This window comes from Rhizobium sp. WW22 (assembly GCF_047041135.1).
Taxonomy (GTDB): Bacteria; Pseudomonadota; Alphaproteobacteria; order Rhizobiales; family Rhizobiaceae; genus Rhizobium.
Genome location: NZ_CP178199.1, coordinates 288,358 through 1,211,103, shown reverse-complemented (window position 1 = coordinate 1,211,103; position 922,746 = coordinate 288,358). Strand labels below are relative to the sequence as shown.

Here is a 922,746-nt window from a genome sequence, read left to right as displayed (position 1 = left end):
CACCTATGCGACCGACGCGAAAACGGTTGTCGGCACTGATCCGGATATCGCGCAGTTGCTTGCCGACTCTCTCGGCCTTCAGCTGGAGCTGGTGCCGGTCGCCTGGGAAGACTGGCCGCTCGGCGTCTCCTCCGGAAAGTATGATGCTGTCATTTCCAATGTGACGGTCACGGAAGAGCGCAAGCTGAAGTTCGATTTCTCCACTTATCGCAGGGACGTGCTCGGCTTCTACGTGAAGGCCGACAGCAAGATCACCTCGATCAAGGAGCCGAAGGATGTTGCAGGTCTCAAGGTGATCACCGGCGCTGGCACCAATCAGGAGAAGATCATTCTGGAATGGGACCGGCAGAATGTGGCAGCCGGCCTGAAGCCTATCGAGGTTCAGTATTACGACGATCGCGCCGCCGCCGATCTTGCCTTGCAGTCCGGTCGTGCCGATGTCGAGTTCAATCCGAATGCGACACAGGCCTATAAGGCCGCCATCAACGGCACGAGAAAGCTTGTCGGCACCGTCTCCGGCGGTTGGCCGCTGACGGCCGAAATCGCCGTGACGACGAAGAAGGGCGCTGGCCTTGCTGACGCGATCACCCTCGCACTCAACGATCTGATCAAGAACGGCAAGTATGGCGAAGTGCTGAAGCGCTGGAGCCTGACTGCCGAAGCGGTCGATCAATCCAAGACCAACCCTGCGGGCCTGCCGAAGAGCGGTTCGTAATGTTGGTCGGGCGGACCGGCGTCAGTGGGGCTCACGTCGGTCCGCTCCCATCCATCTCAAATGGAGATACAGGTTCCGTGACTATCCGCATCAACTTCAAGACTATGCTGGCAGGCGCAGTGGCGCTTGCCTTGACCGGTCTCGCGCCGGCAATGGCGACCGAAGATTTCGATCTAAGCCCGGAACAACCAGGACGTGTTCACGCGGCGAAAAACGAAGCGGCGATTGCCGCTATTCCGAAGGATTTCAAGTTCGTTACATCAGGCACATTCACCGTGGCGGTCGCACCAGGCGGTCCGCCGCTTGCGACCTATGCGACTGATGCCAAGACGGTGGTTGGTGCCGATCCCGATTACGCCTATGCGGTTGCCGATGCGCTTGGCCTGAAGCTCGAGCTTGTCCCGGTCGCCTGGATCGACTGGCCGCTGGGGCTGACCTCGGGCAAATACGACGCCGTGATCTCCAATGTCGGCGTCACCGAGCAGCGCAAGGAGAAGTTCGATTTCTCCACCTATCGACAGGGCCTGCACGGCTTCTTCGTCAAGAACGACAGCAAGATCACTGGTATCAAGGAGCCGAAGGACGCGGCTGGCCTTCGCATCATCGTCGGTGCCGGCACGAACCAGGAGCGCATCCTGCTCAAATGGAGCGATGAGGATGTCAAAGCCGGTTTGAAGCCGATAGAGCTGCAATATTACGACGACGAGGCGGCGAGCCTTCTGGCTCTGCGTTCCAACCGCGCCGATGTCATCGTGCAGCCGCACGCCCAGCTTGTCTACATCGCCGCCCGCGACAAGGATATCAAGCGCGTGGGCACGCTGAGCGCCGGTTGGCCGGATCGCTCGGATGTCGCGATCACCACGCGAAAGGGCAGCGGCCTTGCGCCGGCGCTGACGCTCGCGACGAATGGACTGATCAAGGATGGCACCTACGCCAAGATCCTCGACCATTGGCATCTTGCCGAAGAAGCCTTGCCGAAATCGGAAACCAATCCGCCGGGCCTGCCGAAATTTTGAGGAGACAGCCGCATGAGCCACCAAGCCCCATCGATCAACCACATCGGCTTTCTCACACCTGGAAATTATCCGGATGAGGATCCACTCGCCGGTCTGGAACAGACCTTGCAATTGCTTGAATACGGAGAGGATAGGGGTTTCAACAGCGCCTGGGTTCGCCAGCGGCACTTGGAGCCCGGTATTTCCTCGGCGAGTGCCTTTCTGGCGGCTGCGACGCAGCGCACGCGCCACATCGAGCTTGGCACCGCCGTCATTCCTATCGGCTATGAAAGCCCATATCGGCTGGCCGAGGATCTGGCGACGGTGGATGTGCTCTCGCGCGGACGGCTGAACATCGGATTGAGCGCTGGTCGGCCGCTGCATGCGGATCTGATCGGGCCGCTTGCTTTCGATGGCGATTGGGAGAACCACGATTTCTCTCATCAGCGGGTGCTGCGCTTTGCCGACAATCTGAAGGGCGCCTATCTCGGCAATCAGGCTACGCTCATCAAGACGCCGTTCGGCCCGCAGCGTCCGCGCCTCCAGCCCTATGCGAAAGGCTTGATCGATCGCATCTGGTATGGCGGCGGCTCGTTGCGGTCTGCCGAATGGGCCGGCCGCAACGGCTTCAATCTGCTGATCGGCAACGTCACCACGGGCGAGCAGACCGACGATTTCTTCGTTGCTCAATCGCGACAGCTGGAAACCTATCGCGCGTCCGGAGGCGATACGAGGCGGGTGGCGCTTGGCCGGGTCATCGTGCCCTTCGACAGCGCGGATGCGATCACCCGCAAACGCTATACCGACTATGCCGCCGGCCGATACGAGCGCACGCTTTCGCCCCAGGGCGAGCGGCGCACGCTTTTCGCGCGCGATCTTGTGGGATCGTCGGACGAAATCCTCGAACGCCTGCGTAAGGATCCGATCCTTCCTCATATCAGCGAATTCCGCCTGGAACTGCCTTACGAGTTCCACGATGAGGAATACCGGCAGATCATCCACGACTTCGTGACGCTGGTCGCTCCGGAGCTTGGCTGGAAGGAGACCACGCTTCTGCGTCGATCCGCATCCTGAGGGCCGCGACCGTCCCACATCTATGTTGGATCGATGGGCTCTATGCCGGTCAGGTCCGGTTCGCTTATGCCCTGAAGACAGTCGGGCATAGCGTCGGTTAGCAGGCGAGAGAGGTCGCGGCGTCCTTTCCTTTCAGAATCCGCTCAGCAAGAAGCAGCGCTTCCTCCCGAGACGCAACAATTTCCATTCTTATGCCGAATGCCTTCGTTGCAAGGCTCATCTGCAGCTGCATGGCGGCGCGCTTGATTGCGCTTGCCTCAATGCCGATGACTGCCTTGCAAACGGCAGCAAGCGCCGTCTTGTTCTTCTTCAGCCAGATGCCGCGGGCCTTGCGATCCTCGTGCTCTTCGGTGTGTTCGTCACCTTCCATGATCACGACGAAAGGCATCGAGAGGGCGAGCAGGGCGTCCATCTCCCGCTCCCATTGCTTCGAATAGCCCGGATGCACTGAGGCAGCGGAATGGCGCACGATCGGCCATAGAGCGACATCGTGAAAGGCGAAGTCGGTTGTATCGATTGTCATATCGGTCTCCTCAGGCGATCTTATCGGTCATGGCAGCAAACAGCATCTCGGCGCCGTGTTGCGACGACGCGATGGCGTAAGCCGCCCGTTCACGCATATCGGTGTCGTAATCCAGCAGGGCCGTGCAGGTGGTCTTTGTCTCCTTTCCGGCTTCGGCCAGGATCTGCGCCAGCATGCGGGCATCTTCGAGGGCCGTATTGGCGCCGAGGCCGCCGGCAGGGCTCATTGCGTGGATTGCATCGCCCAGAAGCGTGATGGCACCGAACGGCCAAAGGGCGTCGGGGCGCCCGCTTCTGACGGGAAGCGCTGCCACCGCTTCGACCTTGCTCCGGCTGATGATCTGCTTCAGCTCCGGATGCCAGCCGCGCATGGCGGTTCTCAGCAAGACGGGCAGATCTTGCGTATGGTCATATGTTTCCAGTCCCAGCCTTTGGCGGGGGGCGATCAGCGCCCAATAGAGATAATCGGTAACTGACGTCAGCTTGCAAGCGGGCGCGAGACTGGCGGCAAGGTTCGGGAAGTGATCGCCGAACCGCATGAGATCGAAGATTGCCGTGCACCCATCGGCAAAGATCACGGTCGTTCCGTCTCCAAGCAGATCGGCGGCATCGCTCAGTGGTATTTCGCTCTTGCCGTAGACACAGATGGAGCCCGTGTCCACCGGCTCGGCATAGGGCGCCAACTGGCGTCGCACCTGCGAGTTCACACCGTCGGCACCGACGAGCAGGCTGCAGGAAACCGAGGCGGCACCTTCGAAATGCACCTCGACACGCCCGTCATCCATGTAGCGATACCGCGTGAAGGCATGTCCGAAATGAACGTGATCTTCGATCCCAGATAGTAGGATTTCGCGAAGGGTGAGGCGATTGACGCTCAGATCGCCGTCGTCATCATTTTCGCCGGTATCCCAGCTCGTCGGCGTGCCGCCCGTAACGGGCAGAAGTTGAGGCGTCAGGAAGCACGCGGATCGAGGGCTCGTCGAGGCGGTCGCTCGAAAGAGGTCAAAAAGAGCGGTCGGCAGGCATGATGCCAGCGCTTGCTGCCCGTTTGCGTCGATACGGATGCGATAGCCTTGCAGGCGGCTATCGGCAGCCGGATCGCGCTCATACACGTCAAAACGGATGCCGGCGCGCTTCAACCCCTGTGCGAGGCACAAGCCACCGAGGCCAGCGCCGATGATGACGACATGAAAGTCCTGCATGGGTCTTCTATTCCATTCATTGGTCGATTTCGATCTTTCGAGAGAAATATAGCCGAAGGCCGCCGGAGCGTGATAACGACATTCGGTCTTTAAATGTTGCAAAACGGCCAAACGAAACATGAGCATCGAAGATATTGGCGACCGTCTCGACGGGCCGCCGCTCATCGCCTTTTGGGGATCGGACGAACCGGGCAGCGCCTTCCGTCTCGGCACTCAGGAATATGATTGGCACGCGCATAGCCGCGGGCAGCTTTTCTGCATTGAGAGCGGGCTCGTCCGTGTCGATACGCCAGGCGGTTCATGGTTGCTACCGCCGCAGCGTGCGGGCTGGATTCCGCCTGGTGTCATGCACAAGGCGGGGATCAACGGCGTGCTGAGCGGCTGGGGCATCCTGCTGACGCCAAGCGCCAGCGCCGGCTTGCCGGTGACGCCTTGTGTTCTGAGCGTCAGTGACGTGTTGCGAGCATTGGTGCGCCGGGCAACCACATGGCATTGGGAGGAAAAGTTGTCGGCGCAGCAGCGTCGCCTCGCAGCCGTTCTACTCGATGAGGTTCGGGCCGCACCGCGTGAAAGCCTGCATCTGCCGATGCCGACGGACCGGCGTGTTCTGCGCATCACGGACGCCGTACTGCAGGACCCCGCCAGCGAGGAGACCTTTCAATCACTGGCACAGCGGGCGGGCATATCCGAGCGTTCAGCCAGGCGGCTGTTCCATGCAGAAACGGGCATGTCTTTCGCAAATTGGCGCCAGCAGGCTCGGCTGTTGCTGGCACTGGAGCATCTGAGCGCGGGAGCACCGATCGCTGAGGTGGCGGACAGCTTGGGCTATGCGAGCGCGAGCAGCTTCATCGCCATGTTCCGGAAGGCATTCGGCCTGTCGCCGCGCCGTTATCTGTCCGCCAGGAGATCCTGATCTCTTTGCGATCTCGGAATTGATATCAGGGCGCCGGCCTGTTCGTCGGCGCCCGTCAACAATTCAGACTGCGACCCGGCGCGGCTTCAAGGCGAGCAAGCGAAGCGCATTCATGGTCACCAGTACGGTTGCACCGGTATCGGCGAGGATCGCCGGCCAGAGCCCGGTAATACCAACGATCGTGGTCACCAGGAAGACACCCTTGAGGCCGAGCGCGATGGTGATGTTCTGGCCGATATTGCTCATCGTCCGCTTGGAAAGATCGATCATCTCGATGACATCTCCGACGCGGCCATGCAGCACGGCGGCGTCCGCCGTTTCCAGCGCAACGTCGGTACCGCCGCCCATGGCAATCCCAACATCGGCGGCTGCCAGCGCTGGCGCATCGTTGATGCCGTCGCCGACCTTGGCGACCTGAAAGCCTTGCCGCTTCAGCTCACCGACGATCCGCTGCTTGTCTTCGGGCAGTAGTTGCGCGCGAACCTCTATGCCGAGCGTCTTGCCGATCGCCTGCGCCGTGCGCTGATTGTCGCCCGTCAGCATGATGGTCTTGATCCCCGCATCAGCAAGCGCCTTGAGACCCGCGGCCGTATCGGCACGGGGTTCATCGCGCATGGCAAGCAGGCCGGCGGCCGCACCCTTGGCAACCACGACGGAAACCGTTTTCCCTTCATCGTTGAGCGCGGCGATCCGGGCCGATTGCCCCGAAGTCAACGACACTCGGTCAGCAGCCGCCTGCGGCGATCCGAGGAATACATCCACTCCGTCGACCGTACCGCTCACACCCTTTCCGCCGATCGCTTTGGCATCGATGACCTGAGGGATATCCGTTCCGGCTTCAGCTGCGCGGTCGAGGATGGCGCGGGCAAGGGGATGGCTGGAGCCGGTTTCGAGCGCGGCTGCCAGGCGCAACACGTCCGTTTCATTCATGCCGAGACCGACAATATCGGTGACCTTGGGCTTGCCTTCGGTCAAGGTGCCGGTCTTGTCGAAAGCAACGGCGGTGACCTTGCCGATATTTTCCAGCACGGCGCCACCCTTCAGCAGCAGACCGCGGCGGGCGCCTGAAGACAGTGATGCCGCAATTGCCGCCGGCGTCGAGATGACCAGGGCGCACGGGCAGCCGATCAGCAGGATCGCCAGACCCTTATAGACCCACTCGCTCCAACTGCCGCCCAGGAATAAAGGCGGGATCACGGCGACGAGTGCACCGACAACGACGACACCTGGCGTGTAATAACGCGAGAAGCGATCGATGAAACGCTCGGTCGGAGCCTTCGATTCCTGTGCCTCTTCGACCAGCTTGACGACGCGGGCGATGGTATTGTCCGATGCCGCTGCCGTTACCCGAACACGCAGGGCGGCGTCGCCATTGACCGTACCGGCAAAGACGCCTGCATCCACGCCCTTGCGCACCGGCGTGCTTTCGCCTGTCACCGGCGCCTCGTCGATGGCGCTTTCGCCGGAGAGAATCACGCCGTCGGCCGGAACGCGGTCGCCGGGGCGCACCAGGATGATGGCGCCGACAGCAAGGCTTTCAGCCTGCACTTCGCGGGTCTTGCCATTCTCCTCGATGAGCGCGGTCTTAGGCACCAGATCCGTGAGGGACTGGATGCTGGCGCGCGCCTTGCCGGCCGCAACGCCTTCCAGCAGTTCGCCGATCAGGAAGAGGAAGACGACGGCAGCAGCTTCTTCGCTGGCACCGATGACAACGGCGCCGATGGCCGCGATCGTCATCAGCATTTCGATCGAGAACGGCGTGCCCATCCTTGCGGCCATGAAGGCGCGCCTGGCGATCGGTAACAGGCCGACCAACATGACCACGCTGAATATCCAGACGTCCAGTGCCGGAACCAGCTTGCCGATACCCCAGGCGGCGGCGAGCGCCACACCGCTTGCGATCGTCAGGCGGCCCTTGGCGGATTTCCACCATGGCCCGCTGGTCGGTCCATGATCGTGACCGTGGAGGCCGGCAACCGAGGCATCGCGCTCATCCGAAGCGTGGTTGTGACCGGAATGATCATGTCGATGCCCGTCGGCGCCGTGATCGTGGTCGCCGCCGTGATCATGCTCGTGATCGTGCCCCGCATGACCATGGTCGCGGCCATCAGACTCGTGCGCGTGATGGTCGTGCCCGCAGCCGCAGATGTGATCGTCATGATTGGCTTTTTCTGTCGGAACGCTGCTTTGCGACAGTGGAAAAACCTTGTAGCCCAGTCCCGTAACCCGCTTGGTTATGTTGGGTAACAGGTCCGGGGCGCTCTGATGCTTGATCGTCATCGTGCCTGCGGTGACCGAGACGGAAACATCCTCGACACCCTGCAGCCGGCGAACGGCCGTGTCGATTTTCGCGGCGCAGGAGGCGCAATCCATGCCCTCTACGCGATAGCGGCTCTGTTGTGTTGGCGACGTCATGTTTCGGTTCCAGATTTTGTCTTGGAACCATCGCTACATCCTCTAGTAACTAGAGGGACAAGAGCAATTCCGCGAATTTTTGCGTAATCGTTCGCAGGCGCTGCAATCGATCTAGCCGCGTGCCACGAAGCCGCCCCAGCTCCCTGCGGCGGCGGCTACGCCAAGGCCTAGAAAACCTATAGTAGTTTGAGCAGAACCTTGCCGGTCTTGCCGGGCGCCAGCGATGATTTCACAGCTTCCGAGATCTCGGTGATGTCGTAGGCTGCCTCCACGGGCAACTTGACTTCGCCTGAGGCGACGCGTGTGATGAGTTCGCTGATCAGCCGCCGCCGCTCTTCCGCCGGCATGGCGGCGCTGATCTTGATGCCCCAGAAGCCCTTGATCGTGAGCTGCTTGAAGATGACGGCCCTCGAGGCGATCTGCATCGGCTTGCCGGCAGCAGTGCCGAAGGAAACCAGCAGGCCGTTTTCGCCCAGCAGGTCTGCCAGGTCGTTGCTCGCGACACCACCGACGGAATCGACCGCGGCACGGATCGGCGCGTCGCCGATCATGGCGCGCACCTTCGCCTTCCAATCTGGCGCCGCGGTCGAGACGGCATTGCCGATACCGAATGCGGATAGCTCATCGATGCCACCATCTCGCCGAACGAGATTGATCATGTGTATGCCGCGGCTATGTGCCAGCATGGCAAGCGTCTTGCCGACAGCACCATTCGCCGCGTTCTGGATGATCCAGTCGCCGCGCTCGACATTGAGGAATTCCAAAAGTGAGATAGCGCTGAACGGCATGGCGATCAGCTGCGCTGCGGCCTCGTCGGAGATCACGTCAGGCACCGGAACAAGGCTTGCTGCCGGCGCCGTGAATTGCTCTGCCCAAGTGCCATGGACGCCGGCTGCAACGACGCGCTTGCCGATCAGCGCCTTGTCGACGTCAGGCCCGACGGCATCGACAAAGCCGACCGCCTCGCTGCCGCCAATGGCAGGCAAAACCGGCTTGTAGCCATAGGCGCCGCGCACGGTCCAAAGGTCATGATTGTGGATGGGGGAGAGAATGGTGCGAATGCGCACGTCTCCGGCGGCAGGCTCCGGCAGTGGCATGTCGGCCAAATAAAGGACCGAAGCCGGATCGCCAAAGACATCGTGGATGGCACTGCGCATTGTATTTTCCTTGTGTGTTGACATGCTGGTCCTGCTTTGGATCAAAGGCCGCCGGGTGCCAAAAGGGCTTGCTCAGTGGCAAGCATGGCCTGGTCGAGCGGTGTCTTGTCTTTTCCTAGCTTCGCCAGGATTGCCGCCCCGAGCCATAGGCTATAGAGCGAACGAGCCGTCTTTTCCGGGATGCAGGATGGCGAAATCGAACCGTCCTCGCGTCCCTCGGTGATTGTGTTGGTGATGCGGCGAATGAGGTCCTCGACACCGCCGAGCAGGATCACGCGCATATTGTCCGAGAGATCGGAGATCTCGGCGGCAAGCTTCACGACCAGGCACCGATCGGCGAGGCTGGCCGTATTGCCGTCGGAAAGCCAGGCATTCCAATAGAGCATCAACCGCTGGCGGCCATTGCCTTTCCAGCCGAAGAGCGCGTCGAGCCGCTCCGCGTAGTCGGAGCAATATTGCTTCAGCAGGGCGCAGCCGAAGGCCTCTTTGGATGCGAAATAATAATAGAATGAGCCTTTCGGCACGGCACTCTGCTCGAGCAGCTCCTTCAGGCCCACGCCTCCGAAACCCTTGCGCAGCACCAGTTCCCGCCCGATTGCGAGAATATGGCTGCGAGTCAGCTCCGATTTCTTCTTCGTCATCATGAGCGGTCCGTAACAAATAATCGACCGGTCGTCTATAAACTCGATGTTGTTCGCAGTCAGATCAGTGCGAGGGCCGCAAGCGAGAGGATCAAAGCCGGAAACATCACGAGAGCGCCGATCCTCAGAAAGGCCAGCGCTCCCATATGCAGCCCTTCGCGGCGAAGGGCGGAAAGCCAGAGGATCGTGGCAAGCGAGCCGGTAACGGAGAGGTTGGGGCCGAGATCGACGCCGATCAGCACGGCGCCGGCGATGGAATCAGGGACATGGGCTGCCTGTACGGCGCTGCCGGCGAAAAGACCGGCCGGCAAATTGTTGACCAGATTAGAGACGATCGCAACCGAAAGCCCGGCAGCGCCGACCGCCTGTGTCTGCGACTGAGCCGCCAGCAACGCCAGCTTTTCGGACAGGAGGGCGGTGAGCCCGGTGTGGTTGACCGCCTCGACGATCACGAAAAGGCCCGCAACCAGAGGTATTACGCTCCAGCTGATGCCGCGAACCGTCTCCAGCGGATTTTGCCGGGTAAGGGCGAGAACGATGACGGTTGTGAGGAGGCCCGCGACAAATGTCGGGATGCCGAGATCGACATTCATGGCCGACGCCACGATCAGAATGAGGGCGGTGACTATCAGCCCCCATCCTGCCAGCCTGGCGCTATGGGAAAGGGCGGGTTGGCCAACCTCGCGGGCGATCGTGTCTTCCGCCAGTGCATGGCGCTGCGTCCAGTAGAGGCAGGCGAAGGTGACGATGATCGACACGATGGATGGCAGCAGGAAGGTCTGCATCCAGCGCGACAGGGACGGCATCTCGCCGCCGGCGAAGATCACCAGATTGGCCGGATTGGAGATCGGCAGCACGAAGCTCGCGGCATTGGCGATGAAGGCGCAGACCAGCAGATATGGCATGGGGTCCTTCACCCGCGCCGCACGGCAGGCTGCGTAGACGGCCGGCGTGAGCACGACGGCGGTGGCGTCGTTCGACAGAAAGACCGTTACGACTACGCCGACGACATAGACGAGCACGAACAGCCTGCGGGGAGAGCCCTTGGCATGCGACGTGGCGATCGCCGCCACCCAGTCGAAGAGCCCTTCGCGCCGTGCGAGCTCCGACAAAAGCATCATGCCAATCAGGAAGAGATAGACATCGAACCCTTTGGATATGCCTGTCCATACCTCGGCTGGACCGATGAGCCGAAGCGCAACGAGAAGCGCTGCGCCGAGAACCGCCCAGATCGCTTCTGGCCACCGGAACGGACGCGTGACGACACCGAGGGCGGTCAGGCCGGCGATGCTCCAGGTGATTGCAGATTCCGTCATTCAACTCATCTTGGATTTGGGTCGGAGCGGCTATGTAGCATCACCGCGGAGCGGCGCAAACCGTAACCGCGCTATATTCGAAGAGAACCCAGCAAGAAAGGCCACTCCGAGGGAGCGTTATGCCTTCTTCGCCGTATCCGCTTTCCCAACAATATCGTCATGCGATTTGTCGGCTCGCTCGACAAGGACGGAGCATTCCGCATGGCGGATGACGTATTCGACCGTCGAGCCGAATATGCGATCGATGATATCGGACGTATGCGTTGCGAGGATAATCAGATCGGCCTTCTTCTCCTTGGCGATGGTCAGCAGCGTCGTCGATGCCTTGCCCATGCGCACATCGATGGTCGCGGTAATGCCGAGACGCCTGCACAAGGCATTGAGCTTTTCCTCGGCTTCCGTGATCGTTGAGACAGCCCATTCGTCCGGGCTTTCCCGCCCCGAAAGGAAGCGCTCGATAACGTGAGCGACCGTCAATTCGCCGTCCGGAGACAGAAGTGCGTGGGATGTGCGCAACAGGCGCTCGGCGCGTTCGCGTGAGCCGAGCCCAATGGCGCAAATGATATTGTTATACATTGCATTCTCCCAAAACGCCCTGGCCGCAGTCGTTCTTGGCGTCACTGGCATCTGTCCGGTTAAACTTGCGGCGAATACGGGCGAGCATACGAATATTCAGCACATCGATAATGGCGGGATTCGTCAAGTCTCGCCGCTGCCATGATGCAAACCAAACCATGCATATCTGCTCGCTCCGTCGCCGTGTGGCGTCGGTTTATCCCGCCTTGCCCGGAAGCAGCTGCGTCATTCTGACAACTGGACTCGATCATTCCATTCATTATATATGCATTGTATGCATGCAATTTACTAATTGATTGCATTCACTTGATAGACTGAATCAGGAGTAATGTCATGGATATTGACTATCCCCCGCTGAGCCCATCGCAGACTGGTCTCCGGTGCCGCTGCCCGCGCTGCGGTCAGGGGCGCATGTTCGATGGATTTCTGACCCTGCGCAAACGATGCGAGGCGTGTGGGCTTGACTATTCCTTTGCCGATCCGGCCGACGGCCCGGCATTTTTCGTCATCTGTTTCGCCTGTATCCCGAGCGTTCTTCTCGGCGTCTGGCTGGAGGTGGCCTTCTCCGCTCCGGTTTGGGTGCAGTTTCTGTTGACTGGCCCCTTCATGCTGGCGACCTGCATCCCACCTCTACGCCCGCTGAAAGGCTGGCTTGTCGCCAGTCAGTATTTTTATAAGGCCGAGGAAGGCAAGCTCGTCCGCCTGCCGGCAACCGAGGCGCCGCACTCAGCGAGCTAAGTCTGTGGGCCTCATCTCGAATTGATGACCGTTTCGAGGTGGTGCTCCTCATGATAAGTAGTGTCAATTAGCCTGGAAATATCCGAAATGTGGGATTGGTTCCCTATAGTCTTCATCCTGTTCAAGGTTCTCGTGTTAGGCACGGGCATGTTCTTCGCCATCAAGTGGCATCACGATCAAGGGAAGCAGAAATAACGAGCGGACCGCAAGCGCCCGCCGAACGCCCCCTTGACGCCTCGGATCAAAGCGAAATTCTCGGCGCTCGATACCGGATATCGACCCCTCGGCATCGCAGTGCCTATGCCGCACTGCACATTTCGCCAAATAAGTCACTCTTCAAGTCAAAAAAGTATCAGTCGAGCGTACAAGGCGTAGTAGCGGCAGGCGCTTATGAGAGGTAGGTTTACCACATAGAAGACGTGCTGGCCTCTGGGAGGAGGCGCCGCAACCGTTGCAATACGGACGGATGGAAAGGAGGCTTGCCGATGAACCCCGATTTGGAAGTGGTCGCGATCGGGAGCGGAGAATCCTTCAAGGCGTGGGAACACGGTTATCCCTACCGCACGGTTCGCTGGCATTTCCATCCCGAATATGAAATCCATCACGTCGTCGCGACGACGGGCCAATATTTCATCGGCGACTTCATCGGTGAGTTCGAGCCGGGTAACCTGGTGCTGACGGGACCGAACCTGCCGCATAACTGGGTGAGCGACGTTCCAGTTGGCGTCACATTACCGCTGCGCTGCCGCGTGCTGCAATTTTCCGAATCCTTCTTTGCCGATGCCAGTAAAGTCTTTCCGGAGCTGTCGGCCTGCGCAGGTATTCTTGAAACGAGCCGCCGCGGTGCGCTCTTCACGCCTGAGACGGCTGTCATCGTAGGCCCGATCCTTGGCGAACTGGTCGAGGCATCAGGCATCCGCCGCATCGAACTCTTTATGAATATTCTCGACGCCATGAGCCGCGCTGAAGGCACGCGCACGCTTGCCAGCGCCGGCTATCAGCCGGACCCATCCGGCTTCATGTCGGCGGGTGTCAACCAGGCGCTGGCTTACATCAATGCGCATCTGACCGAGCCGTTCAGCGAGTGCGATCTGGCCGAATTGACCGGCCAGAGCCCGAGCGCCTTTTCGCGCAGCTTTCGTCGCCATACCGGCATGGCGCTCGTGCAATATGTCAATCGGCTACGCATCAACTTCGCCTGCCATCTCTTGATGAGCAAAGCTGACATGACGATCACCGACATCTGCTTTGCGGCTGGCTTCAATAATATTTCGAATTTCAATCGGCGTTTTCTGGATCAGAAGGGCATGGCGCCCTCCCGGTTCAGATCGCTCTTGGCACAGCACGCACGCGCGGTGGAGGCCGCCTAACAAAAGGGAGGACAGGGAGGAGAGACAAAATTCAGGGCAAGCGAACGGGCAGGCACCTTTGCCGTCCGAAGGAGAAGGCTTGTCCGAAATTACCGCTGCGTCGGCCCGATGGCCGTTGTTTGCGGACAACCAAACAAGAGCATCGCGTGCGGACAGCCGCGATGATCGAGGGAAACCATTACCATTTGGAACGGAGAAATTCCAATGAACCATTTCGCACTGAAAATCGCCGGCGCAGCCGTGCTTGCCGCCGGTCTTCTGGCCGGCACCGCCGTCTTTGCGCAATCCGCCAAGGTCACGGACGCGACCGTCGCCTTCCTGATGCCCGACCAGAGCTCCACGCGCTATGAAGAGCACGATTTCCCCGGCTTCCAGGCTGAGATGAAGAAGCTCTGCGCCGGCTGCAAGGTCATCTACCAGAATGCCAATGGCGATGCTTCGCGTCAGCAGCAGCAGTTCAATTCGGCAATTTCGCAAGGTGCGAAGGCCATCGTGCTCGATCCGGTCGATTCCACTGCCGCGGCTTCCTTGGTGAAGCTCGCGCAAAGCCAGGGTGTGAAGGTCATCGCCTACGACCGCCCGATCCCGTCGGCCGCTGCCGACTATTATGTCTCCTTCAACAATGAAGAGATCGGCAAGATGATTGCCAAATCGCTGGTCGATCATCTGAAGGCGAAGGGCGTGAAGGCTGGCGATGGCGGCCTTCTCGAGATCAACGGCTCGCCCACCGATGCTGCCGCGGGCCTGATCAAGAAGGGCATCCATGCCGGTCTGGCCGACGGCGGCTATCCGGTGCTTGCGGAGTTCGACACGCCGGAATGGGCGCCGCCGAAAGCACAGCAATGGGCAAGCGGCCAGATCACTCGCTTCGGTAAGAAGATCCTCGGTGTCGTCGCCGCCAATGACGGCACAGGTGGTGCCGCTGTCGCCGCCTTCAAGGCCGCCGGCTTCGATCCTGTTCCGCCGGTCACCGGCAACGACGCGACCATCGCCGGCCTGCAGCTCATCATTTCCGGCGATCAGTATAATACGATCTCCAAGCCGAGCGAGATCGTAGCTGCCGCCGCCGCCAATGTCGCGATCGAACTGCTCTCGGGCGGGACGCCGAAGGCCGACACGAAGCTCTTCGACACGCCGACCAAGCTCTTCACGCCGGCCCTGGTCACGCAAGAAAACCTGAAGGCTGAGATCATCGACAAGACCGTCAACGGCAAACCGATCCAGACACCGGACCAGCTCTGCAACGACCGTTATGCCGATGGCTGCAAGAAGCTCGGTATCGGCAGCTAAGGCTGCTCCTCCCAGTCTCCGGCCGCTTCGACGGCCGGAGGCAAAACGCATCCGATTGCATTTCAACCCGAGAAGGTGGCTGGTCATGAGTGACGCTTCCGATCATAGAGCCCCGTCCGGCGAGCTTGTGCTCAGCCTCAAGGGGGTCTCCAAACATTTCGGCGCCGTCTCGGCACTGACGGATATCAACCTCGATGTGCACGCCGGCGAAGTCGTGGCGCTTGTCGGCGACAATGGCGCAGGCAAATCGACGCTCGTCAAGGTTCTTGCCGGCGTGCATCAACCGAGTGCAGGCACGATCACATTCCGTGGCAAGCAGGTGACCCTCAGCGATCCCGCAACGGCGCTCGATCTCGGTATCGCCACGGTCTTTCAGGACCTGGCGCTTTGCGAGAACCTCGATGTCGTCGCCAACATTTTCCTCGGTCGGGAACTGAGCCCGCTGAAGCTCGATGAAACCGCCATGGAGGTTCGCGCCTGGACACTGCTCAATGAGCTCGCAGCGCGCATTCCGAGCGTGCGCATCCCGATCGCATCGCTTTCCGGCGGCCAGCGGCAAACGGTGGCGATCGCGCGTTCGCTGCTGCTCGAGCCGAAACTCATCATGCTCGACGAGCCGACCGCAGCGCTGGGCGTCGCACAAACCGCCGAAGTGCTGAACCTCATCGAGCGCGTCCGCGACAAGGGCCTCGGCGTCATCATGATCAGCCACAATATGGAGGATGTGCGCGCCGTTGCCGACCGTATCGTCGTGCTGCGCCTCGGCCGCAACAACGGGATTTTCTATCCCGATACGTCAAACCATGAACTCGTCAGCGCCATTACCGGAGCCACGGAAAACGCCGTGTCGCGACGGGCAGGGCGACGTCAGGCCCAACAGGAACTCAGAGAAGGGGGCCAGCCATGAGCGAGAATGGCAAGCAATCCACCCTGCTGCTCGACCGCAGCGACGTCCGCGTCAACCATGATACCGGGCTTGCGGCCACGATCCGCTCCTCCATCGACAAGGTGCGCTCCGGCGATCTCGGATCGTTGCCCGTTGTCGTGGGCCTCGTCATCATCTGGACGGTGTTCGGCACGCTCAACCCGACTTTCCTTTCGAGCAACAACCTTGCCAACCTGCTGTTCGACGCCTCGACGGTCGGCATCATCTCGCTCGGCATCGTCTGCGTGCTGATGGTCGGCGAGATCGATCTTTCGGTGGGGTCGATCAGCGGCTTCGCCTCGGCCATGGTCGGCATGCTCTGGGTGAATGAGGGCTGGCCGGTGGCCTTGGCGATCGCGGCCGCGCTCGTCGTCGGCGGCGTGATCGGCGCCATCTATGCCGTGCTGTTCAACCGGCTGGGCATGCCGAGTTTCGTTGCCACATTGGCAGGCCTTCTCGCTGTACTCGGCATGCAACTCTATCTGCTCGGCGCCACCGGCTCGATCAATCTGCCCTATGGCTCGGCGATCGTGAATTTCGGCCAGCTTCTGGTGATCCCCCGTCCGCTTGCCTATGTCTTCGCGCTCATTCCGGGTGCGGTCCTGCTGTTGACCGGCTTGGGCACTGTGCGGCGGCGCAAGCAGGCGAACCTCTCCGCGCCCTCCGTCGGCGGCCTGTTGGCGAAGGCGGCCGTCATTACCGTGGCCTTGGAATTCGTCGCCTTCTATCTCAATCAGGATCGTGGCATTCCCTGGATGTTTGCCCTGTTCGTGGTGCTCGCCATCGTCATGAATTATGCGCTGACACGCACGCAATGGGGCCGGTCGATGTCCGCCGTCGGCGGCAATCGCGAAGCGGCGCGGCGCGCCGGCATCAATGTACGCAGGATCTATACCAGCGCCTTCGTGCTTTGTGCCATGTTCGCAGCCCTTGGCGGTGTGCTCGCGGCAGCGCGCCTGGCCTCAGCCAGCCAGCAGGCGGGCACCGGCGACGTCAATCTGAATGCGATCGCGGCGGCTGTCATCGGCGGCACCAGCCTCTTCGGCGGCCGCGGCAGCGCCTATTCGGCACTGCTCGGCATCGTCGTCATCCAGTCGATCGCCAGCGGCCTCACCATGCTCGATCTGTCGTCGGCGCTTCGCTACATGATTACAGGCGCAGTTCTTGCCATTGCCGTCATCGTCGACTCGCTCGCCCGTCGTTCCCGCGCCTCGCATGGGCGCGGCTGATTTCTTCAAGAAGGTAAGGATTGTTATGAGACAGGATTTTGCCGGCAAGGTTGCCGCCATCACCGGGGCTGCGTCCGGAATTGGCCTGGAATGCGCCAGATCGCTATTGAACGAGGGCGCCAGCGTCGCCCTCGTCGACCGGGCCGAAGATAGCCTGAAAAGCCTTTGCGCCGAACTGGGGCCGAACGCCTTTCCCGTCGTCGTCGATCTCTTAAACCCCGAGAGCGTGGCGACGATGATGCCGCAGATTCTCGGCAAGTTCGGCAAGCTCGATATCTTCCATGCCAATGCCGGCGCCTATATCGGCGGCGAGGTCGCGGAAGGCGATCCCGATGCCTGGGACCGGATGCTGGATCTGAATATCAACGCGGCCTTCCGTTCGGTCCGCATGGTGCTGCCGCACATGATCGAGCGCAAGACGGGCGATATTATCATGACCAGTTCGATCGCCGGCTTGGTGCCGGTGGTATGGGAGCCGATCTATACGGCATCCAAGCATGCCGTTCAGGCCTTCACGCATACGGTACGGCGTCAGGTCGCCAAGCACGGCATCCGCGTCGGCGCCGTGGCGCCGGGACCGGTGGTGACGGCGCTGATCAGCGACTGGCCACAGGCTAAACTGGACGAAGCGATTGCCGCAGGCGGCCTGATGGAGGCGACCGAAGTGGCGGAGGCGGTGGTCTTCATGCTATCGAGACCGCGTAACATCGTAATCCGGGATCTGGTGATCCTGCCCTTGAGTACGGATCTCTGATGACGGCACCTTATTTCATCGGCATCGATGTGGGCACGGGCAGTGCCCGGGCCGGCGTTTTCAATGCACATGGTCATCTGCTGGCTGCGGCCAAGCGGCCGATCACCATCTGGCACGGGGCCGGCAGCATTGTTGAGCAGTCAAGCGAGCAGATATGGAAGGCTGTTTGCGACAGCGTCAAAGAGGCTGTCGCCATGGCAAAGATAGCGGCCGGTGATGTCTCAGGCATCGGCTTCGATGCAACCTGCTCGCTGGTCGCGGTCAGGGCAGATGGTCGACCCGTGGCTATGGGTCCATCGGGCGACGCCAATCGCAACATCATCGTCTGGATGGATCATCGCGCGGCCGGCGAGGCGGCGGAGATCAATGCCGGAAAACATGCCGTGCTGCGCTACGTCGGCGGCCGCATCTCGCCGGAGATGGAGACGCCGAAGCTGCTTTGGTTGAAGCGCAATCTGCCGCAATCCTTCGCCGCAGCGAATCATTTCTTCGATCTCGCCGATTATCTGACCTGGCGCGCGACGGGTTCGCTGCAGAGATCGGTCTGCACGGTGACGTGCAAGTGGACCTATCTGGCCCACGAAAAGCGCTGGGACGCGCAATATTTCAAGGATATCGGCCTTGGTGAGCTGGCCGATGAAGGCTTTGTGCGGATCGGCACCGAGATCGTCGAGCCGGGTACGGCGCTTGGCGAGGGCTTGAACGAAAGCGCCGCCCGCGATCTTGGCCTTGTCGTTGGTACGCCGGTCGGCGCATCGCTCATCGATGCCCATGCCGGCGGTGTCGGCACGCTTGGCGGGCAGGGACCGGATGGTAGAGCCGATGTCAGGAACAGGCTCGCCTATATCTTCGGCACATCCGCCTGCTCGATGGCATCGAGCGAAGCGGCCATCTTCGTCGATGGCGTTTGGGGACCCTATTATTCGGCCATGGTGCCCGGCCTCTGGCTGACCGAAGGCGGTCAATCCGCTGCCGGTGCCGCGATCGATCATCTCGTTACCATGCATCCGGCATTCGGCGAGGCGCGTCAGAAGGCCGAGGCGGAGGGCTTGTCGCTGGTCGCCTGGCTTGATCGACAGGCTATGCAGACGAGCGGCAACGCGTCCGACGCCGTGAAGCTCGCGCAATCCATTCAGGTCGTCCCCGAATTTCTCGGCAACCGCTCACCCTATGCCGATCCCGATGCGCGCGCCATCATCTCCGGCCTCGGGCTGGAAACCGGCATCGACGATCTCATCGCTCTGTACATCGCCGGCCTCTGCGGTATCGGCTATGGCCTCAAGCAATTGCTCGAAAAGCTGGCGAAGGACGGCATCGCCTGCGATCTGATCATCGCCAGCGGTGGTGCTGCCCAGAGCGGATTGGTGCGTCAGCTTCTCGCGGATACGACCGGCAGACCTGTCGCCGTCGCCGATACGGAGGAGCCGGTGCTTCTCGGTGCGGCCATGCTCGGCGCTACGGCTGACGGGCATTGCGGCTCGCTCTTGGAAGCCATGACAACCATGTCGCGACTGGCGAAGAAGTTCGAGCCGGCGGGCGGTGCCGTCAAGGCGTTGCATGCACGGCGTTACGAAGCTTTCGAACTGCTGCAATCGGCAGATCGGAGCATCCGGGCCTTGATGGCGTCGTAAGTCCGGCGAGAAACGACATTTATTGCTCCAATTCATAAGTCTATACGCGGATGGCCCCCTACCGCTTTGTCAATTGCGGGCTAAATTGCCCTCATGCAGCCGAGCCGTCACGGCTCATCGCAGGAAAGGATGGTCATCATGGATATCACGAGGAACGGTGCGCAGCCCTCCGGCAAAGGCCCTTCGGACTGGTTCACCGGTACAGTCCGCATCGACCCGGTCTTTGCGGCTAATGATGCGCGGCGAGCCGCAGCCAGCAGCGTCACGTTTGAACCCGGCGCAAGAACTGCGTGGCATACCCACCCGCGCGGCCAGACCTTGATTGTCACCGCGGGCCTGGGTCTCGCTCAGCGCGAAGGCGGCTCGGTCGAGGAGATCCGCCCCGGGGATATCGTCTGGTTCGAGCCGGGCGAGAAGCACTGGCACGGCGCTTCGCCGACGACAGCCATGACCCATATCGCCATCCACGAACACCTCGACGGTAAGGTGGTGGATTGGCTGGAGCATGTGACGGACGAGCAATATCACGCAAGGTAAAGGTCCAACCCCGCAGTCGGAGCAACACCGAGCGGATCGCTCGCGAGCACCTAACGCTTGCCATGGCTTGGCCATAAGTCAGCCGCACGAGGTCAGTATAGACGGAACCCCGCCGCTTCCACGGCGTCGGCCTAACGATCGAATGCCCCGCGACGCAACTGACCTCGCGATGGCAGCAACACGGATGGGGAAATATCATGCTTCGGCTTGTGATTGGCGCGGCTCTCGCGCTGGCAATGCTCACATGGTCCAATGCGCAATGCATGCAGATGCCAAAAGGTTTTTCCCTGTTGTCGAGCAGCGTATTTGCGGCCGATTGAACTTATCACCATCCTTCGATGTCGCCATCGCGGCGGTGCTGGCCGTAGGCAGATAAGCGTTCGGTTGCATCGCCGCGTAGTGTCGATGTACAGGCACGAATCGAGGATATCCAATGACCTCTGCTGAACGTCCTATGCCGAGCGAAGCCGGCATCTTGCAGTTCATGGAAATCTGCGATTCCTTCTATCCGCCGGATGCGGTAACGGCCTCCATCGCACAGCAGCGTCAATGGTATGACGCACTCTGCGCTCGTTTCGATCGCCCTTTACCGGAGGGCATGCAGACGACGGATGGCTTCGTATCCGGAACGATACCCGTCAGGCGTTACAAGCCTGCCAATATCCGCACGGCAACGAAGCTCCTCTATCTCCATGGCGGCGGTTTCGTCGTTGGCTCGCTTGAAAGCCATCATGCCATCTGCGCCGAGATTGCCGATCATGCCGGCGCTGAACTGATCTCCGTCGATTATCGGTTGGCGCCGGAATATCGCTGGCCGGCCCAAACGGATGATTGCTTCAGTGTTCTCAAGCAAATGTTGGCCGAGAAGAAGTCGGTCGTGCTGATCGGCGACAGTGCCGGCGGCAATCTCGCGGCAGGGCTGGCGGTGCGGGCGCAAGCCGAGGGGCTTTCGGGCATTGTCGGCCAGATCTTGATCTATCCCGCACTCGGCGGCGATCTCGTCTCCGGCTCCTATGAAGAAATGGCGGAGGCACCGGGCCTGACAACGGCCGATGTCGCCTATTACCGCACTGTTCTGCAGGCGCCGGAAGGCGATCCGGTCGCAGGGCCGCTCGCCCTATCGTCAATGGCTGGCCTTCCTCCCGCTTTCATTACCGTGGCTCATTATGATCCGTTGCGCGACGACGGCCGCAATTATGCGGCGCGTCTGGCGCAGGCGGGCGTCGAGGTGTGGTTCCGCGAGGAGCCGCAGATGGTGCATGCCTGGCTGCGGGCACGGCATATGAGCGAAGGCGCGCAGGCCGGCTTTGCCGCTATATGCGCGGCGGCAAGCCGGTTTGCGGGCTCCCGCTGACCTACATCAGGTCGCGGGCGACGCGCTTCTCTTCGAAGATCTTCCTGAAGATTTCGGTTTCACCCTCATAGGCGACGACCGAGGCGCTGATCACCCAGTCCTTTGCCGTACAGGAAATGGACGATGTCGCGACCGTGCGGACGAACCAACCGGGGCGGCTCATGTCGCACGTCCATGTCGAGATACCCGTCATCGACAGCGGGTCATCCGGTGCGATCGACCAGGTCTCCTCGCGCAATTGCCGCGTCGAAAGGCCGGTGCCGGGATGTTCGGAAAGGCCGGTATCCTCATGGATTTCATAGCGGGTGACGCCGGCTGAGAGATCGTGCACCACCTGCCGCTTCGTCGAACCAGGCACATGTTCGATATACTTCGGCAGCGGATCGGGATTGTCGGGCTGCTTGATGTCGATGATCTCATGCGCACCGAGCTTGGGCAAAGCAAGGCCGATGGAGGCGATGTCGATCGTCAACCCCGGATCTTCCGGTGGCGGCAGCACCATCGGCCAATAGGCTGTCGACAGCGACAGGCGGATACGGTGGCCCTTGCGGAAACGATAGCCGCAGGCATCGAGCGTTACGGTCACCCTGACCTGCTGCCCCTTGTTCAGAGGCTCCGGCGCGGCATTGCCATCGCGATGAGCGAGGTTGAGCACGCCAAAGGAAACGCGCGTTGCCGTGCCGTCCGGATGGATGTCGACGAGCCTCGCGCAGAGGTTGGCGGTTTCGGCGTCGCACCGCAGCGTCAGGGTGACGACCGGGCGGCCAAGATAATCGTGGTCCTCGATCAGTGGCGCTGTCTGTAAGGTCAGCGACCCGGCATCGTCGGCGCGTTGATCGATTGCCAGTTCCGCGTCCGGCTTCAGGGTGAACCATTCGCCCGAAGCCGTGCCAGTATCGAGCGGCGAACGCAGATAGACGGGATGTTCCGGCGCATGCGGGATCGGCATGCCTTCCATCAGCGTACCGAACTGCTCGACATAGAAACACTGCATCTCCGGCTGCTGCCATTCTTGCTTCGCGATCCAGAAACCCGGGTCGAAGTCGCGGCGTTTGGCGGGCTTTATGGCGTCAAGAATATAGGCGCGCACCGATGGCACGGCCTCGACGCCGTCGGGTTCGCCGCGCAGCCAGTGGTTCCACCAGGCGATAGCCTCTCCGTGGAAATCGACCCGCGGCTTTGGCCAGGCGAAATGCGGATACTTGTGAACCCACGGGCCGATCAGCGCCTTCGCCTTATCGCCCAGCCCTTCGACGGCCAGCAGCGGCGTATTGCGATAGCCGTCAGCCCAGCCGGCGATGACGATGGCGGGAATATCGAAGCCGGCGAAGTCTTCGCAGATGGACCCATGCCGCCAGAAATCGTCACGACGCTGATGCTGGAGCCATTCCTCCATGAAGAAGGGTTCCTGCTCGAGGCGCTGCAGCCACATATCGCGCCAGTCGTCACCGACGATAGCCGGATCTGGCGAGCGCGATTGATAGCCGAGCATTGTCGCCGCCCAGGAAAGCTGGGCGGAGAGGTGGCAGCCGTTCTTGTAGTGGATGTCGTCATTATAGCGGTCGACCGTGGAGGCGATCGAAATCACCGCCTTCAGCGCCGGGGGCTTCAAGGCCGCCACCTGCAGGCAGTTGAAGCCGCCCCACGAAATGCCCATCATGCCGACCGAGCCATTCGACCAGGGTTGTGCTGCGATCCACGCGATCAACTCGCAGGCATTGGCGAGCTCCAGCTCGGTATATTCGCCATCGATGACGCCGCTGGACTCTCCGGAGCCTCTGATGTCGACACGCACGCCGGCAATGCCGGCTGCGGCGAAGACAGGGTAGGTGGATTCATCACGCGGGCTCGTTCCATCGCGCTTGCGGTAGGGCAGGAATTCGAAGACCGCCGGCACGGGATCGCTCTCCGCTCCGTCAGGCATCCAGATACGCGCGGCGAGCCGCGTGCCGTCCTTCAAGGTGATCCACTGATTCTCGATGGTGGTGAAGCTGCGCTCAGCCATGATCATATATCCCGAGGAGTTTTAGGCATTAAACCATACACGGCTGCCGATGTAGCCGTTGGACATATCATTGCCGATGTCGTCGACATATCCCTTCAGCGTTTTCGAAGAGGCCATGATGTAGTCGTTGAAGACGGGCAGGATCAGACCGCCATCGTCTCGTACCATCAGCGCCAACTGTCGATAAAGCACCTTGCGTTTGGCTTCATCGAGTTCGGCCCTGGCCTCCAACACCAGCTTGTCGAAGTCCGGACGCTTGAAACGCGTGTCGTTCCATTCCGCGGTCGAGAGATAGGAGGTCGAGTAGCGCGAATCCTGAGTCGGGCGGCCACCCCAGAAGGAGGCGCAGAAAGGCTTGTTGTTCCAGACGTTGGTCCAGTATCCGTCTTCCGGTTCGCGCTTGACGTCGATCGTGATCCCGGCCTTGCGCGCACTTTGCTGGAACAGGATCGCCGCATCGACAGCGCCCGGAAAGGCTGCATCGGAGGTTAGCAGCTGAATGGGGCGATCAAGACCCGATTTCTTGAAGTGGAAGGCGGCCTTGTCTGGATCATATGGCCGCTGCTCGATATCGGTCGGCGCAAGCGCGTAGTTGGAATTGACCGGATAGTCGTTGCCGATCGTACCGTAGCCGCCCAGAACCTTGTCGAGGATCGACTGGCGGTCGATGGCATATTTCAGCGCGAGACGAAGATCGGCGTTGTCGAAGGGCGCCGTGTCGCAATGCATCAGGAAGCAGTAGAAGCCCTTGCCGGCGTTGCGGAGAATGTCGACGGTCGGTGCCCGCTGCAGCATCGGGACGGTCTTCGGGTCGACATTGTTGACGAAATGAACCTGGCTGGAGGCAAGTGCTGCAATGCGGGCGGTGTTGTCGTTGATGACGAGGATTTCAACGCTGTCGACAAAGCCTCGGTCGGAGCGCCAATCTTTCGGGTTCTTCTCGAAGGTGGCGCGAACGCCCGGCTCAAAGCTTTTCAGAATATAAGGGCCGGTGCCGATGGCCGCCGCCGGCTTGTCGACGCCACCCTTCGGCTGGATAATCAGGTGATAGTCGGTGAGAAGGAGAGGTAAGTCCGCATTGCCTTCACTTAGCGTCAGGACAAGGTCGCCCGCTTTTTCTTCGATGCCGGTGATGGAGGCCATGAGCCCGAGAGCGCCCGACTGCGAATTCTTGTCCGCGTGTCGCTTCAGGGTCGCGACGATATCAGCAACGGACATCCTGGTGCCGTCGTGAAATTGCGCATCGTTCCTGATCTTGAAGGTCCAGACGGACGCATCAGCCGATGGTGTCCAGGACGTTGCCAGCGACGGCAGGGGTGCGCCGGTCTTGGGATCGGATTCCACGAGCGTATCGCCCCAGAGGCGGCCAATGACGAACAAGACGGAGGCGCTATAGGTCGCCGGATCGAGCGCATCGCTGGTGGCGCCGCCCTTGAGGCCGAGCTTCAGATGGCCACCACGCTTTGCTTCCTGCGCGCGGGCATCGCGCGGCATCAGGAGGCCGGAGGCAAGGGCAGGCAAAACGCCTAACGCTGCGGCACCCCCAAGGAAATGGCGGCGGCCGATTTTCAGCGGCGAAGATTGATCCTTTTCATGCGTCATGACAGTTCCCTCGTTTTGCATTTTGTAGGTGGGAACGTAGAGGCCGGGCTGGGCCACGCAATTTCGCGACTTGACGCATCTTTAAGCGAGTTTACGCTAGTTCATTCCAAGACGGAGTTACAGATGCCTCACCTGGTCGAGAACCTCAAAATTGCCTGCGCAACGCAACGTTCCATTTCGCATCTGTGCCGTGCAATCGATATCAACCGGCAACAATTCAACCGATATATCAATGGTCAGACGCGGCCGTCTGCCCATAATCTCGCGCGTATAGCCAAGTATTTCGATCTCGACGCAGCCGACTTTGGTCTCGCTCCGAGGCTCTTTCGCGAGCGGCTTCGCAAACCGGCCCTGGACCTCAATCAAAGTTCCGAATTGTTAAAGGCGTTCCCCGGAGATCTGATCGCGCTCCGACGCCATATCGGCTATTTCCAGACCTACCATCGCTCACCGTCCTGGCCTGGAATGGTCGTCTGTTCCTGCAGCCGCATTATCGAGCAGGGCGGGCTGGTGCATGTCAAATCGATGGAGCGCCTGCGTGACCCCGGAAACGGCATCCAGCAGTTTTCCAAATATGTGGGTTTGGCAGCCTTCTATCGAAACCGGATCTTCATTACCGAGCGTGTGGTCGGCCCGAATCCCATACTGTCACAGACGATCCTCCTGCCATTCGACGAGTATCAGCGCGTCTACTTGCGCGGAACGACAATGGGCGTTTCCTGGCGAAAGGAAAACCTTCCCTATGCCTCGCGGATGATCTGGCGTCACGTCGGCACTGAGCCGGATCTTCGTGAACTTCTCTCGCGTTGCGGACCTGTGCCGCTATCCTCGCGCAGATTGCCGCCAACGGTGCGCTCGTTCCTCGCCGATCCATCCGCAGAAGTCTATGCGATACCGGCAGAGTATTGAAAACCTCGATTGTCCGCTTCGCCTGCTCATGGCCGTTAGGTCGGGGACGATGCGGCTGGCCAATGGAGAAAGCTCTCAAATGCAAGAAAAAGTTGTGTCTTTACAGAATATATTAAGGGTCCCTTTATAAGATTGCAGTCTATCTCAACGTTGGTGACGCATGCTTTGACATTCGGGGGCGGTTAGATGCTTTTCTCTGCGAGGACGGATGCAGATCCCAGTGCGTGTACCTATGTCAGCGATCTGCTTCGCCGGGAAGCAAAGATTAATTTGGACCGCGATGCCGACATTCCCGATGCCGTTTCAGTCAACCGGGTCTTGAATTTCATCAAGCATTTGTGGAGCGAAACCGGAGAGGAGTTGGATGTCAATGTCTTCTATCGTCATCGCACTCTTGATGCCCTCGGCCTTGCAATTTCCAATCACGAAGATCTCTCAGTCTCGCCGAAAATCATAGAGCTCCGAGGCGGCGAAGGTAGTGCACCCTTGCTGCTATTTGCCGGCGGAGCAAGCTGTTTCCTGGAAATGCAGCCGCTCATCAAGGAAATCCGCTTTCCCGGGCCAATTCTCGGCGTAGCATTGACGGCCTTCAACCGAGATCGTCACCAACCGGCAAGGGTGGAAGACGAGGTTCAAAGCACGCTGAAAGCGTTGCAGGCAGCCGGGATTGAAGGGCCCTATCGATTGCTCGGCTATTCTTTCGGCGGTGTTTTTGCCTTGGAGCTTGCGCGTGCGTTGAGGGCACAAGGGCAAAAGATCGCGTTCCTCGGCATGCTCGATACCCCCTTGGGTGAGCAAGAATGGCCGCTGATGACCTGGGGCAGCTTCATGTGGCAACGCTGGAGGCGAGCTTATAACCGAAAGAAGAATCTGAGGAAGACCGATCCTCAACCACGTCGTCAAACATCGGCTCAGGGCAGTAGGCCGATGATCGAGCGACGGGAATTCCTCGCGAAGAAACTGAAGCCACTTTCCTTCCGCTACGCCGACCCCCACACGGCCTATTATCCGGAACTGGCGCCGCAATGGATGGGGGATTATCCGCCACTTTATGATGCGGCCGCCAGACAACTTCTGCGCATGAAGGGCGTTTACAGGCCAAGCCGTTACGACGGCGAACTGACCTTCTACCGCAGCATGCAGGGCTCACCCGTCGACTGCGATCCCAAGACCATATGGGGGCGCTTTCTTGCGCACGCGGATTGGGTCGATGTTGCCGGCAACCACCAGAGCATGATCGTCGGCCGCAACGCCGGTACGCTCGCGCGCGAACTCAGCGCGCGCCTTACGCGCTGAGCCCACGGGATCGAAATAGTCCAGCGCTCAATTGCCGGCGCTCTCCATCTTCCGTGTCGTCAGCACGCGCTCCAGCCACCCGATCTCCATTTCCGGCACGGATTTCAGCAGCAAGTCGGTGTAATCGTCGAAGGGCGGCGAGAGCGCTTGCGATTTCGGACCGAAGCGAACGAGCTTGCCGCGATGCATCACTGCGACGCTGTCGGCGATAGCGCGCACGATGGCAATATCGTGGGTGATGAAGACGTAGGAAAGGTGTGCCTCCTCCTGCAGCTTCAAGAGCAGTTTCAGAATGCCTTCGGCAACCAGCGGATCGAGCGCCGAGGTCGGCTCGTCGCAAAGGATGAGTTCGGGCTTGGCCGCAAGCGCTCTGGCGATGGCGACGCGCTGTTTCTGGCCGCCGGAAAGCTCGGCCGGGTAACGGTCGATGAAGCCGTTGCCCATCTCGATCTGATCCAGCAGCTCTTTCACGCGCGCCGTCTTTGCCGAGCCACGCAGGCCGTCATAGAAGGTCAGCGGCCGGCCGATGATATCGCGTACGGTCTGGCGCGGGTTCATGGCGGTATCGGCCATCTGATAGATGAGCTGGATCCGCCGCAACTCCTGCCGCGAGCGGTCTTTCAGAGCAGACGTCAACGGCTTGCCGTCAAAGATAATCCGTCCATCGCTCGGCGGCAGCAGGCCGGTAATCACGCGAGCAAGCGTCGATTTTCCGGAGCCTGACTCGCCGACCACCGCCAATGTCTGGCCTTTAGGAACATGCAGAGAAACATCGTGCAATACTTTGAAACCATTGGAGTATTGCGCGCTGATATTCTCGACTTTCAAAAGCGCGCTCGACTGATCGGCGGCTTCGGCTCGTGCCTCCTGGCGGACGTTGACAAGAGCGCGTGTATAATCCTGCCGCGGTTCTTCGATAATCTGCTGGACGCTGCCATATTCCACCGTCTTGCCGTGTCTCAACACCATGATGTCGTCGGAAATCTGGGCGACGACGGCAAGATCGTGGGTGATATAAAGCGCGGCCGTGTGCGTCTCTTCGATGGCGTGCTTTATCGCCGCCAGCACGTCGATCTGCGTGGTGACGTCGAGCGCTGTCGTCGGCTCATCGAAGACGATCAGTTCCGGATTGGAGCAGAGCGCCATGGCGGTCATGGCGCGTTGCAGCTGGCCGCCGGAGACCTGATGCGGATAGCGGTCCCCGAAGGTTTCGGGATTGGGCAGACCAAGCACGCGGAAGAGATAGAGCGCCCGTTTTCTTGCCTCCTCCTTCGTCATCAGGCCGTGTTTCACAGTCGCTTCAATGACCTGATCACCCAAGCGATGCGCCGGATTGAAGGCCGCCGCCGCCGATTGCGCGACATAGCAGACCCGGGCGCCACGAATTCTGCGGATGCCGGATTTGCCAAGCGGCAGGATGTCGGTGCCATCAAGCAATACCTGGCCGCCGGTAATTTCCGCACCGCCGCGGCCATAGGCGAGGGCGGAGAGGCCGATGGTGGATTTGCCGGCGCCGGACTCGCCGATCAGCCCGAGCACCTTGCCTTTCTGAAGATCAAAGGAGACGCCGTCGACGATGGTGACGCGCTTCGGCGGCTCGCCGGGTGGATAGCTGGTCGCCTCGATCTTGAGACCGCGAACGGAAAGAAGCTCAGGCATCGCCACGCCCTCCCTTGAGGCTGGAGGTACGCCTTAAGAGCCAGTCGACCACCAGATTGACACAGATAGCGAGTGCCGCGATGGCGGAACCCGGCACGAGGGCGGCGGAAATGCCGAAGATGATGCCATCCTTGTTGTCCTTGACCATGCCGCCCCAGTCGGCCGCCGGCGGCTGGATGCCTAGGCCGAGGAAGGACAGGGTGGAGAGGAACAGGATCGAGAAGGCGAAGCGCAGCCCGAACTCGGCCAGCAACGGCGACAGCGTATTCGGCAAGATTTCGCGGAAGATGATCCAGATCCTGCCTTCGCCGCGAAGCTTGGCGGCTTCCACGAATTCCATGACCGCGACATCGAGTGCTACGGCACGGCCGAGACGATAGACGCGGGTGGAATCGAGGATCGCCATGACGAGGATCAGCACGATCAGGTTCTGTGGCAGAACCGCGAGCACGACCAGCGCGAAGATCAGCGTCGGGATCGACATCATCAGGTCGTTGAAGCGCGAAAAGACCGTGTCGATCCATCCGCGCGAGACGGCGGCGGTGAAGCTGAGGATAATGCCGAGCGAGAAGGAAATGATCGTTGCCGTCAACGCGACGAACAGCGTCGTGCGGGTGCCGTAGATCAGACGCGACAGGATATCGCGGCCGAGATTGTCCAGTCCGAAGAAATATTGCGCATCGGCAGGCTGCCAGACATTGCCAACGACTTCGGTCTCGCCGTAAGGCGCGATCCAGGGTGCGAAGATCGCGCAGACGAAGGCAACCAGGATACCGATGATGCCGATCCAGGCGGTGATGGGGATATCTCTTAATCTCATCGCGGATGCCTCAGACGTGGGTTCGCGACGATGGCCAGGATGTCGGCGGTCATGTTGAGGAAGATGTAGACGGCGGCAAAGATCAGGCCGCAAGCCTGGACGACAGGCATGTCGCGCACCGTCACCGCATCGACCATGTACTGGCCCATGCCCGGATAGACGAAGACGACTTCGACGACGACGACGCCGACGATGAGATAGGCAAGGTTCAGCGCGACGACGTTGATGATCGGCGCCAGGGCATTGGGGGCTGCGTGCTTGACGATGGCGCGGAAGGCGGAGAGCCCCTTCAGTTCGGCCGTTTCCATGTAGGCCGAAGACATGACGGAAAGAATGGCCGCCCGTGTCATGCGCATCATATGCGCCAGCACGACGAGAACCAGCGTTGCCGTCGGCAGGGCGATTGCCTTCAGCCGCTCGATGAAGCCCATGCCGTCGAAGACCGTCGCCGGAAAGGTCGCGACGCCGAATTTCACGGAAAAGAACATGATGAGGAGATAGCCGATGAAGAATTCCGGCAGCGAGATCGCCGCCAGTGAAATGACATTGATGATCTTGTCGGGCATCCGGTTGCGGAAATGGACAGCCAACATGCCCAGGCAGACCGCCAGCGGCACCGAGATCACGGCGGCAAAGCCGGCGAGAAACAGGGAATTTCCGAGCCGCTTGCCGATCTGTTCGCCGACGGAATTCTTGCTGGCCCAGGAGGTGCCGAAATCGCCCCTGACGGCATTGCCGAGCCATCCCACATAGCGGGTGACGATAGGCCGGTTGAGGCCGAGCTCCTCGCGGATATTGGCGACGGCCTGCGGCGTTGCCGACTGGCCGAGATAGGTCGTGGCGAAGTCGCCGGGCAGGGCTTCGAGCCCGCCGAAGATCAGGACGGAGACCGCAAACAGCAGGATGATGCTGAGCACGCACCGCTCGATAATGAGGGATAGCAGCGGAAAGCGCTGCTTGAACCTCAACCCGGGCAGAACGGTTCCGGGAGGTGAATTGGACATGGCCGATGCCTCGCACTGAGAGCGGCTCCATGTTTCATGGGAATCGCTAAGCCGCTCAATCTTGTTGTTTTACGCAATTCCGAACGGAAAACAGCTGCGCATTTTCCTAAAATTGCTTGAAACGTCGGGAGGACCGCGAAAGGTTTTCGCGGTCCCGGCTGTGTCAGAGATGAGGGCGTTTTCGCCCAGCTTCGGGCATCAGGCGTCCAGCCAGACGCGGGTCGCCACGTAGCCGTTCGACATGTCGTTGCCGATATCGTGGACGTAGCCCTTCACCTGCTTGGTGGAGGCGTTCACGAAATCGTTGAACATCGGCAGGATGACGCCGCCTTCGTCGCGCACCATCATCGCCATGGCGCGGTAAAGCTCCTTGCGCTTGGCCTCGTCCAGTTCGGAGCGAGCCTGAAGCAGGAGCTTGTCGAAGTCGGGGCGCTTGAAGCGCGTATCGTTCCAATCCGCTGTCGAGAGATAGGCGGTGGAGTACATCTGGTCCTGCGTCGGCCGTCCGCCCCAATAGGAGGTGGAGAAGGGCTGAACGTTCCAGACATTCGTCCAGTAGCCATCGCCCGGCTCGCGCTTGACCTCAATGTTGATGCCGGCCTTCTTGCAGCTTTCCTGATAGAGGACGGCTGCATCGACGGCGCCGGGGAAGGCGACTTCGGAGGTGCGCAGCAAGACCGAGCCGCTGTGGCCGGACTTCTTGTAATGGAAGGCGGCCTTGTCGGGATCGTATTTGCGCTGTTCGATGCCTTCAGGGAAGAGCGCATAGGTGCTGTTGATCGGGAAGTCGTTACCGACCTTGCCGTAGCCGCCGAGGATCTTCTTGACCATGGTCTCGCGATCCATGGCGTATTTCAGCGCCAGACGCAGGTCGTTGTTGTCGAATGGCGCCTTGTCACAATGCATGATGAAGACGTAGTGACCGCGGCCGGCGGTGGCCAGGATCTCGACGTTCGGCGCGCGTTTCAGAAGATCCACGGTCTTCGGGTCGACGCGGTTGATGTAATGGACCTGGCCGGATGAGAGCGCCGCGATGCGGGCTGTGGCATCGTTCATGCAGATGATTTCGATGCTGTCGACGAAACCGCGGTCGGTACGCCAGTCGTCCTTGTTGCGCTCGAACGTGGCGCCACGCCGGGCTCGAAGCTGACCTGCTTGTAGGGACCGGTGCCGATCGAGGCGAGGGGATCGTCATAGCCTCCATTCGGCTGGATGACGAGGTGATAGTCGGTCAAAAGCAACGGCAAGTCGGCGTTGCCCTCGGTCAGCGTCAGGACGAGATTGTCGCCGTCGGCCTTGATCTCCTTGATCGACTTCACGACGCCGAGCGCGCCCGATTCCGATTTCGCATCGGTATGGCGCTTGAGCGTGGCGACCACGTCGTCGATCGTCAGTTCCTTGCCGTTGTGAAACTTGACGCCCTTGCGGATCTTGAAGGTCCAGGTGGCCGCATCTTTCGACGGCTCCCAGGATTCTGCAAGCGAGGGAACGGCGGCACCCGTCAGCGGATGGGATTCCACCAGCATGTCACCCCAGCAGCGGCCGATGCAGAACATGACCTGCGACAGGAATTTTGCCGGGTCTTTTGAATCGGTTGCAGCGCCGCCTTCAAGGCCAAGTTTCAGATGACCGCCGCGCTTCGGTTCGGCCGCCATTGCACTTTCGGTAAAGAGTTTGTCGGCGAGCGTCAAAGTCACGCCCGCTGCCATTGCGCGTCCCATGAATTCGCGGCGGCTGAGACCGCCCGCGGTGACGCGGCTTGCAAGATATTTCGTATGGTCGTTCATTCCCCTGTTCCTTCTTCTTGCCGTGTTGACAAAGCTATCGAGCAAGCCACCTCAGGTCACGGTTCCTCTTCCGCCTGAAGCCTGTCGCCCGCGAGCATGCGGGAAATTCAGCGGTTGCCGCCGCCTCCTACCTTCCTCTCCAGATGGGGGCTCGCTTCTCGGCAAAAGCCCGTGCGCCTTCCAATTGATCCTCGCTTGAATAGAGGAGATCGACGGTTGCAAACTGCCGTTTGGTGATCTTATTCATGGCAGTCTGAAACGTCGAACCCTCCGCTTCGCGAACGATTTCCTTGATCGCTGCGTAGACCAGGGGCGGTCCGCTTGCCAGCAGGCGAGCGAGTTCCCAGGCCCTGTCCATCAGCCTGTCGGCCGTGACAATCTCGTTGACGAAGCCCCAGCGATGCGCCTCTTCGACATTGAGCCACCGGCCGGTCAGGAGCATGTCCATAGCGATATGGTAGGGGATCCGTTTCGGAAGTTTAATCGACGCCGCATCGGCGACGGTGCCCGAGCGGATCTCGGGCAACGCGAAGGTGGCGTGTGCTGCCGCGATTATGAGATCGGTGGACAGCGCGATTTCCAGCCCGCCGCCGCAACAGATACCGTTGACGGCGCAGATGATCGGCTTGTTGAGGTCGCGCAGTTCCTGCATGCCGCCGAAACCGCCAACCCCATAGTCGCCGTCTACGGCGTCGCCATCAGCCGCAGCCTTCAAATCCCAACCGGCGGAAAAGAATTTCTCGCCGGCACCGGTTACGATGGCGACGCGCAGATCCCGGTTGTCGCGAAAGTCGCGAAAGATCAGCCCCATCTCGCGGCTGGTCGCCAGGTCGATGGCATTCGCCTTGGGCCGGTCGATGATGACCTCGAGGATGCCGTCTTCAGAGCGGGTTCGAATGGGGTCTTGCAACTTCCGCTACCTCCTTCGCCGGATGAGAGCATCCGCAGCAACAACGCCCCGGGATTCTGCTAGGACCATCAATGGATTAATGTCTAGTTCTTCAAGATGTGCGGCGTTCGTTACGACATATTCTGCCGCTGATAGGACGGCGTCGGCTACAATCTCCAGGTTGCTTGCCGCGCCACCGCGATAGCCTTCGATCAATTTGCGAACCTTCAGCCGCGAAATCCGCTCAAGAACCTCGGCTTTCGTTACGGGGAGCGGCAAAACGACCGAATCCTCAAGCAATTCCACGAGGATTCCGCCCGCGCCGACTGTCAGGGTCAAGCCGACGACCGGATCGCGGACCGCGCCGATGATAAGCTCGGCGACAGGGCGCTCGACCATCTTTTCGATGAGGAAGCCACGTGCTACGGAAGCCATGCCTTTCGCCGCGTCCGTGACGGCATTCCTATCCCATAGGTTGAGTTTGACCGCACCGACATCGGACTTGTGCTCGACGCCGAGTGCCTTGAGTGCAACGGGGAAACCGAGTTGCTCTGCGCATTTGGCCGCCTCGCTTGGCGTGGGTGCTGTCTCGCCGCGCGGCGTGGCGAGGCCGAAGGCTGCAAGTTCGGCCTTGGCCTCGGCCTCGCTCAAGGTCTCGATTTCGCCTGCCTCCGTCCGTGTGCTGAGAAGCGGCAATGGTTGCGGTTTCTTCCAGGCACTGGCGATGCCGCTGGCAATATCTGCCGCCGCCAGCGCTTCGCTGATGCCGCAGAGCGGCACGATGCCGGCTTGGATCAATTGCTCAGCGATCGCTTCCGGCATGTTTTCCGGCAACGTCGCCAGAATGCCGGCGCGGGCGCCCGTCTGCGTCGCAGCCGCGGCAACCGCCGCAACAGTAATCATCCAGTCGGCGCCATCACAACGATCCTCGCGCGGGAAGTCGAGAACGAGCAGATTGAGGGCATAGCCGCCGGCAAACATGGCGCTGAAGGCCTCCATCTGCCGTGCCAGATCGCCCCAGACGAAGGTGTGGTAATCAAGGGGGTTGGAGAGCGTCACCATCAGACCGAGGCTTGCGCGCAAGGCGGGCAGTTGTTCGGGTTTCAACGCACGGAACTCGATAGTCCGGCCGATGGCGGCATCGGCCATCAGCGATGCCTCGCCGCCTGAACAGCTCATCGAGGAGATCGCATCGCTTTCGAGAGGGCCGGCAACATGCAGGAGTTTCAGCGTTTCGATGAGTTCCGGCAAAGTCGCGACGCGGCCGATGCCGAGACGTTCGAGAACGGCGTCAGCAACTGCGTCGCTGCCGGCAAGCGAGGCTGTATGCGAGACGGCGGCGCGCTGCGCCTGTTCGGATTTTCCAACCTTCAGCGCGACGACGGGCTTCTTCAGTTCACGGGCGCGCATGGCGAGTGCTTCCAGCGCCCTTATATCGCCGAAGCCTTCGATATGCAGGCCGACCGCTGTGACGCGCGGGTCCTCGAGGACTGCTTGGGCAAGGTCCGACAGGCCGGTCTGCGCCTGATTGCCTGCAGTCATCAGGTAGCTGATCGGCAGGCCGCGCCTCTGCATGCTGAGATTGATGGCGATATTGGAAGATTGTGTGAGGATAGCAACGCCGCGCTCGGTTCTGACGATGCCATGCTGATCGGGCCAGAGCAGGGCGCCGTCGAGCCCGTTGATCATGCCGTAGCAGTTCGGCCCGACGATCGGCATGGTGCCTGCCGCCTCGACGAGAGCTTGCTGCAAGTCCGCGCCATCAGCCAGTTCCGCCACAGCCTCGCTGAAGCCGGAAGCGTAGCAGACGGCGCCGCCGGCGCCTCTGGCTGCGAGATCACGAACAATCTCGACGGTGAGCGTCCGGTTGACGCCGACGAAGGCGGCGTCCGGCGCGTCCGGCAGTTCGGCGACCGAGCGATAGCAGCCTCGGCCGAGGACGCTTTCCTGTGTCGGATGCACCGGCCAGATCTCGCCGGCGAACCCCATGCGGTCGCATTGCTCGATGACGCGCCGCGCCTCTCTGCCGCCGAAGACGGCGATCGTTCTGGGGCGAATGAGGCGGTCGAGCGAGCGTTGCGTCATGGGCTCATGCTCCGAACGGCCGAAGCAGGTCGCGGCTGATGATGTGGCGCTGTATTTCAGACGTGCCGTCCCAGATGCGCTCGACGCGGGCGTCACGCCAGAAGCGAGCGAGCGGCAGGTCGTCCATCAATCCCATGCCGCCGAAGATCTGGATCGCCTCGTCGGTGACGCGGGCAAGCATTTCCGAGGCATAAAGCTTGGCGGAGGCGATCTCGCGATTGGCTGGCATGCCGGCGTCGAGCTTCCAGGCGGCCGACAGTGTGAGCAGGTCGGCAGCGTCGATCTCGGTGATCATGTCCGCGAGTTTGAACGATACACCCTGGTTGGAGCCGATCGGCTTGCCGAATTGTTTGCGCTCGGCCGCATAGGGCAGGGCGAGATCGAAGACGCGGCGAGCCCGGCCGACGCAGGTGGCAGCGACCGTCAGGCGCGTCCCGTAGAGCCACTGATTGGCGAGATCGAAGCCGCGATGCACCTCGCCTAGTACCTGCGACTTCGACAGGCGGCAATCGGTGAAGTTCAAAATGGAATTGTGGTAGCCGCGGTGGGAAACGGAATCGTAGCCTTTAAGGATATCGAAGCCAGGTGTGCCGCAATCGACCAGGAAGGCGGTGATTTTCTTCTTGACTCCACGGTGGGTGTCTTCCTCGCCGGTTGCGGCAAAGACGATAACGAAATCGGCGACATCGGCGTGCGAAATGAAGTGCTTCGTGCCGTTCAGCACGAAGTCGCCACCATCCTGCCGTGCTGCGCATTTCATGCCGCGCATGTCCGAGCCGGCATCCGGCTCGGTAATGGCGAGCGCATCGATTTTCTCGCCACGCACCGCCGGCAGGAGATAGCGCTGTCGCTGCTCGCCCTCGCAGGCCATCAGGATGCCGGAAGGGCGTCCGAAGAAGACGGTGAGCCCCATCGAGCCGCGGCCAAGCTCGCGCTCGACGAGCGTGAAGGTGACATGATCGAGCCCGGCGCCACCCATCTCTTCAGGGAAATTGCAGGCATAGAAGCCGAGTTCGATACATTTGCGTCGGATCTCGTCTCCGATTTCAGGCGGCACGATACCGGTGCGCTCGACCTCGTTTTCGTGCGGATAGATCTCCGTCTCGACGAAGTCCCTGACCGTCTTGACGATCATTTCCTGTTCTTCGCTGAGCCCGAAATTCACGATCGCTTCCTCCTAGCGTTTTTGTCCCACATGACGGCCGGCTCCCTCCGGCATGATCAAGGCTGCGTGCGCGGCAGAAAGCGGCCTGAGCTTCACCAGCACCTCCTCCGGTGCGGCCGTGGCTCTGCCTGCTTTCGCGTCGACATGCAGCAGCATTTGTTCTGCGGTGGCGATCACGTCGCCGCTGGCGCTATCGTGCAGCGCATGGAAGACATGCAACCGCTTTTCGTCGGATGCGAGGATCTGCGCCGTCGAATGAATGGCCTGTCCGAGCTTGGCCTCGCCGAGATGGCGGATATGGGTTTCCACCGTGTAGTAGCTATGACCGCGCTCAACATAATCGAGATCGACGCCGATCAGCCGCAGCAGAGCATCCGACGTGTCGCCGAAGACCTGCAGGTAGCGATGCTCGGTCATGTGGCCGTTATAGTCGACCCATGCGGGGCTGACCTTGGTGTCGATCAGGCGCAGCGGCTTTGAGATGTCCAGGCCTTGCTTCTCGCCGCCGCCCGCGGCCCAAAGCTGCTGTTCGAAATCCTTCAGCAGCTTGCCGGCGCCCCAGCCCTTGCCGCCATGGCTTCCCTTCAGGCTTTGAAGGATGCCGACGAGGTTCTCGTCGCGGATACGCTCGAGTTCGCGGATCGACAGGCCATCCGCTTGATCGTCCGACTGCTGACCGATCTTTTCGACAAGGGCATCGTCGAGATCGACGACATCCATCAGCTTCGTCCAGTTCCACTGCAGGGCAGGGCCGAACTGCGCCAGGAAGTGACGCATGCCCGCTTCACCGCCGGCGATACGATAGGTCTGGAACAGGCCCATCTGTGCCCAGCGCAGGCCGAAGGAGTAACGGATGACATCATCAAGCGTCTCGACGGTGCAGATATCGTCCTTGATCAGCCACAGCGCCTCGCGCCAGAGCGCTTCCAGCAGGCGGTCGCCGACGAAAGCCTCGATTTCCTTGGCGATATGAACGCCCTTCATGCCGATAGGCGGCAAGCGCTCCATTGCCGCCTGGATGGTCGCGGCGCTGGTCTTTTCGCCGCCGACGATCTCGACGAGCGGCAGCAGATAGACGGGGTTATACGGGTGGGCGACGAACAAGCGCTCGGGGTGGCGCATGTCGCGCTGCAAATCGGTCGGCAGAAGGCCGGAGGTGGATGAACCGATCAGAGCATCGGGCTTTGCGGCTGCATCGATCTGCGTCAGCACGTTGCGCTTGAGATCCAGCCGCTCGGGCACGCTTTCCTGGATCCAGTCGGCGCCAGCGACGGCGGCTTGCAGCGTGTCCCTGAATGTGAGCTTGCCGCGCGGCGGAAGCGGAGCGCCGGTCAGCATCGCATAGGCTTTTTCCGCATTAGCCAGAACTTCGCCGACGATGCGTTTCGCCTCCGGATGTGGGTCGTAGACATCGACATCGATGCCAGCCAGCAGGAAGCGGGCGATCCATCCGCCGCCGATGACACCGCCGCCGATGCAGGCCGCCTTGTTGATCTTCGTCATCGGGGCCTCAGCGCTTCGTCAGTTTCAGCTTTTTGCGGACATCTTCGGGGCCGATAATGCGGGCGCCCATGCCTTCGACCACCTGCACCGCCTTTTCGACGAGCTGCGCATTGGTCGCCAACATGCCCTTGCCGGCATAGAGATTGTCTTCCAGCCCGACGCGGACATTGCCGCCGGCAAGGATCGCCGCCGCCGGATAGGCCATGGCGTTGCGACCGATGGAAAAGGCCGAGAAGGTCCAGCTTTTGGGAACGTTATTGACCATCGCCATAAAGGTGTTGAGGTCATCGGGCGCCCCCCAGGGGATGCCCATGCAGAGCTGGATGAGAACCGGGTCCTCGATCAAGCCCTCCTCGGCAAGCTGCTTGGCAAACCAGAGATGACCGGTGTCGAAGGCCTCGATCTCCGGCCGGACGCCGAGATCGGTCATCTTCTTCGCCATGGCCCTCAGCATCGAGGGCGTGTTGGTCATGACGTAATCGCCAAGATTGAAATTCATCGTGCCGCAGTCAAGCGTGCAGATTTCGGGCAGGCATTCGGCAACGTGGCTGACGCGCTCCGTGGCGCCTGCCATGTCGGTACCCCTATCATTCAGCGGCAGAGGGCTCTCGACATCGCCGAAAATCAAGTCGCCGCCCATGCCGGCGGTCAGGTTCAGCACGACATCGACGTCGGCCGAACGGATACGGTCGGTGACTTCCCTGTAGAGCTCGTTGCGGCGGCTGGCAGCGCCCGTTTCCGGATCGCGGACGTGGCAATGAACTACTGCCGCCCCAGCCTTGGCGGCATCGATCGCGGAGTCGGCGATCTGCTTGGGAGTGATCGGAACATGGCTGGATTTGGAAACCGTATCGCCGGCGCCGGTCACGGCACAGGTGATGAAAACATCACGATTCATCGCAAGAGGCATTTTTTGTTCTCCCTCGTATTGAGGACATTACGAGCCATGCGACATCTACATGCTTTGCATTATCAGAAGCATTCGATACAGTTTCGGAACTCTCGAAGGATTGCTGAATGCTCACATCGGCCAATGAGACGCTCGACATCGATCTCCTGATCCTTCCGGAGACGAACCTGATCCTGATCGCGTCGGTGATCGAACCGCTACGCGGGGCCAACCGCATTTCCGGAGCCGAGCTTTATCGCTGGCGGCTTTTCACGCCGGACGGCTCTCCCGCTGAGACGACGAGCCTTATCCCAGTGCCTGCCTGCTCCAGCTTTCGCCTGACATCGGATGCGACACCTCTTTTCGTGCTCGCCAGCTACAATTGGCGGCGCAGCGCCACGCAAGCGCTGAAAATGCAATTGTCGCAAACCGCCCGTCACCGCTCGATGGTTGCCGGCATCGAGTCTGGTACCTGGCTGCTTGCCGAGGCGAGCCTGCTCGACAATGTCTCTGCTGCCGTCCACTGGGAGGATTACGACGATTTCGCGCTCGCCTATCCGCAGGTGCGCGCCGTCAAGGACCGCTACGTCATCGACGGCAAGCGGATCACCACGGCCGGCTCCCTGCCGACGGTCGATCTGATGCTGGAGATCATCCGGCGACGGCAAGGCTATTCGCTGGCACTCGAGGTCAGCCGCCTCTTCATCTACGAGCCAGCGAGCATGCCGAGCGCGGCAGAACTTTCACCATCGACGGCCGGCCTGCGTATGCGCGATCCGCGGGTGGCACAGGCGATCCGTCTGATGGAGGACCATATCGAGCAGCCGCTGGTTCTCGCGCGTCTAGCGCGCCGTGTCGGCGTCAGTGCACGCCATCTGCAGGCCCTTTTCCAGGAGAGCATCGGCGCGCCGCCGCATGTGCATTATCTGGCGTTGAGGCTCAATGCGGCACGGCGCAAGGTCATCGAGACGAAGGCTTCGTTCGCCGAGATCGCGGCCGCGACCGGCTTCAATTCGGCATCGGCCTTTTCGCGCAGCTATCGTGCCAGCTTTTCCGAAAGTCCGTCCGGCACACGACGTCGGCTACGGCGCCGCACTACGCCTGCAGGAGAGCCGACATAGGCCGGAAGGCCTCGCGAACCATTTCGGCCAGTTCCCGGATCGCTTCGCTCGAATGATAGGGGTTGCGGCGAAGCACGACGCGGGACGAATCGACCGGCGGGAAACCGTCGTCGCTCGTCAATTCGCGGCAGCCAGGCGGAATGTTGCTGCGCGACAGCGTCGTCACGGCGAGGCCCGCGGAGACAGCATTCTTCAAGCCGGAACTCGTGTCGGCGATGAAGGCGATACGATAACTCCGCCCGATTTGCTCCAATGACTTCAGCGCGAAATCGCGACACCATGTCGAATCCCGATAAACAGCGATGGGTAGAGGTGCAACCTCATGCACGCGATGCACCAACGATGTCACCCAGACCGTTGGATCGATACAGAGAACTTCGCCTTTGCTCTGGTTGTTCCAATCGAAGACTACGGCGAGGTCCAGTTCGTCTTTCTCGAGAGCGGCCAGATTATGCGCCGTGTAATCGCAGGAGACAGTGACTTCGACGGCCGGATGCCTGATAGCGAAGGCGGCCAGTGCCGCGGGCAGAACAGTCTGGCTGTATTCCTCCGGAATTCCAATCCGGACCGGCCCGTCGAGCGGTTTGGTGCGAATATTTGCTGCTGCCTCGTTCAGAAGCTCGATCACGCGCTGTGCATAGGGAAGCAATTGAGTGCCGGCTCGGGTGAGAACGGCCCCGCGGGCGCTTCTTTCGAAGAGCGTTTCGCCGATCGTATCTTCGAGCCGCTTGATCTGGGCGCTGACGGCCGATTGCGTGCGGCCGATCCTTTGAGCGGCCGTGGAAAAATTGGACGTCTCGGTGATGACGAGGAACGTCCGCAGAAGGTCGCTCTCAATGGGGTCGCGCATTGGGGTCACAAATATTTCTGATAGTTACTATCTCTACTATTCGTTTGCCTGATGTCAAATATCGGCGCACACAGAGGCGTTCCTTCTGCTTCGTTCCTCGAGTCCATACATGACATTCCAGCTTCCAACCCGCTCCGCTCTTGCCAGCGATTATGAGAGGGGCGTCGTACTCGTGGCAACGGCAATGCTGGCGTGGAGCTGCAGCGGCATCTACGCCCGCCTGCTAACCACGGACATATGGACGGCGATCGCCTGGCGGTCGCTGTTCGGCGGCCTGTTTCTGCTGATTCCCAGCTTTTTCCTCGAAGGCGGGTTTTCCAGGCGGCAATGGGCATCGATCTTTCATCCTGCCGGGCTGGCGATGCTGGTCTGCCAGACGATCAGCCAGGCCTGCTTCATTGGCGCGCTCTATATGACGACGGTCGCCAATGTGACCATGATCTACGCGACGGCACCGTTCATTGCCGCCTTCCTCAGCTGGACCATGCTGAAGGAACGGGTAGCAAAACGTACGTTGGTGGCCGGGACCGTCTGCCTCATCGGCGTGGCGGTCATCGTTGCCTCATCGATCGGCGGCGGTACGGGCATCGGCGATCTGCTGGCGCTCGGCATGACAGTCACCTTCGCCCTCATCATCGTCATCCCACGCATGGACCCCAGCGTTCCGATCCTGCCGTCGAGTGTCGTCAGCGGGCTTTTGACATTTGTCGTCTTCGTGCCCTTTGCGTCGACGAGCTCAGTGGATGTTCAAAATTGGCTTCTGCTCGCGGCTTTCGGTGCAACGAATTTCGCGCTCGCCTTCGTCCTTTTCCTGTTCGGATCAAGGAAGATGCCCGCCGCCGACGCCGCTCTCATCAGTTCGATGGAAATCGTGCTGACGCCCTTTTGGGTCTGGCTCTTCTTCTCGGAGATGCCACCGGTTGCCACTTTCATCGGCGGAGCGATCATCTTCGCGACGATCGTTTGGCATACTGCGATAGACCTGCGGCATAGCCGCCGCCGTCGAGCACCTATCAATGCGCTATAGCCATAACCTCTCGTCTCAGCAAAGATAGCGGCTCGAGCCTCGACTTCATAAAGTGAAGAAAGCGACATGACTTCCAACGATCCCTTGCTCCAGCCCTATCAGCTCAAGCACTTGACGCTTAGGAACCGCATCATGTCGACGGCGCATGAGCCGGCCTATTCGGAAGGCGGCATGCCGACGGATCGCTACAGGCTCTATCATCGCGAAAAGGCCAAGGGCGGTATCGCGCTGACCATGACGGCGGGCTCGGCGATCGTCTCGGCGGATTCGCCGCCGGCCTTCGGCAATCTCCATGCCTATCGCGATGAGATCGTGCCCTGGCTGAAGAAGCTTGCCGACGACTGTCACGAGTTCGGGGCTGCGGTCATGATCCAGCTGACCCACCTCGGTCGTCGCACCGGCTGGAACAAAGGTGACTGGCTGCCGGTATTGGCGCCGTCGCCGATCCGCGAGCCGGCGCACCGTGCCTTTCCGAAGACGGCGGAAGAGTGGGATATCGAGCGGATCATTGGAGACTTTGCAGCGGCGGCGCAACGCATGCAGGCAGCCGGCCTGGATGGTATCGAGATCGAGGCCTATGGCCATCTGACCGACGGCTTCTGGTCACCGGCAACCAACCGGCGCGAGGACGAATTCGGCGGTTCGCTTGAAAACCGCATGCGGTTCTCGATGATGGTGACAGAAGCCATTCGCAAGGCGGTCGGCCCGGAGTTCATTGTCGGCATGCGCATGGTGGCTGACGAGGATTGGGAGAAAGGGCTTTCACGCGAAGAAGGCGTTGAGATTGCCAGGCGGCTGGTGGCCTCCGGCAATATCGATTTCCTCAATATCATCCGTGGCCATATCGACAGCGACGCGGCGCTCAACAATGTCATTCCGATTCAGGGCATGGCCTCGGCACCGCATCTCGATTTTGCTGGCGAGGTGAGGGCGGCGACGAAATTCCCCGTCTTCCATGCGGCCCGCATCGGCGATGTCGCCACGGCGCGTCATGCGATCGCGGAAGGCAAGCTCGATATGGTCGGCATGACGCGCGCTCATATCGCCGACCCGCATATCGTCAACAAGGTAATGTCCGGGCAGGAGGCCAATATCCGCCCCTGCGTCGGCGCGACCTACTGTCTTGACCGTATTTATGAGGGCGGCGAGGCGCTCTGCATTCACAATGCGGCTACCGGCCGCGAGGCCGAGATGCCGCATCGGATCGAGCGGGCAACAATATCACGCAAGGCCGTCGTCATCGGTGCCGGGCCTGCGGGCCTGGAGGCGGCGCGTGTGCTGGCCGAGCGCGGCCATAAGGTCGACGTGCTGGAGGCGAGCAGCAAGGCTGGCGGGCAGGTGAATCTGCTCACGCGCAATCCGCGCCGCAAGGAGATGATCGGCATCATCGATTGGCGGCTGACAGAGCTGGAGCGGTTGGGCGTTACGATCCACTACGACGTCTATGCCGGAGCGGACGATGTTATGGCGTTCGAGCCCGATCTTGTCGTCGTGGCGACGGGCGGTATTGCGCAATCTCCGGAGCTGGAGAGCGGCGACAGCCTTGTGACCTCCTCCTGGGACATTCTGGCCGGCGCGGTTAAGCCCGAGGGCCAGGTGCTGCTTTACGACGACAATGGCGGACATCCGGGCATGTCGGCGGCAGAAGTCATCGCCAATGGCGGCGCCGAACTGGAACTCGTCTCGCCGGAGCGCTTCTTCGCCCCTGAGATGGGCGGCATGAACCATGTCCCCTATGCGAAGACCTTCGCCGAGAAGAATGTCCGGGTCACCATCAATACGCGCCTGAAATCGGTGCGCCGCGACGGCAATGCATTAGTTGCGGTTCTAGGGTCCGACTTCTCGGAGGAGACGCAATGGGAGCGGCGGGTGTCCCAGGTGGTCGTCGAGCATGGCACGGTGGCGAATGATGAACTTTACCTTGAGCTAAAGGCCTCGTCGCGCAATCTCGGTGCCGTCGATTATCCCGCATTGATCGCCAGGCGATCGCCGCTGCCCGTCAAGAACGAAGCCGGTTCGTTCGATCTGATCCGCATCGGTGATGCGATCGCAAGCCGCAATATACATGCCGCGATTTACGACGCGCTGCGCTATTGCTCGCTTCTGTGAGATCATCGGGATTGTCGACTTTGACCGCGTTATCACGCCAGACATTTTTGCGGTTGCCAATAAAATTCATGACGTCAATGCACTATCTTGGATGTCTTAAGTGATATGTGAGGTTCCGCCGCCGCGACATGGCTGTGGGAACTGCCTTAATTTTGAAACAAAATGTAACAACTTATAACACCCCGTTACCTGCCGAATCATTATATTCGGCATGTGAGTGAACGAGAGGTTGTTTGATGCTGGCTAACCATGCGCCGTCCCCTTCGCAGACCGATGTGCTGATCTGTCTGGATAATCAGCAGATTGCCTCGCGCATCAGTTCGCTTTTGTCGCAACAGGGATTGACGGTTGCAGCTATACCGACGACCGGCCTCCAGGAATGGTTCGATCCAACCGGGTGTCACCTGGTGGTGACGCATACCGCAATGATCGGGGACGTGCGGACGCGATTGAACTTGCCGATCGTCAACATCGAGACGTTCATATTCGATCGCCCTGATCATGTCACCGAGGGAGCTGCGCGGCAGTTCGACGGCGATGCCTTCGTCAAACGCGTTTTTTCGGTCATGAATGGTACCCAAAGGCGCGCAGCTGAGTGATTTAGGTCCGCCAGGCGCTGTCTCCTACAGTCGTTGCTGGCTGGTCTTGTCGAAGAAGTGCAGGTTCGGCGTCTTGAGCGAGATCTGAATTGTCTGACCCGGCACGAGGTCGGCTCTTTCTCTCATCACCCAGGTCAATTCCTTGCCTTGGAGGTCAAGTGCGACATGCGTTTCCGAGCCAGTGGGTTCAACGACGGTCACGGTTGCAGTAACGCCCGCCTCCATGGCAAACGAAATATCTTCCGGACGTATGCCGAGAACAACTTCCCGACCCTCCGATTGAGCCGGAGCGTTGGCGAGTTGGATGCGTGTGCCGGTTGGCAATACCAATTCCGGCAAGGCACCCCCGGTAAGCTTGCCTTCGAGAAAATTCATGGCCGGAGAGCCGAGGAAGCCAGCGACAAAGACATTTCTCGGGCGGTCGTAAAGCTCGAGCGGCGAGCCGACCTGCTCGACCTTTCCGCCCTGTAGCACGACGATCTTGTCGGCCATGGTCATGGCCTCGATCTGATCGTGGGTGACGTAGACGATCGTGGTCTTCAAGCGCTGATGCAGTGCCTTGATTTCGGCGCGCATCTTCACGCGCAGCTTGGCATCGAGATTGGAAAGCGGTTCATCGAAGAGGAAGACCTTGGGGTCGCGCACTATGGCGCGCCCCATGGCGACGCGTTGGCGCTGGCCGCCGGAAAGCTGGGCGGGCTTGCGATCCAATAATGGCTGTAGGCCCAAGATATTGGCGGCTTCGCCGACCTTCTGATCGATTTCGGCGCGCTTCGCCCCGGCAAGCTGCAGCGCAAAGCCCATGTTCTGCGCTACCGTCATTTGCGGATAGAGCGCGTAGTTCTGGAACACCATGGCGATGTCGCGATCTTTCGGTGGCAGATCGTTGACGACCCGTCCGCCGATGGAGATCTCACCGCCGGTGATGTCTTCCAGCCCGGCGATCATGCGCAGCAGTGTGGACTTGCCGCAGCCCGAAGGGCCGACGAGGATGACGAATTCGCCGTCCGAAATCTCCACGTCGATGCCATGGATGATGTTTACCGCGCCGTAGGACTTCCTGACGTTCTTGATGGTCAATCCGGACATGACATTCTTTCCCTGAAGATCGATCAATGCTTCTTGCGGATGCGCAGCGCCTGGTATGGCTTGCCCGGCAGTTCCACGCCGAAGGCGGCATCCGCCTTGCCGCCGCGCACGATCGCGCCATGGCGCGTCGGATGCGGGATGGGCGCTTCCACCTTCTTTGCAGGCGTGATCGTCATCGCCCATGTGTCGATGATGTCGACGTCATAGTCGGTTCCGTCCTTGGGTAGGCCTGTAGACCAGATGACCGGCTGGTGTTCGCCGAGATAGATGTAGCTGACATCACCGTCTCGCGCGCCGGAAACGCGCGTCCACGGCCATTCGCCATAGGAGGACATGGGTTCGAGGCCGTTGACGACATCCTGCTCCAGCAGGTCGCGCAGGAAGCCGATGCGCTTCCAGGCTTCGCCGCGCAGTTCGCCGCCCTTCGCCCACCAGATCAGGTCTTGCGGATGCGAATAGGTTTCGCCGTGGCCGGCATAGCCGCCGCGCGTCACCGTGATCCAGAAGCGATGCACCAGCTCCTGCGCCGTCAAGTTGCCCCAGGACTGGATAATGTTGCCTTCATATTCCGGCTCGTCGTTGACAACAGGCTTGCCATAGGCCTCGCGCCATTCCTGCGTGCGCTTCACGTCCCAGTTCTGGATGCAGGTATGTGTCACCCATGGCTTGCGATGATCGAAGTTCATCGCCGGCTCGCCGTTGTGGATCGACTTCAGATGGCCGTAGGGATCGTTCTCCTCGAGAATGTGGAAATAGCGATCCCATTGCTGCAGCGGTTTGGTGTCGAGAAGGAAGTCGTACTCATTGGCGAGCGCCCACCAGACGTTGCGATAGGCGGCAAGCCGTGCCGCGAGATAGGCGACATAGCGGAAATCCTGCTCGGCCGACATGTCGGCGTATCCCCAGCGATCGTAGGGGTGGAACATGATGATATCGGCCTCGATGCCGAGTTCGCAAAGAGCTGCGACCTGGCGCTCGAAATGGCGAAAGAGAACCGGGTTCGGGCGATCGAAGTCCTCCTTGCCGTCCGCACCCTTTTCAAAGCAGGCGTAGAGCGGCTCGTTGACGTTATAGGGATAGTCCTTGGGGAAGACGCCCATGCGGATCTTGTTGAAGCGCGATTTCTTCAGCGTCGCGAGCGTCTGCGCCTGCATCTCGAGCGGCTGGTGCGTCCAGGCATAGCAGGTTGTTCCGAACGACAGGAAAGGCTTGCCGTCGGCATAGGCGAAGTGGAATTTATTATGGACGTGTATGGGGCCGTGGTTGCCCTCGGACGGCTTGGTCGCAATGAAAGAGCCGGTCTTGCCATCCAGTTCCGATGTCTTCGAGCGCGTGCGGAACGACCAATCGCCTTCATTGTCCGGCATGAAGCGAACGCGATAGACGCCGTCGCCATCGTAGAAGCCGGGTACGCGGATCTCGCGGCTGTTCTGGCTGAAGACGGCATCGAATGCCACATCGAGATAGGGATTGCCGCCCGAAGGGCCGTTGAAAGCCGCTTCGAACACTCCCCATTTTTCGACGGACGCGTTGGACATGATGTTCTCCTCGGAAGACGTATGGATGGTGATCGTTCAGCCCTTGACCGCGCCGGAGGTGAGACCGGAGACGAAGTAGCGCTGGAAGATCAGATAAACGATGGTTGCCGGCAGCACGGTCATGACAATTGCGGCATTCAACTGCCCGTAATCATTGGAAAACTGGCCCTGGAAGGACATGAGCCCCAGCGGCAGTGTCCACATGTGCTGGTCCTGCAGCAGCACCAGCGCCATGGCGAACTCATTCCATGTCGAGACGAAATCCAGGATCAGTAGCGCGGCAAGCACCGGCAGGCAGACGGGCAGGAAAATCCGGCGGAAGATGGTGAAATGGCTTGCGCCGTCGATCAGGGCTGCCTCTGACAGTTCCTTCGGAATGCCTTTGAAGAAGCCGTGGAGAATGAAGACCTGATAGGGCACGCCGAAGGCGATGTAAGGCAGGATCACGCCGGGATAGGTGTCGATCAGTCCGAGCGAATTGACCAGCGTGAACAGCGGCGCCAGCATGACCTGAAAAGGGATCATCGTGCCGAAAACGACGAGGAGCAGCAGCAACTTGCTGAACCTCAGCCTGATCTTGGCGAGCGCATAGGCGGCCATTGCCGAGAGGATAAGCCCGAGCGGCACTTTGATCACCGTGATGATGGTGCTGTTCAGGAATGCATTGGCGAAATTGCCGCGACCCCAGGCGCTCGAATAATTCTCGAAGGCCGGATCGAGCGGCGGCATGAAGGCACCGGTAGACGTGACGTCTGCCTGCGTTTTCAGCGAGGTGAAGACGATGAAGACGAAAGGTGCAAGCCAGATCGCGGCGACGACCAGCAGTGCGATCCATAGGCCGATCAGGACGGGATCGCGCTTGCGCTTTGCCGGTGTGACGGTTTCGAAGTCGTCCGACATGGATGTGGCCGATGCTGCCGTCATTGTTCGGCCTCCTCATGCTTCTGCGTCCAGCGCAGGTAGGGAATGACGATCGCAATGGTGATGAGCAGCAGGACGACGGAGATCGCAGCGCCGCGGCCGAAATCGAAGATCTGCATGGCTTGCGTGAAGGCCCAGAGCGCCAGCATCTGCGTCGATTGCGCAGGACCGCCGCCGGTCAGGCCGTAGACGATATCGAAGGCCTTCAGTGAGGAAATGACCGACAGCACCAGCACGATGGTCAGCGTCGTGCGCAGTGCGGGCAGGGTCACGTAGCGGAAGATGTTCCAGCGCCCGGCGCCGTCGATGCGGGCGGCTTCCACCAGCGTCTGCGAAACATTCTGCAGGCCCGCGAGAAACAGAACCATGGAAAAGCCGACGGATTGCCAGAGATAGGCGATAAAAACGGAATAGAGCGCGATATCCTTGTCGCCAAGCCAGTCCTGAATCCAGTCCTGCAGCCCCATCGACGTCAGGATTTCGGTGAAGAGGCCGAAGAAGGGATCATACATCCATTTCCACATGGTCGCGACAGCGATCGGGGCGATGATAACCGGGAGATAGAAGATGGCGCGGAAGGTATTGCGGGCAAAGAGCTTCTGATTGAGGCTCAGCGCCAGCAGCAGCCCGACCATGGGCGGAAAGATCACACACATGATCGTCCAGATCACCGTGTTGCGGAAGGCAACCCAGAAGACCGGATCCTGCGTGAAGATATATTGATAGTTCGCGAGGCCGACGAAGGGGCGCTGCGGGTCGAGGCCGTTCCATTTCTGGAAGCTCAGCACCACCACGTTCAGCATCGGATAGAGCGCAAAAATCACATAGATCAGCATGGCCGGGGCAAGCAGGATCGCTGCCTGAAAGCGGGGATCATGAGTACGATTGCGGAATGACATTCTGCTTGCTCCCGGCGGCAGCTGGCACGTGGGCATGAAGGTGAGGGAGCCGCGTCGCCTACAACTGGCATTGGCGGCCCCTCGATAGATCAGGTACGACCTGCGATGAAGGTCTGCAGCTGCTTGGCGGCATCGGCCGGCTGGACGTTGCCGGAGGCGACATCGTTGATCACCCGGAAGTATTCGGTTGTCACGTCAAGCGGGAAGGCCTGGTCGCCATTCATGTAGACCTTGCTGTAGGTCTTGAAGATCTCAAGCCATTTCGCTTCGAGTGGCTTCTGGTTGGCGTACTGGACATTCTTGTTGACCGAGATCGAGCTGATCTGGCCGACGAGATCCTGCTGCACCTTCGTCGACAGGAAGTAGTCGAGGAATTTTGCCGCAAGATCCGGATTCTTGCTCTTGGTGCTGACATAATTGTACTCGGCAAAGCCATAGAGGCGATTGGTGTTCGTCGGGAACGGCAGGACGCCGTAGTCGTCGAGATTGACCTTACTACCGCTCAGCTGGCTGACCAGCCAGTCGCCTTCGAGCATCATCGCGGCGCGGCCGGCGACGAACAGCGTATAGGACTGCTGGTTGCTGATCCCCATAAAGGGCTTCAGCGTATAATCCTTCGTCCATTTGGCAAATTCGGTGAAGGCGTCGGTCGCGCAGGGCTCCTTCGTCCAATCGGCCTTCATCGCCATCAGCGCGTCATGCTTGTCGGCGCCGCACTTGGTTTCGAGCAGCACGTCCATCAGGCGCATGACATGCCAGTTGACCGAACCGCCGAAGGTGAAGGCCGGAATGCCTGCCGCCTTGAGCTTGTCGGCTGCCGCCAACAGTTCCTCGTAGGTCTTCGGTTCCCCGGTGATGCCAGCCTTCTGGAAGAGTTTCTTGTTGTAGTAGATCGCTTCACCCTTGAAGGTGAAGGGAACGCCATGCTTGCCGCCCGGATAGAGATCGGCAAAAGCGGCAGCTGAGGGAAGCAGTTCGTCGTTCCACTTGTACTGAGTGTAGTATTTGTCCAGCGGCAGGGAGAGGCCCGCCTTCACATATTCGCCGCCGAGGCCAAGGCCGGCCCAGCTGAAATAGATATCCGGGCCTTTGCTGGAGCCCGCGGCTACGCGAAGTGCGGTCTTGTGTTCATCGACGCCGCGCTGGACGATTTCGACATGGGTGCCGGGATTGGCGGCCTCGAAGTCTTTCGCCACCTTCTTCAGCGCGCCGTTTGCCGCGCCATTATCGAAGTTCAGCGTCCACAGCGTCAGGTCTTCCGCGGCAACATTCGTTGCCGAAAAGGCCGCCGCTGCCATAGCAGCTGCCCCGAACCAACGCGCATATTTGAAGTTGCCAGCCATCTCCCGTCCTCCTCTGAGCAAAGCTGAGGGCGGTTTTGACAAATCGTTGTCAGCATGTCAACTGGTATGATGAGCTTATCAGCAGTATCACATGAAGTGATCGTGAAAGCAGGCGATGACGACGACGGCGGACGCCGCGCCGGGGTCCATGTGCCCCAAGGCTCGATCGCCGAGGCGCGACGACCGGCCTTTTGCCGCGACCATATCTTTGGTGGCTTCCGCACCCGCTTGACCGGCTTTGAGGGCGGCGGCAAAACAATCGGCAAGTGAAAGCCCTTGATCCCGGGCTGTGCGGCAGGCTGCGGCTGCGGGCGCCCAGGCATCGACCATGGTTTTTTCGCCGACCTCTGCTTTGCCCCGATCCTGAATGCCCTTGGCGAGGGCTGCGAATATCTCGACCATATCGTCGTCGTTCAGAGTGCTCTTCCCCTTGGCGACGGCACCCGCACGCATCAGGGCTGTCGCATAGAGCGGCCCGGACGAAGCGCCGACTGCGTTGAGGAAGGATTTTGCCGCCGTATTGAAGACCAGCGTTGGATCGGCTGCTGTCGTGTCCAGCTCCGAAACCGCCTTGGCTGCGGCGGTAAAGCCGAGCTCCATGGCGATGCCGTGATCGGCATCGCCGATGACGCCGTCCAGTTCGCAGAGGCGATCCTTTTCACGTTCCATCGCCTCCGCGATCCGCGCGAAAAGCGCCTTCAGATCTTCCGTTGTAACCGTCGTCATTGCAGAGCCTCGCCGGAGTGGAACATGGCGCAATCGCAGGGATGATCGATCAGCCGCTGCAGTTCGTCGTCCAGATGCATGAGGGTGATCGAGGCGCCAGCCATCTCCAGCGACGTGCAGTAATTGCCGACCAGCGACAGATGGATAACAAGGCCGGCATCGTCGAGCATACTCTTGAGTTTGCGCATCATGATGTAGAGCTCCATCAGCGGCGTCGAGCCAAGGGAATTGACAAGCACGGCGACCCGGTCACCGCGCGCCGGCTTCATCTCATCGAGAATTTTGCCGACGAGCTCACTCGTCACCTCATCCGCCGATCGCATCGGCCCGCGTGCGACGCCGGGCTCGCCATGGATACCCATGCCGATCTCCATCTCGTCGGCGCCGATCTCGAAATTCGGCTTGCGTGTCTGCGGCAGCGAGCAGGGCGAAAGCGCCACCCCCATCGTATAGGTGCGCTCATTCGCCCAGCGTGCCAGCCGTTCCACATCGTCGAAACGGTACATCAGATCGCAGGCGGCACCGGCGGCCTTGAAGATGAAGACATTGCCGGCAACCCCGCGACGGCGCTCCTTCTGATCGACTGGCGCGGAAGCGATGTCGTCCGTCGTCAGTACGGTACGCACCTCGATATCGTCCATGGCCAGCATTTCCGCCGCCATGTCGAAATTCATGACGTCGCCGGCATAGTTGCCGTACATGAACAGCACGCCTGCACCGCCATCGACGGCCTTGGCGCATTCGATGATCGGATCGGGCGGCGGCGAGGCAAAGACATTGCCGACCGCCGCGGCATCGGCCAGCCCCTTGCCGACAAAGCCGAGAAATGTCGGCTCGTGCCCGGAACCTCCACCGATGACCAGACCGACCTTGCCGGCTCGCGGGCCATGGTTTGCCACGATCGAGCGTGGCGATCCTTCAACGGCGTGGAGATGACGCGGATGGGCCGCCAATATCCCGGCCAGCATCTCATCCACGGCGGCCGCGCCTTCGTTGATCAGCTTCTTCGTCTTCACGCAGTCCTCCAAATCATTGCGATTGTTGGGACTAACATGCGCGTCTGCGATTGAAGGTCAATCCATCAACTCAGCCGAAAGAGTGCTGTAGGCATCAAGCATAAGCCTCTTGCTTCCGCTCTGTTCCTTAAGCCGAAACTCCCCCAGCTCCACCAGTTGCGGAATGGGCGTTATGTTGACCAAATGGAGCGAACGCAATCCGTTGGATCGTGCCGTGATGAAGCTGAGTACGGCGCTCGGATCGGTCGACAGGCATTCGTGCCATTGCTGTCCGGCAAGGTGAGACAAGGTCGAGACCGTATTGAAGAGCGGCCGCGTGGTTCCCGCCGCCGACGGCTCGTTCGCTCCGGCGATCAGCCCGAAGGACCCCGTCAGTGCCGAAAGCGTCAGGCACTCCAATCCGGCATCGAGGACGCGGGCGGCATAGCCAAACGCAAAGGCCTCACCGAAGCGGGCGTTGGGCCGTGGATCGATATTGGCCATGGCAATGCGACCGTCGTGAGGATTGTCCATCGTCCGGCTGCCATAGGGATTCTGCCGCATCGGTATGGTTGACGGGCCGATACGATAGGGTTTGTCGCCGTAGATGGCGCGCACGGAGCGCGTGATGAACGGCAGTGCTTCCAGCGTCTGCATGACGCTCAGATCGTCCGCCGCATGGACGATCGGATTGGTGCAATGGCTGATGAAGCCGAGTGTATCGGCAGGCACCCGTTTGCGATTGAGTTCGGTGAAATAGCTCAGCATGCCGCCACCGATACGCATATCGGGAAAGGCCGCATGCGCGGCGGCGTAGACCTCCTCGAGCGGCGGACATTCCGGCCATTTGCTGCCCGGCGGCGTCGATTGCCGGTCGACGGAAGGCGAGATCATGATTGCATCGGGTTTGAAGCCGGCAGCCTGCATCCAGTCTGCTATTTGCTGTGTCTCGACAGGAGGTGCCTGGCGGCAGGGCAATGCGATTTCGAGCGTCGAATTGCCTGGATGGAGTGCGGCAACGGCGGCGAAGCGCCTGAAGGCGCCAGCACCATGGCCGGCATCGGGATCGAAGTGAAACAGCAGCTCCTGCGGTTCGATTTCAGCCAGCCGGTCGCGCGCAGCTAGCGTCGCATCCGCCTCCTCCGGTGTAATGACAAGGCCGATGGACGGCATGATTCCGGACCTTGCTCCAGCGCTAAGCCCGACCGGGGGCGCTTCTTCCGAACCATAGGTGGAGGCGGGAGGCAGGCGGCGCATATCCCCGATGGTCAGAATGATGCGCTGCCGCATCGGCTCTCCAGCCGGAATTCGATAAGGCCAGGGCAGGGCAAGCGGGCGAACGTAGGTCTTGTAGGAAGCATCGGACCAGTTGCGCTGATCTTCCATTTCGAAGGTGTCGCCTTCCATGCGGCATTCGGCTGTTACGTTCGCCACCACGCTATGCGTAATCGCCCGCATATTCTTGAAGGGCTGCCAGGGTTCGATAAGGTCGGGAAAATGCGTGCTCTCGCGGCTGCCGTCGACATGCTCAACCGAGACGGGCATCCCGGCGACGCCGACGATCGGATGCAGGATACAGAAGCCGCAGCGGTTGGTTTCGAAGCTGGTCGTCGAGAGCGCCGTCGCTTCGAAGATCAGGGCCTCATCGACTTGAGCCGTTATCCGAACGTCGACTGTAAGCTCGGTGTTCTCGGGGCCGGCGCAGCGCACTAGATAGCTGACGAAAAAACCATCGTGACGCTGCTCGATTCGTATATCGTCGATATGGGGCGAATAGGTGCCCCAATCGCGATCGCGGATCAGATAGGAAACAGCCCGCAGAACCTCGATGCCATCATAGCGAATGGTCCGGAGATTGCCGTCCTTGAAATCGACATCCAGCCTGCCCGAAGTCAGTCGCATCGGCGTCGTTTCGAGCTCGTGCGTACCGTAAAGCTGAAACGGATCGATCTCGGTCTTCATCGCAGCATTGCTCCGATATCGATAGGATTCCCGTTGGCGGCACTCTCATAGGCGGCTTCGACAAGTGCCAGAGTTTTGAGATTGTCGGCACCTGACGTGGAAGTCTCGCCGCCATAGGCAAGACGGTCGATCCAATGCTGCTGGATCGCCAGAACGCTTTCCTGGATATTGTGCCAGGGACGCGAAGCCCAGGACAGAAGCCGCGGCGATGCGTCCGTAACGCTCGTGCCCTGGGGGCCAGTTACCTCGAGACGATACCCCTGCGACAGTCGAATGCTACCCTTGGTGCCGTCGAGTTCGATCAGCGTCTCCGGGAAGGGCTCGGTCGCAAGCTTGGAGGCGTAGCTGACATCGACGATCGATGTCGCGCCATTCTCATGATCGAGCAGGATGGTTGCGACATCCTCGCCCTTGATCTTCGGGTTGACCCGTTTGGTGCGGGCCGTCAGTGAAGAAACGTCGCCGAGGATGAAGCGGGCGATATCGAGCGTGTGGATACCGAGATCCTCGATAATGAACCGTTCGCCTTCCGCCAGGTAAGGCTGGCCGGAAAAGACGTCATAGCCCGAGCGGAAAGAGAAACGTCCCCAGAAGGGCTCGCCGATTGCGCCGGATTGCAGAGCAGTCTTGACGGCTTGAATAGGTGTCTGCCAGCGAAAATTCTCATGCACCATCAGCTGCACGCCGGCCGCGGCACAGGTCGCGACCATGGCCTTGGCATCGCTCAGCGTTTTTGCGAAAGGCTTCTGGCAGATTGCGGGGATCTTGTGAGAGGCGGCCATCTGCACTAGGGCGCGATGGCTTTGCACCGTCGTTGCTATATCGACGAAATCAAAGCCACCATCGGCGAACATGGCGGCTGCATCCATATAGCGACGCTGGATGCCGAACTGGTCGCCGACGATCTTCAGCCGCTCCGGGTCGCGATCGCAGATCGCAACGATGCTGGCGCCTTTGACGTCTCGCCATGCATGCATCTGATTGATCGCGAAAAAGCCGCAACCGATCAATGCGCCCTTGAGTTCTGCCATTTCAGCCTGCCTTTGCCATTTGCATGAGAGTTACGCGCTGCTGGAGACGCCGCTGCGCCTGATCCACGACCACAGCGATGATAATGACACATCCCTTGATCACCATCTGCCAGAAGGATGATACGCCCATCATCACGAGGCCATCCGAAAGAATGCCGATGACGAAGGCGCCGATGATCGTCCCGCCGATAGTGCCGCGCCCGCCGGACATGGAGGTGCCGCCAAGCACGGCTGCTGCAATGGCGTTCAGCTCGAAGCTCTCGCCGGTTGCCGGATGCGCCGCCATCAGCTCCGACGATATGACGATACCGACGATGGCGGCGCAGAGGCCTGAGAACATATAGACGAAGATCTTGACCACATCGACACGGATGCCGGACATGCGTGCGGCGCGCTCGTTTCCGCCGACGGCGAAGATGTGGCGGCCAATCGGCGTCGAGCGGGCGACGTAAGCGGCGAGTAGCGCCAACACGATCAGGATCCAGATGGAAACCGGAAGACCGAGCATACGGCCGGCGCCGAAGACGTCGAAGCCCGTCGTGTCATATTCCGGCCGCCCGACCAGGTTCGGGAAGGTCTGTCCGTCGGACGACAGGAGTGCGAGGCCGCGGGCGATATAGAGCGTTCCGAGCGTGGCGATGAAGGGCGCGACGTTGAGCTTGGTGATCAGCAGGCCGTTGATGAGTCCGATCCCTAGGCCGACGGCCAGTGTGATGAGGATGATCTCGTAGATGTTGAAGTAGACCGTATATCCGATCGGCAGTTCGACGCCATTCAGGATGAGGGCACCGGCCACCATGCCGCAAAGGCCGACGATCGAGCCGACCGAAAGGTCGATCCCGCCGGTGACGATCACGAAGGTCATGCCCATGGCGAGAAAGGCGTTGAGCGCGACGTGCTTGGACATCAGGATGATGTTGGCGGTCGAGGTGAAGTTCGGTGCAAAGATCGCAAAGAAGATGACGACGGCGAACAGCGCGATGAAGGTCCTGAGCTTCATCAGCGTCAGGAGAACGGAGCCGTTCGAGCGATTGGTCGCAAAGGCGGAGGACGTATCTGCGGTCATGACGCGAGTTTCCCTGTATGTCCGTGTCCCTTGGCGGATGCCGCGATGATGGCCTCTTCCGTCGCTTCGCTTCGGTCGAGAACGGTGACGAGCTTGCCGTTGCTGAGCACGGCGATGCGGTCCGAAAGAGCCATGACCTCTTCGAGGTCCGATGTTGAAAACAAGATTGCCAGACCCTTGCCGGCGAGCCTGCGCATGGTGCGGAAGACGTCAGCCTTGGCGCCGACATCGATGCCGCGGCTCGGCTCGTCCATCAAAAGCACCTTCGGATCGGTCATCAGCGCCTTGCCGATGACGACCTTCTGCTGGTTGCCGCCGGACATGGAGGTAACCTCGAAGTCCGGATTGGGCGCCTTGATGGAGAGATCGCGGATCATGTCGCGAATGGCGTTCTTTTCGGCACCTGGATCGATATGGAAAAACAGCCGGGCGAAGCGGCCGAGGCTCGCAAGCGTCAAATTGCTGGCGATCGACAGCACCTGCACCAATCCTTCGCGCTGACGGTCCTCTGGAATCAAGGCGAGGCCATGCCGGATGCGCCGGGTGGTGTCGCGGGCGCGAACCTCCACGCCATCGATGTAGATCCGCCCGGTCGAATGCAAATGCCGGCCCATCACGCATTCGAAGAATTCGCTGCGCCCGGCACCCATCAGGCCATAGATGCCGAGGATTTCGCCGGCGCGCACCGACAGCGAGACATGATCGACGGCAAGGCCGCCCGTACGTCTCGGCAGGCTGATCTCCTCGGCGCGGAAGGCTTCCTTACCGATGGCATGGCCTCCGTCCCTTGCGAAATCCTTGGCATCCGATCCGATCATCGACCGGACGATCCATTTCGTGTCGATATCACAAACCCTGGCCTGGCCGGTGATCTGCCCATCCCGCAGTACGGTGATATAGTCGCCGATACGCATCAGCTCTTCCAGCCGGTGTGAGATATAGACGATCGCAACACCCTGAGCCTTCAGCTCCGCGATGACCTTGAACAGAATATCGACTTCCGCAGCAGACAGCGCCGATGTCGGCTCGTCCATGATGAGGATGCGGGCATCAAGTGAGATGGCCTTGGCGATCTCGACGAGCTGCTGCTGCCCGATCGGCAGGTCTTCCACCATGGTTTCGGCGCTTATGCCGGCATCGAGCCGATCCAGAAACTCGTTGGCCCTTGCGATCTGTGCCTTGTGATCGATGCCGAAGATGCCGCGGGTGATTTCGCGCGTGGCAAAGATGTTTTCGGCCACCGTCATGTTGGCAAAGAGATTGAGCTCCTGGAAAATCATGCCGATTCCGCGCGCCTGCGCGTCGGCGGGGCTGCTGAAGGAGACTTCCTCGCCCTCGAGCAGGATGCGGCCCGAGGTCGGCCGTTCGACCCCGGCGATGATCTTCATCAGGGTAGACTTGCCGGCACCGTTTTCGCCGACGAGCACGTTGACCGCGCCGCGGTGCAGCTCGAGGCTGGCGTGCTTGACGGCGACGATGCCGGAATAGACCTTGGAAACGTCCTCCAGGCGCAGGATGATATCGTTGCTTGGGGTTTCGCTCATGGTCATTGCCCCAATGTCAGGGCCGAAGGGGTGATCAAAGGCAGCTGGCCGGATGGGGGCAGCGGAAACGCACCCGTCACGGTGACCGTCTTTCCAATCAGCCCGTCGCGAGGCAGAGCTGCCAGAAATGATGAATTGGCCTTCTCATTGAAGGCCTTGCCGAACTGTGCCCATTCGATCTGGTTCCTGAATTCGTTGAAGTCCAGGAAATCCAGCGCGTCGCGCAGCGCCGTGCCGCGGATCGCCGGACCGATCTGCACCTTCGCATCCGCCTTGCCGTCGCCATCCACGTCGACGTCGAGGGTGCCCGCGCGGGAGGCTGTATCGGCAGCCACGATCTTACCGCTCAGCTTGACGGCATAGGTCCAGGGCGAGGAGCTCTGCTTGCGCGAATTTCCGTATTTCGCGCCGGCATCATCGGGATTAGTTGCTACCGCCTGCAACACAGTCTTGAGGTCACTCGCGCGCTTTTCGACGCCGGGCACCACTTTCGATTGCCAAATCGCCTCGACCTTTGCCGCTGGATCGAAGGCGCTCCTTGCCGCCGCCGCTGCCTTCTCCTCGGGCGTTGGTGTCTTGATAATCTTGCAGCCGGGCAATGCCGCGGCCAATACAAAGGCCACGAGCGCGCCTCTGATCCTCAACATGCAATGCACCTCGATCTTGCAGAAAAGCTCCGGAGAGCGCGGTTTTGCCGCGCCCTCCAACGTATCTGGCCCGCCATCAGTTTTTCAGTGCGAAAGTCTCGAGCTTGTCGGCGTTGTCGGCATTGATGAGGACGCAATCCATCAATTGCTTCTCGTCCTTAGGCGCCGTCTTGTTCTTGATATAGGCGTCGGCCTGTTCGACCGCCTTTTGGGCCTGGGCGTAGGCCGGCTGCATGACCGTCGCCTTGATGCCGCCCGCCTTGATTGAGTCGCGCACATCGTTGGAGCCATCGAAGCCGACGACGATCACATCCTTGCGGCCGGCGGCCTGCAGGGCGGCAATCGCGCCCATTGCCATGGTGTCGTTGCCTGAGATCACGCCCTTGATGTCGGGATTTGCCTGAAGAATAGTCTCCATCTTGGCATAGGCCTCAGTCTGGCTCCAGTTCGCCGATTGCTTGGCGACCAGCTTCAGGTCCGGATAGTCGTCGATGACGTCGTGATAGCCTTGCGAACGGATGCCGGCATTGGTATCGGCTTCGCGGCCGACGAGTTCGGCATAATTGCCCTTCTCGCCCATCAGTTTGACGAATTCCTGCGCGCCGAGCTGGGCGCCCTGGTAATTGTTGGAAACGATCTGGGCGACTGCGATGCCGGTGACATTGATTTCGCGGTCGATGAGGAAGGAAGGGATGCCCGCATCCTTGGCCTTCTTCAGGGCAGCGACCGTTGCGTCCGCACCGGCATTGTCGAGGATAATGGCCTTGGCGCCACGCCCGATGGCGGTGTCGATGACTTCCGATTGCTTGTTGGCATCGTCGTCATGCGTCATGACCAGCGTCTCGTAACCCAGCTCTTTTGCCTTGGCTTCGGCGCCGACGGCCTCCGCCTTGAAGAAGGGATTGTCGAAAGCCGGCGTGATGATCGCGATCAGATCGGCCGCGAAGGCCGGCATCGCCGTGCCCAGCGCCAGTGCGCCGGTGAAGGCTGCAAGTGTCAGTCTGCGTCTCAGTTTCATGGTCTCCTCCCAGTTATGAAACAGGCCCTGTTCCCGGCAGGGCGGCAAAGGGAGGGCGACGCCCTCCCGGGGACGTCGATCAGGTGATGCGACGGATGCTTTCTGCGATCTCCTGTGGCTCGAAGACCTTCTTCCAGTCGTCGCGCATGAGGGCAGGGATGCCGAATTCGATCGCCTTGTTGCAGGCATCGGAGAAGACGCCGTCGACTTCCTTGAAGATGACGGCGCCGAGTACGTTCATGTGGCCGAGCAGGAAGTCGCGGGCAGCTTCGGCCGGGACGCCGCGGGCGACGCACTCATCCATGGCCTGGCGCATGATGACGAGCAGCGACGCGCAGACCGTTTCTGAAAGACCCGGCTCCAGCATTGCCATCTGCTCGACGGTGACGCGGTGCGAGCGCATGACGGGCGCCCAGATGACCTTGGCGATTTCCTCGCCGAGAGCATAGGCACTTTCCGGACCCTGCATCAGTGCCGAAACGATATGCTGCTTGGCAAAAAGACCGCCGAAATGATCCTTCTTGGCCTGCATGTCGGTCTCGTCGTTGAAGATCGGCGGATGGCAGGGGTGAGTAACGAAGTAGGTGAGATCTTCACGGTGCGGCAGATGGCCGGCGAAGGGGGCGGCGGCGTCGAGTGCGACGACCATCGTGCCGGGCTTCAGCTCGTCGACGATGCCGGCGGCAACCTTGCCGATAGCGGTATCCGGTACTGCAAGGATCACGACGTCCGCGCCATCCAGCGCGGCATCGACCGGGACGCAATCGACAGAAAGATCATTCTTCAGACGCGCCTTGCCGGCATCGCTGACTTCGACGTGGCGCACATCGAAGCGCGAGCCTTTCAGGTTCTTGGCGAGCCGGTAGCCCATTTTGCCTCCGGCGCCGAAAAGAGCAATTGCAGTCATGTTAGTACCTCGTTCACTTCCAGAATGTGGTATCGCAAGTGGTATAATGAGTCAATGAGCATGCCAACGAATGCAGAAGAATGACGCCGCTACGATCCCCTGCCGTCGCGGATCTGTGTGAAATAATCATCGGTGCCGACCTGGCCGCCCTTCAGCGCGATCTGCAGACCATTGGTGGGCGCATAGCTGCCGTGGGCCGTGCAAAGCGGCGAGCCGGGGGTTTGCGGCAATGGAAGAAGCGTCGTCAGCGCTTCGACACGCAATTCCTTGAGCGCGTGGCTCGACGTGTCGCCGCCGGCAATGACGGCGCGGCCGAGACTTTCCTGTTCGATCAACCGTCGCAGGATCGTGCCGAGAGCCCGCCCCAGGCGATGGCGGGCGCCGGGAATACGGTCTATATCGCCGCCGCGATCCGCCGATGGGCCGAGTGCCGTATGAAGAATGACGCTGCGGCCGGCCTTGAGGCTGGCCATGCCTGCGGCGACCGCTGCATCCAGCGCCTGCTCGGCATTTTCTCCGACAAGCGCCAATGGATCGAGATCGATGCCGTCAAATCCGCCGGCCGCAGCCCGGCGGATTTGACGTTCGGTCGTAGGCGATACGCTGCCGGAGACGACCGCCAGGCGATCGACCCTACCCGGAGGAGCGAAATCCGGCTTCTCTCCGATCAATCCTTCGTTGCGCCAGGCATCGAGAAGGGCATATTCGACACCGGATGAACCTGCGATGAAGGCGTTGCCCTTGCTTGCGAGACGCCATAGCTGGTGACCGGCGGCGGCCTGGGTTTCCGCACTGTCGACGTCAAGCAGCAGGATACCCTCATTGCCTCCCGTCAGCGCATCGATCCGTGCGTCGGCATCGGTTGCCCGGAGTGCGACGAGATCGGCGAGGCTGACGGGAAGGGACGTCTGCCTGCTCAGATGCACGGCCAGATCGGCCTCATCCATCGGGGTGACGGGATGCCGGCTCATGACCGGGTGCCGGTCGATGCGGAAGACCTGGCCCTGATAGGCCGCGAAAAGGTGGCCGAAAGCGGTGTAGCGCTTGAGCTGCGGCGCTCCGACCACAATAGGCACGACGGATTGCTCAAAGAGTGCCTTGCCGATCTCGATTGCCTTGCCGATGTTGCCGATCCTGGGGCTGGAATCGAAGGTCGAGCAGACCTTGTAATGGCATATCGCGGCATTGAGGCTCTTCAGCCATTCGAATGCGGGCGTCAGATGTTCATGCATCCACTGCGGTGTTTCGCTGCGGCTGGTGCCGGCAATGCCAATGGCGCGGCAATCCTTGAACCGCTCCAGTAAGGTTTCACTTGGTATGCCGAGGAAGAGAGCGGTTTGTACGCCGTTCGAGGCGAGGGCCTCCATGACGTCGGTCGAGCCGGTGAAGTCATCGCCGTAGTAGCTGAGAAGAAGATTGGACATCGCTGTCAGGCGTCCTTGCCGTCACTGAATTTTGCGATCGAGGCGGCAAGCTCCGGATGGTCCTTGGCATAGTCGGCAAGCGGTATGTCCGAAACCGCCGCTTGCCAGGCCTGCTGGATTGCACGAACGCCGGCAGCGGGTCCGAAGGGGTGGCTGACGATGCCGCCGCCGCAGAGATAGAGAAGGTCGGTCGTCCGGCCGGTGCGCTGGTAGGTTTCGGGCGCCTGGCCGCCCCATTGACCGGAACCGGCAACGGGAAGCGGACAGTCGGATGGATCGAAAAGCGGTGTGCGGATCGTCTTGAAGGATTCGACGAAGCTGTCGTCTGGTTCCCAATATTTGACCCTTATGCCGTTGATCTGGAACTGGTCGACCCCGAGCAGGCGCCAGAACTGCTGATACACCTTGAAATCCATCCCGGCGCCGGGATGACGGGTCAGGATATCCCAGCCATTGCGATGCGCATGCAGCACCAGTCCGGAACGCTTGCGCAGGAAGCTCATGCCGCCGAATCCGATAGAGTTGATGTTGACAACGGCGCAATTGCCGCCGGCCTTCAGCACGAGATCGTGGTTGCGCATCATCTCGTCGGGATCGGCATGCGAAATGCCGAAGGCGTACATCACCTTCTTGCCGGTCTTCTGCTCATGGTCGAGAATCAGCGGCATGATGGCTTCGACGCGCTCTTTCAGAGGTGAATAGGCCGGGCTCATCAGCTTCTCATCGTCCTTGATGAAATCGACACCGGAGCCGATCAGCTCGCCGACAAGGGCAGCCGTTTCCTTCGGCCGAAGGCCGAGCGCCGGCTTGACGATGGTGCCGATGATCGGGCGACCGCTGACGCCGGCGAGGCGCAAGCTGCCGGCAACGCCGAATTGCGGGCCGGGATGCGCGTTGCGGAAGGCCTCCGGCAGCTTCATATCGACAATGCGGATGCCGGTCATGCCTTTGATGGAGAAGACGCCGCCGATCGCGATCGTCATGAGTGCCGCAAGATCGGTGCCGATCGCATCCAGCGGGAAGGCGATGTCGACATCGGCCCGATGGATCGGGCCATAGCCCTCGGCCACCTCCGGCCAAGTCGGACGCTCCGCGTCAGGAAGAGGGTGGATCGCGACGACACGCGCGGCCACACGCGCCTTGAGTTCTTCCGTCTCGCCCGGCACAGCGACGAAGGTGCCTGTCGACTGATCGCTAGCGATCTTGCGAGCCATCGCCTCGATGCTGCCTGGCGTTTCGATGCGGTAGGTGATGGTAATAGTCATGAGTGGGTGAATGCTCCTCTCGCCGACGATTTTCCGCGTGGCACAAACTGGTGATCTGGTATAATGAGTATTCCAACTTCTGCAAACTATTTTTTGCCCGGTTGTCGGTAGGGTGGGGCTTCCGCCATGGCGGCCAAAAATGCATAAGGGGTAAAAGCTTTGGGAAAGCGGGATTCCATGGGCGAGCCAGTCGAACAAATTGTACGCCGAAAGCTATCCGATGAAGTATTCGACCGGCTGGAACGGTTGATCACGTCGGGAGAGCTCAAGCCGGGTGACGAGATGCCGTCCGAGCGCGTCCTCATGGAACGCTTCGGTGTCGGACGTCCGGCGATCCGGGAGGCCATGCAGGCCCTTGCCAATATGGGACTGGTCAACATTTCCCATGGCGAACGTGCCAAGGTGCTTCAGCTCACAGCGAAGTCGATCTTTCGGCAGGTCGACCTGACCGCAAAGATCATGTTGTCGCAATCACCTGATTCCCTTGAACAGCTGAAGAGCGCCCGCATCTTCTTCGAGCGCGGCATGGCACGCGAGGCCGCACAGCGCGCGAGCAAGAAAGATGTTGCCGATCTCAGTGAAATCATCGACCGGCAGCGCGCATCTCTCGGTCATGCCGAGGACTTCATTTCTGCGGACATGCAGTTCCATACGCGCATCGCCCAGATTTCCGGCAATCCAATCTTTGCTGCCGTCAGCGAAGCGATGCTCGCATGGCTGAAAGCCTATCATACCGACATGCTGATCTGGACCGGTAAGGAAAAGTTCACGCTGGTCGAACATGAGGAAATCCTCGCGCGCCTCGCTGAAAACGATGCAGATGGCGCCGAGCAGGCGATGCTCAAGCATCTGGAAAGATCGCGTGCGCTCTATACGAAATGAACCCGTCGGCATTCGCCCGCCACGGTGCCACGGTTCTGTGCCTTTGTCGTAATTCCTCCCCAATCCTTATGGAATCTGTTGGCACTCAAAAGAGGTGTGCGTGATGATTGATTTCTTTCAGCGAAACATGGCGCTATTCCTGGCCGCTCTCATGACGGCGGTGGCCATAACCCTTTATAATTTGAGCTGCCTTCTGCTCAGGCATCACCATACGATGCTGCACAATCTGCATCATGCGGCAGGCGCGTTGGTCCTCCTCGCCGGCTTCTACACCATGATCCGCTACATGCAGGCGTTGCCGGAGGATGACGGCTAGAAATACGCCAAACTCCAAAATTCGAGCCGGCAATTTCAGATAGAGTTCAGCCTGCGCGGCTATATCCTCAGCTTGTCCCGATGAAATATTGGCGACCCCTTCACTAGGTGTTGCCAAGTTCAATTTGGGAACCAGTTTCACAGCTAGTTCGTCGCACCACTCGGTGCTAAGCCCCCTGAACAACTGAGGATATCAAAACGTGGCTGATGTTTGTACGCAAGGCGTGGATACGGGCTTTGTTGCCCTGGGCTATGCCAAGATCGCAATTCTGGGCATCGTGCAGGGATTGACCAGCTACTGCCGGTCTCGTCCACTGCCCATATGCGCGTGGTGCCCGCCTTGCTGGGCTGGCAGGACCCTGGTTCTGCCTTCTCGGCTACGATGCAGCTTGCAGCACTTGCAGCGATCGTCTCCTATTTCTGGAGCGACGTCCGCTACGTCACCTTTGGATCGCTCGATGCGATCAGGCAAAGGGACTGGAGCTCTCCTTCCATCCGGCTTGCGATCGCCATCGTCATCGCCACCATACCGATCGTGATCGCCGGCCTGCTGCTGTCATCCTCCCTGAACGCTTGCGGCACGTCTTTCCGCAGCCTCTGGGTCATCGGCATCGCCTGCGTGGTCATGGGCTTGCTCTTGGCGGTCGCTGAGCTTTACAGCCGCCATAGGAAGGATATCGGACAGATGACGCTGATGGATGCCCTTTTTGTCGGCATCACGCAGGTCGGTGCTCTTATCCCCGGTGTCTCGCGCTCGGGTTCGACCCTAACCGGCGCACTGTTCCTCGGCTTAAAAAGAGAGGAGGCGGCACGGTTCTCCTTCCTGCTCGGCTTACCGGCCATCGCTCTTGCCGGCTTGAAGGAGCTTTATGAGCTTCACAAGGCGCATATTCCGATGGAAGCCTGGTCGGTGCTGCTCGTTGGCCTGATTGTCGGCAGCATATCGTCCTTCATCACCATCTGGGGGCTGATGCGCTTTCTCGAACGCTTTTCGACCTGGCCTTTCGTCATCTACCGTATCGGTCTCGGCGCCGTCATCCTTTTTGGCGTGTTGACCATGGGCTGGGCCTGAGCCGCCCGTACCATTCGATCGCCAATGAAGAGGCGCCGCCGCCCATCAGGACGGCGCTTTTTGTCTTATGCCCGATCGAGGCCGCGGCCGGCACCAGAAACGGCGACCTGATCCTTGAGTAACAGGCTCGCTACTCCTTATTTGTGGCCCACAGTGCATAGAAATGCTGCACAGGCCCATGGCCGCTTCCGACGGAAAGCTGGCCTGCGGCAGCAACCGCGGCGGCGAGATAGGCCTTGCCGACGGCGATAGCTTCGGGGAGCGGCAGGCCCTTGGCGATCTCTGCCGCGATAGCGCTTGAGAGCGTGCAGCCCGTTCCATGCGTATTCTTGGTCGGCAACCGCTGAGCTTCGAACCAGGCCACATGATCGCCGCTTGCGAGCACATCCGGGCTTTCGTCACCCTCGAGATGACCACCCTTGACGAGGACTGCTGAAGGCCCGAGCGCGGCCAGCGCAAGCGCCTGGCGCGCCATGTCTTGGCGGCTTTTCGCCTCTGCGTCATGCAAGAGCGCAGCCGCCTCGGGTAGGTTCGGGGTAATGACGGTCGCAAGCGGCAGCAGCCGCGTGGTCAGCACGTCAACGGCATCGGCGGCCAGCAGGGCTGCGCCACCCTTGGCGATCATGACCGGGTCGAGGACGACGGGTACATCGCGATGTCGCGACAGAATGTCCGCGACGGCACTGGCGATGGCGGCATTGGCGATCATACCGATCTTCACGGCATCCACACGGATGTCGGCAAAGATCGCATTGATCTGATCTGCCACGAAATGTGGAGGCACGGGATGGACGCCGGAGACGCCCTGCGTGTTCTGCGCCGTCAAAGCAGTCAGAGCCGCCATTCCATAAACGCCGCGAGCGGAGAAAGCCTTCAGGTCGGCCTGAATGCCAGCGCCGCCGGAGGGATCGGAGCCGGCGATAGATAGAACGTTGCGGATCATTGGCGAGCCTCCTTGATGGCTTTCGCGATGATGATTGTCGCCGCTTGCGGGTCCGGTTGTCCGCATATGGCTGAGACGACCGCGAGGCCATCTGCGCCGCACGAAAGGACATCGGCGGTATGAACAGCCTTCAGGCCGCCGATTGCCACTGAAGGAACCGGGCAAAGCCTGACGATGCGGGCAAGCCCGTCAAAGCCGATCGGTTGCTTGTGGTCGGGTTTGGTGGGTGTGGCAAAGACCGGACCGATCCCGGCATAGTCGATGATTCCGGCATCTATGGAGGAGGCGAGAGCCTCCGTTTCCACCGAGAGGCCGAGGATCATGTCCGGGCCGATCAGGCGGCGGGCGTCGGCGGCATTCATATCTTCCTGACCGATGTGAAGGCCATCGGCGCCGATGGCGATGGCAGCCTCGACATTGTCGTTGACGATCAGTCGGACATTCGTTCCGTGCAGGATTTGCTTGAGGGCACGGCCGGTTTCGATCATGGCGGGGGTCGAAGCCTCCTTGTCGCGAAGCTGGATCATGGTGGCGCCGCCCGCCACCGCCGCCCGCGTTGTCTCCACCATGCCGAGATCACGGCATAACAGCGGATCGAGGACGAGATAGAGCGAGAGATCGAAGTCTGTCTTCATGCTGCCGATATCCTTGCGTCGCGATCCAGTGTCTCCGGGCTCAAAGCGGCGAGTGCGTCAAGGAAGCGCCAGGAGAAGGAGCCTGGTCCCCCAGCAGCGGCCCCCGCCTGTTCGCCGGCCACGGCAAAGACGGCAAGCGCCGTTATGGTCGCATGGAACGGATCATCCGGAGCTACCGCCGCAAACGCACCGACGAGGCAGGTTAGCGAGCATCCAAGTGCGGTTACTTGCGGCATCAATGGCGAACCGCCTGCAATGCGCTTCGCCTTCTGCCCATCCGTCACGAAATCCGTAACGCCTGTGACTGCCACTACGCAGCTGTGCTTTTCCGCGAGTTGAAGGGCGGAATCTTCCGCCTGCTCGACGGTATCGCGGCTATCGACGCCTTGGCCGCGGCTCGTCCCGCCGGCAAGCGCGATGATCTCGGATGCGTTGCCGCGAATGATTGTCGGCTTTAGTTCCAGCAAGCGCGTGATGGCATCGCGACGAAACGCGGTCGCATAATGGGCGACGGGATCGAGGACCCAGGGCTTGCCGGCATTGTTTGCCGACTGTGCGGCCTTCAGCATGCCCCTAAGCCAACCCGCGGAAAGCGTGCCGATATTGATCGTCAGCGCGCCGGAGATAGCGGCAAACTCTCCGGCTTCCTCTTCGGCATGTACCATTGCCGGCGATGCGCCGGCGGCAAGCATCATGTTGGCCGCGATGTTCATGGCGACGAAATTGGTGATGCATTGTACCAGGGGAGGGTTCGCCCGCATGGTGCGAAGCAGATTGCCTGCAGTTGTTTGGTCTTGCATATCGCCCCTTTCAGGCGGCGAGACGCGTAGGGACGACGTGGTTCAGCTTCGCGAGGTCCCGAGCGACTTCCTCCGCCAGCATGATCTGGTTCAGGTTCGAAGGGTGCTTCTCAGCCCGCCGGATAGCGGACGCCCCTGTCTCTCATCTCTCTTCTTTTCGCAGACAAAGACGGCGCTGTCATCAGCGAATCGCAAAGGCAGGCGCGACCGACGAATGAAGATCGCCTGCTTTTCGGGCGACGCATGCATTAGACGCATAGGTGCAGTGATTCCTTAGCTCTGCAAAAAGCCAATGGGTTCGACTATATAGTTCTTATCGAAGCGACGGGAGCGCCAAGCACGGCTGCTCAGCTTCGAAAGCCCAAGGAAAGGGGATCATCATGAACGTAGCACGCTCTTTCAACAACTGGCGCAAGTATCGTCAGACGGTCGCCGAACTGGGCCGTATGTCCACGCGCGAACTGCATGATCTGGGTATCGATCGCGGCGAGATCCGCAATGTTGCCCGCGCAGCGATCGCTCGCTAACGGCCGAAACGGCTCCTTATAAAAGCTGCATTATGCCGGCGCCTGTTCCCTTGAGCAGGCGCTTTTGCTTTATGGGCATCACCGTTCATTTCCGCGGCGATTGCTGAAGATTGCATCAATCTAGCTCCTTGCTTTTCGCATGACGCATAACTGCCTTGCAAAGAAATGCCTATGAACTGAGCAAAAGACTGGTATGTTCTTCTCATCGAAGCGATGCATCTCCTCCCGCATCCCTTCGCTTGGCAGACGTCCTTATCCTCCTCCCAGGGACGACTGCAGGAATAGCGGAACTCCTCCTCCCATCCGCTGTTCGGTTCTTGTAAAAAGCCTGCCGCTCCTCCTCCCGCGGCAGGCTTTTTCGTCTTGTTGAACTTCCAAGCGATTGAGAATGGCCCGGATCGGTATAGGGATCCTAGCCCGGCGCAGGCGGCATGCGTGCAAAGCAGCCTCGGCGCATTCAAAGAGTTGGGTATCCTCCTCTCGCAAAAATGAAGAGCGGCCTCTATGTGCGATCTATGTAGCGCGCTACATCGAAGATCGCCCAAATTCGATTCCCGAAAAAGGAGGATGCCCATGACCGGCCCTGCCGAATATACCCCGCCGAAAATCTGGACCTGGAACAAGGCCAATGGCGGCCAGTTCGCCAATATCAATCGCCCGATTGCCGGCCCGACTCACGAGAAGGAACTGCCGGTAGGACGCCATCCCCTTCAGCTCTATTCGCTTGGAACGCCCAACGGCGTGAAGGTCACGATTATGCTCGAAGAGCTGCTGGCGCTTGGTCACAGCGGTGCGGAATATGATGCCTGGCTGATCAAGATCGGTGAGGGCGATCAATTCGGCAGCGGTTTCGTTGACATCAATCCGAATTCGAAGATCCCGGCTTTGCTCGACCGCAGTGGCCCGAAGCCGGTTCGCGTTTTCGAATCGGCCTCGATTTTGATGTATCTCGCCGAAAAATTCGGCGCCTTCCTGCCGACCGAGCAGCCGGCTCGGGCCGAATGCATCTCCTGGCTGTTCTGGCAGATGGGCAGCGCGCCCTATCTCGGCGGCGGTTTCGGTCATTTCTACGCCTATGCGCCGACGAAGATCGAATACGCGATCGACCGTTTTGCCATGGAGGTGAAGCGTCAGCTCGATGTTCTCGATCGTCGCCTGGCCGAAAGCGAATATATCGCCGGCAGCGACTATACGATTGCCGATATCGCCATCTGGCCGTGGTACGGCGGTTTGGCCAAGGGGTGGCAATACGGCGCGGCCGAGTTCCTGCAGGTGCAGGACTATAAGAACGTGCAGCGCTGGGCCGAGCAAATCTACTCGCGTCCTGCCGTCAAGCGCGGCCGCATGGTCAACCGCATGTCGGGCGATCCATCTGAGCAGCTGCGTGAGCGCCATGATGCCAGCGACTTCGAGACGAAGACGCAGGATAAGCTGGAAGCCGCCGGCTGATCCGACCATTCGCTTTGCAGAAATGAGCTCGCGGCCCTCCGGATCGCGAGCTTTTTTATTGCGCGTACTGCTGGCGCTGCCGGCCTTGGCAAGTCAGCCTCGCTCCATCTTGCGAAGCGTAATGTTCGGCTGCCGAGGCTCCCCCGCTCGGCGTAGACCGCAGCGCGATTCTGCAAAGCGTGTCGACATTGGCGAAAGAGGAATGCTTCTCCATGCAGCAAGTTGCTGACGACCGTACCCTGGATAAAAATGCGACTACGGGCGCGTTGTGGAAGCAACAGAGCGAGGCGAGGGATGCGCTGCTGAAACACCTGGTGTCGGGTGGCGATGAACGGCTGGATTGCGATCCGCTCACCGGGCTCAACATGTATGGCTATGGTCCGGCACCCCGGCCCGAAGATCTCGCTTTCGGCTCGTCGACGGCATCGACCATATCCGCCGCCGCCTTTGCCGCGGTCGAATCCTATTACGCGGATCTGAGGCGGGAGATGGAAAAAAGCTCGCCGACGGCTTGCTACGATCGTGAAATCGGGCGCGTGCGGGAGGATCTGCTGCGCTTGCTCGGCCTCAACCAAGCGTCGGGCCCCAGGATCGATGCGATCCTGGCCACATCGGGCACGGACATTCATCTCTTTTCGGCAGCACTGCTGGCGGGCGAGAACGAGCGCGCCCTGATGACCATCACGCTGATGGGGAACGAAACGGGCAGCGGCGTCATGACGGCGTCGGCCGGGCGGCATTTCATGAGCCGCGTCAGCAGCGAGCGCGCCGTCGTCAAGGGTGAGGAACTGCGGGCGGGCGACGCCACGCGCAACGCCACCATTGCCGTGCGCAACAAGGATGGTTCCCTTCGCGCCGATAGCGAGGTGGAAGAGGAGCTGCGCGGCCTCATCGAGCTTGCCCGCGCAGCCGGCCTCAGGTGCCTTCTCGTCGTAACAGACGTATCGAAGACCAGCCTGCTGGCGCCGAGCCTTGAGACCGTCATGCGTCTGAAGGAGCGTTTCGGCACCGTGCTGGATATCATGATCGATGCCTGCCAGTTTCGCCTGTCAGCGGCAACGATCCGCGCCTATCTCGCCCATGGTTTCATGGTCGCGCTCACGGGTTCGAAATTCCTCGCCGGGCCGATTTTCAGCGGGGCGCTTCTCTGCCCGCCACAAATATCGGAGCGCTTTAAATCGCGCACTCTGCCTGCAGCCTTGGCAGATTATTGCGGGAAGGCAGAGTGGCCGGAAGGCTGGGCCGCCGGCAATATCTTGCCGGAGCGCGCCAATCTCGGCCTCCTGCTACGCTGGAAAGCCGCGCTGTTCGAACTCGGATGCTTCCTCGATATTCCTGAAGACCGTGTAGTCAAGGTTTTGTCCGCTTTTGCCGAGGCAGTCTCCGATCGTCTTGCGAACGATCCGGCTTTCGAGCCTTTGCAGAGCCGGCCGTTAGAGCGGCGTGAGCTGTGGGGCACATCATCGGCTCTTCGCTGGGATGAAATTCCCTCCATCTTTTCGTTTTACCTGCGCAATTGCACAGATGGCGCCATGCTGACCGCAGCGGAAATGGCAGCGGTCTACAAGGAGCTGGCCGTCGAAGGCGATGGAGTTGCCCTGGTGCGTCTCGGCCAGCCCGTTCGCTGTGCCGATTTTGGTGATGTACCGGCAAGTGCCCTTAGAATTTGCCTGAGCGCGCCGCTGGTCGTGGCCGCTTCCAAGAGCGATGAAGCGCTTGCGGCGGTGGTCGCGCAAGCGATGCAGGTTCTGGATCGCACAGCCGAGGCGGCGGCCCGGCAAAGGCAAGGCAATGCCAAGGACATGCGCCGCAGCGCCTGAAGTTCACACGACGGCTTCAGCTGGCGCGGTGGCTCATCGGCAGCGGATCATGAACCTCGGCGCTCGTCCCCGTCAAAGCCGGCGAAATCGCCTCTGACGATGCCGTGTCGCTGGAGCTTGTCGTAGAAGGTCTTCCTGGGAATGCCGAGCGCTTCGATGGTACGGCGTACATCGCCATTGTTCTGCGACAGGGTTTCGCGGATGAGCTCGGCTTCGTAGCGCTCTACTCGAGCGGGCAACGGCAAACCTTCATCCGTCGCCGGCGCTTCGTCAGATTTTGCCGTTGTTGCCGATTCGAGACCGAGCACGAAGCGCTCGGCAAAATGCGAGAGTTCGCGAACGTTGCCCGGCCAGTCGTGCTGCTGCAGATGGCGGCGCACCGCTGTAGATAGGGCGGGCACCTCGCGCTTGAAGCGATTGGCGGCGCGATCGGCGAAATGGCCGAAGAGCAGGGGAATGTCATCGCGGCGTTCACGCAATGGCGGAATGGAAAGCGTGACAACGTTGAGGCGATAGTAGAGATCCTCGCGAAAATCGCCGCGCTGGCGGGGATCGCCGAGGTCGACCTTCGCCGCAGCAACGACGCGAAGATCGACGGGGCGGACTTCATTGGTGCCGAGCGGTGTCACCTCGCGCATTTCCAGCACGCGCAGCATCTGCACCTGAATTGCCGGCGGCATGCTTTCGATCTCGTCGAGAAACAGGGTGCCGGCGCTTGAATGTTCGATGCGCCCAACGCGCTTCTTCTGGGCGCCGGTAAAAGCGCCCGGTTCGTGGCCGAAAAGCTCGCTCTCGATCACGGTTTCGGGCAGGGCACCACAATTCAACGCAACGAAATTGCCCTTCGCTCGCCGACTCCACCGATGCAGCAGGCTCGCCACCACCTCCTTGCCGCTGCCAGTCTCTCCCGTGACAAGCACATCGACATCCGTATCGGCGATCTGCCGCAGCGTATGGCGCAGCCGCTCGATGGCAGGAGTCTGTCCGATCAGCGGCAGATCGCCCTGCGCCTGCTCCGCCGCCTGCCGCAAGGTCCTATTTTCCAGCACAAGGCGTCGCTTCTCGGCCGCGCGTCGCACGCTCTGCACCAGCCGATCTGTGGCGAAGGGCTTCGCGATGAAATCATAGGCGCCATCCTGGATCGCCTGAACCGCCATCGGAATATCGCCATGACCCGTCATGAGAATGACCGGCAGATCGGCGTCAAGCATCTTGATGCGGGCAAAGAGCTGCTGTCCATCCATCTGCGGCATGCGGATATCGGAAACGACGACACCGGCAAAATCGGCGTCGAGAACAAGAAGCGCTTCGCCAGCGACAGAGAAGGCGGATACGGCGAAGCCAGCCAATTCCAGCGTCTGTTTCGTCGCCCTCAACAGATCCTTGTCGTCGTCGATCAGGAAAACGGGGGAACTCTCATTCATGGCGTGGCCTTGCGCAAATGGACGGTGAAGCGAGTGCCGCTGCCGTTGCTCTCGACATCAATCCGGCCGCCATAATCGACGACGATATCCTTCGAAATGACGAGACCAAGGCCGAGGCCTTTTTCCTTGGACGTGTTGAAGGGTGTAAACAGCGAGTCGAGGATCGCCACGGGAATGCCGGGGCCGTTGTCAGAAACCACAATCTCGACTTCCTCTGAAGTTTCGCGCACTGACACCTCCACCTTGGCCTCGTCGCGACCTTCCAAGGCCTCTAGAGCATTTTGAAAGAGGTTGATCAGCACTTGCTCCAGCCGAATGCGGGTCCCGACAACGCCGAGCCCCGTTGGTGGCAACTCGATCTTCAGCGCATCCAGGCGGCCGGCAAAGCGGCTCCTCAGCAGGACGACGGCCCCCTCTATCACGCTTCTGAGATCAACCGGCTCCGGTGCGGTCCTTCCCTTGCGGGCGAAGGCTTTCAGTTCTTCGGTGATCGTGCCGATACGCTCCGTCAACGCCGCGATCGCCGAAAGGTTTTCCTTCACCGGCTCCGTCTGCCGCCGGTCGAGGAAGACATTGGCATTCTCAGCATAGGCACGGATTGTCGCCACCGGCTGATTGATTTCATGGGCTACGCCGGCGGCGACCTGACCCAGGATGGCAAGGCGATTGGCCTGTACGAGATCCTGCTGCACACCCTGCAGCTTGGCTTCCGTCGCACGGTGGTCTGCAATTTCCGCCTCCAGCCGGTCGCGGGCCTGGCTTAAGTCCTCCGTGCGCTCAAGAACCCGGCGTTCCAACTCATCACGCGCGATCCTGCTCACGGCGATCTGCATGGCGGAAACATCACGGCGGCGCAGCAGGAAAGCGGCGAATGCGAGGATCGGCAGAAGGACGGTCAAGGCGAGGAAGCGTGTCTCGCGCACGGACGAGGCGATCGCCTGATCGGTCGGGATCAGATAGCCGAGCTGCCAGGGCGTCGATGGAACCGCGACCGCCAGCCGCAAATATTCCGCAGCGCTACTTCCAGGCAGAATGGCACGCACGATGGTTGCATCCGGGCCAATTTCTTCGGGATGGCTGACCGGAAGGGGCGAAAGCGGTGCTGCGCCGAATTGCAGGCTTTTTCGAATCGCGTCGGCTTCCTCGCGCGCAAGCGGAGCGGTCGTCATGAAGCGCCATGAGGGCAGGCTGGTGATGAGCACGACACCGCGTTCGTCGGTCACGTAAGCGGGGCGGCCGGTCTCGCTCCAGTCAGCCTCCAGCTGATCGAACTCCATCTTCACCACAACGACACCAAGCGCAGAGCCGACATCGCCGACACGGCGGGAAATGTAGAGGCCAGGGCGATTGCTGACCGTGCCGAGCGCATAATGCTCGGCGGTTCCCGTCTCCATGGCTTTGCGGAAATAGTCACGAAAGGAATAGTCGTTGCCGACGAAACTCAAGGGCTCCCGCCAATTGCTGGAGGCCATGGCAACGCCGTCCTTGCCGGTGACGTAAAGGACGGATGCGCTGGTGCCCGAGACGAGACTTTCGAGCTTACGGTCCAGGGCGACAACATCGTCGATGTGCTTCTCGGCGAGCGCATCTCGGACCTGCTGATCGTCGGCCAGCAAGAGTGGCAGGGCGCGCGGACGTTCGAGGACTGCGCGCAGCAGGGCAACCTTGAGGTTCGCATCCGTGTGCCCCTGCCTCTGAAGCGTTTCTATTGCCGAGAGCCGACCATAGAAATTCGCGCCATAAAGACCAGCCGTAATGACAGCCGCACTTAGAAACGCAAACACGAGCCAGACCCGGCGTGAGCGCCGGCCCAGTTGCTCGGGCGTTAGAAATCGTTCGTTGGCCGGGCGCTGCAGCATTGCCGTATTGTGCATGATTTCGCGCGCGCCGCAATTCGATCTGTGCGAATAATCGCACAGATCGATGATCCTCGATCCGAGCCGGAAATGAAAACTCAACAAAAGCAATGTGTTAAAATCATGGCGCGCATTTGGCACGGTCATTGCAAAAGATGATGAAACAGTCGGAGGCTGTTGAATTCTAGTCGTCGCCCGGAGGGCCGAGAGATCGGTTGGGCTTAACGGAGGACATCATGATTGCTCCCATCGCTGCCGCGGAAACGCGCGCCAAAGTTCCCTTCTACCGGCATCTCTATGTGCAGGTTCTCACCGCCATCGCTGCCGGCATCCTGCTTGGTCACTATTATCCGCAGCTCGGCACGTCGTTGCAGCCGCTCGGCGATGCCTTCATCAAGCTGGTGCGCATGGTCATCGCGCCCGTCATCTTCCTGACGGTCACGACCGGCATCGCCGGCATGTCGGACTTGAAGAAATTCGGTCGCGTCGTCGGCAAGTCGTTCATCTACTTCCTGACCTTCTCGACTTTGGCGCTGATCGTCGGTCTCATCATTGCCAACGTCGTGCAGCCGGGTGCCGGCATGCACATCAATCCGGCGACGCTGGATACGAAGGCCGTCAACAACTATGCGGCACAGGCCCATGACGCCTCGGTCGTCGGCTTCCTGATGAACATCATTCCGGATACCATCGTCGGCGCCTTCGCCAAGGGCGATATTCTCCAGGTGCTTTTCTTCTCGGTCGTCTTCGGCATTGCGCTTGGCGCTGCCGGCGAACGCGGCCGCCCGGTGACGGACTTCCTGCAGGCACTGACCACGCCGATCTTCCGCATGGTTGCCCTGCTGATGAAGTTCGCTCCCATCGGTGCCTTCGGCGCCATGGCCTTCACTATTGGCAAATATGGTATCGGCACGATCGCCAATCTGGCCTTCCTGATCGGCACCTTCTACGCCACATCGCTACTGTTCGTGCTCGTCGTGCTCGGCGCCGTCGCTCGCTATAACGGCTTCTCGATCCTGGCGCTGATCCGCTACATCAAGGAAGAGCTGCTGCTCGTTCTCGGCACCTCGTCGTCCGAAGCTGCATTGCCGGGCCTGATGAACAAGATGGAGCGTGCCGGCTGCAAACGCTCCGTCGTCGGCCTCGTTATCCCCACGGGTTACTCCTTCAACCTGGACGGCACTAATATCTATATGACGCTGGCGGCGCTGTTCATCGCTCAGGCAACTGATACGCCGCTGACCTTCGGCGACCAGATCCTGCTGCTGCTCGTCGCCATGTTGAGCTCCAAGGGTGCTGCCGGCATCACCGGTGCAGGCTTCATCACGCTTGCCGCGACGCTCGCAGTCGTGCCTTCGGTTCCGATCGCCGGCATGGCGCTGATCCTCGGCATCGACCGCTTCATGTCCGAATGCCGGGCACTGACGAACTTCGTCGGCAATGCGGTTGCTACGATCGTCGTCGCCCGTTGGGAAAACGAGCTCGACCAGACCAAGTTTGCCGCCGCCATGGCGGGGCAATTAGGCGAAGAAATCGAGGTGCCTGCCCTGCAGGCCGCCGAGTAAACTTCGCATTATCCTCCCAAGGATGAAACGGCCCTTTCGAGGGCTGTTTTTCCACTTCCGTTCCGTTCGATCACAGTTTCGTGTAGCACCGCCAGATGGCTGCTGCCCCTGGCATCATCAACAGTCGCCTTCATAAAACTGTCACTGCAACAGCTCACAGCATCATACTGACAGTTGTGAATTTCGACGAAACCCGAGCGGACAGGAGGGCAGCGTGTCACAGACGATTTTTGTGAGCACAAGCCAGCCAGCTTCGAGGAGCATGTGCGTCGATCGACCATGTCGCGAGTAGCGCACATGGCTTCCTCACTCTCAGCGCAGCAAAAAGCCTTGCGACGGCCGGAGAGTTTTCTGTCCGAACTTGCCTCCCATGCGGACGAGTTGCTGCACGGCCAAGTCCATGAGCAATATGCCGCCATCTGCTACAGGAAGGCGCCCGACTGCGATGAAGCCGAGATGCTCGTCGTCACCAGCCGGGAAAGCGGCCGATGGGTCGTGCCCAAGGGCTGGCCGATCAAGGGCAAGAAGCCGCATGAAGTTGCTGCCATCGAGGCTTACGAAGAAGCCGGCGTACGCGGCAAGGTTAAGAAAAAGCCGTTCGGCTATTTCACCTATTTAAAGCAGCTTGCCGACGGCAATCGCGTTCCCTGCATTGTCGGATTACATCTGCTTGAGGTTGATCAGACCTTTCAGGACTTCCCGGAGCGAGGCCAGCGCCGTGTCGAGTGGGTTTCCTTCGTCGAAGCAGCCAACCGTGTGCGTGAACCGGAACTCAAGGGACTTTTGCTTGCGGCTGAGCGAAAGGTGCGCAAGGCAAAAGGCAAGAAATGATCTTCATCGTTACTGAGTGGGTTCGCAGCCGGCCGGCGGCTGTCGTCGCAAGACGGCGCGCTGCAGTGCTCGTTCCTCTGTAACCGTGACGTGTTGTCGCTATCACAGAATATTAAATCGCGAAATTAGCCGAGAGCCAGGCGATTGGCAGCTATGCGCTTCCGTGCTTGCCCTCGCCGCATTGATGCCTATATTGACGCAGCGTTCGGCCGTGTCTGTTTAGGTCGATATGCCTCATGGCTGCAATAGCTGCCTTCACCCGGCAACGATTTGGCCGGCGGACTTTGGAAGGAGAAATTTCATGTCCATTACTCCGAATAATATCGATAGTTCAAAGGTTTCTACGGTTCCTGATGGTGAGATTGCTGCTGCTGTGCGGCAGGCGCGTGAAGCCATCGGCTATACGATTGACGACCTCTCGGAAACCTGCGGCCTCACCAGCGAGGAAATCATTGAAATCGAGGCTGGGGCCGAGGCCGATCCGGCAAAACTTCGCCGTATTGCCACCGCATTACAGGTTCCGCCATCGACTTTCTTCATCGTCTGAGCAGGCGGCGCACTTCGGTGCGCCCCTTCAAAGTTCCGACGGCACTTTTCGTCGCAAAACACCGCAGATCTTGACGCGACATGCACCGGGTCGGCGTGACGACTTCCGAAAAGCGCCGGTCGCGCTCATGCATGTCTATCGGCTTTCTAAGCGAAAACTCCCATAATTATACATCGAAAATAAGCCAATATTCGTGTGATTTTATGAGTATTCGCTCTTTTTCCTGTCGCGATACTGGTCAAAATCGTTTCAAAGCTTTAACCTGTACCAATCAAATACGTTTTATTAGTCGTACTTTTATCGAAGCAGCATGATACGGCACGCCTGCCGTAAGTGAGATGTATTCGATGGCGCTCATTGGGACGTACAGCATGCGGCGGAATGATGAGAATGGCGGCGCCGACCTCGATCACGGTGAGCAGCTCGTTAATTCAATCCCTGTTGAAGTTCCCAGTCCTCAGACGAACGCGGATGACCGCACGCCATTACCCCAGGAGCGAACGCAAGCTGAAGGGAGTAGTTTGGATCGAGCGCCAGCTAAAGAGGACAAACTAGCAGCCTTGGACCAGATCGCTCGGGACATGACGTTGCTCGCCACGCTCGTGACGAGACGGCGATACGCGAAATCCGAAAACGCGGGGGATCGAGATCAGGCGCCGTCATTTGACGCCTCCAGCGATCCAGAAGAACTGGCATTCGCGCCTATCGGCATCGCATCGCGTGATGGTGACGAGCTTCAATTCATCGCTTCAATTGGCCAGGCAATCGAGTATCTTACCACGCAATGGCCGATCCGCAGCGGGGATGCCTTCGAAGAAGCGCTGCAAGCCTGTATCGACGGCGTCAAAGGCAGAGCCTCACCTGAGCAGGTTCGCTCTGCTTTCCTGAAGGCCGCAGATGCGGTGAGTATACGCGTTGTTATCGCCGGCGATTAAAGCCCGGTCTGTTAAACCTTCCCGTCCCCTGGAATCGCAGAGCACCACAGCGTGTGCGTGAAAAGGCGCAACTGCATGGTGCAAACGAGGAGGCCCGACCAGTGCTTGAAGCAAGGCGGCCGGGCCTCCCGTCCATCGCAAATTGGCGGTTGCGATAGCTACAAAGATGTGGCTTTTCACTGTCCTGTCGTCCATACGCAAAGCGACAGCGGAGGTCCGATTGCGCCTGACGTTGGAAAGCCGGTTTCAAAGTAAGCCGATACCTAACACCGACACGCCGCTTGTCTCGTAATGCTGCAGCCCGAGATGCCCAGTTCTTCTCCTGTTTGAATGCAATGGCAAGCACAGCCCATATACGTCTGTTTTCGTGCATGCGCTGCCGGCAGGCTCTTTCCGAAAGGGAGGTTGGGGCAGGGCATTGAGTACAGTTGGGAGGCCAGACGTTCCTTCAAAGGGTCCGCCCCGTCAGGCCTCCCGGCGCAGCAGATTGGTATCTGCGGTAGCGCTCGAAACCTGCAGAACAGCGCGTGGACTGTCTATATCGAAAGCGACAGGTTGCATCCAATTACGTCACCGGAAATTGACGGCGGCCTTTTGCCGACGAAACAAGTTATTCGCATGCAGCGACGCGAAGCCCGCCATCCGACTCTAAACCGTGTTGATCGACAACGGTAGATTCCGGAATATTTGGGTGATCCCAAAGTATAGAATCACCGTTACCTCAATACATATTGCGACAGCGTTATACAAATAATGTATAGTTTATGAAAATATTTATTAGCGATCACGTATTTACAGCTATAATCACGCCGATATTATGGCTTCAACGTGAACTTTCACAAGTTACATGTTGAATCTCGTGAATTCCTTTAAGGAGAATTTTCGAATGCGCAAGTTTTTGGGATCCACCGTTTTTCTGATGGCGGCGGTTGCGGGGAGTACCGTTTATGCAGCGGATCTTGCGGTTTCCACACCGCCTCAAGCTCCTGTTGAAGCGGCGCCGGTATTTTCATGGACCGGCTTCTATGTGGGTGTGAACGCCGGCGGCGGTTTTGGCGGCAACGACACTGTCGGTTTCCATTCGTTCGGAGATTATCTTGGCAGGTTTGGCAAGCTTGAGGGATCCGGTTTTCTCGGTGGTGGTCAAATCGGCTACAACTATCAGTTCGATCCTAACTGGGTAGTCGGCCTTGAAGCTGATTTCCAGGGTGCTGACATCAGCGATTCCTTCAGAAGCGATATCGCAAGCGCATCTTCCAAGATCGATTGGTACGGCACCGTTCGTCCTCGCATCGGTTATGCCTATGACAACACCTTGTTCTACGGAACCGGCGGCTTCGCCTATGGACACGTCAAATACAAGGGCGCGTTGGCCGGCGTAAGCTTCGACGATGACAAGACCGAGGCCGGCTGGACTGTCGGTGCCGGTGTCGAACATGCTTTCACCGACCATGTGACGGCAAAACTCGAATATCAGTATGTTGATTTCGGCAGCAGCAACATGGGTGGGGACGCCCTTAACTCCAAAGCCAGCCTTGATTTCCATGCCATTCGTGTGGGTCTGAACTACAAGTTCTGACAATAGTTTGCCTTGAAGACAATGTGTTAATCTAATGGAGAGGATAATAACATGGCTTTGATTGGCATCAACCTAATCAACAACGGCACGACTACGATCGACAGCAGCAATGCTGGCTCAGCGGGAGATACAATCCAGCTCAATCTGGTTTCCAACGGCACGGTGATCGTTGATGGCGTGGACGTCAATATCAGCAGTCTTGTTGGTACTGGTGCGCTTTCGAGCACAACTATCGAAGCGATCAACGGTGCGAACGTGACGATCGATGCAGGCCTCGCCAACATTGGAGCTGGCTCGACTTATACCTATGCAATCGGTGCTGGATCCAGCATTACCGTCGACTCGAGCTTGCTGACGGTTGGATTGTTGAATGGCGTTACCGTAGACTTTGCCAACGCAAACGGTAGTGGGCTGTTCGCTTACAATCCCGGCGGGATCAATTTGAACCTCTCAACCCCGCCAAATGTGGTGAACGTTCAATCCGGCGACAAGATCGAAGTTGTTGGCTCGAATGTTGTCTCGCAATCCGGGAATACCGTTACCTTCTTCGGCGGTCTGTTGAACGCAGTGCCGCTCGGTTCCTATACGATACCGGCCGGCGTCACGTACAGCTACGATGCCAACACCGACACGCTGACCTTCACGAGCTGCTTCCTGCGCGGTACGCTCATCCGGACGCCCGAGGGAGATACTCCGGTCGAGGATTTGCGGGTCGGGGATCTTGTGGTCACGCACAATGGCGTGGCGGATATCAAATGGGTCGGTCGACGTCGGCTCGATCCGAAGGCAATCGATAAGCCCCGCGATACGCTTCCGATCCGTATCCGGGTGGGGGCATTTGCGGAAAATATTCCATCCCGGGATCTCTACGTCTCTCCGGACCACTGCATGTTCCTCGAGGAGTCCCTGATCCCCGCCAAGTTCCTCATCAACGGCACCACCGTTACCCAGGAGGCGACGCTGGCACCTTTCGAGTATTTCCATATCGAACTGGAGCAGCACTCGATCATTCTCGCCGAAGGCGCTCCGACGGAAACCTATCTCGATCTCGGTGGCCGCATGTCCTTCCTTGAACCGGGCGTCCTGCGGTTCGGCGCGATGTCGGGCACGGCAACACGCAACTGGAACGACTGGTGCTATCCTCCGGTCTATGCCGGCAAGGTGCTGGAGCAAGCCCGCGCGATCCTTGAACAGCGAGCCGAGGAACTGGGTTACATCGTTCAGGATGCGCAAGCATCCTGATACTCGAATGCAAAGCGAACTGCGGGCGGTTAAGACCGCCCGCAGGCGATTGAAGCGGGATGTTGAGGTGTCGGTCCCATCTCGACTTTCGTTTGGCCGAGAAACTCTTAGCCCCAAAGATATCGTTCATTTTTTGTTTTCAGCGCTTGGGAGTACTGAATGCGCCATGACGATGCTGTCTCGCCCTACTTGCTCGATGCAGACCGCATCAATGAGCGATCGCTGATCGAAAAATTTGCCGGCAAGACAGTTTTCTTCGACGGGGTGTTCAAAGGCGATTACAGCCTGGCGATCGTCAATCGCCACCTTGCGCAGGCGCTCATCGATTTGGGCATCAATCTCACTTGTCATACGGCCGAAGACGATTGGCAGAGCGATGTCAACCTGGCGACAGCACCGGATATCATCCGCCGAATGCGCGATGACTACCCGTTCAAAGAGACATTCGACATCCATCTCCGCAATACCTGGCCCCCGGTGACCCATAACATGGTCGGACGGCAGAATGCCTATGTTGCCTTTGCCTGGGAGGAGCTCGAATTTCCGCAATACCTGGTGGATCGCTTCAACCGCGATCTCGACCTTGTAACCGTCATTTCGAATTTCGTTCGCGACAGTTTCGCGCGGTCCGGCGTCACAATACCGGTGGAAGTTACCGGAAATGGCTGTGATCATCTCTCGGCTCTTGCTGAAGACGTGCCATCCCCATTGCCCGAAAGCAGACGCAGACGCATTCTGCATGTCTCTTCCTGCTTTCCGCGCAAGGGTGTCGACGTCCTGATCGATGCGTTCCTGGACAGCTTCCGTGCGGATGATCCGGTCGAACTGGTAATCAAGACTTTTCCGAATCCGAATAATATCTCGGCATCTGTTCTGGCCGACAGGCGTGACAGACTCGCCGATGCTCCCCCCATCACCATCATCGACAAGCATTACAATCCAAGCCAGCTCCGCGCGCTCTATCGATCGGCCGCGATGTTGGTGGCGCCGAGCAGGGGCGAGGGTTTCGGCTTGCCGTTGGCGGAAGCTATGCTGCTCGATGTTCCCGTTGTCACCACGAATTACAGCGGCCAGCTCGATTTCTGCCGTCCCGACACGGCTTGGCTGGTCGATTGCCATATGTCGGCATCTCAGGCTCATGTGGCCGGCTCTCATAGTCTTTGGGCCGAACCCTCCGTGCAGCATCTGGGAACGCAGATGCGCGCTGTGCTCGACCATCCCGACGAGGCTCAAAGCCGAACGCAAAAGGCGAAATCACTGTTGAAAGCGCATTTCAGCTGGAGATCGGTCGCTATCCGTACCCTGAGCGCTCTTGCAAAATCCGTGCGGACAGCGGCCCAACCACGGCAGGATTGGACCATCGATCTCATCTCCTCTTGGCAACAGCAGTGCGGTATCGCCACCTATTCGCAGCACCTCTATAGCACGCCCCCATTCGAGGGCAGGATCGAGCATATCTTTGCCCGGCGGATCATGGACGATGCGCTGCCCGAAGCGCCCGTTGATATGATCGAGGCAACACCGCGCAGCATGTCGAGGCTGTGGGGCTATGATCTTGCTTCGCTGAAACGCCTGGCTGGACGGCTGGAGCAGGCACGCGGCGATGTCTTATGGATGCAACATCATCCGGGGCATTTCTCAACACCGGATATGGAATTACTGGCCCAGCCGATCGCAGCAACCAGTCATCGGCTGCGCGTGCTGACCATGCATAGCGTGAAAGAGGCGCTGCGCGGTGGGTCACTCGACTGGACCCGCGCATTCGACATCGTCTTCTTACATTCGGCAGAGGATGCGGCAGCCGTTTCGGCTGCCGGCCACCCGAACCCGATCGTCATACCGCACGGTGTCCTCTTGGTGCCGGAAGATGCACCTGCGCCGGACCCGTCGCATTTCACCATCGGTTCCTTTGGGTTCCTGATGCCACACAAGAATATCGACCGTCTGGTATTGGCCTTTGCGGAGGCATTGAACTACGAGCCGAGACTGCGCCTCAAGTTGTTCAACTGCACGGTGCCCAACGACGAATCGCGTGCGGCACGCGCCATGATCGAAAATCTGATCGCCTATCTCGGACTATCCGACAAGATCACCGCACGTTTCGACTTCATTCCGGAAAGAGAGCTGCGTCGCGAACTTATGACCTGCGACCTGCTTTCCTTCCTGTATGGCCACTCGACCGAAACGGCGACCGGGGCAGCGCGTATCGCGATGAGCGTTGACCGCCCGCTGCTTTGCTCTCGCTCGCCTGTTCTGCGCGACTTGTGGCCGTTCAGTCACGTCGTGAGGAGTACCGAGATAGAGTGCATCGCGGAAGCGCTTCTCAGCCTTGCTCAAAATCCCTCGCTGCTCTCGATGTTGGATCGAGACCGCAGCCAGGCCGCCCACTGGTATTCCTATCCGCGCACTGCCGCGCGGCATGTCACAGCCATCGAGAAGATGTTGGGGGAAAATATTGACCATCGCCGAGTTGCATAGGCAGCCTTTGAGCTCGCTGCCGAAAGACGTGTTCTCCTTGCCCGCGGAATCCTTCATCGACGCTTGGGCAAAGGCATTGGACCTGACGGAGGTCGATCTGACAGCGGACGATCGTCTTTCGCTTGCAAACGCCATTCGCGGCGGCACTAGTCGGCTGCGTGTGGTGGACGCGCTGAAGGCTCGCCGTCCCGTCCCGCAATCATTGAACGGCCTGTCCGGCCTGCATGCATTGCGTCGGGAACCGGACCAGTTCGCCATGGTGGAGAATTTCGTTCGATTCGCGAAAGACGATGACCCGGCTTTCCTGCGCCATGCATTTTCGCGGATCTGCGGCCGCGATCCGACATCCGCCGAGCGGTTAGGGATGGAGTTCGACCTTAGGCGCGGCGTCCTTAAGCGAAGAGACGTGGTGAAGCGGATTGTCGCCATTGCGCGCCGGGATGGCAAGACAGCGTATTGGGATACGCTGCTGCCTGAAGATGACGATGACACACATGATCTGCCCGATGCCTCCAACGCAAACATCACGCCGTCGGGGCTGCTGGTCAATCCGGATGGTCAGGCGATGCTCGTCCTTGTGCGTGAGCTCGAAAACGTCGGCTGGATGATCGCTCCAGATCTCCTGTGCCAGCCGCTGCAGATCAATGACGGCAACTGGACGGTGCAGTCGGGCTGGCTGTTGACAGGTCCCAAGCGCAGCATGACGGAAGGCGACTGGTTGCTGGATCTCGACATTATCCAACCGCAAACGGCCAGGCTCGATATCGAGATCGTCGCCAATTCAGGTCTCGATTTTCTACAGGTCATGACGCTGGTGGGTTCGTTCTCCGGAACCGTTTGTGTGGCCATCAAGCGGGAGCATCGTTTCATCGAATTGCGTGTTCGCATTCACGAGCGCTCTCCCGAAGACCGCTGGCTGCGTCCTCGAAACATTTCGATGCGGCGCGTATCATGAGACGAGAACTGAGATTTGCATCGACGCTCCTGCGCGTCGGCCAGGCGGAGAAAGAGGCAGCCGAAGCCGATACGCCGGTCAATGCTCTCGCCGCGGCTGATGCCGCGCGCGATCGGCGCGATTGGGCGGCGGCCGCCTTCTATTATCAGCAGGCGCTGAAGCAAAATCCCGCGCGTGTATCGCTATTCGTTCAGCTGGGGCACGCTCACAAGGAGAATGGCGATTTCGATGCCGCTCTTGAGGCATACCAGCACTTCCTCGCGGAAGAGCCCGACGATGTCGATATTCATCTCCAACTCGGGCACCTCTACAATCGGATGAATGAGTGGGAATCCGCACTTCAATGGTACGAGCAAGCCCATGTTCTCGCGCCCGATAATGCTGATATCGCCGCTCATCTGGAGTCGGCACGTCTTCGATTTTCGCGCATCGATATAGAGCGCAAACGCCAGAACGCGATGGAATTGCTTCAATCACGGCGCTGGCATCAGGCGCGGGCGCAATTGTACGATCTGGTGGAGACGGATGGCGAAATCGATCTGATTGCCGTTTACGCCAACGCGACCAAGGAAGCCGGCGATTTCGACGAAGCGCTGAGGCTCTACGATGTCTATCGTGAACACGCACAAAACCTCGATGCAGCCTCAGTGATCGACGTCGAAATCCAGACTGCGCATCTGTACAAGGCCATGCGCGATATCGATGCTGCCTTGCGATATTACATTCGCGCACGCGATGCGGAATTCAGTCTCTATGGCCATGTTACGCCGGATTCGATCGCCAGCCGAGAAATCCGCGCCTGCATGGCGGAGATTTATACCTGCTTCTGGCATCCTGATTGATTTCGGGATCAGCCGCTTTCGTGATCCCTGATGGCGGTGACCATGAGCCAGCCCAACAGGTAGCAAAGGCTCAAGGACAGAAAAACGACTGTAATGTTCTTGAGCTCATAAGGCATCTCTGCCTCGTCGGGCATCTGCGGTGGAACGACGACCTCGAGATACAGCTGCTGGCGGCGCGCATCAGCCCTGGCTGCTTCGAGTGCATCGAGTGAGGCAACGAGCGCCTTGTTGGCAAACTCCCGCATCAGGACGAGACTTTCGTAATCGGCAATTCTGGGCGCGACGGATTTATCCGATCCGACCATTTTGGCTCGTTCACTCTCGATTTGCTGCTCCAGTGCAGCAGCCTGACTCGTCAAAAACGGGATGGAGTTACTGTCCGGCGCAGTCTTGCGTGTTTCTGCAAGGCGTGCCCGCGTGTTGGCGAGAGCCGACGTCAGATTACTGATGAGATCGATCATCGACATGGAGCTGGCATTCGGGTCGATCATCAGCTCCTTGTTTCTGAAGTTCGTTATGTTTCTCTGCGCGTCGATGACCCGCTGCTGCGCCTGTTGCACCTCGCCATCGGCAAAGCGAACCGCATCGCCGCGGGCGCGGTTGTTGAGCCGGTCGAGAAGATCGCCGCCGAGCGCCAGCAATGATGTGTTCATGTCCGCGGCATCCTGCGCGTGAAAGGCCGTCGTCCGCAGGACGGTGATACCCGTGGTGTCGTTGTGAATGACGGACACCCGGTTCGAATAGTAACTATAGAGCTGTTCCTCGCTATTGGTTTCCCAGAAGCGTGGAAAGCGCGTCAGCCAGTCCGCCTGCGGGCTGCCGAAAATAGCACGTACGGGAAGCCGTTCGGCAAGTTCCTTCAGCGCCTGACGCGAGCGAATATATTCCTGCACGGAAAAAGTATCGTCCTGCGAGCGCGTAATCCCGCTGTTCTGCAACAGAGAGCCGAAGACGCTGGATGATGGTGGCGCCGCCATACGAACGACGAAGGAGGATTCCGATACATAGATTGGGGCGGCGATAAACGCGTAATAGGCGCTGACGGCAAGGGTAGGGGCGACAACTGTCAGTAGATAAACGCGCATACGGCCAAGGCGCTTGCGATGCCTGCGGGCTTTTGTCGGTCCGCTGATCGATTTTGCGACCATTTGACGTAAAGGTTGCGAGCGCTGCTCGGTATCCACTTTCTTATTTTCGTTCTCGGAGTTTATCAGAGCCATGGCCATGCCCTTTCTGATGATCGCCTGTCGTTGGATATCCGCAAGCGGATGCTATGGACGGTAATTGTCCAAGTCCGGCGCAATGAAGGTTGAGCGGTCGCACTCCGCCGGTATCGTTGACCGACCGTCTGAGGGAGACGGCGTAGCGACCAGGAGGGCTTCGAGTGCATCAGGTATCGGCAAGCGCGCGTGGGAATTCGCAGTTCATTACCGGATTGAATATTCAGGGCCGCGTCCTTGGTGCGCTGATCATGCGCGAAATGCTCATACGCTACGGGCGGGAAAACATCGGATTTCTCTGGCTTGCGCTGGAACCGATGATCCTGACCACGGGTGTCATGATCATGTGGACGCTGCTCAATCACGAGGCGCACGGATTGACGGTCGCGGCCTTCGTTTTGAGCGGCTACATGCCGCTGACGCTCTGGCGCCACATAAGTGGTCACGCGGTCTCTTGCCTGCGTCAAAATATGCCTCTGATGTATCATCGTCAGATCCGCTTCGCGGATGCGCTGATTGCTCGTGCGCTTCTGGAGATTGCCGGCACGACCGCAGCGCTCATCGTGGTCTACACGGTTGCGCGTTTGGCAGGCATCATACCGCCGTTCCAGGATCTCGGCCTGCTTTTGACGGGCTGGCTGTTCATGGCCTGGTTTTCGTTCGGAGTAGGGCTTATCTTTGCCGCGAGTTCGGAGCGGTTCGAGTTCGTCGAGAAGTTCATACCGCCGTTCCAATATCTGACGCTGCCGATCTGCGGCATGTTCTTCATGGTGGCCTGGCTTCCCAGTGGCGCCCAGAAGCTGGCGCTTTATGTCCCAACCGTCCACTGCTTTGAGCTTTTCCGCGCCGGCGTATTTGGCGACACGGTGCAAACCTTCTACGACGTCAGCTATCTTTTGAAATGCTGCCTGTTCACCACCGCCGTCGGCCTCTTTCTGGTCAACGTGGCACGCAGCCACATCAAGTTCGAATGATGCGCTCATCGTCCGGTTTCCCGCCGCGCTACTGCTGCTTGGCATAGTGAGGCACCTGGCTCTGGAATTCGAAGGAACGCAGCAGCGTTTCACGCAGCTCGCCGCGGTTGTGTAGCGCGTAGTGGTTGAGGAAGGTTTCTGCGGATTCTGGCTCACGGCCAAGAATCCAACGAAAGGCGGCAACGACATCGTGGGAATCGATTGGATCGCCGAAATGGCTGTGAGCGGGACTGCTGATTTTTGCGAAAAGATAGGGTAGTGCCCCATGCAGAATATCGAGGCTGAACCGGTGAAGGTTCTGGTTCGACAACGCGGTCCTGGTGAACGCATCCATAAGGCCGGAATAATTAGTAAGGATCGAGAGCAGGTCGCTGGAGCGAGGCAAGCCTTCGAAACCGCCATCCGCATGGAAGCGCCCCGCCATCTCCTTCCAGACCTCGGCAGAATAATGCATCGGTGCAGGTCCATAGAGGGCGGTGTCGTCGGAATAGAGGTCAGTGCGCGGCGTTAGCACCCGGCTGTTTTCGATATGCTCCAGGCAGAAGTCGACGAGCATGCGCGACATCGGATAGCGCATCTGCCAGCGGCAGAAGTCGATCATATAGGTATTGCTGTCGATGAGCGTGCCGCGATAATCGGCGGTGGGCGGAACGTCGAGCAGAATCAGCCTCGTATCGGGAATTTCTGTGTTCACGAAATCGCAAAATGCTTTCATTGCCGCGATCACGTGCGTCCAAAATTCACGACAGCCGAAGGGGATGATCTTGAAGATACCGAAAGCTTCCCGCTGCAAATCCGGTCCCGCCTCCAGTAGCTCATAGGGTACTGTCAGCAAGGTGTTCCTGTAGCGCATGAGCGAGGCGCGCGTGATGCGGCTGAAATCGACGACAAGCATTTTCGGGGCTGCCTGCCTCAGTCGCTCCCGGAAGCCCTTACGTGCTTCGAAGTGCAGCCTTTTCTTGATCCGCTCCGGCCATGCCTCGATCGCTCTGAGGTTTGTTTTCCGCTCGTCCATGAAGCTGGCGACATTGATGCCGTAGCAGAAAAACGGGATTCTGCTATTCGGAAAGGCGTGGCGAACGAACTCCTCGCTCGGGCACGAGCCGTAGTAGGCGACCTCAGCTATGTCATTGATCTGCTTGCGCAATCATGTCTCCGTATAAGATGCGGACATGCCGGTGTCTCGCACCGACATCGCACAATCGGGCACTGATGGGGCTAAAGCGCCGGTTCTCGCTGACGCTGTTTCTTTGCCTTCGTCGACCCAAGCGTCAGCCCAAGCCGCTGAAGACTTTCGCTGACGTTATCGGCGCGATCGTCATGGACGGCCAGGATGTTCGCGACCGTGCCGACCTGAAAATTCAAGTCGAGTTCCTCAGGTGAGGTCATCCGGGTCAACTTATTTTGTGCACTGTTCCAGATGCGGTAACCGCGTTCGGTAAATTGCTGGTGGATCGCACCGGGCGTCGTTTTCGACAGGACGGAGAGCATGTCGCGGTTGATCTCCATCAAGAGCGAGGGCTTATGTGCCGAGAGCGTTTTTTTCGCGCCTTTCAGGAACAAGCCTTCCGCACCCTCGATATCGACCTTCATAACATCGGGCCGCAGGTCACCGACGACGCGGTCGAGTGTCTCGACCTTGGTCATGCGCCCGACCTTGGTGTCGGTCGAATTCGTAACTAGCCGCGTCGCCCCGGCGTTGACGGTATCCTCGGCATTATTGAGTTGTAGCTCGCCTGGCACATCGGCAAGCGCGAGCTGGCGAACGCTAACGCGATCTTCAAAGCCGTTCTCCAGGATTGACCGGTTGAACAGATCCCAGAGCTTCGGTAGCGGCTCGAAGGCAAGGACCGTTCCTTTGAATGTCGGATGGGCAGCAATGGAGAGTGAGTAGTATCCGACATTGCCACCGACATCGATGAACTGCCCGGTCTCGGGCAGAATGGCCTTGACGAGATCGACATCGAATTTCTCATATTCGCCGCTCATGATGCCAAAAGATATGTGATACTGGCGCAGATCGAGATACAATTTAAAATTGTATTTGGTCTCGAACAAAACGAAAATCGATTTCGGCACGAAATTGTTGAAAAGAAGCTCGCTATGGCGGTGATGGAATTCGTATGAGCTGAGGAAACGCCGACGATGCTCCTCAAGAGAAACGTCCGTCAGCTGCAATAGATTCTGTCCGATGACGTTACGTTCATCCTCGTTCATTGCGCGGCCGAGGATGAATTTGTAGCAGTTCTCGATGTCGTAAAAGCTTGTCACTTTGCTGCTCCCAGATCTTTGATCAACCGTATTTATGTAGTTACCGTCTTTTGCCTGCACTGTTGCCCCTCACTGAAAAACCGGCGAGGTCGATATTCTCTCGATGCGCCGCGGAGCCCGTTGGGCAGCGTGGCGTCGCGCCGAAAAATCGGCTTCGATCAGTGTCTCCAAATCATCGAAATGCGTGTCCCACCCGCTCGATGGGCCGGGTTTCATTCGGCGTTGTGGCGAGGCGGTGATCATGTCGAGCGCGGCTCTCCAACTCAGCCCATCAAGCGGGTCGAGGAAGATGGCGGGCTGTCCGGCGGCGGCTTCACGATGCGCACTGATGTTGGAGGCGATGACCGGTGTGCCGAGCGCGATCGCCTCGGCGACGGGCATGCCGTAACCCTCGGTAAAGGATGGAGCCAAAAGACCAGCTGCGCCGGCGACCAACCGCGCCAAAGCCGCATCCTCTAGCCCCGGCACCTCGATGACGAGCCCGGGCAGGGCAGGGCATCGTTCCAGCATTGCTAAGATGTGACTGTTTTCCCATCCTCTCTTGCCGACAATTACGAGCCGCGGGGCCATCGCCCCATCACGTTCGGCCAGATATTGCCACAGATGCAGCAATAGCATGTGGTTCTTGCGCGGTTCGATCGTTCCGAGCGTCACGAAGTAAGGCATCCGGGGGCGCGGCATGTCGTTTGGCGGAGAGAGGAAGCAACGCTCGATGCCTGGAGGCAGGACTGCGATCGAGGGGGGTGTCCTGTCGCTCAGCTGAGCAAACGTGCGCAGGGCACGTGCGGTTACCTGCGAATTGCAAAGCACCAGCGATGCGTGTTTCAGCACCGTCTCCATCCTGCGGCGATGCCGCTCAGGCTCCTCCGGTCGGACGAATTCCGGATGCGATAGCGGGATAAGGTCGTGGACGTAAAAGACGCCGTTGCGACCGGTTTCTCCAAGCCAGGAGAAGGCGGATGTTCGATCCAGCCGGCTGTGCGACACGTGGACAAAGGAAGCCCTGGGCGGCAGCAGCAGGCCATGCGTGAAATGGCTGGCGACAGCATGCGCGATCTTGCGCAGCTTTTGCGTATGGGCTTCGCCTGCCCTTACTTCCGCTGCGGCCTGCCACCTGATCTTGCCGTCGATAGCGGCGAAAATCCGTTCGAGAAGAGCGGCCTGCGTTGGCGATATATCTGTCGCCGACCAGCGGCTGTTGAGCATGGAGACCAGCCTGTCCGCCCGTTCGGACGGAATGGCAACGGCGCTGTTGCGACCGGTCTCGACAAACCAGGACGGCTGCGAAATCGCATCGAAATCTGTCAAGGCAGTCCGTTTGCGGCGTTCGTTCAGCCAGTTGGCGTAATGAAGCTCATAGCGATCGATACCGGTGGGCGTCGGGCAATGCGCCCGTTCCATCAATCGAGAAATATCCATGACGACGGGCTTGGTCATAATTTTCTGGCCTCAAGCATATGGATAGCCTGCGCCAGCCAGCGCCGCCGCGATGGATTTGGAGCAATGCCCTGGCGGGAGCGATAGAGTTCGGCGACGACGTCTTCCGCCTCGCATGGAAGATTGGTGATATTCGACCAGTATCGGGGATAGAGGATGAGCGTGCCTGCAACCAGCGCATCAAGCGTTAGCACCCGCTTTCGCCGCAAGGAGACGACCGCATCATGCGTCAGACCCCAGCCCGCGTAAAAGGGGAGGCCATGGCACCATACCGGTCTTTCGCGCAGCAGCGCCTCGAATCCGATCTGCGAGGTTGCGACGTGAACTTCGTCGACCACACTCAGAAGGTTGCCCAGATCGACATTGCCGATCACCAGATCGGCGGCCTCCGCTGGCGGGGATGGAGTTGGGTGACGGCCGGTCGCCTTTGCTAGAAGATCCGGATGCTGCTTATAGACGATGAACGCCTTGGGCCTGGCGCGTCGGACGGCCCTCAGCAGTTCGATATCGGAGGAATGGCTTGCCATGCCGAAGCGCAATGAGGCGTCGTTCGGAACTTGGCCGGCCACCAAAACGATGGTGCGGCCTTCGGCCAGTGCACGATAATCCGGTGCAGGCTGCGGCGGCAGATTGTATTTGGTGATGCCCATGGAAACGATGGCTTGCCGCAAGCGTTGCGCCCGCTCGAGAAGTGCATCATCGAAATTCGTCCTGTTCAGGATTGTTTCGAGCTGGCTCGGCGCGGAGGCATCAAAATAGATGCCTTCCTCATCGAAGCAGAGCGAGGATGGCGGCACGAGCGAGCTGCCAAGGCCGGAAGAGCGGATGAACCCGTCTTCAACCCGCATGACCGGCAATCTCTTGCCATGCTTCCATAGAACTCCTTCCTCGGGAGCGGGAGCATTGCCCCAAAGAACGATCGTGTCGGCACTTTGGATTTCCGAAGCGCTCGGATTGTTGGCGAAATGAACTTGCGACCGGGGACTGCTCAGATATCGGCGCATGACCGCGCGTTTATGAAGCGAGAAATTGACGCAAAGGTAACGGCCCGTGAGCGAGCGGGCGCGAGCGCGCCATTCAAGGAGCCGTTCCACCGCCTGCTCGGCCGTGATCGGACTGCGTGAGACGGGATCAACATAGCGCGAATATTGAAAAAATGAAGCCGCGGCAAACTCGTCTATGCTGACATGGCGCCCTCGACGGGAGCGTGCCGTAGCCGCTACCGTGCCTTCGGCACGGTCTGCGGTCAGTCCCCAGCCGGCATAGGCGGGCATGCCGAAGGTAACGACGGGTATTTCCCGCAGGAGAGCTTCGAGGCCGAGCTGGCTTGATACCGTCCAGACCTCATCCACCATATCCAGAAGGGAGTGCGTTGAAATCGCCTTGTCCACGAATTGCACATCCACGGTTCGCGCAAGAGGCTGAAGAAAACCTCGTGCGCGGCCAGCGAGGACGTCGGGATGGCATTTTACGATGATGTCGGCATTTGCCTCCGCCAGAGCCGCCGTCCACATTCTCGCGAAGGTCTCTGCATTGGCGCCGGCGCTTTCGACGGCGCTATTTCCGACCACTTCGTCGACGAGCAGGATGCGCCTGCGATGGCTTCGGCGAAGACGAAACGTTCCTTCGGGGACGTGGCCATCTTGGGAAAGTCTCTCGCGGTTGATCCAGCGCCGCAGGTCCCGCGCTCGCCGAACATCCGCATCGGAGGACGCGCCTTGAAGCAGTGCCTCGAGCCGTGAAGGTTGGCGTGCGGAAAAATGAATGCCGAGGTCGTCGGCGATAACGGAGATCGGTGAAGCAGCGTCCGGGCCGGTCGATTGCAGGAAGCCACCTTCCACCGTCCAGAAAGGCAGGCGCAGCACCTGCGCATAGAGGCGTGCCAGGCGGGAAAGCGGACCGTTTCCCCAGCTGACGACGCCATCTGCAGCACCCATCGTCAATTCGATCGGCCTGAGGGACGCGGAAAAAGCGGGACCAATAAGGGGAAAGCGCTGACGCGTCGGAAGGAAAGCAAGCAGCCGCGCGTTGATTGGCGGTAACCAGGACGGCTGCTCACTTGGTTTTACGACCGAAGATTGCGCTCCGTCAGGAAAGACCGTCGAATCCTTGTACATATAAATCCCCCCGAGATGCCGCTAGGAGCAATCACCCGTGCCTGAGCGGCGGGGCCTGCGATATCCGACCACGGCCAGCTGCATGAGCGGAACCGCTTTCGGGGGCACGAAAAGCAGTTGCAGCCGGATGACATCCTCAAATATTCCACTTGCTGATTTGCGCCGGCGGCGGGCGAGAAATTTCAGGAGGCTTCGCTGAAGCCGGCCGAACAGCAGGTCGTCATGACCATGCGTCGCAACGTTACTGCCGACTTGCCTCAAGGTGCCTCCGAGCTTTCCCATTCCGAATTCCTTGAACCAGCAATGAGGGAAAAACAGCTAATCGAATGGCAGTTATTGCCGTCGCAATCTCGCCTCGCCATACGGATCGCGTCGCTAAAGTATTAATTGCGACAGAAGGGAAATTATTCTTGCATACCTATGTAAAAATTTCCAAACGTCGGAATTATATTTGACTTTTGAAGGATATATGGGAATCTCTTGCGAGTAAATTTCCGCCTAAATCGTCCCCGCGCATTGTCGCAGAAGGCGATGCTGAGCGGTGCAAGCCGCGAGATTCACTAGAGCCGATGGAATTTCGGAGAGGCAGCCAGTGGAATGGTCTTGGCAATTCCGAGAAAAATTTGATGGTCCCAGATGAGCCGCATCGAGAATAATAAGGAATTTACCGACTTCATTACACTGGTGGATGCTCGTTCGTCCGGCGTCATCATAGGCCGACCGGTTTCTTGGCCCTATTCCGTTGTGCGGTGGGTTCGATCGCAGCTGCTGCTATTGCTGATCGTCGTCGTCCCAGGCGTGTTCGGGGCGATCTATTATGGCTTCATCTGCGCCGATCAATATGCCTCGGAAACGCAATTTGTCGTGCGCAGCCCCAATAGAAATGCTGCCGGCCTGCTCAGCGGGTTCCTTCAGAGCACCGGCTTCGTTCGCGCGCAGGACGATAGCTACATCGTCACCGAGTTCATCAAGTCGCGCGCAGCCATCGACGCGCTGGTGAGCAGGGACGATCTGAAAGCGATTCTTTCCCGACCGGAAGGCGACTTCCTCAGCCGCTATCCGCTACCCTGGGCTGAGGCCAATAATGAGGAGCTGTATCAGCATTATCTTCGTTTCATCAATGTGCACACCGACAGCGGCAGCGGCGTGACCACGCTGGATGTGCGTGCATTTCGCGCTGACGATGCTTATCGCCTGGCCAATGCCCTGGTGCAGCATGCAGAAGAGCTCATCAACCGGCTCAACGATCGCGCCCGTGAGGATGCCATTCGCTATGCTCAGATCGAGGTAAATGACAGCCAAACGAGACTGTCCAAGATGCAGACAAGTCTGACCGATTTTCGCAATCGCGAGGCGCTCGTCGACCCGAACAAGCAATCAGCGGCCGCTCTGGATATGATCGCCAGGCTCTCGGACGGTCTCGCCGACAACAAGGCGCGGCTTTCAGCGCTAGAAGAGCAAGCGCCGCAAAGCCCGCAGGGTGAGGCGCTGAGGGCGCGGGTGGCGGCGATGGAACGGCAGATCAGCGATGAACGGACAAGGATCGTCGGCAGCGACGGATCAATGGCGCCGCGCATCGCACAATATGAACAATTGCTGCTAGAGCGGGAAATGGCTGCGAAGATGCTGACATCGGCGACCACCTCCCTGGAAAACGCCAGGATCGATGCGCAACGCCAGCAACTGTATCTCGAACGAATCGCCGACCCGAATTTGCCCGACCATGCATTGTACCCAAAACGGCTGATTTCGTTTCTGATTCTGGTTGCAGTTTGCTTTGCAACCTTCTGGATCGTGCGCTTTTTCGTGATCCAGGTTTACGAGCATGCGGCCCAGCAATGACTATTCTTCCTTCCAGTCTTGCGCGAATCGCGCCGTCAGAGGCGCCGGGGTCAAAGGCAGAAATTCCCTGGCATGAAGATGGCATCGTCGGGGTATTCGATCTCGTCAAAGAATATGAAGTAAACGGCCGGATGCGCCGCGTAGTTGACGGCGTGTCATTCAAGATCGGCCGCGGCGAGAAGATCGCCGTGCTCGGGCACAATGGCGCCGGCAAATCGACCCTGGTGCGCATGATTGCGGGGATAGAGGAGCCGACCTCGGGTAAGGTCGTGCGCAACATGTCGATGTCGTGGCCAATCGCCCTGAGCGGTGGCTTCGGTGGTTCGATGACCGGATTCGACTGCATGCGCTTCCTCTCACGCATCTATGATAAGCCGTTCAACGAAATTCGTGATCTGGTAGAGGATTTCAGCGAACTTGGCCGCTATCTGCGCATGCCTCTCAGAACCTATTCCTCGGGCATGCGGGCCCGGCTGGCGTTTGGAATGTCGCTTGCCATCGATTTTGATTGCTATCTCATCGATGAGGTGCTGGCCGTCGGGGACAAACGCTTCCAAACGCGTAGCTTCGAGGAGCTTTTCGTCAAGCGCAAGGATCGCTCGATGATCATTGTGGGACATAATCTCAACGTGATCGGTGATTTATGCACGTCGGCGCTCGTGTTGAAGAATGGCCGGGGTCGCGTGTTCAACGATATTGAGGCGGCGTTTCGCATCTACTCCACATTGTAGGCCGGATCGACGTCTTGGTTGTGTTGATCGGCAACAATAGTGCACGCGACCATTGCAAATTGACACAATAACGGACGGCAGCCGGCGACATTTCGCTACCTTTGCGCGCTCCGCCAAAGGAGAGGCGAGAGCTTCGCGTGTCGTCAGAGGCTTGCACATCTAAACCTCTAGATAAATTAGGATAATTGAAAATACCGTGGTGAAGCAATCGACCATCGGCCACGGCACCATCAAGTTCCATCGCCCGCTGCAACCTAAAGGACCGGGCCGAGTTAACTGTCTTACGATAAGTCTATTCGCAGAAACAACTGGCTACCTCTGCAACCCAAACCCGTAGGGCTCCGATTATATTGTCCGGTAGGGCTGTATTTTGTCCGATCTCGTCGCTTTGGGAATTCAACGTTCAGTCGAGCTGTGAACTGGTAGGATTCTGTATAACATTGTCACTATCTGTACTGTTGCGCTAAAATTCGTCGTGCTAATTTAAAGACAGGTAATGCAACTTACGCTAAATGATCCCGCAACTTCGTAGCCGCGGGAACGGGATGATGGAGTCGTCATAACGAACGCTGGAAAAAGTGTAGCCTAGATAGAAATCACGTGTTAGCAATTGCTAATATACAACTTGAGATTTTGAGTAGGAATAGCGGATGGCGATGTTGGAAAGAGTTGTCGAGCAATGCGTGGGTACTTTCGAGGTGTATTCCCGTGATGCAATCATTCGTAATCTCGACATGCTTGAGCCAAACTGGAAATGGTCTGTTCCCTCAGAAACTTCTGGCGACTATTCCTTCAAATTCAGCAAGCAACCCCTTCAGTCAGCATCGATCATAAGCGCCGAGCATTCGGCGGGCCTGGAAGGTATCGCCAAACAGGATTTGCCGCGCGTCAGCATCGTCTTCGTTCTCGCCGGAGAAATAGAGATCAATCATCGGCGAATGCAGAAATCCCTCCGGATTCCGCCAACTATGTCGCGAGCATCAGTGATCGTGCCGGCAAGCGCATCGAAATCAAGCCGCGCAGCTCCTGGCTGCTGTTTCAGATCCCAGAAGCGGTTATTCGGCAGCACTTTGAAGAGTTGACCGGCAAGCCCTACGTGCAGGAATTTGCGCTGGCACCGGTAAGCTTCCGCCAAGGTGGTGCACAGGGGCTCTATCAGACATTGCGCCAGGCCGAAAAGGATCTGACGACTGCGCGCCAGACGGAGCGAATGATGCTCGCCAAGGCCTACGGCGAGCTCCTGCTGGTGAAGCTGTTTGCCAAGCTGCCGCACAATCTGTCCGATGCCTTCAATCGCGGCACCTTGGATAACGCGCCGCGACAGCTCCTGAGGGCAGAGGCGTTCATGCGCGACAATCTGCATAATGCCATCATGCTGGAGGATCTCGCGCACGCCGCGAGCTGCAGCCCGCGCGCGCTGCAACGCATGTTCAAGACCTATCGCGGCGATACGCCGATGGGAATCCTTTGCAATTACCGGTTGGCCGCAGCGCATGGCGCTATCAAGGGTGGTCAGGCCGAAAGCATCACCGATCTTGCCATGAGCCTGCAATTCTCCAATCCCGGGCGATTCTCCGTGCTCTACAAACACGCCTACGGCTCCAGCCCATCGTCGATCCTTCGTTTTTCCCGGGAGCGTAGCGACAATGCCGGAACGGCCTAGCCTGCTTGGCACGATGTTGCCTCGTCAAAACTGCCTCCATGCCAATCAGGATCATCGATGCCGTTGAAGTTCGGATTATTGTGCGTTCTTGCCTGCGTTCTTACGGGCTGTGGATTACCGGAGGCCGGCCCCAAGGCCTCCCGCATATTGGAGGAGGCAGCTGCGCGCGCCATGCCGCCATTCGCGGTGGTCGATGTGGCATCGACGGCGATGGTCAAGAGCGTTGCGCGACCTGAAGCCAGCTTTGCCGCCTATTTCGGCCAGGGCGCACGTGATCCTGGCTTAAGGATCGCGGTGGGGGACGTTGTCTCGGTCAGCCTCTGGGAAGCACCACCCGGAAGTTTGTTCGGGATGGCCTCGAGCGCTTCGGGTCAGCAACAGGCGACCGGCAGTTCGGTGACGATCCCGCCGCAAACCATCAACAGCGATGGCACGATCAGTATTCCCTATGTGGGCCGGATCACGGCTGCCGGCCGCACGCCAGCTTCGGTGGAAAAGGCGGTGGTTTCCGGCCTAACGGGCAAGGCGGTGCAGCCACAGGCATTGGTGACCGTCCAGCAAAGCTCATCGAACACCGTCACGGTTACGGGCGAGGTGGCCGGCGGTGCACGCGTCGCGCTTTCGCCCGCCGGCAGCCGGGTGCTCGATGCTATTGCCGCGGCGGGAGGATTGCGCGCCGGCGTCAACGACAGCGTCGTCTACCTGACGCGCGGCGGACGAACCATGCATCTGCCTTTTACCGCGATTGTTCAAAATCCGCGCGAAAACGTGAGATTGCGGCCCGAAGACGTCGTTACGGTGGTGCGCGAGCCGGTTACCTACACGATTCTTGGCGCATCAGGTCAGAGTGGCGAAGTCCCCTTCAGCGTTCAGCATTTGACCATGGCGAACGCCGTTGCACGTGCGGGAGGCTTGCAGGATAGCCGCGCCGATGCTTCTGGCGTCTTCCTTTTCCGCTACGAGCCGATTGAGGTTGCCCGCCGCATCGTTGCGCCGAGCAATCCGTTGCTGCGCCGTGGTGGACCTGTCCCGATCGTCTACCGGTTCAACCTGAAGAACGGCTCGACGCTGCTTGCAATGCAGAACTTCGAGGTTCAGCCGCGAGATATAATTTATATCTCCAATGCCTCGTCGGTCGATATTCAGAAATTCATGGGCCTCTTCCAGGGGGTTACCGGGACGGCTCTGTCGGCGGCATCGGTCGGCATCTCCGCGTCGGCAGCAAACTGAAGACGACGGAGCAAGTGCCTGGAACGGCCGGAGGCGGATGATCTCGCTGCGATCGAGGGAGTTTCCTGATGCTGCCCGGCTTGCGGAATGCATTACGGGCATGCTGGAACGAGAGAGGTACGATGAGTTCTTCGGCACTGCTACATCTTCATGAATTGATGGCGTTCGATCGGCATCAGGCCGAAACGGCCATCTTGCAGCGCGTGAACAGCGCCTACCTTGGAAACCACACCGCTTTGGTGCGTGTACTCGGTCGCTACAAGCTCTATGTGGACACCCGAGACAGAGGTTTCGGATCCCATGTTCTTCTGGACGGCTTTTGGGAAATCTGGCTGACGCTGTTCTGCGCGCGCAACGTCAAGCGCGGCATGACCGCGATCGATGTCGGTGCGAATTTTGGCTATTACTCCCTTCTGCTTGCCGAACTCGTCGGCACAAGGGGCGAATTGATCGCCGTCGAGCCCAATCCCCATGCCGCCGATTTCCTGCGTCGCAGCGTCGAGCTCAACGGGCTGCTCGGACGGACGAGGATCGAAACATCGGCGCTCGGTGCAACGATATCGGGAGACGCCTCTTTATATGTTCCCCATAGCGAACCGAAGAATGCGCAGATCGTTTCGGAAATGTTTCAACCTCGCCCACAGGACGGCGTTGTCATCAAGGTCCCCGTGACAACCCTCGATGGGATGAGCGCCGCTTGCTCGCGCGTCGATTTCATCAAGATCGACGCGGAGGGAGCGGAGGAGATGATACTCGAAGGAATGGCCAAGACCATTGCCCGCCATAAGCCAATGCTCGTGGTCGAATTCAATCCTGCCCGCTATGCCGACGCATCCGGTTTTCTCGAACGGCTTGCCAGCATCTACGGATCGATGCGGCGTCTCGATTTCAGTGGCGAGGCAGTTCCCATCACCAGCGAAGACCTGCTTTCGAAATACGGGGCCGACGATTCGCTGCTCGTTCTTTCGCGCGACAAGCCGGCTTGATCGAGAGTGGTGAGAGTTCCCAAATGCTGAGGGAGAGATAGGAATGAGCCAGACGATCCTTTACGACGGTCTCAATCTTTCTCTCAAGAAGGGCACCGGGGTTGCGACCTATACCCGTGGCCTGATGGCGACGGCCCAGTCCCTCGGCTATCGGACGGGCGTGGTCCATGGAATTCCCGGAAACGTTCCGACGGACCCAGTTTTGCGGGAAGTGCTCCTCTTCGATGACGCCAGCGCTCAAGTCCCCGGAACGATTTCGGTCGCAAAGCGCTGGCTGCGGCGCCGCATCGCCGCCCCGTTCGGCATCACTCCGGTTCCGATCCCTTTGAGCGGCACCGTCATTGTGAAATCGCTTCAATCGCAACTTGGTGCGGCCGACACCATTTATGCCGCCAACGATTTGTTCCAGCTCGCGCGCCATCATTTCAAGCGTTACGGCAACAATCTGATCATGAAGTTCGAGACGCAGCCCGATCTTCTTCATTGCACCTATCCGATGCCGATCGCGGCAAAACGGGCGTTGAATGTCTACACGATCCACGATTTGGTTCCCTTGCGGCTGCCTTATCTGACTGAGGACAACAAGCGCTATCACTACAAGATGCTGCGCTCTCTGGTCCGGCGAGCGGATCACATCGTGACGGTATCGGAAACGTCGCGGGCCGATATCATCAAGGTTCTCGGCGTCGACGAGGCGCGGGTCAGCAATACCTACCAGGCCGTTCAGGTGCCGGAGCGGCTTCGCGAGAAGCCGGACGACGTTGTGGCGGACGAGGTCGCCGGCATCTTCCATCTCGATTGGAAGGGCTATTTCCTTTTCTTCGGCGCTTTCGAGCCGAAAAAGAACATCTCTCGGCTGATCGAAGCCTATCTTGCCGCAAAGACGGACAAGCCGCTCATCATTGTCGGTGCCCCCGGCTGGAAGGGTGCCGAGACGCAGCAGCTGATCGATGACGACCGCTTCCGCTTCTATCTTCGCGCGGAGGACCGCATCCTGCCTCAACGACAGATCCAGCGTTTCGACTTCGTGTCCTATCCCTTGCTGATCAGCCTGATCAGGGGAGCGCGTGCGGTGCTATTTCCTTCGCTTTATGAAGGCTTCGGGCTGCCCGTACTTGAATCCATGCAGCTTGGAACGCCTGTTCTGAGCTCCACGGAGGGATCAATTCCCGAGATAGCCGGGAATGCGGCGCTGCTGGTCGATCCCTATGATACGGAAGAGATGCGCAAGGCGATCGTCAGCCTGGATCAGGACGACGGGTTGTGCGCCTCTTTTGCCAAATCCGGCCCTAGGCAGGCAGCGCGCTTTTCGCCGGATCGATATCAACAGAGGGTTGGCTCGCTTTATGACAGCCTCTTCAACGGATAATCAAACGAGGAGCGCGTCGTGACCATCCTCTTTGCTTTCGGAATGCCGGGGGTCATGTCTTCCTGGGGCGTTGCAGCGGTTCACGCCCTGGCTCGCGAAGCCTTCGGCGATTATGCGGTCATTGCCACCGATACTGTGGAGGATCTCAAGCAGCATGTCCTCGCGCGATCGGGCGCGCATGCCGTTCTCGTCTCGCAGTTTCCCGAAGCACGGCTATCGGAACTGATCCTCAGGGTCAACGTGCCGTTTCTGTTATTTCTCGAAGATCCCCTCGACGCTGTTTCCTACCTCGCTCGTGCGACCGGGCAGCGAGATATCGGTTTGGTCAGGGCTGTTTCGGCAAGCCTTGCCTGCCTTGAGCCGCTTGCGGGCGCTTCCGGGGCGTTGGTCTTACGTCGCGGCGATGTCGATCAAAAGGGCAGCATAGATCTATTGCTGAAGACCATAGACCGGCATTTCAGCACCGATCTTAAACTGGAGCAGATAGCCAACGCGCTGCTGCATGTCGGCATGGCGCCTGCCGGACAACCACCGCATAAAGCACCGAAACTGGAGGAAGCCGCCGCGGCTGTCATTGCGGGCTATCTGACACCGCAGGAGGCGGTTCCGGAGGTCAGCGAGGGACTGCGCGAGACGGCAAGGAAGGTTCTCCGTCCCCTCGAATTCGACCGCCGTAAAGCCCCGAGCACCGTCTTCTGGCCGCAAGAGGCGTTCCTATCAGGCGATAGTTTGGGGCAGGCTCTGGACGATCTTGTCGATCTCACCGGCGGAGCCCGCTGCCTCATCTATGGCCCCTATCTTCACCTGCCGACGGGGCGCTGGAATGCGAAATTCATCTTCGATGTCGACGAAGACTGCCAGGGGCAGATCTTCACCCTAGAGGTACATGCTGCCGAATTGCTCGGCCGCCTGCGCGTGTGCCCGCAAGGCACCGGCTCATTCGAAGCGGCAGTGCCGATCGATGTTGTCGATCCGCGTGCCCCGATCGAAATCCGATTGATGATGGATAGCGGCGCCATCGAGGGGCGTCTTTCCGCTTGGAGCGTCGAGTGGCTGCGAGCGGCCTGACAATCGGCTCATGTCGTGGAGAGCTGCATGCGAGCAGGGCTGCTGCGCCGCCCGCGGGCCAATGGATTCACTTTTTCACCCGTTATTTTGTTGCTCAGCGTTTCTGGCGCCCGAAATTTTGTAAACCAATGTTTCGCGGCGGAAATTTCCGTATTGGTGCCGCAAAGTCCTTCTTTTCTGGGAAGTCATAGTTTGTATAAGGATTGAGAAAACGGAATGAAGCCTATGAACGCGAGCGCCGCACCGGATATTCTGATAGTCGATGACGATCATGAAATACGCTCGCTCCTGAGCCGATATCTCGAGGAACAGGGCTTTCGCGTATCGACGGCGAGCGATCTTCGCGGGTGCAACGACGCGCTCAACCGGCGGAACCCCGATCTTCTCGTTCTTGACGTTATGCTGCCGGATGGGTCGGGTCTCGATCTTTGCCGCGATCTGCGAAACCGGCGCCCCCGCGTGCCCGTCATTCTGCTGACCGCCTTGAAAGAGGACATCGATCGCATTCTTGGCCTGGAGATCGGTGCTGACGACTACCTCGGCAAGCCTTTCAATCCACGCGAATTGGCAGCGCGCATCCGCGCCGTCCTGCGTCGGACGAATGAGGATTCGTCCTCGGAGCCCGAACAGAGGCGCTATCGATTTGCGAACATGATGCTCGATCCGCAGCTTCGCAGGGTTAGTAGAGACAGCGGTGAGGCGATTTCGCTGACTGGCGCCGAATTCGATCTTCTCAAGGCGTTTCTGGAGCGTGCAGGCCGGCTCCTGTCGCGCGATCAATTGCTTGATCTCACGCAAGGGCGTGATCGCGACCCCGCCGACCGTTCCATCGATGTCCTGATGAGCCGACTGCGCCGCAAGCTCGGCGAGACAGCCGAAGATCCGATCTTCAGAACGATCCGCAACGGTGGTTATCAACTGGTTGTCCCGGTGATGGCCATTAAAGGCGATTCATGAGGTCGCTTGGTGCGCGGCTGGCGCTGCTTTTAATGACGGCAATTGTGCTGGTTGTCATTTCCTCGTCCTTCGTGGCAAGCCTTGTCATGCGCGGGCCACGTCCGGATATGACCGTCGAACGGATGGCGCGGCAGCTTTCCATTCTCGCTACCTTTGCCGAGAAGGACAGAACCACAGCGGCATCGGCGGGGTTGGTCGTTGCTCACAAGCCGGCTGAAGGCCAGCGCGATGAAGAGCTGTCGCGCTTTCTGATGGAGGCGCTGCTTCGAATAGCGGGCATGCGCGAAGCCATCATAGTGCGCCAATCGACAGGCGAGATGATTGCGTCCCTGAAGCTCTCCGACGGTAATTGGCTGATCATGCCGCTGCCGGAGCATGGACCCCCGCCGGGCGGATGGAAGATCCTGGTAGGCTGGCTCGGTCTCATCATAGTCGGCAGCGTGCTGGTTTCCATCTTTGCCGCATCGAAAATCATGAAGCCGCTACGTCTGCTGGAGGAGGCCATTGCGGCGGTCAATCCCGACGGCACCCTGCCTCATATAGCGGAAAGCGGGCCAGGTGAAATTCGCGCGACGGCCCAGGCGCTCAACAGCCTGTCGGCCCGGGTGAAGGCGGCAACGGAAAGTCGCATGCGCCTTGTTGCTGCCGCCGGACACGATCTGCGGACGCCAATGACCCGCATGCGCCTGCGGGCGGAATTCATCCGGGACGACGAAGAGCGTCGTAAATGGCTTGCCGATCTCGCGGAGCTCGACAGGATCGCCGACAGCGCAATCGGGCTGGTCCGGGAAGAGATCTCCAGGGACAGCCTGGAGCAGGTCAGGCTTGACCAGATCGTCGACGATATCGTTACCGAGCTGAAGGCGATCGATATGAATATCGCGAGCGGCGAACTGGAGCAGGTAACGATCTGCGCCGGCCCGCTCGCCATCACAAGAGCCCTGCGAAACTTGCTCATCAACGCCGCGACCCACGGCCAGTCGGCCATGGTGACGGTGACGCATCTTGGCGATAGAGCCGTTGTGCGCATTGTCGATACCGGCCCCGGCATTCCGGAGGACCGGCTGAACCAGGTGTTCGAACCCTTCTTCAGGATCGATATCGCAAGACAAAGGTCTTTTCCGGGGGCCGGTCTCGGGATGGCTATTGCGCGCGAAATCATCAACCGGTTCGGAGGCGAGATCAAGGTACGCAACCGCCAGCCACGCGGCTTGGAGCAGGTCGTATCGTTCAAAAACGCCGAGGCCAAGGTCGTCAGCTAGCGCGCGGCTCGAGCCGATTCATTGTTGCAGCGTCATCTTTCGCGAAGCCGTGAGCAGCTGGCGGTACATTCGCGCTATCATAAGGTTTTACTTGGGTAAAACACCCGGGAACTTTACTTGAAGCAATATTGAAAATAAGATTGCAGAACTTATCAAGTAATTCGCCGCAGTGGAAAAGCCAAGACATTAAATTTCGTAGAAATGCCTCATTTCAGCAATCTTCCGAAATGCTCTGACCGGCAACTGATGTAAAATTGCAGCCGATCAGCAGCTTGACTCGAGCAAGCTTTGGTCGCCCCGCATACCCGGCTTCGCCATTACGCCCCCAACACGAATGGCGAAGCCGGATTCGCTCTCGGCCACGGTCATCAATTTTTCTCGAAAATATCAGTTTCTTGATAATGTCGCTGCGAAGTCCAGCAAGACGCGTTGTGGACCCGCAGATGCGGGAACATTGAGATGCCATAGTGTTCGGCATCCTGTTCTCAGGAAGCGGGCGATCCCAGCCTTATTGAGCGTGGAGGCACATTCCGGCCCGTTGATGGGGATCTATCGAAGCCATCGTTTCTTCCCTCGAAGAACGACCACAGTGCTCACATGCCATTGGTCCGGGAGCGCCGGGCGGGGCGTTCCCGGACCGTTCGGCCCATTGTCGGGCCGCTCCTTCCAGCCAGCTGAGGCGTCCGGGGGGATCTCAATTGGATGGAAGCGGAGAGGACATAGTCCGCCGTAGCAAGGCGAGGGGGCTTTTCGCCCCATCTCCTCATCGATCAATGGAATGGATGCGGACCTGCGACGAGTGATCGTTCAGCATCTTCCAGCTTGGCGAGCTGATCGGCATTCAGCACGTTGCGCAGGGCAGCAGCCTTGTCCTTCAGAGCCTTGGCCTTGGTAGCGCGATCCAGCATGTGATCGGCTAGGCGCTCTCCGAAAAGCAGAACTTGGCCGTCGCCGCCATCGGCCGTCGGGGGAGCCGCAGCCCCATCCGCAGCCCGCTGCTCGGGCGGCTCATGCTTCGGAGGGGTGAGAAGATCGATCAGAGCACCGGTATAATCCCTCCATGCGTCGAGCTGGTTGCCGCGGACACCGATGAGCGTTTCGAGCGCTGATAACTTACCGGCAATCATCACGGCGGGATTCGGCCCATGCGGGAAACCGGGCGGCATTGGCATGCCGCCGCCGAAGCCGATCATTGGCCCTTCGGGATGACCGCCCCAGAAATCCCGGCCGTCCGGTGGCGGGCCAGCTGGATCCGGCTGAGCGATCTGGACGTCCACAGGCTTTTGCTGGTCGCATGCGATGTCCGGACCTGCGGCATAAGCCGAAGCGGCAGTAGCGCCAATTGCCGTTGCAACCAATGCAGCAGCGATAAGTCGTTTCCTCATGATCAATGCCTTCGCTATGAACAACTGCTGCGAAAGCTAGAGCGCTCGTATGAATGCAATACGTCGCTATATTTCTGAGTTTTTCCCGCGAAGGGAATGTTGCGAATGAATTTTGCTGATGGGTCAACAGCAATACTTTATTACAATTTCCTCTATTCTCGCCCTAATTTCACGTCCCGATGTCATGACGAACAGGCGCAGCCATTTGCAGCTTGCGGATGGGGAGGGCCTCCTTTTGATTAGAAGCTCTCCCCTGGTGTCTTATTCCTTGGCTCCGGAAGTTGCCGACGTCGCTTGATCTGCCTCTTTTAAGGCAGCCGCACATTCCTCGCAGCATGCCTCGACCGATTTGCCGCCAAGGTTGACCTTGATCGTATCTGCGCCGAGTTCACAATCACAGGCAGCACATGTTGTTTTCTTCATATCGTGATCCTTTCCTGATCGATCCCCTTGCCGGGGTAGGATCATAAGGGCACCGATCATCATGTCGGCGCTGTCGGAATCTTTAGCGAACCGCGTAGCGCTTCGGCTTCAGCTGCGCCGAACGCTGAAATTCGGCCGGTGTCTGCCCGTAAGTCTGTTTAAACGCAGCACTGAAATGGCTGTGGCTGGAAAAGCCGAGATCGAGCCCGAGCATGGTCAGGTCGTCATAGGCGCCGAGGAGATCGAGCGCGCGTGCCAGCCGCAGGCGCAGCTGATAGCGATAAAGCGGAATGGCTTCTACCTGTTGGAAGACTTGCGTCAGATAGACGGGCGAGACGCCGACTTCTTTTGCGATCTCTGCAAGCGTCCAGCGGCGGGCAAGATCGGAGGACAGAACGAGCTTTGCCCGGTCGACAAGCTTCTGCCGGCCGGAACTTGCGCCGGCCGCATGCGACGTACGTTCGCCGAGAGAGCGGCGTACTAGGGTCAATGCCAGCGTTTCGCCCTCCAGGCTCTCGGCTATATTGCGGCTGAGCCCATGGCGAAGCATCGCCACGAGTGCCTGCGCACGTGGATCTATGCGTCGACGCTGTCGACGAAAGATGACGCTTTCGCCGGACTGAACCTGCTCTTTCGGCGCGAGCTCGTGAAGGACGCTCTCATCTATACTGAAATCGAGACATGAATCGCCACCATCAACGGGATGACTGATCCGATATCCCTGTCCCTTATTGAAGAATAATACCTGGTTTGCTTCCGCAACGGTATCACTCTGGTCGACGTGGCGCTTGAAAACGCCACGATAGGGATAGACGAGGCTTGTCTTGTGGGCGCACTCTTCATCGCTCTTATGTCGGCATTCGCCATTGCAGACGATATCGCGGATGAGGACGGTTTTCGTCTTCAGCAGCAAGGCAGTCGTAATTTCTGACATGCCGAACCTCCCCATCCCGGCGTTGACGCCCGCCACACCAGTGAAGCCTAACACATCCTGCGCCATCTTTTTAGTAGCGGCTATAAATATGGACATCGCTTCCATTCTGGCCGCGGGAAAGGCCAATGTCTTTCAATTGATCGTCCGACAGCCCGAGAAGCGCATTGCGGTTCCTGCGCTCGACCATTTTGCGTACGAGCATACGTACAAGCTCTAGCAAGGTCGAGAAAGACGCGGGTCGAGTCTTGCGGAAGGTGCTGGCCTGTTCGGAAGAAGTGATGATGCTTGTGGCTTGCATGGTGATACTCCATCGGTTGCTTCGATGAGAGCAGTGAACCACCGGAGCCGTACTCGCGCTGTCAAATAATTTAGCTATCGAACTTGGCAGCGACCTTCGAGAAAGCGGCACATTTGTATTTTTTTTGTCGACATACGTCTTGCAGGAGCGATAGTGTCGGCACCGCTCCGCATGGCGTGACGATAAGCTATGCAGAGCGAAGAGTATTGAGGAGAGTAGGAATGTCGTGGCAACGCCCAGTACCCCGGATTTCAGCGGAGGAAAGACAACAGCGCCTTTCGAGCCTTCAAAAGCTGCTCGATGCGAATGGATGGGCCGGTATGTTGCTCGGGCCGACCGAAAGCCTCCGCTATTTCACCGGCCTAGTCTGGCATGCAAGCGAGCGGTTTCTCGGCGCGCTAGTAACGCCGACAGAGCTCTATTACATCGTTCCGGGCTTCGAGCGCAGCAGGGTGGAAACCCTGCCGCATCTGCCGGCCGAAATTCTTGAATGGCAGGAGGAAGAGAGCAGCGCGGCACTCATAGCCCGTGCGCTGGGAGATAAGGGCATCTTGGCGCTCGACGACAACATGCCGCTTTACTTCTACAACGCGCTGGCCGTCGAGCTTGGAGCTGAAAGGCTTGTGAATGGCGGGCCGATCATCAATGGCCTGCGCCGGATCAAGTCCCCAGCCGAAATCGCGCTCATTCAATACGCCATGAACCTGACGCTGGACGTGCACAAACAGGCCCATGCCATGCTCAAGCCGGGAATTCGCGCATCGGAAGTCGTCAAATTCATTGACCGGTGGCATCGCGAGGCGGGCGCCGATGGCGGCTCGACCTTCTGCATCGTATCCTTCGGCGAAGCCACGTCCCTGCCACACGGCGCCGATGGCGACCAGACGCTTGGCGAAGACGACGTCATCTTAGTGGATACGGGCGCCCGCATCGACGGCTATCATTCCGACCTCACCCGCACATACAAGTTGGAGAGCGGCGACAGCGCCTTCGAAGATGCCTGGGCGATCGAACGCGAGGCGCAGCAGGCCGTTTTCGACGCGGCAAAGCTGGGCGCTGCCTGCTCCAGCCTGGACGATGCGGCCCGCGCGGTGCTTGCCAGACACTCGCTTGGCCCCGACTACAAGCTGCCGGGACTGCCGCATCGTGCCGGTCACGGCCTTGGTCTGGAAATTCATGAGGAGCCTTACATTGTGCGCGGCAACGCGACGGTGCTTGAGGCCGGAATGTGCTTCTCAAACGAGCCGATGATCGTCTTTCCGAAGAAATTCGGCATTCGACTCGAGGATCACATCTATATGGCCTCGGATGGGCCGCACTGGTTCACGCAGCCGTCCAGCGGGCCGACCGAACCGTTCGCGAGCTGAGAATTTTAATCGGGGCGGCCGTCAAGCCGCCCTCTTTCCATCTCCATCGAAGACATGCAGATGCTGCGCCGGGAAGGCGACGTGTACCTGCGTGCCCGCGCTCAAAGCGGTGCGATCCAAGGTGAACACCTTGAACGGCAGGCCGTGCAGCGAAAGATGCAGGATGATGCCGAAGCCGGTGGGTTCGATGAGTTCGACGATGGCGGCCATGTCGGACGGGTTGGACGACAGCACGACATGCTCCGGCCGAATGCCGAGCGTGACCTTCGCAGCGGTTGCCAATTTTAGCGGCTCCGGAAGCGAAACGAGCGTGCCATCCTTGAGCTTGACGGCATTGCCCTCATAAGTTGCATCAAGAAAGTTCATGCCGGGCGATCCAATGAAGCCGGCGACGAAGAGGTTAGCGGGACGATCGTAGAGTTCGAGCGGGCTGCCGACCTGCTGAACGACCCCGCCATGCATAGCGACGATGCGATCCGCCAGCGTCATCGCCTCGATCTGATCGTGAGTGACATAGATCGACGTCGCTTTAAGATCGCCATGCAACTTCTTGATTTCAGCGCGCATCTGCTCGCGCAGTCGAGCATCGAGATTCGATAGCGGCTCATCGAAGAGAAAGGCCTTCGGCTGGCGAACGATGGCGCGGCCCATGGCGACGCGCTGGCGTTGGCCACCGGAAAGCGCTTTTGGGCGGCGCTCCAGTAGCGGATCGAGACCGAGCTTTGATGCCGCGCCGGCGACAGCCTTGGCAATGCCATCCTTGGCCACCTTCCGCAGCCGCAGGCTGTAGCTCATATTGCCGGCCACATTCATATGCGGATAGAGCGCATAGGACTGGAAGACCATGGCAATGTCGCGGTCTTTCGGATGCAGCTCGTTGACACGATTGTCGGCAATGCGGATTTCGCCGCCGCTGATGTCCTCAAGGCCGGCAATCATCCTGAGAAGCGTAGATTTGCCACATCCGGAAGGACCGACGAGGACGACAAACTCGCCGTCCTTGATCCTGAGATCGATGTCATGCAGCACCTGCACGTGGCCGTAGGCTTTCTTGACGTTCTGAATATCGATCGATGCCATATGACTAACCCTTGACCGCGCCGGCCGTCAGGCCCTGCACGAGATAGCGTTGGATGAGCAGGAAGAAGAGGGCCGCCGGAATGAGTGCCATGACGCCCGCCGCCATCATCTGTCCGAAATCCACCGAGAATTTCGAGACGAAGGTGAGAAGCCCGACCGGGAAGGTCGCAGCCTGATTGCCGTTGATGAGCATCAGCGCAAAGAGAAGCTCGCTCCATGCCGCCGTGAAGACGAAGCCGAGGGTGGCTGCGATACCGGGCAGCGTCAGCGGCAGGATGATCTGCCGGAAAGCCGTGAACTGCGTTGCGCCGTCGATCATGGCTGCCTCTTCCAGATCCTTCGGAATGCCGTCGAAGAAGGACTGCATCAGGAAGGTGGCGAAGGGCACGTTGAAGGCTGTGTAGACGACAACAAGGCCGGTCAGGCTGTTGGTCAGATGCAGCGGCGTCAGGATCTTGAAGATCGGTGCCACAAGCATGACCAGCGGAAACATCTGCGTCAGCAGCATCAGCGCCACGATCCAGTATTTGGCGCGGAAATTGAAGCGCGAGAGAGCATAGCCGGAGAGCGACGCACAGAAGGTCACGGCAATTGCCGTCGAGGCGGAGACGATCAGGCTGTTCTTGAAGAAGGTCGGGAAGTCGCTGTGCTGCAGCACGAAGGCATAGTGTTCCCAGGTCGTGCGCGACGGCCACATGCGCACGCCCTCGGTATAGAGCAGATCGTTCGGCGTCACCGACACTTTCAGCAGCCAGAAGAGCGGGAAGAGCGCGAAGACGACGTAGCAAAGAATTGCCAGGCGATGCGCGACGGTTGGGAGGACGGATCGTCTCATGGCTCAATCCTTGTTCAGCAGGGTCTGCCGCAGCAGGATGATCAGCATGGAATAGGCAAGCAGGAGGACCAGCAACACCAGCGCAATGGCCGAGGCATAGCCGAAATCCAACCGTTTGAAGGCCTGCGTGAAGATGTAGCTGGCAACGATCTGCGTGCGGTCAGCCGGCCCGCCGCCCGTCATGACGACGATCAGATCGGCGAAGTTGGACACCCAGACAGTGCGCAGGAGGACCGTGATGGCGATGGTCGGTGCGAGGAAGGGAAGCGTGATTGAGCGGAAGCGCTCGAGCCAGCCGGCGCCGTCGATCGAAGCCGCCTCATAGAGATCGCGCGGTATCGCCTGCAGTGCCGCCAGAAGCGTGATCGCGAAGAAGGGAATACCCCACCAGACATTGGCGATGATCGGCCCCCACATTGCATAATTCGGGTCCGAGAGGATGTTGTTCGGCTCGTTCATCAGGCCCATGGCATAAAGCCAATGCGGGATCGGGCCGATGACCGGATTGAACAGCCAGGACCAGTTGAGACCGGCGAGGAAAGAGGGAACGGCCCAGGGCAGGAACACGAGCGCCTGAACGATCGATCTGCCGAAGAAGGGTTTGTCCAAAAGAAGTGCCAGGATCAGCCCAAAGATGAACTGCAGCATCACGGAAGCGCCCGTCCACCAAAGCGTATTCTTCAGTGCCCAGTAGAAGGCCTTATCCTTGGAGAGATCGCGAAAATGCTCCAGGCCGATGAAGCCGCCGGAAAACGGATTGAGCAGCTGAATATCGCGGAAGGCGTAGGATATGCCGATTGCCAGCGGCACCAGCATCACGGCGATGATGAGGGTCAGGGCAGGGGCGCTGTAAAGATACGGTTCCGATGCTTCGGCGAGGCGCTTCAGCCACGGCCTGCGGTCGTGACGCCTGTCGAGCGTGTCGGTGATCGAAGTCATCTGCTAGGGTTCCCATTCGCGGCGTTCGAACGCCGTCTGTTTCAAGTGGGCAGAGATGGCGGCGGATCGCTCCGCCGCCGCATGTAGTTCTATTTCTTCGCGAGGAATTTCTGCTGGGCCTTGGTCAGGTAATCGGCCCATTGATCGGCCAGATCCTTAGCCGAGATATCGCCGAGCAGTGCCTGCTGCGACGTCTTGATTGCCAGCGAATCCTTGAAGAAGGCGAATTCCTCAAGATAGGTCGGCATCACCGTGGGAACGGTGTCCTTGTCGGCCAGTTCCTGGAACCAGCCCTTGAATTGATCGCCGGCGTAGAAGGGGTCCTTTTCCGCGGCCGTATAGGCTGGCAGGGCACCAATCTTCTTGTTCCACTCGAGATTGCCTTCCTTGCCTTCAAGGGTTGCAATCAGCTTCCAGGACAGATCCTTGTTCTGGCTCGTCGAGAACATCGACCAGCCGGCATAGCCAATGGTCGGGAAGGACTTGCCATCCGGACCCTTCGGCAGCGGTGCAACGCCGAAATCATCCTTTTTCATGCGTTCCGCAACGGCGATCAGAGCATCCGGATCCTGGTCGAGAAAGGCACAGGTGCCGGAATAGAAGCCGGCGACGACTTCGTTGAAGCCCCAGTTGACGCTATCCTTCGGCGCATAGCCCTTCTTGTAGAGATCGACCATCCACTCGATGCCCTTCGCCCAGCCCGGGCTGTTCATCGTCGACGTGCCGTCATCCTTGAAGTATTTGTTGTCGCCGGCCATGGAGGCAGCAAAGATCATCCAGCCGTTGAGACCGCCCGGACCGCCGCGCATGCAGTAGCCGTATTTGCCGGGCAATTTCGAGATGGCCTCGGATGCCTTGACGAATTCGTCCAACGTCTTCGGCGGTTCGGCGACGCCGGCATCCTTCAGGATCTTCTTGTTGTAGAACATGGCGCGCAGATAGAAGCCGTAAGGCAACATATAGGCGGTGTTCTTGACATCGCGTCCGAGTTGAAGCGCGCGCGGCGTCAGTTCACTCGTATGTTCCCACTTGGCGAGGTAGGGCTCGAGGCTTTCGAGCATGCCGTTATTGCCGTAGAGTGACAGCCAGGTATCAGGCATTTCCATCACGTCGGGCGTATCGCCGGCCGAAACCATGGTGGCGAACTTTTGGAAGGCTTCGTTCCAGGGCAGGGAGATGATGTCGACCTTGGTACCGGGATTCGCGGCCTCGAATTTGGCAACGATCGACTTCAGCGTCTCGGTACGCTCCGGGCTCGTGATGACTTCCACGAGCTTCAAAGTCGTATCGGCAAAGGCGGTGCCGCCCATCAAGGCGGTAAAGAGTGCTGCTGTTATCAGTCTTTTCATGTTGGTTCCCCTTTTTTAGGTTTTCCTCTCAGATTGACGATCTCACGAGGCGGCGGCGATTGCCTCCTCGAGTTCCTTCCACAAAGCCTCGGTTCCTTCGAGACCGACATGCAGACGTACGGAGCGCGGGTTGATGCCGAAGGTATGCGCAGAATTCGGCTGCGCCTTCTGCTGCAGCACGACTTCGCCTGGCACGATCAAGCTCTCATGCCCGCCCCAGCTCACCCCCAGCTTGAAGAGCTTGAGGTGATCCGCGAACGCACGCACGTCCACGCCTTCGCGGAAGATGAATGAAAACAGGCCCGAAGTGCCGTTCAGGCCGGCAGGCAGCCGGTTGGCTAGGCCCGGATGACAGACCTGCTCGACGACATCGAGCTCCTGCAGCCGCTTGGCGATCGTCATCGCCGCCGCCTCATGCGCCTTCATGCGGATCGGCAGCGTGCGAAGTCCGCGGATCAGGAGCCACGCGTCGAAGGGGGAGAGCTTACCGCCGAGATAGGGATAGGCTTCGGCTTTCAGCCGCGCGATCATCTCCTTCGAACCGGCGACGACACCAGCGACCACGTCGCTGTGCCCACCGAGATATTTCGAGGCGGAATGGATGACGAGATCGACACCGAGTTTCAAAGGCTGCTGGAAAAAGGGGGTTGCCCAGCTGTTGTCGATCATCGAGACGACGCCGTGCTGTTTGGCGAGTGCGGTAAGTGCACCCACATCATGCGCTTCCATGACCCAGCTCGTCGGGCTTTCCATGTAGAAAACCTTGGCGCCGGGAAGCGCCTTGGCGACAGCCTCCTCATCGCGGCCATCGACATAGGTCACCTCTACCTTCATGCGTTTCAGAACCGTGCCGAAGAGGCGGAAGGCATCGGGATAGACGTGCTTGACTGAAACGATACGGTCGCCTGGCTCGACAAAGCTTAAAACGGCCGACGATATCGCGGCCATGCCGCTGGCAAAACCGAGCGCATCCTCGGCACCCTCGAGCTTTGCCAGCATTTCCTCGAACAGACGCACCGTCGGGTTGAGGCCACGCGTATAGGTCGGCCGCACCTTTTCGCCGCGATAGGAGGCGATCATCTCGTCATAGCTGGAGAAGGTGAAAAGCGAGGTCTGGAAGATCGGCGGCACTACGGCATCGGCGAAGTTGCCGTCGTCATGGGCGGTGATGAGGGAGGCAAGTTCGAACGGCTCTAACCCGTCAGTCATTTGGACATTTCCTTGATGTCTTCCTCGACCACGTCGAGAATTTTCAATGTTTCGGCGCGCGCAGCCTCGGGATCCTGGTCGGCGATCGCGTTGAACAGCGTGCGATGATAGGGGAAGGACCGGCGGGCAAAATCCTGCCGATCGAAAGGATGCTCCCAGAAGCGCTCGAAGGTTTCGCGCATCTGTTCGAGAAGTTGTCGGAACAACGGATTGTGGGTGGCGTCATAGACGGCAAGATGGAAGGCTAGGTCCTCAGGCCCGGATGTGCCCTTGGCCATGTGCACGCGCTCCATCTCGTTGAGCTTCTCTTCGATGATGACGAGGTCTTCGTCGGTTCGCTTTCTCGCAGCCACCATGCCGGCTTCACATTCGATGCCGCGGCGGACCTCCAGCGTCTGCAACAGCGCATCGCGCAGGTGTGACGGGTTGAAGGAAAGCGGCATATGGATCGTCGCCTTCGAAACCGGCTTCAGCAGGTAGGTGCCGCTGCCTTTGCGCGTTTCCATGACGCCGAGCGCCTGGAAGTAGGTGATTACCTCGCGAATGGTGGAGCGTCCTACCGAAAGGGCGGCCATCAGCTCGCGCTCGGTCGGAAGCCGGTCGCCGGCCTGTAGCTTGGACGATTCGATGAAGGTCGACAGCGCCTCGATGACTTGCTGAGTCCGGTCGATGGAAGGAAGAGGGCTAAGCATGGGTTTCGTCATGGATAGTAAATTGGTCTGACATCTGCCATCAGGTCAATCCCTTTTTCTCGGCCCGGTCATTTTTCCGGCCCTTAAATTTTTAAGGGCGCAAAGCGAGCAGCAGCGAAGGTTGTTTGCGGCCTTCAAGACTGCTGACAGCGCTGATAGAAGGAACATGTTGTGAGTCCCGGGCTGGAAGAGAATGGCCGCAAGAGATCGATATTCACGGAAGCTGGAATGCGCGAAATGCGACCATACCGGCTTTGCCGAAGTCTCCGAAACTGACGATCGTCGGGCGATGAGCCGCGATTTCAAGATAGACGAGATGCCGCGCGGCTTTTCCACGGAACGGCCGTCGACCGATCCGCGCAAGCATATGGTCCGCTGCCGATGCGGCTCGGTGTTTCCTTTCGAGCAAGATACGGTTTATGCACCGGGCGGCGAGCCGCGGCGCTGAGTAAGCGTATCCAGAAAAGAAAAAAGCCCCGCACAGGCGAGGCTAAGCTTGTGCCGCTCCGGGGAAATCGGAAGCGACGCGGCATTGTCTAATGGTCGCCTTCTCTCCCGACTAGGTCAGTTTTGGCGATAGCGGTACGCTCAAGGAAAAAAGCATTTATTTGTAAAGCGCGGTCAGTTTGCAGACTTCCCTCACTGGCTGCAAAGCCATGGCCCAGCCATCGTGCCGTGCAATCTGTTCAGCTGGCATTCATTTTCACGCGGGCAAAAAGCAATGACCGCAACGCCTTGCGGTCGTCGAGGCCCGGTTTCTATGGCTCGGGCCATGTCGCCGGGCCTCGCAGACACTGAGAACCTTGGATACCCACATGCGCCTGCTTCGTGCCTTCATCGATTGGATTTGCCGGAAGCGGCAGCCGGAACAGGAAACGCTCCAGCACTCCGCCGATGATCCGTGGGTCCTGCAGCAGATCGAAAAATTCGAACGTGAGTTGAAGCGCTAGCAGCGCTTGCCGATTCGTAGCCGTAGTGCTCGATCAACGCCGCAAGACGGTCCCGTCTCTGGCGACGAGCTTGCCCGCCTTGTAGACAGCGCGTCCTTTCGGTACTGCAACGACCGCCTCGGGAACATGCTCCGCCTTCAAGGTAACGAAATCGGCTTTGGCACCGATCTTCAAGCCGTAATCAGCCAGGCGCAGAGCTTTGGCGCCGCTCTCGGTCACGACATCGAAGGCGGTCCTCAATTCGTCGTCAGTATAGAAGCCCGACCGATAGCCGATCATCATTGCGCGGCCCAACATGTCGCCATCACCATAGGGCCACCATGAATCGCGGATATTGTCGCTGCCGCTGAAAACGGTGACACCGGCAGCCCGAAGCAGGGCGACGGGCGGGAAGGTGTGGGCGCCGGGTGCGTTGGTCATGATGGAGACACCGCTCTCGGCGATGAGAGCCGCGGCACGCTTGGCTGCCTCGATCGAGAGATCGCCAAGCCCATAGGCATGGCTGATCGCGACATGTCCGCCCATGGAGAGCGCGCGGGTGCGAGCGCAGATCTGCTCGATGGTGAAGAGCCCGAGCGTGCCGCCGTCATGAAGATGGATGTCGACATCGACGCCATGCTTCTCGGCGACGCCGAAAACGACATCGAGATGTTTTTCGACATCACGATCGAAGCTTGCAGGATCGAGCCCACCGACGAGATCGGCACCCATGGCGATCGCCTGATCCAGAAGCTCGGGCGTGCCGGGGCTTTTCAGAATGCCGCTTTGCGGAAAGGCAACGAGCTGGATGTCGATCAAGTCGCGGTATTCTTCGCGCACTGCAAGCACGGTCTCCAGCGATTTCAATCCAACGGAACCGTCCACCATGACATGACTGCGCATATGCGTACTGCCGTTGGCGATGCAGAGCTCCAGCTGGTTTCTGGCTCTCGCATCCATCGGCGCGGCCTGCGCCATGTTTTGCGCCTGGAAGGCGACGCGCTCGTGGACATCGAAGCCGTTGGTGCAGGGCTTGTGCGGTATCCAGGCGTCACCGTAGAAGCTGGTGTCAAGATGAATGTGCCCTTCGACGAAGCCCGGCACCACGAGGGCGCCTTCGAGGTCGATGAGCTCGGAGGCAGAGATCGGCGCTCCGGTTTCCGTGATCGACACGATCCGTCCGTCCGTGACGCCGATATCCTTGATAGTGCCATCGGCAAGCTTGGCTCGGGTGAAGAGCGTTTCGATCGTGCTCAATTTTTTCTCCTTGAATCCATGGCTACCGGTCGCGCGCGAACCGTCTGGATGACAGATGTCTTACCGCTCGAACGCTTCTTTCAGGCCGAAGCTCTTGCGCTCACGTAGGTCGAGATCGGCCTCGATATGGGCGATATGATGAAGCATTAGGTCACAGGCTGTGTCGACATCCTTGCGCTCCAGTGCGGTGATGATATCGCCATGCTCGGCATGGCCGCAACTGGAGGCGCTTGATTGTCCGTAGAGCGCGATTACCAGCGAGGAGCGGGCGACAAGCTCTTCCATGAAGCGCTGCATGATGAGATTGCCCGATATCGACGCGAGCATGAGATGAAAGTCGCCCGAGGCCTTGATCTCGGCCCGGCGCGCGGGTTGACCGCGCTCTCCCATCAAGCGGCCTTCTTCCACGAGGAGCTGCCGGAGCTGTGCGAGCTGAGGCGCGGTGATACGTTCGGCTGCCGATCTCAGTATCCCAGGCTCGACCAGGCGACGCGCAGCGAATATCTGTCGCGCTTCCTCGGGCGATGGATAAGCGACGAAAGCGCCTCGGTTCTTTTCGACGCTGACGAGTCCTTCATAGGAAAGAGCCTGCAGGGCTGCACGTGCCAGAGTCCGGCTGACGCTGAAGAGAGCGCCGACATCGCTTTCGGACAGTTTCGTTCCGGGTGCGAGCCGGCGTTCGACGATCGCGTCGCGAATGGCCTCGCGGATCTGTTGCGCGCCACTGTCGGTAGCGTCGCCGGGCGTCAAAAGCGCATCTGCTGAAGAATTCATGATCGGTAGCCTGAGTAACTGGCTGCAATGATAGACAGGTTTCGCGCGGAAGTTAAACGAAATCTGATGCAAACGGAGCCAAAAGTGTATACGATATTTTGCATAAATCGCGCACAATAGCCTAATTCCTGTGCAGATTCATGATTGCCTATTGAGAAGCATAATTTCTCTCCCGGGCTAAAATTAAGTAAATTCAGTCTGTTAGTCAGTCTCCGCAAAACTGGCACGATTGATGCAGTGTCTTTCCCAAACCACAGGGGAAGATGATGTCGAAAGCGGCAGAGATCGATATAGTGTCCGTTTCGAAGGTCTACGGCACGACCACGGCAGTCCATGCGATCAGTCTGAAGATACCGGCGGGCTCCTATTGCTGTTTCCTCGGCCCATCCGGTTGCGGCAAGACATCGACCTTGCGCATGATTGCGGGTCACGAGGGGATTTCCTCGGGCGACATCAGGCTTGGCAATACCGTCGTCACCGACTTCCCGCCCGCCAGACGCGGCACGGCGATGATGTTCCAGTCCTATGCGCTGTTTCCCCATCTGGACCTTATCGACAATGTCGCCTTCAGCCTGAAGATGAAGGGTGTCGACAAGGAAGAGCGCCGCGCGAAGGCGCTCGACATGCTGAAGCTCATGCAGATGGAAGCCTATGCGACCCGCCGTCCGGCTCAGCTTTCAGGCGGACAGCAACAGCGTGTCGCGCTGGCCCGCGCCCTGATCACCGATCCGGAAGCTCTGCTGTTGGACGAGCCGCTGTCAGCGCTCGATCCCTTCCTGAAGATCCGCATGCGAGCAGAGCTGAAGAAGCTGCAGAAGTCGCTCGGCATCACTTTCGTTCATGTCACGCACAGCCAGGAAGAGGCGATGGCGCTTGCCGATATCATGGTCATCATGAATGACGGCCGGATCGAGCAGGCGGGATCGCCGCGGGAGGTTTTCGAACATCCCGCGACGGCCTTCGTTGCCCGCTTCATGGGTGACCATAACGTCTTGTCCGGTCGCATAACGTCGAGCGACGATGGCGTGATCACCATGACCGCGCCGGAAGGGCAGGGCTTCTCCGTAAAAGGGTCAGGTCGCGCCGTCGGCGAAGCCGTCGACATCGCCGTGCGCACCGACCGCGTTCGGCTTTCGCAGCCATCGGAAAAAGGGCTGGGCTTCAACGGCGTCGTCTCCAATGTCGAATATCGCGGCGCAACGCTGAAAATCACCGTCATCGGCGCCGGTAGCGACGATTTCACCGTCATCGCAAGCAACGACGATGCTGCCGCCAGATCGATCGCCGTCGGCGACGCCGTCTCACTGAGTTGGGCTCAGGAGGATGCAATCCTTCTCGGCCGTGTATCCGCATGAATCCAAACTATCAAAAAAGGGGAACTGACATGACGACTGAAACCAAGACTACCAAGACGACGAAAGGCATTTCCCGCCGCTCGCTGCTGAAGACCGGCGCTGCCGCTCTCGGCGCCATGGCCGGCTCCGGCGCCATCACCGGCTTTCCGACCATCTGGGCGCAATCGAACATTACGCTGCGCCAGTTCGGTACCGGCGTTTCGAACATCAATGCCATTGCGGAGAAGTGCAAGGCCGATCTCGGCATTACGCTCGAGATGACGGCCACCGATTCGGATGCCGCGGCACAGCGAGCCGTGACGCAGCCGAACAGCTACGATATCGCCGACATCGAATACTGGATCGCCAAGAAGGTTTTCCCGACCGGCGTCATGCAGCCGATGGACGTCAAGAAGCTCAAATATTACGACAAGATCGTGCCGCTCTTCATCAACGGCAAGCTGAAGCCCGACAGCGTCATCGCGCAGGGCACGGCGCCGCACACGGTGGGCTTTGTTGAAGGGCAGGGCTCGAAGAAATTCGCCAAGGAGCCGACGCAGTGGATGACGATGGTTCCGACCATCTACAATGCCGACACGCTCGGTATCCGTCCCGATCTCACCGGTCGTCCGATCAACAGCTGGGCCGATATTCTCGATCCGGCCTTCAAGGGCAAGACCGCGATCCTCAATATCCCGTCCATCGGCATCATGGACGCCGCGATGATCATGGAAGCTGCCGGCAAGATCAAATATGCCGACAAGGGCAACATGACGAAGGCGGAAATCGACAAGACCATCGACTTCCTGATCAAGACCAAGGGCGATGGCCAGTTCCGCGCTTTCTGGAAGTCCTTCGACGAGAGCGTCAATCTGATGGCATCGGGCGAAGTGGTCATCCAGTCCATGTGGTCGCCGGCAGTTGCCGCAGTCCGCTCCAAGGGTATTGCATGCACCTTCCAGCCGCTTAAGGAAGGCTATCGTGCCTGGGGCGGCGGCCTCGGCCTCGCCTCGCATCTCAAGGGCGCACAGCTCGACGCGGCTTATGAATATATCAATTGGTACACCTCCGGCTGGGTCGGCGGCTACCTCAACCGTCAGGGCTATTACTCCGCCTGCATGGAAACGGCCAAGAACTTCATGTCGGCCGACGAATGGGGCTACTGGATCGAAGGCAAGCCGGCGCAGGGCGATATCCTCTCTCCGGAAGGCAAGGTGATGGAGAAGGCGGGTGCCGTTCGCGATGGCGGCTCCTTCGAAACCCGCATGGGTGCCGTCGCCTGCTGGAACTCGGTCATGGACGAGGACCGCTACATGGTTCGTCGCTGGAACGAATTCATCGCTGCCTAAGCTGCGATCGATCATTTCCTCTCCCCTTCAAAAACGGGGAGAGGATCCTTGCAATGGAGAGGCCGGACTATGGCGACAATCGCTTCCTCGGATGCGGAGCAGGAAACTCAGAAGCCCGGGCGTGGATTTGCCGTGCCCGGCTGGGCCGTCGCCTATCTGCAGGCAACGCCGCTGTTTCTCATTCTCGGCTTCTTCTTCCTGTTGCCGATCGCCATGATCGGCATCGTCAGTTTCTGGGATTATGATTTCGCTGGCCTCTATCCGGCATTCCTGACCGCGAATTACACCGATACGCTCGGTTCGTGGGTTACATGGAAAACCTACCTCAACACATTGAAATTCACAGCAATTGTCTGGGCGCTGACGCTCTTCATCGGCTTCTGGGTCGCCTATTTTCTGGCTTTCCATATTCGGCGCACCTCGACGCAGATGATCCTTTTCCTCGTCTGCACCGTGCCTTTCATGACCTCCAACATCATTCGCATGATCTCGTGGATACCCGTCCTCGGGCGCAACGGACTTGTCAATTCGACGCTGATCGAAATGGGCCTGATCCCGAAGCCGATAGAATGGCTGCTTTATTCCGATTTCGCTGTCGTACTTGCCATGGTGCATCTCTACACGCTGTTTATGGTGACACCGATCTTCAACACGCTGATGCGTATCGACCGTTCTCTGTTTGAAGCCGCGCGGGATGCCGGCGCCAGCGGATGGCAGGTGCTGTGGAATGTCGTCATCCCGCTTGCCAAGCCGGGCATGGCGATCGGCAGCATCTTCGTCGTCACGCTCGTCATGGCGGATTTCTCCACCGTGCAGGTGATGTCGGGTGGCCAGAGCGCATCCATTGCCCTGATGATGAAGAACCAGATGTCGCTGCTGCAATATCCCGCCGCCGCCGCCAATGCGGTCGTGCTTCTGATTGTCGTATTGCTGATGGTCGCTGCCATCCTGCGCATCGTCGACATCCGCAAGGAACTCTAAGATGAACAGTGAAAAGCGCGGCCTGGAATTCTATCTTCTCGCAATCTTCTTCACGATTTTCGTGCTGTTTCTCTATGGTCCGCTCTCGGCGGTCATCATTCTGTCTTTCCAGGGGCCTGACGGCGGCCTGACCTTCCCGTTGAATGGCGTCTCGCTGCATTGGTTCGCCAACCTCTTCGAGAAGCAGGCGGTCGGAGACTTTGGTGCATCGTTCCAGCGCTCCTTGATCCTCGGCGTGATGGTCATGATCGTGACCGTCGTCGTCTCGCTGCTTGCCGGGCTTGCCTTCCGTCGCCGTTTTCGCGGCTCGACATTCCTGTTCTATGCGACCGTCGCCAGCCTCGTCGTCCCATCCATCATCATTTCGCTGGGGATCGGCGTCGTCTTTCAGCAGGGTGGCATCGCGCCGGCGTGGTATTCCTCCGCCTTCGGCGCGCATCTCACCTGGACCTTGCCGTTCGGCGTGCTGATCATGTTTGCCGTCTTCAACCGGTTTTCGCCGGCCTATGAGGAGGCAGCCCGCGATCTTGGCGCCAGTTCCTGGCAAACCTTCCGCCATGTAGTGCTGCCGATGATAGCGCCGAGCCTGATCGGCGTCGGCCTATTCGGCTTCACGCTGTCCTATGACGAGTTCGCCCGCACCCTGATGACGTCGGGCACATACAATACCCTGCCGCTTGAAATCTACGGCATGACGACCAACGTCACGACGCCGGTGCTCTATGCGCTTGGAACAGTGACCACGCTCTTTTCCTTCACTATCATTCTGCTGGCGCTTGCGGTCATGACCATGCTCGGCCGCCGCCAAGCCAAGAAAAGTTGAGATCATGCGCCTGCTGCTTATCAATCCGAATACGACCGTTTCCATGACGGAGAAGGCGGCAATCGCTGCGCGTGCCGTAGCAGGCCCCGGCACGGAGATCATCGCTGCCACCTCGCAGATGGGGCCGGCTTCGATCGAGGGCTATTATGACGGCGCTATCGCCGTGCCCGGCATGCTGCGCGAGCTGAAGGAGAGGCAGGCCGAAGGCTATGACGCCGCGATCATCTGCTGTTTCGACGACACCGGTCTGGAAGCCGCCCGCATGTTCTGCGACGTACCTGTCGTCGGTCTCTGCGAAGCGGCCGTAGCCACGGCCGGCTTTCTGGCACAGCGCTTCAGCGTGGTGACGACGCTCGAACGCTCGCGCATCCTCATCGACAATCTCGTCCATCGTTATGGCATGGGCGCGCGGGCGAAAGTTCGCGCCTCCGATATCCCCGTGCTCGAGCTTGAAGATTCGTCTTCGGGAGCAATCGGAAAGCTGCGGGCGGAAATCGAACGCGCGCTTGCCGAAGATGGCGCGGAAGCCATCGTCCTCGGCTGTGCCGGCATGGCGGATCTCGCAAAGCAGCTGCAGTCGATCTACGGCGTCCCGGTCGTGGATGGTGTCGCCGCAGCGGTCAAGCAGGCCGAAGCTTTGGTGTCGCTGGGCCTATCCACCAGCAAGCGCAGTTCCTACGCCTCCCCATTGCCCAAGTCTTTTTCAGGTGCGATGCAGGATTTTGCGCCGGCTGCGGCGTCGGCTTAACCTCATCACAATTCATATTTCGTGCCTCTGCTGATCGCTGCACCTTGCGGATGGCATATCTCGGCTACCGGGACTATAATGCCGCGGTAAAGTACGAGAGTTGTGGATTTGGCACAGAGAGCCGGCAAAGCTGATCTTCCCCTGCATGGCGGTCGCGTGCCGCGCTGGCTTGGGGACCGCATGACGCGCCTGGGCGCCGTCATCACCGAGGCGATCGTGCAGCATTACGGTCGCGACGAGCTCTTTCGCCGCCTCGCCAATCCCTTCTGGTTCCAGTCTTTCGGCGCCGTCATGGGCATGGATTGGCATTCCTCGGGGATCACGACGAGTGTCCTTGGCGCCCTGAAGCGCGGCCTGACGCCGCTATCCGGCGAGCTCGGCATTCATGTCTGCGGCGGCCGCGGCGCGCAATCGCGCAAGACGCCGGGCGAACTGCTTGATATCGGCGATCGCGTCGGTATCGACGGCGCGTCCCTTGCTATGAAGAGCCGGCTGATTGCGAAGGTGGACAGCGCAGCCGTGCAAGATGGCTTCGACCTCTACCTGCATGGCTTCATCGTCGCCGACGACGGCAAGTGGGTCGTCATCCAGCAGGGCATGAACGACGAACGCCGGCAAGCACGCCGATATCACTGGCTATCGGAGGGTTTGACGAGCTTCCTGGATTCGCCGCACGCGGCTATCGAAGGGCGCGAGCAGGGCGAGATCGTCAATCTTGCCGATCGGCGCGCCGAGCGTTCCCGCGACGGTCAGCTGGATCTGCTTGCCTCATTAGGACCAGATAAAATAATTCGTGAATTCAATGCACTGGAGGGGAAATCTCCAGTGATTGACAAACAAGAAGCACAGCCGATGCTGCCATACCTCGTCATGCCGGCACATCATGATGTGCGCCAGGAAGACGTGAACATGCGGCGCCTGCATGGAAATCTTGCCGCCGCGGCCGAGCGTGGCCCAGTCGATTTCCAGGAATTGCTGCTGACACCCGGCGTCGGCGCCAGAACGGTAAAGGCTTTGGCGATGGTCGCCGAAGTCGTTCACGGCGCACCCTGCCGTTTTTCCGATCCAGCGCGCTTTTCCCTCGCGCATGGCGGCAAGGACCGGCATCCCTTTCCAGTACCTCTGAAAGTCTATGACGAGACGATCAACGTGATGAAATCCGCCGTCAGGAAGGGCCGCCTCGGTCGTGACGAAGAATTGTCGGCGCTGAAGCGGCTGGATGATCAATCGCGGATGCTGGAGCGCTACGTCACCGGCCCCGATCTCAAGGAAATCGTTGCCGGCGAGTTCGACCGCTCCTTCTCCTATGGCGGCTGCAGCGTGTTTGGTTGGGAACCTGCAACGGATGCCGAAAGCAACGTCGTCGAAGGTAACCGCCGCTCTTCAAAGAGCTAGACTGCGTACGGCAGAAGGGAGCGGCTTGGCGCCGCTCCGTCATCGACTCATGGCAGGGTGTAACCGATCACATAGTCGCCCGGTTTCGTTCCAACGGAACCGTGACCGCCGGCGACCATGACGACATACTGCTTGTTGTCGCTGGCGGTATAGGTCATCGGCGTTGCCTGACCGCCAGCCGGCAGGCGTGTCTGCCAAAGCTGCCTGCCTGTGGTGACATCATAGGCCCTGAGATAATCGTCCACGGCTGCCCCCAGGAACGCCACTCCGCCCTTGGTCACGATCGGGCCACCAATGCCGGGAACGCCGACCTTGAAGGGAAGGGGCAGGGGCGTCATATCGTGGACGGTACCGTTCTTGTGCTTGTAGGCGATCTTGCCGGTCTTCAGATCGACACCGGCGACATATCCCCAAGGCGGTGCCTGGCAGGGAATGCCGAGCGGGCTGACGAACGGACCCATGTAGACGCCATAGGGCGAGCCTTCATTTCGGTTGAGCCCCTGTTCGCTGCCCTTGTCGCCGGCTCCCTTCGGCGGAATCTCGGCGCGTGGCACCAGTCGGGAGGTAAAGGCGAGATAGGTCGGCATGCCGAACATGATCTGCCGCTCAGGGTCGACGGCGACGCTGCCCCAGTTGAAAGTGCCGAAATTGCCGGGAAAGATGATGGAGCCGCGCAGCGATGGTGGCGTGTAGCGGCCTTCATATTGATGCTGATGGAAGGCGATACGGCAGGCGAGCTGATCGAACAGCGAGACGCCCCACATGTCCTTTTCCTGCAAGGGCGGCGGCGAGAAGGTTAGATCGGAGATCGGCTGGGCCGGCGAGGCATGATCCTCCGGAATGGTGCCGCCCGGCGCCGGTATTTCCCTGAAGGGAATGATCGGCGCGCCGGTGCGGCGATCGAGCACGTATATGTCGCCCTGCTTGGTGGAAGCGACCAATGCGGGAACCGTGCTGCCGTCGGCCTTTGTCAGATCGACCAGCACGGGTTGGGCCGGCACGTCCATATCCCAGAGATCGTGATGGACAAATTGCTGCACCCATTTGAGCTGGCCGGTATTGATGTCGAGCGCGACCACAGACGAGGAGAAGCGTTCGACATTGGCGCTGCGGCCCATGCCAAGCTGGTCTGGCGTCTGGTTGCCAAGCGGAACATAGACCATGCCGAGCTTTTCGTCGGCGCTGGAAACCGACCAGCTGTTCGGTGAGTTGGTCGTATAGGTCTGGCCGGCGGGCAGCGGCGCTGTCTGATCCGGATTGCCCGAATCCCAGTTCCAGAGCAGCGCGCCGGTCCGGGCGTCGAACGCGCGGATGACGCCGGATTGCTCCTGGGTGGAATAATTGTCGTTCACCGCGCCGCCGATGATGATCTTATCGGCGACGATGACGGGCGGCGAGGTCGAATAATAATAGCCAGCCGGATTGTATTTCATCCCGGTTTCAAGATGCAGGATGCCCTGATCGGCAAAGCTCGGACAAACCTTGCCGTTGGCAGCATCGAGCGCGATCAGCCGGGCATCCGAGGTCGGCAGATAGACGCGATCACCACACAGTGCCCCGGCGGCAGCGGTTGTGTCGCGATAATAGGAGACACCGCGGCAGGTCTGATGCTGTCGGTTGGGGTTCATGCCGGCATTGGCATCGTAACGCCATTTTTCCTTGCCGTCCGTCGCACCGATGGCGATCGCCAGGCTATGGGGCGTGCAGATATAAAGCGTGTCGCCGATCTTGAGCGGCGTAACCTGATAAGTCGTCTCGCCGATGTCATCGGGGCGCTTCACATCGCCGGTCTGATACCGCCAGACCTCCTTCAGGTTCGCCACGTTCTGCGCATTGATCTGGTCGAGAGGCGAGTAACGCTGACCAAACGAGGTTCGACCATATTGATGCCACTCACCATCGGGCACATCGCCGCCCATAGGGGCATTCGCAGCCATTGTCGTCGGCAAGTCGCCGGAAAGATCGTGCGGATCGGTCGTCATCGAATAGACGGCAACGAGAATGGCGATGATCAATGGGATCGCGAGCGGCCATGGATTGGCTCCATAGTGAACACCGTCGAGGCTTCGAAAGCCCAGCGGCCGCCGGACCCACGGCGTCAATAGCCAGAGACCGATCAGAATGATCAACCCGCCGCGCGGACCGAGCTGCCACCAGTCGAAACCGACCTCCCATATCGCCCATCCAAGCGCTGCCAGCACGAAGATCGCGTAGAGCCAGAGCGCGGCCTCTTTGCGCATATAAAGCAGGATCGCCGTTAGGAGGAAGGCGATGCCAGCCAAAAGATAGAAAGGGCTTCCGGCAAGTAGCACAAGCCAAAGGCCACCGCCGCCAAGCGCCAGACCGATGAGTGCAAGGATGATCGATGTGATGATGACGGCCATGATCTGCTCCAGTCTATCCGCTGATTGGACAGTGATTGATCGAAGGCATGCGAACCCGGCCAAGATCCCTTCGGACCTCAACGTCGAAGTTAAAGTCTAGACCGATATCAGTTGCTTCGCCGGCAACGAGAAGAACCGCGCCCTGGGCGATTTAGATCGATACATCAAGCCCCCCAATCAAATCAGAGACTGAACGTCATGATTGCAAGAATGTTCCAATCCCGCCAGCCCTTCAAGTTCGATGCCGTGGCGCCCGATTTGATTAACGGACGTAGTTAATTTTTTAACAATTTCCGGAATACTAATGGAACAGATATTGGAATCAAGGGTTTCCGTGCAGAGCCGGAGGACTAGAGATGAATATGAAGATCGTTACCGCCCAGTCGGAAGTCGAAACGAACGACACCGGAACCTATCCGGATGGCATGATGGAGCGTATTCTGGTCGAGTTTTCGGCAAGCTCCGAGCGGCAGCATCGCAAATCCCACGAGCGTGACTACGGCACGCACAAGGTGCTCCGACCCATACCAGCCGGACTTGCCTGAACGACTCGAAACTTACTGCCTTCGTCAGATGTACAGCGGCGCCATTCGCCGCCATGCACCTGCCTGATGGGCGCGCCCATCCCACACATGCAGCCGATGATCGATCCGCTTGTCGGCGAGCAGTCGGCTCAGATGATGATTATTGTCGAAGAAGGGATCGGCGTCTCCGATCGCCATCACGATGTCGATCTGGCGCAGGCTCTCCAAACGTAGCTCGCAGACAAGTCCCGGCAGAAAATGCGTCGGGGTGTGAAAATAGACCTCGTCGTCGTAATAGCCGTCGAACAGATCCGTGAAGGATTCGACCTTCATCGTCAGGTCGTAGCGGCCGGAAAAGACGACCAGCTTGCGGAAGAGGTGAGGGTGGCGGAAAACCAGGCTCGCCGCCTGGAAGGCGCCGAGGCTGCAGCCGTGGACGATTGTGCATTCATGCCCGTTCTTTTGCGCCATCAGAGGCAGGACTTCGTTGAGGATATATTCCTCGAAAGCGTTGTGTCTGCGAATGCGCTCGGATGGGTGGCAATGAAAGGCGTAAAAGGTTTCTGCCGCCAGACCTTCGATACAATAGAGCTGAAGCTGCCCGGCATCCAGCTTATCTGCGAGAGACGACACGATGCCAATCTGCTCATATTCCCAGAAGCGACCGTCGCGGGTGGGAAATACCAGTACCTTGGCGCCGGCATAGCCGAACACCAGCAATTCCATGTCTCGATGCAGCCGAGGACTGTACCAGCATAGATATTCGCGGTTCATAGCACCTTGAAGAATTGCCCGACCTTGTCTCGCAGAATCGCGTTCTGCTGCTCGCTGCCAGCATAATCGAAGTGACCGGCATCCAGAATGAAGATTTCGTTAAATTTCTGCAGCGCATTTGCGACAGCGAACTGGCAGGGTGGTGCGACGGCGGGATCAAAAAGCGCGGGTGCGACGAGCATCGGCACAGTGATGCGCTGCGCGGCGATCGCAGCATCAAAGAACCGCAGTGTTTCGAGAACGCTGCCGTGCTTTTCCTGATAAGCCTGCACCGATTGGGCGCTGCCGACGGTTGGCAGTGTCAGCCAAAGCTGCCGGTGGCCAAAAGTCGGGACGATGAGATGACCGCGCCTGATCCGCGCATCGAAAGGAATTGCCAAGGCGCCGATGCCGCCGCCGAAACTGATGCCGCTATAGCCGATATGGCCAGCAAGCCACGGATAGAGGGTCTCCAATGTCGAGACGGCAAGCCAGATGTCTTCCACACAGCCGCCGATGACATAGGTATCGCGGCTTTCGATACCGCAAAGGACATGGCCCGATGCGTCCGAAGGGATTTTGGGGCTGGCGCTGAGGGAAAGCCCGCGGCAGCAGGGAAAAAGGATAGCCGTTTCTTCTACCGGCCAATCGAATTCCGGTTGGTCTCTTCCGCCATATCCGTGTCCGACAACGAGGCCGCGCCGCACCTGTCCGCTGCGGGGGATAAGCAGCCAGCCATTGATCTGAAACGACCCTGTCGACATGTAGCTGATATCGAAGGCGTGCCAGTTGTCGTGAGGCTGCTTGCTGTGGCGAAGCTTGGGTTGCGGATCGATGGCCAGGGCTGTCTTGTAGCGCTGCCGCCAGAAGTCGTCGAAGCCCGCCGGAGCTTCCGGTGTCTCTATCGCCTGCAACTGCGCGAGCTGCATGCCATAGGTCGGATCGAAGTCGAAGGGGTGGGATGTCGGTATGCTCATGGCAAGTTTTTCGCGTGAAAGCACGCCTAAGGCAAGAAGCAAGATTACCGATCCGCGGGGCTCTCGTCGCGGCTTACTGCCTGTTCATTCATGAATTTCTTGTTTGGGGCGATCGATGCGATAGAGTACGTGCGGCCGCAGAATATTGCCTGGCGGCACGGTGATATCATCGAAATCGCCACCGTCGACGTGGATCATGCCGATCTTCTCCATCGCGCGGCGGGAAGGAGTGTTGATCGCTGAGGTATAACCGATCACGCAATCAGCCCGCAGCTCCTGCCACGCGAAATACAGGCAGTGTCGGCTGATTTCCGTCGCATAGCCCTGCCGCCAATAGGCACGCCCCAGAATCCAACCGATTTCCAATGGAAAATCACCCGGAACTTCCGGCCCTGGTCGTGAAAGGCCCGCGCCGCCAATCAGCGCGCCATCAGCTTTCCGCTCCCGGCCAGGAAGCCGAAACCTTCCTTGGCGAACTGCTCGTTGGCTTCATCGATCAGTTCGTTCGTCTCGCCCGCCGTGAGCAGGCTCGGATAGTAATATTTGCGAACCTGCGCATCTGCATTTACGGCGGCAAACGGAACACGGTCGCTATCCTGCCAAGGCCTGAGAACGAGCCGGGAGGTTTCGAGAATAGGCATCCTACTCCTTGGGGCAAACGGCTTGATCTCGATGGCACGCAATCTCTGGCGGGGCGGCAGGCCATGCCGGATCTCCCTCCATGAATTCGCCAAGAAAGTCCACGGTTACCGGCCGATATTAGCCTCTGTGATTTCTGCCGCACAGCAGAAAAGATGAGGCGCATAGACTTGGTTTGTTGCGAACCGCCGTCGCCTCTTTGCCTTCATTGAGGTATGATAAAGGCATGATCAGGATCCTAACGATACCCTGCGGAAATTTCGATTGCAGGCTCCGCAATTGCAGGGCAAAGTTAAATCGCACAAGGTGCCCACAACGTTCAGGATTGTGGGACCGCGGTGGATCAGGTTTTCTATCCGCGACGAAGGGCATTCCTATCCGTCAGGCCACGCGAGAATCGCTGTATCGTGACCGTGATCGTTCCACATGGCGAACAACGGCCGGAAAAGGTCGCCGTTCGCGTTGACTATACCAATGCCGACAACAGCCAGGAAATGGCCAATAACTGCAGGCGTTGAAAGGGACCGCGTAAAATGGGCAACGTCATCCAGTTTCGACCCGCAACGAGATACGGCAAGCGCTTTAATGCTCAGGCGCGCATGGAAAGGGAGTTGCAGCTTCCCTTAACGACGGATCAATCCGCCCCAAAAGTCATTCATGCAAGTCCGTCGGATACATCGAACGACGCCACGTCAAAAATAGGGCTTCCAATCAACGGTATCGTCATCGCAGTCGGCGCCATTCTTGTCTATGCGCTTGTTATATTCCATGTCGTCGGTCAGCCGCATTATTCTGCTCGCGCCAATTTGGTGCCCTCGTTTTTCCTTCAAAATTAGATTTGCCCCGGCGAGACCCGCGGGTCGAAACAGGCAGCGGTCAGACGCGCCGTCAGTCAGCCAGGGCATCACGCGGCAGCTTGAAATTCGAAGTCAGTAGGTGAGCGTCACAACGACCGTATCCACGTAAGTGCCTGGAGAGGGCGTCGTCTGTGGCGGGACGCGGCCATAGACCGTCAAAAGCTGCGCCGTGCCCGTTCCCGTTCCAGCAACCGTGCTGCCCGGTGTGTTGACATCGCCCCAGGGCTGCGACCGGTTGATATCCTTGTAGAGACCGTAGGTCACCGTCTCCGATCCCTTCGTCATCTTTCGCGCCGTCGGTGCTGCGTTCGTTGTGCCGCCATTCAACGAGATCGTGTAGGTCGTACCCGGCGTACAGGTTGCCGTCACCGATCCGGCGGCATCGGTATTCGGACTCAGAACACCCCGCGTTCCGAAATTGATGTTTTGGACGCTCACCAGGCAATTTGCGGCAACGCTCGCGTTGACGGTAAACGGCGCGGTTCCTGTCGTTCCGGTGGGTGCATTGCAGTTCGTTGCGCTGCTGTAGCTGTAATAGAATGAGGTGCCGGATGCGAAGCTGGACGTGTACGACCCCGGCAGCGCCGTCGACGGCGTTCCAAGCGCCGTGCCATAGACCATCAGGCTACCGGTTGCGCCCACCAGCGAGCCATTCAATAGGGACATTGTCAGCGCATAGACCGGTGCCCGCGATGGATAGGGCCAGCTGCTCGATCCCCACACCACACTCCGGCCATTATCGGAATAAAGCTGATAGTTCAAAGAACTGGCACCGTTCAGCATCTGACGTGCCGCAGCCGAAGATGCGCCACCGCTGCCGGCGCCCATATCCGGGCAAATGAGAAGCCGCTTGCCCAGGTCCAGGAGTCCTCCGGAACAACTTACACTTATCGTGGATGTCGAAGTGACCGGGGTAGCCGACAAGATATCAACTGCCCCGAAGTTCATATTGGTGGCACTGAAGCTGCAGCTTTGCGCCAGGCATAGCGAAGGTAGCAGCAATACAAGCAAGACAATGATCGAACGCAGCATCCTTTCACCTCTCTTCAGAAGCACCTGACGTCGTCGATGACAACCTGCTCACCCCGCTGCGGCCTATAGGCGAATTCGGCATGGCATTTCGTTCCATCCTCCAGCGAGACATCGATCGCATTCCTCGCATGCAACCCGCGAATATAAGTCTGACCGTCATAGCCGATGACGAAATCCTCGCTCGATCCTTGTAAGGTGCCGCCGAGCCCAGCACGCAATGGCATCCCGTTCTTGTCCTTGATCGTAACCAGGGCTGCTTGCGGTGCTTCGGACACGCCGAACTTGACGACCACGCCGCTGCGGTCTGCCGGCACGACGATTTCCTTCGTCGCGGGCACGTCGGCATCGACGGGCAGGTTCTTGGGATCGATGGACACGGTGTTCGGTTCATAGGAGTTGAGATTGGGCACCAGAATGCGGCCGCTCGAATTGGTCTTGCCGGCGGGCCGGTTCTGCTGCTGAACCTCGACATCGGGAGCGCCGACATCGACGACGGCAAATGCATCGTCGATGCGATTGGTGGCAAAGACGCCGCCGCCTGCGACGGCAATGGCACCATCGAGCCGAGCGGTGGCGCTGGTCTGATGATCCTGCTGCTGGAGGCCAGCTTCGACCTGGGCAAAGGGCGCCCGATAGCTGACTGCCGCCTCGCGATTGGTGTCTTCGCCTTCGGAGGTGCGCAGCCGCCAGCCGAAACTGCCATCCTCCTGCTGCATCGACTTGGAAACGTCGGCGACGACGCCGACGCCGTTAGGCCCGCCCTGTACGCCGGTATTGGCCGTGATATTGCCACCGAAGGGAATGGAAAGGCCGGCAAAGAACCCGAAATTGTTTCGGTTGTCGAGGTCGGTGAAGGCGCTCGCATAGACTGTCGCATGCTTGAACGTCTGACTGTAGGAAAGACCCGCGATCTTGCTCCTGGTGCCGTCCGCGCTTTCGAGGTTCGTGTAAGACAGGTTGAGACTGGAAAGATCGAGCGGCGTCGGTACGCTGAGCGTAACCTGATCGATGGCGCGCGGCACACCGGCGCTGAGAATGCTTACATCTCCGGCAATGCTGGTTGTGGGCCGCGCGGAAACCGAGGCTATGTCGTCATAATCGCCAAAGGTCCGTTGCACCCGGGCATAGAGGGCCCATCTGTCATAGCTGAGCTCGAATGCGGCGTTCATCAGCGCGCCGGAACGTGACCCGCTCTTGCTTGCTGCGCCCGCTATGGAAGCAACGCCGAACGAGCCGACCGGAAAAGCGGTCCCAGCGCCGCCATTCAAAAGATCGGCGCCGCCCTCGACGTGGCCCTCCAGTGTCAGCCAATCGGTCAGGCCGTACCTAGCGGTGGCGGCGCCCATGATACGACCGTCGTAGTCATTGGAATCAGTTCCGAAATTGAGACGCGGAGTGCCGAGTTCGGCGGAAAAGTCCAAGAGGCCCTGACGCAGAAGCCAATTGGAGGAATAGAACGGCAAGGTCTCCGAGGTTTCGCGCCCGAGGCTGTCGCGCAGCACGACGGTCGCTTGCCCACCCCCGGAAAAGACAGGAAGGTTGGTCACCTGGAAAGGCCCGGCGGGCACGTCGCTGGAATAGGTGCGCACGTTCTGCGTATAGATATCGAGCGTCGAAGGAACGGCGGCCGTCCCGGTAAATGAGGGCAACGGTTCGGTCACTAGGTCCGAACGCAGTGCAAAATTGCGCTGAAACTGAATACCGCCGAAATAGACTGGCCGAGTCCATGACAGGCCGCCGGTGGTCAGGTCACCGGCGCGATAGGTAACAAGGTTCTTCGGATCGGAGTAGCTCCAGGTCGTGTTGAGGCGGGTTATGCCGTCAAGACTGCCTTCGGAATATCCGGCGAGGAAGGACTGGCTGAGCGTGCCATAGGGGCTGAAGATACGTGCATCGAAAGATCCGGATATTCCCTGGAACATGTTCGAATTGCCTTGAAAGAGACCGTTGGAACTTGCGTAGAGGGAATAGTTGAGGACGGCGCCGTAGCCGGACTGGGGTGCAGGGACTGCGTTGTCCTGCTGCTGCCTGACATTGATGACGCGAGCTGCGCGCCCTTCGTCGGTCGTCTGCACGTAAAGACGCTGCGTCTCTATGTCGACCTGATATGACAGGCCGGGCAAGGTGCTGAGCTCGATCAGCTTATCGTCAGCGCCGGCCGGCGGCTTGATGCCCACCTCGCGCAGCTCTTCTGCGGTTGCAGCGAGCGAGCCATTCGGACGCTGTTTGAAATTGCCGATCATCTTCATCGACGCGTTGTTGATGAATACTTCGAGGTAGACGTCCAGCGTGGCCGCCGGTTGGCCTGCCATGGCTGTGCTTGCCGGCAAATCGGGCACTTCCTGAGCACGCAGCGCCGAAACTGAGAAAAGCATGCATATGAAAACGGCGCCGGCACTACCGTTGATTGACGGCGACTGTGGCATCGAACGGCCCAAGATCACTCTGGCCATGGAGTGTCACGACGCCACCCGAGAGGGGTTTTGCGGTTCCGACAGGCCACTGCATCGTCGCGCCGGCAAGTACGTATCCGACCAGGCCGTTGCGGCTGCCGACCTTCGCTGCACCCTGCGCGAGGGTCACGTTCGACAGACGGAAGCGGCTGCCGCCATTGTTCTTGCCTATAAGAGCAAGGCTGTTGCCCTGCTGCTTGAGGCTCCAGACGATATCGGCGGGCTTTATGTCCGGCCGCTTGAAAAAGACAGGAATGGACTGGCGCATGATGAGCGTGACCGTGCCGGCGCGCGCACGGGCAGGGTCGGGGAGTTCATCAACGATGACACGATAGGTCTCCTCCGCCTTAACGGGCGCCTTACTCGTACGAACCACTCTGACCACATACTGTGCGTTCGGATTCATCCGCGTCGCGGGAGGACTGGCAACGACATCCCTGGTCGGTTCCAAGGTCTCTATCCCGCCCGCCTGGCTCCACTTGAAGACACGTATCTGGACGTTGATTGGATGGTCTCCGTCATTGGCCAGATTCAAGACGGTGGCAGCAGCCGGCGCTACAAGCTCCAGACTTGTGGGCGCTACCCGCAGCGAAGCTGCGTTTATTTCGTAAGCACTGAACAGCAAAAGCATAGTCGCGGCAATGCATGGCAACATGCGTTGCATGACGGCCTCCCGGATCTGTGAGTTTTCAGTAGGTGACGGTAACCGCTACGGTATCTGTGTAGACGCCCGCAGCCGGTGTGGTTTGCGGAGGTACACGGCCATAGACATTTATGTTCTGGACAGCGCCGTTTCCTGTCCCCGAGACGGTGTCCGTGCCTATGGTCGTGCCCCAGGTCTGCGTTCGATTGGAGTCGGTATAGATCGCATAATTGATCGTCGCACTTGCTGGTCCTGTCATGACCCGGACGGCCGTTGTCGCGCCAGCTCCAGCGCCGGCGCTCAGGCCGACATTATAGGTCTGCCCGGATGTGCATTGCACACCGATGGTGGTTGCTTGATCGATATTGCTGGTGATGACGCCGTTGGTGCCGAAGTTGAGATTATTGGCACTCTGGATCGTGCATTGCGCCTGGATAGTAATGGTAACTGTCATGTTGGCGCTTGTGGTGGCGGCCATTGCGGATGGCGCTGCTACGGTCATTGCGATACCGATAAGGCTGGCGCCGCGGAGCATTCTCAGCATTCACATTCCCCTTCGCATAAGCCCCAAAAATATCAGAATATAATAAAATAAGCACATATATGATTCGCTGGCAATGCAGGTCGGAACCGCGGCGGCGGCGGCGATAGTCTCGCCAGAATACCTCCCAAGTAGAATTTCAATTTATTTAGTTAATACTCATGGATGAGCGGGACTTTTGAGAAACATGGTTAATATTGTCTTTCAGTGGCAACGCTCCGATCTGATCGACCGTGTTAGCCACGACCCGATGTGCGAACGCATTCATCAACATTTCTTTACGAAAAGCCTGCAATTGGCCACGTTTCGGTAAAAGCCGCGCCACAGTTTTCATGAGAATGGCTATTCGAGATTTTCCCAAAGGAGCGGTCGATGGATATGCAGCCCGTGAAATGGTGGAATGGTCAAAGCGAAACGACTCGCAGGCTGGGGTGCGGGCTCGCGGTTTGCGGCACTGTTGTCGGCGCCCTCTATCTGATCGTCCAAACCGGCCCTGCCGACCGCTCGATCCGGCTCATCGACGAGGGCGGCCGCATCGCGATCAATGGCCCGGCATCCGCACACCAATTCGCGACGAACAGATTACAGTTGGCAGTCGACGCAAGCCCTACAAGATCACTGATGTCGGTGCCAGTTCCGCAGCCTTCGCCACTTGCAGCCATGATCAAGAGCAGCGCGCCTGCAAAGCGTGTTGTTCGCACCGATGCGGGGAATACGAAGGTCGCGTCATCCGCGGAGGTAGAGCATTTTGACCGCTGCCTGCCGCAATGTGAAACGCGGGATCCGCTGATAACAAGCAATCCGGACTATGCAGAGGCTGCTCTGCCTGTTGCAGACGATGCTCCGTCTCCCGTCGTAGAAGAAAGGGCCGGATTTCATCCCCTTGCAGACGCACGAAACCTTTTGAGCAAAGCGGTGGATGCGCCAGGCATGATGCTGCGCCGCAGCCGGCAGGTGATCGACAATGTGGCCCGCGCGGATTGGTAGGCTGGACAGGCGTCCGCGCCCATTGGCGATATAGCAGCCAGGGCGCGGACCTTAGAACCGAAGCGAAAGAGGGACATCAAGCCCCCTTGACGCCGGCCACCTACAGGCCGCCGGCGCTAGCTGTGCTGCGCAGCAGCCGGCAAAGGCTGACAAGGCCTGCATCGAAATTGCCGGATGCCGTCACCTGACGACAGGCAATCAGCATACGTTTCTGCTCGGCACTCGACATGGTACGGAAGGCGGCGAGTGTGCGGGTGCTCGATCCTGTACCGGAACGTCCCGACCCAAGTCCTGTACCGCCCGTACCGCCCAGGCCGCCGATTGTCGTGCCAATGCCGCCCGTGCCTCCGGACCCGCTGCCGGTGCCACTGCCGCCGGAACCTGTGCCTCCAGATCCGCCAATGCCGACACCAACGCCGACACCCGCTCCGGATCCTCCGAGGGAAACGCCCCCACCGGCATTAATGCCGCCCGAGCCGCCAACCGAAGCGCCAAGGCCAGCATTGACCCCGGAACCGTTAACCGACGCTCCCAAGCCGGCATTGACGCCATTTGAGCCGCCAACAGAGGCGCCAGCACCGGCATTAATGCCACTTGTTCCGGATACCGAAGTACCCGCGCCGGCATTAACGCCGTTCTTTCCGCCTATGGAAGCGCCGAGGCCGGCACCAAGCCCATTCGAACCCAGCCCGGCACCCAAGCCGGCATTGATGCCTCCGACCGATATGCCGACGCCAGCGCCCAGTCCGCCGCTTCCGGACTGGCTGCCGCCGTGATCCGTCCCGCCACCGGGTTCCGCATAGCTCGTCGAGGCCAATAAAAGAAGTGCGGACGCAGCAATTGCCATCCGTGAAGATTGTATTCTCATGACTAAACTCCGTTTCAGCTTAGACTTTGTGACAGTCTGTTTCTGATTGCCGGAGCGCGCGCACCGTAGAGTTGGAATGAAGGGGCTTACCTATTCTCCTTTCCTCCCAAGACTATATTGTAGAATAATCTAATTTAGTAATGCTTCAATATAAAAATTCACGGATGACTTGCATAATGACAACGAGATTAATTTCGTGCGGGAGAAAATGCGCTATTTCACGACGGAGTTGCTGATTTCCATGGAGGAAGCGAGGCCTATTCCGGCAAGGATTCAGGAACGTTCTTCCCAGACCTTCGCCAACTCCACGAGCGTCTTGACGGCCTTTTCCATGTCCTGTCGGCTCACCCATTCCAGCGGTGAATGAAAGGCATGACCGCCGGCAAAGATATTGGCGCAAGGCAGGCCTATGAAAGAGAGCCTGGAGCCATCCGTGCCGCCGCGAATACTGCCTCGCACCGGTGCCATGCCGGCACGACGGATAGCCTCCACAGCGTTTTCAACGATTTCCGGATGGCGATCGAGGATCACCTTCATGTTGCGGTACTGATGTCTGACGGTAAACTTATGCGAGGAGCCGGGATAGGCGGCCATGACGTCCTTGACGATCGCTTCCAGCATAGCCTCCTTGTCAGCAAGGCCGGCTTCCTCGAAATCGCGGATGATGAAACCGAGCGAAGCCTTTTCCATCAAGCCGCTGATCCCGGTGGGATGGATAAAGCCGTCGCGTCCGTCCGTCGTTTCCGGCGCCATGTCCTTCGGCAGCCTGTCGATGATCGCGCCGGCTATCTTGATGGCGTTTTCCATTTTGCCTTTGGCGAAGCCCGGATGAATGGCGACGCCCTGGATGACGATCTCGACGCTATCGGCGGAGAAAGTCTCGTCTTCTATATGACCCGCCGTTTCGCCATCGACCGTATAGGCAAATTGTGCTCCCAACTTCTTCAGATCGACCTTGTCGACCCCACGCCCGATCTCTTCGTCCGTCGTGAACAGCAGCTTGATGGTGCCGTGGCGGATATCGGGATTGTCGACGAGATATTGGGCGGCTGCGACAATTTCGGCGAGACCGGCCTTGTCGTCGGCGCCAAGGAGTGTCGTGCCATCCGACGTGATGATGTCGTTGCCGATCTGATCTTGCAGGGCAGGGTGTTCGTCAACCCGAATGACCTGCTGCGCATCGGCGCTAAGGCGAATATCGCCGCCGGCGTAGTTCCGCAGGATTTGCGGCTTGACGTTCGTTCCGGTGAAATCAGGCGCTGTGTCCATATGCGAGCAGAAGCAGATGACGGGGACCGGCTTGTCGACATTCGATGGAATGGTGGCATAGACATAGCCGTGTTCGTCCAGATGGGCATCGGCAAGCCCGATCGCCAGCAATTCCTCAACCAGCATGCGCCCGAGATTCTTCTGCTTCGCAGTGGAAGGCTGCGTAACCGAAGACGGGTCCGATTGCGTATCGACAACAACATAACGAAGAAAACGATCGGTGACGGTATCGGTCATGATTCTGGCTCCGAAGAATCGCTAGGGTTTACATAGCTATAGCGCTGCGAGGGTGCATGGATAAACCGATTTCGCGCTGAAGACGCTGGTGTGCAAAGCTGGCTGTCGCCGCCACGACGGAAAAGGCCGCTCCAGCGCCAGGCAGGAGCGGCCATATCATATTGGTCAGGACTTTAACCGAATACTCAATCGGCAGACGTCAGCGTCACCGATGTACCGGTAGCCGCAACATTCAAGCCGAGCTGACCCGTAACGCTCACGGTCTGCAGCTGGATGGAGCCGGAGGTGCCACCAACGAGAATATTCGTGCCGACGCCGGCACCGACAGTGGCTTCAACGGTAGCGCCCTGATAAAGGCCGCCCAGAGAACCACGATGATAGCCGGCTGTCGGCGCGAAAACCAGCCAGACAAGCCGGCTGCGGGTCGTAAACCCGAGGTCGACACCCATCTTTCTGATCGCGCCGGTATAGTGATCAACGCGAGCGCGCCCGACCGTTGAATGGAAAGTGCAATCCATTTCCTTGGCCGAACCGAGCACATAACCAACGCCGCCGCCGATATCGCACTCGAGATAGCCGATCTTTACGCCATTGCGCTCATCGGGCTCCTCGCTATAGGTCGCCGGCATGTCGGCTGCACGTGCCGCAGCGGTGCCCGCAACGATCAACGATGCCGCTGAAAACGCCAGGGTCAGGATTTTTCTCATCTGTTTTCTCCTTGTCAGAGTATTATGGGTGACTGGCACCCTCGTGGTCGAGCCGATAGAATCAACCCTTAGTTAATGTTCGTACGCGCAGAACGATCCCAAAATTAAGGCAGCTACCGTCATGATCCACCTCACAATATAGGAAGATCTATATACCGGGACACCCCTTTGCCATTTCACGTTTTACTACCGACTGAATCGCGCCGTACCGAATTTACGCCCCGTCGGACCCAATCTTCACCCGGCGGTTGGCTCCGCTTTCTGCGGCAGTTTGTCTTTTGCAGCGAAAGCAAAGACGTCGACGGGTTCGCCGAGACCTTTTAGAGGAAAGGAGCCCAGGCTTTCCATATCGCGTCGGCAACCAGCCATGTCGACAAAAGCCTTGGAAAGAAGCACAGGCCGCTTTACTTCTTTTGTTAGCGATTCAAGCCGTGAGGCGATATTGACAGCCGGGCCGATGACCGTGAAGTCAAGGCGCGTCCGCGAGCCAATGTTACCATACATCACGTCGCCGACATGCACCCCGACGCCATAGCGCAGCACTTCGCGTCCCTGCGCGCGGTTTTCCTCATTGAGCGTTGCAACGGCCGCCTGCGCCTCGGTGATGGCAACGAGAAGATTGTGGCAGGCATTCGGATCACTCAACGGGAAAATGGCCAACAGTCCGTCGCCCATGAATTTGAGGATCTCACCGCCGTGTTTTTCGATGGGTTCGACCATCGCGTCGAAATAACTGTTCAGCAATTCGATGACATCGTCGCGCGGCCACATGTCCGAGATGGTGGTGAAATCACGCAGGTCGCAGATGAGGATTGCGGCCCCGACGGTGGTGCCGCTGCCGCGCGTCGTGGCGCCGGCCAGGATCTTCTCGCTGGCATGCGGCCCGACATAGGTCCGCAGCAGCGTGCGGGCCATGATGTTCTTCAAACGGATTTCGGTCACCATCGTCAAAGCGGGCAGCAGGTCTTTCAGGAAAGTGATATGCTCATCGGTGAAGCCGCCAGGCGCGTCCGAGGCAAAGGTCACGATGTGGCGCTTGCCGAGCGTGTGATAAATTGGCCAGGCGATATAGTCGGTCAGTCCTTCCGCATACATTTCCTTATAAAGCGGATAGTTCAGTTCCGCCTTCTCGCAGACCTCAAGATTTTTCCGGACTTCGGTCGCGCCGTTGAATATCTCATTGATGGGGCTTGCCAGAAATTGAGGCGTATTCTCGACCCCATAGCTGAAGGTCGCAATATCTGCCTCCTTCATGCCGGTGCGCCAAAGAATTCTCGCCCCTAGCCATTGCGGATGCAGCGTTCGGAAGTGCATCGTCGCTCTTGCGACCGGAACTCCGATTGCCTGCATTTTCTCACAAAGTTCCACGAGTATATTGTCGATGAACCGCTGGTCGCGGACATCATTCATAAGCCAATCGAGGATCTTGCTTTGTTTTGTCGGCCAGTTGCCCTGGTCGTCCTGGGTCGAGGCGGCAACGGCCTCAATGGAAGATTGCATTTTCTATACCCCACAGGTTCCGTCATCCGTCCTGGATCGTGAGCGCTATTCGATCCGAATAGAACTATACGCGTCTCGCCAGTGACCTGGAACGGCAATCACTTTTAATTCGCGACTTCGTAAATTATGTGCCGGGTATGGCAGAAGAGCCCTGAATCGGCCATAGGCTTCATATGGTTCCGCGACTCCCGCGTTGCAATATTCGGTCAAAGAGGTAAAGCATTGAGAGCATATCTGGCAGGGCCGGAAGTTTTCCTTCCGAACGCAAGGGAAATCCTCGATCGCAAGATCGCAATGGCACGCAGCTACGGCTTCACGCCCGTTTCACCGGGTGATTTGGTGGTGCCGGAAACCGAGACACGTCGCCAGCGTGGCCTTGCCATCAGCGCCATCAATGAAAAGCTGATGACGAGCGCCGACCTCATCATCGCCAATCTCACGCCGTTTCGCGGCATAGCGGCCGATATCGGCACAGCCTTCGAACTAGGCTTCATGTGCGCCCGCGGCTGCCCGGCATTCGCTTTTTCCAACTGCCTCGATAATCACTTCGAGCGCGTGAGCAGGCTCTATGGCGGCGAGGTACTTCTCGGTGAAGACGGACGCCACCGTGGTCCCGACGGAATGGCGCTGGAAAACTTCGACATGGCTGACAATCTGATGCTCGACGGCGGCATTACGGCACGCGGCGGTGTCATCGTCACGCGCCAGGTCGCGCCGGAGCAGCTCTTTCTCGATCTGACGGCCTTCGAAGAATGCCTGAGCTTCGCGGCGGAGCAATTGTTGAAACAGACCGCCAGCGCACAATAGGCTCGGCTATTGTGCGCGTTCGAGCGTCACCACGCTCCGAGAGCCGCATCGATCGCCCGCGCTCGTATGGGAAGCTGGTCATAGGCGGCAACATCCGGTTTGGCAAAGGCGCTAAGGCCAAGCGATGCGAGGATATCGCTCCCCTCCGGATCCTGGTGCGCGCCGAGAAGAGCGGCGCGTAACGCATCGACGATATCCGCCGACTGCTGCCGCGCGGCCACCAGCAAAGGGAAGGGGGCCGGTTTTGTCGTAGCAACAATGCGCAGTGGCGCGATCATGTCCGGCTCGTGCATTGCCATCAGCTGAAACGCGTAGGCGTCGATGGCGCCGACATCTATGGTGTCTGAACGAATGGCGTCGACTACGCCACGCGGATTGAGGAGCGAGCCGACGGTTTGAGCTGTTGAAGGCCTATTCGCAAGCATGGCAAAGAGTTCACGCGGTGCATTATAGCCGGACTGCGAGTCCCGCACTGTCCAGCCCCAGCGCGCGCCTGCAAGATCAGCTTCCGTAAGCTGTTTATCGCGCGCGGCGACGATGTGGCTCGCATAGACTGGCTGCCCGTTTGCCCAGTCGGCCAGCGAAACCGGTGCGGCCAACGGTTGCGGGCGCTCCGCCGGCGATAGCTGGGAGAAGGGAAAGCCGCACATGAAAACGGCGCCCATGTCAGGACGTGCCCAAAGCTCGGACAAAGGTGCCGGAGCGGCATGGGCAATGATTTGGAGCTCGACGCCCGATCGGTCGGCAAGCCAATGAAAGAGCTGATCCCAGAGAGCAGATATTCTGGGGCTGAGATTATACATTCGCGAGCAGGCGATAGCACTCGAAGTCGTCATGGCGCGTCACGCAAACCGAAGTCGTTGGCCGATATTCATGCGCTTTGCCTTTTCGACCATTGCTGCGCCGAGCGCGACGTCGGTGGTGCTCAGGCCGCGATGCCAGAAGAGAATGGTCTCGTCATCGCTTTCGCGGCCCGGCTTGGCGCCGCAGACGATCTGGCCGATTTCGGCATGCAGCGTCTCGGCCGTCACCTTGCCCTCATCGACATGACGGCGAAGGGCACCGAAGGGGCGGCCGGGGCCGCATTGCCCCCAGTCATCGACGACGACCTTGTCCATGATGTCGGTCAGGTCGAATTCGAGCGCGCTCATGGTGCCGTAAGGCACGACAAAAGCGCCCTTCTTGACCCAGGCGGTCTTGAAGAGTGGCGTCGGCTCCGGCAGCCGGCTTGCCTCGATCATGATATCGGCGCCCTTCAGGCAATCCTCCCAATTGTCCGTTACGATGATCTTCTTGCCCAAATCCCTTTCCAGCCGCGCGGCGAAGGCGTCGCGGCTTTCGGGGCGGCGCGAATGCACGCGGATTTCGTCGAAATCGAAGATGTGGTCGAGCAATCGCACATTCCAGTAGGAAGTGCCCCGTGCGCCGATATGGCCGAGGATCTTGCTGTCCTTGCGGGCGAGATGGCGCGCGCCGATAGCGGTGACGGCACCGGTGCGCATGTCGGTGATGGCAGTCGCATCGATGATCGCCTTCGGTACACCGGTGCGCGGATCGAAGAGATTGAGAACCGCCAGTTCCGAGGGCAAGCCCTGCTTGTAGTTATCGACGAAATCGCCGACGACCTTGACGCCGGCATAGTCGAGAGGCTTCACATAACCGCGCAGCACGTTGAAATGACCCTTGTCGGAACTCTCGGGGACGAGATGAACGCGAGGCTCGATGACGGTTTCGCCGCGCCCCTGTGCATCGAGCGCCTTGGTCACTGCGTCGAGGATTTCGTCGTTGGAAAGCGCCAGCGCCTTGGCGTCGATGGCATTGAGATAGTCGATCCAGATTTCCTGCATTACCGTTCTCCAGGCATGTCACCGGCTTTCGCCGCGGTCTCTGCGATAAATTCCGACACTCTTTGAAAATCAGGGCCTTGCGCACGGTCTTCCTCGAGCGGTGCCACCAGCTGGCGCACCTGTCGATAGGCGCCCAGCGTCCCGCTGCCGAGCTCGCCCGCCACACCGCGCAGCTCAACGGCTTGGGCGGACGCGACAAGCTCGATCGCCACGAGATAACGCATTCGCTCGATCATTGCTTCGATCTTGCTCAGGACGCTCGGTGCCATCGACGCCTGATCTTCGACACCATCGGCGACCGGGATCGGCGTGAGCGACACGGGATTAGCTAGATGGCGTATCTCAGATTCAAGCGCCGAGACCGTTTTCTGCACGGTGGCAAAACCCGTTCTGCTCTGCCCGAGCGGAGTTAGGAAGCGTGGTAGCTCCGACATGCCCGGAGACATGATTTTCATCGTTCTATAGGCGGTCGCCGCCGCACAATGGGCGATTGCCTGGCCGAGCCGTTCCCATGCGAGAACGAAGGCCGTCATGTCGAAATTGCCGTGCGACAAAATAAGCCCTTCGTCGGCCAGTACGACGGGATTGTCGCCGGAACTCGCAAGTTCGATCTCGGTTGCTGCGCGGGCTTCGCCGATCGCGTGGAGCAAGGCGCCCCAGACCTGCGGGGCACAGCGATAGCTCAAAGGATCTTGCAAGCGCCGGGCGGCACCATCAATAAAAAGAGAACTTCCGGAAAGCAGCTCGCGAAGCCTTGCCGCCGTTTCACGCTGGCCGAAGGCCGGTCTTGCCGCTAGTACCCGGTCATCGAAAGCCGAGACGTTGGCCCGGAATGCCTCGAAGTTCAGCGCGACGGCCGCAAGCGACCAATCGAACAGCCGCGCGATATCCTCGATACAGAGGCAGGCCTTGCCGACCGACAGGCTGTTGGCGACCACGAGGACATGGCCGTCCCTCGGCGCGATCGGCAACGGTTTCAGACCGACTTTCGAGAGGGCATCCTGCGCCGGCATGATCGCGCCATCGAGTTCCACTTCGCCATCGCCTAGCAAAGCGCGTCCCATGTGCGCCAAAGGCGCGAGATCGGCAGCGCCGATCGAACCGAGCGATGGCACGACCGGATGAAAGCCCGCATTAAGCGCCTCAACGAGGCCGACGAAAACCGGTAGCGACACGCCAGAGCCGCCGGCCGCCATGCCGGCGATGCGAGCCGCCATCATCGCCCTGACGGCTTCGCGGGGAAGGGCAGGCCCAACTCCGACTGCGCGGGCTTGTGGTACACGTAACTGAAAGGCGATAAGGTCGTCCGTGGCAAGGCGAGTATCGACGCCCGCGCCTAACGCTGTCGTCAAACCATAAACTGGCTGGTCGGCCGCCAGGTAGCGTTCAACCACGGCGCGCGCAGCGTTGATTCTGTCTTTGACGTCTGGCGAAATCACTATTGTGGCGTTGCGCCGTGCGATTGCGGCGATATCGCTCACCGTCGGAGGCGCATCGGTAAAGGACACGATATTGTCCGCTTTGCTCATTCCTGCTTGCCTCAAAGACGTGCGTTCGGCTTTCCGCGATCTCCGGATAAATGCTCTTCCAGGCGACACTGGAGACGCTGGAATAGATCGATATCCCCCATAGCACGGCACGTGGCCAGCCACGGTCATATCGATTGAAGAACACCGCTATCTCATTGTGCGGCAATAAGCGATGCTGAGGAAAGCTCAATCAGCACCAGATGGTCATCCGAGATCTTGAAGCAAACAAACAATGCGATCGCGATGACACCTATCGCGATCGCCCTTGTTAAAAAGTTGTAGCGGGTGAGGGATCAGCCGCCGATCATGAGCTTGACGACTTCCTCGTGATTGGTGTCGGCGATGTTGCGCTCGCCTGCCACAATCCCGCGCCGCAGGACGACGATGCGGTCGGAGACCGCGAAGATGTCCTGCAGATTGTGCGAAATGAAGATAACACCGCGTCCCTGCGCCTTCAGCGATTTGATGAGGGCCACGACCTTGCGCTGTTCGGGCACGCCGAGCGCAGCGGTCGGCTCGTCCATGACCAGAATGCGGGCATTCCAGTAAACCGCACGCCCGATCGCGACCGCCTGACGCTGGCCGCCGGAGAAGTTGCTGACCGGCGCATCGAGCCGCTTCACATGGAAATCCAGCTCCGCCATCGTCTTGCGCGCTGCTTCGGCCATTGCCTTCCGGTCGAGCACCGGCAGGAAGCCGAAAAGCTTCTTCATCGGTTCGCGCCCGAGGAAGATGTTGGAGCCGATCGTCAGATTGTCGGCAAGCGCCAGATCCTGGTAAATCGTCTCGATGCCTTTCTCCCGCGCATCCTGCGGCGAGGAGAAGGTGACAGGCTTGCCTTCGATCAGGATTTCGCCCGCAGTCGGTGGATAGACGCCGGAGATCGCCTTGATCATCGTCGTCTTGCCCGCACCGTTATCGCCCGCAAGTGCTACGACTTCACCGGGCCGGACGACCATGGAGCAATTGTCGAGGGCACGCACCGCGCCGAAATAACGCGAGAGATTGCGGACCTCGAGGAGGGGAGTTGCACTATTCATCCTGTTTTGCTCCGCTGAACCGGCGCTGCGCCTGGTCGATGAGCACCGAAATGATGATGACGATGCCGACCGCGATGAACTGCCAGAACGGTTCCACGTTCATGAAAACGAGACCGTATTGGATGACGGCGATAACGAGAGCGCCGGCAACGGTGCCGATGATCGTGCCGGAGCCGCCGAACAGGCTGGCGCCGCCGATGACGACGGCAGCCACGCTATCTAGCAGAAGGGGCTCGCCCGCCTGGGCCGCGCCTGCTGTGAAGCGGGCTGCATAAAGTGCGCCGCCCAAGCCTGCGCAGACGGCTGAGAGAATATAGAGCCGCAAGAGATGGGACTTGATGTCGATGCCGGCGCGGCGGGCGGCCTGGGCATTGGCGCCTATGGCGTAGTTGTGCTGGCCGAAGCGTGTCTGGCTCAACAGATAATGCATGATGACCACGAAGACGAGCGTGACGATGACCAGATAGGGGATACCGTAGAACCGGCCGTTGCCAAGCTCGGCGAAATAGGAATTCTTGACCGGAACGGTGGTGCCGCCGGCAATCAGGAAGGCCGTGCCGCGGGCGACGCCGAACATGCCAAGCGTGCCGATGAATGGCGGAACCTTGAGACGGGAGATCAGGAGACCGTTGATGAAGCCAGGCACCGCGGCAGCCAGCATGGCAACGAGAATGCCGAATACCATCGCGACCGGCAGCGGCATGTAGAGCCCGGCAATATTGGCAATGTGTGCGGCGACGACGGCCGCAAGGCCCATGATGAAGCCGGTCGACAGATCGATGCCGCCGGAAATGATGACGAAGGTCTGCCCGATCGCCAGCAGCAGCGGCGCCACCGCGAAGATCGCGACGGACTGCCAGTTGAAGCTTGAGCCGACGAACGTGCCACCGAAATCGATCCGCGCCCAGATCTCGAAACTCACGATAAGTGCGGCAAGAAAGAGCCATGCACGCAATTGCGCGATGCGGTTTAGGATGGTTTTTGCTTGGTCGCCATGGTCCGCCTGCGGCGCCACGTGCTGATCCGCCTTGCGGACCTCTGCATTGTCGATTGTCATGGACTGGTCCAAACTGAAGCGTTGAAGGCGCGAAAATCACGGCGCCGTTCGCTCTATCATCGTTGGATGATGTGCCTCGCCGATCGGCGAGGCACACACTATCTCCGCATCAATCGGAGTAGATGAACTTCGCGACGTTCTTGTCCGTCACGTTCGATTTATCGATGACCGTGAAGCCGGTGCCGATCGCCGTCGGGATCGAATTGCCGGTCAGATGCGCATAGGCTGCCATCACGCCGAAATAGCCGATTTCTGCCGGGTGCTGTGCGATCGCCAGATCGACGAGACCGGAGTTGATATTGTCAACGATCGATGTCGGCGCATCGAAGGCAACCACGCGGATCTTCCCGGTCTGGCCGGCCTGCTGCACGCCGTTGGCGGCACCGAGAGCGGAGAACAGATTGGCTCCGAAAACGCCATCGAGATCGGAGTTGCGGGCAAAAACCGCCTGCAGCTGCGATGCCGCCTTGTTGGCGTCGTCGTCGTTATATTGCGTCTCCAGAACAGTGATGTTTGGATACTTCTTCATCTCCTCCTTGAAGCCCTGCTCGCGCTGATCGGTGGTCGAGATGCCGGGCTTGACGTTGGAAACGTAAACCTTGCCCTTTTCTCCGACAGCCTTTGCCAGTGCGCGCGCGGCAATCGCACCGCCGAGCAGGTTGTCGGAAGCGATGTAGGCCAGCGGAAAATCGGCATCGCCCTTGCCGGTCTGGTAGACACCGGTGCCGATGAATGTATCGACAGTGATGATCGGGATGCCGGCATCATTTGCCTTTTTCAGCGGCTGGATCAGCTGATCCTTGTCGGTCGGTGCGATGAGGATCGCATCGGGCTTCTTGGCGATCACCGCATCAAGAACCGGAACTTGCGTTACCGGGTTGAAATCGGGGCCGCCCTGGAACACCAGCGTCGCACCGACGGCCTTGGCCGCTGCCTCGGCGCCTTTGCGCATGGTGATGTAAAAGGCATCGGTCGTCAGGCCCGGAATAAGGGCAATCGTAAATTTCTTATCCGCAGCTTTGGTGGTGCCGGCAATAGCGGCAACACCGGTCGCGATCGATGCCACGGCCGAAGCCTTCAGAAATGAGCGGCGCTCCATGATTTTCCTCCTCTTGAAACCGAACCTCCCCTGTCCGGCAACGCGATAATCAGTGGGTTACTGCGGCACGTCAAGTAATTTTTTTCTGCAAAGAATTTCTTATATCCAATTGATATAATTGAGCAATTTGACTACAATCGCAATATCGCAATCCGCCGAAGACATAGCGTCGCACGGCGCTCGGCACTATTGCGAATTTGTTCCGACCATTCGGACGGCGACTGATATTATTGGCGGTCGAATACCTGCCAAACCCAAGCGAGAATTACCTCCATGTCCGGTTCTTTGGTCTGGTCGACGGTCATGACTGCACCGCAGCCAATAGGCTCGGCCCGATCCGCCAGCGTTATCAGTTCCGGCACATATTCGGCGCCCGGATGCCCAGGCAACCGCTCCTTCAGTCGGCTGGCATAACGCTCGCCCGCGACCGCTCCAGGCACCTTGCACCACAGCTCCGCGACATCCCCGACTTTCGCAGCCTCGATATAGTTTTCGAGCTGCGCTTTCGGCTGGAAGCCGAACCAGGCGTCGATGATGAAGGTCGAGCCGGCCGGAGCGTCCGCGATAATGGACCAGATCGCCTGATAACTCGCCTTTCCCAACGTCCGGTTGAAGTCGCGATCGACTGGTCCGATATGCTGCAGGAACGGATTCTTGATGCCATCGAGGGACAGGACCGGCCAACCGGTTCGATCGGACAAAGCCTTGGCAAGTCGGCTTTTACCGGAAGCCGGCACGCCGTTGACCAAGACGACGCGCTTTCCCTGTGCCCGCTTTTCCTGTGACGGCGCGTCGGCCGCAAAAATCGACAGCCCGGCGCCGATGACGCCGGCGTCATCGGCGAGTTTGGCCGGTAATATTGCGGGGCAGAACCAAGGCGCTGCCGCCGGCAGATCTGCAAGCGCACGCGCCGCGTCGCAGCCGAGCCCGCCGCCAAGCAGGATGACTTCGGGATCCATCGTCGCCGCGATATTATCGAGTGCCGCTCGTAAAGGAACTGCCCATTGGCGCAAGACGCGCACGGCCGCATCATCTCCCTCGGCAGCCATGTCGAACACCTCCTTGATTGTTACGACCGACAATCCCGCTTCAGCGATGTGTCGGCGCAAAGCGGTTCCAGAACTGAAGGTTTCGACACAGCCGCGCCTGCCGCAGGGGCAGGGCGGGCCATCCTGCGATACACAAATATGGCCGAGTTGTCCGGCCGCCTTGTGTCCGCGATAGATGCGCCCGGCATGGGCGACCGCGCCGCCAATGCCCGTTCCGATCGTCAGCATCGCAACATTTTGATAGCCCTTGGCGCCGCCGATCCGCATTTCGGCGATGAGTGCCATGCTGCAATCATTCTCGATGGCGACAGGCTTTCCAAGTGCCGCCTCAATCCGCCGCGCGAAATCGAGGCCAGAGAGATTAAGAATGCCGCCAGACAGGATTTCGCGACTGTCGACATCGACACGCCCTGGTATGCCGACACCGATCCCCAGAGCTTCAGGAGTGTCGAGCGCGCGCGCCATCGCGATGACGCGCTCCAATGCCAACAGCGGATCGGTCGGGGTTCTTTCCGACAGCTTGGCAAGTATCTCGCCCTGAACGGAGACGAGGGCGGCACGAATATTCGTGCCGCCAATATCGACGCCGATGGCGATGTCAGCCATGGGCGCGCTGCCTTTGATCAGCGCCGTGCGAGCCAGTGCCCTTGAAGTGCGTCGCGATGACGGCCTGGATTTCGCGAAGCCTCGGCACTGCGACCGTCTCCAGCCGATCCTTCGTTACCGAACGATCGAGCGAGATGCAGTCTTTCCAGAGCGAGCGGCCGGCGATGACACCCGAAGCGCCGTTGCGCATGGCATCCTCAACCTGGGTAAGGAAGGTCGCATGGTCGACACCGGCCGACAGCACCGCCCACGGCACGTCGCCCGAAAGACGCGTGACTTCGGCGCAGGCTTCCGACGAGCCCGGATAGGGGATCTTCAAAACCTTCGCGCCGAGATCGAGGCAGATCCTGCTGCCGCCGACGATCAGAGACGGCAGCTTCGCCTTGTAGTCGGCCTCATCCTCGTCTTCGAACTTGTAAGTCAGGAATTCAACGACCAGCAGAAGATCCTCATGCGCGAAATCGTCGATGCATTGCTTCAGGATCAGAATATTGTGGGCATTCGCCGCATCCCGATCCGAGCGCAGATAGACCATGATCTTGCCGCCCGTTGCCCCCAGCTGACGCACGCGGCGCGCGGAGATACCGGGAACCAGCTTCGACAGACGATAGCCTTCCGGCGATGTATCCCAGCCGGAAGCATCGAGGCCGATCAGCAGTGCGGTATCGCGCTGAAGAACCCGATCATCGACCAGCGCCGGCACGGCGCAGATGGGATCGACGAGAACACAGGACGCCTTGCTCGCGAGGAAGCGGGCGATATCGGCCTTCGTATCCCCCAGCACCTTGTCGGAGATCGCCGCCTGCTCGGCCGGGTCCTTGGCCAGAAGGCTGCGCATGCCGCCGCGCTGGTCGCAGGCAATCACCATCATGGCACCGTCGCTGCCGCAAATCTGCTGGTAGCCGCGCATCTCCGCTGTCGTCAATTTCGTCATGTGATCCTTCCTCCAACCGTTGCGAAACGGCACCCATACGAGCACGCCTTCCCCACTCCTCGAAGAGGGTAATGCTCCTGAAATTGAGGACTCTCATGCGCGGTATAAACGTTGCGAAACCGGGTTTTTTAAGCGATAACTCCTCAAGTGCCATACGTGTAACACATTGCAGAAAGGAATTTCAACCTGAATTCGTCTCAATCGCAGGAGGCTGCGGCAAATCGCGCGTTGCTGCACACGGTCGCCAAATTGCACTACCAATCCGATATGGCGCAGGTGGATATTGCCAGGAAGCTTGGCCTGTCGACGGCGACTGTTTCACGGTTGCTGCAGCGAGCCCGGGCAGTCGGGATCGTCCGGATCGAAGTCATCGATCTCTCACCTGCCGAGGATCTGAGTGCTGCACTGATCGACGGCCTGAAGCTGCGCACCGCTGCGGTGATCGATACGCCGTCATCAAACGTGCTGAGCGCGCTTGCCGCGCCTGTCGGCTCGCTTCTGCAACAGGCGGGCCTGCGGTCCGGATCCACGCTCGGCATCGGCTGGGGACGAGCAGTGCGCGAGGTAACGATGGCCGGTCTACCGCAATTGCCCGGCATCGTCACGGTCGCGCTGAACGGCGGCATGCAGCATGCGGCGCCTCACTTTCAGATCAATGAATTCGTGCGTCAGGCGGCAGTCCAGATGGGCGGCGTGCCGCATTTCCTGCACGCGCCTTATATTTCCTCGACCGAACTCCGGGATGCATTTCTCGGAGATCCTACGGTCCAGCAGGTGACGTCTCTCTGGGACAGGCTGGACGCGGCAATCGTCGGTGTCGGACTGGCACATGCGGCAAACCCCTCGGAAACGGCGTTGCCCGGCGAAAAGGCGCTGAGCCACGCAGCCGGCGATGTGCTGCGCCACTACGTCACCGAGGAGGGCGAAATCCTCCACTGGGATGGAGAGGAAGGGATGATTGCAGCCTCTCCCCAACAGTTGCGCAAGGTGTCGCTCTGCATCGCCGTTGCCGCTACTCCCGGCAAGGCAAGCGGCATTATCGGCGCAGCACGATCGGGAATGATCAATGCGCTGGTCACGGACGCCAATACCGCGCAGGCCATTCTCGATCGCCTGTCGTCCCATCAGAAAGCCGAGGATCGATCCTGATACCCTTTGTCTGCGCGATTAGCGCTTAGAAACGGCAAGCACTTGTGTGTCTGCTCATGAGTTGACTAGGCAGCAATCTCTTACGCTGCCTTTGGCAAGAGCGATTTTAGGTTCACGCCATCCGTCAAAGCTTCGATCGGAGGCATGATGCGCTTGGCAATCAGCATCTCGCTCAGTTTGATGTCCTTGGCGATCTTGTTGCCAGGCCCCACACCGCTCGCAGCGACCAGCCTTTGTTCTGCGTCGAGATGGAACAGGATGACGGCGCCGTCATCCAGATCGCGTCTGATGACCGTGCGCCCCTCGTCGACGAGGCCGGCGATTTGCAGCGTATGATCAAACTGGTCGGACCAGAAATAGGGGACGGCCTGATAGCAGCGAGCCGCACCCATCAAATTGGCCGCCGCGAGAATGCCCTGATCCTGCGCATTGCGCCAGGCTTCAAGACGCAGCCGACGTCCGCCGTAGAGCGGATGCGGAAACGAACAGCAATCGCCGGCGGCAAAGATGTCGGCGATCGAAGTTTCCAGGTGCTCGTTGACGGCAATGCCATTATCGATCGCAATGCCTGCTTTTGCAGCAAGTTCGGTGCGTGGCTGCGCGCCGATCCCGACAACAAGCACATCGGCAGCGATCACCTTTCCGTCGGAAAGGGAAATGTCGACATGTCGTTCATCCGCTTCGATACCGAGAACCGCCATGCCGCATTTTACGGTGACGCCGTTGCGCTGGTGCAGGGCTGTGATCGTTTCCGCGATCAGCTCGGGTACGCCGCGTTTGAGAATACGTTCCTGAGACTCGATGACAGTTACTTTCGCGCCGCGGCTGCGCGCCGATGCGGCAACCTCCAGCCCGATAAAGCCGCCGCCAAGCACGGCTACATGCATATTTGCCCGGATATGGGAACGAAGCGCAATCGCATCGTCCATCGTCCGCAGATAGAGGATCCGGGAACTGGCGGGCGTGTTCGCCAGCCGCCGGGGTGCAGCCCCCGTCGTCAGCAGTAACTTGTCGTAAGACAAGGCCCGATCATCCGAGAGGATGAGCCGTTTTCCAGCTGCGTCGATGGCGTCAGCCGATACGCCGCCGATATGCCGGATAGCCTTTTCAGCCAGTGCGACATCATTGAGAACGGCGGGCAGCCGAGGCTCCGCGTGATCGAGCAGGACCTGCTTGGAAAGAGGCGGTCGCTCGTAGGGAAGATGAACCTCATCGCCGATAAGGGTGATCTCCCGCCGATAGCCGTTCTCCCGCAGGCTCAATGCGGCGCGTGCGCCACATTCGCCGGCACCGACGATGATGATGCCCGCATCGGCACTCATGCGCCGATCCCGATCATAACGCGATCGCCTTCCACTTTGACCGGATAGGTCTTTAGATTGATGCAGACGGGCGCGCCCCGTGCTTCTCCGGTCTTGTAGCTGAAGCGGCCATTGTGCTTCGGACACTCGATTGTGTCGTCCATCACGAGCCCGTCGGCCAGATGGATTTTCTCATGGGTGCAAAGCCCATCTGTAGCAAAATACTCGTCGTCGGGGCTGCGATAGATCGCGAAGGTTCGCCCGGCGTGATCGAAACGAACAACATCTTCCTGATCGATTTCGTCGGCAGCACAGGCATCAACCCAGTTCGTCATTTCTTCCTCCTCATTGCAATCGCCAAGGCGTGAAAGGCGTTATCGAGTCTTGGGAGCAGGTCGACATTACGCTTTGAGCGCGCATCGTTTTTCCTCCCGAGTGGTTCCCAGCATGCGCGAAATAACCCCTCGCATTCCACGTCGATTGTGATCATTTTTCATCATGGAAGAGCTGCATGGAGAAGACACGTCGCTGGGGCGGCTAGGCTATAGGGCCGAAAACGTCGGCTTCACATCCACATATCGATAGACAATAAAGCCGGAGCCTGCGGAAGGAGGGCCGCAGGCTCCGGCATTTGCCGTCATCGCCGGTCGTGAGATGACGGTCCCGGCAGCCCAGCCGAGCCTTCGATCCGTTTAGCTCGGTGTGCCGGAGCGGCGCGCCTGCTTTTCGGCATATTTCTTGGCGCGCTCCATAAAGCGCTTGTTCATGCGGTCCTCGGCCTCCTTCGAGCCGTCATGGAAAGTGCCGAACCACTGGTCGAGCGGGATGACGCCATCGGCATAATTGCATTCGAAGAACTTGTGGTGGAGATAATGGTCATAGGCGTGGGTATCGATCCCGGCTTCCTCGCCGATCACGATCTTGTCGAAGCCGGCATGGCCTGGCGCCGGCGCAAGAGCGGCGTGCGTCAGATGGAACAGGGCGTGGATGGGATTGGAGGGCAAGATCCAATGGATGAGAACGCCCGAGAAATACAAAAGATGTTCGACCGGATGCATGGCGAGGCCTGACCAGGGGCCGGGATTGACGTTGTTGTGATGCAGCTTGTGGACCGCATGATAGAGCGGCGGCCAGTGGATCAGACGATGCACCAGATAGAAGTGCAGATCACGGAATGCCGGGATCAGCAGCATGATGATGATGCAATAGATGGGGTGCTCGGCAAAGTCGACATAGGGAATGATGCCGTTCGCAAAGGCCCATAGCGTCAGAACTTCGAATGCCGTCCAGAGCGGTACGGCGCTCGCAAAGGTCCAGATCACGTTGTCGACGGTCTGGTTTTTGAAAAGGAAGGCCGAGTTATCCTTCGACGGCCACTTGCTATTATATTTGAAGCGCGTGCCCTGCTTCTTCTGCATGTAGAGGCGGAGATGAAAGGCGCCGAAGAACAGGAAAACCAGCGCGGCATTGCGCAGGAGGAGATAGGCAATCCAGCCCGGCGCCAGTGTCTTCATCGTTTCCATGGAAGGTGTCGCGTAGAGCCACAGCAACGTTGCAACGGCGGCATAGACGGCATTCCAGGGCATCAGATAGCCGGGATATCCAAAGAACCATTTCAGGAAAGCGATCGGTTTAGCCGGCCAGATGAAGACGGGCGGATAGTGCAGAAGCTTGTTGGGTTTCCAGTCGCCGCGTTTGTCGCGGGTGCCATAGAGCGTGTCGTCCATAATGTGCCTCCCGGTGGATGAACTATGCGGTCAGTGTCAGCGACGTCGGCTGGAAACGACAGCATTGATTTGATGAAATTTGCTCACGGAGACGGGAACTTTTCTGAGTCGCGATCGGGGAGGGAAAGGTGGCGATTTGGCATCCAGAGCGTCTTGATGAAAAACCCTCACGACACCGGCGCCCGGCTCGCGAATACATCCGCTTTGCAATGAAACGCCGCGATGATCAAAAGCCATCATCGCGCCGGCTGGCGAAGATCTCGGATTCATGATCTGAGCTGCGCACTGGCAGGGGAGGAACCATGCAGAACTTGCTCATATTCCAGTCGCTCTGGTCCATGGAGCGGCGCAGCGCGCAATATCCGGAGCTTTCTCTGGAAGAAAACATCGACAAGATCGCGTCTGCGGGCTTCGATGGCATCAGTACCCATTGGTACGACCGCAAGGTCGTTTCCCGCGTCGCAGCGCTGCTCAAGCAGCATGGCTTGCAGGCGGAAGGTCAGTGCTTTCCCAAGACTGTCGACGATCTGAAGCCGGTGCTGGAAATCGCGGCCGAATACAATGTTCATCATATCTGTCTGCAGCCGGACGTGCGGCTACGTCGGCTGGAGGACTGTATTCCATTGGTGGAGGGTTGGCAGCGGCTGGCGGAAGAAGCCGGCATCGACGTCTGGATCGAGACGCATCGCGACCGTATGACGACGGATCTATTTTTCACGCTCGATCTCCTCGATCGACTGCCGGATCTGCGGCTGTTGGGGGATGTCTCCCATTTCCTCGTCGGGCGCGAATTTGCCTGGCCGGTATCCGACGAAAACCATGCGCTTATTCATCGGATACTGGATAGCTCCTGGGCTTTCCATGGCCGCGTTGCCTCGCGCGAACAGGTCCAGATCGAGATTTCCTTCCCACATCACAGGCCCTGGGTCGACCTTTTCCTCGGCTGGTGGGAATATGGCTTCAAAAGCTGGAAGAAGCGCGCCAACGAGGACGCAACGCTCGCCTTCACCTGCGAGCTCGGACCCAAGCCTTATGCGATCACCGGCAGGGACGGTGAAGATACCACCGACCGCTGGGAAGAATCGCTGCTTATGCGGCAGGAAATACTCGATTTATGGGCAAAGGTAGCCGGCTGATAAGTCGAATTAGATATCGATCATAGACTATTGATTTTGGAGGATTTTCGATGGACGTAAGAGCAGCGGTCGCGGTTGCGGCAGGCAAGCCGCTTGAGGTGATGACGGTTCAGCTTGAGGGGCCGAGAGCCGGCGAAGTGCTGATCGAGGTCAAGGCGACCGGCATCTGCCATACCGATGATTTCACGCTGTCGGGTGCCGATCCGGAAGGCCTGTTTCCGGCGATCCTCGGCCATGAGGGTGCCGGCATCGTCGTCGATGTCGGACCTGGCGTCACCTCGGTCAGGAAGGGCGATCACGTCATTCCGCTCTACACCCCCGAATGCCGCGAATGCCCGTCCTGCCTTTCCCGCAAGACCAATCTGTGCACCGCGATCCGCTCGACCCAGGGCCAGGGTCTGATGCCGGACGGCACCTCGCGCTTCTCGATCGGCAAGGACAAGATCCATCACTATATGGGCTGCTCGACCTTCGCCAATTATACCGTGCTGCCGGAGATTGCCGTCGCCAAGGTCAATCCGGACGCCCCCTTCGACAAGATCTGCTATATCGGCTGCGGCGTGACCACAGGCATCGGTGCGGTCATCAACACTGCCAAGGTGGAGATGGGCGCAACCGCCATCGTCTTCGGTCTTGGCGGCATCGGCCTCAATGTCATCCAGGGCTTGAGGCTTGCCGGTGCCGACATGATCATCGGTGTCGATCTCAACAATGACAAGAAGGCCTGGGGCGAGCGCTTCGGCATGACGCATTTCGTCAATCCGAAGGAAGTCGGCGACGACATCGTGCCTTATCTCGTCAACATGACGAAGCGCGGGGCCGACCAGATCGGCGGTGCCGACTATACCTTCGACTGCACCGGCAACACCAAGGTGATGCGCCAGGCGCTGGAAGCCAGCCATCGCGGCTGGGGCAAGTCGGTGGTCATCGGCGTTGCCGGCGCCGGCCAGGAGATCTCGACGCGTCCGTTCCAGCTGGTGACGGGCCGCTCGTGGATGGGGACGGCCTTCGGCGGCGCGCGTGGCCGCACCGATGTCCCGAAGATCGTCGACTGGTATATGGAAGGCAAGATCCAGATCGATCCGATGATCACCCACACCATGCCGCTCGAAGACATCAACAAGGGTTTTGAACTCATGCATTCGGGAAAGAGTGTTCGCGGCGTCGTCATCTACTGACGGCACAGGCGTCCTCGCCGGAAGTTTCTGGCGATCCAAGCGACGGATAAGCCGATCGCCATCGTTCAAGAAGAACGCCGGCCTCGTGATGGGGTCGGCGGTTTGAACATGAATGACCTTCAGGCAAAAGGATATGCCCATGACCAGCAAGTTGCTAGGTGCGACCGCCGCCGCTCTCTTCGCTCTATCTTCCGCAACCGTCGTCTTCGCCCAAACGGCACCTGCGACGCCAGCTCCCGCCACGACGTCTTCCACATCGGCGCCATCGTCCACCATGCCCTCGAAGGATGAGATCAAGACGGCGCGGCAAGCCTGCCGGCAGGATGCGACAGGGCAGGGCCTCAAGGGTCAGGCACGCAAGGACGCAGTCAAAAGCTGCCTGCAGCAAAAGTATCCAGTCCTGGCAAAACGCAAGACCTGCCATGACGAAGGTACGGGTAAAGGTTTGCAGAAGAAGGCGCTGCACGATTACGTCAAGCAGTGCATTACCGCGAGCTGAACAGCGACCTGCAATCGCGGCCTCTCGCCGGAGCTGCTCATCGTAACAGTCCGCTTCACGGGGCGGACCACTACCTCGCACAATCACCGCGCACGTCACGTCGGCCCTTTTTCCCGCAGGCAAGTCGCCTTATCTCCTTAAGCAAGGACATAAACTTCAGGGCGTGGCGTGCTTTTCAATCCAGACCGACTTTCATTCGGCATAGTACTGCCGGCGCAGCCGCGAACTGCGGCCGACATTCAGTTCGATACTCAGCTCGGCATTGCAACCCATGCCGACAAATTGGGTTTCGATGCGCTGTGGGTGAGGGATGTTCCCCTCAATAGCGAAAGCTACCCCGACCCGATCGGACATGCCGATCCCTGGGTTTTCCTGGGAGCTTTGGCGGCTGTCACCTCCAATATCCATCTGGCGACCGGCGCAATCGTCCTGCCTTTGCGGCATCCGCTCCATATCGCCAAGGCCGCGCTGTTCGTCGCCTCCCTTTCGAAAGGCCGGCTCGTCCTCGGTCTCGGTTCGGGAGACCGACCGAGCGAATATGACGTTTTCGGAGAGGATATCGAGAACCGTAAAGTGCTCTTTCAATCGCATTGGGACCGGCTCGCCGTTGCACTTAGCCCGGATCAGAAGGTCGTCGATGAAGGCGGTCGCGTGCGAAACGAGTTCGCCATCAGGCCCGCGCTGCAACAACCCTCCATTCCCCTGGTCGCGGTCGGTTCATCGTCGCAATCGCTCGAATGGATTGCCCGCCACGCAACAGCCTGGATGACTTATTACCGGCCGCTACCCGTTCAGAAAGACCGGTTGGCGCTTTGGCATAATGCCCAAGCCAAGGTAACCACGGATTTTCGCGGCTTCGGCCAGTCCATGGTGCTGGAACTGCTCGACAACCCGCAGGCCTCCTATGAGGAGATCAATCTTGGCGGCAGAACCGGTAGGCGAGGGCTTATCGACGCCTTGTCGGCAATGCGTGAAGCCGGCATTCATCACGTCGCCTTCAATCTCGTTGTCCAAGGCAGACCGGTCGGCGACGTCTTGGAAGAGATCGCAGCGGATATTTTGCCGGCTTTGCAGTAGCTTCGCCAATTGCCCTCGATGGTAGCGTCGTGGAAATCCTATCCCTGTGACCCTGGCTTTTGCAGCCCTTGCCACCTATCTTTCCGCTGCAACCAAAAAGGGCCGATTTTGCTTCTCGAAATTTCTATCGTCATCGTCCTCACCCTCCTGAACGGCGTGCTTGCCATGTCGGAATTGGCGATCGTCTCATCCCGCCCTGCCCGTCTGAAAGTGTTATCGGATCAAGGCGGCAGAGGCGCGACCATGGCGATAAGGTTGGCCGAGGAGCCGGGCCGCTTTCTCTCAACGGTACAGATCGGCATCACGCTCGTCGGCGTCCTGTCCGGCGCCTTCTCGGGCGCCACACTTGGCGCTCGACTGTCGGGTTGGCTTGCCGCGCAAGGTCTTTCGGTCGCAGCCGCCGATGCCATCGGCGTTGGTTCCGTTGTAATGGCCATCACCTATCTATCGTTGATTATCGGCGAACTCGTACCGAAGCAGGTTGCTCTCCGGGCGCCGGAATTGGTCGCCAGCAAAGTCGCGCCGGCCATGGTGTTCCTTTCCCGAGCTGCAGCCCCGCTCGTCTGGTTGCTCGACCTCTCGGGACGGCTGGTTCTGAGGGCGCTTGGTCAATCCGGCAAGGTTGCCGATGGCGTTAGCGACGAGGAAATCAAGACGGTTCTGGCGGAGGCACAGAGCGCCGGCATCATCGCAACGGAAGAGCAGGCGATGATCTCGGGCGTCATGCGATTGGCCGACCGAACCGCAAGGGCATTGATGACGCCGCGTCGCGACGTGGAGGTTATCGATATCGAAGATAGCTTCGGCAAGGTTCGCGAGCAGATTCGCCGCACCGAAAAAGCGCGGCTGCCGTTACGCAAGGACAGCTCCGACGAGATCGTTGGGGTGCTGACAACAAGGGATTTCTTCGACGCACTGGCTTCCGGCGGTCAGCCTGACATTCTGAAGCTCGGCAAGCAGGTGCCGATCGTTTCGGATCTTTCAAGCGCCCTTGACGTCGTCAAGGCTCTGCGTCGCTCCTCTTCGCACATGGTGCTCGTCTATGACGAATACGGGCATTTCGAAGGCGTCATCACGTCGGGTGACATCCTGGAAGCCATTTTGGGAGCCGTTCAGGAAGAAGAAGACGCCGGCGGCGAACAGGCAATCGTCCGTCGCCACGACGGCAGCTATCTCGTGTCCGGCTGGATGCCTATCGACGAATTCGCCGATTTCATGAACCTCCAGATCGAAGACGATCGCGACTACCAGACGGTTGCAGGCTTCGTGCTGCAGGAGCTGCGCCATCTTCCGGATGTGGGCGAAAGCTTCACGAAAAACGGCTGGCGCTTCGAGGTCGTGGATCTCGACGGCCGCAGGATCGACAAGCTGCTGGTGAGCTCGGAAAACGGCGGCAGCGATAGTAGCCTTTGACAGCTGGATTGAGATGCGTGACACGCCCCTGATCATCTAAGCACGTCTCTTTACAAAACGAACTAGTTCGTACATTATTTCCTCAGAGGAGGAGTACCTGCTGCCCGAAGCAGCACGGTGACTGCCAAGATCGGCTTGAATGCCATGCGAAGGGGGCGCGGAAGGTAGATTCGGCGTTGCCGCTCGCTGCATTTCCTTGAAATTGGAATTGTCTGGGGAGGAACAACGATGACGATATCAACTGATCATAAGACGCCTAGGCGCGCCGCTTTTGCCAGCTGGCTGGGAAGTGCCGTCGAATATTACGATTTCTTTGTCTATGGGACGGCCGCGGCGCTGATCTTTCCGAAAATATTCTTTTCAGCGGAAGATCCGCAGACAGCGGCAATCGCTTCTTTTGCGACCTTCGGCGTGGCCTACATCATGCGGCCATTGGGTGCGGTGATCCTGGGTCACATCGGCGACAAGTTCGGTCGCAAAAAAGTGCTGACCTTCACGCTGCTTCTCATGGGATTCTCGACCTTTATTATCGGTTGCCTGCCGACCTATGGCCAGGCTGGCATCCTGGCTCCGATCCTCCTGGTTTTCGCGCGATTGCTGCAGGGTATTTCGGCTGCGGGAGAGCAGGCCGGAGCAAGCTCGATGACCCTCGAGCATGCTCCCGAGAACCGCCGGGCCTTCTTTACAAGCTTTACGCTGAGCGGGACACAAGCGGGCCTGATCCTCGCGACCCTCGTCTTCATTCCGTTGGGAACGCTGGACGAAGCCGCTTTGCTCTCATGGGGCTGGCGCATCCCATTTTTCCTGAGTTTCGCTGTCGTTATCGTCGGCTTCTGGGTTCGTCGAACGCTCGCGGAAACGCCCGCTTTCCTTGAAGAGACGAAGAAAGGCGATGTGGTCAGGCTGCCGCTGGTCTCGCTGTTTGCCAACTATTGGGCCGATGTGCTGCGTATCATCTTTGCCGCCTTGATTTCCGTGGTCAGCACGATTTTCAGCGTCTTCACGCTCTCCTATGCTGTCAACACCATGCATATCGATCGCTCGACGATGCTGACCGTTCTGGTGCTCGCCAACATCGTGGCGCTTGGCGCCATTCCGGCTTGGGCCATTCTGGCGGACCGAATCGGCCGCAAACCGGTCTTCATCTTCGGCGCCATCGGCTGCGCGCTTCTGATATGGCCCTATATCTGGGCAATCAGCCAGAATGACCTCACACTCGTCTTCATCCTCGGCATTCTGCTCTCGGGCGTTGTTTACAGCGCATCCAACGGCATCTGGCCGGCGCTCTATGCGGAAATGTTCGACACCCGCGTGCGTCTGTCCGGCATGGCCGTCGGCACCCAGATCGGTTTTGCGCTTGGCGGCTTTGCTCCGACGATCAGCGCCGCCCTTATGGGCAGCGGTCCCATGGGATGGGTGCCGGTTGCCTTGTTTACCTCGATCACAGCCTTGATTGCCGCCATTTCCGCCGCAACCGCGACGGAGACTTATAAAATGCCGATCGATCAACTCGGCAAGGATGCGCGGCGCTTCGCAGGCTCGATGAACCACGCCGATCGGACGGTCTAGACGTCAGGATCCGATCTGGACGATGACGTGTCGCGATCGCGGACAAGCTTGTTGAAAACCACCACGTGAATGGGATGAAACAATGAAAACCTCGATTGCGACCGTTTCGATCAGCGGAGACTTGAAGGAAAAGCTTCACGCCATCGCCAAAGCTGGTTTCGACGGTGTCGAGATCTTCGAGAACGATTTTCTCGCTTTCGATGAATCGCCACGCCAGGTCGGTCAAATGGTCCGCGACCATGGGCTGGAGATCACGCTCTTTCAGCCCTTCAGAGATTTTGAAGGCATGCCGGAGCCCTTGCGCAGCCGGACCTTCGACCGCGCCGAACGCAAGTTCGATCTGATGCAGGAGATGGGCACGGATCTTGTGCTTGTCTGCTCGAATGTTTCGTCGGTCGCGATGGGGGGTATCGATCGAGCAGCGGCCGACTTCTACGAACTCGGGGAGAGGGCGCCAAGCGCGGCTTGCGCGTTGGCTATGAAGCACTTGCCTGGGGCCGGCACATTCACGACCATCGCGACGCCTGGGAAATCGTCCGTCGGGCCGCTCATCCGAATATCGGCCTCATTCTCGACAGCTTCCATACCCTCTCGCGCAAGATCGATATCAATTCGATCCGGTCAATACCGAAAGAGAAGATCTTCATCATCCAGCTTGCCGATGCGCCGTTGATCGACATGGATCTCCTCTATTGGAGCCGTCATTTCCGCAATATGCCGGGCGAGGGCGACCTTCCCGTGCTTGACTTCATGAAAGCCGTCGCGGCGACAGGCTATGACGGCTATCTCTCTCTCGAAATTTTCAACGACCAGTTTCGTGGCGGCTCGCCGACCGCCATTGCCGTCGATGGCCGGCGTTCGCTCATTTATCTCGGCGACCAGGTGCGCCGCGCGGAAAGCAGCGGCCTTACCCTGCCGCCGATGCCGGCGCGTGCCGAGGTGGAGGGCGTTGCCTTTATCGAATTTACCGTCGATGAAGCGGAGACATCCGCCCTCTCGGATCGGTTGCGTGCCCTGGGCTTTCGCCATGTCGGGCACCACAAGAGCAAGCGCGTCGACGTCTTCCGGCAAGGCAATATCAATCTCGTCGTCAATACCGATCCGGATGGGTTTGCCGGCGTGTCCTATGCCCTGCATGGGCAGTCGGCCTATGCGATGGGATTGTGGGTGGATGATGCTGAGGCTGCGGTCGCACGGGCTGTCGCCCTCGGCGCCGAACGCTTTGAGCAGGCCCTGACGCCTGGTGAAATAAAAATGCCGGCCATAAGAGGCGTCGGCGGCGGCATCCTTTATTTCCTGGATCGGGGGAGCGTGCTCGCTCGCATATGGGAGAGCGAATTCGATCCGATCGATGACGATACTGATCTCCGACCGGTCGGACTGACGGGAATAGATCATGTTGCGCAAACGATGAAATACGAGGAGTTGCTGACCTGGCTGCTCTTTTACACCGCGATCTTGAAGGCGCATAAGACGCCAATGGTCGACATTATCGATCCCGCCGGTGTCGTCCGCAGCCAGGTGGTCGAAAACGAGCCGGGAACTTTGCGTATTACTTTGAACGGTGCGGAAAATCGCAATACCTTGGCGGGACATTTCATTGCCGAGACTTTCGGCTCCGGGATTCAACACCTGGCCTTTTCTACCGACGATATTTTCGCGACAGCGGTAGCTTTGTCGAAAAATGGTTTTGCGACGTTGATGATCTCGCCCAATTATTACGACGATCTCGAGGCGAGATTCGGCCTGGAGCCGACCTTCACCGATCGTCTGAAGGCACATAATATTCTCTACGATCGAGACGATTACGGCGAATATTTCCAGCTCTATAGCCCGACCTATGGCGAAGGTTTCTTCTTCGAAATCGTTCAGCGCAGCGGCTATCGCGGCTATGGTGCGGCAAACGCCATCTTTCGCATTGCGGCGCTCCGGCGGCATCTGCGGCCAATTGGTGTACCGAAACTTTAGGCTCTCCCCATCAGCGCGAAGCCTATGTTAAAGCTTTGATCTTCAATGATGGGCCGGAGCGCCCAGGAAGACGGGCAGAGGGCATGACCAAATCGCAAGCGGCGAAGATAGAGCGTATTGCGCGAAAGAACGATCCAGACGCGACCAAAGAAAATATCCTCAAGATCGCAACCGAGGAATTCGTCGCGGCCGGCTTTTCCGGGGCGCGCGTCGACGAGATTGCCGAGCGCACCAAGACGTCCAAGCGCATGATTTACTACTATTTCGGTAGCAAGGAAGGGCTCTATCTCGCTGTCCTGGAGCAGGCTTACACGAAGATCCGCACGCTCGAGAGCGAACTCGATCTCGAAAACATGCCGCCCGTTCAGGCCATGGCGCAATTGATTGCAAGCACCTTTGATCACGATGATCAAAATCCGGATTTCGTCCGCCTGGTCAGCATCGAGAACATTCATCGCGCGGAGCATATGAAACGTTCGGTCGTCCTGTCGCAAATGAATATCGCAGTCATCGACATCATCTCACAAATTCTCGAAAGGGGTTATGCCGATGGCAGCTTCGTGCGCCGCGTCGATCCCGTCGATTTACACATGATGATCAGCGCGCAGTGCTTTTTTCGCGTTTCCAATCGGCATACTTTCGGAGCGATCTTCGAGCGCGACCTTTCATCAGAAGAATTGAAGAAACGGCACAAATCTTTGATAATAGATGCCATTCTTGCCTTTCTGAAAAATCCGTCTCCCGACTTGATCTGAATTCGCGTCAAACTGTTTGAGTTCCGTCGGCGGCTCCAGCCGGCATGCAAAACTGCGCCTTACGTTGACTTTACGTACTAGTTCGTACATTTTTGTCGCAAAGCCACGTGGCATAACCTTATTTCGCTGCTCGGGAGGAAGAATTGAACACCCAAACCGCAATCGTTCCGCGTCAGCTTCGCGTCGGATTAATCGGCGCCGGCATTGGCCGGTCGCTCACGCCGGCCATGCATATGCGCGAAGGCGAGCATTGCGGACTGTCCTATCGCTACGATCTCATCGACCTGGATGCCCGCGGTCTATCGGTCTCGGATTTGCCTGCACTTATTGATGAAGCCGAAGCGCTGGGTTTTGCCGGTCTTAATATCACGCATCCTTGCAAACAGGCGGCTGTTGCACTCGTGGATGAGCTATCGCCTGATGCCCAGACGCTGGGATCCATCAATACGATCACCTTTCATGGAAAGAGCAGGATCGGCCATAACACCGATTGGTGGGGCTTTGCTGAAAGCTTCCGCCGCGGGCTGGCCGGCGTTGCGCTTGGTCATGTCGTACAGCTAGGAGCAGGTGGCGCAGGTGTTGCCGTCGCGCATGCAACGGCCGCGATGGGCGCGCGCTCCATAGAGATATTCGATCTGGATCCCAAGCGTGCACAGGCTCTCGTGGAGCAGCTTCAGCCGGCACACGATGCCTGTCGTTTCTCGATCGGTCATGATCTTGTCGCCGCGCTTGATGCCGCGGACGGCCTAGTCCACGCAACCCCAACCGGCATGGATGCGCATCCGGGTCTGCCGCTCGACGGACGGCTTTTAACGGAGCGCCTTTGGGTTGCCGAAATCGTTTACTTCCCGATAGAAACCGAATTGGTGAAGCGCGCCAAGCAGGCAGGATGCCGCGTACTCGACGGCGGTGGCATGGCGGTATTTCAGGCCGTAAAGGCTTTCGAACTATTCACGGGCATGCGTCCGGATGCGAACCGTATGATGCAGCACTTCAATTCATTGCGCTCCTGAGAAAAGCCCGTTTATCCGCATCAAGCTGCTTTTCGCACCGATGGATCATCATTTGCATTTCCATGCAAATGACTGCGGCTTTAAGTTCCATAAGATAGATTATCTGATATTTACCTGTAGCGGCATTTTAGAGATGCGACACATAGGCCAGTTAGAGATGCGACACTCGTCGCCTCTCGGGATGCTGGTCGAACGTCAGGATTGGGGAGCAAGATTAGCGACGTGCAACGTGGCTGAGGCCATCTGTGTTCGGAGTCGTCATGTCTTGTTTGATTGTCATGTCGCAGAAGGAATTGCATCGCCTAGAACGTATTTGCGAAGTTCGCCGAGGCAGCCTGACGGTGGTTCGGGCTGCTGAGTTGTTGGGGCTCAGCCGCGGCCAGGTGCATCGGCTTCTGCAAGCCTATGACCAGGACGGAGCCGACGGTCTGAGGTCGAAGAAGCGCGGTCGTCCGAGCAACCGGCGCCACAGCGAGGATTTCCGCAACCTGGCTCTCGACCTGGTGCGTGAGCATTACGCGGACTTCGGGCCGACCTTGGCGGCGGAGAAGCTACTTGAGCGCCATCGGATATCGGTCAGCAAGGAGACGCTGCGTCAATGGATGATCGAAGCCGGCATCTGGGTGTCACGCCGCGAGCGCAAGAAGCGGGTCTTTCAGCCGCGTGGCCGGCGTGATTGTTTTGGTGAGCTTGTCCAGATCGATGGTTCGCATCACTGGTGGTTTGAAGAGCGTGGCCGCAAATGCGCCCTGCTCGTCTACATTGATGACGCCACTGGCAAGCTCTTGCATCTGCGCTTTGCGGCGTCTGAGAATACCTTTGATTATCTGCATGCGACGAAGGCCTATTTGCAGCAATGGGGCAAGCCGATTGCATTCTATAGCGACAAGCACGGTGTTTTCCGTAGCGCGCATGCCTCACTGAAGGACCGCACGAGCGGCCTGACGCAATTCGGTCGGGCGCTTTACGAGCTGAACATCGACATTATTTGTGCGAACACTCCACAAGCCAAAGGCCGTGTGGAACGCGCCAATCAGACGCTGCAGGATCGGTTGGTGAAGGAGTTGCGGCTGCGCGGTATCGATACGATCGAGGCGGCTAACGCCTATGCGCCAGAGTTCATGGCGGACTTTAATGCTCGGTTTGGCAAGCCCGCACGCAATCCGAAGGACATGCATCGGCCGCTGGCCGATCACGAGAACCTCGATGGTGCCATGTGCCGCAAGGAAGTTCGCAAGCTGTCGCATTCCTTGACGTTGCGCTACGACAAGGTGATGTTCATTCTCGATCCGACAGAGCGCGCGACGGCGCTAGCGGGCAAGAAGATGGTCGTTTGCGACTATCCTGACGGACGCCTCGAGATCACGCACGATGGGGTCTCCCTGCCCTACAAAACCTTCGACACGTTGCGGTCGGTGCACCGAGCGGACGTGGTTGAGAACAAACGGCTGGATGACATGCTGTCGATCGTCGCTGAGCTGCAGGCTGGGCGCCAGCAGCAGCGCAGCAAGAGCGGCCCTCGTCGCACTGGCCAGACGGATCATATGTTTGGCATTCCCGATGGCAGCAAGAGCAACGGCTATCAGACACGTGGTGCCAAGCCTGGACGGAAGACGGATTTTACGAAGGATCCCATCGTCATCGCCCGACGGCGACAAGCATTGGCGACCCGGGACGCGGCAGAGTGATGGAAGCGATCCGGTTGAGAAAGCTAAAGTATATGATTGCGCCAGAGCCATCCGCCGCCGACCGGGCTACGCAACCCCAGCCAGCTTCACCCGGCCGGCGGCTCACAGCTGCGCATCCATATCTATAGAATCTTGCAAATGAAGTAATAACAGATATTATTGTGTCGCGTTTCTAAATTGATTACTTTGTCTCATCTCTAAATAGCCGTGACATTACCTGTGCCGCAAAGTTAGAGTATCCTGATCCCGCAAAGCAGCAATACCACTCTCCCCGCGTCAATGCCCGTCCCGGGCAACGTCGTCTTTCGGGACCGTATCCACCAGGTTCTTCCGATGGAAAATGAAGAGTCCAGCAAGGACGATGATAGCGGAGCCGATGATAATCTGGGTGTCCGGAATATCGCCGAAGAAAACGAAGCCCAGGACGATTGCCCAGACAAGCAGGCTATATTGGAGCGGAGCCAGGAGCGAAGCTGGCGCGAGCTTCAAGGATCTGGTTATCAGCATATGAGCGCTACCGGCGACAATGCCGAGGGCGAGCATCGCACCGAGATCGAGCGCTGATGCGGAACGCCAGTTGCCGATGCTGAGCGCCAACCCGGCAATAAGCGCACCGAGCGTCTGCCACGCGACGAGCGTCGCATCGCGTGTCTGCCGCAGCCGCCGTCCAAGCACCAGGGTCAATGAGAATGCGAGGCTGCCGCTGAGGCCGAAAAGCGATGGCCAGGAAAACATTGCGGCCGAAGGTCTGAGCGCGATCAATACGCCGATAAAGCCGACGAAAACCGCAAGCCAGCGCCGCCAGCCGATCCTCTCGTCAAGGAAGAAATGCGAGATCGCCGCCACGTAGATCGGGCCGGCCATGTAGAAGGTCATGACATCGGCAAGCGGCAGATAGGCGACAGCGGCGTAAAAGAGAGCGACGTCGAGCGTCGCCATGACGACACGCAGAAGCTGCAGCGGCGGCCTTTCGAGGCGAAAAAGCGCGTCACTGCCCTGTCGCGCGATCATAGGTGTCAGAATAATGAACGAACCGAAAGAGCGGATCACCAGAATCTGACCGACGGAGAAACTCGCGACCAGCCACTTGCCCATGGCATCGTTCAGCGAAAACAGGAAGTCGCCGAGAAGCATCAGCAGCATGCCGGCAAGTACAAGATTGCCGCTTGTTACGGCTTTGCCCATGCGCATGCTGACTATCCTTGCGAATCCTGCATTTTACCACCTGCGCTTTAGCCGGTTTTGCCCCCTACCCGCAATGGATTTCCTCGTGGGCAGTTATTCCCAACATCTATCGGTTTTCAGCCACAGAAGCATCGGAGCGCTCGCCCTCGGCAGACGCGATCTTCCTCTAAAACTTGAGCGGATGTTTATAAATTCGTTTATATGATAACGTTTATGGAAGCGACGAGCCGAACCTCGCCAAAGGGAGACGCTCGATATTCCTACATGCTTTTCATTGTTGCATAACAGCCTGCCGATATTGTCCGCTTGCCGGGTGAGAGAAGATACATGATGCAGCCGCCGGATGGAGCGCCAGATCCTACGCACCGGGACCAAGACGTCGAAGACGAGCAGGTCCTTAAGCCATTTGAATTGCTCCAGGCCCGGTACCTGTCTCTCGCCGAGCGCTACGAATGGCTCGAAGCCATGATCAACTACGTACCGGACTATATCTATGCCAAGGACAGGAATGGCCGCTTCCTTTTTGCTAACCTGGCGATCGTCCTCAACAATGGCTTCAGGCATGTCGACGAGTTGATTGGACTTACCGACGCCGAAATTCACCCCATGGCCGATGCCTACAAGATCGAAGAAGTCGAACGGCAGGTAATGGAGAGCGGCAAGGCCGATCTCGGCGTCGAGGAACGGCGACTGAAGGGTGAAGGCTGGCTCATGATGTCGCGGGTGCCGCTACGCGACAGAAACGGCAACATCATCGGCGTCGTCGGCGCATCGCGCGACATTTCCGCTCGAAAACGGGCAGAAAAACTGATGAGTGCCCAGACGAAGCTTCTACAGGATGTGGCGCGCGGCGTTGATCTCGACGTATTTCTTAGGGAGTCCCAGGTCCTTCTTGAGGAGTTGCTCAACGGCAGACGCGTGAGCTTCGTCCTCAATGGCGAGCAAACTGAACAGCTCGCCGGCGATATCCTGGAATTTCCCATTTTTTCGCGAGACGGCGGCCGGCATGGAGCCCTGGTGACGGTGCAAACCGATGGTGACGAGGCCGGGCTTATGGAATTCTTCGCCGGCATAGCGCAGACCGTGGGCATTGCCATCGATCGCCATCGCGACATCGCCCATATCGCCTATCTGGCTGAACATGACGCGCTCACCGGCCTGCCGAACCGCATGCTGCTCGACCGCAAGCTCAGCGCCCTCTTGGAAAAAGCGTCCCGACAACAAAGGTCATTGGCCGTGGCCTTTGTCGACCTCGATAATTTCAAGCTGGTGAACGACACCCTTGGCCACGCAGCCGGCGATGAATTACTGACCGTTGTTGCGCGGCGCATATCGACCCAAGTCGGCGAAGGCGGCGTTGTTGCGAGGATTGGCGGTGATGAATTCATCATCGTTCTGGAAGATCCGGCTGAGCCAATATATGAGAGGCTCGCGGCCGTACTGGCAGACATTTCCCAGCCCATGATTGTGCAAGGCGTCGAAATCCGGGTAGGCTGCAGCATCGGTGTCGCGTGCGCCATGGAGCATGGCACGACGGCTTCGGAACTCTTCGCAAATGCCGATATGGCGCTCTATCGTGCCAAGGAAGCGGGGCGCAATGCCATTCGCCTGTTCACGCCGGCGATGGCGGAGGACGCCCGCAACAAGCTGATCCGTATCGAAGAATTGCGACGCGCTGTGGAGCGGGACGAATTCGTGCTCCATTATCAACCGCAAAAGGAAGTTCGCAGTGGCAAGATCATTGGGGTCGAGGCCCTCGTGCGGTGGCAGCATCCTGTCGAGGGCTTGTTGTTGCCCGGTGTCTTCATTCCGCTCGCGGAAGAAACAGGGCTCATCGTCCCGCTCGGCGAAATCGTTCTGCGAAAGGCCTGCCAGCAAGCCCGTCTGTGGCAAGATCGTGGCCTGCCCGCACTGCGCATGGGCGTCAACGTATCTGCGCGGCAATTCCTGGAGAGTTCACTGACAAGCCATGTGGCATCCGCACTGCAATCGGCTGATCTCGATCCGCAATGGCTTGAGCTCGAACTGACGGAAAGCTTGATCATGCGTGACGTCGAGGGCGCCATCGAGCGGATGCATGAGCTGAAAGAGCTGGGTGTTAGCCTCGCGATGGATGATTTCGGCACCGGATATTCAAGCCTGAGCACCCTCAGGCGCTTTCCGCTTTCCCGGCTGAAGATCGATAGATCCTTCATTGCCGATATTCCCGAAAAGCCGGGCGATATGGCAATCACCTCCGCGATCGTATCGCTCGGCAGAACACTCGATCTGGAAGTCGTGGCGGAAGGCGTCGAGACCGAGGAGCAGGCCCGTTTTCTCGAGGGCGCCGGATGCGAATTGCTTCAGGGCTATCTGTTTGCCCGGCCCCTTCCCTCCCTTGAGGTCGAAGGCCTGATTGCCGGGACCGTTACGAAAGCTGGGTAGATATTCGCACGGGGCAGCTCGCCGCACGCGGATGCCTCTCAAGGAAATGTCACCATCTCGATCCAGTTCGCACCCGCATTGACCGGGTATCGCCCCACCAATGCGAGACCGCCATCGGATTGGTCGATGGCGTAGACGGACAGCCGGTCGGATTTCTCTCCCGATGCGACGAGGAACCGGCCTGATGGGTCGATGCGGATGCCGCGCGGCTGCTGCTCGGTCGGATAATTCGTGACGTAAGTCAGCCTTCCGTTATCCACATCGATTTTCAATAGCGCAAGCCGGCTGGTGGTCCTTTCCGTCGTATAAAGAAATCTGCCGTCCGGTGTGATGCCGATATCTGCGGCCCAGATTTTCGGCTCGCCGTTGTCTGGTGAGACTGCATCCGGTGCTAGGCCAGGCGACAGGCCCGCATCCTCGGGAATGGATGCGACGCTCTCGACCTCTCTCAATGTGCCCCTATCGGCATCGAGCGCATAGTGGACGACATGGCCGGTCAGCTCCGTCAGAACGTAGACGGCCTTATTATCCGGCGACACGACGATATGCCGCGGGCCAAAGCCCTTGCCGGTCAGGACCTGAGCCGGATCGTTCGGCTTCAGTATCCCGGTCCCAGGGTGTAGGATGAATTGCTGCACGGCATCGGAGCCGAGATTGGTGACAAAGACATATTTGCCTGTCCGATCAGTGACGATCGAATGGGCGTTGCGGCCGGTTGCGATCACTTGCTGGGCTTGCGCGGTGACGAGCCCATTCTTGTCGATGAGCAGCACGGCGATCTTGTTGCCGCCATAAGAGGCAGCCAATAGAAGCCCGCCTGTCGGGTCGAGGGCAACATAGGCCATGCTGTCGGGCAGCGCTGCGGCCGCCTCCTGCCTTAATCTGCCGCTTTCGGGATCGATCGCCAGCGTCAGCACCCGGTAAGGCTGCGCGCGGATAACGGCGTAAAGATGCCGCCTGTCGGAGCTGACAGCCATCGGCATGACCATCGCGCCGACATCCATGCTGGATATCGCCATGAGCGCACCTGTCGCTCCATCCATTCGATAGGCATCGATCGTTCCGGCAATTGCCGCAGAGACATATACGAACGTGCGATGCACACTGGAAGAAGGCTGAATCACGGATCACCTCGTCCGAGCATCAGGGCCGGTTCCATCGGCGGCGATGCGGATCATCTGGAAAATAGATACTGCTATCCATCGAATGCGCGAAAACCGGATGGTCGCAATCCCCTCGATCCGGCTGGCCAAAATCGACAGCTATCATATGACATAATATGACAACAGCACCCTGTCGAGCATTATTGCTCCTGCAGCTCGGCGAGATGGCGATAGCGACGCTGGCTCGCCATCATATGCGCCCGCATCGCTTGTCGCGCGCGTTCTGGATCTTGATCGGCGATCGCCGCTAAAATCTCCGCATGCTCTGCAAGAACCTTCTGCAGATAGGCGCGGTCATTCGCCTCGGGCAATGTCGGAAACTGCCGGCGCGGAATGGTTCGTGTACCGAAATGCCGGAGCACATCGACATAGAACCGGTTATTCGTCGCGGCCGCGATCGCCATATGAAACTCATAGTCCGCTTCGACGGTCGACAGCCCCTGCTCTATCAGCTGCGCCATCTTACGGTTGGCCGTTGCAATCGCGGCCTCCTGTTCGGCCGTCCTGCGATAGGCGGCGATGGCTGCCGCCTCGCCTTCCGCCGCCATGCGGAATTCCAGCAGTTCCAGCGTTTCGGGGATACTCTTGACCTCGACCGGCGTCAGCAGCAGCCCAGACCGCGTCGGTGTGTCGGAAACGAATACGCCCTTGCCCTGAACCGGCGTGACGAGGCCTGCCGCACGAAGATCTGCAATCGCCTCGCGCACGACGGTCCGGCTGACGTCGAATGCAGCCTCAAGCTGCGGCTCGGTCGGAAGCTGGTCGCCGGCCCGAAGCTTGCCGCTCTCGATCTGCAAGCGCAATTCGTCGATGACCCTTTGCGCCAGCCTTTGCCGTGTCCGGGCATTTGTCGTCATTCCCAATCCCCGACCCTTTTGTTGGCCTTCAACCGCAGTCGCTTCTCATCGTCAGCAAGTCATCATACGAATAGTCTTAACATCAGGCGCGTCGAATGCAATTGGGCCAGGCAGGCCCATCAGATTTCCCAGTCAGAACTATATGCCCTGGATCTCAATTTCGACGACAATTCCAGCTGTACCTCGATCGTCTTCTGCAGCCTTGCCTGTAGACTGTCGGACGAGATGGTACCGTCTAACCAATCCCGCTCGGTGGCGTAAACGACATAGGGATTGATCACGCATTTGAAATCGAGCATCAGCGACATGGCCAGACTTCCATAGGCCATATAGCTGTGCGGAAGCCCACCGGAGCAGATGAAAGTGACGATCTGATCGAACCAGGCCGATTTTCGTCCGCCGGCGCCTGTCGCACCGGTAAGTTCGATCAGACTCTTGGCAGCGCTGCCGCCCCTACCGGGCTTGCCTGACAGTCTCGGAGGGCATTTCTCCGAAGGATTGATAATATAGCGCTGCGAACCGCCCCATATGGGAAAATCCCCAATCGCGCGCGATGTCGGCCACCACCCGGGAACGGTTCGATTGTATCAAGGCCTTACGCGCGCCTTGCAGGCGTATCTCGCGCAGATAGCCGAGGGGCGTCATGTTCTTGAACCGCTGAAATGCGGTCTGTAAAGATCGCACGCTTGTTCCGCTCTCGCGCGCAATATCGGCGATCTTGATGTCCGCACCTGCATTTACGTGCATATATTCCATTGCGCGCTTCAACTGCTTCGGGATTGCCGGCGATGCCGGCCCTTGCAACTGCGGCGTATAATTGTGCGGCACAGTCTCAAGCAGAGCAATCATCATTGCCTGCAAAAGGCATTCGGTGAATGAAGCGGAGGATTTTTGTTGGCCGGCCGCTGTGAGGTCCTGCCAGATCAAGTTTCCAAGAGCGGCAATCTGCATCCCTCGCCCCGATGTCAAATCGACCGGGCCGGCGAATTCCAGATCAGAGCGCACCGGTGCGTCCAGCAACGTGCTGAGCTGCCGTATCATGGCCGCCTTTTCGAATGCGATGCCCATATGGCTCCGCTGCTCGAAAAACGTGAGCCGGCTGAAAGAAGACATATCGGCCACAAGTCCCCTGCCCGGCTCCGATTCCAATTGCCGCCCAGCAGCGTCGACAAGCATCTTGCCGGCGGTCGGCAGATAGAGGCCGTAGGCTTCGGGGCCACCGGGCAGCATAACGCTCATGCCAGAATGACATTTGCCCCGCCAGACGCTGCAGGAGCCGATCGTATAGTGGCGGTCTTCCACCGAAATCGCACCGCGGCGATGGAGAGGTTCGACAATCGCGGGAAACAGGGTTCTCGCGTAGTGTGCGGTCATCTCCTCGGCATCGGCTTTCTCGATTTGGGACACCGAGCACGTCGCGTAAGTCAAATGTTCCCCTCATTGCGCTACGTCTGCAGATTACCTTTTTAGCCTTCGGTCATCTGCCTCGAAAATACATCCTCGCTTACGCCCCTGGAGAAAATAACGCCATAAAACTAGAAAAATCAATGGCTCATCGAATAAGTATGATAATTACAACCATGCGGATGCATCGCAACGGCAGTATATATTTTCTTCCTGCTTATATTATTTCATAATATGATCGGACGCATTGAGATATATTTCATATTTAAAGAATGCCTCTCGTTAATACGTTAATTTTTCAGCCGGGGCCGCACAGGATGCCTGAATATACAGGTAGACATCCCGGCCTCTTGACGGAATGTTATCGATAACATAGCCTCCTCCTATCGAAGCTTTGGGAGGAGCAGGATGGACGACGAAAAGCTGCTCGCATTTTCCGACATCACCAAGGAATTTGGCGGAACGCGAGCCCTGTCGAACGTGTCGCTCGACTTGCAGCGCGGCGAAATCCTCGCGCTTCTCGGGGAAAACGGCGCGGGTAAATCGACGCTCATCAAGACATTGGCTGGCATCTACAAGCCGGATGGCGGGCAGATCCTGTTTCGCGGCAAACCCTATCATCACCGCCCGCCACAACCCAATCAACGCCAACCGGTCGCCTTCATCCATCAGGATCTCGGACTGATCGAATGGATGACGGTGGGCGAGAATGTCGGGCTCGCGCAGGGCTATTCCCTGCGCGGTAAATTGATCGACTGGCGCGCCACGGAGCGACGTACCGCCGAGGCACTGAAGCTCGTCGGCTGCGATTTCGATCCGTCGACCCGCGTACAGGAGCTGACCCGCACCGAGAAGTCGCTGGTCGCAATCGCTCGGGCGCTTGCCGTCGAAGCCGACGTGCTGGTGCTTGACGAACCTACGGCCAGCCTGCCCGCCGACGAGGTCGAGAAACTCTTTGCCGCCATCCGCCCGCTGAAAGAGCGCGGCGTGGCTATGATCTATGTGTCTCATCGCCTCGACGAGATCTTCCGTATCGCCGACCGCGTTGCCGTCTTACGTGACGGTCAGCTGGTCGGCCAGAAGCCAGTCTCCGAGACAACACCGGATGAACTCATCCGCATGATCGTCGGGCGCAAGGCGGACCAGCTTTTCGTCAAGGCAGAAAGAAGCGCTGGCCCCGCCATCGTTTCCGTAAAAGAGCTTTCCTGCCGCGGCGCGGGACCCGTGTCCTTCGATATCCGAAAGGGCGAATTGCTTGGTCTCGTCGGCTTGCGCGGCGCCGGCCAAGAACTGATCGGACGCACCCTCTTCGGCTGCGAGCCGTCGCAGGGCAGCGTTCGCTTGAATGGGGCAATACCCGATCTTTCCAGCACAGTCGCAGCGATGGCTTCAGGCATCGGGCTGATCGCCCGCGATCGGACCGAAGAGTCCGTCGCCATGTCGCTCAGCCTGCGTGAAAATACGTTCCTCAATCCGGGCGCCTCCGGACGAAGCCTGTTTTCGTTCCTGTCGCCACGCCGCGAAGCCGAAGCCGCCTATTCTCTCGGCAGCCGCGTCGGCCTCAGACCCAATGACCAGAGCCTTACTATCGAAGCCCTATCCGGCGGTAATCAGCAGAAGGTCGTCGTCGGACGATGGCTGGCGACGGGCCGCAAATTGCTGATCGCCGAAGATCCGACCGCCGGCGTCGATGTCGGCGCCAAGGCCGACATCTATCGGCTGATCGCCGAGGCGGTCGAGGCAGGCCTTGCCGTGCTCGTCGTCTCCACGGATTTCGAGGAAATCGCTCACATCTGCCATCGTGCCCTGGTGTTTTCGCGCGGGAGGATCGTGCGCGAACTCAGCGGTGCCGACCTGACAACACCGGCGGTCATCGCCGCCGCATCAGCATCCGAAGCGGCCTGAACCGGAGGAGAACACCATGCAATCGATCGAATCCAACGCGCTCGAGCCAACCCGCGCCGAGCTTTCGGCCATGAGCTTCGGCCAGAAGATCCAGCGCCTGCTGCCTGTCTATGGCCTCGTCATCCTGACGGTCTTCCTGATCCTGCTCTTCTCCATTCTGCTGCCGCAGACGTTCCCGACGATGCTCAACCTGCGTTCGATCGTTTCCGACAAGACGATCATCGCCATCCTGTCGCTGGCGGCCATGATCCCGATGGCGGCTGGCCGCATCGACCTGACGATCGGCTATGGCATCGTCCTCTGGCACGTGCTGGCGATCAGCCTTCAGACGATGTTCGGGCTGCCTTGGCCGGTTGCCGTCCTGATCGTCATCGCGCTTGGCGCGCTGACTGGCTTTCTCAACGGCCTGCTGGTAGAAATCGCCAAGATCGACAGCTTCATAGCAACGCTCGGCACGGGCACGGTCCTCTACGCCATCGCGCTCTGGCATACAGGCGGACGGCAGGTGGTGGGCATGCTGCCGCAAGGGTTTTATGCGCTGAACGGCACCATGGTCTTCGGCCTGCCGATCACCGGCATCTATGTTCTGGCACTTGCCTTCGTCATGTGGATCGTCCTCGAATATCTGCCGATCGGCCGCTACATCTATGCGATCGGCGCCAATCCGAAGGCTGCCGCGCTCAACGGCATTCCCGTCCGCCGCTTCGTCATTGGCGCCTTCGTCACATCGGGCACGCTTGCCGCCATCGCCGGCGTCCTGCTTGCCTCCAAGCTGCGTATCGGCCAGGCAAGCGTCGGGCTCGAATATCTGCTGCCCGCGCTGGTCGGTGCGTTCCTTGGCTCGACAACGATCAAACCCGGCCGCGTCAATGTCTGGGGCACGATGATCGGCGTCATCATCCTGGCGGTCGGTATCGCCGGCATCCAGCAGTTCGGCGGCTCCTTCTATGTCGAGCCTCTGTTCAACGGCGTCACATTGCTGGTTGCCATCGGCATTGCCGGCTACGCGCAGCGCCGCCGCAGCCATGCCGGACGCATGGCGCCGGCCCAGGCACCGCAACTTTCCGCCAAGACGGCGGAGAAATGAAAATCATCCGAAGTTCGAATGTCCAAAGGGAGGAGAAGACATGAACCGTAGACAATTCCTGCAGGCCACGACGGCGATCCTGGTGCTATGCGCCGGCCAGGCCTATGCCGACCCGTTGGCGGATGCGAAGGCCGTCGTCGAGAAATATGCGACACCGGTGACCAAATGGGACGGACCGACCACCGGCCCGAAGGCACAGGCCGGCAAGACCATCGTCGTGCTAGCGGGCGACCTGAAGAATGGCGGCATTCTCGGCGTCAGCAACGGTGTCGAGGAAGCAGCAAAGGCGATCGGCTGGGAGGTGAAGGTTCTTGATGGCGCCGGTTCCATCGGCGGACGCACGGCAGCTTTCGGTCAGGCCATAGCCCTGCAGCCTGCCGGCATCATCATCGATGGCTTCGATGCCGTCGAACAGGCGCCGGCACTGGAACAGGCAAAGGCCGCCAAGATCCCGTTGGTCGCCTGGCATGCCGGCCCGACCATCGGCCCGGACGACAAGAACGGTCTTTTTGCCAATGTCAGCACCGACGCCATGGAAGTCTCGAAAGCCGCTGCCGATTGGGCCTTCGTCGATGCCAAAGGCAAGCCGGGCGTCATTATCTTCACCGATTCCACCTATGCGATCGCCATCGCCAAGGCGGACAAGATGAAGCAGGAGATCGAGCGGCTGGGTGGCAAGGTGCTCGAATATGTCGATACGCCGATTGCCGAGACATCGCAGCGCATGCCGCAGCTGACCACCTCGCTGCTGCAGAAATACGGTGACAGCTGGACGCATTCGCTTGCGATCAACGACCTCTATTTCGATTTCATGGGTCCTTCGCTTGCGTCGGCCGGCAAGGGCGGCACCGATGCGCCCATCAACGTCGCAGCCGGCGACGGCTCGCAATCGGCCTATGAACGCATCCGCGCCGGCCAGTTCCAGAAGGTTACGGTGGCCGAACCCCTTAATCTCCAGGGCTGGCAACTGGTCGATGAACTCAATCGCGCTTTCGCCGGCGAAAAATGGTCTGGGTACCTGTCACCGCTGCATGTCGTGACGGCAGATAATATCCAATCCGACGGTGGTCCGAAGAACACCTTCGATCCGGACAACGGTTACAAGGACGAGTATAAGAAGATCTGGGGTAAGTGATCTCAGTCAAAAGAGGTGGCGCGGCGGCGAGCCGCGCTGCTTTCGCCAGACAGGTTAAACTTGGCGGCTGCTGTCCCGCGCAATCAGTTGCGGTAAAATCCTGACATCGGAAACCGGCTGCGTGCCTTCGATAATATCCAAAATCAATTGCGCGGTCCGCTCGCCAATTTCACGCGCGAAGGCGTTGATCGTCGTCAAGGTCGGCACGCAGACCTCGCCAATCTCATAATTGCCAAAACCGCCGATGGAAAAGCGCTCAGGCACGGGAATTCCTAGCCGACGACATTCGGTAAGCGCACCATAGGCGGCAAGATCCGAGACGCAGACGACGGCTTCCGTATCGGGATAGAGCTCGATCAGCTTCGCCATGGCATTGGCGCCTTCCCGCATCGAGATCGGCGGCGATCCGGCTGCGATCAATCTGGATGCATCAAGGCCATGTGCCTGCATGGCAGCGACGAAGCCGAGCCGGCGTTCGCTGCCGCGCGAATCTCGCTGGACATCGCCGCCAATGAAGGCGATGCGGCGACAGCCGAGTGCGACGAAATGATCGACCATATCGCGCATGACGGCTCGGTTGGAAAAGCCGACATAGTGGCCGATCGGATCGGTCGGGATATCCCAGGTTTCGATCACCGGGATTGCCACGGTCTGAAGGAGTTTCCGCGCACGCTCCGTGTGAGTGCCGCCGGTTACGACGATCGCCTGCGGCTTGCGGCGAAGCAGCTGCTCGATCAGCCGCTCCTCCTCCTCGACATTGTAGTTCGTGTAGCCAAGCAGGATTTGCATGTCCCGCTTGGACAAAGTATCCGAGAGGCCGCCGACCGTATCGGCGAAGTTGGCATTGTTGATGGAGGGAATGGTAACGGCGACGAAGCCTGACTTTTGCGAACGAAGGTTGGACGCTGTGCTGTCGAAGACATAGCCCAGCTCTTCCGCCGTTCGCAGGATCGCTTCGCGCGTCTCCGGACTGACCAGGCTATCGGCCTTGAAGGCACGCGACACGGTCATGGGAGAAACTCCCATGACGCGGGCTATGTCGGCCATGGTCGGCGTTTTGCGATCGTTACTCATCAATGGCCCATGTTATCGTTACCATCAGAGTAATATGCCTCTTCCCAGGATGGCAAGAGACCATCCAAGATGTCCCGCCAAACGAGCACGGAGCCTTGCTGCCCGCGCCGGAAACGTCGTGCGAAAGCGGTCTACAGCTGGAACTCATGTGCCAGCGTCACATGATGATGGATGCGTCCTTCGAAAAAGCGTGAGAGAACCGCTTCCGTCGCTGCACGCGCCTCGGTGCGCACCGGGCTCGCAAGAGCCTTCTCCACGGCGGCCATGTCCGGATAGTTCACGGCTAAAATCATCGGAAACTCCGGGGCGCCTTCATCGCGTGCCTCGGCAAAGGTAACCCGCACGTCGAGGGCACCTGGAAACTGCTTCCACTTCGGCAGGATGGTTTCCATGACGGCCGTCCGAAACGCCTCTGCCTCCCCTTCCTTGACCTTGCCTTCGAATAATGCGTATCGGGTAATCATCCAGCGATCTCCTTGTTCGGCCCCTTGAAGAATTCCATCAATGCCGCCTGATCTTCACCGCCAAGACCGGAAGCCGTCAGCATGCGGTGTATCTCGGTACAGACCGCCGTCAGCGGCATGGCGGTATTGGTCCGGCGGGCCAGATCCTGAGCGCCGTTTAGATCCTTGACCATATTGTCAATCCGTCCGGTGCGGCGGTAATCCTTGGCGACGTAGCGCGGCATATATTCCTGCAGGATGGCGCTGTCGGCCCGCCCGCCCTTCAGCGCCTGCGGGATTTTCGCGGCATCGACGCCGGCGTCGAGCGCCAGTTGCGTCGCTTCCGCGACCGCAAGGAAATTCAAGGCGCAAAGAACCTGATTGATGAGCTTCGTGGTCTGACCCGCCCCGACGGGACCCATATGCGTATAGTTCGAGGCCACATGGCGCAGGACTTGATGCGCATCCGCGACATCCTGCTCGCTGCCGCCAGCCATCAGCGTCAATTGTCCGATCAGGGCCTTTGGCGCTCCACCGGACAGCGGACTGTCCACCCAGCGCAGCCCCTTTTCCGCAGCCGCTGCGGCAAGAGCCTTTGTCGCATCGGGGTCGATCGACGACATGTCGATAATCAGCGTTCCCGGCTTGGCACCGACGGCAACACCTTCGGGTCCGAATACCGCGGCATGGACGATCTTCGGCGAATTGAGGCTGAGGACGACGAAATCGGAAACGGCAGCGGCTGCCGCTGCACTCGGGGCTGCCGTGGCGCCTTTTGCGGTCAACACCGCAACCTTCTCCTTGTCGAGATCGAAAACAGTCAGCTGATTGCCGGTTTCCGCCAGGCGGGCGCCGATCGCTCCGCCCATAGCGCCGGCGCCGATCAGCGCCACCTTGTTGCTCATGATTGCGTCTCCTCCAATGCAATTAAGATGGCCGCCACGACTTGATCCAGCGGCTGATCGATATCGACGGTGATCGCCTGCTCGTCGGCGCCCGGCAGCTCGAGGGTTGCAAATTGACTGTCGAGCAATGCCGGCGGCATGAAATGATCCCGTCTTGCCTGCATGCGTCGAAGAATGGTCTGCCTCGTTCCGGCAAGGTGAACGAAGCAAACCGGCGCGTCGACAACCTCGCGAATCCGGTCGCGATAGATGCGCTTCAGCGCCGAACATCCGATCAGCGTCGTATCCTGCGCCAAAGCCAGGTATTGACCGACTTTGTCGAGCCAAGGCCAGCGATCGGCGTCGGTCAACGGTATGCCGGCACTCATCTTGGCGACATTGGCGGACGGATGAAGATCATCACCATCGGCATAGATGCCTCCAAGGCGAGCGGCCAGCGCCGACCCGACCGACGACTTGCCGCAGCCGCTGACGCCCATGATGACGAAGCGGCGCGGCAGAGCGCCATCAGAGCGATGCCGTGATGCCGCCGTCGACATAGAGCACATGACCGTTGACGAAGGAGGAGGCATCGGAAGCAAGGAAGATGCAGGCACCGACCAGTTCTTCGACACGGCCCCAGCGGCCGGCCGGCGTGCGCTTTTCGAGCCATGCGGAAAAGTCTGCATCGGCAACGAGGGCCGCATTCAATGGCGTATCGAAATAGCCTGGGGCAATGGCGTTGCATTGCAGCCCATACTTCGCCCAATCCGTTGCCATGCCCTTGGTGAGATTGCCGACGGCACCCTTGGTTGCCGTGTATGGCGCAATCGAGGGCCGCGCCAGCGCCGTTTGTACGCTGGCGATATTGATGATCTTTCCAGCGCCGCGCTTGATCATGTGCCGGGCGACAGCCTGGCCGACATTGAAGACGCTCGATATATTCGTCCGGAGCAGCCGCTCGAAGGCATCGGCAGGAAAATCCTCGAGCGGCGTGCGAAACTGCATGCCGGCATTGTTGACGAGAATGTCGATCGCGCCGATCTCCGCCTCGAAGGCATCGACGGCCTGACGCGTAGCCTCATGGTCAGTGGCGTCGAAGGCCAGCTGATACGCCTTGCTGTCGAAGCTTTCAGCCGCCGTGGCGAGCTTGTCCTTGTCACGCCCATTGAGCACCAACTCGGCGCCGGCGGCCGCTAAACCTTTCGCGAGTGCAAGCCCGATACCTTGGGAAGAACCCGTCACCAGGGCGCGCCGTCCCTTCAGATCAAAAAGACCAGCAGACATTGTTTCCTCCGTTTTTATCTCGACAATGGCCGTCTCCCCTGTTTATGTTATCGATAACATTTGATGTCAAGGGAGGACATACAAGATGAGCAAGCCACCAATCCTGCAGATTGGCCCCTACCCACAATGGGATCAAGAGCCGCTCGACGCAGCCTTTCAGGTTCATCGCTATTTCGACGCCGCTGACAAGGACAGATTACTCGCCGAGGTCGGACCATCGATCAGAGGCATTGCGACACGCGGCGAACTCGGCGCCAACCGTGCCATGATCGAAGCCTGCCCCAAACTGGAAGTCATTTCGGTCTATGGCGTCGGCTTCGATGCCGTCGACCTGCAAGCCTGCCGCGAGCGCGGCATTCGCGTCACCAACACCCCTGACGTCCTGACCAATGATGTCGCGGATCTGGGAATTGCGATGATGCTCTGCCTTTCGCGCGGCATGATCGGGGCAGAGACATGGGTGCGTGACGGCAGCTGGGCGCAAAAAGGGCTTTATCCCCTCAAGCGCCGCGTCTGGGGACGGCGTGCCGGCGTGCTCGGTCTTGGCCGCATCGGCTTTGAGGTCTCCAAGCGCCTGAAGGGCTTCGACATGCAAATTGCCTATTCGGACGTCGAGGCGAAATCTTACGCGTCCGACGTGACCTTTGTCGCCGATCCGGTCGAGCTCGCGACACAATCGGATTTCCTGTTCGTCACGCTCGCCGCGTCGGCGGCGACGCGGCATATTGTCGGTCATAAGGTGATCGAGGCGCTCGGCCCGGAAGGCATGTTGATCAACATCTCCCGCGCGTCCAATATAGACGAAGACGCCCTACTTGATGCGTTGGAGACCGGCAAGCTCGGATCGGCAGCGCTCGACGTCTTTGAAGGCGAGCCAAAGCTCAATCCGCGCTTCCTGGCACTCGACAATGTGCTGCTGCAGCCCCACCATGCCTCCGGCACGGTCGAGACGCGCAAGGCCATGGGTCAACTGGTGCGCGACAATCTCGCCGCTCATTTCGCCGGCCAGGCGCTGCCCACACCCGTTCTTTGAGGAGGAAGATATGAAGGCCATCATCGCCCACGCCGCTAAGGATGTGCGGATCGAGGATTATCCTGAGGAAGAACCGGGTGCAGGAGAAGTGAAGCTGAGGCTTGCAACCGGCGGCGTCTGCGGCAGCGACCTGCATTATTATCATCACGGCGGTTTCGGCACTGTTCGCCTGAAGGAACCGATGATCCTCGGGCATGAAGTCAGCGCGACCGTGACCGCGCTCGGCCCGGGCGTGCAGGGGCTCGAGACCGGTCAGCTCGTTGCCGTCTCCCCCTCCCGCCCCTGCCGGACTTGCCGCTACTGCCTGCAGGGATTGCCCAATCAATGCCTCAACATGCGCTTCTATGGCAGCGCCATGCCCTTCCCGCACATACAGGGTGCCTTCCGCGAGACGCTCGTCGCCGATGCCATCCAATGCGTGCCGGCCGATGGCCTGACGCCGGGTGAAGCGGCCATGGCGGAACCTTTGGCCGTGACCTTGCATGCCACGCGGCGCGCCGGCGAACTTCTCGGCAAACGCGTTCTCGTGACCGGCTGCGGTCCGATCGGCGTCCTCTCGATCCTGGCCGCACGCCGCGCCGGTGCCGTCGAGATCGTCGCGACCGATCTTTCGGATTTCACCTTGTCGCTTGCCAGGCAAGCAGGTGCCGACCGGGTCATTAACACGAAGGACGAACCTGAAGCGCTTGCCCCCTATTCCTCCGAAAAGGGCACGTTCGATGTGCTCTATGAATGCTCGGGCGCGGCAGCAGCCCTCGCCGGTGGCATTGCGGCACTGAGACCGCGAGGAATCATCGTACAGCTTGGGATCGGCGGCGACATGAGCCTGCCGATGCTGGCGATTACGGCCAAGGAGTTGGAACTGCGTGGCTCTTTCCGCTTTCATGAAGAGTTTGCGGTTGGCGTCGATCTGATGCGCAAGCGCCTTATCGATGTGCGGCCGCTCATCACCCACACAGTACCGCTTGCCGATGCGATCAGTGCTTTCGAGATCGCGTCGGATCGAAGCCAGGCCATGAAGGCGCAGATCGCCTTCAACTGAGCGAAAGCGGTGCGAAATCCACTCGGTTGAAGCTGATGAGGGGGTTCGCGCCCGTTCAGTCTAGGTCGGCGCCGATCGCTTTGAGCGCGGCGCGGGCAACCTGTTCGTCCTGCTCGCCGGAACCCGAACCGACGCCGATGCCGCCGAGAAGCGCGCCGCCGACGCGGATCGGCAAACCGCCGCGCAACCCCGTCATCCCGCCGTCGGTGGCGATTGCCAGCGGCACTCGTGCATGGTCCGGCAGCGAATGGCTGGGAGCGCCGATGGAGGCAGCCGTCTGTGCTTTAGCACCGGCGCTTTTCAGCGACTGAAAGCGCGAACCGCGCATGCGGAAGCAGCCGAGCGTCACGCCGGATTGATCGACGATGACGATGCATTGCGGCTGGCCCATCGCGGTCGCAGCTGAAATGGCGGCATTCAACAAGGTCATCACACCTTCGTCACTCAAGACGCTCGACGTCAGAACGTGGCTCATGCACTATCCTCCTCATTGCGGACTCATCGAGATATGTTATCGATAACAGATCAACGCACGATCTAGCATTACGGGAGGTATTGTCACAATGTCGTTCTTCGAAATCATCGACCCGGCCTTTGGGAAGTTTGTTCTTGGCAATGCTCCTGTCAAGCAGATCGCCACCGGTTTCGACTGGGTGGAAGGCCCTGTCTGGTTCGGAGATCTGAATTGCCTGCTGTTTTCGGATATTCCCAACAACCGCATCATGCGCTGGATACCAGGACTCGGCACCAGCATCTTTCGCGAACCTTCGAATTTTTCGAACGGCCATACGCGTGACCGGCAGGGCCGGCTCGTCAGCTGTGAGCATGGCGCCAGGCGTGTCACGCGCACCGAATATGACGGCTCCATCACGGTGATCGCAGATCGCTACCAGGGCAAGCATCTGAATTCACCCAATGATGTGATCGTCGCCTCGGACGGTGCGATCTGGTTTACCGATCCGCATTACGGCATCGCGACGGATTACGAGGGATATAAGAGCGATCAGGAGCTGCCGTGCAATGTCTACCGGGTCGATTCAACGGGGTCGATGCAGGCCGTGCTGACGGATTTCAATTGCCCGAACGGGCTTGCCTTCAATCCTGACGAGACGAAGCTTTATGTCGCTGATACCGGTCGCATGCATAGCAACGATCCGCAACATATCCGGGTCTTCAACGTCGGCCAAAACTGGCAGCTCTCCGGCGGCGAGGTATTTCATGCGATTTCGCCGGGCTGTGCTGACGGTATGCGCTTCGACAGCGACGGCAATCTCTGGTCTTCGGCAGCCGACGGCGTGCATTGCATCGCGCCCGACGGCCATCTCATGGGCAAGATCCTGGTACCGGAAACAGTGTCCAATCTCTGCTTCGGCGGTCGCGGCAAGCACAAGCTTTTCATGACGGCAACGACAAGCGTCTACGCGATCTCCTTGAACCGAAGCGGCGCACTGTGACAGCGGCGCAAAGGCGTCGGGTGAAATAGGGCGGCCCTAAATCATGCCTAGGACCATCCTGCCCTGAAATCTGAGGTGACGGCAAAGCACTCGTCACGGAGCGATTGCCGTGTCGGCCCGCAACAGACTATCTCAGCGTAAATCGGCCTGCGGCCTGGAGCACGAAGCGGCATGCGTGATCGGCGCCATATTGGCGGACAAGGCACGCTCCTGCCGGCGCGCGGCATCCTGCAGCAGGCTTGCCATTCCAGTCACGGAAATGCGATCCGCGCGCATGACCTGGCGGATCAGCGGATCTTTGAGAACTTCGGCGATCGTCAAGTCCCTTTGGGTCATGGTTACCTCCTGTTCGTTGGAGCAGAAGATAAGCCGCTTTGTTAGCAGTGCGATGTCAGAACCCGGACAAAAACAAGGCATTTCGTTCGATTTTGTTACAGAATAATTGCAAAACCCAAAGCGGTACATATTCCAAAATTACAATAGGACCCTAGTTGACCGCTGGGAGAGGTTGATTTCCTTGAAATCGGCCGAACTGGGAGGGGCCGCCTGCTCCGCGAGGATGCAACGTTTTGGAATATCCAAGCCATAATTTTGCAACTTTTGCGCTTATCATCACGCGCTGCAGGGGGATTTTAAGATTAACTATCGACGATTGGCCGTGCTATGTATTCCTCAGATCAGACCACAGAAGATGAGCGTCTCATCTACCATGCAGATCTTCTGAGCCAGCTTTCAAATCCCAAACGCCTTGAGGTCTGTATTCATCTGTCCGGCCGTGAGGAGGATGTAAATAGCCTGGCCAAGAAGCTTGGAATATCGCAATCAGCGCTCAGCCAGCACCTGACCCGCTTGCATCATTCCGGCATCGTCAAAGTGCGTCGTCAGGCGCAGTATAGATACTATACCTGCGATCATCCGGCCGTGTTGCAGATCCTCAAGACACTTGCGGGAATTTTCGATGCTGAACTCAAAGAGCATGGCAGTCGCGAGGAGAAATCGTAACGCAGCACCGATACGGCTCTGCTGGTTGCCCTTCAAAAATGTAAATTGCGAACGGGCTAGGCAGAATGTGGCCCGTTCGCAATCGATCAAACACCGCGCCTGTTTCCCCAGATGATCACGTGCAGTTGCGGCAGCACCCTCGCCTCGAACCATCGATCATTGCTGACCTTTTCCACGAGCCACCGCATCCGCTCGACGATGCCGTCAATATCGACAATGGCATCTTCTGCATCGGCTGGCGGCGGCGTGTGATTGCCGGGTTGCAGATAGACGGGCAATTGAGGATAGCGAGCAGCCGCGTCTCGCGCATATTCATAGTCGAGATCATCGAATATGACGATCTTCAAGGCGATCTGCGGTCCGTCGCCTGCCATGCGCAGACAGTCGTCGAAGGCGATCCAGTCCGTCACCATGCCGCTCGATGGAGGCTTCGGGCTCAGCACGAGCACATCGAGTTCGGCGAACCATTCCCTGGCCAAGCTCCCTTGAGTCTCCAGGGCGAAGCGATATCCCTCCGCATGGCCCCACGCAATCAGCGGGCCGAGCGGTTGGATCGCAGGATTGCCGCCGGAGAGCGAGATGGTCAGCGGTTTGCCACCTGAAAGTCGCGTTACCTCCTGCCAGATCTCATCGACCGACATCGGCCGCCATTGATCGCGATAATCACTATCGACGGCATGCAGCGTATCGCACCAGGAGCAGCGATAGTCGCAGCCGCCGGTGCGCACGAAGATCGTCGGAAGGCCGATCAGGATGCCCTCGCCTTGGATCGTCGGCCCGAAGATCTCGCTGACGCGAATGGGCGCTTCGCTCATGGCCGGTATTCCGCCCAGGTCTTCGGCGTTTCGCTGACTCGCACGGCAGATGTCTGCGGCAAGCGCTCCTTGCACCAGTCATAGAAATGCTTGGCGAGATACTCCGAGGTCACCCGTTCATGTCCAAAGACATCATTGAGATGGCGATGATCGAACGCTTCGTCGATATAGCGCTTCAGCGGCTGCAGCTCATGATAGTCTCGCACGAACCCGTGCTCGTCCAGTTCGCCGGCGGAAAGCTCCACAACGACGATATAATTGTGCCCGTGCAGGCGCGCACACTGGTGATTGGCGGGAAGATGCGAGAGCTGGTGCGAGGCGGAGAAATGAAACTCCTTGGTGATGCGATACATCACTTCACCTCCTCAGCCGAAAAGCCCGATGTCGCGGCAACCCAGAAATCGGCATCGTCATATTCCGTGGGATCTGCGATACCAGCGAGATGGAAGGCTTCGCGCCGCTCCACACAGGTGCCGCAGCGGCCGCAATGGCGCTCTCCGCCCTTGTAGCAGGACCAAGTCTCGGCAAAGGGAGTTTCATGCCGGGCACCGTCGGCAACGATATCCGCCTTGGAGATCGTGACATAAGGCGCGTAGAGCGAAACGCTGGCATAGCCCTCAAGTGCGTGGTTTTGCATCTGCTGGAAAGCGTGGATGAAACCCGGGCGACAGTCGGGATATATGAAATGATCCCCGCCATGGACCGCAACGGCGACCGCATCCGCCTTCTGCGCTGCCGCAAGCCCGAAGGCGATAGCCAGCATGATCGCGTTACGGTTCGGCACGACCGTCGCCTTCATGGTTTCCTCGGCATAGTGCCCGTCCGGCACCTCGACATCATCTGTCAGAGCCGATCCGGTCAGATGCCGGCCGATGGCGGTGATGTCGATGATCTCATGCGGCACGCCGAGACGCTTGGCGCAGGCGCCCGCAAATTCCAGCTCCTTGCGGTGCCTTTGGCCGTAATCAAAGGAGACGAGGCCGATAAGCTGATGTTCGGCTGCGACCTTATGGGCGAGCGAAACGGAGTCCAATCCGCCGGAGCAGATCACGATAGTTTTCATAATTCAGGATCCCTTGTTTTGACCGGGTGGGCTGCGACCGGATTTCATGGCTTTTCAAAGCCACGGCGGGGTCTCTAGCAGCAGAAACCGGAGGAAACAAGGCAATCGTTCATTTCATCGCAACGCGCTGTCAGCTGCCCTGCGCGTTGCGATGGCTGTGATGTCTTTAGCTGACGCCTGCAAACTTTCCCGAGATGTTGAGATCCGGATAGTAACCTACAGGCTTGCCGCCGACAGTCTGGCCGCCGGTCAGGCTGCCCTGGATCTCCGGCCCGAAGAAGGAATAAGGGAAGGTCGACGGCAAGGCACTCACATCATCGAGGCGTTGGCGCAGTTCGTGCGGTATCGTGAATTCCAGCGCGCCGAGATTATCCTTTAGCTGCTCCAGTTTCGTCGCGCCGACGATGATCGAGGCAATGCCAGGCTGCGTCATCGCCCAGTTGACCGCTACCTGTGCCATGCTGCGGCCAAGCTCGCCCGCCACCTTTTCCAACTCGGCGACGATTGCCCAGTTGCGCTCGTTGAATTTCTGAAAACCGGGATTGCTCGTGCCCCGCACGGTTTCGAGCCGTCCGGCTGTCTCTCCCTGGCTGCTGGGGCGATATTTGCCGCTGAGCAGACCGCTCGCAAGCGGGCTCCAGGCCATGATGCCGGCGCCGTAACGCGTCGCGAACGGTACGAATTCATTCTCGATATTGCGCTCGGCTAGGGAATATTCGAGTTGAAGCGCTGAGATCGGCTCATAACCGCGATATTCGGCAATGGCCTGGGCGCGGCTCGCATACCAGGCGGGAACATCGGACAGGCCGACATGCCGGACCTTGCCCGAGCGCACCAGGTCGTCAAAGGTACGCATTACCTCTTCCGGTGGCGTCAGGCGGTCCCAGCAATGCATGAGGTAGAGGTCGATATAATCCGTGTTGAGCCGCTTCAACGACCCTTCGACCGCCCGCAGGATATTCTTGCGGCCATTGCCGGCCGCATTCGGCGTCTGGGCCGCAAGGTTCATGGTGAATTTGGTTGCGATGACGGCATCGTCGCGCAAGCCGCGCTCAGCGACGAACTCACCCAGCCAAGTCTCCGACGTACCACCGGTATAGGCATCGGCAGTATCGAAAAAATTGCCGCCGGCATCGACATAGGCATTGAAGATGGCCCGCGCCGCTTCCTTGTCGGCACCCCATCCCCATTCCGTGCCGAAGGTCATGGTTCCAAGCGCAAGCCGCGTCACCTTCAGTCCGCTATTGCCCAGCGTGAAAAATTCCATGCTCATCGTTATTCTCCTCTGTGGCGCACCAAACCAGCTCGATGATCGAAAGCGGTCGGCCGCAATTCAGTGCTTATAGCTTCGCTGCTTTTCGTCCGTTCGATAAGGTCATTTAATTTGCATTCATTATGCGATATGGCTCAGTAATGGATCGCGATCTGCTCACACATTTGCCTATCGTCGCCGCCGTCGCGCGCCGCGGAGGATTTGCCGCCGCTGCCAGCGAACTGGGCATGAGCCCATCGGCCGTCAGCCATGCCGTTCGGCTGGTGGAAGAAAGACTTGGACAGCCGCTCTTCGCGCGGACGACCCGCAGTGTTGCGCTAACGGAAGCCGGAAAAAGCCTGATCGGAACGATTAATCCTGCGCTGCAGGACATTCACGAGCGTATGGAGCGCATCAAGGCGGCCAAGGGAAAGCCGAGTGGCCTGCTGCGCATCAATGCCTCCCGCATCAGCCTGCCGCTTGCGATAACCCGCGTCATCAGGGCCATGGCGGAACGCTATCCGGAGGTCGAGATCGAGATATTCTCCGATGAGCGGTTGACCGATATCATTTCCGAGGGTTTCGATGCCGGCATCCGCGTCGGCGAGATGATCGCTCAGGATATGGTGGCGGTCCGCCTGACCCCGCCTTTCCGCGCAATCGTGATCGCATCCCCCGATTATATCGGACGGTTCGGGCGGCCTAAGACGCTGGCGGATCTCGCAGATCACATATGCATCGGTTATCGCCTTATCCGCTCCGGCGGCCTTTACCAGTGGGAATTCGTCGAAGACGGGCGCGATGTCGCCGTGACCGTCAGCGGCCAGGCGATCGTCACAGAATCGCATTCAGCCGTCGAACTCGCCCTGGCCGGCGTGGGATTGGCTTATGTCTTCGAGCCGCTCGTGCAGGCAGAGATCGCATCCGGCAAACTTATTCAGGTCCTAGGCGACTATGCGGTGACGGAAGCAGGCCTTTTCCTCTACTTTCCGCGCCGCGCCGAACTGGCGCCGAAGCTCAGGGCGTTCATCGACACGGTCCGACAAGTCTATCGCGAAGCAGCCACCTAGGCGAAAGTACGTTGACCCTGAGCGGTACGCTCACGAATGGTCAAATTGCGCGGGGCCGGTCCCAAATGCGCAGGAAACGGAAAGCTCGTCGCGATCCGCAATGAATCGTGATTGCCGTCTGCCGTCACTCTCGGCAGTCATAGCGCAAAGGCGTCGCCAATGAGGCATTCAGGAGAGCTGCGGCATCCGCCATCAGCCTTCGGACCAAATGATCGGTAAGTGCCAGGAGGAGGAACCAGTGCAAGATATCGCAACAAAGAAGGGGCCGAGCCCGATCGATGTTGAGGTCGGCAAACGTATCCGCGCGCAACGGCGTCTGCTGGGCATGAGCCAATCGGCCCTCGCCGAGAAGCTGGACCTTACCTTCCAGCAGGTCCAGAAATATGAAAAAGGCGTCAACCGCGTCGGCGCAAGTCGTCTGCAACGTGTTGCTGATAGCCTCGGCGTCCCGATATCGCACTTCTTCGATAATGCAGCCTTTGACAATCCTGTTCCAACCGACGCGCCGCGCAACGACCTCGTCGGCTTTCTTTCGTCCGAAGAGGGCGTGGAGCTCAATCGGGCCTTCACGAAAATCAAGGATGCCAGGACGCGCCAGAAGATCGTGGGCCTTCTCAAATCCCTGGCCTTCGCCTAGCCTTCCCCGCCGAGCCGGCGCCTGCTCGGCCTCGGCGTCAACTTGTAATGCGCGGCGTGCGAATGACCTTGAGGAACAGAGCGTTCATCGCGTCTGAGATGCCTTGTGTCGGGCTCACCTCGAAATAGAGGCCAGGTGAGGCGCACGTCTGCAAGTTGGTGCCGATTTGGGATTGGAACGGCGCGATCCACTGGTTGTACCAGCCGTTTGTCGGCAAGGGAAAATAGGTCGTATAGAGGATAGCGATCTTGATGTTCTGGTTCTTCAACGGCTGACAGAAGGCGGTGGCGAGCGGCTCCTGGCAACGCCCGCCGGTGGTCGGCTTGGTGCAGGTGTTGGGCTTATAGCTGTCGCCGACGCCGTCAGTGACAAGGAAGAGGACCTTCTGACGATCGGAAGTGGTTTTTCCGCTGCCGCCCGTACCGATGATCGGCGCGAGCTGCGTCAACATCGTATCGAAGCTCGTGTCCTGGTCGTTGTTATCACTCTGTCCTCGAACACTCATGAGGTCCACTGCGCCAGTCGCATTTTTAACCTGCGCCATATCGGATGACAGCGCCGATACGTTGGTCAAGCCAATTGTCGAGGTATCTTTACCGAATGTATAGACGGCCATTCTGTACTGATCGGGTGTCACCCTGTTCGTCTTGGCAGTATCCGTAAGCGACTGTGTTGCCAGCCCGACGACGGCGATGCGGGTCTGGACGTGAAGGCGGCTTGCAAGATTATAGTAATTGTTGTCCGTAGTGCTGTCGTGGCACGCAAAGGCACATTTGTCCGACGTGTTTGCCACCATTTTATTAATATCGGTTATGGTAGCACCGATCCCCATGGATGGCGTGTTGTCCAGCAGCATGTAGAAATCCATGAAGGTCGCCGTCTGATACTGTGCAGATGCCGAGCCGCTGACGGGAATGGATGTTTTTCCGATAATCTGACTCAACGTCGTCGGTACGTTCGCCGAAAAATTGACCGTCGATGAGACGACATTTCCCGTGCGCGTTACCCCGGCACTGACGTTGACCGGTATGTTCTGAATATCGCTGGACGCCTGGCCGTAGAAGAGCTTGTTGGCATCGCTTTGACCGATCGTGACGGTGCCGTCGCTTGTCATGGCCATGGCAGCCGCAACCGCCGGCGACGAATCCGCGATTGCGCCGACCGCGGCCGCATCGGCAGCATTCTGCAACTCCGTCCGCACGAGCATCGCATTGGTAATATCGAGCGCCAGTCCCCCAGCCGCGATCAACGGAACGGCGACCAATGCCGTTGTGATCCCGAAATTGCCCGACCGATCCAGAAACAGCCGTCCCGAGAGCTTGCGCACGGCATAAAGGGACTTCAGATAAATCGTAAATCTCTTCACAAGCAAACCTTCTACATTATAAGTTGCGGCGTCGAAACATTCGCTAAAATGAAAGTATTATTACTTTCAAATATACTTATGTATATTATATTCGAGAGATATTTAGATTCTCATAAGGGAGAGTTTCTCAATTATACTTCCAATATTCAGGGGAAATTTACCAAGAATCCGTAATATAGCTGCGCATAGCGCAAATGGCGGATGGAAATCGAACGCGATGAAATCCCCGTCCGAAACGAAAAATATGCGCAAAATCCAATACTTCGTAAAGAAGATATACAGCGGGCATAAAGCCGGAGGTTGCAGAAATTTCAATTTCACGCAAAGTATCTTTACTTGATTTTCAGTGTTTACCCGTGAAAGCAGCAGTGTCGATATCAGGCGCAGCTGACCGCATTGGAAACTGCCACTCACCCTGATGGCTATTGTTGGGATCTTTGCGTGCGCGTTCTTTCCTGCATCTTCACGGAGCACAATCTGTGGCTCGTTCTCCTGGCGGCGCTCGTCTGTGTCAGCGGCGGATGGATCACACTCAACCTGCTCCAACGAGCCGAAAAGACGCGCGAACTTCAACGTGGCGGTTGGATTTTTCTGACCGCCGTGGCTGCCGGGTCGTCGATCTGGTGCACGCATTTCATAGCCATGCTGGCCTATGAAGTCGGAGCGCCGGTCACCTTCGATCCCATCCTGACGATGGCCTCGTTTCTTTTGGCCGTTATCGGCTGTGCCGGCGGGTTTACGATCGCCCTATCGCGCCTGCCGCACATCGCACCGGAATTCGGCGGAGCCGTCGTCGGCCTTGCCATCACCAGCATGCACTATACCGGTATGCTGGCCTACCACGTCGATGGCATCGTTGAGTGGAACCAGGGTTATGTTGCCGCTTCTGTTGCCCTTTCGGTGATTTTTGCAGCCCTTGCACTCAATCAAGCCGTGCGCCGACCTTGGCAGCCCTCCCCCATCGCCGGCCTCGCTCTCTTCGTCATCGCCGTGGTCTTGCTTCACTTTACCGCAATGACGGCGGTATCGGTCACGCCGCTTACAACTGGCGCTGCGATCGCGGACACTTACGCCCTGAAAGCCATGGCGGTTGCCGTAGCCGGCGGCGGATTGCTGATCATCGGTACAGGCGTGGCAAGCTACATGATCGACGAGCGGGCCTCGCGCGAATCCATCGAGAAGCTTCAGCATATGGCACTCAACGACCTGCTGACGGGCCTACCCAACCGCAGCAGCTTCGCCGACCATCTGCAGCGCGAGATCGGTCATGCCAAGGAAGACGGCGTAAAACTCGCGGTCATCGGCATCGACCTCGATCGCTTCAAGGAAATCAACGACCTGCGAGGACACAAGGCTGGCGACCAGGCACTGAAGGCAATCGGACGCCGCCTGCTGCGCCTCGTCCGGGACGGCGAGTTCGTTGCCCGTGTCGGCGGTGACGAGTTTGCCGCTGCCAAGCGCTTCCGCGAGCAGAGCGAGCTTCTGGATTTCGTGGCTCGGCTCGAGAAGGTCCTGTTCGAGCCCATCCGGATCGACGATTTCGAGACGGCGACAGGGGCCAGCATCGGTGTTGCCATCTATCCCGACGATGACGTCGACCAGGAGCGCCTCGTCAGCAACGCCGATCTCGCCATGTATCGTGCCAAGGCAGACATCGGCCGCGCCGTCTGCTTCTATGAATCCAAGATGGATGAAGCTGCCCGCGCCCGTCATACGCTGGCGCAAGATCTGCGCCGCGCTGTCGAATTGGACCAGCTCGACCTGCACTATCAGGTACAGACGTCAGTTCGCACAGGGCAGATTTGCGGCTACGAGGTCCTCCTCCGCTGGCATCATCCCGAGCATGGCGCCGTGCCGCCTTCGGAATTCATTCCGATCGCAGAAGAAAGCGGCACGATCCTCGTCATTGGCGAATGGGTTTTGCGCACGGCCTGCAAGGAGGCGGCATCATGGGAACAGCCCTACAAGATCGCCGTCAACCTCTCGCCCGTACAGTTTGCTCATGCGGATCTCGCAAAGCTCGTTCATACGATCCTTCTCGAAACCGGCCTTGCGCCATCGCGGCTGGAACTTGAAATTACCGAATCCACAATCATTGCCGATAAAACTCGGACCTTGCATGTCCTGCGGCAGATCCGGGCTCTCGGCGTGACCGTCGCCATCGATGATTTCGGCACCGGATATTCTTCGCTCGATACGTTGCGATCTTCCCCTTTGACAAGATCAAGCTCGATCGTTCCTTCATGAACGAGGTGGATCACAGCATTCAGGCAAAAGCGATCGTTCGCGCGGTACTGACGCTCGGCAAGAGCCTGGATATCCCTGTTCTGGCGGAAGGCGTCGAGACCAACCATCAGCTCGAAATCCTGCGCGTTGAAGGCTGCGACGAGGCACAAGGCTTCTTCCTCGGCCGGCCAAAGCCCGTCGGGCAGATCTTCCAGATGGAAGCATCGGCAGAGGACGACGAGGCGTCGGCATTTTCCGGCCGGTTGCCGCCGCATCGCATGCGGCGTCGCTAGCAGATCCAGACGCGGTAACGAGATAGCCGCGGCAATTCCGAGCTGCTGACCTGCCCGCTCCTTCGTCCCGCGCAAATTCGCCGGCCGCAATTGGCAGGGATATCAGATCGAACGGTCGGACACTTCCCCGATCCATTCCGTTGCAAGCTCGATCGCAACGGCGGAGCGGATATCGAGAGCGTTGGCGGCCACGAGAAGCTCATAGCGACCGGCGATGGCTCGAAATGCTCCGATCCGCTCGTCGAAATAGCTCAAATCGCGCGGACGAACGACAAGCGAGGCTGTGCGCTTTTCACCCGGCATGAGCCGAAGCTTGGCAAAGGCGCGTAACTCCTTGTCCGGCCGCTCGAGCGCCGAAACAGGGGGCCGCACATAAAGCTGCACGAGTTCGGAACCCGTTCTGTCGCCGGTATTGGTGACATCGACTGTTACGGTGACACCCTCAGCGCCCATTCTTGTTGCCGAAGCCTGCGCCTCGCCCCAGGAAAATCGCGTATAGCCAAGACCGAAGCCGAAGGGGAACAAGGGCTCGATATTGCGCGTATCGTGATGGCGATATCCGACGAAGACGCCCTCGGCGTAACGCACATGCCCATCCTTGCCAGGATAGACGGATGCGTCGCCAACCATGGCGGAGTTATCCGATAGGCGCTTCGGGAAGGTTTGCGGCAGACGTCCGCCGGGCTCGACATCGCCGAAGAGTACATCGGCAACGGCATGTCCGAGCTCCTGGCCAGGATACCACATCTGCAGCACGGCCCGAACCTTGCCGAGCCAGGGCATCTCGATGGGGCCGCCGGTCTGCAGCACGACAATGGTATTGGCGTTGGCGGCCGCCACCCGGTCTATGAGTTCCTCCTGACGACCCGGCAGACGCATATCTGGCAGATCGAGGCCCTCCGTATCCCACTCGCCGTCGCGGCCGACAAAGAGCAGAACGACGTCTGCATCACTTGCCTTTTGGACGGCATCCAGCATCGCCTCTTCGCCGAGCGGCTTCTCCACGCCGAAGCGTACCGCCGTCAGATTGATCCCCTCCTCGGTCGTCGCGGACGAGCAATATTCGACCACTACCTTGTAGCTCTGTCCGGCTTCCAGATGGATGCCCTGTCGCTGCTCGACATTGGCAGTGCCGAAGTAATTGTCACCGCGAGCCCAGCCATCATAGCCGTTGACGACGAGCTTGCCGTCGACAAAGAGCCTGGCGAGACCCGCATTCGTCATGCCGAATACATGCTCGCCGCTCTCCGTTGGCACATAGGAGGCTGTCATGCGGACGGAGAACTCATTGGGATCGAGTTCCGAAGATGGCAGATCGAACCAGAAGAACTCGCCCTTGCGTGCCGTTTCGGTGGCGATCACCGGCTCTGTAAGGTCGCGGCCTTTAAAATAGTCCACCCGCATCTCACCGGAGAAGACATTGATGAGGCGATTGTTGCGACAGCCGGTAGCATGGTGAATGCTGTTGGCATTCGACAGTGCCTGCCGGATGCCTTCCAAGGGGCTGACCCTGTAGTGGGCTGCGATCTGGGCGCTGCCGCCACCCATGACCCGGGCTTCGGCGGCATTCGGCCCGATAACAGCCACATGCCCAAGGCCTGCCTTCTGCAGCGGCAGAATGCCGTCGTTCTTCAAGAGCACGGCACCCTCGGCTCCGAGCTTGCGGATCAGCGCGCGATCCTCAGGCAGATCAAGCGCGTGTTCGCTCAAATCGGGCACCTTCTCGAAGGCGCCGACCCGCTCAAGCAATGTGAGAATGCGGCGAGCAGCCTCGCGCACGGTTTCCGGCTTGACCTCGCCGTTAGCCACCGCCGCCACGAGCTTTTCGCCACGGTCGCGCGTCGGACCGGGCATTTCCAGATCGAGCCCGGCGTTGACGGTCGCCGCTGTCGAATGGGAGCCGAACCAGTCCGACATGACGATGCCGTCGAACCCCCATTCCTCCCGCAGGACTTTGGTCAAAAGCCAGGGATGCTCGCTCGTATAGGTGCCGTTCAGCCTGTTATAGGAGGACATGACGGCCATAACGCCGGCCTTCTTCACGGCCTGCTCGAACGGCGGCAGATAGATTTCGCGAAGAGCACGCTCGTCGATATCCGACGACATCGTCTGGCGCTCGATCTCGGATTCATTGCCGGCAAAATGCTTGATCGTGGCGGCAATACCCTGGCTCTGCACACCCTGGATATAGGCAACGGCAAGAGCGGCCGTCAGCATCGGATCTTCCGAATAGCATTCGAAATTGCGGCCATTGAGGCCGGAGCGGTGAATATTGACCGTCGGCGCCAACAACACCGAGGCGCCCTTGCTCTTGGCCTGGCCGGCGAGCGCCACGCCCATACGTTCGACAAGGGCGGGGTCCCATGTGGCGCCAAGCGCGATCGCAACGGGAAAGCAGGCCGCATTGACGCCGGCAACCAGCGAGCCGGCGCCGCGGGCTCCGTTCGGCCCGTCCGTGACCTTGATCTTCGGGACACCAAGGCGCTCAACCGGCACCGTGGTCCAGAAATCGGCGCCCGACAGCAGCGAAACCTGCTCTTCAAGCGTCATCCGGTCGAGAATATCGTCGATCATTAGGCCTCCCGAGCAATTCCCTGGCTGTTCCACCGTCCATCCGCGGTGAGGATTCGCATTTAAGACCAACAAATCATAAACACGCCAGATGCTCTTTGGATAAATCGGTAAATCAATGAAATAACATATATTTTTCCGTAATATTCAGCCTTTTCCGCATCGGGACATGCGTGACAACCAGTCGGAAATCATAAATTTGATGCTTGCACGGGTAGCGCCGATGGCAGCGCCGGGCAAAAGCGCCGGTTCGATAAAATGCGAATAATCTTTTTCCGAATAAATTTGACCGTGTCGGATTTCATGAGCCCAACTCATGGAGCCGAGTATGCGTTCACTTCTCGTCGCTGCAAGCTTTCTCTTCGTTGCCGGCCTATTGTTTTCGACGGCAACGACGGCAAAACCCGTCGCCAATACCGCCGCGGCGCACACACATCAATTTGCGCGCGAGGTGACGGATGCGAGCGTACCCGTCGGCTGGACCAACTTCTGCAAAGCGCAACCAACCGAATGCGTGGCTGGCCAAAAGAGCACGGAATTCGTCAATCTCGATCGCGATCATCGGCTGCAACTGCAGCAGATCAACAGCCTGGTCAATCACGAGATCCAGGGCATTGGCGACAATGATCATTACGGCATCTACAAGCTCGGCATCGTCAATTGGTGGACCTATCCCGACGATGGTGCCGGCAACTGCAACGACTATGTCCTCTTGAAGAAGAAATTGCTCATCGAAGCAGGCTGGCCACGGTCTGCCCTGCTGCTGACGGTGGTCCTCGACACCCATAACGAGGGACATCTTGTCCTGATGGCGCGCACGAACGACGGCGATCTCATCCTCGACAATCTCACCGATGCAGTCAAAAACTGGAACGGAACGGGCTATACCTTCATCAAGCGCCAGACGGCCGACGATCCGAACAACTGGGTTCGGCTGGAATCCGGTCGCACACCTGATGAGCTTGCCATGATCAGCAAGGCCTTGGCGTCTCATTCACAGTGATTGGCAGCCCAATAGCTATCGACCAGACCTTTGCCGTCTTGGTCCAGGATGGCAAAATTGCCGGGAATGACGACGAAGAAGCGTTCTCCGCTTTCCGCACCGGCGCTGCCATTTGCACTTGCCGCGTCGACACGACCACAGACGACGAAGCCTGGCATTCGTTCGCTCGGCTTGGCCGCCAGAATATGGATGGCAGAGGGCGGCACCTCTATGCGCCGCGCGACCGCTGCCTTGGCAAGCGCCGGGACATCCGCCATGGTCGGCAAGGCTTCGCCGGGGGCGGCTGCAAGCAAGATGCTCCCTGCGATCACGAGATGTTGCATCGACATCCTTTCGAAAGCCTGGACCACGGGAACGCAACTCTGGACGGCTATATCCCGTATGCCTCTGCAGCCGAAAGCTGCTTTGATCGAAGTTTATTGTGATTCGCGGGGCGGAAGAAGCTTGCGCTCTTGCCTTCGGATAACGATCGCGTATCAAGATCGTCCCCGCGCCGGGGTACATTTTGGAAAGTCAGCTTGCGAATGCGAACACGCCTGTCGATACTCCCGGCACTCGGTCTCCTTTTTATCCTTGCATTGACGAATGCCGCTTCCGCGCATGAGCTCGTGCGCGTGCCGCCGGGCAATCGCAACAGCGTCCAGCCGCCCATACCGAACACCTCGGTACTGCGGGCCAAGGCCTTCAACACGACCTACGACGAAAAATACCAGAAGATCGTCGGCGTGCTTCGCGACGACAAGGACTTGATGGCCTCGATCAGGAAGGCCGGACAGGCCTACCAGATCGATCCCATCCACATCGTTGGCGCCCTTGTCGGCGAACACACCTACAACATCACGATCGTCAACAGGGTGAAGTCCTACTACGTCAAGGCGCTCGCCTATTCGCAGTCCGATTTCAAGTTTGCCTATAAGGACGTGACCGTCCAAACCTTCCTGAAAAAGCCGGAATTCGCCCCTTGCAACGCCTTCACCGGCAGCGCCGAATTGTGGGAATGCCGTGACGAGACCTGGGACAAGAGTTTCCGAGGCAAGGTCATCGACGGCGTCACTTACGAAAACATGACGTTCCAGCGCGCCTTCTTCCAGCCTTTCTTTGCCGGCCAGACCTTCGGCCTTGGGCAGATCAGCCCTTTGACCGCCCTTGAAGTCACCGATCTCGTGCATGCGACGAGCGGCCTGCCGAAGCTTTCCGTCGATGATCCGCAGGCGATCTACCGCGACATCATGGATCCCGATCGCAGCGTGATCTATATCGCCGCTATCGTAAAGGATGCCATCGACGCCTATCGTGCGGAGGGTTTCGACATCACCGACAATCCCGGCCTGACGGCAACGCTTTACAATGTCGGCCAGCCGCGCCGCCGTGCGGCCGCCCTGCGGCAAGCGGCGGACGCTACGAGCGGGAAGAAACTGCCGGAAGAAAATTATTATGGCTGGCTGGTGAACGATAAACTGCCGGAGCTGCGCGGGTTGCTCGGCAGCGACAATAGCCAATAGGCCGGCAGAACTTCACCCATGATGACCATCGGCCTAATCAGGTGATCAGGCTGACGCGATCATTGGCAATCTTGTTTTCGACCCAGGCTCGTTCATTCTGCCAATCATGCCGCTTCCACCCTTCCCAGCCAAAGCCGCATAGCTTGACGTCCCATTCGGACGCGGGGAACCTTACGAGCGCATAACGGATGCCAAGGAAGCCGGTGCTGGGAAAGACCTTGTGCATGTGACGCTCAGAAATACCGAGCTCACCGCAGCCTGCAATATAGGTCTGCGGCGGCATGATGCGGATCTCCTTGCCGGCCCTGCCCAGCAACTCGATTGCCTGCATCGTCCAGTCAGCCCGTCGGCCCTGCAAACGCTGGAAAATGTTGGGTCTTGGATGATATTTGCGAATGATATCGGGGTGGTAGGCCAGCATGAAGACCTTTGCGGCCTTAAGCGCAGCGTTATCCATGAAGCCAGGATCGAGAAGCCGCCGATACAGGATCTTGCTCGAGGCAGCCAGCATGATCATGTCGGTGCGCTCGCCGCTCATGCCGCCGGAAAGGACCGGCTCATTGAAACGCATGACGAATTGCGCCTCGTCGACGATACCGGCGATATCGCGTTCCAGCTTGCCATTGCCGACAATGATTGCAGTCTTACGCACCAATACGGTCGTCCAGAAAATACGGGCCGTGGATTAGCAAGTTGTTCTGACAGCACACTGAAACATTGATGAGGCGGAAATAAAGTGCGCCCCTCCCGGATCGGCTGCGCGCTGAGGGAAGAATGGGCTCAACCCATAGCGCACGAGCCCATTCCCATTCCGCAAGGACCGTTGCGACTAATCACGCTGCCTGTTCGAGCACAGAACGTATCAGCGTTTCGGCTTTGGCAATGGCCGCATTTGTCGCCTCTGGGCCGTGGGCCGTCCCTTCGACGCGGATAGTTTCGATGTCGGTTATGCCCATGAAGCCGAGCAGATGCTCCAGATAGTTCGTCTGAAAATCGAAGGCCGCATGAACACCCTCCGAGAAGACACCGCCACCGGCCGTCACCACATAGGCTTTTTTGCCGCTCAGAAGGCCGTTAACGCCGCTCGCATCATAGCTGAAGGTGACGCCGGGCCAGATGATATGATCCATCCAGGCCTTGAGTTGCGAAGACAGACTGAAGTTGATCATTCCGGAGCCGATGACAATCACCTCGGCGGCCTTGACCTCGTTCACCAATGTCTCTGCAAGTGCTACGGCTTCAGTCTGTTCCGGCGTCCGCGCTATCGAGGGCGCTATGCGGCCTTCGATATAGGCCAGCGTGATATGCGGCAGCGGCTGAGCTGCCAAGTCGCGTATCACGAGCGTTCCGCCGAGGTGATCTCTGAGCCCTTCCGCGACCTCGGTTGCGAATCGCGTGGACAGGCCTTCGGCCCCGCGCGGGCTCGAGGTTACGACGAGAATGTTGGTCATTTGCTGACTCCTTGTATGAGTGGTAAATAATTGTGACCAACGCTATTAATGTAACTAATTCATTCTCCGCAAGAAGGCACATTCATGACACTGAATGACATTGATTTTCCCATCCCCCATCTCGACGATTGCCGGATGGTGCGGGAAATTCTCGATCGCATCGGCGATAAATGGAGCCTGTACGTCATTGCCATTCTCAAAGATGGCCCCCTACGGTTCAACGAATTGCGGCGGCGGATCGACGGCATTTCTCAGCGAATGCTGACGTTGACGCTGCGCGGGCTGGAGCGCGACGGGCTGGTGACGCGTACGCTATTCCCCACCATTCCACCCCGAGTGGACTATGAACTCACCAAATCCGGTCGGGAACTGCTTGGCCCGGTGATGGCGCTTGTGGGATGGGCGACCGCCAATCAGGATGTCATCCAGGAGGCACGCGCTCAATACGACAAACGGTAGGTAGGCGTTTCGGTAAGTAATTCATTCAAGTGCCTACAAGAAATACCGGAACTTCAGTGGAAGCAGCGCCGCGCCGATCGCGCTGGCATCACCTTTGGTTTCGCTGAGAACCAGCCGAGGTCCGGGCGGTGCGGCACCATAGCGGTGCGGACGCTGCGACGGCAGGCGGGCGCGCGCGATCATCATTCGTCCAAGCTCGGGCGGTAGCTGGCCACCGAAGACGATGGCTTGCGGATCGATCACCCCGGCAAGCGTGGCGATCAGGCGGTCGAGCATCGGCATGGTCTCGGAGAGCCAGCTCTCGACGCCGGGCCAGGAAGGGTCGAAATTCTGCCGCAGCTCCTCGACGGAACCTATGTCGACACCACTCTCCCGCAACGTGGCGATGAGATATTGCAAAGCCGGCCGGCGTAGCATTTCGTCGGGATTGTAGATGACGCTGAATTCCCCGGCATTCCCATGGAAGCCCAGATAAGGCCTGCCCTCCAGGATGAGGCCGCCGCCAAATCCATAATTGAAGGAGAGGTATGCAAAGGTCTTACACCAGCGCCCGACACCGCGCAGACTCTCGCCTATGGCGCCCGTCGTTGCGTTGTTGTCCAACCAGACCGGAACTCCGAACACATGCTCGAGTTCCGGCTGCAGATCGACCAGAGACCAGTCGCGCAGCGGCTCCGGAGCGTTAAAGCGACGATCATCGCCGACGAAGAAACCCGACATGGCAAAGCCGAGCCCGATGAGGTTCTCGCGCGATATTTCGTGGCGCACCAGCATCGAACCCAGTTTCTTATCAAGGATTGCCAGCGTTGCCTTGCGGTCGACCGGCACGCCCCTCAGCACCTCCTGATCGACGATGTCGCAGCCGAAATCAGCAAGCGACAGTGTCACAGCATCGGTATTGACGGAAATACCAACCGAATAAACCGCCTGCCGCTCCAGTTCGATCGTCGGGCTCGGCTGCCCGCGCGCGCCCTTAAATGGCGCACCGGCGCGAAGCAAGCCGCGAGCCACTAGCGCCTCGACGAGACGATGTACCGATTGCTGCGTCAAATTGGTGTGCGCTGTAATAGTCGCGCGCGGAATCGGTTCGTGATTGCGGACAATATCGAGGATGAGGCGCTCATTCTCGCTTGCCAGTGGGAATTTTTCCAACGCTGCCATGACTGCAATCCTGATCCTGTCGTACCGACCTAGCCGTTCGCCTATCCGGGCACAATCCGGACCTATATATTCGCTGCCGCTCGTCATAAATATTACACTTTATGTGTATTAATAACCATAACAGCGATCGGTGCCAATGCCACCGCGTCGGCCATAGCCATTGGTGCTCCCATTCGACATCGAACCCCGCATCCGCTCATTCCGCCTCCAGCTCACGAAAGCTCTTCCCATGCATAGCCAGACCGCCACCTCGCCCTTATCTCGCAATGCCGATATCTACGACCTCCTTTCCCGGACCAATCCAAACATTCTGACGATTGCCCATCGTGGGCTTTGGTCGGCAGCTCCCGAAAATTCATTGGCGGCAATCCGTGCGGCAGCCGAGCTTGGTGTGGAATTCGTCGAAATCGACACACAGGCGACTGCCGACGGCCATCTCGTCGTCATTCACGACAAGACGCTGGACCGCACCACGTCGGCTAAAGGTGTGGTCGGAGCGAGCAGCTTTGCCACAATCCGCGAGGCCCGACTGCGTGCCGGCGCTGGCGGAGAGATGACGGCGCTGACGGACGAGCGTATTCCCACGCTCGAAGAGGCGCTGGAGGAGGCGCGCGGGCGCGTCTTCGTCAATATCGACACGAAATTTCCGCGTGAATTGCCGCAGGTCATTGCCGCGGTGCGCCGTCTGGGTGCCGAGGATCACGTCATCATCAAGTCGGATGTCGAGCCGCAAAGCGGCTCCTTTCCTGTACTCGATGCCGATTGGTTCGGCTCGATCCCGCATATGCCGATGTTTCGCGTCCGGCCCGGAAAAATTACCGAGGATCTTCGAATGATCGAGCCGCTCAACGCGCCGATGATCGAGGTGAAATTTACCGACATTGCCGATCTCGCAGCCGGGCGCGAGGAACTGGAACGCCAAAATATCCGGCTCTGGATCAATACGCTTGATGTCTCCTACAATCTCGACTTCAGCGATAGCCGGGCGCTTAGCGACCCGGAAGGCGTATGGGGAACACTCGTTGATGCCGGCGTCGGCGCCATCCAGACCGATACGAACGTCGAATTCAAGCAGTGGCTCGTGACCAGAAGCGGCAAATAAAGGCCCTTCGGTTTAACGCACAGACAAGAAAGCCCGGGCGACCTCCCGTTGCCCGGGCTTTTGCGTCCTCCCGCGCTGGTAGCAATCTAAAGCGAAGCCTTCGCGCTCGCGAAGAGGGGCGTTTCTCAAGAGCAGCCTTACCAATTTTGGTCATCTGAAAGGCAAATGCTGCATCGCAAAGGAAATGATGCGAAAATGAATTAAAACTGATGTGAAAATGAATTTTGAATGTTGACTTAAGGAATCGCTGAACTAGTTCCCGCTCATACGCCGGGGTCCGCCCCATCCATAGCGACCATATAATCCTGCATAATCCTGTGCAGCCGTTCCAGCAGCTAAGACGCTGTTACGGCAAGGAATATTCGTGCGGTTATGAGGTCGCGTCATAGCGCAGTGGGACTTCAGTATCGCATGAGCAGCATCACTGGACGGCTCGTCAAAGGAAGCATGTGGCTAAGCCTGTCGCGGACCATCGTGAACGGACTTGCAACGCTCAGCACCTTCGTATTGGCCCGCTATCTCGCGCCCGCCGATTTTGGCGTCGTCGCCCTTGGCATGACGATATTGATGATCGTCACGACCATTACCGAACTTTCCCTTTCGGAGGCGCTGATCCGTCATGCTGCACCGGACGAATCCCATTTCAGTGCCGCCTGGACCCTGAATGCCGCGCGCGGGCTGGCGATCTGCATCCTGTTTGCGATCTTTGCCTATCCGGCGGCGGCCCTTTTCAATGAGCCTAGACTGGCGGGCGTCATGTTCGCTCTCGGCATCAGCATGCTGCTTGGTGGTCTCACGAATCCGCGCCGCATCATGCTGCAGCGCGATCTGATCTTCTGGCAGGAGTTCGTGCTTGCGGTCTCGCAGAAATTCGCCGGCTTCGTCGCCTCCGTTGCAATCGCCATCATCTATCAAAGCTATTGGGCGCTGATCGTCGGCACGCTGATCAGCCAGGCGACGAATGTCATCGTCTCCTATCTCGTGCTGCCCTTCCGCCCCAGGATCACCTTCCAGCACATGCGGGAGTTCTTCTCCTTCTCCGCCTGGCTGACCGCCGGCCAGATCGTCAGCACGCTCAATTGGCGCTTCGACTATCTGCTTGTCGGCAAGATGCTCGGCGGCATCCAGCTCGGCTATTATTCGGTCGGCAGCAACCTCGCCATGATGCCGACGCGGGAGGCGACCGCTCCACTCACGCAGACGATCTATCCGGCTTTTGCCGGTATTCACAACGATCCAGGCAGGCTCGCCGCCGCCTATCAACGCGTGCAGGCACTGGTTGCCGCTGTCGCCCTTCCAGCCGGCATCGGCGTTGCCGTGACCGCCGATCCGTTGGTGAGGCTCGCGCTCGGCGACAAATGGGCGCCTGTCATTTTCATCATCCAGTCGCTGGCCTCTGTCTTTGCGCTGCAGACGCTGGGCTCGCTCGTACAGCCGCTCGGCATGGCAAAGGGCGAGACGCGCGTGCTCTTCGTCCGGGACACGCAGATGTTCTGCCTGCGTGTCCCGATCATGATTGGCGGCCTGATGCTCTATGGCCTTCCGGGGGTCATTGCCGGCCGCGTCTTCACCGGCCTCTTCAGCACGGCCGTCAACATGATGCTCGTGCGACGCTTCACCGGCATCACCGTTGCAAAGCAATTGTCGGTGAACCTTCGGGCACTCGCGAGCGTCGCCATCATGGCGGCGGGCGTCTCTTTTGCCTCGAGCCATCTTGCCTACACGGACGACAAGTTCGTGCTCGTAACGCATCTCGCAATCCTGATCCTGCTCGGCGGCCTGCTCTATTGCGGTTCGACGCTCCTGCTGTGGACGCTGATGAAGCGGCCGGCCGGCCCGGAAACGGAGGTTCGAAACATACTCGGCAAGGTGCTGCCGAGACTTCGGCCTGCCTGAAACGCGCGGCCGACACCGGCCGGATTGATCGTCATCTGAATGGGGGAATGGGGAAATGACATTACCAGCAAATCAACAGCTGATCGCCAAACTGGACAACATGATCCACGATTGCCTGAAGGATTATATCAGCAATGATGAACCTCTGGCGATCCTCGACTTTCCCGACATCCGCAACTGCGGCGACTCCGCCATTTGGCTCGGTGAAATGGCTTATCTCAACAGGCGATACGGCAAGCGCCCGGCCTATGTCTCGCGCATCGACGATTTCTCGCCCGAGCAACTCGAGCGCACCATGCCGACCGGCCCGATCTTCATTCATGGCGGCGGCAATTTCGGCGACATATGGGATGCGCATCAGGACTTCCGTGAACGGGTTCTGGAGCGATTTCCCAATCGGCAGGTAATCCAGTTCCCGCAATCCATCCATTACAAATCGCAGGCACGCATAGAGGAAAGCGCCCGCGTCATCGGACGTCACAAGCATTTCGTATTGCTGGTGCGCGACGAGGAATCGAAAGAGTTTGCCCATAAGCACTTCGATTGCGAGGTGCGTCTTTGCCCGGACATGGCCTTCAGCATCGGTCCAATCCGGCCGGAGGCCCCGGAATTTCCCGTGCTTGCCATGTTGAGATCCGATCTTGAGAAGGTGGGCGACGCCAATCTCTCCGCCTATCCCGATATCCCGAAAGAGGACTGGACGACCGAATCCGCCAAGCGTGTGCGCATCTCCAAGGCGATCGGCGCGGCAACGGCTCTCATGGCTCTCAAACCGGCTGAAATAAGACTGCGCAAGCTCGACGCAGCGGCACATAATCGTCTTAGACGCGGCATACGCCAGATTTCCCGCGGCCAGGCTATCGTCACGGACCGTCTGCATGTCCATATCTGCTCGATCCTGCTTGGACGGCCGCATGCGGTGCTGGACAATAGCTATGGCAAGATACGCCGGTTCATGGCGGCATTTTCCGGCGGTACCGATCTTGCATATCGAGCAACCTCGCTCGATGACGGTATCGCCTGGGCGCGCCATCAGGCGACACAGCCATTGGCCGCTGCCTGACAGGCCGTGTCGTAGGCTTACAAAAATAATAAGGCGAAAGCGCTTCAAGTCCCTTCGCCTGATATTGGCTCGATCCAGCCTGGGAGGCAGCCATCCGAGCAGCGCAGACAAACCGCCTGCCCTTTCCCAAAATCGCTCTTAACGGGCGTTGTACTTCGCATCGACCTCGTTGATGGCCTTGACGTTGCCGGCCGAGCGGCCATTCTCGTCAAACGTCTGCGCCAGGAAGGCGTCGGCAATCGCCTTGGCGAGCTCAGTGCCGATGACGCGGGCACCCATGGTGATGATCTGGGCATTGTTCGAGAGCGCCGCGCGTTCCGCCGAATAGGTGTCATGGGTCAGAGCAGCGCGAATACCCGGCACCTTGTTGGCCGAGATGCAGACGCCAATGCCGGTGCCGCAGACGAGGATTGCCTTGTCATAGGTGCCGTCGATGACGCCGGAGGCGACGCGGTCGGCGAGGTTGGCGTAAAACGCATCAGGCCCTTCGTCAGTGCGCGACACTTCGCTCACCTCGAAACGCTCCTTCAGATGATCGGCGAGAACCTTGGCGAGGCCTTCGCCGGCGCTGTCTCCAGCAATAGCAAGCTTCATGATATGTCTCCTCAGAGTTTGGCGGCGCACTTGGCCAAGATGTCGAGATAGCCCTCGACGTTCCAGGCCGAGCGGCCGATGAAGAGCCCGTCTACGTGCGGGCAGGATATGAGTTCTTCGCAGTTTTGCGGATTGACGGATCCCCCGTAGAGACAGGGGATCTTTCGACCGAGTACCTTTTGCGCGACCGCGACGATTTCAGCCTGGCGCGCATCAGCATAGGAAGGCTCTGCAGGGATTCCCTTCTCGCCGATCGCCCAGACCGGCTCATAGGCGAGCAGGATCTCAGCCTGCTTCTGCGCGTCCGGGAGCTTCGACAGAGCGCCAATGACCTGCTCGCTCAGGATCTCCGTTGCACGACCGCTCTCACGATCGGCCAGCGTTTCGCCGATACAAATCAACGGGATCAAGCCATGACGAACGGCCGCCTCTGTTTTGAGGCCGACGGTTTCGTTGGTCTCGCCAAAATACTCGCGACGCTCCGAATGGCCGAGCTCGACGATATCGAGATTGCAATCCTTCAACATCAACGGCGAGATTTCCCCCGTCCACGCACCCTGGTCGGCCCAATGCATGTTCTGGGCGCCCACCTTGACGGAGCTTTCCGAGAGGATCGATTTGACTTCCCGCACGGCCGTGAAGGGTGGAATGACAAAGCGCTGGATGCGAGGATCCCGAAAAGCATCGGCGGCACGCAAGGCCTCAGCGAAGGCGCGGGCCTCGGCAAGCGTCTTGTTCATCTTCCAGCTCGTGCCGATCCAATAGCGAGGCTTCTCTGTCATGTCATATCCTGGTTCGAGGCGATGGTAAGTGTGATGCCGTCGCGGCGAAATTGCTCGACAATGGCAGCGTCAGGCGCGTGATCGGTAATCACGGCGTCGAAATCGGTAAGATCGGCCATCACATGCAGGGCCGTATGGCCGATGCGCTGATGGCTGACGAGCAGGCAGCTTTTGGCAGCCGATGCGATCATTGCCCGCTTGGTGCGCACGACGTTGTCGTCCATATGATAGGCAAGTCTACCGGAAACGGCCGGCGTCGACAGGAAGGCGATGTCGGCTCTCAACCGTAACAATGCCTCCTCGGTAACGACGCCCAAAAACGCGTTGAACTTTGCGGAATAGATGCCGCCGAGCGCTATCAAGGTGATGCCGCTTTCGTTCTTCATCCGATCGATGATTGCGGCATTGTTGGTGATCAGCGTCAACGGCCGCTTCTGCAGCAGCATCTCACCCAAAACGGCTGCCATCGACCCATCGTTGATCATGACGGTCATGCCGGGCTCGACCAGTTCCAGCGCCGTGCGCGCCATGGCGAGCTTCTCGTCATGACCCTGGCGCTCGCGGAACCGGAAATCACTTTCGAACTGGGTGCCGGCATCGATCGTCGCGCCGCCTCGGACCTTGCGCAACACGCCAGCCTGTTCGAGATCATCGAGATCGCGGTGGATCGTCATCTTGGACACGACAAAGCGGTCAGCGAGATCGTCGAGATCGACGGTCTTGTGCTCGACGAGCAGATTGATGATCGATTGCTGGCGCTCTTCGCGTTTCACTTTGCACTCCGGCCTTTGGCCCGAAATGGATCTTAAAGGAGATATAACATCAAAATCTCACAAATCAACATTTCTGCTGTTATGTTGAGATGAATTCCTGTTTTATGGCGCAGCATCACACCTCATCCGTCAGGAGCGCCCGCGCCGTTTTCTCATCCGTTATCAGACCATAGAGACAGCGGCTCTTGAGGACGGCAAGGATGGCTTCGACCTTCGGCAATCCGCCCGAAAGCGCGACCAGCCGTTCGCCTTTGATGCGCGGCAGGGAGGCAGACAATGTGCGCGAGGTCAGCGTCGTCTCAAGAATATTGCCGTCGGCATCGAAGAAATGGCCGAGAATTTCGCCGACGCCGCCGGCCGCCGTGATCTCCTTGATCTCCTTCGGCTCGACCATGCCCGACAAGACGAGCTGCGCATCGGTATCGACCGTGCCGAGACCGACGAGCTTGAGATCGGCACCGTTTGCAAGATCGAAGACTTCCTTCACGCCGCGCTGCGCAAGCAGCACATCGCGGTCTTCCCGCGTATTGGCGAAGAAGGGCACTGGCATGACATGCGACTGCATGCCCGTCTTTTCGGCTATGCGGTGCATCACGTCATAGGGGTTGGCTGCATAGTTTCGCGTCAGGCCACCGAGCAGCGAGACGAAGCGTAAATCCTTGGCGCTGACGCGCGACAGGTGATGGACGGCGGAAGAGAGCGTTCGGCCATGGCCGAGGCCGATCACCTTATTGTGGCCGCTCTCGATCTCGCGCCGCAGGAAGCCGGCTCCCGCCTGACCGAGTGCGCGAAACTCGAAACCCTCCTCGCCCAGATCGGGTGCGACTTCGCAATATTGCAGCCCAAAGCGAGCCGAAAGTTTGGATTCCAACTCGACGCATTCGACGATATCGCCGTCGATCGTCACCTTGACGACGCCTTCGGCAACCGCGCGCGCAATCAGCCTGTGCGCCTTCACCGAGGGAACGCCGAGACGTTTCGCCACTTCGGACTGCGTCAGCCCGCCGGCATAGTGCAACCAGGCCGCCCGCACGGCGAGCGAAGCATCCGCATCCGTCATCGTCCGTTCCCTTTCATTTCTATACGCATAGTCCTCCGCCTGTTCTCTCCGGCCATAGTGTCCGATCCGGCCACCTCCTCGGTACCTGTTGAATCGGGACTCGGCCGCTCCACCGGTTAGATATGCAAGTCGCTGACGCCCGTGTCGATATGAGGCGCCCAGAAGGCAATGCTTTCGGCAATCTGCGGGATGACCTGGCGATCATTGGGCTCGCGCTCCTTGAACGACAATTCCAGGCAGATTTCATTGTCCTTGGCACCACCTTCAGCAAATGCCTTCAACAGCGGTTCCGGCTGGATGCGGCCCTTGGCATTGAATTCCGCTGTGAAGGGACGATGCCCTCCCTTGTCCATCAGGCTCTGCTTGATATGGATGATCGGCGAAACCTTCGGCACGGCGCGCGCCCAGGCGTAAGGGTCATAGTCATCGGTATTGGCCGAGGTGACATCGCCATGATCGATATCGGCCATCATCCACATGGGGATGGCGAACGGCGCCTTGGTCAGCCTGTCCTGCAGGGAAAGGCAGGCCTCGATCGTCTCGCCGAATTCGCGGCCGATGCTCATCGGCTCCCAAAAGATATAGGAGAGGCCGGCAGCCCGGGCATGTTCGGCCACCTCGCCCCAGCAGTCGATCGCGATCTCGATCAATTCCTCGCGGCGGACCGGATCGTCATAATCCTTGTAGGTGAAGATCGCGAACTGCGTGCCGACCGAATGACCGCCGAGATCGGCGGTGATATCGGCAAAAGTCTTGAACCAGTCGATATAGTAGCGGCGAACATCCCTGTCCGGATGACCGAAATGGTTAAGGCGGCCATACGGGCCGGTCATGCCTGAGGTCACGCGAACGCCGGTGCGCTTCAGTGCCGCCTGCATATCCCGCGTCAGCCGGCGAATGACCGGTGCCTGCCAGCTCGGATTGATGAATTCGTGCGTCAGCTGCAGATCGCGGATGCGCAGGTCACGCGCGACCGTTTCGATCAAATCGGCCGGCTCGGCAAAGCGATTGACAAGCGGGTTGGTGTTGAGTGAAAGCGTCAAGGGCATGCGTATTCTCCGGCAAGATCTGGTGGTTCAGGCGGCCAGCGCCAGTTCGGCATCGAACCAGGCGGCAAAGGCCGCCTTTTCCTCAGCTGTCATGTGCAGACCTTCCTTGGTACGCCGCATCAGCACGTCGTCGGCCGCCTGCGCCCATTCGCAAGCCACGAGATAGCGGACTTCGGCCTCGTAGAGATCGCCGCCGAAATGCCGGCCGAGGTCCGCCAGCGACGTGGCATTGCCGACGATCTGCTTCGTGCGGGCGCCATAAAGATGGCCGTAGTGATTGACGAGCGCACGCGGCATCCAGGGATAGGCCGCCCGCAGCGTATCGGCAAAGGCGACATAATCGGCATCGGGGATTTCGCCACCCGGCAAAACAGCCCCCCGCGTCCAGTCGCCACCCATCTTCGGGAAGAATTTCGCAAGCCGCTGCATCGCATGCTCGGAGAGCTTGCGGAAGGTGGTGATCTTGCCGCCGAAGACGCTCAGGAGCGGCGCGCCACCGGTCTCGTCGAGATCGAAGACATAGTCGCGCGTGACAGCCGACGGATTGCCCTTGCCATCGTCGAACAGCGGCCGCACACCGGAGAAGCTTTCAAGCACATCAGAGCGGCGCAGCTTCTCCTTGAAGTAGCGATTGACCGCCGTGATCAGGTAATCGATTTCCTTCTCGTCGGCCTTTACCTCTTCCGGCTTGCCTTCGTAGGGAATGTCGGTCGTGCCGATCAGCGCCTTGTCGCCTTCGTAAGGGTTGATGAAGATGACGCGCTTATCGTGGTTCTGCACGAGATAGGCCTGCTGGCCGGCCCAGAATTTCGGAACGATGATGTGGCTGCCCTTGACCAGCCGGACGCTACGCTGGCTGTTCGAGCCGACGACGCGGCCGATAATGTCGTTGACCCAGGGACCGGCGGCATTGACCAACACGCGAGCGCGCACCGTCCGCACCTCGCCGGAGCGCTCGCTGCGCATTTGAATGAGCCAGTTACCCTGCTCGCGACGCGCGCTGACGCAAGCCGTGCGCGTCAGGATCCGCGCGCCCTTGGCGGAAGCATCGAGAGCGTTGAGAACGACGAGCCGGGCGTCATCAACCCAACAGTCGGAATATTCAAAACCCTTGGAATATTGATCCAGGATCGGCGCCCCTTCCGGATCGCGGTGCAGATCGAGCGAGCGGGTGCCCGGCAGCTTCTTGCGGCCACCGAGATGATCGTAGAGAAACAGACCGAGACGAACCAGCCAGGCCGGACGATCCGTCGGACTATGGGGAAGAACGAAGCGCATCGGCCAGATGATGTGGCTGGCCGAGTTCAACAGCACCTCACGTTCGATCAGTGCCTCGCGCACCAGGCGGAATTCATAATATTCAAGGTAGCGCAGGCCGCCATGCACGAGCTTGCCGGAGCGCGAAGACGTCCCCTCGGCGAGATCGCCTTTCTCGCACATGATAACCGAAAGGCCGCGGCCGGCCGCATCGCGGGCAATGCCGGCACCATTGATGCCTCCGCCAATCACGAAAAGATCAAAGATTTCCGGTTCCATCATGTCATGCTCCTAAGGATGCCTATGGCATCATCAATTCAATCTTTTAAGCCGCGCTCGCTCGCCGGCCTGATAACGGCTAGTGCTGGGCCAGTTTGTCCCAAGCCGGCGCAATCGCCTGGCGCACGTCCTTGTAGGCGTCGAACAAGCGGTCATAGCGCTCGACGTTTTCCTGATCCGGCGCTTCGGCTTCGCCGAGCAGCGGCGTCACCCAGTCAGCAATGCAGCTGTCCATGTCGCGATAGGCGCCGATCGCGACGGCGGCCATCATCGCGACGCCTGCGGCCCCCGCCTCCTCGCGATCGGAAATCCGCACCGGTGCCTTGACGGCGGCCGACAGCGAACCCCGCAGTGCGCGCGACCGGGCAGCTCCTCCCGTGATGCGCAGCTCCGAAGGCATGTCGCCCATGGCGGCATAGCAATCGCGCGTTGCCATGCCGAGCCCTTCGACGACAGCCCTCAGAATGTCGGCAAATCCATGCCGCGTCGAAAGCCCGGTAAAGCCGGCACGCGCATGGGCATTGACGAAGGGACCGCGCTCGCCGGCCTCGGAAATATAGGGATGATAGATAAGATTTGTCGGCCGCGCTTCGGCAAACCAGGCGTCGATGCGCGGAATGAGGTCGGAATAGGAAATCTCGCTCCCGCTTGCGGACATCAGATCTGCCGCGATCTTTAGAATCCAGTCGATATTGATGGTCGCACCCATGTTGGTCTGGACCTGCGTGACGATGCCAGGGATCGGCAGGGCGATCACATAGCCGGTCCCTTCGTCATTGAGCTGGACATCCGGCACGGCCTTTGCGCGCATATGCACGCCCGTCGATCCGATCGTTGAGCAGGCCGCGTTCTGGCCGCCGGTGCGAACTCCGGCGCCAAGTGCGGTCATCACCATGTCGACATAGCCGAGACATACCGGCGTTCCGGCCAGCAGACCGGCTGCCTTTGCCGCCGTTTCCGTCAAGGGATGGCTGATCTCCGTTCCATCGACGATCTCGGGAAGAAGCGAGCGCCGGCGGGCAAGGCCGAGCGCATCGATGACAACAGCATCATACTGACGATTGCGGAAATTACCGAAGGTGAAGCTCGCCTCGGATGGATCGGTCGCGCGAACGCCTGTCAGATTGAGATAGAGCCAGTCCTTGCAATGCAGCGCCGTCTCGGCCCGATCGAGAAGCTCAGGCATGAAGCGATCCATATGGGCGAGCTGCGCGCCCTGCTGGCAGGTATTGAGACCGGTTCCGGTCGCCTCGAAACGGGCGCGATTACCTTCCAGGGCGCCCAACCGTGTGACCGTCGATGCGGCTCGGGCATCAAGCCAAATCCAGGCATCATCGACGGGCGCATTGCCAGGACCAACAAGCCAAGTGCCGTCGCCCTGCCCCGTAACCGCGATCGCAGCCGTCCGGCTGGCAAGATTTTCCACCTTCTCTCCAAGCCCGCGCAACGCGCTGACACAGTCCGCCCAGGTCTGGCCGAGCGACTGCGTGACCGATCCGTCTTCACCCGTCCGGTAGCGATTTCGCGCCGAAGCGGAAGCGATCTGCTTTCCGGTTAGGTCGAAGGCAACTGCCTTCAAAACAGAGGTCCCCGCATCGATCCCGATGATGATCCCGTTACCCTTAGGCATTGGACGCCGACCCCACCGTCCCGCGTCTTGCAACACGAGCGCAAGCAAACATCACAAACATTTTCATTCCTCCCCTTACGACCAAGGGCATAAGCTATGCTCGTCCGCATTCGTCGTCGCTATATTTGCCACTCCACAGACAGAATGACGAATGAAGCACCACTTAACAGACAATGGATCCACGATTCATCCGAATGCCGCCCTCATAACACAAAGATATCGCGGCCGCAGTAATAATTTTCTGGTGTTGTAATTTTTTTCATATAAAATAGATGGAAATAAACGTCACGTCACCGCAAGCAGGAGCGGCGACTGCAATCGAAGAAAATTGACGTAACGGACGGAGCTCCTCAGAAGGGGTTGGTAAGACGTTGCAAAATATGTGTGCAGCGCTTCCATATTCACGAATTATTTTAATTACTTAAGCAGTTTACCTGCAGTTAAGGCGGCTAAAGCGTCACCGATCGCAGGACGTCCGTACAGCACCAATAGAGCCGCAAGCTTAAGCGCGAAAAAACAGGAAACACTGAAACTCATAGAGGCCCACCGAATACAAAGCGCACTAAATCACGGTTGACAGCCTTAAAGATTTATAACATATGAAGCGCAGTTATTAACATACTTATATCACAAATATCGCATAGATGCGGAAAATGTGAAGAGGGCGATTGGAGGAGACAGTCGCCTGTATGCTGAGGAGGCTCCTGATGTTGAATTTCCCTTTCGGTGACGGCGTAGCCCGAAGCCAAGCGGAACGCGCCGCGCGCCAAATGCGCAGGCCCGACTGCCACTAAGCCGGATCGCGGCACTTTTCTCTCTTTCTCCATCAGGCAATCCGGCTGACATGCCCAAGGTCGTTTGAACATGAATACGCAAGCTCAATACGCAACTACCAAGCCGACCGGCTCCAAGGTGAAGATCGTCATCGGCATCGCCGCATTTGTGATCGTGATCGGCGCCATCACCGCCGATACCAAGGTGGTCAAAATTGGCTCCGAACACGACGTGCGCCAACAGGGTTTCCAACCGGATACCTATGGCACTGCCGAATTCCCGAAAGTGCAGACCGATGTCGAAAAGCGCGCCGTCGATGCGGTGACGCTCGCCAGTGCGGTTCTCGCCGACAAGAAGGCGGCCGGCGAGAAATATGGCGTCGCGACTACAACCGGTCCCGTTCTTCCCGTCTCCTTGACGGGCACCTTTGGCGAGCGCAAGGCCAACCTCAACGAATTCAAGGTGGACGGCATGCCCGACGGCATCACCGTTCGCATCCAGACGGGTCCTGCCATCAACGGCACCGATCTTCGCGATGCGACTGGCAAGATTGAATTCGGGCAATTCACCAACCAGATCGAATATCAGGACGCGGGCTCCGCCATCAACAATGAGATGAAGAAGGCGACCCTTGGCAGCCTGGATCCTGAAAAGCTGACCGGCAAGACGGCAACGGTCGTCGGGGTCTTCAAGCTCATCAATCCGAAGAACTGGCTCGTCACCCCGGTAAAGGTCGACGTGAAATGAGCCAGGTCCAGTACAATGGCACCACCACGGGTGAAGTCGTTCTCGCCGCCCGCAACGTTGCCAAATCCTATGGCAGCGTCCATGCGTTGAAGGGTGTCAATTTCGATATTCGCCGCGGCGAAGTCACCACCCTCTTCGGTGAAAACGGCGCCGGCAAATCCACCCTGATGAAGATCCTCTCCGGCGTCATCCAGCCGACATCGGGCGAGATCATCCTCGATGGCGCGCCCATTTCCTTCGCCTCCTCCACGCATGCGCGCGCCTGCGGCATTTCCATCATCCACCAGGAATTGAGCCTGGCGCCGAACCTCAGCGTCCGTGACAACATCTTCATGGGTCGTGAGATCATGAAGGGAGGCGTGGTCGATTTCGCCGAGGAAGAACGCCAGACCCGGGCGCTGATGGAGGAGCTCGAAGAAAATATCGATCCGATGACACCGGTCGAGGATCTGCGTCTCGGCCAGCAGCAGATCGTCGAGATCGCGCGCGCTCTATCGGTCAATTCCCGCATCCTGATCATGGACGAGCCGACTTCGGCGCTCAGCGCCAGTGAGGTCGAAGTTCTCTTCAAGGTCATTCGCGACCTGACGAACCGCGGGGTGTCGATCGTCTATATCTCGCACCACCTGGAAGAGGCGCTGCAGATCACCCATCACGCCGTCGTTCTGCGCGATGGCAACATGACCGCCTATGCCGAGCGCAAGGACATCGATCTCGAATGGATCGTGCGCAACATGGTCGGCGACAATTTCGACCTCGGCAGCCCGCCGACCGGCCACAGAATGGGCGACGTGGCGCTGACGATAGACAATCTCACGGTTCCAGGCCCTTCGGGCGCCGCCTATAACGCTGTCGATCGCCTATCGCTTAAAGTCCGCGCCGGCGAAATCGTCTGCATCTATGGTCTGATGGGCGCCGGCCGTACCGAACTGCTCGAATGCGTGGCAGGACGGCTGCGCTCGAGTGGGGGCCGCGTCCTCCTCGGCAACACGGATGTCGGTGGTCTCAGCATCGCCGGACGCATCGCGCAAGGGCTTGTACTGGTACCGGAAGATCGCCAGCGCGATGGTCTCGTTCAAACGATGACGGTCGGCTCGAACCTGTCGCTTGCCAGCATCGGCGCCTTCACCAAGGGTCTTTTCACCTCGGGCGGCCGCGAGCGGACGCTGGTCAGCGACTCAATCCGCAAGGTTCATATCAAGACCGACGGCGGCGATGCGGCGATCGGCTCGCTATCGGGCGGCAACCAGCAGAAAGTCGTCATCGGCAAGATGTTGGCGACGGCACCTCGCGTGATCCTGCTCGACGAGCCGAGCCGCGGCATCGACATCGGCGCGAAGGCTGAGGTCTTCAAGCTGCTGGCCGAGCGCGCCAAGGAGGGGCTGGCGGTGATCTATTCGACATCGGAAGTCGCCGAGTGCCTGAGCATCGCCCATCGCATCATCGTCATGCACCGCGGCAGGATTTCTGCCGAATTCGGTCCTGACGTCACCAAAGAAAAGATCATGGCCGCCTCCGGCGAAGCAGTGGTCGCGCACTAGCCGCATTCATGGAGCACTGATTATGTCAGTCACGAACATCACAGATAAAAAGCCAGTTTCCAACGGACAGCGGCGGAATTTCAGTCTCGTGCGGCTGATCCTGGAAGGACGCGCCTTCTTTGCGCTGATCGTCATCATCGCGGTCTTCTCCTTCCTGTCGCCCTATTACTTCTCGCTCAGCAATTTCCTGACCATGGCCTCGCATGTGGCGATCTTCGGCATCCTTGCTATCGGCATGCTGCTGGTCATCCTCAATGGCGGCATCGATCTTTCCGTCGGCTCGACACTCGGCCTTGCCGGCTGTATCGCCGGCTTCCTGATGCAGGGCGTCACGCTTTCGAGCTTCGGCGTCATCCTCTATCCGCCGGTCTGGGCCGTCGTGGTGCTGACCTGCATTCTCGGTGGCATCGTCGGTGCGGTGAACGGCGTGCTTATCGCCTATCTGCGCGTCCCGGCTTTCGTCGCTTCGCTGGGCGTCCTCTATGTCGCGCGCGGTATCGCGTTGCTGATGACGAACGGGCTTACCTACAACAATCTCGGCGGCCGCCCCGAACTCGGCAATACCGGCTTCAACTGGCTGGGCTTCAATCGCCTCGCCGGCGTTCCGATCGGCGTCATCGTCCTTGCTGTGCTTGCGATCATTTGCGGTATCGTTCTCAGCCGCACCGCCTTTGGCCGCTGGCTTTATGCCTCAGGCGGCAACGAGCGCGCTGCCGATCTTTCCGGCGTTCCGGTCAAGCAGGTCAAGATCGCTGTCTATGTCCTGTCGGGCATTTGTGCCGCCATTGCCGGCCTCGTCCTGTCCTCGCAGCTGACCTCGGCCGGCCCGAACGCTGGCACCAGCTACGAGCTGACCGCAATTGCCGCCGTCGTCATTGGCGGCGCCGCATTGACCGGCGGCCGCGGCACGGTGCGCGGCACCATGCTTGGCGCATTCGTCATCGGCTTTCTGGCGGATGGCCTCGTCATCATCGGCGTCTCGGCCTACTGGCAGACGGTCTTTACCGGCGCAGTCATCGTGCTCGCCGTGCTCATGAACAGCATCCAGTACGGTCGCAGGACCAAGTCCGGCTGACGTTGCACCGAAACTTGTCACTGGTCGGTGAAAACACCGGCCGGAGAAAGGACCGCCGGTTCGCCGGCATCACCAGAGCTCATCAAAGGGAGAGAGACTAATGTTCAAAAAAGGCTTGCGCATCGTCATGGCAGCAGTTGCTGTGGCACCGCTTCTGACCGGGGCCGCCTGGGCCGCCGGCCAGATCACCGTCATCGTCAACGATCCGTCCAACCCCTATTGGCTGACGGAAGGCAATATCGCCAAGGCAACCGCTGAAAAGCTCGGCTACACGGCAACAGTCGGCGCACACAAGGGCGATACCAACACCGAAAGCAACCTGATCGATACGGCCATTACCAACAAGTCGGTCGCAATCATCCTCGATCCGGCCAATGCTGACGGCTCGGTCGGTGCAGTCAAGAAGGCTGTTGCGGCCGGTATCCCGGTCTTCCTCGTCAATGCCGAAATCAACCAGGAAGGCCTTGCGAAGGCTCAGCTCGTCTCCAACAACGCTCAGGGTGCGGCGATCGGCGCTCAGCAGTGGGTCGAAGCCGTTGGCGACAAGGGCAATTATGCCGAACTCTTCGGCTCGCCCTCCGACAACAATGCCGCCACCCGCTCAAACGGCTATGAAACCGTTCTGACGCAATATCCCGACTTGAAGAAGGTTGCCAAGGAAGTTGCCAACTGGGACCGCACCCAGGGCCACAACAAGATGCAGTCCATGCTGCAGGCGCACCCCGACATCACCGGCGTGATTTCCGGCAATGACGAAATGGCGCTTGGTGCAATTGCTGCATTGAAAGAAGCCGGCAAGCTCGCCAACGTCAAAGTCGGCGGCTTCGACGGTTCGCCGGACGCTGTCGCCGCCATCAAGGCCGGTGAGCTTCAGTACACCGTCCTGCAGCCGGTCGCTATCTTCTCCGAAGAAGCCGTCAAGCAGGCCGACAGCTTCATCAAGACCGGCAAGACCGGTGCCAAGAGCGAAAAGCAGCTTTTCGATTGCATCCTGATCACCAAGGACAATGTCGACAAGTACACGGCACCCTTCGTTCTCGCCCAGTAATGACATTGGGGACGCCGCACACCGGCGTCCCCATCCCTTGGCCGCGACGAGCGGCATCCTGGCTGAACATCAGACAGAACTTGCAGAAATCCTGATAGCGAATTGTTCTTTCATATTTTTTCACGATATTCGCTGCAGTAAGCTGATCTTCGCAAGGCTCAGCGTCAGAGGCCAAAGTGACAGACAAGACAAGCCCCGTAGCATTCCTGCAGGACGAGCTGCCAAGCGACAGCCGCCATTCCCGTCAGATCGCCAGGCGCCAGATGATAGCCGAGGCCGTGATGGCGGAGGGTTCCATGCGCATCGAGGATCTGACCGAGCGTTTCGGCATCAGCCTGATGACGGCGCATCGCGATGTCGACGAACTGGTCAGCCGCGGCTTGTTCCGCAAGACACGTGGCATCGTATCGGCCGCTGCCACCAGCCTGATCGAATCGAGCGACGTCTATCGCGCCAACCGGCAGGCTGCCGAAAAGAAGACGATCGCCGCAGCTGCCATGCAATTCATCGAACCTGGCCAGGCAATCTTCCTCGACGATTCCACCACCGTCCTGCAGATGGCCTCGCAGCTGCCGGCCAAGGTTCCGCTGACGGCGATCACCAATTCGCTGACGCTGATGAATGCGCTGAAGGATATGCATGACGTGACGCTTCTGGCGCTCGGCGGGCAGTACTATAATTGGTGCAACGCCTTCATGGGGCGGATGACGATCAACGAGATCAACCGCTTGCGGGCCGATGCCGCCTTTATCTCGATGTCGGCCATCATCGACGACGTGGTTTTCCATCAGTCGCCCGAGATCGTCGATATCAAGCGCGCCATGTTCGAAAGCGCCGCCAAGCGCGTCCTGCTGATGGATCACACGAAGTTCGAACGCCGGGCTCTGCATAGTTTTGCGCATTTGAGCGAATTCGATGTCGTCATCGTCGACGGCAAGACGCCTGCCGACCATCTGGAGCGCATGCGCAGCAAGAATATCAATGTCGTCGTCGCCGGCGGCGACTGGAAATGATCCGGAGACTGAAGCCGTCAGGGCTTACCCTCTTCGTTTGCGATCAGGAGCAATGAGAATGCCGAGTCTGCTCGGAATTGACAGCGGCTTGACTGTCACCAAGGCCGTCATCTTCGACATCGACGGAACGCCGCTTGCCGTTGCCCGCCGTCGCGTGACGCAGTTCATGCCGAAGGCCCGCCATGTCGAGCGCGACATGAACGAACTCTGGAGCCAGACGGCCGACGCCATTGCCGAGGCAATCAAGCTCAGCAACCGCCCGACAAGCGACATCCAGGCGATTGCCGCAACCGCTCACGGTGATGGCATCTATCTGCTCGACAAGGCAAAGAAGCCGCTCGGACGCGCCATTCTCTCGCTCGACAGCCGCGCCGGCTCGATCGTCGAACAATGGCTGAAGAGCCCTATTGCCGATGAATCCTTGAAGCTGACCGGGCAATTGCCGCATGTTTCCGCGCCATCGGCCTTGCTTGCCTGGATCAAAGCCAACGAAGCGGAGCGCTTTGCTGAGATCGGCCATGTCCTGAGTTGCAAGGACTGGCTGCGCTTCTGCCTGACCGGCGTTGTCGGCACTGACCGCACCGAGGCGAGTACGTCCTTCACCAATGTCACGACGCAGGATTATGCGCCGGATGCACTGAGGCTTTTTGGTGTCGATGAAATCACCGACGCCTTACCGCCTGCCTCGCGATCGGATGAGATCGTCGGATATGTGACCGAGGCCGTCGCAAAGCGCACCGGCCTTGCTGAAGGCACGCCCGTCGTTGCCGGCCTGCATGACGTCACCGCATCGGCCCTCGGCGCCGGCGGCTATGCCCCCGGCGTCGTTGCCGTCATCGCCGGTACCTATTCGATCAACGAGACGCTGTCATCGAAACCGAGCGTTGATCGCCGCTGGTTCTGCCGCAACGCCATTGCGCCTGGCCAATGGAATAACATGTCGATCTCGCCGGCATCGTCAGCCAATTACGAATGGTTCCTGGATAAGCTCTGCGCCAGCGACATCGTCGGCGCCGAAACTGCCGGCACGTCCATTCATACCATGCTCGGTCCCGAGATCGAGGCAGCGTTCAATCGACCGTCGAGCACGCTGTTCCATCCCTATCTGTTCGGTTCGCCCTATGGTGCCGAGGCCACTGCCAGCTTCTTCGGGCTTGGCGGCTGGCATGATCGCGGCGACATGCTGCGCGCGGTTCTGGAAGGCATCGCCTTCAACCACAAGATTCACGTCGATGCCCTAAGTGCCGGTTTTTCCTTCGATCAGGCAAGGTTGGCAGGCGGTGTCTCGCGCAATCCGATTGTCGTGCAGATGTTTGCAGACGTACTCGCCATGCCCGTTACCGTAACGGAAACCGATGAAGCCGCTGCCTGGGGGGCCGCCCTTTGCGCCGGTGCCGGCATTGGCGTCTATTCAAGCCCGCAGAGCGACCCGCGCGATGTCGGCAAGATCGCCAGAACCTATCATCCGGATTCCGCCCGCAGCGCAGACTACCGTATCCGCTATCAGCTCTTTCGCGACATTGCCGAAGCAATGACGCCGCTCTGGCCGCGGATCGGCAATCTCGCAACCCAGCACTCCCAAGGCTAGACCGCCACTTGCGTCGCGAAGACTGGGTCTATCGCGACAATACACCAGGATGATGAGGTTATGACCGATATGGCCGCCGATCTGAAACAACGCTTCTCGCAACTTCAAGACGGAGATGTCGATGTCGTCATTCTCGGCGCCGGCGTTAATGGTGCCGGCCTCTTCCGCGATCTCTCGCTGCAGGGCGTCAATTGCCTGATCATCGATAAATCCGATTTCGGCTCGGGAACGAGTGCTGCGCCATCGCGGCTGATCCATGGCGGGCTCAAATATCTCGAAACCGGCGAGTTCCGGCTCGTCGCGCAGTCGGCGCTCGAGCGGAATCTGCTGCTCAAGAACGCGCCGCATTGCGTCGAAGCTCTACCGACCTTCGTGCCGATCTTCTCCTGGACACGCGGGATTTGGGCCGCCCTTCGCACGCTGACGGGCTCGACCACCGCCCCACGCAGCCGCGGCGCTTTGCTTATCAAGATCGGGCTCGCGCTTTACGATTTCTTCGGCTCGCGCAACCGTGTCATGCCGCGCCACCGGTTCCTTTTGAAGCGCCGGGCGCTGAAGGAAATGCCGCATGTGACGCCGGAGATCGTCGCCGGCGGCATCTATTACGATGCCAAGATCAGCCGGCCGGAACGGTTGGTCTATGAACTGGTCAAGGACGGGCTGGAGACGAACAAGGCTTCATTGGCGGCAAATTCGACCCGGCTGGTTTCGTCAGCCGACGGCCTGCTGACCTTCCAGCGCGCGGATGGCTATGCCTTTTCGGTCAAGCCGAAGCTCGTCATCAATGCCGCCGGCCCATGGATCGATCATGTCAACGCCGCTCTTGGAGCACCCGCCCATCTGATCGGCGGTACCAAGGGATCGCATATCCTGCTCGATCATCCGGAACTGGTGCGCAGCCTGAATGGCCATATGATCTATTTCGAAGCCGATGACGGCCGCATCTGCCTTGTCTATGGCTATCTCGGCCAGGCACTCGTCGGATCAACCGATATCCCTTGCGACGATCCGGACAATGTTCGCTGCGAAGAACCGGAGATCGACTATTTCCTCGACAGCGTCAGGTCGCTACTGCCGAGCCTGCGCTTCGACCGCGATCAGGTAACCTATAGCTATAGCGGCATTCGGCCTCTGCCCGCCTCGGATGCCTCCTCGCCCGGCCTGATCAGCCGCGATCACTCCGCACCCGCCTTTGAACCCCAGGCCGGACGGCCGTTCCCGATCATCTCGCTCGTTGGCGGCAAGTGGACCACGTTCCGCGGCTTTGCCGAGGAAGTCTCCGATACCGTGCTCGCACGCCTCCAACGCAGACGCAGAACATCGACCGAGCGCCTTGCGATCGGCGGCGGACGGGATTTCCCGATCACCTCCAATGAGCGGGCGAATTGGATTAGATCCGTTGCCGCAAAGACTGGTGTCGAGGCAGATAGAGTGGATGAACTGCTTGGCCGATACGGCACGACCGCCGCGGAAATTCTTGCCCACCGTTGCGACTATAGTGACAGTCGACGCATAAGCGGCGCCCCACGTCATAGCGCGCTGGAGATTGACTGGATCGCACGCCAGGAGATGGTCGTGCATCTCTCCGACATCGTCTTCCGCCGCACGACCATGGCGATCGAAGGCCTGCTGACGATCCAAGGCCTGCGCGAAATCGGCGCCATCGCCGCAGCGGCCCTGCAATGGGACGCCCAGCGGCTTAACCAAGAAATCGATGACGTCGTCATGGCGCTGTCGAAATTCCACGGCCAGACGCTGACCGAAGAAAACATGCGTCGGGCGGCAGGTCCTGCGGCGCGCTGATCAACCTCGGCCCTAAGAAAATAACGGATCAGGCAAACCGGCCTTGTGGCGCGCGAGTTCTATAGCTGAATGCGTGAAACACAGCCCGCCACGCGAACCGCCCGAGCATTCTTTCAGAGCTCCGAGTGCAGCCACACTGGCCTCGATCAGGCCGCTACAGCAAATCCGCTGAGGGAAATGCTCTGTTATTGCCATAGAAAACATTTGACGGCCGGCGGCTTCAATGTTTTCTATAGATAAAAAACAATCACTGATAAATACGTGGATCTCCACATCCCCACACATGGTCTACCAACAGCATTCATATATATGAGGATATCGGCTTGAGCTCACGGATCATCCAATTTGGCACCAGCCGGTTCCTGCAGGCGCACGCGGCGTTGTTTGTGCACGAAGCACAGCAATCCGGCCAGGATGTCGGTCCGATCGCCGTCGTTCAGGTCTCAGGCGCCAGCAGCCGCAGCGGACGTGTCGCCGCCTTCGGCAATCCGCAGGGCTATCCGGTCATCATCCGCGGCATGTCGGATGGCCAGCCACTCAATCGCACCATTCAGGTCACCAGCGTCGATCGCGGCCTTTCCGCAACGGAGCATTGGAGGGAGCTGTCTAAACTCTTTGTCGAGGAGGCCGAATTCGTCGTCTCCAACACCGGCGACACCGGTTACCAGACCTGGCCGGAGGATGATCGTTTCGGTTCAGATGGCGATGTTCCTCGATCTTTCCCCGCAAAACTTGCCGCCCTCCTCGTCCAACGCTGGCAGGCCTCCGCCCGCCCCCTGATCATCCTTCCCTGCGAACTGATAACGGGCAATGGCCATGTTCTGAAGCAGGCGGTCGTCGATTGTGCCAGGCTCAACAATGTGGCGGCTGGTTTTTATGACTGGCTCGACGGCCACGTCGCCTTCGCCGAAACCTTGGTCGATCGTATTGTTTCCGAGCCGATTGAACCGATCGGCGCTGTTGCCGAACCTTATGCCCTATGGGCGATCAAGCGCGCGCCCGGCGTGCGAGCGCCATGCCAACATCCAAGCATCGTATTGACGGACGATCTCGAACCCTATGAACGCCTGAAACTGCATATCCTCAATCTCGGCCACACGTTTCTTGCCGAAATCTGGCAGCGCGAAGGCCGGCCGGCGGATGAAACCGTGCGTGCCATCCTGGCCGACAAAGATATACGGACCAGGCTAGACACCCTCTATGAAAGCGAAGTGCTGCCCGGCTTTGCCGCAAACGGTATGGGCGACGAGGCAAAAGCCTATGTCGCAACGACACTCGATCGCTTCCTCAATCCCTTCCTCGATCACCGAATCGCGGACATCAGCCAGCATCACCCCGAAAAGGTCGCCCGCCGCATCCGCGCCTTTCTGGATTGGGCGGACAAGGCGCGCAGCACCTCGGACATGGCCACGCTGCAACAGATTGCGGCGCGCTATATTTGAACCGAATGTGAGGCCTGCCGCCTTGCTGGCCGAATAGGGGGCGTTCAGTTCATAGCGATTGAGCTCATTGAACGGCGCATCATCCCTCGACAACGTGCTGTAGATTGCCATCACGCCTGGTAAAAACCGGAGGTGGCGGCTAAAAGATCTTAGCTCAAGGGCGATTTGAGCCCTGAGAAATCGCATCCATGCCTGGCCTTATAGCTGATAGGCTTCTATCTCCTAAAATCAAATCACGCAACCTGAGGTCACAGATAATGCGTAAGATTCGCAAGGTGACGAAAGAGGTGCGATATCCAAATTACGAAATACTCAAATTCAATCTCGATTGTCACTGCAGTCGATTATCGACAAAATACCATTGCTCCGGATGCAAGCGCACTACCGGTTCTATCACGACATTCAATTGCGCGACGTCCTGAACAAGGTGTTCCTCAACGCCGAATTTTTCGGGCAGCATGAAAGGCTTCAAGGCCGTCAGCGCAAATCGCGCCCCCTCTTCCCGAACAATATAAATCGGATAGATCAGCGCATTTGTCTTCCTCGCCATTCGCGCAATGAGCGCATAATTGCCCTCAAGGTGCACAGGCCTGCCCAGGAATGGCGCTCGGATACGTCCGTTAAATCCCTCATCACAGAACATCAGCAGATTGCCGCCGTTTTCCAGGATTCTCAGAGCCGGGCGGACGAAGCTTCGGCCAGGTTTCAAGATTCCAAGCCCAGCTCCCTTGCGCAGCCGGTTGACGATATAATGGCGTGAGCGGCGTTTGGGCGGGTCGTAATTCATAGTAACGTCCAGCCCCATGTCGAGAAGACAATGCCAGAGCACTTCCCAGTTGCTGATATGCGGCGCAATGAAGATCACCGGGCCCTGGCTGCAACGCTCAACCAACCCTTCGGTACCAATCATGCGGACGTGCCGCCGTGCCAGTCTCGGCGCGACAGAATATTCCGCCATCTGCCGCCCTTGAGAATCGGCATAGGCATCGAGAAGCCGCTGGAGCTCGATATCCGTAAGTTCGGGCCTTATCGTCTTGAGATTGGCTGCCGCTCGCGCGTAAGCCGCTTTATGAAAGCGGGGAGCAAGCAGACGCCCAAGCCAGCCGCCGAGATCCGAGCAGACGCTGGCCGGCAAGAGCATGAAGGAAAAATAGAAGAAGAGATCGACGGCATTGTCGATGTTCTCGAAGATCCAGTAGCGCAGAAATGCCTTGCGACGGTTACCGCCAGCTGCGAAATCGGCCAAGGGCGGGGCCTTGGCAGGCTCATAGGTCCACGCCTTGCGCTTTGACGCGACAACTCTTTCGTCGCCCTCGTCCCCAGCCGTCATCCCTGACGCCGATGCAATGTCACGGGCATGCCCTCGCGCGGACGCAGCGTCAGACGGCATTGTGGCTGAACCTTGTGTCCATCCCTGATCCGGACACGAAAACGCTGGGCCAGGATCGCCAGGCAAAGGATCGCCTCGGTAAGGCCGAATTGCAGACCGGGGCATACGCGCGGGCCGGCGGCGAAGGGAATATAGCTGTAGGGCGTCGGCCGTGTCTCGCCGAGGAAGCGCTCGGGGTGAAAGCGATGCGGCTCGGGAAAGAGCGAATCCGTGCGATGCAAGATCCAGGGCACGATCAGCACCAATGCGGCCTTGCGTACCTTCACGTCGCCGATCTGGTCGGCCTCAGCCGCCTGGCGTGCCAGGATCGGCACGGGAGGATAGAGGCGCAGCGTCTCTTCGATGACCGCACGGCACCAGTCTAGCTTCGCAACATCATCGATCGAGGGAACCCATCGCCGCAGACGGCGTCGATTTCCGCATGAACTGCCTCTTCCACCCAGGGCGCGCCTGCGAGCAGATACCAAGCCCAGGTCAGCGTTGCCGCGGTCGTTTCGTGGCCGGCCATGAAGATGGTGGCAGCCTCGTTGCGAAGCGCCACCACATCGAGTTTCAGCTCGGGGTTGCGCTGCTGACGACGGATCAGCAGTTCGACCATGGAACTGTTATCACCCTTGCCGCCCAGATGATCTTCGATCACCTGATCGATAATCCGGTGAATGCGCCTCACCGACCGGCTCAAGCTTGGCGTCTTGATGATGGGCAAACCTTCATCGAAGCCGAGAAAATAGCCGAAATTGACGGAATCGACCAGCGACTGGTAGCTCGCAAACCCTTCGGTCACCGCATTGGCGCTTTCTTCGCCGAGGTCATTGCCGAAGACACTGCGGGAAATGATCTCCGCCGTCAGTCCAGCCATCTCGAACAGGGCGTTGACTTCCGCCCCTTCACCGAGGCTCTGCCAGCGGTCGGCAAGCTCGCTTGCCGTGCTCTGCATGATCGCGCCGAAGGCCGGCACGCGGTTTTTATGCACGATATCGGAGACCAGCGGCCGGCGCTGTTTCCAGGTTTCCTTATCGGATATGAATAAACCATCGCCCAAAAGATATTCCAGCGCGCGACGCATCTGCGGTGTCTTGCGCTCGAAATTCTCATGGCGTTTGGCCACCACATAGCGGATGGCTTCAGGCGAATTGACAATGATGAGCTGGCGGCCCAGAAGCTTGAACTCCGCCACATGCTCTCGATAATCGGCGCGGCGCCAGATCGACAGGAAATCGCTGCGCGCCTGCAGCATCAGCTTCAACGGCTGGCCGGGCTTCCCGCTATAATAAGCTGCGTGAGCCGGCTCGAAATATCGCGAGGATTGGTCGGCGTGTTCGACGATTTCGGTTTTCTGATCAAGCCAGGCCAGCATAGCGGTGCAGAACTTTCACGCCTTGCGGCCAGAGATGATAAGAGAGCAGTCGGACACGACACACGGACGTGGCCACTATATTCATTTCGCAACCGCGGAAAAGCCCCTGCTTGGCCGAAGTTAGGGCCTGTCTTTCGCCTGGAAATCGGCGGCGCTTAAATGCCTTCCAGCATAAGCAATTCATCCAGCGTTTGCCGCCTGCGGATCAATCGAGGCGTCTCGCCGTCGATCAGCACTTCTGGCGCATAGAGACGGCTATTGTAGTTCGATGACATCGTCGCGCCGTAAGCGCCGGCACCATGAAACACGAGATAGTCGCCGACATGGGCTTCGGGCAGATCGCGGGTTTCCACCGTGCCGTTGTCGGTCTGCGTGAAGACATCGCCCGATTCGCAGAGCGGACCTGCGACAACGGTGGGGAAGATCGTTCCGGCAGCACTGCGAGGCGCCGTGCCCGGAATGACCGTGATGTGATGGTAGCTGCCATACATCGCCGGCCGGGCGAGATCGCTGAAGCCGGCATCGACAAGCACGAAGCGGTTGCGGCCCATCATCTTGACCGCCCTCACTTCTGCCAGCAATACGCCGGCATCCGCTGTCAGGAAGCGGCCCGGCTCGATCTCGAGCCGGATCGGATGGCCGACATGCGTCTCGATCTCGCGCCGGGCCTTGTCCCAGAGCGAAAAGTAATGGGAAGGATCGATCTCCTCCTCACCTTCCCTGTACGGCACAGACAGGCCGCCGCCGGCGGAGATGGCCTCGATATCGACATCCAGCGTGCGGCAGAATCCGATCATTGCACCGCAGACACGCTGCAGATGTCCATAATCGACACCGGAGCCGATATGCATGTGCAACCCGACGAGCTTCAGCGAATATTGCCGCGTCAGCGCCACCGCCTCCTGCAATTGCTCGAACCAGATGCCGTGCTTGCTGGTTTCGCCGCCGGTGTTGGTCTTCTTGCTATGGCCGTGCCCGAAGCCGGGATTGATGCGCAGCCAAACCCTATGGCCCGGTGAGCGCTCACCCAGTTGATGCAGCATGTCGATGGAGCCGATATTTACCTCGATCTTGTCGGCAATGACGCGTTCCAGCGTCGGCCGATCGAAGACGTCGGCGGTGAAGACGACCTCCGCTTCTCCCGACGCATTGCCGGCGGAAAAACTCGCCCGCATCGCCCGCTCGATCTCGCCGAGCGAGACAGCATCGACCCGCACGCCCGCTTTGCGCATTTCTTTCAGAATATGAATGTTCGAACAGGCCTTCTGCGCATAGCGGATAACGTCGAAGGCGGAGAGTTGGGCGATGCGGCGGCGGATCGCGGCAGCATCATAGATCCAGAGCGGCGCTCCATATTCGGCGGCAAGCGCGCTCAGCGTTTCGTTGGAATGGAGGGTCATTTTGTCTCGATCGGGTCGGGGCGGGAATGGATCAACAATGAATAATAATATGGGCGGAGCGACCGTGTCACTCCACCCCTTTCTGAATACAAGAGTGCTGCAGCTGGCTAGCGCCTCGCGGCGACAAGGGCCTGCTCGAGATCGGCAATGATCTCCTTGGCCGAGTGCAGTCCGACGTTCAGGCGGATCGTTCGGTCGCTGACACCGAAGCGCGCGAAGACATTTGTCTCCGGCGAAATGCTGAGAGCTGCCTTTGCCGGCACCACGAGGCTTTCCGGTCCACCCCAGCTGACGCCAATACGAATGAGGCGCACCGCATCGACGAAATCGGCCACATCGATGCGGTCCGAAACCTCGAAGGAAAACAGCCCACCGAAGCCGCTGAAAGTACGTTTTCCCGGATGATCGCCGAGTGCCGGATGCATGACATTGGTCACGTCCGCATGGGCATCGAGCCAGGACGCCACTTCGAGCCCGGCTTCATGATGATGCCGCACGCGGAATGGCAGTGTCTCGAGATTACGCAGTACGAGCCATGCCTCGAATGGCGCCAGCTTCGCTCCGGTGTATGGGTAGATTTCGCTGTTGATCCGGTCGATATGCGCCTTCGAGCCAGTGACCAGACCTGCCACCGTGTCGCTCTGTCCGCCGAGATATTTCGAGGCGGCGTGGATGACGATATCGATACCGACGGAGAGAGGCCTCTGAAAGAGCGGTGTTGCCCAGGAATTGTCGACCATTGTCACGACGCCGTGGCGGCGAGCGGCCTCGGCGATCGCAGTCAGATCCTGCAATTCGAAGACCATCGAGGTCGGGTTTTCGAGATAGGCGAGCTTGGCACCCGGAAGTGCAGCAAGCATAGCCCCCGTATCGGTGCCATCGATATAGTCGACGACGACGCCGAAGCGCTTCAGGACTTTTTCGAAGAAGCGGAAGGCATCGCTATAGACGTGCCGCACGGTGACGATACGGTCGCCGGGTCCGACGAAGGCGAGAACCGCAGCAGCAATCGCGCCCATGCCGCTCGAAAAGGCGCGTGCCTCTTCCGCGCCTTCCATCTCGGCGATCTTGCGCTCCAGAAGCCGCACGGTCGGATTGTCGCCGCGCGAATAGATCGGCTTCTTCGAACGGCCGGCGAAGACGTCCTCCAGCTCCTTGTAGCTATCGAACAGGAAGAGGGATGTCTGATAGATCGGCGGCACGGCTGCATCGAACGGATCGTCGCGCGGCGTCATCAGCGTATCGGGAATGGCGTGGCGGTAGGCATCGAATCTCGGCGTCTCGTTCATGGCGTTCCTCTTGGGTCAGGAGTGAAGTGTCGATTGGCCGACAAACGGCCCGGTGCGCCGGTCGGCAGAATGGCGAGCCATTCCCGCCACCCGACAAAGCCGCCGAGGATGGCAGCAAGAATGGCAGCGACAACGGCAGCAGCAGAGATCCCGGCAAAGCCCATCCAAAGCGGTAGCACGAGCAGAAGCGGGATCAGCAAATAGCCCTGCGGCGCAAGCCCGACGACGGCGGACAGACCCGCCCTGCCCCGCGATTGCAGCATGACGAGCAGCACGGATTGAAAAGCCGCAAGCGGAAAGATCGGAAAGAGGGACCGCAGCCAGGCGACTGCCTCATCCACGACGTCCTGGCTATCCGTGAACAGGCGTGCGATCGGCTCGGCAGCCAAGAACAGCAAGATGGAATAGAGTAATGCGACCGGTATCGTCACAGCCAGCATGAACCGGATGACGGCTTTGAGCCGCTCAGCATCGCCCGCGCCAAAGGCGTGACTGACGACACTCTGGGCACCGAGGCAAAAGCCGAACAGCGGAAGCTGTCCCAGAGTCATCAGCCGGATCGCAATCGCCGTTGCCGCGACACCTTTATCGCCGCCATGGACAGCGGCCTCCCGTATCAGGACCAGAAAGCCGAGGCCCGTGACGATGCTTGTTGCGGCAGCGGGAAGGCCGATCCGCGCGATCGGCCAAAGCAGTTGCCAGCAAATCGCCCCGCCGGTCACGCTCACCGTTCCCCATCGGCGCAGGAAGTAGACGGCATAGCATGCAAGGGCCGCAATGGATGAAACAATGGTCGCCAGTGCCGCGCCGGACGCGCCGAGCTTGAAGACAAAGATGAAGACGGGGTCGAGAACCGCGTTCAAGGCGAAGCTCGCGATCAGCACGATCATCGAGAAGCGTGAATTGCCCTCGGCGATCGCTATGAAATCGCAGATAGCCTGCAAAAGCCCGAGTGTCATACCGAAAGCAAGCAGCCGCCCATAATCGAGCCCAGGAGCGAGGAGATTGTCGCTGGCGCCGAGTGCGCCGACAAAATCCGGCAGGCCGAGATAGATCAGGATCGACAAGAAAATACCGAGCGGGATCGTCGCCGCGAGCGCTGTCGTGGCGACCGACGCCGCGGCTTTGAGATCCCCTTCGCCAAGGTGGCGCGCAAGCAGCGTCGCAAGCCCGATACCCAGCCCCTGACCGGCGGCCGCGACGAGCAGAAACAGCGGCATGACCAGACTGATGCCTGCCAGCACGTCCGGGCCGAGCGCTCCAAGGAAGATCGCGTTGATCGCATGATGGCCGGCACTGGCGGCAAGTCCTGCCACGGCCGGAAGCGCGACAGCCAGAACGAGCCGCTTGACGCGCGGATCGTTCATATCGACGGCTGTCGTCATCAGGCGCTCCGCGCCAGCGAGCCAAGGACAGGCTGCCCATCCTCTGTGGACAAGCCGGTGAGATCCGGCAACAGCAGCCGATCCATGAAGAAGCGCTCACGCAGGAGCATGACCAGCAGCGCCTTCTTGTGCGGGAACTGAATATGCTTGACCTTGGCGAAGCCGGAACGGTCGAGATTGCGGATCTGCTGGGTGTGATGATGGATCGGCTCACCGACGATACGTCGCGTGCGCGGATCGGCCAGGAACATGTAGTGCATAAGCGACGGCAGCCAGGCGCTGACGAAGGCTTTCCCGCGGAAATCATCCTCGCCGATCGCCACATGCCAACCTCGGTCATAGCCGTCGGCCTCGTAATGCGGTCCGATCCTGTCTTCCTTCGCCCAATAGAGTTCGAAGTAACCGAAGGGCACGCCGCCAAAGGTGCCGATCAGCGGCAATGTGCGCGGATCGGCAAGGCGGCCTGCGATGAAATCGCGGTGATAGGAAAGATCGCCGCTATCTTCCCATATGGCGGCAACCCTCGGATCGTTCATCCAGCGATGGAAATGGGGAAGATCGGCCTCGATATCGGCGACATGGAAGCCAAGCTGGGTATTCAGCCAGGGAATGAAGCGGCTGTAGACACGGCCGGCGGGCTTCGGCGGCCGCTGCGGGTGAACGGCGCCATTCGTCAGTGTCGACACTTCCGGATAGCTGCTTGGCACGCTTCCAAGCCAGGATCTTGGCTGCTGGAAGAAGGATTCCGGGCGCACGATCAGGCGATTGCCGCGCTGCTCGATGGCACCCGCTTCCATCAGGCGCCTTATGAGGTCGCCATCTGCGAGCTCGATCTGGAAGCAGTCCAGCTGTGGATTGCATGCCAGAACGGCTTCCGACACGGCGTTGACGATATCCTCGCCAGAAAGCGGAGGGACCGCGGTGGAAATTGTATCGAAGACCACGAGATTGGTGGCCGGCCCCGATAGATGGCCTGAGGCCACCTTCACTCCGTGATGCTCGACGCGAAAACTCCCCGGTGCATGCCCTGCCGATATGATGAGCGGTTGGCCGCAGGCAAGCGCGCTGCTCTCAAAGCCCGACGCCGGCAGGCGCAGATCAAAGGATTTCTCCGCCGTCCTATCGCTCCTGATCGCCAGCGAAGCATCCATCTTTCATCTCCATATCTTCAGAACCACGCCGGTTGATATCTGCAGGCTAAACACAGCGCTAATTCTGCGGTGACGAACGACGTCAGCAAAAATTCAAAATATTTTCCAAAAAATATTTTTCGAAAATCATCTGAATTTTCCAAAACCTCATTCGTTATGGAGCTACGTCGACGTAATTTTCGGAACCTCCGATTTTATCGGCGCCATAAGACATAGATATCGATCGATTTAACTTAATATCTTTCACAGATATTGAGATGTATACATTATTGTATTTCGATCTATTTGATATGTATTTCAATACAATTAAGGAGAGCGGCGAAGAAATGACTGTCCACGATCGCAACGCCAATGCAGCAAACGATACGGATTATCTCGCCAAATGCTCCCTATCGCCGACACAGTCACGTATCTGGCTCCTGTCTGAGACTGGTAACGAAGTCGTCTACGGGCGACAAATACTCGCGATCGTCTTCCCCCCGATCTCTTCTGACCTTGCGCGCGAGGGCCTATCAAAACTTTCTCGGCAACATCCCCTCATCACCTCGGAATTCGAGGCGAGGGCGGGCGGCGCCGTCCAGCAGATCCTGGGGAACGACCGCTTCGTCGAGATCATCGAGACGAAGTTGACTGCAAGCGAAAACCTGGAAAACGCGCTGACTACGGCTGCCGCGGCGGAACAGGCCCGCCAGATCGACCTTACCGATGGCAATCCGGCCCGCTTCATCCTCCTGACGCAAGAAGCGCGGGCGGTGGGCGTCCTATTCTCCCTCCACGCCATCCTTGCCGACGCTGCGGCGCTCGATCTGCTTGCGGCGGATTTCCTTCATAACATCGACGGTCATGACCCGGCGGATATCGCAGAGACCGTACTGCCCGACGCCGCTTCGTGGATGATTGCCAATGGCGCACCGCGCCATGCGGCGCCGGAACTGGTCGACTTCTGGTTCCAGCGGCTGACGGCTCAGGAGAACATTGCGTCACTCCCGCCGCAAACATCGGCGGGAAAAAACATGGTCGACGAGGTCTGGTTCGAGCATATGCTTGAAGTGCCGGTACAATCGTCCGCCGACACCTCCGGCGACATGCTTGCCGCCGTCGGGATCGCCCTGCGACGCCATACCGGATACGGCACTCAAAGGATCGGCCTGGTCACGCGTCCGGAAAGGCACAAAGTCGCCGCCCGCTGCGAGGACGTGTTGATCCTGACGCCGGAACTCGATGGCACCATGATGCTCAAAGACGTCCGCAATGCGTTCGTCAAGGAAATCGACATGGCTATCAGGCAATCCCTGCCCTTCGAGGCCCTTGCCGATGCGTTGATAAGACGGGACGAATCCTTCGACACCACCGGCCTCGTCAAGACGCTCCTCGATGTGCGTCCACCCCTGCGTCTCCTGCAAGCAACCTCGAACGAAGTCGCGCTGCGCAGCCCCATCGAACCGCCGGCACGTCGCGATACCGATCTGGTCGTTACCGTTTCCCGGGCATCCGTCGGCAAATTGCGTATCGGCATCGGCTTCGACCCGCAGAAGCATGATCGAAAACAAATCATACGCTTCGCCGACGATCTTACCTTGGCACTTGCGCAGTTACAGGCCAGCCCCGGCCTTCAGGTCAAACATATTCCCTTCGTGTCACCGGAAGAGCTGGACAGGCTTTCGGCACCGTATCCGGACGCACCGGAGCCGGACGACGGCACGCCGATCCACGAGGTCATCTCCGCACAGGCGAAACGGCGACCGAATGCGTTTGCCGTCGCACAGGGTGAGAAATCCGTGACACATGGCGAACTCGAAGCTGCCGCCAACCGGCTGGCTCATCGGTTGAACGCGATGGGGATCGGCCCGGAAAAGCGCGTTGCCATCGCCCTTGAAAAATCGATCGACGCGATCATCGCCATTCTTGCCGTGCTGAAGGCCGGCGGCGCATTCACGCCGGTAGAGCCGGATCACCCTGAGGCCCGCAATCGTCACATCCTGACCGCCCCGGGCCTCTCGCTCGTCATCTCCCGCGCAAAGCACATCGCCAACCTGCCGAGCAATATCGCGACACCCTATCTCAATCTCGATGCCATCGACCTGTCCGCCGAGAGCGTCGGCGCGCCGGCAACGACCATTGCCCCGCAGCACCTTGCCTATGTGATCTACACGTCAGGCTCGACAGGCGTCCCGAAGGGAGTGGCGGTCGAGCACGGACCACTCGCGCACCATTGCAAGGCTACTTTGCGTATCTATGAGATGAGCGAGGAATCCTGCGAATATCCTGTGCTTCCCTTCACCTCGGACGGCGGCCATGAGCGCTGGATGGTGCCGCTGATGGCAGGCGGCGGCGTGGTGCTGACGCAGGACAAGCTGGCCACACCGGAAGATGCCTTCGCGGCCATGAAGCGACACGGCGTCAACAATGCCAGCCTGCCCACCAGCTATGTCCGGGGGCTGGCCGAATATGCCGGGGAGAACAGCGAAATTCCGCGGCTGCGGCTCTATTCCTTCGGCGGCGAGGCACTGTCGCAGGCGGTGTTCGACATGATTACCGAGAACCTGAAGGCGCAGCTGCTGATCAACGGCTACGGCCCGACCGAAACGATCATGACGCCGATGATCTGGAAGATTTCGGCTGGCACCCGCTTCGAGGGAACGGTCGCGCCGATCGGGCGCGGCGTGGGCGATCGGCGCATCTATGTGCTTGATGCCGACCTTGCGCCGGTTCCGGTCGGCGTGATTGGCGAAATCTATATCGGCGGCAGCGGCCTGGCACGCGGCTATCTCGGCCAGCCGGAGCTGACGGCGGATCGTTTCATTCCGGATCCCTTCACACCTGGCGGACGACTGTACAAGTCCGGCGATCTCGGCCGGTGGCGCGAAGACGGCATCGTCGAATTCGCCGGTCGCGTCGATCACCAGATCAAATTACGCGGCTTCCGCATCGAGCCGGGCGAAATCGAAGCCGTGCTGCGCTCTGATCAGCGTGTCGCCGAGGCTGTCATCCTGCTGCACAATGACGGCGGCCGCAGTTCTCTGGTCGCCTATGTTGTGCCGCGCGAGGGCGAGAGCTTAAGCGTGACAGGACTGCGCCGGACCGCCATGACCGCCCTGCCCGATTACATGGTGCCGCAGACCATCATGCTGATCGACAAGTTGCCGATGGGGCCGAACAGCAAGCTTGATCGCACGGCCCTGCCCGCACCGCGCATCGAACGCGAAATGGCGTTACCTGCCAACGACAAGGAAAAAGCGATCCTGGATGTCTGGAAGGATATCCTCGACATCGGCGATATCGGTGTCACGGAGAATTTTTTCGATATTGGCGGACAGTCTCTAATGGCCGTGCGCATCGTCTCGCGCCTGAAGATGCGCCATCCCGAATGGCCGCTGACGATTGCCGATATGTTCAATCACCCTACCGTGCGCGATCTGGCACTAGCGGTCGACGGCAGCCGCGATGAAACTGGCGTCGACGTCGTCTACCTTCGCCGCAATGGTGATCGGCCGGTGCTCTATTGCTTCCCGGGCCTGCTCGTCAGCACGCGCGAATATATGCGGCTTGTCGACTATCTCGGCCCGGAACAGCCAGCAACCGGCTTCATCTGCTATTCGCTGACGGAAACCAAGACGCTGAGTACCCGCGTCGAAGACATTACCGCGCGTTACGCCGAAGCCGTGCGCAGACAAGCCAAGGGTCGGCCCTGCGCCTTCCTCGGCTGGTCGTGGGGCGGACTGCTCGCCTATGAGGCCGCCCGGCAGCTCGGCAACGACATCGATCTGCGTATGATCGGCATGGTCGATGTCTGCGATATGGACGAGGAGTTCACCGTCGGCATCATGCCGCGCTTCGAAGCAGGCGTCCGCGATCGCACCCATGCTGCCGTGCAGAGCTGGCTTGCGACCACACCGATGCGCGAGGACTGGAAGAGACTTTTCGCCGCCATGAACGAGGAGGTTTACGAACAGTTCCTCCACCATGTCGTCAAGCATAATGTCAAACTGCCGACGGATGGTCCCGATATCGGCTCGGAAGAGCATACGTTCTGGATCCTCATCGACAATGCGATGATCTTCCGCAACTACCGCCTGGAGCAATCTGATTTCCGCATCCATGCCTTCGCGGCCGAGGATTCTCTCACGCGTGCCCTCAACGTCATCGACTGGCGGCGCTATTCGGCGAATGCCACGGCATCGGAGATCGTCACCGGCACCAACCATCTGACGATCATCGGCAAGACGCCATTCCATCAGCGTTTCGCCCGGCGGCTCGACCATGCTTTTGCGCCGGCGCCGCTGTCCAAAGACGCCGTCAAGTAACCCCCTCTTCGACATCATTCTGGAGCTGCATCATGACATCGCACGTGCTCGACCTCGCCGGGGCCGGAATCGGTCCCTTCAACCTCAGCCTTGCCGCTCAGCTCGATTCTATACCGCAACTTTCCGTCCGCTTCTTCGAACGGCGTCCATCCTTCGCATGGCATCCGGGAATGATGCTGCCGGGTGCGGAAATGCAGACATCCATCCTCAAGGATCTGGTGACGGCCACCAACCCGACAAGTCCGTGGAGCTTCCTCTCATATCTCGTTGCGCATAAACGTTTTTATCAGTTTCTCAATGCGGAATATGAAGCCGTTCCGCGCAAGGAATTCGCCGATTATCTCGGATGGGTCGCACGCGGGCTAACGTCGCTCCGCTTCGGCGCGAGCGTCCGGGAGGTCCATGCCAATGACGGCTTTTTCTCCATCGCCACAGACGATGGTGCGATCAGCGCTCGCAATCTCTCCGTCGGCGTCGGCAAGATAGCGTCTCGTCCGGCTTGGGCCGAACAGCTGCCGAAGTCCATGACCTTCCATAGCAGCGAAGCGACGCAACGTATCGGTGATGTCAAAGCGCCCCGCGTTGCCGTCATCGGCGGCGGCCAGAGCGGCGCCGAGATCGTCGATGCGCTCCTGGATCTGAACAGGGTTTCATCTATCCACTGGATTAGCCGCCGACCGAATTTCGAGCCGCTCGATGCGACGCCATTCACCAATGAGCTCTTCACACCAAGCTACATGGAGCGCTTCCACGGACTTCCCGAAGAGCTGCGGCTCACTCACACACGCAGGCAAGTGCTGGCGAGCGACGGCGTTTCCGCCTCCACCTTGAAGAAGCTCTATCGCCGGCTCTACGAGCGAAAGCTCGATGCTGCCAAGCACCCCGACCACAGCATATCGCTGCGCCCCTTCCGCAACGTCATCGCAGCCGAGCAGGATGGTCCCGAAATCACGCTGACCATGCGCAACGGCTTCGATGACAGCATCGAAACACTGACGGTCGACATGGTCGTTTTTGCAACCGGCTATCGCTTTGTGCTTCCGGAATTCCTGCATTCGCTCGAAAACCGCATCGAGCTCAGCTCCATCGGCGAACCGGTGCTGGAAAGCGACTTCTCGCTGACATGGGACGGGCCACGGGAGAACCGTATCTTCGTTCTCAATGCCGGACGCCATAGCCATGGCATTGCCGAGCCGCAGCTCAGCCTTGCCGCATGGCGCAGCGCGGTCATCGCCAACGCGTTGCTCGGCCGCCAGCATTTTGATCTCGATCAGCTCGATCCCATCGTACAGTGGGAAACGCACGGACAGCCGTCGAACCTTCCCTCTCACATGGGACAGGCAGCGGAATAGGTGAAGACGGGCCAACCGGGGGAAGAGACGGTGCAGGTGGAACTTCATAGCCTGCACCTATCTGACGGGCTTCCCGTACCGGACTCGATTTTGAGCGAGGCAGAAAAAAGCCGTGCCGCAGCGTTCAGATCATGCTCGGCGCGGCGCCTTTTCGTTGCCGGCCGGGTCCTGTGTCGAAGCGTCATCGCCAATCTGCTTGGCTGCGCCCCGCAAGCACTTTGTCTTGCGATTACCCCTTCCGGCAGACCCTATCTGCGCGATTACCCCGACATCGACTTCAATCTGTCGCACACGAAAGACCGCATAGCGCTTGCGATCTGCCGCGGCGCCCGCATCGGCATCGATATCGAGCGTCTCGATGCATTTTCGGAGAAGGAAGCCTCCGAGATCATGCCGATGATCCTTTCCGAACAAGAGCTCAATCAGGTGCATCAATTGGATGAACGACATCGCCGCGATGTTTTTCTCACCCGCTGGGTTCAGAAAGAGGCTGCGTTGAAATGCTTCGGCCGGGGTTTTCTGGTCGACCCGCACAGCGTGATGCTGACGCCGGGAAATACAACTTTAGAAGGCAGATGCCAGGTATCCGGCGAAGCGATATTCACCCATTCCGGCCGTATCAGCGACGAAGAAAGCGGGGATTTTCAGTGGGCTATCGCAACATCAAGGGCTGCGGCAAGGCCGCAATGGCGGCATCACAAAAGCGGGATTTTCTTCTAGATCTCATGAAAAATTGAAATAAAATCAGGTGGATAAACCTTGATTTAGGAGATGCTTCACTTTTCGACACCGCTATCTTGACTATCATTGTCATGTTTTATAGGTTCCTCTCAAAAAGAGGGGCACACAGAAATGCAACTTTGGATTTCAGCGAGAACCCGACATGATTGCCAACCGTTCGCAGTCGACTTCCAATGCGCAACTCCAAACAGCACTTCACGCCTATCCGAAGCTCCTCTCCGTCGCACGCAGGATCACAGGCTGCATGAGCTTGGCCGAGGATGTCGTGCAGGAAGTTCTCCTGCAGCTGGTCTCCAAGCCGCTGAACGAGGATATAGCGGCTCCAACGCCCTATGTGATGCGGATGGTGCGCAATCTGGCGACCGATCATGTGCGACGCCGGCAATATGAGCGGGGCCTGTTCGTCGAAGAGGAAGTGGGCGGCAATACCTCGGCCTATGGAAGCCCGGAGGAGCGCCTTCACGAGGCCGAGGCCTACAAGGCCTTCCGCTGCACGGTCGAATCCATGCCTGCCAGAACCCGGAAGTTCTACGAGGAGCACTATTTCGACGATATTCCCCAGAACATCATTGCCAGGGAGGCGGGCGTATCCTGCGCCCTTGTTTGCGGCCTTCTGCGAGAAGCACATTCGCGGTGCCTCGCCGCTATCTCGCTTGAGGCCGACCATTCTTGCGCTGCCGGCAGCGGCCACAGACGAAACCGAACAGCACGGGTGCGGGAGATGCGGGCCTGATGGCGGTTCACCGCCATCAGGCCCGCAAACTGCACTCCGTCGCCAGGAAAGGGAAAAGTAGATGCAGGAAGCCATCGAGATAACCGAATCCAAAGGCGCCATCTGTCGTGACATCATGACGGAATTGACCGATTGGTTTACCGACCCCGATGTCATCGATGCCTGCGCGGGAGCCGTGGAGGCCTTGCCGATGTTCGGCTGCGTCGAGGCGGATACTGTTGCCGGCTTCGTTGCCCTGCGCGCCCATCCGCCGGCCGCCATGGAGATTCTCGTGATAGCAACCAGGCGCCAACACCATCGCAGCGGTGTCGGCAAGCGATTGCTGGCCGCAGCCGAGACCTTCGCCCGCTCTTCCGATTGCAAGCTTCTGACGGTCAAGACGCTTGCGCCGCGCGGCAGGGAAGAACCGCAATATGAAAAGACCCGTGCCTTCTACGACAGAAACGGTTTCATACGCGCCGAGATATTCCCAACCCTCTGGCGCGAAAGCGATCCGTGTCTCTTCTTCGTCAAGCCACTGACCTCGATCAACTAACGCATCGCTTACCGGCGACCGGAATTTTAGGGGGCCGGTGGGCTTCAGCAGGAATGATAATGAAAAACGATAGGATCACCGGAAAAGATCAAAGTCACGCAACGGTCTTCGCGACGGAAGGCCTGCGTTTCGAGGTCGACGGCAAAACCATTCTTCATCCGCTCGATATCAGCTTCAAGGCGGGCGAGATTTCCGGTCTGATCGGCCATAACGGCTCCGGCAAATCCACGCTGATCAAGATGCTTGCCAGACAGATTCAGCCGACCGGCGGCCGTATCCTGTTCGATGGCGTTGCCGCCGGCTCCTACGATATGCGCGCCTTTGCCCGCGCCGTCGCCTATCTGCCGCAGGACACCTCATCGGCGGCCGGCATGACCGTCGAGGAACTCGTCGCCTGCGGGCGCTATCCCTGGCACGGTGCGCTCGGGCGCTTCACCGATGTCGACCGGGAAAAGGTGGAAACAGCCATGAAGCTGACGCATGTCGATACATTGGCAGGCCGCGTGGTGGATACGCTCTCCGGCGGCGAGCGCCAGCGTGTCTGGATCGCCATGCTGGTCGCGCAGGACAGCCGCTGTCTGCTGCTCGACGAGCCGACATCGGCGCTCGACATCGCCCACCAGATGGAAATCCTCGGGCTCGTGCGCGAGCTTTGCCGGACGAAGGATCTGAGCGTCATTCTCGTCCTGCACGATATCAATGTCGCGGCACATTTCTGCGATCATCTGCACGCGCTGAAGCAGGGGCGCCTCATTGCAGCGGGGCCGTCGCCGAGCCTCATGAAGGCCGAAACGCTCAATACGATCTACGGCACCAATATGGGCGTCACCGCCCATCCCGTGCATGGAACGCCGCTTGCCTATGTCATCTGAAAGCAGCCTCGAGAACCTGATGCTTTCGCGACGCACGCTGCTTGCCGCCGCGGCGTTTTTTGCCGTTCCGCAAGCGGGAGTGGCTTCAGGAACCATATCCGGCCCGATCGTCTCCCTCGATTATGGCCTGGCATCAACACTGCTGGCGCTCGGCGTCACGCCCGCCGCCATCGCCTCGCTTGCCGATTGGGACACATGGGTCGTCGAACCGAAAATGCCCAATGGCGTCGTCGATCTCGGTACCACCAGCGAGATCAATCTCGAGGTCTTGGCAAGCGTCAAGCCGGCACTGATCCTGACGACGCCCTATCTTGCGCCTTTGAAACCGCAACTGGAGGCAATTTCGCCGGTCCTGGAACTGACGATCTATGCCGAAGGCGGGGAAGCTTTGCCACGCTCCATCGAGGCGACGCGCCGACTGGCCGACGCCATCGGCCGGCGGCAACAGGCGGAAGAATTCCTTGCCCGGTCGGAACAATTCTTCGACGACTGCGCAAACCGCGTCAAAAAGCTCAACCCTCCGCCGTTGGCGCTCATTAATTTTGTCGATCCGCGCCATGCTCGCATTTATTGCGGCGCAGGCCTCTACCAGAACGTCATGACCAGGATCGGCCTCAAAAACGCCTGGACCAGGCCGGGCGACTACTGGGGCTTCGAGACGATCGGGCTGGAGCAATTGGCGACGCTCGATCAAAGCCTGCGCCTCATCGCATTCGAACCGCTGCTCCCGCCGAATGTCCTCGACAATCTGCAGGATAGTCCCCTGTGGACCAGCCTGCCTTTCGTTAGGGACGGGCGCGTCTCCGTGCTGCCAGGCACCTTGATGTTCGGCATGGTGCAGGAAGCGGAGCGCTTCGCGCGCATATTGCTTGACCATCTGGAAACATTCGCATGATCCGCACCGAAGCAAATAACGGCCTCGGTGCTCCAGCCGTGGCGCTGACGCTGTTCGCGCTCGCCAGCCTGCTTGCCTGGCATCAACTGGCGCCGGACCTTTCACACTTGTTCGAGCAGAAAGCAGGCTACGACCCGCAACGCCTGCTATTCATCTATTCGACGCTGCCGAGGATCGTCACCGCCTTGCTGGCGGGTGCCGCGCTCTCGCTGTCGGGAAGCCTGCTGCAGCAGGTACTGCGCAATCCGCTCGCCTCGCCCTCCACGCTCGGCATTTCGGCCGGCGCCAATCTTGCGCTTGTTGCCGTCATGCTTGCCTTTCCCGCTCTTCAGGGTCTCAGCCGCGATGCCGTTGCCCTGTTCGGCAGCGCCGCCGCGGCGGCAGTCGTTTTCCTGATCGGCGCAAGACGGGGTTTCTCGCCCTTGTCGCTGGTGCTTGCCGGCTTGATCGTCGGCGTCTGGAGTGGAGCGCTTGCCGCCGTTCTCGTTCTGATGAACGATCGCTATCTCTCCGGCCTCTTCATCTGGGGCGCCGGATCGCTGGCGCAGCAAAGCTGGACCATTCCGCTTTCCCTTCTCCCGAAAATCGCCACACTTTCCATCGCGGCCTTGCTGATGGCGCGGCCTTTGGGGCTCATGGACCTAGGCGATAGCGGCGCGAGCGGACTTGGCCTGTCGGTCAAGCGCACGCGCATTGTTGCCGTTTGCATCGCAATTGCGCTTGCCGCGATCGTCACCAGCGCCGTCGGCGTTATCGGCTTCATCGGTCTCATCGCGCCGCGCATCGCCCAGCTTGCCGGCGCTAGACAGATGAAGAGCCAGCTCATCTGGTCACCCCTCATCGGCGCGGGCTTATTGCTACTGACCGATGAATCCCTCGTGCTGCTCTCCGGGGCTTCTTCGACCTTCCTGCCGACAGGCGCTATTACTGCACTGCTAGGCGCACCGTTACTGCTCCTGATGCTGCCGCGTTTGAAGGCCGTGCAGCGCAGCGCGCCCTCTCCCTCTCAGAATGCGAGCCGCGCCTTACATACGCCGCGCGTACTCTTGCTTGCATCAGTTCCGGCGCTCATCCTTCTCCTGGCCGGTGCGATCCTCTTCGGGCGCGCACCGGATGGCACATGGACGCTGCTCGCCTATCCCCATTGGCCCGACGTGCTGCCCTATCGTCTGCCGCGTATCGCCGGTGCCTTTGCTGCGGGCGCGATGTTGGGCGTCGTCGGCGCCGTCCTGCAACGGCTCAGCGGCAATGAGATGGCAAGTCCGGAAGTTCTGGGTATTTCGGCAGGCGCTACCCTCGGCGTCACCGCCGCTCTCTTCCTTCTGCCTGCTCCCGGCATGGCCGCCCAACTGGGCTTCGGCGGTATCGGTGCCTTCGCCGTGCTCATCGCCATCTTCCTATTCGGCATCCGATCCGGTTTTGCGCCGGAACGAGTACTTCTGACGGGCATCGCGCTGGGCGCCATGCTGGATGCCTTCATCAGCGTGCTGGCCGCGAGCGGCGATCCGCGCGCTATGATCGTCATGCAATGGATGAGCGGATCGACCTATCTCGTTGGTACATCAAAGGCAATCTCTGCGATGATGGCAGCAATAGCAGGCCTTGCGCTTGCCTTTCTGGCTCATCGCTGGCTCGATCTGCTGCCGCTTGGGGCTCAGGCGGCCCAGGCAATCGGCATTCGCGTCAACCTTGCCCGCGCCTGCCTCTTTGCCCTTGCCGCAGCCATGACCGCGGCCGCCACCCTTGTCGTCGGGCCTTTAAGCTTCATCGGCCTCATGGGGCCGCATCTGGCGCGAGAGCTTGGCTTGCGACGCGCGGCTCCCCAGCTTATGGGTGCAGCACTCGCCGGCGGCAGTCTCATGGTGCTTGCGGATTGGTTCGGCCGCATGATCGCCTTTCCCTACCAGATGCCAGCCGGCTTGGTTTCCGCGCTCGTCGGCGCCCCGCTGCTGCTGATATTGCTGATGAAGCGGCGACGGGCGGCATAGTCTCACGTAGCGGGCGATCCCGAGCGTGGCATATATGCAAACGGGATGTTTGCCGGCCGAAGGCGGGCAGATTGCTTGCGTCGCTGCACGACCACTTTTGGGAACCAAGTTCAAACCAAAACACTGGCTTCGATCAGACGCGATCCAGGAACTCAAGTACTCGGCTCGTCAGCAGCGCAGTTGCACCCGCATCATAAGACGGAAGCGAACTGTCGGCGAAATAGTGCTGATCGCCGGGATAAAGGAAAAGCTTCGCGTCCTCGACCTTCGCCACAATCTCCCGGGCGGCATCGATATCACCCTCGCCTACGAAGATCGGGTCGTTTTCCATCCCGTGAATCTGGACAGGCACGCCATCTGGCCAAGGTCCGAAGGCCCATTCGCCACTGATCGGCAGGCAGGAATGGAAGAAGAGAGCTCCTCGCGCTCCGGGCCGTGTCTGGGCCAGCTTCTGCGCAGGCAGCACGCCGAACGAGAACCCGGCATAGACGAGCGCAGGAGGCAGATCGTCAGCGACGCGAGCACCGCGCTCCCGCATATCGTCGAATCCAACACCGCCGATATAGGCGAGCCCCTCTTCGATGCTTTGAAAAGTGCGTCCATCGAATAGGTCAGGCGTGTGCACGATGTGACCGGCACCCCGCAACTCATCAGCGAATGCTCGCACACCCGGGGTCAATCCCTGTGCGTGGTGGAACAAAAGAACCTCAGCCATACGGAACCTCGCGATGGGATGGTCGGGTACATTTTCTGCTAGCTACAGCCTCATCGCCGCATCGGCAAGAATGCGGGTATCTTGCAACAGGCTTAGGCTGCAAATTAGCCTTGCTGACAGTAAGGTCGGGTTCAGCCGACGAAAGGAAGCTATCGGGGTGGAGCGGGCGCCGCACAGAATACGGCGCCCCGATAAGCTTACCAGCGATACTTCAACGAGGCCGTGATGTTACGGCCCTGCCCGAGGTAGCAATAGCCTTCGTTGCAGACCGTCAGGCGGCGATTGGCGATGTTGCGGACATCGACGCTTGCAACCAGGCCCTTATATTTCTGATCGACCGCGCCGAAGTCGTAAGATACGGCCGCATCGAGATAGACGCTTGCATCATTCTTGTCGGTGTTGGCCGTGCTGGTGTAGGTCTCGCCGGTATAGCGGATGCCGGCGCCGACGGTCAGGCCCTTTGCGGCAGAATCATCCTGGAACGTGTAGTTCGACCACAGGCTGGCAATGTTTTGGGGCGTTACGGCCGGTGCGTTTCCAGCATTGTCACCACGCGTGATTTCGGAGTGGTTATAGGCATAGGCGGCAACCACATCCCAGCCATCGGTGATGTTTGCCCTGGCTTCCAGTTCGATCCCCTTATTGGTCACTTCACCGAGCGAGGCATAAATGCCCATCAGCGGATCGACGAGAACCGGCTTGTTCTTCTCCACCAGATGATAGGCAACGGCCGAAAGCAGAATGTCGGTGCCTGGCGGCTGGTATTTTACGCCGAGCTCGTACTGTTCGCCCTTGGTTGGATCGAGAATACTGCCGGATGCAGACCGCTGTGTGACCGGATTAAACGAGGTGGAATAGCTGGTGAAGGGTGCAATGCCGTTGTCGAAGAGATAGAGCGCACCAGCCTGGTAGGAAAATGCATTCTTGTTGAAGCTGTCTTTGGTTGTCGTATCAGTGGAGACAATGGTGGTGTCGGTCGACTGCTTCACCCAGGTCTGGCGCCCGCCGAGTGTGAAGCGCCACTTGTCGAGTTCGATCTGATCCATGGCATAGGCGCCGAACTGCTGCAGGCTGGCGTCAACCCGGCTGAAATTATAGGCCGGCGTCGGACCCGATACTCCGTACGTCGGATTGTTGATATCGAAGTCATAGGCGGGGCTGGTCGTCGCATCCATCCCATAGGCGAAGGAATCGCTCATGCGGGTATAATCGAGACCGAACAAGACGGTATGAGCAGCCGGACCGGTTTCGAATTTGGATTCGAGCTGGTTGTCGACCTGGAAGACGTTCATTCTGTCGCCGATCGCCGTCGCGCCGCGCTGGGCGACGTCTCCGACCCAGCCGAGGGTACTGAGATAGCGTGACTTCAAATCCAGATGAGAGAAACGAAGATTCTGGCGGAAGGTGAAGCCGCCGTCGAATTCGTGTTCGAACTGATAGCCGACCTGCTGCTGCTTGGTTCTCTGATAATCGTAATCCGGGTCGCTGTCGCGATAGTCGAGAACATTGCCATCAGGGCCGATCATGGCGCCGACATTGGCATCCGTTTCCGTCGATTGCGCCGAGCCATAGATGGTGATTTTCGTCGTGTCGTCCGGCTTCCAGGTGAAGGACGGCTGGATCAGATAACGATCGTCGGCGATATCGAAATTGGTATCGCCCTTTCGCGCCAGGCCGACGATGCGATACAGCATACTGTCATCGTCCTGATTAACCCTGCCCCCAAAATCGAACATCGTCTGGGCACGATCCGATGTTCCATAGAGAACGCCGACTTCCCTGATCGTCTCATCCGTCGGCAGTTTCGATATTTTGTTGACAATGCCACCCGGTGATCCCGCGCCATAGAGCACGGATACCGGTCCCTTGATGATCTCGACGCGGTCGAGCGCATAGGGATCCGTCCGGAACATCGCATAATTCATGTAGGGCTGACGCAGCCCGTCGCGATAGTCGCCGTCGGTCGTAACATCATTGCCGCGAATATAGACCTGATCGAAGCGCGGATCGAAGCCATAGGAGCCGGTCTGGACGCCAGCCGAATAACGCACCGCCTCGACGATATCCTGAGCGCCGCGCTGCTCGAGCTCCTCTTTGGTCACCACCGATAGGGAACGAGGCGTCTCGAGGATCGGCGTATTGATCTTGGTGGCGCCCCTGCTCTTCTTTGCCGCCACGGTCGTGTTATCGCTTGCGTCACTCGACTGGCCGCTGACGATGATCGGCGCGAGCTGGGTGGCATTTCCATTGTTCGCATCGGCCGCAGCATCTTGCGCGAAGGCATTTCCACTTAAAGCAAACACTGTCGCAAGTGCGGTGACGCCGCTTGCAAGATGGAATCTCTTTCGTGTCAAATTACTGATATAATTATGGGATTTCTGCTTCATAAGCCCTTTGCGCCTGCCCGTTTCGGAAATAGATGGCGCAAATTAGTTCGCAGGCGCAGCCGGCGTCAAGAATACATGAGTACAAGAGTCATATTTTTTATTCGTTTCCACTCTAATGTTGCAGAATGGCCCCGATGGCCGAACACCGAATTGCGGAGGGCACCTGAAAATTACGCTTAGCAAAGCATTCGGCCCGCTTGCCAGATCGCGCCACCAATAATATGAGACTTTTCATCATCTTTCTGCAAATATCGGCGCTGTTATTCCGGCGCCCCACATGATCGGTCAGCCGGAGAGGCCATGTCTCATACATCATCACACAATGCCGCTTCCATTCTGGCGCAGGCCACCCTTCCCAGCTGCACATTCATTGACCTGAAGTTTGACAATGCCGATCATCCGCACAGGATCTTTCTCTATCGCCCGGACAAACCGGCACCGCCGGAGGGTTGGCCGATCCTATACCTGACCGACGGCAACGCCTGCTTTGCGACCGCCGTCGACGCGCTGAAGGTGCAGGCGAGCTATCCGAACGGAACCAATGTCGCGGAAGGCGTCATCGTTGCCATCGGCTATCCCACGGACGAGCCATATGACCCGCTCCGCCGCTCCTGGGATTTGAGCCCGCCGCCCGGACGCGTCTATCCGCCGTTCTTTCCCGATACGCCGGATGTAAAGACCGGGGGTGCTGAACGCTTTCTGGCGCTCATCGAGGACGAGCTCAAGCCTTGGATAGAGCGGCAAGCTCGGATCGACCGCTCGCGCCAGACGCTTTTCGGCCATTCGTTTGGTGGCCTTTTCACGCTCTACGCGCTGTTTTGCAAACCCGATGCCTTCAGCCGCTGGATTTCCGCAAGCCCGGCGATCTACTGGGAAGATTCAGCAATTCTTTCGATGGAGAGAGAATTCCTCGACAGTTACAAAGAGCCGCTCGATACGGAACTGCATCTTTCCGCCGGTCAGTATGAAGGCGAAATCCTCGCGCCCTTCCATAAAGGTACCGCCGACGAGCAAAAACGTCAGGAGCGTGCGAAGGAAACGCGCACGATAGAACTTGCCCGCGAGATGGCTGAGAGATGGGGCAAACTGGTGTCATCCACAGGAACGATCACCTTTGAAGTATATGCCGAAGAGAACCACATGTCGGTCCTTCCGGTCGCGCTGAACCGGGCCGTCCAGATCGCATTTCGAAGAAAAAAATCATTCTGAACTTCATAGGCTTGCCGCCTAAAGTTCTAGCCTCTTCTTAGGAAAAATATCGTGCTCCGTGCATTCGGCACGATGGAGCGCGTTGGCTGCGCATTTCTGGCTTCTTCCGGCACTCCAATGGGCGAAATTAACCGTCGGTTAACCATAATCACGTTTATTTGCTATAGTGAATACAAGGACTTGATTCCAACGATCGTCGCGCAATTTGCCGATGAATGTGACGACACAGAATTGCCGCGATCTAAGAGATGCATTTTTCAAAGACGATAGCATTGATGATACTGGCCTGCATCGGCGCTGGTTGCTCCACAACCGGCCAGGTTCACCAATCGATCGGCGTGGAAACGGTCACAAGCGACAAGGCGCTGGCATTTCCGCCACCCGGTGGACCAGCGATTATAAACGTGGTCGAGCGCCGGCATGGCAAGGATGTCGAGCAGACGATCGCACTTTCCACCTCGTCTTCCGTCTCAGGCCAGAACTTCCTCAAGGTCCAATTTCAAGGCATAACAGGCCCCAATCCGGGATTTGGGAGCCGGCCGTTCGATACGATCAGTGACCGGGTGATTTTTCGCGAAATGGCGGCCGCAATACCTGGCGTTCGGCTCGCGCGCTCGGCAACCTTCGTCCAGAACAGCTACGGGCCGTTCGGCTATGCTTCCGGCCAGAGCCGGGCCGGCGATACCTGTCTTTATGCCTGGCAGCAGGTGAAGGCCGGCTTTGCGCCACAGCAGGAGCAGCGCAATTTCGGCATGGTGCAGGTCCGCATCCGGCTCTGCGACGCCCATGCGAGCGAACGCGAGCTATTGAGCACGGTCTACGGTTATACGATCGCTGGCCATTTTGCCGGCGCCGCGCTCAATCCTTTCGGTGCACCGCGCGGTGCTGATGCTGCTCTCGGCAAGCCCGGCGAACCGGTCTATCCCGACGCGGCACCCTACCGCACTGCGCCGATCAGCATCGGCTACCAGCCCGCCCCCGTCACAATGCGCCCGACAATCAGGCGCCGGCCGGTCGTGATCCAGCCTCAGCCGCAGGCGGGACCAGCGCTGCCGCCGATGATCGGACCGCGCGTACCGCTGCCGGATGGTGGAAACGAGCCCTCCCAAATCAATGGCGGAAGCGGCGCGAGTTCGTCGGCCGCACCACTGCCGGCAAATACTGCAAGCAATATCGTCGTGCCTTTACCGGACTGTAACGGGGCAACTGGCATATCTCAGGGGTGCCGCTAGCAGCGGTTCCGCTTGGGGACGCCAGGATGGCGTCTGGCAATACCTTTGAAGGAACACCAATGCAGACTGCACGCAGCATCTTGATATGGGCCGTGATAGCGCTCTGCGGGATCATTCTGATCACGTTGCCGGTCAACCTTCAAACGCAGCTGATTGCCAGCACCGTCGTGGTCACTCTGATGGCGATCATCAAGATCCTCAAGCGGCAGGGAACCTGGCGGCTGGTGGCCCTCGCCTTCGGCACCGCCATCGTGCTGCGTTATGTCTATTGGCGCACATCCTATACGCTGCCGCCCGTCAATCAGCCGGAAAACTTCATTCCCGGCCTGCTGCTCTACCTCGCCGAAATGTACAACGTGGCGATGCTGATGCTCAGCCTCTTCATCGTCGCCACGCCGCTACCACCGCGCACCAACCGCGCTTCCGAAACCAAGAACTTCCCGAGCGTCGATGTCTTCGTGCCGTCCTACAATGAAGACACCAATCTTCTGGCCAACACGCTTGCCTCCGCCAAGGCGATGGACTATCCGGCCGACAAGCTGAGGGTGTGGCTGCTTGACGATGGCGGCACCTTACAGAAGCGCAATTCGACGAAGATTTTGGAATCGCAAGCGGCAATCGCCCGCCATGACGAACTCAAGCGGCTCTGCGTCGATCTCGATGTCGAATATCTGACGCGCGACCGCAACGAACATGCCAAGGCGGGCAACCTCAATAACGGCTTGGAGCATTCGAACGGCGACCTGATCGCCGTTTTCGATGCGGACCATGCGCCCGCGCGTGATTTCCTGCGCGAGACCGTCGGCTACTTCGAGGATGACCCGAAGCTCTTTCTGGTTCAGACCCCGCATTTCTTCATCAATCCGGATCCGCTGGAGCGCAATCTGCGTACGTTCGACAGCATGCCGAGCGAGAACGAAATGTTCTACGGCATCATCCAGCGCGGTCTCGACAAGTGGAATGCCGCCTTCTTCTGCGGTTCGGCCGCCGTGCTCAGCCGCAAGGCGCTGCAATCGCAAAATGGCTTTAGCGGCGTCAGCATCACGGAAGACTGCGAAACCGCCCTTGCGCTGCATGGCGCTGGCTGGAACAGCATCTATGTCGACAAGCCGCTGATTGCCGGCCTGCAGCCGGCGACTTTCGCAAGCTTCATCGGCCAGCGCAGCCGCTGGGCGCAAGGCATGATGCAGATCCTGCGCTTCCGCTTCCCGCTCTTGAAGCGCGGTCTGACGCTGCCGCAGCGGCTCTGCTACATGTCCTCGACGCTGTTCTGGCTCTTTCCGTTTCCGCGCGCCATCTTCCTGTTTGCACCACTCTGCTATCTCTTCTTCGATCTCGAGATCTTCACGGCATCGGGCAGCGAGTTTCTCGCCTATACGCTTGCCTATATGCTCGTGAACTTGATGATGCAGAACTATCTCTATGGATCGTTCCGCTGGCCCTGGATTTCCGAGCTCTACGAATATGTTCAGACGGTACATCTGTTGCCGGCGGTGATCTCGGTCATGCTCAATCCCCGCAAGCCAACCTTCAAGGTCACCGCCAAGGATGAGTCCATCGCCGTCAGCCGACTTTCGGAAATCAGCCGTCCGTTCTTCGTCATCTTCGCCGTTCAGGTCATCGCGCTGGCGGTCACCATATACCGCATCTATGCTGAGCCCTATAAAGCGGACGTCACGCTCGTCGTCGGCGGCTGGAACATCATCAACCTAATCCTTTCCGGCTGTGCGCTCGGCGTTGTCTCCGAACGCGGGGAGCGCGCCTCTTCACGGCGCGTGCGGGTCGATCGTCGCAGCGAATTCGGGATCGACGGACGGTGGAACTCTGCTTCCATCGAGGACGTCTCCGTCCACGGCGCCAGGCTGAACGTCTTCAACAAGGATCTGGAGCCGGTCAAGGTCGGCTCGGAAGCGACCATACGCTTTCAGCCCTATAGCGGCGCCGAAATGGTGACCTTGTCGATTGTCGTCCGCAATATCGAACAGATGGGAGATATCACGGCCATCGGCTGCCAATATATTCCGAAGGGTGCTGCCGACCACCGCCTGATTGCCGATCTCGTCTTTGCCAATTCCGATCAATGGACGAAGTTCCAGCAGGCGCGGCGGCGCAATCCCGGCATCATCCGCGGGACCTTCTGGTTCCTCAGCATGTCGCTTTATCAGACCAGCCGCGGCCTGCTCTATCTGTTCAAAGGCGTGGGCTCCGATCGCACGCAGCAACGGCAGGATGCGAAGGCGAGAAGCTGATGAACCGCACCTTCCCCATCCTCCTGCTTCTCCTCGGCGCCGTTACGGCACAGGCGCAGACAGCGCCGTTTGACATGTCCGGCGAGCGGCCAAAGGGCGAAGCGCCGACAGTACCTCAGATCATTATCCCGCAAACTGCCGCGCCGCAGATGGAGTCCCCGAAAACAGTAGCGCCTCCGGCTACCGCTCCTCAAGCCGTCGCACCACAGGTCGCGCCGCCTCTGGTCATGACGCCGCCGGCCACTACGCCGCAAACACCGGCGCCAAAGGCCGTCCCGCCTGTTGCTCCCATGCAGACAACGCCACAAGCGGCATCGAAGACGAAGCAGGCGACCGCTGGCAACGACGTATCGGCCTTCCGGCGCTATGTCGTTCCCTTCGCAAAGCTGCGATTGGAGGGCGAGGCCGATCGCAAGTCCTGGTCGATCTATCTGACGCCTGAGCAGGCGGCAGCCCCGGCAAAACTCACATTTGCCTATCAGAATGCAGTTGTCGTCGCCCCGGAGGCATCCCAGATCACCGTTCTGGTGAACGACCGCGCCGTTCATCAGCAGCAGATCGGCTCCTCGGACAACGAGTCCGATATCAGCTTCGACATTCCGCGCGGGCTCCTGCAGCCCGGCGCCAATCTCCTGACCTTCGAGGCGACGCAGCGCCACCGCGTCGACTGTGATATTGCGTCGACCTACGAGCTATGGTCCGACATCGATCCCGCTAGAACCTATCTCAGCTTCGCCGGCCGCGACGCAGAAAAACTGTCGACGACCGATGCCATCCGTGCAATCGGTGTCGACGGCACCGGCAAGACGCAATTCAATCTCGTCGTACCGGCCCTGGCTCAACCAGAGACGACCAAGCCGATCCTGCATCTGGCACAGGGACTGGCACTTCTGAGCGGAATGCCGAACCAGGCCTTTTCATTCGGCGCAGATGCCCTCCCCGCGCCCGGCCCGGGCAAAATGACCGTGGTCGTCGGCACGCCGACAGAGCTGCAGCCTATCTTTGCTGTTCCGGCCGCAGCACAAAGTGGCGCGCTCGCGACCTTTGCAACGGACCCTCGCAGCGGTCAGCAGCTTCTCCTTATCAGTGGTCCATCCTGGCAGGCAATCGCGTCTGCGGTCGACATGGTCGTGTCGCCGACCGAACGCGCGCCGGGCACCCGTCGAGATCTGCTGGTAACACAACGATGGTCCGCACCCGACGCGCCGCTGATCTATTCGGGCACCAGCCTTTCCTTCGAACAGCTGGGCGTCAAGACCACAGAATTCTCCGGCCGGCGTTTCCATACCAGCTTCAACGTGGCGATCCCCTCCGATTTCTATGCGAATGCCTATGGCGAGGCGACCATCCTGCTGGATGCGGCCTATGCCAAGGATGTGCGGCCGGGCAGCCACATCGACATCTATGTCAATGGCAGCATCGCCACGACCAAGCCGATCACGGCGACCGGAGGCGGCATCTTCAGGCAATTGCCCATCCGCATCACGATGCAGCATTTCAAGCCGGGACTGAACAACATCACGCTTGAAGCCATGTTACTGGCCGATGAGGATACCGCCTGCGCGCCTGCCGCGACATCGAGCATGACGCCGCGATTTGCACTCTTCGACACGAGCCAGTTTACGGTGCCGGATTTCGCGAGGATCGCACAGCGCCCGAATCTGGCGGCTCTCACCGGCACAGGCTACCCCTACAGCCGCGAGACCGAGCCCGCCGCGCTCTTCATCGACCGCCCGGATGCTGACACCTTGTCCGCGACCGCAACGCTCCTAGGCCAGATGGCACTCACCGCCGGTCACCCTATCCCTTTCGAACCGACCGCCTCGCCGAATACCGTCGGCACCCGTAGTGCGCTGTTCATAGGATCCGTTTCGCAGCTGCCGTCGACAATCCTTGCGCAAATGAACATCTCCGCTGCGAGCCAGGTCGCCTGGCGTCCGCCCGCCCCTGGCCAGGGCAATATACCGGAGGCTTCGGTGACGATTGCCGATTGGCGCACGCGCATCAATGGCGGGATATTGCAGGGGCAGATGCAGAACTTCCAGCAATGGATGCATCGCAATTTTGACATTACTCTGAGCTCGCTGCGCTTCATTCCCAGCTCCGAACAGATGTTCACACCATCGAACGCAAATAGCTTCCTGATCGCCCAGGAGGCAAATCCGACCAATGACGCAACCTGGACCGTCGTCACCGCGCCCAGCGCCGGAGACCTGCGGGCAGGCGCCGAGGCGATGAGCGCGCAACATGCCTGGTCGCAGATCGGCGGTCGCATAACGGTCTATTCCGGCAAGACGGGGAAAATCGATACGGTGCCCGTAAGCCGATTCAGCTTTGTCGTCTCCCAGCCCTGGTCGCTGACAAACTATCGGCTGATCGCCGCAAACTGGCTTTCCAGCAACATTTTGTCCTACGCCTTGCTGTTCGTGATCGGCTCCTTCCTGCTCGGCGTAAGCACGGCAAGTGTTCTTTCCAAGATCGGCAGGCGCGAATGAAGCTTCGGCGCCTTGTTCTTGCTATCTGCAGCGCGGCCATTATGACGGCAGCGCAACCGGCTGCCGCTCAACGAGCGGCAATCGATCCGCAGGCCTGGGCTGCCTACAAGGCGAAATTCCTCGATGTGAATGGTCGCATCATCGACAACGGCAATGGCGGCATTAGCCATAGCGAGGGGCAAGGATACGGCATGCTGCTTGCCTACCTGGCCAACAATCCGGCCGATTTCGAACAGATCTGGTATTTTACCCGCACGGAGCTGTTGCTGCGCGATGACGGTCTTGCCGTCTGGAAATGGGATCCGGCCGTCATCCCGCATGTAGCGGACACGAACAATGCTTCGGATGGCGATCTGCTGATTGCTTACGCACTAGCCCTGGCGGGATCGGCCTGGAACAATAGAGATTATCTAAAGACGGCCGCAAGCATGGCGAGATCCATCCTTGCTCATCTTGTCATCACGTCCGCAGGGACGACGCTGCTTATTCCAGGCGCCGAAGGTTACCGGCAACCGGGGCGTAAGGATGGGCCGGTCATCAATCCATCTTATTGGGTCTTCGAAGCGATCCCCGTCATGGCGCTGCTGGTGCCTTCCGATCGCTGGCAGAAGCTCAGCAACGACGGCCTTGCCCTGCTGCGCTCCCTGCAATTTGGCCCGCGCAAGCTTCCCGCCGACTGGGTAAGCCTCAAGTCGAAACCGGAACCCGCGGACGGCTTCGAAGCGGAATTCGGCTATAATAGCGTCAGGATCCCGCTTTACCTGGCTCGCGCCGGGATCGACGACAAGGCGCTGCTTTCACGCCTCCAGCAGGGAATGACCGTCGCGGAGGATGAGCCTGCCACGATCGATCTGGCGACCGGCAAGCCGAAGGACCTGCTTCCCGACGTGGGTTATAGAATTGTTAACGATGTTGTGGCGTGTGTGGTGAGGGGTACGAAACTGCCTGCTTCGGTCCGGCAGTTCACCCCATCGCTTTACTATCCGGCCACCTTGCAGCTGTTAAGCCTGGCTTTCGTCACGGAGAAGCATCCGGAGTGTTTATAAAGTCCACCTTGATCATGGCTTTCATGGCCGTCGCCGTGGCGGGGTTCACGCTCGTGACGAAGGATCACGATTCGCCGGAAGACAAGATCAAGCTGGCAAAGTCGGCACGTCTCGAGCCGCAGGCGATGCTTGCCGCCGATAGCTCGGCCGGCGGCAGCTCCGGACAGCCCGCCGACTTGCAGGCGCTCGCCGATCATATACAGGCGGCTGCGCCCTCGGCGGTTCTCTCCGACACTCCCGCGAAGTCGGCAAATACGACCGCCGCGGATTCTGTGGCGCAAACCTCGCCGGAACAGTCACAGCCGCAAACTACGCAGCCAACATCACCTCAGCAGTCCAACCCGGCACAAGCTGGCGATAATCAACCGAAGGTCGATGAAAGCGCATTGCGCTATTTTGCAAGCCGGGGCGACAAGGCGCGACTGCAGGCCGAAATCTCCCGGCTGCAGGCGCTCTACCCGAATTGGAGGCCACCTGCAGATCCGCTGGCCATACCGCAAAATAGCGACAAGCAGCTCGAGGCCATGTGGCAGCTCTATTCGGAGGGCCGCTACGCCGAAGTGCGCAAGGCCGTCGCCGACCGACAGACTAGCGAACCCGGCTGGCAGCCGCCTGCCGATCTGCTGGAGCGGCTCGATATCGCGGAAGCCCGCACCCGGCTCGTCAACGCGTCCGATCTGAAGCAATATCAGACCGTGATCGACATCGGCGCGAGAACGCCGAGCCTGCTGACCTGCAGCGATATCGATGTTCTCTGGCGGGTCGCCGAAGCCTTTATCAGCACCGATCGTGCCGCTCGCGGCCAGGACGCCTATAAATATATCCTGAGAACCTGCACGAATCCGCAGGAAAGGCTTGCGACCATCCAAAAGGCGGCGGCTCTGCTGCCCTATCAGCCGATGCAAGACCTTTTGGCTCTCGAAAGGCCTGACGGCAATGGCGGGCGGGAATTCGACGGCATCAGGATTGATCTGGCCCGCCGTTTCGTCGCCCAGGGCAATGACGATCCGAAACTGGTGGTATCGCGGGATTATCTCTCCCAGGTCGAGCGTGTTGCCCGAAGCCAGGGCCTTGCATCCGATGACGCACTCCTCGGCTGGTATTATTTGCGTCGCGGCAACTACCCCGATGCCGAGCAATGGTTCAAAGCAGCGCACGAGAAGGAAGATTCGGCAACGATCTCACAGGGTTTAGCACTGGTACTGATCGCCGATCGCAAGCCGCAGGAAGCCGAAGACGCCATGTATAAGTGGCGCAATGAATCCAAGGATGCGATGGCAACCTACCTTGCGGCGACCGCCAATCTGATCGCGCTGCAACCGCCGGCCAACCTCAGTGAAGATGTCCTAGGCCGCATCGCCGCGGAGGTCGTGAAGCAGAAATACGTCCCGACAGCCCAGCAGTTCGGGTGGTTTGCGCGCTCGATGAACCAGCAGCAGGCAGCTGCTCGCTGGTTCGAGACCGCTTTGCGCTGGAAGCCGGACGACGAACCCTCCGCCTATGGCCTTGCCATTACCCGCAATCAGCTGAACGACCGGCAGGGTGTTGCCGAAGTTCAAAGACTATGGGCCGGTCGCTCCCAACGCATCGCCGTGCTCGGCGAGCCGGCGCCTCGAACGCCGACGTCAGAACCGCTGCCGTCGCCCAACCAAGCCGGACAGTCCGCACCACAGGCTCCGCCTCAAACATCGATGCAGCAAGGCGCAGCGCAGAATGTGCTCCCCCCAATCTCCCAGGCAGCACCTCAGCCTTCGATGACACGGCCCTATGTCAATGCGCAGATGCCCGACCAGCCGATCGCGCCCGCCCGCAGTGCACCATCCCAGATTTATGCTGAACCACAGGCCCGCGCCCGGGTCGCCACCCGCTCGCCACGCAAAACGGCAGGATGCAAAACCACCGTGAACGCGCAAGTGCTGACGCCTAGTAACGCTCTTTCCCGAGGCTGGTGCCTGATGAACCTGAATCGGCCCATGGAAGCAGTGGAAGCCTTTGGCGTCGCCTTGAACAGTGCGGATCCGAAGTCGCGCGAAGAGGCAGCCTATGGGCAGAGCTTGGCCTATTTGAGAGCTGGCCTTGCCAACGATGCGTCCGTTGCCGCCACCAAGGCGCCGATGAACCACCAGCGCGCGGCCGAATTACAGGTCGCCATCCTGGCCGACCGTGCTCTCTCGGCCTTTGAGGGCAAGCGCTATCACGAGGCTTTGCTCTATCTCGATCAGCGAGCCCAACTGCAGCAGGAACGCGTCGACCTGATGGTCCTGCGCGGATACTGCTATCTCAATCTGAAAATGTACGACGACGCCGAACGCATCTTCACTGCCGTCGCCGCAACCGGCAGCCGCGACGGCAGCCGTGGCTTGCGGGATCTGCAGCTTACTCTACATCCGCCGCGAGGGGAGTATTGAGTTCGTCAAAAGGCTGAGCGGCCGTCAGCCAAACTTCTGTTACTGGCTGCCAATCGTAGAAATTGCTTTCTTGATGTCGTAAAGGTCGACGGATCGGCCGACACCAAGTTGTCATTATTGCTGAGGCTGACCCAGGAAAGGCATCTTGCGATTTCCGTTCAGAATGGATGGAAAAGATTACCTAGAGCACGTCCATTTTACTCGGGGTCATATCCGCATGCCATGAAGTAGTTGGCGCATTCTTGGGGTTTGAAGAGCGCAACGATCTCGCCGACTGTGTCCCATAGTGCTTCGACGGTGCGCTTTGCTCTGGCTCGCAGGAGCGCTTTGAGCTTGGAGAAGGCCTTCTCGATGGGGTTGAAGTCCGGGCTATAGGGTGGGAGGTAGAGTAGCTGGCAACCGGCCACTTCAATAGCTTGCCGCACGCCTTCGGCTTTATGCGCAGGCAGGTTGTCCATTACAATAATGTCGCCGGGTATCAGTGTTGGTACGAGAACCTGTTCGACATAGGCTCGGAACGCTATTCCATTCATTGCGCCGTCGAGCACCATAGGCGCAGTCATCCCCGACAGCCTCAACGCACCGGTAAAGGTCGTCGTCTTCCAATGGCCGTGCGGGATCGCAGCACGACAACGTTCTCCGCAAAGAGACCGTCCGCGAATCCGGGACATTTTGGTGCTCAAGCCGGTCTCATCGATGAAGACAAGCCGGTTGGGATCGAGATCGAGTTGACCCTCGAACCAGTCCCGACGGCGCCTCAGGAGATCTGGGCGTTCTTGCTCCAGTGCATGTGCGGTCTTTTTTTGAACGTCCAGCCGCGCTTGCGCAGCCAGACATCGAGACCGCTGCGACCGATGGAAACTGTCCTCTCTTCGGCCAACCTCAGAACCATCTCGTTGAGGGTGATGTCTTTTTCCTCTTCGATCATACCCACGATAAAATCCTCGTGGACATCCAGGCGTGAGCCGCCGCGCCGTCCTTGCTTCGCCGGCGTCATTTGGCCCTGCCGCGCGCTGGCAATCCAGGCGATGGCCGTTGACACACCGATCCCAAACCGGGCCGCCGCCGATCGCACCGACATTCCATCATGTGACGCCGCCAGAACGCGGCTGCGAAGATCATCGCTGAAAGCGCGGGTCATATTGCCTCCGACCAAATCACCAGTCGGACAATGGAATCAGAAATCAACGGACAACGGAATCCTCAATCCGATTCCGCGTTCAATGGACGCGCTCTAGTGTGGAGAATCCGTCGAGCCGAGCTGTGAACGTGCCCCGTCAAATTAGAGCGTTTCATGTTTTGTTTGAAGCGTATCCGGCGTTGACAAGATAGTTGTTGCACTCGTCTGGACCGATTGTCTGGACGAGCGAGCCGAGATATTGCCAGGTTTCATCGATGGTACGCATTTGCCTTTTCGCATCCAATGCTTGATCTTGGCGAAGGCCTGCTCGATAGGATTGAGGTCCGGTGAATAGGGCGGCAGAAACCAGAGCCTCGCACCGGCTGCCTTGATCAACTGGCGTATCTGCGCGGATTTGTGGCTGCCCAGATTGTCCATGACGACGATGTCGCCTGGTCGCAGCGTCGGGACGAGTTGTTGCTCGACATAGGCCTTGAAGCATTGGCCATTGATCGGGCCGTCGAAGACGCAGGGTGCGGTGAGACAGTCGGCCCGGAGCGCGCCGACGAAGGTCAATGTGCGCCAATGACCATGCGGAGCAAAGCCACGCAGGCGCCTACCCTTGACACCCCAGCCGCAGAGCGGCGCCATATTGGTCTTGATCCAGGTTTTGTCGATGAACACGAGCCTTCGGGGATCAAGTCGCGTCTGCCATGACTGCCAGCGCTTGCGCCGACGGACAATGTCAGTGCGCGCCTGCTCAAGGGCAAACATCGTTTTTTTTGAAGCGCAGCCCCTCGCGGCGCAGGAAACGCCAAACGGCGTCATGCGAGACAATGACGCCTCTGACCGCCAGTTCGTCCTTGAGACCATGCAGGCTGATTTGCGGGCTCTGCGCAATCCGCTCGGCTATGAAAGCGCGATGTGGTTCCAAAAGACGTTTGCGATGCCCTCCCATCTGACCGGGCGCGACCGAACCGCTGCGGCGATACCGCTGCGACCACTTCACCACAGATGAGACCGAGACACCAAACCGAACCGCCACCGAGCGGCAGCTCTCTCCCGCCGCTACAGCGCCCACGACACGTTCACGCAGATCATTCGAAAGAGGTGCGACCATCGATGCTGACCTCCTCTCAGCCAGCATCTTGAATCACATTCGACAGCAAAAGGGAATCTGCGATTCTAACAAAATCAGAAGCGCTCTAGAGCGGTTTAGTTTTTCACGGAATCTCTAAGCCGCTCTATCTCTTTGTTTTAATGCAATTCCGGACGGAAAACCGCTGCGCACTTTTCCTGGAAACGCTCTAGGCTGTGGTGACGATTTAACTATGTGAGCCAGATTGTAATTGCAGCGATGATGACGAAACCTCTGAAGTTGACGAGGAGTTTGTCGTATCGGGTAGCCACGCGACGGAATTGCTTGAGCTTTGCAAAGAAGCGCTCCACGAGGTTGCGTTCCTTGTAGAGGCGCCAATTGCAGGCATGCGGGCGTCGTCGCTGGGGTCGTGGTGGAATGACCGGAACAGCGCCAGCGTCCAGAATGGTGTCGTGGAAGTGTTCGGCATCATAGGCTCTGTCGGCGATGACGTGGCCGGGATTGAGGCCATGGAGCAATTCCTTGCCATAAATCACATCGCCACGGTGTCCCGGTGCAAGTACGAAGCGCACCGGTAGCCCCAAAGCATCGACGACGGCGTGGATCTTGGTGCCTAGCCCGCCGCGTGAGCGGCCAAGGCCCTGGGCGTCCGCTCCCCCCTTTTTCGCCGGGCGCCAGCGGCTTGAGGCTGGGCACGGATGGAGGTGGAATCGATCGAGACCCAGTCAAGGTCCGCTTCTCGCGCTAACGCCTCGAACAAACTTTCGAGGACACCCATCTCGATCCAGCGGTAATAGCGGCGCTTGACGGTCTGGTAGTCGCCATAGCGTTCGGGTAAATCACGCCAACGTCCACCAGAGCGGGCCATCCAGACCAGTGCCTCGACGAACCGCCTGTTGTTGGAGCGCGGACCACGACGCCCCTTGCGCCCTCCTGGCACAAACGGCTCGATCCGAGACCACTGCTCCGCACTGAGCCTATCGATATCCATGACCGACCTCCAAAAGTCAGTCTTGAATCTGATTTGCTCCCAATGGGGAATCCCAAACCCTTAAATCGTCACCACAGCCTAGGCCATTCGGACCTGGAATTTTCCACTTATGATCCCTGTTGGGAAGAAGAGGAGAATTCGATGAAGGCCTCGAAGTTTTCGGAAGCACAGATCGCATTCGTATTGAAGCAGGCAGAGGACGGTACGCCGATCGGTGAGGTCTGCCGCAAGGCGGGAATTTCGGACGCGACCTTCTACAATTGGCGCAAAAAGTATGCCGGCCTGATGCCGTCAGAGATGAAGCGTCTGCGGCAGCTCGAGGAGGAGAATGCCAAGTTGAAGCGGATCGTGGCGGACCTGTCATTGGACAAGGCCATGCTCCAGGACGTGCTGTCAAAAAAACTCTGAGGCCTGCCCGCAAGCGCAAGCTTGTCGACACGGTCAAAGCGGACTGGAAGGTCTCGGTACGGCGCACATGCGCGGTTCTGAAGATCGACCGGTCGCTTTATGTCTACAAGTCCAGGCGCGGCGAGCAGGCCGAACTGAAGCTGAAGATCAAGGAGATCTGCCAGACACGGGTGCGCTATGGCTATCGCCGTGTCCATATACTGATCAGGCGTGATGGATGGACGGTCAATCCGAAGCGGATCTATCGTCTTTACAAGGAGATGGACCTGCAAATGCGCAATAAGGTCCCCAAGCGGCGGGTCAAGGCGAAGCTACGGGCCGATCGCACGGAGGCGACCCATTCCAACCATGTTTGGGCCATGGACTTTGTCCACGACCAGTTGGCCACGGGTCGCAAGATCAGAGTCCTGACGGTGGTCGATACCTTCTCGCGCTTCTCGCCAGCAGTCGATGCACGCTTCAACTATCGAGGCGAAGACGTGGTCCAGACGCTTGAGCGGGTATGTCGGCAGGTCGGTTATCCCGCCACCATTCGGGTCGACAACGGCAGCGAATTCATCTCCCGAGACCTTGATCTATGGGCCTATCACAAGGGCGTCGTGCTCGACTTCTCGCGGCCAGGCAAGCCGACCGACAACAGCTACATCGAAAGTTTCAATGGCAAGTTCCGCGCCGAGTGCCTGAACGCTCACTGGTTCATGAGCTCACGCCATTGCGCCGCAATGGCGGATGACGACGCGCGGGCAAAGATGGAGGATTGGCGTAGAGACTATAACGAATTCCGGCCACACAGCGCGATCGGCAACAAGGTGCCGATTTCGCTGATAAACGGCTCATCGGCACCCCCGCCGAACTGAGCCTTAACCCGGAAAATTCCAGCTCCCGCTGCCCCAAAATCGGGGTGCACTTCAAAACTTGAACAGAGCTAACTTATAATCGCGGACATCAAGGGGAGCAGGCCACTTTTAGCCTCTACGCCCGCGCCCGCGTTCCTCATACAATGAGCAACCTTAGACATTGCGGCAGTTGAATGAGAATAGTACAACCCCAGAGTATTTTCACTGCCGCGTTCGTGCGGCATCAGATGCTAATTTGGTTGTAAATGTTGGTGGGCGTGTGAGAATTTGTTTGATAACTGACGCCTACGATGGTGCAAGCGCGCTTGGTGATCTTGGTTCGGGCTTTCGAGGATTGGCGACGTTGCTTGCCGCCCAATCGCACGATGTAACCGTGCTCGTAACGGATCTCTCTCAGAACGGGGACGCAATGACGCACCCGACCCATATTGCGGCAAATCTTAGATTGGTTTTTCTTTCTGACGTGGCTCGAGCTGACGCAGCGATGATTCAACCGATGCTCGCACCATCCAAGGCCTATGCGGTATATCGGTATCTATCAATGATGGATTTCGACGTTGCGCATTTTTTGGACCGCGGCGGCCTCGGCTTTTATGCTGCCGTTGGGAAAGTGCAAGGACGCATTAGAACGCTTATCGTTACACATGTTACGGGGCCGACACGTTGGAGGCGCCGTTTGACACTTGATTTGCCAGACATCGAGACTCTAGAAACTGAAACTTTGGAAAAAGTCCAATTTGAGAATTCGGATCTTGCGATTACTTCAACCGAAAGTGCAGTCGGATGTGTGACAGAGCTTGGTTGGAAATTACCGCGGCTCCTGCGTTTAGATCGGGTGCCGTCCTTTCGGCGATATATAAATCTTAATGGGAAACTCGTTACAAAGGCTATTGAGCCAGGGCAAATGAAGGAACTCGTTTTTTTCGGATCGCAGGACCGAAGTAACGGCTTCGAACTATTCATTGATATCGTGCGTCAAATTAGATGCTGTAAGTCGCTTGATTTAACGCTTATAGGACGTCATAGGCGGACCTCCGGCGAACTGAGTGCATCTCGGCTATTGCGAAAGCTCACGGAGCATCGCGGTCATATTCGTTTTTTAAATGATATAGGATATGAGGATTCAGTACGATGGCTTGCTAACCGGACTGGAGTTCTCTGCATATTTCCTTCGTCGGAGAGAATTAACTCAGCTGGCATTGATGAATGTTTTTCACTCGGTATACCCTTCATCGCCGGTGACATGGCCGCGGCACGTGAGTTAGTTGATGCAGCAAGCTTCGAGGCTTGTCTCGTTCCACTAACTGCGAAAGATTTTTCCAAGGCAATAGAGAGCGCGATCGAAAATGGGATGCCGGCGCTACAATCGACACTTCAGCCGAAGAAAATATGCGAGCACTGGAGCAGCCTTTATTCGGATGAATTGATAGAGACCGTCTGCGACCAAATTACTGATGAGCCTCTGGTTTCCATATGCATAACACACTATGATAGGCCCGCTCTGCTACAGCGTGCGATTGACCACCTGGCGGTGCAGACATATAAAAACATCGAAATTATCATCGTTGATGACGGCAGTAGTAAAGCGGAGTCAATTGAAAAACTTGGTGAGCTCAAGAGAGCAACCTATCGTTTCCCTCTTACCATTATCTATTCGGATAACAGATATCTTGGCGCTGCTCGCAATCTTGCCGCACGCCACGCCAAAGGGGAATTTTTATTATTTCACGACGATGACAACTACGCGGAACCTAATGAGATTGAAGTCTTTGTTCAATCAGCTCTTCGTACGGGATGCGAAATACTGACTAGCCAATGCTGGATTGTACACGAGGAGGACGGCAGCGACGGGGAGCCAAGAATTGAAAGATTTTTCCTTGGTGTGGGAGGCGCCTATTCCCATTTGCAAAATAGATTTGGTGATGCGAACGCTCTAGTTCGTCGCGATACGTTCGAACGGCTTGGCGGGTTTAGCGAAATTGTCAACGTTGGTCTCGAGGACTGGGAGTTTTTTTTACGCGCGCATTTGCGTGGAGTGAAAATCACGGTTGTTCCAGATCCACTATTTTACTACCGCGTTAACCGCCAGAGTATGGTGCATACAGGAGACATATTGCGCAACAGGGAGCGCATATTTTCCGTGTTGGAAGCAGATCACCTGGGTTTCGATTCCGACCTCTCTCGTTTGGCAGCGAAACCAATCATCGAAGCGGAAATTCGCAACCAACTCCTTAGTTTGTTCGAGCACCTTCCAAATGGTGACATTCATACAGAATTGCTCGATCTCGATCCGGCATCAGACCTCATACATGAAAAACTCGCTCTATTGGGACGAGATACCAAATGTCGCACCGGTTCAGAGCCTTCTATTGCCGCGTTGCCAAGCAAAGGCGCGCCAGATGACGTTCCCGTCCTTCTGCTCTCGGGCTGGGCTTTCCTTGTGACTGGTGACTCGTATGTTCCAAAATTATGGTTATTAGACGGAAGATTTTACGAGACTATTAACCTCACGTTCGTAAGACGGTTTGATGTCAATGCTCAGTTTCGGCTTCCGGAACACCTTAAAGTAGGCTTTCACGCCTTTATCCGACCGACTTCAAGCTTAACTTGGTTCCGGCGGCGGCGATCTATTCGGACCTCACTCCGACACCAGATCGCGACATTGGACCGAATTCCAGCGCGTATCCAAGCTCATATCGACGCCGTGGAGGCCTATCGAATGTCTCGATTAGAGCTTCCCACTCAGGATTGGTTCGGATCCGTAAGTATAGAAACAGATAGCAAATCATTCTGCATATTGAGAAATGCGGAAGAATTCATTGCGCCTTCGGTTATTCAACTGGCTTTCCGACATCGATTTGTGCCCCAGGCACCTATTAAGGGATCGCTCTCGGCAATAGTACCATTGCGTGCGGAAACAAGAGTGTGGTTTGACTAGCGGTGTCGTTACCATGATGAGTTTTCGCTTGCAATTTGAATAGGACATTGGCAATGACAGTTCGTCATGGTTGCAATCTGCAAGCTAAATATCGCTCGGCAATCTCCTCTAAAAAACCGGGCTAGGTCAGGTGAGGCAATCGAAGCGTGCGCTCAGTTGTAACTTTTTTATACTGGAATTAGACATGAATCGCAGTATTAGAAGTGCTAGGAAAATTGTTCCTGTTCTTGAGAAGAGCGGTTTTTTTGACGGATCTTGGTATCTAGATACTTATCCAGATGTGCGCGCAGCCGGTATGGATCCCGCATTGCACTATCTCTTGCACGGCGCCGACGAAGATAGGGACCCTTGCAGATGGTTCTCAACTGCCGGCTACAAGCGTGATTTCCCTGAGCTTCAACGCTCTGCAGAAAATCCTCTAATACATTACTTACGCTGCAATCAAGCTTCGAAAAAAGCGGCTTCATCAATTGAGCGTGGAAAGACTATATTGGCCCATAATGGAGACGGTATCCCCAAAGTATTTCATAGCGTTTGGTTGAGCGGAGAAGAGGCGCCTGGCCCGTTGCGCTTAGGCGTGGAGAGTTTTTCCAAGTTGCACCCCGATTTTGAAATTCGGAGGTGGTCGCTCGGCGATCTTGACGATGATTCCACTCAATTTCTTCGTGAAGCAATCCAACAGAAGAAATGGGCCTTTGCCACCGACTATATTCGATTGAAGATTCTCTATGAATATGGGGGCGTCTATGCGGATGGCGATGTTTCTTTCTACAGTCGGCTCGATAAATACCTAGGTTACAGTAGCGTCTTATGCTGGGAGACGAATTTTGCTATTGGGCCTCATTTCCTCATGTCAAGACCAAAGAATAAGATAATAGGGCGCCTTTTAGATGTTTACAGGATGCGAAGTCTCTACTTAGGAGACATGCTAGATTTAACGCCGATGCCGGTAATCGTAACGTGGATTTTAACAACTGAATTCGGCCTTCGATTGGACGGAAGTAAACAAGATTTGGGCGATAGTAACATTGTGGAGAGCGAGAACGTATTTACGACGAATTTTAACAACAATAATACGTGCATAGCGGAGCATTTATATTACGGTGGCTGGACGCTGGAGCATGGCGGTTCGTACAAAGATGCGTTGGTTGATATAGCCGCACGCTGGACTAGCGAGAATGCGTCCCCAAACGCGCGCTGGCGTAAGCTTATCTCAACTACCGGGATGGAATGGAGCTACTATTTCCTGAAGAGCGCCGAAGTTGCCTTCCCGGCAATTGCCGAGCTTCCAGAATTGGAGCGGTTCCGCGCTCTTAAAACAAAATTCCTCGGCGGTAGCTTTGTCCGACACCGTGCGATCCTGAAAGCGGTTGAGGCAGCAAATCCACTACGTACAGTATCGCAGTGGCATAGGAAACCTCAAACCAAGACCGAAAGTCACATCCCGGAACGCAAAAGTTCCTCCGATTTAGATGCTGCAACTGAGCTGATACTAAAACGAGATGGATACAAGGTTAATGTCGTCGTACCCATTTATAATGTCAAGGACTATTTGGTCAGATGTCTTAAGTCAATCCAAGCTCAAACGTATGTAAACTTTGAGGCCCTGCTGATTGATGATGGTTCTACAGACGGCAGCTCTGCGATCGCACGAGCTATGTGTGAAACAGATCCGCGATTTAAATACTTTTACAAGCCTAATGGCGGTCTGGGGGATGCGCGCAATTTCTCTATCCAACACTTGAATTCCGATGCTGTTACCTTCGTCGATAGTGATGATTTCCTTTCGTCAGACCATCTGGAAAAACTTGAGGCGAAATTTCACCAGGGCCACGATCTTGCGATCTGTGGTTTTCATCAGACTACGCCCGATGGGCGCATTGTCGAGAGCCGAGAGTTGGCAAAATACTGGGGCGAGGATGATCCAATCATTCACGCGCTCGTGTCTCAATATGAGTGCTACGCCTGGAACAAGATGTATCTAACGGAAACTTTTACCAAGAATGAAAAGGCGCGGTATTCACTTGGTTGGTTTGAAGATCTGGCGTTGACGCCGGCTTTGATTTCCTGCTCCCGCAATCTCGCATTTGTTGACAGTAAGACATACAATTACGTGCAGCGACCAGGATCGATTTTGGCGAATGCGCGGAAGAATATTCAGCGAAATATCGAAATTTTTGATTCTTTGGAAATGCTTCGGCGACATCAGGATCGAATTCCGGAGCAGTATTGGAAAGTTTACATGGATTGGATGGCGCCGCGGCATTATTTTTATTGGCGTGTTGTTGCAATACTTAATGAAAAGTCTCATGGAGTTCGTGTGGCTGCCGCATCCGAGTTTGCACAGAAACTTAATTCCACGGTCCCCAATTGGTTCAGTTCGCCTTATATCGATAAATTCATCCGTGAGCCTGCGGATATGCAACAGCGATTGCGCCGAGAGATGTTGGTAAATGCGTTCAAGGCCAACGACTTAGCCTTCTATGCGTATATTCGCGACCTTCGCGAGTTTGGATTTTAAGGATCGAAACGAATTTGGGTAAGATCTTAAATTTGCATCGGTTGAATTCAAGGAATATAGGCGATCTGAAGTCGTCTCCTTTCGAATACTTTGATATACCTGGTTGGACAGTAGAGTATCGCGATATTCTTGATGCCGTCGATCCTACTTCTCGTGACGGATGGGAGGTAGACTTTGATACCGCGGACTGCGTGGTGATAGGTGGTGGAGGATTATTGGATATTGATTACTTCGCTCCAGCTCTTACTGAAATATACCGTCGACGCAGAAACCAAAAGTTCGTTGTTTGGGGGGCGGGGCACAACCACTACACGGTTGGAGCATGGAATCAGTTGCATCGGAGCGTTGATCTAATTCCTTATAATTATGATCTGATTGGCCTACGTGATGCAGATCAAATTTATCATTGGGCACCTTGCCCATCATGTATGGATCCCGCTTTTGACCGAAGTTATGATATAACCAAAAAATACGTTCTATATAAACACGTAGAAATGGAGCTCAACGAATACATACTTGGGATCCTTCCTGAAAATATTTATATTATTGATAACTATACACCTTTTGATGAAGCGATTTTTTCTCTTGGAAGCGCGGAACTGGTACTAACTAGTAGTTTCCATGGCGCTTATTGGGCAACGTTGTTACGGAAGCGGGTAGTAGCTTTTCCGTTTTCGTCGAAGTTTTATAGCTTTCGACATCAGATTCCACTTTGTGACGTTCGTGATTGGGCGAGATTTGTGGGACTTGCGCGTGCTTATTCAAATGCACTTGCCGAATGCAGGGAGGCAAATATTGTGTTCAGGGATCGTTTTCTCGAGCTATTATCGCGCTGATATCTCGGAATTGCTCGTGACCTTGCCCACAAGTTTTATCCGATTTTGAGTTCGCTCCAGCGTTTTTTTGAGGTGCTCCCCGATTTTGGGCCAGCGGGAGCTGGAATTTTCCGGGGTTAAGGCTCAGCTCGGCGGGGGTGCCGATGAGCCATTCATGAGCGAAATCGGCACCTTGTTGCCGATCGCGCTGTGTGGCCGGAACTCGTTATACTCTCTACGCCAATCCTCCATCTTCAAGCGTGCGTCGTCAAGAGACATGAACCAATGAGCGTTCAGGCACTCGGCGCGGAACTTGCCATTGAAACTTTCGATGTAGCTGTTGTCGGTCGGCTTGCCTGGCCGCGAGAAGTCGAGCACGACGCCCTTGTGATAGGCCCATAGATCAAGGTCTCGGGAGATGAATTCGCTGCCGTTGTCGACCCGAATGGTGGCGGGATAACCGACCTGCCGACATACCCGCTCAAGCGTCTGGACCACGTCTTCGCCTCGATAGTTGAAGCGTGCATCGACTGCTGGCGAGAAGCGCGAGAAGGTATCGACCACCGTCAGGACTCTGATCTTGCGACCCGTGGCCAACTGGTCGTGGACAAAGTCCATGGCCCAAACATGGTTGGAATGGGTCGCCTCCGTGCGATCGGCCCGTAGCTTCGCCTTGACCCGCCGCTTGGGGACCTTATTGCGCATTTGCAGGTCCATCTCCTTGTAAAGACGATAGATCCGCTTCGGATTGACCGTCCATCCATCACGCCTGATCAGTATATGGACACGGCGATAGCCATAGCGCACCCGTGTCTGGCAGATCTCCTTGATCTTCAGCTTCAGTTCGGCCTGCTCGCCGCGCCTGGACTTGTAGACATAAAGCGACCGGTCGATCTTCAGAACCGCGCATGTGCGCCGTACCGAGACCTTCCAGTCCGCTTTGACCGTGTCGACAAGCTTGCGCTTGCGGGCAGGCCTCAGAGTTTTTTTGACAGCACGTCCTGGAGCATGGCCTTGTCCAATGACAGGTCCGCCACGATCCGCTTCAACTTGGCATTCTCCTCCTCGAGCTGCCGCAGACGCTTCATCTCTGACGGCATCAGGCCGGCATACTTTTTGCGCCAATTGTAGAAGGTCGCGTCCGAAATTCCCGCCTTGCGGCAGACCTCACCGATCGGCGTACCGTCCTCTGCCTGCTTCAATACGAATGCGATCTGTGCTTCCGAAAACTTCGAGGCCTTCATCGAATTCTCCTCTTCTTCCCAACAGGGATCATAAGTGGAAAATTCCAGGTCCGAATGGCCTAATTTATTGGGGGCACGTCAACGGGGGCAAGGTCTATCCGCCGGCCAAGAGGAACGGAGGCAGACACTATTGTGGCTACCTTTCCGTTTTCGACCCTACGGTTTATATGGTAGTCCTTTAATTAAGCAATCTAGCGGGATAGAAGGCTAATGAGTGATAAGTATAGATCTGGGAAGCACCCGTTTCTCGAAGCGCTAAAGGCAAAAAGAAATGTTATGGGAGCCGTGATACTTCGCGATATGCGTACCCGTTTCTTCAACCATGGTCTAGGCTTTATCCTGCAGTGCCTTTGGCCTCTTGCTCATATACTTGCGGTCATGGGAATAAATATCGCATCGGGCCGCGCCGCGCCTTACGGAACCCCAATGCTCTTCTTCGCAACCGGGCTGCTTCCCACCCTCACGTTCATCTACATTTCGCGGTTCATGGGACTTTCGGTCGTTATGAACCAACCTATGCTCTCTTTTCCGATCGTGAAAGTTTCCGATATCTTATTCGGGAGAGCAGTGCTTGAAGTAATTGCAGGTTGCGTAACTTTAGTAATAATGTGGGCGCTATTTATCGTGGTTGGAGATTACCCGTATCCTGATCACCCCGCAGATGCGGTTTTAGCTTACTTATCGACAATCTTATTAGCGCTAGGGGTTGGAACAATTGTTGGCGTGGTCACTCAATTTCAGCCAATGTTCGCCACTGTCTACGCGCTAATGACGATCATAATCTACATCTCTTCTGGTGCACTTTTCGTTACGTCAGCATTTCCCGACCAGATTGCTATCCCATTGTCCTATCTCCCTATCGTTCAATGTGTTGAGTGGATGAGAGTGGCTTATTTCGAGAACTACAGCGATAGGATATTGAGCCGAGAGTATTTAGTATGGTTCGGCGTTGCATCACTGATGATCGGCCTACTTCTTGAACGTGGCTTACGGAGAGTTATTGGAGACAGCTAGAGCAGATCCTGCGATCGATGAATCGATTGTGATGTGACGTGGCGCGGCGAAGCTGCTTCAACATCCACAGCGAAGAGGTGGATGATGGCACGAGCACTGAGCGATGATCTTCGGTTACGCGTATTGAAGGCGTCTGCGGCAGGCATGTCCGCACGGCAGGCTGCCGCCCGGTTTTGGGTTGGGATTTCGACGGCAATCCGCTGGATCGCAAGGGCCAGCGATGGTGAACCGACATCAAGGCAGCAAGGTTGGCGAGGGTCCTCGAGCTTGGATGCACACGAGGCGTTCATTGTCGAAATGATCGATGATCGCAAGGACGTGACGCTCGACGAAATGGTGGAGCGTCTGTCTGTGGAGCAGCCAGGTGAGCATTAGCCGGAGTGCGCTTAGTGCCTGGCTGCGAGGCCGCGGAGGGACCTTTAAAACGTATGGCCCGCCTATCTGCAAGAGGATTTTACGGTGTTCTGATCAGTCTGCGTCAACGTATACGGTCTTATGGGTCACACCCATGGCCAAGATGTGCTGACCTGCTCCCCTTGATGTCCGCGATTATAAGTTAGAGCACGTCCATTTTACTCGGGGTCATATCCGCATGCCATGAAGTAGTTGGCGCATTCTTGGGGTTTGAAGAGCGCAACGATCTCGCCGACTGTGTCCCATAGTGCTTCGACGGTGCGCTTTGCTCTGGCTCGCAGGAGCGCTTTGAGCTTGGAGAAGGCCTTCTCGATGGGGTTGAAGTCCGGGCTATAGGGTGGGAGGTAGAGTAGCTGGCAACCGGCCACTTCAATAGCTTGCCGCACGCCTTCGGCTTTATGCGCAGGCAGGTTGTCCATTACAATAATGTCGCCGGGTATCAGTGTTGGTACGAGAACCTGTTCGACATAGGCTCGGAACGCTATTCCATTCATTGCGCCGTCGAGCACCATAGGCGCAGTCATCCCCGACAGCCTCAACGCACCGGTAAAGGTCGTCGTCTTCCAATGGCCGTGCGGGATCGCAGCACGACAACGTTCTCCGCAAAGAGACCGTCCGCGAATCCGGGACATTTTGGTGCTCAAGCCGGTCTCATCGATGAAGACAAGCCGGTTGGGATCGAGATCGAGTTGACCCTCGAACCAGTCCCGACGGCGCCTCAGGAGATCTGGGCGTTCTTGCTCCAGTGCATGTGCGGTCTTTTTTTGAACGTCCAGCCGCGCTTGCGCAGCCAGACATCGAGACCGCTGCGACCGATGGAAACTGTCCTCTCTTCGGCCAACCTCAGAACCATCTCGTTGAGGGTGATGTCTTTTTCCTCTTCGATCATACCCACGATAAAATCCTCGTGGACATCCAGGCGTGAGCCGCCGCGCCGTCCTTGCTTCGCCGGCGTCATTTGGCCCTGCCGCGCGCTGGCAATCCAGGCGATGGCCGTTGACACACCGATCCCAAACCGGGCCGCCGCCGATCGCACCGACATTCCATCATGTGACGCCGCCAGAACGCGGCTGCGAAGATCATCGCTGAAAGCGCGGGTCATATTGCCTCCGACCAAATCACCAGTCGGACAATGGAATCAGAAATCAACGGACAACGGAATCCTCAATCCGATTCCGCGTTCAATGGACGCGCTCTAGTTCTGTTCAGGTTTTGGTCCTTCATGGACTGGGTTGTAAACTCATAAGGGGTCAATGTTGGTTTTCACGCGGAACAGAGCCGGTTTTTCCACCGAGAAGTGAGCCACGTTTAAATATGGTTTTCTGATCAGGCTTTGGTCAAGGGATTGGTTTTTTCTCCTCTCTTTTGGGCTGCTGCGGCCGAGCTGGCCTTGAAGCGGAAGCTGTCGTTTCCTGTTTCCAGGATATGGCAACGGTGGGTCAGGCGGTCGAGCAGAGCGGTCGTCATCTTGGCGTCTCCGAAGACCGTGGCCCATTCGCTGAAGCTGAGGTTGGTGGTGATGATGACGCTGGTGCGCTCATAGAGCTTGCTCAGCAGGTGGAAGAGCAGCGCTCCGCCTGACGCGCTGAATGGGAGGTATCCCAACTCGTCCAGGACCAGCAGATCGAGGCGAACCAGTGTCTCAGCGATCTGGCCGGCCTTGCCTTTGGCCTTCTCCTGCTCGAGCGCATTGACCAATTCGATCGTCGAGAAGAAGCGGACCTTTCGGCGATGATGCTCGATCGCCTGGACACCGAGGGCGGTCGCGATATGTGTTTTTCCTGTGCCAGGGCCGCCGACGAGCACGATATTCTGCGCTCCGTCCATGAACTCGCATCGGTGCAGTTGGCGCACCGTCGCCTCGTTGATCTCGCTGGCGGCGAAGTCGAACTCGGAGATGTCCTTGTAGGCCGGGAAGCGAGCAGCCTTCATGTGATAGGCTATCGAGCGAACTTCGCGCTCGGCCATTTCAGCCTTCAGCAACTGGGACAAGATCGGCACGGCCGCATCGAAGGCTGGAGCGCCTTGCTCGATCAGGTCGATGACGGCTTGAGCCATGCCGTACATCTTCAGACTACGAAGCATGATGACGACGGCGGCGCTGGCAGGATCATGACGCATGGCGACCTCCCGCGATCCGGACACGCAAGCCATCGTAGCGTTCTACATTGGCCTTGGGTTCGCGAAGCAAGGTCAGCGCTTGTGGCGTATCGATATCGGGACCATCAGTGGTTTTGCCGTCGATCAATCGATGCAGCAGGTTCAGCACATGCGTTTTGGTTGCCACGCCCGCCTCCAGGGCCAGTTCCACAGCGCGAAGGACGACCTGTTCATCATGATGGAGCACGAGAGCAAGGATATCGGCCATCTCACGATCACCGCCGGGGCGGCGAAGCATCTGATCCTGCAATTGCCGGAAGGCCAACGGCAATTCCAGGAAAGGCGCTCCATTGCGCAGGGCACCAGGCTTGCGCTGGATGACGGCAAGATAATGCCGCCAGTCGTAAATCGTCCGCGGCGGCTTGTCGTGGCTGCGTTCAATGACCCGCAGATGCTCACATAGGATATTGCCTTCTGCCGCAACAACCAGTCGCTCGGGATAGATCCGCAGGCTGACTGGCCGGTTCGCAAAAGACGCAGGCACGCTGTAGCGATTACGCTCGAAGGTAACCAGGCATGTTGGAGAGACGCGCTTGCTCTGCTCGACGAAGCCGTCAAACGCAGCGGGGAGCGCCATCAATGCCGGTCGCTCTGCCGACCAGACGTGCGCGATCGTACCGGGCAAGGTGCCGTGCGCTGTGTCGCGCCACAGATCCTGACAATGCTGCTCCAGCCAGGCGTTCAACGCCGGCAGATCGGGAAAGTCCGGCATCTGTTGCCACAACCGCGGTCGAGCATCCTGGACGTTCTTCTCTACCTGACCCTTCTCCCATCCTGCCGCTGGATTGCAGAACTCAGGCGCAAAGACGTAGTGGTTCGTCATCGCCAGGAAACGGATATTGACCTGCCGCTCCTTGCCGCGGCCGACGCGATCGACCGCCGTCTTCATGTTATCGTAGATGCCGCGACCAGGTACGCCACCGAACACGCGGAAACCGTGCCAGTGGGCGTCGAAGAGCATCTCGTGCGTCTGCAGCAGGTAAGCCCTGATCAGAAACGCTCGGCTGTGCGATAGCTTAATATGGGCGACCTGCAGCTTTGTGCGTTCGCCGCCGATCACGGCATAATCTTCACTCCAATCGAATTGGAATGCTTCGCCAGGCCGGAAAGACAGCGGAACGAATATGCCGCGGCCAGCCGTCTGCTGCTCAACCCGCCAGTCACGGGCGAACGCGGCGACCCGACCATAGGAGCCGGTAAAGCCGAGAGCTGTCAGATCAGCATGAAGCTGCTTCAGCGTTCGGCGCTGCTTGCGCGACTTCCCGGCCTCAGTCTTCAGCCAGCCCGCCAGTTTGTCGGCAAAAGGATCGAGCTTGCTCGGTCGTTCCGGTACCGCAAACTTCGGCTCGATCGTGCCGGCGCTCAAATACTTCGCGATCGTATTGCGTGACAATCCGGTTCGTCGGCTGATCTCGCGCACCGACAACTTCTCGCGCAGTGCCATCCGACGGATGATGTTTAAAAGTCCCATGTGGATCACTCCGTTGCCCCTGTCGCTCACCGCGTTGGGGGAAGGTTCACATGGCTCAATTCTCAATGGAAATTATGCGCCTGACCGGCTCAGTTCCGCGTGAAAACCAACAGCCCAGGTCGAGAACATCGACTTCCGAGCCGCCCGCGGTCTCGATCGCAATCTGTTCCTAAAGCTCGCCGCTTGCGACTGGATCAGGCAGCGTCACAGTCTACTGTTGATCGGGCCTGCTGGCGTCGGCAAGAGCTGGCTGGCCTGCGCGCTCGGGCACAAGGCATGCCGCGAGGACTTCTCCGTCGCTTATCATCGCCTGCCCAGGCTGTTCGCCACCCTCGCGCTCGCGCGCGGCGACGGCCGCTACCCGAAGGTCCTCAAGGCGCTCGCCAGAACCGACCTGCTCATCCTCGACGACTGGGGGCCAGAGAAGCTCAACGACGAGCAGCGGCGCGATCTCATGGAAATCATCGAGGACCGCTACGAGAAGCGGTCGCCCATCGTCACCAGCCAGGTGCCCGTCGATCACTGGTATGACATGATCGGCAATCCGACGCTGGCCGACGCCATCCTCGATCGCCTCGTTCACAACGCCTACCGCATTGAGCTCAGCGGCGAGAGTTTGCGGAAACAGAAAGCCATGAACACAGAACCAACAACCCTGGCTTGACCGCGAAACGCGGTTCAGGTCAAAGACATAGACGACCGACAGGTACGCAACTGTCCGGCTTCAAATCGGAACCGTGTCCGGCATGAAATCGGAATGACTATCCGGCTTCAGATTGGAATAGCCGTCCGGCTTCGTCGGAATGCGCAAAATTGCGAGGACATTTCAGGGGAGCAGGTCACAGGAACTGCTCTAATTGTTGATTTGGTGTCGGGCGCCAAACTGTTCTTGAAGCGGAAGCTATCGTTTCCGGTTTCGAGGATGTAGCAACGAAGCCCAAGCCGATCGAGCAGTACCGCGGCAATCTTGGCATCGCAGAAGCCGCAAAATTCCAACTTCCGCCGGTCCAGAACCTACGGTGGTTCAAAACCGCGGGAGCCCTGGTCGCCGCCGATAAACGTTTAATGGCAGTTTAACAGTAAAAATTAAAATCAAACTTTCACAGGACCAGTATATCGGCCTGCAAATTGATAACCTGACAGTTATATTTTCCGGCCTGATTCTCGAACAAGCGGCGGAGCGGGACGTCCTTTATGCAGTGGCTAGGGCATGTTGTTTTAGGCGCTGATTAACTCCATCACATTTAAGGTATCCCACGCTTGAAAGACATTATTTGTGAATTTGTTCACCCCGGCATCAGCGTAATACTTATAAGAACTTTCTATGAATTCATCTAAGCTAAAAATATACCTTGCTCCATCTGCCGGAACATTTCCCTTAAAAAGATAATTTCCACCAAATCCAAAAGAACGTCCGATTTGTGGATAGAGCGGCCAGCCAGCGAAATTCATCAAAGGATCAATCACTAGATCGTCGATATTCGGCACCGCACGGTAAGTTATTTTTGCTCTGTCCAATGCCGTTCCAAGAATATCGTATACAATAGAAATTCGCGGGTGATTGATGGAATGCATAAATGGCTTTCGTGCCATCCATTTCGCAAGATATGCGTTAACCGAAAATCCGCACCGTTTGAACTCCGCGTCAAGAGCGCTTACAGCTGTTTCCCAATTCGATAGATAGCCGACCGTTCGGAATATATCTTCACGAAATGCGTTTTTACAAACCTCCGCCGGAATTTCTTTCATATAGCTGTATGCAACTATTGCCGAATTATAGTCACCAAGTGCGCTGCGGACGATTCTTTTGCTAATGTCGTCCACCAGATAGACGCAATCTGGATGAAATGCGAGGAAATTGACTACTGGAAACTCTATAAATTGAGATAGTGATTTAAGCTCATCAAATGCAATATGAGCAATATTGTAAAAGCGATGCGCGAGAACAAGATCAAATTGTCCTAGATGTTGCTTAAATAACTCGGCGTCGTCGTAGGACGCTCCGATGTTCCAGCTATGATACAATGTCACTTCGGCATGAGGTAACATCGCCAGCAGACACGCCTGCATGCTCTCAATTTGGCAGTTGCCTATAAGACAAATTCTCACACCAGCACCTAAACCAAATTCTTTTCTATTGACTCTTCATCGCAAACAATTCGAAAGGCACTTTCGTTTTGAGCTCGGACTGCCGCATTTAAGATCTCACCACTATATTCACGATAATCATTCGACGGCGAATCGGAATCGTTTACATAGTGTTTAAAAAATGAACGCATAACATGCGCCACACCTTCTTCTTTAATATTCCGTAAATCGTCGTCGAAATACTTGTTGCCTGCTGCAGGGCTTGTAATGATCTCATAGGAAGGGAAATAATCCACCCCTTTGCGTTTTCGTGAAAACTCCTCCGCCACAACTCGAAGGACCGCCTTGCTATAACTCGTCGCAGCAAGCACACTGTTTGGGGAATAAGTTGCGATCAACGGCACGGGCGACACGGTTAGAAGCATTTTAGCAGATGCGTTGATCGATTTGAGGATCGTGAAAAAATCCTCTAGATCCTTCAAAGTTTCTGCAGTCGTATAGTTGGCAAAACGGTAAGTAGCTGCGTCCCACTCCCCCGCAGCAACACCGGGGGCTAGCGGCAAAGTTGCACCGGACGCAATATGCTCCCAGCCCTCTGTTAGGCCCATCGTAAACACAAGCACGTTAAGCGACGAGAACATTTCTCGGACAGCGCGTAGGTGCCGCTCACGATCACTATATAATTCTTCTCTTGTCACAAATCCAGTCGGCTCGATTTGGGGGCGAAAGGGGTCGGCAAATCGACCATCGCTGCGGATCCATGGCTCTACTTCGTATTCGGCTATTCCGTAGGCACGCTCAATCAGCTGACGTAATTGGCGCACCGTATAAAGATTGCCAAATCTAGCACTAAAAACGCCGTAGTTGCGGCTGTGCCGCTCAGCCAGGGGGATATCATCCCCTGCTTCCGTTATCAAATATCGAAAACCGCGAGACTGAATTGCTCGAGAGAGATGTTGAGCGAAGCAACTGCCAGCTGTTGCGACCAGGTCGGATTTACCAATCCTGAAAGTGGCCTCCGCGACGGGATCAATCAGAAATTCAGGAATAGAGGAAACGGATTTACGCCAGAAGGCAGAGGCGGGAAGATTTTCATAAGGGGTGTTCATTCAGCCGTTCCTAACATATGATCGACTAGTATGCTATTTCCTATAGATGCCGATCGATGTCTGCAACGTAAAACACTGAGTGACGAAGTTGGTAGCAGCAATTTACAAAAACGCTCGGCGCAGAACACGCGCCAATGCCGCTCAAATTTGATGCCCTTGACGCTACCTTGCAAAAAATTGACCACCGGATGGTTGAGTCAATGTTGCAGGAAATGCCCAACGGTGCGATCTCCTTGCTGACCGCACCCGCGATACCAATGCCTTGCGAACCTGGGCCAAGGAAAAGCACGCCCGGGTAGATGTTCCATCAAAGATATGGCGGCATTCCCCACTATGTCTACAACACCTCATCCTTTCAAAGCATCTCCACCCCGCTCGCCGTCGTGAAGACCCGATACAGCGAGCGCGTTGCAGCAACGAAAAGCTGGTTCCGCTTCGGGCCACCGAATGTAAGATTAGCGACCGTCTGCGGGATCTTGATCTTGCCGATCAAAGCCCCATCAGCCGCAAAACAATGAATGCCGTCGCCGGCGCTTGTCCATATGTTGCCGTCGATGTCGGCACGGAAGCCGTCCGGAATGCCGGTATCGATGTTGCAGAAGACCCGGGCGTTTGCGAGTTTCTTGCCATCCACGACATCGAAGACGCGAATGTGGCGGGGGGCGCTGACGTCGTGGCTTGCGGCGGAGTCGGCGACATAGAGTTTCGTCTCGTCCGGGGAAAAGGCCAAGCCGTTCGGCTGGCGGAAATCGTCCGTCATGACATCCAGTTCGCAGGTGGCCGGATCGAGGCGGTAGACGTTGCGGGTCGGCTGCTCCGGCTCCGCCTTGTAACCCTCGTAATTGGAGAGAATGCCGTAGGTTGGGTCGGTAAACCAGATCGTTCCGTCCGAGCGGACGATCACGTCGTTGGGTGAATTCAGGCGTTTGCCCTTGTAACTGTCGGCAAGAACAGTGATGGAGCCGTCGATCTCCGTGCGCGTTACACGGCGGCCGCCATGTTCGCAGGATATCAACCGCCCTTGGCGATCGCGCGTATTGCCGTTGGCAAAGTTCGAGGGCGCGCGAAAGATCGAGACATTCCCGCCCGGCACCCAGCGCAGCATGCGCTCGTTGGGAATGTCGCTCCAGATCAGGCATCCGGCATCGGCAAACCAGACCGGCCCCTCAGCCCAACGGCAATCCGAGTAAAGCTCCTCCAGGTCGGCGCTCGGGACGATCAGATTGCGGAAGCGCGTGTCGTAGATTTCGTAAATGGAGGCGTCGGTCGGCATCGCAGTTTTCCTGTAGGGATCTTGGGAGAAAAGTGTCAGCGCCCACCAGCGGGGCGACCGCCGGCAACGAGAATGACGGCAATAATGATCAGGCCGGTCAGAACAAGCCTTGGGCCCGCGCCGAAGCCATAAGTGTTCAGCATGGAGACGACCAGAAACATGAACAGCGAGGCGCCCCAGATGCCCGGCACGTTGGAATCGCCGCCGGCAACAGCCGTCCCACCGATGATGACGACGGCAATCGACATCAACAGATATTCCGCACCCATGTTGAGGGCCGCACCGCCGGAGAAGCTCGCCAGCAGATAGCCGCAGATCGAGGCGAGGATGGCGCAGAGCACATAGGTCGCAAGACGCGTTCCGTCGACGGGAATGCCGGCCATTCGCGCCGCGAACATGCTCTGGCCAATCGCCGAGATCCAGCGGCCATAGATCGTCTTTTCCAGGAGAATCCAGGCAAGCGCCGATAGCAGCAGGGCGACGATGGCGACATTCGGTATGCCGAACATCCCCGATGTCGTAAATTCGGCCAGATATTCGGGCGGCTTGATGCGAAGGCCGCGGTTGCTCCAGATGGCAGTCGACTGAATGATGAAGCTCATGGAGAGTGTTGCAATGATCGGCGGAATGCGCAGCAGCTTGATCAGGGCATAATTGCCGATCCCGATGCCAAGGCCGATAACGACCGAGACCAGCAGGCCCGGCACGATCATGCCGTCTTCGACATTCATGAGTTTCAGCGCGAGCGTACCGGCAAGCGTCATCGTCGCCGGCACGGAAAGATCGATATTGCCCGGCCCGAGCGTGATGACGAACATCTGGCCAATGCCGACGATCACAGAGAATGCCGCAAAGGTGAGTGCAGCCTGCGACAGGCCGATGGAACTGGCGCCGCCGGTAAAGAGAACGGTGACGATCCACACCGCGATTGCGGCGACAAAGGACCATATCCAGGGTTTGCGGCCGAGCACGGCAAGCGCGATCATGATTGTTTCTCCCGCTTTTCGACGCGATTGAGCAAGAGCCTGAGGGCGAGCACAATAATCAGAATTGCGCCCTGCGCGCCGATCTGCCAGTCGGGCGATATCCGCAGAAACGATAGGAAGGAGCCCGCCAGGGTCAATGTCAGCGCGCCGATGACGGCCCCGACCGGCGAGACGCGGCCGCCGGTAAACTCCCCGCCGCCGAGGATGACGCCGGCGATCGACAGCAACGTGTAACGCAGCGCGATATTCGCATCCGCCGAGGTGGTCAGCCCGACCAGCGCAATGCCGGCCAATACGGCAAAGAAGCCCGCCAGCGCATAGGCCGCGGCACGCAGGCTGACGACGGACCAGCCGGCACGCTGCAGCGATCGCTGATTGCCGCCCACACCGCGGATCAGCACCCCGAAGGAGGAGCGCATGACGATCAGATGGGCGAACAGCGCGATAAGGAGGCTGGCTATGATCGCAATGGGGATAAGCGGCGGCTTAGAAGTCATCAGCCAGCGCGCCCAATCGGGTGCGGTGCCGCCCGGGGCCGGCAGGAGTAAGACCGCCAGGCCGCCCCAGACGAAGCTCATGCCGAGCGTCACCACGATCGATGGCAGATCTCTGATATAGATGACGATGCCGATTGCGGCATAGACTGCAATTGCGACCGCCAGAATGAGGATACCGACGAGCGGAGCAGATTGCAGATAGGTTGCCGCCACACAGGCCGTGAAGCTGACGAAGGTCCCCATCGAGAGATCGAGATCGTTGACCGACATGATCATCATCTGCGCGATCGTCGCGAGCGCAATCGGCACGGCGAGATTGAAGAGCAGGTTGAGGCCGATATAGCTCATGGCGCGCGGCTGCAGATAAAAGACCGCGGCGAGCAGGACGGCGAGCGATAGCGCCGGAATGAGGAGGCGCAGGGTAGCGGAGGACGGACGGCTCATGCGCCCTCCCCGGCAAAGGAAGCCGCCAGCACATTTTCCTCCGTAATTTCGTCTCCAACCAGCTCGGCGACGATGGCGCCGTCGCGAAAGACATAGGCGCGGTCGCAGAGCCGGATCTCGTCCATTTCCGTCGAATACCAGATAAATGTCCGGCCGGACGAAGCCTCGTCACTCAAGATCCTGTAGACCTCCTGCTTGGTACCGATATCGACACCGCGCATGGGATCGTCCATCAGCACGATCGGCGCAGTCGTTGCCAAGGCGCGGGCGAACAACACTTTCTGCTGATTGCCACCGGACAGGGACAAGATGCCATTTGCCATCGTCGGCGTACGGATTTCGATGCGGCCCTTCCAGTCGGCACCGAGGCGATCCTCGCGCCCGCGATCGACGACCGACAGGCGCGAAAAATCGCTGAGCGAGGCAATGCTGAGGTTTTTCAGGATGCTCCAAAGGGGAAAGGTGCCGTTCAAGCTGCGGTCGCCCGCGACGAAGGCGATATTGCCTTGCCTGCCCGGCAGCCAGTTGTGCGAAAGCGAGCGATGAAGATCGAGCAGCATGTCAGTCTGGCCATGACCAGCAAGCCCGGCAAGTCCTATCACTTCACCCTTGCGAGCATTGAAGCCAAGGCCTCGGCCTCCTCGCGCCGGCAGTGCAAGCAAAGGAGACGATGCGGCGCCTTCCCCGCTGCTGCGCTTGCGATCTTGTTCCTTGATGACACTGCCCATTGCCTGGACAAGGCTATGAACGGTGAAGTCCTGAGCGGTGCGATCGGCGACAACGCGGCCGTCCTTCATGACCAGAATTCGGCTTGCGGTCGAAAGGATCTCGCCAAGAATATGCGAGATCAGCATGACTGCACCGCCCGCCTGCACGAAGCTGCGCACATAGGTCATCAACTGGGCAGCAAGGCCGGCATCGAGGGATGAGGTCGGCTCATCGAGGATAACCAGCTTAGGTTTCTCGCCGACGGCACAAAAGGTGATTGCGATCTCTACCATCTGCCGCTCGGCGATCGAGAGTTCGCCGACGGTCCGCATGACGTCGATCCTGTGACCGGCGAAAATTTCGTCGAGCTTGGCGCGAACGATTGTGGCCGCCTGCCGCCGCCAGCTCCAGCCGGCAAGGCCGCGATGGACCACCCGCATGTTCTCGACGACGGTGAGATTCGGCGCGAGTGACAATTCCTGAAAGACGCAGCGTATGCCGTGGGCGCGCGCCGCATTGATGCCGTGCACGCTGTCGTCTCCCTCATAGGTGACGCTGCCCTCGTGCGGGCTGAGGCCGCCGTTGATGACGTTGACGATCGTCGATTTTCCGGCGCCATTATGGCCAACAAGCCCGATGCACTCGCCGGCAAGAACCGTCAGATCGGCGCCATCGAGCGCCTTTACGGCACCGAAATGCACCTTGATGCCACGGGCGGAGACGACGGCCTGCGGGCCGGCATCCTGTCTCTTCAAAGCATTGTCTTTGGCTGCAATCATGGATCGTCCGGGTCGGGCGTTTGATCGGCAGGCGCCGCCTTTTCATCGGCGGCGCCCGTCTCTACGGCTCGCAGATATCGGTTACTTCGCCGCGGCTATGACCTTCTTGGCGTCGTCGAGCGTATATTCGACATTCGCGACACCGCCGGCCTGCGTGTTGGCAAGGTTGGTTTCGAGATTGTCCTGATCGATGCGCAGGAATGGAACGACCAGGTCCTTCTTCACCTCTTTGCCGTCCAGAATCTGCTGGGCGACCCAGAAGGCGAGCGTGGAGACGCCTGGCGCGATCGAGACCGACATCGTCTCGTAGCCGCTGGCATCCCTCTCTTTCTTCCACCAGGCAAGTTCATCCTGGCGGTTGCCCATGACGATCGTCGGCATGGGGCGCTTGGCGGCGGCAAAAGCCTGGGCGGCACCATAGCCGTCACCGCCCTGGGTCACGACCGCGGCAATATCGGGAAGGCTCGGCAGAATGCCGGCAACGGCGCGCTGGGCGACATCCTGAGCCCAGTCGCCGTGAACCGAACCGACAATCTTAAACTGCGGATATTTGGCGGCAGCCGCATGGATACCGGCTGAGATCTCGTCATCGACGGAGACGCCGGCAAGCCCGCGAATTTCGAGCACATTGCCGCCCTTCGGCATCTTCTTGGCGAGATATTCGATCTGGCTGGCACCCATGCCCTTGAAATCGACGGCAATGCGCCAGGCGCAGGGCTCGGTCACGATGCCATCGAAGGAAACAACGACGATCTTGGCATCGCAGGCTTCCTTGATCGCGCCGTTCAGCGCCGTCGGCGAGGCAGCATCGATGACGATCGCATCATAGCCCTGCAGGATCATGTTCTGGATCTGTGCGGCCTGCTCGGTTGCCTGGTTTTCAGCCGTCGTGAACGGATCGGCCGCGGCAACGACACCGGTCTTGACCGCTTCGCCCGTTACCTTCTGCCAGCTCGTCAACATGGCCTGGCGCCAGGAGTTGCCGGCATAATTGTTCGACAAGGCAATTTTCTTGGATGACGTGTCGGCAAAGGCAGCACCCGGCGCGGCAACGCAAGCGATGACGGCGGATGCCATAAGCATCTTGGCAATATTCATTCTTTCCTCCCAAAGCGCCTGTACTTCATCTTCCAGGCCAAGATTTCCGAGCGCGCTCCTCAACGAACGATCGAAAATAATATTTGCACTGAAGGTTACCCTGTCAGTAGAAACAGGATGTCCGAGATTGTGACGCTTGTACAGGCGCTTAAAGGGTGGGACCTTGCGGGATCCCGCAGAAAAGATGCGCAAGTCCGCAAGACGGATGGCTCGGATCGGCGCTTAATAGCGTCGAAAATTTGCATGCTGCGCGGCCGGAGGAGCAGAGGCCGGCGCTTTGCCTGGGAGGGCGTATCTTGCGCGATCTGGCGCCGCAATCGGTCTTCGACCATTATCTCAACATATCGAGGCTTCTTGCAGGTCAGCTCGACTTTCACTCGGTCATCCAGGCCGTCGCCGCCGAAATCAGCCATGTTATCCCGCATGACCATCTCGACGTCTGCATCATCCTGATGGACGAGCAATTTCATACTGCCTACGAGAGCGGACTGGAAACGGATTGGGGTCGACGTTTTCCCGCACCCGTAAGCAACAGCCCCATCCGCACGCTTCTCTGGGGCGAGACCGATTACCTCTTAACCGATGATGCCTGGAGCGATCCCCAATTCCATTTTCAGGGCTCTTTCTCGCACCCGATCTTTCATCAATCGCTGCATAGCCGTCTGCACGTGCCCCTTAAAGTTCAGGGTCATATCATCGGCGCCCTGTCCTGCTCCAGTCACCAGACCGGCCTCTACACCATGCGAGATATCGAAAGTGCCCGCGTGATTGCCGATCTCCTCGCACCCCACTTCTTTGCAATTCGCGCCGCCGACCAGGCCAAACGGTCGGCGATCGTGGAGGCCGAGGCTCGGGCCCGCGAAGAGGGTTTGCGTCTCGGTGCCCTGAAGCTGACCGAGGCGCTGGAAGCGGAACGCCAGCGCATTGGCATGGACCTGCACGACCAGATTCTCGCCGATCTGACCCGCCTCTCCCGGCGGCTGGAACGGCTTGCCCGCCAGCCCGATGTCACCGGTGAAGCGCTTGAGCCGCTCTTTCGCGGGTTGCAACACAGCATGCACGATCTTCGCCAGATCATTGAAGAGGCCAAGCCCTCTGTCCTTCAACTGTTCGGTTTTGCGCAGGCGATCGAGAACCATCTCGAACGGTCGATCCAGGAGAGCGGCGCGACTTTAACCTGGACACTGAACGACGAGACCGGCGGCGCGATCGACTGCCTTGAACAATCGGTGTCGATTGCCCTGTTCCGCATCGCTCAGGAGGCCATCAACAACGCCATTCGCCATGCACAGGCTGAGAGCATCGCGGTTCATCTGAAAACGGCCGAGGGCGCGGTCACCATTGATGTCGTCGATGACGGTGTGGGGCTTGCAAATACCCGCAGATTATCGGGCGGCGGCATCGAAAACATGCGCACGCGTGCGCGGCTGATTTCAGCGCGCTTCACGATCAAGGCGGCTGCGGCGTCCGGTGGAACGATAGTCAGTGTCAGCCTGCCTGCCATCGCGCAAACGGCTGGAGGAGCTGCCGCATGAAGGTTCTGATCATCGAGGACGATCCGCTCCATCGCTCCTATCTCAATGAAGCGATCCGCGCTGCACTTCCTGAATGTGATGGCGTGCTCGAGGCGGAAAATGGCAATACGGGCGAACGGTTGGCGCGGGATTTGAGGTCCTCTCATATCGTCATGGATCTGCAGATGAGCCAGCGCAATGGCATCGAGGCGGCCCGCACGATCTGGAAGGAGCGACCGGAGACGCGTATCCTCTTCTGGTCGAACTATTCGGACGAGGCCTATGTTCGCGGCGTTTCGCGCATCGTGCCCGCCGGCGCGGTCTATGGCTATGTCCTGAAATCGGCCTCGGACGACCGCCTGAAGCTGGCGCTTCGCAGCATCTTCATCGAGAGCCAGTGCGTGATCGACCGCGAAGTGCGCGGCATGCAGCAAAAGAGCCTCGGCAACGTCAATGGTTTCACCGAGGCCGAATATGAGATCCTGATCGATATCGCTCTTGGATTGACCGATCGCGCGATCGCCCAGAGGCGCAATCTCTCGGTCCGCAGCGTCCAGAACCGATTGCAGCAGCTTTATGTGAAACTCGGCGTCTATCAGCCGCTCGGCGGTCAGGATGATGATGGTCGTTTCAATCTGAGAGCGCGCGCGGTGGCCGTGGCCTTCTTAAGAAAACTCCTCAACCACAGCGCGCTCGAACGTGCGGAAGCCGATCTTTCCGCTTGGCTGGCGCGCCAACCCCGCGACTGAAAGCAAGCCCTGCCCACTACGTCGATCTTGCTTGACGTCTTCCCTTGAATAATTGTCTATTGCTAGCAATAGACATTAATCCAACATACGGAACTTCCCATGCCCGCCGTTTCGCCTGTCATCCTGCTCAACCCCATTGACGATGTTGCGGTCGCTCGCGTGATGATCCGCGCCGGCAGCCCGACCGGCATCGACGGCTTGATTACCGCAGACCAGATCCCGCGGGGTCACAAGGTGGCCGTTCGCGACATCCAGGCAGGCCAGGAGATCCGCAAATTCGGCCAGCCGATCGGCGTCGCAACGCAGTTCATTCCGGCCGGTGGCCACGTCCATCTGCAGAACCTGGCCGTGATCGAGTCCGACCATCCCTATCAGTTCAGTGTCGATATCGAAGAGACAGACATGCTGCCGCGCGAGGATTGTCGGACCTTCATGGGCTTTGACCGCGGCGCCGGCGGCGTCGGTACGCGTAATTTCATCGGCATCATCACGACGGTCAATTGCTCGGCAACCGTCTCGAAATATATCGCCGAACATTTCAATCGCACCGGCGGGCTCGAGGGCTTCGACAATGTCGACGGCGTCGTGGCGCTGACCCATGGCGGCGGCTGTGCCGTCAGCACGCAGTCGGAGGGCTACCGCTATCTGGCCCGTACCCTCCAGGGCTATGCGCGGCATCCGAATTTCGGCGGTATCCTGATGATCGGGCTTGGCTGCGAAACCAATCAGATCGCGCCCATCCTGGAGCATTACAAGCTGGAAGAAGGAAACCGACTGCGCACCATGACGATCCAGGATCTCGGCGGCACCCGCAAGACGATCGCCGCCGCATCCGAAATGATCAAGGACATGCTGCCGGAGGTCAATTCCGCCACCCGCACCGTCCAGCCGCTTTCCGGCATCAAGCTCGCCCTGGAATGCGGCGGCTCCGATGGATATTCAGGCATTTCGGCCAATCCAGCGCTCGGCTATGCCTCCGATCTCCTCGTGCGCAATGGCGGCACCTCGGTTCTGGCGGAAACGCCGGAGATCTATGGTGCGGAACACCTGCTGACGCGCAGAGCGGTTACGCCTGCCGTGGCCGAAAAGCTGCTCTCCAGAATCGACTGGTGGCGCGATTATACCCGACGCAACGGAGCGGAACTCAACAACAATCCGTCCTATGGCAACAAGCTCGGCGGATTGACGACGATCCTCGAGAAGTCGCTCGGCGCGGTCGCCAAGGGTGGCTCCATGCCGCTCAAAGCCGTCTATGAATATTCTGAGATCGTCGACGAACCTGGTTTCGTCTTCATGGACACGCCCGGCTACGATCCTGTCGCCGTCACCGGCCAGGTTGCCGGCGGCTGCAATGTGATCTGCTTCACGACGGGCCGAGGCTCCGTTTCCGGTTTCAAGCCAGCACCCTGCGTCAAGATCGCCACCAATACAGAAATGTACAACCATATGCGCGAGGATATGGACATCAATTGCGGTGACATCGTCAGCGGCGACGATACGATCGAGGCGGCCGGCGAGCGGATTTTCGAGGAAATCATCGCTGTCGCCTCCGGCAAGAAGACCCTGAGCGAGACCTTCGACTACGGCGACAATGAATTCGTTCCCTGGCAGGTCGGCGCCATCACCTGATGGTGCCGCGCATCAGACGATGAATGGGTATTCGTCCGGCTGGTATTGCTCGCGGATATAGGCAGCGCGTGCCTGTACGCTCGGTTGCGAGTTGCGAATATGGTCTCGCATGGCTTTGCGCAGCCCCTCCTCGTCTCGGTTTTGCACCATTTTAAAGACACCGATGTGCTCCGACAGGAAGGGCTCGTATTCCGGCCTCTTGATGCGACTGCCGACGATATGCTTGCTGAGCGTAAGGATGCAGTGCGTCCGCTTTAGGATGCTCAGGAACTCCTTGTTTGGGCAAGCCTGAAGGCTGCGCAGATGAAGATCGAGCTCCAGCTCGTACATGGTCGAGGCCGAGACATCGGGATAATCCGCAAGCGCCTGCGACAGCCGCGCGAGCATTGTGTCGACGTGGTCTCTTGAAAGCCCGCCCAAGGCGCTTGCGAGCGCCACAGGCTCGATCTGTTCGCGCACCTCATAGAGGTCACGGATACGCTGGCTGTCGAGCGGGACGATCGACCAGCGAAAATTCTCGTCCTTTTCGGTGATGCCAAGCGTCTCGAGCCTTAACAGCACGTCACGCGCTACGGCGCGCCCCACGCCGAAATGCCGTGCCAACTCGTTTTCATTGATGCGATAACGGCCGAAAAAGGAGCGATGGACGACGATGCGTTCGACATCCTCGTAAAGCGCCTGCCATGCGAATACCGGCCTATCGCCATCTTCGTCGAACAATTTGCCGAGAAAATCGCCGAGCTTGATCCGCTTCGGTGGTGTCCCTGTCTTACCGACAATGAAGCCGCGGCCATTGAGACGTGCGATCAGGCCGCCATCGAACAACATCTGCAATGCCTGACGAACCGGCGCCCGGCTGCTGCCGACCAGATCGGCAAGGGCGGCCTCGGTCAAGACAACACCTTCAGGCACCGCTCCGGCGAGAATCTCTGCCCTCAATCGCTCGTGAAGCTGCTCATAGAGCCTAATCTTTCGCAGGCCGCTGCTTTCGACTTGGGATGGGCTCATCTCGTTCCATACTTCATCAGAGGGTCAGCATCTTCGCCGTCCTCATTACCACATACAGTTCAAAACCTCCCCCATGTCCTACCGCAAGGCCTTTTCGCAGGAAATCGACGTGAGCCGACAATTCGCACCATCGAAATCGTTGATCAAGACAAGCGATCGTCCCACTTCTGCGGCGCAATGGCGGTTCGCGCCACGCCCTGGCGACAGCCCTAGCCGCTAATCGGGCGATTTCAGTTAGGGTTTTGGCGGTCCTTTTTCCGCGCCGCCTTAGGCAAGACAATTGCTGTCGCTGTTCATTTCAAAATTGTCGATGTGTTGTCTAACGCAGCTTGCCGGTTACAGAACCACGCCGTCACCGCGGACAAGGGTCAAGAGCATAGTTTCAAGCCCCGCAATCTCTTGGGGCGAGACCTCGTGCGCGCGGTCGGGCAGAACGTCGCAACGCAAACTCGCCCGTGCCCGCGCAAGACTTTCCGCAGCGTCAGCAAAAGCATCGACAGGGATCCAAGGGTCCTTGTCGGATCCGGTCAGATAAACCGGCATGCGATCAAGGTCCGCAAAGGGTCTGTCGCACTCCGAAGTGCCAACGCGGCAACCAGTAAGATTGACCATGGCACCCCGCCATGGCCCGTATTTCATCGCATATTCCAAGGCTAGGCACGCGCCCTGGCTGAAGCCGCCGATCAACAGAGGCGTGGCGTGACGGCGACGGGTCAATTCGTCGGTAATACCGCGAATATAAGCCAGTGAGGATTCCAGTTCCTCTCGCGTTGCCGGCGTCAACCGTTCCGCAGCTCGCGCGCCGTACCAGCTTCTACCGGCAGCGCGCGGCAGTACAAAAGCCACGCCCAACGTCTTAAGCTGACCGATCACCTGCTCGTCCATGTCTTCAGGCGACTGGGTACGCCCATGGATGAAGATGCAGTGGACTTGGGCCTCCTCGGGTGCAGCACCGAGCAGGAGAGGTTCATGATGCATCGCCATCTCCCAGCTTAGAAGTTCGCCGGTTCCAGGCCAGCGATCAGCTCTTCGCGACGATTCTCGAACCACGGCGGGAAGACCAGGGTGGTGCCGATCTGGTCGGCCGGCTCATCAAGCGCCCAGCCGCCCTCGACCGACCAGGCGATCTCGAACAGCGCGCCGCCCGGCGAACGGACGTAGCAGGACTTGAAATAGTTGCGGTCCTTCTGGTCGGAAACGTCGGTGAATCCCAACCCCTCCAGATGCGCCTTCAGCTGCAGCTGGTTCTGCTCGTCGCCGGTGTTGAGCGCCAGATGATGAATAGTGCCGCCGGCAAGCGTCCACGTGCCCTGCGGGCTATTTGCTTCATGCAGGATTTCTACCATGCTGTTGGGACCGTTTGCATTTGGGACGGAGAACATCAGTCCCTCGTTGCTGTCGGCTTCCTTCGTCATCGACAGGCCGACAGTCAGGAAGTCATCCATGGCGGTGCGGTCAAACACGGCAATCGCCGCGCCGTAGATACCCTTGATACCATGCTCGGCCGTAACCCCTTGCGCCTCATTGACGATGGGCGGCCGGTTGTCGGAAGGGCTTTCCACCAGTTCATGGGGAATGCCGCACGGATGTTTGAAGGCTACGCGCGCGATGCCGAAGCGCGATATCTTCGCAGCCTCGATGCCGCGGGCATTGAGCCGCTCGACCCAGTAGCCGCACGCACCGGCGGGGATCGCCTGCTGGATAATCTTCGACTGGTTCGTACCACGCCTGCCGAAAACGGCGGGTTTGCGGAACGGAAAGGTGGTAATGATCGTCGAAGCCTCGCCGCTGCGAGACCCGTAATAGAGATGATAGACAGGGATGGTGCCATCGAACAGCACGGTACGTTTGACCGAATAAAGGCCCAACGCTTTGGTGTAAAAATCATAGTCCTCTTGCACACCGTCGGTGCAAAGGGTCAAGTGATGATAGCCGCTGACAAGTGCCATCGTTCTCCTCCTCCTATAAAACAAACGATCGTCCCAGGGGAGCGGCTCCTCCTCCGCATTCCTCCCCATTGGTTCGCAATCAGCTCTCAGCCCCTCGCCAACCACTGCCAATATAGCTGATCTAAAACGGCGGTTGATGAGATTGTTCATAAATACTATAGCATTTTGCTATGAAGATCGTGGAACATCACCTTGTTCAGCTCGCCGCCGTCATCGAGACTGGAGGCGTAACGGAAGCCGCCGCCATGCTCGGCATGACGCAGTCGGCCGTATCGCGAACCATCTCCATCCTGGAGAAGCGGGTGGGTGAACCGCTATTCGTCTCGGGGCGACGGCCAATGCAGCCGACACCGCTCGGCGAACAGCTCGGCCTGCAGGGCAAAGCAATCCTCGCGTCATCGCGCAAGGCGATGGAAATCATCCGCAGTTTCAAGTCGGGTTCGTTCGGCCGCGTGCGGATTGGCGGCGTGCCTTTCTTCATGGATGCGGTTGTCTCGCCCATGATCGCCTCGTTCCAACGCGACGAGCCGGGGATCATGGTGCACCAGTCCTACGGCAACTATTCCGACCTGGTAAGCGAGCTCGAATCCGGTGAAATCGATGTCGCGGTCACACCGACGGGCTCCGCCGATCTTCGGGCCGACCAGCAGTTCGAACCATTGCTGCCTGCCCGAAACGTCCTGGCCTGTGGCGCTGGCCATCCGCTGATGCGCAAGCGCAATCTGGCAACCGAGGACATCCTCAACTACCCTTGGGTCGCTCCCCTGCCCGGCTCGCCGCTGGTACTGGACTTGCACAATATTCTGCTAACGCTCGGCATAGAGGAGGTTTCGATCCGTTATGCCGGAGGCTCTCTGATGAGCGTCTTGAATTATCTGATCGGAACGGACGCTCTGGCAATCCTGCCGCTTTCCGTCGCTTACGCGTTGCGCCGGGAAAACAGGATAAGCGTCATTCCGCTTGATATCCCGCAGCCGGAACGGGCACTGGGGATCATGACGAGAACGAAGCCCTATTCAAATCCGGCCGGACGCAAGCTTGTTGGACATCTGCGGCGCGAATTCTCCGAGCTGCGTCGATCAGTCGAAAAGCACGAGCGCGAAATCCATTGGGCTCACGGGCCTTTCATGGCCGAGCGCGAACGAAAGGGCCCGGACTGAGCCGGGCATGAGCACACAGACGGCTCAAGATATAAGAGAGTCAAACGCAAGTTGTCGCGTCCCGCTCCTTGGCATCGTCCGCAGAGTTTAGCTCTTCTTCGAAGGTGCCAACACGAAATCGTATTCACCTCCCAGAACCAACCTGGAAACTCAAGCTCGCGTGCCCGCACCGCATCGTCGACCCGCTTGAATTCGGCCAGCAGGCTTTCCTTGACGCCGAAGACGGCGTCTGAGTTGATATAGGGATCGTGAGGATCGAAGATGTGTGTCGTTAGCGTCTCGAACCCGTCGGCCTTGAGGATGAAATGCAGGTGGGCTGGGCGGTACGGATGGCGGCCGAGCCCCGCCAGTAGCTTGCCGACCGTGCCGTCGTCGGGGATCGGATAGAACTTCGGCTTGACCGCTCGGAACCAGTAGCGACCGTCCTCGCCGGTGCGGAACACGCCGCGCAGATTGAAGTCGGGCTGAATGCCCTTCTGCTGGACGTCATAGAATCCTTCGTCATTAGCCTGCCAGACGTCGAGCACGGCATTGGCAACCGGCCGGCCATCAATATCGAGAATGCGGCCATGGATGACCATATCCTCGCCTTTCTGATCGAGGCAGATGTTTGCCCCCATCGGCAATTCGGGCGCGTCCGCGACATGGAACGGTCCGAGCACGGTCGATTCCGACGCACCCGACGGCTTGCGGTTGTTGATCGCATCGACAAGCATCGACACGCCGAGCACGTCTGAAAGCAGGATGAACTCCTGCCGCCACTCGTTGCAGAGATGGCCGGTCTGGGTCAGGTACATGATCGCTTTGAACCATTCATCCTGCGTCGGCTCGATTTCCTTGACCGCCTCATGCAGCTTGCGCGTGATGACCTCGATCACCTGCTTCAGCCGCGGATCACGCGCATTGGCGTTGCGCCCGGTGACGACCTCGACGGAGTTCTCCTCCGTGAAAAATCCCTTTTCATGCGTTTCCATAGCGAAATCTCACAGAGCTAGAACAAAGGATAGCGCGCGACGAAGCTCCGCCACCGGGTCTTCCGCGATGGTTTCGCGACGCCAGCAGACATGTTGGTCGGGTCGCACGAGAATGATGCCGCTGTCGCGGACCTCACGCAGATTGGCCCAGTCGCCGGTCAGATCCTGCCAATGCTGGCGCGGCCCGATGACATGGGCTTCGATGTCGAGACCAAGTTCACGGCCGAGCTGCTTTGCTGCCTCGACCCAGCTGCGGCCGCCAATGCCGGTGAGCACCGTAAAGCGGCCCTTGCCGCAAAGATCGAGCGTCGAGACCTTGGTTCCGTTGTCGGCAAAGATCCAGGCATGCGGCAGCCGCGCACCCGGCCAGGTGGTCGGCTGGTAGTGCAGCTCCGCATCCTTCTCGAAGGCCGGCTCCGGCTGACCGTCGGCGAGAACGGCCTCCGACCGATAACGCTGGTTCATCTCGACGCCGTGGGCATCGAATTCATAGACCTTGGCTGCGATCGCCTGACGGATGGCAGCGCGCTGCGTTTCGGCCGCCGGCGTATCGTCGCAGCGCGCATCCATGTTCTGCTGCATTTTCACGGGGTCGATGGAATCGAGCAGGCCAAGCGCCTTGAAGATCGGCCCGAATTCCTCGATCGACTTATTGGCTCGGGTCACGATCTGCTTGGCGATCGGCGCGCGCTCGCGCTGGTAGCTGTCGAGCAAGGCGGGACCAGCCTTGCCTTTCAACACGTAACTGAGTTTCCACGCGAGATTGAAAGCATCCTGGATCGACGTATTGGAGCCCAGTCCGTTCGACGGCGGATGCCGATGGGTGGCATCCCCCATGCAAAAGACACGGCCGTTCTGCATTGTGGTTGCATAGAGGTTATTGACGGTCCAGGTCGAAACCGACTGAATTTCCACCGCCAGCTCGCGATCGCCGACAAGGTCACGTACCACCTTGGTGGCGAAGGCCGTGTCTACGTCCGGCGCCGGCTGATTGATGTCGTATCCCCAGACGATCAGCCATTCATTCCACGGCCGAACCATGCGCACCAGGCCCATGCCAATGCCGCCGACGTCGGCGCCTGGCTGGACGACCCAGTAGAGCACAGAGGGGCGATGGGCGACGTATTTCGAAAGGTCGGCCTTGAAGAGGATGTTCATTGATCCGCCGACGCCCATACGGCCCTCGAAGGTGAGCCCCGCATCTTCAGCCACCTTGGAATTGCCGCCGTCTGCGCCAATCAGGTACTTGGACCGGACCGTGAGCTCCGCGCCGGTGAGCCTGTCGCGGCAGGTCGTCGTTACGCCGTCGGCGTCCTGCTCGTGGCGAATATATTCGGTCGACATGCGCGCCTGCGCGCCGCGCGAGCATGCTGTCTTGAAGAGCAACGGCTCCATGAAGGTCTGGGGCAGGTCGTTCATGTGCGAGGGCGACGACAGCTGGTGCTCGGCCCGGCTCACTGGATGCGTGCCCCAGCTGCGCATCCGGCCGATCTCTTCGCCGGCAAGCGAGGTGCAAAAGACGTTCTGCCCCATCAAATCTTGCCCAGTGGCAAAGAGATAGGCCTCGTCCTCGACATCCTTTCCCAGATCGCGCAAAACCTCCATCGTACGTTGGTTGGTGATGTGCGCACGCGGCGTGTTGGCCAACCAACGGTAGCGGTTGATGACCATGGTCTCGACGCCGTAGCTGGCAAGCAGCGCCGCTGAGGCCGAGCCGGCAGGGCCGGTCCCTATGATCAAAACGTCGGTGTTGATGTCAGCCATGCGGCCCTCCCTTGATAGTCTTGGTCAATGGTCCGCCGGCAAGGATGCGGCGAACGGGGAAAAGTTGAAGTCCGGTGCGCTCGGTAAAGAGGCCCCACAGTCCGCGCGGGGCAAATAGCATGACGGCAATGCCGAGAAGGCCGAGAACGAGCAGATACCAAGAGCCATAATCGGCAAAAAGCTTCTGTAGAATGAAGAAGACGATGACGCCGACGATCGGTCCCTCGATCGTACCGATGCCGCCGATGACGACGATGAAGATCACATAAGCGGTCCAGTCGGTGACCGAGAAGGCGGCGTCTGGCGAGATGCGCGCTTTTTGTAGGTAAATGAGCGCGCCGGTCAGGCCCGTGACGAAGGCGGCGGCGAGATAAACGGCAAATTTAATGCGGTTTGGATCGATGCCGACCGATCTTGCCGCCTCGCGATTGTCACGCACGGCGGCAAGCCCCAGTCCCTGCTTGGAACGCAACAGCCGATAGGCAAAGCCAATGGCGGCAAACGCTAAAAAAAGCGCCAGCCAATAGCACACCATATCCGCGGCCTGGGCAGGCCGCACGCTGAACCAATCGGCGGCGAGGCGGGCGCCCGGCAGATCGCGCGTGATGCCGGAAGGCAACGATGTTCCCGTGCCGCCGCCGAGCGCCTTCCATTGCGCCAGAGACAGCCGCAAGACCTCGGCGATCACCCAGGTCCCGATCGCGAAATAGGCACCGTGTAACCGGAAGACGAAAAAGGCCGTCGGCACGGAAAGCATCATGGCGGCAAGCCCGCCGAGCATGATCGCGACAATAGGATTGAGCCCGCTGAGGATGACGGCGGCGGACATAATATAAGCCCCGAAGCCGACGAAGGCCTGCTGGCCAACCGAAACGAGCCCGGCATAGCCGGCAAGCAGGTTCCAACATTGCGCGAGCGTCAGCATCGTCAGGATGAAAAAGAGATTCTGAAGCGCCGCGCGTGGCACGAAAAAGGGAGCGGCAACGCCTGCTGCAATCATCGCAACGGCGAGAAGCACTGCAAACGACGAGGCGCGATCGCGAGTCGATACGGTCCAGCTAGACGGCGGCGCAGGCGAAGCGGAGTCGGGGGAAAGCGTATCGTGCACCATGTCAATCGACCGCCCTTGGAAAAAGCCCGCGCGGGCGGACCAACAGCACGAGAAGAAACGCCACATGCCCCGCGAGGATCTGCCACTCGGGGTTGACGGCTGCGCCGATCGTTTGTGCGACGCCGATGATCACGCCGCCTGCGAGCGTACCCCAGAAGGAGCCGAGCCCACCAATGATGACCGCCTCGAAGGCGTAGATCAGCCGCGCCGGCCCCATCGTCGGGTCGAAATTGGCGCGCGTGCCGAGAAAGAGGGCCGCGATCGTTACCACAACCATCGCGAGGCCCGTCGCGGTCGCGAAGATGCGGTCGGAGCGGATGCCCATCAGACCCGCCGTGGCGCGATCGTCCGAGGTGGCGCGGAAGGCGCGGCCGAGGCTTGTCTTGTAGAAGACGAGGTTGAGGCCGACGATGACGGCAATCGCCGCCAGGAAAGTCAGCAGCGGCATGGTGCCGACACTGATCGGCCCGATCTTGAGAGACGCAGTTTCCAGCGCGCCCACCGAAACGCGGCGGCTATCGGCAGAAAAGCCTTCCAACAGCGCGTTCTGGATAACGACCGAAAGGCCGAAGGTGACAAGCAGGGGCGGCAGTATGTCGTCTCCGATGGTGCGATTGAGCAAGAGGAACTGCAGGCCCCAGCCGACCGCATACATCACCGGAACGGCGACCAGTGCCGCGACGAAGGGATTGAGCCCGAGCGCGCTGACCAGCACCAGAAGCAAGAAGGCGGCCAGAACGATGAGATCGCCATGCGCGAGATTGACCAGCCGCATGATGCCGAAAACGAGGCTCAAGCCGGCCGCGAACAGAGCGTAGAGGCCACCAAGCAGAATTCCCTGTATAATCGTGTCGAGCCAGTTCATCCCGCATGCACTCCGAAATAGGCAGAATGGATGTCGGCGCGGCTAATTGCGTCCGGCTTTCCATTCAGCGTCACCCGTCCCTCCATCATGCAGTAGAGGCGGTCTGCTACCTTGAGCGCCTGGCCGATATCCTGCTCGACGATCACGATGGCGGCACCCTCGGCGCGGATTTTGGGAAAGGCCGCGTAAATATCGCGGATCACCACTGGTGCCAGGCCGAGGCTGATTTCGTCGCAGAGCAACACCCTTGGATTGGACATCAGCGCCCGGCCGATCGCCACCATCTGCTGCTGACCGCCCGATAGCGCCGTGCCGGGATTGTTGCGCCTTTCCCTCAAGACCGGAAAGAGCTCGTATATTGTCTCAAGTGTCCATGTCCCTTTGACGCTGCGCCCATATTTGCCAATCAGCAGATTTTCCTCCACCGTCAGAGACGGGAAGAGCTTGCGACCTTCCGGCACCATGGCGACGCCGAGCGCCATGACCTCGGGGGCTGGCAGCGCGCCGATGGGCCTTCCATCGAAGCTGATCTGGTCGGGCTCATTGGCGAGCATGCCCGAAATCGAGCGCATCAGCGTGGATTTGCCGGCGCCGTTCGCGCCGATGATCGCCAAAGTCTCACCGGCATCAAGCATGATGTCGACCCCGAAGAGCGCCTGGAAGTCGCCGTAGAAAGCCGTTAAGCCCTGTGTTTCAAGAAGTGCCATCAGACGTCAATCCCAAGATAGATCTGGCGGACCGCCTTCGATTCCATGATCTCGGTCGGCCTGCCGAGGCCGACCACCTTGCCGAAATTCAGCACGAGAAGACGGCTCACCACGGAGTTGAGGGCATGAAGCACGTGTTCGACCCAGATGATGGCGACACCGGCTGCGTGGATCGTCCGGATTGTCTCCACCAGCTCGCCACACTCGCCCTCCGTGAGGCCGCCGGCGATCTCATCCAGCAGCAGCACCTTGGGCTCGGTCGCCAACGCCCGCGCGAGTTCGAGGCGTTTGCGTTGAAGTAGGCCGAGACTACCGGCCGCCTGATTGGCGCGTGCGATCAGGCCGGTGTTCACCAGAATATCCGCACAGCGCTCCGACACCTCCCGCTCGGTCTTTCGCGAACCGTAGGCCGCGGCGACCAGAAGGTTTTCGAAAACGGTCAGCTGCTGGAAGGGCTGCGGGATCTGGAATGTGCGGCCGATCCCCGCCAGGCATCGCGCCATCGGCGGCTGGCGCGTCACGTCTTCGTTGCGATAGATAATCCGCCCCTCATCGACGCGCAGATTGCCGCTGATCAGATTGAACAGGGAAGATTTTCCGGCACCGTTCGGCCCGATGATGCCGAGCGCCTCTCCGCTCTCCAGCGCAAATGACACGTCATCCGCGACCTTTAGGGCGCCGAAGCTCTTCGAAACATTTTCGAGGGCAAGTATGACCATCTTCTTCCTGATTGGTGTCTGTTTCGTCCGTTCGCCGAATCCGACGCATGACCGCCTCCGGGGCAGCCCCCGGCAGCGCATCACGCTGAGGCGATCGGCTCCATCTTGCCGCCCGCAGGAATATTGGGAGCGGTCCTGTTGTCGGTGATGACGAGATCGTAGCCACCGCCGTCCTTCAATCTCCACTGACCGCCAACGAGCGGTGTCTTGGCCACGTTCTTCGCGGCAAAAGGCGGAACATTGGCACCGTCCCAGGCGACCGGACCGACGATCGTGTCCAGCTTGGTCGCCGCGATCGTCTTAATTACAGCCGCGCTGTCCGTCGGGTCCGCCCGCTTCATGACATCCGCAGCCACCTCGAAGAGCGCGTGAACGAAGCCGATCGGCTGCGTCCAGGGCCGGCCTGTGGCTTTGGTAAAGCCTGCGGCGAGTTCCGCGGCGCTTTCTCCCGTCAGCGAGGACTTGAAAGGATGACTGGCCGACCACCAGACCTCGCAGGACAGATTGTGACCGCTTTTGCCCAGAGCCTCGACCGCCTGGGGGAACAGGATGGCCTTGCCGATGGAGGCGATTTTCGGATGGAAGCCCTGTTGTTTTGCCTGGTTCCAGAAGGTGGTGAAGTCCGGCGGGATCATGACGCCAGTGATGACCTCGCAGTTGCCCGACTTGAAGGCATTGATCTGTGCGGAAAAATCATCGGTCATGTTCTGGTAGCGGCCGGGATCGGTGAGGGTGTAACCGCCTTTTTCGAGAACCGGCGGGAAACCGACCACTTTATCGCCCCAGGCATTGCCATCCCCGTCGTTCGGGAAGAGGCCGCCCACCTTCTTGTTGGTTTCCAGCTGTTGCCACATGTTTGTGTAGACAGCGATCACATCCTCCAGGCCCCAGAAGAAGTGGAAGGCGCTGTTGAAGGGCTTCCACGATGACGGGTCACCTGGGTTGGCCTGCTGACCAATGAACCAGGGCTGCCAGGGCGCGGCCGTCGAGATGCAGGGCATCTCTTCCGCCTCGCAGGTGGTGGCGACCGGATTGGTGGTTTCCGGCGTCGATGCGACGAGCACGAGATTGACCTCGTCCTTGACGATCAGCTCCTTGGCGACTTCGGCGGCGCGGTTCGGGTTGGACTGGCTATCCTTGACTATAATTTCATAATCGAGCCCGGCAGCCTTGGTCTTGGCCAGGAAGCCATCGAGGATGAACTTGTCGGCCTCGGCGAAGGCGGCAAGCGGCCCGGTCTGCGGGCTGACATAGCCGAGCTTGATCGCCTTGCCCTTGGCGATCGCGGGCATGGCCAGGCTGGATGTCGCGGCAAGCGCGCTGGTCGCTGCTGCGGTTTTCAGCAGGTTACGTCTCGTAAACATTTTTGGTTTCCTCCTCCCAAAGTAAACACAAGCGTTTTAGAGTGGCGGGCGTTCTCCCGCCCATGCGTCCTGAAGCAGCGTTCGGATCGAGGCCCGCTCGATCGGCCGAGGATTGGCGTAAGGGTTGCGCGTGGCGATTTCGGCGGCGCGGTCGAGATCGCTCTCGGTGAGGCCGAAATCCTTCAGCGCCAGCGGCGAGCCAACGGATTTGGCGAAATCGTAGAGCCCCTGGCCCGGCGTGCCACCGAAAATGTCCCCGATCGGTGCAAGCAGCTCCGGCACCGCCGCAGCATTGAAGCCGATCGTATGCGGCAGCATGATCGCGTGTGTCTCTGCATGCGGCGTGTCGAAACTGCCACCCAGCGTGTGGCAGATCTTGTGATGCAGCGACATGGAAATCTGCCCAAGCACGGTGCCGCAGAGCCAGGCGCCATAGAGTGCCTTTTCCCGCGCCTCGGCATCCCGCGGCGCCTTGACGATCACCGGCAGCGCCTCGGCAAAGGCGCGCATACCCTCGATCGCCATCATGGTGGTGATGGGGTTGCGATCATCGGCATAGAGACCTTCGGCGGCGTGCGCGATGGCATTGAGCCCACTCGTGACGCTCATAGCGACCGGCAGGCCAAGCGTCAGTTCGGGATCGTAGATGACCACCTCCGGCACGATCCTCGGGCTGCGAACCGTCGTCTTGATGCCGCTTTCCGTCTGACCGAGGATCGGCGTTACTTCCGAACCGGCGTAGGTGGTCGGCACGACAAGCTGGTGAATGTCGGTACGGTAGGCCATTGCCTTGCCAAGACCGGTGGTCGAGCCGCCGCCGAGCGACACGACGCAATCGGCCTGAAGTGCGGCCGCGCGCGCCAGGGCCTGCTCGGTGACATCGACCGGAGTGTGCATCGTCGCACCCGCGAACGTGCCCACGGCAAGCGCGCCAAGACGAGCGGCCAGCGCCTCGCCGTCAGCGGCCTGCTGCGGCGTCGTCAGCACTAGCGCGCGGCGGCAGCCCAGCGTCTCGATCCATTGGGCAACGCCGGCGCTCGCTCCGGAAGCAAAGACGACGCGTGTCGAATGCGGCTGATAGGAAAAATCGAGTGTCATGCCGACCTGCGCTCCTCTCGCGCCCGCACCATTACGAAGGTGAAATCGAGCGACCAGCCATTGTCCCTGACCGGCGCTGGCCCATCGAGGCTGCCAACGGGCAGGAAGGTGCCAACCAACTCCTGCTTGACGCCAAACAGTGCGTCCTGCGACAGATGCGGATCGTGCCCGTCATAAACGTGGGTGCTGATCGTCTGGAAGCCGGGCGCGGTGATAGTAAAATGGAGATGCGCGGGGCGGCGCAGCGGATAGCCAATCGCATGCAGCATCCGTCCGACCGGTCCGTCGCAGGGCACGGCATAACCGCCCGGTCGAACCGTCCTATAGGAAAAGCCGCCATCTGCGTCGGTGCTGAAAACGCCACGCAGATTGAACTCCGGCTGGAGATCCGGCTGCTGGTTCTCGTAAAATCCCTGCGCATTCGCCTGCCACGTCTCAACCTTCGCGCCGGCGACGGGATTTCCGTCGAGGTCGGTGACGCGGGCATTGACAGCCAGCGGCTCGCCGATGCCGTCGAGCGATATATCCGCACCCGACATAAGCCGCGGCGCATCGGCGCGGTAGAACGGGCCGCGCACGGTGTTGGGCGTAGCACCCTTCGGTCGGCGGGTGTTGATCTCCTCCACCAGCGCCGTCACACCCAGAAGATCGGAGAGCAGTACCCATTCTTGCCGCTTATGATCACTTGCGTGACCAACTTCGGTCAGAAATTCGATGGCGTGTCGCCAGTCCGCATGGGTCGGCCGTGTTTCCTTGATGGCCTGGTGGATATGTCCGACCAACGCTGTAAGGAAGGCCGGTAGCGGTCCGGCGCACTGCGCCAGTCGCTCTGCCACAAGGGCAGCCGAATCCGCTTCTGTAAAAGACGTGATCCCCATACTTCCTCCTCAACTGCACGTTATCAGTTCGAAACGTAGCAGTTGATGATTTTTCTCCTATTTAATATAGCTGATTGCTATGAAGCTCGATGAACGACACCTGATTCAGCTTGCCGCCGTCGTACAGGCCGGCGGTGTGACGGAGGGCGCGGCCCTGCTCGGGCTCACCCAGCCGGCGGTGTCGCGTACCCTTGCCATGCTGGAAAAGCGGCTCGGAGAACCGCTGTTCGTCAAGGGCCGGCGGCCGTTGCAGCCGACCCCCCTCGGCAGGGCGCTCGCCGACCACGGTCAGGCCATGCTGGTGGCAGCGCGAAAGGCCTCGTCGCTTGTCGACGGCTTCCGACACGGACGGACGGGCGTGGTTCGCGTCGGCGGCACGCCCTTCTTCATGGATGCGCTGATCTCCGGCATGATCGCTGAGTTCCAGAATGCCACACCGGACGTGCGCATCGAGCAGAGCTACGGCTACCTTCCGGATCTGCGGGCGGCGATCGACGCCGATCGAATCGACCTTGCCATTTGCCCGATCGACGTGCTGGATGAGGGCTCCGGCATGCGCTTCCAGGAGTTGCTTCCCGGCCGCAATGTCGTCGCCTGCCGTATAACGCATCCCCTTCTCCTGAGACGCAAGCTCGCGCCTGCGGAACTCCTCGATTATCCCTGGATCGCTCCGCCCTCCGGCAGCCCGCTGTTTGCCGATCTGCACAGTCTCGTCCTCTCGCTCGGCGCCACCGAGGCGAAAATCCGCTATTCCGGCGGCTCGCTGGTGAGCGCAATCAACTATCTGAAGGCGAGCGATGCGCTCACCATCCTGCCGCACAGCGTCGTCTTCGCCTATCGCAACGACAAGTCGATCACGGCGCTGCCGGTCAACATTCCTCATCCCGAGCGCGCGCTCGGTCTCCTGCGGCGCACCGAGGAAATCCGCGTGCCGGCAGTCGAGGCCTTCTGCGCGCATATTCGCAAGAGCTTCGAAGACCTCAGACACCTGATCAAGCGCCACGAACAGACGGTGATCTGGAGCCTCTGACAGCTCACGGCGCTCCTCAAAAGGTTGCCGAATCGTCAGGCCACAGGAACAACGGTGCCAAGCCGGCGTCGGCGATCGGGCGCAGTCCATGCCAGGCGCGATTGGCATAGACCAGCGCGTCATCCGCCAGCCCCTCTTCTGTCCCGGGTGAAGCCTCAAGGAGTTCGGCTGAGACAAGGCAGGCTCCGGGGACCGGAAACAGTCCGCGAACCGCCGCCCGGAACCAGAGGCCGACATCCGGATAATACGGCTCGCCGCTATCAAGCCGCGCCCAACGGATGTCAGGCCCGAAGCGATCCCTGCCACGGGTGGCGCAGAGCCGGGCAAGCTCCATGTCGCTGCGGCGCACGAAATGCACGACCACCGTCTCAGCCCGGCGCACGGCGTGCGCACTGGAGGAATTATCCGACAGGGAGAAAGCAACCATTGGCGGCGAGGCGCTGATCGAGATCAGCGAGCTTACCGTCAGAGCCACTGGCCCGTCTCCCGGATCGGCGGTGATGATGGCGACACCCGCCGGATGGTGGCGGAAGGCCATCATGAAAGCCTCTGCCACGCCAGCGCCGGCCGTCGGTTGAGCTGCCCGCTCCTGCTTTTCGGACCGCGCCGTCATTTCTTCTCGACCAGATCGTAGAACTGCCAGACGCGATCGCTCCATAGCCCGCCGATCTCGCGGCCGGCGGCGCCGACAATGTTAGTGTTAATCGTAAAGTGGTTGGCCGCCACCAGCATCTCGCGGTAGGTGCGCTGCATGACGCCATCGCGCAACGACGCACCACCGGCAGCGCGATAGACGAAGTGGCATGCATCCACGCCCGCCTCGTGCACTTCCGACTTGGCGAGATGCACGAAGGTGATCTGGCGCGTCGAGACGCGCTTGCCCGCCTCGATCGAGGCCTCCACGTCGCGCCAGACCTCAAACAAAAAGGCGCGGGCGGCGCGCACGCGGGCTTCCGCCCGGCCGTAATCGAACCAAAATTTATCACTCTCACCGAGCATGCCGGCGCGGCCGGTTTTGGTCACGGCAAACTTAGCCATTTCATCGAGCATACGGCGGGATGCGCCGATCGCCCAGCCTGAATGGCCGATGGCAGCCAGCCCGACGACGCCGAGGCTGAAGAATTCCTTCTGGCGCTGCGGCTCGGCGGTCATGATCGGAAAAACCATGTCGTCGGCGATGAAGACGTCCTTGGCGTCGTAGTCGATGCTGCCGGTTCCCTGCAGGCCGAGCACGCTCCAATTGCCGAGCAGTCCGTGCTCGCCGACCGGTGCGTGGGCGCAGAGCACCACGACGTTGCCATTCTCATCCTTGGCCGGATGACCTTTGCCGTCGTCGAGCAGGGCGGCGGTATGGGTGAATGTCGCGTGGTGAATGCCGCTCGCATAGGACCATTTGCCATTCAACAGATAGCCGCCATCGACCTTCTTCAGCATGCCGGTCGGCGTGCCCTGCCCCGAAAAACGGTTGTCGGTGCCGCCGCCGAAGAGCCGCGAGATCGCGGTGTCGGGCAGGAAGGCGGCAGACATCGCCCCGATGCAAGCATGCACCATCGACACCCAGCCGGCAGCGCCACTGTGGTAGGTAATGGCTTCGATCAACTGCAGGCCTTGCGTCGGCGAAAGCTGTGCGCCGCCGAGTTCCTCGGTCGCGAAGATATGCGACATACGCAGCGGCTTCAGCGCCTCGAAAGTGGGCTCATTCAGCTTGCCGAGCTTTTCGGTGGCCACCGCGTTTTCTTCAAGAACCGGCCCGATCTTGCTGATATGCTCGAGAAGGCTGGCGAAGTTTGTCTTGGTGCCCCAATATCCGGCACTATGTTTCAAAGGTGCGTTCATCTGTTCCTCCTGACAATCTGGTGTGTTCTCGCGGCAAGCTGTCTCAGCCGGCAAGGAAATCGCCGATGGCGGTCACCACGCGCGGGTCCTCCTGCATGGCGAAATGGCCGACCTCCGGCACCATGAGGGTGCGGGCGTTCGGGATTCGTCTCTCCCAGATCGGCGCCTGCGAAGCGGGCAGCATTCGGTCCTTCTCGCCCCAGACGATCAGCGTCTCGTTCGGGATGCGGGAAAGCCAGCGGCCGAGATTGGGATGGCCCATGCCGTGGGCCTTGACGATGTTGCCGAGCGCCCGCGCCTCCTTCTCGCGGGCGGCAAGGAAGGTGTCGAGCGGTGGGCATTCGGCTCCCCCCGGAAAATAACGCAGGGCAACGTCGACATTATGCGAGAGATAGCCGGGTAGCGCCTCGGGCCTGATCGCCGACAGGTCGGCGCCGGGGTGATCTGGATCGTTGAGGCCAGCCGGCGCATTCAGCACCAGCTTGCCAAAACGCTCGCCGGCGACGACGGCCATTTCGGCGGCCATCCAGCCGCCCATGGAATGGCCGAGGAGATGCGGTCGATCAAGATCGAGGGCGGCGACCAGATGCAGGTTGTGGACAATGATGTCCTGCATGCCTGTGACATGCGGCGCCTCGTCACTGTCGCCAAAGCCGGGATGGTGGGGCAAATAGACGCGGAAGCGATCGGCGAGGCCCCGCGCCCATTCCGTGCCTTCGATGGTGGCGGCGCCATGCAGCGCGAGCACGGCCGGGCCTTTGCCGATGACTCGTACAGCGGTCGCAACGCCCTCGATGTCGTAATGCACCGTTTCGAAATTCATTCCAATCCTCCTCCAATGCCGTTTCAGCCGACTGCGGGCGTAATCAGCACCTTGCATTGCGTTGTGCGCCGCCTGAGCGCTTCGAATGCGTCTGGTACAGCGGCAAGACCGATCCGGCCGGTCACCAGTGCCTGCGGCCGATGGCGGCCGGGGCCGAGCGCCTGCAGCGCCATGTCGAACTCCGCCATGGTAAAGAACACGGCGAAGATCACCTGTATTTCCTTGGAAATCGCGGCAAATGGATCCCATGTGTCGCCGCCGACGCAGAGGCCCACCGCGACCACCGTGCCATGCACGCGTACCAGCCGACAGGCAGCATCGATCAACCCGCGTTTGCCGACGCATTCAAAGACGATGTCCGGTGCGCCTCCGGTCAATGCGCGAAACTCCTCCGCCAGGCCTTCACCCGAGAGAGCAAAGGCGGTAGCGCCTATTTCTGCCGCGCGCTCTGCCTGATGGCGATTCAGATCGGCAACGACGACATGGGCGGCGCCGAGCCGTCTGGCCCAAAAGGCGACGAGCAGGCCGATCGGGCCTGCACCGAGGACCAGTAAACGGTTGCCCGGCTTCAGCCCCGAACGCGTGACCGCATGCAGGCCGACTGCAACCGGCTCGGCCAGAGCCCCCTCCTCGGTCGGCAAATCGTCCGGCAGCCGACGGCACTGACGGGCAGCGACGGTGATGAATTCAGCATAGCCGCCGCCGATCAGTCGCATCTCGGCACACCACGCGGGTTCGCCGCTCGAGCAGCTGTCGCAATGACCGCAGCCGCGCATCGGCGCGACGGCAACCCGGTCGCCGGACTTGAAATTCGCGACCTTAGTGCCACAGGCCACCACTTCGCCGGAAATTTCATGGCCGAGGACGCCGCCTCTTTTGAGTGCGAAGGTTTCGGGATCTTCCGTCATGTGCAGGTCGGAGCCGCAAATGCCGCAGGCGGCAACGCGCAGCAATACCTCGTCGGCGCCGGGTTGCGGCGTTTCGATCGTTTTGACATCGAGCGGTCGTCCGACTGCCTCGAATAATGCCGCCCTCATCGCGGGTCCTCCAGAAGCGTGCGCCTCGTCGGGAACCAGGAGGCGTTTGTGGCCTTCTGGATCAATCCCCAGAGGCCACCGCGGGCAAAAAGGGCCATGATGAGGGTGAGCAGCCCGAGGACGACGAGATAGGTGGCGCCGTACTGTGCGAATAGACGGTCGGTGACAAAATAGACAAGCGCGCCAATCAGCACCCCTTCGAGCGAGCCGAGCCCACCGACCATGACGATGAAGATCGACACGTTCGCCCAGGTCGGGCTGTAGGCAGCCGGCGGCGTGATGCGTAGCTGCGCCATGAAGTAGATGGCACCGGCAAGGCCGGTACCGACGGCGGCGGCCACCCAGATCAGGAATTTCAGGAGGCCGACGTTGACGCCCTGGCTTGCCGCGGCAATCGGATTGTCGCGGACGGCGACCAGCGCCAAGCCATAGCGCGAACGCAACAGCAGATAGCTGCCACCAACGGCGACAAGCAGCATCAGTGCCGCCAGTATCGAAATGCCGATTGCGCGTTCGCCAGGCGTATAGCTCGACATGACACGCAAGCTCATGCCAGCGCCGGCATTGACATAGCTGAAGACGGACGTGGCAAGGCGCATGACTTCCGCCACCACCCAGGTACCGATAGCGAAATATGGACCGTCGAGGCGATGGAGCAGGCCATAAGTGAGCGCCGCCAATATCGCCGGTGCAATGACCGACAAAGGCACGGCGAGGAAGGGGCTCAAGCCCCAAAGCTGCGCCATGATGAACATCGCATAGGCGGCCGCACCGACGAAGGCCTGCTGGCCCACGGAGACAAGGCCACCATAACCGGCGAGCAGGTTCCACATCTGCGCGACGGTGATGTAACAGCACAGTTCGACGACGTCGCGGATGAGGCCTTGGCTTGCCCAGAGCGGCATCGAAGCGACGGCCGCGAGCAGCGCGACGCTGATAACGAGTGCAATCAGGCTCGAGCGCGTCTGGCGCTGTACGCGCACGGCGGGCCGCGGGATGGCATCGGTCAAACGGGCGGCGAACGCATTGGTCACGGCTTCAACCCCTTCCTAGGAAGCCCTGGGGACGCAGGGCGAGGATGATCAGAAAAACGAGGTGGCCGGCGAGGATCCCGAACCCGGGATCGATGCGGAAACCGACGGACTGACTGACCCCGAGCGCCATGGCTCCGAAAAAGGCGCCCCAGATCGAGCCCATACCGCCGATAATGACAGCCTCGAAGGCGTAGATCAGCTGGAACGCCCCGTCGGCAGGCGCCACGGTCGAACGCAACGACTGGAAGACCGCGGCAAAGCCGAGGATCGCGACAGCGATTGCCGTTGCCCCGGTGTAGACCGTCTTCGGGTTGACACCGGTCAGCGCCGCGGCTTCTACATCGGCCGAAGCTGCGCGCAGGGCACGGCCAAAGCGTGTCGAGCGCAACGCCACGTCGAGGCCGCCGGTCAGCACGGTCGCCGTCAGAAGCACGATCACTGGCAAGACGCCGACAAAGAGAGGCCCGAGTTGGAAGGAGGCATGGACGATGTCGCCGCCGCCTAGCGAGCGAGTGTCGGCTGACCATATCTGCAGCATGGCGTTCTGCAGGGCGATGGAGAGCCCGAAAGTGGCAATCAGCGAGGGAAGCGGATCGGCACCGACGACACGGTTGAGGATGAGCCGCTGCAGGATGACGCCGATGACGGCCCCAAGCACCACGAGGATCACCAGTACCGACCACGGGCCGAGCGAGAAAGTGGTGGCCAGGCTGATGCCGATCAGCGCCAGGAGGATCACCAGGTCGCCATGGGTGATGTTGACGACGCGCATGACGCCGAACATCAGCGCCATGCCGAGCGCGTATTGGGCATAGAGGCCGCCGAGAAGAATGCCCTGGATGAGCCCGTCAAGCCACTGCATGAGCCCCTCCGAAATAAGCTTCGCCAATCGCTTCGCGCGAGACGTCAGCCGATCGGCCGGTGAGGCTGACGTGTCCCTCAAGCATGCAGTAGAGCCGGTTCGACGAGGAGCGAGCGAGCCCGACGTCCTGCTCCACCAGTACGATCGCCGTACCGGTTTCACAGATCGACGGCAGCGCCTGGTAGATTTCCTTCACCACCTTCGGTGCCAGGCCGAGGCTGATTTCGTCACACAGAAGTACGCGCGGCTGGCTGAGCAACGCCCTGCCGATCGCCACCATCTGCTGCTGCCCGCCAGACAGGGATTCCACAGGCACGGCCTGCTTTTCCTTCAGGAGCGGAAAGAGCGCGAACAAGCGCTCCAGCGTCCAGCCATCAGCAGCGGATTTACCGGCGTGGTCGATGGCGACGCGCAGATTGTCGATCACCGACATGCCGATAAAGAGGCGACGGCCTTCGGGCACGATCGCTACGCCGTCGGCCACCATCCGATGCGGCTTGGCGCCTCCGACCGGCCGGCCATCGAGCTGTACCATGCCTGGCGCAACGCTCAGAAGGCCCATGATCGATTTCAGAAGCGTCGACTTGCCGGCACCATTGGCCCCGATCAGGGCGACGACCTCGCCCGCGGCAATCTCGAAGTCGATACCGTAAAGAGCCTGAAAATCGCCGTAGTGAGCGACCAGTCCGTGTGTGGAAAGCAGTGCTGCACTCATGCCTCGACCCCCATATAGACCCTTCGCACCTCCGGACTTTGGATGACTTCGGCCGGCACACCTTCCGCGATCTTCTCCCCGAAATTCAGCACCAGCATGCGGTCGGCAACGGCGAGCAGCGCGTGCAGCACATGTTCGATCCAGACGATGGTGACGCCACTGTCGCGGATGCGGCGAATAAGCGAGACGAGCGCCCTTCCCTCCTCGTCGGTAAGCCCACCAGCAATCTCGTCGAGCAACAGGAGCTTCGGCGACGAGGCGAGCGCACGCGCGAGTTCCAGCCGCTTACGGTCGAGCAGCGTCAGCGAGCCGGCTGAACGGTTCGCCTTGTCGGACAGCTCGCAAGCCCTGAGGATCTCAGCGCAACGCCGATAGCTCTCGGCATCCTTGGCGCCGCTGCCGAAAAAGGCGGCGACGAGCAGGTTCTCGAAGGTCGTCATACCGACATAGGGACGCGGGATCTGGTAGGTCCGGCCGATGCCGATTTTGCAACGGCGATAGGGCGGCTGGCCAACGAGTTTCTGCCCGTCAAAGATCAACTCGCCGCCATCGACGCGCATGTCGCCGCTGATCAGGTTGAATAGGGTTGTCTTGCCGGCTCCATTCGGCCCGACGATGCCCAGAACCTCGCCAGAGCTGACCGTAAAACTCACCTCGTGCAAGACCTTGAGGGCCCCGAACGATTTGCTGAGGTCGCGTGCCTCGAGTAGTACGCCGTTTTCCATGCTCCTCCACCCCGGCTTTTTTGCCGCCGGCGGCGCGTTTAGGCGCGCCCTTCCGATCCTCCGTCCAATCCGCTCCGGCCCGATCGCATCGAGCAGGAGCGGCATTTCGCTTTGTCTTGGCTTCACGCCTTGCTTAGGCAGTCCGCCAGGGCAGCGGCACGATCTTGCGTTCCGGCTGGAAGAGCTTGTTGACGGTATTGTCGACGATCTTCAGGTCGTAGGGCCACTTGTCGCCCTTGACCCATTGCCCGCCGAAAATCGGTGAGGTCGCCACATTTTGGTGCGGTCCCTTGGCAAAATTGACCGGGCCGATCAGTGTCTGCATGTTGGTGGCAACAACCGCCTCGAGGTTGGCGGCGCGGTCGAGCGGGTTCTTGGAACGCTTGAGAACGTCGATCGCCACTTCGAGGATAGCGTGGCTGTAGCCGAGCGGCTGCGTCCACTGCTTCTTCTTTTCCGCTTCCCACTGGTCTGTGAGATCCCGGCTCACCTGACCGGTCAGCGTCGACTTGAATGGAAAGGCCGGTGTCCACCAGACTTCCGAAGACATACCCTCACCGAGCGAGCCCATGGCTTCCACGCCCGAGGCGAAGAGCAACGCGGCCGCGACCGTAATCGCCTTCGGCTTATAGCCCTGCTGGGCACACTGGTTGACGAAGGTCTTCAAATCGGCCGGATAGGCGATACCGCCGATGATATCGCAGTTCGCTTGCTTGAAAGCCGATATTTGCGCCGAAAAATCGTTGGTGCGCGGCTGGAAGAAGCCGGGAACGACAATTTCGAAGCCAGCTTTCTTGGTAGGGGCAGGCAGGCCGTAATCCATGTTGCCCCATGTTTCACCATCCGCGTTCTGCGGAAACAGCATGCCGACCTTGCGGTTGCTTTCCAGCGTGTTCCAGAGGCCGACATAGGTGTTCAGTGCTTCGTCCAGGCCCCAGAAGAAGTGGTAGGTCCATTTGAACGGCTTGTCCTTGCCTCCACGCGGGAAGATGATCGCCTGCCAGGGCGCGCCCGTCGAGATGCATGGGCATTCATTGAGTTCAGCCTGATCGGCAGCAGGACTTACCGTATCGGTCGTCGAGGCCGGCAGCAGCAGGTGAACGCCCTCATTGAGAATGAGATCGCCGGCAACTTCCGCGGACTTGTTGGGGTCCGACTGGCTGTCGCGGATCAGGAATTCGACATTGAAGTGGCCGGCCGCCGTATCCAGCCCGCCCTTGAGTTGCTCCTTGATCTTTTCCAGCGCCCAGCCGTCGGTCTCACCGAAGAGGGCGAGAGGCCCGGTCGCTGGCGTGATGAAGCCGACCTTGATGGTGCCGGCCGATTGCGCGCGGGCAATCATCGGCGCACCGAGCGCCGAGGCAGCAAGGCCAGCGCCTATTCCCTTCAGCACCGTGCGGCGTGAAGGCATCGACAAACTGCTTTTCGATTCCATTATTTTATCCTCCCTCTGAATCTCACTCGCCGGCTGCGATTTCCTCCTCCCGCATCCGGCAAAGTTCATTTATTTGATGCGGTGCATCGAACCTCCGTCGATGACAATCTGGCTGCCTGTGACGTAGGACGAGCAGGGCGACGCTAGATAGAGAGCAAGCCCCTTGATATCCTCGGGATCGCCGATCCGCCCGATCAGCGACTGCTGTTCGAACGCCTTGCGGTCCGCCGGTATTCGCAGCCTGCCGCCGGCAATGTTGGTCATGAAGGGACCAGGCGAGATACAGTTGACGAGAATACCGAACTGCCCCAATTCCATCGCCATCTGGCGTACGAAATGGTCGACGCCTGCCTTGGCTGGCATATAGGGCGTACCGACGATTGCCTCATTGATCTGAGCAGCGATGGACGAGGTGACGATGATACGACCGCCTCCCGTCGCCTTCATATGGCGGGCCGCATGCTTGACGGTTGTATAGACCGAGGAGAGATTGACCTCGATCACTCGATCCCAGTGATGATCGTCGAGAACATCGATGGCTCCGTCCTTAAGCCGCTCACCTGTCGTAGACAGAAAACCAGGCCCGGCATCGATTCCGGCATTTGCAAAGACGACGTCGATCCGTCCATGACGCTCGGCCACGGCATCGAAAGCAGCCGCCATGGTCGCCCGATCCGAGACATCGATCTCCAGACCGCAGACTTCAGCTCCATCTCGGGCGATTTCCGCCACCACACGGTCGAGATTGTCCGCATCCATATCGAAAATGCAGACACGCGCTCCATTGTCCGCCATTACCTCCGCATAGGCCCGTCCTATGCCGCTCGCACCGCCGGTCACAATGACCGACTTACCGCGAACGTCGAACATATCCTGCAAGCTCGTCATTTTTCCTCCCGTGCCGCCAGGGGCGGCATGCCCGAGCCTTGGCTCGAACTCCTCCATTCCGCCTTGCCCTCCCCGACGCAGCAGAATTGGTTCATTAGGACGAGAAATCTGAGCGGCCTGTCAAATAACACTGACAACGAATGCGGAGAAGTTCTCCGGGTAAACTCCAATAACTTGAAACAGAACGATATTCTTTAAAAGAACTCACCTTCCTACGCGGACTTGTCAAGGCGACCACCTGCTGAAAAGATGAAGTGACTTCATCAAATCATAAAGCGGCCATCCTAAAAAGGATCGCCGAACCGCTCGCTACGCAGAAGAGGTATTGATGCAGGGATTGGTCGAATCTTCGAGAATGCTGGATCGAGGCGGCAATCCGACCGTCCGGCAGCTTCTCTCCGGCCTGGTCTTCAATCCGAATGACGGAACGATCCAGCTGAATGGCGCGCGCATCGTTATGCAGCGCGCGTCCGCCCTTTCCGATCTGAGGCGGGAACTCGTGCGCTTGCTCGGCGAGAAGGAGGCGCGCGTCTTCCTTTTGCGCCTGGGCTTCATGTCCGGCCGGTCGGATGCACGCTTCGTGCGCGCCGGCTGGCCAAATCTGGACATAGGCGACGCCTTCACCGCCGGAACGCGGCTGCATACCTTCAGCGGCGTGGTGCGTGTCGAGACCGTCTTCAACACCTACGACTTTCGCAAAAAGCGATTTTCTGCCGAGTTCCTTTGGCGCGACAGCGTCGAAGCCGCCGAATTCAGTAAGACGCGACTGGCATCTGAACCCGTTTGCTGGACGCAGCTTGGCTACGCTTCAGGTTATGCCAGCGAGTTCTTTGATACGCTGATCGTGTACAAGGAGATCGAATGCGCGGCGCAGGGCCACAGCCATTGCCGGGTAGTCGGAAAGCCAGCCGATGGCTGGGGCCTCAACGATCCAGAGGTGATGCTTTTCCGCGAGCGTATCGATGTTGCCGACGACATCAGCACCGTCCCTGCTTCGCGCAGCAGCGCCGCGCGCGCTGCCAGCACCTCCCTCTCCAGCCTCGACCGCCTGATACTTATGCCGGTGCGCGACCGACTCGATCGCCTCGCGGCCACAACCCTGCCCGTGCTGATAACCGGTGCGCCGGGGACTGGACGCGGCATTGCCGCGCGCTATCTGCATCGCGGATCTGCTGCCACTGCCACCAATCTACGGCGGGTAGTTGGGATGCAAGTCGATCTTGCGCTTTGCGCCGAGGTCGCACGACCGGTTAAGGCAACCCGCCGCGCGCCTCAGCGCGAGACGATCGTGATCGACGCTGTCGAAACCATACCCGCCGACATTCAACCGCATTTTGCCCGGGCCGTCGAGGAGGGCATGACGGAAGGAGGCCCGCGCATTCTTGCGATAGCGGACGAATACCAGGAATCGGAGATGCCGGCCTTTTCAACCGAGCTTCACTCGGTCTTATCGCCGCTGCACGTCCGTATGCCACCGTTGGCCAAGCGGGAAGGCGAGCGGCTAGCACTCGCCCACGCCATGTTACAGGAACTCGCAGTTCGTATGGGACTAGAGCCTCCAAGCTTTGAGGCAGGCGCCAAAAAGCTGATCGAGACGCAACTTTGGCCGGGCAATCTGCGCCAGATGCGTGGTGTCCTTATCGCCGTGCTCAATTCACTGACCACCGGGGCGACGATTTCCGCCGCTCAGATCGAAATCGCATTGGCGCGTCTTGCTCCCAATCCACGCAATAGCGCCACCGGATCCGGAAAAAGCGCAATCGATCCGAACCAGCTATTGGGATCCGACGGATTTTCGCTCAACGCTCTCGAGCGCTCCTTGTATGAGATCGCGATGGTGCAGGCACAAGGGAACCTTTCGGCGGCCGCTCGCATGCTTGGCCTGACACGAGCGCAGCTTGCCTATCGTATCGACAACGCGCGGCGCAGCAAGTAAGGGCTAAGCCGTAGCCCATGATGGCTCGGTTCCAGGCTACGCCGATTTCGAAACTGCTCTTGCGTTGGATGACGCGGAAGTCCGGGGCGTCTTCGCTCGCCGCTTGGCCGCAGACACTGTGTGGATCTGATTAATCGCCGCCGTGGGGAGAAGCATATCCACCAGCGCCTCTGGGGCATCCACCATAGGGTCGTGGCGACTTCTATCCAAGACGACTGCGCGCCCGCTTGCATCCTTCCGGCAACGTCGCGGCACTTTCGATCAAGCCGGCAAGTTCATAATCAACTTTTCCATCGAGAAGTCCCGCGTCAAACTCACCCATGGTAGGCGCGTCATTGTCGATAGCCAGCCGGCGATGCGCTGGCCGGTCGCTTGTCCAGTGCGTGCTGTTCAGATAGATCGCTGCGACCTGCCAGATATTCAAACAACCGAGCGACCGCTTCCGCGCCGGGATCGATGTGGCCCTCAAGTTGCTTGGCATTGATGTAGGCGGCGCGTCCGGCCTTGGCATGGACGAGCGTGGCGGTCATGTCTGCGCCGGCGCGAGCTGCATGCGCCGCTGCTGCCAAACCGCCGTTGAGCGCATCCAGGGCCGGCAAGAGAGCATCGACCATGGTTCGGTCTCCCAGACGAGCACCGCCGATCTCCTGCATGCGGTAAAGCCCGGCCTGCAGCGCCTCGCGAATGGCGAGCCCACTCGACGCTCCATCGCCGGCAGCGGCAAAGAAGATCGCTAGAAGCACCCCCGACGATCCGCCCATAGTCTGACTGAGTTCCTGCCCCATAGCCCGGAAGAGTTGCGTATAGTCTGAAAGAGGAAGGCGGTCGAGCGCGTCGATAAGCGCGCGTGCCGCGCCGGCCAAGGTCGACCCCGTATCACCGTCTCCCGACTTCGCGTCAAGCGCGTTCAGATCCATCTCTGAGAGAATGAGAAGATTGCAGCAATCCGTCAAAAACTGGCGGGTAGGCTCGTGCTTCGATGCGAGAGGAGCAATCGGCGTCAGCCCATCCGGGAGTGCAAGCGCCGCGGCCGGTTTGATCGCTGCCAAGCCTGGCCAAGCCGGTAGCGCGACCGGCTTGGCCAACAGCGCCAGTTCTTTCTTGTCGGCAGGAAAGACCGAGATAGAGAAGCCGTGCATGTCAAGCGACGTCATCATCGCAGCAGGTCCGATCACATGCGAGATCTTTCCTGAAATAGCCGATCGGGCAATTTCGTGGACAATGACCGACATTTCCAGCATCGATGCGCCGCCCAGATTATTCACGAGCACGACATGGGGCCTATCATCCATGGTTGCCGCGAGACGCTCAACCATGGCGGCAACCGCAGCTCGGACACCGGTATACCCTACCAGCTCGACACCGGCCTCGCCGTGGATCCCGAGCCCGAGTTCGGCGCGGCCTTCCGGAATCCTGTGTTCCTTCGGCGAACCAGGCACGGTGCATGTGTCGAGCGACATTCCGATCGACCGCGTACCCGCAATGACATGGCGCGCGGCTTCAGTGATAGTCTCCAGATCAGCATCGTTCTCCGACAAGGCTCCCGCGATCTTGTGAACAAAGAGCGTGCCCGCCACGCCGCGAGATTGCGGGAGATGCGGTAACGCGATGTCATCATCCACAATGACCATGCCGACATTCAAGCCAAAGGCGCGAGCACGCTCCGCCGCCAAACCGAAGTTGAGGCGGTCGCCCGTATAGTTCTTGACGATCAGGAGGCAGCCGGCCGGCCCTGTGACGGACAGGATACCGGCGAGGATTGCATCGACGCTGGGAGACGCAAAAATATCTCCGCAGACGGCTGCGGTGAGCATCCCCTTGCCGACGAAGCCCGCGTGAGCCGGCTCATGGCCCGATCCGCCTCCAGAGACGATCGCGACCTTGCTCTTATCCCAATCCGAACGCACGACGACACGGATATGCGGAAAACCATCGAGGCGGCTCAGGGCGCCCCCCGATGCAACGAGAAGGCCCTCGATTGCTTCGGTGACCGCCTTTTCCCTGCTGTTGAGGAACTGTGACATTCTCGCCTCCCTTAAACCAAGCGCATGCCGGCCGCGTCGAAATAGAGCGGCTTGTTCGGCTGGATCTTAACGATCTCGCCACTTCTGAGGGCCGTATGAGCCTCGGTGACGGTGATCAAATTGTGTTTCTTGAACGAAAGATGCAGGCGCGTCTGATCGCCCAGATGCTCGACGCGGGTAACAGTCGCCTCCTGGCCATCGCCTTGAGCGATATGCTCGGGACGCAGGCCTATCGATTTGGCGTTTGCCGGGGCACCGGGGAAAAGCTCGGCAGGCAGCACGTTGATGCGCGGCTGTCCGAGGCGAGTGGCGGCGTAGACGCTCACCGGCTGTTCATAAATTTCGCGCGGAGAACCGAACTGGGCGAGCCTGCCCTCGTGAAGGACGCCGACATGTGTTGCCATCGTCATCGCCTCGACCTGATCGTGGGTCACGTAAAGCAAGGTTGCACCGGATTTGGCTTGAATGCTCTTGAGCTCGATACGCAGATCGGCGCGCAGCTTGGCGTCAAGCGAGCTCAGCGGTTCATCCATGAGATAGATCTGCGGATTTCTGACCAATGCGCGCCCGATGGACACGCGTTGCATTTCACCGCCGGAAAGAGCCGTCGCCTTATTATCGAGCTTATGGGAAATCTGGAGAATTTCGGCGACCGTGTTCACCTTCTCGTCAATTGTGCGTTGCGGCGTCTTCAGCAAGGGCGACTTCAGCGGAAATTCAAGGTTCTGGCGTACCGAAAGGTGCGGATAGAGCGAATATTGCTGAAATACCATCGCGACGTTGCGCTGCGCCGGTGTCAGCCCGCGCATGGATCGTCCACCGATCATGATCTCGCCGACATCAGGGTTATCGAGGCCCGACACCATCCGCAAAGTCGTCGTCTTGCCCGCACCCGTCGGCCCCAGAAGAACGACGAACGAACCGTCGGGAACGATCATGGACAGCTCATCGAGTGCCCGGTGACCGGCGAAAGATTTCGTAATATTCTTCAAGATGACCTCAGCCACGGCGCAACACTCCCTCGTTGGCTTCGGAAACAAGCGCGGCCCCGGTCGCAGAGTTGAAGACCGTCAGGTTCCTGGAATCGAAGTCCAGTCCGATCAGTTCTTCGACATGTGCGACCTGGTGGGATGGTGTACGAACCTTGATCTCGCCATGCGGCGTGTCGATCGTGACGATCTGCGTCGTACCCAGATATTCCACGGCTATGACCCGCCCTCTATAAGCGGAATCGTCGTTGAAGCGTATGTGTTCGGGCCTGACGCCCAGCGCCAGCTTGCCGGCATGTTCTTCGCGAGACATTGGCACCCTCACCATGTGTCCGGCAAGGCTGACATGAGTTCCGCCGGTTCCGACCGAACCATCGAACTCCAGGAAATTCATGGGCGGCGAGCCGATGAACTTGGCCACGAATTTCGTCGCCGGCCAGTCATAGATCTCCTGCGGCTTGCCGAACTGCTCGACGACCCCGTGCTTCATCACCACGATCTTGTCGCCCATCTGCATGGCTTCCAACTGATCATGGGTGACATAGACGGTGGTGGCGCCCATGCGGTCGTGCAGTGCCCGCAGCTCTTGCGCCATGTGTTCGCGGAATTCGGCGTCAAGGGCGCCTAGCGGCTCATCCATGAAGAAGGCTTTCGGGTTGCGGACAATGGCGCGACCTACCGCCACACGCTGCCGGTCGCCGCCGGAAAGCCCGCCGATCGGCTTGTCGAGGATATTTTCGATCCGCAGGATCTTGGCTACTTCTGCGACCCGCTTTGCGACCTCAGCCTTTCTCATGCCCTGGCTGACCAACGGATAGGAAATATTTCTTCGGACATTCATATGCGGATAAAGAGCAAACATCTGGAAAACGAATGCGATATCGCGCTCGCTTGCCCTCTTCATCCCAACCTCTTCGCCACCGATATAGATTTCACCGCTGGTTGGGAGCTCGAGGCCGGCCATCATCCGCAGGGTGGTCGTCTTCCCGCAGCCGGAAGGCCCGAGCAGCATAAAGAACTCCCCATCTTCCACGGTGAAGGTGGAAGACTTCACCGCGTTGAAAGCTCCAAAGTCCTTGCGCACATTGTGAATTCTGATTTGCGCCATGATTCACTCCGGGAAATGGCTGACGATGATGAACATGACTGTTCCTGCCAGCGTCACGAGGAAGGAATAGGAGTAAAGCGACAGCCACAGCGGCTGCATCAGCATGACGACGCCGAGTGCGATCAGGACCGAAGCGAGAATTTCCCACGCGTCGCGGCGCAGGCGTACCAAGCGATTGAGAAACGTCGTCATTTGCGTACCGCTCCGAAGGTGATGCCGCGCAGCAGATGTTTGCGAAGCAGGATCGTGAAGACCATCACGGGAACCAGGAAGATCGTTGCGCCGGCGGCAACCGCTGGCCAGTCCTGGCCGCTGACGCCGATGATGGTCGGGATGAAGGGCGGCGCCGTCTGGGCATTGCCTGATGTAAGCAATACGGCAAACGCATATTCATTCCAGGCGAAGATCAGACAGAAGATCGCCGTTGACGCGATGCCGGTAACGGCCTGCGGCAGCACGACCTTGTAGAAGGCCTGGAACCGCGTATAGCCGTCGATCAGCGCGGCCTCCTCGTACTCAATCGGGATTTCGTCGATAAAGCCCTTGAGAAGCCATACCGACAACGACAGGTTGACGGCAGTGTAGAGCAGGATCATGCCCGCATGCGTGTCGCTGAGGCCAAGCGATCGGAACATCAGGAAGATCGGAATTGCGACGGCGATCGGCGGCATCATGCGGGTCGAAAGAATGAAGAAGAGCAGATCATCCTTCAGCGGAATCTTGAAGCGGGAAAAGGCATACGCCGCTGTCGTGCCAAGCACGATGCAAAGGACCGTCGAACCAAACCCGATGATGACGGAATTATAGAAGCGCTCGGCGAAGCGCGAGGCACCGGTGATGATCAGCCCATCCTTGCGAACCAGCTTGTCGTACCACGTCGTAGGTTCACCAAGCGCTCTGAGTTGATCCTCAGGCACGCGAGTCCGGGTGGTAAAAAGATTGACATATCCCTCCATCGTCGGCTGGAAGACCAGTTTGGGCGGATAGGAAATCGCATCGGCTGGTGATTTGAAGCCGGTCGCGATGATCCACAGCAGCGGGAGGAGGGTTATGACGGAATAGAGGACGACCAGAATACCGGCAAACCATTTCTGACGCGCGGATGGCTCGGTTACGGAATAGCTGCTCATCGTTGTTTGACCCTATTTAGAGCTTTGACATAGATCGATGCCAAACCGAATACGGTGACGAAAAGAATGACGGCGTAGGCGGATGCGTACCCGGTTCGCCATTGTTCGAAAGCGGCGCGCTTCAAGTTGATGGATGTCAGCTCTGTGATCGATCCCGGCCCGCCGCCGGTCAACTGTACGACGAGATCGAACATCTTAAAGTTCTCGATGCCACGGAAGAGGACCGCCAGCATCAGGAACGGCAGTACCATCGGGATGGTAATGGTCCAGAACTGACGCCATTTACTGGCACGGTCGCATTCGGCAGCCTCGTAAATGCTGCTGGGAATGGAACGCAATCCCGCCAGGCAGATCAGCATTACGAAGGGCGTCCACATCCAGGTATCCACGATGACGATGGCCCATGGTGCCAACGTGGTGCTCGCAATCATCGAGAAGCTGGAGGGATCGTTCCCGGTCAGGAAAGCGACCACATAGTTGAAGAGGCCGATTTGCGGCTGGTACAGGAAGGTCCAGAAGTTGCCGACAACCGCCGGACTAAGCATCATCGGAAGCACGATGATCGTCGTCCACAGATCGTTGCCGCGAAACTTCTTGTTGATCAGATAGGCAAGCAAGAAGCCGATCAGAACCTGCAGGATGATGGTCCAGATCAAGAAATGGGCGGTTGCCTGCATGCTCCGCCATACGTCGCCATCCGTCAGGATATTGATGTAATTTCTCAGGCCGACAAACCGTATCGGCTCGTTGGGTCGGTTCACGCGGAAGTTCGTGAAGCTGAGGCGGATCGTCCAAATCAATGGAAAGATGTTGATGGCAAGCAGCAACACGATCGAGGGCGCGACGAAAAGCCAGGCTATGGCGCGATCAGAAAGACCTTTGACGCGCGCTGCGATCGCGGGCGGCGTCGCACCGGCAATCCGATCGATCGGTGAGTGGAGCATGTCCGTCTCCTTGGCATGAAATTGGTGGTGGGCAGAGCCAGCCCAGTCGGCACGGCTGACCCTGCGTGACGCCACTATCGGGGAATACCCCTATGCCGGCGTCAATATTTTCCGTCGTCCTGGAAGACACCCTTCCAGTCCTTGACGAGCCCGTCGAGCGCGTCCTTTGCGGTACCTTGGTTTGCGACCACATAGTCATGAAACCGCTTCTGCGATGCCTGCAGGAGGGAGGCGTAGGAAGGCTCGGCCCAGAAATCTTCGACGATTGCCATCGAATCGAGGAACGGCTTTGCATAGGGCTGGCTTGACGCAAAGCCCGGATCGTCCACGACAGCCTTCAGTGCCGAATAGCCGCCAAGCGCCCACCACTTTCGCTGGATCTCAGGTTGCGCGAACCATTTGATGTAATCGAGGGCCTCGGTCTTTTTATCGGAGTTGGCAACCACGGAGATGCCCTGCCCTCCGAGCTGGGCGAACTGTGTACCCTTCGGGCCGGCGGGGTTTGGGAAATAGCCGGTCTTTTTGCCACCGACATTGGCATCGGCATTGATGCCCGGCCAGGTGAAGGTGAAGTTCATCTGCAAGGCGACCTGCCCTGACTTATAGGCATCGACGTCTTCGGTCATATAGGCATCGGAATGACCGGGAGGCGTGCAGCACTCATAGAGTTTCTTGTACTTCTCAAGGCCCGCGACTGCTTCCGCCGAGTTTACGAAGCCTTCCAGATCATAGGGTTTGTTCGGATTCTGATATTGGAAGCCGTAGCTATAAAGGGCATTCATTGCCCCCATGGTGATGCCTTCAGAGCCACGCTCGGTGTAGATTGCCGCGCCATAGACTTTCTTGCCGTCGATTTCGCGCCCCTGGAAGAAGGCAGCGATGTCCGTCAGCTCGTCCCAGGTCTTCGGAACGGCAAGGTCGCGGCCGTACTTCTTCTTGAACTCCGCCTGAAGCTCTGGGCGGGAGAACCAGTCCGCGCGATAGGTCCACCCAACGACATCGGCGAATGCCGGCAGCGCCCAGTAATTCGGTGTATTCTTTGGCCACTCGGCGTATCCGACCACGGTCGCGGGGATGAAATCGTCCATCTTGATTCCTTCCTTATCGAAGAAATCGTTGAGCTTGACGTATTGACCGTTTTCCGCCGCGCCGCCGATCCACTGGCTGTCGCCGATCATCAGGTCGCAAAGCTTGCCGCTGGAATTCAGTTCATTGAGCATACGGTCTGCGAAATTCGGCCAAGGCACAAATTCATAGTGCATCTTATTGCCGCTCTTCTTCTCAAAATCTTTGCTCAGCTCCACCAAAGCATTGGCGGGATCCCACGCCGCCCAGCATAGAGTCAGATCGGCGGCTTGAGCGTGCGACGCCGCGGCCGCGGATACGGCAACATATATCCCTGCAGCAACTGCCGGGCTCAGCAAAAGAGACCTCATGGCTTCAATCCTCCCGTTGAACCTCTCGACCTCCATCGAGAAGATAAGTGAAAGCGTGACGGCCGGAATGTTGCGAAACGCACTCCAGACCCGGCCTATCTTCCTTCGATCCGACCCGATGGCCGGACAATAAAGAAATAACTGAGGTGCGCACCTCAATGCAAGCGGTTTTTGAGGTCCGCACATCAATTCTTGCTTTTCTCTCGTTTTTGAGGGAAATGTTTGCTGTCTGTAATTCAAGTGGAGCTATCATGCGGCCAACAGCAAAGGACCTTGCGGAAGCCGCCGGCGTAAGCCTTGCCACAGTCGACCGGGTTTTGAACAATCGCCCCAATGTGAGCAAGAAAGCGGCCCGCAGCGTTCAAGAAGCCATTGAACGCATTGGCTTTATCCGAAACCCTGCCGCCGTCAGCCTCGCACGCAACAAGAGCTATAAGTTTCGGTTCATCCTGCCAAAGTCGGGAGATCTCTATCTTGGCGAGCTGTTGCGTCGGGTGGAGAATCTAGGAGCGGCACTCAAAAGCGACCTGACCGATATAGACTGCGTTCAGATCTCCACCGAAGACGCCCACGGTGTTGCGAAATATCTCACCGGCATCAGCGAGGACACCGTCGACGGCATAGCCGTGATGGCGCCGGAATCGCCCCAGGTACGCGATGCCTTGATACGGCTTTTGGAAAGGGACATCAAGGTCGTCCAATTTCTGTCCGGTCAGGAAAAGCTTCCCGCCGCGGATTTCGTGGGCGTTGACAACTTCGCGGCAGGTGCAACGGCAGGACGATTGATCGGCACGTTTGTCCGTCAGACACGGGGGAAGGTGATGATCGTCGCAGAGACCATGCAATCATTGGACAGTATTCAGCGGCGTCACGGCTTCGATACCATAATCAATGAGCAGTTTGCGAACCTCACCTGCCTTCCATCGATCGAGACACACGCTGACGAGAAGCGAGCAAGCCAGATTATCGGCCGCGTACTTGAGAGCAACAAAGATGTTGTTGCCGCCTACATACTGAGCTCAGAGGCGCGCATTCCCCTCTTGGCAGCTGCGGCGACAAGCGATCTGCGCAATCTATCGGTCGTGGTCCACGAGCGCACCCCTTTTACTGAAGAAGGATTGCGCGACGGCAGCATCAATGCGGTCATCGCGCTGGATCCGGGTCATGCCGTGCGCAGCGCGGTTCGCATCATGCGCGCTCGTGCCGACGCACGTGAGCTATTGGCCGAACAAGAGCGGTTACGCATTGAGATCCTCCTGAAAGAAAATCTGTAGACGCTCCTCTCCTTTAGAACGCCCGCACGCCGAGTTTCTGATGTGCGCAGCTCATATGGCATCGCATAAAAAACCGTTAGAGACATGCCATTCTACGATGCCTAGAAGAATGAGGCGGACATTTCCGGTGGGCCTTCGAGCGCATGCGCCATGAAGTCGAGCGCGCCTTTCAGTCGGTCGCGGCCGATCGGCCCGCCAAGGCAGATGCGCACGGCCTCGCTGACCGCACCATCGACAGTAAAGGCGTCGCTCGCCACGACGCCGATTCCGGAGGAACGCATGTGACTGCTGAAGGTCGACCGGGTCCAGCCGTTGGTTAGCGGCATCCAGATGTTGAAGCTGATCGGATCGGCCTTGTAGCTGCCCTCGGGCAGAATATCGGCCACCATCTGCTGGCGGGCAGCGGCCTCGGCGCGGATGAAGCGCAGGATCGAATCCGCCGTGCCATCCTCGATCCAGCGCGTGGCGAGCGCAACGGTCATCGGCGAGGCCATGACATTGTTTGTACGCATGGCGCTGACGAAGGGCCAGATCGCCTTTGTGTCCGGAGCAACCACATAGGCAAGGCGAAGGCCGGCGCCGATGCATTTTGCAAGACCTCCAATATGCCATGTCAAGTCTGGCGCGATGGCGCCAAACGGCGGCGGCCCGTGCAAAGGAATGAAGCCGTAGGCATCATCCTCAATGATGGGCACATGATATTTGCGGGCGATGATGGCGATCTCCCCGCGACGCTTCTCGGGAATGGTCAGCGTCAAAGGGTTCTGCAGCGTCGGATTGAGATAGAGCGCTTTCGGCTGCAGCCGCTCGCAAGCCTCGGCAAAAGCATCGGGCAATATACCCTCATCATCCATCTGCAAGCCTGAGAGATTGAGGCGCAACTGGGCAGCGATCGAGCGCATACCCGGATAGGTAATGATTTCCGACAGGACTGTCTCGCCAGGCTTTGCCAGAAGACCGAAGATCGCCAGCAGCGCCGGATGCGCGCCTGGCGTTACGAAGATACGCTCCTGCGAAGGCACCAGGCCGCGACGGCTGAGCCAGGCGGCAGCGGCATCCTTATCCATGCCTGATCCGCCGAAGCCCTGGTATCGCAGCAGCGGAACCAGATTGCTTGCCACGGCTGACAGGCCTTCGCGCATGCGGGCAATCAAATCCGCATCGTCAGGCTCCGGTGGAAGGTTCATCGACAAGTCCACCAACGAAGTTCGACGTGGATCGGGCATGGCATCGGACACGAAACCATGCCTTTCGCGATCTTGCCCGCCTGTGACGAAGGTGCCCCTGCCGACGTGCGAATCCACCAGACCGCGCTTCTGCGCCTCGACATAACCGCGAGCCACCGTGGTGAAATCGATGTTCAGCCGCTTGGCCATCTCCCTTTGCGGCGGCAAACGGTCTCCCACCGCGAGCACGCCGCTTCTCAAATCCATTTCGATCAGGTCGGCGATAGCCATATAGCGAGGGCTGGAGGAGCGACTAAGGTCAGGATGCCAGTCTTTCATGTCGTGATCCGCAATGTGTGATGGGCGCATGGGCGAGTCACCATTGACCATATATTGTTGCAAAATTCCCTGTCACGGGAAAACGCCTGCGCATAAGTGCGATGCTTCGCCAACAGTTGCCGGTGGTCATCATCACAATGGCAAATTGCCTCCAAAATTGATCTCTTAATCGAATGTCTTTTTGAAGAAATTGGATGCAAATTGTGCAGCATCAATTTGGCGCGGCGCTTGTTATTTCATGGCACACCGCCACAAGAGCTCTTCTTGGGGGCGACATAATCCGATGCACTCTCGCCTGATTGGCTGTGGCCATCGCCGAAGCCACGCTCGCCAGGACGGACTATCCGGTGATAGGGGTCAATCGAACGGGTTATCGAGATATACCCGATCTACGAGCTTCAGGCTGCGGTCAGGCTGCAGGATGTAGGTCTCGCGCACTCGTTCACCCCACTGATCCGTGAATGTGTGAGGGACAATGCTGCCGACCGGTGACTTTTGTAACCGTTGGCTCGGCTGCCCGCCGTAGGTGATGCTTCCGGGAATAGGCTTCAGCCCCTCTTGGCTGGCTTGGCAGGCCGCAAGCATTCCCGCCAGAATTCCCGCTGCGACTATTCTCTTCATCGCCTGCTCCAATCTTGCTTCGATACACCAAACCAAATGTTAGTATGGAGGTCACCAAGTGGATCATAGATCAGCGAAGAGCATCAAGCCCGAATATTCGCCCTGCCACCGGAGATTCCTCCAATGACAGGGCGGACCGCCGACGGGTGATAGTGGTGTCGGCGACCGGGGGCGGTCATCCACTATCCGAATAGACCCGCGTTGAACACGGACCTTAGTCTGATGACGAGTGACACTCTTGCCAAGATGAACCGGAATTCGGTGGGTATCGAAACGCCGCAAAGGCCGGATGCCAATCACTGGCCGCGTCTGACCGCTTTCGCTCCATTATTCTTCCAGCTAAGCAGATAGGATCGTACAAGTGATTATTTGCGCTGAGGCTTAAAGTTGACGAGCAATGATTTAAGCTCGATTTCACGCACGCGGCGTGCCGCCTCGTCGGGGCTGACCCAATCAATCCGGCGCTGTCCTCGCTCCTTGAACTCCGCCCCGACCTCCTTCACTTCGATTTGGAACATGTCGACGACGCAGGGCGCGACTTTTCCGTCAGGGAGTTCTTTAAGATAGGTGTACCGGCCAAACGGCACCTTCCTTACCTTGCCACGAACGCCCGCCTCCTCCCAGGCTTCGATCGCAGCCGCTTCGTGAGGCTCCTTGCCTTTCATTGGCCAACCTTTCGGTACAATCCAACGGCCGCTCTCGCGTGACGTAATCACCAATATCTCGATTTCGCCTTCATCACCCTTGTAGCGGAAACAAAGAGCGCCATACTGATTGCGGAAAGCACTTGAAAACAGCTTCTCCGGCGTCCGCGCAAGCTGCTGCAGTAAGTGTTTCGGTTTGGGTGATGCAGGCTTTCCGCCTTGCTTTTTCGACTTCATGCCGTCCAGCTTGTCAGATTTTCACCCGTGCCTCAATTACGCTAGCGGCGTTTTGAACCCGAAGATACTGCTGGCGCCTACCTGATATGACGGGCAGGCGGCGCAAGTCGTTCCACCTGCCACGCTCAAACATTGCGCGATCCATCAACCAAGATCCCAAACCGTCGGCAATCGCCATCGCAGAAACCGGCGCAGCAGCGACATCGCGGACGCAAGTTAATAATAATTGCGTTTTGCAAGTAAATAGTTGACATTACGCTCCGAGCCCTGTGCACCTTGTGCTGAACTCGCCGCTTGCCTGGATTACCGTCTGGCCACAAAGGATGTGAGATGACCGCAGCCCTGTTTCTTGCGACTGTGCTTTTTTGGGGGTCGGGCGCCATTGTGACGTCCCTTCAGGCAAGTGCTTCCGCACCTGAGCTATCGGTCGCCATTCGCATGTTTCTTGTTGGGTCAGGCATGCTCGGCTTTTCGATCGCAACCGGCAAACCGATCACAATTATGCGCGGCGACCGCTCTTGGGTGGCAATGCAGGGCATATTGTTTTTCGGGCTTGCTTTCATCGCCTTTTACAAGGCGACGCAAGGTATACCGAGCGGGATCGCAGCTCTGGTGCTGTCGAGTTCCTCGCTTTTCGCCGCGGTAGCCAGCCGGTTTCTGCTGGATCTACGAATAAGCCGCCGCGCCGCGATCGGCATAATTTTTGGTCTACTGGGCCTCGGCATCGTAGCCGCCCCACAGATCTTTGCCTTGCATCTCAACCCGCAAACCCTGAAAGGCTTCGTATGGGCCGCCATTGCCGCGATAGCGACCGGCGCAGGGACGGCGATCGCTGCGCGCAACCAGCGGCGGGGCGTGCCCATCCCAGTCCTCATGGGTTGGGGCGCATTGTGCGGATGCGGCTTCGGGTTCGCCTGGGCTGTGGTTGTCGGCACGTCCCTGACAATACCTGTAACAACCAGCTATCTGGCACAGCTTGCCTATCTCGCAATTGTCGCCTCCTGCGTCACCTTTCTCATGTATTTCACGCTGATTGAAAAGGTCGGCCCAGCCCGCGCGGCTTATGCGCTAACCGTTGTTCCCATTGTTGCTATGACAATTTCCGTCATATTCGAAGGGCTGCGCGTCGATACACGTCTCGCCCTCGGTGGCGCAACGATCATTCTGGGCAATATCCTGATCCTTAATGCCTGAAGCCGGACCGTTAACAATCATTTGAGATCAGGATCGTACCCGGCTGTGCGTTGGCAAGCATTGGGATCATGACCGGCTATAGCTTAGCGGCCCCTGCGAAATCCGGGATAGGGCTATTCCAGTCGGGGAGAATATCCTCTTCAGACAGCAATTGTCTCGGGCAAAACTGCCTCCAAATAGATCGATTGCACAAAGCTTATGCATGTCTAAATTACTTGCAAATAGCAATTGATTTCCTAGCAAATCTATGTTGTAGTTTTAATCATAAGAGGTAAATCGCATCGCGATTACCCGCATAACTAGAATCTAGGGAGATGTCCGAACCGCAACAATTTTGGAAGGCATATGTTCATGTATATGTCCTCGACACCGATTGAATCTGAGGTCGTCTTTTCAGGCCGCCGCTCGGCGACCTACCGCGATGCACTCCACCTCTTTCCCGATGCCTGGCTTGACGATATTGCCGCCATGCGCCGCTTCCTGCAGCCGGTCGACGGCCGACGCGTCTTGGAAATCGGCGCCGGCAACGGTCATTTCAGCCGAGCGATCGCCGAAGATGTAGGCCCTACAGGCTTACTGGTCGCAACCGATCCGTCCACCGAACAACTTGAGGATCTCGAAATCGAAAGTGGCGGCCGGATCAGAGTCTTCGGTCAGGCAGCGCACATGCTCGACCTGCCGATCCGCGATTTTGACATGGCCTGGTCGCGCGGCGCCGTCCACCATATTTCCGACAAGACAGCGGCTTGGACGGCTATCGCAGCCCATATGCGCCCCGGCGGCAAGCTGGTAGTTGCCGACATCTTCGCCGGAACGCGGCTTGCCGCCTATTTCGACGATTTTATCGCCCTGAGTTGCTGCACCGGCCACGAGGTCTCTTTCCTCTCGCGGGAATTTGCCACCAGCCTGTGCGCTCTGACCGGATGGGATAAGCCCCAATTTACCGATGTCACCACCCGCTGGCGCTTCGACACCAAGGCAGATCTCGGACATTTTCTGCGATTGCTGTTCTCGGCAACCGAGATCTTCACCGACGACGACTGCCTTGTTGCAGCAGAACGCCATCTTGACATCGTTTCCGACGGCAACGGCATCGCCCTGCTGTGGCCGATGACAGTGATGGAAACGACAAGGCTGCCGACCGCAAATTAATCATGGATGAGCGATCACAGGCGCTCGACGCGGGACGGGACAATCCTGCCCGCGGCGTGACCTGGCATGCGCAAATTTCCTTCGGAGTTCGCCTATGACATCGACCGCCGCAAACCGTGGATCCACGGCCCCTCGCCCCGCGATCCCTTTCGATCCGCATACAAGTACATTGCCTCCGGTTGCCACGAAACTTGGCTCGGAGCTTGCGGTCCATAAGGTCGGCTATAATGGTCGGCCCGGTGCATTTGCGGATGTTGCCTGCAGGATGGCGTTCCCATCCGCCGACCGCATCGCCCTGCCGAGCCTGGAGACCACGATTGCCAGCACCGTCCGCGGTGAAGTCGACCGGATCCTCCTGCCATGCGAAAACAGCTTGGTCGGGCGGGTGCCGGATGTGCACAGGATCGTGCCCGACAGTGGTTTGCACATCGTCGGCGAGCATTTTCAGCGCGTCGAACATTGCCTCATGGCGCCGCCAGGCGCATCGCTTGCAAGCATCAGGCGCGTGCGTTCGCACCCCGTCGCACTTGGTCAGGTCAGCCGGCTAATTGCGGCGCTCGACCTAGAGGCCATTGCCGCTCCGACGACATCGCACGCCGCCGAGCTGGTGGCATCTTGCAAGGATCCGAGCGAGGCCGCAATTGCCTCGGATGTCGCAGCCGACCTTTATGGATTGGATATCCTCAAACGCAATGTCGAAGACGATCCGCATAACACGACACGGTTCTACGTGCTGTCTGCCGAACCTCAAGCGGTCGAGCAAAAAACACAGCTTCTGACGACGATCGTCTTCCGCACCCAGAACCGGCCGGGCTGCCTCTACCATGCCATTGCCGGATTTGCCGAAAACGGCATCAACATGACCAAGATCGAAAGCTATCTTGTCGGCGGACAGTTCGTGCCATCCCGCTTCCTTTGCGAGTTCGAGGGCGATCCAGCCGCACCGGAGGTGGCCGATGCACTCGATATTCTCGCCCATCATGCTCGCGAGCTGGTCGTGCTTGGGACATTCCCGATGGCAAGCCGCCACCTGCGCAACCGCAGTGAGGAAAATCTCTCGTCATGGGGGACCAAGCCTCCAGCCGCCTTTCGATGGTCTGATGGCCAGCAGGAGGCCGAGCGATGACGTCTGCGGTAAACCACTACGGACGCCATGGCGATCTTGTCGATGCGGCAATCGCGAAATTGAAGCTGCATTTTGGCGAGCGGCTGACAACGGCGACGGCCGTGCGTGATCAGCATGGCCATGATGTGAGCTGGCATCCCTCCTATCCGCCGGATGCGGTCGTCTTCCCGGATACGGCGGATGAGGTATCACGCATCGTCGCGACCTGCCACGCCTTCGATGTGCCGGTAATCCCGTTTGGAACCGGCACCTCCTGTGAGGGTCATGTTGCCGCCCTTATGGGTGGAATATGCATCGATCTCTCGCGGCTGGATCGAATTTTGACGATTCAACCGGACGATATGACGGCGACGGTCGAGGCAGGCGTCACCCGCAAGCGCCTGAACGCCGAACTGCGCGATACCGGACTGTTCTTTCCCGTCGATCCCGGCGCGGATGCCTCACTTGGCGGAATGGCTTCGACGCGCGCCTCCGGTACGAATGCCATGCGGTATGGCACGATGAAGGACAATGTCGTTTCACTCGGTGTCGTTCTGCCCAATGGCGATCGGATCCGCACCGCAAGCCATGCCCGCAAATCGGCCGCGGGCTATGATCTGACACGTCTATGGGTGGGATCGGAAGGCACGCTCGGCATCGTGACCGACGTAACTGTTAAATTGCACCCAATTCCGGACCACGTCGTTGCGATTTCGGCGAGTTTCTCCACACTGGAACAAGCGGTCGGCTTCGTGCTTGTTGCAACCAGGCTCACCGACACTTTGGCACGTATCGAACTGCTCGATGAACTGCAGATCGAGGCCGTCAACAGCTATTCAAAACTCTCCTTGCCGGTCGAGCCGACGCTTTTTATCGAACTGCACGGTAGTCGCGCAGCGGTCGAGGCCGGGTTGCTGTTCATAGAAGCGGAGGCACATGCCGCTGGCGCCAGCCGGTTTGATACCGCAGTATCGGCGGAGGCCCGAGGCAGGCTCTGGCAGGCACGTCATGATATTTGGTGGGCCAACCTTGCGCTGCGCCCGGGCGCAAGCGCCCTGCCGACAGATAGCTGCGTGCCGGTATCCCGGCTGGTCGAGGCAATTCTTGCTGCCAAGGCCGATGTGCGAGACCTCGGTCTTCTCGCACCGATCTGCGGCCATGTGGGGGACGGAAATTTCCATCTTTGCGTCCTATTCGATCCCGCCGATCCCGATGAGCGTCAGCGCGTCGAAACCCTGACCAAACGTCTTGCGGCCCGCGCAATCGCGCTGCAGGGGACATCGACCGGCGAGCATGGGATCGGCCACGGCAAGATGGCCGCGCTCGTCGCAGAGCATGGTCCCGCCATTCGAGTGATGGCCGCGATCAAACGTGCCGTCGACCCTCACAACATCATGAATCCAGGCAAGATTTTCAATCTCGCCGAGGCACCGCCGTTCAATTGAGCAAGATCCATAAACCAGGGAGGGAATAGAATATTCATGTCCAGCCAGCATGGTCCGGCCTCCATCGCCGACTTCAGAATCGCCGCGCAACGCGCATTGCCGAAAATGGTCTTTGATTTTTTCGACGGCGGCGCCGGCTCGGAACTCACATTGCGCGAAAACAGGGCTGCACTGGATCGGATCCGTCTCGTCGGCTCTGCGCCGGTCGATGTTGGCCACCGCTCGGCGGCCATCTCGCTCTTCGGCAAACCGCTCTCAATGCCGATCATCATCGGACCGACCGGGCTGGCGGGTGCTGCATGGCCCGCGGGCGACCAGGCATTGGCCCGGGCAGCCGCACAAGCGGGAATCCCCTTTGTCATGAGTTCGGCGGCCAGCGCGTCCATGGAAGCCGTGGCAGCCGCCGGTGAGGGAAGGAAGTGGTTTCAGCTCTACCTGTTCCGGGACCGCGAGGTGAGCCTTAGACTGTTGCAGCACGCCCAGGCCTTGGGCTTCGAAGCAATCGAGATCACCGTCGACAACGCCATTCCCGGCAGGCGGCTGCGCGATGCCCGCAATGGCTTTTCACTGCCGTTCCGCTGGACGCCAAAGAAGCTCCTGAGCCTTGCCACCCATCCCGGCTGGGCATTGCGGATGGCGCGTGCCGGTGCACCGAGGCTGGAGGTCATGGCGGCCGAGTTCGACCTCAGGTCCGCCGCCACCATCGCCGAGGTGATGGAACAGCAGCTCGATCCGACCGTATCCTGGGACGATATCGCCTTCATACGCGATCGCTGGAAAGGCCCTTTGATCCTTAAGGGGTTACTCGATCCAGTGCAGGGGGCAAGGGCAGCCGAATTGGGACTGGACGGTATCGTGGTCAGCAATCATGGCGGCCGGCAGCTCGATGGAGCCGTTGCAAGTATCGATATGCTGCCGGAATTCGCTGCCGCGGTGGCCGGTCGGCTGGCCATTCTCGTCGATAGCGGATTTCGCAGCGGCACCGACGTCATCAAGGCCCTTGCCCTCGGCGCCACGGCTGTGCAGCTCGGCCGTGCAACGCTCTACGCGCTTGCGAGCGGTGGAGAGGAAGCGGTCTCCCGCGCTTTGAGCATCCTCGCTGCAGAACTCGATGTCGCCCAGGCGATGACGGGTTCACCGACCATCGCCGATATCGGCCCTGCAAAGCTCCGGCTGCCGCCGCCCTTGATCCGGACCGAAAGGGTGGCGACACCTGGCGAGCTCGCCTCATCCCGCCCGCAAACCTTCGCAGCCGCTTGAACGAATTTTCCGAAAACCCTTCCGAGGAGATCATTCCCATGCGCCGTAGAACTGCTCTGTTTCACGCCCTCGCCCTCTCAGCATTGCTGATGCCGCTGCCCACAGCGACCGCATTTGCGGCCGACAAGACGGTTGCCCTGACCTATATCGTCGAACACCCGGCCATCGATGCGGCCCGCAAAGGGATCGTCGATGCGCTGGCGGATGCCGGCTTCGTTGACGGCAAAACCATCACGCTCGATGTCGCCAGCGCTCAAGGCAGCATGCCGACACAAACGCAGATCGCCAAAACTTTTGCCGGCAAGGCACCGGACCTGATCGTTGCCATCTCGACGCCGTCGGCTCAGGCCTGTCAGGCGGCGGCGAAAGGGGCAATCCCGATCGTGTTTTCCGCAGTGACGGATCCTGTTGCAGCAAAACTGGTCAAGAGCTTTTCGCAGCCAGACGGTACGCTCACCGGCACCAGCGACAAGCAACCCCTAAATCTGACCTTTGAACTGATCCACAAACTGACGCCAACGGCAACGAAGGTCGGCGTTCTCTACAATGCCGGCGAGGCCAACTCCGTCGCACAGGTGGCGGACATGAAGGCGGCAGCAGCGAAATTCGGCATGAGTATCGTCGAGGCGACGGCAGCGCAGTCGGCCGCCGTGCCGGATGCTGCCCGTAGCCTAGTCGGCAAGGCCGACGTCATCCTGCTGCCGACCGACAGTACGGTGGTTTCGGCCGTCGAAAGCGTGGTCAAGGTCGGCGTCGATGCAAAGATTCCGGTCTATGCCAGTGACACCAACTCCGTCGAACGCGGCGCAATGGCTGCGCTTGGCTTCAATTACTATAAGCTCGGGCGGCTGACGGGCGAGATCGCCGCCAAAGTTCTGAACGGCGCAAAGCCCGCCGACATCCCGGTTGGAACTCTGGACAGCGAGGATCTCTACCTCAATCTCGTCTCGGCCAAGAAGATGGGCGTTACTCTGTCCGAGGCCACGACGCAAAGCGCAGCAAAGGTGATCGCACAATGAGCCTGATTGCCCTTTCCGGCGCCTGCGAGGCAGGCCTGCTGTTTGCCCTCGTGGCCCTTGGCGTCTATCTTTCGTTTCGGGTGCTCGATTTTCCGGATCTGACTGTCGATGGCAGCTTTCCGCTAGGCGCTGCAGTCGCAGCATCCGCGATTATGGCCGGCGTGCCGCCTATGGTCGCAACACTCCTCGGATTTGCGGCGGGCGCGGTCGCCGGCTTCGTAACGGCATTTCTGTCGGTTCGATTGAAGATCATGAACCTGCTGGCGGGTATCCTGACCATGGTCGCGCTGTTTTCGATCAACCTGCGCATCATGGGCAAACCGAATATATCGCTCTACGGCACCGACACCATATTTTCCTGGATCGGCACGATTGCCGCACTCGGTGTCTGGGGCAATACAATATTGCTCCTCTGCATCGTGGTGACCGCAAAGGTTCTGGTTGACTGGTTCCTCGCGACGCACATGGGACTTGCCTTGCGTGCAACCGGCGCCAACCCGAAGATGGCCGAGGCGCAGGCCGTCGACAACGGCCGCATGGTCATGCTTGGCATGGCTCTCGCCAACGGCCTCGTTGGCCTTGCCGGAGCGCTGTATGCCGAAAGCCAGGGTGTTGCCGATGTCTCCATGGGTATCGGCACCATCGTCACCGGTCTTGCCGCCGTCATTATCGGCGAGACAATCGTCGGCGCCGGGTCGGTTGCGCGCGCCACTCTCGGCTGCATCCTCGGCGCATTGATCTACCGTCTGGTCATCGCCCTGGCACTTGATGGGGGCGTGATCGGGATCCAGGCGCAGGATCTCAATCTGGTAACCGCACTGGTGGTCGCCGTTGCCGTGATGATTTCAAAAACGCGGCTGAAGAAGCTGCCCGGCATCAGGCGTACCCGGCTGTCGGAGCCGTCGAAAGCAGAAGGAGCAGCCTCATGATGCTGAGACTCGATACGATCTCGGTCACGTTCAATCCCGGCACTGCTCTCGAAGTAGCGGCGCTGCGTGGCGCTTCGCTGGCCATTCCCCATGGCCAGTTCGTAACCGTGATCGGCAGCAATGGCGCAGGAAAATCCACACTGCTTTCGGCCATTGCCGGCGCAATTTCGCCCGACAAGGGCCGGATCGTGATTGATGGCGTAGACGTCACGCGACTGTCTGCCCAGGCGCGGGCGCGATTCATCGGCCGCGTATTTCAGGACCCACGGATCGGAACCTGTGAGGCTCTGACCGTCGAGGAAAATCTTGCGCTCGCCTCCGCACGCGCCGGGCGACGAGGGCTGTCCCTTGCGCTTGGCGGGAGACGTGGCCGCTCGCGATTTGAGGAACAGCTCGCCGGCCTCGGGCTCGGACTTGAAACGAAGCTTAGAGCGCGAATTGGCACACTTTCCGGCGGTCAGCGGCAGGCGGTAAGCCTGTTGATGGCAACGTTGCTGCCAATGAAGATACTTCTTCTCGACGAACATACAGCCGCGCTTGACCCCAAGGCGGCAGCGCGCATCCTGGCACTTTCGGCGGAGATCAGCGAGCGTCAGCATCTCACCACGCTGATGGTCACGCACAGCATGCGCCATGCTCTCGACTATGGCCAGCGCACCATCATGATGAGTGGCGGGCGCATCGTGCTTGATGTTGCAGGTGATGAACGGGCAGGTTACGACGTCCCCGACCTGATCGCCCTGTTCGGGGCAGTAAGCGGCGGCGAGGTCGCCGAGGACAGGTTGCTGCTCGCTTGATTGTCGCCCGGCGTGGCGGCTTGTTTTCACAATTGTGCTGGAATATATCTGCAATATGCAATTAAAAAACGATCAAGCTGACAATGGGCTGGCGGAGGAACGCGAGGATGGGACGGCATTAAAGCCGGCCTTCCGGCTCGATCGCTGGATACCCTATCGAATGTTTCTGGTCGCAAGCAGCACCGCTGAGCTGCTCGCCTCCTATTACGGACCAAGATACGGTCTGTCGCAAGCCTCGTGGCGAATTCTCGCCATCGCCGGTGGCCGTCCCGGGCTTTCGAGCAAGGAAATCTGCCACGCAGGCGCGCTCGATCAATTTGCCGTCAGCCGCGGTATCGCGCAACTGGTTTCGCTGGGCTTCGCCAGGCGCAACGCCGGGGCGGGCGACCGGCGGTTTTCGGCCGTCGAACTCACATCCGAGGGCTACAAGGTGCTCGACGAGATCGTGTCGATCGGTCAGGCGATGGAGGCACGCATCCTCGAAAGCCTGTCTGAACACGAGCGCGAGATGCTCCATGCCATGCTTGATCGCATCGAGGATGCTTGCGCTGGAGCTGTCGCTCGCGGGTGGCAGGCCGTGGTTGGCGACGTCAGATCTGGAGGCTGATCCAATTCGGCATGCAAGCGGCCCGGCACATGGCTGAAACCAGCCGCTTGTTCTTCCCGACGTTTGCGGCATGTGCCGATGGCGAGTTCAGCCTTAGTTCGAGACTCGATCGGCTCTTTTTTCCACGTCCTCTACAGCCAACCTAGCGAGAGCAAGTATAGCCTCTCGCGTTTTGGCGGCGGCAATAAAACGGCCGTTATGGCAGAAGCTGGCTCCCTCGACCGCCGTCGCCACTTCCAAATCGCGCCCGCTCAACCCCGCCCAAGCCTCCGGCAGGTCGGCGCGCAACTCGAACCCTTCCTCCGCGCGGCGAATTCCCGTCAGGCACCAATCGGCCTCGCGAGGATGAACCACGAACAGGAGGTGATCGGCACCTGCCTTCATGATGGCCGGACGAAACGGCATGCCCATCGGCAGCTCGAGAACACGGCCATCCCCGGCGGACGCAATCGCCTTCAGAACCAGGGTTTCAGCGCGTAGTTTCGCGTGGATCCCGGTAATCTTTGCTTCGACAAAACTGCGGGCGATCGCAACCGCAGCATGGAAGGCTCGATCGGTCGCCTCCGGATCCGGATCGTCGAAGACAGGTTTCAATGTTTCGAGCAGGGACGGCAGGGTCAATCCCGCCAGCAGACCGGCGCTATCCGGGCTGAGTGCGCCATTGTCGACCAGGTCGATCGGCAACACGAAGCTTGCATCGAAGGCGGCATGCACCGTCTCGACGAAGGCGCCCGGAACAGAGAGCGCGGCCAGATAGTCACGACCGAAATGTTTCCAGATCAAGCCGAACGAGCTGAAGGGCTGGCCATCGTTGCGCTGCGGGGCGCCGCGCTGATGATGGTCGAAAATCCCGGCAGCGGCATCATAGGCGCCGCCGACATCATAGACGATGCGATCGGCGCCGGGGGTGATCCATTCCGGCGCCCTGCTGCGAACAAGCCGTGCTTCAGGGAAAATCTGCGTGAGAATGACGCTGGACAACACTTCGTCGGCGTGAAAGCCGCCGGAATGCGTGACGAGGAAATTTGGAGCCATACGGCTATAGCCTTACTGTTCGCGAATTGGACAGCCCGGCAGATAACCAGTTCCGGCCGTTATCTCAACTGCTTATCGCGAAAGTAAAGGGATACTGACAGGTGCGCCATGTGGAACCGTGGAACGATGTGCAAGCGTGGATCGACACTTCAGGCAGCGCGAACCCGGTCGCGGCCGCTGAGCTTGGCAGCGTAGAGAGCCTGATCGGCGCGCCGATACAAATCTGGCGCACTGTCGGTTTCCAGGCAGGCAGCAATGCCGGCCGAGCAAGTGTAACCGAAATCCGGCGAAGCTGTGAGCGGTCGGGAAAACCGGATCGTCGTCAACATCCGTTCAATAAGTTCGATTGCATCTTGCTGCGTTGTTCCCGGCATGACGAGAACGAACTCCTCGCCGCCGACGCGCCCGAAACAGTCGGTACGCCGCACATATTGATGGAGCCTATGTGCAAAATCCCGCAGGACGAGATCTCCGGCGTCGTGACCGTGCTTATCGTTGATCAGTTTGAAATTGTCGATATCGAATACGGCAAGGCATCCGATATCGCCACTCCTGACGCCGGCCAGCATATCGTCTATTCGCGCCATGACGAAACGGCGATTGGCGATCCCTGTGAGCTCGTCGGTTTGAGAAGCCTTGATGGCCTGGTCGCGATCTTGCCGGACGCTTCGGCCTTCGGCACGCAATGTCGTTATATCGCTCGCAATGCACAGCATCCAGCCATTCTTCTGCATGGTTTCGGTCATCCAAAGCCAGCGACCGTCTACCAAATCCGTCTCGAAGGCTCGATAGCCGATCTTCCCGCGACGTGACTGCGTCGACCGTAGCCATCCGTCGAAGTCGACCGTGCGAATGACCGTACCGCGCCCAAGTGTGAAGTTGCGCCGCATCAGATCCGGCCATAGCGGTGCTTCATCGGGATCGATAAAATAGGCTGATCGAAAGGCAGGGTTCGCATATCGCAACCGATCCTCGGCGTCATAAACCGCCATAAGCGTCGAACTGGTTGTACAAAGGTGCAGAAGCTGTTCGATTATTTCGTCCATGTCGGCTCCTGCTAATTCAGCCGCACAATACTTACCGCAGAATCGCTGCGAGAAAAGGGGCTAGCCAGCTGGACGGAATCGGCTTGCCCTTCAATTTGCTTTAGCCCCGCCTGCGATCGATTGGTTGCTCGAAATCGCCGAATCATTGGAAGTACTTATGCGATTTCCGCACCAAGCATCTTTAAACCTATAGGCGCAATCCCTACGTGGTCTACCGTTATGTCTATCAAGGCAACACCGATGTGAGATTACTCACGACCACGCAGTTCCCCAGTGGGGACTGGAGACGCGCGGTCATTTTTCCAGACAATGAGCAGCCCAAACTTTCGACACGCCCTTGGTGCGTCGAGTGCTTAGGCGCGCAATCTCCCCGTCTTATCAACCAATGCCAACCGGGCGGCTGTCGGGTGGATGAACCCGTGCGCCCACAGGAGAGAAGAGATGGAAGCCCTCACCAATCTCAGTCCGATGGAATGGCTGGCGATCGAGATCGCCGGTGCCGCAATCGTGCTCGCGATAGTTTTCCGATGGAGCGGCGTGATCCGCTATATTCCCAACGACAGGCTCGGCATCCTCGAAAAGCTGTGGAGCTTTCGCGGTTCCGTGAAGAACGGTTTCATTGCGCTGAACGGCGAGGCCGGTTTCCAGCCTGACGTCGTGCGCGGCGGCCTGCATTTTTTCATGCCGTTTCAGTATTCCCTGCATCGCGCCAATCTCGTGACCATTCCACAGGGTCAGATCGGTTACGTCTTTGCCCGTGACGGCAAGCCGCTGCCGCCCACCCAGACGCTTGCCTCGAACATGGAAGCCGATGACTTCCAGGACGTGCGCGACTTTCTCCTCAAAGGCGGACAGAAAGGCCCGCAGCGTAAAATCCTGCGCGAAGGCACCTATGCCATCAATCTTGCGCAGTTCATCGTGCTGACGGCGCAATCGATCTATGCCGTCAATCTCAGTTCGTCGGAACAGAAACTGTTTGCCGACATGTCGACGCAGATCACCGAGCGGGAGGGCTTCGAGCCCGTCGTCATTCATGACGCAGAGGACATGATCGGCATCGTAACCATCCATGACGGTCCGGCCCTGCCCGACGGCGAGATCATCGCACCGACGGTTGCCAACGATCCGACGGATGCAAACTTCCATAACAATTTCCAGGATCCGGAGAAATTTCTCAATGCCGGCGGCTATCGCGGCCGTCAATTGCAGGTGCTTGCCGACGGCAGCTACTTCCTTAATCGCATTTTTGCGACCGTCGAACTGGTCGACAAGACGATTATAGATGTCGGCACGGTCGGTGTTGTTGTCTCTTATACCGGCCGCCGCGGCGCAGACATTTCCGGCAAGTCCTATCGCCATGGCGAACTGGTGGAGACCGGCGCGCGCGGCGTCTGGTCGGCACCGCTTCTGCCCGGCAAGTATGCGTTCAACACCTATGCCGGTAGTATCGTCATCGTACCGACCACCAACTTCGTACTCAAATGGACGAAGGAACAGTTCGGCGAGCACAGGCTGGATGAGAATCTGTCCGAAGTATCGCTGATCACCAAGGACGCGTTCGAACCCGTGCTGCCGCTCTCGGTCGTCGTACATATCGACTATATGAAGGCACCGCTCGTCGTCCAGCGCTTCGGCGATATCAAGCGCCTGGTGGAACAGACGCTCGATCCAATGGTCTCGGCCTATTTCAAGAATATTGCCCAGACCAAGACCTTGATAGAGCTCCTGCAGGAACGCAGCGAAATCCAGCGCAAATCCGGCGAGGAAATGCGCGAGAAGTTCGCCTCCTACAGCCTTGAGCTGCAGGAAGTTCTGATCGGTACCCCGCGCGCCAGCAACGGCCAGAATAGCATAGAGCAAATCCTGATCCAGCTGCGCGAACGCCAGATCGCCGTTGAAAAGGTCGAGACCTATAAGCTGCAGGAAGTCGCGGCCGTCCAGGAGCGCACATTGCGCGAGAAGGAAGCGCTTGCCGAACAACAGGCCAAGATCACCACTTCTGCACTTACCATCGAGATCAGCGAGAACGAAGGTAAGGCGCAGCTGGCCCGCACCCGCCAGCAGGCGGAAACCATCCAGGTCACCGCCAAGGCGGAGGCCGAGAAGGTACGCCTTGCGGGCCTCGGCGAGGCCGACCGTATCAAGGCGATTGCGCTTGCCGATGCCGAGCGCATCAAGGCCACAGGTCTCGCCGATGCCGAAAAGGTGCGCGCAGTCGGTCTGGCGGAAGCAGAAGCCACCGAGAAGAAGGTCGCAGCCTTCGGCGGGCCGGATTATCAGCTGAATTCGCAGGTTCTGATGCGCTTCGCTGAAGCGATCGAGAACGGCAGGCTGCCTCTCGTGCCGCAGATCCAGGTCGGCGGTGGTGCCGGGGAAAAGGGTGCCGCCAACGGTCTTGTCGAAATGATGTTGTCGATGCTGGTCGCCGACCGGCTTGGGCGGCAGGAAGCGCCGGCTGCTGCCCCCACAGCGATCGCCCATGATTGATTGCGGATGGGCCGGCTATGCCGGCCCATCTTGTCCAGTGGCTCGCTTCCAGCCGCAACTCACTGCGGCTCGACATCGCGCTAACCGATTTCCCGGAAGGTAATCGAATAGCGAAGCCGATCAACCGGCGGGATGGAATGCTCCCATTCGCTTCGCGCAGGACCTGACAGCACGTAAGCGGAACCGGGTTCGCAGATTAGCGTGGCGCGCTGCCATTTATCCCCGGCACGGCGCCTCAGCCTGAACGTACAAGGCGATAGCAGGGAAATGCCGACAACCCGCCCGAACACCTTCTTGTCCCTATGCCAGCCGATCGGCGCACCCGGCGCGTATTCAGTGACGAGGACTTGCTGCAGATCATCAGGCGCTATTCCCGCAAACTCAGCCGCGATGCTACGCATGGGCAGAAGGAACGACGGAATTTCGCCAGTGCGCCTCGGACGCTGCGCCTCGTAATCGTATTTCCAACCATAGGAGACGACGCGTCGCCTACCTTCGAAGCCATGAAAGTCGAACGGCTTCAGCGGCAATTGCGGTATCTCGCGAAGCAGATCCAACTGGATGGACTCCGGAACGATATCGGCTTGGTAGCGGAAACCCTCCGGCAACGGCGGTTCTACTGCCGCAAACAGGTTTCCTTGCGCTGAAATGCCCATGGCCGCTCCTTCTGTTTAATGGACACTTGGAACTTTCGCGACCGCGGCGAAATCCTCCGCGACAAGTTCGCTGATCGCAATCAGGACCTCTTCGGCCGAGAAACCGGAGACAATCGTGCTCCGGATCAGCTCCTGCAGATCGAACTCAATAGCATCGCGGCAGTCTTCCAGCCGCTGCTCCGAAACCGTAATGCTGTGCAGTTCTTCCATTATGTTATCCTTTCGTAGGTGCCCATGATTTATCGAGCCGCCGCCCGGCGCCTGGAGGAAGGAAGAAGCCCTTCACGCTGCATCTTCTTGCGAGTAGCCTTGCGCTGGCGGGCAATCGCTTGCGCCCTTTCGCGCACACGCCGCTCGGACGGCTTTTCATAGGCCCGATGTTCCTTCATCTCGCGGAACAGACCTTCACGCTGCATCTTCTTTTTCAGTGCCCGAATGGCCTGTTCGACATTGTTGTCTCTAACGATGACTTGCATTCTCGTTCTCCTTGTTTCGTTGATAGTTCCGCTCAACCGAGCTGCTCGGCTATGATCGCCTTCAATTCGGCGCGCGTGAGCAGGCAGGGATATGGCTTCTGGTTTTTGTCCGGTCGTTCGATGCGTTCACCGCGGTCGCGCGGCTCCATCGCCGCCGGAGCGGCGGGGATATTTGCTTTGTTCAATTGAAATTCCTTACCGGCCATTCGGCGAAATGGCGGTCCGGCGCTGTTGCGCACGGGAGCGCCGACGACTTCAGCCGTCCGCTGTGGCCAATTATGTGAGTGATGTCGGAAATATAAGGAGTGGCATATCGCATTACAAGGCGATATCCAGGCTTTGAAAGGCTTGGATCCAACACCATTGGAGCCGGAACATCGCACGTCGGGTCGAAGGGTGGATTAATCAGCTATTGACGTGCTTGATCGAGCCCGGTGTGAGAGGCCCGAATCTCGCCGGCTCGGCAACGAGGACGCAAACCTAGAGCAGTTCCAGCAAAAGTGCGAAGCGGTTTTGCGTCCGGAACTGTGTAAAAGCAAGAAGGCATGACGAAGTTCTGAAGACCGCCCTTCTATCGCTCACCAAGTGAAACGAGGACCGAAAGAGCCGTAGTAGCCCGGTGTCGAGCCGCCTGGAGCAAGCTCATTATCTCGTTGGACTCTCTCCGCCCATCGCCGCCGCTCGGCCGCTTTTTTGGCGGCGGCAGGATCTGTCGATTTGCTTGCCGCTACGGAACCCGATTGACCGCCACTTCGATCTCCCGTCGAGCAGGACGCACAGACAACAGCCGGAAAAACAATCAGAATGCCCAGGGCTATTGCCCTTTTGAGCCTGTAGTAGATCAGCTGCATAGACATTCTCAATACTCTCTGACCATTCGCGATGAGAAGAGACATTATTCGATTCCACATAGCATGGGAACTAAAGGCTATTCGCGTTTCCGCTACGACGATAACGGCCGTTCCTCCATCCGCGCATGGGAAAACGCCGGGTAACCTCAACTGTATCGGCGGATTTTCAGTCTTGCCATGCTGGTGCCGGATTCTTCTGATGTTTGGCTGCGCCGACATTGGAAGGGCGCACTATGGAATTGCTCAATCGCTACATCGATCTTCCGCTGCTTCGTGGCGGATCGGCAGCCATGCGGCTGTGGCACAAACAAACCGGTCTTTCTCCGCAGACGCTAAGCCCGTCATGGAGCCTTATCGTTGTTCTTGCCCTTATGGCGGCAAGCGGCCTGTTGCTGAATGGCCCGATTTACGCTTTCGCCATCGGCACGCTCTTCATGCTTTCCGTTCCGTCATTGCGATTTTTGATGCCGGGTCGAATGGGGCGCAATTACGATATACGATCCTATCAGGCACTGGCAGCTACAGCCACGCGTAAGCGTGAGAGCGAATGGGCGACCCGACTGACAGTTTTGCTTACCGCCGTCATTTTCCCCTTCTGTGTCTACGCCGGCGACGAGGCGGCAGGCACCTTCCTGCTTGGCGCCAGCCTGTGGTTTGTGCTCACGGCTCCGGTAAAGATGTATCTGGATGCCGCCGAACCGCCGCCGCCGGACGCCGGCGGAAAGCAAGTTTGGTTGAAACAAGCCGTAACCACGGCGTAACGCCAGCCCCATTCAAGGAACAAAGTGCACTTTACTCCGTTCTCCATCCAGCAACCAATGGAGAGCGAAATGCTTTATTATGCACTGGTATTTCTCGTCGTGGCCTTGATTGCAGGAGCCCTCGGCTTCGGCGGCATAGCAGGCGCCTCTGCGTCGATCGCCCAGGTCCTGTTCTTTATCTTTCTTATCTTCTTCGTCGTTTCGCTCGTCATGAATGTGATGAGACGCTGAAGGCGATGAGACCATGATCCGAATGCCAGCCCACCCGATCAACCATGACGGTGGGCTGGCCGGCGCCCTTCCTTAATTGATTACGACAAATATTCTCCGGGACGGCCCCTTCCCGTCACATTTCATAGCTGCGGCGAGAACTCGGCAGAGGTTCATTGGTAAGAGCGGCCTCAGCCCTTTAGCACCCCTATTTCTCAGATCGCTGCAGAAGAATTCGCATCTCCTCAAAATGTCGCTTGCGATCCGCATCCCCGTCATTAGGCACATAGCATGTGCTGGAGACGCAAAATTTGACGAGGTTGTGAGGCTTGTCCGCCTTTTCGAACTCGCATTCGAAAGTGTCGCTCATCTCGGCTGCCGCAGTGCCGGGCCGGGTGGAGTAGGTCATACGAACGCCAGGCGGCTTGAGTTCCGGAAAGGACTGCACCGTTCCAATCGCAAGCCCGTCCGATAAAAAGAAATTCTTGGCGACGGTCTTGCATGTTGCTTCTAGATCAGGGGACTGGGCAAGAACGGCGGTTGGAAAGAGGATGATGCTGAATAAAACAGGAAATTTAAACACGATAGCCTCCTGTAAAGATCTCCAGGATCGAAGAGATCGCGATCAGCAAACGTCGGTCGAAACATAGAGTTCCATGAACCTATGCCAAGCAATTCCCGCTACTCGCATCAACGCTATTAAGTTCGAAAGCCTTTCGCTTCAACAGCACGGACTACCGCGAGTGTGCTGTTTTCCGTCGCTATATATCTACTCTGCGAACCGGATCTTCTGCCCATCAAGGTAGCCATGCTCGTAGGCTTTCGCCTGTTCGCTATCCTCGGAATAGGGGTTCTTTCTATTTTCGGCGTCGCATTTTCCATCCTTCACCCCCTTCTCGTAAGCCTCCTTTTCGCTCTCCGAAGCCGGAAGGCGAGGCGATGGCTCGGGGAAATATTGTATGGGGTTCGGCAGTCCAAGCGCAGGTGCGAAGTCTGAGGCCGTAATCGGCATTTGCGGGCACATGGTGAATTCCTCCTCTCATTGAAACGCCCTTTGCGGTCGACGGTTCCCTCAAGTCTTTTAACCCTCGCGCTGCTTCCGCGCAGCATGTCCTCCAAGCCACTGGATGCATGCTCATGATCAAGGGTGAAACTTTTTGAATTTTGGGCCGTTGTCGTGCTTATGACCGACGCAAAATCCATTCCGAAATCGGTCGATGATGCCAAGCCGGCTGATGCCGAAAGGTTGCATCGGGGGAAGAGTTCGACTATCGAGGCCGAGCGGCCACCCGATTTAATAGAACCTGACCCGGATTTGACCCCCGAGCAAACAGAGCAGGCACGCAAACGATATTTGCTCAGCCGTTTCTGGATCAGCGCCCGCGGTTATTGGAGCCGTCGTGGAGACCGTTTTGCCTGGCCATGCTCGATTGGCCTCCTTGCCCTAATCGGCCTGAATGTCTGTTTCCAGTATGGGATCAATATCTGGAACCGGGCGATTTTTGACGCGATCGAGCAACGCAACGCTCATGCCGTCTACGTCCTGAGCGCGGTGTTTCCCCCACTCGTGCTCGGCAGCGTCGCCCTCGTCACCATACAAGTCTATGTTCGTATGATGATGCAAAGACGCTGGCGCTTCTGGCTCACAACCGCTTTGATCGCCCGGTGGCTCGCCAACGGCCGCTATTATCAACTGAATCTGATCGGCGGCGACGATCACAAGAACCCCGAGGCCCGTCTCTCGGAGGATTTGCGGATCGCCACGGAATCCCCGGTCGATTTCATTGCTGGCGTCATTTCAGCATTTCTCTCGGCCTCGACCTTCATCGTGGTCCTCTGGACGATCGGCGGCGCCCTGACTTTCGAGGTCGCCGGTTCAATCATTACGATTCCCGGCTTCCTCGTCGTCACGGCGGTCCTTTACGCCGTGATCACGTCTACCTCTATGGCGGTCATCGGCCGCCACTTCGTGCGGGTTTCCGAGGTCAAAAACCAGGTGGAAGCGGAGTTTCGCTACACGCTGACGCATGTCCGCGAAAACGGTGAGAGCATCGCATTGCTCGGCGGTGAAGAGGAAGAGCGCAACGACCTCGAGCGGACATTCGGAAACGTGTTGAAACAGTGGGCGCTGCTTGCCCATCAATATATGCGCACGACCCTCGTGTCGCAGGTCTCCATGTTGATTGCGCCTGTCGTGCCGGTCCTGCTTTGTGCGCCGAAATTTCTGGAAGGCAGCATGACGCTCGGTCAAGTCATGCAGGCTGCCTCTGCCTTCGCCATCGTTCAGAGCGCATTCGGATGGCTGGTCGACAATTATCCGCGCCTTGCCGACTGGAACGCCTCGGCGCATCGTGTCGCCTCGCTTATGACCTCGCTTGATGGGCTCGAGCGCGCCGAAAAGAACGATACGCTCGGACGGATCAAGCATGGAGAAACCGAAGACGAGACGATGTTGTCGCTCAACGATCTCTCCGTGACGCTCGACGACGGCACGTCCGTAGTCAAGGAAACGGAGGTGGAAATCGATCCGGGGGAACGCGTCTTGGTCGCCGGCGAATCCGGTTCGGGCAAAAGCACGCTGATACGGGCAATTTCCGGTCTGTGGCCTTGGGGTCATGGCGGCGTCAATGTCCACCCCGATAGCCGGTTGTTCATGTTGCCGCAGCGGCCTTACATACCGTCGGGCACACTTCGCCGCGCCGTCGCCTATCCCCGCGCGGCCGACGACTGGACGCCGGACGAGATCAAGGCCACCCTTGAAAAGGTTGGTCTCGACTATCTCAACGAAAAGATCGAGGAGGACGCACCGTGGGATCAGACGTTGTCAGGCGGCGAAAAGCAGAGGCTCGCCTTCGCGCGTCTTCTGCTGCACGATCCCGATATCATCGTGCTGGACGAGGCAACCTCAGCCCTTGATGAAAAGAGCCAGGATAGGATGATGGAGATGATCATCCGCGAATTGCCGAAGGTCACCATTATCAGCGTCGCGCACAGGGCTGAACTGGAAGCCTTCCACAGCCGCAAGATTACCCTGGAACGCCGCCAAGGTGGCGCAAGGCTGGTCAGCGACATCGAACTCACTCACCGCCACAGAAAAGGGAACCTGATTTTGCGCCTCTTGGACGATCGAAGACCCATATTCAAAGATAATTCGACCTCGGATCAGGGCGCACGATCCCCACGCCGATAGCGGTTAGTGCAATCGCCGCGCACGCTTCGAACCCGCGCAAAGTGAAGCAAAAGCAAATGCACCACGTCTGCGCCATTCGACATTGAGATGTATTCCCTTATGCTGGAACGTGACATACTCAACGATTAGATGCAGTTGGAGCATGTTCGATGCAACGAGAAGCGATCTGGTCGCTGGTCTTGCTTGTTCTTCTTGTCCTAGGCGCTTTCGTCGGCTCGATACTGCGCACCAAATTGCCTGCGCCGCATCGCGGCAACGAGACAATGGACTTTCTTCGGCTGGTAACCGCACTGCTCGTGACTTTTGCAGCCCTTGTCATGAGTTTGTTGCTGGCATCGGAACTCAATGCCTTCACCGCCGCCTCCCACGATCGTAATCGTTATGCCGCGGGGCTCGCCGAGATGGACGGTTGCCTGAAAAATTACGGCTCGGCCCTCGACAATGAGAGGCAGCTGTTGCGCAGCTATACCGCTGCCGTCATTGCCAGCACCTGGCCCGATGAAGCGCCTCCGCAGGGCGAGAAATATCCCGACATCTCGGACTTGCCTTTGACCGGCGAGGCGCCGGCCCTTGGATCGATGTTGAATAATGTTGGGCTTAACATTGACCGTCTGCAGCCCGCCGACCCCTTGCATCAGGCCCTAGCGACCCGTTGCAGCCAGCTTTTCAGCAATGTCATGGCCGCGCGATGGACCGTCATCGAAGATGCACATGGCTCGCTTTCCGCGCCCTTTCTTGGCGTTCTCATCTTCTGGCTTATGCTGGTATTTTTGAGTTTCGGGCTTCAGGCTCCCAAAAACCCGCTCGCCGGCGCGATTGTCCTTGTGGCCATCGTCTCCGTCGCAAGCGTCATGTTCGTAATCCTGGATCTCGACCTTCCCTATGGCGGCTTTTTCGGCATTTCGAGCACATCGATGCGACACGCGCTGACCGACATGCAGCGCAACTAAAAATCGCAGTCTTGCATATATGTGGATCGTAGCGCTCCTGCGATGACCTCCCCTGGAGCAACACCCGCAGTCGCTTCACCTTCTGCTCATTTGCTGACATGATGGAAGGAGCTGTTTGCTGTCGTGGGCTTATCATGAACGGATCAACACCGGAAGAAAGCAGGATGCGCTCGCCGGCAGGTTCGGTTACCGGGCTTTGCTCGGCATCGGCAACCATGTTCGCAGTTGGGATGGCGTTCCTTGGCTACTGGGGCGTTTATGAGCAAGGGCGCTGGCATGTCTCGGATTATTTTGTGGTGGCCCTGGCACTCATAGGCTTTGCGGCGCTGGGTTCCGTTCCCTGGATCGTGACGACGCCGGTGGCGCGCGAGGATGAAGAAAAGGTGGTCGGTGCGCGGCGAGCGCTGGCGCTTGGAATTGCCTTGCTCTGGCTGTCGGTCTGTATCGCAGTATTTGCCTGAAAGCCCTAAATGCCCTTGTGGCAGCCACGGTTGAACGCCCGGCGCGCGCTCAGGCGTTCTACACATTCCACCCCCTGACGTTTTCATTGGAGAAGCATCATGAATCTCGAACTCGACGGCAAATTAGCTCTGGTCACCGGCAGCACCGCCGGCATCGGTCACGCAATCGCGGCAACTCTCTTGCGCGAGGGTGCCCACGTTATTGTCAATGGGCGGACCCAAGAAGCGGTCGATCGTGCGGTTGCCGAACTTGCTGCGATTGGAAGCGGCCGCGTGGAGGGATTTGCCGGCGATCTCGCAACCGAGCAGGCCGCAGATGAAATCGTAAGGCGCTTTCCGAATGTCGAGATCCTCGTCAACAACCTTGGGATATTCGAGCCCAAGCCGTTCGAAGAGATCCCGGACGCTGACTGGCGTCGGTTCTTCGATGTCAACGTGATTTCCGGCGTTCGTCTCGCCCGCCTTTATCTGCCCTCGATGCGCCAGCGTAACTGGGGTCGTATCATCTTCATTTCGAGCGAAAGCGGCGTCCATATTCCGGCCGAGATGGTGCATTACGGCGTGACCAAGACGGCCCAGATTGCAGTGGCGCGCGGTATTGCGGAATCCGTTGCGGGCACCGGAATCACGGTCAACAGCGTCTTGCCAGGTCCAACGAAATCGCGCGGCGTCGTCGATTTCGTCGCCGCGCTGCCCGGCTCGGAAGGAAAGACTTTCGCGCAATTCGAGACCGAATTCTTCGAGAAAATCCGGCCAACTTCCCTGATCAAGCGCTTCACGCAGCCTGAGGAAATCGCGACCATGGTCGCCTATGTAGCAAGCCCCCTGTCTTCGGCTACCAATGGTGCAGCGCTTCGGGTCGATGGCGGAGTGGTGAAGAGCGCGTTCTGACCATCGCGACCAAACGAACGAACTCCGGCGGCAAGATGCGCCAAGCGCAACCTATAAATGTCGCCGGACGCCACCAGATTACTCTTTTCCCACGGCGATGAGATGGGCCAGATTAAAATCATCGCCGACTCGCGGATTGAGCTCATGAACACAGAAGCATTCTTCACCAAAATCCGGACCTACACCCCTCTGTCAGAAAAAGCCGAGCTCGCCTGGTCATCACTCCTGCGGCCGAGACAGTATCGTAAGGAGGAGCCCTTCATTCGGGCGGGCGACGTACCGACGACCTATGCCTTCGTCGTCAAAGGCCTGCTGTGTCAGCGCTATGTCGGCCGCGACGGCAACATGATTATCAAATGCTTCTTTCCTGAGAACCGCATTGCTTCTTCGGTCAGCGCGACCCTGCTCGGCGAGCCCAGCCCTTTCGCGATTACGGCGATCGAGAACACCACCGTCCTCGAATATGACTTTGCGGCTTTTAGGTTGCTCGTCAGCGACTTTGCCGACATTGCCGCCTTTTATATCCGGTACATGGAGCGCCATTGGATTATCGACAAAGAACCGGGCGAGATTGCGTTCAGGCATGACGATGCGATGCAGCGCTATATCGATTTTATCCGCAAGGAGCCGGAACTGCATAAGCGTTTGAAGCAGCATCACATCGCCGCCTGGTTGGGCATCACTCCGGAAAGCCTCAGCCGGCTGCGAAAGACAATCGCTATCACAAGGCCAGACAGAGGCTGACGCGATTTCTTACCAAACATCAATTCTTTCACGGTCGGATTGCGGCATTTCTGCCGGGCAAGCAACCACCGTAACGGTCACGGCGGGCATTAACCAGCGGATATCGACCGCGGGTGCGGCCCTGTCCCGCCGTGAAGAAAGGAAACCAAAAATGACCAAGATGATTTTCGTGAACCTGCCGGTGACCGACCTGGCCCGGTCCAAGGCCTTCTATGCAGCCCTGGGATTTGCCAATAACGCCCAGTTCAGTGACGATAGCTCGGCCTGCATGGTGGTGAGCGAGACGATCAACGTCATGCTCCTCACTCACGAAAAGTGGCGCGGTTTCACCAGCCGCCCGATCCCGCCGGCAACCTCAAGCGAAGTGATGCTGGCTATATCCTGCGAGAGCCGTAAGGCCGTCGACCAGATGAATGATGCCGCCGCAGGACATGGTGGGCAAGCGGACATCAATCCGAAGCAGGACCTCGGCTTTCTGTATAATCGCAATCTCGCCGATCCGGACGGTCACGTATGGGAAGCAGTATGGATGGATCCGAGCGCAATGTCCGCCGGTAACTGAAGCTCGTCAGGTCGCGCGGTAAAGCGTGGGGCTCCGAGCGTACCGTTTGAACGACGAGAGCCAAATTGGGGCGCAATGCTGTCCTTCAGCGATTGCGTCCCAAATATCTGAAAAACCGGGCGAGACCTGGAAAGGACGTGCCGTCGAAGCCGACCACGCGGTTCAGATACCAGCGTACCACTTATATCCGCAGTGGGGAAATGGTGATGAATGCTCGCCTTCCTTCAATTAATACGCTATGCGTAGCATATGATAAATAAAGTCGATCAAGAAGCCCTCTCTCTCCTGCGCGCCGTCCTGGCGCTCGGACGGCGGCTGCGCGGCGAGCGCCCGCAAGGCGCGCAGACGCTCGCTGCTATCAGTCTTCTGGGAACGCTCGGTCGCCTTGGACCGATGCCCGCTGTGCAACTGGCGACCGAGGAACGCCTTCAGCCTCAATCTCTGTCACGGATCGTAGCCGGTCTTGAAGGCGATGGACTGATCGAACGCCGGCGAGATCCGGCCGACCAGCGAGCGTTGATCATCGCTCTGACAGAGAAGGGCAAGACGGTGCTCGCAAATGATCTGCGCGCGCGACAGGCGTGGTTGCGCGAGGCGATGTTGCGCGTGCTTTCAGAAAGCGAGCGGACGACTTTGATCGCGGCCACCGACATTATGCTCAAGCTCGCCTTTGATGATCGAGGCAGATTGGAGATCGATGCTCATGACGCATTGGATCGATAACGCCATCTTCTGGCACATTTATCCCCTCGGTTTCGTCGGCGCCGAGCAGAGGGCCCATGCGGGCATTCGTCATCGCCTGAACCATATCGTCGATTGGCTCGACTATGCCGTCGCGCTGGGGGCATCGGGTCTGCTGTTGGGGCCGATTTTTACCTCATCGACACACGGCTACGACACGATCGATCATTTTCGCATCGATCCCCGCCTTGGTGACGATTACGATTTCGACCAGCTCATCATGGAGGCGCGACGACGTGGATTGAAAGTCATCCTTGATGGCGTCTTTAACCATGTCGGAAGGGATTTTCCGCTTTTCCGTGCCGCCATTGAGAATGGAACGGCCTCTCAGGAGGCGAGCTGGTTCCGCTTGCTCGGCGGCAAGGACGAAACGGGCGGCCCTGCCTATGCGACGTTCGAGGGACATCATGCGCTGGTGGCGTTGAACCACGATTCTTCGGATGTTACCAGCTATGTGACGAATGTCATGAACCACTGGCTGGACCGTGGCGCTTCAGGGTGGCGGCTTGACGCAGCCTATGCAGTATCTCGCCCATTCTGGAAAACGGTGTTGACGGATGTCCGCCAGCGCCATCCCCACGCTTACATATTCGGCGAGGTCATCCACGGCGACTACAATGGCTTCGTAACGGCGACCCGCGTCGACGCAGTGACGCAGTACGAATTGTGGAAGGCGATCTGGAGCGCGATCAATGACTGCAACCTGTTCGAACTTCAGTGGGCGCTGGAGCGGCACAATGGGTTCCTGGAGCGTTTCGTGCCACTCACCTTTGTCGGCAATCATGATGTCACGCGGCTGGCAAGCCGGTTGACTGATGAACAGCACATCGCTCACGCTCTTGCCATTCTTATGACAGTCGGCGGCACGCCGGCCATCTATGCCGGTGACGAACAAGCTTTCCGAGGCGTCAAGGAAAACCGGGTCGGCGGCGATGATGCAATCCGGCCTGCCTTTCCCGCAAGGCCCGAGGAGCTCGCTCCGTTTGGCTGGCCGATTTACCGGCTTCATCAGCAGCTTATTGGGGTTCGCCGCCGTCATCCCTGGCTCGTCAGAGCCAAAAGTCGAAAAATTCACCTCACCGCTCGGCAGGCCGTCTGGGCCATGGAGGCAAACAACCAGACGATCCTCGTCGCCCTTAATCTCCGTGATGGCGACGCCATTCTCCCTGCGCCGGGTGCCAAAAACGTGCTTGCTGGAACCGCTGCAGCAATAACGATTGAGCTGGATCGATCGACTTCGATCCGGTTGCCCGGATACGGCTGGGCCGTGCTTTCGACGGAGGAACAATAATCATATCGTGACGGAGCAGGTTCCGACCCTTTCGCCGAACTCGGAGAAGTCGCTTTTGTGTCTCATCCACCAGCTGATCATTGTCTTGACATTGATCACTCCATTGCTCGGGCACTCCCTTCCAAGCAATTTCTCGCAGAGCGCTGGAGTTCTCTTCCGGCACTGAGCCATCATTTCAGAACTCGGACAACCACGCGCTGTCCAATCGCCAAAGGAGCGTCACGTGGAACGGTGATGATGCAGTTTGCCGTGCGTATATCGCTGCGTTCTCCGGGGTTTTCCGTGGATTTCGCGTGTGTCAATACTTTGGAAACTCGGCCGACACGGCCTGAAACGGTTTGTGTGGAGCGCCCTTCGGGAATGATTTCGACAGTCATGCCGGGACCGACAAGGTTGAGATATTCTTCCGGGATGTCCGCGCGCACGATTTTCGGGCCATCCGGCAAGAGGACGAACATCTCACTCATCGCCTGTGACGAAACGGCTTCGCCGGCCTTTATCGCCTGGCGTATGACAATGCCGTCGGCCGGCGCCTTGATCTCGCGCAGACTCACCTCCCGTTTGGCCATTTCGAGACGTTCCCGCGCGATATTCAGAGCCGTCGCAGCGGAGTTGGTCTCGATAGCCTGCGTCTCATAGGCGTTGCGCGCATCTTCGAGTGCCTGATCGGAAACGGCTTTGCCGGCAGCGGCGCGGCGCATTCTTTCATAGGTCTTGGAAAGGTTCCTTTCCTTGATTTCGAGGAGTTTATGATGATCTTCGGCTTGGGAAACCTCCTGCTCAGCGATGCGAACCCCAGCTTCCTCCTGCCTTCTGTCGAGAAGGGCAAGCACATCCCCCTTACGCACATACGCTCCTTCACTTGCCGGCACGTCGGCAACGGTCCCGTCGCGCACAGCCGTTATTCGATAAAGCCCTCCCTCGACGTCGACGGTTCCGCGCGCAGCGGCGGTGATGGCCGGCACGATGGCAGCGTCTGAGTTTTCGTCCGCCTTCGGGACTCCGACCGCTGTCCAGAATAGGCCCAATGTCAGGGACGAACCCAATAGGCCGGCCGCCCAAAGACGGCGCGAACGTTTAGTGTGATCCATGCCAGTACTCTCGTGTATCGGTGTTTCGCCCGGAGGCGGGCCGTTCCTCAGGCAACAGGCGCCCGTCCTCCATCCTGAGGAGGCGATCTGCTTTCGAAAACAGACGGCTATCGTGCGAGACGCACAGAACCGCCGTTCCCAACTGTCTGGCCGTATCACGCAGGATCTCGACGATCCTCGACCCATTGCTGCTGTCGAGCGCACTCGTCGGCTCGTCTGCAAACAGGATCGCGGGCTCTTTGACGATGGCTCTCGCAATGGCAACGCGCTGCTTCTCGCCGCCGGACAGATGCGAAGGCCGTAAATGCTGGCGGTGCAGCAGGCCGACACGCTCCAGCGCCGCAAGCGCCCGAGCTCGTGCCTCGGCTTCCGGAACCTTGAGGTAATCCAGCGGCACTTGAACCTGCTCGAGCGCGGAAAGTGCCGGAAAGAGATTGAAGCCCTGAAAGATAAAACCGCAGCTTCTCAGGCGAAACGCATCTCTCTGCGCGTCCGTCGAGGAAGAGAGATCGGTTTCGCCGGCGCGAAGCTGTCCGCTGTCGGGTTTGGTCATACCGCCGAGCGTCGCCAGAAGCGTGCTCTTGCCGCAGCCGGAAGGGCCGCTCAGGACAGCGAATTCACCGCGATACATCTCGACGGAAATATCGACGAGCGCGTTTGTACGAACGCCCTGGACGGTGAAGGACTTGTGGAGATTGAGAGCAGTGATAGCAGATCGCATCATATCATCTCAATAAGGAAGCCGGGTCTGCCTGACGCAGGCGATGAATCGAAAGAAGACAGGCAAGTACCGCCACGACGAGAACAACGAGCGAGGCGAGAAGGATGACGATGCCGTCGAGCACGAAAGGAACCTTGTAGACCTGCGCAATGAGGGCGATGATAAGGCTTAATACGCCGCTGATGATCAGGCCGGAACCCCCCACCCAGGCCGCCTGCTCGGCGACAATGGTTCTCAACTCGCCAAAGGGCACGCCGAGCGCGCGAAGCGTGGCATATTGCGGAAGCGCGCCTGCGACTGCCGCCATGAGGGTCTGGCTGGTTATGAGCGCTCCAATGGTTGCGGCTATCAGCGTCGCAAAGATGAACGCAATACCGGCGCCGGAATCGAACAGCATATAGCTGGTCGACATGCTCGCAAGCCTGCCGGAAGGCCAGATCTCGAACCGGTCGGCAGAGGCTCGTTGATTAAGACGCCTGATCACGCCCGCGGACTTATCGCCAGTATTGATATCGAACAGGAAATATGTGGCGGCGCCATCGGTGGGCAGCGTCTGATCAAGCACGCGCGCGGTATCGAGCGAACCGACGACATTCACACCACCCAGACCGCGAAGCCCGTCAATGAGGCCGACCACGCGTACGGCATGACCGTTGACCTCCGCCAGATCCCCGGGTTTGCTGGAAAGCTTGTCACCGTCGGACGCGTCAACGACCACGGCACCGGGCTCGCGCAGCTGGCTGCGCAATCCTGCCGGAACGACCTTAGCCAGCCCGGCACTGCCGGTCTCGGTATCGATACCTATGATCGTGACGCTGACGCCACCATTGCCTCCGGCGGCGCGCCAGTCGCCGGATCCGAGCAACAACGGCTCGATATGGGACACAAGAGGCTCGGAATAGAGGCTCGTCAACACGCGCGCTTTCACCGTTCGCCCAAGTTCGACGCTTTGCGTGCCGGGATAGCCGGCCCAGTAATCGGCAGTCGATTGCGATACATAAAGCGAATTCGCACTCACAATCCCAAGCAGCAACGCTCCTTGGGCTGTCATGAGAAGCCCGGAAAAGGCAACGGCTGCAACAGCCGGCAAAAAGCGCCGCCATTCGTAGATAAGGGTTTTGCGCGCGATCGGAACTGGCATGACTACATCCGCCTTTCCGGCACAGGAGATGACGAAGCCTGCTGCGCGGTACCTGTTGCCTTGTAGAAAGCGATGAGGGCGCGGGCTTCGTCTTCGAGACTGTCTGTCAGCGAAGCCCGCAGTTCCAATATGTCGAGCGCGCCCCTGATGGACTTCGATTTATCTTCCAGACCTTCTTGAACGAGCTTATCAGCGCTGTTGCGCACCATCGTCGCTCGCTTCAATCTCGATCTTAGCAGCGTCGTCTTTTGTCGGGCGGCATTGAACTCACGCAGCGCTCTGGACGCTTCCTCATAGGCAACGAGAACGGCCTGCCGGTATGCCAGGCCCGCTTCCCGAAATTTGGCTTCGCTCGCCGCGACGACGTCTTTGCGCCGGCCCAGATCGAACAGCGGGATTTGCAGCGATGGCCCTCCGGAAGCGCCAAACAAAGAACTTCCAATCGGAGCGCCAATCCCTATCGTGCCGGAGAGGCGTAGTTTCGGATAGAGGTCGCTTTTCGCAATGCCGACCTGCGCGCCCGCTTGGGCTACCGCGAATTCGGCTCGCCGCACGTCGGGTCGCAAACGCAGCAGATCGGCGGGACGGCCTCCCAGCAGGCTGGCTCGGACGGTTGGCTGCGGCTGAGGTTTAGAGAGGTCCGCGGTCGGCGTCGACGTTCCTTCGAGGGTCGCGATTTGCTGGACTGACGTAGCGATCTCGCTTTCCAACTCAACGAGCCTCGATCTGGCAGTGTCGATGACCGATTTCTGCAGTTCCGTGTCGGACGCCGTCGCCAGACCTACCTGCTCCCTGACGTTTGCCAGTCTGGAATTCCTCTCCAACAGACCGATCATGTCGGCAGTGTCGGCACGACGTCTTTGGAGCGCCCGAAGGTGAACGTAATTGGCGGCGATTTCCGCTGTCACCGCCAGTTTTGCCGCCGCCAGATCCTCATAAGCGATCTGCGCGGTCAGATCGGCCGATTTCTGGACCTGCCTGTCTTGTCCAAACAGAGCGACCTCCCAGCCTGCCTCGAGATTCAATTGCAGCGGACGCCGCGTGAAATCGTTATTCACCCGGGGTCCGGTTGCAGCATTTGCAATCCCGGTTGCCCCCAGCTCCGGCCGATAGCCGGAAAGCGCCGAATGCGCCATCGCTCTTGCCGCTGCAAGGTTCTGCTGGGCCTGCGCAACGGTGAGGTTGCTGTTTGCGGCACGAGAAACGAGCGACGACAACATCTGGTCGTGAAAGCCTTCCCACCATGCCAGATCCTTGGCGCCAGCCTGAGAGCTGCCGGGCGATGCCCCTGCATAGGCAGAAGGCAAGGGCGGAGGCGCTGCGGGTGGAGATAGATCCATCGTTTGACAGGCCGGCAGAGCGAATGTCAACATCATCATCGACAGGATGATTTGCAGGCACCGGTGTACGCGCTTCGGTATATCGGAACTGTCATTTTGACCCATGCCGTGCGGTCGGCACACAATACTATAAGATCTGCCGATCATGATCCCGTCACTAAGCGATCCATTTCGTAACCGTTGCAGTCGCACTTTGTGGCTGATCGCATAACGAAAAGCTCGGCAACACTGCCCGGTGAAATAGCCTGGTTCTGTGCAGATTTCATGGAGATTGCATACAGATTGAGTGAACGGCGGCGCATGGCGGGCAGCCAGTGTTTCACTCGTGAATTACTCTGCGGACCCTCACAATTGCCGATGATAGCGCTGCGGCGACAGAGGCAAGCATCAAGCGCTGCAACATGGCCGAGAGATTCTAAGGACGCTCTCGAAGAGTTTTGACATCAATCATTGCTGTGTTTAAGCGCAAACTATCTGAATATACTGCCCGCCCCATCAATATAAACAGCGATCGATTGCAGGATTTTATCTTAAGCCGGGGGAAAATATTACTTCATTTCTGAGGACGCCTGAGTATGCTAAGAGAGGTACTTTGGGGATGCTGCAGCAACTTAACCAATTCAAGAAGCAAGTTTGCACATTTCTTTTGGAGGAGGCCCGGAGTGTTGGATCCTTTGATACCGACAATATTTCACGAGCACTGGTGGCTCGATGCTGCAACGAAGGGACGAGCCGAGATATCCGAAGTGACCGAAGGCGGGCGGACAGTGGGCCGGCTGCCCTATCTCAAGGAAACGAGACTTGGTCTGCACAGCATCAATATGCCGACCCTCACCCACTTTCTCGGCCCGGGCATCAACGACGGTTCGGGCAGCGAGCCGAACCGCTTCGTGAAGCGTCAGGCGATCACGCGTGAGCTCATCCGCAAGCTGCCACAGTTCTCCTCGTTCCGTCAGAAGCTGCACCACAACGTCAGAGACGTGCTTGCTTTTCAGGCCGAGGATTTCGAGGTGACGGCTCAGTTCACATTCGAAGTCGGCCCGGCCCCTCTGGAAGTTATGTGGAAAGCCATGCGGGACAAGACACGAAATGTCATCCGTCGGGCAGAGGAGCGTTACGGCGTCTCGAACATCATGGACCCGCAGGCATTCTTCCGCTTTTCCATCGCCAATCTTAGGGCCAAAGGTGAGGAACCCAATATCGACTTTGTCACCTGCATAGATGTCGCCACCAGGGCACTTGACCGCGGACGTGGTCATTTCTACGTCGCAGTGGACGACAAAGGGGATGTCAGGGCAGCTATATTTTGTGTCTGGGATGCCAGATCGTATTACTACATGTTATCAACCCGCACGGCCGACAGCGGCAACGGCGCGATCCCTCTGTTGATCTGGAGTGCCATCAAAAATGCCGCTTCGATGGGGCTGGTCTTCGACTTTGACGGTGTGGCGAATGCCGGTTCCATCCTGCTCTATTCCGGCTTCGGCGGCACCGTTTCTCCGCGCTACATTGTGATGAAGTCGAACACCCTCTACCAGACTTTGCGCAGGATCCGCCGCATCAACCCAAGAGTTTCGAACCATTTTCTTTGAGGACAGGCACAAGCACGCACCATTCACGCTGCGTCGACCGAAAAGCACGGCATTAGATAGCTCGGAACTGCATTATGTCGCCGCGTCAGCTCGGCCGGTTCGTGCTGTGAGGCGGCTGCCAGGATGCCGGTGCGCACCAGCACGGAGGCCAGATCCATATCGCCCGCACCCTTGATGTCGTGTTCGTACTGTCGCCGATGCAGACGAACCTGCCGGCTTCGGCATTCGTCCAACGGGATATCGCCAGCATGTAGATCTCGCGATATGGCATGCCGATCCAGTGCATCTTACCGCCAAGCTCCTCGTAGATTCTGGCGATCGCACCAAGGTCGCCGACAAGGCAAAGGCTTCCGGCGGCACCCTCAACCTCGAGGTCGTCAATCGGTTCGAGAGCAATATGCTGAACACTGCCGCCCAGGGCATGGCTTACATTCGCGATACCGGCGCCTCCAACGTTTTCCTGCATCTCGACACGTTCCATATGAACATCGAGGAGGCCGATGTCGGGCTCGCTATCCGCCATGCTGGCGACAAGATCGGCTACGTCCATATCGGCGAAAGCCATCGCGACTATCTCGGAACCGGCAATATCGATTTCGCCGCCATTTTCGATGCATTGGTCGCAATCGGCTGGAATGACTACGTAACCTTCGAATCCTTCTCGACCGCCATCGTCGACAAGGACCTATCGCTGAAGACTGCGATCTGGCGCAATCTCTGGGACGACAATGTTGCCCTTGCCAAGCATGCACGGCAATTCATCGAACTCGGACTGGAAACCACCAGCCGCAAGGCGGAACTGGTGAAGCTGGCCCACCTTTCCGGTTGAGCCATTTCCGCAATAGTGGATCAAAGGTCACCCGACGGTCAGCAAACACCGGCGTAGAATTGCTCATCTCGCACGGCAAAGCACATACAGATCTACTTTGTCGCTCCAGCCGTGAGGCCTGTGATGAGTTTGCGCTGGAATAGCATGTAAGCGAGAATGAGCGGGCCGATAACGATGACAGCGCCCGCCGTCAGCACAGGCGTATTAACCGTATAACGTCCCTGGAAAAACAGCATGCCGATCGGCAGGGTGCGATAGTTGTCGTCATTGACCAGAACAAGTGGAATAAGAAATTCGTTCCATGTCCAGATAAAAAGGAACAATGCCAGCGTCGACATCGACGGCAGCATCAAAGGCACGATAACTTTCGACAGAATGTATCGTCTGGATGCTCCATCGAGGACAGCTGCCTCTATGATCTCCGATGGCAACTGCTGCATCGCACTTGCCATGAACATCGTCGCAAAGGGCAGCGACATGGCAATTTGCGGCAGGATCAATGCCGCATAGGTGTTGATGAGGCCGACATAGCGCATCTCATAGTAGAGCGGAATGATGAAGGCCTCAGTCGGCACCATCATGCCTATAGTCAAGAGAACGAAAATGGTACGTCTGAAAGGAAAGCTCAGGAATGCGAAACTGAATCCCGCCAATGTCCCGAGTATGATACTGACAATGACTACAGGGAAAACGATCAGAACCGAATTCAGGAAATAGACGTTAAAATGGCCTTCGATCCAAGCATTCGCATAATTCTCGAAATGCGGATAGGCGGGCAATACGAATGCGCCCTGGATAAGATCGGCACGGCTCTTCAGAGACGTCAGTATCAGAAGCGCGAAGGGGATAACCGTCAGGACCGCAAAGACCCAAAGAATGATACGCGACGGCAGAACCGCGCCTATTCCATGAAAATTTCTGCTCACGATGCACTCCCCTCATTCACTGGCCGCACCAGACGATGAACGGCATAATTGATTGTGAAGACGAGAATCGCACCGATGATGGCCACGGCCGATGCATAGCCATATCGATTCAATTGGAAGCCAAGCTCGTACATGTAAATATTGGGAACGAGGGTTGCATTGGCTGGGCCGCCCCTGGTCATCGTAAAGATCAGGTCAAAGCTCTTGATGGAAGCAATGATGGTGAGAAGCAACGCGATGCGTATTTCCGGCAGCAGGAGCGGCAGCGTTATGAAAAAGAAAATCCTGCTTCCTGAAGCACCGTCCACCCTCGCCGCTTCAAACAGCGAAGGATCAATCCGCTGAATACCGGAAAGAAACAGGACCATACAGAAACCGAAGAAATACCAGCTGGCGACGATGCCTACGGCCGGTAGGACAAAGGTGAAATCGCCAAGCCAGGGTAAAGCGATCGAACCCAGGCCAGCCAGCTTCAACGCTTGATTGATGGGACCGAAGGCGGGATTGTAGAGCCAGTGCCAGATGATGCCGAGAACGGCGGTCGGCATGATATAGGGCAAAAACAGCAATGTGCGCAGTGCGAACTGCTCTCGCTGCCTGAGCGACCAGACCAATGCGGCAAGCAAGAGGCCGACGACGATCGGGATGACACAGTAGAACACCATAAAGAGCGCATTGTTTTTCAATGCGACATAGAAAGTCTCATCCGAAAGCAATTTTGCATAATTGCCGAAGCCAATCCAATTGGGCGAACCGATCCCGTTCCACTCGGTGAAGCTGATACCGATTGCTGCGATAATGGGGCCGAGTACGAGAGCAAAATAAACCAGCAAACCAGGCAGAATATAAATGAGATTTCTGCTGGCGTTGGCATCAAGTGGCGAACGTTTCATGCACCATCTCATGAATATGCCAGGGGCCGACTAGCGCCTCTCTGGCCGTGATCAGGATTGACGTAGCGAAGTTTCCCGCCGCTGCTTCTCATCAAATGGAGCAGCGGCAGGATTGCTGTGTCTGGCAATCACTTGCTCTTCATGTAGGCGGCATAATCCGCATCGAGCTTGCCGATCAGCTCTTCAGGCGTTTGTTTGTTCGCAAGCAGCAAGGGCGTATTTTCATCAAACGTCTTGAGCATGGTGGGGCTCGCCCAATCGGGATAATGCCCCAGTGCGTTATCATCGTTCAGCGATTTCCAGATCGCGATGCCCTCCTTCAGAAGCGGGGAAGCGTTAACCCCGGCATCTTCCGAAACGGGAGTTGCTGGCAGATAGCCGGCTCGGGCCCAGGTCACGGATGCGTCCTTGGAGACCATGTAATTGATGTATTCGCCGGCGAGATCCTTCATTTTGTCGCTCTTCGCCAGGCTGGTGATCGCCCAGGCAAGGTCGACCCCGCCGACCGAAAGCGGATGCTTGATACCGGCAGGCGCCGGGATCGGCATGAAATGGATATCCGGATTGTTCTGCATATCGCCGAAGTACCAGGTACCAGAAATCAAAAAGGCCCCTTGGCCGGCGACAAAAAGCTGAACCGCATCGTCACCCGAGATGCCCTGGTAACCATCGGAGAAATAGCCGTTTGTTGCCCATTTCTGAGCAAGTCTCACCGATTCCAGATTGCCTGGCGTATTCCAGGTTCCACCGCGGCCATAGATCAGGTCATCGAGCGCCTTTCGATCGGACGCATCGATATGCGCCTGACTGATCCCGGCCAGCATATGGAGCGCCAGGTGGCCCTTCGCAGTGCCTATGGTAAGCGGTGGGGTGCCTGCCGCCTTGACCTTATCGAGGGCTGCAAGGAAATCGTCGAAGTTCTTGATCGGCAGTTCGACTCCGGCGGCTTTCAAGACCTTTTCGTTGTAATAAAGACCGACGATTTCGGCGAGCGACGAGATACCGTAGGTCTCCCCGACACCGAACTCGCCCTTGCTCGACCATCGGTCACGCGCAAGCAGACTATCGGACTGGTTTTTATCCCAGCCATATTTCTTGAGATAGGTATCGACAGGAACGAGAAGGTTTTCCTTCACCATCGCGCCCATGTCGCCGGCGCCCTGGTTAACTTTGGTCACTACTGGACCATCGCCGGATGAAACCGCAAGCTTTAGCGTAAGATTGAGATCCTGGAAGTCGCGCACGGTATGGTCGAGCTTAACCTCAGGATGCGCCTTCTGGAAATTGGCGTTGAGCTCGGTCATCACGGCAGCCCGCGACTCCGAGTCATGGTCGTCCCAGACGGTAAGCGTCTCGGCAAAGACGGCCGTCGACATGCCGAGCCCGACGAACGTGACGCCCGCCAAAATTCCTGCCTTCTTCAGAATTGATGCCATGTTGATGGAGATGAAATCGCTAAACATTGATTGGTTCCCTCTAGCTGCGTTTTGGCAGTTCCTATCGTTTCCAACCGGCCGGTCCTGCTGAGACAAGCCGAATGTCTTGCATCGTCAGGCCTTTACTGACCTGATGAATTTCCTTATCCTTTTCAAAAGATCCGCGGGCTTTCATCCCGCAGATGCAGTGCCTCAACCTTCCCAGTTTTACCGCTGCCTGATGTCAGCTCGCGCCGTGCAGCGGCCAGCAAATCGATGGTGCGATGCCTCCTAAGATCGACAATTATTTCATCCGTCCGGCGACCGAGAACGACGTTGACGCCCTCTTCCATATTTGTCTGGTGACGGCTGACGCGGGAGCCGATGCGAGTGCGCTTTACAGCAATCCGCGCCTTCCCGGTTACGTATGGGCGGTGCCCTACCTCAAATTCGCTCCGGAATTCGCGTTCGTTCTTGCCAGCTATGACCGGGTCGTCGGCTATATTGTCGGTACGCCGGATACCGCCGGCTTTGACAAAGCGCTCGGCAGAGATTGGTGGCCGGTTGTTCGCCGCGAGATCGCTAGTCTGGTACCCAGCACCGAAAAAGACGCCGATGTTCTGGAGCGAATAGCCAGTCCTCACAGCGGCACGCCGGGCCTTGAAGAAACCTACCCCGCGCATCTCCACATCAATATTCTGCCCGAAGCGCAATCGGGCGGATGGGGACGCCTGATGATCAAGACCATGCTCAATAAGCTTTCGAGCAACGGCGTGCCCGCGGTCCATCTTGGCGTCAGTCCCGCAAACGAACGTGCCAAGGGTTTCTACAGGCATCTCGGCTTCGAAGAACTCAGCCATGACGGGCACCTTGCCTTCGTTATGAAATTGGACATGCCGGCAATCTGAACAGAAATCTTGCCGGCCTTCCTTCATTACCTATTCTCCGCGTTCGCCGCTTCCAGGCCATATTTGAGCACGACAGCCGCCGGCATCGCGCTCCACCCCTGCAGCAGGGAACCGCGTCCATAGGGTGGCGAGAAATATTCGACAGCGCCGGCCCAACCATTTGCCAGGCAGGTTTCCCACCAGCGTATAAGGGCATAGCGTGCGCCACCGAGACCGTGGCGTATTCTCTCTTCCGCATAGACACCGTCCCAATAGGGCCAATCGGATCCATTGTGATAGCGAAAGGGGAAAGCGGTTTTCGATCTCACGTCACTTGCCCGCTTGAACGGCGGATAGGCGCACAACATACCCCAATCGCCATAGGGCTGTCTGGTATTGTTTCGAGCCTCCAGGACCTCTTCCATGGCCTTGAGGAGGCCAGTGGCGCGTGTCTGCGAAATCGCCCCATAACGGGAGAGCGTCAGACTGTCGAGGACAAGATGATCCTCGACAAATCCATCAGGAGTGACGAAATCGGCGTAACCATTTCTGCTGGGGACGAAAAGCCTGTCCTCGATTTCGGCACGAGCGGAGGCCGCTACCTCGCGTGCCTTCTGTGCCAATGCGGGGTCATGTCCGGCTCCCAGCTTGGCCACGCCATCCAATGCACCGACGAAAAGGCCGAGATTGTAGGAGACGAGGCCCTCCCGGTAGACATTGTCCGCCCAATCCCTGTCGTTTCGCGGCTTCAGCGGCAATACGCTGCCGGGGCCTGCAAGAGCCAGATATCGTTCAATAATGGCCGTCACAAGCGGCCAGTGCCGCACCGCCTCCGTCATATCCCCCGTCGTTTCCACATAGTCGGCGAGAAAGAGGATGAAGAAAAGCGGGCTGTCAAAATGATCGCTCCACCAATCATCGGGACGATTGTGATGCTCCGGAGCAGCCTTCCCGCGATATTTCTCGGGATTTCGTGTGGCATCGAGAACGAAGTTCTGCCAGGCGCGCGATTGCGCCGGTCCGGTCAAAATCACACCGCTCGGCGCCTCCCCGTCGGGCTGGACTCCCTTGGCCAAAAGTCGAATTTCATCGCGTACCGCTTCCGGCGCAAGCTTCAGCAGCATTTGCATCGTCCAGTAGCCATCGCGATAATAGGTACGTGCAGGCGCACTGTAAGCCTGCCCCGCGGCCAGACCGGCAAACCTGCCATTCTCATCCAGGCGGATGCTGGAAAGTGCGGCGTGTGCTCCCTGCATCACCATGCTCCGCATTACGGGATCGGCCTTCGGCGTGAGGTCGCAGCGAGCTATATAACTCGCGGCTTCTGCGACGATAGCGTCGTTTGCAAGACCGAATGCAGCTTCTGCTTCCTCTTTTGAGGCTCCGGCAGCAATACGGATATCGCCATCATCGACCTCGATGATCGTCGCACCCCAACCGGTCACGACGATACGGCGATTATTGCGTTTGGTGAGCTTGGGCTTCGGACTATCCTTGTCACTCTCATGCCACCAAGCGCAGCGACGCGCCGGATAAACGCCCTCCAGGCGGGCATTGCGGATCAGAAGGATGGGCCTTGATTGGGCGACAAAGATGCCACCCGCTCCGGCAATAATCCTGTTTGGCCCGTAAATGTAAGGTCCAGCAAGCCTAGAAAAACGTATGCGCCCCAGACGACCGCTTCCCCAAAGAGCGAGATCAAGATAGCCGTCGGGATGCGCATCCGCCTGCAGTCGAGGCGCCATGATCGGCAGGATGACCGGGTGGCTGGTTGTGATTTCGCCGTGGGACGTGGGAGTCATCATGGCAAATCAAGCACCTTTCACCGCACGGTGTCGGACATGGGATGACGTATGAAAATCAGGCGGCAATACCAAGCAATCTTGCCGAAATGGAGCGCTATAAAGTCCGCGGCATAGGCGAAAGGAGCTCTCTCATCCGTTGGCCTCGCTTTCATGACCCCTCCGCAATTTGCTTAGTCACTGGGGAAGTCTACAAATCACGCGCCGAATTTGTCAATGATATGGACAAATTAAATGATTTCGCCCAGCCAACCGACTGAGATTTACTTGCTTTTTGTCCATTTTCCCTGGAATTTGACATTGCCGCAGCACGACATGGATGAATTAGGAAAAGGTCCCGAACTAATTAGAGGTAGAATGCGAGACCGCCATCATGCCTAACGCGCCACAGACACCGATCGCGCGAAAAATCTCGACGAACTCTGTCATTCGGACCATCCTTGCCAAAGGCCCTATTTCCCGCGCGGATATTGCCAAGCAAACCGGCTTATCAAAGCAAACCATTTCCGACGTCGTTCGCAGTTTGGAGAGCAACGGGTGGCTGAAGCCGACCGGATATACCGATGGGCGTTTGGGGCGAACGGCAATAACCTATGAGCTCGATGCGAGCGCGGGCTTTGCCGCCTCCATTGATCTTGGCGGAACCAAGATTGCCGCCATCATCTGCGATCTCGTCGGAAATGTCGTCGCCGAAACGAAGGTGCCGACGAACGCACGCGGCGGGCTCCACCTGGTCGATCAATTCCAGGCCATTATTGAGGATCTTGCCCACAGCGCCGGTATTGATCTTTCCAAATTGCGCATCATCGTGCTGGCGACGCCAGGCATACTTGACCCGGCCACCGGACATATCAACGTTGCACCGAACATCCCGGGTGTGGAAACGATCGACTTGCGCCGGCTCCTGAGTGACAGGATGGCAACCCCGGTTATCATCGAAAATGACGTCAATCTTGCTGTGCAAGGAGAACGATGGCGAGGGCACGGCTCCACGTCGGATAATTTTGCCTTCGTGGCACTCGGAACCGGTATCGGGATGGGCATCATTGCAAATGGTCGCCTCATGCGCGGCGCGCGGGGCGGCGCCGGCGAGATAGCCTATCTACCTCTCGGCGGGGAGCCATTTGATCCAGACGGCTTTACACTTGGAACGCTGGAAAGCGCCGTGGGCAGCGCGGCAATGGTGCGGCGCTATTGCGGATATGGTGGGCAAGGCAAGGCAACGGTGGCGGATCTTTTTTCGGCGCTGGTGGCTGGTGAGCCCGCTGCTGTTGCCGTCATCGAAGAAACGTCGCGATTGATTGCGCTTGCCATTGCCGCAATCGGCGCAACGCTCGACCCCGAATTGGTGATCATGGGCGGCAGTATCGGCGCTCGGCCCGAACTTGTCGAAGCTATCAGCAGATATCTACCACGTTGCACACCCTACCCGCCGCGCATCGAAATCAGTCAGTTTGGCAATCGGGCGGCACTCATCGGTGGCATCAGCATTGCCGTCGAGCACATGCACCACGAGCTGTTCGGTGTCGATTTGCAAGATCCGTGAAATAGACATCTATCGCTCGGATGACGCGGAAAAGCTGTCGATTGCAACCGTGTCTACGGATCGCTGACGACCCTCAGGCCTCGGCAGCGTGATACCCTCCGGAGATAGTCACCGGTTTGCCGCTTTGCAATCTCGATTTCCCTATGCCACCGGGCTATCTTCCAAGGCCAGAAAGCCTCCCGATTGCCGTCGCCACAATCTTGCATAAAGGCCATCTTTGGCGATCAGCTCCTCATGCCTCCCCTCCTCGACGATCCGGCCCTCGTCGAGCACGATGAGCCGGTCGAGTTCCGCGATCGTTGAAAGACGATGCGCGATGGCAAGCACTGTCTTGTCGCGCATCAGGCGATGAAGTTGGCCCTGGATCACCGCCTCCACCTCTGAATCGAGGGCGGAAGTCGCTTCGTCGAGCACGAGGATAGGAGCATCCTTGAGCAACACGCGAGCAATGGTGATGCGCTGGCGCTGGCCGCCGGAGAGCTTGACGCCGCGCTCGCCTACGCGCGAGTCATAGCCGGCACGCCCTTCCTGGTCAGAAAGTCCTATGATGAAATCATGGGCGGCCGCCTGCTGGGCCGCGGTCTCGATTTCTTCTCGTCCGACCCCCGTGCGACCATAGGCGATGTTTTCATGAATTGAGCGATGAAGCAGCGAATTATCCTGCGTTACCACGCCGACATGCCGCCGCAGGCTGTCCTGGGTAACGCCTGCGATGTCCTGACCATCGATGAGGATTCGGCCGGACTGGATCGGATAGAGACGCAGCAAAAGATTGACCAGCGTCGATTTGCCGGCGCCGGAGGGACCGACAATGCCGATCTTTTCACCGGGACGAATGACGAGCGACAGATCGGTAAAGACGGGCCTGGCGCCGCCATAGCGGAAATGAACGTGATCGAAGACGATCTCGCCTCTGGGAACCGCCAATGTGCCGGCGTCGGGCGCATCAAGGAGATCATGCGGCTTTGCAATGGTCAGCATGCTCTCCTGCACGGTACCGATATTGTCGAAAACATCGCGGATCAGGTACATCAGCCAGCCCGACATCTGGACAAGCCGCAACACCAAGGTGATGGCTGCCGCCCCAGCGCCGGCGGTCATGGCCCCGTGGGTCCACAAATATAGTGTCAAACCGGCAGTGATGACGATCAGAACGCTATTGAGGATCTGAAGCACGAGGCTGGCACCGAGGATCAACCGCATCAGGTCGAGGAAACTATCGTTCCAGCGTTTCAGAGAGTCCCGAACGGCGGTACGCTCGAGATCGCCGCGGGCAAAGAGCTTCACGGTGAGAATATTCGTATAGGAATCGACGATGCGGCCGGTGGTCGATGAGCGGCCGAGGGAATTGGCCTCCGAACGTTTCAGAGCCCGCGGGACGAAATATCTGAGAAGCACCGCATAGGCTACCAGCCAGATGATAACCGGCAACATCAACCAAACATTGACGGAGCCGAAGAAGCCGATCGTGACCGAGGCGAAGATCAGAGCGTACCAAAGGTCGCCGATCACGGCGATGACAGCCGAGCGGATGGATTGTCCCGCCTGGATGACGCGTGCCGAGAGCCTGCCGGCAAAATCATTCTGGAAATAGCTCAACGAATGGCCGAGCGTATAGATGTGATTGCGCCAGCGGATCTGATTGGTAAGCGGCGGCACCACGATCTGGTTGGTAACCACCTGCGTCACGAAAAACAGGATCGGCCGCAGCACCAGAATGACGAAGGCAGCGCCCGCAAGCGGCCAGCCATAATCCTGAAACACCGTCTGTGGCGAGTGCTTGTTGAGCAGGTCGACAAACCAGCCGACCATCAAATAAATAGCCGCTTCTATACCGCTGAAGGCGAGCTCGATCAGCATGATGGCGACGAGCCATCCTTTGACCACCTTGAGATGATGCCACATGAAACGCCATACGCCCGTTGGCGGCGTCTCGTCCTCGTTGAACGGGGCGAAAATATCGATGCGGCTTTCCAGGAAGTGAAACAGGCGAGCAAACATCAAAATAAGACCTTGGCTGAAGACATCATCGGCTGAAAGCCGGCGAATTTGGGGAGAAGGTCTGGCACGGGCCGATTTATGGCACGCCAACCGACAGGAACATCCCGTTCGTTGTCCGCGTTGAGTGTCCGCATGTAGGCATCGACCACCTCATTCGGTGACGTTTTCTCAAATCGGCGACAAGACGCCGCGTGTTCACGGCATTCGCAGGCACCGTGAAATTTCTGCCAACAGGCGCAAACCGCCGGCCAGAACTCTCTACGATATCTAATAATTCAGGCAAAACGACAACGGAGCGAAAGACGGTTAGCGCTATTTATACGCTGATGCCGTACCGCGATTCGCGCTTCACTTGTGATAAAGACCTAGCCGGACGATCGGCCAGAAGCAAGTTACAAATCCCATAGCCGAGCAGTAACGGCCGAAGCCCCATCGTGTTTGGGCTTGCGTTGCACACGCGGAGACGCGCATACAGCTGACAGCGAATAGGACAGGCTCTACATAGCGCCAATTCAGCACGAAGACATAGGCAAACAACCGAGCGGCTGCGGAGCAGGCCTCAGCCAGCTTGCCACTTAGCATGCAAGCAGAGGCGCTCCCATCACCCATTCGCTTCCGGCCTAGTCAGCCACGGCGTTGACGACGCGGCAGAGATTGTCGCTCATGTTGGGGGCAACCTGCCCCTGCGGCACCATGAAAACCGCGTCGACGCGACTGCCCTTGCCGGTTTTGCGGACGACGACGCGCAGTGTCTGCGGGCGACCTGAGCCGGACGTCTCCTGCTGTGCGGTCAGCGTGCCGAGTTGCTTCTCGACATTCACATCCACAAAGCCTTCCGCAAGAACGGCCCTCGATACCTTGTCGAAGGCCGCGGCAGGGCTGATGGAAGGAAACTCCATCCAGGTCTTGTAGGTCACACCGGTGACGAGGGGAACGCCGCTGCTTTGATAATGCTGCGAACATACGCTGGCAGCTGCGGGCGTGAATGAAAGGGCGACGAAGGCAGAAGCACAGATGACCTTACGCAAGGTGAGTTTCCTCTTTTGACGAATATACTGATAGATACTTTCTTGATGACTTATGCCGCGGCAACGACCGAGCCTTGCGACTGCGCAGCGATCTGTCAGTCGATTCCGGATAGCGTTGGAAGACTTGAGCCTTTGACGTTCGGGATCGAATGGCGTGTCGCGTCGTGATCGCCGCGGCTTGGATAAATAGGAGGCAAGCTCAATGGTATGCCACTCGTTCACGCATTGCTACAGATGGACGCCGCTATCGGGGCTTGTGAGGTTGATCGCGGCTCCTGACTGATTTCCATTCCAGTTCGGGAACATAACAGCAAAGCCCGATCGAGCAACAATAACGACCCGATCATCGGGTGCAAGATCGTCCATAACAGGTGCACATGAGTTTGGAATTGCATAAATCCCCCGGCGTCGGCCGTGATATCGGCTAGTGAACCATGGCTGGAAAGCCGAGCGGTCGAGAAGTCCGAATTGCAAAAGTTCAGTGTGTCACCGGCCCAACATCCTTCAAGGCATGCTGGCCTGCGGCCGGTTTGCTCAGGTCCATTTCGAGTGCATCTTGGTACATCTCATGCTCGCGCAAACGCAATTAACGGCCCGGCACGCCAAAGGGCAATGTCCAGCCAGAAGGACCGTTCGCCGGCTTTTCGCGGGTATGGAAACCAATCGTTTCTGAAGCGACGGTCGAGTGGGAAATGTTTTCCAGTGTCTCGCTCGGCGTATGGCCGAATTCGGCCTTGAACAGCCGGTAGAAGTACTTCTCGTTCGAGAAACCATGTCTCCACGCGAGCTCAGCTATGTGGAGCTTTGGTCCGCTTGGATTTGCCAGCATCTGATAGGCCCTGAGCAAGCGCTTGCGCTGTATCTGCCGCATGATGCCGCCATTGCCCTCGAACAAATGGTAAAGCTTCGCACGCGAAACCCCGACATCGCGGCAAATCCGATCGGGCGTCAGGTCGGGTTCGAGCAGATGCGCATCAAGATACCGCAAGATACGCCCCAGTAATAGTTCGCGAAGCGGTCCGGCTGCTTCCTGCATCGCCTCGGATGCCGACGACACCGCGGCAGTCAAAAGCTGCAGCGTCGATTGCACCACATAGGGGATCTCCCCTGGTCGCAACCTATTGAAATTGTTCAGCAGCGAAACGAGATGATCGGTCAGAAGCCGGGCAACGCCCGTTGAGAGGGTATGGCCGTGCAGGAGCGCTGTTCGGTTCGGCAATAAATCCCTTGGAACGGCGATGGAAATCGTGTTGTCTGCCTCGACCAGGCAGTCGTTAACCTGAGCGGCATCCAATATGAACAAGTCGCCCGCCCTCTTGACCGACGACGCATCCGCCGATCGAAAGGCAAAACGGCCGCTCAGAATTGAGGTAAATCGGTAAAAATCATAGCCGTCAGTTCGGATGCGTCGCTCGGATCTCAGAACCTCGTAAGCCGGGAGCGGGCCTTGGCGAAGCAGCCGTCTGCCGGAGAGGATGAGCGGACCGAGCGCCGCGCCGGTGGCCTCCGCATCGAACGGGCCGGACTCAGGTTCCTGCAGCCTGCAGTCGCAATGATTATCCTTAACCCAAGTGTGAAATCGGTCTTTCTCGGGGAAGTTAAGTGTCGAGAAATTATAGATTAAATCGGATAACGTCTGTGCCATAACTACAACCCCGGCCCCTCCGGCCCGAGGCATACATAGGTGAACCATAGCTTGTGGCAATAGGCGGCTAGACGTATTAAGTGTTTATTTGAGTGACGCTCTCAGGGATTCGATAGGTCGCCGTCGGTATCTGGATCAATCGAAAATATGACGGGCGATGATGAGCCTCATGATCTCGTTGGTGCCTTCGAGGATCTGGTGCACTCGCAGGTCGCGGACGATCTTCTCGACGCCGTAATCTTCCAGGTAGCCGTAGCCCCCGTGCAATTGCAGCGCCGCATTGGCCACATCGAAGCTGGTGTCCGTCACGAACCGTTTGGCCATGGCACAGAATTTGGATGCATCCGGGGAGCTGGCGTCGAGCTTCCAGGCAGCCTGATATAACAAGGTCCTCGCGGCCTGAAGCTCGGTTTCCATGTCCGCCACTTTGAACTGAAGGGCTTGAAAACTGCTCAATGCGGCACCGAATGCGCGGCGTTCACGCATGTGGAGAACCGCCTTATCAAGGGCAAACTGAGCGCCGCCGAGTGCGCAGGCGGCGATGTTCAACCGTCCGCCATCCAGAGCCTTCATAGCATAGCGGAACCCCGCTCCGATCTCACCAAGCCGATTTTCGAGCGGAACTTGGCAAGCGTCGAAATGAACCTGCGCCGTCGGTTGGGCGCGCCAGCCCATCTTTCGCTCGAAGGCGCCGAAACTCATACCCTCGCTGCCACTCGGCACCACGAGTGTTGAAATACCCTTTGCCCCCTCACCGCCTGTCCTGCACATGACGATATAAAGATCGGAATAGTTGCCGCCGGAAATGAACGCCTTTGTCCCGTCAAGGACATAATGATCGTCCACGACGCGTGCGGTCGTGCGCAATGCTGCGGCATCGGAACCGGAACCGGGCTCCGTGAGGCAGTAGGATGCCACCTTGCGGAAGGCGCAGAGATCGGGAAGCCATGTCGATTTCATCGTATCCGATCCGAACGTATCGATCATCCAGGCGCACATGTTGTGGATCGAAACGAAGGCCGCCACGGACGGGCAGGCATGCGACAGCGCTTCGAAGATCAGCACCGCATCCTGCCGAGACAGGCCAGAGCCGCCGAACTCCTCCGAAACGTAAATTCCGCCGAATCCCAAGGCGCCGATCTCTTCCAGCATACCCCTTGGAATAGTGCCCTTATGTTCCCAGGCCGCGGCGTGAGGCGCGATGCGTTCCGCGGCAAAAGAAGCGGCCAAGTCGAAGATCGCCTGTTGTTCGGCAGTTAGAGAGAAATCCACGATACGCTCCGCAATTCGGCAGGAATGAAATCGTGCCGAGCATGCATCGCTTCTTGAGCTCTGACAACGGTGAGATCGATGAGCGCTCAATACGAGGCGGAGAGCACGCGGATCGCCCTTGCCTCGCCCGAGTGCGGCACATCGATCGTGCCGGGCATCGCGGCCGGGCAGAATGTCGAAAGCCGCGTCCGTGTCGTGTTGCTTCATAATCCCAACGCCCGGCGGGCTCGCGGGACCATTACAAGCCTGGGCTATATGCTGCAGCAGCGATATGCCGAACAGCTTATCGCCCTCATCCGAACCAATCTGCGCGGTAAAGGTTGAGTTTTATTCCGTCTGTATCCAAACGGCCTTGGTTTCGAGATATTCGTGCAGGTGCTCAATGCCCCCTTCGCGCCCGTAGCCCGACATCTTCATGCCGCCGAAGGGCACGGCCGGGTCGAGCGCATGATACATGTTCACCCAGATCGATCCGGCCTTGATGCGACGCACCAGCTTGTGCGCCATTCCGAGATTTTGGGTGAAGACGCCAGCCGCAAGTCCATAGGGCGATGCATTGGCGCGCTCGACGGCTTCCTCGATCGTATCGAAGGGCATCGCTGAAATGACCGGCCCGAAGATCTCCTCGCGGGCGATCCTCATCTCGTCCTTGACGTTACCGAATACAGTCGGGGCGATGAAGTTTCCCTTGTCGTAGAGCGCGCCCGAAAGGCGCATGCCGCCCGCGACCAACGCGGCGCCTTCGCTCTGCCCGGATGCGATGAAGCTCTCGACGACCTGCGCCTGGCGAGCCGAGATCAGCGGTCCGATATCGGTATCGGCTTCGATCCCGTGGCCGATCCGCAGCGAGCGGGCAAATTCGCCGACCTTGGCGACGAATTCTTCGTGGATCTCGCGCGCCACGAACAAGCGCGAGCCGGCGATGCAGATCTGCCCCGAATGCGCAAAGACCGCCATTGCGGCGACGGGCACGGCCCGGTCTATGTCGGCATCACGGCAGACGATCACCGGCGACTTACCGCCGAGCTCGAGCGAAACCCGTTTTAAGTTGCCGACCGCGGCACGAGCGATCGATTGCCCGGTGGCGGTGGACCCCGTGAAGACGATCTTGTTGACATCGGGATGTTCGGCCAGCCGGGCGCCGGCGACCGATCCCTTGCCGGTGACGATATTGACCACGCCGTCCGGCACGCCCGCCTCTTGCATGAGTTTGGCAATCAACAACGGAGTGAGCGGCGCATCCTCCGAGGGTTTCAATACCACCGTGCAGCCCGTCGCCAGCGCTGGGGCGATCTTCCAGATCGATGCGGCGGTGGGCGCGTTCCAGGGGATGATCGCACCGACAACCCCGATCGGCTCCCGACGGGTGAAGGTGACGATCTCGCCGGGTATCGAATTGTCGATCACCTCGCCATGAAGGGCGGTCGCCATGCCGGCATAAAACCGCAGCATGCCCATGACCCGTCGTTTGTTGGCGAGCGTGCGCATAATTGGCATGCCCATGTTCAACGTGTCGGAAACCGAAAGGCTTTCCCAGTTTGCTTCGAATAAATCGGCGATTTTCAGGAGCAGCGTCTGGCGCTCATAGGGCGAGAACCTGGACCACGGCCCTTCGAGAGCCCGTCGCGCCGCAGTAACGGCGAGATCAATATCAGCGGGCGCGGCCAGCGGAACTGTCGCAAGGACCGCGCCGGTAGCCGGATTGTAGGTCTCGCTGACTTCGCCGGATTGGGCGGCAACCCATTGGCCGCCGATGAACATTGGCCGAAAGCCGCCGTCGTAAAGCTCGGCCGCCATTTGCTTGGCGTCGAAAGTCAATGTCATGGCGCGGCCTCCCAGCTTCATTCTGTCGTCGATATTCGCTATCAGACGGTCACAATACAAATAAAGAAAGCTAAAAAAGCGTTCAGATAATCGGACTGTGAAATCACTCCGAGTTATCCGATGCTGGAGCAAATGGAGGAGTTTGATATGCGTCTTGTGGGAAAAGTGGCGATCGTCACGGGTGGCGGGTCGGGTTTCGGCGAAGGGATCGTCCGGAAATTCGTCGAGGAAGGCGCGCGGGTCGTGCTCGTCGATCGTGACCTTGCGGCAGCAGAGCGGGTGGCGGCGCAGCACGAAGGATCGGTCGCACCGCTTGCCGGTGATGTCGCCACGCTCGACAGCCTCGCCGCCGCAAGGGATCTTGCGCTGTCGCAGTTCGGCGGTCTGCACATCCTCGTCAACAATGCCGGTGTCGGACAGCCGCCGATGCCGATGGAGGATATGGATGAAGGCCTGTTCGAGCGTATCTTCAATGTCAACATCCGCTCGATCTACAACGGTGCGCGCGCGGTGCTGCCGCATTTCAAGGCCGAGCGGCACGGCGCCATTTTGAACATTGCCTCGACCGGTGGGGTCTCCCCTCGCCCCAACCTCACCTGGTACAATGCCTCGAAAGGATGGGGCATCGCCGCCACCCGCGCGATGGCCGTGGAGCTTGCTCCCTTCGGAATTCGCGTCAACGCCATCAATCCCGTCGCCGGCGATACGCCACTGCTCTCAACCTTCATCGGCTCCGACAGCGACGAAAGCCGGGCGCGGATCGTCGCCACCATTCCGATCGGGCGGCTTTCGACACCGGCGGACATGGGCAACGCCGCCGCTTTCCTCTGCTCGGACGAAGCGAGCATGATTACCGGCGTCGATCTCAATGTCGATGGCGGCAAGTGCATCTGAAGAGGCGGGCAAGCCCATCAGCACGGCGACTTGCTGTAAACAAGGGTCCTTCCGCTGAGCGAATTGAGTTTGTTCTTGCGCTGTCCCTTGGATGGTCTAAGTCATGTGGTCGTGGCAGCGAGCGACGTCGGCCTAATCGAATTCGACTATCGAAGGTAATTCAATGAGCGGACAACTTTCTCTTCCCCGTGATCGGATTTCAGTCCTTCTGCTGGAAGGGATCAGTCAGAGCGCGGTGGACTATTTTACTTCATCTGGCTACGTCAATCTCACGCATTTGCCGAAGGCCCTCGACGACAAGGATCTCAAGAACCATATCGCCGAAGCACACATCATCGGCATTCGTTCACGCACACAGCTGACAGAAGAGATTTTCAGCTCCGCCAAGAAGCTCATGGCGGTCGGCTGCTTTTCCGTGGGGACGAATCAGGTCGATCTGGATGCGGCTCGTCGGCGCGGGATCCCGGTGTTCAACGCTCCTTATTCGAATACCCGCTCGGTCGCCGAACTCGTCATCGGTGAAATCATCATGCTGACGAGGCGGATCTTCCCGCGTTCGACTTCCGCTCATGCGGGCGGATGGGACAAATCCGCCGAAGGCAGTCGCGAGACACGTGGGAAAACGCTTGGCATCGTCGGCTACGGCAATATCGGCTCGCAGCTGAGCGTCCTTGCCGAAAGCATGGGTATGAACGTTCGCTACTTCGATCCGTCGGACAAGCTTCGCCACGGCAATTCAGAATCCATGGCTTCGCTCGGCGAGCTGCTGGAAATCTCGGATTTCGTGACGATGCACGTCCCCGAAACCAGCTCGACCCAGAACATGATCACCGAAGCAGAGCTGCGCAGAATGAAGAAGGGCGCCTTCTTCATCAACAATTCCCGCGGCACCGTGGTCGATCTTGAGGCTCTTGCAAAGGTCTTGAAAGAGGGGCATCTCGCAGGCGCAGCAGTCGACGTGTTCCCGAAGGAGCCGGCATCGAACAAGGAGCGCTTCGAAACGCCGCTGCAGGGGTTGGATAATGTGATCCTGACGCCGCATATCGGCGGATCGACCGAAGAAGCCCAGGAGCGGATCGGAAGGGAAGTTTCCAGGAAGCTTGTGGAATATTCCGATATCGGCTCGACGCTGGGTGCGGTCAATTTCCCCCAGGTTCAATTGCCGCCACGTCCAAACGGCACGCGCTTCATACATGTTCACGAAAATCGCCCGGGGATCCTGAACAGCCTGAATACGATCTTTTCATCGCGTGGGTTGAATATCGTCGGCGAGTTCCTGCAGACCCACGGCGACACAGGCTACGTGGTTATCGAAGTGGAAGGCGTCGGCCAAACGGCGAATGAAATACTCGACACGCTCCGCCAGATCCCCGGAACGATAAGAGCTCGATTGGTTTACTGACGCCTTTTATTGACACCCATGGGCGATCGGCATTCTCCAGCTATCCCTCGCTTGATCGCCAGATGACGCCGCTAACTACCTTAACCCACACGCTGCGCGTGCATAGGCAGGCGACGCCATGAGACTTGAACAGCTCGTCTTGACAAAGCTGCACTTTGAAATACTTCCATTGCGTTCATCCGTATAGGCTATACAACGTAAGCGAGGAATTTTAATGAAAAGTGCAGCTTTGTTCGCCACCGCATTCATCGGTGCCCTCATCACAGGCGCTGCCTCACATGCAGGCGAACCTTCCGGTAAGGGATCTTTCGAGATACTGGTCGCGCCGGAGCAGGTTTTCAATTTGAAAGCAAAGGCTTGGAAACCGGTCCCAAACGAAGATAGTTTTGCGCTGACGCACGATGGCGAATTCTTTCTCACCGTCGCAAAACGCAAAGACGGCATGCTGATGTTGCTTGTACGCCAGCCCAGCACCGAAAAGCAGGGGCAGCCCTTCTACGCGGGATATTATCTTAAATGCGGTGTGATGGCTGATGTGCCGGTCTTCCCGCAAAATGCGGCTGAGCTGAAGAGCGAGCTCGCCAATCCGCAAGCAGATAGTGAGGAGGCTCGAATCGGGTTTGGCCCGGGCAGCGGCATGCATGACCTTTACACTCTCGTTTGCCGGTCTTGAGAGCATTTGCAGGGCTGCCGCGACATCGGCAGTCCTGGCCTCCGCCATCTAGCGCAGCAGACCTTGGCCCCCGTCCACCCAGATGGGCGAGCCGGTTATGTGACGGGCCTTATCGGACGCCAGGAAAGCGATCACCTCGGCCACATCTTCGCTTCGTCCCGGCCGACCACCGGTAATCGGCACCTGGCCTTCGGGCCAGATGGCGGGGATCGATGTTTCGTCGCGTTTGCGCAGGCTGGTATTCGCATCGATATTGGTTTCGATTTCACCGGGACAGACCGCATTGATGCGTATGTGATGCCGGGCCAGTTCGAGAGCCAGCTGCTGCACCATGGCGACCTGCCCTGCTTTGGTGGCGGTATAGGCCGTAGCACCGGGAGTCGTGAAGGTCCTGGTTCCATTGATGGAGGAGACGACGATGATCGAGCCGCCGCCCGAGCGCTTCAGCTCCGGCACCGTCGCGCGGATGGTCAGAAAAGTTCCGGTCAGATTAATCGAAATGGTGTCATTCCATTCCGATAGGCTCAGATCGTCGATCGGCGCCCAGACTCCGTTGATACCGGCATTGGCAACTACGACATCCACCCGGCCGAAGCGCGCGACAAGCTCTTTCACGGCTGCCGATATCTGACGTTCATCCGAAATGTCGGCGAGGAGGACGGCCGCCTCCCCGCCCCTGGCAGAAATCTCATCGGATGTGGAGGCAATCTCTTCCTGCGTGCGTCCCAGCACGCCAATTGCAAAACCATCCTCCGCAAGCGCCAACGCGGTCGCTCTTCCAATCCCCGAGCCAGCTCCGGTGACGAGGGCGACGGCAGAACTCATTGACGAACCTCCAGCTGGCTTAGCATTGACGACGAGGAACGGGAGCACCGGAGAGTGAACCTTTGCGCTCGCATCGGCTCTCACCATTGAGCTATTCGAAACTCGCGGATATGGGAAATGTTCCGGAATAAATGCATCCCCACGCCAGCAGCCGCGCCTGCAACTTCCGACGCCCGCACTTTCCTTTAGGCATCTTGGGGGATGTCGACTTCAGAACACCTGACACTGTGGCAAAGCTCGACGAGTGTTTTTGACATGCAAAGTGCATCTGGAATTTAGTTCGGCATTCCATCTCGCAATTTTCCAATCGAGAGCCGCAAGAAACAAAGCAGAGACACAACTACAGAGTAATTTAGAATTATATATTCTATATCTATGGCGGTAATTTCGTTCAACTGAACCAATATCGACCAGGATTAACCGTTTTGTCTGCTTGGTTATAGATTTTGAAAGAACAGCGCCAAGATGCGACGAGCAGGATGCTCCCTCTCTGTAATGCCCCCATTATCCAGAGCAGGTCATCGCTGGCACTTGCCCCTCTTCAATCGTCCTAGCGGTTGCCGTCCCCTTCCGAGAGCGAAACAAGCCATGTCATTTCTCCAGAACGCCAAGATCAAGACGAAAGTCCTCACGATCTTAATCCCGATCTGCCTGATCGGGATCGCCGGTGTCCTCGTCGTCTCGAACCAGTTCAGGGACACGGTTGGCACCTACTCGAATTTTATCGCCAAGGATGAAACCGCGGCGGTAGAGATGTCGAGAGCCAGCCAGCGCATGACCGCCATGAGTTACAACGCCTACCAGATTCTGCAATATCCAGCGGGGGATCCGCAGATGGCGTCGTTCTCCAGGGATTATCAGGAGAACAAGCAAGTTCTTCTGCAGCGTTTTGCAAATGCGAAGCAGTTTATTCCGGCGGAAGCGGATACAATCGACAAGCTCGTCGCAAGGGCAAATGACATCATCGCTCTTACAGACCAAGCCGTGAAAGCCGGCCTGATTGATGATAACAATACTGCCGCCACGCTCCTGAAGCAGGCGGATCCGATGATCAATGACGAGGTCGTTTCCATTCGTCAGTGGCTCGACGCGTTCAACAAGTCCCTGAACAACAAGAGCGACATGTTGGCAGAACAAGCAAACAGCACCATCGACGACGCTTTGATCGCGCTCGGCCTTCTCTTTGCCGCCGCCATTGCAATCGCTATTCTCGTTTCAGCACGCGGCATCGCCGCCCCCATCGAACGTCTGCGGGCGCGCATGGCTTCGCTTGCGGATGGCAATACCGACGAGCCTGTTTCAGGGATCGAGCGCAAGGACGAAGTCGGCCAGATGGCCGCGGCCGTCGCAGTCTTCCGCGACAGTGCCATTGAGCGTCTGCGCTTGGAGCAGGAAGCCGCCGATGGCCGCAGCCTCTCCGAAAAGGAAAGGCTGGAACGCGAAGCGCAGAAAGCCAAGGATGCGGCAGACGCGCAGTTTGCAGTCGACAGTCTGGCACAGGGCTTGGGAGAGCTCTCGAATGGCAATCTGACCTATCGCCTGGAGAAGCCCTTCGTCGCCCATCTCGATCGTCTAAGGATGGATTTCAACGCCTCGATGGAGAAGGTCGAGGAGACCCTTGTCGCGGTCGGCCAAGGTGGCCAGGCCATTGCCGCCGGCGCCAATCAGATCCGGGCGGCAGCCGACGACCTCTCCAAACGCACCGAGCAGCAGGCGGCCTCGATCGAGGAGACGGCGGCAGCACTCGAGGAGATCACCACGACCGTCAGGGATTCCACGCGGCGTGCCGAAGAGGCAAGTTCGCTGGTCGGGCGCGCTCGCGTCGGCGCCGAAAAATCCGGCGAAGTCATGCAGGAAGCGATTTCAGCAATGGAAGCAATCTCGAAATCCTCGGGTGAAATCTCCAACATCATCGGCGTCATCGACGATATCGCCTTCCAGACGAACCTGCTGGCGCTCAATGCCGGCGTCGAGGCGGCGCGTGCCGGTGACGCCGGCAAGGGCTTTGCCGTCGTTGCGCAGGAAGTCCGCGAACTCGCCCAGCGCTCCGCCACAGCGGCGAAGGAGATCAAAGCGCTCATTTCCACATCCGGCCAGCAGGTCGGCAGCGGTGTCGATCTCGTCACGAGAACGGGGCAATCGCTGCAGCAGATTGTCAAGGAGGTGGAGGAAATCGACCGCAATGTACGGGCGATCGTCGAAGCCGCCCGCGAACAGGCGACCGGCCTGCAGGAGATCAATACGGCCGTCAACAGCATCGACCAGGGAACGCAGCAGAATGCGGCCATGGTCGAGGAATCGACGGCTGCCAGCTACAGCCTCGCCAAGGAGGTGACGGCGCTGAACGAGATTCTCGGTCAGTTCAATCTGCAGAAGGGGCGCTCGCATGCAAGACCGGTTGCAGCCACCGAACGCTCCAGCCCTGCCGCATCGCCGGCACGCTCGCTGCGAGCCAAGATTGCTGGCGCATTCGGAGGCTCCGGCGCTGCCACTGCGGCGTCGCCGTCCTGGGAAGAGTTTTGACCTGGCGCGCTTCGGCCCATCCTTGAAATATTGCCGGATTTAAAATTGAAGGTCGCGGGAAGGTGCGAGTTTCCTTCCCGCCGCCATGACTGGTCGCCGATCAGGCAACCTCTTCCGATAGCTTTTCAAAGATCGGCTTCAGCCGTCGATGGCGTCCGAGCGGCGGATGCTCGATTTCGACCAGGCGTCCCGATTTTTTCTGCCGTTTTAGCCACTCACGCAGTGTTTCGGCGCTCGTGTGGTCAAGATAATGCAGGCGAGCGCCGGCAATCCTGATCTTGCGACCCTCTGGAAGCGTTTCCAGCGTGTTCAGCAGGGCGGGAACATCCTTGCATGTCGCCACACCGACGAGGTCGAGATGGATGGTTTCATCATCCTCCAATCTGTCGATGGCGAGCTTGCGCCGCAGATAGGGAAGGATTTCCAATATGGACAGTGCAAGGCCGAGCGCCACGCCGACGAGCAGGTCCTGAAGCACCACCATGGCCACCGTCGCGGTCCATATCCCGACGGGAATCCAGCCGTGATGATCGAAGAGGTGGCGGACATGATGGAGACTGATCAGCCGCCATCCCGTCACCAGCAGCACTGCGGCAAGCGCCGTCAGCGGCACCATTGCAAGGAGCTGCGGCAGAAATGCCACCAGCCCAAGGATCCAAACACCATGCAGCACGGCAGATGCCCGGCTACGCGCGCCTGCCTGAATATTGGCGGACGACCTGACGATGACACCCGTGATCGGCAGTGCACCAAGCAGACCACAAAGCCCATTGCCGATACCTTGCGCAAACAGCTCCTTGTTGAAGCGCGTTCGCACGCCATCATGCATGCGATCGACGGCGGCGGAAGACAATAGCGTTTCCGCGCTGGCGATCACGGCGATGACCAACGTCGCCAAGATGATACCGGGCTCGGCCATTCTAGCAAAACCCCCAAGCGTCGGCAGCGAAATGCTGTCGATGAGAGAAGACGGCACTTCCACCCTGGCGATCGGCAGCTTCATCCCGGCCGTCAATATCGTGCCGGCAGCAACCCCCACCAGAGCACCGGGCACCAGCATCAATGGCTTCGGCCTGAACTTCTCCCAGGCGACCATGGCGAGCAAGGAGATCAAGCCTACAAGGAGAGCAACCGATTCCTGGGTCAGTCCCGCGCCCCATACGCGGCCAAGGGTCTGCTCCATGGCAGTCACGTTTTCGATGCCGCCGGCAGCGGGTCTTGCCCCCATCAACACATGGACCTGGCCAAGGATGATGAGGATGCCGATCCCGGCGAGCATGCCGTGGACCACCGCAGGCGAAATTGCCCGAAACCACGATCCGATCTTCAGGAATCCGGCAATAACCTGCAGCAATCCCGCCACGATGAGGACCGGCCCGAGCATGGCAACGCCATGTTGCTCGACGAAGCCGAAGACGATCACGGCCAGTCCCGCCGCCGGCCCTGACACCTGAAGTGGAGATCCGGCCAAAAGGCCGACGACGATGCCCCCGACAATGCCTGAAATAAGACCCATGGCCACCGGAACGCCTGACGCCACGGCAATCCCGAGGCAAAGCGGTATCGCGACGAGAAACACGACGACCGACGATGCGAAGTCTCGCGAAAGAACAGAGCTTGACATCATCGGGCCTACTCCGCAGCTTGCGGCATCACATGCGGACGACCACGACCGGTGACGGCGACGGGCAAGGGCCTGTCCTCGTTGATATCCGTGAACCGAGCGGCGGCACCGTCGTAAACGAGCACCTCCCCGGTCTCGATGTCGAAAAACCAGCCATGTAGGGTAATGTCGTTGGTCGCCAGCTTGGCCGCGACCGAAGGATGCGTGCGCAGATGGTCAAGCTGGACAACAACGTTTTCCATGGCTATGGCGCGGACCCTTTGGCGCTCGGGCAGATCGCCAGGATAGGCTTCGCAAACGATCGAATGGGCAGCATGGCTGTGTTGCAGCCACGCAGCAACATTCGGCATCGGCTTCAGGAGATCGGGATAGCAAAGCCCCTTCATAGCGCCGCAATCGGAATGCCCGCACACGATGATATCGCGAACGCCCAGCGCGACGACGGCATATTCTATCGCCGATGATACGCCGCCGTTAGCGGTGGAAAACGGAGGAACGATATTTCCGGCATTGCGGCAAACGAAAAGTTCGCCGGGGCCGGATTGCGTTATCGTTTCAGGCATCACCCGGCTGTCGGCGCAGGAAATCATCAGCGCTTGTGGTTGCTGTCCCTCCTCCGCCAGCCTGCGATAAAGTGCCTGATGGTCGGGAAATACGGCTCCGCGAAAGCTGGAGATACCCTTGAGCAAATCACCCATTGTCGAGTCCTTGTGATGGGCCGGACGGCAGGCAGGGGGCGTACCCATGCCCGGCGGGTTGGAATGCGCGATCATTTCGCAAGTGCGAGATAGGAACGGGTGGCCGGAAGAGAATAGCGGAAATGAATTTAGTCGAATCTAATTTATAAAATTCTTGTGAGTGAACTGTGAGATGGTTTGAATCGACCTGGGATCCATATTGTGCGCCCGCGCCGGAATGAAGCGATCTCGTTCCAACAGCGTCAATCGGCGCGGCAGTCACGCTCCTTACCGATGCGGAATGCTTCGGTTGCCGCATCGCTTCTGCCCTATTCCAAGTTTGCCCATCGGTCAGCGCACGCAAAAAGGCAGCGGCACGGCCGCAAATTGATGCTTTCCACCGTTACCATCCTTGCCGTATCCGTTGAGCAACCAGGCGCTGACGAGAGGACATGGCAATGACGAAGCCCTTCTATTGGAACGAACTCAATACCCATGATTTCGCCGAGCTTTCGCCAGACACCACGATCGCGATCCTGCCAATCGCCTCGACGGAACAGCACGGTCCGCATCTGCCGATCGCGACGGATGTCGCGATCGCTGAAGGCATGCTGACGGAATTGAAAGTGCAGCGTCCGGACGATCTCGATTTTCTCGTGCTACCGCTACAGGAGATCGGCAAGGCCAACGAACATGTCTACGGCCCCGGCACGCTGTCGCTCTCCGCGGAGCTGCTGATCCCGGTCTGGACCGCCATCGGCGCGAAAGTGGCCGAGGCCGGCATCCGCAAGATGGTGATCGTCAATTCCCACGGCGGAAACGTGGATATTATGAGCATCGTCGCGCGCGAACTGCGCGTGCGCTACCAGATGGCCGTCGTCGCCACGCAATGGACACGCTTCGGCACGCCCGACGGCATGATCGACGAACATGAGCAACGCTTCGGCATTCACGGCGGCGATGTCGAAACGTCGCTTATGCTGCACTTCCGGCCTGAACTCGTGCGCATGGACAAGGCTCAGAATTTCGCCTCCAAGGCCGAATGGATGAAGGAGCGCTCCAAATATCTGCAGCCATTGCCGCCCCATTCGCTCGCCTGGATCGCCCACGATCTCAATCCGAACGGCGTCGTCGGCAATGCTGCCAACGGCACGGCGGAAAAGGGCGCGCTCATCTGCCGGCATGAGATCGCGGGCTTCATCGAGATGCTGCGTGATCTGCGCGACTATCCGCTTGCCAACCTCTATTCGAAATAGGCGTCCGAGCGGCGGCGTTCGGAGGGTAGCATGATATGCCCCTTCGCCTGCAGCTCCTCGACCATCCCCGCAAGCTCGGCAAGCAGGTATTCGACGAAGAGGCTGGTCGCAGCGTCGAGTGGCGCTCGTGCACGGGCGACGAGCTTCATCGGTTGATGCCGCGAATGAGGCTCGGCGATCGGCCGGAAGACCAGCTCTCCCCGGCGACATTCGGTCAGCACATCAAGAGGGTTGAGCAGTGTCAGCCCTGCCCCGCATTTTACCAGCTGCTTCAGCATTTCCGACGCATTGCTCTCCAGCACAGGTTCGACCTGTACGGAAAGACGCGAAAGCATCAGATTGATGACCTCTCGCAGGCTCGTCCCGGGCTGCGCAAGCAATAGCCGCTCCTCCACGACATCGGCGAGATTGATGGGACCAGGCCCGATCAGCGGATGACCGGGCGGCAGGACGACGCCGATCGGTATATCGAAATTGGCAAGGGAGCGAATGCCAGGCATTGCCGGAATGTTGAAGCCAAGCCCGAGATCCACTTCTCCTGAGACGACCGGCGCCATCGTCGTCGATCCGGCATCGTTGCGCAGTTGGACGAAGACCCTTGGATGCTCGGAAAGAAAACGCGCGATGATCTCGGGTAGCGGACCTGAGGCCAGACCGACAGTGGCGACGATGCGAACCTTGCCCGCCTGCTGCATCTTGAGACTGCGAATGCGGCCCTCAAGCCGCTCGTAGTTCTTCAGAACCTCGCGGATATGCTCGATACAGAGCTCGCCGGCCGCCGTCAGTCTGAGCCCGCGAGGCAGCCGTTCGAAAAGCGGTGCCCCCATTTCCTCTTCCAGCGCCAGGATCTGCCGGTTGATGGCCGACGAGGCCACATTGAGCCGTGCCGCCGCCTTGCGGATCGAGCCACAGCGGGCGATTTCATTGATATAGAGAAGCCGTCGCGAGTGCAGCATATTTGTCCCCATTGCTTAATTTTTGCCCAGACCGCACAATTTAGGCACAGACCCGGGAACAGATGCCGAAAAGGCATCAATGCGCACGAATTTTGATGCTTTTCAAAGAGCAACGCAACCGCTCAAATGCAGGAAATGGGCGCCAACCACGACGTCCCATGGCAGATAAGGGGAACAGTCAGCCATGTATAAAGCCTTGAACACAAAAACATTCTTTGCCGCCATGGGGCTTGCCGCCGCCATTATGGCCGCCGAGCCTGCAAATGCGCTCGACAAAGTCAGCTACGGCACGAACTGGCTTGCGCAAGCCGAGCACGGCGGTTTCTACCAGGCGGTTGCCGACGGCACCTACAAGAAATACGGCCTTGATGTCACGATCGTCCAGGGCGGCCCCAACGCGGCCAATTCGGCCCTACTGATCTCCGGCAAGCTGGATTTCTACATGGGCGGCCCGCAGCAGGAGATCGATGCGGTCAAACAGGGCATTCCGATCGTTGACGTCGCCGCCATCTTCCAGAAGGATCCGCAGGTGCTGATCGCCCATCCGGATGCCGGCGTGGAAAAATTCGAGGATCTGGCCAAGCTGCCGACGTTGTTTCTGAGCAAGGATGGCTACATCACCTATTTCGAGTGGATGAAGGCGAACTTCTCGGGCTTCAAGGACGAACAATTCAAGCCCTACAATTTCAGCCCGGCACCCTTCCTCGCAGACAAGCAGTCCGCGCAACAGGGTTACGTCACCTCAGAGCCCTATGAGATCGAGAAGCAGGCCGGCTGGAAGCCGAAGGTCTTCCTGATCGCGGATGCCGGCTACTCGCCCTATTCGACGATGATCACCGCGCAGAAGGCGCTGGTCGACAAGAACCCGGATCTCGTGCAACGTTTCGTCAATGCCTCGATCGAGGGCTGGTACAATTATCTCTACGGCGACAACAAGGCGGCCAACGAACTGATCAAGAAAGACAATCCCGATATGACGGATGGTCAGATCGCCTATTCCATCGCCAAGATGAAGGAATATGGCATCGTCGAATCCGGCGAGGCCCTCGAAAAGGGCATCGGCTGCATCACTGAGGCCCACTACAAGAAGTTCTTCGACGAGATGGTCCAGATCAAGCTCTTCGATGCCGACATCGACTACAAGAAGGCCTTCGATACGCAGTTCGTCTGCAAGGGCATCGGGATGTCGCTGAAGAAGTAACATTGGCGCGGGGCAGCCCCCTCACCCCGCTTGCGGGGAGAGGGAGCGACCGAGCAAGAAGCGCCACCACTGAACCGCGAAAGCAGCAACTGCCGTCACAGGCTGTTGTGATTGTAATGAGTGCCACGAACACGATCGTCCCCTCTCCCCGCAAGCAGGGAGCGGGCTAGGGTGAGGGGAACTTCTTGCTCCAAACCCAATTGCTGATTTCGACAGAGAACCGGATATGAGCTTATCCAAAGCAACCACTGTCCCCTCCGCGGAAATGCGCAAGCGGCCGCTCGTCGTCATGGAACAGGTCTCCAAGGTCTTCTCCAATGGCACGCTGGCGCTATCGGGCATGTCGCTCAACGTGGAAAGCGGCGAGTTCATCAGCCTGCTCGGCCCTTCCGGTTGCGGCAAGTCGACGGCCTTGCGCATCATCGCAGGCCTTGGTGGTGCCTCCAGTGGCAGGATCGATTGGCCGAGTTCACGTATCAACGCCAAGGGCCTGCCGGAGGGCGATATCAGCTTTGTCTTCCAAGAGCCGACGCTGCTTCCTTGGAAGACGGTGCTCGGCAACGTCCATCTGCCCTTGAAGCTCAGGGGTATTTCGAAAGCGGCCGCTCACGACCAGATCATGGAAACGCTGGCAACGGTCGGCCTCCAGGATTTTGCGCAAGCCTATCCGCGCGAATTGTCCGGCGGCATGAAGATGCGCGTTTCGATCGCCCGCGCCTTGGTGACGAAGCCGAAGCTGCTGTTGATGGACGAGCCCTTTGCGGCACTCGACGAAATTACCCGACAGAAACTGAACGACGATGTTCTCAACCTTTGGCAGAAGACCGGCATTACAGTCATCTTCGTCACGCATTCGGTCTATGAGTCTGCCTATCTCTCCAATCGTATCGTCGTCATGAAGGCACGACCGGGCCGCGTTCATAGCGATTTTCCGCTGAAAACCAGCGGCGAGCGCGATCCGCTTTATCGTTCGTCGGAAGAATATCGGCAGGTGTGCGAAAAAGTGTCCCGTTCCCTGATCGAGGCCATCGGCTGGCCGGAGGCCCATTGATGAGCGACAGCACCAGCCTGCCCGCCACTCTTTCCGTTGAATCGGCCGATGCGCCGGCGGCAGATGCAGCCAGAAAGCGCAGTATCGAACGCACGCTTGGCATCTTCGTGCCCATCCTGACCGTCCTTGCGCTTCTTGTCCTCTGGCAGCTTCTGGTCGTCGGCACCGGCATTCCGCAATATATTCTGCCAAGCCCCATCGCCGTCGCCAAGGCGCTCGTTTCCGACTGGGGTATCCTTTGGCCGGCTCTGTGGGTGACGACTGAGATTACCTTCATATCCCTCGTGCTGGCGCTGATCGGCGGCGTCGGCTTTGCGATCTTCCTCGTGCAGTCCCGCTGGATCGAACTTGCCTTCTATCCGCTGGCCGTCATCCTTCAGGTAACGCCGATCGTCGCGATTGCGCCGCTGATCCTGATCTATGCACCGACGCGCGAGGCCGCACTTCTGATCTGCGGCTTCCTCGTCGCCTTCTTTCCGATCCTCTCCAACATGGTGCAGGGATTGAAGAGCGTCGACCATAACCTGCTCAACCTCTTCGATCTCTATGGCGCTTCGCGCTGGCAGGCCTTGCTGCATCTGAAGCTGCCTGCCGCCCAGCCCTATTTCATGACGGGCCTGAGGATCGGCGGCGGCCTCTCGCTGATCGCATCGGTCGTTGCCGAATTCGCTGCTGGTTCGGGCGGCCCCAACTCCGGCCTCGCCTTTCGACTGCTGGAGGCGCAATACCGCCAAAACATGCCGCGTCTCTTTGCAGCACTCCTGCTGCTATCGGCGCTTGGCGTTGCAATCTTCGCCTTTACCTCTTTCATCTCATGGCTGAGCCTGCATCGCTGGCATGAAAGCAGCCTCAAGCGGGAGAACTGATGTCACACGCCTTCATGTCGCCGCCGAACGCCGCCCGCTTCGTGCTGAGCAATGCCACCGTCCCAGCCGTGACGCTTTCCGGTTCCAAGACGCCTGCCAACGAGGGTCTCGCCAAGGCCGATATCGTCGTCACCGACGGTCTCGTCAGCGGTATTCTGGCGCCTGGCACCGCGCCAGTCGAATATGCCAAAGTCGATATGAAGGAAGGTATGGTCTGGCCGACTTTCGCCGACATGCACACCCATCTCGATAAGGGCCATATATGGGAGCGGCGCTCTAACCCGGACGGCAGTTTCATGGGTGCGCTCGATGCCGTGCGTGCCGACCGCGAGGCCAACTGGTCGGCCGAGGATGTGAGCAAGCGCATGGAATTCTCGCTGCGCTCGGCTTACGCGCATGGCACCGGCCTGATCCGCACCCATCTGGATTCGCTGACGCCGCAGCACCGCATTTCCTTCGAGGTTTTCACCTCGGTCCGCGAGTCCTGGAAGAGCAAGATCGCGCTGCAGGCTGTCGCTCTCTTTCCGCTCGACAACATGGTCGATGATGCCTTTTTCGCCGACCTGCTTCGCGTCGTGCGCGAGGCAGGCGGGTTAATGGGCGGTGTCACCCAGATGAACCCCGATCTGGATGCTCAGCTTGACAAGTTGTTGCGCGCCGCTGCCGACAACGGCCTCGATGTCGACCTGCATGTCGATGAAACCGAAGACAAGCAGGTGCTGACGCTTCAGGCGATTGCCGAAGCCGTATTGCGAAATGGCTACCAGGGCAAGGTCACCGCCGGCCATTGCTGCTCGCTTGCCCGGCAGGATGAAGATGTCGCGCGCGCCACCATCGATCTCGTTGCCAAGGCCGGGATCTCCGTCGTTTCGCTGCCAATGTGCAACATGTACCTGCAGGACCGCCATGTCGGCCGCACACCACGCTGGCGCGGCGTCACGCTTCTGCATGAACTTGCTGCCGCCGGTGTTCCCACGGCCGTCGCCTCCGACAACACCCGCGATCCCTTCTATGCCTATGGCGATCTCGATCCGGTGGAAGTGTTCCGGGAAGCGGTGCGCATCCTGCATCTCGACCATCCGCTGGATATGGCTGCAAGGGTCATCACCACCTCGCCCGCAGAGATACTTGGCCGCCCGGATATCGGGCGGATCGCCGTCGGCAGCCCGGCCGACCTCGTGCTTTTCAGCGCGCGGCGCTGGAGCGAATTCCTCTCTCGTCCGCAGTCCGATCGCGTCGTCCTTCGCAAGGGCAAGGTGATCGATCGCAGCCTGCCGGATTATCGTGAACTCGACAGCGTCATTGGAGCCTGACATGCCGGACTATCAGCGCATCAAGAAAGAACTCGAAGGCATCGCCGTCGAAGACAATCCGGCGCTCGTGCGCCAGAAGAGCCGTGACTTCTACTGGTATTCGCCCATCCTGAAGGCGCAGCTCGACAATGTCACGGCCGATCTCGTCGTCACCCCGAAAACCGAGGAAGAGGTGATCCGGACGCTCAAGGTCGCCTATGCGCATGACGTCCCCGTCACGCCGCGCGGCGCCGGCACCGGCAATTACGGCCAAGCCATGCCGCTTTCCGGCGGCATCGTGCTCAACCTTGCCGCCATGAACAGGATCAAGGAGATCCATCCCGGTCGCGTCATCTGCGAGCCCGGCATCGTCATTGCCGAGCTCGACCGGCAGACTAAGGCCCATTCGGGCCAGGAACTGCGCTTTCACCCCTCGACCGCGCAGATGGCGACCATTGGCGGCTTCATCGCCGGTGGTTCGGGCGGCGTCGGCTCGATCACCTGGGGCGGCCTGCGCGATCTCGGCAACATCCTGCGGCTGCGCGTCGTGACGATGGAAGCCGAACCCCGCACGCTCGATCTCACCGGCTGGGATCTGACCAAGGTCAGCCATGCCTACGGCACCAACGGCATCATCACCGAAATCGAAATGCCGCTGGCGCCGGCCTATGATTGGATCGACGTGCTGGTCGGCTATGACGACTTCATGGATGCCGTGCGTTTTTCCGACGCGCTTGCCAAGTGCAACGGCATTCTGGTCAAGGAGATCGCTCCGATTGCCGCTCCCATCCCGCAAGATTATTTTACCCGCCATAAGCCCTACATCCGTCAAGGGCAATCGATCGTGGCGCTGATGATTGCGCCGCATTCGATGGATCCTTTCGTCGCCTTCACCATGCAGCAGAAGGGTGAAATCACCTTCCGCTCCGACAAGGTCGAGAGCATGAAAGGCATTCCGCATGCCTATGAGCTCGCCTGGAACCACACCACACTGCGCGCCCTTAAAGTCGATCCGTCGATCACCTATCTGCAGGTGCAGTATCCCGGGCCGGATCATGTCGCCAAGGTCCGGAAGATGGTGGAAATCTTCGGCGACGAGGTGCCCGGCCATCTCGAATTCATCAGGTTCGACGGTCAGATCCAATGCTCGGGCCTGCCGCTGGTTCGCTATACGTCTGAGGCTCGGCTTGAAGAGATCATTAGGATTCACCAGGATCACGGCTGCCCGATCTTCAATCCGCATCGCTATACGCTGGAGGAAGGCGGCATGAAGCAGACGGATGCGGTCCAACTTGCCTTCAAGAAAGAAACAGATCCAAAGGGCCTGCTCAATCCCGGCAAGATGATCGCCTGGGACGACCCGAATTTCGACTTCGAATCCGGCAAGAACTATCTCTTCCCCGGCCTTGCGGCGCTGATGGAGGCTTCATGAAGGTTCTGGTCCTTCATTCCCATCCGGTCGAGGAAAGCTACGGTGCAGCCCTGCACCGTAAAACCATTGAAAGCCTGAAGAGCGCCGGCCACGAGGTGGACGATTGCAATCTTTACGCGGAAGGTTTCGATCCCGTGCTGTCGCGTCGCGACCGCATGATCTACCATGATTATCCGGACAATACCGAGGCGGTCAAATCCTATGTGAGCGGCTGGCGCGCGCCGAGGCTTTGGTGATCGTCACCCCGGTCTGGAATTTCGGCTTTCCGGCCATTCTCAAGGGCTATTTCGATAGGGTCTGGCTTCCGGGCGTCTCCTTCGAACTCGTCGACGGCAAGGTGCGCTCAAAGCTGCAGCATATCCGCAAGCTCGGCGCTGTCTTGACCTATGGCGCCGATCCGTTTCGCGCCTTCATCGCCGGCAATCCGCCGAAGAAGATCGTCAAGCGCGTGCTGCGCGCTCAGATCAAACCCTTCGCCCCGGTCGTCTTCCTTGCTCACTACGACATGAACCGCTCGACCGACATATCCCGTAGCCGATTTCTGACGAAGGTCGGTCAAGAGATGGAACGGTTCTAGAGCATTTCCGTTTTTCGTCGGATCGCGAACGCGCAAGCACTTCTGTCGGGACTAGCGGTCAGGTTCGCGGACACCCAGGACCAGGAAATGCGGCGTTCGATTTCAGATTCCCAAGCCATCGGGATTCGTATTCAATCCCGGACGGGAGGCAGATAGCGATTTCAACCGACGCCGCTTTAGCTGCTGACTGAGCGGCAACCTGCCGCAAATCTTCGCCAAACGGCCAGATGCCACGACGAATTGGGTCGATCGAAGACCTGCGTCGGCCAAGCGAAGGAACATTTCCCCATTGCTGCTGTTAGATCATTCCAGATGATAGGTGGCTGTAAGGAGGTCAATATGGCACCGCCACGTAAACCAAACCCGTTGTCTCGCGAAGAAGACTATCGCGATTACGAGGATCGGGAAATTCGAGAGGGCTGGCCCTATTCGGATGTCCATGGCAATCCGTTGGAAAGCCATCCCGACAATACTCCCTACGGCGACACACCGGCCAATTTCGACGAAGATCCGAGTACAGGATTCACCGTAGATACCGCCGACGCGTCAGGTCGCGAGGAGAGGGTGGATACGGCCGTTCCCTTGCCAGCCAGCAGAATTGACGACGATGAGTTAGAGGCACAGATCACCGAGCGGCTCGAAGAGAGCGGCAAAGTCGTTACCGACAACATCGAAGTGCATTCCGTCGACGGGATTATCACGCTGGAGGGGCGCGTCGAGACGATTTCGCTGGCACGCAATCTCGAGGAGATCGTTCTGACGGTTCCGGGTGTCGTGGGCGTACATAACAACCTCGAAACGCTCGGCGTCGATTCTCATATGCCCGATGAGGAATAGCGAGGTGGAGCCGGACGGCAACGATGGCGGGGCGGCCGACGTCCGTTCGTCGGATGTCATGCCAGATTCATCGTTGCCAGCGCCACGATGACGTAACGTCCGAGCTTGGCAATCGTCACCAGCAGCAGGAAGGTTGGCAACGGCTCGCGCAGAACGCCGGCGACCACCGTTATCGGATCTCCGACGATGGGCACCCAGCTCGCAAGCAGAGACCATTTTCCATATTTTCGATACCATGCCTGCGCACGATCGAGGGTATCCTCACCAACAGGGAACCAACGGCACTGTCGAAATCGTTCGATCCCCCTTCCCAGCATCCAATTGACGAGCGAACCCAGAATATTGCCGACGCCGGCGGTAACCACCAGCCAGACCGCGGAGTATCTTCCGGTCAGAAGCAGGCCAGCAAGCACCGCCTCCGATTGCATCGGCAGGATCGTTGCGGCACCGAAGGCTGCCATGAACAATCCGAAATAAGCCAATAGGCCGGTCATGCCGCCGGAGGTATTTCGCATTGGTGTTGAGTTCGTCGGTCGGCCACCGATAATTGCCGAGCGATGTCAAGACACGGCCTGCCGCCCCCGATCATGCTGGTGACGCTATTCACATAGTCTTCAGAGCGCTTGAGCCGCTTGACCGCCTTTGGATGGGTAGCGCGAGTGTGTTCCGTCATGACGCTCTGTATCCCCGCAAGAAAGCATGATTGTCAACGTCGGTCTGGTCGCGTACTTGACTGCGCGCGAAGGGGTTTGAATTTGGGTTTGGTAGGCCGAGAATGGCGGGCCGCCCGTTCAACCACCGCAAGAGCCCAAAGGATTTGGACCGCACCTCGAACGCATGACGGCACAAGAGTTGAGAGGTTTGATCGACCGTTTCTGGGATCCTGCGGGCCTGCGGATCAATTTGGGAATTCCGCTCCCTAGCTCTCAAGGGTTAGACTGTAGTATCGCCTTCTCAACACCTCGCTTCAGATGAATGAACCTGCGACGGTTGCTCAAACGGTCAGATGCCTGCGGGCGTCGGCTGTATCCAGCGTTTCAGCCAGACCTTCATGCACGATCTCGCCGCGATCCATGATGTAAACGTAGTCGGCAAGCTCCCGGCAGAAATCGAGATATTGCTCGACCAGCAGGATCGCCATGCCGGTGGAATCCCGGAGATAGCGGATCGCCCGGCCGATATCCTTGATGATCGACGGCTGGATGCCCTCGGTCGGCTCGTCCAGGACGAGAATCTTCGGCCGTGTCACCATCGCCCGGCCGATCGCCAGTTGCTGCTGCTGTCCGCCCGAGAGGTCGCCGCCACGGCGCGACAGCATGGATTTAAGCACCGGAAACAGGCTATAAATGTCATCCGGAATATTGCGGTCACGACGGGAAAGCGGCGCATAACCGGTCTCGAGATTTTCCTTCACGGTCAAAAGCGGAAAGATCTCGCGTCCCTGCGGCACATAGCCAATCCCCTGCTTGGCGCGCGCGAACGGCGCCATGCCGTTCAGCGTCACGCCGTTGAAGGCAACGGTGCCGGCCGACAAGGCATGCTGCCCGGTGACGGCGCGCAGGAGCGAGCTTTTGCCGACGCCGTTACGTCCGAGAACACAGGTGATCTTGCCCATCTCGGCCTTGATGGAGATGCCACGTAGCGCCTGTGCAGCGCCATAATGCAGATTTGCGTTTTCGACTGTCAGCATCTTACCGCCCCAGATAATTCTCGATCACCTTCGGATCGCTGCTGACGAAATCGATGGAGCCTTCCGCCAGAACCGACCCTTCCGCGAGGCATGTCACCTTGACGCCGAGATCGCGGATGAAGCCCATGTCATGCTCGACCACCACGACCGAACGCGTCTTGGCGATTTCCTTCAATAGCACGGCGGTTTCCGCCGTCTCGGCATCCGTCATGCCCGCCACCGGTTCATCGACCAGAAGCAGCTTTGGTTCCTGCGCGAGCAGCATGCCGATCTCCAGCCACTGCTTCTGGCCGTGGGAAAGATTGGCCGCCAGCTCGTCGCGACGATGCGAAAGCCGCACCGTCTCGAGGATTTCTTCGATACGATCGCGATCGATAGGCGTCAGGCGGTAGAAGAGCGTCGAAAAGACACCGCGATTGCGGTTGAGCGCCAGTTCGAGATTGTCCCAGACGGTATGGCTTTCAAACACGGTCGGCTTCTGAAACTTGCGACCGATGCCGAGCTGGGCGATGTCAGCCTCGTCCTTCTTCGTCAGGTCGATCTGGCCGTTGAAGAATACCTCGCCCTCGTCAGGCCGGGTCTTGCCGGTGATGATATCCATCATCGTCGTCTTGCCGGCGCCGTTCGGGCCGATGATTGCGCGAAGCTCCCCTGGCTCGATGACGATCGACAGCGAGTTCAAAGCCTTGAAGCCATCGAAGGAGACGGAGACGTTGTTGAGGTAGAGCATGCTGTTGGGTTTGATATCCGGGATCATGGTCCTACTCCGCAGCCTGCACGGACTTTTGGGCTTCATCCTTCGCGGCCTTCGGCGGCGGGCTTGCCGGTCGGCGTGTCTTGCCGAAATAGTGCGCGATGGTGCCAACGATGCCCCTCGGCAGGAACAACGTCACGGCCACGAACAGGCCGCCAAGCGCAAATAGCCAGAAGTCGGGGAACAGGCCGGTGAAAACAGTCTTGCCGCCATTGACGAGGATGGCGCCGATAATCGGTCCGATCAGCGTCGCTCTGCCGCCGACTGCGGTCCAGATGACCACTTCGATCGAATTGGCAGGCGCAAATTCTCCTGGATTGATGATGCCGATCTGCGGCACGTAGAGCGCGCCGGCAATACCGGCCATCATCGCCGATACGACGAAGACGAAGAGCTTCATATGCTCGACACGATAGCCGAGAAAGCGCGTACGGCTTTCGGCGTCGCGCACGCCCACAAGCACCTTGCCGAACTTCGAACGCACGATCGCCGAAGACAGCATCAATGCCAGTGCCAGGAACACGGCCGTGACGGCAAAAAGCACGGCGCGGGTGCCATCGGCCTGGATGTTGAAACCGAGAATATCCTTGAAATCGGTCAGGCCGTTATTGCCGCCGAAACCCATGTCGTTGCGGAAAAAGGCGAGCAGCAGCGCATAGGTCATCGCCTGCGTGATGATCGACAGATAGACGCCGTTGACGCGCGAACGGAAGGCAAACCAGCCGAAGACGAAGGCAAGCAGGCCGGGTGCTGCGAGAACCATCAGCATGGCGAACCAGAAATGATCGAAGCCGTACCAGAACCAGGGCAGGTCCTTCCAATTCAGGAAGACCATGAAGTCGGGCAGGATCGGATTGCCGTAGGTGCCGCGCGAACCGATCTGCCGCATCAGATACATGCCCATCGCATAGCCGCCGAGCGCAAAGAAGGCGCCGTGGCCGAGCGAGAGAATGCCGCAATAGCCCCAGACGAGATCGAGCGCCAAGGCGAGCAGCGCATAGGTCAGGTACTTGCCGAAGAGCGACATGAGATAGGTCGGCACATGCAGTGCGCTCGTTTCCGGCAGAGCCAGGTTCGACAGCGGCACGAGCACCGCGACGGCAAGCAGGATCGCGATGGCGATGCTGATCCGGCGGTCGAGCGAGCGAAGGATAAAGGCCGTGATCATGCTTCCACCGCCCTTCCTTTGAGCGCGAAGAGGCCGCGGGGACGTTTCTGGATGAAGAGGATGATGAGGACGAGAACGAGGATTTTGCCGAGCACCGCCCCCGCATAGGGCTCGAGGAACTTGTTGAGAATGCCGAGCGAAAAGGCACCGACGAGCGTTCCCCAGAGATTGCCGACACCGCCGAACACCACGACCATGAAGCTGTCGATAATATAGCCCTGGCCGAGGTTCGGAGAGACGTTGTCGATCTGCGAGAGCGCCACACCCGCCATGCCGGCGATGCCGGACCCCAGCGCAAAGGTGAAGGCATCGACCCATGAGGTGCGTATCCCCATCGAAGACGCCATGCGCCGGTTCTGCGTCACCGCCCGCATCTGCAGCCCGAAGGCCGAACGCTTAAGGAGAAGCAGCAGCGCCACGAAAACGCCGAGTGAAAAGACGATGATCCAGAGCCGGTTCCAGGTGACCGAGAGATAGCCGAGGTCGAACGAACCGGACATCCAGGAGGGGTTGCCGACTTCCTGATTGGTCGGCCCAAAGATCGAGCGCACTGCCTGCTGCAAGATCAGCGAAATGCCCCAGGTAGCGAGCAGCGTTTCGAGCGGCCGGCCATAGAGGAAGCGGATGACGCCGCGCTCGATGACGAGACCGACTGCGCCGGTGACGACGAAGGCGACCGGAAGAGCGATCGCGAGCGACCAATCGAAGAGTTCGGGATAGGAGGTGCGGATGATGCTTTGAACCACGAAGGTCGAATAAGCGCCGAGCATCACCATCTCGCCATGCGCCATGTTGATGATGCCCATGACACCGAAGGTAATCGCAAGGCCGATGGCGGCCAGCAGCAGCACGGAGCCGAGCGACAAGCCGTACCAGACGTTCTGCACAGCGTCCCAGAACTTCAGTTGATCCTGGATGCTGGCAATGGCGGCAGCCACATCGGGCTTCAGGCTATCGTCGACGGAAACCGACGAGAGAATGCCGACGGCATCGCGGCCGCCTTCGTTCTTGATCGTCTCGATCGCCGCCTTTTTGTCTTCGATCGGACGGTCCGAGCCAAGCACGGCAACCGCTTTTGCGCGTTCAAGCACATCACGAATGTCCGCGTCCTTCTCGCTCTGCAGTGCCGTCTCCACGGCGTCAAGCGAATCCGCACTCGGTGCCTTCAGAATGGATTGCGCCGCCTCTAGCCGCGTCGCGCGATCCGGGCTCATCAGCGTCAGACCGCCGAGAGCCGCGCGAACCGCACGGCGCAGATTGTTGTTGATCTTGATCTTGCCGAGATTGTCCTTGGCTTCCTGACCGGCCGCCTGCCCGGTCAAAGGATCCACCAGATCCATCACGTCGCCGGAGGATTTGGCGATAAACACCTGATTGTCGGATTTTCTTATATAGAGATCACCGTCGGAAAAGGCCTGCAATGCCGGCACGACCTTGGGATCGCCTGACTTCGCAAGGCTTTGGACGATATCGCCGGCCTTCTGGAAATTGGCTTGGCCGAGGGAATTGATGAGGCCGTGGGCGTCTTCCTGGGCGCGCAGGCTTGTCGCTGTCAGCGCCAGCATCAGGCAGAACCCGGCGATCAACGCCAGGGCGATACGGTAAACGAATTTGTCGAACATTGCGCTAGTCCCCTCAAGCTGCCGCGGCCAGAAAATCCTGCCCGCGGCGGTCTTGCGTCGGCTGAAATCAGGAGCCCTTGCCGCCGCACTTGCCGGTGGTGACGTTGAAGTTGCCGCAGTTCATCGGCATACGCCAATCCGAGATCAGGTCCTTGCTGTCAGGCAGGTAGTCGGACCATTCCTTGCCGACCACGGCGGGGGTCTGTGAAACGACGTCGAACTGACCGTTTTCCTGCACTTCGCCGATCAGGACCGGCTTAGTGATGTAGTGGTTCGGCATCATGGTGGCGGTACCGCCGGTGAGGTTCGGCACCGAGACGCCGACGAGCGCGTCGATCACCTTGTCCGGATCGGTCGTGCCGGCCTTCTCGACAGCCTTCACCCACATGTTGAAGCCGATATAGGCGGCTTCCATCGGGTCGTTGGTCACACGCTTGTCGTTCTTGGTATAGGCATGCCATTCCTTGATGAAGGCGGCGTTGGCGGGCGTGTCGACGGACTGGAAGTAGTTCCAGGCGGCAAGATGGCCGACAAGCGGCTTGGTGTCGACGCCGGCAAGCTCTTCTTCGCCGACCGAGAAGGCGACGACCGGAATATCTTCAGCCTTGACGCCCTGGTTGCCCAGTTCCTTGTAGAAGGGAACGTTGGCATCGCCGTTGATGGTGGAGACGACGGCGGTCTTCTTGCCGGCCGCGCCGAAAGCCTTGATCTTGGAGACTTCCGTCTGCCAGTCCGAGAAGCCGAACGGCGTGTAGTTGATGATGATGTCTTCGTCCTTGACGCCCTTGGACTTCAGATAGGCTTCGAGGATCTTGTTGGTCGTGCGCGGATAGACATAGTCGGTGCCTTCAAGCACCCAGCGCTGTACGCCTTCGTTCTTCATCAAGTAGTCGACAGCCGGGATCGCCTGCTGGTTGGGAGCGGCGCCGGTGTAGAAGACGTTACGCTCGGACTCCTCACCTTCGAACTGCACCGGATAGAACAGGATCGAATTCAGTTCCTTGAAGACCGGCAGCACCGACTTGCGCGACACGGAGGTCCAGCAGCCGAATACGGCCGAGACCTTGTCCTTCTGGATCAGCTCGCGAGCCTTTTCGGCAAAGAGCGGCCAGTCGGAGGCCGGGTCGACGACGACGGGCTCGAGCTTCTTGCCGAGAACGCCGCCCTTCTTGTTCTGCTCATCGATGAGCATCAGCATGGCATCCTTCAGCGTCGTTTCCGAAATCGCCATGGTGCCGGATAGCGAATGCAGGACGCCGACCTTGATGGTGTCGTCGGCTGCGAAAGCGCCGTGGAATGCTGTGGTGGACATGATGGCGCCGAGCAGCGCGCCGGAGACGAGAGTCTTGAATTTCATCCGTGGTTCCCCTCTTTTTGTCTGCCGCAACGGCCGGTAAACAAGGATTAGCCGCTGCCTTCCGCGACTATCCGGCGCGCCCTCAGGAAACCACATACGTAAAATGACGTAGACGCCGGGGCGAAATGTGCAGCTTTGGGCACTCCGACGCCCTTAAGCACGGCATCGATCCATGTTACGACGTCTTCGGACCGCCGAGGTGACGATGGCGGGACTGCTGAAGGGTAAGCATGGCTGCGCGGCAACGCATCATTCCGGTAAGACGCGAATACAATCGCTGGGTCGCAAACCAGACGCTGGAAGACTACGCCTTGCGTTTCACCGCCAAGAGCGCCCGCCAGTTTTCTTCGCAACGCATCTCGCAAACCGCGATCGGCGCCATTTCCTTCCTGGCGCTGGAGGCGATCGGCGGCACGATCACGCTCTCCTACGGCACCACCAACGCCTTCTATGCCATCATCGTCGCAAGCCTCGCCATGCTCGCAGTCGGCCTGCCGATCAGCCGATATGCGATCCGTCATGGCGTCGATATCGATCTTCTGACGCGCGGCGCGAGCTTCGGCTATATCGGCTCGACCATCACCTCGCTGATCTATGCCAGCTTCACCTTCATGCTGTTTGCGATCGAAGCCTCGATCATGTCCGGCGCGCTGGAGCTGACGCTCGGCATACCCGTTTGGATCGGCTACATCATCAGCGCCGTCATGGTGATCCCGCTCGTCACCCATGGTGTCCGTCTTATCAGCCGGTTTCAGCTGCTGACGCAGCCCTTCTGGATCGTTCTCAACATCCTGCCCTTCGTCTTCATCGCCTTTGCCGACTGGGAAAAATTCGACCTCTGGCGGGCCTTTGCCGGCATTCACCATCCCGCAAGCGCGCCGGGCAGCGCCGCTCCTTTCGATCTGGTGGAGTTCGGCGCCGCTTCCGCCGTCATCCTGGCGCTGATGTCGCAGATCGGCGAACAGGCCGACTTCCTGCGCTTCCTGCCGCCGGAAGGTCACCGCAAATGGCGCCATCGCCTGGCCATCTTCCTCGCTGGACCCGGATGGGTCATTATCGGGGCGCCGAAGCTGCTCGCCGGCTCCTTCCTTGTCGTCCTGACGCTGACGTCAGGCGTGCCGGCCGACCGCGCTGCCGATCCGGCACAGATGTATCTGACCGCCTTCGGCTACATGATCCCCTGGCACAACGCGGCATTGCTGTTGATGGCCGCCTTCGTGATGATCTCGCAGCTGAAGATCAACGTCATGAACGCCTATGCCGGCTCGCTCGCCTGGTCGAACTTCTTTTCGCGGCTGACGCACAGCCATCCAGGCCGCGTTATCTGGCTGGTCTTCAATGTCGCCATCGCGCTCTTATTGATGGAGCTCGGCATCTACCGGCTGCTGGAGGAGACGCTTGGCATCTTCTCGATCATCGCCATGGCCTGGCTCTGCACCGTCTCCGCCGATCTCTTCATCAACAAGCCGCTCGGGCTTGCACCTCCCGGCATCGAGTTCAAACGCGCGCATCTCTACGACATCAATCCGGTCGGCCTCGGCGCCATGGCGCTTTCGGCAACCATCGCTCTCATCGCGCATTTCGGCGCCTTCGGTTCGATTGCCGCCTCGCTTGCGCCCTATATCACCCTGATCGTCGCGCTTATCGCGTCACCTGCTATCGCCTGGATCACCAAGGGCAAATATTATCTCGCCCGCAAGCCGCGGCAGAGCTGGAAGAACCTGACCACCATCACCTGCTCCGTCTGCGAGCACCCGTTCGAGCCGGAGGACATGGCCTGGTGTCCGGCCTATGCCGCGCCGATCTGCTCGCTCTGCTGTTCGCTCGACAGCCGCTGCCACGACATGTGCAAGCCGAAGGCTCGGCTCAATACGCAGGTCGCCACCGTCGCAAAAACCTTGCTGCCGGAAAGCATCGTCGCAAGGCTCGCGACGCGCCTCGGCCGCTATGGAATTGCCGTTGTCTTGGCGCTGACCGCCATGGGCGCTATTCTTGCAATGATCGCGCATCAGGTCGGCGCAGCCTCTCCCGAGACCGCTGCCGTGGTCGACCGCACCATCCTCATCGTCTTCTTCGTCTTTGCCGTCATCGCCGGCGTCGCGTGCTGGTTCTATGTGCTTGCCCATGACAGCCGCGTGGTCGCCGAAGAGGAATCCTCGCGCCAGAACACGCTGCTTTTGAAGGAAATTGCCGCGCACAAGAAAACGGACGCTGCCCTGCAGGGTGCCAAGGAGGCGGCAGAAGCGGCAAACCGCGCCAAGAGCCGCTATGTCGTGGGCCTCAGCCACGAATTGCGCACGCCGCTCAATGCCGTGCTCGGCTACGCGCAAATCCTGGAGCGCGACGAGACCATTCCGGCACCCAGGCAATCCTCGCTGAAGGTCATCCGCCGCAGCGCCGAACATCTTTCCGGCCTGATCGATGGGCTGCTGGACATTTCGAAGATCGAGGCCGGCCGCTTGCAGGTCTATTCCAACGAGATCAATATCCACGATTTCCTCGATCAGATCGTCGACATGTTCCATCCGCAGGCGCAGGCCAAGGGGCTGACTTTCGTCCACGAGCGCGCCGCAGCCCTGCCCGATTATGTCCGCACCGACGAGAAGCGATTGCGCCAGATCCTCGTCAACCTGCTCTCCAACGCCATCAAGTTCACCGATGCCGGAACCGTTCGCTTCGAGGTGGGCTACAGAAACCAGGTCGCAACCTTCACCGTGTCCGACACCGGCCGCGGCATCGCGGCAAAGGACATCGCACGTATCTATGAACCCTTCCAGCGCGGCGAGGCGGACAGCGTACGGCCGATGCCCGGCCTTGGCCTGGGGCTGACGATCACGCAGCTGCTGACGAATACGCTCGGCGGCGAGATTTCCGTCACCAGTGAGAAGGACGTGGGCTCGACCTTCAGGGTACGCCTGATGCTGTCGGCCGTAATCCGTCCGATGAAGCCGCCGCCGCAGGAGCAGCGTATCGTCGGCTACGAAGGTCCACGCCGCACCATTGTCGTCGTCGACGACAATGAGGATCATCGCGAACTGATGCGCGAGATACTGTCGCCACTCGATTTCATCGTGCTCACCGCCGCCGGCGGGCCGGACTGCCTGACGCTGATAGAGGGGATCAAGCCGGATCTGTTCCTGGTCGATATTTCCATGCCCGGCATGAACGGATGGCAGCTCGTCTCACGACTCAGGGAGAACGGACAGACGGCGCCGATCCTGATGCTGTCGGCCAATATCGGTGACGCTGCTGCGGCGACCGACAGCGACGACAGCCATAACGACGCCATCTCCAAACCGGTCGACATCCGCCAGCTTCGCGACAAGCTCGCGCTGCATCTCGGGCTGAAATGGATCTATGCCGATGCTTCTATCTCGACCGCGCCGAAGCCGCCACCGCCCCTGAAGAGCCCTGGGGTCGAGCATGTCCGCGAATTGCTGCGGCTCGGCGAGATCGGTTATGTCAGGGGAATCGAAGCAAAGCTTGCGGATCTTGCGAAACTTGAAGAAAACAGACCCTTCATCGATGCCCTGCGCGCCCATGTCCAGGCTTTCGATCTCGACGGTTTCCTGAAAGTGCTGCGCAGCTTCGACACTGAAAAGGTAGAACAGATTGGCTGAGCCTGCCCTTCCCCGCGATATAGTCCTGCTGGTGGACGATTCACCGGAGGCGCTCGGTTTTCTGACTGACGCGCTCGAGCAATCCGGCTTTTCTGTGCTGATCGCCACCTCGGGACCGGCGGCGCTCAACATCGTCGAGCGCATCACACCCGATCTCATCCTGCTCGATGCCGTCATGCCTGTCATGGATGGTTTCGAAACTTGCCGCCGGCTGAAAGCCAATGCCGGCATCGCCCAGATTCCGGTCGTCTTCATGACCGGGCTCACCGAAACCGAGCATGTGGTGCACGCACTGGAATCCGGCGGCGTCGATTATCTCACCAAGCCGATCAATATCGACGAACTGCGCGCCCGCATCCGGGTCCACCTGCGCAATGCCCGCTCGGCTCAAAGCGCCAGGGTGGCGCTCGATGCCGCCGGCCGCCATCTCCTGGCGGTCAAGGGCAATGGCGCCATCCATTGGTCGACGCCCCAGGCAACCCGCCTGATCAATGCCGCCACGGGTAGCGACGACGGCCTTGAGCTCGCCTCGAAACATATCGCCGCCTTCATGCTGGAACGCGAGCGGCTCGGCCCTGCTCGCGACAATCTTCTTTCGATGAACAATGGCGGCCAGGCGGCGCTGCAATTCACCTTTCTCGGTGCCATCGGCGCCGACGAATACCTCTTTCGCCTGACAGCCACCAGCCAGCGTGCCGACGACGAAGCCCTGCGCCGGCATTTTGCGCTGACCCAGCGCGAATCCGAAGTATTGCTGTGGCTCGCCAAGGGCAAATCCAACCGCGATATTGGCGAAATCCTCGGCCTTTCAGCCCGCACCGTGAACAAGCATCTTGAGCAGATCTATGTAAAGCTCGGCGTCGAAAACCGGGCATCAGCAGCTGTCAGGGCCGCCCACGTCCTGCATGAAGCTTAAGCCGCGGCCAGTTTTTCATTCCTCGCTCAAAAAACGCTGGAGCGAGTTTGCAAGGTCGACCGGATTTTCTTCCGCGACATGGTGACCGCTTTCGATACCGTGGCCGGTGACATTCACCGCCCATAAGCGCCAGATTTCCCTCGGATCGCCGAAGAAGTATTCCAGATCGTCTTTCGTCGACCAAAGGCAAAGCAACGGGCATGCGATCCGTTTACCGGCAAGGCGGTCCTGCAGTTCATCTTCCCGATCAACGGTCAATCCTGCCCGATAATCCTCAATCATCCCATGGACGACCGCGGGATCGTGGATCGCCGTCAGCAGATCGTCATAGGCCTCTTTCCCCATGAAATCAGGGTGAATGCGGCTGTACCAAGCCCGAGGGTCGGCATTGATGGCCTGCTCGGGCTTTTCCGGCTGCGCGAAGAAGAACCAATGATACCAGTCACGCGCAAAGCGCCAATCCATCCGTTCGAGATGCTCGATGATCGGAATGCTGTCGATCACGGCGACCTTGGTGACGATCTCGGGATGATCGAGGGCAAGGCGGAATGCCACGTAGCTGCCGCGGTCATGACCCGCCACGGCAAAAGTCCGATGACCTAAAGCCTGCATCAGCGCTACACAGTCCAGCGCCTTCGCCCGTTTCGAAGAATAACGGCTATCCTCGCTGTCAACGGGCTGGAAAGACTTCCCAAATCCCCTGAGGTCAGGGCAAACAATCGTGAAGTGAGGAGACAAGAGGTCTGCGACATGGCCCCAAGTCATATGCGTTCGCGGATGGCCGTGCAGCAACAGCAATGGCGGCCCGTTGCCGCCGTAGCGGACGCGTAAAAGGCCGGGGCCGACGTCGATATAATCCAGTGTCATTCCGCTGAACAAATCCCGCCTCCCTCGAATATTCGCTCCTTGCTCCTTACGTTTGCGGCATCGGATTGTTCCAACTTTACCCGTTACGCCGATTTTCCGCGGAAAACTCCGATTCGGTCGAACGGCGACCTTTCATATCAAGGCGAGGCTCGCACAATTAATTCTACTTTAATTTGTCAATAGAAGTAGACACATCACGACCTCAGCTTTCTGCTTACCTTTTGAAAATTGGGCGATGGTCGCAGACCGCGTGCATAGACGATAACCATGCACGACGTGAAGCTGCACGTTTCGACAACGCCGGCCAGGCTTCCAGCCACGCTAAAGTTCAGTGCGCACGCGCCACAATTCCGGGAAGAGTTCCACCTCCAGCATCCGCTTCAGATACGAGGTCCCGGCTGTTCCGCCTGTCCCGCGCTTAAAACCGATCACGCGCTCGACCGTGGTAACATGGTTGAAGCGCCAGCGCCGGAAATAGTCTTCGAAGTCGACCAGCTTCTCGCCGACTTCGTAGGCTTCCCAGTATCGCGACGGGTCGCGATAGACCGTCACCCAAACGGCCATAACACCCTCGTCGAATTGCCATGCCTGACGCAAGTCCCGCTTCAGCACCTCCTGCGGCATGGGCAGGCCGGTACGCGCCAGCCGGCGCAACACTTCATCATAGAGCGAGGGACGCGCAAGTTCGGCTTCCAGCATCTCCAGAATATCAGGCCGATGTTCGTGCGGCTTCAGCATTGCGAGATTCCGGTTTCCGGCCGCATATTCGATCAACCGGTATTGCCATGACTGGAAGCCGGACGACTGGCCGAGATCGTCGCGGAAGCGCGTATATTCCGATGGCGTCATGGTCCTCAAGACATCCCATGCGGAATTCAACTGCTCGAAAATCCGAGCCACACGGGATAGCATTTTCAACGCTTCCTGCGTTTGATCGGCTGCGATCATCTTCCTGGCTGCCTGGATCTCGTATAGTGCAAGTTTCATCCACAATTCGGACGTCTGATGCTGGATGATGAAGAGCATTTCATCATGCGCCGATGAGAGCGGGAGCTGTGCCGTCAGAATCCGATCGATCTGCAAATAGTCGCCGTAGGACATGCGCTGCCGGAAATCCATCTCGGCGCCATCTTTCGAAGGATCATAGGTCATTCTGGCTTTCCTCCTCCCGGACATGAAATTCGGGAGGACCTCCCGATATGAAGCGAAGCGTCGTCGCCGGTGCCATTGTACAATTTTGTTCGTGAATCGGCAGGCGCGACGTTGCTTTTAGCATATGCGCGGCGAACACCGCGCAGCTTTTGCGAGGTGTTTGAGGTTACCCTTGCCCGCAGTCTGAACTCCGGCTTGTACCCGCCCGGCAGCCAACCATCAGACTTTGCAAATCCATACGACAAGGGCGCCTGCTGTCGCAGACGCCGTCATGCCTTCGAACTGCAGTGCCTTTCAGAGCCGGTTCAGGCGATATCGCCGGTGCTCGGCTTTAGGTTGCGCGACGGTTTGGTCATGAGGCTACCACTCCCGTCGAGCTGCAATCACCAGCGATAGTAGCGGTGATGGCGATGGTGGTGACGATGCTTGTACCAACCGTGATGATGGCCGCGCCAGTAGTGGCTCCGGTAGCTGCGGTGCGATTTCCAGTGGTGATGCCGGTGATGTCGCGGCCCGTGCCAGTGGCGACGATGATGATAACGGACCGTTTGAACAGATGATTGGACCTCTGGCTTCGTCATGTTCATCATCGGTGCAGCCGACGCAGCACCGGCACCGATCATCAGGCCGACAGCCAGAAATGCAGCAAGCAGATTGTTAAAGATTTTCATAGCGAACCTCCATCAGTGCCATCATCCTGAAGCCAGGCGGCTGAACGGAGCATGAATGCCTGCAGCTCCCGCGTTCATCAGAAGGAACAGGTAACGCGGCTGGATTACGGAGAGAGTTCTTCGAGCGTCCGGCCTTTGGTTTCCAGGGCGAATACGGCGGTGACAAGTGCGCCGAGCAGCAAAATTGCAGCGAATACCATGAATACGTACTGGATGCCCATCGACGAGAGCAGGAAACCCGTCACGATCGGGCCTGCCGAGGATCCCAGGCGAAGCCACGCACTTCCGGCACCCGTCCCGATTGCCCGCAGGCGCGTCGGATAGATCTCTGCGGAGTAAAGATACAGTGAGAAGGTAACCGTTTGGACGATGGCATAGGCAAGACCTGCCAGCACCAATACTTGCATGGCGGATGTCGCTCCAAGCCATGCGAGGATGGCAAGCGGAATGGGAGCGATGAGCAATGCTCCCGCATACCAGCGCTTGCGGCCTACCCTATCGATGAGCAGCGCGCAGATAACCGCTGCAACAACGCCACCCACCGATGTCGCGAACCCATAGAATATGCTGGTTTCAAGCGGCAGGTTGAAGGTCTGACGATAAAGGGTGGGCAACCAGGTAATTGTGCCGTTGGCGACCAGATAGGCGCTGAACCACATGGCCCAGATGGATAGCGTGCGCTTGAGATAGATGCCTTGGAAAAGTTCCCGCCAGTCGGATGGCTTGCGCACAGGCACTGCGGCATGTTTCGGCTCGGGAAGCGTCTTGCCTGCGGCACGGGCGCTGTCTTCGAGCTTGGTGACGATGCGATTGGCTTCCTCGTAACGCCCGTTGGCAACGAGCCAGCGGGGTGACTCGGTGAGGAGCCAGCGCAGCGGGATCATCAACACAGCCGGGATCAGGCCGACGACGAACATGGCCTTCCAACCATAGAGCGGCACCATGAAATAGCCGATCAGGCCCGCACCGACGAGGCCGAGCAGGAACATCACTTCGTAGAGAAGAAAGAAACGCCCGCGGCCTTTCGAGCCGATCAGCTCATTGATGTAGGCGCTGGCGACCGGAACTTCGCCGCCGGTGCCAACACCCTGAACGAAGCGAAACGCCATCATCGTTGCCGCGCCGGCTGCAAAGAGACAGGCGATGTCCATGCTGACGAAAAGCAGGATAGTGAAGAGAAGAACCTTCAATCGACCGATCTTTTCGGCTAGCCAGCCGAACAGGACGGCGCCAATCAGTTGCCCCAGATATCCCATCGACAGGATCATGCCCGTCTGGCCGGGTGTCAGGCCCCATTCGTGCACGAGTACCGGCATGGCGTAGGCAATGGCGATAACGGTGTAACCGTCGAAGAATGTCGCGGCGCCGACGATATTGCGAGCCCAGAACACTTCTCGGGTGACGGGCAACCGCTCCAACCGCGCACTTATGTCGGCTTGCGGATCGATGACATGCGCAACCGGCGCCGTCATTCGCTGTTCGATATTCATTTCATCCTCCCTCTGCCCGGTCTCCGGCTCCCCGACCTGGCATTGACCTACGTATTGAACATCTTGCCTCGGCTGCCGCTCAGCCTGCAGGCGGTGATCCGAAGCTGCGGTCCTCTATGGGCGAAGCAACTTTCCGGCGCATCACAACCGCCGCCTTTAAAGAGCGTCGCTACCCGACGCATCTGCAGTCTCCCCATTGAATACGCCTCCGCCGATTGGCGGCGGAGGCGTGTTTTTTATTCGGCCGCCAAAAGCTGCCCGACACGGCCGATGCCCGCCGCGTCGAAAGCGGCGAAGATTTCAGCCTCGGCTTTTTCACCGAGGCTCTTCAGCGGCTCGCGGATCGTGGCATGATCGAGCACGCCGCGATGGACGAGGCCAAGCTTGAGGGCGACGGTGCCTTCCATATGCGAACCCCGGTGATAAACGGCGCGGGTAACCGGCAGCAGGCGCTCGAAGATCTTGCGGGCTTCCGGATAATCCTGCGCCTTGCCCGCCCGAATGAGATCTATGAGCAGCTCCGGTGCGATGTTGCCGTAGCCGACGAGCAGGCCGTCGACGTCGAACATGGTCGGCAAGAGCCATTCGTCGTGGCAGCTCAGGATCTGCAAGTTCGGATTGGCCTTCTTCAATTCTGGAATTTCCACATACCAGCGCTTCATGTTGCGAACGCCGTTCTTGGTCGCAACGACCCCCTCCTGGGTCGCAATTGCGAGCTGCGTATCCAGATCGTAGGAGGCCTTGGTGGCATCCGGATATTGGAACAGGATGCACTGCAGACCGGACTCTTGCCAGATCGCCTTATAGCGATCCTGCGGCGCGCCCTTCTGGAAGCCAAAACGCAGCCAGCCATGGTTTGGATAGACAAGAGCCCCCGTGGCGCCCGCGGCCTTGCATTTCTTTGCCTCTTCGGCGGCAACCTTGGTGCCCTCGCCCGTAATGCCGGCGATGATCGGAATTTCGCCGTTCACGGCCTCGACGTAGGTACGGATCAGCTTGAGGCGTTCCTCTTCGGTCAGGAATGTGCCTTCGCCGGCGTGGCCGAGGATGACGAGGCTCTTTATGCCGTCCATCGATGCAAGCCACTTCGCAATCCGAGCGTTCGCCGCATAGTCGACTTCACCGTCGCGGGTGAATGCGGTCACCGGTGCGGGGCTCAAGCCCCTGAGGTCCATTGGGTGCATGGGTAGTCTCCTCCTTGTCGTCGCTGTCCGGTTCACAATCAGCAACGGGATCGTTAATGGGAACGTTCCCACTATCGTTTCCGATTTCTCTGGAGTCAACAGGATTTTTCAGGCATCATCAGATCCATACGTAGATCACACTCGCCGGCACGGAAATTCCGAATGAATTCAATAGTGGAAGACAACGCTCGCCAGTCGCGCATAACGATTCTCGACGTCGCGGCGGCGGCCGGCGTTTCGAAGTCGACAGTGTCGCGAATTTTGGATGAACGCCTGCCGCGCTCGGACAGCGAAACAGCCAGGCGCGTCAGAAAGATTGCCGAGGAACTCGGTTACGTCAGAGATGTTTCTGCAGCCAGTCTTCGTCGCGGCAACACCATGACGGTCGGTATTATCGTACCGAGGCTCACGGACACCGTTATGGCGATGCTCTACGAATCCCTTGCAAAAGCCTGCAGCAGGACCGGGCGGTTCGCCATCGTCGCGACTACGGACGACAGAGCGAAAGCAGATCGCCTCGCTGCGGAGTCACTTCTGAAGCGAGGCGTCGATGGACTCATTTTATCGACGGCGCGCGACGACGATGACTTTCCCGACATATTAGCCGCAAGGGGGGTGCCGACGGTTTTGGCACTTAGAACCGATGGCCATAGTCTTTCGTCGATCGGCGACGACCGGCTTGGGGGATATCTCGCCACGCGGCACCTGCTCGATCTTGGTCATCGGAGGATCGGAGTCATTGCGGGTCCCTCCTATGCCTCCAGCGCGCGGACCCGTGTGGAAGGCTATCGCCAGGCCATGACTGAAATGGGACTGGCGATCGATCCACCCCTGATCGTCCCGTCGACCTTCGGAATTGAATCCGGAGCGGAAGCCGCCGAGAAAATCATGCACCTGCCGCAGGCGCCGACGGCAATATTTGCGGTAAACGACAACACAGCCATCGGTGCATTATCGGGCCTGATGCGTATGGGTCTGTCGGTCCCGGGCGACGTCTCGCTGGTCGGCTACAACGATATTCCGATCGTCAGCCACCTTTCTACGCCGCTGACCACCTTGCGAGTGCCCTTCGAGCAGATTGCTGCAAATGCGCTCGATTTGTTGGGAGGCGAGGCTATACCGCCGGATGATCGCATTCGGGTGTCGGCCCCGACACTCATCCCCAGGAAGTCGACGCGATCCATCGTTCTCTAGCAGTTGATAGGGTTAGAACCAACGCCCATGAAGCAGCAAGGATGAACTCGCAATGGCTGTCGGACATACCCCGCCCGCCTCTTCGCAAGAACTTGCACCCGTCCAGCGCGGGCAGCCATCATCAGTCAGGGCGCCTTGCCGCCGCTGACCGAGGTGCTGCATTCGGCGCTTTTCCTTGCTATCGTCGTCACCGCCTGGACCTTCGACGTTAGCTTTCCGATCATCGTGGCCTTCGTCGTCTTGCTATACAGGCTGCAGCCACATGTGCGCGCCTTGCAGCAGGCACGGAGCCAGATGCAAGGCTGGAGCGGGTCGCTCGAGCAAGTCCGCTGGCTGCTTGACGCCTCCGACAAACCGCAGCCACCGGCCGGGGATCTGCCGGCTCCCAGACTGAACCGCGAAATAAAATTCGATAAGGTAAGCTTTCGCTATCCTGGCTCCAACGCGCGGCCTGTGGTGCTGCGATCCGCCAGTTTCGAGATTGGCCATGGCCGCTCCACTGCCCTGATCGGCCGATCGGGAGCGGGAAAGACGACGATCGTGAACCTCCTTTGCCGTTTTGTCGAACCTGACGAAGGCGAGATCCTGATCGATGGATTGCCGCTCAGCCGCATCGATCCCAGCGGCGACCATTTCTGGTCTGGGGGAAATAGCACGTGGCTTGGATGCGCACCGTCGATTTCCGCATTATCCATTGTAAAATCAAAAATTGAGCGTATATATAGGGCATCGACCATTGCTTGTGACGTCGTTCAAGAGCCCCGCGCTCCCGTCGGATCTCCTCTCAAATAATCGATCTTAGCCCGCAAAGCATCGCGGGCGCCACAACGATTGCTTTGAAAGGACATCGTTATGAATACTGGTACTGTGAAGTGGTTTAATTCCGTCAAGGGCTTCGGCTTCATTCAGCCTGATAACGGCAGCACGGACGTGTTTGTCCATATCTCTGCTGTCGAGCGTGCGGGAATGCGCTCGCTTTCGGACGGCCAGAAGATCAGCTACGACATCGTGCAGGACCGCAAGTCCGGCAAGAGCTCCGCTGACAACCTTCAGGCGGCATGAATTCGTCATTCGCTCCGCTGACCACGGATGTACTGGCAGCTGAGCCGAATGACTGTGAAAGGTCGGGTCCATGCCCGGCCTTTTGTTTTTCTGGGAATTGAGCTTGGAATGGTATTTGCCATAGCTCCGATGACAAGATCGTTTTCGAGATCTTGTAATGCGATAACGCGATAACATCGAACTGCAAGATACGAGGTTCCGCCTTAGCGCTGGAAGCTCGCGGCACCGCATCCTACAGTTTGCGCTTATACAGTGCGAATTTCTACACGTCAGTGAAGACAATATCGATGTCACGACTTCGACTGCGCCTAGATCCGGCGCAATGAGCATTGCAGCCGGTGCGATCGGTTCGCACCGCGCAGTAGAAGGGCAGCAGCCTGTCCAAGCGGCGAGACAGGCGCGTCCTAGACGTGAACAGCCGTGTCATAGGAATCGCCGCCCCGGTGGGCGGCCTTGCCCAAACAAAAGGAGGACGCGATGTCTTCCAACGAATATTCCGCATGCGTTTCACGAAACCTGGTTCGAACGAGTGCGTTCGGATATCGTGATCACGCGGATCTTTGCATGCTCCTGGAAACTGCCGTCGGCCGAGGCGCCGAGCGAAAGCTGCCTTTAGCAAGCATGACGGTGTTTCCCAATTTCGGCACCGTTTGGAAAATCTGCACGCCAACGGCCCGGCAGGACGTTATCTCCTCCCGCGTGAGTTAAGCGGTATCAGAAGAAACGCCAATCCAAATTTAAGCAGTTAAGCAGCGCCGATACTTATTCGAGCGCCGAGGAGAAAACGATGGCTAAGGGCCAAATGCGCAGCAACCGCGAGATCCGCAAGCCCAAGAAAGACAAAACACCAGAAGTGGCACCCGCCCCATCTGGCGCACAAGTTAAACTTGCAAGCCGCGCCCCAGCAAATCTGAACAAGAAATAGCACGCTGGCGCGCCATTAAGCGGGCGCGCTGTCGTACACAATATTTGAGGAACCAATGATAAATCATACCCCCAGACAATCTGCGGAAAAGCTTTTTCGCGTGCCCCGCGCCGAAGCAGGATCAAACGCCGAAAAGCTAATGAACCTTCGAGAGAGATTGCAGCGCCGCAGACGCGAGCTCAGAGAGACCGAGCGCGACATCAGAGACGCTGCGCGGGTAGAAGGTCAGCCCCCTTACCGAACCCGGAGGACAACGACGTGATCAGTTTCGATTACACGGACGGAGCGGGGGTTTATGCGGGCAAAGCGACACGCGGACGCAGCGGACTTCGTTACAGACGTTTCGAAACGGCAGCCGAAGCGCTCCGCTTCGCGGTCGAAGACATGCCTGGCGCGCAGCAGCGAGGATCTCTGTTGGAAGTAAATGAGGCGCGTTTCGACCACAATCAAATCCGGGCGCTCTACGACGCGCCAGATTACCCGCTTTCCCGGCGAAGCAAATGAAAAAGGCAGCATCCTAACTTTTCGGCTGGTGAAGTCAGGCCTTCCGAATGGATCTACCGGAGCCTGGAAAGGCCCGTAGCCTACTGATTTTCAATGAGAGACGGGCCACCCCCGTCGCGCTTGGCGGCGGCTAAGCGAGCCTGAGCCAGCTCCGTCACGAATACACGCACCAGTTCGGTCTACCATCATACGCTAGAAGCCGACTTTTGCGCGCGCTATCGTGCATGCTTCATCACCCGGAACACAAGCTCGACAAACGTCTGGCCGCACCTCGTACACGAGACAGGATGTGTTGATCCCGACCTCACCCGACAGTGCCGAACATCGCGAGCCCTCGCAACGCATGCCGCGCTGATCAGCTTCAACATAGTGGGGGGGTATCAAAGCCAGGTCATCGTCAGCTTCCGTCGTGAACCTTGGCCATTCAGATGAAAAGGAGCAGCATGCTCCGCAGGTTTGGCAATCAATCTCAGCGGTGGATGGTACGCCTGCCGTCAGGTCGCAGGGCGAATTTACCTGGGTCACTTGTGCTTGAGAAGCCAGAGCTTTCCCGCCATGGTGATCGCGCGTGGCGAATGTGCCTCTCCATCCGTTCCGTCGAGATTCCTGAGCAGGTCGAGTTCCGTAAGCCGCTCCACCGTTGTCGTGGTGGCCGACTTCACTTTGATCGGACGCTCTTCAAATCGATCCGACCTTGCGTAGGTAACGACGGCGTTAAGATGAGTCCAAGACCTGCCATCCGTAGAATGCAGGTCTCCACTTCTCGCGAGCTTCAGGGCTTGCACCTGAGACGGCGTCAGCGATGCCACAATGGCTCGTGAATTGGCCTCGACTTTATCTTTAGGACTCAGAAGCGATCTCCTTTGGTCGGCCGACATGATTTTCTCCTTCAATATCACAAAAACGAAGCCCTTTTCGCCGCCTGATCAAGCCCGGTCGTAGGTGAAGGAGGTCAGAAGGGTCGTCACAAAGTTGCTGGCTCGTTCCTTGACCAGCACTTCCGTCCATTCATCAGTGCCGCGGAGCCTTAGATCCGTATAGATGCTATCGACGGCCGCTTCTTCGATGCGCTTGATGTGCGTGTTGAACGCTGCTTCACCCTCGGTGCGATACATGTCACGGATGACCATGCGCAGGATTTCCTGGATCGCGATTTGCCAGGCCGTGTTGATCGCCTGCAGCTCTTTTGTATCAGTGGTCACAGTCGCTCCTAAAGCATAAGTGATTTCGACGCGGATGCATCAGTCCTACGTAGGCGATAAAGACCGTTGATCGGACGGAAGGCGCCTGAGGGCCTATGCTTGCCTGGCTTTACGATTGGCATAGCGCCTGTCTCGCTCGGCCTTGCGAGCGGCGTCGGCGACCGCCTGCTCGTTTGCTGCCTCGGCCTCTAGCTGACTACGCTCCACAAGTTTTAGACGGTCCCGTTCAATACGGCGGCCTTCACGAGCTTTGACAAGCAAGACCCGCTCGGCCTGCCTTGCAAGTCGAGAAGGCTCGGCTGCCGTTTTCGCGGCCCGGTAAGCTTGGAGAAGGGATGCTTTGGCGCCGGCGGCAGCTGACCGTCGGTCGGCGAGTTCGTTGTTTCTGTGGTATGTCAAATCCGTATCCTAAGGGCAGCAGGCGGTGATGATCAGCCTGCCTTTGCTCGTTTGGCGACCAGGGTGGATGTTGCCGACGCCTGCTCGGCTTGTTCCTTCGCGAGGCGCGCTTCTCGAAGCCGCAAGGTCTTGGCATTGCGTGCTTGCGCAGCCGACTCGAGCTCCTCCAGCGCGCTATTCTTGGCAAAAAACTCCCCCTGGACATTGCCGAAGGCGATCTCGGCCTGCTGGCGAGATTTACTGTATGTCTCTGTCATTGGGTTCCTCGATGTCGGCAACGGGCCGAAATGAAAAGGCCAGGCGAACTGCCTGGCCTCAGATGATAGCGTGCTTCCGGCAATGCCAGTACATCCGTGGTCAAAGAGAAGCCGATATCACTTAAGCAGCCTGAAGATTGGTGGCCGACATCTTGCCCGACTTCATGTCGCGCTCAAGCTCGAAGCCGATCTTCTGGCCTTCGACGAGTTCGCGCATTCCGGCGCGCTCGACTGCCGAGATGTGAACGAAGGCGTCAGCGCCGCCGTTGTCAGGCTGAATGAAGCCGAAGCCCTTGGTGGAGTTGAACCATTTTACTGTGCCAGTGGTCATGATGAACCCTTTCAAAGCATAGAGTAAGGAACTGCGGAGCGGATGCCACGCAGTCAAAGACCGACTATTTTTGAAAGAAAAGTTCGCTTAGAGCACGGGGGCGATCGTGCGGTAGACAAAGCTCGGCAAGCAAAAGATCGATAATCATTCTATACGGGCTTAGGGGTACGACGTCAACGTTTAGTTTTTTCCGGATGAACATTACCTGCTTTGGTTGTATTGTATCAGGCATAGCCACTCGGCACCAAACGATCGCTCCCTTGTTATAGGCATGCCCTCGCCCTTAGAGCGTCGTGGTGTCCTGGGTGATGTCGACGTGCCGGTTGTAGACGCCGATCGACCAGTCGAGCACGCCCGGCACCTTCCAGCGAGGATAGCCTGAGGCAGGCGATGTTCATGTTGACAACATGGGATCTGGAACGACTGGCCGAGGCAGTCCGACCGGAAGCGGTCGACGCCATGCTCATGACGCATATTCACGCCGAACAGACCGGCCATCAGAGAAATTACCGATCTCGAAAAATGGTCGGAATCTTAGCGTTAAGTCCCAAGCGACAGAATTTGTGTGGCGCGCCGTTTAGTCTGCACTTATGACTGCGATATCGGCCGCTTTTCCGGGCGGCAGCGGATAAAGGCGAGCGGGGCATGCGTACTGCGACGGTCGAAAATCAGGTGCGGCAAATCGTGGCTGATTTCAATGCAGGTCGTTTCAGCCAAGCGAAGTCCTTGTGTGAGACAGGCTTGCAGAAGGATCGGAGCGACCCGACCCTTAACCACCTTTTCGCGGCGATTTTGTTCGCCACCGGCGATGCTGCAAGGGCGAACATCCACGTTGAAATTAGTTTGGCGGGCATGCCTGATAACGCACCCGGCCAACTGCTTGCCGGCCGTATCGCGCGATCGTTGGGAGATTTCAACCGAGCTATATTTCACCTTGGTCGCGCCGCCATATTATCTGCGAATGTCGAAATCCTTCTTGAGCAGGCTCGCACCTTCGATGCCGCAGGAGATCGAAGCCGGGCAGTCGGCGCTTGGAGGGCATTAAATCGTGCCAACCCTGCTTCTCCGGAGGCTGCCGCACGCCTCGGTCGGATACTTTTTGAAGACGGATCGCCCGATGACGCGGCTGCAGTCTTGGAGGGTGTAGCGGCAATCGACAGGTCTCCCTCGATGTGGTTTGACTTGGGCTTGGTGCGGCAAGACTTGCACGACTTGGCGGGCGCCGCTGAAGCTTATCGCAAAGCGCTGGAACAGCGGCCTGACGACGCCGAGGCAGCCGTCAATCTAGGCATCGTGTTGCAGGACATGGGCGATATGGACGACGCGATCGCGGCTTATCGGACGGCCTACAGCCTGAGGCCCGATACATTGGGCGCAATCGCCATGTCGCTAACTTCGGCACCGCGAGGCCAGCTATGGTTGGATCGACAGGCGTTGCAGCGAACGCTCAAATCTTAGATGCAGCTCACATTCAAGCCGATTCTGGCGCTACGCGCGGGCGCTTTACGCGAAAGCGCTTTCGGTAGACTCCGGGATTGGCGAGAACCTCGGCGACGGTATTCTCGTAGGCAGTCTTATGCGTCCCATCGAAATATTCAAAGATCAGATCGGGAGCTGCGCGCGGGACCGGAAAGCATTGTGCAATCGGGGTGCCCTTTGGCAGGACGCCTGAAAAATGAGGATCGGTCCAGATTGCCGGGAAGTTGATTCCCGCATCATAAAAGCGATCCGAATCCACGACACCCGTCAACAAACGGAAGGGAAGCTCGTTGCGATTGGCCGGGTGCATGGCAAAAAGTGACCAGCCCTCCTCCAGTTCGATCGTCCAAAAGCTGTTGAATTTCACCGCTGCCAACCCGTTGGAAAACGGCGCGCCAGCAAGCTGCTCAGCAACATGAAAGCTGAGTGGTGATCGCGGATGACCTTCCGTCGAGGGTTCTGGGATACCCCAATCCCATGCGAACACACCGCTTCGAACGGTTACGTCGCACGGGAGCAGAATCATAAAACCATGGGACATGGCGTCAACAAACGGAGGGCACTGCTTTACGGTTCGAATTTCCCGGCCATGAATCTCGGAATGCGCCTTCCCGGGCATGGCACGGAGCCAGTCCGGCAGAATGCTGCGAGCTGGAACGGGGCGAGGCAGATGGTCGACAAGCGCAGGATCACAGCGAAACACGACACGCATTGGATTGCCTCGAGACGTTAACGAAGAAGTTCTGCTCAAATGTCGAAAAACTCAACGATAACAGAACCTAGAACTGCCTGTCATGCAAGTGGGTTTGGAAGGAGAACTCGCAGTCCTCGCAACCGATCGAAACGGCATCGTAACGTTAACCTGTCGGCGATTGGCCGGTACGATTTTGCGGCATGCGCCAACGCTCTCGTGATCTCCCTTATCGCCGCCACCGTTTCCCAGCTGAAGTGATTGGCCACGCCGTCAGGCTCTATTTTCGGTTCTCGCTCAGTCTGCGCATGGTCGAGGATTTGCTGGCGGCACGTAGGATCATTGTCTCGCATCAGACTGTGCGCCTGTGGACGGAGAAATTCGGTCGGCACCTTGCCGACGAAATCCGCAGGCGATCCGCCAGTCGGCTTGGCGAAAATGATACCTCGATGAAGTTGTGATTGCGATCGGCGGAAAGAAAAGCTGGCGTTGCCGGGCTGTCGATCAGGATGGTTTCGTTCTCGACGTGCTGATGCAGAGCCGCTGCAATACCAAGGCCAACAAGCGGCTGATGCGAAAGCTTCTTAACCATCAATCGGGTACGTGAGGATCGTGTTTGGGTTCGAGGATATATGATACGCGGAACGATAGGCTTGTATCGGGTGCCCCCTCGGCGGGGGACATACAAATTACCCAAAGTCAAAGCCATTCGCTTGCGCAAGGCGTACCTTGCTCAATCGGCATGTCGGTCAAAATTCAGGAAGATTCACCACAGGGTGGCGTAGCCGATCATGGGCCTGATCCGCTCAATAGCAGATTTCTAAAAAAGTACAGCAAAAAGTAGCAAGAATATGGGCGACCCACACGCTCGTTTTCAGATATGCGTGTAAAATCTGCAACACCAACGTTAAGCAATTGAATAAAATTGTTTCGCCTTGAAGGGATTCGAACCCGTGGCCTGCTGACGTAGCTGCCTAATTATGGAATGAGGATGAGTGTGAGGAAGCGATTTTCGCGCACAGCCGCATTTTGACGATCAGTTGCCAAAGGAGGTAGTCCTCCACCTGGTATTCAGGTTCAGAAACCGATTGGCGATATAGGCTATCTGCCTAATGCTCAAGTTCGTTAGTGATGTCGACGCAGAAATCGACAAATGCGCGCACCTTTGCTGGTGGATGCTTGCGCGCTGGATGGAAAGCGAAAAGCGGGAAGCGCTCACCATGCCAGTCAGGAAAGAGATCAATCAGCGATCCTCTCGCCAACGCCTGCCTAATGCCCCAGCCGATCACCTGAGCAATACCGGTTCCCGCGAGGCATTCATCGAGCATCGTCTTCGGGTCGGTGAACGTCAGCGGTCCTGTCGTCGAAACATCGATGGTCTCGCTTCTCCGGATGAATTCCCATTCGAACGGCTTCCTGGTATAGGGGTCAAGAAACTGCAGGCATCGATGAGTGATAAGGTCCCGGGGATGCTCTGGATGGCCGTAGCGCTCCAGGTAGCCAGGCGAGGCCACAGTCAGGATCGGCGCTTCTATCAGTTTGCGCGCAATCAGAGTGGCAAAACGCGGCTGCCCGAACCGGATTGCAAGGTCGATCCCCTCGGCAACAAGATCGCCGACATGCTCTCTGGTTACGAACTCGATCGAAAGGTCCGGGTGACGTTCGCAAAAGGTACCAAGGCGGCCTGCAAGAACGAGTGGCAGAAAGAAGGGATCGATGTCCACTTTAAGCCGACCGCGTACCGCTGATGCCGAGCCGGAGGCGATCAGTGCGGCATCTTCAATCGCATTGAGGTGCGGCTTGACCTCTTCGTAAAACCGCCGGCCCTCGTCGGTTAACGTCACCGAGCGCGTCATTCGATCGAGCAGCCTTACCCCAAGGCGCCCTTCCAGGCGACTGATTGCCCGACTGACGCCGGAATCGGTGATGCCGATCAGTTCGGCAGCTCTCACGAAGCTGCCGCCCTCGACGACGGCGGCCAGTACGCTAACCCCCGACAGGATGCGCGTATCGAACGGCATATCATCACTCCTGATTATTTGTCAGGAAGTATCTGACATAAGCGCACTTCATTCAAGGATGCCTCGGGGCGATAACGGTCCTGCCAGATTAGAATCTTGAAAGGACCAAATCATGCGTAACCCTAAACACCGCACCCTCTTCAAAGGGGGCACCATCCTGACGATGGACAAGAAGGCTCCCCATTTTGGAATCGGCGATTTGCTTGTCGACGGCGACAGAATAGCAGCCATCGGAGCGAACATCGCCGTGGATGATGCGGCTGTCATAGACGCTTCGAACAGTATCGTCATGCCCGGTTTGGTCGACGCCCATCACCACATGTGGCTCGGCGTCATGCGCCGCATGATGCCCAATGTGGACGACCTGTTTGCCTATATTGATTTCATCGCGGAAGGGCTGGGCGCCCATCATCGTCCGCTCGATATGTATCTCAGCACCAGGCTCACGGCGCTTGCCTGCCTCGACGCTGGCATCACGACCGTCATCGACGCGTGCCATTCCTCGCGTAGCCCGGAGCACACCGACGCAGCCCTCGATGCCCTCAGGGACAGCGGCATCCGCGCCTTGCACATGGTGGGTGCTGCTATGGACAAGAAGGCCTCGTCTGCGCACTTGCCGGAGGATCTGAAACGGCTGGCAGGCAAGTGGAACCAAGGCGGCAGCCTTGTGCATGTCGGGCTATTCGGCCAACTCAATCTCGACTGGTGGAAAGTGGCCCATAGCCTCGACATGCGCATCCTGACCGAGTTCATCGGCGATTTGGCCAAGCTCGGACCGGAATTCGCGGAGAAGGGCGTGCTTGGTCCACACAACATCTTCAATCATTGCACACGAATCCCGCAAGAAACGTGGCGTCTGTTTGCTGACGCGGGCGTCAACGTCACCATCAATCCGCGCTCGGATGCGCTGTTCGGCTTCGATGACGATAGTTTTGCCTATCAACAAGCCATCGATCATGGACTAACCCCGGCCATCGGCATCGACCTCGACACTGCATTCGGCAGCGACATGTTCGGTGAGATGCACGCCCTCTTCACGCAGCAGCGATCGGCCATGCGCTATCGCAAGTTCCGCGGTGAAGACAATGTGCCGTCGCCGATCACTGTCGAACGCGTCCTTGAGGCGGCAACCGTCAACGGCGCCGGCGCCGCCGGGCTCGACGGTGTGGTCGGTTCACTGGCACCCGGAAAGCAAGCCGACATCATCATGGTGCGCGCCGACAGTGTCGCCGTCCTACCGGTCAACAATGTCGTCGGTACGGTGGTCCAGGCGGTGGAGCGGTCGGATATCGACACGGTCATGGTCGCAGGCGAGATCCGCAAACGAAGCGGAAAGCTTATCGGCACCGATCTCATCAAACTGGCGGCGGACGTCACTGCCTCGCGCGACTACCTGCTGGAAAAGAGCGGCCATCGCCTGGACCAGATCGGCGCATCCATCCCGACAAAAGTGGCTTGAGCCGAGCCGCCGCTTCAGGGCCGCGGCCTTCACCCACACATTATCCAGAATGGAGGCTGTCATGCCAGCATCTCTCTTCAACGGTGCGGCCGAACCCAAGGCTGACACCCATACCTTTCCCGCCCCGCCCCCGGCATTATCGGTGCGCTCTTCTGTGGCTATCTCGCAGTTGGGCTACCGCTTCCGGTTATCCACGACAAGATCGACTTCAACAGTCTCGTCGTTGGCGTGGTCATCGGCATTCAATTCCTGGCGACTGTACTTAGCCGCGGCTACGCGGGACACCTGACCGACCTCCACGGCGGCAAGCATTCGGCATTGCGGGGTGCTGCGATCAGCGCAACCGCGGGCGCGCTCTATCTGGCAGCCGCTATGCCTGTGCTTTCGGCTAATATCAGCCTTGCACTTATCTTTGTCGGCCGGCTGATCGCAGGTCTGGGGGAGAGCCTCTTTGTCACCGGCTGTGTCTCATGGTCAATTGCTTCAGTAGGGCCGCAGCGTGCAGGCATGTCGATGTCCTGGACCGGCATCGCAATGTTTGCGGCTCTGGCTATCGGCGCGCCGATCGGTATGGGGCTTTATCGGGCCTGGGGTCTGGAGACCGCGATGATGGCGTGCGTTCTGGCGCCAGCGGTCGCCGGTGTCATCGCCCTCCGCGAGCATCCTTATGCTACCCCTCCCGGCCCTCGCCTGCCCTTCCACAAGGTGATCAGTCAAATCTGGCGCGAAGGAGCCGGGCTGATGCTGCAGGGTGTGGGTCTCTCCGGGCTGACCGCTTTCGCATCACTCTATTTCGCTGCCCGCCACTGGGACAATGCGGGATTCGTGATGACTGCATTCGGTGTCGGCTTCATCTTCGTACGGGTTGTCTTCGGCTCACTGCCCGACAAGGTGAGTGGGTATCGCGTCGCACTCTGGTCTTTGGTGATCGAGGCAACCGGCCAATTGATCATATGGACAGCGTCAAGTGAGACAGCGGCGCTTGCCGGCGCGCTGATTACGGGTCTCGGTTGCGCCCTGATCTTTCCGGCTCTTGGTGTGGAAGCCTTGAAGCGGGTGCCTCCTGCTAACAGAGGCAGTGCCATGGGCGCTTTCGTGGCTTTTCTCGACATCGCCTATGGCGTCTCAGGCCCTGTCAGCGGTGCCATTGCAGCAGAATTTGGTTATGCATCTGTCTACTTGTTCGGCGCAACCTGCGCTGTCATTGGCGCTGTGCTCGTTCGCACCGCCCGCTTTTCGAAAGCCTAACCATCGTTCAATATTTCCGGCGAGAGAAATTCGCCGTTCACATAAAGGAGGCTGGTCATGTCCCGCATCTTTGTTACCGGTTCGTCCACCGGCCTTGGCCTCATGGCGGCTGGGCTTTTAGCCGAGCAAGGTCATCAAGTTGTGCTGCATGCCCGAAACACCGCACGTGCCGAAGATGCCCGCCGCGCCCTGCCCCAGGCTGAAACTGTCGTCATCGGCGATCTCGAGACTGTCGCGGGCGCAAAGGAAGTCGCGGCGAGCGTCAACGCGCTTGGCCGGTTCGACGCGGTCATCCACAACGCCGCTGTCGGATACCGGGAGGCCCACCATCTCACCACCGAGGGCCTGCCGCATGTCTTCGCCATCAATACGCTGTCAGCCTATATTTTTACTGCACTGATCGACCGCCCCAAGCGGCTCGTCTACCTGTCTTCCGGCATGCACCATCATGCAGACGCCAACCTCAACGACATTCTCTGGAAAAAGCGTCGGTGGAATGGATCTGAGGCCTACGCGGAAAGCAAGCTGCATGACGCGATGCTTGCCTTTGCTGTCGCGCGCCGCTGGAAGGACGTGTTCTCGAATGCGCTGGAGCCGGGGTGGGTGCCAACCAAGATGGGAGGCGCTGGCGCGCCCGACGACATGGCGCAGGCGCATCTGACCCAGGCTTGGTTGGCAGCCGGTGAGGACCCAAGAGCGGATGTCACGGGAGAATACTTCTATCATCTGAAGCGTCGAACCGCGAACCCGCAGGCTCATGATCCAGCGCTTCAAGACCGCCTCATCGCAATCTGCGAGGAGATCTCAGGCGTGACTCTGCCGAAATAATTCATCGTCGGTCTTTTAGATCTTCTAAAATCTATCGGAACTCGCATGCCGCGCCTCACTGCGGGAGGGACCACCGCATCTTCCTCGCTCCCAACTGCGCCGCCGAGATGAGCCGCATAATCGATATTCATGCCACCGGCGGTCTGGCCGGCGCGGCAGGATGGAAGTACGAGATCCGTATCGCGCCTATCCGCAAGGCCTCAGGCAGCGGCCCCGACGGAAAATGAAAGTTTGCCACGATGACGGCCGCAAACAGGCCGATAATCCCGCCCGATGCCCCGACGCCGAGCATGTTGTCTGGGTTGATCAGAAGCGATGCCGCCGAGCCGCCAATCGCGCTCACGCAAAATAGAACGGCAAACCGGCGCCAGCCGATCAGGCGCTCAAGCAGAATCCCGGCCCGCCATAAGGCGAGCATTTGATGCCCTGTTTCAGGGATGGCTGGATGGTGCCAGAGCTTACGGACCAGGCCCCAAAAAGGCAAGTCGGGTGAGGACCGTGTAGTGCGATTCCGACACCATCAAAGCAGTGAAGACAAGCACGAAGACCGGGGGAAGCAAGATGGCGTAGATCAATGCCAGCCGCTCCCAAGCCATATGCATGAAAATGGCAACGATCAAACCCGCTTTCAGGATCATGAACAAAAGGATCAGGAACCATCTGAGATAGCTCTGAATGCCGAGATAATCGACGAGATAGGAGAAGGTACTGAGGACGAAAAGCAGTCCCCAGACGACCATGTAAAGCTTTATTGGATGCTGCTGTCCGGAATGTGCTTGTCCCTGCGCCATGATGCCATCCTCACCACAGATAGAAGAATGCAAAGATGAATACCCAGACCAGATCGACGAAGTGCCAGTATAGTCCCATGATCTCGACGATCTCGTAATTGCCTTTGCGGCTGGTGAAGAACCCGCGCCTTTCTTGGTCGAAGTCTCCTCGCCACACCTTGCGTGCGATGATCAGAAGGAAAAGCACCCCGATCGAGACGTGGGTGCCGTGAAAGCCCGTGATCATGAAAAAGGATGAGCCGAACTGCGCCGCACCCCACGGGTTTCCCCAGGGCCGCACCCCTTCCGTGATCAGTTTGGTCCATTCGAATGCCTGCATTCCGACGAATGTCGTTCCGAAGGCCGCCGTCGCCAACATCAGCGCGGCGGTTTTGCGACGATCGTGGCGGTAACCGAAGTTGACGGCCATGGCCATCGTGCCGCTGCTGCTGATGAGGACGAACGTCATGATGGCGATCAGGATCAGTGGAATTTGCGTGCCTCCGATCGTCAGGGCGAAAACCTCGCTGGGATTAGGCCAGGGGACGATGGTCGACATGCGCGCCGTCATATAGGCCAGCAGAAAGCAGCCAAAGATGAAGGTGTCGCTCAGGAGGAAGATCCACATCATCGCCTTGCCCCAGGAGACGTTTTTGAACGCCCGCTGGTCCGACGACAGATCAGCCGCCCGCCGCGCAGTCCCATGGGCTGCAGAAGTGGATCGTTTGCCGGTCGTTCTATGGATTCGGTCATCATCGAAGCTCCTCAAGTGACCAATTGACGGCAGAGATCGACAAAACTATTTGCCCAGCCCGCGAAGAGCGCAAAAAGGATCAGCCAGACAACGAGCATGAAATGCCAATAGATGGCGCAGAGATCCACGCTCAGGCTGACTTTTGCCCGCACACGGCTGGTCCGGGCGCGGATTGTCGTCCGTCCGAGCACGAAAAGTCCGCCCAGAATGTGGAGGCCATGCAATCCTGTAATCATATAGAAGAAGCTGTTTGATGGGTTGTCCGCGAGCACATAGCCTGCCGACACCAGTTGCCGCCACGCCAGAACCTGTCCGCCGAGAAAGAGGACAGCCAACACGAACGCCACGGCAAGCGCCGTGTTCAGCACGTCGCCGCGGTCAAGACGGGCTTCGGTTTTTGCGCATTGCAGCGCGACGCTACTGGCGGCAAGGGTGGCGGTATTGACCCAAAGCACGCGCGGGATTGGAATACTCCACCAGTCGGAGCCGCTGAGACGGATAAGATAGGCGCTGACAAGGAGCGTGAACAAGGCGCCGACGACAGCAAGAAAGATGCCGAGACCGACTTTCGCCGCAGTCGCCGGTGATCCGCGCATCTCCGGCGCATCGCCCGCCGGCCCTGCTTCCAACCAGGGTTTCGAGGTCAACCGCTGCCCTGCCATCCACCAGATGATGATGCCGGCGATGCCGGCCATGAAGATGAGAATGGCGCTCATGACGACGCCCCTTCGGACAATCCGCCCGAAGCCGGCTGGTTCTGCGGCAGGAAGTCCTGACTTGCACCGGGGACACTGTAATCATACGGCCAGCGGTAGACGATCGGCAACTCCTTACCCCAATTGCCATGAACGGGCGGCGTTTGCGGTGTCTGCCATTCCAACGTCGTCGCGCGCCATGGATTGCCGCCCGCTTGCCTGCCCCAGCGAAGGCTCCAGGCGAGATTAAACAGGAACACAAGCTGCGCAGCCCCCACGATCAACGCAGCAACGGTGATGAACATGTTCAGCGTGTGCGCCGACGGCGGAATGAAAGCCGTTTCGCCAAGCTCGTAATAGCGGCGCGGAACGCCCATCAGGCCGAGATAGTGCATCGGGAAGAAGATTGCATAGGCGCCGAGAAAGGTTATCCAGAAGTGGATATGCCCCATCGTCACGTTAAGCATGCGCCCCGTGATTTTCGGATACCAATGGTGGATTGCACCGAAGATCACCAGGATCGGCGCTACCCCCATCACCATGTGGAAATGGGCAACGACGAACATGGTATCGGACAGCGGTACGTCGACGACGACATTGCCAAGAAAGAGACCTGTCAGCCCACCATTGATGAATGTGACGATGAAGGCGAGGGCAAACAGCATCGGCAATGTCAGATGGATATTGCCGCGCCAAAGCGTCAATACCCAGTTATAGACCTTGATGGCGGTCGGGATGGCGATAATCAACGTCGTGGTCGCGAAAAAGAACCCGAAGTTCGGGTTCATGCCGCTGACATACATATGATGTGCCCATACGGCAAAGCTTAGCGCTGCGATGATGACGATCGCCCAGACCATCATCCGGTAGCCGAAAATGTTCTTGCGCGCATGCGTGCTGATCAGGTCCGAGACGATACCGAAGGCCGGAAGCGCGACGATATAGACTTCGGGGTGACCGAAGAACCAGAATAGATGCTGGAAAAGGATAGGGCTGCCACCCCCTTGCTTCAACTGTTCGCCCATCTCGACGATAGCGGGCATGAAGAAACTCGTGCCGAGCAAGCGGTCAAACAGCATCATGACGGCGGCGACGAAGAGCGCAGGGAAGGCGAGCAGCGCCATGACGGTGGCGGTGAATATACCCCATACCGTCAAGGGCATTCGCATCAGCGTCATGCCACGGGCGCGACCCTGCAGCACCGTGACGACATAGTTGAGCCCACCCATCGTAAAGCCGATGATGAACAGGATCAACGATGACAACATCAAGATGATGCCCCAATCGCGCCCTCCTGGCGTCCCAGATAGAAGTGCCTGCGGCGGATATAGCGTCCAGCCGGCACCCGTTGGTCCGCCGGGCGCGAAAAAGCCGATGACCAGCACGATGACCGCGAGCAGATAAAGCCAGTAGCTCAGCATGTTCGCATAGGGGAATACCATGTCACGCGCACCGAGCATCAAGGGGATCAGATAGTTTCCGAAGCCGCCGAGGAACAGAGCCGTCAGCAGATAGATCACCATGATCATGCCGTGCATGGTGATGAACTGATAATAATGCTCTGAGTCGATGAAAGAAAAATAGCCAGGAAACCCGAGCTGCAGCCGCATCAACCAGGACAGCACCAGCGCCACCATGCCGATCGAGATGGCGGTTAGCCCGTACTGAATGGCGATGATCTTGGCATCCTGACTGAAGACGTATCTCGTCCACCAGCTTTTCGGGTGATAAAGCTCCACATCCTCGACTTCAGCGGGCCGGATGACCTGCTCGGTGCCGGATCCAATATCGACCATATCACATCCTCCCTATTCCCTCCGAAACAGCTTTTCCCTTCAAGCATGCGCGGCATTACTTGACCGCCGGCTTTTCCATCGACGCCAGCGATTGCGAGAAAGTCTGCTGTTGCTGCAGCCAGGCTTGATAGGCGACCTCGGTTTCGACGACGACCGTGCCGCGCATCTGCGGATGGCCGACGCCGCAAAGTTCCGAGCAGAGAACTTCAAATGTTCCAGTCCGTGTGGGCGTGAACCAGTAGTAGGTGACCGTGCCCGGGATCATGTCCATCTTGCCTCGGAACTGCGGCACGTAGAAATCGTGAATGACGTCGATCGAGCGCAGGAGCAATTTGACCGGCTTTCCGACGGGCAGGTGCAACTCGCCACCCTGGATGATGACATCGTCCATTCCCGCGGGATCGTTCTTGTCCAAACCGAGCGGGTTGTCCGCAGTAACGTTGCGCGTATCAGCTCGCCCGAGGTGGCCGTTCGCGCCCGGCAGCCGGAAACTCCATTGCCATTGCTGCCCGACGACTTCGACTGCGCTGGCATCGGCTGGGACCGTCACGAACTGTTTCCAAACGATCAGGCCCGGCGCGAGCATCGCAGCCACGCCAATTGCGGTTCCCCCGGCAAGCCACCATTCCAACCGCTTGTTTTCCGGTTGATATGCCGCTTGGTTTCCGGGGCGATGTCTGAAACGGAGGATGCAATAAGCAATAAACAACACCACCGCCGCGAAAACGAAGCCGGTGATCCAGAAGGTGATGACCATCGTATTGTCGATGTAGCTCCAGTTCGACGCTATCGGCGTCCACCACCAAGGGCTCAGCAGATGGAACGTGATCGATCCCACCACCAGCAGAACGAGAACCACGACGACAGCCATTGTCGCCTCCCTGACCCGGCCGCGAATATTTCAATAATCCCATCGCGAGACGTTTTAGTATTATCTCATGAAGAGGTCAGGCGGGCAATTGTGGCGACGACAGCGGTTAATCTTGGCAAACCATGTCGGGCCCAAAGACGCCGCGCGAACAGATCGGCTGTGTCAAATCGCGGAACCGAATTTCGCCGATCCAACCCGGCGACGCAGAAGACAACTCGTCCACACTTGGCATCTGGCTATTTGGAATATTGCTTCAGATAGGCGATCAGATTAGTAATCTCGGTATCGTCCTTAAGCCCGATGAAGGTCATTTTCGTGCCTTTGACCTTCACTTTGGGATCGTGCAAATAGTCGCGGAGCGATGTCTCGCTCCAAACGAGGCCGTCTTTACCTGCCTGCTGCATTGCCGGCGAATACGCGAAATTCGGATGTGTTCCGGCCGTTCTGCCGAACAGGCCATTCAGCGAAGGTCCGATCTTGTTCTGGTCCGTTTCAACTATATGGCAAATGGCGCATTTCTTGAAAACAATAGCTCCTGCCGTCGCATCGCCCTCCTGCGCGAGAGCGCCAAGCGGGGCGGCAATGGCAAGAAGCAGACAGATCGGAAGAAAACGCCAAGACATGGTAGTCCTCACTCTCTTCATCGCTATTCCAAACGACGCGACTCCCATCGGATAGGTCGTAATGGCTTGGAAGATGATCCGGGGGAAGTTTCCTTTGTGAATTCAAGACATGCGGTTCGGATAGGCGGTAATCAATTTCCGATACAGGTGCCAAGTTGAATGCCCGAGGATGGGCATGACGACCGCAAGGCCGACAAAAATCGGGATCGTGCCGACGACGAGCAGCGCCGCGACGATCAATCCCCAAAGCGCAACAGGTCCTGGATTGGCAAGCGTGGCGCGTATGCTCGCATTTATGGCTGCGGTTGCGCCGACATCCCGGTCGAGCAGCAGCGGAAAGGTCACCACAGTCGTCGCTAACGCAATTATTGCGAAAACGAAACCGGCCAAGTTTCCCCAAAATATAAGGGAGAGACCTCGAGACGTGGTCAACACATCTAGCAGGAAGCCGGAGACCGAGGTCAGACCGGCGTTGCCGAAGGTCAGGGTGTAGATGTGCTGCGCGACAAATAACCAAGCGATGAAAAGCGCGAACAGCATAAAGCCCACGGCAATGATCGATGGCAGTGCCGGAGAGCGGCCGACCTCCAGCGCGTGATACCATGAGCTATCCAGTCCCTGTTCACGGCGTCGACTGATTTCATAAAGGCCAAGGGCCGCAATCGGGCCAACCAGCGCAAAGCCGGACATCAAGGGATAAAGCAACGGCATCAGGTTAGCGCCGGAGCTCCACATGATCAGGAAAACGCCTGTGATCGGATATATAAGACAGAGAAAAACGTAATGTGAGGGCTTTTCTCTGAAATCATTAAACCCCAATCTCAGCGCATCGATAAGATCCCCGATCCTTATCTTCCGCACTTCCGGACGCGCAAATTCGCCGCTCGCACCGGCCATGACGTGAAATGCCACCATAACATCTCTCCTCCTGCACCACATACCGGCTGGCGCTGCAAAGACGTCCGGCGAATTTTATCTACAATCAAACCGCAACCGGCTAACGTAAGTTTATCAAATCTTATCGCTTTTGTCGCCTATTCTTTAAATTATGAAATTAGATACTATTCATTCATGATGCCAAATGATCGACGATTTTGAACTTCAGTACATGGAAGACAATATTCGCCTGCGGCTGTCAGATATCGCCCTTTGTCCGTCCGGTAATCGGCTCCTCCTATTCACCGACGTAACCGGGTAAGCAACCTGTTGAGCAAAGCAGGCGTCTCACCGCACGCCTTGGCCAACGCGCGGTGAGCCAGGTTAAATCCGCGAGATAGTCCCTTTGCGAAATACCTGGATCAGGCTGCAGCGCCGGTAACGGCCTTCCAATGTGCAATAGCCCTGAGGCGATGCAGATGGCTGGCGAGGGCTGAGTGTTTCGAGTGAGGCGGGCCGAAGAGATTTCGGACCGCCGAAAAGACGGACAGGAATCTTTGCAACTCGCCCGGCGACCGAAATCCCTGCATGACCGCTCTCGTTTTCGCAAAGGTAGATGCGAGTTCTCGGCGCGATCGTTCAGGCCCTTATGCGATCGATGCTCGACTGTCGGCATGACTTGGCGTCGTGCTGCACCATGGGAGCGCAGCTTGTCAGTGACCATGCGCTTTGGAGGGCATCCCTGCTTTTTCATCAACCGGACAAGAAGACGCTTGGCAGCCTTGGTGTTATGTCGGCTCTGGACGATCTCGTCGAGATCGTAGCCATCCTGATCGACGGCGCGCCACAGCCAGTGTTTTCTCCCGCCAATCGTCACGACGACTTCGTCGAGACACCACACATCGCTGGCGCTTGGCGATTTCCGCCGGAAACGGCCGGCATAGTCCGGGCTGAACTTTCTCGCCCAGCATCAAACCGTCTCATAAAAAACGACGATGCCGCGCTCCAGCAGCGTCTCTTCCACCAGCCGCAGGCTCAGCGGAAATCGCGCGTATAGCCAGACTGCATGGCCAATCACAGCGGGCGGAAAACGATGACGCTTATAACTGACACTGGCTTGGATCATGGCTGCCGATTATCAGCCAAGGGCTTCAGCTACCGTTAACCTCGCATCACCGATGAATATCTTGACGCCGGTGGGAACGATGCGAAGACCGAAGCCGGAAAGCTCGCTATCCCAAACGTGGTAGCGTTCATGATCGGGTCGAGCCGCGTCAACGATGCGCTTGGTCAAAAGCACGGCGCTGCGCTTGCCCATTTAGCGCCCTCCAAGACTTTGAACAGGATACCACCGTGGCCGAAAACCGCAGGATATTGGTAGCGGCCAATCGGCGAACGTATCAAGCTAACCAATTGATATAGTAGCGCTATTTAGTGGAATTTGATATAGTGGAGTTACCCGTCTTTATCCTCCGAGCGGATATAAACCTGCAGCGTATAGCCGATATGCTCGGTCATCAGAGCGCGTGCACGCTCGATATCGCGGTCGAGGGCGGCGTCCATCAGGGCCGTATGATGCTCGATCGCCATGGCGTCCTGCAGGGCGGCGGCAGCTTGTTCGTAGCCGATGGAGAGGCCGGCGGCCGCGCGCTGCGTCGGTGCCAGACCGAGAAAACGATGGTGGCGGCGAAGCTGATCCGCGATGGTGGACCGGAAGCGCTGAAGCCAGTTCGATGTCGCAGCACTGACAAGTGCTGCATGAAAGGCATTGTGCTTCTCGTCCCATTCGTCCGCCATTTCGTCGGAGGGCGACCCGAGCACGATCTTGCAGCGTGACAGGCGGTAATGCGCCGTCACAACAGCCGATTCCCAATCCGGCCCGCCCTTCTCGATCGATTCCATGAAAAGCGGCAGCTCCACGATCATACGTGCCCGCGTCAGATCCTCCAGTTCGGCGCGCGATACGGGGGCGACCGCAAAGCCGCGATTGCTGACGGCGGTAACCAGCTTTTCAGCTTCCAACCGCGACAGCGCCTCGCGCAGCGGCGTCCAGCCGACGCCGTAGGTGTCCCGAAGCATGCTCAACCTTAGCGAGGCACCCGGCCTTAACCTGGTATTGAGGATGTCGCGCCGCAACAGCCAGTAAGCCGCCTCCGTCTTGCTTAGGGCATCCGTGTCTTGCATGATCCTCGTCCCAGTCCCCTCAGGCTCGGATTATATATAAAATCATCTGCTGCCAAAATTATATATAAAACCTCTCTATCGTGAATATCATATATCGTAAATTGACAGTCTTGCGGCAGTCGCTATGATCCCTCGTCAAGAGAGCCGATGGAACACGGCTCCTTGTCTATCCGGGAGGAAAATATGCTGAGATCTACATCTAAATGGCTCTCCGGCCTCGTCGTTGCCGGCGCGTTCGTTGCCAGTGTTGCGACGGCATCGGCCGAACCGATCAAGATCGCAATCGCCAATTTCGGCGAACATCCGCAGCTCAATGCTTCGATCGCCGGCTTCAAGAAGGCACTCGCCGACAACGGCTTCGTCGAAGGCAAGGATGTCGTCTACTCCGAGAGCAATACGAGCTTCGACGCCTCGCTCGTTCCGCAGATGATCGCCAAGCTGCAGTCCGAACATCCGAAGCTGATATACACGGTCACCACGCCCGTGTCGCAGATCGCCAAGAAGGCGCTCGCCGGCTCCGGCATTCCGATCGTCTTTACTGCGGTCACCGATCCCGTCGCCGCCAAGCTCGTGCCGTCCTGGGATGCAGGCGACGTCGGCATCACCGGCTCAAGCGATCTGCAGGACATCTCCGCGATCCTGACCTTTACCAAGAAGCTGCTTCCGAATGCCAAGCGTATCGGCATTCCCTACAATCCGGGCGAAGCCAACGACGTGGCGCTGCTCGACAAGGTCAAGGCGGCCGCTCCGGCAGCCGGCTTCGAAGTGGTTCCCGTCGGCGTCGACAATGTCAATGACATCCAACAGCGCATCGCATCGCTCGCGGGCAAGGCGGATGTCATCTACACGCCCGCTTCCAACCTGTTGCAGCCGGCAATCCCCGCCGTTGCCGCCGCCGCCCGCCAGGCACAGATCCCGATCGTCAACTCCGACGACGCGGCTGTTCGCAACGGCGTCGTTCCGGCAAGCTTTGCCGTCAACTACGAGCAGGTTGGCGAAAACGCCGGCAAGATCGCCGCGCAAATCTTGAAGGGTGCCGATCCGAAGACGATCAAGCCCTCCGTCCCAGCTTATAAGGACCACGCGCCGCTGATAAACAAGAGCGTGTTGAAAGCCTTCGGTGCCGAGGTTCCGGCTTCGCTTGCCGATTGCAATTGCTTCACGAAGTAATAGGCGGCATCCTCTACTGCATAATTCCTTTCCATGGCGGCGTCAGGGATGCCGCCATTTCATAACCCTATACCGCAGGGGAGGCACGGATGCTGGATATCAAATCCGCGCGCAAGGTTTTCTATAAAGGCCAGCCCGACGAGAAGGTCGCGCTCAATGGCCTGACGCTCTCCCTCAAGACAGGCGAATTCGGCGTCGTGATCGGCTCGAACGGCGCCGGCAAGAGCAGCATGCTGAATGCGATTTCGGGCGCTCTCAGCCTCGATTCCGGTCAGATCCTCATCAACGGCAACGACGTCACCGGCATGCCGGTCCACAAGCGCGCCGCGCGGCTTGCGCGCGTGTTCCAGGACCCGATGAAGGGCACCGCCGCCAGCATGACGGTCGGCGAGAACATGCTTCTCGCGGAACTGCGCGGCAAGAGCAGAGGATTTCGTCCCGGCCTGAATGCCGCCCGCCTCGCCGCCTACAAGGAGCGCCTGGCCGTGCTTGGTCTCGGCCTCGAAAACCGGCTGGACACCAAGGTCGAGCTGCTTTCGGGCGGCCAGCGCCAATCGCTATCCCTCATCATGGCAGTCGGCGGTTCGCCCGACGTGCTTTTGCTGGATGAACATACGGCAGCACTCGATCCGCGCACCGCCGATATCGTCATGCAGGCAACGGTGCGCACGGTCGAGGCGCTCAAGCTGACGACATTGATGGTGACGCACAACATGCAGCACGCCGTCGATTTCGGCGACAGCATCATCATGCTCGATGCCGGCCGCGTCCATCTCGAAATTACCGGGGATGGCAAGCGACGCATCACAGTACCCGAGCTGATCGGCCACTTTGCCGTCAAGACCGACCGCATGCTGCTGGTGAGCTGAGATCATGATGGACTTCATTCAGACAACCGTTTCGAGCTTCGTCTCGCTCATCCCGGTCACACTAGCCCAGAGCTTCATCCTGAGCTTCGTCGTCCTCGGCATCATGATCCCGTTCCGGATGCTGAGCTTTCCGGATCTGACCAGTGAAGGCGCGTTTCCGCTCGGCGGCTGTGTCTGCGGTATTCTGCTTGCTGCGGGCGTCACACCGCCGCTGGCGATCGCCGTTGCTTTCGTCGTCGGCCTTGCCGCCGGCTGCTGCACGGCCTTCATTCACCTGCGCTTCCGCATTCATACGCTGCTCGCCGGCATCCTGATGTCGACGATGCTTTATAGCGTCAATCTCGGGATCATGGGCAAATCGAACCTCTCCGTCTTCGGCTCGCCGACTGTGTTCGACTGGGTACCTTTCACGACGCCGGGCTTTCCCGCAAGCAAGATCGTCATCGCCGGCCTGCTGGCCATTATCGTGTTGATCGCCCTCAATCTCTATTTCAAGACGGAAAAGGGCACAGCCATGCGTGCCGTTGGCTCCAATCCCGACATGGCCGAGGCGCAGGGCATCAATGTCTGGGCGGCCACCATCGGCGGCGTCGGCATCGCCAGCGCCTTTTCAGCCGCAAGCGGTGCACTGATGGTCCAGTCGCAGGGCTTTGCCGATGTCAACATGGGTATCGGCATCCTGATCAACGGTCTTGCCGCGCTCATGATCGGCGAAGCCTTTACCGGCAAGCAGACCGTGTTGCGTCAGCTACTGGCGCCGTTCGTCGGCTCCATCATCTACTATCAGCTGGTGTCGCTGTGCCTTGCCGCCGGCATGCCGCCGCCGAACCTGAAGCTCGCAACCGGCCTGTTCGTGCTGATCATGCTGGCGCTGCCGAGCATCCGCCGCAGCCGCGGCGGAGCTGCCGCCCGAGAAACCATTCGCGAATAGATTACGAGGCAACGACATCATGGATAGCCTTCCCGATCTCGCCGCCGTCGAGGCCATGGACGAGGCCGACCCGCTGCGCGTCTTCCGCAGCCGCTTTGCCCTGCCCGCCGGCGTCATCTATCTCGACGGCAATTCGCTCGGTGCAGCCTCGCACGAGGTCTTTGCCGAAGTGCGCCAGGCCGCCATGGAAGAATGGGGCAACGGCCTGATCCGTAGCTGGAACAGCGCCGGATGGTTTCATCTGCCGCTGGAGCTCGGCGACCGCGTCGGCCGGCTGATCGGCGCCGCCGAAGGCCAGACCGTGGTCACCGACTCCACCTCGATCAATATCTACAAAACGCTTCATGCGGCGCTCGCAATGCGACCAGGCCGCAACGTGATCGTGGCAGAGGGCGACAGTTTCCCGACCGATATCTACATGGCCGAAGGCGTCCTTTCGACGCGCCCCGGCATCACGCTCCGCCTTGAGGGCCGTGATGCCAGCACCATCGAGGAGCTGATCGACGACAGCGTCGCCGTCGTGCTCGTCAATCACGTCAACTACAAGAGCGGCGAGCTGCGCGACATGGTGGCGCTGACGAAGCGCATCCAGGCGGCGGGTGCGCTCGTCATCTGGGATCTGTGCCACAGCGCCGGCGCTCTGCCGGTCGATCTCGACGGTGCGAATGCCGATTTTGCCGTCGGCTGCACTTACAAATATCTGAATGGCGGCCCGGGGGCGCCGGCCTTCATCTATGCGGCGAAGCGTCATCACGCATCGATCGTTCAGCCGCTCAGCGGCTGGTGGAGCCACGCTCGCCCCTTTGCCTTCGAACAGAACTTCGACGGCGATGCCGGCATCAAGCGTTTCCTCTGCGGCACCCAGCCAATCCTGTCGCTTCGGGCTCTGAAAGGGGCGCTCTCCATCTGGGACGAGGTGGACATGGAAGTCTTGCGCCGGAAGAGCATAGCGCTGACCGATCTCTTCATCCGCTTGGTCGAAACCAAATGCGGCCAATATGGTGTCGAGCTCGAGACGACGCGCGACAGCGAAAAGCGCGGCAGTCAGGTGTCCTTCATCCATAGCAACGCCTATGAAGTCATGCAGGCGCTGATCGAGCGCGGCGTTATCGGCGACTTCCGCGCCCCGTCGACATTGCGCTTCGGCTTCACGCCGCTCTATGTCTCATATCGCGACGTATGGCGTGCTGTGACGGTGCTCGAGGAAATCCTGAGCAGCGGATCATGGAAGGACGCACGCTTTGCGGTGCGCGCGGCCGTAACCTGATCTATAGGCGTCGTTAGCTGGAGAGAGGAAGCTGAACATGAGCTATTTCCGGGTCACCGATTGGGACGCCGCCTATACCAACGGCGCTTATATCGTCGACGGCGATCAATGGCCGGCCGCCTGGGTCGAACCGGCTAAGTCTTTCCGCGACAGGCTAACAACCGCGGGACGCGCAAAACTCGATCTGGCCTATGGTCCTGCGGAGCGCAATCGCTTCGATCTCTTTCTGCCCGAAGGCCAGCCGCAGGGATTGGTGGTTTTCGTCCATGGCGGTTACTGGCTGCAACTGGACAAAAGCTACTGGTCGCACCTGGCGGCCGGCTCGATTGCCAGAGGATACGCGGTCGCGATCCCGTCTTACACGCTTTGCCCGGAAAATCGCATCGCCGGGATCGGCAAGGAGATTGCCGCCGCGATCACGAAAGCAGCCGAGCTCGTCGGTGGCCCTATCGTTTTGACTGGCCACTCGGCCGGCGGTCAGCTCGTTGCCCGCATGATGACGACGACATCGCCGCTCGGTGAGACAATCCGCAAACGCATTCGCCACATCCTTGCCATTTCCGGCCTTCACGACCTGCGGCCGATCATGAGGCGCAGCATGAACGAGCAGCTTCGCATCGATGATGCGGAGGCAAAGGCCGAAAGCCCGGCGCTTCTGGAGCCGGTCGAAACCGTCCGCCTCACCTGCTGGGTTGGAGGTGCCGAACGCGCCGAATTCGTCCGCCAGAATGCGCTGCTTGCCAATATCTGGACAGGACTTGGCGCTGCCGCTGAGGTGGTGGTGGAGCCCGACAAGCATCACTATTCAATTCTGGATGGCCTGATGGAGGCCGAACATCCGCTGACGCGGGCCTTGCTCGCCGAATAACGTCTTCGCAGCCGGACAAAAGAGGTGCCCTCGGCGCCACAAACACCGAGGGCATCATGTCGTCAGCCGTTGACCGGTGCATTCATCGCCCAGGCGACGCCGAAGGGATCACGGAGCTGGCCCCAGCGATCGCCCCAGAACATCACCTGCGGTTCGACGACCACTTCGGCGCCGGCATCGACGGCACGCTGCCACCAGAAATCGAGGTCATCGACGACGAGCTGCATCGTGAAGGACTGCGGCTTTTCCAGCGCATGGCCATATTCCGGAAAAGCGTCGCCGAGCATGACCGAACTGCCGTTGATATAGAGATGGATGTGCATGGTCCGGCCCTTTTCATCGACCGGATACATGAAGGCCTGTTCGGCACCGAAAGCGCGCTTGTAGAATTCGGCGGCCTTCACAGCGCCGTCGACAGTCAGATAGGCTACGACGCCGCCGCGAACCGGCACGCGTGGCTGCTGGGACTGCGTCTGATCTGCTGCATCGGTCATGTTCGTCTCCTTGGGAACGGTTCTAGGTGTCATGCCCTTTCGATGGGCTGTTCCAAGGACGTTGGCCGATCATCCTTCCCGACAACCGGCGCCGAATTTTTTCGATTATTCTCGCGCGCCCGTCCCAGACTTCCGCGACCATCCATACGCTGGCATTCAGGCGCGCATAAGCCGGGCGGGACGGGCTTCGTTTAAAATTCGCGCCAAGGCATCCTCGCGTGACATTGGTCGCCCGAGCAGGAAACCCTGCACTTCGTGATAGCCTTCGGCCCGCAATTTCGCCAATTGCGCCTCCGTCTCGATGCCTTCGGCCAAGGTCACCGCATTGAAGCCGGAGGCAATACCGACAACAGCCCGCACGATGGCAAGATTGCCGGGATCGGCATCCATGCCGGCGACGAAACTGCGGTCGAGCTTGATCTTGTCGAAAGAGAAGGAGCGCAGATAGCTGAGCGAGGAATAGCCCGTGCCGAAATCGTCGATCGCGATGCGAATGCCAAGCTCTTTGAGGGCACGCAGCAGCGACAGGCTTTGCTCGACCTCGGAAAGCAGGATGGATTCCGTGACCTCGATCTCCAGGCGTCCGGGGCAGAGACCTGTTTCGCTCAACGCCGAGACGACCGTGGCCAGCAGGCTCGCATGCCGGAACTGATAGACGGACAGGTTGATGGCCGCTTTCAGATGTTCCGGCCACTCCATGGCGGTCCGGCAAGCTTCCCGCAGCACCCAGTCTCCGATCGGAACGATCATCCCCGTTTCCTCGGCGACGGGGATGAATTCCGCCGGCGCGATGAGCCCCCGCTTGGGATGGCGCCAGCGGATCAGAGCTTCGAAGCCGGAAAGAGCGTCTCCGTCCAGCCGGATGATCGGCTGGTAATGGAGCTCGAATTCGTCGTTCTGCAACGCCTCACGAAGCTCCAGCGTGAGCTGATGGCGCCGTTCAGCTTCAAGCCGCATCTCCGTCTGGTAGAAGCGATAGGTTGAGCGGCCACTTGCCTTGGCGGCATAGAGCGCCAGATCTGCGTCCCGCATCAGCACATCAGCATCGTTGCCGTGCTCCGGCGCCATGGCAATACCGATGCTGCAGGTCACATGTTCCCGGACGCCATCGAGATCGAAGGGTGCCGAGAGCGATTGCAACAGCAGATCGGCGAAGCGCCGGGCTCGCCCGGCATCCGTCATCCGCAAAACCAGCGCGAACTCGTCGCCGCCCAGGCGCGCGACCAGATCGCTCCTCTCGGCAAGCTGCTGGAGGCGTTCGGCAACCTGGCGCAGGAGCATGTCACCGGCGGCATGGCCCTTGCTGTCGTTGATATGCTTGAAATGATCGACATCGATGTAGAGCAGCGCGATTGGCTTTTCCGGCCTCGCAGCCGCCACCTGCCGCACGATGCTCTCGGAAAAGAATGCTCTGTTCGGAAGGCCGGTCAGGGAATCATGCATGGCAAGATGCGCAAGCCGCGCCTCGACGCTGCGCTCCTCGGTCACATCCTGGGAAATGCCGAGAACATAGCGCGGCGCTTGCCCTGACGGGGCGGGAAGCGCCCGCTTCGCTGTCTTCAGAATACGCAACATGCCATCCACAGTGTGAATGGTTTCCTCGAAGTAGACGGTTTCGGCGGTTTCGAAGGCAAGCTTGTCCTGCTCCCGGAAAAGCGCCGTCTGTTCATCGGAGAATATCGCCCGATCCGACTTGCCGATCACATCTTGTGCTGCGTGCCCAGCGATAGCGCCGCACGCCTCATTGAAGAGAATATAACGGCCGTCCCGCTCCATATCCTTGACGAAGACGCCGACGGGGAGATTGTCGACGATGCTGTCGAGCAGCGACTGGGTGGCATCGACCTGCCGCCGTGCCGCATTAACCTCGGTACGGTCCTGCACGATCGCCAGGATTGCTATCTTGCCGTCGAAGCGGATCTCCCGCCCATAGGTAAGAACCTCGAATGTATCGCCATCCGCCTTCAGATGCGTCCAGCGCTGCGCCGTCTCGATGTCGGTGCGGTGGTGCACGGCATCCAGCATCCGCTCGCGCTCCATAGATGGCCTGATGTCGAGCACGGTCATGACCGCGAAATCCGCGTCGCCATAGCCATAGAGGTCGCGGGCCGCATCGTTGACGATCAGAAACTTCAACGTCTGCGGATCATAGACCCACATCGGCGACGGATGTGTCTTGAAAAGCGACCGAAAATCGTCGTTCGGGGCGTCGGGCCAAACGGAATTCATAAGAAGGTCGACCTTGCCAATTCGAGTTTGAAGATTAGCGAATTGGATATTGATAGACGAAAAAACTAAATAAAATCAAAATAGTAACGAGATTAAACTTTAGGCAAAAGCCTATCGAATATGCAACGACAGGCTTTATTCCCTTCGTCCCGTTTCATCGATATGGGACCGCAAATGCCGTGAGGTTCAAAGCCCCGCCTTGTCGATCGCATGGATGACGCCGTGCAGCTCGCCAAGACCTTTCAGGCGGCCGATGAGGGAATAGCCGGGATTGGTCGGCTTATCGATATCATCGCCGATCAGATGTCCGTGGTCCGGCCGCATCGGGATCACATGATCCTCCCGGCCTTCTTTGCGGCGCCGCGCCTCCTCCGTGAGCAATGTGCGCAAAATGGCATACATATCGCTGCGCCCCTCCAGATGCGAAGCCTCCACGAAGGAGCCATCCTCTTCGATCGCAACGTCGCGCAGATGCGCGAAATTGATGCGGGAGGCAAATTCGCGGGCGATCGCCAGCACATCATTGTCGGCACGACAGCCGAGAGAACCGACGCAGAGCGTCAAACCATTGGCGGCATGATCGACATTGCCGAGGATGCGGCGCAGATCCGCTGCCGTTGAGACGACGCGCGGCAGGCCGAAGAGCGAAATCGGCGGATCGTCGGGATGAATGGCGAGACGGGCGCCGAGTTCCGCGGCGACCGGCACGACTTCCTGTAAGAAGGCTTCTAGATTGGCCTGGAGATCCTCGGCCGTCATGCCGTCGAAGAGGGCGATGGCCGAGCGGATGGCGTCACGGCCATAGCTGTCCTCGCCGCCGGGAAGGCCCGCGATGATGTTATTCTCCAGCCGTTGCACGGCCTCCGGCGAGAGCCCCTTCAGCCGCTCCTCGGCGCGCCGCAGCAGGTCCGGGGCATAGGTTCCTTCCGCATCCTTCCTGCGCAGGACGAAGACGTCATAGGCAACGAACTCCACCATGTCGAAACGCAATGCGAGCGCGGTGGTCGGCATCTCGAAGCGCAGATCCGTACGCGTCCAGTCGACAACCGGCATGAAATTGTAGCAGATGGTTTTGATGCCGGAGCGGGCGAGATTAACGAGGCTGTCCTTCCAGACACCGATCGCAGTTTTCGCCCCTGCCCCGCCGAGCTTGATCGCGCTCGGAACGGGGATCGATTCACACACGCTCCAGCGCAGCCCCGCCGCCTCGACCAGCGCCTTTCGCGCTTCGATTTCGGTCGGCATCCAGACGCGCGAATGCGAGACTTCATGCAGCGCCGTGACGATGCCCGTCGCGCCTGCCTGGCGCGCATGCAAGAGCGGAACGAGATCCTTCGGGCCGAACCAACGCCAGCAGCTTTCCATATGAAGTCTCCTCCATTTGTCGGTCAAAATATCCTTGAAAAGCAAAATGTCTACTGTCGTACGACGGTTGACACCTCTTATTGACCAACAATATGGTCCGATAGCGGAGGAGAGATGGTGGCAGATATCGCTGATATCGAGGATAGGGGTTCGGCGGTCGATCAGGTGGTCGACGCGCTGCGACGGCTGATGCGCGAGCGCAATCTCGGTCTCGGAGACGCTCTGCCCTCAGAAGCCGAGCTCGCTTCCATGTTCAATGCCAGCCGCAATACGGTGCGCGAAGCGATCCGCATCCTGAAGGCCTATGGCATTGTCGAAAGCCGCCAGAAGGTCGGCGCGGTGATTACGGATCGCCGCCAGCAGGCGCTGATGGAGCTTTTCTCTTTCGCCATCGACATCTCGGCAGAAAGCTTTCTCGATATCCAGGGATTTCGTCGCCTTATCGAGGTCAATCTCAGCGATCTCCTATTCGACGCGCTCGATGAAACCGCAATCAAAAGGCTGCGCTCCATCAACGACGCGATGAAGGCTGCATCGACATTGGCCGAGGGTGCGGAACTTGACTATAAGTTTCATGCCGCCCTTGTCGGCTTCGCCGGCAATCAGACCTTGTCACAAGTCTATGGCATTCTACAGCCATTGTTGCAGCGGCTCATGGAAGCGGGCAAACGCTCACGCGAGGCTGTCGACAGCGCCTATCACGAGCATCGCGCCATCATCGAAGCGTTGGAACAACGGGATCGAATCGCCTACGCCTATCACATGAACCGCCACCTGCAGGCGGGCCTGCAATTCATCGCGCCAAAGGCTGTTTGAGGCATCCCTTGCATCACGGACATATGACATGAAAAGACAGACGCTCGACACCGGCTGGACCATCTCGCGCCTTCGCGCGCCATCAAGTGCACCGGCCCTGCCCAATTCGATCCCCGCGACGGTGCCGGGCAACGTGCATCTCGACTTGATGGCAGCGCAGCTGATCACCGATCCCTATCTCGACGTCAACGAGATCTCGCAGGACTGGATCGGTCGCGCCGCCTGGCGTTACCGCCTGGCTTTCGATTGGGATGGCGAGGATGCCGAGCGCATCGATCTCTCATGCCTCGGCCTCGACACGGCGGCGCGCGTGGAGCTGAACGGCAGCTTGCTCGGCGAAACCCGCAACATGCATCGCAGCTACCGCTTCGACATCGGCGATCACCTGAAAAGCGGCCGTAACGAGCTGATCGTCGACTTCCAATCCGCCTATGAACATGGCGAGGAGGTCCGCAAGCAGCTCGGCAGCGCCGCCGATATTCCCCAGAATTATCCCGGTCCGAGCAATCTCATCCGCAAGATGGCCTGCAATTTCGGCTGGGACTGGGGTCCGACCGTTGTCACCTCGGGCATCTGGAAACCGATCGTTATCGAGAGCTGGTCCAAGGCTCGTCTCGGCAGCATTCGCCCGGAAATCACCCTGCAAGGCAACCAGGGCGTCGCGCGCCTGCATGTCGAGGTCGAATGGGCCGACAAGGGCACGGACAGCGTGGCGCTCGTGCTCTCCATCGGCGGCAAGCGCGCGGAAGTGCGCGTCGCGCAGGGCGAGACCCACGCGCTCATCGAATGCCGCATCGACAATCCGCAGGTCTGGTGGCCGCATGGCATGGGCGGCCAGCCGCTTTACGATCTTGATCTGCGGCTGCTCGGCTCGGACGGTGCGGCCCTCGACGGCTGGAAGCGGCGCGTCGGCTTCCGCTCCGTGCGGCTGGATACGACACCGGACGAGATCGGCTCTGCCTTCACGCTCGTCGTCAACGACGTGCCGGTCTTTGCGCGCGGCGCCAACTGGATCCCCGATGATTGCTTCCTGCCGCGCGTGACGCGCGAGCGCTATCGCGAGCGGATCGCCCAGGCCCGCGATGCCAATATGAACATGTTGCGCGTCTGGGGCGGCGGCATCTATGAGACCGATACGTTCTACGAGGAATGCGATGCCGCCGGCATCATGGTCTGGCAGGATTTCCTCTTTGCCTGCGCCACCTATCCCGAAGAGGAGCCCGTCTACAGCGAGATCGAGGCGGAAGCGCGCGAGGCGATCGCAAGGCTCATGCCCTACGCCTCTCTGGTGATCTGGAACGGCAATAATGAGAATATCTGGGGCTATTTCGACTGGGGCTGGCAGGATGTGCTCGGCAACCGTCCCTGGGGCGCCGGCTACTATCTCGACCTCCTGCCGAAGCTGGTGGCCGAGATCGATCCCACCCGGCCCTACTGGCCGGGCAGCCCCTATTCCGGCTCCATGGAGATCGCGCCGAATGCCGATGAGCACGGCTGCAGGCACATCTGGGATGTCTGGAACGAGGTGGGTTATGAGACCTACCGCAGCTATATCCCCCGCTTCTGCTCCGAATTCGGCTGGCAGGCACCGCCGACCTTCGCAACGCTTGCCCAGTCCGTGCGCGAGAAGGATCGCGCACCGGCTTCTCCTGCCGTCCTGCATCACCAGAAGGCAACCGGCGGCAACGACAAGCTTCTGCAGGGGTTGGAAGGCTGGTTTCCCCACCCGCAAAATTTCGACGATTGGCTCTTCGTCACGCAGCTGAACCAGGCGCGCGCGATCAGCTTCGGCATCGACCATATGCGCTCGCATCGGCCAACCTGTATGGGCACCATCGTCTGGCAGCTTAACGATTGCTGGCCGGTCACCTCCTGGGCGGCAATCGATGGCGCTGGCCGGAAGAAACCGCTCTGGTATGCCTTGAAGCATAGCTATGCGCCGCATCTGCTCACCATCCAGCCGCGCGGTGATGGCTTGGCTGCGGTCGCCGTCAATGACGCAACGCTGTTCTGGCGCGTGCCCTTCACAGTCGAGCGCTTCGATTTCACCGGCAAGCTGCTCGCCCGTCATCACGTCTGGCGCATCCTGTGCGATCGTTTCGAAAATACGGATATCGAGATCCCGGCCGAGGTCGCGACCCCAAACGATCCACGCCGCGAATATCTGCGCGCCCGCCTCGGCGATGCCGAAGCGTGGTGGTTCTTCGAGAAGGATATGAAGCTGCAATATCCGCAGCCGCGCTTTGACGTCGAGAGCGTCCAGACGGTGGACGGTGTTGCAGTCAGCATCACGGCGCAGTCGTTCCTGCGGGATGTCTGCCTGTTCGTCGATCGCATCAATCCGAATGCCGAGGTCGACGACATGCTGGTCAATCTCGCGCCCGGGGAAAGCAGGACGTTCCAGACCAAAGGCATTTCCAAGGAAGCCTTCGACGATGCCGATCTTTCGGCAATCCTTCGCACGGCCAACCAGGTTGCGGAGCTTCCAAATCAATGAAACCGCGCCTCCGTATGCGAAAAGATTCGGCGCGTTGCGCCGGATCTAGGCCTATATTTTCCGTACGCCGTCACAAAAGATTGCGCTGGTGAATGGCAAATTGCCTCCTATGATCGGACGGCGCCTTGTGATCTAGTGCCCCTCATCCGATCCATGAATCAGCGAGATCACGCTTATGTCCTCGGACACCAATCGCAGCTTTCAGACGCCCCGCCGCGAAGAACTTGGCCTCATCACCCTCAACAATACCGCCGGTCTTTCGGCTTCGGCCCTGCCGAACGGCACGCTGTTTTCGATCGACTTTGCCGACCAGCAGGGCGGCGTCATGATCAATCAGGTCCTCGGTTCGCCCGTCTATGGCGGTATCGGACGGCTCTATCTGCGCATCGGCGGTGCGAAGCCGGCGACTGCGGAAATCGTCGGGCCAAAGGCTGCCGTGCAGTTCGGCCATGGCAGAAACGGTTTTTCCTGGAGCGGCGAGACGGCCGGTGTGAAGCATACGGTCAGCCTGCGGCTGCACCCGAATAAGACCGCATGGTTCTGGCAGGTTTCGCTGGAAAACAGCACCAATGCGACGCTTTTGGCCGACCTCGTTCTCGTTCAGGATGTCGGCCTCGGCGATCGCGGCTTCCTGATGAACAGCGAAGCCTATGCCTCGCAATATATCGATCACCACATTGCCGATCATAGCGCCTTCGGCCCTGTCATCATGGTCAGGCAGAACCTCAAGCAGGGTGGCGGGCGAAATCCGTGGCTGGCGCAGGGCTGCCTCGAAGGTGCGGCGGCCTACGCGACCGATGCAATCCAGCTCCTCGTGCCGTCCAAGGGCAATGATGGCGTCATGGTGCCGGACTTTGGCACCAGCCTGCCCAGCGCGCGCCGCCAGCACGAGGTCGCCTGCCCGACAATACAGTCGAAGCCGCTTGCGCTCGCCGCCGGTGCTAAGGCGACCACGACCTTCTTCGGCCTCTTCGTTGCCGATCATCCGGCCGCTTCCAGTGACGCTGATCTTGCCAATCTCGATAGCCTGCCGGCGCTTCAAAGTGAGCTGGCAGCGGAGACGATATCAGTTGGACAACCAGTGCGCAGCCTCGTGCAGGACGCGCCGCTTGCCGAAAGCGACGATCTGGATCAAGCCGCGATCAATACGCTCTACCCCCAGCGTATGCTGGAAGAACACGCCGACGGGAAGCTGCTTTCCTTCTTCGTGCCCGACGGGCCGCATAACAGGCACATCGTGCTGCGCGAAAAGGAGCGGCAGGTAGCGCGCCGCCATGGCGCCATCGTCCGCAGCGGCCAGAACATGCTGCTCGATGACCAGACACTGGCCGCCACCTGCTGGATGCAGGGCATCTTCGCCGCGCAGCTGACCATCGGCAACACGTCTTTCCACAAGCTGTTTTCGGTCTCGCGCGATCCCTACAATCTGACCCGGTCGAGCGGCCTGCGCATGCTCGTTGATCTCGGCGATGGCTGGCGCCTGCTTGGCGTGCCCGCCGCCTTCGAGATGGGCTTGAGCGATACGCGTTGGATCTACCGCCTTCCCGGCCGAACCATCACTGTATCGGCAATCGCCTCCGGCGACGACCCGGCGATGCAATGGAGCGTTTCCGTAGAGGGCGCCGCCTGCCGCTTCCTCGTATTTGGCCATATCGTGCTTGGCGAACGTGATTACGAAGCCGTGGCGAACATCGCAGTCGATGCGGCCGCCAAGCGCATCTCTTTCCGGCCGCAGCCGTCCTGGCTGTGGGACCGGTATCCGAAGGCTGGATACCATCTCGTCACCTCGACCCCGGATGCGTTCGAAGCCGTTGGCGGCGATGAGCTGCTCTATAGCGACGGCGCCACCCGCAACGGCCCGTTCATCGCCCTTAAATCGCATCCGACGAAGGAGTTGCGCTTTGCCGTCACCGGCTCGATGACCGATGCGCAGGCGGCCGAGGCGCTTGCTACGCGCTATGCCACCGGTGTGGAAAGCGAAGAGATGCTGGCGCCGGCGCGCCGCTTCTGGAGCCATGTGACGCGGGGCGCGCGCATCGAGGGTGATGGCCGAGATGTGGCGGCGCAGGCCGTGATGCTGCCCTGGATCGCGCATGACGCCATTATCCATCTGAGCGTGCCGCATGGGCTCGAGCAATATACGGGGGCTGCCTGGGGCACGCGCGACGTCTGCCAGGGGCCAATCGAATTTCTGCTTGCCTACGAGCATGACGAAGAAGTCCGGAAGATCCTTACCACACTCTTTTCCGAGCAATACCGCGATCGCGGCGACTGGCCGCAATGGTTCATGCTGGAGCCCTACGCCAATATCCGCGCCGGCGAGGCGCATGGCGATATCGTCGTCTGGCCGCTGAAGGCGCTCTGCGATTACATCGAGGCGACCGGCGACATCGCCTTTCTTGCCAAAACTGTGCCGTGGCGCGCCGACGACACCATGCAGCTGACTTCCGAACATGCAACGATATCCGATCACATCGAAAAGCTGCTGGACACCGTGCGCGGCCGCTTCGTGCCGGGCACGAGCCTCATCCGCTACGGCGAGGGCGACTGGAACGACAGTTTGCAGCCGGCCGATCCGCACCTGCGCGACTGGATGGTTAGCAGCTGGACCGTATCACTTCTGTACGAACAGCTGGTGCGCTACGCCAACATCCTGACGCTCGCCAGCCGCAATGAGGAAGCGCAGTCGCTACAGGCGACCGCCGCCGCCATGCGCGCCGATTTCAACCGTCTCCTGATGCGTGACGGCATCGTTGCAGGCTACGGCGTCTTCGATCCGAGCCATGACGGCGTCGAGTTGCTGCTGCATCCGGAGGACACGCGAACTGGCCTGCATTATTCGCTGATCGCGATGACGCAGCCGATGATCGGCGGCCTGTTCACGCCCGATCAGCGCCACGCCCATATGAAGCTCATCCGTGAGAACCTGCTGTTCCCGGATGGCGTGCGGCTGATGGAAAAGCCGGCAACATACTCCGGTGGTCCGGAGAAGCTCTTCCGGCGGGCCGAATCCTCCTCCTTCTTCGGCCGCGAAATCGGGCTCATGTATGTGCATGCGCATCTGCGCTACTGCGAGGCCTTGGCGCTCGAAGACGATGCGGAAGCGGTATGGGCGGCACTCGCGCTCGCCAATCCGATTGCCGTCAGCGGCAGGGTGGAACATGCGTCTCTGCGCCAGCGCAACACCTATTTCAGCAGCAGCGATGCGGCCTTCGACGACCGCTATCAAGCATCTGCGGAATGGGCGCGCGTCAAGGCGGGCGATATCGCCGTCGATGGCGGCTGGCGCATCTATTCGAGCGGCCCCGGCCTTTACACTAAGAGCCTGATCGGCAACGTCTTCGGCTTCAAGCGGCAATTCGGCGAGCGCATCCACAAGCCGTTGTTGCCGGCCTCCATCGGCGCCTGCGAGGTGAAGCTGGATTTCACGGCCTGAGCCGGTCGTGAAAAGAAAAGGGGTCGCATCAGCGGCCCTTTTTCAACCGGTGATAGTTGGTTGGCTTCGCCGCGGGAGCTGCCCCCGCACCTCTATCGACCTTCTGGTTAACCGAATCGGCTAATCTCGTGCGGATGTGCAAAGCCCGGAGGCGGATTTGGAAACGGCGCTCTATCTCCCGATCAAGTCATTTCTCGAAGCGGCCGGCTATGCGGTAAAAGGCGAGATCGGCGGCTGCGACCTTGTCGGCCTGACTGATGGCGAGCCGCCCGTCGTCGTCATCTGCGAACTGAAGATGACCTTCAACCTCGAACTCGTCCTGCAGGCGGTGGATCGCGCTGCTGCCAGCGACGAGGTCTGGATCGCCGCCCGCGTCTCGGCAAAGGGCAAGGGCCGGGAAGGCGATCGTCGGTTCCGCGACCTTTGCCGAAGGCTGGGCTTCGGCATGCTGACCGTCTCGGACAGCGATGTCGTCGACATCGTCGTCAGCCCCGTCGCGCCGATGCCGCGCAAGAATGCGCGGCGCAGGTCACGCCTTGTGGAAGAGCATCGCCGGCGCAAGGGGGATCCGGCCCTAGGCGGCAGCACGCGCAAGCCGATCATGACCGCCTATCGCCAACAGGCCCTTGCCTGCGCCGCTGCCATCGAAAACGGAGCGCAACGCCCGAAAGACATGCGCGAAGCAGCACCGAAGGCCCCGCAAATTCTGAGGGACAACGTTTACGGCTGGTTCGAGCGCATTGACCGAGGAATCTACGCTTTGACAGAGCTTGGAATAGAGGCCCTCAAGCGTTGGCCGGCAGCGCAGCTTTAAATATGGAGAATTTCCGGTCGCCCAACATTAAATTCATGTAATATCTTAACATTCCGCAATACAAACATGATCAATATTTAATTTGTAAAACACAATTGGCGGATCATATTAACACCAAGCGCCAATTCAAATCTATACTTTGCTTCCCGTAGTAAAAACGGGAAACAAAGTCGCTCGCAAAATTGACGCGGACCAATCGACGCCCGTCCCCGGTATGGACGAGCCGCCAAACCGCCAACGATCTCGCAAGGGACTTTCGCCATGCCTTCTCTTCTCCGCAAACATCGCACAGCCGCCATCGTCGGCGCCGCTATCATCGTCGGCGCCGGCGCATTGCCTTTTGCCTTCAGCACATCCGCAACCGTCGCCTCGGCCGCCGAACCGGCCGGCATCATCGCACCCGGCGGCTCCTTCGCTCCGATCGTCGATGCCGACAAGCCGGCCGTCGTCACCGTCACCACCACCATGAAGGCGACCGATACCAGCGCCGACGGCAGCAACTCGCCGATGGACGAGCAGTTCCGGCAATTCTTCGAAAACCAGGGTATCCCCTTCCCGAAGCAGATGCCGCGTCAGCAGCAGAGCCAGCGCGCCATGGCGCTCGGTTCCGGCTTCATCATCAGCCCGGATGGAGTCATTGTCACCAACAACCACGTCATTCAAAACGCCGTCGACATCAAGGTGACGCTTGATGATGGCACGGAGCTGCCGGCCAAATTGCTGGGCGCAGATGCCAAATCCGACCTTGCCGTTCTGAAGATCAACGCGCCGAAGCCGCTCGCCACCATCGCCTGGGGTGACTCCGACAAGCTGAAGCTTGGTGACCAGATTCTCGCCATAGGCAATCCCTTCGGCATCGGCACGACCGTCACAGCCGGCATCGTCTCGGCTCGCGGCCGCGACCTGCACAGCGGCCCCTATGACGACTTCATCCAGATCGATGCCCCCATCAACCACGGCAATTCCGGCGGGCCGCTGGTCGACCGCGAAGGCAATGTCGTCGGCATCAACACCGCCATCTACTCGCCGAACGGCGGCAGCGTCGGTGTGGGCTTTGCCATTCCCTCTGCCGAGGCCAAGGCGATCGTCGCGAAGCTCGAGAAGAACGGCTCAATCGATCACGGTTATCTCGGCGTCGCCATCCAGCCGGTGACCTCGGATATCGCCAATGCCATGGGCCTCTCGCAGACCCAGGGTGCGCTCGTTGCCAGCGTCAATGACGATACGCCAGCCGCACGCGCCGGCATCAAGAGCGGCGACATCGTCACCGCCGTCGGCAATGAGAGCGTGAAGACGCCAAAGGATCTGTCGCGGCTGGTCGCCGATCTCTCTCCCGGCGACAAGCGTTCCCTCACCCTGTGGCGCGACGGCAAGAGCATGGACGTCAATGTCACCATCGGCGGCAATGACGACAGCAAGCAGGCCGCCAACGACGCTAGCGACGGCAAGGTCCAGCCCTCCAACCAGCCGAGCATTGGCGTCGGCCTTGCCAACCTCACACCGGATGTGCGTGAGCAGTTGAACCTGCCGCATGGCGTCGAGGGCGCCGTCGTTGCCAGCGTCAATCCCGAGAAGCCCGCCGCCGCTGCCGGCATCCAGACCGGCGATATTATCGTCTCGGTCAACGATCAGCCGGTCCACAACGCCCATGAGGTGCAGACGGCCGTTGCCAAAGCCGGCAAGGATGGCCGCAAGTCCGTCCTGCTCCTGATCGAGCGCGACGGCAACAAGACCTTCGTCGCCGTGCCGTTCTCGGCCGCTTAGAAGATCTGAGGCATTGAATGATCGGTCCGCTTCCAGCAACGGAGCGGGCCGAATTTGTCTTGTTTCGCCGTCTCCACGTGGCCTATGTCCTGAACGCCGCCTTTCCACAACGGAAACCTTCCGTTTTTGACACCTGACTCTTTTTGTCCAAACTCTGCCTTTGTGATGGTACAAATAGCGCCGAAGCCGATTGAAACGATCGGGCGGGAAGTTTAAACCGCTCCGGCGATATCAGCGGCTAGGCCTTAAAACAGGAATAAGCGGCGGCAGGAGTTGGAGTGACTGATCCCTACGATATTCTCGGCGTTGCGCGCGATGCGGGCGAGGAGCAGATCAAGGCAGCTTATCGCAAGCGCGCGAAGGCAGCCCATCCGGATTCCGGCGGCGATACCGAGGCTTTCGCGCGGCTGCAAAAGGCCTACGAGCTTCTTCTCGACCCCGTACGCCGCAAGGTGTTCGACGATACCGGCTATGATGTCGAACTGACCGATGCCGTCGACCTGCAGGCGCTGGTCGCGATCGAGAAGCTGATTACAGAGGTCGTGCTTGACGAACGGGAACCTGGTACCTTCGATCCGGTCGCCAAAATGCGCGCGAGCCTTCTGGAAGAAATTCGCAAGGCGAATTTCAGCAAGAGCGAGCTCGAGCGACACTCCAATCGCATCGGCCTTCATTTAGAGCGGCTGGGCAAGCGTCCGGGCAAAGACGTAGTCGGCCACATGCTGCGCGCCCGCATCAAAGCGATCGCCACCGCCATCAGCGAAACGGAAGCAAAGATCGGTGCCACCGAACGCGCCTGCGACATGCTCGAAGGCTATCTTTACGAGATGAACGAGCCTCAGGAAGAAGCGGAAACGGCTGCCGAGATCGAATGGGACGAGCCAAGGGTCCGCTCGGCCGCGCAGTAGAAGCTCACTTTTTCACTGCTCGGAAGAGGCAAATTTCGCGTTTGCCTTGATCGCCACATCACTTTCAGCAACGCAATGTTGCAATGCAACAATTTTCCCTGGACAAATCGAGGGGCTGGCCTAGATCATGCATCCAGCACGCCGTCCTGCTTCATCGGGCGACGGCGAAGCGGCAATGGCGGGCGCCGTGTTTCCGGCATTCGCCGAAGGTCTAAAAACGGCGAGGTATGCGTTTGCTGGCTTCCGAAGCGGATGAAGTCGTCTTTGAACATCTGAGCGAGAACCGATCGCGGGCGGCATTGAGAGGCGCCTTCTGGTCGGCGCTGGACACACTTATCCCGACGGCGCTCAACAGCCTGGTCTTCGTCGTCACCTCGCGTTTTCTTCTGCCCCAGGATTTCGGCCTGGTCGCACTCGCCTTCGCCATCGTCAGTTTCGCTTCCGGTTTCGGTCCGACGGCCTTCGGCGAGGCCTTGATCCAGCAGAAATCCATTCGGCGCAGCCACCTCGATACGGTCTTCTGGCTATCCTTCGCCTCCGCGGCAATCCTCTATGCCGCGCTGTTTCTGCTTTCCCCGTTTCTCGCCCATTGGGTCGGACATGACGACATCGTCAAGCTGCTGCTGATCATCGGCCTGAAAATCTTCTTCGACATGATGATCATCGTGCCAAACGCCCTGATCGGCCGCACGATGTCCTTCCATCTCGCAGCTGCCCGCACGGCGATCGCCACCACCGTTTCGGCGACGATCTGTCTTGCGCTGATCTTCGCCGGTTTCGGGCTATGGGCGCTTGCAATTGCCCAGATCGCAGCTCCCGCTGCTGCCTGCGTTGCCGCATTCTGGGGCGCAAGATGGCTGCCGGGTTTCCGTATCAAGCTCTCGAGCCTGCGCGAATTGCTGCATTACGGCATCTTCGCCTCGGGCAACCGCTTCCTCCAGACCATGAATCTCGACCAGCTGATCATCGGCACGCTGGTGAGCCCGGCCGCTCTCGGTATCTATAATTTCGCTCGGCGGCTCTACGAGATGCTCAACAATGTCGTTGCGGGCGGACTGAATTCGGTCAGCCACGTGCTGCTCTCCTCGCTGCAGCACGATAAGGACAAGGTGCGCGAAGCCTTCCTCATGGCGACCTTCGGCTGCTCGCTGGTGTCTTTCCCGGCCTTCATGGGGCTTGCGGCGGTCGCCGACGATGCCATTCCGCTGATCTTCGGACCGCACTGGGCCGCCGCCATCTGGCCGGTTCGTTTCTTCTGCGTCATCGGCCTGATGGCCGGTATCGGCATCATCCAGGCCTCCCTGATCACCAGCCAGGGCAGATCCGACTGGTGGTTCTACTATCAGCTGGTGCGCAACGTCGTCTCGATCCTCACCGTGCTCATTCTTCACCAATACGGGGTGACAACGGTCGTATTTGGTCTCATGCTCGGAGTAGTGATGCTCTGGCCGGTGACGCTGTGGATGGTGTCGCGATTGATCGGTCTCAGCATCGCGGAATATTTCGGTCAGTTCCTGAGACCCATCGCCGCTTATCTCGGCATGCTTGTCGCCGTGCTGGCAATCTCGTCGGCCCTAGTCAACCAACCGCTGGCAGAACGCCTTATCTGTGAAGTCCTAGTCGGTGGCCTCGCCTATTCGGCCCTCATCCTTCTCCTATGCAGAGAAAGGGTCCTCTTCCTCGTGCGAACGACGCTGCAAGGCCGTCGCGCGAAGGCACAGTAGCAGTCGTCGCGAACAAGGACGGAAAAGGCTCATTCCATCTCGCGATAGAATACCAAGTCGGAAAGGCGGCTCATGACACTGGTTACGTTCATCATTCCCGTTCGCCATCAGGCCAATTCCAATGATTGGCCGGCGCTGAAACGGCGGCTGTCGCAAACGATCGCATCGATCGCCGGGCAGTCCAACAAAAACTGGCGCGGCGTTGTCGTCGCCAATGAAGGCGCCGATCTGCCGGATCTGCCGCCGAATTTTACGGCAGAACGCGTGACCTTCCCGCCAAACCAGCTGCATGACATCAACGGCGCCGATCGCGAGAAGGTCTATGATGCATTCCGGCTGGACAAGGGCCGCCGCGTCCTGAGCGGCATGCTATCCGCGCGGGATACCCGTTTCTTCATGATCGTCGACGACGATGATTTCGTCAGCGCCAACATCGTGGATTTCGCGGCTGGAAATAGCGATGCCAACGGCTGGAAAATCAACCGAGGCTATCTTTGGAACGAAGGCGGCAGACTGCTTATGCATCACAACGACTTCGCCAATTATTGCGGTACGTCGCTGATCATTCGCTCCGATCTCTATCGCTTGCCGGCGACCTTCGAGGATGCGGAGATCGATTATATCAAATCCATGCTCGGCAGCCACGTGCGCATCGGCAAGCTGCTGGCCGACGCCGGCTCTCCGCTCGGCTCGCTGCCCTTCCGCGGCGCGATCTATCGGGTCGGCCATGCCGGCGCCCACAGCAAATCCTCCAATCTCATCAGGACCCATTTCCTCAACCGGTCGGTGCTGACAAGTCCGCGCCAGTTCCTGGGCAACCTTTCGCGGGTGCGCCCGCTCGATCGCAACCTTAGAAACGAGTTCTTCGGCGCGCGGGCCGCCGGATAGCTTAGGCGTAACCTTTCCCCTCACGAGGTTTCGATCAATGCCGGCTGATGCAACGAGACACAGATATGCCGCCCTGGATGCGATGCGCGGTCTGGCGGCATTCGCCGTCGTCGTCTATCACCTCGACAGGCCCTATGCGCCTTCGGCCTATATCGCGGTCGATTTTTTCTTCGTGCTCAGCGGCTTCGTGATTGCCAGGGCCTATGGTGAAAAACTCGCGAGCGGCATGACCGTGCTGGCCTTCATGAAGGCTCGCTACGCGCGTCTCTATCCGCTCTTCCTCATCGGCAGCGTCTACGGCCTTGTGCAATTGCTGCTGCACTGGCAGGCATCCGGTGTCGGACGGGCCGATCTTGCCGCGAGCATCCTTACGACCATATTCATGCTGCCTTCGCCGAGTTTTCTGACGCGGTCGGCGGGCGACATCTTGGCGCTTTATCCGCTGAATGGCCCCGCCTGGTCGCTATTTTGGGAGCTGCTGGCCAATCTCATATTCGCGCTCGTGCTGTTCAGATTGAAAACGCGGAGCCTGATCCTCACAGCCGCCGCATCTCTGGCGCTGCTGATCGGCTCCGTCTTCCTGCACAAATCGCTCGATCTCGGCTGGGAATGGCACTCGGTGGACGGCGGCCTTGCCCGCGTCTTCTTTTCCTTCACGCTCGGAATGATCATCTACCGGCTTCGAAACAGCACCGCGATTGGCTGGACCATGAACAGCTATGCCGCCCTGCTGCCCATTGCGGTGATCTTAATCTTGCTGTTTCTCCCCACCTATTCGCTGAAATATGCGCTTGTTTTCTGCATCCTGATCTCGCCGCTCATCGTCCTTGCCGGTACGATGCTGGAACTGCCAGAGAGGCTGCAACGGCTCGGTATCTTTCTCGGCTATCTCTCCTATCCCATCTATATGTGCCATCGCGGCTTCACTGAGATTTACGGGCATCTGATGCGCGATACCCACTTACCGCAGGCCGTCTACATCGCGATCTATCTCGTCGCGATTTCCATCATCGCGTTCGTCTCTGCCAAGCTTGCTGAAATCCTGGTTCGCTATATCGGCGCCTCGAAAGGCGCTCACAAAGGCATCGAAGCCAGCCAACGCGGCTGACTGTCTCCGGAGATCACGTGTGGACGGCGGCAAGTGCGATGGCATCGGCGACCTCGTCACACCGCTCCGAAAGATTGGCCGTCGCAACGCGCAAGTGGCTGCTGGGCAGGATCGAGAATTTTGCACCGGGATGCACCGCGATGCCTCGGGCAGCAAGCGTCACCATCGCGAAAGGCTCCGACGAGACCGGCACCCAGGCACATAATCCCTCTCCGTGCCACGCATCGACGCCGCGCTCGCAAAGCGCATCGATGAGCCCTGCGCGGCGTTCCCGATAGGTCCTGCGGGCATGATCCAGGCACGATGCCGTCGCCGGATCGCGCAGCAGCCAGGCAGCCGCCGCCTGCAGGATACGGCTGGTCCAGCCGGAACTAAAGCTGCGATAGGACTGGATCTGGTCGATGATCGCCCGTGAGCTCGACAATACGGCGAGGCGCAGGTCCGGCCCGTGCGTCTTCGAGTAAGACAGAATATGGATGACCCGATCCGGAAAGAGATGTCCCATCGAATGACGTGGTGCCGTCGAGATATCGGCAATGCCATCGTCCTCGACGATCAGCGTATCCTTGTCGCGAAGGATCTCCGTGAGGCTTGCCATGCGTGCCGGGCTCACGCTCTGGCCGGTGACGGAATGGATGCGCGGCTGGAAGATGAAAGCGACCGGGCGATATTTTAGCGCTTCTTCCAGCGAGGCCGGCAGCGGCCCCTCCCCGTCGCATTTCACCGGAATGATGCGGGCGCCCCGATCCTCGAGAATATCGAGAAGCCGCATGCCCGTCGGATCTTCGATCGCAACGGCAGCACCCGGCATGACGAGGGCGTTGATCAGGGTGTAGACGGCATTGTAGCCGCCATTGGTCGCCAGGAACGCCTCCGGCTCATAGGGCCATGTCTTCCTGACCTCGCGCTCAAGCTCCGGCAGGATGCGGCTGCGCTCGTAGCTGTTGAGATTTTCGGCCGAGGCGCCATAGGCCATCGCCGCCTCCAGCTTTGGCAGCAGGCGAACATCGGGAACGGCTGCTGTCAGATTGAGGGCGTCGGAACCGTAATCGCCGACACTTGCTAACCGCGCCGGCTTCGCGACGAAGCGGTCGCCGCTGACCCATGTGCCATTCCTGCCGCGTCCGCTGATGATCTTCTGACGTCTGAGTTCGCTCCAGGCTTCCGACAGGGTCGCCGGGCTCACGCCAAGGACAAAGGCGAGGTCGCGGATCGGCGGCAGCTTGGTTCCAACAGGCAACACACCGGCTCGGATGAGCGCGCTCGTTTCAAGCGCGATGCCACGGATGGTCCGATCGCTCAATTGTGAGGCAAACCATTTCGCATCCCGCTCTTCGCTCATTTTGACACCATTTTTAATGTTCAATAACGTAATAACATTTGATCGACTTATATTGAACATTTACTCGTTGAGAAAACAAGTTTTCCCGCGAGTGAATTTCATGCCCCTTACTCTCCGCCTTGCCCTCCGCGACTGGGACTATATGACGCCTTTAGTCCTGGGCGATGTCTCCTCCCCGAAACTCGACATCAAGGTGGATCGCGTCGGCACGCTGGTCTCGCATGTTGGGAAGAGCGACGCCTATGACGCGGCGGAAACATCCTTCAGCCGCTACACGCAGATGCGCATCGACGGCGACGAGAGCGTGGTCGGCATACCGAACTTCATCATGCGCGGCTTCCGCCATCGCTGCGTCATCACGACCAAGGAAAGCCCGATCACGAGCTTCGCCCAATTGGCCGGCAAGCGTATCGGCGTCACCGGCTGGCGCGACTCCGGCAATACCTGGACGCGGGCAGCGCTACGCCGCGAAGGCGTCGGCGTCGAAGATGCCATATGGTATGCCGGCCGCCTCACTGAAGCCCATCCGATCACCGACCGCCTTGATGGCTTTGGCCGTCCCGGCCGCATAGAGGCGGCACCCGGCGAAAGGCCGATGGTGGACCTGCTGAAGGAAGGGCTGCTTGACGCGATCTTCACGCCCTTCATGCCGGACGGCTATTTTGCCGGCAACTCCGGCTTCCGCCAGCTCCTGCCCGATTTCCGCGCGGCCGAGCATCGCTATTTTGCCGATGTGGGCTATGTACCGGGGATGCACCTGATCGGCCTGAAGGCTGAGATCGTCGCCGAGCATCCCTGGGTCATTGCCGAATTGAGCAGGTTGATCGACGAATCGCAGCGCATGTGGCTCAGCAAGCGTCGCAAATATGCCGAAACCACGCCCTTCATGCTCGACGAACTGTTGAAATCGGCAACCGAGCTGCCCGAAGGGTGGGATGCGAGCGGCTTTGCCGCCAACCGCAAGATGATCGCCGATTTCGCCGAGGAGCTGCATGTGCAGGGCATCCTGCCGCGGCTGATGACGCCGGAGGAACTCTTCCCGTTCGACGTTGATGGCAGCCGGACAAGCGCTGCCTGACGACCACATCGTATCAGAGACACAAAGCAAAAAGGGGAATGAACATGTCGCTGAAGAAAATGATCTACATCGCCCTGGCAACCTGACGATGTCGGGTGCTGCCTTCGCCGAGGATGCGAGCCTGCCGAAACTTTCGGTCAACAAAGATCTGCAAGCCAAGCTGCCGGAAGCGATCCGCACATCGGGCAAGATGATCTCCGTCAACAACGGCTCCTTCCCTCCCTATGAGATCGTCACGGGCACCAAGCTGACCGGCGCCAGCGCCGATCTGACCGACGCGATCGGCGAGGTGCTTGGCGTGAAGATCGAGCATGAAAGCGTCAGCGGCCTGCCCGCCATCCTCGCGGGCATCAATTCCGGCCGCTATCAGTTTGCCTTCGGGCCGATCGGCGATTTCAAGAGCCGCGAGGAAGCCAACGACTTCGTCGACTGGGTGCAGGAATTCGTCGTCTTCGCCGTCCAGAAGAGCAATCCGAAGGGGATTACCTCGCTCGACAGCGCCTGCGGCCAGCGCATCGCCGTCATGGCCGGCGGATCGGCCGAAAAGGTGATCCAGGTTCAGGCCGAGAAGTGCAAAACCGACGGCAAGGGTGCAATTGAAGTCCAATCCTTCACCGACCAGCCAAGCTCTATTCTCGCGGTCCGCTCCAAGCGCTCCGACGCCTTCTTCTCCTCGCAAGCCCCGCTCACCTATTTCGTCTCTCAGGCGAACGGCCAGCTCGAATTAACGGGCGTCGGCCAAAAAAACGGTTTCGAGGATCTCTATCAAGGTGCCGTCGTGCCGAAAGGCTCGCCGCTCGGTCCGATCCTCAAGGAGGCCGTCAAGGTTCTTATGGACAACGGCACCTATGCCGCCATTATGAAAAAATGGGGCCTTGAGAACAACATGATCAAGGAACCCGGTATCAATCTTGGCGGGACGTTGCCGAAATGAGCTCGAACTCCAGAAACAACGCATCGCCTTCCGGCGATGCGGGGGAGCGGGATGTGGCGAATGCCCACACACCGTTCCCGAAGGGTCGTGTGGCAGCCTGGATCGTTACCCTTGCGATCGCGGCCTATTGGGCCTGGTCGGTCGCGCGCAATGAAAACTTCGGCTGGCATGTCGTCGCCCAGTACTTCTTCGACCCCGTCGTCATCAGCGGCCTCTATGTCTCGCTCGGGCTGACCGTCGTCGCCATGGTGCTCGGCATCGTCTTCGGCCTGTTGCTGGCGATTGCCCGCATGTCGAAAGACACCCTGGCAAGCACGCTCGCCTCCCTGTTCATCTGGTTCTTCCGCGGCACGCCGCTGCTCGTGCAGCTGATCTTCTGGTACAATCTTTCGACGCTCTTCCCGACGCTATCGATCGGCATTCCCTTCGGCCCGACCTTCGTCAGCTGGGACACGAATTCCGTCATCAGCCCGATGACGGCTGCCATCGCCGGCCTTGCTCTGAACGAAGCCGCCTACATGGCCGAAATCATCCGCGGCGGCCTGCTTTCGGTCGACAGAGGCCAGTTCGAGACCGCTGAAGCCTTCGGCATGACACGTATTCGGGCGCTGCGCCGCATCATCATCCCCCAGGCTATGCGCTCCATCGTGCCGCCAACCGGCAATCAGTTGATCAGCATGATCAAGGCGACCTCGCTCGTCAGCGTCATCGCCATGGCCGATCTGCTTTATTCAGTGCAGTCGATCTATAACCGCACCTTTGAGGTCGTCCCGATGCTGCTCGTCGCCGTCATCTGGTATCTGCTGATTACGTCGGTGCTGAATATCGGCCAGAGCTATATCGAGCGCTACTATAGCCGCGCCGACCGCCGCACCAGCGGGACGAAGGTGGCAGCAGACGGCACGCCCGCGCTTGTGCCGGCACAGGAGGCAGGCCAATGAACGCTTCCGTGAACTCAATCGTCAACGCCAGTCCCCTGGTACAGGCGCGCAACGTCCACAAGTCCTTCGAACATCTTGAAGTCCTGAAAGGCATCGACCTCGATGTGACGCCCGGTGAAGTCGTCGTCATTCTCGGGCCGTCCGGTTCCGGCAAGTCGACTTTCCTACGCTGCATCAATCATCTGGAATCGATCAATCGCGGTTCGATCGAAGTCGATGGCGAGCAGATCGGCTATCGGCTGAACAAGGGTCGGCTGGTCAAGCTCTCCAACCATGCGATCGCGCTGCAGCGGCGCAAGATCGGCATGGTGTTCCAGCAGTTCAATCTCTATCCGCATATGACAGCGCTGCAGAATGTCATCGAGGCGCCAATCGGCATTCATGGCGAAAGCCGCAAGCAGGCAACCGAGAATGCGCTGGCATTGCTCGACCGCGTTGGCTTGTCGGCCAAGGCTCACAACTACCCCCGGCAACTCTCCGGCGGCCAGCAGCAGCGCGTGGCGATTGCAAGAGCGCTGGCGATCAAGCCGAAGCTGATGCTCTTCGACGAACCGACCTCGGCGCTCGATCCGGAACTCGTCGGCGAAGTGCTCGCCACCATGCGCGACCTTGCCAGCCAAGGCCTGACGATGATCGTCGTCACCCACGAGATCGGCTTCGCCCGCGAAGCGGCCGACCGAGTCGTCTTCATGGATGGCGGCAAGATCGTTGAGCAGGGCAAGCCGGAGGATGTGATCGGCAATCCGCAGCATCCCCGCACCAGAAGCTTCCTGTCGCGCTTCATCTAGCGCGACAGCTCCATCATCAGTGCAGCCTGCACGCTTTCTGGCGGAAAGCGGCTCAAGCGAACCATTGGAACAGCCATGACCCTCGACAACGATTTCGCCCGCCTCTCGGATTTCGAGCCGATGAAGGCCGAACTGGCCGGCATCCGCCAGCATCTGCACGCCAATCCCGAGCTATCCTTCGAAGAGGCGGAAACCGCGCGCTTCGTCGCCGAGAAGCTGGAAGCTTGGGGCTATGAGGTGACGCGCAATGTCGGCGGTCATGGCGTCGTCGCGCGCATGACGGTTGGAGCCGGCAAGAAGAGCATTGCGATCCGCGCCGACATGGACGCCCTGCCGATCACCGAGCAGACCGGCGCCGCCTATGCCAGCAAGACGCCGGGCAAGATGCATGCCTGCGGCCACGACGGCCACACCACCATATTGCTCGGAGCGGCCGAATATCTCGCCCGCACCCGCCGCTTCAACGGCACCGTGAACCTGATCTTCCAACCGGCTGAGGAGGCGGGCGCTGTCAGCGGCGCTCCCGCGATGATCAAGGATGGCCTGTTCGAACGCTTTCCCTTCGACGTCATTTACGGGCTGCACAATCATCCGGGTGCTGCGGAGGGCACCTGGCTATTGCGCTCCGGCCCGCTGATGGCGGCCGCCGACACAGTTGAGATTACCATCATAGGCAAAGGCGGCCATGCCTCGCGCCCGCATCTGACTATCGACCCGGTGGTTGTCGCCTGCAACCTCGTCGTCAGTCTGCAGACAATCGTCGCCCGCAGCGTCGACCCGACCCAGACAGCAGTCGTGACCGTTGGCGCCATCCATGCCGGCGAAGTATCGAACGTCATTCCCGAAAGTGCGAAGATGCTGCTCACGGTTCGCTCCTTCGATCCGAAGGTGCGCGAGCTGCTTGAGGCACGCATCCGCAAGCTGACAGCGTCCATTGCAGAGGGTTATGGCGCAAGTGTCGAGATCGACTACGTCCATGGCCATCCGGTCGTCGTCAACTCGGAGAAGGAAACGGAATTCGCGCGAATGGTCGCCGAGGAACTTGTCGGCGCTGAGAAGGTCACCACCTGCGGCCTTATCCCCGGCAGCGAGGATTTCTCGCATTACCTAGAGCATAAGCCCGGCAGCTTCCTGCGCCTCGGCAACGGCGTGAACTCGGCCATCCTCCACAGCGCCAAGTATGATTTCGCCGATGAAAGCCTCACCGTCGGTGCCGCTATGTGGGCGCGTCTGACCGAGCGTTATCTCGACGCCTGAACCGGTTCCTGTCTGGATCGCAAGGCGGAGCTGGCGACGCCACGATAAACAGCAGCCCTGGCAACAAGCCGGGGCTGATCCGTTTTCTGGATGTCATGGAAAAAAGCGGAACTGCTCTAGACCCGCGAGCGCAGTACGATTCCTGCCTTTATAAATACTACTTATCGAATGATCCGAGACTATCGCCCGTTGCAGGCGCTGTATTTGCAGGCGTTTCAGTCCCCAGCCCGGCCTCCAGCTGCCCATTCCGAGTCTGCATTACCCGCCATTCATTTTCGAGGCGATCAATCACATACGTAGGAATTTCATTTCTTACGTTTTCAAACTCTTGCATCACGACCTCCATTGCCATGCGTTACTGGCATGACATGGAGGAGTTTCTTTGTAAATCAAGGCATTAAACTATTTAAACGATTAAAATATTTTCAATCGTTTGAAATATTGCCTTCTGTGGAAAAGATTCCAACAGCGTTAATGCGCGATGGGAGCCTACCGCTGCGAAGCGGGGTCATTGACGGCAGCAAAGCCGGGGTGGCGAGCAGCCGACGGTTGCAATCGGCCATCAAACTCCAGATCCTGCGCGCGTCCGATCGAATCATGTTGTTCGCGCATGGCGTCGGCCGCCTCGCGCACCACTTCGGAAATCTGCAGGAGCTGTTTGGCGAGAGGGCTCGTCCTGCGCCAGATCATGCCGATGGTGCGCGAGGGCTGCGGGCTTTGGAAGCGCACGGTCGACACCGAGGCCGAGCGGGTTTCCACCGCCACGGCCATCTCCGGTATCAAAGTGACGCCGATGCCGGCGCTGACCATCTGCACCAGCGTCGACAGCGAGCTGCCATCCATCAGTTCCCGCGGCAAAGCTGAATGGATGTTACAGAAGGAAAGCGCCTGGTCGCGAAAGCAGTGCCCCTCTTCCAAAAGCAGCAGCCGCATTTCGCGAAGCGCCTCGCGGTTGGGAACCGGCTTGCCTTCGTCCTCGCTCGGTCGCACCAACACGAAGTTTTCCGCAAACAGCGGCACTTCCGTCAGAGATGTCTCAGAGACGGGCAGAGCGACGATCGCCGTATCCAGCCTCCCCTCCTCCAACTCTTCGACCAGCTTCGACGTCAAAGTCTCGCGCACATGGATATCCAACCCGTCATAGATGCGGGAGAGATTGCCGATGATGCTCGGCAGCAGATAGGGCGCGACCGTGGGGATGATGCCGATGCGCAACCGGCCCACCGGCTGATCGCGCGACGCACGGGCAAGATCTCCCAGCTCATCGACAGAGCGCAGGATGTCGCGGACGCGGATCGCGAAGGCCTCGCCGAAATTGGTCAGCCGGACCTGTCTTGCGCCTCTTTCGAAGAGGTTCGTGCCGAGCTGCTCCTCCAGCTCCTTGATCTGCATCGACAAGGCGGGCTGAGAGATCGAGCATAGATCGGCGGCACGTCCGAAGTGGCCGAGCCGAGCCAGCGCTTCGAAATAGCGAAGCTGTTTGAGCGTGAAGTTTGCCATAAGTCTATCTTATCGCGCCAATCAGGAAATCCAACTTAAATTAATGGAAAGCCTTGGCTATAGTGCCGCAGCAAAGATGAGATGCGGCCGCCTGTCATACGAAGCTCATAATGAGAGCATTGACTGCGTTCAGTTCATCGATGCACGGACCGGTCGGAAGGCAGGGGATCCAAGCTTTGCCTGCTTCCACGTCTCCGTTTCACGCGAGGCCAGAATGACGAGAGATTCATGCGTCTGACATGTCGCTGCCATACCAGTTTTGGAACCGGGCCATTTCCCGGCGGGCTGGCAAAGCTCCTTCTCCGGTCGTCACAAATCAAATCATCGTAAGGGAGAGTATCATGGATACAAAAGTCGAGACTGCCGGCAAATGTCCGTTTCCGCATGGGAACACGAGCGTTTCCGCACGTTCGAACCGGGACTGGTGGCCGAATCAGCTGAACCTCAAGATCCTTCATCAGAACTCCGCGCTGTCCAGCCCGATGGGCAAGGCATTCAACTATGCCGAAGAGTTCAAGAAGCTCGATCTGGAGGCCCTGAAGAAGGACCTCACCGCCCTGATGACGGATTCGCAGGAGTGGTGGCCGGCCGACTTCGGTCACTACGGTCCGCTCTTCATCCGCATGGCCTGGCATAGCGCCGGCACCTACCGCACGGGCGACGGCCGCGGCGGCGCCTCCTCCGGCACGCAGCGTTTCGCTCCGCTCAACAGCTGGCCGGATAACGTCAACCTCGACAAGGCTCGCCGTCTCCTTTGGCCGATCAAGCAGAAATACGGCAACAGCATCTCCTGGGCCGACCTGCTGGTCCTGACCGGTAACGTCGCGCTGGAATCCATGGGCTTCAAGACCTTCGGCTTCGGCGGTGGTCGCGAAGATGTCTGGGAGCCGGAAGAGGACATTTACTGGGGCGCGGAAGATACCTGGCTCGGCGACAAGCGCTACAGCGGCGATCGCGATCTGGAAAACCCGCTCGCAGCCGTGCAGATGGGTCTCATCTACGTCAATCCTGAGGGACCGAACGGCAATCCGGACCCGCTTGCAGCCGCTCGCGACATCCGCGAAACCTTCGCCCGCATGGCAATGAACGACGAAGAAACTGTCGCCCTCATTGCCGGCGGTCACACCTTCGGCAAGACCCATGGTGCCGGTGACGCAGCCCATGTCGGCCCCGAGCCGGAAGCAGCCGGCATCGAAGAACAGGGCCTCGGCTGGAAGAACAGCTTCGGCACTGGCAAGGGCGGCGACACGATCGGCAGCGGTCTCGAAGTCACCTGGACCTCGACGCCGACCAAGTGGAGCAACAACTTCTTCTGGAACCTGTTTGGCTATGAATGGGAACTGACGAAGAGCCCGGCGGGCGCGCATCAGTGGGTGCCGAAGCATGGCGCCGGCGCCGGCTCGATCCCGGACGCGCATGACAAGTCCAAGCGTCACGCTCCTGCCATGCTGACCACCGACCTCGCCCTGCGCTTCGATCCGGCTTATGAGAAGATTTCCCGCCGCTTCTTCGAAAATCCAGATGAGTTCGCTGATGCCTTCGCCCGCGCATGGTTCAAGCTGACCCATCGCGATATGGGCCCGCGCGTGCGCTATCTCGGCCCGGAAGTGCCGAGCGAAGAGCTCATCTGGCAGGATCCGATCCCGGCTGCCGGTCCCGTATCGATCGAGCCCAGCGATGTCGCCGCCCTCAAGGCGGAGATTGCTGCATCGGGTCTCACCATCCCGCAGCTGGTTTCGACCGCCTGGGCTTCGGCTTCGACCTTCCGCGGCTCAGACAAGCGCGGCGGTGCAAACGGCGCTCGCATCCGTCTTGCTCCACAGAAGGACTGGGAGGCTAACCAGCCGGCACAGCTCGCTTCCGTGCTGGCAACGCTCGAAGGCATCCAGAAGAAGTTCAACGATGCCCAGACCGGCGGCAAGACTGTATCGATTGCCGATCTGATCGTTCTCGGCGGCTCGGTCGCTATCGAACAGGCTGCGAAGAAGGCCGGCCATGACGTGGTCGTACCCTTCGCTCCGGGCCGCACCGATGCGACGCAGGAACAAACCGATGTCGAGGCCTTCGCCGTTCTCGAGCCGATCGTCGACGGCTTCCGCAACTATCAGCGGCAGGCCTACACCGTCTCTTCCGAAGAGCTGCTGATCGACAAGGCACAGCTTCTGACGCTGACGGCGCCGGAAATGACCGCCCTCATCGGCGGCCTGCGTGTGCTGAATGCCAATGTCGGCCAGAGCCAGCACGGCGTCTTCACCAAGCGTCCGGAAACCCTGACCAACGACTTCTTCGTGAATCTGCTCGACATGGGCACGGAGTGGAAGGCCGTTTCGGATGCCAAGGACGTCTTCGAAGGCCGCGACCGGGCAACCGGCGACGTGAAGTGGACCGCGACACGCGCCGATCTCGTTTTCGGCTCCAACTCGCAACTGCGCGCGATCGCCGAAGTCTACGGCCAGTCCGATGCCGAGAAGAAGTTCGTCCAGGACTTCGTTGCGGCATGGACCAAGGTCATGAACGCCGACCGCTTCGACATCGCTTGATGCTGAAAATATCGGGCGCGATCAAAGGTGATCGCGCCCTTTTTCAACCGCCTTCAGAAACGGCATTTGGCCGTTTGCTTCTTTCGAACCACGCATTCAATCCCGTGCGTGCGGGCTGCTCGATCAGATAGTAGCTAAGCAACCCAAGGCATATGGCTATGACCAGCGCAGGCAGTTCGGCTAAGAGACCTTGCCGAGCCAGCACGTAAAACGGCTGCTGCCATAGATAGATTGAGAACGACATCCGCCCAAGTCGCCGAATAATGGAGCCTTCAAATAAAATCCTGGAAAAGCGAGTGGCGCTCTCGATCGAACACACGCTGATCGCCAGCAATAGGGTTTTAACGCCGAAAAATAGCCAGGCGACATCGGCGAACAAGCGCGCAGCCAAGCCGCAGAAAAATATCAAAGGTACCAACCATTCCAGGGGTAATCCGCGGCTTCGCTGCCCGATCAGCAGGAACAACCCAGCTGAAATCAAAATTGGCGCTGCCGCCCACCTGGCTCGACCAAAAAACGATAAATGGATTTTGCCCGTAAACGTCATATTGCAAAATGCCGGTGGCAAGTGCGGTAAGACCAAGCAACAAGAGGGAAAACCCCACGAACCTGTTACCGGCACCACGCAATGAAAAGGCTAGCAGCCCAAGCAGGAGGTAGCTGTGCTCTTCGACGCATAATGACCAAATGTGATCGAATATCGAGACGAAGGTGTGACTGGTAATTATGAAGTAGTTTAACGTGAAAGAAAGGGCGGCGAGGACAGCCGCAAGGTCGGGCGCAAGCGACGTTGACGAGAAGATCGCCGTATTCACCAAAACAAATATAAACAAAGTTGGATAGACGCGGCTGAAACGCCGAAGGAAGAAAGTGCCCAAAGGCATCTCCCTGACGAAAAGGATCTCGGCCATAAGGCGTCCGGAGAGCACGAAAAATAGATCCACACCGGCGGATCCAAGACCGGGCATGTACTTGTCGCCGCCGAAATGGCCCATCAATACCAGAAAGACGGCGAGTCCACGCCATCCATCAAGGGCCGGAATATAGGTCGGTCTTCCTGCTTCTGACATCGGTAACCGTCGGCTGCGCTATCGAACCGCTACCGTAAGGCGTCAATATTAATGAAATTACTTTAAGTACTATCGAAAGTAAGCACAGCGCCAACATTTGAAGTAATGCGATTTCACTACGAATACGTCTCAAACATGCACTCGTGAGATTGAATAATGATCGTGTGACAATCGGCAACGCTTCTAGCGGCCATTCCTCCGCACATCGAATCGTCCTCTTGCTCCGGCGCCATGCTTCCGGACGCAATTGGAAGCATCGAACACCGGCTGCAATGCATCGCTTGCAGGCTGCAGCTCAATCGACGCAGCACAGGGGCGCGGCGTTGTGCAACGGCAGCGGCAGGGTCATGACGGGATTGGGAATCGTAAGCGCATCCAGTGTCGCCGTCTGCTCGGGCGAGAGCTGGACATCGAGTGCGCCGATATCCTCATTGAGTTGTTCCAGCGTATGAACGCCGATAATCGTCGAAGATACGCCAAGGCGTCCCATTGCCCAGGCAAGAGCGACGCGTGCGGTCGTCGTACCGAGCTCGTCGGCGACGCGGAATAAGGCGTCCACGATTTCAAGATCCTGCTCATCGGGCCTTTGCGCCAATTGCGCCGCATGCCCCCGTCTCATGCCCGCATTATTGGCAGGCTTATATTTGCCGCTGATGAGACCGCCACTCAAGGGCGAATGCGAGACGACGCCAAGCCCCAATCCTGTTGCCAGCGGAATGAGCTCGTTTTCAAACAGCCTTGCTGCAAGCGAATATTCGATCTGCAGACCGATGAACCGAGCCCAGCCGTTGGATTGCGCCAGGAGGTGCGCATGCGCCACCTTCCAGGCAGGGGCATCGGAAATGCCGAAGTAACGCAATTTTCCGGACTGAACGAGATCGTGGAGCGCTGCCAGTATGTCTTCCAGGGGCGCCTGGATATCCCAATTATCAAGCCAATAAAGGTCGAGATAATCGGTGCGCAGCCGTCGAAGGGCCTGCTCGAAACCGGCTATCACGGCCTTGCGGCCAGGTGTTTCACCATCCCATTCGACATTGAATTTGCCAGCAATGACAAGATCGCCACGTCTGATCGAATTCTGGGCGATATAGGTGCCGACAACCGTCTGGCCGCCCGCTTTGACCGCTCCATTGCCAGTATCGAGGTAGTTGCCACCGAGTTCGAGATAGCGCGCCAGAACTGCAGCAGGCTGGTTTTCACGGGATGGCCAGACGCCCCCCGTATCAAAAGTCATGGTTCCGAGTGCAAGCGGACTGACGCGCAACTCCGAGCGGCCGAGTGCGGCATAGTCTTCGAGATGCATGCATAATCCCCCAGCCGGTCTGCAGCCGCTACATAACTTTCCACATCATGTAAGTGCATCAAGCAAGGGAGATAAGCACCAATTTACAATTTTACAATTCGGAAATCCGGATAATCGGCGCGACACCGTTCAATTTTGCAACCGCACATCACGAAAGGAACAATTCCTCCGCCGCCACGGTCTAGCGCTTGCGTATGAACTCGGTGCGGAGAACCAAACCCTTGATCCCGTCGTAACGGCAATCGACCTCTTCAGGATTGTCGGTCAGTCGAATGGACTTGATAACCGTACCCTGCTTCAAGGTCTGGTTGGCGCCTTTCACTTTCAGATCCTTGATGAGGGTAACCGAGTCGCCATCGGCAAGCACGTTACCGCTTGCATCAAGTACGATGAGGCCTGTTGCAGCAGCTGCCGCAGCCATCTCTGCGGCGGGCCGCCACTCGCCGGTCACTTCGTCATAGACATATTCGTCATTTTGGCCGGTCATTCCAAACTCCACTTCACGGTTTTTTCAAATATTCCGGAGCCGACAAATGCCTAGCTTCCATCTCAATCATGATCCGAAAACGGCGTCTATCCGAGACGATCAGCCTATGCAATACAGGCAGCCGCGCAAAGCGACAGCCCTGAGGCGAGCCTAACCTTCCAGTTTCACGCCGAGACCGACCAGGGATTGCGGCCCTCGCGAAGCCACGACAGCGTGTCGACCCAGAAACTCTCCTTGTAGCTATCGTGAAACAGGCCAAAATGACCGGTCCTGTCGCGGCCAAGGTCAATAGGATGCAGATGCACCAGGATGGATTGCGCACCCGTATAATAGTTCAGCGTGCGGCGAACCGCCGGCACCGTGCCAAGTTCATCGTCCGAAACCGCAATCGCGAGGATCGGCGCCCGGACCGCGGCCATTCGCCGAAGAGCATCCTGCCTCTCTGCCGCTGGATGGCTGCGCTCGAACCGAGGACCACGAAAGCTCCACTCATTTGCTACCCCCTTCGGCAGATCCTCCAGCCAGCCAAGCCGGCGACCGGGAAAATAGCCGCAGAGCGCAGTGATTGCGGGCATGGCGACATGCCATTTGAAAAAGAGGGCAGCACGGCAGTGCGGCAGGTAATCGCCCCACCAGGCATATTGGGCGCCGACTGTCAGCATCCTGTCTATCATAGGAGCATGTTCGGCCAGTCCCGGCAGGAAACCGCCGACGCTATGGCCGACCACCATCAATGGGCCGCTGCGACGATAGCCAGCCAGCCATTGAAGTGCGGCATCGAAATCCCGCTCACCCCAATCCCGCCAGCGATAGCGGGATCCACGCAGCCGTTGCGGCCGCGATAGCCCGATACCGCGATAATCATAGGTCAGGACATCGAACCCATGCCCAGCCAGAAATTGCGCGTAGCGGTGATAGTAGCGCGCAAGCACGCCCGTGGCCGGGTTGATGATCACGCTGCCTTCCGGCTTAGCCGTCTCCGCCAGCCAGAGATGACCGCCGAGAACGACGCCGTCGGCACATGAAATGGAAATCGGCGTGCTGCGCGGCCCCGAGGATGATGGAATGTGTTGCTCGTTCATGGGACGGAGGATGAGGCCACCGCCGCATTGTGTATATTCACTACCCGGTATACATTGAGTCATGAAAGACAGCTCGCAGCCGACACGCGAACGCATACTTGAGGCCGCAGGAAAACTTTTCCATCGCGATGGCATCCGCGCGATCAGCGTCGATACCATTGCCGAAAAGGCAGGCATCACCAAGCGTACCCTCTACTATCACTTCCGCAGCAAGGACGATCTGATCGCCGCCCATCTGCAGGCGCGAGACGAGCCAAACCTCGTCCTCTTCAAACGCTGGTTCGAGGAAACGAAAGGCGATACAGCCGGGAAGGTTGCCGGCATTTTTCGCCATCTGGCACAATCGGCGCGTAGCGCCAAATGGAAGGGCTGCGGGTTCCTGCGCACCTCGGTCGAGCTCATCAACCTTCCCGGCCATCCGGCTCTGGCGGCTGCTCGTGCCCACAAGAAACGCGTCGAGGATTGGCTTGCTTCAACCTTTATGGAAGCCGGAGCCGGCAATGATGCCCGGCCGCTCGCGCGGCAGATAATGCTGCTCCTCGACGGTTCATTTGCCGTGGTCCTGCTCCATCGCGATCCGAGCTATATGGAAACTGCAGCGGATGCGGCAGCCGAGCTCATCAAAAGTCGTCTGACGGCACCGCCAGAACTCGATTCCGCGACTGCCAAACCATGTCAGTTGAACGAAAGCAGGCCGTAGAGATTGGCAGCAGCCGCATCGATCTGGATAGCCTGATCCGATCCGGTTCTGCTCGCCTCGTCCTTTTCTTTCTTCGCCCGCCTTTCGAGGGCTTTCGTGACCTTGTCGTTGCTGTCGCCATCTTGAGCGCTCTCGATAACGTCTTCGATCGACAGGCCAAGCTTATCGAGGCCGAGCTGCCTTTCAAGCGCATGAAACACCGCCATGCCCCCAGCCTGCACCTTTATCTCGCCATAGACCTTTTTCATCGCTGCAACAAACTCGTCCATGGAGGAATAGTCGCTTCGTTCGACCCCCAGAGCCCTGCCTGTCCGCTCGATAAGATCAAGCTTCTGCTTCGCGATGCTGTCCTTGCTCATGCCGAACATGGCTTCCGAAACTTTCGATTGAGCTTGAGTGGGCTGCTTGGAAACGGCCACCTTATTCGTCAGGCCGGTCGCCACCGCAATGAGGCCATCGGCGGCGGATGGAGGCTGCTCCGATATTGTCGAGCCCTTATTCAATTGCTGGAGAATGGCCAAAGCCGCGGAAGGCACATTTGAAATCGATGTCATCGCTTATCCTCAAGCGCCACAGCCTCTCCCTCATGGAAGCCTGACGCAAAGCTCTATGCCTCATGCGATAGTCGATGATTCAATTACTACCGGAAGTTAGTTAAGGTTTGAATAACCCAGGATACGCCTCGCCACGAAACATTCCCTATAAGTTGTATGCCGCCATAAGAGTTATTGTCGACGCGACGGCCACCACGAAACCGGCCGTGCGACGATTTCCGGATGCCGCGCTGCCGCATCGATAGGATCAATGATACTTCAGACGCTCGCGGCCAAGAATGGCGGGCGCGTCGGCGCCAGCGATCGGCTGGGAGAGATCGCTCGAAATGTCGCCGGCCAATTGCAGGTCGAGATAGCGTGCGCAGCAGACCCGCAGGAACGAGGTGAAATTGCCGAGATCGTGGCCGGCATCGATCGATTCATGGTGCAGCTTGGTAATCAGCTGCACCACGTTCATGCCGTCACGCCGGGCGATTTCCTCCAGCTTCGACCAGAAGAAGTTTTCCAGTCTGACGCTGGTCACCATACCGTCGATGCGTAGGGAGCGCGTGGTGCTTTCCCAGAGCCTGGCATCGGCCTTGATGAACAATTCGCACATGCGCGTCCCCCCCTTAAATTCAGGCGGCGTTTGCTGCGGACAAGGCATTGGCATCGAGCACAGCCATGAATTGCCGCAACCATGCCGGATGCGCCGGCCATGCCGGGGCGGTGACGAGACTACCGTCGGCAACCGCGTCATTGATGGCAATATCGGCATAGGTGCCGCCGGCAAGCTCCACCTCGGGACGGCAGGCGGGATAGGCCGAGCAGGTGCGTCCCTTGAGGACACCGGCCGCTGCCAACAGTTGCGCACCGTGGCAGATGGCGGCAACCGGCTTGTCTGCCACGAAGAAATGCTGAACGGCCTTAATGACCTCTGGATTCAGGCGCAGATATTCCGGCGCGCGACCGCCCGGAATAACGAGCGCGTCGTAATCCTCAGCCCGGATACTGGCGAAGGTCGCGTTCAATGCGAAATTGTGGCCGCGCTTCTCGGAATAGGTCTGATCACCTTCGAAATCATGAATGGCCGTTGCCACGGTCTCGCCGGCATTCTTGCCGGGGCAGACGGCATGAACCGTATAGCCGCAGGCAAGCAGCGTCTGGAACGGCACCATGGTCTCGTAGTCCTCGGTGAAATCACCGGTGATCATCAAAATCTTTGCTGCTGGCATCGTCGTCCTCCCTCAAAAACCAACGGACGGCAGTCTAGCAAAGCGCCTGCGGTTGCGGGTATTAGGCCAATACTACACGCCGTTTATGACCCTGCCTATTGCGCCGGCGCACGGCTGATGTCCGGGACTGAGCAGGCTTCGCTACCGCCGAACAGGCGCGAGCGGGTCAGAAATCGCTTCTCCCGCCCGTTGTCGAGCGAGAACATGCCGCCGCGCCCCGGCACGACGTCGATGATGAGCTGCGTATGCTTCCACGCCTCGAACTGGCTGCCGCTGATGTAGACCGGCACGCCGCCGATCTCGCCGAGTTTGACATCGCTGTCGCCGATCATGAATTCGCCTGCCGGATAGCACATCGGCGAAGAGCCGTCGCAGCAGCCACCCGACTGATGAAACAGGATATCGGGGTGGTCCTGCTGTATCTCGCGGATAAGCTCGAGCGCCTTATCGGTCGCCAGCACCCGCGGCTCCGATCCACTGTCGTCCATGATGATCCTCCATCACCCCCTGAAAATGCTGGAAGGCTCCCGGCCGCAGCCGGGAGCCTTGCTCGCTTGGTTGGGAGAACTCAGAAGAAGCCAAGCGCCTTCGGGCTGTAGCTGACCAGCATGTTCTTGGTCTGCTGGTAGTGATCGAGCATCATCTTGTGCGTCTCGCGCCCGATGCCCGATTGTTTATAGCCGCCGAAGGCAGCGTGCGCCGGATAGGCATGGTAGCAATTCGTCCAGACGCGGCCAGCCTGGATCTCCCGGCCGAAGCGATAAGCGCGATTGCCGTCGCGGGTCCATACGCCGGCGCCGAGGCCATAGAGCGTATCGTTGGCGATTTCGAGCGCTTCCTTCTCATCCTTGAAGGTCGTGACCGATACGACCGGGCCGAAGATCTCCTCCTGGAAGACCCGCATCTTGTTATGCCCCTTGAAGATGGTCGGCTTGATGTAATAGCCGCTCGACAGCTCGCCGCCGAGATCGGCGCGACCACCGCCCGTCAGCACTTCGGCGCCTTCCTGTTTGCCGATATCGAGATAGGAGAGGATTTTCTCCATCTGCTCGCTCGATGCTTGCGCGCCGATCATGGTTGCGACATCAAGTGGATTGCCCTGCTTGATGGCTTCCACGCGCTTGACGGCACGCTCCATGAAGCGGTCGTAGACCGATTCCTGGATCAGCGCTCGGCTCGGGCATGTGCAGACCTCGCCTTGGTTAAGCGCGAACATTGCAAAGCCTTCGAGCGCCTTGTCGAAGAAATCGTCGTCTTCGGCCGCGACATCGGCAAAGAAGATGTTCGGCGACTTGCCGCCGAGTTCGAGCGTGACGGGGATCAGGTTCTGGCTGGCATATTGCATGATCAGCCGGCCTGTCGTCGTCTCGCCGGTAAAGGCGATCTTGGCGATGCGCGGGCTGGTCGCCAGCGGCTTGCCGGCTTCGAGGCCGAAACCGTTGACGATGTTGAGCACGCCGGGCGGCAGAAGATCGCCGACGAGTTCGGCCCAGACCAGAAGCGAAGCCGGCGTCTGTTCTGCCGGCTTGATGACGACGCAATTGCCGGCGGCAAGCGCCGGCGCAAGCTTCCAGGCGGCCATCAGGATCGGGAAGTTCCAGGGAATGATCTGGCCGACGACGCCGAGCGGCTCATGGAAATGATAGGCGACGGTATCGTGGTCGATCTCGCCGATCGAGCCTTCCTGGGCGCGAATGCAGGAAGCGAAGTAGCGGAAGTGATCGATGGCGAGCGGAATGTCGGCCGCCATAGTCTCGCGGATCGGCTTGCCATTGTCCCAGCTTTCCGCCTGCGCCAGCACTTCCAGCTTGTCTTCCATGCGCTGGGCGATTTTCATCAGAATATTGGAGCGCTCGGTCGTGGAGGTCCGGCCCCATTTGTCTTTCGCCGCGTGAGCGGCGTCGAGGGCCGCGTTGATGTCCTTTTCGTCGGAGCGCGGTATCTCGCAGATCTTGCCGCCGGTGATCGGCGTCAAGTTGTCGAAGTACCTTCCGGCAATCGGCTCGCGCCACTCGCCGCCAATATAGTTGCCATATTTCAGCTTGAACGGAGATTCCACGATCTTTTGATGCAGCATGCCATCCTCCCTTGGTCGGCAGGTTCGATGAGCGAACCGATGGGAGAAGTCTGCGGCCACATCGCGGCCGGCGATAGAGGTGGCTTGCCGTGCTGCAGCGCACAGTGTCGCAACTCTGCGACATCCGCCGGATCGAATGCGCGTTGACGGCACTTCAGTGCAGATTGAGCCGGTTCATCTTCCGATGCAGCGTCGAGCGGCTCATGCCGAGCGCCGTGGCCGCCTGGGAGACATTGCCGTTGGCGCGTGAAAGAGCCCTGAGCAAGGCGGCGCGCTCTGCCTCAATCAGATCCTCGCGCGCGCCCCCTTGCTGCTCGCGAAGAACATCGGAGGCCGGAATGCCCGCGGCAATGCGATGATCGTCGAGCTTCAATGCAAGGCGGGCCGCGCGGGTCGCACCGAGCACGAGGTCGTTGCGGTCAACCGCCAGCAGTGCCGAAGTGGATGCGATATCCGTCGGCACCATGACGAAGCGAGCACCGGCAAAGGCGCTGCGGAAAAGATTGAGCTCGATGCGCACTGCCGCGTCGCGCACCGTCTGCGACAGGATCGCCAGTGTCCCGTCGCTCACATCGTCGCGGCAGCTCGAAATGTCGAGTGCCCCGGCAAGCTGGCCGCGATGATCGCGGATCGGCGCCGTGGTGCAGCTGAGATTGATGTTGGAGCAGAAAAAGTGCTGGTCTCGGAAGATCGCAACGGCCCGCTCGTCGGCAAGCGCAGTCCCGATGCCGTTGGTACCGATACTCGCTTCCGTCCAGACAGAACCGGTCCATAGGCCGAGATCATGGAACTCCTTATCGTCGCCGACGGCGCCGCGGCGTTCCAGCGCGATACCGTTGCGATCGGTCAGAAGCAGGCAGCAGCCGGCCTTGCCGACCGCGAGAAAGAGGCGATCCAACTCATTGGCAGCTTCGGCAACCAACCGGTCCGATCGCTCCAGCGCCGTTTGAAATTCCTGGCTAGTCAAGCGCATCGGCAGACGCTTCTCCTCCGGCGCAAGACGATGCATGACCATGCACCGTCGCCAGGAGGCAACAACCGAAGAACTCGCCGCCGCCGATTGCGCCGACGCGTAAACCTGATCCGCATGTGCGGAATAGTCGTGCATTTGGCTCCTCCCACCGAACGCTAACCCAATTGTCGCTAAAAATGGCCAATGAAGCAATCCTCCCGGCGACTTTCGTTCAAGGTAGCCGGAAGTAGCGACCATCTCATTGATAAAAGTTCTTTTTGGGCACTGCTCATCCCTTCAGCCACGACTTTGCAATTCGGGTCGTCGAAATCGGCTGGTCGATGCCCGGCTTTCGCTTTGTCGTCCCGACAACCGGGATCCGGCCTGCCCATCGAGATCTTTCAGGCGGCTGTCAGTGTGTTGCGGTAGCAGCTTTCCAAGGGAAAAGGAGCGAAAGGCGATTGGTGGCCCGGCTCCACAAGAGGCTGTTTCGACAGCAACGGAAAGTCGGCTTTATGCGGGCATGGCAACGACGCCGAGAGGCTGTAAAAGATGCGCTGGCGAGCTCCGCCGACACCGGTCGCAGACGAATGGCCGGCGGCCTTCGCTGCTTCTTCAACACACCGACCATTGAGCCTCCTGCGAATCGTGCATTTCTGGAGCGCCCGATCGTCATCATCGCCATTTTCCTCGCGCTGTCATTGCTCGTCATGTGGACGGCCGATTATCCCTTGGGCATCTGGATGAAATCGTTTCCCGCGCAATTGCGTGGGACGGCGAAGTGGATCAGCAGCCTCGGCACCGGGCTTCTGGTGCTCTCATTCAGCGGAGCGCTGCTGATTTTTGCGATCCTCGCGCCCGCGCACAAACTGCGGAAATCCATGCGAACGGGGGCAGATCTCATTGCGACTGCGGCTGCCTTCGTGTTCCTGGCGGTCGCCGGCGGCGGCATTGTCGATTCGCTCGCCAAGAACATCATCGGTCGCGCCAGGCCGGAACTCCTGGATATGAACGGCGCCTTTTTCTTTCGCCCCTTCGCCTTCCATGCCGACTTCGCCTCCTTTCCTTCCGGACATTCGGCAACGGCCGGCGCCATGGCGATGTCGCTGGCGCTCGTCTTCCCCCGCCTTCGCCCCGTCTTCATGCCACTCGGTATCCTGATCTGCCTGTCGCGCCAATGGGTTGGCGCGCATTGGGCAAGCGACACGCTGATGGGCTGGGGTGTCGGCGTGGCTTTTGCCTTGGGGCTGGCGCACGCATTCGCGCGACGGCGCCTCCTCTTCGCCTATGATGCCAATGGCCGCTTGTGTCCTGGGGAACAATACAAGGCAGTTCTCGCCGTTCTGCGCGCTTTGATCCGGCGCATGCCCTTCATCGGCAAGAAAACCCTGCCTGCGGCAAAATCGTGCCCGGCTCAGGCTCCCCTTGAATCTCGAGCCTTTGAAATTCGATCCTGATCCCACAGCGGGTGCAGCTCTCCTGCATCGCCTGTCCACTTCGGCGCCGCCGAAGCCACCAGCCTTTCGCATCCGAATGCAAAATCATCGCTATGCAGCGACGGATTTGCCACTCGCCGCCGTTTAAGCGCTGAAGGGATAACAGCTTGAAGCTCTTCAAGGACGAATGAGGACATCATGAAAAAGATCATTTTGCTGACTTTCGCCGCAATCGCCTGCCTTGCCGCCATTTCACCGGCTGAGGCTCGCGACGGGTGCGGTATCGGCTGGCATCGCGGGCCGTACGGTTATTGCCGCCCGAATGGACGGCCTGTGGTCGTCGTGCCGGCGGTTCCGGCCTATGGCATCTTCTATCCTGGCCGTGGCTATTGGGATGGACATCGCTATTGGGTGCATCGCGAGTGGTGGCATGGTGGCTGGCGTTATCGCTAAGCTACTCTTCCGCGATGCGCGCGGCCCGGTCTAGCAGATCGGGCCGCATGCCAACCGACAGATCGATCGGCCTGCTTTTTTCGATCCTTCCGCAGCCTAGCCCTGCGATATAAACTTCACGGTCGTTTGCCGGTTTGACATGGCAGCCCACAGAAACGTGCAATTGACGGCCGCGATGCAACTGGTCAAAGCTGTGGCGAGACCGGTTTACGGAAAAAGACGCCGCGAGCATGAACAAAAGCACCATCAGCGACCATCAAGGGCCGATCATCGTCTTCGACGCCATGTGCGTCCTGTGTACCGCCAACGCCCAGTTCGTGCTTCGTCACGACCATCTTGGTCGTTTCCGTCTTGCCTCCATGCAGAATGAAACCGGCGTTGCGCTCTATCGTCGCTGCGGCATGGATCCCGCCGATCCCGACAGCCTCATCATCGTCGACGGCGCAAAGGTATTACGCGACAGCGACGCGGTGCTGGCCATTTATGCCGGCCTCGGCTGGCCCTGGAAGGCGATTTCTGTGCTGCGCATCATACCTCGCATGCTGCGCGATCCGATCTACCTCTGGCTTGCGCGCAATCGCTACCGCATCTTCGGCAAACGGGAGACATGCTGGCTTCCGACACCCGAGCAGGCGAGCCGCATCCTTTGAAAAGAATCCTTGTTCTCGGCGGCTATGGCGGATTCGGCGCGCGGCTGTCGCGGCGCCTTGCCAGCGACGGCTTCGAGGTTCTGGTCGCCGGACGCAATCTCGAAGCCGCGAAAGCGCTCGCCGCTCGATTGCCCCATGCGATTGGTCTGCAAGCCGATCGAAAGGGCGATATCTCTGCGATACTCGGCGAGCACGGGCCCTTTCTGTTGATCGATGCGGCAGGTCCCTTCCAGCAAAGTGATGACAGAGTTCCGCGAGCCTGCATGGAGGCCGGCATCCACTACTTCGATCTTGCCGACGCGCGCGATTTCGTCGGCGCGATTAGATGCCTCGATGAACGGGCGAAGGCTGCCGGCGTAACCGTCATCTCGGGCGCGTCGAGCGTGCCGGCGCTCTCCGGTGCCGCGGTCGCGGACCTTGCCAAGGACATGGAGGAAGTTCATTCGATAGAAATGTCGATCAGCGCCTCCAACCGCGCGACCGCAGGCGCCTCGGTCGCATCGGCGATGCTGAGTTATGTCGGCAGGCCGGTGCGGCTCTGGCGCGGCCGGCGCTGGCAAGACGCGATGGGCTGGCACATGCTGAAGCGCGAAACCTATGCCACTGCCGGCCGCCGCCCCCTGCACCGGTTGGTGGCGCTGGCCGACGTACCGGATCACGACCTGCTGATCGAAAGCTTTGCCGAGCGGCCCAGTGTCATCTTCCGGGCGGGGCCGGAATTCGCCTTTCAGACTTTGGCACTCTGGCTGCTGTCCTGGCCGGTTGCCTGGGGTTGGTTGACATCGCTCAGGAAGATCAGTCGCTTTCTGCTGCCGCTGCAACGCCTGACAGCGAGACTTGGCACGGCGCGCTCGGCTATGACGATCGAGATCAAGGGCATTGAGCAAGGCGCCATGAAGGCTCGCCGCTGGACCCTGATTGCCGAAAACGGCGACGGCGTGGAAATTCCCACGCTTCCGACGCAGTTGCTGGCGCGGGCCTTGCGCGACGGCCGTCTTCCACCCGGCGCCCGTCACGCCGGCGGGCTTCTGTCGCTTGAGGATTTCCGGACCTTGTTTCGCGATCTGGCAATCACCGAGGAAATGACGGAAGCACCCTATACGCCGCTCTATCAGCGTGTCATGGGTCCTGCTTTCGCGCATCTTTCCGAGCCGGTACGTGCGATGCACCATGTCTTCGGCGATGGCGGCGCCAAAGGAGAGGCAGTCGTCACCCGCGGGCGTTCTCCTCTTGCCCGGCTGGTCGCGAAAATATTCGGCTTTCCCGCAGCCGGAAAGCACGCGCTGCATGTCTCCTTCGAGGAAAACAACGGCATCGAAGAATGGACGCGGGATTTTTCCGGCCGGCGTTTCCGCAGCCATTTGAGCGAAGAGAATGGCCACCTCGTCGAACGCTTCGGCCCCTTCCGCTTTGCATTCGATCTTCCCATCCGTGGCAACGGACTCAGCATGGCGATGCGACACTGGTCGTTCCTGCGCATTCCGCTGCCGCTCTTTCTGGCACCCCAAAGCGTCGCTCATGAATGGGCAGAAGACGGCCGCTTCCACTTCGATGTACCGATTGCCCTGCCGCTCATCGGCCCCGTCGTTCATTATCGAGGCTGGCTGAAGCGGATTGATTGATAATGCAAGACCGACTGGCGAAATCGGCCGGGGACCGACTAGAGGCTAGTTTACCGGTCGCCGGCCAGACAGCCGAACATGCGGAAATCGTGGAAGGCCTCTTTGAATCGCGCCTTCTGCCGCAGCGTGCCCTCATATTGAAAGCCCGCTTTTTCCAGAACCCGGTCGGACGCGGTGTTTCCCGGCAATGTCCAGGCTTCGATGCGATTGAGCGAGAAGACATCAAAGCCACATTGAACGATGGCACGCGCGGCTTCGCTCATCAGCCCCTTGCCCCAGGCGGAGGGATCCAGCTCATAACCCAATTCTGCGCATCTGGCATGCTTATCGAAGCTGTTGAAGCGAATGGCTCCGAGCAATTGGCCGGAAACCCGATCCTCGATGATCCATGAGCAACCCGTTCCCTTGGGAAAGATTTTGATCATCCATCGCAGAGAGCGCTCGATCTGCGCCATTTTCGGCGCATCAACCCAGTTCGAGAACCGTGTGACCTCCGGAATTGAAATCAGCGCATGGAAATCGTCGCGGTCGTCCATGCTTGCTTCTCGAAGCCGCAGCCGCTCGGTGACGAGTGTGGGAAACTCGGCTTTTGAAGGCGCCATCTTCATGCTTTCAGCAGATTGGCAAGGATGATCTCGCGCCAGACGCGGGTGGGCGTAATCCAGGCATCCCAGGAATTATACTTGCCGGAATAGATGACAGCGGCGATACCCGCATCGGGCATCAGCCAGAGCCTTTGCCCGCCATTGCCGAAGCCCGCATACCACGACCGCTGACCGTCAAACGCCGGCACCGGCGCATCACCTGAGAACCACAATCTGCCATAGCTCAAACCGTCCCCGGTCGAAATCGCCGGCGCAAGGGATTGCGCGATCCACTCTTCCGAGACGATCCTTTGGCCGGCCCACACGCCCTTCTGAAGGAAAAGCGTGCCGATCTTCAGCAAATCGGGGGCAGTCAGGCGTAACCCGGATGCAGGCGATGCCACGCCATCACGCCCGGCGTTCCAATGGAATTTGGCAATCCCCAGCGGTTCGAAGAGAACCTCTCGCGCGAAATCGGGCAGACGCTTGCCCGTGCCGCGCTCGATGATCGCGCCTACAAGCGCGACGCTGCCGCCGGAATAAATCCAGCGCGTTCCCGGCTCTGCGATCACCGGACGCTCCAGGACGAAACGATATCGGTCCGGAGCATTCTCCATCGCAATTTCGCTGTTCAGCGGATCGGTATAGGGACGATCCTCGTCCCACTCCATCCCCAGCGTCATCGTCAGCGCGTGGGCAATGGCGATCTTGGCGCGCGCAGGATCTTGGGCGAGATCGCCGTATTCCGGGAACTGTTCATAAAGCGATGCATTCGGCGGCGGCACCAATCCTCTATCGAGTGCAATGCCATAAAGAAGGCCGGCAATGCTCTTGGTGACCGAACGAAGATCGTGCAGCGTATCCGCGTCGAAGGCGACATCCCCGAGCGGATCTCCCCAATTTTCGTCGGAGCCGATGGCGTAATATTCCAGGCATACACGCCCGGAACGAGCGGCAAGCACGACATGCAGATCGCGCAGCAAGCCGGATTCGATGCCGGCTTCAAACTTGCGGCGGAGCTCGGGATCAAAACCCATGGCCTGCAGGGTTTCGCGATCAGGTGACGAGGATGAATTGCCCTGCGTGATGACCATGCAATCTCCACCCTTCGCTCAACGACCGTCAGGGAAAACTACAATCAAAGCGCGCATGCGGCAAGGCGACGATGCAGCAATTTGGCATCCATATTGGCCGGTCTTTCGATCAGCCCTGCCCCATCTTCAGGTCCGTTTGCGTCTCATCGCAAATGTGGTGCCTTCCTTTTTCTGACGAGAATCCCGGTCGCGGCTGAAGGCCGCTTCCGAGATTCCCGGCTGTCGTCAGGGGTGAGTACGACAGCCGGGTCAAGAAATCGATTTTCACACCGGCAATCCATAGGCGGACTGGAAGCTGGGAAACACAGGATTAAACTCCACAAGGGACTGCCCCATTTTGAGACATATTTCACGCAACGCTAAATTTGCCTCGTCCAGCATGGCCTCGTCGGCGGCAACTCTTTTCAGATCTCATACAAGCGCGATGATCTGAACGTTCCGACTTGCCCAATTTTCCTGAAGAGCTCCTCAGCTTCTGCACAAATTCTGCAAAGGCGGACGCCATCGTCACGCCATGAACAACACGCCCGAGACAATCGCAATTCCACCCGCCCGCCTGCCACGCAGTCTTCTCAAGGAAGGCTGGTGGCTGGAGGACGATCGTCAGCCGCCAGCCGATCCGCCGGTTCAGGAAGCCAGGATCATACCCTTCGCCTTGGCCGAACATCCCTCACGGAGCCGATACCGATGAGCCTATCCGATACACTTGCCCTTCCCGCAAACGCCACAAGCAGTCCCTATCGCAAACTCCTCACATTCATTTCCCTTATCGCCCTGGCCGACATTCTTCTCTTCGACGAGGCGCCGGGTGTTAATCTCTTTCTCTTTGCCAATTCCGTCGCCGCCGGTCTGATGATTTCCTCCAGAAGAAGGCAATCGATTCCAAAGATCGCAGCCTTTGCGATCCTTTGCCTTGTTGCGTCAGCGCCGCTTGTCGAGACCGCATCCTGGATAGGCATCACCATCAGCCTGCTTGGGCTTTGCCTGATATCGCTGGGTGTTGGCGGATTGCTCCCAGGGCAATCGACGCGCTTACCATTGGCGCTGCTCCGTTTCCTGCTGGATCTGCCGGTTCGGCCCTTCCGCCAGGCGAGCTATCGCTGGCTGCGGCGGCTGCAGAAGCCAGCGCCGGACGGTGTTCGACATCATCTGCGCGGCTGGATCATGCCGCTCGCGTTTGCCGCCGGCTTTCTTGCTCTTTTCGCGATGGCCAATCCGCTGATCGACAAGACGCTGCGCAGCATCGACCTCACTTTCCTGCTGCAACTTCTGAGCATGTGGCGCATCGGTTTCTGGCTCGTCGTTGCAGCCCTTTTATCGGTGTTGCTTCATCCACGCCTGAGGCGCCGCCGTCACCATCGCGAAGGGGTCGCAGCGGTCACCACCAGGATTGAAGATGGACTGTTCGGCCATGCCGCATTGCTGCGCTCGCTTCTGGTCTTCAACGCGCTGTTTGCCGTGCAGACACTACTCGATCTCACCTATCTCTGGGGTGGCGCCAGCCTGCCCGATGGCATGAGCCATGCCGAATACGCCCATCGCGGCGCCTATCCGTTGATACTCACCACAATCCTTGCCGCCGTCTTCGTGCTTGCCGCCATGCGGCGCGGCAGACCGGGCGACGGAAGTCCCCTACTTCGCGGCCTGGTACTTCTCTGGATCGCGCAGAACATCCTGCTTTGCCTTTCCTCCATTCTGCGGCTCGATCTCTATGTCGAAGTCTATTCGCTGACGGAGCTGCGCGTTGCGGCCGGCATCTGGATGGGCTTGGTCGCAGTCGGCCTCTTCCTCATCCTCCTGCGCATCCTGCTTCGTCGCTCCAACGAGTGGCTGATCGCCTTAAGCTCCGCAACGCTGGTTCTCATACTCTATGCCGCCGCATTCGCCGACATTCCCGCCTTCATCGCCCGCTTCAACGTTGCCCATAGCCGCGAAATATCGGGCGAAGGCGTCGTTCTCGATCTCGATTATCTCTCGACGCTTGGCCCTGCCGCCATTCCGGCACTCGACACCTATCTGGCATCGCTGCCTGCCGACGTGAATGCTCGCGAGGTGCGCGAAGCACTATTATGGCAACATGTCAGACGCTCGCGCGATTGGCGAAGCTGGACCTATCGCGATGCTCGTCTTGGTGCTTACCTCAAAAATGATGCGACCCTTGTCAGATGAGGCCGAAACGAAGACAAAGAGCAGAATAACCAGAACAGGCACTACATGGCACCGCGCATCCTCGTCGCCGACGACGAACCGAATATTCGCGACGTGATCTGCTTCGCGCTCGACCGCGCCGGCATGAAGACGACGACCGCGCGCAACGGCACAGAGGCCATGATGGCCTTTCACAAAGGCGGTCTCGATCTGATCGTCCTCGATGTTGGCATGCCCGACATGGATGGGCTGGAAGTCTGCCGCCGCATTCGCAAGGCATCGAACCTTCCGATCCTCTTCCTCTCGGCGCGCGACGAAGAAATCGACAGGATTCTGGGTCTGGAGATCGGCGGCGACGATTATGTCACCAAACCCTTCAGTCCGCGCGAGCTGGTTGCCAGGGTCCGCACCATCTTGAAGCGAAGCGGCCATGGCTCGGAGCCGGATGCGACCAATGGCTCCGTGTCCGCGGGATCTCTGCGGCTTAATCGCGGTAGCCGCACCGCCAGTTTCGCCGATGTGCCGCTCACCTTGACGGCGCTCGAATTCTCGATCCTCGAGACGCTGCTCTCGCGCCCCGAGATCGTCTTCAGCCGCGATCAACTGATGGAAGCGGCCTATGGCGCTGACATGCAGGTCGCCGACCGCACCATAGACAGCCATATCCGCAATCTCCGTGCCAAGCTTTCGGCCGTTGGCGGCAAGGGCATCATCGCCACGGTGCACGGCGTCGGCTTTAAACTGACATCGGCTACAGAAGGAAACGCTTGATGCGTACGCCGCGGGTGAAGTCGAAATGGCGGCCGCCGCTCGCCCTCATCGTCTACGCGGTGCTTCTGACCGTGATGATGCTGCCGATGCTCACGATCATCTGGTTTCGGGTCGTGCGCGCCGCCTCGGGCGCCATGGCGCCGGCGGAGATCGCCACCCTCGCCGCCGTTCTGATCCTTACCCTCATCGTCGCCTATGTGTTGACGCGCACGCTGACTACGCCGATCAATGCCCTGATTGCCCGAACCGAGGAGATCGCCCGCGGCGGACGCTCCGCGATCCGGCCGCTCGAAATCTACGGCACGCGCGAAGTCGCGACCCTTTCACAGAGCTTTCTCGATCTCGCCGGCAAGCTGGTCGATCATTCCGATTATGTGCGCTCCTTTGCCACCCATGTTTCGCACGAACTGAAATCGCCCTTGACCTCGATCAAGGGAGCGGCGGAACTGCTGCGTGATGATGACGACCAAAATCCGATGAGCCACGAGCAGCGCAGCCGCTTCCTCGGAAACATCATCGCCGACACCGAGCGGCTGGATAGGCTGTTGTCGCGCCTGCGGGAACTGGCAAAGGCCGAGCTTCCATCCCAACAGGGCTCCAGCAGCCTTCGCGATATCATTGCCCAGTTGGAGATGCAATTTCGCCAATTGACGATCATCTATGAAGGCAGCGCCGACGAGACGCTGGCTTTGCCCGGCGAGGCAGCCGGCATTATTTTCGCCAATCTGGCGGAAAATGCCGTTCAGAACGGCGCGACAGACCTTGCAATCAAGGCAAGCGGCGAAGGGCGGGGGATATCGATCCAAATTCGCGACAATGGTCGCGGCATTGCCGATGGCAATCGGGAGCGCATTTTCGAACCCTTCTTCTCGACGCGACGGGACGATGGCGGCACGGGCATGGGGCTCGGCATCGTCAGAGCCATGCTCGCTTCCCACGGAGGCAGCATCGAATTGCTTGAGAGCAGCAAGGATGGCACAGCATTTCAGATCATCCTTCCCATTGCCGCCTAAAACGGCGCACTCCGCCATGAGCCGCCGGCAAAAAAAAGGCGGCCGAAGGCTGAAACCATCGGCCGCACCACTATTTCGAGATGGGAGCCTACGCTGCCTCTGACTGCGCTTGAGCTTCCAAAGCCATCGCACGCGCGGTGACAAAATCGACCTTGCCGGAACCGAGGACAGGCACCTTGCCGACGGTCACTTCGGCGGGAACCATCATTTCCGTGGCACCCTTCGATTTGGCGAAGGCCAGGAAATCGCTTCTAGTCGCACCCGGCGCGTCGGTCAGGAGCACGAGGCGCTCGCCCTTCTTGGCATCGGGTACAGACGAGACGACGCTGAGGGCGCCCGGCCAGAGCTGTGCTGCAAGTGTTTCTACAGCAGCAAGCGAGATCATCTCGCCGCCGATCTTGGCGAAGCGCTTGGCTCGGCCGCGGATCTTGACGAAACCTTCCTCATCGATGGTGACGATGTCGCCGGTATCGTGCCAACCCTCCGGCAGCGGTTCGAGAACGCCGGGATTACCGGCGCGCAGGTAGCCGGCCATGACGTTGGCGCCACGGATGAGAAGGCGGCCGCCCTCATCGATGCCGGGAACCGGCTCGAGCCTCCACTCCATACCCGGCATGATCTTGCCGACCGTTCCGGTGCGGTTGTACATCGGCGTGTTCAGCGAGATCACAGGGGAGGCTTCGGTGACGCCATAGCCTTCCAGGATGCGCAGGCCGAATTTCTCCATATAGACCTCGCGGGTCGATGCCTTCACCGGCTCGGCACCCGAGAAGATGTAGCGGATCGATCTCAGGTCATAGGGATGAGCGGTGCGGGCGTAGCCGTTCAGGAATGTATCCGTGCCGAAGACGATGGTGGCGTTGGAGACGTAGATCAGCTCCGGCACGATGCGATAGTGCAGTGGCGAGGGATAGAAAAACACCGGCACGCCCGAGACCAGCGGCAGGATGGTGCCTGCCGTCAGGCCGAAGGAGTGGAACATCGGCAGGACGTTGAACACCTTGTCGCCGGGGTGGAAATCGATGCGCGAGGCGGCCTGGGCGGCATTCGAGAGTACATTGCGGTGCGTCAGCACCACGCCCTTCGGCGCCCCTTCCGAACCGGACGTGAAGAGGATGACGGCCGGATCGTCGGCATTGCGCCTCACCAACGGCCGATACTTGCGCATGAGGCCGACAATCTTGTCGAAGAAGGTGATCTGCGTGCGCAGTTCATCCAGCCAGACAAAGGCCACATGCTTTTCGAGCTCCTCGACCACCGGGCCGAGTTTGGCCTGTGTGATGAAAGCGCGCGAGCAGAGCACATGCTTGACCTCAGCCGTCCGGCAGGCGGAGAGGATATTGGCAGCACCCGCCGTGAAGTTCAGCATGGCCGGAACCTTGCCCGCCGATATGACACCGAGCACGGTTGCAGCCGTACCGTTGGCGTTCGGCAGCATCACGCCGAGCGTCTTCTCGTTCGGGAACATCTTCTTGAACTTCGCACCCAGCACCGCGGCACCGGTCAGCAGCTTGGCATAGGAGAGCTTGCCGGCGATCGGGTCCTCGACGGCGAGCTTCTTGCCGCCATATTCATGGGCGCTGTCAATGACGCGACCGAGGACTGTATTGTTGGTGTCGGCGGTGCGGAACATCAGCGTCGACATGATCTGGTAGAGCGCAGCGCCGGCGGCGATACGGCGCTTTCTGCCCTTGAGCTCGGCGGGAACATCGAGCTTGACCGGCTCGAGGATCGTCACCTTGACCTTGGGGAAGAGACGGCGGCGAACATGGCTCGAGGTCAGATAGGAGGCGTAGCTCTTTTCCAGTCCGTCGATGCGGACGGGAACGATCATCGTGCCGGTCTTGTCGGCGACCATGGCAGCACCGTCATAGACCTTCATCAGCGTGCCGGTGACGGTCAGGCGCCCCTCGGGGAAGATGCCGACCGGGCTGCCGTCCTGAATGACCTTGATCAGCGAGCGCGTTGCCATCGGCTTGGTCGGGTCGAGCGGCAGGAACTTGCACATCTTCAAAAGCGGCCGCATCCACCATTTCCTCGCGAAGGCATAGTCGATGGCGAAGATAGGCTCTTCCTCGGTGATGGCAAGCGCGAGTGCGCCGTCCAGCAGGCTCACATGGTTGAGCGCGATGATCGGCGCGGGGCCTGCCTTGCGTATGTTTTCCAGACCTTCGACTTCAAGCCGCATGAAGGCGCGGAAGATGATGGAGATTAGATCGCGGAAGGCGTTGGTCGGCAGCATTTTCAGCATCAACCAGGCAATCGCGATATTGAGCACTGAGATGCTGAGAATGATGACCGGGATCGACAGACCCACGGCTTGAAGCACGGCGACAAGCGCCAAGCCCACAGCGATAAAGAGCGCGGAGAGCACATTCGATGCGCCAATGACGCGGGCGCGGCGATCCTCATTCGCCCAGCTCTGCATGGCCGAGAAGGTCGGAACGGCCAGGAAAGCACCGCCGATCGCCATGCCGGCCAGATCGATGGCGACACGGATCGTTTTCGGTCCAGCGAAGAAGGCAAGAATGGTTTCAGCATGGCTGGTCGACTGCAAACCCCATAGGTTCCAGCCGAGATCGAGGCCGAAGAGAGCGACGATCAGCATGCCGATGGGCGCCGGCAAAAGCACGATGCGGCCGGCGGCCATCCATCCGGCAATGGCAGAGCCGATGGCAACCGATATGGCGAAGATCGCGAGATAAGCGGGAACGACGATTTCCGAGCCGCCGAGAATATCGGTGACCATGACCGGCAGCATCGACATGATGAAGGCGCCCACGAACCAGAACCAGCAGTTCATCAGCGACGCCCGCCAGATGCGGCCATCGGCGCGAAGCTCGTTGACCAGCCTGTAGCTGGAGCGCATGACATTGGTGTCGACGACGAGATCGGGTGCCTTGGAGCCGGTCGCAGGAATCATGCGGGCGGCAAACCAGCAGAGGATCGAAAGCCCCATCATCATCGGCCCGAAGATCCAGACATTCTCGCCCTCGCGGAAGGCGACGGCCGCGACCATCGTACCGGTGAGAATGGCGATGAAGGTGCCGCCCTCGATCCAGGCATTGGCCTTGGGAAGATCTCGGTTTGCCAGATGATCGGGCAGGATGCCGTATTTGATCGGCCCGAAGAGCGAGGAAATGACGCCGAAGCTGAAGAGGGCGAGCATCAGGATCCAGATCGAGGAGAAGGCGATGCCGACGACCGAGATCGCCGCCACCAGGAGTTCGCAGCGCTTCAAAAGCTCCGCCATCCTGGCCTTGTCGTATTTGTCGGCAAGCTCACCGGCAATCGCCGACAGGAGCAGGAACGGCACGATGAAGATGCCGCCGGCAAGTGTGACCAGCGCCGCGCCCTCCGTCGCCATCTGCGCGAGAATGACGAAAACCAGAGTCTGCTTTAAGAAATTATCGTTGAAGGCAGTCAGGAATTGCGTCCAGAACAGCGGCGCGAACTTCCTCGATCTCATCAGGTGCGTTTGCATGGCGTATCCCTCATTCGGCCAACAGGACGCCACAGAGTTGTTACGCAAAGGTTGAGCGCGGATACAACTCTATGGCGTCGTTAATAAAGATTAGTCCTGACCGTCACGATTGAACTTAACCAGAAGCTTTTCCGTACGGGCATCTTCTACCTTGCGGATCAGCTTGTCAGCCTCGCTGTTGTCACGAACGGTCTTAGTGACGTTGACCGCCGTCTGCACCAGCATCAGAATGCCCATGGCGAGATAGCCTTTGCCCCAGAGATCGATCGGCATCATGTAAAGGCCGACGAGGAGCATGAAAGCCGCTGCGGCAAAAGAGATGTAGGAGAAGCTGACCCAAGCCTGGGAATGTTTCTGGAAGCTGTCGTTCATGATCGTATCCTCTCAATTATCTGATGTGTTTGATGTCTTCGTTTCAGGCTGCTGAATTCAAGCGTTGGCGCAGGCGGGCAAGTACGTCGTCGGCAGAAGGGCCGAGCGGTGCGCCGCAGCCGGCATTGGCGAGTTTTTCGATGATATGGGCCTGCCGGCTCGTGGCATCCATTTCCTTCATAGTCGAGGCTGCGATCTCGCAGCGGCTCTGGTAGGCTTGAAGACGGGCGAGCGTCTCCTCGGCGTCATCGAGCGTCGCCAGGCCGCAATTGTCGTCGCAGGCGGCATTGAGCTTCTGTGTCTGCTCGGTAGCCCGCGCCAGGCGCTCGCCGCGCTGCAATTCCTGCAGCCGTGCTTCCGATGTGCGAACGGTTGCCTTGAGTTTGCCGATCGTCTGAGTGAATTGCGTCTGGGCCTTCTCGGAAGCATCCCGGTCGGCTTCGAGCTGGGCGATCGCCTCGGCCGCCTCCCGCGCAAGTTCGTCACTTCCCTTCTGGAGGGCGGCAACGGCGCGCGTTTCCAGGTCCGCAATGCGGCCGATGATCGCTGCGTGCCGGTTCTTTTCCTGCTCATTCTGCGCGACGGCAATTGCCACGGCCCGCCGTGCCGACTGGATGGCACTGGCCGCCTCGCGGATCTGCTGCGCCAGCAAGGGTACCGCATTGCGATCGATGAACGCCTGTTCCGCATCATAGGCCCGACCGCGAATGAGCGTCAGAATTGAATTGAACATTTGTCGTCTCCCGTTTATGAACGATGTTCATGAAACGATGTATGCCAGAATCGTGAACGTTGTTCAAGGATAATTTTGAACAACGTTCAAAAAATCGAATTGGAATAGTTAATGGCGAGAAAAACCCTGGAAAAGCGCGAGGATCTGAAGCAGCGGCTGATCGAGGCGGCGCGCAATCGCATCGCTGCCGACGGGCTCTCAAACCTGAGGGCGCGCGATGTCACGCAGGATGTAGGCTGCGCTCTCGGAGGTCTCTATACGGTCTTCGCCGACCTCGACGATCTCGTCATTCACGTCAATTCGGCGACGCTGAAGGCGCTTGAGGCATCGCTGGCGCTGACGGAGGTTCGGGATCACACACCGACAGACCGGCTGCGCAATCTCGCACGCGGTTATCTGCGCTTTGCAGTTACCCATCGCAATCTATGGAAGGCGCTCTTCGACCATCGGCCTCCGGATGACCGCCCCAGCCCCGAATGGCATCTCGAAGAGCACATGTTCCTGATGGGCGTCATTGCCGAGCCGCTCGCAGAATTGCAGCCGAACATGTCGGAGACGGCGCGCGCGATCAGGGCGAGAACGCTTTTCGGCGCTGTGCATGGCGTCGTCAGCATCAGCCTGGAGGGGCGTTTCGTCGGCTTGCCGATCGAAAGCCTGGAACAGGAGCTCGACGATTTCATCCTGACGGTCGCAGCCGGGGCCGCCGCACGACAAGGCTAGCCGGATTTATGGTTTTTACTGTTTCGAGGGCGCGTAATTCCGGATATCGCCGAAAGCGTAGCCGCGATTCCTCAGCTTGCGGATCAGCGACTGCAGGTTTTCGCGCCCGTTGAACTGATCCTGAAACATCTCGTCATGCATGAGAAGGATCATCTTGCCGCGCTGCGTGAAACGACCGTACTGGAAAAGATGATCGATCTCATTGACGAGATGATCCACCGATTGAACCGGCTTGCCGTCGTCGCTGTGTACCCACTCGAAATCCCAGCCGTAGAGATAGAATCCCGCTTCGGCGACGAGCTCGTAATCCAGCCATTCGCGCTCCCATTGGGCAACGTTGATGGATAGATCCTCCCTCGATCGGTCGGAAGCCGAAAGACGTCCCTGCCCGGCAATCGCGCATTGACGATCGGCGTCAGACCGAGCACTTCATTGGCATGAAGCATGTCGGCGACGACGGCCTGGGTGTTGGAATAGTATCGTCTGTAGCGATTATTGGCGTGGCTGTAGCTGTGATTGCCGACGGTTACCAGCGGCATAGCTTTGGCTTCTGCCAAGAGATCGCGCCCGGCAGGAATGGTTTCGACATGCTGGCCGACCATGAACATGGCTGCGGGGACATTTTCCTGGCTCAGCACGGAAAGAATGTTCTTCGTTCCAGGCAAGGGGCCATCATCGAATGTCAGAAAGATCGTCCCGTCCGCCGCGCGAGCGGAGACGGCGCAGGCCGCAGCCAGGATGCCGGCGAGCAGCCATCTCAAGACCGCGTTCCTTCGATGATTCAATGCGCCCAAGCCAGCCGCCCCCCGTATCGTCGCCGCAAACTGGCACATCGCATGGAACAAGAAAAGCGCCGCGAGCACGACAAAAGCAAAGGGCGCTCTACCCATTTCTGGGGAGCGCCCTTGCTTTTTAACCCGGACAGCGAACGCCGGCTCGACACAGAAATGTCAGCGCGACAGGCCATCGATACAGGTGATGACGCGCAGATAATCGCGAATCGCACCCTTTGCAAGAGCCGGCTGCGAAAATTTTAGCTTTTCTGCCACACGAGAGTTCCATGTGACAGAATTCGCACATTTGACGGGCGCGATCCTTCGTCAAGCGGCCTTCAAGGTCGCATCGCGCGGGATCTCGACGTCGATCTCCAGCATGGAGACGTCCTTATCGCGATCCATCTTCACCTGTACCTTGTCGCGATCGACCTGCACATGCTTGGCGATGACGGCGAGGATTTCCTCTCTCAGCACGGATACGAGATCCGAGCCCACGGAGGCGCGTTCGTGGGCAAGAAGGATCTGCAGACGCTCGCGCGCCATCGGTGCAGATCTCTGCTTGCGGAACAGTCCGAAAATGCTCATGCGGCCCTCCTTGCGAAGATTTTGCCGAAGATACCCCGCTTCTCGCCGGGGATGGTGATCGGCACCTGCTCGCCGGCAAGGCGGCGTGCGGCGTCGAAATAGGCAAGCGACGGTGCACAGCGCGCATCGGCAAGCGTGACCGGCGAGCCGAGGTTGGAGGCGCGCAGAACGTCGGTGCTTTCCGGAATGATGCCGAGCAGCGGAATGGAGAGGATCTCCAGCACGTCGTCGACCTTCAGCATGTCGCCGCGTTCGGCGCGGCCGGCGTCGAAGCGGGTCAGCAGCAGATGCTTTTCCATGCGCTCGCCGCGCTCGGCCTTCAGCGTCTTGGAGTCCAGCAGGCCGATGATGCGGTCGGAATCGCGCACCGAGGAAACTTCCGGATTGGTGACGACGACGGCGACGTCGGCATGACGCATGGCAAGGGTGGCGCCGCGCTCGATACCGGCCGGGCTGTCGCAGATGACCCAATCGAAATAGTTCTTGAGCTCGTTGATGACGCGCTCGACACCCTCGGGCGTCAGATTGTCCTTGTCGCGCGTCTGCGAGGCCGGCAGGAGGAAGAGCGTCTCCAGCCGCTTATCGCGAATCAGCGCCTGCGGCAGCTTGGCGTCGCCATGAATGACGTTGACGAGGTCATAGACCACGCGGCGTTCCGCCCCCATGACCAGATCGAGATTGCGCAGACCGACATCGAAATCGACGACGACGACCTTTTCGTTTCTCTGTGCCAGAGCCGCCCCCAATGCGGCCGTCGAAGTCGTCTTTCCAACTCCGCCCTTGCCTGATGTGACGACGATTACCTTGCCCATCTTGCTCTCCTGTTTTGGCCGGCTTCGGCTCAGATTAGTTTTTCGGCCATGATCGTTTCACCATCCAGCCAGAGCTGGACGGCTTGTCCCCTGAGGCCGGGTGATATGTCTTCGGCCATCTTGTAGATGCCATCGATCGCCAAAAGCTCGGCCTCGAGCTTGCGGCAGAAGATTCGCGCCGAGGCGTTGCCGATCGAGCCCGCCATGGCGCGGCCGCGCAAGGCGCCGTAGATGTGGACCGATCCACCCGCGATGACTTCCGCGCCGGACGCCACGGAACCGATGACCGTGACATCGCCTTCTGGAAAAATCACCGACTGCCCCGAACGCACCGGCTCGCGGATGATCAGCGACTGCGTGACCGGCCGGACTTCCGGCGGCGCCTTGGGCTCGCTGTTGCGGCGCTCCACGACCGGCTCGGCCTCGGAGACTTCGAAATCGGCAGCCGGACGCCCGCCCTTCAGGATCGGCGGCATGCCAGGCCCGGCGATCGACGGGCGACCGCCCTCGATGCCCATGATGCTGACATTGCGGGCCGAAAGCTCAGCGATCAGCTCCTTGAGCTGCGCCTTGTCGATCGGCAGGTCGGTGATATCGAGCACGACCGGCCGCCCCAGAAAGAAGCCGGCCGAACGGGCTGCGAGGTCGTCAAGCCTGATCAACCACTGGTCCAGCGGAAGATCCGGCGAAAGCATGACCGCAAGAAAGGAGCGGCCCTTGATACGGATCGAACGAGCGTCTGTTAGCACTTTGGTCATCTATGTGAATAAATCGTTGATCCTGTGTACCGCTCATATGGTTAACAAGTGGTTAACGCGAGGTTCCATTCGAGCCCGAACCGCCCCATAAAACAGCGATGCTCGCGAGTGCCGAAGGCTCGTTGGAGCTGGGGTCGTAGACGCATGGAGCGGCGAAAATCGCAGCTCCTGCAAGGAGAAGAATGATTGGTCTCATGAGATTCTCCAGGCGCAAAGCAGAAACTGCCTTGCTGATTATTCGACGCGGAAAAATTAACGATTCGGCGCGCTGCACCTTCCGGAGCAGCGCGCAATATCGATGCGTGGGCGATTCTCAGGCGAGCTTCAGCTCGACATTGATGTTGCCGCGAGTGGCCTTCGAATAGGGGCAGGTCTGGTGTGCTTCCTCGACCAGCGCGCGTGCCAGCTCCGGCTCGATGCCGGGCATGCTGACGGTCAGCCGTGCCTGCAGGAAGTAAGCGCCTTCGGTCATGCCCAGATCCACTTCGGCATCGACGGCGAGATCGGCCGGCAGCTTGATCTTTCGCTTGCCGGCGGCAAGGCCCATGGCACCGATGAAGCAGGCCGACCAGCCGGCCGCAAAGAGCTGCTCGGGATTGGTACCGGCATGGGCGCTGCCGGGAGGCGAAAGCTTGACATCAAGCTGGTTGTCATCGCTGCGGGCCGAGCCGTCACGGCCACCGATGGTGTGGGTCTTGGCGGTGTAGAGAACCTTGTCGATCTTGGTCATGGAACACTCCTTTGTTGCGTTGCCCGCTATGTTGTGGCGTTGGGCAACGTGTGTTGACGGAGTTGTTTTTGATGGATCGACGTATCCGGCATGTTTCCGGAAAAGCCGGAAGTGTCACAAAACGTAGGCCTTAACGGGCCGGATACAAATGCTTACAAATTGCCGGAAAGTCTTTCGAAGGAACAATCAGGAAATAACGACTTCCGCCGCCAGACCACCGCCTTCGCGGTTATAGAGCCTGACGGAGCCGCCGAGCGTCTGGGCAAGCTGCTGGGCAATCGCCAGGCCAAGGCCGGTGCCGCCGGTGTTGCGGTTGCGCGATTGCTCCAGCCGGAAGAAGGGCTGCATGGCCGCCTCTATCTGGTCTTGCGGAATGCCGGGACCTCGATCCAGAACGGTGATCGCAATCTGGCCCGTGTCCCGCCGCTCCACGGCGATTTCCGCCGTTCCGGCAAATTTCAGGGCGTTGTCGATGAAATTGGTGAGGATACGTCGTAGCGCATGCGGCTTCGTCGTCGCCGTGCCCTGGATGAGGCCGAGAATCTCGACGGATTTGCCGGTGTCCTGATAATCGTAACTGATGCTTTCGATGAAGGAGGCAAGGTCGATGCGCGCGCTTTTCTCGCCGTTGCCATGGGCGCTGCGCGCATAGGCGATCCCGTCCTGCACCAGACGCTCGATCTCGCCGAGATCCTGCAGCAGCTTGGTCTTCTCGGGCGAATCATCGGCGATATCGGCGCGCAGGCGCATGCGGGTGATCGGCGTCTGCAGGTCGTGGGAGATCGCCGCAAGGATCTGCACGCGCTCTTCGAGATAATGCGCAATTCGATCCCGCATGGCATTGAAGGCTCTTGCGGCATGCGCCACTTCGCTCGGCCCCCGGTCGCTCAAGGCCGGGCTCTTCTTGTTGGGATCGAGCGCATCGGCCGCGGCGGCAAGCTCGGCGAGCGGACGCGTGGCCTGTCGCACCGCAAACCAGATACAAAGGATGATCAACAGCATCTGGACGACGAAGACATAAGGCAGCCAGGCCGCGATCGGCATGACACCCTTTGGCGTAACATCGATCGTCAGCGGGCTGCCATCACTCAGATTGAGATGTGCCTGCAGCCGCGAGATGGGTCCCGGTATCGATTCCATATGGATAGGAAACCGATGGCCGACTGCATCCTCTATCTTGGCGGCGATCTCCGCGCCATGGGCGGAGGTATCGGGCACGCCGGGCTGGCCCGTCCCCAACTCGAAACTGTAATTGCCGCGGCTCAGCCAATCGACGAAATTCGCCCTCTCATCGGCCGGCAGGCGGTCGAGCACGGCGATCGAAGTCGCGACGTCGTTTTCCAGCGTGCCGAGCATGACGGCTTTTGCCGACATGTAGCGCTCGATATAGAGCACGCTGAAAGACAGGCCGTAAGCGATCGCGAGCCCCGCCAGGAGGATCAGCGAAATGCGTGCACGCAGGGTGCTAGGCCACCATGACCGGCGGCCTGAAAGGTCGATCACAGTCATGGGCGAAGCTCCGCAATTTCCACCGGCACGGAGAAGACATAGCCTTCGCTGCGCACCGTCTTGATGTAGATCGGCTCACGCGCATCGTCGCCCAGACGCTGGCGGAGACGGCTGACGAGCAGGTCGATGGAGCGGTCGAAGAGGTCGGCATCGCGGCCTTGTGTCAGATTCAGAAGCTGATCACGATTGAGCACCCGCTGCGGGTGATCGATGAAAACGCGCAGCAGGCGGTATTCCGCGCCGCTGAGTGTGATCTCCGTGCCGTCCTTGTCCAGCAGATGACGCCCGACCGTGTCGAGCCGCCAGTCCCCAAAGACCAGCAATTGGCCGGCCTCGCTGATCTGCAGATTGGGCGGCAGCATACGGGTGCGGCGCAGAACCGCCTTGATGCGGGCAAGCAGCTCGCGGGCGGCGAAAGGCTTCGCCAGATAATCGTCTGCGCCCATTTCGAGGCCGAGAATGCGGTCCATCTCGTCGCTACGCGCCGTCAGCATGAGGATAGGCGTCGCCTTGTGCTTTCCGGCGCGAAGCTCGCGACACAGCACCAGGCCGTCGTCGCCCGGCATCATCACGTCGAGCACGATCAGATCGACCGAATTGGCCTCGAGAAAACTGCGCATCTGGCGGCCATCGGCAGCCGTCGTCGCTCTTAGCCCATTCTTCTTCAGGTAGCTCGACACCAGCTCACGGATTTCCCGATCGTCATCAACGATCAGGATATGGTCGACATGATCCATCTTGATTTCCCACTCATCATCGTAAGCATCAAGCTACGAATATTCATCCCTTATGGCGCCAACGGCTGAGGGCGACAGCTTACGCCGGCGCCCTCCCGCACGCTACCGCCGAACTAGAAACGATCAACATCTATCACAGCCTGGGCGAAGGCTTGCGGTGCTTCCTGGGGAAGATTGTGGCCGATGCCGCCGGTGATCGTGCGATGCTCATACTTGCCCGAGAACTTGCCGCGATAGGCCGCGGGTTCCGGATGCGGCGCGCCGTTGGCGTCACCTTCCATGGTGATGGTCGGGATCGAAATCACCGGGCCAACGGCGAGCTTCTTTTCATAAGCATCGAACTTCGCCTCGCCTTCGACGAGACCAAGCCGCCAGCGATAATTGTGAATGACGATATCGACATGGTCCGGATTGTCGAAAGCGGCAGCCGACCGATCGAAAGTAGTGTCATCAAAGGCCCATTGCGGCGAGGCGGTTTGCCAGATCAGCTTTGCGAAATCATGGCGGTTTTCCTGGTAGCCGAGGCGGCCGCGCTCGGTGGCGAAATAGAACTGGTACCACCAGGCAAGCTCTGCCTTTGGCGGCAGCGGCTTGCGGTTGACTTCCTGGCTGCCGATGAGATAGCCGCTGACCGAAACCAGCGCCTTGCAGCGTTCCGGCCAGAGAGCCGCCATGATATCGGCGGTGCGGCCACCCCAGTCGTAACCGGCAACGACGACCTTTTCGATCTTCAGCGCATCAAGAAGCGCAATCATATCGACGGCAAGTGCTGCCTGCTGACCGTTGCGCGGCGTGTCCTTCGAAAGGAAACGAGTGGTTCCGTAGCCGCGAAGATAGGGAATGATGACGCGATAGCCGGCATCTGCCAAAAGCGGCGCGACATCGACGAAGCTGTAAATGTCATAGGGCCAGCCGTGCAGCAGCAGCACGACGGGACCGTTGGCCGGACCGGCTTCGGCGTAACCGACATTGAGCACACCGGCTTTGATCTGCTTCAGCGCGTCGAAAGACGTGTGTGTGCCGGCCTTAACGACGGGCAGGGTCAATGTGGAAGCCTTTGTTTCCTGCGCACCGGCGATTGCAGGCAGACCGAATTCAGCGGCGGCAACAGCGATGGCCGCCATGCCAAAAAAGCGGCGGCGGGTGTGGTTGATTTCCTCGGACATCTGTCTCTCCTGTAGATTGGATCGTGAGCCCAAGAAAGCCAGCCACATGTATCTCCGATGTGTCGCAGGCAGCAGCCTTTTGAATATCTGTGTAGCTTCAGGCCGCACAGATACAGTCTGATACAATCCAGGCCCCTTTCTCCGGTCGCATAGGCAAGCAGCTGCGCCACATGCGAAATCGCACCCAAATCGGCCAGTTTGTATCGCAATGTATCGAAACGGGGAACGTTGACGTTTCGGTACATTCTCCCATCCACTCAGACACATTCGAGATACGTCGCTACCGACAGATAGCGTCACTGCTGAGCACGGCACGTCGCCGTTCGCAGCCGGTCAATCGCTTCTAAAGGAACAAGACGATGACGCTTCTCATCATTGCCTATCTCGGCGGTGCGCTGACGATTCTCAGTCCGTGCATCCTGCCCATCCTCCCCTTCGTCTTTGCCCGCGCCGGACAGCCCTTCGTCCGAAGCACGCTGCCCATGCTGGCTGGCATGGCGCTCACCTTTGCAGTTGTCGCGACCCTTGCCGCGGTCGGCGGCGCCTGGGCGATCCGTGCCAATGAATATGGTCGCCTCGCGGCAATCGTGCTGCTCGGCCTCTTCGGCCTGAGCCTGATTTCACCCCGCATAGCGACAGCGCTTTCGCGGCCAGCCGTCAATCTCGGCAACAACCTGCTGAACGCCGCCGACGCTCAACGCGCTACGTCGAGCGTCCGAAGCTCCTTCGTACTCGGCATTGCGACTGGACTGCTCTGGGCGCCCTGCGCCGGCCCGATCCTCGGGCTGGTCCTGACAGGCGCGGCCTTGAAGGGCGCCAATCTGCAGACGACCTTCCTGCTGCTTGCCTATGGCGCCGGTGCCGCGACCTCGCTTGCTCTTGCTCTCTTTGCCGGCGGCAAGATCTTTGCCCGCATGAAGCAGTCCCTCGGCGTCAGCGAACGCATTCGCCAGGTCGCAGGCGCGGCTGTTCTGGCCGGCGTTGCCGCCATCGCGCTCGGCCTCGATACCGGCCTGCTCGCCCGCCTCTCCTATGCAAGCACCGGCTCCTTCGAACAGGCTTTGCTCGAGAAGCTGCACCCCAAGACCTCAGCCCCGGAGACCGAGGTTGCCAGCAACAGTGCCATGAAGGTTGCCACAGACGCGGCACGTCCATTCCACAGCGATCTTCCGATCGAAGGCCCCGCCCCCTCGCTCGACGGCGCCGTCACCTGGCTGAACTCTGAGCCGCTGACGACGGCCGGACTTCGCGGCAAGGTCGTCCTCGTCGACTTCTGGACCTATTCCTGCATCAACTGCATCCGCACCATCCCCTATGTTCGTGCCTGGGCGGAAAAGTACAAGGATCAGGGTCTCGTCGTGATCGGCGTCCACGCTCCGGAATTCGCTTTCGAAAAGAACGTCGACAACGTCAAGAAGGCGATCGCCGACTTCAAGATCGGCTACCCGGTCGCGATCGACAACGACTATCGCATCTGGCGCGCCTTCGAGAACAATTACTGGCCGGCCCATTACCTGATCGATGCCAAGGGGCAGGTCCGCTACCAGCACTTCGGCGAAGGCAACTACCGCCAGACCGAACAGGCAATCCAGGACCTGCTGCGCGAAGCCGGCAGCGAGATCGCCCAAAGCGGCCCGGTCGTTCCGGATGCGAAGGGTGCGGAAGCGAGCCCCGACCTTGGCCATATCCGCTCCGGCGAAACCTATGTCGGCTACAGCCAGGCAACAGGTTTCGTCTCCCCTGAAGGCCTGAAGGCCGACACCGCCGCCGACTATTCCGTTGCCAGTCCCGGCCTCAACCAATGGGGACTGGCCGGAACCTGGACAGTCGGGTCCGAGCAGGCGACGCTCAACAAGGCAGGCGGCGGCATCAGCTATCGCTTCAGCGCCCGCGACCTGCATCTCGTCCTTGGTCCCTCGGCGGACGGAAAACCGATCCGTTTCCAGGTGACTGTGGATGGGACGGCGCCCGACGCCGACCACGGCTCCGATATCGATGCCGACGGCAACGGCACCGTGACTGCCACCAAGCTCTACCAACTCGTCCGCCAGTCCGGTGACGTCACCGCACACAACTTCGAGATCCGTTTCCTCGATCCCGGGGTGCAGGCCTACGCCTTCACCTTCGGCTGAAACTTCCCCTTTACCCCAAGCATGAACCTCAACACACAGGAGTTACGTCATGAAGATCCGTTTTCTTTCCATCGCCGCGCTCGGGCTTGCCGCAAGCACTTTCGCCTTTGCGGCGCGGTCGGCCGAGATCAAGAATATTGTCATCGTCCACGGCGCTCTTGCCGACGGCTCCGGATGGCGCAAGACCGCCGATATCCTTGAAAAGGACGGCTTTAACGTCACGGTCGTGCAGGAACCGATCACCTCGCTTGCCGACGATGTCGCCGCCACCAATCGCTTGCTCGACCTTCAGAACGGCCCGAGCCTGCTCGTCGGTCACAGCTATGGCGGCATGGTCATCACCGAAGCGGGCAATCGCCCGGATGTCGCGGGCCTCGTCTATGTCGCCGCATTTCAGCCGGACAAGGGCGAAAGCCTGATCAGCCTTGCGAGCTCGAAGCCTGCAGGCAGCATGAACATCCGCGAAACCAAGGACGGCCAATATCTTTATCTCGATCCCGCGACATTCGCCGCCGACTTCGCCGCCGACCTGCCGAAGGATGAAGCCAGCTTCCTGGCGAAATCGCAGGTCTTTGCATCAAAGGCCGCCTTCACCGCCAAGGTTGGCGATCCTGCCTGGAAGGCGAAGAAGAACTGGGCCATCGTCGCAACCAATGACCGCTCCATCAATCCCGAGCTCGAGCGCGACATGGCAAAGCGTGCCGGCAGCGACGTGACCGAAATCGAGGCAAGTCATGCCGTCTTCGCCTCGCAGCCGGAAAAGGTGGCCGCCGTGATCGAGAAGGCGGCCAAGGACGCCGGCAAGTAAGCCAATCCGAGCGGGCGGTCTCTTGAATGAGACCGCCGCCTATCCTTATGCGGGATCGCAGCGGCTGGCTTCGATGCCCGAGCCTGGAAGCAATGAAAGAGATCGAACCCCGGCTTTATGTCAACAGGTAATGAAACTTCATTGCGGGAGGCACGTTCAGGTTCCCGTTAGAATCATGTCCTACCTTTAGAATAATTCCAATCTAAGGAGGCACGATGTCTGCAAGATCCGCCTATTCCGTTCCGCAACGCGTCCTTCATTGGCTCATGGCGCTGCTGATCTTCTTCAATCTCTTGTTTCCGGATGGGATGAATGCATGGCGGCGTCTTATTCGTCATGGCCAGGTGCCGACGCCAGCCGACATCTCCAGCGCCAATATTCACGCCTATGCCGGCATTGCCATACTGCTGCTCGCCATCGTGCGTCTCGTACTCAAATTTTCATCGGAAGCTCCCGCAATGCCGGACGGCCAGCCCGTGATTGTGCATTACGTCGCCAGCGTGACGCATGTCCTGCTTTACGCATTGATTTTCGCGATGCCGCTCTCGGGAATGGCGGCCTATTATCTCGGCGTCGACACGGCCGCTTTCCTGCATGGCGGCCCGATCAAGGCGGTCCTGTGGACAGTCGTCGTCCTTCATATATTCGGCGCGCTCGTTCAGCACTTCTATTTCAGATCGAACGTGCTGCGCCGCATGACGGTCGGCTAGAATGCCGAACCCGCGGCGATCTATGCCGCTTTACCGCCAAAGTGCCTTTTGAAAGAGAAGAGGTCAGTCGGCAACGCACTGCCCCCTTCAAGCGCGAGATCCGCCAGGATCTCGCCGATCACGCTCGTAAACTTGAAGCCATGGCCGGAACAGGCCGACGAGACAACCACATTCGGCTGTCCGGGCACCCTATCGATGAGAAAATCCTCGCTCGGCAGCATGGTATAGCGGCAGGTGGTCGCGCGCCCGCGAAATGAGGCTGCATTCGGTAGCCGCTTGCGAGCAAAATTGTCGAGCAGATCGGTGTCGGTATCGTTCACCGGCGGATTGGGAAGGGTCGGGTCAATCGGCTCACGGAAATGCGCATGGCGGCCGATCTTCACACCATCGACCCCGATGGCCGGGAAGCCGAAATAGGAACCTTCCGCTCCTTCATCGCGCAGGAAGCATGGCATGCGTTGCGGTTCGGCAACGAAGCCATCCCTCGGCTGATACCAGGCAACCACCTGCCGGATAGGCTGGGCATGCGCCTTCAGCTGTGGCACAAGCTCGGCAATCCACGCGCCGGTTGCGACGATCACCTTGCGGGCGCGATATCGCCCAGTTGAGGAAACGACGGTCACGCCCGTATCGTCTGGCTCGATCGCGATGACGCGCTCGCCGAAATGCAGGACGGCACCGTCTTCAGCCGCAAGCTTCAAATAGCCCATGATCGCCGCTTCCGGGCGCACATAGCCACCCTGCGGGTCAAGCACGCCGATCTCGCCTTTCTCCAGCTCAAACGCCGGAAAGCGGCGTTTCATGGCGTCGCGATCGAGTATTTCATGCGGCAGGTTGTGCATGTCGCAGGAAGCGCGCGTGCCGCTGACGATCTTGCTGTCGGGCGTGCCGATCTGCAGGACACCTGTCACCGTCAGGATTTCGGCCCGCAGCCTTGCCTCCAGCGAGCGCCAGTTTTGATAGGCACGCTTCAGCAAGGGAACATAGGACGGATCTTCGAAGTAGCCGAGGCGGATCAGGCGGCTGTCGCCATGCGAGGAGCTGAGGGAATGAGCGGGGAAATGCGCCTCGATCCCGATCGCCTTTGCACCGCGCGCCGCGGCGAAAGACAAGGCGGCACTTCCCATCGCGCCGAGGCCGACGACGGCAACGTCAAATTCCGCAGTCATCTCATGCTCCAGTTTGGTTTTCCGCAGGCGGCGCGGTCTTGGCGATCATGGCCCGCAAGGCTTCCATATCCGCATTCAAGGGACGATCGTCGCCATAAACGGGCACGCATGAACGGACAGCTGCGTGGATACGCTCCGTTCCTGGCGCTCTGGTACCCTTCGAAACGAGGAAATCATGTGCCTGCGCCGCCGCCATCAGCTCGATCGCCAGGATATATTCGGCATTGTCGAGGATGGCGAGGAGCTTGTTGGCCGCCGCAGTCGGATGGGCGAGAAAGTCTTCCTGGAGACCGGAGGTCAGGCCGCCATCGAGCGATGCCGGTGCGGCGAGCCGCCGGTTGTCGTTGCTCAGCGCCGCTGCAGTGTATTGCGCGATCATGAAACCGGAATGGCTGCCAGCGTCGCTCGCAAGAAACGGCGGCAGGCCGCTGACCAGCGGATTGACGAGGCGATCCGTCCGGCGTTCGCTCATCGCGGCGATCTGTGCAACCGCGATTGCCAGACTATCGGCTGCCTGCCCAAGAGCGGGCGCCACAGCATGCGCCTCGGAAGAGACAACCGGCTGCTCCGGCGTGCCTGAAACAGCCGGATTATCCGTGACCGAGGCGAGTTCCTGATCGACGATATCAGCCGCCTGCTCGAAGACATCCCAGGCCGCGCCGTGGGCGTGGGGGACCGACCTCAGGCTCAGCGCATCTTGCGTCCGCCGGCCGACGGCGGCCGCAACGAGACCGCTGCCATGCAGGCGATTGCGCAAGCTGCGCCCGACCTTGGCGATGCCAGCCGATGGGCGCAGCGCCAGTACCTTATCATCAAAAGCCGCCATCTGGCAGCCAACGGCTTCCAAGGTCAGCGCGGCGATGGCATCGGCCCAATCGAGCAGGTGCTCAGCACGGGAGACGGCAAGCGCCGACAATCCCGTGGCGCAGGCCGTGCCATTGACGAGGCTCAAGCCCTCTTTGGCGCCAAGCACCAAGGGACTCAAGCCGATTGCCGCGAGCGCCTCGGCACCGCTCATCGACTTGCCTTTCACGACAGCCCTGCCCTCGCCGATCAGGACGAGCGCGGTATGGGCATTGTGCGTGAGATAGCCGGCTGAACCTTTGGACGGGACTTCCGGAATGCAGTCATGTTCGAGAAACGCGGCCAGATGCCTGACGATCTCTGGCCGCACACCGGAATGGCCGTGGGCGAAATTGGCGATCTGCGCCGCGATGATCGAGCGCACCTCGCGGGCTGGCAGAAGCGGACCGACGCCGCAGGCGTGGCTGAGGATGATATTGCGCGACAGCCGGCTCTGTGAATCGCGATCGACCACCGTATCGGAAAGCGCGCCGACGCCGGTATTGACGCCATAGGCGCGCACGCCCGTTTCCACGATACGCTCGACGATGCGGCTTGCATGAGCAACGCGCTCCCAGGCAGCATCGGAAAGAGACAAGGGTTCACCGGCACCGACGCGGGCGACGTCGCGCCAGGATAGCGGCCTATCGATCGTAACGGTCATTGTCCGTTTCCGAAATGACCGATGAACTGGCGAAAGGCCGGCGAGGCGCCGCCGCCGAACATCTCATCCGGCGTGCCGGTGCTTTCGACAAGCCCTTCCTTCATGAAGACGACGCGGTTGGAGACATTGCGGGCGAAGCTCATCTCGTGGGTGACGACCAGCATGGTCATGCCTTCCTCGGCAAGGGCGCGCATGACGCGCAGCACTTCGCCGACGAGTTCCGGATCGAGCGCCGAGGTCGGCTCGTCGAACAGCATAACCTTCGGCTTCATGGCCAACGCACGGGCAATTGCCGCGCGCTGCTGCTGGCCGCCGGAGAGATGCGCGGGATAGGCATGACGCTTGTCGGCAATGCCGACCTTCTCCAGAAGCGCTTCGGCCTCGGCAATGCATTCCGAGCGTGAGCGCTTCAGAACATGCACTGGCCCTTCGATGACATTCTGCAGGATCGTCATGTGGGACCAGAGATTGAAGCTCTGGAAGACCATGCCGAGTTCGGAGCGGATATGATCCACCTGCTTGTGGCTCGCTGGGTAGCTCTTGCCATTCTTATGGATCATGCGAATCTGCTCGCCATCCACCCAGATCTCGCCATCCGTGGCGATTTCGAGGAGGTTGATACAGCGAAGGAAAGTCGATTTGCCCGAGCCGGAAGCGCCGAGCAGCGAAATCACATCGCCATCCTGAGCATCGAGGGAAATGCCGCGCAAGACTTCATGAGTACCGAAGCTCTTGCGGATGTTGCGGACGGAAAGTCGGGTGACACCTGGCATGATTTGCCTGCTCCAGTAAGCTTTAGGCCTTCAGCGCCGGCGGTATCGCGCGGCGATGGCGGGACAGAGAATATTCCAGCAGGGCCATGGCCTGCAGAATGATGAAATTCAGCACGAGATAGATGATCGCGGCACAGATGAAGACTTCCATCGTGCGGTAGGTCTGCGAAATCAGCCGCTGAGCGACGCCCGTAACCTCCCAGACCGTGACGAGGCTCGCGAGCGCCGTCGACTTCATCATCAGCACGATCTCGGTCGAATAGGCCGGCAGCGCATGCCTAAAGGCGATCGGCGCTATGATACGGCGCACGAGCAGCAAGCCGGACATGCCGATCGAACGCGCGGCTTCGATCTCCTTCGGCGAAACGGCGCGGATGCCGCCGCGAAAGATCTCGGCCGAATAGCCGGCAGTGCAAAGCGCCAGCGACAGGATCGCGCAAACGACGGGCTCGCGCAGGAACGGCCAGAGGAACGAATAGCGGATGATGGAGAATTGCGCCAAGCCATAGAAGACCAGGAACATCTGGATCAACAGCGGCGAGCCGCGAAACACGAAAATGTAGCCCTTGGCGAACCCGGAGAGGATCGGATTGCCGCTGACGCGCATGGCAACGATGACGAGAGCGAGAAGGCCGCCACAGAGGATCGACAGGGAGAAGAGCAGCAGCGTCATCGGCACCGCCTTCAGCAGCGTGACCATCGTGCTCGAAAGAAAAACGAAATCCATGCCGTCCTCCTCAAGCCTGGCCAATCGTCGCAGCCGGCATGCTGCGATTGGCGTGACGTTCGGCCTTGTTGAAGATGCGGTCCGACAGACTGGTCAGGACCAGATAGAGAATGCCGCCGGCGATGAAGAAGAGGAAATATTGACGGGTAGAGCCGGCTGCAACCTGGCTGGTGCGCATCAGCTCCGCAAGGCCGGTCACCGAAATCAAAGCGGAATCCTTGAGGCTGAGCTGCCAGACATTGCCGAGCCCGGGAATGGCAAAGCGGAAGACTTGCGGAATGATGATGCGGCGCAGGCGCAGGCCGCGATGCATGCCTATGGCAGACGCGGCCTCAAGCTCGCCCTTGGAAATGGCAAGATAGGCGCCGCGGAACACCTCGGCCTGATAGGCGCCGGAAATGATGCCGACGGCAAGAGCACCCGCGGCAAAGGACGGCAGACCGAGAAAGCCTTCATAGCCCAGCCATTTGCCGATCGACGTTACCGCCGACGAGCCGCCGAAATAGATCAGATAGATGATCAGAAGCTCAGGAACGCCGCGAAAGACTGTCGTGTAGATATTGCCGAGCGTCTTCAGCACCAGGCTTCCGGAGAGTTTCGCGAAGGCTATAACCGCGCCCAGAACGGCGCCGATGGCCAAGGCGGTTGCCGTGACGGCAAGCGTCATCAAGGCGGCAACAAGCAGCAGCGCGCCCCATCCGTTCGAGCCGAAGCCCAGCAATTGCAAGCTTGCCATAGATCCAATCCCCGTCCGTGGCAGTTTCAGGCGTCAGGATATCATATGGTCTCCGGCCGCAAAGCCGGAGACCGATGAAAACGACCCAAGGCCGCGCTCATCAATTCGGGCTGACGTCGACCTTGAACCACTTCATCGACAGGGTCTTGATTGTACCGTCGGCAAGCGCGGACTTGATTGCCTCATTGAACTTGTCGCGCAGATCAGTATCGGCTTGGCGGATGCCGAGGCCTTCGCCCTCACCCCAGATGGAGCCGGCGATTTCCGGGCCGGTGAAGGCGAGCGAATCATTGGCGCTGGCAAAGGCGTTCGCGAAGTAGACGGCGTCATCGAAGCCGAGATCGATACGGCCGTTCTGCAGATCGAGATCGCGGTCGGCGCCGGTCTTGTATTCGCGGATCGTGGCGATCGAACCGAAATTGTCATAGACGAACTTGGCATAGACGGTTGCAGCCTGGATGCCGATCGTCTTGCCCTTGAAGGCTTCCTTCAACACGTCGATTTCTTTGACGCCGGTCTGACCGGGGGTCATCTTGATCGTGGTGCCGGTGCCGGCGGCATTGGCAAGCGGGCTGTCCTTGGCGGTCGCAAAAGCAGCGGGCGTCGCGGCGTAAGGAATGGTGAAGCCGATGACCTGCTTGCGCTCGTCGGTGATCGACAGAGCATCCATGATGACGTCGAACTTGCCGGCGTTCAGCGCCGGGATCATGCCGTCCCAGTCGGAAGCAACGAGCTTGCAATCGATCTTGGCTCGTTCGCACAGAACCTTGGCAAGCTCCGGCTCGAACCCGCCGAGCGTGCCGTCGGCGTTCGTCATGTTCCACGGCGCGTAGGCACCTTCCAGGGTGATCGTTGCCGTCTTCCAGTCCTTGGCGAATGCAGGCGCGGCGAAAACGGCGGCAGCTACGACGCCTGACAAGAGAAATGCACTGAATTTCATTGTGTTGAGCTCCTCTGAGGTTGAAACAGGCTTTGCAGCACTTCCTACCGATCTTCGCCGGCTTGCCCGCTTTCCCAATTAATTTTTAGGATTGATTGCGAGGTTGTATAGGGTACCATATGAGATAATTTATGATATGCAAGTAGGAAAGTTGTTTTCGAGGCAGATTCACGCGGTGCAAAGGGAATAGGCAATGAAGCGTTCCGGCGAGATGAAACGCGAACTGGCGGAAAATGATACCGCACCTCTCTATGCCGGCGTCAAGCAGATGATACTCGATCGCATTCATAGCGGTGAGTGGCCGCCGAAATATCGCGTTCCCTCCGAAAACGAATTGGTGGTCGAGCTTGGCGTCAGTAAGATGACGGCCAATCGTGCGCTGCGAGAACTAGCCAATGAAGGCGAGCTCGTCCGCATCCAGGGCGTCGGCTCCTTCGTCGCCGAGCGCAAGGGAGCCTCCGCCCTCTTCGAGGTCCGCAACATCGCCGAGGAGATCGCCGAACGCGGTCATTCCCATCAAGCAAGCGTAATCGTACTAGCCCAGGAGGCTGCCTCGCCCGACGTAGCCGATGCGCTGGAACTCGACATCGGATCGCCGGCTTTTCATTCGCTGATCGTGCATAGCGAGAACGGCGTGCCGGTACAAATCGAGGACCGGCATGTCCATCCGGACGCCGCGCCCGATTACCTGCAGCAGGATTTTACCGACATGACACCGAATGCCTACCTTTCGGCCGTTGCCCCACTCAGCGGCTCGGAACATGTCGTCGAAGCCGTCATGCCGCAAGCCTGGGAGTGCAAGCTGCTGACGATCCTGAAGACCGAACCCTGCCTGACGATCTGGAGGCGCACATGGTCGGCGCGCGGCATCGTGTCCACGGCGCGGCTGGTTTATCCGGGACATCGCTATCGGCTGGAGAGCCAAAGCGGCAAACCATCCGAGCGTTAGTTGTATATGGAACATAGACATTCGCGGGCTTTGAAATAGCGCTGAAGGGTGTACGAGGTTCGCTAAGTCCCGATGGAGCCGGGCAAGTTATGATGCCTGGAATAAGCACTCCACAAATGAGCCCACCTAGACCGTTCCCCGCGATCAGTGGCTTTGAACGCGAGCTATCATAGACTGCTCAGCAATAGGCTAGTCTCGCTGTTTGCGACGCCGTCGATCATCCGCACTTCGCGCAAGACCCGGTCGAAGTCCGACAGGCTTGTCGCGCGGATATTGGCGACGAGATCCCAATTGCCGTTCGTTGTATGCAGCGAATAGATTTCGGGAAGCCCTCGCAGCTTGCGGATGACCTGTGTCGTCGATTTCCCCACGACTTCGATCATCATGACGGCATGCACGGTCTGCTCCTCATAGTCTTCCCGGACCCTTACGGTGAAGCCGAGCAGCGTGCCGGTTTCTATCAGTCGATCCAGCCTGTTCTGCACCGTGCCGCGCGCGACGCCCAGAACATCAGACAGTTTGGAGAGCGAAGCCCGCCCGTCGGCACGCAGATGAGCGATGATACGCCGGTCGAGATCATCGGGAATATACTTGGCAAGCGTCATCGCAGATCCTGATCTTGTATAATCTGTCAAAAATCCTGGGCAATTTGTATAAACTCATACCAGAACTGACACAGTTTTGCGATTTCAGTCAATCGATCCGCTTGATACCCTAGGGAAATGATTTTTATCGAGGATACGAGAATGTCCGCACCGCTCCCATCGGAAAGAGCTTTCATTCCCTTCGTCAGCGTCGAGAACATGATGCGGCTCGTCCATCACATCGGCATCGAAACCGTGCTCATCGAACTCACGGACGCTATCGAAGCGGATTTCCGCCGCTGGGACCTCTTCGACAAGACGCCCCGCGTCGCTTCCCATTCGCATGACGGCGTCATCGAGTTGATGCCCACCTCGGATGGCGCCGTCTACAGCTTCAAATATGTCAACGGCCATCCGAAGAACATGGCGCAGGGACTGCAGACGGTGACCGCCTTCGGCCTGCTTGCAGAAGTCTCGACCGGATATCCGGTGCTTCTGACGGAAATGACGCTGCTGACGGCGCTGCGCACGGCGGCCACCTCGGCGATGGCGGCCAAACATCTGGCGCCGGCCAATTCGCGCCGCCTCACCCTGATCGGCAATGGCGCACAGGCGGAATTCCAGGCGCTGGCGATGAAGGCGGTCCTCGGCATCGAGGAAGTCCGCCTCTACGACATTGATCCGAGAGCAACCGAAAAGACCGTCCGCAATCTCGCCAGAACAGGCCTGCGTCTGGTGCCCTGCACCTCGGCTCAGGCTGCCATCGAAGGCGCCGATATCATCACGACGTGCACGGCCGACAAGCAATTCGCGACCATTCTGACAGACAATATGGTCGGCGCCGGCGTCCACATCAACGCCATTGGTGGCGATTGCCCGGGCAAGACGGAGCTCCACCGCGACATCCTGCTGCGCTCCGACACCTTTGTCGAATATCCGCCGCAGACCCGCATCGAAGGCGAAATCCAGCAGATGGGCGCGGACTATCCGGTCACCGAACTCTGGCAGGTCGTCAGCGGCCGGGCACCGGGCCGGAGCAGCGGCGGGCAAATCACGCTCTTCGACAGCGTCGGCTTCGCGATCGAGGATTTTTCCGCTCTGCGCTATGTCCGCGAAAAGCTGGCCGGCACGGACTATTTCCAGAAGCTCGATATCATCGCCGATCCAGACGATCCGCGCGACCTCTTCGGCATGCTGCTACGGGCAGCTTGAGGCAACTCAAAGAAAGAGCGCGAAAATGATCTGATCTCCCGCACTGAAAGGGAAGCTCATCCCGGGACATCAGATCAATACAATCCGCTCCCGCCATTGACTGCGCTTAGAGGTGGCGGAACAGCTGGCAAGCGACTTCGCCCACGACAGGCGAGCGACCGCGCCCTGGAGCGGCTGGCTGGCCGTAACCGTGTGTGCTCTGATAACCGCCACATATCCCCAACAAACTGTGCGCCTTGGCTCGTGAAAAAATGTGCCGAAACGCGTGCACTCCCGAATTTCTGGTAGCCTACTCGAAGCAAGCGTCAAATTGACGCCCAGCCAAGACGAGAGCTTATGGCGCCCCCTTTTGAATGCCCCAGATATTCGTAGCGGACATTCACTTATCTCACTTAAAATACATCGAAATCAGCAATTTTCTCCCTGCACTTTGTGAGGGAGAATATGCTATGAATTCGCAAGCATCGGGGAGACCCGGCAATTCTTGCGAACTGCAGTCGCTAACGAGAGGATGCATTCTGAACATCGTGCCCGAACTGGCTAGACAACCGAACGAAATGGCTGACCTTATCTCCGGCTTCGATTGGGCAGCCACTAGTCTTGGGCCTAGGTCGGAATGGCCCGCATGCCTTAAAGCTGCCGTCGATATCATGCTCCCCGCCCAAGCTCAGATCGTCATGTTCTGGGGCGAGGACTTTATTGCACTTTACAACGACGCCTATGCGCCGACGATAGGCGACAAGCATCCTCGCGCACTCGGCCGGCCTGCGCGGGAAAACTGGGCCGAACTCTGGAGCGACCTCGAACCGCTTCTTCGCTCGGTTCTTCATGACGGCATGGCAGTCGTCGCCAAGGACCGGCCCTTCTATATCGAGCGCTACGGATATCCCGAAACGGTTTATTTCGACATTTCCTATTCGCCCGTCCGTGATGCGGACGGCCGGGCGCTCGGTGTCTTCTGCATCGTCAACGAAACGACGGAACGGGTTCGCACGGAGCAGGCGCTGCGTGAAAGTGAAGAGCTGTTTCGCGCCGTCATCTCGCAATCGACGACAGGGTTTGCCCAGTACGAACTTGATGGCCGTTTCGTCCGGGTGAATGAGCGTTTCTGCGAAATTGTGGGCTACTCCGAGAACGAGCTTCTCGGCATGCGGACCTATGACATCACCTATGCTGACGATTTGCACGAGACTACCCGCCTGTTCGAAACGATGATGGCGACGGGAGAAAGCTTCGAGATTGAAAAGCGCTATGTTCGCAAGGATGGTAGCCTCGTCTGGGTTGCAAACTCCGTTTCCGGCTTGAAAGACAGTTCGGGACGCATCCAGCGGGCCGCCGCGATCGTCACCGATATCAGTGAACGCAAGCGTGCACAGGAGGTAGAGCGGCAGCTGGCGGCTATTGTCGCCTCATCGGACGACGCTATCCTCAGCATCGATCTCAATATGATCATCACGAGCTGGAATAGCGGTGCGGAAAGGCTTTATGGACAATCGGCCGAAGAGGCCATCGGTCAGTCCGTGATGATGCTCGTTCCGGAGGACCGCAGTGACGAAGAGCCGGCAATTCTGGCGCGGATCCGTTCGGGCCAAAAGGTAGAGCCTTACGAAACCAAGCGACGCAACAAGAACGGCGAGCTTGTCGATGTTCTCCTCAGCGTTTCGCCGATCTATGACGTCTATGGCAGGATCGTGGGGGCTTCGAAGACTGCTCATGACATCAGCGCCAAGAAGGAGGCCGAGCGCCTGCAGACGGTGCTGGTGGGCGAGCTCAATCATCGTGTCAAGAATGTGCTCGCAACCGTCATGGCCATTGCACGCCAGACATTGGGAAGAGATGACGTCGACAAGGCATCCGTCGAGACCTTCGAGGCAAGGCTCTCCTCAATGGCGCGTGCTCACGATTTGCTGATCCATGGCAAATGGGAGCAGGCCGAATTGACTGAAATCATAGCCCAGGCATTGTCGCCCTATCCGAAGGACCGGTTCGAAATTTCCGGCCCTGCCATCAAGCTTGCGCCGCGGGCTGTTGTTTCGATATCGCTCGCGCTGCATGAGCTCGCAACGAATGCGGCCAAGTATGGCGCGCTTTCGGTGCCTGATGGACGCATTGCCATTACTTGGTCGCTGGAAAGCGGCGGGGCCGAACGCCTCAAGTTGCGGTGGCAGGAAGCGGGAGGACCAACCGTAACACCTCCGACCCGGAGGGGTTTCGGCTCCCGCTTGATAGAAAGTCTGCTGGCGGCAGAATTGAACGGCAAGGTCCGAATGAGTTACGAACCGAGCGGCTTGATTTGCGAAGTGGATGCTGCAGCCGGCATCGGCTGGGATCAGGATCGCGGAACGGCGGAATAAGGTCCTTCCGCGCCGAGCCGACATCGGCTCAACGCAGCCCCTTCGGCCGCGTCGCAAGCACGTTGCGGATCGAGAAGCTCGAATGGATTCGCAGCACTCCCGGCATGGTCGACAGGATATCCTTATGGATACGTTCGAAGTCGCCGGGATTGGCGACTTCGACACGCAGCAGATAGTCGGAGCCGCCCGTCATCAAAAAGCATTCCTTGATCTCGGGATGTTTGCGCACCGCCGCCTCGAAACGATCGAGATGCTCCTCCGTTTGCCGCTCGAGTGTGATGTTGATGATGACGGCGATCGATGCCTCCGCCTGCGACGTGTCCACCAGCGCCGTGTAACCGCGGATTACCCCGGCCTGCTCCATCAATTTGATGCGCCGCAGGCAGGCCGATGGCGATAGTCCCACTTCGCTTGCCAGCTTCGCATTGCTGACACGGGCATCAAGTCGAAGCAGGCGGAGAATATTGCGGTCGATGGCGTCGAGAGCGGCCATGTGGATTCTTTCAAAAAATCGCAGATCATTTCAATATCTTTGCAATTACACAATAATCAATCACTGTTTGGCGAACAATTTCACGATCCTTTCAATAATCTGCCTTTGAAGAAGTGAGGGGCGGACATGGACGGCGGTATTGTGGATTCTCGGACGCCAAAGTTGGCGATGGATAGTGGAGCATGTGGCTATCTGACGATCGATCTGGCCGCGCTATGCCGAAATTACGACAAGCTATCCGCCATCGTCGCGCCAGCGAAGACAGCTGCCGTCGTCAAGGCCGATTCTTATGGACTCGGTGCCAATCAAGTCTCGAAAGTGCTCTACGGGCGGGGGTGCCGGCATTTCTTCGTCGCCCATTTCATCGAGGCACTGCGGCTGCGCCCGCAACTCCCTGGCGATGCGACGATTTTTGTACTGAACGGCCTGTTGCCCGGCAACGAGGCTACCTGCGCCGATGGCGGCATCGTGCCTGTCATCAATTCGCTCGATCAGTTGCAGCAATGGTCGCAGACGGCACGCTCTCTTCAGCGCAGGCTCCCGGCGGTTCTGCAATTCGATACCGGCATGTCGCGGCTTGGCATACCGCCGGAAGACAGAAGCGCCGTCGCAACTCACCTGCAGGCGCCCGACGACATCGACATTCTCTTCATCATGAGTCACCTCGCCTCTGCGGATGAGGCGAGCAGCGGACAGAACGCCGATCAGCTTGCCGAAATGCGTCGCGTCGCAGCGGAGTTTCCGCAGTACGATGTTTCGTTCGCAAACTCGGGCGGCATCTTTCTTGGCGGAGATTTCCATGGCTTACTGGCGCGCCCGGGGATTGCCCTTTATGGCGGCGCTCCGACCGGTGGCGTTGCCAACCCCATGGAGGCCGTCGTTCGACTCGATGTCGCAGTCGTACAGATGCGAACCGTTCCGGAGGGCGCGCGGGTCGGCTATGGCGGCGTGCATGTGACGAAGGGCCGGACCCGGCTCGCGACGATCGCCGCCGGCTATGCCGATGGCCTGCCTCGCAGCCTCAGCGATCGCGGCGCGGTCTATTACAACGGCGTTCGCCTGCCGATCGTCGGCCGCATCTCAATGGACAGCACGACAATCGATATCAGCGCCCTGCCCGAGGGTGCACTCTCTTTCGGCAGCACGGTGGAAGTTCTTGGAGATCATCAGACCGTGGATGATCTTGCGCGCGACGCCAGCTTGATTTCCTATGAAATCCTGACCAGTCTCGGCCATCGCTTCCACCGTCAATATCGCTGACCTCCCCATCTCTCAAGTCTCTGAGGACATCATGAAAGTCGTCGTTCTGGGTGCCGGCATCATCGGCGTGACGTCAGCCTATCAGCTCGCCAAGGCGGGTCACGAAGTCACGGTCATCGACCGGCAGCAGGGGCCAGCGTTGGAAACTAGCTTCGCCAATGCCGGCGAAGTCTCTTTCGGCTACTGCTCGCCCTGGGCGGCACCCGGCATCCCCATGAAGGCGATCAAGTGGCTGTTCATGCACCACGCGCCGCTGATCTTGCGCCCGAAGGTCGATGGCGCCATGCTTTCATGGCTCGTCAAGATGCTATCGAACTGCACCTCGGAACGCTATGCGATCAATAAGAGCCGGATGCTGCGCCTTGCTGATTACAGCCGCATTTCGCTCGCTCAGCTTCGCGAAGAAACGGGCATTGCCTATGACGAACGCATGCAGGGCACGCTGCAGCTCTTCCGCACGCAAGCGCAGCTCGATGCATCGGCCAAGGACGTCAAGGCCCTAGCAGCCGATGGCATCCCCTATAAAGTGCTCGATCCCGACGGCTGCGTCAGCGTTGAACCGGCTCTCCGGCATGTCCGCGGTAAGATCGTCGGTGGCCTACTGACGCCGAAGGACGAAACCGGCGACTGCTTCAAATTCACCAATGCCCTCGCTGCAAAGGCAATCGAGCTCGGCGTAAAGTTCCAGTACGGCACGACGATCAAGAGCCTCGACGTCGAAGGCAGCCAGGTACGTGGCGTGATGACGAATCTTGGACGCGTGGATGCCGATGCGATCGTTGTCGCGCTCGGCAGCTATTCGCCGCTTTTGCTGAAGCCGCTCGGCATCAGCCTCTCCGTCTATCCCGTCAAGGGCTATTCGCTGACGATCCCGATCACCGATGCGTCGCGCGCGCCGGAATCGACTGTCATGGACGAAACCTACAAGATCGCCATTACCCGCCTCGGCGATCGCATCCGCGTCGGCGGCATGGCAGAGATATCCGGCTATACGAACGATCTCGGCCTTGCCCGGCGCCAGACGCTCGAGCATTCCGTCACCGACCTCTTCCCCGGTGGCGATGTTGCCAAGGCTTCCTTCTGGTCTGGCCTACGGCCGATGACGCCGGATGGCACGCCGGTCATCGGACCGACGAAAATCAAGGGACTATTCCTCAATACCGGCCACGGCACGCTCGGATGGACCATGAGCTCCGGCTCGGCGCGCGTCATCAGCGATCTCGTCAGCGGCCGCAAGCCTGATATCGACGCGACGGACCTCGCCGTCAGCCGCTACGCCTAATTAGACACGTCTCATCCGCAAACTCTTGGAGCATGACGGTCATCTTGCAGACGAATTAAAGTGACCTTGCGGAAATTTGCGCAGAAGACTTCGAGGTTTGGAACCGCATGGGCATTAAGCCGGGGATGTGAGTTGCGTCCCTGGTTCTTGAGTACGGCAGCTGTGAGACAATCCCCTCTCCCCGCCTGCGGGGAGAGGGTTAGGGTGAGGGGCTGTTAGCCAAGGCGGCAACTGCCCGATCATGTCGCTGTTCTAAAAGCGATGCTGTCAGTTCTGGAAACCGTTGTTCTGCATGCAATAGGTCGGTTTGCCAAGACCGTGGAGAAACACTCGGCTGGAGTTCCTTCGATGCGCCACACATCATAACTCGCCACCAAGTCGATAGTCTGCGGCCCCTCACCCCAGCCCTCTCCCCGCATGCGGGGAGAGGGAGTCTATAATGCCTGCGCTCGCCGCTACATTATCGATTAGTGCCGGGGGATTCGTGGCAGGAAGATCGTGAACAGGCCGAGCAAGGGCAGATACGAGCAGAGCGTGTAGACGAAGGGAATGCCATGCGTGTCGGCAAAATCTCCGAGCGCCGCAGCCCCCAATCCACCCGCGCCGAAGGCGAAGCCGAAGAAGATGCCGCCGATCAGCCCGACGCGGCCGGGGATCAGCTCCTGAGCAAAGACCACGATCGCGGGGAAGGCCGAGGCCAGCACGAGGCCGATGACGACTGTCAGGACGCAGGTCCAGAACAGGTTCGCATAGGGCATCAGCAGCGCAAACGGAATGACACCGAGGATCGAGAACCAGATCACGAAACGCGCGCCAAAGCGATCGCCCACCGGGCCGCCCATGATCGTTCCGGCGGCGACGGAACCGAGGAAGAGGAACAGCATCAGCTGCGCGTCGCGGACATCGAGATGAAACTTGTCGATGACGTAGAAGGTGAAATAGCTGGATATGCTCGCCATGTAGACATTCTTCGTCGCCGTCAACAGGATGAGAATGGCAAGCGCCCACATCGCCTTGCTACGCGCGATCGGCAAGGCGCGGCTCGGCGCTGGACGGGCAGACTGCTGGCGGCGGTGATTGATGAACCAATTGCCGACCCAGCTCAGAACGATGAACCCGATCACCGCGAGCACCGAAAGCCAGGCGACGCTCTTCTGGCCGTGTTGCAGGACGAAGAAAGCGGCAATCAGCGGCCCGATTGCCGAGCCGGCATTGCCGCCGAGCTGGAACAGCGACTGCGCCAGGCCATGACGACCGCCCGACGCCAGCCGGGCAACGCGCGATGCCTCCGGATGGAAGACGGCCGAACCGAAGCCGATCAGGCTTGCAGCGATCAGGAGCACGCCGAAACTGCCGGCATAGCCAAGCAGCAGCAGGCCTGCAAAGGTGCTGACCATGCCCACCGGCAGCGAATAGGGCATCGGCCATTTGTCAGTGACGATACCGACTACCGGCTGCAGCAGCGATGCGGTGATCTGGAACATCATCGTCAGCAGGCCGATCTGCACGAAATCGAGCGCGTAATTCTCTCTGAACATCGGGTAGAGCGATGTCAAAAGCGACTGCATCGTATCGTTCAGCATATGACACGTGCTGACGGCCATGACGACCGACATCGTCGTCTTCTGATATCGGGCCTGCGTGCCCAAGACTTCCGCAACCATCGGGGTAATCCTTCCTGTGCCGGCAGATTTGCCAAGCATATGACTTGATCCGCCTTTAGCACGGCTTGCGTGTGTCCTTCTTTCGTGTTCTGGTCCAATAGTTTCTCGATTGGGCCAAAATGGAAAAGCTTTCGAAACAGTTGCTGGCAACCCTCGCCGACGATCATGTGCAGAACATGCGCTGGATGGAGGATTCGCCCGCGGATATCCTCGTCCATAGTGCCGAGCCGCCGCAGGGCTATACCGTTCCGTGGCACCGCCACCGCCGCACGCAGCTGCTGTGCATCTTCGCCGGCGTCGCCCTGATCATGACGGCGCGCGGCCGCTGGATGGTGCCGCCCGGCCATGCCCTTTTCATCCCCGTTGGACTGGAACATTCGATCGAAATCCTGAGCGATGTCAGCATGAAATCCGTCTACGTGACGCCGCGCAGCCAGCCGCCAAAGGATGAGGCCCCGCGCGTCGTGGAAGTGACGGACCTCGCCCGCAGCCTGCTGTTGGAGGCCATTAGGCTGCGAGAGGCACCCCTCAGTCATCGAAAGGCAAGGCTGGTCCTGTCGCTTCTCGTCGAGGAGATCGCGACGCTACCGGAACGGCCCCTCGGTCTCCCCTTTCCGTCCGACCGTCGGATGGCCGCGCTCTGCCGCGACTATCTGTCCACTCCATCGCCCAACGCCAGATTGGACGATTGGGCGGAGAAGCTTTCTGTGAGCCGCCGGACGTTCACACGGCAGTTCCGCAAGGAAACCGGCATCAGCTTCACCACATGGAGACAACAAGCGAGCGTTTTCGCCTGCCTGCCACAGCTTGCCGAGGGCCAACCGGTTACCAATGTCGCACTCGAAGCAGGCTACGAAAGCGTGGCGGCATTCACCACCATGTTCCGCCGCATGCTCGGCACCTCGCCGCGCAGCTATATGGCCGGCCGCTGGACCTTTGAGCGGCAATCGGCGTGAAGCTCCTCTTGAAATGACCGGACGCTTCCGGCAAACAGCGCCAGAGCGGCTCAGCCTTTCACGGAATCTCTGAGCCGCTCTATCTCTTTGTTTCCTTGCAATTCCGGACGGAAAACCGCTGCGCACTTTTCCTGGAATTGCACCAAGAGCGAGGGCAGGCATATGCGGCATATTTACATCGTCGGTATCGGCACGGGAAATCCGGAGCATCTGACCGTGCAGGCGATCAATGCGCTGAACGCAGCCGATGTCATCCTCATTCCCAGCAAGGGCGCGGCCAAGACGGAACTCGCCGATGTCAGGCGTGACATCTGCCAGCGCTATGTCACCAATCCGGCCACGCGTTTCGTTGGTTATGACGTGCCCTCGCGCCAGATGGCGGACCGCAGCTATGTGCAGAGCGTCGACGAATGGCATGACGCAATTTCCGCGACTTATGAGCGGTTGTTTCTGGAACATCTGACGAAAAGAGAGAGTGCTGCCTTTCTCGTCTGGGGCGATCCGGGCCTTTACGACAGCACATTGCGCATTCTCGAGCGTGTCGTCGCTCGCGGTAAGATCGCTCTCGACTACAGCGTTGTTCCCGGCATCACCAGCATCCAGGCGCTGACGGCAAGCCATCGCATCCCACTTAACCTCGTCGGCAAGCCGGTGCAGATCACCACCGGTCGGCGGCTGGCCGAGAGCTTTCCGGGCACTGCCGAAACGGCCGTCGTCATGCTCGACGGCGAGCAGGCCTTCAGCAAGATCGATGATCCCGATGCCTATATCTATTGGGGCGCCTATCTCGGCACTCGGGAAGAGATCACGATTGCCGGCAGGCTGGCTGACGTTTCCGAGCGCATTCTCGCGACCCGCGCCGAAGCCCGCGCCAGGCACGGATGGATCATGGATATCTACCTCATGCGCAAGGGGCAGGATTTCGACGATCTCGAATAAGAGCCGAATACCAAATCGTTTGCCCGCCGATCCGGTTTGTGCAAGGAAATGTCCCTTATGAAGGGCAGTTTTATGGTTGCGGCCGACACGCAGACAATGGAGGACCAGGCGTGCATCCCTCAGGGGGGAGCCGCCGAGGATGACATTGCGTCGCCCCTGCCCTCCATGGTTCGCGGTGCCTGCCCCTCACTGAGCGCGCCGATGCAGACCGGCGACGGTCTTCTTGTTCGCTTGCGGCCATCAACGCCAGGTTTGACGGTTGCGCAACTTCGCGCCTTGGCTGAGGCTACAGAAAAGCATGGCAATGGCCTGATCGAGATCACCGCGCGGGGCAATTTTCAGCTGCGTGGCATGACGCCGCAAAGCATGCCGGGACTGGCCGCCGATATCGACCGCGCCGGCATCGTGCCGGAGAGCGGCGTCGCGATCGAAGTCCCGCCGCTCGGCGATGTCGATCCGTCGGAGATCGCCGATGCGCGTGGGGTCGCTCAACGGCTACGAAACGCCATCGATTCCCTACATCCCAAGCCAGTGCTCGCTGCCAAGCTCGCCATCATCGTCGACGGCGGCGGCCGGGTGATCCTCGATGAAATTTCGGCGGATATCCGTTTGAAGGCGATCAACGCTGTAGATGGCAGGCAACTGTGGGAGCTTGCGATTGCCGGAACACAGGCGACGGCCACGCCGCTTGCCAACTTGACCGACGAACAAGCGATTCCTGGCGTCATCACCCTGGTCAAAGCATTGACCGAAATAGGTCCTCGCGCTCGCGGCCGCGATCTGGACATTTCCTCTTTGCAAGCGCAACTTCCGGCCGCTCCCCATTCCTCACCCGTCGAAAGCGCTACCCCGGCCTCGCCTGTCGGCCTCATCCCGCTCGGCAAGCAGCATGCGGCCCTCGGCCTGCGACCGGCCTTCGGTCGGATCCACGCCCGAGATCTCATCCGCTTTCTCGACGCGGCTGAGGTGGCGGGAGTGCATGATATTCGGACGGGGCCGACGCACAGCCTGCTATTGCTCGGGCTTCCTCGCGATCGCATTGAAGACATCCTAGCCACGGCAACTGAATGCGGCTTTCAAACACGCACTGACGATCCGGCCAATTATGCAATCCCATGCTCCGGCGCCGGCGCATGTGCCTCTGCGCATTATTCAACGAGGCAGGCAGCCGCAGATCTCGTCAACTTAGCCTCCGACCTGCTTGACGGCTCGCTCCAAGTGCACCTATCCGGCTGCGCCAAAGGCTGCGCCCATCCGTCTCCGGCAATGCTGACCATTGTCGGTGCTGCAACGGGCTATGCTATTGTCGTAAATGGGTCATCATCATCAGAGCCGGTGGCTTACATCCACAAGGAAGACCTGAAATCAGCTCTGACTGCGCTCGGGAAACTGGTACGGAACAACAAAGCTGCTGGCGAATCGGCACAGCAGTGTCTTAAACGGCTCGGCCGGGACGCAATCGCGACGGCTTTACGACAGGGATAGAAATGCCTGACTATGACTATATCCGTGAGGGGGATGCGATCTATGAACGCTCCTTCGCGATCATCCGCAGCGAAGCCGATCTCCAGCGTTTTCCCGAAGCCGAGGCCGATGTCGCAGTCCGCATGATCCATGCCTGCGGATTGGTGGAAGCAGCAGAGCATTTTCTCTTCTCCCCCGATTTCGTCGCATCCGCCCGCAAGGCGCTCTCTGCCGGCGCACCGATCTTCTGCGACGCGGAGATGGTCGCCCGCGGTGTCACCCGCGCACGCCTGCCGGCCGCCAACGATGTCATCTGCACCTTGCAGGATCCGCGCACGGCGGAGATCGCCAAGTCAATCGGCAACACGCGTTCGGCTGCGGCCATGCATCTTTGGACCGATCGCCTTGCCGGCTCCGTCGTTGCCATCGGCAATGCACCGACCGCCCTCTTCCACCTTCTGGAAATGCTGCGTGACGGCGCTCCGAAGCCTGCCGCTATCATCGGCATGCCCGTCGGCTTCGTCGGCGCGGCAGAATCGAAGGATGCGCTTGCTGAGAACTCCTACGGCGTTCCTTTTGCCATTGTGCGCGGCCGGCTGGGCGGCAGTGCCATGACGGCAGCCGCCCTCAATGCGCTTGCGAGGCCGGGCCTATGAGCGCGCCGTCCAATGGAAGCCTGATCGGCGTCGGCACAGGCCCCGGCGATCCCGAACTGCTGACGGTCAAGGCCGTCAAGGCCTTGGAGCGCGCCGACGTGGTTGCCTACTTCGCCAAGCAGGGCAGAGGCGGCAACGGCAAGGCCATCGTCAGCGAGTTTCTGAGAACAGACGTAAAGCTGCTGCCGCTTTACTATCCGGTCACGACCGAGATCGACAAGGACGCGCCGGAATATCTCCATCAGATCACCGCTTTCTACGACGCTTCGGCCGAGATGGTGGCGGCGCATCTTCGCGAGGGGAAGACGGTTGCCGTGCTTAGCGAAGGCGATCCGCTGTTTTACGGTTCCTACATGCACCTGCATGTGCGCCTTGCCGATCGCTTTCCTACAGAGGTCATCCCTGGCGTGACGGCCATGTCCGGCTGCTGGTCGCTCGCCGGCTTGCCGATGGTGCAGGGAGACGACGTTCTCTCCGTGCTGCCGGGAACGATGGCAGAGGCTGAGCTTACCCGCCGCCTGGGCGATACACAGGCCGCCGTCATCATGAAAGTCGGCCGCAACCTGCCAAAAATCCGCCGCGCGCTCGATGCCGCGGGCCGGCTGGGGGAAGCGATTTACGTCGAGCGCGGCACGATGGCAAACGGTGCCATGACGCCGCTTGCCAGCCGCGACGATGCCGAAGCGCCCTATTTCTCTCTTGTGCTGGTTCCTGGCTGGGAAAGCAGGCCATGAGCGGGCGTCTTTATGTGATTGGGACCGGCCCCGGCAATCCTGAGCAGACGACGCCGGAGGCGCTGGCTGCGGTCGCGGACGCTCATGAATTCTACGGTTACGGTCCTTATCTCGACCGCCTGACACTGCGCGACGACCAGATCCGTCAGGCATCGGACAATCGCGAGGAATTGGACCGCGCCAAAGTGGCGCTGCAGCGTGCCTCAGCCGGCATCAATGTCTGCGTCGTCTCCGGCGGCGATCCCGGTGTTTTTGCCATGGCGGCCGCCGTTTGCGAGGCGATCGATCACGGCCCGGTTGAATGGCGGACGGTAGACCTTATCGTCGTGCCGGGTATCACGGCCATGCTTGCCGTTGCGGCCCGCATCGGCGCGCCGCTCGGACATGATTTCTGTGCGATCTCGCTATCGGACAATCTGAAACCCTGGCCGCTGATCGAGAGTCGTCTCCGCGCCGTCGCCGAAGCGGGCTTCGTGATCGCGCTCTACAATCCGATCAGCAAGGCTCGCCCCTGGCAGCTCGGCAAGGCCTTCGAAATCCTGCGCGCCATACTGCCCGGTGAAACACCCGTCATCTTCGGCCGAGCCGCCGGTCGTCCAGACGAGCGGATGACGATCGCTGGGCTCGCGAATGCCGAGGCCTCGCAGGCAGATATGGCGACCTGCGTTATCATCGGCTCGGTCGAAACGCGCGTCATCGCCCGCGAAGGCCGTCCAGATTTGGTCTATACGCCGCGTTTCATCAGGGAAGAGGTGAAATGATCGATCCTACCGAGCGCAGCGTCTACCGTTTCGACCACCGGCAGACCGGCGGCCTCAGCGCGCTCGACCATGATCACCTTGATGCCAAGCTGCCTTGCGGCCTCGATCTTCCCATAGGTCGCGTCACCGCCGCTGTTTTTGGCGACGACGACCTCGATCTGATGCTGTCGCAGCATGTCGAGTTCGTCGGCCAACCGGAACGGACCGCGACCATGGATGTAATTGACATACGGAACCGCCAGCGGCGGTTCGACGGGATCGACGCTGCGGACCCAATAATGGTGCTGCGGCGCGGCGTTCGCCGGATGCGCCTCCTGCCGGCCGGTCGCGAGGAAAACGCGCAGGGGCGCATCGCCGAGGGCGGCGATAGCCTGCGAGACGCTGTGCACGGAAAGCCAATCATCGCCTTCGACCGGCACCCACGCCGGACGGCGCAGCGCGAAAGCGGACACATGGCATTCAGCAGCCGCGGCTGCGGCATTGGCCGAGATGCGGGCTGCAAAGGGATGCGTGGCATCGATCAACAGGTCGATCTCTTCGTCACTGACATAGCGGGCAAGCCCCTCTGCGCCGCCGAAACCACCGCTGCGAACCGGAACGGGCTGCGGGGCGGGATCGGTGGTTCTGCCGGCAAGCGACAGGACGACCTCGAGATCGGCTCGCGAGGAAAGAGCTGCCGCCAGCGCTCGGGCCTCCGTCGTGCCGCCGAGGATCAGAATACGGGCCTTGCCCATGGCTGAGACACCTTCAATTCAACGCTGGCTCACTCTTATCGGCATCGGCGAAGACGGTCCAGCCGGTCTCGGCGACGAAGCCAAGTGGCTGATCGCCTCATCGCCGGTCGTCTTCGGCGGGACGCGCCATATCGAGTTGATGAGCTCGCTGATATCAGGCGAAACGCAAGCATGGCTTTCGCCATTCGAAAAATCCGTCGAGGCGGTGCTTGCCAGGCGCGGCAAGCCGACGGTGGTTCTCGCGTCAGGTGATCCCTTTTTCTACGGCGTCGGCGCGACACTTTCGCGGAGCATTCCGGCCGCTGAAATGACTGTTATCCCGGCGCCCTCCTCCTTCAGCCTCGCCGCTTCGCGCCTCGGCTGGCCTTTGCAGGAGACGACGGTTCTCTCGCTGCACGGACGGCCGATCGATCTCATCCGGCCGCATCTGCATGCTGGCCGCAAAATCCTGGTGCTGACGTCTGACGGCAAAGGTCCTGCCGAATTGGCGGCCCTGCTGCAAACTCCGGCTTCGGCCCATCCGAGCTTATGGTTCTAGAAGCGCTGGGCGGCCCGCATGAAAAGACCTTTCGCCAGAGTGCGGCCGATTTTTCCCTATCCGGCATCAACGATCTGAACATCTGCGGCGTCGAGGTCAAGGCGGACGCGGGCGCACGAATCCTGCCGCTGAGCGCGGGTCTCCCCGACGAGCTTTTCGAACATGACGGCCAGATCACCAAGCGGGAGATTCGCGCGATGACGCTATCGGCGCTCGCCCCGCGCCATGGCGAACTGCTCTGGGATATCGGCGCCGGCTCCGGTTCGATCGGCATCGAATGGATGCTGGCCGATCCCTCTCTGCGCGCCATTGCCATCGAAGCATCGCCCGAGCGTACGGCGCGTATCCGCCGTAATGCCGGCAATTTCGGCGTACCTGGCCTGGTGATTGTCGAAGGCGAGGCACCGGCTGCTCTTTCTGGCCTCGCCGCGCCCGATGCGATCTTTATTGGCGGCGGCGGCAGCGATGTCGGCGTGCTGGAGGCCGCCATCAATGGATTGAAAAGCGGCGGCAGGCTGGTCGCCAATGCCGTCACGACGGAAATGGAAGCGCTTCTGCTGGCCGAGCAGGCACGCCGCGGCGGCTCCTTGATCCGTATCGATATTGCGCGCGCCGCCGCCGTCGGCCGGATGACCGGCTGGCGGCCGGCCATGCCGGTAACGCAATGGTCTTGGATCAAGCCATAATGATGAATGAGGTAGAGCGATGACAGTGCATTTCATTGGCGCAGGCCCAGGAGCCGCCGACCTGATCACGGTGCGCGGCCGGGACCTGATCGGCAAATGCCCGGTCTGCCTCTATGCCGGCTCGATCGTTTCGCCGGAACTGCTGCAATATTGCCCACCCGGCGCCCGCATCATCGACACGGCGCCGATGTCGCTCGACGAGATCGAGGCGGAATATCTGAAAGCAGCCGAAGCAGGCGAGGATGTTGCGCGTCTGCATTCCGGCGACCTCTCGGTCTGGAGCGCGGTCGCCGAACAGATCCGCCGGTTGGAAAAGCATGGCATCGACTATACGCTGACCCCCGGCGTCCCGGCCTTTGCGGCTGCGGCTTCCGCGCTCGGCCGCGAGCTGACCATCCCGGCTATCGCTCAAAGTCTCGTCCTGACTCGTGTTTCAGGCCGTGCCTCGCCCATGCCGAACAACGAGACGCTGGAAAAATTTGGCGCGACCGGCGCCACCCTCGCGATCCATCTGGCAATCCATGCGCTCAAAGAAGTCGTCGAAGATCTGACGCCGCTATACGGCGAAGATTGCCCGGTTGCGATCGTCGTCAAGGCTTCCTGGCCCGACGAGCGGATCATTCGGGGCACGCTTGCGACGATTGAAGCGAAAGTGGCCGCCGATCCGATCGAGCGCACGGCCCTGATCTTCGTCGGTCCGGCACTTGGCGCCAGCGATTTCCGCGAAAGCTCGCTCTACGATCCTACCTATCAGCGTCGCTTCCGTGGCCGTCAATAACGCCGGGCACCGTTGCAAATCCGCTCGAAATTTCCTCTAGTCGATCGCGGCAAGCCACGGGGCAAAAGAGGATCGGGATATGCAGCGGATTACCATTACCATCGACGACGATCTTCTGGAGACGATTGACCAGATCAGCGCACAGCGCGGTTATGGCAGCCGTTCGGAAACCTTGCGCGATCTCGTTCGCGACGCCGTTACGCGCGCGCAGCCGACCGTGGATGGCGAAGCCAGATGCTACGCCGCCCTCGCCTATGTCTATGAACATGAAACCCGCGATCTGTCGCGCCGCCTGACGACAGCGCAGCACGATCACCATGATCTTTCGATCTCGACACTTCATGTTCACATCGATGGGCATGATTGCCTCGAAGTCTCCGTGCTGAAGGGCAAGACGGATGACATCAGGGCATTTGCTGACAGCGTGGTGACGCAGCGCGGCGTGCGCTTCGGAAACCTGCACATCATCCCTTCGGATCATAACGCAGGACATCGCGAAACGCATTCCCACGATTGACAAGGCAAGTTGCCTGCGGACTACTCGGTCAGAGCCGATCGGCGATATAAGCCATGCTCTCCTTGAGAGCCGTAACCGGCTCCTTCAACGCATGCACCCTCGGGGCAAAGGGCTCGAAGGATGCCGGACCGGCATAGCCGGCAGAGAGCAGCGCTCGGAGCTGACCGACATTATCGAGACGATCCCTCGCATCGACAAGAACACGATGCGGATCGCGCATGTCCCCAACGGAAACATCGGGATCGCTGACGCCGGAAATATGCACGAGACCCGTCAGTTCGGGGAAGGTTGCCGCCTCACCAGCGAGATGGTGATGGAATGTATCGTGCACGAGAAGGAAGGTGGATCTCGCACCGAGTTCCTCGATCGCCGCTGCCGCCTCGCTCTTTAGGCGCAGCGAGCAGATCTCGAAGCCGAGCGGCTCTACCAGGCCGATGATGCCGGCCGCTTCCAGCATCGGCTTCAGGGCTGACAGCGCCTTGCGGAGATTGGCATGCCGCGCCTCCGGCTCGCGGCCGCTGCCGTCGTTGACCGGAACGAGGACGAGCGCCCTGGCGCCGCAATCGCGCGCATAGTCGATCAGCTCCGCTGCCTCCCGGGCACGCTCGTCGTTCCACTCATTGAAACGCTGCAGAGCGTTGATCGAGATGATCGTCAGCCCATGTCGCGCCGCGAGCTCCTTGACGGCCGCTGCCGGCGTACCATCCAGGATCGCGTTCCCGGCAAGGTCATTGCGGATCTCGACGCTATCGATGCCGAGCTCTTTTGCGGCGACAAAGAACGATTCGAGCCTCAATGACGGCGCACACATATGATTGAGCGCGAAACGAATGGAACTCATAATGGGCACTCCTCCTCAAGGCGTCCGGCAGCAAGAGACATTCCAGATCCGCTGCGCCTGCTTTGCGAAGAACTAGCGACATTCCTGTCCTTCTTCCATCGGCATCGGCCATCATTCCTGATAGAATTCTAGAGATAATGATAGAATTACATCACCCTTGTCAGATGTTTTCCGAGACGAAAATTTCAAAGGGCAGGAAGCTTTGGCCGGGAACGGCAGCCTCATCGCTCTCGACGGACTTGATCATCAGATTCATCAGTTCCTTGCAAAGCGCCGGCAGCGGCGTGCCGATCGCCATGGCGACGACATCGTCGGCAAGCGCCGCCCTCGATTCCGTCGTCAACTCGTTGACGACGGCGATCAGCTTGCCGGATAAACGCTCCTCGCGTATGGCGGAAATCGCGCCCTCCATGCCGCCGCCACAGACGTAGAAACCGATGAGATCGGGATGCTTCTGCAGGAGATCGAGCGTCGCCTCATGGGTAATCTCGGGCGTGTCGAGATTGATGAGCGTATCGAGCACCTCGAATTCCGGGGCATTTTCGCGGAAATAGGAGCGAAAGCCGATTTCGCGCAGCTCATGGCCGAGGAAGCGGTGGCTGCCAACAAAACAGGCGACCTTTCCCGGACGCCGTGCGGAGCGTGCGATGATCCAGGCGGCCGTGCGCCCGACCTTGCGGTTATCGACACCGATATAGCCCTGGCGTGCGGTGGTGGAAAAATCTGACAGGAGGGAAAAGACCGGAATGCCTTTTTCCTTCAACTCCTCGATTGCTGCGGTGACCGCCGGATAATCCGGTGCGACGAGCGCGACGGCCTGACTGCGTGATGCCACCGTCTTCAGCTTCTCGACGATCGCTGTCGGGGTCGAGGCTGCGACGAAATCGATCTGCGCGTTGATGCGCGCTGTCGTGACTGCCTGCGCTGCCGCCGCAATCTCCCTGGCAAATGCCTGGTAGAAAGCCTGCACCGGTTTCTGCAGGACGAAGCCCAACCGATATTGCGGCAAGTCCTCGAAGACGCGCTGACGCAGGAGGCCCACGGCATGATAGCCGATTTCCTGCGCCGCCTCATAGACGCGGCGTGCCGTTTCTTCCCGTACGCGATGGCGCCCATTCAGCACGCGATCGATCGTTGCGACGCTGACGCCGGACGCCTTGGCAAGATCCGCTATAGTGGGGCGACGCATGGCTACTCCTGAAATATGTCATCATTTATGACGTCAGAGTTTGATATGTTTTGATAGATTCCATCATTCATGCATTGAGGCAAGCGAAAAGTAGATCTATCGTTTTGGGCATCGAGGGCGGTGCGCTGTTGCACATCGCGGGAGGCGGGAATGACGACGATAATCAAGCGTGACTATGATCTGCTCGGCGAAAGCGGCAGGCTGGCGGTGGAAACCGGACTTGCGGCCGCCGAATGGTATCATACAGATGTGCCGCGCAAGGACATGAAGGCGCTGATGCAGCGCTCGGATGCGCCGGCGATCCGCGACACCATCATCTGGCTTGGCAGCATGGTGGTCTTCGCAGCACTTGGTGTCTACTTCTGGGGCTCCTGGATCTGTGTCCCCTTCTTCCTGGCCTATGGTGTGCTCTACGGTTCGGCCTCCGACAGCCGCTGGCATGAATGCGGCCATGGCACGGCGTTCAAGACACGCTGGATGAACGACGCGGTCTATCAGCTCGCCTGCTTCATGATCATGCGCAATCCGGTCACCTGGCGCTGGAGCCATGCACGCCACCACACCGATACCGTCATTGTCGGCCGCGATCCGGAGATCGCCGTCATGCGGCCGCCGGATCTTCTTCGCCTCGTCCTGAATTTCTTCGGCATCCTCGATGCCTGGCATGCGATCGCCGACATGCTGCGCAATGCTTGCGGCGTCGTCAGTGCGGCAGAAAAAACCTTCATTCCCGAGATGGAGCAGCCGAAGGCCATTCGCATCGCCCGCATCTGGCTGGCCATCTATATCGCCACCATTGCGAGCGCGATCGCCATGGGCTCGATCCTACCGCTGATGTTGGTCGGCCTTCCCCGGCTCTATGGCGCCTGGCATCATGTTCTGACCGGCCTGCTGCAGCATGGCGGCCTTGCCGACAATGTCGTCGACCACCGGCTGAACAGCCGCACCGTCATGATGAACCCGATCAGCCGCTTCATCTATTGGAACATGAACTACCATGTCGAACATCATATGTTCCCGATGGTGCCCTACCACGCCCTGCCGAAGCTGCATGCGATGATCAAGCATGATCTGCCGGCGCCGAATTCGTCCATCTGGTCCGGCTATCGCGAGATGATCCCGGCATTCCTGCGGCAATTGCGCAACGAGGATTATTTCTTGAAGCGCGAGCTGCCGCCGACGGCGCGGCCTTACCGCGAGGAATTTCACGGCGAGTTACCGGCCGCCGCAGCTCAATAAATCGGACATAAAAAGGGAGGAAACGATGAGCAATTGGATTGAAGTTTGCGCCGCTGATGCGATCAATGAAGAAGATGTCATTCGCTTCGACCATGATGGGCGGACCTTCGCTGTCTATCGCAGCCCTGAGGATGATTATTTCGCGACCGACGGCCTGTGCACCCATGAGAAGATCCATCTCGCCGACGGGCTGGTCATGGACAACATCATCGAATGTCCGAAGCATAATGGCCGCTTCGACTACCGCACTGGCGAAGCCAAGGGCGCGCCGGTCTGCGTCAACTTGCAGACCTATCCGGTTAAGGTCGAAAACGGCACCGTCTTCATCGGGCTTTGAGGAGGCAAGCTTGGTTCATTTCGTCATTATCGGAGCCGGAGAATGTGGCGCCCGCGCAGCCTTCGCACTTCGCGAAAAGGGATTTGAGGGTGAGATCACCCTCATCGGCGCCGAGCCGCTGGCGCCTTACGAACGGCCGCCACTGTCAAAAGCAGGGACGGATCAACCGCCGGAGCCGAAATTCATCGCCACATTGGAGCGCTATGGGGAGCAATCGATCGATCTGAAGCTCGGCACCACGGTGACCGCGATCGATCCCGCGACGAAGACCATCAGGCTCTCGGCTGGGCAGACTCTCGCGTATGACAAGCTTCTGCTTGCAACCGGAGCCGCGGCGCGAGGGTTTCCAGGCGTTGACAGCACATCGCACCGCATCCGCGTGCTGCGCACCCACGCCGATGCGGTGGCTTTGCATGCAGCCCTTCATCCCGGACGGCACATTGCCATCATCGGTGGCGGTTTCATCGGCCTTGAGCTGGCGGCAACGGCGCGTATCCGCGGTGCCGACGTCACCGTCATCGAAGGCCTGCCGCGCGTCCTGAAGCGCGGCGTGCCCGAAGAGATCGCTGAAGCGATTACCGAACGCCATCGCCAGGAAGGCGTGGATATTCGTTGCGGCCGGACCATCGAAGCCTTGCAGGAAGAAACCGATAAGGTGGTCGTTCGTCTGGTGAGCGGCGAAGTCATCTCCGCGGACCTGTTGCTCGTCGGCATCGGGGCGCTGCCGAATGTCACGCTGGCCGCAGAAGCGGGACTCGCGATCGACAATGGTATTGCCGTCAACGAGCGGCTGGAGAGCTCCCATGCGGATATCTTTGCGGCAGGCGATTGCTGCTCGTTTCCGCTGTCACTTTATGGCGGAAGACGCGTTCGCCTCGAATCCTGGCGCAATGCGCAGGAGCAGGCCAATCTGGCCGCCGCCAACATGCTGGGCGAAAGTGCGGAAATATCCGCCGTCCCATGGTTCTGGTCCGATCAATATGATTTTACGCTGCAGATCGCAGGGCTGCCGGATGAAGCGGTCACTCATGTGCGGCGCGACCTCGATGACGGGGCATTCATTCTCTTCCATCTCGGCGCGGACGGAAGAGTGCTTGCCGCCAGCGGCATCGGGCGTGGCAATGCCATCGCGCGCGACATCCGCCTTGCCGAAATGCTGATCGCCGCCCGCGCACATCCGGATCACGCCGCTCTGGCGGCAAGCTCCGTCAAGCTGAAGTCGTTGCTTGCCGCATAATATCCGCCGTCGGGCCTTGACCCAGGAGGCCAAAGCATAAATGTCTTCCCCTGACGGCAAATGGAGGAAGCAATGAAAATACTCGGCATATCGGGCAGCCTGCGCAAAGGCTCCTTCAACACGGCTCTGCTCCATGCCGCCGTCGAACTCGCACCAAACGGTATCGAACTGATCGCGCGCACCATCCATGGCGTGCCGCTCTATGACGCCGATCTCGAGGTAGCGGACGGCATTCCGGAAAAGGTGCGAGAGCTCAAGGATCTGGCCATCTCGGCCGACGCGCTGATTCTGTTCACACCGGAATACAACAATTCGCTTCCTGGCGTCTTCAAGAACGCCATCGACTGGATGAGCCGCCCCTCCACTGACATCGCGCAGGTCTTCGGCGGCAAACCGATCGCAGTTCTCGGCGCGTCGCCGGGCAATTTCGGCACCATTCTCAGCCAGAATGCCTGGCTGGCGGTCTTGCGTACGCTCGGTGCCGAAGCATGGTTTGGCGGCCGGTTGATGGTGTCGCGCGCCGGCAGCGTCTTCGATGCAGACGGGGCGATCGTCGATGAGAAGGTGAAGCACAATCTCTCGGCTTTCCTCGAAGGCTTCACCGCTTTCGTCGCAGATCGCAGGAAAGGCTGATTAACGGCTTTCCGGTTGAACCGAAGGTAAGCCGTAAGTCTATGATTGGGTCAAGGAATAGCCTAATGTGAATCGAGGCGCCGGACCCGGCGTCGCCGGGGCCCTGCACATTCTCTTCCTTCGAAAATCATGAAATCCAATAGTACCGGTTACGTCTTCACGCTGTTGGCAATCAGCATATTCGCCATACAGGACGGCATATCCAAACATCTTGTCAGCGCCTATCCGCCGCTTCTGGTGGCGATGATCCGCTATTGGGCCTTCATGCTCTTCGCCGTCGCGATGGCCTCGCGCGCGCCAGGCGGATTGCAGCGCAACGCCCGGACCAAGCAGCCTATCCTGCAGATTGCCCGCGGCCTGCTGCTTGCCGCACAGATCGTCGTCGCGATCTCGTCCTTCGTCATCGTCGGCCTCGCCCATACGCAGGCGATCTTTTCATCCGGACCGCTGATGGTGGCCCTACTGTCCATACCGATCCTCGGCGAGAAGGTCGGCTGGCGGCGATGGCTGGCAATTTGCTTTGGCTTCGTCGGCGTGCTGCTGATCCTGAAGCCGGAGAGCGGTGTCTTCGATGCGCGCTTCCTGGTGCCGCTTTTCGGTGCGCTGCTATTTTCGCTCTATGTTGTGCTGACGCGTTATGTCAGCCGCGAGGATGGCGCCATGACCAGCTTTTTCTATACGGGTGTGGTGGGTGCCGTCGCCATGACCTGCATCGGGCCGTTCTTCTGGACACCGCTTGCGCCGCATGACTGGGTCTTCATGGGCATTCTCTGCCTGACAGGCGTTTCGAGCCATTATTTCCTCATCCGCGCCTACGATATGCTCGACGCGGTGGTGATTCAGCCCCTGACCTATCTACAGCTCGTCTTCTCCGCCCTTATCGGCGTCACCATCTTCGGGGAAAAATTGAGCGCGCCCATGATTGTGGGCGCGCTCATCGTCGTTGCGGCAGGCATATTCACGATCTGGCGAGAACATACCCTGGCGAGAACCCGGCTCAGGGCCGGCAAGACACAGACGAGATAGAGCGGTTCGGTTTTTCACGGAATCTCCGAACCGCTCTATCTCTTTGCTGTCTCGCAATTCCGGACGGAAAACCGCTGCGCACTTTTCCCGGAGTTGCTCTAAGCGTCCACCTCGGCACGCGGCTGCGCCTCGGTGTAGTAGCTTACATATTTCTGCCGGTAACGCTCCGTTCCGCCGAAATCGCTGTAGCGCGGCAGTTCTGACATATCGGTCTTATTGAGGATGACGCCCAGAATGCGCGAGTTGATCTGCGGCTCCTGTTCCAGGACATGACGCACCAGATTGGTCGGGGTCGCACCCCATTCGGTCACCAGCAGGAAGGCATCCACCTGCGGTGCAAAAGCCTTCGCGTCGATGACGGGACCGAGCGGAGCAAGGTCGACGATGATATAGTCGAACATCTTGCGCGCATTCTCCATCAGATGCTGCATGCCCTGAGAGGATAGAAGCTCGCTGGTGTGCAGCAATTGATCGCGCACCACGACCGGCAGGATCGCAAGTTTAGTGCGCGGGTCAACCTTCACGGCATTCGTCCAAGGCACTTCGCCAAGCACGGCTTCGATCAGGCCGGCATGCGGCTGCGACTTCAGCGTCCGGCTGAGGCCCGGATTGCGCAAGTCGGCGTCGATCAACAGCGTACGTTTGCCGCTGCTGGCAAGCAGCGCCGCGAAATTGGCTGCCGTCGTCGACTTGCCCTCACCGGGGAGTGCTGAGATGACGCCGATGACGCGGTCGGCGCGGCCCTGCAGCATCACGTCGCTTGCGAGTTTCGCGTTTCTCAGGGTCTCGGCAAAGATCGAGCGCGGCGCTTCGACGGATATGCGCATCATGCGCTCGAAAGCAACGCCGTTTTCTCCCTCTTCCGCCGTCGCCGGCTCCGGTCCTGCACCGGCCCTGCGTGACTTCTTCTTGTTCTTGCCCTGCTGGCCGAGCAGCGGCAGATAGCCGAGGAACTTCAATCCGAGAGCAGCCCGCACATCGGCTTCGACGCGGAAGAAGCGATCGCGGAACTCCTGGAACGCGGCGACACCGCAGCCGACCATCAGTCCGAGAATGATCGACAGCGCCATGACGAGCGTCTTCTTCGGACTGGACGGCGCAGTCGGCACGCCGGCGAGTGATATGACGCGGGCCTTGGCGATGGGGAACGAGCGCTGTTGCGTCGCCTGCTCAAACCGGCCGAGATAGGATTCGTAAAGTGTCTTCAGCGCTGATGCTTTCTGGTTCAGCTCATTCAGGTGAACCAACGACTTGTTAGCCTCGGAATTCTTGCCGACGACCTTATCGATGCTTTCGCGCAGCGATTCCGCCCGCGACTGTGCGACATCAAGCTCGTTCTTGTAGCTGGCAGTCAGCTGCTGAAGAACCTGATAGATCTGCCGGGTAATGTCCTTCCGCTCGGCCTTGAGCGCGACGGCTTGCGGGTGATCTGCGCCAAAATTCTGCGTGACATCCTGTTCGCGCTTTTCGACAGCGAGATAGCGTGTTTTCAAATCCTGCAGCACCGAGTTGTCGGTGGAGCTCGACGAGATGGTCGCGTTCTTAACGGCGTTGTCAGGGCCTTGGTCGACGATCGACTTATACTGATTGTAGCGGGCGGATGCGCTGGCCGTATCGGCTTGCGCGATGATCAACTGCTTGTTCAGGTCGGAAATCTGCTGTTCCGACATCAGCTCGCCGCCGGTCGAGGTCAGACCATTGTCGGCCTTGTATTTCTCGACTTCGAGCGAAGCCTCCTGCGCGCGCTGGCGCAGATCGTTCAGGCGTTCCTGCAACCAGACGGAGGCACGTTCCGTCGCGTCGAAATTGGCGTTCAGCTGGTCGGTAAGATAAGCGTCGGCATAGGCGCGCGTGATCTTGGCGGCGAGAAGCTTGTCCGTCGAGCTGAAGGAGACGGCAACGACCGAGCTTCGTGTGACGCGCTCGACCTTCAGATTGTCCTGAAGAACGGCAGCAACCTTCTGACGCTGGGCCTCGCGCTGCTGCTCAGGCGTCATCGGCGGCCGGCCGGGCGTGAAGACGCTGACGATCAGGCCGACGCCGGATTTGAGCAACGCCGCCGGAGACGCGGGCGGGTTGAGCAATGTGTTATTGTCCGCAAGGCCGGCAGTATCGACCACGCGCAGCGCCATCTCATTTGATTTGAGGATTTCGACCGCACTGGCAATCTCCATGTCCGCCTGCTGGCTGCTTGCTGCCGGCGGCTGATCCTCGGCATATTTCGTCATGCTTTCGTCGAGCAATATCTGCGTCATCGAGGTATAGCTCGCAGTGGCCGTCAACAAATAGACGACGGCCAGGATGACAAAGGCGGCCATGGCGAAAATGATGGTGCGGATGCGCCGGACCACGACGGCCATCAGCCGATCGAGATCGATAAAGCTATCCTGCGACTCCGCTTGCGGGAGAGCGCTGTGGAAAGTGAAGTTCTTCTGATGCATGGCGACCACCTTGTCGGAGAAGCCCGAATGAACAATTGCCATGGCCTGCGGCGTTCCCGGCCGCAGGCCACAATGTGACAGGCTTAAGCGGCGGTCATCTGCGCTTCGTGCGAGACGACCAGGTTGCGGATCGAGTCATAGACCAAACCGCCGATATCGGCGCGAGCGAGCGCGAAGGCAACGTTCGCTTCGATGAAGCCGTGCTTCGACCCGCAATCGAACGTACGCCCATTATAGACCTGGGCATGGAAGTATTGCGTCTCGGACAGGCGTAGCATGCCGTCGGTCAGCTGGATCTCGTTACCGGCACCGCGCTCCTGGCGGGCCAGAATATCGAATATTTCGGGCTGCAGAATATAACGGCCATTGAGGTAAAAGTTTGAAGGCGCCTCGGACGGATGAGGCTTCTCGACCATTTTGGTCACGGCAAAGCCATGGCGCACGGACTCGCCCTTGCCGATAATGCCGTATTTCGACGTCTCTTCCGGGGCGCATTCCTCGACGGCGACGATGTTACCGCCGGTCTCGTTATAGAGATCCATCAGGCCGGCCATGCAGCCACGCATACCGTAGCAGAGCATATCGGGCAAAAGCAGCGCAAAGGGCTCGTCTCCGATCAGGTCGCGAGCACACCAGACGGCGTGGCCAAGGCCAAGCGGCGCCTGCTGCCGGGTGAAGCTTACCGAGCCCGGACGCGGCAGAAGACGCTCCAACTCGCTGACTTGCTGGCTCTTGCCGGCCCGCTGCAGCGAGGAGATCAGCTCCGGCGTATCATCGAAATGATCTTCGATCGCCGACTTGTTGCGGCTGGTGACGAAGACGATGTGCTCGATACCGGCCTCGATGGCTTCGTCAACGGCATATTGCACGACGGGACGATCGACGATCGTCAGCATTTCCTTCGGCATCGCCTTGGTGGCGGGCAGGAAGCGCGTTCCGTTGCCGGCAACTGGGATCACTGCTTTTCTCACACGACGTTTGGGGTCCATGGCTCTATCCTTTGTTAGAGTGAGGGCCTGCGCCCATATTGGGCAGAGGGGAGGAAAGTTGAGAGGGCGTCGGCTGGCGTCGGCTCCGCAGCGACGCGGCCAACCGGCGAAAACGGGCAAAGACCGGCATGCTGAGATGACGTACGGCCCGCGGGTTGAGGCACGCGATCTTGAGCATCTCCTGCAATTCGCGCTGCTTGATGCTGTCGACCAATTTAAGAAAAGCGATGACTTCCTTCAGATTGCGCGTGCGCCGCCGTTGTGCGGCAAGGGCAGCGGCGCCGAAGTGATGTTCGGCGAAGAACTTGGCGTCGGCAGCAAGCATGGCCTCGACATGGTCCTGCCGGAGAACACGCGAGATCGACCCATCGCGGATGTAGTAGAGATAACCGACGCTCGGCTCGACGACGCAGACGCCGCCGCGAGCGAGAGCCGAAGCGAGGAAAATATAATCCTCGCCGATCCGCAGGGTCTCCTCGAAGCGCAGGCGATGTTTCTCGATGAAGGCACGCTCGAAGACCGGCTTCACATAGCCGAAATTGTGCTCCGACTGGAAAATCATGTTCGAGGCGATGAACTTAGCCAACGTCAGTATCGGCATGCGCGCGAGCATCGGCTCGGGAAACATCGGCAGTATCGTGCCGACGTCCTCACGGATCACGTCGAGATTGTCGACCACGATCTGTGCCTCGGCTTTTTCCGCTCTGGCGATCAGGCGGGCCATCCGATCCGGACGTAGGGCATCATCGGAATCGAGCACGGCCACCCAGCGGCCCCGGGCCGCATCGAGCCCGGCATTGCGGGCAGCGCCCGGACCACCATTGCGGGCCATGGCGACGAGCCGTACACGCGGATCGGGATGGTTGCCGGCAATCTCACGCGTATTGTCCGTCGAGCAATCGTCGACCACGATCACTTCCATACTGACGGCGCCTTGCGCCAGCGCGCTGTCGATGGCGCGCTCGAGCGTTTCCTCGGCGTTATAGGCAGCAATGACGAAGCTGACATCGGGGATGAAATCCGTCATTGCGGTGCCTTCTCCAGATTTCCGTATTGTTCGATTTCGCGGACTCCGAAGAGGCCACTGACCACGCCGGCATGCATGATGCCGCGCAGGCCATAGCGATGCCGCTTGATGGGCGATGCAAAGAGCAGCGCTGCGGTAACGAAGCAATAAGCGGATTTCGAGGCCGCCAGTGCAATCGCGCGCCAGCGCCCGAGGCCGCCTGCGGTCTCCAACAGCATGCGGCCATGGGTCTGGCCCATGCGATACCGGCGCTTCGAGAGCCAGGAGACGGTCGCCCTCCCTTCCGGGACGGGTTCGTAGACCAGCGCATCTGCCGCATAGGCGATCCTGCCGCCGGCCTTATGCATATGAGCGAAGAATTCGGTGTCCTCGCCGCCGCTGCGTCCGAGCGCGATATTGAAGCGCCGGCCAGCAAGCGAGGGTGCGCCGCGGCGCAGCAATACATTGCAGGTGTAGCCGGTCAGGATTTCCCCGGCGACCCAGACAGGCAAAGTCGAATGAAAATCACCGCGCCACATCCACCCCGGAGCTATATTCCCGTAGACGGCCTGAACGGGGCCAAGAACGGCGTCGGCGCCCGTCGTGTCGGCCATGATGAGCAATTCGCTCAGCCAGTCTTCCGAAGCAGTCTCGTCGTCATCGATGAACGCGAGAAAATCGCCGCTTGCATGATCCAGGCAGGCGTTGCGTGCAATCGAGATGTTCGATGCGGGGCAATGGACATAGACAATCTCGAACGGAACGGCCGAGCGTAGGGCGTCGACGCGGTCCCGGGCACTCGGGGTCAGATCGTTGTCGGCAACGATGATCCGGACGACGGCACCTGTGGGGATACTCAGGACGGCAAGCGACAGCAGCGTCTGATCGAGTTCGGCCCGCCTATAGGTGCAGACCGCAATGTCAATCTTTATCGGGCGCCGATGAGCCTGTGTCATGACGCCACCCTGCGATTGCGGAAGCTCAGGACTTCCATCCAAAACCCCATCGACCAGGCGAAATGCATGACCATCGCGGAAATGGCTGCCAGCGGCCCATAGGGGTTCTTATGTCCGAGAGCGATCCAGAAGCCATAGGCGATGCAGGCGACGGCCCAGAGGCCGACCGGGATAACCGCGATCCAGTTGAGGACGGCAAGGAAAGCGCCGATGAAGATCGGCACGACCGCAAGCGGCAGCATCTGCCGCAGGCTCGGCATGCTGCGATGCTTGAGTATATTGCGCGCGCGGCCACGGCCATACCCCAGATATTGCCTGAAGAGCGTCGGAATGCTGGCGCGCGGAAAATAAGTCATCGCCGTCTTGTCGGTCAGCCAGATACGATACCCAGCCTTGTTCAGCCGATAATCCAGCTCCGCATCCTCGTTATGGCTGAAGCTTTCGTCATAGCCGCCAACGGCACGGAAGGCGGCAACGCGCATGAGCGCATGATGCCCATGCTCGGCCCAATGGCCCTTGGCGCCTTCGCGATGTTTGGAGCCGCCATTGCCGAGCTTGGAATTCTGGGCGACGGCCGTCGCCTTCTGAAAGGCACTGAAGCCCATGGTGCGCATGGCGACGACAACGGAATCGGCACCGGTCGCGCCAGCCTCCTGAACCAGTGTCTGGCAGTAATCATCCGGATAGTCGCCATGGGCGTCGATGCGGATGAAATACTCGTGATCGTCACCGAAAGTCTCGATGGCGAGATTGATCGCCGCGCTTTGCAGCCGCTTCGGATTGTCGAGCAGAAGAACGCGCGGATCTCTCTCGGCTATATGGCTCACGATCTCACGCGTGCGATCGGTGCTGCCGCCATCAGCCACCACGATCTTCGCATCGAGTTCGTCAAGAGCCCGCCCGAGCTTGTCGATCAGCGGCTCGATATGCTTTTCCTCGTTGAGGCAAGGAATAACGATTACGCAACGCATATCCCCTGAACTTCCGGTCATCATTGCAATCCACCTCTATTGCGATGCAGTTGTGGGAGGGCCTGTATCTCGGCCATCTGCTCATTGGCGCGCGTCAGCGATGCCAGCCGCTGCACCAGCAGCTGACAGTCGGCGCGATCCATCGTCCATTGCTTATGATCCTGGGATGCCACGGCCTCGAAAGCGGCGAGATAGCGCTTTACGTCCATCTCACCCAAAAGCGCCGTCAGATGTTCGGCGTCGGCCCGGTCAAGCGTGAGCCCGATCTTTCGGCTGGCAAGAAATCTTGCCGTTTCCGTATCCTTGATCGAGATCGGCACGGCACCGTAAAGACCGCCTTCATAGAGGCGGTTCGGCAACAGCCAGCTGGAGTTCAGTCCCTCTTCGAAAAAGTCGATCGCCCAGGAAAACTGGACCTCGCCATAAATCGCCGCGAGATCCTCAGGGTTCTTGTAGGCGCCGGCAAAATGCATGAAGGGTGCATCGCGGACGGTGCGGTCGAAGTCGTCGAATTCGGAATAGGCCGGACGACCGCGCAGAACGATCTGGAAACGGCCTTCCATCCGGCGCGAGAATTGGTCGAGCAGCGCCAAGGATTTGCGGCAGCGAAGGGCGCCGAACCAGCCAATCTTCCAAGGCTTGCCCGCAGCCGGCGGCCTTGCGGCCGATGCGATGATGCGCGCCGCGGGCTCAAGCGCCAGTACCTTGTTTTCAAGCAGCATGACCGGCAGTTGCAGCCCGGAACGCGGACGGAAATAGCGCTCGATGAAGGCGGGCGAACTGGTCACCAGCAATGATGCCTGCGAGCCGAAATGACGCTCGGCACTGCGAAGCGCACTGCCCACCACATCATCGCGCAACAGCAGCCTATGAATATCGAGACATTCGTAGACAATAGGCACATCGCCGCCGAAGATGGATTTGGCGCGGTTGGCGAGCGCCAGCATTTCGAGATTGCGGCCGATGATGATGTCCGGTCTTGCGATGGAGCGCAGCGCGCTGCGCAGTTTCGCCGCCGATCTGGCCACTGCCGCGATCCGCTGTGCAAACTGGGCATCCCGCGTCTTGCCGAGCTCGATCGGCTCGACGCCGCTAATGGCAGCCAGCGCATTGTCATCGCGCCGGAAACCCGCAAGCGTTACGAGCGCCCCGCCAGCCTGCAGCATCAGCACCCGCCTGCGCACAGCCGGATCGGCAAGATCATGTACGAAGTATAGTATATGCAGCATCAAAATTTCCGCTTTTGCGCCCGGCCGAAGCCAAGCACTTGGTGTGGTTGGTGTTGCATGATGGCGTTGCCACTGGCCGCGCGCGATGGCGCGGCCAGCCGTGTTCAATCGAGCTTGCAGGTGATCGATTCCGGAAAGAGGCACTTCTCTCCCGGAGCGGTGAAGGCGACGCGCTTGATCTCCATGGTCGCCGGCTCGCCGCTATAGGCGAACTTGCCCATCCAGCCACTGAGCGTATCGGTGCCCCAGAGGCTGAAGAAGATCTTTTGCGGGTTCGTCGGTATTTTCGAAGGATCGGTAACCTCCTGGACGAGCTTGCCGTTCACATAGTAGCGCAGGCGATCCTTTTCCCAGACAAAGGCATAATCGTTGAAACCCTTGTCGGCACCGCCTGGAACCGGCGCCAGCTTTTCGTTGCCGCCCTTGGCGGAAATATACTGATTGACCTGAACCTGACCGGAATTCTTGCCGAGCACCTCGAAATCGATCTCGTCATGCGGCTTCTTGTCGGTCGGGCCGATATAGGTGAAGAAGGCAGAGTTCAGACCAGGCCCGGTAGCGGTGCGGTAGCGCGCTTCATAGGTGCCGTAGCCATAGCGTTTCGTCGTCTGGATTTCGCCGCAGGCATAGTTACGTTCACCGATCTTGGACTGGACGAACTGCAGTTGCAGCGTTCCATCCTTGATACCCACCTGCTTGCGCGACCAAGTGCAATTCTGATGTGGCCCGTTGTTCCAGCCGTCGGAAATATACCAACGACTGGTGTCCAGATGCTCGAAATTGTCGACGAAGGAACCGCCCGTCGGCTGATCATCCTGCGCGGATGCGCCCTGCGGCATCAGGAAGGCGCTCATGAGAGCGATTGAAACAAGACCAAGTCTGTACATGCAGTTTTTCGATGTCGTCATGGTATCACTCTTGCTTACGCAGGACACACCTACAGGGAACAAAGTGTCGCGCAGCAATCCCCGCAAACAATCGAAAAAACCATGGGCGCGGTTGAACGGCCAGGTATGGGGCTCGAATGATGTGGGGACAGAAACTGTGCCCGGGAGCATTATGCTACGCATGAGGTTTATCCGCGAAGACACGTTGGCAGTCACATTCACGATGTCTGTCACCCCTTCTTCGGGCTGCATCCCCCCTCGCAGCCATTTCCAACACAGCAGAACTCGCAAGGATAACCTAGGGCACTCTTCGGAAAGGGAATATGGCAGCGCAGCAAAAATGAGCAAAAAACGATATGTCGCCTCGCACAGAAAACATGGTTTTGTCCTGCGTAAAGGGGTGAAAAATCGATTTAGATGCAAGAAAACGCAGTTACGAAAGGCACTTAGCCCCTCACCCGAGGCCTCGCTTTGCGCTCCGATCGAACGTTCCCGACCCTTCCATATTTTCCGCTGAAGGTGAAGATTTTTTGCAGCGCAGCATGAGTTGGCATGCAAAGCGTGACCAAAATGCGACAAAGCTTCAATCAGAATGAGAAAACCGATTCATATCGCTCTGCCAATGGCTGCATTAGCGTACGATCCTGGCGCGCCATGTGTTATAATAGCTCATCGGCGGATAGCCTTGACCGCTGGCGCGCTGGGATGAAAGTTTCAGAAAATCTCGCCTCTCATCATTGCTCGACATCGATTGGACGCTACCTGTTGGCGTCACAACGACCTCCGCTATGGCTCATCTGCCGGAAAATTGCGGCGAATGTCGTTGGAAAAGCCAATAATCATGCCCTAAGACATGAACCGCAAGCCCTTGAACTAAAACCGTAAAGGCGGGAAAATGGCGTCTATCACGATTGTTATTCCGTTCTATCAGAAGCAAGCCGGCGTTCTGCAGCGCGCTTTGAAATCGATCTCCCGGCAGACATTTCAGGATTTCGATATCATCGTCGTTGACGATCAATCGCCGCTTTCGGCGGAAAGCGAGCTACAATCGCTGAGCAGCGAGGAAAGAAAACGTATCCGTGTCATCCGTCAGGCCAATGCCGGTCCTGGCGGGGCGCGCAATACCGGCCTTAACAGCGTACCGGCCGAGAGCCGGTTTGTAGCCTTTTTGGATTCCGATGACGAATGGGCGCCCGAACATCTTAGCAATGCCTTCGGAACGCTGACCCATTACAACGCCGACTGCTACTGGGACTCCATCGATGGGGGCAAGGAGTTCTATTACCATTTCAGCATCGCCGAGCTTGGGAAATCGACCGATACAGTGCGTTTGTCGGATAGGCCGGCCGTCGTCGAAATCCCCAATATCGCCAGTGTCATGCTGCAGGATTGGAGTTTCCTGCACATGTCCTGCATGGTGATCGGGCGGCCGCTTTTCGAAAAGATCCGCTTCGAGCCGTCCCTGCGACTGGCGGCAGAGGACGTTCTGTTTTTCTGCGACTGCGTTCTCGCCGCCAAGCGGGTCCTGCTTTGTGAGAATGCCGGAGCGCTGCGCGGCGAAGGCGTGAACATATTTCACAGCATCGACAATGATTCCCCGCAATTCCTGCGCCAGCAATTCAACACATGGACGGCGCTCAACACGCTGGAGCAGAGATTTTCGCGCCGGCCGCAGGATGTCGAATCCATCCGTCTCTATAAGAACCGCGCCCGCCAGCAGGCGCTTTGGAGCCAGGCGCGGCAGGTGCGGCAGCGGCGCCTACCGCAATTTGGATTGCTGGCAAAATGGGCCTTCCGCGATCCTGGAATTTTACAAAGCGCCATGCAGCTTGCCGTGGGCAAACTAGCGCCCTAGATTTTGCGGTGCAGCATGGGCTGCACATGCCGCATCGAAGAGCCACGGCATGACCCGCTATAGTCTGGATCAGCAAGGAGTCCTGCATGAAGCCGTTCCACTGGGAATCCACCCATGGCAATTTCGGTGACGATCTCAATCTCTGGCTCTGGGATTTCCTACTTCCCGGCCTTCGCGATGTTCGAGAGGAAACATTGCTGGTCGGCGTCGGAACCGTCCTCAACACGGAGATCCTGCCCGACAAGGGGCACAAGCTCGTTATCGGCAGTGGTTTCGGCTACGGTTCTCTTCCGGACATGCGCGATACCTCGCAATGGGATGTCCGCAGCGTGCGTGGGCCGCTGACGGCGCAAAAGGCTGGTCTGCCCACCGAAATGGGCATCGTCGATCCTGCCGTGCTGGTGACGGAAATGCCGGAATTCCAGGCCATTTCGAAAAACGGCAAGCGCACCTTCATTCCGCATTGGGAATCGGCTGCCGCAGGCCTCTGGCCTGAAATCTGCAAGACCGTCGGTCTTTCCTATCTCGATCCGCGCGGCGAGGCGAAGGCCGTCATCCGCGAGATTGCCGCCTCCGAGTTGATCGTGGCGGAATCGATGCATGGCGCCATCCTTGCCGATGCCTTCCGTGTTCCGTGGATTGCGGTCAGCTCCTCGCGTTCCATCAACAGTTTCAAATGGAGCGACTGGGCTCTCTCACTCGGCGTCACCTACCAGCCGAAGCACATCCCCGTTTCCACCCGCGCCGAGGCGATCGCCAAAGGGGCCAAATTCTGGGGTGTCGGCTTCGAGCGCAACAAGCAGGCGGCAGCCGAGCTCGAAAAGCAACGCTATGGCGAAAACGTCATGCTTGCCGATCCCGAGCAGACCACGCTGCGCGTCATGGCAAAGCAGGCGCTGGCCGTACCTTCGGCTCTGGCTCTGTGGCAGGCGAGCAAGGCAAAGCCGCAGCTGAGCAAGGATAGCGCGCTGGCAGCCTGCAAGGAGCGCCTCCTGAACGTAATCGAAGGCGTGCGCCGCGATTATCTCTAAGCCGCAATACCCTATTCCGGAGCGGCCTGCAGCAGATAGCGCAGGCCGTTTGCGCCGGGATGGGCAATGGTGGTGGTGCTCCGCTTGCGGAAACGCTCCGTCTTATCCGCCAGAATGCCGCCGGCAATAGCCGGGACGGCGAAGGGGTGCGATAGCGCATAGGCGGCCGCCGACAATAGCCCGGACTGTGCTTTGATATCGAGGAAATGCCGCAACTCGTAACGATCGCGAATATGCTGTTCGTGACGACGGATCACGGCTGCGTCCGCTGAAGAAAGCCCGCCCTTGGCAAGAATGGTCCGGTCAGCCTCGTAAAGGCGGCGCAAATCCTCGGTCCTGTGCCGGCCGCTCAGGGAATCGCTGCGCACGACCGCGCCATAACCGCAGCTATGAATGATCTTGTAGCGGGCCTGGTGAGCCAGCGCACGGACATACAGATCGTAGTCTTCGCCGAGACGCAGCGCCTCGTTGTAGCGCAGGTCATGCGCATCCAGAAAGGAGCGCCGCATCAAGGGCTTCAGAAAGCCGATCTCGCCGCGACGCACGCCGCGCTTGGAAATATTTCCTTCGACGAAAGCAGCAAGATCGAGAAAACGCGGTTTCGCGTCGAAATGATCGAGCCTTGCATGCGCATCAGGCACGGTATCGGCGCTGACGAAAGCGATGTTGTCGGCAACGAAATCCCAGTCGTCAGCGGCAAGCAGCGCTGCGAAACGACCTGGAAAGAAAAAATCATCGGCATCGAGGATACCGATCAACGGCGCCTTGGATATCTCGATTGCGTGATTGCGTGCTGCGGCAGGGCCGCGGTTCTTTTCGAATTCCCGGACAATCAGTCGGCCGCTGCCGTCATCGGCTTTGGCGGCGGCGATGGCCGTTCCATCCGTCGAGCCGTCATCGATGACGACGACTTCCGCGACCTCGGCCTCCCGAAGAGCCGAGGCAATGGCAAGCCCAATGGTTTCGCTGGCATTCTTCGCGGCAATGATTACGCAGACGCTTTTTTCTGCAGGGTCGGTCACATCGGCCTCCAAGGGTTCAGACGGAGACTTAGGACATGGCTACGATCCGGCAACCGCCGAGCTCCAAAAGATCTGATCGTTTCCCCGAAGTTCAGGGGTTGAAGGGCTCGGACCGCTTTAAACTGGATGCGGACAGACCGGCGACCTTGCTGTCTTCCTGTATCGATGCCGGGCCCTTATTTTCGTTCAACAGGGCCTCATGCGCTTTGCGCTCTTTCCAAACGAGGTAAAGCACGCCCAGGAAATAACCTATCTGCAGAAGGACGGCACAGATAGCCGTTTCGATCAGGGTGGTCGAAAGCGAGTTCGTCAGGAAATATGTTGCGATGGCAAATACGATCAGCGTGCCTAGCATGCTGAAGAAAACGCGGGGCGCGTACATAATCTCACCCCGCCCGTTCGGACGTTAAATAAAAAGCGTTCAAGGTCTTTCCTCCCTTATCAGACCTAAGTCTTAAATATATTTTATGATTCATTGAGATTCAACCAAGTTACCAAGATCCGTTGCGATTTGAGACGATCCTAGCGCCAAGCCTGTTAAAACTACGCATCGATTATAATTACAATTGAATTTGTTCATCTTTCTCATTGCAATTAGATGGTGGCATATCGAAATAATACAATCTGAAAGAAGCATCCGGGCCATCCAGCCGATAGGGTGTTCTCGTCCATTCAATCAACTTTTATTACAAAGTCCTGAGGAATCTGCTTTCAGTATGTGCGCTGCAAAATATTGCTGCACTGCAATATATCTTCAGAAGAAAGCAGGATGGCATGAAGCTGAAAGGAAACCGAGCAGAGGCTAGCGAAGCTAATGATAATGAACAGCTTAGCGTTCCATGCCTATAATATCCTTAGAAAGGGTCGACTGCGACACGACAGAGCTGTCGAGATCGACATTATACACAAGATGATACAGTACAATTCATCAACTACTGATCACTGCACTAAACCAAGTCACCGTTGATGCGGTAAATTTATACCACCATGCCATATCGCTACAAAAATTTGGCTTAAAAAGTCTCAATCCCAACCTACACTCCGGCCATCGCGGCTCTAGTTACGCGTCCGAGAATTTCCGACCAATCGTCAACATGAATGGAGTTTTCTCTATGAAATCTGCGACGAGATCGGCCACATCGGCTTTTTTCAGCGCTGCGGAAAGCGACGTCTTTCCGCCCACTGGTGGAGTATTGAAACGCATTTTTGACGTTTCTACCGCTCTGACCGCCTTGGTTCTCATCAGCCCGCTCTTTCTGCTGCTGATGCTGCTGGTAAAACTTTCAGACCCCGGTCCCGTCTTCTACGGCCACCGCCGTATCGGCCATAATGGCAAGACCTTCCGTTGCCTGAAGTTTCGCACCATGGTCGTCAATGGTGACAAGGTGCTGCATTCTTACCTGCAGGCCAATCCGAAAGCGATGGAAGAGTGGCGCGCCACGCGCAAGCTGCAGAACGATCCTCGCGTCACCACCGTTGGCTCTGTCCTGCGCAAGCTCAGCCTTGACGAGCTGCCGCAGTTGATCAACATCATCCGCGGCGAGATGAGCGTCGTCGGGCCACGCCCGGTGGTGGAAGACGAGCTCGAGCGCTACGAGACCGCAGCGATCTATTATCTGCAGTCCCGTCCGGGCTTGACCGGTCTTTGGCAGGTGAGCGGCCGAAACGACGTTTCCTACGAAAGCCGCGTCGCCTTCGACACGCATTATGTGAAGAACTGGTCGCTCAGCAGCGACATGGTGATCATCGCCAAAACCATTCCTGCAGTCTGCCTTTCACGCGGCAGCTATTGATGATGACTGGCAGATACCGCGGGATGCGTCCTGCGGTTTTCCCGCGTCCTGCGGGATTGCCTACCGGTAACAGGGAAGATCCTGCATGATTGAATTCCGGCCTTCGACGAGGCTTCTACGTGTCAATTCATCGCTGCGCTGCGCAGCTATTATTGCTCTCAGCCTTGGCGCAGCTGCTACTCCGGCGCTAGCCGAAAACCTTGCCGGATATCATCTAGGCGTCATGGACAAGCTGCATGTGCGCGTTGCCGAGTGGCAAACGGCCGAAGGCACCATTCGCGACTGGTCGATGGTATCGGGCGACTACACCGTCGGCCCTTCGGGCTCGATCTCGGTTCCCTTCATCGGGGATATGCCGGCCGTCGGCAAGACGACGGATCAGATCGCCGAGGCTATCGGTCTCGGCCTGCAGAAGCAATTCGGCCTGCGTGACCGTCCTTCGGCTTCGGTCGAAATGTCACAGTTCCGGCCGATCTACCTTTCCGGAGAGGTCCAGAATCCCGGTGAATATCCGTTCGCGCCCAACCTGACCGTGCTCAAGGCTATAAGCCTCGGCGGCGGCATGCGCCGAGCCGATGCCGGACAGCGTTTTGCGCGCGATTTCATAAATGCCAAGGGTGACGCGGTCGTCTATATGGCGGAACGCAGCCGCCTGTTGATGCGCAAAGCGCGCCTGATGGCCGAATTGGCCGGCAAGGACGATATCGACGTCCCCACCGAGCTCAAGCAGCTGCCGCACATGGCGGATCTGCTCGCGAGCGAGAAGGCGCTGATGGATACGCGTGCCAAGCGCATGACGACGCAGCTGCAGTCCCTGGAAGATCTGAAGACGCTTCTGCAAAACGAAGTCGAGGCGCTTTCGAAGAAGAACGACACGCAGAGCCGTCAGCTTGATCTGGCCAAGGCCGATCGCGACAAGGTCGAAAGTCTGGCCGAGCGCGGGCTGGAGCTTGCCTCCCGCCGAATCTCCGCCGAACAGCGCGCCTCCGATCTGGAAGCTACACTCCTCGATACGGAAACCGCCGCGCTGAAAGCCAAGCAGGATATCAACAAGGCCAATCAGGACGAGATTACCTTGCGCAACGACTGGCAGAGTTCGCTGGCCCGGGACATGCAGGATACCGACACGCAGCTGGAGACGCTGCAGCTCAAACTGTCGACCAGCCAGTCCCTCATGCAGGAAGCCGTCGCTCAATCGGCCGATGCCGGCAATCTCGACCCAAGCGGCCCCGGGGTGAGCATCTCCTACACCATCATTCGTGACGACAACGGGCAATCGAAGGAAATCCAGGCCCAGGAAAACACGCAGGTATTGCCCGGCGATCTGATCAAGATCAGCACCGGGCTTGCCATTCGATAGGAAAATCGATGCGGATAGCCAAATCGATCTTTATCCGTCCGGGCAGCAACGCCACCTACGGCACGGTGGCGATTACCCTGTCCTTCTTCGTTTTTGCCTACTCCTCCCGCTTCGGTCAGCCCTCGATCCTGCTCTACTACGCGCTGTGGTTTCCGCTTGTCATGATGGACTACCGGGCCGTACTTGGCAGCTATCACAGGCAGCTCTGGCTTTTTGCCTTCGGTTTCTTCACCTTTCTGTCGATCTTCTGGTCGGTCGTCCCCCCGACGACGGCACGGGCATCCATCCAGTATATGACGCATATCTTCTGCGCCCTGGTCGCCATGCGCACGCTCGATATCCGCACGCTGACACGCGGCGCGATCGTCGGCACCGGCATCGTGCTGCTCTATTCCATGTTGTTCGGCTACTATGCCTATGATCCCATAGACGGAACCTACAGTTTCGTCGGCGCCTTCGATTCCAAGAACCAGCTCGGCTTCTATGCTTCGCTCGGCATCTATTTCGCCTTTGCCGCCGTCTTCGTTCTGGGCGAGCGGCGGATTTGGATGATCGGTGCTGGAATTGCCGGTCTGTTATCGGCCTATTGCCTGCATGCCTCGGCATCGGCAACATCGGTTCTGACGACGATGTTGGTCGTGCTCTTGTGCGTGAGCCTGCGTATTATCCTATATCTGTCGCCCAAACAGCGGAAAAGGCTGTTTGTGACGGTAGCCGTGGTCGGGGTCATCCTTGCGGTCGCGGGCGTCTACCTCGGTGCGGTCGATCTCGTCCTCGGCGCCTTCGGCAAGGATTCCACGCTCACCGGGCGCACTTATCTCTGGCAACAGGGCATCGCGACTGCGCAGCAGAATCTCCTCTTCGGCGTCGGCTACCAGGCGTACTGGGTACAGGGCTTTTCTGAGCCCGAACGGCTGTGGGAGGAATTTTATATTGCCTCGCGCGCGGGCTTCCATTTCCACAACACCTATATCGAGACGATGGTCGAGACCGGGCTCATTGGTGTGTGCCTGCTCGCCTCCATCCTGCTGACGGCTGTGATCGGCCATATCAGCCGCTTTCTGAGCGATGTCAGAAACGACGAATCCTATCTGCTTCTGGGAATTGCGACGCTTTTGCTGATCCGGTCTTTCGTGGAGATCGATATTCTGAATCCGTACCATGTCGGTTCCTTCCTGTTCTATTTCATGGCAGGTAAGCTTTCCATGCGAACACGCATGCCTGCGGAGGTGCCCCCGCACATGGGCGAGCAGATGCCATTCGCGCCGCCGGTCAATTGGGAGCCGCGAGCGGGCCAATGAAGACGCTTTACGGCATCCAGTATCTACGCGCCCTTGCTGCTCTTGCGGTCGTGCTGTTTCACGCAGCCGAGCGCAGCGGCGGCCATTTCCGCATCGGCGCCGCCGGCGTCGATGTCTTCTTCGTCATCAGCGGCTTCATCATGTGGACCATGAGCGAGCGCCGTCCCGTGACGCCGCTGCGTTTCGTGCTCGACCGGCTGCAGCGCATCGCGCCATCCTACTGGATCGTGACCATCATCATGATTGCCGGCGCCGTGATGGGACTGTTTCCGAACATGAAGCTGACGGCGAGCCATATATTCGGTTCGCTGTTGTTCATTCCCGTCAGGTCGCCCAGCAGCGGCGAGATATGGCCTGTGCTGGTGCAGGGATGGACGCTGAATTTCGAGATGTTCTTCTATGTGATCTTCGCGGCCTGCCTGCTCCTGCCGCAGCGCCTGCGGCTCGGCAGCTTGATCGGCATCTTTGCCGCTTTCGTCGCGATCGGCGCTCTCATCCATCCGCAATCGCCGATGCTTGCCACCTATGTCAGACCGATTATTCTGGAATTCGTGGCAGGCGCAGTGCTTGCCCGGTTCTGGTTGAAAGGACATGTTCCTAGCATTGGCGTTGGCCTCGCGTTGGTGATCGTATCGATCGCCGGTTTTGCCGCCATCGAGCTGCTTGCCCTCGACTTCAACGAGATGACGTGCGGTCCGCTTGCCGTCGCCCTGGTCCTCGGCACGGTCTCCATTGAGCGCAGCGGCAAGCTGCCATCCGTCCCTCCCCTCACCTATCTCGGCAACGCGTCCTATTCGATCTATCTCTGGCATACGCTCGCGATCTCGGTGATCGTCAAGCTGCTGTCGTCGCTGCAGATACCGTCAGACGCCGTTACCTTCGTCAGCGTCATCTCCGGCACGCTCCTCGGCGTTGTCGCCTATGAAGCCGTCGAAAAGCCGTTGCGCAATCTGCTGAAGGGCCTGAGCTGGCGGAGATCCCGGCCCTCACCGGCCTGAGACCTGACGGGCTGCGCTTCTCGCTCTCATACCTGCTGGAGATCATCATCCATCGCCCCTACGTGCCACTTGCATTCGGGACTATATGGGCTCCGGTCGGCACCACGTTTTGGGCGATCGTCCAACCCGATCGTGAGGCCCTTGTTTCGAACAGCAATCGGGCGGGGTAGCCCGCCCGATTTGGCTGCATCGCGTATCAATTACACTGCTAAGCGCGGCGGCGGCGCAGCTGATCGAAATAGACGATGACGATGATCAGGACGCCCGTGATGATGCGCTGCCAGAAGGAGTTGAGGTTCAGCAGGTTGGCGCCATTGTTGATGGTCGCCAGGATGAAGGCGCCGATCAAAGGGCCGTAGACCGTACCTACGGCGCCGAACAGGCTGGTGCCACCGATCACCGAGGAGGCGATCGCCTGCAGCTCCCAGCCGTCGGCCTGGGTGGCATTGCCGATGGCGATGCGCGAGGCAAGCAGAATGCCGACGAATGCGGCACAGGTTCCCGACAGGATGTAAGCGAGATAGATCATCCAGTTGACGTTGACGCCGGACAGGCGTGCCGCCTCGCGGTTTGAGCCGACGGCGAAGAGATAACGGCCCCAGCGGCTCAGATGCAGGAAGATGACAGCCGGAATCGCTACCAGGATCACCATCCAGAACAGGCTCGGGATGCCCAGGAAATCGGACACTGCGAAATTGCTGAAATCGTCATTGACGATGTTGATCGTCGAGCCGTTGGTAATCAGCAGCCCTATGCCGCGAAGCGAGGTCAATGTCGCCAGCGTGATGATGAAGGGCGGCAGACCCATGCGCACGATGCCGAACCCATGAAATGCGCCGATCAGAACCCCGAACAACAAGGTAATGAGGATGGCGGACCACACCGGGAAACCCGCCTGCAACAGCCAGGCGATGATGACGGTACAGAAGCCGACGATCGCGCCGACGGAAAGATCGATGCCCGCCGTGATGATGACAAAGGTCTGGCCAAGCGCAAGAATGGCCGTCATCGAGCCCTGACGCATCAGATTGGTTATGTTGAGCGGCGTCCAGAACTTGTCGGTCCAGAATCCGAGAACAATCCAGAGCGCCAGAAGCAGCAGAATCAGCGTCAGGCTGAAGAGGATGTTCATCTTGCGCCGCGGCGCTACGGTCGGGCCTTCTGTCGTATTCGCGGCCATTTTTTTCTCCCTCTCTAGACTTGTTTATCGTTTAGACGCCAATCGCTTCGCCAAGAACTTCCTCATGCGTTGCCGCGTGGAAATCATGGCTGGCAACCAGCTGGCCGCTACGGAAGACGTGCAGGCGATCGGCCAGCTCATAGACTTCCGGCAGATAAGACGAGATCACGATGATGCCGGCGCCATCACGAAGCAGCTTGGCAAACAGACGATAGATCTCGGCCTTGGTTCCGACATCGACGCCGACCGTCGGCTCATCGAAGATGAAGAGCTTGGCGCCGTGGCTCAGCCATTTGCCGATGACGACCTTCTGCTGGTTACCACCGGACATGGCGGAGACCAGAACCCGTCGACTCGGCGTCTTGATGCTGAGATCGCGGATCTGCTTGTCCGCATTGGCCGCTTCGCTCTTGTTATTGATGATCGGGCCATGGCTCAGCCGCTCGAACACGGGCAGATTGATGTTGAGGCCGATCGGCAGGTTGAGACAAAGCCCCTGATCGCGCCGGCTTTCGGGCGCCAGTGCGATGCCGAGCTCCATCGCGTCGCGCTCGTTGCGGATATTGACCTTGCGCCCCTGCCAGTAGATTTCGCCTGCAGAAAGCGGTTGGCGTCCATAAAGACCGAGCGCGAATTCGCTGCGGCCGGCTCCGATCAGCCCGTAGAGGCCGACGATCTCGCCGGCACGGACGCTCAGCGAAACATTCTCGAAACCGGGACCGGAAAGGCCGCGCGTTTCTAGGATGGTGTCGCCGATCGGGATTTCTTCCTTGTGATAGATCTGATCGATGGAACGATTGATCATCAGCTTGATCAGCTCGTCGTCGTTGGTTTCTGCGATCGTGCGGGTGCCGACATGCGTGCCGTCGCGCAAGACGGAGACCCGGTCAGCGAGCTCGAACACCTCTTCCATGCGGTGGCTGATATAGACGATCGTTACGCCCTCGCCCTGAAGCCGACGGATCAGCTTGAACAGCTGCGCCGATTCCTGACGGGTGAGATAGGCGGTAGGTTCGTCGAAAATCAGAAACTGCGTACCGCGCATCGCGGCTCTTGCCGTTGCCACCAGCTGCTGCTGGCCGATCGTGAGCGAGCTCAAGAGTTCGCCGGCTGGCAATCCGAAACCGAGATCGTCGAGCACGGTCTGCGCCATCGCCACCATCTGCTTCTTGCGCATAAGGCCGAAACGATTGACCTCATCCCCAAGGAAGAGATTGGCCGCGACCGTCAGGTGCGGGCAGAGCACCACTTCCTGATGAACCGCGTTGATGCCGCGGGCGATCGCCTCGTTCGGCGTTGCGAGCGCAACCGGGTGACCACACCAGAAAATCTCACCCGCCGTTCTCGTAATGACGCCGGTCAGCAGCTTGATGAGCGTCGACTTGCCGGCACCGTTTTCACCGACAATCGCGTGAATTTCTCCTGCGAGAAACGTTATCGTTGCCGGCTTCAGCGCCTCGACGAAACCATAGCGTTTCTGCAGGCCCTTAAGCTCAAGGATGGGTGAACCGGCCCGAATGCGGTTTGCTTCTGTTTTGACGGTGTCGTCGTGCCGATGGCTGATTTCTTCCAGGCTCGTCATGGGGTCTCCTCGCTCTCTCATCGCCGCGCGGCCACCTTGGGAAAGCGACCAGACGAAAAAGCCGCGCCCGATTTCGCGGGCGCGGCCCTTAGACTTACTTGACCTTCGGGTTCAACAGAGCGTCGATCTTCGGATCGCTCATATTCGCCTTGGTGACGAGATTGGCGCCAGTGTCGACGTTGGCGGCAACCTTTTCCTTCTTGGAAGCGGCAAGCGCCGTCTTGATGCCATCGTAACCCATGCGGTAGGGATCCTGCACCACCAGGCCGGCAAGAACGCCCGACTTCAGGAAGCCGACGGTCTTGTCGTCACTATCGAAGCCGATGACCTTGATCTTGTCACCGAGCTTGTTTTCGGCGATCGCCTGGCCGACACCCTGTGCCATGATCAGGTTGGAGGCGAAGACGCCGACCAGTTTCGGATTGGCAGTGATCAGGTCGGTCATGATGTTCAGGCCGGTGGTTGCCTGGCCGTCCGCATACTTATCGGCAACGACCTTGAGGCCCGGATACTTGCTCTTGACCTCTTCCAGGAAGCCCTGGCGACGCTGGTCGAGAGAGCCGACACCCGGAAGGCTGGTGATGATGGCGATTTCACCCTCTTCCTTGCCGATAACTCCCTTGACAGCGGCGGCAAGACCGTCAGCGGCAATACGTCCGCCCTGAACGTTGTCGGTGGTCAGGAACGAGATGAAGGATTTGGAATCGGCGGCAGAGTCGATACCGACGACCGGCACGGACTTGGCGGCTTCATCCACAGGCTTGCCGAGCGCCTTGAACTCGGTCGGCGAAATGACGACCGCAGCCGGCTTGCCGGCGACGGCGTTTTCGAGAATGCTGATCTGGCCGTTGATGTCGGATTCCGATTGAGCACCGAGTTCCGGCACCTTCACGCCGAGATCCTTGCCTGCCTGGCGGGCGCCGGCAAGAACGATCTGCCAGTAGAAGGATGTCGTATCCTTGACAATGATCGGGATGGTCACGTCGGCCGCGAAGGACTGCATGGGCATCGCCATGGCGATGACAGCAGCGCCGGCAAGGCCGGCAAAGCTGCGGCGGGACAGAAGTGACTTGGCAATTTTCATCTGCTTCTCCTCTCAAAGCGCTCTATTCTCCTGCACACCCGCCGTTGAACGCTTACGGCTCGGTATCGTAACGCCCTGAGGCATCACGCTTGGCTCGGTGGAACTGCCACTGACGCCAAAACAGGCTTTCCTCCTCTACGAAGCCGCCTCTCCGGCCGGCTCGATAGCTCTCAATTTACTAGACTCTCACAGCCTCGTCTCCCAAAGGAGGCGCGACCACAGTCAACCCTTCGAATTCCTCATACAGGCGGTCGGGAAGCCTTGGCTCCATCAGCTGCATATTGCGAACAAGACTTTCGGGCTTCGCCGTACCGATCAGAACCGAGGCCACGCTGGGACTGCGCAGCGGGAACTGAAGCGCCGGCTGGGCAAGCGGCAGACCGTGCTTGCGGGCAATCTCCTCCATCGCTCCGACCTTGGCCAAAATATCCGGCGTCGCCGGCAGGTAGTCGAAATGCGCGCCGGGCACGGGTCCTGTCGCCAGAATACCGGAATTGAAGACGCCGCCCACGACCAGCGATGTTCCCTTCTTCTCGCAAAGCGGCAGCAGCTCGGCAACAGCTGAACGATCCAGCAGCGTGTAACGTCCGGCAATCAGGATGCAATCGATATCGGCAGCATGCATTACATCCAGGCAGACCGGTATCTCATTGACTCCGAGACCATAAGCCTTGATCGCGCCCGACGACTTCAACTCCTCAAGAGCTTTCAGCCCGGAGCCTAGAAGCTGGCCGAGATAGTGCTCATTGAGCGCTTTGCCGTGGGTATAGCCGCCGATATCGTGGACATAGAGAATATCGATGCGGTTAAGGCCGAGACGGGCATAACTGAACTCTACCGAGCGCATGATGCCGTCATAGGAATAATCATAATCGGCATCGAAAGGCAGGGGATCGACATAACCGTAGTTCGGCACCTTGTCGGTCGGCACCGGGCGCATGAGGCGGCCGACTTTCGTTGACAAAACATAGCTGTCTTCAGGCTGATCACGCAGGAAATCGCCGACGCGACGCTCGCCGAGGCCGAAGCCATACCAGGGAGCAACGTCGAAATAGCGGATGCCGCTGTTCCATGCGGCCTGCAGGGTCGCCATTGCCTGGTCGCGGGGGCAGGCGCGATAGAGGCCGCCCAGCGCCGCAGCGCCAAAGCTAATCTCTGTGACCTCAAGGCCCGTCCTGCCGATTGTTCTCGTCTGCATCACCTCTCCCTTGTGATGGCCGCCATTTCAATTTCGGTGGCGTTAACGGAGGCTCTCGACATCCATCGCCATTGATTTTGTTTTTTATCTACAATAAACATTTTGGTGTCAACGAGGAAATCATGGGGACCGTCGCGGGAGACGACGGAAACTGCGGTTTCGACAGAACTCCTGCAATTGACTGCCATCGGGACATGGTTCAGACAGCGCCACCGGCAAAGAGCGGCGACGAGACGTGAGGGGGAAATGGCAAGGCAAAACACGCTCTTCAAGGAAGCCTATAATCGCTATGCGGCTCGCTTGAAGCTCGATACCGAGCTGCCGAGCGAGCCTGAAATCGCAGCCGAACTTGGCGTCAGCCGCAGCACGGCGCGAGCGATCCTCATGCGTCTAAGCGACGCTGGCATCATTCTGTGGAACAAGCGGCAGAAGACAGTGCTTCGCCTGCCGACCCAGGCCGATTTCTTCCCTAAGGAAGAAACCGATTCCCTGCACAATATCATCGAGCGCAGCTTCATGACGCGCATCATGTCCGACGAAGCCCAGCCGGGCATGCAGATCAACGAGCTGGAACTGGCGCGCGAAATCGGCACGGGCACCTCCGTCGTTCGTGAATTCCTTATCCGTTTCAGCCGCTTCGGCCTGATCGAGAAGCGGCCGAACAGCCACTGGATTCTCAAGGGCTTCACCAGCGAATTCGCACTCGAGCTTGCCGACGTGCGCGAAATGTTCGAGCTGCACTCGGCGGCCGAGTTCGGCCGCCTGCCGGCCAATCATCACGCCTGGGAGGATCTCAAGGCGATCGAGCAGGAACACCATGAACTGCTTAAAGATTTCGACGCGCACTACCGCGATTTCTCGCGCCTTGACGAAAAATTCCATCTCCTCATCCATCGCGCCTCGAAGAACCGCTTCATCACCGAGTTCTACGACGTCATTGCCATCATTTTTCACTATCACTATCAGTGGAACAAGGCGTTTGCCCGCGAGCGGAATGCCCGCGCCGTGGCGGAGCATCTCGACTATATCGAAGCGCTGCAATCGCGCGACCAGCAAAGGATCGATGCCGCCTGCCGCCTGCACCTTGCCTCGGCGCGACAGACGCTGTTGCAGTCGATCCCGCAAGCCGCAGGCGAAATTGCCGGCTCCGCCGCCTGACCGCAGGCCGGCAGCGCGTTATTTTGCGGTAAAGCTCACGCTTTGACGGGCAAAGCGCGGAGATGAGACTTCGAGCTTGATCGCACCGGCTTCTCCTGTTGCCTGCAGCCAGAAACCCGTGGTCCCGCTCTGGAATGCCACCGTTTCCGGCCCGATGACCTTCGCCGGGCCATCAACCTTGATCGTGATGGCTTCATTGAGAAAGGAAGACGCGAGCCGGCCTGATCGAGCGCGCTAACGATAACGCGCACCGTATCGCGCTCGCCTGCACGCAGGGTATCAGAATCGGCTTCTACCTGCAGCGAGGTCGGCAGCGGATTGGCGACCATGTGTTGCTCCACGGCCGGCTTGCCGCCGATATAGCCGGTGAAATGCACGTCCTCCCACTCCATGCCCCATACGCCGAGTTCGTCCGGCGTGAAGGAGCGGTGATCGAAAACGACGGGCGGGTGCGGTAGATGCGGGAACGTTTCCCGGTCCGGACCGAGACGCTTGGTCAGAGAACCGTAGCGCAGCTCGACCTCGTCGCAATTGGTGAGCACGATCAGCGGCAGGGCGCCGCCGATATTGCGCTCGCCGCGTGCCCAGATCGTGACCGGCTTCATGACGACCTCTTCGGAGGGCTCGCACTGGCTGGCATAGACATAGGCGGCGAATTTCGGCTCGCGGAACATGTCCATGACGCCGTGATAGCAGATTCGGTCGCCCGAGCCGAAATCGCTGTGGGTGTTGTAGTCGAACATGCACCAGCCGATCGCGCCTGAGATCGATGGATCACCATAGGCGGCATTCAGAACTTCCAGATGCCGGCGCACATGCTCGGCCTGGCGCTGCTCCTGATCGTAGATCTTCGTCGGATACATATGGCCGCCGAATTCGGTGATCAGATAGGGCACATCCTTGGAAAGGCCGGTATTTTCCTGCTGCGGCCTCAGCGGCGTGCGCGGCCGGTTGGCGCCGGGCAGTTCCTCATTGCCGAGGATGAAATCGTTCATCGTATAGACATCCTCGAGCATTTCGCTCTCGGTGATGTAACGCACGCCGCCGGTCTGGCGGGTCGGATCGAGCTCGCGCGCCAGCCGGTTCGTCTCTGTGTAGAAATCATGCGAATCCTGGGATTCGTTGATACGCACGCCCCAGATGACGATGGACGGATGGTTCCAGTCTCGCTCAATCATCCGGCGTACATTGCGGATCGATTCCTGCTGCCATTCCTTATCGCCGATATGCTGCCAGCCGGGGATTTCCTCGAAAACCAGCAGGCCGATACGGTCGCAATGATCGAGGAACCATTTCGACTGCGGGTAATGCGAGGTGCGCACGATATTGCATTTCAGCGTGCGCTTCATGATTTCGGCATCGCGCTCCTGGGCGGAACGGCCCATGGCATAGCCCACATAGGGGAAGGCCTGATGGCGGTTGAGGCCGCGCAGCTTCAGCTTCTTGCCATTCAGCAGGAAACCTTCCGCGGTGAAGTTCGCCGTGCGGAAGCCGAAAGTCGCGGCAAGACGGTCCATCCCGTGCTCGCTCGCAAGCTCCACGTCGGCGGAATAGAGGACGGGATTGTCGAGCTCCCACAGCGAAAGGCCGGAAAGGTCGGCGAAGCGGAGCGTCACGCTTTCACCCGAGGTGTCAGCCTGGCCGGAAGCGATGGCTACGCCGTCGGCAGATCGCAAAGTAACCGTCACCGTACCTTTAAAAGCAAGATTTTGCGGATTGGAGATGTCGCAGCGCACCGTCGCGGATTTGCGGTCGGAAAGGACATCCGTCGTCTCGACCTTGATGTTGGCGACGGAGACGGGCGCGGCAACCTTCAGCCAGACATCGCGATAGATGCCTGCATAGGTGAGATAATCGATCCGACCGCCGAAAGGCGGGATCTGCGGGTTCTCGCTGCCGTCGATCTTGACCGTGATCAAATTCTCACCCTTGCGCAGGCGGCCGGTCAGGCGGGCCTCGAACGGCGTGTAGCCATCCTTGTGGGCGACGATTTCCTCACCGTTCAGATAGACGACGGCATCGGCCATGGCCGCATCGAAGATCAGCGATACTTCGCGGCCTGCGAAGGCCTCGTCCCAGTTGATGATCTTCTGATAGGTGAAGGCGCGTTGATAGGATTTCTCGTCGAAATAATTGAAGGGCAGTTCGACGGCCGTATGCGGCAGCGTAACACTCTGTCCTTCCTGCTGGCGACCGGCATCCTCGGGCGAAAACCCTTCATGAAACGTCCAGGATTCATTGAAGGCGACAACAGAACGCATATTCAATCCTATCGATTAAGCCCGTCGCATCGGATGACGAACAGATGTTGCTGGGAAGTCAGGCATGCGGCGAGGCAGGCGGGACGCCGCGGGGCGATATCTATACAGGCCCGCCGCCGTTGCGCAATGCGACCAGTTGGCGGATTTCGATTTTCAAGGCATACAAGCGATAGCAAGGATGCCGACCTATCATGGATCTATCGGCTCCGCGCGTTCTTCGTCTCCTCGACCGGACTGCGCACGGCGGCATACATGCCTGTCGTGCGGAACTCCGTCGGATTGATGCCGTAGATGCGGCGAAATACCTTGGAGAAATAATTGGCATCGTCGAAGCCCGACATGATCGCGACTTCCTTGACGGGAATGAAGGCAGCCTTCGTCAGCAGCTTCGCCGCGCGCTGCATCCGTTGTTGCAGCACGAATTCCGCCGGCGGCACGCCTTCGCTCTCGGCGAAGACGCGCGAAAAATGCGCGCGGCTGAGACCGCCCACCTTTGCAAGCTCTTCGACCGGCAGCGGCTTATCGAGATTGGCATTGATGTGGTCGATGACAATCTGCATGACGGAGCGGTCGGCAGCAAAGGCATGCGAGCCGAAGACGTCGTCATAGAGCGCCATGGCGGCTTCATAGGCGATCGCCGAAGCCGAAGCCGGCGTCGTGGCGCCCTTGACGAGCCGAAGGCTGCAATCGGCAAGATGATCGATGGTCGCCTGCTGCAGCTTCAACACCGGACCGGCTGCGGCGAGGATCAGCCGATGGATGCGCAGCGCTTCCTCGCCGTTCATGGAAATCCAGAAATATTCCCAGCGCTCCCCCTTCTCCAGCCAATAGCGATGATTATGCGGCACGAGAACGAGCAGCGTATCACCGGCATTGACGCGATAATTACGGCTTTCATAGCGCAGGCGACCCGTGCCGCTGATCGTGTGCTGTAGGACGGTGAACGGTGTGAGGCCGCGCCGTCGTCCATCCCAATCATAGGGTTCGTCGTCGCGGATTTCATATCCCGCACTGGTCGGCATGGCGTGCAAGCGGTGGCGTCCACGCGGCAGGGAAACCGTCCGCATGACCTGTCCGTTATCGATCAATTCTTGCAGCACAAAATTACCCTCAAAAGCATAATAGTTCTCTGTTCGCCTCCGTGATTATAGGCATAATCCCGCCAGAAAACAGCGCATGCTCGCCGGCGAGGAACGGCGATCGGAGGAAAAATCACGATTTCGGCCAGTTTCGCAATCGCTGCGATCATGGACCAAAATGCTGTCGATTTCCCTGCCGCTGCTTATTCGATCGACTTGAAGGTGAGGATCATGAGTTTCAAAATCGCTATTATCGGCGCCGGCAGCGTCGGCTTCACGAAAAAGCTGTTCACCGACATTCTCTGCGTGCCGGAATTCCGCGACGTCGAATTCGCGCTGACCGACGTAAGTGAGCACAATCTGACGATGATCAAGGCGATCCTCGATCGCATCGTCGAAGCTAACAAGCTGCCGACACGTGTCACGGCCACGACGGATCGCCGCGCGGCACTGTCAGGCGCACGCTATGTCATCAGCTGCGTGCGCGTCGGCGGCCTCGAAGCCTATGCCGAAGATATCCGCATCCCGCTGAAATACGGCATAGATCAATGTGTCGGCGATACGATCTGCGCCGGCGGCATTCTCTACGGCCAGCGCAACATTCCGGTCATTCTCGATTTCTGCAAGGATATCCGCGAAGTCGCAGAGACGGGTGCCAAGTTCCTGAACTATGCCAATCCGATGGCGATGAACACCTGGGCGGCGATCGAATACGGCAAGGTCGACACGATCGGCCTTTGCCACGGCGTCCAGCATGGAGCCGAACAGATCGCCGAAGTGCTCGGCGCGAAGGACAAGAACGAACTCGATTATATCTGCTCGGGCATCAACCATCAGACCTGGTTCGTCGATCTGCGCCTTAACGGCCGTAAGATCGGCAAGGATGAACTGATCGCAGCCTTCGAGGCGCATCCGGTCTATTCAAAGCAGGAAAAGCTGCGTATCGACGTTCTCAAGCGTTTCGGCGTCTATTCGACGGAGAGTAACGGACACCTATCGGAATACCTGCCCTGGTATCGCAAGCGCCCCGACGAGATCAACAAGTGGATCGACATGTCGGACTGGATCCATGGCGAGACTGGCGGCTATCTGCGTCACTCCACCGAAACACGCAACTGGTTCGAGACGGAATTCCAGCAGATTCTCGATAGCGCCTCGCAACCGATCGACCCGGCACGCCGCTCCAATGAGCATGCCAGCCATATTCTCGAGGCGTTGGAAACCAATCGCGTCTATCGTGGCCATTTCAACGTCAAGAACAATGGCGTCATCACCAATCTGCCCGCCGATGCCATCATCGAGTCACCCGGCTTCGTCGATCGCTTCGGCATCAACATGGTGGCGGGAATTACTCTGCCGGAGGCATGTGCAGCGACCTGCATATCCTCGATCAACGTTCAGCGCATGTCGGTCCATGCCGCTATCAGCGGCGATATCGACCTCTTGAAGCTTGCCGTCCTGCATGATCCGCTGGTCGGTGCCGTCGCCACACCGGAGGAGGTTTGGCAGATGGTCGACGAAATGGTCGTCGCGGAAGCGCGCTGGCTGCCGCAATATGCCCATGCGGTCGATGGCGCAAAGGAGCGTCTGTCGCAGGGCAAGGTCAAGACGCGTGACTGGAAGGGTGCGGCAAGCCGCAACGTACGCTCGATCGAGGAATTGCGGGCAGAAAAGGCCGCGTTGAAGCAGGCCGGCTAACGAACAGCAGATCGGAAGACAATGGCTGCGGCGGCAGAGGGGTGATAGCCCGCCGCAGCCGGCCGTCTTCCGTTTTACGGGAGGAACGCGACGCCTCGAACGGAAAGCTCGCGATATTGGGAGAGAGAACAAGATGAGACATTTTCGACCGATCGGCCTTCTCGCCGCGTTGACGATTGCCACATCCGCGATCGCTATCAGCGCCTATGCAGCCGAGCCGACAGTGCCGCCCGTTCCGCCGGTTTTCCCGGCTGAGGGCAAGATCAAATATGTCGAGCGCAACTCCATCCTGGAGTTCAAGGCGCTGCCGGAATATCACGAGCCCGCCTGGGTCACGGACAAGTTCGTCAAGACCGGCAAGCTGCCGCCCGTCAAGGATCGCCTGCCGAAAGAGCCGCTCGTCTTCAAGACCGGCAACATGCCCGACGGCATCGGCGTCTACGGCGATACCATGCGCCATGTTATCGGCGGCAGGCCGGAAGGCTGGAACTACGGCGCCGGGCAAACCCAAGGCTGGGGCGGCATCGACATCGCCCTTTCGGAGTGCCTGACGCGCACGGCTCCCCTGTTCCAGGTAGAGGCCAAGGATACCGAACCGCTACCGAACCTTGCCAAGGGCTGGGAATGGTCGTCCGACGGCCATAAGCTCACCATGCATCTGATCGAAGGCGCGAAATGGTCCGACGGCGTGCCCTTCAATGCCGATGACATCATGTTCTACTGGGAAGACGAGGTCATCGACCCGAACGTCTCGCCGCTTGGCGGCGGCGCATCGCCGGAAGCTTTCGGCGAAGGAACGACGCTGAAGAAGATCGACGATTACACCGTCGAATGGACGTTCAAGGATGCCTTCCCGAAGCAATATCTCTATACGATGGCCTATCCGAATTTCTGCCCAGGCCCGTCGCATATCCTGAAGCCGCAGCACCCGAAATATTCCAAGAACACCTACGATCAGTTCAAGAATGCTTTCCCGCCGGAATATATGAACATTCCGGTCATGGGTGCCTGGGTTCCAGTCGAATACCGGCCGGATGATATCATCGTTCTGCGTCGCAATCCCTACTACTGGAAGGTCGACGAGAAGGGTAATCAGTTGCCCTACCTCAATGAGCTGCACTACAAGCTCTCGACCTGGGCGGACCGTGACGTGCAGGCTGTTGCCGGTTCTGGTGACATTTCAAACCTGGAGCAACCGGAAAATTTCGTCGCTTCGCTAAAGCGCGCCGCACAGCCCGATGCACCGGCTCGTCTTGCCTTCGGCCCTCGCCTCATCGGCTATAACCTGCAGATGAATTTCTCCGCCAATGGCTGGGGCAGCCCCGATCCCCGCGCTCAGGCCGTTCGCGACCTGAACCGCAATGAGGATTTCCGCAAGGCCGTTACGATGGCACTGGACCGCAAGGCCCTCGGCGAGTCACTGGTCAAGGGCCCGTTCACGGCGATCTATCCGGGCGGTCTTTCCTCCGGCAGCAGCTTCTACGATCGTAATTCCACCGTCTATTATCCGTTCGATCTTACTGCGGCTAAGGCCGAGCTTGCAAAGGCTGGTCTGAAGGATACCGACGGCGACGGCATCGTAAACTTCCCGGCGGGCGTCAACGGCGGCAAAGATGTCGAGATCACCCTGCTGGTCAGCAACGACTACACCACCGACAAGAGCCTGGCCGAAGGCGTCGTTGGCCAGATGGAGAAGCTCGGGCTGCGCGTCATCATCAATGCGCTCGACGGACCCAAGCGTGACGATGCCAATTACGGCGGCCGTTTCGATTGGATGGTTCGGCGTAATACTACGGAGCTCGCCTCGGTCGTCCAGAATACGGAGCAGCTCGCACCTGTCGGTCCCCGCACGAGCTGGAACCATCGCGCGGGTGCGGATGGTACGGTTGATCTCATGCCCTTCGAAAAGGACATGGTGGATGTCGTCAGCAAATTCACGACATCGAAGGACAACGACGAACGCGTGGCTTTGATGAAGCAGTTCCAGAAGATCTCGACGGGACACCTCTACAATATCGGTCTGACCGAATATCCAGGTGCACTGATCATCAACAAGCGCTTCTCCAACGTTCCTCCGGGCACGCCGATCTTCCTGTTCAACTGGGCAGAGGACTCGATCATCCGCGAACGCCTTTGGGTCGCGGCCGACAAGCAGGGCAAGTACGAACTCTTCCCAGAAGAGCTTCCGGGCGCTCCTGGCAGCCCCGGTCCGATCAAGTAAGGTCGCATGAAATACCCATGGCAGCCCGTATGATGCCGGTTGCCATGGGGCTTGAAACATCCAGCGATCAGCTGTCGCCGGGATAGAATTGAACCGCTGGCGTATATCATCCCGATGGGACGAGACCGCCGACAGCATCAAGAGAAGCGAACCGTTCTATGTTACGATTCCTGCTCGTGCGAATAGCCTCCGCCATTCCCGTGCTCTTCATCCTGAGCGTGGTGACCTTTGCGATCATTCAGGCACCACCCGGCGACTACGCTGATTACATACGCTCGCAATTGATGAACCAGGGCGGTGCATCCTTCGCGCAAGCCGATGAGCAAGCACAAATTTACCGCCGCGAACATGGGCTCGACAAGCCGCTGGCCGTTCAATACGTCAACTGGATCGGCGGTATCGTCACCAGGGGCGATTTCGGCTACAGCATGTTCTACAACAAGCCCGTCGCCGATGTCGTTGGAGAGCGCCTGCCGCGAACCTTGGCTCTCGCGCTGGTCTGCCACATCTTCGCATCCGTTCTCGGCATCGGTTTCGGCATATGGGCAGCGACACGGCAATATAGCTGGATCGACAGCCTCCTGTCGGGCATTTCCTTTTTGGGCATGACAGTACCGCGCTTCCTGATGGCGCTGATCATCGTCTATCTTCTCGTCTTCCAGCTCAACGTCTCGGAGATCGGTAGCTTCTTCTCGCCGCAATATGGCGGCGCGCCCTGGTCCTGGGCCAAGTTCGTCGACTTGGTCAGGCATGTCTGGCCTGTCGTTGCGATCGCGACCTTCGGCGGCCTCGCCTACAATATGCGCGTCATGCGCGGCAATCTTCTCGACACGCTGAATGCTCAATATGTGGAGACCGCGCGGGCGAAAGGCCTTTCGGGCGGCGCCGTCGTCATGCGCCATGCGGTGCCGAACGCGCTGCATCCGCTCGTCATGTATCAGGGCGTCGTCCTGCCTTACATGCTGACCGGCGAGATCGAGACTGCCATCATCTTCACGCTGCCGACCGTCGGCCCGGCCATCGTCGGCTCGATGGCGATCGGCGACGTCTATGTGACGGCAACCTTCATGATGGTGCTTTCGGCCACCCTCATCATCGGCAATATCATCGCCGATATGCTGCTTGCGCTGCTCGATCCGCGTGTCCGTCAACAGGGAGGAATACACTGATGCTCGCCTTCAGCAACTCCCCGCCATCGCCGGAAGAAAAGATCCAGCACAAAAGCGGCAATGAAAGCTATATCGCACTGGTCTGGCGGCGCCTGAAGCGCTCCTGGACGGGCATGAGCGGTCTCGTTCTCGTCATCCTGCTGCTGATGATGGCGATCTTTGCCGAATTCGTCGCGCCTCTCGATCCGAAGGCGACCGATACCGGATTCGCGCCGCCGCAGGTCATCAGTTTCCATGACAAGGACGGCAACTTCGTCTTTCTGCCCCGCGTCTATGCGCTTGCCGAGACGACGGATCTCGACCCGGTCACCTTCCAGCCGATCGTCGGGCCGGACTATGACCACCCGCGCCTACTTGGCTTCTTCGTCAAGGGTGATCCCTACTATCTGTTTGGTCTGATCCCCGGCAACCGCCATCTCTTCGGCGCGATCGACGGCGGTCCGGTGCATTTCCTCGGCACAGACAAGTTCGGACGCGATGTGTTGTCGCGCGCCATCTATGGCTCGCGCATCTCGCTGATGATCGCCTTGACCGTGGTTTCCATCGTCACCATCGTCGGCACGACGATCGGCATGATCTCCGGTTATTTCGGTGGTGCGGTGGACGCCTGGATCCAGCGCTTCGTCGAAGTTGTACTGGCTTTCCCGCAAGTGCCGCTCTATCTGGCGCTGACCTCCCTGATCCCGGTGACTGCGCCTACGAACGTCTTCCTCGCCTTTGTCATTATCGTGATGTCGGCGCTCGGCTGGGCGCAGATGTCCCGCGAGGTTCGCGGCAAGACGCTAGCGCTGGCGCGGATCGAGTATGTCCGCGCCGCGATGGCGGTCGGAGCAACCGACTGGCGCATTATCCTGCAGCACATCCTGCCGAACGTCATGAGCCACGTCATCGTCGCGGTGACGCTTGCAATTCCAAGCGTCGTACTCCTGGAATCCTTCCTCGGCTTCCTGGGTTTTGCCGTCAAGCCGCCACTGATCTCATGGGGCCTAATGCTGCAGGATACGTCGACCTATTCGGTCATCGGCTCCTATCCCTGGATCCTCTCGCCCGTCGCCTTCGTTCTCGTTACCGTCTTCGCCTTCAATGCGCTCGGCGACGGCCTGCGCGACGCAATCGACCCCTATTGAGGAGAACGGATATGGCTCTCGCACTCGTCAATCCCTATGCTCCCGACACTAGGCACGATGCCGGCGAAAAGACCACCTCGCCCGTCATCGACGCCCGCAATATTGCCGTCAAGTTCAAGGTCGAGGACGGCATGGTCGATGCCGTCAAGGACATCACCTTCCAGCTTTATCGCGGAGAAACCATCGCGATCGTCGGCGAATCCGGCTCCGGAAAATCGGTAACGGCCCGCACTGTCATGGGCCTCCTGACCAAGCGTGCCGTGGTTTCAGACAAAGCCGCCGTTCATTACGACGGCAAGAACGTGCTGAAATTTTCGGAGAAAGCACGGAGGCAGCTGCGCGGCGACCGCATCTCGATGATTTTCCAGGAGCCGATGAGCTCGCTCAACCCGATCTACACGATCGGCAGCCAGATCGTCGAAGCGATACGGGTGCACCGCAAGGTCAGCCGCCGCGATGCCGAAAAGCGCGCGCTCGACCTTCTGAAGCAGGTGCAGATCCCCGAGCCGGAAGCGCGGCTGAAACAATATCCACACCAGCTCTCGGGTGGACAGCGGCAACGCGTGATGATCGCCATGGCGCTCGCGAACGATCCGGACGTGCTGATTGCCGACGAGCCGACGACGGCGCTCGATGTAACCGTGCAGGCGCAGATCCTGAACCTGATACGCGACCTGCAAAAGCAGCTCGGCATGGCGGTCATCCTGATCACCCACGACCTGACGGTCGTGCGCCAGTTCTCCGATTACGTCTATGTGATGCAGCATGGCGAGATGCGCGAGCACAATACGACCGAAGCACTCTTTGCCAATCCGCAGCATCCCTACACGCGGCATCTCCTGACGTCGGAGCCGCGCGGGCATGCAAAGCCGCTGCCGCCGAATTGCGACACGGTGCTCGAAGGCAAGTCCGTCAAGGTAGCCTTCATGCTGCGTCACGGCAGCTTCTTCAAACCCGACATGCGCGAGCTCGTCGCCGTCGGCGGACTGAATCTTGAGCTACGCCGCCACGAGACGCTCGGCCTTGTCGGTGAATCCGGCTCGGGCAAGACCACCTTCGGCCAGGCGCTGCTGCGCTTGATCGATACCGATGGCGGCGAGATTTTCTTCGATGGGCAGCCGATCCACGGCCGGTCGCGCGCCCAAATGCGCCCCTTGCGCTCGCGCATGCAGATCGTCTTTCAGGATCCTTTCTCGTCGCTCAATCCGCGCATGACCATCGGACAGATCATCGGCGAAGGGCTGGTGGTCAACAATATCGGCGCGAACAAGGGCGAACGGCTGGAGCGGGTGAAGGACGCACTTGTCAGCGCCGGCATGCCGGCCAATATTCTCTCGCGCTTCCCGCACGAGTTTTCCGGCGGCCAGCGCCAGCGCATCGCGATTGCCCGCGCCATCGCGCTCGAGCCGGAATTCATTCTGCTCGACGAGCCGACTTCGGCCCTCGACCTTTCCGTCCAAGCCCAGATCATCGACCTCCTGCGCAAGCTACAGGACGAGCGGGGTCTGAGCTATCTCTTCATTTCCCACGACCTCAAGGTCGTCCGCGCCCTTTGCCATCGTGTGATCGTCATGCAGCACGGCAAGATCATGGAGGAAGGGCCGGTCGAAGAAGTCCTATCGCATCCCAAGACGGCTTACACCGAACGCCTTGTCAGAGCGGCGTTCGAGGTGGCTTCATAGCATTCAGGAGAATTTGACATGACAGGCACTCCCAAGATCACATTTATCGGAGCCGGTTCGACCGTCTTCATGAAGAATATCATCGGCGACGTCTTGCAGCGCCCGGCCCTGGCAGGAGCCAGGATCGCGCTGATGGACATCAATCCGCAGCGGCTGGATGAAAGCGCCATCGTTGCCCGCAAGCTCGCCTCGACGCTTGGCGCTCCGGCCACGGTCGAGACCTTTACCGATCAGCGCAAGGCGCTTGACGGCGCACATTTCGTCGTCGTCGCCTTCCAGATTGGCGGCTACGAGCCCTGCACGGTCACCGATTTCGAGGTTCCGAAGAAATATGGCCTGCGCCAGACGATCGCCGACACGCTCGGCGTCGGCGGCATCATGCGCGGCCTGCGCACGGTTCCGCATCTGTGGAAGATCTGCGAGGATATGCTTGCGGTCTGCCCGAATGCCATCATGCTGCAATATGTGAACCCGATGGCGATCAACACCTGGGCGATCGGCGAGAAGTACCCAACGATCAAGCAGGTCGGCCTTTGCCACTCCGTGCAGGGCACGGCGATGGAGCTGGCTCACGATCTCGACATTCCCTATGACGAGATCCGCTATCGTTCCGCCGGCATCAACCACATGGCCTTCTATCTCGAATTCGAGCACCGCCAGGCGGATGGTTCCTACCGCAATCTCTATCCGGATCTCGTGCGTGCCTATCGCGAAGGACGCGCACCGAAGCCCGGCTGGAACCCGCGCTGCCCGAACAAGGTGCGCTACGAGATGTTGACCCGGCTCGGCTACTTCGTCACCGAAAGTTCCGAGCATTTCGCCGAGTATACGCCCTACTTCATTAAGGAGGGCCGCGAAGACCTGATCGAGAAATTCGGTATTCCGCTCGACGAATATCCGAAGCGCTGCATCGAGCAGGTAGCGCGCTGGAAAAGCCAGGCGGAGGAATATCGCACGGCGGAAAAGATCGAGGTCAAGCAGTCGAAGGAATATGCCTCTTCGATCATCAATTCGGTCTGGACCGGCGAACCCTCTGTCATCTACGGCAACGTCCGCAATAACGGCTGCATCACCTCACTGCCGTTCAATTGCGCAGCCGAAGTCGCCTGCCTCGTCGACGCCTCCGGCATCCAGCCGACCTATGTCGGCGACCTGCCACCGCAGCTGACGGCCTTGATCCGCACCAACATCAACGTGCAGGAACTGACGGTAAAGGCTCTGATGACCGAGAACCGCGAGCACATCTATCACGCCGCTATGATGGACCCGCATACTGCAGCGGAACTCGATCTCGATCAGATCTGGTCCCTCGTCGACGAATTGCTGTCAGCCCATGGCGACTGGCTGCCGGAATGGGCACGCGGCAATCGCAAGGTTCAGGCCGCCTGAAGCCACTCTCCCGGCTTGCGGCGCAAAGGCCTCGCGGTGCTGCCGCGGGGCCTTCCATTTTTACCGCACCGGAGAAAATGAAAATCCAAAACGCAGGCGAATATTGCCCCCGATAACGGATGGCAAAGCACATTCGCCTGGGTTAGAAAACACACGCAGTTTGGAGGAGACGAACGACATGGCGAGCTCAGATACATTCACCACCGGAACCTTTGTCGGCCGCATCTGGCGCCCGGATGTGGAAGGTCCTGCCCTCGTCACCCTTCGCGATGGCACGCTCTATGACATCACCTCGAAGGACGCGCCGACCATGCGCGACCTGCTGGAGAAGGATGATCCGGTCGCTTTCGTGCGCGCGCAAAAAGGCGAGGCCGTCGCAAAGCTTGATGATTTGCTGACTGCCAGGGCTGATGCCGCATCCGTCCATCTTCTCGCCCCTATCGATCTGCAGGCGATCAAGGCCTGCGGCGTGACCTTTGCCCGCTCGATGCTGGAGCGCGTCATCGAAGAGCGCGCAGCCGGCAATCCGGACCTTGCCGAAGCGATCCGCGGCAAGGTGACGGCGCTGATCGGCGACAGCCTGCGCAACTTGAAGGCGGGTTCGCCGGAAGCCGCCAAGGTCAAGGCGGCGCTGATCGAGGAAGGTGTCTGGTCGCAATATCTCGAAGTCGGCATTGGACCAGATGCGGAAGTCTTTTCCAAATCGCAGGTCATGTCCTCCGTCGGGCAAGGTGCGGATGTCGGCCTGCATCCGATCTCCAAATGGAACAATCCCGAGCCGGAAATCGTGCTTGCCGTCGATAGCCAGGGCCAGGTCAAGGGCGCCACCCTCGGCAACGACGTCAACCTGCGCGATGTCGAAGGCCGGTCTGCTTTGCTGCTCGGCAAGGCCAAGGACAACAATGCCTCCTGCTCGATCGGCCCTTTCATCCGTCTGTTCGACGAGACTTACTCTCTCGATGACGTTCGCAACGCCGATCTCGACCTCAAGGTCGAAGGTGAGGACGGCTATGTGCTGCATGGCCGATCGTCGATGAAGGAGATCAGCCGTGATCCGCTAGATCTCGTCTCCCAGACCATCGGCCGTCATCATCAGTATCCCGATGGCTTCGTGCTGTTCATGGGAACGCTTTTCGCCCCTGTCGAGGATCGCGACACGCCCGGTCAGGGCTTTACCCACAAGGTCGGAGACATCGTTACTATCTCCAACGACAAGCTCGGAGCGCTGCGCAACCGCGTGCTGCTGTCGACTGAATGCGCGCCATGGACGTTCGGCGCCTCGCATCTGATGCGCAATCTCGCGCGGCGCGCATTGATTTGAAACGCCAGCCACCGAACGCGAGACTGGAAATATGCAGTTTCGCGTTCAACTCTGCGGCACCGATGGGTTCGCGATATTAAAATGAGGCGCCCACTGTTCGAAAGCAAGAGCACCTGGCCCCTCAATCTCAATGGGTGGACATCGACTGCGGCTGGTCGAGGCGGCTGCGCACGGCGGTCAGTTCGGAGGTCGTGTGGTTGAGGCGGTCTGCGAGCACGCGCATGATCTCGACGGCCATTTCCGGGAAATCGCTGAGCAGCTTCAGGAAATGTTCCTTGCTGATTTTCAGCGCTTCAAGCCTTGAGGTCGCCTTCACAGTAGCAGTACGGGAGACATCGCAAAGGATTGCGATTTCCCCGACGATGGAGTTGATGTCGACTTCGGCAACCTTGATCTCGCCGGCTGGGCTATCGACGAGAATATCAGCAGTCCCTGAAAGAACAACATAGGCCGCGTCACCTTGATCTCCCTGATGAAACAGAGTTTGGCCAGCATTGTAGCTGACGCGATCGGACGTGAACGCCAAAAGTTTCAATTTCGCGGGCGCGATGCGCGAAAAAATCGGCACCCGCTTCAGCATTTCAACTTCATCCTTCAGAAGCATGAGCTTCAATACCCCCAGTGTTCGGCCCCAGACGCCACTGTCGAGATAGGATATTACGATAACAGTTCTTTGAACATACCGTTTTTCTCTAAAAGATCAGTGGTAGAGCCGTTTTCAACGAGACTGCCGTGATCGAAAACCAGCACACGGTCGAACAATTCGGCAAAACTAGGGTTGGAGAGAACCCAGATGATCGCCGGCGCATAGTCGCCGCTATGGAGTTCGCCCAGAATGGCCCTCGCGATCTGATCCTGAACACGATGGTCGAGCGCCGGCAGCGGGCGATTGCAGATGATGTAATCGGCACGTTTCAAAAGGGCGCGACCCAGATTGAGTTTCTGGCGCTGCACGTTTGTCAGGCGCTTGCCGCCCGAGCCGACGTCGAAATCCAGCCCGATCGACAGAACGCCGTCATGCATGCCGAGACGCCCGAACACATCATACATGATCTGGTGGATCCGCTCCGGCGCATTCGCCTGCTGATGCGCGATGCGACCGAACAGCACGTTGTCCATGAGGGTCGCCGACGCAGTGAAGCGATCCGGATCGTAGCGCTCGATGACCTTGGCAAGATCGGCTGGAATATTCTCGTAGAACTTCGCGCGCGCCTGCACGATCTTTTCCATGAGCACCTGCGTCAGAAGACCGAAGCGGTGACGCGGTTCGATATAGGAGAAGCTCAGGCGGATGATGGCCGCACGCTCGTCGTCGGTAGCCGCCTCATAGCCCTTGCCGTTCAGCTTCTGCAGCAGCGCCTCATAGGTCGGGATGTCCTCCGCCGTCATGAAGGTCAGCTGCTGGAAGAACGGATGGTCCGGCGGCAGGTCCGTGAAGAGTTCGACTGCGTTTTCGGCAATCTCCAGGCCCATATCGTACAAATCGGATACCAGACCGGTTTCGGCGAATATCTGCCGGAAATAGGGATGAGCCGCCAGCTTGCGATTGGTCATCTGCGGCCGTTTCAACGTACCGAAAAGCAGATTTTCACCGACCGTCGCCTGCGGATTGTAAGCATCGAACTCGAAGGGAACCACGAGATCCTCGAGCTTTTCCTCCTCAAGCCGGGACCGCAATGCCTGCCGCAGTTCGACGATGCGCGACGTCAGATCCTGGTGTGTGGCCGCATCGACATTCGAGCGCAAGGCCATGTCGAAAATATCCTGCGACATGGCGACGGCATCGAGAACCGGACGGATTGCGGAATAGATATCATCCGGCCCCGTTGCACCGGCAGCGGCATAATCCACCCAGTCGCTATTGAGATCGAATTCCGGATTGGCCGCACGACGCGCCTCGGCCATGCTCCATTTGACCTTTGCCGCCTCATCCTCGCTGTAGACGGGGGCAGCGAGCGGCGCATGCTTGAGACCATAGAGCAGATTGCTGCGCAAGGTACCGTGAAAGAAGAACGTTTCGGAGGAAGCGTAGGCGATGCGTCGCCCGATGAGGGATTCCGGCAGTTCCAGAATATCGTGGCCGTCGATCGAGATGCGGCCGCTATCCGGCCAGGTCAGGCGACCGAATGCCTCTGCAAGATATTCGCCGCCCGCACCGCTGTCGCCAACGATCGCCACCCTTTCGCCGGGATGAATTTCAACCGAAACGTGATCCAGCACGCGCGCACCGCTGTCATCGACGATGGTGACGTTGGTTGCGACGAGAGAATGGGTTATGCGGGCCGCGGGTGCGGGCGAAACCGCCTGGATTTTCGGATCGATCAGATGGTCGACGCTGAACTGTTCGACCACCTGATTGTATTTTACCTGAACGTCCTGACGCGACTGATCCCAGTCGATCAGCTCCTTCAGCGGCCCTGGCAGATCCTTATAGGCATTGATGACGGCGACGAGCTGACCGATGTCCAGGCGACCCTGCAGTGCCAGGAAACCGCCGATCAGATAGAACAAAAACGGCGTCACCTGAGCGAGGAAGTTATTGATGAATTTGACCAGGAACTTCCACTGGTAGAGATCGTAGCGGATCGAGAAGATCAATCCGAGCCGGTGCGCAATATCGGCGCGCTCCAGGTTTGTCGTATCGTTGGCATGGATGGTGCCGATGCCATCGACGATTTCGCCGACACGGCCGGAAAGCTCGCGTGCCGTCAGCTGCCGCTGGCGCCCGAGTTCCAGAAGCCGCTTGCGCATGCGCGGAATGACGATCGCCTGTACGGCGACAATTGCCGCGGCGATCATGCCGAGCCAGAAATTCTGCATGATGATGAAGACGAGCGCCGTCACCGCCTGGCCGCCGAGAAGCGCCGGCTGCACGAAGGCATCGCCGGTGAAGCCGCCCATCGGCTCCACCTCATCCTTGATCATGGTGGCGATTTCGGCGGGCTTGACCCGCTTGAAATGGGACGGCGGAAACCGCAACACCCGGTCGATCAGCTCGAATCGGATACGGCGGAGCATGCGCTCGCCGAGCCGCCCCTTGTAGGTATTGATATAGAGCTTGAAGAGGCCGTTGAGCACGACGAGTGCCAGAAATACCATGCTCAGTGCGACGAGCATCGACATGCGCGTCAGCTGTACGCCCTGAAAAATTTCGACATGGCCGACGAGCGGCACATTGAAGGCGATGTGCATGAAGGTCTGCGTGTCGCCGGGATGTTCGAAACCCTTGCCCTGGATAGGCCCGTTGACGATCTGCTTCGGCAAGTCGAAGGACAGGAAGTACGGGATCATCGAGGCCGCGACGACGAGCAGTATCCAGATCTGCTCCAGCCGGGTATTCGACCAAATGTAGCGTGCTAGGCTTTTTTCCATTGCTTACTGCAGGCTTTCAAATTCAACGCCCAGCACCGGCGTGATGCCGGCACCAATGTTGCAGAGATGCGGGAAGGTTTCGTTACGGATACGTGGCCCCATATGTGAAAAGGGACGCCGCCCGGTCCTTCGTCCACGCTCCTCCCGATTCATCGATTTTTCGATTTATATCACAAGATTGCGGGAATCCAGGAAGATAAAACGACGGGATGTCTCCAATATCAGCCGCACAGGTGTCTACCTGCCCTCACGCAGAATAGCAGATATTCTGGCGGCACCGCCGAGATCTATATCCGGGTTGCCTGGCTTGGGGCACGATAGCGCCGTCTTCACGGCGTCGACCAGCATATCCGTCGTCAATCCTGCCTCCGGCAGAGCCAAGGCCAGCCCCAATCTCTCCAGCCGTTCGGCCCTGACGGACTGCTCCGTCTCGCCGCCGGCGGTGAAAGGAACCAGAATGGCGCGGCAGCCGGCCACCAGAAGATCACCGACCGTATTATAGCCGGCCTGCGAAATCGAAAGCTCGGCGCCACGCAAAAGGGAGGGAAAATCCTTGCGGAAGCGAACGAGCTCGACATTGCCCGGCGCATCCATGGCGAGATCGGCGTAATCCTGCTCCGGCAGGTTCGGCCCGGCGATCAAGAGCCAGCGGCGATCTCGCGCCACGCGGCTTGCCGCTTCCAACGAGGCGCGGATGAGATCACGCCCGACAGCACCGCCGCCGGCCGAAACGACGATGTCGAAGGTTTCGACCGGTTCCGGCGGCAAAGCGGGTGCGACAAGACCTGTATAGATGATCTTGTCGGCGATTGCCTCGGTCAGGGGAAAGGTCTCCTCCAGCCGGACAAAATGCGGATCGCCGTGAACGAGCACGCCATCGAAGTGATCCCGCAGGAGGCCGACCGTCTCTTCGTCGCGCCCCGGTTTCTTCTGCTGCTGCAGAATATCGCGCACCGAGGTGTAGAGCCTCGGCTTCGGATCGGCTTCAGAAATGGCATCGAGCAGCGGCAGGAGCTCGAAACGCATCTGCCTGCGGCCGAAGGGAAAGGCCTCGATAACAACGACATCTGGCGCAGCCTTCCGGAAGGCCTCGAGAAGAAGATCCCGCCGGCGGGACAGAAACTCTTCGCCGACCGGGTTGCCTGACTGATCGGCGAGGCCGGAAAAACCGGCACTGCTGGCAACCACCGCCGGCAATGTCACCGAGGTGACATCCGCGCCGGGAAATCCGTTGACCGGCACGCCACCAGTGACCACCGTCACCTGGCAGCCGTCTTTCGCCAGCGCGCTGGCAATGCGGCTGGCCCGCGCCAGATGGCCAATACCGAGCAGATGCTGAACGTAGAAAAAGACCCGCAAGGGTTGGCTATGCGAGGCCGTCACGCGGATTTCCGCCATTGATCTTCTTTCTGCCATTGCGCCTCGAACAGCCCGGTCAGCTGCCGGATGCTGGCGTGATAGTCGAAATGCTCGCGCACCCGCCTTTCGGCCGCCTCACCCAGCCTGTGGCGCTGCGCCGGGTTGCGAATGGCGGATTCCAGCGCCACGGCAAGTGCCTGCGGGTCCTCCGGGGGAACAACGAGACCGTTCGTGCCATCTTCGAGTAGTTCGGGGACGCCGGAAATATTAGTGGAGACGCAGACAAGACGCTGGCTCGAGGCCTCGACGAGCACGTTCGGCAGCCCGTCGCGATCGCCGTCGGCGGCCACTCGACAGGCGAGCGCGAAGATATCGGCCTGACGATAATGGGCGAGCACCTCTTCCTGTGCCAGCGCGCCCTTCCAGGTGATGCGATCGGCAATCCCGAGCGTATCGGCCAAGGCTTTCAATTTCGTCAGACCGTCACCGCCGCCAATATGAGAGAAACGCCAGTTGAGGTCGCCGGGAAGCAGCGCCAGCGCCTTCAACAGCACGTCGTATCCCTTCTTCTCGACCGCCCGACCGACACTGAGAAGGAAAGCGGGATCGGAAGCGTCGCTGCCATCGCGGCCAGAATGTTCGCCGGCGAAAGGATCAAAGCGATCGAGATCTAGACCGTGATAGCTCAGATAAACCTTGTCGCCCGCCCCGATCAGATCGCGCATATGCTCGAAACCGGTCCGTGTGCAGGTCACAGTCCAGCGGGCGCGGCCGAGTTTTTCCGAAAGCTCCCAGTCGGGCGACGTCCAGATGTCCTTGGCATGCGCCGAACACGTCCAGGGGATACCGGTCATGATGCTGGCATAGGATGTTACCGAGGCCGGCGTGTGGATAAAGTGCGCATGCAGCCATTCACCGCCGTCAGGCCATTCATGTGCCAGCACCAAGGCCTGACCGAAACGCCGCACTCGGTTCGGTGTGATATCCCGTTTGAGATCGGCCCAGAACTGCTTCAGGAGCGGCTTGAACCCAGGCTTGCCGATGCCGGCAAAGAAGGCGCGAAGCACTCTCAGCGGTTCGTCGTGCAGATATTCCGGCAGATAGACGACGCGCGCCTTGATCTCGTCATGAACAGGATGGCGCTTCTTATCAGTGGGTTTGCGCATCGAGATCAGCGTCAGGTCGAAGCCAGCCTTCTCCAGGCCGAGCAACTCCTGCGCGATGAAGGTTTCCGACAGGCGGGGATAGCCTTTCAGGACCACCAGTATTTTCTTCCGCATCGACAGGTTCCGGTGATCTACTCGGCAACGATCGATAGCGGCGTGTAGCGCTCGCGGTCATCGAACCATTCGCCGATGGTGTGCGAGATGTGCACGAGCCCCTCGAGGCGCATATTGCTGTTGCTCGCCGAGGGCGGCGCCCGGTTCGGCAGGCGCTTCAAAGCAGCTGCAAGCTGCTTCGGGTCGGCCGATTCTTCCGGCAGCAGCATGTCGACGAGGCCGAGCTCGCTTGCCCGCTGCGCGCGGATGAGCTGCTCCTCGCGTGGCCGCGTGCGCGGAATGATCAGCGCCGGCTTGTCGAAGGATAGAATTTCGCAGTAGGTGTTGTAACCACCCATAGCCACGACCGCCTTGGCACCGGCAATCAGCTCTTCCATCTTGTTGTCGAACTCGATGACCTGCAGACAGTTGATCTTGCTGGCGCGCTCCAAAAGCTGGCTGCGCTCCTTGGCCGGCATATAGGGGCCAAGCACGATCAACGTCTTCTGCGTGAGAGAGCTGTCCTCCTCGAAAGCGGCGATGACGTCGCTCACGAGATCGGCGCCGTCGCCGCCGCCGCCTGTTGTCACCAGGATATAATCCTCGTCAGGCACATGTTCCGACTTCGTGCCCAGCGTGGAAACGCTGCGCTGCAGGAAGCCGACGAATTCCATCTTCCGGCGCACGCCGGAGGGAACATCGAGGCCGACGAGCGGATCGTGAAAATCCGGCGGACCATAGACCCAGACGCGATCGTAGAATTGATCGATCTTCTGCAGGACGTTGTTCTTCTTCCATTCGGCTTCCAGCAGGTGTGGCGCATCCATCACATCGCGCATGCCGAGAACAAGCGTGGTGCCCCGCGCCTTCAGATAGGTCAGCGTCTCCTCGACCTCGCCTTTCAGCCCCAACGGCTCCTTGTCGACAATGAAAACGTCGGGCTGGAAGGTTTCGGCCGTATGGCGAATGATCGATTGCCGCATCTTCAGCGTTTCCTGCAGCGCGACATGGCTCGCCATAGACGTGTATTCACCGTCGCGCAGCTTGATGACGCTCGGCACTTTGACGAAATCGACACGGGCGCGATAATCGAATGCCCCGGCGATCGTTGCGCCGGATATGATCAGCACGTTCAGGCCGCGATAGTCCTCAACAAGCGCATGGGCAATCGTTCTGCACCGCCTCAGATGGCCGAGACCGAACGTGTCATGGCTATACATGAGGATTCGAGCATCTTCTAAGCGCCGCTTCATAGGCAAAACCTCTGGGGGTGAAAGTTATACGCGGTATGTCGACAAAGGACATCCGCGGGCCGCTTCTCGAATTGCAATCCTGTCTTCGCCGTTCACCCTGCTATTTGTAGGGATCGGCGGCATCGCGCAAGCCGTCTCCTAAAAAGTTGAACGCCAGAATGATCAAAATCACCGGGATCATAGGAAAAAGGAGCCATGGATAGAAGGCGATGACGCTGACGCTCCTTGCCTCGGTCAGCAAAATACCCCAGCTCGTGATTGGCGGGCGAAGCCCCAACCCAAGGAAGCTAAGTGCGGTTTCGCCGAGAATCATGCTCGGAACGGAGATCGTTGCCGAAGCAATGAGATGCGACATGAAGCCGGGAACGAGATGCCGGCCGATGATGCGCGGCGTGCTGGCGCCCATCAATTGCGCAGCGAGAACATAATCCTCCTCGCGCAAGGACAAAAGCTTAGAGCGCACGGCGCGCGCAAGACCGGTCCAGTCGAGAATGCCGAGAATGATGGTGATACCGAAATAGACAATGATCGGGCTCCAGCTCACGGGCATGATCGCCGCCAGCGCCATCCACAACGGCAGGCTCGGTAGCGATTGCAGCACCTCGATCACGCGCTGGACGAGGAGATCGAAGAGGCCGCCGTGATAGCCCGCCAGACCGCCGATGACGATGCCGAGCACGAAGCTGACCGCAATGCCGATCAGCCCGATGGTCAGGGATATGCGTGCGCCATAGATGATGCGCGACAGCACGTCGCGGCCCAAACGGTCCGTCCCAAGCAGGTACATTTGTCCGCCGACCGCAGGACAGACCAGATGGACGTTCGAATCCACCAGGCCCCAGAAGCGATAGGCGTCGCCCCGACAGAAGAAGCGGATCGGCTGTACATCCGAGGGATTATCGGTATAGACCCGGCGGAGCGTATCAATATCGAGCGTCATCTTGCGGCCGTACACAAACGGTCCGACAAACTCTCCCTTGTTGAAGAAGTGCACCGCCTGCGGCGGCGAATGGATGTAATCGACGTTGCGGGTATGCAGCCCGTAGGGGGCGAGGAACTCGGCAATGACGATCATGCCGTAGGCCAGCAACAGAAAAATGCCTGATGCAAGCGCAAGCTTGTGCTTCTTGAACTTCCACCACATCAGCTTCTTTTGCGAAGCCATATAATAGCGCTGCTGGCCAGCCGACATGGCCTCGAACTGATCCGGATCGAAATCCGCGCTCGAGACATAATGCTCCAGGGGGGCGCCGGGTTTTGGCAGGGATACGCTCACTTTGTGCTCCTGCCTTGCAAGCGGATGCGGGGGTCGAGAAAGCCAAGAGCGATGTCCGAGATCAGCACGCCGATGACGTTGAGGAAGGCGAGGAACATCAAGAACGAGCCGGCGAGATACATGTCCTGGCTCTGCAGTGCGCGGATCAACATCGGACCGGTCGTCTCCAACGACAGTACGATTGCCGTGATCTCGGCGCCCGAAATGATCGACGGCAGGATGGAGCCAATATCGGCAACGAAAAAGTTCAGCGCCATGCGCAGCGGATATTTCACCAGCGCCTTCAGGGGATGCAGCCCCTTGGCCCGCGCAGTGACGACATATTGCTTCTGCATCTCGTCGAGCAGATTGGCGCGGAGGCGGCGGATCATGCCGGCCGTTCCGGCTGTGCCGACGATGATGACCGGGATCCAAAGGTGCGACAGGATCGAACGCGCCTTTTCCCAGCTCATCGGTTGCGAAAGATACTTTTGATCCATCAGATGCCCGATCGACACGCCGAACCAGACATTGGCGAAATACATCAGGATCAGTGCCAGCATGAAATTCGGAATGGCAATACCGAGCAGACCGAGGAAAGTCAGGCCGTAATCGCCCCAGCTATATTGATGGGTTGCCGAATAGATGCCGATCGGAAAAGCGATCAGCCAGGTCAAAAGGATTGTTGTCATCGACACGAGGATTGTCAGCCAGAGCCGGTCGCCGACGACATCCGATACCGGGAGCTGATATTCGAAGGAATAACCGAAATCGCCATGCAGCATGCCGCCGGCCCAGTGCAGGTATTGAAGCGGCAATGGCTGGTCGAGCCCGTATTCGTGGCGAAGATTCTCCATATCCTGGAGATTGGCAGTGTCTCCCTGAGCGCGCAGTTCGGCGATCTGGCTGTCGAAGAAGTCTCCCGGCGGCAGCTGGATGATGGTGAAGACCAACATGGAGATGATGACCAGGGTCGGGATCATCACGGCGGTGCGCCAGAGGATATATTTAAGCATTCCGGCGATCCTCCTTCATCCAGAAGGTGTCCGGCATGTACACGCCGAGCAGGCAGGTCGGGTCGAAGCCGTACAACGCCTTTTCCGGTACATTCTGCATGCTGGCCGAATGCGCGATCGGCTGCAAAGTCGCGTTGACCAGACCGATGGAGAAGACTTGATCCGTATAGACCTTCAGCATCTTGTGCCAGATTTCGGCACGCTCGAAGGAGGAGGCGGCCTCTTCCCATTCGCCCAGCAGCTTGATCAGCTCGACGGCTTCCGGCACATCGGGAGCCACCCCCTGCGTCTGGCGCGACAGATAATACATGCCCCAAAGCGGCCATTGCATCTGGTCGCTGGTCGTCGGCGCCAATTCGCCCGGATTCATGTCGGCCGTCGCCACGCCATTATCGAGGCCGTACCATAACGACATCAAAATGCGGCCGCCCATGGCGCGACTGCGGAAAACATCACGTTGGGATACGCGGATGAAAAGCGCGATGCCAATCTTGCGCCAGTGATCGGTCACCAACTCGAGCACGTCGGAATCGAGCGTACTTTCGCCAGGGGTCTCAACGGTAATCTCCATTCGCCGACCATCCGACAGCAAACGGACACCGTCTTCGTCCCGCTTGTCCAGGCCGACAGCATCCAACAGAGCGTTGGCCTGATCCGGATCGTGCTCGATCCAGGCGGAGGCATATTCAGGTTTGAAAAGCGGGCTGTCGGGCAACACCGTGTTGGCGCTTGCCGTGCCGAGACCGTAGAACACGGCCATGTTGATCTCGTGACGATCGATCGCAAGCGACAGCGCTCTGCGCACCCGAACATCGCGCAAGAGATCGCGCCAGACTGCATCGGCGCTATTCAGATTGGGGTATAGGGCAACGCGCGATCCGCGCGCCGCCTTCCAGAGATCGACCTTGATCTTGCTCGGATCGCGCCTTTCCGCCTCCTTCAGGAACGTATAATCGTTGAAGTCTATGCCGGTCGCTTGAAGATCGCTTTCCCCCGCGCCGGTTTTGGCAGCGATAATCGCCGAAGAACTGATGTTCAGGATCATGCGGTCGATATAGGGCAGCTGCCGCCCGTTCTCGTCAACGCGATGGAAATAGGGGTTGCGTTCGAATACGAACTGCTCGGCCGGCGGCGCTGTCGTGTTTTTCCATGGGTCGAGTACCGGCAATTTGGGATTTTCAGGCCTGTAGGAGCGGCCCATCTTGATATGCAGATCCTGCCATTTCTTCACGCGGCTTTCCTTCATCAGCGAGGAAAGGCGAATGCTGTCCTGGTATTTCTTATGGAACTGCTTGAGATAATGTGCCGGCCCGGCGATGACGAGCGGCTGCGGGGCAGCCAGGATCGGCAAGAAATTCGGGTTGGGATCATCCCAGGAATAGCGCACCGTCAGGTCGTCGAGTAACTCGAAACGCGGCAGGCTACCATGCGGGCGCAGCTCCAACGCACCTCCGCCGGGCGTTAGCTCTTTGTTGAGGATAACGTCTTCCCACCAATACCGGAAGTCATGGGCCGTAAACGGCTCTCCGTCGGACCATTTATGGCCCTCGCGCAGCTTGAAGGTGAACACCATATCGTTGACGGTGGAAAAGGATTCGAGAATATCCGGCTGAAGCGTCAACGTGCTGTCATAGCCAACCAGGCGGGCATAGCCATAGATGGTCATGAGGCGGATGTCGTTCTGGCTGCCGATGAGCGTGCGCACGGAGCCGCCGTAACGGCCCGCCACGCGGCCCATGGCCGCGACGTTGATGACACGGGGGAACTTCGGCAGGCGTTTGGCGAGGTGCGGCATCTGGCCGGCCCTCAGCCAATCGGCGAGGTATTCCGGCTCATTGTCGACATCAGCCGCCAGAAGAGGCTGCGGCAAAACTGCGGAAGCCATCAGGCCAAGGAACGTACGCCGGCCGATCATTTGCGCAACTCCTGGGCATCGACACCCCGACGCACGCGCACGAAATGTCCGCCGCCCAAATCCGCATAGGTAAGCTCCCCGTCGGCACCGTCCGAAAATTGCGGCCCCCATTTCTGCCGGGCAGCAGGGCCTTCGCTGTTCAGGGCGGAAAAATCCAGCGGTCGGTCGAGATCGGGAAACGGAACGGCGGCGAGCAGAGAACGCGTATACGGATGGACGGGGGCGCGCAGAATGACCTCCCGCGGAGCGATTTCGACGATGCGTCCTCGCGCCATGACGGCTATGCGGTCAGCCATGTAATCCACCACTGCGAGATTATGCGAAATGAAGAGATAGGTCAGACCGAGCTCTTTCTGCAGATCCTTGAGAAGGTTCAGGATCTGCGCCTGAACCGACACATCGAGCGCCGAGACGGGCTCATCGAGGATCAGAAGCTTTGGTCCAAGCGCCAATGCGCGCGCAATTCCGATACGCTGCCGCTGGCCACCTGAAAAGCTGTGCGGATAGCGGCTCAGATAGTGCTTGTCGAGCCCGACCGCCTGCATCAGCGCCTTGACCTTCTCCTTGCGCTCGTCGCTGTCGCCACGCCCATGGATTTCCAAGGGTTCGCTGAGGATGTTGCGGATGGTCATGCGCGGAGAAAGCGAAGAGACCGGATCCTGGAAAACCATCTGAATCTTCGTGCGCAGATCCATCAACTCGTCGCCCTTGACGGCAAGCACATCGATCTTGCCGCTGCCGTCGTCGAAGCTTACGGAACCGCTATCGGCAGTGACACCCCGCATCAGTATCTTGCTGACGGTGGTCTTACCGCAGCCGCTTTCCCCGACCAGGCCGAGACATTCGCCGCGGCGAATGTCGAAACTGACATCATCGACCGCACGGAACTTCGTGCCATCGCGCCGCCCAAACAGTCCGCCGGCCTTCGACGTATAGGTCTTGGTCAGATTGCGCACGCTGAGCAGGACATCGGGCGCGGCGCCCGCAGCCGGCACGCCGCTGCCGATAAGCTTCTTCTTGCCGGAAAAGGTGCCGAGATTGACCGGAACGTCCCGCAGGGACTTCAATCGCTCTCCCGGCTTCATATCGAAATGCGGCACCGCCGACATCAGCGCCTTCAGATAGCGATGCTGCGGCTGGCGAAAGATCGTCTCGACCGGGCCTGCTTCCATGATCTCGCCGTGATAGATGACCACGACTTCGTCGGCCATATTCGCGACAACGCCGAGATCATGGGTGATCAGCAGCATTGCCATGTTGAACGTCTGCTGGAGATTGCGAAGCAGTCCGAGGATCTGCGCCTGAATGGTGACATCCAACGCGGTCGTCGGCTCGTCGGCAATCAGGAGCGCCGGGTTGCAGATCAGCGCCATGGCGATCATTGCACGCTGGCGCATGCCCCCGGAAAGCTCGAAAGGATACATGTCGAAAGTTCGAACCGGGTCCTGAAAGCCGACGAGATGCAGCATCTCTTCCGTCTTTTCACGCTGCTCGGCTCTGCTGGTACCTGCGCTATGAATGCGCAGCGCTTCGCTGATCTGGTTGCCGACCGTATGCAACGGCGACAGCGAGGTCATCGGCTCCTGGAAGATCTTTGCCATGCGTGCGCCGCGCAGCGCGCGGATAGCGACCCCGTCACGCGGCAGCTGGAGAATATCGGTGGTCTTGCCGTCGAGCGGATCGGTGAAGAGAATCCGTCCGGTCGCCTTCGCCGCCGCCGGAAGAATGCCCATGATCGACTGGCTGATGATCGATTTGCCGGAGCCGGATTCGCCGACGAGCGCCGTAACCTTGCCTGGAAGCACTCTCAAGCCGGCATTTTTGACGACGCGCAGACTATCCCCGTAGAGGGAAAACGAGACGTCTAGGTTCTCGATACGCAGTAGATCAGTCCCTGACGCCATACATATTACTTCCCGCTCACATGACCTTTGTGGCCTTATGCGGCACACTAACGTAGGCCATAACGGGTGTCTAGCTGGTCAAAGCAATGCGGAGACTGTAAAAAAACTGTCGCCTTTCCAGTGATATATCGGCTTATGCTGAAGCGTAAGGCATGTGCCGTCACGGAGCGAGGTTTTCGACTTGAAGACGGCCCTCGAACTTCTTGGCATCCCTGTGCAAGAGAATAACCTGTTCGGCCTCGGAGAGGCCGTCGGCCGCCGTCTCCTGAAAGATCTCCAGCGCGCTGCTGGCTGCTGCCGCGGCCTTCGGAGAGACAACTGTGAAGCGCTGGCGCACGCCGCGAAGCTTTTCTTCTCCCAGCGTCCCCCATTCGCAATCGGTGTAACTTGAGAAAGCCTGGCTCGCGACGACCTCCGTCGAATATTTCTTGGTCAGCGACTGCAGCCTCTCGACCTCGTTGACCGCCGCGCCAAAGGCCGAAAAGGTCAGCCGGTCCTTCAATCCGACATTGCCGAACATGACGTTGCCGACATGCAGGCCGATCCCGTAGCGCACCTCGCTCAGATTACGCGACTGGCGATCGCTGTTGAGCGCGGCAACGCGGCGCTGCGCCTCGAAAACAGCCGACAGCGCGGCTTCGCACGCGACCTTGGACGGGTCCTTGTGCCGGCCGCACGGATAGACCGCCAGAAAACCGTCGCCGAGAAAGCTCAAGATCTCGCCGCCATTGCGATTGAAAGGCGCAGCAATCGCATCGAAGAATTCGTTCAGCGTATCGATATAGGCTTGGCGCCCTTCCTTTTCGGCAAAAACTGTGGATTGCCGCATGTCGCCCATGACGAGCGCTGCTCGGATCGTCTCTCCATCGCCGCGGCGGATTTGGCCGTTCAGCACGCGCTTCCCGGCATCGCCGCCGAGATAGGTGGTCAGCATATTGTTGGCGAGCTTGCCGAGAACCGCCATCTTGGCGGCCATGGCGAGATGGTTCTGCATGCGCATCAACGCGCCGATCATATCTTCGCTGAAACCACCGATGTTGTCGGTGGACCAGGAGCCCATCATGCCCTGCATCGAACCGGCCCCGAAGGTCTGCACGAAGGCCATGTAGTCGGTCACCTTCTCCTTGCGCAGGTCCTCGAAGATCGGAAACTCGACCGCGCCGTCACTGTCGATCCGGCGACGCAGGTGCTGAAGATTGTTGGAGAGAAGATAATAATAGGGGCTGCGCATGAAGCGTTCCGGCTGTTCGTTCCCGTGCCGGTAGCCCTCGATCGTCAGACCGCCACCCCGACGCCAGGTAAAACCGAGCGCGTCATAGAGCGGATGAAGCATGGAGAAGGTCAGATGCACGCGCTTGAGCGGCATCCCGGTGGCGGCCATGCGTTCGCAGAAACCGCGAACGACGGTTTCCAGGTTCTCGCCCGTTAGGGCGGCCTGCGTCAGCCATTCCGCAACTTTATCGATAAGAATATCAGAGACACCCGAACTGATTGCCATTATTCCCGCGGCCTATCCTGCAATGCTGGATGCCTCCACCCGCCTATGGCGTACCGTCGATTTCGCCGGCATCCGTATCCGGGACTTCCAGCCCATCGTTAAAGACTGAAAGAAGCATCATGCGATGGCACCGACACGTTCCATTGCCACCTTGGATCGTGCAGGCACCCAAAATATTGACTGTATTTCCTCACACCCCGCACATGAAATGCGGCAAAGGGACAGCCGCCGCAACCGGCGACTCTCGTTTTGTTCTCATTGAGATAAGGCGCATATTCAACTGACACAATGGGCAAAAAGCAAATGGATCGATAAAATTGCGACTGCAGCCCTGCGCGTTGCAGATGAAATCATTCGCCCGCGGCAAGCGCGGGCGGCCGCTTTCCCCGCAACGCCATGGCTGCCATCGCATACCCCCCGCTCGCCCCATCGATGAAGTGCATATGGTCGCGCATGAGAGGCGTCGGAACGAAACAGGTCATCAGCGCACTGTCCTGTCGATGCAGACCGAAGCGACACACGCCTTCTGCCTCTGCCTGGCGTAAGCGTGCCTCGATACGTTCGAGATGTTCGGTATCGACATCGATGGTCATTTTCAGACCGTCATCGAACTTGCGGAAATCGGAATTCGCAGCGAGATCGCGCCGATAGGCCTTAGCGTCGAAGAATGCTGCCCTCACGCGGAACTTGTCGAGGCTCCAGAGCAGGATGACCTGGGCGTCGATAAGAAGCTTGCGCCACCAGCGGTTGGCCGGAGCGGCAAGAGCCCGGGCTTCGATATCGACACCATCGAACTTCAATGCTGGCGTCGGGCCTTCCACCGGTACGGGGTGGCTGTCGCGGCTCTGCTCTGCAGAGATGGCGATGATATCGGCGACCAATTGCTGAAACTGCGGACCGTTTCCAGCCTCGCCGGGGATGGCGATGATGGAGATGATCTCGCCATTTTGCGCCTTTATCGGATTCCAGCGGCAGGAAAGCCCTGTTAGATCGGGCTCCGCCTTTTCCGGCGGCGCTTCGACGATGAAGCGTCCTTCCTTCATCTGCCGTTCTGCCCAGCTCGTGCCGCCGCCCGAAAACATGGCGTAGGAAACATGGTCGTTTGGGTTGAAACGCGCGACCTGCACGTCGAACCCCTCGTCGCGGATGGCGGTCATCGGCACCAAGGCGGTGCGGAGATCGAGCTGCAGCTCTTCCATCACCCAGCCCCGCACCGCTGAAAGCGCCTGCCGCGCCCGCTCCTCGCCGGAGGGCGGGACTGCCACCAATGCGCCATCCCCGCCGAAGGCGAAGGGATAATCACCTCGATCCAAAGCGTTCAGCACGGCGGAAATCACGCTGGCGCCGGCCATGTTGACCGACTTGTAATGACCCGCGGCAATCGCCTTTGTCGAGCTGACGATGTCGGCGATCGCAATCAACCAGTCACTCGGCAGGGGCTGGTAGTTGGCGCTGTCGGTCACTCCCTCGAAACGAGTGAAGCCCGAAAGCTTGTGGAAGAAATCATCGTTGGACGGCTCGGCCATGATATCCTCCTTTGGTGCGCGCCGCGACAATCTATCCCTACAGCAAATGCCTCGAAAAGCCAGCGGGTGGTCGACGCCAGGATGCCCGCCGTGCTAGGCCCACGGCGGGAGAAGCATAGAACGCCAAGGGTATTTCAAATACGATGAGCCGCCTGGATAGTTTCATTCGCCGCCTCAGCGCGCAACGCGACATTCTCAATGCCGTTGCCGATGAGGTGAGGACGCTCCACGGCCCGGTGCTGGAGCTTGGCCTCGGCAACGGCCGCACCTTCGATCATCTGCGCGAACTCTTCCCCGATTATCGCATCGTCGCATTCGACCGGACGGTCAACGCCTATGGTCCTTCCATGCCGTCGGCCGAAAACCTTGTTCTCGGTGAGATCAAGGACACGGCGAGAACTTTCATTGGCGCCAACGCCTCGCTCGCCCATGCCGATATCGGCACCGGCTATGAAGACAAGGACGCGATAACATTGACCTGGTTGCCGGAAATCATGGCTGGCGTGCTGGCACCGGGCGGGCTTGCGATCAGCGGCCTCCCCCTCGAACATCCGGATCTCGCTGTGCTGCCGCTGCCCTCGAGCGTCAAGGGCGGGCGCTATTTCATCTATCGGCGCAGATAGGGTCAGCGCAGAAACAGAACGTCGAACTGTTCGCCCGCCACCGGCAGTTCGACTACCTTCATGATCCGCTCGCCGCTTTCGAAGAAGGCGAGACATTCGCCATAGTGTCCGGCGAGATCGGCGATGAAGTCTCTGGTCTGATCCTTGCCGTAGAAGGCCGGCGTGAACTCCATGTAGAGCGGCACTTTTCGAGCCATCAGCGCGCCCATCGAACGGCAGGCAACCGGCTCGTAGCCCTCGATGTCCATCCAGATCAGCCCGATATCGGCGGGATCGACGCCTGCCTGCAGGAGAATATCGCCAACCGGTCGGACGGGGACCGAGATCTTCTCGTCGGTCGGGCTTTGCCGCAGCGCGCTGCTTTTGCCATGGTTCTTGTGATTGAGATAGAAATCGAGCTGCCCCTCGCGATCGCCGGCGGCGCAATTGACCGCACTCACCATTTCCTGCAGGCCATTATCAGCAATATTGACTGCCAGCAGGCGAAAATTGCGCGGGTCCGGCTCGACGCTGACAATGCGGTCATAGGCACCGCTGAGGGCAAAATAGCAGGTCTGCGTGCCGATATTGCCGCCAAGTTCCAGGAGCGCCGATCCCTTGCGCAACAGGCCGTGCTCGCGCAGGACGCTCAGCAGGCGATCGACATGGTCGCGCTCGAAATGCCCTTTGCGAAAAACCTTGCGGCCGATGTAGTCGGACGGCGAGAAACTGAGGACGTGATCGCCGCAATCGACCGTCATCGCCTTCACGCGGGGACCTATGGCACTGATAAGAATATCCCGGCCGAGCCTGGTGTCGAACAGGCGCGTGGCGATCGCGTCCCGCTTGCGGCGAAAAGCTCGCTTCCAGTATTTTCTTGTGAGAATCTTGGCGTCAAACATGAGCGCCATCTCTACACCGGCGCCATTCCGTTGCAAACGGACAAGGGCGACGCCGCCGCCACTCTCCGAAAATCAGGCAAAATGGGCGCTCGCCTCTTTCGAAACGATATAGACCCGCAAGGGCTCGCCCCGACCTCTGACGGCAATCTCGCGGCTTTCGGTGTCGGCGATATCGGCTTCCGAAAGCTGCGCCACCGGCTCCGAAAAGACCAACGCGGCGTTGAATTCCTTGGCGACGCTTTCCAGACGGCTGGCAACATTGACGGTATCGCCAATTGCCGTCACATTCTTGACGCTGCCATAGCCCATCGATCCCACGACGGCGAGGCCGGTGTGGATGCCGATGGCGATTTCGAGCGGGGCAGCCAAGTCATCAGCCAGCTCGGCACTGAGCTTGTCGATCTCCCGGATGATTGCGGCGGCCGCCTTCAGGGCCTGACGATTGGCCTCCTTCGGGGTTGCGCGAAGGCCAAAGAGCGCCATGGCGCCATCGCCGATGAACTTATCCATCCGGCCACCATTTTCTTCGATGATGCGGCCAACGATGGCGAAATAGCGGTTGAGCAGGAAAACGATGTCGAAGGGTAGCCGCGATTCCGTCAGCGAGGTGAAATGGCGTAGATCGCAGAAGAAGACGACGATCTCCCGCTCGCGGCCGGGACTTGCGGCCTGCGTGTAGACCGGGATCGTCGCCTCGGCCATCGGCGTCAGCAATGGCACCACGCTGACATTGCCGATCGGGCGCAGCTGGCAGGCAAGCCTGACATCCGGCGTGGCGCCGATACGGTTCAAGGTTTTCTGTTCCAGCGGCTCGGGCGACGGCAGATTTTCGGCTCCCTCGATGATCTGCACGCGGCAGGTGGAGCATTGCCCCTTGCCTCCACAGACCGAATAATGCGGGATGCCGCCGAGACGGCTTGCCTCAAGCACGGTAAAGCCGCGCGGTGCATGCACGACTTCCCCGCCTGCATAACGAATGGCAATCTGATATTGCCGTTCTCGCAGTCTGCGATGCGCTCGGAAGGCAAAAAGAACGGCGATCGACAGACTGAAGGCGCCATAGAATCCGGCGCGGTACGGCCACAAGTCTTCCGCCATCCTACCGCCGGGCGCCGAGCCTGTTTCGCCAAAGCTTCGTACGTCGCTGTAATGCCGCCTGGATAGCCGCGCTCATCCTCCTGGGCGACCTCATGCGCCACCGTCTTGCCCATTGCGGCAAAGCCGAGCAAAGCGAGAATCGGCAGGACGATGGCAAGCGACAGCATGACGGGCGCGATCGCCATATACCAGGGGCGGTAGCGCAGCCAGAAATGAACGCCGATGCATCCGTGAAGCCAAACGATCAGGAGGACGAACGACTGGCGCATCCCATTGAACGGCGAATTCACCCACAAGGTGCGTACGACCGCCTTATAGGTGTCGTGATAGCCGTAGACCTCATGAACGATGCGTGTCGCAACGATATGGTCGATCAGCAGGAGGGGCACCAGCAGACCGGTAACGATCTGAAAAGCCTCGCCGGCGGGCATGACGAGCGTCCTGCGCTTGTAGAGCATTCGCAGCACGAGCAGGATATGCAGGATCAGCGCCCCATAGAGCAGCACGGTTCCGAGCGGATTGCGCCAAACCACCATGAACCAATGTTGCGCATGTTCGGCCATGCCGAGTGAGATCAGGCCGAGGGAATGGTTGGCCAAATGCATGATGACGAAAGCAAAAACGATCAGACCCGAGCCGAGACGCAGCTTTCGCACAAGGCGATCGGTCATGAATGGCTTTCTTGCCTCTATGGTCATCAAACCCAATGTATATTGCCCGTTCACAACTGATCCGAAAACGGTTATCGCCTATTCATCTGCAGCGCCGCGCGTCAAATATGACGCGCAAAGGTCGCTGTAGCACTTTTAACCTGCTGCATAATTTTATCCTCAAATCGATCCCGATTTAAGGAATTATGCAGTAGCCGCAACGCCGCATGCTGTCGAGGATGCGGCTTTTTGAAGCAGGGATCTTATTGTCACGCAACCGGTCGGAATTCGGGCAATCCTTTCACGATTCGGGCTCCTGCCATCACTTAATCGTCAACCGTGTGACGACATCATGAAAATCGCCTTTTACGCTCCCTTGAAGTCGCCTGCCCATCCGGTCCCATCCGGTGACCGGCTGATGGCGCGCCAGATCACCGCAGCATTGAAGATGGCGGGCCATCAGGTTGACGTCGCTTCCGAATTGCGCAGCTTCACGCCCACTCCGGACGCCGGCCCACGCGTGGAGATCGCCCGGCAGGCGAAAAGTGAGGCGGAGCAATTGCTGGAGCAGTGGCAGCATACGGCACCGCCGGATCTATGGTTCACCTATCATCCCTATTACAAGACACCCGATCTCATCGGCCCGTTCGTCGTCAGGAGGCTTAATATCCCTTATGTCACGGCCGAGGCTTCCTACTCCCGTCGTCATGACGAGACCGGCTGGCACGAGAACCAGCGCCTTATTGCCGATGCGGTAAGGCTTGCCGCCGTCAATCTGTGCTTCACCGAGCGCGACCGGATCGGTTTGCTCGATGCAATTCCCGAGGGCCGTTACGAGCGCTTCCCGCCCTTCATCGATACCGCGCCCTTTGCACGCTCCTTCGCCGATCCGCGACGGCTGATTACGGTGGCGATGCTGCGCAGGGGCGACAAGTTCGACAGCTACGCCATGCTGGCAAGTGCGCTCGATCTCATCCGCGATCAGGATTGGACCCTGACCGTCATCGGTGACGGGCCGATGCGCGGCGAGGTAACGTCGCTGTTCTCCGCATTTGGCGAAGACCGCATCGTCTGGCGCGGAGAACGTTCCACCGCAGAGATCGCGCAAGAGCTGGCGACAGCCGGTCTCTACGTCTGGCCAGGATGCAACGAAGCCTATGGCCTCGCCTATCTCGAGGCACAGGCCGCCGGCCTACCCGTCGTCGCGCAGGCAACGGCCGGTGTGCCGGAAGTGGTGATGGCGGGCATGACAGGACTTCTAACACAGGAAAGCGATGTCGAGGCCTATGCCGGGGCTATCGCCGAGCTTTTGAACGACGCGAGCCGGCATCGGGCCATGGCAGACGCAGCCTATGACTTCGTGCATCAGAAGCGTTCACTGCCCGCCGCATCGAAGCGGCTGGAAACCATTCTTCGAAAATATCTGGGAGACACCTATTATGAGCGATAGAGCCGACTGGCAGCCCCTGCGCGACGAGCTGCAGCGATGGAGCGCGGCCGGGCGAAAGGCGAAGCTATGGTTCCGCGACGACGACGCCATAGAGCCGACCCCTCCCCTCGACCGGCTTCTATCGCTTGCCAATCGTTTCGACGTGCCTATCGCGCTTGCGATCATTCCGCAACCGACGGGCAAGGCACTCGCCGAACGGCTGGCGGGCGAAAGCCGCGTCACCGCCACCGTGCATGGCTGGACCCACCAGAACTATGCGCCTGACGATACCAAGAAGCAGGAACTCGGCCTGCACCGGCCGCAGGCGGTCGTGCTCGACGAGCTGCATCGCGGTTTCGATAAGCTCGAAGCTCTTTATGGCAAGCAGTTCGTACCGCTGCTGGTGCCGCCGTGGAACAGGATCGACGATGCGCTGCTGCCGCATCTCGCCCCCTTCGGCTATCGCGCCGTCTCCGTCTTCGGATTGGCAAAACAGGCCCCCATCGGCTTGATCAATACGCATATCGATATCATGAGATGGCACGGGGTGCGTGGCGGTTTATCACATGCCGAAGTGATCGGACGTCTCGTGGAAGAGCTCCGGATCCGTTTCGACGGTCACGACGAACCGATCGGGGTGATGACGCACCATCTCGTCCATGACGATCTCGCCTGGGATTTCGTCGAGACACTGTTCGAGGAAACGGCCGACCATGCCGCCATCGAATGGCGGCCAGTCGGCAACTTCGTATACTAAAGCGCATCGCGCTTAGCTAAGTTCCTGAGCAAGCCCGATGAGGAGCCCTTCAGGCCCGCGGATATAGCAGAGGCGATATGCGTTGCCATACTGGACGACTTCGCCGACGAGCTGCGCACCGCGCTTGCGGAGCCTTTCAAGCGTCTCGTCGATGTCGTCGACGGCGAACATAACCCGGAGGTAGCCCAAGGCATTGACCGGATCGTTCCGGTGATCCGCGACGACAGCCGGCGCGAGAAAGCGGGAAAGCTCGAGCCGGCTGTGCCCATCCGGTGTGCGCATCATGGCAATCTCGACGCGCTGATCGCCGAGCCCGGTGATACGCCCGGCCCACTCTCCCTCAATCGTCGCCTGCCCTTCGAGCTCAAGGCCAAGCTCGCCAAAGAAATCGATCGCGCCGGAGAGGTCTTCGACGACGATTCCGACATTGTCCATCCGTTTGACGGCCATGCTTGCAACCTCCCGAAAGTCGTTCCAGTCTAAGGGGTGCTGCTCGGTCTAACAATGGGTGCTTGCGGCCAAACGTACGTCAGAGCTGCAGCGATTGTCCGTCAAAGGCGAAGAACGCTTCGGGGAAGCTCTTCTGCGCATCGTGCTGCATATCATCCAGTTCGCGGTCCGTGCGGCCAGGCGCATGATGGAACATGGCAAGCCGCTTGGCACCGGCCTTCTTGGCGAGCTTGATGCCCTCCTGCCATGTAGAATGGCCAAAACCGAGATATTTCTGCATCTCCGCTTCGAGATAGGTCGCATCGTAGATGGCAAGATCTGCATCCGCCATCAGTTCAAGCGCCGCCTCATCGAGTTTGCCTGCCACGTGCTCGGTGTCATAGACCATGGCGATCACCCGACCCGCCCATTCGATGCGATAGCCGATACAGCCGCCGGGATGGTTCAGCCTCGTCGTATGGATGACGATGCCCGGATGCGGCTTCAACGTATCGCCGGCGGCGAAATCGCGGAAATTCATCGTCGCACGACAGATGTCGGGTTCAACAGGAAACCATGGCGGCCGCATGAACTGGCCGATCAGCTGCCGCGTCGTCGTCTTGCCGGCCAGATGGCCCGACCAGAGATCGACGCTGACGCGCGGATCGTAGATCGCGTTGAAGAAAGGCAGCCCGATGATGTGGTCGTAGTGGGAGTGAGTGAAGAAGAGATCGATATCGCGGACCCCCTCCTTGGCAAGCGAACCGGCCGCTTCGCGCAAACCCGTTCCGGCGTCGAATAAGATATGCCTGCCCGCATGCCGTAACTCTATGCACGACGTATTACCGCCGTACCGCTCAAATTCCGGTCCCGATACAGGGATGCTTCCCCGCACGCCCCAAAATTTCAGCTCAAAACTATCGTTGTTCATGGAAGTTTTTACACCATTCCCCTTTCGGTCAAAAAAAGCACACTTTTGCTATCGTGCGAAGCCAGCAATTTCCAAAAGTTGCGCGGTGGTAAAAACTGGATCTCATCGGTCTGCCGACACAGATCGTTGAACGGATTGCCGCCAACGGATCGCACAGATCTAATATAGGTATGAAATGGCAGAATAGATAAGAGGCGGGAATTAGCGTGTGACGCCAGCGACCCAAATTATATTAGCGCTCGATGAAAAGCGAATCTTGGGAAGAGCCAAAAAGATTTGGGAGAAACTTGCGCGCCTTTATCTTACAGCGTCGCGGCCGACCGTGCGGCCTGTTCGTAATAGCCGGACAATGCCCTGAGATGCGAGGCGATATCGGAGAGGTCATCTTGCGAGAGACCCGATACTTTCGTCGCCTCGACAAGCAGCCGCTCGCGAATTTCGGTATAGCGCTTCAGCGCGTCCAGGCCCTTGTCGGTGACCCGGATAGTCTTTTCCTTGCCGGCCTTGCCGCTTTTGACAAGGCCTGCCGCCTCGAGCTTCTTGATGGCGTAATTGGCGACATGCGTGTCCTCGATGTCGAGGACGAGGCAGAGATCGGCAAGCGTTTTCGGCCGGTCGCGATGCCGCACGGAATGGATGATCAGGATCTCGATCGGCGAAAGGCCAGGTACGCCGGCCGCCGCCATGCAGCGCACCAGCCATCGATTGAAGGCATGCGAAAAGAGGATCGACCCATATTCCAGCTCCGACAGGGCCGGCGAGCTACCACCGGCCAGATGGGCCGACGATACGATCAATTCACGCCGTTCGCTCTTTTCTTCGGACGTCACCTGAAACTCCTTCGAACCCGGATCAAGGCCCTGCAGACCAAAAGGCCGAGTGGGCGATTGCCGCTCGGCTCCAACATTAGATTCCTATTCGTCCCGCTTCCCGTAGCCGCCGCCGGTGGGAGTGACGACCGTGAAGGCCTCGCCCGCTTCGAGCACGGTATGGGCCGAGCCGATCAGTTCCTCGATCTTGCCATCGTTGCGACGGACATAGTTGCGGCCGGTCTGGCCGGCTTCGCCGCCCTTGACGCCGAAGGGCGCTACGCGCCGATGTCCCGACAGGATCGCGAATTCCAGCCTTTCGCGCGTGCGGATGGTGCGCTGCGTGCCGTTGCCGGCATTCCACTTGCCACGGCCGCCTGAATTCGGACGAATGTGGAAATCCTCCAGCACGACCGGGAACCGCGTCTCGAGAATTTCAGGGTCGGTCAGGCGCGAATTGGTCATGTGCGTATGCACGGCATCGGCGCCGTTGAAGCCCGGTCCTGCCGGCGCGCCGGAGCAGATCGTCTCGTAATATTGATAGGCATCGTTGCCGAAGGTCAGGTTGTTCATCGTTCCTTGGGCTGCAGCGAGCGCCTCGACCGCGCCGAACAGGCAGTTGGTCACGGCCTGGCTGACTTCGACATTGCCGGCAACGACGGCGGCCGGATATTCCGGCGTCAGCATCGTACCTTCGGGGATGATGATGCGGATCGGCCTCAGGCATCCGGCATTCATCGGAATATCGGCCTCGACAAGCACACGGAAGACATAGAGCACGGCCGCCCGCGTCACCGGCTGTGGCGCGTTGAAATTATCCGGGCGTTGCGCCGAGGTGCCGGTGAAATCGACCGTTGCCTCGCGCTTGTCCTTGTCGATCGAAATCTTGACGACGATCTTGCAGCCCTGATCCATCTCATAGCTGAATTCGCCATCCGACAGACGGTCGAGGACGCGGCGCACGCTTTCGGCGGCGTTGTCCTGAACGTGACCCATATAGGCGTCGACGACATCTTCGCCGAAGTGAAAAATCATCTTCTTCAGCTCGGCGACACCCTTTTCATTGGCGGCAACCTGGGCCTTGAGATCGTTGATGTTCTGCGCCAGCGTGCGCACCGGATAACGCGCACCTGTCAGCAGTTTGGTAAGTTCTGCCTCACAGAATCGGCCGCGATCGAGCAGCTTGAAATTGTCGATATAGACGCCTTCTTCCTTGATATGGGTGGCAAGCGGCGACATCGATCCCGGCGAAATGCCGCCGATATCGGCATGGTGGCCGCGGCTGGCGACCCAGAAGCGTATCTTCTCACCGGCATCATCGAAGACTGGGGTGCAAACCGTCAAGTCGGGCAGATGCGTGCCCCCATTATACGGCGCGTTGATGAGGAAGACGTCGCCCGGATGAATGACGGCGTTCTCGCGGATCGCGGTTGCGACGGATGCATCCATCGAGCCCAGATGAACCGGCATATGCGGCGCGTTGGCAACCAGATTGCCCTCCGCATCGAAGACGGCGCAGGAGAAATCCAGCCGCTCCTTTATGTTGACCGAATAGGCCGTGTTCTGCAGCGTCATGCCCATCTGCTCGGCGATCGACATGAAGAGATTGTTGAAGATCTCCAGCATGACGGGATCGGCCTTGGTGCCGATGGCACTGCGCTCCGGCAGCGCCTTGATGCGCGTGAGGACGATATGATCCCTTGCGGTCAGTTGCGCCTGCCAGCCGTCTTCGATGACGATCGTCTGGTTCGGTTCGATGACGATGGCCGGGCCGGTCACGGTCTGGCCGGGCTTGATCGCCTGGCGCAGAACGACGGCCGCATCGTGACTTTCACCGTTCGAATAGAAGGCGGTGCGCCTTGCCGCCTCAGCTTCACCTTCGGCTATCGTCTCCAGCTCGACTGCGATATCGGCGGCAGCACCGCCGATCGTTTCGATCTCGACGGCTTCCACCACTAAAGGCTTATCCTCGGCAACGAAGCCGAAGCGGCGCTTGTGCAGCGTCTCGAACTGACTGCGCAGCCGCGCGGGAGCGTCAATCTTAGGAAAGGTCGTCTCGACCGCCAGCAGCGTATCGGTGCCGGCGTAGCGGATATGTGCGCGCTGGACAGTCTTGATCTTGGCCGTTGCGACGCCTTGGGCTTCCAACTCGGGCACGCATTCGCCGCGCAATTCGCTACCAAGTGCTGCGATAGCTGCTGGTGCAGCGTCATCGAGGGAAACACCGAGCGCCTTCTGGCGCGTTGCGCAGATATCGGCAAGCCCCATGCCATAGGCGGAGAGAAGACCGGACATCGGATGCAGAAGGATGCTCTTCATCCCAAGCGCATCTGCGACCAGGCAGGCATGTTGGCCGCCGGCGCCACCAAAGCAGTTGAGCGCATAGCGCGTCACGTCATAGCCGCGCTGAACGGAAATCTTCTTGATCGCCTCGACCATGTTGGCAACCGCGATGCGGATGAAACCGTCGGCGACATCTTCCGGGCTGCGACCATCGCCGATCTCAGCTGCGAGTGCTGCGAACTTGGCGCGCACCGTCTCGACATCGAGCGGCTGATCCTGGTTCGGTCCGAAGATGGAGGGGAAGAATTCCGGCAGCAGCTTACCGGCCATGACATTGGCGTCGGTGACGGCCAGCGGGCCGCCGTTGCGGTAGCAGGCAGGCCCAGGAAAGGCGCCGGCCGAATCCGGGCCGACACGGAAACGATCGCCATCGAAATGCAGGATCGAGCCGCCGCCGGCCGCAACGGTATGGATCAACATCATCGGCGCCCGCACGCGCACGCCGGCGACTTCCGTTTCAAAGGCGCGCTCATATTCGCCGTCGAAATGGGCCACATCCGTCGAGGTGCCGCCCATGTCGAAGCCGATGACATTGGCAAAGCCCGCCTCTTCGCCGGTCTTGGCAAGGCCGACCACGCCGCCGGCCGGACCTGAAAGGATCGCATCCTTGCCCTGGAACATGTCTGCGGCCGTCAATCCGCCCGACGACATCATGAACATGACGCGCGCGCCGGTGCGCTCGACATCAAGCTCATCGCAGACCTGACGGATATAGCGACCGAGCACCGGCGAGAGATAGGCGTCGATGACAGCCGTATCGCCGCGGCCGACGAGCTTGATCAGCGGTGAGACCTCATGGCTTACTGAGACCTGTTCGAAGCCGATCGATCGTGCGATCCGGGCGACTGCCGCCTCATGCGCCGGAAATTTATAGGCATGCATGAAAACAATGGCGACGGAGCGATAACCCCTAGCAAGAAGGTCGCGCAGCGCAGCTTCTGCAGCCTTTTCATCCAGAGCCAGTTCGACGGTGCCGTCGGCAAGCACGCGCTCCTCGATCTCGACAACATCTTCGTAAAGCGCTTCCGGCTTGACGATCTCGGTCGCGAAGATCTTCTTGCGTTCCTGGTAGCCGATGCGCAGCGCGTCGCGGAAACCCTTCGTCGTCACCAGCGCAAGGCGCTCACCCTTGCGCTCGAGCAGCGCATTGGTGGCGACCGTCGTGCCCATGCGGACCTCGCCGATCGCACCTTCAGGAACCGGCTCGCTCTTGCCGAGACCGAGATGCAGGCGGATGCCGTGGACGGCTGCGTCGCGATAGGCCTCGGGATTTTCCGAGAGGACCTTGCGGGCGTGGAGAGCGCCGGACGGATCACGCCCGACGACATCGGTAAAGGTACCGCCGCGATCGATCCAGAAATCCCAACGATCCGAAATCTTCTCCGACAAATCCGCCTCCAGCAGCATTACACCAACAACGATGACAATATATCGATAAATCGTCAACGTTTTGTCGTCAACATGAATCGATGCTCATCGCCGTTAACAATTTTTGCCATCATAACGCTTGCAGCGAACCCGACCTAATCCTCGAAGCGGCTCGTTCCCTCGCGATCGTAATCATATCGCCTTGCTAGCGGAAACGGCGGCAGCCAGGATTCGCGGCGGACGGTCCAGAGTTCGTAGGTCGGCCTTAGCTGATCAGGGGCATCGAGAGACCCGAGATTCACTTCGATTTCGTCCGCGCTTCGCGAGAAAACGGACGAGCCGCAGTGAGGGCAGAAAAAGCGGCCGGCATAGTCGCGTGTTTCACCTTCGATCGTCACCGCATCCTCGGGAAAGATCGCGGAGGCATGGAAAAGCGCGCCGTGATGCTTGCGGCAGTCGAGACAATGGCAAATGCCGACCCGATAGGGGCGCCCCGAGGCCACGATCCGCACCTTGCCGCACAGGCAGCCACCGGTAAGTCGATCCATCTTGCACCTCCTCAAAAACAGGCAGGCGGACTGTCTACGATAAACGGAACAGTCGCCGCGATCGTAGCGGCGAGAAGGATAAGGTTTCATCATAAGGCCGCGCTCCGTTAAAGCACAGCCGGAGTGGATGCGCTAATGTAGTCCACCGACGCCGAGCAGACGCTCGACCGCACCATGATCCGCAGCTAGCGCCTCGGGCGTCCCCTTCCAGGCAAGCCGCCCGCGCTCCAGAATGACGACATCGCTGGCAAAATCCAGTGCGCTCTGGATGCGCTGCTCGACGAGTAGGATCGTCATGTCGCCCGACTTGGCGAGCTTGGCGAAGGCCGTCATCAACTCCTCGCAGATGACGGGCGCCAGCCCCTCCAGCGGCTCGTCGAGAAGCAGGACGGAGGGGCGACCGAGGATCGTGCGGGCGGTCGACAGCATCTGCTGCTCGCCGCCGGAAAGCTGGCTGCCTAAATTTTTGCGACGCTCCTTCAGGCGCGGGAACATGTCATAGGCTTCCTGCAAAGCGCTCTTCGGCCGTTCCTTCAGCCCAACGGAGAGATTTTCCTCCACCGTCAGCGTCGGAAAAACGTCGCGCGTCTGCGGCACGTAGCCGAGGCCCTGATGGGCGCGGCGGGCGCTCGGCAGGCTGGCGATGTCGGCCGAACCCAGCCGGATGCGGCCATCATAGCGCCGGGTCTGGCCGGCGAGCGTGGCAAGCAGCGTGCTCTTGCCCATGCCGTTGCGGCCGAGCACGGCAAGCCGGCCGCCGGCCGGCACGGAAAAGGAAACCCCTTCCAGCACCCGCGTCGGACCATAGCCGGCCGACAGGTTTTCGACTTCAAGCGGCGTGGCCGGCATTGGCGTAGCTCCCAAGATAGGCTTCGCGCACCCGCGCGTCCTGCGTCACGTCTTTCGGCGAACCATCGAATATGATCGTGCCGGCGGCGAGCACGACCACGCGCTTGGCAAAACGGAAAACGAGGTCCATGTCATGCTCGATCATCAGCACGGCAAGATCAGCGGGGAGATCGGCCAGCGCCTGTTCGATGCGGCCCGTATCGCTTTGCGGCACGCCGGCGGCAGGCTCGTCGAGCAGAAGCACCTTCGGCTTCAGGGCCATCGCAACGGCAATTTCCAGGAGCCGCTGTTGGCCGTAAGCAATCTCGCTGACCTTGCGATGCGCGAGAGAAGCGAGACCAAGTGTGCCGAGCAGCTCCTCCGTCTCGGCCATGACATCGTGCATGGCGAGGAAATTGCCGAACATGCGACCGGCTCTACCCGTCCGCTGCAGCACGACCATGCCGACATGCTCAGCCGGCGTCATGTCCTGAAACAGCCGCGTCACCTGGAACGAGCGCACCAGCCCACGCCTGACCCGGCCGATGGCATCGACCTTGTTGACGCTCTGACCGCCGATGCGGACCTCGCCGGAATCCGCTTGCAGATTGCCCGTGACGAGATTGACGAAACTGGTCTTGCCGGCGCCGTTTGGACCAATGAGGGCCACGCGATCTCCGCGCGCCATCGATAGGCTGATATTGTTCGTCACCGTCAGGCCGCCGAACGCCTTCTTCAGATTGCTGACCTCGAAAATCGCACTCATGCCCGCGCCTCCCGGCGACGGGCCACATAGGCCGCGGCCGTGCCGTAAATACCCTTGGGCGCGAAGAGAACGACGAGGATCAGCAAAGCGCCAACGATCGTCAGCCAGTGGAAGGGATTGGCGGCGGAGACATAATCTTCGAACAGCATGAAGATCAGCGTGCCGACAAGAGCGCCGAACAGAGAACCTGTCCCGCCGAGCACGAGCATGACAAGCGCCTCGGCCGATTGCGTGAAGGAGAGACTGTCAAGACCGACGACCTGCGTCGAGATCGCGGTCAGGGCGCCACCGATGCCGGCAACGGCACCGGAAATGACATACATCTTGATGAGAGCCACCTTGGGCGAGGCTCCCATGGCGCGGATGCGCAAGGGATCCTGGCGGATACCGCGGCAGAGCATGCCGAAGGGCGAACGAACGAGAAAGCGCAAAAGCACGAGCACGATCAGAAGCAGTGCCACGCCGTAGAGGTAGGCCGTGTGCCCATAGAGATCGAACTCGAAAACACTAAACAAAGGATCGGCTGAAATGCCCGACAGGCCGTCGCTTCCGCCCGTCCAGCTCGATGCCTTGTTGGCGAATTCGTGGAAGAGATAGACCAGCGCGATTGACAGCACGAGTTGCGGCAGGCCATGAGCTCTCAGAATGACGATGGAGCAGACCAATCCGGCAAGTGCGCCGCCTGCAATGCCAGCAAGCGTCATCAGCAGCGGGTCGTTGATGCCGTAATGGGCGGATGCGATGCCGGCAGCGTAGGCGCCGGCACCGAACAGCGCTGCATGGCCGAGGGTCGCCACGCCGCAATAGCCGGTGACAAGATCGAGCGACAGCACGAGAAGCGCGATCGCGATCAGCCGCGTGAGAAGAGCGAGGTTGTCCGGAAACAACACGTAGCCGGCGGCAGCCAACAGGACGATGACCGCTAGCGCGATCAGATCCTGCCCGAATGTACGATGTCTGGTCACGATCGGTGCGGCCTCTCTTTCAAGGGTCAAAGCCATGTTACTTCATTCTCCCTGCAAAGCCGCGCGGGAAGACGCAGATGATGGCGATGACGGCCAGATAGAAGAAGAATTCCCCGTATTCCGGCATAAGGTAACGGCCAGTCGTATCGATGCAGCCAAGGATGAGACAGGCAAGCAGCGCGCCGGAAATCGAGCCCGCGCCGCCGACGGAGACGACAACCAAGAAGGTCACCATGTAGCGCAGAGCATAGTAGGGTTCGACCGGCAGCAGTTCGGCACCCACCACGCCGCCGAAGGCGGCAAGCCCAACGGCAACGGCGAAACTGACGGCGTAGACCACTTCCGTTCTGACACCGAGAGCCGCCGCCATTGCGGCGTTATCGACGGAAGCGCGCAACTTCACGCCGAAGGAGGTCTTCTCGATCGTGTACCACAATGCCAAAGCAACGATGAGGCCGCAGACGATCGCGAAGATGCGATGGGTGCCAATGGTACGGAAGCCAAGGTCGACGGAGCCTTGCAGGCTGCCTGGCAAGGGAATGGTCTTCAAGGTCGGACCGAAGACGTAGTTGGCGATACCGATGATGCAGAAGGTGATGCCGATCGTCATCAGAACCTGCGTCAACTCAGGCGCACCATAGATGCGCCGATAAAGCAGCCGTTCGATCGGGATGGAGATGATGACCGTGCCGACCACGGCCAGCAATACTGCGGCGGCATAGCCAAGACCAAGATCATGTGCGGCATAAGAGGCGATATAGCCGCCGATCATGGCAAAGGCGCCATGGGCCAGATTGACGACGCGCATCAATCCCATAGTGACGGAAAGCCCGATGGAAATGACGAACAGCACCATGCCGTAAGCGAGGGCATCGACTGCTATGCTGAGCACGGTTTGCATTGAAATTGCTGGTCCGGTTGTTGTTGCGCGGCCGCTGTCGTCACACCCCTGACCGGAGGCTTCCGATCAGGGGTTGGAGCTTCAGGAGCGCTTACTTCGCGGCAGCAAGGCCTGGATCGCCCTGCTTCTCGAAGGTCTGGATTTCCTTGTTGTAGTACTTGCCGTCACCGCCCTTGGCGACTTCGCGCAGATAGATATTCTGCGTGATATGCCGGCTTTCCGCATCGATGGTCACCGGGCCGCGCGGGCTAACCCAGGACAGACCCTTTACGGCGTCGACGGCCTTTTGCGCATCCTGCTTGCCGCCGGTCGCCTCGATCATCTTGTAGATGACATGCATGCCGTCGAAAGCACCGACGGCCGGGAAGGTCAGCTCGGCCGGATTGCCGATCGCCTTGTCGGCAGCGGCAACGAAAGCCTTGTTTTCGGGCGAGTCATGCGAGATCGCATAGTGGAAGGTCGTTTGCATACCGAGTGCCGCGTCACCAAGAGCCGGCAGATCGGATTCCTGCGTGAGGTCGCCGGGTGCAAACAGCTTGATGCCGGCGGATTTCAGGCCGTTTTCGTTATAGGCCTTGACGAAGCCGAGCGTCGTCGGGCCTGACGGCAGGAAAGCGAAGACGCCTTGGGCGCCGGAATCCTTGATGCGCTGCATGATGGGGCTGAAGTCGTTTGTCGACAGCGGCATGCGGATCGCCTGGACCACTTCGCCGCCCTGCTTCTCGAAACCGGCCTTGAAGGCATTTTCGGCATCGACACCCGGACCGTAATCGCTGACGACGGAGATGACCTTCTTGACGCCGGCATCATAGGCAACCTTGGCGATCGGCGTCGAGGTTTGCCAGGTGGTGAAGGAGGTCCGCACGACGAGCGGGCTCTTGGTAACGATGGCCGAAGTCGCGGCGTTGAAGATCACCATCGGCACATTGGCCTGCTTGAGGATCGGCGTCACGGCCATCGCATCCGGGGTAAAGTAGAAGCCGGCGAGATACTGGACCTTCTCCTTGACGACGAGTTCCTGGGCCAGCGCCTTCGACTGGGCGGGATCGGCCTGCGGCACGTCGCGGTAGATCACTTCCACCTCGTCATTGCCAACCTTCTTGCCATTCACGGCCATATAGGCGTCGATGCCTGCCTTGAAATTCTTGCCTTGCAGCGCGAACGGGCCAGAAAACGGACCGATGACGCCGACCTTGATAGTATCGGCATAGGCAGCGCTGCCAAGAGCAACGGCCGCAAGGGCGGCCAAGACAAACCGTTTCATTTTTCTCCTCCCGGCAGCCGTTTCTGATGCCGCCCTTGATCGTTCAAATTTCGATCATCACCAACTTCTCACGGGAATTGGTAATGTAAAATGAAATAAAACCTTGCTTCCATATCAATCCAGTTATGAATAGCGACAAATATCTTACTCGACTGTCGTTCCCAAGCGCTTGACCGAACCAGCCAGTTGTAACGCGTGGCGCAACGATGCGGCTGTTGCCACCACCATGGGCGGCAGCAGTAGCCATTCCAACGTCCAGGCAGTCCCCGAGCGCTCCTGCTCGTGTACCAGCGATTGATGAATGCCCGAAAGCTGGACGGCATTGAAGCGGGCCAGCGTGACCAGCGTTTCGGCGGCGACCGGGTTTTGCTTATGCGGCATAGCCGAGGAGCCGCCGCCGCCGGCAAGCTCGATCTCATCGCCGACTTGGGCCAGAAGCGCAACGTCCTGTCCGATCTTGCCGAGGCTGCCCGAAATCATGGACAGGAGCCCCGCCAGTTCGGCAATGCGCCCTCTCTGGCTTTGCCATTGCGGCTCGTCCGTCAGGCCGAGCGCCTGCGCCAGCGAGCTCCTGATTTCGGCCGCCCGCGGGCCGAATTTTTCCAGCGTGCCGGCGGCCCCACCGAACTGCAGCGGAAAACTCTCCTGCGTCAGCCGGTCGCGATATTGATCGAGCGGATGCCGCCACGCCCGCAGCCGATCGGACACGGTGATTGCGATCGCCGCCTGCATCCGGGTGCGGCCCATGAGCCGGTTCGATCCGAAACGTTCATCCAGTTTTGTGAGTGCGGAGGATACCGCAAAGAGACGGTTGCTCAGAATAAATGCCGCTGCCTTCAGCCGCAGCATCAGGCTGGTATCGATGACATCCTGGCTGGTTGCGCCGAAATGGACATGTTTGCCTGCATCCTCGCCGACCGCCTTGCGCAGTTGCCTGATAAGCTCAGGAACGACGACTCCATCCGACGCCGTTGCCGTCTTCAGGCTTGGCAGGTCAGGCTCGAAATCCGTGCAGACCTCCGCGATCCGCCCAGCCGCCGCTTGCGGGATCAGCCCATGCCGCCCCTCGACCTGGGCAAGCGCCGCTTCGAAAGAGAGCATGGCGCGGATATCGGCCTTGGCCGAGAAATACGCCGCAATCTCCTCGTCGCCGAGGAGGCCGGACAGGAATGGATGATCGAAGGGAGAAACGCTCATGGCCTATATATCGAGGAAAACCGTTTCCTTGTCGCCCTGCAAATGGATATCGAAGGTGTAGACGGAGCCTTCCTTCGCCGCAATCAGCGTTGCGAGGCGATCCCCATGTTCGATGCGTGCGAGCAAGGGGTCCTCGACGTTGGCCGCAGTCTCTTCCGGAAAATACATGCGTGTATGCAGGCCGATGTTGATGCCGCGTGCGACGATCCAGACGGTGATGTGCGGCGCCATCTTGCGGCCGTCCTTGAAGGGAACACGGCCAGGCTTGATGGTCTCGAAGCGGAAGACGCCGTCGGTGGAATTGGTCGGGCAACGCCCCCAGCCGGTAAAGTTCGGATCGGCCGTGCCGCGCAGCTCCGACGGGCTGTTGTAAAGCCCGGCGCTATCGGCTTGCCAGATTTCGAGAACAGCATCCTTGACCGGCGTTCCCGCGCCATCGATCACTCTTCCCGTCACCGTGATGCGCTCGCCGAGCGTCTTGTCGTTGACCATGACGGAGCCGAGATCGGTCTCGTAGACGCCGCCGATTTCGCTGTAATTCGGTGTCAGGCCGATGTGGACGTAAGGGCCTGCCGTCTGCGACGGCGTTTCCTTCAGATAGCCGAGATCCTGTACCATCAATTGCCCTCCAGCCGGTTTTCGAACAGGGTCGAACGGCGACCGCGCAGCACGATATCGAATTTATAGGCACGGGCATCCATCGGGATCGTATTACCCCAGTCAAGCGGCGCGATCAGCTGTTCGATCGCCTGTTTGTCGGGGATCGTTCCGACGATCGGACATTTCCAGATCATCGGGTCGCCCTCGAAATACATTTGCGTGATCAGCCGCTGCGCAAAACCATGGCCGAAAACGGAGAAGTGGATATGTGCCGGCCGCCAGTCATTGACGCCGTTCGGCCAGGGATAGGCGCCGGGACGGATTGTGCGGAAGGCATAATGCCCTTCCCCATCGGTAATGGCGCGGCCGCAGCCGCCAAAATTCGGGTCGATCGCGGCGAGATAGGTTTCCTTCTTGTGGCGATAGCGCCCGCCGGCATTGGCTTGCCAGAATTCAAGCAGGACGCCCGGAACTGGCCGGCCGCGCTCGTCGAGCACGCGACCATGAACAATGATCCGCTCGCCGATCGCGCTCTCGCCAGGCTTGGCGAAATTATGGATCAGGTCGTTGTCGAGCTCGTTCAGTATGGAATGGCCAAAGACCGGTCCGGTGATCTCCGAGATCGTCCCGTCGAGCGAGAGCAAGGCGCGCTGTGGAGAGCGCAAAACGGAGGTCTTGTATCCCGGCGCGAAGGCCGGCGGATGCCAGGCGCGATCCCGCGCAAAAAATGCGCCCGTTTCGGGCTTGCTGTTGCTTCTATCGGACATGTCTGCCTCGTTTTATGCCGCCTGTTCGGCGTCCATCTGTTCGAAAACCTGCTTGGCTATCTTGATCGCGTGGTTTGCGGCCGGTACGCCCGCATAGATCGCCACATGCAGGAGCGCCTCGCAAATATCGTCGCGCGTCGCGCCGGTGTTGCGCGTGGCGCGCACATGCATGGCGACCTCATCATCCTGACCGAGCGCTGCCAGAAGCGCGATCGTCACGATCGAGCGTTCCCGCCGACTGAGAGTCGGGCGCGACCAGACATGACCCCAAGCCGCTTCGGTGATCAGCTCCTGAAAAGGCTGGTCGAACTCCGTTACGGCCTGCTGGGCGCGATCGACATGCGCGTCGCCAAGCACGGCGCGGCGTGTCGCCATGCCCTGCAGATAGCGCTCGGACGGCGCGGTGAGGTTATTCATCAGGCTTGTTCTCCACGCAGGACGACGTCGATGAAGGCACGGATGACTTCGGTCAACGCCTCGGGTTGTTCGACGCAGGGAATATGGCCGGCGTCCTTGATCACTTCATAACGCGCATTCGGAATGAGCTTTGCCGTCGACAGCACCAGTTCCGGCGGGGTCGAGCCATCCTGATCACCGACGATGCAGATGGTGGGCACGGCGATCTTGGCCGCGGCTTCAGTCAAATCGGCATCGCGAAGGGCAACGCAGGTCGCGACGTAACCTGCGACCGGCTGGCGGATCAGCATGTTGCAATAGCCATCATAGGCAATGTTTTCCGGGCGGCGGAAGGCGGGAGTGAACCAGCGCTCCATGATGGAATCGACGATGGATTCGATACCATCAGCCTCGACCTTGGCGATGCGCGCATTCCAACTCTCGGCCGTGCCGATCTTGTGAGCGGTATCGCAGAGGATCAGCGCTCTCACCAGATCCGGGCGCCGCTGATAGAGCGACTGCGCGACCAGCCCGCCGACCGACAGCCCGCAGATAATGGCATTCTTGACCGAGAGGAAATCGAGCAGGCCGGCAAGGTCGGTGGCGTGATCCTCGATGGAATAGGGCATCTGGCCGAGATCGGAGAGCCCATGGCCGCGCTTGTCGTAGAGCACGATGGCGAAATCGCCGGCGAGCCGCACGATCACATCCCGCCAGATCCGGAAATCGGTGCCGAGCGAATTGGCAAAGACAAGAACCGGCTTGTCGGACGGACCGCCGATGATCTGATAGTGGATCGTGACGTCGTTAATGCGGGTAAACTGCACTGGAAATCTCCTCGGACGCGAGATTGGATGTATAATCCGGTTAGGTAAAATGATATTTCTTTGCTCTACGATAACTCCAGGGTTATGAGTGAGCATGCTCGACGCACGCATCAAGTTCCGCCATCTGCAGACCTTTGTCGAGGTTGCGCGCCAGAAAAGCGTGATCAAGGCGGCTGGCCTGTTGAATATCAGCCAGCCGGCGGTGACGAAGACCATCCGCGAACTCGAAGAAGCGCTCGGCGTTGCTGTCTTCGAGCGCGACGGGCGTGGCATCCGCATCACCCGCTACGGCGATGTTTTTCTCCGCCATGCCGGCGCCGCTCTGACGGCACTTCGCCAAGGCCTCGATTCCGTCTCACAGGAGCGTTCCGGTGAAGCGCCGCCGATCCGCGTCGGTGCGTTGCCGACGGTCTCGACACGCATCATGCCGCGAGCGATGGACCTGTTTCTCAAGGAGGAGACCTGGAGCCGCATCAAGATCGTGACAGGCGAAAACGCGGTGCTTCTGGAGCAGTTGCGGATCGGCGATCTCGACCTCGTCGTCGGCCGATTGGCAAGCCCCGACAAGATGACCGGCTTTTCCTTCGAGCATCTCTACTCCGAACAGGTCGTCTTCGCCGTCCGGGCCGGCCATCAGCTGCTTTCCGCCCAGCAATCGCTGTTTTCCGATCTCAACCGCTACACGATCCTGATGCCGACGCGCGGCTCGATCATCCGCCCTTTTGTCGAGAGCTTTCTGATCACCAACGGCGCCGGCGGACTGCCCAACCAGATCGAAACCGTCTCCGATTCCTTCGGTCGCGCCTTCGTGCGATCGAGCGACGCCATCTGGATCATCTCAGCCGGCGTCGTTGCCGGGGATGTCGATGATGGCCTGCTGGCGCTTCTGCCGATCAATACCAGCGAGACGAAAGGACCGGTCGGCTTGACCATGCGCACCGACGCCATTCCAAGCCTGCCCCTGTCGATCCTGATGCAGACAATCCGGGAAGCGGCAAGCGAGGTCGCCAAGAAGTTTTAAATCTCGCCTAGAACGGCAGGCCAACATAATTCTCAGCGAGCGCGGTCGATGCGGCGCGCGAATGGGTGAGATAATCGAGCTCGGCTTCCTGGATCTTCTGGTCGAAATCGCTGGTATCGGGAAAGCGATGCATCATCGTCGTCATCCACCAGGAGAAGCGCACCGCCTTCCAGACGCGAGCGAGCGCGCGGGCGGAATAGGCTTCCAATCCGGCATTCGAGCGATCCTGATAATGCTCGGCAAGGCCCGAAAACAGATAATACACATCGCTTGCCGCCAGATTGAGCCCCTTGGCACCGGTCGGTGGCACGATATGGGCGGCATCACCGACCAAGAAGAGACGACCGAACCGCATGGGCTCGGCCACGAAGGAGCGCAGCGGCGCGATCGATTTCTCGAAGGATGGTGCGGTGATCAGAGCCTCGGCATGATGGGCCGGCAGGCGGCAGCGCAGCTCGTCCCAGAAGCGATCGTCGCTCCAGTCCTCGACCTTCTCGTCGAGCGGACACTGAATGTAATAGCGGCTGCGTGTCATCGATCGCATGGAGCATAGAGCGAAACCACGGGGATGGTTGGCATAGATCAGCTCGTGATTGACGGGTGCCACCTCCGCCAGCACGCCAAGCCAGCCGAAGGGATAGACCTTCTCGAAATTGCGGATCGCCTTTTGCGGAACCGATTTGCGGCTGACGCCGTGAAAGCCGTCGCAGCCGGCGATAAAATCGCAATCGATGCGATGCGAAATGCCGTCCTTCTCGTAAGTCAGATAGGGCGTATCGCCATCGAAGCCATGCGGTTGGACGTTGGCGGTGCTGTAGATGGTTGGAGCACCGCTTTCCTTGCGGCGGGCCATCAGATCGCGGGTCATCTCCGTCTGACCGTAAATGACGACCCGCTTGCCGCCGGTGAGACCATGAAGGTCGATGCGATGATCGCGGCCGTCGAAGGCAAGCGAGAAGCCATCATGTGGCAAGCCCTCGGCATGCAAACGTTCGCTTGCCTTCGCCTGATCCAGCAACCGGACGGTGCCTTCTTCAAGAACGCCAGCGCGCACGCGGCCGAGAATGTAATCCTTGCCGACGCGATCGAGAATGACGTTGTCGATACCTGCCTCCGTCAGCAGCTGGCCGAGCAGCAGGCCGGACGGCCCCGAACCGATAATGGCGACTTGAGTGCGCATCGTCTCCTCCCATGCGTATTTCTTGCTTCAAGTCTCTTCGGCGCGAGGCAAGTCCGCAATGGACATTTCGGTCATGAAATTGCACAAATCGAGCATGGCAAGGGAGGAGAGCCGCGATGAAGACCGTGCCGACCTATGAGCTTTATGGCGAAAATACCGGCCGGAAGCCGGATTTCTGGCTGCATTGCGAGACAATTCCCTCTCGCAGCAGTCTTCATCACTGGGAAATCCGTGCGCACCGGCACGAGAGCTTCTTTCAAATCTTGTACATCGATGCCGGTTCCGGTGACGCCATCTTTGACGGAACTCCCCATACCATCACGCCACCCGCCGTCATTACCGTTCCGCCACGGCTCAATCACGGATTCCGCTTTTCGCGAGATATAGACGGCTTCGTCATCACGGTGTTGCTCTCGCATCTGAAGGCATCCCCGGGCGATCGCAGCCGGCTCGGAACATGGCTTGCCGAGCCGCATCTGACTTTGCTCGACACTCAAAACGAAGACGCGGCGTATGTCGCCAAGACGCTAAAACGCCTGGGCGAAGAATTTGCCAGCCATCGTAACGGCCGCAACGATCTACTCGATGCCTATCTGACCTCGGCCTTGCTGCTGACGGCGCGCATAGCTCAAAAGGCCGATGAAGGATCGACGCTCAGCGACGAGAACGAGCGCCGCATGGAGATGCTGCAGGGTCTCATCCAGCGCCACTTCCGTTCGCACAAGCCGGCCGCCTTCTATGCCGAGAGCCTCGGCATCTCGCCGGCCCATCTCAGCCGCATCGTCCGCAGCAAAACCGGGCGCGGCGCGCATGAGTTCATTACACGCAAGCTGCTGGATGAGGCCAAGCGCGAACTGGTCTTCACCTTCGCGACCGTCCAGGAAATCAGCTATCGCCTCGGCTTTGCCGACCCCGCCTATTTCTCCCGCTTCTTCGTCAAGCAGACGGGACAGACCCCGCGCGCCTGGCGGATGGGAGAACGGGTGAGGCTGGGAATGTGATGGTTACGGCAGCACCAGCCGCAAAGCCCTCTGCGTTTCCTTCAGCAGCGGCAGAAACCGCTCCGCCATATCGGACGCAGGGACATAAGCGGCCGGCGCGCCAATATTGATCGCCGCTACCGTCTGACCGCGATCGTTTTCCACCGGCACGGCAATCGAGCAAAGGCCGATTTCCAGTTCCTGGTCTATAACCGCATAGCCCTGCTCTCTGACCCGACGAAACTCGGCCATCAGCTCCTGAGGATCGGTTTTTGTATTCGGAGTATTCGCCTTGAGGTCGCTCCGCTCGAGCACCGAACGGGCCTCGCTTTCCGGCAAGGCGGCAAGCAGGACGCGGCCCATTGAGGCGCAGAAGGCCGGAAGCCGGCTGCCGGGCGTCAGGTTGATCGACATCACCCGGCGCTGCGAGGCACGGGCAATGTAGACGACCTCCGTGCCGTCGAGAACCGAGGCTGAAGCATTCTGCCCGGCGCGCTCGGCAAGCTGATCGAGATGCGGCTGGATGATGGTCGGCAGCGGCGTCGCGGCCAGATAGGCATGACCGAGCCTGAGGATCTTCGGCGTCAGCGTGAAGAACTTGCCGTCATAGACGGCATAACCGAGTTCGGAGAGCGTCAGCAACGAACGGCGCACCGTGGCGCGATCGAGGCCGGTCAGCTTCGATGCCTCGGCAATCGTCAGACGCTGCCGCGTCTCGCCGAAGGCTTCGATGACTTTCAATCCCTTGGCAAAGCCGCTGACGAAATCCGTTTCGCGCATATCAGCCTCCGATCTCTCACTCATTTTGTGCGATATATGAACAAAAATCAAATAACGCACAAAATGATTGCCGTCCAGACCATGCTGATCTATTCGAAAGGAAGAGGACGGGTCGTCTCAATCCGCCCGCATGGCAAGTGGGAGTTTCGGCATGGACAAGACAATTGCGAGCACGGCAGCCGCCGTCTCCGACATCGGCGATGGCGCGACCGTCATGATCGGCGGCTTTGGCGGCTCCGGCGCGCCGATCGAACTCATTCACGCACTGATCGACAAAGGCCCGAAGAACCTGACCGTCATCAACAACAATGCCGGCAACGGGCGTATCGGCATCGCTGCGATGATCGACGCGGGCATGGTCAGGAAGATGATCTGCTCCTTCCCGCGTTCATCCGATCCACGCGCATTCACGGACCGTTACCTGGCCGGAGAAATCGAGCTGGAGCTGGTGCCTCAGGGGACTCTTGCCGAACGCATCCGCGCCGGCGGTGCCGGCATTCCAGCGTTCTACACGCCGACCGCCTACGGCACCGAACTCGCCAACGGCAAGGTCATCGCCGAATTCGACGGCCGCCACTATGTTCAGGAGCGCTGGCTCAAGGCCGATTTCGCCATCGTCAAAGCTGAAGTCGGCGATGTGCAGGGCAATCTCATCTACAACAAGGCCGGCCGCAACTTCAATCCGCTGATGTGCATGGCCGCGGCCAAGACGATCGCGCAGGTCTCGAAAATCGTTGCCGCCGGCGAGCTCGATCCGGAGCACATCGTTACCCCCGGCATCTTCGTCAACGGCGTCGTTGAGGTCGCCGATCCGCAGCAGGAAGAAAATCTCATTCGAGCCGGAGTGGCCTACGTATGACCATCGACACACGCGAAGACATCAAGCTCTCCAACGCCCAGATCGCCTGGCGCGCAGCTCAGGATATCGAAGATGGCGCCTATGTTAATCTCGGTATCGGTTTTCCGGAAATGGTCGCCCGCTACCAGCCCCCAGGCCGTCAGGCGATCTTCCACACTGAAAACGGCATCCTGAATTTCGGCGAGCCGCCGGCGGAAGGCGAAGAAGATTGGGATCTGATCAACGCTGGCAAGAAAGCCGTCACGCTGAAGCCCGGCGCCTCTTTCTTCCATCACGCCGATAGTTTCGCCATGGTGCGCGGCGGACATCTGGATGTGGCGATCCTCGGCGCCTATCAGGTGGCACAGAATGGCGATCTCGCCAATTGGCGCGTCGGCTCCAAGGGTGTGCCTGCCGTCGGCGGAGCCATGGATCTGGTCCATGGCGCCAAGCAGGTTTTCGTCATCACCGAACATGTAACGAAGGACGGCAAGCCGAAACTGGTGGAGGCCTGCACCTTTCCTCTGACCGGCGTCGGCTGCATCACCCGCATCTATACGAGCCATGCGGTCATCGACATAGGCAGGCAGGGCTTCGTCGTGCGTGAAAAGCTCGCCGCAATGACGATGGACGAGCTGCAGGCGATGACCGGCGCGCCGCTCCATATCGATCGCCCCGTTGCCGACCTCATCGTGCCGACGCTCTGAAGCCGGTTGCCATCTTTCAGACTCGCGCGCGATGCTTTAAGCTTATAATATTTCGCAGGCCGCTTTTGCGCAACATGCCGTTGGGAGAAGACCATGACCGAAGCCTTCATCTGTGACTATATCCGCACGCCGATCGGCCGCTTTGGCGGGTCGCTCTCCTCGGTTCGTGCCGATGATCTCGGTGCCGCGCCGCTGAAGGCGTTGATCGAGCGCAACGGCTCGGTCGATTGGGAAGCCATCGACGACGTGATCTATGGATGCGCCAACCAGGCGGGCGAGGACAATCGCAACGTCGCGCGCATGGCAAGCCTGCTGGCCGGCCTGCCGATTTCGGTGCCTGGCACGACGATCAACCGGCTTTGCGGCTCGGGCATGGATGCCGTCATCGCAGCTGCCCGCGCCATCCGCGCCGGCGAGGCTGATTTGATGATCGCCGGCGGCGTTGAGAGCATGTCGCGCGCGCCATTCGTCATTCCCAAGGCCGAAAGCGCCTTTTCGCGCAATGCCGAGATCTACGACACTACCATCGGCTGGCGCTTCATCAATCCTGTCATGAAGAAGCAGTATGGCGTCGACTCCATGCCGGAAACCGGCGAGAACGTCGCGGAAGATTACAAGGTCAGCCGCGAAGATCAGGACGCCTTTGCCGTTCGCTCGCAGGCAAAGGCTGCCGCAGCGCAGGATAACGGCCGGCTTGCCAAGGAAATCGCACCGGTGACGATCCCGCAGCGCAAGGGCGAGCCCGTGATCGTCGGCAAGGACGAACATCCGCGCGCAACCACCATGGAAGCGCTTGCCAAGCTCGGCACCCCCTTCAAGAAGGAAGGCGGCACGGTGACGGCCGGCAACGCCTCTGGCGTCAATGACGGCGCGGCCGCGCTCATCATTGCGTCTGAAGCAGCTACCAGAAAATATGGCCTGACGCCGATAGCGCGCATCCTTGGCGGCGCGGCCGCCGGTGTCCCCCCGCGCATCATGGGGATCGGCCCGGTTCCAGCTTCGCGCAAACTGATGGCTCGGCTCGGCATGCGCCAAGAGCAGTTCGACGTCATCGAATTGAACGAAGCCTTCGCCTCGCAAGGGCTTGCTGTGCTGCGCGAACTCGGCATCGCCGATGACGACGCGCGCGTCAACCGCAATGGCGGCGCCATTGCGCTTGGCCATCCGCTTGGTATGTCGGGCGCGCGCATCGCCGGCACGGCTGCCCTGGAGCTCAAGGAAACCGGCGGGCGCTATTCGCTTTCCACTATGTGCATCGGCGTCGGCCAGGGCATTGCCATAGCGCTGGAACGGGTCTGATCGTTCCGATCAGCCCATGGTCCGCAGCCCGATGTGCGGCGGACCTGCCCGCTGCTGAGTGCGCGATATTAGCCTGCGACGGCGGCGATCAGCGATGATCTGGAACGGTAAAGGCTTTGGCGCGTTTTCCCGCTGCTCAGTGGGATCAGTCCATGCCGTCACGCCAGAACGTCTTAAAAGCATTTCCGCCAAGCGCCGTTATCATTCTCATTGCCATCACCCTGTTGCTGTCGATTGCGCAATCCGCCTTCGCAGCCGAGGGGCAGAAAGCCAGCCACCCTTCGGAAGGGCTGTTTCTGGTCCAGATTATTCTGCTTGTCGTATCGGGCAGGCTGCTCGGCGAATTGATGGTGCGCATCGGCCAGCCATCGATCATGGGCCAGATCATCGCCGGCATCATTCTCGGCCCCTCCCTTTTCGGCCTGATCTTCCCGCATGCGCGAGCGAGCCTTTTTCCTTCAGACGGCGCACAAAAGAGCATGACCGACGCGATCGGCCAGCTCGGCATTCTCTTTCTCCTGCTGCTTGCCGGCATGGAAACCGATCTGGGTCTTGCAAAACGCTTGCGCAAATCTGCGGCCGGCGTCTCGCTAACCGGTATCGTCATCCCGTTTGCTGCGGGATTTGCCTTGGGCGAACTCATTCCCGACGCCTTGCTTCCCGATCCTCAAAAGCGGCTGGTAACCTCCCTCTTCCTGGGCACTGCGCTTTCCATTTCCTCCGTGAAGATCGTCGCTTCCGTGGTTCGCGAGATGGACTTCATGCGCCGGAACATCGGCCAACTCATCGTCGCCTCCGCCATCATCGATGACACGATCGGATGGGTCATCATTGCCATAACGTTCGGCTTGGCCGAAAAAGGCACAGTCGATCTGACGACGCTCGCGACCAGCGTTATTGGCACATTGGCCTTCATGGCCGTCAGCTTCACCGTCGGCAGACGGGCGGTCTTCGAAATCATCCGCTGGACCAACGACAATTTCCGTAGCGACCTGCCCGTGCTCAGCGCCATCATCGCAATCATGGGCACGATGGCGATCATCACCAATTTCATCGGGGTCCATACCGTGCTCGGCGCGTTCGTCGCCGGCATTCTGGTCGGTGAATCGCCCATTCTCACACGTCAGATCGATGTGCAGCTTCGGGCTTTGACGACGGCTCTGTTCATGCCGGTCTTTTTTGGACTGACCGGTCTGCAAACCGATCTCACCGTGCTGGCCGATCCTTCCATCCTGCTGCTGACGGCTGCTGTCGTGGTCATAGCGAGCGTCGGCAAGTTCGGAGGCGCTTTTGCCGCCGCCAGGTTCGGCGGCTATTCGGCATCGGAGGCTCTGGCGCTCGGCTGCGGCATGAATGCACGGGGATCGACGGAGGTGATCGTCGCGACCATAGGCCTCTCGGTTGGCGTGCTGGACGAAAAACTCTTTTCCGTCATCGTCGCCATGGCCGTCATCACCACCATGGCGATGCCGCCGACGCTTCGGTGGGCGCTTGCCCGCCTGCCACTGCGTGAGGAGGAGCGCAATCGTCTGGAGCGCGAACAGTTCGAACGCGAGAGCTTCCTCGGAAATTTTGAGCGCATCCTGCTGGCTGTCGACGGTTCGCAAAGCAGCCGCCTGGCAACCTGGATAGCCGCTTTCTTCGCGGTGACACGCAAGATGCCCGTCACGGTGATGGATGCGCGCGGAGCCGATGAAACTCCAGACACGCCCGGTGCTATGGGAGCCTTGCATCCAGCGTCGCACGCCAAGGCAATCGCCGAAGATCTGCGCCAATACGCCACTGATCTGCTTGCGTCGGCGCCACCGGAGCAGAACCTGGCCGGCGAAGGCGATATCCATGTGACAATCCGAGAAAAGAGCGACAAGCTCGAAACCGTACTCGAAGACGTCTCCGATACAGGCCACGATCTTCTCCTGGCGGGCATCGAACCCTCCTTGGGAGACGATGGTCGCTTCGGCCCGTCGCTACAGGTCATGACATCGGCGTTCCAGGGAACTCCGGCGATCATCACGGCACGCGGCCCGCTTCCAAAGCATCCGGGAGATCTGCGGATACTGCTTCCCGTCAGTGGCACCGAGCGCTCCATCCGCGCCGCCGAATTCGGGCTCGCGATCGCAAAGGCGGCAAACGCCCATTGCGCGCTGTTATTAATCGTCGAGCCGCCCCGCGCCAGCGCTATTCCGCGTATCAGCGACCGAGGCAACGACCATCAGGATATTTTGAATAAGGTCGGCGCCATTGCAGATTATTATGGCGTGCAGATCGAAAAGGTCGTTCAGCAAGGACCTTCGCCGGAGCTCTCGATCCTGCGGCATGCGCGCAGCGGCGGATATAATCTGATCGTGCTCGGCGTAAGCAAAAGAGCCAGTGGCAGCCTTTCCTACGGAAGCGTCGCCGACACGGTGCTGCAGACCGCCGACAGATCCTGCATTTTCATCGAAACAGATCTGGCCTCCTCCTCGCAGGCAATTCGCGAATAGGCCGACCATCAGCCGTGAGATGGATCAGGAGAATCAATAAAACACATCAACGCTATTCATTTTTCCTATGCTACCTCCTAGTCCATATTGGCCGGCAATATGATTTGACCGAGCGCACCGATGTCCGACCTTGCCCTTTCGCGTGACCACGAAGAAGCCGATACGCGGGAGGGATGGAAGGTCGTCGCCGCGACCCATGTGCTGACGGCCGTGACCTTCGGAGCCGCCTATTCCTTCTCCGCCACCTTGCCGGGGCTTGCCGCGGAGTTTAGCGCCTCTCGCGGCGAGATTGCCCTCGTCTTCTCCATCTCCGCATTCCTCTTCTATTCTCTGGGCGCGATTGCCGGGCCGCTCGCCGACAGATGGTCGCCTCGCAGCTTGGTTCTTCTGGGGCTTGCTGCCATGATCCTCGGCTATATCGGCGCCAGCCGCGCGGGATCGCTCGTGTCACTCTATATCTGGTACGGCTTCGGCGTTGGCCTGGGGATCGGCCTCTCCTACGTTCCAGCCCTTGGCGCCGTGCAATCCTGGTTTATCCGCAGACGCAGCCAGGCCTCGGGCATCGCGACCGCTGGAATTGGCCTTGGCACCCTGGTGCTGCCCTTTGCGATCGGCCAGGCGCTTCCCTTCATCGGCTGGCGAGGCTGCTTCACCGCGCTTGCGTGTCTATTTGCCGTGTTCGGATTGCCGGCCGCAATGCTCATCCGCAAAAGGCGTGACAATCCGGATCCATCCTGGAGTCGAGCGGACAAGCATGCAAATGCTGCCATATGGCGGGACGGACGGTTCTATCTTTTCTATGCCGTGCTTGTTCTGTCGTCGTTTTGCACTTTCATTCCCTATGTCCATATCGTTGCAGCAGCCCAGGACATGGGTCTCTCGCTGCAAGACGGAACCACTCTTGTTGGCCTTATTGGCGTCGGCAACGTGGTCGGGCGCTTTTTCCTGGCCGGGCTCGGCGATCGCTTCGGCCGGCGCCGGCTATTGGCGTCTCTGACATTTGCCGTCGCCGCGTCCTTTGCTCTCTGGGCATTGGCATCAGGCATGATCCAGCTGGCGTTGTTCGCACTGACGTTCGGCATGAGCTATGGCGGCTGCGTCGGCCTTTATCCCGCTGTGGCGGCCGATCTGTTCGGGACGCGCAATATCGGCGCCGTCATCGGATATCTCTATACGGCGGTCGGTATCGCAGCCTTGATCGGGCCGACGGCAGCCGGTTTTATTTTCGACCATACCGGCAGCTATTCCGGCCCGATTATCGCAAGCGGCCTCGCCGCTTTTGCGGCTGGGTTCATGGCACTGCGCCTTGGGCACGAATAGCATCATTGGTGGCGGTGATTGTCAGAGTTGGGCTGCGATGGCGGCCTTGTCGATGATTGACCAGACGTGCCGAATCCGTCCATCCAGAAACTCATAAAAGACATTCTCAGCGAATTGGACCCTTCTGCCGTTCACCGCCATGCCGAACAACAGCCCCGTCGGTCTGCAATCAAATTGCAGGCGACATGCGACACGCGGCGGCTCGCAGATGAGCAGAGCGATATCGAAATGAAGATCGGGGATGGCGCGAAAATCACCTTCGAGCATTTGCCGATAGCCCGACAACCCCACATGGGCGCCATTATAGCACACGTCTTCATGGACGAATTTGCGCAGGCTCGGCCAATCCTGCCCGTTGAGACAGGCAATGTACCCTCGATAGATCTCGGAAAGGTCGGTGCTTGCCATTCTCATCACCCTCGGCTGGGTGACAGCCGGTTTCTCAGGCAGTCGCCTGCAGACGGCGGTGGCCGGCATTCATCATTGCAATCGGATGCTTGAGCGCCGGTGCCGGTCGGCCGATATGGTATCCCTGAACGGCGTCGATGCCAAAGGATTTGACAAGATTGAGCTGCTCTTCGTCTTCCACGCCTTCGACCAGGATGCGGTGACCGCGATTACGCACCAGGCCGATAATATCCTCAAGCAGAATCTTGGCGCCGTCGTTGTTTGCCGCATCATGCAGGAAGGATTTGTCGATCTTGACGGTTTCAAACTCCATCAGGCGAAGCCATGACAACCCGGCAAAGCCTGTGCCGAAATCATCCAGCCAGAATTTGATGCCGAGCTTCTTCAGATCCTGGATGCTGTCGAGCACATCCGGGCGTATCTCCATGTCGACGCCCTCAGTGATTTCGAACGCAACCCTGTGGCCGGAGACGCCCGTTTCCGCCAGAATGGCTGCGACCTGCGCAGCGAAGCCTGGGGCCCGCAGCTGGATCGGGGAAACATTGATGCTGACGGTGTCGACAATGTCGCGTGTGAGCAAATCGCAGCATGCTCTTCTGATTGCCCAGTAACCGAGCTCGATGATGGCACCCGTACGCTCGGCGACAGGAATAAAGACAGCCGGCGAAGAATTCGACCCATCGAGCAGCTGCAGACGCATCAGAGCCTCATAAGCGCCGATCTCTCCGGTCCTGAGATATTGAATCGGTTGATAGACCAGCGAAACGAGATTTTGCTGAATGGCGATCTTCAGGATGGCCGCGATGTTTTCGCTTGCGTCGCCGCCGGGCAGCTCGTTCGGGTCGAAGATCCGTGCGCAATTGCGGCCGCTCGCCTTTGCGGAATAGAGCGCGCGGTCGGCCTCATTGATCACATTCTCCAGCTTTGCACCAGCGAGATCTCTGGTAATGGTCGCGCCGACACTGACAGTGACATGCCGGAAACCGTCCAGGCGCTGGGCGTGAACGATATCGAGAGCTTCGATCCCCTGGCAGATCGCCTCCGCCAGCGCCAGTGCATCCGAGCTGCTCTCCAGATCGAGAATAACGATGAATTCCTCGCCGCCATAACGCCCGACCGTCGCCCCTAGTGGCGCGACGATATTCGACAGCGCGTTGGCAACCGTGACGAGACAGTGATCGCCCTCCTGATGGCCATAATAGTCATTGTACTTCTTGAAGAAGTCGACATCGACCAGAAGAATGGCAAAAGGAGCGCGCTTTTCGCGCCAACGATCCCAAAACTGTTTCAGCCTTATATCAGCGGCTCTCCTATTTTCCATTCCAGTCAGGGAATCGGTAATGGAAAGCCGCAGAAGCGCCTCGCCGCGCTCCGTTGCCTGCTGCTGCTGCAATTCCGCTTCTCGCGCATTGAGGAAGACGTTGAAACGTTCCTTGTTCAATTTCCAGTTCACATAGGAGGTGAACACGAAGCAGCAGAGATAGAAGGTCGTAAAAGCCAGGCAATAGGCGGCGCTGTAGTGAAATTCCGTCAGCGATAGCAGGAAGAAGGCAAAGATCAGCCCCGACGAGGCAAGTGCAAGACCGAACTCGAGACTGAAGAACAAGTTAACGCCCATCATGAAGATGGCACCGAACGCGGCGTAATAAGAGAATGCCTCCGCATTCGTCGTCTGCAATGCCGGCAGCAGCCACACGACATATCCGAGAACGACAGCGGCCGCACAGGTCGCCTCCAGCTCGCCGGCACGACGCAGGCGTGAAAACTGGATTTCCAGCACCAGAAGCGAAAACCCGCCGATCAGAAACCGTGCAGGGATCGTCACATGCGAGACATCCGGAATGAAGACCAGATCCGTGATGAGGAAAAGGACATAGACGGGCACGGCAAGCCACAGACCGCTGCGAGCCAGGGCGCGCCGCGCATCATTGCTATAGGCTTTGTAGAGCACACGCAGCTCATCGGGATGATCCGTGCCCAGAGCAGCGCTCCGGCCAAGTTCGCTTCCTCCCGACAATTGACGCATGCTCATCATCACCCGAGTTAGCCGAGACTTCATGTCCACCGCGTTACCTTTGCGTCGCTCGAATGAACCAATCGCTCGCTTCACCACGGCGGCCAATTTGATCCGTTTGATAACGACAGCGTTGACGCAGCGACATTAACAAAACCATAGCGCTCAATTTTTATCTGAGATATGGTTTGCGGAGTGTTCACGGAATGATTTAAAATTGAAACAATTTCAAACCGCTCTAGATGGCTTCAGCCTCGTTACCTCCCAGTCCATCTCGGAACATACGAGATCGTCCGGTAACAGCATTGCAACCGACCAAATAAAGGAGGGCGAGGCCGAACTCGCCCTCATTCTCTCCCTCACGCAACAGGCGTTCGAAGCAAACGCGCCCGTTCCAGGCACCATGAAAGCCTTGACGGAGCGTCTGCAGGCGCTGAAAAATAAGACGACACCCCTGACCTGGGCGCATCTGGCCTCGGTGGCGCAGGGGCACCCCGTATCGTCCTACCTGCTGCAGGACCCTCTGACGCGATGGTCTTTCGAAAAGCCGCGCGGCTATAGCGGGGACGCCTATCTGCTGGATTTCATCTATGAACATCCAGCCGTTGCCGCACAGGTGGCGGAAGCTTCGGCGCTGGGCGCAGAAGTTTACGATTTCACCCGGCGTGCAGCATCCGCCGTCGCCGTGCGCGAAAGGCGTGAGATCCTGGCAGCCCATGTCGATGCGGTGGCGGAGGCGACGGATGGCGCCGAAGTCCTGGCAATCGCGGCCGGCCATCTTCGCGAAGCCGAGCTCTCCCAAGCTCTGCAGAGCGGCAGGCTCAAGCGCTGGGTCGCACTTGATCAGGATCCGGTCAGCGTCGGGACGGTGGCCTCGGCCTTCCATGGCAGCTGCATCGAAGCGATCAACGGCTCCGTTCGCACCATTTTGGGACGCGCGCAGAAGCTCGGCACGTTCGACTTCATCTATGCAGCCGGCCTTTACGATTATCTGGCCGAAAGCGTAGCCGTGCGTCTGACGGAGCGCTGCCTGCAGATGCTGAAGCCCGGCGGCAAGTTCCTGCTTGCAAACTTCGCCAAGGATATCGGTGTCGAAGGTTACATGGAAACCTTCATGAACTGGCCGCTGATCTGGCGAACGGATGAGGATGTCCAGTCGATCATCGACAAGGTCAAGCACCCGATCGCCGATGTTTCTCTGACACGCGGCGAAAACGGCGGCGTCATATACGCCGTTCTGACCGTATAGCCGACCGCAATCGTGATAACCGGCTAAGCCGCGCTGCGGCTTGGCCGGCAAAGTCGCAGCAGCGCAAGCACCAGAAGATTGACCAAGATGATTGCTGCGATAGCGGCAGGCGCTGCTGTATCTGGCGCCAATATCTGTTGGCGCAACAAATAACCCGATACCAGAAACGGCGTATTCCAGATCAATGCGCCGCAGAATGTCGCGATGGCAAAGCCTGGCGCCGGTATGGCAAGCACGCCTGCCGGCAAAGCCATATAGGCGCGAACGACAGGCACAAGCTGACCGAAGAACGTGGCCCGCACGGGATGACCATGATAATTGCGCTTCAGGCGCAGATACCACTCTTCTTTAATCTCCAGACGCCGGACCATCTTCAGCACGAAGAGGTCGCCACGCTTAGGTCCCAACCAACGGCCTATTCCATACCAGAACAGCGAACCTGCCATTGAACCGGCAGCGGTAACGGCGATCACTGCGGGCAGATCAACCGGGTGGGCGATGCCCAGCATGCCCAGCATCAAAAACAAGCCGATCGAAGGCAGGATGGGGACAAGCTTCTCGATTGCGGAACACAATGCAAGGCCGAACAGCCCCCACGCCGCCAGATCGGGCAGAGCATCCAATAGATAGGAGGAGCCGCTCATGTGGCGGCAGCCGGAGAATTTATCGGCCTGCGGCGGACGATCTTATAGACCCTGGCAGGCGGAAAATTGCGCAGCACCTGGCCCTGCAGCGTTGCCTTGAAACCAAACCGGTCAGCAGGCGATGCGGTATCGGACAGCGCAGGCCATAGGTGAACTGATAGAGCGCGCCGCCCTCGCGCAGTCTCGCCGAGACCGCGGTCAAAATGCCAATGACCGTCTTCGGCGACATGTTGAGCAGCGGCAATCCGCTGATGGCACAGCCAAATTGCTCTCCTTCCGGCAAGCCGTAAGCATCAAGCCGCGCGGCATCGGCGCAGATGACACGGGCATCAGGAAACCGCTGGCGAAGCAGGCTGGCAAAACTATCAGCGGATTCAATCAGCGTAATGTCGCTTTCGCATATGCCGCGTGCGAGAAGGGCTCGTGTGAACACTCCCGTGCCCGGGCCAAGCTCGAGAACCGGTCCCGCCGAAGGACCGATTTCGCTTGTGATCAGATCGGCCAGTACCGGGCCGGAGGGGGCGATCGCTCCCACCATGCGCGGATTGGTCAATAGAGTTCGCAGAAATAGTGATGTGTTTGACATGTGTTCCCGCCAATAGGGCCTCAGGAGATTCGCCTGCACGACAGGCTTTTCCTAGGAGGAGCCGATTGCGAGAACATTGCATCGGGAGCCGATAGGCTATCCGGCCATCGGAAAGCTCAGTCTGAAGGCCGCGCCACCCGTCGATCCGTCGAGGACACAAACCTTTCCACCATGGAGCCTGGCAATTTCCTGGACGAGGTTCAGCCCGAGGCCGAATCCCTTAGTGCGTCCCTGGAGACGATGAAACGGCTCGAAGATACGGTCCCGTTCTTCCTCCGGGATACCGCTTCCTTCGTCGCTTACGGTGATACCGGTGGCGCGGCTGACATGGACGGTGATCCTGCCACGGCGACCGCCATGGTGGATCGCGTTCTGTACGAGGTTGGTAACGGCCCGCTCGATGGCCATGCGATCGCCAAGGACTTCCACGGCCTCCTCGTCCTTGATGAAGCAGGGTTCATAATTGGCGGCGATCGCGAGCGGCGCTAGTTCTGAAACGACGTGTTCAGCGACCTCCACGAGATCGACCGAAACCGGCTCGAAGCGGTGATTGAGGCGCTGAAGATCGAGGAACTGCTCGGCAAGCGTCGCAAGGCGGACGGTATCTTCGAAGAGCCGCTCCTTCAAAGGGCCTGCCGGCAGGCCATCGAGACGTGCCTGCAGGATCGCAACCGGGGTCCGCCATTCATGGGCAAGATGGGAGAAAAGACGCTTCTGCCGCTCATAGCCTTCGTCCAGCCGCCTTAATGCATCATTGACGGCTTCGACAAGCGGCAGGATTTCACGCGGGACATCGTCGGCCGGCAGCCGCGTCCCCTGGCGATTGATATCGATCTGCCCGGCGCGGGCAACGGCGGAATCCAGCGACGAAAAAGCGCGGCGAACCACCAGCGGTGCTGCAATCATCGTTGCGATCGCCGTAACGATCAACAGCGGCAGAAGGGCGCTGATGAAGACGATGCCGACCGCACCAAGGATGCGGACCGTCGACACGGTACCGTCCACGCCCGTCAGGACCTGGATCTCGCCGGCCGGAGACGACACCCATTGCAGCCGTGCGGCGGGCACGGTGCTGCCACCGAGATTGCTGCCGAAACGAGCCTGTCCGATGCCGTCGAGCGCAGCGCCGAACGCTGCATAGGCCGGCGGCACATTTCCGTCCTTGATTGTGGCACCGCTGCGATCGCGCACGACGAACCAGAGACCTGGCAGGTTCTCGCGCCGCGCCAAAAGCGCCGGTGTTTCCTTCAGTTCAAGGGCGCCATTCTGATCGCGGCCAATCGACTGGGAGATGGCATCGATGGTCTCGTCTTCCGGCTGAAGCGAGATAAAGCTGCCGGTCGCCCACAAGGCGGCGACGATCAGCACCGCAAGCAACGACAAGAAGATCGCCTGCAGGAATGACAGGCGCGATACGAGACGCCATCGCAGGGAAGGCTGGCTCGCGCTCATGATTTCAGTCTCATCAGATAGCCGATGCCGCGGACGGGATGAATCTCCAGGCCGGACTCCACCAAGGCAAGTTTGCGACGAAGACGGGAGATATGCGCATCCAGCGTATTCGATTGGATATCTTCGCTGAACCCGTAAACGGCCTCTTCCAGAGCATGGCGCGGTACCGTGCGGCCAAGACGGCGCGCAAGCGCCTCGAAGACCAGAACTTCCCGGCGCGGCAATTCGAGTCGCTCGCCTCCAATCAGGATATCGTGGCAGCCGAAGTCATAGGACAGCTTGCCGAAATTCACCACCTCGGTCCGCAACTCGCCGGGGCGTCTCAGAATGGCGCGCAATCGCGCCAGCAGTTCTTCAATGGCAAATGGTTTGACGATGTAATCGTCGGCGCCGGTATCGAGACCACCGATGCGATCGCCGAGATCGCCGCGCGCCGTCAACACGATGACGGGCGTATCGATGCCGGCAGCCCTCAGCTTTGGAATGATCGACAAGCCGTCTCCGTCCGTAACCTGCCGGTCGAGAAGAATGGCATCATAGGGAAGATTTATCGCAGCCTCTTCGGCATCGGCCAGCATCGACACGTGATCGACGATGGCATCGCGAGCCTGCAACGCAGCGCTCAGCGCTGCAGCCATTTCCGGCTCGTCCTCTAGCAACAAGATCCGCAATGAACCATCCCCAAAAATGGAACGACTGCATTGCATAAGCGGATTGCGGGAAGATTGCGACCCTATCCGGGCTACACTTTATTATTCATTGGAGAATTTGAACCGATATGCTGCCGGTATCCGAAGATCTCGGCCAGTTCGGCTTTCGACGCCAGCCGAGTCGCAGGGGAAGGCATCGCCTCCCCCTGCGATATCCGCCGTGCGGTGGCCGATAGGTAAGCTACAGCGAACGGAGGAGTGAACCCACCGTGCAAATGGTTTCTCGCCCGTCCTGATTTTGCTGCCGCGCCGCCATTCTCGAAGCAACAGAGATCGAGAAGTAAAAGCCGTGAAGCGTTTACCTGCATCAAGCCCACCTCATTTGAGGCGGCTCACATGCAATGCCAGCAAGCTGCGATAGTCCAGACCTTCCTCACGCTCGGGAAGGCCGATATCACGAAGCTGATAATTCGATAGTTCGGATACCTGCTGATAGATCTGCCGCCGTTTCCAGGCGACAAACAACAGGGCACGTACAGTCCTCCAGGCACCGAATTTCTGGTACAGTTCATCGACCGTTGCCGTCAAACTTTTGACAACTATAAATTGTGAATGAGTCATCGTTTTTCCTGGCGCAATCACGCGACCAGGTCCTCTTGAAGCTTGACCGACTTCAGGAGTGGATGCGTCAACGACGCACCAAGTCATTCCCTGGGCAGGTCATATAGGTTTAACGGGAAAACGCCTAAACGGCGACAGATAAAGCTATTTAAAGCTTTAATTATAGAGTCGTCGTGCAGTTGGTGCAGCACACACCAAGGCCATTGACATCATTCCGCCGGAGACGTATGTAAACATATGTAGATTATGCATATCACGCCTCCCTGTTCGATTTGCGGATGCGTCTATCATACGCAAGATTCGGAAATCGGCAACCCCACAATTTCGAATTGCAAATATCCGGCACAACATGTTGCATCAAAGCAACGGTGATGACGGTGTCAAATCAGCTGCAAGGCAGGTCCGACGACGAGCAGAACTTTCAGAGCTCACTAGAACGAATTGACGATGCCCCCTCCGGTGCGCATCTGCTGCACCATGATATGGGCATGGTAGTGCATGGCGCATTTGATCGCGTAGATTTGCAGGACGACGGGCGAGCGCCGATGCCGCAGGAGATTGAAAAGCCGTGCACGGTAAGTGGCGCGCAGATCCGCTTCCTTCACCCGGCGCATCAACCGGAGGAAAATCCCGACAGCCTCGAATGCCCATGTCGCGTTGAGCGCCAGCAAACGCAGCGGATGGCGGCGCAGGTGACGTAAGCGGGTACTTTCCGGTTTGATACGTGCGTCGATGTAAAGCGCATCCAGCCGATCGAAATAGGCGGCCGGCTCATGCAGATCGCTCAAGACCGAAAGATATCCGTCCCGCAAGGTTTCGCGCGAGAGCTTGAGCGGGATGACATTGGTGCCGTAGGCGGGCGGATCGTCATGATCGAGACGGCCTTCCTTGGCGAGACGTGTATAGAGCGGCGTCTTCGGGATCGCCGCCAGCATGCCGATCATGGCGTTGACGATGCGCGCATCCCTGATGAAGACCCGCTGCGCATCGAAAATGGTCGCATCGTCGCTATCGAAGCCCAGGATCATGCCGCACCAGACTTCCATGCCGGTCTGCTGGATCGCGTGGATTTTCTCCAGCATCGTCCCGCCCTTGCGCAGGTTCTGCAGCTTCTTGGTTTCGCGCAGAGCCTCTTCGTTCGGCGTCTCAATGCCGATGAAGACGGTGCGGATATTGGCATCGACCATCAGCTGCATCAGTTCGGCATCGTCAGCCAGATCGATCGATGCCTCCGTCAGGAACGTCATCGGATAATGATAGCGCTCCTGCCAGGCGACGACATCGCGCAGCACTTCCTTGATCGCCTTCTTATTGCCGATGAGATTGTCGTCGACGATAAAAGCCGTATCCATTCCGGAGGCGAGCAGGGCTTCCATCTCGGCGATGATCTGCGTGCTGGTCTTGATGCGCGGCTTGCGGCCGAAAACCACGATGATATCGCAGAAATCGCAGGTAAACGGACAGCCGCGCGAGAACTGGATGCTACCAACAGCATATTCGTCCATCTTCAGGAGATCGAAGCGCGGCACGGGCACCTTGCTCATATCCGTCTTGTCGGCCTGTTCATAGCGCCGGGCATGATGGCCTTCCTGCCATTCAGCCAGGAATTTGGGCCAGGTCTCCTCCGCCTCGCCGATAAAGGAGACGTCGACGAGGTTGCCGAAATAATCCTCCTTGACCGTAACCCAAGGTCCGCCGACGACGGTGAAACAGTTGCGCCGTTTGAGCTCGGTCAGGATTTCCGTCATACGAAAGCGCTGGACGATCATCCCCGTCAGCGCAACGATATCGGCCCTCTCGCAAAGGCCGTAGTCTATCGGCTCGATATTCTCGTCCACCAGAGTGACGGTATGTTCCGCAGGCGTCAGCGCCGCCAGCAAAGGCAGGCACGCCACCGGAAGGTTAGCTTTGACGTCGAACAGCGGCAGAGCGTGCTCCATGCCCCAATAAGAGGTTTCGAAACGCGGATTGATGATGACGATATGAGCCATTGAATGGTCCGCTCCATGATATGAAGATCTGGTTCGGTATTGCTTTGAGCCTGTATGTCATTTGCAGCTGCATGCGCCGGCCTTCCGGCTGCGAAGCAGGGTCTTCCAGCATCGAGGCGGCTGTCTTAGCAGCCCTATATGAGCTCAGGATTAAATTCGGGATGCTGACGACGCCATTGCCTCCTGGCGATCTCGTCGGCAGGTACTCATAAACATGGTTTGCAATGCCGCTAAAAATTTTTTCGGCAGCAATGTCGAAATCGTCCCGATGCAATCGTCTTTATTCCAGACATGGCGCGAAAGCATATTATCGGATCTTTCGCGCCTTGAGCTGAACCGGATGAAGGGAGCTGCAAATGAGTTCGTCCTATCGTTGGGTGATCGTTGGCGCCGGCGCGCTGATGACCTGTGTTGCGCTCGGCGCGATGTTTTCCCTGGCAATCTTCCAGGTGCCGATCGCCGCCGATACAGGTTGGTCGCATGCCGGCATCGCCGCCGCCATGACGCTGAATTTCCTGACCATGGGCCTCGGTGCCTTTGCCTGGGGTGCTGCAAGCGATCGCTTTGGCATCCGCATCGTGGTTGTGATAGGCGCGCTGCTGCTCGGGCTGGCGCTTGTCCTGGCAAGCCGGGCGGGCTCGCTTCTGCAATTCCAGCTGACCTACGGCATTCTCGTGGGCCTTGCCGCCAGTGCCTTCTTCGCACCGATGATCGCGGCAACGACCGCCTGGTTCGACAAGGGCAGAGGCCTGGCGGTGTCGCTGGTCTCAGCCGGCATGGGCGTAGCGCCGATGACGGTGTCGCCTTTCGCCCGCTACCTGATTTCGGCTTACGATTGGCGTTTTGCCATGCTTGTCATCGGCATCATGGCCTGGGTTCTGCTGATACCGGCGGCGCTGCTGGTGCGGCGAGCACCGGTCTTAGCCGAGACGACCGGCGCAGACAGGCAAAGGGAAGAGCAGCGCCTGCCCCTTGGCCGGATCTTCCGCTCGCCGCAGTTCCTCGTGCTCGGCGCGACCTTCTTTGCCTGCTGTGCGGCCCATTCCGGACCGATCTTCCACATGGTCAGTTACGCCACCATCTGTGGTGTGGGGCCGATGGCGGCGGTCAGCATCTATAGTGTCGAGGGCCTTGCGGGTCTTGGCGGCCGCCTCCTTTACGGGACGCTGGCGGACAGGCTCGGTGTGAAACCGGTGCTGGTCGCCGGCCTCCTGGTGCAGGCGGCGGCACTTGCCACCTATCTGCTGGTCAGCGAACTCGGCGAGTTCTATGCGCTGGCGGTCGTCTTCGGCAGCGCCTATGGCGGCGTGATGCCGCTTTATGCCGTGCTGGCGCGCGAATATTTCGGGCCGCGCGTCATCGGCACCGTCTTTGGAGCGGCATCGATGCTCTCGAGCATCGGCATGGCAGCCGGACCTCTGATCGGCGGCTGGATCTTCGATACGTTCGCCAACTACTCCTGGCTCTTCATCGGCTCGTCGATGGTGGGGTTGGGGGCGGCCGCCATCGCACTTGCCTTTCCGCCAATGCGACGCCTGCAGCTGCAGCCGGCTTGAAACAAGCCGAAAACGGCCCGAATCCGCTTCTGTGAACCGTGCCGGGTGCCTCATATTTCGCCGCGCCCGGCAGCGCTTTTCTCGGCGACAAGCCCTTGCCGCCACGCTGGGGAGGACACATTCGTATTTCTTGATGCTTACACACAGATTTTCATAAGCGGCAGCGGTTGCAGCCATTGCAATTTTCAATTTTTGGCCAACACTCACATATGCATCAGGTGCGTGATCTTCTGGGGGAGGAAATCAGGAGAGCACCCACTGGCGCGACTTTCTGCGCCCGTCGGCAGGAAAGTCCTGCGTAATGTCATTATGGGGGACATGACACGGGTCTTTTGACCATGTCCCTGGTGCAATTGGGAGGATTGATTCATGGCATCCACGTCCGTGGCCGAGACGACGAGTCGAGGCATGACCAGGGAGGAGAAGAAGGTCATCTTCGCGTCCTCCCTTGGAACCGTGTTCGAATGGTACGATTTTTATCTTTATGGTTCTCTGGCCGCCTTCATCGGAACGGCCTTCTTCAGCGACTATCCGGAAGCAACCCGCAATATCTTCGCCCTGCTCGCCTTTGCCGCAGGCTTCCTCGTGCGGCCGTTCGGCGCCCTCGTCTTCGGGCGCATCGGCGATCTTGTCGGACGTAAATACACCTTCCTCGTTACGATCCTGATCATGGGTCTTTCGACCTTTCTGGTCGGCGTCCTTCCCGGATCGGCGAGCTGGGGTTTTGCCGCGCCTGTCATCCTGATCATCCTTCGCATGCTGCAAGGTCTGGCGCTTGGCGGCGAATATGGCGGTGCTGCAACTTATGTCGCCGAACATGCGCCCGACAACAAACGCGGCTATTACACCTCCTGGATCCAGACGACTGCGACGCTCGGCCTGTTCCTGTCACTGATCGTCATCCTGATCGTCCAGAATGCGCTGGGCAAGGAGGCTTTCGCGGCATGGGGCTGGCGTATTCCCTTCCTTCTCTCCTGCCTTCTGCTCGCCATCTCCGTCTGGATCCGGCTGTCGCTCAGCGAATCGCCGGCCTTCAAGAAGATGAAGGAGGAGGGCAAGGGCTCCAAAGCTCCGCTTTCCGAAGCCTTCGGCCAGTGGAAGAATGCCAAGATCGCCTTGATCGCGCTGCTCGGCCTCACCGCCGGCCAAGCGGTCGTCTGGTATGCCGGCCAGTTCTACTCGCTGTTCTTCCTGCAGAACGTACTTAAGGTCGACGGTCAGTCCGTCAACATCATGATCGCGATCGCGCTTCTGATCGGCAGCGGCTTCTTCGTGTTCTTCGGCTGGCTTTCCGACAGGATCGGCCGCAAACCGATCATCATGGCGGGCCTGGCGCTGGCAATCCTCACCTATTTCCCGCTGTTCAAGGCATTGACCCACGCCGCCAACCCCGCCCTCGCCCAAGCGGAGCAAACCATCCGGGCGACGGTGACAGCCGCTCCTGGCGATTGCACCTTCCAGTTCAATCCTGTGGGAACCGCCAAGTTCAACAATTCGTGCGATATCGCCACCTCCTTCCTGGCGAAGTCTTCCGTGCCCTATACGATTGTCGACGGCCCAGCCGGGCAGCCGGCGACAGTCAAGGTCGGCGACGCGACCATAACCTCTTACGATGCAACGGCGGCAGGGGCCGGTGCAGCGGCAAAGAATGCGGCATTCACGCACGACATGAACCTTGCCCTGCAGAAGGCCGGCTTCCCGCTGGCGCGCGATCCCGCCAAGGTGCCGGACGCCAAGCTTGATGCCTTCATCGCCGCCAATCCCGAACTGGGGCTTAACGCGGCGACCGTACGGGCGGGCGACAAGACAGTCACGCCGGTTACGGATCTCGTCAAGGCGAAGCTTCTGACCGCGGATCAGGCTGGCGGCGCCACCGACATGCCGGTCTACACCATCGCCAATGGCGGTACCTTCAAGATGGTTGCCGATCCCAAAGCCATCAATTGGCCACTGACCATCCTCATCCTGACGATCCTGGTGATCTACGTGACGATGGTCTACGGCCCAATTGCCGCGATCCTGGTCGAGATGTTCCCGACCCGCATCCGCTATACCGGCATGTCGCTGCCCTATCATATCGGCAACGGCTGGTTCGGCGGCCTGCTGCCGGCAACGGTTTTCGCCATGAGTGCCGCCACCGGCGATATCTATTATGGCCTTTGGTACCCGATCGCGATCGCTGCGATGACCCTTGTCATCGGCCTAATTTTCGTTCGCGAAACCAAGGGCGTCGATCTGAACAGCATCAAGTAACCGCATAAAAGCCCGGCGTTCACATACGGCACGCCGGGCTTTTTTCTTCGTCTCATCCATTTCTGATCGAAGCTCGAATCTCAGCTTCCGCAAAATGCATGCAGCAGCACCAGAAGCGAAAAGAGGACCATCAGGCCCGCCAGAAAATGCTGCAGGATCGACCAGACGCGTTTGGTCGCAGCAAGACTTGGCCGCGTTGCGAGAGAAGCGAGATAGAGTACTGTATCCATGAAAAACCCCTGCCGAACGTTTCCGCAAGCGCGACGTGAATACTCACCATCGCGGAAATTGCTGACATTTATTGGTTTTATATTGTCTACAAAAATAGTAGATTAAAGGAAGGGTTTTGCGGTTCCCCTGCAATTTCAGACAAATTAAACTCCCCGGAGACAGGCGTGAGCGAGGCTTACTTAGTCCCGCCGCCCACCTGTAGAGACCGGAACGGGAGCGAACAGAAGCGCAGAAAAAATTTATTCTATAGATTAAATAAACAAAGCAAGGCTTGTCCTTTTAATTGAATGCCAGTGGCTTACGAGTACCGCTGACAATCGGTGACCCCTTGCCCATGACCTTGCTGGATGCCCAAAATCTTTCGCTTGCTTTCGGCTCGACACAGGCTCTGGCTGGAGCGTCTCTGACCGTCGATCGCGGCGAGGTCGTCGCGCTGATGGGGGCCAACGGCGCGGGCAAGTCGACGCTGGTTAAAATCCTGTCGGGCATTCATCGCGCCGATTCAGGCAGTATTCTATGGAATGGCGCGGATTATCGCCCCGAAAGCCCCGCCGAGGCGACGGCGCGAGGCATCGTTACCGTGCATCAATCGACCGACGTCGTCGGGATCGCCGGCCTTTCGGTCGCGGATGCCCTGCTGCTCAACCAGTATGTTGACGGACGCCAGCCCTTCTTTCTGTCGAAGCGTTCAGTCCGGCGGAAGGCGGAAGCAATCCTATCGGAAGCCGGGTTCGACCTGCCGCTCGACCGCGATTTTGGCGATCTGGGCACAGCCGACCGGCAGATGGTCGCCATAGCCCGCGCCCTTTCCAACAAGGCACAGCTGCTGATCCTGGATGAGCCGACCGCAAGCCTCTCTGCGCGCGAAACGGCCCGGCTTTACGATATCGTCCGCCGGCTGAAGGCCCGTGGCCTGGGCATTCTCTATATCTCGCACCGTACGGCCGATCTCGATGCGCTCGCCGATCGCGTTGATGTCCTGCGGGGTGGCCGCAATGTCGGTGCCTTCTCGCAGCCGATCGACTTCGATGCCGCCATTGAAACCATGATCGGCCGCCCCATGAAGGCGGCTCGCCCACATCGCCGTGAACAATTCGACCGGACCATACTGGAACTTCAGGCTGTCCGGCTGCTTGCCGACAGCCCACCGATCGATCTGAGGCTCCATGCCGGCGAGGTCGTCGCCATCACCGGCGTTCTCGGCGCCGGCAAGAGCCGGCTTCTGTCGACACTTTTCGGCCTTGAGCGCTTTGCCTCAGGCACTGCACTCCTGGACGGCATTGCATTTCAGCCGGGCTCACCCGCGGATGCAATCGCCCGCGGCGTCGTCATGGCCGCCGCTGACCGCCATCGCTCTTCTCTCATGCCATCGGACTGGCCGGGAGAGAGTATTGCGGCAACGATCAGCCTGCCGCATCTAAAACATTGGTACCCGTCGGGCTTCCTGTTTTCCGGGCGGGAAAGCCGCGAGGGCGAAAAGGCCATCCGGCGCCTCGGCATCAGGGCCTCCGGTCCTGAGGCATCCGTCAGGTCGCTTTCCGGCGGCAATCAGCAAAAGGTCGTGCTCGCCCGCTGGGAGGCGGAGCCAAGCCGGCTCATGCTTCTCGACGAGCCCTTCCAAGGGGTCGACGTCGGCGCCCGCCAGGACATTATCGCGGCCATACGCGCCTACACCGACCGCGCCACCCTGATCGCGACATCCGATCCGGAAGAGGCGCTCGAAGTCGCTGATCGGGTGCTGTTGATGGAACATCATGGTCTCACAGACGTCGCTGACGCGGCCGCAGGCGGCCGACAGAGCAAGGAATATGCCTGATGAGTGAAGGTACCGCAGAAATCCCCGAACAGGTCAGGCCAGCAAGCAATACGGTTTCACCGCAGGAATTCGTGCGGCGGGGGGCGGTATTTCTCCTCCTTCTTGCCCTCGTCATCATCTTCAGTTTCGCCCAGCCGGCCTTCATCAACATCAACAATCTGATGAGCATCCTGCAGGCGGTTTCGGTTGTTGCCATCATCGGTGCCGGGGTCACGGTGACGCTCGCCATCGGCGGCTTCGATCTTTCCGTCGGCGCGGTAGCTGCCTCCAGTGTCATGGCCGCAAGCTATGCGATGATCGTATGGGGTCTCAACGCCTATGAAACCGTGCCGCTGGTGCTTACCTTCGGCGCGATCGTCGGGCTTACCAATGCTCTGCTGATCGTCAGACTCAAGGTACCGGATCTGCTGGCGACGTTGGCCACCATGTTTCTCCTGACGGGGCTACAGCTGATTCCGACGGCGGGGCGCTCGATCTCGGTCGGCTTGATCCTTCCCGACGGGACGACGGCGTCAGGCAGGGTCGACTCCGCCTTTTTAACGATCGGACGTTCAAGCCTGTTCGGCATCATTCCCTTTCCCGTCATCCTGATGCTGATCGTCGCGCTCGCGCTCTATGTGCTGACCGAGCGTACGCGTCTTGGTCGCCTTCTCTACGCCACCGGCGGCAATGAAGCGGCGACACGGTTGGCCGGCGCCAATGTCGCCCGCCTGAAGACCTTTGCCTATGTACTTTCGGGTACTCTCGCCTCGCTTGGCGGCATCATCGTCGCTGCCCGTGTCGGTCGAGGAGACGTTTCCTCCGGTGCCTCGCTGCTGATGGATTCCGTCGCAGCCTCGCTCATCGGCTTTGCCGTGCTGGGACTGCGCCGTCCGAACGTTCTCGGCACGACAATCGGCGCCGTCTTCGTCGGCGTGCTTCTGAACGGCCTGACGATGCTGAACGCGCCCTATTACACGCAGGATTTCATCAAAGGCACCGTTCTCGTCGGTGCGCTCGCACTTACCTATGGGATCAGCCGCGGCAGAGCGTGACCCCGCCATCCTATCCGCAGACTTTTCCGCCCGTCGGAAATGAGCCACGGCTGTCGGGGCAGCACATATCGATATCGCTGCCATATTCCCGGCGTCCTAACGCAGCTTAGGCCAAAATGCATTCGGACAATCCCAAAGGCACTCCTGATAGACGTTAGAGCAGCTTTTCCAATGTGATCGGCAAGTCGCGAACGCGCTTGCCGGTGGCATGGAATACGGCGTTGGCAATCGCCGGCGCCACGCCGACGATACCGACCTCGCCGACCCCCTTGCCGCCAAGTACCGAGGCATTGAAATCCGGCACGCCGACGGAGATTACCTGGATATCCGGAATGTCGGAATTCGTCGGCACCAGATAATCGCCGACATTGTTGTTGACGGTTCGCCCGTTACGTTGATCGATCAGGCCCTCCTCCAGAAGCGCTTGGCCGATACCCATGATGATGCCGCCACGCCACTGGCTTTCGACCAATCTCGGATTGTAGAGACGGCCGCAATCGAAGGCGGAGACCATGCGGGAGACGCGTACCGTACCGAAATCCTCGTCGACCCGCACTTCAGCGAAATGGGCGCACCAGCTGTGCATGGAATAATCGCCCATGGTCGGCCCCTGAACCTTAGCCATAGTGGTCCAGGCCTGAAGCTGTTCCTGTGCGTTCGCACCGTCGGGCAGGGTATTCCGCCGGACTTCGATCTCCTCACGTTTCAGCGCGGACATCAGCTCGGCCAGAGTCAGCGATGGGGTTTCGCCGCGCGGTGCCACGATGCGCCCCTCGGCGAAATTCAGCGTGTTCGCGCCCGTCTCGCGGAAGGGTGAGTTGGCATCGCTGAGGGCAAGGCCGATGAGTTCGTCGCGGGCCGCGACCGCTGCCTTATGGACGGCGCCCATGATCGATCCGGCCAGCATCGAGCCCCCAGCGATCGCCGAGCCCGGCAGGCGTGAATCGCCGAGATGGACTTCGACCTGATCGACCGGAATACCGAAGACTTCCGCGGCACTCTGGGCAAGGATCGTATAGGTCCCCTGCCCCATGTCGATCGCGCCGCTGACGACCTCGACCCGGCCGTTCCCGAGGATGCGGATCATCGCTTCGCTCGGTGCCCGGATGACCGGGAAAGTGCCGCAACCGATGCCCCAGCCGATCAGCGTCTTGCCGTCACGCATCGAGCGCGGCGCGTGGCTGCGCCGCGACCAGCCGAAGGCTTCAGCGCCCTCAATGAGCGCTTCTCGCAGCCGGCGTGTCGACCATGGCTTCCCGGACTGATAGTCGTGATCGGCATAGTTCTTCAGCCGAAGCTCGAGCGGATCCATGCCGAGCTTGTAGGCCAGTTCCTCGATCGCGCATTCGATGCCATAGGCGCTGGGATTCTTACCCGGCCCCCGCAAGGCGCCAGGCGTGACGCTATTGACCGGCACGACGCGGTGCTGCGAGGAGAAGTTCTCGACCTTGTAGAGGATTGACGTTGCCGCCCCCGTCTGTTCGGGCCAGTCCGCATCAAGCGAGGTTTCGCTGGCGCCGCGGTGGACGATCGCCTGCAGGATGCCATCCTCCGTCGCGCCAAGCGCGATCTTCTGTCTGGTCGCGGCGCGTCCGCCGTAGCTGGTGAAATTCTGTGGGCGGGTGACCGCGAGTTTCACTGGTCGGCCGAGCTTTCTGGCGGCCGCGATGGCGACTGCGCCATAGGCGAGCGGCTGCCCCTTGGAGCCGAAACCACCGCCGATAAAGGGCGAGATGATCCGGACATTCTCATAGGGCATGTCGAACCATTCGGAATACATGCGCGCCATGCCATGCGACCATTGGCTGGGTTCCCAGACGGTCAACTGGTCGCCATCCCATTTCGCCGTCAGCCCGTGCGGCTCCATCGCCACGTGATATTCGCGCGGAGTGGAATATTCGGCTTCGATCCGCACCGGGGAAGCGGCGAGTGCAGCCTCGGCATTCCCCCAGGCAACCGAGAGCGGCTCCATGAGCTTGCCCTCGCCGGCATTCGGATCGTTGAGATCGGCGACGTGCTTGCTCTCTTCATAGCTGATGCGCACCAGCCTGGCGGCTTCCGTCGCCAATTCCCGGCTTTCGGCGATCACGGCGGCAATCGACTGGCCGTTAAACTGCACCTCCCGCGGCAGCGGATAATACGGGCCGTCGGCAGGTTTGTTGCCGCCCCAATCAGCCGAAAGCTTGAGACCGAGATCGTCTTCCGGCGTCAGCACCAGCAGCACGCCCGGCATCGCAAGTGCTGCCGAAGCATCGACCTTGACAACGCGGCCAGCCGGAATCGTGCTCTGGATGAGGACGGCATAAGCGAGGTTTTCGACCGGATATTCCAGGGCATAGGTCGCCGTACCCGTCACCTTCATCCTGCCTTCGAAGCGCGACTGACGACCGCCGACCGTGCCGTCGGAAGCATCGCCATGTTTACGGGGTTCCATCATGGTCATGCGAGACCTCCCACTTTGAAAATGGCGCGGGCAATGACGCGCGGCGCAAGTTCGATCTTGTGACGATTGCCGCCATGATCGACGGCCCCCTCCATGGCCAACCGGCTGGCTTTTTCGACGGCTTCCGAGGTGAGAGCCTTACCGATCAGCGCTTGCTCCACATTGCGCGCCCGCCAGGGCTTGGTGGCGACCCCGCCGATGGCCACGCGAATATCGCGGACCGTCCTGCCGTCGGCTTCAAGCTCCAGGCCGACTGCGGCACTCGCGGCAGCAAATTCATAGGACTGCCGATCGCGAACCTTGAGGTAGGTGGAGTTCCGGGCGGCGGCGGAGGCAGGAATAGTAATGGCGGTGATGATCTCGCCACGCTGCAGGACGGTTTCCTTGTTCGGCGTCTCATCGGGAACGAGGAAGAAATCGTCGATGCCAACTTTGCGGCTATCCGTCTCGATTACGGCGTCAAATGCAACAAGGGCTACCGCCAGGTCGCCCGGATAGGAGGCGATACAGGCCTCGCTCGTTCCAAGTACGGCGTGATTGCGCGTGATACCGCCGATCGCCGAACAGCCGGAACCGGGATTGCGCTTGTTGCAGGCAGGAAAGGCGCCGGGATCACGGAAATAGGAACAGCGCGTGCGTTGCAGGAGATTGCCGCCGATCGTCGCCATGTTGCGGAGCTGGGCGGAGGCGGCCAGGGACAGCGATTCGGAAACTGCCGGGAAGGCAGCGTGGATATCCTTGTGGTCGGCGACTTCGCTCATCCTGGCAAGCGCGCCGATCGTTGCACCATCGGCGTTAATAGTGATGCCGCTCATGCCGGAGAGATGAGTAATGTCTATGACGGTATCGGGCTCGCCGACACCGCACTTGGCGAGATCGAGCAGCGTCGTTCCGCCGGCAAGCAGCAGGGCGCCGGCCTGTTGCGCCGCCTGGGCAGCCTCCGCTGTCGATGTGGCGCGCAGATAGGAGAAGTTTCGCATCATGCCACCTCCGCGGCCTGGCGCACCGCCGCAACGATGCTGTTATAGGCCCCGCACCGACAGAGGTTGCCGGACATATATTCGCGGATTTCCGCATCCGATCCGGCATGCCCTTCGCGAATGCAGGCGACCGCTGACATGATCTGGCCCGGGGTGCAATAACCGCACTGGAAGGCATCCTGCTCGATGAAAGCCGCCTGCACCGGATGCAGATCGCCGGCTTCGTCGGTGAGCCCCTCGATCGTCGTGATCTCGCGACCTTCGACCTGCGCGGCGAGCGTCAGACAGGATAGCACGCGCTTACCGTCGACATGGCAGGTGCAGGCGCCGCACTGTCCCTGATCGCAGCCCTTCTTGGTGCCGGTGAGGGAAAGATGCTCACGCAGCGCATCGAGCAGCGTCACACGTGGCTCGATATCGAGCTCGTGGCGCTGCCCGTTAATGTCGAGCGCGATATGGATGATTCGTGTCATGATAAGCTCCTGCCATCGTCACGAAGATGAGACCTACGAAATCTAGTAGAAACTCTTCGTCGGTCTACCGGTTGCTGTGGGTTTCTTTCAGGAAGACGGAGCCGATGGAATTGTGGTGTCACGGTCGGTTCTCATCTGAATAAGGAAGCAAAGGGCGCCATCAATAAACGGAGGCGCCTCCGTTTAAATTAATGCCTGGCTTGTTTTCGTCAAGCCCCCGGCAGGCGGGCAAATCTTGAACCGAGATGAGAAAGAGCCCCTGCTGTTTGTCCTACGTCGCCCACCACTGCACGCCGGCGGAATCAGGGAACTGATCAATGCCCATTCTCGGTCCGTAAAATCACTTGAAAAATGAAGCCCACGTCAGTTATGCTCAAACCGAGCAATAGTAGAGCACATCATCGAAAACGCCGTTTTGTTTCAGCACTACAAGGAATCACAACCCACTGTTATCGCTCAACTATTTTTAAATCTGGCTCGCGGGAACATGCTCGGCCTGTTCTGAATTCACCCAAGGAGGATTTTTCATGATCCATGAAATGCGCATCTATACTTGCTTGCCCGGCAAGCTGCCAGCGCTGCAGGAGCGCTTCGAAACGGCGACACTGGCGATCTGGAGCCGGCTCGGCATCCGCCCCCTCGGTTTCTGGACGACGATGGTCGGGCCCTCCAGCAACGACCTCATCTATTTCCTTGAATGGCAATCGCTGGAGGAGCGCCAGCGGAAATGGGCGGAATTCGTGGCTGATCCGGCCTGGAGGGAGGCTCTGGCTAGGAGCGAGACGGCAGGCCCGATCATTGCCAATATCGCCAGTTCGATCCTGCAGCCGACTGGATTCTTTCGCCCCTTTATCTCCGTCGAGGCCGATGGCTGAAAACCGATGGAAGATTGATAAACCTGAGGTAAAAGCCGGGACATGCCCGGCTTTCAAAATCTTTTCGACGCGCGCGCCTGCTGCTTTCCAGTCAACCGTTCTGATCGCTGCTATTGTCGGCAGCCGGCTCCTGCTCTTTTTCCTTCAGCACGTCCGTCAGCTTGTTGACGCCTTCAAAGCCGGCGACGGCGGCGGCGGCCTTCGTCAGGAAACCGGCATTCGGGTCGACAGCCTCAACGGCCTCGTCGGCGGCCACGGCACCTGCAACTTCTTCAATCAGCTTTCCGATACCCATTTCAAGCTCCTGATCGTTTTTTGTCTGCCGCAAATTGCGGCGATCGAGCGTTGCGAACGCCTCGCAGTGGATGTTTGGAAGGTCACTGCAGGTGACCTTTTCCTCCCTGGGGCGAGGCATGGTTTTCCCCGGCTCCTGCCATTTAGGCAACCAAACTGAAAGCGGCCTTAGCCCATGATGAATCGAAGCTGATATCACGCAATCTCTACGGCACGCACCTGCCCGCATTTGACACTTGCCGCCGTCAAGCCGTCACATCAGCCTAATAGGCCTATGCTAAGCCCTCCGAAATCTCGAACAATGCCAAACCGTTTGAACCTGGGAAATTTCCTGCCATGACATTCTCGCGTCGCGTCACGGCTCTTGCCGCATCCTTCCTCCCCTTCCTTTTCGCGCCGGCCTTCGCCGACTCCGACGTGCTCTGGAAGATCGTTCATGACAAATGCGTGGTGCAGACCGCACCTTGCCTATCGGTAAATGCGGCCGAGCACTATGCGATGCTGAAGGATCTTCGCGGCGTGGCGCAGGTTCTGCTGATTCCGACCGATAAGATCACGGGCATGGAGAGCGCGGCACTTCTCGATCCCGCAACACATAACTATTTTGCCGATGCGTGGGCGGAGCGGAGCGACGTCGAGGCCCGCTTGCCACACGCGCTCCCGCGCGACGGCCTCAGCCTGGCCGTCAACGCGCAGCAGGCACGGTCGCAGAACCAGCTGCATATCCACGTCGATTGCTTGAGCGCCGATGCACGGGCTGCCCTCAAGGCCGATGCCGACAAGATCGGCACCGACTGGGCACCCCTTCCCGAAACTATCGCCGGGCATACGTTCACGGCGCTCCGTGTCAAGGGCGAGACACTGGGCGACTTCAATCCGTTCCTGGCGCTTGCCAGGACATTGAAGGACCCGGCGAAGGAAATGGGCGATCACAATCTCGTGGTCGTCGGGGCCGATTTTGCCGATGGTCCCGGTTTCATCGTCCTCACCGATGTCGCAACGCCCGGCATGGGCGGCGAGGACGTGCAGGATCATAGCTGCTCAATAACGCATTGAGATCAGTAAGTTACGGCATAGATCGACGACCATATCGTCTCCCCATCGGCCCAGCGAGAACCTTGCTTCAGCAGTCAAGATGGGCTTGGAAGCCAATTTATGAATCTGGCTTCTAACGTCTATCGCGATTCACCTACTAATCTTTTTGATGCAGGCGGTTCAGTGTTATAGTCCGGGTTGTGAGCCTGAGCTATACGCCCGTTCGTTGAGCATCCAGATCATCGAACAGCACCGGCATTGAAGGTTCGCGATCGAAAGCCTCAGGAGGCGCCTCATGAATCTTCAAATCAATAACCAATCCTACCAAGTCGATTCGGAGGGAGATACGCCGCTCCTCTGGATCATCCGCGACGAGCTGGGCATGACCGGCACGAAATATGGCTGCGGATTGGCACAATGCGGTGCCTGTTCCGTTCTTGTCGATGGCGAAGTGGTGCGCTCCTGCGTAACGCCGCTCGACAGCGTCGCCGGCCGCCAGATTACGACGATCGAAGCGATCGAGGCGGACCCGGTTGGAAAGCGTGTTGTCGCCGCCTGGGTCAAGCATCAGGTCCCGCAATGCGGCTACTGCCAATCGGGACAAGTCGTGGCCGCGACCGCACTTCTCAAGCAGATACCTAATCCTTCCGATGATGAGATCGCTGCGGCGATGATCAATCTCTGTCGATGCGGCACCTACAACGCGATCAAGACGGCAGTCAAAGATCTCTCTTCCAAGGAAGGAGAAACGCTATGACCGAAACCAGCCGCAATCTCGTTCCCGAAGATGAGTTTCCCACGGGAGCTCCGGTCAACATCTCACGCCGGCACTTTCTCCTGACATCAGCCGGTGCCGCCGCGGGTGCATTCGTGCTTGGTTTCGGCGTTCCGGTTGGCCGCGCGCGAGCCCAGCAGGCGGCAAGCCCAATGCCTCCAGGCACACGCGTTCCCGCCTTTCTCGAAATCCGCCCGGACAGCACCATCCGCTTCATGAGCCCCTTCGTCGAAGGCGGCCAAGGCGTCTTCACTGCCATGGCCCAGATCGTCGGCGAGGAACTCGATGCCGACCCGAAAACCTTCGTCGTCGAAAACGCGCCCACGGGCAGCGACTATCTGGTCGTACATGGCCAGATGCGCATCACCGGCGGCAGCATGTCGGTGCGCACCAGCTATGAGACCATGCGCCGGCTCGGCGCGCTCGCCCGCAATATGATCCTGCAAGCCGCCGCCAAGCGCCTGGATGCGCCGATTACCGAACTGACGACGGAACCCGGCCGGGTCATTCATGCCGCATCGGGCCGCAGCCTCGCCTATGGCGACGTTGCGAGCGAAGCACTGGATCTGCCGGTTCCCGCTCCTGAGAGCGTGACGCTTAGGGACCCAAGCAAATTCCGCTGGATCGGCAAACCGGTTGAGCGGCTGGATATGCATGACAAGTCAACGGGCAAGGCAATCTACGCAATAGATTGCAAGGTTGACGGCATGCTGCATGCCGCCGTCCAGCACGCACCGCGCCTCGGCCTGACCATCGGCAAGATCCGCAACGAAGAGCAGCTCAAGGCAATGCCGGGTGTTCATTCCGTCCACAGCCTGCCCGGCGCTGTTGCAGTCGTCGCCGAGCGCTGGTGGAATGCCAAGCGGGCAGCCGAGGCCGCCCAGGTCGATTGGCGCGAGCCCGGCCCGGACGCCGATCCCGCCTTCCGTTACATGCCCGCCGATTTCTCGACCGCAGCCTTTAACGACAGGCTCGCCAACGAGCCGGGCAATGGCAAGGAAGCGGAGAATGTCGGCGATATCGCCAAGGCGTTCGACGGCGCCAAGACAGTCGTTTCCGCCACCTACAGGAGCCAGTATCTGCATCATGCGCAGCTGGAGCCTCCGTCCACGCTGGCCCGCTTCAACCCGGACGGCAGTCTCGAACTCTGGATGCCCAACCAGGCGCCCGAGCAATTCCAGGCCGACATAGCCAAGCTGACCGGCCTCGATCCATCGAAGGTGATAATCCACAGCCCCATCCTGGGCGGCTTCTTCGGACGGCATTTCCTGTATCCATCGGCCAATCCCTATCCGCAGGCCATCCAGCTCGCAAAAGAGGTCGGGCGGCCGGTCAAGCTCATCTGGAGCCGCGAGGAGGAATTCCTGCGCGATCCGATGCGTCCCATGGCCGCCGTACGCTTTCGCGGCGCACTCGACGCCAGCGGCATGCCGGTGGCACTCGAGGCCATCAGCGCTTGCGAGGGCCCGACGGAAGGCGTCTACGGTCATAAGGAGGATTCACTCGATCCGACGGCCCTGGAGGGCCTTGCCGGAAAATCCTATGCAATCCCGAACTACCGCATCGCACAGATCTACGTCAAAAACCCGACGACGCTCGCCTATTGGCGCTCTGTCGGCAATTCCATGAACGACTTCTTCTATGAGACCTTCCTCGACGAGCTCGCCGACAAGGGCGGGCAGGACCCCTATGAGCTGCGGCTCAAGCTGCTGCAAAAGAACGAGCGGCTGAGTAATCTCCTGAAAGCGGCTGGTGATCTCTCAGGCGGCTGGAAACGGGGGCCTTTCACGGCAGGCGACGGTTCGCGGCGCGCGCGCGGCGTGGCAATGGCCTCTCCGTTCGGTAGCCACACTGCTGCCATCGCCGAAGTGTCGATCCGCAACGGCCAGGTCGTCGTCCATGACGTCTGGGAAGCGATCGACCCCGGCAGCATCGTCAATCCGGCGATTATCGAAGCGCAGGTCAATTCGGCGACGGCGCTCGGAATGTCACAGGTTCTGATGGAGGAGGCCGTCTACAAGAACGGCGAGCCGGTGGCGCGCAATTACGACCTCTATCCGATCCTGCCGCCGGATCGCATGGCGCGCGTTCACGTCCGCATCGTCGAAAGCGGGGCGGAAATGGGCGGCATCGGCGAGCCGGGCCTGCCAGCCATCCCGCCGGCGGTCGCCAATGCGGTTTCCACGCTGACAGGCAAGCGGATACGCAGCATGCCTCTCTCCAACTACACCTTTGAAAGCTGAGGCGCAGCACTCGCTGCGCCAAGCACACATCCGGCTCTCGGCTCATTTCTGGTCCGAGAGCCGGCTCGGTTGGCTCTAGCCGCGTAAAAAATCCCGAAGCAAAGACATGAGGGCACACCTTTGAAGAAACTTCTTCTGGTTCTTCTCCTGATTATCGTGCTTGTGGCCGGCGGCGTCGCATGGTTCGTAACCCGCACGCCGGCATCTCCCTTCGACAATGTCGCCGCGATACAGGCGCCCTCGGAGGACCTGCTCCAGCACGGCGAATATGTCGCGCGCCTCGGCGACTGCGTCGCCTGCCATAGCACGCCGAAGAGCGCTCCCTTTGCCGGCGGGCTGGAGATGGGGACGCCGCTCGGCTCCATCTTCACGACCAACATCACTCCGGACAAGGAAACCGGGATCGGCAACTATACGCTCGCCGATTTCGACCGCACTGTGCGCCAGGGTGTTGCCCGCGATGGGCATCGCCTCTATCCGGCCATGCCTTATCCTTCCTATGTGAAGATGAGCGACGACGACATTCGTGCGCTCTATGCCTATTTCATGAATAGGGTCGAGCCTGTGAAACAGGCGGACAAACCTTCCGACATCAAATGGCCGATGAACATGCGCTGGCCGCTGGCGCTCTGGAACGCGGTCTTCACCGAAGGCGGCACCTATCAGCCGAAAACGGCCGGCGATGACCAGTGGAACCGTGGCGCCTATCTCGTTCAAGGGCCAGGCCATTGCGGCAGCTGCCATACGCCCCGCGCCATCACCATGGCGGAAAAGGCGCTGGATGAGAGCAGCCCGCTCTATCTTTCCGGCGCTCTTCTCGACGGCTGGTATGCGCCGAGCCTGCGTGGTGACGCCAATACCGGACTTGGGCGCTGGAGCGAGGACGATATCTATGCCTTCCTAAAGACCGGCAGGAACGGTCATGCCGTCGTCTTCGGCTCGATGGCGGATGCCTTCAACAATTCGACACAGTTCATGAGTGATGACGATCTGAAGGCAATAAGCCATTATCTGAAATCCCTGCCCGGCGATCCCGCCCGCGACGGCACCCCCTGGCAATACGACGAAGGTACCGCCCAGACCGTATCGCTTTCCAACCGCGAGAAGATCCCGGGTGCCCAGACATTCGTCGCCAAATGTAGCTTCTGCCACGGCGTCGACGGACGCGGAAAGCAGCAATGGATTCCGCCGCTCGCCGGCTCTGCCGCTTCGCTTGCGAAGGAAAACGCTTCCCAGATCAATGTAACGCTGAACGGCTCCAGCCGGGTCGTGGCGAGCGGCATTCCGGATGCCTATCGCATGCCGCCGTTCCGCCAGCAGCTTTCGGACCAACAGATCGCCGATGTCCTGACATTCGTGCGCTCATCTTGGGGAAATCATGGCGGAGCGGTTGCGGCAAACGATGTGAAGGCGTTGCGGGAGCATACGGATCCGGCCAGCAGCAGCCCGATCATATTGCAGATGCGGTAGCCTTCTACCGCATCTGGCTATTGCCGGCGCAAAGCAGTTGTCGCGAAGTGCTTTATGCGGCCCCCGCCGGGCAGCAGGGACCGTGTATCGTTCAATTGAATGCGACGGTTCGTATTCTACGGAGCGAGAACGCAATCAACAGGCCAGCCATCGCAGCGATAGCGCCCGCCAGGAAGACGCTGCCATAGCCGGCCCGGTCGGCCAAAAGGCCGGCGAATGGCCCGGTCAGCCCGTAGGCGAGGTCCTGAAAGGCCGAGAAGCCGCCAAGCGCCGTGCCGCGCAGATGCGGCTCCACCCGCCGGACGACCTCGCGGCCCATGGAAGGATAGATCAGCGAGCATCCGAGACCGGTCAAAAAGGCACCGGCGAGCGCGAGCACGGGATCGGTGGCACTCCAGATCAACAATTGGCCTACCGCTTCGACGGCCAGTGACCCGAGGGCGACCGGCAAGCCACCGATACGATCAGGCAGATGGCCGAAGAACACGCGCACCAGAACGAAGCCGACGCCGAAGGCGGTCAAGCCCAGCCCAGCGTAGTTCCAGCCCTGGTCGAGGAAATAGAGCGTGAAGAAGGCGCCAATGACGGCAAAGCCTATGCCCTGAAGGCACACGATCGCCCCATACAGCCAGATCCTGCTGACGACATTCCAAAATGGCGGGCGCTGCTCACCGGGATGCGGCGCAACGCCGGGAACTCTCCAGATCGCCACCAGCCCGAGGAACGGCAGGACGGCGCTGATCGCCATCGTCCCGGCAAAGCCGAACCGGCTGAACAACATCAACCCGATCGGCCCGCCCACCGCAAGCGCTCCATAGATGGCAGCGCCGACCAGTGCCAGGACCCGACCCGAACGCGCCGGGCCGACGAAACCAATGCCCCAGGCGATGACGCCAACGGCGACCAGACTTTCACCCAGCCCCAGAGCCAAGCGTCCCAGAAGGAGGAGCAGGAAGGATGACAATGGCATGTGCGCCAGCAGGCCGGCGACCAGCGCCGTCAAAGCGCCGGCGACATAGAATGCAAGTCCTTGTGCCACCGCGACCTTGGCGCCGCGATGGTCCGAGAGCCCACCGGCATAGCCGCGCGTGAGGATCGTCGCCAGAAAGGCGATGCCGACGCCGAGCCCCGCCCAGACATTGCCGAGCTGCAGTTGTCCGCTCACGTAAAGCGGTACGATCGGAAACGAAATGCCGACGCAAAGATAGGAAATGAAGAGAATGGCGCTGAGCAGCATCAGCCGGCTCCGCGCCGGATCAGGTGTCGATTGAAAAGCCATGATAATCTCCAGGCTTTTCCTCGGTCGGCGAAGGCATAAAAAAACGCACTCCGACCGACGAGGATCGTTGAGTGCGTTGCTTGACGTCAAACGCTTACGGCCAGCAAGGCTGGCTGCATCTGCAATATGCGCTTGCTGAATCAGAGTCAATCCGAGCTCGCCAAGCTGAGCGGTCGGCCAACGAAGCTTCAGGCTTGCGAGATCGGTTCAGACTTATTCGGCGACCGGACCGCACCAGCCGGGCAGGTAATCGGCATCCTTGTGCTTGGCAAGATCGTGCGCCTTTTCCAGCGCGGCCTTGAAATTCTTCTCTAGATCTTTGCGCTTGATGCGGCGGCGCAAGAAATCAGCCCAGAGAAATTCGCTGAACGGCGTCGTGTCCTTGGCATAGCCGCCGACATGCCGCAGTTCGCCAGCCAAAGAGCGATAGGGATCGTCGATCAGATCCTTGATGCTCTTCGGGATGTCTTCATAGCCACGGCGTTTCCCCTCTTCGTCAAAGGGATGCATCCAGTCATGACAGTCCATGACGAACCAGAAGGATTCCCGGTCAAGTCGCGAAAGATCGGCAACCGTCGTGACGAGAACATTCTTCACCCCTTCCTCATAAAGCGCGAGCGAAAGATGGTGATGATCGATGACATAGTATTGGCCGCGCGGTCCCCGAATGGTCGGCACCATGTGATTTCCGAGGAACTCACCGGCCTTATCGCCCGCGGCTTCCGCCTTGAGGCGCCAAGCCTTGCGCTTGGCCTTGACCTCCCGCATGCCGACGGTGATCTGGGTGGGTCTCAATTCTTCGATGGGAACTGGATGCAGGATCGGTTCGCGCAGCGTAACCATTTGAAAGCTCTCCGCAAAGGCAGGACCATCTGAGCCTAGCATAACCGGCCGATCCGGCAAGATCGGCACTATATGCTCGTCGGCAAGCTGTATCGACTGAAGGCGAACCTGCCGTGAGAAGCACAGCTCATGTTCGGAGATCAACTGCCTGTCATGCGGCTTTCTTGATCACCGTAAACTGCGAACGCCTGTAGAAGGCCAGCATTTCCCGCTCGAAACTCTCGACGGCAAGTAGGACCCACGGCTCGTAATGGTCTTTGCGGGACCGCATCCTGCGTCGGCCATCCATCTCGAGCATTCCCCGCAGCGCCCAATCTACCAACCCCATCCCATCACTCTCACCCTGACCAGGTCCTTTCGCCGTCCGCCTTACCGGCCTTGATCGCGTCCGGCGGCATGGCGAACGCTAAATAGGTAAACGCTGATCGAAGGAAAGGTGAAGAAACGTTGTGTTAAGGTTTGTAACATCCGTTTGCTTGGAACTGTCGCATTGCGGAGACACCCTAGGATAGGGTCATCTGAACATAAGGCGCGTGACGTAGCGATCGATCGCCCGCGAATTCGCGCCGATCCAGCGCCAGATCATGGCCATGGCGAACATGGTCAAAAGCCACCCGAGCATGACATCCGACAGGAAATGAGCACCGAAGATCACGCGGTTGAATGCCACGAACAGCGAGCATGGCACCATGATCGCCGCGGCAATCCATCTGCGCCGTGCAGGCACGAGAATCAACAGAGACAACGCAGCGGCAGCCGCGGCGGCTTCGCCGGAGGGAAAGGAACAATTGCGGCTGCACGCCCCAGAAAACTGCCATACCGGCGTAAAGTCCGCCGTGCCCCCGAATTCGATCAAGTCACGGGGGCGTACACGTCCGATTGCGACCTTCAGCGTCTGCACGATCAATAGCGGCCCGGCGGCAAAGCTCAGAAGCACGAACAATGGCTTGTGGGGAGGGCAGAACCGCAGTCGCCGCGGCAGGAAGACATGCAGAACCACGGTGACAGCCATGGCGCCGACAATATAGGGCTGGCTTTGGCGAGCGATGTCCCTCACCGCTTTCAGCCAGGGATTCTCCACCAGCCAGAAAGCATGCCCATGGGCAAACAGGCGCGCGACCGCCAGATCGAGCTTCGGAAAAACCACAAAGACGAAGCTGGTCCAGACGATCAGCATGCCGATAACAGCCAATTCGCTATCCGCAGTTGCCTGCAGCTGACGCGGCCGCATTTGACCGGAGCCGGCGCTCCAAGAATTTGATGCGAATTTCCACATGCCATGTCTCCAAAGGCGGAACGGCGCCAAGCTGAAGCCCGATTGTCAAGAAATGGCGAAGATCGCATGAAGGCTCTGTTCAGAATCGGCCATCGGACGATCGGAAAACTGTTTGGAAATTGCGGAAGCGGGCTTAGTCCGCAATAGTAAGGTTCGGGCGACAAAGTCGAACGGAAAACGGAAGAAGCACAGGGCGCTAGGGGTGGATAACAGTCTCGTTCTTATTGTCGAGGATGAACCGGCGATCGCGCAGATACTCGAGGGCTATCTGACGCGGGACGGCTTTCGCACGGTTCGCGCCGGCGACGGCGAAACCGCGCTGCAGCACCATGCGCTTTTGAAGCCGGATCTCGTGCTGCTGGATGTTCGCCTGCCGAAACTGGACGGCTTCGGCGTGCTCGGCCGCCTGCGCCAGGCCAGCTCGACGCCGGTCATCATGGTCACGGCCGTTGCTGATGACATCGACCGCCTGAGCGGGTTGCGCCTTGGTGCCGACGACTACATCGTCAAGCCGTTCAACCCGCAGGAAGTCGTCGCCCGCGTCAGAGCGGTCTTGCGCCGGACGCAGGGCGAGCGAGCAGAAGCCATCAAGCGCTTCGGCGCGCTGGAGGTCGACTTCGGCAGCTATACCGTCTTCATCAACAAGGACGAGCGCCGTATTGCATTGCCGCTGACGCTCAGCGAATTCCGCATCCTCGCCTATATGATCCGCCATCCGACTCAGGCTTTCGCGCGTGCCGATATTCTCGATGCCTGCCTGCCGGAAAGCGATGCTCTGGTGCGGACCGTCGACACGCACATTTCCAATCTCAGGCGCAAACTGGAGGAAATGGGGCAGATCGGCTTCTTTCCTGCCGTGCGCGGCATCGGCTATCGCTTTTCGGACCCGAGATGAAGAAACCGAGATTTCCCAGCGCGCCGCTTGCCACGCTCACGGCCGTCGTCATCACGATCATGCTGCTGCTCAGCGTCGGCCTGACCTATCTGGGGGTCAACTGGTACGCGACCTATCTGGAGCAGGGTATCAGCGATGCCCTGCCGCCGCGAGCCGCAACAGCCTACAAGATGCTGAGTGAAAACAAGATCCCCGATGGGGATTCGCTCAAGCTGCTTGTCGAACATCTTAATTCGCTGACGGAGCCGACAGATCTCAAGGTGCAGCTTTCCGTGCTCGTCTTCGGCCTCATGTCAGCGCTCCTCTGCGCCGTGATCGGCGTCTTCCTGGCGCGTCGGCTCACACATCCGCTCGAAGAGCTCACCTCTGCCGCCGAGGGCCTTAAATCAGGCGACTTCTCCGTCCGCGTCCCCGCCTCCTATCGAAGCGCCCGCGAAGTCGCGAGCCTTGTCGAAACCTTCAACGCTCTTGCGACCAGCCTGGAGACGATGGAGGAACGATTGCGTTTCAACAACATGGCGGTTGCACACGAGCTGCGCACGCCATTGACCATCCTGCAAGGATCACTGCAAAGTATGCTCGACGGCGTATTTCCGATGGACCGGAAAATCATTTCCGATCTCCTCCTGCAGGTCGAAAGCCTGGGGCGGGTTGTCGAAGACCTGCGCACCCTGTCGCTCGCCATCGGCCAGAAGCTGGTGATGGAGCGCCAGCGCATCGACGCATCGCGATTGGTCGAGACTGTCATCGCCGTGGCAAAGCCCATGCTGGAAGCCAGCAGGCTGCAGGTCGAGACGGAGCTGAAACCCGCCTGGATTTCAGCCGACTCCCCGCGTATCCGTCAGGCTGTATTGGCGCTTTTCGAAAATGCATGCCGCTACGCTGCAGAGGGCGGCTCGCTGCGATGCGAAACCGAGCAGGTGGCGGACGATAGCGTCATCATCCGCGTTCTCGATCGCGGCCCCGGATTTCCGGTGGATATGGATGCCGTCGCCGTTAACCCGTTCTGGCGTGGCGACCCCTCGCGTTCGCGCGCGACCGGCGGCACCGGACTGGGGCTATCCGTGGTGCAGGCAATCGCGCTTGCCCATGGCGGGCACCTGGAATTCGCGAACCGGCCGGAAGGCGGCGCAATGGTGTCAATCCATTTGACGGACAGTACGCCAGGAGAAACACATGGTTTCGATGGACAGGAAACAGCCTCCCAATGCGGGCTTTGTTGAGCAAAACCGCTTCGCACTTTTGCTGGAACTGCTCTGGCGCAACATCGGTCTCACGCCGGGTCTTCCCGGTGGAGATCGTGGATGGCGACCGCATCATCCGTGAAGGGCGGCAACAGCCAGTCGGTATGGCGCAGCGTCCGCTTCGTATCCTCGAGGCCCATATCCCAGTGCTCTCGCATCGAGGTGCCAGAGAACTCGTAATCCTTGGCGTGACCTTCGTAGTTCTTGTGCTGATAGATCAGGTGCACAATGTTGACGACACCGGCATCGGAATAATCGGCGATCAGTTCTTCCTCTTCCGCGGTCAGCTGATCCCTAGGGACACGCTTCAGCGCACCCAGGAGCTTCATCTTCAGTCCATGGATGCGCTTGAAATTATCGGTGTTCTGCCGCGTGCGGCTCGAATACATGATGTCCTTATGGCGCGAAAGGACATCCGGCATGCTGCGCGGCAGGACGCCGCGGGCGCTGAACAGGTCGACCTGGAAGACGAGCGAACTGCGGTCTTCTTCCTGATCGAGCAGATATTGCAGCGGCGTGTTGGAGACGATGCCGCCGTCCCAGTAATATTCACCCTCGATGCGGATGGACGGGAGCGCCGGCGGCAGGGCGCCGCTCGCCATGATGTGCTCGGGGCCGATGCGGATATTGTCGGTGTCGAAGTAGACGAAGTTGCCGGTGCGGACATTCACCGCGCCGACGCTGAAGCGCTTCTTGCCATCGTTCAGCACGTCGAAATCGATCAGCATTTCCAGCGTCTTCTTAAGCTCTGCCGAGTCATAGAAGCTGGTGGCACCTTCTGCGCCCGGCAGCTCCAGCCAGGGATTGGGAAAGCGCGGCTTGAAGAAGCCGGGCTGGCCCATGGTCATCGTCATCCACGAGCTGGTGCGGTTGCGGATATCGCGAAAGAAATCGCCTTCGGGCGTATAGGCCCAGATCTTGCGGCCGGAGATGATCTGCCAGAATTGCTCCAGACGTTGCAGCCGCCGACCAGGCTCGTTGCCGGCGATGATCGCGGCATTGACCGCGCCGATCGAGACGCCGGAAAGCCAGGTCGGCTCGCATCCCGCTTCGGCAAGCGCCTCGTAGACGCCGGCCTGATAGGCGCCGAGCGCGCCGCCCCCCTGGAAAACCAGGGCGACGCGATCATATTGAGCGGCAATTTCGGGGATAGTCGGGGCTGCGGCCTTGGTGTTTCGTTCAAGCACGGTCCGTCTCCAGCATGGAATAGCAATGAGGTTTGGTTATCTGCGCTCTGCGAGATAGTCGTGAACGACTTCGCCGAGGCCGAGCGTCAGATCGGCGGTGAAATGAACCGCGGAAACCACTTCCAGCACAGGCAGCCGCGCAACGTCCGCCATGACATGCGGCCTGAGATCGAGGGCGGCTGGCGAGGTCCAGGCTTCCTTGATGGTGATATCGGTTAAGTAGTAGCGCACAAGCTCGCAGATGCGCGGGGTGGCATCGACATGCGGCACGATCTTGATCAGGAAGTTGGGTTCCGAGAGAGCGGACAGAAGCGGTCCCTGGTCGATCGGCTTGTGCTTGTAACCCATCGTTCCCGTGGCGCAAAGGACACTGCCATAATGCAGCGTGCCGACGATGACCTCGCCCTCGTTGACGATCTTCGGACTGGCTAGTTTTTTCGGGAAGCCCCAGATCTCGCGGCCGCCGGTGATCGGCGCATCGTCATCCAGATACATGGAGTGGACATAGCCGCCCTTTTGCCCGCGATAGGTCACCGGGATGACCTGTCCGGTCTCGGTATAATCGCCGAAGCCGGTGGAATCGGGCATGCGGATGAATTCGTATTTCACCAGCGGCTCGTCGATTTCGAGCGGCGCGGGCACGACGGCCTCAAGCGCCTCGCGCGAGGTCCGGTAGGTGATGATGATATATTCGCGGTCGAAGAACCGATAAGGCCCCGGAGGATAGGAGGGGTTAGTCAGCGGCATTGCATAGGCATGCTTGAGAATGTCTTCGACCTTCATCGTATTTTCCGTCGTTGGAGGAAACAGCGAGGCGCCGGCGGCAAATTTGCACGGTTGCATGACAGTGAAGTGTCAGGTGCCGAAGGGTTGCGGCGAGAGGCGAAACCGCACTGTTATCAAAGCGACATATCCGGCTGGCAGTGTGCACCCATCTTGAGCATTTCCCTTTACCCAACCACGTCATTACGATTGCAGGAGTTGCATCATGGGTTCGTTGACTTCGAAGAATGCGCTGGTCACCGGTTCGACGAGCGGTATCGGGCTTGCGATTGCACGCGCCTTTGCCGCTGAAGGCGCGAATGTCACGATCAACGGCCTTGGCGATGCCGATGCGATCGAAAAGGAACGCGCTGCCATCGAGGCCGATTTCGGCGTGAAGTGCCGCTACTCCGGCGCCAACATGATGAATGGCGAGGAAGTGACATCCATGGTGCGTGAAGCCGAGGAAGCCTTCGGCAGCCTCGATATCCTCGTCAATAATGCCGGTATCCAGTTCGTGGCACCGATCGAGGAGTTTCCGGACGACAAGTGGGAAGCGATCATCCGCATCAACCTGCTTGCTGCCTTCTACGCCATCAAGGCCGCCATTCCCGGCATGAAGGCGCGCAAATGGGGGCGCATCATCAATACGTCCTCGGCGCATGCGCTTGTCGCCTCACCTTTCAAGTCTGCCTATGTCTCGGCCAAGCACGGCATTACCGGTCTCACCAAGACCATCGCTCTCGAAGCCGCCCAGAATGGCGTGACCGTCAACTCCATCGCGCCCGGCTATGTCTGGACGCCGCTCGTCGAGAAGCAGATCCCCGAGACGATGAAGGCGCGCAACATGACGGAAGAGCAGGTCAAGCATGATGTGCTGCTCGCCGCCCAGCCGACGAAGGAATTCGTGACTGTGGATGAAGTCGCAGCCATCGCCGTCTTCCTCTGCGGCGATGCCGCCAAGCAGATTACCGGCACGACGCTTTCCGTCGACGGCGGCTGGACCGCTGAGTAATGCTGAAACCATAGCCGGCATTTGTTCGAGGACCATACCGGCTTTCCGCGGCCGCAGGCCGCGGCACCAACATGAAAACGGAGCAGGAAGCGCACAATGACTCAAGAAAACCAGGACCCGCTCAGCCGTATCAAGGATGAGATCGTCGACAGTTTCGACGAAGAGCTGGAGATGCAGCTCGAAGAGGACCGTATCGACGAGTTGGTTGCCGAAGGCCTTGTCAGCGAAGGCGAGGCAACCCTCGACCGCAGGGTCTATTTCCGCGAACTGTTCCGTCTTCAGCATGAGCTCGTGCGCCTGCAGGACTGGGTGCAGTACAAGAAGCTCAAGGTCGTTGTGCTGTTCGAGGGCCGAGATTCCGCCGGCAAGGGCGGCGCCATCAAGCGTGTCACCCAGCGCCTCAATCCGCGCGTCTGCCGCGTGGTCGCACTGCCGGCTCCGACCGAGCGCGAGCGGCACCAGTGGTATTTCCAGCGCTATGCCGCTCATCTGCCGACGGCGGGCGAAATGGTCCTGTTCGACCGTAGCTGGTATAATCGTGCGGGCGTGGAACGCGTCATGGGGTTCTGCACACCGGAGGAGCTGGAGGAATTCTTCCGTTCCGTGCCGGATTTCGAACGCATGCTGGTACGCTCCGGCATCATTCTTCTCAAATACTGGTTCTCGATCACCGACGAAGAGCAGGAATTCCGCTTCAGCATGCGCATTCAGGACCCGCTGAAGCAGTGGAAGCTCTCGCCGATGGATCTGCAGAGCCGCGTGCATTGGGAAGAGTACACCAAGGCCAAGGAAGAGATGCTGGAGCGCACCCATATTCCGGAAGCGCCGTGGTGGGTCGTCCACGCCGTCGACAAGAAGAAGGCGCGCCTCAACTGCATCGCCCATCTTCTGGGCCAGATCCCCTACGAAAGCGTACCGAAGCCGGAGATCGTGCTGCCGGAACGCATGCGCAATGCAGACTATCACCGTACGCCGGTACCGCCGGAAATGTACGTGCCCGAAATCTACTGATCACGCCGACGAGGGGCCTGCCCGAGGCAGGCCCCTCTGAGGATTGCTTGAAAAACGAAATCACTAACTCCGCCACCGGCAAGCAAGGCCGGTTCAAGATCAGGCCGAGCGATAGGCCCATTCGGATATGGCGCCCAAGCCCAGCCGCCGCAAGAGCTCATAGGCGACCCTCCGGTTGATGGGATCATGCAGCCTGAGGACTTTCGAGCCAAGAAAATCCATCTCGGCATGCTCGAACGGCAGAAGATGTCGTGCCCTGCCAAGTGCGGCCCGATAGAACTCATGAAAATCCCGGCGGCAGACGTAGGTCTTATACTTCGTCATGCAGAAGGCGGCAAAGGTATCGCTGTTCCTGCGCAGAAAATCGGAGACGCCGACCGTCACCTCCGGCCAAGCCGGATTGAACGTGTCGTCGAAGGCGATGATGCCGTGATCGGCCAGTACGCTCTTCGCCAACCGGCTGTCGGCAACGATGTGGCGAAGCAAATGTCCTCCATCGATGCTGAAAAAACGAACCTGCCCAACCCTGTCGATGATGGCCTGCGGATCGAGCCCGGTGCTATCACCTGTTATGACGAGATCCCATCAACGGGAATGCCCAGTGATCTTCCGTTGTCGAGAAAGCGTTGATATTGCGCACCGTCCGCTTCTATGTCGAAAAGATCGATCGCAAGCACATTGTCGTCGGGGGCACTGATCTTGCGCAGCAAAAAATAGGACCGCCCGTAATAAACGCCGATTTCGGCGAGGCCGCCGTAAAGTTTCTCCTGTCTTTGCTTTTCGATCAACGACAGGAAGACAAGCGCATCCGGTGGGTCGATGTAACCATCGATTTTCTGAAGATCGCGAAATACAAATTTTCGAACGCCCGATTTCAAATGTAAACCTCATTGGTTCTCTTCATGCATTTCACCTCCGAGCCTGCTCATCGGTTAGGACCGGTCGATCAAGAAACGCCCCATTTCTGCGGGACCGCGACAGCGAAGCCGGAAGCTCTCGAAAATTGGGGTGGTACGGCGTCAAGGCGAGCGCCACTCATGGATATAGCGACCTTTCTGTCGTATTCCGGATAGTCATGCGCTGATTGGATAGTTCCGCCTCATATCGGGTTCAGAGCCAAAGCAGCATCGTAGATGATGACGAATAGCGAGCCGGCACTCTAAGTGATGTATAATGTGAGTCTAAAATTCACATCATCGGCCGAGGAGACCGTCATGACTGCGCCGCATCCGTCCAAAACGCATATCGGCAACCACCCCCTCCATCCCGAAACACAGATGCTGAATTACGGCTATGACCCTGAGCTCTCCGAGGGCGCGGTCAAGCCGCCTGTTTTCCTGACCTCCACCTTCGTCTTCAAATCGGCGGAGGACGGGCGTGATTTCTTCAACTATATCTCCGGCCGCACCGAGCCGCCGGCGGGCACGGGCGTCGGCCTCGTCTATTCGCGCTTCAATCACCCCAATAGCGAAATCGTCGAGGATCGTCTTGCCGTCTATGAAAAGGCGGAAAGCGGCGCGCTGTTTTCCTCCGGCATGTCGGCGATCGCGACGGCCCTTCTCACCTTTACACGCCCGGGCGATGCGATCCTGCATTCGCAGCCGCTCTATGGCGGCACGGAAACGCTGGTCGCCAAGACATTCCTCAATCTCGGGGTCGCCGCCGTCGGCTTCGCCGACGGTGTCAACGAAGGCTCGGTGACGGCAGCTGCCGAGGAGGCCATGGCCAAAGGTCGTGTCTCGGTCATTCTCGTGGAAACGCCTGCTAACCCCACAAACAGCCTCGTCGATATCGCGATGATCCGCCGCGTTGCCGATGCGATCGGCAAGAAGCAGGGACACACGCCGATCATCGCCTGCGACAATACCCTGCTCGGCCCTGTCTTCCAGCGGCCGATCGAGCATGGCGCGGATATTTCCCTCTACTCGCTGACCAAATATGTCGGCGGCCATTCCGATCTGATCGCCGGCGCCGCACTCGGCTCCAGAGCCATCATCAAACAGGTGAAGGCATTGCGGGGAGCGATCGGCACTCAGCTCGATCCGCACTCCTGCTGGATGCTCGGCCGATCGCTGGAAACGCTGCAGATCCGCATGGAGCGGGCAAACAGCAACGCACGGGCGGTTGCCGATTTCCTGCGCGACCATCCGAAGGTCGAGCAGATCCACTATCTGCCCTACATCGATCCCTCTTCGGCGACCGGCCGCACATTCGCCGCCCAGTGCACCGGCGCGGGCTCCACCTTCTCCTTCGACATCAAGGGCGGCCAGCCGGCATCGTTCAAATTCCTGAACGCACTGCAGATCTTCAAGCTCGCCGTCAGCCTCGGCGGCACGGAATCGCTGGCCTCCCATCCTGCCACAACGACACATTCGGGCGTACCTGTGGATGTGCGCCACCGCATCGGCGTGCTGGAATCGACGATCCGCCTGTCGATCGGGATTGAGCATCCCGATGATCTGATTGCCGATCTTGCGGCTGCTCTCGACGCCGCTTGACGAGACACGCAGATCAGCTGCGGGCGATCAGAAGATCGCCCGCAAGCGAGGCGACGAAACTCTTGCGCCGGAGCGCCTGGAACGCGCTATCGCGATTTGAGCTGGGCAATCGAGAGCATGAGGTCCGCGCTCATGCCGATCCCGGCACCCCGTGTGAGAATGGCTGACGCGGCTGAGGCGGTGCTTCCGCCATTTGCCGCATCGAAAACGGCCGAGAAGCGCTTGAGCAGCTTGTCCACCTTCCCAGCATCGTGCAGATCCTTGACGGGGAATAGTTTTTCCAGCATCGCCGCCTGGCGGGTCACATCCATGTTCGACATGGATGCGGGCAGCGAATAGGTCGTCTTGATCACATTGTAGAGCGCAGGATCCGACATGATATCGTAGACGGAATTGACCTGCGGCGCTTTGCGCTGGAAATAGAGGGCGAGGCGGACGCCCTCGTTGGAGTCTCCCTGCTGCGATTCCAAGGTCTGATGAAGATAGAGATCGTTGGTTGCCAGACGCGCGCCCTTGTTCTGTCCCGCCTCGATCTTGGCCGTCGTCAGATTTCCCTTGGCATCGAAGTTGAAGACGTTCACCATCGCCTTGAAGCGCTGGCCTGCCTGCGTATTCAAAAAGCCTTTGGGATCTTCGGCGTCTGCCGTGAAGGCCTTCTTCAAGGTAGCCTTGTCGACCGACTTGGGATCGATATTGTTCGCAACGAGGATAAATTCCGTCAGCTTCTTGTCGGCCAGGAGATCATCGACGGTCTTGATCTTGACGATCGACTTGTTGAATTCAGTCGCCGCGTCCTTGGCATCCTTGACCGCCTTGTCCCGCATCTCACCGGTCAGTCCGAAGGTCTTCGACTTGGAATAGGCTGAGATCAAGCTGTTGATCGAAGTCTGCGACAGCGCCGTAACAGGTGCCCGCAGATTGCCTTTGCTGTCAAAATTGTATGCCTTGGCAAGCTCGACGAACCTGCTGTCTTTCAGCGAGTTGACGTAGCTCTTGCTGTCATAGGGATCGCTTTCCAGGATATTGCGCAGCTGATCTCTGGAGACCTCATTCTTGCCGATGCCAAAGGCGCGAAGCGCCATATCTTCCACGGTGGGAAGATCCTTGCTCTTTATGTCGTTGGCGGCAAAGAAGTCCGCGATCGTCTTTATCTCACCAACCGCGGTCTTGTAGTGTTTCTCGGCATCGGTAAACAGAGCCTGTTTCGCGCCCTTGGCCTGCTTCAAATATTTGATCGAGATATCGTCGATGGCCTGCGGCGTCTGTGCCGGCTGACCGGCTGGCAACGTTCCGTCGGATGCAAACTGGAAATGCGCGACCATATCGGCCATTCCGGTCAATGCGGCATAGTCGGAATTCGTGAAGACTAGGTTGAACTGGACCGGGGTGAGCTTGGGATCGAGGTTGAATGCCGTCTTGATATAGGAAAACAGCCTGTTGTCGCCAGTAATCTCGCTGAGCGACTGAACTTTCGTGATTGCCTGGCGATAATAGTCGTCATTGCTGGTGGCCGCAGACGGTGTCAGCAGATTCGGGACCATGCTGTCATAGCGCGAGATCATGTCTTGCTTTTGCTGCGCTGTCTGGGCAGTCGCGCCGGAAAGCGTTCCATCCGCATTGAAGCCGAACTGCGACGCAATCAGCTTATATGTCGCCTGAACCGATGCGGAGGACTGGGCTGATGCGGAGGAGAAGTTGCTCGCCGTGTTAACGAAGCTGTTGGGGTCGTTGACATCGCTGGTCAGAACCGACTTCAGGAACGTTTTCGATATATTGTCGGGGCTCAAGCCGTGCGCCCGCAGAATATAGTCCGTCATCCTGCTGCTGTTGACGATGTCGTCGACATTCGACACCTTGTCGATCCAGGTGTCGTAGAACTTACTTTCCTTCTTGGCCAAGGTGGTTTCATTGGCGAAGGATTGCTCATAGAGCCCGATCGTATCGGTTTTCTGAGAATCGCTTTGGGCGGATTGATTTTTCGACGCGCCGCCAAAATTGAAAGCGGCAGCAAATTGCCGATAGCGGCTGTCCGTCAGCTTGTTTGCAAAGCTGCTCGCGTTGCTGAGATCGCTCGTCAGAACCTTTTTCATGAAGGCTTTGGCGTAGGCCATATCCTCCAGGCCATAGGCTTTCATCGCATAGCTGTACAGCTTGTAGTCGTTCAGAAATTCGTCGACATTCTTAACCTTGCCGATATGCGTATCATAATACTGCTGATCGCTTTTGACCGTCGCCTGTTTGGCGATGCCCGCCAGCGTCGATGCCATGTCCTTTGTCGCGGACACATAGCCGAGATACGTCGAAATCATAGATCGCCCCCACAGCGCAGTTCACCAGTAGTCAACCCCGCATCGATTATCGCAACCAGACCTTGCGCGAAGCTATATCGGCAATCAAAACGTCACATAAGCCTACGGGAAAAGAGGGGCCAACCGACGCCCTTTTGACCGCTGCCGTCAGGCGCGCAGCGCCGTAGCGGGACTGGAGCGCAAGGCACTGACCGCCGGGACGACGGAGATGATCGCCGCAACGGCCGCGAAACCTCCGACAAGCCATAGATCGTCGAAGACGAAGCCAACCGGCAAATGCACCGCCGTCGCAGCCGCGAGTCTCGCGGAGATCGTCAGCGCTGCGAGATAACCAAACGCGATGCCGAGCGCGATGCCGGCGGCAAACAGAATGAAGAGCTCGCCCCAGACAAGCATGACGATCGAGCGGAGCGGCGTTCCGAGCGCCCGCAAGGCACCGATCTGCCGCCGCCTGGATCCGACATGCATGATGGTGACAAGCACGATGGCGGCAATGACGATCGCTTGCGTCCCAAGCGCGATCGCCAGAAGCAGACTGCGGGCATCGCCGAGCGTCGCATAGAGCCGGGTCAACACCTCCGCTGGAAAGACGCCAAGGGTCGTGCCGGTGCGGTATTCCTGCCTGAGGCGATAGGCATCGGCAATCGTCTTCGGCTTGACGAGAACGGCGGGCACGCCCGGTGTCTGCGCGTCGAAATGCTCATCCAGCGGCGCATCAGCGTCGATATGCCCGTGTTCGTGGCCTTCATGACGATCTTGTTCAGGATTGGCCGCGCCGTGCGCATCTGCTTCATCGCCATCATGGTCGTGATATTCCCCGCCATGCATGCCGTGCAACTGCCAGACCGCCCGGATCGGCACGAGGATCGCGCGGTCCCAAGCGGTTCCCGTCGGCGCCATGCGGCCCGTGATCTTGTAGGCGATGGCCGTATGGGTTTCGCCACCGGCCTCGGGCGTGCCGTGCATTGGCTTGACTTCCGCACCGGTCGACAGGGCGACATCGGAGCCGACAACCGCTTCGCCGAGGTGTGCAAACATCGCACCTTGCGAGAGCGTTGGCGAAAGGGACGAGATCAGGCCTGTGGTTGTGCCGACGATCGGATGCCCGTAGGCAGAATCGCCGAAGCCGACGGGTGCGGCCAATTCGACACGCGGATCGTTGGCAAGGCGGGAAAGGACGGCGCCGTCCATCAGCGGCAGCGGCGCGGGCTGCAGAAAGACGGCGGAAAGCGCCAGCTGCGTCTCGCTACCCGCGGCTCCGACAAGCAGATCGAATTTCTCGGCGGCGCGAGCGCTACCGAGACGGACGGCCCGCTCCTGCAGCGTCACCGTCACGCTCAGCGCGACCGACAGGGCAATCAGCACGACAACAGCCAGCGCCCCACTCCAGAAACGCCTGAGGTCGGCAAGGATGAAGGTGATCATTGCGCGGCCACCTCTTGGCTGTCTTCCTCGATGCGCCCGCTTGCCAGATTGATGCGGCGACCAAGACGCGCGGCGAGCGCTGTGTCATGCGTGACCACGATGAGCGTCGTCCCTTCTTCTGCCGACAATTGCAGCAGCAGCTCTGCAACCTCGTTGCCTGCCTGGCGATCCAGGCTGGCGGTCGGCTCGTCGGCGACGATGACGCCCGGACGCGACAGCAGTGCGCGGGCAACGGCAACGCGCTGCATCTCGCCGCGCGACAGGGTTTCGATCTTTTGCTGCGGTCGGGCGATACCGGTCACCGCCAGCAGATAAAGCGCTCGTTCCCGTTCGCTGGCCGCAAGGCGCCGTGTCAGCTTGATCGGTAACACGACGTTCTCGAAGGCGGACAGGCCGGGAAACAGATGAAAATCCTGCATGACAAGGCCGATATTGCGGGCGCGAAAGGCGTCGCGCCGGCCTGCAGAGAGGCGCGTGATTTCCGTTCCGCTCCAGGACACGCTGCCATCCCTGACGTCTTCCAGCCCGGTAATCGCATTGACGAAGGTACTCTTGCCTGAGCCGGACGCACCCGTGATCGCAAGCCGACCGCCCGGTGGCAGATGGAAGCGGTCGATGGAGAGAACCGGTGCGGCAAGGCCGGGGAACTGCATCCTCAGGCCGGAAACATCGAGAGCGAGCATGAGGATCAAACAGTCCTGAACGAGGCGTCCCTGAGACGCAGCTGGCTGATAAAGCCGGTTTCGGGATCGGTCCACGAGCCGAACTCCAGCACGCCGCGCGCCATGATCGGCGCGTTGTACTGCACGAATGTCTGCTTGGACGAGAGATAGACGACCACGATATTATCTGGCCAGTCGGCATCGGAAGAGCAGAAGGGGCAAAGCGACATCGGGATTTCCGTGAGCACGAAGAAGGCCGCCTCCGCCTTCAAGGGCGGCGCCATGAAGCCGTTGATGGCGACGTCCTTGCCGCTCGACTGCTTGACCTTGTCGGAAAATTCGAGCCCGAGCGGACCGAAACTCTTGTAGAGCTCGCCGAAGCCTAGTTTCTCGGAGGCATTGGCACGTACCGCAATGCCCATGACAGGCAAGGCTGCGGCGGCGGCCAGAAAGTCTCGACGATTGATGGTGGCGATCTGATGCTTCGACATCGCGTACCCTCATAAAAATGGAGAAAACAGGCGGTTTCGACACCGCCTGCCCTATTCACATGGCCTGTCAGGACTTACATCTTTTCGGTGCCGAGCGCGAAAGTATCGGCCAGCACCCGGTAGACATCGCTCTGTTCCATGTAACCACGGAAGCCTTCGGCACCTGGACCTGCCGCCTGGAGCACGACATCATCGACGGCGTGGACACCGCTGTCCTCGTCCTTCGGAAGGTTGCCTTGCACGAAGACGGCGCCGGGCACATCCTTGTAGGCTTCATTTGCGACATATTCCTTCTTCTCGTTCTGGATCGCCGGAACGAAAGGACCATCGAGCTTCGGACGGAAGGTCTCGTAGTGATCAGGGCCGTTGTTGGCGGCGATAAACAGGCGGCGCGAAACGTCGACGCGGTCCGGATAGCCGTCGCCATCCTTGTCCTCATAGTTCGGGAAGCCGGCAGCCGCATAGGTGCCGACCTTCTCACGCATTTCTGTGCCCGGCTTGTTATCGTCGACAGTGCCGATGATCGAGACGCCATGCGTGTGGTCGCCGGTGACGACAACAAGCGTATCCGGGTTCTTGGCTTGGAACTCGCGGGCGACGGCAACGGCCTTGTCGAACTCGATCGTATCGACCAGAGCGCGCTCCCAATCGAGCGGATGGCTCATCTTGTCGATGGACGCACCCTCGACCATCAGGAAGAAGCCATCCGGATTCTTGGAAAGCTTGTCGAGCGCGATCTTGGTCATATCTACGAGGCCAGGCTGGTTCGGGAACTTGTCGACAGTGCCCTTCTTGAGGAATTCGCGGTCGAGCGTGACGTCGAGATTGCCGGTATGGAAAAGGCCGAGCAGCCTGTCCTGGTTCGAGCCGGCGGCAGCCGCCAGTTCGTTCTTGTCGGTCGCAACGGCATAGCCGGCATCCTTGAAGAGCGCGATATAATCCTTATCGTCCTTGCGCTTGGAACCGGGCACGCTTTTCGCCAGGAAATAGGCCGAGCCGCCGCCGAGCAGGACATCCGGCTTGACGTCATACATCATGCCGACGATATCGGCCTTGTCGCCACGCTTGCGGGTATGGGAAACGAGCGCTGCCGGCGTCGCATCCTCGACTTCGGCCGTGGTGACGATGCCAAGCGACTTCTTGCCGGTGCGGCGCAGGGCCTCGCCGATGGTTTCGACCTTGGGATCATCGAGGCTTGCTGGCGTGCGGTCGGCATAGACGCCGAGGGCGTTCACGGCCGACTTGTGGCCGGTCATGTAAGCCGACATGGTATTGGCACTGTCGGTGGCAATCGCCGAGGTCGAGGACGTGCCGATGAAGGCAACCGGCGGGATGTCGTCCATGGCGAGGCGGCCATTGGCCTTGCCTTCGGTCATGCCCTTGGACATGAGGCGGGCGCCGGTGCGATGCGCAACCGAGAGACCATCGCCGAGCAGGAAGATGATGTTCTTGGCTTTCGGCGTCGCCGAAGTGCCATAAACATCCCAGTTGACGGATTTCTTCTCGTCGCCGGCCGAAACCTCGACCTTGTACTGGCCGGGCTTTGCGAGCTTGACGCCACGCAGGATCAGGGCAGATCCGAGAACTTTGTCCTCAGCACCCTTTTCTTCGCCGACGAAATCAGCCGCCTTGCCGAAAACCGCGTCGTAGCTTTCGCCGTTAACCGTGACCTTCACGTCTTCCGGCTTCACGACCTGGCTGAATTCCACCTTGAAATCGAACGGAGAGCCGGCGAGTACCGTTGCCCGGTCCAACGGATAGACTGTCGCTGCATGGGCTGCGCCGGACATTATGGTCGCAGACATCATGGCGAGAAGAAGTTTACGCATTTACACCCCCTGCGTTTGGTTGCTTCCCGCTCCCCACATATAAAAGCCAGATGACAATCATGTAAAAATGGGTCAACTTTCCACAACCACTAATTCCAAAACAGAAACCGATAAGCAATCCTGATTGTATGTGCCGCATCTAAAATGCTGCGTACACATGCAAACGGTCCCGTCAATTCGTCGTCATCCGCAATCCATTATCATGCAAGCTATACCGATCACCGTGAGTGAAAACTTGCTATCTTAACCGAAGGGGAAAATATTACGCACGTTTCGTGAGGACTTTGAGGATTTTTCGCAATGGAAGAACAGCTCGATAAACTGGATCTACGCCTGCTGGAGGAGCTTCAGAAAGACGGCAGACTGACGAACAACGAGCTGGGTGAACGCATCGCGCTATCGCCTTCGCAATGCTCGCGCCGCCGCACGCGACTGGAGGCGGAGGGCTATATTCGCAGCTACCAGGCCAATCTCGACCGGCAGAGGCTGGGGCTGGACATGCTCGTGGTCATTTCTGTGACGCTTGCCACTCACAACAGGGACAACGCCCGCCGGTTTTCGCAGCTCATCAACGGTCTGCCCGAGGTGCTGGAAGCCTATGCGTTGACGGGCGAAATGGACTATCACCTGAAGGTCGCCACCCGCGGGCTCACCGATCTCTCCCGCTTCGTCAACGACGTGCTGCTTCCGCATGAATCGGTCCAGCATGTGAAGACGGCGATCGTCCTCGATACCCTCAAGACCTTCGAGGGATTTCCGGTTCATTTGCCGCACGGCTGATATGGCGAAGGCGCTTGGCGGTCACCGCCACGCGGCCGTGCCCTGTTGAGCGTCAAGGGCAAGTTTTGAGGGGTTGCTTTCTGCGCATACAGCCCTTCCAATCATACCAAAGACAATCTCCTTGGCGAGGATCGGCTTGCATGACCACGGATGTACAGACGCGGCATTTCGAAGAATTTGCCGAAGTCCTGCTCAGATGCAATCATCTGTATCATCCCAGCAACGATTCCATCGCCTTGCGCAATGCCGTCGAAAGCAGGCGCCAGATAGAGATATTCGACTATAGCCGCGCCGCCGATGCCTTTATGCGTGCATTCGGGATGCGGAACTCACTAAAATGCCTGCAGGCGCTCACCAGCCTTCGTGCAACTGTTCACAAGTATAGAAGAGTATGTGACCTCGGCTGCGGCTCCGGCGCTTTCAGCCTTGCCTTTGCCTATCTCGCCGGCAATCCCGAGCTTCAGCTTCACGGTCTAGACATATCCGAACATCAGCTTTCTCTCGCCCGGGAACTGATATCGGCTGCCGGACTGCCTGGGCGTTTCCAGTTCGAGCAACGAAACCTGCCGGCACCGATCGGCTATCTTCCCGACCTGACGATCTCCTCCTACTGGTTTTGCGAAAATGAGCACGTTATCGCCGACGCGGAGCTTTTCAGCCTCATGGCGGGACGGGAGATGCTTGTTGTCGATTATGAAAAGATAATCGACCGCATCGCGACCTGTCTTCCAAAAGGATTCCACATCCTCGGGCGGCACAGCGGTCACGTCGAAATTCCCCCTGCCCTGGCGGATTTCGTCGCACAGGAGAGGGCAAGCGTTTACGGCGTTCACATCGGTCGGGCGACGGGTGAGACGGGCAAATGATGTTGCTGCTCTGCTGCAAAATGCGCGCAAGCCTCTTGAAAGGCTAACAGTCGCTTCCCAGCTATTGGGCAACCCGCTGGTCCGGGCCCCTCTGGTGAGAGCCGTCGGCGCTCTTGCGATGTCGGACCGTTTCCGACATTGCGCCGACAGGGGTTTTCTCTCATGGAAACGTCTTTTCTCTTCGTCGAGTGGCTGGGAAAGCCGCTCTGGATGTGGATGAGCTTCCTGGCGCTCGTCATCGCCATCCTCTCTTTCGATCTTGGCGTCCTGCATAAGGAAAACAAGGAGATCGGCGTCGGCGAGAGCATCAAGCTCTCTGTCCTCTATATCACCCTTGGCCTCGCCTTCGGCGGCTGGGTATGGTGGTATCTCGGCGCCGATTCCGGCCTTGCCTATATGACGGGCTTCGTCGTCGAAAAAACGCTGGCTCTCGACAACGTCTTCGTCATTGCCCTCATCTTCGCCTTCTTCGCCGTGCCCCGTCTCTATCAGCACCGCGTGCTCTTCTGGGGCATTCTCGGCGTCATCGTGCTGCGCGCCATCATGATCGGCGTCGGCGCGACATTGGTGGCCGAGTTCTCATGGCTGCTCTATGTTTTCGCCGCCTTCCTCATCATCACCGGCATCAAGATGCTGGTCGTGAAGGATACCGAGCCGGATGTGTCGAAGAACCCGCTCGTGCGCTTCATGCGCAGCCGCTTCAACGTCACCGACCATCATCATGGCGAGCGCTTCTTCATCAAGCAGCCGAATCCGCAGACCGGTAAGATGGTCTGGTTCATCACGCCGCTTTTCATGGCGCTCGTGCTGATCGAAGTGGCAGACGTGATCTTCGCCGTGGATTCGGTTCCCGCAATCTTCGCGATCACCACCGATCCGTTCATCGTCTATACGTCGAATATCTTCGCGATCCTCGGCCTGCGTGCCCTCTATTTTGCGCTCGCCGCCATGATCCACCGCTTCCAATATCTGAAGCCGGCGCTGGCCATCGTGCTCGTCTTCATCGGTTCGAAGATCTTCGTCGCCGACATGCTGGATCTGGAAAAATTCCCCGCCGCCCTCTCGCTCGGCATCACCTTCGCCATCATTGCAAGCGGCGTCGGCTGGAGCCTGCTGAAGACACGCAACAAAACCGAAACCGAAAGCGCCTGATGCCGTGAGGTGCCCCCCTCCGGGGCACGTCCCTCTCCGCTTCAAACAGACCTCCGACAAGGTACAGACATGATCTCCAATCTCCTCGCAGCCCTTTTTGCAACTTTCGCCCTCGGTCCTCTGCAAGCCGAGATCGAGCGGCATGCCGTTGCCGCCGGTCAGCCGGCCGAGACCGTCAGGCAATCGCAAGCATGTCTTTCGTCCGAGGTCCCGGCGCTGGCGCGGCGCGCCTCCGAAGACACCTTCTGGACGATTTCCACCGTCATCGGCCTCTCGACCGGCTGGAGCAGCCCTGCCAATCTGCTCGACAAAAGCAATCCGGACTGTGCGCCCATCATCAAGCTTATACCAGGAAGCGGCGAAGGTGCCGATGAAGCTTGATGCTTTGTGTAAGCAAGAAATTCCGGTGACCTCATCTGGTGATGTCCGATGACAGAACAGGCTGCCGGCACGACTGAGCATGATGACCGGGCATCCACTCGCCTGCACCAGCTCGCCAGGTTCGCCCATGAACAGGGCGGCATCTCTATCGGCGAGGCGCTCTGTGGCCTCGGGCACCCGAGCTTGGCCTTTATCATTCTCTTTCTCTCGCTGCCGGCACTGATCCCGATACCGGGACCGTTCGGCGTCGTATTCGGCAGTGCGCTTGCCCTGGTGGCGGCGCAGATTGCAATCGGTCGCCGGACCATATGGCTGCCGGCCTTCCTGAGCCGGCGCAGGCTTTCGCCGTCAATCGTGGAACTCACCGTGCGTTACAGCGCGCCGATCCTCGCCAGGATCGAGACGGTCGTTCGTCCCGGACGGCTGGCTCTTTTTACGGGCGCAACCATGCAATGGCTGCTCTCGTTCCCGATCTTCCTGTTGGCGATCACCATTGCCCTGCCGATCCCGCTCGGCAACTACATGCCGGTCTTTGCCCTCGTGGCGATCGCGGTCGCCCTGATGGCACGGGACGGATTGCTGATCCTGGCGGCGCTGTTCGTCTCCGCTCTGGCTTTCGTCGCCACGGCAGGTCTTATTCGGATGGCCGTCACAGGTCTGAACGCAATCGGATCATAGACGCGCATCCCCAATATTTCGGGTCTTGCCAATGGCGGCGGGCCTGCCATTTATGCCAGCGATATATTAGTCAGCCATAAGGCCTCGGCCGTAAAATCAAATCCGCCGGAGGATTTCAGCGCATGCCATCAAAGCCCCCGTCATTCGTCCGTATGGTCACTCTCGGCAGTTCCCTCGCTGTTGCCCTTGGCGCGCAGACGGCGATCGCGCAGGAAATGGCAGCTATTTCTCCGTGGCCCGACACGCCGACCTCGCGTCTGGAAGCGCTGGCAATCCTGCAGACACTGAATGCCGATCTCCTCAGCAATGCCAGCGCCACGCTGACGCTCGATCGCTGGTGCGCTGCGCATAAGCTTGCCCCGGAAGGCTCGAAAATCGTTGCGCAGCGCGTGCGCGGTCAGGACAAGACTGCCGACACTGAAATCCGGAAACTGCTGGCGGTCGGAGCTGACGAGCCTATCGCCTATCGCCGCGTGCGCCTCGCATGCGGCGATCGCGTGCTGTCGGAGGCGGATAACTGGTATGTGCCGGCAAAGCTTACGGCAGATATGAACAAGGCCCTTGAAACGAGCGACGTCGCCTTCGGTCGGGCCGTTCAGGCCCTTAATTTCTCCCGCACGAATCTGTCGGCAAAGTTGCTTTGGTCGCCTCTCCCGCAAGGTTGGGACACCGGTGCCGATCTCCCACCATCCGCCGGCGCGCCGCTCGCCCTACCTCCGTTTCTTCTCGAACATCACGCCGTATTGAAGCTGCCGGACGGCACGCCGTTCAGTGCGCTGATCGAAAGCTATACCAGCCGCGTGCTGGACTTTCCTGTCCCGCATCTGCCAGCGCAATAGGCACGCCCTGCACCCTAACAGCCCCGGAATTCAATGCTCCGCCGCAAGCTGATTATCGAAGCGGAAAACTTTTCTCGACTTTGCAACACAGGAAAAAGCCAGTTTCACACAAGTCACCCTCGCTATCGTGGCGGCATCAGCAACGTGCGAGGAACCAATGAGCATCTTTGGTAGCATGAAAACGTCCGTTTCAGGCATGAACGCGCAAGCAAATAAGCTTAGCACCGTGTCGGACAACATCGCGAACGTCAACACGACGGCCTACAAGTCGGCAACGGCCAGCTTTTCGTCGTTGATTCTGCCATCGGGCGGCGGCAATTACAATTCCGGTAGCGTCGAGACGAATGTCAGCTATTCGGTCTCGCAGCAGGGCGATGCCATATCCACCTCGTCGGGCACCGACCTGTCGATCCGCGGCGCCGGCTTCTTTGTCGTGCAGGGCGCCGACGGCAAGACGGTTCTGACGCGCGCGGGTGACTTCACTCCGGATGCCAACGGCAATCTGGTCAATTCCGCCGGTTATACGTTGATGGGTTATTCCTATGCATCGGGAGCGCCCGCCGTCGTCGTCAACGGCTTCGATGGCCTCGTCCCGATCAACGTCAACCAAAGCGGCCTTGCCAACTCTCCCTCGACCTCCGGCAGCTTTACAGGCAACCTGAATTCGGGTGCCACAGTTGCGACCGGCGCATTGCCAAGCACCGCCTACACGGGAACGGGTGGTACGGGTGCGGCGGCTACGACTGATACCCAGAAAAGCTCGGTGGTCGGCTATGACAAGCTCGGCAACACCGTCATGTATGACATCTATTATACCAAGACGGCGGATGCCAAGCCTGCCGATCCCACCACTACTCCGCCGACCCCAGCGACATCAGGCACATGGGAAGTCGCCGTCTACCGCAATGCCGATGCGAACACGTCGGGCAGCGGATCATCCTTCCCCTACTCATCTGCCCCTGTTGCGACAAGCACGCTGACTTTCGATACAAGCGGCAACATGCTAAGTGGTGGCAGCTTTACGATCAACGATCCGAAGACTGCCGGCTCGATCGCGATGGACCTGAGCAAGATGACCCAGAAAGCCTCGGCTTTCGCTTCCACCGGGTCCACCAACGGGCAAGCAGCGGCGCCCGTCACCGGCGTGACGATCGACAAAAACGGCGTCGTCTACGCCAACTATGCGAAAGGCGATCCGAAGGCGATCTATCAGATCCCGCTGGCAACCGTTGCAAGCCCGGACAAGCTGACGCTCATGAGCGGCAACGTCTATCAGGCCAATGCCGACTCCGGTGTCACCGTCACCAGCTTCGCCAACAGCAACGGCCTCGGCTACATCCAGTCGAACTCGCTGGAAGCGTCGAATGTCGACCTAGCCGGCCAGCTCACCGACATGATCCAGGCACAGAAGAGCTACACAGCCAATTCCAAGGTGTTCCAGACGGGCGCCGACCTGCTGGACGTGCTGGTCAACCTCCAGCGCTAAGCTTCGCGCCGATCGATCACAAAAGGGCCTCCTGCGGGGCCCTTTTCTATTTCACCTTGATACGGCGGCCATGAGCTGGTGCGCCCCCAGCAATATGCATGGTTTTCTCCGCATCACAGGTTGAGCAGTTTAATCTTCATTCCGTTGGATAATGATCCAAACTCCACGGAGTTGAGAAGTAAGAGTTCCTTTGGGCATGCGTAATAGTCTCCTACGCAGCACGGGGGGTGTGATGGTAGTCCTGGACGATGGTTTCTTCTCAAGCTTCGACTGTAGCCATCGCATGGCTGCGATATTCCTCAGCAGTTTTCTGTTGCAGACAGCTATCGTCTCCAGTTTTGCCGCATTAGTTCGCAGGCCGAATCGTTATGGACCTGCGATCGAAATGCTCGACCAGGGTCCATTCTTCACGCGCAGGCGTTTGATCATATGGGCAGTCTGGGGTGTGATCTTCGCGATAGTTTCGGGGATATCAGCCTCTCTGCGAACGGTGACTGCGGTTCTGCTGGATTCGACGACGATTGTCGAAACAAGCTGTATCGGACCGTTTGCAAGTGCATACCGGCTCGATCGCGCGCAGCTGAACATAACATTCGGTCATGATTCCGAGTGGCTCACGAAGCGGCCATTAGAAAGCGCCTATCTAACGCTTAATCAAACCAGCAAGCCGCGACCGATATTTATCCACCTCAAGGGGCGGCCGGCCTCGAAGGAGCTGCAGGATTTGGCACCGGAGGCAATGGCCGATTATGGCCGATATCGATCGAGCCATGGTGCCCGCTAGTATCTTCCACTATCAATTTGACACGGCGGCTTCGAAAGAAGAAGTAGGATCCCGCACTTGGGATATTCAACGCAAGGGCTGCATGACGCCTGCCATATTTGCGCCGCGATCGCTGAGGAATGCTGACGCAAACCGGCAGAAAAATGAATCGCAGGCACAGAATTTTCCTAGTCAGCAGAGATTCCCGCGCCTGTTAGGGTCTCGTTCAGCAAAGCAGCGCACAAATATGATTTCTGGATTCGAGCGCATGACAGCCGGGCTTGTGGGGCAGGCTCGCTGTCAAAATCGCTTTAGCCGGCAGCGCCGGGTGTGGATCCAGGATATTTGATAGGAGAACCATTTCCGTGCGGTTGAGATATGCCCTTCGAAGCGTCGCCCTGATGCTCAGCCTTTGCTCCCTCGCCCTCGTCATCCCCCCCACATCGCAATCACTGGCAGCAACCCGGCAGCCGGATATTCCGGCATGGCTCGGCGTCTATGTCGGCGCCGGTGACGGGCAGATTGCCCTGCCGGTCCTGCAGAGAGCCCGTGCGCTCTACATGCGGAAAGTGAGCGAAGGCACGGTCAAAAATCCCTGCTACTTCGCCATGGACGCCACCCGTCCGAACACGCCGAATGACGGCAAGTCGGCGGGCCGCTTCTATATCGTCTGCGAGGCGACTCAGACCTTTCGTGTCGTCTCATCGGGCCACGGCAGCGGTCGCGATCTCAAAGGCGTTGCCGATTTCGGTAATGACCGCATGTGTGCGAAGAACTTCGGCAACGCGATGGATTCCAACCTGACGACGGGTGGCTCCTATCTGACGGAAGAGACGAAGACGACCTTCAAGGGTTACTACAAGCTCTCGCAGGCGAAGGAGGTCGCCTACCTTCGCACCTTCCTCCAGTTTGACGGCGAGGGCGAAACCGCCAATGCGCGGCAGCGGGCCATCGGCGGACATGCGGCGGCTAAGGTCGCCGGCATTTGCATGAAGAAAGACCCACAGAGCCCCTATGCCAACCGGGACGGATATGTTCCGCTCGGGAAGCTGGTCGAATATGCCGGCGGCCGCAGCGACGGCTGCACAAGCTGGTCAGCCTCGGATGCCAATCAGATCATCTCCATGGTGAAGGACAATCCCACGACGCTTTACATCTATCCCGAATCCTCGGACATCAAGGCGGTTGCCAAGGCCGTTGCGGCCGGACATTCCCCTGCCCAATCCGGATTGTACTGGAACGAATCCTGCCTGAAGGAAATCGGCACGCCCAAGTTCTGGCCCAAGGAGACCCTCGAGCCGATCATCGTCCAGTATAAGAAGGACCATCCCGCACCGCCTGCCCGGCCGATCCCGATCTGCGATCAGCAGTGAGTCTCGTGAAGGCTAGGTCCGGAAATTCGACAAGCTCTGGTCGCACTGATCGGCATCGCTCAGAATGACATATTCAAGGTTCTTACCATCGTGTCGATCGCAGGCATTCCCCCAACCCTTATTGCCGGCATCTATGGCATGAACTTCAAGAACATACCCGAATATGATTGGGCTTGGGGATATTAATATGGCTGGGCGGTCATCATACTCAGCACCGTCATTCCATTGGTCTGGTTCAAGGTGAAGGGCTGGTTTTGACGCAACATGTCTCGAGCAAGGTGGTCTTTCTGCATAAGGGCGTGATAGAAGAAGGCAAGCTGGCCGAGATGTTCACATTACCTAGATCGCTTCGGTTCCGCCAGTTTCTCGCTCAAGAACGCTGACTAAGTGCAGTAAAAAGTCGCGACGGTATATCCGAAATACCTTTCAATAGAATATCGACGGCTTGTTCGGCATCGGTGGTCCAAGGCGGATACGCCTTAATGGGTCATTGCCAATAGAGCGATGACGGAGGATGTCCATCACTCTCGGACTGTTGTGAACTGCCTTACCAGCCATAGCTGAAGGTGGCGCCAATACCGTTATCCCCATCCTGTACCACGTTGGTTTCCGTATTTCGCCCGTATTGGAAAATGCCATAGGCATTGTTATTGCCATTCTGCTGCAAGGTCGCGGAATGGCCATTGCCCCGTTGCTGGATGAAACCGATGTTACCGCGGCCAGCCTGAGCGATGCCGGCCGCATTCCCCCGTCCCAGCTGCCGGATGTCGGCACCCTTCAGATCGCGGTAGAGCGAATAGACTCGCAATCCGGTGGAGAAAATATTGGCATCCTCGGCATTATCCGGCGCGAGGTTGAACGAGATCCGGCCGCCAGCATAGGCTGGCGCGTCCAATGCCACCTGCCCCAGGGTCCCGGCAAGAAGGGTGACGGTAAGGATCTTAAACACGCTGCGGGTCATCCTGATCTCCATGTGTCGGCTGCCTTGGCCGATGATCAACTCTCGCATTTCGCGGCTGAACCAATTCGGAATTACCCGTTCAGTTCTCGTTCAGTCATTTCAGGCTGATGAAAGACAAAAGGGCGCCGGAAGTCGGCGCCCTTTTAGGGAATTTGCGGGGTCTTGTAGGCCGATCAGTCGTCGCCGCTTCGCTTTATGCAGCTGAAACTCTTGTTTCCGATCACGACATCCAGCGTCGCCTTGTATTCCGTTCCTTTGGAGTCGAGCGAAACGGAGCTGAGGATTGCTGCCTGTCCCGCCTTGGCGTCGAAATCGCCACTTTGGTTGATTGCGGAACTTCCACCGTTTCCGGCTTTTTCGACATGGAAAGTGTAGGTCCCGCCGACATGCTTGTCGGCGTGGACGAGCGCATCCAGTCTCACCATACCTGCTCCAGGCGTTGCCTTGATTTCGCAAAGCCGTGCCCCATCGGATTGATTGGCCGCAGTCATGGCCGCTACCGCGCCGACGGGAAGCAGGACCAGCGCTAGAATCGCCATCAGGTGGCGCGGATATTTGACGTTATTTGCCATGGATCATCCTCCTAACGGCCTGCAGTTGGTATCCTGGTGTCTTTGTCGTTGCGCAGTCGTGTCCGTGCCTTAAGGGCATGCCTGGACGAAGGCCGCGACATTGCCGTTACCGCCCTGGCTGACATTGGCGCTGCAACCATGACCGACCTGTACGCCGGCCGCGATATTGCCATTCCCGTCCTGGGTAAGGATGGTTGTATGGTTGGAGCCGAACTGACCGATGCCGGCTACGTTGCGGTCGCCGTTCTGATAGGTGGCGCCATAGTTGTCATGGCCCTCCTGGCCGACCGCCGAAAGATTGTGACGACCATATTGATGGCCGATGATCCGGTTATAACCGCCGTTCTGATAGGTTCTGATCCGATTTCCGTATCCTTCCTGAGCGCCGCCTGCGGAGTTCGACCAGCCATATTGTTCGATACGCACATCATTGGCCATGGCGGGGGCTGCGGCGGTGATGCCGACGAGTGCGACGAGTGCGGTTGCAATGATAGACGTGCGGATCATGACTAAGTCTCCTCAGGCGGATAGGACCGCGGTTGAACGTCTCCCTTCTATAATTTGCCCTTGGAACGGAAGCTGAAGGCACTATTCAGACAGCGTTCATTCGCAGAGATCCGCACCCGCGCCGTCGAGGAGCGAGCGCCCCATGCTATGGCGACGCCGCTCCAACGCTCGCATTCGGGCACGTAAAACCTCTTCAATGAGCCGGAGGCAGATCAGGCACCGTTGCGATGCCTGATCTGGTCGTTCTCTTTGCGATCGTGCCTTAGATCTGGGCGTGACCGCCGTCGACGAAGAGTTCGATGCCGTTTATGAAGGAAGCGTCGTCGGAGGCCAGGAATAGGACGGCCTTGGCGATCTCTTCCGGTTGCCCGACGCGGCCGGCAGGGATGAGGCTCGCGAGGTAATTCTTCGTGTTCTCCGCGCTCTCACCATTGCCGAAGAGTTCGTTGAGGCCGGCTGTCTCCGTCACGCCAGGACTAATTGCATTGACGCGAATATGGCGATCCTTGAGATCGAGGATCCAGTTGCGGGCGAAGTTGCGCACGGCGGCCTTGGTTGCAGAGTAGACGCTGAAGGCAGGTGTGCCGGAAATGCTCGTCGTCGACGAGGTGAGGACAATCGAACCGCCGTCGCGCAGGAGCGGCAACGCCTTCTGCACGGTGAAGAGTGTGCCCTTCACGTTGGTGTCGAATGTCTTCTGATAATGTTCTTCGGTAATCGCGCCGAGAGGCACCATCTCGCCGCCGCCGGCATTCGCAAAAACCACATCGATGTGCGAATGCTCCTGCTGAACAGCATCATACAGGCGGTCGATATCGACAAGCTTGCTCATATCGGCCTGCACACCTTTGACACGGCCGCCGATCTGCCGAATGGCAGCATCGAGCGCTTCCCTGCGCCGGCCCGTGATGAAGACCGCAGCTCCTTCCTGGGAGAAAGCTTTTGCGGTGGCAAGGCCAATGCCGCTCGTGCCGCCGGTTACAATCACGACCTTGTTTTCGAATTTCCTGCTCACTGTCATGCTCCTTTGTTGCGGCTGGTTGCCGTTGAGAAGAACATGCCAGCAGAACGATGCTGCAAATAGCAGGCAAATTTGATACTCATCGTTCCAAATGGAGAACGATGATGCGATCTGACCTCAACGATCTATTCTACTTCGCCGAGGTCGTCGCCCACGGCGGGTTCGCCGCCGCGGGACGAGCTCTGCGCGAGCCGAAGTCGAAGCTGAGCCGGAGAGTTGCGGGGCTGGAAGAACGGCTCGGAGTGCGACTGATCGAAAGATCGAGCCGCCGCTTTCGGGTGACCGATATCGGCCAATCCTTCTATGAGCGCTGCAAGGCGATGCTGGCGGAAGCCGAGCGCGCCGAAGCCCTGGTGGCCGAAGCTCAATCGGAGCCACATGGCCTGATCCGTATGAGCTGTCCGACAGGATTGGTCGAACCGATCTCAGCGCTTGTGATGCAATTCCTGACACGGCATCCGAAGGTGCGCCTGCAACTCGTCGCGATCGATCGCCCGGTCAACCTCATCGAGGAACGGATCGATGTCGCGCTCCGGGTCCGAACATCGCTCGATGGCGATGCGTCGCTGACCATGCGGTCGCTCGGAAATTCGGTCCGGATTCTCGTCGCAAACCCACAGGTCGCCGCCCGCATCCACAGCCTCAATGACCTGTCGACCCAACCGACGCTTTCGACGACGGATGACCAGAGTGAGGTCAATTGGTTTCTCGAGTCGGAGGAGGGCAAGACGCATATATTCCGCCATGAGCCGAGAATGGGCTGCGCCGACTTTACTGCCGTGAGGGCAGCCGCGCTTGCAGGGCTGGGCGTCGCATTGTTGCCCGATCACACTTGCCGGCAAGCGCTCGATCAGGGCGAACTCGTGCGCGTATTGCCAACCTGGCGCGGGGTGAAGGGATTGGTCCATATTGTGTTCACGACGCGCCGCGGTCTTCCGCCAGCGGTCCGCAGTTTCATCGATAGCCTCGCCGCCGGTTTCCCCAAGGATGCACTGGTGCGCTAAGGCAATTCTCAGCCTTGTGCCAAGTCGAACGCACCCTTAAATTTGCACACTGTTTGTGCAAATTTTTCTATTGCTTAATTTTACACCAGAATCGTGACGCCCTCTTGGCAACAAAATCAATAGGTTACGATCTGGCACACCGCTTGCTTCGTATTTTGCTGAGTTGGTGGCTAGGGTTCCGGCGCTCCGTTGAGAGCGTGGCTGGTCCGAGAGCCACCACCGGCTGGGGGAGAAATCCCACCGGATGCACGGCGGGATAAAAGCCCGGGAGACCTCGTAAGCCAAGGGATTGGCGGCGCGATGGTCTTTGCCGATCCCTTTTTGACAAAAGCAAAAGGGGAATTTCAATGCAGACTTTTTCGAAAATCCTTTCCGTTACAGCCCTGTCCGTTTCGCTGGCCCTCGGGCTCGGTTCCGCCGCCAGTGCTGCGCCGAAGACCAGCTTCAAGGTCGCCTGGTCGATCTATGTCGGCTGGATGCCCTGGGGCTATGCAAGCGACCACGGCATCGTCAAGAAATGGGCCGACAAATATGGAATCAATATCGAGGTCACCCAGTTTAACGACTACGTCGAGTCGATGAACCAGTATACGGCCGGCGCCTTCGACGCGGTGACGCTGACCAACATGGACGGCCTGTCGATTCCCGCTGCCGGCGGCGTCGACACGACGGCCGTCATCGTCGGCGACTTCTCGAACGGCAATGACGCCGTCATCCTCAAGGACAAGACGAGCCTTGCCGACATCAAGGGCCAGAACGTCAACCTCGTCGAATATTCCGTTTCGCACTATCTGCTTGCCCGCGCCCTCGACAGCGTCAAGCTCAACGAACGCGACGTGAAGGTGGTCAACACCTCGGATGCCGATATGGTCGCGGCCTACAAGACGCCTGACGTCTCGGCTGTTGTCACCTGGAACCCGCTGGTTTCGACCATTCTCGAGGACCCGACGGCCAAGAAAGTCTTCGACAGTTCGCAGGTGCCAGGCGAAATCATCGACCTGATGGTCGCCAACAGCAATGTGCTCAAGGACAACCCGAATTTCGGCAAGGCACTCGCCGGTATCTGGTATGAAACGGCCGCGCTTATGAAGGCCGACACGCCGGAGGGCAAGGCCGCCCGCGAGGCCATGGGTAAGGCATCGGGCACCGACCTCAAGGGCTTCGAGGCGCAGCTCGCCGCAACCCGGCTTTTCGACAAGCCCGCCGACGCGCTTTCCTTCACCACCTCGCCGAACCTGCCGAAGACCATGGATCTGGTGCGCAACTTCCTCTTCCAGAAGGGGCTTCTGGGCAATGGCGCGCCTTCCGCCGATGTCATCGGCATCGAAATGCCCGACGGCAAGGTCCTCGGCGACGGCAACAACGTCAAGCTTCGCTTCACCGAAGCCTACATGAAGTCGGCCACCGACGGGTCGCTCTAAGCCTCCTTGAACGGCGGCGCGCCAGCGCCGCCAGCCTTTCCGCGGAGCCTTTCATGCGCTGGATCAATACCAAGCCAAGTCCCGGTGCGCAGCTTGCCTTGACGCTTTTGCCGTTTGCGCTGCTCATCATTGCCTATGCGATCGGCTCTGCCTCAAGGCTTGCCGAAAACGCCAATGACAAGCTGCTTCCGAATTTCGCCGGCTTTGCCGACGCCATCAACCGCATGGCCTTCATCGCCGATCCGCGCACGGGAGATTACCTTCTGTGGTCCGATACCGGGGCAAGCCTCGTCCGGCTGCTCTCCGGCCTTGGCATTTCCACGGCGATCGCGCTTTGCCTGGGCATGCTGATCGGCATGCTGCCCTATTTGAGAGCGCTTCTTTCGCCTTTCGTCGCCGTCATTTCCATGGTCCCGCCGCTGGCATTGCTACCCATCCTCTTCATCGTCATGGGCCTTGGGGAAACCTCCAAAATCGCCCTGATCGTCATCGGCGTCGCACCGACGATGGTCCGGGATCTGGCCCTGAAGGCGCTGGAACTGCCGCGCGAACAGATCGTCAAGGCCGAGACGCTTGGCGGCTCATCCTGGCAGATCGCCCTTCGTGTCGTGCTGCCGCAGATCCTGCCGCGGCTGATAACCTGCCTCAGGCTGCAGCTCGGCCCGGCCTGGCTGTTCCTGATCGCCGCCGAAGCGATCTCGTCCGATTCCGGCCTCGGCTACCGCATCTTCCTCGTTCGCCGCTACCTCTCGATGGACGTGATCTTTCCCTATGTTGTCTGGATCACACTGCTCGCCGTGCTCATGAACTACCTGCTCGATCGCATCCGCATCGCCGTCTTCCCCTGGTCCGAACTGGAGAAGCAGGCATGAGCGAACTCAAAATCGAAAAGGTCTGGAAGGAATATGGCGACCAGATCGTGCTTGAGGATGTCTCGCTGACGGTCGACTCGCGTGCCTTCGTCGCGCTCGTCGGGCCCTCCGGCTGCGGCAAGTCCACCTTCCTGCGCATGCTTTTGGGGCAGGAGCAGCCGACACGCGGGACGATCCTGCTCGATGGCGCGGCGCTGCCTGCGGAACCCGGCGCCGATCGCGGCGTGGTCTTCCAGCGCTATTCGGTCTTTCCGCATCTGACAGCACTCGGCAACGTGCTGCTCGGCAAGGAGCTCGCCGCCTCGCGCTACAAGGCTAGGTTGTTCGGCTCGGCGCGCCGGAACGCCATAGAGGAGGCACGCCAGCTTCTTGCGGAAGTCGGTCTTGCCGGCGCCGAGATCAAATATCCGGCCCAGCTTTCCGGCGGCATGCAGCAGCGCCTGGCTCTTGCCCAGGCGCTCATCATGCGGCCGAAAGTGCTGCTGCTCGACGAACCCTTCGGTGCGCTCGATCCGGGCATCCGCGCCGAAATCCATACGCTGATGAAACGCCTCTGGCACGAGACGCAGATGACCGTGGTCATGGTGACCCATGACATGCGCGAGGCCTTCACGCTTGCGACCCGCGTCGTCGCCTTCGAGCGCCGCCGCGACCGGCCGGAGGAGAAGGAGCGCTACGGCGCGACCATTACCAAGGACATTTCCATCTGGCCGCCGCGCATTGCCGGCACAGCCTCGATCTTTGGCCCCGACCGGGACGGCCCGGTCTCTTCCCTGGGGCACCGCCGGGACGACCTGGCACCATCGGGAGACATTTAGCCATGCAGCACGTCAGACGTTCGCCGGAAGAAATCGCCGCCAATCGCGCGCGGTATGAAGACCATCAAAGGAAGGGGCTGGAATTCGCGCCCAAAGCATTGCCGGCGCCAAGCCCGCGTCCCGCTCAGCCGATCGACCCCGCCCTTATTCTCCACCGGGAGACTGTCCCCGGCGGCTGGTACTGGTCGACATGTGTCAAGACGGGTGAGACGCTGCGCATCGCGCAGGAGCATGCCTTTTCCACCGTATCGCTGATCGCCTGGAACGCGGCGGATCCGAGCGAGCGGCTGAACCTTGTCGATACGGTCAAGATGCAATGGACGACGGCGCTGTCGAAGGGCCGCGTGATCTTTTCCGACATGGGCCGCGTCATGTTCTCGGTGACGGAAGATTCGTCCGGCGCCCATGATTGCCTGATGGGAGGCTCCACCGCCGCCTCCAACGAGGCAAAATATAGCCAACGCCTGCGCAACAGCCGCGACAACTTCATCCTGCTCGCAACGAAAGCAGGCTTGGATCGGCGCGATATTCCCGCCGCCCTCACGCTTTTCGCGCCCGTCCGGGTCGATGCGGACGGCAAGTTCGTGTGGAAGCCGGAACTACTGCACGATGGCGACTATATCCATCTTCGCGCCGAAATGGACATGATCGTCGGCTTTTCCAACTGCCCTCACCCGCTCGATCCAAACCCGCATTACGCACCGAAACCGGTGACCGTGACCCGCATTGCCGCTCAGCCTATCGCTGAAGACGATCTGTGTCGCACGGCCACCGCCGAAGCCGTGCGTGGCTTTGAAAACAACGCCTTCGCCAATCTTTGAGCCGGGAGAACGATCATGAGCGATTTCATTCAGACCGCGCCGTCCCGCACGCTCGACAAGGCGGTGCAGGATCATTTCATCGCCGCCGAGGCTCCCTTCTCGACCATCGTGCGCAAGGGCCAGACGCTGCGCATCGAGGATAGCTACGGCCAGCAGGCAATCGACACGCTGTTCTACAATGCCGAGGATTATTCCGAGCGCTATTCCAACCAGGATACGATGCGCGAACAGGGTGCCGCCTATATCACCACAGGCACCCGGATCATCTCCAACGAGGGGCGCGTCATGCTGACGATGACCGCCGACAGCTGCGGCCGTCATGACACATCGGCGGGCGCCTGCTCCTGCGAGAGCAACACGGTGCGTTTCGGCCATGGCACGAAATATCTTCACGCCTGCCGGGACAATTTCGTGCTGGAAGTCTCAAAGCACGGCATGGGCAAGCGCGACGTTGTGCCCAACATCAATTTCTTCATGAACGTGCCGATCGAACCATCAGGTGAGATGACGATCGTCGACGGCATCTCCGCTCCTGGCGACTATGTCGAGCTCAAGGCCGAAATGGACGTGCTCCTCGTCATCTCTAATTGCCCGCAGATCAACAATCCCTGCAACGGCTTCGACCCGACGCCGATCCGTGTCCTCGTATGGGACGGTGAGGCCTGAGATGTTCAAGAAAATATTGATCGCCAATCGCGGCGAGATCGCCGTCCGGATCATCGGGACGCTGCGGCGCATGGGCATTGCCTCCGTCGCCGTCTATTCCGATGCAGACCGTTTCTCAAAGGCATCCCTGATGGCCGACGAAGCCGTCAGGCTCGGCCCGGCGCCGGCTTTGGAAAGCTATCTCAATAGCGACGCCGTCATTGCCGCCTGCAAGGCAACCGGCGCCGAGGCGGTGCATCCCGGCTATGGCTTCTTGTCGGAAAACATCGGCTTTGCCGAACGGCTGGCAAAGGAAGGCATCGTCTTCATCGGGCCGACGCCGGACAATATCGCCGCCTTCGGGCTCAAGCACACGGCGCGCGAATTGGCGCGCACAAGCGGGGTGCCGCTGCTTCCGGGTAGCGACCTCGTCGAAACCCGCGAAGCGGCGCTCGTTGCCGCGGCGGAGATTGGCTATCCTGTTATGCTGAAGTCTACGGCCGGCGGCGGCGGCATCGGCATGCAACTCTGCGAGGACGCTGCCAGCCTGAAGGCCGCCTTCGACAGCGTGCAACGCACGGCAAAAGCAAGCTTTGGCGATGCCCGTGTCTATCTGGAGCGCTTCGTTTCCAAGGCTCGGCATGTCGAGGTACAGATCTTCGGCGACGGCAAAGGCGGTGTGATCGCGCTTGGCGAACGCGATTGCTCGTTGCAACGCCGGAACCAGAAGGTGATCGAAGAGACGCCCGCGCCCGATCTTTCGCCTTCGGTGCGCAAACGTCTCCATGCAGCGGCGGTGGCACTCGGCACCTCCGCCCACTATCAGTCCGCCGGCACGGTCGAATTCATTTATGACCCCGCACGCGAGGAATTCTACTTCCTCGAGGTCAATACGAGGCTTCAGGTCGAACATCCGGTCACCGAGGCCGTCTATGGTATCGATCTCGTCGAGTGGATGATCCGCCAGGCGGCCGGCGAAGAGGTGATCACAGGCAACGATCGACTTGTTCCGAAGGGTGCGGCGATCGAGGCGCGCATCTATGCCGAGATGCCGCATGCGGGCTTCAGGCCAAGCGCCGGCCTTTTGACCGAAGTCACTTTTCCGGAAGGCACGCGCGTCGACGGCTGGATCGAGACGGGTACGGAGGTCACTCCCTATTACGATCCCATGCTTGCCAAGGTGATCGTTGCGGCCGAAGACCGGCCGGCCGCGATCGAGAAACTCAAAACCGCACTTTCGCAAAGCTCCATCTCCGGCATCGAAACCAACCTCGACTATCTGAAGGCAATTGCCGGATCGGAACTGCTCGCCAGCGGCAAGGTGGCAACGACGGCGCTGAAGGATTTTCCCTTCGTGCCCGACGTGATCGAGGTGGTGGCGCCCGGCGCGCAGTCGAGCATTCAGGAGCTTCCCGGCAGGCTGGGGCTCTGGCATGTCGGCGTGCCACCGAGCGGGCCGATGGACGAGCGCTCGTTCCGCCAGGCAAACAGACTGGTCGGCAATGCCGATGAGACCGCAGCTCTGGAGCTGACCGTCTCGGGCCCGGTGCTCAAGATCTTCTCCGACGTCATGATCGCGCTTGCGGGCGCCCATATGCCGATGAGCCTTGATGGCGTTCCATTACCGCATGGTGAGGCCGTCATCGCAAAAACAGGGCAGACGCTTGCCATCGGCGCCATAGAAGGGCCGGGCCAGCGCTCCTACCTGGCCGTTTCAGGTGGTTTTGCCGCGCCGCTCATGCTCGGCTCTAGGGCAACCTTCGGCCTCGGCCGCTTCGGAGGCCACGCGACCGGTACACTCCAGACCGGCCATGTGCTGCGACTGGCACGGACACGGCAGCCTCAGGCCAAGCCTGCGGACATGCCGGCAGCCCTCACGCGCACCTGGGAGGTCGGCGTTGTCTATGGGCCGCACGGCGCGCCGGACTTCTTTCTGGACGAAGACATCGAGACGCTGTTTTCGACCGAATATGAAGTGCATTTCAACAGTGCCCGCACCGGCGTCCGTCTGATCGGCCCTGCTCCCAAATGGGCGCGTAGCGACGGCGGTGAGGCTGGTCTTCACCCCTCCAACCTTCACGACAATGCCTATGCGATCGGCGCGATCGACTTCACCGGCGACATGCCAATCATTCTTGGTCCCGATGGACCGAGCCTTGGCGGCTTCGTCTGCCCGGCCGTCATTGCGCGCGACGAGCAATGGAAGATGGGCCAGTTCAAGCCGGGCGACAAAATCCGTTTTCACCCGGTGGCGCGCAGTCAGGACGCTATCGCCGGTCCGACAGTTCGCCGTGCACCCGAGGAGACCGGATCGGCGATCGTCGGCCAAAGCCAGGATGGGCCAGTGCCTGTCGTCTATCGCCGGCAGGGTGATGACAACCTGCTTATCGAATACGGGCCGATGACACTTGATATCGCCCTGCGTTTGCGCGTGCATCTGCTGATGCAGGCAGTCGTCGAGGCACGCCTGCCTGGGATCATCGACCTGACGCCCGGCATCCGTTCGCTGCAGATCCATTATGACGGTACGACGCTGACGCGGAAACGCCTCGTTGGCCTTTTGACCGAGATCGAAGCAAAACTGCCGCCGGCGCAAGACGTCAAAGTCCAAAGCCGGATCGTGCATCTGCCGCTTTCCTGGAACGATCCGCAGGCCGAGCTTGCTATGCGTAAGTATCAGGAGCTCGTGCGCCCGAATGCGCCATGGTGCCCCTCCAACATCGAGTTCATCCGCCGCATCAACGGCCTGCCCGACGAGCAGGCGGTGCGCGATATCGTCTTCGATGCCAGCTACCTCGTGCTCGGTCTTGGCGATGTCTATCTCGGTGCACCGGTCGCCACACCGATCGATCCACGCCATCGGCTCGTGACGACGAAATACAATCCGGCGCGCACATGGACACCGGAAAACGCCGTCGGCATCGGCGGTGCCTATATGTGCATCTATGGCATGGAGGGACCGGGCGGCTACCAGCTCTTCGGCCGCACGATCCAGGTCTGGAACAGCTGGCGGCAGACGCCGGTTTTTGCCAAGGACAAGCCATGGCTTCTCAACTTCTTCGACCAGATCCGCTTCTTCCCCGTCACGCATGACGAACTGAACGAAGCGCGTGCGGCCTTCCCGCACGGTGGCTATCCGATCAGGATCGAGGAGACGGAATTCTCCTACGCTGCCTATGAGGCGGACCTCGCACGCGAGGCTGCGGCGATCGGTGCTTTCAAGTCCAGGCAGCAGGCAGCCTTCGAGGCGGAACGGCAACGCTGGAAGGAGCTGGGACTCGACAGCTTCTCGGTCGACGAAGGTGCAGGCCCTGCCCTTGCCGGAGATATACCGGAAGGTTGCTTCGGCATCGAAAGCGCGGTGCCCGGCAATGTTTGGAAGATACTTGTCGAGGAAGGCCAGCCGGTCGCAGCCGGCGATACTTTGGCCATCATCGAGTCGATGAAAATGGAAATCAACGTCACCGCCCACGCTGCGGGACGCGTCCGCGATCTGCGCGCAGCACCTGGGCGCAACGTCAAGGCCGGCGACGTGCTTGTCATTCTGGAGGAAATCTGATGCTGCCTACTATCCTCGACCTAACCTCGTTGAAAGAGGCTTATGGAGCAGGTCTATCGCCCCTCGACCTCGTGGAGGAGATCATTGCGAGATGCAAAGCATCGGACGATCCAGCAATCTTCATCACGCCGACATCTCCTGAGGCGTTGCGAGCTGCGGCGACGGAATTGCTGGCGACGGCACCGGAGCCAAACAGCCTGCCGCTCTGGGGCATACCTTTTGCAGTCAAGGACAATATCGATGTCGCAGGCCTGCCAACGACGGCCGCCTGCCCGGCCTTTGCCTATCATCCCGAAGCGGATGCGACAGTGGTTGCGCGTCTGCGGGCTGCCGGCGCAATCGTCATCGGCAAGACCAACCTCGACCAGTTCGCAACCGGCCTCAACGGCACGCGCTCGCCCCATGGTGCGCCCCGCTCAGTTTTCGATCGCGCCTATGTTTCCGGCGGCTCCAGTTCCGGCTCCGCTGTAGCGGTCGCTGCTGGTCTTGCGAGCTTCTCGCTGGGAACTGATACTGCAGGCTCCGGCCGGGTGCCGGCCGCCTTCAACAATCTCGTCGGCATCAAGCCGACGCCGGGGCTTGCTCCCAATGTTGGCGTCGTACCGGCTTGCCGCAGCGTCGATGTCGTCACGGTGTTCGCCGCGACGGTTGGTGACGGGGTCGCCATTCGCCGGATCATGGAAGGCTACGACGCCCGTGATCCGTTCTCGCGAGAAGCGGCTCCAGCGAGCCTACCGTCGGCGCGCCCGCGCGTCGGTGTGCTGGACGGAGCCGAGCGCGAATTTTATGGCAACAGGCATGTCGAGGCCCTCTACGATGCCGCCATCGACAGGGCGAGATCGCTCGGGGCGGAGATCGTACCTTTCGACTATGCGCCTTTCCGCCTGGCTGCCGAACTGCTCTACAACGGCCCCTGGGTTGCCGAGCGCCTCGCGGCGGTAAAGGACTTCCTCGCAAGCAATGCCGGCGATTTCGATCCGACCGTCAGAACCATCATCGAGGCGGCGCGAGGCTATGATGCCGTTGCGGCCTTCGAAGGCAAGTACAGGCTGGAGGCATTGCGGCAAAAGACGAAGGCGGAGTGGGAGAAGGTCGATTTCCTGATGCTGCCGACATCGCCCACGACCTATACGGTCGAGGAAATGCAGGCCGATCCGATCGTCAGAAACAGCCATTTCGGCCGTTATACCAATTTCGCCAACCTGCTTGATTGCGCGGCGATCGCCATACCCGCAGGCTTCGATGCCGACGGCCATCTGCCAGCCGGTGTAATGCTCGTCGGGCCGGCCTTTACCGACGACGCTTTGGCCCCTTTCGCCGATGCCATGCATCGAGCGGTAAATAGCGGAATGGGTAGGGATCGCATGGCGGCACTGCCGGACGGAAGCCGTGTAACACCCGAAGCCGCTGACGTCGTTCCGATCGTCGTTGTCGGCGCGCATCTGACCGGCATGCCGCTCAACCACGAGCTCACCGGAAAAGGCGGATACAGAATGATGACGGGTCGAACGGACGGCAGTTACCGACTTTTCGCCCTGCCGGGGACGATACCACCCAAGCCGGGTTTGGTGCGCGATCCGAACTTTGCCGGCAACGGTATCGAAATCGAGGTATGGGCGTTACCGCCGACCGCATTTGCCCACTTCGTCCAGAATATTCCCGCCCCGCTGGGGATCGGCAAGATCCAGCTTGAGGACGGCAGCCATGTTTCCGGATTCCTCTGTGAAGCCCATGCCACAGCCGGTGCCAAGGATATCACCGGGTTTGGCGGCTGGCGAAATTTCATTCGCGCCGCGAATGCCACGGTTTAAAGGAGATACGAGATGAGAAAGATTCTCCTACAGGCATTGCAAATCGTCCTTCATGGCCTGATCGCGAGAACCCAGGCAATTGGCAGCCCTGAGCTGCCTCGCTCGCAGCAAAGCAGCCTCGGAGACCAATAAAATATTTTGTACGGGGCGGGTTCACCGATGCCGAAGAGAAAACGCCGACGAGTGAGTGCCGTCATACGAGATGATTGCACTCACTCCGGTCACCACATCAGCATCAGAGCAACATCGATGCACCACGGTCGAGATAGGTATCGAGGAATTGCTCAAGACGAGGATTTCTCGGCTTCTTGAACACTTCTTGGGGCGGCCCGCTAAACAGCACCTTGCCGTGATCGAGAAAGATGATCTGCTGGCCGACGGTCGCAGCGAAACCGATTTCGTGCGAAACGACAACCATCGTCATGCCTTCGGCTGCCAGGTCGCGCATGACGTTCAAGACCTCGCCGGTCAGTTCCGGATCGAGCGATGATGTCGGTTCATCGAACAGCATGATCTTCGGCTTCAAAGCGAGGGCGCGGGCGATCGCCACGCGTTGCTGTTGTCCGCCGGAAAGCTGTGACGGATAATGCCCTGCTCTCGCCTCAAGCCCAACCTTGACGAGTTGCACCATGGCCGCATCCTCGGCTTGCTTTCGGCTCATCTTGTGAACCGTCTTCAATGCCTCGCTGACATTGCCGAGCGCCGTCATATGCGGCCAAAGATTGAACTGCTGGAACACCATGCCGATCTGGGCGCGGATCGAGCGATTGGTGGCTGCCGAGATCCGTTCACGGCGCCCTTGAGAATCCTCGGCAAAGCCAAGAACCTCGCCATTGATGGAGATCGTCCCGCGCGTTGCCTCTTCAAGAAAAGCCATGCATCGCAAGAGCGTGCTCTTGCCGGAACCGGATGGACCGATGAGGCAGGAGACCTGCCCCGGCTCGATGGCGAGATCGATGCCATGAAGGACGGTGGTCTCTCCGAACGTCTTGACGAGATTCCTGACTTCTATAGCGGGGACGCTCATGCGTTGAAAAACCTGAATCTGGAAAGTTTCGTTTCGGCAAGGTTGCCAAGCCAGCCGGTGACTTCGACCAGCACCCAGTAGAAGAGCGCCAGGGCCGAAAGCGCCTCGACGAAGGCATATTGCTGCGATCCGATCGCGCTGAGCGTCGCCGTCAATTCCGGCACCGTAATGATGGAGAGGACCGCCGTCTCCTTCATCAAAATGACGGTCATGTTCACACAGGGCGGCAGCACCAGCATCGTCATCTCCGGCAGGAGAATGCGCCTGATGATCTGCCCCCGCGTCAAGCCGACGCATTCGCCAGCCTCGATATGACCTTTCGGCACGGCCCGAAATCCGGAACGGAAGATTTCGCTGAAATAAGCCGCTCCATAGATCGAAATGCCGATCAGTCCGGCAGGCACTGGATCGAGCTCGAGACCGACGAAAGGGCCGCCATAATAGACGAGGAAGATCTGGATAAGAAACGGCGTGCCGCGCAGCACCGCCACGATGGCACCCAGCACCTTATCGACCACCACGCCGCCATATTGCCGGGCAACCGCCATCAGGAAACCGATAACGGCCGCGGCAATGGTGCCTATAATCCATATCATGATCGTTACGCCGGCGCCGCTGAGGATGGCGGGCCACTGCCCGATCAGGACGTTGATGTCGAAGGTCATCGCGGTACTCCGGGCAATCTGCTTTCGATCAAGCCGCCGGCAAGCGCCACCACCCAGTTGATCACGAGATAGATAAGGCCGGCCGAGGCGAAGATCTGCAGCGGCAAAAGGTGCTGCCGGCAAGATCCTGGGCCATACGGGTCAGTTCTACGATGCCGACAACAGAGACCAGCGACGATGCCTTCAGAATGAGGATCGCCTCGTTAACAAGAGCCGGAAAGGTTAGCCGCAGCGCGATCGGAACCTTGATGCGGCGAAAGATCTGGCGCGGCGTCAGGCCAACCATCTCCGCCGACTCCACAAGGCCCAACGGCACGCTGGCAAAGCCGCCGCGCAGATTCTCTGCCTGGTAGGCAGCTGTGCAGAGCGACAGGCCGATGACGGCGGCCACGATGCTTGGCACGTTGAGGCCGACAGCCGGGAGCAGATTGTAAATCAGCAGCAACTGCACCAGCAGCGGCACGCCGCGAAAAAAGCTGATGAAAAACTGGGCAGGTCGCACGAAAAGGCTACGCCCCGTCAGCAACATTCCCGAAATCAGGATCGCAATTGCAAAACCGATAAAGATCGACACAAAGCTGATCGTCACCGTGTAGATGGATGCCTGTACAAGCAATCCAAAGAGCTCGATGGACATTGTTGAGTGTTCGCCCGCGTGGTGACCAGGAAGCTGGGATCTCGGTCGTCAGCCGTACCCGACAAAAAGCGGGCACGGCCGGTTTCCGAGGACTGATCAGAATGCCGGGTCCTTGACAGCGTCAGGCGTGTCGAAGCTTGCGCCGAACCATTTCTTCTGCAGCGTCGCCATGCGGCCGTCGGCCTTGATCTTCAGCATGGCGGCATCGATGGCGTCCATCAGCGGCGCGTGATCGGCATCCTTCAAGCCGATGAAGCCGAAATAGGACTTCTTGCCGAAGGGCGGCAGCACGACTTCGAACGTGCCTTCACGCTGTTTGGCGACGAACGCAATATTCGGCAGCGAATTGGCAACGCCGGCGATACGGCCGGCTGCCAGGTCGGCGTAGGATTCCGTAAAGGCCGGATATTCGCGGATATCGGCTTTCGTCGGCAGGGTGTCAGAAAATTCCTTGAGCTGATCGAGCTGCGCCGTCGCCTTACCGACGCCGATCTTCTTGCCGGCGATGTCTTCCGGTTTGCTGATCGTCTTGTCACCCGCCTTCTTCAGGATCGCAATGGTCGCTTCGGCCAACGGCGGCGTGAAGCGATAGCGCTCCATGCGCTTCTTGGTGATCGTTGCCGGACCGGCAACGACGTCGAACTTTCCAGCTTCAAGCGCCGGGAACACGCCGTCCCATGGGAGCGTGACCCATTCGATCTTCACGCCCAACTCCTTGCCGATCTCGTCGAAGAGGTCAACGTTCAAGCCAACGTGCTTGCCTGCATCGATGAAATCGAACGGGGCGAAGGCCGTCTCGGTGCCGACCTTCAGGGTGCCGGCGGCCTTGACCGCGGCAAGCGTGTCAGCCGCATGGGCCGAAATCGTTGCGCCAAATAAAAGTGCGGCGCCAACCAACCCCTTCAGAAGCGAATTCTTCGTCATGTCTTTCTCTCCAGTTTTGTACCCTTCCCTTGGAAGGTTCAGGTTCCCCAAGCATTGTCCCGTCAGGCCGATTTCTATGACCTTTTTTGTCTATACAAATAGATACAGCCTCGCCTACACTGTCAAATACAAAACATAACGAACGCAAGAATTATGCCGCATGATGCCCGATGGATCTGGCAGAAGCGGTTTTCACGGACATTGAGTTCATTGCCGGAGCAAGGCGAGCGTTGGTCCCAATTCATCAGAAAATTCTGAAGGATATCGAAAGCAGGATCGTGAGCGGCATCTGGCCGCCGGGGTACCGAATACCTGTCGAACACGAGCTGCTGAAAGAATATCAATGCTCTCGGATGACCGTGAACAAGGCGCTCTCGACCCTGGCTGAGCGTGGCATGATCATACGTCGTCGCAAGCTCGGCTCCTTTGTCGCTTCGCGGCAAATCGATCGCACGGTCATGGACATCCAGGATATTTCCACAGAAGCGGAGTTGGCGGGACACGAACATAGCCACACGATGCTGATGCGGAAAGTCGAAAGGCTCGATTCTGCCACCGCGATGCGGCTTGGCGAAACCATGGGGGCGGAAATCCTGCGGCTCCATTGCCTGCATGCGGTCGATGGCAAAGCGAATGCGCTGGAGCGGCGCATCATCATGCTGGACTTGGTGCCTTCAGCAAGAACCGAGAGTTTCGCTTCGGTACCACCAGGCAAATGGTTGCTGGACAGGGTGCCCTGGTCGAAGGCCCGGCATGTCATTCGAGCCGTCTCGGCCGATGCTGCGACGGCTCGCTTGCTTGAGACCGAACGCGGTGAAGCCTGCCTGACGCTCATCCGTCAGACATGGCAGAGCAGTCGCACGGTCACCTATGTCGAATTCATCCATCCCGGCGATCGTTTCCAGTTCGCCGGCGACTTTCATCCCAATGAAAGAGGCGTCATCGATCAACCACCGCAAGGAAGCACTTCTTGAACGACAAACGGATTAACAGGGCAGTTCCGCTTAAGGGCTTGCAAGCCTTTGAAGCCGTCGGCCGTTGCGGCAGCGTGAGCGCCGCAGCCTTGGAGCTGAAGGTTTCGCCCGGGGCGGTCAGTCAGCAGATTCGGAAGATCGAAAGCTTTCTCGGCGTCACCTTGCTTGAGCGCAATGGTCGAACGGTGGAGCTCACCCAATGGGGGCGACTCTATCATCAGGAAATATCGAAAGGTTTCGAACAATTCGCAGCCGCGGAGCAGATCCTGGAACGGGCTCGCAACGAGAATGCCCTGGTTCTCAGCGCGCTATCTTCCGTCGTCAACAAATGGATCGGGCGCCGGATCTTCGACTGGCAGGCCCTCCATCCAAATGCGCATGTCAGGATCGTCGGTCGCGACAAGGAACCACGCATGGGCTTCGACGACATTGATTTCCGCATCAGCTACGGATCGGACGTACTGCAGCACGAACACTATACCGAGCTGTTCCGCGATTGGGTGGTTCCCGCCTGCTCGCCGGCCCTGATCAAGGGCAAAGCGCCTTCTGCGACGCAACTTCTTCAATATCCGCTCCTGCATGTCGAATGGGAGCGGCATTTCACGCCCTATCCAAGCTGGCTGGAATTCGCCGCGAAGACGGGAGCGGCACTCGAGGAAACCGCCGCCGACCTTTCCTTCACCTTATCGAGCAGCGCAATCGACGCTGCCGTCAACAAGCGCGGCGTCGTCCTCGCGCAGATGTCGATGATTGCAGATGAGCTGGAGGCGCAAACGCTCATCATTCCCCTCGACATACGCATTCCCCTGCGCGAAAGCTACTTTCTCGCCTGGGACCGGGCTGCCTTGGAAAAACCGCACGGGCGCCAGTTTCGCGATTGGCTCGTCGCCATTTCCCGCCAGCAGGGTCTGGTATCGGCGCCCGCACCAACATTTTAGAAAAACTAAAACGGAACTCAGGTGCACGATATTGATGAAATTTTGCGCCTGGCGATAATTTGCGCATTCGCCTTCAACGGGACTGCGTGGCCGATATAAAGGGAGAATTCGATGGCACGGACCGACAAGATGAAACTCGGAACTTTCGTCTATACGTTCGGCTTTCATCCAGCCTCCTGGCTGCATCCGGCAAGCGATGTCAACGGCGCCAACGACTTCGCGCATCTGCTCGATGTCGCCAAACGATCCGAGGCGGCGAAATTCGATTTCATGTTCATGGCCGATTCTCCGGCAGCGGCCGTCGGCGATCCGAATGCGCTCGCCCGGATTCCAACCAAGATGAACCGCTTCGAGCCCCTGTCGCTGCTCTCGGCACTCGCGGTCACGACCAACGATCTCGGTCTCGTGGCGACAGTCTCGACGAGTTACTATGAGCCCTACAATGTAGCCCGTCTGTTTGCCTCGATCGACCATCTGAGCAAGGGCCGCGCCTGCTGGAATGTCGTCACGTCAGACCATGACGAAACCGGCTACAACTTCAATCGCGAGGGGCTCGATCCGCACGCGCTGCGCTATGAGCGCGGCAACGAATTCGTCGATGTCGTCTTCGGCCTTTGGGACAGTTTCGAGGAAGGCGCACTCCTTCTTGATCGCGAATCCGGCGTCTACTATGACAAGGACAAGCACCACACGCTCAACCACAAGGGCAAGCACTTTCAGGTTCGCGGCCCCCTTAATATCGCGCGCACGCCGCAGGGCCGTCCTGTCATCGCCCAGGCGGGTGGTTCCGAACCCGGAATGGATATGGCGGCACGCACGGCCGAGATCGTCTTCAGCCTCGCATCGAACATCGAGCGGAACCGGTCCTTCTACGACAATGTCAAAGGCCGGATGGCCGCCTACGGCCGCGATCGGGATGATCTGAAAATCATGCCGGGCATCGTTGTCAATGTCGGTGAAACCGAGGCCGAGGCAAAGGCGAAGGTGGACTATCTGATCGACAAGATGCATCCCGATGTCGGGCGGTTGATGCTCTCCGAATTCCTGGAGGCGGACCTGCGGGGCGTGGCTCTCGATGCGCCTTTCCCGATGGAGCGGCTGCCGGCCGCTCCGAAAGGGTCGCGTGCCCTGTTCGACGAACTGGTCGATTTCGTCAAGAGCGGCCACACGGTCGGCGAACTGATCCGGCACTATGCCGAGAAACACACCGGCAATGGCATAACGGGCACGCCGGCCCAGATCGCCGACTACATGGAAGAGTGGTTCGAGACGCGTGCCGCCGACGGCTTTATCCTGATGTTTCCGACCTTGCCATCCAGCCTCGACGACTTCGTGCGGCTCGTCCTGCCGGAGCTTCGCCGCCGCGGACTGTTCCGCGAGGAATATGAAGGCAGGACCCTTCGCGAAAACCTCGGCATTTCCATGCCGGCAAACCGCTTTGCCAAGAGCTGAGGGCCTGTCCAATGGGTGACGAGGCTCTGATCAGCGATGCGGAATTCAGACTATCGATGCGTCATCTGGCCGGTGCGGTCAGCGTGATAACGGTCGGTGACGGCCAAGACCGCACCGGCTTCACCGCAACATCGGTTTCCTCATTTTCAGCCGATCGGCCTTCCGTCATCGTCAGCATCAACAGGACCTCTTCCTCCTGGCCGGCGCTGCAGCGGTATGGCTGTTTCTGTGTCAACGTGCTTGCGGCCGACCAACAGCACGTCGCGCAATCCTTTTCCGGCATTGGCGGACGCAAGGGCGCCGACCGCTACGAGGGTGCCGGGTGGTATCGCCTCAAGACAGGTGCCGCCGCACTTGAAAATGCCCTGACGGTCCTCGACTGCAAGCTCGAAACCGCATTCCATCACCATTCCCATGCCATTCTGATCGGGCATATCTGTGCGATGGAAATCCGGCAGGACATCGGACCGTTGCTCTACTGGCGAGGTGGCTATCATGACCTCCCGGCGGCGGTTGATGAGCCTGTCTAGCGTAGACGATCCGGCAATAACCTGATCGAGGCAACATCGACATTGGCAAAGGCAAATCTGAGGTAGCGCTCCTGCCCCTCGCCGAAATATGCCCCGGGAATGCAGACCACGCCGCGTTCCCTCGCAAGTTCTTCGGCCACCTCGGACGACGATCGGCCCTCGAAAGGATGGCGAACAAAGGCGAAATAGGCGCCGATCGCTGCAATCTCCCAGCCAGCCAGCTCGGAAAACGCTCCCCTCAAGGCATCGGTACGGCGAGCAATTTCCAGCCGGTTGCCGGCCCGCCAGTCGGCAAGGATAGGCAGAGCCGCCGCGACTGCGATCTGAGCCGAACGCGGGGCGCAGATCTGCATATTGTCCATGACCTTCGCGATCTCCAAGATGAGCCTGGGGCCTGTCGTGATGGCACCGAGGCGATGACCGGGGATGCAGAAGGATTTCGAAAAACTGTAGGGAAGAACGAGCGTATCCTCCCAACCCGGCTCCGACAGCAGGGCATGCGGCCGACCGTAATCTTCGGCCAGGAAATCGCGGTAGGTTTCGTCAACGACCAGCCAGGCGCCATATTTTCGGCAGAGCCTGAAAAGCGCGTGAAGCAGCTCGGGCGGATAGACTGCTCCGGTAGGATTGTTGGGCGTCACGACGGCAAGCATCTTCGCGCCGGCGGAAAGCGCGGCCTCTGCTGAACCGAGATCCGGAAGAAAGCCGGTTGCGGGATCGCACTCGACCAGCCCCCGCCCGATTCCCAGCATCGACAGCGTCGTGTCATGATTGAAATAGAAAGGATTGGTGAGCGCGACCGTATCGCCGGCGCCAGCAAGAGCAATCGCCGTGCACATGAACGCCTGATTGCAGCCGGCCGTGATATGGATATTGCCGGCAGATATGTCCGCGCCGTAAACTTCTGCGACATGTGCGGCATAGGCCTGCCGCAGCAAAGGCTCGCCCTCGATCGGGCCGTATCCCGTCATCGCCTGTTGTGCAGCCGTCTCGCCAAGCAGACGCAGCATTTCAGGATGCGCAGGATAACCGGGCACGGCCTGCGACAGATCAATAAGTGGACCCCTCAATCCCTTGTATTCGCGGCCCCAGGCAACAACGGAAGGGATGGGTGGAGGGGAGAGGCGGGCAACAAGCGAATTGGATTTTGCAGCGGTCATATCGATTTCTCTTTGATACCGATTGCTACAACGATACCAATTGCTTTCTCAACCTCTTTGTTGAGTGATACGGATCTCAAGTGGAGACGCATGCGAATGGTGTGGGACAAGATGCGGCTCGAACAGCTGCGTGCGGAATTTGCAGACAGCAAAGGCGGCGAGATATTCGACGAGAAGTTTCGCAAAGTCGCAGAGAAGATCATCTCCAAGAGCGGCACAAGACTGGCACCATATGCCGGTGTGCCGACTTTCCTCAGCGCGCCCTACATGCAGGTCGCAGCCGACGAGCCTGATTTCGGCAATCTCCAGGTCGCGATCACGGGAATTCCGATGGATCTCGGCGTCACCAACCGCCCCGGCTCCCGCTTCGGACCACGCGCCCTTCGCGCCATCGAAAGGATCGGTCCTTATAACCACGTTCTGGGAACGGCGCCGGTCTTCGATCTTCGCGTCGCCGACATTGGCGACGTGCCGTTCCAGAGCCGCTATAGGCTGGAGCTCAGTCACGAGGACATCGAAAAGCGTATCGGCCAGATCGTCGATGCCGGCGTCGTGCCTCTCTCGGTCGGAGGTGACCACTCCATTACCCATCCCATTTTGAAGGCGGTCGGCCGGAAGGAGCCGGTGGGTCTCATTCATATCGATGCGCACTGCGACACCAGCGGCGCCTTCGATCAGACGAAGTTTCATCACGGCGGACCGTTTCGCAACGCCGTGCTGGATGGCGTGGTCGATCCGACAAGGACGATCCAGATCGGCATCCGCGGTTCGGCGGAATATCTATGGGAGTTCTCCTATAAGTCAGGAATGACCGTGATCCACGCAGAAGACATCAGCGCAATGGGGATGGAAGCCATCATCGCCAAGGCCAAATCCATCGTCGGTGACGGCCCGACCTATCTCTCCTTCGACATCGACAGCCTCGATCCGAGTTTTGCCCCCGGTACAGGCACGCCCGAGATCGGCGGATTGACAACGCGCGAAGTGCTTGAGCTGATACGCGGGCTGAAGGGCATAAATCTCGTAGGCGGCGACGTCGTCGAAGTCGCTCCCCAATATGACGCGACGCCAACACCGCACATGCCGGAGCTCAGGTGCTCTTCGAGATACTCAGCCTCATGGTGTTCAGTCCGTCGATCGGCAACCGCTGAGCATTGTGTTCAGCGAAAGGCAATTTCGCCGCATAGGCTGGGTTTTCATGGCGATACGGAACAGACAATAGTGTGTCGCCATCGGTCCTCTTGGAACGCATGTCGACACACTGTTGTCGCGACGTCTTTGAGCCAGTGGACATTGGGGTGACGCAATGAGTGATACGTTGGTCTGCACCTCATGCGGACTAGACAAGACCGAATCGATCGTCCACGGAGGCTCATACATACTCCGATGCGCCGCTTGCGGCGAAGCAATCGTCGCAACGTCGTTCATGGCGATGCTCGATTCCGAACACGACTGGGCCGCCTTTATCGATGCGGGTCCTGGAAATGTCCCTCAGCCGGAGGCGCTCGTCGCGCGTGGACCGCTTCGTGAGATATCGACGGCGATCAAGGTCTCGGCACGTCATGGAACTCAGATACGCCTGATCCCCGAAAGAGGGGATTGACCGCTATTGACCTGATGCTGCCGTGACGGAAATCCGCCCGAACTCGACATTACTGTGGCTGTTGTCCCCCAGGCGTCGCTTGACGCTCATTTCATTTCGTCGGCTGAGACCGCGCGGACAATTTATTTCCGTCAGGATCGCGAAGATATGCGACGAATGCTCCGTTCGGGCGCTCGGAGGGCGGACTTTCGATCGCCATGCCACCATGCGCGACACCGGCGGCATGCCACGCCAGAACATGGCCGGGGCTCGCGGCGGCTATACCGATAGTCCCGCCGTTAGCCGCGGTCGCAGGCTTGCCATCAATCGGTTTCGTGATCATCAACCGGCCACCCTCGTGGATATAGACCAGTCTGCCTCGCTCATCCATCTCGCCCGGATTACCACCCAATGCACCGAATGTGGCGTCGTAGAAGCTTCTGGCTCGTTCCAAATCGTTGCTGCCGATCATGACGTGAGTGAACATGCTTCATCTCCGGTAAAATACCCAATGGCTCCCATTCAATGCTAGCCTAACCTTGCCGTAGGCCAGCCGCAAAGCTCTTGATGGAGAGCGATCTCCTACTCATTCTGCTCATCTCGGCGATGAAGTCGAGGCCTTATCCGCAAATCGGGGATGCGTTTGGATGTAGTGCCAGAGTCGGCTGGCGATGGGTCCGTGCGGGCGGTCGCGGCGGCGTGCCGCCACAAGGTCGATATCCATGCCCGGGAAATGCTGTCCCGTGATGGAGAGCAGACGTCCGTCACGCAACTCCTCCTCGATCATGAAGCGGGGCAGATGCCCCCATGCCATGCCGCGAAGGACGATCTCCTTCTTCATCGCGTGATCGGCAACCGTGCATTGCGGTGCCCCCTCGACCACGTAGAAACTGGGTTTTGCAATATCGCGCGCCGTGTCTCGGATGATGCATTGGGTCAACCCACGCATTTGTTCGGGAGTGATCGATCGCGAGGGTGCGAATGGCAGGAATTCGGGAGCAACCACCGGCACGAAGGAGATCGCGCCGAGATCGATCCATTCGAGCCGCGGATCGGATTTATCGATCCAATGGAGGATCAGGTCGGCTTCGTCTTCGAAAAGCCGCTCGGATGGTCCGCCGATCGTCTCGAAATGCAGGTCGAGCCGCGTGTTCGCACAGCCGGCGAAGAAGCCGCCGAGCAATTGCAGGCCATCATGCAACGGGCAGGTGTCGCCAAGGATCACGCGCAGATGCGTCTCCTCTCCCATTGTGAGCTGACGGGCATGCACCCGTAGCGCTTCCATTTCGCCGAGCAGGGCCTGCGCCTTGCGATGAAAGGAGCGACCAGCTTCGGTGAGATCTACGCGATAGCCGGTACGATCGAGGAGGGCGACGCCGAGATTGGCCTCGAGCTTGGCGATCGCCGCAAACACGGCCGTATGCGACCGGTTCAACACGGAGGCTGCCGCTTGAAAGCCGCCTTCGCGGACCACCGCATCGAAACATTGGATTTCCTGGAGCGTGAATGGCTGCATTGTAGATTCTATTTACAATGATTTTCCAATCTTTTCAATTTTTTTGGAAGGAAGAGAGAATTAGCGTCGGACTGTTCTCGACCCCGCCCCGCTTTCCGGAACCAGATTCTGCGGCAATGCGGCAGGTGCCAACAACAAGAGAAGGACCATATCGATGACGAATAATTCCGCAGAACTCGCCACACTCAATCCCGAAGAGCCGGCCGCCCTGTCGTTCTTCACCACCGGCGATGGCGTCCGGATCGCCTACAGGATCGATGGGCGGGACGACCGCCCGGCACTAATCCTTGCCAATTCCATTGCGACCACCCTGCAGATGTGGGATCTCCAGATTCCTCAATTCGCCGAGCACTTTCGGGTCATCCGCTATGATTACCGCGGTCATGGCGGCTCGGACGTGCCGGCTGGCGCCTATTCCGACGGAAGGCTCGGCCGCGACGTGCTGGAGCTGATGGACTGGCTCGGGATTGAGAGAGCGCATTTTCTTGGCCTGTCCCTCGGCGGCTGGGTCGGCCAATGGCTTGCCATCCACGCACCGGAACGGATCGACCGTCTGATCCTCAGCAATACCTCTTCCTACCTCGGGCCCGCCGAAACCTTCGACAGGTCGATAGCCGCAACGCTCGCTGCGCCGGACATGAGCGAAGCCGCGGAGACCTTCCTCGGCAACTGGTTTCCGAAAGCGATGATCGCGGCGAACGGACCGGTTGTTCGCCAGTTTCGAGAGATGTTGCTGAACATATCGCGCAAGGGACTCGCTGGCCTGTTTGCCGCCGTACGCGATGCCGACATGCGCCGTACCAGCGCCCTCATCCAGAGCCCGACGCTCGTGATCGCCGGCGAGTTCGACACCGTGACGTCACACGCCATGGGTGAAGCAATCGCCAATACGATCCCCGGAGCGAGGTTGAAAACCTTCCCGACCGTACACTTCTCCAATGTCGAGTTTGCGCAAGCCTTCAGCGAAGAGGTTGTGGCGTTTCTCAACCAAAAATCCGCTTGAAATCCTGGTCGAGTCCGGACGAGCACCGCCTGCGAAACCTGGGCAGGCGGCGCTTGTCCAGGCCGAAAACTGCAGGCGAAGGGCAAGACGTCGCGGGTCGACGCTCGCTCGATAGTGGCCTTCTTGTTCCGACTTTCGGTTGAGTATAAGGATGGTGAAGCTTGGGATTGTCTTTACCGCGGGGCTCGCTGAATGACTTGGACGTCGCTATGAGGCAGGTGCCACATGTCACTTCCGCTGAGCGGATCGGCGTACTCGATGAGCTCAGGTTCCTGGCCGCACTTGCGGTGGCGCTCTTTCATTTCGGGTTCCGAGGCAAAACGCTTGGTTTTACCGAGATGAATCTTCCAGACTGGATATCCGTGTTGAAATACGGATATCTGGGCGTGCAGATGTTCTTCGTGATAAGCGGTTTCGTCATCGCCTACTCGGCGGAAGGGCGAACACCGGGGCAATTTGCTATCGCGCGCTTTGCGCGAATTTATCCAATGTTCGTATTATGCATGACATTGACGTCCCTGATCGTCGCCATCTATGGCGCGCCGCAGATCAACGCGACCGTTGCGCAATGGGCCGCTAATCTGCTCCTCCAGCCCGGACTGCTGGGGCAAGAGATCATGGACGGCTCCTATTGGTCGATCTCTTACGAGGTCGTGTTTTACGGTTGGGTTTTCGTTCTGATAAAACTGGGCGGTTTCAAGCCGCGGCTGTATCCAGCCATTGTTGTCGGCTGGCTGGTTGTTTCAACTGTAGATCGTGCTTTCTTTGCCAATCCTTTGATGCGTCATCTCGCGCTGACCGACGAAAGCGGCTTTTTCTGTATCGGCTTGGTTTTTTATGCCGCGTTTCGCGAAGGCTACACGCTTCGCAATTTCGTTTTGCTTGTCTTATCCGTTGCGGTTGCCCTGTACCAATCCTTGGAAATGACCCAATGGAATCGCGAAAATTACGGTGTGGACTATAGCGATCTGGTTGTTGTCTGTTCCTGCCTTGCCATTGTGGCAATTGTCGCCTTGGCAATAAAGCGACAGCGTTCGCTTTTGCCTGGAGGCATGATGCTCGCGCTTGGCGGCATCAGCTATCCCTTTTATCTACTGCATCAGCACATCGGTTACGTAATCTTCAATAAGGTCGGAGCGACGGCTTCGCCGGAAGCCGTTGTGACGATGACCGTACTGCTTCTGATAGGCATTTCATACCTGCTTTGGCGCTTCTTCGATGAGCCGTCCCGACGGCTGACCAGGTCAGTTTTGACGCGGCTATTTGAGAATGGGTTTTATCTACCTCGGCCGAAGAAAGGTATTTCCGAAGCGGAATGAAGATTCGCCGTGCGACGAGACGGTCATGGCAGTCTCCTTCAAAGGGAACTTTCCGCGCTCGTCGGTTCCGCTGGGCGCCCACTCAGAGCGCACAAAGCAATGACCATCGACCTTCCGGGAAGGCTTCAAAGCGATCGAACGACCCCACAAGACACTTCATATCGGTGGGTTTCCCGAGATTGGGCACCTTAGCGAAAACATCATCCCGGGCAAGAACCGCTTCCGCTGCGAGACCTGCGATATCAAGGATACGAACCGGCACGTCAACCGGCTCCGCCGCCAGATGGCGAAGGACGAGCCTTTGGGAACATGTAATACCGACGATCCGCCTCTCGGCATATGTATGGACCGATCTACAGGCCGGCCAACGCTCGATCGATCGCCGCCATCACATCTGCTCGCAAGGGTCCCTTTGCCAGGGCACCGGCGTTTTCCTCGACTTGGGCAACTGTACGGAAGCCGGGAATTGGCAGCGTGCGGGGCGAACGCGCCCATAACCAGGCAAGCGCACCCTGCGTAAGCGTGCGTCCGTCCTCGGTCAGCAGATTACGGACCGCCTCCAGGCGAGCAGCAAATTCAGGCGCGATCCTGCCGTCTTTGAAGTAGACCATCCAGTCAAGGCTCGCACCGCGCACATCCTTCTCGCCGATAGCCTTGTCAGGCGTGAACTTGCCGCTAAGAAGCCCCATGGCAAGCGGACCGCGATTGATGGAAATCAAGCCGTTGCGCTCGATGACATCGATCATCGCCGGAACCGGCTCGAAGACGTTCATCGTATGTTGAACCGAGACGAACCCTGCGCGATGCACATGACGTGCCGCACGATCGGGGTGGTCAGTGCTCCAGCCGAAGGCGTCAATCTTGCCTTCAGCCTTGAGCGTTTCGAGTGTCTCAAATACCTCGTCAGACGCTTCAAGCGGAAAATCGTTGAGATGGAACTGCAGCAGATCCAGACGATCGCGGCGCAGACGGCGCAAGGATGTCTCGGCGGACCGCCGGATAAAGGCGGGATCGGAGAAAGCGCCTGTCGCTTGCTTGGTCTTCTCGTCCGTCGCGAAGCCGAATTTGGTGGCGATGATGATATCGTCGCGATTGCCGAGCGCTCTGCCGACCACCTCTTCAGAATGCCCAGCCCCGTAATTCGAGGCAGTGTCGAAGAAGCGAATGCCGAGATCCACCGCCCGGTCGATAGCACGGATCGATTCATCGTCGTCGACTTCGCCCCAGCCGAGCGGCACATCACCAGCGTAAAACGGTCCGCCTATTGCCCAGCATCCCATGCCAAGGCGTGGAATTTCCAGGTCATTCCAGAGCGTTATTGTGGTCGCACTATCGGCTTTGGTCAGCATGTCATCCTCCACGATCATCCACCGTTACAGGCAGACATAGGCAGAGACGCCGGAGTGATAAACAGCCAAATCTGCAGGGTGTTTTTCATTCATGAAAAGCGGTGGTTCAACCGTTGCGAGGGGCGAGACGCAACCAAGACAGAGTTGAATGCCAGAAAGCCCCGAGGAAAGCGGACCGCTGCACCAGCGATCCGCTGTCGCGGCATTCATCATTCTTTCACAGCACCTGTCATCGACGAAACGTAGTAGTCGACGAAGAAGGAGTAGAGAATGACGACCGGCAGTGAACCGAATAATGCGCCGGCCATGAGCGACCCCCACTCGAAAACATCGCCGCGAACCAATTCCGTCAGAACACCGACCGGGATCGTTTTGTTTTCCGACGATTGAATGAAAGTGAGCGCATAGATGAATTCGTTCCAGGACAGCGTAAAGGCGAAGATGCCGGCCGAGATCAGCCCGGGTACCGCCAGGGGCAGAATAATTTTGACAAGGATCTGCCAGCGGCTAGCGCCATCGACCAGCGCACTTTCTTCCAGCTCGAAGGGTATCGACCTGAAATAGCCCATCAATAGCCAAGTGCAGAATGGAATGAGGAAGGTTGGATAGGTGAAGATGAGCGCAAGTCTGGAATCGTAAATTCCCAGCTTGAAGACGATGAAAGCCAAGGGAATGAACAGGATCGAAGGCGGAACGAGGTAGGCCAGAAAAATCAGCAGCCCGATCGAACGAGAGCCGGTAAAGCGCACGCGCTCGATTGCGTAGGCGCCAAAAATCGACGCCAGCAGCGACAGCGCCGTCGATCCCACCGCCACCAGTATCGTGTTCCAGAGCCAGCCTGGATAGGAGGTCTCGAAGAACAGGTACTTGATGTGATCGAGCGTCGGCTCCACGACCCAGAAGGGGCTGTAGTTATTGTAGTCGGTCAGCTGTGCGTTCGGCTTGATCGCCGTTATGGCCATCCAGTAGAAGGGAAACAGAAGAACGAAGACAAAGACCGCCATCGGCAGATAGAGCATGACGATACGGCGAGGCAGGCGGTTCAAGTAGCCCATGCCTTGGATGTCGTCGGTAAGAATGGGATTGGCCGTTTCGGTTTTTATGGTCATGGCGTTCTCCCGATCTCAGTCCTGTCCGCCCTGCTGCCATTTGCGGCGCTGCAGACCGAAGAAGCTGAACATGATGGCGGCAAGCAGGAAGGGGATCATTGCCACAGCGATTGCCGCACCCTCGCCGAGCTGACCGCCCGGGATGCCGCGCTGAAAAGAAAGCGTCGCCATCAGATGCGTCGCGTTGACCGGCCCGCCCTTGGTCAGCACATAGATCAACTGGAAATCCGTGAATGTGAACAGCACGGAGAACGTCATCACGACGGCGATGATCGGCGTCAACATCGGCAGCGTTACATACCGGAAACGCTGCCAACTCGTGGCGCCATCAAGGGACGCCGCCTCCTGAAGCGAAGCGGGAATCGTCTGCAGGCCGGCAAGCAGCGAGATCGCGACGAAGGGAATGCCGCGCCAGACATTGGCGATGATCACCGAGATCCGTGCATTGGTCGGATCGCCGAGGAAATTGATCGGACTATGGATCAGGCCAATTTTCATCAGGGACCACGAGATAATGGAAAACTGGGAGTCGTAGATCCACCAGAATGCCAATCCCGAAAGCACCGTCGGCACGACCCAGGGCAGGAGCACGATTGCCCGGAAGAAGGATTTGAATGGCAGGTGCTGATTGAGAAGCAGCGCCAGCCAGAGGCCTAGCACGAATTTCAAGACAGAAGCTACGAAAGTGTAGAGCAGGGTATTGAAGACCGACAGCCAGAAGACCGAATCATTGGCCAGGTATTGATAATTCTCCAAGCCGATAAAACTGCCGGCGCGCCCGATCCGCGTGTCAGTGAAACCGAGCCAGACCCCAAGTCCCAGTGGGTAGGTGAGAAAGCAAACCAGAAAGATGGCTGCCGGCAACATGAAGAGGAAGCCGAGCATATTGTTGTTCTGCATGAGCGATCTGATCGGGCCGCGCGTCGTATCGCCGGATGTCACGGTCGACATGGCATTATCTCCTGATGAACGGTCGCAGCATGCCGGCGCCGGCATGCTGCAGATCTTCTGGGGATCAAACCTTGTAATAACGGTTTGCGCGCCGCTCAGCCTCTTTCATCGCATCCTCCGGCGTCATCTGGCCGGTTACGGCGGCCGCGAACATGTCGACGAGCACGTAATCGGCCATCACACCTGCCGAAGCATAGCCGAGTGGGCCGGCATAGCCGTTCGGGCGCAGCGTTTCCGAGGCGCGTGCATAGGGTGCGTGGACGGGATCGGCGGTCCAGATAGGATTGTTGGCAAAGGCCTTCAACGGTTGGCAGCAATAGGCGCTTGATCCTTGGATCCAGGCGTTCATCTGGTCGCCTTCCATCATGAACTTGATATAGGCCTTGGCTGCTTCCGGATATTTGGTATGGCTGAATAGAACCAGCGAGCTCGTCTGGTGCAGTTCGACACTCTTGCCGACCGGGCCGATCGGGAAGTTTGTGGTTCTGATATCGGCCGCGATTTCGGCAAGCTTCGGATCTTTTTTAGCTGCGTAATAAACCGAAACGCCGTTTGCGATCAGCGATACCTGCCCGGCAAGGAAGGCCCGGTTGTTGTTGATGTCCTGCCAGCTTTCCGTGCCGGGGATGAAGGTTGCATAGAGGGCTTGCGCATAGTGGATGGCCGCCAGCGTTTCAGGGCTGTTGATGGTCACCTTGCCGCTTTCGTCCACCATCTTGCCGCCATGGCTCCAAAGCAGCCAATGGGCGTAATTGTTGCCGTCACCGACCGCCTTGCCATGCGGGAAGCCGGCGGGCGTACCTTTCGCCTTCATGGCCTTGCAAAGCTCAAGGAATCCCGCGGTATCCTTGGGGAATTCGCTGAAACCGGCGGCCTTGACATGGCTATCGCGATAAACGACGGCGTTGCCGATCGCCGTCAGCGGCATGGCGATGAACTTGTCGCCGCGGGTTGCATACCCGCGCACGCCGTCATACCAGCCGCCGTATTTATTGCCGAGATAGGTGGCGAGCTCCGTCAGGTCGACGAGTTTGTCAGGGTATTGATGAGCATCGTCGAACCAACACATCACCATGTCAGGCCCTGAACCGACATTGGCCGCGACGGCAGCCTTCGGTCGGATGTCCTCCCAGCTTTCCTTGTCAACACGAACCTCGACGCCCGTCGCCTCGGTGAATTTCTTGGTATTGGCAAGCCAGGCATCCTCGTCTCCCTTGACGAAGGGTGTCCAGCGAAGCAGCCGGAGACTTGCGCCCTTTTCGGGCGTGTAGCCCGGTTCGGCTTGGGCGAAAGATGGGCGTATACCGAGTGGCCCAAGGCCGGCGATGCCGGCGGCGGCGGCCGATGCGGCAAGAAAGTCACGTCTCTTGAATGGCATGATACTCCTCCTTTGAAAAACGGGAGCAAATTCCCCCGGCGCCCACCTTCCCGTTTGGTGAACGACGACTATCGCATTCGAACCGGCCGAATGCTTCCGCATCGATGGGTGAGCAGGAAGACTCCTCTTCTTCCGGCTCCGCACCGAAGCGGCATCAAATCGTCAATCTCTGACCGCTTTCGGCGTCGAAGAGATGGACATGCGGCACATCGATGGAAATGCGCAGCGTATCGCCGGGTTTGGCATTGATCCTCTCCCGGAAGATGCAGTTGACATCGCTGCCGCCGAACCGGACCGTCATCTGCGTTTCATAGCCCGTCGGTTCGATCACGATGATTTCCGCAGGCAGCCCCTCGGCATCGAGCGTGATGTATTCCGGACGCAGCCCATAGACGAGGTCGCGCGCCCTGGCGCCAGCGGGCGGGTTTGCGATGGGTAGGACAGTTCCGTCCGACGCGATGAACCGACCATCGCTCTCCGTATCGAGGCGGCCTTTGATCATGTTCATCGCCGGCGAACCGATGAAGCCCGCGACGAAAAGATTGGCAGGCGTGTCGTAGAGATCCAGCGGCTTTCCCACCTGCTCCACGACGCCATCATGCATGACGACGATCTTGTCGGCCATCGTCATGGCCTCGATCTGATCATGCGTGACGTAGACGGTCGTGGTGCCGAGACGTTGGTGAAGCTCCTTGATTTCGGCGCGCATGGCAACCCGGAGCTTGGCGTCAAGATTGGAAAGCGGTTCGTCGAAGAGGAAGACCTGGGGATCGCGCACGATCGCGCGGCCCATGGCGACACGCTGGCGCTGACCGCCGGAAAGCTGGCGGGGATAGCGGTCGAGAAGTTTGGTCAGCCCCAGGATTTCCGCCGCCTTCTTGACGCGCTGGTCCATGTCCGCTTTCGGCGCGCGTTTGAGCATCAGCGAGAAAGCCATGTTCTGGGCCACCGACATATGCGGATAGAGCGCATAATTCTGAAACACCATGGCTATGTCGCGGTCGCCCGGCGCCATTCCATTGACCACGCGATTGCCGATACGGATCTCGCCGGCGGAAATATTCTCGAGCCCGGCAAGCATTCTGAGAAGCGTGGACTTTCCGCATCCGGACGGTCCGACCAGGATCACGAATTCCCCGTCCGCAATATCGATATTCACACCCTTGATAACCGGGAACGCCCCGAATGATTTCCTGACATCGACAAACTCGACACCTGCCATAAAAGCTCCTCCCAGAACCTTTCATCTGTCTGACTTGCGGTCAGCCCTCCTCCGAGGCACGAACCGCCAGAATGCATTAATCCGACTTCGACGTCCTATCCCCCGCCGCCGACCGGCATCTTTATGTCTCTCACGTGCATCTCAGCCATATCTCCTCATACTGGCCAGATCAGACAGGATTGCCGCTCGCCAGTTGAACCTTGGTCGTGTCGTAAATACGCGTCAGATGATGCTCGAACGCCGCAACGACGGCATCTTGGTCATGGCGAGCGAGCGCCTCAAAGATCGCCAGATGATCGCTGTAGCTCGCCTCGACGGCACCCGGCTTGGCCATGGCGTGGCGGCGGTAATTCATCATGTAAGTGTATAAATCGGTGACGAAGGCAGCGAGGAGCGGGTTTCCGCAGGCCCGATAGATGGCCACGTGGAATTCGCGGTCGCAGATCAGGAAACGCATCGCATCGTCGCCCCCGAGACGCTGGGCCTCCAGCAGCGCCTGCAGCTTTGCCAGGGTGACGTCATCGATGCGCGCGGCGGCGTCGCGGACAACCTTGAGTTCGATGTGAAGACGGGCAGCGTGGACGGATTCCAGATCATAGCCGTCGATTGCGTTGGGAGAGGCGATCGTCACCGTAATATGGCTGAGATCGACCTCACAGACGCGGCTGCGGCTGCCATGCGAAACTTCGATAATGCCCTGCGCGGCGAGCGCCTGAATAGCGCCACGCACCGTTTCGCGGCTGACATGAAGAACGTTGGCCAATTCACGCTCGCCCGGCAGCTCGTCACCCGGTCGCAACATGTTGGTGGCGATCAGGACCATCAGCTTCTCGGCGATGACATCACGCGCCGTTCGGCGGGCGAGACTCCGCGCGATATTCGGCACCTCGGTCAAGATCGGACTTTCGTCCATAGCGCCCCCCGGTCCACTGGTTGGTCCAGCAGATCAGTTAATTAAAGATCGTTGAGGAAATCCGTCAAGACAATTTCGTTGCCGCAACCGACGGTGCGACGAGCTAGGTCTTGATTCCACAATTAACCCGATCAAAAAAGCGCTGCCGCCTTGGTCTTACGTTAAGCCAATCGGAGGCGGTTTTGCGGAACTGCGTCGAGGTCAGCGTCGCATATGCGATTTCGTCCCGCAGCTTTCGCCAGATACAGTGCTCGGTCAGCCTCCCGACAAAGGCTCGCAAGTTCAGTCCCGTGGAAAGCTCTTGCAACCCCGCCACTTATCGTCACCGTAATCTCGGGACCAAGTGTAGGAAAGCGGAGTTCGGCCACGGTCTTGCGGATCCGCTCCGCATAGAATAACGCGTCCCCCACCTTTGCCGGAAGGAAGACGATAAACTCTTCTCCCCCTTGGCGCGCTAGCAACGCCCCTTTCGGTAAGGTTGACTGCACCGCCTGCGCCATCGTTGAAAGAACCTCGTCGCCCGCTGCATGCCCCCAGCGATCGTTCAATTGCTTGAAATGATCTATGTCCAGAAAAAGAACCGCGTCTCCGGGATGTGGCTGGCTAGGCGCGTTTGCATTAAAAAAGCGACGATTATAGAGGCCTGTGAGGTGATCGCGGTCAGCAAGATTTTTAATCTTGGCATGTTGACGCTCGCTGATGAAGATCACGATTGCAATCGCAAGCACGAACTTGGAAATGATCATCAGGAGGAAGCCGTTAGCCACAGCGAGCACAGGAAAGGACCTGGTGGAGAATTCCAGTGCCATAATTAACGAAAGCAGACTGGCGGCGGCAAGCAGTCCTACAATCAACCTGCGGATCGGCAGCGGCTCACGATATGCATCCCGAAACACGACAACAGCGGTAGCAGCCATCGTCAAACAACCGAGAACCGTGAAAGTTGTCGCCCGGTAGGTGTTAGTCAGATGGAATGCTGTGATCAATCCAGCAGCCAAAGTTCCGATTGCTGGCAGGAATACAAGCCATGGGTTGATTTTACGATCGGGATCGCTGATCAGGACAAAGGCCAAGGCAAGAAGGCAATACCCCAGAACCCCAAGCGCGATATTGAAAAGACTTAGCAGGCCATAAAGCGCGGGATAAAGCTCTGCATACCCCGCCAGTGTCGATCCCGCAGCAAGGACCACAAAGCTCGCTGCGAGAAGCCCAACCCCACGGCTTTCCGCCGAGGTGAGCCGCAAATAGCCCAAAGTCAAAGCGCCAGCAATATAGGACGTTTTCTGCAAGAAGAGGACAGTCGGAAGATCAAGTTCGCTGGTCATTCAACACCAAGGGGTCATTCGTCATCACCGCAATATCCAGTATTCTTGAATTTTTTGCGAATATCCCAAGAGGAGTGGAATTTTGTTCTAATTCTGATGGCTTTCTAGAATTACAATTGATGTGAAGGGCGATCTCGTATCGCCCCTCGTCGGTTAGGCAGGGCGATCGCATATGAACTGAGGTAGGTTCACTGGCCGGGAATTTTCCGCCCTGCTGCCGTCGGTTGCCAATCGGCGCTTCGACATTGCTGTGGCGGTGATCGGAGCGACCGAGGCAGGCAGGAGAAGGTCGCTTTCTCTGATGCCTATCTCACTTACATGCCTTTTGCGGCGAGGAGCTATTATGGAACAGCTATGCGTTTTCTCGCCGCTTGCCTTCACTGCTGTCTAGAGGACGATGCGTCCTCCCATCGCGGCCGAGCGCTTGATGGCCTCAATGACTTTCAATGTCTCCAAGCCTTCCCGGCCGCTGACTAGAGGAGCTTCCTCGCCCCGGATAACGCTGCAGAACTGACGAATCTGCATGACAAGCGGATCCTCGTTTTCGAATGCGGCTCTGTCGCGCTCAAATGCCTCGGTCCAGCTTCGCTTCTCGGCATTGCTCCATATTTCCAGCGACGGCACGGCCAGAGATCCGTGTGTTCCGCCGATCATGTAGCAAATCTCCTGAGTTTTCGGATAGGCGGGATTTTCTCCCGTCGTCATCTCCCAACTCCATGGCGCGACAACGGAATCGGACACGGAAGCAGTACCGAGAACACCGCTTTTGAACTCGATGAGGATAACAGCAGTTTCCTCGACGGCATTGCCTCGCACAGCGTTGGATTCACGCGCCTGGACCGCGTTTATATCGCCGCAAAGGAAACGGAGGTTATCGATGTCGTGAATTAGGTTGAGGAAGACCGGCCCCGCTCCACGCTCTCGCCGCCAGGGGATGTCAAAGTATTCGTCCGGCTTGAACAGCCAGAACATCGCATTCACGATCAGGATCCGACCGAGCGTCCCGCTGTCGATAATCTCCTTCGCTTTCTGCATCATCGGATTATGCCGGCGGTGATGTCCCGTCAGCAGCGCCACGCCTTTGGCCTCAGCCATTTGCACAAGCTTCTCGCCGGCAGCGATATCGTCCGCGATCGGCTTTTCGATCAGCGCCGGGACGCCCGCTTCCACGGCTTCCAACCCATTTTGAACATGCACCTGGTTCGGCGTTGCGATGATGACTCCGTCGGGGCGCTCGGAAATCATCATGTCGGCAAAACTGGGGAACCATCTGACACCAGCCTCACTCGCGATCGCCTGGCCGGCTGGCGTGGGATCCACAACTGCCATCAGCTCTGCGGCGGGCTCTTCCATCACGTGCTTGATATGACGCGTGCCGATCAGCCCCGCCCCAAGGACTGCCAGCTTGACCCGGCTCGCCATCGCTATCAGTCCTTCTTCGCAGTCTTGAGCATGGTCGCAACTCTGCGGATGCCGAGTTGATAGCCTTCGGTGCCGAGACCAGCGATGACGCCATCGGCCCGGTGGGACACGAAGGAATGGTGGCGAAAGCTCTCGCGCTTGTGGACGTTGGAGATGTGGATCTCGATGACGGGGCCTTCGAAGGTATTCAGTGCGTCGAGGATAGCGAGCGAAGTGTGCGTGAACGCGGCCGGGTTGATGACAATGCCGGCGCCGTCCTCGCGTGCCTGGTGGATCCAGTCGATGATCTCGTATTCGCGGTTGCTTTGATGGAAACGGATCTCGTGCCCCAGCTCCGATGCCAACTTTCGGCAGTCCGCCTCTACGTCAGCCAACGTCTCGTGCCCGTAGATATGTGGTTGGCGCTTGCCGAGGAGGTTTAGGTTTGGTCCGTTGAGAACGTAGATGATGCTCATTGCATTTATCCTTGTTGGGCGTTGCAGGGATCAGGCGAAGGCTATGTCCTGAAACGCGAAGTTTGGGTCGGATTCGTAGAGATCTGCGCGGAGCCCGAGCCGGCCGGTTTCCAGTGCGGAAGCCGCGACGTCACGCGCAGCTTCGAGCACCGATTTCAGCAGCTCTCGTTTGACCTCCGCAGGACGGCCCGGGGCCATGCGTACAATTATCTGCACGAAGTGGTTGTCGGGATGTTCGTCCCCGACGCAGGAGACGGTGGCTTCTCTAGCGAAGGTGCGCACCACGGTTGGCTTGACCAGCCCTCCGTCGCGGACCCGGCGATGAACAGCGCGGGTCAGCTCTTCGATGGCGACGCGTTCCGCTGCGCCTCGGCTGTAGTCGATGATAATATGCGGCATGGAGTAGTCCCCCGATCAGGCTGTCACCCTGCATAGCTCGTCGAAATGGCGCGACATTCGTTCCGTATCGGGCGACAGGCCTGTGAAAAGCTCGAAGGCTGCGGCCGCCTGAAACACGGTCATTCCTCCGCCTGGGAGCGTTCGGCACCCCTTCTGCTTTGCCAACGCAAGGAGCTCGGTCACCAACGGCATATAGACAATATCCGCCACCCAGTGATGATGCTGTATCCAATCGGGATCTATCGGAAGCCCCGGATGGCTTGGCATACCAGTCGGCGTGGCGTGGATCAGGCCATCTGCGCCGGCGAGCGCAGCACCGACGTCCCGGACCGACCTTGCAACCTCTCCTGAAAATCTCTCGTTGAGCTGGTCGGCGAGCGTGGAGGCGCGGCGCTCGTCCTGATCAAAGATCGAGAGCTTTTCTATGCCGAGTTTCACGGCAGCGTGCGCAACGGCCACCCCAGCGCCGCCAGCGCCAAGCAGAACAGCATGAGCCTTCGCGACGTCGGGCAAGCCGCGCTCGAAATTCTTGTAGAAGCCATACCAGTCGGTGTTGTGTCCGATCCGCTCGCCGTTCTGAAGCACGACCGTGTTTACGGCCCCAAGCATCTTAGCGTCCTCGGACAGGCGGGTCAGATGAGGCAGCACGGTCTGTTTGCATGGATGGGTGATGTTGGTTCCGGCAAAGCCGCGGCTTTCCAGTTCGTTCAAAAGATCTGGCAGCGCGGAAGAAGGCAATCCGCGCTCCGCCAGGTCCACGAGCTCGTACTCGTAATCAAGCCCCAGGTGGCGCCCTTCCGTTTCATGGAGCGCCGGCGACTTTGACATCTGGATGTCGGCGCCAATGAGGCCGACCAGGAATTTGTTGTTGTCCATATCTCTGCCCGATCAGTGATGCGCAAGGATTTCGCCGAGAAATGCCTTCGTCCGTTCATGCGTGGGGTTCTTGAAGAAGGTTTCGGGCTCCGCCTCCTCGATGATCTCTCCGGAAGCCATGAAGATGACCCTGTCAGCAACTTGCCGGGCGAAGCCCATTTCATGGGTCACGCAGATCATGGTCATGCCGTCTCTTGCGAGGCCGATCATGGTGTCGAGAACCTCTTTGACCATTTCGGGATCCAAGGCGGATGTAGGCTCGTCGAAAAGCATCGCTTTCGGCTCCATGCACAGGGCGCGCGCGATGGCGACGCGCTGCTGCTGCCCGCCGCTGAGTTGTGCCGGATACTTTTCCGCCTGATCGAGGATGCGAACGCGCTCGAGATATTTTCGTGCCAACTTCTCCGCGTCGGCGCGGCTTGCGCCCCGCACTCTCATGGGTGCAAGCGCGCAGTTTTGTAGGACGGTCATGTGCGGGAACAGATTGAAGTTCTGGAAAACCATTCCGACTTCACGTCGAATGGCGTCGACCGCCTTGGCGGTGCCGTCCAGCAGTTGACCTTCCACCACGATCTTGCCGCCCTGAATCAGTTCAAGAGCGTTGATACAGCGGATCAGAGTGGACTTGCCGGAACCGGACGGTCCGCAAAGGACGATCTTCTCTCCCTTACGAACCGACAGATTGATGTTCTTCAGGGCATGGAAGGCGCCGTACCATTTCTCCACTTTATCAAGGGATATCAAGGTCGACTGATCATTGGGAGAATTGAGCACGGCGCCCTCCATTTATGCTTTACTTGACCGTAAATGGGATGTTGGGGATGGATTCAGGGAACTTGGGAAGATCGATTGCCATCCACTTCTTGGTGATGGCTGCGAGTTCCCCGTTGCCCTTTATCTTATCGAGGAAGGCGTTGACGGTCTCGTTCCAGTCCTTCTCGCCGAGTCGCGTTCCCACGCCGTTGTAAGTCGTCAGGAAGTCGATCTTGCGTTCATAGGTGCCGGCGCTGGCTGCATCGAGCCTCTGCCCGTAGAACTGATTGCCGCCCACTGCCTTTACCTGTCCGGAGATCAGGGCCTGGATAGTGGCCGCGTCATCGTCGAAGCGGCGGATGGTGGCCTTCGATCCGACCGCGTCGGTTACGGCCTTGTCCTGCGAGCTGGACTTCGGCACGCCTATTTCCCAACCAGCCACATCGGCCGGCGATTTCACGGCGTCGGCTTTGGCGGCATAAAGCGAAATCGTGTTGGCCGCATAAGGTTTGCTATACTGGATCGCCTTGGCGCGCTCTTCCGTCATTGCCATCGTGGCGAAGAGAATATCGACCTTGCCGGTCGTCAGCGCGGGAATACGGTTCGCTACCGCGAGCGGTTGGAACTGGACTTTCACGCCGAGCTCCTTGGCGAACAGCGTGGCCACGTCGGCGTCGAAGCCGTCCTGTTTACCGCTCGAGTTCACAAAGCCCCAAGGCGCGTTGTCGCCCTGAATGCCCACGACGAGCGTTCCCTTCGACTTGATCTCCTCAACAGATGCCGCGTTGGCTGCCGCAGCGCCAATGGCGGCGAAGGTAGCGGTTGCCAGCGCTAGACCGAGAAATTTCCGACGATTGGTATTCATTGCACTTTCCTCCTCTTGTGCTGTTTACTTCTCCCGAAGCAGGTTTAGCGGGCGGCTTTTGCCATCCGTTTCTCAAGGCCGCTTCCGACGTGGGAAAGAGGCCAGCAAATCATGAAGTAGATTATTCCGACGATCCCGAAGACGAGCAGCGGGCGGTAGGTCTGGTTCGATATGATCTGGCCAGCCCGGGTCAGCTCGATGAAGCCCACGATCGCAGCAAGCGACGTCCCCTTAATGAGCTGCACGAGAAAGCCGATGGTCGCAGGCATCGAAATCTTCAAAGCCTGTGGCAAAACCACGTCCTTCATTCGGGAGACGTAATGCAGGCCAAGAGCGTTCGCGGCTTCGGTCTGCCCTTTGGGAACGGCTTCAATCGAACCGCGCCATATCTCGCCGAGGAAGGCGCTTGCGTGGAGAGTGAACGCGATCGCGACAGCGACCCAGGCGTTGACGTCGATGCCAAGCAAGGCAACGCCGTAGTAGACGACAAAGAGCTGCATCAGGAGCGGCGTGCCCTGGAAGAGCGCGATATAGCCGGATGATGCAAGCCGGGCGAACCGATGCTTCGACGTGCGCGCAAGCGCGATCAAAATGCCGAACACGCCCCCGCCGATAAAACCGATAACCGCCAGCAATACGGTCCATTTCAGACCCTGAAGGATGAAGAACAGCTCGTTTTCGCCGATGGGACCCATGAGCGCCTCCTATCGAGTCGGATAGTTGAAGTAGGAACGGGAGATCAGGGCGAAGATTCCCATCATCAGGCTTGAGATGACCAGATAGATTGCGGTCACCGTGAAGTAGACTTCGAAGCTTCGGAACGTATCCGACTCGATGCGTTGCGCCGCGGAAGTCAGTTCATATGCGGCGATCGAGGTGCACACCGACGTGGTCAAGGTCAGCATCACGAACTGGCTCGTCAACGAGGGGTAGATCGCTCGCAGTGCCGGCTTCAGAACGATGAGCCGGAAGACGTCGGCCTTATGCAGCCCGAGCGCAAAACCGGCTTCGATCTGTCCCTTGCTGATGCTCTCAACGCCCCCGCGGATGATCTCGATAGCGTAGGCGCCTCCGTTGATCCCCAGCGCGATGATTGCGGTTACCGTCGGGTTCAGGCGGATACCCATAAGCGGAAGGGCGAAGTAGATGAAGAAGATCTGCACCAGGAACGGCGTGTTGCGGACGACTTCGACGAACGCGATCACCGGAGCGCGAACCCACGCGGTCTTCGAGGTTCTTGCTGCAACGCCCAGGATTCCGATCACGAGAGCGAGCAGCATCCCGGCGAAGGCGAGACCCAAAGTTCCGAGCGAACCCCAAAACAATTCCGGGGCGCGGTCGAAGACCGCGCCAAAATCAAACCTGTAACCCATCTGCTGGCTTCCTCCCTTCGGCGCAGCTCTCGCCTCGCCGCCGCCGCGATCACTGACCCGGCTTAAATATTCGTAAGGCCCCTTCGAACAGGCGTTTCAAATGCTCCCCCGCGTCTGCCGAGCCTGAAAGAGGTACTTCGACCGAGACCGATGCTGCCCCGTTGGCTATCGCGACCAGTTCGCCCAAGGGCAATTCGCCCTCGCCAGGGGCAAGACGCTTGCCTCGGGCCTCAGCGATCATGGCCTCCGCCGTGCTCGGAGCGGGTCCGATGACGTCGCACAACTGAACATGCTTGACCCTATCGATCTCGTCGCGCAGCGACGTCAACGTTCCGCCGTTCCTGAAGAAATGAACTCCGTCAACGAGTGCGCCGGCATTGGATGCGCCGCTCGATTTCAGAAGATTGACGCTGTCAGCGAAGGTTCTGACCGTCCGCCAACCCATGTTCTCGATATCGACTGCCAATCCGTAGCCGCTTGCAAGGCTGCAGAATTCGGTGAAGTTCGACTGCAGCCTGCTCCGCTCCGGATCGTCGCCGCACACGCTTAGACGCCTGGCACCGATGTTCGCAGCCGCGGCCACTACGGGCTCCAGAGACAAGGCATTGAACGATGGGTCGATGACAAAGAACTCAATATCGAAAACCTCGAGCGCTTCGCCGCGCAGTACGGCTTTAAATTCTTCCGCTGCGCGGCCGCCTACAGGCAGCTCGTAGTATGGCGCTCCAGGAAATGCCGGATTCAGCCTCAGCCCAATTCTGGAAAAGCCCGCCCCCGCTGCAGCCTTCGCAAAATCGCTCGGCGCTAGGGAGATGGCGGAGAAGTGCGCTACGCCAATCTGTTGCTCTGATTTCGATCCAGGCGTCACCATCACACGATCCCTTTCGTCGCGAGATGATTTCGAAGGTTCGTTCCCGTGCGGTGGATGTGCTGTCGCAGTTTCTCGGTGGCGTATTCAATGTCCCGCGCGACCGCTCCTTGCGCAATCTCGCTGTGCTCCTGCCCGACGTTCCGGTCGCCGGAAGTCCTGATGAGGAAGACCCGGCGGTATCGGTCATTCAAGTTCAGCAAGAGGCCGCAGAAATGCAGCAGAAGCGGTTTGCCGCAACCGGAAATGAGTGTGAGATGGAATTCCCGGTGAAGGGTCTCCCATTGCTCGAGCGTCTCAGGTCGTGAGGCATCTCGTTCCGTGCGGTTCAGGCGATGGAGCGAGCGCATTATATTGCCCTCCCACTCGACATCGCCGATACGCATGGATTCCCGCAGCGCGAAGACTTCGAGCTCTTCGCGGAGCGTCGTGATTTCCTCCAGATTCGCCAGCGAGATCGGAGCTACGCGATAGCCGCGGTTGTCCTGAAACTCCACCAGGCCGTCGGAGATCAAGCGCGCAAGCCCCTCCCTCAGAGGGCTTAAGCTGACGTTGAACGTGCGGCGCGCCTTGTCGAGATTGATCTTGCTGCCGGCCTCCAGCTCACCAGAGATGATCGCCTCGCGCAGACGCGACGCCAACTGGCTTCCGATCGTGTTCTTGCCATCATCGGAAAAACCCGCGGACGCTATTTCCTCGTCTGTCATTGGCGCAGAGGCGCTGTCGTCGGTCGAGCTCATCCCTACCCCCTAACAATTCTGATCAACTGTCGATGATCGATATGATAAACGATTATTTATGTCAACGAGAAAGCGAGGAAGAGCCCGTTTTGTAGCTAAAACACGATCGCCTTCCCGATTCAATATAATGAATTCAGTAAGTTAATGTAATGCAGAGCCAATTTTCCTCCCACCAATGGAAAAAGTCGTCGTAACATTCATTGACAGATAATCGATTATTTTTAATAGTCAGCGCCAGTGGAGGTGCCCTTATGACCATAAAAACTGAAAGCGAGTTGACGCCTGCCGTCCTCGCGGTGATGAACAAAACCGAGGATCCACGTCTGCGAGAAATCCTCGTGGCAATGGTGAAGCATCTCCATGCATTCGTGCGGGAGGTGAGATTGTCCGAAGTCGAGTTCCGCGAAGCCACGGCGATACTCAACGAGATCGGACAACTGCAGACGGACAGCCACAACGAGTTTGTTCTCATGGCCGGATCTCTCGGCGTGTCCTCGCTGGTTTGCCTTTTGAACAACGGCGACGGTGGCCAGACGGAGACGTCGCAGTCTCTTCTCGGCCCGTTCTGGCGCCTGAACTCTCCCCGTGTCGAAAACGGCGGCACGATCATCCGCTCCGACACGCCAGGCACGCCGCTTTATGTCCGCGCCAGGGTCGTAGACCGGGACGGCAGGCCGATCGCGGGTGCCGAGGTCGATGTTTGGCATGCTTCTCCTGTTGGGCTCTATGAAAATCAGGACCCCGATCAGGCTGAGATGAACCTTCGGGGCAAGTTCACCACGGACGCCGACGGCCGCTTCTGGTTCAGTACCGTGAAGATGGTCGGATACCCGATCCCGGTCGATGGCGTCGTCGGCCGACTGCTAAAAGCGCAGGGACGTCATCCGTACCGACCAGCGCATCTTCACGCCCTGATCTTCAAGCAGGGATACAAAACACTGATTTCCCAAGTCTTCGATCCGAGCGATCCCAACATCGATTCCGACGTTCAGTTCGGAGTGACGGCAGCCCTGACCGGCGACTTCGTCCGCCATGACGAATCGCATCCGTCCGAACCCGGCATCGAGGGGCCCTGGTTCTCGCTCGACTACACCTACGTCATGGAGCCCGGCGAAGCCGTGCTGCCGCGCCCGCCAATCAAATAACCAACGACAGAGCCAAACCGATGATCACAGAACAGGAACGCCGAGAGGCGGCCAACGCCCTTCTGAAGGCAGAAATTGACCGCAAGCCAATCGTTCAACCGAGCAAGACCTACCCCGGTCTTGAGCTCGAAGACGCCTACAAAATTCAAGCGCTCTGGGCGGAGGCTCGGACTGCTAGGGGTGCTCGGGTCGTCGGCCACAAGATCGGCCTGACGTCGCGCGCGATGCAGATGGCATCCAAGATGACCGAGCCCGACTATGGTGTCATCCTCGACGACGCCCTCTACAACGACGGAGCGCAGATCAAGGCGGAGCTCTTTATCAAGCCCCGCCTCGAAGTCGAGCTCGCCTTTGTGATGGGCGAGGATCTCGAGGGGCCTGGAACGCGGATCTACGACGTGATGAGGGCGACTGAATTCGTAGTCCCGGCTCTCGAGATCATCGACTATCGCACCGAGGTTCCAAGGGCGATCACCGACACGATTGCCGACAATGCCGCTTTCGGAGCGATCGTTGTTGGCGGGCGCATCATTCGCCCAATGGACGTCGACATCCGCTGGGTAGGCGCCACCCTCTCGAAGAACGGCATTATCGAGGAATCCGGTGTTTCTGCAGCGATCATGGGCCATCCGGCAGCCGGGATCGCCTGGTTGGTAAACAAGCTCCATGCTGTGGGCGGCGGTTTGAAAAAGGGGCAGATCGTGCTGGCCGGCTCTTTCACCCGCCCTGTGGACATAGCCCAGGGCGACGTGATCCAGGCCGACTACGGTCCCGTCGGCTCAATTGGCGTCTCATTCGTGTGAGGATGTAATGGAACTCCCCGTCAACAGCTTCAAGCGAAAACTCCAGGCCGGTCAAAGTCAGATCGGATTGTGGTGCGGCCTTCCGGGCAGCTATACAGCGGAAATCGTCGCACCGTCCGGTTTCGACTGGCTGCTTTTCGATACCGAACATTCTCCCAGCGACGTTCTTACTGTGCTTCCACAGTTGCAGGCGGTCGCGCCGTACGACGTCGCCCCCGTGGTTCGCCCAGCCTTTAACGACCCCGTATTGATCAAACGTTTTCTGGATATCGGCGTCCAGACGCTTCTCATTCCATATGTGCAGAATGAACAGGAGGCGAAGGCGGCCGTGGCGGCGGCGCGTTACGCACCGCGAGGTATCCGCGGCGTATCCGCCCTCACCCGCGCCACCCGTTTCGGGCGCGTGCCGAGCTACGCGCAGACCGCCGAACAGGAAATCTGCCTCTTGCTGCAGATCGAGACGCGAGAGGCGCTCGATCGGCTTGAAGCCATTGCAGGGGTCGACGGAGTCGACGGGATCTTCATCGGTCCGGCAGACCTTGCAGCCAGCCTCGGTTATCCCGGCCAACCGGGACATTCCGAGGTAGTTTCGGCAATCGAGAATGCGATCGAGCGCTTGAAAGCCGTCGGTAAGCCCTCGGGCATCTTGACGCCTGACGAGAAGTTTGCGGCTCGCTGCATTGCGCAGGGAACGCTGTTCACCGCTGTTGGCGTCGATGTTGCTCTCCTTGCCAGAGGATCGGAAGCACTTGCGTCCAGGTTTTACCACTAGAGCCGGATGATTTTAGGTCTGTTCGACCTAAAATCTGAATCCGCTCTAGACTCAAAGAAGTAGAGCCGGGTTTCGTCCGAAAACCGCCTACACTTTTCGGTATCACGCTCTGGGGGAGACGTAGCATGTTCAGTCTGGAGCAGGTCCGGTCGGAAATAGCGTCGGCTGGATCCATTAGGGCCGCCGTCAATATGTCGAACGCAGCATTGATCCGCTGGGACGAAAACGCGGGCGCCTTAGTAGGCCCGAGCGCGGAAATTGCGGATAGGATCGCCCGCGAACTTGATCGGGGGCTTTCCCTCATACGATACGGATCCGCGGCGGATATCCTTTCCGCTGCGGACGGCGGCGAGTGGGACATCGCCTTCATTGCGTCAGACCCATCAAGAACCGATCGCTTCAGCTTCTCGCCCCCCTACATCTCGGTCGAGGCCACCTACCTGGTTCCGGTAACTTCATCCTACCGGACGGCGGACGAGCTGGATACCACTGGAATTCGCATCGCTTCCGCGCGTAGCGCAGCCTATACGAAGCAGCTTGAGCGAACACTCAAGCGAGCGACGGTGCTGCATGTCGACAGCCCCACGGCGGCCCTCGACTTTCTCTCAAACCGAGAATGCGACGCGGCGGCTGGACTGACCGAATTCCTCTTCAACGCCTCGGAGCGGATGGAAGGCTTCCGGGTGGTAGATGGAGTGTTTTCGCAAATTCCTCAGACCATCGCGGTGCATAAACGGGCCACTAACGCCTCGCTCTTCCTCGCGGACTTCGTGCGGCGGCTCGGCGGTGCGGATGCTGGGGAAGAAAAAAACGGAGTTCCGTGAACCCTGCCTCTACGCATAAACCCTGCGCGGGCACAGTTTACCTCTAGATCAGCCGAACGCGCCGTGCCGCCACAACCCGATAAAGCGGATCACCCCAGACCAGTTGTTCCTGTAATGCCGAAAAGACCAAGCTAATGTCGTGTTCGTCGTTGGAGGCCACGGCCGTGGCCCTTATCTCTGGCCAGTCCGGTACCCGCATTTCACGCATCGCCTGAAGCGCTTCGGCGGTCGGAAGCGCCGGGAAGCCGATTTTCGGAACGAGTGTGGCAATCACCTGCCAGAAGGCACGGTAGAGCGGCAGGGGATCATCCAGATGCGGCGCGACCAGCCGAGCCCAATGCAAGCCGGTAACGGCGTGGAGCGCCGAGAAATCCATAGTCGAGGCGAATAGGGCGAGCGCCGTCTCCGCCATGCGCTTTGGCGTCGCTTCATCAATGCGCAAACGATCGATCACCGGCGGAAAGTCCGGTAAGGCGGCGACTTCGCGTATATTATGCCAGAGAAGATCGGTCTCAGGCACATAGTCATGTGCGCCGGCAACATCATTCATCGCAGCGAGAATTGCTGCCGGATCGTCCGTGTCGGGCTCTATTCCAGTCGGACCCGGCAAGGGCAGATAACAGGTCGCCCAGTATCCGAGCGCCGTTCCCACTTCCTTCGTGTCGCTGTTGGGTACCGCGTAGGCCAGCCGCATCAGCGGGTGCAGCGCACTACCAGCGACGCCCTGGATCAACCGAGGCAAATAATGGCGGATCGCGGCATCGGTTCCGAGCCGTTCGACTTCGGCGATGAAATAGGCACGATAATCGGATTCCCGCGTCCGGTCACCCAGCGCCGCATCCCAACGCGCACGCTCGATCGGAGCCACGGCCGGCGGCGCGGGTACAAGCTGGTTCGCCACGCGGTAAATCTCATACCATTCGTCGAGACGCTCAGGGGATGCGCCCATGCGATCGAGTGCCACGAGGACCATCGGAGCGTGATTGGCTAACAGATAGGGAAATTCCACACTCTCACACCGGGTCTTCTCCAGAACTCGGCCGAGCGGAAACGCTGGTATGATTGTCATGATGACACTTCCTTTATGCCTTCAAGGTCTCCACCGTGGCCGCGCGGATCGAAATGATGCTCCTGATAGGCCGCAAGGTCACGGAGAAAATCGTCGGCCGCCTCATGAAAGAGACCGCCCGCCACCGCATCGACGATACGCGGTAGACCGTATTTCATGCCAGTCACACCGTTACTGATCGGGCCGAGGCTGGCAAGGGCCGAGCAGTTGAACAAATGGTATGCGACAGCCAGCCATGGGTCGCGGCATTCTTCGGTGTGAGTTCGAAGCCGCGCCCGAGATAAGGATGGGCCGCGATCTCGGCCGATGCCTCGCCATCCGGCGGCGTGAAGCGATCGGACCAGAAAGCCACATGCGACGCGATGCTCTTCAATTCGGCGCGCCGGGTGAAATCGATCGTATAACCGGTACCAAGCAGAAGATGATCGGCGCTGAATGTACCGCTGTCGCTTTCGATCACAACCCGCCCGGCATCCAATGTCACGGACCGCACCTTGTGGCCTAGCGCCATCGTGAAACGCGGATTGGACACGACGCGGTCGAACTGATCCTGTGTCGGCGGGATCTTGAAGCCATTGTAGAGCCGGATATAGCGCCATTTCTGTAGGTCCGACAGGTCACCGAAATGACCAAGGAAGCCCGGAAAATTGGTCCAGGCCAAGACTTCCGTCCGGCCGAAATTGCGTGAGCGGCCGATCATAACAACGCTTTTTGCGCCCTTTTCCAAAGCCGTTGCCGCCCAGTCGAAGCTGGAAGTCGCCGAACCCAGAATGGCGACATCTCGATCCTTGAGATGGCCATCGTCTGCGATCTCGGCACTATGGGTCCAATATGGCTTGGGCAAGGTACGAACGACATCGGGAATCATCGGCGCGCCGCCGCCATCAATACCGGTCGCCAGCACAAGCCGACGGCATTCGATCTCTTGCGTTTCACCGTCCGCTTCAAGCACAAGCCGCAGCCAGCCGTCGACTTGCGAGATACCGGCAAGGCTCTTGCCGTTGGCCACATCCGGCTTCGTCACCGCACGATACCAGCCGAGATAGGCCATCCAGTCTTGCCGTGACATCTTGTCGAGGCTTTCGTAGGCGTCTGTGCCATAGACCGCTTCGTACCAGGCGTGCGGCGTCAGCGACGGCAGGCCGAAATCCGGCCCCGCGAGATATTTCGGCGAGCGCAGCGTCTTCATGCGCGCGCAGCCGATCCAAGGCCCTTCCCGCCCCGTCTCGGCCTTGTCGATCACCCGAACGCCCACAATGCCGCGCCGTTTCAGGCCGAAGGCGATAGCGAGCCCCGACATGCCGGCCCCGCAGATCACGACATTATAGCGTGCGACGCGAGCAGGTCCTGGCTCTGGTGCTGAAACCCAGACCCGCCCGAGCGCTTCCGTCGCCTCCATTTCGCCGACAAGCCGTTTTTCGAGCGTTTCAAGTCGCGATATGCTGAGAGCGCCATTCATGTTCGATCCTGACACTTCTTTCTTCAACACGGCCTCGCGCTAGCCCGCCATGACCGCAAGTCTTTTAAGCAACCCGACGGATGCGCAAAAACGAGGCATACTGCACAATCGTCAAGCAAAAAATGAGCGATATTGTTCAATTTTGTTATATTCGGGCCGTTATTGCTTTTTTGTCAAGTGTACTTGAGTGCGTTTTTGTTTGATGTATAGTGGCAACCAATCATGAAAAGGAGAACACTAATGACATTCATGAAGGGGAATTTTCAGAAATTTGCTACCGTTTGCATCGTTGCCCTGACAGCGGGCATGGCGCAGGCCGCCGACAAGCCGCTGGCCGGCATCACACTCAATCTTGCATCCATGAATGACCAATTTTCGGCCGTGCTGGCGCAGATCGCGCCCGAGTTCAAGGAAGCGACGGGCGCGGAACTCAAGGTCGACATCATGGACTACGGCTCCCTGCTGACGAAAACGACCGCCGACTTCGTCGGGCACACCGCGGGTTATGATCTGATCACCATGGACATTGTCTGGGCAGGGCAGTTCGCCGCCAATGGTTATACGATCGATCTCAACGACCTGATGAAACGCGACGCCAAGGAGCTCGATGCCGCCGACATCTATCCCAAGCTCACGGAAGCACTCGGCAACTACAAGGGCAAGCAGGTCGCCTATCCCTTTGCTGGCTATGCCAACGTCCTCGCCTATCGCAAGGATCTCTTCGATGCCGCCGGCCTGAAGGCTCCGGAAACGATGGAAGACCTCGTTGCCGCCGCCTACAAGCTGACCGACCCGGCCAAGAAGCAGTACGGCTTTGTCGCCAACGGCCAGAAAGGCCCGGCGGTCGCTCAGGACTGGATGCAATATAACGCTGAGATGGGCGGCGCCATCCTCGACAAGGACGGCAAGCCGGCGCTCAATTCCGAAGCCAATATCAAGAGCCTGACTGTTTATCGCGATCTCTTCAAGAAGGCAGCCCCTCCCGGTGCCGCCGATTATGACTGGGGCGGCCGCGAGGAAAGCTTCCGACAGGGCATCGCCGCCACGATGCAGACTTGGTCCGTCGGCGCGCCCGGCTATTACGATCCGAAGACGTCCAAGGTGGTCGGTAAGGTCGATATCGCGCTTGCCCCGCGCGGCAAGGGTTTGCCGAAGATCTACGGAATTGGCGGCTGGGGCATGGCCATCAATGCCGATGCGAAGGACAAGCAGAAAGAAGCCGCCTGGACCTTCATCAAGTGGGTCACCAGTCCGAAGATCCAGAAGGAGATGAACATGCTCGGCGCGGGCAGCTATATCCGCAAGAGCACGATTGCCGACAAGGAGCTCAACGCCAAGTATCCGTTCCTGCCTGTCCTCAACGAGGTCTTCGAGAACGGCGACGGCGACTATCGCCCGCGCATTCCGGAATATCCGGAAATCCAGGACATCCTGGGCACGGCGGTCAACTCCGTCCTCGTTGGTACGGTCGAGCCCAAGGCCGCGCTTGATGCGGCGCAGGAAACAGCCGCTAAGCTGTTCTAAGAACAGGCCCGCTTCACGAAAGACCGTGAAGCGGGCCTTTCATTTGGAGGGCGATGGTCGGGCCGGCCTTAGCGGCACGCTGAAGGCAAGATTCCGTTTGCGCACCGGCCCGTTTTCCTCTCAGATCGAAACGCGAAGCAATTGGCCATTCGGTGATGACGAATTACGCGATGAACCTGACCAGTTCCGTTGACAGCAAGGCGGCCACGCGCTTCCCCTCGGTCTCTTTTGCCACGCGACGAAAATTCTTCCTGTTTGCCATGGCGCTCCCCGCCGTCGCCTACGTGATCGCGCTCGGCGTCTTCCCGCTCGTAAAGGGCATCTGGTACAGCCTCTACGAATACAATCTCCTGAAGCCGGCGCGAACGCATTTCGTCGGCATCGACAATTACATCAACCTGCTGGCAGATGCCGATTTTCGCGGCGCCATCGCCAATACGGTGATCTTCACCGTCTTTTCTGTCGCCATCGAACTCGTCTTCGGCTTTGTCATTGCGCTGGCGCTCTGGCGCGACGACCGGTTCAATCGCGTCTGCCTGACGTTGATCCTTGTTCCCGTCACCATTACGCCGCTGGTCGTCGGCCTCATCTTCAAAGGCTTGCTGCTCGCCGACTACGGGATGGTCGGCTATTATCTTGCGCAGTGGGGTATCACCGATCCGCGCGGCCTCTTCGCCACGCCGTCGACTGCGTTGGCCACGCTCATCTTCATCGACGTCTGGGAATGGACGCCGCTCGTCGCGCTTATTCTACTGGCCGGCCTAAAGGCACTCCCAGGAGATCTCCTGGAAGCCGCCGCCGTCGACGGAGCAACCGCCTGGCGCACTTTCCGCTCCATTACATTGCCACTCATGCTCCCCGCCGTCATGCTGGCGCTGACGCTACGCACCATCGACGCCTTCCGCGTCTTTGACAGCGTGTTCGTGACCACAGGCGGCGGACCGGGCAATTCCACCAACACGCTCATGGTCTATGCGGTGAAGGAGGGCCTAAGCTTCTTCAATATCGGCAAGGCATCGGCGATTTCCAACATCGCGCTTCTGTGCGTAGCGATCATCGCCGCCTGCTTCATCTTCATGATCCGCCATTTCGACAAGAAGGCCAACGGCCGATGACGACACGCTCCATGGTCTTTGATACGGCGCGCCGCGGCTTCCTGCTGCTTACTCTCGCCTTCTTCCTGCTGCCCTTCCTGTGGCTCGCAATGACCGCCTACAAACCGTCGAACGAGATCTTCTCCATTCCGCCCCATCTCTTCTTCGCACCGACGCTGGACCAGTTCCGCAACGCGTTGCGTATCTTCGATGTCGGCAGCCTCATCACTTCCAGTCTCCTGATTGCAGGCGGCTCGATGCTGCTTTCGCTGATACTCGGCGTTCCGGCCGGCTATGCGCTCGCTCGCTCGACACATCCTGCCGCCATGGGCGTTGCCTATTTCTTCATGACGATCCGCATGGTCCCCGCTGTCGCGGCGCTTATCCCTTTCTATCTGCTCATGCGCGATATCGGCCTCATCGGCAGTTGGTTCAGCGTCGTCCTGATCAATTGCGTGCTCAATACCGCCTTCGTGAGCTGGATGATGTTTTCCTACTTCCGCGGGCTGCCGAAGGAGCTGGAAGAAGCGGCGTTGACGGATGGCTGCGGGCAGTTCGGCGCGTTCTGGAAAGTATCCTTGCCTGCGGTGCGTTCCGGCATCATCGCCTCTGCGCTTTTCTGCGTGCTCTTCTCGTGGAACGATTTCCTCTTCGCCATGTTCCTGACGCGGCTCGATTCCAAGCCGATCTCGGTGGCGTTGCTTTCGGCCTACGGCACAAAGGACATCACCTGGGGGACGCTCGGGGCGTTGGCGCATTTCTCGACTGTGCCAATCGTGCTCATCGTGCTCGTCCTCAACCGCTATTTCGTGCAGGGACTGACCAAAGGTATCAACTGAGCGAACAAACATTGGCGATTAAAAAGGCGTCACCTCGCGGAGCCGTCTTTCGTCATTTCGAACAAGTCAAACAAAAACGTAAAGAGCGCTTCAGGCGATTTCGTTTTTACCGGAAACCCTCCCCCAAGAACCTTTCTCAGGCCGCTTTCGAAGCCAGGTAATTCTTCCAGCCGGCATGCGCCGTAATGTCGATCGCGCCGTCCAACGCTACGGTCTCGCAGAGAAAGCCGGATACCTGGCGACCGTTCTCAAGCGCGACCTTACCGATCCCCAGCGGCTGCGGAATGCGCTCGACGAAATCGGCAAAGCCTGCAAGCGGCAGTGACCAGATCTCGACCTCGATGCCCGGCCCCTTGGCGCTTGGATCGCGAACGAGACCCGGCTTGGCCGGTGTCGTGCCGGTGAGCGCATAAAGCCGATAATCGCCTGTCGTGCGGGTCTGGCCACGGAATACGCCGCCGCGCTCCATCAGTTCATGATTGAGCGGCATGCCGGACAGATGTGCGCCGACAACGGCAATCTCGCGGTGACCGGCCGGAATTTCCGTTGGTGTGCCATAGGCCGGATAGGGATGGAGGTTCATGCCGAGCCCGATGCCGACGCGACGGTGGAATTCGGCCGCGATCGCCGCCGCTTTCGCTTCAGCCATGCCGGGGGCGAGGAAGGTGACACCCGAGGGCAGCCCATCGGCGCGGAAACCATTCGGTACGGCGATCCCGCAAAGGCCCATCAGATTGACGAAATTGGTATAGATGCCGAGCCGCGCATTGAGCGCGATCGGATCGGCGAGAATCTCGCTTTTGCGATAGATCGTCGGCGTCGTCGGCACCAGAAGCACTTCGATGTCGTCCCAGATCGGGCGTGTCGCGCATTTCAATTCGGCGATGCGGTGAATGGCGCGGAACGTATCGAGGGATGAATATTGCCCGCTGTTTTCGAGGATCTTCTTTGTCACCGGATGGATCGCGTCGCCATGCTGGGCCAGCACCTTGTCGAGACTGAGCGCGCGCTCCGAAATCCATGGGCCTTCATAGAGAATGCGCTGGGTTTCCTCAAACGCGGCGAAATCGACCTCGACCGCCGTGCCGCCCATGGCATACAGTCGTTTGATGGCTTCCTGGAACAGCCGCTCCGCCTCGCTGTCGCCGAAGAAGCGAAGCGAAGCGCCAGCTGGAACGCCGAAGCGGAACTTCGGCGGGGCCGACCGCATGTCGAGCGCGACATGATCGGCCTCGGGCTTGGAAAAGGGATAGGTCGGATCGTATCCGGTGATGATGCGCATGACCGCCATGCCATCCTCCACCGTCAGCGCGAAGACGGATACGGTCTCGATCGTCTTCACGCAGCCGCCGCCCGATACGCAGGCATTACTGACAATGCCCGGCGTCGGCTTGATCCCGACGATATTGTTGAAGCCCGCTGGCACGCGGCCGGAGCCGGCAGCGTCGTTGGCGATGGAGAAGCTGGAAAGCCCGGCCGCCACCGAAACGCCAGAACCGGAACTGGAACCGCCGGAAATATAGTCATCGTTGAACACCGACGAGCATGCACCATACGGCGTGCGCATGCCGACAAGGCCGATGCCGAACTGGTCCATGTTGGTCTTGCCGATCAGGATCGCACCATTGTCGAAAAGGCGCGTCACCACCTGCCCGGTACTTTCGGCGATATAGGCCCCCTCTTTCAGCGCGTTGGTCGTCGGCAGGCCGATAACGTCGTTGCAATCCTTGATCGAAAAAGGAATGCCCCAGAGAGGACGGCCGTCATAGCCGGAATTCTCCAGCTTCTCGGCCGCTCTCAGCGCATCGGCGCGGGAGACGAGATAGATCCAAACATGGTCCTCCCCCCGCGCCTCGATCCGATCATAGATCGCATTGACGACCGTGGAAGGCTTGAGCTGACCTGAAGCATAGGCAGCAGTCAGCTTATGGAAGTCGAGGCTGCCGGTCTCGGCCGGCCAGTGAAAATCAGACATGTCGATCCTCTTCAGGTCGGGATGGGCGCCCTCAGCGCCGAAAACAGTTGATCCGAGCGCGCCACGGTGCCGAAAAGCCCGTTGCCGAAGACGGTTATGCGCAATTGCCCGGCATGACGGGCATCCGTCGTTCCCTTGCAAGCATCGGAAACGGCGATGCATTCGAAACCCATGTCGTTGGCAGCACGCTGGGTCGCGTGCAGCAGGCCCTCGGTCGGAATACCGGCCAGCACCAGATTGCGGATGCCGCGCCGTCGCAACCAGGCATCGAGCCCGGTCGAATAGAAGGCGTTGTCGCCCGGATGATCGAAGATCGAAGCCTCCACCCGCAGGCCGAGCGTGTCTGAAAGCTCCCATTCCTGCGTCCCCGGCGCAAAGACCGGATCGCCCAGGACGGCGCGGCGCGCGGCAACCGGGGAAAGCGCCTCGCTGCGGCCGCGCCGGCTCGCAATCACCGGCAGGCCGGCCTCCTGGGCGCATGCGATCAACCTTGCCGCGACAGCGGCCTCCGGCTCCGCTCCCAGTGCGGCGATCGTACCGTTCTGGAACCCTAGAATAAGAAGCGCGCTGTCGGCGGCGCTCCATCGCCCATCGAAGGGCCAGGAATAGGGAGTGGCGGCAATGCCGGCGAAGCTGTCAGCCATGAAGCGCCTCCATGGCGGCGCGAAAGCCCGCGAGATCGGACACAGTCCCCCAGCGCCCGCCGAAGGCTTTCAAGATATCCATCGTCGCTTCGTGATTGGTCGTTTCGACCGCGGCCGTGCAGTCTTCGAGAATGACGCATTCATAGCCGCGCTCGAATCCATCGCGGAAAGTCGATTGCACGCAGCAATCGGAGGTGACGCCGATGACGATGAGATGGGTGATGCCTTGAGCCTTCAGCTGCGCATCGAAATCGGTCGCATGGAAACTCGACTTACCCGGCTTGTCGATCACCGTTTCGCCCGCAAGCGGCGCAAGTTCCAGAACGATTTCGAAGCCAGGTTCGCCGCGCACGAGGATGCGCCCCGAAGCACCTTCATCGCCGATGCCCAGCCCATGGACGCGGGTACGCCATTGCTTGTTAGCGGGCAGATCCGATAGGTCCGGCTTGTGGCCCTCCCGGGTATGGAAGACGGCGAGGCCCGCGTCCCGTGCGATTGCCAGAGCCTCCGCAACGGCCGGAATGACGGAGCGCGTATTGTTAATATCTTCGCCCAATTGATCGACCCACCCGCCCGGCGCACAGAAATCGACCTGCATGTCAATCACGACGAGCGCCGCTTTTGCTGCGCGTTCAGGCAGGCTGCATGGCCAGAAATTCGTCATGCGCGAAGTCTCCGCTCCTCGACGAGGTCGAGGATCGCCGAGAAATCGGTGAAATCCGCGCCATAGCGCAGCACCGGCATGCCCGCCGCCCGCGCCGACGCCGCGCCCACGACGCTATCCTCGACGGCCAGCATTTGCGAAGCATCAAGGCCAAGACGCTCGCAGGCAAGCCGATAGGGCTCGGGATCAGGCTTGCCATGCATCACATCCTCGCGCCCGATCGCAAAGGCCATCGCGCGGTCGAGCCCCATGGCCTTGAGATTGGCCTCGACAATGCGGCGAGACGAGTTGGAAACCGCGCATTGAGCAAGCCCCGCCGCAGCAAGCACAAGCACCGTCTCCGGCGCACCCGCCATCGGCTGCAACTCCGCGGTCCGCTCAATATAGGCCTCGACAATCTCGGAGTTCCAGGTCTCGGGGCGAAGTCCGGGCGGATAGAGCGGTGCGAGCACCGTCCAGACATCACTCATTGCCACCCCGATGAAACGCGTATCATCGGCCGCGATGTTGACGCCATGGCGCTCCGAGACGGCCATCAGCGCCTTATGGTGAACCGGTTCGCTGTCGATCAGCGTCCCGTCGACATCCCAGGCAATTGCCTTGATCATGGCTGGCCTTCACGCTCGAAGAAGGGTTTCAGCGACCGGTAGAGATCGCGGTAGTCGGCATAGATCCGGTCACCGGCGGTAACACCTTCGGGCGAAGGCTGCAGCACCGCGCCAAAACGCACGGAGGCCGCGATATCCTCCCACGCCGCCACGCCTGATCCGGCCGCCGCCACCCAAGCCGCACCAATCGACGAGCCGAATGCGTCTGATAAGACGTGGATCGGCTGGCCGCAGATATCTGCGACGATCTGCATCCAGACACGGCTTCGGCTTCCCCCATCGGATGCAATCAGCCGCGTTGCGGGGCGCCCCGTTTCCGAAAGCACATCGAGATGATGGCGGAAGCCGCAGGCAATCGCCTCCAGCACCGCGCGCCACATATGGCCACGCGTGTGACCGAGACTGAGGCCCGTGATCGTACCGCGCGCCAGCGGGTCATGAATCGGTGTCTTCTCGCCCAGAAAATAGGGCAGTGCGCGCACGCCGTCCGCGCCAGCTGGGACGGTCGCCGCTTCTTGGTCGAGCTGCTTTAAAACATCGTCACTTTCCGAACCACCGATGAGGGCGGCAAGCCATCTGAGAAGCGAGCCGGACGAAGCCATGCAGCCGTTCGGCGCATAAAGACCGGGAACGAGATGGTAGTCGAGGAAAAGCCGACGGTCGGGCTCCGGCCTGCCGGCAATGGCTATGATATCGCCTGCCCCACCAAATTTGAGAAGGACATCGCCGGCCTGCGTCAGGCCAGCCGCCAGCGCGGAGGCGATATGGTCCGCGGCTCCACCGAAGACGGGCAGGCCTTCCGGCAGGCCGGTCAGTTCCGCCGCTTCCGCCGTCACCGCGCCGACGACCTCATGCGATGCGACCAGCTCCGGCAGGACGCCGGGACGAAGCCCCGACAACGCCACAAGGTCATCCGCAATCCGGTGATCGTCAAGATCGATGAAGCCCGCTTCAAGCGCCCAGTTGCGCTCGACCATCAGACGGCCGGTCAGGTGCATGTTGATGAAATCATAGGAGCCGAGGACATGGGCGATCCGGCCATAGACATCCGGCTCATGCGCCCTCAGCCATTGCAGTTTCGGGGCGACCAATTGTTGGGTCAGGCCCTGGCCGGTGCGGCTAAGGAAGCGCGTCTCGTCCAACGCCGCTTTCATGGCTTCGACTTCCGCCCCACAACGCGCGTCACTCTGCTGGATGCTCGGGCGCAGTACGCGGCGTGCGCGATCGAGCAGCACCACAGCCGGCAGCATTCCGGTGACGCAGACACCGGCAAGTTCGCATCCTTCAGGCAGGCGCGTGATCATCTCCCGCACCACGACCTGCGTGTTCGCCCACCATTGCCCAGGATCGGCCTCGGCAAAGCCGGGATGCGGCGAGGACAAGCGCGAGGGGCGCGAGGCCGAGGCCAGCGGCTCGCCGGCCTCCGACATCGCTACCGCGATCGTCGAGGTCGTGCCGATATCGATGCCGATGAACACTGGCATGGCGGAAGAACCTTTCAGTCGCGGATCGCGTTTTCGGTCTCGGCGTCGAAGAAATGCAGTTCTGCGGGATTGACCGACAGGGATAGCGTCTCGCCGAGGCGAAGCGCATACGTGGCTGGAACAGAGGCACGCAATCGAGGGCCGGAAAGCGAAACCTCGTCGGCTTCCGCCGTCACCTCCTCCAGCTTGCCGGCCCCGCCGATATCGAGATGAACAAGTTTCGTGGCACCGAAATCCTCAATGAAGGCGATCGTTCCTTCAATGCGCCCGAAATCGGGATCAACGGCGTCTGTGGCGCTCAACGCCTCAGCACGCACGCCGACAATGATCTCCTTGCCGACATGACGCACAAGTGCCGGACGCGTGACAACGACGGGCTCGGGTACCGGCAGGGTGAACCCGCCAGCGGCAGCAGCCAGACCGCCCTCGCCGACCACCAGCGTCGCTTTCAGGAAGTTCATCGACGGCGTGCCGATGAAGCCGGCAACGAAGAGATTGGCGGGCGTGTCGTAAAGCGCGCGCGGCGTGCCGAGCTGCTGCAAAGCGCCAGCGCGCATCACGGCGACGCGATCACCCATGGTCATAGCCTCGATCTGATCATGCGTGACGTAGACGGTGGTAATACCGCTCAACTTCTGCAGCCGGGCGATTTCGGCCCGCATCTGGCCTCGCAGCCGCGCGTCGAGATTGCTCAAAGGTTCGTCCATCAGAAACGCCTTGGGCGCGCGCACCAGCGCCCGGCCCATCGCCACGCGCTGTCGCTGACCGCCTGAAAGCTGCCCTGGCTTGCGGCCGAGATAGGCATCGAGTTCGAGAAGCTTGGCCGTGTCCCTGACCTTGCGCTCGATCTCCGTCTTGTCAATGCCGCGCACGGATAGGCCGAAGCCGATATTCTCGGCGACCGTCATATGCGGATAAAGCGCGTAGGACTGGAAGACCATCGCTATATCGCGATCGCGGGGTGCAAGGCCGTTGGCAACGGTATCGCCAACCAACAGGCGACCGCCGGTGATATCCTCAAGACCCGCAATCATTCGGAGAGCGGTCGACTTACCGCAGCCGCTCGGGCCGACTAGAACCAGAAACTCACCATCCTCGATGGTGAGATCGAGGTGCTGGATTGCCGCATATCCGTCCGGATAACGTTTTTCCACTCCCTCAAAGACGATGGATGCCATGATCTCTCCGACATGATGCAGTTTGGCCGGCCGGCTTGCCCGTCAGGTCATATAGACGCCGCCAGTGACATTGACGCCCTGGCCGGTCATGAAACGGGCGGAATCCGAGCAGAGGAAAACGACGACATCGGCGACGTCCTCGGGCGTCTCCAGTCGTCCGAGCGGCGTCTGGGCGATGTAGTCTTCAACGACACGTTCAGGACTGACGCTGCGCAGTTTGGCTTCCCAATCGATCTCGCGCTCCTGCATGCCGGTCTTGACGAAACCCGGGCAGACGGCATTGACGCGGATGCCTTTCGAGGCCAATTCGCGGGCAAGCGCCTGTGTCCAGCCGAGAACGGCGAACTTGCTGGCAGAGTAATGCGCCAGCAGCGGCGCGCCGACCTTTGCCGCAAGCGAGGCCGTGTTGACAATCACCCCCTGGCCCTGCGCCACGAAGCGGCGCGCAGCGATCTGGTTCGTCAGAAAGATGCCGCGTGTATTGACGTCGAAGTTGAAATCCCACTCCTCGTCCGTGATCTCCAGCGCATGCTGCATGGTGGAGACACCGGCATTGGCAATCAGTATATCGTAGCCGCCCATGATATCGGCTGCTTGTTCGAACGTCTTTTCCACGGAGGAACGTGAACGGACATCGATCTCCAGAGCGTGGCCGGAAATCGACTGTGCGACTGTGTTCGCCGCGTCCAGATTGATGTCGCAAATGGTGATCTTGACGCCTTGTTTCGCCAGCGCCCGCGCGATTGCGCGGCCTATTCCACTGCCCCCGCCGGTGACGATGGCCTTTAAACCCTCGAGTTCCGCAAATTTCGGATGTCCCACGAACCATGTCTCCGACCAAAAGAACACGTCGATCATATAGCAACAAAAACGTACAAATCAATCGAAATTTATGTTTGAATTTGTTCGCTTTCTGAGTTAAGCACTGATCATGTAATGGGAGGACTGGACTTCGGGTGTATGCGGCCGCAATCACCCAGCCGCCTTTTCTAAATGAAAGACAGACCAATGACCGCAGGCCATGACGCTGAAACGCAGACAATCGAAAGGACGAAAGTTCTTGCGCGCACGCGCCGCGCCTTCATTTTAGATGCGGTGGCCGAAACGGGCGCCGTATCCGTCACGGAAATTGCTGCGCAGCTCGGCGTGTCCGAAATGACTGTGCGGCGCGACCTGACCGAACTGGAAAAGGAAGGACGGCTTGCCCGCACCCATGGCGGAGCAGTAAGCACCGACCTTACCACAATTGTCGAACCCGGCCTTTCAGCAACCACCTCGCGCCTCAACGAGCCGACCTTTCAGGCCCGTCTTGCCAAGAACGCATTGCCGAAGCGGTTGATCGCGGAAGCGGCAGCGCAGGTCGCTTCCGGACTTCGCACCATCGCGCTGGATGTCGGCACGACAACGTTCCTGCTTGCCCGGTTGCTCGCCGGCCAGCAGCATGTAAAGTTCTTCACCAACAGCGTGCGCAACGCTACCCAGCTTGGCGAAGGCCTGGCGGAAGTCTACCTGCCGGGTGGGCGCATGAGAAACGATGAATTGTCGATTTCCAATGCGACGGCGATTTCCCAGTTCGAAGCACTTTGGTTCGACATCGCCTTTGTCGGCGTTTCCGGACTGACGTCGGATGGTATTTATGACTATTCCTTCGATGATACGGAGATGAAGCGCGTCTATCTCCGCCGCTCGACAAAGAAGGTCGTTCTCTGCGACGCATCGAAATTCGATTGCATGTCGCTCGTCCACATCGCGCCGCTTTCACAATTCGATATGCTGATCACCAATGCATCGCCGCCGCCCGAACTGGCCGAAGCGCTTGAGGCTGCCAAGGTCGAAGTGATGGTCGCCGGCTCGCCCTCCTGAAACATCCGGTTTGTGAAAACACGCTTTCTCTAACGCTCAATTTCGGAGCTTTCGATGGTTTTTGAATTTTTTGGTGACAAGAAGAAGGTCGTCATCGCCATGGCGCATATCGGCGCCCTGCCCGGTTCGCCGAATTATGATCCGAAAGCCGGCGTCTCGAAGCTCATCGACGACGTGATGGAAGATATTCGCGCGCTGCAGGAAGGCGGTGTCGATGCCATCATGTTTGGCAACGAGAATGACCGGCCTTACGAGTTGAAGGCGCCTCCGGAAGGTATTGCTGCGATGACGGCGATCGTCCAGGCTGCGAAGGCGGAGCTCAAGATTCCCTTCGGCGTCAACTATCTCTGGGATCCGACAGCCAGCGTTGCCATCGGTGCCGCCACCGGCGCAAGCTTCGTGCGTGAGATCTTCACCGGCGTCTTCGCCTCCGACATGGGTATCTGGGCGCCGGATTGCGCGACGCCGGCACGGCTGCGCGCCAGGCTCGGCCGCACCGACATGAAGATGCTGTTCAACATCAATGCGGAATTCGCCCATTCGCTCGACCAGCGCCCGATCGAACTCCGCGCAAAGAGCGCCGTGTTTTCCTCGCTGGCCGATGCCATCCTTGTATCCGGCCCGCTGACCGGCCAGCCGGTCGATCAGTCCGGCCTGCGCAAGGTCTGTGAAGCCGTGACGGATGTTCCCGTTTTCGCCAATACGGGCGTCAACAAGGATAATGTCACCGGCATCCTCTCCTGCGCCAGCGGCGTCGTCATCGGTACTCATTTCAAATATGAGGGCAATACCTGGAACAAGGTCGAGCCCGCCCGCGTCAAGCGCTTCATGGACGTCGTCAGCACTATTCGCTGACGACGCTCTGGCTCAAAAGTCTCCGTCTTACAAAGTCATGAGTGGAGTGACGATGTGGACGCCTCCACACCAGCGACGGAGCCCACATACGGAAGTACCCGAGGAGGAAGCTTGGAAAATCATCATAGTTCCAATCTCTTCGCGAGCTCGGCGGTTTCTGAGAGGGGCGTCCGCGCGGATACACGGCCGACCCTATTTATCATCATGAAGCAATCCTGATTTCCATCAGAGTCTGCCTCTTATTCGCCATGACCTGCTCAATCGCCGCTTCCAGCGAACAGGCCGACAATCTTTCAAGCTGGCAGCCGTGCGGTCGCTGGCTGCAGCGGGTATCGAACGTCATTTTCTCCTGCCGAAATACAAGCACGCGTGATCACGGGTATCATCTTTGAAACTCAGGAAAATCGGCGCTGCGGGTCACATCGCTCCACTCGTCGAAATTCTTCCGAAGTGTTTCAAGGCGCTTGTAGGCCAGATCCAGAGCAGAGCCTCCCAAGAGGAGCCGCAGGGGAGGCGCTTTCGATTCAACTGCCATCTGGATAGCCGCTGCGGCGCGGGCGGGATCGCCCGGCTGATTGCCGGAAACCGCCTTCGTCGATATCCGACGCTTTCCTGCCGTCTCGGCATAATCATCAATGACGATGGGAGATTCCGCCATCGAGCTTCCAGCCCAGTTGGTGCGAAATGCGCCGGGTTCTACAATGGTTACCTTGATGCCGAGCGGAGCGACCTCCTGGGCGAGAGACTCTGAAACGGCCTCGACTGCAAATTTTGTGGCGTGGTAGTAACCGGTCGCCGCGAATGCCATGAGCCCGCCAAGCGAAGAGACGTTTACAATATGACCGCTTCTGCGCGCCCGCATGGCAGGCAGGGCTTCTTTCGTAACATCGATGAGCCCGAAGAGGTTGGTGCCGAACTGGCTGCGAACACCTTCCTCGTCTCCCTCTTCGATCGCTGCGAGATAGCCGTAGCCGGCATTGTTGACGAGAACGTCGATCTGACCGAACGTCGAGAGCGTTTCGGCAATAGCGCTCCTGATCGTCGAGCGGTCGGTGACATCGACTTTCAACGCGAGCGCTTGCTTCTTGAACTGGTTGGCGAGCCCGGCCAGTTGCGCGGGATTCCTTGCCGTCAGGACCACCCGGTAACCGAGACCAAGCACGTGTTTTGCGATCTCGAAGCCGAGGCCATTCGAGGCGCCGGTAATGAACCATACGGGTTTATTCGTCATTTTCGATCATCCTTCTGATTTGCTAACGCACATGGCTGCAGAGCCGATGTCAGGACCGGTTGCCTTTGACGAAAGATACAAACCGGAGAACGGGCGCGTTATGGCGAAACACCCAATCTTTCGTACGATCCTACCAAATCTCCTGCCACAGCCTATATTGGAGGCTCTGCCGGGAGATCGTGGAGGAACGGGTTGAGTATCAAGGAAGAGCTTGTCGCGATCATTGATCGACACGCTGCCGCGCCGAAACAAAAAACCCCAATCGCTGGTCTTTCGATCTTCAGGGTCGAAGCACCGACCCTTCCTGTTGAGAGCATTTACACTCCCCGCCTCTGCGTTGTGATCCAGGGCCGAAAGGAAATTTTGCTGGGCGGTCGCGCGTTCGAAGTTGATGACACGCAATACTTCGTCGCTTCAGTGAATTTGCCGGTTTCGGCCCGGATAACCGCCGCTTCCAGCGACCACCCGCATTATGCACTCTCATTTGAACTTAACCGGCAGGACCTGGCCGAACTGCTTCCGAATGTCGCGGTCCGCCCCGCTGCAGCGCACAGAGAGGGTCTGTCGCTAGGGCGGCAGACAGAAGACATCTTGGGCGCACTTCATCGCCTCATACTGCTTCTCAACCACCCGGAGGATCTGCCCGCGCTTCTCAAGCCAGCAACGACTGAACTCTATTACCGGCTTCTCCGGAGTGAGCATGGTGCAACATTAAGAGACTACGCCACAATGGACACGAGGATCGCCCAGATTGGGAGGGTCACCTCGTGGATAAAGGAGCATTACAATAAGCCTATGACGATCGGCCTGCTTGCCGACCTCGCAGGCATGAGTGCGACATCACTTCATCGCCATTTCAAGGCGACAACACTGATGACGCCGCTTGAATATAGGACGCATGTCAGGCTTCAGGAGGCGCGCAAACGCTTGCTGACCGGCGGATCGAGTGCCCGAACAGTCGGCTTCGAGGTCGGCTATGACAGCCAGACGCAGTTCACGCGTGAGTACAGACGCTTGTTCGGCCGGCCACCCGTCCGGGACGCCGCCTATCTGAGGGGCATCGGACCGTCTAAACCTGCCCGACAAATTGGCGTGACGGAAGCGCCAGTGGAGCGCCCGTTAAAGATCTGAGCGAGTGGTGTCTTTCAACGATGAGATCTAAGCTTCAATTGACCCGTTCTGCAGCTGGATGGCTGGTACGCCGAGAACCATCTCATGGCGCTACCGGCAGCGCTTGAGCACGGCGCCTTCGTCGGCGCTGCGAAAGACGGACGCTTTTCGTCCGCGGCGCGGCAGGACTATGCCGAGGCCGCGGCTGTGGTGTTGGCGACTGATGAGCGTGCCGGGAAGACCTATGAGCTTGCAGCCAACCAGGCCTTTACCCTTGCCGAGCTTGCCGCGGAGGTCTCGCGGCAGTCGGGCAAGGCGATCGTCTACAACGATCTTTCCGAGGCCGCCTATCGCGATGTGCTGACGCGCGCCGGCCTGCCGGCCGATCTCGCTGCGCTTCTGGCCGATGCCGACACGCAGCCTCGCATGGAGCGTTGTTCGACGACGGAGGCGCTCTTGGTCGGCTGATCGGTCGTCCAACCACATCGATGCAGAGCCTCGTCGCGACGGCTTTACGCGGCGAACGACATCGGGACGTTGCTCGGTCACCTTGATTGGCCGCGGACCGATTGAGCCGCAGGTTGCCAAGGTGATCGAGTCGGCCGCCGAGTCACCACGAGCTCCAGGCTTCCGATCAAGCTGGTCCGTATCCCCGGCTCAAGAGAACCTTTGAAAGTGACGATGAAGCAGCCTTCGCGGAGAAGACAAGCCAATCCCAGGTCAGTTCTCAGCGCAAATCAACAGCGCCTGCCGATGATCGTGAAATCATGCATCACTTCGACCCGATGGCAGCGGCGGTTCGACAAGCATCGCGACCTGCCGAAAACCTTCTCTTCCGCAGCCTCTGTTGCCAATATTTCAATTTAACCTATATAAGGTCTATCGACCATTGCTTGCGACATCGTCGAGGAGCCTCTGTGCCCTCGCCGGATTTCCTCTCAAATAATCGATCTAATCCCGCAAGGTATCGCGGGGCAAACAACGATTGCTATGAAAGGAAATCGTTATGAACACTGGTACAGTAAAGTGGTTTAACTCCACCAAGGGCTTCGGCTTCATTCAGCCTGATGATGGCAGCACGGACGTTTTCGTCCATATCTCCGCGGTAGAGCGCGCCGGCATGCGTTCGCTCAACGATGGTCAGAAGATCACTTACGACATCGTGCAGGATCGTAGATCCGGCAAGAGTTCGGCTGACAATCTTCGGGCCGCATAAGTTTGTCACGGCTTTGTGCGACCACGGATGTACTGGCGCGCTGAAACCATGACCGAGGAAGGTCGGGATACGTCCCGGCCTTTTGTTTTTCATTTCGAACGGAGAACGACATGGCAAATGGTCGTTACCGGCCGGGCGACAGCATCGTCCTGAAGCCTGGAATTTTCGGAAACGCCCAGCCGGCTGGCCGCATCGTGTCTGTGCTGCCTGTGTCACAGGGCGTTGTCCATTATCGCGTCCGCTTCCAAAGTGAGAATTTCGAGCGGAGCGTCCGTCAGGACGATATCGATGCCGGGGCGTCACCATCGTCGCTTTCACCGGCGCAAGCCGAGATATCGCAAACATCGAAATCGAGCTGGATCAACTCGAATTCAATCCGCACCAAGAAATAAACCCAGCGCGAGCTGAGAAGGAGAAGTTTTGCAGGTTCTGGTCAGAGACAACAACGTCGATCAAGCACTCCGCGTTCTGAAAAAGAAATTGCAGCGCGAAGGCGTATTTCGGGAAATGAAAGCCCGCAGCGCCTATGAAAAGCCGTCCGAAAAGCGCGCTCGCGAAAAGGGCGAGGCGGTCCGCCGCGCGCGGAAGCTTGCCCGTAAGCAGGCACAACGCGAAGGCTTGCTGCCGGCGCCGAAGAAGAAAGTCATGGCGCGAGCTCACTGACGTCCAGCGTCTTTTGGAACGCGCCTGCTGAAACGGAGGAAGCATGACAAAGACGAAAGACAATCTGTTCAAGCCTGAAAAATTGTCAGCGCAAACCAAGTCCGAACAGACGACGTCGATTGCCAAGGATATCCTGGCCGATGAGGCCTCCGCTCGACAGAAGAAGACGGACAGGCTTCGCGCGCTTCGTTTGGCGCAGGAGCCTGCGCCAGCGCCGAAAGCAAAAAAGAAAGACAGGAAGGGATAGCGGTTGTCTGGCGGTTCTTCGCCAGACAACCGCTCGCTTTCCCGCGGCGGAGCACTATGTGAGGATTGGGAGGCAATGTCGTCGTCCGGCGGCACGAGGCCCAACAGTTGGGCCGGCCTCATCAGGTCTAGTCAATCGTCGCGCTCGTACCAACCGCGCGACAACACCTAAGTAATGTCTCCATTTCCTCCAAGCATCATCACCTTTTAGACGGCGCATTTCGCTCGCACTAAAGAGGCTGCGGCCATGAGCGCCCCGCCGGCCTGCTTCGATGTCGACGCCAGGTCCATCGTGCTTTTGTCGTAAAAGGCAAGATGCACAGTCCTGCCTTTCGACATTAAGATTTGGACCCGGTCTTACAAACGCCTCGACAGCCCGAACAGCCATGTTCGATTCCCGGGAATGGGCCCGTGCCTGGGCTGAAGCGCCGGATTTCGTGAAGTCTTTGCTAACCTGCGGCATTGCCTCAACTATCGCCGTGCAAAATTCTTCTCTCCATCTCTTCAATATTTTCATCATTGCATCGTGCCCGGGAACAAAGCAGCGTATTATTCCCTGGTGCAGCAGACCAATAGATTTTGTATTTCTTCGAACCATTACTTATTGCCGGAGATGCAGGGCAAAGGGGCTGACACCATAATGGTGACGCGTGCGCAGCAAATTGGCGTCGTTATCGGCCTGGCCTTCGTCACGGCATTGACGACCCTGCGGGCAAGCGATCCTCCGTTGCTAAGGCTCGCCCGCGATTTGACATTCGACCAGTATCAGCGCCTGGTGCCCCGGACGTTCGAAAACCAGCCTGTCCGGGTCGTCGACATAGACGAGGCGTCGCTGCGGGAGTTCGGTCAATGGCCCTGGCCAAGAAACCGGATTGCCGCGCTTGTCGACAGGCTTTCGGATCTGGGCGCGGCCGCCATCGCTTTCGATATCCTCTTCGCCGAGCCGGACCGTCTGTCGCCACGCAACGTCGTTCGCGATGTCATGGGCGTCGATCCGGCACTGCTCGGCAAACTACCGGATAATGATGAGATTTTTTCCCAATCGCTGTCGGGAAGGCCGGTGGTTCTGGGCTTCGGCCTCTCCAACGAGGGAAACTATCTGCCGCCGGTCAAGGCAGGATTTGCCTATACCGGCGAAGATCCTTCCGGTGCGCCGCCGGCGATCAAGGCCGCCACGCCGTTGCAGCCGCAATTGGAAACCAATGCTGCTGGGCTCGGCCATATCAGCCTCAATCCGGGCGCCTCATCGGCGGTGGTGCGCGCGGTTCCGCTTTTTCTCAGCGACGGCAAGCAGCTTTATCCCAGTCTCGCGCTTGAGGCGCTTCGCGTCGCTCAGGGAGCCTCCACCTACGTGCTTGACGCTGCGCCGCACACACCCAATACGCTCACCCGGGTCAAGATCGGCAATTTCGTCGTGCCGGTAACGGCCGCGGGCGAGCTGTGGCTCTATGTCAGCCGCGATACCGCGGAGCGCTATATTTCGGCAAGCAAGATACTCGCGACCGAAGGCGCCTCCGCCGATATGAGAGCCGCCATCGAAGGCAGTATCGTTTTCGTCGGAACCTCCGCTTCTGGCCTCCAAGATGTCCGCACGACGGCCCTTGACGAGAATGTGCCGGGTGTCTCCATTCACGCGCAGATCGTCGAGCAGATCCTGTCAGGCCGCTTCCTTTCCCGACCGGATTGGGCAGACGGACTGGAAATCCTGTCCATCGCCGTCCTGGGCAGCCTTTTGGTGATCGTCACCACCTTCGTCAATCCGGCCACGGCCCTCGCCTGCGGCCTGCTGATTACCTTTTTTGCCCTTGTGGCCTCCTGGGCTGCCTTTCTTTATGGGGGGCTTCTCTTCGACCCGCTGGCACCGATCGTCTCGGGATCGATCACGCACTTCGCTGCAACGGCATTCCGCTTTCTCGTGACGGATCGGGAGCGGCGCGACGTGCGGCGGGCTTTCGGCCATTATCTTTCGCCATCGCTGCTCCATCGCATCGAGCATACGCGCAATGCCCTGCGCCTCGGGGGAGATGAACGCGAGCTGACGGTCATGTTCGTCGACGTGCGAAACTTTACCCAGATTAGCGAGGAGATGAGCCCGAGCGCCGTCGTCGCGTTTTTGAACACGCTGCTCGATGCGCTCAGCCACCATGTCATCGCTAATGAAGGCACGCTCGACAAGTTTATCGGAGACTCGATCATGGCCTTCTGGAATGCCCCCGTCGATGTCTCCAATCATGCCGGCAAGGCCGTGCGGGCGGCTCTCGGCATGCGCGAAACACTCGCACGCCTCAATGGCGACGATGCCTTCGGTTTCGGAGACGCGCGACGGGTCGGGATAGGGATCGGCATCCATACGGGGCTCGCCTGCGTCGGCAATATGGGGGCCGAGACCCGTTTCAATTACACGGCAGTTGGCGATGCCGTCAACATTGCCGCGCGTATCGAATCTGCTTGCAAGGACATCAATTTCGACATTCTGGTATCCGAACCGACGGCGGGCTTGCTGCCCGACTGCGCCCTGCTCGAAGCGGGAGCGCTGACGCTGAAGGGTAAGAGTATGCGAACCAAGCTCTTTGCGGTGGTCGGCGACGAACGCGTGGCGAGATCCGCCGGATTTGTCGAATTGCAGGCTACGCACAGGCAGCTTGTTAATGCCCTGCGAACTCGGTCAGCGAGCAGCCGCAAACTCGTCAGCGCCGCCAAACTTAAGGCGCAAGCCGCGGCAACAGGACTGTTGCAGGGCTTTTACAGCCACATTTCGCGACGAGGCGGACACTTCGCCGACGAGACTGCGGAGGACAAGGCAGCCGACATCTAAAGTAGTTCCAGCAAAAGTGCCGAGCGGTTTTGCGTCCGGAACTGCGTAAAAACAAGAAGATAGAGCGTTTTCGCGATTCGAAGAAAAGCGGAAATGCTCTATCTAATTTGAAAGCCATCCTGCGCAACTCACGGCGCTATCGCTGGTGATGCCCACCACCGTGATCGCCATGGTTGCCGCCATCGCCCTGGCTGTCCTGGTCGTCTCCTTGATGATCACCCCGTCCGTGATCGCCTCTGCCATGATGGTCGTGATGCTCGCCTTCGTCGCCATCATGCTCGTGCGGTTTGCCTGACTTGTCGGGCGCACTTGGCGGATTCGAGACATCCGGCGTGCTGGGAGTTTCGTGTGGTGCGGCAGGCGCCTCGGCGTGTGGCGATTCCTGGGGGCTGGGTGCGCTCGGCGTATCGTGCGGTGCCGGTGCAGGATTATTCTCCGGAGCGTTGCGCGGAGAGATCCCGTTAGGCTGGCCCCTCATCGCCGTCGACAGACCGCAACCACCGCCCCCGACAAAACCCATTCGCCCTGAAAGTTGCTGGCTCCCAGACAGAAACGGCAGAGCCCGCTGATTGCCCAGCGTTTTGAGGACGTCGCGATTGACCCGGCGAGGTTCGCTGATCTGACCGTTGCGCTTTGCAACGACACAATCACATTGCTGTTTCAGTTGCCTGCAGCCGCCAGTGCCGCAGAATTGCGCAGCGCCGTTCAACAGCACAACCGCCGTCGTGCCGTTCGCCCCGACATAAAAATCAAACGCGGTTCCACGCACGCCGATCGTTCCGGCGGGCGTCACGATCTGATAGGCTGAGTGGTTCGAATTTCCGCTCATCCAGCGAAAGCTGCCCTTTGCTGCATTTATGGTCAGCTTTTTCACTGCGCCCGAGTCATCGAACACGAACTTGTCGATGGTAACGGACGATCCGGCTCCGACAGCCAGTCTCGTGCCGTCCCGAAATGTGAACTGGCCGAGGCCCGAAATCGAGGTGCGAATTTGCTCGTCCCGATGAACGGGATCGTCGACTGCGAGCGGACCACCAGCACCCGTAACTTCGGTTTTAATCAGCACCGCCTGGCCGACCTTCTCGGCGGCTTGCGAAGACAATGGTGCGAGCAGCATGGCGCTCAACACAACGGTCACGGCGTGACGCAAACAAAACACCGCACCCTCCCAATATTATTTATATATTATCATAATATTTTAATAAATACAAATCGTAATTCATAATCAAAAATATGTATATCTTTAGACGGTCGAATTAAAATTCGCCAAAATATGCGTGTATTCCGCTGAATATGTTTTCATATATATTCTGGAATGAAATTTATACAGTAATTACAATAATATGCCCGGCGGCATCTCTTGCGGATAGCAAAAAAGAGGTGCCTATTCAAGGCTGCTGAGCTCGAAGAGTTTGAGGCAGGCTCCTTGAACAACGTGTATGAATATCGGCTGGCAGAGGCCCTCGAAAGAGTTGGCTTTGGTCGCGCGCAATGTAGACTGGCGAACTGTTCCGGATGTTGTCATACAAGTATAGGCCGATACGGAGTTCACATCATGGCGATCAGCGATGCTCGGTGGGAGCAAGCATACCCAACGCTTTCAGCTCTTCAAATCGGTGCGGCGCGACGCTTCGCGAGCGGTGAGCCGCATCATTTCGGCCCAGGCGATGTACTCTACGAGATCGGCACTCGCAACGTCCCTGCCTGGCTAGTTCTAGAAGGCTCTGCTGATGCAATTCAGCGTGGCGCGACTGGGAGATCATCTGTGATCGGCACCTACGGTCCCGGCCAGTTCACCGGCGAGACCAATCAATTGTCTGGTCACGCAACCCTCGCATCGGTCGTCGCGGGCGATAAGGGCGTATTGGCTATACCTTTCGATGCGCCGCATCTGCGTGCACTGGTGATCGGGTCGGCGGACGTGGGTGAAGCAATCATGCGCGCCTTTATACTCCGTCGCGTTGCGCTGATCGAAGAAGGGCGGATCGGAGGTGCGGGGTCGGTTCTGGTTGGACGCCGGGATGCTCCCGATATTGTGAGATTATCGGGATTTCTCACCCGGAACGGCTATCCCCACGCCCTTATCGCAGCATGCGAGGTCGAGGGGCGCGAGCTGGTGGAGCGGCTCGGCATCGCACCGGAAGATCTGCCATTGATGATCTGCCCAAACGGAACGCTGCTCAGAAATCCGAGCGACGCGGATGCGGCGTCTTGTCTCGGCATTATGCCGGATCTCGATCCGAAGAATGTCTATGACGTCGCAGTTGTCGGAGCCGGACCGGCTGGGCTGGCCACTGCCGTTTATGGGGCATCTGAGGGATTGTCTGTTCTCGTTGTCGATTCGCGGGCCTTCGGCGGCCAGGCGGGCGCATCCGCCCGGATCGAAAATTATCTTGGCTTTCCGACCGGTATCTCGGGACAGGCTCTTGCAGGTCGGGCCTTTAATCAGGCGACGAAATTCGGTGCCGAGCTTGCGATCCCGCTGACCGTCGGAAAGCTTTGCTGTCATGGAACCGATTCGGCGGCTCCATTCTCCCTTGAACTTAGCAACGGATATACTGCACAGGCGCGTTCCATCGTGATCGCGTCAGGAGCGCGCTACCGGCGGCCCGATATTGCCAATGTCGAAGAACTGGAGGGGGCCGGCGTCTCCTACTGGGCATCCCCGATTGAGGCTCGCCTTTGCGCCGGAGAGGAAATCACTCTGGTCGGCGGCGGAAACTCAGCCGGCCAAGCCGTTGCTTACCTCGCACCGCAGGTAAGCCGCCTGCACCTCGTGGTCCGGCGGCCGCTCGAGCAAACCATGTCCCAATATCTGATCGACCGGATAGCGGCATTGCCTAATGTCGAACTCCATGTGGGTATCGAGATTACGGACTTGCATGGTAATCGAGAGACAGGTCTGACCGGTGCCACCTTCCGTAATGTTCGAACCGGAGAGACAGAGGAATGTGCCTCGCGCCACCTCTTTCTGTTTATCGGCGCCGATCCCTATACCGGCTGGCTCGATGGCTGTGTCGCGACTGATGGAAAGGGCTTCGTTCTCACAGGAGAGCTCATCAGTGATGGCGAGCGACTGCCGCTGGAGACGAGTTGCCCTGGCATTTTTGCCGTCGGAGACGTACGCGCCGGCTCCACCAAGCGGGTCGCCGCCGCCGTCGGTGAGGGTGCGGCCGTCATCGCTCAGATCCATTCCTTTCTGGCGCGCAATGTCGGAGGTCAAAATAGCCACTAGCCGACCACGGGTCATCACCGGCTGGCTATTGTCGGCATCTCTACCTTTTTCACGCTTGACTGCATGCCTGGAGTTCCAGGAAAAGTGCGTAGCAGTTTTCCGTCCGGAATTGCGCGAAAGGAGATAGAGCGGTTCAGGGATTCCGCGAAAAGCTGAACCGTTCTAAGTATTTCCCGACACGGCTTGGAACCTTTCTGGTCTCGCCAACCCAAGGGGACGCGCAACTTTCTGCAAGCTCCGCAGATGGGATCTACCAAATGATGGATACGGCTTAGGCGTTGCGCCTGATACGGTCGGCACCGGTGTCGTCGACGGTAATCAAGGGCGCCGAAACCAGTCCGGCGTCCACAACAGTGGGCTTCGATACCTCTCACGTATGGACATCTCGGTTAGAAGCGGGAGCCCGTCGCACATGCGAAAGCTCCTTTCTAGTGCCTAATCGCGATGTTCGGGCATTGCCTTCAGCTGGTCCTTTGTCCAGGAAGTCACCCCATGGACCTCGCCGCTTTCGTCGCGCATGAAATCGAGATCGGTCACTCGAACGGACACCGGCTTTGCGCCGATACCAAGGAAACCGCCAACATCGATCACGACGCTGCTGCTGATGCCGGCTCCATGCACGTGGTCAACCGTGCCAACCTTGTGATCATCAGTACCATAGATCGATGCGCCTTCCAGATTAGCCTGCGTGAGTTCCTCTTCGGTCAGTCGTATGTGGTTGCTATGATCCATGAGTTATTCCTCCTTTAGCTTCGGGTGTAGCGTCGATTAGCGATGTGATTGGCCTTGCATTCCCTTATGTCCGTCTACCTGGATTGATTGCCACTGGGGCTTGGCCTTTCCTTTTCCGTTCATCAAAAGAACGAACGGCCATGCGAAAGCTTTGTTCCGGAGGGCGCGGTTCGGAAGTCAATCCCTATGATCGACGTCTGCCAGCGTGTCGGCCAAACTCCCCTGGAAACACTTGGCGTCTGCCATTTAATCGGGGCCTTGCTCACTTTGCGTGGTTAAGAGATCACTAGTAGTGACGCCGCTATGGGCTGGCATGCGACCAAAATCGAAATGTCGCCCGGTCCGGGCATCAAGATGCAGAGCGTGGTATTCGGCGAGGAAGGCTGTTGGCTGCGTCTGCTTGCGGACCATCCTAGGGCATATGCCCGGATTGCCGATATTGCGCCCGGGCGAAGCCGATTGCGCCAAGGCGTTTCAGACGCCTGCTCATGCGACACCAGGTGCCTGCGCCGTTCCTTTTCCCAACGGCGGATGTATCGGGCAGCTCCTAACTCTCGAATGATCATAGCGGCCGTGCATGAAGGATATCCAAAACGTTTTGACTTGACTACCAAAACGTTTTGGAGAATCCTTCGTGCCATTCGGGAGGACGATCTTGGCAAATCTCAAGCAACTCGCGCAGTCGCTCGGACTGTCGATCACAACGGTTTCCCGTGCACTCGACGGTTACGACGACGTCTCTGCAGCAACCCGGAAGCGTGTGAGAGAGGCTGCAGACATAGTCGGCTATCGCCCCAACGCATCGGCGCGCAGACTGAGAAAGCAACGTGCCGAACTGGTTGCCATCACGCTGCCGAGCGACCCCGGCCATATCGGTCCGCCGCATTTCCTCGACATGCTCTCCAGCTGTGCTGAGCATCTTGCGAGTGCCGGCCTCAATCTGGTCATCGCGCCTGTGCCACGCGGTGAAAGCGAACTCGACATCTGCCGTCGTTTCGTCGATGGTCGCCGCGTCGACGCCATGCTTCTCGTGCGCACTAGGCGGCAGGACGAACGCGTCGAATTTCTCCAGTCGCGCGGCATCCCCTTCGTCACCAACGGACGCACCGAAAGCCTCGTGCCGCATCCCTATATCGACGGCGACGGTTTTGCCGGCTTCCACGCGGCAACGGCCCGTTTTCAGGCCGCCGGCCACCGCCGCATCGGCCATATTGCCGGGCCGCAGGACTATTACTTCGCGCATGTGCGCTGCACGGGCTGGAAGGCCGCGATGGACGAGGCAGGTCTGGATGCCGATCTCTGCGCCGAAGGCGCGCCGACGGAACAGGGCGGTTATCTCGCCGCACTGGAATTGCTCCGGCAGCCTTCGCGTCCCACCGCGCTCGTCTGCTCCACGGACGAAATGGCGATCGGAGCGCTCAGAGCGCTACGCGAGATCGACGGCGGCGAAGCGATCAGCATTGTCGGTCACGACGACCTGCCGACGGGCGCTTTCACCAGCCCTTCCCTCTCGACCATGCGCATGACCGGCGAAAACCTCGGCGCGAGCTTCGCCTCGCTGCTGTTGCGGGCAATCGCCGGCGAGCCTGCGGAGGAACTGCAGGAGCTTCACGCGATCGAATTCATCGATCGCGACAGCCATCGCCGTCCGATGAAGGCGGCATTATCCGACACAGTGCATCACAGATAAAAACAATGAAGGAGGAGAGAATATGAAACGCATCACGTCATTCGGAATTCTGGCTTCCACTGTGCTGGCCTTTGCTTCGCCGGTGCTTGCCCAGACGGTTTTCGTATCCACCCAGCTTCGCCCGATCGAAGAGGCGACCGTCGTGCGGCAGGATCTGCTGAAGGATGCCGGCAAGGTGGATTATGTGGTCGAAGAACCGCCGCAGTTCGCCGTACGCATGGAAGCAGAGGCCAAGGCCGGTAAGCACACCGTCAGCCTGGTCGGCGCGCTGCACGGTGAGCTTTCGCCACTTGCCGACAAGGATCAGCTCGAACCGCTTGATGACCTCGCTAAGAAGCTCGCCGGCGGCGGCATGCCGCAATCGCTCCTCGATCTCGGCAAGCTCGGCAAATCCACCCAGCAATACATTCCGTGGATGCAGGCAACCTATGTCATGGCCGCCAAGAAGGAAGCCCTGCAATACCTGCCGAAGGGCGCCGATATCAACGCCATCACCTACGATCAGCTGATCGAGTGGGGCAAGAACATGCAGCAGGCGACGGGCCAGCCGCAGATCGGCTTCCCGGCCGGTCCCAAGGGCCTGATGGCACGTTACTTCCAGGGTTATTTCTACCCGTCCTTCACCGGCGGCGTAGTGCGCACCTTCAAGAACGCCGATGCCGCTGCAGGCTGGGAGAAACTCAAAGCCCTCTGGGCCTATGTAAATCCCAACTCGACCAATTACGACTTCATGCAGGAGCCGCTGGCCGCGGGTGAAGTCATGGTCGCCTGGGACCATGTCGCCCGACTGAAGAATGCCATTTCCGCCTCGCCGGACGACTATGTCGTATTCCCGTCTCCGGCCGGCCCCAAGGGCCGCGGATACATGCCCGTTCTCGCGGGCCTTTCGATCCCGAAGGGTGCCCCGGATGCGGCGGGCGCGATGAAGATCATCGAGACACTGACGACCCAGAAGATCCAGCTGCTCACCGCGTCCAAGGTCGGCTTCTTCCCGACGCTGAACGTCCAGCTGCCGCCGGATCTCGACAAGGGCGTCGCACTTCTCGCCGGTGCCGTCACCAAGACCCAGGCGGCCAAGGATGCCGTGATCTCGCTTCTTCCAGTCGGCCTCGGCGACAAAGGCGGCGAGTTCAACAAGGTCTATATGGACAGCTTCCAGCTGATCGTGCTGCAAAACCAACCCGTCGGCGACGTGCTGGCCAAGCAGGGCGCCGTTATGGCCAAGCTGATGACCGATACCAAGGCTCCCTGCTGGGCACCGGATGCCAAGAGCGACGGCGCCTGCCCGGTTCAATAATCCTCCCTGGAGTGCCTGGGCGCGAATGCCCGGACATTCTTTCTGCAACCCTGCTTTTCGAGGCGGGAGCCCATGACCCAAAACCGACCCTGGATCCCCTATCTGCTGATCCTGCCATCCGTCGTTTTCCTCGGCCTGCTTTTCATCGTGCCGCTGGTGCAGACGATCTGGCTGGCGGTCTCGGATGATGGCGCACCGTCGCTTGCAAACATGCAGCGCATGGCGACGGACATCAATTTCATGCAATCGGTGCGCAACACGTTCCTGCTGACGATCGTGGTCGTACCTGTCCAGATCGCCATCGCGCTCGCCATGGGCACGATGGTCGCCAAGATCGGCCGCGGGCGGGAGACGATTCTGTGGATTTGGACGATCCCGCTCGGCATTTCGGATCTTGCCGCCGGCCTCGTCTGGCTGTCGATCCTTCAGAATACCGGTTATTTCAACTCGCTGCTCTTCAGCCTCGGCGTGATCAGCCGCCAGGCGAGTTGGCTCTCCTACCAGACGCCGGTTGCGCTTTTCATCGCCATCGCGGTGGCGGAGATCTGGCGCGGCACGGCGATCGTCATGGTCATCATCGTCGCCGGCCTCAACCAGGTGCCGAAGGAGTTCAAGGAAGCCGCCGAAATCTTCGGGGCCGGTCCCTGGACGCGCTTCTGGAAAATAACGCTGCCGCTGATCCGCCCGGCGCTGCAATCGGCCCTCATCCTGCGCACCGTGCTCGCCTTCGAGGTCTTCGCGGTCGTATATGCGCTGGGCGGCCGTAATTTTCCGGTTCTCGTGGGCGAAGCCTACAACTGGCAGAACCAGAACCAGAATTACAGCGTCGCGGCCGCCTATGCGGTTCTGATCATGGTTATCTCGCTCGCCGCAACCCTCGTCTATCTCAAGGCCTTCAAGGTCGATCCGGAGCGTCTGCCATGAACATGCAAGCCATTAGTTCCGAAGCAGCCGCCACCGCCAATCCCGCAAGCTTCGTTTCATCGCGCCGCTGGTTGCTCTGGAGCGGTATCACCGCGCTTTGCGCCTGGGTTCTGGTGCCGATCTATCTCGTGGCGCTAGGCGCACTCGGCGGGCGACAGGGCGTCTACATCTGGCCGAAGACCGGCCTGCCGACCGGCATCTCGCTCGAACCCTTCATCCTCTTCCTGCAGACGGAAGGGGTCGTCCGCTCCTTCCTCAATTCGCTGGGCGCCGCAGGCATCACGGTAGCCCTCTCCATCCTGCTCGGGGCGCCCGCGGGCTACGCGCTCGCCCGCTACAATTTTCCGGGCAAGGACAGCTACCGGCTGCTGGTCCTGCTGACGCGTGCCTTCCCGCTGGCGATCCTGGCGCTGCCGCTCACCGTCTCCTTCATCCGGCTCGGCCTTTACGATACGATTGTCGGCGTCGGCCTGATCCATACGGTCCTGGCGCTCCCCTTCGCGGCTCTAGTGACCCAGGGCATTTTCCTTGGCGTCCCGAAAGAGCTGGAAGAAGCCGCATGGGTTTTCGGCTGCACCCGCATCCAGGCCTTTTTCAAGGTCGTTGCGCCGCTCGCCTTGCCGGGCATCGTCGCGACGGCCGTCTTTGCGTTCGTCATCTCGTGGAACGAAGTCTTCGCCGCCTCGGTGCTGACGGTGCGCAACCGCACGCTGACGGCCTATCTGCTGACGGTGCTTTCCGAAAGCCCGATGCATTATCGCTTCGCCGGCGGCCTGATGCTCATCCTTCCCTCGGTTGTCTTCATCTTCGCGGTCAGGCGCTACCTTTTCGCGATCTGGGGCATTTCCTCCAAATAACGGGACCAATTCCATGGCCAATATTGTCATCGACCGTGTCCGCAAGAGTTTCGGGGCATTCCAGGCCCTGAAAGAGGTCTCGCTGACGATCAACGACGGTGAATTCGTCTCGCTTCTCGGCCCATCCGGCTGCGGCAAGACCACGCTCCTGCGCATCATCGCCGGTCTCGAAACCGCATCCGGCGGCGATGTCCGCATCGGCGACAAGTCGGTCCTCGGGCTCGCTCCCAAGGATCGCGGGCTCGCGATGGTCTTCCAAAACTACGCGATCTTCCCGCATATGACGGTCTACGAAAACGTTGCCTTCGGGCTGCGCATGCAGAAGGCAGATGAGGCGCGCATCAAGGCGCAGGTCGAAAAGGCCGCCGGCCTGCTGCATATCGAACAGTATCTCGATCGTTATCCGAACAAGCTTTCGGGCGGCCAGCGCCAGCGCGTCGCTGTTGCCCGCGCGCTTGCCGTCGAGCCCAAGGTACTCCTCATGGACGAACCGCTGTCCAACCTCGATGCGCTGCTTCGCCTCGAAATGCGTACCGAACTCAAGACGGTGCTGCAATCCGCCGGCACGACGACGATCTACGTCACGCATGACCAGACGGAGGCGATGGGCCTTTCCGACCGCATCGCCGTCATGCACGGAGGGATCGTCGAGCAGGTCGGCTCGCCGGTCGATGTCTACAATCATCCCGCAACGCGCTTCGTCGGCGGGTTCATCGGCAATCCGCCGATGAACTTCATCAAGGTACCCGTCCTGAACGGCCAGGTCTCTGCCGGTATCGAGCAACTGAATGCACCGCAGGAAGCCGGCAAGGAGATCATCCTCGGCCTGCGCGGCGAGGCGGTCGAGCTTGCGGGCCTGCCCGAGGGCCTCGAAATGAAAGTGCGGGTCGCCGAACCGATGGGCTCGCACCTGCTCCTGACCGGCTCGATCCACGATCAGCCCGTCCGCGTCATTCTGCCTGCCTCCGAAACCGTTGGGAGCGGCGATACGATCGGCCTGAAGCTCGATCGCAAGCGCATCACCTGGCTTTCGCCCGAAAGCGGCAAATCCTTTCCGGCCGTGATGGCCTAGGGGCGTCCCTCCCCGATACCGGAGTACCTACATGAACCTGCATATCGATCAAGCCAAGCGTATTCTCGTCGCCAACGACCGCGGCGGCTATACGGTTCCGACGGACCGGCTCTATCCCTTCCAATGGAACTGGGATTCCGCCTTCGTCGCCATGGGCTTCGCGCTCTATGATACGGACCGCGCCTATCGCGAACTGGAGCGGCTGATCGAGGGCCAGTGGGCGGACGGCATGATCCCGCATATCGTCTTCCACCAGCCGAGTGATACCTATTTTCCAGGCCCGAGCGTCTGGCGCACTCGCCATACGATCCCGACCTCCGGCATCACCCAGCCACCCGTTTTTGCCATCGCGCTCCGCAAGCTGCACGAAGCCACCGGCGACAAGACCCGCACCCTGCCGCTCTATGAGGCGGCCCTGAAATGGCATCGCTGGTGGTATGCGGCTCGCGACCCTGAGGGGACCGGCCTCGTTGCCCTGCTTCATCCCTGGGAAAGCGGCAGCGACAATTCTCCCGCATGGGACCTCGCGCTCGCGCGCGTTCCCACCACTACCGACACGCCGGTCGTGCGCAAGGATACCGGCCATGTGAACGCTTTGATGCGCCCCCGCAACGAGGACTATCAGCGCTTCATCCACCTGGTTGATACCTATGCCGCCTGCGACTGGGAGCCGGCCAGACAGTGGGCGAAGGCCCCCTTCAAGGTCGCCGAGATCCAGACCACCGCGATCCTGCTCAAGGCCGGCGAAGACCTCGAAGCGCTCGCCCACGAATTCGGCCGCATGGAAGACGCGTCCGAAATCGCCGCGCTCAATGAAAAAACTCGTAACGCGATCGTCGCCCAGTGGCGACCCGATCTGTCACGTTTCGTATCCCGCGATCTCGTTTCGGGCTGGGATATCGAGGCTCCGACACAGGCGGGCTTCATCCCGCTTCTGTCGCTCGATCTCGACCAGGCGGTCGTCGGCGCTCTCGTCGATGAAATGAAGGCATGGTCCAAGGGGATGAAAGTCGCCTTCCCGACAGTAAAGCCCGGCGTCGCCAGCTGGGAGCCGAAACGCTACTGGCGCGGCCCGGCCTGGGCGATCATCAACTGGCTGCTGATCGACGGCCTGAAGCGCAACGGCCGGGTCGACGATGCCGAGAAGCTTCGCAAGTCGACCATCACGGCGATCGAGGCGGAGGGTTTTGCCGAATATTTCGACCCGGTCACCGGAGAGGGCTGCGGCGGCCTTGGCTTCTCCTGGACGGCTGCAGCTTATATGTGGCTCGTCGCATCATAAATTTAGGTGCCGGTCGCGCTACGCATAAATCTTAGATTGTGCAAGCAAATCAAGGCAGTAGAAGCAGAGACACTCGCCGGTAAGCTGAAGTCAAGCTACCACAGGCAGACTTGGCGAAGCCCGCAAGCGGGCTATGTCGCGCGCCGGCGGTTCTCCAAAGTGGCGGCGATATTCGCGAGTGAACTGCGACGGGCTTTCGTAACCCACGCGGAAGGCGGCGGTCGTGGCGTCGAGGTCCTGGACCAGCATCAGGCTACGCGCGTCCTGGAGCCTTAGCTGCTTCTGGAATTGCAACGGCGTCATCGCCGTCACGGCGCGAAAATGCTCGTGCAGGCTCGACGGGCTCATGCCGACTTCCGCAGCAAGCTGCTCGATGCTGAACCGTTCCCGGAAGTTCTGCCCGATCCACGCGATGGCGCGGCGACCTGTGCAACCCGCCCCTGGCTGGAGGTGATCTGGCGCATCCTGGCGCCATCCGCGCCGGCGAGCAGCCGATAGAGAATTTCCTGCTCGGTCAACGGCCCGAGTACGGGCAACGCTGCCGGATCGTCGAGCAGAAGCAGCAGGCGCAGCACCGCATCGAGCAGATTGGCGCCGGCGTCGGACACCGTCTTGCCTATGGGCCGAGCGGGCGCTCCCGGTGGCGGCGACACGTGCAACGCCAGCTGTCCCAGCATGACTGGATCGAAATCGAGGAACAGGCAGAGATAGGGCTTGTCAGGTGTCGCCTCGACCACCTGGCCCGTCACCGGCAGATCGTAGGTCACGATCCCATAGCGGCCCGGAGCATATCTGAACACGCGGTCGCCCAGGGTGACCTCCTTTTGCCCTTGTGCGACAAGGCACAGTTGCGGCCGGTATACGTTCGGCATCGGCATCGTCACCGTGGAGGATCGAGCAAGCGTCACCCGTTCGATGGGGGTCGCGTGGAAGCCATCCTTCGAGACGTGCCGGGCAATCACCGCAGCGATTTCAGACAATGTTTCCATGAAGCGGACCATCGCATGCGAGCAGGAGGGCGGCAAGGCGGATCGGCGCGGTTTCTGGAGGATTGGGCAGTAATCCCGGCGCATCGGGCTAACGGTTCAGCGTCGCCACCCATCATAGTGTCTGCAGCGCCTGAGTCACTGCGAACCTGGCTGCAGAACAAGTATGGAGCAAACATGACAATCGATAATCTGAAGACCCCCAAGGTCGTACTAGGCACCTGGGCCTGGGGCGACAGCGGCGAGGCTGGCGACGGCTACTTTGGCAGCCGCCTCACTCAGGTTGGCCTCGAAGAGGTCGCGGAAAAGGCGCATGCGGCCGGCTTTACCCTGTGGGATACCGCCATGGTATACGGCATGGGCCGTTCAGAGACCACGCTCGGGAAGATACTGGAGCGCTACGCTCGCAGCGACTACCAGCTCTCCACGAAGTTCACCCCGCAAGCGGCAGGGACCAGTGATGATCCGGTGGCGGACATGCTGGAACAAAGCCTGGTGCGCCTCGGCACCGACTACATCGACGTCTACTGGATTCACAATCCAGCCGATGTGGCGCGGTGGACCCCGCGCCTGATACCGTTGCTGAAGAGTGGAAAGGTCAAACATGTCGGTGTTTCGAATCACAACCTGAGCGAAATCGAGCTCGCCAACCAGATCCTCGGGGAAGCCGGATTCCAGGTCGATGCCATTCAGAACCACTATAGTCTCCTCTACCGCAGCTCCGAGCAAGCTGGCATTCTGGATTACTGCCGCAACCGAGGTATTCCGTTCTTCGCCTACATGGTGCTTGAGCAGGGCGCCCTGACCGGCAAGTACAGTCCGGAGAACCTGCTGCCTAAAGGAAGCAGACGGGGGGAGGCTTACAATGGCATGCTGCCTCAGCTGAAGGCGCTGACGGACAAGCTCGCATCGATCGGAGAGAAGCACGATGCGGCAGCGCCCGATGTCGCGACGGCATGGGCCATCGCCAAGGGCACGACGCCGATCATCGGCGTCACCAAGCCCCATCATGTCGATGGTCTGGTCCGAGCCGGCAGCATCACCCTTACCGACGCCGACATTGCGGAGCTGGAGGCTCTTGCAGGTGCCACTGACGTGGACACCCGCGGCTGGTGGGAAAAAGAGATGTAGGCTCGTAGTTCCGCGATCCTAAGATCTCGGAGCCGTTCCGAAGGCGCACTTCGCTCGCGCTGAAGAAGCCTTGGTGCGAGCGGCCTACATAGGCCGCTGCAATCGATGGCAGCAAGATCTATTCAGCTGCCACCACATGCCTGCTCTTCAGCACTGCGATCGAAAGGAGAAGCACGATGGCCGAGCAGATAGCGATGACGACCACCATCGGTCTCGCCGTACCGTCCATAAACATACCGCCGATGCCAACCACCAGCGCCGATGTCATGAACTGGACCGTCCCCATCATCGCCGAGGCCGTGCCAGCGATGCGGCCATGGTGTTCAAGCGCCAGTACCGCAGCATTCGGCACGATCATTCCAAGGAAAGCGTAACCCGCAAACAGGAAGGCCGCCATAATGTCGAGGCGGTCGACGCCACCGGCCATCACGACAGCCAGCGCCAACATCGTCAGCGCATAACCAGAAACCGCACCGCGGATCACCTTGCGCAGACCGATCCGGCGGGCAAGCCAGCCGTTCATCTGCGACATGCCGATGAAGCCAACGGCATTCACCGAAAACACCATGCTGTAAAAGCTCGGAGAGAGCCCATAATGGCCGATGAGTACGAAGGAGGAGTTGGCGACATAGATCATGTAGCTCGACATGCCGAAGGAGGCCATCAGCACCAGACCGAGATAGTACGGGTCCTTAAGGAGTGTTCCATAGGCCTTCAATGCCCCGCCGAGGCTGCTTTCACTGCGAGCCGCAACCGGCCGGGTTTCCTCGAGGAAAAAGCGGCCCGCGACGAAGCCGACAACGCCGGCGAAGACCATGACCCAAAAGATCAGTCGCCAGTTTCCGAACATTGTCACGATGCTGCCCGCGAGCGGAGCCAGAATCGGTGAGATACTGAAGACCAGCATAAGCCGCGACATCAGTTGCGCGGCGGCCGCCCCCGTATGCAGGTCGCGCACGATGGCGCGGGCAATCACGACGCCGGCACAGGCGCCTGTGCCCTGAATGAAACGGAAGGCGACCAGCCAGCCAATATCGGTCGAAAGCGCGCAACCGATCGCGCCGATGATATAGAGCACCAGACCGACATACAGAGGCCGCTTGCGGCCAAACATGTCCGACAATGGACCATAGACGATCTGCGACACGGCCATGGCGGCGAAGAAGGAGATCAGGCTTGCCTGAACTGCATGGGTGTCGGCGCGAAGATCCAGGCTGATCGTCGGCAACGCAGGTAAATACATGTCGAGGGCAAAGAGGCCCACGGCTGAAAGAATGCCAAGGACGATGGCATGGTGGGAGCCGGCGGCCCCGAGGGATGAAACGGAATCCTTGCTCTGCACGGAAGAAACCTTTCCCGCACACCATTCCCCGGACGAAACAAAGTCTCATACAAAAAGCATGTGACGGGGATTGAGTGGACGATTATAGATGGGACAGCGGAAAGATGGAGATGGTTCCAACGCATGGCCCGTCATTCCTGTAAAATATTTTGGACAGTATTGTCCAATTGGTCAAGTCCTATATGGTGATGTCATGAAAACTTCGCCCACAGCGGTTTCTTTTGAGACAGAGAGTCCGCCCGCCACCAGCAAACGGCAGGCAATCCTCAACGCGGCCGCAGACGTTTTTGCCGAGGACGGGTTTGCAGCGGCGAGCATCGATGCCATCGCAGCACGAGCCGGCGTGTCCCGTCAGACGGTGTACAATCAACTCGGCGATAAGGATAATCTGTTCAAGGTTGTGGTTGCGGAGATCACCGAGAAGTCGAGCGCCGACTTCTTTCGGGTGTTGGACACATTTCCCGTGGCACCTATCGATCTGGAAACGGAGCTGACGGAATTCTCAGCGCGGCTCCTGCGCAAGGCGGTCTGCGATCCGAATGGCCGCTGGCTACGCAAGCTCGTCGAGACCGAGGGCGGCAGATTTCCCGAATTGTTCGAGACCTGGAAGGAATACGGACCGGGCAAGAAATACCCCGCCATCGCGGCTCGCCTGGCGCAGCTCGCGCTCGCTGGTCATCTCGACATAGAGGATCCGGCACTTGCCGCGCGCCAGTATATGGCGCTGCTCGCAACAGATCTGCGGATCAACCAACAGATCGGCCGTCAAACTCCAGAGGAAGAAGTCGACCGTATGGCAAGAGAGGCAACGAAGACCTTTTTGCGCGCATTCGCCAAGCGCCAAGCACCGGGTGTTGGCTCCGCTCCTGTGACTAACGCCGAGTAGTTTTCGAAGGCTCTTGAAGGGAATAGACCGGCGACGCTGTTGTTGCAAAAGCCGTCCGCTCGAGTTTCCTCAATATCGGCGCATTGATACCGCCGACGGTTAACATGGTAACGTCGGCTTTTGGGAAAGAGCCATTGCGGGCTTTTCGGCCGAATGGGGACGCATTGCTGCCCTCGGATACCGATCTAATTTAAGTCATTCCCTTCTTGCCATCATCGCCAGGCCGACTTGTCAGGATGGCGCTTGTAATAAGGTGGACGAGATGGTCCGCCCGTGGCGCGAATGAGGGTTGGTCGGCCGCCCAGCCGAGAGCCGTTATCAGAGCGAACAGGTCGTCCCCATTCATATCGGCGCGCGCTGTTCCCTCGTCCTGAGCACGAAGCAATAGTCGCGCGCCTGCCGAGTGCACCGCTGCGCACGAAGCATAAAGAGCGGAGTCGGGGTTTGTGTGGGCGGCCGCCATCATGGCGACAACGCCCCTAGAGCTTTGGGTGAATTCCACCAATTTTCGAAACCAGGAGAGAAGTGCTTCGTCGGCCGAAGTCGACCGTTCGAGTTCGGCTACGCTCCGCGTCAGTGCGTCCAGATGAGTACACAGCAGCGCTTCGAACAACGCCTCTCGCGTCGGGAAATGACGGAGCAGCGTGGCCAACCCGACGCCGGCCCGGCGGGCAATGTCACGCATCGACGCGTCCACACCATGCTCGGCGACAACGTCACGCGCGACGGCGAGAATTTGGCTGCGATTTTTTTCTGCGTCGGCTCGCATGGACTACCTTGCTAAACGGATCAGTGATCCATATATGTGGATCGGCGATCCGTTTTACGAAGCGGATCAATGATCCATTGAGGTAGCGTCCGTCTGCGCAGATGGCAACAGGCGCTCTCCGACGCGACAAAGGAAAAGTCATGGGAAAGCTTGAGGGTAAGACTGCCGTGATCACTGGCGGCGCCACCGGTATCGGCCTTGCCGCCGCAAGGCGCTTTATCGAAGAGGGTGCCTTCGTCTTCATTTATGGCCGTCGGCAGCAAGCACTCGATGCGGCTGTGGCCGAGCTTGGGCCCAACGCCCGCGCGGTGAAGGGCTCGGTTTCCGATGAAGCCGATCTCGACCGGCTCTATGCGGCGGTGAAGGCCGAGCGCGGAACCCTCGACATCGTGTTCGCCAATGCTGGAACAGGAAGCCCGCTTCCTCTCGGCCAGATCACCGCCGAGCATATCGACGAAACCTTCGACACCAATGTGAAGGGCACGATCTTCACGGTCCAGAAGGCGCTACCGCTGATGAGCGACGGCGGTTCGATCATCCTGACCGGATCGAGCGCCGGCACCACGGGCGCCCCCGCATTCAGCGCCTACAGCGCGAGCAAGGCAGCGGTGCGCAATCTCGCGCGGACCTGGGCCGAGGACCTGAAGGGCACCGGTATCCGCATAAACGTGCTGTCGCCCGGCGCGACGGCGACCGAACTTGCCAAGGAAGCGCTTGGGGAGGAGGGCCAGAAGGCCTACGGCGCGATGACACCACTCCAGCGCATGGCCGATCCGGCTGAGATCGGAGCGGTGGCTGCCTTTCTCGCTTCCTCGGACAGCAGCTTCATGACCGCCAGCGAGGTCGCCGCCGACGGCGGCCTCGCTCAACTCTGACCCCGGCGCGGTTCCGTGCCTAACTTACACACAACGAAGGACAAAAGATTATGAAAGCACTCGAAGGTAAAATCGCAGTCATCACAGGCGGAAGCAGCGGGATCGGCTTGGCCACAGCCAAGCGTTTCGTGGAGGAAGGTGCGCAGGTCGTGATTATCGGGCGACGCGAGAAAGCCTTACAAGAGGCCGCCGCCCTTATCGGGAAAAACGTGACGACGGTCGTGGGCGACGTCTCGCGCTTGGAAGATCTGGACCGGCTCTACGCCACCGTGAAAGAGAAACATGGTCATATCGATATTCTCTTCGCAAACGCGGGCGCAGGCACTGTCGCACCACTCGCGGCAGCTACTGAGGCTCATTTTGACCAGACCTTTGATGTGAATGTTAAGGGGCTGTTTTTTACGGTGCAGAAGGCCCTTCCTCTCTTCAAGGACGGCGGATCGATTATCCTGAACTCTTCGGTCTCGAACGTGATGGGGCTGCCAGCGTTCAGCGCCTACGCAGCAAGTAAGGCGGCTGTTCGCAGCTTCTCGCGGTCCTGGACCCTGGAGCTGAAGGATCGCAATATCCGCGTCAATACGATGAGCCCTGGCGCGATCGAGACTCCCGCCTTGGCGACAACGACCGGCCTCACCGCAGAGCAAGCCGAGGAGGCAGTCGCCCAGTTTGCGTCGCAGATCCCAATGGGTCGCAGGGGCAAGCCAGAGGAAATCGCAGCCGCCCTCACCTTCCTCGCCTCCGATGAAAGCTCCTACATCACCGGTATAGATCTCGCCGTCGATGGCGGTTGGGCGCAGGTCTGAGCCAACGTCAACACAGGATAGGAAAAGCATTATGAGCTACGCAATCATCGGCTTCGGCAATATCGGCCGAGCGCTGGCCAAGGCCTTTGCTCGCAAGGGCATCGAAGTATCTGTTGCAACCACGCGGGACCCGGAGAGCTTTGCAGCTGATGCGGCCGCGATCGGGCCTAAGGTCATTGCAAAAACATTAGCGGAAGCCGTCAAGGCGGACATCATCTTCTTGGCAGTCCGCTTCGAACAGCATCCAGATGTCGCGAAGGCGCTCCCCACCTGGCAGGGGAAGACGATCGTCGATGTGACCAATGCCTACGGCGTGTCCCCTGAGCAACTGGGAGGACAGCCTTCTTCCAAGGTCGTCGGGCAGGCTTTCTCTGGCGCAAGGTTGGTCAAGGGCTTCAACCACCTGGTTGCCGCCGTTCTTGACCAGGATCCGGCGGTCCATGGCGGCAGGAGGGTCGTGTTCCTGGCGAGCGACGACGTCGCTGCGGCAGACGAGATTGGCGCGCTTGCGGAAAGGCTCGGTTTCGCGCCCATCCAGCTCGGCGGACTTTCGGAGGGTGGACTGCTTGTGCACGCGCGCGGAAAGAGCTGGGGGCAACTGATCTTTAAGGACTTAGTCAAGTTCGAGTGATGCGGCCACGAGACGCCGAATTGGCTTAACGAAAATGGCCCGCGCAAAGTGTCCGGGCCAATCTTCGCTTCATGAGCCGCGGTAGAATTGCGGCATCCGTCTTCACATCAGACCAATCAGAACTCCGACCACTCTTGCTGGAGATGTTTAAGCGCAGCATTGCCCTGCGTAGCGGGAGCGGCGCGCGCAGCAAGCCGGCCTGTTGTCGGGGCGGAGGCAGGCCGGGCCACGGGCCTCGCCTGTGGCTCCATGCGCTCGGCTTCGCCTGTGCGGAATGCGCTCAGAAGCTCGCCAAGACGCTTGCTCTCTTCGGCCAAACCTGCGCCGGCCGCGTTCATCTCTTCGACCATGGCGGCATTCTGCTGTGTCGCCTGGTCCATATGATTGACGGCACTGTTGATCTCGGAAAGACCCATGGACTGCTCCTGAGCGGCGGTTGCAATCGCATCCATGTGCTGATTGATCTGCAGGACCAGGTCGGCGATAGCTGAGAGACCCTCGCCGGTGTCGTTGACGAGCTTCACGCCTTCGCTGACTGCGACTTCGGAGTTGCCGATCAGGGCCTTGATCTCTTTGGCGGCATTGGCCGAACGCTGGGCCAGCTCCCGGACTTCCTGGGCGACAACGGCAAAGCCTTTACCGGCTTCGCCCGCACGCGCCGCCTCGACGCCGGCGTTAAGCGCAAGCAGGTTGGTCTGGAAGGCGATCTCGTCGATCACGCTGATGATCTGGCTGATCTGCTTGGACGAATGTTCAATTCTTCCCATGGCGCTGACGGCATTGCCGACGACCTGGCTGGAGTTTTCTGCCCGTGATCGGGCACCACGTACCAGGTCACGTGCATCGCCAGCTCGTTTGGAGGTTGACTGAACGTTGGCCGTTACCTCTTCGAGCGCTGCTGCGGTCTCTTCCAGCGAGGCGGCCTGCTGCTCCGTTCGCTTGGAAAGATTGTCGGAAGCCTGCGAGATCTCGTAGCTGCCGCTGTTTACCAGCGACGCGGCCTGGCCGACCTGGGACATGGCAGCGCGCAGCTGGCTGACCGATGAATTGAAGTCGTGACGCAGAGCTTCGAACTGCGCAGCCAGCGGCGTTTCGATCTCACAGCGCAGGTTGCCTGATGCCAAATGACGAAGTCCCGTCGCAAGCGAACCCGTTGCCTGCAGCAGCCTCTCTTCTGCCTCTGCCTCGGCACGGCGCTGGACTTCGACGCGTTCATTCTCCGATGTAATGCGTGCCTCGGCAGCTTCGGCTTCCAGCGCCTTGTTGCGCAAGGCTGCCTGTTGGAAAATCTGTACGGAACGGGCCATGGCGCCGATCTCATCGCGCCGTTCGACGCCACCGATTGAGACCGAGAGGTTGCCTTGGGCGAGTTCGGTCATGGAATGCGTTAGCACCCCGACGGGCTTGGTGACGCGATAGATGATGACGCAGATGCCCGTAATGCTCAGAGCGACGGCAACAAGGAAAGTGAGCCCGTAGGCGATGAAACTGACGAATGCATCGCTCTGCCTGACGGCTGCATTGGCGACCATGCCATCTGCTGCTGCCGCGGCGGTGTTCGTGATCGTCAGAAGGGCGGCATTGCCGACCGGACGCCAGTCGTCGAGAGACATGGCTTTCTTCTCACCGGCTGCGAACTTCGCAAGCAATGCATTGTGTTTTGCTGCAAAGTCACCGCTGAAAAAGGTCGTGCTGCTGATTTTATAGGCGTCTTTGACGACCTGTGGTGTCGACGGATGATTGACCAGAGTGCCGATCTGCCCCCAGGTGAAGTTGGCGGCGTAATCGAATTGTTGGATCTTGCTGACGTCCTCAGGCTTCATCGCCTCTCCAGAGGCGAGTGTATTGACGTACAACAAGTTTGCAGCACCAGCAGTCGCGCGCGTGTACCATGTCAGCGCACGGATCTGAATGAGGGCCGTCACTGAAGGATCGCTCGCGCGAATCCGGTTTTCAATGGCGGTCGAACCTGTCTCCAACGCGGTCAAGAACTGCTGACCGAGGTCCAGCGTCGTGGCCTGCAATGTCGGGTCACGATCAGCAAGCTTCTTAGAGACTTCGTTGTCGAGCTTTGAGCGGAATGCGACCACGCGGTCATAGGCATTCATGACATCGGCAATCGGAGCTTTGAGCGTCGTGTCGTCGATGTTTGCAAAGACCGATTTTGCATCAGCCATATATTTATCGACGATGCCCCTGTCCGTTTTCAACAAGGTAAGCGTTGCATCTTGCGCGCCAAGCTCAAGTTTGGCGAGCGACGACCCGTCACCTCGCTCGTTGCGAAAATTCGCAAGTGTTTGGAAGAGCGCGCGATCCAGCATCGTGAACTTCGAGACGTCGGCATACTTGCCTGCATCGCGATAGGCATCAAGCGTCGAAGATCCCGTTAGCACGCATAGGGCGATGCTGAGAAAAAGGAAAATCCCAAGAAGTATATTGCGAAGAGAAAAAATCATAATTGCTCACCTACGTTCGGGGTGCCGTAACGCTAACCCGCTTCGCCAAAACACGTACTTCTGGAGCTCTTGAGGTGAAATTTTCTAAAAGAAAAGCAGTCCGTGAGCCATCGAGGCGCCGCCCGATCACAGGCGCATCATGCCCTGCCCAATCAAAGGAATAATTAGCCCAGCTTTGTTGAAACAGGATTAATGCCCCTAAAAATATATGGGCTGTTTCGCATCAACCAATCCGGCGGCGAGAATGAATCGTGAAACGCTTCAAGGCAAAGCGACATTTGCAACGCTTCGGCTCCATGCAGGACCGTGCCACGACGTCACCTCAAGCCGGTATCGCGAACTGCGTACTGCAGCCATGAGCCTGCGGACGAAAATCGCTGAGGCGCAAACCGCGTAGTCTATCGGCAAGAGCTTTGGGCTGAACTTACTTGGCGAATAGACATATGTCTGTCGCCCGGATCCGGGGACGAAATCATGGTCTGCGCTTCCTCCGGACCGAGGGACCAGAAATTTCCGCGTCACACACGAGCGCGAACATGCCGTCTTCGCTTAAGACGTTTCCCTCGATCTACAATCGCAGCCGCGCTGCAAGCCACGAGCCAGAAATCAGAGCCAGTTCAACGACAGGCAGATGGTGCAGGCAATCGTAAGCCACGCAACAATAATCGCTGCAAGCAGAACGAATTCGACCCTCATATTTCCATGAGGGTCCTTAAATTCCAGAACAATGTCCCCTGTATCAGCGGAGCTTACTTTTTTCGCGGACCGGCTCACCCTGGCTGGTATTCTTCCAAGCAAACTAGACCTCTTGAAGTTTCCAAGTACCAAGCAGGCATCGGTTAATGTATTGATCGGTAATTTCTGCAAGACGAGAGCCTGCTAGCAGTGACCATGCGTGTCACTGACAAGCCCGCCCAGATGCGCATTTGAGAGCGCTGCTCTTTCGGTCTTCAAGACGGAAAGAAGAGCATCTTGTGCCTCCTTTATCAGGAACACGGCCTGCGGTGTATCGAGCCCGCTGGCGATCTGACCGGCATACTGCATCATTTTGACAAGCGCCAAGATCTCGCAATGACGCTCATGACTTTCAAAATCAATCACTCTTAAAGCCCCCAACAAAATTTCCTGAGGCGAGATTGGCATATTTCAAGTGGTGAGGTGCGTTGCAAAAGCGTTGCACACGCAAAGCCTGCATTAGAGAATCGGCTACATGCGGCAAAATTGTGGGAAGAGTTCGCGCCACAGCGGAGTTGCATTGAAGGACCAGCCCGCCTTAGGTGCCGATGATGGTATCTCCGCTATTGCGCGCATCAGCTCTATCGCATCCTGGCGCTTCTGGTCACTCCACGCAGTTGCGACGAGAGCCCTAACCTGCCCTGTGTCCATACTGCTGGTTTCGGCAACACGCCTCCAGGTCCGGTCCTTGAAAAATACACGACGGGCTGCTTGGGAGAGCTGTAGAGCGACTTCTCCACCGATAACGCCTTGGTCAATTGCAGCTTCGATCGTCGCATCAACATTGACCAGCGGGACTGACAAGGCCGGATAACCCAGTTCCGCCGGGCCATGAAGGAGGGCGACATCCGCATCATCCACCCGGCGCCCGGAAGCATAGTCATCGAAGATCCCGCCAACGCCGACCATGCCGTAAGCCTGGCACTCCACTGCGCGGAGCGCTCCCATACTGGCTGCCCCGAACACCGGGACACCTCTGGATAAGGCAAAGAGCAACTCCTTATGCCACACCGGCGCGACAAACTCGAACTGGCCGTCGACAAGGCCGATGGCCGTCGCCCCATCCTCAAGGGCTCTGACGACGTCGCCCTGACGCGCCGGGGGCCGTATAATCATCGTGTCGTCTGCGAAAGCGTCGGCATCGGGCAGGCTCGGGCCTACAAAGATCACTTTCATAAGAGGCTCGCCGAGAATGCGCGACTGCCAAAACGAGTTCGGCGGTTCCCATCCGGATGTTCGAGTTGGGGCGCGAAAACCTTTGCGACCGATGCCGGCAGCCATTCAGGTGCGAGCTCGATTGCATAAAGCTGGTCGATCCCGCGCTCCGACAGAGCCTCGACAAGATGGTCGAGCGCATCCTGCGCAGGCCCGATAGGCATCGATGGCAGTTCATCGAGGTTCGTCGTATATCGCGCCCGGAACGACAGCTGGTGGGCTGGATCAGCGCGGCGTGAGAACAACTCCGGGACAAGATCATCTCTGGCACCGGCGATGAAGGTCATCCGCGACTGCACGGCCTCGGAAATTGCCCGGGCTGCGGCCACATAGGGGGACAAGGATGCGCCTGCCCCCATGGTCAAGTCGACATATCTGAGCGAACCGTCATCGCCTTTCGGCCGTAGCAACGCGACGACGGCGGCAACGGCCAAATCGCTCGTCACATCGAAAAGGGCGACATCGAAATCGGCGGAGAAAATCTTCTCCAACATCTCGCGAATATCGTTATCTTCGATGCTTTGTGGATCTATCCGGCGTGCATACCGATACTCCGGCTCGTCGACGTTCCAAAGGACGCAAGCATCCCGCTCTACCCGCTCCAACAGCCCGTGCAGGACTGCCTCATGCCAGGTATTCCCCGACGCCAATCCGTCCGATGATACCCAAAAGCGTGGGCTGACATGCGTCCTGTCAAGATGAACGGCCTCGAAAGGTACGAATATCGAGGCGTTCCTTGCCAGATCGTGGGCTTGAGACCATCTGATCTGTTCACCGGCTTCTACCGGTTGCGCGCCGATCGCCAGCAGATCCTCCAGGCAATCCGTGGCATGGTCGCTTGCGGCAAGATCATCCTGGCTTGCCATCAATGCTGAACAGAAAGGTTGGGTCGCGACCGATCGCTCGATCGCTTCCATCACGGCGGATGTCTTCGCGGAGACGTCGTCCAGACCTTTTCCCTGAGCGATGACGATCGCCCTGGAATTCGGGGCGTAGGCACACCAAACGGGAATGCCTATGCGATCGAGTTCGGTCTGGCGGCCGACACGGGTTATGCCAAGCCGCTCCAGATAGGGCGAAACCCTCGACAAGGTTTCCCGAGGGGGGCATGCTCTAAAATTGTTCGACACGGATGAACGAGCGCCTAGCCCTCATAAAGGCCTGAGGCCGCGGAGCTTGCCGACCTTAACGCCACAGCGAAATCGACATCTTTCTCCACTCTAACCCCTTTGGCCCGCCAGGAGGCCGCCTTCGCCAGATCACCCGACAGCCGCCGCGTGTATCGGACGACAGTCCCCTTTTCGAGGTCAACCAGCCAAAGCCCTTCTTGGCCCTTGATTCCAAGCAACACTGCGCCTGCCATAATATCTTCCTTTCAAAACCCGGCCTTCAGCAGGCCTTCCCTGTAATGCTCAGTCTGCCACTTTTCCTTGTTTGGAATCATGGACAGCCATGCCTCAAGATCGAAATTCGGATTATCGCGTAAGGCGCGCAGCCTATATGTCTTGGCCTTGGCAGCATCGCCAAGCATTGCCCAGCTTGCCGCCGCAAGCCTGCTTGCCGGTCCCGGCTCTCTCATCCTGTCAAGATAAGCCAATGCTTCCGTATACTCCCCAAGGAAATAGCTGGCTCCCGCTGCGGTCCAGTAATAATAGTCCGGAGCAAGCGGATTGAGATCGAGAGCCATTGCGACCTTTGCCAATGCCGCTTTCGGATTGGCGCCATGGGTGAGACTGTCGGCATGACTACAAATGACATCCGCGTAGTGGGGGCTAAGATCCTCGGCATTCGACAAGGCCTCTAGGCTACCGTCGATATTTCCGCGATAAAGCCGAGCAACCCCAATTTCCTTGAAACCTCCGGCAAACCGACTGTCATCGCGGATCGCATCCGCCGCCATTTTTTCCGCCTGGCTCAACAGATCGCTGTCGCCCCGGGCCGTCAAAACCCATTCCATGGTCAAGGTTCGGGCGATGCCCGCAAGGGCAGCCGCGAAACCGCGCTCGTGCTCAAGAGCCTCCCTGAAGTGCTTGCGCGCGCGGCGGACATTCTGAAGGCCCAGACGGGACAGGCATTGCACGCCCTCAAGATAAGCAAAATAGGCCTGAGGCTTGCAGCTGAAATCAGAAACTATGTGGTGGAAGGCGCCCACACGCTCGATGATGGAGTGCTGAATCGCAGTGGCGATCTCGTTGCGATGCTCCGTTATGGCCGCGTTATCCAATTGAACGCGCGTTGCCCAGACAATTTCGTCGCGCGGCATGAAAATCAGCTGCGCAAAAAGACTGTCGCCAGTCCTTTTCGTATCGAGCGCGTAGACCACGTTATGTTGCCTGAGAAGCCCCGCCTTGTCGTTGGAAGACCGAATCTGCTCAGCCGTGTAGGGAGCGACCACGGAGACGCTTCGATCGACGCAAAGGCTGATCGTGAGGTCTTCGATGACCGCATTGGCAACCGAGCCGGCTCGCTCTGCTGCCTCCAGCGTCTCGGGAGGAAGCAGGGCGATACGGGGCACCCTGCCATCGGCGGAGAGCGGAATCGTGTCTTCAGCCGGGTGGCTTGAAGTCGGATCTTTCGTTTCGCCGATCACCTGAATGTAAGAGGTGATTTTCTCGCCAAGCGCTATCCTGACCTCATCATCGGAGTGATCCCTGTCCAACAGAAGCGTGGCTGCACGCTTCAATTCACCGCGATATTGAGGCGACGAGGGTTCATTCAGCGCCTTGAAGAATTCGGTTCTCAGCTCTCCCGCGAGCCGTGCGCGCACGTCGCGTACCCAGACGGCCACAGCTGTAGAGCCGCTGCCGTAAATGGGTAGAAAATTCTTGGCAACCGCATCGCTAAGGGCGCTAAGCTTGGCAACGCCGGACGCATTTTCGATGGTATCCAGATCGCAGCGCAGCGCGTCGAAATTCAAAGCGATGTTCGCAGCGACGCCGCTGATCAGCGGCTGGGGGGATTTGGACGTCGCAGTCGCCAAACGCAGCAGGGTCGATCTCAAGTTGACGCCGGCCGCTTGAAGATTGCCGGACCAGAGAAATGCTGCCAACTCCTTGCGTGGTATCGATTGCCGGCAATCACAGAGATAGGCAAGCATGAGCAGCGCCTGTTTGGGCACATTCACACGATCGCCCTTCTCATCGTAAAGGGCACAGCTTCCGAGGGTCGTTAAATGAAATGTCATTTTACCAGATCAGCGCTCACTGTCAGATTCGCTTGATTGCACAACGGCGAGGATCTTCGCCCGCAACCGCTTGTCCACGATCCCCGATAAGGCTGTTCGCAGAACGGCTTTATGATGCTTCGCAAATCGAAAACCAGCTAGCGCCTCCTTCGAGGGAAGCGCCTCGTCCGATCCGCTTTTGAAGAAAAACATGATTGGGACATCGAGAATTTCGGAAACATGCAGAAGGCGACTGGCGCTGATTTTCTCGAAGCCGCATTCGTATTTCTCGAGCTCTTGGGGCCTTATGCGAAGCTTCTCGGCCAATACATCCTGCGTAATTGACAATTCCTCGCGACGCAGTCGGATGCGCAATCCAAGCTCAACGTCGATTACATCCGGTTTTTTGTTCATAAAGAAACCATCAGGAGAAAAACTGCCTTCATGTTCGCAGGTTTCCCTCGAATTCACAATCTTCCAGCAAGGCACCCAAGATCAATTTTACACAACGCCAGGAGTTTCCAATCCGCTATATTATGCGGCTGCAAATTCGGAGAGCCGCCGCGGCATCGCGCAGACGACATTCTTCTCGACGAGAACGAGATATTTCTCCGGGAGCGCCCGTTTCCCAATGTCGTTTTGCATTTAACCGGGCTCATCCTCACTCCGTGCGGTTCAGCGGCAGCATTCTCGTGGGTGATGTCAGGTTAATTCTGCGGAGAGTATTTTGGACAGATGCGCTTGGATCAGCTGGCCATGCCAGCAACGGCCTTCCAATGCGATATGGCGCTTAGGCGATGTAAATGGACGGCGATAGCTGAGCGTTTTGAGTGAGGCGGAACGAAGAGATTTCCGACCGCCGAGAAGACGGACACGAAGCGCTGCAATCCGCCAATCGTCACGGCCACTTCGTCGAGATACCATACATCGCTGGCGCTCGGCGATTTCCGCCGGAAACGGCCGGCATAGTCCGGGCCGAACTTTCTCGCCCAGCATCAAACCGTCTCATAAGAAACGACGATGCCGCGCTCCGGCAGCATCTCTTCCACCAGCCGCAGGCTCAGCGGAAATCGCGCATATAGCCAGACTGCATGGCCAATCACAGCGGGCGGAAAACGATGCCGCTTATAACTGACAGGGCCTGGATCATGAATGCGATTATCAACCAAGACCTTGAGCTATCGCTAACCTGACATCACCGGGGAAACAGCTTCAGCTTCCACCGGCAGGGCTATTGATAACTGAGGGAACTTCCTTGCAATTATCCGAAAGACTGCGACGCAAGAGCAAATACGATCGGAGAACCTGTGTTCGGGGCTCCATAGGAGGCCCTCTCAGAGGAAACCATAGTGGTCACGGTGTCAAAGACGGACATTCCGCTTTGCTGGATAAAACTGGCGAACAGTCCGGCACCAAAATGGGTGTCGAGGCGCAAAAAACTGCCGACATGCGCTACGACATGCGGATGAACGACAGCAATCGCGTCTTCCTCGCAATAAGCGACGACAGGACCGACGACGTGACCGCGGCCAAACCGGCGCCGCATGGAATAAGCCATTAGCCTGCCACCATCATAAAGACCGTAGCAGATGGAGCTTTCAAACAATCGCTTGAGATGTTGATAGCGCAGCGTACCGAAAGCCGGCTCATCCAGGGCCGCAACCGCATCCAGATCGCTGCGTTCGAGCCGCCTAACATCAAGCCCCGGCCTGATATCGCCCACGTGAGGCACGGATAGAATTTCCCCCTGACACTGGAAGACTGTCTGTTTCGGCATAAATCCAAAAGTTGCACACATCCGGCGCGCCGCTCTTGTCGCATTCAATCGTATCCGTTCATGGTGGCATTCCTCCAGCATCCGCTTAACCAGCCACTCTGCCGTACCGTTCGTCTGCAGGCGCGGTGCGGTGATCAGCATTCCGAATGTGGCGAAGCTCTCCTCGTGCGGGAACCACATGGTGGAACCGGAAACCCTGCCGATTTCGTCAAGCGCCACGAAGCCGCGGCCGACATCCCGCAGGTGCTGCCAGTCCTGCGATCGATGCGGCCACCCGACCGACATCGAGAGAGCCTGAAGCTGCGACAAAGAGACCTCTGAGATGTCAGCAAAGCGCAGTTCGAATGCATCGACATGCAGCTTTTCGGGTATTTTTGTGTCCATTGGTGATCCAGACGCCATCCGATCCTCCCGGCTGCATATTCGCTCACGCCGGCATCATGCTTTGGCGAGCTTAGCCGAGACTCAACGAAACATTTCACTGCCTATGCAAACGGCGGCGCAAGAATTCACCGTATGATCCATACTTTCGGCAGGTATTCTACTGATTGAGGCTTAACCTTCCTTTGATCAAGACGTCGCTTGTACAGACGAGGACGGCAATCGGAGATTGGCAACACCAATGCAGGCATCGGACATTCTGGCAAAACTGGTCGGCTTCGATTCCGTCGTTGGAACGCCCAATGCCGAGATTGTCGAGTGGATCTCCGCCTACCTGAAGTCCTTCGGCGCCACGGTTGATATCCTTGCTGGCCCCGAGGGAGACCGGTCGAACCTTTTTGCCACGATCGGTCCCCGTGATATACGCGGTTATGTCCTCTCCGGTCACATGGATGTCGTGCCGGCCAACGAAACGGGATGGACGAGCAACCCCTTCGCGCTGCGGGCCGATGGAGATAGACTCTATGGCCGCGGCACCAGCGATATGAAGGGCTTTCTGGCTGCGTCTCTGGCGGCCGTACCAATGCTCGCCGCAAGCCCTCTGATGCGGCCGATCCATCTAGCCTTCTCCTATGACGAGGAAGCAGGCTGCCGCGGCGTACCGCATCTCATTGCGCGCCTGCCGGAGCTTTGCGAGACGCCGCTTGGCATCATTGTCGGAGAACCCAGCAACATGCGGGCCATCCTCGCACATAAGGGGAAATCAGCCGCGCGCATCATCTTGAAAGGACGCTCCGGTCATTCGTCGCGGCCCGATCTTGGTCTCAACGCAATCCATGCCGCCGCCGAGGTTTTGCAGGCCGCCGTTTCGACCGCGCATTCTCTGGCCCAGGGGCCATTCGAAGCGGAGTTCGAGCCGCCTTATTCATCGATCTCTGTCGGCACCATTCACGGCGGGCAGGCCCTCAATATCATTCCAGATCTCTGCACGCTCGAAGTCGAAGCGCGGGCAATTTCCGGTGCGGACCCGGCGGCACTGCTCCTACCGGTGCACGAGGCCGCTGCAGCACTTGAGCGTCGGGGCTTTCAGGTGCAATGGGAGGAGCTGAGTTCTTACCCCGCCCTCTCCCTTCCGCGGACAGTGCATCTTGCCGGTCTGCTGGCCGAGCTGACTGGCATCGAACCGCTGGCAGCCGTCAGCTATGGCACTGAAGCCGGGCTCTACCAGCGTGCCGGCCTTGAGGCGATCATTTGCGGCCCGGGCGATATCGCTCGCGCACACAAGCCGAACGAATTCATCCTCACGCACGAACTCGACGCCTGCCAGGCCATGATCGAGGCTCTCGGCCGTCGTTGCCTGGCGTGATGCCGTAAGACCGAAGGATAGAAGCCCATGACGTTCCTCTTCAATTCGGATGCCCGCCGCGGCCATATCTTTCAGCAAGCCTTCACCCGCGAGCTGCCGGATCTCCCCTTCTCCATGGATCCGACGTCCGTCGACCCGGATGCCGTACGCTATCTGATCACCTGGACGGTTCCGGATGACTTGCCGCGCTACCGCAATCTCCAAGTTCTGTTTTCAATCGGTGCCGGCATCGATCAGTTCGATACGACAAATGTCCCCGATCACGTAAAAGTCGTGCGCATGGTCGAAGACGGCATTACGCGCATGATGCAGGAATATGTGACGCTTGGCGTCCTCGCACTCCACCGCAATCTGCCCTCCTATCTCAGCCAGCAGCACCGTCAGGTCTGGAGTGCCTTGCCGCAGGTTCAGGCTCACGAGCGTCGCATCGGCGTGCTGGGGCTCGGGAACCTTGGTCAGGCTGTGCTCGAAAGACTGAAGCCGTTCGGTTTTGTGCTTTCCGGCTGGAGCCGCAATCAACGCGAACTGGAGGGCGTTACCTGTTTTGTCGGCGAAGCTGGACTCCACGCTATGCTTCCCACGACCGATATCGTGATCTGCCTCCTGCCGCTGACCGACGAAACTCGCGGTTTTCTCAACATCGATCTCTTCGAAAAACTGCCGCAGGGTGCAAGCCTTGTGCATGTCGGCCGCGGACCGCAGCTTGTGTCAGAAGATCTCCTGGCAGCGCTCGACAGTGGCCGGCTTGCCGGCGCCGTGATCGATGTCACCGATCCCGAACCGCTGCCGACCGGACATCCGTTCTGGAACCACGACCGCATCCTGCTGACGCCGCATATCGCAAGCGTCACCCAGCCCCATAGTGCCGCGCGCGCCGTCATCGACAATATCAAGCGGATCCGGGCGGGCCTGGACCCGTTCGGCCTCGTCGACCGCCGCCGCGGCTACTGATCGCCAACCCGAAAGGAACTCCATGTCCCTCCTCAAGACGATTGACCCCAACCCTTCCTTCGCAGCGCGCGAAAACGTCGTCGCTCCGGAGCGACTGATCTCGGGCGATCCGAAGCTTAAGACCTGGGCACAGGACGTTGCGCGCAACGAGACTGTGCACACCGGCGTATGGGAAGCCACACCCGGTGTCAGCCGTTCGATCAAGGGCGAAACCTTCGAATTCTGCCATATTCTCTCCGGCGTCGTCGAATTGACACCGGAAGGCGGCGAGTCCGTCGTCTATAAGGCGGGCGACAGCTTCGTCATGAAACCGGGCTTCGTCGGAATCTGGAAGACGATCGAAACGGTCCGGAAGATCTACGTGACCGTCACCCCTTGAGCTTTGCTACCTCGGCGCGGCCTCTGAGCCCGCGCCGCATCTGGCCTGACCAAAGAATACACTGCGGGACCTTCTCAAAACGGCTTTTTCCGCCGCGACAGCCGACGCGATCGGATCAAGCTACTTCGCCGATCCTATAGCATCTCTGTAAATTGACCGGAGGTATCATTATGGACCTGAGCTTCGATCCCGATAGTCTTTCGCTCCCCGTCGGGCATTTCATCGGCGAGCATTTCATTGCCGCGAATGGCGTCGTTCCGATGCACCGCCCTTCCGATGGCAAGGCCTATGCCGAATGCCCTGTCGCGGATGCCTCCATTGTCGACCAGGCCGTTCAGACGGCCAAGGCCGCGCTGAAGCAAAGCAATTGGGGCGGGGTGCGCCCACGCGAGCGCCTGAATATCCTGCACCGTTGGGCCAACCTCATCGAGGAGGAAGCCGAAACGCTGGCAAGGCTAGAGGCCGTCGCTTCGACGCGCCCCGTCGGCCAGCTTGTCGAGGGCGATATCGCGATCTCGGCAGAGCAGATCCGCTTCTTCGCCGAATTCGCCGACAAGGAAGGCAGCGACCTCGTGCCGACCGACGACGGCAATATCGGCATGATCATGACCGAGCCCTACGGGGTGGTGGGTGCCATCACGCCCTGGAACTTTCCGATCAACATGGCCGCCTGGAAACTTGGCCCGGCGCTGGCTGCCGGAAATGCCGTCATCCTGAAGCCATCCGAAATGACGCCGTTTTCATCCATCTATCTGGCAGAGCTCGCCGTGCGTGCCGGCCTTCCCGCCGGCCTGATCAACGTGGTACTGGGTGACGGCGCGACGACCGGCCAGGCGATCACCGGCCATCCCGACATCGCCAAGATCAGCTTTACCGGCTCGGGCCGGGCTGGATCGGCGATCATGGAAAACATCGCCCGTACGGGAATAAAGCCAATGACGCTGGAGCTCGGCGGCAAGAGCCCGCAGATCGTCTTTGCCGACGCGGACCTAGACAAGGCGGCCGCGGCCGTTACGGCCAGTATCGTCGGCAATGCCGGTCAGGCCTGCGTCGCCGGATCGAGGCTCATCGTCGAGAAAAAGATAGCGGCCGAACTGATCGACGCCATCCGAAATCGGATGAAGGGCGTTGCTCCCGGTCCCACCTGGGATGCCGCAAGCCGCTACTCCCCCATCATATCGGAGAAGCAGAGACAGCGTATCGATGCGATCGTCTCCGCCACCGTCGCGGCCGGCGGAGAATGTCTTGCCGGCGGCGCAATCATGGACGCACCGGGCTATTTCTACGCCCCGACACTGATGGCCGGAGTCGATCAGACTTCTCCAGCCATCATCGAGGAGATCTTCGGTCCGGTGCTGACGCTCCAGACATTCGAGGACGAAGAGGAAGCCCTGCAGCTTGCCGACCATCCAAGCTACGGGCTCGCGGCAGGCCTCTTCACCCGCGACCTCTCCCGCGCCATCCGGCTGACCCGCCGTCTCCAAGCCGGTACCATCTGGGTCAACCGCTATAGCCGCTCACTTGACCACATCCTGCCGACCGGCGGCTATAAGCAGTCCGGTATCGGCAAGGATCTAGGCCGCGAGGCATTCCAGGCCAATCGCAAGAGCAAGAGCGTTTTGATTAGTCTTTAAGGACAGTGAACATGAAAACCTACAAGATCGCATTGATCCCGGGTGATGGCATCGGTCGCGACATGACCGCCGCCGCCTGGTCGGTTCTGCAAAAGGCAGCTGGCAACCGCGGCTTTATACTCCACGGCACCGAATTTCCCTGGTCCTGCGCCTTCTACAAGGAAACCGGCACCATGATGCCCGCCGACGGCATTGCAACGCTACGCGGTTTCGATGCCATCCTGCTCGGAGCCGTCGGCTGGCCGGCCGAAGTGCCGGATGCGGTATCCCTGCACGGGCTACTGCTGCCGATCCGCAAGAACTTCGTACAATATGCCAATATTCGCCCGCACAGGCTGCTGCCGGGTGTCCAGGGACCACTCAAGGCTACCGCCTTCGACATTCTCTGCATCCGCGAAAACACCGAGGGCGAATATTCCGGTGCAGGCGGCCGCATCCATCAAGGCACGCTCGACGAGGTCGCGGTCGAGACCTCGATCTTCACCCGCAAAGGCGTCGAGCGCATCCTGCGTTTCGCCTTCGAGCAAGCAAGGACCCGCCGCGGCAAGCTCGCCTCGGTGACGAAATCCAACGCCCAGAAGCATTCGATGGTCTTCTGGGACGACATTACCCGGCAGCTCGCGCAGGATTATCCGGATGTCGAAGTCACCAGCTATCACATCGATGCCATGGCGGCCCGCATGGTGATGGCGCCGGAAACCCTCGACGTGGTCGTCGCATCCAACCTCTTCGGCGACATCCTCACGGATCTCGGCGCGGCAATCCAGGGCGGCCTCGGTTTTGCGGCATCGGCCAATATCAACCCGGAACGGAGCGCTCCCTCGATGTTCGAACCCGTGCATGGGTCCGCGCCCGATATTGCCCATCTCGGCATCGCCAACCCGATCGCAACGGTGTGGTCCGGCGCCATGATGCTCGAACATCTGGGCGAGCAGGACGCGGCAAATGCCGTCATGGCGGCGATCGAGGCGACAACCGCAAGCGGCATCGGCACGGTTCCGGGCAAAGACCCGACCGACGCGATCACCGCAGCACTGCTCGCCGCAATCTGAAGTCTTATCGAGGTTTGAACATGCAAAATCTGAAAATGCCATCCCTGTTCCGTGAGCAGGCGCTGATCGGCAGCGACTGGCTTCCCGCCCGTTCGGGCAAGACCGTGGCCGTCGTCGATCCGGCAACGCAGGCCGTCATCGGAACGGTGCCGGATATGGGCGGCGACGAGACCCGGGCGGCAATCGAGGCCGCCGAGGCGGCTTATGGCTCCTGGAAGAAGCGGACCCATGCCGAGCGTGCGGCGCGGCTGGAAGCCTGGCACGATCTGATGCTCGAGCATATCGACGACCTCGCGCTGATCCTGACGATCGAGCAGGGCAAGCCGCTTGACGAAGCACGTGGCGAAATCCGCTACGGCGCCTCCTTCGTCAAATGGTTCGCCGAAGAAGCCCGCCGCATCGGTGGCCAGACCATTCCGTCGCCGACGCCCGACCGCCGCATTCTTGTGCTGAAAGAGCCGGTCGGCGTTTGCGGCATCATCACGCCCTGGAATTTTCCGAATGCGATGATCACGCGCAAGCTTGCGCCGGCGCTCGCGGCCGGCTGCACCGTCGTGGTGAAGCCTTCCGAATTCACCCCCTACTCGGCCCTGGCGCTCGGCGTGCTCGCAGAAATGGCCGGCATTCCGGCCGGCGTCATCAATATCGTCACCGGCATGCCGTCCGAGATCGGCGCAGAGATCCTTGCCAATCCGACCGTGCGCAAGATTTCCTTCACCGGCTCCACCCCGATCGGCTCGCTACTGATGCGCGGGGCAGCCAACAGCATCAAGCGGCTTTCGCTCGAGCTCGGCGGCAACGCCCCCTTCATCGTCTTCGATGACGCGGATCTCGACCTTGCCGTAGAGGGAGCGATCGTCTCCAAGTTCCGCAACGGCGGACAGACCTGCGTCTGCGCCAACCGCATCCTGGTCCAGGCCGGCGTCTATGATGCTTTCGCCAAGAAGCTCGCCGCTCGCGTCGATGCCATGAAGGTTGGTCCGGGCACCGAAGCCGGCGTTGCGATCGGTCCGATGATCAACGAAGCGGCGATTGCCAAGATCAATCGTCATGTCGAAGACGCGCTCTCGAAGGGCGCGACAATCGTGACAGCCGAGCGAGATCTGCCGGCCGGCCCGCAATACACCGCGCCGATCGTCCTGACCGGGGCCACCACCGCCATGCAGCTCGCCGCCGAGGAGACCTTCGGCCCGGTCGCACCGCTCTTCCGCTTCGAGACGGAAGAAGAGGCGATCACTATTGCCAATGGTACGCCCTACGGGCTTGCGGCCTATTTCTATACAGAGAGTCTGAAGCGCGCGTGGCGGGTGGGCGAGGCGCTCGAATTCGGCATGGTTGGCCTCAATACCGGCCTGATTTCCACGGAGGTCGCACCGTTCGGCGGCGTCAAGCAATCCGGCCTCGGGCGCGAAGGCTCGCAGCTCGGAATCGAAGAATACCTGGAAACAAAGGCCTTCCATATCGGTGGTCTTAACTGAGTTGTCGCGTCTCAGACTGGAAAAGGGGCCGCAAGCGCGACCCCTCTTTTTATGCTGCTGATTTCGCCAAAACCCACCGCCGGCTGATATCACTGAAATCTGTCGAGCGTTTTGTAATACAGGCCGACCAAAGGCAGGAACCATGGCTTGCCGAAATGGCCGGGAACGGCCGGCCAATCGAGCCCCTTGAGCGGGTTGCGGTCAGGCCTTCCGAGGATCGCATCCGCAATGGCCATGCCGAGATGCGTGGAAAGCTGCGCGCCGTGACCTGAATAGCCCATGGCGTACCAGATGCCGTCATGATAGCCGGCACGCGGATAGCGATCCTTGGTGATATCGACGAGACCGCCCCAGCAATAGTCGATCTCGACCTCGGCGAGCTGGGGAAATATGCGGGCGAGGCTTTCGCGAAGTATCGCGCCGCTCCGGGCGTCGGAACGCTGGTCCGAGGTCGCCAAAAAGCGGGCGCGCCCTCCGAAGATCAGCCTGTTATCCGGTGACAGGCGCCAGTAGTTGCCGATGTTCATCGTGTTCACGCAGGTGCGATTGCCGGGCATTGCCGAGGCAACTTCCGTATCCGTCAAGGGCCGTGTCGCGACGATGAAACTGCCGACCGCCATGATGCGGCGACGGAAGTAGCTGAAATTGGCTGTCGTGTAGGCGCCGGTCGCGATCATGACCTGGTCTGCCGTGACGGTGCCCTTGGTGGTCTTTAGGACGTGCCTACCGCCCGCCTGGCTGCGCTCCGTCACGGCAGCGCCTTCCACGATGACCGCTCCGCGTCGCCTGGCCGCCTCGGCCAATCCGGCGACATAGCGGCCCATATGCATCATGGCGCTCTTCTTCGACAGCATCGCGCCATGAAACGGCGAGCCGATCTCATCCTTGAGATCGGTGGCGGAAAGCAGCGCGGTGTCGGGATCGACCTCGGCATGCACCGCCTCGAAATTCCTGGCCAGACCTTCGAAATGCTGTGGCTTGGAGGCAAGCTTCAGCTTGCCCGCGCGGCGGAAATTGCAGTCGATCCCCTCTTCGGCGATAATCGCTTCGAGCGTGTCGATCGAAGCGTCCAGCGCGTGATAGAGGGCGATCGCCCGCTCCTTGCCCAATTCCGCCTTTGCCGCAATGTAACTATGCGCCAGGCCATTGTTCAGATGGCCGCCATTGCGCCCGGACGCACCAAAGCCGACGGTCTCAGCCTCCAGAACAAGGACCTTCGCCCCCGCCATGGCAAGCTGCCGGGCGGCGCCAAGCCCGGTGAAGCCGCCGCCCACGACGACGACGTCATAATGCCCTTCGACGGGGCCGGCAGCGGCACCCGCAAAGCGTGGCGCCGTATCATGCCAATAAGAGGAATATTTCATCTGGCTGCCCTTTCTCAGAGCCCCACAACACCGGGCAGACCGGAAATATCGGCGATTTCGACATAGCCATAATAAGGATTGGCCGGCTCGTGACCACGGTTGACCCAGACCTTGTTCTTGATGCCGAGATCATGGGCCGACATGAGGTCGTAGCGGAAGGAGGACGAGCAGTGCAGAATGTCTTCCGGGCCGCAGCCGAGCATATCGAACATGTATTCGAAGGCCTGGAAGCGCGGCTTATAGGCATTGGCCTGCTCGGCCGTATAGACGGCATGGAAGGGCGCGCCGAGCTTTGCGACATTCGACATGATCTGGCTATTCATCGCATTCGACAGGATGACGAGCGGAATTTCCTTGGCGACCTTGGCAAGACCTGCCGGAACGTCAGCATGCGGCCCCCAGGTGGGGACGCGTTCATAAACAATCTTGGCATCTTCCTCCTTGAAGGCAACGCCGTTGCGCTTGCACGTCCGCTCGAGCGAATTGTGCACCACGTCGGTATAGGGCTTCCAGGCGCCCATGATCTCGTCGAGCCGATAAGCAGCGAAATTGTTGATGAACTGCAGCATGGCCGCCTCGTCGAGACGATCGCCATAGAGGTCACGGGCGGCTTCCGCCATCTGGAAATTGATCAGCGTGCCGTGGCAATCGAAGGTGATATATTTCGGGCGGAAGGTGGTCATGCGCTTCGTCCTTACGTGTTGCCCCTCGAGGCGTTTGGTGGAGAACACGATAATAGGATTGCTTTCGGCGCGTGAGCCCACTGATTTTGCGAGGTTCAGAGCAGAAAGTTTCGTATAGCGGCGTTCGTTTGGCATTTGCTTGCAGGGACAGCCGACGAAGACGCCTTTCGCTTACACTTTCGCGACTGCTGTCTGTGGCGTGACGGCATAAGATGCGGCAAGAGCGACCAGCTACGGCGAAAGATACCGTCAAGGACATCGCCTTCAGATAATCTTCCGGCACCGACGCTCCGACACTTGGGCAAAAGAAATATGAGGAGCACCATGCAGGAGCGACAGATAGAAATCAGGCCTTTCGGTCCCGACCATTTGGACGCTGCGGTCCGCCTGTCGCAGGAGGCCGGCTGGCCTCATCGCCTGGAGGACTGGGAAGTCGCCCTGGACCTCAGCACAGGTGTCATTGCAATCGGAGCCGATGGTGAGGTGGTCGGCACCACGCTACTGACGCCTTACGAAACGGACTGCGCTACGATCAACATGGTGATCGTCGCTGCAAGCATGCGCGGACGCGGACTGGGACGCCGCCTCATGGAGGCAGCCTTGGCTCTCGCGGATGACCGTCCCCTGCGCCTCACCGCGACCACCGATGGCCTGCCGCTCTATGAAAAGTTGGGCTTTCGCCAGACCGGCGCCGTCGTTCAACACCAAGGCCTTGTGGCGGCGGTTGCGAAACCGGCAAACACCGAAGCGGCGACCAGGGCCGATATCTCGGCAATTACAGCTCTCGACCGCGAGGCCTTTGGCGCCGACCGTTCCGCCCTGGTTGAACGATTAGCGGATCTGGGTGAATTTGCGATCATCCGCCGCAACGGCAAGGTCGCCGCCTTCGCCTGCCTTCGTCCCTTTGGCCGAGGCGAGGTCGTGGGGCCGGTCGTCGCCCCAGACATAGAAGATGCAAAATCGCTGCTGTCCCACTTCATGAGCCGGAAAACCGGCGCGTTCCTGCGTGTCGACACCGGCGCGGAAACCGATCTCGGACCTTGGCTCGCCAGCCATTCGCTTGTCCATGTCGGCGGCGGCATTACCATGGCGAACCCCGTTATCAAGCGCAGCAATTCCTCGACAGTCACTACTTTCGCCCTCGCCAACCAGGCGCTCGGCTGATCCGGAGAAGACCATGTACAGCAATTCCCTCATCGAGCTTGATCGCGCCCATCTGGTGCATCCGGTCGCCTCCTATCGCGGCCATGAGCAGCAAGGCGTGCGAGTGCTTTCATCCGCCAAGGGAGCGACGGTCACCGATGCTCAGGGCCGCCAGTTGATCGATGGCTTCGCAGGGCTTTGGTGTGTCAACGCCGGCTACGGTCACGAAACGATCGTGGAGGCGGCGGCCCGCCAGATGCGCGAGCTCCCCTATGCGACAGCCTATTTCGGCCTCGGCAGTGAATCGGCCATCCGCCTTGCCGCCGAGCTCGCCGAACGTGCCCCCGGCGACCTCAACCACATCTATTTCACGCTGGGCGGCTCGGATGCCATCGACAGTACCGTCCGCTTCATCCGATACTACTGGTTTGCCCGCGGCCAACCGCAGCGCGATCAGTTCATCTCGATCGAGCAGGGTTATCACGGCTCTTCCACGGTCGGCGCGGGACTGACCGCCCTGCCCGGCTTCCATGCCGGCTTCGGCGTTCCGCTCGACTGGCAGCACAAGATTCCGTCGCCCTATCCTTATCGCAATCCCGTCGGACAGGATGCGAATGCCATCATCCAAGCGTCTCTCGCGGCACTCAGGGCAAAGGTCGACGCGATTGGAGCAAACCGGGTTGCTGCCTTCTATGCCGAACCGATCCAGGGCTCGGGCGGGGTGATCGTCCCTCCGAAGGGATGGATGAAGGCCATGCGGGACCTCTGCAAGGAACTCGACATTCTCTTCGTCGCAGACGAAGTGATTACCGGCTTCGGCCGGACAGGCCCGCTTTTTGCCTGTTCCGAAGACGAGATCGTTCCCGATTTTATCACCACGGCGAAGGGGCTCACCTCCGGCTACGTTCCGATGGGCGCGGTGTTCATGGCCGATCATGTCTATCAGGTCATTGCCGACGGGGCGGGAGCCTCTGCCGTAGGTCACGGTTACACCTATTCCGCCCATCCCGTCAGCGCGGCCGTCGGGCTGGAAGTCTTGAAACTCTATGAAGGCGGACTGCTCGAAAACGGCATAAAAGCCGGCGCGAGGCTGATGGCCGGCCTCGAGAGCCTGAGAGATCATCCCCTGGTGGGCGATGTCCGCGGCCGCGGCATGCTGGCTGCGATCGAGCTGGTCGTGGACAAGGCCGCAAAAACGCCGCTGCCGGCGGAGGCCCAGCCGTCACGCCGGATTTTCGACCGCGCTTGGCAAAACGGTCTCGTGGTCCGCGCCTTCGCCAATGGCGTGCTGGGGTATGCTCCGCCGCTTTGCTGCACGGACACCGATATCGACGCGATCATCGAACGAACGGAAAGGACGCTTGATCAGACGCTCGAAGATCCCGACATCCGCCGGGCGCTGAAGGACTGAACCGGCCGGGGGCTAGGATCGATATACCGCGCGCAGGCGTTTTTCAGAATTTTGTGCCGCATCGCTAGTCCGATTCGGCGCAAACGGCGCGGTCGAAGTGCCAAACTTATCCTTAATGAAGGTCCATCCCGGCAAATTCGGGAGCGTCAGAAAACAAGTGGACCTGGGAACAGCATAATCTTCCGCAAGGCGGCCGCCCGGCGCCGCCAGCAAGCAGACTGGGGTAAGATATGACTAAGTCATTGGCAGAATTCAAATATATGAGCTTCGACGTTGTCGGAACGCTGATCGACTTCGAAGGCGGCCTGAAAACCTGCCTCAACGAAATTGCAGCTGAAGCGAAGGTGACGGTCGACGGCGAGGAGGCGCTCGCGCTCTATCGAGCCGCGCGCTACGCCGATGATGCGGATCTGTTTCCCGACGATCTCGCACGTGTCTATCTCGCCATCGCCCCAAAACTCGGTTTGCCGGCCGAAGAGGCCTATGGTCGGCGCCTGCGCGATTCCGCCAGACTATGGAAAGCCTTTCCCGACAGTGCCGAAGCCCTGGCGCAACTTGCCCGCAAATATCGGCTGATCGCCATGACGAACGCCCGACGCTGGGCCTTCGAACATTTCTCGGCGGAATTGGGGCATCCGTTCCATGCTGCCTTCACCGCCGACGACACCGGCACCGAGAAGCCCGATCCGGCGTTCTTTCATAAGGTCTTCGACTTCGTCGCCGGCGAGAATGCCAGCAAGGACGATATTCTCCACGTAGCGCAGAGCCAGTACCACGATATCGGGGTATCCCGGCAATTGGGGATGACGAATTGCTGGATCCAGCGCCGTCACGCGCAGGCCGGTTATGGCGGCACGATCGAACCGGCCGAATTCACCACGCCGGACTACCACTTCAAATCCATGGCCGAGCTTGCCGAAGCCGTGAGGGCGCTGGAGGCGGCCTGACCAGCCGTCATCATCGTCGCATCCAATAAAAAGCAGACTGCCAACCAGAAAAAAGGGGAATGACATGAACGACAAGATCATGAACTGGACTGCCTCGGATGACACGATGGTCGAGAACGCCATTCGTCGAGGCGCCACCCGCCGCGAACTTCTCACCATGCTTCTGGCAGGCGGTGTCGCGATGTCGGCGGGCGGCCTGGTGCTCGGCCGGGCATCGAATGCCGTCGCGGCCACTCCCAAATCCGGCGGCAATCTGAAAGCAGCCGGCTGGTCGTCCTCGACCGCCGATACGCTGGATCCCGCCAAGGCATCGCTGTCGACGGACTATGTGCGCTGTTGCTCGCTCTACAATCGCCTGACCTTCATCGACAAGGCCGGCGTGACGCAGATGGAACTCGCCGAAAGCATCGAAAGCAAGGACGCCAAGACCTGGACGGTCAAGCTGCGCAAGGGCGTGACATTCCATGACGGCAAGGAGCTGACGGCCGATGATGTCGTCTTCTCGCTCAAACGCCATCTCGATCCTGGCGTCGGCTCGAAAGTCGCCAAGATCGCCGCGCAGATGACCGGCTTCAAGGCTGTCGACAAGTCTACGGTCGAAATCGCCCTGGCCGATCCGAATGCCGACCTGCCGACCATTCTAGCCCTGCATCACTTCATGATCGTCGCCAACGGCACGACGGACTTCTCGAAGGGCAATGGCACCGGAGCCTTCGTTCTGGAAACCTTCGATCCGGGCAATCGCTCGGTCGTGGTGAAGAACAAGAACTACTGGAAGTCCGGCCAGCCCTACCTCGAGTCGTTTGAGTTCTTTGCGATCAGCGATGACAATGCCAGGGTCAATGCTCTGCTTTCGGGCGACATTCACTACGCCGCTTCGATCAATCCCCGCGCCATGAAGCTGATCGACGGACAGTCAGGCTTTACGCTGTCGAAAACGACGAGCGGCAATTATACCAATCTGAACATGCGCCTCGACATGACGCCGGGCAACAAGAAGGATTTCATCGATGGCATGAAGTCGCTGGTCAATCGCGAGCAGATCGTCAAGTCGGCCCTGCGCGGGCTTGGCGAAGTTGCCAATGACCAGCCCGTTTCCCCCGCCAATATCTATCACAACAGCGATCTGAAGCCGAAGGCCTTCGATCCGGACAAGGCGAAGTTCCATTTCCAGAAGGCCGGCGTGCTCGGACAATCCATTCCGGTGATAGCCTCCGACGCTGCAACTTCGTCGATCGACATGGCGATGATCATCCAGGCGGCCGGCGCAAACATCGGCATGAAGCTCGATGTCCAACGCGTTCCTTCCGATGGTTATTGGGATAATTACTGGCTCAAGGCACCGATCCATTTCGGCAACATTAATCCGCGCCCGACGCCGGACATCCTGTTTTCACTTCTCTATGCTTCGAATGCACCGTGGAACGAAAGCCAGTACAAGTCGGAAAAGTTCGACAAGATGCTGATCGAAGCCCGCGGCTTGCTCGATCAGGCCAAACGCAAGCAGATCTACGCCGAAATGCAGGTGATGGTCGCTGAAGAAGCCGGCACCATCATCCCGGCTTACATCTCGAATGTGGATGCGCTTTCGGGCAAGGTGCACGGATTGGAAGCCAACCCGCTCGGTGGCATGATGGGTTATGCAATGGCGGAGTATCTGTGGCTCGATGCCTAACGGCAGCTGAGCCCCCCGGACGGCGCAAACCCGTCCGGGAACCTCCGTCTCGCGAACGCCGTTCGTGTCGTAGATCGCCGCAGGAGCATCGCCATTGAGATCCGAGGTCTCCAATCTCATCCTAAACCGGCTCTTCATCGCGCTCATCACCTTGCTGATCGTGTCATTCGCCGTCTTCTTCGCAACGAGTATGCTGCCGGGAGACACGGCGTCCATTCTGCTCGGCCAGGCAGCTACGCCAGAAGCGGTTGCCGGCTTGCGCAAGGCAATGCATCTCGACGAGCCGGCGACCCTGCGGTTCCTGGAATGGCTTCTGGGCCTGATCAGGGGTGACCTCGGCACGTCCTATGCAAACAACATGCCCGTTGCGGAACTGATCGGCCGCCGCTTGGTTGCGACGTTGGAGCTTGCCGCCATCACGACGCTCGTCTCGGTCCCGCTTGCGCTCCTGCTTGGCATTACCTCGGCCATGCTTCGAGGCTCCTATTACGATCGGATTGTCACGATCATTTCCATCGGCGTCATATCGGTGCCCGAATTCATGGTCGCAACGCTTGCGGTGCTGCTGTTCGCCGTCTATCTGCGCTGGCTGCCGGCACTGTCCTCCATCAGCCAGGTGCATACGGTCTTCGACCTTCTGAAGATCTACGCCATGCCCGTCATCACGCTCACCTTTGTCATCTCAGCCCAGATGATCCGCATGACCCGGGCGGCCCTAATCGAGACGTTGAAGACGCCTTATGTGGAAATGGCCCTGCTCAAGGGCGCCTCGCGCGGCCGCATGGTGTTCAGGCACGCATTGCCCAATGCGCTGGGGCCGATCGTCAATGCGATCGCGCTATCGCTCTCCTATCTCGTCGGAGGTGTGATCATCGTCGAGACCATCTTCAACTATCCGGGTATCGCCAAATTGATGGTTGACGCCGTCGCGACCCGCGATCTCCCGCTCATCCAGAGCTGCGCGATGATCTTCTGCGTCGGTTATCTCCTGCTGATCACCATGGCCGATATCGTTGCAATCCTGTCAAATCCGAGGCTGCGATGACCACGAACAGCTTGGCTTCCCGCACCCCTTCCCTTCTTGGCTATAATGTCAGCCTTGTTGGCGTTGTGGCCTTTGCCATAATCCTTGGCTGGACGATCGTCGCATTGTTCGCACCCTACATGCTCCCCTATTCCGTCGGCGATATCGTCGATACGGACTATTTCGGCCCTATAAGCCGGCAATTGTGGCTCGGCTCGGACTATCTCGGCCGTGATATGTTCTCGCGCGTTTTGATGGGCGCGCGCTATACGGTCGGCATTTCACTGGCTGCGGTCACGCTGTGCTGCTTTTGCGGCGTGACGCTCGGCATGACCGCCGCAGTTGTCGGTGGATGGTTCGACGCGATCCTGAGCCGGTTTCTCGATGCTTTGAACTCCATTCCAAGCAAGCTTTTCGGCCTGGTCGTCGTTGCCGCCGTCGGCTCGTCCATTCCGGTGCTGATTATCACGCTTGCCGTCATCTATACGCCCGGCGCCTATCGCTTTGCTCGCGCGCTCGCGGTCAATATCAACACGATGGACTTCATCACGGTTGCCCGCACCCGCGGCGAGCGGGTCGGCTACATTATCGGTTCGGAAATTCTGCCGAACATCATCCGCCCGGTTCTGGCGGATTTCGGCTTGCGCTTCGTCTTTGTCGTTCTCCTGCTGTCCGGTCTATCCTTTCTCGGCCTCGGCCTGCAGCCGCCCTATGCCGACTGGGGAGCCTTGGTCCGCGAAAATATCGGCGGGCTGCCCTTTGCCGCCCCGGCCGTACTCGTGCCCTCTTTTGCCATTGCCAGCCTCACCATCAGCGTCAACCTGCTGATCGACAACCTGCCGCGCAGGATCAGAGACAGGAGCGCATGACGATGACAAGCCTCGTTGAAATCAAGAATCTGAAAGTCGAGGCGACGACCGATTCGGGCGTACCGTCGAGATCATCAAGGGCGTCAGTTTCAATATCGCCAAGGGCGAGATTGTCGCGCTCATCGGCGAAAGCGGCTCGGGCAAGACGACGATCGCGCTGACGCTCATGGGGCATGCGCGCGAGGGCTGTCGCATCTCCGGCGGGGAGATCCAAGTCGATGGGCAGGACATGGCCGCCCTTTCCGAAAGCGAGCGTTCAAAGGTCCGCGGCACCACGGTTGCCTATATTCCGCAAAGTGCAGCGGCCGCCTTCAACCCCGCTACGAAGATCATGGAGCAAGTGATCGAGGTCACTCGCATTCACCGGCTGATGCCGCCTGAACAGGCTCGCCAGCGCGCGATCGAGCTCTTCCGGGCGCTGTCGCTGCCGAACCCCGAAACAATCGGCGAACGATATCCGCATCAGGTCTCGGGAGGTCAGTTGCAGCGGCTGGCGGCGGCCATGGCTCTGATCGGCGAACCCAAGCTTGTCATTTTTGACGAACCGACGACCGCACTTGATGTGACGACGCAGATCGATGTGCTGAAGGCATACAAATCCGTCATCCGTGCCGGCGACATCGCCGGCGTCTATGTGTCACACGATCTGGCCGTCGTCGCACAGATTGCCGATCGGATTGCCGTGCTCAAGGGTGGCGAAATTCAGGAAATCGCGCAGACGGAAACTATCCTAAGACGGCCGAGCCATCCCTATACGCGCGAGCTGCTGGCGGCGTTCGAGCCGAAGCAAGCCATCCGCGACGGCAAAACAGGTGGGACGACTGCATCCGTGCTGAGGATCGATAATCTGGTGGCGGGCTATGGCGATATCCAGACTAATGGCCTACCCGCGGTCTGTGCGGTTCAATCCGTAAGCCTGGAGGTGGAAAAGGGGAGGAATCTCGGCATTATCGGTGAATCCGGATGCGGAAAGTCGACGCTGGCGCGCGCAATTGCCGGCATATTGCCGGCCGTATCAGGCACTATCGGCTTCAATGGCAGCGACATGAATCGTGCTGCCAAATTGCGCTCGCGCGATCAATTGCGGGAGATGCAGATCGTCTTTCAATATGCCGACACGGCACTCAATCCGGCAAAATCGATCGCCGATATTCTCGAGCGGCCCCTGGCCTTCTATCATGGGATGGACCGCAGGGCTCGAGCGGCCAGAGTCGACGAGTTGCTTGACATGGTGCGATTGCCGCGCGCGCTTCGCTATCGCTATCCGTCGGAATTGTCAGGCGGACAGAAGCAGCGCGTGAATTTCGCGCGTGCGCTTGCGGCAGAGCCACGGCTGATCATTTGCGATGAAATCACATCCGCGCTCGACACGGTGGTTGCGGCGGCGATTATCGACCTGCTTAAGGAACTGCAGCGGGAGCTGCATCTGTCCTACATCTTCATCAGCCACGATCTGTCGGTGGTCGAAGCGATCTGCGACGAGATCGTCGTGATGTATGGCGGCAAGAAAGTCGAACAGATCACGCGCGAGGCCGCAGATGCGCCGCGCCACCCCTATTCCCAGCTGCTGTTCGGGTCCGTTCCCAAGCTCGATCCGACTTGGCTCGACAATCTCGTCCAGGACCCGGAACTCAAGCGCGAGTATGGCCACGGCTAGCCGGACACAGTCCGGAAATGCCACTGGGCGCTACATGGGAAACAGGCTGGTCAAGGGCATATGCGCCTTGACGATCGGCGACTTGAGCACCACGAAGCTGAAATACTTGTCGATGCCGATATCCAGGTCGGTCAGGCGTTCCATGATCGTCTGATATTCTCCGATCCCAGCCGTCACGAACTTCAGCATATAGTCGTAGCCACCCGAAACGAGGTGGCATTCGATGACCTGATCGACCTTTTCGACTGCCGAAAGGAAACGGGCGAAATCGATTTGCCGATGGTTCTTGAGCGTGACTTCCGTAAAGACTGTCAGCGTCTGGCCAAGTTTACCGATATTGATCTGGGCCGAGTATCCCTCGATATAGCCTTCCTGCTGTAGTTTCTTGACCCGCATAAGGCAGGGGCTCGGCGACAGGTTGACCAGTTCCGCCAGTTCGACATTGGTGATGCGACCGTTCTTCTGAAGTTCGTACAGGATCTTGATGTCGATACGGTCGAGCTTCATCGGCAGATCTTTCCCATTTAAGGCGGCATTTTATGCTGCGAATTCTTGAAGATCGAGCATAACACCATGGTCCATCTTGTCTATTTCATTCTGCAGGAATCGAACCGGCACAATCGACCGCTTGGTTCCCCATGAGCAGAATCTTATGCCGCATGGCGTGGTTGTGCGGCAGCTTCATGTCCGATCATTTGGCTATGCTGTCGGCTCGATAGGAGACCCGCATCCATGCCCGCACCGCTTACCCTTGTCGAAAACTCGCCGGAATTGCCGGCCTCTGCCGATGTCGTCGTCATCGGGGCTGGGATTATCGGCGTCTTTACCGCCTACTATCTGGCAAAGCGGGGCCTCAAAGTCGTTCTCCTCGAAAAAGGTCGCGTCGGCGCCGAGCAGTCCAGCCGCAACTGGGGCTGGTGCAGGCAGCAGAACCGCGATGCCCGCGAGCTGCCGATGGCGACGAAAAGCCTGGAGCTTTGGGACCGATTCGCCGCGGAGAGTGGAGAGAGCACCGGCTTTCGCCGCTGCGGCCTCTTCTATCTGAGCAATAGTGACGAAGAGCTTGCCGGATGGGCCCGTTGGCGCGACTTTGCGCGCGGCGTCGGTGTAACCACGCATATGCTCGATAGCGTTGAAGCCAGCGAACGCGGCAAGGCGACCGGCCGCATCTGGAAGGGCGGCGTCTTTTCTCCGACAGACGGCATTGCCGATCCCGCCAACGCCGCCCCGGCGGTCGCTCGCGCCCTTATGAAGCTGGGGGGCTGCCTACGCCAGAATTGCGCGGCGCGCGGCATAGAAACCGAGGGTGGGAAGCTCTCCGCCGTCGTGACCGAGGAAGGCACGGTCAAGACCAAGGTTGCCGTCCTGTCGGGCGGCGCCTGGGCTTCGTCCTTCTGCCGTCAGCTTGGCGTTCGCTTTCCGCAGGCGTCGATCCGCTCATCAATCCTTTCCGTCAGCCCCGGCGACGACGAACTCCCGGATGCTCTTCATACCGCGTATGTTTCGGTGACGCGCAGAGGCGATGGCGGCCATACGCTCGCGATCAGCGGACGGGGCCGCGTCGATCCCACGCCGCAGAACATTCGGTTTGGCGCCCAGTTTCTGCCGATGTTCGTTCGCCGCTGGCGCGCGCTTTCGCTGGGCGGCGTCGAGGGCTTTCGCAGTGGCCACGAAAGCCTGGCGCGCTGGCGCCTGGATCGGCCGACGCCGATGGAGCGGATGCGTATCCTCGATCCGGCCGTCGATAGAGGCACGATCCAGCTTACCTATGACCGTGCGCGCGAATTGCTTCCTGCCATCGCAAACCGCCGCATCACCGCAAGTTGGGCCGGCTACATCGATTCCACCCCCGACGGCGTGCCCGGCATAGGCGAAATCGCATCCATACCGGGCTTCGTGCTGGCGGCCGGTTTCAGCGGCCACGGCTTCGGCATCGGACCGGGTGCCGGCCACCTGATCGCCGATATCGTCACCGCTGTCACGCCGATGGTCGACCCGAAACCCTATCACCCAGACCGTTTCCTGCAATCCGCATGGGGCAAGGTAGCCGACTTCTGAAATGGGTCACCCATGCTAGACTTCGCCGGCAACCGAACCAGACAATACGGAATTTCCTGATGCAGGCCCGTCAGCTCGAAGTCTTCTGCATGCTGATGCGATCCGGAACGGTGACCGGCGCTGCCGCCATGCTCAACATCACGCAGCCGGCGCTAAGCCAAATCCTGCTGCATGCCGAAGACCAGCTGGGGTTCAAACTCTTCAACCGCGTGCGCGGCAAGCTGGTCCCGACGAGAGAGGCTGAAGAACTATATCCGGAAGCCGAGCGCATCTTTTCCGAGCTCGGAGCGCTTCGGCGCCGAACGACCGATATGCGCTTCGGGCGGACCGGCTTGATCAGGATCGCGGCCACGACACCGCCGGCCATGTCGATCGTCCCCAAGGCGCTTCTCGCCTTCAGAACGACCTATCCGGATATCGTCGTCCGCTCGCTGATCGCACCGCTGATCAATGTCGTCGATATGATCCGCAATGGTGATGCCCCGCTCGGCATCGTCATGAACAACATCGCGCGGCCCGGCATCGATGTCGAAACGCTCGGATATGCCGAACTCATCTGCATCGTGCCGGAAGGGCACCATCTTGCCGCGCGCGACTGCATCACCTTCGCCGATCTTCAGAACGAGACGCTGATCTCCTACCGCGCCGATACCTTCCCCGGCCAGCTGCTTGCCAACGCCGCAGCTTTAGAAAATCAGTCGTTCAATCCCGCGATCGAAATCGATATTTCCATTACCGCCTTGCCCTTCGTCCGCAATGGCTTCGGTGTCGCGATCGTCGATGGTCTGCTGCCGTGGGAACAGTTTCCCGGCCTTGTGCGCCGGCCGCTGTTGCCACGAAAGACAGTTCCGATCGCGCTGCTGACCAGCCGGGACCGCCCCTTGACGGGTAGCCACCTTATGATGCGCGACTATTTGCGCCAGGCCTGTGCCGGCGTGCTGAAGAATGGCGAAGCCCCGCCGGAGTAAATCGCGTCGGCATAGCCAAACGAACTTGGTCAGGTCTCGTTTATCCAGGATCCGATCGGCAGCGGACGAACAGGCGCCTGCTCACGCAGGCGACCGACCTCGCAAACCGGGATTCCCGCACGCTCCGCAATCAGTTCGGCGCCGGCGAGCTGACAAAACCGTCCCTGGCATCGTCCCATACCCACCCGCACCATTGACTTCACCCGGTTTGCCTCACCCCCGGCATGGTCGACGCTTTCACGCAGATCGCCGGCGCTGATGCCCTCGCAGCGGCAGACCATCGTTTCATCGGGAACGGATCGGACCATGTCGGCAGGCCAGGGAAAGGCGCGGGCGATTGCGCGAGCAAAGCGTTCGTAGCGGGCGAGCCGCCGGAGATCCCGTGCCGGATTGGGATAAGGCAATCCCATATCGGCAAGGCAGGCGCTCGCGGCTAGCCGTCCCGCAACCTCCGCGCCATCGGCGCCAAGGATCCTCAGGCCATCGCCGGCAAGATAGACACCATCGGCAGCTCGGCCCATTCGATCCGCCCGTGGGAGCCATTGGGCCCAGCCCGGATCGTAGTCGAACCTGCATTGAGCGAGGCCGGCAAGCTGCGTTTCGGCTCTCAGATGCCAGCCAATGCCGACCATATCGCATTCGGTATGATGGTCGCGCCCGCCGGCATCCCGCCAGCGAACGGCCGTCGGTCCGGTCTCGTCGCTGACGATATCGGTCAGCGTCACGCCTGCGCGATATATCAGGCCGAGTTTCAGTCGCATCGCCAGGCCCCGCAGGACCACAGCCGGCCTTGCCATCATGTGCGGAAGTGCAAGGATCTGGTTTCGAAGCGAGGCGGTATCGAGAACGGCCGCAACATTCGCTCCGGCCATCAGAAGCTGGGCCGCAACGAGGGTCAGCAGGGGGCCGGAACCCGCGAGAACGATCCTTCGCCCCAAGGCGACACCCTGCGCCTTCAGGGCGATCTGCGCAGCTCCGAGGCTATAGACGCCGGGCGCCTGCCAGCCGGGTATCGGCACCAGCCGATCGGTCGCACCGGTTGCCAGTATCAGCCTGTTATAGGCGAACTCCCGTCGACCGGCTGATGTCAGCACCTGCAGCATATTGTCCGCGAGCGCCATCGCTGAACTTTGAGGATGGTATTCGACCTCGCCGCGAGCGACCATACGATCGAAGAGGGAATGAAGGGCAAGGGCTTTGCCGGCCTCCGAACCATAGAGCTGCTGGGCTGACCGCATGAACCCCGCCGGTGGCCGGCGATATATCTGGCCGCCCGCCCTCATCCCCTCGTCAATCACGACGGGCCGGATACCGGCGGCCACCAGAAGCTCGGCTGCGCGGATGCCCGCCGGACCAGCGCCGACAATCACCGTTGCCTTCCGATCATTCGTCGTCATAGCCAATCTCCCGGCGCCCGGGTTAACAGGGACATGCCGTTGCCGACGAGGGTCGAACAGGCGCGCAGGCGGATTCCATTCTGCTGCCAGACCCAGCAATCCTGGCAGGCGCCCATCAGGCAGAAGCCGGCCCTCGCCTCCGGCCCGAATTCGGATTGCCGAAGAACCGACGAGAATGTCAGCATGGCCGTCAGCACCGTGTCACCGGCCAAGGCTTCCCGTTCTATGCCGTCAAGCAGGAAGCGGACGGATGGCCGGTCCTGTTCGGCGAGACGGACGATGCGCCCTGTTTCTCCAGTCGGACGCGGCCCCTTGCTCATTCGGCCGCCTCCACCTCTTTGATTTGAAGACGAACCTCCGGCATTTCCGGGAACCGGGCGCGGACATCGGCAAAAGCCGCGGCAACGCCCTCAGGTCCCGCACGTCCCTTCATTCGGCGGAAAATCTCCGTCTTGGTGAAGAAGCGCCAATGGATCGGAAGACAGGCGAGAATATCCGTGAGCAGGTTATAGGCCGCGGGCGTCCATTGTGCCTCGTAGCCTTCACGCTCCGCGCCGTAATGGAAGTGGGCCGACGGAACCGCGGGCGACGCTCTGAGACGAGAGGTTTCGGCTTCGTCCACCTTGCCGTTACGAATGACTACGCCATAATCGCGCTCGGCCACTTCCAAGGAAACATAGCCGCGCTCCACATCCTGCAGCACGCGCCAGACCTCGCGCTCAAGCGGATTTCCGCGACCGCCGCCTCCAGCCGAGCGGATCTCGAGCACATCTCCCGGCTGCAAGACGGCGGTATCGATATTGCCGAGCCGGCGATAATCCTCACGCCCGGGGTTCAATGCCATGTCGGAAAGCCCTGCCGCCTTGCCGCCGAGCACACCCCAGGGGCGGAAGAAGCTGCGGTCGCGGTTGCGGGCCGTGATACGGCTTCCGGGCGAGAACACGCGGAACGCCATCTCGGTCGCAAGACCCCCACGCCAACGGCCGGCCCCACCGCTGTCTTTGGCAAGCCCGTATTTGACGAACTCGATCGGCACTTCGGTTTCGGTGATTTCGATCGGCGTATTCTTCAGATAACCTGCATCGGCACCCGAACCGTTGGTCCCGTCGCGATGCGGCATCCCCCCGCCGCCACCGACCACCGGGTTGACGGCAGCAATGACGCTGCGGCCCGTGCGTTCGTCCGTGGTCATGACGTTGATGATGCAATTATTGCCGGCCGGCGCGGCAGGCAGCAATCCGGGAACCGCCTGGCTGAAGGCGCCAAAGATCACGGACCGCAAGCGCGCGCAGGTAAGCGAACGCATGCCGACGGCGGCCGGCGATACCGGATTGAGAACACTTCCCTGCGGCGCAATGCAGGTGAAAGGACGGGTCAGCCCGGTGTTGAGCAGGATCTTGGGGTTCAGCGTATAGAGAATGTAATAGACGCCGACCAGCAGCATGGTGTGGCGCGGATCGCCGCCCGAGGGAACGTTGAGCGACGAGCCAAGCTGCGGATCGGATCCGGTAAAATCGAGGATCGCCGCATCGCCGCTGATCGTCAGCGTCAGCTTCAGGCGGCATGGATTGGCCTCGACGGAATCCTCATCCGCATAATCGACGAATTCCCACGTGCCATCCGGCATTGTCCGCAGGAGATCGCGCGCCTGCGCTTCAGCGTGATCCAGAAGCACGTCGGCGCCTTCGAGAAATGCCTGCTTGCCGAATTTTTCGACCATCGCCAGGATCTTGCGCTCGCCGGTGTTGAGCGCTCCGACCAGCGCCTTGATGTCGCCGATGTTGAGGTCGGGTTTGCGCACATTCGTGGTCATGATTTTCAGGATATTTTCATCGAAGATGCCTTCGTTGACCAGCTTCATCGGCGGAAAGCGAATGCCTTCCTGATGAATTTCCGTCAGCGCGCGCGACAGGGAAGCCGGCACGGCGCCGCCCATGTCGGTGTTATGGATATGCCCGCCGGTCCAGGCGATGATCTCGCCGCCATAAAAAACCGGCTTCCAGAGATGCGTGTCCGGTGCGTGCGTCGCCACGAAACAGGAATAGGGATCATTGGTAAAGGCAACGTCGCCCGGCTTGTAATCCCCGACCATTTCGATGGCCCGGGTATAGGTAAGCCCCGGATACCATGTCGCGCCAAGGCTCATCGGGACGCCGAAGGTTTCCCCTTTGCGATTGATCAGCATGACGGTGAAATCCTCCGTCTCCTTGACGAAGGCCGAATGTGCCGTCCGCTGCAGCGTATAGGCCATGTTTTCGGCGGCGGCCCGGGTATGGTTGGCAAACACTTGAAGGTTCGAACGGTCGAACATGGGCCGTTACTCCGAGAAGGTGAGATGAAGGTTCAGGTGGCGGTCGATCGTCACCTGCGTGCCGGCAGGAATGGCAAAAGTCGTATCGTCCTGGGCTACGACGGCGGGGCCGCTGAAGCGGCCGCCCGGATGCAATTGGTCCCGCCGGTATAGCCCGATCCATTCGAATGCCTTGCCGGTATAAACCGGTATTTCGCGTTCCGGCTCGGCCATGCCGGCAATCTCGTCGAGGCCGACGGTCGTTTGCAGCATCGGTCCGGCGCCGATCGCGGACAGACGGAGATTGACGATCTCGATCCCGCCGTCCGGGTCGGCAAAATCATAGAGGCGGGCGTGCATGGCATGGAACGCCTCTTCCATCGCGGCGAGATTGCCTTCCGCTACCCAAGCCGCCTGCAGCGGAACCTCGATTTCAAAGCTTTGACCGACATAGCGCATGTCGGCGGAAATCCGCAATTCGGCAGGTCCTGCATGGCCCTGCTTGATGAGCCAGCTCCGTCCTTCGTCCGACAGCGCCTCCAAGGAACCGCGCAGCAATGGCACGGCTGCCGGCGATAGATGCGTGAAGACCGTCTTGATGAAGTCGCCGCGCAGATCCGCAACCAGCCCGCCGAGAGCCGACACCACCCCCGGACGTGGCGGTCCGATGACCTTAGCCATGCGGAATTCGCGAGCAAGGAACGCGCCCAGCATCGGGCCGCCACCGCCGAACGGCATGAGGGTAAACTCCCGCAGGTCGACCCCGGCCCGCGATGCCAGCTTCTCCACCTCGACGAACATCTCCGAGATAGCGATATCGAGAATAGCCTGAGACACCTCTTCAACCGAGCGACCGATACGCTCGGCAAGCGTCGAGACGGCTGCGCGCGCGAGCCCGACATCGACCTGCAACTGACCGTAGGCCATTTCGCTGTGCCCCAGCCAGCCGCAGACGGCCATGGCATCGGTCACGGTCGCTTGCGTGCCGCCGCGGCCATAACAGGCGGGACCGGGTGTAGAGCCGGCCGATTCAGGCCCCACCCGCAAGACGCCGTGGGCGTCGATGCTGGCAATGGAACCGCCGCCGACGCCTATGGAGCTGACGGAGACCGAGGGAATGTGAAGCGGAAACTCGCCGATCAATTCGCCTGTCCCGAATTGCGGCTCGCCGTCGATGATCAACGCGAAGTCTGCCGAGGTGCCGCCGATGTCAAGGGTGAGGACATGTTTCTCACCGGCGAGACGCGCTAGCCAGGCGGCGCCGATCACGCCCGAGGCCGTACCGGACAGCAGCATCTGGACGCAGGAACGCTTTCCTTCCGCCGCGTTCATGACGCCGCCGTTCGATTTCGTCAGCAGGGCCGGCGCCTTCACTCCGCGCGATGCGAGCTTGTCTTCGAGAGCCGTCAGGTAACCCGAAACCCTCGGATGGACGTAGCCGTTGAGGATCGCGGTCGTCGTGCGCTCGTATTCGCGAATGACCGGCCACACTTCCGAGGAGGTGAAAACGAAGAGATCGGGTGCGAGTTTTTCGATTTCGTTCTTGATGGCGGTTTCCTGGGCATCGTCGCGCCAGGAATGCAGAAAGGATATGATAATGCCCGCCGCGCCCTTGGCTCTTGCGGCAGCCACCGCCGCGGCAACCGCTTTCATGTCGGGCGCCCGCGCTTCGCTGCCATCGGCCCGCAAGCGCGCGGGGATGCCGAAGATCATGTCGCGTGCGATCAGCTGTTCCGGCCGCGAGCAGAAAAGAGAATAGACGTCAGGCATTTTCAGCCGTGCGAGCTCGATGACATCTTCGAACCCGGCATTCGTCAGGAGCGCGAGCGACACGCCGCGTCTCTGAATGACGGTGTTGATGCCGACCGTGGTACCGTGAACGAAGCGACTGATTGCCTCCGGCTGCAACCCCTCGCGCTCGGCAAGCAGGGAAAGCCCGGTCATCAACTCCGCACCCGGATCATCGGGCGTTGTCAGCACCTTTAATGAAGCAATGCGACCGGAGCGGCTTTCCAGCGCGCAGAAATCGATGAAGGTGCCGCCAATATCGACGCCGATCTTCCAATCCTGCTGCGAAGCCTCTACTGCTTGTCTTGCCGCATCCGCCATATCCGTTCCTTTCCTTTGCCTGTCCCGAATCTGGCACGGACGGGTCGGCAAGGTCCAAGAGCGAAAACGCCAAATGTCATAAGCCGGACTTATGCTCTGACGACCGGCAAAACCCATAGGCCGGACTTATGGGCATTGCGTAATCCCGACTTTGACAGCGCCGAGCCGGGTCGGACAGGATGGGGACTGTTTTCAGCCCCTGGAGAGCCTCAATGGATGCTATCGTGTTGGGCGGCGGGCTCATGGGAGCTGCCTCCGCCTTTTTTCTCGCCCGGCGCGGCATCCGCGTGACACTTATCGAACGCAATCGGGTCGGGAGCGGCGCTACGATAGCGTCATTCGGCAACGTCAGACGAAGCGGCCGGTATATTCCGCAATTGCCGCTTGCTCACCGCTCGCTTGCCCTGTGGCGAGACGCCGAGGCCATGCTAGGACGAGACGTGGAATTCCGCGCAACCGGCCATCTACGGCTGGTGTTCAGCCAGGAAGGGCTTGCCGCGATGCGGTCCTTCGTCAAGGAGGCCCGGCCGTGGGGACTGGAGCTGGAGGAGTTGACCGCGGGGGAGGTGCGGTCTCGCTTTCCAGGTCTTGGCCCCGATGCGATCGCGGCATCCTTTTCCCCGAAGGATGGAAGCGGCAATCCGCGTCTTATCGCACCGGCTTTCGCTCATGCCGCCCGAAAATTGGGCGCCGACATCGTCGAAAATGTCGGCATCGGCGCCATCAGAAAAAGTGCCTATGGATTTCAGGTCGAAACGTCGAAGGGTTCGCATGAAGCCTCGATGTTGCTGAACACCACGGGTGCCTGGGGTGCGCGCATCGCAAGCCTGTTCGGGGAGGCGGTTCCGATCGTTGCCAAAGGTCCGCAAATGGGCGTGACGGAACCTCTCCCCTATCGCATTCTCCCGGTCCTCGGCGTCTGGGCACATGATCACGGAGGCGGTTATCTGCGGCAGGTGGAACGGGGCAACATCGTCTTCGGTGGCGGCGCCGAGCGCACCGACGTTTCACTCGATACCGGATACGCCAAGGCAGACCCGGCTCGCTTGCCGGGACAGCTTCGTTCGCTGCTGCCGATTTTGCCGGCGCTGAAAAACGTTGCGGTGATACGCACTTGGTCGGGTTGCGAGGGCTATGTCGAGGATGGCCTTCCGGTGATGGGACGGTCATCGACGACACCGGGGCTCTTCCACGCATTCGGCTTTTCCGGCCATGGTTTCCAACTCGGACCCGGCGTTGGCGACGTCATGGCGGAAATCATGGCGACAGGGAAAACGGATATTCCGCTGCAGGATTTCCGCATCGAGCGCTTCGCAAAGCCGAATTGACTTTCAGGCCGATTTGCCTCGCCGGCTTCTGCTAAGCTGGTTTCGTCAACAATCGACGACGGAGCCGCATAAGCACTTGGGATCGCTCTCCGAGATCCGCTTTCATCTGGATGCCAGGGCGAGAGGGATCGTGCGCAGCGAATAGCGCCGTAACAAGCGCCGAAGGTGCCTGTCGCCGCTTGACGCCCCCGGTGAGCGATGAACAATTCGCGCTCAAGCACCATGCAATTCCCGCCTACCTCAAGGAACGAACATGACAGTCACTTTGACGAAAAGGGCAGATATCAATCTCCAGTCCGTTCTTCGCGTCGCCTGGCAGGGGGAGAATGTGAAGATCTCCGACGCGGCCATCGCCGAGATTGCCCGTTGCCGTGAAGCATTCCTGCTGCTGATCGACAATGATCCGACGGTCATGATCTACGGTGTCACGACGGCGATGGGAGAGCTGGCGAGCACGCGTCTTTCCCGGGAAGAGCGCGAGCGCCACGCCCGGATCAAGGCCTTTGCCGCCGCGACATCCTTCGGCGATCCCTATCCCGAACGTGTCGTCAGGGCGATGGTGTTTGCCCGTCTTGCGAATTTCATCGAGGGCAACGCTGCGACCACCCCACGCATCACGCTGGCGGTCGCCGACATGCTGGATGGCGCTCCATTGCCGACGGTCGCATCGTCGGGGCAAGGCGGCGCCGGGGAAATTCTTGCACTCTATCCACTATTTGCCGAGCTGACGGCTCGCTTCGACCTCGAAGTCAAGGAAAGAGGATCCCTCATCAACGGCTCGCCCTGCGCGGCGGCCCTTCTGGCGGATGCTGCCCTTGCAGCGCGGCGGCGTCTTCATCTTGTGGAACAGGTCTTCGCCCTGTCGATCGAGGCGTTCCGCGCGCCTATGGAGCATTATGACGCAGCGCTAGAGCAGCTCTGGGGCGACGAACATGAAGCAGCCGCCCTTCGCGCATTGCGCACGCTTCTCGCGGGCGCCGGCAGCGATCGCCGCAACTATCAGGCTCCGGTGAGCTATCGCATCGTGCCTCGCGTGCTGGGCCATGCCCATCGCGCCGTCTCCGCCGCCGAGCGCGCGGCAAATCTGTCGCTTGCCTCGGCCTCGGACAACCCAGTCTACATTCCGCCCGACGAGGAGCATCCGCTCGGCCGGTGCATCAGCACGGGCGGTTATCATAACGCGATGGCCGCGCCGGCGCTGGATGATCTTGCCGCCATCTGGGCCGACATCTGCCTCCTGTGTGACCGCCATGGCTCCAAGCTCCTGAACGGCGCGGTATCGCATCTGCCCGACATGCTGATGGTCGGCCGTCATCCGAGCGACAGCGATGGCCACGGCAGCCTCGGCTACGTGCCGATGGCGACAACCGGATATCTCGAACAGGCGAAACTCGCCGCACAGCGGACCTTCATACCCGGCACGGAATCGGCAGGATCAGGTCAGGACGATGTCGCCGCTACCGCCTTCCTGGCCTGGGCCAAGGAAGAACGAGCGGGCCGCTGCCTGGACGCCTGCCTGGCGAGCCTTGCCGTGATCGCTTCGCAGGCACTTCACGTTACCGGCCGTCAGGCGCCGGCTGCATTGCGTGATTTCGTTTCGGAGGTGCGCGGCATCGTGCCTCCGGTCGATGACGATCGCGTTCTTGGGCCGGAGTTGTCGCGCCTGGCAACACTGTTCACCTCGAAGGCATTCACACCCTGACGCCCCCTGCGTCTTCGCACAGTCATCACCAGGATCTTGTTCTCATGAATGGTCGCCTGGCTGATCACGAGAGCTTCGATGTCATCGCCAGGGGAAGGCCAGTCCGCAGCCGCCTGCGTGACCCAGGAGTAGACAAAGCACGCTAATGTCGAACATCTTGTAGAACTGCGCTTCGGTGACCGTTTCCGGCGGACCAAACTCATAGACACCCGAGTTATTGACCAGGATATCGATGCGTCCATATTGGCGACGTAAGCTGCTGGCTAAGGGAGCAATCATGCCCTTTCGTGGATGGTGCCGACCTCAACATGCGTTCAGCGTTTGCTCGTGCCCGATCTGGCTGATCATGGACGGCGAAAGGATGCCCCTATATGGCGATCCGGCAATCTGTCACCTTCACCAAAAAGCTTTCTGCGAAGCGAGCCCTGTTCATAAGCGGTTTTGTAGAGGTCGCGCTCCTGAAGCGCCGGCACCACAATGTCGATAAAGTCCTCAAAGCTCTCCGGCACGACGGTGCGGGTAAGATTGAACCCATCGATTTCGCCTTCATCCATCCATGACGAAAGCTCATCGGCAACCTCCGTGGCATCGCCGACGACGACCGGGTAACGCCCACCCATGGCGAGCTCCTGCAGCAACTGTCGCTTTGTCCAGCCGCGTTGTTGAGCAATCTGCGTTGCCGATTGGCTCGCATTGGATTTGCCGTAGATGATGGTCTCATCGAGATCGTACCTGGAAAAATCGATGCCCGTGCTGGCCGAAAAATGTGCGAGACCTGCCTCGGGATTGGCGTAGCGCAGATACTCTGCGTGCTTGTCTCGTGCCGCCGAGACGGAGCGATCGGTTATGACGGTGATACCGAGGAAGATCTTTATGTCCTCTGGCTTTCTGCCCGCCGCCACCACTGCCTCGCGCAACGAACGGGAGGCCGCGCGAGCGGAGTTCTTGTCAGGGGCTGCGATGAAGACGCATTCAGCATGTCGCGCTGCAAACTGCTTCCCACGGCCGGACGTTCCGGCCTGATAAAGAACCGGCGTGCGCTGGGGCGACGGTTCGGCCAGGTGATAGGCCTGCGAGCGGTAAAACGGCCCTTGATGGTCGATCACGTGTACCTTTGATGGATCGGCATAGATACGCCTTTCCTTGTCGGTCAGGACCGCATCATCCTCCCAGCTTCCCTCCCACAGCTTGTAGAGCAGGTCGAGATAGTCATCGGCGCGATCATAGCGGGTGTCATGCTCGATCTGGTTGTCAAGACCCAGGCCGCGCGCCGCGCTGTCGAGATAGCCCGTCACGATGTTCCAGCCGACGCGGCCATCGGTCAGATGATCCAGGGTCGAGATCCGTCTGGCGAAAATATACGGCGCGTCAGCACTGGCATTGACGGTGATACCAAATCCAAGGTTCCGGGTCACGGCCGCCATCGCGGAGACGAGCAGGAGAGGATCGTTGACCGGCAACTGAATGGATTCACGAAGCGTCAAATCGGCGGAGCCCTGGTAGACGTCGTAGACGCCCAAGATGTCGGCAAGAAAGATACCGTCGAACAGCCCGCGTTCCAGCGTGGCGGCAAGCGAGGTCCAGTAGTCGAGTGTCTTGTAGCGATGCGACTGATCCCTCGGATGCGCCCATAGCCCATGATTGATGTGCCCGACGCTGTTCATGTTGAACGCATTGAGCAATATCTGTTTTTTCATGGTCGCCATCTTCAGCTATTCCGATTTCAGATCGCGCCGTGGCGCGGTGGCCGTTTGCCATTGAGATAATAGTTGCCGATGGCCTGATATTTCCAGCGCACCGGGTCATGCAGCGTATGGGTGCGGGCATTACGCCAATAGCGATCGAAGTTGTCATCCGAAAGCGTCGATGAGGTGCCAGACAGCTCGAACAGCTTGTTGGCGGCAAGCAGGCTTGCCTTGGTCGTCAATATCTTCGCTTCCGCAACGGCGATCGAGGCGTGGGCAACGCTGTCCTCGGTCATATCAGCACGAGCCGCATCCGTTGCGTCTGCGGCTCGCTTCAGCAAGCCTTCCGCAGCCCGCAGCCGCAGCCAGACATTCCCGACGTTTTGCAGCGTCAAGGGATCTTCCGAGGCACGTTCGACCTTTGAATCCAGCCAGGGCCGGGCCCGTTCGCGGATGAACTGCAACATTTCCCGATAGGCACCCTGCCCTATGCCAAGATCGATGGCCGCATGCATGATTTGAGCGACCGGACCGATCGTCGTCGGGCGTTCGAAGGAAGACTGAAAGGGGACGATCCATTCCGGATCGATCTCCACCTGATCGAATCCGACCGAGCCACTTCCGGTAACCCGCTGCCCGAAGCCGTCCCAATCGTCGACGATCGTCACACCGGGTGCATTTCGTGGGATGAAGGCGAGATAAGCGACGTCCCTTGCGTCCTCCTCAGCAACGACAAGGGTCGGAATCCAGTGCGCGTAAATGGCGCCTGTGCAGTAAAATTTTTGCCCGTGAACTATCCACTTTCCCCGCTCGCGAAAAAGCCGGGTACGTCGCTTGAAATCGCGCTGGCCGATTTCCGCCAGCGCATTGCCAAAACGTTCGCCCGCCAGTGCGCGCTCGAAAAAGAAGCGTTGTTGCTTGACCGAGGCTCCGACACGCAAGACTTCAAGCGCGTAAAAGTGGTTTTGAGGAATCTGCGACAGCGATCCATCCGCGGCACCGATGATGGCGATCACCTGAGCCAGCGTGTGCGTCGACACGCCTGCACCGCCGAATTCGCGCGGCACGGTAATGCCCCACAAACCAGTTTCGCTGAAACGCTCCAGTTCACGCCATGGCAGGATGCGACCCCTGTCCCGTTCCGCGCTACCGACGGCAAATTCTGCCGCCAGGACGGTTGCCACCGCGATCGCCTCCTCGTCGTCGGAGATGAGATCGGGTCGCCGCAGCGGCGGCGGTGCGGGTTCGACGTGGATGCGAAAGTCGGTATCAGTCACGGTTTTCCTCGCTAGTTCCATTGATGGCGGGCCGGGAATATGCCGTTGAGCTGATAATTACCGAGCAAATGATATTTCCAGCGTACTGGGTCGTGAAGCGTATGCACGCGCGCATTTCGCCAATGCCGATCCAGATTGTGGGCAGCCCGCGTCGCCGCGGATCCCGCGACATCGAAGAGCTTTTCAGCCGCCTTCAGCGCGACTTCCGTCGTCAATATCTTGGCTTCGGCAACGGCGGCAGAGGCTCTGGCGCTCTCCGCTTCGCCGACAGGCGCCTTTGCCACCTCGTCGATAACGGCCGCCGCTTCGTAAAGAAGTGCTTGCGCTGCGTGCAAATCCGCGTGGAGATCGCCGATCTCATGCAGGATCGTCGGATCCTCGCAGGCCGACTGCAGGCCGGAATCCATCCAAGGTCTTGCGTGATCGCGGACAAAGGTCACGGCATCGGCAATCGCAGCCGCCGCTATACCGGAATCGATCGCCGCCTGAATGAGCTGCGAGATGGGACCGGAGACACCGGGCCTGTCCCCATAGGACCAGACTGGGAAAACCAAAGCTTCATCTATCGGTACGTCTGTAAATTCCACCGAGCCGCTGGCCGTCGTACGCTGGCCGAAAGAAGACCAGTCGTCGATAACGCGCACGCCCGGCGCGTCATAGGCAGCCCAAACCTGGACCGCACGCCCGTCATCGTCGACGGCGCGCGTCGGAATCCAATGAGCGAAGATGGCGCCAGTGGAATAGAAGCGCCGCCCGGTCAATCTTAATCCATCTGCCCCGCGCGCCAGGCGAGTTGAGCTGTGGTTGACCGCCTTCTGGCCACGCTCGGGCCCTGCATTGCCGATGCGATAACCGGCAAGTATATCGCCGTAGATACGGGCTTTCTGCTGTGGCGACCCCACATCGCGCAGCAGCGCCAGCACGCCGAACTGGTTCTGCGGAATCTGACCGAGTGCAGGGTCGGCTGCGCAAAGGATTTCGAAGACCTTGGCAAGCGTTACGCAGGAGACGTCGGCGCCTCCGTATTCCTTCGGCACAGTGATGCCGCCGAGGCCGCTTGCGGTATATTCCTCCACCTCATCCCAAGGAAGGCGACGAACGCGGTCCCGTTCTGCCGCACCCGCCGCGAAACGAGCCGCGAGGCCGTGGGCAATCTCCAACGCCTCTGCATCCGAGCGGATCAGATGTGGAGTACGCGGTCGCAACGGGCGCCTGATGGCGCTTTCTTCTTTCGAGCCGGACGCAGCCGGCACGGCATCAGGTTCAGTCATGGAGCTACTCCGGATATTGTTGCTGATATTAGCGCGCTCGCAGGCGCCGCACGGCATGGTCGCCTGCGAACTGCACCAAACAGACCATGGCAATGAGCACAGCAATGACAACCGCCATGACGGTGGTATCGAAGCGCTGATAACCATAGCGGATCGCCATATCTCCGAGACCGCCGGCGCCCACCGCGCCTGCCATGGCCGAGGCGCCGATCATGCTGACGATAGTGATGGTAAAGCCGCCGACGATGCCCGGAAGTGCTTCAGGCAGGAGCACATGGCGCACGATGTGCCAGCGTCGGCAGCCGATCGCCTGGGCAGCTTCGATCAACCCGCCGTCGACCTCGCGGAGGCTGACTTCGGCAATGCGCGCAAAAAACGGCGTAGCGCTGATCGAAAGCGGCACGACGGCGGCCCACACACCGATCGTCGTTCCGGTGAGCCATCGCGTCAATGGCAACAACGCCACCAGGAGAACGATGAACGGCGTGGCCCGAAAGCCGTTGATGATTGCGGCGAGAATGCCATGCAACCGCGGCGCATGGATGAGGCCGCCAGACGCCGAAAGCACCAGGAAGACAGCAAGAGGAATGCCGGCGATAAACGCGATGAGAGCAGAAGCACCGACCATCGCAATCGTATCAAGAAACGCCTGCCACAGGCGTTCATACATCATGGTCGACATAACCCAATACCCTGACTTGATGAGCAAGATCGGCAAATTGCGAGGGGACCGTCGGATTGCTCCCCGTCCGGCGTACTGCAATCAACAGCCGGCCGTGAACGCGACCCTCAATGCGGTCGAGCGAGCTCTGCAGCAACCGCACGGAAGCGCCGGTCGCGCTGGCTATTCTAGAAAGGTCGGGTTCCAAGCCACCCTCACCAGTATAGACCAGTTCCCAGATAGCCTGCGAATACTCGTTGCGCGGCGAAGATCGCAGATGCCTGGCTATATCCTCCGGGATTTCGCGGTTGAGGGGTCGCAAGAGCGCCTGCGTGGCAGAATGCTGCGGATTGCCGAAAATGCGCCAGACCGGCCCGGCTTCGGCAATCTCACCTTGATCGAGAACAAGCACGTGGTCGCAGATCTCACGGATGACGCTCATTTCATGGGTGATGAGAATGATGGTCAGCTTGAGACGGCGATTGATATCCTTGAGTAGGCCCAGGATGGAAAGCGTCGTCTCCGGGTCGAGCGCCGATGTCGCCTCATCGCAAAGGAGGATCTCCGGCCTATGAACAAGTGCGCGCGCAATGCCCACGCGTTGCTTCTGACCACCAGAGAGACGCGAGGGATAGGTGCTCTCCTTGCCCTCCAAACCCACCAGCGACAGGACTTCGGCCACTCTTTCTTCGATCTGCCGGCGCGGCACGCCTGCAACGATCAATGGCAAAGCGACATTGCCCCAGACAGTCTTGGCTGAGAGAAGATTGAAGTGCTGGAAAATCATGCCGATGCGTCGTCGCAATGCGACCAGCGCATCCTCATCGAGCACCGCAATGTCTTGTCCGTCGACCAGGACCTTTCCGCCGGTCGGCTTTTCCAGGCGGTTTATGGTCCGCAGCAAGCTGGATTTTCCGGCCCCGCTTCGCCCGATGATACCGTAGATCGCACCCGCCGGCACATGGAGGCTGATGTGCTTGAGGGCATGGACCGGACCAGCTGCCGACGAATAAATCTTCTCGACACCGTCAAAAGCTACCGACCCTATCGGAGAGCCTGACAGCGGCTGACCGACAACGGCGGCGTGCTGCAAGGTGCCGCCGCTCGCCGCCGTCTTGTGTTCCGGATCCTGCCTTATCCGCTCGATCAATTCAGCCATGGGAGCGTATAAAGCTTCTGATCATTGGCGAATGCTTTGCTGATTGCTGCCCGTACGGCCGGCGAATTCTGATAAAGCGCCACGAGCTCCTTAATCCCGGCATCATCTACCTTTTGCTTTTGTACTGCAAAAATGATGGCAAATTGCTTGTCGTCCACACCGGAATAGATAAGGCCCGAGCTCGGATCGAAGGCCTTGGATGCGACGATGAAGTGCGGATAGCCCTGGGCCAGGTCGACATCACCGGTCACGCGCGCAAGCTGCGGACCCTCGACCTCGTTGAAGGTCAGCTTCTTAGGGTTGTCGACGATATCGTCGAGCGTGCCCTTGAAGCCCACGCCATCCCTGAGCTTGATAAGCCCAGCCTTTTGCAGCAGGAGCAGCCCACGACCTTGATTGACGGGATCATTGGCGATCGCAACCTTTCCGTTTTGCGGCACATCGGCAAAATTCTTGTACTTCAAAGAATAGATACCGATATTGGCGAGAACGCCGATGCCTGCGCTGACAAACTCATAGCCCCGTTCTTTGATCGCATTGTTCAGGAACGGCTGATGCTGGAAATAGTTGACATCGATATCGCCGGATTGAAGCGCGATGTTTGGCGTCGTCCAATCACTGAATTCGACAACCTGGATATCCAAGCCCTTGGCCTTAGCCTCAGGGATCACTGCCTCGATGGAGTCGGCATAAACGCCCGGCACAACGCCCACCTTGATTGTCTCGGCCTGTGCAACCCCCGTCGCTGCAAGTAGAATTGCTGAAAAAAGACCTGCAATATGAATTCTCATGGCATCCTCTCGGGTTCAATGACACGAAAGATAAAGACCACAAATTTTATAGGCAAAGACGGAAATACCCACCAACGAGCCTATATGGAATATTTTTTCTCCAGTCCGTCCGATTTGCCATGATGTCTCTCAAAACTGCATAGGTAAAAGCCGCAATCCTTCTTCTGCGCCCTATTGCATCGGGAGCGGGAAAAAGGTGGGCTAGCCTGTCGGCTTCGGCAAGCCGGACGATATCACGTCCCGGCTTCGCGATCGCTTCTGACCATGATGGATGAGGCGTTTCCGCATCGATAATGACGCACTCGCCGTTATGTCCTGTGACCCCTATGGGCTGGCGGTCACCTAGACTTCAAATCGCTAACGATGTTCGACAAAAGCAACGCTGGCATCGCTGACAATGGCGACATGCGAATAGGCCGCCTGTCTGGCCGCCTGGGCGTCTGCGCGCATGATTGCGGTGACGATGATATCGTGCTCATCGAAGGACTTGGCAAGGCGTCCGGGAAGGCGGAATTGTGCGCGACGGAAGGGGGCAAGCCGGGCGCGCGTTTGCGTCACAAGCTCGAGGATATGGTCGTTATGCGCGCCACGATAGAGCTGATTGTGAAACTCGACATTGTATGTGGCATAATCTTCCTCGGCGCCGGCACGCACCAGCCGGGCGGAAGCGTGATGTTGGCGCTCAAGGGTGCGACGTTCATCGACGGTCATTCGTTCCGCCGATAGGCGCGCGCAAATGGCTTCAAGCTCCGCCATTGCCTCAAACATCGAATGCAGATAGGCACCACTAACATTCGTCACAACAGCACTGCGGTTCGGTTCACGGCCGACAAGCCCCATCGCGCCAAGTTCGCGTAAGGCTTCGCGAACCGGGGTCCGTGATACCTCGAAGCGGGCCGCCAGCGTTATTTCGTCAAGCTTCTCGCCCGGCAGGAGCGCTCCCGTTACAATCATATCGGCCATAGCCCGCACCATCTGTTCGACGGTCGTTCCCGGCCTCACAACTTCCCTACGCTTGATCTGCTTCACAGAAATAGGCGAATCCTCAACATCTTGCATACAGATGTATGCACGAACGAACCAAAGTCAATTGTCAATTTAATTGGTTGTTTTTCAATGATATTTTTTAACAGAAAATCTCTGTCGAATCGGTCGCTGCGGCGTTCATCGCAAAATGAAGATTAAAAAAAGTGCATTGCTTATTTCAGGGCATTATTTCAACAGAATCTGCATACACTTTTTGCTATCAAGACTTCCATGAGACTTTAGTATAATAATATCAAAATCTTAATATCTGGCATGATGATTGCATACACTTTCATGTGATCCTTCTTACGAACCGGGCTCCAGCCCCAAGGAGCATTCCCATGACCAGACTCCTTCACATGACTCGCCGCAACTTTCTCCAGGCTTCGGCTGCAGGTGCAGTCACCAGTGTGGCGCCGGGCCTTCTGTCATCTCGCGCCTACGCCCAAACCGCCCTCACCGTCGGTTTCATCTATGTCGGCCCAAAAGATGATTATGGCTACAACCAAGCCCATGCCGAAGGCGCTGCCGTCGTCAAGGCGCTTCCTGGTGTCACCGTAGTCGAAGAGGAAAACGTCCCTGAAACCGTCGACGTTCAAAAGACGATGGAATCGATGATCAATCTTGACGGTGCCACGCTGATCTTCCCGACGTCATTCGGTTATTTCGATCCGCATATGCTGGCCATGGCCGCCAAATATCCCAACATCCAGTTCCGCCACTGCGGCGGTCTCTGGCAGGCCGACAAGAACCCGGTCAATACCGGCTCCTATTTCGGTTACATTTTTCAGGGTCAATATCTGAACGGCGTGACCGCCGGTTATGCCACGAAGAGCAAGAAGATCGGCTTTGTTGCAGCCAAGCCGATCCCGCAGGTTTTGCAAAACATCAACGCCTTTCTGCTCGGCGCGCGCTCCGTCGATCCGGCCATCACCTGCCAGGTGATCTTCACGGGCGAATGGTCACTGGCTGTCAAGGAGGCCGAAGCGACCAACGCGCTGATCGACCAGGGGGCGGATGTCATCACCTGCCATGTCGACAGCCCAAAGGTCGTCGTCGAAACCGCCGCCGGCCGCGGTGCCTTCGTCTGTGGCTATCACGCCAACCAGAGCCCCCTTGCACCGGCGAAGTATCTGACTGGCGCGGAGTGGGCCTGGGGGAATGTGTACTCCGATTTCGTCAAAAAGGCGCAGGCCGGCGGAAAGCTCGGCAATTTCGTTCGCGGCGGCCTGAAGGACGGCTTCGTCAAGATGAGCCCGCTCGGCCCCGGCGTTTCGGATGAATCCCGCAAGAAATTCGAGGCGACGCTTGCCGAGATGATGGCGGGAAAATTCTCGGTCTTCAAAGGCCCGATCAAGGACAACAAGGGCAATGTCGTCATCACCGAGGACAAGAGCTTCGCCGAGGACGCAATCGAACTCGAAAGCATGAACTATCTCGTCGAAGGCGTTGTCGGCTCCACGGCCTGATTATCGAGGGAGAACCGTCATGACGGTTGAAGTCAACGAGCCTGCATTGTCCATCGTCCAGCAGAGGCGGGCGCAGCTGCGCCCGGCCCTCGAATGGCTCGCGCGACGGGCCGAGCCTGTGGTGATCACGCTTGGCGCAATCCTGGTCGGCCTCGCACTGTTCTCCCTCTTCATCCTGGCCGTCGGCAAATCGCCGGCCGACCTCTTTCGCTTCATGTATGCCGGCGGCTTCGGCAGCTGGTTTTCCATCCAGAACAGCTTGAGCCGCGCCTCCCCCCTGCTACTCACTGCGCTTTGCGTTGCGCTGCCGGCAAGACTCGGTCTCGTCATCATCGGTGGCGAAGGCGCCGTCGTCCTCGGCGGTGTGGCGGCTGCGGCGATCGCATTGCCGGTCATCGGCCTGTTGTCGCCGATCATCGTTCTTGTCCTCATGGCGCTTGCCGCCATGACGATCGGCGGCATTTGGATCGGTCTTGCCGGCTTCCTTCGCCATTATCGCGGCGTCAACGAAACCATCTCCTCACTGCTGCTCGCCTATATAGCCATCGCCTTGATGAACCAGTTCGTCGAAGGACCGCTGCGCGATCCGGCAAGCCTGAACAAGCCCTCCACCAAGCCACTGCCACACGACTATATGCTCGGCAATATTCCAGGCATGGACGTGCATTGGGGCCTCGTCATCGGCATTATCGCCTGTGTTTTCTCGTGGATATTGCTCGAGATGACCAGTTACGGCTTCGCCGCTCGCATCGCGGGCGGCAATGCTCGAGCCGCGCAGATTCAGGGCTTGCCCGTGGGGCGGCTAATTGCCGGTTTCACGGCAATTGCCGGCAGCTTCGCCGGCCTTGCCGGCATGATCGAGGTCGTCGCGGTCCAGGGCAGTGCCAATGCTTCGCTTGCCGCCGGGTATGGTTATACCGGCATCCTTGTCGCTTTCCTGGCGCGTCACAATCCGCTTGCGATCATCCCGGTCGCCATCCTTCTCGGCGGCATCGACGCATCCGGCGGCCTGATCCAGCGCCGCATGGGCCTGCCCGACGCGACCGTGCTCGTGCTGCAGGGCACGCTCTTCATCGTCATCCTTTTTGGCGAAACCTTCTATGGCCGCTTCAAGATCTTCAATCCCGACCTCTGGAAAAGGAGCGCATGATGGACGATACCGCAATCGGTCTCTGGGGCGTGCCCCTTGCCATCCTCGCCGGCGCGATCCGCGTCTCGACGCCCTTCATCTTCGTCAGCCTCGGCGAGACGATCACCGAGCGTTCCGGCCGCATCAATCTCGGCCTTGAAGGCACGCTCGTATTCGGCGCCATGACGGCCTATGCGGTCGCCGTGATGAGCGGTTCGGCCTGGCTCGGCGTGCTCGGCGCGATGGCAACCGGGGCGATCTTCGGCGCTGTACACGGCTGGATCTGCAAATGGCCGAAGGTCAACGACATCGCCATCGGCATCGCCATGATGCAATTCGGCCTCGGCCTCGCTTTCTTTCTCGGCAAGACCTTCATCCAGCCTGTCGCGCCGCACCTGCCGGCGATCCCCTTCGGTTTCTGGTCAAACCTGCAGCCGGTACAGGCAGCGTTGAACATCAACATCCTTTTTATTCTCGGTGCAGCTCTCGCCCTTGTCCTCTGGTGGGCATTCAGGAACACCAGGATCGGCCTCATGCTGCGCGTCGTGGGCGACAGTACGGACGCGGCGCGCGCCATGGGCATCGACCCCGATCGTGTCCGGCTACTGGCAACCGCTGTCGGCGGTTCGCTGGCTGCGATCGGCGGCGCCTATCTATCGCTCTACTATCCAGGCTCCTGGAACGAGCGCATCTCCTCTGGACAGGGCCTGATGGCCGTGGCGCTGGTGATCTTTGCGCGCTGGAACCCGATCGGCTGCTTCGTTGCCGCACTTCTCTTCGGCGGTGCCGGCGCGCTTGGCCCAGCTTTGCAATCCGTCGGCGTGACGCAGGGATATTATCTCTTCTACGCCGCTCCGTACGTGCTGACGCTCGTCATCATGATCATCACCTCCTCGCCCACCCGCGCGCTTAGCGGCGCTCCCGGCGCGCTTTCGCTCACCAAATAGGAAGATCAGCCATGAACAGTCTCGCAGCCGCAGCCATCGTTCAGAAACTGACTTACATCAACGCCGATCCCTATAAATGGCCCTATAATGGCGCCCTCAGACGGGACAACACAGCGCTCATCATTATCGACATGCAGACGGATTTCTGCGGGCCTGGCGGCTATGTCGATCACATGGGCTATGATCTTTCGCTGGTACGCGCGCCGATCGAGCCGATCAAACGGGTTTTGGCCGCCATGCGCGCCAAGGGCTATCATATCGTTCATACCCGCGAGGGTCATCGCCCCGATCTTGCCGACCTGCCTGCCAATAAGCGCTGGCGCTCGCAGCGCATCAATGCCGGCATCGGCGACCCCGGCCCCTGTGGCCGCATCCTCGTGCGCGGCGAGCCCGGCTGGGACATCATCGAGGAACTGAAACCGATAGACGGCGAGACGATCATCGACAAACCCGGCAAGGGTTCCTTCTATGCCACAGATCTGGAGCTGATCCTGAACCAGAAGCGCATCGAGAACATCATTCTCACCGGCATCACGACCGACGTCTGCGTTCACACCACCATGCGCGAGGCGAATGATCGCGGCTTTGAGTGCCTGTTGCTCGAAGATTGCTGTGGCGCGACCGATTACGGAAATCACCTTACCGCCATCAAGATGGTGAAGATGCAGGGCGGCGTCTTCGGCTCGGTTTCTAATTCCAAGGCCTTGATCGAGGCATTGCCCTGATGCCTTCACTACGTGCCCATGTCTATCGTGTTTCTGCGCAAGGACCGGACGATACCTCCGGGGTCGAAGCGCTTTTTGCCGACGGCCTGGCGGCCAAGAATGTCGTAGCTATACTCGGCAAGACCGGGGGCAATGGCTGCGTTAACGATTTCAGCCGCGGCTATGCTACCCGCAGCTTCGAAACACTCTTTCGACAGCACGGCGCCGATGACGTCTCGCTCGTCATGTCCGGGGGGACGGAGGGGGCACTCTCGCCGCACTGGACGGTGTTCGCGCGAGAAGTGGTCGATGCGCCGGCCGAACGCGCGCTGGCGATCGGGGTTGCGCGTACGCCTTCGCTACCAGCCCAACATCTCGGACGGCGCGAACAGGTTCTGCTTGTGGCTGAAGCTGTGCGTATAGCGATGCGTGACGCCGGCATCGACGACCCAAGCGATGTCCATTTCGTCCAGATCAAATGCCCGCTCCTCACGCTCAGCCGCATCAGCGCGGCCGAAGCCGAGGGAAACACACTCGCCACCCGCGACACGTTGAAATCGATGGGCCTGTCGCGCGGCGCATCGGCGCTCGGCGTGGCGGTCGCGCTCGGCGAGGTTGACGAAAGAGCGCTCCGCGACACCGACATCTGTTACAGCCATGAACTCTTCTCGCGCCGCGCCTCCGCCTCGGCCGGCGTTGAATTGACGGATCACGAAATCATTGTGCTCGGCATGAGCGATCGATGGTCGGGGCCACTGGCGATCGACCATGCGGTAATGCGTGATGCCGTCGATGTAGCCGCGGTGCGCGAGGCATACGAACGCCTGCCGGCCAACAGCCGCCTCGCTGCCGTTCTCGCCAAGGCCGAACCGGATCCGACCGGAAAGATTCGTGGCAAGCGCCATACGATGCTGGACGATTCCGATATCTCAGGCACGCGCCATGCGCGCGCCTTCGTTGGCGGCGTGCTCGCTGGCCTCTTCGGCATCACGGATCTCTACGTCTCCGGCGGCGCCGAACATCAAGGGCCTCCCGGCGGGGGTCCCGTCGCCATCATTGTCGAAAAGGAGCATTGAGGTGAGCATAATTCGCGATACCCCTCTTCCACAGGCCGGCAAGGCGGTCGGCATCGAAACGCTCGACATGACCATGCGTTTTGGCAGCTTCACAGCACTCGACCACGTATCCGTAAGTATTCCTGCAGGTACCTTCCACGCGCTGCTCGGTGAAAACGGCGCGGGGAAATCGACGCTCGTCAAGTGCATCATGGGCTTCTATCACCAGACCTCAGGTTCCCTGTCTGTCGACGGTCGCGAGGTGGCGGTCGCCTCCCCGAAGGACGCAGCTACTTATGGTCTTGGTATGGTTTACCAGCATTTTACGTTGGTGCCGTCGCTCACAGGTGCGGAAAATCTCGTCATCAGCCGCACCGAAGTACCCGCCATCGTCAACTGGGCCAAAGAGCGTAAGGCGCTTGCGGCCTTCATGGAGCGGATGCCCTTCAAGATCCCGCTCGACCGGCGGGTCAGCGAGCTTGCCGCCGGCGAAAAGCAGAAGCTCGAAATCGTCAAGCAGCTTTATCTTGGCCGCAACTTCCTCGTACTTGACGAACCAACCTCGGTGCTGACGCCGGCGGAGGCAGATGAGATGCTCGGCCTGGTGAGGGGCATGACCGAACGCGGCGAGTTGACCGTTTTGATGATCAGCCACAAATTCCATGAGGTGACGAAATTCGCCGACGCGGTCTCGATCCTGCGACGTGGCAAGCTTGTCGGCGGCGGCAAGGTCGGCGAACTCTCAACGGCGGATATGGCGGCGATGATGATCGGCGACATCAAACTCGCTGAACTCGATACTCGCATTCGCGTCGCAGATACAGCAAAACCGGTGTTGCAAGTCGAACGGGTCAAGGCTCCGGACCGTTCCGGCCTGAAGACGATCGAGATCGACAAGCTGACGGTGCGTTCCGGCGAGATTGTCGGCATCGCTGGTATTTCCGGCAATGGCCAGAAAGAACTCACGGAAATTCTCGCCGGGCAGCGGCCGACCGAGACTGGAGCGATCAGCGTCAACGGCGAGATCTACGGTGCAACGCGGCCCGAAACACGAAAGAACAACGTCCGCTTCATTCCGGAAGAGCCCCTGCAAAATGCCTGTGCGCCGCGCATGACCGTCAGCGAAAATCTCGCCTTCCGCACCTTCGACCTGACGGAGACCGGCACTGACGCGATCTGGCTAAACAGGGGCCGGATGAAGAAGCGGGCGACATCGCTGATTTCCGACTTCAAGGTGAAGACAGCATCATCCTCTTCGCCGATCGCGGCCCTTTCTGGCGGCAATGTTCAGCGTGCCGTGTTGGCGCGGGAGCTGACGGGCGACGTTGATCTGTTGATCGTCTCCAATCCCTGCTTCGGCCTCGATTTTTCTGCCGTCGCCGAAATCCGCGCCCGTATCATGCGTGCCCGCAACGCCGGGGCGGCCGTGCTGCTTTTGTCGGAGGATCTCGACGAACTTCTGGAAATGTCGGATCGCATCATGGTGATCTCCGAAGGCAAGCTCGTCTACGAAACACCGGCGCAGACCGCCGATGTCTCGGTGATTGGCGCTCACATGGCGGGACATCACTGATGACCGACGTCAAGGCTCAACCGTTCCCTTTCCCGCTGCGACGCGAGACCGTGGCATTGATCGTCATCGACATGCAGCGTGATTTTGCCGAGCCCGGCGGCTTCGGCGCCAGCCTCGGCAATGATGTCAGCCGCATCACGAGGATCATCCCCGATGTGAAGCGGCTGATCGCGGGTTTCCGTTCAGCCGGCCTGCCGGTGATCCATACGATGGAATGCCACAGACCTGACCTTTCCGACCTGCCGCCCGCCAAGCGCGACCGCGGCAATCCTTCGCTCAGGATCGGTGACAAGGGACCGATGGGCCGCATCCTGATTGCCGGCGAGCCTGGCACGGCAATTCTTCCCGAGCTCGCACCCATCGATGGCGAGATCGTCATCGAAAAACCCGGCAAGGGCGCCTTCTACGCCACCGGACTCGGCGACATCCTGAAGCGTAAGGGTATCAAGCAGCTTGTCTTTGCCGGTGTCACCACTGAAGTCTGCGTCCAGACCACCATGCGCGAGGCCAACGACCGCGGCTATGAATGCCTCCTCGCCGAAGAGGCAACCGAAAGCTATTTCCCCGAATTCAAGTCTGCCGCCATCGCAATGATCCAAGCGCAGGGCGCTATCGTCGGCTGGACGGCGCATATCGATGACATTCTGGAGGCCATCAACCATGCCTGAAACGACTCGCGAACTGTTGACGGCGGGTGGCTGGAAAGAACTGGAATTCGGTCCCTTCCGACCTGACGTGACGATCCACTGGATCCGTCCCTTCGAAGGCGACCAGCCCGGCGTGGCACTGCTGAAATACGAGGCCGGAGCCTCGGTGCCGCGCCATCGCCACGAAGGGCTCGAAACCATCCTGGTGCTTGAGGGCACCCAATCCGACGAGGCTGGCGACTACGGCAGGGGCAGCTATGTGGTGAATGCTGCCGGCACCGAACATTCGGTCTGGAGTGATACCGGTTGCGTCGTGCTCATCCAATGGGACCGACCCGTCAAAATACTCGAAGAGAAAACAACATGAGAGCGGGACCAGCTTTCGACATCGCCTCCCTACACGCAGCCTACCAGAACGGTCTGACGGCCGCCGACATGATCGGCACGGTGTTTGCGCGCATTGCCGAGGTGAACGATCCCGGCATCTTCATCCATCTTGTCGACATAGGGGATCTGCTCGTCGAAGCTGAAGCGCTAGGCGCCTTCGACCCGGCGACAAAACCGCTTTGGGGCATTCCCTTTGCCGTAAAGGACAATATCGACGTCGCCGGCATGCCGACGACCGCTTCGTGCCCCGACTACGCCTATATGCCCGACACAGATGCCACCGTTGTTCGCCTGCTGAAAGAAGCCGGTGCTCTGGTAATCGGTAAGACGAATCTCGATCAATTCGCAACTGGCCTCGTCGGCGTCCGCACTCCGTATCCCGTTCCGCGCAACGCCATGGATGCCGATTTGGTGCCAGGCGGATCGAGCTCGGGTTCAGCCGTGGCGACGGCGCAGGGTATCGTCAGCTTCGCGCTCGGCACCGATACTGCCGGATCGGGTCGCATTCCAGCCGGCCTCAACAATATCGTCGGCATGAAACCCAGCCTCGGCGCATTGTCGACAAGCGGCGTTATTCCCGCCTGCCGCACGCTGGATTGTGTTTCAATCTTCGCGCTGACGGTCGACGACGCCTGGCGGGTATTCGAGGTTGCCGCATGTCACGATGCCAAGGACGCCTATTCGAAAACCATTCCGGCCAATGGGTTTAGGCAAGCACCGCCGGCCCTGACCATCGGCGTGCCGGCGAAGGCCGACCGGTTGTTCTTCGGTGACGCCGTCATGGAGGCTGCCTATGACGAGGCCTTGCTTATGTTGACGAAACTGGGCCATCGCCTGGTGGAAGTATCATTTGGCGATTTCTACAGGGTGGCAAACCTGCTTTATGAAGGCGCCTGGGTGGCGGAGCGCTATGCGGCGGTCAAGGATTTCTTCGACGCCAAGGAGGCGAGCTTCCATCCCGTCACCCGCGGGATCTATGGCGGCGCCAAGCAGCTTTCGGCCGCGGACGCCTTCAAGGGTCTCTATGCGCTGCAGGCCTTGAAACAGAAGGTTGCTCAGCTGATCGCATCGGTCGATCTCTTTTGTGTACCGACGGCGCCGACACATTACACACATGCCGACCTCGAGGCCGAGCCGATCCGCGAAAATTCTCGTCTCGGCACTTACACCAACTTCGTCAATCTGCTCGACATGTGCGGCATCGCCGTGCCAGCGGGCATACGCAGCGACGGTCGTCCAGCCAGCGTGACCCTGCTGACATCGTCGGGACGCGACGGCCTCACGGCTTCGCTTGCTCGTGACATTCACGCAAGCAGCGGCTTGACGCTCGGCGCAACCGGATGGCTGCAGCCGAAGCCGAACGATACGATCAGCGTTGACGAAGCCGGGCTGATCGATATCGCGGTGGTCGGCGCCCATCTCTCCGGCATGCCGCTGAACGCACAACTCCTTGCCCTCGACAGCCGCTTTCTGCGGAAAGCACGAACATCGGATTGCTATCGGCTTTACGTCTTGCCGGGGCAGAAGCCGGCAAAGCCGGGACTTATTCGTGTTCCACAGGCGACCGGCGGTCAAATCGATGTCGAAATCTGGCAAATGACGCCGGCCGCGTTCGGCCAATTCGTTGCGACCATCCCCTCACCCCTCAGCATCGGCACCCTTTTTTTATCGGATGGCACGTCGACCAAGGGATTTCTGGTCGAAGCCACCGCCATCGCCGACGCGACGGATATCACGCATTATGGCGGATGGCGCACCTATATCGCTGCGACGGCGTAAGGCTTCAAAGAAGCGCCGATAATGCGCCACCGCACATCTAAAGAAGTTCCTGCAAATCCATTTTTCAGATGAAGATTAGGAAACGGATTGGAACCCGCGACCTCGGTCATTCGACGCCTTCAGTGACGGTTCACGGTCGCTCCAAAAACGGTCTCTCTTAAAAATGCAAATGCTACCTATTGACGATAGGAGTATATGCTCTTATTTTCGCCTTTATAGGAGCATATGCCCCTATATAAAGAACAGGAGCGAGATTATGAGTGAAGCTGAGGTACTTGTAAGCGGAGCAACCGGACGGACCGGCGGTGCCGCAATCGATGAATTACTTAAGATGGGCAAGTCGGTGCGCGCCTATGTGCGTTCGGACGATGAGCGAGCAACCGCCCTCAGGCAGCGGGGAGTGGATATCGCTGTCGGAGATTTCACCGACATCGATGACATCCGCGCTGCCATGGAAGGCGTCCGATCGGCCTATTTCCTGCATCCGATTGCGCCAGGCATCATCGGCGCCGCGGCCTATTTCGCACAGGCCGCAAAGGAAGCGGGCGTCACAGCAATCGTCAACATGTCGCAGATATCGGCGCGCCGCGAATCGGCGAGCCACGCGGCGCAGGACCATTGGATTTCCGAGCGGGTCTTCGACTGGTCCGGCGTGCCAACGACCCATCTTCGTCCCACCTTCTTCGCCGATTGGCTCGTTTATCCGCATTTCGCAAAGGAGATATGGGCGACGAAAAAGATCGAGTTTCCCTTTGCCAACGGTCGTCACGCACCGATCGCGACCGATGATCAGGGGCGGGTGATTGCGCATCTTTTGGCAAATCCGCGGGGGCATGAGGGCAAGATTTATCCCCTCCATGGACCGATCGAGATGAACCATACCGAGATCGCCGCCGCCATGAGCGAAGTGCTCGGCGCACAGATCGACTATGCGCCGACTTCGATCGACGTGTTCAAGGACAAGATGGAAAATCTCTACAAGTTTCCGCCTTTCCTCGTGCAGCACCTGGTCGCAGTCGCCCAGAACTATCGTGATGGCATCTTTGCGGGCACGAACGATGCTGTTGAGAAAATCACCGGAACGCCAGCACTCTCGGTCCAGCAATTCATCACCAACAATCGTGCCGCCTTTGCGTGAGCACCGTCGAGGCAAGGAGCTTGAACAATGTCGAATATTCAAGGCGAGCGTCACCCGTTTCTGGACGACCTGACTGCGGACGCGGAGCTGACCAGCTCCGTGCTGCGAGGTCCCGTCATCGGACGCGACGAGATCAAGCTGGCCGTCAACACAGTCGGGGCCTTCTACGCTTCGCAGGATCCCACGTTTCTCGAGACTGTCGGCGCGCGCCTCTTTCTTGAATACGAGGCGGTTCTGACAAGCGGGGAAAGGCTGAACGCCACCGTCGTCGTCGATCGCAACTCTGATGGTTCGGTACCACGCGTCAGCGTGCGGATGAGCCCGCTTGGTGCTGTGTTATCTCTTGCCGCCAATCTTCGCGAGGCACTGTCCGGCCGGTTGCCGGAAGACCTTTTTCTTTAAACCGAACGCCCACGGGCAGGTATCGATATCGGATGCCCTGATCTGTGGCTTTAGAGAGGTAATTTGTCATGGATGTCACCAACGCCACCGTCTTCATTACCGGAGCTAATCGCGGCCTGGGCCTCGCCTTCGCACGCGAAGCCCGTCGTCGCGGAGCAAAGAAGGTCTATGCAGGCATGCGCAATACGAACGGCTTCGACGAACGGACATCATTCCCGTCCGGATCGATGTCACGGATAAAGCATCAATCGCTGCGGCAGCAGAATTGGCGACGGATACCGATCTGCTGATCAACAACGCGGGCATCGCTGCTCTTATCGACGGGCCTCTGGCAAACGATGTCGAAGAGCAGTCGCGACGTCTGTTCGATACCAACTATTATGGCGTCGTCCGCGTCACGCAGGCCTTCGAGCCGATCCTGTCGGCCAAGCCGCGTGCTGCCATCATCAACGTGCTATCCGATATCGTGTGGCTTCCGCGGCCTATTTTGACACCCTATGCTGCATCAAAGGCGGCGGCATGGAGCTTCACGAACCAGCTTCGCTTTCACCTTCAGGATCGTAGCATCCAAGTTCTCGGTCTGCATGTGGGTTTCGTGGATACCGACCTGACCAATGGCATCGATGTGCCAAAAGCCAGCCCGGAAGATGTGGTGCGCCAAACCTATGAAGCGCTCGCCGCCGGCAAGAGCGAGATCATGGCCGACCAGGGAACGGCACTGCTGAAGAGCACGCTCGCTGCCGAGGTACCCGGTTATATCACGCCGCCGGCAGGATTGTTCTAAGCGCCAAAATGGTGGAGAAACCGCCAAGCCGCAGGCTATGTGATGCGGAGGCCTTGGCCTTTGCGCCATATAGCCTGCGGACAATAAGCAGGATTCGAAAGGAAAGCGACATGTTGTCGGCGAACCAACCGCTTGGAATCGATCAATGCAATTGCTCCGCCATGAGAAAGGCGAGCCGACAGATCACGCGGTTCTACGATGCCCATCTTGAGCCCGTCGGGCTGCGTATCACGCAGTTCCTGACCCTGGCGGCTCTCGACGAAGCTGACGGTGCCACCGTCAACGCTCTCGCGGAACGGCTCGATATCGAGCGGACGGCGATGGGAAAGATGGTTGGCTTTCTGGAACGCGACGGTTTCGTCACGATCAAGCCATCACCCACGGACGGTCGAGTTCGTATCATTGAACTCACGGACGAAGGCCGACGCTTGCATGAGAGAGCGGCTCCTCTCTGGCGGGATGCGCAGCAAGAATTCGAACGACTGAACGGTGGGACCAATGTGGCAACGCTCCGGCAAAGCCTGAGAGAGATTGTCGTTGGCGACTTGCCGGCCGTCTCGTCCGGAGACTGAGCCTTCGGAAGAGGCCCGCCGATCACGGACCAATCAAATGGACGAACGTCAACGGGAGCGGGAAAAGGCTGGGGGTAGGCTGTGAGGTCGAGCTTTGCCTGTTTGAGACGACCGTATGGCACTACACGCCATCCACCGAGATGTCGATGAGGTGTGCACCATGGGCGTAGAACTCGACGTGTGCGGCGTTGTCGAGGGCCATCTGATCGCCGCAGACGGGACTCCAGTTGGCGGGATAGAAGGCCAGGATCACAGGAGCACCACGAAGGTCTTCCAGAGCTACGGTCTGGTCTCGATAGTCTCACAGTCGTGGCGCTAACACGCAGTTGACCAAATCGAGGAAGATCCCAATTAAGCGCAAAGCGACGAAATTACCGGTCTCCCTCAGATTGCAGTAACGAGAGATGCTGGTGGAGCATATTTGTCGAAAGCGTTGGTGATACGACATTGCGGCATCTCAGCCCTCGCCCGGTTCATCTTCCGTGATCTTTTTCAACAGGAACAGTAGCGCGACCCGTTCGGCAGGGTTAAGCCGTCCCATCGTCTTTTCGCTGATGATATGCGCGTTCGGATACATGGAGCGCAGGACTGCTTCACCCTTCGCCAGCAGCGAGATGATAACCTTGCGGCCATCGGCAGCGTCCTTGGAGAGATTGATGAGACCACGCGCCTTGAGGCGCTCCACGATGCCGCGAATAGTTGCCTGATCGACCGAGGTTGCCTTCACCAACTCGGCCTGCGAACTTGGGCCACGGTCGTGGAGCGTACAAAGGGTGACAAACTGCACGGAGGTCAGGTCGGGATCGCTAGCATTTTCCTGGAAAATCGCAAGATGCCGCTGATAGGCCTTGCGCAACAGATGTCCAACCTGCTCGGTCACCTGATAGCCCGCCCGCGGGTCCGCTTCTCCGATGTCGCTATTTTCTGCCATGCTCGCGTCGTCCGCTCCTATTGACGCTTCTAATCCTCCAAAATCCAACAAATCGCAAGCGGGCCGAAGCGCAGCGTGACATGGAGGAGAGGCGGACGAGCAATCGCTTCTTGAGAAAATCCCCGTGAACGGCATCGGGCCGACCACGGGGGCTGCTATTCTATTCGAGAGCCATGTTTCTGGATTCAGCATTGATGAAGGCTACGCTGGCTGCCGCAAGCAACAGAAGACCGGAGATGACACCGAGCGCCAGACCAAAATTCGAGGTCATGACCGGCGCGACAATCGACGGCGCCAGAAGCCCCCCGAAACGCGCGACGGACCCGGACAAGCCCATGCCGCTGGCGCGAAGCGTGGTCGGATAGATTTCCGGCGTGAAGGCGTAGATCGCGCCCCAGGTGCCGAGCAGCGCAAAGCTAAGCAGCAGCGTTGCGGAGATGACGATCTCGACCGACTGGCCCAGCCCATAACCCAATGTGCCGATGGCGCTCAGGATCAGGAAACCGATCAGGGTCGGCTTGCGGCCCCATTTCTCGACGCCGTAGGCCGCCAGCGCATAGCCCGGAAGCTGGGCGATCGCCAGCACGAGGAGGAACAACTGACCGCGCATGAAGCCGAAGCCTTCTCCTGCCAGCCGCACCGGCAGGTAGACAAACACGCCATAGTAGGAAACCGAGATCAGCATCCACGCCAGCATCAGAAAGATGGTCCGACGCCGAAGCTCCGGCGACAGCAGCGCGGCAATCGACTTGCGCTGTGGCGCCTGTGGCGTCAGCGGTGCGATCTCGACGACGTTGCCGTTGGTGGCGGCGACGCGCTGAAGAACCTTGCGTGCCTCTTCCGATTTTCCCTGTTGGCTGAGATAGAGTGGTGACTCCGGCACATAAAAGCGCAGGAAAACACCGACAAGCGCCGGCAGACCGGTCACGAAGAAGATCGTGCGCCAGGGCTCTCCGCCTTGCGAACCGGCGACCAGTGCGAGAAGCGCCAGTGCCACAGTTCCCACAGCCCAGAAGCCTTCGAGCAGCACGAGCCAGCGACCGCGTCGGTCTGACGGAAGAAACTCGGCCATCATGGCGTAGTCAACCGGAAGCGTTCCACCCACACCGAGACCTGTCAGGAAGCGCGCGACGAGCAACCAGTGCAGATCAGGAGCAAAGGCCGATGCCACACCACAGATCGCATCGAGAATGATTGCGATGAACAACACCGGCCGACGGCCGATCCGGTCGGCAAGGCGACCAAAAGTGAACGCGCCGACGAGCATGCCGAGAAAGAAAAACGTACCGGTCTGGAGCGCCTGTGGAACGGTGATGCCGAAGCTTGCGGCGATTGAAGGTGCGGTGAAGCCGATTGCCAACACCTGCATGGCATCGGCGGCCCAGACAAGCCCGAAAATGATGAACAGACGCTTCTGGAAGCTGCCGACGCCGGCCGCCCTAAGACCCTGTTCCACGGTGATTGGAGTTTGCATGTTACCCCTCGTTCCTTTTTATTTGAGATTACAGTCGAAGCGGTGATCTTCGCCACCTTGGCGCCAGTGAATTGACGCACGAACTCATCCGTTCCGGTCGCGCGACGGGAACGTTGGGATTGACCGAATATGCCGGAAACCCGGCGCTTCTATCAGTCGAACTTTGCCTGCATTTCCTTCACGGCGATTTTGCCATTGAGCACCATCGGCTCATCATCCAGGAACAGTGAACAACCGCGCATCGGAATATCCAAATGGCAGGCAGTGTCGTTCGGGCCGCCGAGCTCGTTGTTCGGACCGGTGGAGAACATAACGTTGCCGTAGAAGGAGCGAGCTTCCATGCCCATGCCGCCCGGGAATTCTCCCGGCACCATGCGATGCCACTTGGCGTTCTGGTTCAGACCCCAGCCGACATGGCTCATGCCCATACCGCGCGGATCGTTGAAGCCTTCCATGTAGGACTTGACCAGATCGGCATCGAGCCCGCCTCTGATGTCGGTGATCCAGCCCTTTTCGATCGTGTAGGTGATCGGATCGCGAACGTAGATGTTCTGCGGCAGCAGGATATCGCCCGGTGCAACGACGATTGTGCCGTCGACGCCATCATCGTCACCGCCGGTGAAGACGAAGCCGGACGGCCAGTGGTCCCAGCGGCCGGGTTCGTCGGTGCATGCATATTCGGTGATGGCAGGATAGGTGTTGAGCTTATAGGTGACGTCGGTGCCGTGTGGCGAGGTGATCCGCATGACCTTCGCCTTGGAGAGCAGGTCGCCGGCGAACTCGACGCGCTCGCGCAGTTCCTTCGTCGGCAGCATGCGGGCGAGAACTTCCGGCGGTTCGACAGCGGTCAGGATGCGCGTCCCGGCTGCCTGGATCGCCATCTGCTCCGGACTGAAGAGCAGGAAGATGCAGTCGATCAGCATGTCGGCGGCCTTGAGGGCCTCAACCGCTTCCGGCATGGAGGCGAGGCCCGTTTGGCCGACCGCCCATGCACCTGCCGGCGGCACTGGCGGCAAACGCATGTGATACATTTTGGCGCCGAGACGCATGCCTGCCGCCATGAAGGCGTCAGCATAGTCCAGACGCTCGTTACCCTGTGTCAGGACGATAAGTTTTTCGCCCTCGTGGACGCCCGACATCTTCAGCTGATGCAGGCAGATTTCCGTGAAGCTGAATTGATCCATGCTCGTTCCCCTTGTTGGTTTAAGGCTCAGGTGCTCTTGCGGTTACGGACTATTGGGCTTGACCTTGCCGATTTCGGTAATCGCCTCCTCCCGTGAAACGACGTCGCCATACTTGCTATCGATATCGAAGAGATTGGCATTGTGCGGGTCCGGATGGCGGTCGCCGACGCAATCACGCACGACAATGGCCCGAAACCCGTGCTGCACGGCATCGACCGCGCTGGCGCGGATGCAGCCGCTCGTCGAGCATCCTGCCATGATGACGGTATCAATGCCCTGCGCATGCAGGTGGGAAGCAAGGCTGGTGCCGAAAAAGGCGCTGGCATATTGCTTGACGATGACAAGCTCGCCGGCCGCCGGCTCCACGCCCTCGCAGAATTCGGCCAGCACATTGCCTTCGACCATGGCCTTCATGACTGGCGACTTCTTGACCCACATGCCGCCATCGGCGCAGTTTTCCGCAAGATAGAGAATGCGTGTGTGGATCACGGGGATACCTGAAGCCCGGGCGGAGGCGATCAGCGCCGGTGTTTGTGCCACCGCTTCGACGACGCCGGGTGCATAGAGCGGCGCTCCTTCGATCGTGTATGCCTTGAGAAAATCGATAACGACGAGCGCTGGCCGCTGGCCGAAGCCGATGCGGTTGCCCCAGACACCCTGATAATTGGCTTCGGCAGTTTGCATTGTCGTCTCCCTTAGTAGGCGCCGGACAGAAGCGCGCCGGCGCCCGGCACAACGGCTTCCAGCCCGAGCGATTTCAGCATGCAATAGGTCGTGGCGACGGCGGCGGTCAGCACCGGCTTGCCGGTCATGGCTTCGACCTTCGCGATAACGGGCAGCGAAGGCATCTGGACGCAGGCCGAAAGGACGATCACATCGACATCCGTTAGATCTAGCGTCTGGACGATGGCCGGAAGATTTTCCGGGTCGTGCCGGGCGACATCGAGATTGTCCGGGATTTCCAGCGCGCGCCAGTCCATGACCTCGAAGCCCTCTTCGCGGATATACTCGACCACGAGCTCCGTGAGCGGCTTCATATAGGGCGCAACGACGGCAATCTTCCGTGCATTCATTACCTTTAGGCCCTCGATCAGAGCACCGGCGCTGGTAACGACTGGAATGTTCGCGCCGTTTTCCTGCGTGCGCCCCGTCAGGCGCTTTTCCGACTGGCGGTGGTAGCCGAGACCCATGGCCATGATGGCAACAAGGCAGGCATAACCCAGCACATCGACGCGGGCATCCGAAAGCTCGACGGCGCAGCGGTCCGATTCCGCATCCATCGCCGCCAGCTCTTCCTTGACGACCTTCTTCATCCGCATGCGGCTTGAATGGAACGTGAAGCGCTCGGGCCGGATGGACTGGCGGGCGGTCAGCATGGCCGGAATTTCGGTTTCCATCGTGGTGTTGGAACTCGGAACGATCTGGCCGATACGGTAATATTTCTGCACGGATGAAATCCTCTGCTGCATGGAAGGCGAAAAACAGGCAAGCGGCGAAGCAAAACGCTCCGCCACCACAATCAGCGGGACAGGAAGTCGCCGAGCGCCAGGAAGAAGCCGTCGAAGTCATCCCACGGGATCATGTGACCGGCGTCTGGCACGCGGGTGATCTGCAGCGAGGGATTGAGACCCTTGATCTCTTCTTCGTCGACCGCCTGGATCACGCCGCCGCGGCCCGCGACCATCAGCATCGCGGGAACGGTCAGGGTGGCGAAATCAGGCAAGATGTCGATGTCGTGGAAATCGTTGAACGCCTTGACGATCCCAGGCGCATAGCAGGTATGGAGCCATTCGGCGCGCAGCTGTAGCTGTTCTCCGGTCCAGGTCGGGCAGAACGCCTTCATCGCCTCGGCATCCATTCCCTTCTCGGCAAGTGCGATCGAATCCGTATACCACGGCAGCTTGCTCGGATATGGGCGACGACCGGGACCGGAAACCGGCGGATCGATCAGCGCCAGACGGCTGAAGGAACCGGGCGCACGGTTGGACGCCCGCATCGCGATGCGCGCGCCCATGGAATGGCCGAGAATGGCGGGCTGTCTCAGTTCAAGCTCGCTGGCGAAGGCGATCACATCATCGGCCATCGCATCGAGGCCGTAGTCGAGGTGCGGGCCCGTCGACGAAAGACCACGGCCGCGGACGTCAAGAACATAAACGTCATGGTGCAGCGACAGGCTTTCGGCAACGAAACCCCAGGTGATTGCCGGCGATGTTATGCCGGGAACCAGAATGACCACCGGCCCCTTGCCGCCATAGCGCAGATAGTGCTGGCGGATGCCGTTGGCGAAGACATTCGCACCATGGAGGAACCGGCTGCTCATGCTGCATTCTCCGTGCGCAGCGGTTCGGCATAGACGTCATAGCCGTATACCCAGGACGGATCCTCCTGCGTCAGCAGGAAGGTATTGGCATTGGAGACGCTCTGCACGCGGGTTGCGCGATCACGGCGGTTGGCTTCGTAAAGGCCGAACGCGGTGGCGAAATCGTTGACGCCGGTCTCCTGGAGGCAGCGCGTCAACATGGCGGCATCCTCGATGGCCATGGCCGCACCCTGCGCCATGTGCGGCTTCATCGGATGGCAGGCATCGCCCAGCAGGACAAGTCGACCGCTGCTCCAAAGAGGCAGCGGGTTGCGGTTGAACAGCGGCCACTTGGTGACCTCGTCCGTGCTTTCGATCAACGCCTGGATGATGGGGTGATAACCCTCGAACTCGGACGCCATTTCCTCGCGACTGCTGGGTACGAAGGCAGTATCGAATTCCCAGGCCGGATGAGGCACGCCGGTGACGTAGTAATATTCATCACGACGAGCCTTCGTGTAGTAAACCATCATGTGGCGGTCCGGACCCCACCACTTGACGCAATCTTCGAAGGTCAGGTTGTATTTCCGCAGCTTGTCGGAGGAAATTAGCGCACGATGGCCGACCCAGCCGCTGTAGTTTGGCTTCTCCGCACCCAGCAGCGTTTCGCGGACGCGTGAATTGATGCCGTCGGCGCCGATCACGATGTCCGCCCTTACAGACGTGCCGTCTTCGAACTCGATGAGAACATCCGTGCCATTATCGTCGATATGGGTCAGCTTCTTGCCGAAATGCAGCGTTCCTGGCCGCAGGGCGTCGCACTGGATGCCCTGAAGATCACCACGATGCACAGTGCAGTAGGTCGCGCCGTAACCTTCAAGCGGAATACGCGACAGATAGTCGCCACTGATGCCATCACGGCTGAACCAATGACTAGGCGTGCTGCTGATGCTGACGACCTTTTCGGCAACGCCGATGCGCTCGAAGATCTTGAGGACATTCGGCCCCATGTGGATGCCGGCGCCCAGCCGCGAAAAGCTCGGCGCCTGTTCATAGACGTTCACGTCGAAGCCGGCATGCTGGAGCAGCGCTCCCGCCACGGCGCCGCCGAGGCCGGCGCCAATAATCGCGATTCTTTCCTTGCTGCTGGACATGGCCGACCCTTCTCGCCGTCACCTGGACGCGTAAACTGGAATTGGAAGTATGACAAATTTTGTAGCGCATACGCTGTAAATAGCAAGTACAGCATCTGCACTTTTGCAAAAATTCCTTCTGGCTTTTCCGCAAAATATGATTATCGTCCCTGTTGTCGGCACATGCATACGCATGGAGAAACGGCCATATAAAGTGCATACGCTTTATAAATGAGCAAGGAACAGCAAATGCGTGACGTGATCTGCAATCGCGTCATTATGAATTGCAGGCACCACGAAGAGGCCTTCAGCATAATGGCGTATTTGAGTAACGGCGGCCTCACTTTGGCCGGTGACTGCGCAGTGGAGCGGGGCTTTTGAAAGAGGCCGCCTCATTCAGCCTGAACGTCAACGGCACTGTCAGTGACATCGAAGCCGACGGCGCAACGCCGCTCCTTTACATCCTCAGAAACGATCTCTGCCTCAACGGCCCCAAATACGGGTGCGGCCTCGGCGAATGCGGAGCCTGCGCGGTCCTCGTCGACGGCCGGCCCGTGCGCTCGTGCACCGTGCCGCTGAAGGCGATCGGCGACCGCAAGGTCACGACGCTTGAAGGGCTGGGAAAGCCCGGCCATCTGCATATCGTCCAGCGCGCCTTTATCGAAGAGGCCGCGGCGCAGTGCGGCTACTGTCTGAATGGCATGATCATTGCCATCGTTGGCCTGCTGGAAGCGAAGGCGGAGCCCGACGAGAGCGATATTCGCGCGGCGCTCCGGCATCATCTCTGCCGCTGTGGCACGCATATGGAAATACTTGCCGCAGCACGCCGCGCCGTCGCCTATGCGAAGGCCGAAAAGCCCGCGGGCTCGGGAACGGAAGACAGGATCGAGGTTTCGCCATGAGCATCCACCGCGAAACGCCGAGAGCTACCTACCTCGCCACATCAGACATCCTACTGATCGTCTCCGATGCATCCCTGGGCGATGCAGCCGAGCTCTACATCGCCATCGATAGCAACGGTCGCGTCAAGGCATTCAACGGGCATGTCGATCTTGGAACCGGCATCCGTACATCGCTGGCGCAGATCGTCGCTGAGGAACTGCATGTTCCCTTCGAGCATGTGGAAATGGTGCTGGGCGCGACTTCCGCCGCCCCCAACCAAGGCGCCACCATCGCCAGCGAGACGATCCAGATCACCGCCGTGCCGCTTCGGCAGGCCGCGGCAACGGCGCGTCATCACCTCATGGCGGAGGCTGCTGCCCTGAAGGGCACCGCGGTCGAGCACCTTGTCCTTGAAGACGGCGTCATCCGCGCCGGCAACGGAGCGAACTGGAGCGTCACCCTCGGCGAACTCGTCGCGGGAGAGCATGTGCGCCTGTCGATCGACGCCAGTGCGGAGCTGAAGCCCGCGTCTGCCTACCGCATCGTCGGCTCCTCGCGACCGCGCGTGGACATCCCGGCCAAGGCAACCGGTCAATGGACGTATGTGCATGACGTGCGCGTGCCCGGCATGCTGCATGGCCGGGTCATCCGGCCGCTCTATGCCGGCTTTGATCACGGCGAGCATGTCGGCAACAGCCTCATATCCATCGACGAAGGCTCGATTGCCCATATCCATGGTGTTGTCGGCGTCGTAGCCATCGGCGATTTCGTTGGCGTCGTCGCAACGCGCGAGGAGATCGCCATCGAAGCTGCGAAGACGCTGAAGGTCTTGTGGCGGGAGCCGCCGCAGCGGCCGGATCTGAATACGCCGGAGATGGCGCTGCGTGCTAATCCCGCCACGCCCCGCAAACTCATCGATCGCGGCAATGTCGAAATGGCGCTCGCCGGCAGCGCCGAACCCATGAACCGCACCTATATCTGGCCCTATCAGATGCATGGCTCGATCGGGCCGTCCTGCGCCGTGGCCGATTACAGCGACACAGGGCTGACCGTCTGGTCGGGCACGCAGAACCCCTTCCCCATGCGTCGCGATCTGGCACTCCTCCTCGACATGCCCGAGGACATGATCCTCGTGGAGCGCCTGGAAGCCGCCGGCTGCTATGGCCGCAACTGCGCCGACGATGTGACTGCCGATGCGGCGCTTCTGTCCCGCGCCGTGCGCGCGCCAGTGCGCGTGCAGCTCACGCGCGAGCAGGAGCATGTCTGGGAGCCAAAGGGCGCTGCCCAGATCATCGACGTGCGCGGCGGCCTCGATCTCGAGGGCGGTCCTTCGGCCTATGATTTCGAGACGCGCTATCCGTCCAATCTCGCACCGACATTATCGTTGATCCTGACCGGCAAGGTCCCGCCGGTGTCCGACGTGGTGCAGATGGGTGACCGCACGGCGATCCCACCCTATGCCTATGGCAATCTCCGGGTCACCGTCCACGATATGCCGCCGATTGCCCGAGCCTCGTGGTTCCGCGGCGTTTCCGCGATGCCGAACACCTTCGCGCATGAATGCTATATTGATGAACTTGCGGCCGCGGCCGGCGTCGATCCGATCGAATACCGGCTGCGATACCTTCACGATCCCCGTGCCGTGGACCTCGTGCACGCCCTGGCAGAGCGGGCGAACTGGGTGCCCCACACGAAATGGGGCACGCTTGGCGGCGAAGGCGACCTGCTTTACGGCCGCGGCTTCGCCTATGCTGTCTATATCCACGGGCCGTTTCCGGGCAAGGCTGCCGCCTGGGCGGCCTGGGTGGCCGATGTCGCCGTCAACACCAAGACCGGCGAGATCGCCGTAACCAAGGTGATCTGCGCACAGGATTCCGGGATGATGATCAATCCCGACGGCGTCCGGCATCAGATCCACGGCAACGTCATCCAGTCAACCAGTCGTGTGCTGAAGGAGCGCGTCGAGTTTTCCTCCACCGCCGTCACCTCGAAGGAATGGGGCGGTTATCCGCTGATCACCTTCCCCGAATTGCCCGATATCGACGTGCTGATGGTTCCAAGACAGGACGAGCCGCCGCTCGGCGTCGGTGAATCCGCTTCCGTCCCGAGCGCATCGGCCATCGCCAACGCGGTCTATGATGCCATCGGCATACGTTTCCGCGAACTGCCGCTGACACCGGAAATGGTGCTGGCGGCGCTGAAGGGCGATACGTCCACGCCGCCTCCGGCAGCGCCCGCGAAAAGGAAGCGGTGGTGGAATATCGGCATCTCGACTGCCGGAGCCGCGGCGGCAATTTCAGGGCTTGTGGCGATGGCATCCCCATGGCGGCCGGCGATCGCCACGATCGAGCGGCCGGACGTGAATGTCTACAGCGCAGCGACGATCGAGCGCGGCCGCCTGGCCACCGCGGCAGGCGCCTGCAATGTCTGCCATGTCGGCAACGACGGCACGCCCTTCGCCGGCGGTCGACGCTTCGACACGGCATTCGGCACGGTCTATGCCACCAACATCACGCCGGACGTGAAAAACGGCATCGGCGCCTGGTCCTACACCGCCTTCGAGCGGGCCATGCGTGAAGGCATCAGCCGCGATGGCCACCACCTCTATCCGGCCCATCCCTACACATCCTTCGCTGGCGCTGAGGATGCGGACCTGCAGGCGCTCTACGCCTACATGATGACGCAGACGGCAGTGGCAGGAAAGGCGCCGGAGACAAAGCTGAAGTTTCCCTACAGCATCCGCATGATGATGGCAGGGTGGAATGCGCTGTTCCTGAGGTCGACGCCCATGACCTACGACCAGACGCGCAATGCCACCTGGAACAGGGGCGCCTATCTCGTCGAGACGCTCGGCCACTGTTCCGCCTGTCACACCGAACGCAATGCGCTGGGTGCTGAAAAGACCGGAAGTGCCCATCTCTCGGGCGGCTTTGCCGATGGCTGGGAGGCGCCCGCGCTCAACGCCATGGCCAAGGGTCCGGTTGGCTGGACGGAAGATGCCTTCTACGACTACCTGCGCACGGGCCATTCGCGCGACCACGGCAGCGCCGCCGGTCCGATGGCCCATGTGGTGGAGGTCATGCAGCCATTGCCGGACTCGGACATCCGCGCCATGGCAAATTATCTGGCCGGCCTGAATAAGGACAGCGACCCTTCGAAGGCCGTGGCCCAGAGCCAAGCAGCGATTGCAGCCAGCGAGGCGGCAAAGGTTAGTGCGGGACTGGTTTCGCCCAAGGGCGAGCGCATCTTCAATGGCGCCTGCGCCACCTGCCATACCGGCAACACTGTCCTCTCATCGCTGGCGCTGAACAGCAATCTGCATGCCGATACGCCCGACAATCTCATCCAGGCGATCCTCGGCGGTGTCGAAGCGCCGGCGATCCTTGCGGAAACCACCGGCCGCGAAGCGCCGGAAGTCATGTCCATGCCGGCATTCCGCGATACGCTGAACGAGACGCAGCTGAAGGATCTCACCGACTACCTGCGCGCCCGTTTCGCGCCGGACAAGCCGGCCTGGAGCGACACATCGGCGGCACTGCAACGCATTGCCGCCACCGCACACTGAGGAACACACATTGCCTGAAACAGCGGCCATTGCGGATATCGAAAGTCGGGCCCTCTTTGAGCGCCCGACTGCCGCATTTCGTCCTTCAGCCTACTGGTTCTGGCATAGCATTCCCGATGAGGCGACCTGCCGGACACAGCTTGCCGATTTCCAGGCGAAGGGCATCGGCACCATCCTGATCCAGGCGCGACTCGCCCTGCCGCGCGAGCAGTACCTGTCACCGCACTATCTGTCGGCCTACAGGCAGGCAGCCGACATCGCGGCTCAACTCGGGCTCAAGCTTGGCATTTATGACGACTATAACTGGATCAGCGGCCATGCCGGTGGCAGGACGGTAGAAAGGCGTGACGAACTGCGCGAGCGTCACCTGTTCTGGTCGTCTTCGGCAGATAGGCAGGGCACGATAAGCAGGATCCATCCGGCATTCACACTGAAGATGGGCGCCGACATCATTGCCTGGCAATATGAAGGCGGGCGCATCGAATGGTGCGAATGGACTGTCGAGACAGCAGTGCTGCATCCCTCCGGCCCAATTGAGGCATGTGATCGGATCGTCGACGTGACATCGCAGGTCAGCATCACAGGTTCCGATCGTGCGTCCTGCAGCTATTCCTATGATGGTGCGGTCGCATTCGGCTGGACGCTGACGGTCTTCATAAGCGCGCGTTCCGCGACATCACGGATCATCAACTATCTGCTGCCGGAGGCAGCCCAGCGTTTCATCGACGTTGGCCTCGAACCCATCGTCACAGCCCTTGGCAAGCGCGTGCCCGATCCCGTTGGATCTGTATTCTACGATCAGCCGGCCCCCGGCTTCTATCGCTGGGACCAGATGGCGGGAAATCTCGGCAACAGCCTGCTGTTTGCGCCTGCGCTGAAAGACTGTGTCCTGTCCAAGACGGGCGTGTCGTTCGCCGTCGCCCTTCTCGCGGTGGTGCGCAACGTTGGGCCGGAAACCTTGCGGCTGCGTGCGTTGTTTCACGCAGCCTATTCCACCTTTATGAACGAGGCATTCTTCGGCACGCTCAGGGGCTGGGCGGAAGGGAAAGGGATCGTCCTCACGGGGCATGAGATCCTCGCTCATGTCAGCTCATGGGCGCCCAATGGCGGCTTCACAAACATCGATCCGCGCGTCGCGCCGGCGGTGGACTTCTTCGGCATCGACGCCATCAGGCACGAAACGGCCGTGGACGCAAACAATTTCACGCCACAGTTGGCTCCCAAGATGGGTGATTCCGTCGCCCGCTCGAACGGGCGCAGCCGCTGCGTCGTCGAGATCTATTTCAGCGCCGAACGCACTGAAGTGCGCGCTGCCGGCCAATGGGAGGTGACGCTGGAGGCATCGCGCGCCCAGGCGATCCGGCTTGCCTGCCTTGGCACACGGCAGTTCCTCTGGCACGGCGTCTACCAGACCGATGGACTCGACAACGACCCGACGCCCTTCACCAATCCGCGCTTCGACTTCGCGCCCGGCATCAACTTCGAGCCGTGGTGGCCCTATCACGACCTCTTCGCCGAAGAGATCGCACGCGTTTCCGCCTTCATAGAGGCTGCAAAACCGCGAGCGCCGGTTGCTATTCTCTATCCTCTATACACTGCCTTTGCCGAAGGGCCTCACCACGGCCATGCCACCCATATCGGCGCCTGGTGCGAGCAACTGTTGGCGCAGGGCTGCGATTTCATGTTCGTGAGCGAGGCGGATATCGCAAACGCGGCTATAGAAGATAGACGGCTGCTTGCATCCGGTCTCGCGTTCGACGCGGTGGTGCTGCCTTCGGTGACGGTACTGGAAACGGCTGTTACGATTCAAAAGCTCGATGCCTTCACGAAGGCCGGCGGTCGGATCTGGTCTTCGGGCGAAACCGTCTCCACGGTTTGCACGGGCGAGAGAGTCTCCGACTCGGTTGGCGTCACGTCGCACACCACAGCGATACCCAATGCCGAAACGGTGTCCGCCCTCCTGTCGACCCTGACGCTCGACGGTCCGCAGATTTCGGGCCAAAGGCCGTGGCAATGGATCGGTCGTGATGTTGACGGCTGGTGGAGGATGGTCGTTTTCAACGATGGCGCAGAAGATATCAGCTTTGACATCCTGCTCGGAGATGGCTTCGATTATGCGATATGGGACGCGGAACATGGGTCTGTCGAAGCCTTCGCCGCCGTTCACAAGCTGACCGTAGAGTTGGAACCGCACGAAGTTCGCTGCATCCGTCTCCGTCAAAACGGACAGGCGGCTGGCCCCATCGGCCATCTATCGAGCCGACCGACGCTTGAGCGAAACCGGCTCATTGCTCTGGCAGACGGCTGGACATTCGCGCCCGGCCAAGATCAGGCCTTCGTGCCTATTTCCGTTGACAGCGGCTGGGAAGAGCAAGGCTTTCCGACCTTCAGCGGCACGGGCATCTACCGACTTTCCTTCGCAACGGAAACCGAGGCCGACTGGATGCTGGAACTGCCGACCGTTTATACGGCGGTCACCGCTTATATCGATGGAACCGAAGCGGGACGCCGTGGCTGGCGGCCCTATCGCTTAGGGCTCGGCCGCCTTGCCGCCGGCACCCATGAACTCGAGCTTCACGTCGCCAACACGGCAGCAAACCGCTATTACGACAACACACCCTATCTCGGCAGCGGCCCGGACAAGAGCGGGCTGACAGCCACACCCCTGCTCATACCGCTGCAAAACAGACCGGAATAAGAACCATGCTGAAACATTCTACCGTTCCCTTGATGCGCGCCTGGAACAGCTGGTCCGACAGACCGGCGGAAATGGTGTTTCTGCCCCTCGGTGTGCGCATCACGCCCGTTCTCTATTCCACGCGCAGCCGGACGACGTCAGCCATCGAGCCGCGTCGCGACACGGTGCGGCTCGGCCGCCATGCCATCGACGGATCGCTGATCGAGCTGGAAACGGAGCATAGCGGGACCACCGTCGCCTTCAGAACCGAGAAGTCCGATCCCTTCGCGATTCGCGGAAATTGGGAGGGCAAGGCTGGCGGCGAGTGGGGACTGCGCTTCTGGCTGACCCTGGCGATTTCGGCTGACAGCGGAGAAGTGGTCACGCACGAAGCCGGCCGCAACGTCACACTCGTCAAGATCGGCACGCGCTTCGTGGCGGTCGCAACGGCGGAAGCTCCAGTGCATGTGACTGGCCATGATACGATCGACGACCTGCGCGCCGATTTCGAGACGAACGGATATTTCTACACTGCGAGTCGGAAAAACGAGGCGTCAGTGATCGCCCTGCGCTTCAATCTGGAAATGATGCGCCAGGGAGCCTATGCCGCCGCCGTGGCCGACAGCGCCGAACTTGCGATCGTCAAGGCACAGACCTGCCTCGCGGCCGGCAACCCGAGCACCGCTCCCACCGCCCATAATGGCACCTACGAAGGATCCCTGGACGCGATCCGCGACGTCGTCGCCTGGAACACGATCTGGGATGAGACCAACTCCCGGCCCTATACGGCTGTGACGCGCATCTGGAATCTCGGCAAATTCGCCGTCTGGTACAACGACCAGCTGTTTGCCGCTCTGCTGGCCGGTGTCTTCGACGCTGATCTCGCTCGCGAGAATATGGCAACGGCGATGGCAAGCGCCACCCCCCAGGGCAATATCGCCTGCATCGTCACCTCGAATGATGCCTGGGTGGACCGCAGCCAGCATCCAAACGGCGCACTCGTTGCCTGGCAGCTTTACCAGCGCACCGGCGAGCGTTCGCTTCTGGCGGCAAGCTATGATGCGCTGGCCCGCAATCAGCGTTGGTGGCGCGAACACCGCGATCCCGACGACTTCGGCCTGCTGTCCTGCGGCACATCGGACGTCGGCGAAGGTCTCTATAAGGGCACGCACTTTGCCGCGCGCAACGAAACAGGCATGGACAATTCGGCCACTCATGACGAGGCCCTCTACGATCCCATCACGCGTACCCTGTCGACATTCGATCTCGGGCTGAATTGCGCTGCGGCGCTTGATGCTGAAATGCTGTCGAAGATGGCCAAGGTTCTCGGCAAGGAGGATGATGCCCGCGAATTCGCGGCCATCGCCGAACGCTGCCGCAAGCTGATCTCGGAAAACCTGTGGGATGAAAGCCGCAACATCTTCGCCAACCGGCAGCGCCACGGCGGCTTTGTGCGGTCGCTTTCGCCGACCAGCTTCTATCCCCTGCTATGTGGCGCAGCCACGCCCGAGCAGGCCGATAAGTTGCTCCAGTACCTCAGCGACGAAACCACCTTTGGCGGTGACTACGTCCTGCCGAACGCGACGCGTGACGATCCCGCCTTTGCCGACAATGTCTACTGGCGTGGTCGCATCTGGCCGAACGTCAACTACATGGTCTGGCTCGGGCTGCGCCGCTATGGCTTTGCAGCAGGGGCAAGCAAGCTCGCGCGGCAGAGCTACGAGCTCTTCATGAAGTCCTGGAGCAAGGACCGGATCGCGGCGGAGAACTACAACGCCACGACTGGCGAGGCGATGGACCAGGGCGATACGGATCCCTTCTACATCTGGGCCGCAATGCTGCCGCTGATGGCTGTCGGCGAGATCATCGACTTCGATCCGTGGAGCGGCTGGACCCTTCACAATGCCGGCGCTGACCTTTCTGTCGGTCCGATGCTGTCGCCTTCAGGAATGCTTTCGGTCTCGATCGCCGACGGCCTGCTGGAAATGAGCCTGGACGGCCGCGCATCGCTGAAGACTAACCTGCAAACATCGTTCACACAAATCGCTGTCAGTGATGCACGCTTCTCCTGCATTCTCGCTCCGACGGGCAGCGACGGGTTTATTGCCCTTCCGAATGTCGAGCGAGACCGCATCGTCGTAGCACGTCTCGATGGCCAGGAAGTTCGGTTCGAGGCGAGTACCGATGGCGCGCGTCTCGAAATCGCAAGGGCCGCGCACGGCCGGAAACTGGATGTCTATTTTTTGACAGTGTGAATGGTATTGACGCCCGATGGAACTTGACAGGCGCCGATCAGCCATATTACTTTGCATACAAATAAAAAGAATGCCGGAAGAGCATGAGGGTTGAACGGAATTGCCTATCGGGAGCGACACGCTCACGATAGCAACTTTATAACGGCAATGCCTGATAGAATGGCTGGGATTTAACGCTGCACCGAAAGGCGCTGGGACAACCCGTACGTTCCAATTGGGTATGACCAGTCGTCAGCCTCACGTCAATTTAGTTTGCATACAAATCATATGGCCGCTTTTTGATAGGCGGACTGCCGATGATTTGCGTGAAGCCTGAGGTCGTCGGCTGTCGCCGCGGCCGTTGACAAGAGTAGATTTTCAAGAGGGGTTCCAAATGACTGCAATCACAAGACGCAACACGCTGAAGCTGATGTCCGGAGCGGTGATTGCCGGCGCTGCCTTCTCGGCCATGCCGCGCATGGCCTTTTCCGCCGGTAAGATCACGGTTCTAAACTGGCAGGGCTACGGCACTGACGAAGCCTGGTCGATCAAGGCCTTTGCCGAGAAGACCGGCATCGAGGTCGTCCACGACTACTACAGCTCCGAGTCGGAAATGCTGACCAAACTGCGCACCAACCCGGGCGCCTATGATCTCGTCGTTCTCAACGCTGCGCGCTGCGCGCAGGCAACCGCGGAAGACCTCCTGCAGCCGATCGATTTCAGCAAGGTTCCGAACGCTGCCACGATCGACGCAAATCTGCGCTCCAACGCCAACTTCCTGAAGGATGGCAAGGGCTTTGCGGTGCCATGGGTCTGGGGCATGACTTCGCTCGCCATCCGCGACGGCATGCCTGTTCCAGACAGCTACAAGGTTCTGGCGGATCCCGCCTACAAGGGCCGTGTTGCCATGGACGACGATGCGATTATCTGCGTTGCCGCCGGTGCCCTGATGACCGGTCAGGACATGAATAACCCGAAGGATCTCGGTGCCATCCGCGACGCGTTGAAGTCCATCAAGCCGAACGTCAAGCTGCTGTGGTCAACGGAAGACCAATGGAACAAGTCCTTTGCAGCCAAGGAATTCGACCTTTCGCTCTTCTGGTCGGGCGGCTCTGTCCGTTCAAAGCGCAATTCGAAGCTGCCTGTCAATTTCGTCGTTCCCAAGGAAGGCGGCATCGGCTGGGTCGATGGTCTCGGTATTCCGGCGTCGGCTCCCAACGCCGAAGGCGCACTGGTCTTCGCGAACTGGCTGATCGACCCAACCTTCTATCTCGAATGGGCCACCAAGGTCGGTGCACCGGCATCGTCCAACTCCGCAGCACTTGCAACCCTTCCGGCCGACGACCTGAGCCGCCAGGTTCACAAGCCGGAATACCTGAAGACCATGGGCATCATGTCGGCTCTGCCGGATGACCGTCGTGAAGCCTTCAACAACCTGTGGCAGGAAGTGAAAGCCTTCTATGCAGAATGACAATCTGACATCGGCGTCAGAGCGCGGACCTTCGGGTCCGCGCGTGCGGCGTCCCCTGCCGTCCTGGGTGTCAACGACGGCGCTGCTGATGCCAACCTACGGCTGGCTGACGCTTGCCGTCTTTCTCCCGCTGCTGACCATGTTGGTCTTCAGCTTCATGGCGGCAACCCCAATGGGCAAGGCGCCGATCGTCTTTACCCTGAAGCAGTATCGTGCCTTCATCGACCAGCCTTATCTGATCGGTATTGCTTTCACGTCGCTGCTTATCGGCTTCTGGACGACGTTTGCCTGCGCCGTGCTCGGCTTCCTGGCAGCCGTTGCGCTTGCTCGTTCCACCTTCGGAAAGACGCGCGAGATGCTGCTCATCCTCATTCTGCTGCCATTCTGGACGAATGGCCTTGTCCGTATCTTCTCATGGACAATGGTGCTGCGCGAAAACGGCTTCCTCGACACCATCTTCCACATGGTCTTACCGGATGCTGGATCGATCGGATTCCTCTATACGCGCTATGCAGTCGTTGTTGGCCTGGTACATGGTTATCTGCCTTACATGATCCTCACCTGTTATATCGCGCTGGTTACGATCGATGACGCGATCATCGAAGCGGCCGCCAGCCTTGGTGCGCGCTGGTGGACCATTCTCTTCAAGATTCTCGTGCCTATGGCTGCTCCAGGCTTGATCTCGGGTGCCGTATTGACCTTCGTCCCGGTCATAGGGTCCTTCATGGAGCCCCGAATCCTGGGCGGCCGCGTGGGCGTCACCATGGGCACCGTCATCGAGGACCAGTTCACGCAGGCCTTCAACTGGCCGCTCGGCGCCTCGCTGTCCTTCACGCTGCTTGCCGTCGTACTTGCAATCTTCGGCACGTTCTCCGGCGTCCTGCGCCGCGGCACGGCAGCTTAAAGGAGGGAACACCGAATGAGATCGCTTGGTCGTTTCTATCTGATCGTCGTACTGGTCTTCCTCTACACGCCGATCCTCGTGATGATGGCGATGGGCTTTAACGCCTCGCCTCTCTACGAACTGCCGTTCAGCTTCTCGACCCGCTGGTACGAGGCGCTCTGGAACAACAGCATCCTGCTCACTGCTGGCATGAACAGCATCATCATCGCCATCATTACGGCGGTTGTCGCAACCACGCTTGGCACCATGGCATCTGTTGCCCTGTCGCGCAGCACGTTTCGTGGCAAGAGCTTCCTGCAGATCATGCTGCTGCCGCCGATCGCCATTCCATGGCTGATCACCGGCACGGCGATGCTGATCTTCTTCTACTGGACCGGTATCGGCCGCGGCATGCACGCGATTATCATCGGTCACGTTGCCCTTGCCATCCCTTATGTGGTCCTGGTGGTGGGAACCGGCTTCCAGACAATCCGGGCCGATCTCGAAGAGGCAGCCATGAGCCTGGGGTCCACCCCCGTTCATGCGTTCTTCTCCGTCACCCTGCCGCTGCTTTACCCCAGCATCCTGGGCGCCGCCTTGTTTGCCTTCGCGGTCTCGCTCGACCAGTTCGTGATTTCCTATTTTCTCGCAACGCCCGGCTTCACCACGCTGCCGGTTCAGATCTACTCCTCGATCCGCAAGGGCTTCACCCCTGAAATCAACGCCATATCGACCGTACTTCTGCTCGGCTCGATGACCGTGATCCTGATTTTCGCGCGCTTCGCCAAGCCCGGAGACACCCGTGACAAACGTTAACGTCAATTCCGTCGCCAAGACCTACGGTACCACGCCGGTTCTGGCCGATATCACCACCGAATTCCCAGAGGGCTCGTTCACCAGCCTTCTTGGGCCTTCAGGCTCTGGCAAGACGACGCTCCTGCGCATCATCGCCGGCTTCATCAAGCCCAACCAGGGTGTGGTGACCATCGGCAGTAGGGATGTCACGAACGTACCCGTATGGGGTCGCAACATCGGCATGATGTTCCAGTCCTACGCGCTGTTCCCGCACATGACGATCGCCCAGAACGTGGCCTTCGGTCTCGAGCGGCGCGGCATCAAGGGTGCCGCCGCGCGCAAAGAAGTCGATCGCGCTCTCGAAATGGTTCGCCTGCCGGGCTTTGGCAACCGGATGCCAAAGCAGCTTTCGGGCGGCCAGCAACAGCGTGTAGCGCTGGCACGCGCCATTGTCATCAAGCCGAGCGTGCTGCTGCTTGACGAGCCGCTGTCCGCGCTCGACCGTAGGTTGCGGCAGGAGATGCAGGTCGAACTGCTGCGGATCCAGCGCGAGAGCGGCCTGACGACGATCTTCGTCACCCATGACCAGGAAGAAGCTCTGACGCTGTCCGACAAGGTAGCCATTCTCGACAAGGGTCGCATCGTTCAGATCGGCGCGCCCGAGACTGTCTACGAGAAACCTCTGACGCGTTTCGCCGCGGAGTTTTTGGGTGATTCCAACTTCCTTGTCGGCACCGTCGAGAACGGTGCGGTGCGGCTTTCCGACGGCACGACGGTGCGCAGCGCAAGCTCCCTGCCCGGCAATGGGACCAAGGTCACGCTCGCAGTGCGCCCGGAGAAGATGTCGATCTTGGCGGGGAATGCCGAAGGCAACAGCCTCACGGCGCGGATTACCACGGTCATCTACGCTGGACCGGTGCTCTCCTATCTCCTGGAGACCAAAGACGGTCTGCCACTAAAACTCTTCGTTCAGAACCGAGACGGCACCGTCCTCAAGGAAGGTGACAGCGTGACGCTGAACTGGTCGCCGGAACACACCGTCTGCGTTGTGGATTGACAATGACGAGGGCACCGTTGTCTCATAACACGTTGCATGTCGTCATCGACATGCAACGGCTCTTCGCCGAGGAAACGCCCTGGTTTACGCCAGCCCTCGCAGGCATCATGCCGAATGTGCAGCGGCTTGCCGAGGCCAGGCCTGAAAGGACGGTCTTTGCCCGCTTCATCGTCGCGCAACGTCCCGAGGAGGCGAAAGGCCGATGGCAAGCCTATTATGAGCGCTGGAAAACGGTAACTCTGGACGAACTCGATCCGGTGATGCTGGATCTCGTTGCACCGCTGGCTGCGCTCGCGCAGCTGGGGTCAATCGTCGACAAGGAAACCTTTTCGATCTTCGGAGCGCCCGGCTTTATCGATCGTCTTGATAGCGAAGGCGTCGATACGCTTGTGTTCACCGGTGTCGAGACTGATGTCTGCGTGTATGCGAGCGCATTGGACGCGATCGATCTCGGCTACAGGGTGGTCCTCGCCAGCGACGCTCTGGCGAGCGGCGACATGATGGCACATGAGATGGTACTGACGCGTCTGGCACCGAGGTTTTCGGAGCAGATTGAAATTTTGACAACTGAAGCCATTCTGGGTTTGTGGACTGTATGACGTTGATTTGGATTGCCCGATTCGGCGGCAGCAAGCCCGGCTGAGAGACAAGATGGATATTCCACTCAAGGACAAGGCCCGGGGAGCGAAGGGTGCAGATATGGCAGCGAAACCGAACCACACCCAATACGCACTGGGCGAGCAGATCGGCTTCTTCCTGCGCCAGGCGAACCAACGCCACGTCTCGATCTTCGCCAGCCTGATCTCCGAGAAGCTGACGACCACCCAATGGGCGGCGCTCGTCAAGCTCAAGGATCTGCAGCCCTGCTCGCAAGGTAATCTCGGTCGCGAAACCGCAATGGACATGGCGACCATCAAGGGGGTCGTCGACCGCCTCGTGAAGCGTGGCCTGGTGCACACCGCGCCCGACCCCGCAGATGCACGACGCCTGGTCTTGACACTGACCGACGAAGGCGAGGCCACTGTAGAGCGTAATCTCTCCATTGCGCTGGAGATTTCGCAAGAGACCCTGGGGCCGCTGACAGCTGCCGAGCGCATGATGCTGATGGAACTGCTCCAGAAGATCTGTTGACGGCATCACACGCGGTCCGCGCCCATTCACTCAGACGGAGGAAGACACACCATGCCCGGAGCGGACGATGGGGAAATCAGAGCGCTAGTCACCTCCATGACCACGAATGAGAAAGTCGCTCTCGTCAGTGGCCAAGGCCTCTGGAGAACAGCCGCAATCGAAAGGCTGGGGATCGACTCGATTCTGATGACGGATGGCACCTACGGCGTGCGCTACTCGACAACCCAGATAGATGCCGGCACCGGCGATGAAGAAAGTCTCGCCGCATTCCTCGACCTGATTAACCAACAGGCCGACGATAAAGGCGGCATGTTCGGCACGACGCGACCGGCCACCTGCTTTCCGAACGGCAATCTCGTCGGCTGTTCCTGGGATGTGGACCTGCTGTATCGCATGGGCGAAGCGCTTGCCCTCGAATGCCGCAGCCTGGGAATTCATCTCCTGCTCGGACCGGGTATCAACACACGAAGGACGCCGCTCGCCGGCCGCGCCTATGAATACTACTCGGAGGATCCGGTCATCAACGGCGATCTTGCCGGCGCTCTGATTTCCGGCCTGCAGGACAACGGTATCGGTGCCTCGCTGAAGCATTTTGCCTGCAACAACTCGGAAATCGATCGGACAACGACAAGTTCCGATGTGGATGAACGGGCTCTGCGGGAGATCTATCTCGTAGGCTTCGAGCGGGCGATCCTGAAGAGCCCGCCCTGGACCGTGATGAGCGCCTATAATCCGGTGAACGGCGTTCAATCGGCGGAAAGCCACTGGTTGCTGAAACACATCCTGAGGGATGAATGGGGATATGACGGGCTTATCCTGTCTGATTGGCACGCGATCAAGGATCGGCCCGCATCGCTTAAAGCCGGTACGGACCTCGACATGCCGGAAAGCAAACCTCGCAAGGCACGGCTTCTGTCGGCTATCGAAGATGGCAAAGTCGCCGACGACATACTCGATCGGGCTTGTGAACGGGTTATCGGCCTCGTCCGCCGCTGTCAGGCCGAGAGGCTGCCCGCAGCCCCTGTCGATCTGGACCGCCATCACGCCCTCGCCCAACAGATCGCAGCTGAGTCGATCGTGCTGCTGCGCAACGAACAGCAGACACTGCCGCTCGATGCGGCCGCTACCGGCGAGTTACTCGTGGTTGGCGATGGCGCGGTGGTCCCGACGATCCAGGGATCGGGGTCGGCGACGACCAATCCTTATCGCGTCGACAGCCCGTTGGAACGGATCGCAGCGCGTGCGGGAGAACATCTGAAGGTACGTCATGTGCCTTTCCCGACAGCGCAAGGTATTCCGACGGAGAGTGAAACACAAGCCGTTCTAGATGCTGCGACGACAGCGGACGCAGTCATCATCTTCACCGAGAACGAGAAGTCGCGCAACGGCGAAGGCAATGATCGCGACACCTTGAAACTGGCGGCCGGCCACGACAGCCTGATCCGCTCGCTCACTGAGGCCGGCCGGAAAGTAATCGTCGTTCTAACGACACCGGATGCGGTCGAAATGCCGTGGCTGGCTGCCACGCAGGCCGTGCTGGCCTGCTTTTATCCTGGCCAGGGCGGCGGCGACGCGATTGCCCGCATTCTGTTCGGCGAACAGAACCCTTGCGGAAAACTGACGACGACGATGCCCATCCGCATCGAGGACATTCCCGGTTGGCACACCTATCCCGGTGAGAACAGCCGGCATGTCTACAGCGAAGGAATTTTCGTCGGCTATCGCTTCTATGACCTCAAGGCAGTGACGCCCCTGTTCCCCTTCGGTCATGGCCTAAGCTACACGCGTTTTTCTTACGAGAGCATGGCACTCGACAGGCAGGAAATCGGCCCGTCGATGGACTGCAGGGTGAGCGTCACCATCTGCAACATCGGCGAAGTGGCTGGCAAGGAAATCGTCCAACTCTACGTCCGTCCGGTAAAGCCCGGCCTCCGGCGGCCGATCCGGGAACTCAAGGCGTTTACCAAGGTCGAGCTTCAACCGGGCGAAGCCAAGGTCGTGACCCTGGCGCTTTCCGCTCGGGATTTCCAATATTTCGATACCGCGCGCGGTGCATGGGTGCTCGATGCAGAAGCTTTCATCATCGAGGCGGCGGCTTCCTCGCGCGATATCCGCCTCCAAAACCGACTCGCTTGCCGTTCCGAGCGCTTCCCTCCGGCAGCCCTTTCCGCGCTTTCGCCGCCAGCGCTAGTATTCGCGAATGAACGGGCGATACCTGCGTTGAGAGAATTGCTGGCGAGGAAGCTCCGCATCTCCGGCGATGAAGCGATGGCCATCCTCGAAAAGCTCAACGGCTCTTTCCTGGGCTTCTACGATACCTTGAGCTGGTATGTCGGTGACGCAATCAACGAAGCTGACATCACAGCGCTCTTTGACACCCTGAATCGAGCGCCTTGACGGAAGCTGTAGCTTTACTCACCCAGACCTTGAGGGTCAGCCCACGTGACGGCGGATTAAGCTAGTTTTCTTCAGTCATCTGGAATATTTGCAACAGAGCCCGTTCAAAAACGGTGCATGGCGCCAATGATCTGAATGCACCAACAGTGATCACCACCGGCCTCAGACATCGAAGAAGTTAAAGTGGAACGCGCTGACACCCATCAAAGCATGTTGCGCGCCGGAGACATCCGCGCCGTTGTAGGTAGCACCATCCAAATACAGATTTCGGTCGGTGGTGGGTGTCCCGCCCCACGCGTCGTTCAGGAACGTCACGCTCGCGTCATGGACACCTTTGTCACAATCACCCTGCACCACCAAGTGATCTGACTGGCCAGAGCCGTGAAGAAAGTGCGCCGTCTGTATATCACCGATTTGCTTTCCGTCGACGGTAACCCTGTACTGGGCGTCGCCAAGATAGGCATCCTCGCTGATCAACAAAACGAGTTTGTCGGCTCCGGTACCGATCGTGGTCCCGCCGCTCGCTGGCGGAGGAACGGTTACCGGAGGCGGCGGGGTGGTAGCGGGAGGGTCAGAAACTATATTGAAGTGGAATGCACTGACACCCATCAAAGCATGCTGCGCGCCGGAGACATCCGTGCCGTTGTAGGTAGCACCATCCAAATACAGATTTCGGTCGGTGGTGGGTGTCCCGCCCCACGCGTCGTTCAGGAACGTCACGCTCACGTCATGGACACCTTGGTCCCAATCACCCTGCACCACCAAGTGATCTGACTGGCCAGAGCCGTGAGGAGAGTGCGCCGTTTGTATATCACCGATTTGTATTCCGTCGACGGTAACCCTGTACTGGGCGTCGCCAAGATAGGCATCCTCGCTGATCAACAAAACGAGTTTGTCGGCTCCGGTACCGATCGTGGTCCCGTCGCTCGCTGGCGGAGGAACGGTTACCGGAGGCGGCGGAGTGGTAGCGGGAAGGTGAGAATACACGCGGATATAATCGATCTGCTCTGAAATCGGCGCTTTGGTAACATCCGCATTGTTATTGGGATCGTCCTGCGTGGCCAGATCGGCCAAGAGATACATTGGCCCATGCATATCACTGGGTGTGGCCTTCGTTCCCATAAGCTGACCATCGACGTAGAAGCCTAGGGTATCGGCATTCCAATCCAATCCATATGTATGAAAACCGGATGGCTGAGCGAGCTCGCTATAGACCTGCAAATTTTGTTGCCAGTTAAGATTCGGCGCGGCGTCGGTTGTGTGAATACCGCTATATATGCCCTTCTCGAAACTTCCATAGTTTTCGACGACATCAAGTTCCTGCCAGTGCCCGGCATTATTGGGATCGGCTATCATATGGTCCGGTAGAAGCCAGAATGCGGCCCATGCTCCCGGAAGGTTCGAGAAATCAGCCCGCATCTCGAAGTAGCCATATGTTTGCGAAAAATGCCCTTGCGTCGTGATCAGGCCGGACTCCCAGCTGCCGGGGAAGCCGGATGCGGTGCGGTCGGGCACGGCCGTAATCGTCAACACACCGTTGTTCACCTCGAAAGGATCGTAACCCGACGAAGGGTCAACGAATGAAGAATGACCAAAGCCGATATCGGAATTGGCGTCATAGCGCCATTGCGGACGGATATCGGCCCAAGTCGTGCCGTTACCAGTCTGAGAAATGCTGCGTGTGTTGAACTCGTCGTCAAACGTCAGTTGGTATTGGGTAAGATCGATCGTAGACATCTCTACCTCCACGACAAATTGGTCCGCTCCGGTTTTCGCCATTGCGTGGACCGCCAACATGCAATGCCAACAAAATGCAAATACGCGACAATACAGGGGGGTACTATATCCCGCTGTCCGATGGCACCCTCGTCAAATTGACGCTGCTGCCTCTCGGCTCATCCCCAAAGGGCCTTCACTCCGCTGCTTATGCAAACAGAAAGTCATGCGCCAGCAGCGCATGCTGACTGTGCACGACCACACCACCCGTACCGAATGCAATCGTGGTGTCGTGCGTAACTGGATCGAACGCTGAGATAATATTAAGCTGACTGAAGTCTTTGATTCCCAGTGCCGAGACGTCGATATGGTCGACTCCCCAATTCGATCCTGGGCCGCAAGCGCCTTGACCAAAATCCTCGATTTTGTCACTGCCGTTACTGGGCTTGAATATAAACGTATCATTTCCACCTTCGGCGTGGCCGACCATTACCTGTGCATCACCCCACATGTCCTCGTTGCCGTTGCCGCTGATCAGGGTGTCGTTGCCGCCATGGGAATTACCGGACATCTTCACCGCGTCGCCAATCAGAGTAATAGGCCCGTCCGTGTGACGAACCGCAGAGACGTTCAGCACGTCGTCGCCTCCATGTGCATGGCCCGACATCGTTTGCGCATCGCCTATGAGTATATCATTCGCGGTTTGTTGCGCCTTAACAATAAGACTGTCATCGCCACCACGGGCATTATCCGACATGCTATTCGCATCGCCATAGGCCAGAACGGCCCCGACGGAAGCAACGTTCATTGTATCGTTGCCGCCGATGGCATGATCGCGGAGATCACCACCAGCATCGCCGTAAAACGTTACGCTGTCTTCGAGGCCTGTACTAAGAACATCATTGCCGCCATGCGCATGGCCGGACATGTTCTTGCCCGCATCGCCGTAGAACGTAACGAAGCCCTCGGAGCTACCGTCCGTGACTGTGTCGTTGCCGCCGACAGCATGATCCTTCATGTTGCCGCCAGCGTCGCCATAGATTGTGAAAGTGTTCTGAAACGCAGAAAGCTGAAACGTATCGTTGCCTCCCGCTGCGTGCCCTGACATATCCTTTCCGGCGTCACCATACATGGCGACCGTGATGTTGGTTGGGCTTGGAGCTACGCTGAAAACGTCGTTGCCGCCTTTAGCACCGTCAGAGAGGCTTCCTCCCGCGTCCCCATACAAATTGGTCGTAGTACTGCTTGATCCGGTTATCTGGACGAACAGAAAATCGTCGCCACCGATCGCGTGATCAGCGATGTTTCTAACGGCATCGCCATAAAAGCTGCCCGAGCCATGTATGGTCAGATTATCGTTGCCGCCCGTGGAGTGATCCAACAGGCTGCCTCCGGCATCCCCGTAAAGGATGTTCGTCGAATCCGGCGCTATCAATATATCGTCCGAGCCGATTTGATGATCGGTTAAATTCGCCGTTGTTATGGGAATTACTTTAACCATCGCGACCCCTCCAAGCTTAAATGAAATTTCACCTTGCGACCGAACCCCCCTGAAATCAAGGGTCAAATCAAGCTCGCCCCCTATCCTATTGATCCTGCAGACTAGGTTTTTTAGCTGCAGCGAACTAAGCGAAGCGAAATAGGAGAGCGCAGCGCTATTCTTCGCGAAAGGCTCGCGCCATCTGATCTGCCATCGGCTTCGTTAGATAGGTCAATACTGTTCTTTCGCCGGTCTGCAAGAAGGCCTCGACCGGCATCCCGGAGACGGGCGTCAACTTCCCGAGCCGACCCCACTCTTCCTTCGATATGCTAGCGCGAAGGACGTAATAAGTTGCACTGGAATGCTGGTCAGTAGTCGGCTCGGCCGAGATCTTGGTGATTTGCGCGTTCAGTTGAGGCGTATCCCGCTGATTGAACGCTGAAAACCTGAGCATGACCGGCTGCCCGACGGTCACCTGGTCGATATCCTGCGGCGACAGTTTAAGCTCGGCGACAAGCGCATCCCGATCCGGCACAATCTGCATAATGGTTTCTCCGGGCGATATCACGGCACCCGCCGCATGCACGCTCAGATGATCGATGATACCGGCCTGTGGTGCTCTTATGTCGATCCGCTTCAGATCATCCTTTGCGGCGACCAGTCGCTCCATGAATTGCCCGGTGTCGCTCTGCGTTTGACGCAGTTGCTCCGAAACCTCGGCGCTGTGATCGTCGTCAACTTGCGTGATTTGCAGCTCCGTCTCGGTCATCTTGCCTTTCGCCTGTGCGATGCTTGAAACGAGATTACCGAGTTCTCCGGTCAAGCTGGCACTTTCGCGCTGTAGCGCATAGACCTTCGCCGCAGGGATGATGCCCTTATCGAACAGCCCTTGAAGGCTGGAAAGCTCCTTGGCGATCAGATCGATCTCCCTGCGCTTGCCATTCTCTTGCGCAACCAGACCCTCCACCTCCTGGCTCAGTTGCTGGATACGCTCGCTCAGCTGTGATTTGCGGCTTTGCCTGGATGCCAATCGATCTTCGAACAGACGCGTCTCGCCGGCGATCGTGCGCGAGACTTCGTCTTCGTCGGCCCGCGAAAGCAGTTCCGCCGAAAAGGCGATCGCTGGCGCGCCGTCGCGCTCCGCTACCAGCCGCGCCGTTCTCGCGGACAGTTCATCCAATCGTTTTCGTATGATCGCGAGATTGGCGTTCGTTTGCGTATCGTCGAGATGGATCAAAAGCTGCCCAGCATCGACACGATCACCGTTTTTGACTTGAATGTCGCCGACAACTCCCCCTTTGAGATGCTGAACTGATTTTACATAGCTGTCGACCGCAAGCGTTCCGGGGGCAATGACCGCACCCGAGATCTCGGTGGTCGCAGCAAGGCCACCTATCACGCCGACGAGCAGGACGATCGTCCCAAACGCCGCAACGGAAAGCCGGCGTATCGAACGCTCGCTGGGTGACGGCTTTTCTGTACTCATGACCCGGCGTCCTCGCCGGCGACCATCAGGCGGACTGCACTCTGTTTGATTGGTTGCTTCACCGGCTTTCCGAGGACCATGTCCTTAGGTCCAAACGCCTGCAGCCGTCCCGCGGCGATGACCATCAACATGTCGGCCGCCACCAAAGCGCTCGGCCGGTGGGCGATGACCATTGCGATGCCGCCCCGCGCACCAACGCCGAGGAGAGCTTGGGTCAGAGCCGCATCGCCTTCTGCATCGAGATTGGAATTGGGTTCATCCAGCACCACCAAAAACGGATCGCCATAGAGCGCTCGCGCAAGCGCAATGCGCTGCCGCTGCCCAGCGGAAAGCCGGGAGCCGCCCTCCCCGATCATCGTATCGAAGCCCTGCGGCAACTCCACGATCATGTCATAGACGCCGGCAGACTTTGCAGCAGCGACAACCAATTTCGATGAAGGCTGCTTTTCAAAGCGGGCGATGTTCTCGGCAATCGAACCATCGAAGAGGCTGACATCCTGTGGAAGATAGCCGATGTGGCGCCCAAGTTCCGAGGGATCCCATTGCGCGAGAGCGGCGCGATCAAGGCGTACCGCGCCGATCGTCGTCGGCCAGAGGCCGGTGACCGCGCGCGCAAGGGACGACTTTCCCGAGGCGCTGGGACCAATGACCCCCAATATGGTCCCGGCCGATATGTCAAACGAGATGTTACGAAGGATGAGTTCACGGCTTCCCGGGGAGGCGAGGCTCAGACCGTCCACCGTCAATTTTGATCTGGGTGCCGGCAAGCTGATGCTCCGCTCTCCAGCAGGCAGGATTTCAAGCAGTTTGACAAGGCGCAACCAGCTTTGTCGGGCGGCAACGAATGCCTTCCATTGGCCGATAGCAAGCTCCACCGGTGCGAGCGCCCGGCTAACCAGGATCGAGCTTGCGATCATGATGCCACCCGTCGCTTCCTGCCGGATGACGAGGATTGCGCCGACCGCAAGCACGGCAGACTGAAGCATCATGCGAAGGATGCGGGAGGTGGTCGTCAGGATTCCGGTTACGTTGGCGGCGGCAAGTTGATTTTCGAGATAGGCGCCGTTCAGATCGGCCCATCGCTCCGCCATCCGACCGACGAAACCCATTGCGACAACCGCTTCCCAGTTTCGTCGTGCACCTTCAGCAAAAGCAAGGCGCGCTGCCGACTGTTTGGCCGCCTCGGCTGCCGGACGTTGCGACAAGATCTCGGCAAGAACGGTCAGAACGATGAGGACGATGGCACCGCAGGTCGCGGTCAGCCCGATCCAGAAGTGGAAAAGAAAGCACAATCCGAGATAAAGCGGTATCCATGGCAGGTCGAACAGGGCGATCGGACCGGTGCTGGAGAGAAAAGATCGAACTCTGTCCAGATCGCGAACCGACTGCATTCCATCGCCTGCCGCCGGCATTACTTGTGGTTGAAGCACCAGCGAGGCAAAGACCTTACCGTTCATCCGCTCGTCCAGCGCCACGCCAACGTGCGCCAGAAGCATCGAACGCAGCAGCTCAAGAGCGCCGTGAAACACGAAAAGGGTTGCAGCGATGATCGCAATACCGACCAGTGTCGAAAGGCTGTGGCCGGGAATGACCCGGTCGTAGACCTGAAGCATAAAAAAGGAACCTGTCAGGGCCAGTACGCTGATCACGGCACTCGTAATCGCGATGCTGAAGAACGCCTTTCGAAGGGACGTCAGTACCGCCATCAGAAATGTTCGAGGCAATTTTTTCGACGGAAGAGCCATGTAGCTTCAGTCCTTCATTTATCGCCGCCCGAGGATAAATATCGAAATTGATTATTATTACGAAACTACATGTATATCTATTCACAAATACAGCAAAATATCCAATTCTTATTTATATATACAACTTCGAAGTCGATCTGAAGTGTAACACAACTCGGCGCACGACTCGCCACGCCTACTGGAAGCGACACTTTTGAGATGAAAAGTGGCCGCGACTCTGGTGCACAAGTCTATCAAACAGTGGCTGACATGGTGGTGTTCCGCTGCAGGCAAACGCGTTCGGAAGATGATCTAAGCTCTTTATGGGGATCGAACTGTCGAACCCGACTTTAAGAAAGTTCTTCATCTCAAATTTTTCGATAGCATACATCGGCTTGATCTCGATGGAGTGCCGGAGGCCGAGAACGGAATGTCAGCTTATGATCGCAAGCCATAGTGAATAGAACAGCCTCTGGACTAGCCGCCCAGCTTTGCCGATGCGAACTTACTTCCGGCAGGTGTCGCAGATTCACTCTTCTCGTGATGGCGATCATCCATTCCTCCCCACTATGGTTTCCTTGGATAGAGCGAGGCCACGGATCCCTCCGGCTTAACAGCCACTACGCACTTAGAGATCTTACGGGCTCGCAACGCCTGTGGGAGCAGAATTCAAATTTGCAATTCTCGCTGCCAACTGAACATAGAAAGTATAATGTCATGATGATATTGTCATCACGGGAGAACATTGGGAGGATTAACGTGGACAATTTCTTTATCACAAGAAATTTCGATTGGGGTTTACGGAGATCATCTCATGCCGATCGAGCGCTTAATCTCATAACAAGGCGCTTCGGCATCGAATCGCGAACCGCTTCTTTTGTCGATGCAGCCTTATACCGGATAACAGGCATGAAATTTTCTGCTGTGCATTCAGGTGTTTCCACCAATGTCGAGCAGAGAATGAACATGTTCCATCTGGTCTCCCAGACAATCGCCTATGACGTGGAGGGAGACCTGGTGGAGGTTGGCTGCAATCAGGGCCAGTCCTCCGTGCTGATCGCAAAGGTGATCAGCGATTTCGGATCTTCAAGCAGCTTCATGTTTTCGATAGTTTCGAAGGCCTTCCACCGGCGAGCGATGTGGATGGCGCTTCCTACAGGGAGGGCGATCTCGCGACCTCGGAAGAGGTTCTGGTTCACAATTTCAAATTGCATGGATTACGCCTCCCGATAATTCACAAAGGCTGGTTCAAGGATACGTTGGCCGATGGGCTGCCAAAAAAGATAAGCTTCGCCTATCTGGACGGAGATCTCTACGACTCGATCATGATCAGCCTGGAAAATGTTTATCCGCGGCTTTCGAAAGGTGGGATTTGTCTTGTTGATGACTATTGCGACACCGAGATCAATCCGGACGGATGGAACTATCTTCCCGGTGTAAAAAAGGCCTGTGACGATTTCCTGTGCGACAAGCCCGAACAGATGTCCTACATCTATTCAGCGGCATTCACGCATGCCTTTTTCCGCAAGCATTGAATGGCGGCGTCTTTCGCGATCAACATGACGTGATCTTCGCACGGTAAATCACTGACCTTTACGATTGTTCCATCTATTCCGTGCGTGGGGCGTCCGCCTATATCCGACATGTTTCTGAGGGTGTGATCCTCGCCCTGTTCCTGCAATGGCGAGGATCGGAAGATCCGGCACTTTCCGATCGCACTACCTCGCAAAGCGTTCCGGCCGGAAGGAAGCCAGAAGCGGATGCCGTTTGCCGGTAGCGATCTCGTCGGCAAGCAACTCGCCCGCGATCAAGCCGAGAGTAGCACCGCTATGGCTGAAAGCGACGAAGTACCCCGGGATCGCCTGCAATTCGCCGAATACCGGCTCGCCATCGCCCGGAATAGGTTTGAGGCCGACGCCGTAGTCACCGATTTCGAGCTTCGGATTCCCTTCCAGCACCTTGGAGGCTTCAAGTAGCAAGCCTTCGAGCGTTGAGGGCTTGATTTCGTAGCTACCGTCGACATTTTTGATCACCTCTTCCTCCGACCAGGCCGAATCCAGCGCAAAGGCGCCGTCGGGTGTGGGGCGGATGGCGACGCGCGGCGTGTTGAGGACCGCCTTCAGCGGGTGCTTGATCGGCTTTGTGCGAACGAGAAGCGCAATTGGGGTGTCATCACCGATATGCTGGCCTGCCTTCGCAACGATCGCCGGCACTTCACCACCAGCCGCCAGCAGCACGGCATCCGCGGCCCAATCGGCACCGTTCGCTGTCGTAACGCCCGTAGCGCGGCCATTCCGCACATTCACCGTTGCCCGGCCGGCATCGGTGACGACTTCGCCGCCCATTGACCGGAACTCCTCGGCAAGAACACCGATCAGCGATGGCAGGTCGACCCAACCCTCCCCGGGATTGAAGATCGCTCCCTGTCTGGTCACAGAGCCGGCATCGACGCCAGGCGTCGCCTTGGCGATCTGATCGGGCGTCAGCAACAGCGCGTGATAGGCCAGGTCACGCTCATACTCGAAAACAGCGGCAATGTCGTTGCCGGCATCATCAGCATCCCAGGTGAGACCACCATCGAAGCGCAGCCAGGCCGCATCCGGATATTTGGTGGAAAGTGTGCGATAACGGTCGATCCCAGCCAGGCGCAGCCGATGATAGGCGTCTGACCGACGCCTTGCGGAATTGAGCCAGGCGAGCGAGCGGCCGGATGCGCCATTTGCCAAAGGACCGTCATTGATCAGCGTTGTTTGAACGCCAAGCCGAGCCAGATGAACGGCCGTGGAAACTCCGAAGATACCGCCGCCGACGACAACGACTTTCGAAGGGCGAGTGGGAATATTCATGCTTAGAAACCTTATCAGACGTGAATGTTGCAATCGAAAGGCCGTCGGAAGTCTCGCCGACCCTGTTTGTCAGAGAACCTCAGCGAGGAAGCGCTTCAGGCGTTCGCTTTGCGGATTGTCGAAAATCTGTTGCGGCGTGCCGGCTTCGACGACGCGGCCTTCATCCATGAAGACGACCTGGTCGGCCACTCTGCGGGCAAATCCCATTTCGTGGGTGACGACCGCCATGGTCATCCCCTGGCGTCCGAGATTGGCCATCAAATCGAGAACGCCCTTCACCAGTTCGGGGTCAAGTGCGCTCGTAACTTCGTCGAAAAGGATGACTTCCGGATCCATGGCGAGAGCCCGGGCGATGGCGACGCGCTGCTGCTGGCCGCCGGAAAGGCCGGCGGGCCGATGGTCCTTGCGTCCGGCGAGCCCGACCTCGGCGAGGCGGCTTTCGGCGATCCGGCGAGCCTCGTTTCTTGGCATCTTCTTGATCTTCGTCAGCGACAGCATGACGTTTTCAAGCGCCGTGTGATCCGGAAAGAGATTGAAGTGCTGAAAGACCATGCCGACGCGGCGGCGCAGGCTTTCCGGCTTCATCGACAGAATGCTTTCGCCATCGAGCTGGATATCGCCGCGTTTTGGCTCCACCAAGCGGTTGATGCATCTGAGCAGCGTCGACTTGCCCGAACCCGACGGGCCGATAATGCAGGTTACGGTGCCCTTTGCTATGTCGAGATCAATGCCCTTCAGCACTTCGAGGTCGCCGTAGGACATGCTGAGATCGCGGATTTGAACAGCCCCTCCCTTGAAGCGCAAGGCGCCGGAAGCCTGAACATTCGAAGCCGCCTCGAGTTCGCCGACCTCGACAAGACCGCTTGTCGCACCGGAACTGCGGCCCTGCCGCCCAAGACGCAGGCGTGCATCGATATAGTTGACTAGGTGCGTCAGTGGAACGGTGATGACGAGATAGAAGACGCCTGCCAGCAACAAGGGTGAGAGATTGCCGGTGACGACGGCCTGGTCCTGGCCGACGCGAAAAATCTCGCGCTCCGAAGCCAGCAATCCTAGAAAGTAGACAAGGCTCGAATCCTTGACGTTGCCGATGAACTGGTTGACGAGGGCCGGCAGGACGCGCCGTACGCCTTGAGGGATAATAATCAGCCGCATCCCCTGCCCGTAGCTCATGCTAAGCGCACGGCAGGCCTCCATCTGCCCACGTTCGACGCTTTGAATGCCGGATCGGAAGATCTCGCCGATATAGGCGCCGGCGATCAGGCTGAGTGCGATGATCCCCAGCGGAAAGGGCGACGGACCGAAGATCTCGCGGCCGATGCGGGCAAAGCCCTGGCCGATGATCAGGATCGTCACGATCGCCGGCAGGCCGCGAAATATATCGGTGTAGATGCGCGCCGGCAAACGCAGCCAGCGCGACTGCGAGATACCCATCACGGCCAGCACCATGCCGATCACAACGCCGAGCACAGTGGAGGCTGCCGCCAGGATAAGTGTGTTCTTCAGTCCGACCGTGATCATGCTCGGCAGGACTTCGGCCATCGCATTCCAGTCAAGAAAGCTGCGACGGAGGTTTTCAAGCCAATCCATTCAATTCCCCATGAAATTCGCGAGGCAGGTCAATGGCCGCCGCCCAGAGCACCCGGACGGCGGCGCAGCCTTTACTTCTTGGGAAGATATTGATCGGGCATCGGCGAGCCGGGGAACCACTTCTCATAGAGCGTCTTCCAGGTGCCGTCCTGCATTGCCTCATGCAGCGCCTTGTTGAGCGCCAGACGGAAGGCGTCGTTGCCCTTGTGGACGACGAAGCCCGCCGGTGCGTCGAAGGATGGGATATTCACCGCGATTTTCAGCGTGGGATAGCGTTCGCCATATTGCTTGGCGGCTTCATAGTCGAGGAAATGCGCGTCGATGGTGCCGTTGTTCAGCGCCGCCACGGCGGAATTGTTGTCCGGAAATTTGACGAGGTCCGTGCCGGCAAAATTCTTCGTCGCATAGATCTCCTGCAGCGTACCTTGCACGACGCCGAGGCGCTTGCCCTTAAGGCCGGCTGCATCCTTGGTCGAGGCATCCGATGTCAGAACCGAGAGATAGCCGGCGAGATAACCATCGGAGAAATCGACCGTCTTCTTGCGTGCCTCGGTGGTTCCGATTGCGGCAACGGCGACGTCGAAACGCTGGTTGGCAACGGAGGGCAACAAGGCAGAGAATTCCTGGCCGGTGAACGTCACCTTGTCCTTGGGAAAGCCCATGCGCGAAACGACGTTCAGAAAGAGTTCGATATCGAAGCCGGTGAATTGGCCATCGGCGGTCGTGAAGGTGTAGGGCTTGGAATCGCCCATCGTGCCGACGCTGATGACGTTCGGATCGATCAGATTATAGGGATTGTCGGCCGCAACTGCTGGGACCGCGCTTGCTGCGACGAGGCAGGCCAGCAGGCCGGCGCCCAAGGGCAAGGCAAAGGCCGAGAATATGGCAGATAGTTTCATGTTCGTTCTCCGCTCTGAAGGATGCTCTTATTGGCATTCATGCATGCGCGCCCATCCCTCACCCATCCATCGGAAAGAGGTCATCTGGACAAGAGACCGGTTTCATACTAAAAAGAGACCGGTCTCACCTTATTTGTTACCGTGAGATTGACCGTCCGTCAATAACTCTTGTAATCGTCGTCGAATGGAAGAATCCCTCACCTCGAAACGCTCCGTCACTGTCGCCGATGTCGCAAGAGCCGCGAATGTCTCAAAGGCGACTGCGGCGCGCGTGCTCGGTGGCTATGGTGTCGTCAGCGACAAGGTTCGCGAGCAGGTGCTAGCCGTGGCGACGGCACTCGAATATCGACCGAACGAACTCGCCCGAAGCATGACCACAGGCAAATCCGGCATCATCGGTGTTGTGGTCGGCGATATAGAGAATGCTTTCTTCAGCCTCGCCGTCAGAGGGATCAGCGATGTCGCACGCATGGCTGGTTTCAACGTCATCATCGCCAATTCCGGCGAGGAGATCGAGGCGGAGAAGTCAGCGGTCGACCTGCTCATTGGCAAGCGTGTCGATGGATTGATCGTGACACCGGCACGATGCGATCGGATGGAGCATCTCCAGGATATACGCCGCGTCGGCGTGCCGCTCGTTCTATTTGACAGAACCATTCCGGAACTAGGCGTCGATGCGGTCACCGGTGATGATTTTGACGCTGCCGCGAGCGCGACCCGCCATCTTATCGACATGGGGCATCGGCGGATCGCCTATATATCGGCGATGGATGCTGAGAGCGAATTCCTTGACGATATCAGCAGCATTTCCAATTCCGCGGTGCGCGAACGCGTGGAGGGGGCTCTGAGGGAGCAAGCCGACGCCGGCATAGAGGAGGCTCGGCATTACGTGCGTCTCGGCGCCACGGACCAGCCGAAAACGGATGGTGTCGTCGAGCGCCTGTTGCAAGACGCAGCTCCCCCAACCGCCCTCATCGCTTCGGACAGTCTCGTCGGCCTTAGAGTTTTCAAGTCTCTGCAAACCCTCGGGTTATCGATACCGCGCGACATCTCGATGATTTCGTTTCTGGACGCCGATTGGACGACCGTCACGACACCGCCGATCACCGTCATCGACCAGCCTGTCTACGAGATGGGCAAGGAGGCGGCCGAACGGCTGATTTCGCGCCTGAGCGGCAAGGACATTCCTGTCGGACGCGCTACCATAAAAACAAGTCTGATTCCGCGCGGATCAGTCGCCTCGCTGTCTCGCAGCGACCATTAGCGCTGGACTGACGCAACTCGGCCAACTCGGCCGCCGCGACGATATCAATCATTGCGTGCTCCTTTCGTTATATTCCATGCTCGAAGGAACTTTTAGCTCGCCGATCGAGTTGCTTGGATCGGAGTTAGGAGGATCATCAGATATGGAAATGCAACGGTCTTTCGAACGGCGCCGGCCGACCAGAGGCGTCCCCTATAGTCTGGCGGATTTCCAGAAGAAATACGGACTCGATGACGTGACGGCCGAGGACCTGTTCGTTCGGTTCGGCCCTTCTTCGATCGAGCTTGATCTGCTCATGGCGGCGAAGCGCAAAACACTTTCCTTCGATGTCCTGACGAACGAGATGCCCTTACGATCGGCTTGTCCGAAGGAAACCAATCCGTCTTCAGGAACGAGGAGAAACTTCAACGGCCGGCAACGAAGAACAAAATGACGAAAAGCGCCGCGAGCGCGCCTACAGGATTTGGGAGGAAGAGGGGAGGCCAGAGAGAGCTGCCATCTCGACAACTGGCAATGGGAGGAACCGCACTGACCACGACCCTTAGTCTAATTGCGGGCGAGCTTCTTCTCCAAGGCAAGTAGGAAGCCGGAAATGCGGCGGCCGCAATCATTCGTCCTCCATACCGATAGCCTTCATCGCATCGACGCGGCGTTTGCGATCGATCCGCATGATGCTGACTTGTTTGCTGACTACCCAGTATAAGAGAACATTGGCTAGCTGGAGGGACTATCGCTTTTACCGCGCGAACGTCGATAATGCCGCTGCGCCTTTGCACGGTTCCCGCAATCTCCCATCGAACACCAGCGCCTGTTCATCGCCCTGCTCTCGTCGACGAACAGCCATCCGCAGCCGCGGTCATCCTGGCACTGGCGGATAAGATGCGCTTTAGGACCGGTCATGAGGTTCGCCGCCGAAATAATGATGGGTTTGAGCAGATCTGAATCGCTGGCTTCATCGATACGCCAGACCATTTCACCCGCCATCCATTCGAGCCTTATTCCATCTGCGGGCCGAGCCAAAAACACGTTGAAATACTCGAGAGCCTCGATCGGCGGGGCGACATCGGCGATGCGAGCGACGAGGAGTTCGTAGATAGTTTCGCGCAGTGCAATCGCCGCCTCATAGGCTTTGGCGCCATCATCTTGATATGTGTGCCAACGCGCACTCATCGGGTCCGACTGGTGTTCACTCCCAAGCAGGTTGGCAGTCAGCCAGCGCAAAAGTGCTTGCGCATCGGGAAGCCGTTCCTCACGAGACGAGCGCAACCGCCAAGCTGCTGTGTTCACAAACCGGATCGCCAATTCCTCTTTGGGGCCGCCGTCGGCGCTTGAATGTCGATATTCTTTGGAACTCATGATCTTGATCCTGGTTTGGTCTCTAACCCTATAAAAGGTTAGGATCAGCCATGATGCTTTCAAGGACACATATCACGCTTGGCGCGGCCTTTGCCGCGATCTATATCATTTGGGGATCGACCTATCTTGCCTTAGCTTTGGGTCTGCAAACGCTGCCGCCCTTTCTTCTGATGGGCATACGCTGTTTGATCGGGGGCACCATCCTCTATGCCTATGCGAGGGTAAGGAGTTCCGAAGCTCCATCCGTTACGATGTGGGGCGTCGCGGCAGTTTGTGGCTTGCTGTTCTTCGTTGGATGCCACGGCGTTCTGGCATATGCGCAGCAACGCGTTCCATCCGGCGTGGCCGCTCTGCTCCTGGCAACGATCCCGTTCTGGATCGTGCTCCTGCAGGCTTTCATTCCCGGAGGTGAGCGGCCGACCGGGATGAGAGCGGGACTCCTCGTTCCCGGCATCGCAGGCGTAGCTCTCATCGCATGGCAGGAAATATCTTCCGGCGCGAGCGCGGTGCACCCCGTCGATTTGATTCTCCTGCTGGGGGCCTCCTTCTCATGGGCGGTCGGAACAGTCATATCGGAGCGCCATTCCGCAAAATTTGCCTCGGCGGGGCTCTCTGGGATCGAACTGCTCGCCGGCGGCGTTGCCTTGGCCGTCATCAGCGCGCTGTCGGGCGAGTTGGAGGCTGTGCAGCCGACCCGGATCTCCGCAGTTTCGCTAGGTGGCTTGGCCTATCTGATTCTGTTCGGCACCGTGATAGCCTTTGCCGCATATACTTGGCTGCTAAGGCGAATATCGCCTTTGTTGGTCGCCACTTACACATTCATAAACCCGATCATCGCCGTCGCCATTGGCTACACATTCCTTGGGGAAAGCGTAACGACACCCGTCCTCGTTGGCGCAGCCATGATCGTTGTTTCGGTTGCCGGGATGCTGCTGCTCCAATACAAATCAACCAGGAAGGACGGGACACCCCATTTTCGCGAGACTGCAGTATCTCAGCGGCGTCTCTGAAAGAGGTTCCCCGCTTTCTCGCCTATCGCAAGACCGGCCGCGAGGATTTTTCGATCGGATTTGGACGCTGCGTGACGATAGCGCCAAAGGCCGAGGTGGTATGATTTAGCCCTTATAGCAAGGCTTGGCGGCGGCGGTTGTGCCGCCGAGCCACGTGAGCAACGCTTGGTCTTTTCTAATCAGTTTCAAGGATTATAGCTGGCAGGAGGGACATGAAATGAGAAGCAAGGTGGCGTGGACGAACAACTGCAGCGCCTCTAAGGATCATGACGACGTCGCCGGGTTTGAGAACAGATAGGAGTTGGCGTTCGACATAGGCTCGAAAGCACTGGCCATTGATCGGTCCGTCAAAGAAACAGGGTGCAACGGGCCTGGATCAAGACCGGTCTGCCAGGACTACTATCTGCTTCGTCGACTGAGAAGAGATGCGACCCGCCGAGGCACGGCGTCGGCAACAACCTCACTGCCGGGGCGACTACAGGGCCGCATCGCGCCGCAGCCGCGCCCCGACATCGGTTGTTTTCATCAGTACATTCTTGAACGGTCTACATTAGTTATTGCCTCTTCCAGCGCCAGAGCGGCCCCCAGCAATCGCTCATCATGGTTCTTGGGAGCCGACAGCAAAAAGCCGACCGGCATGCCCGCTTCGCCGGCCCCGCAAGGCAGGGAAACGCCGCACCAGTCAAGAAAATTACCGATCGCCGTATTGCGCAGCGTTCTGCCATTGATCTTTACGAACAGCTCGTCATCAGCTTCCAGGGGGCCGAGCGCCGGCGCGACATGGGCAACCGTCGGATAGGCGATGAACTCATTCGGCCCAAGCGTTGCAGCTACCTCCTTGATCAGTTGCTCACGCACTTTGAGCGTTTCCAGATAGCCGACCAGCGTCGTCTTCTCTCCAAGGCGTGTCCGCGCGACAACCCGCCGATCCATGGCTTGAGCCTCCGGCCCCGCCAAGCGACGATGATGGAGCACGAAGGCCTCGGCAGTAACCAACGGCCCATACTCGGCCATCAGTTCAAAGAGCCTTTCGAAAGCTGGAAACGCGGCTCGCCGGATCTTAACGCCGGCGGCACTCAATCTCGTCAGCGTCGCCTCGAAAGCTGCAAGAACACCATCCTGCGCATCATCCATGACGATATTTGTCGGCACCACGATGGAAAGCCTGGCGGCTTCGGCGCGCTCTATCTCGGGGACAAAGCGCCCGCGCATTGCGGCATCGACCCATATCGCATCCTGGACGCTGCGGCACAAAGGCCCTAGCGAGTCGAGGCTCGTCGACAGCGGAAAGACGCCGGCCATGCTGTAGCGGCCATGGCTTGCCTTATAGCCGACAAGGCCGTTGAAAGCAGACGGTATGCGCACCGAGCCGCCGGTATCCGTGCCGATCGCCACCGGCACGAGACCGGCCACAACAGCAACGGCGGAACCCGAGGACGAACCGCCGGGAATTCGCGGCACATCCGTTGCCAGCGGGTTTAGCGGCGTACCGTAATGCGGATTGAGGCCGAGACCGGAAAAGGCGAATTCGCTCATATTGACCCGGCCGACGGCCACCATGCCCGCCGCTTGCAGCGCCCTGACGACATCGGCATCGTGTTCGGCAGGCGCGGCATCCGCAAGCACGACCGAGCCAGCCGTCGTCGGCAGGCCGGCGATGGCGAAGAGATCCTTCCAGGCGACGGGAATGCCATCCAGCAGCCCGCGCGAACGCCCCTCGCGCAGCCTCTTGGACGAAGCAGCCGCCTCCTCCTTCGCGCGCCGCTCCAAAAGCTGCGTGAAGATCGCCTGGTCCTTATAGGTCCGGATCGCGTCGAGAGTCTCCTCGGCCAGCGCGACCGGGTCGAGACTGCCGGACTGGATCAGGACCGAGAGTTGCGCGATCGATTTGCTGAGGTGTGTCTTTGTCACAGGTCCTGCTCTCCTTCTCAGCCAACCAGCTGCATCCAGCGGCGCACGAGATAATTGTGCTCATCCATTGTCGTATTCCAGACGGCAATGCAATTGGCGCGCTGCCAATAGATCCGCCGCTGCGCACCGATCCTTTCCTGATCCGCATCTGGCCATCCGGGCCGGGCAAGTCTTCGGTGGCCGCCGCGCCTTCATACCAGTAGTCCGGTGGCGTCGCCTTAACTAATTCTGGCCGAAGGAGGGGCTTGTGCGCCGAACGTCAGAGCACGCTGGACAATGCGATTTCACGCCAGGTTGTGACGGCATCGGCGCGGAGTTGGCGGTGGGCTGCGGCAGTGTGACATTTCCGATGTAGGTGGAAGAGGTTGGCGATCTGGCCATGGGCTGAAACGAAATGTTGGCATTGTCGCGTCGACTTGAAGCGCATCATGCGCCTCTCTCGTCGTCTCAGCGGAAGATGAGAATTTTCAGCGCGGTTGTTCAATCCTTTATGCGAGCGATGCTCGACGTCTGGCATCAACTCAGCCCTTGCGGCGGCGTAAGAGCGCAACTTGTCGGTTACCATCACTCGCGGCATGACGCCCTGTCCTTTGAGCAGCTTGCGCATCAGCCGAAGAGCTGCCTTTTTGTTTCTCCGGCTTTGCAACAGAGCATCGAGAACGAAACCATCCTGATCTACGGCACGCCAAAGCCAATATTTCCTGCCCTTGATCGAGACGACCAGGCGAGTGGCGCAGGGGAATTTCACCCCCACGCTCTCTCAGAACCGGACGTGATACTCTCGCATCATCCGGCTCCCATTGTTCGACCGTATCCATGAAGCAGAGGCCAATGGGCGAACAGCCGAGGTTGGCGCTGCGCGATGCGCAAAAGCCAATGCCGGGATCGCCGCTTATGCCCACGCAAGGACTTGTACTTTCCCGAGGCCCATCGGGCCAAGTATCGCTCGACACTCCAGAGCGTAGGTTGGAGAGCTGAAGGACAGAACCGACCATAGTAATTGATCCAGCCGCGGATGTACGAGTTGAACATCCGTGCCAGATCATCGAGAGCCCTGTCACTGCGAAGGTGCAAGGACCAACTACGGATCGTGCCCCGTATCGCCTTGAGCGCCGTCGGACTGGCCGCAGGACCGAATGAAACACCCATGCCCCCGGCCTTCTTGCTCACAAGTCTCGGCCGGAAAGCGTAGCCGAGAAAGTCGAACTTGTAGACCGGATGAGTGCCTCGCCGACTTTCATCCCTGCAATAGACGATTTTGGTCTTGTCAGGATGAAGCGTCAGCCCACAATCAGTAAAACGCGCGTCCAGAGCGTTCCGAAGCGCCATCGCCTGGTCCTCGGTCCGACAATGACAGATCGCGTCGTCAGCATAACGCTCAAACGGAATGTTCGGGAAATTCCGACACATCCACATGTCAAACGCATAGTGAAGAAAGAGGTTTGCCAAGAGAGGGCTGATTACCCCGCCCTGTGGCGTTCCTCGTTCTCTGGCGACGAGATTTCCGTCCGGCATCTGCACTGGCGCTTTCAGCCATCGTTCAATGTATAAAAGCACCCACGGGCAATCGGTGTGCTTGCGCACAGCCCGCATCAGCAGGTCCGGTTCAATGCTATCAAAGAAAGCCTTGATATCGAGATCAAGAACCCAGTTGTAACGCCAGCATCGCTGCCGCGCCACGCTGATCGCATCGAGTGCCGATTTGCCGGGCCGATACCCATAGGAATCCGGATGGAATTCAGGCTCCACCGCCGGTTCCAGATGGCGTTTGACCACCATCTGCGCAATGCGATCGGCGACCGTGGGTATGCCCAGCGGGCGCGTCTTCCCATCGCTCTTGGGTATGTCGACCCGCCGCACCGGCGGCGGAAAGTAGCTGCCCGACGCCAGCCGATTCCAGAGCTTGTACAGGTTGTTCGTAAGATCAGCCTCAAAGTCCAAAATCGTCTGGCCGTCAATACCAGCCGCTCCTTGGTTGGCTCTAACCCTCTTATATGCTTCCCACACCTCCCTTTTCGGGATCGCGTACGGCTTTGCTCTATCCACGAGGATCCTCCCGTCGCCGGTTGTCCACGCTCCAGAGCTGAACAACGCAGCCCCTTCGCTCCAGCCCCATTACAGGACCTTCAGCACTACTACGGGCTGCTCCGCCCCTGTGCTCCGCTTCGGTAATCTCACCCTCGCAGGGACCGCCGGCTTGGGTTTCTCCCTTAACATCGGAGCGACAGGTTCCCGCGTTCCACACGAAAGCCTGGTTAAGAGTCACGCCGCCTTCATGCCGGATGCCGCCTGGGCAGAAATCAGGTCGCCCCCCAGACTTGTCCCGGGCTAACGAATTCCTCCCGGTTTCGACATCATCTTGCACTTTTCGACACGTCATCAGCGGTTCGCTTGCGCTCGTCTCTCTAAACCTCACCTGACGGACTAACGTCCGCCTTTTCTGCAACGCTCACCACCACGGCTCTTTACCGTTGCAGCTTGCAGTGGTTTGAAACCTACCCCTGACGGTCGGCTTCGAGGGACCATACCCTCATCTTCCGTGCAGCTCGGCTCCCACACTGCTGTGGGTGCCTCGCGGCACACTCTCGTCGAGGTGCCACTTGGCGGCAAGGTTGCCGCGCCATCGCCTCCGTAGTTGATAAGCGAATTTGAGGCCAAACTTCGCCGCCCATTCCGCGACGGTCTGAAACGAGACGTTAATTCCGCGCTCGGAAAGCAGGTCCTCGACGTCGCGCAGGCTCAGCAGAAACCGATAATAGAGCCAGACTGCATGGGCGATAATTTCGGCTGGAAAGCGATGGCGGCGGTAATGGTTAAGCGGCTCTTCGGTCATGCTGGTCGGATATCATTTCGCTCAGCAAAATCCGTTAAGGCGACGCCACCGTTAGCTAAGGGAATCCTCTCGCGTCACGGACCACGCCTTTTGCCAGATTGCCCTTCGTCATGAGGCGAAAGAAGGCTTATCTTCGCGTCAGTCTGGACGCCAAACTGGCAAAACTCGCCTCCTACATCAGGCCAGTATTCAATTTCGCGCAAGGCAAAACCCTTGTCGATAGGAGCGCGATACGTAATAACGTGTCTGTAACCCGAACTGGCCGCGGTCGTGCGGCATTCGAATCGAGCACAGAAGAGCGCTGAAAGCATGACGACGCCGATTCCCACGGACGGCCACACGCAGCAATCTCCTGAGATCAAAAGCCGAGCAGACTTCCAACTTGCGGCGGTTCAAGCCCGTGACCTTGCAGGCCAGGGTGCTGCTGTGTCGATTTCCGCCACTCTGCTATTGCTATGCGCTTGGCTCGCGAGCACCTTTGGCCTCAATGCGATCTGGATTGCGTTCTTTTGCGATAACGCGGCAGCACTCATCCTTTTTGGGACCGGACTTCGATCTGCCCACGAGATTGCGCGGTGGCGTCGGGAGCAGGCCGGCCTTGCCAGCATTCCGCTCGGACGGTTCATGCAATGGCTCATTGCCTTCGTAACCTCGCCGTGGTCGTCACGACAGGCGCAAGAGCCGGATCCGGTCGAGCGTTGGACCGAGAGCGCGTTTCTCGCCGGGCAATCGGTTTTGTCACGTATAGGTGCCCGCCCGCTCTCGGTCTTCTGCCTTTCCCTCTTTGCTTGTTTGCTCGTCTATGCCGGTTGGAGCCTGGAAGCGGACGACATGACGATCGGAACGATGAGCTATCTCATCATAGGTGCCTGTTTGGCTTTCGCCTTTTTTCTGCTTGTGACGGAAAGACGCCTGGCCGCGATCGAAGCACCGGAATGGCCGGAGGCAAGAGCGATTTCGCAGTTGGCGCGCATTCCTATTTTCGTGCTTGTATTGTCCTGCTTCAGCCTATTTCTGAGTGCGCGTGGATCCGGTCTGTCCATAAAAATGCTCGCCGCTCTGGGAGGCTTTGTCGCGATTGTCGGGCTTGAGTTTCTATTGCGCGCGGTCGCCGCCATGTTCCGCCCGCAAAACGACAGCCGCGAACCGGCATTGATCGCCACAAGCCTTGTCGCGGGCGCTCTCCAGTGGCCGCCCCAGCCATTGGTCAGCATTCAATCAGAGCTACGGACCAAACATGGCATTGATCTTCGACAGATCTGGGCCTTTTCGTTCATTCGTAAGGCCGCTCCAGCCATCATACTCGGAACGCTCCTTTTAGGCTGGCTGCTGAGCAGCGTGCACGAAGTTCCGATGACCGGCCGAGGCATCTACGAGCGGTTCGGCAAGGCCGAGGGCATCCTGCATTCCGGCCTGCACATCGGCCTTCCTTGGCCGTTTGGCCGTGTCATTCCCATCGAGAACGGCAACGTGCACGAGCTGGCAACCTCCGTCAGCACGAGCGGTGATGGCGAAAAGCTGACCAATGCGGAAGGGCCAGCGCCGGAAAGTGCGAACCGGCTGTGGGATGCCTCGCACATCAGCGAGAAATCGCAGCTTATCGCCAGCGGCACCGGCGGCGCGCAGAGCTTTCAGATCGTCAACATGGACGTGCGTTTTGTCTACCGCATCGGTCTTTCGGACCAGGCGGCGATAAAGGCGGCCTATCGGGTCGCCGATCTCCCAGCCTTGATCGAAAGCACCGCAAACCGCGTATTGGTTCATGACTTTGCCAGGAGAACGCTCAACGACGTCTTGAGCGAAGGCCGGCTGTCGCTCGCAAACGATATCGCCTCGGCAGTCCAGAAAAACATGGATGAGCTGAACAGCGGCGTCGAAATCCTGGCGGTGGTCGTCGAGGCCATCCACCCGCCTGCCGGCGCGGCCAATGCCTTCCACGGGGTCCAGGCGGCTCAGATCCGTGCGGAGGCGCTGGTTGCACGCGAACGGGGAACGGCCGCCGAACGGACGAATGAGGCACAATTGAATGCCAGCCTCCAGCAGGACAATGCGACGGCAACGGCAAGGGAAGGCGTCGCGGCTTCGCAGGTCGCAAAACTCCGCTTCCAGGCCGAACAATCAGCCTTCCATGAGGCGGGACAGGCGTTTCTGACCGAGGAATACTTCAATAAACTGACGATGGGACTATCCCATTCGAAGGCTCTTGTCCTCGATCACCGCATCGGCGGAAGCATCGCTCCGACCCTCGATCTCCGGAGCATGATGCCACCGGTCGATCCCGACACAAGTGCCGAACCTAACACCCCATATCAAAGCGAAGAAACGGGCCCATGACTGACGCGCACGCCCATCCGGGCTCGGACCATCACGAGCACGATCATCATCATGATCACGGCGATGATCACAAAGAAACAATGCCCTTTCGGTGGTCCCGCCTGGTGGTCGCGACGATCGTCGTCGCCATCATTCTTGTCGCCGCCTGCCTCGTCCAGGTGAGGTCGGGAGCAGCGACTATCATCACTAGGTTTGGCAATCCCGCTCGCGTTCTGATCGATCCAGGCCTCGCCTTTCGACTTCCCATTCCCCTGGAGAAGACCATCGACGTCGATCTGCGCGCCAAATCGACGTCCAGCGGCCTGCGGGATGTCGGAACCAAGGATGGGCTGCGGATCATCGCGCAGGCCTATGCGATCTGGCAGGTCCCGCCCGATCCGGATGCCATCAAGCGCTTCGTGCGGTCGGTTCAGAACCAGCCGGACCAGGCGGCCGCGCAAATCCGCACATTTCTTGGATCGTCGCTCGAGACGGCGGCGAGCAATTTCGACCTGTCGTCGCTGATCAATCCCGATCCGGACAAGCTTCGGATCGATGCCCTGGAAGCGCAGCTCAAGGCCCAGATCGCACAGCAATTGTTCGACACTTACGGCTTGCAGGTTGTCGATGTCGGTATCGAGCGCCTGACCCTGCCTTCGGTGACGTTGAGCGCCACTGTCGACCGCATGCGGGCCGAGCGTGAAACCATCGCCACCGAACGTGCGGCAGTCGGCAAGCGCCAGGCGGCGGAAATCCGCTCCGCAGCCGAGCGCGATGCGAGAGTGCTGCAGGCGGACGCGACCGTGAAGGCCGCCGATATAGAAGCGAAATCCCGCGTCGAAGCGGCACGGATCTATGGAGCGGCCTATAAGAGCGCGCCTGAGCTTTACGAGCTGCTCCGCTCCCTCGACACGCTTGGCACCATCGTCAATTCCAACACGCGCCTTGTCCTGCGCACCGATGCAGCACCTTTCAGGGCTTTGGTCGATGGACCGCCCAGCGCCGCATCAGCTGGTGGAGCACATTAGAGATGGGTGCGGTTGGGGATAGGAATTTGATGGCGCAGCATCAGGCAGTTCGCCTGGTGTCCATGCTGCTGTCCGCGATCATGGTGCTTACGGCCGTCGGCTGGGCAACCTCCAATATCCGGGAGATCGCACCGCAAAACCGGGCCGTCGTCTTTCGCCTGGGCGCCTTGAACCGGGTGCAGGAATCCGGCCTATTATGGGCCCTGCCGGCGCCTTTCGAAAAAGTCTTGCTGCTGCCCGACGGCGCAACGGTTCTGGAACGCCGGATCGACGGATTGCTTCGCTCTCCTGCAGCTCAGGCCAGCGAGATTAACACAGAGGCGCAGAGCGATACTCTGGCGGGTTCGGGCTATCTTCTGACCGCAGACGCCAGCGTCGTTCAGCTCGACATCCGCGTCTTTTATCGGGTGACCGACCCCTCTGCCTATGTGTTGCAGCAGGACCACGTTCTGCCGGCACTCGACCGCCTCGTGACCCGTAGCGCCGTCGTAATCTGCGCTTCCCGCGATCTGGACAGTATTCTGGTCGCGCGCCCCGAGCTGGTCTCCGCGGAGAGCGATGTCGCCGAGCGACGCGAACGCCTGCGCGCCGATCTGGTCAAGAGCATCAACGCAAGCCTGGGCTCGCTAAAGTCGAAGGGCCTGAACCTGGGAATCGAGATCGATCGCGCCGATGTCCAATCCGCACTTCCGGCGACAGCCATAAGCGCATTCGACGGGGTGCTGACCGCAAGCCAGCAGGCAGAGCAGGCGATTGCGTCGGCACAGAACGATGCGGAAAAGGACAGACAGGCCGCCGATCAGGAAGCCGATCGGATCGTGCAGGTGGCGGAAGCCCAATCCAGCGAACGTCTGGCAAAGGCGCGTGCTGACACGGCCATCGTCGCCGGCTTTGCAAGCGCGCAAGGGTCCGATAGCGACCCCGGCCTTCTCTGGCGCCTCTATCGCGATCGCGTTGCCAAAATCCTGTCGAAGGCAGGCTCGGTGGTCACGGTCGACCCCAGGGACGACGCACGCCTCATCCTGCAGGGAGCCGACAAATGACTGTCGCGACCGATCATCCCCACGGCTCCCATGGCCACACGCATCATCATGGCCATATGCTCAGTGCCGGCCTTCTGACCGCGAACGAAAAGCAGGCGGCGGCCGTTCAGCTGACCCTCGCCATGATCGCCTTGAGCCTGCTTGCGCTCGGCATCGCATGGCGCTGGCTTGCGCCGGATGAAGAGGGCGTGAGCCAGCTTCTGCTGGCGGCCGCCTCACTGATCGTTGCCATTCCGGTCATCCGCTCCGGTTGGCATAGCCTGCGCCATCCGAGCCTGCATGGCATCACCGATCAATTGATCGCTCTTGCCATGCTGGCCGCCTGGGCGACGGGCGATCTGCTGACCGCCGCCCTCCTCCCGATCATCATGATATTCGGCCATGTGCTGGAGGAGCGCAGCGTCATCGGATCGAAAGAAGCGATGGAGGCGCTGGCGCGTCTGACCCATAGCCACGCACGGCTGATCACGCCGGACGGCTCGACGCGTGAAATCGACAATGTCACGCTGAAGCCAGGCGATCTGGTGGAGGTAAGAGCGGGAGACCGCATTCCCGCCGATGGTCGTGTCAGGCAGGGACAGGCAAGCCTCGACACTGCGCCGATCACCGGCGAATCCGTGCCTCTCGAAGTCACAGTTGGCATGGAGGTCTTCGGCGGTGCGATCAATCTGGACGGCCGTCTGGAGATCGAAGTGACCCGAACAGGCGAGGACTCGACGCTTGGAAAAGTCATCGCACTGATGCAGCGCGCGGAAAATTCAAAGCCGCCGATCACGCGGCTCTTGGAGCGCTACGCCCAGCAATATCTGGGCTTCGTGCTGACAATAGCCGCCCTTGCCTGGTTCCTAACCTACAATGACCAGATCATGCTGGCGATCCTGGTCGCGGCCTGCCCCTGCGCCCTGGTTCTGTCCGCGCCGGCAACGGCAATTGCAGGCATCGCGGTCGCCGCGCGCCATGGAATCCTTATCCGCAGCTCGGCATTTCTCGAAGAACTGGCAGATTTGACTTCCCTGGTCATCGACAAAACCGGCACCCTCACCTTCGGCCGGCTTCGGCTGCAAGATATTAGACTGACGGGCAATAGGGACCGGGAAGCCGTTCTGGCCTTGGCGGCCTCTCTGGGCGCTGCCAGCAGCCACCCGGTCAGCCGGGCGCTAGCCTCGCTTGTTTCTCATAACGCCTACCATCCGCTGACCAACGTCCGCGAACTTCAAGGACTGGGTATCGTCGCGGGTACGGCAAGGGGCGAAGTGGCGCTCGGACGTCCTGAATTGTTCGAACGCCTGTCCGTCGTCACTCCCTCGGCTCCCCCACATGACGGTCCGCTTGCAGGCCTTTCCATCGGCGGAGACTTTGTCGCCTGGCTTCTCCTGTCGGACACGGTCAAGCCGGAAGCAGCGGTTGCGATGACGGAGTTGCGAGCGCTCGGGCTCAGTCGTCAGCTTTTGCTCACCGGCGACCGTCAATCGGTCGCGCACGCCCTGGCGCGCGAGATCGGCATAACCGATGTCGCGGCCGAGGCCCTGCCCGCCGACAAGCTGAAACGCGTGCTGAGCGAGACTAAGAGCGGCTTCAAACCTCTGGTCGTCGGCGACGGGATCAACGACTCGCTCGCCCTCAAGGCCGGTGCCGTCGGCATCGCCATGGGTGTAGGTGGTGCTGATATCGCGCTCGCCTCCTCTGACATCATCCTGATCGGCAGCGATTTGCGACGGCTCGGCACATGCGTCCGCCTCAGCAGATTGTGCCGGCGGACATTGAAAACCAACGTCATCATCGGCCTCGGCTGGACCGTGGCGATCATCGCATTGGCGGGATTTGGCTTTCTTGGAAGCGCGGGAGCCGTCGTTGCTGCCCTCCTCCATAATTTCAGCACCCTGCTGGTGCTGGCGAATGCCGGACGGCTGATGCGATATGACGAGCAACTGACCGCATAAGGCAAGATCAACTTACGTGATCGCCGAGCCGGTGGATCATCTCGTAGCCGCCTTTCCGCGCCAAGGCATTGATTTACATCGGTATTGGTACCAGTAGTACGGTTTGAATCTGCATGCGGCTGGTGGTCCGCGGCCTGTTGAACAAACAGATCGCCGCAGCCCTTCGCGTGAGCGAAGTCACGGTGAAAGTCCGGCGCAGCCAGGTCATGCGCAAGATGCAGGCAGGAACCCTCGCCGACCTGATCAGGATTTCAGACAGACTCAGCGGATGCTTCTGAGAAGATCCTCCTGCGCTTAGGGTTGGGATTTCGCCTTATCGCGACAACAGTCCAATGGTGATGTCCACCATGACGGGGTCGTCCAAATTGTCTATCTGTGGCGAGCGAGACTATCGGAGTGTTGGTGGAGCGGAGGCCGGTGCTCTCCCCGATTCTGCTGCTATCCTCGTGCGCCGAGGTACAAGGCGACGATGAAAATGGCGGCAATCAAACAAATGACAGTCCAGGCGAGGATACGACCGATAAGTCTATTTCGCGCTACCTCACGGCTTGAAACACCTGTTCGATGCTGATGATAGTGTCGTGTGGTCAAGGACCAGCTCCTTCAGCTTGCTATTGGCGGTCATCAAATCATCAAAGATCGAGACCGTATCCAATGCGATAATTTGTGAGCGAGGCTGTATGAAATCCAGGGCAATTGCGGCTGATAATTATAAGAAACTTATAATATTTTCTGGTTTTGGCCGTGACAGCTTCTTTCCATCTATTCCGCTTGATCGGCAATCGCGGCCAGGAACGTGCCTCTCGCCGAGCGAACAAGAAGATGGTTGAAGCTTATGGCTGCGCCGTGATGAGCCAGCACACCTGTCCGCCGTCGCGGGCCGCCAATATCTCCAGATTCGCTCTTCAGATCTCGACCTGACTGCCCAGTTCGACCACGCGGTCGACAGGGAGCTTGAAGAAAGTCATTGGTGTTTCCGAGTTGCGCATCATCGCTGCGAAGAGCTTTTCCCGCCACACGGCCATCCCAGGCCTTTTTGACGGAACGAGTGTCTGACGGCTGAGGAAATAGCCAGCGGTCAGAGGATTGAAATGCGGCATGCGCTCGAAGATCGGCGCCAGCGCTAACGGCACGTCGGGATGCTCCGCGAAGCCGTAGCGAATGATGACCCGAGTAAAGCCGCCGCCCAGATCTGTTGCCGCCAACCTTTCGACTTGCTCGACGACGGGTGTGAGCGCCGTCTCGATGGTGACGAGAAGCACGTTTTCGTGGAGCACAAGATTGTGCTTGAGGTTGTGAAGCAGCGCCGGAGGAATGCCTTCTCGGTTTGTTGTCAGATAAATGGCACTTGCCGGAACGCGGGTAACATTGGCGGTCGACTTCAGAAAGGTCTCGACGGGCATCGTGTCGGATGCGAGCCTGCGGTTGAGGAGCGCGCGCCCGCGTCGCCAGGTCGAGAAGATGATGATCAGTACGACGGCGATGGTGACCGGCAACCAACCGCCATCGGTGAACTTGGTGGCCGAGGCAGCGAAAAGGCCAAGGTCGAATATGAGTAGAATGGCGTATAGCGGTATGGCCCAGATGGGGTTCCAGCGCCAGACGCGAAAAATCATGAAGCCGATGATAAGTGTCGTCAGTACCATGGTCGCGGTCACGGCTAGGCCAAAGGCCGCGGCAAGAGCGCTCGAGCTACGGAAAGCAAGAACAAGCGCGATGACGGCAAGGAATAGCATGATGTTTACGGTCGGTGCGTAGATCTGCCCCCGCGCTTCGAACGAGGTGTGATGGATCCTGACGCGCGGCAGGTATCCGAGCTGAACGGCCTGCTGCGTCACCGAGAATGCGCCGCTGATGATCGACTGGCTGGCAATGACGGTCGCGGCAGCAGCCAGAAAAAGAAGGGGGATTAACAGTCCGACCGGGGCCATCAGGTAGAAGGGCGACTCGATTGCTGTGGGGTTTGCCAGTACAAGTGCGGACTGCCCGGCGTAGCAAAGTAACAGCGCGGGTAGCGCCAGCCACAGCCAGGCCCGTGCAATGGCCGAGCGCCCGAAGTGACCCATATCCGCATAGAGCGCTTCCGCACCCGTGACAGCCAGCACAACGGTCCCGAGCGTAAAGAAGGCGCGGACGGGATCGGCCGCCAAAAATCCGAGCGCATAGGTCGGGCTTGCTGCCTGCAGCACGACCGGGTTGGCGACCACATGGACGGCACCGAGAATGCCTATCGTCAGAAACCAGATCGCCATCACCGGGCCGAACAGGCCTCCCACGAGCCCCGTCCCAAACCGCTGGATGGCAAACAGCCCGGCGATGATCACGATCGAAAGAGGAATAACATAGTCGGAGAAGCTGCTGTTGAGAAGCGTCAGGCCTTCGACCGCCGAGAGGATGGAGATCGCCGGCGTGATCACCGCGTCGCCATAGAATAGCGTCGTTGCGATCAGCGCGGCTCCTGCAATGTACGGCAACTCCCACGAGTGCTTCGCTACACGCTCCACAAGAGCAAGGAGAGCGAAGCTTCCGCCTTCACCACGGTTATCCGCGCGCATGGTCACGAAAACATATTTGACTGTGACGACGAGGATCAACGCCCAGACGAGCATCGAAAGCACGCCTAGCACATGAAATTGATCTAGTGGCAGGCGATGATGGCCAATGAAGCTTTCCCTGAATGCGTAGAGTGGACTGGTGCCGATATCGCCAAAGACAACACCCGTGGCGCCCAACATGAGCTTGAGCTTGGGCGACGCGGATGGGTGCGGCTCGCTTTTCATTGTGTCCTCCGCAATGGCGACAAGTGGACCGCAGCGGAAACCACTCCCTTCGTGCGACTATCTCTTGAGGGTAATCAAAACACAACCCTAGCTCTCCAAGCCGAACGCAAAGGTGGACGCCCGTCCGCAGGAGACGGACGAGGACAGATATTCCGGAATCGCAAGTTTCTGCAGCACGTTATCCAAAATCAGCCATCAAGGCGCAGGCGCTTCGGTAGATGGGCGGAGGAAATACGGCTCCAAATCGTACGCGGTTTTTGTCAACCAAAGACAACGTCCTTACCGTGGTGCCGACATCGATGGCGTCTCGGCCGAGCCGATCCAGCTTCGTGACAATCCAACCGGTCCATCGGCCGTGAAAAGCCACGGCGATGCGCAATGGCGGTACTGCCGGAAACACAAGGAGCGCCGCCAAATGGAGGTATTTTGCCCCTTGTGTTCTTTTATTGGAGTAGCCAGCGGCCAAGCGGAACTCAAAACTCAGGATCGACAGGCACTTTTGACATCCCAACGGATGAGGGCAGCCTGATCCGCCATTATTCCTTCGCGCCAGCTTGCTGACCGGTTCGAAATCCAGATTCGCAGGCGCGGTCCTGTCAAGGCTCTCACATGGTCATTCCAGCCCAACTTTGTAGAGAAAGGTAACTCGCTGAAATCCAAACCTGAATAGGCCCAGTAAGCTTGCCTGGGGGTATTGCTTGTTCCTCGAAGTCGAAATAGGTGAAACTCTCCCTCTTTCCCAATTTTCAAGATCAAGCGCAATCTTGTCAAAGTCGATTGCGAGATCGATGAGTGTCTCGCGATGCTGGTCATCACCCTCATCGCGGGCACGACGGAAATAGTAATCTGCCCTTTCGCGCATTTGGATAGCCGTCATCATGGACGCCTCCTAAACGGTTTCCGTAAGCGATCGCATATCAGTCGGGCAAGTTTCCTCCTATGATGTACGTCAATTAATATTCTACACCAGCGCCGCGAGCGCAAACACTTGGCGCTGACGGAGTTCAACCTGTCGCGCAGCGTTCTGGCGTATTTGAGAGCCGCGGCCGGGTTGCGTGTTGGCCTACTTGTTGCCCGTCGGTTACTCGTTGCGAGCGACGCGTTTCACTTCCTGGTTCGGCAGGAAGATTTTCGAACCGTCAACACCCCGGGCATACGTGGAATTTGCGATTCTTGCCGCCCACGCACGAATGGACTGGTGTATACTCGGTTCGCTTGTCGTGGCCGCGAGCACTCCTCGGGCGGCGGGACGGCAATCATTGGGCAGGAGTTGAACCCATGGCCGGTGCTAATTCGAAGCTGCAACGGGACATCACACCGAAGCCGGATGCCGATCCGCTCCTGGGCTCGCCGCCATTGGAGACTCCCGCTGTCGTTGGCTATCTTGCTTCGTTTGCAATGACGACCCTCGCGACGTTTGTGGCTGTCGGTGTCGACCGCGAGGTGACGATCCCGAACCTCTCCCTCATTTTTGTAGTGCCGGTGATCATCACGGGTGTTGGCTTTAGCTTGGGGCCTTCACTCTTCTCGGCCGTGCTTGGTGCGCTCGCCTACAATTTCTTCCTGACCGAGCCTCGCTATTCACTGGCCGTCGACGACCCGGCAAACATCTGGGCGATCGGACTGCTTTTTGTCGTCGGACTTATCGTGAGTGGCGTTGCCCATACCTCCGGGCGAAGGGCGACCGATGCGGCACACTTGAGACGGCAGACGATTGTGCTGCAAGGCTACAGCCGCGACGTCGTGGCGGCCGACAATACGGAGGCCATCATTTCAATCACGTCCCAAGCGCTTGCAGCGCTGTTCCAAGTTCCCGTCGCCGTGATATTCGTAACGGGGGGCGAGGTGGTTTCCGTCAATAGAGTTGGCGGCGTGGAGCCCCAGGAGGGCGAGTTGGAGGCGGCGCGATCATCGTTGACGACTGGAACCGCCGCGCGCGCCGGAATTTATCCGGCGTTGGACTCGCGCTTTGACTTTTGGCCCGTGATAACGGCGGTGGGCCAGGATGCTGTCATCGGGCTCGTATTCAACCCCGACGACCGTCCATCGGAGCCAGATACATTAGTCGACATCGTTGCGGGTATCTTAGCGCTGGCGCTTTACCGTCGGCATTCCCCAGTCAGTCACGATGCTCGGTCCTCACATCGGGAAAGATAAAGCGATCCGTCGCAGAACGTAGGTTCTGCAAATCACCACCGCCAACTTTGCGCGCGTCCGGACGGACGCCCTGCTTCGGCTGGCCCACAATGTGTAGCGCAGGGGCGTCTAGAAGGCGCCGCGATCAGCCACGGAAACGTTCCGCTGGCCATGAGCGGTGGTGGAAAGATGGCTGCACTGCCCGAAGCTGATGGGATATCGTCCAGTTGAAGAACGTGGTGGGCACACGACAGTCGTGACTGACGACTGAAGTTTTTGGGAATGAAGTCTCTCGACGCCAGTTTCGGGCACCAAGTGATTCTGACGCCAAGCTCACTTCTCAGCTGAGACAAAGCGCGCAATTTTTGCCCGACCGGATCGCGCTGATAGCGCGAAGCTTATGACCGCTTATTCGCCAGGATAGACAGCTTGTGTATTTGCGGCGGCTTAGCGAACAGGTCGCCTGCCTCTGCCTTTGCCATCAAGGCCGCAGAGACTTGGCCGTTTAAGTGGGCATCCCTTCCGTCCTCATCATCGAACGTATCAAAGATTGCAAGCGAACTTAGGCCCTCCTGTATCGCATACCAGGAAATCGTGCCGAGCTCGGCATTGACCAGCGGGATGGCTGAACGCAGAAATTCGGCGACCGCCTCTTCCTTGCCTGGCTTTGCCTCGGCCAGCCCGTATTGGAGGCTCACGGAGATAGGCCGCAGGGGCTCCGACCAAGCTGTGAAGTTGGCCGAAACTCCAGTGCGTCAGCATGATTGGTGTCTCCTAGCCGGGCAGCATCAGCGCCAGGCACTCTGCGTCGTTGCGGCTAGCCTCTACGCGAATCGTCGCGCTCTCCATCGTCCGGGTCCGGCTGCGAACGGCGGTATAGAGATCCAATGGGGACGGAAAACGCTCGTTGGCCGGCCGCGAGAACCACTCTGACGAAACGCGGCCGATGCGTCGACCACGGCTCACATCCACCTTGTAGCCGCCTCGCCCGTCGGAGAATGCATCCAGAATTTCTAGTTCGTTCACGGGTTATCTCCATGACGGCCGCCAGAAACCAATCTCCCGGCCTTCAACCTGTCACGGGAAAGTCAATCCGCCCCCTCACTCTAAAAAGGGGCGTTGCTGGATATCCCCGCAGACGTTTCTGGCTGAACCACGTCGAGGTACCGGAAACGGAACCAGCTTGCGGCAAGGCTCAGATGCCTTCCGTCATTGAAACGAATTCTGCATCTCCGATTGCAATTTGGCGTAATATTTCCTCGACCAGCTCGCCGGGCCGACGCGCTGCATCCAGCTTCGTCCAGCCGATTGAAGTTCTGTCCTTCGAAAGCTGGCCTGCCAGCACATCGAGCGTCGCATCCGAAGAACCGCCTGTACGTGTTGCGACACGCTGCCAAAGCAAGGCTGCATCCGCCTCCAGCCAGAAACCGAAGAAAGGGCAGCCTTTCTCATCAGCCGCTCGCTCGACTAGCTCGCGGTTGCCGGCCTTATCAAAGACGGCATCGGCGACCACAGCACCATCCCGCGCAAGAATGAGCCGCGCACGCCATGATATCTCCTGGTAGACCCTGACGGAGACCTCGGGACGGTAGGCATTCTGAGGCAGATGCGTTTCGGGGGGAACGCCATGCATGGACTTGCGGATGCGATCACTCTCGATGATGCGCGCTCCCGGCGGCAACCCAATGCGCGGTGCCAGGGCCTCGGCGAGCGTGGACTTGCCCGACCCACTAAAACCTCCAAGAGCTATGAGATCCGCTTTGGGTGGTTGCAGCAGAGAGTGAGCAAGCGCGAAGTACGACCGCGCCTCTGACACAAGCATCGGCGCCCCGCCGCCTGCCTCTTCCGCCTGCGTAGCAACGACATGCGCGCGCACAGCGGCTCGCATCGCCATGAAAAATGGCAACGCGACAAAGCCGTCATCTTCGCCGGTTTCGTCGAGGTATCGATTCATGACGAGATTGGCAAAGTCGGCATATCCCCGATGCCAGAGATCCATCAGCAGGAACGCAAGATCATACAGAATATCGATCGTTGCCAGTTCGTCATTGAACTCAATGCAATCGAATAGACAAGGGCGGCCATCAAGCAGAAATATGTTGCGCAGGTGCAGATCGCCGTGGCAGCGTCTGATCTTTCCAGCCGTAGCTCGTTTATCCAGGCAGATAGCAAGCGCAGTAAGCCGCTGACGGAAGAGAGCCGTCAGCTCCTGAACTTCCCGCTGTGTGAAAATGTGGCTCGTCGCGAAACCCGCTTCATTGACTCTGAGCACAGCCTCCATATTGGCCGCTCCCCCGCGGTCGTGAATGACCGGCGCCTGGCGATGGAACTGCACGACTGCGCCAGCGAGTGCCGTCATCATCGCGGATGTCAGTCCACCCGACTGAGCAACCTGATCAAGCAACTGCGACTGGTCAAAGCGTCGCATCTCGACCACTGCGTCGATTACACGGCCCTCACCGTCGAAATTTAGAATTCCGTCGTCTGCTCGCGTTATCTTACGAACGCCGAGATAGATTCCCGGTGCCGTCGGACCGTTCAGTTCCACTTCCTTCAGGCATGCAGCCTGCCTCTTCTCCACGGTGGAGAAGTCTACATAGGGCAAAAGCACCGCCCGCTTCATCTTGTAGGCGCGATCGCCCGACAGGAATATACGCGAAATGTGCGTCTCCATCATCTGCGGCGGCTCGCCCTTTCGGGACAGCGTGCGCTCCAGAAAGGCAATGACCTCGAGCTGATCTTCGGCAATCATTTGGCTGCCCTAACCGTTGTTCCAATGGGACATATATGCCTCCATTGGTTCCCCGCATCATTGATACGTATCAATGATGCGGGGATGCTAGCCGCGCTAAACACACTAAACAGATGGCACAGGGGCGGCGCGCGGAGATACGAGCAATGAACCTCTCTTCACGGCAGAAGCTGGTCGAAGCCCTGATACCGATCATCCGAAAGGCCGGGGCCGTCGTACACTCTCTTCAGAAAAGTGAGCTTGCGCCGCGCAGCAAGTCGGATGGATCCCCTGTTACAATTGCCGATCTCGCCAGTCATGACATCTTGTGCGGAGCCTGCAGGGCCTTGTCAAAGACAATCCCGATCCTCAGCGAGGAGGATGAAAGCTCGGCAACGACGGCTTTGAATACTGTCGCCTTCGTGATCGATCCTCTCGATGGAACGAAAGAATATATTCGCGGGCGGGACGAGTTTACGGTCAATATAGCATTGATCGAAAATGGCCATGCCACGGCCGGATTGATCCATGCGCCAGCCCGCGGGCGGCTCTTCTTTTCCTATGGCAGCGGATATGCGTTCGAAGAAACTCCCGACGGGCGGCGACGCAATCTTGGCAAGCAAACCGTCCCGCCGAGACAGCCGATCGTCCTCGTCAGCCGCTCCCACCTTGACCGACAGACGAAGGATCTACTTGCCGCTTTGCGGCCGCGCACCGTGCGCGAAGTTGGCTCCTCGCTCAAATTCGCCTTGATCGCCGCGGCGGAGGCCGACGCCTACATCAGGCTCTCACCGACGATGCTATGGGATTGTGCGGCCGGGATAGCTCTTGTCGAAGCAGCCGGAGGTTTCGTGCGGCGAACAGACGGATCGCCGCTGCTGGAGGCAAGGTCTCGGACGCTCAAGATTGATGGTTTCGTTGCGGGCCGAACACCGCAGTTGGCGCAATGGATTGAGACCGCACAAAAGACGATCCCTTTCGAGGATAGAACCGAGAATCGATAATTGAGCTAGGTCAATGTCAAAGCAGCGCTGCCCCGTAGTGTTCCCTCGTTGAGATATCAACAGAGGAGATCATCTCATGGACAACATCACTCTTCGTCAACTAGTTCTCGATGAACTGGAATTCGATCCCAGCATCGATGCCGCAAATATTGGCGTCGCTGCGGAGAACGGCGTGATTACCCTTACGGGCCATGTTTCCACCTATGCCGAGAAGGAAGCCGCCGAGCGGACGACACGCCGTATCAAGGGTGTGAAGGCTATTGCACAGGAGATCGAAGTGCGGCCGGCAGGCACCCACAATACTGCGGATGACGAAATTGCAAAACGCGCGGTCAACACGCTTGGCTGGCATGTCACCGTTCCGAAGGATGCGGTTCAGGTCAAGGTCCAGAATGGTTGGATTACGCTGAACGGTCGAGTTGAGTGGCAATATCAAAAGACAGCGGCCGCCGACGCGGTCCGCGATCTGTCCGGTGTTGTGGGCGTATCGAACATGATCGAAGTCACTCCACACGCCAGCTCGGTGGACGTCAAGAAGCGCATCGAAGATGCCTTCCGACGCGACGCCGAGATTGAAGCGAAAGCCATCAATATCAACGTCGCCGACGGCAAGGTCACGCTACAAGGCAAGGTGAAGACATGGTCGGAGCGACAGGCTGCGGAACATGCCGCATGGTCGGCTCCGGGTGTGCGCAGCGTCGAGGACCGCCTTTTGGTCGGCTACTAAGGCCGATCGCCGGGCAGCTTTTCCATTAGCTGCCCGGCGACTGTCCCGCTTTAACCAACAACCGGAGAACCGCGATGAAGAAGATTGATGATGATCGGCCGGTTTGGCCGATGACGATAACGCCTGAAAAAGTCTGCTACTTTATCCTCAAGGCACGCCAGTTCGACGCCAAGGATGCTCCGAGCGACTGGGCTTCCTCCTCCAATCCCGCGGACGACGGTATGATCGACGTGCTGGAGGATAGAAGCGACGATCCGGTTCAAGAGGAACTCCGTAGCGCAATTTGGGCGCTCAACGTTGACGAGAAGATCGATCTCGTTGCTCTTGTCTGGCTCGGTCGCGGCGATGGCACCGTGTCCGATTGGCCGGACATACGCAGCGCAGCGATGGAAGCGCAAAATAACCACACGGCCGCCTATCTTCTCGGCACCCCATTGCTAGGTGATTATCTCGAGGAAGCTCTGTCTATGTTCGGCGAATCCTGTCAGGCGATAGAAAACGGGCATCTCTAACGATCGCATGGAATAATCAATCATAAGCGCGCCGGGTGCTCACGATCACTCATCGCCGGAGCCGCATAGGCGGCATCAATGCACGGTGATGCAAGTCGCGGAACAATGCTGGGCAATTTTGGTCGATACGCTACCGAGAACGAGCTGCGACAGGCTTGAGAGGCCTCTCGCGCCACAGACGACAAGATCGGGATGTTCTCGATCGATCACGGTCATGATTTCCTCGACCGGATCCCCATCCAAAAGATGGGTCGAGACACGATCGACACCATGCGCGCTAACCACAGACTTGGCACGTTTGAGAATATCTGTCCCGATAGCCTGTATTGCCCGATAGGACTCACCAAGATCCTTCATTGGAAAAACTATTGGAAAACCCAGCGCTGAGACCGACGGAACCTCGGGCTCCGCTTGAATCGTCAAACCATCGAGATGCTCGACCTCGATCATGCGCTGAAGATCAGCATCGAGCTCACCGGACAGCATGACATGCACCAAATGAACCTCTGCATCCCGCCCATTGGCAAGTTCGGCGCCGATTTCGACCGCCTTCTGCGCATAAAGCGAACCATCCGTGGCAATCACAATTTTCCTCGACATATCATTTCCCCCTGATCAGCTAGCGGCAACGATTATTGGACGATAGCAAGAATAACGCATCGGAACACAAACAATGCATTGAGGAAGATCAAAAGAGACGAACGTTCCGCTGGCTCTTTTAATGAAAGATCTTTGCGCCTGATCAATGCGTATCTCGCTGTTCGACGTCATCTTTCAATTTTTTAAGAAGGGACGGCAGGAATGTCCGGGTTTCTGGCAACACAAGCATGGGCGTTATCCGCCTTTATCAGCGATCTTCAAAACTTCCGAAGTCGCTGCCTCATCGCAGCCATTTTACCTGTTTTGGTGTTCTTTCCCGTTTCTCATCAAGCTACAGCTACGCCTTTGCAGCCTTCCCTGGCACCGATGCTACAGATGGTCATGCCAAGTGTCGTCAGCATCACGGTCCGCTCGGAACAAACGCCGAGCGGCGAGGGCTTGCTGATTGTGCCTCAAGAAGAGCGATCGAAGAGCGCCTCCCGCGAGGCAGCACCGGTGATGCACATTTCCCAGGCGGTTGCAGCCGGCGTAATCGTCGATGCGGTCAACGGATACATTCTGACGAACAACCACGTGATTGAAAACGCGGTCGATATCAACGTCATGCTTGCCGACGGCTCCACCTATGACAGCACGGTGGTCGGCGCCGATCGGGAGACAGATATTGCCATCATACAGATCAAGGCACCGGGGCTGATCGCCGCGCATCTCGGCGATTCGGCCAAATTGCGGGTCGGGGACTATGTCGCCGCCATCGGAAATCCCTTTGGCCTTGGCCAGACCGTCACATTCGGGATCGTCAGTGCGCTTGGCAGAGCCGAGCTTGGAGTAGAAGGCGATCAGGACATCATTCAGACCGATGCTTCGCTCGTTCCGGGCAACTCTGGCGGCGCCCTCGTCAATCTCGATGGCGAACTTGTCGGCATCAACAGCGCCATCATCGCTCCCTCAGGTAGCAATATCGGCATCGGCTTTGCCATCCCAAGCAATACGGCAAGAGGAATCGTGCAACAGTTGATCGCTCACGGCGAAATTCGTCGCGGACGACTCGGCGTCCTGGTGCAGGACAATAATGCCGACTTCGAGAAAGCCCTGGGGGTCAATATGTCAACCGGGGCCTTGGTCAACGATGTCATTTCCGGATCAGCTGGGGCAGCCGCGGGAATTAAACCCGGGGATGTCATCATCGCCGTCAACGATTCCCCGATCAAAAATGCCGGCGAACTGCATGCGAGGATATCGTCTTACCTCCCGAAAACTTTAGTAAAGCTGTCATTGCTTCGTCCGACCGGCAAGGTGGATCTCGACGCCACGCTTAGCGCGACGCTTCCAGAAGACCAGTTGCCTACTCCGGCCGAAATCGAAGGAAGGGGACTGCTGGAGAGTGTTACGCTCGACAAGCTCGGATCGGATTTCGATGCCTACGGCAAAGTGGAAGGGGCGTTGGTGTCGGCCTTGAACGATGGTAGCAAGGCCGCGGCAGCCGGACTGACACCCGGCGATGTGATCATCAGTGTTAATCAGCAGCCTACCCCGACGCCTCAGATGGTTGCCGAGCTAGCTCAGAAACAGAAAACTTTGGTGCTGCTTGGAATTTTTCGGGACGGCCATCGGCGTTTTCTCATCGTGAAATGAGGATCTGAGAATTTGGCATGTGCCTGATGTGGCCGGAACGTTGGTCTGCTTCTTTCCAGGCGCAGCCAATCCTGCGACACGGTACTCCGCGCTAACGGCGGGCGCTGCCAAACGAGGTCAGCAACATGGTTGTTACGATGACTACAATCGAGGCATTCCAGCGCCTGGGCGTCGCCCTCGCTATCGGTATCCTCATCGGCCTTCCACTTGATCGCGCGGGGGGAGATTTCGGGCAGAGTGGATGACGCTCCGAGTTTGGCCGCAAATTGCGGATTGAAAGAAAGTACCAGCAATTTCGATGTATTAGCGACAAATGCCCCGCCCGACCGCTAGTGACCGCCAAAATATTTTACAACTGAGCAATAAAATAAGCAGCTGATTCCAAGCGCGCGCGGCCGCATCCGGATACGAGCCCTGTACCCATTAGCAAGGATGCCATGTTCGTTGCATAGCAATGAGCAAAGATCTGAACTGCTGCGAACTAACAGAGGTCGCTTCCCTTTCCTCGCCCGAAAAGGAATGAGGATTTGCGTAATACGTGGAAAATGCGCCAATTAGCCTTCCCGAATGATCGAATATCGATGTTGTCTGGATCGCACGAATACCGATCCTGCGAGCCCAATTTTTCAAAGTGGGAAACACGTCGGCTTCCTCGATATCTTCAATGAAAGCCGAAGCTTGTAAATTGTGAGCCTCTTCGCAAGGCGCTGCGTCTCGCTTCTTCACTCTTGCAAATTGTTCGACCGAAGCGCGATCGAAGTTGTGATGGGCAATGAGATAGAGGTTGCCCTCAGCAGCATCAAACGCCTGTAGGCTTCCGAAGTTGGCGTGTCGGACCATCACAACGTGATCGAGATATGTTTCAGCCTCAGTCCCGATAGAAGCGGGAACAGTAAGATGTGGACAAGTTCGCGACCAGATATTCTCCAGCCAACTCAGCTCATTGCGCGCTTCAGCCAGCAGTTGTTCAAACATTCGGCGTTCGCGACTGCCTAATTCTCCATCAAGCAGCCGCTCAAATCGCTCAATGTTCTGGCGAGCTATGAAGCGTCGCATCCGCTCCTACCGCGCAGCTTTTGTCAAAGGCGAGACAGCCTACGCTCGCCAATGTCACATGTACAGCTGAAAACGATTTAAAATTTCATAGCTACTAGCATATCCTCTACCACTAATTGATAAAAAAAGAGGAAATCAAAAATACTAATGCTCAAAGTTGGAATATTATCGCGATATTCGAACGATCCTTATATGGGTTGCTATCAGAATAACTGACACGTTAAATGGGACTTTTATTGTCACAGTCACCGACCACAACGGGCATTGCCATATAGTCGCTATAGTCTCTGCTACAGCGCCGCATTTTCACAGCGAAAAATATTTGATAGATGCCAGCGATGCGAGTGGAAGAGGAGTGCCCAAAGTGAGGTTGCTCGTCTCGCCAGCCATAGTCATCGACATTCTTGCGCCACATACCGGGGCCTAGGTAGTGTCATCAGCACGTTCGCAATCCCGCACCACATAAGGTTCGTCCGGATGCCGCATCCTCACATTGATGACTGGTGCCCGTAAAGTGGCAGATCCTGCTCTCGTCGCCCGGCCCTGCGCTTAGACGCTCTGCTTCGAATAAGCGATATCGGTGCAAACGTTTAGGCAAGGTAGGCAAGCGCTCACTGATGAAGATCAATCTTCCTCTGCCCTTCCCTTTCTGTCGATGTACTCGTTGACACCGGTCAAATTCATTCGAGCCAATCTGTGTCAATGAGAATGTTGATCGGCCACCAGGCGGATCTCAGGATCACTTCGGGAGACGAAAATGGCACACAAGCAAGTTTTTTACCATGCGGAAGCCAGGGGCAAGGTTCTTCAAGGCGCAACCAGGCTTACCGATGCGGTCCGCATCACGCTCGGTCCACGCTCCAAGTCGGTCCTGATCCAAAGGAAATGGGGGCCTCCAATCGTCTGCAACGATGGGGTGACGATCGCCAAAGAATTCGATCTGAAAGACCCAGAGGAAGATCTCGGCGCCCGCATGCTGCGCGCTGCTGCCGAGAAAACAGGGGAAATGGTCGGAGATGGAACGAGCACGTCGACGGTACTTGCTCATGCAATCCTGGCAGACGGCCATCGAAACGTGGTCGCTGGCGCCAGCGCCATCGACCTCAAACGCGGTCTCGACCGCGCGTCCAGCCGGACCGTCAAGGCGCTGCACGATATGTCCAAACCGGTAACGACAGACAAGGAGATGCAGCAGGTCGCAGCCATCTCCGCTCACAACGACGAAGCCATTGGCAAGCTCGTCGCCGAAGCGATGGCGAAGGTCGGCAAGGAAGGCGTAATCACCGTCGAGGAATCGAAGACAATGGAAACCCGTCTCGACCTAGTCGACGGAATGCAGTTCGACCGCGGCTACATCTCACCCTATTTCGCGACGGATTCTGAAAAGATGGAGACCGTTCTGGAAGATGCCCGAATTCTGATTTTCGACCGGAAGATCTCCGCACTCGGCGATCTGGTCGGTTTGCTAGAGGAAATCGCTAAATCCGGCAGGCCGCTTCTCGTTATAGCCGAGGACGTAGAGGGCGAGGCACTTGCCACCCTGATCGTCAATCAGATCCGCGGAACCTTCCGAAACTGCGCAGTCAAGGCTCCCGGCTTCGGTGATCGCCGCAAGGCGATGCTCCAGGATCTGGCGATCCTGACCGGAGCTCAGCTCATCTCCGAAGATCTCGGCTTCAAGCTCGACAAGGTCACCCTGGAGCAACTCGGCACGGCAGCGCGTATCGTCATCGACAAGGATACGACGACGATCATCGGCGGTGGCGGCACGCAACAGGCCATCAAGGGGCGCAGCGACCAGATCCGCAAAGAGATCGAAACGACGACCAGCGACTATGACAAGGAGAAACTGCAGGAGCGGCTTGCCAAACTGTCCGGCGGCGTGGCCGTCATTCGTGTAGGCGCCCCTTCGGAAGCGGAGGTTAAATCCAAGAAGGACGCCTTCGATGATGCGATCAATGCCACCAAGGCTGCTGTCGAGGAAGGTATAGTTCCAGGCGGTGGCCTCGCGCTGCTGCGATGCATAAAAGCCGTGACCGAAGAAGAAGAGCTCTGCAACGGGGATGAGCGGACGGGCGTTCAAATCCTGAAGCGTTCGCTCGAAGTTCCAGCGCGGCAGATCGCCGAAAACTCGGCCGTGGACGGCGGGGTCGTCGTTGCCAGGATGCTCGAAAGCGAGGGCGCGGTCGGCTTTGATGCGGCGCGCAATCGCTACGTCGATCTCCTGCAGGAGGGCATCATCGACCCAACTAAAGTCGTCCGCGTCGCACTGGAGAACGCGGTCTCTGTTGCAAGCATACTGCTGCTAACCGAGGCAACAATGACGGAAATTCCGGAACCGGTCCAACAGCCGGTTGCGCCGTCGATGGAGATATAGAGTAGAGGCGAGGCCGCCGACCGTGCCTTTTGGCTGCGCGCTTGTTTCTGACGGTCGGACGAGCGTCTCGTGGCGGCGGACCGACACTAATCCCTTATTGCGATATGGGCTCAACGGTCGGGTGACCTTCGTTGGGGAGAATATTCTATCTCCTATAAACCAAAGCATAGCGGGCCGGTATTTGATTCAACTCAAATTACACCAATAGCGTATGCTTTATGATGACTTAGCTCTAGCGATGGAGATTACGATGAATGAACCACGTTGGCAAAACTGGCTAAGTCTCATCCTTGGTATCTATATACTCACAGCCCCTTGGCTCGTTCCCTATTTCCTCCCTCCGACTTCGGCGTCGACGATGATAGAGATTGCCGGATCGGCCGCCGGACTGGCACTTGCGATCGTCTCAATATCCGGAATTCTTGATCCGGAGACCTGGACCGATTGGGTGAAGGTCTTGATAGGCATGGTGCTCCTTTTAATTCCTTGGATCCTGGAATTCAGTGACAACATTCCCTTCACCTACAGCTTTGTGCTGGGCGGAATGGTTCTTATCATAATAAGCGGTCTGGCCTTTGCCTCAAGGCGCCCGAAGATTGGACGCGACTGGCAAGAATGAGGGATCATCTTCGAGCTTGTGTACTTGCCTATCGAAGCAGATGGCGCGCATCCGCACCTTACCGGGGCGCGGCACCGACGACCGGACGTTTAGAAGGCCTTCCATTCACTGCGGTAGCCACAATCCCAGGCCCCCGACTGAGTGGACTATTGACCTTGATCAAAGTGTTTTCCCGTTCGACGCGGTAGGCATTTATCTGTTCAATGGAGAAAACATGTCATGCAGAAACAAGTTCTACAGTCAGCTTTCGAACTTCCGATGGCGCCATTTCTCGCCTTGAGCGGTGGCAACAACCTTACTGAGTCCGCATTGAAGATGCCGACAACGATAGCGAAAGCTATGCTTCGCTATCAGATCGAAGGCCTATCATTTCTTCAGCACCGTTTTCAGCGCGACATCAAACTGATGGATGACGTCATAGCTGCGGAAAAAACCAATGATACCCTGGATGTCATCGGCGACTATTGGCGCGATGCGGTTTCGGACTATGCGAAAGAGGTCAGCAAGACCTTGGCGATTAACGCGCGATTTGCGTCGGACACCGCCGGCATTGTGCGAGAGGAGACCAAAAATGCTTAAAACTGCAGCCGTGAGCATGGTCACACACAGAGGCGCGCCTTTGCCTCTTTAACACGCCTCACGTGGCATTACGGTCAACGCCATCGCACCGGGCTACACGGAGATTGCAATGGTCGCGGCCGTGCGGCCCGATATCCTGAAAGCGATCGTTGATGCCGTTTCGGTCAAACAACTCGCTTTGCCTGAGGAAATTGCCCGCGGCATGGTCTTCCTTGCGTCGGACGAGGCCGGCTTTATTAACGGTGAAACTCTGTCGATCAATGGCGGCAGATATATCACAGTCTAACCCGGGAAGCACATATTCCCAGACCGTACCATGTCGTCGTTTTCCCAGAGTTAACGAGCCGGACTACCTGGCAGGGGCGGATGCCGCCGGCCTCGTGCTCGGGGCCCGTGTACCGATCATCCTCACCAGCCGGGCCGATTCACTGAAAGTCCGCCTTGCATCTGCAGCCCTGGCCAAGCTTGTCGGTCTCGAACGAACCAAAAGCCTAGCTTGAGGCGTCTCCTTGGGATTGCAAAGTGACCTCCCAGGAGACGTGCCTGATTCGCTCCTGCTTGGCAGCAGGGTGATTGACTGCCCGCGATTGGCTCTGGCAGAAATTTAGCGGGTAGATCAAGGGTCTGTAATTGAGTTGAACAACTTTAAAGGTGCCCCGCCATTGCTCTATCGCTGTGGGGATCCCAAAGGCTAGTGCAGAGGGACGGCAAACTCTTCCTGCCGAATATGATGCCTATGCAGATTCATTTCTTGGTCGATTGCGTTGAGAAGCTTCATGTGCTTCGCATCATCCGATCCGGCTCGATTCCCGCAGGAACTCCAGACAACACTCTTCTAAGCCGTTCTTCATTGATGTGGATCAAATCGCGTGACGATGGTGCATTTCACCATAGACTGCCAACACGGCCAGATCCTGCACCGAGGCTCACCATACGGTCAGCACAATAACGTGGACTTTCAAATCTGCCGCTTCTCCGCATCCGTTGCTGGCGCGCGCTATAGCTTTGCAATCGGTGGGCTGTCTCGCAACCATCAGTGTTCAACGCGGAATCGGCCTTTGCAGATGGCCGCAATTACATACACGATAGGCCACCCATTACTGGAGAGATCCACTCATCGCCTTGCTGTACGTAAAAGCAAACGATTCTGCTTTTTCCGGACGACCCAGCTACGTAATTCCGGACCCACCACAAAGCGACGGAGCCGCCCGGTTCGCCAGCGTTTACTCATCCATGTCTGATTTGAGGTATGCATGCTTAATGTTATCAAGGCTGTCCGCCTGAACCTGAGCATCCCTCAGCAAATCTTCAGCATAGCTTTGCGCATCGATTATATCTCTGAAATGAAGCCCGGATCTGCGGCCTTTAATTTCGATGTCGCGCAGAATCTGCGCGATTAAGCCTGCTTTTTCCCGCTCGTCGTGAAGGCGAAGCAATCTTGTCACGGAACTCAAAGCTACGAGCTCAAGAACGAGTAACCGAGCTTCGATTTCCTCAATCGAAGGCGCCATCGCATTGCCTTTGTCATTTGAATTTTTACCTTCGATTTTTCGCATGCCGAAAATCCTTATGATGAGACGTAACCGACTTTTGCTCTCCTCGCCCTGATAAGCCGCTGGTCTCCTAGTTCGCTGTGGCGCGCCCACTGACGTCAATCATATCGAGAGCAAAGAAAGTGTGTGTCTTTGATGCGGTATCGCCCAATCGGGGCGCCGGCTTCAAAGCGCCGGGCTCCCACCAATCAAGGTGTTGCGCTAACAGGCCCCAGGCGCGATGCCTTTCTTCACGAGACTCATCTCCATCGAGCTCGACGAATTTCGCATCGATAACCACGCTTTTCCAAGAGTGTTTGCTTTTAAGCTGGTCAATTTGAACACAAACATTCGGATTCTCTCTCATGATATCCAGCTTCTTGCCTGGCAAAGTAAAAGCGTACAGCCTGTCACCAGCGCACGCATATTGAATAGGGACGATATAAGGGATATTCGCATTCGCGCAGGCCAGCCTCGCAAGCCATTGTTTTCTTAGGAGGAAAATGCAATCATGATACGGCATCTCTTGGATGTTCATAGCTATTCCTCATCGGCACAGCGGATATTCTATCAATAAGACGATAAGATAGGTCCGGCACTAAGCGTCTCGATAACCGAAGTTTAGGTAGAGATTGCGAATGACCATCACTGCGAATGGCTTCCACAATGACAGACTGTTGCCTTGAATCTCATTGCTCTGCAGCTGGACTTTTGTTCGCCCGCTCCTGCGCCTCTTCAAACAATTCTTGCGCGTATTCCGACACAGCCGGAATCTGGGCTTCCGGCATTTTCGCCTGTCGAACTTTCCTCTCGATTGCGCGCCGGAGTGCCTCTAGGAGGTCGGTTTGACCATCCACGTCGCAGCGTCTTAGAAGCCGCGTTAGAGCAGCGGTTGCCACTGCTTGAAGAACGAAGGCTCGACCGCCGATTTCACCCAAGGCGGGGACGGCGCTACCGGCCGCGCCCCCGAATTTATCGCGCTTTGCTCTAAGCATGGCATTGCTCCTCACCTATCGAACCGTCTTACGATAGTTCGGCTGTCGCATCGGTGCATTGAGGTAAATCAATATCCGCGCTCCAAAGACTCCGCCTGACTGTACGCCGTACTTGGCTCGATAGTAACGTTCCGCGTCGACCACAAGACGGCCGTTCTGCATGGCGTCGAAGAATTCCGCGCCATTCTTGTGCGTATTGGATTTCCCTCTGCAACGGGTTGATGAGGATGTGTGTCCATAACCCACCGGTTCCCGCGACCACTGCCGTGCCGCTCAATCAGCGAAGGCTCGCACACTCGGTCTTTGACGGGAATCAAACCGACGCCGCACGGTTGATAACGCCCAGATAGTGCGGAATTCTCTTAAGCTGCGCCCTCGGGTTCAGCATCATCCGCGCTGTCGTCAAACCGCTGGCGATCAAGCTGAATCCTTCGCTCCAGAAATGAGTGCTCCTTGAGTTGGGTCAAAGTCAACCGATCCGCATTGTTGGAACAAGTGCATCACCCTAGCATCGGGACCGAGGCGAGCAATTGTTCCGTGAACCTAAAGGAGAAGCACGATGGATATCAAAGATACGGATGCCGATCTGATCACCCATACCGGATTTCACTTCCACGTTCGGCGCGCGGTCCCGAAGGATGAGGCAATTGTCGCCGATTTTTTCAAGCATGTGACACCCGCTGATGTCAGATTCCGTTTCTTGTCCGGAATGAAATCCGTTTCTCATGAAAGGCTCGTCGAAATGACAAGCGCCGACGATCCCAAGCGCGTCAATTTCCTTGCCCTTTCATCTGATCAGACGTTGCTGGCAGTGGCAATGTTGGCGGTCGGCAAGGATCCTCAACGCGGAGAGGTCGCGCTCACCATTCGTGAGGACTACAAACATCAGGGCATCAGTTGGGAAATGCTCGCCCATATTTGCCGCTATGCAGAACGACACAATTTCAAGAGCATCGAATCCATCGAAAGCCGTGACAACCATGAAGCAATAGAGCTCGAACGCGACATGGCCTTTTACGCCCACAGCGATCCCGATGACCCCAGGATCATTGTGTTGCGACGGGATTTCCAACAATGACGATTGCCGGCCATTTTTCGCACCTTCGTTGAAATCTCGTGAATATCGTGTTGATCGGGATGGTCTTGGGTAACTAGCATCTGTCGGACATGGTCGTGGCCTTCCTTGGCGACGGGCGCGACAATGTAGCGATGTCGCTGGCGCTCGGCGCCGCCAAGGTCGGGATCGATTTTCGCCTCATCTCGCCGACAGCCCTGTGGCCGGACCAAGCGTTTGTCGATCATGCGAAATCGGAAGCATGGAAGAGCGGCGGCAAGTTCGCTTTGATGGAACATGTCGGCTCGGGGGTGCTGGGGGCCGATTTTGTCTACACGGACGTCTGGCTTTCGATGGGCGAGAGCGAATCGGCTTGGGCGGAGCGCATCGGGCTTCTTTCCCCCTTCCGGGTTACCGCCCAGGTGATCGAGGCGACAGAAAATCCCTATGCGAAGTTCATGCATTGTCTTCCAGCATTTCACGACACCGAGACGGGAGTTGGCGCCCGCATCGCTAAGGAATATGGCATTGATTGCATGGAGGTGACGGACGAGGTTTTCGAGTCTCATGCCTCAATTGTTTTCGATCAGGCCGAAAATCGCATGCATACGATCAAGGCCTTACTCGTCGCGACGATTGGAGGCTGACATGCTGATCGTCGCTGCGCTCGGCGGGAACGCACTTCTACGCCGCGGCGAGGCGATGACGGCTGAACACCAGCGGGCCAATATCCGGGTCGCTGCTGCCGCCTTGGCTGACCTCATCCATGCCGGTCACTCTTTGGTCATCACTCATGGCAACGGTCCCCAGGTCGGGCTCCTTGCTCTGCAGGCAGAAGCCTCCAACGGCAATGGTTTTCCCTTGGATATTCTGGGCGCCGAAACAGAGGGGATGATCGGCTACATGATCGAACAGGAGCTCGGAAATCTCCTGGAGAACAATCCAATTGCAACCTTGCTGACCATGGCACGGGTGGAGGCGGCCGATCCCGCCTTTTCACATCCGACCAAGTTCATCGGGCCGGTTTACGATGCAGTGACCGCGCGACGGCTCGCCAGGGAGCGCGGTTGGAGAATTGCGCCCGACGGCGAAAGCTGGCGGCGCGTCGTCGCCTCGCCAAAACCCTTGGCAATCGTCGAGGCAAAAACCATCGCCTTGCTGGTCGATCACGGCGTCACCGTCATTTGCACCGGCGGCGGAGGCATCCCCGTGATTGAGCAGGCTGATGGCAGACTTACCGGGATAGAAGCCGTGATCGACAAGGATGCCGCCAGTGCGCTGCTGGCGAGGCAGCTGAATGCCGACATGTTGCTGCTTCTGACAGATGTCGATGCGGTCTATCTGGACTACGGGACATCAAAGGCTCAAAGCTTGGGTCGAATTGCTCCGGAGAGGTTATCTGACGTGAGGTTCCCACCAGGCTCGATGGCGCCGAAGGTCGCCGCCGCGATCCAGTTCGCAAAAGAAATGGATAGACCGGCCGGCATCGGCAGGTTGGAGGATGCGGGCGCCATCGCCCGCGGCGAGAAAGGAACACTGCTCGACCCACGTCTGTCGGCAAAAGCTTGAGAGCGTTCTCCGGCCTGGCCATAGTGTCAAGGATTGCGGAGCCGGATCAATCTCAAATCGCTCTAGTGGCAGCACGAGGCGAGATATACGTGTCCGGTAACTTGTTCTGGCGCTGAAGCGGCGCGAAATCTGTAGGCGTGATGGTCTCTCGTTCAAGCAGAAGGCTTGCACCGGCTTTCAGATCTTCGATGTGGGCCGCAAGCATCTCCTTCGCCATTTGGTACGCTTCGTCGATCATCCCCCTTATCGCCAGATCGACTTCCCGAGCGGTTGCCTCGGAATAGTCGCGCGGACGGACGCCGAGCTGATTGTCGTTGAGCCACTGTGCTCTTTGGGGCTCAAGGACCGACTGGCCGACCGAGGCATTCATCCCAAATCGAGTGATGGCCTCACGCGCGATATCCGTGGCCTTGGCCAGATCGTCGGCGGCACCGGTGGATACCTCTCCAAAGACCACCTCCTCTGCCGCCCGACCAGCCAGCAAGGCGATCATGCGTTCCTTCAATTCACTCGACGTGATGAGAAAGCTCCTCCGTCGGCCTCTGCAACGTATATCCGAGCGCACCGATCGAGCGTGGAATGATCGAAACCTTTTGAACGGGATCCGTCTTGGTAAGTGACGTCGCAACCAGCGCGTGGCCCAGCGCGTGGTAGGCAACGCGCTCCCTCTCGCTCGCATTGAGCAGCCGGCTCCGGCGCTCCGACCCCGCAATGACACGCTCCGTTGCCTGCACAAAGTCGTTGGTGGTGACTGTATCGCCGTGACGCCTGGTGGCGATGATTGCAGCTTCATTGACGAGGTTGGCAAGATCGGCTCCGGTAAAGCCCGGTGTAAGGGCGGCAACGTCATTTATGTCGAAGTCGGCGGCAACCGCGATCTTCTTGATGTGCACCTTGAGAATGTCGGCGCGACCTTTCCGGTCGGGACGATCAATGACGATCTGGCGGTCGAACCGGCCCGCCCTGAGCAAAGCTGCATCGAGAACTTCGGGGCGGTTGGTTGCAGCGAGCAGCACGATGCCGACACGTGGATCGAAACCGTCAAGTTCCGATAGCAGTTGATTGAGCGTCTGCTCCTTCTCATCGCCGCCGCCGTAACCTGCAAGCGGACTGCGAGCCCGACCGAGAGCATCCAGTTCATCAATGAAGATTATGCAAGGCGCGGCCTTGCGTGCCTGTTCGAACAGATCGCGGACACGTGCGGCGCCGACGCCGACAAACATCTCGACGAATTCAGCGCCGGAGATGGAAAAGAACGGCACATTCGCTTCACCGGCAATGGCACGCGCCAGAAGCGTCTTGCCTGTTCCGGGTGGGCCGACCAATAGCACACCTTTGGGAATCCGCGCACCAAGCCGGCCGTAATTATCCTGCTCCTTCAGAAATGAAACAATTTCCTGAAGTTCAGCCTTGGCCTCGTCCGCGCCTGCCACGTCATCGAACGTGACACCGGTCTTGCGCTCCAGATAGACCTTCGCCTTTGATTTTCCGATGTTGATGAGGCCACCCACCCCTTGTCGATCGATCATTCCTCGAAAGAAAAACACCCAAACGCCGAGAAAGAAGAGTGTCGGCAGGATCCACGAGAGGATGGCGGTCAACCAATTGCTGTCGGTGCCACCGGAGACCTGGACCCCCGCCTTTTCGAAGGTGGCAGCGGCGGCCGGGTCCACGCGGTTGGATATAAAGAGCGTTTTGCCATCTTGGGGAACCTTAAAGACGCCTTGGACCATCGTCTCGGTCAGCGTTACCGACTGAACCTTGCCGTCGGCCACCATGCGCATCAGGTCGCTGTAGGATATCTCCATCGTGTCACGATAGGCAAACCATATCTGGAAAAGGCCGAGCAGCAGGAACGCCACCAGAAAATAACCGATATTGAAGGTATGTTTCCGGTCCATGGGTGCCTCCGGGAATAGCGTACCAATACCTCATTGGTTTCATGGCGCCGCGGCCACGTCTTTGACGCTGGTCAAAGACCGGCTTGCCACTTGGTGGTAGTTCTCAAGACGGTTTTCCATGGCGTGCGGCCTTCTCAGCCATCAGTTTACTGAGCGCCATGATCCCTTCGCAAAAACGCATTTCACGAGATGACCATGGCCCAAGATCGCTTTATCCCAGCAACTTCACCTCGCCACGACGGGTCCGCACATGACAGTATCGATCTCGGGCTGCAGCAATTTCTGCTGCAAGTCTATGGATACATGGCCGCAGCGTTGTGCTTGAGTGGTCTTACCGCTTATCTGGCGATCAAGACTGGCTTCTATCAAGAAATCGCCGGCACTGGGTTCATCTGGCTGGTAATTTTCGCTCCGTTGGTTGCACTGCTGTTTCTGACAATCCGCCTGGAGAAGATGCCGCTCGCTGCAGTCATGGCACTCTTCTGGATCTATGCTTGCCTGATGGGGCTGTCGCTCGCTGGTATCTTTCTGATCTATACCAACGAAAGCATCGTGCTGACGTTTTTTGTGAGCGCGGCGATCTTCAGTGCCACGAGCCTTTACGGCTATGCCACAAAAGCCGATCTCTCGCGCTTTGGTTCCTTTTTAATAATGGGGCTGCTTGCGACCATTGTCGTTAGCGCCGCAAATATTCTGCTGGCGTCGACTGTCCTGCAGATCGCCGTCTCGACAGTCGCCGCCATTCTCTTCATCGGGTTGACGGCCTACGACACCCAGCGCCTTAAGCAGATCTATTATGCATGCTTTCCGTCGGAGCCAGCCGCAAAGATGGCGCTCATGGGTGCCCTGACGCTTTACCTTGATTTCATTAACCTTTTCGCCCTGATCCTCCAACTCGGCGGCGATAGGCGCAGATGAATCATGCAAGCAGCGCGCGATGGCCATCACTCGATCGACGGCAGACACATCGCATCACAGCACACGGGGAGGTGCGCGATGATCATTCCAGTCCATGTTCAATATCGGAAGTCAGGAGTTCAAGATGGATAAGCTCAGAATTCCACGAAACAGCTGGGTACTGGTTTGTGACGGCGTCAAGGCGCTATTTCTACGCAATGACGGCGATGCCGAACTCATCAATCTGATTCCAGTTGAGATCTACGGCGAAAAGGCGGTCCTCCAGGCAATCGCCTCGGATCGGCCCGGTCGGGTTTATCAATCGCAAGGGCAGTCTCGCAGCACAGTCGAGCCCGTCGATCTAAAGTGGCAGAGTGAAGAAGCATTTATCAGCGATGTTGCCCGCAGGCTTGATCAACTCGTCCGCGATCGCACCATCAAGCACTTGACGATCGTCGCTCCGCCGAAAATCCTGGGCATCCTTCGGGAGCACTTGACGCCGATCGTGCACCCCGTTGTCAAAGGCGAGATAGCAAAGGATTTCACCATGCTACCGATTCCGGAAATTGAACGAAAGTTGAAAGGTTGACCCTCCAAGATGGCGACAATCTTCAAGCTGGAACGACCATTGCGGAACATCGTCACAACGTTCTATGCGGATAGAATCGTGACGTTGATCCAGGACAATGCGTATCAGCACGGCTTTGGTGCGCGGTTCGTTGAAAGAACGGAATTCCGTCTTTGATGCTGTTGCTACGGCGTTGCAGTCTTGCAGCGGACGGATTTCGGGCGTGCGCATGCCAGCATTCTATTGAGGACCGAGCAGCCGATGGCGACTTCCGTCCGCTGCGCTCCGAATGAGGCGCCCGCAGCCGGTGTCCGATGATCGACTTGTAGCGACCGATCGCAGTCTCGACCAGCGATCGCTTGCCATATCCCGTAGCGGCTTGCCACTTCAACCGGCCATCGGTGTTGCTCGCCGCAATGTGTCGGTCTCGCTGGCTCGAAGGATCGGCGTCCGGCCGTTCCACCGCATTGGCGCGTGGCGGAATGACCACGACAGCACCGGCACTGTGCCTGGTGACGGCGTCATAGGTCGGATTGCCGTCATAGGCGCCATCGGCCGCGAACTGGCCACCGCGCGTCGTGCGCTTCGGCGCCTGCCAGGACGACAGGGCCACAGGGCCTCCGCCGTGATCCACAGGGTCAGACTACCGCATCGACGAAGACCTGCCTCATATTCCGCCCAGTTCGTGACCTTGAACTTCATCTTGCCAATGCGATGGCGGCGGGAAGCATTGTACTTGAAAGGCATCGTGACGAAGACCGGTTATTGCGATTGCCGACCACGTACGACAACGCCATTAACGAACCGCGCACCATGTGTAGACACCCGGTTGGCAAGAGGAATCTTTGGGTCGGCATTTGCGCGTTGTCGGTGCTGACATGTGTCCGGCCTGTTGTGCGGCTTTCTCATATGCCGCTGGCCCGTATGGTGTTCGCAGGTCAGGTCCAAATCAACGCCGCGTGCTCTTGAGACACTTTGGTGCGCACTGGTTTTCCTGATCCCGTCTCACGACCGTTGCGCCATACTTCCAATGACCTCTCTCGCCGCGACGTCCCCCTCGGTTACGTTGGCGTTAAGCCGCAGCAACCGGAGCTCTGTATATTCCTCCCCTGGACATGATCGCCCAGACGATGCGCGCCATCTTATTGGCAAGCGCCACTCTCACCAGCATCGGTGGTTTGCGCGCCAGTATCCTGGCCAGCCATGATCCAGGCGCTGCTCCCTTGCGGGCGCGCCACACGACCTCGCTATTGGCTCCCATGATCAGGAGCCGCCGCAGAGATCGTTCCCCCATCTTCGTCGTGGAGCCGAGACGTTGCTTGCCGCCTGTCGAATGTTGTCGCGGCACGAGCCCAAGCCATGCGGCAAAGTCCCGTCCACGTTTGAAAGTTTCCGGCGATGGTGCAAGCGCCACCAGTGCGCTGGCAATCAGCGGCCCAATTCCGGGAATTGTCATCAACCGACGCACTGTCTCATCTTCACGGGCCCGGCGCACGATCTGCGCATCCAGCGCCCGGATCTGGTCATTCAATTGCGACAAGGTCGCCGTCAGAAACCGCAGAGCAGTCCGTGCCGTTTCCGGAAGCGCTGTTTGCGGATCCTCGACCATCGCGAACAGTTTCGGACCGTAGCCCAAGCCCTGCGGTGCCACCTCGCCGAATTCTGCCAGATGGCCACGCAGCGCATTGATGGTCTGCGTTCGTTGCCGAATCAGCAGATCGCGGGTGCGTAATACCACTGCTGCTCCTTGTGTCTCTTCGCTCTTCACGGCAACAAAGCGCATCGTTGGTCGTTGCGCTGCCTCGCAGATCGCCTCGGCATCGGCCATGTCGTTCTTTTGACGCTTCACAAACGGCTTCACGTAAGCCGGAGGGATCATCCGGACCTCGTGTCCCAGACGGCCGATCTCGCGAGCCCAGAAATGAGAACTTCCGCAGGTTTCCATCGCAACCAGGCACCGTGGCAGGCCACCAAAGAATTTCAAAACCTGTCCGCGCCGCAACTGCTTGCGAAGCACAGTTACCCCAGATGCATCCGCGCCATGGACCTGAAATACCGTCTTGGCCAGATCCAGACCAATCGTACGAACTTCAATCATGATGCCCATCCTCCAATGGTGGCTTCAAACAAACTCACCTTGCCACACACTGCGATCGTCGCGGGCGTCTACATCATCAAAGCCATGGCCAGCCGGTCTATAAAGGCGGTCTCCGGCTCGTCCCGCCGCATCGTCAATGCGTCGACGGCCGACAGCACCGAGGATGAAAAACCTTCCTTTCTCAACCTCTCGATGCTCCAGCCGGCACCTTTCTCGACGACGTCATGGAGATAAGCGACGACCTTGCCGTCTTCATCTGAAATGAGCCTCTCGACCCGTTCGCAGTGCTCGAAATAAGGGCTGCCCGTTTTGTCGGTCTGGCCTTCATGTGCGGCAACCGCAATGCGTATGGCCCTATCAAGCGGTTTCACGATTTCTCCCATCGCGTTGAAAACGCGCCGATAATGCCAGGATCGCTTTCATTTTGGCCGTCAATGCACAGCACCTTCCCGCTAATGCCCGCCTTTTCGCTTGGGGTCGTGGCTGTGATGGCGATCGGGTTCGCCGCCACCGCCGGAAACCTTGCTGCGGTCGCGCTGATCGGGGTCGGCGGCTGGCTTGGGAATGTTCAGAGGCGCCTTGGCATTTTCGTGGGACGCGCCCGGGCCGCCTTGGCGAATGCTGGCGGGAGTCTTGGTCGACGTGGACATTGGCTCCTCCTTATCGATCCTGTTGATGACCTTGATGGCTGGTGTTGATCCTGCTGTTGCCTTGCTGGCCCATTTTATCGGGATCGCGTGCGACATCAGGTTTGTGCGGATCGGCAACGGCGGGCCTGGAATGGTCTCCAACACCCTTATAGCTTCGATTGTCTGCGGGAACTGGTGGCAATTTGCTGTTCATGGCTTGCTCCTGTCATTGGCCGCTAGTCGACACAACGCCCGTAGCCGGCAAAGCGGGTTCGCCTGGATGAAACTCGAAGGCAAAATAGACTGCGATGCAGCAAGCAATAATGAAGATTGCCGCTACGAAAATCATCATGCGGTGACGTGCTTGCGGGTTGCGTTCCATTTTGCCTTCTTGCGAGCATTGCGATCGCGCCAAATGGCGCGACGTCCCGGACTGAAATGCCGGATAAATATTCAAACCGTTTGCCATTCCGAATGTTCCGAAACGAGGGCGACCGCCGTCTATATTCGGTCAGCCGCTATAGGATCGGCTTGCCGCCCGTGACCGCGATGGTGGCGCCGGAAACATAGCTGGAGAGCGGATCGGCGAGCATGACATAGGTGGTTGCAAGCTCGACCGGCTGACCGGGACGCTTCATGGGCACTTGCTTACCGAAATTCTCGACGGCCTCCGCCGGCATCGTGGATGGGATCAACGGCGTCCAGATCGGTCCGGGAGCAACGGCATTGGCACGGATTCCCTTGTCGGCGAGCAGCTGCGCCAGGCCGGCCGTGAAGTTCTGAATAGCGCCTTTCGTCGTTGCATAGGCAAGAAGGGTCGGGTTCGGAGTATCGGAATTGATCGAAGCCGTATTGATGATGGCACTCCCCGGCTTCATGTGAGGGACCGCCGCCTTGGTCAGATAGAACATGGCATGGATGTTGACCTTGAATGTCGTCTCCCATTCCTGATCGGTGATATCGCCAATCTCATGAAAACTCGCCTGGTGCGCAGCATTGTTGACGAGGATGTCGATTCCGCCAAGCTCCGCCACCGCTTTTTCGACGATCATCCGGCAATGCTGCGAATCCTGAATATCTCCGGGGACGAGGACTGCCTTTCGCCCAGCGTCTTCTATCCAGCGTTTGGTTTCCTGGGCATCCACTTCTTCCTTCAAAAAGGAAATCAAGACGTCGGCGCCCTCCCGCGCAAACGCGATGGCGACGGCGCGGCCGATACCGCTGTCACCGCCCGTGATAATCGCCTTTTTGCCCGCGAGCTTGCCGGATCCGCGATAGCTCTCCTCGCCATGATCCGGCACCGGCCGCATGGCGGCTGTATAGCCCGGCATCGCCTGTTGCTGCGCTGGAAATGGAGGCTTCGGATGCATAACCATGACGTTCTCCTGTCCTGATGAAATCTTCATCTCGAACCATCTTTGGAGACTATGGTTCCCTGAATTTACTCAGAAGATTACTGCTTCTGAGCGCGCCTCTTGAGCCAGCGCTGAACGCGAATTTCCTCCAATTCCATCCATTCCAGAAGCCGGTTGCTTCTCGTCCGGGTCTTGAGGACATCGGCAAGCACTCCTGCCCGGAAATCCTCGAAAACCGCCGGGTGGATGTAAGAGGACTTGCAAACTGAGCGGGTGTTCACGAGCCGTGATGCTATTGGGTCGATCACGCTGTTGATTTGGCGGGCGATAGCCCGCTCGGTTTTCTCGACCTTAAGCGGAGCCAGCGCAGACACTGCCATGCAGGTCGCGCCCCAGGTCCTGAACTGACGCGAGCTGAAATCGCCTCCGGCCGTTTCCCGGATGTAAGCATTTACATCCTCCGATGATATCTGACGGCATCCGCTATCATCACAGACATATTTGAACAGTTGCTGTCCCGGCAATTCCTGCAGGCGGCGCACGATATTGGCGATGCGGCGGTCATAGTGCACGAGGTTCCATTCCTTGCCGGATTTGCCAGTGAAACGAAACTTGACACTTCCACCCTCGACCTGCACGTGCCGGTTCCTGAGCGTGGTCAAGCCGTAGGATCGGTTCATTTCCGCATAGGCTGCGTTACCCACGCGAATGTAGAGATTGTCCAGCATCCAGACGACTGTCGCCAATGCCTTTTCCATGGTCAGACCTCGCGAGCGCAGATCCCGATCGACCCGTTGGCGAATGTCCGGCAAGCGCGCCGCGAAATCGACGAGGCGATCGAACTTCGTGCGCTCCCGTTCTGACTGCCAATCGGGGTGATAGCGGTATTGTTTGCGGCCACGCGCGTCCGTTCCAATGGCCTGAAGGTGTGAAAGAGGATTGGTGGAGATCACCACGTTCGTATAGGCTGGAGGAATTGCCAATGCATTCAGGCGATTGATCTCCGAAGGTTCCGTGATCCGCTTTCCCGTGGGCGAGTAGTAGAGGAAACCGTTCTTTCCCTGCTTTCGGGTAATTCCAACATTGAGGCTGGGAATGTAGATCAATCCGGAGGTAAGCTTGGCCTCTGCGGCAGCCGCGGCAACGCCGACTTTGGGGAGCATCTGGTTCATGTCCGCATAACTCGGTTTTAGCCTGCCGGTTCCATCGCATTGATGCAGGTGATATTTTGCAGCAACGGAGCCCGCTCGGCGCGGCTGAAGCTCTCGTTCCGGATGCCCGCCTGCCGCGGATCTTTGCGCCGCGGCAGCCACTCCTTTGGCTGGAAACAAGTATGCCGATTTCTGACTCGAAGTTATCCCGGTTCTCTAGCGGCGACCAAAGACGGCACTCAGCGCCTGTTTCAAGGTACCCTTGACCACGCCGCTTTCCTCGGGGTCTCCTTTCAATAGGGCGGCGCTCAAGTTGCGCATCTGCTCGAAGGTGATGTGCGGCGGTATCGGCGGCACTTCCGGATCGGTCTTGACTTCGAGGACCACGGGCTGCTGGGCAGCAAGTGCCTCGTCCCAGGCCGCGCCAAGCGTCTCTGGCCGATCGACGAAGATGCCCCGCAAGCCGATCATTTCGGCAAAGCGATGATAGGGAACATCGGGAATGCGTTGCGACGCATCGAATTTAGGATCGCCTTCCATGACACGCTGCTCCCAAGTCACCTGGTTGAGGTCCTCATTGTTGAAGACACAGACGACCATGCGGGGATCGGACCAATTGCGCCAATACTTGGCGACGGTAATTAGTTCGGCCATGTTGTTCATCTGCATGGCGCCGTCACCAACCAGTGCAACGACCGGCCGATCGGGATGCGCGACTTTCGCGGCGATCGCGTAGGGCACCGCCGCTCCCATTGATGCGAGACCACCTGACAGCGATGCCATCATGCCACGCCGCATGCGCAGATCGCGTGCATACCAGTTGGCGCATGAGCCGGAATCGCTTGTCACGATGACGCCGTCGGGCAGACGCGGGGAAAGCTCCCAGGTGACGCGCTGCGGGTTGACGGGATTGGCTTCGGCATGCGCCCTTGTTTCCAGCGTTCGCCACCATTCGCCGACCCTCGCCTCGATCTGCTTGCGCCAGGAGAGATCATCCTTTTGCTTGAGAAGCGGCAGGAGCGCCTGCAAGGTTTCCCGGGCATCGCCGGCAAGGTTGACCTCCATCGGATAACGCAAGGATAACATGTCGGGCCGGATATCGATCTGGACCCCTTTCGCGTCACCCTCTTCGGGCAGGAATTCCGAATAGGGAAAGCCGGATCCGACAACCAGTAGCGTATCGCAATCTCGCATCAGGTCCCAGGATGGTTCGGTACCCAGAAGGCCGATGGAGCCGGTTACCCAGGTCAAATCGTCCGGTAAAGCGGCCTTGCCGAGCAGGGCTTTTGCTGCCCCTGCTCCCAGTCGGTCGGCGACCGCGATCACCTCTTCGGTTGCGCCGAGCGCACCGGCACCGACCAGCATCGCAACCTTCTTGCCCGCATTCAGCACCGAGGCAGCGCGCTTCAGATCGATCTCGTGCGGCACTGTCCTCGGTGCCACATAACCGACGCCCGACATGACGGAGCCATGTTTGCGGGGCGGCGTCTCATAAGGCATCTCCTGCAAGTCGTTTGGCAGGATGATCGCGGTGACCGTCTTGTTCGCCAGAGCGATGCGGGCGGCCCGATCGACCAGATGGCGCACCTGCGAGGGCGCCGACGCCTGATGGACGAAATCGCCTGCGACATCCTTGAAAAGCGACGGGAGATCGACTTCCTGCTGATAATGACCGCCGAGCGCCCGACGCGCTTGCTGGCCGACCAGCGCCAGCACCGGTTGGTGGTCCAGCCGCGCATCATAGAGCCCGGTGACCAAATGCGTGGCACCCGGCCCCGATGTCGCAATGCACACGCCAAGCTCGCCCGAGAATTTGGCGTAGGCAGAGGCCATGAATGCAGCCATTTCCTCGTGGCGAGCCTGGATGAATTCTATTTTTCCACCAGTCCGGTTCAAGGCTCCGAAGAGGCCGTTGATGCCATCGCCAGGATAGCCGAACATCCGCCGCACACCCCCGTCGTACAGCCGCTCGACAATAAAATCGCCAACCGTCTTTGCCATGATCCATCTCCGCTTGCTGCGCATCGGTAGTGCTGAGAAATCCCCCGGCCCAACAAGTGAGATGTGCTTATGTTCCCGATCCGGGCAGGCACCGTCAGCCGAGCGCACTTCCAGCGGTCGATGCGACAGAAGCTGGCGATATGAAGGGTCAGACGGCTGCGGCAGGAGCAGATTCGGAACAATAGGCTTCGTCCGCGGTTCCATGGCGGACGCGACATCGCGGCGAAATATCAGACACTCCACGGAGGCCGAGAATGAAACATCAGCAACCCCAGGATGGTGCCCCAGGAACGACCGATCAGTCGCCGAGATGGGAAGGACCCAGCGGATCGAAGCCCACCGGCTACCTGCCGGCAAAGGACGGTGGAGAGAAGGCCCGGGACGCACATGGCGAAAACATCGATCATCCCCGCAAGCGTCGAGTTTCCGACGCGCTGAAGCAGAAGGGTGATGATTAGGATCTGTTCAGGATGCGTGTTCGATCACACAGCTCCCGGAGCAGCCTTCGCCAGAAGCACAAGCTGACATGGCATTGATCTCCGGAAGTCGCGGAGATTGGCAATGTTCAAAGGTCCGCATTTCGAGCAGTCGGTGATCTCGCTGTGCGTGCGCTGGTATCTGAGCTATGGCCTGAGCCTGCGCGACCTGAAGGAAATAATGGCCGAACGCGGCATCAGCATCGATCATTCGACGATCCATCGCTGGGTCGTCCACTTTGCGCCCCCGTTGGCGGATCGGTTCAATCGGCGCAAGCGCGCCGTCACTGGCAAGCGGCACGCCGACGAGACCTATATCAAGGTTCGCGGCCGATGGACGTATCTCTATCGCGCCATCGACAGCAACGGCGACACGATCGAGTTTCGGCTCAGCGAGCATCGTGATCTTACCGCCGCCAACCGTTTCTTCAGAAAGGCTTTCGCCCGGCACGGCCGGCCGGAGCGCATCGTCATCGATGGCAGCATATCACCCGCGAATACGGCATTGATCCCTTTGAACTGACACGTGCATCCGAAATTATGATCCGGCAAGTTGACACTTTGTCTGCAAACATAAGCCTCGGAGAGGCCTGTAGCTTCTTTTCATCTCAACAAAAAAGCCATCGCGTCTATCCGGTCGTCGAAGATAGTGGCCTGCTTGCAGGCGTGGTCTCTCGTGCCGACGTGCTGCGTTGGCAGGGTGACGAAGATCTTGCCGGCCAAAGTCTTAAGGAAAACATTTCTGACGGTTCGCTCCCCGTCGGTCATCCCGACGACACCGTTGGATTCATTGCCGATCTCATGCTTGCCGCAGACACCGGCCGAATCCCTATCATAGATCGATCGACCGGCAAACTTGTTGGCCTAATCGCGCGTAAGGACTTGTTGCGGCTCAGGAGTTCCTTGAAATCTGCCGAACTCGAGCGGCGTCCTTATTTTGGAGCTCATCCGAAAGCGGTCACTGACCAACGATTGTTGAGCAGACGCGAATTTTTCGGAGAGATCGCACCTATAGCTCCCGTGGGGTTTTCCGCAAGGCCGTAGGCATTTGCGGTCGTGTTTTGGCGGGCCGAAACAGCGTTACCCACTGCGATCAGGACAGGATTTTCGTAACCGACCTCCTTCATGCCCACTGCAAGATTCATGAGGCTGCCGTGCCATTGCCGTTGTGTGGCGCGGCTGACGTCGCTCATGATGACGACAGGGGTGGACGGCTGAAGACCCCCGGCAATTAGCCGATCGGCGATGAGCGAGGCCGTCCGGCCGCCCATGTAGAACACGGTTGTCGTATGCGGATCGGCGACGGATGCCCAGTCGACATCAGCTGGCAGTCCGCCATGGCGGGAGTGGCCAGTGATGAAGCGCACGGACTGGGCGTGATCGCGGTGCGTCAGCGATATGCCGAGGCATGAGGCCATGGCGCTTGCTGCGGTGATGCCGGGGATAACGTCGACGGGGATGTTCTCTCTATCGAGATGGGCAATCTCTTCGCCGGCACGGCCGAAGATCATCGGGTCGCCTGACTTGAGACGAACGACGCGTTTGCCGGCCTTTGCAAAGGCCAACATCGTCGCGTTGATATCCTCCTGCCTGCAGCTTTCGCGACCGCCGCGTTTGCCTACCAGCATGCGCTTGGCCTCGCGGCGGGCAAGTTCCAACACCTCCCCGGAAACAAGATCGTCGAACAGGATCACGTCTGCGGCTTGCAGGGCGCGCACGGCCTTCAGAGTCAACAGTTCGGCGTCGCCTGGCCCGGCGCCTACGAGCGTCACGTGGCCGACAGGGTTAGCATTACTACGAATTCGGTCGGCCTCTGTGATCAGGGCCGGCACTGCATCTGCGTCGGGCTCCTCGCCGGCGAAGGCGCGATCGACGAAACGTTCCCAGAAATTGCGTCGTTGAACTGACGTGAGGGCGTCCGTCACATGGGCGCGGACAGCCTGCGCAAGCTGAGCCCAGGCTTTAAGCGACTGCGGGAGGAGCGTTTCGATGCGCCGGCGGATAGCCTGGCCGAGGATAGGAGCGGCACCGTCGGTCGAGATGCCAATCACCACGGGCGAGCGGTTAACGATCGAGCCGAACTTGAACTGACAGAATGTCGGCTTGTCGATGACGTTGACGGGAACGCCGGCAGCTACAGCGTGATCGTGAAAGCAGCGCGCCTCCTCTTCTGTTTTGCAGTCGCCTATCGCCAAAGCAAAGCTCTTGAAATATGCCGCCCGCCAAAATGTATCGTGATGGACAAAGTGATCGAGTATCTCCCGAAAAGCCTCGGAAAGCTCGTCCATGGGACAGTAGACATGGACTTCAGCACCCGCTGCGGCCAAAAGCTCGGCCTTCCACGCCGCTCCGTCACTGCCGCCGGCGACCAGTACGGATTTCCCTTTGAGGTCGAAGAACACTGGCAGTGAGGCGAGCTAAGCGATCCGCTCCAGCCTATCATTCCGCGGCTTGACGGAGGCAACCATCGATAATCCCTTTGATTTCCATGCGGCAAGAGCCGCAATTGGTTCCGGCATTAAGCTGTTTGCCGACAGCTTCGACCGTGTGACAACCGCCCGCGACGGCGCCTACGATCTGCTTGAAGCCGACCGAAAAACAGGAGCACACGGTTGCGCCAGGATCCATCTGATCGGCACCCGGCCGACCGGCGAGCACCGCAAAGCGCGTTCGCGCAAACTCTAGTGGTGTGCTGAGTTGCTTGACGGCCCAGTCACGCGATACGGCGACCGGTTCGGGTGCGGCATAAAAGACGAGCAACAGTCGATCTCCATCGAAGAAGCCGTGACGTTGCTGCCGCGTCGGGTTGTCGACATAGGCGAGATGCTCGCCACGATCAAAAAGTCCGAACGTATCGCGACACCACGTTTCGATATCGTCAGGCTCCTTGTCGAAGCCGAATTCCATGCGCCAGCCGGCCTCAGTCTTCGCGATTGCCCAATACGGCGCCTCAAATCGTGCGGGGCGAGAGGCGGCGACTGCGAAACCGTAATACGCAATTTCGGCTGGCTGCAGCTTGACGCCGATGTTCTTAAGCGCAGGCTGGCCGGAGATGGGGTCCGTGCGCGGCGCTAGCAAAGCTGCCACGCGCGCATTTGCCGAATATTCGTCATTCCAATGCATCGGCACGAAGACGCCGCCGCGTGGCTGTCGCTCGGTGAGCAACGCGCGCAGCACCACGGACCCGAAGGCATTTTCCACCCGCACCAAGCCTGCCTTGTCGATACCGAACTCTGCGGCGTCCGCCGGGTTGATTTCGGCGAAAGGTTCGGCGAGATGCGATGAGAGCCGCGCCGCCTTGCCGGTGCGCGTCATCGTATGCCACTGGTCGCGAATGCGGCCGGTGTTGAGAATGAAGGGTGTATCCTTGCTCGTACGAGCATCGCGCTCGGATTTCACCGGGATGAACCTGGCCTTGCGGTCCGCGGTGTAGAATGCACCATCGGCGAAGAACCGCGTGGCGCGTTCGGGGATGCCGTTGCGATGCGGCCATTGGAACGGTGACATAGCCTCGAAATCTTCAGGTGAGATGTCGGCTTTCGCGCCTATGTCAAAGTCGCGCATGCCGCCATTTTCGAATCCAGAAAGAGCCGCGTGTTCGGCGAAGATTTTGGCGGGACTGTCGTATTCGAAGCCGTTGAAGCCCATCCGCTTGGCAACTTCGGCCATATGCCACCAGTCGGGCTTAGCGTCGCCGGGCAGATCCAGGAAGTTGCGCTGGCGGGAAATGCGCCGCTCGGAGTTGGTGACGGTTCCGTTCTTCTCACCCCAGCCGGCGGCTGGCAACAGCACATGGGCGAGCGCGGCGGTGTCGGTGTTCTTTTGGATATCGGAAACTACGACGAAAGGACAGTTGCGGATGGCTTCACGCACCCGGTCGGCATCCGGCATCGAAACGACCGGGTTGGTCGCCATAATCCACAGCGCCTTGATGCGCCCGTCCGCCACGGCCTCGAACATGTCGACCGCCTTGAGACCAGGTCTTGCTGCAATGGTTGGCGAGTTCCAGAAGCGCTGCACGCGGTCGCGCGCGGCTTCATCCTCAATATTCATATGTGCTGCCAGCATGTTGGCGAGCCCACCGACTTCGCGTCCGCCCATGGCGTTCGGCTGTCCGGTCAGCGAGAACGGTCCCATGCCGGGCCGGCCGATGCGGCCGGTGGCGAGATGACAATTGATGATCGCGTTGACCTTGTCCGTGCCAGTGGAGGATTGGTTGACGCCCTGGCTGTAGCAAGTCACCACCTTTTCCGTCGCTTCGAACAGACGATAAAAGGCATGTAGTTCGGCAGGTGATAGACCTGTTTCCTCCGAGATATCCAACCTGCTGCTGGCTTGTGCGGCTTCCAGCGCACCGTTAAAGCCGATCGTATGCGCCAATACATAATCGTGGTCGAAAGCCGACGTTCCCGCGAGATGGGCAAACAACCCATTGAAGAGGGCAACATCGCCGTCGCTTTTGATCATCAAATGCATGTCCGCGAGATCGGCGCTGACTGAGCGTCGCGGGTCGATCGTGACAATTTTCATGTCCGGCCGGCTTTGTCTTGCCGCTTCAATCCTTTGGTTGAGTACTGGATGACACCACGCAAGATTCGAGCCGACGAGGACGATCAAATCGGCAAGTTCGAGATCCTCGTAAGTGCCCGGCACGGTGTCCGAACCGAAGGCGCGGCGATGACCAGCGACGGAGGAGGCCATGCAAAGACGAGAATTCGTGTCGATATTGGCCGAACCGATGAAACCTTTCATCAGCTTATTGGCAACGTAATAGTCCTCCGTCAGGCATTGACCGGAGACATAGAAGGCGACCGAGTTCGGCCCATGTTCATCGACGGCTTCTCGGAACTTTGAGGCCACGAGATCGAGCGCGTCGTTCCAGCTTGCACGCTGGGTCTGGATTTCCGGATAGAGGACACGGCCATCGAGATCGATCGTTTCGGCCAGCGCCGAGCCCTTGGAACAGAGCCGGCCGAAATTGGCCGGATGCTCCGGATCGCCTCTGACGGAAACCTTGCCATCATCATCGACCCTGGCGATGACGCCGCAGCCGACGCCGCAATAGGGGCAGGTGGTTTTGGTTTCAATGGACACCCATGGTCTCCCCGATGCTTATGCTTAGTCGCTGATGGTTTGCGCGCCCGTCTCGCAGCTTCATTGACATCTCCCCCTCAAGGGGAGGGATCGAGAGCTCGCCATGCCACTGGTCTCCACCCACTGGACAAGAACGATAGACACTTTCTTGTCCAAACGGGGCGTAGCAAACTCAAATCGATCTCCTCCCTTAAGGGGGAGATGTCTCGAACGGACAGAGGAGGATATCGCCACACACACGGACATAACCTACTCCGCCGCCATCATCATGCTTTCGAGAGCGATCGACAGCACTCCGTTCTCATTGCGGACGGGAATGGTCCGCACCTCGCCCTGGTCGGCTCCAAGCGCCTTGCCGGTTTCGAGCGAGATCACCCAGTTGTGCAGCGGGCAGGTCACGGCTTTGCCGTGAACAATGCCCTGGGAGAGCGGGCCGCCTTTGTGTGGGCAGTGATCCTCGATGGCGAAGACCTCGTTTTCGGCGGTCCGGAACACGGCGATCTTGCCCTGCGGGGTTTTCACGCAGCGTGCGCCCCGAGGAGGGATGTCGGAGATGTCGCCAATTTCAATCCAGTTCATATCCATCTCCATCTCCTCACTCGGCGGCCTGCGGGAAGCCGACGGTCGCCATCGGTTTGAACTCATGCTTGTCCTTGCCGGAGACGCGCTCCGACCAGGGATCGACCTGTGCGAACTTCTGGCTGAAGACGAAGCGCTCGTAATATGCCTTGCGCTTTTCATGATCCTGCATGATCTGGCGGCGGATCTCGTCGAGACCGATGCGCGTGGCCCATTTATAGATGCGTTCGAGATAGCGGCCCTGTTCGCGATACATCTGCGTCAACGCCACGATGTGTTCGAGCGCCTCGTCCTCTGTCTTGACGAGGCCCAGGACTTCCGTGCCCTTGATGTCGAGGCCGGCAGCGCCAGCGAAATGGATTTCAAAGCCACTGTCGACGCAGATGACGCCGATGTCCTTGCAGGTCGCCTCGGCACAGTTTCGCGGACAGCCGGAGACGGCCATCTTGAGTTTTGCCGGCGTCCACGAGCCCCACATGAATTTCTCGATGCGGATGCCGAGGCCGGTCGAATCCTGCGTGCCGAAGCGGCACCAGTCCGAGCCGACGCATGTCTTTACCGTGCGCAGGCCCTTGGCATAGGCTTGCCCAGAGATGAAGCCGGCCTTGCCGAGATCGGCCCAGACGGCGGGTAGATCCTCCTTCTGCACGCCGAGAAGGTCGATGCGCTGGCCGCCGGTCACCTTCACCATCGGGATCTCGAACTTGTCGACGACGTCGGCAATCGCCCGCAGCTCGTTCGAACTGGTAACTCCGCCCCACATTCGCGGCACCACGGAATAGGTGCCGTCCTTCTGGATGTTGGCATGCACGCGTTCATTGATGAACCGCGACTGATAGTCGTCTGCATATTCGTCCGGCCAATCGCAGACGAGGTAATAGTTCAGAGCCGGGCGGCACTTGGCGCAGCCGCAGGAAGTCTTCCATTCAAGCTCCTGCATAACGGCAGGAATGGTCTTCAACCTCCTGGCTTTTATCAGTCTTCTGACATCGTCGTGGCCGAGTTCGGTGCAGGTGCACATCGGCTGGACGGCTTTGGGATTATAGGCATCGCCAAGGGTGATCGACATCAGTTGTTCGACGAGACCGGTGCAGGAGCCGCAGGAAGCCGAAGCCTTCGTGTGAGCGCGCACATCGTCGAGCGATGTCAGGCCCTTGGCTGATATGGTTGAGGTGATCTTGCCCTTGCAGACGCCGTTGCAGCCGCAGATCTCAGCATCATCCGGCAAGGCTGCAACGGCCGCCATAGGGTCCAGCGGCGACCCTCCCTGATAGGCCTGGCCGAAAATCAGGGTTTCGCGCATCTGCGAGATATCGGTCGCCTTCTTCTTCAGGTCGTTGAACCAGGCGCCGTCGGCCGTCTCGCCGTAAAGCACGGTGCCGATGATCTTGTTGTCCTTCAAGACCAGGCGCTTGTAGACCCCGGCTGCCGCGTCGCGCAGGACGATCTCCTCGCGGTCGTCGCCATCGGCGAAGTCGCCAAGCGAAAACAGATCGATGCCGGTCACTTTCAGTTTCGTCGGCGTGTCCGAGTGCACGAAGGCGGCGCTCGCGTCGCCGGCCAAATGCGAGGCGGCCACACGCGCCATTTCGTAGAGGGGGGCGACGAGGCCATAGACCATGCCGCCGACCTCGGCGCATTCGCCCAGCGCCATGATTGAGCCATCCGAGGTCTGCATGCCGTCATCGACAACGATGCCGCGGTTGACGGCAATGCCGGCTTCCTTGGCAAGGCTGACATTTGGACGGATGCCGACGGCCATGACGACGAGCGTGGCAGGGATCACGCGTCCATCGTCGAGTTCGATCCCTTCGACCTTGCCGTCGCCGATGATCGCCTTGGTGTTGGCCTTGGTGATGACCTTGATGCCGCGCTCCTCGACGGCCTTTTGCAGGAGATAGCCGGCGGCGGGATCGAGCTGACGTTCCATCAGCGTCGGCTGCACATGGAGAACGGTGACATCCATACCACGCAGGCTGAGACCGGCAGCAGCTTCGAGACCGAGCAGGCCGCCGCCGATGACAACGGCCTTTTCGCGCGACTGAGCCGCAAGCAGCATCGCCTGTACGTCGTCGAGATCGCGATAGGTAATGACACCAGGCAGCTCCTTGCCCGGAACGGGAATGATGAAGGGGACAGAGCCGGTCGCTATGACAAGCTTGTCATAGCTCTCCGTCACGCCGTGATCTGAGGTGACCGTCTTTGCCTCCCGGTCGATGGCGACGATCTTGTGCCCTTTGTAGAGGGTGATGCCGTGCTTGATGTACCAGCCGTCGCCATGGATGATGATCTGCTCGAAGTCCTTTTCGCCCGAGAGGACCGGCGACAGCATGATGCGGTCATAATTGACGCGCGGTTCGGCATTGAAGATCGTGACCTGATAGAGATCCGGCGCTTTTTCCAGCAGGTGCTCCAGCATACGCCCTGGGGCCATGCCATTGCCGATGATGACGAGTTTCTGGGTCATGGTGTCACTCCGCGGCTTCAACGAAGCGGTGGCGTTCGTAGAGGAACTTCAGCACGGCCTCGCGGCATTTGAGGTAGGTTCTGTCGGACGCAAGCTCGATGCGGTTGCGCGGCCGCGCGATCGGCACTTCGAGGATATCGCCGATATGGGCGGCCGGGCCGTTTGTCATCATGACGATGCGGTCGGAGAGCAATACGGCTTCATCGACGTCGTGGGTAATCATTACCATCGTGCTACCGAGGCGGGTGTGGATTTCCATCACCGCATCTTGCAGATGGGCGCGAGTGAGAGCATCCAGCGCCCCGAAGGGTTCGTCGAGCAAAAGGATCTTCGGCTGCATGGCAAGTGCGCGTGCGATGCCGACGCGCTGTTTCATACCGCCGGAGATTTCCGCGGGACGCTTGTCCTTGGCATGTGCCATCTGAACGAGGTCGAGGTTGCGCATCACCCAGTCATGGCGCTCTGCCTTGGACTTCGTGCCGCGAAACACTTTCGAGACGGCAAGATTGACGTTTTCGTAGACGCTGAGCCACGGCAGCAAGCTGTGGTTCTGAAACACCACGGCGCGATCCGGGCCGGGTTCGTTGACCTCACGATTTTCAAGGAGCACCGCACCGGCCGAGACCGGGGTAAGGCCGGCAACGAGATTGAGCAGGGTCGACTTGCCGCAGCCGGAATGGCCGATGATCGACACGAACTCCCCCTTGTCGATCACGAGTTCGATGCCCTTCAGCACCTCGGCGCGCTGGCCGCCGCGATCGAAATACTTGTCGATATGATCGAGCTTCAGATAGGCGTTCATCCTGTTCTCCTCAATTGCCAGTCGTGCCGCGGGTCACGACGGCGCCAAGGCCGGCGACTAGACGGTCGAGGACAAAGCCGGTGATGCCGATATAGGCCAGCGCCACGATGATGTCGGGCAGGCGCGACGAGTTCCACGCGTCCCAGATGAAGAAGCCGATGCCGACGCCGCCGGTCAGCATTTCAGCAGCAACGATCGCAAGCCAGGAAAGCCCGGCACCGATGCGGAGACCCGTGAAGATATAGGGGGCGGCGGCCGGCACCATGATGCGGAAGAAGAATTCGATCTGGTTGAGACGCAGGACCTTGGCGACGTTGCGATAATCCTGCGGAATGTTGCGAACGCCGGTCGCGGTGTTGATGATGACGGGCCAGATGGAGGTTATGAAGATCACGAAGATCGCCGAGGGATTGGAATTCTGGAAGGCGGCGAGAGAGAGTGGCAGCCACGCAAGCGGCGGCACGGTGCGCAGCACCTGGAAGATAGGATCGAGCCCACGCATCGCCCAGACCGATTGTCCGATCAGCGCGCCCATCAACACGCCGGCGACAGCGGCAAGGCCGAAGCCATAGGCGACGCGCTGCAAGGAGACGAGCACGCGCCAGGCAAGCCCGATATCCTGCGGCCCATTATAAAAAAACGGATTGATGATGAGGTCATAACTCTCCTGCCAGACCTGCGATGGCGGCGGCAGGCTTGCACCCGGCTGCTCGCAAAGCAGCTGCCAGGTGCCGAGCAGAAGCACCAGAACCACAAGAGGCGGCAGGGTGTTGCGCAGGATGGCAAGCCCGATTTGACGTATGTCGATGCCGCGGGCGGGGCGAGTTGAGAGGGTAACGACTTGGCCCTTGAGCGCTTCAGGCGCCGTCGGTCCGGGTGTGTGTTTGCGTGCGAGAGCCGACATTATGATGCCACCTTGATCGAGAGGCTTTCGAGATAGGCAGAGGGGTTCTCTGGATCGAAGACTTTGCCGTCGAAGAAGATTTCCTTGCCGCGGGAGGTCGATGCTGGAACATCCGAGGCGGCAACGCCGAGATCCTTGGCAGCATCTCGCCAGATATCCTGCCGGTTTACCTGCCCGACCAGCGCCTTGATGTCGGTATTGGGCGCGAACTTGCCCCAACGGATATTTTCGGTGATGAACCAGGCATCGTGGCTCTGGAATGGATAGGACACGCCACCCTTCCAGAACTTCATGTAGAGATCTGTGCCCTTGGCAAGGCGGCCGTTGCCGTAGTTGATGTCGCCCTTCAAACGGCCAAGCACGTCCTTCGGCGGCACGTTGAACCATTGCCGTTTGCCGAGAACGGCCGCCATCTCCTCCTTGTTGTCCATGCTGTCGCACCATTGCTGGGCTTCCATCACGGCCATCAGCAGGGCTTTGGCCGCCTTCGGGTTCTTTTCGATCCAGTCGGCGCGCATGCCGAGAGCTTTCTCCGGGTGGCTCTTCCAGATCTCGCCAGTCGTACAGGCGGTAAAGCCTATACCCTGGTTGACGAGCTGTTCGTTCCACGGTTCGCCGACACAGAAGACGTCCATGTTGCCGACCTTCATGTTAGCCACCATCTGCGGCGGCGGGACGACGATGGTCGAGACATCCTTGTCGGGATCAATGCCGCCGGCGGCCAGCCAATAGCGCATCCACAGATCATGCGTGCCACCGGGGAAGGTCATGGCCGCCTTGATTTCCTTGCCCGCGGCTCTTTTCGCGTCAAAGGCGGCCTTCAGTTTAGAGGCATCAAGCTGGACGCCCGTTGCCGCATATTCCTTGGCAACCGAAATGCCCTGGCTGTCGTAGTTGAGGCGTGCAAGGATCGCCATCGGCACAGGCTGGTTGTTCTGCGTTACCTTGCCTGTGTGCATCAGGTAGGGGAGCGGCGAGAGAATATGGGCGCCGTCGATGCCGTTTGCCGCCCCACCAAGTACGAGGTTGTCGCGCGTCGCACCCCAGGATGCCTGCTTGGCGACATCGACATCGGGCAGGCCGTGTTTTTCGAAGAAGCCCTTTTCCTTGGCGATGACCAGCGGCGCCGCATCGGTGAGGGCAATGTAGCCGAGCTTGACGCCCGTCACTTCAGCTCCGCCCGTGGCCGCAAAGGCGCCGGAAGGGAAGGTGGCTTTGACCGCACTGATCAGAGCCGCGGCGGCAGACGTCTTCAAAAGGTTTCGGCGTGTAACACCATTGGTCAGGATCTCTTTCACGTGCAGTTTCCCCTTGTTGGCTCACGACGGAAGAATTTCGGACATAAAAAAACGCCGCTCGATCGATGCGGCCGGGGATGGAATGGGAGTCCCGGGGCATGAACCGTGCGACGTCGATGTCTTTGCGAGCGCGCTATCAGCGCATTGCGTGCCTGGATCGCCGTTGATCGAGGCAGCCTTACCAAGCAATCCGCGTGCCATTTTCTAAGGGGATGCGTAGCTCTATGAAAATACTGAGTTATTTCAAACTTGGCCAGGTTTGCCGGTTTTGTGCGTGGATGCGGCAATTGCTGACGTTTTAGGCGGTTGCTGCTCTGCGATCGAAGGCCTTGCGCCAATTCTGTGCAATGCAGCGAACGCTGTCGCGTCTTAAATGTCGTCCGTCGAGAGCTGTGCTGCGCTTGCTGCCTTCACGGCAAATCCTCCGACATAATCGGCCATTTCGGCGGGATCGAAGACATGTCCGTCCATGAAGCGATCGCCCTCCTTATCGCCCTCAATGCGGATATCGGCCTCGTCCGGCCCCGCTCCGGCGCCGAGTGCGAGCCTGTAAAGATCCGGGCGATAGGCCGAGGCGGCGATTTTCATGTTCTGTTTGGATAGGGCAATCTGGCCCCAGCGGATCATCTGGCTGAATATCCATAGAGCCTGGCTCGGGCGCGGATAATTGGCAAAGTTACCATGAAAGGAAAAATATCGGTCGATCAAGCGCCGATTGCCCTTGGCATCCAGGTTGAATTCGCCTGATAGCACGCGGCGGATGATGGCGGCGGGCGCCGCGATGTAGCGGGGATCGGCAAGCGCCTCCGCGAGCGCATCGTGATTTTCCGACCGGTCGCACCAGCGGGCGGCAGCATCAAGCGCAACGATCAGGCGTGAAACCGTTTCGGGATGGCTCTCGGCCCATTCCGGGCGCATTCCGATCACTTTCTCCGGAGCGGAGGGCCATATGTCCTGCTTAGCGGCGACAATGCGCCCGACGCCGCGCTCGGACGCAACCATGTTCCAGGGAGCGCCGACGCAGAAGCCGTCGATGGCGCCGGCTGCAAGTGCGTCGGATGTCAGAGGCGGTGGAACGACGACAAGCTTCACGTCCCGGTCAGGGTCGATACCACCGGCGGCTAGCCAATATCGGAACTCGTAATTATGAGACGAGAACGGATAGGTCATTCCGAACGTCGGAGGTGCCTCGCCACGGTCCTTCCCATGCGAAAGCACGACCGCCAACGCCCTGGCGTTTTCGAGTGCGCTCGCCTGTTCAGCAATCCCTGCATGATCGCGCATGCGATCAAACAGCCCGACGGAAAGAGTGATCGCGCTGCCACCCAGGCCGAGTGAGAAGGGGGTGATCGTCGACGAAGGATTGGAGCCAAGGCCAAGCATCGAGGCCACCGGCATCGGCGACAGCATATGTGCGATGTCGAATTGGCGGAAGGCCAATCGGTCGCGGACATTGGCCCATGAGACATCCTTGACCAGTTCGAGTGCAAGTCCCTCCCTGGCGGCAAAACCGAATTCGGCCGCAGCGATCAGGACGGAAGCATCGACGAGTGGAATAAAGCCGGCGCGCAGAACCTTCTGCTCCCTGCCGCTGACCCGTTTGGGGGCGACAAGCTTGCTACTGGAGCGTTCGATTATCGTCATCTTTTCTTACCTCGGGCTTTCTCCCCGTGTCGCGATCACATCAGCAACCCGGCGGCCGTCACCACACTCTGGGCGATTTCGGAGATCTTCTTCTTCTCGTTCATGGCTGTCTGACGCAGGAGTGCAAAGGCATCCTCCTCCGACAGGCCGCGCATCTTCATCAGAATGCCCTTTGCGCGCTCGACGATCTTGCGCTCCTCCAGAGCGGATTTTGCTTCGGCAAGCTCTCTTTGAAGGCGGGAGAAAGCGTTGAAGCGGCTGACCGCCATGTCGAGGATAGATTTGACACGCTCCTTCTTCAATCCGTCAACGACATAGGCCGAAACACCTGCGTCCATGGCTGCCTCAATCTGCGCTGTATCGGATCTGTCGACGAACATCGCAATTGGCCGGCCGACGGTGCGGGTCAACTGAAATAGGTGCTCCATCATGTCGCGATTTGGATTCTCGATATCGATGACGATCACATCGGGCTTGAGTGCCTCGATGATGCGGGCAACACCATTGACTTCGTGAATGACGGTGACCTTGCCATGCCCGGCCTCGCGCAACCCTTCCTCTATGATCGAGGCGCGGATGACGTTTTCGTCGATGACCAAAATTGTCAGTTCGGAATGAAGCATTGCCACCTTCAATCGATGACGCCATGCAGATAGATCGCGAAGCCTCCAACAGATATTAACAAGGACCAGAACGAGGACAGATTTCTGCCGAGCGCGAGGGCAATCGTCATGCCGCAAGCGACCAGTGCTGCGCCGGCGAGGAGGCTGTGATCGGCGAATGACAAGCCAATCGCGCAGAGGATATGCTGGTCGAAACCGTCACGAGCGCGAGGCGAATGCGCGACATCTCCGGCCCCGAGACGAAGATCGACGAGCAATCCGCCCAGCTGAAGCCGATGGCAATGCACAAGAACGGCAGAAACGGTCCCACCTGAGATCCCTTTTTGAACTCACTGTGCCAAGCAATTGGCGTGCCATGGGCTAACGCATTGGAAATGCAGGGGATCATCCCGTCGTGGCCAATGGGGCTCGAAGTGAGTGCCTGTTTGATAGGCATCCAACACGGATGCTGGGCAATCCGGGTGCCATGGCTTTGATGATGTAGACGCCCGCGACGATCGCAGTGTGTGGCAAGGTGAGTTTGTTTGAAGCCACCATTGGAGGATGGGCATCATGATTGAAGTTCGTACGATTGGTCTGGATCTGGCCAAGACGGTATTTCAGGTCCATGGCGCGGATGCATCTGGGGTAACTGTGCTTCGCAAGCAGTTGCGGCGCGGACAGGTTTTGAAATTCTTTGGTGGCCTGCCACGGTGCCTGGTTGCGATGGAAACCTGCGGAAGTTCTCATTTCTGGGCTCGCGAGATCGGCCGTCTGGGACACGAGGTCCGGATGATCCCTCCGGCTTACGTGAAGCCGTTTGTGAAGCGTCAAAAGAACGACATGGCCGATGCCGAGGCGATCTGCGAGGCAGCGCAACGACCAACGATGCGCTTTGTTGCCGTGAAGAGCGAAGAGACACAAGGAGCAGCAGTGGTATTACGCACCCGCGATCTGCTGATTCGGCAACGAACGCAGACCATCAATGCGCTGCGTGGCCATCTGGCAGAATTCGGCGAGGTGGCACCGCAGGGCTTGGGCTACGGTCCGAAACTGTTCGCGATGGTCGAGGATCCGCAAACAGCGCTTCCGGAAACGGCACGGACTGCTCTGCGGTTTCTGACGGCGACCTTGTCGCAATTGAATGACCAGATCCGGGCGCTGGATGCGCAGATCGTGCGCCGGGCCCGTGAAGATGAGACAGTGCGTCGGTTGATGACAATTCCCGGAATTGGGCCGCTGATTGCCAGCGCACTGGTGGCGCTTGCACCATCGCCGGAAACTTTCAAACGTGGACGGGACTTTGCCGCATGGCTTGGGCTCGTGCCGCGACAACATTCGACAGGCGGCAAGCAACGTCTCGGCTCCACGACGAAGATGGGGGAACGATCTCTGCGGCGGCTCCTGATCATGGGAGCCAATAGCGAGGTCGTGTGGCGCGCCCGCAAGGGAGCAGCGCCTGGATCATGGCTGGCCAGGATACTGGCGCGCAAACCACCGATGCTGGTGAGAGTGGCGCTTGCCAATAAGATGGCGCGCATCGTCTGGGCGATCATGTCCAGGGGAGGAATATACAGAGCTCCGGTTGCTGCGGCTTAACGCCAACGTAACCGAGGGGGACGTCGCGGCGAGAGAGGTCATTGGAAGTATGGCGCAACGGTCGTGAGACGGGATCAGGAAAACCAGTGCGCACCAAAGTGTCTCAAGAGCACGCGGCGTTGATTTGGACCTGACCTGCGAACACCATACGGGCCAGCGGCATATGAGAAAGCCGCACAACAGGCCGGACACATGTCAGCACCCGACAACGCGCAAATGCCGACCCAAAGATTCCTCTTGCCAACCGGGCGTCTACACATGGTGCGCGGATTGTTAATGGCGTTGTCGTAGGTGGTCGGCAATCGCAATAACCGGTCTTTGCAACGATGCCTTTCAAACACAATGTCTCCCGCCGCCATCGCATCGGCAAGATGAAGTTTAAGCTGACGAACTGGGCGGAATATGAGGCAGGTCTTCGACGGCGCGGAAGTCTGACGCTGTGGATCACGGCGGAGGCCCTGTCGTCCTGGCAGCCGCCGAAGCGCACGACACGCGGTGGCCAGCCGCGTTATTCCGATCTGGCCATTGAGACTGCGCTGACGCTGGGATTGGTTTTCGGCCTGCGTCTGCGACAGACGGAGGGTCTTCTGGTATCGGTGCTGAAGCTGATGAGCCTGGATCTCGCTGTTCCCGATCACACGACACTGAGCCGCCGGGCAAGCAAACCGAGAGCGCCAAAGAAGCGGCAGGTGTTTCGTCTCCCGGACAAAGGACCCCCCACGTCCTCATCGACAGGACAGGCTTGCAGATCTACGGTGCGGGCCAATGGTTGGAAGAAAGGCATGGCACTAAATTACGTCTCAACTGGCGCAAACTCCATTTGGCGCTGGATGCCGACAGCGGCGACATCATCGCACACGTCATGACCGATCAGGATGCGGCGACGCCTCACAGCTGGAGGTGCTGCTCGACCAGATCGACATGCCGATCGATCAGTTCACCGCCGATGGCGCCTATGAGGGAAACCCGACCTATGAGGCCGTCGCCGGACACAGTGCTGGTGCTGTCGTGGTCATTCCGCCACGCGCCAATGCGGTGGAACGGCCGGACGCCGATCCTTCCAGCCAGCGAGACCGCCACATTGCGGCGATCAACGCCGATGGCCGGTTGAAGTGGCAGGTCGCGACCGGCTACGGAAAACGATCCCTGGTCGAGACCGCGATCGGTCGTTACAAATCGATCATCGGACACCGGCTACGGGCACGCTCATTCCGCGCCCAGCGGACGGAAGTCGCCATCGGCTGCACGGTCCTCAATCGCATGCTGGAATGTGCACGCCCGAAGTCCGTCCGCTGCAAGACTGCAACGCCGTAGCAACAGCATCAAAGACGGAATTCCGTTCTTTCAACGAACCGCGCACCAAAGCCACCGGACGGTGCACCGCTCTTCCTAGGCCAAGGCGACTTCGCGCTCATCGGGGCCGACCACGATTTTGTCCTCGCGTCGGACTCTCAAGTCGTCCCTCAGGACAGCGAGGCGATGGTCTGCGCGACCGGCAAAACGCTTCTGAGCGTCGGCGCGGGTTCAGAAGCGCCTGTGATATTGCGGGGTGGACGGTTCGTCTTCGATATCGCGAATGAGGACCTCCTTGCAGGGCTGATGCCCCCCCTTCGTCCATATCGCGAATAATGACACCAGCTCCTCCTGGCGTCTTCGTAGTCTGCTGAGTTTGAACCTTTCGGAGTCGTCACAACCAGGGGCCGCCTGCGACTTCGTCATCACGCGATTGAGGGAGCTGACTTTCGTCGAAATTCTACGCGCTGTCGTCCCCGAAACGGCCCGGAAACACAAAGGCCTGCTAGCCGGGTTGAACGATCCCGTTATCGCCCGCGCTCTGGTAGCGATGCACCAGGACAGTGCAAAGAACTGGACGCTGGCTGACTTGGCGCGGCTTTGTGGCGTTTCCGGATCCAGTCTTACGGGCCGGTTCCGGAGCGTCGTCGGCATGGCTCCGATGGGGTATCTTCAGCACTGGCGCATGGCCGTTGCAAAGGATGCGTTACGTCACGGCCACAAAAGGATCGGCGAGATCGGGCTCGCCATCGGCTTCCAGTCGCCAAGCGCTTTCAGCACGGCCTTCACGCGTTTCGCCGGGACCTCACCCACAATATTCGCCGCGCTGAAGCGCAGAGCCTCTTCATGAACGTAAGGGGCGATTTCTCGCCGCCGCGGTTAATGATCCGGATGATCGGTCGCAGTTCACGACCGACGACTGATCACCTGACGCGATCTCGGTTACATCGGAGCAGCATCGAGGGGGACGGTCGCCAAATACACATCGACGCCGCGACGGAGTGCCAAACTCGTCTTCGGAGTAGCCGGTTGCATGGGTTGTCGCAACCAACCTGACCGGTGCGCCGAAGGAGCTGTTCGACGGCTTCCGCGCTGCCGTCCAGGCAAACAGGTCGCAGTGGGATCTCGACGTCACCATGCCGTACTACAGCTTCAACCGGCCCGGGGCGCATGTCTCGGAAGGCCTGCGGGAAAGCTACTGGCGGCAGGGGCAGGCAACCGGCTTTCTTGCCGCCTACCACGCGCTTGGCGCCTTCTCGGAGACTGATTTCCGCGACGACCCCAGGAAGATCACCGTCCCCGCACTGATAGTCCACGGCAGCGATGATCAGACATCCCGCTGGATATCTCCGCGAAACTGACCGCTGAGCTCGTTCCGCGTGCAAAGCTCATTGTCTACGAAGGCGGCTCGCATGGATTGCTGCATGTCGACAAGGACCGCTTGAACGTCGCCCTGCTGGCGTTCCTTCGCGGCTGATGGCGTGCGAAAGGCCGGGGGCTGGTCATAGCCACGCCCCGGCCTTTGCGTGGAGTCGTACACTCCGCGTCTCAACTTGGAGTTTACGACAGAGCCGATACGCGGGGCAGCACGATGGACGTGCCCAATCAATGGGCGCCCGCGCCTCCGCCTACTTGCGGCTTGCGCGTAAAGAGCAGCGCGAGCGCAGCAAGGGAGAGAACGATGCCGATGACGGCGAAGGTATCGCCGAAGCCGAGAATGAGAGCCTGCCGCCGGACAATTTGGCCAAGTGCAACGACCGCTTTATGGGTCGCAACAGTGGGATCGGCAACACCGTGCTGAATAAAGTAGCCGGTCAAGGTCGTAATGCGATCACGAACTTCATCGCGAGCAAGAGTGACCGACTGCCCTATGATGTTGGAGTGAAACTGCTCGCGCTTGGTCAGGATCGTGCCGAGAGAGGCTGTCCCGACGGCGCCCCCCAGGTTTCGCAGCATGTTGGTGAGGCCGGAGGCGGCGGCAGCGTCGGCAGCCGCGATACCGGCCGTCGTAATGGCGGTGATCGGTGTCAGGACGAGAGCCTGGCCGATGGCGCGCACGATATTGGGTACCCAGAATTGGTCGCCGGCATTGTCGGCCGAAAGCATGACATTCATGAAGCAACTGATGGCGAAGATCGAGATACCGAGAAAGCCGATATAGCGGGCATCGAAGCGCTTCATCAGGACTGGCACCAGCGGGATAAGCAAGAGTTGCGGTAAACCGGTCCAGGCAAGCACATTGCCGATCTGCTCGGCGTTGTAGCGCTGTACTTGCCCGAGATATTGCGGGAGGATGTAGACAGTGCCGAACAGTGCGACGCCGACCAGGACGTTGACGAGAACACCGATGCCAAAATTGCGCTGCGTCAGCAACCGCAGCTTCACGAGCGGCTTCTTCACCCTGAGCTCGATAAAGATGAATGCGGCCAGGAAAACAAAGGCGACAATGCTGAGCTTGACGATGAAGGGGGAGGAGAACCAGTCATCCTTGTTGCCTTCCTCCAGCACGGTCTGCAGAGCCGAAAGGCCAACCGCCATCGTCACGATGCCGGCCCAGTCTCCTTCCTTCAGGAGGCTGAGTTGCATTGGTTGCTTTTCGAGCGTCAGGGCGAGAGCAATCGCCATGATCATGCTTGGGATGGTGTTGATGAAGAAGATGGTCTGCCAGCCGTAATTTTCGGTCAGATAGCCACCAATCGTCGGCCCGATCGCCGGGGCAAAGGTGACCGAAAGAGCAAAGATGGCAAGACCCAGCGGCTGCTGGTTTTTTGGCAGCTTGGTCAGAACCATGGTGAAGGCCATCGGGATCAGGACGCCACCTGCAAAACCCTGCAGGCCGCGAAGCAGGATCATCGTTCCGAGATCATGCGCGAAGGCGCAGGCCATGGAAAAGAGGGGAAAGAGAACGGAGTTGACGAGAATATAGCGGCGGAAGGAAAAGACGTTGCTGAAGTAGGCCGTCAAAGGAATGACGACGATCTCGCCAATGAGATAGGATGTCGAAATCCAGGCGCCGTTGTCGACGCCTGTGCCTATGCCACCCTCAATGTCGAGAAGGGAGGCATTGGTGATCTGAATATTCAGGATCGCCATGAAGGCGCCGATCATTCCGGCGAGAACGGCAATCCATTCCTTGGTGCTGGCGCGCGGTTGCTGGGCGTGGCCGGCTGTTGTCGTGATGGCGGACATGACACGATCTCCTGCATTCGCACCTAGTGACTGATTGCATCGGCCTTGGTGTCGATGCTGGGCTGGACGGACATTCCCGGACGCAGGTCAGCTGTGTCGGCGGCCCTTCCGTCGAGAACGATCTTGACGGGGATACGTTGAACGACCTTCGTGAAATTGCCAGTGGCGTTGTCGGGCGGCAGGAGCGCGAATTCCTGACCGCTTGCCGGAGCTATACTGTCGACGTGGCCGCGATATGTGCGGCCGGGAAACATATCGACATCGATGTTGACCGGTTGACCGGCATGGACATCGGTGAGCTGCGTTTCCTTATAGTTGGCGATAATGTAGGCCGCCGTCGTCGGAACGACCGACATCAGCTGGGTGCCGGCCTGGACATATTGTCCAACGCGCAACGTCCTGTTGCCGACGGTTCCGTATACGGGCGCGACAATAGTCGCATAAGAGAGGTTGAGCTCCGCCTGATGTGCGACCGCCTGATCATGCGCCAACGTCGCCTTGGCCTGAGTGAGTTCGGCGTTCAAGAGGTCGACCTGCTTTATCGCCGCATCGAGCGCGGCGGTGTCTCGAACAATTGTCGCCTGGGCTGCAGCA

General features: G+C 59.2%; 816 protein-coding genes, 41 pseudogenes and 2 riboswitches (2 of these 859 cut by a window edge). Of the genes and pseudogenes, 394 read left to right on the top strand and 463 right to left on the bottom strand.

Features of this window, described 5'->3' with window-relative positions:
* From ACK83U_RS24530 to ACK83U_RS24520, 3 genes are all read left to right on the top strand, one after another.
* Positions 1-715 carry the 3' portion of an ABC transporter substrate-binding protein gene (locus ACK83U_RS24530; RefSeq protein ID WP_112603754.1) on the top strand. Its footprint begins 230 nt before the window's first position, so only the last 715 of its 945 coding nucleotides appear in the window; the start codon falls outside the window, past its left edge; it ends in the stop codon at positions 713-715.
* Positions 716-792: 77 nt separating this feature from the next.
* Positions 793-1,731, top strand: a complete 939-nt coding sequence (locus ACK83U_RS24525) for an ABC transporter substrate-binding protein (protein ID WP_412474901.1) — start codon at positions 793-795, stop codon at positions 1,729-1,731.
* A 12-nt stretch (positions 1,732-1,743) separates the two neighbouring features.
* Complete coding sequence (locus ACK83U_RS24520) at positions 1,744-2,784, top strand: LLM class flavin-dependent oxidoreductase (protein ID WP_112603752.1); 1,041 nt, start codon at positions 1,744-1,746, stop codon at positions 2,782-2,784.
* A 97-nt stretch (positions 2,785-2,881) separates the two neighbouring features.
* Here the strand turns inward: ACK83U_RS24520 and ACK83U_RS24515 are convergent, their stop codons facing one another.
* Positions 2,882-3,307: a hypothetical protein gene (locus ACK83U_RS24515; RefSeq protein ID WP_112337227.1), complete on the bottom strand. Its 426-nt coding sequence runs from the start codon at positions 3,305-3,307 to the stop codon at positions 2,882-2,884.
* 10 nt (positions 3,308-3,317) lie between these two features.
* Positions 3,318-4,508 (bottom strand): FAD-dependent oxidoreductase, encoded by a 1,191-nt coding sequence (locus ACK83U_RS24510; RefSeq protein ID WP_112603750.1) that lies wholly within the window; start codon positions 4,506-4,508, stop codon positions 3,318-3,320.
* A 118-nt stretch (positions 4,509-4,626) separates the two neighbouring features.
* On the opposite strand from ACK83U_RS24510, the gene ACK83U_RS24505 reads away from it, so the two are divergent.
* Complete coding sequence (locus ACK83U_RS24505; protein ID WP_112603748.1) at positions 4,627-5,421, top strand: AraC family transcriptional regulator; 795 nt, start codon at positions 4,627-4,629, stop codon at positions 5,419-5,421.
* A gap of 63 nt (positions 5,422-5,484) precedes the next feature.
* On the opposite strand, the gene ACK83U_RS24500 is transcribed toward ACK83U_RS24505, so the two are convergent.
* The 6 genes from ACK83U_RS24500 to ACK83U_RS24475 all read right to left on the bottom strand — a co-directional run bounded on the left by ACK83U_RS24500 (position 5,485) and on the right by ACK83U_RS24475 (position 11,686).
* Entirely contained in the window at positions 5,485-7,836 is a 2,352-nt protein-coding gene (locus ACK83U_RS24500; protein ID WP_112603746.1) for a heavy metal translocating P-type ATPase, read from the bottom strand.
* A gap of 176 nt (positions 7,837-8,012) precedes the next feature.
* Positions 8,013-8,993, bottom strand: a complete 981-nt coding sequence (locus tag ACK83U_RS24495; protein ID WP_112337223.1) for a zinc-binding dehydrogenase — start codon at positions 8,991-8,993, stop codon at positions 8,013-8,015.
* A 41-nt stretch (positions 8,994-9,034) separates the two neighbouring features.
* Complete coding sequence (locus ACK83U_RS24490) at positions 9,035-9,637, bottom strand: TetR/AcrR family transcriptional regulator (protein WP_112337222.1); 603 nt, start codon at positions 9,635-9,637, stop codon at positions 9,035-9,037.
* A gap of 56 nt (positions 9,638-9,693) precedes the next feature.
* A complete protein-coding gene (locus tag ACK83U_RS24485) occupies positions 9,694-10,950 on the bottom strand; it encodes an arsenic transporter (RefSeq protein ID WP_112603744.1) in 1,257 nt (418 codons plus the stop codon).
* A 117-nt stretch (positions 10,951-11,067) separates the two neighbouring features.
* Positions 11,068-11,526, bottom strand: coding sequence for a universal stress protein (locus tag ACK83U_RS24480; RefSeq protein WP_112603742.1), 459 nt, complete (start codon positions 11,524-11,526; stop codon positions 11,068-11,070).
* Positions 11,519-11,686 carry a hypothetical protein gene (locus ACK83U_RS24475; protein ID WP_162707997.1) on the bottom strand — a complete coding sequence of 56 codons (168 nt, stop codon included), beginning with the start codon at positions 11,684-11,686 and terminating at the stop codon, positions 11,519-11,521. The genes ACK83U_RS24480 and ACK83U_RS24475 overlap by 8 nt, the downstream gene beginning before the upstream one ends.
* Before the next feature lie 173 nt (positions 11,687-11,859).
* On the opposite strand from ACK83U_RS24475, the gene ACK83U_RS24470 reads away from it, so the two are divergent.
* The 9 genes from ACK83U_RS24470 (at position 11,860) to ACK83U_RS24430 (ending at position 21,354) form a co-directional block, all read left to right on the top strand.
* Positions 11,860-12,264 carry a DUF983 domain-containing protein gene (locus ACK83U_RS24470; RefSeq protein WP_112603740.1) on the top strand — a complete coding sequence of 135 codons (405 nt, stop codon included), beginning with the start codon at positions 11,860-11,862 and terminating at the stop codon, positions 12,262-12,264.
* 485 nt (positions 12,265-12,749) lie between these two features.
* Positions 12,750-13,634, top strand: coding sequence for an AraC family transcriptional regulator (locus ACK83U_RS24465; protein ID WP_015342945.1), 885 nt, complete (start codon positions 12,750-12,752; stop codon positions 13,632-13,634).
* A 204-nt stretch (positions 13,635-13,838) separates the two neighbouring features.
* Positions 13,839-14,924, top strand: coding sequence for a sugar ABC transporter substrate-binding protein (locus ACK83U_RS24460; protein WP_112603738.1), 1,086 nt, complete (start codon positions 13,839-13,841; stop codon positions 14,922-14,924).
* 85 nt (positions 14,925-15,009) lie between these two features.
* The gene (locus tag ACK83U_RS24455) at positions 15,010-15,831 is read left to right on the top strand and encodes an ATP-binding cassette domain-containing protein (RefSeq protein WP_112603736.1); all 822 of its coding nucleotides are present in this window, start codon (positions 15,010-15,012) and stop codon (positions 15,829-15,831) included.
* Complete coding sequence (locus ACK83U_RS24450; RefSeq protein ID WP_112603734.1) at positions 15,828-17,078, top strand: sugar ABC transporter permease; 1,251 nt, start codon at positions 15,828-15,830, stop codon at positions 17,076-17,078. Before ACK83U_RS24455 ends, ACK83U_RS24450 begins: the two co-directional genes overlap by 4 nt.
* A gap of 25 nt (positions 17,079-17,103) precedes the next feature.
* Complete coding sequence (locus ACK83U_RS24445; protein ID WP_112398570.1) at positions 17,104-17,832, top strand: SDR family oxidoreductase; 729 nt, start codon at positions 17,104-17,106, stop codon at positions 17,830-17,832.
* Entirely contained in the window at positions 17,832-19,463 is a 1,632-nt protein-coding gene (locus ACK83U_RS24440; RefSeq protein ID WP_112603732.1) for an FGGY-family carbohydrate kinase, read from the top strand. The genes ACK83U_RS24445 and ACK83U_RS24440 overlap by 1 nt, the downstream gene beginning before the upstream one ends.
* A 138-nt stretch (positions 19,464-19,601) precedes the next feature.
* Positions 19,602-20,000 carry a cupin domain-containing protein gene (locus tag ACK83U_RS24435; RefSeq protein ID WP_112415131.1) on the top strand — a complete coding sequence of 133 codons (399 nt, stop codon included), beginning with the start codon at positions 19,602-19,604 and terminating at the stop codon, positions 19,998-20,000.
* A 433-nt stretch (positions 20,001-20,433) separates the two neighbouring features.
* Positions 20,434-21,354, top strand: a complete 921-nt coding sequence (locus tag ACK83U_RS24430) for an alpha/beta hydrolase (RefSeq protein WP_112603730.1) — start codon at positions 20,434-20,436, stop codon at positions 21,352-21,354.
* Between the two features lies 1 nt (position 21,355).
* Here ACK83U_RS24430 and ACK83U_RS24425 read toward each other — a convergent pair whose 3' ends face one another.
* Positions 21,356-23,359 (bottom strand): CocE/NonD family hydrolase, encoded by a 2,004-nt coding sequence (locus ACK83U_RS24425; protein ID WP_112604034.1) that lies wholly within the window; start codon positions 23,357-23,359, stop codon positions 21,356-21,358.
* 21 nt (positions 23,360-23,380) lie between these two features.
* Positions 23,381-24,961 carry an ABC transporter substrate-binding protein gene (locus ACK83U_RS24420; protein WP_112603728.1) on the bottom strand — a complete coding sequence of 527 codons (1,581 nt, stop codon included), beginning with the start codon at positions 24,959-24,961 and terminating at the stop codon, positions 23,381-23,383.
* Between the two features lie 123 nt (positions 24,962-25,084).
* Here ACK83U_RS24420 and ACK83U_RS24415 point away from each other — a divergent pair, with 123 nt between their 5' ends.
* Positions 25,085-25,870 (top strand): helix-turn-helix domain-containing protein, encoded by a 786-nt coding sequence (locus ACK83U_RS24415; protein WP_112603726.1) that lies wholly within the window; start codon positions 25,085-25,087, stop codon positions 25,868-25,870.
* Positions 25,871-26,140: 270 nt separating this feature from the next.
* A complete protein-coding gene (locus ACK83U_RS24410; RefSeq protein WP_246712165.1) occupies positions 26,141-27,166 on the top strand; it encodes a thioesterase domain-containing protein in 1,026 nt (341 codons plus the stop codon).
* Between the two features lie 27 nt (positions 27,167-27,193).
* On the opposite strand, the gene ACK83U_RS24405 is transcribed toward ACK83U_RS24410, so the two are convergent.
* From ACK83U_RS24405 to ACK83U_RS24365, 9 genes and pseudogenes are all read right to left on the bottom strand, one after another.
* Positions 27,194-28,825: an ABC transporter ATP-binding protein gene (locus ACK83U_RS24405; protein ID WP_112603722.1), complete on the bottom strand. Its 1,632-nt coding sequence runs from the start codon at positions 28,823-28,825 to the stop codon at positions 27,194-27,196.
* Positions 28,818-29,645, bottom strand: a complete 828-nt coding sequence (locus ACK83U_RS24400) for an ABC transporter permease (RefSeq protein WP_112603720.1) — start codon at positions 29,643-29,645, stop codon at positions 28,818-28,820. The genes ACK83U_RS24405 and ACK83U_RS24400 overlap by 8 nt, the downstream gene beginning before the upstream one ends.
* Positions 29,642-30,649 carry an ABC transporter permease gene (locus ACK83U_RS24395; RefSeq protein WP_112603718.1) on the bottom strand — a complete coding sequence of 336 codons (1,008 nt, stop codon included), beginning with the start codon at positions 30,647-30,649 and terminating at the stop codon, positions 29,642-29,644. The genes ACK83U_RS24400 and ACK83U_RS24395 overlap by 4 nt, the downstream gene beginning before the upstream one ends.
* A gap of 198 nt (positions 30,650-30,847) precedes the next feature.
* Positions 30,848-32,436, bottom strand: a pseudogene (locus tag ACK83U_RS24390) (ABC transporter substrate-binding protein).
* A gap of 127 nt (positions 32,437-32,563) precedes the next feature.
* Complete coding sequence (locus ACK83U_RS24385; protein ID WP_112603714.1) at positions 32,564-33,346, bottom strand: carnitinyl-CoA dehydratase; 783 nt, start codon at positions 33,344-33,346, stop codon at positions 32,564-32,566.
* A gap of 6 nt (positions 33,347-33,352) precedes the next feature.
* Positions 33,353-35,410, bottom strand: a complete 2,058-nt coding sequence (locus ACK83U_RS24380; protein WP_112603713.1) for an acetate--CoA ligase family protein — start codon at positions 35,408-35,410, stop codon at positions 33,353-33,355.
* 4 nt (positions 35,411-35,414) lie between these two features.
* Positions 35,415-36,575 (bottom strand): acyl-CoA dehydrogenase family protein, encoded by a 1,161-nt coding sequence (locus ACK83U_RS24375; protein ID WP_112603711.1) that lies wholly within the window; start codon positions 36,573-36,575, stop codon positions 35,415-35,417.
* A 12-nt stretch (positions 36,576-36,587) separates the two neighbouring features.
* Positions 36,588-38,078 (bottom strand): carnitine 3-dehydrogenase, encoded by a 1,491-nt coding sequence (locus ACK83U_RS24370; protein ID WP_112603709.1) that lies wholly within the window; start codon positions 38,076-38,078, stop codon positions 36,588-36,590.
* Positions 38,079-38,085: 7 nt separating this feature from the next.
* Positions 38,086-38,988 (bottom strand): 3-keto-5-aminohexanoate cleavage protein, encoded by a 903-nt coding sequence (locus tag ACK83U_RS24365; RefSeq protein ID WP_112603707.1) that lies wholly within the window; start codon positions 38,986-38,988, stop codon positions 38,086-38,088.
* A 107-nt stretch (positions 38,989-39,095) separates the two neighbouring features.
* On the opposite strand from ACK83U_RS24365, the gene ACK83U_RS24360 reads away from it, so the two are divergent.
* The gene (locus ACK83U_RS24360) at positions 39,096-40,088 is read left to right on the top strand and encodes a GlxA family transcriptional regulator (protein WP_112603706.1); all 993 of its coding nucleotides are present in this window, start codon (positions 39,096-39,098) and stop codon (positions 40,086-40,088) included.
* On the opposite strand, the gene ACK83U_RS24355 is transcribed toward ACK83U_RS24360, so the two are convergent.
* Positions 40,063-40,938 (bottom strand): LysR substrate-binding domain-containing protein, encoded by an 876-nt coding sequence (locus ACK83U_RS24355; RefSeq protein WP_112603704.1) that lies wholly within the window; start codon positions 40,936-40,938, stop codon positions 40,063-40,065. The two genes, ACK83U_RS24360 and ACK83U_RS24355, sit on opposite strands and share 26 nt — an antisense overlap.
* 109 nt (positions 40,939-41,047) lie before the next feature.
* On the opposite strand from ACK83U_RS24355, the gene ACK83U_RS24350 reads away from it, so the two are divergent.
* The 3 genes from ACK83U_RS24350 (at position 41,048) to ACK83U_RS24340 (ending at position 44,673) form a co-directional block, all read left to right on the top strand.
* On the top strand, positions 41,048-41,965 hold the full coding sequence (locus tag ACK83U_RS24350) for a DMT family transporter (RefSeq protein WP_112603702.1): 918 nt from the start codon (positions 41,048-41,050) through the stop codon (positions 41,963-41,965).
* 66 nt (positions 41,966-42,031) lie between these two features.
* On the top strand, positions 42,032-44,074 hold the full coding sequence (locus ACK83U_RS24345) for an NADH:flavin oxidoreductase (protein ID WP_112603700.1): 2,043 nt from the start codon (positions 42,032-42,034) through the stop codon (positions 44,072-44,074).
* 236 nt (positions 44,075-44,310) lie between these two features.
* Entirely contained in the window at positions 44,311-44,673 is a 363-nt protein-coding gene (locus ACK83U_RS24340; RefSeq protein WP_112337196.1) for a hypothetical protein, read from the top strand.
* A gap of 24 nt (positions 44,674-44,697) precedes the next feature.
* Here ACK83U_RS24340 and ACK83U_RS24335 read toward each other — a convergent pair whose 3' ends face one another.
* The 16 genes from ACK83U_RS24335 to oiaX all read right to left on the bottom strand — a co-directional run bounded on the left by ACK83U_RS24335 (position 44,698) and on the right by oiaX (position 63,048).
* Positions 44,698-45,762, bottom strand: a complete 1,065-nt coding sequence (locus ACK83U_RS24335; protein ID WP_112604032.1) for a sn-glycerol-3-phosphate ABC transporter ATP-binding protein UgpC — start codon at positions 45,760-45,762, stop codon at positions 44,698-44,700.
* A 23-nt stretch (positions 45,763-45,785) separates the two neighbouring features.
* Entirely contained in the window at positions 45,786-47,300 is a 1,515-nt protein-coding gene (locus ACK83U_RS24330; RefSeq protein WP_112603698.1) for a DUF5060 domain-containing protein, read from the bottom strand.
* Between the two features lie 36 nt (positions 47,301-47,336).
* Complete coding sequence (locus tag ACK83U_RS24325) at positions 47,337-48,224, bottom strand: carbohydrate ABC transporter permease (protein ID WP_112603696.1); 888 nt, start codon at positions 48,222-48,224, stop codon at positions 47,337-47,339.
* Complete coding sequence (locus ACK83U_RS24320; protein ID WP_183873488.1) at positions 48,221-49,120, bottom strand: carbohydrate ABC transporter permease; 900 nt, start codon at positions 49,118-49,120, stop codon at positions 48,221-48,223. Before ACK83U_RS24320 ends, ACK83U_RS24325 begins: the two co-directional genes overlap by 4 nt.
* Positions 49,121-49,209: 89 nt before the next feature.
* Positions 49,210-50,463 carry an ABC transporter substrate-binding protein gene (locus ACK83U_RS24315; RefSeq protein WP_112603692.1) on the bottom strand — a complete coding sequence of 418 codons (1,254 nt, stop codon included), beginning with the start codon at positions 50,461-50,463 and terminating at the stop codon, positions 49,210-49,212.
* An 87-nt stretch (positions 50,464-50,550) separates the two neighbouring features.
* On the bottom strand, positions 50,551-51,189 hold the full coding sequence (gene dhaL, locus ACK83U_RS24310) for a dihydroxyacetone kinase subunit DhaL (protein WP_112603690.1): 639 nt from the start codon (positions 51,187-51,189) through the stop codon (positions 50,551-50,553).
* Positions 51,186-52,205, bottom strand: a complete 1,020-nt coding sequence (locus ACK83U_RS24305) for a dihydroxyacetone kinase subunit DhaK (protein ID WP_112603688.1) — start codon at positions 52,203-52,205, stop codon at positions 51,186-51,188. The genes dhaL and ACK83U_RS24305 overlap by 4 nt, the downstream gene beginning before the upstream one ends.
* A 57-nt stretch (positions 52,206-52,262) precedes the next feature.
* Positions 52,263-54,146: a hypothetical protein gene (locus tag ACK83U_RS24300; RefSeq protein ID WP_112603686.1), complete on the bottom strand. Its 1,884-nt coding sequence runs from the start codon at positions 54,144-54,146 to the stop codon at positions 52,263-52,265.
* A complete protein-coding gene (locus tag ACK83U_RS24295) occupies positions 54,143-55,177 on the bottom strand; it encodes a Gfo/Idh/MocA family protein (protein ID WP_112603684.1) in 1,035 nt (344 codons plus the stop codon). Before ACK83U_RS24295 ends, ACK83U_RS24300 begins: the two co-directional genes overlap by 4 nt.
* A gap of 1 nt (position 55,178) precedes the next feature.
* Complete coding sequence (locus ACK83U_RS24290) at positions 55,179-56,243, bottom strand: ABC transporter permease (protein WP_112337186.1); 1,065 nt, start codon at positions 56,241-56,243, stop codon at positions 55,179-55,181.
* Positions 56,240-57,793, bottom strand: coding sequence for a sugar ABC transporter ATP-binding protein (locus tag ACK83U_RS24285; protein WP_112603682.1), 1,554 nt, complete (start codon positions 57,791-57,793; stop codon positions 56,240-56,242). The genes ACK83U_RS24290 and ACK83U_RS24285 overlap by 4 nt, the downstream gene beginning before the upstream one ends.
* Entirely contained in the window at positions 57,790-58,434 is a 645-nt protein-coding gene (locus ACK83U_RS24280; RefSeq protein ID WP_112604030.1) for a DUF2291 family protein, read from the bottom strand. Before ACK83U_RS24280 ends, ACK83U_RS24285 begins: the two co-directional genes overlap by 4 nt.
* 76 nt (positions 58,435-58,510) lie before the next feature.
* Positions 58,511-59,452, bottom strand: a complete 942-nt coding sequence (locus tag ACK83U_RS24275) for a D-ribose ABC transporter substrate-binding protein (RefSeq protein ID WP_112337184.1) — start codon at positions 59,450-59,452, stop codon at positions 58,511-58,513.
* Between the two features lie 79 nt (positions 59,453-59,531).
* Complete coding sequence (locus ACK83U_RS24270; protein ID WP_112603680.1) at positions 59,532-60,359, bottom strand: phosphogluconate dehydrogenase C-terminal domain-containing protein; 828 nt, start codon at positions 60,357-60,359, stop codon at positions 59,532-59,534.
* 89 nt (positions 60,360-60,448) lie between these two features.
* Positions 60,449-61,783 (bottom strand): four-carbon acid sugar kinase family protein, encoded by a 1,335-nt coding sequence (locus tag ACK83U_RS24265; protein ID WP_112603678.1) that lies wholly within the window; start codon positions 61,781-61,783, stop codon positions 60,449-60,451.
* 5 nt (positions 61,784-61,788) lie between these two features.
* The gene (gene oiaX / locus ACK83U_RS24260) at positions 61,789-63,048 is read right to left on the bottom strand and encodes a 3-oxo-isoapionate-4-phosphate decarboxylase OiaX (protein WP_112603676.1); all 1,260 of its coding nucleotides are present in this window, start codon (positions 63,046-63,048) and stop codon (positions 61,789-61,791) included.
* A gap of 177 nt (positions 63,049-63,225) precedes the next feature.
* On the opposite strand from oiaX, the gene ACK83U_RS24255 reads away from it, so the two are divergent.
* The 3 genes and pseudogenes from ACK83U_RS24255 (at position 63,226) to ACK83U_RS24245 (ending at position 65,317) form a co-directional block, all read left to right on the top strand.
* Positions 63,226-63,930: a transcriptional regulator NanR gene (locus tag ACK83U_RS24255; RefSeq protein ID WP_015342988.1), complete on the top strand. Its 705-nt coding sequence runs from the start codon at positions 63,226-63,228 to the stop codon at positions 63,928-63,930.
* 103 nt (positions 63,931-64,033) lie between these two features.
* Entirely contained in the window at positions 64,034-64,246 is a 213-nt protein-coding gene (locus ACK83U_RS24250) for a hypothetical protein (protein WP_112337180.1), read from the top strand.
* A gap of 199 nt (positions 64,247-64,445) precedes the next feature.
* Positions 64,446-65,317 (top strand): annotated as a pseudogene (locus tag ACK83U_RS24245) (undecaprenyl-diphosphate phosphatase).
* A 130-nt stretch (positions 65,318-65,447) separates the two neighbouring features.
* Here ACK83U_RS24245 and thiD read toward each other — a convergent pair.
* Genes thiD through thiM form a run of 3 tightly spaced genes read right to left on the bottom strand, consistent with a single transcriptional unit; the run spans position 65,448 to position 67,695 of the window.
* Positions 65,448-66,260 carry a bifunctional hydroxymethylpyrimidine kinase/phosphomethylpyrimidine kinase gene (gene thiD, locus ACK83U_RS24240; protein ID WP_112603672.1) on the bottom strand — a complete coding sequence of 271 codons (813 nt, stop codon included), beginning with the start codon at positions 66,258-66,260 and terminating at the stop codon, positions 65,448-65,450.
* A complete protein-coding gene (gene thiE, locus ACK83U_RS24235; RefSeq protein ID WP_112603670.1) occupies positions 66,257-66,895 on the bottom strand; it encodes a thiamine phosphate synthase in 639 nt (212 codons plus the stop codon). The genes thiD and thiE overlap by 4 nt, the downstream gene beginning before the upstream one ends.
* Complete coding sequence (gene thiM / locus ACK83U_RS24230) at positions 66,892-67,695, bottom strand: hydroxyethylthiazole kinase (protein ID WP_112603668.1); 804 nt, start codon at positions 67,693-67,695, stop codon at positions 66,892-66,894. Before thiM ends, thiE begins: the two co-directional genes overlap by 4 nt.
* A 50-nt stretch (positions 67,696-67,745) precedes the next feature.
* Positions 67,746-67,842, bottom strand: a riboswitch (TPP riboswitch).
* A gap of 233 nt (positions 67,843-68,075) precedes the next feature.
* Here thiM and ACK83U_RS24225 point away from each other — a divergent pair.
* The 3 genes from ACK83U_RS24225 to ACK83U_RS24215 all read left to right on the top strand — a co-directional run bounded on the left by ACK83U_RS24225 (position 68,076) and on the right by ACK83U_RS24215 (position 71,491).
* Entirely contained in the window at positions 68,076-68,222 is a 147-nt protein-coding gene (locus tag ACK83U_RS24225) for a DUF1127 domain-containing protein (protein WP_015342994.1), read from the top strand.
* Between the two features lie 573 nt (positions 68,223-68,795).
* The gene (yghU, locus tag ACK83U_RS24220; RefSeq protein ID WP_112398563.1) at positions 68,796-69,671 is read left to right on the top strand and encodes a glutathione-dependent disulfide-bond oxidoreductase; all 876 of its coding nucleotides are present in this window, start codon (positions 68,796-68,798) and stop codon (positions 69,669-69,671) included.
* A 212-nt stretch (positions 69,672-69,883) separates the two neighbouring features.
* Entirely contained in the window at positions 69,884-71,491 is a 1,608-nt protein-coding gene (locus ACK83U_RS24215; RefSeq protein ID WP_112603666.1) for a hypothetical protein, read from the top strand.
* Between the two features lie 47 nt (positions 71,492-71,538).
* Here the strand turns inward: ACK83U_RS24215 and ACK83U_RS24210 are convergent, their stop codons facing one another.
* Positions 71,539-72,915: a sigma-54-dependent transcriptional regulator gene (locus tag ACK83U_RS24210; RefSeq protein WP_112603664.1), complete on the bottom strand. Its 1,377-nt coding sequence runs from the start codon at positions 72,913-72,915 to the stop codon at positions 71,539-71,541.
* Complete coding sequence (locus ACK83U_RS24205) at positions 72,912-74,789, bottom strand: sensor histidine kinase (RefSeq protein ID WP_162707996.1); 1,878 nt, start codon at positions 74,787-74,789, stop codon at positions 72,912-72,914. The genes ACK83U_RS24210 and ACK83U_RS24205 overlap by 4 nt, the downstream gene beginning before the upstream one ends.
* A gap of 218 nt (positions 74,790-75,007) precedes the next feature.
* Between ACK83U_RS24205 and ACK83U_RS24200 the strand changes: the two genes are divergently transcribed.
* The 9 genes from ACK83U_RS24200 to ACK83U_RS24160 all read left to right on the top strand — a co-directional run bounded on the left by ACK83U_RS24200 (position 75,008) and on the right by ACK83U_RS24160 (position 85,745).
* Positions 75,008-76,336 carry a dicarboxylate/amino acid:cation symporter gene (locus ACK83U_RS24200; RefSeq protein ID WP_112414994.1) on the top strand — a complete coding sequence of 443 codons (1,329 nt, stop codon included), beginning with the start codon at positions 75,008-75,010 and terminating at the stop codon, positions 76,334-76,336.
* Positions 76,337-76,633: 297 nt separating this feature from the next.
* Entirely contained in the window at positions 76,634-77,167 is a 534-nt protein-coding gene (locus tag ACK83U_RS24195) for an NUDIX hydrolase (protein WP_112603662.1), read from the top strand.
* Positions 77,168-77,468: 301 nt separating this feature from the next.
* Positions 77,469-77,714 carry a helix-turn-helix domain-containing protein gene (locus ACK83U_RS24190; RefSeq protein WP_112603660.1) on the top strand — a complete coding sequence of 82 codons (246 nt, stop codon included), beginning with the start codon at positions 77,469-77,471 and terminating at the stop codon, positions 77,712-77,714.
* 371 nt (positions 77,715-78,085) lie between these two features.
* Positions 78,086-78,649, top strand: a complete 564-nt coding sequence (locus ACK83U_RS24185; protein WP_412474900.1) for a DUF982 domain-containing protein — start codon at positions 78,086-78,088, stop codon at positions 78,647-78,649.
* A gap of 886 nt (positions 78,650-79,535) precedes the next feature.
* Positions 79,536-80,228, top strand: a complete 693-nt coding sequence (locus tag ACK83U_RS24180) for an outer membrane protein (RefSeq protein WP_112603656.1) — start codon at positions 79,536-79,538, stop codon at positions 80,226-80,228.
* A 51-nt stretch (positions 80,229-80,279) separates the two neighbouring features.
* On the top strand, positions 80,280-81,470 hold the full coding sequence (locus ACK83U_RS24175; protein ID WP_112414992.1) for a Hint domain-containing protein: 1,191 nt from the start codon (positions 80,280-80,282) through the stop codon (positions 81,468-81,470).
* A 159-nt stretch (positions 81,471-81,629) separates the two neighbouring features.
* Positions 81,630-83,948, top strand: coding sequence for a glycosyltransferase family 4 protein (locus ACK83U_RS24170; RefSeq protein ID WP_112603654.1), 2,319 nt, complete (start codon positions 81,630-81,632; stop codon positions 83,946-83,948).
* Between the two features lie 163 nt (positions 83,949-84,111).
* The gene (locus ACK83U_RS24165; RefSeq protein WP_412474899.1) at positions 84,112-84,903 is read left to right on the top strand and encodes a hypothetical protein; all 792 of its coding nucleotides are present in this window, start codon (positions 84,112-84,114) and stop codon (positions 84,901-84,903) included.
* Positions 84,900-85,745 (top strand): tetratricopeptide repeat protein, encoded by an 846-nt coding sequence (locus ACK83U_RS24160; protein WP_112603650.1) that lies wholly within the window; start codon positions 84,900-84,902, stop codon positions 85,743-85,745. The genes ACK83U_RS24165 and ACK83U_RS24160 overlap by 4 nt, the downstream gene beginning before the upstream one ends.
* Positions 85,746-85,753: 8 nt before the next feature.
* Here ACK83U_RS24160 and ACK83U_RS24155 read toward each other — a convergent pair whose 3' ends face one another.
* Entirely contained in the window at positions 85,754-86,965 is a 1,212-nt protein-coding gene (locus ACK83U_RS24155) for a capsule biosynthesis protein (RefSeq protein ID WP_412474898.1), read from the bottom strand.
* A 164-nt stretch (positions 86,966-87,129) separates the two neighbouring features.
* On the opposite strand from ACK83U_RS24155, the gene ACK83U_RS24150 reads away from it, so the two are divergent.
* A complete protein-coding gene (locus tag ACK83U_RS24150) occupies positions 87,130-87,939 on the top strand; it encodes an ABC transporter permease (RefSeq protein WP_112603647.1) in 810 nt (269 codons plus the stop codon).
* 28 nt (positions 87,940-87,967) lie between these two features.
* On the opposite strand, the gene ACK83U_RS24145 is transcribed toward ACK83U_RS24150, so the two are convergent.
* The 5 genes from ACK83U_RS24145 to ACK83U_RS24125 all read right to left on the bottom strand — a co-directional run bounded on the left by ACK83U_RS24145 (position 87,968) and on the right by ACK83U_RS24125 (position 94,046).
* Complete coding sequence (locus tag ACK83U_RS24145) at positions 87,968-89,086, bottom strand: DUF6270 domain-containing protein (protein ID WP_112603644.1); 1,119 nt, start codon at positions 89,084-89,086, stop codon at positions 87,968-87,970.
* Between the two features lie 71 nt (positions 89,087-89,157).
* Positions 89,158-90,210, bottom strand: coding sequence for an FkbM family methyltransferase (locus tag ACK83U_RS24140; protein WP_112603642.1), 1,053 nt, complete (start codon positions 90,208-90,210; stop codon positions 89,158-89,160).
* A 69-nt stretch (positions 90,211-90,279) separates the two neighbouring features.
* The gene (locus tag ACK83U_RS24135; RefSeq protein ID WP_112603640.1) at positions 90,280-91,647 is read right to left on the bottom strand and encodes a glycosyltransferase family 4 protein; all 1,368 of its coding nucleotides are present in this window, start codon (positions 91,645-91,647) and stop codon (positions 90,280-90,282) included.
* Positions 91,644-93,584, bottom strand: coding sequence for a capsular polysaccharide biosynthesis protein (locus ACK83U_RS24130; protein WP_412474897.1), 1,941 nt, complete (start codon positions 93,582-93,584; stop codon positions 91,644-91,646). Before ACK83U_RS24130 ends, ACK83U_RS24135 begins: the two co-directional genes overlap by 4 nt.
* 201 nt (positions 93,585-93,785) lie before the next feature.
* Positions 93,786-94,046: a hypothetical protein gene (locus ACK83U_RS24125; protein WP_112603636.1), complete on the bottom strand. Its 261-nt coding sequence runs from the start codon at positions 94,044-94,046 to the stop codon at positions 93,786-93,788.
* Between the two features lie 492 nt (positions 94,047-94,538).
* On the opposite strand from ACK83U_RS24125, the gene ACK83U_RS24120 reads away from it, so the two are divergent.
* From ACK83U_RS24120 to ACK83U_RS24075, 10 genes are all read left to right on the top strand, one after another.
* Positions 94,539-95,606, top strand: coding sequence for a capsule biosynthesis protein (locus ACK83U_RS24120; protein ID WP_412474896.1), 1,068 nt, complete (start codon positions 94,539-94,541; stop codon positions 95,604-95,606).
* A gap of 83 nt (positions 95,607-95,689) precedes the next feature.
* Complete coding sequence (locus tag ACK83U_RS24115; protein ID WP_165915257.1) at positions 95,690-96,337, top strand: ATP-binding cassette domain-containing protein; 648 nt, start codon at positions 95,690-95,692, stop codon at positions 96,335-96,337.
* Positions 96,338-96,987: 650 nt separating this feature from the next.
* Complete coding sequence (locus tag ACK83U_RS24110) at positions 96,988-97,419, top strand: hypothetical protein (protein WP_412474895.1); 432 nt, start codon at positions 96,988-96,990, stop codon at positions 97,417-97,419.
* A complete protein-coding gene (locus ACK83U_RS24105; RefSeq protein ID WP_412474894.1) occupies positions 97,416-98,000 on the top strand; it encodes a helix-turn-helix transcriptional regulator in 585 nt (194 codons plus the stop codon). The genes ACK83U_RS24110 and ACK83U_RS24105 overlap by 4 nt, the downstream gene beginning before the upstream one ends.
* Before the next feature lie 57 nt (positions 98,001-98,057).
* Positions 98,058-99,230 carry a polysaccharide biosynthesis/export family protein gene (locus tag ACK83U_RS24100; protein ID WP_112411375.1) on the top strand — a complete coding sequence of 391 codons (1,173 nt, stop codon included), beginning with the start codon at positions 98,058-98,060 and terminating at the stop codon, positions 99,228-99,230.
* 122 nt (positions 99,231-99,352) lie between these two features.
* The gene (locus ACK83U_RS24095; RefSeq protein WP_412474893.1) at positions 99,353-100,216 is read left to right on the top strand and encodes an FkbM family methyltransferase; all 864 of its coding nucleotides are present in this window, start codon (positions 99,353-99,355) and stop codon (positions 100,214-100,216) included.
* 43 nt (positions 100,217-100,259) lie between these two features.
* Complete coding sequence (locus ACK83U_RS24090) at positions 100,260-101,585, top strand: glycosyltransferase family 4 protein (protein ID WP_112603628.1); 1,326 nt, start codon at positions 100,260-100,262, stop codon at positions 101,583-101,585.
* 18 nt (positions 101,586-101,603) lie between these two features.
* A complete protein-coding gene (locus ACK83U_RS24085) occupies positions 101,604-102,653 on the top strand; it encodes a hypothetical protein (protein ID WP_112603626.1) in 1,050 nt (349 codons plus the stop codon).
* A gap of 225 nt (positions 102,654-102,878) precedes the next feature.
* On the top strand, positions 102,879-103,610 hold the full coding sequence (locus tag ACK83U_RS24080; RefSeq protein WP_112604024.1) for a response regulator: 732 nt from the start codon (positions 102,879-102,881) through the stop codon (positions 103,608-103,610).
* Entirely contained in the window at positions 103,607-104,872 is a 1,266-nt protein-coding gene (locus ACK83U_RS24075; protein WP_112603624.1) for an ATP-binding protein, read from the top strand. Before ACK83U_RS24080 ends, ACK83U_RS24075 begins: the two co-directional genes overlap by 4 nt.
* Before the next feature lie 770 nt (positions 104,873-105,642).
* Here ACK83U_RS24075 and ACK83U_RS24070 read toward each other — a convergent pair.
* The 4 genes from ACK83U_RS24070 to ACK83U_RS24055 form a co-directional block, all read right to left on the bottom strand.
* Complete coding sequence (locus ACK83U_RS24070) at positions 105,643-106,257, bottom strand: hypothetical protein (protein ID WP_112603622.1); 615 nt, start codon at positions 106,255-106,257, stop codon at positions 105,643-105,645.
* Positions 106,258-106,518: 261 nt separating this feature from the next.
* Complete coding sequence (locus ACK83U_RS24065; protein ID WP_412474892.1) at positions 106,519-106,680, bottom strand: hypothetical protein; 162 nt, start codon at positions 106,678-106,680, stop codon at positions 106,519-106,521.
* Between the two features lie 82 nt (positions 106,681-106,762).
* Positions 106,763-107,614, bottom strand: a complete 852-nt coding sequence (locus ACK83U_RS24060) for a helix-turn-helix transcriptional regulator (protein ID WP_112603620.1) — start codon at positions 107,612-107,614, stop codon at positions 106,763-106,765.
* A gap of 70 nt (positions 107,615-107,684) precedes the next feature.
* A complete protein-coding gene (locus tag ACK83U_RS24055) occupies positions 107,685-107,912 on the bottom strand; it encodes a DUF1127 domain-containing protein (RefSeq protein WP_112603618.1) in 228 nt (75 codons plus the stop codon).
* A gap of 221 nt (positions 107,913-108,133) precedes the next feature.
* On the opposite strand from ACK83U_RS24055, the gene ACK83U_RS24050 reads away from it, so the two are divergent.
* Positions 108,134-109,279, top strand: coding sequence for a M24 family metallopeptidase (locus ACK83U_RS24050; RefSeq protein WP_112603616.1), 1,146 nt, complete (start codon positions 108,134-108,136; stop codon positions 109,277-109,279).
* A 21-nt stretch (positions 109,280-109,300) separates the two neighbouring features.
* Here the strand turns inward: ACK83U_RS24050 and ACK83U_RS24045 are convergent, their stop codons facing one another.
* The 6 genes from ACK83U_RS24045 to ACK83U_RS24020 all read right to left on the bottom strand — a co-directional run bounded on the left by ACK83U_RS24045 (position 109,301) and on the right by ACK83U_RS24020 (position 115,383).
* On the bottom strand, positions 109,301-110,359 hold the full coding sequence (locus ACK83U_RS24045) for a sn-glycerol-3-phosphate ABC transporter ATP-binding protein UgpC (protein WP_112603614.1): 1,059 nt from the start codon (positions 110,357-110,359) through the stop codon (positions 109,301-109,303).
* A 4-nt stretch (positions 110,360-110,363) separates the two neighbouring features.
* Positions 110,364-111,194, bottom strand: coding sequence for a carbohydrate ABC transporter permease (locus ACK83U_RS24040; protein WP_112603612.1), 831 nt, complete (start codon positions 111,192-111,194; stop codon positions 110,364-110,366).
* A 3-nt stretch (positions 111,195-111,197) separates the two neighbouring features.
* Positions 111,198-112,133 carry a carbohydrate ABC transporter permease gene (locus ACK83U_RS24035; protein WP_112603610.1) on the bottom strand — a complete coding sequence of 312 codons (936 nt, stop codon included), beginning with the start codon at positions 112,131-112,133 and terminating at the stop codon, positions 111,198-111,200.
* 89 nt (positions 112,134-112,222) lie between these two features.
* On the bottom strand, positions 112,223-113,482 hold the full coding sequence (locus ACK83U_RS24030; RefSeq protein ID WP_112603608.1) for an ABC transporter substrate-binding protein: 1,260 nt from the start codon (positions 113,480-113,482) through the stop codon (positions 112,223-112,225).
* A gap of 42 nt (positions 113,483-113,524) precedes the next feature.
* A complete protein-coding gene (locus ACK83U_RS24025) occupies positions 113,525-114,691 on the bottom strand; it encodes a PLP-dependent transferase (RefSeq protein ID WP_112603606.1) in 1,167 nt (388 codons plus the stop codon).
* A complete protein-coding gene (locus tag ACK83U_RS24020; protein ID WP_112339265.1) occupies positions 114,688-115,383 on the bottom strand; it encodes a FadR/GntR family transcriptional regulator in 696 nt (231 codons plus the stop codon). Before ACK83U_RS24020 ends, ACK83U_RS24025 begins: the two co-directional genes overlap by 4 nt.
* 193 nt (positions 115,384-115,576) lie before the next feature.
* Here ACK83U_RS24020 and ACK83U_RS24015 point away from each other — a divergent pair, with 193 nt between their 5' ends.
* Positions 115,577-115,831 (top strand): hypothetical protein, encoded by a 255-nt coding sequence (locus ACK83U_RS24015; RefSeq protein ID WP_112339266.1) that lies wholly within the window; start codon positions 115,577-115,579, stop codon positions 115,829-115,831.
* A 367-nt stretch (positions 115,832-116,198) separates the two neighbouring features.
* Complete coding sequence (locus ACK83U_RS24010; protein WP_015343038.1) at positions 116,199-116,333, top strand: hypothetical protein; 135 nt, start codon at positions 116,199-116,201, stop codon at positions 116,331-116,333.
* A 33-nt stretch (positions 116,334-116,366) separates the two neighbouring features.
* Here ACK83U_RS24010 and ACK83U_RS24005 read toward each other — a convergent pair whose 3' ends face one another.
* Entirely contained in the window at positions 116,367-117,569 is a 1,203-nt protein-coding gene (locus ACK83U_RS24005) for an amidohydrolase family protein (protein ID WP_112603604.1), read from the bottom strand.
* A 60-nt stretch (positions 117,570-117,629) separates the two neighbouring features.
* A complete protein-coding gene (locus ACK83U_RS24000; RefSeq protein WP_112339269.1) occupies positions 117,630-118,343 on the bottom strand; it encodes a GntR family transcriptional regulator in 714 nt (237 codons plus the stop codon).
* Between the two features lie 266 nt (positions 118,344-118,609).
* Between ACK83U_RS24000 and ACK83U_RS23995 the strand changes: the two genes are divergently transcribed.
* From ACK83U_RS23995 to ACK83U_RS23970, 6 genes are all read left to right on the top strand, one after another.
* On the top strand, positions 118,610-119,698 hold the full coding sequence (locus tag ACK83U_RS23995; RefSeq protein WP_112603602.1) for an ABC transporter ATP-binding protein: 1,089 nt from the start codon (positions 118,610-118,612) through the stop codon (positions 119,696-119,698).
* A gap of 29 nt (positions 119,699-119,727) precedes the next feature.
* Positions 119,728-121,026: an ABC transporter substrate-binding protein gene (locus tag ACK83U_RS23990; RefSeq protein ID WP_112603600.1), complete on the top strand. Its 1,299-nt coding sequence runs from the start codon at positions 119,728-119,730 to the stop codon at positions 121,024-121,026.
* Between the two features lie 69 nt (positions 121,027-121,095).
* Positions 121,096-122,007 carry an ABC transporter permease gene (locus ACK83U_RS23985; RefSeq protein ID WP_112400364.1) on the top strand — a complete coding sequence of 304 codons (912 nt, stop codon included), beginning with the start codon at positions 121,096-121,098 and terminating at the stop codon, positions 122,005-122,007.
* Position 122,008: 1 nt separating this feature from the next.
* Positions 122,009-122,830, top strand: a complete 822-nt coding sequence (locus tag ACK83U_RS23980; RefSeq protein WP_112339273.1) for an ABC transporter permease — start codon at positions 122,009-122,011, stop codon at positions 122,828-122,830.
* A 4-nt stretch (positions 122,831-122,834) separates the two neighbouring features.
* Entirely contained in the window at positions 122,835-123,578 is a 744-nt protein-coding gene (locus ACK83U_RS23975) for an aspartate/glutamate racemase family protein (RefSeq protein ID WP_112603598.1), read from the top strand.
* 108 nt (positions 123,579-123,686) lie between these two features.
* Positions 123,687-124,973: a DUF763 domain-containing protein gene (locus tag ACK83U_RS23970; RefSeq protein ID WP_112603596.1), complete on the top strand. Its 1,287-nt coding sequence runs from the start codon at positions 123,687-123,689 to the stop codon at positions 124,971-124,973.
* A gap of 47 nt (positions 124,974-125,020) precedes the next feature.
* On the opposite strand, the gene ACK83U_RS23965 is transcribed toward ACK83U_RS23970, so the two are convergent.
* Positions 125,021-127,357: a glucose/quinate/shikimate family membrane-bound PQQ-dependent dehydrogenase gene (locus ACK83U_RS23965; protein WP_112603594.1), complete on the bottom strand. Its 2,337-nt coding sequence runs from the start codon at positions 127,355-127,357 to the stop codon at positions 125,021-125,023.
* Positions 127,358-127,713: 356 nt separating this feature from the next.
* On the opposite strand from ACK83U_RS23965, the gene ACK83U_RS23960 reads away from it, so the two are divergent.
* Positions 127,714-127,902 carry a hypothetical protein gene (locus ACK83U_RS23960; protein ID WP_112603592.1) on the top strand — a complete coding sequence of 63 codons (189 nt, stop codon included), beginning with the start codon at positions 127,714-127,716 and terminating at the stop codon, positions 127,900-127,902.
* A gap of 24 nt (positions 127,903-127,926) precedes the next feature.
* Here ACK83U_RS23960 and ACK83U_RS23955 read toward each other — a convergent pair whose 3' ends face one another.
* From ACK83U_RS23955 to ACK83U_RS23940, 4 genes are all read right to left on the bottom strand, one after another.
* A complete protein-coding gene (locus tag ACK83U_RS23955) occupies positions 127,927-128,655 on the bottom strand; it encodes an esterase family protein (RefSeq protein WP_112603590.1) in 729 nt (242 codons plus the stop codon).
* Positions 128,652-129,611: an acetylxylan esterase gene (locus ACK83U_RS23950; protein ID WP_112603588.1), complete on the bottom strand. Its 960-nt coding sequence runs from the start codon at positions 129,609-129,611 to the stop codon at positions 128,652-128,654. Before ACK83U_RS23950 ends, ACK83U_RS23955 begins: the two co-directional genes overlap by 4 nt.
* 84 nt (positions 129,612-129,695) lie before the next feature.
* On the bottom strand, positions 129,696-130,031 hold the full coding sequence (locus tag ACK83U_RS23945; RefSeq protein ID WP_412475033.1) for a GNAT family N-acetyltransferase: 336 nt from the start codon (positions 130,029-130,031) through the stop codon (positions 129,696-129,698).
* Positions 130,031-130,252: a GNAT family N-acetyltransferase gene (locus tag ACK83U_RS23940; protein ID WP_412474891.1), complete on the bottom strand. Its 222-nt coding sequence runs from the start codon at positions 130,250-130,252 to the stop codon at positions 130,031-130,033. Before ACK83U_RS23940 ends, ACK83U_RS23945 begins: the two co-directional genes overlap by 1 nt.
* A gap of 531 nt (positions 130,253-130,783) precedes the next feature.
* On the opposite strand from ACK83U_RS23940, the gene ACK83U_RS23935 reads away from it, so the two are divergent.
* Positions 130,784-131,086: a hypothetical protein gene (locus ACK83U_RS23935; RefSeq protein WP_162707995.1), complete on the top strand. Its 303-nt coding sequence runs from the start codon at positions 130,784-130,786 to the stop codon at positions 131,084-131,086.
* 93 nt (positions 131,087-131,179) lie between these two features.
* Here ACK83U_RS23935 and ACK83U_RS23930 read toward each other — a convergent pair whose 3' ends face one another.
* The 4 genes from ACK83U_RS23930 to ACK83U_RS23915 are packed head-to-tail and all read right to left on the bottom strand — an operon-like array spanning position 131,180 to position 135,779.
* Positions 131,180-132,139: a spore coat protein U domain-containing protein gene (locus ACK83U_RS23930; protein ID WP_112603584.1), complete on the bottom strand. Its 960-nt coding sequence runs from the start codon at positions 132,137-132,139 to the stop codon at positions 131,180-131,182.
* 14 nt (positions 132,140-132,153) lie between these two features.
* Positions 132,154-134,565 carry a fimbria/pilus outer membrane usher protein gene (locus ACK83U_RS23925; protein WP_162708000.1) on the bottom strand — a complete coding sequence of 804 codons (2,412 nt, stop codon included), beginning with the start codon at positions 134,563-134,565 and terminating at the stop codon, positions 132,154-132,156.
* Positions 134,537-135,256, bottom strand: a complete 720-nt coding sequence (locus ACK83U_RS23920) for a molecular chaperone (RefSeq protein ID WP_112603582.1) — start codon at positions 135,254-135,256, stop codon at positions 134,537-134,539. The genes ACK83U_RS23925 and ACK83U_RS23920 overlap by 29 nt, the downstream gene beginning before the upstream one ends.
* Positions 135,257-135,281: 25 nt before the next feature.
* Complete coding sequence (locus tag ACK83U_RS23915; protein ID WP_112603580.1) at positions 135,282-135,779, bottom strand: spore coat U domain-containing protein; 498 nt, start codon at positions 135,777-135,779, stop codon at positions 135,282-135,284.
* A gap of 369 nt (positions 135,780-136,148) precedes the next feature.
* On the opposite strand from ACK83U_RS23915, the gene ACK83U_RS23910 reads away from it, so the two are divergent.
* Positions 136,149-136,763 (top strand): hypothetical protein, encoded by a 615-nt coding sequence (locus ACK83U_RS23910; RefSeq protein WP_112603576.1) that lies wholly within the window; start codon positions 136,149-136,151, stop codon positions 136,761-136,763.
* Positions 136,764-136,863: 100 nt separating this feature from the next.
* Here the strand turns inward: ACK83U_RS23910 and ACK83U_RS23905 are convergent, their stop codons facing one another.
* The 4 genes from ACK83U_RS23905 to ACK83U_RS23890 all read right to left on the bottom strand — a co-directional run bounded on the left by ACK83U_RS23905 (position 136,864) and on the right by ACK83U_RS23890 (position 141,344).
* Positions 136,864-137,631, bottom strand: a complete 768-nt coding sequence (locus ACK83U_RS23905) for a hypothetical protein (RefSeq protein WP_112603574.1) — start codon at positions 137,629-137,631, stop codon at positions 136,864-136,866.
* Between the two features lie 273 nt (positions 137,632-137,904).
* The gene (gene pepT / locus ACK83U_RS23900; protein ID WP_112339285.1) at positions 137,905-139,137 is read right to left on the bottom strand and encodes a peptidase T; all 1,233 of its coding nucleotides are present in this window, start codon (positions 139,135-139,137) and stop codon (positions 137,905-137,907) included.
* Positions 139,138-139,322: 185 nt separating this feature from the next.
* Positions 139,323-139,844, bottom strand: a complete 522-nt coding sequence (locus ACK83U_RS23895) for a DUF992 domain-containing protein (protein ID WP_015343059.1) — start codon at positions 139,842-139,844, stop codon at positions 139,323-139,325.
* Between the two features lie 237 nt (positions 139,845-140,081).
* Entirely contained in the window at positions 140,082-141,344 is a 1,263-nt protein-coding gene (locus ACK83U_RS23890; RefSeq protein WP_112339286.1) for an adenylate/guanylate cyclase domain-containing protein, read from the bottom strand.
* Between the two features lie 222 nt (positions 141,345-141,566).
* On the opposite strand from ACK83U_RS23890, the gene ACK83U_RS23885 reads away from it, so the two are divergent.
* Positions 141,567-142,151 (top strand): nucleoside 2-deoxyribosyltransferase, encoded by a 585-nt coding sequence (locus ACK83U_RS23885; protein ID WP_112339287.1) that lies wholly within the window; start codon positions 141,567-141,569, stop codon positions 142,149-142,151.
* Between the two features lie 26 nt (positions 142,152-142,177).
* Here the strand turns inward: ACK83U_RS23885 and ACK83U_RS23880 are convergent, their stop codons facing one another.
* The 8 genes from ACK83U_RS23880 to ACK83U_RS23845 form a co-directional block, all read right to left on the bottom strand.
* On the bottom strand, positions 142,178-142,987 hold the full coding sequence (locus ACK83U_RS23880; RefSeq protein ID WP_412474890.1) for a phosphate/phosphite/phosphonate ABC transporter substrate-binding protein: 810 nt from the start codon (positions 142,985-142,987) through the stop codon (positions 142,178-142,180).
* A gap of 6 nt (positions 142,988-142,993) precedes the next feature.
* The gene (locus ACK83U_RS23875) at positions 142,994-143,998 is read right to left on the bottom strand and encodes an ornithine cyclodeaminase family protein (RefSeq protein WP_112603570.1); all 1,005 of its coding nucleotides are present in this window, start codon (positions 143,996-143,998) and stop codon (positions 142,994-142,996) included.
* A complete protein-coding gene (locus ACK83U_RS23870; RefSeq protein WP_112603568.1) occupies positions 143,998-145,527 on the bottom strand; it encodes an HAL/PAL/TAL family ammonia-lyase in 1,530 nt (509 codons plus the stop codon). Before ACK83U_RS23870 ends, ACK83U_RS23875 begins: the two co-directional genes overlap by 1 nt.
* 293 nt (positions 145,528-145,820) lie before the next feature.
* Positions 145,821-146,567 (bottom strand): ATP-binding cassette domain-containing protein, encoded by a 747-nt coding sequence (locus ACK83U_RS23865; protein WP_112339291.1) that lies wholly within the window; start codon positions 146,565-146,567, stop codon positions 145,821-145,823.
* Positions 146,560-147,624 (bottom strand): ABC transporter permease subunit, encoded by a 1,065-nt coding sequence (locus ACK83U_RS23860; RefSeq protein WP_112603566.1) that lies wholly within the window; start codon positions 147,622-147,624, stop codon positions 146,560-146,562. The genes ACK83U_RS23865 and ACK83U_RS23860 overlap by 8 nt, the downstream gene beginning before the upstream one ends.
* A gap of 109 nt (positions 147,625-147,733) precedes the next feature.
* Positions 147,734-148,723, bottom strand: coding sequence for a substrate-binding domain-containing protein (locus tag ACK83U_RS23855; RefSeq protein ID WP_112603564.1), 990 nt, complete (start codon positions 148,721-148,723; stop codon positions 147,734-147,736).
* A 227-nt stretch (positions 148,724-148,950) separates the two neighbouring features.
* Positions 148,951-150,378: an ROK family protein gene (locus ACK83U_RS23850; protein WP_112603562.1), complete on the bottom strand. Its 1,428-nt coding sequence runs from the start codon at positions 150,376-150,378 to the stop codon at positions 148,951-148,953.
* On the bottom strand, positions 150,371-151,312 hold the full coding sequence (locus ACK83U_RS23845; protein WP_112603560.1) for a tagatose-bisphosphate aldolase: 942 nt from the start codon (positions 151,310-151,312) through the stop codon (positions 150,371-150,373). Before ACK83U_RS23845 ends, ACK83U_RS23850 begins: the two co-directional genes overlap by 8 nt.
* A gap of 228 nt (positions 151,313-151,540) precedes the next feature.
* Between ACK83U_RS23845 and ACK83U_RS23840 the strand changes: the two genes are divergently transcribed.
* A complete protein-coding gene (locus ACK83U_RS23840) occupies positions 151,541-152,461 on the top strand; it encodes a sugar-binding transcriptional regulator (RefSeq protein WP_412474889.1) in 921 nt (306 codons plus the stop codon).
* An 80-nt stretch (positions 152,462-152,541) separates the two neighbouring features.
* On the opposite strand, the gene ACK83U_RS23835 is transcribed toward ACK83U_RS23840, so the two are convergent.
* From ACK83U_RS23835 to ACK83U_RS23825, 3 genes are all read right to left on the bottom strand, one after another.
* Positions 152,542-153,783 carry an FAD-dependent oxidoreductase gene (locus ACK83U_RS23835; protein WP_112603558.1) on the bottom strand — a complete coding sequence of 414 codons (1,242 nt, stop codon included), beginning with the start codon at positions 153,781-153,783 and terminating at the stop codon, positions 152,542-152,544.
* A complete protein-coding gene (locus ACK83U_RS23830; protein WP_112339297.1) occupies positions 153,780-154,097 on the bottom strand; it encodes a MocE family 2Fe-2S type ferredoxin in 318 nt (105 codons plus the stop codon). Before ACK83U_RS23830 ends, ACK83U_RS23835 begins: the two co-directional genes overlap by 4 nt.
* Before the next feature lie 357 nt (positions 154,098-154,454).
* Positions 154,455-155,489, bottom strand: coding sequence for a sterol desaturase family protein (locus tag ACK83U_RS23825; protein ID WP_112603556.1), 1,035 nt, complete (start codon positions 155,487-155,489; stop codon positions 154,455-154,457).
* A 302-nt stretch (positions 155,490-155,791) separates the two neighbouring features.
* Between ACK83U_RS23825 and ACK83U_RS23820 the strand changes: the two genes are divergently transcribed.
* The 11 genes and pseudogenes from ACK83U_RS23820 (at position 155,792) to ACK83U_RS23770 (ending at position 167,785) form a co-directional block, all read left to right on the top strand.
* On the top strand, positions 155,792-156,625 hold the full coding sequence (locus ACK83U_RS23820) for a TIM barrel protein (protein ID WP_112603554.1): 834 nt from the start codon (positions 155,792-155,794) through the stop codon (positions 156,623-156,625).
* Positions 156,626-156,675: 50 nt separating this feature from the next.
* Entirely contained in the window at positions 156,676-157,803 is a 1,128-nt protein-coding gene (locus ACK83U_RS23815; protein WP_184370393.1) for an S-(hydroxymethyl)glutathione dehydrogenase/class III alcohol dehydrogenase, read from the top strand.
* A gap of 139 nt (positions 157,804-157,942) precedes the next feature.
* Entirely contained in the window at positions 157,943-158,302 is a 360-nt protein-coding gene (locus ACK83U_RS23810; RefSeq protein ID WP_112611328.1) for a PsiF family protein, read from the top strand.
* Positions 158,303-158,470: 168 nt separating this feature from the next.
* Positions 158,471-159,379, top strand: a complete 909-nt coding sequence (locus ACK83U_RS23805) for a TIGR03571 family LLM class oxidoreductase (protein WP_112611318.1) — start codon at positions 158,471-158,473, stop codon at positions 159,377-159,379.
* A 108-nt stretch (positions 159,380-159,487) separates the two neighbouring features.
* Complete coding sequence (locus tag ACK83U_RS23800; RefSeq protein WP_112611320.1) at positions 159,488-160,792, top strand: hemolysin family protein; 1,305 nt, start codon at positions 159,488-159,490, stop codon at positions 160,790-160,792.
* A gap of 228 nt (positions 160,793-161,020) precedes the next feature.
* Positions 161,021-162,361, top strand: coding sequence for an MFS transporter (locus ACK83U_RS23795; RefSeq protein ID WP_112611322.1), 1,341 nt, complete (start codon positions 161,021-161,023; stop codon positions 162,359-162,361).
* Between the two features lie 82 nt (positions 162,362-162,443).
* Positions 162,444-163,165 (top strand): annotated as a pseudogene (locus ACK83U_RS23790) (sugar phosphate isomerase/epimerase family protein); the annotation flags it as partial.
* Positions 163,166-163,282: 117 nt separating this feature from the next.
* On the top strand, positions 163,283-164,329 hold the full coding sequence (locus tag ACK83U_RS23785; RefSeq protein WP_412475032.1) for a 4-hydroxyphenylpyruvate dioxygenase family protein: 1,047 nt from the start codon (positions 163,283-163,285) through the stop codon (positions 164,327-164,329).
* Positions 164,330-164,412: 83 nt separating this feature from the next.
* Positions 164,413-165,084: a TetR family transcriptional regulator gene (locus tag ACK83U_RS23780; protein WP_112339739.1), complete on the top strand. Its 672-nt coding sequence runs from the start codon at positions 164,413-164,415 to the stop codon at positions 165,082-165,084.
* A 143-nt stretch (positions 165,085-165,227) separates the two neighbouring features.
* Positions 165,228-166,097, top strand: coding sequence for a shikimate dehydrogenase (locus ACK83U_RS23775; protein WP_112611326.1), 870 nt, complete (start codon positions 165,228-165,230; stop codon positions 166,095-166,097).
* Positions 166,098-166,357: 260 nt separating this feature from the next.
* Complete coding sequence (locus tag ACK83U_RS23770) at positions 166,358-167,785, top strand: ISNCY family transposase (protein ID WP_112611539.1); 1,428 nt, start codon at positions 166,358-166,360, stop codon at positions 167,783-167,785.
* Between the two features lie 276 nt (positions 167,786-168,061).
* Here ACK83U_RS23770 and ACK83U_RS23765 read toward each other — a convergent pair whose 3' ends face one another.
* Positions 168,062-168,976 (bottom strand): DMT family transporter, encoded by a 915-nt coding sequence (locus tag ACK83U_RS23765; protein ID WP_112412611.1) that lies wholly within the window; start codon positions 168,974-168,976, stop codon positions 168,062-168,064.
* Positions 168,977-169,297: 321 nt separating this feature from the next.
* On the opposite strand from ACK83U_RS23765, the gene ACK83U_RS23760 reads away from it, so the two are divergent.
* Positions 169,298-171,394 (top strand): GGDEF and EAL domain-containing protein, encoded by a 2,097-nt coding sequence (locus tag ACK83U_RS23760; protein WP_112610644.1) that lies wholly within the window; start codon positions 169,298-169,300, stop codon positions 171,392-171,394.
* 38 nt (positions 171,395-171,432) lie between these two features.
* Here the strand turns inward: ACK83U_RS23760 and ACK83U_RS23755 are convergent, their stop codons facing one another.
* From ACK83U_RS23755 to ACK83U_RS23740, 4 genes are all read right to left on the bottom strand, one after another.
* The gene (locus tag ACK83U_RS23755; RefSeq protein ID WP_412474888.1) at positions 171,433-172,413 is read right to left on the bottom strand and encodes a lactonase family protein; all 981 of its coding nucleotides are present in this window, start codon (positions 172,411-172,413) and stop codon (positions 171,433-171,435) included.
* Positions 172,414-172,697: 284 nt separating this feature from the next.
* Positions 172,698-173,414, bottom strand: coding sequence for a FadR/GntR family transcriptional regulator (locus ACK83U_RS23750; RefSeq protein WP_112610640.1), 717 nt, complete (start codon positions 173,412-173,414; stop codon positions 172,698-172,700).
* A gap of 119 nt (positions 173,415-173,533) precedes the next feature.
* Positions 173,534-173,722, bottom strand: a complete 189-nt coding sequence (locus ACK83U_RS23745; protein WP_412474887.1) for a hypothetical protein — start codon at positions 173,720-173,722, stop codon at positions 173,534-173,536.
* A gap of 145 nt (positions 173,723-173,867) precedes the next feature.
* Positions 173,868-174,842 (bottom strand): AraC family transcriptional regulator, encoded by a 975-nt coding sequence (locus ACK83U_RS23740; RefSeq protein ID WP_162708090.1) that lies wholly within the window; start codon positions 174,840-174,842, stop codon positions 173,868-173,870.
* Between the two features lie 384 nt (positions 174,843-175,226).
* Between ACK83U_RS23740 and ACK83U_RS23735 the strand changes: the two genes are divergently transcribed.
* From ACK83U_RS23735 to ACK83U_RS23725, 3 genes are read left to right on the top strand one after another with little or no spacing between them, the layout of a single operon-like run.
* Positions 175,227-176,723, top strand: a complete 1,497-nt coding sequence (locus ACK83U_RS23735; protein ID WP_112610636.1) for a sugar ABC transporter ATP-binding protein — start codon at positions 175,227-175,229, stop codon at positions 176,721-176,723.
* A 16-nt stretch (positions 176,724-176,739) separates the two neighbouring features.
* Positions 176,740-177,810, top strand: a complete 1,071-nt coding sequence (locus ACK83U_RS23730; RefSeq protein ID WP_112337614.1) for an ABC transporter permease — start codon at positions 176,740-176,742, stop codon at positions 177,808-177,810.
* A 40-nt stretch (positions 177,811-177,850) separates the two neighbouring features.
* Positions 177,851-178,945: a substrate-binding domain-containing protein gene (locus tag ACK83U_RS23725; protein WP_112610634.1), complete on the top strand. Its 1,095-nt coding sequence runs from the start codon at positions 177,851-177,853 to the stop codon at positions 178,943-178,945.
* 54 nt (positions 178,946-178,999) lie between these two features.
* Here ACK83U_RS23725 and ACK83U_RS23720 read toward each other — a convergent pair whose 3' ends face one another.
* The 5 genes from ACK83U_RS23720 to ACK83U_RS23700 form a co-directional block, all read right to left on the bottom strand.
* Positions 179,000-180,019: a LacI family DNA-binding transcriptional regulator gene (locus ACK83U_RS23720; RefSeq protein ID WP_112610632.1), complete on the bottom strand. Its 1,020-nt coding sequence runs from the start codon at positions 180,017-180,019 to the stop codon at positions 179,000-179,002.
* Between the two features lie 131 nt (positions 180,020-180,150).
* Positions 180,151-180,483, bottom strand: a complete 333-nt coding sequence (locus ACK83U_RS23715; protein ID WP_112610630.1) for a hypothetical protein — start codon at positions 180,481-180,483, stop codon at positions 180,151-180,153.
* Positions 180,480-181,367: an NAD(P)-dependent oxidoreductase gene (locus tag ACK83U_RS23710; RefSeq protein ID WP_112610628.1), complete on the bottom strand. Its 888-nt coding sequence runs from the start codon at positions 181,365-181,367 to the stop codon at positions 180,480-180,482. Before ACK83U_RS23710 ends, ACK83U_RS23715 begins: the two co-directional genes overlap by 4 nt.
* The gene (locus ACK83U_RS23705) at positions 181,364-181,906 is read right to left on the bottom strand and encodes a gluconokinase (protein WP_112610626.1); all 543 of its coding nucleotides are present in this window, start codon (positions 181,904-181,906) and stop codon (positions 181,364-181,366) included. Before ACK83U_RS23705 ends, ACK83U_RS23710 begins: the two co-directional genes overlap by 4 nt.
* On the bottom strand, positions 181,875-182,633 hold the full coding sequence (locus ACK83U_RS23700) for an SDR family oxidoreductase (protein ID WP_112413259.1): 759 nt from the start codon (positions 182,631-182,633) through the stop codon (positions 181,875-181,877). Before ACK83U_RS23700 ends, ACK83U_RS23705 begins: the two co-directional genes overlap by 32 nt.
* An 85-nt stretch (positions 182,634-182,718) precedes the next feature.
* Here ACK83U_RS23700 and ACK83U_RS23695 point away from each other — a divergent pair, with 85 nt between their 5' ends.
* A complete protein-coding gene (locus ACK83U_RS23695; protein ID WP_112610624.1) occupies positions 182,719-183,666 on the top strand; it encodes a 2-hydroxyacid dehydrogenase in 948 nt (315 codons plus the stop codon).
* 10 nt (positions 183,667-183,676) lie between these two features.
* On the top strand, positions 183,677-184,708 hold the full coding sequence (locus ACK83U_RS23690) for an L-idonate 5-dehydrogenase (protein ID WP_112610622.1): 1,032 nt from the start codon (positions 183,677-183,679) through the stop codon (positions 184,706-184,708).
* Between the two features lie 55 nt (positions 184,709-184,763).
* Here the strand turns inward: ACK83U_RS23690 and ACK83U_RS23685 are convergent, their stop codons facing one another.
* A complete protein-coding gene (locus ACK83U_RS23685) occupies positions 184,764-185,183 on the bottom strand; it encodes a GlcG/HbpS family heme-binding protein (RefSeq protein ID WP_112610620.1) in 420 nt (139 codons plus the stop codon).
* 88 nt (positions 185,184-185,271) lie between these two features.
* Here ACK83U_RS23685 and ACK83U_RS23680 point away from each other — a divergent pair, with 88 nt between their 5' ends.
* The gene (locus ACK83U_RS23680; protein ID WP_112400050.1) at positions 185,272-186,162 is read left to right on the top strand and encodes an SMP-30/gluconolactonase/LRE family protein; all 891 of its coding nucleotides are present in this window, start codon (positions 185,272-185,274) and stop codon (positions 186,160-186,162) included.
* Positions 186,163-186,294: 132 nt separating this feature from the next.
* On the opposite strand, the gene ACK83U_RS23675 is transcribed toward ACK83U_RS23680, so the two are convergent.
* Positions 186,295-186,498 carry a hypothetical protein gene (locus ACK83U_RS23675; protein WP_112337625.1) on the bottom strand — a complete coding sequence of 68 codons (204 nt, stop codon included), beginning with the start codon at positions 186,496-186,498 and terminating at the stop codon, positions 186,295-186,297.
* Positions 186,499-186,825: 327 nt separating this feature from the next.
* Here ACK83U_RS23675 and ACK83U_RS23670 point away from each other — a divergent pair, with 327 nt between their 5' ends.
* A complete protein-coding gene (locus ACK83U_RS23670; protein ID WP_112337626.1) occupies positions 186,826-187,164 on the top strand; it encodes an ArsR/SmtB family transcription factor in 339 nt (112 codons plus the stop codon).
* A gap of 86 nt (positions 187,165-187,250) precedes the next feature.
* Here ACK83U_RS23670 and queE read toward each other — a convergent pair whose 3' ends face one another.
* The 4 genes from queE to ACK83U_RS23650 all read right to left on the bottom strand — a co-directional run bounded on the left by queE (position 187,251) and on the right by ACK83U_RS23650 (position 190,315).
* Positions 187,251-187,979 carry a 7-carboxy-7-deazaguanine synthase QueE gene (gene queE / locus ACK83U_RS23665; RefSeq protein WP_112610618.1) on the bottom strand — a complete coding sequence of 243 codons (729 nt, stop codon included), beginning with the start codon at positions 187,977-187,979 and terminating at the stop codon, positions 187,251-187,253.
* On the bottom strand, positions 187,976-188,332 hold the full coding sequence (gene queD, locus ACK83U_RS23660; protein ID WP_112610616.1) for a 6-carboxytetrahydropterin synthase QueD: 357 nt from the start codon (positions 188,330-188,332) through the stop codon (positions 187,976-187,978). Before queD ends, queE begins: the two co-directional genes overlap by 4 nt.
* A complete protein-coding gene (gene queC, locus ACK83U_RS23655; RefSeq protein ID WP_112610614.1) occupies positions 188,332-189,042 on the bottom strand; it encodes a 7-cyano-7-deazaguanine synthase QueC in 711 nt (236 codons plus the stop codon). Before queC ends, queD begins: the two co-directional genes overlap by 1 nt.
* Positions 189,043-189,208: 166 nt before the next feature.
* On the bottom strand, positions 189,209-190,315 hold the full coding sequence (locus tag ACK83U_RS23650; protein WP_112610612.1) for an aldo/keto reductase: 1,107 nt from the start codon (positions 190,313-190,315) through the stop codon (positions 189,209-189,211).
* A 140-nt stretch (positions 190,316-190,455) separates the two neighbouring features.
* On the opposite strand from ACK83U_RS23650, the gene ACK83U_RS23645 reads away from it, so the two are divergent.
* The gene (locus ACK83U_RS23645; RefSeq protein ID WP_112610610.1) at positions 190,456-191,364 is read left to right on the top strand and encodes a LysR family transcriptional regulator; all 909 of its coding nucleotides are present in this window, start codon (positions 190,456-190,458) and stop codon (positions 191,362-191,364) included.
* A 238-nt stretch (positions 191,365-191,602) separates the two neighbouring features.
* Positions 191,603-192,001 (top strand): helix-turn-helix domain-containing protein, encoded by a 399-nt coding sequence (locus ACK83U_RS23640; RefSeq protein WP_112610656.1) that lies wholly within the window; start codon positions 191,603-191,605, stop codon positions 191,999-192,001.
* Positions 192,002-192,038: 37 nt separating this feature from the next.
* On the opposite strand, the gene ACK83U_RS23635 is transcribed toward ACK83U_RS23640, so the two are convergent.
* Positions 192,039-193,328, bottom strand: coding sequence for a TadE/TadG family type IV pilus assembly protein (locus ACK83U_RS23635; RefSeq protein WP_112610654.1), 1,290 nt, complete (start codon positions 193,326-193,328; stop codon positions 192,039-192,041).
* A gap of 480 nt (positions 193,329-193,808) precedes the next feature.
* Here ACK83U_RS23635 and ACK83U_RS23630 point away from each other — a divergent pair.
* A pseudogene (locus tag ACK83U_RS23630) lies at positions 193,809-195,886 on the top strand (putative bifunctional diguanylate cyclase/phosphodiesterase).
* 102 nt (positions 195,887-195,988) lie between these two features.
* Here the strand turns inward: ACK83U_RS23630 and ACK83U_RS23625 are convergent.
* The gene (locus tag ACK83U_RS23625) at positions 195,989-198,460 is read right to left on the bottom strand and encodes a beta-glucosidase (RefSeq protein WP_112610604.1); all 2,472 of its coding nucleotides are present in this window, start codon (positions 198,458-198,460) and stop codon (positions 195,989-195,991) included.
* A gap of 325 nt (positions 198,461-198,785) precedes the next feature.
* On the opposite strand from ACK83U_RS23625, the gene ACK83U_RS23620 reads away from it, so the two are divergent.
* On the top strand, positions 198,786-199,460 hold the full coding sequence (locus ACK83U_RS23620) for a transglutaminase-like cysteine peptidase (RefSeq protein ID WP_112610602.1): 675 nt from the start codon (positions 198,786-198,788) through the stop codon (positions 199,458-199,460).
* On the opposite strand, the gene ACK83U_RS23615 is transcribed toward ACK83U_RS23620, so the two are convergent.
* Positions 199,448-199,783 (bottom strand): hypothetical protein, encoded by a 336-nt coding sequence (locus tag ACK83U_RS23615; RefSeq protein WP_112610652.1) that lies wholly within the window; start codon positions 199,781-199,783, stop codon positions 199,448-199,450. The genes ACK83U_RS23620 and ACK83U_RS23615 overlap by 13 nt on opposite strands.
* A 201-nt stretch (positions 199,784-199,984) precedes the next feature.
* Here ACK83U_RS23615 and ACK83U_RS23610 point away from each other — a divergent pair, with 201 nt between their 5' ends.
* On the top strand, positions 199,985-200,962 hold the full coding sequence (locus ACK83U_RS23610; RefSeq protein WP_412475031.1) for a DUF1402 family protein: 978 nt from the start codon (positions 199,985-199,987) through the stop codon (positions 200,960-200,962).
* A gap of 37 nt (positions 200,963-200,999) precedes the next feature.
* Here ACK83U_RS23610 and ACK83U_RS23605 read toward each other — a convergent pair whose 3' ends face one another.
* On the bottom strand, positions 201,000-201,617 hold the full coding sequence (locus tag ACK83U_RS23605; RefSeq protein WP_412474886.1) for a hypothetical protein: 618 nt from the start codon (positions 201,615-201,617) through the stop codon (positions 201,000-201,002).
* Between the two features lie 178 nt (positions 201,618-201,795).
* Entirely contained in the window at positions 201,796-202,413 is a 618-nt protein-coding gene (locus ACK83U_RS23600; RefSeq protein ID WP_412474885.1) for an FMN-dependent NADH-azoreductase, read from the bottom strand.
* A gap of 84 nt (positions 202,414-202,497) precedes the next feature.
* Between ACK83U_RS23600 and ACK83U_RS23595 the strand changes: the two genes are divergently transcribed.
* Complete coding sequence (locus tag ACK83U_RS23595; RefSeq protein ID WP_112610596.1) at positions 202,498-202,872, top strand: winged helix-turn-helix transcriptional regulator; 375 nt, start codon at positions 202,498-202,500, stop codon at positions 202,870-202,872.
* Positions 202,873-202,905: 33 nt separating this feature from the next.
* Here the strand turns inward: ACK83U_RS23595 and ACK83U_RS23590 are convergent, their stop codons facing one another.
* Positions 202,906-204,033: an ROK family transcriptional regulator gene (locus ACK83U_RS23590; protein ID WP_112610594.1), complete on the bottom strand. Its 1,128-nt coding sequence runs from the start codon at positions 204,031-204,033 to the stop codon at positions 202,906-202,908.
* 229 nt (positions 204,034-204,262) lie between these two features.
* Here ACK83U_RS23590 and ACK83U_RS23585 point away from each other — a divergent pair, with 229 nt between their 5' ends.
* The 3 genes from ACK83U_RS23585 (at position 204,263) to ACK83U_RS23575 (ending at position 208,094) form a co-directional block, all read left to right on the top strand.
* The gene (locus tag ACK83U_RS23585) at positions 204,263-205,135 is read left to right on the top strand and encodes a glycerophosphodiester phosphodiesterase family protein (protein ID WP_112610592.1); all 873 of its coding nucleotides are present in this window, start codon (positions 204,263-204,265) and stop codon (positions 205,133-205,135) included.
* A gap of 411 nt (positions 205,136-205,546) precedes the next feature.
* Positions 205,547-207,031, top strand: a complete 1,485-nt coding sequence (locus tag ACK83U_RS23580; protein ID WP_015343122.1) for a lipopolysaccharide biosynthesis protein — start codon at positions 205,547-205,549, stop codon at positions 207,029-207,031.
* A 55-nt stretch (positions 207,032-207,086) separates the two neighbouring features.
* Complete coding sequence (locus ACK83U_RS23575) at positions 207,087-208,094, top strand: polysaccharide pyruvyl transferase family protein (RefSeq protein ID WP_112400038.1); 1,008 nt, start codon at positions 207,087-207,089, stop codon at positions 208,092-208,094.
* Positions 208,095-208,232: 138 nt separating this feature from the next.
* On the opposite strand, the gene ACK83U_RS23570 is transcribed toward ACK83U_RS23575, so the two are convergent.
* The 7 genes from ACK83U_RS23570 to ACK83U_RS23540 all read right to left on the bottom strand — a co-directional run bounded on the left by ACK83U_RS23570 (position 208,233) and on the right by ACK83U_RS23540 (position 215,518).
* Positions 208,233-208,688 carry an RpiB/LacA/LacB family sugar-phosphate isomerase gene (locus ACK83U_RS23570; RefSeq protein ID WP_112400037.1) on the bottom strand — a complete coding sequence of 152 codons (456 nt, stop codon included), beginning with the start codon at positions 208,686-208,688 and terminating at the stop codon, positions 208,233-208,235.
* 11 nt (positions 208,689-208,699) lie between these two features.
* A complete protein-coding gene (locus tag ACK83U_RS23565; protein WP_112610590.1) occupies positions 208,700-209,470 on the bottom strand; it encodes a triose-phosphate isomerase in 771 nt (256 codons plus the stop codon).
* Complete coding sequence (locus tag ACK83U_RS23560; protein ID WP_112610588.1) at positions 209,467-210,243, bottom strand: DeoR/GlpR family DNA-binding transcription regulator; 777 nt, start codon at positions 210,241-210,243, stop codon at positions 209,467-209,469. Before ACK83U_RS23560 ends, ACK83U_RS23565 begins: the two co-directional genes overlap by 4 nt.
* 115 nt (positions 210,244-210,358) lie before the next feature.
* Positions 210,359-211,303, bottom strand: coding sequence for a sugar-binding transcriptional regulator (locus tag ACK83U_RS23555; protein ID WP_112610586.1), 945 nt, complete (start codon positions 211,301-211,303; stop codon positions 210,359-210,361).
* A gap of 116 nt (positions 211,304-211,419) precedes the next feature.
* Positions 211,420-212,352 carry a sugar phosphate isomerase/epimerase family protein gene (locus tag ACK83U_RS23550; protein WP_112610584.1) on the bottom strand — a complete coding sequence of 311 codons (933 nt, stop codon included), beginning with the start codon at positions 212,350-212,352 and terminating at the stop codon, positions 211,420-211,422.
* 27 nt (positions 212,353-212,379) lie between these two features.
* Entirely contained in the window at positions 212,380-213,891 is a 1,512-nt protein-coding gene (locus ACK83U_RS23545; RefSeq protein ID WP_112610582.1) for a glycerol-3-phosphate dehydrogenase, read from the bottom strand.
* A 76-nt stretch (positions 213,892-213,967) separates the two neighbouring features.
* Positions 213,968-215,518, bottom strand: a complete 1,551-nt coding sequence (locus ACK83U_RS23540) for an FGGY-family carbohydrate kinase (protein WP_112610580.1) — start codon at positions 215,516-215,518, stop codon at positions 213,968-213,970.
* 864 nt (positions 215,519-216,382) lie between these two features.
* Here ACK83U_RS23540 and ACK83U_RS23535 point away from each other — a divergent pair.
* From ACK83U_RS23535 to ACK83U_RS23500, 8 genes are all read left to right on the top strand, one after another.
* Positions 216,383-217,039, top strand: coding sequence for a DUF2291 domain-containing protein (locus ACK83U_RS23535; RefSeq protein ID WP_112610578.1), 657 nt, complete (start codon positions 216,383-216,385; stop codon positions 217,037-217,039).
* Positions 217,036-218,580 (top strand): sugar ABC transporter ATP-binding protein, encoded by a 1,545-nt coding sequence (locus ACK83U_RS23530; RefSeq protein ID WP_112610576.1) that lies wholly within the window; start codon positions 217,036-217,038, stop codon positions 218,578-218,580. The genes ACK83U_RS23535 and ACK83U_RS23530 overlap by 4 nt, the downstream gene beginning before the upstream one ends.
* A gap of 22 nt (positions 218,581-218,602) precedes the next feature.
* Entirely contained in the window at positions 218,603-219,655 is a 1,053-nt protein-coding gene (locus ACK83U_RS23525) for an ABC transporter permease (RefSeq protein WP_069615620.1), read from the top strand.
* 100 nt (positions 219,656-219,755) lie between these two features.
* Positions 219,756-220,703: a D-ribose ABC transporter substrate-binding protein gene (locus ACK83U_RS23520; protein WP_015343135.1), complete on the top strand. Its 948-nt coding sequence runs from the start codon at positions 219,756-219,758 to the stop codon at positions 220,701-220,703.
* Between the two features lie 176 nt (positions 220,704-220,879).
* Positions 220,880-221,716 (top strand): DeoR/GlpR family DNA-binding transcription regulator, encoded by an 837-nt coding sequence (locus ACK83U_RS23515; RefSeq protein WP_112610574.1) that lies wholly within the window; start codon positions 220,880-220,882, stop codon positions 221,714-221,716.
* Between the two features lie 58 nt (positions 221,717-221,774).
* Positions 221,775-223,304 carry an FGGY-family carbohydrate kinase gene (locus ACK83U_RS23510; RefSeq protein WP_112610572.1) on the top strand — a complete coding sequence of 510 codons (1,530 nt, stop codon included), beginning with the start codon at positions 221,775-221,777 and terminating at the stop codon, positions 223,302-223,304.
* A gap of 60 nt (positions 223,305-223,364) precedes the next feature.
* Positions 223,365-225,107: a glycerol-3-phosphate dehydrogenase/oxidase gene (locus tag ACK83U_RS23505; protein WP_112610570.1), complete on the top strand. Its 1,743-nt coding sequence runs from the start codon at positions 223,365-223,367 to the stop codon at positions 225,105-225,107.
* Between the two features lie 323 nt (positions 225,108-225,430).
* The gene (locus tag ACK83U_RS23500) at positions 225,431-226,549 is read left to right on the top strand and encodes a mannitol dehydrogenase family protein (protein WP_112610568.1); all 1,119 of its coding nucleotides are present in this window, start codon (positions 225,431-225,433) and stop codon (positions 226,547-226,549) included.
* A 331-nt stretch (positions 226,550-226,880) separates the two neighbouring features.
* Here ACK83U_RS23500 and ACK83U_RS23495 read toward each other — a convergent pair whose 3' ends face one another.
* The 6 genes and pseudogenes from ACK83U_RS23495 to ACK83U_RS23470 form a co-directional block, all read right to left on the bottom strand.
* Positions 226,881-227,879, bottom strand: coding sequence for a lysophospholipid acyltransferase family protein (locus tag ACK83U_RS23495; protein WP_412475019.1), 999 nt, complete (start codon positions 227,877-227,879; stop codon positions 226,881-226,883).
* A pseudogene (locus ACK83U_RS23490) lies at positions 227,876-229,176 on the bottom strand (cytochrome P450). Before ACK83U_RS23490 ends, ACK83U_RS23495 begins: the two are co-directional and overlap by 4 nt.
* A 275-nt stretch (positions 229,177-229,451) precedes the next feature.
* A complete protein-coding gene (gene lysA, locus ACK83U_RS23485; RefSeq protein WP_112610564.1) occupies positions 229,452-230,696 on the bottom strand; it encodes a diaminopimelate decarboxylase in 1,245 nt (414 codons plus the stop codon).
* Positions 230,697-230,803: 107 nt separating this feature from the next.
* Positions 230,804-231,985 carry a PLP-dependent transferase gene (locus tag ACK83U_RS23480; protein ID WP_112610562.1) on the bottom strand — a complete coding sequence of 394 codons (1,182 nt, stop codon included), beginning with the start codon at positions 231,983-231,985 and terminating at the stop codon, positions 230,804-230,806.
* Positions 231,982-233,370 carry an MATE family efflux transporter gene (locus ACK83U_RS23475; protein WP_112610560.1) on the bottom strand — a complete coding sequence of 463 codons (1,389 nt, stop codon included), beginning with the start codon at positions 233,368-233,370 and terminating at the stop codon, positions 231,982-231,984. Before ACK83U_RS23475 ends, ACK83U_RS23480 begins: the two co-directional genes overlap by 4 nt.
* Positions 233,370-234,521 (bottom strand): GNAT family N-acetyltransferase, encoded by a 1,152-nt coding sequence (locus tag ACK83U_RS23470; protein ID WP_112610558.1) that lies wholly within the window; start codon positions 234,519-234,521, stop codon positions 233,370-233,372. Before ACK83U_RS23470 ends, ACK83U_RS23475 begins: the two co-directional genes overlap by 1 nt.
* 326 nt (positions 234,522-234,847) lie before the next feature.
* Here ACK83U_RS23470 and ACK83U_RS23465 point away from each other — a divergent pair, with 326 nt between their 5' ends.
* The 8 genes from ACK83U_RS23465 to fhuB all read left to right on the top strand — a co-directional run bounded on the left by ACK83U_RS23465 (position 234,848) and on the right by fhuB (position 245,941).
* A complete protein-coding gene (locus ACK83U_RS23465) occupies positions 234,848-238,825 on the top strand; it encodes an amino acid adenylation domain-containing protein (protein ID WP_412475018.1) in 3,978 nt (1,325 codons plus the stop codon).
* 32 nt (positions 238,826-238,857) lie between these two features.
* Positions 238,858-240,177: a lysine N(6)-hydroxylase/L-ornithine N(5)-oxygenase family protein gene (locus ACK83U_RS23460; RefSeq protein ID WP_112610556.1), complete on the top strand. Its 1,320-nt coding sequence runs from the start codon at positions 238,858-238,860 to the stop codon at positions 240,175-240,177.
* On the top strand, positions 240,178-240,897 hold the full coding sequence (locus ACK83U_RS23455; RefSeq protein WP_112610554.1) for a 4'-phosphopantetheinyl transferase superfamily protein: 720 nt from the start codon (positions 240,178-240,180) through the stop codon (positions 240,895-240,897).
* 163 nt (positions 240,898-241,060) lie between these two features.
* On the top strand, positions 241,061-241,651 hold the full coding sequence (locus tag ACK83U_RS23450) for a sigma-70 family RNA polymerase sigma factor (RefSeq protein ID WP_112610552.1): 591 nt from the start codon (positions 241,061-241,063) through the stop codon (positions 241,649-241,651).
* Between the two features lie 61 nt (positions 241,652-241,712).
* Complete coding sequence (locus ACK83U_RS23445; protein WP_112611541.1) at positions 241,713-242,186, top strand: GNAT family N-acetyltransferase; 474 nt, start codon at positions 241,713-241,715, stop codon at positions 242,184-242,186.
* 59 nt (positions 242,187-242,245) lie between these two features.
* Positions 242,246-243,058: an ATP-binding cassette domain-containing protein gene (locus tag ACK83U_RS23440; RefSeq protein ID WP_112611543.1), complete on the top strand. Its 813-nt coding sequence runs from the start codon at positions 242,246-242,248 to the stop codon at positions 243,056-243,058.
* Between the two features lie 19 nt (positions 243,059-243,077).
* Positions 243,078-243,953 carry an iron-siderophore ABC transporter substrate-binding protein gene (locus tag ACK83U_RS23435; RefSeq protein WP_412475017.1) on the top strand — a complete coding sequence of 292 codons (876 nt, stop codon included), beginning with the start codon at positions 243,078-243,080 and terminating at the stop codon, positions 243,951-243,953.
* Positions 243,950-245,941, top strand: a complete 1,992-nt coding sequence (gene fhuB / locus ACK83U_RS23430; RefSeq protein ID WP_412475016.1) for a Fe(3+)-hydroxamate ABC transporter permease FhuB — start codon at positions 243,950-243,952, stop codon at positions 245,939-245,941. Before ACK83U_RS23435 ends, fhuB begins: the two co-directional genes overlap by 4 nt.
* Before the next feature lie 133 nt (positions 245,942-246,074).
* Here fhuB and ACK83U_RS23425 read toward each other — a convergent pair whose 3' ends face one another.
* Positions 246,075-246,656, bottom strand: a complete 582-nt coding sequence (locus tag ACK83U_RS23425; RefSeq protein WP_112611547.1) for a dienelactone hydrolase family protein — start codon at positions 246,654-246,656, stop codon at positions 246,075-246,077.
* A gap of 197 nt (positions 246,657-246,853) precedes the next feature.
* A complete protein-coding gene (locus ACK83U_RS23420; RefSeq protein WP_112611549.1) occupies positions 246,854-249,043 on the bottom strand; it encodes a TonB-dependent siderophore receptor in 2,190 nt (729 codons plus the stop codon).
* A gap of 300 nt (positions 249,044-249,343) precedes the next feature.
* Here ACK83U_RS23420 and ACK83U_RS23415 point away from each other — a divergent pair, with 300 nt between their 5' ends.
* The 6 genes from ACK83U_RS23415 to ACK83U_RS23390 all read left to right on the top strand — a co-directional run bounded on the left by ACK83U_RS23415 (position 249,344) and on the right by ACK83U_RS23390 (position 259,682).
* Positions 249,344-250,252: an alpha/beta hydrolase gene (locus ACK83U_RS23415; RefSeq protein WP_112611551.1), complete on the top strand. Its 909-nt coding sequence runs from the start codon at positions 249,344-249,346 to the stop codon at positions 250,250-250,252.
* 248 nt (positions 250,253-250,500) lie between these two features.
* Positions 250,501-251,484 carry a cellulose biosynthesis protein BcsN gene (gene bcsN, locus ACK83U_RS23410; RefSeq protein WP_112611553.1) on the top strand — a complete coding sequence of 328 codons (984 nt, stop codon included), beginning with the start codon at positions 250,501-250,503 and terminating at the stop codon, positions 251,482-251,484.
* Positions 251,485-251,543: 59 nt separating this feature from the next.
* Positions 251,544-253,733: a UDP-forming cellulose synthase catalytic subunit gene (bcsA, locus tag ACK83U_RS23405; protein WP_112611555.1), complete on the top strand. Its 2,190-nt coding sequence runs from the start codon at positions 251,544-251,546 to the stop codon at positions 253,731-253,733.
* A complete protein-coding gene (locus ACK83U_RS23400) occupies positions 253,733-256,228 on the top strand; it encodes a cellulose biosynthesis cyclic di-GMP-binding regulatory protein BcsB (RefSeq protein ID WP_112611557.1) in 2,496 nt (831 codons plus the stop codon). Before bcsA ends, ACK83U_RS23400 begins: the two co-directional genes overlap by 1 nt.
* Complete coding sequence (locus tag ACK83U_RS23395) at positions 256,225-257,274, top strand: glycosyl hydrolase family 8 (protein WP_112611559.1); 1,050 nt, start codon at positions 256,225-256,227, stop codon at positions 257,272-257,274. Before ACK83U_RS23400 ends, ACK83U_RS23395 begins: the two co-directional genes overlap by 4 nt.
* Complete coding sequence (locus tag ACK83U_RS23390) at positions 257,265-259,682, top strand: cellulose synthase (RefSeq protein WP_412475015.1); 2,418 nt, start codon at positions 257,265-257,267, stop codon at positions 259,680-259,682. Before ACK83U_RS23395 ends, ACK83U_RS23390 begins: the two co-directional genes overlap by 10 nt.
* Before the next feature lie 197 nt (positions 259,683-259,879).
* Here the strand turns inward: ACK83U_RS23390 and ACK83U_RS23385 are convergent, their stop codons facing one another.
* From ACK83U_RS23385 to ACK83U_RS23370, 4 genes and pseudogenes are all read right to left on the bottom strand, one after another.
* Complete coding sequence (locus ACK83U_RS23385; protein WP_412475030.1) at positions 259,880-260,497, bottom strand: IS630 family transposase; 618 nt, start codon at positions 260,495-260,497, stop codon at positions 259,880-259,882.
* Positions 260,440-260,823 (bottom strand): helix-turn-helix domain-containing protein, encoded by a 384-nt coding sequence (locus tag ACK83U_RS23380; RefSeq protein ID WP_412475012.1) that lies wholly within the window; start codon positions 260,821-260,823, stop codon positions 260,440-260,442. The genes ACK83U_RS23385 and ACK83U_RS23380 overlap by 58 nt, the downstream gene beginning before the upstream one ends.
* A gap of 151 nt (positions 260,824-260,974) precedes the next feature.
* Positions 260,975-261,922, bottom strand: a pseudogene (locus tag ACK83U_RS23375) (IS630 family transposase).
* A 209-nt stretch (positions 261,923-262,131) separates the two neighbouring features.
* Positions 262,132-262,892 (bottom strand): IS5 family transposase gene (locus ACK83U_RS23370; protein ID WP_246712240.1). Its coding sequence is split into 2 segments (ribosomal slippage): positions 262,132-262,565 and positions 262,565-262,892, totalling 762 coding nucleotides; the frame shifts between segments, so codons are not numbered across the junction.
* Between the two features lie 141 nt (positions 262,893-263,033).
* Here ACK83U_RS23370 and ACK83U_RS23365 point away from each other — a divergent pair.
* From ACK83U_RS23365 to ACK83U_RS23350, 4 genes are all read left to right on the top strand, one after another.
* Positions 263,034-264,157, top strand: a protein-coding gene (locus ACK83U_RS23365) for an IS3 family transposase (protein WP_412475014.1) whose coding sequence is annotated in 2 segments (ribosomal slippage) — positions 263,034-263,286 and positions 263,286-264,157 — 1,125 coding nt in all. Because the reading frame shifts where the segments join, the coding sequence is not laid out codon by codon here.
* A gap of 169 nt (positions 264,158-264,326) precedes the next feature.
* Positions 264,327-267,095, top strand: a complete 2,769-nt coding sequence (locus ACK83U_RS23360) for a glycosyltransferase (RefSeq protein WP_162708099.1) — start codon at positions 264,327-264,329, stop codon at positions 267,093-267,095.
* Between the two features lie 184 nt (positions 267,096-267,279).
* Complete coding sequence (locus ACK83U_RS23355; protein WP_112611052.1) at positions 267,280-269,616, top strand: glycosyltransferase; 2,337 nt, start codon at positions 267,280-267,282, stop codon at positions 269,614-269,616.
* A gap of 14 nt (positions 269,617-269,630) precedes the next feature.
* On the top strand, positions 269,631-270,452 hold the full coding sequence (locus ACK83U_RS23350; RefSeq protein WP_162708098.1) for a polysaccharide pyruvyl transferase family protein: 822 nt from the start codon (positions 269,631-269,633) through the stop codon (positions 270,450-270,452).
* 123 nt (positions 270,453-270,575) lie between these two features.
* Here the strand turns inward: ACK83U_RS23350 and ACK83U_RS23345 are convergent.
* Positions 270,576-271,675 (bottom strand): IS3 family transposase gene (locus ACK83U_RS23345; RefSeq protein ID WP_412475013.1). Its coding sequence is split into 2 segments (ribosomal slippage): positions 270,576-271,423 and positions 271,423-271,675, totalling 1,101 coding nucleotides; the frame shifts between segments, so codons are not numbered across the junction.
* Between the two features lie 210 nt (positions 271,676-271,885).
* On the opposite strand from ACK83U_RS23345, the gene ACK83U_RS23340 reads away from it, so the two are divergent.
* Together ACK83U_RS23340 and ACK83U_RS23335 are read left to right on the top strand one after the other, a co-directional pair.
* Positions 271,886-272,689 (top strand): ABC transporter permease, encoded by an 804-nt coding sequence (locus tag ACK83U_RS23340; protein WP_246712283.1) that lies wholly within the window; start codon positions 271,886-271,888, stop codon positions 272,687-272,689.
* Positions 272,690-272,773: 84 nt separating this feature from the next.
* A pseudogene (locus ACK83U_RS23335) lies at positions 272,774-273,119 on the top strand (helix-turn-helix domain-containing protein); the annotation flags it as partial.
* Positions 273,120-273,261: 142 nt separating this feature from the next.
* Here ACK83U_RS23335 and ACK83U_RS23330 read toward each other — a convergent pair.
* The 4 genes from ACK83U_RS23330 to istA form a co-directional block, all read right to left on the bottom strand.
* Positions 273,262-273,879, bottom strand: coding sequence for an IS630 family transposase (locus ACK83U_RS23330; RefSeq protein WP_412475030.1), 618 nt, complete (start codon positions 273,877-273,879; stop codon positions 273,262-273,264).
* A complete protein-coding gene (locus ACK83U_RS23325; protein WP_412475012.1) occupies positions 273,822-274,205 on the bottom strand; it encodes a helix-turn-helix domain-containing protein in 384 nt (127 codons plus the stop codon). The genes ACK83U_RS23330 and ACK83U_RS23325 overlap by 58 nt, the downstream gene beginning before the upstream one ends.
* A 224-nt stretch (positions 274,206-274,429) precedes the next feature.
* Entirely contained in the window at positions 274,430-275,224 is a 795-nt protein-coding gene (gene istB, locus ACK83U_RS23320; protein WP_112611403.1) for an IS21-like element helper ATPase IstB, read from the bottom strand.
* Positions 275,214-276,734 (bottom strand): IS21 family transposase, encoded by a 1,521-nt coding sequence (istA, locus tag ACK83U_RS23315; protein WP_112611405.1) that lies wholly within the window; start codon positions 276,732-276,734, stop codon positions 275,214-275,216. The genes istB (ACK83U_RS23320) and istA overlap by 11 nt, the downstream gene beginning before the upstream one ends.
* Positions 276,735-276,837: 103 nt before the next feature.
* Between istA and istB (ACK83U_RS23310) the strand changes: the two are divergent.
* Positions 276,838-277,398: pseudogene (gene istB, locus ACK83U_RS23310) on the top strand (IS21-like element helper ATPase IstB); the annotation flags it as partial.
* Between the two features lie 554 nt (positions 277,399-277,952).
* Here istB (ACK83U_RS23310) and ACK83U_RS23305 read toward each other — a convergent pair.
* The 7 genes from ACK83U_RS23305 to ACK83U_RS23275 form a co-directional block, all read right to left on the bottom strand.
* The gene (locus ACK83U_RS23305; RefSeq protein WP_112609105.1) at positions 277,953-278,804 is read right to left on the bottom strand and encodes a WcbI family polysaccharide biosynthesis putative acetyltransferase; all 852 of its coding nucleotides are present in this window, start codon (positions 278,802-278,804) and stop codon (positions 277,953-277,955) included.
* 47 nt (positions 278,805-278,851) lie between these two features.
* The gene (locus tag ACK83U_RS23300) at positions 278,852-279,931 is read right to left on the bottom strand and encodes a GSCFA domain-containing protein (RefSeq protein ID WP_112609103.1); all 1,080 of its coding nucleotides are present in this window, start codon (positions 279,929-279,931) and stop codon (positions 278,852-278,854) included.
* A gap of 355 nt (positions 279,932-280,286) precedes the next feature.
* Positions 280,287-281,204: an SMP-30/gluconolactonase/LRE family protein gene (locus ACK83U_RS23295; RefSeq protein ID WP_112609101.1), complete on the bottom strand. Its 918-nt coding sequence runs from the start codon at positions 281,202-281,204 to the stop codon at positions 280,287-280,289.
* Between the two features lie 35 nt (positions 281,205-281,239).
* Positions 281,240-282,190 carry an ABC transporter permease gene (locus tag ACK83U_RS23290; protein ID WP_112609099.1) on the bottom strand — a complete coding sequence of 317 codons (951 nt, stop codon included), beginning with the start codon at positions 282,188-282,190 and terminating at the stop codon, positions 281,240-281,242.
* Positions 282,187-283,131: an ABC transporter permease gene (locus ACK83U_RS23285; protein WP_112412564.1), complete on the bottom strand. Its 945-nt coding sequence runs from the start codon at positions 283,129-283,131 to the stop codon at positions 282,187-282,189. Before ACK83U_RS23285 ends, ACK83U_RS23290 begins: the two co-directional genes overlap by 4 nt.
* Positions 283,128-284,618, bottom strand: coding sequence for a sugar ABC transporter ATP-binding protein (locus ACK83U_RS23280; protein WP_112609097.1), 1,491 nt, complete (start codon positions 284,616-284,618; stop codon positions 283,128-283,130). Before ACK83U_RS23280 ends, ACK83U_RS23285 begins: the two co-directional genes overlap by 4 nt.
* Positions 284,619-284,699: 81 nt before the next feature.
* Complete coding sequence (locus ACK83U_RS23275) at positions 284,700-285,716, bottom strand: ABC transporter substrate-binding protein (protein WP_112609095.1); 1,017 nt, start codon at positions 285,714-285,716, stop codon at positions 284,700-284,702.
* Positions 285,717-286,012: 296 nt separating this feature from the next.
* Here ACK83U_RS23275 and ACK83U_RS23270 point away from each other — a divergent pair, with 296 nt between their 5' ends.
* From ACK83U_RS23270 to ACK83U_RS23260, 3 genes are all read left to right on the top strand, one after another.
* Entirely contained in the window at positions 286,013-287,251 is a 1,239-nt protein-coding gene (locus ACK83U_RS23270; protein WP_112609093.1) for a sensor histidine kinase, read from the top strand.
* Positions 287,248-287,979 (top strand): response regulator transcription factor, encoded by a 732-nt coding sequence (locus ACK83U_RS23265; RefSeq protein WP_112413301.1) that lies wholly within the window; start codon positions 287,248-287,250, stop codon positions 287,977-287,979. The genes ACK83U_RS23270 and ACK83U_RS23265 overlap by 4 nt, the downstream gene beginning before the upstream one ends.
* 99 nt (positions 287,980-288,078) lie before the next feature.
* Positions 288,079-289,608 (top strand): altronate dehydratase family protein, encoded by a 1,530-nt coding sequence (locus ACK83U_RS23260; protein ID WP_112609091.1) that lies wholly within the window; start codon positions 288,079-288,081, stop codon positions 289,606-289,608.
* Between the two features lie 12 nt (positions 289,609-289,620).
* On the opposite strand, the gene ACK83U_RS23255 is transcribed toward ACK83U_RS23260, so the two are convergent.
* The 3 genes from ACK83U_RS23255 to ACK83U_RS23245 all read right to left on the bottom strand — a co-directional run bounded on the left by ACK83U_RS23255 (position 289,621) and on the right by ACK83U_RS23245 (position 292,565).
* Entirely contained in the window at positions 289,621-290,616 is a 996-nt protein-coding gene (locus tag ACK83U_RS23255; RefSeq protein WP_112337682.1) for a GntR family transcriptional regulator, read from the bottom strand.
* A gap of 336 nt (positions 290,617-290,952) precedes the next feature.
* Positions 290,953-291,594, bottom strand: a complete 642-nt coding sequence (locus tag ACK83U_RS23250) for an alpha/beta hydrolase (protein WP_412475011.1) — start codon at positions 291,592-291,594, stop codon at positions 290,953-290,955.
* A gap of 14 nt (positions 291,595-291,608) precedes the next feature.
* The gene (locus ACK83U_RS23245) at positions 291,609-292,565 is read right to left on the bottom strand and encodes a VOC family protein (protein WP_112337684.1); all 957 of its coding nucleotides are present in this window, start codon (positions 292,563-292,565) and stop codon (positions 291,609-291,611) included.
* Between the two features lie 170 nt (positions 292,566-292,735).
* On the opposite strand from ACK83U_RS23245, the gene ACK83U_RS23240 reads away from it, so the two are divergent.
* On the top strand, positions 292,736-293,725 hold the full coding sequence (locus ACK83U_RS23240; protein ID WP_112609087.1) for a LysR family transcriptional regulator: 990 nt from the start codon (positions 292,736-292,738) through the stop codon (positions 293,723-293,725).
* An 87-nt stretch (positions 293,726-293,812) separates the two neighbouring features.
* Here ACK83U_RS23240 and ACK83U_RS23235 read toward each other — a convergent pair.
* From ACK83U_RS23235 to ACK83U_RS23195, 9 genes and pseudogenes are all read right to left on the bottom strand, one after another.
* Positions 293,813-294,699, bottom strand: a pseudogene (locus ACK83U_RS23235) (intradiol ring-cleavage dioxygenase).
* A gap of 9 nt (positions 294,700-294,708) precedes the next feature.
* Positions 294,709-296,463, bottom strand: a complete 1,755-nt coding sequence (locus ACK83U_RS23230) for an FAD-dependent oxidoreductase (RefSeq protein ID WP_112609085.1) — start codon at positions 296,461-296,463, stop codon at positions 294,709-294,711.
* Positions 296,456-297,574: a branched-chain amino acid ABC transporter permease gene (locus ACK83U_RS23225; RefSeq protein ID WP_112609083.1), complete on the bottom strand. Its 1,119-nt coding sequence runs from the start codon at positions 297,572-297,574 to the stop codon at positions 296,456-296,458. Before ACK83U_RS23225 ends, ACK83U_RS23230 begins: the two co-directional genes overlap by 8 nt.
* Before the next feature lies 1 nt (position 297,575).
* Complete coding sequence (locus ACK83U_RS23220; protein ID WP_112337689.1) at positions 297,576-298,439, bottom strand: branched-chain amino acid ABC transporter permease; 864 nt, start codon at positions 298,437-298,439, stop codon at positions 297,576-297,578.
* Positions 298,436-299,146: an ABC transporter ATP-binding protein gene (locus tag ACK83U_RS23215; protein WP_112609081.1), complete on the bottom strand. Its 711-nt coding sequence runs from the start codon at positions 299,144-299,146 to the stop codon at positions 298,436-298,438. The genes ACK83U_RS23220 and ACK83U_RS23215 overlap by 4 nt, the downstream gene beginning before the upstream one ends.
* Positions 299,146-299,865 (bottom strand): ABC transporter ATP-binding protein, encoded by a 720-nt coding sequence (locus ACK83U_RS23210; RefSeq protein WP_112412554.1) that lies wholly within the window; start codon positions 299,863-299,865, stop codon positions 299,146-299,148. Before ACK83U_RS23210 ends, ACK83U_RS23215 begins: the two co-directional genes overlap by 1 nt.
* Before the next feature lie 80 nt (positions 299,866-299,945).
* The gene (locus ACK83U_RS23205) at positions 299,946-301,229 is read right to left on the bottom strand and encodes an ABC transporter substrate-binding protein (RefSeq protein WP_112609079.1); all 1,284 of its coding nucleotides are present in this window, start codon (positions 301,227-301,229) and stop codon (positions 299,946-299,948) included.
* 36 nt (positions 301,230-301,265) lie between these two features.
* Positions 301,266-302,327, bottom strand: coding sequence for a maleylacetate reductase (locus tag ACK83U_RS23200; protein ID WP_112609077.1), 1,062 nt, complete (start codon positions 302,325-302,327; stop codon positions 301,266-301,268).
* Positions 302,324-303,205 (bottom strand): dioxygenase, encoded by an 882-nt coding sequence (locus tag ACK83U_RS23195; RefSeq protein ID WP_112609075.1) that lies wholly within the window; start codon positions 303,203-303,205, stop codon positions 302,324-302,326. The genes ACK83U_RS23200 and ACK83U_RS23195 overlap by 4 nt, the downstream gene beginning before the upstream one ends.
* 79 nt (positions 303,206-303,284) lie before the next feature.
* Between ACK83U_RS23195 and ACK83U_RS23190 the strand changes: the two genes are divergently transcribed.
* On the top strand, positions 303,285-304,235 hold the full coding sequence (locus ACK83U_RS23190) for a LysR family transcriptional regulator (protein WP_112609073.1): 951 nt from the start codon (positions 303,285-303,287) through the stop codon (positions 304,233-304,235).
* A gap of 16 nt (positions 304,236-304,251) precedes the next feature.
* Here the strand turns inward: ACK83U_RS23190 and ACK83U_RS23185 are convergent, their stop codons facing one another.
* The 10 genes from ACK83U_RS23185 to ACK83U_RS23140 all read right to left on the bottom strand — a co-directional run bounded on the left by ACK83U_RS23185 (position 304,252) and on the right by ACK83U_RS23140 (position 313,590).
* The gene (locus ACK83U_RS23185) at positions 304,252-304,848 is read right to left on the bottom strand and encodes a flavin reductase family protein (protein ID WP_112609071.1); all 597 of its coding nucleotides are present in this window, start codon (positions 304,846-304,848) and stop codon (positions 304,252-304,254) included.
* The gene (locus tag ACK83U_RS23180; RefSeq protein WP_112609069.1) at positions 304,845-306,071 is read right to left on the bottom strand and encodes an acyl-CoA dehydrogenase family protein; all 1,227 of its coding nucleotides are present in this window, start codon (positions 306,069-306,071) and stop codon (positions 304,845-304,847) included. The genes ACK83U_RS23185 and ACK83U_RS23180 overlap by 4 nt, the downstream gene beginning before the upstream one ends.
* Before the next feature lie 43 nt (positions 306,072-306,114).
* Complete coding sequence (locus ACK83U_RS23175) at positions 306,115-306,894, bottom strand: alpha/beta hydrolase (RefSeq protein ID WP_112609067.1); 780 nt, start codon at positions 306,892-306,894, stop codon at positions 306,115-306,117.
* A gap of 23 nt (positions 306,895-306,917) precedes the next feature.
* Positions 306,918-307,931, bottom strand: a complete 1,014-nt coding sequence (locus ACK83U_RS23170) for an alcohol dehydrogenase catalytic domain-containing protein (RefSeq protein ID WP_112609065.1) — start codon at positions 307,929-307,931, stop codon at positions 306,918-306,920.
* On the bottom strand, positions 307,928-308,965 hold the full coding sequence (locus tag ACK83U_RS23165) for a branched-chain amino acid ABC transporter permease (protein ID WP_412475010.1): 1,038 nt from the start codon (positions 308,963-308,965) through the stop codon (positions 307,928-307,930). Before ACK83U_RS23165 ends, ACK83U_RS23170 begins: the two co-directional genes overlap by 4 nt.
* Before the next feature lie 4 nt (positions 308,966-308,969).
* Positions 308,970-309,827: a branched-chain amino acid ABC transporter permease gene (locus ACK83U_RS23160; protein WP_112413316.1), complete on the bottom strand. Its 858-nt coding sequence runs from the start codon at positions 309,825-309,827 to the stop codon at positions 308,970-308,972.
* Positions 309,814-310,542, bottom strand: coding sequence for an ABC transporter ATP-binding protein (locus ACK83U_RS23155; protein WP_112609064.1), 729 nt, complete (start codon positions 310,540-310,542; stop codon positions 309,814-309,816). The genes ACK83U_RS23160 and ACK83U_RS23155 overlap by 14 nt, the downstream gene beginning before the upstream one ends.
* A complete protein-coding gene (locus tag ACK83U_RS23150; RefSeq protein WP_112609062.1) occupies positions 310,539-311,267 on the bottom strand; it encodes an ABC transporter ATP-binding protein in 729 nt (242 codons plus the stop codon). Before ACK83U_RS23150 ends, ACK83U_RS23155 begins: the two co-directional genes overlap by 4 nt.
* Positions 311,268-311,400: 133 nt before the next feature.
* A complete protein-coding gene (locus ACK83U_RS23145; protein WP_412475009.1) occupies positions 311,401-312,702 on the bottom strand; it encodes an ABC transporter substrate-binding protein in 1,302 nt (433 codons plus the stop codon).
* 69 nt (positions 312,703-312,771) lie between these two features.
* Positions 312,772-313,590, bottom strand: coding sequence for an SDR family NAD(P)-dependent oxidoreductase (locus ACK83U_RS23140; RefSeq protein ID WP_112337704.1), 819 nt, complete (start codon positions 313,588-313,590; stop codon positions 312,772-312,774).
* A 328-nt stretch (positions 313,591-313,918) separates the two neighbouring features.
* Here ACK83U_RS23140 and ACK83U_RS23135 point away from each other — a divergent pair, with 328 nt between their 5' ends.
* On the top strand, positions 313,919-315,526 hold the full coding sequence (locus ACK83U_RS23135; protein ID WP_112609058.1) for a XylR N-terminal domain-containing protein: 1,608 nt from the start codon (positions 313,919-313,921) through the stop codon (positions 315,524-315,526).
* Between the two features lie 332 nt (positions 315,527-315,858).
* Here the strand turns inward: ACK83U_RS23135 and ACK83U_RS23130 are convergent, their stop codons facing one another.
* From ACK83U_RS23130 to ACK83U_RS23100, 7 genes are all read right to left on the bottom strand, one after another.
* A complete protein-coding gene (locus ACK83U_RS23130; protein ID WP_112609056.1) occupies positions 315,859-317,550 on the bottom strand; it encodes a dihydroxyacetone kinase subunit DhaK in 1,692 nt (563 codons plus the stop codon).
* A gap of 11 nt (positions 317,551-317,561) precedes the next feature.
* Positions 317,562-318,557: an ABC transporter ATP-binding protein gene (locus ACK83U_RS23125; RefSeq protein ID WP_112609054.1), complete on the bottom strand. Its 996-nt coding sequence runs from the start codon at positions 318,555-318,557 to the stop codon at positions 317,562-317,564.
* The gene (locus tag ACK83U_RS23120; RefSeq protein ID WP_112609052.1) at positions 318,550-319,647 is read right to left on the bottom strand and encodes an ABC transporter ATP-binding protein; all 1,098 of its coding nucleotides are present in this window, start codon (positions 319,645-319,647) and stop codon (positions 318,550-318,552) included. The genes ACK83U_RS23125 and ACK83U_RS23120 overlap by 8 nt, the downstream gene beginning before the upstream one ends.
* Before the next feature lie 3 nt (positions 319,648-319,650).
* Complete coding sequence (locus tag ACK83U_RS23115; protein WP_112609050.1) at positions 319,651-319,839, bottom strand: hypothetical protein; 189 nt, start codon at positions 319,837-319,839, stop codon at positions 319,651-319,653.
* On the bottom strand, positions 319,836-320,777 hold the full coding sequence (locus tag ACK83U_RS23110) for a carbohydrate ABC transporter permease (RefSeq protein ID WP_112609048.1): 942 nt from the start codon (positions 320,775-320,777) through the stop codon (positions 319,836-319,838). Before ACK83U_RS23110 ends, ACK83U_RS23115 begins: the two co-directional genes overlap by 4 nt.
* Entirely contained in the window at positions 320,774-321,721 is a 948-nt protein-coding gene (locus ACK83U_RS23105; RefSeq protein WP_112337710.1) for a carbohydrate ABC transporter permease, read from the bottom strand. Before ACK83U_RS23105 ends, ACK83U_RS23110 begins: the two co-directional genes overlap by 4 nt.
* Positions 321,722-321,822: 101 nt before the next feature.
* Complete coding sequence (locus ACK83U_RS23100) at positions 321,823-323,157, bottom strand: ABC transporter substrate-binding protein (protein ID WP_112609046.1); 1,335 nt, start codon at positions 323,155-323,157, stop codon at positions 321,823-321,825.
* A gap of 251 nt (positions 323,158-323,408) precedes the next feature.
* Between ACK83U_RS23100 and ACK83U_RS23095 the strand changes: the two genes are divergently transcribed.
* Positions 323,409-324,431 carry a LacI family DNA-binding transcriptional regulator gene (locus tag ACK83U_RS23095; protein WP_112609044.1) on the top strand — a complete coding sequence of 341 codons (1,023 nt, stop codon included), beginning with the start codon at positions 323,409-323,411 and terminating at the stop codon, positions 324,429-324,431.
* A 101-nt stretch (positions 324,432-324,532) separates the two neighbouring features.
* Here ACK83U_RS23095 and ACK83U_RS23090 read toward each other — a convergent pair whose 3' ends face one another.
* The 3 genes from ACK83U_RS23090 to ACK83U_RS23080 form a co-directional block, all read right to left on the bottom strand.
* Entirely contained in the window at positions 324,533-325,936 is a 1,404-nt protein-coding gene (locus tag ACK83U_RS23090) for a PLP-dependent aminotransferase family protein (RefSeq protein WP_112609042.1), read from the bottom strand.
* Positions 325,937-326,293: 357 nt separating this feature from the next.
* On the bottom strand, positions 326,294-326,557 hold the full coding sequence (locus ACK83U_RS23085; protein ID WP_112412537.1) for a hypothetical protein: 264 nt from the start codon (positions 326,555-326,557) through the stop codon (positions 326,294-326,296).
* A 365-nt stretch (positions 326,558-326,922) separates the two neighbouring features.
* On the bottom strand, positions 326,923-327,438 hold the full coding sequence (locus ACK83U_RS23080; protein ID WP_112337713.1) for an NUDIX hydrolase: 516 nt from the start codon (positions 327,436-327,438) through the stop codon (positions 326,923-326,925).
* 330 nt (positions 327,439-327,768) lie between these two features.
* Here ACK83U_RS23080 and ACK83U_RS23075 point away from each other — a divergent pair, with 330 nt between their 5' ends.
* The 9 genes from ACK83U_RS23075 to ACK83U_RS23035 all read left to right on the top strand — a co-directional run bounded on the left by ACK83U_RS23075 (position 327,769) and on the right by ACK83U_RS23035 (position 336,946).
* Entirely contained in the window at positions 327,769-328,632 is an 864-nt protein-coding gene (locus ACK83U_RS23075; protein WP_112609040.1) for a DMT family transporter, read from the top strand.
* 351 nt (positions 328,633-328,983) lie between these two features.
* Entirely contained in the window at positions 328,984-329,784 is an 801-nt protein-coding gene (locus ACK83U_RS23070; RefSeq protein WP_246699022.1) for a class I SAM-dependent methyltransferase, read from the top strand.
* Between the two features lie 265 nt (positions 329,785-330,049).
* On the top strand, positions 330,050-330,910 hold the full coding sequence (locus ACK83U_RS23065; protein ID WP_246779911.1) for a prephenate dehydratase domain-containing protein: 861 nt from the start codon (positions 330,050-330,052) through the stop codon (positions 330,908-330,910).
* Positions 330,907-332,334 (top strand): FAD-linked oxidase C-terminal domain-containing protein, encoded by a 1,428-nt coding sequence (locus ACK83U_RS23060; protein WP_112609036.1) that lies wholly within the window; start codon positions 330,907-330,909, stop codon positions 332,332-332,334. Before ACK83U_RS23065 ends, ACK83U_RS23060 begins: the two co-directional genes overlap by 4 nt.
* Positions 332,335-332,370: 36 nt before the next feature.
* Positions 332,371-333,594, top strand: a complete 1,224-nt coding sequence (locus ACK83U_RS23055) for an alpha-hydroxy acid oxidase (RefSeq protein ID WP_112609034.1) — start codon at positions 332,371-332,373, stop codon at positions 333,592-333,594.
* Positions 333,595-333,632: 38 nt separating this feature from the next.
* The gene (locus ACK83U_RS23050) at positions 333,633-334,613 is read left to right on the top strand and encodes an ABC transporter substrate-binding protein (RefSeq protein WP_162708061.1); all 981 of its coding nucleotides are present in this window, start codon (positions 333,633-333,635) and stop codon (positions 334,611-334,613) included.
* On the top strand, positions 334,610-335,542 hold the full coding sequence (locus tag ACK83U_RS23045) for an ABC transporter permease subunit (protein WP_112609030.1): 933 nt from the start codon (positions 334,610-334,612) through the stop codon (positions 335,540-335,542). Before ACK83U_RS23050 ends, ACK83U_RS23045 begins: the two co-directional genes overlap by 4 nt.
* Positions 335,542-336,339 carry an ABC transporter ATP-binding protein gene (locus ACK83U_RS23040; RefSeq protein ID WP_162708064.1) on the top strand — a complete coding sequence of 266 codons (798 nt, stop codon included), beginning with the start codon at positions 335,542-335,544 and terminating at the stop codon, positions 336,337-336,339. The genes ACK83U_RS23045 and ACK83U_RS23040 overlap by 1 nt, the downstream gene beginning before the upstream one ends.
* Before the next feature lie 55 nt (positions 336,340-336,394).
* Entirely contained in the window at positions 336,395-336,946 is a 552-nt protein-coding gene (locus ACK83U_RS23035) for a MarR family winged helix-turn-helix transcriptional regulator (RefSeq protein ID WP_112337722.1), read from the top strand.
* A 93-nt stretch (positions 336,947-337,039) separates the two neighbouring features.
* Here ACK83U_RS23035 and ACK83U_RS23030 read toward each other — a convergent pair whose 3' ends face one another.
* Both ACK83U_RS23030 and ACK83U_RS23025 read right to left on the bottom strand, forming a co-directional pair.
* Complete coding sequence (locus ACK83U_RS23030) at positions 337,040-337,981, bottom strand: MYG1 family protein (RefSeq protein ID WP_112609026.1); 942 nt, start codon at positions 337,979-337,981, stop codon at positions 337,040-337,042.
* Positions 337,982-338,130: 149 nt separating this feature from the next.
* Entirely contained in the window at positions 338,131-339,027 is an 897-nt protein-coding gene (locus tag ACK83U_RS23025) for a GGDEF domain-containing protein (RefSeq protein WP_112609024.1), read from the bottom strand.
* Between the two features lie 441 nt (positions 339,028-339,468).
* On the opposite strand from ACK83U_RS23025, the gene ACK83U_RS23020 reads away from it, so the two are divergent.
* On the top strand, positions 339,469-341,514 hold the full coding sequence (locus ACK83U_RS23020; protein ID WP_112609022.1) for a flotillin family protein: 2,046 nt from the start codon (positions 339,469-339,471) through the stop codon (positions 341,512-341,514).
* 80 nt (positions 341,515-341,594) lie between these two features.
* Here ACK83U_RS23020 and ACK83U_RS23015 read toward each other — a convergent pair whose 3' ends face one another.
* Genes ACK83U_RS23015 through ACK83U_RS23000 form a run of 4 tightly spaced genes read right to left on the bottom strand, consistent with a single transcriptional unit; the run spans position 341,595 to position 342,831 of the window.
* Positions 341,595-342,170, bottom strand: a complete 576-nt coding sequence (locus ACK83U_RS23015) for an alpha-ketoglutarate-dependent dioxygenase AlkB family protein (RefSeq protein WP_112609020.1) — start codon at positions 342,168-342,170, stop codon at positions 341,595-341,597.
* A gap of 15 nt (positions 342,171-342,185) precedes the next feature.
* Complete coding sequence (locus ACK83U_RS23010) at positions 342,186-342,380, bottom strand: hypothetical protein (RefSeq protein WP_015343205.1); 195 nt, start codon at positions 342,378-342,380, stop codon at positions 342,186-342,188.
* Between the two features lie 29 nt (positions 342,381-342,409).
* Positions 342,410-342,646, bottom strand: coding sequence for a 30S ribosomal protein S21 (gene rpsU / locus ACK83U_RS23005; RefSeq protein WP_112609018.1), 237 nt, complete (start codon positions 342,644-342,646; stop codon positions 342,410-342,412).
* Positions 342,647-342,678: 32 nt separating this feature from the next.
* Positions 342,679-342,831: a hypothetical protein gene (locus ACK83U_RS23000; protein ID WP_183711731.1), complete on the bottom strand. Its 153-nt coding sequence runs from the start codon at positions 342,829-342,831 to the stop codon at positions 342,679-342,681.
* An 899-nt stretch (positions 342,832-343,730) separates the two neighbouring features.
* Here ACK83U_RS23000 and ACK83U_RS22995 point away from each other — a divergent pair.
* Positions 343,731-344,258: a hypothetical protein gene (locus ACK83U_RS22995; RefSeq protein WP_112609016.1), complete on the top strand. Its 528-nt coding sequence runs from the start codon at positions 343,731-343,733 to the stop codon at positions 344,256-344,258.
* Positions 344,259-344,327: 69 nt separating this feature from the next.
* Complete coding sequence (locus ACK83U_RS22990; RefSeq protein WP_015343210.1) at positions 344,328-344,489, top strand: DUF1328 domain-containing protein; 162 nt, start codon at positions 344,328-344,330, stop codon at positions 344,487-344,489.
* A 187-nt stretch (positions 344,490-344,676) separates the two neighbouring features.
* Here the strand turns inward: ACK83U_RS22990 and ACK83U_RS22985 are convergent, their stop codons facing one another.
* Both ACK83U_RS22985 and ACK83U_RS22980 read right to left on the bottom strand, forming a co-directional pair.
* The gene (locus ACK83U_RS22985; RefSeq protein WP_112609014.1) at positions 344,677-345,051 is read right to left on the bottom strand and encodes a hypothetical protein; all 375 of its coding nucleotides are present in this window, start codon (positions 345,049-345,051) and stop codon (positions 344,677-344,679) included.
* 186 nt (positions 345,052-345,237) lie between these two features.
* Positions 345,238-345,492, bottom strand: coding sequence for a hypothetical protein (locus ACK83U_RS22980; protein ID WP_112337731.1), 255 nt, complete (start codon positions 345,490-345,492; stop codon positions 345,238-345,240).
* Between the two features lie 159 nt (positions 345,493-345,651).
* Between ACK83U_RS22980 and ACK83U_RS22975 the strand changes: the two genes are divergently transcribed.
* From ACK83U_RS22975 to ACK83U_RS22940, 8 genes are all read left to right on the top strand, one after another.
* Entirely contained in the window at positions 345,652-347,658 is a 2,007-nt protein-coding gene (locus ACK83U_RS22975) for an ABC transporter ATP-binding protein/permease (protein ID WP_112609169.1), read from the top strand.
* A gap of 149 nt (positions 347,659-347,807) precedes the next feature.
* Positions 347,808-348,608: a DUF4239 domain-containing protein gene (locus ACK83U_RS22970; RefSeq protein ID WP_112609012.1), complete on the top strand. Its 801-nt coding sequence runs from the start codon at positions 347,808-347,810 to the stop codon at positions 348,606-348,608.
* A gap of 134 nt (positions 348,609-348,742) precedes the next feature.
* Positions 348,743-349,069: a hypothetical protein gene (locus ACK83U_RS22965; protein ID WP_112609010.1), complete on the top strand. Its 327-nt coding sequence runs from the start codon at positions 348,743-348,745 to the stop codon at positions 349,067-349,069.
* Between the two features lie 99 nt (positions 349,070-349,168).
* Positions 349,169-349,960, top strand: coding sequence for an SDR family NAD(P)-dependent oxidoreductase (locus ACK83U_RS22960; RefSeq protein WP_112337734.1), 792 nt, complete (start codon positions 349,169-349,171; stop codon positions 349,958-349,960).
* A 57-nt stretch (positions 349,961-350,017) separates the two neighbouring features.
* A complete protein-coding gene (locus tag ACK83U_RS22955; RefSeq protein ID WP_112609008.1) occupies positions 350,018-350,704 on the top strand; it encodes a Crp/Fnr family transcriptional regulator in 687 nt (228 codons plus the stop codon).
* Between the two features lie 151 nt (positions 350,705-350,855).
* Entirely contained in the window at positions 350,856-351,266 is a 411-nt protein-coding gene (locus tag ACK83U_RS22950; RefSeq protein ID WP_112609006.1) for a VOC family protein, read from the top strand.
* A 249-nt stretch (positions 351,267-351,515) separates the two neighbouring features.
* Positions 351,516-351,989 carry a MarR family transcriptional regulator gene (locus ACK83U_RS22945; protein ID WP_112609004.1) on the top strand — a complete coding sequence of 158 codons (474 nt, stop codon included), beginning with the start codon at positions 351,516-351,518 and terminating at the stop codon, positions 351,987-351,989.
* Positions 351,970-353,298 (top strand): alpha-amylase family protein, encoded by a 1,329-nt coding sequence (locus ACK83U_RS22940; RefSeq protein WP_112609167.1) that lies wholly within the window; start codon positions 351,970-351,972, stop codon positions 353,296-353,298. Before ACK83U_RS22945 ends, ACK83U_RS22940 begins: the two co-directional genes overlap by 20 nt.
* 170 nt (positions 353,299-353,468) lie before the next feature.
* Here ACK83U_RS22940 and ACK83U_RS22935 read toward each other — a convergent pair whose 3' ends face one another.
* Genes ACK83U_RS22935 through ACK83U_RS22920 form a run of 4 tightly spaced genes read right to left on the bottom strand, consistent with a single transcriptional unit; the run spans position 353,469 to position 357,558 of the window.
* The gene (locus tag ACK83U_RS22935) at positions 353,469-354,389 is read right to left on the bottom strand and encodes an HlyD family efflux transporter periplasmic adaptor subunit (protein ID WP_112609002.1); all 921 of its coding nucleotides are present in this window, start codon (positions 354,387-354,389) and stop codon (positions 353,469-353,471) included.
* Positions 354,376-355,110: an ABC transporter ATP-binding protein gene (locus tag ACK83U_RS22930; RefSeq protein ID WP_112609165.1), complete on the bottom strand. Its 735-nt coding sequence runs from the start codon at positions 355,108-355,110 to the stop codon at positions 354,376-354,378. The genes ACK83U_RS22935 and ACK83U_RS22930 overlap by 14 nt, the downstream gene beginning before the upstream one ends.
* 4 nt (positions 355,111-355,114) lie before the next feature.
* The gene (locus tag ACK83U_RS22925) at positions 355,115-356,251 is read right to left on the bottom strand and encodes an FtsX-like permease family protein (protein WP_112609000.1); all 1,137 of its coding nucleotides are present in this window, start codon (positions 356,249-356,251) and stop codon (positions 355,115-355,117) included.
* Positions 356,252-356,253: 2 nt separating this feature from the next.
* Positions 356,254-357,558 carry a TolC family protein gene (locus ACK83U_RS22920; protein ID WP_412475008.1) on the bottom strand — a complete coding sequence of 435 codons (1,305 nt, stop codon included), beginning with the start codon at positions 357,556-357,558 and terminating at the stop codon, positions 356,254-356,256.
* Between the two features lie 695 nt (positions 357,559-358,253).
* Here ACK83U_RS22920 and ACK83U_RS22915 point away from each other — a divergent pair.
* Positions 358,254-359,183: a GNAT family N-acetyltransferase gene (locus tag ACK83U_RS22915; protein ID WP_112608996.1), complete on the top strand. Its 930-nt coding sequence runs from the start codon at positions 358,254-358,256 to the stop codon at positions 359,181-359,183.
* Positions 359,184-359,206: 23 nt separating this feature from the next.
* Here ACK83U_RS22915 and ACK83U_RS22910 read toward each other — a convergent pair whose 3' ends face one another.
* Entirely contained in the window at positions 359,207-359,416 is a 210-nt protein-coding gene (locus tag ACK83U_RS22910; RefSeq protein WP_412475007.1) for a hypothetical protein, read from the bottom strand.
* Positions 359,417-359,508: 92 nt separating this feature from the next.
* On the opposite strand from ACK83U_RS22910, the pseudogene ACK83U_RS22905 reads away from it, so the two are divergent.
* Positions 359,509-360,012, top strand: a pseudogene (locus tag ACK83U_RS22905) (TIM barrel protein); the annotation flags it as partial.
* Between the two features lie 92 nt (positions 360,013-360,104).
* Here ACK83U_RS22905 and ACK83U_RS22900 read toward each other — a convergent pair.
* From ACK83U_RS22900 to ACK83U_RS22890, 3 genes are all read right to left on the bottom strand, one after another.
* Positions 360,105-360,938: a carbohydrate ABC transporter permease gene (locus ACK83U_RS22900; protein WP_112608994.1), complete on the bottom strand. Its 834-nt coding sequence runs from the start codon at positions 360,936-360,938 to the stop codon at positions 360,105-360,107.
* On the bottom strand, positions 360,935-361,831 hold the full coding sequence (locus tag ACK83U_RS22895; protein WP_112608992.1) for a carbohydrate ABC transporter permease: 897 nt from the start codon (positions 361,829-361,831) through the stop codon (positions 360,935-360,937). The genes ACK83U_RS22900 and ACK83U_RS22895 overlap by 4 nt, the downstream gene beginning before the upstream one ends.
* A 128-nt stretch (positions 361,832-361,959) precedes the next feature.
* Complete coding sequence (locus ACK83U_RS22890; protein WP_112608990.1) at positions 361,960-363,294, bottom strand: extracellular solute-binding protein; 1,335 nt, start codon at positions 363,292-363,294, stop codon at positions 361,960-361,962.
* Positions 363,295-363,530: 236 nt separating this feature from the next.
* On the opposite strand from ACK83U_RS22890, the gene ACK83U_RS22885 reads away from it, so the two are divergent.
* A complete protein-coding gene (locus ACK83U_RS22885; RefSeq protein WP_112608988.1) occupies positions 363,531-364,154 on the top strand; it encodes a GNAT family N-acetyltransferase in 624 nt (207 codons plus the stop codon).
* A gap of 26 nt (positions 364,155-364,180) precedes the next feature.
* Here ACK83U_RS22885 and ACK83U_RS22880 read toward each other — a convergent pair whose 3' ends face one another.
* Positions 364,181-365,938: a glycogen debranching protein gene (locus tag ACK83U_RS22880; protein ID WP_112608986.1), complete on the bottom strand. Its 1,758-nt coding sequence runs from the start codon at positions 365,936-365,938 to the stop codon at positions 364,181-364,183.
* Positions 365,939-365,979: 41 nt separating this feature from the next.
* Between ACK83U_RS22880 and ACK83U_RS22875 the strand changes: the two genes are divergently transcribed.
* Together ACK83U_RS22875 and ACK83U_RS22870 are read left to right on the top strand one after the other, a co-directional pair.
* A complete protein-coding gene (locus tag ACK83U_RS22875; RefSeq protein WP_162708060.1) occupies positions 365,980-366,195 on the top strand; it encodes a hypothetical protein in 216 nt (71 codons plus the stop codon).
* A 113-nt stretch (positions 366,196-366,308) separates the two neighbouring features.
* Complete coding sequence (locus ACK83U_RS22870; RefSeq protein WP_112608984.1) at positions 366,309-367,481, top strand: ROK family transcriptional regulator; 1,173 nt, start codon at positions 366,309-366,311, stop codon at positions 367,479-367,481.
* 141 nt (positions 367,482-367,622) lie between these two features.
* Here the strand turns inward: ACK83U_RS22870 and ACK83U_RS22865 are convergent, their stop codons facing one another.
* The 4 genes from ACK83U_RS22865 to ACK83U_RS22850 form a co-directional block, all read right to left on the bottom strand.
* Positions 367,623-369,482 carry an ABC transporter ATP-binding protein gene (locus tag ACK83U_RS22865; protein WP_112608982.1) on the bottom strand — a complete coding sequence of 620 codons (1,860 nt, stop codon included), beginning with the start codon at positions 369,480-369,482 and terminating at the stop codon, positions 367,623-367,625.
* A gap of 620 nt (positions 369,483-370,102) precedes the next feature.
* Positions 370,103-370,510, bottom strand: a complete 408-nt coding sequence (locus tag ACK83U_RS22860) for a hypothetical protein (RefSeq protein ID WP_184369952.1) — start codon at positions 370,508-370,510, stop codon at positions 370,103-370,105.
* 586 nt (positions 370,511-371,096) lie between these two features.
* Positions 371,097-372,188, bottom strand: coding sequence for a helix-turn-helix domain-containing protein (locus tag ACK83U_RS22855; protein WP_412475006.1), 1,092 nt, complete (start codon positions 372,186-372,188; stop codon positions 371,097-371,099).
* Positions 372,189-372,290: 102 nt separating this feature from the next.
* Positions 372,291-373,427, bottom strand: coding sequence for an acyl-CoA dehydrogenase family protein (locus ACK83U_RS22850; protein WP_112608978.1), 1,137 nt, complete (start codon positions 373,425-373,427; stop codon positions 372,291-372,293).
* A gap of 78 nt (positions 373,428-373,505) precedes the next feature.
* Between ACK83U_RS22850 and ACK83U_RS22845 the strand changes: the two genes are divergently transcribed.
* A complete protein-coding gene (locus ACK83U_RS22845; RefSeq protein WP_112608976.1) occupies positions 373,506-373,751 on the top strand; it encodes a hypothetical protein in 246 nt (81 codons plus the stop codon).
* Between the two features lie 3 nt (positions 373,752-373,754).
* Here ACK83U_RS22845 and ACK83U_RS22840 read toward each other — a convergent pair whose 3' ends face one another.
* The gene (locus ACK83U_RS22840) at positions 373,755-375,251 is read right to left on the bottom strand and encodes an aldehyde dehydrogenase family protein (protein WP_112609161.1); all 1,497 of its coding nucleotides are present in this window, start codon (positions 375,249-375,251) and stop codon (positions 373,755-373,757) included.
* Positions 375,252-375,398: 147 nt separating this feature from the next.
* Between ACK83U_RS22840 and ACK83U_RS22835 the strand changes: the two genes are divergently transcribed.
* The 3 genes from ACK83U_RS22835 to ACK83U_RS22825 all read left to right on the top strand — a co-directional run bounded on the left by ACK83U_RS22835 (position 375,399) and on the right by ACK83U_RS22825 (position 378,220).
* Complete coding sequence (locus tag ACK83U_RS22835) at positions 375,399-376,145, top strand: glucose 1-dehydrogenase (RefSeq protein WP_112337808.1); 747 nt, start codon at positions 375,399-375,401, stop codon at positions 376,143-376,145.
* 163 nt (positions 376,146-376,308) lie between these two features.
* Positions 376,309-377,547, top strand: a complete 1,239-nt coding sequence (gene serA, locus ACK83U_RS22830; RefSeq protein ID WP_112337752.1) for a phosphoglycerate dehydrogenase — start codon at positions 376,309-376,311, stop codon at positions 377,545-377,547.
* Between the two features lie 214 nt (positions 377,548-377,761).
* The gene (locus ACK83U_RS22825) at positions 377,762-378,220 is read left to right on the top strand and encodes a hypothetical protein (protein ID WP_246699017.1); all 459 of its coding nucleotides are present in this window, start codon (positions 377,762-377,764) and stop codon (positions 378,218-378,220) included.
* Positions 378,221-378,268: 48 nt separating this feature from the next.
* Here ACK83U_RS22825 and ACK83U_RS22820 read toward each other — a convergent pair whose 3' ends face one another.
* Positions 378,269-379,045 (bottom strand): SDR family oxidoreductase, encoded by a 777-nt coding sequence (locus ACK83U_RS22820; RefSeq protein ID WP_112608974.1) that lies wholly within the window; start codon positions 379,043-379,045, stop codon positions 378,269-378,271.
* Positions 379,046-379,633: 588 nt separating this feature from the next.
* Between ACK83U_RS22820 and ACK83U_RS22815 the strand changes: the two genes are divergently transcribed.
* Positions 379,634-381,568, top strand: a complete 1,935-nt coding sequence (locus ACK83U_RS22815; RefSeq protein ID WP_112608972.1) for a methyl-accepting chemotaxis protein — start codon at positions 379,634-379,636, stop codon at positions 381,566-381,568.
* Between the two features lie 100 nt (positions 381,569-381,668).
* Here ACK83U_RS22815 and ACK83U_RS22810 read toward each other — a convergent pair whose 3' ends face one another.
* Positions 381,669-383,195 (bottom strand): SulP family inorganic anion transporter, encoded by a 1,527-nt coding sequence (locus ACK83U_RS22810; RefSeq protein WP_112608970.1) that lies wholly within the window; start codon positions 383,193-383,195, stop codon positions 381,669-381,671.
* A gap of 5 nt (positions 383,196-383,200) precedes the next feature.
* On the bottom strand, positions 383,201-383,890 hold the full coding sequence (locus ACK83U_RS22805) for a carbonic anhydrase (RefSeq protein WP_112609157.1): 690 nt from the start codon (positions 383,888-383,890) through the stop codon (positions 383,201-383,203).
* 437 nt (positions 383,891-384,327) lie between these two features.
* On the opposite strand from ACK83U_RS22805, the gene ACK83U_RS22800 reads away from it, so the two are divergent.
* Positions 384,328-385,125 (top strand): creatininase family protein, encoded by a 798-nt coding sequence (locus ACK83U_RS22800; protein WP_112609155.1) that lies wholly within the window; start codon positions 384,328-384,330, stop codon positions 385,123-385,125.
* Here ACK83U_RS22800 and ACK83U_RS22795 read toward each other — a convergent pair.
* Positions 385,113-386,081, bottom strand: a complete 969-nt coding sequence (locus ACK83U_RS22795) for a LysR substrate-binding domain-containing protein (protein ID WP_112412612.1) — start codon at positions 386,079-386,081, stop codon at positions 385,113-385,115. The two genes, ACK83U_RS22800 and ACK83U_RS22795, sit on opposite strands and share 13 nt — an antisense overlap.
* 184 nt (positions 386,082-386,265) lie before the next feature.
* Between ACK83U_RS22795 and ACK83U_RS22790 the strand changes: the two genes are divergently transcribed.
* The 7 genes and pseudogenes from ACK83U_RS22790 (at position 386,266) to ACK83U_RS22760 (ending at position 393,337) form a co-directional block, all read left to right on the top strand.
* Complete coding sequence (locus ACK83U_RS22790) at positions 386,266-387,282, top strand: ABC transporter substrate-binding protein (RefSeq protein WP_112608966.1); 1,017 nt, start codon at positions 386,266-386,268, stop codon at positions 387,280-387,282.
* A gap of 226 nt (positions 387,283-387,508) precedes the next feature.
* The gene (locus tag ACK83U_RS22785; RefSeq protein ID WP_112608964.1) at positions 387,509-388,333 is read left to right on the top strand and encodes an ABC transporter ATP-binding protein; all 825 of its coding nucleotides are present in this window, start codon (positions 387,509-387,511) and stop codon (positions 388,331-388,333) included.
* Complete coding sequence (locus tag ACK83U_RS22780) at positions 388,330-389,199, top strand: ABC transporter permease (RefSeq protein WP_412475005.1); 870 nt, start codon at positions 388,330-388,332, stop codon at positions 389,197-389,199. The genes ACK83U_RS22785 and ACK83U_RS22780 overlap by 4 nt, the downstream gene beginning before the upstream one ends.
* Positions 389,199-390,512 carry a cytosine deaminase gene (locus ACK83U_RS22775; protein ID WP_112608960.1) on the top strand — a complete coding sequence of 438 codons (1,314 nt, stop codon included), beginning with the start codon at positions 389,199-389,201 and terminating at the stop codon, positions 390,510-390,512. Before ACK83U_RS22780 ends, ACK83U_RS22775 begins: the two co-directional genes overlap by 1 nt.
* A gap of 1 nt (position 390,513) precedes the next feature.
* The gene (locus tag ACK83U_RS22770; protein ID WP_112608958.1) at positions 390,514-391,923 is read left to right on the top strand and encodes an FAD-binding oxidoreductase; all 1,410 of its coding nucleotides are present in this window, start codon (positions 390,514-390,516) and stop codon (positions 391,921-391,923) included.
* Positions 391,920-392,500 (top strand): annotated as a pseudogene (locus tag ACK83U_RS22765) (NAD(P)H-dependent oxidoreductase). Before ACK83U_RS22770 ends, ACK83U_RS22765 begins: the two are co-directional and overlap by 4 nt.
* Before the next feature lie 339 nt (positions 392,501-392,839).
* Entirely contained in the window at positions 392,840-393,337 is a 498-nt protein-coding gene (locus tag ACK83U_RS22760; RefSeq protein ID WP_112608954.1) for a BON domain-containing protein, read from the top strand.
* Between the two features lie 56 nt (positions 393,338-393,393).
* Here the strand turns inward: ACK83U_RS22760 and ACK83U_RS22755 are convergent, their stop codons facing one another.
* From ACK83U_RS22755 to urtA, 7 genes are all read right to left on the bottom strand, one after another.
* On the bottom strand, positions 393,394-393,831 hold the full coding sequence (locus ACK83U_RS22755; protein WP_412475029.1) for a YqaA family protein: 438 nt from the start codon (positions 393,829-393,831) through the stop codon (positions 393,394-393,396).
* Positions 393,828-394,010: a metal-sensing transcriptional repressor gene (locus ACK83U_RS22750; RefSeq protein ID WP_112608950.1), complete on the bottom strand. Its 183-nt coding sequence runs from the start codon at positions 394,008-394,010 to the stop codon at positions 393,828-393,830. Before ACK83U_RS22750 ends, ACK83U_RS22755 begins: the two co-directional genes overlap by 4 nt.
* Before the next feature lie 321 nt (positions 394,011-394,331).
* A complete protein-coding gene (gene urtE / locus ACK83U_RS22745; RefSeq protein WP_112412496.1) occupies positions 394,332-395,027 on the bottom strand; it encodes an urea ABC transporter ATP-binding subunit UrtE in 696 nt (231 codons plus the stop codon).
* 1 nt (position 395,028) lies between these two features.
* Positions 395,029-395,784, bottom strand: coding sequence for an urea ABC transporter ATP-binding protein UrtD (urtD, locus tag ACK83U_RS22740; RefSeq protein ID WP_112337768.1), 756 nt, complete (start codon positions 395,782-395,784; stop codon positions 395,029-395,031).
* 4 nt (positions 395,785-395,788) lie between these two features.
* Positions 395,789-396,949 carry an urea ABC transporter permease subunit UrtC gene (gene urtC, locus ACK83U_RS22735; RefSeq protein WP_112608948.1) on the bottom strand — a complete coding sequence of 387 codons (1,161 nt, stop codon included), beginning with the start codon at positions 396,947-396,949 and terminating at the stop codon, positions 395,789-395,791.
* Positions 396,946-398,571 carry an urea ABC transporter permease subunit UrtB gene (gene urtB, locus ACK83U_RS22730; RefSeq protein ID WP_112608946.1) on the bottom strand — a complete coding sequence of 542 codons (1,626 nt, stop codon included), beginning with the start codon at positions 398,569-398,571 and terminating at the stop codon, positions 396,946-396,948. Before urtB ends, urtC begins: the two co-directional genes overlap by 4 nt.
* 67 nt (positions 398,572-398,638) lie before the next feature.
* Complete coding sequence (gene urtA, locus ACK83U_RS22725) at positions 398,639-399,928, bottom strand: urea ABC transporter substrate-binding protein (RefSeq protein WP_112337771.1); 1,290 nt, start codon at positions 399,926-399,928, stop codon at positions 398,639-398,641.
* Positions 399,929-400,158: 230 nt separating this feature from the next.
* Here urtA and ACK83U_RS22720 point away from each other — a divergent pair, with 230 nt between their 5' ends.
* Together ACK83U_RS22720 and ACK83U_RS22715 are read left to right on the top strand one after the other, a co-directional pair.
* Positions 400,159-403,548, top strand: coding sequence for an ATP-binding protein (locus ACK83U_RS22720; RefSeq protein ID WP_112608944.1), 3,390 nt, complete (start codon positions 400,159-400,161; stop codon positions 403,546-403,548).
* Positions 403,541-404,464, top strand: coding sequence for a response regulator transcription factor (locus tag ACK83U_RS22715; RefSeq protein ID WP_015343271.1), 924 nt, complete (start codon positions 403,541-403,543; stop codon positions 404,462-404,464). Before ACK83U_RS22720 ends, ACK83U_RS22715 begins: the two co-directional genes overlap by 8 nt.
* A 15-nt stretch (positions 404,465-404,479) precedes the next feature.
* On the opposite strand, the gene ACK83U_RS22710 is transcribed toward ACK83U_RS22715, so the two are convergent.
* From ACK83U_RS22710 to ACK83U_RS22690, 5 genes are all read right to left on the bottom strand, one after another.
* Positions 404,480-405,343, bottom strand: a complete 864-nt coding sequence (locus ACK83U_RS22710) for an alpha/beta fold hydrolase (protein ID WP_112337773.1) — start codon at positions 405,341-405,343, stop codon at positions 404,480-404,482.
* Between the two features lie 309 nt (positions 405,344-405,652).
* Positions 405,653-406,483: a tryptophan 2,3-dioxygenase gene (gene kynA / locus ACK83U_RS22705; RefSeq protein ID WP_112608942.1), complete on the bottom strand. Its 831-nt coding sequence runs from the start codon at positions 406,481-406,483 to the stop codon at positions 405,653-405,655.
* Between the two features lie 383 nt (positions 406,484-406,866).
* Positions 406,867-407,154 carry a hypothetical protein gene (locus ACK83U_RS22700; protein ID WP_112399932.1) on the bottom strand — a complete coding sequence of 96 codons (288 nt, stop codon included), beginning with the start codon at positions 407,152-407,154 and terminating at the stop codon, positions 406,867-406,869.
* A gap of 104 nt (positions 407,155-407,258) precedes the next feature.
* Positions 407,259-408,644, bottom strand: a complete 1,386-nt coding sequence (locus ACK83U_RS22695; protein ID WP_112608940.1) for an MFS transporter — start codon at positions 408,642-408,644, stop codon at positions 407,259-407,261.
* Between the two features lie 236 nt (positions 408,645-408,880).
* A complete protein-coding gene (locus tag ACK83U_RS22690; protein ID WP_162708059.1) occupies positions 408,881-409,828 on the bottom strand; it encodes a dihydrodipicolinate synthase family protein in 948 nt (315 codons plus the stop codon).
* Between the two features lie 162 nt (positions 409,829-409,990).
* On the opposite strand from ACK83U_RS22690, the gene ACK83U_RS22685 reads away from it, so the two are divergent.
* From ACK83U_RS22685 to ACK83U_RS22665, 5 genes and pseudogenes are all read left to right on the top strand, one after another.
* Complete coding sequence (locus tag ACK83U_RS22685) at positions 409,991-411,022, top strand: LacI family DNA-binding transcriptional regulator (RefSeq protein WP_112608936.1); 1,032 nt, start codon at positions 409,991-409,993, stop codon at positions 411,020-411,022.
* A gap of 126 nt (positions 411,023-411,148) precedes the next feature.
* Positions 411,149-411,643 (top strand): annotated as a pseudogene (locus ACK83U_RS22680) (ATP-binding cassette domain-containing protein); the annotation flags it as partial.
* 231 nt (positions 411,644-411,874) lie between these two features.
* Positions 411,875-412,084 carry a cold-shock protein gene (locus ACK83U_RS22675; protein ID WP_112338766.1) on the top strand — a complete coding sequence of 70 codons (210 nt, stop codon included), beginning with the start codon at positions 411,875-411,877 and terminating at the stop codon, positions 412,082-412,084.
* Positions 412,085-412,871: 787 nt separating this feature from the next.
* Positions 412,872-413,009, top strand: coding sequence for a hypothetical protein (locus ACK83U_RS22670; protein ID WP_183711672.1), 138 nt, complete (start codon positions 412,872-412,874; stop codon positions 413,007-413,009).
* 258 nt (positions 413,010-413,267) lie between these two features.
* Positions 413,268-413,513 (top strand): hypothetical protein, encoded by a 246-nt coding sequence (locus ACK83U_RS22665; protein ID WP_112337785.1) that lies wholly within the window; start codon positions 413,268-413,270, stop codon positions 413,511-413,513.
* Between the two features lie 192 nt (positions 413,514-413,705).
* On the opposite strand, the gene ACK83U_RS22660 is transcribed toward ACK83U_RS22665, so the two are convergent.
* From ACK83U_RS22660 to ACK83U_RS22635, 6 genes are all read right to left on the bottom strand, one after another.
* Entirely contained in the window at positions 413,706-414,011 is a 306-nt protein-coding gene (locus ACK83U_RS22660) for a YkgJ family cysteine cluster protein (protein ID WP_112609153.1), read from the bottom strand.
* Between the two features lie 23 nt (positions 414,012-414,034).
* Positions 414,035-414,391 (bottom strand): hypothetical protein, encoded by a 357-nt coding sequence (locus ACK83U_RS22655; RefSeq protein WP_246699014.1) that lies wholly within the window; start codon positions 414,389-414,391, stop codon positions 414,035-414,037.
* 48 nt (positions 414,392-414,439) lie between these two features.
* The gene (locus ACK83U_RS22650; RefSeq protein WP_112337786.1) at positions 414,440-414,715 is read right to left on the bottom strand and encodes a hypothetical protein; all 276 of its coding nucleotides are present in this window, start codon (positions 414,713-414,715) and stop codon (positions 414,440-414,442) included.
* Positions 414,716-414,808: 93 nt separating this feature from the next.
* Positions 414,809-415,114, bottom strand: a complete 306-nt coding sequence (locus tag ACK83U_RS22645; protein WP_112608932.1) for a DUF6481 family protein — start codon at positions 415,112-415,114, stop codon at positions 414,809-414,811.
* Positions 415,115-415,146: 32 nt separating this feature from the next.
* Positions 415,147-415,371 carry a hypothetical protein gene (locus tag ACK83U_RS22640; RefSeq protein ID WP_112608930.1) on the bottom strand — a complete coding sequence of 75 codons (225 nt, stop codon included), beginning with the start codon at positions 415,369-415,371 and terminating at the stop codon, positions 415,147-415,149.
* A gap of 121 nt (positions 415,372-415,492) precedes the next feature.
* Positions 415,493-415,702 (bottom strand): cold-shock protein, encoded by a 210-nt coding sequence (locus ACK83U_RS22635; RefSeq protein ID WP_025662430.1) that lies wholly within the window; start codon positions 415,700-415,702, stop codon positions 415,493-415,495.
* Positions 415,703-416,347: 645 nt separating this feature from the next.
* On the opposite strand from ACK83U_RS22635, the gene ACK83U_RS22630 reads away from it, so the two are divergent.
* Positions 416,348-417,160 carry a tetratricopeptide repeat protein gene (locus tag ACK83U_RS22630; RefSeq protein WP_183711670.1) on the top strand — a complete coding sequence of 271 codons (813 nt, stop codon included), beginning with the start codon at positions 416,348-416,350 and terminating at the stop codon, positions 417,158-417,160.
* 13 nt (positions 417,161-417,173) lie between these two features.
* On the opposite strand, the gene ACK83U_RS22625 is transcribed toward ACK83U_RS22630, so the two are convergent.
* Positions 417,174-417,893 carry a hypothetical protein gene (locus tag ACK83U_RS22625; RefSeq protein ID WP_112608926.1) on the bottom strand — a complete coding sequence of 240 codons (720 nt, stop codon included), beginning with the start codon at positions 417,891-417,893 and terminating at the stop codon, positions 417,174-417,176.
* A gap of 182 nt (positions 417,894-418,075) precedes the next feature.
* On the opposite strand from ACK83U_RS22625, the pseudogene ACK83U_RS22620 reads away from it, so the two are divergent.
* Positions 418,076-418,458 (top strand): annotated as a pseudogene (locus tag ACK83U_RS22620) (IS6 family transposase); the annotation flags it as partial.
* A 523-nt stretch (positions 418,459-418,981) separates the two neighbouring features.
* On the opposite strand, the gene ACK83U_RS22615 reads toward ACK83U_RS22620, so the two are convergent.
* Positions 418,982-419,893 carry a LysR family transcriptional regulator gene (locus ACK83U_RS22615; RefSeq protein WP_112608924.1) on the bottom strand — a complete coding sequence of 304 codons (912 nt, stop codon included), beginning with the start codon at positions 419,891-419,893 and terminating at the stop codon, positions 418,982-418,984.
* A 112-nt stretch (positions 419,894-420,005) separates the two neighbouring features.
* Here ACK83U_RS22615 and ACK83U_RS22610 point away from each other — a divergent pair, with 112 nt between their 5' ends.
* The 3 genes from ACK83U_RS22610 to ACK83U_RS22600 all read left to right on the top strand — a co-directional run bounded on the left by ACK83U_RS22610 (position 420,006) and on the right by ACK83U_RS22600 (position 423,428).
* A complete protein-coding gene (locus tag ACK83U_RS22610) occupies positions 420,006-421,352 on the top strand; it encodes an amidohydrolase family protein (protein ID WP_112608922.1) in 1,347 nt (448 codons plus the stop codon).
* A 135-nt stretch (positions 421,353-421,487) separates the two neighbouring features.
* On the top strand, positions 421,488-422,600 hold the full coding sequence (locus tag ACK83U_RS22605; RefSeq protein ID WP_112608920.1) for an MFS transporter: 1,113 nt from the start codon (positions 421,488-421,490) through the stop codon (positions 422,598-422,600).
* A 57-nt stretch (positions 422,601-422,657) separates the two neighbouring features.
* Positions 422,658-423,428, top strand: coding sequence for an SDR family NAD(P)-dependent oxidoreductase (locus ACK83U_RS22600; protein WP_112608918.1), 771 nt, complete (start codon positions 422,658-422,660; stop codon positions 423,426-423,428).
* A gap of 127 nt (positions 423,429-423,555) precedes the next feature.
* On the opposite strand, the gene ACK83U_RS22595 is transcribed toward ACK83U_RS22600, so the two are convergent.
* From ACK83U_RS22595 to ACK83U_RS22545, 11 genes and pseudogenes are all read right to left on the bottom strand, one after another.
* Positions 423,556-423,846, bottom strand: a complete 291-nt coding sequence (locus tag ACK83U_RS22595; RefSeq protein ID WP_246699012.1) for a rhomboid family intramembrane serine protease — start codon at positions 423,844-423,846, stop codon at positions 423,556-423,558.
* A gap of 40 nt (positions 423,847-423,886) precedes the next feature.
* The gene (locus ACK83U_RS22590; protein WP_112339706.1) at positions 423,887-424,219 is read right to left on the bottom strand and encodes a cytochrome C oxidase subunit IV family protein; all 333 of its coding nucleotides are present in this window, start codon (positions 424,217-424,219) and stop codon (positions 423,887-423,889) included.
* A gap of 10 nt (positions 424,220-424,229) precedes the next feature.
* A complete protein-coding gene (locus ACK83U_RS22585) occupies positions 424,230-424,943 on the bottom strand; it encodes a heme-copper oxidase subunit III family protein (RefSeq protein ID WP_412475028.1) in 714 nt (237 codons plus the stop codon).
* Positions 424,944-424,963: 20 nt separating this feature from the next.
* Positions 424,964-425,668: a cytochrome c oxidase subunit 3 gene (locus ACK83U_RS22580; RefSeq protein WP_112608916.1), complete on the bottom strand. Its 705-nt coding sequence runs from the start codon at positions 425,666-425,668 to the stop codon at positions 424,964-424,966.
* The gene (locus tag ACK83U_RS22575; protein ID WP_112608914.1) at positions 425,665-427,443 is read right to left on the bottom strand and encodes a cytochrome c oxidase subunit I; all 1,779 of its coding nucleotides are present in this window, start codon (positions 427,441-427,443) and stop codon (positions 425,665-425,667) included. Before ACK83U_RS22575 ends, ACK83U_RS22580 begins: the two co-directional genes overlap by 4 nt.
* 55 nt (positions 427,444-427,498) lie before the next feature.
* The gene (locus tag ACK83U_RS22570) at positions 427,499-428,314 is read right to left on the bottom strand and encodes a cytochrome c oxidase subunit II (RefSeq protein ID WP_112608912.1); all 816 of its coding nucleotides are present in this window, start codon (positions 428,312-428,314) and stop codon (positions 427,499-427,501) included.
* A gap of 236 nt (positions 428,315-428,550) precedes the next feature.
* The gene (locus ACK83U_RS22565) at positions 428,551-428,937 is read right to left on the bottom strand and encodes a c-type cytochrome (RefSeq protein ID WP_112608910.1); all 387 of its coding nucleotides are present in this window, start codon (positions 428,935-428,937) and stop codon (positions 428,551-428,553) included.
* A 102-nt stretch (positions 428,938-429,039) separates the two neighbouring features.
* Positions 429,040-429,852 (bottom strand): DUF2189 domain-containing protein, encoded by an 813-nt coding sequence (locus ACK83U_RS22560; RefSeq protein WP_112608908.1) that lies wholly within the window; start codon positions 429,850-429,852, stop codon positions 429,040-429,042.
* A gap of 383 nt (positions 429,853-430,235) precedes the next feature.
* A pseudogene (locus ACK83U_RS22555) lies at positions 430,236-430,939 on the bottom strand (IS6 family transposase).
* Between the two features lie 12 nt (positions 430,940-430,951).
* A complete protein-coding gene (locus ACK83U_RS22550; RefSeq protein ID WP_184369865.1) occupies positions 430,952-431,131 on the bottom strand; it encodes a DUF4102 domain-containing protein in 180 nt (59 codons plus the stop codon).
* 137 nt (positions 431,132-431,268) lie between these two features.
* Positions 431,269-431,997, bottom strand: a complete 729-nt coding sequence (locus ACK83U_RS22545) for a GntR family transcriptional regulator (RefSeq protein WP_112608906.1) — start codon at positions 431,995-431,997, stop codon at positions 431,269-431,271.
* A gap of 183 nt (positions 431,998-432,180) precedes the next feature.
* On the opposite strand from ACK83U_RS22545, the gene ACK83U_RS22540 reads away from it, so the two are divergent.
* From ACK83U_RS22540 to ACK83U_RS22520, 5 genes are all read left to right on the top strand, one after another.
* The gene (locus tag ACK83U_RS22540; RefSeq protein ID WP_112608904.1) at positions 432,181-433,167 is read left to right on the top strand and encodes an ABC transporter substrate-binding protein; all 987 of its coding nucleotides are present in this window, start codon (positions 432,181-432,183) and stop codon (positions 433,165-433,167) included.
* 89 nt (positions 433,168-433,256) lie between these two features.
* The gene (locus ACK83U_RS22535; RefSeq protein ID WP_112608902.1) at positions 433,257-434,036 is read left to right on the top strand and encodes an ABC transporter ATP-binding protein; all 780 of its coding nucleotides are present in this window, start codon (positions 433,257-433,259) and stop codon (positions 434,034-434,036) included.
* Positions 434,037-434,043: 7 nt separating this feature from the next.
* Positions 434,044-434,967, top strand: a complete 924-nt coding sequence (locus tag ACK83U_RS22530; protein ID WP_112608900.1) for an ABC transporter permease — start codon at positions 434,044-434,046, stop codon at positions 434,965-434,967.
* A gap of 19 nt (positions 434,968-434,986) precedes the next feature.
* Entirely contained in the window at positions 434,987-436,234 is a 1,248-nt protein-coding gene (gene kynU, locus ACK83U_RS22525; protein WP_112608898.1) for a kynureninase, read from the top strand.
* Between the two features lie 37 nt (positions 436,235-436,271).
* Entirely contained in the window at positions 436,272-437,102 is an 831-nt protein-coding gene (locus ACK83U_RS22520; protein ID WP_112608896.1) for an alpha/beta hydrolase, read from the top strand.
* Between the two features lie 62 nt (positions 437,103-437,164).
* Here ACK83U_RS22520 and ACK83U_RS22515 read toward each other — a convergent pair whose 3' ends face one another.
* The 3 genes from ACK83U_RS22515 to uxuA form a co-directional block, all read right to left on the bottom strand.
* Positions 437,165-437,596: a VOC family protein gene (locus tag ACK83U_RS22515; RefSeq protein WP_112608894.1), complete on the bottom strand. Its 432-nt coding sequence runs from the start codon at positions 437,594-437,596 to the stop codon at positions 437,165-437,167.
* A 156-nt stretch (positions 437,597-437,752) separates the two neighbouring features.
* Complete coding sequence (locus tag ACK83U_RS22510) at positions 437,753-439,825, bottom strand: putative bifunctional diguanylate cyclase/phosphodiesterase (protein WP_112608892.1); 2,073 nt, start codon at positions 439,823-439,825, stop codon at positions 437,753-437,755.
* 186 nt (positions 439,826-440,011) lie between these two features.
* Complete coding sequence (uxuA, locus tag ACK83U_RS22505) at positions 440,012-441,190, bottom strand: mannonate dehydratase (RefSeq protein WP_112608890.1); 1,179 nt, start codon at positions 441,188-441,190, stop codon at positions 440,012-440,014.
* Between the two features lie 114 nt (positions 441,191-441,304).
* On the opposite strand from uxuA, the gene ACK83U_RS22500 reads away from it, so the two are divergent.
* From ACK83U_RS22500 to ACK83U_RS22460, 9 genes are all read left to right on the top strand, one after another.
* Entirely contained in the window at positions 441,305-442,006 is a 702-nt protein-coding gene (locus tag ACK83U_RS22500) for a FadR/GntR family transcriptional regulator (protein WP_112608888.1), read from the top strand.
* 28 nt (positions 442,007-442,034) lie between these two features.
* Positions 442,035-444,503, top strand: coding sequence for a glycoside hydrolase family 2 protein (locus tag ACK83U_RS22495; RefSeq protein WP_112608886.1), 2,469 nt, complete (start codon positions 442,035-442,037; stop codon positions 444,501-444,503).
* 175 nt (positions 444,504-444,678) lie between these two features.
* Entirely contained in the window at positions 444,679-447,939 is a 3,261-nt protein-coding gene (locus ACK83U_RS22490) for a GH36-type glycosyl hydrolase domain-containing protein (RefSeq protein WP_112608884.1), read from the top strand.
* 157 nt (positions 447,940-448,096) lie between these two features.
* Positions 448,097-448,753 carry a DUF2161 domain-containing phosphodiesterase gene (locus ACK83U_RS22485; RefSeq protein WP_112410416.1) on the top strand — a complete coding sequence of 219 codons (657 nt, stop codon included), beginning with the start codon at positions 448,097-448,099 and terminating at the stop codon, positions 448,751-448,753.
* A 261-nt stretch (positions 448,754-449,014) separates the two neighbouring features.
* On the top strand, positions 449,015-450,517 hold the full coding sequence (locus ACK83U_RS22480) for a DegQ family serine endoprotease (protein ID WP_112608882.1): 1,503 nt from the start codon (positions 449,015-449,017) through the stop codon (positions 450,515-450,517).
* A gap of 278 nt (positions 450,518-450,795) precedes the next feature.
* Positions 450,796-451,425 (top strand): J domain-containing protein, encoded by a 630-nt coding sequence (locus tag ACK83U_RS22475; protein ID WP_112335748.1) that lies wholly within the window; start codon positions 450,796-450,798, stop codon positions 451,423-451,425.
* A gap of 227 nt (positions 451,426-451,652) precedes the next feature.
* Positions 451,653-453,149: a lipopolysaccharide biosynthesis protein gene (locus ACK83U_RS22470; RefSeq protein ID WP_112608880.1), complete on the top strand. Its 1,497-nt coding sequence runs from the start codon at positions 451,653-451,655 to the stop codon at positions 453,147-453,149.
* A 72-nt stretch (positions 453,150-453,221) separates the two neighbouring features.
* Positions 453,222-454,037, top strand: coding sequence for a galactosyl transferase (locus ACK83U_RS22465; protein WP_112335750.1), 816 nt, complete (start codon positions 453,222-453,224; stop codon positions 454,035-454,037).
* A 37-nt stretch (positions 454,038-454,074) separates the two neighbouring features.
* A complete protein-coding gene (locus ACK83U_RS22460; RefSeq protein ID WP_112608878.1) occupies positions 454,075-455,145 on the top strand; it encodes an acyltransferase family protein in 1,071 nt (356 codons plus the stop codon).
* Between the two features lie 13 nt (positions 455,146-455,158).
* Here the strand turns inward: ACK83U_RS22460 and ACK83U_RS22455 are convergent, their stop codons facing one another.
* A complete protein-coding gene (locus ACK83U_RS22455; protein WP_112608876.1) occupies positions 455,159-456,487 on the bottom strand; it encodes a PLP-dependent aminotransferase family protein in 1,329 nt (442 codons plus the stop codon).
* Positions 456,488-456,587: 100 nt separating this feature from the next.
* Between ACK83U_RS22455 and ACK83U_RS22450 the strand changes: the two genes are divergently transcribed.
* The 5 genes and pseudogenes from ACK83U_RS22450 (at position 456,588) to ACK83U_RS22430 (ending at position 461,485) form a co-directional block, all read left to right on the top strand.
* Positions 456,588-457,565 carry an ABC transporter substrate-binding protein gene (locus ACK83U_RS22450; RefSeq protein WP_112336106.1) on the top strand — a complete coding sequence of 326 codons (978 nt, stop codon included), beginning with the start codon at positions 456,588-456,590 and terminating at the stop codon, positions 457,563-457,565.
* Positions 457,566-457,609: 44 nt separating this feature from the next.
* A pseudogene (locus ACK83U_RS22445) lies at positions 457,610-458,499 on the top strand (ABC transporter substrate-binding protein).
* Positions 458,496-459,440 (top strand): amino acid ABC transporter permease, encoded by a 945-nt coding sequence (locus tag ACK83U_RS22440; protein WP_112399530.1) that lies wholly within the window; start codon positions 458,496-458,498, stop codon positions 459,438-459,440. Before ACK83U_RS22445 ends, ACK83U_RS22440 begins: the two are co-directional and overlap by 4 nt.
* Positions 459,437-460,228 carry an amino acid ABC transporter ATP-binding protein gene (locus ACK83U_RS22435; protein WP_412475004.1) on the top strand — a complete coding sequence of 264 codons (792 nt, stop codon included), beginning with the start codon at positions 459,437-459,439 and terminating at the stop codon, positions 460,226-460,228. The genes ACK83U_RS22440 and ACK83U_RS22435 overlap by 4 nt, the downstream gene beginning before the upstream one ends.
* Positions 460,229-460,303: 75 nt before the next feature.
* Entirely contained in the window at positions 460,304-461,485 is a 1,182-nt protein-coding gene (locus ACK83U_RS22430) for a M20 aminoacylase family protein (RefSeq protein ID WP_112608874.1), read from the top strand.
* 489 nt (positions 461,486-461,974) lie between these two features.
* On the opposite strand, the gene ACK83U_RS22425 is transcribed toward ACK83U_RS22430, so the two are convergent.
* Complete coding sequence (locus ACK83U_RS22425) at positions 461,975-462,985, bottom strand: LysR substrate-binding domain-containing protein (protein ID WP_112608872.1); 1,011 nt, start codon at positions 462,983-462,985, stop codon at positions 461,975-461,977.
* 341 nt (positions 462,986-463,326) lie between these two features.
* Here ACK83U_RS22425 and katG point away from each other — a divergent pair, with 341 nt between their 5' ends.
* Entirely contained in the window at positions 463,327-465,525 is a 2,199-nt protein-coding gene (gene katG / locus ACK83U_RS22420; protein WP_112608870.1) for a catalase/peroxidase HPI, read from the top strand.
* A gap of 43 nt (positions 465,526-465,568) precedes the next feature.
* On the opposite strand, the gene ACK83U_RS22415 is transcribed toward katG, so the two are convergent.
* From ACK83U_RS22415 to ACK83U_RS22395, 5 genes are all read right to left on the bottom strand, one after another.
* Positions 465,569-465,904 carry an acyltransferase family protein gene (locus ACK83U_RS22415; RefSeq protein ID WP_412475003.1) on the bottom strand — a complete coding sequence of 112 codons (336 nt, stop codon included), beginning with the start codon at positions 465,902-465,904 and terminating at the stop codon, positions 465,569-465,571.
* Positions 465,867-466,595, bottom strand: coding sequence for an acyltransferase family protein (locus ACK83U_RS22410; protein WP_412475002.1), 729 nt, complete (start codon positions 466,593-466,595; stop codon positions 465,867-465,869). Before ACK83U_RS22410 ends, ACK83U_RS22415 begins: the two co-directional genes overlap by 38 nt.
* A 295-nt stretch (positions 466,596-466,890) precedes the next feature.
* Complete coding sequence (locus tag ACK83U_RS22405; protein ID WP_112608868.1) at positions 466,891-467,898, bottom strand: aldo/keto reductase; 1,008 nt, start codon at positions 467,896-467,898, stop codon at positions 466,891-466,893.
* A 181-nt stretch (positions 467,899-468,079) separates the two neighbouring features.
* Positions 468,080-468,385 carry a zinc ribbon domain-containing protein YjdM gene (locus tag ACK83U_RS22400; protein WP_112608866.1) on the bottom strand — a complete coding sequence of 102 codons (306 nt, stop codon included), beginning with the start codon at positions 468,383-468,385 and terminating at the stop codon, positions 468,080-468,082.
* A 164-nt stretch (positions 468,386-468,549) separates the two neighbouring features.
* Positions 468,550-469,467, bottom strand: coding sequence for a serine aminopeptidase domain-containing protein (locus tag ACK83U_RS22395; RefSeq protein ID WP_112608864.1), 918 nt, complete (start codon positions 469,465-469,467; stop codon positions 468,550-468,552).
* A 61-nt stretch (positions 469,468-469,528) separates the two neighbouring features.
* Between ACK83U_RS22395 and ACK83U_RS22390 the strand changes: the two genes are divergently transcribed.
* Positions 469,529-470,167 (top strand): TetR/AcrR family transcriptional regulator, encoded by a 639-nt coding sequence (locus tag ACK83U_RS22390; RefSeq protein WP_112608862.1) that lies wholly within the window; start codon positions 469,529-469,531, stop codon positions 470,165-470,167.
* On the opposite strand, the gene ACK83U_RS22385 is transcribed toward ACK83U_RS22390, so the two are convergent.
* From ACK83U_RS22385 to ACK83U_RS22360, 6 genes are all read right to left on the bottom strand, one after another.
* Complete coding sequence (locus ACK83U_RS22385; protein ID WP_112608860.1) at positions 470,143-470,721, bottom strand: hypothetical protein; 579 nt, start codon at positions 470,719-470,721, stop codon at positions 470,143-470,145. The two genes, ACK83U_RS22390 and ACK83U_RS22385, sit on opposite strands and share 25 nt — an antisense overlap.
* A gap of 247 nt (positions 470,722-470,968) precedes the next feature.
* The gene (locus ACK83U_RS22380; RefSeq protein ID WP_112608858.1) at positions 470,969-471,319 is read right to left on the bottom strand and encodes a ribbon-helix-helix domain-containing protein; all 351 of its coding nucleotides are present in this window, start codon (positions 471,317-471,319) and stop codon (positions 470,969-470,971) included.
* 19 nt (positions 471,320-471,338) lie between these two features.
* Positions 471,339-471,935 carry a DJ-1/PfpI family protein gene (locus tag ACK83U_RS22375; protein WP_112608856.1) on the bottom strand — a complete coding sequence of 199 codons (597 nt, stop codon included), beginning with the start codon at positions 471,933-471,935 and terminating at the stop codon, positions 471,339-471,341.
* Positions 471,936-472,030: 95 nt separating this feature from the next.
* Positions 472,031-472,423, bottom strand: a complete 393-nt coding sequence (locus tag ACK83U_RS22370; protein ID WP_112608854.1) for a DUF779 domain-containing protein — start codon at positions 472,421-472,423, stop codon at positions 472,031-472,033.
* A gap of 80 nt (positions 472,424-472,503) precedes the next feature.
* Entirely contained in the window at positions 472,504-474,012 is a 1,509-nt protein-coding gene (gene adh / locus ACK83U_RS22365) for an aldehyde dehydrogenase (protein WP_112608852.1), read from the bottom strand.
* 154 nt (positions 474,013-474,166) lie between these two features.
* Positions 474,167-475,120, bottom strand: coding sequence for a sigma-54-dependent Fis family transcriptional regulator (locus ACK83U_RS22360; RefSeq protein ID WP_112608850.1), 954 nt, complete (start codon positions 475,118-475,120; stop codon positions 474,167-474,169).
* 359 nt (positions 475,121-475,479) lie between these two features.
* Between ACK83U_RS22360 and ACK83U_RS22355 the strand changes: the two genes are divergently transcribed.
* The 4 genes from ACK83U_RS22355 to ACK83U_RS22340 all read left to right on the top strand — a co-directional run bounded on the left by ACK83U_RS22355 (position 475,480) and on the right by ACK83U_RS22340 (position 479,125).
* Positions 475,480-476,421 carry a phosphatase PAP2 family protein gene (locus ACK83U_RS22355; protein ID WP_112608848.1) on the top strand — a complete coding sequence of 314 codons (942 nt, stop codon included), beginning with the start codon at positions 475,480-475,482 and terminating at the stop codon, positions 476,419-476,421.
* 177 nt (positions 476,422-476,598) lie between these two features.
* Entirely contained in the window at positions 476,599-476,853 is a 255-nt protein-coding gene (locus ACK83U_RS22350; RefSeq protein ID WP_112335769.1) for a GCG_CRPN prefix-to-repeats domain-containing protein, read from the top strand.
* A 230-nt stretch (positions 476,854-477,083) separates the two neighbouring features.
* Positions 477,084-477,503 (top strand): thiol-disulfide oxidoreductase DCC family protein, encoded by a 420-nt coding sequence (locus tag ACK83U_RS22345; protein WP_112608844.1) that lies wholly within the window; start codon positions 477,084-477,086, stop codon positions 477,501-477,503.
* Positions 477,500-479,125: a DUF4166 domain-containing protein gene (locus ACK83U_RS22340; RefSeq protein ID WP_412475001.1), complete on the top strand. Its 1,626-nt coding sequence runs from the start codon at positions 477,500-477,502 to the stop codon at positions 479,123-479,125. Before ACK83U_RS22345 ends, ACK83U_RS22340 begins: the two co-directional genes overlap by 4 nt.
* 50 nt (positions 479,126-479,175) lie before the next feature.
* Here ACK83U_RS22340 and ACK83U_RS22335 read toward each other — a convergent pair whose 3' ends face one another.
* Complete coding sequence (locus ACK83U_RS22335) at positions 479,176-479,727, bottom strand: GNAT family N-acetyltransferase (protein ID WP_112608840.1); 552 nt, start codon at positions 479,725-479,727, stop codon at positions 479,176-479,178.
* A 2-nt stretch (positions 479,728-479,729) separates the two neighbouring features.
* The gene (locus ACK83U_RS22330; RefSeq protein WP_112608838.1) at positions 479,730-480,803 is read right to left on the bottom strand and encodes a serine hydrolase domain-containing protein; all 1,074 of its coding nucleotides are present in this window, start codon (positions 480,801-480,803) and stop codon (positions 479,730-479,732) included.
* Positions 480,804-481,490: 687 nt separating this feature from the next.
* On the opposite strand from ACK83U_RS22330, the gene ACK83U_RS22325 reads away from it, so the two are divergent.
* The 3 genes from ACK83U_RS22325 to ACK83U_RS22315 are packed head-to-tail and all read left to right on the top strand — an operon-like array spanning position 481,491 to position 484,735.
* A complete protein-coding gene (locus tag ACK83U_RS22325; RefSeq protein WP_112608836.1) occupies positions 481,491-482,972 on the top strand; it encodes a DUF4173 domain-containing protein in 1,482 nt (493 codons plus the stop codon).
* Between the two features lie 45 nt (positions 482,973-483,017).
* Positions 483,018-483,722, top strand: a complete 705-nt coding sequence (locus ACK83U_RS22320; RefSeq protein ID WP_112608834.1) for a response regulator — start codon at positions 483,018-483,020, stop codon at positions 483,720-483,722.
* On the top strand, positions 483,722-484,735 hold the full coding sequence (locus ACK83U_RS22315) for a sensor histidine kinase (protein ID WP_112608832.1): 1,014 nt from the start codon (positions 483,722-483,724) through the stop codon (positions 484,733-484,735). Before ACK83U_RS22320 ends, ACK83U_RS22315 begins: the two co-directional genes overlap by 1 nt.
* Before the next feature lie 88 nt (positions 484,736-484,823).
* On the opposite strand, the gene ACK83U_RS22310 is transcribed toward ACK83U_RS22315, so the two are convergent.
* The 3 genes from ACK83U_RS22310 to ACK83U_RS22300 all read right to left on the bottom strand — a co-directional run bounded on the left by ACK83U_RS22310 (position 484,824) and on the right by ACK83U_RS22300 (position 489,324).
* On the bottom strand, positions 484,824-488,219 hold the full coding sequence (locus ACK83U_RS22310; protein WP_412475000.1) for an acyl-[ACP]--phospholipid O-acyltransferase: 3,396 nt from the start codon (positions 488,217-488,219) through the stop codon (positions 484,824-484,826).
* 90 nt (positions 488,220-488,309) lie between these two features.
* Entirely contained in the window at positions 488,310-488,591 is a 282-nt protein-coding gene (locus ACK83U_RS22305; protein WP_112335778.1) for a YiaA/YiaB family inner membrane protein, read from the bottom strand.
* Positions 488,592-488,634: 43 nt separating this feature from the next.
* Positions 488,635-489,324, bottom strand: coding sequence for a PspA/IM30 family protein (locus ACK83U_RS22300; RefSeq protein WP_112608828.1), 690 nt, complete (start codon positions 489,322-489,324; stop codon positions 488,635-488,637).
* Between the two features lie 111 nt (positions 489,325-489,435).
* Here ACK83U_RS22300 and ACK83U_RS22295 point away from each other — a divergent pair, with 111 nt between their 5' ends.
* Positions 489,436-490,044: a TetR/AcrR family transcriptional regulator gene (locus ACK83U_RS22295; RefSeq protein WP_112608826.1), complete on the top strand. Its 609-nt coding sequence runs from the start codon at positions 489,436-489,438 to the stop codon at positions 490,042-490,044.
* A 15-nt stretch (positions 490,045-490,059) separates the two neighbouring features.
* Here the strand turns inward: ACK83U_RS22295 and ACK83U_RS22290 are convergent, their stop codons facing one another.
* From ACK83U_RS22290 to ACK83U_RS22250, 9 genes are all read right to left on the bottom strand, one after another.
* Complete coding sequence (locus ACK83U_RS22290) at positions 490,060-490,263, bottom strand: hypothetical protein (RefSeq protein ID WP_412475045.1); 204 nt, start codon at positions 490,261-490,263, stop codon at positions 490,060-490,062.
* The gene (locus ACK83U_RS22285) at positions 490,194-490,877 is read right to left on the bottom strand and encodes a polysaccharide deacetylase family protein (RefSeq protein ID WP_412475027.1); all 684 of its coding nucleotides are present in this window, start codon (positions 490,875-490,877) and stop codon (positions 490,194-490,196) included. The genes ACK83U_RS22290 and ACK83U_RS22285 overlap by 70 nt, the downstream gene beginning before the upstream one ends.
* 267 nt (positions 490,878-491,144) lie before the next feature.
* Positions 491,145-491,405, bottom strand: coding sequence for a cell division topological specificity factor MinE (minE, locus tag ACK83U_RS22280; RefSeq protein WP_015343376.1), 261 nt, complete (start codon positions 491,403-491,405; stop codon positions 491,145-491,147).
* Positions 491,402-492,217: a septum site-determining protein MinD gene (gene minD, locus ACK83U_RS22275; RefSeq protein ID WP_095437032.1), complete on the bottom strand. Its 816-nt coding sequence runs from the start codon at positions 492,215-492,217 to the stop codon at positions 491,402-491,404. Before minD ends, minE begins: the two co-directional genes overlap by 4 nt.
* A 29-nt stretch (positions 492,218-492,246) precedes the next feature.
* On the bottom strand, positions 492,247-492,975 hold the full coding sequence (minC, locus tag ACK83U_RS22270) for a septum site-determining protein MinC (protein WP_112608824.1): 729 nt from the start codon (positions 492,973-492,975) through the stop codon (positions 492,247-492,249).
* A gap of 313 nt (positions 492,976-493,288) precedes the next feature.
* Complete coding sequence (locus ACK83U_RS22265; protein ID WP_112608822.1) at positions 493,289-493,705, bottom strand: organic hydroperoxide resistance protein; 417 nt, start codon at positions 493,703-493,705, stop codon at positions 493,289-493,291.
* Between the two features lie 186 nt (positions 493,706-493,891).
* Complete coding sequence (locus ACK83U_RS22260; protein ID WP_112608820.1) at positions 493,892-495,214, bottom strand: sensor histidine kinase; 1,323 nt, start codon at positions 495,212-495,214, stop codon at positions 493,892-493,894.
* The gene (locus tag ACK83U_RS22255) at positions 495,211-495,951 is read right to left on the bottom strand and encodes a response regulator (protein ID WP_112608818.1); all 741 of its coding nucleotides are present in this window, start codon (positions 495,949-495,951) and stop codon (positions 495,211-495,213) included. The genes ACK83U_RS22260 and ACK83U_RS22255 overlap by 4 nt, the downstream gene beginning before the upstream one ends.
* A 113-nt stretch (positions 495,952-496,064) precedes the next feature.
* The gene (locus tag ACK83U_RS22250) at positions 496,065-497,117 is read right to left on the bottom strand and encodes an alpha/beta fold hydrolase (RefSeq protein WP_112608816.1); all 1,053 of its coding nucleotides are present in this window, start codon (positions 497,115-497,117) and stop codon (positions 496,065-496,067) included.
* A 359-nt stretch (positions 497,118-497,476) separates the two neighbouring features.
* Here ACK83U_RS22250 and ACK83U_RS22245 point away from each other — a divergent pair, with 359 nt between their 5' ends.
* The 3 genes from ACK83U_RS22245 (at position 497,477) to ACK83U_RS22235 (ending at position 500,767) form a co-directional block, all read left to right on the top strand.
* A complete protein-coding gene (locus ACK83U_RS22245) occupies positions 497,477-499,249 on the top strand; it encodes a cytochrome c biogenesis protein DipZ (RefSeq protein WP_112608814.1) in 1,773 nt (590 codons plus the stop codon).
* A gap of 49 nt (positions 499,250-499,298) precedes the next feature.
* Positions 499,299-500,057 carry an alpha/beta hydrolase gene (locus tag ACK83U_RS22240; protein ID WP_112608812.1) on the top strand — a complete coding sequence of 253 codons (759 nt, stop codon included), beginning with the start codon at positions 499,299-499,301 and terminating at the stop codon, positions 500,055-500,057.
* Positions 500,058-500,272: 215 nt separating this feature from the next.
* Positions 500,273-500,767: a cytochrome b gene (locus ACK83U_RS22235; protein WP_112608810.1), complete on the top strand. Its 495-nt coding sequence runs from the start codon at positions 500,273-500,275 to the stop codon at positions 500,765-500,767.
* Positions 500,768-500,787: 20 nt separating this feature from the next.
* Here ACK83U_RS22235 and solA read toward each other — a convergent pair whose 3' ends face one another.
* The 6 genes from solA to ACK83U_RS22205 all read right to left on the bottom strand — a co-directional run bounded on the left by solA (position 500,788) and on the right by ACK83U_RS22205 (position 506,619).
* Positions 500,788-501,936, bottom strand: coding sequence for an N-methyl-L-tryptophan oxidase (solA, locus tag ACK83U_RS22230; RefSeq protein WP_112608808.1), 1,149 nt, complete (start codon positions 501,934-501,936; stop codon positions 500,788-500,790).
* Position 501,937: 1 nt separating this feature from the next.
* Positions 501,938-503,443 (bottom strand): HAL/PAL/TAL family ammonia-lyase, encoded by a 1,506-nt coding sequence (locus ACK83U_RS22225; protein WP_112608806.1) that lies wholly within the window; start codon positions 503,441-503,443, stop codon positions 501,938-501,940.
* Positions 503,440-504,216, bottom strand: coding sequence for an ABC transporter ATP-binding protein (locus ACK83U_RS22220; RefSeq protein WP_015343389.1), 777 nt, complete (start codon positions 504,214-504,216; stop codon positions 503,440-503,442). The genes ACK83U_RS22225 and ACK83U_RS22220 overlap by 4 nt, the downstream gene beginning before the upstream one ends.
* 22 nt (positions 504,217-504,238) lie before the next feature.
* Complete coding sequence (locus tag ACK83U_RS22215) at positions 504,239-504,943, bottom strand: ABC transporter permease (protein WP_112399561.1); 705 nt, start codon at positions 504,941-504,943, stop codon at positions 504,239-504,241.
* Positions 504,944-504,953: 10 nt separating this feature from the next.
* Positions 504,954-505,679 carry an ABC transporter permease gene (locus ACK83U_RS22210; protein ID WP_041678241.1) on the bottom strand — a complete coding sequence of 242 codons (726 nt, stop codon included), beginning with the start codon at positions 505,677-505,679 and terminating at the stop codon, positions 504,954-504,956.
* 100 nt (positions 505,680-505,779) lie between these two features.
* Positions 505,780-506,619 (bottom strand): transporter substrate-binding domain-containing protein, encoded by an 840-nt coding sequence (locus tag ACK83U_RS22205; protein WP_112399562.1) that lies wholly within the window; start codon positions 506,617-506,619, stop codon positions 505,780-505,782.
* A 193-nt stretch (positions 506,620-506,812) separates the two neighbouring features.
* Between ACK83U_RS22205 and hutC the strand changes: the two genes are divergently transcribed.
* Complete coding sequence (gene hutC, locus ACK83U_RS22200) at positions 506,813-507,568, top strand: histidine utilization repressor (RefSeq protein WP_112399563.1); 756 nt, start codon at positions 506,813-506,815, stop codon at positions 507,566-507,568.
* A 167-nt stretch (positions 507,569-507,735) separates the two neighbouring features.
* On the opposite strand, the gene ACK83U_RS22195 is transcribed toward hutC, so the two are convergent.
* The gene (locus ACK83U_RS22195; protein ID WP_015343394.1) at positions 507,736-508,173 is read right to left on the bottom strand and encodes an Lrp/AsnC family transcriptional regulator; all 438 of its coding nucleotides are present in this window, start codon (positions 508,171-508,173) and stop codon (positions 507,736-507,738) included.
* 141 nt (positions 508,174-508,314) lie between these two features.
* On the opposite strand from ACK83U_RS22195, the gene ACK83U_RS22190 reads away from it, so the two are divergent.
* Both ACK83U_RS22190 and ACK83U_RS22185 read left to right on the top strand, forming a co-directional pair.
* Entirely contained in the window at positions 508,315-509,364 is a 1,050-nt protein-coding gene (locus ACK83U_RS22190) for an ornithine cyclodeaminase (RefSeq protein ID WP_112608804.1), read from the top strand.
* Positions 509,365-509,921: 557 nt separating this feature from the next.
* Positions 509,922-511,718, top strand: coding sequence for a PAS domain S-box protein (locus ACK83U_RS22185; protein WP_412474999.1), 1,797 nt, complete (start codon positions 509,922-509,924; stop codon positions 511,716-511,718).
* Between the two features lie 28 nt (positions 511,719-511,746).
* Here the strand turns inward: ACK83U_RS22185 and ACK83U_RS22180 are convergent, their stop codons facing one another.
* Positions 511,747-512,211 (bottom strand): Lrp/AsnC family transcriptional regulator, encoded by a 465-nt coding sequence (locus tag ACK83U_RS22180; RefSeq protein ID WP_015343397.1) that lies wholly within the window; start codon positions 512,209-512,211, stop codon positions 511,747-511,749.
* Positions 512,212-512,337: 126 nt separating this feature from the next.
* Between ACK83U_RS22180 and alr the strand changes: the two genes are divergently transcribed.
* Positions 512,338-513,471, top strand: a complete 1,134-nt coding sequence (gene alr, locus ACK83U_RS22175; protein WP_412474998.1) for an alanine racemase — start codon at positions 512,338-512,340, stop codon at positions 513,469-513,471.
* 31 nt (positions 513,472-513,502) lie between these two features.
* Positions 513,503-514,753 (top strand): D-amino acid dehydrogenase, encoded by a 1,251-nt coding sequence (locus ACK83U_RS22170; protein WP_112608798.1) that lies wholly within the window; start codon positions 513,503-513,505, stop codon positions 514,751-514,753.
* Positions 514,754-515,220: 467 nt separating this feature from the next.
* Here ACK83U_RS22170 and ACK83U_RS22165 read toward each other — a convergent pair whose 3' ends face one another.
* The gene (locus tag ACK83U_RS22165) at positions 515,221-516,417 is read right to left on the bottom strand and encodes an MFS transporter (RefSeq protein ID WP_112608796.1); all 1,197 of its coding nucleotides are present in this window, start codon (positions 516,415-516,417) and stop codon (positions 515,221-515,223) included.
* A gap of 119 nt (positions 516,418-516,536) precedes the next feature.
* Here ACK83U_RS22165 and ACK83U_RS22160 point away from each other — a divergent pair, with 119 nt between their 5' ends.
* The 6 genes from ACK83U_RS22160 (at position 516,537) to ACK83U_RS22135 (ending at position 521,927) form a co-directional block, all read left to right on the top strand.
* On the top strand, positions 516,537-517,373 hold the full coding sequence (locus ACK83U_RS22160) for an AraC family transcriptional regulator (RefSeq protein ID WP_112608794.1): 837 nt from the start codon (positions 516,537-516,539) through the stop codon (positions 517,371-517,373).
* Positions 517,374-517,535: 162 nt separating this feature from the next.
* Entirely contained in the window at positions 517,536-518,312 is a 777-nt protein-coding gene (gene cobF / locus ACK83U_RS22155; protein ID WP_112608792.1) for a precorrin-6A synthase (deacetylating), read from the top strand.
* A 57-nt stretch (positions 518,313-518,369) separates the two neighbouring features.
* On the top strand, positions 518,370-519,797 hold the full coding sequence (cobG, locus tag ACK83U_RS22150; RefSeq protein ID WP_112608790.1) for a precorrin-3B synthase: 1,428 nt from the start codon (positions 518,370-518,372) through the stop codon (positions 519,795-519,797).
* Positions 519,798-519,799: 2 nt separating this feature from the next.
* Positions 519,800-520,432, top strand: a complete 633-nt coding sequence (locus ACK83U_RS22145) for a precorrin-8X methylmutase (RefSeq protein WP_112608788.1) — start codon at positions 519,800-519,802, stop codon at positions 520,430-520,432.
* Positions 520,429-521,166, top strand: coding sequence for a precorrin-2 C(20)-methyltransferase (locus ACK83U_RS22140; protein WP_112608786.1), 738 nt, complete (start codon positions 520,429-520,431; stop codon positions 521,164-521,166). The genes ACK83U_RS22145 and ACK83U_RS22140 overlap by 4 nt, the downstream gene beginning before the upstream one ends.
* A complete protein-coding gene (locus tag ACK83U_RS22135) occupies positions 521,163-521,927 on the top strand; it encodes a precorrin-3B C(17)-methyltransferase (protein WP_112608784.1) in 765 nt (254 codons plus the stop codon). Before ACK83U_RS22140 ends, ACK83U_RS22135 begins: the two co-directional genes overlap by 4 nt.
* Here ACK83U_RS22135 and ACK83U_RS22130 read toward each other — a convergent pair.
* A complete protein-coding gene (locus ACK83U_RS22130; RefSeq protein ID WP_412474997.1) occupies positions 521,891-522,661 on the bottom strand; it encodes a cobalt-precorrin-6A reductase in 771 nt (256 codons plus the stop codon). The genes ACK83U_RS22135 and ACK83U_RS22130 overlap by 37 nt on opposite strands.
* On the opposite strand from ACK83U_RS22130, the pseudogene cbiE reads away from it, so the two are divergent.
* The 3 genes and pseudogenes from cbiE (at position 522,660) to nikR (ending at position 525,180) form a co-directional block, all read left to right on the top strand.
* Positions 522,660-523,885 (top strand): annotated as a pseudogene (gene cbiE, locus ACK83U_RS22125) (precorrin-6y C5,15-methyltransferase (decarboxylating) subunit CbiE). The gene ACK83U_RS22130 and the pseudogene cbiE overlap by 2 nt on opposite strands.
* Positions 523,886-523,904: 19 nt before the next feature.
* Positions 523,905-524,663 carry a precorrin-4 C(11)-methyltransferase gene (gene cobM / locus ACK83U_RS22120; RefSeq protein WP_112608778.1) on the top strand — a complete coding sequence of 253 codons (759 nt, stop codon included), beginning with the start codon at positions 523,905-523,907 and terminating at the stop codon, positions 524,661-524,663.
* Positions 524,664-524,742: 79 nt separating this feature from the next.
* Complete coding sequence (nikR, locus tag ACK83U_RS22115) at positions 524,743-525,180, top strand: nickel-responsive transcriptional regulator NikR (protein WP_112608776.1); 438 nt, start codon at positions 524,743-524,745, stop codon at positions 525,178-525,180.
* Positions 525,181-525,208: 28 nt separating this feature from the next.
* Here nikR and ACK83U_RS22110 read toward each other — a convergent pair whose 3' ends face one another.
* A complete protein-coding gene (locus tag ACK83U_RS22110; protein ID WP_112608774.1) occupies positions 525,209-526,021 on the bottom strand; it encodes a TIM barrel protein in 813 nt (270 codons plus the stop codon).
* Between the two features lie 160 nt (positions 526,022-526,181).
* Positions 526,182-527,210, bottom strand: coding sequence for a LacI family DNA-binding transcriptional regulator (locus ACK83U_RS22105; protein ID WP_112608772.1), 1,029 nt, complete (start codon positions 527,208-527,210; stop codon positions 526,182-526,184).
* Positions 527,211-527,360: 150 nt separating this feature from the next.
* On the opposite strand from ACK83U_RS22105, the gene ACK83U_RS22100 reads away from it, so the two are divergent.
* The 5 genes from ACK83U_RS22100 to ACK83U_RS22080 all read left to right on the top strand — a co-directional run bounded on the left by ACK83U_RS22100 (position 527,361) and on the right by ACK83U_RS22080 (position 531,682).
* Positions 527,361-528,449: a fatty acid desaturase family protein gene (locus ACK83U_RS22100; protein ID WP_112608770.1), complete on the top strand. Its 1,089-nt coding sequence runs from the start codon at positions 527,361-527,363 to the stop codon at positions 528,447-528,449.
* A 25-nt stretch (positions 528,450-528,474) separates the two neighbouring features.
* On the top strand, positions 528,475-528,786 hold the full coding sequence (locus ACK83U_RS22095; protein ID WP_112608768.1) for a MocE family 2Fe-2S type ferredoxin: 312 nt from the start codon (positions 528,475-528,477) through the stop codon (positions 528,784-528,786).
* 10 nt (positions 528,787-528,796) lie between these two features.
* A complete protein-coding gene (locus ACK83U_RS22090) occupies positions 528,797-530,023 on the top strand; it encodes an FAD-dependent oxidoreductase (protein WP_112608766.1) in 1,227 nt (408 codons plus the stop codon).
* Between the two features lie 72 nt (positions 530,024-530,095).
* Positions 530,096-530,656: an NADPH-dependent FMN reductase gene (locus tag ACK83U_RS22085; protein ID WP_112608764.1), complete on the top strand. Its 561-nt coding sequence runs from the start codon at positions 530,096-530,098 to the stop codon at positions 530,654-530,656.
* A gap of 129 nt (positions 530,657-530,785) precedes the next feature.
* On the top strand, positions 530,786-531,682 hold the full coding sequence (locus ACK83U_RS22080) for a DMT family transporter (RefSeq protein WP_112608762.1): 897 nt from the start codon (positions 530,786-530,788) through the stop codon (positions 531,680-531,682).
* Positions 531,683-531,780: 98 nt separating this feature from the next.
* Here ACK83U_RS22080 and ACK83U_RS22075 read toward each other — a convergent pair whose 3' ends face one another.
* The 7 genes from ACK83U_RS22075 to ACK83U_RS22045 all read right to left on the bottom strand — a co-directional run bounded on the left by ACK83U_RS22075 (position 531,781) and on the right by ACK83U_RS22045 (position 540,182).
* Positions 531,781-534,123, bottom strand: coding sequence for a polysaccharide biosynthesis tyrosine autokinase (locus ACK83U_RS22075; RefSeq protein WP_112609145.1), 2,343 nt, complete (start codon positions 534,121-534,123; stop codon positions 531,781-531,783).
* A gap of 83 nt (positions 534,124-534,206) precedes the next feature.
* On the bottom strand, positions 534,207-535,112 hold the full coding sequence (galU, locus tag ACK83U_RS22070) for a UTP--glucose-1-phosphate uridylyltransferase GalU (protein ID WP_015343418.1): 906 nt from the start codon (positions 535,110-535,112) through the stop codon (positions 534,207-534,209).
* Positions 535,113-535,116: 4 nt separating this feature from the next.
* The gene (locus ACK83U_RS22065) at positions 535,117-536,139 is read right to left on the bottom strand and encodes a glycosyltransferase family 2 protein (protein ID WP_112608760.1); all 1,023 of its coding nucleotides are present in this window, start codon (positions 536,137-536,139) and stop codon (positions 535,117-535,119) included.
* Positions 536,136-537,074: a glycosyltransferase family 2 protein gene (locus ACK83U_RS22060; RefSeq protein WP_112608758.1), complete on the bottom strand. Its 939-nt coding sequence runs from the start codon at positions 537,072-537,074 to the stop codon at positions 536,136-536,138. Before ACK83U_RS22060 ends, ACK83U_RS22065 begins: the two co-directional genes overlap by 4 nt.
* Complete coding sequence (locus tag ACK83U_RS22055; protein ID WP_281409864.1) at positions 537,071-538,045, bottom strand: glycosyltransferase family 2 protein; 975 nt, start codon at positions 538,043-538,045, stop codon at positions 537,071-537,073. Before ACK83U_RS22055 ends, ACK83U_RS22060 begins: the two co-directional genes overlap by 4 nt.
* A gap of 20 nt (positions 538,046-538,065) precedes the next feature.
* The gene (locus tag ACK83U_RS22050) at positions 538,066-539,274 is read right to left on the bottom strand and encodes a glycosyl transferase family 1 (RefSeq protein ID WP_112608754.1); all 1,209 of its coding nucleotides are present in this window, start codon (positions 539,272-539,274) and stop codon (positions 538,066-538,068) included.
* Between the two features lie 104 nt (positions 539,275-539,378).
* Positions 539,379-540,182: a glycoside hydrolase family 16 protein gene (locus ACK83U_RS22045; RefSeq protein WP_112608752.1), complete on the bottom strand. Its 804-nt coding sequence runs from the start codon at positions 540,180-540,182 to the stop codon at positions 539,379-539,381.
* 874 nt (positions 540,183-541,056) lie between these two features.
* On the opposite strand from ACK83U_RS22045, the gene ACK83U_RS22040 reads away from it, so the two are divergent.
* Together ACK83U_RS22040 and ACK83U_RS22035 are read left to right on the top strand one after the other, a co-directional pair.
* Complete coding sequence (locus tag ACK83U_RS22040) at positions 541,057-542,016, top strand: glycosyltransferase family 2 protein (protein WP_112608750.1); 960 nt, start codon at positions 541,057-541,059, stop codon at positions 542,014-542,016.
* An 86-nt stretch (positions 542,017-542,102) separates the two neighbouring features.
* The gene (locus tag ACK83U_RS22035; RefSeq protein ID WP_112608748.1) at positions 542,103-543,047 is read left to right on the top strand and encodes a polysaccharide pyruvyl transferase family protein; all 945 of its coding nucleotides are present in this window, start codon (positions 542,103-542,105) and stop codon (positions 543,045-543,047) included.
* Between the two features lie 11 nt (positions 543,048-543,058).
* Here ACK83U_RS22035 and ACK83U_RS22030 read toward each other — a convergent pair whose 3' ends face one another.
* Together ACK83U_RS22030 and ACK83U_RS22025 are read right to left on the bottom strand one after the other, a co-directional pair.
* A complete protein-coding gene (locus ACK83U_RS22030; RefSeq protein WP_112609143.1) occupies positions 543,059-544,069 on the bottom strand; it encodes a glycosyltransferase in 1,011 nt (336 codons plus the stop codon).
* 91 nt (positions 544,070-544,160) lie between these two features.
* The gene (locus ACK83U_RS22025) at positions 544,161-544,451 is read right to left on the bottom strand and encodes an exopolysaccharide production repressor protein (protein ID WP_112608746.1); all 291 of its coding nucleotides are present in this window, start codon (positions 544,449-544,451) and stop codon (positions 544,161-544,163) included.
* A 730-nt stretch (positions 544,452-545,181) separates the two neighbouring features.
* On the opposite strand from ACK83U_RS22025, the gene ACK83U_RS22020 reads away from it, so the two are divergent.
* From ACK83U_RS22020 to ACK83U_RS22005, 4 genes are all read left to right on the top strand, one after another.
* Positions 545,182-545,862, top strand: coding sequence for a sugar transferase (locus ACK83U_RS22020; RefSeq protein ID WP_112608744.1), 681 nt, complete (start codon positions 545,182-545,184; stop codon positions 545,860-545,862).
* Positions 545,863-545,947: 85 nt separating this feature from the next.
* The gene (locus ACK83U_RS22015; protein WP_112608742.1) at positions 545,948-547,222 is read left to right on the top strand and encodes a polysaccharide biosynthesis/export family protein; all 1,275 of its coding nucleotides are present in this window, start codon (positions 545,948-545,950) and stop codon (positions 547,220-547,222) included.
* Positions 547,223-547,230: 8 nt separating this feature from the next.
* The gene (locus ACK83U_RS22010) at positions 547,231-548,523 is read left to right on the top strand and encodes an O-antigen ligase family protein (protein WP_112608740.1); all 1,293 of its coding nucleotides are present in this window, start codon (positions 547,231-547,233) and stop codon (positions 548,521-548,523) included.
* Complete coding sequence (locus tag ACK83U_RS22005) at positions 548,520-549,521, top strand: acyltransferase family protein (protein ID WP_112608738.1); 1,002 nt, start codon at positions 548,520-548,522, stop codon at positions 549,519-549,521. The genes ACK83U_RS22010 and ACK83U_RS22005 overlap by 4 nt, the downstream gene beginning before the upstream one ends.
* A gap of 208 nt (positions 549,522-549,729) precedes the next feature.
* Here ACK83U_RS22005 and ACK83U_RS22000 read toward each other — a convergent pair whose 3' ends face one another.
* The 4 genes from ACK83U_RS22000 to ACK83U_RS21985 all read right to left on the bottom strand — a co-directional run bounded on the left by ACK83U_RS22000 (position 549,730) and on the right by ACK83U_RS21985 (position 554,565).
* Positions 549,730-550,701: an ABC transporter permease gene (locus ACK83U_RS22000; RefSeq protein WP_112335828.1), complete on the bottom strand. Its 972-nt coding sequence runs from the start codon at positions 550,699-550,701 to the stop codon at positions 549,730-549,732.
* Positions 550,702-550,732: 31 nt separating this feature from the next.
* Complete coding sequence (locus ACK83U_RS21995; RefSeq protein WP_112608736.1) at positions 550,733-552,283, bottom strand: sugar ABC transporter ATP-binding protein; 1,551 nt, start codon at positions 552,281-552,283, stop codon at positions 550,733-550,735.
* Positions 552,284-552,377: 94 nt separating this feature from the next.
* Positions 552,378-553,367 (bottom strand): ABC transporter substrate-binding protein, encoded by a 990-nt coding sequence (locus ACK83U_RS21990; protein ID WP_112608734.1) that lies wholly within the window; start codon positions 553,365-553,367, stop codon positions 552,378-552,380.
* A 178-nt stretch (positions 553,368-553,545) separates the two neighbouring features.
* A complete protein-coding gene (locus tag ACK83U_RS21985; protein WP_112608732.1) occupies positions 553,546-554,565 on the bottom strand; it encodes an aldo/keto reductase in 1,020 nt (339 codons plus the stop codon).
* Between the two features lie 246 nt (positions 554,566-554,811).
* Here ACK83U_RS21985 and ACK83U_RS21980 point away from each other — a divergent pair, with 246 nt between their 5' ends.
* Positions 554,812-555,723, top strand: coding sequence for a GntR family transcriptional regulator (locus ACK83U_RS21980; RefSeq protein WP_112399597.1), 912 nt, complete (start codon positions 554,812-554,814; stop codon positions 555,721-555,723).
* Positions 555,724-555,741: 18 nt separating this feature from the next.
* Here the strand turns inward: ACK83U_RS21980 and ACK83U_RS21975 are convergent.
* Together ACK83U_RS21975 and ACK83U_RS21970 are read right to left on the bottom strand one after the other, a co-directional pair.
* Positions 555,742-557,984, bottom strand: a pseudogene (locus ACK83U_RS21975) (glycoside hydrolase family 2 protein).
* Positions 557,985-558,181: 197 nt separating this feature from the next.
* Positions 558,182-559,084: an AraC family transcriptional regulator gene (locus ACK83U_RS21970; RefSeq protein WP_112414136.1), complete on the bottom strand. Its 903-nt coding sequence runs from the start codon at positions 559,082-559,084 to the stop codon at positions 558,182-558,184.
* A gap of 210 nt (positions 559,085-559,294) precedes the next feature.
* Between ACK83U_RS21970 and ACK83U_RS21965 the strand changes: the two genes are divergently transcribed.
* The 7 genes from ACK83U_RS21965 to ACK83U_RS21935 all read left to right on the top strand — a co-directional run bounded on the left by ACK83U_RS21965 (position 559,295) and on the right by ACK83U_RS21935 (position 569,670).
* Positions 559,295-560,761 carry an alpha-glucosidase/alpha-galactosidase gene (locus ACK83U_RS21965; protein ID WP_112609141.1) on the top strand — a complete coding sequence of 489 codons (1,467 nt, stop codon included), beginning with the start codon at positions 559,295-559,297 and terminating at the stop codon, positions 560,759-560,761.
* Between the two features lie 133 nt (positions 560,762-560,894).
* Positions 560,895-562,982, top strand: a complete 2,088-nt coding sequence (locus ACK83U_RS21960) for an ABC transporter substrate-binding protein (RefSeq protein WP_112608728.1) — start codon at positions 560,895-560,897, stop codon at positions 562,980-562,982.
* A 158-nt stretch (positions 562,983-563,140) separates the two neighbouring features.
* Positions 563,141-564,151, top strand: a complete 1,011-nt coding sequence (locus ACK83U_RS21955; protein WP_112399601.1) for an ABC transporter permease — start codon at positions 563,141-563,143, stop codon at positions 564,149-564,151.
* Positions 564,151-565,278 (top strand): ABC transporter permease, encoded by a 1,128-nt coding sequence (locus tag ACK83U_RS21950; protein WP_112608727.1) that lies wholly within the window; start codon positions 564,151-564,153, stop codon positions 565,276-565,278. Before ACK83U_RS21955 ends, ACK83U_RS21950 begins: the two co-directional genes overlap by 1 nt.
* A gap of 11 nt (positions 565,279-565,289) precedes the next feature.
* Positions 565,290-566,960, top strand: coding sequence for an ABC transporter ATP-binding protein (locus tag ACK83U_RS21945; protein ID WP_112608725.1), 1,671 nt, complete (start codon positions 565,290-565,292; stop codon positions 566,958-566,960).
* A gap of 18 nt (positions 566,961-566,978) precedes the next feature.
* Positions 566,979-568,349 (top strand): alpha-glucosidase/alpha-galactosidase, encoded by a 1,371-nt coding sequence (locus ACK83U_RS21940; protein ID WP_112608723.1) that lies wholly within the window; start codon positions 566,979-566,981, stop codon positions 568,347-568,349.
* A 178-nt stretch (positions 568,350-568,527) separates the two neighbouring features.
* Entirely contained in the window at positions 568,528-569,670 is a 1,143-nt protein-coding gene (locus ACK83U_RS21935; protein WP_112608721.1) for a fumarylacetoacetate hydrolase family protein, read from the top strand.
* Between the two features lie 127 nt (positions 569,671-569,797).
* Here ACK83U_RS21935 and ACK83U_RS21930 read toward each other — a convergent pair whose 3' ends face one another.
* The 11 genes from ACK83U_RS21930 to ACK83U_RS21880 all read right to left on the bottom strand — a co-directional run bounded on the left by ACK83U_RS21930 (position 569,798) and on the right by ACK83U_RS21880 (position 586,027).
* Entirely contained in the window at positions 569,798-570,274 is a 477-nt protein-coding gene (locus tag ACK83U_RS21930; protein ID WP_112609139.1) for a cyclic nucleotide-binding domain-containing protein, read from the bottom strand.
* A 53-nt stretch (positions 570,275-570,327) separates the two neighbouring features.
* Positions 570,328-573,042, bottom strand: coding sequence for an ABC transporter ATP-binding protein (locus ACK83U_RS21925; RefSeq protein WP_112608719.1), 2,715 nt, complete (start codon positions 573,040-573,042; stop codon positions 570,328-570,330).
* A 237-nt stretch (positions 573,043-573,279) separates the two neighbouring features.
* The gene (locus tag ACK83U_RS21920; protein ID WP_112608717.1) at positions 573,280-574,440 is read right to left on the bottom strand and encodes a glycosyltransferase; all 1,161 of its coding nucleotides are present in this window, start codon (positions 574,438-574,440) and stop codon (positions 573,280-573,282) included.
* Positions 574,422-575,687: a glycosyltransferase family 4 protein gene (locus ACK83U_RS21915; RefSeq protein ID WP_412475026.1), complete on the bottom strand. Its 1,266-nt coding sequence runs from the start codon at positions 575,685-575,687 to the stop codon at positions 574,422-574,424. Before ACK83U_RS21915 ends, ACK83U_RS21920 begins: the two co-directional genes overlap by 19 nt.
* An 11-nt stretch (positions 575,688-575,698) precedes the next feature.
* Positions 575,699-576,913, bottom strand: a complete 1,215-nt coding sequence (locus tag ACK83U_RS21910) for a glycosyltransferase family protein (protein WP_112335846.1) — start codon at positions 576,911-576,913, stop codon at positions 575,699-575,701.
* A gap of 100 nt (positions 576,914-577,013) precedes the next feature.
* Positions 577,014-578,189, bottom strand: coding sequence for an ABC transporter permease (locus ACK83U_RS21905; protein ID WP_412474996.1), 1,176 nt, complete (start codon positions 578,187-578,189; stop codon positions 577,014-577,016).
* Positions 578,186-579,184: an ABC transporter permease gene (locus ACK83U_RS21900; protein ID WP_015343453.1), complete on the bottom strand. Its 999-nt coding sequence runs from the start codon at positions 579,182-579,184 to the stop codon at positions 578,186-578,188. The genes ACK83U_RS21905 and ACK83U_RS21900 overlap by 4 nt, the downstream gene beginning before the upstream one ends.
* Positions 579,177-581,099: an ABC transporter substrate-binding protein gene (locus ACK83U_RS21895; protein WP_112608711.1), complete on the bottom strand. Its 1,923-nt coding sequence runs from the start codon at positions 581,097-581,099 to the stop codon at positions 579,177-579,179. Before ACK83U_RS21895 ends, ACK83U_RS21900 begins: the two co-directional genes overlap by 8 nt.
* Positions 581,096-583,003, bottom strand: a complete 1,908-nt coding sequence (locus tag ACK83U_RS21890) for an ABC transporter ATP-binding protein (protein ID WP_112608709.1) — start codon at positions 583,001-583,003, stop codon at positions 581,096-581,098. Before ACK83U_RS21890 ends, ACK83U_RS21895 begins: the two co-directional genes overlap by 4 nt.
* Positions 583,004-583,163: 160 nt before the next feature.
* The gene (locus tag ACK83U_RS21885; RefSeq protein ID WP_112335850.1) at positions 583,164-584,501 is read right to left on the bottom strand and encodes an adenylate/guanylate cyclase domain-containing protein; all 1,338 of its coding nucleotides are present in this window, start codon (positions 584,499-584,501) and stop codon (positions 583,164-583,166) included.
* A gap of 350 nt (positions 584,502-584,851) precedes the next feature.
* Complete coding sequence (locus ACK83U_RS21880) at positions 584,852-586,027, bottom strand: DUF3095 domain-containing protein (RefSeq protein ID WP_112608707.1); 1,176 nt, start codon at positions 586,025-586,027, stop codon at positions 584,852-584,854.
* A gap of 143 nt (positions 586,028-586,170) precedes the next feature.
* Between ACK83U_RS21880 and ACK83U_RS21875 the strand changes: the two genes are divergently transcribed.
* Positions 586,171-586,650 carry a class I SAM-dependent methyltransferase gene (locus ACK83U_RS21875; protein ID WP_112608705.1) on the top strand — a complete coding sequence of 160 codons (480 nt, stop codon included), beginning with the start codon at positions 586,171-586,173 and terminating at the stop codon, positions 586,648-586,650.
* Positions 586,651-586,652: 2 nt separating this feature from the next.
* On the opposite strand, the gene ACK83U_RS21870 is transcribed toward ACK83U_RS21875, so the two are convergent.
* From ACK83U_RS21870 to ACK83U_RS21860, 3 genes are all read right to left on the bottom strand, one after another.
* Positions 586,653-587,531, bottom strand: coding sequence for an FkbM family methyltransferase (locus ACK83U_RS21870; RefSeq protein WP_112609137.1), 879 nt, complete (start codon positions 587,529-587,531; stop codon positions 586,653-586,655).
* Between the two features lie 72 nt (positions 587,532-587,603).
* Complete coding sequence (locus ACK83U_RS21865) at positions 587,604-588,434, bottom strand: adenylate/guanylate cyclase domain-containing protein (protein WP_412475025.1); 831 nt, start codon at positions 588,432-588,434, stop codon at positions 587,604-587,606.
* Positions 588,320-589,300 carry a hypothetical protein gene (locus ACK83U_RS21860; RefSeq protein ID WP_412475044.1) on the bottom strand — a complete coding sequence of 327 codons (981 nt, stop codon included), beginning with the start codon at positions 589,298-589,300 and terminating at the stop codon, positions 588,320-588,322. The genes ACK83U_RS21865 and ACK83U_RS21860 overlap by 115 nt, the downstream gene beginning before the upstream one ends.
* A gap of 331 nt (positions 589,301-589,631) precedes the next feature.
* Between ACK83U_RS21860 and ACK83U_RS21855 the strand changes: the two genes are divergently transcribed.
* Both ACK83U_RS21855 and ACK83U_RS21850 read left to right on the top strand, forming a co-directional pair.
* Positions 589,632-590,729, top strand: coding sequence for a glycosyltransferase family 4 protein (locus tag ACK83U_RS21855; RefSeq protein ID WP_112608701.1), 1,098 nt, complete (start codon positions 589,632-589,634; stop codon positions 590,727-590,729).
* Positions 590,719-591,465: a polysaccharide deacetylase family protein gene (locus ACK83U_RS21850; RefSeq protein ID WP_112608699.1), complete on the top strand. Its 747-nt coding sequence runs from the start codon at positions 590,719-590,721 to the stop codon at positions 591,463-591,465. Before ACK83U_RS21855 ends, ACK83U_RS21850 begins: the two co-directional genes overlap by 11 nt.
* A gap of 12 nt (positions 591,466-591,477) precedes the next feature.
* Here the strand turns inward: ACK83U_RS21850 and ACK83U_RS21845 are convergent, their stop codons facing one another.
* From ACK83U_RS21845 to pcaD, 15 genes are all read right to left on the bottom strand, one after another.
* Entirely contained in the window at positions 591,478-591,915 is a 438-nt protein-coding gene (locus ACK83U_RS21845; RefSeq protein WP_112608697.1) for a VOC family protein, read from the bottom strand.
* Positions 591,916-591,994: 79 nt separating this feature from the next.
* A complete protein-coding gene (locus ACK83U_RS21840) occupies positions 591,995-592,825 on the bottom strand; it encodes an MBL fold metallo-hydrolase (protein ID WP_112410346.1) in 831 nt (276 codons plus the stop codon).
* A 302-nt stretch (positions 592,826-593,127) separates the two neighbouring features.
* Complete coding sequence (locus tag ACK83U_RS21835) at positions 593,128-593,655, bottom strand: winged helix DNA-binding protein (RefSeq protein ID WP_112335858.1); 528 nt, start codon at positions 593,653-593,655, stop codon at positions 593,128-593,130.
* An 84-nt stretch (positions 593,656-593,739) separates the two neighbouring features.
* Entirely contained in the window at positions 593,740-597,384 is a 3,645-nt protein-coding gene (locus ACK83U_RS21830) for a hydantoinase B/oxoprolinase family protein (protein ID WP_112608695.1), read from the bottom strand.
* Between the two features lie 116 nt (positions 597,385-597,500).
* Positions 597,501-597,893, bottom strand: coding sequence for a GFA family protein (locus tag ACK83U_RS21825; RefSeq protein WP_112608693.1), 393 nt, complete (start codon positions 597,891-597,893; stop codon positions 597,501-597,503).
* 132 nt (positions 597,894-598,025) lie between these two features.
* Entirely contained in the window at positions 598,026-598,742 is a 717-nt protein-coding gene (locus ACK83U_RS21820) for an ABC transporter ATP-binding protein (RefSeq protein WP_112608691.1), read from the bottom strand.
* Positions 598,723-599,487 carry an ABC transporter ATP-binding protein gene (locus ACK83U_RS21815; RefSeq protein ID WP_112608689.1) on the bottom strand — a complete coding sequence of 255 codons (765 nt, stop codon included), beginning with the start codon at positions 599,485-599,487 and terminating at the stop codon, positions 598,723-598,725. The genes ACK83U_RS21820 and ACK83U_RS21815 overlap by 20 nt, the downstream gene beginning before the upstream one ends.
* Positions 599,484-600,488, bottom strand: a complete 1,005-nt coding sequence (locus ACK83U_RS21810; RefSeq protein WP_112608687.1) for a branched-chain amino acid ABC transporter permease — start codon at positions 600,486-600,488, stop codon at positions 599,484-599,486. Before ACK83U_RS21810 ends, ACK83U_RS21815 begins: the two co-directional genes overlap by 4 nt.
* A gap of 1 nt (position 600,489) precedes the next feature.
* Positions 600,490-601,353 (bottom strand): branched-chain amino acid ABC transporter permease, encoded by an 864-nt coding sequence (locus ACK83U_RS21805; protein ID WP_112335864.1) that lies wholly within the window; start codon positions 601,351-601,353, stop codon positions 600,490-600,492.
* A 91-nt stretch (positions 601,354-601,444) separates the two neighbouring features.
* Complete coding sequence (locus tag ACK83U_RS21800) at positions 601,445-602,617, bottom strand: ABC transporter substrate-binding protein (RefSeq protein WP_112608685.1); 1,173 nt, start codon at positions 602,615-602,617, stop codon at positions 601,445-601,447.
* 144 nt (positions 602,618-602,761) lie between these two features.
* On the bottom strand, positions 602,762-603,814 hold the full coding sequence (locus ACK83U_RS21795; RefSeq protein WP_112608683.1) for a 3-carboxy-cis,cis-muconate cycloisomerase: 1,053 nt from the start codon (positions 603,812-603,814) through the stop codon (positions 602,762-602,764).
* A 3-nt stretch (positions 603,815-603,817) separates the two neighbouring features.
* A complete protein-coding gene (pcaG, locus tag ACK83U_RS21790; protein WP_112608681.1) occupies positions 603,818-604,432 on the bottom strand; it encodes a protocatechuate 3,4-dioxygenase subunit alpha in 615 nt (204 codons plus the stop codon).
* Positions 604,432-605,181, bottom strand: a complete 750-nt coding sequence (gene pcaH / locus ACK83U_RS21785; RefSeq protein WP_112608679.1) for a protocatechuate 3,4-dioxygenase subunit beta — start codon at positions 605,179-605,181, stop codon at positions 604,432-604,434. Before pcaH ends, pcaG begins: the two co-directional genes overlap by 1 nt.
* Positions 605,182-605,193: 12 nt before the next feature.
* Positions 605,194-605,598: a 4-carboxymuconolactone decarboxylase gene (gene pcaC, locus ACK83U_RS21780; protein ID WP_112608677.1), complete on the bottom strand. Its 405-nt coding sequence runs from the start codon at positions 605,596-605,598 to the stop codon at positions 605,194-605,196.
* Entirely contained in the window at positions 605,598-606,404 is an 807-nt protein-coding gene (pcaD, locus tag ACK83U_RS21775; RefSeq protein ID WP_112608675.1) for a 3-oxoadipate enol-lactonase, read from the bottom strand. The genes pcaC and pcaD overlap by 1 nt, the downstream gene beginning before the upstream one ends.
* Positions 606,405-606,498: 94 nt before the next feature.
* Here pcaD and pcaQ point away from each other — a divergent pair, with 94 nt between their 5' ends.
* Positions 606,499-607,425, top strand: coding sequence for a pca operon transcription factor PcaQ (gene pcaQ / locus ACK83U_RS21770; RefSeq protein WP_112608673.1), 927 nt, complete (start codon positions 606,499-606,501; stop codon positions 607,423-607,425).
* A gap of 7 nt (positions 607,426-607,432) precedes the next feature.
* On the opposite strand, the gene pobA is transcribed toward pcaQ, so the two are convergent.
* On the bottom strand, positions 607,433-608,605 hold the full coding sequence (gene pobA / locus ACK83U_RS21765; protein WP_112608671.1) for a 4-hydroxybenzoate 3-monooxygenase: 1,173 nt from the start codon (positions 608,603-608,605) through the stop codon (positions 607,433-607,435).
* A gap of 116 nt (positions 608,606-608,721) precedes the next feature.
* Here pobA and ACK83U_RS21760 point away from each other — a divergent pair, with 116 nt between their 5' ends.
* The gene (locus ACK83U_RS21760) at positions 608,722-609,606 is read left to right on the top strand and encodes a helix-turn-helix domain-containing protein (protein ID WP_112608669.1); all 885 of its coding nucleotides are present in this window, start codon (positions 608,722-608,724) and stop codon (positions 609,604-609,606) included.
* 3 nt (positions 609,607-609,609) lie between these two features.
* Here ACK83U_RS21760 and ACK83U_RS21755 read toward each other — a convergent pair whose 3' ends face one another.
* A complete protein-coding gene (locus ACK83U_RS21755; protein WP_112608667.1) occupies positions 609,610-610,365 on the bottom strand; it encodes an IclR family transcriptional regulator in 756 nt (251 codons plus the stop codon).
* A 151-nt stretch (positions 610,366-610,516) separates the two neighbouring features.
* On the opposite strand from ACK83U_RS21755, the gene ACK83U_RS21750 reads away from it, so the two are divergent.
* The 5 genes from ACK83U_RS21750 to ACK83U_RS21730 all read left to right on the top strand — a co-directional run bounded on the left by ACK83U_RS21750 (position 610,517) and on the right by ACK83U_RS21730 (position 617,012).
* A complete protein-coding gene (locus tag ACK83U_RS21750) occupies positions 610,517-611,224 on the top strand; it encodes a 3-oxoacid CoA-transferase subunit A (protein WP_112608665.1) in 708 nt (235 codons plus the stop codon).
* Positions 611,221-611,910 (top strand): CoA transferase subunit B, encoded by a 690-nt coding sequence (locus tag ACK83U_RS21745; RefSeq protein ID WP_112608663.1) that lies wholly within the window; start codon positions 611,221-611,223, stop codon positions 611,908-611,910. The genes ACK83U_RS21750 and ACK83U_RS21745 overlap by 4 nt, the downstream gene beginning before the upstream one ends.
* A gap of 93 nt (positions 611,911-612,003) precedes the next feature.
* Positions 612,004-613,209 carry a 3-oxoadipyl-CoA thiolase gene (gene pcaF / locus ACK83U_RS21740; protein WP_112608661.1) on the top strand — a complete coding sequence of 402 codons (1,206 nt, stop codon included), beginning with the start codon at positions 612,004-612,006 and terminating at the stop codon, positions 613,207-613,209.
* A 152-nt stretch (positions 613,210-613,361) separates the two neighbouring features.
* Positions 613,362-615,692, top strand: coding sequence for a cation:proton antiporter (locus ACK83U_RS21735; protein WP_112608659.1), 2,331 nt, complete (start codon positions 613,362-613,364; stop codon positions 615,690-615,692).
* 120 nt (positions 615,693-615,812) lie between these two features.
* A complete protein-coding gene (locus tag ACK83U_RS21730) occupies positions 615,813-617,012 on the top strand; it encodes an MCT family MFS transporter (RefSeq protein ID WP_112608657.1) in 1,200 nt (399 codons plus the stop codon).
* Between the two features lie 21 nt (positions 617,013-617,033).
* Here the strand turns inward: ACK83U_RS21730 and ACK83U_RS21725 are convergent, their stop codons facing one another.
* Complete coding sequence (locus ACK83U_RS21725; RefSeq protein ID WP_112608655.1) at positions 617,034-617,420, bottom strand: ester cyclase; 387 nt, start codon at positions 617,418-617,420, stop codon at positions 617,034-617,036.
* A gap of 34 nt (positions 617,421-617,454) precedes the next feature.
* Complete coding sequence (locus ACK83U_RS21720; protein WP_112335881.1) at positions 617,455-619,455, bottom strand: putative bifunctional diguanylate cyclase/phosphodiesterase; 2,001 nt, start codon at positions 619,453-619,455, stop codon at positions 617,455-617,457.
* 196 nt (positions 619,456-619,651) lie between these two features.
* On the opposite strand from ACK83U_RS21720, the gene ACK83U_RS21715 reads away from it, so the two are divergent.
* Positions 619,652-620,683 (top strand): class I SAM-dependent methyltransferase, encoded by a 1,032-nt coding sequence (locus ACK83U_RS21715; protein WP_112608653.1) that lies wholly within the window; start codon positions 619,652-619,654, stop codon positions 620,681-620,683.
* 23 nt (positions 620,684-620,706) lie between these two features.
* Here ACK83U_RS21715 and ACK83U_RS21710 read toward each other — a convergent pair whose 3' ends face one another.
* The 6 genes from ACK83U_RS21710 to ACK83U_RS21685 all read right to left on the bottom strand — a co-directional run bounded on the left by ACK83U_RS21710 (position 620,707) and on the right by ACK83U_RS21685 (position 626,627).
* Positions 620,707-621,327: a DedA family protein gene (locus ACK83U_RS21710; protein ID WP_112608651.1), complete on the bottom strand. Its 621-nt coding sequence runs from the start codon at positions 621,325-621,327 to the stop codon at positions 620,707-620,709.
* Positions 621,328-621,346: 19 nt separating this feature from the next.
* Positions 621,347-621,913 carry a class I SAM-dependent methyltransferase gene (locus ACK83U_RS21705; protein WP_412474995.1) on the bottom strand — a complete coding sequence of 189 codons (567 nt, stop codon included), beginning with the start codon at positions 621,911-621,913 and terminating at the stop codon, positions 621,347-621,349.
* Positions 621,914-622,009: 96 nt separating this feature from the next.
* The gene (locus tag ACK83U_RS21700) at positions 622,010-623,365 is read right to left on the bottom strand and encodes a sensor histidine kinase (protein WP_112608647.1); all 1,356 of its coding nucleotides are present in this window, start codon (positions 623,363-623,365) and stop codon (positions 622,010-622,012) included.
* Positions 623,362-624,036: a response regulator transcription factor gene (locus ACK83U_RS21695; protein WP_162708058.1), complete on the bottom strand. Its 675-nt coding sequence runs from the start codon at positions 624,034-624,036 to the stop codon at positions 623,362-623,364. The genes ACK83U_RS21700 and ACK83U_RS21695 overlap by 4 nt, the downstream gene beginning before the upstream one ends.
* Positions 624,037-624,393: 357 nt before the next feature.
* Complete coding sequence (locus ACK83U_RS21690) at positions 624,394-624,636, bottom strand: DUF1127 domain-containing protein (protein WP_112608643.1); 243 nt, start codon at positions 624,634-624,636, stop codon at positions 624,394-624,396.
* Positions 624,637-625,067: 431 nt separating this feature from the next.
* Complete coding sequence (locus ACK83U_RS21685) at positions 625,068-626,627, bottom strand: DUF4070 domain-containing protein (RefSeq protein ID WP_112608641.1); 1,560 nt, start codon at positions 626,625-626,627, stop codon at positions 625,068-625,070.
* 356 nt (positions 626,628-626,983) lie between these two features.
* Here ACK83U_RS21685 and ACK83U_RS21680 point away from each other — a divergent pair, with 356 nt between their 5' ends.
* Together ACK83U_RS21680 and ACK83U_RS21675 are read left to right on the top strand one after the other, a co-directional pair.
* Complete coding sequence (locus ACK83U_RS21680) at positions 626,984-628,183, top strand: MFS transporter (RefSeq protein ID WP_112608639.1); 1,200 nt, start codon at positions 626,984-626,986, stop codon at positions 628,181-628,183.
* A 369-nt stretch (positions 628,184-628,552) separates the two neighbouring features.
* A complete protein-coding gene (locus tag ACK83U_RS21675) occupies positions 628,553-630,436 on the top strand; it encodes an MFS transporter (RefSeq protein ID WP_112608637.1) in 1,884 nt (627 codons plus the stop codon).
* 80 nt (positions 630,437-630,516) lie between these two features.
* Here ACK83U_RS21675 and ACK83U_RS21670 read toward each other — a convergent pair whose 3' ends face one another.
* Positions 630,517-630,666 carry a hypothetical protein gene (locus ACK83U_RS21670; protein ID WP_154660813.1) on the bottom strand — a complete coding sequence of 50 codons (150 nt, stop codon included), beginning with the start codon at positions 630,664-630,666 and terminating at the stop codon, positions 630,517-630,519.
* A 335-nt stretch (positions 630,667-631,001) separates the two neighbouring features.
* Between ACK83U_RS21670 and ACK83U_RS21665 the strand changes: the two genes are divergently transcribed.
* Both ACK83U_RS21665 and ACK83U_RS21660 read left to right on the top strand, forming a co-directional pair.
* Positions 631,002-632,483, top strand: coding sequence for a sugar ABC transporter ATP-binding protein (locus tag ACK83U_RS21665; RefSeq protein ID WP_112608635.1), 1,482 nt, complete (start codon positions 631,002-631,004; stop codon positions 632,481-632,483).
* Positions 632,483-633,517 carry an ABC transporter permease gene (locus tag ACK83U_RS21660; protein ID WP_112608633.1) on the top strand — a complete coding sequence of 345 codons (1,035 nt, stop codon included), beginning with the start codon at positions 632,483-632,485 and terminating at the stop codon, positions 633,515-633,517. Before ACK83U_RS21665 ends, ACK83U_RS21660 begins: the two co-directional genes overlap by 1 nt.
* A 154-nt stretch (positions 633,518-633,671) precedes the next feature.
* On the opposite strand, the gene ACK83U_RS21655 is transcribed toward ACK83U_RS21660, so the two are convergent.
* The 4 genes and pseudogenes from ACK83U_RS21655 to ACK83U_RS21640 all read right to left on the bottom strand — a co-directional run.
* Positions 633,672-635,960, bottom strand: a complete 2,289-nt coding sequence (locus ACK83U_RS21655; RefSeq protein ID WP_112608631.1) for a xanthine dehydrogenase family protein molybdopterin-binding subunit — start codon at positions 635,958-635,960, stop codon at positions 633,672-633,674.
* Positions 635,957-636,940 carry an FAD binding domain-containing protein gene (locus ACK83U_RS21650; protein WP_112609135.1) on the bottom strand — a complete coding sequence of 328 codons (984 nt, stop codon included), beginning with the start codon at positions 636,938-636,940 and terminating at the stop codon, positions 635,957-635,959. Before ACK83U_RS21650 ends, ACK83U_RS21655 begins: the two co-directional genes overlap by 4 nt.
* Positions 636,940-637,413, bottom strand: a complete 474-nt coding sequence (locus ACK83U_RS21645) for a (2Fe-2S)-binding protein (protein WP_112608629.1) — start codon at positions 637,411-637,413, stop codon at positions 636,940-636,942. Before ACK83U_RS21645 ends, ACK83U_RS21650 begins: the two co-directional genes overlap by 1 nt.
* 267 nt (positions 637,414-637,680) lie before the next feature.
* A pseudogene (locus ACK83U_RS21640) lies at positions 637,681-637,815 on the bottom strand (transposase); the annotation flags it as partial.
* Between the two features lie 125 nt (positions 637,816-637,940).
* Between ACK83U_RS21640 and ACK83U_RS21635 the strand changes: the two are divergent.
* A complete protein-coding gene (locus ACK83U_RS21635) occupies positions 637,941-638,288 on the top strand; it encodes an NIPSNAP family protein (protein WP_112608627.1) in 348 nt (115 codons plus the stop codon).
* Between the two features lie 91 nt (positions 638,289-638,379).
* Here ACK83U_RS21635 and ACK83U_RS21630 read toward each other — a convergent pair whose 3' ends face one another.
* Positions 638,380-638,583 carry a hypothetical protein gene (locus ACK83U_RS21630; RefSeq protein WP_112336114.1) on the bottom strand — a complete coding sequence of 68 codons (204 nt, stop codon included), beginning with the start codon at positions 638,581-638,583 and terminating at the stop codon, positions 638,380-638,382.
* 335 nt (positions 638,584-638,918) lie between these two features.
* Here ACK83U_RS21630 and ACK83U_RS21625 point away from each other — a divergent pair, with 335 nt between their 5' ends.
* From ACK83U_RS21625 to ACK83U_RS21610, 4 genes are all read left to right on the top strand, one after another.
* On the top strand, positions 638,919-639,638 hold the full coding sequence (locus ACK83U_RS21625) for a CDP-diacylglycerol diphosphatase (protein WP_112398916.1): 720 nt from the start codon (positions 638,919-638,921) through the stop codon (positions 639,636-639,638).
* Between the two features lie 274 nt (positions 639,639-639,912).
* A complete protein-coding gene (locus ACK83U_RS21620; protein WP_112335900.1) occupies positions 639,913-640,374 on the top strand; it encodes a (2Fe-2S)-binding protein in 462 nt (153 codons plus the stop codon).
* On the top strand, positions 640,371-642,635 hold the full coding sequence (locus ACK83U_RS21615) for a xanthine dehydrogenase family protein molybdopterin-binding subunit (protein ID WP_112608625.1): 2,265 nt from the start codon (positions 640,371-640,373) through the stop codon (positions 642,633-642,635). The genes ACK83U_RS21620 and ACK83U_RS21615 overlap by 4 nt, the downstream gene beginning before the upstream one ends.
* 120 nt (positions 642,636-642,755) lie before the next feature.
* Positions 642,756-644,105, top strand: coding sequence for a cytochrome c (locus ACK83U_RS21610; protein ID WP_112608623.1), 1,350 nt, complete (start codon positions 642,756-642,758; stop codon positions 644,103-644,105).
* A 91-nt stretch (positions 644,106-644,196) separates the two neighbouring features.
* Here ACK83U_RS21610 and ACK83U_RS21605 read toward each other — a convergent pair whose 3' ends face one another.
* From ACK83U_RS21605 to ACK83U_RS21590, 4 genes are all read right to left on the bottom strand, one after another.
* Positions 644,197-645,384: an arabinose transporter gene (locus tag ACK83U_RS21605; RefSeq protein ID WP_183711401.1), complete on the bottom strand. Its 1,188-nt coding sequence runs from the start codon at positions 645,382-645,384 to the stop codon at positions 644,197-644,199.
* A gap of 213 nt (positions 645,385-645,597) precedes the next feature.
* Complete coding sequence (locus tag ACK83U_RS21600; RefSeq protein ID WP_112336116.1) at positions 645,598-646,227, bottom strand: ParB-like protein; 630 nt, start codon at positions 646,225-646,227, stop codon at positions 645,598-645,600.
* A gap of 151 nt (positions 646,228-646,378) precedes the next feature.
* Positions 646,379-646,555, bottom strand: a complete 177-nt coding sequence (locus tag ACK83U_RS21595) for a hypothetical protein (RefSeq protein WP_162708057.1) — start codon at positions 646,553-646,555, stop codon at positions 646,379-646,381.
* Between the two features lie 186 nt (positions 646,556-646,741).
* On the bottom strand, positions 646,742-647,503 hold the full coding sequence (locus ACK83U_RS21590) for a phosphatase PAP2 family protein (protein ID WP_112608621.1): 762 nt from the start codon (positions 647,501-647,503) through the stop codon (positions 646,742-646,744).
* A 202-nt stretch (positions 647,504-647,705) separates the two neighbouring features.
* Here ACK83U_RS21590 and ACK83U_RS21585 point away from each other — a divergent pair, with 202 nt between their 5' ends.
* Both ACK83U_RS21585 and ACK83U_RS21580 read left to right on the top strand, forming a co-directional pair.
* The gene (locus ACK83U_RS21585; protein ID WP_112608619.1) at positions 647,706-648,398 is read left to right on the top strand and encodes a response regulator; all 693 of its coding nucleotides are present in this window, start codon (positions 647,706-647,708) and stop codon (positions 648,396-648,398) included.
* A complete protein-coding gene (locus ACK83U_RS21580; RefSeq protein ID WP_112608617.1) occupies positions 648,395-649,621 on the top strand; it encodes an ATP-binding protein in 1,227 nt (408 codons plus the stop codon). Before ACK83U_RS21585 ends, ACK83U_RS21580 begins: the two co-directional genes overlap by 4 nt.
* 50 nt (positions 649,622-649,671) lie before the next feature.
* Here the strand turns inward: ACK83U_RS21580 and ACK83U_RS21575 are convergent, their stop codons facing one another.
* A complete protein-coding gene (locus tag ACK83U_RS21575) occupies positions 649,672-650,829 on the bottom strand; it encodes a patatin-like phospholipase family protein (RefSeq protein WP_112608615.1) in 1,158 nt (385 codons plus the stop codon).
* Between the two features lie 36 nt (positions 650,830-650,865).
* A complete protein-coding gene (locus tag ACK83U_RS21570) occupies positions 650,866-651,612 on the bottom strand; it encodes an acetoacetate decarboxylase (RefSeq protein ID WP_015343520.1) in 747 nt (248 codons plus the stop codon).
* Between the two features lie 205 nt (positions 651,613-651,817).
* Between ACK83U_RS21570 and ACK83U_RS21565 the strand changes: the two genes are divergently transcribed.
* Together ACK83U_RS21565 and ppk2 are read left to right on the top strand one after the other, a co-directional pair.
* Complete coding sequence (locus ACK83U_RS21565) at positions 651,818-652,606, top strand: 3-hydroxybutyrate dehydrogenase (protein ID WP_015343521.1); 789 nt, start codon at positions 651,818-651,820, stop codon at positions 652,604-652,606.
* Between the two features lie 96 nt (positions 652,607-652,702).
* Positions 652,703-653,617, top strand: coding sequence for a polyphosphate kinase 2 (gene ppk2, locus ACK83U_RS21560; RefSeq protein ID WP_112608613.1), 915 nt, complete (start codon positions 652,703-652,705; stop codon positions 653,615-653,617).
* A gap of 99 nt (positions 653,618-653,716) precedes the next feature.
* Here ppk2 and ACK83U_RS21555 read toward each other — a convergent pair.
* Positions 653,717-654,495, bottom strand: a pseudogene (locus ACK83U_RS21555) (class I SAM-dependent methyltransferase).
* Positions 654,496-654,831: 336 nt separating this feature from the next.
* On the opposite strand from ACK83U_RS21555, the gene ACK83U_RS21550 reads away from it, so the two are divergent.
* Positions 654,832-656,115, top strand: a complete 1,284-nt coding sequence (locus tag ACK83U_RS21550) for a cystathionine gamma-synthase family protein (RefSeq protein WP_112608609.1) — start codon at positions 654,832-654,834, stop codon at positions 656,113-656,115.
* Positions 656,116-656,201: 86 nt separating this feature from the next.
* On the opposite strand, the gene ACK83U_RS21545 is transcribed toward ACK83U_RS21550, so the two are convergent.
* The 5 genes from ACK83U_RS21545 to ACK83U_RS21525 form a co-directional block, all read right to left on the bottom strand.
* Entirely contained in the window at positions 656,202-658,424 is a 2,223-nt protein-coding gene (locus tag ACK83U_RS21545; RefSeq protein ID WP_112608607.1) for a DUF1217 domain-containing protein, read from the bottom strand.
* Positions 658,425-658,571: 147 nt separating this feature from the next.
* Positions 658,572-659,849, bottom strand: coding sequence for an ABC transporter permease (locus tag ACK83U_RS21540; protein ID WP_112608605.1), 1,278 nt, complete (start codon positions 659,847-659,849; stop codon positions 658,572-658,574).
* A complete protein-coding gene (locus ACK83U_RS21535) occupies positions 659,846-660,532 on the bottom strand; it encodes an ABC transporter ATP-binding protein (RefSeq protein ID WP_112414217.1) in 687 nt (228 codons plus the stop codon). Before ACK83U_RS21535 ends, ACK83U_RS21540 begins: the two co-directional genes overlap by 4 nt.
* A gap of 5 nt (positions 660,533-660,537) precedes the next feature.
* On the bottom strand, positions 660,538-661,002 hold the full coding sequence (locus tag ACK83U_RS21530; protein ID WP_112608603.1) for a hypothetical protein: 465 nt from the start codon (positions 661,000-661,002) through the stop codon (positions 660,538-660,540).
* Between the two features lie 74 nt (positions 661,003-661,076).
* On the bottom strand, positions 661,077-662,831 hold the full coding sequence (locus ACK83U_RS21525) for an alkaline phosphatase (RefSeq protein WP_112608601.1): 1,755 nt from the start codon (positions 662,829-662,831) through the stop codon (positions 661,077-661,079).
* 300 nt (positions 662,832-663,131) lie between these two features.
* Between ACK83U_RS21525 and ACK83U_RS21520 the strand changes: the two genes are divergently transcribed.
* The 12 genes and pseudogenes from ACK83U_RS21520 to ACK83U_RS21465 all read left to right on the top strand — a co-directional run.
* Positions 663,132-663,611: an Lrp/AsnC family transcriptional regulator gene (locus ACK83U_RS21520; RefSeq protein ID WP_015343530.1), complete on the top strand. Its 480-nt coding sequence runs from the start codon at positions 663,132-663,134 to the stop codon at positions 663,609-663,611.
* A gap of 140 nt (positions 663,612-663,751) precedes the next feature.
* Positions 663,752-664,477 carry an SAM-dependent methyltransferase gene (locus ACK83U_RS21515; RefSeq protein WP_112608599.1) on the top strand — a complete coding sequence of 242 codons (726 nt, stop codon included), beginning with the start codon at positions 663,752-663,754 and terminating at the stop codon, positions 664,475-664,477.
* Positions 664,478-664,639: 162 nt separating this feature from the next.
* Complete coding sequence (locus tag ACK83U_RS21510) at positions 664,640-665,629, top strand: TerC family protein (protein WP_112608597.1); 990 nt, start codon at positions 664,640-664,642, stop codon at positions 665,627-665,629.
* Positions 665,630-665,698: 69 nt separating this feature from the next.
* Positions 665,699-666,010: a hypothetical protein gene (locus tag ACK83U_RS21505; RefSeq protein ID WP_112608595.1), complete on the top strand. Its 312-nt coding sequence runs from the start codon at positions 665,699-665,701 to the stop codon at positions 666,008-666,010.
* Between the two features lie 48 nt (positions 666,011-666,058).
* On the top strand, positions 666,059-666,688 hold the full coding sequence (locus ACK83U_RS21500) for an exopolysaccharide biosynthesis protein (protein WP_112608593.1): 630 nt from the start codon (positions 666,059-666,061) through the stop codon (positions 666,686-666,688).
* Positions 666,689-666,810: 122 nt separating this feature from the next.
* Complete coding sequence (locus ACK83U_RS21495; RefSeq protein WP_112608591.1) at positions 666,811-667,527, top strand: hypothetical protein; 717 nt, start codon at positions 666,811-666,813, stop codon at positions 667,525-667,527.
* 157 nt (positions 667,528-667,684) lie between these two features.
* Positions 667,685-669,013 carry a flagellar hook protein FlgE gene (locus ACK83U_RS21490; RefSeq protein WP_112608589.1) on the top strand — a complete coding sequence of 443 codons (1,329 nt, stop codon included), beginning with the start codon at positions 667,685-667,687 and terminating at the stop codon, positions 669,011-669,013.
* A gap of 196 nt (positions 669,014-669,209) precedes the next feature.
* A complete protein-coding gene (locus tag ACK83U_RS21485; RefSeq protein ID WP_162708056.1) occupies positions 669,210-669,797 on the top strand; it encodes a hypothetical protein in 588 nt (195 codons plus the stop codon).
* On the top strand, positions 669,763-670,125 hold the full coding sequence (locus tag ACK83U_RS21480; RefSeq protein WP_162708055.1) for a hypothetical protein: 363 nt from the start codon (positions 669,763-669,765) through the stop codon (positions 670,123-670,125). The genes ACK83U_RS21485 and ACK83U_RS21480 overlap by 35 nt, the downstream gene beginning before the upstream one ends.
* A 16-nt stretch (positions 670,126-670,141) precedes the next feature.
* Complete coding sequence (locus ACK83U_RS21475) at positions 670,142-671,149, top strand: hypothetical protein (protein WP_112608585.1); 1,008 nt, start codon at positions 670,142-670,144, stop codon at positions 671,147-671,149.
* A gap of 33 nt (positions 671,150-671,182) precedes the next feature.
* A pseudogene (locus ACK83U_RS21470) lies at positions 671,183-671,407 on the top strand (CorA family divalent cation transporter); the annotation flags it as partial.
* Between the two features lie 2 nt (positions 671,408-671,409).
* Positions 671,410-671,532 (top strand): annotated as a pseudogene (locus ACK83U_RS21465) (histidine/lysine/arginine/ornithine ABC transporter ATP-binding protein); the annotation flags it as partial.
* 164 nt (positions 671,533-671,696) lie between these two features.
* Here the strand turns inward: ACK83U_RS21465 and ACK83U_RS21460 are convergent.
* The 4 genes from ACK83U_RS21460 to ACK83U_RS21445 all read right to left on the bottom strand — a co-directional run bounded on the left by ACK83U_RS21460 (position 671,697) and on the right by ACK83U_RS21445 (position 674,204).
* On the bottom strand, positions 671,697-672,110 hold the full coding sequence (locus tag ACK83U_RS21460) for a curlin (protein ID WP_162708054.1): 414 nt from the start codon (positions 672,108-672,110) through the stop codon (positions 671,697-671,699).
* A 173-nt stretch (positions 672,111-672,283) separates the two neighbouring features.
* Positions 672,284-672,682 carry a curli-like amyloid fiber formation chaperone CsgH gene (gene csgH, locus ACK83U_RS21455; protein WP_112608583.1) on the bottom strand — a complete coding sequence of 133 codons (399 nt, stop codon included), beginning with the start codon at positions 672,680-672,682 and terminating at the stop codon, positions 672,284-672,286.
* Between the two features lie 69 nt (positions 672,683-672,751).
* A complete protein-coding gene (locus tag ACK83U_RS21450; RefSeq protein ID WP_112398897.1) occupies positions 672,752-673,189 on the bottom strand; it encodes a curlin in 438 nt (145 codons plus the stop codon).
* Between the two features lie 262 nt (positions 673,190-673,451).
* Positions 673,452-674,204: an SDR family NAD(P)-dependent oxidoreductase gene (locus ACK83U_RS21445; RefSeq protein ID WP_112410304.1), complete on the bottom strand. Its 753-nt coding sequence runs from the start codon at positions 674,202-674,204 to the stop codon at positions 673,452-673,454.
* 110 nt (positions 674,205-674,314) lie between these two features.
* Here ACK83U_RS21445 and ACK83U_RS21440 point away from each other — a divergent pair, with 110 nt between their 5' ends.
* From ACK83U_RS21440 to atzF (ACK83U_RS21405), 8 genes are all read left to right on the top strand, one after another.
* Positions 674,315-675,214 carry a LysR substrate-binding domain-containing protein gene (locus ACK83U_RS21440; protein WP_112608581.1) on the top strand — a complete coding sequence of 300 codons (900 nt, stop codon included), beginning with the start codon at positions 674,315-674,317 and terminating at the stop codon, positions 675,212-675,214.
* Between the two features lie 159 nt (positions 675,215-675,373).
* Positions 675,374-675,487: riboswitch (guanidine-I (ykkC/yxkD leader) on the top strand.
* A gap of 74 nt (positions 675,488-675,561) precedes the next feature.
* A complete protein-coding gene (locus ACK83U_RS21435; protein ID WP_112608579.1) occupies positions 675,562-676,635 on the top strand; it encodes a putative urea ABC transporter substrate-binding protein in 1,074 nt (357 codons plus the stop codon).
* 53 nt (positions 676,636-676,688) lie between these two features.
* Positions 676,689-677,507, top strand: a complete 819-nt coding sequence (locus ACK83U_RS21430) for an ABC transporter permease (protein ID WP_112608577.1) — start codon at positions 676,689-676,691, stop codon at positions 677,505-677,507.
* On the top strand, positions 677,504-678,325 hold the full coding sequence (locus ACK83U_RS21425; protein WP_112608575.1) for an ABC transporter ATP-binding protein: 822 nt from the start codon (positions 677,504-677,506) through the stop codon (positions 678,323-678,325). Before ACK83U_RS21430 ends, ACK83U_RS21425 begins: the two co-directional genes overlap by 4 nt.
* 2 nt (positions 678,326-678,327) lie before the next feature.
* The gene (locus tag ACK83U_RS21420) at positions 678,328-679,146 is read left to right on the top strand and encodes an urea amidolyase associated protein UAAP1 (RefSeq protein WP_112608573.1); all 819 of its coding nucleotides are present in this window, start codon (positions 678,328-678,330) and stop codon (positions 679,144-679,146) included.
* A 15-nt stretch (positions 679,147-679,161) separates the two neighbouring features.
* Positions 679,162-679,812: an urea amidolyase associated protein UAAP2 gene (locus ACK83U_RS21415; RefSeq protein ID WP_112608571.1), complete on the top strand. Its 651-nt coding sequence runs from the start codon at positions 679,162-679,164 to the stop codon at positions 679,810-679,812.
* Between the two features lies 1 nt (position 679,813).
* Positions 679,814-683,350, top strand: a complete 3,537-nt coding sequence (gene uca, locus ACK83U_RS21410) for an urea carboxylase (RefSeq protein ID WP_112608569.1) — start codon at positions 679,814-679,816, stop codon at positions 683,348-683,350.
* On the top strand, positions 683,350-685,161 hold the full coding sequence (gene atzF, locus ACK83U_RS21405; protein WP_112608567.1) for an allophanate hydrolase: 1,812 nt from the start codon (positions 683,350-683,352) through the stop codon (positions 685,159-685,161). Before uca ends, atzF (ACK83U_RS21405) begins: the two co-directional genes overlap by 1 nt.
* Positions 685,162-685,396: 235 nt before the next feature.
* On the opposite strand, the gene ACK83U_RS21400 is transcribed toward atzF (ACK83U_RS21405), so the two are convergent.
* The 4 genes and pseudogenes from ACK83U_RS21400 to ACK83U_RS21385 form a co-directional block, all read right to left on the bottom strand.
* Positions 685,397-686,188 (bottom strand): amino acid ABC transporter ATP-binding protein, encoded by a 792-nt coding sequence (locus tag ACK83U_RS21400; RefSeq protein ID WP_112335937.1) that lies wholly within the window; start codon positions 686,186-686,188, stop codon positions 685,397-685,399.
* Entirely contained in the window at positions 686,185-686,853 is a 669-nt protein-coding gene (locus ACK83U_RS21395) for an amino acid ABC transporter permease (protein WP_112608565.1), read from the bottom strand. The genes ACK83U_RS21400 and ACK83U_RS21395 overlap by 4 nt, the downstream gene beginning before the upstream one ends.
* Positions 686,850-687,490, bottom strand: a pseudogene (locus ACK83U_RS21390) (amino acid ABC transporter permease). Before ACK83U_RS21390 ends, ACK83U_RS21395 begins: the two are co-directional and overlap by 4 nt.
* 96 nt (positions 687,491-687,586) lie before the next feature.
* Positions 687,587-688,414 (bottom strand): transporter substrate-binding domain-containing protein, encoded by an 828-nt coding sequence (locus ACK83U_RS21385; RefSeq protein WP_112335940.1) that lies wholly within the window; start codon positions 688,412-688,414, stop codon positions 687,587-687,589.
* Between the two features lie 230 nt (positions 688,415-688,644).
* Here ACK83U_RS21385 and ACK83U_RS21380 point away from each other — a divergent pair, with 230 nt between their 5' ends.
* The 4 genes from ACK83U_RS21380 to ACK83U_RS21365 all read left to right on the top strand — a co-directional run bounded on the left by ACK83U_RS21380 (position 688,645) and on the right by ACK83U_RS21365 (position 692,308).
* The gene (locus ACK83U_RS21380; RefSeq protein ID WP_112609127.1) at positions 688,645-689,388 is read left to right on the top strand and encodes a UTRA domain-containing protein; all 744 of its coding nucleotides are present in this window, start codon (positions 688,645-688,647) and stop codon (positions 689,386-689,388) included.
* Entirely contained in the window at positions 689,385-690,326 is a 942-nt protein-coding gene (locus ACK83U_RS21375; protein WP_112608563.1) for a LysR family transcriptional regulator, read from the top strand. The genes ACK83U_RS21380 and ACK83U_RS21375 overlap by 4 nt, the downstream gene beginning before the upstream one ends.
* 111 nt (positions 690,327-690,437) lie before the next feature.
* Positions 690,438-691,778 (top strand): LLM class flavin-dependent oxidoreductase, encoded by a 1,341-nt coding sequence (locus ACK83U_RS21370; RefSeq protein WP_112608561.1) that lies wholly within the window; start codon positions 690,438-690,440, stop codon positions 691,776-691,778.
* Between the two features lie 11 nt (positions 691,779-691,789).
* Positions 691,790-692,308, top strand: coding sequence for a flavin reductase family protein (locus tag ACK83U_RS21365; protein WP_112608559.1), 519 nt, complete (start codon positions 691,790-691,792; stop codon positions 692,306-692,308).
* Here ACK83U_RS21365 and ACK83U_RS21360 read toward each other — a convergent pair.
* Entirely contained in the window at positions 692,305-693,468 is a 1,164-nt protein-coding gene (locus ACK83U_RS21360) for an aminotransferase (protein WP_112608557.1), read from the bottom strand. The genes ACK83U_RS21365 and ACK83U_RS21360 overlap by 4 nt on opposite strands.
* Before the next feature lie 96 nt (positions 693,469-693,564).
* Between ACK83U_RS21360 and speB the strand changes: the two are divergent.
* Positions 693,565-694,619, top strand: a pseudogene (gene speB, locus ACK83U_RS21355) (agmatinase).
* A 155-nt stretch (positions 694,620-694,774) separates the two neighbouring features.
* Positions 694,775-695,071, top strand: coding sequence for a hypothetical protein (locus tag ACK83U_RS21350; protein ID WP_112608553.1), 297 nt, complete (start codon positions 694,775-694,777; stop codon positions 695,069-695,071).
* Between the two features lie 91 nt (positions 695,072-695,162).
* On the opposite strand, the gene ACK83U_RS21345 is transcribed toward ACK83U_RS21350, so the two are convergent.
* Positions 695,163-695,537, bottom strand: a complete 375-nt coding sequence (locus ACK83U_RS21345) for a VOC family protein (protein WP_112608551.1) — start codon at positions 695,535-695,537, stop codon at positions 695,163-695,165.
* A 108-nt stretch (positions 695,538-695,645) separates the two neighbouring features.
* The gene (locus ACK83U_RS21340; RefSeq protein WP_112608549.1) at positions 695,646-696,566 is read right to left on the bottom strand and encodes a LysR family transcriptional regulator; all 921 of its coding nucleotides are present in this window, start codon (positions 696,564-696,566) and stop codon (positions 695,646-695,648) included.
* Positions 696,567-696,720: 154 nt separating this feature from the next.
* On the opposite strand from ACK83U_RS21340, the gene ACK83U_RS21335 reads away from it, so the two are divergent.
* Positions 696,721-697,569, top strand: a complete 849-nt coding sequence (locus ACK83U_RS21335) for an alpha/beta fold hydrolase (RefSeq protein ID WP_112608547.1) — start codon at positions 696,721-696,723, stop codon at positions 697,567-697,569.
* Positions 697,570-697,778: 209 nt separating this feature from the next.
* A complete protein-coding gene (locus ACK83U_RS21330) occupies positions 697,779-698,888 on the top strand; it encodes an acyltransferase family protein (protein WP_112608545.1) in 1,110 nt (369 codons plus the stop codon).
* 353 nt (positions 698,889-699,241) lie between these two features.
* On the opposite strand, the gene ACK83U_RS21325 is transcribed toward ACK83U_RS21330, so the two are convergent.
* The 7 genes from ACK83U_RS21325 to ACK83U_RS21295 all read right to left on the bottom strand — a co-directional run bounded on the left by ACK83U_RS21325 (position 699,242) and on the right by ACK83U_RS21295 (position 707,135).
* A complete protein-coding gene (locus tag ACK83U_RS21325; RefSeq protein ID WP_112608541.1) occupies positions 699,242-700,237 on the bottom strand; it encodes an aldo/keto reductase in 996 nt (331 codons plus the stop codon).
* A 209-nt stretch (positions 700,238-700,446) separates the two neighbouring features.
* Positions 700,447-701,346, bottom strand: coding sequence for a carbohydrate ABC transporter permease (locus tag ACK83U_RS21320; RefSeq protein WP_112608537.1), 900 nt, complete (start codon positions 701,344-701,346; stop codon positions 700,447-700,449).
* Positions 701,347-701,361: 15 nt separating this feature from the next.
* Positions 701,362-702,297 (bottom strand): carbohydrate ABC transporter permease, encoded by a 936-nt coding sequence (locus tag ACK83U_RS21315; protein WP_041678257.1) that lies wholly within the window; start codon positions 702,295-702,297, stop codon positions 701,362-701,364.
* Positions 702,298-702,361: 64 nt separating this feature from the next.
* Positions 702,362-703,675 carry an ABC transporter substrate-binding protein gene (locus tag ACK83U_RS21310; protein ID WP_112608535.1) on the bottom strand — a complete coding sequence of 438 codons (1,314 nt, stop codon included), beginning with the start codon at positions 703,673-703,675 and terminating at the stop codon, positions 702,362-702,364.
* Positions 703,676-703,829: 154 nt separating this feature from the next.
* Positions 703,830-704,897, bottom strand: coding sequence for a sn-glycerol-3-phosphate ABC transporter ATP-binding protein UgpC (locus tag ACK83U_RS21305; protein WP_112608533.1), 1,068 nt, complete (start codon positions 704,895-704,897; stop codon positions 703,830-703,832).
* Between the two features lie 169 nt (positions 704,898-705,066).
* Positions 705,067-705,810, bottom strand: a complete 744-nt coding sequence (locus ACK83U_RS21300) for a FadR/GntR family transcriptional regulator (protein ID WP_112608531.1) — start codon at positions 705,808-705,810, stop codon at positions 705,067-705,069.
* 161 nt (positions 705,811-705,971) lie between these two features.
* On the bottom strand, positions 705,972-707,135 hold the full coding sequence (locus ACK83U_RS21295; RefSeq protein WP_112608529.1) for a GGDEF domain-containing protein: 1,164 nt from the start codon (positions 707,133-707,135) through the stop codon (positions 705,972-705,974).
* A 187-nt stretch (positions 707,136-707,322) separates the two neighbouring features.
* Here ACK83U_RS21295 and ACK83U_RS21290 point away from each other — a divergent pair.
* Positions 707,323-707,447 (top strand): annotated as a pseudogene (locus ACK83U_RS21290) (transporter substrate-binding domain-containing protein); the annotation flags it as partial.
* Positions 707,448-707,522: 75 nt separating this feature from the next.
* On the opposite strand, the gene ACK83U_RS21285 reads toward ACK83U_RS21290, so the two are convergent.
* Genes ACK83U_RS21285 through ACK83U_RS21240 form a run of 10 tightly spaced genes read right to left on the bottom strand, consistent with a single transcriptional unit; the run spans position 707,523 to position 714,886 of the window.
* The gene (locus ACK83U_RS21285; protein WP_112608527.1) at positions 707,523-708,557 is read right to left on the bottom strand and encodes a Gfo/Idh/MocA family protein; all 1,035 of its coding nucleotides are present in this window, start codon (positions 708,555-708,557) and stop codon (positions 707,523-707,525) included.
* Positions 708,558-708,562: 5 nt separating this feature from the next.
* Positions 708,563-709,012, bottom strand: coding sequence for a type II 3-dehydroquinate dehydratase (aroQ, locus tag ACK83U_RS21280; protein ID WP_112335959.1), 450 nt, complete (start codon positions 709,010-709,012; stop codon positions 708,563-708,565).
* Positions 709,013-709,042: 30 nt separating this feature from the next.
* Positions 709,043-709,411 carry a 5-carboxymethyl-2-hydroxymuconate Delta-isomerase gene (locus ACK83U_RS21275; RefSeq protein ID WP_112398875.1) on the bottom strand — a complete coding sequence of 123 codons (369 nt, stop codon included), beginning with the start codon at positions 709,409-709,411 and terminating at the stop codon, positions 709,043-709,045.
* Positions 709,412-709,426: 15 nt separating this feature from the next.
* Entirely contained in the window at positions 709,427-710,287 is an 861-nt protein-coding gene (locus ACK83U_RS21270) for a shikimate dehydrogenase (protein ID WP_112608525.1), read from the bottom strand.
* 12 nt (positions 710,288-710,299) lie between these two features.
* Positions 710,300-711,073, bottom strand: a complete 774-nt coding sequence (locus tag ACK83U_RS21265) for an amino acid ABC transporter ATP-binding protein (protein ID WP_162708053.1) — start codon at positions 711,071-711,073, stop codon at positions 710,300-710,302.
* Between the two features lie 7 nt (positions 711,074-711,080).
* Positions 711,081-711,905: a transporter substrate-binding domain-containing protein gene (locus ACK83U_RS21260; protein WP_184369511.1), complete on the bottom strand. Its 825-nt coding sequence runs from the start codon at positions 711,903-711,905 to the stop codon at positions 711,081-711,083.
* Positions 711,906-711,949: 44 nt separating this feature from the next.
* A complete protein-coding gene (locus tag ACK83U_RS21255) occupies positions 711,950-712,600 on the bottom strand; it encodes an amino acid ABC transporter permease (RefSeq protein WP_112410279.1) in 651 nt (216 codons plus the stop codon).
* Positions 712,601-712,609: 9 nt separating this feature from the next.
* On the bottom strand, positions 712,610-713,278 hold the full coding sequence (locus tag ACK83U_RS21250; RefSeq protein ID WP_112335962.1) for an amino acid ABC transporter permease: 669 nt from the start codon (positions 713,276-713,278) through the stop codon (positions 712,610-712,612).
* 49 nt (positions 713,279-713,327) lie between these two features.
* Positions 713,328-714,149, bottom strand: a complete 822-nt coding sequence (locus ACK83U_RS21245) for a sugar phosphate isomerase/epimerase family protein (RefSeq protein WP_112608521.1) — start codon at positions 714,147-714,149, stop codon at positions 713,328-713,330.
* A complete protein-coding gene (locus ACK83U_RS21240) occupies positions 714,149-714,886 on the bottom strand; it encodes a GntR family transcriptional regulator (RefSeq protein ID WP_112608519.1) in 738 nt (245 codons plus the stop codon). The genes ACK83U_RS21245 and ACK83U_RS21240 overlap by 1 nt, the downstream gene beginning before the upstream one ends.
* Before the next feature lie 251 nt (positions 714,887-715,137).
* On the opposite strand from ACK83U_RS21240, the gene ACK83U_RS21235 reads away from it, so the two are divergent.
* The 4 genes from ACK83U_RS21235 to ACK83U_RS21220 all read left to right on the top strand — a co-directional run bounded on the left by ACK83U_RS21235 (position 715,138) and on the right by ACK83U_RS21220 (position 718,430).
* Positions 715,138-716,031, top strand: a complete 894-nt coding sequence (locus tag ACK83U_RS21235; protein WP_112608517.1) for an intradiol ring-cleavage dioxygenase — start codon at positions 715,138-715,140, stop codon at positions 716,029-716,031.
* Positions 716,032-716,051: 20 nt separating this feature from the next.
* The gene (gene hpaH / locus ACK83U_RS21230) at positions 716,052-716,834 is read left to right on the top strand and encodes a 2-oxo-hept-4-ene-1,7-dioate hydratase (RefSeq protein ID WP_112608515.1); all 783 of its coding nucleotides are present in this window, start codon (positions 716,052-716,054) and stop codon (positions 716,832-716,834) included.
* A gap of 7 nt (positions 716,835-716,841) precedes the next feature.
* Complete coding sequence (gene hpaI, locus ACK83U_RS21225) at positions 716,842-717,606, top strand: 4-hydroxy-2-oxoheptanedioate aldolase (protein ID WP_112608513.1); 765 nt, start codon at positions 716,842-716,844, stop codon at positions 717,604-717,606.
* 125 nt (positions 717,607-717,731) lie between these two features.
* Positions 717,732-718,430, top strand: coding sequence for a transporter substrate-binding domain-containing protein (locus ACK83U_RS21220; RefSeq protein ID WP_112608511.1), 699 nt, complete (start codon positions 717,732-717,734; stop codon positions 718,428-718,430).
* 43 nt (positions 718,431-718,473) lie between these two features.
* Here the strand turns inward: ACK83U_RS21220 and ACK83U_RS21215 are convergent, their stop codons facing one another.
* Genes ACK83U_RS21215 through ACK83U_RS21205 form a run of 3 tightly spaced genes read right to left on the bottom strand, consistent with a single transcriptional unit; the run spans position 718,474 to position 720,958 of the window.
* Complete coding sequence (locus ACK83U_RS21215) at positions 718,474-719,499, bottom strand: questin oxidase family protein (protein WP_112608509.1); 1,026 nt, start codon at positions 719,497-719,499, stop codon at positions 718,474-718,476.
* Positions 719,496-719,657 carry a hypothetical protein gene (locus ACK83U_RS21210; protein ID WP_412474994.1) on the bottom strand — a complete coding sequence of 54 codons (162 nt, stop codon included), beginning with the start codon at positions 719,655-719,657 and terminating at the stop codon, positions 719,496-719,498. The genes ACK83U_RS21215 and ACK83U_RS21210 overlap by 4 nt, the downstream gene beginning before the upstream one ends.
* A 5-nt stretch (positions 719,658-719,662) precedes the next feature.
* The gene (locus tag ACK83U_RS21205; protein ID WP_412474993.1) at positions 719,663-720,958 is read right to left on the bottom strand and encodes an FAD-dependent oxidoreductase; all 1,296 of its coding nucleotides are present in this window, start codon (positions 720,956-720,958) and stop codon (positions 719,663-719,665) included.
* Between the two features lie 306 nt (positions 720,959-721,264).
* Between ACK83U_RS21205 and ACK83U_RS21200 the strand changes: the two genes are divergently transcribed.
* The 3 genes from ACK83U_RS21200 to ACK83U_RS21190 all read left to right on the top strand — a co-directional run bounded on the left by ACK83U_RS21200 (position 721,265) and on the right by ACK83U_RS21190 (position 724,415).
* A complete protein-coding gene (locus ACK83U_RS21200; protein ID WP_412475024.1) occupies positions 721,265-722,482 on the top strand; it encodes an ABC transporter substrate-binding protein in 1,218 nt (405 codons plus the stop codon).
* Positions 722,483-722,652: 170 nt separating this feature from the next.
* A complete protein-coding gene (locus ACK83U_RS21195) occupies positions 722,653-723,597 on the top strand; it encodes a carbohydrate ABC transporter permease (protein WP_112398863.1) in 945 nt (314 codons plus the stop codon).
* A gap of 11 nt (positions 723,598-723,608) precedes the next feature.
* Positions 723,609-724,415: a carbohydrate ABC transporter permease gene (locus tag ACK83U_RS21190; protein WP_112398943.1), complete on the top strand. Its 807-nt coding sequence runs from the start codon at positions 723,609-723,611 to the stop codon at positions 724,413-724,415.
* A gap of 136 nt (positions 724,416-724,551) precedes the next feature.
* Here the strand turns inward: ACK83U_RS21190 and atzF (ACK83U_RS21185) are convergent, their stop codons facing one another.
* From atzF (ACK83U_RS21185) to ACK83U_RS21155, 7 genes are read right to left on the bottom strand one after another with little or no spacing between them, the layout of a single operon-like run.
* Positions 724,552-726,390, bottom strand: a complete 1,839-nt coding sequence (atzF, locus tag ACK83U_RS21185; protein ID WP_112608503.1) for an allophanate hydrolase — start codon at positions 726,388-726,390, stop codon at positions 724,552-724,554.
* An 11-nt stretch (positions 726,391-726,401) separates the two neighbouring features.
* Positions 726,402-727,034: a cysteine hydrolase gene (locus ACK83U_RS21180; protein WP_112608501.1), complete on the bottom strand. Its 633-nt coding sequence runs from the start codon at positions 727,032-727,034 to the stop codon at positions 726,402-726,404.
* Complete coding sequence (locus tag ACK83U_RS21175; protein WP_112608499.1) at positions 727,027-727,698, bottom strand: isochorismatase family cysteine hydrolase; 672 nt, start codon at positions 727,696-727,698, stop codon at positions 727,027-727,029. The genes ACK83U_RS21180 and ACK83U_RS21175 overlap by 8 nt, the downstream gene beginning before the upstream one ends.
* Positions 727,695-728,306 (bottom strand): HAD family hydrolase, encoded by a 612-nt coding sequence (locus ACK83U_RS21170; RefSeq protein ID WP_112608497.1) that lies wholly within the window; start codon positions 728,304-728,306, stop codon positions 727,695-727,697. Before ACK83U_RS21170 ends, ACK83U_RS21175 begins: the two co-directional genes overlap by 4 nt.
* Complete coding sequence (locus ACK83U_RS21165; RefSeq protein ID WP_112608495.1) at positions 728,303-729,790, bottom strand: FGGY-family carbohydrate kinase; 1,488 nt, start codon at positions 729,788-729,790, stop codon at positions 728,303-728,305. The genes ACK83U_RS21170 and ACK83U_RS21165 overlap by 4 nt, the downstream gene beginning before the upstream one ends.
* Positions 729,791-729,804: 14 nt before the next feature.
* Positions 729,805-730,968 (bottom strand): ABC transporter ATP-binding protein, encoded by a 1,164-nt coding sequence (locus tag ACK83U_RS21160; protein WP_112608493.1) that lies wholly within the window; start codon positions 730,966-730,968, stop codon positions 729,805-729,807.
* A 42-nt stretch (positions 730,969-731,010) separates the two neighbouring features.
* Positions 731,011-731,826 carry an SDR family oxidoreductase gene (locus ACK83U_RS21155; RefSeq protein ID WP_112608491.1) on the bottom strand — a complete coding sequence of 272 codons (816 nt, stop codon included), beginning with the start codon at positions 731,824-731,826 and terminating at the stop codon, positions 731,011-731,013.
* A gap of 150 nt (positions 731,827-731,976) precedes the next feature.
* On the opposite strand from ACK83U_RS21155, the gene ACK83U_RS21150 reads away from it, so the two are divergent.
* Together ACK83U_RS21150 and ACK83U_RS21145 are read left to right on the top strand one after the other, a co-directional pair.
* A complete protein-coding gene (locus tag ACK83U_RS21150; protein WP_112608489.1) occupies positions 731,977-732,831 on the top strand; it encodes a DeoR/GlpR family DNA-binding transcription regulator in 855 nt (284 codons plus the stop codon).
* A gap of 54 nt (positions 732,832-732,885) precedes the next feature.
* Positions 732,886-733,686 carry a BtpA/SgcQ family protein gene (locus ACK83U_RS21145; RefSeq protein ID WP_112608487.1) on the top strand — a complete coding sequence of 267 codons (801 nt, stop codon included), beginning with the start codon at positions 732,886-732,888 and terminating at the stop codon, positions 733,684-733,686.
* Positions 733,687-733,888: 202 nt separating this feature from the next.
* Here ACK83U_RS21145 and ACK83U_RS21140 read toward each other — a convergent pair whose 3' ends face one another.
* Together ACK83U_RS21140 and ACK83U_RS21135 are read right to left on the bottom strand one after the other, a co-directional pair.
* A complete protein-coding gene (locus ACK83U_RS21140) occupies positions 733,889-734,029 on the bottom strand; it encodes a hypothetical protein (RefSeq protein WP_162708051.1) in 141 nt (46 codons plus the stop codon).
* Positions 734,030-734,068: 39 nt separating this feature from the next.
* Positions 734,069-734,917 (bottom strand): oxidoreductase, encoded by an 849-nt coding sequence (locus tag ACK83U_RS21135; RefSeq protein ID WP_112608485.1) that lies wholly within the window; start codon positions 734,915-734,917, stop codon positions 734,069-734,071.
* 192 nt (positions 734,918-735,109) lie between these two features.
* Here ACK83U_RS21135 and ACK83U_RS21130 point away from each other — a divergent pair, with 192 nt between their 5' ends.
* The 7 genes from ACK83U_RS21130 (at position 735,110) to ACK83U_RS21100 (ending at position 740,967) form a co-directional block, all read left to right on the top strand.
* Positions 735,110-736,048, top strand: a complete 939-nt coding sequence (locus ACK83U_RS21130; protein WP_183711292.1) for an AraC family transcriptional regulator — start codon at positions 735,110-735,112, stop codon at positions 736,046-736,048.
* A gap of 84 nt (positions 736,049-736,132) precedes the next feature.
* The gene (locus tag ACK83U_RS21125; RefSeq protein ID WP_210290319.1) at positions 736,133-736,495 is read left to right on the top strand and encodes a hypothetical protein; all 363 of its coding nucleotides are present in this window, start codon (positions 736,133-736,135) and stop codon (positions 736,493-736,495) included.
* A 538-nt stretch (positions 736,496-737,033) separates the two neighbouring features.
* Complete coding sequence (locus tag ACK83U_RS21120; RefSeq protein WP_075852595.1) at positions 737,034-737,243, top strand: cold-shock protein; 210 nt, start codon at positions 737,034-737,036, stop codon at positions 737,241-737,243.
* A gap of 110 nt (positions 737,244-737,353) precedes the next feature.
* A complete protein-coding gene (locus tag ACK83U_RS21115) occupies positions 737,354-737,635 on the top strand; it encodes a cold-shock protein (RefSeq protein ID WP_112608481.1) in 282 nt (93 codons plus the stop codon).
* A 28-nt stretch (positions 737,636-737,663) separates the two neighbouring features.
* Positions 737,664-737,906 (top strand): 30S ribosomal protein S21, encoded by a 243-nt coding sequence (rpsU, locus tag ACK83U_RS21110; RefSeq protein ID WP_112608479.1) that lies wholly within the window; start codon positions 737,664-737,666, stop codon positions 737,904-737,906.
* A 43-nt stretch (positions 737,907-737,949) separates the two neighbouring features.
* Positions 737,950-738,153 (top strand): hypothetical protein, encoded by a 204-nt coding sequence (locus tag ACK83U_RS21105; protein ID WP_112608477.1) that lies wholly within the window; start codon positions 737,950-737,952, stop codon positions 738,151-738,153.
* 639 nt (positions 738,154-738,792) lie between these two features.
* Positions 738,793-740,967, top strand: coding sequence for a CHASE2 domain-containing protein (locus ACK83U_RS21100; RefSeq protein ID WP_412474992.1), 2,175 nt, complete (start codon positions 738,793-738,795; stop codon positions 740,965-740,967).
* Positions 740,968-741,103: 136 nt separating this feature from the next.
* Here ACK83U_RS21100 and ACK83U_RS21095 read toward each other — a convergent pair whose 3' ends face one another.
* Positions 741,104-742,126 carry a FecR domain-containing protein gene (locus ACK83U_RS21095; RefSeq protein ID WP_112608475.1) on the bottom strand — a complete coding sequence of 341 codons (1,023 nt, stop codon included), beginning with the start codon at positions 742,124-742,126 and terminating at the stop codon, positions 741,104-741,106.
* Between the two features lie 396 nt (positions 742,127-742,522).
* Between ACK83U_RS21095 and ACK83U_RS21090 the strand changes: the two genes are divergently transcribed.
* Positions 742,523-744,202 (top strand): FAD-dependent oxidoreductase, encoded by a 1,680-nt coding sequence (locus ACK83U_RS21090; protein WP_112608473.1) that lies wholly within the window; start codon positions 742,523-742,525, stop codon positions 744,200-744,202.
* Between the two features lie 435 nt (positions 744,203-744,637).
* On the opposite strand, the gene ACK83U_RS21085 is transcribed toward ACK83U_RS21090, so the two are convergent.
* Positions 744,638-744,934, bottom strand: coding sequence for a PRC-barrel domain-containing protein (locus ACK83U_RS21085; RefSeq protein WP_112608471.1), 297 nt, complete (start codon positions 744,932-744,934; stop codon positions 744,638-744,640).
* Between the two features lie 655 nt (positions 744,935-745,589).
* Between ACK83U_RS21085 and ACK83U_RS21080 the strand changes: the two genes are divergently transcribed.
* The 6 genes from ACK83U_RS21080 to ACK83U_RS21055 all read left to right on the top strand — a co-directional run bounded on the left by ACK83U_RS21080 (position 745,590) and on the right by ACK83U_RS21055 (position 752,056).
* Positions 745,590-746,624, top strand: coding sequence for a substrate-binding domain-containing protein (locus ACK83U_RS21080; protein WP_112608469.1), 1,035 nt, complete (start codon positions 745,590-745,592; stop codon positions 746,622-746,624).
* Between the two features lie 22 nt (positions 746,625-746,646).
* Positions 746,647-747,921: an ABC transporter substrate-binding protein gene (locus ACK83U_RS21075; protein WP_112415646.1), complete on the top strand. Its 1,275-nt coding sequence runs from the start codon at positions 746,647-746,649 to the stop codon at positions 747,919-747,921.
* Positions 747,922-747,993: 72 nt separating this feature from the next.
* A complete protein-coding gene (locus ACK83U_RS21070; RefSeq protein WP_112608467.1) occupies positions 747,994-748,845 on the top strand; it encodes a carbohydrate ABC transporter permease in 852 nt (283 codons plus the stop codon).
* A 2-nt stretch (positions 748,846-748,847) separates the two neighbouring features.
* Positions 748,848-749,702, top strand: a complete 855-nt coding sequence (locus ACK83U_RS21065; RefSeq protein WP_112336125.1) for a carbohydrate ABC transporter permease — start codon at positions 748,848-748,850, stop codon at positions 749,700-749,702.
* A gap of 13 nt (positions 749,703-749,715) precedes the next feature.
* Positions 749,716-750,774, top strand: a complete 1,059-nt coding sequence (locus ACK83U_RS21060; RefSeq protein ID WP_112608465.1) for an ABC transporter ATP-binding protein — start codon at positions 749,716-749,718, stop codon at positions 750,772-750,774.
* A gap of 31 nt (positions 750,775-750,805) precedes the next feature.
* On the top strand, positions 750,806-752,056 hold the full coding sequence (locus tag ACK83U_RS21055) for an MGH1-like glycoside hydrolase domain-containing protein (protein WP_112608463.1): 1,251 nt from the start codon (positions 750,806-750,808) through the stop codon (positions 752,054-752,056).
* A 90-nt stretch (positions 752,057-752,146) separates the two neighbouring features.
* On the opposite strand, the pseudogene ACK83U_RS21050 reads toward ACK83U_RS21055, so the two are convergent.
* Positions 752,147-753,045: pseudogene (locus ACK83U_RS21050) on the bottom strand (AraC family transcriptional regulator N-terminal domain-containing protein).
* A gap of 174 nt (positions 753,046-753,219) precedes the next feature.
* On the opposite strand from ACK83U_RS21050, the gene ACK83U_RS21045 reads away from it, so the two are divergent.
* Positions 753,220-754,173 (top strand): aldo/keto reductase, encoded by a 954-nt coding sequence (locus ACK83U_RS21045; protein WP_112608461.1) that lies wholly within the window; start codon positions 753,220-753,222, stop codon positions 754,171-754,173.
* Between the two features lie 118 nt (positions 754,174-754,291).
* On the opposite strand, the gene ACK83U_RS21040 is transcribed toward ACK83U_RS21045, so the two are convergent.
* Positions 754,292-755,515, bottom strand: a complete 1,224-nt coding sequence (locus tag ACK83U_RS21040; RefSeq protein WP_112608459.1) for a multidrug effflux MFS transporter — start codon at positions 755,513-755,515, stop codon at positions 754,292-754,294.
* Positions 755,516-755,708: 193 nt separating this feature from the next.
* Here ACK83U_RS21040 and ACK83U_RS21035 point away from each other — a divergent pair, with 193 nt between their 5' ends.
* Positions 755,709-756,401, top strand: coding sequence for a TetR/AcrR family transcriptional regulator C-terminal domain-containing protein (locus ACK83U_RS21035; RefSeq protein WP_112608457.1), 693 nt, complete (start codon positions 755,709-755,711; stop codon positions 756,399-756,401).
* A gap of 190 nt (positions 756,402-756,591) precedes the next feature.
* On the opposite strand, the gene ACK83U_RS21030 is transcribed toward ACK83U_RS21035, so the two are convergent.
* Positions 756,592-757,170 (bottom strand): TetR/AcrR family transcriptional regulator, encoded by a 579-nt coding sequence (locus tag ACK83U_RS21030; RefSeq protein ID WP_112608455.1) that lies wholly within the window; start codon positions 757,168-757,170, stop codon positions 756,592-756,594.
* 140 nt (positions 757,171-757,310) lie between these two features.
* Between ACK83U_RS21030 and ACK83U_RS21025 the strand changes: the two genes are divergently transcribed.
* From ACK83U_RS21025 to ACK83U_RS21015, 3 genes are read left to right on the top strand one after another with little or no spacing between them, the layout of a single operon-like run.
* Positions 757,311-758,045, top strand: a complete 735-nt coding sequence (locus ACK83U_RS21025) for an SDR family oxidoreductase (protein ID WP_112608453.1) — start codon at positions 757,311-757,313, stop codon at positions 758,043-758,045.
* Between the two features lie 50 nt (positions 758,046-758,095).
* The gene (locus ACK83U_RS21020) at positions 758,096-758,848 is read left to right on the top strand and encodes a glucose 1-dehydrogenase (RefSeq protein ID WP_112608451.1); all 753 of its coding nucleotides are present in this window, start codon (positions 758,096-758,098) and stop codon (positions 758,846-758,848) included.
* Between the two features lie 31 nt (positions 758,849-758,879).
* On the top strand, positions 758,880-759,479 hold the full coding sequence (locus ACK83U_RS21015) for an NADPH-dependent F420 reductase (RefSeq protein ID WP_412474991.1): 600 nt from the start codon (positions 758,880-758,882) through the stop codon (positions 759,477-759,479).
* A gap of 116 nt (positions 759,480-759,595) precedes the next feature.
* Here the strand turns inward: ACK83U_RS21015 and ACK83U_RS21010 are convergent, their stop codons facing one another.
* From ACK83U_RS21010 to ACK83U_RS20970, 9 genes and pseudogenes are all read right to left on the bottom strand, one after another.
* Complete coding sequence (locus ACK83U_RS21010; RefSeq protein ID WP_112608447.1) at positions 759,596-761,935, bottom strand: HAMP domain-containing methyl-accepting chemotaxis protein; 2,340 nt, start codon at positions 761,933-761,935, stop codon at positions 759,596-759,598.
* Between the two features lie 879 nt (positions 761,936-762,814).
* Positions 762,815-763,036: a hypothetical protein gene (locus tag ACK83U_RS21005; RefSeq protein ID WP_112608443.1), complete on the bottom strand. Its 222-nt coding sequence runs from the start codon at positions 763,034-763,036 to the stop codon at positions 762,815-762,817.
* Positions 763,037-763,141: 105 nt separating this feature from the next.
* Positions 763,142-763,846 (bottom strand): TfuA-like protein, encoded by a 705-nt coding sequence (locus ACK83U_RS21000; protein WP_112608441.1) that lies wholly within the window; start codon positions 763,844-763,846, stop codon positions 763,142-763,144.
* Positions 763,843-764,976 (bottom strand): YcaO-like family protein, encoded by a 1,134-nt coding sequence (locus ACK83U_RS20995; RefSeq protein WP_412474990.1) that lies wholly within the window; start codon positions 764,974-764,976, stop codon positions 763,843-763,845. The genes ACK83U_RS21000 and ACK83U_RS20995 overlap by 4 nt, the downstream gene beginning before the upstream one ends.
* A gap of 53 nt (positions 764,977-765,029) precedes the next feature.
* Positions 765,030-765,248 carry a hypothetical protein gene (locus ACK83U_RS20990; protein ID WP_112336020.1) on the bottom strand — a complete coding sequence of 73 codons (219 nt, stop codon included), beginning with the start codon at positions 765,246-765,248 and terminating at the stop codon, positions 765,030-765,032.
* Between the two features lie 12 nt (positions 765,249-765,260).
* Complete coding sequence (locus ACK83U_RS20985) at positions 765,261-767,069, bottom strand: hypothetical protein (RefSeq protein ID WP_112608437.1); 1,809 nt, start codon at positions 767,067-767,069, stop codon at positions 765,261-765,263.
* 9 nt (positions 767,070-767,078) lie between these two features.
* A complete protein-coding gene (locus tag ACK83U_RS20980; protein ID WP_348648132.1) occupies positions 767,079-767,519 on the bottom strand; it encodes a helix-turn-helix transcriptional regulator in 441 nt (146 codons plus the stop codon).
* A gap of 275 nt (positions 767,520-767,794) precedes the next feature.
* Positions 767,795-768,217 (bottom strand): annotated as a pseudogene (locus tag ACK83U_RS20975) (hypothetical protein).
* A gap of 92 nt (positions 768,218-768,309) precedes the next feature.
* Positions 768,310-769,227, bottom strand: coding sequence for a GNAT family N-acetyltransferase (locus ACK83U_RS20970; protein WP_112608435.1), 918 nt, complete (start codon positions 769,225-769,227; stop codon positions 768,310-768,312).
* 220 nt (positions 769,228-769,447) lie between these two features.
* Between ACK83U_RS20970 and argE the strand changes: the two genes are divergently transcribed.
* The 6 genes from argE to ACK83U_RS20940 all read left to right on the top strand — a co-directional run bounded on the left by argE (position 769,448) and on the right by ACK83U_RS20940 (position 776,066).
* Positions 769,448-770,572 carry an acetylornithine deacetylase gene (argE, locus tag ACK83U_RS20965; RefSeq protein ID WP_112608433.1) on the top strand — a complete coding sequence of 375 codons (1,125 nt, stop codon included), beginning with the start codon at positions 769,448-769,450 and terminating at the stop codon, positions 770,570-770,572.
* 27 nt (positions 770,573-770,599) lie between these two features.
* Positions 770,600-771,523, top strand: a complete 924-nt coding sequence (locus tag ACK83U_RS20960) for a 2-hydroxyacid dehydrogenase (protein WP_112608431.1) — start codon at positions 770,600-770,602, stop codon at positions 771,521-771,523.
* 22 nt (positions 771,524-771,545) lie between these two features.
* Positions 771,546-771,902 (top strand): cupin domain-containing protein, encoded by a 357-nt coding sequence (locus ACK83U_RS20955; RefSeq protein WP_112608429.1) that lies wholly within the window; start codon positions 771,546-771,548, stop codon positions 771,900-771,902.
* Positions 771,903-772,072: 170 nt separating this feature from the next.
* Positions 772,073-773,536, top strand: a complete 1,464-nt coding sequence (locus ACK83U_RS20950) for an aldehyde dehydrogenase family protein (RefSeq protein ID WP_112608427.1) — start codon at positions 772,073-772,075, stop codon at positions 773,534-773,536.
* Positions 773,537-773,547: 11 nt separating this feature from the next.
* Positions 773,548-774,588, top strand: coding sequence for a tartrate dehydrogenase (locus ACK83U_RS20945; protein WP_112608425.1), 1,041 nt, complete (start codon positions 773,548-773,550; stop codon positions 774,586-774,588).
* A gap of 20 nt (positions 774,589-774,608) precedes the next feature.
* A complete protein-coding gene (locus tag ACK83U_RS20940) occupies positions 774,609-776,066 on the top strand; it encodes an NAD-dependent succinate-semialdehyde dehydrogenase (protein ID WP_112608423.1) in 1,458 nt (485 codons plus the stop codon).
* An 89-nt stretch (positions 776,067-776,155) separates the two neighbouring features.
* Here the strand turns inward: ACK83U_RS20940 and ACK83U_RS20935 are convergent, their stop codons facing one another.
* Complete coding sequence (locus ACK83U_RS20935; RefSeq protein WP_112608421.1) at positions 776,156-777,430, bottom strand: NAD(P)/FAD-dependent oxidoreductase; 1,275 nt, start codon at positions 777,428-777,430, stop codon at positions 776,156-776,158.
* 14 nt (positions 777,431-777,444) lie between these two features.
* On the bottom strand, positions 777,445-778,113 hold the full coding sequence (locus ACK83U_RS20930) for a haloacid dehalogenase type II (RefSeq protein ID WP_112609119.1): 669 nt from the start codon (positions 778,111-778,113) through the stop codon (positions 777,445-777,447).
* A gap of 324 nt (positions 778,114-778,437) precedes the next feature.
* Between ACK83U_RS20930 and ACK83U_RS20925 the strand changes: the two genes are divergently transcribed.
* The 7 genes and pseudogenes from ACK83U_RS20925 to ACK83U_RS20895 all read left to right on the top strand — a co-directional run bounded on the left by ACK83U_RS20925 (position 778,438) and on the right by ACK83U_RS20895 (position 786,839).
* A complete protein-coding gene (locus tag ACK83U_RS20925; RefSeq protein ID WP_112608419.1) occupies positions 778,438-779,277 on the top strand; it encodes a GNAT family N-acetyltransferase in 840 nt (279 codons plus the stop codon).
* 13 nt (positions 779,278-779,290) lie between these two features.
* Positions 779,291-780,667, top strand: a complete 1,377-nt coding sequence (locus tag ACK83U_RS20920) for an aspartate aminotransferase family protein (RefSeq protein WP_112608417.1) — start codon at positions 779,291-779,293, stop codon at positions 780,665-780,667.
* Between the two features lie 230 nt (positions 780,668-780,897).
* The gene (locus ACK83U_RS20915; protein ID WP_112608415.1) at positions 780,898-781,614 is read left to right on the top strand and encodes an HAD-IA family hydrolase; all 717 of its coding nucleotides are present in this window, start codon (positions 780,898-780,900) and stop codon (positions 781,612-781,614) included.
* A gap of 64 nt (positions 781,615-781,678) precedes the next feature.
* Entirely contained in the window at positions 781,679-783,289 is a 1,611-nt protein-coding gene (locus ACK83U_RS20910; protein WP_112608413.1) for an ABC transporter substrate-binding protein, read from the top strand.
* A gap of 94 nt (positions 783,290-783,383) precedes the next feature.
* Positions 783,384-784,334, top strand: coding sequence for an ABC transporter permease (locus tag ACK83U_RS20905; protein ID WP_112608411.1), 951 nt, complete (start codon positions 783,384-783,386; stop codon positions 784,332-784,334).
* The gene (locus ACK83U_RS20900; RefSeq protein WP_112608409.1) at positions 784,331-785,182 is read left to right on the top strand and encodes an ABC transporter permease; all 852 of its coding nucleotides are present in this window, start codon (positions 784,331-784,333) and stop codon (positions 785,180-785,182) included. The genes ACK83U_RS20905 and ACK83U_RS20900 overlap by 4 nt, the downstream gene beginning before the upstream one ends.
* A 2-nt stretch (positions 785,183-785,184) precedes the next feature.
* Positions 785,185-786,839: pseudogene (locus ACK83U_RS20895) on the top strand (ABC transporter ATP-binding protein).
* Between the two features lie 30 nt (positions 786,840-786,869).
* On the opposite strand, the gene ACK83U_RS20890 reads toward ACK83U_RS20895, so the two are convergent.
* On the bottom strand, positions 786,870-787,346 hold the full coding sequence (locus ACK83U_RS20890) for an Lrp/AsnC family transcriptional regulator (protein WP_015343674.1): 477 nt from the start codon (positions 787,344-787,346) through the stop codon (positions 786,870-786,872).
* A gap of 225 nt (positions 787,347-787,571) precedes the next feature.
* On the opposite strand from ACK83U_RS20890, the gene ACK83U_RS20885 reads away from it, so the two are divergent.
* Complete coding sequence (locus ACK83U_RS20885; RefSeq protein ID WP_112608405.1) at positions 787,572-788,897, top strand: NAD(P)/FAD-dependent oxidoreductase; 1,326 nt, start codon at positions 787,572-787,574, stop codon at positions 788,895-788,897.
* A gap of 59 nt (positions 788,898-788,956) precedes the next feature.
* Positions 788,957-789,865 (top strand): LysR family transcriptional regulator, encoded by a 909-nt coding sequence (locus tag ACK83U_RS20880; protein ID WP_112608403.1) that lies wholly within the window; start codon positions 788,957-788,959, stop codon positions 789,863-789,865.
* A gap of 29 nt (positions 789,866-789,894) precedes the next feature.
* Here ACK83U_RS20880 and ACK83U_RS20875 read toward each other — a convergent pair whose 3' ends face one another.
* The 4 genes from ACK83U_RS20875 to ACK83U_RS20860 are packed head-to-tail and all read right to left on the bottom strand — an operon-like array spanning position 789,895 to position 795,661.
* Complete coding sequence (locus tag ACK83U_RS20875; RefSeq protein ID WP_112608401.1) at positions 789,895-791,262, bottom strand: FAD/NAD(P)-binding oxidoreductase; 1,368 nt, start codon at positions 791,260-791,262, stop codon at positions 789,895-789,897.
* Positions 791,259-791,582, bottom strand: coding sequence for a (2Fe-2S)-binding protein (locus ACK83U_RS20870; RefSeq protein ID WP_112608399.1), 324 nt, complete (start codon positions 791,580-791,582; stop codon positions 791,259-791,261). Before ACK83U_RS20870 ends, ACK83U_RS20875 begins: the two co-directional genes overlap by 4 nt.
* The gene (locus ACK83U_RS20865; protein WP_183711223.1) at positions 791,579-793,573 is read right to left on the bottom strand and encodes a hydantoinase B/oxoprolinase family protein; all 1,995 of its coding nucleotides are present in this window, start codon (positions 793,571-793,573) and stop codon (positions 791,579-791,581) included. Before ACK83U_RS20865 ends, ACK83U_RS20870 begins: the two co-directional genes overlap by 4 nt.
* Before the next feature lie 6 nt (positions 793,574-793,579).
* Positions 793,580-795,661: a hydantoinase/oxoprolinase family protein gene (locus ACK83U_RS20860; protein WP_112608395.1), complete on the bottom strand. Its 2,082-nt coding sequence runs from the start codon at positions 795,659-795,661 to the stop codon at positions 793,580-793,582.
* Positions 795,662-795,873: 212 nt separating this feature from the next.
* Here ACK83U_RS20860 and ACK83U_RS20855 point away from each other — a divergent pair, with 212 nt between their 5' ends.
* Both ACK83U_RS20855 and ACK83U_RS20850 read left to right on the top strand, forming a co-directional pair.
* Complete coding sequence (locus tag ACK83U_RS20855) at positions 795,874-796,989, top strand: NAD(P)/FAD-dependent oxidoreductase (RefSeq protein WP_112608393.1); 1,116 nt, start codon at positions 795,874-795,876, stop codon at positions 796,987-796,989.
* A 253-nt stretch (positions 796,990-797,242) separates the two neighbouring features.
* A complete protein-coding gene (locus tag ACK83U_RS20850) occupies positions 797,243-798,691 on the top strand; it encodes an aromatic amino acid lyase (protein WP_112608391.1) in 1,449 nt (482 codons plus the stop codon).
* Between the two features lie 81 nt (positions 798,692-798,772).
* Here the strand turns inward: ACK83U_RS20850 and ACK83U_RS20845 are convergent, their stop codons facing one another.
* The 8 genes from ACK83U_RS20845 to ACK83U_RS20810 all read right to left on the bottom strand — a co-directional run bounded on the left by ACK83U_RS20845 (position 798,773) and on the right by ACK83U_RS20810 (position 806,564).
* The gene (locus tag ACK83U_RS20845; RefSeq protein ID WP_412474989.1) at positions 798,773-798,970 is read right to left on the bottom strand and encodes an SDR family NAD(P)-dependent oxidoreductase; all 198 of its coding nucleotides are present in this window, start codon (positions 798,968-798,970) and stop codon (positions 798,773-798,775) included.
* 65 nt (positions 798,971-799,035) lie between these two features.
* On the bottom strand, positions 799,036-800,397 hold the full coding sequence (locus ACK83U_RS20840; RefSeq protein WP_412474988.1) for an LLM class flavin-dependent oxidoreductase: 1,362 nt from the start codon (positions 800,395-800,397) through the stop codon (positions 799,036-799,038).
* Between the two features lie 17 nt (positions 800,398-800,414).
* Complete coding sequence (locus ACK83U_RS20835; protein WP_112608389.1) at positions 800,415-801,674, bottom strand: SfnB family sulfur acquisition oxidoreductase; 1,260 nt, start codon at positions 801,672-801,674, stop codon at positions 800,415-800,417.
* Positions 801,665-802,924 (bottom strand): SfnB family sulfur acquisition oxidoreductase, encoded by a 1,260-nt coding sequence (locus tag ACK83U_RS20830; RefSeq protein ID WP_112608387.1) that lies wholly within the window; start codon positions 802,922-802,924, stop codon positions 801,665-801,667. The genes ACK83U_RS20835 and ACK83U_RS20830 overlap by 10 nt, the downstream gene beginning before the upstream one ends.
* 28 nt (positions 802,925-802,952) lie before the next feature.
* Positions 802,953-803,606, bottom strand: a complete 654-nt coding sequence (locus ACK83U_RS20825) for a methionine ABC transporter permease (RefSeq protein WP_015343691.1) — start codon at positions 803,604-803,606, stop codon at positions 802,953-802,955.
* Positions 803,587-804,744, bottom strand: a complete 1,158-nt coding sequence (locus ACK83U_RS20820; RefSeq protein WP_112609115.1) for an ATP-binding cassette domain-containing protein — start codon at positions 804,742-804,744, stop codon at positions 803,587-803,589. Before ACK83U_RS20820 ends, ACK83U_RS20825 begins: the two co-directional genes overlap by 20 nt.
* Positions 804,732-805,535 carry a MetQ/NlpA family ABC transporter substrate-binding protein gene (locus ACK83U_RS20815; protein WP_112608385.1) on the bottom strand — a complete coding sequence of 268 codons (804 nt, stop codon included), beginning with the start codon at positions 805,533-805,535 and terminating at the stop codon, positions 804,732-804,734. The genes ACK83U_RS20820 and ACK83U_RS20815 overlap by 13 nt, the downstream gene beginning before the upstream one ends.
* Before the next feature lie 357 nt (positions 805,536-805,892).
* Positions 805,893-806,564, bottom strand: coding sequence for a GntR family transcriptional regulator (locus ACK83U_RS20810; RefSeq protein WP_112609113.1), 672 nt, complete (start codon positions 806,562-806,564; stop codon positions 805,893-805,895).
* 338 nt (positions 806,565-806,902) lie between these two features.
* On the opposite strand from ACK83U_RS20810, the gene ACK83U_RS20805 reads away from it, so the two are divergent.
* The 13 genes and pseudogenes from ACK83U_RS20805 to ACK83U_RS20745 all read left to right on the top strand — a co-directional run bounded on the left by ACK83U_RS20805 (position 806,903) and on the right by ACK83U_RS20745 (position 819,147).
* Entirely contained in the window at positions 806,903-808,030 is a 1,128-nt protein-coding gene (locus ACK83U_RS20805) for a BMP family ABC transporter substrate-binding protein (RefSeq protein WP_112608383.1), read from the top strand.
* Between the two features lie 19 nt (positions 808,031-808,049).
* Positions 808,050-809,180, top strand: coding sequence for an ABC transporter permease (locus tag ACK83U_RS20800; protein WP_112608381.1), 1,131 nt, complete (start codon positions 808,050-808,052; stop codon positions 809,178-809,180).
* A complete protein-coding gene (locus ACK83U_RS20795) occupies positions 809,180-810,106 on the top strand; it encodes an ABC transporter permease (RefSeq protein ID WP_112609111.1) in 927 nt (308 codons plus the stop codon). Before ACK83U_RS20800 ends, ACK83U_RS20795 begins: the two co-directional genes overlap by 1 nt.
* A gap of 11 nt (positions 810,107-810,117) precedes the next feature.
* On the top strand, positions 810,118-810,831 hold the full coding sequence (locus tag ACK83U_RS20790) for an isochorismatase family cysteine hydrolase (RefSeq protein WP_112608379.1): 714 nt from the start codon (positions 810,118-810,120) through the stop codon (positions 810,829-810,831).
* The gene (locus ACK83U_RS20785; RefSeq protein ID WP_112608377.1) at positions 810,831-811,886 is read left to right on the top strand and encodes a ring-opening amidohydrolase; all 1,056 of its coding nucleotides are present in this window, start codon (positions 810,831-810,833) and stop codon (positions 811,884-811,886) included. Before ACK83U_RS20790 ends, ACK83U_RS20785 begins: the two co-directional genes overlap by 1 nt.
* Position 811,887: 1 nt before the next feature.
* Positions 811,888-813,438: an ABC transporter ATP-binding protein gene (locus ACK83U_RS20780; protein ID WP_112608375.1), complete on the top strand. Its 1,551-nt coding sequence runs from the start codon at positions 811,888-811,890 to the stop codon at positions 813,436-813,438.
* Positions 813,438-814,106 carry a cysteine hydrolase family protein gene (locus tag ACK83U_RS20775; RefSeq protein ID WP_112608373.1) on the top strand — a complete coding sequence of 223 codons (669 nt, stop codon included), beginning with the start codon at positions 813,438-813,440 and terminating at the stop codon, positions 814,104-814,106. Before ACK83U_RS20780 ends, ACK83U_RS20775 begins: the two co-directional genes overlap by 1 nt.
* Positions 814,099-814,452, top strand: coding sequence for a cupin domain-containing protein (locus tag ACK83U_RS20770; protein WP_112410222.1), 354 nt, complete (start codon positions 814,099-814,101; stop codon positions 814,450-814,452). The genes ACK83U_RS20775 and ACK83U_RS20770 overlap by 8 nt, the downstream gene beginning before the upstream one ends.
* Positions 814,449-816,251, top strand: coding sequence for an allophanate hydrolase (gene atzF, locus ACK83U_RS20765; RefSeq protein WP_112608371.1), 1,803 nt, complete (start codon positions 814,449-814,451; stop codon positions 816,249-816,251). The genes ACK83U_RS20770 and atzF (ACK83U_RS20765) overlap by 4 nt, the downstream gene beginning before the upstream one ends.
* Positions 816,252-816,507: 256 nt before the next feature.
* Positions 816,508-817,389, top strand: a complete 882-nt coding sequence (locus ACK83U_RS20760; protein WP_112608369.1) for an NmrA family NAD(P)-binding protein — start codon at positions 816,508-816,510, stop codon at positions 817,387-817,389.
* Between the two features lie 27 nt (positions 817,390-817,416).
* Positions 817,417-817,791, top strand: a complete 375-nt coding sequence (locus ACK83U_RS20755) for a hypothetical protein (RefSeq protein WP_112608367.1) — start codon at positions 817,417-817,419, stop codon at positions 817,789-817,791.
* A 68-nt stretch (positions 817,792-817,859) separates the two neighbouring features.
* Positions 817,860-818,575: pseudogene (locus tag ACK83U_RS20750) on the top strand (SDR family oxidoreductase).
* A gap of 110 nt (positions 818,576-818,685) precedes the next feature.
* Positions 818,686-819,147: a MarR family winged helix-turn-helix transcriptional regulator gene (locus tag ACK83U_RS20745; RefSeq protein WP_112608363.1), complete on the top strand. Its 462-nt coding sequence runs from the start codon at positions 818,686-818,688 to the stop codon at positions 819,145-819,147.
* Between the two features lie 121 nt (positions 819,148-819,268).
* On the opposite strand, the gene ACK83U_RS20740 is transcribed toward ACK83U_RS20745, so the two are convergent.
* From ACK83U_RS20740 to ACK83U_RS20705, 8 genes are all read right to left on the bottom strand, one after another.
* Positions 819,269-819,400 carry a redoxin domain-containing protein gene (locus ACK83U_RS20740; protein WP_412474987.1) on the bottom strand — a complete coding sequence of 44 codons (132 nt, stop codon included), beginning with the start codon at positions 819,398-819,400 and terminating at the stop codon, positions 819,269-819,271.
* Between the two features lie 204 nt (positions 819,401-819,604).
* Positions 819,605-820,078, bottom strand: coding sequence for a MarR family transcriptional regulator (locus ACK83U_RS20735; protein ID WP_112608359.1), 474 nt, complete (start codon positions 820,076-820,078; stop codon positions 819,605-819,607).
* Positions 820,079-820,238: 160 nt separating this feature from the next.
* Positions 820,239-821,552, bottom strand: coding sequence for an MFS transporter (locus ACK83U_RS20730; RefSeq protein WP_112608357.1), 1,314 nt, complete (start codon positions 821,550-821,552; stop codon positions 820,239-820,241).
* A gap of 152 nt (positions 821,553-821,704) precedes the next feature.
* A complete protein-coding gene (locus ACK83U_RS20725) occupies positions 821,705-822,736 on the bottom strand; it encodes a leucyl aminopeptidase (RefSeq protein ID WP_112336068.1) in 1,032 nt (343 codons plus the stop codon).
* Between the two features lie 42 nt (positions 822,737-822,778).
* The gene (locus tag ACK83U_RS20720; RefSeq protein WP_112608355.1) at positions 822,779-823,420 is read right to left on the bottom strand and encodes an N-carbamoylsarcosine amidohydrolase; all 642 of its coding nucleotides are present in this window, start codon (positions 823,418-823,420) and stop codon (positions 822,779-822,781) included.
* An 11-nt stretch (positions 823,421-823,431) separates the two neighbouring features.
* On the bottom strand, positions 823,432-824,184 hold the full coding sequence (locus tag ACK83U_RS20715; protein ID WP_112609109.1) for an Asp/Glu racemase: 753 nt from the start codon (positions 824,182-824,184) through the stop codon (positions 823,432-823,434).
* A 71-nt stretch (positions 824,185-824,255) separates the two neighbouring features.
* Positions 824,256-825,056, bottom strand: a complete 801-nt coding sequence (locus ACK83U_RS20710; RefSeq protein WP_112608353.1) for an alpha/beta fold hydrolase — start codon at positions 825,054-825,056, stop codon at positions 824,256-824,258.
* Positions 825,053-826,189: an FAD-dependent monooxygenase gene (locus ACK83U_RS20705; protein WP_112608351.1), complete on the bottom strand. Its 1,137-nt coding sequence runs from the start codon at positions 826,187-826,189 to the stop codon at positions 825,053-825,055. The genes ACK83U_RS20710 and ACK83U_RS20705 overlap by 4 nt, the downstream gene beginning before the upstream one ends.
* A gap of 356 nt (positions 826,190-826,545) precedes the next feature.
* Between ACK83U_RS20705 and ACK83U_RS20700 the strand changes: the two genes are divergently transcribed.
* From ACK83U_RS20700 to ACK83U_RS20650, 11 genes are all read left to right on the top strand, one after another.
* A complete protein-coding gene (locus ACK83U_RS20700) occupies positions 826,546-827,070 on the top strand; it encodes a (2Fe-2S)-binding protein (RefSeq protein WP_162708050.1) in 525 nt (174 codons plus the stop codon).
* Positions 827,067-830,615: a molybdopterin cofactor-binding domain-containing protein gene (locus ACK83U_RS20695; protein ID WP_412474986.1), complete on the top strand. Its 3,549-nt coding sequence runs from the start codon at positions 827,067-827,069 to the stop codon at positions 830,613-830,615. The genes ACK83U_RS20700 and ACK83U_RS20695 overlap by 4 nt, the downstream gene beginning before the upstream one ends.
* Positions 830,616-830,625: 10 nt before the next feature.
* Entirely contained in the window at positions 830,626-833,313 is a 2,688-nt protein-coding gene (locus ACK83U_RS20690) for a carbohydrate-binding protein (RefSeq protein WP_112608347.1), read from the top strand.
* Between the two features lie 5 nt (positions 833,314-833,318).
* Positions 833,319-835,547, top strand: coding sequence for an MGH1-like glycoside hydrolase domain-containing protein (locus ACK83U_RS20685; RefSeq protein WP_112608345.1), 2,229 nt, complete (start codon positions 833,319-833,321; stop codon positions 835,545-835,547).
* Between the two features lie 373 nt (positions 835,548-835,920).
* Entirely contained in the window at positions 835,921-836,997 is a 1,077-nt protein-coding gene (locus ACK83U_RS20680) for an ABC transporter substrate-binding protein (RefSeq protein ID WP_112608343.1), read from the top strand.
* Positions 836,987-837,901 (top strand): ABC transporter permease, encoded by a 915-nt coding sequence (locus tag ACK83U_RS20675; protein ID WP_112608341.1) that lies wholly within the window; start codon positions 836,987-836,989, stop codon positions 837,899-837,901. The genes ACK83U_RS20680 and ACK83U_RS20675 overlap by 11 nt, the downstream gene beginning before the upstream one ends.
* A 15-nt stretch (positions 837,902-837,916) precedes the next feature.
* Complete coding sequence (locus ACK83U_RS20670; RefSeq protein ID WP_112608339.1) at positions 837,917-838,696, top strand: ABC transporter permease; 780 nt, start codon at positions 837,917-837,919, stop codon at positions 838,694-838,696.
* The gene (locus ACK83U_RS20665) at positions 838,683-839,732 is read left to right on the top strand and encodes an ATP-binding cassette domain-containing protein (protein ID WP_112608337.1); all 1,050 of its coding nucleotides are present in this window, start codon (positions 838,683-838,685) and stop codon (positions 839,730-839,732) included. Before ACK83U_RS20670 ends, ACK83U_RS20665 begins: the two co-directional genes overlap by 14 nt.
* A 2-nt stretch (positions 839,733-839,734) precedes the next feature.
* Positions 839,735-840,331, top strand: a complete 597-nt coding sequence (locus ACK83U_RS20660) for a cysteine hydrolase family protein (protein ID WP_112608335.1) — start codon at positions 839,735-839,737, stop codon at positions 840,329-840,331.
* 52 nt (positions 840,332-840,383) lie between these two features.
* Entirely contained in the window at positions 840,384-840,863 is a 480-nt protein-coding gene (locus tag ACK83U_RS20655) for a MarR family transcriptional regulator (RefSeq protein WP_112415698.1), read from the top strand.
* Between the two features lie 51 nt (positions 840,864-840,914).
* Positions 840,915-843,260 carry a glycoside hydrolase family 3 C-terminal domain-containing protein gene (locus tag ACK83U_RS20650; protein WP_112608333.1) on the top strand — a complete coding sequence of 782 codons (2,346 nt, stop codon included), beginning with the start codon at positions 840,915-840,917 and terminating at the stop codon, positions 843,258-843,260.
* Positions 843,261-843,422: 162 nt separating this feature from the next.
* On the opposite strand, the gene ACK83U_RS20645 is transcribed toward ACK83U_RS20650, so the two are convergent.
* The 5 genes from ACK83U_RS20645 to ACK83U_RS20625 all read right to left on the bottom strand — a co-directional run bounded on the left by ACK83U_RS20645 (position 843,423) and on the right by ACK83U_RS20625 (position 850,880).
* Positions 843,423-844,997 carry a carbohydrate-binding domain-containing protein gene (locus ACK83U_RS20645; RefSeq protein ID WP_412474985.1) on the bottom strand — a complete coding sequence of 525 codons (1,575 nt, stop codon included), beginning with the start codon at positions 844,995-844,997 and terminating at the stop codon, positions 843,423-843,425.
* 187 nt (positions 844,998-845,184) lie between these two features.
* A complete protein-coding gene (locus ACK83U_RS20640; RefSeq protein ID WP_112611535.1) occupies positions 845,185-846,477 on the bottom strand; it encodes a calcium-binding protein in 1,293 nt (430 codons plus the stop codon).
* Between the two features lie 154 nt (positions 846,478-846,631).
* Positions 846,632-847,942 carry an HlyD family type I secretion periplasmic adaptor subunit gene (locus tag ACK83U_RS20635; RefSeq protein WP_112611533.1) on the bottom strand — a complete coding sequence of 437 codons (1,311 nt, stop codon included), beginning with the start codon at positions 847,940-847,942 and terminating at the stop codon, positions 846,632-846,634.
* Positions 847,939-849,687: a type I secretion system permease/ATPase gene (locus ACK83U_RS20630; protein ID WP_112611531.1), complete on the bottom strand. Its 1,749-nt coding sequence runs from the start codon at positions 849,685-849,687 to the stop codon at positions 847,939-847,941. Before ACK83U_RS20630 ends, ACK83U_RS20635 begins: the two co-directional genes overlap by 4 nt.
* 1,013 nt (positions 849,688-850,700) lie before the next feature.
* A complete protein-coding gene (locus ACK83U_RS20625; RefSeq protein WP_412475043.1) occupies positions 850,701-850,880 on the bottom strand; it encodes a hypothetical protein in 180 nt (59 codons plus the stop codon).
* Between ACK83U_RS20625 and ACK83U_RS20620 the strand changes: the two genes are divergently transcribed.
* Positions 850,806-851,201: a TylF/MycF/NovP-related O-methyltransferase gene (locus tag ACK83U_RS20620; RefSeq protein WP_412474984.1), complete on the top strand. Its 396-nt coding sequence runs from the start codon at positions 850,806-850,808 to the stop codon at positions 851,199-851,201. The two genes, ACK83U_RS20625 and ACK83U_RS20620, sit on opposite strands and share 75 nt — an antisense overlap.
* A 183-nt stretch (positions 851,202-851,384) precedes the next feature.
* Here ACK83U_RS20620 and ACK83U_RS20615 read toward each other — a convergent pair whose 3' ends face one another.
* The 3 genes from ACK83U_RS20615 to ACK83U_RS20605 all read right to left on the bottom strand — a co-directional run bounded on the left by ACK83U_RS20615 (position 851,385) and on the right by ACK83U_RS20605 (position 855,001).
* Positions 851,385-852,512, bottom strand: coding sequence for an NAD(P)/FAD-dependent oxidoreductase (locus ACK83U_RS20615; protein ID WP_112611527.1), 1,128 nt, complete (start codon positions 852,510-852,512; stop codon positions 851,385-851,387).
* 69 nt (positions 852,513-852,581) lie between these two features.
* Positions 852,582-854,102: an amino acid ABC transporter permease/ATP-binding protein gene (locus tag ACK83U_RS20610; RefSeq protein ID WP_112611525.1), complete on the bottom strand. Its 1,521-nt coding sequence runs from the start codon at positions 854,100-854,102 to the stop codon at positions 852,582-852,584.
* Between the two features lie 71 nt (positions 854,103-854,173).
* Positions 854,174-855,001: an ABC transporter substrate-binding protein gene (locus ACK83U_RS20605; protein ID WP_112611523.1), complete on the bottom strand. Its 828-nt coding sequence runs from the start codon at positions 854,999-855,001 to the stop codon at positions 854,174-854,176.
* 184 nt (positions 855,002-855,185) lie between these two features.
* On the opposite strand from ACK83U_RS20605, the gene ACK83U_RS20600 reads away from it, so the two are divergent.
* The 3 genes from ACK83U_RS20600 (at position 855,186) to ACK83U_RS20590 (ending at position 856,810) form a co-directional block, all read left to right on the top strand.
* A complete protein-coding gene (locus tag ACK83U_RS20600; protein ID WP_112611521.1) occupies positions 855,186-856,265 on the top strand; it encodes a LacI family DNA-binding transcriptional regulator in 1,080 nt (359 codons plus the stop codon).
* Between the two features lie 142 nt (positions 856,266-856,407).
* On the top strand, positions 856,408-856,698 hold the full coding sequence (locus ACK83U_RS20595; protein WP_112611519.1) for a hypothetical protein: 291 nt from the start codon (positions 856,408-856,410) through the stop codon (positions 856,696-856,698).
* Complete coding sequence (locus tag ACK83U_RS20590; RefSeq protein WP_112611537.1) at positions 856,643-856,810, top strand: DUF2934 domain-containing protein; 168 nt, start codon at positions 856,643-856,645, stop codon at positions 856,808-856,810. Before ACK83U_RS20595 ends, ACK83U_RS20590 begins: the two co-directional genes overlap by 56 nt.
* Before the next feature lie 169 nt (positions 856,811-856,979).
* On the opposite strand, the gene ACK83U_RS20585 is transcribed toward ACK83U_RS20590, so the two are convergent.
* Positions 856,980-857,621: a CGNR zinc finger domain-containing protein gene (locus tag ACK83U_RS20585; RefSeq protein WP_112611517.1), complete on the bottom strand. Its 642-nt coding sequence runs from the start codon at positions 857,619-857,621 to the stop codon at positions 856,980-856,982.
* A gap of 50 nt (positions 857,622-857,671) precedes the next feature.
* Between ACK83U_RS20585 and ACK83U_RS20580 the strand changes: the two genes are divergently transcribed.
* Entirely contained in the window at positions 857,672-858,631 is a 960-nt protein-coding gene (locus tag ACK83U_RS20580; protein WP_112611515.1) for an EamA family transporter, read from the top strand.
* A 262-nt stretch (positions 858,632-858,893) separates the two neighbouring features.
* Here ACK83U_RS20580 and ACK83U_RS20575 read toward each other — a convergent pair.
* From ACK83U_RS20575 to ACK83U_RS20550, 6 genes and pseudogenes are all read right to left on the bottom strand, one after another.
* Positions 858,894-858,995 (bottom strand): annotated as a pseudogene (locus ACK83U_RS20575) (IS630 family transposase); the annotation flags it as partial.
* A gap of 161 nt (positions 858,996-859,156) precedes the next feature.
* Positions 859,157-860,542, bottom strand: a complete 1,386-nt coding sequence (locus ACK83U_RS20570; protein WP_112611513.1) for an amidase — start codon at positions 860,540-860,542, stop codon at positions 859,157-859,159.
* 17 nt (positions 860,543-860,559) lie between these two features.
* Positions 860,560-860,747: pseudogene (locus ACK83U_RS20565) on the bottom strand (signal peptide prediction); the annotation flags it as partial.
* 54 nt (positions 860,748-860,801) lie between these two features.
* Positions 860,802-861,266, bottom strand: a pseudogene (locus ACK83U_RS20560) (IS6 family transposase); the annotation flags it as partial.
* Between the two features lie 62 nt (positions 861,267-861,328).
* Positions 861,329-862,588, bottom strand: a complete 1,260-nt coding sequence (gene ltrA / locus ACK83U_RS20555) for a group II intron reverse transcriptase/maturase (protein ID WP_112611032.1) — start codon at positions 862,586-862,588, stop codon at positions 861,329-861,331.
* Between the two features lie 532 nt (positions 862,589-863,120).
* A pseudogene (locus ACK83U_RS20550) lies at positions 863,121-863,375 on the bottom strand (IS6 family transposase); the annotation flags it as partial.
* Between the two features lie 309 nt (positions 863,376-863,684).
* Between ACK83U_RS20550 and hflK (ACK83U_RS20545) the strand changes: the two are divergent.
* The 5 genes and pseudogenes from hflK (ACK83U_RS20545) to ACK83U_RS20525 all read left to right on the top strand — a co-directional run.
* On the top strand, positions 863,685-865,709 hold the full coding sequence (gene hflK, locus ACK83U_RS20545; RefSeq protein ID WP_112611611.1) for a protease modulator HflK: 2,025 nt from the start codon (positions 863,685-863,687) through the stop codon (positions 865,707-865,709).
* Positions 865,706-866,716, top strand: a complete 1,011-nt coding sequence (gene hflC / locus ACK83U_RS20540) for a protease modulator HflC (RefSeq protein ID WP_112611609.1) — start codon at positions 865,706-865,708, stop codon at positions 866,714-866,716. Before hflK (ACK83U_RS20545) ends, hflC begins: the two co-directional genes overlap by 4 nt.
* Positions 866,717-866,718: 2 nt before the next feature.
* A complete protein-coding gene (hflK, locus tag ACK83U_RS20535; protein ID WP_112611607.1) occupies positions 866,719-867,759 on the top strand; it encodes an SPFH domain-containing protein in 1,041 nt (346 codons plus the stop codon).
* A complete protein-coding gene (locus ACK83U_RS20530) occupies positions 867,756-869,699 on the top strand; it encodes a heavy metal translocating P-type ATPase (protein WP_210290533.1) in 1,944 nt (647 codons plus the stop codon). Before hflK (ACK83U_RS20535) ends, ACK83U_RS20530 begins: the two co-directional genes overlap by 4 nt.
* A 116-nt stretch (positions 869,700-869,815) precedes the next feature.
* Positions 869,816-869,977, top strand: a pseudogene (locus ACK83U_RS20525) (LuxR C-terminal-related transcriptional regulator); the annotation flags it as partial.
* 627 nt (positions 869,978-870,604) lie between these two features.
* On the opposite strand, the gene ACK83U_RS20520 reads toward ACK83U_RS20525, so the two are convergent.
* Both ACK83U_RS20520 and ACK83U_RS20515 read right to left on the bottom strand, forming a co-directional pair.
* A complete protein-coding gene (locus ACK83U_RS20520) occupies positions 870,605-872,479 on the bottom strand; it encodes a KUP/HAK/KT family potassium transporter (protein WP_112611601.1) in 1,875 nt (624 codons plus the stop codon).
* A gap of 613 nt (positions 872,480-873,092) precedes the next feature.
* Entirely contained in the window at positions 873,093-873,359 is a 267-nt protein-coding gene (locus ACK83U_RS20515) for a hypothetical protein (RefSeq protein WP_112611599.1), read from the bottom strand.
* 398 nt (positions 873,360-873,757) lie between these two features.
* On the opposite strand from ACK83U_RS20515, the gene ACK83U_RS20510 reads away from it, so the two are divergent.
* Positions 873,758-874,636, top strand: a complete 879-nt coding sequence (locus ACK83U_RS20510) for a DUF4118 domain-containing protein (protein ID WP_112611597.1) — start codon at positions 873,758-873,760, stop codon at positions 874,634-874,636.
* 377 nt (positions 874,637-875,013) lie between these two features.
* Here the strand turns inward: ACK83U_RS20510 and ACK83U_RS20505 are convergent, their stop codons facing one another.
* From ACK83U_RS20505 to ACK83U_RS20495, 3 genes and pseudogenes are all read right to left on the bottom strand, one after another.
* Positions 875,014-875,313, bottom strand: coding sequence for a putative quinol monooxygenase (locus ACK83U_RS20505; RefSeq protein ID WP_412474983.1), 300 nt, complete (start codon positions 875,311-875,313; stop codon positions 875,014-875,016).
* Positions 875,303-875,641 (bottom strand): annotated as a pseudogene (locus ACK83U_RS20500) (DUF932 domain-containing protein); the annotation flags it as partial. The pseudogene ACK83U_RS20500 and the gene ACK83U_RS20505, both read right to left, overlap by 11 nt.
* 169 nt (positions 875,642-875,810) lie before the next feature.
* Positions 875,811-877,367, bottom strand: coding sequence for an AAA family ATPase (locus ACK83U_RS20495; protein ID WP_112611593.1), 1,557 nt, complete (start codon positions 877,365-877,367; stop codon positions 875,811-875,813).
* Positions 877,368-877,480: 113 nt separating this feature from the next.
* Between ACK83U_RS20495 and ACK83U_RS20490 the strand changes: the two genes are divergently transcribed.
* The 3 genes from ACK83U_RS20490 to ACK83U_RS20480 all read left to right on the top strand — a co-directional run bounded on the left by ACK83U_RS20490 (position 877,481) and on the right by ACK83U_RS20480 (position 879,589).
* On the top strand, positions 877,481-878,350 hold the full coding sequence (locus ACK83U_RS20490; RefSeq protein WP_412474982.1) for a 3'(2'),5'-bisphosphate nucleotidase CysQ: 870 nt from the start codon (positions 877,481-877,483) through the stop codon (positions 878,348-878,350).
* 76 nt (positions 878,351-878,426) lie between these two features.
* Entirely contained in the window at positions 878,427-879,077 is a 651-nt protein-coding gene (locus tag ACK83U_RS20485; RefSeq protein WP_112611589.1) for a BON domain-containing protein, read from the top strand.
* Positions 879,078-879,151: 74 nt separating this feature from the next.
* On the top strand, positions 879,152-879,589 hold the full coding sequence (locus ACK83U_RS20480) for a DUF3775 domain-containing protein (RefSeq protein WP_112611587.1): 438 nt from the start codon (positions 879,152-879,154) through the stop codon (positions 879,587-879,589).
* 75 nt (positions 879,590-879,664) lie between these two features.
* On the opposite strand, the gene ACK83U_RS20475 is transcribed toward ACK83U_RS20480, so the two are convergent.
* A complete protein-coding gene (locus tag ACK83U_RS20475; RefSeq protein ID WP_112611585.1) occupies positions 879,665-880,189 on the bottom strand; it encodes a universal stress protein in 525 nt (174 codons plus the stop codon).
* 201 nt (positions 880,190-880,390) lie between these two features.
* On the opposite strand from ACK83U_RS20475, the gene ACK83U_RS20470 reads away from it, so the two are divergent.
* Positions 880,391-881,824, top strand: a complete 1,434-nt coding sequence (locus ACK83U_RS20470; RefSeq protein WP_112611583.1) for a trypsin-like peptidase domain-containing protein — start codon at positions 880,391-880,393, stop codon at positions 881,822-881,824.
* Between the two features lie 423 nt (positions 881,825-882,247).
* On the opposite strand, the gene ACK83U_RS20465 is transcribed toward ACK83U_RS20470, so the two are convergent.
* The gene (locus tag ACK83U_RS20465; RefSeq protein WP_112611581.1) at positions 882,248-882,799 is read right to left on the bottom strand and encodes a GAF domain-containing protein; all 552 of its coding nucleotides are present in this window, start codon (positions 882,797-882,799) and stop codon (positions 882,248-882,250) included.
* A gap of 838 nt (positions 882,800-883,637) precedes the next feature.
* Here ACK83U_RS20465 and groL point away from each other — a divergent pair.
* The 5 genes and pseudogenes from groL to ACK83U_RS20440 all read left to right on the top strand — a co-directional run.
* Positions 883,638-885,257 carry a chaperonin GroEL gene (groL, locus tag ACK83U_RS20460; protein WP_112611579.1) on the top strand — a complete coding sequence of 540 codons (1,620 nt, stop codon included), beginning with the start codon at positions 883,638-883,640 and terminating at the stop codon, positions 885,255-885,257.
* A gap of 250 nt (positions 885,258-885,507) precedes the next feature.
* Entirely contained in the window at positions 885,508-885,876 is a 369-nt protein-coding gene (locus ACK83U_RS20455) for an SPW repeat protein (RefSeq protein ID WP_162708141.1), read from the top strand.
* A 219-nt stretch (positions 885,877-886,095) separates the two neighbouring features.
* Positions 886,096-886,455, top strand: a complete 360-nt coding sequence (locus ACK83U_RS20450; RefSeq protein WP_112611575.1) for a hypothetical protein — start codon at positions 886,096-886,098, stop codon at positions 886,453-886,455.
* 109 nt (positions 886,456-886,564) lie between these two features.
* Positions 886,565-886,741, top strand: coding sequence for an SDR family oxidoreductase (locus ACK83U_RS20445; RefSeq protein WP_246712272.1), 177 nt, complete (start codon positions 886,565-886,567; stop codon positions 886,739-886,741).
* A 64-nt stretch (positions 886,742-886,805) separates the two neighbouring features.
* A pseudogene (locus tag ACK83U_RS20440) lies at positions 886,806-886,955 on the top strand (enoyl-CoA hydratase); the annotation flags it as partial.
* Between the two features lie 723 nt (positions 886,956-887,678).
* On the opposite strand, the gene ACK83U_RS20435 reads toward ACK83U_RS20440, so the two are convergent.
* The 3 genes from ACK83U_RS20435 to ACK83U_RS20425 all read right to left on the bottom strand — a co-directional run bounded on the left by ACK83U_RS20435 (position 887,679) and on the right by ACK83U_RS20425 (position 888,982).
* Entirely contained in the window at positions 887,679-888,011 is a 333-nt protein-coding gene (locus tag ACK83U_RS20435; RefSeq protein WP_112611571.1) for a hypothetical protein, read from the bottom strand.
* Between the two features lie 67 nt (positions 888,012-888,078).
* A complete protein-coding gene (locus ACK83U_RS20430; RefSeq protein WP_112611569.1) occupies positions 888,079-888,525 on the bottom strand; it encodes a pyridoxamine 5'-phosphate oxidase family protein in 447 nt (148 codons plus the stop codon).
* Between the two features lie 151 nt (positions 888,526-888,676).
* The gene (locus ACK83U_RS20425) at positions 888,677-888,982 is read right to left on the bottom strand and encodes a hypothetical protein (protein WP_112611567.1); all 306 of its coding nucleotides are present in this window, start codon (positions 888,980-888,982) and stop codon (positions 888,677-888,679) included.
* A gap of 559 nt (positions 888,983-889,541) precedes the next feature.
* Here ACK83U_RS20425 and ACK83U_RS20420 point away from each other — a divergent pair.
* The 3 genes from ACK83U_RS20420 (at position 889,542) to arcC (ending at position 891,605) form a co-directional block, all read left to right on the top strand.
* The gene (locus ACK83U_RS20420; RefSeq protein WP_112611565.1) at positions 889,542-890,060 is read left to right on the top strand and encodes a GNAT family N-acetyltransferase; all 519 of its coding nucleotides are present in this window, start codon (positions 889,542-889,544) and stop codon (positions 890,058-890,060) included.
* An 89-nt stretch (positions 890,061-890,149) separates the two neighbouring features.
* Entirely contained in the window at positions 890,150-890,683 is a 534-nt protein-coding gene (locus tag ACK83U_RS20415) for a hypothetical protein (RefSeq protein WP_412474981.1), read from the top strand.
* Between the two features lies 1 nt (position 890,684).
* A complete protein-coding gene (gene arcC, locus ACK83U_RS20410; protein WP_412474980.1) occupies positions 890,685-891,605 on the top strand; it encodes a carbamate kinase in 921 nt (306 codons plus the stop codon).
* A gap of 52 nt (positions 891,606-891,657) precedes the next feature.
* Here the strand turns inward: arcC and ftsH are convergent.
* Positions 891,658-893,506 (bottom strand): annotated as a pseudogene (ftsH, locus tag ACK83U_RS20405) (ATP-dependent zinc metalloprotease FtsH).
* Between the two features lie 195 nt (positions 893,507-893,701).
* Between ftsH and ACK83U_RS20400 the strand changes: the two are divergent.
* Positions 893,702-894,424 (top strand): Bax inhibitor-1/YccA family protein, encoded by a 723-nt coding sequence (locus ACK83U_RS20400; protein ID WP_112610387.1) that lies wholly within the window; start codon positions 893,702-893,704, stop codon positions 894,422-894,424.
* A gap of 124 nt (positions 894,425-894,548) precedes the next feature.
* Complete coding sequence (locus ACK83U_RS20395; protein WP_112610389.1) at positions 894,549-894,992, top strand: host attachment protein; 444 nt, start codon at positions 894,549-894,551, stop codon at positions 894,990-894,992.
* Positions 894,993-895,156: 164 nt separating this feature from the next.
* Here ACK83U_RS20395 and ACK83U_RS20390 read toward each other — a convergent pair.
* The 9 genes and pseudogenes from ACK83U_RS20390 to ACK83U_RS20350 form a co-directional block, all read right to left on the bottom strand.
* Positions 895,157-895,718 (bottom strand): annotated as a pseudogene (locus ACK83U_RS20390) (transposase).
* Positions 895,719-896,043: 325 nt separating this feature from the next.
* Positions 896,044-897,069 (bottom strand): IS110 family transposase, encoded by a 1,026-nt coding sequence (locus ACK83U_RS20385; RefSeq protein WP_112611646.1) that lies wholly within the window; start codon positions 897,067-897,069, stop codon positions 896,044-896,046.
* 86 nt (positions 897,070-897,155) lie between these two features.
* Positions 897,156-897,452 (bottom strand): annotated as a pseudogene (locus tag ACK83U_RS20380) (metal-dependent phosphohydrolase); the annotation flags it as partial.
* Between the two features lie 69 nt (positions 897,453-897,521).
* The gene (locus ACK83U_RS20375; RefSeq protein ID WP_112611628.1) at positions 897,522-897,719 is read right to left on the bottom strand and encodes a hypothetical protein; all 198 of its coding nucleotides are present in this window, start codon (positions 897,717-897,719) and stop codon (positions 897,522-897,524) included.
* Between the two features lie 10 nt (positions 897,720-897,729).
* Positions 897,730-897,912, bottom strand: a complete 183-nt coding sequence (locus ACK83U_RS20370; protein ID WP_112611630.1) for a hypothetical protein — start codon at positions 897,910-897,912, stop codon at positions 897,730-897,732.
* 12 nt (positions 897,913-897,924) lie between these two features.
* Positions 897,925-898,167, bottom strand: a complete 243-nt coding sequence (locus ACK83U_RS20365) for a hypothetical protein (RefSeq protein ID WP_015340473.1) — start codon at positions 898,165-898,167, stop codon at positions 897,925-897,927.
* A 49-nt stretch (positions 898,168-898,216) separates the two neighbouring features.
* On the bottom strand, positions 898,217-899,074 hold the full coding sequence (locus ACK83U_RS20360; RefSeq protein WP_112611632.1) for an SDR family oxidoreductase: 858 nt from the start codon (positions 899,072-899,074) through the stop codon (positions 898,217-898,219).
* Positions 899,075-899,151: 77 nt separating this feature from the next.
* Positions 899,152-900,225, bottom strand: coding sequence for a DNA topoisomerase IB (locus ACK83U_RS20355; RefSeq protein ID WP_112611634.1), 1,074 nt, complete (start codon positions 900,223-900,225; stop codon positions 899,152-899,154).
* A 195-nt stretch (positions 900,226-900,420) separates the two neighbouring features.
* On the bottom strand, positions 900,421-902,205 hold the full coding sequence (locus tag ACK83U_RS20350; RefSeq protein ID WP_412474979.1) for a thiamine pyrophosphate-requiring protein: 1,785 nt from the start codon (positions 902,203-902,205) through the stop codon (positions 900,421-900,423).
* Between the two features lie 254 nt (positions 902,206-902,459).
* Here ACK83U_RS20350 and ACK83U_RS20345 point away from each other — a divergent pair, with 254 nt between their 5' ends.
* From ACK83U_RS20345 to ACK83U_RS20335, 3 genes and pseudogenes are all read left to right on the top strand, one after another.
* On the top strand, positions 902,460-902,663 hold the full coding sequence (locus ACK83U_RS20345) for a hypothetical protein (protein ID WP_112339730.1): 204 nt from the start codon (positions 902,460-902,462) through the stop codon (positions 902,661-902,663).
* A 103-nt stretch (positions 902,664-902,766) separates the two neighbouring features.
* A pseudogene (locus ACK83U_RS20340) lies at positions 902,767-903,165 on the top strand (IS6 family transposase); the annotation flags it as partial.
* A pseudogene (locus tag ACK83U_RS20335) lies at positions 903,156-903,638 on the top strand (CBS domain-containing protein); the annotation flags it as partial. The pseudogenes ACK83U_RS20340 and ACK83U_RS20335, both read left to right, overlap by 10 nt.
* Here ACK83U_RS20335 and cysG read toward each other — a convergent pair.
* From cysG to ACK83U_RS20285, 10 genes are all read right to left on the bottom strand, one after another.
* Complete coding sequence (gene cysG, locus ACK83U_RS20330; protein ID WP_412475023.1) at positions 903,626-905,089, bottom strand: siroheme synthase CysG; 1,464 nt, start codon at positions 905,087-905,089, stop codon at positions 903,626-903,628. The pseudogene ACK83U_RS20335 and the gene cysG sit on opposite strands and share 13 nt — an antisense overlap.
* A gap of 31 nt (positions 905,090-905,120) precedes the next feature.
* Entirely contained in the window at positions 905,121-907,775 is a 2,655-nt protein-coding gene (locus ACK83U_RS20325; protein WP_112611048.1) for a nitrate reductase, read from the bottom strand.
* A 249-nt stretch (positions 907,776-908,024) separates the two neighbouring features.
* Positions 908,025-908,360, bottom strand: coding sequence for a nitrite reductase small subunit NirD (nirD, locus tag ACK83U_RS20320; protein ID WP_112611046.1), 336 nt, complete (start codon positions 908,358-908,360; stop codon positions 908,025-908,027).
* 10 nt (positions 908,361-908,370) lie between these two features.
* Positions 908,371-910,821 (bottom strand): nitrite reductase large subunit NirB, encoded by a 2,451-nt coding sequence (gene nirB, locus ACK83U_RS20315; RefSeq protein ID WP_112611044.1) that lies wholly within the window; start codon positions 910,819-910,821, stop codon positions 908,371-908,373.
* A 4-nt stretch (positions 910,822-910,825) separates the two neighbouring features.
* Positions 910,826-911,623, bottom strand: a complete 798-nt coding sequence (locus ACK83U_RS20310; RefSeq protein ID WP_112611042.1) for an ABC transporter ATP-binding protein — start codon at positions 911,621-911,623, stop codon at positions 910,826-910,828.
* 10 nt (positions 911,624-911,633) lie between these two features.
* Positions 911,634-912,527, bottom strand: coding sequence for a nitrate ABC transporter permease (gene ntrB, locus ACK83U_RS20305; RefSeq protein WP_112611040.1), 894 nt, complete (start codon positions 912,525-912,527; stop codon positions 911,634-911,636).
* Positions 912,527-913,825, bottom strand: a complete 1,299-nt coding sequence (locus tag ACK83U_RS20300; protein WP_112611038.1) for a CmpA/NrtA family ABC transporter substrate-binding protein — start codon at positions 913,823-913,825, stop codon at positions 912,527-912,529. Before ACK83U_RS20300 ends, ntrB begins: the two co-directional genes overlap by 1 nt.
* 369 nt (positions 913,826-914,194) lie before the next feature.
* A complete protein-coding gene (locus ACK83U_RS20295) occupies positions 914,195-915,469 on the bottom strand; it encodes a CmpA/NrtA family ABC transporter substrate-binding protein (protein WP_112611036.1) in 1,275 nt (424 codons plus the stop codon).
* Between the two features lie 35 nt (positions 915,470-915,504).
* On the bottom strand, positions 915,505-916,092 hold the full coding sequence (locus tag ACK83U_RS20290; RefSeq protein WP_112339246.1) for an ANTAR domain-containing response regulator: 588 nt from the start codon (positions 916,090-916,092) through the stop codon (positions 915,505-915,507).
* Between the two features lie 8 nt (positions 916,093-916,100).
* On the bottom strand, positions 916,101-916,256 hold the full coding sequence (locus ACK83U_RS20285) for a hypothetical protein (protein ID WP_412474978.1): 156 nt from the start codon (positions 916,254-916,256) through the stop codon (positions 916,101-916,103).
* Between the two features lie 18 nt (positions 916,257-916,274).
* On the opposite strand from ACK83U_RS20285, the gene ACK83U_RS20280 reads away from it, so the two are divergent.
* The 5 genes and pseudogenes from ACK83U_RS20280 to ACK83U_RS20260 all read left to right on the top strand — a co-directional run bounded on the left by ACK83U_RS20280 (position 916,275) and on the right by ACK83U_RS20260 (position 920,324).
* Complete coding sequence (locus tag ACK83U_RS20280; protein WP_412474977.1) at positions 916,275-916,406, top strand: hypothetical protein; 132 nt, start codon at positions 916,275-916,277, stop codon at positions 916,404-916,406.
* Between the two features lie 238 nt (positions 916,407-916,644).
* Entirely contained in the window at positions 916,645-917,670 is a 1,026-nt protein-coding gene (locus tag ACK83U_RS20275) for an IS110 family transposase (RefSeq protein WP_112611646.1), read from the top strand.
* A gap of 326 nt (positions 917,671-917,996) precedes the next feature.
* Positions 917,997-918,984: pseudogene (locus ACK83U_RS20270) on the top strand (IS5 family transposase).
* A 529-nt stretch (positions 918,985-919,513) separates the two neighbouring features.
* The gene (locus tag ACK83U_RS20265) at positions 919,514-919,813 is read left to right on the top strand and encodes a helix-turn-helix transcriptional regulator (protein ID WP_412475022.1); all 300 of its coding nucleotides are present in this window, start codon (positions 919,514-919,516) and stop codon (positions 919,811-919,813) included.
* A gap of 286 nt (positions 919,814-920,099) precedes the next feature.
* Positions 920,100-920,324, top strand: coding sequence for an alpha/beta fold hydrolase (locus ACK83U_RS20260; RefSeq protein WP_246712259.1), 225 nt, complete (start codon positions 920,100-920,102; stop codon positions 920,322-920,324).
* A 244-nt stretch (positions 920,325-920,568) separates the two neighbouring features.
* Here ACK83U_RS20260 and ACK83U_RS20255 read toward each other — a convergent pair whose 3' ends face one another.
* Positions 920,569-922,152, bottom strand: coding sequence for a DHA2 family efflux MFS transporter permease subunit (locus ACK83U_RS20255; RefSeq protein WP_112610540.1), 1,584 nt, complete (start codon positions 922,150-922,152; stop codon positions 920,569-920,571).
* A 23-nt stretch (positions 922,153-922,175) separates the two neighbouring features.
* Positions 922,176-922,746 carry the 3' end of an HlyD family secretion protein gene (locus tag ACK83U_RS20250; RefSeq protein WP_112610538.1) on the bottom strand. The gene runs 635 nt beyond the window's last position, so only the last 571 of its 1,206 coding nucleotides appear in the window; the start codon falls outside the window, past its right edge — the gene reads right to left on this strand; its stop codon occupies positions 922,176-922,178.

Coding starts and splice junctions, on each gene's coding strand:
- ACK83U_RS20650 (WP_112608333.1), top strand. CDS start 840,915: ATGCCCGGAGCGGACGATGGGGAAATCAGAGCGCTAGTCACCTCCATG.
- ACK83U_RS21090 (WP_112608473.1), top strand. CDS start 742,523: ATGGCGATCAGCGATGCTCGGTGGGAGCAAGCATACCCAACGCTTTCA.
- ACK83U_RS21495 (WP_112608591.1), top strand. CDS start 666,811: ATGCCATCAAAGCCCCCGTCATTCGTCCGTATGGTCACTCTCGGCAGT.
- ACK83U_RS23325 (WP_412475012.1), bottom strand. CDS start 274,205: ATGACCCGCGCTTTCAGCGATGATCTTCGCAGCCGCGTTCTGGCGGCG.
- ACK83U_RS21830 (WP_112608695.1), bottom strand. CDS start 597,384: ATGCTGCTGGAGGCGGATTTGTCGGAGAAGATTTCGGATCGTTGGGAT.
- ACK83U_RS20945 (WP_112608425.1), top strand. CDS start 773,548: ATGAAAACCTACAAGATCGCATTGATCCCGGGTGATGGCATCGGTCGC.
- ACK83U_RS23820 (WP_112603554.1), top strand. CDS start 155,792: ATGCAGAACTTGCTCATATTCCAGTCGCTCTGGTCCATGGAGCGGCGC.
- ACK83U_RS21665 (WP_112608635.1), top strand. CDS start 631,002: ATGACCTTGCTGGATGCCCAAAATCTTTCGCTTGCTTTCGGCTCGACA.
- ACK83U_RS22495 (WP_112608886.1), top strand. CDS start 442,035: ATGAAAAGACAGACGCTCGACACCGGCTGGACCATCTCGCGCCTTCGC.
- ACK83U_RS22825 (WP_246699017.1), top strand. CDS start 377,762: ATGAAAAGTGCAGCTTTGTTCGCCACCGCATTCATCGGTGCCCTCATC.
- ACK83U_RS21750 (WP_112608665.1), top strand. CDS start 610,517: ATGGACAAGACAATTGCGAGCACGGCAGCCGCCGTCTCCGACATCGGC.
- oiaX (WP_112603676.1), bottom strand. CDS start 63,048: ATGACTATTACCATCACCTACCGCATCGAAACGCCAGGCAGCATCGAG.
- ACK83U_RS22600 (WP_112608918.1), top strand. CDS start 422,658: ATGTCCCGCATCTTTGTTACCGGTTCGTCCACCGGCCTTGGCCTCATG.
- ACK83U_RS20255 (WP_112610540.1), bottom strand. CDS start 922,152: ATGTCCGCCATCACGACAACAGCCGGCCACGCCCAGCAACCGCGCGCC.
- ACK83U_RS23465 (WP_412475018.1), top strand. CDS start 234,848: ATGACTGTCCACGATCGCAACGCCAATGCAGCAAACGATACGGATTAT.
- ACK83U_RS23080 (WP_112337713.1), bottom strand. CDS start 327,438: ATGAAGTCGAAAAAGCAAGGCGGAAAGCCTGCATCACCCAAACCGAAA.
- ACK83U_RS22770 (WP_112608958.1), top strand. CDS start 390,514: ATGCCGGACTATCAGCGCATCAAGAAAGAACTCGAAGGCATCGCCGTC.
- ACK83U_RS22940 (WP_112609167.1), top strand. CDS start 351,970: ATGACGCATTGGATCGATAACGCCATCTTCTGGCACATTTATCCCCTC.
- ACK83U_RS21580 (WP_112608617.1), top strand. CDS start 648,395: ATGAAGAAACCGAGATTTCCCAGCGCGCCGCTTGCCACGCTCACGGCC.
- ACK83U_RS21120 (WP_075852595.1), top strand. CDS start 737,034: ATGAACACTGGTACAGTAAAGTGGTTTAACTCCACCAAGGGCTTCGGC.
- ACK83U_RS24265 (WP_112603678.1), bottom strand. CDS start 61,783: ATGTCCAATCTTCTTCTCAGCTACTACGGCGATGACTTCACCGGCTCG.
- ACK83U_RS21480 (WP_162708055.1), top strand. CDS start 669,763: ATGGCCGATATCGATCGAGCCATGGTGCCCGCTAGTATCTTCCACTAT.
- ACK83U_RS22035 (WP_112608748.1), top strand. CDS start 542,103: ATGAAGCCGTTCCACTGGGAATCCACCCATGGCAATTTCGGTGACGAT.
- minC (WP_112608824.1), bottom strand. CDS start 492,975: ATGACCAAAGTGCTAACAGACGCTCGTTCGATCCGTATCAAGGGCCGC.
- ACK83U_RS22010 (WP_112608740.1), top strand. CDS start 547,231: ATGCGGATAGCCAAATCGATCTTTATCCGTCCGGGCAGCAACGCCACC.
- ACK83U_RS21980 (WP_112399597.1), top strand. CDS start 554,812: ATGGCAAGGCAAAACACGCTCTTCAAGGAAGCCTATAATCGCTATGCG.
- hpaI (WP_112608513.1), top strand. CDS start 716,842: ATGGAACTCCCCGTCAACAGCTTCAAGCGAAAACTCCAGGCCGGTCAA.
- ACK83U_RS22135 (WP_112608784.1), top strand. CDS start 521,163: ATGAGCGGGCGTCTTTATGTGATTGGGACCGGCCCCGGCAATCCTGAG.
- istB (WP_112611403.1), bottom strand. CDS start 275,224: ATGCGTCATGATCCTGCCAGCGCCGCCGTCGTCATCATGCTTCGTAGT.
- ACK83U_RS23305 (WP_112609105.1), bottom strand. CDS start 278,804: ATGCAGGCGTGTCTGCTGGCGATGTTACCTCATGCCGAAGTGACATTG.
- ACK83U_RS20655 (WP_112415698.1), top strand. CDS start 840,384: ATGGATATTCCACTCAAGGACAAGGCCCGGGGAGCGAAGGGTGCAGAT.
- ACK83U_RS22140 (WP_112608786.1), top strand. CDS start 520,429: ATGAGCGCGCCGTCCAATGGAAGCCTGATCGGCGTCGGCACAGGCCCC.
- ACK83U_RS20365 (WP_015340473.1), bottom strand. CDS start 898,167: ATGGCAAACGGTTTGAATATTTATCCGGCATTTCAGTCCGGGACGTCG.
- ACK83U_RS23680 (WP_112400050.1), top strand. CDS start 185,272: ATGTCGTTCTTCGAAATCATCGACCCGGCCTTTGGGAAGTTTGTTCTT.
- ACK83U_RS21810 (WP_112608687.1), bottom strand. CDS start 600,488: ATGGCTTTGACCCTTGAAAGAGAGGCCGCACCGATCGTGACCAGACAT.
- ACK83U_RS23575 (WP_112400038.1), top strand. CDS start 207,087: ATGACATTACCAGCAAATCAACAGCTGATCGCCAAACTGGACAACATG.
- ACK83U_RS22820 (WP_112608974.1), bottom strand. CDS start 379,045: ATGAGTTCTGCCGTCGCCCTCGTCACCGGAGCTGGCTCGGGGATTGGA.
- pcaG (WP_112608681.1), bottom strand. CDS start 604,432: ATGGTACAGGATCTCGGCTATCTGAAGGAAACGCCGTCGCAGACGGCA.
- ACK83U_RS22165 (WP_112608796.1), bottom strand. CDS start 516,417: ATGGTTGCGGAAGTCTTGGGCACGCAGGCCCGATATCAGAAGACGACG.
- ACK83U_RS21545 (WP_112608607.1), bottom strand. CDS start 658,424: ATGATTTCGACGTATCTCGGCTATGTGTCCGCGACAAAGGACATGGCA.
- ACK83U_RS23735 (WP_112610636.1), top strand. CDS start 175,227: ATGGACGACGAAAAGCTGCTCGCATTTTCCGACATCACCAAGGAATTT.
- ACK83U_RS22590 (WP_112339706.1), bottom strand. CDS start 424,219: ATGGCGCAGGGACAAGCACATTCCGGACAGCAGCATCCAATAAAGCTT.
- ACK83U_RS21295 (WP_112608529.1), bottom strand. CDS start 707,135: ATGACCAGCGAACTTGATCTTCCGACTGTCCTCTTCTTGCAGAAAACG.
- ACK83U_RS22490 (WP_112608884.1), top strand. CDS start 444,679: ATGTCCTCGGACACCAATCGCAGCTTTCAGACGCCCCGCCGCGAAGAA.
- ACK83U_RS23550 (WP_112610584.1), bottom strand. CDS start 212,352: ATGCCCTTGACGCTTTCACTCAACACCAACCCGCTTGTCAATCGCTTT.
- ACK83U_RS22065 (WP_112608760.1), bottom strand. CDS start 536,139: ATGACGGATTTCATCCCCGATGTCAGCTTCGTCATTGCTGCCTATAAC.
- ACK83U_RS22975 (WP_112609169.1), top strand. CDS start 345,652: ATGACCGACGCAAAATCCATTCCGAAATCGGTCGATGATGCCAAGCCG.
- ACK83U_RS23720 (WP_112610632.1), bottom strand. CDS start 180,019: ATGAGTAACGATCGCAAAACGCCGACCATGGCCGACATAGCCCGCGTC.
- ACK83U_RS24505 (WP_112603748.1), top strand. CDS start 4,627: ATGAGCATCGAAGATATTGGCGACCGTCTCGACGGGCCGCCGCTCATC.
- ACK83U_RS20450 (WP_112611575.1), top strand. CDS start 886,096: ATGCAGAAACAAGTTCTACAGTCAGCTTTCGAACTTCCGATGGCGCCA.
- ACK83U_RS20755 (WP_112608367.1), top strand. CDS start 817,417: ATGTCGAATATTCAAGGCGAGCGTCACCCGTTTCTGGACGACCTGACT.
- ACK83U_RS23770 (WP_112611539.1), top strand. CDS start 166,358: ATGTCTTGTTTGATTGTCATGTCGCAGAAGGAATTGCATCGCCTAGAA.
- ACK83U_RS23855 (WP_112603564.1), bottom strand. CDS start 148,723: ATGGAGCGCCGCTCATTTCTGAAGGCTTCGGCCGTGGCATCGATCGCG.
- ACK83U_RS20730 (WP_112608357.1), bottom strand. CDS start 821,552: ATGCAAACTCCAATCACCGTGGAACAGGGTCTTAGGGCGGCCGGCGTC.
- ACK83U_RS20370 (WP_112611630.1), bottom strand. CDS start 897,912: ATGAACAGCAAATTGCCACCAGTTCCCGCAGACAATCGAAGCTATAAG.
- ACK83U_RS24075 (WP_112603624.1), top strand. CDS start 103,607: ATGAGGTCGCTTGGTGCGCGGCTGGCGCTGCTTTTAATGACGGCAATT.
- ACK83U_RS20415 (WP_412474981.1), top strand. CDS start 890,150: ATGGTCGTGGCCTTCCTTGGCGACGGGCGCGACAATGTAGCGATGTCG.
- ACK83U_RS23670 (WP_112337626.1), top strand. CDS start 186,826: ATGTATTCCTCAGATCAGACCACAGAAGATGAGCGTCTCATCTACCAT.
- ACK83U_RS20990 (WP_112336020.1), bottom strand. CDS start 765,248: ATGGCAGGCGCAGTGTTGCTTGGAATCAAGGGCCAAGAAGGGCTTTGG.
- ACK83U_RS24455 (WP_112603736.1), top strand. CDS start 15,010: ATGAGTGACGCTTCCGATCATAGAGCCCCGTCCGGCGAGCTTGTGCTC.
- pepT (WP_112339285.1), bottom strand. CDS start 139,137: ATGACCGATACCGTCACCGATCGTTTTCTTCGTTATGTTGTTGTCGAT.
- ACK83U_RS21745 (WP_112608663.1), top strand. CDS start 611,221: ATGACCATCGACACACGCGAAGACATCAAGCTCTCCAACGCCCAGATC.
- ACK83U_RS21105 (WP_112608477.1), top strand. CDS start 737,950: ATGACAAAGACGAAAGACAATCTGTTCAAGCCTGAAAAATTGTCAGCG.
- ACK83U_RS24175 (WP_112414992.1), top strand. CDS start 80,280: ATGGCTTTGATTGGCATCAACCTAATCAACAACGGCACGACTACGATC.
- ACK83U_RS23730 (WP_112337614.1), top strand. CDS start 176,740: ATGCAATCGATCGAATCCAACGCGCTCGAGCCAACCCGCGCCGAGCTT.
- ACK83U_RS20935 (WP_112608421.1), bottom strand. CDS start 777,430: ATGAAATATTCCTCTTATTGGCATGATACGGCGCCACGCTTTGCGGGT.
- ACK83U_RS21195 (WP_112398863.1), top strand. CDS start 722,653: ATGAACCTGACCAGTTCCGTTGACAGCAAGGCGGCCACGCGCTTCCCC.
- ACK83U_RS24500 (WP_112603746.1), bottom strand. CDS start 7,836: ATGACGTCGCCAACACAACAGAGCCGCTATCGCGTAGAGGGCATGGAT.
- ACK83U_RS20480 (WP_112611587.1), top strand. CDS start 879,152: ATGAAGAAGATTGATGATGATCGGCCGGTTTGGCCGATGACGATAACG.
- adh (WP_112608852.1), bottom strand. CDS start 474,012: ATGCTGCATCAAAAGATCGTGGAATCTCCGTTCAAGCTGAAATATGGC.
- ACK83U_RS21415 (WP_112608571.1), top strand. CDS start 679,162: ATGAGCGATTTCATTCAGACCGCGCCGTCCCGCACGCTCGACAAGGCG.
- ACK83U_RS23075 (WP_112609040.1), top strand. CDS start 327,769: ATGACCGCAGCCCTGTTTCTTGCGACTGTGCTTTTTTGGGGGTCGGGC.
- ACK83U_RS22345 (WP_112608844.1), top strand. CDS start 477,084: ATGAACAAAAGCACCATCAGCGACCATCAAGGGCCGATCATCGTCTTC.
- ACK83U_RS24050 (WP_112603616.1), top strand. CDS start 108,134: ATGTCGTGGCAACGCCCAGTACCCCGGATTTCAGCGGAGGAAAGACAA.
- ACK83U_RS21175 (WP_112608499.1), bottom strand. CDS start 727,698: ATGACGAATTTCTGGCCATGCAGCCTGCCTGAACGCGCAGCAAAAGCG.
- ACK83U_RS21435 (WP_112608579.1), top strand. CDS start 675,562: ATGCAGACTTTTTCGAAAATCCTTTCCGTTACAGCCCTGTCCGTTTCG.
- ACK83U_RS24325 (WP_112603696.1), bottom strand. CDS start 48,224: ATGACGGCAGCATCGGCCACATCCATGTCGGACGACTTCGAAACCGTC.
- ACK83U_RS22535 (WP_112608902.1), top strand. CDS start 433,257: ATGCTGGATATCAAATCCGCGCGCAAGGTTTTCTATAAAGGCCAGCCC.
- ACK83U_RS20820 (WP_112609115.1), bottom strand. CDS start 804,744: ATGGCTGAATTGATCGAGCGGATAAGGCAGGATCCGGAACACAAGACG.
- ACK83U_RS22400 (WP_112608866.1), bottom strand. CDS start 468,385: ATGACCGGCCAAAATGACGAATATGTCTATGACGAAGTGACCGGCGAG.
- ACK83U_RS21305 (WP_112608533.1), bottom strand. CDS start 704,897: ATGGCAGGTGTCGAGTTTGTCGATGTCAGGAAATCATTCGGGGCGTTC.
- ACK83U_RS23150 (WP_112609062.1), bottom strand. CDS start 311,267: ATGGAAAACGGCGTACTACTCGAGGCACGCGACCTCAGCAAATCGTTC.
- ACK83U_RS20470 (WP_112611583.1), top strand. CDS start 880,391: ATGTCCGGGTTTCTGGCAACACAAGCATGGGCGTTATCCGCCTTTATC.
- ACK83U_RS21960 (WP_112608728.1), top strand. CDS start 560,895: ATGAGACATTTTCGACCGATCGGCCTTCTCGCCGCGTTGACGATTGCC.
- ACK83U_RS23095 (WP_112609044.1), top strand. CDS start 323,409: ATGCGGCCAACAGCAAAGGACCTTGCGGAAGCCGCCGGCGTAAGCCTT.
- ACK83U_RS24405 (WP_112603722.1), bottom strand. CDS start 28,825: ATGCCTGAGCTTCTTTCCGTTCGCGGTCTCAAGATCGAGGCGACCAGC.
- ACK83U_RS23275 (WP_112609095.1), bottom strand. CDS start 285,716: ATGAATATTGCCAAGATGCTTATGGCATCCGCCGTCATCGCTTGCGTT.
- ACK83U_RS23975 (WP_112603598.1), top strand. CDS start 122,835: ATGCGCCTGCTGCTTATCAATCCGAATACGACCGTTTCCATGACGGAG.
- ACK83U_RS24415 (WP_112603726.1), top strand. CDS start 25,085: ATGCCTCACCTGGTCGAGAACCTCAAAATTGCCTGCGCAACGCAACGT.
- ACK83U_RS23615 (WP_112610652.1), bottom strand. CDS start 199,783: ATGCAACATCTCGTGATCGCAGGGAGCATCTTGCTTGCAGCCGCCCCC.
- ACK83U_RS23685 (WP_112610620.1), bottom strand. CDS start 185,183: ATGAGCCACGTTCTGACGTCGAGCGTCTTGAGTGACGAAGGTGTGATG.
- ACK83U_RS23745 (WP_412474887.1), bottom strand. CDS start 173,722: ATGTCGCTGATGCTCGATTTCAAATGCGTGATCAATCCCTATGTCGTT.
- alr (WP_412474998.1), top strand. CDS start 512,338: ATGGACGGCGGTATTGTGGATTCTCGGACGCCAAAGTTGGCGATGGAT.
- ACK83U_RS23585 (WP_112610592.1), top strand. CDS start 204,263: ATGCATAGCCAGACCGCCACCTCGCCCTTATCTCGCAATGCCGATATC.
- hpaH (WP_112608515.1), top strand. CDS start 716,052: ATGATCACAGAACAGGAACGCCGAGAGGCGGCCAACGCCCTTCTGAAG.
- ACK83U_RS21985 (WP_112608732.1), bottom strand. CDS start 554,565: ATGCAGACGAGAACAATCGGCAGGACGGGCCTTGAGGTCACAGAGATT.
- ACK83U_RS23220 (WP_112337689.1), bottom strand. CDS start 298,439: ATGAACTGGCTCGACACGATTATACAGGGAATTCTGCTTGGTGGCCTC.
- ACK83U_RS23480 (WP_112610562.1), bottom strand. CDS start 231,985: ATGAACGAGACGCCGAGATTCGATGCCTACCGCCACGCCATTCCCGAT.
- ACK83U_RS22435 (WP_412475004.1), top strand. CDS start 459,437: ATGAACGCTTCCGTGAACTCAATCGTCAACGCCAGTCCCCTGGTACAG.
- ACK83U_RS22410 (WP_412475002.1), bottom strand. CDS start 466,595: ATGTCAGAAGCAGGAAGACCGACCTATATTCCGGCCCTTGATGGATGG.
- ACK83U_RS20275 (WP_112611646.1), top strand. CDS start 916,645: ATGATTGAAGTTCGTACGATTGGTCTGGATCTGGCCAAGACGGTATTT.
- ACK83U_RS20680 (WP_112608343.1), top strand. CDS start 835,921: ATGACTGCAATCACAAGACGCAACACGCTGAAGCTGATGTCCGGAGCG.
- urtE (WP_112412496.1), bottom strand. CDS start 395,027: ATGCTGACAGTCGAAAACGCAAATCTGCATTATGGCGCTGCACAGGCG.
- ACK83U_RS23845 (WP_112603560.1), bottom strand. CDS start 151,312: ATGACGAAATTGACGACAGCGGAGATGCGCGGCTACCAGCAGATTTGC.
- ACK83U_RS23570 (WP_112400037.1), bottom strand. CDS start 208,688: ATGAAGCTTGCTATTGCTGGAGACAGCGCCGGCGAAGGCCTCGCCAAG.
- uxuA (WP_112608890.1), bottom strand. CDS start 441,190: ATGGAAAGCTGCTGGCGTTGGTTCGGCCCGAAGGATCTCGTTCCGCTC.
- ACK83U_RS23905 (WP_112603574.1), bottom strand. CDS start 137,631: ATGAGAATACAATCTTCACGGATGGCAATTGCTGCGTCCGCACTTCTT.
- ACK83U_RS22020 (WP_112608744.1), top strand. CDS start 545,182: ATGAAATCTGCGACGAGATCGGCCACATCGGCTTTTTTCAGCGCTGCG.
- ACK83U_RS20960 (WP_112608431.1), top strand. CDS start 770,600: ATGACGTTCCTCTTCAATTCGGATGCCCGCCGCGGCCATATCTTTCAG.
- ACK83U_RS20955 (WP_112608429.1), top strand. CDS start 771,546: ATGTCCCTCCTCAAGACGATTGACCCCAACCCTTCCTTCGCAGCGCGC.
- ACK83U_RS22325 (WP_112608836.1), top strand. CDS start 481,491: ATGAGCCTATCCGATACACTTGCCCTTCCCGCAAACGCCACAAGCAGT.
- thiD (WP_112603672.1), bottom strand. CDS start 66,260: ATGATCCGCAACGTTCTATCTATCGCCGGCTCCGATCCCTCCGGCGGC.
- ACK83U_RS21660 (WP_112608633.1), top strand. CDS start 632,483: ATGAGTGAAGGTACCGCAGAAATCCCCGAACAGGTCAGGCCAGCAAGC.
- ACK83U_RS22015 (WP_112608742.1), top strand. CDS start 545,948: ATGATTGAATTCCGGCCTTCGACGAGGCTTCTACGTGTCAATTCATCG.
- ACK83U_RS23690 (WP_112610622.1), top strand. CDS start 183,677: ATGAAGGCCATCATCGCCCACGCCGCTAAGGATGTGCGGATCGAGGAT.
- ACK83U_RS22260 (WP_112608820.1), bottom strand. CDS start 495,214: ATGACTGTGATCGACCTTTCAGGCCGCCGGTCATGGTGGCCTAGCACC.
- ACK83U_RS24445 (WP_112398570.1), top strand. CDS start 17,104: ATGAGACAGGATTTTGCCGGCAAGGTTGCCGCCATCACCGGGGCTGCG.
- ACK83U_RS21990 (WP_112608734.1), bottom strand. CDS start 553,367: ATGAAAATTGCCAAGTCACTTCTGTCCCGCCGCAGCTTTGCCGGCCTT.
- groL (WP_112611579.1), top strand. CDS start 883,638: ATGGCACACAAGCAAGTTTTTTACCATGCGGAAGCCAGGGGCAAGGTT.
- ACK83U_RS20890 (WP_015343674.1), bottom strand. CDS start 787,346: ATGAAGCTCGACCGTATCGACATCAAGATCCTGTACGAACTTCAGAAG.
- urtC (WP_112608948.1), bottom strand. CDS start 396,949: ATGATCACGGCCTTTATCCTTCGCTCGCTCGACCGCCGGATCAGCATC.
- ACK83U_RS22690 (WP_162708059.1), bottom strand. CDS start 409,828: ATGCACCCAATGGACCTCAGGGGCTTGAGCCCCGCACCGGTGACCGCA.
- ACK83U_RS22945 (WP_112609004.1), top strand. CDS start 351,516: ATGATAAATAAAGTCGATCAAGAAGCCCTCTCTCTCCTGCGCGCCGTC.
- katG (WP_112608870.1), top strand. CDS start 463,327: ATGGATACAAAAGTCGAGACTGCCGGCAAATGTCCGTTTCCGCATGGG.
- ACK83U_RS20295 (WP_112611036.1), bottom strand. CDS start 915,469: ATGACGATAATCGAACGCTCCAGTAGCAAGCTTGTCGCCCCCAAACGG.
- ACK83U_RS23645 (WP_112610610.1), top strand. CDS start 190,456: ATGGATCGCGATCTGCTCACACATTTGCCTATCGTCGCCGCCGTCGCG.
- ACK83U_RS22075 (WP_112609145.1), bottom strand. CDS start 534,123: ATGCATCAGAAGAACTTCACTTTCCACAGCGCTCTCCCGCAAGCGGAG.
- ACK83U_RS24475 (WP_162707997.1), bottom strand. CDS start 11,686: ATGGTTTGGTTTGCATCATGGCAGCGGCGAGACTTGACGAATCCCGCC.
- ACK83U_RS20725 (WP_112336068.1), bottom strand. CDS start 822,736: ATGGATCAATTCAGCTTCACGGAAATCTGCCTGCATCAGCTGAAGATG.
- ACK83U_RS21870 (WP_112609137.1), bottom strand. CDS start 587,531: ATGTTTGACGCCAAGATTCTCACAAGAAAATACTGGAAGCGAGCTTTT.
- ACK83U_RS24060 (WP_112603620.1), bottom strand. CDS start 107,614: ATGTCAGAAATTACGACTGCCTTGCTGCTGAAGACGAAAACCGTCCTC.
- bcsN (WP_112611553.1), top strand. CDS start 250,501: ATGCATTTTTCAAAGACGATAGCATTGATGATACTGGCCTGCATCGGC.
- ACK83U_RS21910 (WP_112335846.1), bottom strand. CDS start 576,913: ATGAAGCGGCGCTTAGAAGATGCTCGAATCCTCATGTATAGCCATGAC.
- ACK83U_RS20395 (WP_112610389.1), top strand. CDS start 894,549: ATGGATAAGCTCAGAATTCCACGAAACAGCTGGGTACTGGTTTGTGAC.
- ACK83U_RS22025 (WP_112608746.1), bottom strand. CDS start 544,451: ATGTACGCGCCCCGCGTTTTCTTCAGCATGCTAGGCACGCTGATCGTA.
- ACK83U_RS23765 (WP_112412611.1), bottom strand. CDS start 168,976: ATGCGCATGGGCAAAGCCGTAACAAGCGGCAATCTTGTACTTGCCGGC.
- ACK83U_RS22515 (WP_112608894.1), bottom strand. CDS start 437,596: ATGACCGATGCAGCAGATCAGACGCAGTCCCAGCAGCCACGCGTGCCG.
- ACK83U_RS20615 (WP_112611527.1), bottom strand. CDS start 852,512: ATGAATATTCCCACTCGCCCTTCGAAAGTCGTTGTCGTCGGCGGCGGT.
- ACK83U_RS22375 (WP_112608856.1), bottom strand. CDS start 471,935: ATGCCAGCAGCAAAGATTTTGATGATCACCGGTGATTTCACCGAGGAC.
- ACK83U_RS24185 (WP_412474900.1), top strand. CDS start 78,086: ATGCGGCGGAATGATGAGAATGGCGGCGCCGACCTCGATCACGGTGAG.
- ACK83U_RS21535 (WP_112414217.1), bottom strand. CDS start 660,532: ATGCTCGCTCTCGATGTTTCCGGCCTGAGGATGCAGTTCCCCGGCCTT.
- atzF (WP_112608503.1), bottom strand. CDS start 726,390: ATGTCTGATTTTCACTGGCCGGCCGAGACCGGCAGCCTCGACTTCCAT.
- ACK83U_RS21275 (WP_112398875.1), bottom strand. CDS start 709,411: ATGCCGCATATTATCATCGACTACAGCCGAGGCGCAGCGGAACGCGTC.
- ACK83U_RS21595 (WP_162708057.1), bottom strand. CDS start 646,555: ATGGGGTTGGTAGATTGGGCGCTGCGGGGAATGCTCGAGATGGATGGC.
- ACK83U_RS20345 (WP_112339730.1), top strand. CDS start 902,460: ATGAAACATCAGCAACCCCAGGATGGTGCCCCAGGAACGACCGATCAG.
- ACK83U_RS23865 (WP_112339291.1), bottom strand. CDS start 146,567: ATGAATAGTGCAACTCCCCTCCTCGAGGTCCGCAATCTCTCGCGTTAT.
- ACK83U_RS21600 (WP_112336116.1), bottom strand. CDS start 646,227: ATGGTTACGCTGCGCGAACCGATCCTGCATCCAGTTCCCATCGAAGAA.
- ACK83U_RS23995 (WP_112603602.1), top strand. CDS start 118,610: ATGTCGAAAGCGGCAGAGATCGATATAGTGTCCGTTTCGAAGGTCTAC.
- ACK83U_RS23595 (WP_112610596.1), top strand. CDS start 202,498: ATGACACTGAATGACATTGATTTTCCCATCCCCCATCTCGACGATTGC.
- ACK83U_RS24300 (WP_112603686.1), bottom strand. CDS start 54,146: ATGAAGACCGAGATCGATCCGTTTCAGCTTTACGGTACGCACGAGCTC.
- ACK83U_RS22980 (WP_112337731.1), bottom strand. CDS start 345,492: ATGTGCCCGCAAATGCCGATTACGGCCTCAGACTTCGCACCTGCGCTT.
- ACK83U_RS23290 (WP_112609099.1), bottom strand. CDS start 282,190: ATGATCGCGCTTGCCGTGCTCGGCCGCAAACCCTGGATATGGTCCTTT.
- ACK83U_RS20950 (WP_112608427.1), top strand. CDS start 772,073: ATGGACCTGAGCTTCGATCCCGATAGTCTTTCGCTCCCCGTCGGGCAT.
- ACK83U_RS21880 (WP_112608707.1), bottom strand. CDS start 586,027: ATGGCCGAGCCGTCCAACGATGATTTCTTCCACAAGCTTTCGGGCTTC.
- ACK83U_RS23510 (WP_112610572.1), top strand. CDS start 221,775: ATGCCGAGTCTGCTCGGAATTGACAGCGGCTTGACTGTCACCAAGGCC.
- ACK83U_RS24190 (WP_112603660.1), top strand. CDS start 77,469: ATGTCCATTACTCCGAATAATATCGATAGTTCAAAGGTTTCTACGGTT.
- ACK83U_RS24045 (WP_112603614.1), bottom strand. CDS start 110,359: ATGGCATCGATCGATATTCAGAACGTCAAGAAAGCCTACGGCCACGTG.
- ACK83U_RS21895 (WP_112608711.1), bottom strand. CDS start 581,099: ATGATCGGCCGGCGTACGTTCCTTGGCCTGATGGCTTCCGCAGTTTTG.
- ACK83U_RS21000 (WP_112608441.1), bottom strand. CDS start 763,846: ATGAAAGTGATCTTTGTAGGCCCGAGCCTGCCCGATGCCGACGCTTTC.
- ACK83U_RS24130 (WP_412474897.1), bottom strand. CDS start 93,584: ATGGGTGCTGCAGATGGCGTCGTCAGCTGGGGAAACGGTCCGCTTTCC.
- ACK83U_RS24210 (WP_112603664.1), bottom strand. CDS start 72,915: ATGAATGAGAGTTCCCCCGTTTTCCTGATCGACGACGACAAGGATCTG.
- ACK83U_RS23650 (WP_112610612.1), bottom strand. CDS start 190,315: ATGAGCATGGAATTTTTCACGCTGGGCAATAGCGGACTGAAGGTGACG.
- ACK83U_RS20920 (WP_112608417.1), top strand. CDS start 779,291: ATGTACAGCAATTCCCTCATCGAGCTTGATCGCGCCCATCTGGTGCAT.
- ACK83U_RS20280 (WP_412474977.1), top strand. CDS start 916,275: ATGCTGGTCGAAACCGTCACGAGCGCGAGGCGAATGCGCGACATCTCC.
- fhuB (WP_412475016.1), top strand. CDS start 243,950: ATGATCCGCACCGAAGCAAATAACGGCCTCGGTGCTCCAGCCGTGGCG.
- ACK83U_RS22720 (WP_112608944.1), top strand. CDS start 400,159: ATGGCTGCGCGGCAACGCATCATTCCGGTAAGACGCGAATACAATCGC.
- ACK83U_RS23830 (WP_112339297.1), bottom strand. CDS start 154,097: ATGACGAACTGGGTTGATGCCTGTGCTGCCGACGAAATCGATCAGGAA.
- ACK83U_RS21510 (WP_112608597.1), top strand. CDS start 664,640: ATGGAAACGTCTTTTCTCTTCGTCGAGTGGCTGGGAAAGCCGCTCTGG.
- ACK83U_RS21955 (WP_112399601.1), top strand. CDS start 563,141: ATGTTACGATTCCTGCTCGTGCGAATAGCCTCCGCCATTCCCGTGCTC.
- nikR (WP_112608776.1), top strand. CDS start 524,743: ATGCAGCGGATTACCATTACCATCGACGACGATCTTCTGGAGACGATT.
- ACK83U_RS23700 (WP_112413259.1), bottom strand. CDS start 182,633: ATGTCTGCTGGTCTTTTTGATCTGAAGGGACGGCGCGCCCTGGTGACG.
- ACK83U_RS24460 (WP_112603738.1), top strand. CDS start 13,839: ATGAACCATTTCGCACTGAAAATCGCCGGCGCAGCCGTGCTTGCCGCC.
- ACK83U_RS22990 (WP_015343210.1), top strand. CDS start 344,328: ATGCTTTATTATGCACTGGTATTTCTCGTCGTGGCCTTGATTGCAGGA.
- ACK83U_RS21550 (WP_112608609.1), top strand. CDS start 654,832: ATGACTGCGCCGCATCCGTCCAAAACGCATATCGGCAACCACCCCCTC.
- ACK83U_RS21015 (WP_412474991.1), top strand. CDS start 758,880: ATGAGCTACGCAATCATCGGCTTCGGCAATATCGGCCGAGCGCTGGCC.
- ACK83U_RS22205 (WP_112399562.1), bottom strand. CDS start 506,619: ATGAAATTCAGTGCATTTCTCTTGTCAGGCGTCGTAGCTGCCGCCGTT.
- ACK83U_RS23860 (WP_112603566.1), bottom strand. CDS start 147,624: ATGACAATCGACAATGCAGAGGTCCGCAAGGCGGATCAGCACGTGGCG.
- ACK83U_RS21260 (WP_184369511.1), bottom strand. CDS start 711,905: ATGAATACCAATCGTCGGAAATTTCTCGGTCTAGCGCTGGCAACCGCT.
- ACK83U_RS22385 (WP_112608860.1), bottom strand. CDS start 470,721: ATGACATCGATTTCAAATGTGCCTTCCGCGGCTTTGGCCATTCTCCAG.
- ACK83U_RS23010 (WP_015343205.1), bottom strand. CDS start 342,380: ATGGAAGAACTGCACAGCATTACGGTTTCGGAGCAGCGGCTGGAAGAC.
- ACK83U_RS20605 (WP_112611523.1), bottom strand. CDS start 855,001: ATGAAACTATCTGCCATATTCTCGGCCTTTGCCTTGCCCTTGGGCGCC.
- ACK83U_RS21755 (WP_112608667.1), bottom strand. CDS start 610,365: ATGCGCGAAACGGATTTCGTCAGCGGCTTTGCCAAGGGATTGAAAGTC.
- ACK83U_RS21220 (WP_112608511.1), top strand. CDS start 717,732: ATGTTCAGTCTGGAGCAGGTCCGGTCGGAAATAGCGTCGGCTGGATCC.
- ACK83U_RS24465 (WP_015342945.1), top strand. CDS start 12,750: ATGAACCCCGATTTGGAAGTGGTCGCGATCGGGAGCGGAGAATCCTTC.
- ACK83U_RS23475 (WP_112610560.1), bottom strand. CDS start 233,370: ATGACGACAGCCGTCGATATGAACGATCCGCGCGTCAAGCGGCTCGTT.
- ACK83U_RS20875 (WP_112608401.1), bottom strand. CDS start 791,262: ATGACGACGAATGATCGGAAGGCAACGGTGATTGTCGGCGCTGGTCCG.
- ACK83U_RS23960 (WP_112603592.1), top strand. CDS start 127,714: ATGAATATGAAGATCGTTACCGCCCAGTCGGAAGTCGAAACGAACGAC.
- arcC (WP_412474980.1), top strand. CDS start 890,685: ATGCTGATCGTCGCTGCGCTCGGCGGGAACGCACTTCTACGCCGCGGC.
- ACK83U_RS21335 (WP_112608547.1), top strand. CDS start 696,721: ATGACGAATAATTCCGCAGAACTCGCCACACTCAATCCCGAAGAGCCG.
- ACK83U_RS20770 (WP_112410222.1), top strand. CDS start 814,099: ATGCCTGAAACGACTCGCGAACTGTTGACGGCGGGTGGCTGGAAAGAA.
- ACK83U_RS24495 (WP_112337223.1), bottom strand. CDS start 8,993: ATGCGCAGTGCCATCCACGATGTCTTTGGCGATCCGGCTTCGGTCCTT.
- ACK83U_RS21570 (WP_015343520.1), bottom strand. CDS start 651,612: ATGAAGGTCGAAGACATTCTCAAGCATGCCTATGCAATGCCGCTGACT.
- ACK83U_RS21150 (WP_112608489.1), top strand. CDS start 731,977: ATGACCGCAGGCCATGACGCTGAAACGCAGACAATCGAAAGGACGAAA.
- ACK83U_RS24295 (WP_112603684.1), bottom strand. CDS start 55,177: ATGGCAGAACTCAAGGGCGCATTGATCGGTTGCGGCTTTTTCGCGATC.
- ACK83U_RS20430 (WP_112611569.1), bottom strand. CDS start 888,525: ATGAACATCCAAGAGATGCCGTATCATGATTGCATTTTCCTCCTAAGA.
- ACK83U_RS23120 (WP_112609052.1), bottom strand. CDS start 319,647: ATGGCGCAAATCAGAATTCACAATGTGCGCAAGGACTTTGGAGCTTTC.
- ACK83U_RS21675 (WP_112608637.1), top strand. CDS start 628,553: ATGGCATCCACGTCCGTGGCCGAGACGACGAGTCGAGGCATGACCAGG.
- ACK83U_RS23130 (WP_112609056.1), bottom strand. CDS start 317,550: ATGTCACAGTTCCTCAACAGCAGGGAAAAGGCGGTCACCGAAGCAATC.
- ACK83U_RS21655 (WP_112608631.1), bottom strand. CDS start 635,960: ATGACCATGATGGAACCCCGTAAACATGGCGATGCTTCCGACGGCACG.
- ACK83U_RS20625 (WP_412475043.1), bottom strand. CDS start 850,880: ATGCAATTTGAAATTGTGAACCAGAACCTCTTCCGAGGTCGCGAGATC.
- pcaF (WP_112608661.1), top strand. CDS start 612,004: ATGACCGAAGCCTTCATCTGTGACTATATCCGCACGCCGATCGGCCGC.
- ACK83U_RS21850 (WP_112608699.1), top strand. CDS start 590,719: ATGAGCGATAGAGCCGACTGGCAGCCCCTGCGCGACGAGCTGCAGCGA.
- ACK83U_RS22095 (WP_112608768.1), top strand. CDS start 528,475: ATGAGCAATTGGATTGAAGTTTGCGCCGCTGATGCGATCAATGAAGAA.
- ACK83U_RS23285 (WP_112412564.1), bottom strand. CDS start 283,131: ATGAGCCGTCCGTCCTCCGCTACCCTGCGCCTCCTCATTCCGGCGCTA.
- ACK83U_RS21245 (WP_112608521.1), bottom strand. CDS start 714,149: ATGGTGACGCCTGGATCGAAATCAGAGCAACAGATTGGCGTAGCGCAC.
- ACK83U_RS22055 (WP_281409864.1), bottom strand. CDS start 538,045: ATGCGTTGCGTAATCGTTATTCCTTGCCTCAACGAGGAAAAGCATATC.
- ACK83U_RS24155 (WP_412474898.1), bottom strand. CDS start 86,965: ATGGCTCTGATAAACTCCGAGAACGAAAATAAGAAAGTGGATACCGAG.
- ACK83U_RS22005 (WP_112608738.1), top strand. CDS start 548,520: ATGAAGACGCTTTACGGCATCCAGTATCTACGCGCCCTTGCTGCTCTT.
- ACK83U_RS23110 (WP_112609048.1), bottom strand. CDS start 320,777: ATGAGCAGCTATTCCGTAACCGAGCCATCCGCGCGTCAGAAATGGTTT.
- ACK83U_RS20375 (WP_112611628.1), bottom strand. CDS start 897,719: ATGTCCACGTCGACCAAGACTCCCGCCAGCATTCGCCAAGGCGGCCCG.
- ACK83U_RS21165 (WP_112608495.1), bottom strand. CDS start 729,790: ATGCCAGTGTTCATCGGCATCGATATCGGCACGACCTCGACGATCGCG.
- ACK83U_RS22790 (WP_112608966.1), top strand. CDS start 386,266: ATGTATAAAGCCTTGAACACAAAAACATTCTTTGCCGCCATGGGGCTT.
- ACK83U_RS20745 (WP_112608363.1), top strand. CDS start 818,686: ATGTTGTCGGCGAACCAACCGCTTGGAATCGATCAATGCAATTGCTCC.
- ACK83U_RS24330 (WP_112603698.1), bottom strand. CDS start 47,300: ATGTCCAACGCGTCCGTCGAAAAATGGGGAGTGTTCGAAGCGGCTTTC.
- ACK83U_RS23985 (WP_112400364.1), top strand. CDS start 121,096: ATGGCGACAATCGCTTCCTCGGATGCGGAGCAGGAAACTCAGAAGCCC.
- ACK83U_RS22430 (WP_112608874.1), top strand. CDS start 460,304: ATGACCCTCGACAACGATTTCGCCCGCCTCTCGGATTTCGAGCCGATG.
- ppk2 (WP_112608613.1), top strand. CDS start 652,703: ATGACTCAAGAAAACCAGGACCCGCTCAGCCGTATCAAGGATGAGATC.
- ACK83U_RS24435 (WP_112415131.1), top strand. CDS start 19,602: ATGGATATCACGAGGAACGGTGCGCAGCCCTCCGGCAAAGGCCCTTCG.
- ACK83U_RS21205 (WP_412474993.1), bottom strand. CDS start 720,958: ATGAATGGCGCTCTCAGCATATCGCGACTTGAAACGCTCGAAAAACGG.
- ACK83U_RS22160 (WP_112608794.1), top strand. CDS start 516,537: ATGGAAAAGCTTTCGAAACAGTTGCTGGCAACCCTCGCCGACGATCAT.
- ACK83U_RS20310 (WP_112611042.1), bottom strand. CDS start 911,623: ATGAACGCCTATCTGAAGCTCGATCATATCGACAAGTATTTCGATCGC.
- ACK83U_RS22455 (WP_112608876.1), bottom strand. CDS start 456,487: ATGAGCGAAGAGCGGGATGCGAAATGGTTTGCCTCACAATTGAGCGAT.
- ACK83U_RS21920 (WP_112608717.1), bottom strand. CDS start 574,440: ATGGCGGAAATCCGCGTGACGGCCTCGCATAGCCAACCCTTGCGGGTC.
- ACK83U_RS24270 (WP_112603680.1), bottom strand. CDS start 60,359: ATGACTGCAATTGCTCTTTTCGGCGCCGGAGGCAAAATGGGCTACCGG.
- urtA (WP_112337771.1), bottom strand. CDS start 399,928: ATGAAATTCAAGACTCTCGTCTCCGGCGCGCTGCTCGGCGCCATCATG.
- ACK83U_RS23915 (WP_112603580.1), bottom strand. CDS start 135,779: ATGCTGAGAATGCTCCGCGGCGCCAGCCTTATCGGTATCGCAATGACC.
- ACK83U_RS21860 (WP_412475044.1), bottom strand. CDS start 589,300: ATGACCGATCGCCTTGTGCGAAAGCTGCGTCTCGGCTCGGGTCTGATC.
- ACK83U_RS24395 (WP_112603718.1), bottom strand. CDS start 30,649: ATGTCCAATTCACCTCCCGGAACCGTTCTGCCCGGGTTGAGGTTCAAG.
- ACK83U_RS21950 (WP_112608727.1), top strand. CDS start 564,151: ATGCTCGCCTTCAGCAACTCCCCGCCATCGCCGGAAGAAAAGATCCAG.
- ACK83U_RS23280 (WP_112609097.1), bottom strand. CDS start 284,618: ATGATTGCAGCCAAAGACAATGCTTTGAAGAGACAGGATGCCGGCCCG.
- ACK83U_RS21030 (WP_112608455.1), bottom strand. CDS start 757,170: ATGCGAGCCGACGCAGAAAAAAATCGCAGCCAAATTCTCGCCGTCGCG.
- atzF (WP_112608371.1), top strand. CDS start 814,449: ATGAGAGCGGGACCAGCTTTCGACATCGCCTCCCTACACGCAGCCTAC.
- ACK83U_RS22285 (WP_412475027.1), bottom strand. CDS start 490,877: ATGTGCCAGTTTGCGGCGACGATACGGGGGGCGGCTGGCTTGGGCGCA.
- ACK83U_RS20985 (WP_112608437.1), bottom strand. CDS start 767,069: ATGACATTTCATTTAACGACCCTCGGAAGCTGTGCCCTTTACGATGAG.
- yghU (WP_112398563.1), top strand. CDS start 68,796: ATGACCGGCCCTGCCGAATATACCCCGCCGAAAATCTGGACCTGGAAC.
- ACK83U_RS24290 (WP_112337186.1), bottom strand. CDS start 56,243: ATGACCGCAGATACGTCCTCCGCCTTTGCGACCAATCGCTCGAACGGC.
- ACK83U_RS21625 (WP_112398916.1), top strand. CDS start 638,919: ATGACATTCTCGCGTCGCGTCACGGCTCTTGCCGCATCCTTCCTCCCC.
- ACK83U_RS24195 (WP_112603662.1), top strand. CDS start 76,634: ATGGCTTCCTCACTCTCAGCGCAGCAAAAAGCCTTGCGACGGCCGGAG.
- ACK83U_RS20930 (WP_112609119.1), bottom strand. CDS start 778,113: ATGACCACCTTCCGCCCGAAATATATCACCTTCGATTGCCACGGCACG.
- ACK83U_RS22050 (WP_112608754.1), bottom strand. CDS start 539,274: ATGCTGCATATACTATACTTCGTACATGATCTTGCCGATCCGGCTGTG.
- ACK83U_RS21155 (WP_112608491.1), bottom strand. CDS start 731,826: ATGATCGACGTGTTCTTTTGGTCGGAGACATGGTTCGTGGGACATCCG.
- ACK83U_RS21805 (WP_112335864.1), bottom strand. CDS start 601,353: ATGCAAACCGTGCTCAGCATAGCAGTCGATGCCCTCGCTTACGGCATG.
- ACK83U_RS21490 (WP_112608589.1), top strand. CDS start 667,685: ATGAGCATCTTTGGTAGCATGAAAACGTCCGTTTCAGGCATGAACGCG.
- ACK83U_RS21615 (WP_112608625.1), top strand. CDS start 640,371: ATGACCGAAACCAGCCGCAATCTCGTTCCCGAAGATGAGTTTCCCACG.
- ACK83U_RS22305 (WP_112335778.1), bottom strand. CDS start 488,591: ATGAACGACAGCTTCCAGAAACATTCCCAGGCTTGGGTCAGCTTCTCC.
- ACK83U_RS21315 (WP_041678257.1), bottom strand. CDS start 702,297: ATGTCGACCGTGACATCCGGCGATACGACGCGCGGCCCGATCAGATCG.
- ACK83U_RS23415 (WP_112611551.1), top strand. CDS start 249,344: ATGTCTCATACATCATCACACAATGCCGCTTCCATTCTGGCGCAGGCC.
- galU (WP_015343418.1), bottom strand. CDS start 535,112: ATGGACCCCAAACGTCGTGTGAGAAAAGCAGTGATCCCAGTTGCCGGC.
- ACK83U_RS21060 (WP_112608465.1), top strand. CDS start 749,716: ATGGCCAATATTGTCATCGACCGTGTCCGCAAGAGTTTCGGGGCATTC.
- ACK83U_RS23780 (WP_112339739.1), top strand. CDS start 164,413: ATGACCAAATCGCAAGCGGCGAAGATAGAGCGTATTGCGCGAAAGAAC.
- ACK83U_RS22060 (WP_112608758.1), bottom strand. CDS start 537,074: ATGACACAGGCTCATCGGCGCCCGATAAAGATTGACATTGCGGTCTGC.
- ACK83U_RS20805 (WP_112608383.1), top strand. CDS start 806,903: ATGACCAGACTCCTTCACATGACTCGCCGCAACTTTCTCCAGGCTTCG.
- ACK83U_RS22840 (WP_112609161.1), bottom strand. CDS start 375,251: ATGACATTGACTTTCGACGCCAAGCAAATGGCGGCCGAGCTTTACGAC.
- ACK83U_RS21425 (WP_112608575.1), top strand. CDS start 677,504: ATGAGCGAACTCAAAATCGAAAAGGTCTGGAAGGAATATGGCGACCAG.
- ACK83U_RS24035 (WP_112603610.1), bottom strand. CDS start 112,133: ATGACTTCGATCACCGACACGCTCGACAGGCGTCACGACCGCAGGCCG.
- ACK83U_RS22930 (WP_112609165.1), bottom strand. CDS start 355,110: ATGCGATCTGCTATCACTGCTCTCAATCTCCACAAGTCCTTCACCGTC.
- ACK83U_RS23625 (WP_112610604.1), bottom strand. CDS start 198,460: ATGATCGACGATATTCTCGACCGGATGACGCTTGAAGAGCAGGTTTCG.
- ACK83U_RS23265 (WP_112413301.1), top strand. CDS start 287,248: ATGAAGGTTCTGATCATCGAGGACGATCCGCTCCATCGCTCCTATCTC.
- ACK83U_RS20925 (WP_112608419.1), top strand. CDS start 778,438: ATGCAGGAGCGACAGATAGAAATCAGGCCTTTCGGTCCCGACCATTTG.
- ACK83U_RS22615 (WP_112608924.1), bottom strand. CDS start 419,893: ATGCCGTTCGATACGCGCATCCTGTCGGGGGTTAGCGTACTGGCCGCC.
- ACK83U_RS23185 (WP_112609071.1), bottom strand. CDS start 304,848: ATGACGGCGCGGTCCGAAAAGCAGGAGCGGGCAGCTCAACCGACGGCC.
- ACK83U_RS24015 (WP_112339266.1), top strand. CDS start 115,577: ATGGCCGCAAGAGATCGATATTCACGGAAGCTGGAATGCGCGAAATGC.
- ACK83U_RS24255 (WP_015342988.1), top strand. CDS start 63,226: ATGGGCGAGCCAGTCGAACAAATTGTACGCCGAAAGCTATCCGATGAA.
- ACK83U_RS20265 (WP_412475022.1), top strand. CDS start 919,514: ATGCACCAGGACAGTGCAAAGAACTGGACGCTGGCTGACTTGGCGCGG.
- ACK83U_RS21270 (WP_112608525.1), bottom strand. CDS start 710,287: ATGGACAACAACAAATTCCTGGTCGGCCTCATTGGCGCCGACATCCAG.
- ACK83U_RS21565 (WP_015343521.1), top strand. CDS start 651,818: ATGGGTTCGTTGACTTCGAAGAATGCGCTGGTCACCGGTTCGACGAGC.
- ACK83U_RS22500 (WP_112608888.1), top strand. CDS start 441,305: ATGGTGGCAGATATCGCTGATATCGAGGATAGGGGTTCGGCGGTCGAT.
- ACK83U_RS22695 (WP_112608940.1), bottom strand. CDS start 408,644: ATGAATATCGAACAGCGAATGACGGCGCCGGTTGCGCATGTCATCGAT.
- ACK83U_RS23610 (WP_412475031.1), top strand. CDS start 199,985: ATGCGAACACGCCTGTCGATACTCCCGGCACTCGGTCTCCTTTTTATC.
- ACK83U_RS22215 (WP_112399561.1), bottom strand. CDS start 504,943: ATGGATTTCGTTTTTCTTTCGAGCACGATGGTCACGCTGCTGAAGGCG.
- ACK83U_RS21720 (WP_112335881.1), bottom strand. CDS start 619,455: ATGATGAGCATGCGTCAATTGTCGGGAGGAAGCGAACTTGGCCGGAGC.
- ACK83U_RS24055 (WP_112603618.1), bottom strand. CDS start 107,912: ATGCAAGCCACAAGCATCATCACTTCTTCCGAACAGGCCAGCACCTTC.
- ACK83U_RS24490 (WP_112337222.1), bottom strand. CDS start 9,637: ATGATGACGAAGAAGAAATCGGAGCTGACTCGCAGCCATATTCTCGCA.
- ACK83U_RS20485 (WP_112611589.1), top strand. CDS start 878,427: ATGGACAACATCACTCTTCGTCAACTAGTTCTCGATGAACTGGAATTC.
- ACK83U_RS21635 (WP_112608627.1), top strand. CDS start 637,941: ATGATCCATGAAATGCGCATCTATACTTGCTTGCCCGGCAAGCTGCCA.
- ACK83U_RS23160 (WP_112413316.1), bottom strand. CDS start 309,827: ATGCAGTGGCTTGACGGGCTCATCCAGGGCATTCTTCTCGGCGGCCTC.
- ACK83U_RS23210 (WP_112412554.1), bottom strand. CDS start 299,865: ATGGTCATACTTGCCCTCGAAAATGTTTCGAAGAGCTTCGGCGCCCTA.
- ACK83U_RS21210 (WP_412474994.1), bottom strand. CDS start 719,657: ATGAAATACGGTCTACCGCGTATCGTCGATGCGGTGGCGGGCGGTCTC.
- ACK83U_RS20385 (WP_112611646.1), bottom strand. CDS start 897,069: ATGATTGAAGTTCGTACGATTGGTCTGGATCTGGCCAAGACGGTATTT.
- ACK83U_RS21345 (WP_112608551.1), bottom strand. CDS start 695,537: ATGTTCACTCACGTCATGATCGGCAGCAACGATTTGGAACGAGCCAGA.
- ACK83U_RS21680 (WP_112608639.1), top strand. CDS start 626,984: ATGAGTTCGTCCTATCGTTGGGTGATCGTTGGCGCCGGCGCGCTGATG.
- ACK83U_RS22145 (WP_112608788.1), top strand. CDS start 519,800: ATGCCTGACTATGACTATATCCGTGAGGGGGATGCGATCTATGAACGC.
- ACK83U_RS22110 (WP_112608774.1), bottom strand. CDS start 526,021: ATGAGTTCCATTCGTTTCGCGCTCAATCATATGTGTGCGCCGTCATTG.
- ACK83U_RS23495 (WP_412475019.1), bottom strand. CDS start 227,879: ATGACGGCTGGGGACGAGGGCGACGAAAGAGTTGTCGCGTCAAAGCGC.
- ACK83U_RS20695 (WP_412474986.1), top strand. CDS start 827,067: ATGAGCATCCACCGCGAAACGCCGAGAGCTACCTACCTCGCCACATCA.
- ACK83U_RS20830 (WP_112608387.1), bottom strand. CDS start 802,924: ATGACTGAACCTGATGCCGTGCCGGCTGCGTCCGGCTCGAAAGAAGAA.
- ACK83U_RS23520 (WP_015343135.1), top strand. CDS start 219,756: ATGTTCAAAAAAGGCTTGCGCATCGTCATGGCAGCAGTTGCTGTGGCA.
- ACK83U_RS24425 (WP_112604034.1), bottom strand. CDS start 23,359: ATGGCTGAGCGCAGCTTCACCACCATCGAGAATCAGTGGATCACCTTG.
- ACK83U_RS21010 (WP_112608447.1), bottom strand. CDS start 761,935: ATGATTTTTTCTCTTCGCAATATACTTCTTGGGATTTTCCTTTTTCTC.
- ACK83U_RS21365 (WP_112608559.1), top strand. CDS start 691,790: ATGGGTGACGAGGCTCTGATCAGCGATGCGGAATTCAGACTATCGATG.
- ACK83U_RS22460 (WP_112608878.1), top strand. CDS start 454,075: ATGCCGGCTGATGCAACGAGACACAGATATGCCGCCCTGGATGCGATG.
- ACK83U_RS21530 (WP_112608603.1), bottom strand. CDS start 661,002: ATGTCGAAGCATCAGATCGCCACCATCAATCGTCGAGACTTTCTGGCC.
- ACK83U_RS24285 (WP_112603682.1), bottom strand. CDS start 57,793: ATGACCATGAGCGAAACCCCAAGCAACGATATCATCCTGCGCCTGGAG.
- ACK83U_RS24125 (WP_112603636.1), bottom strand. CDS start 94,046: ATGGGAAAGCTCGGAGGCACCTTGAGGCAAGTCGGCAGTAACGTTGCG.
- ACK83U_RS23065 (WP_246779911.1), top strand. CDS start 330,050: ATGGCGTTCCCATCCGCCGACCGCATCGCCCTGCCGAGCCTGGAGACC.
- cobG (WP_112608790.1), top strand. CDS start 518,370: ATGAAGGGCAGTTTTATGGTTGCGGCCGACACGCAGACAATGGAGGAC.
- ACK83U_RS22995 (WP_112609016.1), top strand. CDS start 343,731: ATGGAATTGCTCAATCGCTACATCGATCTTCCGCTGCTTCGTGGCGGA.
- ACK83U_RS23380 (WP_412475012.1), bottom strand. CDS start 260,823: ATGACCCGCGCTTTCAGCGATGATCTTCGCAGCCGCGTTCTGGCGGCG.
- ACK83U_RS22595 (WP_246699012.1), bottom strand. CDS start 423,846: ATGCTCGCCTTATGGCGGGCCGGGATTCTGCTTGAGCGCCTGATCGGC.
- ACK83U_RS22655 (WP_246699014.1), bottom strand. CDS start 414,391: ATGTCGGCCGACCAAAGGAGATCGCTTCTGAGTCCTAAAGATAAAGTC.
- ACK83U_RS24250 (WP_112337180.1), top strand. CDS start 64,034: ATGATTGATTTCTTTCAGCGAAACATGGCGCTATTCCTGGCCGCTCTC.
- ACK83U_RS23140 (WP_112337704.1), bottom strand. CDS start 313,590: ATGACGAGCTTGCAGGATATGTTCGACGTTCGCGGTAAGTCGGTCATT.
- ACK83U_RS24100 (WP_112411375.1), top strand. CDS start 98,058: ATGCCGTTGAAGTTCGGATTATTGTGCGTTCTTGCCTGCGTTCTTACG.
- ACK83U_RS22450 (WP_112336106.1), top strand. CDS start 456,588: ATGCCCCTTACTCTCCGCCTTGCCCTCCGCGACTGGGACTATATGACG.
- ACK83U_RS21180 (WP_112608501.1), bottom strand. CDS start 727,034: ATGGCTGACAGCTTCGCCGGCATTGCCGCCACTCCCTATTCCTGGCCC.
- ACK83U_RS21125 (WP_210290319.1), top strand. CDS start 736,133: ATGGCGCTACCGGCAGCGCTTGAGCACGGCGCCTTCGTCGGCGCTGCG.
- ACK83U_RS22405 (WP_112608868.1), bottom strand. CDS start 467,898: ATGCATCTCGAAGACTATGCCGCACTCGGCCGCTCGGAGTTGCGCGTC.
- ACK83U_RS22380 (WP_112608858.1), bottom strand. CDS start 471,319: ATGTGCGAATTGTTCATCAAGGCCGATGCCAGGCTCTGGGAAAGCACC.
- ACK83U_RS22550 (WP_184369865.1), bottom strand. CDS start 431,131: ATGGGCAAGCGCAGCGCCGTGCTTTTGACCAAGCGCATCGTTGACGCG.
- ACK83U_RS20595 (WP_112611519.1), top strand. CDS start 856,408: ATGGAAATGCAACGGTCTTTCGAACGGCGCCGGCCGACCAGAGGCGTC.
- ACK83U_RS22960 (WP_112337734.1), top strand. CDS start 349,169: ATGAATCTCGAACTCGACGGCAAATTAGCTCTGGTCACCGGCAGCACC.
- ACK83U_RS23115 (WP_112609050.1), bottom strand. CDS start 319,839: ATGACGACGTTTCTCAATCGCTTGGTACGCCTGCGCCGCGACGCGTGG.
- ACK83U_RS21215 (WP_112608509.1), bottom strand. CDS start 719,499: ATGACAATCATACCAGCGTTTCCGCTCGGCCGAGTTCTGGAGAAGACC.
- ACK83U_RS21590 (WP_112608621.1), bottom strand. CDS start 647,503: ATGTGGAAATTCGCATCAAATTCTTGGAGCGCCGGCTCCGGTCAAATG.
- ACK83U_RS23530 (WP_112610576.1), top strand. CDS start 217,036: ATGAGCCAGGTCCAGTACAATGGCACCACCACGGGTGAAGTCGTTCTC.
- ACK83U_RS21520 (WP_015343530.1), top strand. CDS start 663,132: ATGGAAGAACAGCTCGATAAACTGGATCTACGCCTGCTGGAGGAGCTT.
- ACK83U_RS21025 (WP_112608453.1), top strand. CDS start 757,311: ATGGGAAAGCTTGAGGGTAAGACTGCCGTGATCACTGGCGGCGCCACC.
- ACK83U_RS21500 (WP_112608593.1), top strand. CDS start 666,059: ATGACAGAACAGGCTGCCGGCACGACTGAGCATGATGACCGGGCATCC.
- ACK83U_RS22470 (WP_112608880.1), top strand. CDS start 451,653: ATGCGTTTGCTGGCTTCCGAAGCGGATGAAGTCGTCTTTGAACATCTG.
- ACK83U_RS23910 (WP_112603576.1), top strand. CDS start 136,149: ATGGATATGCAGCCCGTGAAATGGTGGAATGGTCAAAGCGAAACGACT.
- ACK83U_RS22965 (WP_112609010.1), top strand. CDS start 348,743: ATGAACGGATCAACACCGGAAGAAAGCAGGATGCGCTCGCCGGCAGGT.
- ACK83U_RS21395 (WP_112608565.1), bottom strand. CDS start 686,853: ATGACCTTCGACATCAACGTCCTGATCGGGCAGTGGCCCGCCATCCTC.
- ACK83U_RS22185 (WP_412474999.1), top strand. CDS start 509,922: ATGGCTGACCTTATCTCCGGCTTCGATTGGGCAGCCACTAGTCTTGGG.
- ACK83U_RS23725 (WP_112610634.1), top strand. CDS start 177,851: ATGAACCGTAGACAATTCCTGCAGGCCACGACGGCGATCCTGGTGCTA.
- ACK83U_RS21350 (WP_112608553.1), top strand. CDS start 694,775: ATGAGTGATACGTTGGTCTGCACCTCATGCGGACTAGACAAGACCGAA.
- ACK83U_RS20640 (WP_112611535.1), bottom strand. CDS start 846,477: ATGGTTAAAGTAATTCCCATAACAACGGCGAATTTAACCGATCATCAA.
- ACK83U_RS22180 (WP_015343397.1), bottom strand. CDS start 512,211: ATGGCCGCTCTCGACGCCATCGACCGCAATATTCTCCGCCTGCTTCGA.
- ACK83U_RS23445 (WP_112611541.1), top strand. CDS start 241,713: ATGCAGGAAGCCATCGAGATAACCGAATCCAAAGGCGCCATCTGTCGT.
- queD (WP_112610616.1), bottom strand. CDS start 188,332: ATGTATCGCATCACCAAGGAGTTTCATTTCTCCGCCTCGCACCAGCTC.
- ACK83U_RS21240 (WP_112608519.1), bottom strand. CDS start 714,886: ATGAGCTCGACCGACGACAGCGCCTCTGCGCCAATGACAGACGAGGAA.
- ACK83U_RS22530 (WP_112608900.1), top strand. CDS start 434,044: ATGGACTTCATTCAGACAACCGTTTCGAGCTTCGTCTCGCTCATCCCG.
- ACK83U_RS21100 (WP_412474992.1), top strand. CDS start 738,793: ATGGTGACGCGTGCGCAGCAAATTGGCGTCGTTATCGGCCTGGCCTTC.
- pobA (WP_112608671.1), bottom strand. CDS start 608,605: ATGCGCACTCAAGTCGCCATTATCGGTTCGGGGCCGTCCGGCCTGCTG.
- ACK83U_RS20880 (WP_112608403.1), top strand. CDS start 788,957: ATGCAGGCCCGTCAGCTCGAAGTCTTCTGCATGCTGATGCGATCCGGA.
- ACK83U_RS24040 (WP_112603612.1), bottom strand. CDS start 111,194: ATGAGACGATCCGTCCTCCCAACCGTCGCGCATCGCCTGGCAATTCTT.
- ACK83U_RS22295 (WP_112608826.1), top strand. CDS start 489,436: ATGGCGAGAAAAACCCTGGAAAAGCGCGAGGATCTGAAGCAGCGGCTG.
- ACK83U_RS22210 (WP_041678241.1), bottom strand. CDS start 505,679: ATGGCAAGCTTGCAATTGCTGGGCTTCGGCTCGAACGGATGGGGCGCG.
- aroQ (WP_112335959.1), bottom strand. CDS start 709,012: ATGAGCATCATCTACGTTCTCAACGGACCAAACCTAAACCTCCTCGGC.
- ACK83U_RS22785 (WP_112608964.1), top strand. CDS start 387,509: ATGAGCTTATCCAAAGCAACCACTGTCCCCTCCGCGGAAATGCGCAAG.
- ACK83U_RS23925 (WP_162708000.1), bottom strand. CDS start 134,565: ATGCCACAGTCGCCGTCAATCAACGGTAGTGCCGGCGCCGTTTTCATA.
- ACK83U_RS24070 (WP_112603622.1), bottom strand. CDS start 106,257: ATGAGGAAACGACTTATCGCTGCTGCATTGGTTGCAACGGCAATTGGC.
- ACK83U_RS20685 (WP_112608345.1), top strand. CDS start 833,319: ATGCTGAAACATTCTACCGTTCCCTTGATGCGCGCCTGGAACAGCTGG.
- ACK83U_RS23030 (WP_112609026.1), bottom strand. CDS start 337,981: ATGGCTCCAAATTTCCTCGTCACGCATTCCGGCGGCTTTCACGCCGAC.
- ACK83U_RS20800 (WP_112608381.1), top strand. CDS start 808,050: ATGACGGTTGAAGTCAACGAGCCTGCATTGTCCATCGTCCAGCAGAGG.
- ACK83U_RS22240 (WP_112608812.1), top strand. CDS start 499,299: ATGAAGATCCGTTTTCTTTCCATCGCCGCGCTCGGGCTTGCCGCAAGC.
- minE (WP_015343376.1), bottom strand. CDS start 491,405: ATGAGCATTTTCGGACTGTTCCGCAAGCAGAGATCTGCACCGATGGCG.
- ACK83U_RS22000 (WP_112335828.1), bottom strand. CDS start 550,701: ATGGCCGCGAATACGACAGAAGGCCCGACCGTAGCGCCGCGGCGCAAG.
- ACK83U_RS23135 (WP_112609058.1), top strand. CDS start 313,919: ATGCAGGGATTGGTCGAATCTTCGAGAATGCTGGATCGAGGCGGCAAT.
- ACK83U_RS22390 (WP_112608862.1), top strand. CDS start 469,529: ATGAAAGACAGCTCGCAGCCGACACGCGAACGCATACTTGAGGCCGCA.
- ACK83U_RS20600 (WP_112611521.1), top strand. CDS start 855,186: ATGGAAGAATCCCTCACCTCGAAACGCTCCGTCACTGTCGCCGATGTC.
- ACK83U_RS20455 (WP_162708141.1), top strand. CDS start 885,508: ATGAATGAACCACGTTGGCAAAACTGGCTAAGTCTCATCCTTGGTATC.
- urtD (WP_112337768.1), bottom strand. CDS start 395,784: ATGATCCCGGATATCAAACCCAACAGCATGCTCTACCTCAACAACGTC.
- ACK83U_RS22080 (WP_112608762.1), top strand. CDS start 530,786: ATGAAATCCAATAGTACCGGTTACGTCTTCACGCTGTTGGCAATCAGC.
- ACK83U_RS22935 (WP_112609002.1), bottom strand. CDS start 354,389: ATGGATCACACTAAACGTTCGCGCCGTCTTTGGGCGGCCGGCCTATTG.
- ACK83U_RS21930 (WP_112609139.1), bottom strand. CDS start 570,274: ATGCTTCTGAAGGATGAAGTTGAAATGCTGAAGCGGGTGCCGATTTTT.
- ACK83U_RS23600 (WP_412474885.1), bottom strand. CDS start 202,413: ATGACCAACATTCTCGTCGTAACCTCGAGCCCGCGCGGGGCCGAAGGC.
- ACK83U_RS20670 (WP_112608339.1), top strand. CDS start 837,917: ATGAGATCGCTTGGTCGTTTCTATCTGATCGTCGTACTGGTCTTCCTC.
- ACK83U_RS23760 (WP_112610644.1), top strand. CDS start 169,298: ATGATGCAGCCGCCGGATGGAGCGCCAGATCCTACGCACCGGGACCAA.
- ACK83U_RS22575 (WP_112608914.1), bottom strand. CDS start 427,443: ATGGTCGATATTGGATCCGGCACCGAGCAGGTCATCCGGCCCGCTGAA.
- ACK83U_RS20495 (WP_112611593.1), bottom strand. CDS start 877,367: ATGATTGCCGAAGATCAGCTCGAGGTCATTGCCTTTCTGGAGCGCACG.
- thiM (WP_112603668.1), bottom strand. CDS start 67,695: ATGCAAGACCAAACAACTGCAGGCAATCTGCTTCGCACCATGCGGGCG.
- ACK83U_RS20710 (WP_112608353.1), bottom strand. CDS start 825,056: ATGAGCAGCCGGTTCCTCCATGGTGCGAATGTCTTCGCCAACGGCATC.
- ACK83U_RS21140 (WP_162708051.1), bottom strand. CDS start 734,029: ATGACGTTCGATACCCGCTGCAGCCAGCGACCGCACGGCTGCCAGCTT.
- ACK83U_RS21685 (WP_112608641.1), bottom strand. CDS start 626,627: ATGGCTCATATCGTCATCATCAATCCGCGTTTCGAAACCTCTTATTGG.
- ACK83U_RS22355 (WP_112608848.1), top strand. CDS start 475,480: ATGCGGGCATGGCAACGACGCCGAGAGGCTGTAAAAGATGCGCTGGCG.
- ACK83U_RS21700 (WP_112608647.1), bottom strand. CDS start 623,365: ATGAGCGCGAGCCAGCCTTCCCTGCGATGGCGTCTCGTATCGCGCCTG.
- ACK83U_RS21620 (WP_112335900.1), top strand. CDS start 639,913: ATGAATCTTCAAATCAATAACCAATCCTACCAAGTCGATTCGGAGGGA.
- ACK83U_RS21420 (WP_112608573.1), top strand. CDS start 678,328: ATGCAGCACGTCAGACGTTCGCCGGAAGAAATCGCCGCCAATCGCGCG.
- ACK83U_RS20645 (WP_412474985.1), bottom strand. CDS start 844,997: ATGTCTACGATCGATCTTACCCAATACCAACTGACGTTTGACGACGAG.
- nirD (WP_112611046.1), bottom strand. CDS start 908,360: ATGGATATGAACTGGATTGAAATTGGCGACATCTCCGACATCCCTCCT.
- ACK83U_RS20840 (WP_412474988.1), bottom strand. CDS start 800,397: ATGGCGACCATGAAAAAACAGATATTGCTCAATGCGTTCAACATGAAC.
- ACK83U_RS22885 (WP_112608988.1), top strand. CDS start 363,531: ATGCCTCCTAAGATCGACAATTATTTCATCCGTCCGGCGACCGAGAAC.
- ACK83U_RS20445 (WP_246712272.1), top strand. CDS start 886,565: ATGGTCGCGGCCGTGCGGCCCGATATCCTGAAAGCGATCGTTGATGCC.
- ACK83U_RS23980 (WP_112339273.1), top strand. CDS start 122,009: ATGAACAGTGAAAAGCGCGGCCTGGAATTCTATCTTCTCGCAATCTTC.
- ACK83U_RS23260 (WP_112609091.1), top strand. CDS start 288,079: ATGCCCGCCGTTTCGCCTGTCATCCTGCTCAACCCCATTGACGATGTT.
- ACK83U_RS20860 (WP_112608395.1), bottom strand. CDS start 795,661: ATGGCGGATGCGGCAAGACAAGCAGTAGAGGCTTCGCAGCAGGATTGG.
- ACK83U_RS23525 (WP_069615620.1), top strand. CDS start 218,603: ATGTCAGTCACGAACATCACAGATAAAAAGCCAGTTTCCAACGGACAG.
- ACK83U_RS24320 (WP_183873488.1), bottom strand. CDS start 49,120: ATGTCATTCCGCAATCGTACTCATGATCCCCGCTTTCAGGCAGCGATC.
- ACK83U_RS24180 (WP_112603656.1), top strand. CDS start 79,536: ATGCGCAAGTTTTTGGGATCCACCGTTTTTCTGATGGCGGCGGTTGCG.
- ACK83U_RS20790 (WP_112608379.1), top strand. CDS start 810,118: ATGAACAGTCTCGCAGCCGCAGCCATCGTTCAGAAACTGACTTACATC.
- ACK83U_RS23705 (WP_112610626.1), bottom strand. CDS start 181,906: ATGTCGACGGCGGCATCACGGCATCGCTCTGATGGCGCTCTGCCGCGC.
- ACK83U_RS20845 (WP_412474989.1), bottom strand. CDS start 798,970: ATGATTGCTCCCTTAGCCAGCAGCTTACGTCGCCAATATGGACGCATC.
- ACK83U_RS24420 (WP_112603728.1), bottom strand. CDS start 24,961: ATGACGCATGAAAAGGATCAATCTTCGCCGCTGAAAATCGGCCGCCGC.
- ACK83U_RS21330 (WP_112608545.1), top strand. CDS start 697,779: ATGAGGCAGGTGCCACATGTCACTTCCGCTGAGCGGATCGGCGTACTC.
- ACK83U_RS22970 (WP_112609012.1), top strand. CDS start 347,808: ATGCAACGAGAAGCGATCTGGTCGCTGGTCTTGCTTGTTCTTCTTGTC.
- ACK83U_RS20705 (WP_112608351.1), bottom strand. CDS start 826,189: ATGTCCAGCAGCAAGGAAAGAATCGCGATTATTGGCGCCGGCCTCGGC.
- ACK83U_RS21800 (WP_112608685.1), bottom strand. CDS start 602,617: ATGAAACGGTTTGTCTTGGCCGCCCTTGCGGCCGTTGCTCTTGGCAGC.
- ACK83U_RS21085 (WP_112608471.1), bottom strand. CDS start 744,934: ATGGATCATAGCAACCACATACGACTGACCGAAGAGGAACTCACGCAG.
- ACK83U_RS21135 (WP_112608485.1), bottom strand. CDS start 734,917: ATGACGAATAAACCCGTATGGTTCATTACCGGCGCCTCGAATGGCCTC.
- ACK83U_RS23400 (WP_112611557.1), top strand. CDS start 253,733: ATGAACCGCACCTTCCCCATCCTCCTGCTTCTCCTCGGCGCCGTTACG.
- ACK83U_RS23710 (WP_112610628.1), bottom strand. CDS start 181,367: ATGAGCAACAAGGTGGCGCTGATCGGCGCCGGCGCTATGGGCGGAGCG.
- ACK83U_RS20510 (WP_112611597.1), top strand. CDS start 873,758: ATGGCCGGTGCTAATTCGAAGCTGCAACGGGACATCACACCGAAGCCG.
- ACK83U_RS24080 (WP_112604024.1), top strand. CDS start 102,879: ATGAACGCGAGCGCCGCACCGGATATTCTGATAGTCGATGACGATCAT.
- ACK83U_RS23580 (WP_015343122.1), top strand. CDS start 205,547: ATGAGCAGCATCACTGGACGGCTCGTCAAAGGAAGCATGTGGCTAAGC.
- ACK83U_RS21265 (WP_162708053.1), bottom strand. CDS start 711,073: ATGGAGGGCGCCGTGCTCAATTCTCCCAATGATCAGTCGACCTTGATA.
- ACK83U_RS23070 (WP_246699022.1), top strand. CDS start 328,984: ATGTATATGTCCTCGACACCGATTGAATCTGAGGTCGTCTTTTCAGGC.
- ACK83U_RS20630 (WP_112611531.1), bottom strand. CDS start 849,687: ATGGCTCTTCCGTCGAAAAAATTGCCTCGAACATTTCTGATGGCGGTA.
- minD (WP_095437032.1), bottom strand. CDS start 492,217: ATGGGCAAGGTAATCGTCGTCACATCAGGCAAGGGCGGAGTTGGAAAG.
- ACK83U_RS21995 (WP_112608736.1), bottom strand. CDS start 552,283: ATGACGAGCCTGGAAGAAATCAGCCATCGGCACGACGACACCGTCAAA.
- ACK83U_RS20900 (WP_112608409.1), top strand. CDS start 784,331: ATGACCACGAACAGCTTGGCTTCCCGCACCCCTTCCCTTCTTGGCTAT.
- ACK83U_RS21400 (WP_112335937.1), bottom strand. CDS start 686,188: ATGAGCGTCCCCGCTATAGAAGTCAGGAATCTCGTCAAGACGTTCGGA.
- ACK83U_RS23955 (WP_112603590.1), bottom strand. CDS start 128,655: ATGAACCGCGAATATCTATGCTGGTACAGTCCTCGGCTGCATCGAGAC.
- pcaH (WP_112608679.1), bottom strand. CDS start 605,181: ATGTCCGATAGAAGCAACAGCAAGCCCGAAACGGGCGCATTTTTTGCG.
- ACK83U_RS23535 (WP_112610578.1), top strand. CDS start 216,383: ATGAATACGCAAGCTCAATACGCAACTACCAAGCCGACCGGCTCCAAG.
- ACK83U_RS22890 (WP_112608990.1), bottom strand. CDS start 363,294: ATGTTTAGCGATTTCATCTCCATCAACATGGCATCAATTCTGAAGAAG.
- ACK83U_RS22875 (WP_162708060.1), top strand. CDS start 365,980: ATGACGTATGAAAATCAGGCGGCAATACCAAGCAATCTTGCCGAAATG.
- ACK83U_RS22310 (WP_412475000.1), bottom strand. CDS start 488,219: ATGCAAACGCACCTGATGAGATCGAGGAAGTTCGCGCCGCTGTTCTGG.
- ACK83U_RS20835 (WP_112608389.1), bottom strand. CDS start 801,674: ATGGAACTAGCGAGGAAAACCGTGACTGATACCGACTTTCGCATCCAC.
- ACK83U_RS22085 (WP_112608764.1), top strand. CDS start 530,096: ATGAAAATACTCGGCATATCGGGCAGCCTGCGCAAAGGCTCCTTCAAC.
- ACK83U_RS20490 (WP_412474982.1), top strand. CDS start 877,481: ATGGCACAGGGGCGGCGCGCGGAGATACGAGCAATGAACCTCTCTTCA.
- ACK83U_RS23295 (WP_112609101.1), bottom strand. CDS start 281,204: ATGCCGACCGACGCCTCCATTTACGAAATCTACGACACGCGCTTCCGC.
- ACK83U_RS23035 (WP_112337722.1), top strand. CDS start 336,395: ATGCAATTAAAAAACGATCAAGCTGACAATGGGCTGGCGGAGGAACGC.
- ACK83U_RS20635 (WP_112611533.1), bottom strand. CDS start 847,942: ATGAGTACAGAAAAGCCGTCACCCAGCGAGCGTTCGATACGCCGGCTT.
- ACK83U_RS22255 (WP_112608818.1), bottom strand. CDS start 495,951: ATGGATCATGTCGACCATATCCTGATCGTTGATGACGATCGGGAAATC.
- ACK83U_RS24275 (WP_112337184.1), bottom strand. CDS start 59,452: ATGAAACTGAGACGCAGACTGACACTTGCAGCCTTCACCGGCGCACTG.
- ACK83U_RS20475 (WP_112611585.1), bottom strand. CDS start 880,189: ATGTCGAGGAAAATTGTGATTGCCACGGATGGTTCGCTTTATGCGCAG.
- ACK83U_RS22190 (WP_112608804.1), top strand. CDS start 508,315: ATGTCCGCACCGCTCCCATCGGAAAGAGCTTTCATTCCCTTCGTCAGC.
- ACK83U_RS21055 (WP_112608463.1), top strand. CDS start 750,806: ATGAACCTGCATATCGATCAAGCCAAGCGTATTCTCGTCGCCAACGAC.
- ACK83U_RS24440 (WP_112603732.1), top strand. CDS start 17,832: ATGACGGCACCTTATTTCATCGGCATCGATGTGGGCACGGGCAGTGCC.
- ACK83U_RS23060 (WP_112609036.1), top strand. CDS start 330,907: ATGACGTCTGCGGTAAACCACTACGGACGCCATGGCGATCTTGTCGAT.
- ACK83U_RS20420 (WP_112611565.1), top strand. CDS start 889,542: ATGGATATCAAAGATACGGATGCCGATCTGATCACCCATACCGGATTT.
- ACK83U_RS23755 (WP_412474888.1), bottom strand. CDS start 172,413: ATGGCGATATCCAGCATGGATGTCGGCGCGATGGTCATGCCGATGGCT.
- ACK83U_RS21605 (WP_183711401.1), bottom strand. CDS start 645,384: ATGGCTTTTCAATCGACACCTGATCCGGCGCGGAGCCGGCTGATGCTG.
- ACK83U_RS23340 (WP_246712283.1), top strand. CDS start 271,886: ATGAGTGATAAGTATAGATCTGGGAAGCACCCGTTTCTCGAAGCGCTA.
- ACK83U_RS22700 (WP_112399932.1), bottom strand. CDS start 407,154: ATGAAAATCTTTAACAATCTGCTTGCTGCATTTCTGGCTGTCGGCCTG.
- ACK83U_RS24010 (WP_015343038.1), top strand. CDS start 116,199: ATGCGCCTGCTTCGTGCCTTCATCGATTGGATTTGCCGGAAGCGGCAG.
- ACK83U_RS22425 (WP_112608872.1), bottom strand. CDS start 462,985: ATGGCAAACTTCACGCTCAAACAGCTTCGCTATTTCGAAGCGCTGGCT.
- urtB (WP_112608946.1), bottom strand. CDS start 398,571: ATGTTCGACAAATTCGTTTACCGTATCGCCCTGGCGTTGATCGCCGGG.
- ACK83U_RS22225 (WP_112608806.1), bottom strand. CDS start 503,443: ATGACCGTTACGATCGATAGGCCGCTATCCTGGCGCGACGTCGCCCGC.
- ACK83U_RS21460 (WP_162708054.1), bottom strand. CDS start 672,110: ATGACCCGCAGCGTGTTTAAGATCCTTACCGTCACCCTTCTTGCCGGG.
- queE (WP_112610618.1), bottom strand. CDS start 187,979: ATGAGCGAAGCGCCCATTCGCGTCAGCGAGATCTTCGGGCCGACGATC.
- ACK83U_RS24025 (WP_112603606.1), bottom strand. CDS start 114,691: ATGACTGACGGGTTAGAGCCGTTCGAACTTGCCTCCCTCATCACCGCC.
- ACK83U_RS22810 (WP_112608970.1), bottom strand. CDS start 383,195: ATGATGTCAAGCTCTGTTCTTTCGCGAGACTTCGCATCGTCGGTCGTC.
- ACK83U_RS23255 (WP_112337682.1), bottom strand. CDS start 290,616: ATGAGCCCATCCCAAGTCGAAAGCAGCGGCCTGCGAAAGATTAGGCTC.
- ACK83U_RS22540 (WP_112608904.1), top strand. CDS start 432,181: ATGCTGAGATCTACATCTAAATGGCTCTCCGGCCTCGTCGTTGCCGGC.
- ACK83U_RS21440 (WP_112608581.1), top strand. CDS start 674,315: ATGCGATCTGACCTCAACGATCTATTCTACTTCGCCGAGGTCGTCGCC.
- ACK83U_RS23090 (WP_112609042.1), bottom strand. CDS start 325,936: ATGAAAGACTGGCATCCTGACCTTAGTCGCTCCTCCAGCCCTCGCTAT.
- ACK83U_RS20795 (WP_112609111.1), top strand. CDS start 809,180: ATGGACGATACCGCAATCGGTCTCTGGGGCGTGCCCCTTGCCATCCTC.
- ACK83U_RS22610 (WP_112608922.1), top strand. CDS start 420,006: ATGCGTAACCCTAAACACCGCACCCTCTTCAAAGGGGGCACCATCCTG.
- ACK83U_RS20760 (WP_112608369.1), top strand. CDS start 816,508: ATGAGTGAAGCTGAGGTACTTGTAAGCGGAGCAACCGGACGGACCGGC.
- ACK83U_RS22245 (WP_112608814.1), top strand. CDS start 497,477: ATGACGCTTCTCATCATTGCCTATCTCGGCGGTGCGCTGACGATTCTC.
- ACK83U_RS21450 (WP_112398897.1), bottom strand. CDS start 673,189: ATGATCCGCACGTCTATCATTGCAACCGCACTCGTCGCACTCGTCGGC.
- ACK83U_RS22955 (WP_112609008.1), top strand. CDS start 350,018: ATGTCGCCGGACGCCACCAGATTACTCTTTTCCCACGGCGATGAGATG.
- ACK83U_RS21065 (WP_112336125.1), top strand. CDS start 748,848: ATGCAAGCCATTAGTTCCGAAGCAGCCGCCACCGCCAATCCCGCAAGC.
- ACK83U_RS22360 (WP_112608850.1), bottom strand. CDS start 475,120: ATGCACGACTATTCCGCACATGCGGATCAGGTTTACGCGTCGGCGCAA.
- ACK83U_RS23565 (WP_112610590.1), bottom strand. CDS start 209,470: ATGACAGAGAAGCCTCGCTATTGGATCGGCACGAGCTGGAAGATGAAC.
- ACK83U_RS23355 (WP_112611052.1), top strand. CDS start 267,280: ATGAATCGCAGTATTAGAAGTGCTAGGAAAATTGTTCCTGTTCTTGAG.
- ACK83U_RS20260 (WP_246712259.1), top strand. CDS start 920,100: ATGCCGTACTACAGCTTCAACCGGCCCGGGGCGCATGTCTCGGAAGGC.
- ACK83U_RS24335 (WP_112604032.1), bottom strand. CDS start 45,762: ATGTCCGGATTGACCATCAAGAACGTCAGGAAGTCCTACGGCGCGGTA.
- ACK83U_RS21200 (WP_412475024.1), top strand. CDS start 721,265: ATGGCGCAGGCCGCCGACAAGCCGCTGGCCGGCATCACACTCAATCTT.
- dhaL (WP_112603690.1), bottom strand. CDS start 51,189: ATGACGACGGTTACAACGGAAGATCTGAAGGCGCTTTTCGCGCGGATC.
- ACK83U_RS23020 (WP_112609022.1), top strand. CDS start 339,469: ATGGAAGCCCTCACCAATCTCAGTCCGATGGAATGGCTGGCGATCGAG.
- ACK83U_RS23675 (WP_112337625.1), bottom strand. CDS start 186,498: ATGACCCAAAGGGACTTGACGATCGCCGAAGTTCTCAAAGATCCGCTG.
- ACK83U_RS24225 (WP_015342994.1), top strand. CDS start 68,076: ATGAACGTAGCACGCTCTTTCAACAACTGGCGCAAGTATCGTCAGACG.
- ACK83U_RS21310 (WP_112608535.1), bottom strand. CDS start 703,675: ATGCCATTCAAGAGACGTGACTTTCTTGCCGCATCGGCCGCCGCCGCC.
- ACK83U_RS21235 (WP_112608517.1), top strand. CDS start 715,138: ATGACCATAAAAACTGAAAGCGAGTTGACGCCTGCCGTCCTCGCGGTG.
- ACK83U_RS22170 (WP_112608798.1), top strand. CDS start 513,503: ATGAAAGTCGTCGTTCTGGGTGCCGGCATCATCGGCGTGACGTCAGCC.
- ACK83U_RS22800 (WP_112609155.1), top strand. CDS start 384,328: ATGACGAAGCCCTTCTATTGGAACGAACTCAATACCCATGATTTCGCC.
- ACK83U_RS21925 (WP_112608719.1), bottom strand. CDS start 573,042: ATGGAAAAAAGCCTAGCACGCTACATTTGGTCGAATACCCGGCTGGAG.
- ACK83U_RS20825 (WP_015343691.1), bottom strand. CDS start 803,606: ATGTCGACCATGATGTATGAACGCCTGTGGCAGGCGTTTCTTGATACG.
- ACK83U_RS22775 (WP_112608960.1), top strand. CDS start 389,199: ATGTCACACGCCTTCATGTCGCCGCCGAACGCCGCCCGCTTCGTGCTG.
- cobF (WP_112608792.1), top strand. CDS start 517,536: ATGCGGCATATTTACATCGTCGGTATCGGCACGGGAAATCCGGAGCAT.
- lysA (WP_112610564.1), bottom strand. CDS start 230,696: ATGACCCTCCATTCCAACGAAACGCTGAGCGCGCTTGCCGCCGAATAT.
- ACK83U_RS20465 (WP_112611581.1), bottom strand. CDS start 882,799: ATGTTTGAACAACTGCTGGCTGAAGCGCGCAATGAGCTGAGTTGGCTG.
- ACK83U_RS22250 (WP_112608816.1), bottom strand. CDS start 497,117: ATGTCCGAGGAAATCAACCACACCCGCCGCCGCTTTTTTGGCATGGCG.
- ACK83U_RS21035 (WP_112608457.1), top strand. CDS start 755,709: ATGAAAACTTCGCCCACAGCGGTTTCTTTTGAGACAGAGAGTCCGCCC.
- ACK83U_RS24355 (WP_112603704.1), bottom strand. CDS start 40,938: ATGCGCGACCCCATTGAGAGCGACCTTCTGCGGACGTTCCTCGTCATC.
- ACK83U_RS20735 (WP_112608359.1), bottom strand. CDS start 820,078: ATGGCAGAAAATAGCGACATCGGAGAAGCGGACCCGCGGGCGGGCTAT.
- ACK83U_RS22835 (WP_112337808.1), top strand. CDS start 375,399: ATGCGTCTTGTGGGAAAAGTGGCGATCGTCACGGGTGGCGGGTCGGGT.
- ACK83U_RS20885 (WP_112608405.1), top strand. CDS start 787,572: ATGCCCGCACCGCTTACCCTTGTCGAAAACTCGCCGGAATTGCCGGCC.
- ACK83U_RS23395 (WP_112611559.1), top strand. CDS start 256,225: ATGAAGCTTCGGCGCCTTGTTCTTGCTATCTGCAGCGCGGCCATTATG.
- ACK83U_RS23170 (WP_112609065.1), bottom strand. CDS start 307,931: ATGAGGGCGGCATTATTCGAGGCAGTCGGACGACCGCTCGATGTCAAA.
- ACK83U_RS24485 (WP_112603744.1), bottom strand. CDS start 10,950: ATGACGGAATCTGCAATCACCTGGAGCATCGCCGGCCTGACCGCCCTC.
- ACK83U_RS22130 (WP_412474997.1), bottom strand. CDS start 522,661: ATGGGCAAGGCCCGTATTCTGATCCTCGGCGGCACGACGGAGGCCCGA.
- ACK83U_RS23200 (WP_112609077.1), bottom strand. CDS start 302,327: ATGACACTCGATTTTTCCTATCAGCCGCATTCGACACGCGTCGTCTTT.
- ACK83U_RS23810 (WP_112611328.1), top strand. CDS start 157,943: ATGACCAGCAAGTTGCTAGGTGCGACCGCCGCCGCTCTCTTCGCTCTA.
- ACK83U_RS20855 (WP_112608393.1), top strand. CDS start 795,874: ATGGATGCTATCGTGTTGGGCGGCGGGCTCATGGGAGCTGCCTCCGCC.
- hflC (WP_112611609.1), top strand. CDS start 865,706: ATGACTGACGCGCACGCCCATCCGGGCTCGGACCATCACGAGCACGAT.
- ACK83U_RS23215 (WP_112609081.1), bottom strand. CDS start 299,146: ATGGCACTTCTTGAAACACAGGGCTTAACGGCTTTCTACGGCGACTTC.
- ACK83U_RS21760 (WP_112608669.1), top strand. CDS start 608,722: ATGAAGACCGTGCCGACCTATGAGCTTTATGGCGAAAATACCGGCCGG.
- ACK83U_RS20815 (WP_112608385.1), bottom strand. CDS start 805,535: ATGAGAATTCATATTGCAGGTCTTTTTTCAGCAATTCTACTTGCAGCG.
- ACK83U_RS21845 (WP_112608697.1), bottom strand. CDS start 591,915: ATGGCCGTCAAACGGATGGACAATGTCGGAATCGTCGTCGAAGACCTC.
- ACK83U_RS23620 (WP_112610602.1), top strand. CDS start 198,786: ATGCGTTCACTTCTCGTCGCTGCAAGCTTTCTCTTCGTTGCCGGCCTA.
- ACK83U_RS23420 (WP_112611549.1), bottom strand. CDS start 249,043: ATGAAGCAGAAATCCCATAATTATATCAGTAATTTGACACGAAAGAGA.
- ACK83U_RS21815 (WP_112608689.1), bottom strand. CDS start 599,487: ATGAGTGCGATTTTCGAGGTCAGCAATCTGAAGAAGGCGTTCGGCGGC.
- ACK83U_RS21325 (WP_112608541.1), bottom strand. CDS start 700,237: ATGCTGACCAAAGCCGATAGTGCGACCACAATAACGCTCTGGAATGAC.
- ACK83U_RS21360 (WP_112608557.1), bottom strand. CDS start 693,468: ATGACCGCTGCAAAATCCAATTCGCTTGTTGCCCGCCTCTCCCCTCCA.
- ACK83U_RS21075 (WP_112415646.1), top strand. CDS start 746,647: ATGAAACGCATCACGTCATTCGGAATTCTGGCTTCCACTGTGCTGGCC.
- ACK83U_RS22265 (WP_112608822.1), bottom strand. CDS start 493,705: ATGACCAAGATCGACAAGGTTCTCTACACCGCCAAGACCCACACCATC.
- ACK83U_RS22580 (WP_112608916.1), bottom strand. CDS start 425,668: ATGAGCGCCATTCTCATCTTCATGGCCGGCATCGCCGGCATCATCATC.
- ACK83U_RS23835 (WP_112603558.1), bottom strand. CDS start 153,783: ATGAGTGCCGATGCGGGCATCATCATCGTCGGTGCCGGCGAATGTGGC.
- ACK83U_RS23045 (WP_112609030.1), top strand. CDS start 334,610: ATGAGCCTGATTGCCCTTTCCGGCGCCTGCGAGGCAGGCCTGCTGTTT.
- ACK83U_RS22760 (WP_112608954.1), top strand. CDS start 392,840: ATGGCACCGCCACGTAAACCAAACCCGTTGTCTCGCGAAGAAGACTAT.
- ACK83U_RS20675 (WP_112608341.1), top strand. CDS start 836,987: ATGCAGAATGACAATCTGACATCGGCGTCAGAGCGCGGACCTTCGGGT.
- ACK83U_RS23870 (WP_112603568.1), bottom strand. CDS start 145,527: ATGAGCAAAGCGGACAATATCGTGTCCTTTACCGATGCGCCTCCGACG.
- solA (WP_112608808.1), bottom strand. CDS start 501,936: ATGACTGCGGAATTTGACGTTGCCGTCGTCGGCCTCGGCGCGATGGGA.
- ACK83U_RS22635 (WP_025662430.1), bottom strand. CDS start 415,702: ATGACCACTGGCACAGTAAAATGGTTCAACTCCACCAAGGGCTTCGGC.
- ACK83U_RS21320 (WP_112608537.1), bottom strand. CDS start 701,346: ATGACCATAAAAACCGAAACGGCCAATCCCATTCTTACCGACGACATC.
- ACK83U_RS23245 (WP_112337684.1), bottom strand. CDS start 292,565: ATGGCACTTGTCAGCGGCTATCATCACTTGACCCTTTGCACCGACGGT.
- ACK83U_RS21795 (WP_112608683.1), bottom strand. CDS start 603,814: ATGAGCGTTTCTCCCTTCGATCATCCATTCCTGTCCGGCCTCCTCGGC.
- ACK83U_RS21645 (WP_112608629.1), bottom strand. CDS start 637,413: ATGACACGAATCATCCATATCGCGCTCGACATTAACGGGCAGCGCCAC.
- ACK83U_RS23205 (WP_112609079.1), bottom strand. CDS start 301,229: ATGTTTACGAGACGTAACCTGCTGAAAACCGCAGCAGCGACCAGCGCG.
- ACK83U_RS21020 (WP_112608451.1), top strand. CDS start 758,096: ATGAAAGCACTCGAAGGTAAAATCGCAGTCATCACAGGCGGAAGCAGC.
- ACK83U_RS24360 (WP_112603706.1), top strand. CDS start 39,096: ATGCTCACATCGGCCAATGAGACGCTCGACATCGATCTCCTGATCCTT.
- ACK83U_RS21540 (WP_112608605.1), bottom strand. CDS start 659,849: ATGATCACCTTCATCCTTGCCGACCTCAGGCGTTTCTGGAGTGGGGCG.
- ACK83U_RS20660 (WP_112608335.1), top strand. CDS start 839,735: ATGACGAGGGCACCGTTGTCTCATAACACGTTGCATGTCGTCATCGAC.
- ACK83U_RS22440 (WP_112399530.1), top strand. CDS start 458,496: ATGAGCTCGAACTCCAGAAACAACGCATCGCCTTCCGGCGATGCGGGG.
- ACK83U_RS23715 (WP_112610630.1), bottom strand. CDS start 180,483: ATGATTACCCGATACGCATTATTCGAAGGCAAGGTCAAGGAAGGGGAG.
- ACK83U_RS20910 (WP_112608413.1), top strand. CDS start 781,679: ATGAACGACAAGATCATGAACTGGACTGCCTCGGATGACACGATGGTC.
- ACK83U_RS23930 (WP_112603584.1), bottom strand. CDS start 132,139: ATGCTGCGTTCGATCATTGTCTTGCTTGTATTGCTGCTACCTTCGCTA.
- ACK83U_RS22795 (WP_112412612.1), bottom strand. CDS start 386,081: ATGCTGCACTCGCGACGGCTTCTCTATATCAATGAAATCGCCCGCTGT.
- ACK83U_RS24280 (WP_112604030.1), bottom strand. CDS start 58,434: ATGTTGAGGATCAGAGGCGCGCTCGTGGCCTTTGTATTGGCCGCGGCA.
- ACK83U_RS24065 (WP_412474892.1), bottom strand. CDS start 106,680: ATGAAGAAAACAACATGTGCTGCCTGTGATTGTGAACTCGGCGCAGAT.
- ACK83U_RS23950 (WP_112603588.1), bottom strand. CDS start 129,611: ATGAGCATACCGACATCCCACCCCTTCGACTTCGATCCGACCTATGGC.
- ACK83U_RS22570 (WP_112608912.1), bottom strand. CDS start 428,314: ATGGCTGTCGTCGTGGTTCTCGTTCTGCTGGTGGTGGGATCGATCACG.
- ACK83U_RS23920 (WP_112603582.1), bottom strand. CDS start 135,256: ATGCAACGCATGTTGCCATGCATTGCCGCGACTATGCTTTTGCTGTTC.
- ACK83U_RS23440 (WP_112611543.1), top strand. CDS start 242,246: ATGAAAAACGATAGGATCACCGGAAAAGATCAAAGTCACGCAACGGTC.
- ACK83U_RS23230 (WP_112609085.1), bottom strand. CDS start 296,463: ATGGCTGACATCAACACCGACGTTTTGATCATAGGGACCGGCCCTGCC.
- rpsU (WP_112609018.1), bottom strand. CDS start 342,646: ATGCAAGTCATCGTTAGAGACAACAATGTCGAACAGGCCATTCGGGCA.
- ACK83U_RS23100 (WP_112609046.1), bottom strand. CDS start 323,157: ATGAGGTCTCTTTTGCTGAGCCCGGCAGTTGCTGCAGGGATATATGTT.
- ACK83U_RS24515 (WP_112337227.1), bottom strand. CDS start 3,307: ATGACAATCGATACAACCGACTTCGCCTTTCACGATGTCGCTCTATGG.
- ACK83U_RS23450 (WP_112610552.1), top strand. CDS start 241,061: ATGATTGCCAACCGTTCGCAGTCGACTTCCAATGCGCAACTCCAAACA.
- ACK83U_RS22685 (WP_112608936.1), top strand. CDS start 409,991: ATGAATTCAATAGTGGAAGACAACGCTCGCCAGTCGCGCATAACGATT.
- ACK83U_RS21840 (WP_112410346.1), bottom strand. CDS start 592,825: ATGAACAACGATAGTTTTGAGCTGAAATTTTGGGGCGTGCGGGGAAGC.
- ACK83U_RS21505 (WP_112608595.1), top strand. CDS start 665,699: ATGATCTCCAATCTCCTCGCAGCCCTTTTTGCAACTTTCGCCCTCGGT.
- ACK83U_RS23240 (WP_112609087.1), top strand. CDS start 292,736: ATGAAGATCGTGGAACATCACCTTGTTCAGCTCGCCGCCGTCATCGAG.
- ACK83U_RS23850 (WP_112603562.1), bottom strand. CDS start 150,378: ATGGCTGACATCGCCATCGGCGTCGATATTGGCGGCACGAATATTCGT.
- ACK83U_RS23505 (WP_112610570.1), top strand. CDS start 223,365: ATGACCGATATGGCCGCCGATCTGAAACAACGCTTCTCGCAACTTCAA.
- serA (WP_112337752.1), top strand. CDS start 376,309: ATGAGCGGACAACTTTCTCTTCCCCGTGATCGGATTTCAGTCCTTCTG.
- ACK83U_RS22865 (WP_112608982.1), bottom strand. CDS start 369,482: ATGTTTGCTCGCCTGTTTCACTTCCTGGAAAGCCGCATCGATATTTTC.
- ACK83U_RS24400 (WP_112603720.1), bottom strand. CDS start 29,645: ATGAGATTAAGAGATATCCCCATCACCGCCTGGATCGGCATCATCGGT.
- ACK83U_RS22195 (WP_015343394.1), bottom strand. CDS start 508,173: ATGACGCTTGCCAAGTATATTCCCGATGATCTCGACCGGCGTATCATC.
- ACK83U_RS22640 (WP_112608930.1), bottom strand. CDS start 415,371: ATGACAGAGACATACAGTAAATCTCGCCAGCAGGCCGAGATCGCCTTC.
- ACK83U_RS23175 (WP_112609067.1), bottom strand. CDS start 306,894: ATGAATTTCGAAACGGTGCATTACGACATCGAGGGCGTTGCGACCGCT.
- ACK83U_RS21515 (WP_112608599.1), top strand. CDS start 663,752: ATGACCACGGATGTACAGACGCGGCATTTCGAAGAATTTGCCGAAGTC.
- ACK83U_RS21935 (WP_112608721.1), top strand. CDS start 568,528: ATGGCGAGCTCAGATACATTCACCACCGGAACCTTTGTCGGCCGCATC.
- nirB (WP_112611044.1), bottom strand. CDS start 910,821: ATGACCCAGAAACTCGTCATCATCGGCAATGGCATGGCCCCAGGGCGT.
- ACK83U_RS21190 (WP_112398943.1), top strand. CDS start 723,609: ATGGTCTTTGATACGGCGCGCCGCGGCTTCCTGCTGCTTACTCTCGCC.
- ACK83U_RS22100 (WP_112608770.1), top strand. CDS start 527,361: ATGACGACGATAATCAAGCGTGACTATGATCTGCTCGGCGAAAGCGGC.
- ACK83U_RS21670 (WP_154660813.1), bottom strand. CDS start 630,666: ATGGATACAGTACTCTATCTCGCTTCTCTCGCAACGCGGCCAAGTCTT.
- ACK83U_RS24520 (WP_112603752.1), top strand. CDS start 1,744: ATGAGCCACCAAGCCCCATCGATCAACCACATCGGCTTTCTCACACCT.
- ACK83U_RS20870 (WP_112608399.1), bottom strand. CDS start 791,582: ATGAGCAAGGGGCCGCGTCCGACTGGAGAAACAGGGCGCATCGTCCGT.
- ACK83U_RS22315 (WP_112608832.1), top strand. CDS start 483,722: ATGCGTACGCCGCGGGTGAAGTCGAAATGGCGGCCGCCGCTCGCCCTC.
- ACK83U_RS23940 (WP_412474891.1), bottom strand. CDS start 130,252: ATGCCTATTCTCGAAACCTCCCGGCTCGTTCTCAGGCCTTGGCAGGAT.
- ACK83U_RS21855 (WP_112608701.1), top strand. CDS start 589,632: ATGAAAATCGCCTTTTACGCTCCCTTGAAGTCGCCTGCCCATCCGGTC.
- ACK83U_RS23815 (WP_184370393.1), top strand. CDS start 156,676: ATGGACGTAAGAGCAGCGGTCGCGGTTGCGGCAGGCAAGCCGCTTGAG.
- atzF (WP_112608567.1), top strand. CDS start 683,350: ATGCTGCCTACTATCCTCGACCTAACCTCGTTGAAAGAGGCTTATGGA.
- ACK83U_RS20865 (WP_183711223.1), bottom strand. CDS start 793,573: ATGTTCGACCGTTCGAACCTTCAAGTGTTTGCCAACCATACCCGGGCC.
- ACK83U_RS21725 (WP_112608655.1), bottom strand. CDS start 617,420: ATGGCAAGCACCGACCTTTCCGAGATCTATCGAGGGTACATTGCCTGT.
- ACK83U_RS24200 (WP_112414994.1), top strand. CDS start 75,008: ATGATTGCTCCCATCGCTGCCGCGGAAACGCGCGCCAAAGTTCCCTTC.
- ACK83U_RS21485 (WP_162708056.1), top strand. CDS start 669,210: ATGCGTAATAGTCTCCTACGCAGCACGGGGGGTGTGATGGTAGTCCTG.
- ACK83U_RS22630 (WP_183711670.1), top strand. CDS start 416,348: ATGCGTACTGCGACGGTCGAAAATCAGGTGCGGCAAATCGTGGCTGAT.
- ACK83U_RS21285 (WP_112608527.1), bottom strand. CDS start 708,557: ATGGCGAGCCGGGTCAAGCTGGCAGTCCTTGGGGCGGGGCTGATCGGC.
- ACK83U_RS22870 (WP_112608984.1), top strand. CDS start 366,309: ATGCCTAACGCGCCACAGACACCGATCGCGCGAAAAATCTCGACGAAC.
- ACK83U_RS22045 (WP_112608752.1), bottom strand. CDS start 540,182: ATGACGACATCGAAAAACTGCATGTACAGACTTGGTCTTGTTTCAATC.
- ACK83U_RS20290 (WP_112339246.1), bottom strand. CDS start 916,092: ATGCTTCATTCCGAACTGACAATTTTGGTCATCGACGAAAACGTCATC.
- ACK83U_RS21730 (WP_112608657.1), top strand. CDS start 615,813: ATGTCCGACCTTGCCCTTTCGCGTGACCACGAAGAAGCCGATACGCGG.
- ACK83U_RS23895 (WP_015343059.1), bottom strand. CDS start 139,844: ATGAGAAAAATCCTGACCCTGGCGTTTTCAGCGGCATCGTTGATCGTT.
- ACK83U_RS22565 (WP_112608910.1), bottom strand. CDS start 428,937: ATGTCTTGGCGTTTTCTTCCGATCTGTCTGCTTCTTGCCATTGCCGCC.
- ACK83U_RS24170 (WP_112603654.1), top strand. CDS start 81,630: ATGCGCCATGACGATGCTGTCTCGCCCTACTTGCTCGATGCAGACCGC.
- ACK83U_RS22950 (WP_112609006.1), top strand. CDS start 350,856: ATGACCAAGATGATTTTCGTGAACCTGCCGGTGACCGACCTGGCCCGG.
- ACK83U_RS24030 (WP_112603608.1), bottom strand. CDS start 113,482: ATGAAAAGACTGATAACAGCAGCACTCTTTACCGCCTTGATGGGCGGC.
- ACK83U_RS21820 (WP_112608691.1), bottom strand. CDS start 598,742: ATGCCGGCCACGCCGCTTGAAGTCGAAAACCTGTCGGCCGGCTATGGT.
- ACK83U_RS21340 (WP_112608549.1), bottom strand. CDS start 696,566: ATGCAGCCATTCACGCTCCAGGAAATCCAATGTTTCGATGCGGTGGTC.
- pcaQ (WP_112608673.1), top strand. CDS start 606,499: ATGCTCGACGCACGCATCAAGTTCCGCCATCTGCAGACCTTTGTCGAG.
- ACK83U_RS23195 (WP_112609075.1), bottom strand. CDS start 303,205: ATGGGGATCACGTCTTTTACAGAAGCGGATTCGGCTGCCCTTGTGGCA.
- ACK83U_RS23250 (WP_412475011.1), bottom strand. CDS start 291,594: ATGCATCATGAACCTCTCCTGCTCGGTGCTGCACCCGAGGAGGCCCAA.
- ACK83U_RS24370 (WP_112603709.1), bottom strand. CDS start 38,078: ATGACGAAGATCAACAAGGCGGCCTGCATCGGCGGCGGTGTCATCGGC.
- ACK83U_RS21890 (WP_112608709.1), bottom strand. CDS start 583,003: ATGGCGTCAGGGACTGATCTACTGCGTATCGAGAACCTAGACGTCTCG.
- ACK83U_RS23880 (WP_412474890.1), bottom strand. CDS start 142,987: ATGACGACTTCGAGTGCTATCGCCTGCTCGCGAATGTATAATCTCAGC.
- ACK83U_RS22300 (WP_112608828.1), bottom strand. CDS start 489,324: ATGTTCAATTCAATTCTGACGCTCATTCGCGGTCGGGCCTATGATGCG.
- ACK83U_RS24380 (WP_112603713.1), bottom strand. CDS start 35,410: ATGACGCAACGCTCGCTCGACCGCCTCATTCGCCCCAGAACGATCGCC.
- ACK83U_RS21875 (WP_112608705.1), top strand. CDS start 586,171: ATGAGCCGCCTGGATAGTTTCATTCGCCGCCTCAGCGCGCAACGCGAC.
- ACK83U_RS23470 (WP_112610558.1), bottom strand. CDS start 234,521: ATGGATGCTTCGCTGGCGATCAGGAGCGATAGGACGGCGGAGAAATCC.
- ACK83U_RS23190 (WP_112609073.1), top strand. CDS start 303,285: ATGAAGCTCGATGAACGACACCTGATTCAGCTTGCCGCCGTCGTACAG.
- ACK83U_RS22040 (WP_112608750.1), top strand. CDS start 541,057: ATGGCGTCTATCACGATTGTTATTCCGTTCTATCAGAAGCAAGCCGGC.
- ACK83U_RS22480 (WP_112608882.1), top strand. CDS start 449,015: ATGCCTTCTCTTCTCCGCAAACATCGCACAGCCGCCATCGTCGGCGCC.
- ACK83U_RS22350 (WP_112335769.1), top strand. CDS start 476,599: ATGAAAAAGATCATTTTGCTGACTTTCGCCGCAATCGCCTGCCTTGCC.
- ACK83U_RS22625 (WP_112608926.1), bottom strand. CDS start 417,893: ATGCGTGTCGTGTTTCGCTGTGATCCTGCGCTTGTCGACCATCTGCCT.
- ACK83U_RS23590 (WP_112610594.1), bottom strand. CDS start 204,033: ATGGCAGCGTTGGAAAAATTCCCACTGGCAAGCGAGAATGAGCGCCTC.
- ACK83U_RS24160 (WP_112603650.1), top strand. CDS start 84,900: ATGAGACGAGAACTGAGATTTGCATCGACGCTCCTGCGCGTCGGCCAG.
- ACK83U_RS22880 (WP_112608986.1), bottom strand. CDS start 365,938: ATGATGACTCCCACGTCCCACGGCGAAATCACAACCAGCCACCCGGTC.
- ACK83U_RS22750 (WP_112608950.1), bottom strand. CDS start 394,010: ATGACGGAACACACTCGCGCTACCCATCCAAAGGCGGTCAAGCGGCTC.
- hflK (WP_112611611.1), top strand. CDS start 863,685: ATGACGACGCCGATTCCCACGGACGGCCACACGCAGCAATCTCCTGAG.
- ACK83U_RS23025 (WP_112609024.1), bottom strand. CDS start 339,027: ATGGACGAAATAATCGAACAGCTTCTGCACCTTTGTACAACCAGTTCG.
- ACK83U_RS24450 (WP_112603734.1), top strand. CDS start 15,828: ATGAGCGAGAATGGCAAGCAATCCACCCTGCTGCTCGACCGCAGCGAC.
- ACK83U_RS21900 (WP_015343453.1), bottom strand. CDS start 579,184: ATGCTTAAATATATCCTCTGGCGCACCGCCGTGATGATCCCGACCCTG.
- ACK83U_RS21965 (WP_112609141.1), top strand. CDS start 559,295: ATGAGTTTCAAAATCGCTATTATCGGCGCCGGCAGCGTCGGCTTCACG.
- ACK83U_RS21045 (WP_112608461.1), top strand. CDS start 753,220: ATGACAATCGATAATCTGAAGACCCCCAAGGTCGTACTAGGCACCTGG.
- ACK83U_RS22855 (WP_412475006.1), bottom strand. CDS start 372,188: ATGCCTCGGGCCGGAGGGGCCGGGGTTGTAGTTATGGCACAGACGTTA.
- ACK83U_RS23015 (WP_112609020.1), bottom strand. CDS start 342,170: ATGGGCATTTCAGCGCAAGGAAACCTGTTTGCGGCAGTAGAACCGCCG.
- ACK83U_RS23050 (WP_162708061.1), top strand. CDS start 333,633: ATGCGCCGTAGAACTGCTCTGTTTCACGCCCTCGCCCTCTCAGCATTG.
- ACK83U_RS21430 (WP_112608577.1), top strand. CDS start 676,689: ATGCGCTGGATCAATACCAAGCCAAGTCCCGGTGCGCAGCTTGCCTTG.
- ACK83U_RS24315 (WP_112603692.1), bottom strand. CDS start 50,463: ATGGCTGGCAACTTCAAATATGCGCGTTGGTTCGGGGCAGCTGCTATG.
- ACK83U_RS23875 (WP_112603570.1), bottom strand. CDS start 143,998: ATGCAGGAAATCTGGATCGACTATCTCAATGCCATCGACGCCAAGGCG.
- ACK83U_RS23825 (WP_112603556.1), bottom strand. CDS start 155,489: ATGGACGACACGCTCTATGGCACCCGCGACAAACGCGGCGACTGGAAA.
- ACK83U_RS22925 (WP_112609000.1), bottom strand. CDS start 356,251: ATGCCAGTTCCGATCGCGCGCAAAACCCTTATCTACGAATGGCGGCGC.
- ACK83U_RS21735 (WP_112608659.1), top strand. CDS start 613,362: ATGCCGTCACGCCAGAACGTCTTAAAAGCATTTCCGCCAAGCGCCGTT.
- ACK83U_RS23055 (WP_112609034.1), top strand. CDS start 332,371: ATGTCCAGCCAGCATGGTCCGGCCTCCATCGCCGACTTCAGAATCGCC.
- ACK83U_RS20585 (WP_112611517.1), bottom strand. CDS start 857,621: ATGAGTTCCAAAGAATATCGACATTCAAGCGCCGACGGCGGCCCCAAA.
- ACK83U_RS20530 (WP_210290533.1), top strand. CDS start 867,756: ATGACTGTCGCGACCGATCATCCCCACGGCTCCCATGGCCACACGCAT.
- ACK83U_RS24340 (WP_112337196.1), top strand. CDS start 44,311: ATGCTGGCTAACCATGCGCCGTCCCCTTCGCAGACCGATGTGCTGATC.
- ACK83U_RS20350 (WP_412474979.1), bottom strand. CDS start 902,205: ATGGCAAAGACGGTTGGCGATTTTATTGTCGAGCGGCTGTACGACGGG.
- ACK83U_RS21170 (WP_112608497.1), bottom strand. CDS start 728,306: ATGATCAAGGCAATTGCCTGGGATGTCGACGGGACGCTGATCGACAGC.
- ACK83U_RS24095 (WP_412474893.1), top strand. CDS start 99,353: ATGAGTTCTTCGGCACTGCTACATCTTCATGAATTGATGGCGTTCGAT.
- ACK83U_RS20775 (WP_112608373.1), top strand. CDS start 813,438: ATGACCGACGTCAAGGCTCAACCGTTCCCTTTCCCGCTGCGACGCGAG.
- ACK83U_RS21630 (WP_112336114.1), bottom strand. CDS start 638,583: ATGGGTATCGGAAAGCTGATTGAAGAAGTTGCAGGTGCCGTGGCCGCC.
- ACK83U_RS23085 (WP_112412537.1), bottom strand. CDS start 326,557: ATGAAGAGAATAGTCGCAGCGGGAATTCTGGCGGGAATGCTTGCGGCC.
- ACK83U_RS23890 (WP_112339286.1), bottom strand. CDS start 141,344: ATGCAATCTTCCATTGAGGCCGTTGCCGCCTCGACCCAGGACGACCAG.
- pcaC (WP_112608677.1), bottom strand. CDS start 605,598: ATGAATAACCTCACCGCGCCGTCCGAGCGCTATCTGCAGGGCATGGCG.
- ACK83U_RS20850 (WP_112608391.1), top strand. CDS start 797,243: ATGACAGTCACTTTGACGAAAAGGGCAGATATCAATCTCCAGTCCGTT.
- ACK83U_RS20435 (WP_112611571.1), bottom strand. CDS start 888,011: ATGCGAAAAATCGAAGGTAAAAATTCAAATGACAAAGGCAATGCGATG.
- ACK83U_RS21145 (WP_112608487.1), top strand. CDS start 732,886: ATGGTTTTTGAATTTTTTGGTGACAAGAAGAAGGTCGTCATCGCCATG.
- ACK83U_RS22805 (WP_112609157.1), bottom strand. CDS start 383,890: ATGGGTGATTTGCTCAAGGGTATCTCCAGCTTTCGCGGAGCCGTATTT.
- ACK83U_RS23555 (WP_112610586.1), bottom strand. CDS start 211,303: ATGACGGATGCGGATGCTTCGCTCGCCGTGCGGGCGGCCTGGTTGCAC.
- ACK83U_RS21705 (WP_412474995.1), bottom strand. CDS start 621,913: ATGTCAAACACATCACTATTTCTGCGAACTCTATTGACCAATCCGCGC.
- queC (WP_112610614.1), bottom strand. CDS start 189,042: ATGAAAACTATCGTGATCTGCTCCGGCGGATTGGACTCCGTTTCGCTC.
- ACK83U_RS23990 (WP_112603600.1), top strand. CDS start 119,728: ATGACGACTGAAACCAAGACTACCAAGACGACGAAAGGCATTTCCCGC.
- ACK83U_RS24480 (WP_112603742.1), bottom strand. CDS start 11,526: ATGTATAACAATATCATTTGCGCCATTGGGCTCGGCTCACGCGAACGC.
- ACK83U_RS23935 (WP_162707995.1), top strand. CDS start 130,784: ATGGGCAACGTCATCCAGTTTCGACCCGCAACGAGATACGGCAAGCGC.
- cobM (WP_112608778.1), top strand. CDS start 523,905: ATGACAGTGCATTTCATTGGCGCAGGCCCAGGAGCCGCCGACCTGATC.
- ACK83U_RS23105 (WP_112337710.1), bottom strand. CDS start 321,721: ATGCTCCACTCACCGATCGATCGGATTGCCGGTGCGACGCCGCCCGCG.
- ACK83U_RS20360 (WP_112611632.1), bottom strand. CDS start 899,074: ATGGTTATGCATCCGAAGCCTCCATTTCCAGCGCAGCAACAGGCGATG.
- ACK83U_RS20515 (WP_112611599.1), bottom strand. CDS start 873,359: ATGATGACGGCTATCCAAATGCGCGAAAGGGCAGATTACTATTTCCGT.
- csgH (WP_112608583.1), bottom strand. CDS start 672,682: ATGGCAAATAACGTCAAATATCCGCGCCACCTGATGGCGATTCTAGCG.
- ACK83U_RS22370 (WP_112608854.1), bottom strand. CDS start 472,423: ATGGACGACAGTGGATCGGAGCCGCGGGTGCTGGCGACCGATAAGGCG.
- ACK83U_RS22235 (WP_112608810.1), top strand. CDS start 500,273: ATGTCTGCAAGATCCGCCTATTCCGTTCCGCAACGCGTCCTTCATTGG.
- ACK83U_RS24135 (WP_112603640.1), bottom strand. CDS start 91,647: ATGACCAAGCCCGTCGTCATGGATATTTCTCGATTGATGGAACGGGCG.
- ACK83U_RS22845 (WP_112608976.1), top strand. CDS start 373,506: ATGAGCGCTCAATACGAGGCGGAGAGCACGCGGATCGCCCTTGCCTCG.
- ACK83U_RS24470 (WP_112603740.1), top strand. CDS start 11,860: ATGGATATTGACTATCCCCCGCTGAGCCCATCGCAGACTGGTCTCCGG.
- hflK (WP_112611607.1), top strand. CDS start 866,719: ATGGGTGCGGTTGGGGATAGGAATTTGATGGCGCAGCATCAGGCAGTT.
- ACK83U_RS23180 (WP_112609069.1), bottom strand. CDS start 306,071: ATGAACGCACCTTTGAAACATAGTGCCGGATATTGGGGCACCAAGACA.
- ACK83U_RS21255 (WP_112410279.1), bottom strand. CDS start 712,600: ATGGGTCCCATCGGCGAAAACGAGCTGTTCTTCATCCTTCAGGGTCTG.
- ACK83U_RS22560 (WP_112608908.1), bottom strand. CDS start 429,852: ATGGTGGCATTTCACGTCATGGCCGGTGCGAGCGGCGAATTTGCGCGT.
- ACK83U_RS20425 (WP_112611567.1), bottom strand. CDS start 888,982: ATGCTTAGAGCAAAGCGCGATAAATTCGGGGGCGCGGCCGGTAGCGCC.
- ACK83U_RS22220 (WP_015343389.1), bottom strand. CDS start 504,216: ATGCCAGGTGTCACCCGACTTTCCGTCCGCAACATCCGCAAGAGCTTC.
- ACK83U_RS24345 (WP_112603700.1), top strand. CDS start 42,032: ATGACTTCCAACGATCCCTTGCTCCAGCCCTATCAGCTCAAGCACTTG.
- ACK83U_RS23785 (WP_412475032.1), top strand. CDS start 163,283: ATGCCGGCGCGTGCCGAGGTGGAGGGCGTTGCCTTTATCGAATTTACC.
- ACK83U_RS22520 (WP_112608896.1), top strand. CDS start 436,272: ATGAGCTATTTCCGGGTCACCGATTGGGACGCCGCCTATACCAACGGC.
- ACK83U_RS21070 (WP_112608467.1), top strand. CDS start 747,994: ATGACCCAAAACCGACCCTGGATCCCCTATCTGCTGATCCTGCCATCC.
- ACK83U_RS20785 (WP_112608377.1), top strand. CDS start 810,831: ATGCCTTCACTACGTGCCCATGTCTATCGTGTTTCTGCGCAAGGACCG.
- ACK83U_RS22755 (WP_412475029.1), bottom strand. CDS start 393,831: ATGACCGGCCTATTGGCTTATTTCGGATTGTTCATGGCAGCCTTCGGT.
- ACK83U_RS21250 (WP_112335962.1), bottom strand. CDS start 713,278: ATGGGTTACAGGTTTGATTTTGGCGCGGTCTTCGACCGCGCCCCGGAA.
- ACK83U_RS21650 (WP_112609135.1), bottom strand. CDS start 636,940: ATGCGAAACTTCTCCTATCTGCGCGCCACATCGACAGCGGAGGCTGCC.
- ACK83U_RS24365 (WP_112603707.1), bottom strand. CDS start 38,988: ATGCCTCTTGCGATGAATCGTGATGTTTTCATCACCTGTGCCGTGACC.
- ACK83U_RS22670 (WP_183711672.1), top strand. CDS start 412,872: ATGGCTAAGGGCCAAATGCGCAGCAACCGCGAGATCCGCAAGCCCAAG.
- ACK83U_RS21885 (WP_112335850.1), bottom strand. CDS start 584,501: ATGGCAATCAGTTCGGGTGTCTCTGATATTCTTATCGATAAAGTTGCG.
- kynU (WP_112608898.1), top strand. CDS start 434,987: ATGGATAGCCTTCCCGATCTCGCCGCCGTCGAGGCCATGGACGAGGCC.
- ACK83U_RS22395 (WP_112608864.1), bottom strand. CDS start 469,467: ATGAACGAGCAACACATTCCATCATCCTCGGGGCCGCGCAGCACGCCG.
- ACK83U_RS22675 (WP_112338766.1), top strand. CDS start 411,875: ATGAATACTGGTACTGTGAAGTGGTTTAATTCCGTCAAGGGCTTCGGC.
- ACK83U_RS24430 (WP_112603730.1), top strand. CDS start 20,434: ATGACCTCTGCTGAACGTCCTATGCCGAGCGAAGCCGGCATCTTGCAG.
- ACK83U_RS20610 (WP_112611525.1), bottom strand. CDS start 854,102: ATGGATTGGCTTGAAAACCTCCGTCGCAGCTTTCTTGACTGGAATGCG.
- kynA (WP_112608942.1), bottom strand. CDS start 406,483: ATGACCTATGATCCTTCGAAAGATGGCGCCGAGATGGATTTCCGGCAG.
- ACK83U_RS24205 (WP_162707996.1), bottom strand. CDS start 74,789: ATGCACAATACGGCAATGCTGCAGCGCCCGGCCAACGAACGATTTCTA.
- thiE (WP_112603670.1), bottom strand. CDS start 66,895: ATGAAGACAGACTTCGATCTCTCGCTCTATCTCGTCCTCGATCCGCTG.
- ACK83U_RS20915 (WP_112608415.1), top strand. CDS start 780,898: ATGACTAAGTCATTGGCAGAATTCAAATATATGAGCTTCGACGTTGTC.
- ACK83U_RS24110 (WP_412474895.1), top strand. CDS start 96,988: ATGGCGATGTTGGAAAGAGTTGTCGAGCAATGCGTGGGTACTTTCGAG.
- uca (WP_112608569.1), top strand. CDS start 679,814: ATGTTCAAGAAAATATTGATCGCCAATCGCGGCGAGATCGCCGTCCGG.
- ACK83U_RS22895 (WP_112608992.1), bottom strand. CDS start 361,831: ATGAAACGTTCGCCACTTGATGCCAACGCCAGCAGAAATCTCATTTAT.
- ACK83U_RS21945 (WP_112608725.1), top strand. CDS start 565,290: ATGGCTCTCGCACTCGTCAATCCCTATGCTCCCGACACTAGGCACGAT.
- ACK83U_RS21115 (WP_112608481.1), top strand. CDS start 737,354: ATGGCAAATGGTCGTTACCGGCCGGGCGACAGCATCGTCCTGAAGCCT.
- ACK83U_RS20940 (WP_112608423.1), top strand. CDS start 774,609: ATGCAAAATCTGAAAATGCCATCCCTGTTCCGTGAGCAGGCGCTGATC.
- hutC (WP_112399563.1), top strand. CDS start 506,813: ATGAAGCGTTCCGGCGAGATGAAACGCGAACTGGCGGAAAATGATACC.
- ACK83U_RS24350 (WP_112603702.1), top strand. CDS start 41,048: ATGACATTCCAGCTTCCAACCCGCTCCGCTCTTGCCAGCGATTATGAG.
- ACK83U_RS21940 (WP_112608723.1), top strand. CDS start 566,979: ATGACAGGCACTCCCAAGATCACATTTATCGGAGCCGGTTCGACCGTC.
- istA (WP_112611405.1), bottom strand. CDS start 276,734: ATGGGACTTTTAAACATCATCCGTCGGATGGCACTGCGCGAGAAGTTG.
- ACK83U_RS20970 (WP_112608435.1), bottom strand. CDS start 769,227: ATGGCGTCTGGATCACCAATGGACACAAAAATACCCGAAAAGCTGCAT.
- ACK83U_RS21825 (WP_112608693.1), bottom strand. CDS start 597,893: ATGGATCGACTTACCGGTGGCTGCCTGTGCGGCAAGGTGCGGATCGTG.
- ACK83U_RS21385 (WP_112335940.1), bottom strand. CDS start 688,414: ATGACGAAGAATTCGCTTCTGAAGGGGTTGGTTGGCGCCGCACTTTTA.
- ntrB (WP_112611040.1), bottom strand. CDS start 912,527: ATGTCGGCTCTCGCACGCAAACACACACCCGGACCGACGGCGCCTGAA.
- ACK83U_RS22815 (WP_112608972.1), top strand. CDS start 379,634: ATGTCATTTCTCCAGAACGCCAAGATCAAGACGAAAGTCCTCACGATC.
- ACK83U_RS22465 (WP_112335750.1), top strand. CDS start 453,222: ATGACACTGGTTACGTTCATCATTCCCGTTCGCCATCAGGCCAATTCC.
- ACK83U_RS23965 (WP_112603594.1), bottom strand. CDS start 127,357: ATGGCCGTCATCATCACATCGATCATCCTTGCACTCATCGGTCTGGCG.
- ACK83U_RS24020 (WP_112339265.1), bottom strand. CDS start 115,383: ATGCTTAGCCCTCTTCCTTCCATCGACCGGACTCAGCAAGTCATCGAG.
- argE (WP_112608433.1), top strand. CDS start 769,448: ATGCAGGCATCGGACATTCTGGCAAAACTGGTCGGCTTCGATTCCGTC.
- ACK83U_RS23695 (WP_112610624.1), top strand. CDS start 182,719: ATGAGCAAGCCACCAATCCTGCAGATTGGCCCCTACCCACAATGGGAT.
- ACK83U_RS22105 (WP_112608772.1), bottom strand. CDS start 527,210: ATGCGTCGCCCCACTATAGCGGATCTTGCCAAGGCGTCCGGCGTCAGC.
- ACK83U_RS22545 (WP_112608906.1), bottom strand. CDS start 431,997: ATGCAAGACACGGATGCCCTAAGCAAGACGGAGGCGGCTTACTGGCTG.
- ACK83U_RS22320 (WP_112608834.1), top strand. CDS start 483,018: ATGGCACCGCGCATCCTCGTCGCCGACGACGAACCGAATATTCGCGAC.
- ACK83U_RS23225 (WP_112609083.1), bottom strand. CDS start 297,574: ATGGTGCACGATACGCTTTCCCCCGACTCCGCTTCGCCTGCGCCGCCG.
- ACK83U_RS22510 (WP_112608892.1), bottom strand. CDS start 439,825: ATGAATTCCGTTTGGCCCGACGCCCCGAACGACGATTTTCGGTCGCTT.
- ACK83U_RS21710 (WP_112608651.1), bottom strand. CDS start 621,327: ATGAGCGGCTCCTCCTATCTATTGGATGCTCTGCCCGATCTGGCGGCG.
- ACK83U_RS21160 (WP_112608493.1), bottom strand. CDS start 730,968: ATGGCATCCATCGTCTTTGAGGGAGTGGAAAAACGTTATCCGGACGGA.
- ACK83U_RS20580 (WP_112611515.1), top strand. CDS start 857,672: ATGATGCTTTCAAGGACACATATCACGCTTGGCGCGGCCTTTGCCGCG.
- ACK83U_RS20400 (WP_112610387.1), top strand. CDS start 893,702: ATGGCCCAAGATCGCTTTATCCCAGCAACTTCACCTCGCCACGACGGG.
- ACK83U_RS23145 (WP_412475009.1), bottom strand. CDS start 312,702: ATGGAATCGAAAAGCAGTTTGTCGATGCCTTCACGCCGCACGGTGCTG.
- ACK83U_RS20355 (WP_112611634.1), bottom strand. CDS start 900,225: ATGAACCAGATGCTCCCCAAAGTCGGCGTTGCCGCGGCTGCCGCAGAG.
- ACK83U_RS20720 (WP_112608355.1), bottom strand. CDS start 823,420: ATGCAAACTGCCGAAGCCAATTATCAGGGTGTCTGGGGCAACCGCATC.
- ACK83U_RS21525 (WP_112608601.1), bottom strand. CDS start 662,831: ATGCGTAAACTTCTTCTCGCCATGATGTCTGCGACCATAATGTCCGGC.
- ACK83U_RS23300 (WP_112609103.1), bottom strand. CDS start 279,931: ATGAACACCCCTTATGAAAATCTTCCCGCCTCTGCCTTCTGGCGTAAA.
- ACK83U_RS23540 (WP_112610580.1), bottom strand. CDS start 215,518: ATGCCTAAGGGTAACGGGATCATCATCGGGATCGATGCGGGGACCTCT.
- ACK83U_RS24000 (WP_112339269.1), bottom strand. CDS start 118,343: ATGAATTCTTCAGCAGATGCGCTTTTGACGCCCGGCGACGCTACCGAC.
- ACK83U_RS23155 (WP_112609064.1), bottom strand. CDS start 310,542: ATGAGTGCAGCACTGCTTTCCACACACGGACTGGTCGCTCACTACGGC.
- ACK83U_RS24215 (WP_112603666.1), top strand. CDS start 69,884: ATGCAGCAAGTTGCTGACGACCGTACCCTGGATAAAAATGCGACTACG.
- ACK83U_RS24090 (WP_112603628.1), top strand. CDS start 100,260: ATGAGCCAGACGATCCTTTACGACGGTCTCAATCTTTCTCTCAAGAAG.
- ACK83U_RS23425 (WP_112611547.1), bottom strand. CDS start 246,656: ATGGCTGAGGTTCTTTTGTTCCACCACGCACAGGGATTGACCCCGGGT.
- bcsA (WP_112611555.1), top strand. CDS start 251,544: ATGCAGACTGCACGCAGCATCTTGATATGGGCCGTGATAGCGCTCTGC.
- ACK83U_RS21300 (WP_112608531.1), bottom strand. CDS start 705,810: ATGGACGAAAGTCCGATCTTGACCGAGGTGCCGAATATCGCGCGGAGT.
- ACK83U_RS22335 (WP_112608840.1), bottom strand. CDS start 479,727: ATGGCGCCTTCAAAAGCCGAGTTTCCCACACTCGTCACCGAGCGGCTG.
- ACK83U_RS21370 (WP_112608561.1), top strand. CDS start 690,438: ATGGCACGGACCGACAAGATGAAACTCGGAACTTTCGTCTATACGTTC.
- ACK83U_RS24510 (WP_112603750.1), bottom strand. CDS start 4,508: ATGCAGGACTTTCATGTCGTCATCATCGGCGCTGGCCTCGGTGGCTTG.
- ACK83U_RS23545 (WP_112610582.1), bottom strand. CDS start 213,891: ATGATGGAACCGGAAATCTTTGATCTTTTCGTGATTGGCGGAGGCATC.
- ACK83U_RS22330 (WP_112608838.1), bottom strand. CDS start 480,803: ATGGTCATCACGCAGGGCAATTCATCCTCGTCACCTGATCGCGAAACC.
- ACK83U_RS21690 (WP_112608643.1), bottom strand. CDS start 624,636: ATGACTCATTCACAATTTATAGTTGTCAAAAGTTTGACGGCAACGGTC.
- ACK83U_RS23795 (WP_112611322.1), top strand. CDS start 161,021: ATGACGATATCAACTGATCATAAGACGCCTAGGCGCGCCGCTTTTGCC.
- ACK83U_RS23750 (WP_112610640.1), bottom strand. CDS start 173,414: ATGACGACAAATGCCCGGACACGGCAAAGGCTGGCGCAAAGGGTCATC.
- ACK83U_RS20520 (WP_112611601.1), bottom strand. CDS start 872,479: ATGAAAAGCGAGCCGCACCCATCCGCGTCGCCCAAGCTCAAGCTCATG.
- ACK83U_RS23040 (WP_162708064.1), top strand. CDS start 335,542: ATGCTGAGACTCGATACGATCTCGGTCACGTTCAATCCCGGCACTGCT.
- ACK83U_RS23460 (WP_112610556.1), top strand. CDS start 238,858: ATGACATCGCACGTGCTCGACCTCGCCGGGGCCGGAATCGGTCCCTTC.
- ACK83U_RS23435 (WP_412475017.1), top strand. CDS start 243,078: ATGCTTTCGCGACGCACGCTGCTTGCCGCCGCGGCGTTTTTTGCCGTT.